This window comes from Epilithonimonas mollis, from assembly GCF_900142325.1.
In the GTDB taxonomy this organism is placed as follows: Bacteria; Bacteroidota; Bacteroidia; order Flavobacteriales; family Weeksellaceae; genus Epilithonimonas; species Epilithonimonas mollis.
Map to the genome: position 1 here is coordinate 1 of NZ_FRAM01000002.1, position 922,746 is coordinate 922,746.

Genomic DNA, 922,746 nt, shown 5'->3' on the forward strand with positions numbered 1-922,746 from the left:
CAAACTGAGAATCCCGCAGGAAGAAAATGCGCGGATGGCATACGATCCGATTTCTCACCAACTTATCGATAAAGCAACCGCAATTATAGCGATATCCGATAAAAACGACAATGTCGTGTACTTCGAAAACAAAGCAAACTACAAAGCCTTTTTCAATAAAAAATAAATAACCTTTAAACTTATAAAATAATGAAAACAGTACTATTCAGCCTTTTGGCAGTCGGAACATTTGCACTTACTTCCTGCAAAGAAAACAAAGAACAGAAAAGCACCACTGAAACATCAATGCAGCATGATATGAGCACGATGTCGGACAGTTCAGCGATGGACAATATGGCAATGGATGCTAAGGTAACCGTGACCACCGCCAAAAAAACTACCGCTGACCTTACGGAGCTCTATTCTCATTACACCCACCTTACATTCGCGTTGTCAGGTGATGATGATAAAGAAGCGGTGAGTGCAGCAAAAGGAATCCTGGCGTCCTTTCCTAAAATAGACATAAACGGTTTTTCTGCTGAACAGAAAAAAGAATTTGCTGACCTCGAATCAAGCATCAGTGAACACGCCGAGCACATTGCAGATAACGCCGGAAAGATTGATCATCAGCGCGAACATCTGGACATAATGAGCGCCGATTTTTACGACCTGCTGAAAGATTTCGGAACTCCAAAACCGGTGTACAAAGTATTTTGTCCAATGTATAACGATAAAAAAGGCGCTTTTTGGCTTAGCGATTCACGTGAGGTGAAGAATCCTTATTATGGCAAAAAAATGATTTCATGTGGCGAGGTTCAGGAAGAAATTAAGTAAAACCGTACAGAACCATGATTCAAAATTTAATCAAACTGTCCCTCCGCAACAGGTATTTCGTTTTGCTGATAGCAATCGGCCTTTTTATCTGGGGTATTTTTGCGGTAAGGGACAATCCCATCGATGCCATTCCGGATCTGAGTGAGAACCAGGTCATCGTTTTTACGGAGTGGATGGGCAGAAGTCCCCAGATTATGGAAGATCAGGTGACTTTCCCTCTGGTAAGCAACCTTCAGGGAATTCCGAAAATTAAGAACATCCGCGCCGCTTCCATGTTTGGGATGAGCTTCGTGTATGTTATTTTCGAAGATAACGTGGACATTTACTGGGCCAGAACCCGGGTAATGGAACGGCTCAACTATGCCCAACGCCTACTCCCGCAAGACGTAACGCCTACGCTCGGACCGGATGGTACCGGCGTTGGTCACGTCTTCTGGTACCATTTCGATGCACCTAAAATGGATTTGGGAGACCAGCGCGCCCTCCAGGACTGGTATGTGAAATTTGCTCTGCAGACGGTTCCCGGTGTGGCGGAAGTAGCCTCCTTTGGCGGCTTCGAAAAACAGTACCAACTCATTGTAGATCCTGTAAAACTCCAGTACTATAACGTCTCTCTGATGGATGTCATGAACAAAGTGAAAGCCAACAATAATGATGTGGGCGGACGTAAATTTGAGATGGCTGATATGGCCTATGTCATTCGCGGCCTGGGTTATATCAAGAACGTAGCCGATATCGAGGAAATTGCTTTGGGAAATTACAACGGTATTCCCGTGCGGGTCAAAGATATTGGCTCTGTACAGATGGGTGGCGATCTGCGTCTGGGTATTTTTGATGCAGACGGTGAAGGCGAAGTTGTGGGCGGTATCGTTGTGGCACGGTATGGCGAAAATGCAGATAAGGTCATCAACGATGTGAAAGAGAAAATGAAGGACGTTGAAAAAGGACTACCTGAAGGTGTCACTTTCAAAACATCGTACGACCGCAGTACGCTGATTGAAGGGGCAATAGACAATATTAAAACCAAGCTGATTGAAGAAATTATCGTGGTGGCAATCATTGTTATTCTGTTCCTATTCCACTGGCGAAGTGCATTGAGCATCATCATTCAGATTCCGGTCACCATTGCCATCAGTTTTATTCTGCTCAATGCGTTTGGACTTTCCTCCAATATCATGTCCCTTACAGGAATTGCGCTGGCAATTGGGGTGATTGTAGATAACGGAATTATCATGTCCGAAAATGCCTATAAAAATCTCTCCGATTGGCAGAACCATCAACAAAATAAAAACCCATAACAATGAAAACCAACTGGTTTAAAAATATATTCAGAAAAAAAGACAAAGAGAAAGAGAGTTACGTTAAAATTCCCGAAGATATTCGGCTGAAGATTATCGAAAAATCATCCTTACAGGTATCCAGAGGGGTCTTTTTCTCTACGGTGATTATCGTGGTTTCCTTTCTCCCCGTATTTATGTTGACAGGTCAGGAAGGTAAACTTTTTCACCCGCTGGCGTACACCAAAACCTTTATACTGATCGTTGATGCGATCCTGGTACTTACCCTTGCACCGGTGCTTATCTCTTTTTTCATGAAAGGAAAGTTTAAGGATGACAATAAAAACCCGATAAACAGAGGGCTTGAGCGGATATACGAACCCATCATTCGCTGGTGCATGGAATGGAAAAAAACAACGCTTGGCATTAATATTCTTGCCCTTCTTATCAGCATCCCTTTAATTATGAACCTCGGCCGTGAGTTTATGCCGCCCTTAGATGAAGGCTCACTACTCTTTATGCCGGTCACTTTGCCTGATATTTCGAACTCTGAAGCCAAAAGATTACTTCAGGTGCAGGATAAAATCATTAAAGGAGTTCCGGAAGTGGATCATGTCCTCGGAAAAGCCGGAAGAGCAAACACGGCGACAGATAATTCACCCATCTCCATGATTGAAACCATCATTCTGTTGAAACCTCAGGACGAATGGCGCGACGGCCTTACAAAAGACGATCTTATTAATGAATTGAATGCTAAACTGCAGATTCCCGGCGTAACCAATGGCTGGACCATGCCGATTTCCAACCGGATCAATATGCTTTCAACAGGGATTAGAACGGATGTGGGCGTAAAAGTGTACGGACAGAACCTGGACAGTATCGCGGTCCTTTCCGAAAAAATAAAAAAGGAACTCACCGGTATTGAAGGAATAAAAGACATGTACGTAGAACCCATTACCGGCGGAAAATATGTGGATATTGAAGTGAAACGCGAAGAAATAGGAAGATACGGCCTAAGTGTGGATGATGTAAATGCCGTCGTGGAAAGTGCGCTCGGCGGAATGAAACTCACCACCACCGTAGAAGGCCGACAGCGCTTTTCGGTAAATGCCAGATACGGCCAGGATTTCAGAAATAATGTGGAATCTCTGAGAAGATTGCCAATGCAGACGATGGAATTTGGTTCCATTCCGCTAAGTGCAGTGGCTGACATTCGTCTTACAGAAGGACCACCAATGATCAATTCTGAAAATGCAATGTTGCGTGGATCTGTTCTATTCAACGTACGCGACCGGGATTTAGGCAGTACCGTAAAAGAAGCCCAGGCAAAACTCAATAACATGGTGAACAAAATGCCAAAAGGTTATTTCGTGGAATGGAGCGGTCAGTACGAAAACCTGATTCGCGGAGAGCAGACTTTAAAAATGATTATGCCCCTCGTATTAATCGTGATCTTTATTTCCATGTACTTTGCATTCAATTCCTACCGTGAAGCTTTCTTTAATCTCATCAGTATTCCTTTTGCCTTAATCGGCGGCGTATTCATGATTTCGCTTTGGGGTGTTAATCTCTCCGTAGCCGTTGCAGTCGGCTTTATTGCACTGTTCGGACTTGCGGTAGAAACCGGAATCGTGATGGTCATTTACCTGAACGACGCCATGGTTCAGCTTATTGCAAAAAATGGCAACTCAAGGGAGACCATCACCAATGAAGAACTTCGTGAATATGTCATTCATGGTGCAGCCAAAAGATTAAGACCAAAGATTATGACGGTTTGCGTGACCCTATTCGGGCTTGTACCCATCCTGTGGAGCCACGGCGTGGGAAGTGATATGATGAAACCAATCGTATTACCGATGGTTGGTGGTGTTTTCACTTCGGCCATTCACATCCTTTTGGTAACACCAATTATCTTTTACATGCAGAAAGAATGGGAGCTGAATAAACTAGGGAAAATTGACGTCCTGGACGCTTCCCATTAATCCCTAATTATTACAAAATGAAAAAATTCATAATAACAGGAGTACTTACCTTGCTTTTTACCGCCACTTTTGCTCAGCAAATGTCCCTGCCCGCTGTAATGGACAGTATCGCAGCCAACCATCCGGTGGTAAAGATGTACAATGCCGAAATCCGGTCAATGGATGCTGCCGCCAAAGGTGCAAGAAGCTGGATGCCGCCCACAGTGGGTGCCGGTTTCTTCATGACGCCCTATAATGCAAAACTCTGGCAGCGGGATGGCGAAATGCTCGGTATGGGCTCAGTAGCAGTTTCTGTGGAGCAGATGTTTCCCAACACAAGGAAACTTGATGCCAACGAAAATCTGATGAAGGCGATGTCTTCCGTAGAAAAGGAAAAACTCTATGCGGCCCTCAATGAAAACTTTCAGGATGCGAAAAAACTGTATTACAGTTCAATCGTCCTGGATAAAAAGCTGCAGGTCGTAAAGGAAAACGAAAAGATGCTGGATTTCATGATCAGAAACGCCGAGATCCGGTACAAAAACGGGCTTTCCAAAATATCTGCATATTACAAAGCCAAAGCCGCCCTCGGAAGCACCACAAACATGCAGCTCATGTACGAGAATGACCTCCGCGTCAACCGGATCCGGTTGAATGCCCTCATGGGAAGAGACCCGCTCGCGCCACTGGAGATTGAACCGGAATACAACCTGAATGATTATTCTCTCGAGACTTTTGGTCAGGATCTATTTTATCAGAACAGAAGTGATCTCCGCGGCATCGACCGGGAAATCAATATTGCCAAACTCAAACAGGATCTGGAAAAGCAGAATCTAAAGCCGGAATTTGGCGTAAAGTTCGAAAACATGTTTGGTTTTGGCGGCCAGCCCATGCAGTTTTCACTCATGCTGATGGCAAAGCTGCCGTTTGTTTCCTGGGCTTCAGGCATGAATAAAGCCAATATTGAAAGTCTCAAACTGAAAGAAGAGGCCTTGCAGGCACAGAAAGAAATGATGGTGAACGAATACAGTGGAATGGCCTACGGAATGCGCAACGAACTGGACCTGAATAAAAATCAGCTGAAACTCTATGAAGACACCATTATTCCGGCCTTAAAAAACAACTACAAATCCATGCAGTTGGGCTATGAGCAGAATACGGAAGAACTCTTCATGTTATATGACGCATGGGAACAGCTGAATATGGCCCAGCTGGAATATTTCGAGATCCTTACCAAAGCACTGCAGACGCAAACTGAAATTGACCGCTTAATTGAAAGAAGATGAGAAAAATTATAATATTCACTATGCTTTTATTTGGTTTGACGGCGTGTGACAAAGTTAAGTTCTGGGAAGATAAGCACTCGGCAGAAGCTGCAATGCATACTTATACCTGTCCGATGCACCCGGAAGTGATTTCAGACAAACCCGGCAAATGTCCCAAATGTGGGATGGATTTGGTCCTGAAAGATGCCCCTGAAAAAAAGGAAGAGGGGATTAAACTCGACGATCTGCTGAAACCAACCAATGAATTTGTAGTGTCGGAACAGCCCGTAATAAAAGTAAAAAGAGAAAACATACCCACCACGGTTGATGCTTTAGGGACGGTAGAATACGATACTCGACAGATTGGCAGTATTTCCTCACGCGTTGCGGGCCGTATCGAGAAACTCTATGTGCGGTATAAATACCAGAAAGTGTCGAAAGGGCAGCGTATTTTAGATATATACAGCCCGGAACTTTTAACCGCACAGCAAAACCTGCTCTTCGTTATTAAAAATGACCGCTCAAACAAAACAATGATCGATGCTTCACGCCAGAAACTCCTTCTTTTGGGAATGCCGGCTTCACAGATACAGAAAGTCATCCAGCGAGGGAAACCTGATCTCACAGTTCCGGTTTTCAGCAATTACAGCGGACACATTCAGCAGGCAGGATCGGCCGGAAGCATGGGGTCATCACCACAATCTGCACCCGCTATGGCTTCAAATACGGCAGCCACCGCTGAACTACCCCTAAAAGAGGGAATGTATCTCCAGAAAGGACAGAATATTTTCAGTGTCTACAATCCCAACAGAACCTGGGCCCTGATCAATATTTTCTCTGAAGACATTGCACTGGTCAGCAAAGGACAGTCAGTCATGATCATCCCGGAAGCCAATCCTGAAAATCGCTTCAAAGGAATCATCGGTTTTATTGAACCCTTTTTCAGGCAGGGCAGCAAAACCGTAACGGCGCGCGTCTATTTTGATAATTCCACCGCAAAAATTCCTGTCGGAAGTCAGGTTAAAGCGGAGATTATGAGCCACAACAGAATGGCAGACTGGCTGCCGAAATCAGCGGTGGTTTCTTTAGGGATTGATAAAATCGCGTTCAAAAAAGTAGAAGGCGGTTTTATTGCCCATAAAGTTGTTACCGGCGCGGTGGTAGGCGATAAAATTCAGATCGTCAGTGGTTTGCTTCCTGAAGATGGAGTTGCCGAAAATGCACAGTACCTGATGGACAGCGAAAGTTTCATAAAAATTAACAGATAAAAATTGATAAGATGAAATTCAATATTTTAATGCTTGCCTTGCTGGTTTTTCTTTACTCCTGTAAAAAGGAGGAAGATCCGCATGCCGGCCACGATATCTACTACACCTGTTCCATGCACCCGCAGGTAGTCTCCGATAAACCCGGAAAATGCCCCATTTGTCACATGGATTTGGTGCCTGTGGAGAAGAAAAAGAATGCGGATCCTAACGAAATTGTTTTGAATGACGAGCAGGTTAAACTTGGGAATATCAAAACAGTCGCGCTATCTGATGGGTCTATGGCCGACAAACTTACCCTGACCGGAACACTCAATTTTAATCAGTACCAAATGCAGGCAGTAAGTTCCAGAGTAATGGGCAGAGTTGAACGGTTGTATTATAAAAACATTGGCGATTTTGTTCCGAAGGGGGCGCCGTTGGTCGATATTTACAGTGAAGAACTCAATAATGCAAAGCAGGAATATTTGCTGGCATTAGAAAGACGCAAGCTCTTCGTCGGCAATACGTCCATTGATTTTGACCAGCTGCTCCAAAGTTCGCGAAACAAGCTTTATTTATGGGGAATGTCGGAAAGCCAGATCAAACAGCTGGAAAGATCAGGAAAAGCCACAGCTACCACCACTGTGTTCAGCAATGCAGCCGGTTACATCACCGATCTGAGCATTGCCGAAGGCGATTATCTTGCAGAAGGTGGCACCATCGTGAATCTGGCAGATCTTTCATCGCTGTGGGCGGAAGCGCAGGTCTATTCCTCTCAAATGGCTCTCCTTCAGAAAGACAGCAAAGTTACCGTGTATATTCCCGATCTGGATAATTTGAAGATTAATGGGAAGGTTGATTTTACAAACCCAGAAATAAGCGCCTCCAGCAGGATAAATCTGGTTCGCATTTCCGTGCCTAACAAAGGAAATCTGCTGAAACCCGGCATGCCGGTATATGTTCTGGTGGAAAACAAATCCCGTGATGGCCTTTCCATGCCTGTGGATGCGGTAATCAGGGATGGCAAATCTTCCACGGTCTGGGTGAAAACCGCGAAGAACACCTTCGTCAACAGAATGGTGGAAACGGGTCTCGAATATGAAGACAGAATAGAAATCACATCAGGAATTAAGGCGGGAGACGAAGTAGTGGTGTCCGGGGCCTACCTGCTGAACAGCGAATATATATTTAAGAAAGGGGCAGATCCCATGGCGGGTCACGATATGAGCACAATGTAATATGAGAAAATTGAATATGATAGGCTGGCTGGCGGTGCTAGTGGTGGCTATTGTTTTAGTCATTCAGGTCATACCGGTGGAGCGTAATGTCTCCACCGTTCCGCCAGGTCAAAGTTTTGAAAAAACCGAAAAGGTGCCCGCCAACGTGGCTGCTATTCTGAAAGTTTCCTGCTATGACTGTCATTCCAACAACAGCCGATATCCGTGGTATTCAGAATTGCAGCCCGGCGCTTGGTTTATGGCGCAGCATATTAAAAAAGGGAGAGACGAACTCAATTTTGATGAGTTCAATAACTATTCAAAAAGACGGAAAAAAGCGAAAATAAAAAGCATCATCAGCCAGATTGAAAAAGACGAAATGCCTTTAAGATCATACCGCATGATGCACGGAAACGCCAGATTATCAGCGGATGAAAAAAAAGAACTGTTAGATTTTTTTCGTGACAACGAATATAGTAAGTAACGCAGAACATAAGAAATGACGCTCGCCTGTGGTCTTTAGAGTATCAGAAATGGTCGTTTAGAATAAAAAAGGATCGGAAAAGACTGTGCTGTAGAATCAACAAAAATTAAAAACAACGTGATGAAATTAAATATTAAAAATATGGTTTGCAGCCGATGTCTCAAAGTGCTTAGGCAAGAGCTTGAACAACTGGGAATTAAGGTTTCATCAATTGAACTCGGGGTATTGGTAATCGACGAGATGGCTGGTAATCATACTGAAATCTTGGCGAAAATTGAAAGCGTTCTCCATACCAATAAATTTGAAATAATCCATAGTCCAGAGGAAGTGCTCGTCGAAAAAATTAAACATTTTTTGCTTTGTAAAATAGAAGAGCCCCCTCTCGATTCCACGGTAAACCTATCTCAAATTTTAAGCACGGAGTTCAACCACGAATATAAGTCACTGAGCAAGTTGTTCTCACACTTTGAAAATACAACGCTCGAAAAATATTTTATTAAATTAAAAATTGAGAAAGTAAAACAACTTATTCAACTCAGGCAGTACACCTTTTCAGAAATAGGGCATCTCCTGGATTACAGCAGCGTCAACCACCTATCTAGACAGTTTAAAGAGATTACCGGAGAGAGCATGACTGAGTATAAAAATGCTGAACTAGCCAATCGAAGACCCTATGATGAAATTAGTTAACCTTAGAACTTAGGCGTATGAAATTATAAATAGGAAATAGTTGCGAAATAGAAACGGCAATCACAGGGACTTTTGCGCAACTCTCGATAAACTTCAGGTATAGTTTTGATGTTACTTGGCCTTTTTTTCAAAGCGAAATTATACAGAAACTAACGAAAATTATGCAGAACATTCGTTTAAGAAACTTGTACTTTTACAGTAGTAATTACAGCCAGCTCGCTTTCAAAAAACTATTTTATTGCAACACGAGTTTGGCCAAGTAAGGCTCACAGAACGTATTGTAAAACGGATAGTCGGAAAGTAACAATATATAAAAGAATAAAATCAAACAAAATGAAACAACAAATTGAAATAACAGGAATGTCCTGCGAAGGCTGCGTTAAAAATGTCGAAAAAGCGTTGAAAGAAATTGATGGCATACAGAATGTAAAAGCGAGTCTGCATCCACCACGCGCAGTTATTGAAGCAGAGAAATCGATTAATACCGCGCAGTTAACGCAAGCCTTGGCGAAAGTAGGTTATAGTATTGCCGGCGCTTCCGTAGATGAGAATTTAAAAAAGTCTGGTGGCTCCTGTTGCTGTTGAAAAGTATGAACTGCGCGGGCAAGTATAATGTTAGTACGATGTGAACGATAACGGTAGAAATGCTCCGCTGAAAACTAAGTGAAAGAAGCAAATAAATTTTTTAAAAAAAATCAAAGTAGCCAGCAATAGCTTGCCTGATCAAACGCACTTATGATTGCGACAGGATCAGCGCAGGAACTGCATATTTATTGAAAAAACCAACCTATTTATTAACATAAAAACCAACAATTATGACAGGTTATCACACGTACCAAAGTTGTATTGAAGCATGTTTAAAATGTGCTGCAATATGTAATCACTGTGCTTCATCATGCACTGAGGAAGAAGATGTAAAAATGATGGCGAGATGCATTCAGTTAGACATGGAATGCGCAGCGATCTGCTATGCCTCAGCACAGTTAATGAGCCTCGGCAGCGACAAAGCAAAAGAAATTTGCCGCATTTGTGCCGACATCTGTGAAGCATGTGCTGCAGAATGTGAAAAACATGCACAACATGGAATGGATCATTGCCGTGAATGTGCAGAAGCTTGTAGAAAATGCGCCGAAGAATGCCGGAAAATGGCAGCGTAATTTAAAACGGGTGGTGATTTAAGAAGGCTCACGGTGTAGTAGTAAGCAACGATGGTAAATCAGTTTTTGTAACAAATACTATAGATAATACCGTTTCTGTGATTGATGTGGCAAGTCAAAAAGTGATCCACACAATCCCGGTTGGCAAAGGCCCTAATGGAATAAGCTATTGGTTTGAAACTGGTGGAATGCCATAAACAGAATATTAAAGGAAATACACATCGGAAACCTTTTAATTTAATCGATAAGCTAAATATATATATTATGGAAAAAATAAGAGTTGCCATTAACGGATATGGTGTCATTGGCAAACGGGTTGCCGATGCAGTGCATTTGCAAGAAGATATGGAACTGGCAGGTGTATGCGATGTAATAACAGACTGGCGCATTCAAATGGCAGTATTGAAAAAATATCCCGTGTTTGCTTCCGATGACATGTTTAAAACAAAGATGAACGAAGCAGGCATAAATTCATCAGGCACGTTGAACGATCTGCTTGCATCCTCAGATATTATTGTGGATTGTACGCCCAAAAAAATTGCGGCTCAAAATATAGAGCTTTATAAAAAACTTGGTAAAAAGTTTATATTACAAGGAGGTGAAAAGCATGAAGCAACCGGTCATTCCTTTAGTGCCGAAAATAATTATGCAACTGCAATTAACCTTGATGCTACAAGAGTAGTTTCCTGTAACACTACTTCCATTGTAAGAACACTAACCGCACTGAAGAATGCAGGCTTGCTCTTAAAAGCAAGAGGCACTTTACTTCGTCGTGCAACCGACCCATGGGAAAGCCATTTGACCGGGATTATGAATACCCTGGTTCCCGAAAAAGAAATACCAAGTCATCAGGGGCCGGATGCGCAATCCGTTGACCCCTCTTTTGACGTTATCACATCAGCAGTTAAAGTACCGGAAACGTTAAGCCATCTACATTACTGGAATGTACAGTTGACCAGAAAGGCCGATAAGGAAGAAGTTTTGGATGCGTTCAATAAATCTACCAGAATTGCAATGATTAAATACAGCGATGAGTTAGCCGCTAATAATACAGTTAAGGAATTAATGCTTGCAATAGGCCGCCCTTATGGAGATATGTATGAAGTAGCCTTGTGGCAAGACATGCTGAAAGTGGTTGGAGATGAAGTGTTCTATGCTTACCTAGTCGATAATCAGGCTATCGTAATCCCCGAAACCATTGACGCTATCCGTGCCCTAACCGGAATTGAACCAGACGCTGAAAAGTCGATACTTAAGACCAACGAAAGCCTTGGAGTTAAACAGAGTTTTTATTAGGAGTAAGCAAAAAGTAAATTATCAAATTAATAAAACGAAATGTTAAGGAAAATGGTTTTGTACCCTGCAAATATTTGTAAGACGCGCACTTCCGCAAATGCCTATTTCTAAAACAAATAGAAATTTAGGGATTAAATTAAAGTTTAAAAAAAAATGAAAATGAACGATAACATTGCAGACTTATTAGGCAAGAAGGCAGCCTTCTATTTGGATCACGTTTGCCAAAAAATTACAAAAGATGAACTGCTGACTCCAGGCAAATACAGTCTGGAAAAGGTCTTTGGCGATAGCAACAGAAACCCGCAGGTTCTGCGGAGTCTCGCTCAACTTTACGGTCAGGGTAATCTTGGCGGCACGGGTTATCTGAGCATTCTTCCTGTTGATCAGGGTATTGAGCATAGTGCTGTATACTCGTTTTATAAAAACCCCGACTATTTCGACCCTGAAAACATTTTAAAACTTGCACTCGAAGCCGGCTGTAACGGTGTGGCTTCTACCTTCGGCGGGTTAGCCTTGAATGCCCGAAAATATGCGCACAGAATCCCTTTCATTGTAAAGATTAATCACAATGAATTACTGAGCTTTCCAAATAAATATGACCAAACGCTATTTGGAAAAGTTAAAAACGCCTGGGATATGGGGGCCCTTGCCATAGGAGCAACCATCTATTTTGGTTCCGACGAAAGCGACAGGCAGATCACAGAAATTTCCGAGGCGTTTGAGCATGCCCATCAGCTCGGTATGGCGACTATATTATGGTGCTATCTTCGAAATGAGGCATTTAAAACAGCAGATCAGGATTATCACTCCGCTGCGGATTTGACAGGACAAGCCAATCATATCGGAGTAACAATTCAAGCTGATATTATTAAACAAAAATTGCCGACAAATAATTTTGGATTCAAAAACATTAAGTTCGGTAAATACGATGACGCGATGTATGAGGCACTAACAACTCCCCACCCGATTGACCTCTGCAGGCTGCAGGTAGCGAACTGTTACATGGGCAAAATCGGATTAATTAACTCCGGTGGCGATTCAAAAGGTGAGTCAGATCTGCTTGAGGCCATTACAACAGCGGTCATCAACAAAAGAGCGGGCGGCACTGGACTGATTATGGGTCGGAAGGCATTTCAGCGCCCGTTTAAAGACGGTGTGAACTTGCTACAAAGGGTACAGAGTGTATATCTCGATAATAAGATAACAGTTGCCTAAAATAAGTTTCAACAAACTATCAGAAAATGAAGATTCCCATTAGCATCGTAAAAAAGTCCGGAGATATTGTCGCATTTGATGTCGAAAAACTCATTAATTCACTTAGGCGCGCGTCTGCTGGGGAAAACGTCATTCAGCAAATCGTTGGTGAGGTTCAGTCCAAGATTTACGAAGGCATGACCACCACAAAGATCTATAAAATTGCTTTTGATTTGTTAAAAAAATATTCCCGCGTAAGTGCTTCAAAATACAAACTCAAAAACGCACTCTTTGAATTGGGTCCCTCCGGTTTTCCTTTTGAAAAATTAGTGGGCAAACTGATGGCTCATGAAGGTTTTTCCACCCAGGTTGGGGTCATTGTTCAGGGAAATTGCGTGTCGCATGAAATAGATGTCATCGCTGACAAAGACGACCAGCACTGTTTTATTGAATGTAAATTTCACAGCGACCAAGGGAGATTTTGCAATGTAAAAATTCCTCTGTATGTCAATTCCAGATTTCTGGATGTAGAAAAACAGTGGAAAAAACAAAAAAGTAACGAAGGAAAAATATCTAAAGGAGGTGTGTACACCAATACAAGATTCACTTCTGATGCCACACAATATGGGAAATGTGCAGGTTTACTAATGGCAAGCTGGGACTATCCTTTTGGGAACGGTTTAAAAGAGAGAATAGACAAATCCGGTTTGCACCCATTAACCGCATTAACGACCCTGACAAAAAACGAGAAAACAAAATTGTTAGACCTTGGTGTAGTTCTTTGCAGAGAAATTTACGAAAACCCGGGGGTCTTAAACCAAATCGGACTTGCAAAACCACGCCATAAAAACATTATCGAAGACGCAAAAGAATTATGCACTCAACACTAAATCAATCTGACCAATGAAAAATACAAAAATTACCATTCATTTTTTGGGCGCTGCGGGTACAGTAACGGGTTCCAAATATTTAATCGATACAGGAGCACATCAACTCCTAATCGACTGCGGAGTTTTTCAAGGATTAAAGGAATTACGGCTTAAAAACTGGGAATATCCTCCTGTGGACGTTTCAGCCATTGATGCCGTTTTATTGACTCATGGCCATTTCGACCACACAGCATACCTTCCCCGATTGGTAAAATATGGTTTTAGTGGATTAGTTTACGGAACAAATCCAACTTTGGATATTGCCACAATCATTCTGAACGACAGTGCCAAAATACAGGAACAGGAAGCAGCGCGAGCCAATAAGGAAGGCTACTCCAAACACAGTCTCGCAGAACCGCTGTACGGACTGAAGGATGTAGAAAAAACATTGCCCCATTTTAAGGAGGTTCCGCCATCACAGTGGATTCCTTTGTTTGATGGTATCAATGCACGGTTTCAGTACAATGGGCATATTTTGGGTGCAGCTTTCATTGAGTTGGATGTACATGGCAAACGTTTTGTTTTTTCCGGAGATATTGGACGTACCAATGATCTACTGCTATATCCACCCCTGAAACCCGAAAAGGCGGATGTTCTTTTCATAGAGTCAACCTACGGAGGAAGGTTTCATCCGGATGAAGTGGAAGCGGTTCTGGAGATTGAAAAATTAGTCAACGATACCATTAACCGTGGAGGCAGCGTGTTTATTCCCAGTTTTTCGGTTGAACGTGCTCAACTGATGATGCTTATTTTATGGAGGTTGCTTAACGAAAATAAAATACCCAAAGTACCGATAATCATGGACAGTCCGATGGGAGCCAGCATACTCGATCTGTTTTACCGTACCAGAGATTGGCACCGGTTAACAACCGACGAATGTGATGAAATGTGCGATCATTTCACGGTGGTCAGCAGCTATCAGGAAACCATGGAGTTGCGGTCCGACAACAAACCAAAAATTGTTATCGCCGGCAGCGGGATGCTCACCGGTGGCAGAATGCTCAACTATCTTGAAACCCAGGCACAAAACCCTGATAATACCCTGCTTTTTGTAGGCTATCAGGCCGAAGGAACCCGTGGAAGAAAACTATTGGATGGTGAGAAAGAACTAAAAGTGTATGGAAAATGGGTTCCTTTCAATATGGAAATAGCGGAAATTGAAGGACTATCTTCACATGCAGACCACAATGAACTCATTGGTTGGATGAATGAAATAACAAATATTCCTGAAAGAATTTTCATCGTACATGGAGAAAAGGAAGGCGCAGAAGCGCTGCAGCTGGGCATAAAAGAAACCTACGGCTGGGATTCGCAAATACCGCAACTTTATGATATTGAAGAATTATAATTTGGAGAGATGAATCATATAACGGACAGTAAAATCAAGCATTCAAATGAGACCAACTGGTATGTGATTACCGGCGGACCCAGTACCGGAAAAACAACGACCATTGATTTGCTTCAGAAGCAAGGTTACCTTACGACAATTGAGCACGCCAGGCATTACATTGATACCATGCATAATGAAGGAAATTCTGTTGAAGAAATCAGAAGCAATAAAACGAAATTTCAATTGGGCGTGTTAGATATGCAGATTGCCCAAGAAGGATCGCTCAATAAGGAGGATATGGTTTTTTTGGACAGGGCTATCCCGGACGCAATGGCTTATTATCAATTTTTAAACTTGGATTATGATGAAAAGTTACTTAATGCCGTCAACGGGGTTTCCTACAAAAAAATCTTTATTCTAGACCGATTGCCGTTTACCAAAGACTATGCGAGAACCGAAAATGAAGACGATCAAAAACTAATTCATCAGTTGATAATAGAAAGCTATACCAATCTCGGTTTCACTATCGTTTTTGTTCCGGTTTTGCCTCCCGAAGAAAGAGTGAAATTCATTTTAGATAATTTATGAACAAAAAATATTCATCCAAATTGTTAACATATAAGAAATTATTATTATGAAAAATTCAGAACATGATCACAACATGCTTAAGGATACTGATTCAGCAACAGGCAATCATTCCAAACATGAAATGGAATCGGGCAAGGAGTCTGTCCAGCACGCGCAAAAAAGCCACGCCTCTGCATACAAAAAGTTATTTTGGATGCTTCTGATTTCCTTTATTTCAATGTTTATACTAATGTATGCGATGGTGGACAAGCTGGCTAACGTAATTCCAAACATAAACCAGTTATACATGGCAGGCCTGATGGCTTCTCCTATGTTAATCATCGAACTGCTGTTAATGGGGAAGATGTATCCCAACAAAAAACTCAATAAAATTCTTATGGGCCTCGGAGTGCTGATGATGGTGCTGTTTTGGTCCGGGATTCGGCAGCAGACAGCCGTGGGAGATGTCCAGTTTCTAAAGTCCATGATTCCACACCATGCAGGGGCTATTCTTATGGTCGAAGAAAGTAATCTGGTCGATCCGGAAGTGAGAAAGTTGGGCGAGGAAATTATCAAAGCACAGGAGGAAGAAATTGCCGTCATGAGGGCGAAAATTAAGGAACTTCAAACCCGGAAGTAATCTCAAATAGCAGAATTTAACGCAAAAAAATTGAATTATGAAAAAATACACCTGTCCCATGCATCCCCAGATATTGAAGGACGAACCGGGGAAATGTCCACTTTGCGGAATGAACTTAATTCCCTTGGGAGGAACCGCCCGACCTGAAAAAGACGAACACAGCCATCATCATCAGAATCATGATCATCACTCAGAATCTGATAGTTCAGCGGCGGGATTTGACAAACATGCAGGTCATCATACTCCGGATTTCCTGAAGAGATTCTGGATCTCTTTGGCACTTACCGTTCCGGTCCTTCTGCTTTCTCATATGATTCAGCAGTGGCTTGGTTTCACAATTGCTTTTAACGGTGATAAATATGTACTTCTGGTTTTGGGAAGTATTATTTATTTCTACGGTGGAATGCCTTTTTTCAAAGGGTTTTTGGGCGAAGTGAAAGCCGGAGCTATTGGGATGATGACGCTCGTTGCTTTGGCGATTACCGTAGCTTATGTCTATTCCGTTGCAGTCGTATTCGGGCTGCCGGGCATGGATTTCTTCTGGGAACTTGCCACCTTAATTGTGATCATGCTTCTTGGGCACTGGCTCGAGATGCGTTCGCAGATGGCTGCTTCAAAAGCGTTGCAATCTCTAGTTGCCTTACTACCAAATGACGTAACCGTCGAGCAGAACGGAAGTCCGGTTAAAATAAAACTGGAACAGCTGAAAAACGGAGATACCGTAATCATAAGACCGGGCGAAAAAGTCGCCGCTGACGGTCTGATTGTCGAGGGCAGTTCCTATTTAAATGAAAGCATGCTGACCGGAGAAAGTGTTCCTGTAAGAAAAGAGTCCGGTGGAAAGGTTATCGCAGGGTCTATCAATGGAGACGGTGCCTTGAAGATAAAAGCAACAGGGGTTGGAAAGGATTCGTACCTCAATAAGGTCATTAATTTGGTTCAGGATGCTCAGGCAGCAAAGTCGAACACTCAGAATCTGGCGGATAAAGTAGCCAAATGGCTTACTATAGTAGCAATTGTGGTGGGAGTAGGAACTTTCGCTTACTGGTACATCACCATGGGAGATTTGGCTTTTGCTCTGGAACGGATGGTAACGGTAATGGTAACAGCCTGCCCTCATGCTTTAGGAGTGGCAATCCCTCTGGTTGTGGCCATTTCCACTACACTTTCAGCGACAAATGGTTTACTCATCAGAAACCGAACGGCTTTTGAAACCACCAGAAAATTATCGACCATTATTTTCGATAAAACCGGCACCCTTACGAAAGGCTCCCACACTGTGCAGAAAATCATTCCTCTAACGGAACACTATTCGGAAAACGATTTACTCCAGTATGCAGCAGCAGTGCAGCAGAACTCCGAACATCACATTGCAAAAGGAATCATGCAGACCCTTTCCGAGAAAAAACTGGAGCTATGGAAGTCAGACAGTTTCCGCTACATGCAGGGAATTGGAGTGACAGGAATCGTAAACGGTAAATCGGTTGTCGCGGCTGGTCCTAATTATTTTGTTCAAAACAATAAACAGGTACCTGCCATTCCGGAAGAAATCAACCAGGATGCAGAAACAGTGAACTTTATTTTGATTGATGACGTGCCCGTGGGTATTGTTTCTTTAGCAGATACCATTCGCGAAGGCGCAAAAGAAGCTATTGACCAACTTCGAAGCATGAACATTAAATCATTCCTGCTTACAGGTGATAACGAAAAGGTAGCGGCGGCGGTGTCAAAGCAGTTAGGAATGGACGGATATTTGGCAAATGTACTTCCGCACCACAAACAGGAAAAAGTAAAAGAATTTCAGGATAAAGGAGAAATCGTTGCCATGACAGGTGACGGCGTAAATGATGCACCGGCTTTGGCAGCAGCAGATGTAGGCATTGCAGTTGGCAGCGGAACTGATGTTGCTGCCGAAACCGCAGATATTATTCTGGTCAACAGTGACCCTCGAGACGTGGTGAAAATGATAGATTTTGGAAAGAAAACCTACAGCAAGATGATCCAGAATCTCGTATGGGCAGTGGGCTACAACGTCGTGGCTATTCCACTTGCTGCGGGTGTTCTGTATCCTACATTTGTCTTGAGTCCCGCCATGGGCGCAGTGCTGATGAGTGTAAGCACCATCGTGGTCGCACTTAATGCAAGTTTGTTAAAAATTAAATAATCACAAGATGAAATATATATTTTCGCTCTTTCTATTTATGGCAATGTCCATAAACAGTTATTCACAGAGCACCAAAACCGTGTACACCTGCCCGATGCATCCGCAGGTCGTGAAATTAGCACCCGGTAACTGCCCCATTTGCGGTATGACCTTAGTGAAGAAAACCGTTACTGAGAAAAAAACGGCGGCCAAATCCGCGCCCGCTCCTAAAAAGGCCACCGTAGTTAAAAAAACTACGGGTAAGAAACCTGAAATTACCGCTGCAAAAACAAAGACGGTAACGGAAGTTAAAAAACCGGTGATGCCAAAGACTAAAGCAGTACCGAAAGACCCCGCGAGCATCAAAACGCCGGAACATTCAACACCTGCTCCGCATCAGCATGAAGCAGCGCAAAAGATGTACACTTGTCCGATGCACCCCGAGGTGGTTTCGGACAAACCAGGAAAGTGTCCCAAGTGCGGTATGAATCTGGTCCCTCAGAAGGAAAGCGGCCGGCATCAGTCTACCGGCAAAACCCCGGAACATCAAACTTCAGATGCGCATCAGCATGAAGAAGCGCAAAAGATGTACACCTGCCCGATGCATCCCGAGGTGATATCGGACAAACCCGGAAAGTGTCCCAAGTGCGGTATGAATCTGGTGCCTCAAAAAGGAAAGAAGGAAGATCATTCTGCACACGGAAACATGCAGATACATGGTGAACACAAAATGGTCATGCCCATGCCCGAAAAGCACCTAAAAGGCGGACGCAAAGTGACCTACCATCTTTATGTGAAAGACACCCTGGTAAATTTCGCGGGCAAACAGAAACGCGCCATTGCCGTAAACGGGCAGATTCCGATGCCAAAACTGGAGTTTTATGAGGGCGATACGGCGGAAGTGATTGTCCATAATTTAATGGACGAAGAAACTTCTCTGCACTGGCACGGTCTTCATCTTCCAAATAAAGAAGATGGGGTTCCCTGGCTTACCCAGAAACCCATTCCACCACATTCAACCTACACGTATTCGTTTCCGATCATCCAAAACGGAACCCACTGGTATCACTCGCATACTGGCCTGCAGGAGCAGATTGGAATGTATGGGATGATGATTCTGAAAAAACGTCCCGAAGATCCTACCTTCCGGAAAGGGATAGATGATCTGCCCACAGAGCATCTTATCCTTAGCGAATGGACGAACCTGAACCCCAACAACGTCCAGCGGATGCTCCACAATGCGAACGACTGGTTTGCTATTAAAAAAGGCAGTACTCAAAGTTATGCCGAAGCCATTAAAGAAGGCCACTTTAAAACAAAACTCACCAACGAGTGGAAACGGATGCTGGCCATGGACGTGAGCGATGTATATTATGATGCATTCCTGATTAACGGTAAAATCGAAAGTCAACTCTCCCGATATAAAGCCGGTGATAAAGTTCGGCTTCAAATTGCCAACGGCGGTGCTTCCTCCTATTTCTGGCTCAATTATGCCGGAGGAAAAATAAAAGTAGTGGCCAGTGATGGATTGGACATTGAACCGGTCGAAGTGGATCGCCTGATCCTGGCGGTTTCTGAAACAGTGGATATCGTAGTGGAAATTCCTGAAAGAAACACCTCCTACGAGCTCCTTGTTACGCCCGAAGACCGCACAAAATCGGCTTCCGTTTACATTGGCGAAGGAATTAAAAAAGCCCAGGCACCATTACCCAAACTCAAATATTTTGAAGGAATGAGGATGATGAATGACATGATGAAGATGAACGGTGACATGAAGGATATGGGCATGGAGATGAGTTACCAGACTATGGATATGAATCAGGTGATGTACCCTGAGATTATTGCTGAAAACAATGCAGCAATGCCGATGAATACAATGGACAACAACGATGCGCAAATGGATCACTCAAAGCACCAGATGCCTGCTTCCGGGATTACCACCTTGAATTACGAAATGATGAAGTCGCCTTATGACACTTCGCTTCCGAAAGACAGTCCCGTGCGCGAGCTCAAGTTTACCCTTACGGGAAACATGAACCGCTACGTTTGGAGCATGGACGATAGAGTCCTGGCAGAATCGGACAAAATATTGGTGAAGAAAGGGGAAATTCTCCGCATTACCCTTTTCAATAACTCAATGATGCGTCACCCGATGCACCTGCACGGATTTGATTTCCGCGTACTCAACAAAAATGGTGTTCAGGCACCCCTCAAAAATGTGTTGGATATTATGCCGATGGAAACTAATGTCATCGAATTTGAAGCAAAAACTGACGGGGACTGGTTTTTCCACTGTCACATCCTCTATCACATGATGGCGGGGATGAACCGTGTTTTTGCTGTTGGTGATTATCAGAATCCTTTGCTGCCCGATAAAGCTTCAGCTTACAAAAAGCTCCAGCGCGAAAGTAACATGTGGCACCTGATGGCCGAAAACGATTTTGCTACTAATGGTAACGACGGGATGGCGAGGATCTCAAATGCCCGCTGGGAATTGGGAACAGAATGGCGTTTAGGTTACAATCCCCATCACGGCTACGAGGTGGAAACCCAACTCGGCAGGTATGTGGACCGTATGCAGTGGCTGAAACCATTTATCGGATTTAACTATCATTATAGAAAGATTGACAGGAATAATATTGAAAAAAACCTTTTTGGACAGGCATCTACTAAAGATGAAAGAAAAACTTTCAGCGCTGGTATCATGTATAAACTCCCGATGTTGGTGGACCTGCAGGCAGAAATATTTACAGACGGAATTGTAAGGTTCCAGCTGAAACGTGAAGACATTCCGTTGACAGCGCGTTTGCGCGGGGCATTCATGGTCAATACCGACAAAGAATATATGGCAGGTCTTAAATATATCGTCACTAAAAATATCGGAATCTCAACCCACTACGACAGCGATATGAGCTGGGGTGCAGGGATTACTTTGAATTATTAAGATACTTGTTGATGAGCAATGTTTAATAGGGTGCAACACGTAAAATAAAGACCGGTTGCACTTTATTTTGCTCGTACGCAACCACTTATGTAATAAAGGAAGGGGAAAAATACTTATTACGAAGAAATTTGAAGTATCAATTTCTAGTCCCTACTTCTAAAATCAGGGACTAAATCGGGGATTGTTTAATGGTTTATACGATGCCTTTTGCTTTTATAAAATTATCTAACTTGCTTACTGTCAGTAAAATGATCACTTACATTGCTTTATTGGTTTAAATAAAAACTCCCTGTGGAACTACATGAGCATTTTGATGAAATTCACCCAAAAGTTTTAAATTTTTTAAATGACAATGAAGAGAAGATAATTGAGGGCTACGAAGAAAATGACGGGCACCCATTTCAGCATGTCTTTAATTCTTTTCTAAATTTATTTAAAGTAAGGTTTCCTCTTGTAACAAATTCAGAAGTTAACATTTTTAGATATTTTTTTGTTGAAAAGTTGCAAAGTCACTTCCGCAAAGAACTTCAGGACTCAATTGAAGTATGCAGTCAAACATATTTTGGAAATTACTACATAACATTCGTGAAGATAAATCTCGATCCGAAAGATGTTTCTTCTGTTTATGCCGTTAAACCTAAACTTGACAACCCAAGGATTGCCAAGCAACATGGGGCATTCTTAATTTTTGGTATTAGTCCATCATTATTTACTGTTTTCGGGTTATATAAGCCAATGGCTAAATTTAACAAAAAATGGATTGAAAGAGGAAGTGATTCAGATCAACGAATTATTATCGATAAAAAGTCTAAAACTCAAATATTACAACAACTGGAAAGCTTTGGTTTCAACCAAGCTACTTTATTTCCAGAAGTCGATATAGTTGCAAGTTTTGTAAAATTCAAATACTTAAAAAAACTGGATTAATAGATTTTGGATTTTAATAATAAATATGAAACATTGGATGATTTTATTTCTTCCCGCCTTAATGATGAAGAAGTGGAAATCTGGTTTTATGACAATGGTTTAGAGAAGTTTATTATTAAGTTGCCTAATCATATTATTAGAGCCATCAACCAAGGATGTAAATTAGAAATGTTAGAAGGGCAGTATTTTGTTTCAGAAAAAACATACCCTGTTATTGGATTATTCATTTATGACCATATTGATAATCCCTTGATTGTAACTTAATCCAGTAATTTTCTGCTTGAAATAGATGCACTTAAATTAATATTGAAAAGAGGGAATTCAATTTTATTGGACTTTTATGATGAATTGGGGGTTCCCGTTTTATCAAGCAATCCTACCCTAAGTGAGAATACCGTTGAAATTAAATGGCAAAACATTGATACTGAATATAACAATGATAATTGGAAGAAAGTTTTAGATCAAATGAAATTGGATTTTGACGCCAAAAACTATCAAGATTTTCAGAGAATAGAAATAAATGTCTCCAATGCAGTTGCGATACAATCTGCCTTTATTACTGATCAAAATATTACCACTCATTATTTAGAGGAAAAAGAGGGAGATCAGCTTGAAAAAAAAGTGTTCGAACCCTTAGAGTCTATATTTAAAATCAATACTATTTTTCTCAATCCTTATTTCAATTCTTCAGGCAGAAAAAAGGAATTCACCGATATTTTTGCCCATTATGAATTGGGAACATTTTATATTGAATCCAAGGTTTTATCTTCTCAAAAGGCTTTTGATAAATCCATTTCCAAACAACAGGATAATATTAAAAAGCAAATATTAAAGGCGGTTAATCAACTTGCCGGAGCTTTGAGAAGTGTATCAAATGAAATATCGGTATTTGACTCTAAATCAAATCTGAAAATTGAGATTAACAAAGGGTTAGTACCACAATGTATTATTTTAGTTTCAGAATTACCCTCATTTGGGGAATGGGAAGATTTTAACATTTCAATTTTTAAATTAATTTCACAATATAACTGTTATCTCAATATAATGGAACTTTCTGACTTTATGAAGATTATTAAAGTAGCCAGCGCAAGCATCGAAAAATTGGATTATTATCTTATGAAAAGGGCAGAAGGTTTCGAAACAACAAAGACTTTCTTTTATAAAACCGAGGTTGTGTTTAATTAAGTGTTTTAATAATTTATTTTTTATTCCAGGTTCTAGAAAGACTATTTTCAATCTTTATTTGTCCGATTTCTCTAATTATTTGAGAAGCGAATCTTCTTTTTCGTCGCAAATATTTTCTAAATTTGCGACAAAATAACCGTAAATTGCATATGCAAAGCATTGATGATAAAATACTTGTAAAAATAAAAAAAGCGAAGAGGGGTACGCTGTTTTTTATTGAAGACTTTCTTGCTTTCGGCAATGCCAGAGCAGTTGCAAAAGCATTGGAAAGATTGGTCAATAACGGCGGTATTTCCCGTGTCGCGAGGGGGATTTACGCTGTTTTACAAACGGATCCAGTTTTGGGAAATATTCAGCCTTCTGCCGAACAGATTGCAGAGGTAATTCGCAAAAGAGACAAGGCGCGCATTATTCCAACGGGAATTCTGGCGCTCAATGCACTAGGACTCTCCACCCAGATTCCCCTCAATTTGGTGTATCTTACAGACGGTTCTGCACGAACAGTTGATCTCGGCAAAAGAAAAATAAAATTCAAAAAAACAAGCCCGAAAAACCTCGCTGCGATTGGTGAAATAAGCGGACTTGTAATCCAAGCTTTGAAAGAAATCGGGAAGGACAATGTCACTCAACAGGAAAAGGATTTAGTTATAGAAAAACTTAAAAAGGAAAATCCATACCGCTTGGAACACGACATTCGCCTTGCGCCAGAATGGATTAGGATAATAATGCGGAACGCCATAAATAAAAATAATGACAAATAAATTTTTAGCCCTTCCCCAATCAACGAGGGTCCTTGCTTTTACACAAGTTGCCGAAAAAAGAGGAATAACACCGTTTGCCGTGGAAAAAGACTGGTGGGTATCGCAAACTTTGAAAGCGGTTTTTGAATTGGATGTAGCCTAGCATTTGGTTTTCAAAGGTGGCACCTCGCTGAGCAAGGCGTGGAACCTCATAGAAAGGTTTTCCGAAGACATTGATTTGGCCATCGAAAGAGAGTTTCTTGGCTTCGAAGGAAATTTGGCTAAAAACAAGAAAACCAAATTAAGGAAGGCTTCCGGCCAATATATCAGCGAGGTTTTTTATTTAGAATTACAGGAAAAATTTAAAGAGAAAGGCTTGGAAAATGTCACTTTCTCGTTGGCCGAAACCCAGGATTCCGATCAGGATCCTCGTATTATCAATATTTTTTATCCAAATATAATTGAAGTTACGGAATATCTGAAGCCGAGAGTTCAAATAGAAGTCGGGTGCCGTTCATTGATTGAGCCATTTACTATGAAAAAAATTTCCGCGATGGTTGATGATGAATATCCAGAGCAGAGTTTTTCGGAGAAAAGCAAAGAAATACCATCCGTTAATCCGGAAAGGACTTTTTTAGAAAAAATTTTCCTTCTGCATGAAGAGTTTCAGAAAACCGCTGAAAAAATAAGGGTAGATCGGCTCAGCAGCCATTTGTACGATCTATATGCTCTTTCAAAAACAGAATATGCAGAAAGTGCCCTACAGAATAAGGAACTCTATGAAACCATTGTAAAGCACAGAATGGAGTTTGCCAAAATCTCCGGTATCGACTATAGCCTGCACAGGCCAGCCACAATAAACCCTATTCCACCAGAAAATATCATTGAATTATGGGAAAAAGATTATGCCAAAATGCGAGAAGAAATGGTTTATGGCGAAAACAGACCAACTTTTTCTGAAATAATTGAAACTCTTAAAAGACTGAAAGATAAAATCAACAGCCTCAATTGGGAAATGATTTAAGGGAAAGGGTTTTGCTAAAATATTAAACAAATACTCTTACTTCAAAACCTCGTCAATAATCTTATCCAATTTATTATCCGGAAGACTGTTTAAATAAGACATTGTAGATTTTATATCTTTTTGCCCAAGTGCTTCGCGGATAGTCTCAATTGAAATATTATTGAACTTCAAAACTGTGGCAAACGAGTGACGGGCGCAGTAATAAGAGATATTCTTCTTGATTTGCAGTTCTTTCATTATTTCTTTTAACTGCATATTCACATAATAGGTCAGCACTTTTTTGGATCTGTTTTTTAGGTAAATCTGCGTTGGCTTTTCGGTATTCATTATGTTGAAAATGAACTTTGAACTGTCTTCGGATTTGTATTTTTCCATGATATTCCGAGCGTAATCATTGATTTTAAAACTCACCGGAACGCCTGTTTTACTGCGGATATAATCAATACGATCAATATTCAAGAATTTTTTTTCCAACTTAATCAAATCCAAAAAGTTGATTCCTCTTGCATAATAACTGAACAAAAACATATCTTTTGCAAAAGAAAGTTTTTCGTCTTCTGGCTCATATTTCTTGAGTTTTTCTATTTCTTCTTCATTCAGATACTCCTTTTTCCCACTTTCCTTCAGTTTTGAAATTTTATATTGCCTAAAAGGATATTGTTTTTCCGTAATTACTTGGTTTCTAATGGCTTGATTAAAAACCGAACGCAAAGTCCGCATTCTAATCGCGATACTGGACTCCCTATTCCCGCGAGAAATGCAATAGACTTCAAATTTTTTCAAGTTAGAATAATCCAATTCATTAAAGCTAATGTCTTTTTTGCCAAAGAACCGTTGCAGCGCATTCAGAGTATCTTTTTCCACTTTCGCTGTTCCAGTTTTATCCGATGCCAAGAGATTTCTAATCAAATCTTCGTGGAAACTCGTATAGGTTAAGGAAATCCTTTGTCCGCTGCTCGTCTTTAGTTTATTGATGAGATCAGGAAGCGTGAAGTAGATTCCATTTTTATCGAAATCGTCGATAATCTCGTCAATGATCTTAATTCTGCGCTCAATAAATTTGTTGAGGTTAGCGTGATTGGGATGCGAAGTTTTCAGACGACAAGCGTCAAAACTCCAGTCCTTCTCCTTGCAAGTTTTCCCGATTGAAAGACTTGTGTTTTTGCGGTCTTTTATAAATGAAATTATGATACTTCTCTCCCCTGTTTTATTCGCTTTTGGAGCAAGTGTAAAGGTGTAACTTACCATTTTGTGTCAATTTTTATCGTTTTTCACGAACATTTTTTTCAGATGTTCCTGTTTCTCGTGTTTTACAAAAATTTTTTCACGAACATTTCACGAACATTTGCCCTCCAAAAGTAAAATATTATAAAATACTGTACAAGAAAAATATTTGTAAACAATTGATAATCAAAGAAAATAAAGCATAATAAAGATTAAGCAAATTATAATAAAACACAATAAAACCGACTGTTAATCAGAGGGTCGCTGGTTCGAGCCCAGCAAGAGGAGCAAACCATCACAGAAATGTGATGGTTTTTTTGTGTTTATGGGTTTTGTAGTATCTGTCTTTTTTCGTAGAGAATGTATCAAAACGGTCAGACGCAGGATATACCGTTAATCTTCCGGTAACGTTCCGTATCAAAACACTGCATGCCTGGATAGCCTGCAGAAAAGAGAACAGCGAAACTGCCTCAAAAACAATATGCAGGAAGTTTTTCATAAAGCAAAGCCAGCCGGGTACCGGCTGGCTTTAATTTTATCCCAAAAGGCGAAAACTTCTTTAACAATTATATGCTTTATTTCTGACTAAGAAGATATTCCGCTTCCGCTTTTCCCCATTTCGGATCCAGGGAAGATTTTGATTTGTAAGTCCCGAACTGCTCAATCGCTTTTTTGAATAATTCAAGACCTTTTTCTTTGCTTCCTCCGAATTGTTCCGGCGTGAAATAAGCATCTTCTGCCTGTAAAATCGTGATTCTCGGGTTATTAGGATCCAATTCCTGAGCTTTTGCCAGAGCCTGCTGTGCAACAGGTGCTTCGCTCATATATCTGGACATCGGGTCTGCCATCATTCTGAGTCCGCTGGTCATTTTTTTCAGGATGTACAATTCTGCATTGTTAGCACTCAAAACTTCTGATTTTGCAATGTATCTCTCGGCTTCAGCTGCCACAGCATCCAATCCGGATTTGTCATCGCCACGCATCAGGATCCTTCCCTTCTGAATAGTTGCAAACGCAGCGTAGTAGTAAGGTAACCACTGCGTATTTTCTTTGGTTCCGATTCTGTCAAAATCATTCGCTAAAGCCGTGAATTCGTCGGGTTTTTTGTGCTCTTCTACTTTAGCGATCTTCTCTGTCATTGCTTTTTCATAAGCAGTTTGGGCAAATGCTGTAAATCCTATTAAAGAAAGGCTGATGGTTAAGATTAATTTTTTCATTTGATTATATTTTTTTGTTGGTTTAATTTCTGATTCAAAGATATAATGAGTTTCGGTTGGTTTAAATTTTATTCTCCTGAACCGTAATTTTTGATGACTGAATTGTAATTAAAACGATGATTTATTTAAAATTAATTGGTAAATCTACTTTATTAGCTCAATGTGTAACACAATAAACAGCTGATTATTAGTTTTTATCTTTTCTCTATTATCTATCTTCTTTTATAAATTATTATTAATGGCATCATTCGTTTTATCAACACCGAAACTGACGAAAACACCCACAAAAACAAGCGTATTAACCGGTGGCCTCACGGCAGTTCTGCTTGCGCCATCAGCAGAATAATTGAACCCGTAAACATTTTTATTTCCCAGGATATTATTGATACTCAACACAAAAACTGTAAACGATTTAGAATCTTTCTTACCAACACTCGGCACATAATTGATGCTGAAGTTCAGTCCGCTGTAATCTTTTAATTTCCCTTGATGGCGAACGAAGTTGTCTCCGTTTTGAGCGACGATATCGTAATATGGTCTTCCTTTGGAATAAGTATAAGACAAATTAAATCCCGTTTTCCAGTCCATTACAAACTTCTTGGCAACCGCATTGAAGGTATGTTTCGAAGCAAAATTAGGCGCTAAACTAAAAGGATAGTTTAAGAAGTCTCTTTTGGAATCAAGATAAGAATAAGTCAGCCAGTAATCGATATCTTTGAAGGTTTTTTTGTCTCTCCAGAATAGTTCAATGCCTTTTGCATAGCCTTTCCCTCCGTTATCTTTGGCAACCTGAAAATACTGATCTTGATTACCGGTCATCAGACTGTCTTGGACATAGGAAGTTGTTTTAATAAGGCTTTTGTATTCCTTATAAAACGCTTCGAACCTCAGACTTCTTCCATCCGAATTTTTCTGAACCTGAAAGATATAATGGTCTGCTCTCTGGAAATCAAAATTCTTTCTGTAAAGATATTTGCTTTCCGGATTCTGATAGAACATTCCGTACGCAAAAGACGTAGTCCAGTCTTTCGAAATTCTGTAAGCTAAAGCAGCTCTTGGAGAGAAATTCCATTTGCCGAGATAAGATGAATGTTCTGTTCTCGCTCCGATCTTTGCGGTTAGATTATTAGTAAAAATCAAATCCGTTTCTGCAAATCCTGCTGAAATCAAATCTTTATAATTGCGTCCGAAAGTGCCGTATTTCATTGTTTCATCCGCATTATTCAGTTCAAAACCTGCACGAACAACACTCGCTCTGTTGATTTTTCTTTCGATAACAGCTTTTGCATTGATGTAATTGGATTGGTTGTTGATTGGCGTATTGGAAAGCTCAACATTATCTTTAAAAGTTGAAAAGTTCAAATCGCTGGAATTGTAGGTATAAGACGTGCCTATATTCAGAAGATATTTCCCGAATTTCTCTTTATATGACAAATTATGATACATATTCTGTCCTTCTAATTTCACCATATTTCTGTCAGAATCTTTCTCCAGACTCTCAGAACCAACTGCCATTTTATTCTCATCGACGCTTCCGTAATATTTAATGAAACCTCCTTTTTTAGTTTTAATTCTGAAGTTGCCGTCAAACCCATAACCTTGCGGAAATTTATCAAAATCTGTATTGAAATTGAATAATTTTCCCATGAGTCCAAGATTCGAGTAACCTCCGGCAACGCCCCAGGAAGCAGTTTTTTCCTGATTTAGTTTTTGATAATTGGCACTCAGAAAAATCGGGGAAACCCCGAAATCAAATGATGTTGTATCCGGCAGATCCACACTTTCCAAAATCAAAACCGAAGACAAAGCCTGCCCGTAAACTGCAGAATAACCACCACTTGAAAACACATTTCCTTTAAATAATGACGTATTAAAACGGTCTCTTCCTGCAATTCCCGGAACCGAATTGGTGAAATAATTATTGACCAGATTCCCATCGATGAAGATTTTAGTTTCAGCACCAGTTCCGCCTCGCACGAATAAACCCTCGCTCTCTCCCACTTTCTGAACACCCGGCAGATAACCCAAAGCGGACGAAATCTGTCCGTTTGCGCCGGCTGTTGTATAAACATCCAAAGGTGTCAGCAGAGCGGTTGCACGCTTCTTATCACTGGCTTCTATACTTCCTGCTGTAATCACAACTGCATTGATTTCGTTGATTTGTTGCTTTAGATTTGCATTCATTGCAATATCTTTTCCTTCAATTTTTACAGGAATTTCTACCTCATCATAATCTTTTCCTGAAAAAAGCAAAGTCTTATCACCTGTCTCAGTTGTTGTAAAAGAATAATTTCCATTTGCGTCGGTGGTTGCGCCGTCATAAGTATCTTTTAGCGTTACACTGATATCCTTCAACGCTTTATTTTTATAAGTTACCTTTCCGGAAATGGTGATCTGTGACCAAAGTGCGATGCCGGTCAATAAGGTGAAAAGCATCAGAATCCTGCGATGAGTCGTCATAAGTTTAATTTTGATCAAAGATATTCCGGCTGATAATAATATTAAATTAATTATAACCGAACGGTTGAAATTGTCACCCGAACCGTAATGTTCCACGTAAAACCATTCCTTACGATATTGGCTTTAAATTTGTTATATCGAAAAACAACAAATAAACTAAACGAAATGAAAAATCTACTACTTGTTGGTATTGCAGGACTGACACTAGCTTCCTGTAAAACAGTTTCAAAACAATACATTGTCCGTCCAAAGTCTTATACTGAGACGCAGGGAACAGCCAATTTCACTCAGAAAAAAGGCAAAGTGGAAATGGATCTTAGCGTTTTCAAATTAACACCCGGACTTCACGCCGTTCATATCCACGAGTTCGGAAACTGCAGCGCAACCGATGCTTCCTCTGCAGGCGGACACTGGAACCCTGATAAAACAATGCACGGAAAATGGGAATCCGAACACTTTCATATGGGTGATATCGGTAACCTGGAAGCCGACAAAAACGGACAGGCACAATTGATTTTTACAACGGATAAATGGTGTCTTGGTTGCGACGATCCTGCTAAAAACATCATAGGAAAATCTCTGGTTATCCACGCCGGCGTTGATGATTTTCATACGCAACCTACTGGAAATGCAGGAGGAAGAGTTGGATGTGTAGAGATAAAATAGATTTAAGATTGTAGGTCGCAGGTTTTAGTTTACTATTCTACTACCTAAAAACCTCTAAACTTCTACCTCAAAATTATATTTCAAAACTTTGGAAGGCATCTATAAAATGGTGGATTTCCAAAGTTTTTTGTTTGTTTGGAAGGACTGAAATGATGTCGAATCTAACTTCTTTATCGACATTATTTTCTTCAATGAAATAGTTGGCCGCAGAAATCAACAATTTAATTTTCTTTTTGTTAACCGCATCCTGAGGTTCCAGAAAAGCATCTGTGTTTCTGGCTTTTACTTCTACAATAATGATTTGATTTTCAAACTCTGCAATAATATCCACTTCAGCTTTCAGATAACGGAAATTGCGGACAAGAATTTTATATTTATTCTTGACAAGAAAATCGACAGCAAGATCTTCTGCGATCTTTCCAAATTCGTTGTGTTCTGCCATATATCAGAAATTAAAGATTATGAATTTTTGAAATCTACCTGAACTTTTTTTTCAGCTTTCAGATTAATTTCTGAACCAATAATCAATGGTCGATTGTCAAAAATATGCCCGTTTGGAAAGCCAAAAACAGTGGGAAAATCATATTTGGAAATTCTGTTGGCAATCAATTGATAAGCGAAGGAGTCGAAGGATTCTTCGTATTCTTTGTTTTCATTTTCCTTGCCCATATTGGTCATTCCGCCAACGATTAAACCTTTTATTTTTTTTAAAACACCTGCTAATTCTAAACTCATAATCATTCTGTCAAGAGCGTAGAAATTTTCGCCGATGTCTTCTATGAATAATATTCTATCTGTAAAATCGAAAGAATATGGCGTTCCCAAAAGTGCATAAATCAAAGCGAGATTACCGCCAACCAGAATTCCGGATGTCTCTCCCACTCTGTTATCTGGATTGGAATCGATTTTGTAATTGAGTTTTTTACCTTTCAGAATATCGAAAATTAATTCATAGCTTTCTTCTGTAACCCCAAAGCTGGATGTTTTAATCGTCTGTCCGTGGATGGACGCAAAACCTTTTTTCAACAAATAACTCTGAATAACTGTATTGTCGGAATAGCCAATATACCATTTCGGATTCTTCCTGAATTCTTTCAAATCTAAATGCTGAACCAAATGCTGACAACCGTAACCACCTCTCGAAGTCCAGACCGCAGAAGTTTCCGGGTCGTTCAAAGCCCAATTGATATCGTTAATCCGTTCTTTTTCTGTTCCCGCGTATGAATAGCCGTTTTGGTATTTTATGTAGAGATTTTCGCCTAAAATAGGTTCGTAACCTTTGGATTTTATTAATTCCAATGTTTTATCTAATTGCGGAATCTCGACAGAACCAGCTGGGGAAATAATGGCAATTTTGTCTCCTTTTTTAAGTGATTTGGGAAAAGTGATGTCCTGCATTTGTGTCTGATGTTGTTTGAACGCAAAGGTCGCAAAGATTTTTGGAATTTATTGAAAATATTTTAGGCTCACAAAAGCACTTCGCTAAGGAAAGGAATTAGTTTTAATGTTCGTTAGGTTTTGAGAATCCTTTAACAAGCTCAGGATAAATTAGGCAAATGAAGCGCCAATTCTTACTTAATTTTAGGCTGCTGCTTTTCTGCTTTTTCTAACTTCTCATCGAACTTATTGAATTTTTTGAAGCTTTGAAGAAAAATAAAGAAACTGAATAAGACTAAAATACAGCCTACCGCTTTTCGGATTTTATTCGCAACCCGTTGATTTAGTTTGTCGTGGAATTGTTTTGCTAAAAGGATTTTGGACAAATCGATGAGCAAATAAGTTCCAATCACAATGCCAATATAGAGTACAAAATCCTGAACTCTTGGATAGGCATTTCGGACAGAAACTACAGTTACAAGCCAGAAAAGGACGACGCCGATGTTAAGTAAGTTGAGCAAAAATCCGTTTAGAAATGTTTTGAAATAATTTTGGTCGATGAGTTTTTCTTCGCCTTCGATGTGCATTTTGGTTCTTGAAAGCAGCATATAAATGGCGTAAATCAGAATCAGAAATGCGGAAATCCGGTAGAATCCGGGATGTTTGTCTATTAAACTAACCAGGTCTGCGCTGGCATAATAACTGACAATGATGCAAAGTAAATCAGCGGAAACTACACCAATATCCAAGGCAATCGCATGTCTGGGACCTCGTGAAAAACTGGTTTCTATCAGCAGGAAAAAAATGGGTCCGATGAAGACCAGACTTAGCATGACTCCTAATCCGACAGCGTATAAAATGAGTTCGAGCATTCGATTTAAATTTCAGAACCGGCTGTAAAAATAGAGATTTAAAATTTAAAGCAATGTTTAAATTTCATCAAAATTGATTTCTAAAGTTTTAGGAAATCAATTTTGATGAAATTTTTTAATCATTAATAATCTTAAAATCCAACTGTTTTGCAATCAGATTCGCTTTTACAACTTTTATTTTTACCTCGTCTCCGAGCTGGTAAGTATTGCCTGTTCTGGAACCTATAATCGCATAATTTTTTGAATCTAATGAGTAAGAATCATCCACCAAATCACGGAGTTTTATCATTCCCTCTGCGCCATTTTCAGGGATTTCTACCCAGAAACCATAGTCGGAAACACCGGAAATAACGCCTGAGAAAACTTCTCCAACGTGGTCTTCCATAAACTTGACCTGCATAAATTTAATACTTTCTCTCTCTGCTTCAGAAGCCAATCTTTCCATTGCAGAACAATGCTTGGCCTGCTCTTCCACCACATCTTTGTTTGGCGATTTTCCGCCATCTAAATAATGCTGAAGCAATCTGTGCGCAATCAAATCGGGATAACGACGGATAGGCGATGTGAAATGTGAATAATACTCGAAGCCAAGTCCGTAATGGCCAATCGGGTCGGTGGAATAAACGGCTTTGCTCATACTTCTCATCGCCAGCGTTTCAATCATATTTTCTTCACCTTTTCCTTTGACATCACTCAATAATTTATTCAGAGATTCAGCGACTTTCTGGGTATTTGCTAAATCCATTTTGTAACCGAAAGTTCCAACGAAATCTCTTAAAGCCGTCAGTTTCGCCGGGTCCGGGTCATCGTGAATTCTATAAATGAAAGTATTTCCGGTTGGTTCATTTCTTTTGTTTAACGAAATAAATTCTGATACTTTTTTGTTCGCCAAAAGCATAAATTCCTCAATCAAATGGTTGGAATCTTTGCTGACTTTGAAGTAAACACCAATCGGTTTGTTATTTTCATCCAGATTGAATCTTACTTCGCTTCTGTCAAAGGTAATTGCGCCGTTTCGGATTCTTTCAGCTCTCATTATTTTCGCCAATTTATCTAGTTGAAGAATTTCCTCAACCAAATCGCCTTCACCAGTTTCGATTCTTTCCTGCGCTTCTTCGTAAGCAAATCTTCTATCGGAATGAATCACCGTTCTGCCAAACCATTGTTTATGAATTTTTGCGTCTTCATCTAGCTCAAAAACCGCTGAGAACGTAAACTTATCTTCATTTGGACGCAGTGAGCAAACATCATTACTCAAAACCTCCGGAAGCATCGGCACTACTCTATCTACCAGATAAACGGACGTTGCTCTTTTGTATGCTTCATCGTCCAGAATGGTTCCAGGTTTCACGTAATGCGAAACGTCCGCAATGTGAACACCGATTTGCCAAAGTCCGTTCTCCAGTTTCTGAATTGACAAGGCATCATCGAAATCTTTCGCATCTTTTGGGTCAATAGTAAATGTGCATATATCACGCATATCCAAACGTTTTGCGACCTCTTCTGCATTGATACTTCTATCAATCTTGTCTGCGTCGTGCTCCACTTCCGGCTCGAAGTTATATGGTAAGCCATATTCCGCCAAAATGGAATGAATCTCGGTTTCGTGGTCGCCAGGTATTCCAAGAACGGTAACAATTTCGCCTTCCGGATTCTTGCTTCCTGATCGCCATTCGCGCATTTTAGCAATGACTTTGTCGCCATCTTCTGCACCATTGAAATGATTTTTGGAAATGAACATATCCGTATTCATTGTCTTCTTGTCAAAAACTACAAATCCGAAATCTTTCTCTGCAATCTGCTGGAAAATCCCAACGAAAGTGTCTTTGGCGCGTTCCAAAACCTCGACCACAGAACCTTCTACTTTTTTACCTTTGAAGTTATAAGTGACCAAAAGTACTTTGTCGCCTTGCAACGCGTCTTTTACATTTTTTTGGTGAATGAAAATATCATCTGGCATACCGTCAACTTTTACATAGGCATTTCCTGATTGATTGAAATCTATAATGCCTGTCAAGGTTCCTTCGATATTGACATTGACAATATATTTTCCTTTCTCTGTTTCTTTGATTTTCTGAGTCGCCTGCAACCTGTGAAGCGCCTGAATCACCAACTCTCTCTGTCTTGGATTTTTATAATCTATCCCTTCTGCAATCTGTTTGTAATTGTAGATTTTGGATGTTTTCTGATTCATAAAACGCAGAATTTTCCTTCCAATATCCTGAAGTTTCTGTTCGTTTTTATGAGACGTATGTTTTTTGTTTTTCATTGTTTCTTATATGTTTTCATCTAAAGTAATCCACTTTTTATTTTTATATTGATAAAACAATTGCTTTTCAACAATATTTTTTTCTTCATCAGATATTAAAAATTTTACAAGATAGACGTTAGATAAATTTTTGTGATCAGTAGGAAAAATATTTAGGTTTAGATTCAAATATTTTCCTACTAATATTTTATTTTTGTCTATTTTTATTTCTACATTTTCGTCAAATTTTTGATTTGATGAATAATAGAATGTCTGGTTTTTATTCTCTAAATCATTGTAAGTACCTTTGTATAAGGTTTTTATTTTATAATTTACTAAATAATTTTTCTGAATTTTCATATTATCTTCAAAGGATGAAAAAGGCATTCCAAGTAAAGGTATAATCATCTTATTATTGAAAAAATTCTGAACTTTCTTAAAATTATTCTTCGACCATAATTTAATAATTACTACATCAGAAATATTTTTCTCAAAATGCTGGCATTCATAATATGGACTATTTCCACATCCATAAGTTATTGTTATATACTGCAGATTCAAGACAAGTATTTTTCTTGAATCTGAATTTATTTGATGGAATTCTTCCAGTTTAAAAAGTTCGTCAAATAGAGTTTCGAAATTAAAAGTATTAAGCTCTTGTACTTGTTTTTCATACAACTTCTTTTCTTCGTTATAATCTTTTTTACAATCTTTTGACTCTCTTATAAAAACAATATTCTGTATTTCATTTCCTTTTAAAGAATCATTTTCCTGTGCTGATAAACACAAAAAGGAAAAAATCATCAAAAAAGAAAATAAAGCTTTAATCATTTTAAAATTTACTGAGATTTGCAGTAATTAATCATCAATAAAGATAAAATAAAATAGGGGAGTTTTGGAAACCTTGTGTTAATTTTTGGTTTCGTGAGAAAGAACTTTCTCTGTGAAATGCGTTGCAAAGATATAACTTTTAAAATAAGCCTGAAGTGATGTCACTTCAGTCCTTTTATTGGTCTAGCAAAATGCTATTTTATCAACTCTGTTTTGGTGTCTGCCACCTTCAAAATCTGTTGTCAGGAACTTATCTACAATCTCGAAAGCCAATTCCTTTGAAATAAATCTTGCCGGAATCGAAATCATATTCGCATCGTTGTGTTGTCTTGCTAATGAAGCAATTTCTGGCATCCAGCAAAGTGCACAACGGATTTTCTGATGCTTGTTTGCAGTGATTTGAACGCCGTTTCCGCTTCCGCAAATCAATATTCCTAATTCGTTTTCACCATTTTCTATAGAAGTTGCGGCTGGATGTACAAAATCCGGGTAATCTACAGAATCGGTAGAGTAGGTTCCATAATCTTTGATTTCAACCTTCCCTTCTAAATATTTTTTTATAAGTTCTTTATATTCAAAACCGGCATGGTCAGCGGCTATTGCTATCTTTTTCATTTTTTTTACTTATTATTTTATATAATAAAACGGAACATTAGTTAACAATTCCATTTTAAATTTCATTATCATTTTTAATCATATAAAATTACTACATATTTTTATAATCGTTGGTACGATATTTAGTATAATTAATAATTATTTTCAATATTAAATATTGACATATCAACATAATTTTGATTATTATAATATTTAAACAAACGACTTTTAATATTATTGAAAATAAGATAATATAATGTTAGAAGTTGTCAGAAAACCTGTGGATAAGTTCTATTAAATAATCCTTTTAAAATTAATCTATTTTTCGTAATGCAATATTTTTCAGGAAAAGTAATTCAGATTTTAAAAAAACTTTTTGTGGAGATTCATTTGTTTTATCCGCAAAATTGTTTCTAATAAAAAGCAGTTTTTAGAATTACAAACATTTGTTAATAACAATGATAATAATTTGATTTTCAATATTAAATTAATGTTAAAAACCTACTCATTACTATGCATTTCTTGTGATAAAATAATCATCTTTTAGTTTTCCCCATAATACCGAACTACAACAATAGACTACAATATTTATTTTTATTAAAAAAGATTATTAAAATGCAAAGATAAGCAAAACGGTTAAACCTGTTATTATACAATGCTTTATAAAAGTGTAGTCTTTTTTGAGAACTCTCTGTCCGATAGGTTTTGGGCTTGAAAATACAAAGTTAGGTTCCTAAATCGTTACCAATTCAGTCGGTAACTACTCAAATCTAACTGTTTATATTTCAGTCTTTTGCACCCCTTTTTACGTTTCCTTGTAACTCAATGTAATTTAATTTTAAACATTAAACATTGTGGTTATGGAACAGACAAAAAGGTCAACGTTTAAATTGCTTTTCTACCTGAAAAAGAACGAACCAAAAAAGAACGGTAATGCCCCGATTATGGCACGTATTACCATTGACGGAGTACCTAAAACTTTCGGAACAAAGTTAGAAATTAACGCAGATAATTGGGACTTAAAGTTTGGTAGAGTTTTAGGCAAAAGTGCAGAAGCATTAAAAGTAAACAAGAAATTAGACAACATTCGAGGTCGTATTGATGCGATTTATGAAGATATGCTCAAACACGAGGGCTTTGCTACTTCACAGAAAGTGAAGCTCGCCTTTTTGGGTGTTGGTGTAATGGACGATGCTATCCTAAAGGTTTTCAACGACCAGAACGAACAATTTAAAAAATTGGTCGAAAAGGAAGAACGTTCGGAGGGTACTTACAATAAGTACATCACAGTTTACAATCATCTTTCCAACTTTATAGAGTTACGGTATCATCGTGACGATATGGCTTTTCGTGAATTGAATAACGATTTTATCCGTGAGTTTGATTTTTACCTCCGCTATGATTTACAGTTAAGCCATAATACTATTTGGGTGTACACAATGCCTGTCTTGGCTTTGGCACAGTTGGCAATCAAAAAAGGTCTGATACGTGATTATCCTTTTGAGGATTACGAAATCAGTATGCAAGAAACCGACAGAGGTTACATACTAAAAGAGGACGTTGAAAAACTTATGATGAGCGAACTACCGCACCTACGATATGAAGTTGTAAAAGACCTTTTTATTTTCAGTTGTTTCACAGGGCTTGCGTATTCGGATATTAAAAAACTGAAAAGGAATAATATTCAAACTTTCTTTGACGGTCACGAATGGATTATAAGCAGGAGAAAGAAAACGGACATTGCTTCCAATGTTCGGTTATTGGAAATCCCTAAGCGTATCGTTGAAAAGTATATTGATGTAACCCGTAATTCATTTATCTTTCCCATTCCGACGAATGCAACTTGTAATAAACACGTTGCTAAATTGATTGAAGCCGCCGAAATTATTACAGAGCAAAAAGTAACTTTCCACACGGCAAGGCATACTTTCGGTACAATGTTTTTGACCGAGGGCGTACCTCTCGAAAGTCTTAGCAAAATGATGGGGCATAAAAATATATCTACCACACAGATTTATGCGAAGATTACCAGCCAAAAAATCAGTAAGGATATGGATTTGGTTTCGCCTAAATTTAAGGCTATGGAGGATGCTTTTATTATCAAAATGGAACAAAAGGACACTCCTATATTAAAGACTGCAAATGCGGTATAAATAAAGTGTTTTCTTAATCAACAGAATTAAACAGAGCTTGACGGCTCTGTTTTTTTTTGCCCATACCTCATTCGCCAAAGCACATTTACCGCCCTTTCTAATCCCCTCGCAGTAAAAGAGCTTTCGGCTATTTCTGAAACAGAAATTTGAAAAACGCCCTCCGCTCATTCCACTTTCCGGCATTTTTAAAATCCCTGTTAGGTGTGGCTTTGAGAGCCACACTACTACCACTAAAACATTTATCTATTCAGGGAAATAGAAAGTATTATTTCAATTCAAGACAGACCATTTTCTAATGCAATTTTCTCGGCTTCCACATTTTTTTTATTCAAAGAAGCCTGTATGCACTATTGTCCCATTTCAAGAGCAAAGGTATTTCCGTGTTCTTAACGCCGCCAAAAGGTCAAGCAAGTTTGGAAAAAAATCTCCACCCCTTGGGTAGTATTTGTTTTCCAAAACCTTGTGTCGGCTAAACACGAACCTTTAATGCTCGTGAAACGAAACATAGCATACTCCGGCTCTTTGGACGAATAAAAAAAATGTCAGTTATGAAAATTATAAGCATTGAAAATGGTAATGAAACGAAACAGCACCTCCTCTCATTACCGAATAAATCAAAAAAAATAAAATCAATAATTCTTTAACATCAAAATTTTAACAAAATGGCACACAACATCAATTACAACGAGAGAACAGGAAAACACAGTTTCTTTTCTGTAAAGCAAAAAGCGTGGCACGGGCTTGGGCAGATTGTAGAGCAATACCCCACAAGTGCGGAAGCAATCATACACGCAGGTCTTAATTACGAAGTAGAGAAAGCCCCACTATTTACAAAAGGTGCAGGACTAATCGAAACACCCAACGGCATCGAGTTCGGCAGTACAGAATTAGAAGTGCCTAATTTCTTTGCCAACATTCGCACCGATAACAACGCAGTTTTAGGCGTAGTCGGTAAAGACTATCACATCGTACAAAACCGTGAAGCATTCAATTTCTTTGATGCTATTGTAGGCGGAGGCGACGGCATTTTATACGAAACGGCTGGAGCATTAGGCAAGGGAGAACGTATTTTTATTACTGCAAAATTGCCTGACTATATCCGTGTAGGAAACGGCGACGACGTAACGGAAAAATACATTTTCCTAACAAACAGCCACGACGGTAGCGGAAGTATTACGGCAGCGTTTACACCCGTGAGAATAGTTTGCCAAAATACCCTAAACGCTTCTTTACGGAATATGACAAACGTTGTGCGGATTAAACACACTTCAGGAGCAAAACAACGTATTGAGAACGCCCACAAGATAATGGGGCTTGCAAACACTTTGAGCAATCAGTTAGAGGGTATTTTCAACCAATGGTCGAAAATAAGAGCAACAGACCGAGAAGTTAAAAAGCTAATCCAATTAGCCCTTTGCCCGAACAAGGAAACGCTGGAGCTACTCCGAAAAGGTGCAGAAGATGAAGTTTCCACCGTGTTTAAAAACACCGTAGAAAACGCACTACAATACGCAATGGAAAGCGAAACCCAGCTAATGAACACCACAAAGGGTACTTTGTTCGGAGCATACAACGCCGTAACGGGATATTTTCAGAATGTACGCAAATACAGGGACGACGAAGCCAAACTACAATCCATTGTATTAGGAGGCACGGCACAACTGAAATCACAAAAGGCATTTGAACTATGTACCGCCTTTGCGTTAGACGGTGCGGAAATCCTAAACTTCAATTAAATATTAACACAGGCTACCGCCTTAAACGGTGGTAGCCCACTAAAAACAAGAGATATGAAAGCATTACATAAAATGGACAATTTAGACAGAGGCGAATTGCTTTGCAGACTATTCCCCGAAGAAATGGCGAACATTCAGAACGCTATAAAAAAGCAGTGTGATTACTTCCTGCAAAATGAAACAGACTTTAGAGAGGGTTGGTTTAAAGGGGGATTTTTTACCGCAGATTTTTGGTATTGGCTTGTACAGAATGCACACAGGGTAATAGAGAAAAACGAGGACAAGCTACTCAAAAAGCCCCGTTGGTTTGCAGACCATTTTTTTGACGGACACAATTCAATATTTGCGACAAACTGCCTTATTGAATACGCACAGACAGAAGAATGTACACCCAATCTAAAACAGGCTATACACCTCATTTTCGGGAATGAGCCTTTATTAAAAGTAACCTTAAACGATAAATAATTATGGCGAATTGGTGCAATAATACGGTTGTTTTCAACGGACACCCGAAAGCAATCGAACAGATAAACAGGATATTCAAATCTATGGCAGATAGTCAGAGAATTGAGGACGTAGGACAGTTACCCGATTTCTTACAGGATAGTGAGGGAGATTATTTCTTCAATATTGAACAGTATGAGGGTTTAACAAACGAGTTTCATTACGAAACGAAGTACACCCCCAACACGGAAACCGTGAAGCGGATAGCGGAGCATTTTAAGGTAGATTTTACGCTGGAGTATGAGGAATTAGGTTGTAAGGAATACGGCAAAGCCATATTTGAAGACGGCGTATTAACGAACATTAGTTTAGACCAGCAGGACATTGACAGCTTTACATTAGACGAAGCGACAGACACCTACCATTTTGAGGGCAAGGAATACGACAGCGAGTGCGAAATACTCGAAACCTTGCTGGAGCGTAAAATCGAAAATCATTTTAATAAAATCAAAATTTAGAACAATGAAATTATCAGCTAAAGCAACAGGACATATTTTGGTAAAAGCGGACACCAGCAGCGAGTGGGATTATTGCGAATTTGCAATAATCCACCTATCCGAAGAATGGAAAGCGGAGCAGGCTAAACGCCTGGCATTAGTAACACCATTAAAGGGAAGTTATCACTTCCAATCAATGAACTTTTATGATACCGCAATAGGCTTTTACAGGACAGGAGAAAACGACCAGCCCGACATCGAGAAGATACTCGGAAATAAAGAATGGGTATTTGTGGAGCTTGATAAGGGAGAGCAGGACACATTTGCCATTCCCGAAAATCGTTTGGATTGCCACAGGCTTGTATTACGTGCGGACGGAACAGCCAATTATACAGCATACGGCAAACACACCAGCGAGGCATTTTGGTCGCAAAAATTTTCGTTACATCAATTAATACAATAGTTATGAAAAGCATATCAATAAACCTTTACAGTATAGAGGAATTAAGCAAAGAAGCTAAGGAACTTGCATTTGAGAAATATCAATATTTCAATGTGGAGTTTTGGAATTGGTACAACACCCAATATGAGGATTTTACGGAGATAGCCAAAACCATTGGGATAGATATACACGAAGACGGTATTTATTTTAGTGGATTTTGGTCACAAGGCGACGGCAGTACCTTTAAAAGCAGGATAGATGCCGAAAAATTTATCGAGGGAATTAAGCAGGGAAAATGGAAAGAGTTTGCTCCGACCCTTGAATTTGATTTTGCCCCTTGTCCGTGTGATAAACGAGTTATTGCCCTTATATTAAACGGAACAATAGATTGTTCTTGGCATACAGACACACCCAACAGAGGGTATTGGTTAGATTTTACCCTTGATTATTATTGGTCTTCCGTGTATAAAAGGGATTTTCCAAATATCGACCGTGAATTAGAAAAATTGGACGGCTGGGTACAAGAAATTCTAAATATATTAAACCGCCATTTATACAAATCATTGGAGCAGGAATACGAATACCAAACCAGCCCCGAAGCCCTGAAAGAAACTTTTATAGCTAATGAGTACCTTTTTACAGAGGACGGCAAAATGGCGGACAGGCTTTTAAACTTGGCTGTTTAATTCATAACAATTAAAAAATCAGAGCAATGAAAATCAGAGATAAAAAAGGGAATTGGATTGAAGTTACCGACCTTAAAAAAGCTATTCGGCAGACAGGCTGGTTTAAAGAATACCAGCACAACCCACCGACAGAAAACGACAAGGTACTGCAAGCGTATTGGGCAGATATGCACGAGAAATTGCTGGCTTTGCAAGAACGGTTAAACCAACCGAAAAAATAAACCACCGCCCGACCTCAAAAATCGGGCGGCAAAAAGACACACCTCCTACGGTCGGGCAGTCTTTTTGCATTTATAAGGTGCAACCCTTTTGAGGTTGCGAGGTTTTACGTGGGATATTGATTATCCCATTTTTGTATTGAGGGTATGGATATTTTAAACTTTCTCGATAGCTCTTTTAAAATCGTCTGCATCGCTACCAATAGGCAGATAGCTTTTTATTCCTATTTCGGTAAGAGCCTGTACCAACTCGTCTGTATCATCACTATCTCCGTAGCCAATTAATCTAATGCTTGGATATTTTGACTTTAATTCCCGAAGCTGTGCCAGCACATTCTTATCGTTAAATTTGAGGTCAATAATAATTGCTTTAGGGAGTGCTGTCAAAGCAGATAATTGAGCTAAACCGTCCTGAACATTCTCCGAACGGAACAGTATCTCAATTCCTGAAGCAGTAAGGTTATTGCAGGCAATATCAATAAGCGGACTTTTATCATTGATAAATGCAATGGTGTTTTTGTGGGGGTCGTTTCCTGTGTCCATAGCTGATAATTTTTAATGTTATTAGCGGAAACCTACACAAAAAAAGAGCGTAGGCAATCACACTTACCGATACTAAGGCACTGGTACGCCCAAACCCCGAATAAGCGGACGCCCACGCCTATTGCGTGAGCGTTCTTACTTATTGCATCGGGGTTGTAAAAATTACCAGTTTTTAGTACCAATAGCTAAAAGCAAAAACACTTTAAGTATTTTCTTTATTTTCAGATACAAATATAGTGAAGCTAAAAACGTTCAGCAACTCAAATTCGTTAAATTCAAAGTTTGAGGTATCGGTTAGGTTTAATTTAGCCTTTTGAACGTCCGACCCGAGAAGCGTTTAATCTTTTGTGTTGGTATAATTCTGTTCCAAGATAGTCAGAATATCACTTTCTTTATAAATTATCTTACCGCCAATCTGAATAAACGGCAGGATATTATCATCACGGTATTGCTGGAGTGTGCGTTTGCTGATATGTAACAGTCTGCACACATCTTCGCCTGATAAATAGATTTCTCCGTTCATTACAGGACGGTAGTTTTTCAGTATATCCTCGATACGGTTTCGTAACCGTGTTATCATTTCCTGATAGGCTACGATTTCGTCAGTGTCATTCGTCAGTAAATCCATTGTCATTAGTATTGTACGGTTCGCCAGCTTCGAGCAAAGCCTGTACGTCCGAGAGTTTATAATAATTCTTGCGGTTCATTTTAGAATAAGGCAGTAAGCCCTTATCCTTATAAGTCTGCAAAGTTCTTTTGGTAATGTTCATCATCAAACAAACCTCCTGATTGTCGAGCCACTTTTCCCCTTTGAAAATCGGGTCATATTTTCGGGTAGCGTTTTCGGTAAGTTCCAAAAGCTCTTTTATATCATTCGTCATTCCGTCCAATGCGGATTTTGCTATTGCGATAACTTCCATAGTTTGCACATTTTTTCTGTGGAAGTCGAAGATATTAAGGCTTGTTGCAGGGCTGTGGAATGTTGCACCCTTTGGCTTTGAAAGGCAGTGTTTGGCGTAATAAAAAACAAATCGGATAACCTTTGGGGCTATCCGATTTATTTAGTTGGGATTTACGAAATTCAAAACCCTGTTATATTCAGGAGGGTAATAAGCCAGCTCCCATATATGCCCGTCGGGGTCGGAAAAATACCCTGCATATATGCCGAGTGCTTCGTTTGTTGTCGCTTTGCTCGTTACCGTTCCGCCACACGCCGAAACATTTGCCAACGCAATATTTACATCTTCTTCGGACGGCAAAACACAACTGATAATCGTAGAAACATTATCCTTTGAAATCTCAACGTTACGACCTGTTTTCAGGCTGTAATAGGCTTCATATCTGTTTTTGTCTATCAGGTACAAATTAAGGCTGGGAAGCTCCACAATGATTAACCCGTCTTCGAGAAATATTTCGGGCGTTTCGCTGAATAGGTTTTTGTAGAATGTTACCGATACCTCCGGAAACGCTACGGGTAAATAAACTATTGTACTTGTTATGTTCATACTATTTTTAATGTTCTCCAAATTTAAGTAAAAACTATCGTGTGCTTTGTGCTTCTATTGGCTGTTTTTCCTTATCCTTTTTCATTTGGGTGTACGTCCATATACAGACCACTCCGAGAATAATAAGACCATAGGCAAACAACTTGCCGATACGTTCCAAAAAACGTACAGATACAGCTTTAGTATATCCCGAAAACATTTCTACACCAGCAGCATTACGCCTGTAAAACCTCCTGCGGTTTATCCAATAGATAAGCACAACCGCAACAACGATAACAAAAATACCAAACACTAATTGAGCTGTAACCGTATCCATAGCTATATGATTTATAATACCGTAAATTTAAACAAAAACCCCTTACTTTGGATGCTAAAAAGTAAAAAACCGACCTGTTGAAAGTCGGTTTTGCTTTTCTAATTTGGTATCGTTTTTAGTCGCTACTGTTAAACTGAAAACTTAGCTGTTTTTCATTCCCGAAGCTGTCGGAAATCCAAACCTCAAAGGATTGTGATACGGCAGAAGCAGAAGTATAATACAACCTGAATTGCTCCGATTGTAACGGGTACAAATCGTTCGGCAGATACGGCGGTTCATCGTAATACCTCAACGAGCCTTGTCCGTCAAACTGAAAATACCGCAGATAGTATTGTGTATTTTGGTAGTTACCGCTACGCTGTATGGTTATCCTGATTTCTACCGTCTGCCCGTTGGCAACGTCTTTGGGAACAGGCATCACATTGACCTCGAAAGGAAAATCATTCTGTATTTCAAGCTCATCATCTTTGCTACAAGATACCAGCGAAATAGAACCTGTCAGGATTGCCAACATTAGGTATATTGGCAACATTCCTATTCTGAAATTATTAAATATTGCTATCATCGTTTTACGTTTTAAAAATTAAACCTTATTCCCACGCCTGCGGACGGGCGGAACTGTCGCAAATCTGTACCCCATAACACTTTTGTACGCCCTTGCAGGACAAGTACAAAACGGTCTGATAGGTACGTTTCAAAGGTCAGGCGACCGCCAGCTCCGTAAATGAAATTATCCTCGCTCACTATCTTTGCACCGTCATACAACATCGTTTCGCCTCTGTTGATGCTCTCGTAACCAACCACGCCCGTTATCCCTGCATTTAGCGTAATATTCTTACGGGCATCGCCCAGCAGGAAGAAACTGTAACCGCCCTCAGCAGTATAAGTTTCCTGCGGTATGCGTTGGTCTTTATAGTCGTGGTATTGGTGCGTGTACTCCAATGTCCAAATCTGATAATTTCCGTTTTTGCCGTTCACGGTCATTCCGAGATTGATATAATAATCGTTACCGATTTTATCATCGGACAAAATGCCCGTACTCACTTCCAATCCTTTTTGCTTTGGCAACATTCGTTGTGCCTGTGCAACCGTGATGGCCACAAAGAGTAGCATCACGGTATAGATATACTTTTTCATTGTTCTTGCTTTAAAAGGTTATTAAAATTTCAGGTGCATATCGTTGATTACACGGGCATTGATTAAGTCCGAGTTTTCCACCTGAAGCGTTTGGTGTCGTCCGCCGTTTTTCTCGAAAATCTCAATCAATAAAACCTTATCATCGGCAATCGTGAATTTGTCTAAGAGAAAAACATTTTGCTCGGTAGATTTCCCGTTAATACCGTCCTCTAATGGCTTGTAGGTTCTTAGCGGTGTCAATGCCCGTTCCTGTACTACGGTACGCTTAGCGACCTTTTTATCCACGACCTTGAAATTGATAAAGTCTATATCAAACGGCACATTGCTTTTGTTCCTTAACTCCGTATGGAAATAGTATTTGCCATTGTGTATGTAAATCCCTTTCAGGATAAACTGAATACCGAAGCTCTTAGCCCCGATATGCTTCACGATACGCTTGTCCTTTTTGTAAATGGTTTCCAATAACAAGCCTGCCAGCGACGGAGAATTGTTTCCGAGTTCCTCGAAAAGCACATCATTACCGTTGGCTTTATCTACTGCCTTTTGCATCGTAAGCAGGTCATAGCTCAACGCATCGGGATAGGAACTGTAATACACGTCAAAGGAATAATAACGCCCGTCATTGGTAATGACCGAAAAATTGGTTTCGGTTTCAAAACTCCTTACGGCAGCTTTCACACGCAATACGTTTTCGGCATCTTCCGCCTTTCCTGCAATCAGGTATTCACTTCCTAAATCCACATACCGAATGGCTGTCGGGAAAATCAAATGCGAAGTTTTATCGTAGGTTACTTCCATTTTGTAGGGTTCTATCTTGCCCAATGCAAGCGGAGTTTTGATACTTACACTATCCTGTGCAAAAGATTGTACGGCAAAGCCGATAGTCAGGGCAACCGCCCAAAAGGTTTTAAAAAGATTTTTCATTTGTCTAAATATTTGAGTTATACAATTATTGTTTTGATACAAGGAATACTTGGTGTCCTGCCTTTAACGTGACTTTTGGAGTGCGTACTTTCTTGGCGAAATAGCCCGAAATTCCCTGCACCACGCCACGACTTAAATCGGCAGCTACCTGTTGCCCTGCATTTTGGGTAAGCATTACACTTGTTCCACCTGTCTGGCTCATATTGCCAGCCATTTCAGTTAAGGCATTCATTTCGGGAGAGTAAGGCACAAACAAACCTTGTTGTCCGTCCAAATCATAAATGGTAATATCTACGGGAATGATATTGCCCTCCAATTCGATAGAGGTAATTTTGAGTTGTAAACGCCCTCCCTGAAATTTCGCATTAGCCGTTACAATCGTTCCCTGTGGGATTGTACGGATTGGCGTTTTTGCAGGTTCTAACAACCTCAATCTTACGCCCGTTTCGCCAACTACGGTCTGTGCATCGTGAACGCAAGCTCTGATACTGTTTTTAGGTTGTGCCACTTGCTCCGAAGCACCAGCCGTATAAAATCCCCGATTTCGGGTTTCGCTCCAATCGGCTAAAAAGGCACTGTCCGTAGGCTCACGGTACAAAGCCGATACGGTATTCTTCCTTGCTGGAGTGAACGCCACAAAATGCTCCTTTTGATTTGCCCCCGTTGTTCCTGTTGCCGTACCGTTTGCAGGTGCATTTTCTGCGGAGCTTGCAGTCGTATTGGCAGGAAGATACTTCGCTGCCATTTCGTAGGATTTCTCCATAAGGGCAAGCTGGTCATCTACGGTTATAGGCTTAGGTACATTTTGCTCCGCTAATTGCTCTTTGAGGTCGTCCAACTGTTTGCGGAGTTCCATTGTTTCCGAATTGTCGTCCTGATAGAATGACCCCAATGTACTTTGCATATTGCGGTAGCTGTTCAATGCAGGATTACCCCCGTATCTTCCCGAATTTCGACCGCCACCGCCATAGCCTGAATTTTCTTCATCGGCAAATTCGTCTATCGGTTCTTCGTTGTCGTCCGTGTTCCAATAGTCCGAAAGCGTTGCTAACGCATTGCGTTTCTCTTGCTCTTTTTGTTCGAGCATTTCCTGTTCGTAAGCCTTGCCCTTATTGTCGGGCAATCCAGCTCCCGTAGCTTGCGGAACGGCATCGTTCAGACCAATGTTTTCGATTTCCTTTTTGTCTTCGGACGGTTTAAATATCAAATACATACAGCCCACGAAAACAATACCCATTAAGCCAAAAATCAAAGGCTTTTTCAATTTCTCCGTATTGTTCTTTTTTTCTTCGGGCAGATTTGATGCTCCGTTTTGGTCGTCCCCCTCTACGAGAAAACTGACCCTTTTTTCATTTTCTTTCATAAATCTGATTTTTTAAAATTGTTTTTAATGTGTCCTGCAATCTTGCAGGGCTTTCGTTCTGTTTCAGGACAGGGTTTTCGATATGGTCGATGTGCATATCGTTTTTTGACTGACTTGTGTCGTACCACACTTTTGCAACAACTCCTACAGTCATTAGCAGGTAGCCTACGAAAAGGTATAGCGTATATTGGTGCTGTTTGCGAACGGGCATTGCCCTCCAATTTTCGTCCAGCCTGTCAAAAAACCTGTCGATATTTTCCCTTAATTTTTTCATACTATTATTATTGGGGTTACTACATTTTAAACCCTCTTTTTCGGGGAGAAAACTGTTGCTTAGGTGTATCGAGGACTTTGGCAAGGGCTTCCTTTGCGGTCGGAACCGACCCCGTTGTCAGATTTGTCAGTTCCGATTTTTTCATTGAATGCCCGTAACGGTCTGTCCGCTCAATTTCCATTTTCCGCACATCGAATTTGCCGTTTTCGTGTGCTACCCATATATGGCAACTTACCTTTGGCTTGTCTTCGCCATTCCATTCGAGATAGGTCTGTATAGGCAATAAATCTGGGTACAATAGTTTGTCCGTACCATTCTTGCAAGCCTCTAAAAACCGATTGATGCTGTCTTTGATTTTGTCGGGATAATCAGCTTGTGTGAGAAAATACCCGTTATAACCTTTTTCAGTCAATGTTTTTGCGAATGTGTCTAAATCAAGTAGCTTATCCATATCCGTAAATTTTAGCGTTCAATGACTTCGATATCCCGATTTTCCACTACTGCAAACTTTTCGATATTAAATCCCTGTGGGTTATTGTCCGACCTTACAGAGTTTACCAAATAGCAGGAAGTAATCAGGTTACGGCGTGTTACGTTGCTTGACCGTATGATAAATTGTTTTGCATACGTCCGCACCGAATAGGGATAATTGTCGAAGTTGCACACGACACTATCAACCTCTATGCGTTGCTGTACGTTTCCTGAAATGATACGGGAGTAATAACCTTTCTCCGACAAGTCCTTGTAATAGTCAAAGGCACTTTTGTCGGCAAGGTTGAAAGCCCTTGCCATATTGCTCTCGATAGCATTTTTATCAGGGGCAAGCGTAAAAAACAGTTCGTGAAATCTCCGAACGTGTTCCCTTGCTTCCACAGGTCTGTTAATGCTCGCATCTTGCGACAAGGCAAGCATCAAAGATTTGCCATTGTCAAGGACATAGATTTTTTGGCGTTGCTCATTGGCGAAGCTGTACGATTTCCACACGGCAAATCCTACCACGCCAATACAGAGAACGGCAAACACTATCGCATACAGACGTATCTGTCTAAAGCTGTTTTCAATATTTCTAAGCGTTTTAAATTCCATTGTTAAATGATTATTCGTTTTACATTATTTTTTAAGTAGTTGCCCTCCGATATTTCCGGCAGCAGAACCAGCTCCGGCACTCGCAACGTTTCCGGCTTTCATAGCAGCTTGGTTTACATTACGGGTAAAGTTTCCTGCACCACCAGCCTGAATTACCCAGCCCGTTACGGTCGGAACAGTGAAGTAACCCACAATGCCGATAATCATAAAAATGATATACACGGTATTTCCCGTATCGGGTATGTAGGTCGGGTCAGCCAACATCTGTATATCCTTTTCTATAATCAGGGATTGGATTTTGGCAAGCATTGAGCTGAACAGGTCGGCGACGGGCAACCACAGGTAAACGCTCACATATCGGGTCAGCCATTGCGTCAGTGTGGACTGAAAACCGTCCCACACTGAAATCGCAAAGGCTATCGGCCCCAATATGCTCAATACGATTAGGAAGAATGTTCGTATCGTATCGACGACCAATGCAGCAGCTTGGAACAGCACTTCGAGCAGGTTGCGAAACCAATTCTTAATGGCTTGTTCGGTTTGGTAGGCGAACCTATCCATATACATACCCGACATTGTAACCAAATCAGACGGCGACCAGCCCAATTCTTCGAGCTTTGCGTCGAACTCCTCATTATCTACGAGGTATGCCGTTTCAGGATTGCGGAGCATTGCTTCCCGTTCGAGCAGGTCTTTTTGCTGTTGTAGCTCATTGAGGTCAAGCACCTGATTTTCGAGGATAGCGTGTGTACCCTGTACGACCGGACTTAGTACCGCATTGATTGTTCCCAATACGATAGTCGGAAAGAACATAATACAGATACCCAAAGCGAACGGACGAAGCAACGGGTACATATCAATAGGCTCGGCTCTACTCAATGCCTGCCATACTTTTATGGCTACATAGAACAAAGCACCCAAGCCGGCTACTCCTTTCGCCACTGCCGCCATATCGGCGGACAGTGGGAGCATCTCATCATACAATGAGCGTAGGACTTCGTGCAGATTTTGAAATTCCATAACTACCAATATTTTTGGTTAGGAGTTCCGTACAAGTCAAGCACTCGTTTGGTATTGTTCTGTTTCTTTGCTCTCAGGATACTGACAGAGATATTCTTATTCGTGTAGTATCTGACAAGGCTGTGGTATTCTTTGACCTCTTTGTACACACGGTCGATTATATCCATACGCTCCTTGTCATTTAGTGACAGGCTTGTAGAGGTTACAATCTGTTTCAGTTCCTTTAGTAGCTCGGTACTTTCATTCAGTAAAGCCGAATAACCGTTTGCGATTGCACTCAATTCCTGTGCGGAAAAATTCGGGTCATTCATCATTTTACCAAAATTCTGAACGTACATTTCCGAAACATCTCCGACCAGCAAAACAGTCTGTTGTACCTTACGGGCATCTTTCACAAGGTTGTTTACGGCTTTGAGCTTGTCGTAATATTCCTTACCCTGTTCGTACACACGCTTTACCTCGTTAAAGTTCTTTACCACATTACTCACGGTCGAGGAAGTCTGTACGATTTCGTTCGCAGAGTTGAGAATACCTGATGCTAAATTTGCAGGGTCAGTTACTACAAATTGAGCTTTCGCACTTGGGGCAACGGCAAACATTAGTGCCGTGATTGCCATTAAAAACATCTTTTTCATTGTCTTAAAATTTTGATTGTTAATTACTATTGATTTGCATTATCACGCCTTTGCATAGCGATATGCTTAATGGCGAGTTCTACATTACCGTCCAATTCGGAAGCGAGTTGCATCACTTCCATTTTTTCGGTTTCTTCGGTCGTATAGGCGAGGTATTCCTCCAAACTAACTTCCGTTGCGTACACTGCCGAGTGTGTTCCGCCCAATCCTATCCAAACCTCCTTATAAAGTCGGCTGGCATCGTTGTTCATATTGATAGATAGTACCTGTCCTTTCTCTTTGTCGGTTAGCCCCAGCATCGCCTGTATATCATCGAATTTGTTCATATACTTTCGCTGGTCGAGTAAGATTTTGCAGTCGGAGTTGTTGATGATACTTTCTTTCACAATCGGGGATTGTATAATATCATCTACCTCCTGCGTTACGACTATGGCTTCTCCGAAGAATTTGCGAACTGTCTTAAATAAATACTTTATGTATTCAGCCATTCCCTCTTTCGCAATCGCTTTCCAAGCCTCCTCAATCAGTATCAGTTTGCGAATACCTTTCAGCCTCCGCATTTTGTTAATAAAGACTTCCATAATGATAATCGTGACTATGGGAAAGAGGATTTTGTGGTCTTTGATTGCATCTATCTCGAATACGATAAACCGTTTGGATAAGAGGTCTAATTGCTTGTCCGAGTTCAGCAAATAGTCGTACTCTCCGCCACGATAGTAAGGCTCTAAAACGTTGAGGAAATTGGCAATATCAAAGTCTTTTTCCCTGACTTGCTTTTCTTCGAGTACCTTACGATAATCGCCTTTTACATACTCATAGAAACCGTTAAATGACGGGTAGGTATCGTCTTGTTTGATACGTTCGATGTAACCCGAAACAGCGTTGGAAAGTGCCACTTCTTCCGAACGGGTTGGCGGTTCATCATCACGTTTCCAAAGCGTGAGTATCAAAGTTTTTATACTCTCACGCTTCTCAATATCAAACACGCCGTCGTCCGTGTAGAAAGGATTAAAGGCAATCGGGTTGTCCTCCGTGTATGTGAAGTAAATACCGTCTTCTCCTTTGGTTTTTCCTTTAATCAGCTCACACAATCCCTGATAAGAATTACCCGTATCTACCAGCAGTACGTGCGCCCCTTGTTCAAAATATTGGCGTACTAAATGATTTGTGAAAAAGGATTTTCCCGAACCTGACGGCCCCAAAATGAATTTGTTGCGGTTCGTGATAATCCCCCGTTTCATTGGCAGGTCGGAAATATCCAAATGGATTGGTTTTCCTGTAAGCCTGTCAGCCATTTTAATCCCGAACGGAGAGGGCGAATTGTGGTAGTTGGTTTCCTCAGTGAAAAAACATAATGCAGGTTCAATGAATGTGTAAAAACTTTCCTCCGCAGGAAAGTCCCCAGCGTTGCCAGCCATTCCAGCCCAATACAGCGTTGCAACGTCCGTAGTATTGTGGCGTGGCTTACACTCCATTAATGCCAATGCACTACCGCAATCGTTTTTCAACTGTTTGAGTTCCGCAGGGTCTTCCGACCACGCCATTATGTTGAAATGTGCCCTTACAGAAGAAAGACCGAACGAATGTGCTTCGTTTAAATACTTCTCTATCCACTCCTTATTGATTTGGTTGGCTCTGGAGTACCGAGCCAAAGAGTGCATATTACGGGCAGATTTCTCAAACCTTTGCAGATTGTCCTCACTGTTATCCAAGAATAGGTATTGATTGTAAATGTGGTTACAGCTCAACAACAATCCTACGGGAGCAGCAAAGGACAGACGGCAGTCGCTTCTGTCTGTGGATAGCTTTTCGTATCGGGTATCAGCCGAAACGGTTGCTGGCAGGTCGTCCGTATCGGACAAAGTGTGCAAAGACAACCTTTTGTTTCCTACACGGACTTCTTCAGCACCTAAGCCAATATCCTGCATTGGTGTTCCAGCTTCTCTCGAAAGCGTGAGGTATTGTTCCAGCAATCCCTGTTGCTCATCCGTACCGATTATATCATCTTCGGTCAAACGTCGCAGGGTTATGAAACCGCTATCGTTCACGATACGCTCAAACTGTGCGACCGCTTCCATAAATCGGTGTATCGTTTCCTTATTGATTTCCTTTGGTATCAGCGTACCCTTGCAAAGCGAACTAAAGTTGCTTTGCATACGCATTCTGTTTTTGGTCGTCTTTGTCAGGAACAGATAGCAATAATGGTTCAGGAACGGTCGCTCGTTGAAATGGCGTTGATAGGACTTTGAAAGAAAACTTTGGTCTTCCTGTGCCAAATCAGGAGCGTAGCTCTCTTTGATATACCAATCCTGTTTGTGGATTACCGTAAAATCAGGTAAGGTCTTGATTGCCTTATGCCACGCTGAATGAATGGCTTCATATTCGGCAGAGGCTACGGTAAACAGTTCCGGCAAACGTACCTCAAAACAGGCGGTAATGTCTGCATCTTTGGAAAGAATGCAGTTGTTCTCTACTGCCAGCAAAGGAAACTTATTCTCCAATGTGGCTGTCTTAGCTACATTTCTCATACGGCTTTAGGTTTAGGAGTGAATTTTAAATACCTGCGTACAGGCTTGCGACAAATGATGTAGCGAGGGTGTCGTTTTCTTGCACCTACTTTCATCAATCCGTGTTCGCCGTATTTTTTGTTCAGCGAGAATGTTTGCCACACAATGAGCGAAGCACCGCCAGCTCCGAGGAACAGGCAGACGTAATTACTTACGCCAGCCATATACAATATCATCACGAAGATGAGCGTACCGAGCAGACCACCAGCGAATATGAAAAGATACTGTGCCTTTAAGCCCCTGAACTCGACCGTCCTGCCAATGCCTTTGTTAATATTGTAACTATTCATAAGGCAAGGGATTACAGGAAGAATGAACGTAAGATTGTAGCAGCTACAATCAGGAAGATACAAGCACCAAACCAACTCGCCGCAGTCTTGCTCGTATCGGGGTCGCCCGAACTAAATTTGTTATACACTTTCACACCCCCTATCAAGCCCACGACCGCACCAATCGCATAAATCAATTGGGTCGCTGGGTCAAAGTAGGACGTTACCATTTGGGTCGCTTCATTGATACCTGCCGACCCGTTTCCCTGTGCAAACGCACCAATTCCTGACAGCATCGCCACGGCTGCCAGCAAAACTTTTTTTCTCTGTTTTTCCATTTTTGAAAAAGATTAATTTGTTACTGTTATCCCGTACCTTACGGGCTTACGGCACAAATGTCTAATGGAAATGGAGGCAGTCTTTTAAAGTGGCAGTCAAAGGAAGTGTTTGGCGTTCAGTGGCTTTGTAGCGGTATATTGGAGCATAAAAAAACGCCAAACATTTACTGTTTGACGTCCCGATAATAATGTTGTTGATTTACATTTTACGCCCTATGCTTTTGTTTACCGCTTTAGTTTCCTGTGGCTTCGGGAGAATAGACGGCTTTTGTTCGGCTTTTACCGCTTGCTCTTTGTTCTGTTGTATGGTTTCGGCAAAACGGGTATGATGCCACGGTACTACCTTAGCTTCAGTATGCAGGTGTACGCCCACTTTTTTAAGCAAATCCGATTTGTTTTCGTGTAATCCTTTATAGTAGGTAATCGGGTCAAGAATACTTGAATGGGGTATTTTTACAACAATAAGGTCTTGGGGTATTTCCTTTACATTTAAACTAACTTCTTGAAACGTTCGTGTCTTTGTGTTGTAAGGGATAAAATACGCATCATCTTTTCGGGAGTAATAATATTTGATTTCGGGAAAGATGATACCCCGTGACCAAATATCATCTTTGGGTAGTAGCCTGTCATTACGCAAATCAACGGAAAATGGATGCCCTGCAATATCTATCGTAGGATGAATATAATTGTTGGCAATTTTATCAAATGCTTCCTGATTGACCATAAGATTAAAATCAGTCATTCCCAAAATTTTATCTTCGGGTATGTTATGCTTCTTTGCCATTCCTATCGGGTCGAGCTTCACGAAGTCGGGTATTTCTATTTTATTTGCACCTTTTTCAGCGAACGTGGTTACGTTCTTACTTTTTATACTGTACCAAAAGTCATAACCCTCTACCATTTTTTCGTCCATATCTCTAATGGAAATCACATTTTTCGGATTGTTTTTTTCACGCAGTTCCAACTGATTAACATCTACGATAAATTCCGTTCCTTTTATTTCGTAGGTCGGGAGAACTCGCTCTTTATCTGTGGGTATTCTGTATAGGTTTTCCTTTGGCGTATCGTATATATGCTTAAATTCATCTTTCGGCATTAGCTGTTCAGCTACGTTGCGTTTGATAATTTCTATCACATTGGTTTCTTCCCACGGCAGGGTACGTGCTTCGTAGTGTAGCGCAGGAAACTGTGAGCGAAAAAAAGAATTGCCGTGCTTTTTGTACCAGCCCACCACGTCTAATGTAGCCTGATGAGGGAATTGTACCATAATGGTATCTTTCGGTAGTTCGGTCATTTTAAATACATCATCTTGCTGAAACTCTCGTGTAGCAGGATTGTAAGGAATGACGTATGCACGCCTGTCACGGTCGTAGTAATCGCTTATTTCGGTAAAGCTGATGCCTTTCGATTTGAAGTCGTCCTTTGGGCGAAGTTTATCCATTAGTATATCCACGTAGAACGTATGACCTGCAATATCCAACGTTGGCAATATGCCTTTGTTCCAACGCAGGTCAAGAGGGCTGTTAGGTTCAATCCGAAGTTCAAAATCAATTTTGTTCTGTACTTCCGCTAAAGTAAGATTGTACTTTTCGGCTACTCTTTCGGGGTCTATTTTAATCAGCTCCGGTAATTTTACCTCTACCATATCTCCATTATAACCGTCGTCATCAAACAGTTCATCATTGGGGAAATTCTTTAGGTTCAAATCATAGTGAAATGAATAGCCATTGCCGAAACCACGTTCCTGCATTTGAGCGATGCTCATTACATTTTCGGGATTGGCTTTTTCCCTCAATTCGTCTTTCATTACATCAACAATAAAATCGGTTCCCTCTATGTTGATGATAGGCATTTCTTTTTCCATATTCTATACCGTTTTAGATTTTTCGTCCTTTGGTTCTTTGGGGTTTGGGAATGTCGGGCTTTACATTCTTTGTCTTTTCTTCCCGTAATTTAATCGACCAATCTATGTAGGCTTTAGCATCATCTATATTGTTCGGTACGGATTTTCTACGCCCTGATAGTTTACTGTCGTCAAGCCCGATAATAAACCCGTTATTGGGGAACTCGTCAGACTTATATACGATAATAACATTGTCAATATCTTTGCCGACAACATTCTCTTTGTGGCTTGCTATCGTATATCCCTTATATTCCTCGAATATATAATCAGGGTCATTTTTGGAACTAATCATATCTGTATCGCTTTGCTGAATTAACTATGGTATTAGATTTAGAAAAGGCGATTTTAAACAAAATCGCCAATATCAAAATCACTTAAATCACTTTTCCGCAAATTGGAAGAACTGTCTTCGGTATCAGTTGTAAGGGTGCTATCCAAAAGCTCGGCAATCTTTCGGGAAGCTCCCTCCATTGAACTTTCCAGCAGAGCAAATAATTCGGTTCCTTGTAATCTTTGAACTATATCAATCGCTGTTTCCTTTTGGGCTGGCTCTAATTTTTCTTTCTGAAGCAAGACCCCCACGTTGTTTAGTTCCTGAAAGGTAACCCCTTGGGCAAAACCGTCATCGCCTACGGAAGCTCTATACCTGTTCAATTCTACCTCCTCCGTCAAATCAGGTACACTACTGAATACTTCGTCCAGTTCTTCCTGCGGAATTTGAATATTGACTTCCTCGTACTTGTCATATTCGATGACCAAATTAGCAGGGTTAATCTCCGGTTCTGCAATTTGGCTTTCATTGGCACTGTTTGGCACTGATTGGCTTCTTACGGGCTTAGGATGCCCCATAATATCAGGTAGCTTCGGATTGACTTTTTCCTGTACAGGCTTTTTTTCCGACTTCCATTTAATAACAATCTTGTCCTGCAATAGCAGGGCAATGATTATCAGCAGGCATATTATTATTACTGTTTCCATAGCTAAAAATTTGGCTTTTTCGTTTTGTCGTACATTGCTCTCATTTCAGCCCCGTAATCGTCAAAATGGTGCTGGAGCAGATTGTATAAATAATCCGCAAGGGTCAGCTTGCCACCGCCGAGCATAAACACGAGCTGGCTTAGCTTCTGATGAAATTCTTTGCTGATATATACCGTTTTTCCATTCCGTGCCAAAAACTCCGTCGGCGTTAGGAACGTGGATTTGTATTGAGCCGTGCGTAACGCTTTTTTCGGCTTTTGCTTTTCATTTTTCATAATCAAATACTTTAAAAAATAGGTTTAAACTTCTCATTAAAATCATCGGTAATCGCTTTCTCAAACAATTCAAAATGATGCTCCAAAATATTGTCGAGATAAGCATACAGAGGTATCTTGTCATTTCCGATAACCTGTACAATACGGGATAACCGTTCGTGGTATTCCTGACGGATATAGATACTCTTGTCGCCTCGCTTTTCCATAGAGTGCGTACTCAAAAAACGTTCGCCATAGGTACTGTCATTTTTCTTGGCTCTCGTGGTGCGTTCCCTTTGTACGGGCTTCTCCTGTACCTGTTCCTTAGCTTCTGCCTTGCTTTCTTCTTGGGCAGGTTCTTTGGCAGGCTCAGGCTCTTTCGGAGGGTCGGCAGGAATATGTTGCATTCCCTCTTTGCGGACACCGCCAGCCATTAGCGACATTATATATTCTTCGTCTATCTCCGGTGCGTTTCTTTTTTTATTTCCTTTTTCCATAACATTACAATTCAACGGTTCTTAAAAATTCCTGTACAAACAAATCCAAATGGCAGGCAGTCATTAGCTTTGGGTCGGGAGGCAACAATGAGGAACGGAAAGCCGTTTTTTCCATTGCTTCGCCCTCTTTTCTGAAACGCTTGCTGTCCGTGATATAGGTCTTCATTAGTGAAAAGCCCATATCTGTAATGAATTTGCCGTACAAATCGTAGAGGTGCGATTTTTCACGCCTATCGACTTGGTTCCAAAACAGGCGAATACCTTTAATGTTGCTGTTTCCGATTTTCGGAATAATATCGGTTAATGCCTGTGTAAAGCTCAATGTACTTTCCACGACAACCCTGTCAGCAGTTATAGGCGAAAAGATATAATCCATACCCATAAGCGTTTGGAGTATTCCCGAGGAATTGACTGTGCCTGGCAAGTCAAAAAAAATGACTTCCAACGGGACAGTTGATGATTTGATTAAATCTTCGGCTACGCTCAATGCGGTTTCCGCTTTACATTGTGCAATCGTGTAGGCTTTCTTGTTAATGGTCATAAACTGTTTATGAGCCATTTTCTTAAAGCTCTCGTTTTCCCTTACGGTATTCAAATCCCGTTCACGCATTTTCAATAAACTGTGCTGTGGGTAATCACAATCCAAGACGGCTACATTATAGCCCATTCGGTAATAAAGCGTACTTGCTATAAGAGCAGTAAATGTACTTTTGCCGACACCGCCTTTCTGTGAAGAAAAGGCAATAAACAGAGGTTTCTTTGTTGTTTCCATATTTTAAAAATTTAAAGTTTCATTCCTTGCAGGCAGTCCTGCGGACAGTCCGTCAGGCGTTCCTGATTTCGCTCCGGCTTCCTTGCAGGATAGCCAGCAGTCTTGACTGAACTCCTGATTGCCTGCCTGCGATACGGCAGGACGGCAATCGTTCTTGTTTTCCGTCCGTCAGGAGAGCCGTCATTCTTGCGTTCCTGCATTCCTGCAATCTTGCATTCAGGAGGGCAAGCCTGATTGATTGCAAGCCGTCAGGCTATCACGCTTGCATTCTTGCAATCCAGCCGTCAGGCTTTCAGGCTTGTCTGCATTCGTGAATGCTATCAGTCTGTCAATCCTGATTGACGGGCTGACTGACTTCCTGCCTGAAATCTGATACAAAGAACTATCAACATTCATTTCATTGTATAGGTGTGGCAGTGTTTGGCGTTTATTGGCACTGTTTGGCAGTGTGTGATAGTGCTATGCTTTCAAAAACAGGGCTTTACTTTGTAGAATGAATTTTATTAACGGATTTATGCAAAAGCGAACAGACAAATTGGACTTTTACAGCGACGGCTTCGAGCCGTTTTTCCTTGTTAAAATCAATCCGACCGTAGGGAGGATTTTTGTGTTCAACAGAACACGGCAAGTTGTGTTTTGAGGCACTCGAAACCGAGTTTAGTGCCTCAAAACAACTTGCCCTTGCAGGGAGCAGAAAAAGACCTCCGAAGTCGGCTTTTCGTATGAATTAAAAATGGATTTGTGATGAACGAGAACAACAAACAGAAACAGCATAAGGGCGGTCGTAAGCCAAAGCTCAATCCCAGCACCCACCGCCACGTTTTCCGTTTGACAGACGAGGAAAACGCTAAATTATTATCGCTTTTTGAAGCATCGGGAATGCCCAATAAGGCAAAATTTATCATTTCGCAACTATTCGGAAATGAAATGAAGTCGGTTCAGATTGACAAAGGAACAGTTGATTACTATATGCGATTGACCTCGTTTCACAGTCAGTTCCGCTCCATAGGTGTGAATTATAACCAGATCGTAAAGCTGTTGTACCGCAATTTTTCGGAGAAAAAAGCTGCCGCTTTCCTTTACAAATTAGAAAAACAGACATTGGAAATGGTCATTTTATGCCAAAAAATTATGGAGTTGACCGAAGAATTTGAAGCAAAATATCTGAAAAACAGCATAAACAATGATCGCAAAAATCGGAAGAAGCAGTAATTTATATGGTGCATTGTCATACAATAACCTCAAAGTGGAAAAGGAAAATGGGCAAATTCTCCTTGCCCATAAGATAATTGAGACACCAAACGGAGAATATACCGTAGCACAGTTGACCCAATCTTTTGAACCCTACTTAATCGCAAATCGCAATACGGAATATCATACCCTGCATATCTCGCTCAATCCCGACCCAAAGGATAAGGTAAGCGATGACAAGTTCAGGGAAATTGCGGAACAGTATATGCGTGAAATGGGGTACGGCGAACAGCCTTTTGTGGTATTCAAACACACAGATATTGACCGTAGCCATATCCATATCGTATCGGTATGCGTGGACGAAAACGGTGTAAAGATTTCGGACAAATTCGAGAAAATGCGATCAATGAAAGTGTGCCGTGAACTCGAAAAGCAACACCATTTAGTACCCGCAACAAACAAAGAGCATCAGCAAAATGATAAGGTGTTTCGTCCGGTGGATTATCGGGCTGGCGATGTAAAAAGCCAGATCGCTTCGGTTGTCCGACACCTGCCCAATTACTATCAATATCAAACTTTGGGAGAGTATAATGCCTTGCTATCCCTCTTCCATATTACTACGGAGAAAGTGGAGGGCGAATTGCAGGGAAAAATGAAACAGGGGTTATTGTACATCCCGTTGAATGAAAAGGGAGAAAGAGCCGGGCATCCGTTCAAGGCTTCCCTGTTCGGAAAAAACGCAGGGTTACCCGCTTTGGAATTGCATTTTGCGAAATGCAAATTGGCATTGAAAGACCATCCCACCAAACAGACACTCAAAGCCGCCATTAACATTGCCCTAAAAACAACGGTTGATGAATCGAAATTTAAAAAAAACTTAGCCGAGCAGGGCATTCAGGTAATGGTACGGCGTAATGATGTAGGACGGATCTACGGTATTACATTCATCGATCACAATTCCAAAACGGTCTGGAATGGTTCTCGCTTGGGTAAGGAGCTTTCTGCCAATACATTTAATGACTACTGGAACAACAACATCAGACCGGAAATAAAAGAACATGATGAACCACAGGCAAAGATATCCCATTTAAAGGATGAGGATCTACCCACGGAAGAACCGCATCATTTGTTCGACTTTCTGGATACTAAGGAAAAACATGAAGACGGTTTAATCGAAGCCTTTGGCGGTTTGCTTATTCCTGAAGCCCAGGGCGAGGATCATGAGGAACAACAGTTTGCTAATAGAATGAAGAAAAGAAAAAAAAGGAGAATGCAATAACTCATACACCACAATATAAATATGGATAATACCAAGACCTCCATTTTATAAGAGGTCATTTATACCGCTATCGCTCACTCTGGGGATTGGATTTAAAAAGAGTAATATCCAAAAAACCGTTTAAACTGATATATTACGATTGAACAGCAGATATCCGCTATTCAGCTTCTTTTACTGCGATACACTTTACTGCCCAAACTAATTTTGCCAAGAATATGTAATGATTGCAAATGTTGGAAAAAAAGGGATGAGGAAGTGCATCACAAGAAGAAATAACAATGAAGAGTAAAATTATTGGTGCGGGTAATTATGTACCTTCACAAACGATTACCAACCTGTTTTTTGATAAACATCATTTCCTTGACGAAAACGGACTGGCTCTAACACATGACAACGCAACAATTATCAATAAGCTGAAAGAAATTACAGGCATTGAAGAAAGGCGTTATGCTACAAAAGAACAGGTAGCTTCTGACCTGGGCTTTTTCGCTGCGAAATCCGCAATTAAGGACTCGGGGATTGATCCTGAAACTTTGGATTACATCATTTTTGCCCATAATTTTGGCGATGTGCGTTTCGGAACGGTGCAGTCCGATATGGTTCCGAGCCTCGCTTCGAGGGTCAAGCATCTTTTGAAGATAAAAAACAATTTTTGTGTTGCTTACGATATAGTGTTCGGATGCCCAGGGTGGATTGAGGGAATGATACAAGCTAATGCTTTTATTAAATCGGGTATTGCTAAACGATGCCTGATTATCGGAGCAGAAACCCTTTCCCGAGTAGTAGATATCCATGACAGGGATAGCATGATTTATGCAGACGGAGCAGGTGCTGCCATATTGGAAATCAGCAATGATGAATCGGGAATCCAATCGCACATATCGGGTTCGTTTACCTCAGAAGAAAAAGACTATCTGCACTTTGGTAAATCGTACTCTAATGAGAGTTGTCCTGATATACGATACATCAAGATGAACGGCAGAAAAATCTATGAATTTGCCATTTTGCGTGTTCCTATTGCTATGAAAGAATGCCTTGATAGCAGCGGATTTTCCATTAACCAATTGGATAAAATCATTATTCATCAGGCTAATAAAAAAATGGACGAAGCTATTCTTAAACGGTTTTACAGGTTATACGATGCAGCAGTTCCCAAAGACATAATGCCTATGGTTATTCAGAAGCTCGGAAACAGCAGTGTAGCAACAATTCCCTCTCTACTTGCGATGATTAAAAGAGGAGAGTTACCTGAACATTCTATTAAAAAAGGAGATATAGTTTTGTTTGCTTCGGTAGGTGCGGGAATGAATATCAATGCGTTTGTTTATAAGGCATAAAATAAACAGAACTCAGGATAATAATTTCGATTGATTGTAAACTGTACTATTCAGCCAAACACCGCCACGCACCGCCATTGAGTGCCATATTCTTATAGACACGCTATACAGCCTATAAATTCACGCCCGAACATTTAAAATTTTTCAAATGCAGGGAGAAGACGATTTAAGAGGCTTAGCCAAGATAATGGCTTTTATGCGGGCAGTAAGTATCCTTTTGGTACTGATGCACCTTTATTGGTTTTGCTACACTTTCTTTTTAGAACGTGGCTGGACATTAGAAATCATCAATAAGATATTAGGGAATTTCAACCGGACGGCAGGACTTTTTGAACATACGTTATATACCAAAGTGTTCGCTTTGGTATTGTTGGCTTTAAGCTGTCTGGGAACAAAAGGCGTAAAAAATGAAAAAATAACATGGTCTAAAATTTATGTGGCGTTGGGTATTGGATTTGTGTTATTCTTTCTCAATACGCCACTCTTAAAGCTGTCGCCAGTTGCCGGAACATTCCTTTATATCCTTACGATGGCGGGCGGTTATATTGCCTTATTGATGGCGGGTGTGTGGATGCACCGTTTACTCAACAACAACCTGATGGACGACGTTTTCAATAATGAAAATGAGAGTTTTCAGCAGGAAACCAAGCTGATGGAAAACGAATATTCTGTCAATCTTCCCACGAAGTTCTATTACAAAGGCAAGTGGAACAACGGCTGGATTAACATTGTGAATCCCTTTCGGGCAACGATCGTGTTAGGAACTCCGGGTTCCGGTAAATCGTATGCAATCGTAAACAACTACATCAAGCAACAGATTGAGAAAGGGTTCTCCATGTACATCTATGACTTCAAATTCGATGACCTTTCTACCATTGCCTACAACCACTTATTGAAGAACAGGGATAAGTACAAAGTACAGCCCAAATTTTATGTGATAAATTTTGACGACCCACGCAAGAGCCACCGTTGCAATCCGCTTAATCCCGGCTTTATGACGGACATATCCGATGCCTACGAAGCGGCATATACGATCATGCTAAACCTTAACAGGTCGTGGATACAGAAGCAAGGGGATTTTTTCGTCGAGTCGCCAATTATATTGTTGGCAGCCATTATCTGGTTTCTTAAAATCTACGAAAATGGTAAGTTCTGTACCTTTCCCCATGCTATTGAGTTGCTGAATAAGAAATACGCTGATGTATTTACCATTCTGACCTCTTATCCCGAATTGGAAAATTATTTGTCGCCCTTCATGGATGCCTGGCAAGGCGGAGCACAAGATCAATTACAAGGTCAGATTGCTTCTGCCAAAATCCCTTTGTCGAGAATGATTTCGCCACAACTCTATTGGGTTATGACAGGCGACGATTTTTCTTTAGACATCAACAACCCAAAAGAGCCTAAAATTTTGTGTGTCGGAAACAACCCCGATAGACAAAATATTTACTCAGCAGCTTTGGGTTTATATAACTCCCGAATTGTAAAATTAATCAATAAAAAAGGACAGCTTAAAAGCTCGGTTATCATAGACGAATTGCCCACAATTTATTTCAGGGGACTTGACCAACTCATCGCAACTGCGAGAAGTAATTTCGTATCTGTATGCCTTGGTTTTCAAGATTTTAGTCAATTAATACGTGATTATGGCGACAAAGAAAGTAAGGTAATTCAGAACACAGTTGGTAATATTTTTAGCGGTCAGGTCGTAGGCGAAACAGCGAAAAATTTATCAGAACGTTTCGGAAAAGTTTTACAAAAACGGCAGAGTATGACGATTAATCGTAATGATAAATCTACTTCCATTTCAACCCAATTAGACAGCCTTATTCCGGCTTCAAAAATCAGTACCCTTACACAAGGTATGTTCGTGGGTGCTGTTTCCGATAACTTCGACGAACGTATAGAGCAAAAAATATTTCATGCGGAAATCGTGGTTGATAATGAAAAGGTTGCTACCGAAACCAAAGCGTATCAGAAGATACCCGAAATTTTATCCTTTGTCGATGAAAACGGAGTAGATAATATGAAACGGGATATTGATAACAATTACCGTCAGATAAAATTAGACATTGTTCATATCGTGGAGAGTGAAATGGAACGCATCAAGAATGACCCTGATCTACAACATTTGGTACAACAATAGCCAAGACTTATGCTAAGAGATGATTGAAAAAAATATAAATTCTGCCACACGAATGACGATCCAAACACTTTACATCAACCAATTTCCCGGTTTAGATGAGTATAGAACAGTTCATAAGTCAATTTACCCTATTCAATTATTTTTTTTGACTATTGGTATCTTTGATTGGATAATTTTGTAAACAGAATCAACTGTATGAAAAATAGCAATATGCGGTTGCTATCTGATTGAAAAAAAAGGCAGATAAAATGGAAGTAGTAATAAAAAATCTCAGAGATAAGGATTTCGATATGGCAAGAAAGTTTGCTGTCGAAGGCATGCACTTATCATGGTACGCAACCAACAAGTTAGAACTCTATATCTACAGCAAATATTTCTGGTACTTGGAAATTACCAAAGCAACACGGGCATACGGAGCCTATATGGATAATAAATTGGTGGGCGTACTCTTAGCAGACATAAAGGGTAAACCAAAAATTTTTACCTCCTTTTATTACAGAGCCTTTGTCAAAACTATTTCTTTTTTTATCAATCTCTTTTACTGGAAAGCATCCAGTATATATGACGATACCAATGTAGAGATGCTCAATGAACTGAAAAGGACAAACGAAATTGACGGTGAACTGAATTTTTTCGCTGTTGACCCTACCATCAAGGGCAAGGGGATCGGAACACTCCTGCTTGACCGATTGGAAAAGGATGAAAAAGATAAAATGATCTACCTGTATACCGATTCCGGATCTACCTACCAGTTTTACGAAAGGCGGGGTTTCACTATGTCGGGTAAACGGGATATCACGATGGAGATACACGGAAAAGAGGTCGCATTGACCTGTTATATATTCAGTAAACGATTTTAAAAGCCTTGAAAAATTCAAGGCTTTTTTATTGGTAGGGGCTTATATACCTACGCTACATGGTTTCGTACCGGGCTTTTTACTACCTGTAAAAAACAATGCTTAATTTTCTTTTATCGGCTTGCTCCCAAGCAAAAAATAACTCACCAAATTCCTATATCATAGGTAGTTGCTACTACTGACTTTCAAACTGTGTCCAACCAAATTCTCAGCAAACGACTTAAACGGATATAACACAATTGAACGGTGAATATTTACCGTTCGGTTTCTTTTTCAAGCATACGCTTTAATGCCCAGGCTACCTTTGGCAAAAAAATAAGTGATCATGCGTAATAAAATATTTTTAATTGTCGGTGTTTTACTGGTCGTTGGGCTGGTATGGTTCAAACTTTCAAGCAACCAAAAAAAGGTGGATAAAGAGATTCGTGCAGAACAGGAAGCAGTTCCGTTCGCAATAGAAGCTATTGCTGTTACCGAAGAGCAGTTTGACGATTCTTTTTCTTATCCCGGACAACTGGAAACCACAGGGATGGTAAATTTAGTTGCGGAAACGGATGGTAAGGTTGTAAAACTAAACATCCAGAACGGTAGTAAGGTCAGTAAAGGTCAGGTCATCGCTGTCCTTGAAAACCCAATGAAACAGCCATCCCATCAGATACACCAGATCGAGTACGAAAAAGCAAAGGTAGACTATCAGCGGTATGCCGAATTACATAAACAGAACAATGCGACAGGCGTAGAACTGGAAACTGCCCGACACGCCTTGAACATGGCAGAAAAGCAACTGAAAATCTCCCAGTCTGAACTTAGCCGTACAACGGTCATTGCTCCGATCAGTGGCGTTATTGCTACCAAATCCGCAAGTGTAGGTGACTACCTGTCACCCGGAAGCCCTGTCGCTGTTATTATTCCTTTAAACCAGCTTGAAGTACGTTTTCAGGTTCCCGAAAAGGAAATTTCCAAGATCAAACAGGGCAAACCAGTTCGTTTTACCGTAGACGCCTATCCGACACACCATTTTGAGGGTGTGGTTTCAGCGATCATTCCCAACGCTAATCAGGCGAAAACATTTCCTGTACTTGCCAAGGTGAACAACAACCAGCACGGCATCACATTGATGGGCGGAATGACGGTGAATGTGGATATGGACGCATCGGAAAAAATTTCTACACTGGTTATCCCACGCACGGCGGTAAGAGGTGATTTCAATGCCCCTTATGTCTGGTTGGTCGGTGAAGGCAAAAAAGCCGTTCGCCGTCCGTTCCAAAAAGGCAGGGAACTGGAAGATTATATCGAAGTCATATCCGGTCTGAAGCCCGGTGATATCGTGGTGACCAAAGGACAGTCCAATATTACCGAAGGAATAGACCTTACATCGGTAAAGATTACTGAAAGCAAAGCAGATATCAACTAATAAACCCAAAAGAAATGAAGTTAACAGAACTGGCGATCAAACGCCCCATATTATTTATTGTCTTTTACCTGATCATAGCAGGTCTGGGTATATTGGGATATAGCAAACTCCGCTATGAACTATTGCCCGAACTGGCAACCCCCGTCGTTACGGTAACAGCCGTATATCCGGGAGGAGCACCGAGTGAAATAGAAAACACGGTATCCAAAAAATTGGAAGACGCCATATCCGGCGTAAACAAGATAAAAAGGGTCAGCACTTATTCTGCCGAAAACTCTGCGGTCGTATCCATTGAGTTTGTTGCCGATGCTGATCCCGAAAAAGCGATTCAGGATGTACAGCGGGCGATAAACAAAGTACTCCCTGAACTCCCTGCTGCCGTAAAATCACCCACTATTGAAAGTTACAGTATCAACGATGAGCCTGTACTAAGAATAGGAACTACTGCGAATATTCCTGAAGCACAGTTGTACGAGATGCTGGATAAGCAGATCAGACAGGGTATTTCACAGATCAACAATGTAGGGCGTGTTACGCTTCTTGGTGGTTCTCCAAGGGAAGTTAAAGTTGCCGCAGACCTTGAAAAGCTGAGGGCCTATGGCATTGGCATGGATGAGCTTGCACAGGCTATCCAAAGCAGTAATGTCGAGATACCCATTGGTGCGGTAAAATCAAAAGACGGCGAATTTGACGTGCGTACCACAGGTAAAGCAACGGACTTCGAGCAACTTCGTATGCAACCCGTACGTGTCCAGCCGGATGGCAGTACCATATTCGTAAAAGATGTCGCCAATATAACAGAAGGACAAAAGGAGGCTACGGTCATGAACCGTGTAAACGGCAAGAACTCCATCGCCCTGCTGGTCAACAAGCAGACCGGGGCAAATGCCGTGGAAGCCGCAAAACTGGTACGGGAACATCTGACAGAACTGGAATCCCTGCACAGCAACATCGGGCTTAAGTTTTCTGTTATTTCCGATTCATCGGAATTTACACTCAAAGCGGCTAATTCCGTGTACTTTGATTTCTTTTTGGCGGTATTGCTCGTGGCACTTGTTATGCTGGTGTTCCTGCACAGTCTGCGAAATGCAATCACCGTACTGATCGCTATTCCAACCTCCCTGTTGGTTGCTTTCATCATGATGTTCGCTATGGATTACTCCCTGAACCTGATGACGCTTCTCGCTATGTCTCTTGTGATCGGGATTCTGGTGGACGACTCCATTGTGGTGCTGGAAAATATCTACCGTCACATGGAAATGGGATCTGAAAGAGTGAAAGCATCCCTTGACGGTCGTACAGAGATTGGTTTTGCTGCGATGTCCATTACACTGGTGGACGTAGTGGTATTCCTGCCCCTTGCTTTTGTGCCGGGGCTTGTAGGTAGCCTTGTTAAAGAATTCGCTTTAGTCATCGTGGTTTCCACACTGTCCAGCTTAATGGTGTCTTTCACTTTGACACCGATGATATCGTCACGTTTTGCGAAACTTACCCATCTGGACGGAAAGACTATCTTCTCCCGTTTTGCGATGTTCTTTGAGAAACAGATTGCGAAGCTGACCGATCTTTACGAAAGGATACTGGCATGGTCACTTGTTAATAAATGGAAAACTGTCGGTATTTCCGCTGCTTTCCTGATCGCTTCACTAAGCCTGCTGTTCACAGGGCATGTAGGTAGCGAGTTTGTTCCCGCTACGGATAAGGGTGAGCTTTCGCTGATGGTCACAGCCCCTCCGGGTACACGTATCCAGGAAATGGATCGCATTGTCAAATCTATTGAACAGAGAGTGAATGAAGTGCCGGAAGTTACTAATCAGTTTACGCTTGTCGGTTATCAAAGTGATGGCTCAGGGGAGAACCGTGGCGGTAACGTGGCAAGTATAAACATATCGCTCGTTGAAGCTAAAGACAGAAGTAAATCCATTTCAGAAATAGGACGGGAACTTAAAAAAATCGCCTTGCTGGAAGCGGGTGTGAAAGTCGATGTTTCCACTGTAGGTCTCTTCGGAACCAATGCCGCTCCGATACAGCTACTGTTGCACGGAGAGAACAGAGATACTGTATTTGCAACCGCAAGACGACTTTTGGAAGATATCAGGAAAGTGGACGGTATCGTTGCTCCAAAGCTCTCTGTAGAGGATGAGAAACCGTCGTTACAGGTAAATATAGACCGTAAAAAACTCGGTGACCTCGGTCTGACCGTAGAGGGGATCAGTACGGCACTGCGTATAGCCGTGAACGGTTACGAAGATATGAAATATACAAAGGACGGTACAGAGATCGATATGCGTATCTCCCTGCGTGAACAGGACAAAGCGACCACAAGCAATATTGAAAATTTCCCGTTCGTTAACGCTCAGGGTCAGATGATATACCTCAAACAGTTTGCGGATGTCCGTTTAGCCACCGCACCATCTATGCTCGAAAGAAGAAATAAACAGTCCGCAGTGATGCTGATGGCAAAGGTAACCGGCAGACCTACCGGAGATATCGGCGAGGACATCAAGGCTATCGTAGCTAAAAATCCGCTACCTGCATCCGTTACGCTTCGTTATGAGGGCGACCTCGATTTGCAGGATGATGCTTTCGGAAGCCTTGCCGTGGCACTGGTTATGTCACTCTGCCTGATCTACCTGATCATGGTCGCATTGTATAACAACTGGGCATACCCGTTTGTCGTATTGTTCTCCATTCCGGTAGGTGTCGGAGGTTCCGTGGTCGCTTTAGCTTTAGCTGGAAATTCACTGAATATCTTTTCCATATTCGGATTGATCATGATGATGGGGCTTGTGGCGAAGAATGCCATCTTGTTGGTCGACAGGGCAAACGAACGACTTGCCGAGGGAGATTCTCTCAGAGCGGCACTTTTGGATGCCGGACGTACAAGGTTGAGACCGATCCTGATGACCACGCTGGCAATGGTAATTGGCATGCTACCACTGGCATTGTCAAAAGGGGCATCTTCGGAAATGATCAGCAGTCTGGCATGGGTACTTATAGGCGGGCTTACCAGTTCGATGTTCCTGACCTTGCTATTGGTTCCTGTCGTTCATTATGGTATTACCCGTTTGATGGAACGATCAAAACAACGCAAGGCACTCAAAGTAAACAAGTCCGGTATAGCGACTGTTCTGCTACTGATAGGTGGACTGCAACTGTCCGCACAGACCCAGCCGATTCCCGCTGATTCCGTGTACAGGCTGACCGTGGAGCAAGCGGTCGGGCTTGGGCTTCAAAACAACAGAATGGTCAAGGCAGGAGAACTTTCGACCTTGAAATCACAGTATGCGACAAAGGAAATCGAGGCAAACCGCTATCCGCAGATCAACGCATCGACCACCTACATACGTAACATCAAGCCGACCGTTTTCTTTTTCCCCGGTATCGGTGTTTCACCAACGGGAGATTTGACGATTGACAATTCAAGAATGATGCCTGTAAACGGATCGGCAAAGAATCATTTCAGCGGTTTGGTGGATTTACAGTTACCGATATTTAATCCCCAGCTTCGTGAAGGAATCCGGTTGTCCAAACTGAACACAGCGTTATCGGAAGCGGAGCGGGAAATGACCAAATGGGAACTGGCTGATGAGATACGCAGGGCTTATTATAATATCCGCTTAGCGATCCTTAACAGGGAACTTGTCCATAAGGCAATAGAACGGGCAGAACAGACCATGCACGATACCCGTGTCCTTTATAAAAATGATCTGGCACTTGTATCGGATACCTTGAATGTGTATATCAATGTGCAGAATCAGAAACCGAACCTCTACATGGCAGAAAATCAGATTGTACAGGCGACGGATTACCTGAAAGAGCTTATAGGACTGCCTTTTGAGAGTACGGTTTTGTTGCAGGAAAGCATTTCTGAAGAAACCCTTACAAGCCTGTTGTTTACAGAGCAGAACGGCTCTCCTGTTTTTGAAGGCAGACCTGACATCAGGCAGAATATATCACAACAGGCTCTGGCTAAAAAACAGATTGATCTGGATAAAAGCCGTAGGCTTCCCACACTGGATTTTATCAGCCAGTACCAGATTCAGGCTCAACATGACCATTTCAGGTTGAACCAATATACCTGGCCGAACAGTTTCTATGTGGGGCTACAGCTCAACATTCCTATATTCAGCGGTTTCAGGAACGATCACAAGGCAAAGCAGTCCACTATTGCATTGCAGGAACTGAAAATAGCAGGCGAACAGCTTAACAGTAAGGCACTGTTGGAATACCGTAAAGCTCAGGGAGACCTGCAAGAAGCCATGTCACGGATCAACGTTGCAAAAGATATTGTACAGGCATCAGAAAAGAGCCTGGAACTGATAGATGCCCGTTACCGAAAGGGAGTTGGACGTTATCAGGACGTACTTGATGGTCAGTTCAGTCTGATACAGGCAAATAACAGCTACAATAAGGCAGTATATGATGCTTTCATTGCTTCGGCTGCACTGAAAAAAGCAATCGGCACTATACAATAGAACCGGACTCATTAATACGATAAAAAACGATAACATTTAAAATATGACAAAAAGAATCGTAATGCTGTTAACACTTGCAGGGCTGGCTTTTACGGCGTGTCAAAACAATAAGAAACCGGACAACGAGAATGCTTTGAAAGATGCTGTAAATACAACGGACACGGTGTTAAATACAGCAGACATTGCTTTCACATTAGCTAAAAACTATTTTGTAAATAATACAGTAACAAAACTGGAGCATCCCAGAATTGAAACACAGGAACAGTTTAATGAAATTTTTGGAATGGCGGCTCACATGGGAAATGATGGAAAGCCTACCGTTATTGATTTTTCCAAACAAAATGTATTGGCGGTTGTGCTTCCGGAAACGGACAGGGAGACGAAAATATACCCTGTAAGTTTACAGAGAGATGAAAACGGCGAAATCCTGCTGACCTATGGGGTAAAGGTGGGCGAAAAACAGACCCATACAACAAGACCGAATCTTGCGGTGATTATTGCCAAGTCGGAAAAGGGAAACGTCCGTTTAAATGAAATAAAACTCTTGAAATAATTTATAACAAAAATAATAAAACATGAAAAATCTATTTTTAAGTTTTGCACTGCTGCTTATAGCATCGTTCACCTATGCACAGGAAATAAAAGGAAAATGGCTGACAGACGACGGTGAAGCCATTGTAGAAATTTATCAGTCGGGAGACAAGTTCAATGGTAAGATCGTATGGCTGAAAGATGCCAATGATGCACAGGGCAAACCATTGACCGATCAGGAAAACCCGGACAAGTCCAAACGTAGCAAACCTCTTATCGGACTGCTTATGTTAACGGACTTTAAGCAGAACAACGGAAAATGGGAAGGTGGCAAAATCTATGATCCATCGGAAGGAAAGACCTATAAATGTACCATGTGGCTTGAAAATGGCAAGCTAAAGGTGCGGGGCTATGTCGGCATGTTCTACCAGACACAAACGTGGACACGAAAATAGCAGGTGAATGTTAATTGCTAATGCATATCACGGTCAGCTCAACGATAATGTTTAAATTCGTACTGTTATGACATTTCAAAAAAAGGGATTTAAGTTTATCGGTTACTTTATCATCGGAGTAGTGTTCTATGGAATGCTGCTCCTGATAAACCCGTGGGATTATCCGCTCACAAAAGAGTTCGTGCTCGAAGTGCTCCGTGATCTGGCGGTGACTTTCATCGGTGTGTTGACCATAATGGAAAGCAGTTTTTGGGTCAGCAAAAAGCTGGATAAACATTTCCCGTGGCGTTCTGCACTTACCAAAAGGATTTTTATTCAGATCGGTATATTGATGGTTATCGTCAGTTCCGTACTGTTTCTTTCACGGCTGTTGATCCCCGATGCATACTATGATGAAACAACGGTTCGGCAGGTATTTGTAACCGGAACAGTTATGTGCATACTTTTTTCTGCGGTATTTACGGCTGCTTCGTTCTTCATCCAATGGAATACGGCGACGGTCACGCTGGCGAAGTATGAAGAAAAAGTGGCTAAGGCAGAACTGGAATTTTTGAAAATGCAGATAGATCCTCATTTTCTCTTTAATAATTTCAGTACGCTTACTTCCCTGATAGAAGAGGATTCACAGTTGGCGGTTGAATATGTACAGCAACTTTCAAATATCTACAGGCACGTACTGAAAGACAAAGAACACCATGTAGTTCCGCTGAAAGAGGAACTGGAATTTATACGTTCTTATCTGTTTCTGTACGAAGCAAGGTATCAGGAAAGTCTGATGGTGAAAATTGATATACCGGACAGCCTTATGAACAAAGGCATTGCCACGGCAACCATGCAGTTATTGGTTGAAAATGCTATCAAACACAATTCGATCAGCAGGCAAAGCCCTTTAAAAATAGAAATACTTGCTGACCAGGACGGTATCGTAATAAAGAACAACATTAACCCTGTGACTACCCAAAGAGCCAGCAAAGGCATTGGTTTGAAAAATATAACAGAAAGGTATCAGCTTCTCGGAAACGAAGTGGTTTCGATAAAGCACGATGATGATTTCTTTTGGGTGAGGGTTCCATTTTTAGAACTTAAGCGATGATAAAAGCAATAATAATTGAGGATGAACTGTTGACAGCCAACCGACTGAAACGGCTTATTTCAAAGGTTCGGGAAGACATTGAAATCGTGGCTATATTACACACGGTTAAGGAAACGCTGGAATGGCTCTCCGCTAACGATGAGCCGGATCTGTATTTCATGGACATTCAGTTGTCGGATGGTCTCAGCTTTGACATTTTTTCCGAATTTGATATTCAGAAGCCCGTCATTTTTACCACGGCTTACGACGAATATGCGATCAAGGCATTCAAAGCAAATGGCATCGATTATTTGCTAAAACCCGTAGCGATAGAAGATATTAAGCAAAGCCTGATGAGGTATCGTCAGTTGAATCCGGTAACTGCTATCCCCGATCTTCAACTTCTCCTTAAAGATATTTCAGCGAACCCAACGAGGTTTAAGAACAATTTTCTGATAGAGTGGAGAGACAGGTTACTGACGATCTCTAAAGATGAGGTCGCCTATTTTCAGCTCTCCAATAAATTAACGCATCTGGTTACGCTGGATAATAAGCCCCATGTGCTTTCCTCCACGTTAGACTTGCTGGAAAAAGAGGTTGACCCTTATACCTTTTTTCGGATAAACCGTCAGTTCATCGTTTCAAGAAAATGTATACGGCAGATACATATTTATTTTGGCAACCGTCTTAAGCTCGTGCTTTCCCCTCAGCCTGATGAAGATGTCATTGTGAGCAGAGACCGTGTACCTGACTTTAAAGCCTGGCTGGATAGTTGATCCAGCCCGTCCTATCGTTTTAAAAAAGAATACAAATGAGATTACTATTTTTCTGGCCGGCATGCCGGCATGAATCCCTATTGCCTTTTTTTATTGCCTTTTTTCCACTGTTCAGCATGGCTCAGGAAGATTCCCTCCGACAGGCTCCTGCCCGTAATCCGCTGGTCATTGAGTTCGATCTGGAAAACGGTGGAATCCTGAAACAAAAGGAACTGAGGGATATGACCTATAAGGATGCCTACTATCAGGGAGCCAACCTGAGGATCGGCTGGAAACAGAACAGTAAGCGGTATGCCTATAATGCACTCTACAATAACCCCATCTATGGCGTGGGGATCTATTCGGGTACCTTTAACAACGACATTATAGGAAATCCGTTCGCCGTGTACGGCTTCGTGCAGGTTCCCTTTTCCCCGGAAAGTGACCGCAGATGGTCGTTTGACTACCGGATCGCACTGGGTCTGACAGGTAACTTCAAACCCTATGACAAGGTTGACAATCCATTGAACCTGGCAATTGGCTCCCGGAACAACGTTTTTATCGATTTTGGCCTTCGTGCACAGTACCGCCTCCATGCAAAATGGAAGGCAGGGATCGGCGTGTCGTTCCACCATTTTTCAAACGGAGCCATGGCACTGCCTAACCGAGGTATCAATCTGGTGCCACTGTCACTTTCGGTCAGCTATCAGCCACATCCGGAAGCTATGATAAGGCACGATGCCCCTATCGCACCATTTCCAAAAAAATGGCTGTACCACATCAATCTCGGGACGGGTGTCAAACAGCTCAGTCCCGACTCGGACGACAGCTACCTCAAAGCGACTATCGGGATCTATGCCAGCAGGCACGTATCCCACAAATGGCGTCTGGGAGCCGGAGTGGACTTTTATTATTCTGGTTCTGGGAACGATAGCAAAGTGGCGGGCAGAAAGGCAGGAGCCTTTGGCTCCCAGTTTTCGGGAGGGCCGACCCTGTATATCGTACATATCCTGGATGAACGCCTTGTGCTAAACGGAAATATCGGCTATTACCTGCACAGGCAGGAGTTCAACGGTGAGGTAAATCCCTTTTTCCTAAGGGCTGGAGCTCGGTATTACGTGTATAAAAATATCAATGCCGGGGTATCCATCAAAGCACATATGGGCAAGGCTGATTTTGTCGAATGGACAGTGGGTTATACCATCAATAGATAATTTCATAAAATCATGAAAGTAGTGAAAAATAAAAAAGAATGCTTAACATTCAGTAATGAGTGTCCCCAATGGCCCATGCGGATAAGAGCAGGGATGCAGTGGACAGTACTGTGCCTCAGTTTCCTCCCTCTGGCACTTCATGCTCAGACTCCCACAGATTCTACTGGCATTGAAGCCAAACAGGATACCATTAAGCAGAAGGATCTGTTTGATGTCATCGAAAAGATGTTTAATATACATACCTCCGGAACCTCGTGACACCACGGATAAGCCATTCAGCTTTTCCGTACTGCCATTGACTACAGATGTTCCCGGAGGTGGCAGGGCTTTGGTCACCACGGTAACAGGAAGTTTTTATCTCGGAAGCCGAAAAAACACGAATTTATCCGAAGTCTGGTTTGTTCCCTATTTCGATTTTGAGGGCAGGTATGGACTCCCTGTACGTTCCTACATCTGGCTGGATCGTAACAAATGGGCTTTACGAGGCGATATGCGGATTTTGAAATACCCGGAATACACCTACGGATTAGGAAAGCTAAAAACTGATGATGACAAGTTATTAGTCGATAGGTCATATCTGCGTGTTTACCAGCAAATATTCAGACAGGTTTCTCCCGGACTGTTGTTAGGGGTTGGATATCATCTTGATGTCAATTCAAAGATTAAAACAAACTCCCAAGACCCAACACTTACACAATTTTCCGGATACAATTATGGAACCACGAACGGAACAACCAGCACCTCCTCCGGTATCAGCTTCGATTTACTATATGATACGAGGGGTAGTTCGATAAATGCATCAAAGGGAAGCTACTTAAATATTACGTACAGGATGAATCCCGAATTTATGGGTAGTGATCGTTATTGGCATTCTTTGTATGTGGATGCCAAAAAATATTACAGATTGACCAAGTCTCCTGAACGGCAGAACCTGATCGCATTATGGAGCTATTACTGGACAACATTTAATTCCAATGCTCCTTATTTTGATCTGCCATCCATTGGATGGGATGATTTCAATACTTCGGGTCGTGGTTTTCAGCAGAGCAGGTTTCGTGCGAAATCCCTGTTTTATCTGGAAGCGGAATATAGAAAGGACATCACACGTGATGGACTGCTCGGATTTACACTGTTTTCAAACCTCAATAGCACAGAGGACTATAAAAATCCGCTGTTCTCTAAATGGAGTTTAGGCGTCGGTGGTGGGCTAAGGATTAAGGTCGATAAATTATCCGGCACAAATATATCGTTGGATTATGGTTTCAGCCGTGGCTACCACGGCTTTTACATAACATTGGGGGAATATTTTTAATCTTCTGTGGCTACGCCTGTATAGACTTTTCCTTTTAAACCAAAAACACTAAAATAAAGCTGAATGAATAAATTTTTGAATGAAAAACTCCATAGTCTGGAAACCACAATTCATGAATGTGAGTTGGAAACCGATTATTCCATACAACGTATAGAAACCATTATTCACCTCATTGTAAACTGTCTGTCTGAAGTAAAAGAATATGTTCTAAAAAGAGGTTTTAAGAATACAGATGAAGAAATCCGTTTTTTCAAGTATCAGAAGCCTGCAATTGTGGCAAAGCTCGTTTACTACAATGCCATTTATAAAATTGAAACCAAAAAGCCAAACAATAGTAAGGCTATAAAAAAATATCTAAATGAAGAATTGAGAAAACTCAAAAAGTATTTTGACAACAATCTCGAATTTTATAAATACTACCGGACTAATAATTCTTTCATTGATGACAAGCTCTTTATCAGAGGTAAATATGATATAAAATTGAGTCTGGATACTGTTTATTTTGAAACCGACCACAGATTTTCCACGTCTCATGATTACAAAGCGGCGAAGATTATAGCTAATGACCTGATACGGGTTTATCTTGAAGATCAGCTTCATAACACGCATCAAAATAAGACTTCTGAAAAGCCTGTACTGAACTGGACAGGTAGCAAAACAGCATTAACGGAGTTGATATATGCTCTATATGCACACGGCATATTTGACAATGGAAATGCCGACATCAAGGTTATTGCCAAAACATTTGAAAGCACATTTAATATTGACTTAGGAGATTTTTATCATACATTTTTGGAACTGAAAGCCCGAAAAATAAACCGAACGAAATTCCTTGACAACTTACGTGATGCACTGATTAGAAAAATGGATGAGTACGATGATAAGTAGTTTTGTTTGATAATACCCGCAATGTAGTTTATCCATAAGATATAAACATTTGCTTATTTGAATTTGATAACTTTGCAGGATGAAACGGAAAGGAAACCATCTAAGATAATGAGTAAATAACCAGGACAATATCTAAGTCTGTAAGACAATAAAAAATCGTGAAAAAACACATAAAAATAGGGTTTTCGGACATTGGCGGGATTTATATCGGTAAAGACATCCAGACCAGCGAACATCTGCATCACGCTATTACCGTTGCTGTATCGTTTTCAGATGAAATTGATTATTGGTGTGAGCGGCAAAAGGTTTCCTGCAAGGGAGTAATTATGCAGGCTAACACTATCCGAAAACTTGTCAATCCTGATAACAGCTACATTGCTTTTATCCATATCGAGCCTTTCTCTGAACAAGGCTTAAAACTAACCGACAGAAAAGAGCCCTTCAAACAATTATCGCTTATTCAGGTAAAAAATATAACCAAACGTTTAGAAAAATGGCTTTCAGATGAGCAGAATGACGAGAGCTTGACCAAAAAAATAATTGACAAAATTATTTCCGAAATTGGCTATACTTCTGGTATTGCGATAGACAAAAGAATTAGAAAAGCAATAGATAAAATCCGAAAAACAGAAGACATAACGCTCAAACAGATTTCTGAACACAGCCATTTATCAATGTATCGGTTTTCTCATCTTTTCAAACAGCAAACAGGAATATCTTTTAGAGAGTTTGTTTTATATACGAAATTAGTCAAATCCCTAAAAGCAGTTTATCAAAAACAGAGCCTTACACACTCTTCTTATTTAGGTGGTTTTTCAGACCAAGCACATTTTACACGAACATATTATAAGGCATTCGGCATATTGCCCTCTCAAAGCGTAAAATAGCAACTCCGTTCAATTTTATGGCAGGGTTAATAACAATCTTTGCCTAAAAATAATTGAATATGAAAACATTAGTTGCTTATTTTACGATTAAAGGCAGAACAGAAGAAGCCTTGAAATTCTATGAAGATTGTTTTGGAGGACAGACAATTTTTGTACAACGGTATTCAGAAACACCTTATCAGGTATCGGAAGCCTATAAGAACAAAATTGCCCACGCTGAATTTAAAGCGGAAAACGTTCATTTCTATATTTCTGACGGTTTTGAAAAGGAAGAAATCAGTTTTGGAAACGGTATTGGAATGACAGTAAATTTTGATAATCCTGATGAACAAAAATCAGTTTTTGAGAAATTGAAAATTGACGGAAATGTAACATTTGATTTTTTCCAAACAACGATTGACACCAACCTGGTGTGTGTCATAGATAAGTTTGGGGTACATTGGTATCTGAACTATGTAAAATAACGTCTGCCAAGAAAAAGGGAGCTTATAAAAAGCCCCTTTTATAATACCCCTCTTGGTAAATGAATGCCTTTTGTTCGCACAATACTTTCCGAAACCTTTGGTGTTTCTTGCTGTTTTTCAGTTTGTTCTTCGGGTTCGTCGTGTGTTTTGGGCTTGATAGATAACTGTATTTTCCGCTCAACAGAAGCCAGCTCGGTTTTAAGTTCGTTCAATCGGTTCTCTTTACTCCACGTACCGTTCAACACTTCATGAAGAACAGGTAAATCCTTTTTAATTTCGGCTATTCTCTTTTGTTCCTGTTCAATGTAGGAAGGTAGTTTTTCCAGTGCATTAAGGAAATTCATAGATGCCAGCTTCTCATCTTTGGCAAGGATACCGTTGTTGTAGGTATATTTGATATTTCCCTCGCCCTGTATCAAAAATCGGTTTACCCGAATATCCGCACCGTCCTTTTGCGACATTTCCGTTTTTACCAAAAGCTGAAAACCGTAGAGGCTTCCGATTTCCTCATAATCCCCCCCTGTACGGGATTTGTCCGCAAGCTGATTGAGCTTTGTACCGATTTGTTTTGTATCCGCATTTGGCGACAAGCCGTCCAGCTTAATAAGGTTAGCAACAGTACCATCCGACAGTTTTTGAATACGCCCTTGCAGGTTATTCCAGTCAAGGCTCATACGGTCAAATCGGGATTGGGTTCTGTCGAGTTCTGCCGTATAGTCTTCCAATTTATATTTGGCACTCGATTTTGAACGGTTGAACGATTGCCTTTCGCTTTCCAGTCCGGCAATCTGTTTTTCTATTTTAGCTTTGTCCAACAGGTCGGTATTGCCCATAAGAATAGCCACGTATTCTGAGAAGTTCATGCCCGATTTTTCGTCCATACTGCCCTCGTCAATCGTCCGTTTGCCGAGATTATTGGATTTTAACTGGTCGATAAATAGCTGTTTGTTGTACAGCAGGTTGAACTTGTAACTGTCCAACGATTTTTCTACTGCATAAATAATGACATCCACTTTATTGTTGTTAAAATGTTTGGCTATTTCATTGCCTTTTCGGATAGCCCGACCATCCCTTTGGGCAAGGTCGGACGGTCGCCAAGGCGTATCCAGATGATGTACGGCAACGGCTCTTTTCTGTGCATTGACACCTGTACCGAGCATACTCGTAGAACCGAACAACACACGGATTTTACCGCTGTTCATTCCTTGTATAAGTTCTTTGCGTTGCTTGTCATTTTTCGCTTCCTGTATAAAGCGGATTTCGTGTGCAGGTATGCCGTGGTCTTCCGCCAACTTGCGTTTGATTTCGGAGTAGATATTCCATTGGTTCGGTTTGTATGTTCCCAAATCCGAAAACACGAATTGCGTTCCTTTCTGTGCATTGAATTTGTGGTAATACTTAGCGATATTATTCGCACAATGCGTAGCCTTGTTGTCGGGGTGGTCTTGGTAATGAGGGCTTACCATCCGCATATCCAAAGACATCTTACGGGCGTAATCCGTAGCGATGAGCATTTTTGCTTTTTCCTCTTTTTTAGATAAAGGTTCTCTGCCCAATAATTCGCCTTTGCCTGTTTTGGCAAACTCCATCAGCTTTTCGATAAATTGCTCCTGGTCTGGCGTAGGCGGTATGTTATAAAACACCTCGTTCTTTTCTGGGCGGTCAATACCAATCATTTCCGCAGTACGGTAATCCGTGATTTCGGAATAGAATTGAGCCAGTTCCGGTACTTTGATAAAGTATCGGAAACGCTCTTTTGCCACGATATTATTAGCTACCGAAAATTCATAATCGGTCGTTTTCTTTGCATAAATCGCTGCCCACGCATCAAAGGAGTTAATACCCTGTTTTGCCAATGCTCTTGGTCGCAGGTATTTAAAGAGCAGGTACAGTTCGGTAAGCGAATTGCTTATGGTAGTTCCCGACAGGAAAGTTGCCCCCATATCCGCATCAATACGCTCCTGTATGGTACGGATAGCAAACAGCAGGTTCAGTGCCTTTTGGCTTCCCTGTTGATTGCCCAATCCCGCAACCCTCGAATGCCTTGTGTTGAACATCAGGTTTTTGAATTGGTGGCTTTCGTCTACAAACAAATGGTCTATACCCATCATTTTGAAATCTACAATGTCATCTTTGCGGTTTTCAATATCGTGTTGCAGCGTTTTGAGCTTTACTTCGAGGTTTTCCTTTTGTTTTTCCGCTCCGGCAAGCATACCTCTGGTTACTTCATCTCCTTGACTACGCAAAACATCAAGATTTTCTTCTACGCTGTCTAATTCGATTTGCAGGATTTCCTTTTGTATTTCGGGTGATTGCGGTATCATCCCGAATTGGTCGTGTGTGAGTATCACACAATCCCACTCGTTGTTTTTAATATCACCGAAAATCCGCAGACGTTTTTCGGGCGTAAAGTCATCAATGCCCGGATAGAGGATTTTGGCGTGGGGATAAGCGGTGCGGTAGGCTTCGGCAATTTCGGGTACATTGGCTTTCAGTCCGATAATCATCGGTTTGTGTGCCAAGCCCAAACGCTTCATTTCCTGTGCTCCCGTACACATTATCAACGTCTTTCCTGCACCTACTTCGTGGTCGCAGATAGCACCGTTGTTGAGCTTTATCATCCAGACCGCATCCTTTTGGCTCGAATACAGGTCGTCAATCTCCAATCCCTTTCGGTCTAATCCCGGAAACTCCTGATGTGAGCCGTCGTAGTTCGGGCGGACAAAACAGTTAAAGGTGTCGTTGTATTGGTCGGTCAGCCTTTTTTTGAACACATCGTTTTGGGCGTGAAGCCAATCGGTAAAGGCAGTTCGGATTTCGTCAATCCTGGTATTCGCCATTTGTATGGCTTCCATATCCCTTACCTTAACATCTTTGCCATCTACCTGTACTGTTTTAGAAATATCGGGCGTGGTATTGATGAGGGCGTGTTTGAGCAGGGCAATTCCGTCATACGTCCGGCTTTTGGCTTTGACCGCATATTTATCCCAAATGTGTACGTTCTTTTGCTTACAGGTTACGGAGAAATCGTCGGCACTATCGGAGTAATGGATACGGACTTCTGTATCGAAAAGGTGCGATGCAAACCGGGCATAAATGCCTGCGGGTATCCAGCGTTCGCCGAGATTAAAATCGAGTTCCTCAAATTCGATACGTCTTGGTCTTGCTTCCTCTAATACGGTAAGGCTTTCTTTGGCTTGGGCATCATCGGGATTGTTTTCGAGGTGGGCTCTGACCTCTTGTGCTTTCTCCACAACGTTGCCCGCAACCCAACGTTCAGCAATTTCATATTCCTTTTCGAGCGGATTGTAATAAATACGACCGTGCAGGGCTTCCCTCAAAGCATCAGCAGGCATATTGCTGATTTCGGACATATAGCCCAGATCCACGCTCCCGTATTTGTTCAGCGAAGCGGATAACGCTTCTTCGGGATTGTCGGTTGTTATGGTTACAGTTGAGAAACTTACAGGACGACTGAAAATATCCGATTTATGAATAATACCGCCTTTTACACGCTCCAAATAAGGTATTTCCTTTCCGGCACTATCTGTTTTTATCAACTTGATGTTATCGGCATTGTTAAGGTTCCCGTACCGCTTCACAAAGGCATCGTAAAGACGGTTAAGAGTTTCCCTTTCTTTTTTATGCTCGATCTGTTGTTCTGCTTCTTTGGTGTATAGCAGTTGATAAACATCACGCACCCCGATATACGCTTCGGCTCTTGCTTTCTGTAAAGGCGGCAATTGCAAGGGGTGGAAAACAGCCGTACCGTCTTTTGCCTCTACTTCTTGCAGATGACCCACCCAGCCATTATCCACGACAAGGCAGTCGTTTCGGTGGAATGCTTGCAGTTCGCCACTGTACGGAGCAGGTTCGGGGATGGTGTTGATTGCTATGTCGGGATCGGCTGGCTTATCAGCGTGGCCATTCCCGCCAACTTGTGAAAACAAGTCGCCGATTATTTCCTGTCCGGTGTTGTTCGGTCGAGTGTTTCTCTTTACTGTACCGTTTGAAGCAGGAGGCGTGTAAGATTGTTGCATTGTACCGCTGAACAGGTCGGTTTGCCGACCCATAGGAGCACGCCTGCTTTTTACTGTCTTTCTTTTACTCTGGGTAGTTTTCTTTGGTGGAGCAAGAACCGCTACGGGTTCCCCTGCATTCTCAAACAAATCGAAAATGCTCAGTTGCTTTAATTCCTGTGGACTTTCCTGAACGGTTGCAGGTGGAATATTTCGTTGTTTAGGTGGTTCCGTCTGAACTGTTAAAGGTTCGGCAACCGGAGGTGCGACTGTCGGGGTAATTGGTATTGGTGTGATGGGGTCATCGTTCCGTTTGCCTTTGTATAAACCTAAATCCAAATATTTTCCAAAATCATCGGAAAGCATTTGATTGAGGTCTTTTGCTATGCCCTCAATACCCCCTTTGTGAGTATAGATGAGAGCAGGTTGTCCGTAAGGATCGGTGTCTATTTTTTTGTCGGTATGAACCACCCTGTCGAGATCTCCCAATAATACGTTAGTTGAGAAGTTTTCCGCTGTTATGTATGTGCCGCAGAACTTATTTTCTCTCCAGGAATTTTTTTGTTTTTGTATATCTTTTTGTAATATGATTAAATCACTTCCAACCTCTGTACCTGCATAATCCGTAAACAGGTTATTCGGCAATCGAATAGCCGAAACCAGATTGTTGTTTTCCATTAACGCCCTGCGTATTGGCTCATTCTTTGGACTGTTCAGAATACCCTGAGAAGTAATAAACACCTGTAAACCGCCCTCACGAAGCATGTCATTTCCTTTTAAGAAGAAATAATTGTGGATGCTGCGGGCAGCCTGTACTTTTGCGGGGTCTTTGCTTCGGGAAAACGACAGATCAAATACCGAAGTATCCCCAAAAGGGATATTGCTTGCAATTACAGCATACGAGCCTTGCTCTTTTTCAGGTATCTCTTCAAATCCGCTAATGCGGATAGTGCTTTCAGGATAAAGGTGCTTTAATATTTTGCCTGTGAGCAAATCCTTTTCATAAGCAGTAACTTTAGCCTCCCGGTTCTCTGCAAATGATTGTATAAAGGAGCCGATACCTGCGGAGGGTTCGAGGAATGTATCAATATTAAGACCGCTATTCCTCAATGTCGAAGCAATCGTATCTATGACCTGTGGTGGTGTATAAAAAGCAGTCAGTACCGAGCTTTTCATACTATCTACATACCGACGGTATTGCTTATCGTCTTCGGAATTTTCTTTGAGCAGTTTATGGAGTTCCTGTGTTATCGGAAAAAGATCATGTTCGGTTTTTCGCCAATGATTGATGTCTATTTCATTCGCTATGGGATTCAACACGAATTTAAGACCGCCAAATCCGCTGTAACGCTTCATTAGCAGTCTTTCCTCTGCGGTGGCTTGTCGTCTTTCCTTTTCTAATGTAAAAGCAATCCGCAGGGCTTCGATGTTGTGCTGGAGGTGTTGCCTTTTACTGAAGCCCATTTTCCTCTATCCATATTGCGATAGTTCCCGTCAGTTCGGTATAGAGGACATCAAACTCATAACCGTAAGCGAAATCATCTGTCAGTTTATATTTGGCAAAAACAGGCTCACAGACGGGAAACATTTTGAAGGCGAACGGTCGCAGTTCCTCGTCTGCCATAAGGGTATCAAACTCATTGCAGACCACTTGAAAAATGGTATCGAATTTGGAGAAATGCAGGTTTTCAAACAGAATGTAATTGGCTATCTCATTGCATTGGTCGATAGCGTTGCCGGAGCGGAACGCTCCCTCATAAGCATTCGCTGCCCACGAGGAACGCTGGTCGATAAATTTTTGATCGTTGGCTTTTTCGGGAAAGCTCGAATTAAGATGCTCTTGCAGTCGTAAACGGAAATACGACAAGTCTTTTTGCTGTGTACTCATAATAATTTTTGTTTAGAAATTTTGCGTAAAGCCTAAAATTAGAGTAGAGATCAAGAGCCTTTGAAGATGTGGCAGGGTTTGGCTTTGAGAGGCAGGATTTGTCGTAAAACGTAGTTGATGTAAGGGCTTAAAAATGTACTTTTGTTTGTTATAAATTTTAATCCATTATCATAATGAATGAACTAATCGAAAAAATCAACGCAAGCATTGAAGCATTCAAAGCTGATGCGGAATTACAGGCAGAAAAAGGGAACAAAGCCGCAGGAACAAGAGCCCGTAAGGCTTCTCTTGAATTGGAGAAACTTTTAAAAGAGTTTAGAAAAGTTTCGTTGGAAGCATCAAAAAACTAAAATAAAACCCTCTGAAATTTCAGAGGGTTTATTATTCGTTCAGAAGTTGAAGCATCCTGCCGACTTCTATATCCATTCTGGAAAAAGCAAACCATTTTTTGCCCAGGTCTTTTAGCGAAGCTCCAATATGATACAGTTGCGTCTGGTCTATGATCAAAAATCGGTCATGGGCATCGGAGAAAATCTCAATTTCAATCGGGGGATATTGGCTGTTGTATCGTTGTAAGTCCAGCCTTAACTGATTGCTGATATTTTTGGTGTAGATTTTTGCTGTTACGTTATCCTTACGTTTGCCCAACAAGGTCAGCACTGTATCATCTGTGTAATTATCGAGCAGGATAATTGATTTATCGGCACTTCGGATAATGTCTGATACAAAGGTATAGGCATCAAAGACCTGTCCATTGTAAAAGATACCTTTTTCGCTATGGAGCTTGTCACTTTCCAAAGCCTTAAAGATTTCTTCAAATTTTTGATCGGCTTCTAATTGCTTTAATTCAATATTATCCAAACGATGGAATAAAGAAGCATTGCTAATAAGCATTCTACGCATTTCTACAAATGCTTCCATAATTTCTACACTGACTTTGACAGCAACATCAGAACGAAGTATAGCAGAAGCCATTGCAACCCCTTGTTCGGTAAAAACATAGGGCAGGTAACGCCGTCCACCGTAACTCAAACTTGAGGTTCCAATTTGGAACCTCAAGTCTTCAACTTCCTTATCGGTCAGTTGAAAACAAAAAGAAGCAGGAAACCGCTCAATATTTCTTTTTACGGCTTTGTTGAGGTTCTTTGTTTCCACTTGGTATAAAGAAGCGAGATCGCTGTCCAACATCACTTGCTTGTCACGTATGGTATAAATCAGATTTTTGATTTCTTTAGGTACAATAGTCTGTTTATTTTCCATTTCGTTTATTGCTTTTCTTGTTCTCAAACTCAAACGAACTCTCGGCATTTTCTTTTAGCACGATGTAAGCATCGAATTTCTTTCCGGCTTTGCTTTTCATTCCTTTGATTAACGAGGTTTTGCCTTTATTGACAAGGCTCGTTATATCATCTATCCCGATTTGCACTCCACATACATTGCGGAACTGCACCCAGCTACAATTTTCGTCAGGACATTTGACAATCTTGTCACGGATAATGAGTTGCCGGGTTTTACATTTCGGGCAGGCAAGTTGGGGTAGGTTCCCGTTGGCAATGGAGGTTTGTAACAATTCATCCGTGATGGATTTGGCATAAGTTTCCATCTCCCTCTGAAATACCCTTGCATCTACTTCGTTGTTTTCAATTTTCTGTAATGCTAATTCCCATTCGGCAGTCATCGCTACATCTGCAATTTTACGGTCTTTGACCAATTCATAAACCTGTAATCCTTTTTCGGTCGGGATTAAAGATTTCTTTTCCCTTTGGATATAATTGCGGGTAAACAAGGTTTCGATTATTGCGGCTCTTGTCGCAGGCGTACCGATGCCGATATTTTGCAGGGCTTTCCGTTCTTCTTCATTTTCTATTTCCTTACCAGCGGTTTCCATAGCTGACAAAAGTCCGGCTTCGGTATAAAGCACAGGTGGTTTGGTTTTCTTCTCCAAAACGGAGGCTTCTTTTATTTTTAGTTCATCGCCCTTTTTAAGTTCGGGCAAATCCTGTATCGGTTCGGTGTCTTCATCCATAAAATTGCCTTTTATGGAACGCCAACCTGCATCCAGGATCTTACATCCTTTCAGCGTAAAATCATAGTGTGAAACTTCCAATGCTATATCGGTTATCTCTTTGACACAGGCTTGCGAAATGGCTTCGAGCAAGCGAAAGGCAATCATGTTATAGACTTTTGTTTCGTCTGCGTTGAGTGCGGACGGGATTTTATCAGTAATCAACAATCCATGATGGTCAGTAACACGGAGATCATTTACAATCCGTTTATTGAAACGACCCCATTTCATTTTGGCTATGGCTTGTTTAAAATTTTCGTTGTCCTGCAAGGCTCTTACGAGATTGGGAATCTCACTCCACATATCTTCAGGGATGTATTTGCTTCCTGTACGTGGGTAGGTGATGAATTTCTTTTCATAAAGGCTTTGAGCGATGTTCAGGGTTTGTTCGGCAGACAGGTTCAGCTTTTTGTTTGCTTCCTTTTGCAAGCCTGTAAGGTCAAAAAGCAAAGGTGGTTGCTCCGTTGCGTTTTTGCTTTCCACAGCTACAACCGTAGCAGTGCCGTGTCTTCCGATTAACCGCAATGTATCATTTGCGAGCTTTTGGTCTTCCCATTTGGTTTTAGAAATGCTTTTAAAATCTATATCCTCTTTTCGGTGCAACAACTGTATTTGCCAATATTTCTTTACCGTAAAATTCTTGTTTTCCAAATAGCGTTTACAAATTAACGCCAATGTAGGTGTCTGCACTCTGCCGAGTGAATAAATGCCGTTGCCTGCGGCTATGCTCAATGCTTGTGTGGCATTGATACCTACCAACCAATCGGCACGGCTTCTGCCTTGTGCTGCCTGATACAATCCGTCAAATTCTTTTCCGTCTTTCAGTTTCTCAAAGCCTTGTTTGATGGCTCTTTCGGTAAGCGAGCTTATCCACAGCCGTTCAAAGGGTTTACGGCATTTCAGGTGTTCATAAATGTATCTAAAAATAAGTTCGCCCTCACGCCCTGCATCGGTCGCAACGACAATGCTATCACTACGTTGAAAAAGTTGTTCGATAACTTTTAGTTGTTTCAATGCTCCTGTATCGGCTGTATAGCCTTTGTTCTTTTTGACTTTTCGGACAGTCAAAATAAACGGATTGGGGAGTATCGGCAATGATGCCTGATCAAACCCCGAAATTCCGTAATCTTCGGGCATTCCCAATCCGACCAAATGTCCGAATGCCCACGTAACAAAATAGCCATTCCCTATAAGGTAGCCGTCCTTTTTTTCGGATGCTCCCAACAGGCTGGCTATTTCTTTTGCTACGCTTGGTTTTTCTGCTATAACTGTTTTCATAACTAACTAACTTTTCTACCTCTTGATTTTGCAGGCTTGTTTTGTTGCTCCTGCTGTTTTTCATTTTTAGGTCTTTGTTGCCCGGACTTCAAAGGCTCTTTGATGTTTTTGGTCGCTTCGTTGGTTTTACCCTGCGAATTGACGGCAGTTTGCGTTTTGTGGGCTTCGGTAGGTTGCATTCTTTCTTTATATTGATTTGGAAACTCAAAGCCAGTTTTTCCGGTGTCTTTGTTGAACGTGATGTAACCGTTATACGTTTGCCCTTTCTTATCGACCAGACCTGCCATATACACGGTTTGACCCGCTTTGAAATCCTTATACTGCTCATCGGTCAGTTCCTTACCCCGAAATGTTTTTGGGGCTTCCTGTGGTTGGCTTTGCTGATTGTTTTGTTGGTTATTTTGCTTTTGTCCGTTGGAGTTACTACGGTCAAACAAAAATTCAGTATAGCGTTTATCAGCATTGTACTGTACGGTTGCCGAGAACTCCGTTCCTTTTGTGGAAATCATCCCCTCCAATTTGAGCGGTTTGCCCTCCATTAAGGTTTGCTTTTGCTCATCGTTCAGTTTTACCCCCTTAATTTCATCGGGAATTTTAATGAAATCTGTTCGCAGGGCAATTACATCATTGGTAAGCCTGTCAATACTGATAATAGACGGCATTAGTTCGCCTGTTTTAGAATTGATTAGATTAACCACACGCCCCATGTTACCTGTTTCGAGCAGGTTTTTCTTATCCTCATCTGTAAACTTGTGTCCGAAGAACTCAAAATGCAGATTAGGTTCTTTTTTGATACCGTGTATTGCCACGATAGCATTTCCGTCTTCGCCTTGCTGTAAAGACAGGCGGGCATCTGTGCGGAGGATGGAACCGCCGAGATTGATGCCTATTGGCACAAGTTCGTTGGTTTTATAACCTCTTAGCAAAGGATCGAGCAGGTTTCTTTTTTCAAGATATTCCTTACTCAATCCGATATTTTTCATTGTATCCCAATCGATCTGCTCCGGCTTGTAGCGGTATTCGCTTGTTTCCGGTGTTGTTTGTGCTGTTGCCATATCATTTTTATTTTCTTGTTTATTATTCTCTTGTATGTCGGTTTTTACTTCGTGTTCTTTCATCATCTTTTCGCCCTCCGGAGTGGGCTTGTCAACCTGCTTCTGCATTTCCTTTGCCTTTTCAATAGCTTCGGGTTCAGCAACTTTAAAAAATGAAAAGTTGGTTGGATTTTTCAGTTGACTGAAAAAGTTAGAGAAGAAATTAGAGAAGAAATCGCCATGCTTATCCACACGCATAAATTGATTTTGATTCTTTTTCGTGGGGTCTACGGTTTCCATTTTTCCGTTTTCGTCAATGCTCTTTACGGCTTGGATTTTCATTTTTTCTTTATCCAGCACTAACAATATGTCCGATAACTGTTCGGGCATTTCCTGCTTGTTTGTTATTTCTTCGCTCATAATCATAAAAATTTAAAGTTCATCGCCGAAAGTAAAGGAAGCGTTCACTGACTTGCCCGATGTGGCACTCAAAGGCAGTATTTGTCGCTCATTGGCTTTCTATTTGTTCGCAGGAGGGTTAAAGCTCTCCCTGATGAACTGATGCACATCGGACAGCTTGTAATACAGCTTTCCGCTTATTGTGTAATAGGGTAGCTTTCCAATGGAGCGATACCGTTGTAGAGAGCGGTTGCTTATTTTCAGCATTTGCAGTAAGTCTTGATTATCCAGCAATTCTTCGCCATCAATGCTGTTTCGTTTCTTTTGCAAGTCGTCTATATTGTCGCTCAGCATATCGAACCTGTCCATTATACGTTCCATCCACGACAAAAATTCCATTCTATCAATATTCATAAGGATAAGTTTTAAAGTTTGTCGGATTTTATTTTTCTACCTTTTTCGATATAGCTTTTGCCCTTTTCCATAAGTTGTTGTACATACTCGTCACTACTCTGTATGGCATTGGCATTGAGCATATCCTTAATTGCTCCGATGGTATAGAAATATTGTCCATAGATTTTTGAATACGCTATCTCGCTTTTATTACGCATACGCCACAAAGTCTTTTCGCTGATGTGCAGATATTGGCATACCTCGTGGTTATTGAGCCACAGATCGTCATAGCTTGTGTCTTCCAATCTTTTCAGATAATCAGCAATAGCGTTGATACGGCTATTTAGATTTTTCCACGCTTCTTCTTCTATAGTTATGATTTTCATTGCATAGCTTTTTAAAGTTCACTATGCAAAATTGCCAAAGGTGGCAGTGTTTGTCCGCCAACCTTCGCCAATTGGTTTGGGCATTTTTTGAAAATTTTTACAATTGAAAAAAAAACTTATCAGATAAGGGTTTTAAGGGATTTTAAATGTTTCGTCAACGGATTCAACCACCGTTCGCCAATTGGTGTATATTGGCAAATGATACAAACAAAAAAGCAGTACACGGTAATGTACTGCTTTGAAAATAAGACGATCATAAACTAAAGGTCTTTATCCATATATTCTTCCAATGAGTTTTTGAGCTGGTCTAAAAATGCAGTTCGGGAACCGCTTCGGGTTTTCATTCTGTGGAAAGCGTGATGTATATCGTTTAGCGGTGTTTGGAATAAAACCTGAAATATCAAGGCTAATTTTTTGATACCGATTTTTCCGTAGCTAACAGAATTTGAGGCATAGATAGCGTATATAAGCTCAATAAGTGCGTTTTGCGAGTTCGTCCAAGAAATATCCATGTTGGCATCTCCACTTATCAAAACCATTTCGGGATTTTCTTCGGGATTGATTTTAGTAAGTAGATAATTATACAGTAATTCATTTGCAATAATATGGGCAACCCGATTGTCATAATACGTTGAGAAATTAAGGTCAATTTCAAAGACACCGCTATTTAACCCATCGTGGTAGTTGATTTGTCCGAGCCTGAAATAAGTATGGTCACGGTCTGTTCTCCCTGCACGGTAATACTTGTAAAAATCCGTATTACAGATACTATCCTTGTATTCGGATTTGAGATTTTTTAATTCATTTTCAAAATAGGCATAATACATTTTGCCGTTGCTGACAGGGCAGGTCGTTTCAATACGGAATACCTTGTTATAATAAATGAGCTTTCCTAATATCTCTGGTTTGATATTCTTGAAAAAGTCAACCTCCTGTTGTTCATCCTTAAATCCAGTTTGTAAGACTGAAGATTTTACAGAACACAGCATTTCTCTTAGGAATATGGTCATTTCATAAGCCTCTTCCGATGTTCGCATCATTTGAGAAGATACTTTGTCTTCCTGATGCCGAATTTGCAATAATATTTTGCTCAACGTAATTTCCATAGCATAGACTTTTTAAGTGTTTGACACTATTTGTTTCGGAGCTATATCTATTGTCGGTATGGCAAAATTTGAAAATAATATTGAAACTTTTTCCACAGATTCCCCCATATTGGGAAAGATTTTCATTAACGGATGTACTTTAGTAGCTGTGAAAAGATAAAAAAGGGCAAAGTATTTAGTGTTACTTTACCCTTATTTTATTAAATTTGCACTAATGATTTACAAGGTAATCAAGTGAAAGTGAGTGCAACAAGCACCATGACTAAATCGTTACCGATACGGTTTTCAAATCTTGTAAACTACTCTTTATAAACAACTTTTAGCCTTATTAATCTTTTTTTAAAAAAAGAAAAAGAAGTTGTATATGATTAGAGTATAAGCTTGTGGATTTCTTTTCTGAATTAAATTTTCAGGAGGAAAGAATAAGTTTTAAATTTGTGATACTATGAGTGAGGAACTTTCCTTGCCCAATCTAGAAACCTTAATTTAAACTATAATGAAAACAATAAAAGATTTCGTTTTTAAAAACAAAAAAGCTTTAGTAAGAGTTGATTTCAATGTGCCTCAGGATGAGAATCTTGTCGTGACTGATAACACAAGAATCACTGCGGTAAAACCAACTGTTGATAAAATTTTAGCTGATGGTGGTTCTGTTATCCTGATGACACATCTTGGAAGACCAAAAGGTGAAATGAATGATAAATATTCGCTTAGACATGTTTTAAGTGAAGTTTCAAAAGCCCTTGGTAAAGATGTTAAGTTTGTGGATGAGTCGGTGGGAGAGAAAGCTGAAGAAGCGGCTAATGCATTGCAACCAGGAGAAATTTTATTATTGGAAAATCTACGTTTTCATAATGAAGAAGAAAAAGGTGACCCAGCTTTTGCAGAAAAACTATCGAAATTAGGTGATGCCTATGTTAATGATGCTTTTGGAACTGCTCACAGAGCGCATGCTTCTACAGCTGTAATTGCTCAGTTCTTTCCTTCTACTAAATTTTTCGGTTTACTAATGGAAAAAGAATTAGTGGCAATAGATAAAGTCCTGAAATCTGGTGAAAAGCCTGTAACTGCAATACTTGGTGGTTCAAAAGTTTCTACAAAAATTACTATTATCGAGAACATTCTTCCTGCTGTTGACAATTTAATTATTGGTGGAGGAATGTCTTTCACGTTCATCAAGGCACTTGGCGGAAAGATTGGAAAATCAATTGTTGAAGATGATAAAATGTCTCTGGCATTAGAAATACTGGAGAAAGCTAAACAACATAACGTTAAAGTTTATCTGCCTACTGACAGCGTGATTGCTGATGATTTTAACAATGAAGCTGAAAGAAAAGTAGTTGACATCAGAGAGATTCCGGAAGATTGGCAAGGTTTGGATGCCGGCCCAAAATCCAGAGAGATCTTTAATGATATTTTATTAAATTCCAGAACAATCCTTTGGAACGGGCCGATCGGGGTTTTCGAAATGTCTAATTTTGCTGCTGGTACTATAGCTTTAGGTGAAAGTATTGCAGAAGCCACAAAATTGGGAGCTTTCTCATTAGTTGGAGGAGGAGACAGTGTTGCTTTTGTTAAACAATTCGGTTATTCTGATAAAGTGAGTTATGTTTCAACCGGAGGAGGAGCGATGTTAGAAAGTTTGGAAGGTTTGGAACTTCCGGGAGTTGCTGCAATAAACAAATAAAATTTGCTTTTATACATCAATTCAAAAAACCGACAAATTTTTGTCGGTTTTTATTTTCACTATACTTGATATGTTTCAAGAAAAATTTTTAAACGATTCTCAGCGAGTTTTATTGAAAAGAGAAAAAATTAAATTCGTGTCCAGATTTTGTATTTATTAACAAATTTTAAGCAAAATGGTCTAAAATTGACCTTCATAAATATGTTAAAAATTGATTTTCTATTTTTTTTCAATAATATATACCAAACTTGAAAATTCGGAGCTAAAAAGTGCCTTTATGTTAGAAATCGTTCCATGGATCAAAGCTTTTAGCCAAAAAAGAGGTGATTTTTTATATTTTTCACTCAACATTGAGATATAAAATGAATCGAGTAGGAGTGGTTTAATTTTTCTTAATTTCCAATCCGGATTTTTAGAAATCAGATTTTCCATTCCTTTTTTTGAAAAATGATAGATGTGTCTTGGTACATCATAAGCAGCCCAGAATTCTTTATAATGTTTCGCATCATACGAAGTCGGATTTGGAACTGCTATAATTAACAACCCTTTTTCTTTTAATTTTTGATTAAATGTTTCCAACATCTCACTCTGATTTTCTATGTGTTCGAAAACGTGCCAAAGTGTAATCGCATCAAGACTTCCGTTTTCTACAGAGTTGATATCATTAATAATTTTGACTTTTTCCGTTTTATTGATAGCTGCATTTCTGGCATCTGAATTGGGTTCAAATCCAAAAGTCTGGAAATCATTCTCAATAAATTTCACAAATTCTCCTGCACCGCAACCATAATCTAAAACATTAGAACCTTTTTTAATTCTATCAACAAGAATATTTTTTTTGTATTGAAGATTAAAAGACTGTAGAAATTTATAAAGTTTTTCTTTCAGACTTCCCGAATCCTGATGATGCGAAATGTAATCTTCACTTTCATAGTATCTTGAAATATTAGATGGAATAGGAGAGGTTTTGAAAATACCTTTTATTTCTGTTTCTTTAATTTCAAATATTTCTTGGGTTAGAAAATGATCTTTAATTTTCATTTTTATTTATATATTTTATATGAACGTCCAATGCGAAAAATTATTTTTATGCAATGTTTCACGTGGAACATTAATATAATTATCTTCCTAAATAAATCAATAGTACGTTAATATCAGCTGGAGAAACACCACTGATTCTTCCTGCCTGAGCAATAGTCTTAGGTTTTATCTTAGCCATTTTTTGTTTGGCTTCTGTAGAAAGACTTGCAATTTTTGAATAATCGAAATCTTCAGGAATTTTAATAGTTTCTAATCTATTCAGTTTAGCTACATTTTCCTTCTCTTTTTCGATGTATCCTTTATATTTGATGTTAATTTCCGCCTGTTCTCGAACTTCATTAGAATAAGTTGAAACTATTTCTTTTATAGCTTCGATTGCTTCTAATTTATCCAGATTCATATTAGGTCGAGTAAGGAAATGTGCTGCTCTGTAAGCCTGATCAACCGGAGAAGATTCGATAGTTTCAAGAATAGGATTGATGATGCCGGGCTTTAAAGAAGTTTCTCTTAGAAAGGTTTCAAGTTCTTCACTTTTAGCGATTTTTTCTTCAACTTTTTTAAGTCTATCTTCTTTAGCTAAACCTAATTCAAATGCTTTTTCAGTTAATCTAATGTCAGCATTATCTTGTCTTAAAAGCAATCTGTATTCCGCCCTGGAAGTGAACATTCTGTAAGGTTCCTCGGTTCCTTTTGTAATCAAATCGTCAATTAGAACTCCGATATAAGCTTCATCTCTATTTAGAATAAACTCTCCTTTTTCGTGAACTTTGTTATGAGCATTGATTCCGGCAATTAAACCCTGTCCTGCAGCTTCTTCGTAGCCAGTTGTTCCATTGATTTGACCAGCAAAATAAAGGTTCTGAATCAACTTGGTTTCAAGCGTATGATAAAGTTGAGTAGGAGGGAAGTAATCATATTCTATGGCATAACCAGGGCGGAAAACTTTTACATTTTCGAAACCTGGAATATGTCTCATTGCTTTGATCTGAACATCTTCCGGAAGAGAAGAACTGAATCCATTTACATAGATTTCTACAGTTTTCCAGCCTTCCGGTTCAACAAATAGTTGATGTCTGTTTCTCTCTGCAAAGCGATTGATTTTATCTTCAATACTTGGGCAATATCTTGGTCCAGTACTCTGTATAGTTCCGTTGAACATTGGGCTTCTGTCAAAACCTTCACGAAGGATATCGTGTACAGTTTCGTTGGTGTAAACGATATGGCAGCTTAATTGTCTGGTTAAATTAGGGGTATCTAAATAACTGAATTTCTGAGGGTTTTCATCGCCTTTTTGTTCTTCCATTTTGGAATAATCTAGGCTTCTTCCATCAACACGCGGAGGTGTTCCTGTCTTCATTCTACCGGATTCGAAACCTAAAGAAACCAACTGTTCTGTAATTCCGAAAGCTCTTGGTTCACCCATTCTTCCGCCTCCTAATTGCTTATCTCCAACGTGAATCAGACCATTTAAGAAAGTTCCGTTTGTAAGCACAACAGATTTAGAACGAATTTCGATTCCTAATCCCGTCACAACACCAACAGCTTTACCATTCTTAATGATTAAACTTTTAACCATATCCTGGAAAAAGTCAAGATTTGGCGTGTTTTCAAGTCCTAAACGCCATTCCTCTGCAAATAACATTCTGTCGTTCTGTGTTCTTGGCGACCACATTGCAGGACCTTTGGAAAGGTTTAGCATTTTGAATTGGATAGCAGATCTATCAGCAATAATTCCGGAATAACCACCCATTGCATCTATTTCGCGAACGATTTGTCCTTTTGCGATGCCTCCCATTGCAGGATTACAGCTCATTTGACCAATGGTTTGCATATTCATTGTAACCAAGAGTGTTTTTGAGCCTAAATTTGCTGAAGCGGCTGCCGCTTCGCAACCTGCGTGACCAGCTCCAACGACGATAACGTCATATATATCTGTAATCATTTTATTTTTATTTAAATGTTTCACGTGAAACATTGTCTTAACCTAATTCAAAAATCAATATGTAACTAGCTCCGATTGTAACGGAAATCCTTTTTGTAAGAAGCAATGGAAAAAAAGCCAAGAACTTGCAAAAAGATTGCAGCGGAAAGCGGGATTTAGCTCCTAAAAAATGTCTAAAATTGATTGATGTAAAAATCTTCTTTTGTCCGCATTTGAATTTGTTCTTCTTCAGTTTTGTCCTTATATCCGCAAAGATGAAGAATCCCGTGTGCCAAAACTCTGTTGAATTCTTTTTCAAAATCCTGAGAAAGAGTAGACGCGTTGTCCAAAATGCGCGGCAAAGATACGAAAATATCGCCTGAAATGGTTTTTCCCTTCACATAGTCAAATGTGATGATATCTGTGAAATAATCGTGGTCTAAGAAATCCTGATTGACCTTAAGTAGATAATCGTCATCACAGAAGATATAATTAATTTTACCAGGTTTTTTATTCTCAGAAATAATGAGGTTTTCCAACCATTCTGAAGTTTTTGGATGAATATCTTTTGGATTGATATTTTCGAAAAAGTAGTTTATCATAATGTTAAAACCAATGTCCTAAGATGACACTGAAAACGCCTTTATGTTTATTGAGAGATTTGCTAACGTTGAGTTTTATCTGCCCGAATGGTGATTTATACCCGGCAGTTAATCCAACAGAACTGTAATTAAGTTTTACAGCTTCTTCGAATTTTATAGAGCTGAACATATTTGCAATGCTAAAATTCCCTGTAAGAAAATAATTTTTATTGAATCTGAATTGTAAATCATTAGAGGCCATAAAAATATTATTGTCAGTTAAAGCTGCAAATTGATACCCGCCGAATCTTTTAAAATTAACAATAGGCTGTTCAAAAAGACCTCCGATTCTGTATTGATAAAAGGAAGGTAGATCCTCACCGATTGTTATTCCGCCAAACAGATTCAGACGGTATGTGAACATTTTAGAAATATAAAAGTTCATTTTGATATCTGCTTTTATATTGATGGGTTTGTTTTCCAGCTCAGAATTAAAAAGATCAATTATTTTGCCTTCTGCATTAAGATAAAAACCTCTTGTCGGAAAATCTTTATCATTTTGTGTATCACTTTTCAGAAAGATATAGGGATTTACATATTTTTCTATTCTTTTATCTGTTCCGTTTTTTTCACTTTCAAAATAATCATGACTGAAACCGCCTCCAATGGCAAATCTATCCTTCCATACAGACTGCAGATATATTTCGTTTCTGAACCAATCCCAGGTTTCTGTAGTGTTGTTATCAAGATTTTTCAGGTCAAATGTCATCCCGGAAGAATAAATCCCGAATCCAGGTATATAGCCGTTGTCAATAAAATAGTTAAAATAATATCTGGGATTGTCACCGATAATCACATCCAGGGAAAGATTTGAGTTTCTGAATAATAGACGTTTGGCAGAATAATTCAGCAGTAAACCTGTTTTGAATACTTCATCATAATGTAAACCAAATTTAAGAAAATGACGGGATTCGTCTTCTGTTACGTATAGCTTCAGATAATTTCCGTTGTTTTCCTGAACGATATCATAATTAATAAATTTATAATTATTGGTTGCATAGAGTTTGTCAATCATCTTGTTTACACTGCCATAGGTTTGTATAGAAGGTAAGTTAAGCCCCATCCTTCCGCGGATGTAATTGGGTTTGTAGATTCTTGCATTTTCTACCGCCAGGCTATCAATCTTGTAAACACTGGAATAGATTGGGTTAATGGATGATCTTATCCTTTCGAAACTGCGCTTAGGAAGTTCTTTCAGGATGTCGGCATATTTTATGGCTTCAACATAGCCGCTGTCCAGGATTTTCTTTTTGTCATCATAGCTGGTTGCGGTCATTCCAGTAAGATCCGGCTTGATATTGATATCCGTGTATTTATACTGATTAAGTGTTTCTTTATGGATTCCTATATCAATGATCTGGTTCATAATCGCAATAACACTGTTGAGGTTTTCACGCTTGGCCAAAGACTGATTAAGATCCACACCAATAACAATATCTATTCCTTTGTCTTTTAACGGTTTTGATGGGTAATTGACTGTCATTGCGCCATCTACATAGATACTGTCGCCAATTTTTACAGGTTCGAGAAGTGATGGGAAAGCAGAACTTGCCATAATCGAAGAAACCAGATCTCCCTTCTCAAAAACTGTCATCTGACCGGTCTCAATATTGGTAGCAACGCACATGAAGGGAATTGGAAGCTTAGAAAAATCATCAATATTAGAAACATTTCTCAGTAACTCTTTCAATAGATAAACGTTCCTCTGACCTGTGCTGATGGAAGAAGGAAAGCTGATTTTTCCATTTTTTAAAGGAACAGTAAAAAGATATTTATCCACACTCTTATTGAAAAAAGAAGTTTCCTGTCTGGTTTTCGGGTCGGTAATCAGGGAGTAAAAATCTGTGTCCATCACTATTTTCTCAATATCTTTTCCAGTGTAGCCAGCAGCATATAGACCACCGACAATAGCACCCATGCTTGTCCCGGAAATATAATCGACTTTAACACCAAGAGAGTCCAAAACTTTCAGAACACCAACATGCGTAAAACCCTTTGCTCCACCACCAGAAAGTGAAAGCCCGATTTTAGGATTTTTTGGGATGACAAGATTTTCCTTTATCTGAGAATGACTTATCAGATAAGCTAAAAATGAAATCAGATAAAAGAGCTTTGTAATCATCTGCTAATTTTTTATGTAAATTCTCTTAACCCTCGGAGAAATTGAAGTTAACACTTCATAAGTTATTGTACCACAATATTCTGAAAATCCTTCAAGACTTGGATTTGAATTAAAAATCGTAACCGGATCGCCTTCTTTTGCGCTCACAAGATCGACATCAATCATCATCATATCCATACAAATGCTTCCGACAATTGGACAAAGTTTATTGTTAATGCCAACACTTCCAACTTTATTTCCAATCAGTCTTGGGATTCCGTCTGCATAACCTACAGGAATCGTAGCGATTTTTGTGTCTCTTTCAGCTTTGAATCTTCTGCTGTAACCAACTGATTCTCCATTTTTTATATCCGAAATTTGCGAAATTACCGTTTTGAAACTAACTGAATGTTGAAGTTGCTTTTTAATTTCAGGATTCGAAGTTTCTCCAATCATTCCGATTCCAATTCTTACCATATTATATTGATAATCAGTATAATTGATAATTCCAGAAGAATTAAGAATGTGTCTTATTGGCTGATAATCCAATTTTTCAATCAGATAAGTTGAATTTCTCTCGAAAGTTTTCAATTGATTCAAAGTGTATTCTTTTTCTTCAGGCATATCCGAAGATGATAAATGACTGAAAATACTCTGAACTTTTACATTCATTGAGTTTAATTTTTCAATCAATTGATCTAATTCAAAATCCTTAAAACCAAGACGATGCATTCCTGTTTCCAATTTAATATGAATTGGATAAACTTCCTGATTTCCGGCTTTTATTAATTGTTCATGAAATAGTTCTAAAACCCTGAGACTATAAATTTCCGGCTCCAGATTATATTCAATCACAGCGTCATAACTGTGTTGCTCAGGATTCATAACGATAATTGGCGTTGTGATTCCTTTTTTTCTTAATTCAACTCCTTCATCGGCGAATGCGACACCAAGATAATCAATATGATGATGCTGAAGAAATTCTGAAATTTCATAACTTCCTAAACCATAAGCATTGGCCTTTACCATTGCCATCATTTTTGTTTCTGGTTTTAGTAACGACTTATGAAAGTTAATGTTATGAAGAATCGCATTAAGATTAATCTCTAAAACGGTGTCGTGCTTTCTGAGTTCCAGAATCTCTTTGATTTTTTCAATTTCAAATTTTCTAGCGCCTTTCAAAAGAATTACCTGATTTTCTAAATCATTAATCACTTTACTATCAATAAATTGATTCGTATTATTAAAAGTAAAAGTTTCAGAATTAAAAAGTTTATAAAATGAGCTTATTTCTTCGCCAATCAAAAATACTTTATCGAATTTCTGCTCATTAACCAATTCAGAAACTTCGGAATACAATTCATCCGAATTATCATTAGAATCCAAAATATCAGTCAGGATTAGTGATTTTTTTGGTTTGTTATATTCGCTAATAAACTGAAATGAAATCTTTAGAGAATCCAAATCCAGATTGTAAGAATCATTAATAATCAAATTATTTCTGATGCCTTCGATACTTTCCAGACGCATTTCAATCGCTTTGAGCGCATCGATTTTTTCTTTGATCTGAATATTAGATAAATTAAATTCTTTCAAAATTCCAATCAAAGCCAGAACATTGGTTAAAGTTGCTTCGTCTCTCTGATAAATTGGAAGCGAAAATTCTTCTTCAAAATATTTGATTTTAATATCCTGAGTACGGTCATTTACATCCGAAATGATTGTGATATTATTATTAATATTCAATCCGTAAGATATTAATCTTTTACTTGAATATAAATTATTTATTAAATTAACTGTCAATTCATTATCAGCATTATAAAAGATAACATTCGATTGTTTGAACAGCTTTAATTTTTCATTGATTAATTCTTCTTCAGAGTCGAAGTTAGCAGAATGTGCGGTTCCGATATGTGTTAATAATCCAATCTTAGGATGGAAAACATTTTCCTGTTTTGCCATTTCCTCTGGTTTGGAAATTCCGACTTCAAAGATTCCCAATTCGTGTTTTTTATCAATTTGTAATAATGATAAAGGCAAACCGATTTGAGAATTAAAACTTTTGGGACTTTTTACGGTTACAAATTCATCGGAAAGGCATTGATAGAGCCATTCTTTCAGAATCGTTTTTCCATTGCTTCCGGTTATTCCAATCGAATTGATATCAGAATGTTCGAAATGATACTTGGCAAGGTTCTGTAAAAACTCAACAGAATTTTTTGTAATGATTTGATTGATAGAATCATTATCAATTTGATGTTCAGTAATAATCGTATCAATTCCTTTTTCTATAACAGAGTCTATATATTTCTGACCAGAATTTTTCTTGGTATTAATCGCAAGAAATGCAGTATTTCTGGCAGAATAAATAGTACGACTGTCAAAAGCGATGTTTTTGATTTTGATATCTTGATTTCCAACGACTTCCGAATTTGTTACTTCGGATATTTGTTTTAAAGTGTAATTCACTTTTCAGTAATTGTTTTGTAATTAAAATCCGGATTTCGAAAATTATTAATCATATTTAAAAGATTGATTTGATTTTCGACAATCTCATAAATAATAGAATTGTGTTTGGTAATCAATAATTTATGAAAATCCGTATCTTCATATTTCTGATGAACTAAATTCCCATTTTCAAGCAAAGAAATTTTTCTTTCCAGAATCTCATAAAAATCTTCCAACACATCGAAGCCCCAGGTTTCTATAAGAAAGTAAGTGTTCCAGATTTTCTAAATCTGATTTCGCTCTATTTGTCCAAAAGATGTTCATTTCTCTTCCTCGCGATTCTTTCTTTTGCTTCAGTCATAACAGTAGAATGTTCGGTTATTCTGCCATTTTTAACATCTTCCAAACCTTCCTCTATTGCCTTTAGAATACCATCTTTTGAATTAACTTCTGGGTAGATAATTTCCGCAATCTTAAGCAACTCTTCTGGATTGAATTTTTTTTCTTTCATTTTACGAAAAAATGTGGGCTCAGAAATTCCGCTTTTCTCAATGATATACTTCAGTTTGAAAGGAGAATTCTTCAAAATCTCATCAATCGAATTACTGATTTGAATATAATTTTTAATTTCTGATATCATTTTTTGATAGTTTTTACTATTATAATTTAAACAAATTTACAACAACTATTGATATTAATCTTCTTTTTTATTCAAAACTTCATCCACAAAAATCCTTCTGCTCACCGCATCATAAGCTTCGGTTTCTCCCAGTTCTACTAACTCTTTTCCGGCAGAAGTTCTCATAGAATAGTTAGCTAGATTTCCAGTTCGACGGCAAATTGCGTGAACTTTCGTCACATATTCTGCAGTTGCCATCAGATTGGGCATCGGTCCAAAAGGGCGACCTAGAAAATCCATATCCAAACCGGCAATCACAACCCGAATCCCATTATTTGCTAATTGATTGGCAACATCCACAATACTTTCGTCAAAAAACTGCGCTTCATCTATCGCCACTACATCACAATTAGAACCCAACAAAAGAATCTCCGTAGGACTTTCTACAGCCGTGCTTCGGATTTTGGTCTGGTTGTGGGAAACCACGTCTTCTTCAGAATAACGGGTATCGATTTTGGGTTTGAAAATCTCCACATTTTGTCCGGCCATTTCCGCACGGCGAAGTCTTCTGATGAGTTCCTCCGTCTTTCCGGAAAACATGGAACCACAGATTACTTCCATCCAGCCGCTTTGTTTTGAGTGATTAATTGTATTTTCTAAAAACATTATTAATTTAGCAAAAAATTGTTTTAAACCAATATTAAAAAATACTTCGACAAGCTCAGTGTGACACTTATAATACTAAAAGTTTTGTTTTTAGCGTTGTCAGGCTGAGCTTGTCGAAGCCTTAAATTAGGAACAAAATAGTATATAAAATTAGCAAATTGTTCTTAAATTTATAAGCATCAAATTTAAGTAAAAATTAATAAGATTTATTATGCAAAACCTGCAAGATACATACGGGAAAATCTTCGCTGAAATCAAAATTCTTTTGTCAGAATTATCAGAATCTGAAAGTTATGAGGAGATTTTGAACAAGGAAAATGAGATCAACCAACTTTATCAGAAGTTTTCTTTTCTTAAAATTTCTCAGAATGTTGATTATTCGCCAATGGAAATTGAACCTTTGGAATTAATTGATAACCAATTGACAAACTTAAATCCAGATTTGGTTTCTGTTGAAGAATTTGGGGAAGCAAATAAGGTTGCAGAGATCATTGTTGAAGAAACTCGAGCTCATGATATTTTCGAAGATGTTCCGGAAGTGGAAGAAGTTCATTCTTTTGCTGAAATTGATTCTCAAGAAAATATAGTTGAAGAAATAGTTTCAGAGAATACAACTGAAGAAGTTCATCGACCGGAAGAAATCATCGAAAAAGAAATCGAAACTACAAATGAAGAATTGGTTGAATCAGTTTCAGAGGTGGAAGTTGTTAATGAAATCTTAGCTCAAAACTATCACGAGGAAATTGTTGAAGCCGTCGCTGAAATTGAAGATAGTCTTTTAAACGAACCATCTGAAAAACTCGAACCAATGCAGGACAGCCAGTTTTCTTTTGCAATGACAAGAGATGAACCAACTGTAGAGAACTCGCTGGGTGATTATGATTCGGGATTGGCAGAGAAAGAAGCTAAGCTGAAAGAACTTGAGGAAAACAGAAGAAAAATTGTTGAATTTTCTAAAGAGAATACACAACCGAAAGAAAAATCAGAACAAGTTTATGAATCTTCTAATGATGAAGATCATCACGATAAAAAATTCAAATTAGCGCATATCAAAGGTCTTAAAATCGCAAAGTCATTGTTTGATGATGATCATTTGGAAGAAGTTGAAAAACCAGCTCCGGTTCAAACTTCGGGAAGCTTATTGAAAAATAATGTTCCGACGGATTATATGGAAGCACCAAAGCCAAAACCAGAATTCAAACTGGATCTGAATGACAGAATTGCGTTTTCTCAATATTTATTTAATGGAAGTCAAAGTGAATTAAATCAAGTGGTTACAGTTCTTAACTCTTTCAATTCTTTGAATAAAGCTCAGGAGTATTTGAGTGATATCTATTACGAAAGAGACTGGAAAAAGGTTGATAATTATGCGCAGAGACTTTGGACTTTGGTTGAAAACAGGTTTTTGTAGATGAGCGGTATTTTATATTTTGTTCCGACGCCTGTTGGAAATCTGGAAGATATGACTTTCCGGGCTGTGAAAGTTCTAAAAGAAGTGGACTATATTTTGTGCGAAGATACCCGAACTTCAGGTGTTCTTCTTAAACATTATGAAATATCTAAACCTCTGAAATCCTATCATTTACATAACGAACATCAGACTACTGACAAAGTTGTTCAGGATTTGGAAAACGGGCAAAATATTGCTATTATTACAGATGCAGGAACGCCTGGTATTTCTGATCCGGGTTATCTTTTGGCGAAAGCTTGTGCGGATAAAAATTTAGAAATGACTTGTTTGCCTGGCGCAACCGCTTTTGTTCCGGCATTAGTTGTTTCTGGTTTGCCAACTAATGAATTTCTTTTCGCCGGATTTCTACCTCAAAAAAAAGGCAGACAAACCAAACTGAAACAATTGGCCGAAGAAAAAAAGACAATTGTTCTTTATGAAAGTCCGCATAAAATCAATACAACTCTTGAGCAAATTAAAGAATTCTTCGGTGAAGAGACGAAAGTAAGTCTGAGCAGAGAGATTTCCAAAAAATTTGAAGAAACTAAAAGAGGAACCATCAATGAGTTAATTGAATTTTCGAAAAGTAAAACTTTAAAAGGTGAGATTGTTCTGATTGTGAATAATGGTCTTTAAAAAATTTAAATTAAATTTGCTCCTATGATTTCTCAACAGCAAATCGATTTGATTATTGAAATATTGAAACCGTATAAACCCAAAAAAATTGGGATTTTTGGTTCCTTTGCTCGTGGAGAGAATTCAGAAAATAGCGATTTGGATATCTTATATCAGTTTGAAGAACCAATTTCGCTTTTTCAAAAATTTGAAATTCAAGAGAGTTTAGAAAATAAATTAAATTTCAGTATTGACTTTGTTTCTGAAAAATATCTTCATCCTTTTCTGAAAGAGGGCATCTTAAAAGATTTAAAAATTATCTATGGCAATTGATAAAAATTTTTTGAGATTGATTCACATTTTCGAAAGCATTATCAAAATAGAAAAGATAACTCAACAGCTTTCGTATGGCGAATATCTACAAGATTGGATAAAACAAGATGCAATTATTAGAAATTTCGAAATAATTGGAGAAGCATCAAAACAAATTACAGAAGATTTTCGTAACAATCATCCAGAAATTCCTTGGAAATATGCTTCTGGAATGAGGAACTACTTGATTCATGAATATTTTAATGTGGATTTTGATGAAGTTTGGAAAACTTTGAAAGAAGATTTACCATCATTAAAACTTCAAATACAACAACTTATAAAAGAATTTGAATAAAATATGGGATTACTACAAGGTAAAGTTGCCATCATCACAGGAGCAACGCGTGGAATCGGACGTGGAATTGCAGAAGTTTTTGCTAAAGAAGGCGCAAAAATAGCATTCACTTATGCCGGTTCTGTTGAAAAAGCTAAAGAATTAGAATCGGAATTGAGCCAGATAACAGAAATCAAAGGTTACCAATCCGACGCTTCGGATTATGATGCTGCTCAAAAATTAGTTGAGGATGTTTTGGCAGAATTCGGAACAATTGATATTTTGGTCAATAATGCCGGAATAACTAGAGATAACCTGATGCTGAGAATGTCAAAAGACGATTGGGATACGATTATCAAAGTTAATCTGGATTCGGTTTTCAACCTGACAAAAGCAGTTATCAAACCAATGATGAAAGCTAAATCTGGTTCTATCATCAATATGACTTCGGTTGTAGGTGTGAAAGGAAATGCAGGACAAGCCAATTATGCTGCATCAAAAGCCGGAGCCATTGGATTTACTAAGTCCGTCGCTTTGGAATTAGGCTCCAGAAATATCCGTTGCAATGCCATTGCTCCAGGTTTCATCGAAACTGAAATGACTGCTGCGCTGGACGAAAAAACCGTGCAAGGCTGGAGAGACGGAATTCCTTTGAAAAGAGGCGGACAACCGGAAGATGTGGCGAATGCGTGTGTATTCCTTGCAAGTGAAATGTCTGCTTACATCACAGGACAGGTTCTGAACGTAGATGGAGGAATGCTGACTTAATATTACCCTGAAAATTATTAAAAACTCATAGAAAAATTAATTTCTGTGAGTTTTTTTATTTTAATCCGTTAAAAAAGATATAAATTTATAATCCAATTTGTAAACTGGTGCAAAAACTGTTTTTTTTACTTTTCATTATCTTCTTTTCTTTGGTCTCTGGGAAAACTGCTGACCCGGAAAAGAAACAGCTTTTTCAGAAAGCGGTTTATGAGATGACACTCACACCGGATAAGGCTTCGGAAGTCCTGGATTATCTGGAAAAGAACTTCGAGCTGGATTCTGAAGAAAAAGAAAAGCTGGACTATCTGAGAATCAAATCACTTTTTTTTCAAAACAATCTCGCGGATGCACTGAAGAAAATTTCTGATAAAAATGAAAATCTTCCTCCCAGCATTGTTGTACTGAAAAGAAGCATTCTGTATTATCTCAACATCAAAGATAATTCTGACACAAATAGTTTTACCGGCAACGATTTCGTTTTTTCAAATGAAATAATGTCTCTGCTGAACCGGCTGAGTGAAAACAAATCTAAAAATACTGAGCGGGATCTTTCAGGAATCTTGGAAAAAGCTAAAACAAGTAATCTGTTGATTGCGAGAGAAAATCTTTTTTATCTGTCTGATTTTCTTGTTGATAATGATAAAGATTTGTCATTCGATTTATTTTTGAATGGGATAAAAGAACTATACAAAAATGATCTTCAGTTCAGGCTTCTGTACGGAAAATATCTTGTCCAGAATGGCCGGATCGAATTGGCAGAAAAAATCATCGCTGAACTTCCTAAAGATTCTCTGGAACAAACAACCAATCTTAATCTGAAATATGATTACTACGACTTTCTGACACAATATTATGCCAGAACAAAGTCTGATGACAAGTATAAAGGAACTGTTGAAAAGCAGGATTTGTTATTGAAAAATATAAATCAAACCCGTTTTTCGGCAAAAAATAAATGGTTTAACATTGTAGAGGAAACGCTTAGAAATGAACAAACATTGTTATTGACAAACCGGAAAAAAGTTTTGTTTTCAATCATAGGAATCGGGCTTGTGATTATTATTTTAATTACGATAAGATTCTTCCAGATCCGTTCCCAGATCACTGAATACCAGAATTTTATCAAAAAAATCAATTTTCTCAAGGAGAGAAAAGTACCTCAGCCACAGGTGATCTCGGAAAAGACGGAAAACTTATTGCTGAAAAAGTTGGAAGATTTTGAAAAGACGGAAGATTTCATCAAACCTGATATCTCTCTTCAGAATCTTGCCAAAAAGCTGGAAACCAATACAAAGTATCTGTCAGAAACAATTAATACCAACAAACAGAAAAATTTCAATGCTTATATCAATGAGTTGAGAATCAATTACATAATAAATAAGCTCAGAGAAAAGCCCATCTACAGAAGTTATAAAATAAAGTATCTCGCAGAGGAAAGCGGATTTTCTACCCACAGCGGTTTTGCAGCAGTTTTCAAATCAGTGACAGGGATGTCGCCGGCTAATTACATTCAACTATTAAAGCAGAAGGAAGAATGAAAAGGTATATTTTAATAACATTGCTGTTTTTTGGTCTTTTTGCTGATGCAAGTGAACCAAAACCAGACGAGCTTTTGATGAAAGCTGAGAGACTGATGCTGGTAAATCCTAAAGAATCTTTCCGGCTTGCAGAGAAAGCATATAAAAATAAAAACCTGGATCATAAGGATAAACTTCAAAGTTTGTTTATTCTTACCAATACGTCTAATCTTTTGCAGAAACCATTGGATGTTATCCAATATGGAAATGAAGCCTTGAGAATTGCTGATAATGGCGATGATGCAATAACAAAAATTAAAATTCTTGGTATTCTTGGCAATACATATCAGTTTCTTAAACTGAATGAAAAAACAAGGATCTATCTGGATCAGGCAGAGCTTTTGTTGTCATCACCAAAAATCCCGGATTCTCTCAACCTTGTAAAAGGGAATATTTTCTATCTGAAAGGAATGAACTATTTCTACGGTTTGGATAGTGATATTGCGCTATCTTATTTCAATAAAGCTATTAATCAGTATATTAACTCCAAAAATCCTTTAGCAGAGATTAATATAAAAATGGCATACCTCAACAGAGGATTTGCACTGATACAGCAAAAACAGTTTGTCCAGGCATCGGAGAGTTTAGAATTAGCAGGTGTCAATCCTGATGAGTCTTCCCGTCCATATCCTCCGCAGTTTGTTGATCTGCAGGAAACATTCATAGAACTTGGAAAAGCTAAAATTCTTTCTGCTGAAGGGAAACCTGAACTTTCAAATGAAATGCTTTTTGAGATATTAAGAAAAAGAAAAGACCAGCCAGCGAGAGATGATATAGAAAATGAGGTCTATGAGATACTGGCGGAAAATTTTTTACAACTGAAAGACACAGAAAGACATGATTATTATGAGAAGCTTTTCATGAAAAATGTTGATGCCGGTAACAGAGAAGCTGCAGCTTTGGTTAACCAGCTGATTAGCCGGGAATCATCTCGATATGAGTCAGAAAAAGAATCCATCAGTCAAAAATATATTCTCCTGATAGCAATTTCATCAATCTTTTTTGGGTTGGTTATTATCTTTTTACTCTTCAAAACCTTCAAAACAGAACAGAAACGCAGACTTCTGAAAAAAAAGGTGTCTGAAAACATATAGTTCTGAAAATCAAATAATTATTCGGTTTATTTTACTGTCAAAATCATAAATTTTCCATAATAGGACTATTCATTCTTTTGATTTTCCGATTTTCAAAGTCTATTTTCGTAGGGTTAAAATTTGAACTGAAATGAAGAAATTCTACTTTTTGATTGCGGCATTCATTGCTATAATACACGGGAACTTTAATGCACAGACTTGTAACACAGTCAGCAGCTTTCCCTTCAAAGAAACTTTTGAGGCGGACAGTCCGAGCCGCTCCTGCTGGACACAACAGGTTATCGGCGGACACTATCCAAGCTATGATGGATGGGTCTATAAAAAAGGATCAGCAGGTGGTGTAGATTACAACATCGTGAATGCACATTCCGGACAGCTTAACGCATGTTCGCAGGTTGCAGCTAATTCTCCTGATGCGAAAGTAAGACTAATCAGTCCAATCATGGATGTTACAGGATTGCAAACGCCGACGGTTTCATTTTTTATGGGACAGGAAGCTTGGGGAATTTTTCAAAATAATCTAAATGTTTATTACCGTGTTTCTCCCACTTCTCCCTGGATAGTATTGAAAAACTTTATGTTCAATGTTCCGGAGTGGAAACAGTTTATTTTGGATTTACCGGAAAAGTCGTCCCAACTGCAGATTTGTTTTGAAGCTGTAATGAAAACAGGAAGAGCGAATGTTCTTGACGATATTGTAGTAGGGAATAATGACAGTGTAGAGACTTATCCTACTGCTTGTGCACCATCTACACCAAGTAATAATTTCGAGACAGGAGCTGGAGATTTGAATTTGCTGTATCTTGCAAACGACTTCAATGTTTCTGCACATACCAACCTAACAGTTACAAGTATTATTCTCAATACGATTGACAAAGGAGGAATAGAATCGTTTGATATTTTTATAATGAAGGCTGGCCCGGACGGATTGCCTTTGACGGCAGAAAAGGTCTATAACGGAATCATCCCAAATACGGTTACCGACCTGAATGAAAAAGAGGGATTTACTTTTAGAAAAAACACCTTCAATCTTCCGGAACCGGTTGTAATTGTTGGTGGTGCGGTTGGCTCCAGATATTGGCTGGTCGTAAAAGCTGTCAACAATGTTCAGGAAAACCCTTCTTATGTTGAGGCGACTACAATTAAAAATAGTGGAAAAGAAATGTATTGGAGTGGGGATGGATCTGTTTGGAAACCTGTCACAAACAATGCTGATGGCGTCTTTACATTAATAGGAAGCTGTGCTGAGACAGATCCTACTGATAGCTATTGTATTCCTAGATTCAATTTCGTGATGCCAATAGATAATGTGAAAATCGGAACTATTAATAATACATCTACAGAAGAAGTGGGTTATGAAGATTTTTCTTCAATCAAAACTGATCTTGAAAGAGGTAAAACATATCCTATCCAGATCAAAGCACAGACGTATGATGGTACATCCAGTCAAGCAATAGCCATTTTTGTAGACTGGAATCATAATGGATTCCTGGGTGACGCAGGAGAAATTTACAATATTGGAAGAGTAAGTGCATCAAACAGCAATACAATTACTTACCAACTGCCAATTCCATTAACTGCCAGTTTGGGAGATACAAAAGTGAGAATTATTTCAGAAGCTTTTAATTATGCAACATATTCTTGTAGTGTTTTTGATCAGGGACAGGCTGAAGATTATATATTCACAATACAAAAGGAAAGCCTTGCTGTTTCTGACACCAATAAGGAAATCAAAACAATTATTTTTCCAAATCCTGCCAAGCATGTTGTCACCGTCAAAAATGATTCTAAGCTTATAAATGCTGAGGTATTCGATATGAACGGGAGAAAAGTACTCGAAACAGATTCTAAGCAGATTGATGTCTCAAACCTTACTGCCGGTCAATATGTAATAAAAATGACATTCGTGGATGGGAAAATCGATTCCCAGAAACTGATCAAACAATAATCATCATAATTATTTAATAATGTTGCCTCATTCTTTTAGGTGAGGCAGCATTTTTTACAAAAGAAATTTACAACTTATGAAAAAACTTTACTTATTAGCATTAATGATGTATACATCATCATTCTTTTCTCAGGCTACGATTCCGCCTTACAGTCAGCAATTCACCACTTTTCCGTTGACAGGCTGGTATCTCGGATATACTTTTAGTGCTGCAGTGGGTAATGGTCCTACCAACCAGTCTACCAACTATTGGCAGCAGAAACCCTTCATGAATAATACAGCAGCAAATGATCAGTCATTGAGAATGAACATGTTTACTGCAAATATTTCCTATTGGGCCGTGACCAATGCTTTTGATCTGTCAGGAGACGATTATGAAATTACGTTTGATTATGGAACCACCAATGGCCCTTTCTCTGGCAATGCTTCCGGCCCGGCTCCACAAATTGAATCTACGGATAAGTTCAAAATTTTGGTAACAATAGATAACGGCGCAAGCTGGCAAGAGCTCAAAAACTGGGATAACCCGAATATGACCATCTCCAACCAAAGAAATACACTAACCATTGATGTATCTGCTTATAAAGGAAGCAATGTGAAATTCGCTTTTTATGCTTCTGACGGAACTACCTTTGTTGCAGCGGCGGACTATTGTATTTTCGTAGATAATTTTAAAGTTCAGAAAAAAGGGACAATGGCTGTTACAGAAACAACTAAATCCAGTCTCCATATCTATCCGAATCCGACTTCTGATAAAGTTTCTGTTAAATCCGATAAAGCCATCAAAACGTTGGAACTTTATGATACGACAGGAAAATTGATAACCTCTGTATCCGGTAAAGAACTTGATCTGAAAAATAATCCGAAAGGTGTTTATGTCCTTAAAGCAAATTTCTCAGACAACACGACAACTTCTCATAAGCTTATAAAAAAGTAAGAAAGTAAAATTAGGAAAGAAAGGCGCAAATAACTTGCGCCTTTTATTTTTATTGAGTTAAAAGTTTCTGATAGATATTCCTGACCTGAAGGTCTCCAAAACCAATAATTCCTAATTCTTCCTGAAATTTTTCAAAAATAGAATCAAAATCTGTCAATCCTTTTTTAAATTGATTTTTGATGAAATTTTCCGGATTCACATTGATGTAAGCATCTACAACTTCTTTCAAAAAACGAAAGCAACCGGATTGATTTTCAGCTAATTGTTTTAAAGAATAAGTGTCTTTTTTTTGATAAGCTTTCCAAAGGTTTTCAGCTAATTCAATATCATTTTTATTAAATAAAACTTTAGATTCCAAAAATATTTCCAAATTGTCAGAATCTGAAAAACCTTTCCAACGATTTTCAGAAGCTGTTTTAGGAAAAACTCGGTAGATTTTTAAATCATTTACTTTTGAAAGTAATGAAACGCAAAACCACAAATTAACCTGACAAAACAAATCATCTTCAAACCAAAGATTGACTTCAGAATGTTCCGGAATACTCAAAATTTTTTCAAATTCCGAAACAGAAATCTCATAATAATTTTCTTTTGAAATTTTATAATCTTCACAAATTGATTTGGCTCTGACTTCCCAGAATCCCTCCAGAGAACCCGCTTTCAGATCGCCGGAAACCAGAGCTTCACGACAGATAATAACTTCGCCCGCAGATAAGGTTCTCTTCCACGCTTCAGCAAGATGATCACCATTGGTTATATGAAATATATTTTTCAAAATTTACCCGTTAAAAATCTGATTCTCTTGTTCCTGTACCCGTATAAAAGTCGTTCGCTTGGAAAGTTCTTTCAACTTGGATGCGCCAACATACGTACACGTCGAACGGACACCGCCTAAAATATCTCTCACGGTTTCAGAAACCGGACCTTTGTAAGCCACTTTCACCGTTTTTCCTTCGGAGGCACGGTATTCTGCAACACCTCCGGCATGCTTATCCATAGCTGTTTGGGAACTCATTCCGTAAAAAAGTCTGAAAGTTTTTCCATTTTCTGTGATAAGCTCACCGCCACTTTCATCGTGTCCTGCAAACATTCCGCCCAGCATCACGAAATCAGCGCCGCCACCAAAGGCTTTTGCCACATCGCCAGGAACTTTACAACCACCATCGCCGATGATTTGGCCGCCTAAACCGTGAGCTGCGTCAGCACATTCTATAATTGCGGAAAGCTGCGGATAACCAACGCCTGTTTTCACACGGGTTGTACAAACCGAGCCTGGTCCAATTCCGACTTTGATGATATCTGCACCAGCGAGAATCAATTCTTCCACCATTTCGCCGGTTACAACGTTTCCTGCCATAATAATTTTATCTGGAAAATTCTGACGTGCTTTTTTCACAAATTCCACAAAATGCTCAGAATAACCGTTGGCAACATCGATACAGAGAAACTGGATTTTTGGATTGGCATCCAGAATCGTTTTGATTTTCTCTTCGTCGGCTTTTCCGGTTCCCGTACTTAGAGCGATATATTGGTAAAAGTCATCACTTTTATCTTTCAAAAAGCGATTCCAATCTTCGACTGAGTAGTGCTTGTGAACAGCCGTAATTATTTTTTCTTTGAATAATGCTTCCGCCATTTCGAAAGTGCCGACGGTGTCCATATTCGCAGCAATCAGCGGAACACCGCTCCATTTTTTCTGAGTATGCAGAAAAGTGAATTCTCTTTCTATGGTCACTTCTGAACGGGATTTCAGTGTGGAACGTTTCGGGCGAAACATCACATCTTTGAACCCCAACTTGATTTCGTTTTCTATTCGCATGATTCAAAATTAATATAAATTTTTTGTTTTAATAATCTCTATTTTTGTTTTTGTGAAACATCTTGTCATTATTGGTCTCGTTATTCCGGAGCCGGCTTCTACAGCAGCTGGTCACAGGATGATGCAGCTCATTCGGTTATTCTCGGAAGCGGATTATAAAATCACATTTCTGACAGCGTCCAACAACCTGGAATTTTCTGAGAAAATCGAAATCCAAAAAATTGAAATCAACAATGAAAGTTTTGATAAGAAGATTCGGAATCTAAATCCTGATCTTGTGCTTTTTGACCGATATGTGACGGAAGAACAATTCGGATGGCGCATTTCCGAGAATTGTCCAAATGCTTTGAAGATCATTGATACGGAGGATTTACATTTCCTGAGAGAAGCGCGGCGCAAAGCTTTTGTAGAAAAAAGGACGGTTGAAAATAAAGATTTTGTAAATGAAATTTTCAGGAGAGAAATTGCTTCGATTCTGCGTTGTGATCTGTCACTGATTATTTCTGAATTTGAATTTCAATTGCTGACAGAGAAATTCAAAATCAATCCTGATATTCTGTTTTATATGCCCTTTTTGACAGAAAATATTGAGGAAAATAAAACCGGATTTCAGAAAAGAAAATATTTTGTAAGCATCGGAAATTTCCTGCACGAGCCGAATTGGCAAACGGTCTTGAAGCTGAAATCGATATGGAAAAATATTAGAAAACAGCTTCCTGATGCGGAACTTCATATCTATGGTGCTTACTCTACAGAAAAAGTTTTCCAGTTACATAATGAAAAAGAAGGTTTTTTGGTGAAAGGAAGAGCAGAAAATGTCGAAAGTCTTTTTAAGCAATACCGGGTTTTACTGGCTCCGATTCCTTTTGGCGCTGGTTTGAAAGGGAAGCTTTGGGAAAGTATGCAATTCGGGTTGCCGAATGTAACCACGTCCATTGGTGCCGAAGCAATGCATAAAGCTTTACCATGGAATGGTTTTATCAAAAATTCTGATGATGAATTTGTCGAAAAAGCAGTTGAATTATATCAGAATGAACCCGCTTGGAATCAGGCTAATGAAAATGCTTATGTCATTTTGAATCAGGTCTTTGATAAGAAATTATACGTCAAACAGTTTTGGGAAAAACTTTCGGACATTGAGAATAACCTTGAAAGGCACCGGACGGAAAATTATCTCTGTAAAATCCTTCAGCATCATCAGCTGAATTCGACAAAATATATGAGCCGGTGGATAGAGGAGAAAAATAAAAAATAGCATTTTTAAGCTGTTGAATTTAGGAAGCGCTTTCGATTCGGTTAAAAAAAGTTAATTTACAATCCCCTAAAAAAGAATAACAGGTAAAACATTATCTTTGCGAATTATTTCCCGGATGAAAAAACTTGTCATTATTCCCACTTACAACGAAAAAGAAAACATCGAAAGAATTATTTCGGCTGTATTTGCTTTGCAGCAGGATTTTCATATTTTGGTTGTGGATGACTCATCACCTGACGGAACAGCGGAGATTGTAAAGCACCTTCGGGAAAAGTATCCGGTTCAGCTGCATCTGACAGTAAGGAAAGTAAAAAACGGCCTGGGAAAAGCCTATATCCACGGATTCCAATGGGCCATTCATAACGATTATAATTTTATTTTCGAGATGGATGCCGATTTTTCACATAATCCGAAAGATTTAATCAAACTTTACGAAGCATGTAAAAATGCGGATATGTCCGTTGGTTCACGATATTCGCAAGGTGTGAATGTGGTTAACTGGCCAATGGGAAGAGTTTTGCTGTCTTATTTTGCATCAAAATATGTCCGTTTTGTGCTTGGATTGCCAATCCACGATACAACGGCTGGATTTGTTTGCTTCAGAAAGGAAACACTGATCGCCATCGGACTGGATAAGATCAAACTGAAAGGCTATGGCTTCCAGGTGGAGATGAAATACCGTGTTTTTAAAAAGAATCTCAGAATAGTAGAGGTTCCGATCATTTTTACCGACAGAACCGAAGGTGAAAGCAAAATGAACGGCGGCATCATCCAGGAGGCTATTTTTGGTGTCCTGAATCTTAAATGGAAAAATCTTATCGGAAAATTATAAAATGAAGAATCTCATATTGTATATATCCATGATTTTCTGCGTTTTGTCCTGTACGGAAGCGATAGAAAAACCGAAAGATATTTTGCCGGAAGATAAAATGTCCGCCATCATTGCCGATTTTGCCATCAACGAGCAGAGTTATTCTATCGGAACCACTATCAACACGCAAAATGCAACACGCTTTATCCTGAAAAAATATAATGTCACAGGAAAACTGTTCACAGACAGCTATAAATATTATATGACAAAACCCGAAACGATGAGGGATATTCTGAACGATGCTCAGAAAATTGTCCTTTCAAAAGATCCGAAGGCAGAAGGGTTTATCAATAAAAAAATGAAAGAGAACAGCGGGGATTATCCTACGCAAGCGAAATAATTAATTACGATCCAATTCGGAGAGAAAAATATCCGAAGGCAGAATTTAAATCATACGAATGAAATTTTTTGAAATCGAGAAATCGTCAGAATCCAAAGCGAGAGCCGGCGTGATAACGACAGATCACGGACAGATCCAAACGCCGATTTTTATGCCGGTTGGAACTGTGGCATCGGTAAAAACCGTTCATCAGAGGGAACTGAAAGAAGATATAAAAGCACAGATCATTTTAGGAAACACATATCACCTGATGCTACGTCCGACGATGGATATTATGGAACAGGCTGGCGGACTTCATAAGTTCATGAACTGGGACAGGCCAATCCTGACAGATTCAGGCGGTTATCAGGTTTTTTCTCTGGCAAAAAGTAGGAAGATGACGGAAGAAGGCGTAAAATTCAAATCACATATTGACGGAAGCTTCCATTTTATTTCTCCGGAAAAATCCATGGAAATCCAGAGGCAGATCGGCGCCGATATTTTTATGGCTTTTGATGAGTGTACTCCTTATCCTTGCGAATATGCCCAAGCCAAAACATCGATGGAACTGACCCACCGCTGGCTGAAAAGATGTATCGAGTGGACCGAAGAAAACAAAGAATTATATGGCCATAAACAGAGATTATTCCCGATTGTTCAGGGTTCTACTTACTCAGATCTGAGAAAGATTTCTGCTGAGGTGATTTCAGAATTCGGAGCCGAAGGAAATGCCATTGGTGGGCTTTCCGTGGGCGAACCGGAAGAGGAGATGTACAGAATAACGAACGAAGTGACGGATATTCTTTCAAAAGAAAAACCAAGATATCTGATGGGTGTCGGAACACCCTGGAACATCATAGAAAGCATCGGACTTGGTGTGGATATGATGGACTGTGTAATGCCGACGAGAAATGCCAGAAATGCAATGCTGTTCACCTGGCAAGGTGTGATGAATATGAAGAATGAAAAATGGAAAGCAGACTTTTCGCCTTTGGATGAGTTTGGGACAAGTTTTGTGGATCAGGAATACAGCAAAGCTTATGTACGTCATCTTTTCGTAGCAAAAGAATATCTGGCAAAACAGATTGCTTCGATTCATAATCTGGCATTTTATCTGGATCTGGTAAAAGTAGCGAGAGAACATATTGTTGCCGGCGATTTCTATCAATGGAAAGAACAGATTATTCCTCAACTCAAACAGAGATTGTAATAAAAAGTTATTAAAAAGATGAAAATCATAGACCTTTACGTCATCAAAAAATACTTGGGAACCCTCATTTTTATGTTGGCGTTGTTGTCTATCATTGTACTGGTAGTAGATGTTCAGTCGAAAACGCCAAGGATTGAAAGCAACGGATTTACCGTCGGTTATTTCCTTCTCAATTTTTATCCGTTCTGGATTCTGAATCTGGTTCTGACATTCATGTCCATTCTGGTTTTCATCACCGTTATTTTCTTCACTTCCCGGATGGCAAATAACACGGAGATTGTTGCCATTGTGAGCAGTGGTGCAAGTTTCCACAGATTTGCAAAACCCTATTTGATTACCTCGATTTTGATTGCATGCATTACACTGGCGCTCAATCACTTTATTCTTCCCTGGTCCAATATCAAGAAAAATGTCCTGGAACCCTACACCTACAATGCGATCAATAAAGAGAAACTGTTGGGTAATATGACCATTGCCTCTAACCTGAATCCCAGCGAGTATATTTTCGTAAACAGCTATAACAAAAAAGAAAACAGAGGCTCCGGCTACATGTATCAGAAATTCGATAAGAATAAAAAGCTGATTTACCAGATCACGGCGATGGACATCCAATGGGAACCAAAGAAAAAGCATTTTATAGTTAATAACTATACCGAACGCACGGCCACTAAGAACGACACCGAAATATTAGGAAACGGAATCAGCAAAATTCAGGATTTCAAATTGCCGCCATACGAGCTGTTTCCTGACAAGCTCGTTGCACAAAATAAAACCACACCCGAACTGCTTGAGATGATCAAGCGTGAAAAAATGAAAGGAAACAACAATGTAACATCCTTTTACAATGAGCTTTACCAACGGACATCCATGCCAATATCGATCATTATTCTCACATTTTTGGGACTATCCTTATCCTCGCAGAAAAAAAGGGGCGGACTTGGACTCAACCTCGCTTTGGGAATTGCTTTGGCATTTTTATTCGTTTTTTCATTCCAGGTTCTGAACGTTGTTTCTGAAAACAAAACCCTGCCGCCGCTTTTAGCCATGTGGCTTCCGAACATTGTTTTCGCACCAGTCGCAGCCTATCTCTATATCAAGAGAGCGAACGAGTAGTTTTTTTATTTGGGCAGCTTATCCGTCTTCCACTCCCGCTTTTTTCTGTCATTGCGAACAGGCAGTGGCTATCAGTACAATTTTTGAAAACCGCAACAACAGAAAAAGAGCTCCATTCAAGCCGGCTGCATGCCATTCAATTAATCAATAAAGCATTTCAATCTCTTTGTGAAAGAACTTCTGAAGACCCTCATATTCCAGGTCGATCCAGAGGAAACCATTGTTGTCAGCATTTTTGACTATGCCATTTTGGCGCAGATTTGATTTTTGAAAAACAGAGATTTCGTCCTTCCTGAAAAGATTAAAATTATAATCTCTCAGAATTTTTTCTTCAACAGGAATATTATCCATTCTCGAAACCAAATATTCATGAAAGTTTTGAGAAAACAGCATCAAGTCCAGGGTAAAGCCTGTAACAGAAAGTACTGAGCCGGCTTTTGTGAGATTCGTAAAATCACTTTGCAGCACATTGATCCCGATTCCGATGATGAAATAATCAACATTTCCTACCTTCTTTTTTTCGATGAGGATGCCGCAGACTTTTTTTCCGTTCAGAATAATGTCGTTTGGCCATTTTATTCTGCAATCCGCATTTGTCAGTTTGTCAAGATAATCCCGAATGACCAGTGCGGTATAATAATTGAGAAAGATATCAGAGACTTTGATTTCAGAAGTTTTGATTCCAAAGGAATAAGCGAGATTCTGGTTCGGAACCCCATTCCAGGAATTACCATATTGGCCGCGGCCTTTGGTTTGATTAAAAGTAAAAACAGCAGTTGATTCGTCTTCATTCAGGAGCGTGAGGATTTCATCATTTGTAGAAAAACAATTTTCGAAATGGATTAAAGAGCTCATTTATGAAAACTTTATGAGATTATGAGTCACTAAACAAAAGATAAATAGATAAAAATCAATAAATTTGCAATTACACAATTTTTTTGAATGAGTAAAAGTACAGAAAAACAATTATTAATCGATAAAATCGTAGAATCGATTCAGGATACAAAAGGCGAAGACATCCAGATCTTCGATTTATCAGGCATAGAAAATTCAGTCGCAGATACATTCGTCATCTGTAGCGGAAACTCAAACACGCAGGTTTCTGCAATCGCTGGTAATATAGAAAAAAAAGTAAGAAACGAAATACAGGAAAGACCTTGGCATGTAGAAGGTACGGAAAATGCAATGTGGGTTCTGGTAGATTATGTTTCTGTGGTAGTGCACGTTTTCCAGAGACAGATCCGAGAATATTATGACATCGAGGAACTTTGGGGTGATGCTAAAATCACAAAAATAGAAAGTTAAAAGATGCGGACAAGGCATCATCAATTATTTTAAAAAATAAGAATGAATAACAAAGGATTCAACTGGTTCATACCCGTTTTATTGGGACTGATTTTACTCATATTTCTTCCGGGACTTTTGGGAGATTCTATGGTGAAAAATATCGATGAAAAAGATTTTTACGGTTTGGTTCAGCAAGGTAAGGTCAATGAAGTAATGGTTTACAAGGACAATTCTAAAGTTGATGTCTACCTTACAAAACAAGCGAAAGAAGAACTGCAAAAAGGTGAAAAGAAAAGCGACCCGCTTTCAGCCATTAATATCAAGCCAACACCTGATTTTGTATTGACTTACGGTGACCTGAGATATTTTCAGGAAAAATTTGATACAATCAATTCCAAACTGCCAAAACAGGCAAGGATGGAGTTTGGTAAAAGCCAGAGTGGATTTTCCGAGATTTTATTTACCATTGCTCTTTGGGGCGGGGTTTTCGCACTGATCTATTTTTTTATTTTCAGAAAAATGGGTGGAGGAGCAGGTGGTCCTGGCGGTCAGATTTTCAGTATTGGTAAATCAAGAGCAAAGTTATTTGATGAGAAGGATAAGATCCAGGTAACATTCAAGGATGTTGCAGGTTTGGAAGGGGCAAAAGAAGAAGTTCAGGAAGTTGTAGATTTCTTGAAAAATTCCGAAAAATATACAAAACTGGGAGGTAAAATCCCGAAAGGTGTCCTTTTGGTCGGTCCTCCGGGAACAGGTAAAACTTTACTTGCAAAAGCTGTTGCCGGTGAAGCAAAAGTACCTTTCTTCTCCCTGTCTGGATCTGATTTTGTAGAGATGTTTGTAGGTGTAGGTGCTTCTAGGGTCAGAGACCTTTTTGCACAGGCCAAAGCAAAATCGCCGGCGATCATCTTTATCGATGAGATTGATGCGATTGGTAGAGCAAGAGGAAAAGGAAATTTCACAGGAGGTAATGACGAACGCGAAAACACTCTGAATCAGTTACTTACGGAAATGGATGGTTTCGGAACAGATACGAATGTCATCGTCATGGCTGCCACTAACAGAGCGGATATCCTGGATAAAGCTTTAATGAGAGCCGGTCGTTTCGACAGGTCAATCTATGTCGACCTGCCAGAACTTCACGAGAGAAAACAGATTTTTGATGTTCATTTGGCTAAGATAAAACTGGATCAGAATATTGACAGAGAGTTTCTGGCAAAACAGACACCGGGATTCAGTGGAGCAGATATAGCAAATGTCTGCAATGAAGCAGCACTGATTGCAGCAAGAAACTCACATGAATCGGTTACCAAGCAGGATTTCCTTGACGCAGTTGACAGGATTATCGGCGGGCTTGAGAAAAAGAATAAAGCCATCAAGCCATCAGAAAAAAGAAGAGTTGCCTTCCACGAAGCTGGTCACGCCACGATTTCCTGGCTGGTAGAACATGCAGCACCGCTTCTGAAAGTAACCATAGTTCCAAGAGGTCGTTCTCTGGGCGCAGCCTGGTATCTTCCGGAAGAGAGACAACTGACCACAACAGAACAAATGCTGGATGAGATCTGTGCCACACTTGGCGGCAGAGCTGCTGAACAGGCTGTTTTTGGTAATATTTCAACTGGTGCATTGTCAGATTTGGAAAGAGTTACGAAACAGGCTCAGGCAATGGTGACGATCTATGGTCTGAATGACAAGGTAGGAAATATTTCTTACTATGACAGTTCCGGACAGTCAGAGTACAGCTTCGGAAAACCTTATTCTGAACAGACTGCAAAGCTTATTGACGAAGAGATCTCGAAACTGATAGAAACACAATACCAAAGAGCAGTTAATATACTGACAGAAAATAGAGACAAACTGGATGCGCTGGCTCAGAAATTATTAGAGAAAGAAGTCATTTTCAGAGAAGATCTGGAAGATATCTTCGGAAAACGTGCCTGGGATCCGGAATTAACGGAAAAACCAGTGTCGAGTGTAGATAATCCTGAAGATGCAGGAAATGTCTTAAACACAGAGAGTTAATCACTTTGCTGTAAATAAAATTCATAAAAAATCCTGGTCAAACCAGGATTTTTTCATTAAAACAATATTTTGGTTTTTAGAGTATTATAAATATTCTTTACATTTGTAATAATTAATAAAAAACCGCAGAAAAATTGAGTCTTTTTAAAAAACTCGTCAACAAAATAATGAATCACCCCGAAGAGGAGGAGCCGGATGTTACAAAACTGGCAGATCAACTTCGTGATGCTGATCTGGACTACAAGTTTGCACAGCTTTTTACGCATTCTGGTGGTTTCTTCAATTATTGTGCAGATGAGTCTGAGGCTTTGCAAACGCTCAACCAGATTATTAAGATAGAACAGATCAGCAATGTATTCTGCTGGGATCAGGATCTGAGAAATTTTCTGGATGTTATCAAAACACCATATTCACCGGAGCTTTTGGAAGAGAATGATGCTGCGTTCATCACCTGCGAATATCTTATAGCCTTTGATGGCAGGATTATGCTTTCCCATAACAATATTTTGCACTACCATTCATCAAGATTACCTGGAAAGATTATCATTATGGCTAATGTTTCTCAGATCGCCAGCAATCTGAATGAAGCTATGATGAAGGTAAAACGCGCCGGAAATCTTAAGAATCTGACTTCTATAAGCGGCAGTCAATCTAAATTGGATACACCGAATAAGGATAATACCAAACTTTTCTTACTTTTGCTGGAAGATTAAACCTCAGTTTTGGATAAAAATTTCATTCAGCGTTCATTGTCAGGACTTGTTTATGTCCTTATCATAGCAATTTGTACAACACCCCTTGGAGAGAGTCTCTTCAGCGGCTTTCTGCCGCAAGTCAAACAACAGTACCTTTTCTACGGATTGATATCGTTCTTCGTTGTCGTTGGTCTTTTTGAATGCATCAGAATTATGAAGTTCGATAACAGCATATACAAATGGCTGGTTTTCCCGATTTCGGCATTCATCTATTACAGATTTACGAAACGGTTTTTTTACCACGGTTTCTTCTTTGACATCAACTTCAGTGAGATGCTTTCATTGGCATTGATCCCGATCGCCGCTATCACACTTTTTAAATTTCCGAAAGAACTTTACTTTGAAAATGGGAAACTAATATTCACAGTGGTATATTTGGCATTACCCTTTGGATTTGCACTTGGCTTACCAAGATTCAGCACGCTCGATCCGGAAAAATCATTCAGTTTAGAAGTCTTCATGCTTTTTGTGTTGATCTGGAGCAGCGATACATTTGCTTATCTGACGGGTAAATTCTTTGGAAAACATAAGATGGCACCGAGAATTTCGCCCAAAAAAACCTGGGAAGGATTTGCAGGTGGTGTTGTTCTGACCCTCATTCTGGGTTTCTTTGTAGAGCAATATTTTCCTGAACTGAGAGGTAACTGGATGGTTGTGGGATTTTTGGTCTCAGTTTTTGCACCATTAGGCGATTTGGTAGAAAGTCAGCTAAAACGTAGTTTTGCAGTCAAGGACAGTGGCAATATTATACCGGGTCACGGAGGTGTTTTGGACAGGCTTGATAGTTTTATTATCTGTGCACCAGTTATTTACTTATATTTTATTTTAGAGAAACTATTTTAGAAAAGGCATATATGAAATTACATAAAGAGTCAAAAGGAACACTGATCGTGGCGATCCTGTTCATTGCATTTATCGGCGTTATATCCGTTTACTATCTGCAATTATGGTCATTGGTTATTATGATTCCGTTGTTGATAATGCTGGGTTTGATTTTCTGGTTTTTCCGGGTTCCAAAAAGGGCAATTCTGGACCATACAGAAAATGTAATCGCACCGGTTGACGGAAAAGTCGTGATGATAAAAGAAGTTTTTGAAAACGAGGTTCTGAAGGACAACTGTATTCAGGTTTCTATTTTCATGTCCCCGCTCAATGTCCATATCTGCCGTTATCCGGTAAGCGGCGATGTGATCTATAAAAAATACCATCCCGGAAAGTATCTTGTTGCCTGGCATGAGAAATCTTCAACTGAGAACGAAAGAACTACCATTGCTGTGAAAAGTCTGACCAATCATCAGGTCGTGTTCCGCCAGATTGCAGGTTATGTTGCAAGAAGGATCGTTTTCTACTGTAATCTCGAAGACAAGGCCAAAGCCGGCCACGAGTTCGGATTCATCAAGTTCGGTTCGAGAATGGATGTTTTTCTACCTTTGGATACAGAGATTCTTTGTAAAATAGGAGACAAGACAAAAGGAGGCCTGGATGTCATTGCAAGAATGAGGGATTAATATCCAATTAGAATTAGGAGAGACTTATTAAAGTCTCTTTTTGTTTTATCCCAGGAAACGGACAATTCGGTCAGTATATTTTACGATTCGGTCGGATAATTTTCTTTTTGCTGACTATTCACTATACTTTTGAATCATTAAATAAATTTAAAAACAATGAAGACATCAGTATTTTTTTCCTTATTCTTAGTGTTACTTTCAATTTTTTCTAAAGCTCAGATGGATGACAAATTCTATCAGCCAAAAAAAGAAATGAAATCTCTGGAATTCAAAAACATCGAAAATGTTAGCCTGCCTGTAGGAAGTGATACCATTACAGCAGTTGTTTTGAAACCGGAATCGAAATCCATCAAAAAGACAATCATATTTTTTCATGGTGCAGGCGGGAATATATCAACCTATCAATTCATGACAAAACCTTTGGTTGAAAATGGTTTTCAAGTTGTGATGATCGATGTCAGAGGATATGGAAAATCCACTGGAAAACCGACACACCTGAATGTTGCAGAAGACGGACAGAAAATGTTTGATTATCTGCTGACAAGAAAAGACATTAGCAATACCAAAATTTATCTTTACGGCGCTTCATTAGGTTCTCAGGTTGCAACGCACCTGGCCAAAGATAATATGGCAAAAATTTCAGGACTTATTTTAGACGGAGGGATGTCATCTTTTACAGATATCGCCATCCATTTCAAGCCGGAAATGAAAGAGATTATCGAAAAATATGTGGTTTCTCCATACTCTGCCAAAGAAGATGTCAAAGCTTTGAAGGGCCTTCCAAAGTTGTTTATCTACAGCAAAAGCGATTCTACAGTTCCTTTCGATCAAGGAATGACCATCTATGACAATGCGCCGGATCCAAAACAATTTTTGGAATTTAAAACAGAACACCTGGAGGCTATGGTCTCTGATAAGGACAATGTCCTGAAAGCTATTGAAAAATTGTAAAAAGAAGGGAAGACATATGTCTTCCCTTCTTTATTTAACTCACCAAAGCCTTATACTTTTCCCGGTTATCAAATAATACCCAAAGATTGATCAGCAAAAGGACGACAGCGATTACACACCCTTCATTTGTGGGGAATAAAGTAAAATTATGAAGCACAATCCCGACCATTACAGGCAAAATAAAAATGGCGCCAAGAGCTCTTGTTTTCGGGAAAATAAAAAGAAGCCCGCCAATTACTTCAACTGTACCAACCAATGGCATCAGCCAGGTGATTTCTCCGAAAGCAGATAATAGTTTCAGCTGTTCGGGTTTCATCTCTGGCATCCGCATATAATGCAGAAACTTGTCCAGTCCTGCATTGATAAACATCAAGCCAAACAAAACACAAAGAATAAGTTTTACAATTTTCATTTCATATAGTTTTAAAATTAGTCTTAATTCAAATCCGATTTCTTGATCAGTTTTTTGATGACTTTCCCAAATTTCCCTTCAAATGAAATTAAAAGAACGCCGCTCCATTTGGGATTAAGATCTAGTGTAATAGCTCCGTTACCTGCAACATTCTTTTGTTCAGAGAGCTTTTGTCCAAGAATATTATGAATGGAAATGTTGACATCTCCGGAAATGTTTTTCAGATTAAAATAAACCTTATTGCTTGCAGGATTCGGGAATGGGCCTTCAATGCTTTTGCTGCCTGTGTCTTCAACGGATAATAGATGGGCGTCGAAACTCCAGTAGCCGTCCGGTGCAACAATCGGTCTGGTGATCATTTTCCCCGACTTGGCTTTAGCCCAGATGTAATATTCAATTTTTTTGGAACCAGGAGGAAGCGAAAGATTGGTAATCCATTTGTTCTCAGAAGAGCCGGTCATGATGGCCTCCTGAAAAGAAGACGTCCCTGATTCCCGCCAAAAAACTTTAGCCTGTTCAATTCCTGAGTTATGTTTAATCTGAGCCTCTACAGGAACATCAGCGTTATTAACAGCTTTAATTTTAGAATGGTTAATCAATAGCGGATCGGCAACTCCGATTGTATGTGTGATGCAATGGATCGCTCCGCTGAGGCTGATCAGATCCTCACCGGCATTATCCACATCAATTCCTATAACCTTATAACCGGGCATCGATTGTTTATAGATATTGAGCGCTGTTACATCCACTTCCGGGCGATAGGTCGGGACCAATATTGTTTTGTTGATGATAACGGCATTGGTATAGGTTCTGTAAGAGCCGCCAGTATTCGGGTAGGCACCTGTTGTACTTGCAGGGGCGGGAATCCACTTGATGTCGTAATCATTTCCGAAAGGTGTTTTGAAAGTATTTCTGATATAGTCGATATTCTGTTTGATATAAGGTCCATCAGCAACACCATCGGGATATTGGCTTACCAGCAGGGTTTCTTCATCCAGCAATTTCATATGCATATCAATGTGGTGGATCTCGTCATAAGGCAAGACATTCATCTTTCGGTAAGAACTGATTCCCATATAATCTTTGAGAATTTTATCCACTTGTGCTTCAGTTTTTGTGCTTACACCATAGGAATTACCTGCTTTATTTTCATCAAGAATTAATTTTGAAGCAAACGCATTTCCCATACCGTCTGACATAAAATTGCCGCCTGTGTTCACCAGATCATTGGGTGAAGTATCGGTCACATAAAGCGGAACACCCACATATTCTGCATGTTTGGTAGATAGAACATTGTCCAGAGGTCTGGGTCTATTATAGATCCAATCTACCAGAGCACGGTCTCCAACGTCGTTAGTATACACAGTATTAGCTGCATAATCTCTTATCCAGATACTGTTGGTGGCAGCATTGATGAATCTTACGTTGGTAAGGTCAACGCCGTTACTTGTGAGATAATTTTTCACGGAGTTTTCGTTGGTCGTGGCAATCAGAACTTTACATTCTTTCACTGCGGCCTGCACGATCTGTCTCTGGATATTCTGATATTGTGTTGTCCATGCGAGCACTAGGTATTCCACTTCTTCCCATTGTGTGGCTGTTCTTACGGGCAGGCCTGGAGGAGGTGTTCGTTTCTCTGCAGAAAATTTGTAATTCGGGAGCAGGAGTTTTTCTTCTGCAGTTAAGCCTTTTGGCAGAACTTCCTGCGCATTGAAGGAATTCAGAAAAAGTAATGGAAGTAAGAATATGGCGTAAATTCTCTTCATATTAAATAATATAATTGACGAATTTATAAAAAATTTTGAATATTATTTATAAATAAAAAAATCCGCTCAGGACTTCTGAACGGATATAATTTTATTGATTAACTATAATCCTACTTCAGAGCGATTTTGATCACCTCGCTCATGTTAGTGACATAATTGACTTTCAGATTTTTAAGGTAATCTTTTTTAATTTCTTCAACATCTTTCCGGTTTGCTTCACAAAGAATCACTTCTTTGATCCCCGCTCTGGTTGCAGCCAGAAGTTTTTCCTTAATCCCGCCGACAGGCAGAACTTTTCCGCGTAGTGTGATTTCTCCGGTCATCGCCAGATGAGGTTTCACCTTTTTGTTTTTGTAGCTGGAGACCATAGATGTCAGCATGGCGATTCCTGCAGAAGGTCCATCTTTCGGAGTTGCACCTTCAGGAACATGAACGTGAATGTTTTTCTTTTCGATGTCATCTTCCGGAATTCCCAATTCTTCATAGTGTGCTTTGATGAATTCCAAGGCAATCGTTGCTGATTCTTTCATCACATTCCCAAGATTTCCGGTCATCGTCAATATTCCTTTTCCTTTGGAAAGAATGCTCTCGATAAACAGAATGTCACCACCGACACTTGTCCACGCTAAACCTGTTACAACGCCCGGTACGTCCGTAATTTCTGCAAGAGTTTTCGGTCTTGGAACTCCAAGGATTTCGTCCACTTTTTCAACAGAAATTTTTGGGTCATATTCGTTTTCCATAGCCAGCTGCAGCGCAACCCAACGAGCAACACCCGCAATTCTTTTTTCCAGTGTTCTCACCCCGCTTTCCGAAGTGTGTGCATCAATAATATGCTTCAGCTCAGCATTGCCGAGTTTCAGAGATTTAGCATTCAGACCATTTTCCTGAAACTGTTTTTTAATTAGATGTCGTTTGGCAATTTCTATCTTCTCTTCCAGCGTATAACCGGCTATGCTTATAATCTCCATTCTGTCAAGCAAAGGCCTCTGAACGGTTGACAGGGAATTTGCAGTGGCAATAAACATCACTTTTGAAAGATCATAGCCATGCTCCAGAAAGTTATCATAAAAATTATTATTCTGTTCAGGATCAAGAACTTCCAGCAATGCAGAACTCGGATCACCGTGAATCCCCTGTCCTATTTTATCGATCTCGTCCAGTACAATCACAGGATTTGACGTCCCGGATTTTTTAATAGACTGAAGAATTCTCCCGGCCATAGCGCCGATATAAGTTTTTCTGTGTCCGCGTATTTCGCTTTCATCATGTAACCCGCCAAGGGAAACACGAACATATTTTCTTCCAAGAGAGTCGGCAATCGACTTTCCAAGCGATGTTTTACCAACGCCCGGAGGACCGACCAAACAAAGGATCGGAGATTTCATATCGTTCTTCAATTTCAGGACAGCAATGTGTTCCAAAATTCTTTTCTTAATGTCTTCCAGTCCAAAATGCTCTTTGTCCAATAGCTTTTCAGCTTTTTTCAGGTCAAAGTGATCGCTGGAATATTTTTCCCAAGGCAGATCAGTGAAAAAATCCAGATAATTTCTCTGGACGTTATAATCCGGAGAGTTCGGGTGCTGACGCTGAAGTCTTTGGAGTTCCTTTTGGAAATGATTCTCGACTTCTGCGTTCCATTTTATTTTCTCAGCTTTCTTCCTGAATTCGTCGGCATCAGATTCTGCACCGCCACCCAGTTCTTCCTGAATGGTCTTGATCTGCTGATTAAGAAAATATTCACGTTGTTGCTTATCAAGATCTTTGCTGGTTTTTTGATGAATCTGATTTTTCAGTTCCAGATGCCGAAAATCATCATGCATCATTTCATAGAGAATTTTTGCACGTCCGGTGAGGGTTTTTTCCTCCAAAAGAATCTGTTTCTTGTCAGAAGAAAAATTGCCGTTCGCCGAAACAAAATTTAATAGATCTTCTCCGCCTTCAATATTTTTGAGTGCGAACTGAGCCGCATTGGGAATGTTCGGGTCGATGTTGATGATCTTTTCTGCGAGGTCTTTGATGTTGTCCATCAAGGCTACAAACTCTTCTTCGTCTTTTGGTTTGGTATCTTTCTGCTTTGTAATTTCCGCCAGGAAATAAGGCTCCTGAGAAATCATTTTTTTAATTTTAAACCTTTGAACACCTCTTGTGATCGCAGTGATATTACCTTCCGGCAGCTTGATGATTTTAATAATCTTTGCCAAAGTCCCGACAGCGTAGAGATCTTTCTCTGTAGGATTTTCCTCGTTCGGATTCTTCTGGCTGATAATGCCGATCAGTTTATTTTCCTTCTGAGCATCTTCCAGCAGTCTCTTGGATTTTTCTCTTCCGGCTGTTATAGGCGTTATCACCTTCGGGAACATTACCATATTCCGCACAGGAAGAATGGGAAACTGACTCTGGGACTCATCATTTTCTTTGTTTTCAAAGTCAGAAAAATTGATTTCTTCGGCAATGATTCCGAGACCTTCGTCTATCATATCTTCAAAGTTGATTTCTTCAAATTCTGTCATAGTATCTTTGATGACATATTGTCATTAATCTTTTGTTTTAAAAATCGTTTTCCGAATCATAGCCGGGAAACTTTAATGTTCGTAATAGGTCTATATTTTGACAATAGCTGTGCCATGCAAAAAAACATTACAATTTGTCAGTCGGGAAAAAAAGATAAACAGTCTTTTATTTATGATAACAACACTAAATAAAAAACCTGCGCAGGAAATCTATAACTCCTGCGCAGGTTTTGCCTGACTTGTGCGCAAGAGTTGGTTAAAAGCTGCGCAGGTTTTTTCAATATCATTAAACCAGCATTCTCTGGGCTTTTTTCACACCTTCTACCAAAATATCAACCTCTTCCAAAGTATTGTAAACAGCAAAACTTGCACGTACAGTCCCTGCGATGCTGAAAAAATCCATAATCGGTTGTGTACAATGGTGTCCGGTTCTCACAGCAATTCCCATTTTGTCGAGAATCATTCCGGTGTCAGAAGCGATTCCCACGCCTTGCAGGTTGAAAGAAACTACGCCGGTTCTGTGGGCTTTTTCGCCGTAGATTTTGATGCCGTCCAGTTCAAGAAGTTTTTTCTGAGCGTAACTCAACAAGGCAGTTTCGTGGTTTTGAAGATTTTCGTGTCCGATTTTTTCTATGAAATCAGCAGCAGCTCCGATAGCGATATTCCCACCAACATTCGGTGTTCCGGCTTCGAATTTGAAAGGTAATCCGGCATAAGTTGTTCCGTCGAAACTGCAAACGGCAATCATCTCGCCGCCGCCATGGAAAGGTTGCATGTTTTCCAAAACGGATTCTTTTCCGTAAAGAATTCCGGTTCCCATTGGCGCATACATTTTGTGTCCCGAGAAAACGAAGAAATCGCAGTCCAGTTTCTGAACATCGATTTTGAAATGCGGCGCAGATTGTGCACCGTCTATCAAAACATATGCGTTGGAAAGGCGTCTTGTTTTTTCAATGATATCTTCGATTGGGTTAATGACCCCCAAAGCGTTAGAAACCTGATTTACTGATACTACTTTGGTTTTTTCATTCAGCCATTCATCCAAAACATCGATTTGGAGAATTCCGTTTTCGTCCATTGGAATGACGCGGAGTTTTGCGCCGGTTCTTTCACAAAGCATTTGCCACGGAACGATGTTGGAATGGTGCTCCAGATAGGAAATGATAATCTCATCATCTTTTTTGATCTGATTCGTCAAAGCATAAGCCACGAGATTGATTCCTTCGGTTGTACCTTTGGTGAAAATCACCTCATAATCGTGTTTGGCATTGATGAATCTCTGGATCTTCTGCCTTGAAAGTTCCATTTCTTCCGTTGCCAACTGGCTCAATGTGTGTATCCCGCGGTGAACATTGGCGTTGATGGTTTCGTAATATGTTTCCCAAGTCTTTAAAACTGAAATTGGTTTTTGGGAAGTGGCGGCGTTGTCCAGATAAACGAGCGGTTTTCCGTTGACTTGTTGATCCAGGATCGGGAATTGGTCTCTTATATTATTGATGTCGAACATTTTAGAATTTTAATTTTATTGTTTCAAACCACCCCGTCAAAAATTCTCTGAATTTTTGCTACCCCTCCAGAGGAGGGGAATTTTTGAGGTCGAATTATTGCAGCCCGACTTGAGCGGAAATCCTTTTTTGCCAATACTGGATTTCTATTGATAGTGAAATCTCGTGGCGAAAAAGATTGGGAGCGGAAGGCGGAAATAGCTGCCCAAATAATCGGAATATTTCTAATTATTTAGAATGGGTCAAAGTTACGGCAAAATTTATTAAAAATTTCGATGTTAAATATTTATAAAATGAGTGTGATTCTTGTTTTTAGGAATAATTATTGACTATTTTTGACCAATTCATTTATTATTAACAAATAAATAGCGAAACTATGGCATTCGAATTACCAAAACTTAATTATGCATACGATGCTCTGGAACCAACCATCGATGCAAGAACAATGGAAATCCATCACACAAAACACCATCAGGCGTATGTGGACAATCTAAATAATGCAATTGCAGGAACAGAACTTGAAGGAAAATCTCTTGAAGAAATCCAAAAAACAGGCTCAGATAAACCAGCAGTAAGAAATAATGGAGGCGGACATTACAACCATTCTCTTTTCTGGGAACTTTTGACGCCAGGCGGAAGCAAAGAGCCGGTTGGAAATGTGAAATCAGAAATCGAGAAAATCGGCGGTTTTGAGAAATTTAAAGAAGATTTTTCTAATGCGGCGAAAACGAGATTCGGTTCAGGATGGGCTTGGCTGGTAAAAAATGCTGACGGTTCTCTGATTGTTTCTTCAACTCCGAATCAGGACAATCCTCTGATGCCTGTGGCTGATGTAAAGGGAACGCCAATTCTTGGATTGGATGTTTGGGAACACGCTTATTACCTGAATTACCAAAACAGAAGACCGGATTATGTGTCGGCTTTTTTTGATGTGATCAACTGGGATAAAGTGGAAGAGCTTTATAACAAATAAGACAGGACTTATCTAAATAAAAAACCATCAGAAACTCTGATGGTTTTTTTATGGAGTAATTATTTGTTCAGTTTTGACTTCGGGTTTTGTTTCCTTTGATTCTCTGGCTTTCTCAGCTTCTAACTTTGCTTTTTCTTTGTCAAGTTTTTCCTGTTCTGCTTTTGCAATCGCGGCAAGGCTGTCTTTTTCCCGTTTGATTGCGACTGCATTGATTTTTGCCATCACCGCCTCAGAAGTTGCACCTGGACCGAAAGAATCTATAGCAGTGGTGTCATAAGTAATTGTTGATGCTTTTTCATTATTCTCGGGACTGATTGCGGATTCGTTTTTGGAACAAGACAAAAAAGACATCAGGATTAAAAAAAAGTAAAGTAATTTCATAAGAACAAATATCGAAAATTATTTGATAAGAAACTCGGCAATTACAGGAAAATGATCCGAGATCCGCACGCTTCTGTCAACATTGTAACTGATTGGCTCTATGGATTCTGATGCAAAAATATGATCGATTTTAATCGGGAATTTGAAATCATGGAAACTTGTTCCGCTGCCTTTTCCGACTTTCAGAAAAGTGTCTTGGAGACCTTCGGACAGTTTGTAATATTCATAAGAATTCGGAACTGAATTGAAATCTCCGGCAAAGATAATCGGATAAGGAGAGCTGTCTAAAAATCTTTTGATGGGTACAATCTGGCTCTGATGTTTGCGGAATGTCGGGATCAGTTTATGAAGGATATTCTTTGCCTTTTCTTCATTCAAGGTCAGATTGCCGCTTGGCTTTATCATTGTATTTTGCAGATAAAAAGGTTCCATATAAACGTTCACAAACCGTATCATTTTTCCGTTGACCATAATATCAGCATAGATGCATCGTCCGTTCTTCGCATCGGTTTCTACAATGCCGCTCTCCACAATGGGGAATCTTGACTGGATCTTAACGACAGGGAAACTGCGTTCAAAATATTTGAAGCCTTTCAGGTCTTCTGCACTTTTGTATTCCTGTGTAAGAACTACATCAGCATGTTGCTCATTAAGGAACTGATAAATATTTGCATCCCCGAATTTACCAGATTTGGCATTCAGAGAAATCACCTTAAGATTTGGTGTTTCTTTTTTTGCAGGCGTGAAATTGACCCAGCGTCTGGTAGGAGTAATAAAAAATAAGGATACCAAAAGAAAAACAATCGCTCTTTTTCTCCAGGATATAATCCAGAAAATCAATAATATAATATGCAGAACAATCAGAATCGGAAACCCAAGAGAAAGAAGGTTGAGAAATCCGAAAACTTTTGGCGGCACATAGGCATTCATTATCGTGCCGAAAAGAAGCGCAATAACGATGAAATGAAAAGCCGTTAATATCAGGCGAATGATTCCCATTTTATTGGATCCTGTCGCGGTTTTTCTTCCAGTTCCATATATAAAGAAAGCCGATCAGCGCACCGCCGAGATGGGCAAAATGAGCAATATTATCGTCACTGAACTGCCTGAAACCCAGGAATAATGATACAACGATAATAATTGGGGTCAGATATTTGGCTTTGATAGGAAATGGAATAAACATAAACATCAGTTTTGCATCGGGAAACAATGTGGAGAATGCTGCAATCACTCCAAAAATAGCACCTGAAGCACCAACCATCGGGGTTTTAAGAATGATGAAAAGCTGTTGAGCAGCATCTCTTACCGCTTCAGAATTAGTACTGATTGGCATTTCTCCGGAATAACTATTATCTGCATACTTATATATTTCATGGATGTCATAAGCCTGACTTGTCAAAAAATTAGTAATCTGGCTCACTTCATAATAATTCCAGATGTTGTATAATGCGAAACCTCCTAAACCTGAGGCAAAATATAAAATAATGAATTTCTTCTGTCCTAAAACTTGTTCCAAAACTGGTCCGAAACTGTATAGCGTCAACATATTGAAGAGAATATGCATAATACTTCCGTGCATAAACATATGCGTAATAATTTGCCAAGACCTGAAATTTGGAGACAATGGAAAATAGCCTGCTAACAAAGCTTCCAGATCAATGTTCAGATTTTGAAACAGGAAAGTTCCTATGAAGAAAGCAACATTGATTATAATAATATTCTTCGTAACAGGTGTCAGTTGTGGAAACATAGTTTAAAATTTATTTTTAAAGTCATCAAAAGGCACTTCCAGCCAGCATTTTTTTCCATTTACGGTGTACTGCGGAAAACCAAGATCCATAAAATCTTTGACCAATTGCTCAACTTCAGTTTTATAAATGAAATCGAACTTCGATTTGGTTTTTAGTTTAACCCATTGGTATTCAAAATATTTATAGAAGTCTTCCTCTGTCCTGTATTCCAGGACTTCAAATATTTTTTCTAAGAATTTGATGACTTGCGATTCTTTTAATGCTTCCGGAACAGCTTCGATTCTGAGAACATTCTCTTGAGCCAAAGTCATCTCGAAACCGAAATCCGGCAGGTATTTTTTGATGGATTTGTATTTATTTTTCTCGATTTCATTCAGATGGTATTCTAATGAAAACAAAAGACTTTGTCCGGCCTTTTTCGTGGGCAGGTTTTCCTGATGCGACGACATCAAAACCCTGTGCATCCTCCCCAGATCCAACATATAAGTCTGTCCGTCCTTATTCAGAAGCCAATAACCGTTTGGTAACCGGAAAAGATCCTCGTCAAGATCATCATCTTCGAAAAGATTGATTTTGGATGGAGCCGCAGATGTCGCTGCCTGATAAAGTTCTGCAAGATTGATCCTTTCCTCTTCTGTGGTTTTTTCCACAGAAAATGGATTAAAATCCCGGTCAACATTGATTGCAGAAGGTGTTGGTGAACTTAAGTTGCTTTTGCTTGGGGCAAAAAAAGCTTCCATTTTCGGATCTCTTTCAAAATCCAGACTTGGCGCAACATTATAGATTCCCAACGAACGCTTGATCGTGGAACGCATCAAAGCAAATATCAGGGCTTCATCTTCAAATTTCACCTCCGTTTTCTGTGGATGGATATTCACATCGATCTTTTCCGGATCCAGATCCAGATAAAGAAAAAATGACGGAATATAACCGGGTTGCAGCAGACCTTCAAAAGCTTCCTGAACAGCCTTACTCAGATAAGCGCTTTTGAAATATCTTCCATTCACAAAGAAAAACTGCTCACCTCTTACTTTCTTTGCACCTTCGGGTTTTGCAACATAACCCTGCAGATTAACCCAGCCGAGATCTTCTTTGATGGGAATCAGAAGCGGTTGCAGTTTTCTCCCGAAAACATCCACGATGCGTTGCATCTGTCCACTTTTTCTGAGCTTGAAAACAGGCTCGTCATTATGGAACATTTCGAACTCGATGGTCTCATGGGCCAACGCAACCCTCTGGAATTCATCTATTATATGCCGGAATTCTACATTGTCATTCTTGAGGAATTTTCTTCTCGCAGGAACATTATAAAACAAATTTTTGACAGAAAAGTTAGAACCTTCCAGAGTCTGAACGGGTTCCTGAAACTGGAAAATTCCACCTTCTATATAGATGTTGGTTCCTACCGGCGCATCTTTCTGCTTGGTTTTCAGCTCCACCTGGGCAACCGCAGCAATAGAAGCAAGTGCTTCTCCACGGAAACCTTTTGTTGCGATTCTGAAAATATCTTCGGTCGAACGGATTTTCGAAGTTGCATGCCGTTCAAAAGCCAGTCTTGCATCGGTTTCAGACATTCCGATTCCGTTGTCGACTACCTGAAGCAGGTTTTTCCCGGCATCACGAATAATAAGCTGAATCTTGCTGGAGCCTGCGTCCACGGAGTTCTCCAGTAATTCCTTGACAATGGAAGCCGGCCTTTGCACCACTTCTCCTGCAGCAATCTGATTGGCAACGTGATCCGGTAAAAGCTGAATGATATCTGACATCTTTGGAATTGAACTTTCAAAAGTAAGGATAAGAATCGAGCGGTAAAAGTTAAATATTTATAAAGAACCTGGGAAAATTATGATATTTTTGAATCTCAGATAATTAATCAAATCGATGAAAAGAGATCTCTATATTGATTTTGCTAAAGGTGTGGCTACTATTTCCATAATTTTTATTCACACAGCTTTCTGGAGCGGGCAGTTTTATATGCCGGCGGAAGCCCGGATTTTTTCTCTGGTATTTGATGTAGCACTGTTTTATGCGTTGAGCGGAATCACTTCCGGTATTAATATTGAGAAAACATTTTACAGATTGCTGAAACTTCAGATCACCTATATGATTTTTGTGACGTTTCTTTTCTTTCTTGATTATTTTTTCAAGGTTTTCGGACTTACATTTTTCTCGTTTGAATGGCTTAAGGATTTTTATTCCACATTTGGGAGCAAGTATGTTCCGTCCAGCATTTCGTCTGTGCCACAATGGGATACACTTGGAAACTGGTATCTTCATTCTTATAGCAATTGTGATACTTTTCCTGTAGTGATGGGAAGTTTCTGGTATCTGAAGGTTTATTATATCTTAACCGTTTTAGGTGTTTTGATTTTGAGATTTTTTCCCCGACATATCAATTGGTTTATCGGCATTTGTGTTGCATTGACTCTGATTTTCAATATATTCCCTCAGTATTATCCCAACGGACAGGTTGGCTATGTTACGTTCTATATGACTGTTTTCCTTGTAGGTAATAAAATGCGGGCAATGACAATCCCGAAAATAGTGATTCCTGTTTTATATGCGCTGGTTGCTATTGCACTGTTGTGGATGTTCTCGAGTTACGGAAATGAGATTTTTTATAAGCTGAATAAGCAAAAATTCCCGCCGAAGATGCCGTACATCATCTGGACATTCTTTTCGTTAGTCACATTATTTGTTTTCTATAACCGATTAAAAATTGAAAAACCGAATTTCTTCACAAACGTCGGGCAAAATGCTATCTTCTTTTATTTCGCTCAGGGGATGAGTTCGTCCTTGATTTATTTTCTGGTCGTTCCTTTAAAGAATTCGATGGGCTGGTGGTTATTGGTATTGATAATCTATCCAATTAATATTTTGCTGGCATTTCTGATTTCAAAAGGTTTGAAAAAAATTGATCAATTCGGTTGGAAATTGTTGAAATTTCTGCGAGATAAAACTGTGGATAAAAACTAAAAAAAGCGCCATTACAGCGCTTTTTTGTATTCTTTAATCATCTCTTCTCCTTCCTCTGGAAGCAATGATTGCGATGATGATAATCAATACCACACCACCGATAATCCAGTAAGTCGGATTGGTTTGCCATTCTTCAGTTCGTGTGGTTACATTTGTTGTCTTGGTAACCAGAGAATCCTGTGCATAGGAAAAAGTGTAAGAGAACATAGTCAATAGGCTAAGAAGAAATAATTTAGCACGATTGTAGATTTTTGTACTTTTCATAATTTTATTATTTTACTATTGTGAAATTTTCAATTTCTGTGCCATTTTTTACAAAGATGCATAAAACAACAAATCTTAAAAAATATTTCTTTAAGTAGATTTTGTTCTTTCAAATTATTATTTTTACAGAAAATATAAACATGTTTCGTCTTAAACTTCCTACAGATCCACGATGGGCCAATATTGCAGAAGATAATCTGGAAGAGATTCTTACCGATCATGCATGGTGCGAGCAAAAAGCAGCTACCAATGCTATTGGTCTGATAACCATGGTTCCGGAACATACGGAAATGGTAACAGAGCTTCTGGCGATTGCTCAGGAAGAGTTGGATCATTTTAATCAGGTTCATGAGATTATCAAAAAAAGAGGTGGTGTGCTTGGCAGAACCCGGAAAGATGATTATGTCAATGATCTGGTAAAATTCATAGTCAAAGGAGGAGATCGTAAGGATCTCCTGGTTGATAAGATGCTTTTTGCAGCCATGATAGAAGCAAGAAGCTGCGAACGCTTCAAAGTTCTTACAGACAATATTAAAGATGAGGAACTAAAAACTTTCTATAATGATCTGATGATCTCTGAAGCCAATCATTATACGACATTCATCGGATTTGCAAGAGAGATTGGCGATCCCGAAAAAGTAAACCAACGATGGGAAGAATGGCTGGAGTATGAGGCCCAGATCATCCGGTCCTATGGCAACAAAGAAACAATCCACGGTTAGATGAACAGAGGCCTCAACGATTATCTACGACTTTTTATCCGATCCTTTATCCAGGGGCTGATAATCATTGGACCTTTCGCTATCACCGTTTGGGTCATCTGGAGTGTGGTTTTCAGCATTGACAATCTGGTGCCTTCCGTTTCGGAGAAGTTTCCCGGACTGATATTTTTTATTGTCATTTTCGGAACCTCGTTCATCGGGTTTTTCGGTAACAAATTTATTATCGGAAGGTTAATTGTTGATGGATTAGATTACGTTTTAGAACATATCCCGGGCATAAAATTCATATATACTTCCCTGAAAGATGTTCTCGGATCTTTTGTTGGCGACAAAAAGAAATTCAATGTTCCGGTTTGGGTAAAAACCAATGAAATGCCGGAGATATGGAGAATCGGATTCCTGACACAGTCTGATATGTCTGTTGTGAATCTTGAGCAGATGGTTGCGGTTTACCTGCCTCATTCCTATGCCGTTTCTGGCTGGGTTATTATCACCAAATTCAACAACATAAAAGAAGTTACCGGCATGAGTTCCGCCGAAGCGATGAAGTTTGCAGTGAGTGGAGGTGTTGCCGGATTCCATTCGGACGATAACGTTTTCAAAGCACCGGAATAGTTTATTAATTAATATTTTAAAAAGAATAGTGAAAATCGACATGAGATGCATTATTCTGCCTTTTCAAAATTTTAATAATTAATTTTAAAACTATTCATTATGAATCTTCCTTATGCAGAGCCATTTAGAATCAAAATGGTCGAAGAAATATATCAATCCACAAAAGAACACCGAGAAGAATGGCTGAAGAAAGCCAATTACAATCTATTCAATCTGAGAAGTTCCCATGTTTTCATCGACTTGCTTACAGACAGCGGAACAGGAGCGATGAGCGACAAACAATGGGCTGCCCTGATGATTGGCGACGAAAGTTATGCCGGTTCCAGATCGTTTGAAGCATTGCAGCAAACGGTTGAAAACATCACGGGTTTTCGCTATTTATTACCTACACACCAAGGCCGTGCTGCGGAAAATGTACTTTTCTCAGTTTTGGTAAAGGAAGGCGATATTGTCCCGGGAAACTCCCATTTTGATACTACAAAAGGTCATATAGAGATCAGAAAAGCGCACGCTGTAGATTGCACCATTGATGAGGCTTTTGAAATTAATGATCTTCATCCCTTCAAAGGAAATCTTGATCTGGTTAAACTTGAAAATGTTTATCAGTCCTATCCGAAAGAACAGATTCCTTTTTGCATGATTACGATTACCTGCAATTCTTCTGGAGGCCAGCCTGTTTCTCTGGAAAACATCAAAGCGGTAAAAGAGTTATCCGACAAATATGGAATTCCTGTTTTGTTTGACTCGGCAAGATTTGCAGAAAATGCATATTTTATCAAAATAAGGGAAGAAGGCCAAAAGCATAAAACGATAAAAGAAATCTGCAAAGAACTATTTTCTTATGGAGACGGGATGACGATGAGTTCCAAGAAAGACGGTTTGGTCAACATCGGCGGTTTCATAGCTTTGAAAAATAAGGAAATCTTCGAGCGGGCTTCTAATTTTACAATCATCTATGAAGGATTCATCACTTATGGCGGAATGGCTGGAAGAGATATGTCAGCATTGGCTGCCGGTCTGAATGAAGCTACCGAATTTCCTTACCTGGAAAGCAGGATTTCCCAGGTAGAATATTTGGGCAACAAGCTGATGGAAGCAGGTATTCCGGTTCAGAAACCGATTGGCGGACATGCTGTTTTTATCGATGCTCTCAACTTTTTACCGAATATCAAAAGAGAAGAATTTCCTGCGCAGACCCTGGCAATCGAACTATATAAAGAAGCGGGAATCCGAGGTGTGGAAATAGGAACTTTGCTGGCCGACAGAGATCCCGAAACACGAGAAAACCGTTATCCAAAACTGGAACTGCTAAGACTGGCAATACCTAGAAGAACATATACCAACAATCATATGGACTATGTGGCGGCTGCTGTGAAGAATGTTTTTGAAAGAAGATCCGAGATCAAAAGAGGTTATAAAATAAAACGCGAACCGGAAATTTTAAGACATTTTACCGTTCAGCTGGATAAAGTATAACAAAAAAGAGAGCAACTGCTCTCTTTTTTTATTTCTTTTCCCGTCTCTGCATTTGCATTTGCTGTGTCGCAGTGGTGGTTTGCTGTCCTGAAGCTTCTCCCGATCCCGGTTTCCCCGGGCCAAATCCGATTGGAGCAGAGGCGTTCATTTTTTCTTCTATTTCTGTTCCGTCGTCGGTTGGCAGTACTTTCTGGTTCTCTTGTTGCGTGACGGCTTTTCCGGTTTCGTCGGTTAATTCCAGCTTCGCATCACTCTTCAGAAATTTGAGAAGTTCCTGTGCTTTTTTTCCTTCCGGCGTATTTTTATAATTCAGAACGATCTGTTCCAGCTGAAGAATCATAATTTCTTTTCCGGCTGTTTTTCCTGCATTATAAGCATTCAGCAGATAGAATTTAGGGATCAGAGCGTCTTTTGGATTATCCGTGATGGCTTTATCAATCATAGCTGCAGACTCTGCATACTTCTCATTAAGATAAAGCTTATACGATTCTGCATAGAGTTTTTCTACATCTTCAGTCGATTTGTTAAAATCCTTGTTTTTCGGATTCTTTACGAATTCTGCATAAGAAGTATAAGGATATTTTTCCAGAATCAGCTGCTTAGCTTTTTCTGCATCTGCCGGATTTTTTTCATAATTAAATACAAAAATATTATACAAAGCCATCAGGTCGGTTTCCTCATGAGGCTTATTTTCTACAAGATCATATAGTGTTTTCGTTGCGAGTTTTGTATTTCCAAAAAATGTTTCATACATTCTTCCCATTCCCAGACTTGCGGTGTCTCTGTCTTTTTTTAGCTTATCAAGTTCTGCTTTGGAAGTCGGTATTTTTTCGATATAGAATTCCGGTTCCAGTCTTCTTGGGTCAGGTGCACTGGTGATTCCTAACGCTTCATTTTTTAGATCTTCAATTGTTGTTGTTTTTGCAGAATAACGCCAGTTGTCCTGCAAAGTTCTGTTTCCCCAAAGTTGTTTGAAGGCATTCTCACCTCTCGGGATATTATTGGAATTTGCAAAGTAAAAACTGGAGCCGCCCGTATTGATCCCAAAATTCTGAAAACTGTTGCCGTCTGTGGGATTATTTGCAAAAATTGAGTTCGCATTATAGTCGGAGTTGTCAAAACCTTTGCTTCTCTCTGCACGTTTTTTTTCCAGTTCTGCTACTGCTTCCTTTTCTTTGATTTTGTCTATGTATTTGGTAAAGTAATCTCTTTTTTCTGCATCAGACATTTTTGTCAGAGCCAGGATGCTGTCGTTTTTCTTTACAATATAATAGTTTTTAGAAAGCTTTTTAATGTTCGCAGTAAGGTCCGTGAGACGGTCTTTTTCCGGTTTATAACTCATCACAGCAAGCGCGCTGTCATAATAAACGCCAGCTGTGAGATAATCATCTTTTGCAAAATATTTCTTAGCAATTTCAGAATAGGTGAGTCCGCGGATCTGCGGGTCAGACTGTTTTTCCTTCAGCGCTTTTCTGAAATAGGAGTCAGCGATAGAGTCCTTCGTCGCATTGGTTGCAATCAATCCGCTGGCATAATACAGCTCATTTTTTCGGGAAGCGTAAGTTCCTTTTTTAGCGATTTTCTCGATGTAAGCAATTGCTTCTTCATAGCTGTCTGCTTTTCCGTCGAAGGTTTTTGCAATTTCTATCTGTGATTTGACCTCGAATTCGTAGCTGTTGGCATATTTATAAGCGGCTGCAAAAGATTCTCTTGCTTCGGATTTTTGTCCAAGACCAGCCAGAATCTGTCCTCTGAGAAAAGCGATTCTGCTTTTGGTTTTTCTGTTATTGTTGTATGTGAAAGCATCTTCCAGAACTTCTGCTGCAATTTCTTTTTTGCCCCATTTCAGGAAATTATCGGCCTGATAAACCTTAAGAATTCTTTTTTGCTCTTTTGTCAGTTTTATTTTGGGATCATCTTCCAGTTCTTTGAAAACCTCATCTGCACGGTAATATTCCTTCATCTTCGTATAATTCGCAGCCTGATAAATTCTTGCCAAAGGAAGTCTTTTATCCTTACTCATCGTATTGAATATATAACCGAGTGCATCCAGAGACTCCAGATGTTTTCCCTGGTACATTCTGGCCTTTGCCAAAAGCATATAAGCTTCGAATATCTTCTTGTTTTTCTCCACACCATTCACAAGAACAGAATATTTTGAAATAGCTTTCAGAGCTTTGGCTTCAGTAATCTGAAGCGTTGTGGCGCCTTTTTTATTACCGGCATTCGGGGAACTGTTTTGTGCAGTTCTGGGATTTCCCCGGAAAGAAGGAGGCGCATCTGGATCCGGAGCATTACCCTGGTTACCGAAAGACGTCCCTGTCTGTAGCTCGGACAGATTATCTTCCGTCGTATAGACAGCGATATAAGGATCGTAAAAATTGTCTACGTGTGTTTTGTCACGATTTTCCATTTCAGCAAGAAAAGATTCCTTACTGTTAAAAAGTGTATTGTGGAAGGTTAGAAATCGATTGACAGGCCCGCTTTTGGTCTTTTTCTTTTTGGTGCGCGGGTTACATGCAATAACGCTAACGACGGCAAGTATGATTAGTAAATATTTTTTCATTTAAGTTATTTCAATAATGAAATCGTTGATTGATCCTGTAAAAATAACGAAATTTTACAAGGAAAATTATTCAAAAATTTCAGTTTTAAAAATTGTTTGGAAAACACCTGAGTTTTATAAGTTCCTGATAGACCAAATCGACCGGAAATCCCATTACAGAATAGAAAGATCCTGTGATAGTTTTGATCTTTGTCATCCCCAGCCATTCCTGGATTCCGTAAGAACCGGCCTTGTCAAAGGGCTGATAATTTTTGATATAATACTCGATTTCATAATCGGTGATTTCTGAAAATTCCACATCAGTTTTACTTGTTCTGCTGACCTGAGTTGCCTCTGTTTTGACAGTGAAAGCCGTATAAACCTGATGGGTTTTCCCCGACAGATTTTTCAGCATTTCAAAAGCTTCTTCTCCTGATTGTGGTTTTAGAAGTATTTTTTGATCCATTGCAACAATCGTGTCGGAAGTCAGCAGAATCTCATCAGGATCTAGATCGAAAGTGTTTGCTTTCTTATCGGAAACATAGCCGGCAATTTGATTTGGTTTCAGATCATCAGGATAGGTTTCGTCAACATCAATTTTCACCAGTTCAAATTGATAGCCTAACTGGGTTAATAATTCCTTTCGTCTGGGAGAATTGGAAGCGAGTAGTAATCTCAAAATGAATAAATTAAGCTGATTTTGTTTCCTCGTCCAGATTCCATTTTCCCTGTACTTTCATCACCTGTTCTATGACATCACGGACTGCCCCTTTGCCGCCAAAAACCGGCGAGATGTAATCCGAAATTGCCTTCACTTCCGGAACGGCATTTGCCGGGCAAGCTGATATCTCCGCCAGTTTCATAATCCCGATATCCGGAATATCGTCCCCCATCATCAGAATCTCAGAATCATGGAGATTATATTTTGCTTTGAAATCTTCATAATCTGTAATTTTATGAGAAGATTTGGCATAATAATCTTTGATGCCAAGATATTCCATTCTGTTCTTCACCATCGGATCATTTCCGCCAGTAATAATGCCGATTTTATAACCTTGTTTCAGACATTGTACAACGGCATAACCATCCAGCACGCTCATTACTCTGGACATATTCCTGTCCGGCAAAAGATATACGCTTCCATCTGTAAAGACACCATCGATATCAAACACGAATGCTTTTATATTTTTAAGTTTAGGTAAATAACTCATAATTTCCTGATCAATTGAATAAAAAAAGTCCTCCCGAAAGAGGACTATAAAAATAGTGTTTTATGCTTAATTACGGGTAAAGTGCCGGTTCGATTTTGTTGTTATTATTTTTGATCTCTTCTTTTTGGTTTTTTTCTATCGCTCTAAGAACTTCTGAAGGATCTGTGATGATCTTGCCGTCCACATTAAGCGTTAGTTTCATATTGCCCTGTGACAGGATCTGGCGTGTATCTTTTACAGGGTCATTTTTATATTCTTTCCACTGTTTTCTGAATTGTTCTTCGGAAACTTCTATTTCTTTTCCGCCCGGAACGCCAAATGTTTTAACCACCATTCCGCCCCTTGTGCTTCCGATATCTTCTTTTTCAATTTTCACGACTTCATCAAATTTTTTGCTTCCCAAGAATTTAAAGCTTTGTGTACCGCTGGCATCTTCTAGTTCCAAAATTAACCCAGGCAAACCGTAGAATTTGTATGGTCCGTCCTGAAACGGGAAATCCTGCGAGAACCAGGCCGTCCAGGATCTGCCGCCAAAGTCTGCTGTTGCTTTCTGAACTTCAAATTGTCCAACTTTTTTCTTGTCCGGTAATATTTTCCATACCACCGGGTTTTCGTTTTTCACCAAAAATCTGGAATTTCCGATTCCTGTATGCAACACAATTCCGAAATCAGGATAGGTTTTTGAAACAGAAAATCCGACTTTTCCCGCATTTCCGCCACGGAAATTAAAATTTGTGGAGCCCGTCTGGATTTGTTTTTTGAAATAAGCATCTCTTGTAGAGTCACTCACAAATTTTTGCCTGCTGTAGAACTCGCTTCCGTTTTTTTTGATGTCAAGATACATCAGCTCTGTTTCCAGAGAATCTTTCTTTTCCAGGCTGGAAGCAAACTTATATTCGTAAATAATTCTTGTTCCCTGCGCTAATGATAGGACGCTGATCAGAAGTAATAAAATAAAAAGTGTTTTTTTCATAATAGTATTTTAACAAAGTTGATGATAACTAAAAAATTAGTGATTTAAAATTAAGCAAAATAAAAAGGCAGACAAAAAGATGAACTGCCTTTTGCAATTATAAAATAGTGTTATTTGAAATTGAATTTTACGGTGAACATAAACTGGCTTGGGCGGATATACATTTGGTTCGTTGTCACAAGCTGTTGGAAGGCGTCTACAGACACTGTTTCATAAACTTTCCTGTTGGCGATGTTCAACCATTTGAATTCAAAATCGATTTTTCTTTTAACCCAAGTGTATTGGTAAGATAAATCGAAGAAGGAGTTTCTGAAATTTTGTCCGCTTGCTTTTGTAGAGAGATCATCCCAGTTGAAACCAAAAGTGTGATTATCGCTTGGATAAATATAGGTGCTGAGGTTGTGGTTCCATCCGCTGGAATTCAAAACAGTATTTAAAACTTTATTCGAATTTTTATTCCAGTTCATATTAATATTATAATCAATACTCAGCCAACTGAAGTAGGTATTATTGAACTTAATACCCATAGATTGTCTGCTGTTGGTCGATTCTCCAAAAATACCATTAAAATTTGAAAAAGAATTGGAATCGGTATTGGATGCATTGACAGATAGGTTGGTTTTGAATTTTGGAAAATATTTGCCGATTTCCGCACTTTCTGTCTGAGATTTTGTCGAGTTTTCCAAAGCCTGCAGCGTAAGTGTGGATATAAATCCATTTGTTGAATAGGCTTCTATCAGGTTTCTCTTGTTGGTAGAATAGTTATATCTCACATTGAAAAATAAATTATTCAGCGGATTTCGGTACTCCAACCTGGTTCCTGCCATTCTGGAAAGATATTGAGGCATTTGTACATTATCGCTGTATCTTACCTGCAGGTTTGTAGGACTTGTTAATATATTGCCACCGTACAGAAAACCAAAATTTCCAAAGTCATAAGACTGATTGGCGAAAGCCCAGATTTTGAAAAATGATGCAAAATCTAAACTCGCAAATAAATTGGGCTCAAAAACCGTTTTACTCTTATCAAGGTAATTTTGTCTCATATTATCTTTATAAGTAATCCCATAAAAATTCATAGGAAGTGTTAGATTCAGGTTGAAGTTTTGGGATTTAAAATTAATGCCAACCTGTGTGTAAGGCTGCACTTCGTTCCAATCTACGTCATTTTGTTTATCCCTTCCCAAATAATAACGTGAATTATCTATTGATCCGGTGATAGCAGATTTCAAATTGTTAAAATTGAGATTTAAACCAAATTCTGGTGTAAAGGTCCATTTTCTATATGAGAAGCCGACAGAAGCCGAATGATTCACCTCAATAGTTTCTGAATTAGCATATTGGGTAATTTTATCAAAAGCACTGAAGCCAAATTGTTCCATATATTTTCCCGGAGAAACAGTCATCGTTTGTCTGTCTTTTTGGTACTTGACGTAGCTCATGAAATTGACCAGTTTGTCTTTCCATGGAATGATCGTACTCAATGAGTTTTGGAAAGTTCCTGTTGGAGATTCCAGAGACTCATTAGCGAATTTATTTATAGGTGTCGCGGTAACATCATTTTTTGCGGGAGGCAGGTTATTATCTACATTAGCCCGGTCTGTATTCCAGAAGCTATTCCAGGTTGTTGTATTTTTAAAAAAACCCTTTTTTGCATTTTTAGTAAAAACCAATTCTCCTTTTGCTACATTATCAAAAAATCGATTGTCAGTAGAAGAAATAAAAATTCCACCACCGTCTACAGTCGGCGACTGTGGGCCGAAAACCTTTGTCTGCACATCTTCTCTCGTAATACTGTTATTGGTGTAGGACGCATTTGCTTTCAGTTCCCACTCCTTGTTTTTGAAAGGGCTTGTCAACAGGTTGGCGGAAAAGAAATGAACGTTGTTCAAAAGATATCTTTTTTCCGGGATGTTCGGAACGCCTGCGGTTTCAAGGTTTGTCCAGGATTTTTGAGCAGCCTGACTTCTTCGTCCTTCCCAGCGATTTCCAAATGAAAGGATATTACCTTCGTTTTCCACACTTTCACCGTTATTGTTGGCTTTGTAGTTTACCACCCACTGGTTTTTTTGACCAAAAAACATCGGTGTAAGTTTTACATTCCAGAGAAGCGGGCTGAATCCGGCACCGATCTCTCCACGCCCGGTCATAGTGACTGATTTTTTCAGCTTAATGTTAAGTGCAGCCTGTTCAGAAGGCACTTTATCTCTCAAGATGCTTACCGGCTGGTGGTTTTCCAAAACCTCTACTTTGGAAACGGCATCTTTTGGCAGGGAATTGTTGACGGTTCCGTAACCGCCTTCCATCAGATCCTTTCCATTGACATAAAATTTATTGATAGCTTCGCCCTGATATAGAACAGTTCCGTCCTTATTCACCTCGATCCCAGGTATTTTTTTCAAAACATCCGCAAGCGTACGGTCATTTTTATTTTCAAAAGACTTAAGATCGTAAGAGATGGTGTCTCCTTTTTTAGTAATAAGCTTTGTTTTAAGTCTCACTTCCTGGATTTCTGTTGCCTGAGAATCCATGGAAAAATTGAGTTTCTGATCTTCATTTTTTATGGATTTTGTAATTGGCTTTTGATTGAAAGCTTTGATCTTTAGATCAAGATTCATTTCTGAAGAATTGAAAGTGACTTTATATTCTCCTTTTGCATTGGAAATTCCGTACGCCAGGATAGCGTTTTTTCCAGGCTCTTCGATTGTTACACTTGCACTGGCAAGCGGTTTTCCGTCCGCATCGTTTATGAGTCCTGATATGGTCTTCTGTGCAAAAACTACATTAGTAAACATCAGCATTAAAAAGACAAGTAGAATTTTTTTCATAATTAATAATTATTATCACTAAAATGTTAGTAATTAAAATATGCAAAATGTTACAAAGTTTTTATTGGACTGATAAAAATGACTTATGTTAAATATTACCAGAGTTCCAAAAAATGACGAAGCTTGTATGATTGATATCTGTTATTTACAAGTATTACAAATACGATAGGCGATTTTTTATATTATAAGATGAAATTTTAATAAATTTGTCGCTTAATATTAGATTAACATGGGAATCATTCTAAAACCTATTGATATAGTAGATGATATTTCTAAAGAAGATTTTCTCGAAAAATATCTCAAACCACGCAAACCTGTTGTGATAAAAAACATGGCCAGAAACTGGCCGGCTTACCAGAAGTGGACGATGGATTACATCAAAGAAGTTGTCGGAGATGTGACAGTTCCTTTGTATGACAGTGCCAAAGCCGATCCTGCTGCACCGATCAATGCGCCGACGACAGAAATGAAATTTGCGGATTATATCGATTTGATACAAAGAGAACCCACAGACCTGAGAATTTTCTTCTTCGACCCGATAAAACATGCGCCCAAAATCCTAAAAGATTACCATTCTCCAAAAGAGCTCATGGGCGGTTTTCTGGACAAATATCCAAGCATGTTCTTTGGAGGAAAAAGCTCTGTAACCTTCCTCCATTACGATATCGATATGGCTCATATTTTCCATACACATTTCAACGGTAGGAAACATATTCTTCTTTTCGATTACAAATGGAAGGACAGGCTTTATCAGATTCCTTATGCGACTTATGCTTTGGAAGACTATGATATAGAAAACCCTGATTTTACAAAGTTTCCGGCATTGGATGGTGTAGAAGGCATTGAGTGTTTTCTGGAACATGGCGACACCCTTTTCATGCCGACAGGCTGGTGGCACTGGATGAAGTATCTGGATGGAAGCTTCTCTATATCTCTCAGAGCATGGGACAAAAGCTGGGCCGTAAAAGCACACTCTCTCTGGAATCTGACTGTCCAGAGAAACTTTGATAATTTTATGAAGAAAAATTTCAAAGCAAAGTATATGAACTGGAAGGAAAAGAAAGCCATCGAAAGAGCAAATTATGCTTTGAAGAAAGGACTTCCGAAGCGATAATTTAATTCATTAAAAACAAAAATGCAGCTAAAACCAGCTGCATTTTGTTTTTATTACTGATGAAAATTATACGACACCTTGCGCCAGCATGGCTTCGGCAACTTTTACGAAGCCGGCAATATTAGCACCTTTTACATAGTTTACGTATCCGTTTTCTTCTTTCCCGTAATCTCTGCAAGCTTTGTGGATACCGATCATAATCTCTTTCAGTCTTGCATCTACTTCTTCGGAAGTCCAGTTCAGTCTGATAGAGTTCTGTGTCATCTCTAATCCTGATGTTGCAACACCACCAGCGTTAGACGCTTTTCCAGGCGAAAACAATACCTGATTATCAAGGAAATAATTGATAGCATCCAGAGTGGAAGGCATATTGGCAGCTTCTGTTACACACAGACATCCGTTCGCAACCAGTTTTATAGCATCTTCCAGATCTAGTTCATTTTGTGTGGCACAAGGAAAAGCGACATCACATTTCACTTCCCAAGGACGTTTTCCTGCGTGGAATTCTGCAGATGGATATTTTGTAACATAGTCAGCAGCTCTGTTATTCCCGCTTGCTCTCAGTTCCAGCATATAATCTATCTTTTCTCCGGAGATCCCGTCTTTATCATAGATATAGCCATCCGGTCCGGAGATCGTAAGAACTTTTCCACCAAGTTCTGTGAATTTTTTCACAACACCCCATGCCACGTTTCCAAATCCCGAAACCGTTGCCGTTTTTCCTTCGATCTTCTCATCAATGGTTTTCAGCATTTGTTCAGCAAAATAAACGACGCCATAACCTGTAGCTTCTGGTCTGATCAATGATCCGCCATAGGCAAGACCTTTTCCTGTCAAAACACCGGTAAACTCGTTTCTGATTTTTTTATACATCCCGAAAAGATAACCAATTTCTCTGGCTCCAACTCCGATGTCGCCAGCAGGAACATCCGTTTCCGGACCGATATGTTTGCAAAGCTCCGTCATGAAAGCCTGGCAAAAACGCATAACCTCCATATCAGATTTACCTTGCGGATCAAAATCTGAACCTCCTTTTCCGCCTCCCATCGGAAGCGTTGTCAGACTATTTTTGAAAACCTGTTCGAAAGCAAGGAATTTTAAAACACTAAGATTTACCGTTGGATGGAATCTGATTCCTCCTTTGTAAGGTCCAATCGCAGAATTCATCTGGATTCTGAAACCTCTGTTAACTTGGATCTCTCCTTTGTCATCAATCCAGGGCACACGGAAAATGATTACTCTTTCCGGCTCTGCCATTCTCTCTAAGAGCTTCATTCCGGTATATTCTTTTCTTGTGGCTATGAAAGGAATAACGGTTACCGCAACTTCTTTTACAGCTTGGATAAACTCGGGTTCGTTAGGGTTTTTGGCTTCAATTTTAGCCATAAATTCCTGAATCTTTTCTTCAACGTTAAATAATTCCATTGTTGTACAATTATGACAACAAATTTAAATTCTTTTTCGAATTTCGCAAGTAATATTTTGATTTTTATTGAAAATGTAAGGATATTGATTATGTTTTTTGCATAATGTATAATTACATCTTTTGTGTTAAGAATTTTTGAAGTTAATCTTAATTTATTTCAAATTTTCGGAACGCTAATTTTGCTAACAGATCTGATATTGCCTTCCGGAAAGACATTTGATATGACCATAAAGTTCTAAATCCAAAAGAATTGGTAAAAGCTTATGATGCAGAATGTTAGTTTTATCAGCAATATCGTCCAGAGAAATAGATTTTTCCGCAGCTATAATATCGAGTATTTTCTGATGTTCATGCTTGGATGGATCCAACACAATTTTAATAGGCTCTTCCGGGAATAGTTCCGGCTGGAGCGTAATATTCAGATTACGGATCAGTGTTTTGACATCGACAATTGTTTCTGCTTTGTTGGTGGCAATGAGCTGATTACAGCCCTGACTGTAAGTATCGGTGATTTTTCCGGGCAGTGCAAAAACGTCTCTGTTATAAATATTAGCAGCATTCACAGTGGTAACGGAACCTCCTCCAAATGCTGTTTCAACGACAACAAGATGAGGGGACATCCCGGCAATAATCCTGTTTCTTTGCAGGAAGTTTTCCCTGCTGATGGTGTCAAAACTCGTATATTCCGATATCAGGGCACCATTGCTTTCCAATATCTTTTTAGCCAGGGTTTTATTTGAAGAGGGATATACGGTTTTAAGGCTTTGTGCCAGAACGGCCATTGTCGGGATTTGATTTTTAAGAGATTCTTCATGAACACAAGTGTCGGCTCCAAGTGCCAAACCGCTCACTGTGACAGTATTCGTTCCGGAAAGTTCTGATAAAAGATCCTGTACAAAATATTTTCCGTATGATGTCAGTTTCCTTGTCCCGACGATGCTTATCGGATCAAGCTCAGGATTCAGATTACCTTTGTAGAATAACAGGACAGGCGCATCATCACAGTTCAGAAGATGTTTCGGAAAAATATGGTCGTCCTGTGATATGATTTTAATATCCGTTTTTTCACAGAATTTCAATTCCTTTTCAGCAACCGCAAGGAATTCTTTTTTGCCTATTTCTTTTGTAATGTTTCTACCAATTCCGTGGATGGAAAGGAGTGATCTTGGGTGAGATTCCCAGACTTCTTTTGCAGAACCAATATGCCTGATCAGTTTTCTGAGGTTAGAATTGCCAATGTTCCTGCATTGTTTGAGCGCGATGATGTACAGATATTCTTGGGGAGTCATAGATCATTTGTGTTCCCACGAATATAGAAATTATTTTTCTTTTTTCCGAATCTCATCCAGATAGTCCCAGATGTTTTCCTGCTTCAGCTGTGGCAGTTCTTCAAAATCATCAGGATGATTGGCGATATATTCCTGCCACAATTTGTCGTCTTTTTCGTTATAATAATCAGGATATTCCCAAATGAATTTTCTTTTTTTATCCTCTCCGATTTTTCTGAAGATCACAGCCAGTAAAATTCCGGTAATACTACCTGCCAAATGTGACTGCCAGCTGATTCTGCTCGGTTCTTCCAGCTGAGAAAAGAATTCTTCCGGAAAAATGCCCCAGATTAAGCTTCCATAATATAAAGCGACAACGAGAGAAACTGTCAGCAACTTCATATTCCAGCGAAAAACACCACTGAAAAAAATAAAAAATGCCAGCATATAAACCAGTCCGCTCGCACCAATAATGCAGTTGTAATTCCATTTTCCTGTGATGATATCAATTGGAGGCAGCATCCAGACTAATAATCCCGAAGCGATCCAGCCAATAAAAAATATTCTGAAAGCTATTTTCGGATAAAATTCAAAAAGTAAAAATAATAAAACAACAATTGGCAATGAGTTACCGATGATGTGATCCAAACTGCCGTGTAAAAGAGGTGCGAACAGTACGCCCTTCAGTCCTTCCGGAACCAGTGGAATGAGTGCACCACTACAACCTTCAAAAAATCCCAGGTTCTGAAGACTAAAGCAAATCCACATCAGTCCCAGCATGATAAGAGGAACTAAAAAAGACCTGAGATTTAAAGATTTTAAAAACATTCTTTTTTGATTCACAATTTTATAGCCAATCAGAAGAAAAGGTAATTTTGTCTGAAAAAAAATCCCTTATTGATACAATTTTGGTTATAAAGTCAGTTTTCGGCAAAATTAGTTTTGCTATTTTTGTCTAAAATTTGATATTAATGAAAAAGGTATTGGCGGTATTTTGTATTGTATTTGGTTTGCTGTTGCAGGCTCAAATTACTGATTATCAAAAAGTCATTGATTCTATTAATCAGAAAAAATGGGATTCGACAGCGATAGATCTTGACAGTCTTGCTAATCCGAGAATTATTGACATCAGATCTATAAAGAAAGATTCTGTAAAAATCACGAATAATGTTGTTATAATTCCTAACAATAATGACACGAGTCCGCTCACGCCTTCATCCATTTTGACTTTGCCGACGCTAAAACGCTGGTTCATTTTTGGGCAGAACAGTCTGGTTTTCAATCAGTCATCGTTTTCTAACTGGTATGCTGGCGGCAATAACAATATTGGCGTTATCGGGAAAGTAAATTATAACATTGTTTATAAAAAGAACAGACATTATCTTGACAATAATATCCAGCTTGGATATGGCTTCGTGTCTTCAACGGGGCAATCTACAAGAAAGACGGACGATTATATCAACATTATGACCAATTATGGTTACGAGTTGGCGCAGCATTATTACCTTTCCACAGGATTTCAATTCCTTTCACAGTTTACGGCTGGATATAATTATTCCAACACGCCGGATCCGGTTTTTGATGACAGGGTTTCAAAGTTCATGGCACCAGGCTATCTTAACCTCGGTATCGGTGTGTCCTATAACCCTAATGAGAATTTTCAGGTTATTCTGAGGCCTTTGAACGGGAAGTTCACCTTTGTGTTAGATGAAAAACTTCAATTTGCGGGCAATTATGGTTTGGAAAGAGACGGCCAGGTTATGAGAGCGGAGGTGGGAACCATGTTAAACATCCTTTATAAGATTAAGCTGTTCAAAGATGCAACCTATATCAACCAGATTAATTTCTTCAGTAACTATCTCCAGCACTCCGAAAGGGTGGATATCAATTACAGCGGAAGTCTGAATCTGAAATTCAATAAATATATCACGACAGTTGTAACGATTGATATGATGTACGATCATGATCAGATCCAGAAACTGCAGAGGAAACAGACATTAGGAATTGGAATTACCTATAATCTGGGATATAAAGTGGAACGTGACAGTAAAACTGGCGTGATAAAACCTTTTGTTAATTAACGCAGAAAATTCTTAGTTTAAAGTATTATAAAAAAAAGTGGAGCTTTATTGCTCCACTTTTTCATTTAACCAACCCAATTCTCCAAAATGTTTTTTAAATTTCTGGATCTTTGGTCCCACTACAGCACTGCAATAGGGCTGGGTCGGATTGGCGTTATAATAGCCTTGATGATAGGCTTCTGCCGCCCAGAATTTTTTGAAAGGAACAATCTCCGTCACATATTTTCCGTTCCATTCTTGTTTTGCTTCAGATTCCTTCATAGATTCTTCGGCTTCCTGCTTTTGTTTTTCGGAATGATAGAAAATAGCTGATCTGTATTGCGTTCCGATATCATTTCCCTGTCTGTTCAGAGTTGTGGGATTATGAAGAAACCAGAATACTTCCAATAATTGCTTGAAGGAAATAATCTTCGGGTCGAACGCAATCTCCACCACTTCTGCATGGCCTGTAGTTCCCGTGCATACTTCCTCATAAGTTGGATTGTCTGTATGTCCGCCGGAGTATCCTGATGTTACAGATTCTACGCCTTTCAGCATATGAAAGCAGCTCTCTACACACCAAAAGCATCCGCCTGCCAAAGTGGCATATTCCAAATTGTTCTTGTCCATTTTTTGATTTGTTAAAGGTTTTGATTTTTTCTCCTGTCCATTGCAGTTGATGAGAAAAAAACTTAAGATGATTAATAAATAACGTGTCATTATCGCCAATAAAAAATCCTTTGATTTTCCGATATCTTAATAGCAAAAATTATTCCTATTAAGAACAGAAAAATCCAAGGATTCTTAAAATTATTTATTTTCCCAAACCAAAGCACTTGCGCCGAGAATGGCAGCATCTGCTTCGTCCAGTTCACTGAACACCAGTTTTACTTTTGAACGGAAAATCGGTAAAAGATTCCGTTCCATGTGTAATTTTGCCGGTTTCAAAAGGAAATCGCCTGCTTTTATCACGCCACCAAATAGCAGTATCGCTTCCGGTGAAGAGAACATTACAAAATTGGCTAAAGCTTCTCCAAGTTTCTGGCCTGTATAGCGGAAAACCTCGATAGCCGTTGCGTCTCCTTTCTCTGCACATTCGAAGACTGTTTTGGAATTGATGTTTTCCTCAGGATATTGATTCAGCATAGAATCAGGAAACTCTGCCCTGAATTTTTTTGCCGTGATGGCAATTCCTGTTGCAGACGCATAAGCTTCCAGGCTTCCTTCCGATCCTGTGCTCCAATGTTTTCTTCCGCCCGGTTTCACAATCGTGTGGCCTAATTCTCCTGCAAAACCATCGTGTCCGTAAATAAGATTTCCACCACTGATAATTCCACTTCCAACACCTGTCCCAAGTGTGATCATGATGAAATCCTTCATTCCTCTTGCTGCACCAAACATCATCTCTCCCAACGCTGCTGCATTGGCATCATTGGTCATTCTGCAAGGAACCCCGAATTTTTTTTGCATTAGTTCGGCAAAAGGAACCACACCTTTCCAGGGAAGGTTAGGGGCTAATTCTATTGTACCTTTAAAATAGTTTGCATTCGGAGCGCCAACGCCGATACCATCCAAAGTGGTGTTCTCACTGACATCTTCTATCAGAGGTTTGATATTGACATATAAGGCATCAATAAAGTCCTCAACTTGTTTATATTCTTCCGTTTTGATACTGCCTTTGGCAAGGATCTCTCCACGGTGGTTTACCAACCCGAATTTTGTATTTGTTCCGCCAATATCTATTCCTATAGCTATTTGCTTGGATAAATCAATTAATGACATCAATGTTTATTTTGTTTTAAGACCATAAATTTAAGGAAAATCAGTTTAATATATATCAGATATTAAATTAATTTTAAATTTTAAAAGCTGACTTTTATCGTTAATCCAAAAGTTCTCGGGTCACCTAAAATGCCGGCATAATGTCCCGCATTTCCGGCTCCCGGAAGCAATTGTTCAAAGTAATCCCGGTTAAGTATATTTCTGATCCAGACATAGGTCGTAACGCCTTGCCTAACGCGGAAACCGAATCTGGTGTTGAATAATGCATAACCGGGAATATTCAAGAATTTTGAAGGTGTCGGACTTGAGGAAAATGTGGAACGATAATAACTGTCCAGTGCAAGGAAATAATCGCCACTGTATTTCAGAAACTTTCCTGCGAAATTAAATTCCCCACCTGTTGAGCCTGCCCATTTTGACACTCCGGGTAAGACTCCCCCGGAAATGTCAACATAATTCACGCCGCCTGTATCTTCCAATGCTGGAGGTGCGTTGGTGAATTTCTTATAAATCGCTTCTGTATAAGCCAGATTCGTGAAGAAATAAAAATTACTGAATGTATAAGAAATATCGGTTTCAATTCCTCTTACTCGCACTTTTTGTGCATTGGCAAGATAACCTCTGTTTAGTTGTAAACTTTCTGCCTGGACTTGTATTTGATAATCTTTGATATCAGAATTATAAACCGTTAAATTAAAAATTAAATTTTTAAGAGGTTGAGATTTCAGCCCGATTTCATAATGTAGAATTCTTTCCGGCTTTACAACAGCAAGTTCCGTCATAACACGGCCGTTTTCTGTTGGAAGCCCTCCAAGATTAAGACCAACCGGCTTGAAGCCTGTAGAGAAAGTTCCGAAAAGATTATAATTTTTAGTGGGTTTGAATGCCAATGTTATCTGGCCAGAAAAATTAGTATCATCAATCGATGCGTTGAATTCCTGATTGCTGTAAACAGAATTCTTCAAAGCTATCAAGGCGGGATCATTGGTTTCTAATCCTCCATAAGTAATTCTTTTGAAATCGATTTCTTTTTTATCATAGTTAATTCTAATTCCCGGCAGTAAACTAAGTTTTTCGGTGAAAGTCCAGTCTAATTGTCCAAAAACTGCTCCACTGAAGGAATTGAGGCTAGGATAAGATTTGATTCCATAACCTTCCAGAAGCCCGGGCGTTTTCCATTGATTAACGACTGTCGGATTTGTAGAATTTTGAGAAAATCGCCATTGGTCTTTTCCTGCTTCTTCGATTTGTCCGTCTTTATCGGCTCGTAATCTTTGCCATATTCCGAAAACTCCAAAGACTCCGCTGATTTTTTCATTGAAGTTTCCAGACCAACGGATTTCCTGGCTCCATTGCTGATGTTTGCTTGGTGCCTGTGATTTTGCCAATGCCGAAAGCCCCGTAAAATCCCGGTCATTGGAAGGATTCCACTTCCAAAATCTCCAGGCAGAGGTTGACGTGATTTTTCCTTTTCCCAGATTATATTCCACATTCAGGGAAAATCCGCCCATATCTTGTTCGGCTTTCCAAGGTGTGTCTGTGTCGACCATCCTATTGAATGGATCAATTGTTGGAAGTGTGTAGCCAAGATCAGAGATAATATTATTGAATTGCCTGTAAGCCGCTCGTTTGGTTGTTACAACTCCTGCGATGACCTGTGCATATCCATTGGCTCTCAATCTGTTGTAATCCCCGGTTAGGATGAGTCTCAGCTTTTCATTCGGTTTGTATAGAAGTTGGTTTCGGATAGCGATGGAATTAATGTCATTAAGTTCCTGACTGGTTCTAGAATTATAAATTGTTCCATCCCTGTGTGTTCCGGAAGCGGAAAATCTGTTAGCGAATTTTTCTGTGATTGCTCCAGTCACTGAGGTTTTTGCCTGTATGAAGCCATAGTTTCCATAGCTGATCTCAGCTGTTCCGCCTGTTGTAAAACTTGGTTGCTTTGTAGTTACGTTAAAAGTTCCCGCTGTTGTATTCTTACCAAACAGAGTTCCTTGTGGACCTCGCAATACTTCGATTCTTTCGATATCTACAAAATCCAGTGTTGTAGCTGCAGGTCTTGCATAATAAACACCATCCACATAAAATCCAACGCCCGGGTCGAGGCCGTCGTTTGTCAAACCAAAAGTTGAACCCAACCCTCGGATGTTGAGACTTGTATTTCTTGGAGTTGAGCTGTAAAATTGAACAGAAGGTACCAATTCTTTTAACCGATTTACATTGAATGCACCCGTTTCTTCCGCTCTTTTTCCTGAGATGACACTGATGGGAATCGGAACCTGTTGAGCGGTTTCTTCTCTTCTTCTGGCTGTGACAACCACCTCTGTGATGACGACATCGTTTGGGAGAAGTTTGATGAAAAGTGTATCTGCTGGTTTTTCTTTCAACGTGATTGTCCTTGATTCAAAACTTTTTTTCTGGATCTTCAATTCCATAGGAAAAGAATTGATGTTGTCTAACACAAAGCTTCCGTTCTGGTCTGTCTGTATCGATAGATTTTTGTCTGTTCTAGATGTTATCTTTGCACCGTTGATGGATTTATTGTTAATGCTGTCAAGAATTTTTCCGTAAAAGGAATTCTGTGCAAAAGTGAATGTGAATGATAAAACAAAAAAGACAATAACTGTCTTTTTAAAAATAATCGAATGTCTGCTCATAATTTAAAATTAATGAGCAAATGTAGAAAAGAAATAAATCATACTGTAATAGTATGAATTAAATTTAATGAAAAACCTGAATGATTAAAGTCAGGTTTTTTCCAATTATTTAATTGCTTTTTTCTTCCTTCGTCCCCACCAGATCATAAACCCGGTTACCGGCATTGATGCGATGATCAGACTTACTATGAAAGCAATGATTTTAGTTGGCAGACCTAATATTGCTCCAACGTGGATGTCGTAATTGGCTGCAACTGTTTTTTCGCCGAAGTTTTTATCTTTTGGATCATGAATGTGTAAAAGTTCTCCGGAATTCTCATCAAAAATCAGACTGCTGCTTTTGTGGTAAGAATAGGAAAGGTGCTTTACATAAACCTCGAAATTCGGGTGTTCATGATCATCGATATGCGGGTGTCCCAGATCCAGACTAAAGCCATAAGCTGTAGGATAGAGTTCTTTCACTTTATCAGAAATCTTATCAAGCGTTTTGTCGTTTCTCATCTCCAAGGGCGCTTTCGTGGTAATTTTGGAAAAATCCGGATAGGCGGTTTCTCCTCCTGAAAATGCAAAATAAACCATTGCCTGAACCACAAAGAATGCATAGAATAATCCTGTGATTGTAAGAATCAATGCAAAAACGGAGGAATAAAATCCAAGAATGTTATGAAGGTCGTAGTTTTTCCTTTTCCATTGTGTGGTGTCTTTCCATTGGAATTTGAAACGCTGTTTTCTTGCCGCTTTATTTTTCGGCCACCAAAGAACGATTCCTGTGATCAGCATGATCAGGAAAATAATAACCGGAATCCCGACAACATAAGTTCCCCAATCCTGCTTGAGAAGGAAGCTCCAGTGGATGGATTTGACAATGGCAAAGAAGCCGTTTTTCTCATCATATACCTGCAAAACTTTTCCACTGTAAGGGTTGACATATGCCAGCTTATAGATTGGAAACTCATCGAAGTAATTCCATTGATCAGGTTGATGCTCATACCAGTAGAATTGATAGGACATTTTTTTATCAATCGGAATATTGACCCAGTGGATCGGATATTTTTCTTTGGTTTGCTGATTGACTAATTTTTCAAGCTCCCGGATAGGGATTATTTTTTTGCCTTCAATGTTTTGTTCGTTGTGATAGATATATTCTTTACGGGTAAAGTTTTCTATCTCATCTTTGAAAACATAAAGCGCACCGGTAATCGAAATAATAAATATCAGGAAACCAATGGATAAGCCAAACCACAGATGTAGTTTGGCCGACCATTTCTTGAAAAATCCTGGTTTTTTTTTATGATGGTGTTTTTTTCTTCTCATATATATGCAAAAAGCCAAGTTGCAAACTTAGCTTTTTTAATTTTTTAGAATTTATAATTCAAACTTAGAGATAGTGTCCTCAGTCTCTGCGGTGTCACTGTGGACCAGCCAGAGAAATACTTCTTGTTAGCTATGTTGTCTAATTTCAAAATGATGCTATATTTATCTTCTGTATAGGAAAGAGAAAAGTTCATAATAATGTAGCTGGGAAGAGGAAAAGCACCAGTATTACCTCTGTTAAGTGTATAAAATCTGCTTGCAGAGTTCCCCCCGAAACCAAGACCAAAGTTTTTAAGTGCTCCTTCTTGAACTTTATAGGTTGCCCAGAAATTAACTAAATTCTTTGGTCCGGCCTCTTCTGTTCTGTTTCCCGGATAACCTTCGTCGCCCTTTACGACATTACTGTAATTATAGCTATAACCGGCAATAACATTCATTCCTGGAATAGGACTTCCGAGTACACTAACTTCAACACCCCTGCTATCAACTTCTCCCCCTTGATTTGTGTTCAGACCATTGCCCATTACTTTATTTTTTACATTGATATCGTAATAACTAGCGGTAATAGAGAATTTGTCTCCTGCTAGATTCGCTTTAGTACCAATTTCCCATTGATTTGCATGTTCTGGGTCAAAATATATATATTCATTTGTGGGTTGCCCACTAACATCTGTTACATTTTGAGGACCTACGTATTGGAATCCGTTCATATAGTTTCCAAAGATTGAAACTTTATCTTGGATTGGCTGATACACTAATCCAAATTTAGGAGATAAAGTAGTTTTTGCTTTTGAATCTGTTGTTGCATATAACAATCTTCCCGTAAAATGATCTGCTCTAAGGCTTAGCATTGCAGATAAGTTGGGAAGAATATTAATAACATCAGAAATGTAGGCGCTATATATTTTTGACTCAGCATTATTTGGCTCTTGTGTAGCACTAGCAAGAACGGCATCCACACCAGATTTTGTAAGGTTATTCCACTTAGTGTCAGTTTGATTGACTATATTAACAAGACCATATTCAGCATAGTTGGTGCCTGCTTGGATAAAATTTTGTTGAAAATAATCAAGACCTATAAGCAATTTGTTTTTTAAATTACCAATATTAAAACTGCCGTTAATATTTTGTTGTATCCCTGTAGTATTGGTTTCACCTGCGATATTGGCAATGTATCTTTTAAAATCACCTCCATTAGATTGATCCCACAAGTATTGATAATAACCATTACTTTTTGTATTGCTTCTGGAAACAATGGTTTTTGATGTCCAGTTATCTGATATTTTATAAACAGCAGTTGCTTGCAGGTTAAATGAATTATTGTTAATTGTTAAGTCATTACTTGTATAAGACTTCTTATAATTATCTTTAAAAACTCCAATGGAATAAAAAGAAAGCGGAGCATATCTATTTAGAAAAATCATAGGTGCATTCGCAGACTCAGAAGTTTTTATTTCCGTGTTGATGTAAAAAGTCAATCTATCATTCGCAACAAACTTAACGGAAGGAGCGACATAAAAAGACTCGTTGAAACCAGCATCTTGGAAAGTATTGTTTTTCTGATAGGCTGTATTTACCCTTGCGAATAGGTTCTTACTTAATGGTGTGTTGATGTCAGCAGTAATTCTATTAAGACCATAACTACTATTGACATAGTTAATTTCTCCACCGAAATAATTATATGGCTTTTTTGTGATGACATTAATCAGACCACCATAAGAAATGACACTTCCTCCATATAAAGTTCCAGAAGGCCCTTTGATGGCTTCAATAGTTTCAACTCCGGCAGGATCAAGTGTTCCATTGCTCAAACTCGGCATTCCATTGACTAAGCTTGGTTGTAGAGAAAAACCTCTCATTGTATAATATTCCCCACCATCATTTCCTCTTCCTGTAGATTCCCAAAGTCTAGCAATACCGGTAACGTTTTTCAAAGCATCATTGAAATTGGTAACAACCTGCTCTGCAATTACATTTTTATTTACAATATTGTAAACCTGTGGGTTTTCAATCTCCTTCAACGGCATTTTGTTCACAGATTCTCTGTCTCTAGTAATGTATCCGTGAACGACAACCTCATCTATATTATTTGACCTTTTAATAGAATCACTTTCCTGTGCATAAGCAAAAGTAGAAACCAAAATCACAGCACTCACAATAATTTTCTTCATTAGGAATAATTTTGTGCAAATATATTATTTTTAATTGTTCTAAATTAACAATAATTGTGATTTTTATCAGATTATTAAGAATTGTTCCAAATAAAAATCCTGTTGATAATTCAACAGGATATAAATATTTTAGTTTGAAGTCTAGTTCTAAGCCGGGATTTCTCCTTTGTACAAGAAAGAAACAATCTCCTTATTCACCTTGTCAACCATTTCACTGAACAGGTAAAAAGATTCTTGCTTATAAATAACCAGCGGGTCTTTTTGTTCGTAAACCGCACCCTGAGAAGAACGACGAAGATCATCCATTTCTCTTAAGTGTGTTTTCCAGTTTTCATCAATGATAGCCAGAGAAATATTCTTCTCGAAGTCTGTGATGAGTGATTCGCACCTGGTTTCATAAGCTTCTTTCAGATCAGTCACAATGGTCATTGTTTTCGATCCATCGCTGAAAGGGACCTGAATCATCTTGAACATAGAACCTTGGTTCAGGTAAACATTCTCAATAATCGGATAAGCTTTTTCTTTAAGAAGATTTAATCTTAAATCGTAATCTTCTTTAGCTTTCTTGAAAACAATATCTGTCAAAGCAGGAATCTGAGTACTGGAGAATTCTGATTCTGTTACAGGCGCTTCCATTGTGAAATGTTTGATGATCTCAAATTCGAAATCTTTATAATTTCCTGTTGCTCTGGTCTGAGAAACAATTGCCGCAGCCGTATCGTAAATCATATTCACGATGTCATATTTCAAATGATCACCGAACAATGCATTCTTTCTTCTTTTGTAGATCACGTCACGCTGCTTGTTCATAACGTCATCATACTCCAATAGTCTTTTTCTGACACCGAAGTTATTTTCTTCCACTTTTTTCTGAGCTCTCTCGATAGATCTGGAAATCATAGAATGCTGAATTACTTCACCTTCCTTATGTCCCATTCTGTCCATCATTTTAGCAATTCTCTCAGAACCGAAAAGACGCATCAGATTATCTTCCAAAGAAACATAGAACTGAGAACTCCCGGGATCTCCCTGACGGCCGGCTCTACCTCTCAGCTGTCTGTCCACACGGCGGGAATCGTGTCTTTCTGTACCAATGATGGCCAAGCCTCCTGCTTCTTTCACTTCTGGTTTAAGCTTGATATCGGTACCTCTACCAGCCATATTGGTTGCAATCGTCACAACACCTGGTCCACCAGCGCCGGCAACAATCTCTGCTTCTTTTTTATGTAATTTAGCATTCAGAACCTGATGCTGAATTTTTCTTAACTGTAAAGCTCTGGAAAGCAACTGGGAAATTTCTACTGAGGTTGTACCCACCAAAACAGGCCTTCCTGCTGAGGTTAGTTTTTCGATTTCTTCTATTACAGCATTATATTTTTCACGGTTGGTTTTGTAAACCAAATCCTGTCTGTCATCTCTCTGGATAGGTCTGTTTGTAGGAATTACAACAACATCCAGTTTGTAAATCTGCCAGAATTCTCCCGCTTCAGTTTCCGCAGTTCCGGTCATCCCGGCCAGTTTGTTATACATACGGAAATAGTTTTGCAAAGTAATTGTAGCAAAAGTTTGTGTTGCTGCTTCAATTTTTACATTTTCCTTTGCTTCGATCGCCTGGTGAAGTCCGTCCGAATAACGTCGACCTTCCATGATACGGCCAGTCTGCTCATCCACGATTTTAACTTCGCCGTCAATGACCACATATTCATCATCTTTTTCGAATAATGTATATGCCTTGAGCAATTGGTTCATCGTGTGAACACGCTCAGATTTTACTGCAAAATCCCTGTATAGTTCTTCTTTAGCAGCAAATTCTTCCTCCTTGGAAAGGTTTTTCTTTTCAACCTCCGCAATTTCTGTCCCGATATCCGGAAGAACGAAAAAGTTTTGATCTTCGTTACCCGCAGACATATATTCTACACCCTTGTCGGTCAGATCGATCTGATTATTTTTCTCATCGATAACGAAATAAAGATCTTTATCCACGATCGGCATATCACGATTATTGTCCGCCATATACTGACCTTCAACCTTCTGAAGCAATGCACGGTTTCCGCTTTCTGACAAGAATTTGATCAATTGTCTGTTTTTCGGAAGACCTCTGTAAGCCTGAAGCAATTTGAAACCGCCTTCTTTTGTTTTTCCGGCAGCAATTAATTTTTTAGCCTCATTGAAAAGAACCGAAACTGTTTTTTTCTGAACTTCAACGATTCTGTCGATAGAAGGTTTCAAAACATCAAATTCCTGTCTGTCGCCTTGCGGAACAGGTCCGGAAATAATCAAAGGCGTTCTTGCATCATCCACCAAAACGGAGTCCACCTCATCGACGATGGCAAAATTCAGCTCTCCCTGCACTAATTCAGTCGGGTTGGTTACCATATTATCTCTAAGATAATCGAAACCGAATTCGTTATTCGTCCCGTAAGTGATGCTGGCCTGATAAGCTTTTCTTCTCGAATCGGAGTTTGGCTGATGAAGATCGATACAATCAATCGTCAATCCATGGAACTCATACAATGGTCCCATCCACGCTGAGTCTCTTTTTGCAAGATAGTCGTTTACGGTTACAACGTGTACACCACGTCCGGGAAGAGCATTCAGATAGATTGGAAGTGTTCCCACCAATGTTTTACCTTCACCCGTTGCCATTTCAGCAATTTTACCCTGGTGCAATACAACACCTCCAATAAACTGGGTGTCATAGTGAACCATGTCCCAAACCACAGGTGTCCCGGCTGCATCCCAGCTGTTTTTCCAGACAGCAGTTTCGCCTTCTATAAAGACAAAATCTTTTGAAGCGGCCAATTCACGGTCTCTTTCGGTTGCTGTGACGCGGATCTCTCCGTTATGAGCCAGACGTCTGGATGTTTCTTTTACTAAGGCAAAAGCTTCCGGAAGAATCTCGTTAAGGACTTTCTCTTCGACCTCATAAGATTCTTTTTTCAAAGCTTCTATTTTGCCGAAAAGTGCTTCCTTTTCGTCAACGTTTGTTGAGTTTTTAATCTGCTCTTTTATGTCTTCGATCTGGGTTGTAAACCTGGCAGCGGCAGTTTTTATTTTCTCTTTGAACTCAGAGGTTTTATCACGCAATCCATCATCTGATAATGTCTGGATGTTTGGTTCTGCTGCTTTAATTTTTGTGACAACTTTTTTTACTTCTTTTAAATCTTTTGCATTTTTGTCTCCCAAAAAACTTTTAAGAACGGTATTTAAAAAACTCATAATTTGCTATTTGCGGTTTGCTATTAGCAATCAGCTAACAGCGTAATTTTATATTTAGAAAAGCGAATGGGCTAAGTAAGCCAAATGCTAATTAATATTCGTCTTCATTCCAAAGGAAGTCCTCATCCGTCGGATAGTCTGACCACACTTCTTCGATAGAATCATAAATCTCGCCCTCATCTTCAATAGCCTGCAGGTTTTCCACAACTTCCATAGGCGCACCGGTTCTGATGGCGTAGTCTATCAATTCTGCCTTGGTCATCGGCCAAGGCGCATCACTAAGATATGACGCTAATTCTAATGTCCAATACATAATTAAATTTTTGCAAAAGTAAAAAATTAGGTGATAATTTATATATATTTCTATTGATTTTCAACAATATTTAAAAATAAATTGATTTTGATTCCAAACACATTGACCTCAACGGATTATTATTGGCGATTTCCCAAAAACCATTCCACAAATTTTTTTATGCCATTTTGGAAGTTTGTGGCCGGTTCATAACCGATCAGAGACTTTGCTTTTGTTATATCGGCATTGGTTTTTAACACATCGCCGGGCTGCATTGGTAACATTTTTAAATTTGCTTTTTTGCCGAGTGCATTTTCCAAAGTGGACAACATATCGGATAGTGTCACTACTTCGCTCTCACCGAGATTCAGTATCTCATAGAAACTGTCATTATTTTCCAGATATTGTATGGATTTTAAAATGCCGTCAATAATATCATCAATATAAGTGTAATCTCTCGCTGTAGAACCATCGCCGTAGAAAGGGATTTCCTGATTTTCTGAAATTAATTTTGTAAATCTGTGAATCGCAAGATCAGGTCTCTGTCTTGGTCCGTAAACCGTAAAAAACCTTAGCAGAATCATGTCTATATTATAAAGATGATGGTAAACATGGCCTAGAATTTCACCTGCTTTTTTAGTTGCAGCATAAGGCGAAATAGGGCTGTTTACATTGTCTGTCTCAGAGAAAGGGATTTTTTGCTGATTACCATAAACGCTTGATGATGACGCACAAATAAATTTTTTGATTTCAAATTCTTTGCATAATTCCCAAAGATTCTGAGTTCCGCGGATATTGACCGATTCATAATCCAAAGGTCGTTCAATAGAAGGCCGAACACCGGCTAAAGCTGCAAGATGAATTACCAGATCAATTTTATCATTTCTGAAAATAGGTTCAAGCTTATCTTTTTCCCGGATGTCTTCTCGATAAAGTTTGTAATTATCTGATTTTGTTAATGATGAGAGTTTTTTGATGTCATTTTCTTTATTGCTGAATATAAAATCAGAATGGTTACCTGTTGATTCTAATGTATTCCTGACTTTTATTCTATAATCATAAAAATCATCAAAGTTGTCTATGTTGATGACAGAATGTCCGTTTTTCAAAAGTTGTTCTGCAAGATGTGAACCAATAAATCCACTTCCACCGGTTATCAGATAATTCATAAGATATTGTGTGTTGCGAAGATAAGAATTAAACAAAAAAAAAGAATCTCAATCTGAGACTCTTTTTAAACTAAGTTAATTAATTTATTTTATAATGAATTTTTTAGATTCCACAACACCGTTTTCTTCTACATTGATGATGTAATTCCCTTTAGGAAGATGAGAAACATTGATTTCCTTATCCGTTCCTTTACTGATGACCAATTTTGCAGCAGAGTCATAAACAGAGATTTTTTTCATCTGATTAGTTGCAGATGATACACAGATGATACCGTTGCTCACAACCGTTGGATAGATGCTGAAATGATTTTTTTTCACATCGTTTGCTGCCATTGTGAGAGTGCCGGTCAGCTTTATATCATCAACACGGAAACCAACATTAGAGTCCAGCGGATTGGTAAATCTGATAGAAAGATTGGCTGCCGAAGGAATTGTCCCTGTTGGAGTAACAACCAGCCAGACGGAAGTTCCGGAGCCTGTTGGTCTCGTATAGTTAAGCTGTGTCCAGTCTGTACCGTTGTCACTAACCTCGACTTTCAGTTCATTGCTGCTTGCATTGGTTCCTTTCTGATGTCCGAAGGAGAGTGTCAGATTCTGATAATTTTGTGTGTTGATTCCGGATATAATAAGCGTTTTAGCCGGGGTTCCGGAGGCAGTGGTTACACCGCCAAGAAATACACACCCCTGACCGCTTGCTCCGCTATAGTCTGATGGTGTAGAGGTTCTCACATCTGCTGTTCCCGAATAAGTGACAGGACTTCCGGTCTGAAAACCAGAATAAGCAGTAAGCAGAGTTGTTGTGGATGGATTCCCAAAATTTTCCGTATAAACAGTTGTTTGAGAAAAAACGAAAGTTGTAATTAGTAATGAAACTAGTGCATAAATATTTTTCATAAAAAATGTTTTTAATTGTTACAAATATATCTTTATTTATCGAAATAGATTAAAATCAGGAAAAAAATAAATTTGTTTTAAATTGTTTACTTTTAATCCTTAATAAATCACTACTGAAATGCAATTCTCCGGACAAATTCTAAAAATGATCTCCCAGAACGGACACCCGATTCAATATTATCTGAACCTGAAAAATGACCTCATCAATATGAACCAGCTTTTCGGAAAAACAGTTCATATAAAACATATCGGATATCAATGTGTGAATTGTGGGAGCGACGAGAAGACCTACCGGATGGGATTCTGTAAAAAATGTTTCTTCGAAAGTCCCTATGCCAGCGATACCATCATCCGTCCGGAATTATCAACAGCCCACCTCGGAATTGCCGAAAGAAACCTGGACGTTGAAAAAGAGATCCAACTCGCTCCGCACATCGTTTATCTGGCTTACACTGGTGAGGTAAAAGTCGGTGTTACAAGAGAACATCAGATCCCGACAAGATGGATAGATCAGGGAGCCACTTTCGCTTTGCCAATTGCACTCACGGAAAATCGCTACGAAGCGGGAATGATAGAAGTAGAGCTGAAAAAACATATCGCCGACAAAACCAACCCGAGAAAAATGCTTCAGGATGATTATGAAGACACCTTGGATCTGATTGATTTCCGGAATAAGATTGCCGAATATTTTCCAAACGATTTCAAAAAATTCGCAGTAAGTGAAGACAATGTCATCAAACTGGATTTTCCCTATGAAGCACCGGAAAATATCAATGTTTTTACACTGGATAAAAAACCGGAATTCAGTGGTGTTTTGCGTGGCATTAAAGGTCAATATCTCTCTTTCGAGGGTGGAGAGTTTATAAATGTGAGAGGGCACGAAGGCTACGTTATAGAATTGGTTTTATGATTTTGGAACGGTTTTAGTCCTCAGTTAATAATTTAATAAACGGATGAAAAAAACTTTAAAAATCCCGCTGATAATCTTAGGAAGTTTTCTTGCATTGGTATTAATCATCAACATCGGATTCAGTCTTTGGCTGAAGTATAAACTTCCAGACTATCTCAAAAATAAAACACCTTACCAGATTACTTATGAATCTCTGACTGTAGAGATCCTGAGTGGAAGCATATCGGCCACCCAGATTAAAATCAAATCCAAACATCCTGATAATTTAGAAAGCATATCGCTGAATGGCACTTTAGGAGCTTTGAATATCAGTAGATTAGGCATAATTGAGTTTTTAAAAAATAACAGGATCGAGGCTAGTTCTGTTAAGCTTTCCAAACCTAATCTTTTCATAAGATTGTCCAAAAAGAACGATAAACCAGGAAAAGAGCCAATTCCTTTTACCATCAAGAATATTGAAATAGACAATGGGAATTTCAATATAAAACAGTCAGACAGCAGCCAATTATTTTCTGCGAAAAATCTCAACCTTGATGTCAGGAACCTTAGCCTTAACAAAAATCCTGATGAACTACCATTTGCTCTGGACAGCTACACCATCACGGCGAAAGATCTCTTTTTTCAGCTGGGAAACGTCTATGCTCTCACGGCTTCATCCATCAAAACCAATAATGGAAAACTGGATGTTGCTGATTTTGAGATGAAATCTCTGGTTGACTTTAAAGACTGGGAGCGGAATTATAGAAGCCAGAGAAGTCTTTTCGGTATCAAAAGTAAAAACCTGACATTTGAAGAGCTGGTTTTCAACAAAACAAAATTAAGTCTGAAAAACGCCCAGATCCTGAATCCGGAATTTATAATTCGGAACCGTGACAATAAAGTGGTGAAAAACAATAAAAATAAATCCGGTTTTTATATTGATTTTCAGAATGTTGACATTATCAATGGAAAATTATCGGTTATGAAGGCTGATGGAAAAAAGTCCATGTCAATAGCCAGCTTTAATGCTAATGTAAAAAGTTTTCTGACGGATTCTGAAACGTCAAAAAACAAAGTTCCGTTCACCTACCAGGATTATGAAATCAGTGGGCACCGTTTTTTTTATGATGCAGGAAAATATTATACAATAGATTTGTCAAGCTTTGATTTGACCCCGCAAAACACTGATTTAAAGAATTTTAAATTAAATCCAAAATATTCCAGAACGGAATTTGTAAGAATGATTCCGATGGAAAATGATCTGTTTAATATCTCGGCCAACAGAATACAGCTCTCTGGTCTGAAATGGAAATATGAAGAAGATCAGCCGGATGTTTTGTTGAAAAATGTAAAGCTAACGCAGGTTGATGCTAATATTTTCCGAAGTAAAATCCCTAAAGATAATCCAAAAGAAAAGCTGCTTTATTCCAGGTTATTAAGAAATCTGAAATTCCCTCTATTGGTTGAAAATCTGCATCTTATAAACAGTAAACTGGTTTACGAAGAGGATAAGCCAGATTCCAATGGACCGGGCAAAATTCTGTTCACTAATTTCAATATGAATGTAAAGAATCTTAACTCCAATAAAAAGAAAGGTGCTGATACAAAGGTTCCTATTCTTATCAATTGCAAATTCATGGATGTATCGCCGATGAAGGTTAACTGGAATTTTGATACCGCAAATTTGCGGGATCAGTTTACCATTGCCGGTTACATCAATAGTTTGCCGGCTGATGACATCAATCCGTTTATCAAACCTTACATGAATGTTACAGCAACCGGAACAATCAACAGCCTCAGGTTCGATTTCAGAGGCAACAATGATATCATGAACGGACAATTCCGTATCACTCACAAAGATCTGAAAGTGAGCGTTCTGGATAAGGACACCAAAGAGAAGAAAAAACTCTTGTCGGCGGTTGCCAATCTGGTGGTAAAAAAAGATTCCAAGAAATTCCCGGAATCTGTAGATATCTATGTAGAACGAAGTAAAGACCGTTCATTCTTTAACTTTTACTGGAAAGGCATCGAAGACGGCTTGAAAAAATCGTTGCTCGTCATCAAAATTTAATTTATTTAAAAATCAAACTCTTCTCTCTCTTCAGTTGGTAAGGATTTTAAAAACTCGTCAAATTCCCGGCCTGTGTAATTGCTGTTTGCGCCATAAGAATCGATAATCATGGCTTTGTTTCCATAGACATCTTCTACAAGATAAAGCGCAATATTATCATCGGGATCGCTTGCTCCCTCGAACCTGTAAACACGGATAATCTTCAGATCTTCTGCACGGTAAGATTTTTCGGTTCCGGAGATGACGAATTTTTTGTCTTCTGTCATCCGGACTTCGTCTGTAATTCCTTTTTCTCTAAGTTTTTCCATCACTTGGGAAAGGGTAAGCATTGGTTTGGGACTCATAACAATATTTTTTTGGATTTGTTATTAATCATCAAATCATGAACCAAAAAGAAAGACTTTACAAAATCTTGTAAAGTCTAAAAAAATAAAAGTTATGAAAAATTAAATTGTCCCTTTCTTCTTCATCGATCAGGAAATTTATTTGTTAGCCTTGTAACGCTTGTCAGGTGTTCCATCCTTTTTAAGCATCTTATTGGCTTTGTATCTTTTGTCCGGCGTGCCGTCTTTTTTCATTTTGACGTCGGGCGTGTTGGCCACCTTTGCCGCTTGAGCTTCTATAGATTTTGTTGCCTTTTTTTCAGTTTTCTGAGTTTGCTTTTTTGTTGCAGCGGGTGCTGTTGTTTGTGCTGTTGCTACACCTACGCCGAGAGTCAGTAACAAAGCTGTTAATAAATTTTTCATATTGATTTTCTTTATGTTTGATAAAGCAAATGTAGATCAAAAAATGATTCGAAAATCAGAATGTAACAAATTTAACCACAAATTATAACAACTTAAAAACGCCTTAAAAAGTAAAACGATAGGCAAGACTGAGGTTTAGTAATATTGCTTTGGAATAATACTTCTCAATATCCGGATTCTGGTTTCCGATTTTCGCATTATAAAAATTAAGCCTCGTTCCGAAGACAACCTGCTGGAAGCCTTCGTTGTCAATGGTATAAATTGCTTTTGCCCCGAAATTGAGACCGCCGTTTCCCTCCCGGAAATCCCCGGAATTGTCCAGGAACGGACTTTTCATCCTATATGTGCTGTAGCCGACTAGTTCTTCTATAAAAAAATCATCGGTGATCTTGTCCTCATGAAAAATATAACCGTCAAAATTGTTCATGGATGGCGCACCGAGATTGCCGAATTTTTCCAAATTTTTGACATCATTGGCAAGAAAATAAGTGTATTCTATCCCCATCCCGAAGTTTTTGTAAATCTTGACATTGCCGCCGATTCCGAAACCGTAAAAATATCCAAAAACATCTTTAAGAAAATTATTTCCCAGTGCTGTCATGAACTTAACATGCGGATCAACAGAAAATTTTACATCTTCCTGCCAGTTGTAATGCTTTCGCTTCTGTGCCTGGATTTTCAGAAAACCTATTGCCAAAAATATCAGGAGTAAAAGTTTTCTCATTTCAGGATGATATTATTGAAAATGATATACGTTTCTCCGTCCGGAATGTCGATGCTGAGAGAGTCTGTGGATATTTTGCAGCCTTTCGTGCCGGTAGAAAATGATTTTATTTTGAAGCTTTTCAGCTGCAGCTTATATGAACCTTTGTCGTATGGTCCGGCTAAAACAAAACTTCCGCTTTCCTTGGCCTGCGTTTCTGCGATAACTCTTTTATCTTTTACCAGATGAATGGGCTCTTCAAGGAACTTCGGATCGGGATAAGTTATTTTTCCTTCCACATAGGCACGGAAAATCGATGCATCATCATCTTTGCACTGGACAGGAAGAAGAGAAAGCAGACAAATTATGGCCGGTATTTTGAAACAGTATTTCAAAAGTTCATAGTTTAGGACTATAAAATTAAAACTAATTTTTTTGAAAAAAAGTATCTTTGTCAATAAATAACGATTCCGAAATTTTCTCGGAATCGCTTTTTGCGTTATAGCTTTTCATAATGGAATTAAAAAAAATCAATCAAAATCTGCTTCCTGACCTGCTTCAGAAACAATTCGGAAGTGAGATTTTTTCACAGATATCAACACGTCAGCATATTTCTGTCAAAGGAACTGCCGGTTCTGTTGTCTCGATTCTGGCAGCAGAATTATTTCTGACCAGGAACAAAACCATACTTTATCTTGTTGATGACAAGGAAGAGGCACTTTACATCAGTGCAGAAATGGAAGACCTGTTGGGGAAAGATCATGTTCTCTATTTTCCGGCAACACATCTTGAACCTTATCAGATTGAAAAAACGCAGAACGCCAACCTTGTTTTGAGAACGGAAGTGATTAACAAACTGAATTCCGGGAAATCGCCGAAAGTAATTGTCGCTTTTATCGGTGCATTATCGGAGAAAGTTCTGAAGAAGGAAGATTTCAAAGCCATTTCTCATCAGATAAAAGTTGGTGATCAGTTGGATTTTGATTTTGTAGATGAGTTGCTGAATCATTATCAGTTCAATCAAACCGATTTTGTTTCCGAACCTGGCGAATTCTCTGTCCGAGGTGGAATTGTGGATGTTTTTTCTTTCTCCAATGAGAAACCTTACCGAATCACATTTTTCGGAAATGAAGTGGAAAGCATCAAAACATTCGATATAGAATCTCAGCTTTCTCTTGATAAAATTGATGAATTCCAGTTGGTTTCCAACATGAATTTTTCGGTTTCCGGAAGTAAGGTTTCTTTCTTTGAATTATTGCCTGATGACAGCTTAGTCATTTCTAAAAATCTTTATCTTTCCACAAAAAGAATCAGGGAGTTCCACGAAAAAGCCTTAGAAAAATTCGATACGTTAAGCAAGGATATCAAACACAGAAGCCCGGACGAATTATTTCTTTCTGAACCTGAATTTCAGAATAAATTAATCAAATACAAAACCATAGATTTTAGTTCTCAGCCGTTCGACCTTCCAAAGGTTCAGAAGGTAGAACTCAACCAGACCCAGCAACCGAGTTTTCATAAAAACTTCGAATTGCTGATTCAGGATCTGGAAGAAAAACAAGGTCAGGGATTTGATACCTGGATTTCTTTTTCATCGGAAAAACAGAAAGAAAGATTAGAATCGATTTTTGAAGAACTTCAGCACAAGATTCCGTTCAAAAGCTTCAAATCCGAACTGCACGAGGGTTTTGTGGATTCTGATAACAAGATCCTGGTTTATACAGACCATCAGATTTTTGACCGTTACCAACGGTACAAATCTAAAGATGGCTTTGCAAAGTCAGAACAACTGACACTCAAGGATCTAATGTCTCTTAAAGTTGGCGATTACATTGCTCATATCGACCACGGAATCGGGAAATTTATGGGATTGGTTAAAGTCAATAATGACGGCAAAATCCAGGAATGTTTCAAATTGACTTACAAAAATGGAGATTTACTTTACGTGAGTATCCACTCACTTCACAAAATTTCCAAATACAACGGGCCGGACGGAAGAGAGATTATCCTTAGCAAACTCGGTTCGCCAGCCTGGAAATCCTTAAAACAAAAAACAAAAGCCAGAGTTAAGCAAATCGCTTTTGACCTGATAAAACTCTATGCCGAAAGAAAAACCGCAAAAGGCTTCCAGTATTCTCCGGATTCTTATCTTCAAAATGAGTTGGAGGCGAGTTTCCTCTATGAAGATACGCCCGACCAGGAAAAAGCGACGATTGATGTCAAAAAAGATATGGAAGATGAAGGCGTTATGGACCGATTGATTTGTGGTGATGTCGGATTCGGGAAAACGGAGGTTGCGATTCGTGCGGCTTTCAAAGCGGCGACTGACAGTAAACAGGTAGCGATTCTGGTTCCGACAACGATTTTGGCTTTCCAACATTACAGAAGTTTCAAAGAACGGTTGAAAGATTTCCCGGTTAATATTTCTTATTTAAATCGTTTCAGAACTGCGAAACAGAAATCTGAAACATTGGCAGGTTTGAAAGATGGGAAAATCGATATTGTGATCGGCACACATCAATTGGCTTCAGATAAAGTGAAATTCAAGAATCTAGGCTTACTGATTATTGATGAAGAACATAAATTCGGAGTTTCTGTCAAAGATAAATTGAAGACGATGAAAACCAATGTTGATACATTGACATTGACGGCGACGCCAATTCCGAGAACTTTGCAATTCTCTTTGATGGCAGCAAGAGATTTATCGGTGATTAAAACGCCACCGCCCAACCGTCAGCCTGTTGAAACACAGATTATCGGCTTTGATGAAGAGATTATCCGTGATGCGGTTTCTTATGAATTGCAGCGAGACGGACAGGTTTATTTCATCAATAACAGAATCGAAAACCTGAAAGATATCGCCGGATTAATCCAAAGATTAGTTCCTGATGCTCGCGTGATTACCGGACACGGACAAATGGAAGGGAAGCAAATGGAACAGAATGTTTTGGATTTTATGGAAGGAAAATATGACGTATTGGTCGCCACAACCATCATCGAAAGTGGCGTGGATGTCCCGAATGCGAATACGATTTTCATCAATGATGCGCAACGTTTTGGCATGGCAGACCTGCACCAGATGCGTGGTAGAGTCGGGCGAAGCAACCGAAAGGCATTCTGTTATATGATAACGCCGCCGTTTGATATGATGACTTCTGATGCGAGAAAACGTCTGGAGGCGATAGAGCAATTTTCGGATCTTGGAAGTGGTTTCCAGATTGCTATGAAAGATCTGGAAATCCGTGGCGCAGGCGATTTGCTTGGTGCGGAACAAAGTGGTTTTATCAACGAAATGGGGTTTGAGACGTATCAGAAAATGATGCAGGAAGCTTTGGAAGAACTGAAAGATGATGAGAATTTTGAAAACCTTTTTGAAAACGAGGAAGACCGGAACAAACTTTTCAAATCAACGAAAGAAGTTAATATAGATACCGATCTGGAACTGATGTTGCCGGATGGTTATGTGAGTTCTACGGAAGAACGTTTGTCATTGTATCAGAAACTGGCCGATATTCAAAATGCTAAAGAATTGCAACAGTTTGAAAATGAGCTGAAAGATCGATTCGGAAAATTACCTGATGAAGCTATTAATCTTCTGAAATCTGTGGAACTGAAATGGCTGGCGGCAGAAATCGGATTTGATAAACTGGTGGTTAAGAACAAAGTTTTCCTAGGATATTTCCCGGCAAATCCCCAAGACAAATTCTACCAGAGCGAAAAATTCAAGAAAATCATCTCTTATCTTACACAAAATCCGGCAGAAGCGACGTTAAAAGAAAAGAACAACCAGCTGATGATGCGGAAAGATAATGTCAAAAATGTGGATGAGGTGAACCTGGTTCTGAATCGGATTTTAGCTTAAAAAGTTATTTTGGTTTGATGAATCGATTTAAAATTAATCTTATTGAAAAGAAAATTATTGTGCTGACATTTACAATAATCGCTTCTTTCTGCAACGCTCAAATCCTGAAATACCACTACGACAAAGAAATGACTTTCCTAAGTGAAGCGGATAGTCTGAGCGGTATTTCCGTGAGATTTAATTCTAAAGATAAGTCGGTTCCGGTTTATTCCATTGAGTTTAATTCCGATAAAAAATCGATTAGAAATACGGTGGATTTCTATTACAATTACCGGAAAAACATGTACAGGATGGACGGTTTATTGTTCAATAAAAAATATGTTTCTGCCAATGGTTTCCGGACTTACAGCGCCTCTTCACCCATCCGATATTTCAAAAAAGCATCGGATACTTTGTATGATTACAGATCATACAAAAATCTCGAGAAAAGAATCGCAACTGACAAAGACGGAACCAAAATCGAGTTGTTTGTCGCCAATCTCAATGATGGAATCGATTATTCCGAACCTGCGCTTTTCTATCTTTCGGAACATTATGGCATTTCGCCAGGCTTAGGAAAAGGGGAAGTTGTGGTGTACGCGAATTATATTTTCAGCAATAGCAACAGTTCCGGTAATTTCGTAAAGTTAAAGGATATCAATCATGTTATGTATTTCAACACAGAACAAATTGAAGCTTTGATTGATGACAGATATCGAAGTTTCATGGAGAGATCCAGGCCGGAGAAAATGCCTGGTTACTGTTCTGTGACATCATTTGGAAAAGATGTGGATGAAAGGACAACGGAAGTGCTGAACGATTTTCTGGATCATATCTGTGACTATTATGAGCTATGGAGCAGACATGAAAATCCCGAAAATTTCAAATCTTATTATGATGACGAACAGGAGAGACGGACAGAAATCTACAAAAGAATCAAAAATCTGAATGAAAAGCAGCTGAAAATCTATACCAGCGAACTCAATCAATTGAAAAATCAGAACCTCACCGAGAATTTTGATTATCAATAACACGGAGGAAAAAACTGCCCTCACATTAATTTTAAAAAATTAACTTTGCAATCATAAAAATCAAACAATGAAAACAATACTTTATATATTCGGATTATTACTCATCACTTCTTGCAGCCCGACTGCTGATGAAAACGGCGACTTTCTCCACGGAGTCGATTATGAAACCGGTATCGATACAGGCGGTAATAATGGCGGATCAGGAACAGCGCCTGACAAATTACTGAAAAAAGTAACCATCAATGACGAAGGTGATATTCTGGTATATACTTATAATTACAATTCGAGTAAAAAGCTCACTGGCGTTACTACTGACGACGGCAGTATAAAAATCGATATCACTTATGAATCATCGGGGAATATTGCCAAAATCGTTAGAACGGAAAATAGTATGGGCGTAATCTCTACGGAAGAAATAGTGCCTACCTATACAAGCAATCAAATTACCAAGCTGAATGTAACACACAAAGAAGCGGGAGGATCCATAAAAAGTGTGGCTAATCTAACCTATGCTTCCAATGGCTGGCCGGCTTCAATAAAAGAAGATATCTACACAGAGGATAACACCAAGATAGCCGCTAACTTCGTCTCCAATCTTTCCTATTCAGGAAATAATATATCCAAATGGAACTTCAAATCATCTTTTGTAACAGGATTGCCGGTACCGGTTTTTGATTTTTTGCAAGAGATGGAACTGACTGTCAACCTTTCCAAGTATGACAATAAGATCAACCCCTTCAACCTGTTACCAAAAGATTATTTGATTGCAACCATTCATGCAGAAGCCGATGCAAGCAGCATCACCGGGTTTGCAAAAAATAATTCCACCAGCATAAATGTTATTTTTAATGTGGCCGGAAACACTATGCAGGATACTCAGTCAGCCATCTACCTTTATGATAAAGACGGCTATCCCACTTCCGTAACAGCAACAGATATCGTTACCAAATTCGAATACCAGTAGCAATGAAATATCTGATTGTCGGTATCGGTAACAAAGGGGAAGAGTATGCAGAAACCCGGCACAATATCGGTTTCAAAGTCGCCGAAAAAATTGCTGAAAAAATAGAAGCGCCATTCAGGTCTTCCAATTTCGGACTGCTTGCCGAAGGGAAATATAAAGGCAGAAAAGTCTTCATTCTGAAACCTGATACCTATGTTAATCTCTCCGGAAACGCTGTGAAGTTCTGGATGCAGAAAGAAAATATCCCTTTGGAGAACATCTTGATCATTACCGATGATCTGGCTTTGCCATTCGGATCATTGAGGATGAAAATGAAAGGTTCTGATGCGGGTCACAATGGCCTGAAAAGTATCCAGGCACAATTGAATACTCAAAATTATGCAAGATTAAGATTCGGGATTTCGGCAGATTTTTCGGAAGGGAAACAGGCCGATTATGTTCTTGGCAACTGGAACGAAACCGAAAAAGAAACGCTCCCCGAAAGAATCGAAAAATTCTCGCAGGCCGCCCTGTCCTTTATCTTTGCAGGTGTTCAGAATACCATGTCAGCTTTCAACGGCAAATAAACAACTTTAGTTGGCCCTGCTGCACGATCAGTAAAAGTCGTTCCGGGGTCAGAAGTCCGGAAAACATTCTCCGTACAGGCAAAGATCCGTCCCGAAGATCTACCGGTACTTTCCGCAAACTTATGGACGCAGTCCGAAGACTCCGTGATGCAGTCCGAAGACTCTGTGACGGCATCCCGATGCCTATGGAATGGGCAAAATGCACTTTTCCTCGAATATCCTTTTTTTTTGACTCGAATGATCCTTTTTTGATACCGCCGGCTGCCGGAAATTAGTAAGCCGGATAAATAAATTACCCGGCCTACCACCCTAATTGTATGAAGAAAAAATATTTCCTATAACCATGCTACAACGCCGGTTTCGACGTCATAGTTTGCGCCTACGATTTTGATTTTACCTTCGTCTTCCAGCCTTTTCAGCGTGGAGCTTTGTTTACGAATGTCATCTATCGCGTACTTTACATTGTGATGGTTCAGTCTTTCCAGAAGATCTTCATTTTTGGATGAGCGTTCTTCACCATCTTTAATGATGTTTTTGATGATCGGGTCAAAGTGCCCGATCAGGTGATTCAGGTTGTCCATTCCCATGCCTTCAATTGCTGCCGCATCCAGACCTCCTTTCAGCGCCCCGCATTTCGAATGTCCTAAAACCACTACCAGTTTAGAGCCTGCTACGTTGCAGCCGAATTCCATAGACCCCAGAATATCCTGATTGACAAAGTTCCCGGCAATCCTCACACTAAAAATGTCCCCAAGACCCTGGTCAAAAATCAGTTCGGCAGAGGTGCGGCTGTCAATGCAGCTCAGGATCACGGCGAATGGCCATTGCCCTTCCCGAGTGGCATTTACCTGTGCCAATAGATCTCTGTTGGCTTTCAGGTTGTTGACGAATCTTTCGTTGCCTTCTTTAAGAATTTCCAATGCTTTTTCCGGTGTTATCGTAGATTGGGTTTCTGATGTATGTGCTTTCATATTTTCTTTAAATTTTATTGTTGTGTTTTATGTTAATAATTAATTTTATAGTTACATGGCTCTTTTATGGTTGATCACCACATGCGAGTCCTGGTCTTTTGCGTAATCCCTGTATGATGTTTTGAATCCGACAAGTTCCACATTGATATCTTCTTCTTTTGCCCTGACATTGGCAAAGTCCTGTATCATTTCCAAAACATCTGTTGTTATATAGGAAGTCGTCTTTGCATCGATCAGGACCTTGGATCCGGACTTGATATTCTTCAACGTTTTTTTGATCGCTGCCTTGTTCAGGAAAGAGACTTCTTCAGCCAGTTTTATGGTGATTTCATCGGCATCGTTCAGGGTTTCCCTGCTGAGGTAGTAGGCTCTTTTCATATTTCCCTGCAGGATGTAGAATACCGATATCAATAATCCTATTCCCACACCTTTCAGAAGATCCGTTGCCACAACAGCTACAACAGTCGCCACGAAAGGGATGAACTGATATTTTCCATTGTGCCAGAAATGTCTGAAGGTGGCAGGCTTGGCTAATTTGTATCCTACAAGAATCAGAACGGCAGCCAGCGTTGCGAGCGGAATCAGATTGAGAATGAAAGGTATTGTAAGGACACAGATCAATAACAGCACGCCATGAATAATGGCTGATAATTTTGATGTTGCACCGGCATTCGCATTGGCGGAGCTTCTTACAACCACAGAAGTCATAGGCAATCCGCCGATAAACGAGCTGACCATATTACCGATACCCTGTGCTTTCAGTTCCAGATTGGTGTCGGTGATTCTTCTTCTGACATCCAGCCTGTCAGAAGCCTCGATACAAAGCAGGGTTTCAATAGATGCAACGATAGCGATGGTGGCTCCGGTGATCCAGACTTTAGGATTTGTAAATCCTGCCAGATCGGGGAACGTTATCAGGTTTTTGAATTCGTCCAGAGTAGATGGCACAGGAAGCGTTACTAGATGCTCCGGCGATATTGCCAGCGAACTGCCCGAGAATTTGAAAAATTCGTTGAGCAGGATTCCTGCAATAACGGCAACTAAGGCACCAGGTAATAATTTGAGCCTCCTCAGAACAGCAATATTATCCCATGCAAGTAAGATCCCCATGGATATCAGGGTTACTACAATTGCACCGGGATGTATTGCACCCAGAAGTTCAGTAAAATAAGCTGTATTGAACCCATTATCGAACAAAGACTGATGTCCCTCATAATCTTTGTCAAATCCCACAGCATGCGAAATTTGCTTCAGGATAATGATGATCCCGATACCTGCAAGCATTCCTTCGATTACATTATTCGGAAAATAATTGGATATACTTCCTGCACGGATGAAGCCGAGAATCAGCTGGATAATCCCTGCAATAATTCCTGCACAAAGAAATAATTCGAATGCGCCGATGTCGGTAATGGCTACCAGAACGATAGCTGTGAGTCCGGCAGCCGGTCCGGAAACCGAGATGTTGGAATTACTGATTGATCCCACCACAATACCACCAATAATGCCTGCAATAACCCCGGATAATGGAGGAGCTCCGGATGCTAAAGCGATTCCCAGACATAGCGGCAAAGCCACCAGGAATACTACAAGACCTGACGGAAAGTTTTCTTTGATTCCTCCAAACAAAGATTTTGTCTTTTTCATAAGAAAATAATAAAGTTTGTCTTACGTCATCACCTGACCTAAAGGTGACTTCATAAAAATAAATAACAGATGTAATTGGTAATCAAAAATTGATTACAAAAAAATGATTCGGAAAATCACAATGTGCTGTTCGCTGTAGAATACAGCCAATACAGGAATGTTTTTTCTGAGAAACGAAATGTTATTTATGCTTCCGGAGGCGGAGAGAAAATACTTAGAGACGGTGGGAAATACAGAGTAGATTCCCAGTTAACCGTAATATTTCTATGTGTATCAGTTTCATAAAACTTCAGGAAATCATGGATATCCATTGTTTTAGGAATTGTTTTTTCGTAGATGATGATCGTATTATTGGAGTGCTGCTCTTCCTCACTGACCAAAACATTAGTTCTCGGGAGTTCCCAACCGAACATTGCGGCTAATCCAGGAAGAGCCGTAAAGTTGAGAAAAATCGTTAATGTTATGATACTCCAATACTTCATATTCTTTTGATGAGTTTTATTTTTTTCTGCTCATCACCCAGTCAGAGTCTGTCAGGTTATAGATCTTCTGAATGTCTTTTAATATTTTTTCAAAATCGATTTCCAGATCGATTATTTTTCCAGTTCTCATGTCGAAAACCCAGCCATGTACAACAGGGAATTCTTCTAAAATATAACGTTCCTGCACGCAGGCCATTTTGATAACGTTGATGCATTGCTCCTGCACATTCAGCTCCACCAGGCGGTCATATCTTTTAGCTTCATCTTCGATGGCATCCATCTCTGCCTGATGCAGTCTGTACACATCCCGGATGTTTCTCAGCCAAGGATTCAGAAGACCGAGATCCTGTGATGTCATCGCCGCTTTCACTCCACCGCAGTTATAATGACCACAGACAATGATATGCTTCACTTTCAGGTGTTCCACAGCATATTGTATTACGGCTGTAGAACTCATATCCAGCGTGTTGATGACATTGGCGATATTCCTGTGAACAAAAACCTCTCCCGGTTCCGCACCGATCATGTCTTCTGCCGTTACGCGGCTGTCTGAGCATCCGATGTAGAGGTATTCCGGATTTTGATTTTTAGCAAGCTCGTGAAAATATTCCGGATTGTCCGCAATTTTTGACGCCACCCACTTTTTGTTGTTCTCGAAAATAGCTTCGTAAGACTTTGCCATTAAACGTTATTTTGTATTATTTGTTTCGCTGAAATCATTTCCGATTTCAATAGATCGAATCAATAATCATACAAAAATAAATTATTCAAGTGTAAAAAACTAATATTTAACAAAGTTTTAATATAAGATTAATCATGTTTTGGGGTTGCATTAAAAATTATAGTTCGGATTTTATTGCGTCAAGTTATGGCGTTGCTACACTTTAGATTTGTCTGTAAATATTTAATTATGGACAAAATAACACAACGGCGGATTCAGAATCTTCATCCGGAAGTAAGAAAAGAGGCTATCAGTATCATTCAGGATTGTGACCGCGCGCTCACGGGAAGATCGAGAGTCAGGATAGCGCAAGGTTTCAGAACTTTTGATGAGCAAAATAAACTCTATGCTATTGGCAGGACAGAACCTGGAAAGAAAGTTACAAATGCAAAAGGTGGTCAAAGCATTCATAATTATGGTTTGGCTGTGGATATATGCCTTATTATTGACGGGAAAACCGTTAGCTGGGACACGGCTGCCGACTGGGACAATGATCAGATTGCCGATTGGTACGAGTGTGTGAAGATTTTTGCAAAATATGGCTGGGAATGGGGAGGCAACTGGAGGACTTTTAAAGACCTTCCTCATTTTGAGAAGAAAGAAATCTTCCTGAATAACGCTGAACTAAAAGTCTCGTGGAAAAACCTCATCAGGCTGGCAAAAGATAAAAACGGCTACGTTATTTTTTAAAACAGATTTTATTGCGACGAGTTCTGTCGCTGGCCGCATCTACTTTTGCATTATCAAATCAAACAATCCATATATACAATGAAAAAGATTACAATACTTTCTTTGGACGGTGGCGGAATCCGGGGGATTATTTCCTGCATCATTCTCCGCTATCTGGAAGAGCTTTTGCGGCAGAAAGACCATCCTGGTGCCAAGCTGGGCGATTATTTTGATATGATAGCAGGCAGCAGCACAGGCGGGATTCTGGCTTCTGTTCTGTTGTGTCCTGATGAAAACGGGAAAGCAAAATATTCGATAAAAAAAGCCTTTGAGCTGTATACAGAAAAGGGGGAAGATATTTTCAATATTTCGCTTTGGGAAAGACTTATAAATCCGTTCGGATTGTTCAGTGAAAAGATCTCACAGGATAATCTTGAAACGCAGCTGAGAGATTTTTTTGGCGATCTGGAACTGAAGAATTTTATAAAGCCCTCGCTTATCACCAGCTATGACATCGAGAACAGAAGAGCAAAACTGTTTACTACAACCAATGCACAACAGAGTCAGCAGAACTTTTTTGTCAGAGATATTTGCAGGGCAACATCAGCTGCGCCGACTTATTTCTCACCTGTACAGATTAGATCGTCTTACGGGCAGATCTTCAGCCTGATAGATGTTGGCGTCTTTGCCAACAATCCATCGTTATGCGCCTATGCGGAAGCCAGAAAAATCCCTTTTGCAGAGGTTTTTCAGAATCCGGAAAAGCCGGATTACCCATCGGTAAACGATATGATGATCGTCTCTCTGGGAACCGGAACGGAAATGAAATCCTATCCGTTCAGCAGATATAAGAATGTCGGAAAACTGGCCTGGGTCAATCCCATCATCGATATCCTGCTGTCTCGGAATTATTTAAAAGAAAAATTCGAGACCAATGACACCCCGCGAGAAGAAGATTTCTCCGACTGGATGGACTCTTACTGGCATAAGGATGATAAAATCCCTATGGAGAATCTGACGGTCGACGTGTCTTCCAAAGCTGATAGAACGGCTGAGAATCTCTCCGCAGAAAATATCACAAGCTGGAAAGCAAAACTCAATGAACCGTCGCAGATCACAATTGACACAACGGCTGCAATGGATACAAACATGTCAGTAAACGGAATGAGGATGCATGGTAAAAATGTGGTGATCAAAAACGGATCGGCTAATATCACTTTTCAATGCTTATCATCATCAGAACCAGACTTTATGTGTACTGTCACAAAAGCAGGAACCGGCAATATTACTTTTGCTGGCGGTTCTGGTGTATCAATAGTTCAAACTGATTATACCGCTGTCTTAAATGGGGCAATTGGTTCAACAGCCAAACTCCAGCGAATTGGAAATGTTTATTACTTACGAATCTTTAATGCTTAGGTTATGAATGCAGTAGAACAATATGAAGCTAATAATGTATATTTCCCTATGAATTTGGATAATTGCAGTAACCTTGCAGGTTTGTTATTTTCAACTATTAACACGTCTATTTATAAAACCAAAATAGACTGGGGAGATGGTTCTACTACTGAAGGTACAACTAATTCATCTAAAATTTTTTCACCTTCATTTACAGGTAAAATGAAAATTTATGGAAACAGGTTAAAAATCAATAATATAAGATTTTCGTTAGGTATATCTTCTTATACAAATGATTTTCCAACAGGGTCTATAAAAAATATCGAATTAACACCTATTATTTTAGATTTTTTCCCTAATACTGAATATCTATATTTTCTGCATTATTGTTATGGGAATACAGATTCTAATGTTTTTAAAGGGAAAGTTACTGGAGAATGGGCTGTAAAGTGTGGAAGTAAGCTTAAAAATTTAGAATTAACTGCTTGCGATTACCCTAATTCAAATTCTACATTTAATTTTGATTTGATTCCTATTGACTCTGTTTTAGAAGTTCTAAAATTAGGCGATAATTATACATCAGGCTCATCAACCGTTATAGTTAGTGGTAATATCTCAAACCTCCCATCAACTTGAAGGTTTGTTTAATTGGTATAGATAAGGCTGGAACATCAAATAATATCTCAGGCATCATACCTAATACAATAGAAGAATTTCAAAGACCTGGTAGAAATACAATATCGGGAAATATAGGTAATTTATCAAATAATTTGAGATACCTAAGAGTTGAAGGTTCAAATACTATGACAGGTCTATAACACCGAAGCAGAAAAAAATGCAGCTTATGAACAATTAGAATTAGCAGAAGTACCAAAATTCGAATTTTCTTACAAAAACGAAATTAATTTCTCAGATCTAAAGACAAAACTGAGTTCGGAATCATTCAATCTTTTTGTAGAATTATTTGCAAACTACGATGCAGATGCAATTTCAGATAATATCAACGCAGATATTCCACAAGATTTGCAAATCATATCTGATACTGAGATTAAGATGTTTGGCGAGACGATTACATTATCTGATGATTATGTTTCTTATCAGGATATTTTCGAAAAAGTTAATGAAGAAGTTTCTACACAATCCAAAACGGTATTATCTACGGTAAAAATGCCAAAACAAGAGTATGTGAATCTAGGAGGTGCATTGGTTCCTGTTGCAAAATCGTCTACATCCGTTCCGTTTTCATACTCGCTTAATACATATTCCACCAGACTTTTATTTTTCAATCTTAATTGGTTACAATTTAGTTTTGAGGTAGAAAATGATTCTTGGTCTGTAGCTAAAGTAAAGTTTACAGCAACTACAACAACAGGAAGTCAGCTGGAACAGACTCATTTGCAAATTCCCGTGACGGATAATAAAGTGATTTTTCCCAACACTTTCCCTGATCAGTTCAAAAGTTTATCAGATTTAAAAATCGAAATTTATTTTGATAATGACAGAGAAGCAACATTAGATTTTCAAAGCATTGGTGGCATTGATTCGCGTTATGGTGTTTTTACTCTGAAACCTTTGGTGGGTAACAATTCAGGTAGCGGAATGGCTCCAAAACATTTCGGTGTTAAAAGATTAGGTATCGCAGATTATCTTAAAGTAGAACAATCCGTTCACGCTTATGTTCCTGGAGAAGTATCAAATATCGAGAATGTTATGGCAAGTGAGCTTAGACACAAGTCTTCCGTTTCCAGAGACTATTCAGAGATCACAGATACTACCTCAAAATCTCAGGAAACTGAACAAATTTCAGATACAACCAAAGCGACTAGAACTGACATGCAGACTGAAGTGGCAAAGGAGCTGGAGAAACAACAAAATTGGGAAGCTCATACAAGAATGTCGGGTAAGGCTTGGGGTTGGTCTGTAGAAGTTGGAGGTAGTTATGCCAATTCCACCGCACAGCATGATAGTACGAGACAAGCAGTTGCTAAATCTCAGGAATTAACAGAAAGAGCCATGGAGCGTGTTCTTACAAAAGTCTCAGAAGAAAGGATACAAAAAATTATCAGAGAACATACTGAGACCAATGTGCATGAGTTTGATAATCGTGGCAATAAAACGACTACAAATCCTGAAGAGGCAGTGCCACAACACATTACTGGAGTTTACAGATGGGTAGATAAGAAAATGAAAAACCAAATCTACAACTACGGCAAGCGTACAATGTTTGAATTTATGATTCCAGAGCCGGCACGTCTGCATAGATTGGCTCTTAAATCTGCTAAAAATGTATTGACTGCGCCTCAAGACCCTAGAAAACCACTGGATGACAAATGGAAAATGACAGATACCAATGTTGATGAAACAATTTTGAAACACAGGGCGGATGAATACGGTGTAACAATAGACGTAAATCCATATCAGGAAAAAGAGGTTTATTTTAATTTCGATGGTAACCAATCTAATTCTACACAGCTGCCAGATAATTTTATTGGTACAAAAGCGCACGTAAGAGTAGAGTACCAAGTTAAAAAATGGCACAATGGTGAAGTTCAAGCAGATAATTTTTAAAGGAGGTTTGAATTGGATTAGTTATTCAGGACAAGAATATGATGCTTTAGATTTATCATTAAGAGGTTCAGTAAGTGTTAATTACGTAATCGATGAAATTAAAACAATTAATTTTTGGATAACATTCTACTGTCAGACTGCACCTGAGATTATTACTGATTGGAAAAAAAAGAGTTTCGATGCCATCATTGCAAAATATGAGGAAGCGCTCAAAGCTTTTAGTGATGCGCAAACTGCAGCAGATGAAGCGGCGGCAGATGAAGAAGCAGCCAACAAAGAAAAGATGTCTACATACTATAGAGATATGGAAGCTGAAGTTCTTAAACACAACTGTATTGCTTATCTGCTGCAAAATAATGATTTGAAGTTAGGAAAAGGCTTGACCTTAGGCAACACAATGCAAAGCTTCGCAGTCAATTTTGGAGACGATTTGGATGCCTATACATCACTTGCCAAATTTATGGAGCAGGCTATGGAATGGAGTATTATGGACTATACATTCTATCCATACTATTGGGCAGACAGCAACAACTGGCAGGAGATGTATCTGTCATCAGACCTAGATCCTTTGTTTCGTAATTTCTTGCAGGCAGGTATGGCACGTGTTATTGTAACCGTTAAACCGGGTTTTGAGGATGCTGTTAACTTCTTTATGTCAACTGGTAGGATCTGGAATGGAGGCGAAGTTCCAGTGATTGGAGACCCAATGTATATGTCAATCGTAGAAGAACTAAGACAACCAACGGGTGTAGCTCAAGGTAAATACTGGATCACAAGAGTACCAACAGCTTTAACTATTCTTCAAGCCAAATCTGTTGGATTAGAAATGACGGATGCTCTGCCAATCTTCCCAGAGAACGATAATGGAGAGAATTGTGAGAATCCATTGGAGTTGGAGACTAAGAGTGCTTTTAAACCTGTAGATGCTGTAATGCAACATGGAGGAGATACAAGTACATTACCAAGTACAATCATTAAGCCTATTTAATTTTTAATAGAGAAGAAAGTGGTAAATCTTTTTTACCACTTTCTTTTTAATCTCGATTTCAAATATTAATTTTTAAAAATCTCACAAAATGAAAATAGGAAATATAGGAATAAAAAATCCTGCAGATATTGGTATCTCTGATATAGATGTTTATGGAACTAATGAAAAAAAATATGAAGCATTTGAAAGAACAGAAAAGGTAAAACTACGCATAGGCGTTTTCTTTGACGGCACAGGTAATAATAAGTTTAATTCTGATAGTGTTTACTACAATAAAAAGTACCATAAAGAATTATTAAAAGAAAATGATATAAAAAAAATTAAAGGCTTTAAAAGCTTTGTCATAGAATCTGGAAGTAGTTATTGGAACTCTTACTCCAATATCGTACTGCTGCACGATTTGTATGAAGAAAAGACAGATATAAAAAATAGTACTGATGGGAAGTTTCAAAGTCTCCAATTAAAAGTTTATATGCAGGGTATAGGGACATTAAAGGATGAAAAAGATGACATGTTAGGTTCTGGAATGGGAGAAGGACCAAGAGGGGTTATTGCGAGAGTAGAGCGGGCTTGTCAAGATATAGCGAATAAGATTGATGAGACACTAAAAGAAATTCATGCTTCCAAACCATTGGAAATTATTTCCATCCAGTTTGATGTATTTGGATTCAGCAGAGGTGCGGCAGCGGCAAGACATTTTAGTAATGAGGTGCTCAAATCTGGAAGGGACAAGAATCCTGGTAACGGAGGCGAGCGCAAACTTATAAATCTAAAACGTCCTTCGATGAAAAAGTATGTCAATGCAAAAGACCAGCTTCCTGAAATCAAGCTATACAATGCGAACGATTATAAAAAAGTGAAAGATAATACCAATGTGGTACAGCAGTTCAATGCTCCGGCCAGGAATGTTTTTACTGGAGGAATGTTGGGAGAGTTTCTTAGTAAAACAACTAAAAATAAAATCAATTATCCGAAATATAATGTTAGCGTAGAGTTTTTAGGGATTTTTGACACGGTTATTTCACAGATGCTGGAAAGAAAAGGAGTTATTGACTTGGCAAGAAATCCTATTACACAAGCTTTATCAGCTACATTGAGCCCTGTGATCAATCTGTTGACCAATGCTGTTGCGGAAATACCAAAAGTGAATACGAGTTTGTCCAATCCCAATATCCGTAAGATATTACATATCAAAGCCAAAGACGAATGGCGGGACAACTTCCCCATAACACCTCTTGGAGATATTGCAAGTACAACCTACGCAAAGGAGGTTACGGTGTTGGGTGCGCACTCGGATGTGGGAGGTGGCTACTGGCAAACCGAAAAAGAGCTGAACACCTTGCAGTTTTTTGATTTGGCAGTGGGGGCAGATGCTTCGGAAAAGCAAAAACTGGAAAAGCAGAAAGATTTATTGCGGAAATGGTATATAGACCAGAACTTAGGAAATGTTACGCAGTTGACCTGGAAAATCATGCACCACGTGAGAGCATACACCTTATCGGGAAGTATGGACGATGATTTGGAATCTCATATTAATAAATCTAAATACCTGCTTTTGGAGCCAGAGTTTATGGGGGATGATGTGTACAAAGTAAAAGACGGTTGGCATTATAAGTTACAAGGCTATCACCATAAGCTATTATCCGAACGCCCATTGGATAATAAACTATCATTAGCTTATATGAATGTAATGAAACAGATAGCCTTAAGCTACGCAGATGTACCTTTTAGAATTCCAGAAACTAAAACACAACATCCGGAGGAGTATATCTATTCTAAGGAAACGGAGATTAATATGAAGGCTTATCAAAATTTAATATTCGCTGCTACCGAACACGGATGGACGGATAAAGATGGTAAAATGGTTACGCATCCTGAGCTTGTGGATGAGAAGGGATATTATACCATTTCTAAGGAAACTAATAATTTTATTATGGGGACTTTTGTACATTTATCGGCAAATTTTAACTCCCCTTTGGTGGAGACATTAGACCACTATAACCTTGTTTATGCAAACGTTCCTCATTTCACAAATGAAAAAGAATATAAAAACCCGCCTTATAAAAGAGTTCCATACACTCCCACATAATCTTCTTCTGATTAGTCTTAGCTTGCTGTTATTTTCCTGCCAGAAGAAAAAGTACCCATGGCAGCCGGGTATTTCAGCACCTAGATATTATCCAGTTGCAGGGCATGTAGATTTTGGCAATGCTGGTAATGGCAGTAATACCTCTTTTGCAAATGGCTGGGGAGATCAATACGGAGGTGTAGTTTCAGGAAATCAACTCAAAGAAGTCCCTAAACAGGTGTATATAGATTACTATAGTGTTGTAGATGGGAAAGGATTTAGTGGAGAAGTCCTACTTCCACAGGAAAAGATTCTAGATTTATTTAGGGAATACCACATAAATGATAAGAATTCGGCAGATTTACTCGTCGGGATGGCTCCCGGAGGATGGATTCGAGTATGGTTTCAGGTTTCTGTAGGATTTGTTAATAAAGGAGGTAAGGTAATAATCATAGAAGTAGCAAAATCTAGACTGAGAAGCTATAAAGATGAAACTGTAGGAGTAGGATTAAAAACAAAGGATTTTAAAACATGGGGTAATACTTATACATACTGGCAACATCATGGTATTCCCTACTCAGCTTGGGCAGAAAATGAGAAAGAATATGATATTATTTTTGATTTTTATAAGCCCAATCATAGAAAGATAGGATTTAGTTATATCTCTGCAGATGGTACCATTTATCAGGTTGGACGGGAGAAGGCTCATCAAAAACTTCCTGTACAACTAGAACAGATTGCCTGGCAAGGTAAAAATAGGGAGGCTTATAATTGTAAAGTACCCTTTCCTAAGAATTTTAAAAAGTACATCGAGCAAAAAAAATTACAAAGGCTACATCTGCAGCTAGAAATAGAAAAAGATGATGAACACGCAATTATTTATCTCATTACAAACAATTCAAAAGAAAAAATAGTAAGGTTTAAAAACAAGACTATCACAGCAGAGGAAGACAAGAATATAGATTTTGATTACGCAAAAGAAGTAGAATATTTCATCCAATAATTTTCTCACTCATTTCCTATTAGCGCGAGCGTCTCACTCGTGCCCTTCAAAAAAGCAGTGATACACTCTCACTGCTTTTCTGTTTCCAATCATTGCAGCAAATATATTATGTTAAATAGAACTTTGTCAATAAAAATTTACAGTAAAACAATCTATTATTGAAAATAATTTTTACATTTGTCATAACAAACAATTAAAAAACACAAAATATTATGACACCAGTTTACGAAACAGGGCACGCAAAAAACGTCGCCAATTTCCAGGATCTCATCGCTTTCTGCCAAGGCTACGGAGATAAATACAACCCTTCCAAAAAAAGCCTTCAGATTCCACAACTGCAGCTCCTCTATCAGGAAGCACAAAGCAAGTTAGATGAGGCCAAAACACAAAAAACAGCTTTTGACAATGCCACCAACAGCAGGAGGAATACCTTCGCAGACCTCAGGCCTCTTTCCACCAGGATCATCAATGCACTGTCCGTCTCCGGTGCAGATACTTTGGCAATAGAAGATGCAAAATCCATCAACAAAAAGATACAGGGCACATCTTCCAAAAAACCAGCATCTGCAGAAACACCCACACCAACGCAGGGCACAGCCGCAGGGATTTCCACTTCCCAGCAATCCTACGATCGCTTGATCGATCATTTTACCAGCCTGATAGAATTACTAAACCAAAACGAATTCTATGCACCCAACGAGGATGATCTCAAGACCATAACCCTGCAGGCCAGGCTCACAGAACTGAAAACAGCAAACACAGAACTTATAAACGCCTTCACCGCCCATAGCAATGCCATGATCAGCAGAAACGAAACACTCTATCACAAACAGACAGGGCTCGTTCAGATTTCCAAAGAGGTCAAGCAATATGTAAAAAGCGTATTCGGAGCAGGCAGCCCACAATATGATCAGGTAAATGGTCTGGAGTTCAAAGTTCGTAGGAACTAGTATAAAACGACCGCCGTCTCTCTCAAAACGGCCATTGGCGGACATACTATTACCATTGGCAGTTCCAAAGTTACCCTTGGCGGCCATATTATTGGCGGTGGCAGCCATACTTTTACCTCTGGCGAACATACTATGAGCAATGTCTTTGACAAAACGACCTATGGCGACTATACTTTTACCCTTGGCGTTGACAATATTACCGATGGCGGAGATACTTCAGGCAATGGCAGTGTGACATCAGAACACAGCACGGATCCACATCCGTGCTTTATCATTTCTAATAAGCAAAACTTATCCACAAAAACAAAACACGACACCTTTTGTCGCATTAAGAATTTATATTTGTCTGTCAAAATTTAAAAACTGAATATCCCGGACCATCCATGAAAAAAGATTTCTATCTCACCAGGTATGCCCTCATTATCAAGAGGCTGGAGCGCTCACCAGCCACCTATCCGGAGATAGAATCCTACCTCCTCGGCTCCTTCGAGTTTCAGGATGCCAACATCACCGGTTACTCCATCCGCACCCTCCAGAGAGATATCAGAGACATCGCCAATCTTTTCAATTTTGACATCCATAACAAAAAAAAGGGAGACAACAGGTATTACATAGAAAGCCGCCCCGTCATGGAAGTGGACGAGTACAACCAGAGGCTGTTAGAATCTTTCCAGATCATGAACGCCGTCAACGCCCAGCCGGACTTTGCAGAGTTCATCCATCTGGAAAACCGGACACCACGCGGGATTCAGAACTTCTATGATCTGCTCTTCGCCATCCGGAACAAAAAAATACTCGAATTCCGGTACTTCAAATACAAAGACCAGACTACCACCTCCCGGAAAGTCCGCCCACTGGCGCTCAAAGAGTCCAAAGACCGCTGGTATCTCATAGCAAAAGATACAAAAGACGAAAAACTGAAGGCATTCGGCCTGGACAGGATCAGCGATTTGACAGTCACCAAAGCAGGCTTCCGCCAAGAACAGACCATCAACCTGAAAGAACATTTCAAAAACGCTTTCGGCATCATGAACCTGGAAGAAGAGCCGGAGAAGATTGTCATCAGATCAACCAAAGAGCAGGCAGAGTATCTGAAAAGCTCGCCGCTGCACCATTCCCAGAAGATCGAAAAGGAAACCGACAGCTCAGTGTATTTTGCCTATGACCTTTACCCCACCTATGATTTCATTCAGGAGATCCTCTCATTCGGCAACCAGGTAAAGGTCATGGAGCCGCAGATGCTCATCGGGAAAGTAAAAGAGATGCTCAAAAAATCAGTTCAGCAGTACGATGACCCTTCCGCAGAATAGGTATTTCAGCAATTTTTGCTAAGCTAAATTTTATTATTGATATAATGCTCGGTCGCATGAGCTCTCGGTGTGATAACCGCAGGGTTGCCGGTTACAACAGAATGATCGGGAACATCCGTAGTCACATAAGCATTAGGCGCAATCAAAACATCATCCCCGATGGTGATATTCCCGACAACAACAGCATTCGGGCCGATCCAGACTTCGTTCCCGATCACCGGAACACCTTCGTTCTTCCCGCGATTGGCTTGCGCGATAGTAACGCCCTGGGCAATGTTACAGTTCTTCCCGATTTTTGTTTTCGGATTGATCACCAGATGCCCCCAGTGTCCCAGGTAAAAACCCTCCCCGATCTGGGTTTCCGGATAGATCTGGAAGCCATATCTGATCTGGTAATGGCGTAGCAGAAGCTTGTAGAACAGTCCGGTAATTGGTTTTCTGTGATGCTTCTGAGCTTTTCGGAAAAGATAAATATAATGCAGATTGGGACTGAAGCACTTTCTCAGGATCTGAAAATAAGACAGATACTTTCCGCTTTCCCTGTAAAAATCTTTCTGTATAATCGAATGGCTCATCGGATAAATTTACAAATTATCAATGATTTCCATAATGGAATTGACAGAATTTTCCAAATCGAACGGCATTTTGTAACGGTTAAGATGCTCTTGAAAAGGAACAAAAGACCCCGGATTGGTAAGCGCCTGCTTCATCCCGTTATAGATGCCGTCTTCCGAATTATCAACGATGCATCCGAGTTTTCCGATTTCCAGCATCTCTTTCACACCGGAAACATCTGTGGCAATAATTTTCTTTTTCAGGGTGATGGCCTCGAACAGAACTGTTGGAAAACCTTCATACCTGGAGCTCAGGATATAGAAGTCCGCTTGTTTGAAATAAGGATAAGGATTATCCGTAAAACCGAGCATTGTAGCAGTTTCATCCAGACCCAGACTGGATTTCATGGTTTTGATATTTTCAAAATCATAGCCATCGCCGACAATGAGGATTTTATGTTGCAGCCCTTCATCCAAAAGTTGTTTGTGAACACGCAGCAGCCTGTCAAACCCTTTTTGAGGAAACACGGTTCCTACAGAAATAAAAGTCGGGACATGGCTGTCAAAATTATATTGGGTCACCGGTTTTTCCGCTTTTGTCAGTATCTCTTCAGTGTCCAGAGGATTGTAGATCCTTACAATTTTCTTTTTCTCCGCTTCGTTTTCTGCCAGCGACAGAAAAGTCTCCTGTATTTTTTCAGAGATCACCATCACCTTGTCATAGTTGAAAAAACGCCGGATCTTTTCTGGTGTATAACCGCTGACCTGTGTGAGGTCATTATGGATCCACATCAGTTTTTTGGAAGATTTCAGCGGGCTGTTCAGGATTTCATCCATAAAACCGTGGATGGCTGCAAACTCAATATCGTATAACTTGTTTTTGAGTTTTCTTTTGTAAAGGATTTTCGGATATTTTTTCAGCAGCAGCTGATAGACAACCCGGTAGATTTTTTTTGGTAAATCTTTTGGGCGGTTGGTGGTGATCATCTCTCCACGGTTCAGAAACATTACATTCACCCAGTCAGGAACATCCGCCAGGTATTTCCCGGAATAAAGATTCAGTAACAGATCGATTTCGTATTGGTCTTTGGGGAGGTTTTTGAGAAAAGTTATAAGAACTTTTTCTGCGCCCCCATGACGCAGAGATCCGATTCTGATAAGGATTTTTTTTTTCAAAATAGTTTCATTATTAAAATTCCAGGACCCCCGCACCCCAGGAATATCCGACCCCGAAACCCACTACCATCACTTTATTCCCTTTCTGTATGATGCTTTTATCCTGCGCCAGCTTCAATGCAATTGGTATACTGGCAGAAACAGTATTGCCGATATCCTTCATCTCCATAAAGAATTTTTCATCAGGAATATTGCAAAGATCTTTCAGATAATTCAGCATGTAGGAACTCGCCTGGTGAAATACGAAAAGATCGATGTCATCCATCCTGAGTCTGTTTTTTTCCAGAGTGTCATTAATCAGTGTAGGAATATTTTCTACTGCAAATGTAAATATTTTTGGACCTTTCATATACAGAACAGGTTTTTCTGCATTGTTTCTGGATGCGCCATTCTCAACTATCAGATTGCTGAAGCCGCTTCCGTCTGTCCCTACTGAGAATTGAAAGTCAGATTTCGCACTATCTTTTTCTACGATGGTAACAGCGGCGCCATCACCAAATATGGTCCTGTTGGATTTGTCTTCTTTATCGAGGAATTTGGAATAAGTTTCAGAAGTAACAAGCAGAATGTTTTGGGCAATTCCGGTTGCGATAAGACCTTTTGCAAGAGTCAGTCCATAAACAAAACCTGAACATCCCAGATTGAAATCCAAGGCGCCAACAGATTTGGAAAGCCCCAATTTGTCCTGAAGGATGCAGGCTGTGGTGGGAAGAAAATAATCCGGACTCTGTGTGCAGAAAAGAATAAAATCAATTTTATTTTTATCATAATTTCTGAAAAGCTTTTTACAGGCTTTATAAGCCATATCCAATGCCGTTTCGTCCTGCTCTGCAATATGTCTCGATTCGACACCGATTTTAGCTTTTATTTTTTCAGCGCTCCATTCGGGGAATTCTTTTGCTATATCATCATTTGTGAGAATGTTTCTGGGCAGATAGTATTCTATCGCTGCAATATTGATCATAATTCCTCGTCGTAAATTTGTGCAAAGATACTCATCCTGATATAAAATATTAGGCTGTGAATAGCTTTTGAAAGTTAAAAAACCTATAAAATTACACTACTTTATAGGTTTGTAGGTATGGGGTAGATTTGTTTTGATGAAATCATCCAGCGCCATTCTGTTCTTTTCGATCGACCTCGGATACATTACATTATTCTCCAGAGCTTTGTCACCATACTCGTCAATTGTGCAGATAAACCTTGCCGGAACGCCTGCGTAGACAGAGTTGTCCGGCATAGATGAGCTGAGAACGGATCCCGCTCCCAGGATGCAGTTGCTGCCCATCTGTGAACCGGGAAGAAAAATACAGTTGTTGCCGACGAAGCAGTTTTTCCCTATTTTGATTCTGCCGAAGTTTCGGGCATCGGCATATTTTTCCATGCTTCTGATCACATACATCGCGCCATCATGATTGATGAAAGAGCAACCTGCTGTAATCTTAGTCCCGTCCCCGATTTCTATCAAATAAGGTTCTGATCCGCAAGATGGTTTCTCTACAAAAATGACATTCTTGCCCACCTTCATTCCTCTGGATTTACAAACTTCTATATAAGCTTTTTTGTAAATATTTTTCAGGATGGTGTCAATTTTCAGGATAACTCTGTAGAGGAAAATCATGGGCTATTTTTGTGCTAATTTAATAATGATTTCTTCAACCGAATCAAAAATTTTCTGATTGTCAAATTGACTTTCAGAATTTTCCAGGCCCTTTTTTATTTGACTGACAAGATTCTCATTGATCATGAATTCTTTCATAGCATTATAAATTTCATCAGCATCATAGTCAATCAGGATTCCGTTTTTATTATGCGTTATCATTTCCGGGATGCCACCAACGGCAGTAGAAATAATCGGTTTCTGAAGAATCAGAGTGTCTGCGATAATAAGCGGCCAGCCTTCTGATTCTGATGGCATGATGAAAAAATCAGCATGTTTGACATAAGGATAAGGATTCAAAAGAGATCCTAGTAGTACAAAGGATTTTTCGACTTCTAGTTTCTCCGCAAGACGCTGCAGATTTTCTTTTTCTTCTCCGTCACCAATAATGATTATTTTATGAGGGAAACCATCCTTTATCAATCTGGCGTGTACTTCTATGAGTTTATGATATCCTTTTCTGGAATGCAGCCTGCCAACAGAAACAAAAACAGGATTCTCAGTTTCAAAATCAGGAATGTATTCTTCGGCTTTTAGCTTGATTTCATCGATGGGAATTGCATTCAGGATGACCTTATTATCGGGGATTTTCAATCCGGGATATGTTTCATTCAGAATATCGTTCGTCTGCTGGGATCCGAAAATGAAATAATCGAACTGTGGTATCTGATGCAGAATCTTCGGAACAGCCGGCTGTAGTTTTGGAAAGGTGATATCAGAATGAAACCAGCCAATCTTTTTGGAAGTTTTGTCAGGACTTGATAGCACGGCTTCAAAATCTGTATATGAGGAAGCAATTTCCACATCATATTTTTCGTCCAGATAAATCCGGTCTATTATCTTTGGGAATTGTTGCAATGATTTTATCCTGAGACCTCTCAACAGGAGCTGGATCTTATTTAAGAAAGGGTTTTTCGAGAAATCTTCCCTTCCTTTGTTGATCTTGATGTAACGGATATGAGCAGGGACTTTGTCGCGCAACTCCCCTTGATATAAACTGACCATTAAGGTGATATCAAATTTCTCTCTGTCAAGATTGTTCAGAAGACTGAGGATTACTTTTTCCACACCTCCCATTTCCATAGACCGGTGGCGGAAAAGAACTTTTATTTTTCGATGCATTTGCTTTTTTCAAAAAAAATTCAAAAAACAAAGATAAGTATTGTTTGCCCAAATCTTTTGCTATTTTTGTATCAAACATATCTGAATGAAAAAAATCTCTGAAATCATCTCGACATTCTTTGCTTATCTGAGACGTCCTGATCTCTATCCAGAACTGAGAAGAAAAATCTGGAAAAATATTTTTAACCGTTCATCCGCACTGCGTGGTAAAGAAGAAGCCGAAAAATGGTGCGCATCTTTGGCGGTTTCTGAGAAAGATTTTATAGAGAATGTATTGCAAATGCCTTTTGTTCCGTTCGAGAATATTTTTCCTCACGAATTTGCGTCTGCATTACAGGCTCAGGCAAAAGCACCTGTAAAAATGGGAGGTGCAGGTTCTCTCAGCGTTATTTATTATATCAATGAGTTTACAAATGCTCAAAACACAATAGAAACAGGCGTTGCTTATGGTTGGTCTTCTTTTGCCGCACTGGCATCTTTAGTTGACAGAAACGGAATCTTGTACAGTTCTGATATGCCATATATATTACAAAACCACAGTTCCGATTTTGTCGGCTGTGTGATACCGGAAAAATATAGAAAAAACTGGAGGCTTTTCCGTTTTGCGGATAAAGAATCACTCCCGAAAATCTTTGCTGAGCAATCTGTTTTTGATGTGATGCATTATGACAGTGATAAATCCTATGATGGAAGAATCTGGGCCTACAATATGCTGTTTGATAAAGTTAAAAAAGGTGGGGTCTTTATGAGTGACGACGTTGGAGATAATGCTGCATTCAAACATTTTTGTGAAGCGGGGAGTTTGAAACCGCATATTTTGGAATTCGATGGAAAATATGCCGGACTTATATTGAAAGATTGATAAAAAGGTGCTATCAATACTGCATCGGTCTACCAGGCAAGACAATTGATATGGACCAGAAAGTAAATAAAAATAAATAACGTCCATCTTAGTTTTCTTTTCAACCGTCTATATATGGTGTTTTGTTTACTGTAGATGAACTCCGGAAGATTTGTGATGTCAGATATTTCCTTGTTATACAGTCTGTTGATCTTTCTCCTTTCCAGCGTTTCAAGGATGACAGAGTGCCAGTTTCTGAACAGCTTCGCCTTCTTGCTTTTTGTCTGGGAGACACCATCCGTATGAAGGCGGTACAGGTATAATGGTTTTTTTACAAATTTAAAATCACCAGTTTCATAGAGTTTGAGATATAAGTCCTGATCAACAGCAGAAGTCAGTTCCGGATTGATACCGGACGTTTTTTGATAGGCACTTTTTCTGAAAGTAAAAAAATGATTGGCTTTTAGAAAAATATTAAAAAAATAAATATTGTTATTCCTGACCTGTTCGGATCCGGTAAATGTCTTTTCGATATTCATGCTTTTATCGCACATCATAAACTGAGAATAGACAGCAGAGATTTTATCAGTTTGATAATGCCTCAGAATTACTTCCAAAGCATCCGGCATGAGTGCATCATCTGAATCTACAAAACCCAATATATCGCCGCTAGATTCTTCTATGCATCTTCTTTTGGTAAATCCAACGCCGCAGTTTCGCTCATTCCGGAAGAGTTTTACAGATGTATCACCGGAAACGAGATCCTTCATTTTTTCAAATGATCCATCCGTAGAACAATCGTCAACAATGATAATTTCGTAATCCGTCAGGGTCTGTTTTTTCAAACTCGAATAACAGTCAACGAAATATTCAAAATTATTATAGAAAGCTACGAGGAGGGAAAATCTCGGCATATTGTTATGAATTGGATTAGTATTAGTTATAAATTAAAATCAATCATATAGCTATATGAGTATTGAAGCGGCTTTCCATGAAGTAAAGTTACATAATTATTTTATTCCGGAAGTGCTTTGAAAACGGATGCCATTTTCTGAATCAGTCTTCTTTTAGCTTTTGAAAATTTGCTGAGTATTTTTCTGGATAACGTATTCTCTTTCTTATAAATAAACTTGGGCAAATCAGAAATCTCTGAAATCGGAGTTCCGTAAAGTCGGGTGATATTTCTTCTTCTCAGCGTTTCTTTGATCACAAGATGCCAGTTTTCGTTTTTAAGATTTTCTTTTTCAGGCGTATGCGAAAGGCCATTATCGTGGATTCTGTAGAGATATAATGGCTTTGGAATAAAAATAATCCTTCCCAGGTCGTACAACTGAAGATAGAGATCCATATCTTCGGCCACTCTCAAATCCGGATTTATACCACGTATTTTCTGATAGGCACTTTTCCTGAATGTAAAAAAATGCGAGATTTCAAACCCGATATTAAAAAATAAAGGATTTGACTTTCTGACTTTTCTTGTGTTTGGGAAGATTTTAGTAAACACCAGATGTTCGTCACATATTTTGATATAAGAATAAGTTGCAATGACTTCTTCATCACGGTAGCTGTTTACGGATTCCTGTATGGCATTTTCTGTAATGGCATCATCCGGATCCACAAACCCGCAGATCTCTCCGGAAGCCAGTTCTACCAGTCTTTTCTTTGTATAGCCGACGCCTAGGTTCTGTGTATTTCTCAGAACGATAAAACGAGGGTCGTCCCCAACCAGCGTTTGCAGTTTGTCAAAGGATCCATCCGTAGAACAATCATCCAGGATTATCGCTTCAAAATTTTGGTAAGTCTGTCTCAGGAGACTTTCGTGGCAATCTCTGAAGTAATTATAATTGTTGTAATGAGCAATTAGAACAGAAAATTTTTTCATCAATTTATAAAATCATTCAAAAATATTAAATTTAATCATTTGCATTTTAAAAAATATATACAATATTTTTATAAATTTTTTAAAGCTTAAAATAAAACTACATTCAAGTGATATTAAATATTCTTCATAGTTTTGCAGATAATAGTAAAAACACTTCTTTTGATGAATGTCCAAGATCTTTTAGTCAGTATTAACATTCCTGTTTTTAAATGCGAAAAATATATTCTGCGCTGCCTGCAATCTGTTAAAAACCAGACTTATAAAAATATAGAAATTATTCTGATAAATGACTGTACGCCGGACAGGAGTATAGAAATTGCACAGGAGTTCATGTCAGAAAATCCGGAGCTTGATGTCAGAATCGTTACGCATCAGAAGAATCAGGGGCTTTCTGTAACGAGAAATGCAGGTGTTGATAATTCTTCCGGAGATTATATCTATATGCTTGACAGTGACGATTATATCCCTGCAGATTGCATAGAAGTGCTTTTGAAGCTGGCACAGGAAACGGATGCGGATGTAACGATAGGGCAGACTATGTGTTTCGATTCCAAAACCAATGAGGAAAAACTTGTATTCCCCATCAGAACTGATGAAAAGGTAATATCTGGAGATGCCGTTTTCAGAAGTTTTGTGAAAGAAAAATGGCCTGTTATTGCACCGAATAAGCTTTACAAAAAGACTTTTATTACGGATAACATAATTAAGTTTATCCCTGATCTGTTTTCTCAGGACGAGTTGTGGACTTTTCACTGGACATTAAAAGCAGATAAAATTGCTTTAACTAAGCATGTAACATATATCTACTATTTCCACGGAGAATCTATTATTTTTAACAGAACCAAAGTTAATTTTGAAAATTATATGACAATTCTGGGTCATTTTTTTGAAGAATATAAAAAAGCGGACAACCATGATCTGAGAGTTTTGATCAAGGAAAAAATTATCAAATTCAAAGAAATGATTCTGATTATCCAATGGAAAACAATCAAAGAGAGAGCGTATCTTTCGCACAACATAAAACGTATGAAAAAGATGGCGAAGCTGAGCCTGGCCGATTATTTGTCTTCAGAATTCTCCACTGGTATCAAGAAAAAAAACTTTTTCCAGAATCTGCCGACCAAGATTGCTTCGGATCTTTTTATATGGCGGTTTGAAAGATAGTGTTTCTATTTCTTTAATTTATAGAAAAAAAACAGCACAGGAAAATTGATCAGCAGAATGGCATTATAGATTTTTGCAAAACCGCTGAACTGAGAGATCACGGTATTCCTGTCCAGTTCAGAAAAAGCTTCCTTTAATCTTTTTTTCTGCATGGGAAGTTCCTCAGCAGTCATTTTGCCGGAGAATATATGGAAAGTTTTGATTCCGCTCACCAGGTTTTTAAAAGCCGTAAGCTCGAAAAGAGTTTTCCGGTTCTCGTAGATTGCCTTGGTTTTGAATAATCTTCTTAATAAAACATCCGTCCTTACTATATCTATCTTTTTTGCTGAAGGTAATTTTGCAGAAGAATCGGGATGAATATAATGGGTGTAAACGGCATCGCAGCTTGCGATAGACCTCGCATTTTCGTAGATCAGTCTTTCTACGATTTCATCGGCGTTCAGCAACGGTTCTGTGAATGCGAATGAATTGGATTTGAAAACGCTTTTCCTGTACAGACCTCGTATATGGATGTCATATCTTCCGACGGTTTTTTTGATGGCTTCTTTCCCAGATATTCTACGGAAAGTATAATCTGAGGTATTTTCAATATACGTGTCAAGATTACTGATATATTTTATCTTTCCGTTTGTGAAAACTGTTTTCACCATAGGCGTCACAATGTCAATGTCTGGAAAGCGGCTGAGAATGTCAAGGCATTTTTCTATCGTATCCGTATCGATCAGATCATCATGGTCAAACAAAAAAATGAATGCTCCGGACGCTTTTTCCTGTCCATAAGATTTGGAATACTGCGCATATTTCTGATTTTCTTTTGTATATATCCTGATTCTGTCATCCTGTGTAGAAAAAAACTCCAGCTCCTGCAAAGTAGAATCCTGTGACCCATCATTTACACAGATAAACTCGATGTTTTTATAAGTCTGATTAAGAAGACAGTTCATCGATGATTTTACAAAGTCGCCCAGCTGGACAGAATTATAATAAGTTGTGATCACAGAAACCAGAGGCTGAGTTGAGAACATGAATAATGTTTATATAAATTATTTCTTCGATTAATTCTGAAGATAAAGATTGTCAAAAAGAATTTCCCGCCTGAATGGTCAAGGATTGATCCATCCTGATAATACTCCCCGCAGCAACATTTCTGTGGATAAGGCAGTTAGCGCCTATAATGCAGTTGTCACCAATTGTTACACCTCTCAGCACGGTAACATTGCTCCCAAGCCAGCAGTTTTTTCCGATCGTTATGGGAGAAGATCTGAATTTTTTGTGTTCAACGCCTTGTCCGTCATATTCATGGTTGTGATCATAAAGCTTTACACCTTCTCCAAACAAAGTATTATCCCCGATTTCTATTTTTTCAATGGCATTAACGGAGCAGTAATTGTTCATAAAAACATTTTTTCCGAGGATCACTTTTGCACGTTCTGCCAAAACGATATTGCAGTAGTTTTTCAGATGAACATTATCACCGATTGACAGTGATGCGGAAGAATGAATATAAACGCAGGGATAATTGCCGATTCTGAAAGCCTTGCCAATCCGGGAATTTTTATTTCTACGGATTTCAGAAAAGGTATTCTCTTTCAGGATCTTGAATATAACTTTGGAAAATAAATTCAACATAATTTGTATTGATGCAAATATACACCTAAAGATATGTTATTTTTTATTTTCCCCTTAAATTTATAAGGCCTAAGATAACTGATAGGTTGGTTAATCTCAGGCCTGGTTTGATGTATACTAAAGAAAGTAAAGATGTATTTATTTTCTATAGTCTTTTTACACCGTCTTCTTTGGATAAAATTCCCTTCACATCATAGATAATTCCGTTTTCTGAAAGAAGATTCTTGATGTTAAGATCTTCAAATTCTTTGTGAGAAACGGCCAGAACAACAGCATCATATTTTTTGAAAGGTGTTTTCGTTGAGGTTTCCAGACCATACTCGTGTTTTACCTCTTCAGGATTAGCCCAAGGATCATAAATTGTAACATTGATGCCGTAATCTTCAAGATTTTTAACAACGTCAACAACTTTAGTGTTTCTGACATCCGGACAGTTCTCCTTGAAAGTAAAACCAAGAACCAAAACATCGGAACCGTTCACTTTCAGGTCTTGTTTCAGCATTTGCTTTACTGCTTCGCTGGCAACGTATTGTCCCATAGAATCGTTCATTCTTCTTCCTGCAAGAATGATTTCCGGATGATAGCCAAATTCCTGGGCTTTTTGTGCCAGATAATACGGATCTACGCCAATACAGTGGCCGCCAACCAGACCCGGTTTGAAAGGAAGGAAATTCCATTTTGTTCCGGCGGCTGTCAGGACATCATGGGTGTCAATTCCCATCAGGTTGAAGATTTTTGCCAGCTCGTTAACGAAAGCTATATTGATGTCTCTCTGAGAGTTTTCAATCACTTTTGCCGCTTCTGCAACTTTGATTGTCGGTGCAAGATGCGTTCCTGCAACAATGACAGATTTATAAAGATCATCAACTATTTTTCCGATTTCCGGAGTTGAACCTGCTGTGACTTTCAGAATTTTTTCCACAGTGTGTAGTTTATCTCCCGGATTGATTCTTTCCGGAGAATAGCCGGCGAAGAAATCAATATTGAACTTCAGTCCGGATTTTTTTTCCAGAACAGGTATGCATTCTTCTTCTGTAACACCAGGATAAACAGTTGATTCGTAAATTACAATATCTCCTTTTTTCAAAACTCTTGCTACTGTTTGACTTGCTTTATAAAGCGGTGTAAGATCTGGTCTGTTGTTTTTGTCAACTGGTGTAGGAACAGTAACGACATAGATATTGGAGTCAGCTATATCTTCAAATTTATTGGAGCAAAATAATCCTGTTTCTCCGAAATTCGGATTATTGGGAACGAGTGCAGATTTTAGCAGGTCGTCCTCGACCTCTAGGGTGTCATCTTTTCCGGAGTTGAGATCGGAAATTCTTTTCTCATTGATGTCGAAACCTACAACTGGATATTTGGTAGAGAATAATCTTGCAAGAGGTAAGCCTACATAACCAAGACCGATGATTGTAATTTTATGATTCATTAGTTTATTTTTAGATTTTCCCAATACCACTTTACAGCTTCCTTAAGACCATTCTGCATAGAGAACTGTGGATTATAATCAAGTAGTTTTTTTGCTTTGTCAATGCTTGCAAGCGAATGAGGGACATCTCCTTTCCGGTAATCGCCATAGATGACCTCCACCTCTGCGATTTTAGGATCAAAATCCGAAAGATAGAGCTTCAGATATTTCACTAGATCATTAAGCGTTGTTCTTTCCCCAAAAGCCGTGTTGTAAACCTGATTCAAAGATTCTGAATTGTCGGAAGTGAGCGCCAGAAGGTTCATCAGAATAACATTGTCAATATAGGTAAAGTCTCTGGAATATTCTCCACCACCGTTGATGACAGGGGATTCATGGCTCATGAGCTGCATCACGAATTTTGGAATCACGGCTGCGTAAGCACCATTTGGATTTTGCTTTCTTCCAAATACATTAAAATATCTTAAACCGATTGTGTCAAAATCATAGGTTCTTTTAAAAACATCAGCATATAATTCATTCACATATTTTGTGATAGCATACGGTGAAAGTGGTTTTCCGATTTTATCCTCAACCTTCGGAAGACTTTCGGAATCACCATAAGTGGATGAGCTTGCAGCATAAATAAATCTTTTGACACCACACTCTCTTGCTGCTACCAGCATGTTAAGAAATCCGCCAACATTCACATCATTACTAGTAACAGGGTCGTTTATGGATCTTGGAACAGAGCCAAGCGCCGCTTCGTGCAAAACGAAATCCTGATTTTTGCAGGCTTTCTGACAATCTTCCAGACTCCGGATGTCACCTTCTATCAGATTAAAATTTTTATGATTCCGAAATGCTTCCAGATTTTCACGAAAGCCGGTGGAAAAGTTATCAAGGCAGGTGACGTTTGCACCTAATGCTAAAAGTTCTTCACAAAGATTGGAACCTATAAAACCGGCGCCTCCGGTTACAAGGATGTTTTTACTGGAAAGTTTTTCTTTAAAATTATTCATAGTTTAAGCGTAAAATTTCTTCAGGATTTTGCAAAGATAAGATTCTTTGTCTGTCAATCCGTTAATCTTAAAATAACTTTCTACATCGGGAACATTAATATCATAACCGGAGCCGCTTTTAATTAGATTCAGCGTAAGTTTTTTATTATAAAACCGTTCTATGATTTCTAGAATCTCAATGATTTTATAGTTGTGAATGTAAGCAACGTTGATGATTTTATTAAAATCGGCATTATCAATCAGTTGGAAGGTTATGCTTTTTACATCATCCGCATCTATGAGATTTCTGGTTGCCTTCGTATGAACATTGATTGTTTCATTATTATTCACAGACCGGATCAGATAGTTCATCAGGAGGTTGGGGTTGCCGCCTTTCCCTACAACATTACTGACCCTCAGAATTAAATATTTCTTACAGGAATACTTGATCAGCTGTTCCATTTTCAGTTTATGGAGAACATAATCGCTTTCGGTTTTGGAAGAATCATAAACACTGCAGGTTGAAAAATAAATGAATATTTTTTCCGGATTTTCTGACATTGTCTTTTTGATGAGGTTTTCTTCTCTCTGGAATTCTTCTTTCCTCGTCTCCAGGGAGTTGGATACGCCGGAAGCAAAGATAATTATATCATCCCTGTCTGCATCTAAGAATAAACTGGCAACAAGCCCTCTGCCTATTATCATTTACTAAAGTTTTTAATTATTTTCCGGATGCTAATCCCGGCTTATATTTTCACATTATAAAATTTTGCAACTGTCGGATGTCCGACGTGCAGTATCACCTCATTTCCGATTCCTTCGCTGCCTCTGCAAACACAAAATTCTTTTGGCAGAAAATAAGGATAAACACCACTTTCCCAAGCAGATTTCCACATCACAATGGATGCACGGGAAGGTTCTTTTTCCATGATTTTGCAGCATTTCTCGTAGAACAATTTTCCAGCTTCCGATTTCTTTGAGAGTGTCATCGGGGTGATATTGGATGTCGTCCCGAATCCTTTGCTCTCATCTGTTACAGGAATAGTATCAAGCGAAGTTGCGATCTCGAAGTTCATACTCTGTGCAGAACTGTTCGGTACGCAGAAACCAAATTTATGTGTCAGATAGATTAAGCTGTATATATTTTCATTCAGAATATACATGTCGGAATCAATGGAAACCGCAATGTCGGCTTTGGAATCTAGCATGCCTTTGAATTTATAATAATCCGCCAGATGATAGAAATGTCTTTTCAGATCTTTTTTGCCCTGCAGAACGGGTGTTTCGATTTTTTTCAAATCAACACCATCGATATTCAAATCAAAGTCCGAATAAACCGTGTATTTTGCATTCGGAAAAAATTTTTTTAATGTGCTGAGACTTGGATCCAGCCTCAACTGATGACTGAGATCAGCACCACCGGCATTTACTCTCTCTTCATTGAACTCACTGAAAATAAATTCAATAGACAGTCCGGATAAAAACTGATTCAGTTTTTCGTCAGCGATATGAAAAGGTGTCAGGCTCTTCAGGTTTTTTTCCGGGAAATCCGGTCTCGGTAACTCTCTCTGGGTTTTCTTCTTTCCGAGGAAAACGGCAGTTGCTTCTTTTATTCGCCAGATGATTGTTCCTAACATTTGTTTTTTTAGCTAAATAATTGTTGTAAATTCTCAATGGAAAAGCGGTTGTCCAGAATTTTCAGATAATCCTCTTTTATTCTTGATGAAAATGATTTCAGAAGTTCTCTGTTGTCATAAAGCTTTATAATGGCGGTTTTCATCTCTTCAATATCTCTCTTCACGATAATACCATTCACGCCGTCTTCGATAATCATTTTTGGGAAACCGATTTTCGTAGATATTGCAGGCACTTTTGACAGGCTCGCTTCAGCAAAAAGTGAAGGGCCAGTGTCTGCTTTTGACGCAATTGCAATCAGATCAACATCATGATAAAAGCTCAGAATACTTTCATAACTGCCGGAAAACTGAGTTTTTAGGTTGATCTTTCTTCCTGTTTTTTTGACTTCTTCAATGGCCGGTTCTATTATTTCACGGAAACCCTTCATCGGACGATTTGGGTTTCCTGTCCAGCCAATTGTCATAACTTCCTTTTCTCTGATATTTTTATTTTCAACAAATTTATCTTGAAGATAAATTCCGTTAGCAAACGTTATTTTATCTGTCAGGGCTTTGTAATCATTGTACAAACCGGAACTTCCTACGATAATACCGTCATAAGATTTCAGGTATTTTTCAAAGAATTCTTTGCGTGAAAGTTTTTTGAGATCGGTTTTTGTTTTTTCATCAAAGCTTGGACCTTCGTGCGGAAAAGAATCGGTGTAGATTCCGACAAATTTTTTATCCGCTCTGAATGGAAGAACCGACATGAAGTGGAAGTAAAAAGCACACTCAAATATCACATCAAATTGTATTTTTTCTACTTTTTTCCCGGAAATAACTTCAAAGACCGGCGGTGTTTTATATTCAGGAAAAGAAAATTTTGAAGAATTGTCTATAACGAATTTCTTCTCACCATTTTTAATAAGATTGATAAGGCTGGTCATCAGCTTTTCCGGCCATGAAAAATTCTTGGCTCTGATGTTAAAATCCTCCTCAAAGCTTACATAACAATCAAAATCCTTCAGCCCTTCACCCCAGGTTCTGATGAGATTGTGATAAGCCCAATCCGGCCTGTCTGCAACGAAAAGTATTGATTTTTTTTTCAACTTTCAAAGTGTTTTTTTTATTTCTGCAGGAACGCCTGCTGCCATAGAATTTTCAGGTACATCTTGTCTTACAACCGCTCCGGCAGCTATTATTGAATGATCACCAATTGTCACATCAGGAAAAATAATGGCACCAGCTCCGATTTTCACATGATTTCCGATTTTACATCTTCCTAACAATATAGCTCCCGGTGATATTTCACAAAAATCTCCGTTCACAACATCGTGTGTAATTATGCAATTATAATAAACAATAGTTCCTATCCCTATTTTGACGTCATTGGAAATTCTCGTGCCTCCCAGAATGTTTGTACCTTCCCCGATTTTCACACCGAAACTTCCTATCTCTGCAAATTTGCTTATAGACGAAGTTAACAATCCGCCCAGATTTTGGAATTTTTCTGCCAGCTTAGATCTCAATTCCGGATTTCCAATTCCTAAAACAAACTCAGCTGAATTTTTTTCGAAATGCGCTTTTGCCTGTTGCTCGTTTTTTATAACTTTAAACTGATCGTAGAGAACATCAGGTATACCAGATGACATGTCATCATAGAAGCATAAATTCTCAGTCTCGCCTTTCTGATGAAAAATCTCCAAAACTTCTTTGGCAAAGCCTTTTGCGCCTACAATCAACATATTTTTAATTATTTTGAATCCTTAACATTAGCCGGGCAATCATATCCACTTCTTCCAAAGTCAGATCATGATAAAGCGGCAGACAAAGCACACGTTCAGCGACGTCTTCTGTAACCGGAAGATCACTTTCTGATTTTACATAAGGCAAAGAATTTGACAAAGAAGGATAAAAATAACGTCTTGTGTAGATCTCGTGAAGCTTGAGATGTTCGATGATTTTCAGCATCAGTTTCTCACTTTCGAAAACGACCGGGTAATAGGAAAAATTATTTTTGGAATCCTTGTGCCAGACAGGTCTTACTGCTTTCAGGTTCTGCAACTTTTCGTCATATCTTTCGGTGATTTCTTTTCTTTTTTTATGAATAGAATCGATGTATTTCAGATTTGCCAATCCCATCGCCGCATGGAATTCGGAGTTTTTTCCATTGATCCCCAGTTCTGCAAAATTTTCCGGACCATCGAAACCGAAATTTCTTATGTAGGCTAATTTCTTGAGAAGTTCAGGTGATTTTGTTAGAATCAGTCCGCCTTCTGTCGAATGATAGAGTTTGGTTGCATGCAAAGAGCAAATGGAAATATCGCCGTACTCAAAAATGGATTTTCCATTGATTTCTACACCAAAGGCGTGAGCGGCGTCATAAATAACTTTAAGATTGTGCTTTTTTGCAATTTCTTCGATCTTATCAACGTTACAGGGATTTCCATAGACATGGGTTGCCAGGATTGCAGATGTTTTAGCGGTAATGGAAGCTTCGATTTTATCGGCATCGATGTTCAGCGAATCTTTGTCAATATCAACAAAAACAGGTTCACAGTTTTCCCAAACAATTGAGCTGGTCGTAGCTACAAAAGAAAAAGGTGTTGTGATGATCTCGCCCTGTAGTTCTAATGCCTTGATAGCCATCTGGATAGCCACGGTCCCGTTGGTCACAAACAGCAGGTGATCCAGTTTTAGATGCTCCTTCAGTCTCATTTCCAGATCATTGGCGAGCGGCCCCATGTTAGTGAGCCATTGCCGTTTCCATATTCCTTCCAGAAAGTACTGGTAAACCTGGATTGGCGGTAAAAAAGGTTTGGTTACCGGAATCATTTTTTATGTTTTAGAAGATACAATAATGTGGTGATTTTACTATGTAATCTAAGAAATAAGATTTGGAAAAAAAGTTTAGGTGTAACGCTGAAATGATATTTTTCCAGATTGAGCCTTTTAAAAACCGGGCTTATTTCTTTATATTCAGAAGGTTTGCAGATTTCCAGTTTTATAAAACTCCGGTTAAACAGGTCTCTTTGCACAAGGAGATTGTTATAAATCCGTTTAGGGTTTTTGAAAAAAGCAGTATTATACTCCTGATGAGAAAACGATTCGATCTTTTCAACATATCTGCTGATATCAAAGCCGAAAAGATAACTAAAATGCCAACCAGTGTTATAGCCAACCGGTTTGATTATGTCATGCGCAAAATCCTTGTACTTGTTTCTGTTTCCCAAATGCCGATTTTTGATATCCTTATATCTGGATACCAGATTGGCCTGGATTGGCTCATCCAGCTTTATGTTGAAAAAATAGTAAAATGCCGGAATCTCTATTAAAGTTGCAGATTGTATCTTATTATGGATCAGAATGTCTTTTATATTGATGATCTCATCCACATCGGAGACGAAAATCAGATCCTCGTCATTACAGTTACTCAGCCCGTTTTTTATAGCATCACGTTGAAACCATTCATAATCCCAGTCTTTCAGCTCAGGTTTTTCGCCGGCCTGTACATAGATAATCTTATCTGAATATTTGGCAAACCTGGCGGCATTTTCTTTGTAGGAAAGAGGTTTCGGAATCCCCGTGAGTGTCCGGTTGGCTTCTACCAAAACGAAAAAATCTACCTGATCATAAAGATATTCTAACCGGGTTGTCAGTATATCAAATTCATTGTTGAAGATGAAGCAATCGTAAATCATTTATGTTTGTGAGTTTATAAATTGTATCATATAATACAAATGCTTAATTAATTCCTTTTTACTGTTAAAAATTTCAGTAAAAAAGCCAATTACAATCTACAAATGTATTAAAAAAAACATAATTTAGCAGATTGCATTTGGCCAGACAAATTTGTGATGAAGTTATTGTATATCAATAAAAATATTAATCTATCCCAACCGATTATAGCGCAGCTGAATAAAATGGGATTTGAGGTAGATGTTCTTATAGAATCTCTGCCAAAGCCAAGTGACAGGTTTTCTGTTTTTGATAGATTTTTCAATATATTTTCAAGGGTGATATTGAAAGACAAATTCTATTTTTTAAATAAAGAAAAGAAACGGTTTCAGGCCTACGCAGAAAAAAAACTCAAGAAAAAAACATACGATTACGCACTTTTCATGAGAGCTGATATGTATCCCGCAAGTTTGATCAGGAAGGTGAGAAAACAATCCCGGATGATGGTCAATTATCAATGGGACGGCTTGGACATGTATCCTGGAATTTTTGATTTTATACCATTTTTTGACCGTTTTTTTGTGTTCGACAGTTTTGATATCCAAAAGTATCCGCAATACCATTTTCTTCCGCTCACAAATTTCCATTATAATGAAAATCATGTTAAAACCGACACAAAATTTGATTTTTTCTACGTTGGAGTTGGCTTGGAGGAGCGTATCAGATGGACTCATAATTTAAAAAAATTTTGTGATGAAAATGGACTGAAACTTAAAGCAATTATGACAATCCCGGATTTCCGTGAAGAGAAAATTACGGATTCGGTGAGTCTTCAGCATAATGGGATTTCTCTGAAAGAAAATGATGCATATGCCTCGAATGCAAAAACAGTTATTGATTATAAGCTGAAAAATCATAATGGCGCATCGTTCAGGGTTTTCGAATGTATGGCGAGAGAACAGAAACTTATCTCAAATAATCCGAACCTCAAGGATTATGACTTCTACCATCCGGATAATATTTTCTTCACTGATTTTGAGGATTTCACAGGTCTTGGAGAATTCCTGGAAAAGCCATATCACAAGCTTGATCAGAAAATTGTAGAAAAATACAGCATCGGAAACTGGCTGAAATATGCTTTGGATTTCGGAGAATATGAACCAATAGATCTACCGCTATGGAAAAGTTCCTGACCATTTTTACCCCGACATACAATAGGGCATATATTCTTCCAAAATTGTACGAAAGCCTGAAAAACCAAGCTTATAAAAACTTTGTCTGGCTGATAGTGGATGATGGTTCTTCGGATGAAACTAAAACTTTAGTTCAGCGGTTTCAACGAGAAAACAATATAGAAATACGCTATATCCATCAGGAAAATAAAGGAAAACATTTTGCTGTTAATCAAGGTCTCAGAAATACAAAAACCGATTTTTTCTGTGTTATAGACAGCGATGATCATCTGGCGGAAAATGCGGTCGAAGAAATGAAGGAGCTTTCCGGAAAGGTTATCAATAATCCAGGAATAGCAGGTTTTGCATTCATCCGTTTGTCTGAGAAAGAAAAAATTGATCACCGTTCTTTCGGGCAAAAAGAGTGGCTGTCAGGCGATTCTGATTATGATTGGAAAGTTCCCGGAGAAATGATGTATTGCTGCAAAACTAAAGTCCATCAGCAGTTTTATTTTCCGGAGTTTGGAGGTGAGAAGTTCTGCCCGGAATCGCTGGTTTACAGAAGAATCGAGAGGAAGTATAAAATCCTGGTTACGGACAAGGTTCTTGCATTCGGGGATTATCTGGAAGACGGTTTGACCAGCAGCTATTATCAGCTTCTGCTGAAAAATCCTAGAAGCTCGCTTCTCAATATCAGGGAACGTTTCCGGGATAATTTGTCAGAAGAGGAAAAGATGAGCCTAGCCAGGATTTATTGGGATATTGCTTCCAAAACGGATCAGTCTTTTACAACAAAATTCTTTGGAATCAATCCTTTTCTTATCCTGAAAATGCTGATCAATAAACGTATAAGATGATGAAAAAAATATCGATTATCATTCCGTTATACAACGCGGAAAATTACATTTCCAAATGTCTGGATTCTATAAAAAACCAGACTTACAAGAACTTTGAAATTATTGTTATTAATGATAAAAGCAAAGACAATTCCTGGGGTATTTTGAATGATTACGTTTCTGAACACCTGAATTTGAATTTTATAATTATCAATAACGAAATCAACCTCGGACTGAGCAAGACCAGGAACAAAGGGATTGATCTCGCAACTGGCGGTTACATCATTTTTATGGATAATGATGATACTTTAGCAGATGCACTTTCTCTTCAGTATTTTATCGATCAAACAGATAATGATCCGGATATCATTCTTGGAAAAACACGTTTTCTTCTCAATGATGTTCCTAAGGAGAGTAATTATCACAGACTTAAAAATAAGAAAGGAACTTATACAGATAACGAAATTCTGGATGGCTTTTTCTCCGGCGAATGGGCTGTCACAGCCTGGAACAAGCTATATAAAACCGCTTTTCTGAAAAATAACAATCTGAAATTTTTGGATGATCTTCTGCATGAAGATGAACTCTGGGCTTTTGAGACGGCCATTGCTGCAAAGAAAATTAATTTCCTGCAAGAGGAGACTTACGTCTATTATTCTATGTCCAACCCGAATTCTATGACCGCCACCGTCGGCCTGAAAAACATAGAACATTACCTTATTATTCTTACAAAAAAACTGGAAATGTCTACGGAAAAAGGTCTTTATTGTAGATCCCGATTTACAGAAAATTATCTTAAAAACTTTGCTAATTACACGATTCTGAGAAATGTATGCAAAATGGATTTCGGAACTTTCAAAAGTTTCTATGTAAAAATTGAAAAAGAATTTGATAAGAGTTTTCCCCAAAAAGGTTTATTCCGGCTCCATCCGGTTTTGGCCTATTATCTTTATAGAATGAAGTTTGATAAAGATTTTTTTCTGTACGGAAAATTCCCGAAATATGTTAATCCGCTTCTGAAGATCTAGTCGATATATTTTCTTTCGTAACTTCTTTTCCGGTATATCAGATTATAAATTTTGTCCCGGATAATTCTGAGCATTGTTCCCGGTTTTCCATTGTAGAATTTGGAATATTCATCAAAATATTTGGCCATGCTCTGGATTTCGTCAGACACATTTTCGTCAAGATATTTTTTCTGTTCAGAAAAGCTCAGATCCGTGTTTGTATTGCTGATACCTGTTTTTTCGAAAATGCTTATAAACTCATTGATGTACTTTTGGGAAATATTGTGATGCATAAAAAGATCCATCATGAAGGTCCAGTCAGAGGCGATTCGGTTGGTTTCGTCATACATTCCGTATTTTTCGAAAAGCTCTTTCCTGAAAAATGCTGACTGGTGGCAGATCGGCTCTTTTAAAAGAGAACCGATGGTTATTTTGGAAGGGATTCTGTATTCGTATTTTTTACGGTTCTCCAATTCATAGTAGGCATTTCCGTAAACAATGTCTTCATTATTGAAAGACGGCGCGATTTTTTCAAGTATTTCAGGGGTAGAAAAACGGTCTCCGCTATTCATAAAAATCAGATAATCTCCTTTTGAGTTTACAATTCCTTTATTCATTGCGTTATAAATCCCTTTATCAGGTTCGCTGATCCAGAAATTAATTTGGGATGAATAAGATTCTAATAACTCCTTGCTTCCGTCATTAGAATTGCCATCAATAATTATAAATTCAAAATTTTTAAAAGACTGATTAATAACGCTTTTGATGGTTTCTTCTAATCCAAATCGGTTGTTATAAGCAACGGTGATGATAGAAATAAGAGGTCGATTCTGCATAGAATGATTATGAATATTTTATAGAAACGGAGAGAAAAACTCTCTCCGCTGTTTTGTTTTTTTACATCAATTTCAGATCCTCCTGCATCATCTCTTTCACAAGACCGGCAAGATCATATTTTGGTTTCCAGCCCAGCTGTGTTTTTGATTTTGTAGGATCACCGATCAAAAGATCTACTTCTGTTGGGCGGTAATATTGTGGATCGATTTTCACAACCGTTTTTCCGATTTCTAACTGATAATCAGGATGGTTACATTTGGCAACTTTCGCTACTTCATTTTCATTTTCGCCTTCGAATGTCAATTCAATTCCTGCTTCTGCGAAAGCCATTCTTACAAAATCTCTGACGTAAGTTGTTTTCCCGGTTGCGATGACATAATCTTCCGCAACGTCCTGCTGTAGAATTCTCCACATTGCTTCTACATAATCTTTAGCGTGCCCCCAGTCTCTTTGAGCATTCAGGTTTCCTAGGTATAAAATTTCCTGTTTTCCTTTTGCAATAGCTGCAGTCGCCATTGTAATTTTTCTGGTAACAAAAGTTTCGCCTCTTCTTGGAGACTCATGATTGAAAAGGATACCGTTGCAGGCATAGATGCCGTAAGCTTCACGGTAGTTTTTTGTGATCCAGAATCCATAGATTTTTGCAACACCATAAGGCGACCTTGGATAAAAAGGTGAATTCTCATCATAAAAACCAGCCGCATTTTTATTCTCTTCCAAACCGCCATATAACTCAGAAGTCGATGCCTGATAGATTCTGGTTTTCTTTTCCAAACCAAGAATACGGACGGCTTCTAAAATTCTAAGCGTTCCGATTCCGTCTACATTGGCAACATATTCCGGAGAGTCGAAAGATACTTTAACGTGTGACATAGCACCAAGATTATAAATCTCGTCTGGCTGAACTTCCTGGATGATTCTGATAATATTGGTAGAATCTGTCAGATCGCCGTAATGCAATTTGAAATTCACGTGTTTCTCATGCTGGTCTACATATAAGTGATCAATTCTCTGGGTGTTAAATGAAGAAGCTCTTCTTTTGATACCGTGAACCATATAACCTTTTTCTAAAAGCAATTCTGCCAGATAAGAACCATCCTGTCCTGTAACGCCTGTTATTAATGCCGTTTTCATCTATTTTGTTTTATATTTATAACCTCTAATTTCTTTAATTATTTTATCTTCTGTAATGGTTTCTTCCGGATGATAGATGTGATAGTAAGGAACTTCTCCCATTACACTAGCCCATTGCGAAAATGTTGAAGGCGCTCCTAAAAGGTAATGCGTCTGAGACATCAGGTATTGATCTTCCAGCGGACCTTCTTTGGACAGAACAACATTTCCGAATTCATTTTTATAACGTTCCAGATCAAAATTTTCATCATTGGTACAAATCAGGAATTTAAAATTCCCTACTGGAATTGATTGTAGGAATTCTTTTATTTTTCGGATATAAAGATCATCATCAAAGAAATATTTACCTTCCATAAAATCTTTATAATCCCCTCTTCTGATATGGACACTAATGATTTTTTCATCAGAATGATGCTGAAGATATTTTTGCTTCAGAGTCTCTTTGTCAACATTGGGATCAAAAAGCTTTTGATAATGCCTGATGTCTTCTTCCCTGTAAAGATCATTATTGAAAAACCAGCCGTAACAAAAATTGACTAAATAATTTTTTTTAATTTGTGCTCTGTATTTCGGGATTTCCTTCTCATCATTGAAGCCAATAATACAATTCGGATTAAGTTTTTTATAATACTTATTGTATAAAAATTTCTTAACAAGATAAGGCGTTTTTGGCGTTTCCGGAAGATTCGGAAAATCCTTGCGATATTTTTCGGTAAAAGTCGGGGAATAAAAAGTGACGCCGTTTCTTCTGCAAAATGCATCCGAATGCATAAACTGGAACAGGTCATTACCACGACCGCCCCCTAGTATGGAGAGACAGATCAGCATCTAGTTTTTGAATTTTTTCTCATAAACATCTCTGATTCCTTCTTCTAATCCGATTTTTGCTTTCCACCCCAAATTATTTATTTTTGTAACATCCATCAGCTTTCTCGGTGTTCCGTCCGGTTTTGAAGTGTCCCAGACCAGATTGCCTTCATAACCGACAATTTTCTTGACCAGCAAAGCCAGATCTTTTATACTAAGATCTTCACCAATCCCGACATTCACATGTCCGAAATCATTATAATTCTCCATTAGAAAAATACAAGCTTCTGCAAGATCATCGGAATGCAAGAACTCCCGAAGCGGTGTTCCTGTTCCCCAAACGGTAACTTCCGGAAGGTTCTGTTCTTTAGCCTCATGGAATTTTCTCAATAAAGCCGGTAAAACGTGCGAATTATTCAGATCATAATTGTCATTCGGTCCATACATATTCGTAGGCATTGCCGAAATGAAATTAGAATTATACTGACTTCTGTAGGCATCACACATTTTGATGCCTGCAATTTTTGCAATTGCATAAGGCTCGTTCGTAGGTTCCAAGGTCCCTGTCAATAGAGAGTCTTCTTTCAAAGGCTGAGGCGCCATTTTCGGATAGATACAGCTTGAACCTAAGAATAACAATTTTTTGACATCATTTATATGAGCCTGATGGATCACATTATTCTGGATCATCATATTATCATACAAAAACTCTGCTCTGAAAGTATTATTAGCCTGAATTCCACCTACTTTTGCAGCAGCAAGAAAAACATATTCGGGTTTTTCCTGGGCGAAAAAATCGGCAGTCTGTTGGTAGTCACGCAAATCAACCAGATCAGAAGTTCTCGTGACAATGTTTGTGAATCCTTGTTTTTCCAAGGCTCGGAAAATTGCACTTCCAACCAGTCCTCTGTGGCCGGCCACATATATTTTGGAATTCTTGTCCATTACTTTTTTATCCTGTAATAGGTTTTTTTTATTATTGATTTGATAATGCTTGCCTCTGCTTTATCGACCCTTCGTGCTGCCTTTAAAATCTGGTTTTGATAATCTCCTTCACTTTCTTCATCCAGAATCTTGATCTTCATTTCAGTTTCATAGTATCTTACAATTATTGACAAAATACTTTGATCGTGCCTGTGAGATGAAAAATCGGGATTCTGATGATATCTTTCCGAAATCAGCGGATCCGTTACCAGTTCCGGACGGAACAACATCACATCAAGCCAGTCTTTTATTAGTTGTAAAGTTGAATCCGTTTTTTTCAAGAAAATAAATCCTGCCCAGAGTTTATTTTTTTCCAGCCATCTATCATTATTCCCAAACAGAATTTGGAAATGATCTATCGTGTTTTTCTTGACCCAGTATTTCAGCTTCGGACTGTCATTGAATTTTGAATTGAATGCGTTCCAGCCATAGTTTTTATCATCGCGGTACTGAAAAAATAATGCATCATGGTTATTTAACTGCTCAAAGTGGTTTTCCCAACCGGAAATATTTTTTATCAGCTCACAACCCGCATCTGCATATACGAGAATGTCCCTGTCATTTAGTTTTTTAAGACTGTCGTATATGATATAGGCTTTCCAGATCCAAAACCCACCTTTTCTGTCATCTAAAAACAGAGGAGAAGCTTTTAATGCCAGAGGCAAATCTGCAAAACTATAACGTTGTGTCTGGTCGAAAACATTCAAAGCATTTGCTTCTTCAATAATTCTTTTAGAGGATTGAAGGAAAGCATTGCTACCATATGCGATGAATTTTTTTTTCAAATTTATTTTAAATATAATATTCCTGCACTATCGATTTGAAATACCCAGCCGGTTTCCATTCTTGTTCCTTCAAATTCAATTCTGATTTTATTCTTCAGATCCGTGTACATTTTCTTACCCGGATCAGCAAGATACGCATGCATATATAGGTTTCCTTTGTTTATTCCTTCAGGTAAAAGGATTGTTTTTTCTATTGTGAATTTACCTTTCGGATATTTTTTAACACCTTCATAATGACCAGGCGCATAAAACATCATCGGAATGTCAAAGTTATTGAAAAATAAAGACTCCAGTTCAAACTCGGCTTCTTCTTTCAGTTCTCCTTCGATTCTTATATTAAGCTGATTATTATCAAAGTTCATAGGAATCAGGGTTCCGTTGATTCCGTTAACAGAAAAATGGGTAATGGTCAGGTTGGGATCCTTGATATTGAGAATGTCAAGAATTGATGAATCTGCGGCGATATTATCGTTAGAATAAAGGTTGATACACTCATCAATATTTCCGTTATATCTGATGGATCCTTTTTCCAGAAAAATCCCTTTGTTACAAAGTTGTTTGATGGAAGCCATATTGTGACTTACGAAAAGTACGGTTCTTCCTTCGCCGTTGCTCACATCGCCCATTTTGCCAAGACATTTTTTCTGGAACTCCAAATCTCCGACCGCTAAAACTTCATCCACAATCAGAATCTCTGATTCCAAATGTGCAGCAACAGCAAATGCCAGACGGACATACATCCCTGAACTGTATCGTTTTACAGGCGTATCGATGTATTTTTCGACTCCGGAAAAATCAACAATTTCATCGAATTTTCTCGTGATTTCTTTTCTTGTCATTCCGAGAATGGCACCGTTCAGGAAAACATTTTCGCGACCAGTCATCTCAGGATGAAAGCCCGTTCCTACTTCTAGTAATGAAGCGATTCTGCCATTGGTGTATATTTTACCGGTAGTCGGTTTTGTTACTTTACTCAGTAATTTCAATAAAGTTGATTTCCCGGCACCGTTCCTTCCGATGATTCCGACAGCGTCTCCCTGTTCTATTTCGAAATTAATATCTCTGAGAGACCACACGTAGTCACTGTTTCCCTTTGTTGTTCTGTCATTGACTTCTCCAATGCGCAGATAGGGATCTTCCTTTCCGCGTACTCTGTGCCAGAAACGGTTGAGATCGTGAGATAAGGTTCCTGTCCCGACTTGCCCGAGGCGGTATTGTTTAGAAATATTTTCAGCCTTTATTGCGATTGGTTTCATTCTCTGTGTTTTATAAATTTTGCAGGAACTCCCGCGATTACGGTGTTTGCTTCAACATCTTTTGTAACAACACTTCCTGCTGCGATGACGGCTCCGTTTCCTATTTTGACGCCGGCCATTATCTGTACCGAGCAGCCAATCCAGACGTCATCGCCGATTTCAACGCCACTGTTTTCTTCTTTCAAAGGCTGATCCTGAATGTTGATTCCTTTTTTATAATTATGGTCTGCCCCGATAATGCTCACCTGTTGAGAAATAAGGCAGTTTTTACCGATCCTGATTGTTCCGCCGGCTGCTCGTATGTTGTTTTGTTCTCCGATATATGTGTTTTCTCCAATGACGAGTTTGTCGTCGCCATTCACAAAAATGACGGTATATGCCCCTATGTAAACATTGCTTCCAATCTCGAAATTATCTACATCATCATAAGAAATCCTTACACGGTAATCAATATTGCAGTTGTATTTTTGCTTAAGATTTTCAACTTTTCTGAAATCGGTAATGATATTATCAAAGGCTGACTCCAGGTGATAATATTTTTTTAATGTTTTGAAAAATTTAATCCAATTCATAACATTAGTTTATACCGTATCCATAAAACCTTTTTCAACTTTGTTGAAAATTACAGTTCCTATTGCCAAAGTGACAAAAATGATCACGGAGCTTATCATCAGCATCATCGGACTGAAATCACCGACACCCAGCCATGCATATTTGAAACATTCAAAAATTCCGGTCAGAGGATTATAAAAAGCAATGGTTTTGAAAATCCCTTTCAGGGTAGATGCGGGATAAATCACCGGTGTTGCATACATATATAAGCTGATCCCAAATGACAGAAGCATCTGAAGATCCCGGTATTTTGTAGTCAAGGAAGAAAAGATCATCCCCAATCCCAATGCAAAAACGGCCATCAGAGCAATTAGAAATGGCGTCGCAAGTATCCAAAGATTTGGTTTTACTTCTCCCAGGAATAGATAGTAAAGGAAAACTACTAAGAATAGCGCCATCTGTACGCCCAACTTCATCAAATTGGAAAATACGATCGAAATCGGCATTACTAACCTCGGGAAATAAACTTTCCCGAAGATGCTGGCATTTGCTGTGAAAACATTCGATGTGGAGGTGAGACAAGTGGAAAAATAATTCCAAAGCGTAATCCCGGCCAGGTAGAATAAAATTTTCGGAGCGCCATCTGTTGATAGTTTTGCAATATTCCCAAAAACAACGATATAAACAACGGTTGTAAAAATCGGGTTGATAAAAAACCAGATTGGACCAAGAACGGTCTGCTTAAAGCTGGAAACAAAATCTCTTTTCACGAACATATAAACCAGATCCTTGTAGCGCCAGACTTCTTTCAGATTGAGATCGAAGAGGGAGTGGCTGGATTCTATGGTTTCTGTCCATTGGTGTTTATGAGAATCACTCATTTGTGTTGTGTTAAGTTATTTAATAAGGTTCTTCAGATACTCGCCGTATCCGCTTTTACCATATTTTGCTGCAGTTTCCAGAAGCTTTTCTTCGTTAATAAATTTATTTCTGAAGGCTATTTCTTCAATACATCCGATTTTGAAACCTTGTCTTTTTTCAATAACACTTACAAATTCCGAAGCGTCCTGAAGAGAATCAAAAGTCCCCGTGTCCAGCCAGGCTGTTCCTCTGTCGAGGACACCAACTTCCAATTTACCATTACTGAGATAAACATTATTAACATCGGTAATTTCCAGTTCGCCTCTTGGAGAAGGTTTGATGTTTTTTGCGATTTCTACCACATCATTGTCATAAAAATATAAGCCAGGAACGGCATAATTGGATTTTGGTTTCAGTGGTTTTTCCTCAATAGAAAGCGCCTTGAAATCACCATCAAATTCTACAACACCATATCTTTCCGGGTCGGAAACGTGATAAGCGAAAACAACTCCACCGTCCGGATTGGTTTTGTTTTTGAGTAATGTTCCCATTTCGGAACCATAGAAAATATTGTCACCTAAAACCAAAGCTGCTGCATCATTCCCGATGAATTCATCACCCAGAATAAAAGCTTGTGCCAATCCATCCGGGCTTGGCTGTACTTTGTACTGGATATTGCAGCCGATCTGAGAACCGTCTCCCAAAAGTTTGATAAATCCTTCTTGATCGTGTGGCGTAGTAATGATTAAAATATCCTTAATACCTGCCAGCAACAATGTTGAAAGCGGATAATAGATCATCGGCTTGTCATACACAGGCATCAGCTGCTTGCTTACAGCGATTGTTAATGGGTATAGTCTGGTTCCTGAACCGCCTGCAAGAATAATTCCTTTCATAGATTTGAAATTATGGTTGTTAGTTTTTATGAATATTGACCTTCGTAATATTTCTGATAATCGCCGGAAGTTACATTGTCCAACCATTCTTTGTTTTCCAAGAACCAGTCAATGGTTTTTCCCAAACCTTCTTCAAAGGTCACAGATGGTTTCCAACCTAGGTCTTTATTCAATTTTGAAGCATCAATGGCGTAACGTTTATCATGTCCAGGTCTGTCTTTGACGTAAGTAATCAGCTTTTCTGAATGACCTTCCGGTTTTCCCAATTTTGCATCCAGTTGTTTGATTAGTTCCTTCACCAAATCAATATTCTGCCATTCATTGAAACCTCCGATATTGTAAGTTTCTCCAGTTTTTGCTTCATTGAAAATCTGATGAATAGCTCTCGCATGGTCAATCACGAATAACCAATCTCTTGTGTATTTTCCATCACCATAGATTGGCAATGGTTTTTCATTCAGAATATTTGAAATACAAAGCGGAATCAATTTTTCAGGAAAATGGTTTGGACCGTAATTGTTGGAACAGTTAGACAAGATGAAAGGCATTCCATAAGTATTTCCGTAAGCTCTTACCAAATGGTCAGAAGCGGCTTTGGATGCAGAATATGGAGATTGTGGATCGTAAGGTGTAGTCTCTAAGAAAAAGCCAGTCTCACCTAAGCTACCGTAAACTTCATCTGTTGAAACGTGATAAAATAAATTTTTTCTAGGTTCATTCGGGAATCTTCCGTGTGTGTGATCAGGATTCAGAGTCCAGAATTCGATACAAAGATTGAGAAGATTGGCAGTTCCGTTAACGTTAGTATTAATGAAAGCGTTGGGATCTGTGATACTTCTGTCTACGTGACTTTCTGCAGCCAAATGGACAACGGCATCCGGATTGTATTTTTCGAAGACTTTTCTAAGTTCTTCAGGTTTTGTAATATCAGCTTTTTCGAAAACGTAATTAGGCTCATTTTCGATGTCTTTCAGGTTTTCAAGATTTCCAGCGTAAGTTAAAGCATCAAGGTTGATGATTTTAGAATCCGGATTGTTTTTTACAAATTCACGAACAACGTGTGATCCGATAAAACCTGCACCTCCGGTGATTATTATATTTTTCATAAATGGTTTATAAATTTTCTAATTTAGTCGTTTCCGAATAAATCTCTTGTATATACTTTTTCTTTTACATCCTCCAGTTCTGGAGTCTTTCGGTTGGATATGATAATGTCACATTCTTGTTTAAAAGCATCCAGGTCCCGAGATACTTTCGAGCCGAAAAAAGAATCTTCTTTCAGAACAGGTTCATAAACAATTACTTCCACGCCTTTTGCTTTGATTCTTTTCATTATGCCCTGTATGGCAGACGCCCGAAAATTGTCTGACCCGGATTTCATGATTAAGCGATAAACACCAACTTTTTTTGGTTTTTTCGCTAAAATAGAATCCGCAATAAAATCTTTTCTGGTACGGTTGGCATCCACAATAGCCTGGATAAGATTATTGGGAACCGAATTATAATTGGCCAGCAATTGTTTGGTGTCTTTTGGTAAGCAATAGCCACCATATCCAAAAGAAGGATTATTATAATGAGAACCTATTCTTGGATCCAGCCCAACACCTTCAATGATTTGACGGCTGTCCAATCCGTGGATTTGGGAGTAACTGTCCAACTCATTGAAATAAGCTACACGCATTGCCAAATAGGTGTTTGAGAATAATTTGATAGCTTCTGCCTCTGTTGCATTGGTGAAAAGAGTAGGAATATCCTTTTTTATAGCACCTTCTTTCAAAAGATTTGCAAAAACAGTTGCCCGCTCACTCTGCTCACCAATAATAATTCTCGATGGGTAAAGATTATCGTAAAGCGCTTTTCCTTCTCTCAAAAACTCCGGAGAAAATATAATATTGTTAAAGCCTAAATCTTTTTTCAGATTTTCTGTAAAGCCAACAGGTACAGTAGATTTTACAATAACAACTGCTTTTGGGTTGTTGGTTTTAACCTCTTTTATCACATTTATAACACTACTGGTATCGAAGTAATTTGTAGAAGAGTCGTAATCTGTTGGTGTGGCTACTATAATAAAATCCGCATTTTTATAGGCCTCTTCTTTATCAAGAGTTGCTTTTAAGTTAAGACTTTTTGTCTTTAGAAATTCTGTAATTTCAGGGTCGTCAATAGGAGATTGCTTATTTTTCAGCATTTCAACCTTTTCCGGAATAATGTCCAGGGCAACTACATTATGATGCTGTGCTAGCAAAACAGCATTAGAAAGCCCAACATATCCGGTTCCGACAATTGTAATATTCACAAAGAATAAGTTTTATAATTCTGGCAAAAATAAGAAAAATTTGTTTGCAGTTATTATAATTGAAATAATTGGTTTCTTGTATATTAAAGAAAAAATAATTATCTTTGCAAAAGATTTACGGGGAAAATGGAAAGGCTTTCGCAAGAATGCCTTTTTTCGTAGATATAATTAAAGGATTAATATGGATTTTAAAACAGAAGTAAACCGCCTCATCAACGAGTTTCTTTTAACAAGACCTGATCTTTTTTTGGTAGATCTTAAAATATCTGCTGCTTCTGATGTTACATTGATTCTGGATGGTGACAATGGCGTTACACTTCAGGATTGTCTGGATGCAAGCAGGGCAATAGAATTCAATATGGATCGCGAAGTCCATGACTTCAGTCTTCAGGTGATGTCAGCTGGTCTGAGTGAACCACTTGAGTTTCCGAGACAGTTTAAAAAAAATATCGGAAGACCTGTGGATGTATTGCTGAATAATGATTCTAAAATTGAAGGCGAGTTAATAAATGTAGATGATGAGAAGATCGTAATCCGGTTAGAATACAGACGCCCGAAAGTGATTGGAAAAGGAAAGGAAGATGTGGTAGAGGATAAGGAAATCCTTTATTCTGATATCAAAAAAGCATTAGTAGTAATAAAATTTTAACAAATAGAGCAATTAATATTGCTCATTATCATTGATATAAAAATATGGATAATTTAGCTTTAATAGAAGCCTTTGGTGATTTTAAAGAAATAAAAAATATCAGCAAAATAGATTTAATGGCTATTATCGAAGATTCTCTCAAGACTCTTCTTAGAAAAAGATATGATTCTGATGATCATTTTGATGTAATTGTTAACCCTGACAAAGGAGATTTTCAGATCTTCTTGAACAAAGTTATTGTTGAGGATGAAATGTCTGAAGATGACGATCTGGAAATCGAGATTTCTGAAGTGAGAAAAATTGACCCGACTTTTGAAGTTGGAGAAGAATATACACAGGAGATTCCTGTTTCTAAACTGGGAAGAAGAAATATCCTTACTCTGAAACAAATCCTGGCTACGAAGATCCAGGAGCATTTTAATGCGTCTCTGTATGAGCAGTTCCGCGATAAAATTGGCGAGCTAATTGTAGGAGAAGTTCATCACATACGTCACAAACACGTGATCTTGTTAGATGATGAGGATAACGAGTTTATCCTTCCGAAAGAAAATCAGATCCCTTCCGATTTCTTCAAAAAAGGAGATAGTGTAAGAGCGATCGTTGAAAGTGTGGATTTCCGAGGTTCAAAACCTCAGATCATTGTTTCCAGAACGGCACCGAAATTCCTTGAGGAATTGTTGGAACTGGAAATTCCTGAGATACAGGACGGAACGATCATCCTGAAAAAAGTGGTTAGAATCCCTGGTGAGAAAGCTAAGATCGCAGTAGATGCTTATGATGACAGAATCGACCCTGTTGGAGCTTGTGTTGGTGTGAAGGGTTCCAGAATACATGGTGTTGTAAGAGAATTGAGAAACGAAAATATCGATGTCATCCAATGGTCAAAAAATCCGGAAATTCTTGTAAAAAGAGCTTTAGGAAATATCACGATCAATAAAATTGAAGTCAACACGGAAACCAACTATGCCCTGGTTTATACGCCGGTTGATGAAATTTCTAAAGTGATTGGTAAGCAAGGTCAGAACATAAAACTGGCTTCTTGGTTGTCCGGTTTTGAGATTGATGTATACAGAGAAACTTCTGAGGATGATGATGTGGAATTGACAGAGTTCAATGACGAGATTGAATCTTGGATTATTGACGAGTTCAAGAAAGTAGGACTGAATACAGCAAGAAGTGTTCTTGACAAAGATACCGATGCACTATTGAAAATGGTAGATTTGGAAGAAGAAACGATTGAAGATGTAAAAAACATTCTACGAGAAGAATTGGAAGGATAATTGAATCAGGATCTGAAAAAGATTCTGAAAAATAAACTTAATAAAAAAGAAAAATTAAAGCTTGAAAGCTTAAAACGCTAAAAGCCAAAAGCAAATTAATATTTATGCCAAAAATAAGATTAAATAAAGCCGTTAAAGAACTGAACATATCTATCCCGAGGGCTGTGGAATATCTCCAGGGCAAAGGAATAGAGGTGGACAGCAATCCTAACGCTCTATTGGAAGAACAGGCATTTTCTGCATTAGAAGCTGAGTTCCGAAAAGATGGAGAACAGAGAAAAGCTTCTCATGAGGTTGTGATTTCTAAAGTTCCTGATGAAAAATTAGCAATTGAAGAAAAGGCACCTGAGGTAATAAGAGCCAAAGCAAATCTAAAACCCGAAACCAAAGTTTTAGGTAAAATTGATTTGAATCCTAAAAAGCCTGTTGACGAACTGACGCCGGAAAAACCGGTTCAGGAAAAGCAGGAGACGACAGAAGTTGTAAAAAAAGAAGAGAAGCAGGAGTTCAAAGTTTTGGATAAAATTGATCTTTCTAAGTTGGAAAGCAATAAGCCAAAACCATCGATTAAGGAAAAAGAAGAACAGAAAGAGACACCAGTTGTTCAGGAAGAAAAGAAACCGGAAGTCAAGATCGAAAAAGTACCTGAAGCACCAGTTTCCCAAGCTCCCGAATCAGAGGAACCTCAGAAAATAGAAACAGTTTATCAAAAACTGGATGGTCCAAAAATTCTGAAGCAGACCGTGGATCTTTCCCAGTTTAATAAGCCAAAATCTTCAAACAGCAGCGCTGCCAAGAAAAAAAGAAAACGTATTACCAAAGATACACCTGGACAAAACACTGCCGGACAAGGCAATAATCAGCAAGGTGGCGGTAACAGACCGGGTCAGGGAAATCAGAACAATAACCGCCCTCAAGGACAGGGTGGAAACAACCAAGGTGGTGGAAACAGACCTGGAAATAATAACAACAGACCAGGAAATAACAACAGAGGTGGCAACAACAGAGGTCAGGCTCGGGTTATGCCTGTTGAACTTACTGATGAGCAGGTAAAAAATCAAATTAAGGAAACTCTGGAAAAGCTTACCAATAAAGGAGGGAAATCCAAAGGATCTAAACATAGAAAAGATAAAAGAACCTGGAGAAGGGAACAAGATGAACTTCAGCAGGAAATTGATGCACAGGACAGAACACTGAAAGTAACAGAATTCATCACAGTCAGCGAATTAGCCAGTTTGATGAATGTCAGTGCGACAGAAGTGATTTCAGCTTGTTTTTCACTTGGTGTGATGGTTACAATGAACCAACGTCTGGAAGCGGATACATTAACGCTGGTAGCGGATGAGTTCGGCTATAAAATTGAATTTTCTGATGCTGATATCGAAGAAGCTGCTGCGGAAGAAGAACCGGATTCGGAAGAAGATTTGTTACCAAGAGCGCCGATTGTAACTGTGATGGGGCATGTGGATCACGGTAAAACATCGTTGCTGGATTATGTCAGAAAAACAAACGTGATCGCAGGCGAATCTGGAGGAATTACCCAGCATATAGGTGCCTACAACGTGAAGCTGGAAAACGGACAAAGAATAACATTCTTGGACACGCCGGGTCACGAAGCCTTTACAGCGATGAGAGCCAGAGGTGCGCAAGTAACTGATATTGCAATTATTGTTGTGGCTGCTGATGATGATGTAATGCCTCAGACTAAAGAAGCTATTGCCCATGCACAAGCGGCTGGCGTTCCTATGATTATTGCCATTAACAAAGTAGATAAAGCAAATGCCAATCCTGATAAAATCAGAGAGCAACTTTCTGCAATGAATGTTTTGGTAGAAGAATGGGGAGGAAATGTTCAGGCACAAGAAATTTCGGCTAAATTTGGTAACAATGTAGAGCTGTTATTAGAGAAAGTACTTTTGCAGGCAGAGCTTTTAGAATTAAAATCAAATCCAAATAAACAAGCCAGCGGTGTAGTTATAGAAGCTGCTTTGGATAAAGGAAGAGGATATGTTGCTACAATGCTGGTTCAGAACGGAACTTTAACTGTCGGAGATTATGTTCTTGCAGGGAAAAATCATGGTAAGGTAAAGGCAATGCTGGATGAGAGAGGCAAGCCAATGGAAAAAGCAGGACCATCAATTCCTGTTACAATTCTTGGTCTGGACGGCGCACCGACTGCGGGTGACAAATTCAGAGTTTTTGCTGATGAAAAAGAGGCTAAAACTATTGCGAATAAGAGAGAACAACTTCAGAGAGAGCAATCCATCAGAACCAAGAAACATCTTACGCTTGATGAGATCGGGCGTCGTATTGCTTTAGGAGATTTCAAAGAACTTAATATTATCCTTAAAGGTGACGTGGATGGATCTGTGGAAGCATTATCTGATCAGTTACAAAGATTATCAACTGAAGAGATTCAGGTGAATATTCTTCATAAGGGAGTCGGACAAATTACTGAAAGTGACATCTTATTGGCTGCTGCTTCTGATGCAATTGTCATCGGCTTTAATGTAAGAGCCAGTGTCAATGCAAAAGACATTGCTGATAAAGAAGAAGTCGAGATCAGAACTTATTCTATTATCTATAAAGCTATCGATGAGGTCAAGGAAGCGATGGAGGGATTACTTTCTCCTGAGATTCAGGAACAGGTGATTGGTAATGTGGAAATCAGAGAAGTATTCAGGATTTCTAAAGTTGGATCAATTGCCGGATGTATGGTTCTTACAGGTAAGGTCACTAGGAATTCTAAAATCAGACTTCTGAGAGACGGCATTGTAAAATTTGACGGAGAACTGGAAAGTCTGAAACGATACAAAGACGATGTTAAGGAAGTAACCAAAGGTTATGAATGCGGTCTTAATATAAAAGGATACAATGACATAGAAGTTGGAGATATTCTTGAAGTCTATGAAGAAGTTGCAATTAAGAAAAAATTGAAATAATTAATAAGCCTGCTTTCGAGCAGGTTTTTTTATGGACAATTATTTATTTATAATAATTCTAAATAATAATTTTAATATTATCATATTATCATAGGTGTAGCTTATTATACTTTGAGAATTCTTTTTTTATAAGTGTTAAATCATTTATTGTTGTTAAATCATCGGTCGTTTTTATATTAAATCAATAAGGAAAATTAAAAATCTTTGTTATTGAGAATTTGTTTTCTTGGCTGTGTTAATTTTTTTTAACATATTTGCAGATTATAATTAAATAGTGTTAATATGAATGTAAAATTACGATTGTTGTCTGTTGGGGTTCTTTTCTTCACAGGACAGGCATTAATGGCACAGAAAAAAACTACAGTTAGACCAAAAACTGACACCACTACGAAAACCAAAGAAATTGAAGAGGTTGTTATCATAGGAGGTGTAAAGTTAGATCCGGCACAAAAAGTAGGTTCCTATAATGTCGTTTCAAAAGCCAGTTTTGAATCAACGCCTTTTTCGAATGTTGATGATGTATTAAATGGAAGAGTTGCAGGATTAACTTTTTCTTCTGCAAGTGGTGATCCAGGATCATCAAATATGGTTTTAGTTAGAGGTGTGAGTTCGTTAATAGGTACTCCTAATCCACTATATGTAATTGATGGAGTGGTGGTTGGTAAGGGAGCTGACAATGCCAGCCTAATGGAGTCATGGAATCCACTTTCATCTATTGATCCCAATGCTATTGAGTCAGTATCTGTTCTTAAAGATGCATCAGCAACAGCATTATATGGTTCTAGAGGAGCAAATGGAGTTATAATTATCAAAACTAAAAGAGGAAAATATAACCAAAAGACAAGATTGGAGTTTTCATCTGAAACAGGTATTCAAGATCGTGCTTTTGATAATCTAAAATTGATGAGTGGTGATGAATACATTAAGTATGGGGGTATGCTAATGTGGAACAGTCAAGGTACAAATGGCATACCAGTGGGAGCATTTACTTCTTTAAATGATGCGATTTATAACCCGACTTATGGTTATTTAGCCAAATATGAACCTGAATTTAAAAATAACCCTACGCCTTATACAGACTGGGAAAAAGCCGTAAATCGATCATCATCTGTTGTAAACACATATAATTTTGGAGCCACAGGTGGGGGAGAAAATACATCATTTAGAATTGGAGGGTCTTATTATCAAAATAAACCTCTTGTTAATACATCCGCTTTTGACAGAATCAGTATAAATGCTGCAATCGATCACAAAGCATCAGAAAAATTGAAATTTGGTTTGAATATTAATTATTCAAATGTAAAGAGAAATACATATTTTGGAGGACGAGCATCTGCAAACCCGGTAACATCTTCAATCATGTTATCACCATTAAGACCTATTTATAATTCGGATGGTACATATAATCAAATTCTAGGAGATGGTGCTTCGACAGAAGGGTTTAATCCAGTTTCAATTCTTAATAATATTGATCAAATTTCGAAAATAAATACATTTATCGGTTCTGCTAATGTCGACTATCAATTCGCAAAGAATCTTTATTTTAATTCACTTTTTGGAACACAGGCCCAGTTTATGAATGAAACAATTCATGTGCTAGCCGGGCATCCTGTTTATACAATAATGTCAACGATAGATCCTCCAAAAGGTTTTTTAGGAGACTATAGAACTACAATTTTTGATTGGAACTGGTCTAATACTTTCAGTTACAGAAAAGTATTTGCTGAAAAACATAATCTTGAGACTTTTATAGGTATGGAATATCAAAATCATACATATAACAATATATCTTCTCAAACATATACACTGAATGATCCGAGGCCATACTTTAATTTTGCCGATGAGGTATTTACAAGTAATACTGATCAGGAGTGGACACAGATTTCATATTTTGGAAGACTTAATTACACCTTTGATAATAAGTATACAGTTACAGGACAATTAAGAAGGGATGGTAACTCTACTTTAGGTCATCAGAAATGGGGCAATTTTTGGTCTGTAGGTGGATCATGGAATGTTCAAAACGAATCTTTTATTCCTAAAATCTTTTCTTCCGCAGTGTTACGTGCAAGTTATGGTGTTTTAGGTAATATCCCATATGCAGATCAATGGTATAATCAATATAATATGTACGCACTTGCGGGATATAACTCTAACATTGGATGGGGCCCAAATAATGGATATGGTTTTATTGCCACAGCAGGTAATAAAGATTTGAAATGGGAAGAGTCAAAACATTTTGATATAGGAGCAGATTTTGGATTCTTTAATGAACGATTAAAGTTTACCCTAGACTACTATAATAAAATTACTGATGATGCAATTTTCGAGATTGATACACCTTCTGAAACTGGATCGCCATCTTCATATTATGCAAATGCTGCAAAAATAAATAATAAAGGTTTTGAACTTGTAATAGATGCAACACCAATTTCTAAGGGCGATTTCAAATGGAATATAAATGCAAATGCAGCATACAATAGGACGGTTCTGGATAAATTTTATTATCCAATAGATATTAAAACCTATGAAAGTGACACTGACGATGATAGTAATGAATTGGTTGCACTAGCCCCAGGACATTTATTAGGGGAATATTATGCTATTCAATGGGCGGGTATAGCACAACAAGATGATCCGGCAAAAGGAATTAAGGCTGGGGATGCTTTATTTTATACCGACGCATCACGTACTGACGTAACAAATATTAGAAATCAAGCCGAAAGAGTATGGATGGGTAAGAATGCTTTCCCAAAATATACAGTGGGTATCACGAATGACTTCAAATATAAAAATTGGTCTCTGAGCTTTTTAATTACGGGACAATTTGATTTTTATGTTCAAAACGGAGTTAGGTCATATACTATTCATTATGGAGCATTTCCTACAAGAAATCAAATTACAGATGCATTATATGATAGCTGGACAGACGCACCAGGAATGGAAAATTATAGTGCGTCAAACCCAAAGGCAGTAATTGGTAATCCGACAGGTTCTAGATTAGAATCTTCACGCTTTATTTATAAAGGAGATCATTTGCGATTGAAAGAATTAAAAATATCATATTCCTTTGGAAGTCTATTTAAAGAAAGCGTAGGTATAAATAATCTAACAGTATATTTAAGAGGAACCAATCTTTTAACATATGTATTCGATAAAAATTTGAACTTTGATCCGGAATCAAATTCCAATGCATGGTCATGGATTGGTAAAGGAAGATATTGGTATGCTTCTCCTGTACTAAGAACTATGTCATTAGGTATTCAATTAGGATTTTAAAATTAGATAAAATGAAAAAATATATTAAAACAATAACGGCTGCGGCACTACTTATAGTATCTGCTAATTCTTGTAGTGACAAGGAACTAGAGCTTTTACCTCCTGATCAGGATTTATTAGAATTATCATTGAATAATGAGGAGCAATTACAACAGTTCCTTAATCGAGCATATTTTTCTATGTCGAGTGCTAGTGCTTTCGGAACTGATATATTGGTTTATGGTGATTTATTGTCTGATCATATAAATGTAGTTACTCCTGCACCAACATCATTTACAAACCTTTATACCCTTACTTATAGTGGATTAAGTAGTGATTTTGGTTTTTACAGAACTCTTTATGATGCAATTGCTAAATGTAATTTAATTATTAATAATACAAAAGTTGAAGATTCTGAAAATGTTTCCAGAATAAAAGCCGAAGCTAAAATTATAAGAGGTTTTGCATATTTTACCCTTGTGAATTTCTTTTCTCCAACACCAACTTCTGGAGTCAATCAAGAGTATGGTGTTCCATTATTATTAGAAAATTATGATGCCACGCTACAAAAACCTAGAGCATCAATTGCTGAAGTTTACAACCAGATAATTTCTGATTTGACTGATGGTGCAAACAATGCGGGTGAAGGTTCTACTGAAAATAAAGTAACACTTACAAGAACTGCTGCTAAACTGTTATTGTCAAGGGTTTATCTCACAAGGAGAGCCAATGGAGACGCTCAGCTTGCATTACAATATGCTTCAGACGTAGTTGAAAATTCACCTAGTGGTATTTTCGCACCTGTTAATTCTTCTACTCAAGCTAATTATGTTAATTATTTTACTAGCTCTAATGATGATATTTCTGAAAATCAGCCGGAAACAATTTGGGAACTGGATATGACATCTTTAACAAGTACTGTTAATGGTATAGGAGCTAATAAAGCCATATCAGGATATTACGACAGAGTAGATTCTCGTAAGTGTCTTATGTTTACCAGATCTTTTTATGATGCATTAAATAGTACCACGGATGTTAGAAAAGGATTATTTTCAACAGCTTCTGGAGGAAATACCCCTAGCGGAGTTTGGACAACAAAGTTTCCAAGACTTTCATCAGGAGGTAACTATACTAGAAATAATAAAATCCTTAGATTTGCTGAGGCAGAACTTAATCAAATTGAAGCTTATTATCTTACAGGACAAACCCAGATAGCCTTAACAAAACTTAATAGTTTTGCACAAAAAAGAAAAGGAACACAATATACGGGTTCTAATTTACTGGATGATATTCTTAAAGAAAGAGAAAAAGAATTTTTTGCTGAAGGCTATAGATTTTTTGATTTAAAAAGATATAGTTTACCTCTCGTTAAGAATGCGAATTGTACAATTAATTGTAATGTTCCCGCAAATGACAAATTATTTGTTATGCCTATGAATCAAGACGCATTAAACTATAACTTAAATTTAAAACAATATCCTGGATATTAAAAATTAAGGGCAATGATATTGCCCTTAATTTATAAAAAAGATGTTAAAAATTAAATGTTGCTTTTTCATTCGCATTATTTTTTCTATTTTAGCATCAAGTTATTAATTATTAAAAAATTTTATTATGAAAAAAGTTTTACTTTCTTTAAGTTTAATTACACTTTCAGTGAGCACATATGCTCAGTATTCTTGGACGCAACAAGGTACTAAATTAGCTACCAGTAATGGTGTTAATGAGATGGCTATTGTTGATGCAAATACAGTTTGGATCACGGCTTATGATGGCTCCGGAGGTGGCACCTACCCAAAATCATTTTCCAAAACAACAGATGGCACAAACTGGACCGCAGGTACAATCGCAGGTCCTGTATCAGCAGCATTAGTTGGTGATATTGCAGCAATCGATGCTAATACAGCTTGGGTTGTGACAGCACCATCATCAGGTTCTAACGGAAATGGTATCTGGAAGACAACTAACGGAGGATCCACATGGGCAAGACAGGGAACCACCACACAACCTTACAATACATCATCATTTGCAAATGTTATCCATTTTTGGGATGCTAACGAAGGCTTTACCGCTGGTGACCCAGTAGGTGGCGTGTTTCAGATTTTCCGAACTACTAATGGAGGAACAACTTGGACTGCAGTAGCAGGTGCTCCAGCACCTTTAGCTGGTGTTGAATACGGTTTGACAGGGGTTAAATATGTTATCGGAAATAACGTTTGGATGGGTACAACGAAAGGTAGAATCCTTCGTTCTTATGATAAAGGAGCTACGTGGACAGCTCACGTAACACCTGCTTTAGATTTCGGTGGTGGTGCTGCTGGAGGTGGTGTTGATGGTTCTTCTGCTAAAATGGCATTCAAAGATGCTAATAATGGTATTTTGATAGCTATTGATAATTCAACGGACGCAGTAATGTATTCTACTGAAGATGGTGGTGCTACTTGGGAACCTATTGAATCTACAGGAACATGGTTCTTCGGAGATATTACTTATGTTCCTGGAACAGAAAACACTTACGTTTCAACAGGTATTAATTCTGATGCCGCACAAGGTACAGGATCTTCTTACAGTGCAGACGGAGGAGTAACTTGGACAATCATTGATAACATTGCTGGTGTAGATGGTGGACAAAGAGGAAAAGTTAATTTCTTGAACACTTCTACAGGATGGGCAGGTTTCTTTAGTGATGGTCCTACAGGTTCTGAAGGTATTTTAAAATTTGTTGGTACTTTGCCTGCTACAAGTATGGCAGTTGCTGATGTAGCTGGAAAATCTAACCTGAAAGTTTTCCCTAACCCGGCTGTTGATGTAGTAAACCTTACAGCAAACAAAGAAATCAAGTCTGTTAATATCTATGATTTATCCGGTAAAAAAGTTAAATCAGTTAACGAAGGAAAACAGATCAATGTTTCTAACCTTGCAAAAGGAACTTATATTCTTCAGGCTTATTATGGTAACGGTTCTGTTGAAAACACGAAACTTATCAAAAAATAATTTATATTATTTTATATAATAGAATCCCGCAATAGTGCGGGATTTTTTATTTAAGGATAATTACTATTTTTGTACCCAAATTTCCTCGATGAAATATCTATCAATACTACTGGTTGCATTTGGCATCTTCCTGAATGCGCAGCAGGTTAATAAAACTGACTCTAACAAAATGTCTTCTGACACGCTCAAAGTGGATTCCGGAGAGAAGGATTCATTAGAGATATACAAACCCACTATAAATGACTATCTGGTTAAGAAAAGATTCTCTGAGAAAAAAATATTTGATACCACTTTTGCTATTGAAAAATCCTATATCGTAACACAATACAATAAAAAAGATAACTTTGGGAAAATTCAATATGCCAATGTAGGTTCCGGGTTTCAAAATCTGATGTATGATAAAAATTCGGCACAAAACCTTACGCTTCTTCCGGAAAACAAGTCTTTCTGTATTATTGGAGAGAACGATATCAATTACTATGATGTAAAAACACCGACTACAACATTTTTCTATAACAACGCTATGAAAAATGGAGGACAGCTGCATACAACTTATACCCAGAATGTCGGCAAGAATTTCAATTTTGCAATAGAATACATGGGGCTTCGATCTCAGGGTCTTTATAGAAACAGTTTAGCGTCGAGTAATAATACAATTTTCAGCGGCCATTACATTTCTAAAAATAACAAGTACGAAGCTTACGCTCATTACATCCATCAGAATGTCAACAATCAGGAAAACGGAGGAATTGCTGATCTTGATGTTTTTCTCAGTGGAGATTCCCGATTCAGTAACCGGCAAAATATAGAAACCAATCTGTCGGGTGTAGAATCCAGGTACGGTTACAGAAGATATTACTTCAGTCAGGAGTTTTCCCCTTTCGACCCGGCAAAATATCCATTCAAACTGAGACATACCATTTATCATCAGGGAAATAAATATTATTTTTCAGAGACCACAAGTAATAATTTATTCTTCAATTCAACAAGTATAGATGGTTTTCCTTTGTACAACAAAAAGTTTTCCAATGATCTGAGCAATACATTTAGTTTGGTTTGGGATAACGAAAAATTTAAACTGGATGCAGGATTCCGTCATCAATACATCACTTTCGGGAACAAAAATGCATATCCGGTCCTTAATATTCCGGGTTATTTTAAAGAACAGAGATTCGGAGCTGTCGGGAATTTACAGATCAAATTATTAGATAAGATTCGACTGAAGTCTTTCCTGGAAATCTCCAAAGGTTCAGAATTCGGGAACTATCTCAAAACTACAAACCAATTGGTTTTTGAACCAGTCAAGGACTATCTGGTAGAAGGAAGGCTGAATTTCCAATCGGCATATCCGAGTTTCAATTATCTGGTGAATTCTTCACATTATGTTAACTACAATTTTTATCTCCAGAATCCGAATAACGAAACAGTCACACAGATCGGAGGAACTCTGAAGCTTGCCAAGTGGTTCGATTCCCAGGTTTTTGCAGATTATTACAGAATTGATAACTATACTTATTTTGATAATTTTTCCAGGCCCGAACAGAGCTCTTCCTCGCTCAATATATCCCAGATTGGAGGAGAAGCTACGGCAAAATACAGAAAGTTCAATCTGAATGCGAGAGTTCTTTTTCAAAAAATTCTGAGCAATCAGGATTTGCTTCCTGTTCCGGATTTTATTGGCAGGATCAATCTTTTCTACCAGGCGTCGGCATTCAAAAAGGCAGCAACTATACAGACCGGAATCAAAGTTTATTATTTCACCAGATTTGCCTCAAGAGAATACTCGCCTATGCTCAGCGAGTATATTTTGCCAGGGACAAACGCCGGTTCTATCGGAGGTCAGCCGATCGCCGACGTTTATTTTAATATGAAGGTGAAACGGATGTTTTTCTATATAGAAGGACAGCACATCAATCAGACTTTTATGCAGAACAAATCCTTCACAGCACCAAATTACCCAATATATGATTTCCGACTGAATCTTGGTTTGGTTTGGTATCTTTTCCACTAATTTTGTTAGAATAATTATGGCAGCTATTTCCGCCTTCCGCTCCCAATCTTTTTATTTTTTTCAAAAAAACAAAAAGGATTTCCGCTCAAGTCGGGCTGCGAGCCATCAACAATCAATCCACAATAGACACCATAATGACCATCGGTTTCGAACATATAGAAAACATTCCAAAACTTGTAAAAGACTTTCTGAAAAAAGATCTGGAAGGATTCCAAAATAAAATTTTTGATTTGGAGAACTTCAGAAATCAGATTGCAGAAAAACAAAGTTCCTATTCTGATGACAGAAGGAAAATCTTAAAACGGATTATTGCCGAACAAAATTTTGGATTAGAACAGACGCCGCTGTCGTCAAAACAAGTTGAGAATCTGTCCGTTTTGGACAATGGAAACACGTTTACCATTACAACCGGACATCAGCTAAACCTGTTTACCGGTCCGGTCTTCTTTGTCTACAAGATTTTACAAACGATAAAAACAGCGGAATTTTTAAAGTCCAATTTCCCGGAACATAATTTCGTCCCGGTTTTTTGGATGGCGACAGAAGACCATGATTTTGATGAGATAGATCATTTCAAAACCCGTGAACATTATTACGAAATCAAAGGAATTGCTGGCGGCGATGTTGGAAATATCAAAATTGATGAAAATTTTTTTATTCAGGAATTTGAGAAAGAATTCAAAGACAATCTCTATGGAATCGAATTGATTCTCTGGATCATACAGGCTTATAAAAAAGGAAATACCCATACACAGGCAATCCGGTATCTTGTGCATCAGTTATTTTCAGATTACGGATTATTGACAGTTGACGGAAACGAAAAGGAACTGAAATCTCAGGTTAAAGATATTTTCCGTAAAGAATTATTGTCCAATCAGCTTTTCGAAACGACTAAAAATCAAAGAGGATTTCTTGAGAAAGAATATCACAAAGTTCAGGTCAATCCAAGGGAAATCAATCTTTTTTACCTGACGGAAACCAGAAATAGAATTGAGAAAATCAATAGCGAATATTATATTCTTGACACCGATTTAAAATTCTCAGAAGAAGAAATTTTGAACGAATTAGAAAATTATCCTGAAAAATTCAGTCCCAATGCGGTTCTTCGTCCAGCTTATCAGGAAACGATTATGCCGAATCTGGCTTACGTTGGCGGAAATGCGGAAATAATGTATTGGATAGAGTTAAAAGATTATTTCGAATCCATTGACCTTCCTTTTCCGATTTTGATTCCGAGAAACTCGATGTTGTTTTTAGAAGAAAAAATCTTCAGAAAAATTGAAAATGCAGGATTGAAGATTGAAGATTTCTTTGGAAACTTTGCTGAAGTCATCAACAAAAAAATATTAGATAACAACGGAATCAAATCACTTCTGGAACAGAAAGAACAGGATCTGATCCATTCATTTTCTGAAATAAAAACTAAAGCTGGCCAAACGGACAAAACATTTGTAAACCTTGTGAATGCAGAAGAAACACGCCAGTTAAAATCTTTCAAAAGAATGAAAAAACGCCTTCTGAAAGCGGAAAAAATAAAGCAGTCGGAGAAGGTTGAGCAGATGCAGAGCTTATTTCTGAACGTTCATCCGGGCGGAACCTGGCAGGAAAGAGTGTTCAATTTCAGCGTGTTCTACGCAGATTTAGGAAAAGAATGGATTGCCGAAACTTATCAACAAATGGATGTTCAAAAATCGGAATTGATTATTTCGCCCATTTAAATTGAAAGCATTATTTTTGTAACCATATAAAGAAAGGGATGATTAAAAAGATTTTCATTTTATCGGGACTTATCAGCTTTTTAGGGCTTTCTGCACAGAAAACCCACACCGTTTTAGCTAAGGAAACGCCTTATGGGATTTCCAAACAGTATGGTTTGACGGTAGATGAATTGTATAGGATGAATCCTTCCGCTAAAGATAATGGGCTGAAAATCGGCGATGTTATCGTTGTTTCCAAAAATGGAGCTGGCTCAAAATCAACAACTCCTGTCTCTACAACTCCTGCAGCAAAATCCGGAAAAACAGGAACCATTACTTTGCAGCCAAAACAAACAATCTACGGAATTACCAAACAATATCAAATTTCTGAGGCTGACCTTAGAAAACTGAATCCTGAGCTGGATTCTCACATGAAAATCGGGGACAAAATTACTTTGCCTTTAGATAATATTCAGAAATTTGGAGGTTCTTTTTCGTCAACTGTAGCTAAAGGTTCAACTGAGAAACCTACTGACGTAAAACCTGCTGTTAAAACTGAAGCTTCGACCGATAAAGGGTTGTATATCGTTCAGGCAAAGGACAATTATTATAAAATATCGAGACAGTTTAATCTGACTCAGAAGCAATTATTTGCTTTGAACCCGGGATTAGAAACCTCAGGCCTCAAACCAGGCGAAGCAATTAGGATTTCAGAGTCGGATTCTATTACAGGTAGTTCTTCAAATTCTATCAAGATTGAAGATAATTATCAAAATAATACGGCTTCGGCTCCAGCTACACAGACTATAAATGAGACAGTTTCTGAGCCTGTAAAAAGTGCATCAGCTGCAACGTCTTCTGAAGATGATTTTGTGACTTATACTGTTCAGAGTGGTGATACAATGTTTAGCATTATGAACAGATTCAATGTCACATTGGACCAATTGATCAGCCTTAATCCAAATCTTGCAGATGGTCTGAAAGCTGGTATGACTTTGAAAATCAAGAAACAGGATCCGATGTATTCTAAGAAAAGCGGCGATGTTTTAAGTGTCGTTTTAATGTTACCTTTCGGATTTGATGCAAACGATGCGAAGTACAGAACAATGTCCATGGATTTCTTGACTGGTGCAAAACTAGCGGCTGAGAGAAATGCAAAATCCGGACAGAAACTGGACATCAAAGTTGTAGATGCGGGAAACGAAAATACTTTTAAAAACAGCCTTTCTCAAATCAACCCTGATAATACGGATTTGATTATCGGACCTTTTTTCAAATCAAGTGTTCTGGAAGTTCTGAGATTTGTGAATGATAAAAAAATCCCTGTGGTCGCACCTTTTGCGAACTCCGAAGACCTTTTCGATTATAACAATCTCATTATCATCGAAACTGAAAATTCGGTTTATTCTGACAGAATCGTAAAAGAAGTTGGGCAGGTTTATCAGGACCAAAAAATCTTTATAGTTGCAGATAATTCCAAAGCTAATGCTAACGCAATCAAAGCAGGATTGGAAAAATCATTATCAAAACCGAATGTAGTTATTGTTAATTCTTCATCAGAAATTCAGTTAGAAAATAATATGATGACAGGACAGTTGGTGCCTGTGATTGCGATTCTCGCTGACGATGATGAATCTGCAGGTGTGGCATTCGCTTCAAAAATTATTGCTCTTGGAAAACAAACCGACGGTGTAAAAGCATTCAGTATGTTCTACAGCCCAAGTTTTGAGAAAAATGTGGATGACCTTTCCAAAGTGAGTCTGGTTTATCTGATGGACAGAAAAATCAATTACGATGGTGATTTTGAGAAAGAAATTCTAGCAGCTTATAAAGATAAATATTGTAAAACGCCTTCAAAATACGCAGTAATTGGTTTCGACGTGATGAACGATATGTTGACTAGAGAAAACAAAAAAGGCGAAATCTTCAAACAAATCGGTAAATCTCAAACACAACTCGCTACAAAATTCGAATTCGTCAAAGCAAAAGCAAACGGTGCTTATATCAATAACGGTTATAGAGTTGTAAGACTGATGCAGTAATTATGGTTGATTCAATCTTTGCTGAGTTTTACGCCTTTGCGAACTTAAAAACATTTAGTAGTAAAAAAAACTTTGCGGACTTTGCGTTCAAAAAGATTATTAAAATAAAAATTTTTAAATATTGATGAATAATCAATTATCATTGGCTTCGCCGAATCTTTGATTTCATCAATCATCATTTATAAAAGTATGAAAGCACTTGTATTTCCTGGGCAGGGTTCACAGTTTGTCGGGATGGGAAAAGAATTGTACGATTCCCGAAAAGACGTAAAAGACCTGATGGATTCTGCCAATGATATTCTTGGTTTCGATATTGTTTCTGTGATGTTCAACGGGACAGACGAAGACCTTAAAAAAACCAGCGTAACTCAGCCGGCTATTTTCTTACATTCAGTTGCTGCTGTAAAAGTAGCAAACGGTTTGGGCGCAGAAATGGTTGCCGGACATTCTTTGGGAGAATTTTCCGCTTTGGTTGCCAACGGCGTTTTGTCTTTCGAAGACGGATTGAAATTAGTTTCCGAAAGAGCACAGGCAATGCAGATGGCTTGCGATATCAATCCAAGTTCTATGGCGGCTATTCTTGGTCTGGAAGATGCTAAAGTTGAAGAAATCTGTGCAGAAATCGAAGGAATCGTTGTTCCTGCCAATTACAACTGTCCTGGACAATTGGTAATTTCCGGAGAAACAGTTGCTGTTGAAAAAGCTTGTGAGGCTTTGAAAGCGGCTGGTGCCAAAAGAGCTTTGTTGTTGCCTGTAAATGGCGCTTTTCATTCACCATTGATGATGCCGGCTCAGGAGAGATTGGCTGCTGCGATAGAAAACACAAAGTTCAGGAATGCCACGATTCCGGTTTATCAGAACATAACGACAACAGCAGTCTCTGACCCGGAAGATATCAAAAAGAACCTGATTGCTCAGTTAACAGGTCCTGTAAAATGGACTCAGAGCGTTCAGAATATGATAAAAGACGGTGCAACCAATTTTGTAGAAGTCGGACCAGGAAAAACACTGCAAGGTTTGATTAAAAAAATCAATCCGGAAGTAACTGTCGCATCTGCAATTTAACAATCAACTATGAGCAGGATATTTTCACCAGGCAAGTTAATGCTTACCTCAGAATATGTTGCTGTAGATGGTGCTCTTGTTCTGGCTGTTCCGACAAAACTGGGACAAGAGCTTTTTTATACAGAGAGTGAAGACCAAAGCGCGTTGATCCATTGGCAGGCCTATCATCAGGATCAATTGTGGCTGGATGCATTTATTGATTATAAAAATTGGAAAATCCTGAAAACCAATAATCAAAAAGCTGCCGGATTTATCTTTAAAGTTCTTAAAAACGTTCAGACTCTTTCTGAAACTAAATTCAAAAGTGATGTTTCATATCACTTAAAGACCAATCTTCAGTTCCCGGCAGACTTCGGGCTTGGAAGCAGTTCTACTTTGATGAGCAATTTGGCAGAATGGGCCAGTATTGATCCTTTTATTCTTAATGAAATAAGTCTTGGCGGAAGTGGTTATGATGTTGCCGTTGCCAAAGAAAAGTCTGCAGTTTTGTACAGCCGTTTTCCTGAACGTATATATAAAACAATCAATTTTCAACCAAATTTCAAAGACGAATTGGTTTTTATTCATCTCAATCAAAAACAAGATACAAGAGAAGGAATATCCCATTACAGGTCTAGGGCAACTTCTACGGAATTAATCAATGATTATTCTAAATTAACAAGAAGGGTTGTCAAATGTCAGGATTTGGAAGAATTTTCACAATTAATGACCATTCATGAGCAAAAACTGTCTGATTTTCTTGGAATTCCGACTGTCAAGGAAAAATATTTCCAAAACTGCCCGGCCTTTGTCAAGAGTTTAGGAGCTTGGGGAGGAGATTTTGTGATAACATCCAAATTTCCGGATTATGAGTCTTGGTTCCGGAAGAAAGGTTTTTCAAGTATTTTTATTTGGAATGATTTAATATATTGATTTCCAGTTGATTATTTTTTTTTGCGTTATCTGATAGATATCATTACCTTGCCCGCAATCATAATTTTAAGAAATGGGTAACTTTGAATTAGTAAAAAAAACAATCAATAAACATTTAGTTATGAAGAACATTAGAGTCATTCAAGAACTGCATGAAATGGGGATTACCGGTTACCACGAAGTGGTGTATAATCCTAGCTATGAAGAGCTTTTTCAAGCTGAAACATCAACTAAAAATAAAGGTTTTGAAAAAGGTGCTGTTACCGATTTAGGTGCTGTAGCTGTTAAAACAGGTATTTTTACAGGACGTTCGCCAAAAGATCGCTACATTGTTGAGGATGAGGTAACAAAAGATACTATTTGCTGGGATGGGAAAGTAAATTTCTCTACAACACCACAAATTTTTTCACATTGTAAAACTCTGGTGTTGGAGCAACTTTCAAAATCAAAAAGATTATATGTTGTAGATGCTTTCTGCGGAACCAATCCAGATACAAGACTGAAAGTGAGATTTGTGATGGAAGTGGCTTGGCAGGCTCATTTTGTAACTAATATGTTTATCCGTCCTTCTCATTACGAATTGGAAAATTTTGGAGAGCCGGACTTTATCGTAATGAATGGTTCTAAAACCACAAATCCTAATTGGAAAGAACAAGGTCTGAATTCTGAAAACTTCGTCATGTTTAATCTTACTGAGAAAATTCAAATTATCGGCGGAACATGGTACGGTGGTGAGATGAAGAAAGGAATGTTTGCAATGATGAATTATTATCTTCCTCTTAAAGGGATGGCTTCCATGCACTGTTCTGCCAATGTGGGAGAAGAAGGGGATGTTGCTTTATTTTTCGGACTTTCTGGAACAGGAAAAACAACGCTTTCTGCTGATCCGAAAAGATACCTGATTGGAGATGATGAGCATGGCTGGGATGATGAAGGTGTTTTCAATTACGAAGGCGGATGCTATGCAAAAGTTATTGACCTTACTGAAGAAAAAGAGCCGGATATCTACAGAGCCATTAAAAGAGATGCACTTCTTGAAAATGTGGTGGTAAACGAGTATGGCGAAACAGACTTTACAGATAATTCTATCACTGAAAATACCAGAGTTTCTTATCCTATTTATAATATCAATAAAATTGTACTTCCTTCCAAAGCCGGACACGCAAACAAGATTATTTATCTTTCTGCAGATGCATTTGGAGTTTTGCCTCCGGTTTCTGTTCTTGATGAAGATCAGGCACAATATCACTTCCTATGCGGTTACACTTCAAAACTTGCAGGAACTGAAAGAGGAATTACAGAACCACAACCATCATTTTCTCCCGCGTTTGGTGAAGCATTTTTAACCTTACATCCAACAATGTATTCTAAAACATTGATCGGGAAAATGAAAGAACATGGCGCAAAAGCATATTTGGTAAATACTGGCTGGAACGGAACTGGAAAAAGAATTTCCCTGAAAGACACTAGAGCGATTATTGATGCTATCCTGGACGGATCTATTGATAATGCACCAAAAACTAAAGTTCCAATTTTGAATCTTGAAATCCCTACAGAATTGCCAAATGTGTCAGAAGGAATCTTGGATCCTAGAAATACATATGACAATACTTCCGAATGGGAAACAAAAGCAAAAGATCTGGGTGCTAAGTATATTGAGAACTTTAAGCAATACTGCAATACAGAAGAGGGACAAAGATTAGTTGCTGCAGGACCAATTTTAGAAGAGGCTTATCAAAATTAAAATATAATAACTTTTAACAAAAAACGCTTCCGAATTGGAAGCGTTTTTTGTTATTTTAAAAATGGATTATGCTCTTTTTCAAAACCAACGGTTGTCGGTTCTCCGTGCCCGCTGAAAACTTTTGTATTTTCCGGCAAGGTTAATAATTTATTTTTAATGCTTGAGATCAATTGATTGTAATCACCTTTGTAAAGGTCAGTTCTACCAATGCTCATCATAAAAAGTGCGTCACCGGAAATCACAAATCCGTTATTTTGGTTATAAAAAGCAACACTTCCGGGTGAGTGTCCGGGAACATCATAGATAGCGATGGGTTCGGAACCTAATTTTAATATTTCACTTTCTCTTATATGTTGAATCTCCCCGGAAAAAGAAGGAAAGAAGAACCCATAATTCTTTGCTGTGAAAGAAGCTCTGTCAAGAATCTCCATTTCGTCAGAATGCATCAGGACAGGAACATTAAATGTATCATGTGCCCATTGTAATCCGATAATATGGTCAATATGTGCATGAGTCAAAAGGATATTTTTGATTTTGAGCTCATTTAATTTGATGAAATTATGCAGAGATTCAGTTTCGTTTTCGGGCATATTTCCCGGATCTATAAGAAAAGCCTCCTTTTCATCGTTATAAATGATATATGTATTCTCAGAAAACGGATTGAATGCAAAGGATTTTACGTGTAGCATTTTTTTTAAATTTAACTGTAAAAATATAAAACATTAAATTAGCGGTATGAATGTAATCAAACTATTTTTTCTTTTTTTAGCGGCAATTTCTTTTGGGCAGGAGATCAGGAGCATTCAGGTTTTCAATCCCAAAACCAATGATGAAACACCAATTATTGCACAAGGCGGACAATTGATTTTAAGATTCGATGATTTGTCCAATAGCAGTCAGTTATATCGTTATACTTACAAGCACTATAACAGGAATTGGGAAGAAGACGGCTTGTTTTTTACCGAGTTTGCCAATGGAAGTATGAATGCTCTGATCGAGAACTTCCAGTATTCTTTCAATACTTATCAGAAATATACACATTACGAACTCGCTTTCCCGAATGAAAAAATACAGCCGAAAATTTCCGGCAACTATGAGATTATCGTTTATAAAGATTCTCAGGAAAAACCATTATTTACAAGAAGATTTTGTATTTATGAAGATGGAGCAAATCTGGGAATCAATGTCACCAGATTTATCGATGCGAGAAATCCTGATGCGAAACAACGGCTTGAGATCCAGGCAACCGGTAACGGATCAGGCATCACCAATAATCTTTCATCGCTTTCGCTAAGTGTTATTCAGAATAATAATTGGGGCATTTCGCTAAAAAATATCCGGGCAAGCTCCACGCTTGGAAATCAGCTGCTTTTTCAACAGCTGAATCTGGCTTTTCCAGGAAACAACGAGTTTTATTATTTCGACAACAAAATTATCAATCAGCCGCTGGATATGGTTGCCAACACAGAAAATATCGATGGACGGAACTATACTTACCTTCATCCGGTCTGGGCCTATCCAGGAGATTATCAATATCAGCCGGACGTCAATGGTGCTTTTTATTTCCGCAGAAATGATTTGGGAATCGAAAGAAATGCAGATCGGGAAGCGGATTATTCCTGGGTTTATTTTGCTTTAGACAGTCAGAAATCGGACAAGGAATTCTATGTTCTTGGCATGTTCAATGATTATAAAGCAGATAAAAAGAGCCAAATGCAATATGATGAAAAATCGCAGAAGTATATTGCAAAAATATATCTGAAACAGGGTTTCTACAGTTACATCATTGCCACAAAAGATGCAGGCGGAAAACTGAATTATGGTGAGGTCAACGGAAATTTCTGGCAGACAGAAAACCTTTATCAGGCATTTTTGTATTACACGCCTTTCGGAAGAAACTTCGATGGACTAATTGGTTATGGAGAATTCCGGACACCTGTGAGGTAATCTTCAATTTTAATATCGGAGCCGCATTTCATATAAATTATTTTTTGGAACAATTTTCGCTGCTATTTTCAAAACAATTTTATGGAGCTCTTTTTTGAAAATCATAAATCTGGAAACGGCGGTTATATAACGCTCAAAAGTTCTTCCGAAGATATAGGAAGATTGACCTATACAATCGTTCCGGAGCTTAAAAGACTCATTGTGAGCTATGTTATGATTTTCCCGAAATTTGAGGGTCAGGGATTAGGAAAGAGATTAGTGGAAAATTCTGTCGAATTCGCCAGAAAAAACGGATGGACCATCAAGGCACATTGTTCATACGCACATGCGGTTCTCAGCAGGAAAAATGACGTGTCGGATGTCTTCGTCTCATAAAGATTAATTTTATTACCTTGGTTGTAATAAAAAAGTTACGGCTCGCAAATTTTGCGAGCCGAGCTTTTATAATTTAATGTGAAAATTATCTGTTCATAGACATCAGGAACTCTTCATTGTTTCTTGTTCCCTGCATCTGTTTCTGAACGAATTCCATGGCTTCCAGAGGATTCATGTCAGCAAGGTACTTTCTCATGATCCACATACGTTGCTGTGTTGCTTCATCCTGTAACAGGTCGTCACGTCTAGTACTCGAAGAAACCAGATCTACAGCAGGATAAATTCGTTTATTGGCAATTTTTCTATCCAGTTGTAATTCCATATTCCCCGTTCCTTTGAACTCCTCGAAGATTACTTCATCCATTTTGGAGCCTGTGTCAATCAGTGCTGTTGCAATAATTGTCAATGATCCGCCACCTTCAATTTTTCTTGCAGCTCCGAAGAAACGTTTTGGCTTGTGAAGGGCATTTGCATCCACACCTCCGGAAAGAATCTTTCCAGATGCCGGCGTCACCGTATTGTAAGCTCTTGCAAGGCGCGTAATAGAATCCAGCAAAATCACCACATCGTGTCCGCATTCCACCATTCTTTGCGCTTTGGAAAGAACAAGGTTGGCTACTTTTACGTGCTTATCTGCTGCTTCATCAAACGTTGAGGCAATCACTTCTGCGTTGACGCTTCTCTGCATATCTGTTACTTCTTCCGGTCTTTCATCAATGAGAAGAACCATCATATAAGCTTCCGGGTGGTTTGCTGAGATAGCATTGGCGATATCTTTTAATAAAATTGTTTTACCGGTTTTCGGCTGTGCGACTATCATCGCTCTTTGTCCTTTCCCTATTGGTGCAAACAAATCTACGATCCTGGTAGAAAGTGTTGCATTTCTACCTGCAAGATTGAATTTTTCCTGAGGGAAAAGCGGTGTCAGGTATTCAAAAGCGACCCGGTCTTTGATGAAAGCCAGATCTCTGCCGTTAACTTCTGTAGGTTTCAGGAGTGAAAAATATTTCTCGCCCTCTTTTGGAAGTCTCACGATTCCTTTTACCGTGTCCCCGGTTTTCAAACCATAATTCCTGATCTGATTTGTAGAAACGTACACGTCATCCGGAGATGATATATAACTGAAATCTGAAGAACGAAGAAATCCGTAGTTATCAGGAAGAATTTCCAGCACGCCTTCTATAGAAACAATACCGTCAAAGTTGAATTCCTTTTTTGGAGCAGTTTCAGGCTGATGGTTGTCAGATTGTTCTTTTTGATTGTTGTGTTGAGGGTTGGGGTTTTGTGTTTTTTGTTGACCTCTGTTATTATTGTTGGTCTTTTGCTGATTATTTTGATGCTGAGGATTTTGCTGTTTTGCTTTTGGATCCTCGGTTTTTTCTTCAGCTTTTGGAAGGCTTTCTACAGTATTTTCGGCGGTTGTTTCTTCCGGCTTTGGTTGGCTGACTCTTGTCCTTTGTTTTTTATTCGGTGGATTTTGCTTTTTGATTTCCGTTGTTTGGACTTCCTCCTTTATTGGCATTTCTGCTACAGGGTTTTCAGCAATTGTGGACGTTTCTTCCTGCTGAGCAGAAGTTTTTTCTGTTGGTTTCCTGCCTCTTTTTTTAGGAGCAGGTGCTTTTTCCTTCGGTGTTTCGTCGGGAGTTTTATTCATATTTTCCGGGTTGGCGTTCAGATAATCTTTGATGACTTTCGGGTTGGAAGCCTGATAATCGAGGATTGCAAAAACAGTCTCTTCAGGAGAGCTTTTCTTTGCAAGTTTAACGCCTAAATCTTTAGAAAGTTTGGTCAATTCCTCTTCGGATTTGGACCTTAGCGTTTCAATATTAAACATATAATACGTAAAAGGGTAATTTTTATTTGTGTAAAAGTAAGAATGAAAACCAGGCGGTTATCATTTTTAAAAAGGTAATTACAATGCAAATCTACATTAATTTTTGAATTACGCAAAAATTATTTTATTTTTGCAGCCTATTTATAAGCTTTATAAAAGATTTATAATAAAGATGTTACAAAGAATACAGACAGTCTGGATATTTTTAGCCGTTTTGGGAACTGTTTTCCTGAATATCACTGCGCAGGATTTCGATATTCTGGGCAGATATTTGACGATCAATGCCACCACGGTTATTTTGATTTTATTCGGTGTGTTGAGTATTTTTAGTTTCAGAAACAGGAAAAGACAAATTTTGCTGAATAACATCAGCATCATTATAAACGTTTTGTTGATTGGTCTTTTAGCGTATTGGCTGCTAAACCTATCCGGAGGAATCTCGATTCCTGAGAAGGGTATTGAGCCGGTTTTTCCATTGATTTCTGTGATATGTCTGCTTCTTGCGAACATGTACATCAGAAAAGATGAAAGGCTCGTAAAATCTGTAGACAGACTGCGATAGACCTGCGACGATTTTTTTGAGTGAGAACAGCTTCCGTTTTGGAAGCTGTTTTTTCGTATAATAAGTAACAATTACAGGATAATAAAGACTTATATTTAACTTAATAACAAGCATTAAATTATGAAAAAATTAAATATTACTTTTTTATTTATGTTATCTGCTTTTTCTTTCGCACAGGAAATTTCAAAAGAAAGAGTTATAGAAATCGTTTCTACCTTAGCTTCGGATGAGATGAAAGGCAGAAAATTCGGAATGACCGAAAATGACAAGGCTGCAGAATATATCGCCAGCGAATTCAAAAATAATAATCTAGCCTTTTGTACAGGAGATTCTTATCTGATTCCTTTTGAATATAAAGGACAGAAAGGTTATAACATTTGTGGTGTCAAAAAAGGAAAATCAGATAAAAGCCTTGCTTTTTCAGCGCATTTTGACCATATCGGAACAAATAATAATAAGGAAGGCGATAATATCTATAACGGAGCCGATGATGATGCAAGCGGCGTTGCCACGGTAATTGGTTTAGCAGATTATTTTAAAGATAAGAAGACGGATTATTCGATGGTTTTCATGGCATTCAATGCGGAAGAAGTAGGATTGATAGGCTCAAAAGCACTTGCAGAAAATCAAAATCTGAATCCAATTTTAGATAAAATCAAAGCACTGTTCAATTTCGAAATGCTGGCGACAGAATCTCAGTTTGGGAAAAACGCCGTATTCATGACAGGTGATGAATTTTCTGATTTTGACGAATTGATCAATGCCAATGCGGTAAATGGGCTGAAAGTTTATCCGGATCCTTACCAAGGTGAACAGTTATTTTACAGGTCAGATAATGTGAATTTCGTTAAAAAGAAAATCATCGCTCATTCTATCTCTACTGTTGATATGAACAAAGCATTCCATTATCATGCTGTGAATGACGATATGAAAATAGTGGATGGAGGCAATCTTACAGCAATCATCAACAATTTTGCAAAAACGATTGAAAAGCTGAATACCAAAAACTTTAATCCTGTTTATAATGACAAGGTAAAGTATGATTTTTAACGTCTTATGAACTAACTATTTATTTTCCGTATTTTTGCGGTTCAATTTTTCTTAATGAAACCATTTCAACGTATTCTCAGTATTGCCAGGCCACACCAAAAATTCCTTTGGGGCAGTATGTTTTTCAATATACTTTATTCCCTGCTACAGATTGCTTCCATCGGGACTTTGCTTCCGATCCTTAGCGTGATGTTCGGAACTGTGGAAAAAGTTGATACTTCTAGAGTACCGGTCTGGAGTGGCAGAATTGCGGATTATTTCGGTTATGTCAAAGATTGGGCGTATTACACCATCCAGATCAATATGGATCAGCACGGCGGAATCAAAGTTCTGGCGGTTCTCTGTTCTATCACTGCAGCAGCTTTTTTACTGAGAAATATTTTCCGTTATATTGGTTCTTATTTATTGGTCAATTATCGTGTTGGGATCACAAGAGACCTTCGCACATCGATGTATGATAAATTTCTGAAATTGCCGGTTTCCTTTTTTACAGAACAAAGAAAAGGCGATATGATGTCTAGAATCTCCAATGATATCGGTGCGGTTGAAGGTGGGATTATGGGCTCGTTGGTAGATATTGTAAATTCACCGTTTATGATTATTTCATCACTCACAGCATTGTTTCTTCTGTCTCCACAACTAACTTTGTTTTCTTTAATTGTATTCCCGGTTATGGGGTGGATCATTTCTTGGGTAGGTAAAAGTCTGAAAAAGCAGGCCAGATTTGCTCAGGAAGAATTAGGAAATTTATTCTCTCTGGTTGATGAAACCTTAAAATCTTCCAAGGTTATAAAGATTTTTAATGCAGATAAAATCCTGAAAAACAGGTTCAATAAAACGACAGACCAATGGCAACACCACGCCATTTCTATGAGCAGAAGAAGAGAATTAGCTTCTCCGATGAGTGAATTTTTGGGATCTGTAACAATGCTGATAATTACTTATTATGCAGGAACAGAGATCATTAATGGTACCAACAAAGATCCTGCGACTTTCTTAGCATTTATAGGGGTCTTCTTCCAGGTTTTAGATCCTGCTAAACGGTTGTCAAATGCAATCTCTGCGATCCAGGGCGGAATGGCGAGTCTGGAAAGGGTGTCGGAAGTTTTGGATTATGATTTAAAAGTAGAGGAAGTTCCCAATCCAACACCGATTTCTGAAATCAAAGATAAAATAGAATTCAAAAATATTGGTTTTTATTACGAAAAATCAAACTTGATTCTAAAAAATGTGTCGATTACTTTACCAAAAGGAAAAACGGTCGCTTTGGTTGGTCAATCCGGAAGTGGAAAAACAACGATTGCCAATCTCTTAGCAAGATTCTACGATGTTCCTGAAGGCGAAATTTTAATCGATGGACATAATATCAAAAATCTGAAACTGACAGATTATCGCAAGCTTTTGGGAATGGTAACCCAGGAATCTGTTTTGTTCAATGATTCGGTTTATAACAATATTTTAATGGGAAATCCTGATGCAACCGAATCGCAGGTGATAGAAGCTGCAAAAATCGCCAATGCCCACGAGTTTATTTCCCAGCTTCAGGAAGGTTATTACACCAATATCGGCGACGATGGAAACAAGCTTTCCGGAGGTCAAAAACAGCGTGTTTCTATCGCAAGAGCCGTTCTGAAAAATCCGCCAATTATGATTTTGGACGAGGCAACTTCTGCTTTGGACACAGAATCCGAAAGATACGTACAGGATGCGTTGGAAAAAATGATGGAGAACAGAACATCACTAATTATCGCGCACAGATTATCCACAATTCAGAAAGCGGATCATATTGTGGTAATGGAAAAGGGTGACATCATAGAGCAAGGTTCTCACCAGGAACTGATGGAGAAAAATGGGACTTACCGAAAGTTGGTTGAGCTTCAGAATTTTGATTAATGAATCCAATTCAGGAATATTTTTATCGAATTGATGAGCCTGCGAGAAGTGTGCTTTTATTTATCCGAGAAAAGATTCTAAATTCTGATGAACTAATTACCGAGACTTTCAGCTTTGGACTTCCCTTTTTGAAATACAAAAAGAAAATGCTTTGCTATTTTTATTACAGCAAACAGCATCAAAAACATTATCTCAGCTTTTATCACGGCGATAGGGTAGATTATCCCGAACTCTTATCTGAAGGTAGAAAAAAGTTTAAAATCTTACTTCTGGATATGGATGAAGATTTGCCAATGGAATTGATTTTCAATATTCTTGATGAAGTGAAAACTTATATCAAATAAAATTTTAATTGAACGAATTTACCCAACTTCCAATCCATTTTTCACAGGCAAACTTGGACTTAACAAAGTCACATCACTTTTATTTTCTCCATAAACTCCAAGAACAAGGCATTCACTGAAGAAGTTGGCGATCTGTTTCTTTGGGAAATTTACAACTGCGAGAATCTGTTTTCCTATTAATTCTTCTTTTTGATATAAAGCTGTGATTTGAGCAGAAGACTTCTTGATTCCCAAATCTCCAAAATCGATTTCTAATTGATAAGAAGGATTTCTTGCTTTTTCAAAATCATTCACGGAAATAATTGTTCCAACTCTGATGTCGATTTTCTCAAAATCATTCCAGGATATTTCAGGTTTTGTCATTGTTTTTTATTTTCATTTAATGATTCAACCAAATTTTCCACCATCCATTTCTTGATTTGATAAGGATAGTCTTCATAGAATCTATTATCTTCTGTGATTGTATTATCTGCTAATAAGTTTTCTTGGGCTTTTTTTATAATTTCCAAAGCCTCAGGTTTCCTATTGAGATAATATAAACTTACTCCTTCGTAATATTGAGCATCGGAAAATTTTGTATTCAGTTTTAGACTTTCATCAAAATATTTTATGGCTTCAGTGTAATTTTCTCTTTCATAAAAAGTAATTCCGAGGTAGAATAATTCTAAAAAATGAGGTTCAATCCCGTTTGAAGCAAAAAGGTTGGTAGAAGTTTTAAGATTGTCTTCAGCTTCTTGATATTGATTCAGTTGAATCTGCGACAGAGCTTTGTAAAAGACATAAGAATGGTCCATAATGATACCTTTTGGATATTTCTTAATCAGAACGTCCAAATCATTAATTGAAACGTTGTAATCCTTTTGAAAAATACATTTTATAAATGCCCGATAAGAAAGATAGGAATCAAATTCGTCATCATTTTTAACAGCATTATCAAGATACTTCATTCCAAGTTCATACTTTTTCCTCTTGAATAAAGGCATTGCTTTCTGTTGCCAGAGAAAAGCATCTTTTGGTAAATAAACCAAAGCCGAATCTAGATATTGCTGATATTTTGGATGAAAATAAGAATACTTAAAAGCACCGTTCTTTAAATATTTTTCATAAACACTTTTCTTATCCTGAGCTGAAAAAATAATTGGAACAAATATTATGAGTATAATTATGAATTTATAGTTCATGGGAAGTGATAAAATTTTCTTCATACTAGATTGTTTTATTTTTAATGTCTTGCAAGAACTTTTCAACTTCAAGTTTTTGCTCCAAATATTTTAATTGAAGTTCGCTTCCTTCGCCCATTCTTGAATAATAAATCAATGCTTTTTCGCCGAAGAAATTTTTGTAATAATCCGACAGTTCTGGGATTTGTGGAAAATTGGTATGGAAAAGCATTTCGTAATAAGCCTGCCATTCGCGCTCATTTTTGTCCAGAATCATCATTCTTGGCGATTTTTGGCGAACGTGCAACATCTCGTGGGCGAGCATATTGAGAACCAAAGTCAAATCAAAATCGAAAATGTTTTTGGGAATCATCACATGTTGCATTTCTCCGATTTCGCCATTGGCTGTCAAGAGAATGGATTCCTTTTCTAATTCTTCTCTGAAACCAAATCCGGCAAAATTCTCATCATCCAAATTAAATTGATGGATTAGGAATCTCGCAGCTTCCAGGATTTCACCGGTTTTTTTATAGGCATTAATATTAGATTGTAATCGTTCGTAATTCATCATTCATATTTTTATCAAAAATAAAAAATCCCAGAATATTCCGGGATTAAATTATTTATCTAAAAGTTTCTAGAATTCCATACTTACCTCAAGCTTTTCTGCGAGGAGTTTGGAAACTTTGACCTTTAGTGGCTCTATATCGATGTTTTGCATCGCATCGTTGGCGAAAGCGTAAAGCAACAATGCTCTGGCTTCTTTCTTGGAAATCCCACGAGCTCTCAGGTAGAACATCGCGTCTTCGTTCAGCTGTCCAACGGTACAACCATGCGAACATTTTACGTCGTCTGCGAAAATCTCCAGCTGAGGTTTTGTGTCGATGGAAGCGCCTTCGTCCAGCAAAATATTATTATTTTGTTGATATGCATTGGTTTTTTGAGCAATCTTGTTCACGAACACTTTTCCGTTGAAAACACCGTGAGATTTGTCTTTGTATATGCCTTTGTAATTCTGGTAAGATTCACAATTTGGTGTGTTATGATGAACGGCAGTGTGGTGATCTACCAACTGGTCTTTGCCGATAATCGTGATGCCATTCATAAACGAGTTAATATTCTCGCCGTTGTGAATGAAATCCAGATTGTTACGAACCAATTTTCCTCCAAAGGAGAAAGTGTTCACAGTAGTTAAAGAATTTCTTTCCTGTTTTGCAAACGTGTGGTCAACTAAGTAAGAAGTGTCGCTGTCGTTCTGCAATTTGTGCCAATCCGTTTTTGCATTTTGGTAAGTGAAAATCTCTGTCACTGAATTCGTTAGCACGAAAGATTCGTCCAGATTGTGATGGCTTTCTATGATTTCTACCTTTGCACCTTCTTCTACAATCAGTAAATTTCTAGTGTTATAAAAAGCGTTTTCGTTTTGATTTTGAGACAGATAAAAAATGTGAATTGGTTTTTCAATCACTACATTTTTTGGAACTCTCAGGAAAAATCCAAAGTTACAGTAAGCCAAATTCAGATTCGTGAAAGCCAAATCTTTGTTGGCAATCGTGTTAAAATATTTGTCAAAAGCTTCTTTGTGCGCAGAATCATTCAGGGCATAACTGAATGAGAGAAACTCCGCATTGCCGATCGAAATCTTTGAAAATTCTTTATGAAGTTTTCCGTTGATGAAAACAATTCTGTCGAAGTTTTCTTCGCCTAGATGAAGCGCATCCAGTTGCTCTTTCGAGATATTGTGCTCTTCTGTCGGGAAAAAGTTGTACTCTTTTTCCGTGATTTCTTTGATATTGGTGTACTTGTATTCTTCATCTTTTTTGGTAGGGAAGCCTTTCAATTCAAAGTTTTGAATAGCGGTTTTTCTGTTTTCATCCAAAAAAGAATGTTGAAGCGTTCCTAAAAAAGAAGAATGCGTATTTATTGTTTGTTCAAATAAAGCCATTGTAATGGTTTGATTTTGCATCGATTAGAAGATTAAAATGAAATCCGAATTAGTTTAAAAGCCAATCGTAACCTTTTTCTTCCAGTTCCAGAGCAAGAGATTTGTCTCCTGTTTTGATGATTTTTCCATCTGCCAAAACGTGAACAAAATCCGGCTGAATGTAATTCAGCAATCTTTGATAATGCGTGATTAACAGAACTGCATTTCCTTCATTTTTGAATTTGTTAACGCCGTCTGCTACGATTCTTAATGCATCAATATCTAATCCGGAATCGGTTTCGTCTAGTATCGCTAATTTTGGATTAAGCATTACCATTTGGAAAATTTCGTTTCTCTTTTTTTCACCTCCGGAAAATCCCTCGTTCAAAGAACGGGAAAGAAAATCTTTCTTGATTCCCAATTTCTCAGAGTTTTCACGGATTAATCCTAACATTTCCTTTGCGCCCATTTCTTCCAGTCCGTTTGCTTTTCTGGTTTCATTCAGTGCTGCTTTGATAAAGTTGGTCACAGAAACGCCAGGGATTTCCACAGGATATTGGAACGATAGGAAAATGCCTTTGTGCGCTCTTTCTTCAGGCGCATCTTCACCGATATCTTCACCTTCGAAAAGAATGTTCCCTTCAGTCACTTCATAATCCTCTTTCCCTGCAATTACAGAAGAAAGTGTGGATTTCCCTGCGCCATTTGGTCCCATAATAGCATGAACCTCGCCTGGTTTTATTTCAAGATTGATTCCTTTTAATATTTCTGCGCCATCTTCAATTTTGGCGTGTAAGTTTTTGATTTGTAACATTATATATGCTTAATATCTTGTGTTTAATTTTTAAATTTTATCCAACAGAACCTTCCAGGGAAATCTCCAACAACTTCTGAGCTTCGATTGCAAATTCCATTGGAAGTTTGTTCAAAACTTCTTTACTGAAACCATTCACAATCAATGCAATCGCTCTTTCTGTATCAATTCCTCTCTGGTTGCAATAGAAAATCTGGTCTTCTCCGATTTTTGAAGTTGTAGCCTCATGTTCCAATTGTGCTGTCGGATCTTTGATTTCGATGTAAGGAAAAGTGTGTGCGCCACATTCATTTCCCATCAGTAAAGAATCACACTGGGAAAAGTTTCTCGCTCCTTTTGCAGTTGGCATTACTTTTACCAAACCACGATAAGAGTTGTTAGATTTTCCCGCCGAAATTCCTTTCGAAATGATGGTTGATTTAGTGTTTTTCCCGATATGAATCATCTTCGTTCCTGTATCTGCATATTGATGCATATTGGTTACAGCGATTGAATAAAATTCACCAACCGAATTATCACCTTTCAAGATACAGCTCGGGTATTTCCAGGTTACTGCAGAACCGGTTTCTACCTGAGTCCAAGAGATTTTGGCATTTCTTTCGCAAAGGCCACGTTTCGTCACAAAGTTGAAAACCCCGCCTTTTCCGTTTTCATCGCCTGGATACCAGTTCTGAACCGTAGAATATTTGATTTCGGCATCGTTCATTGCAATCAATTCAACAACAGCAGCGTGAAGCTGATTCTCGTCTCTCGATGGTGCAGTACAACCTTCCAAATATGAAACATAACTTCCTTCGTCGGCAATGACCAATGTTCTCTCGAATTGTCCTGTTCCAGACTGATTGATACGGAAATAAGTTGATAATTCCATCGGACATCTCACACCTTTTGGGATGTAGCAGAAACTTCCGTCAGAGAAAACTGCGGAATTCAGAGCTGCGTAGAAATTATCGCCTCTTGGAACGACTTTCCCGATGTATTGTTTCACCAATTCCGGATGTTCTTTGATAGCTTCGGAAATTGAACAAAAGATAATGCCTTTCTCCTTCAAAGTTTCCTGAAACGTCGTTTTTACGGATACTGAATCCACCACAATATCAACCGCAACATTCGCTAATCTTTTTTGTTCTTCGATGTTGATTCCCAATTTCGCAAAAGTCTTTAATAATTCAGGATCAACTTCATCAAGACTTGCCAATTCTGGTTTTGCCTTTGGCGCAGCATAATATCTGATTGCTTGAAAATCAGGTTTTTGGTACTTGATATTGGCCCAATCCGGCTCTTCCATTTTCTGCCAAATTCGGAAAGACTCCAGACGCCAGTTGGTCATCCATTCCGGTTCTTCTTTTTTGGCAGAAATCGCACGGATGATATTTTCATTCAGACCAATCGGGAAATCTTCATACTCGATATCCGTTTCGAATCCGAATTCGTATTTTTGATTTTCGAGATCGACTCTCAGGTCGTCTTCGGTATATTTTGACATATTTTTATAAACTAAAAGATTCTCCGCAACCGCAAGTTCTTGCCGCATTCGGATTATTAAAAATAAAACCCTTCCCATTCAGACCGCCGGAATATTCCAGTGTCGTGCCGGCAAGATACAGGATGGACTTTTTCTCGATGATTACCCGTACACCATTATCTTCAAAGATCTGGTCGGTCTCATTTTTCACATTGTCAAACTTCAGGACGTATTCCAGGCCGGAACAACCGCCGCTTTTTACGCCCACTCTTATATAGTCAGTCTCAGGGTTGAAGCCTTCTTCAGTCATCAACTGAGCTGCTTTTGATTTTGCCTGATCGCTTACTTTTATCATTGTTTTTATTTAGACTGATTTTAGTCTACAAAAGTACGAACTAATTTCCGCATTCTCAAATTGACAGCATCTATTTTAGTGATTTTTGAAAAGCAACTGAAAATAAATTAACGCTGATAGTCAATAGGTTAAATGTTAATTAAGTTATAAAATTTGCCAATGGCTTATAATGATTTTTTCTTAGAATTAACTTTGTTTAATTTTAACAATCAAAACATCAGTTAAATTTATTCCAATTTTAATGTTAACATGAAAATATTAAAAATATTAAGCATCATTTCTATGCCGTTTTTGATGGCTCAGCAAAGTACAAGATTCATCTACCAGGTATCGATGACGCCGGACTCTACCAATGCAGAAAAGAAAACGGAACTGGCTTATCTGGATACGGACGGTAAAAAGTCTATCTTCTACGCAGAAAATTCTTTGAAAAGAGATTCCGTGATGGAAAGAATGCGAGCGACTAAAAATTTTGACAGAACACAAATGCAAAATCTCAGAAGCAATATCAATTTCAGTATTGATAAGGATCTTAACAGCCAAAGTCTGGTTTATAAATCAAGAATCGGAAGAGATCAGTACTCTTACAATGAATCACCGGATTTTCAATGGAAAATTTTGCCGGAAACTGTGAAAATAGGAGATTATCAAACGCAAAAAGCCGAAACCAAATTTGGTGGAAGAACCTGGTACGCTTGGTTCACACAAGAAGTTCCTTTGCAGGACGGACCTTATAAATTTTCCGGTTTGCCGGGACTGATTGTAAAAGCTCAGGATGCAAAAGGCGATTACTCTTTTGACCTGATGCAAACCAAGAAAATTGCAGAAATACAGCAACCGCAAACTAGAGGACAGTACATCAATCTTTCTAAAAATAAATATGCGGATATGGAGAAAAAATTCCAGAAGGATCCGGCGAGTTTCATCAATGCTCAAAGAAATAGTGGTGGTGGACCAGCTGGAAGAGGCGGTGGGAACAGACCCGGAATGGATCCAAAGCAAATGCAGGAAATGCAGAAAAGAATGGAAGCTGAGGTCAAAAGCAGAAATAATCCAATAGAATTGAAATAAAAAAATGTCCCGGCTCTGGGACATTTTGCTTTTATGATTTTCTTAATTCCTTGATTTCTTGAATCCTTTCCAGAAAATAATCTTTTTTCTGCGGATGCTTTTCAGAAAGTATTTCGTAGGCTTTGATCGCTTTTGTATAAAGCTTTTGTTCTGTATAAAGTTTTGCAAGCGTTTCCGTCATCAGGTGAGAGATGTCGTCCTTTTTTTCCTTGATTACAAAATTGCTTTCTTCCTTTAGCTGAGATATTTTTGGGTTACTTTCAATGAAATTATCTATGATTTTTTCTTTTGTTTTTGCCTGCTTTTCTTCAGTTTTTGGATGATCAATTTTCAACCAGCTCTGCCATGTATTGATAAAAGTTCCAACGTTGCTGGCGGAAATTTCTTTTGTTTCCATTTTTTCCGGAACGGAAATGATTTCCATTTTCTCCTCAATTTTCGAAACGTCATTTCCGAAAAAAGAAACATTCAGAATTGGTCTTTCTTCTTCGGAAGTTTCAATTTTATGTTCCTCTTTCAGTGATTCTGGTGCATTGATTTCAGGTTTGAATTCCGTTTCTTCAACTTTTTCAAAGGTTGGAGTAGAATTAGTTTTCGTAATGATTTTCGGAATTTCTCTTTCTTCAGGTTTGCTTTTAGCAATCAAAGCATCTGGAATATTCGCCGAAAATAACATTGGTTTCCATTCAGAAATTGATTCCTGCGCTTCAACTGTTGTTTTAGTAATTTCTGGTTGGATTTCATCCTCCGCAGGTTTTGCTTGATCCTCAACAATTTCAAACCTCTGGGTGTTTTCAAAATTAATCTGATTCTCTTCAGCTTTTTCCTGAATTAGATTTTCTGATTTTATTTCTGTTTCCCTAATTTTTGTCGGTTCAGAAACTTCAAATGATTGCGTATTCTCAAAACTGATCTGGCTTTTATCAATATCATCTTCTGAAATATTTTCTAAAAATGTATCTTTAAATTCTGCTCTGACGACAGGTTTTTTCTCGATCGGTTTTTGCTCTGATTTCTCTTTTTTTGGCGGATTCAGATAATCCAGATGATTTTTCGGAACAGAAAATTTCACTTCCGGAAGAAAATCCTGGATACCATTGAAGCTGATATCTTTGGAAGAAATTTCAGGTTCTGCTTCAGCCGGCTCATAAGATTTTATCTCTTGATTAATTTTATTTTCATTATTAATTTCGGAATTAACAGTTAATTTATCAAGCAGATTTTCGTCTGTAATAGTTTGTTTTTCAGGGACTTTTGTTGCTTCTTTAAGAATAAGTTGGCCGGATTCTTTGCTGGCTTCCAAATCTACTTCCTGCATTTTTTCCTCAAGGAAGTTTTCCTCGCCTTCGTATAGCAAACGGTTTTTCTCGCCCTTCACCACAATGAATTCCTGGTTCTGAATGTTTTCTGCTGCAATGATTTTTTCGACATCAAACTTATTCAGAACAGAATTGTTATCTGTATTTTCTATATTGGCAACCAGTTCCGGTTCGGCTGGTTTTATTTTTTCAGTATTTATTTCTTCGACAGATTGATTTTCTACTGAAATAACAGGTTTGGAAACGGTTTCTTTTTTTGCATTTTTTTCAGAATTAATAAACTGGTAAAGAATCTTCTTGTCCGTAGTATAAGCAGCAGTTTTCGAGAGATTTTCCTTATAATTTCCCGGTCTGTAGAGATTGATGCCGTACAGATAAAGTGCTCTTATACTTTGTGCGTAAGGCAATTTTTCCGATTCGGATTCTAAAATTCCCAGATCGGCTTCGGTTATTATTTTCGGATTTTTTATTAATTCTAAAACTCTAGTATTCATTACTTTACCAATTGGCTACAATGTCATTGAAGATTTTGTTGATTATTCTGTCATTCACGATTCTTACCTGGGCTGTTTCGATCGCATTCAGATCCAGGTCACTGTTGAAAACGGCTTCATCACTGTAGGTTCTGTCAAAGCTCAGTTTAGGATCGATATTGTTTTCATAATGTACTTTCACCGTGATTGTCAGCTTGTTTTGCTGCGCCTGAATTGTGTTTCCTGCGTTTGTTGTAGTCGCAGCCCCGACACTAGTTGGCGTGATGTTATAGTCTGTTATTTCTCCTTCTATCAGAAGATTCGGATTTTCCACAGCTCCTTTCAGTGTTGTTCTTTGGAGAAAACGATTTTGCAAAGCAACCGTAAAATCCTGGCTCAGACTAGGAAGGTTGTTTGCGGCATTATTTGGAAAAGTATTAATTTTTACCGTTTTCATTTCCGGACTCAGCGATGACCCTGTGAAAGAATAACAGGAATTAAGTATAATGCCTGAGAAAAAAATGATTCCCAAAAACCTCAATAAACTGATATAAAATAATCTTTTACTCCTCATATTTATAAACTGAGTATTTTTTCAAAAGATTTATATCTCATGCATAGTGCAATAGGAATAGTTAAAAATAAACCAATTCCACAAGCAAGAATTCCTAATTGTGATAAAAACCCAGAAATGATTATGAAAACAAAAATACTGAAGAAGTCTTTCTTCGCAAGTGTCCACGAAATAGAAATGTTTTTCCTGACATCATGGGATCTTTTAAGTGCAACAAGAGGTATAAAATAATAAGTTGCAATAGATATAACAAATAGAAAAACCAGGTAAAATAAGATAAAGAAGCCAAATCCACCGGCAACCATTGCTGCGTTAATATTAGAAACCGTGCCGCTTTCGTCTGAGGTCAGAAGAGAAATCGGGAAGAGGAAAACGGGAATAGGTATAATCATAACAAAAACGACTATAAACAGTAAAAACATAAATTTTAAATAAGGCACAAAATCATCAAAATTGAATATTTTTCCACTGTCAGCTTTGCCGTGAGTTTCAACATCTCGGCAGACTTTATAGAAATTTCCTACAGCCAAAAGACTACAAAAAGGAATTAAGCTCATAATTAATACTAATATAAAAGCACCAAAAATACCGCTCGGATCTTTTTTAAAAAGATCAATCCCTCCGGAAATATATCTTCCTATGTTAAAATTTTTATTATAATTATTAGATTCTACGTACTCCATTTTATTCTTCTAGATTATATTGTTTTATTTTTCTGTAAAGTGTCCTTTGCGAAATTCCCAATTCATCCGCAGCTCGGTTTCTTCTGCCTTTGTGTTTTTCTAAAGCTTTGATAATCAGGTCTTTTTCATTGTTCTGAAGCGACAGAGACTCAGGTTTTGCTTCTTCAATTTCGATGTCTTCCACATCATTATAATGATGATCATCATTGTCGGAAATAATTGTCGGATGATGAACTTCTTTCTGATGATTGTTTTCGAAATAAAGCAGGGAGTTCGGATTGGCAGTCTGGGTTTCAGGCGTATATATTCTGTTAATCAGATTTTTTTCCTGAGAACTCAGATCCACATTCCCCCGGTTTTTAATCAGCTCCGAAGTTAATGATTTTAAATCATTAATATCATTCCGCATATCAAAAAGGATCTTGTACATAATTTCTCTTTCCGACCCAAAATCTGAACCGGCGTTTTCGCCGGAGCTTTTCTGTACAACAGCCGGAAGATTAGCATTCATCGGAATATATTCAGCTAGTTTTACAGAATTGACTTCGCGGTTTTGCTCCACAACGGTCATCTGTTCTACCAGATTCCGGAGTTGACGGACGTTTCCCGGGAAGGCATAGTTTTCTAGATAAGAGACTGCATCATCAGTCAGTTTCAATTCAGGCATTCTGTATTTCTCAGCAAAATCTATCGCAAACTTTCTGAATAACAAATGGATGTCGCCTTTTCTTTCGCGCAAAGCAGGCATGTCAATCTGAACAGTGTTCAAACGGTAATACAAATCCTCACGAAAACGCCCGTCCGTAATGGCTTTCATCATATTGACGTTGGTTGCTGCCACGATTCTTACATTCGTTTTCTGAACCTGAGACGAGCCGACTTTCATAAACTCGCCGCTTTCCAGAACTCTCAGCAGACGGACTTGCGTCTGCAAAGGCAGTTCGCCGACTTCATCAAGAAAAATGGTCCCGCCATCAGCGACTTCAAAATAACCTTTTCTGGTAGATGTCGCGCCTGTAAATGCCCCTTTTTCGTGACCGAATAATTCGGAGTCAATAGTTCCTTCCGGGATTGCACCGCAGTTTACCACGATGTAAGGCTGGTGTTTTCTTCTGGATTCAGCGTGGATGATTTTTGGGATAAATTCTTTCCCGACACCACTTTCCCCGATTACGAGAACGGAAATATCCGTCGGAGCCACCTGAATCGATTTCTCCAGAGCACGGTTAAGCGCCGGAAAATTTCCGATGATGCCGAAGCGTGTTTTTATAGATTGTAAGTCTGCCATTTTTAGATTTGGTTAAAAAGTAAAATCTTTTAAATTTAGAAAATCAATTTTACTATTTATTAAAAATTCGCTCTTATTATATGTAATAATATTGTGGTTTATAAAAATCATTAATACCCTTACTTTGTAATTCGCTGAAATAATGATTAATATCTATTTGATAGAGTGAATGGATTTAAAATTAATCTTTGATTAAATCAAGATATATTTCTTGTCAATTATTAAATCACCGATAACTTTTGAATTTATTTTTTCATAATCCATGTAGCGGCATGCAATTATTCCTAAAAGTATGAAAAGAAAAAATAACATTACAAAGTCTGTATATTGACTGTCTATAAATTTTAATGTTAAAAAAATAGATAAAAATGAAGCAATTAATGCCCTTTGGGAGTTTGTTATTAGTCCCAAATAATTCTTTTTTCTTTCTATAATTTCAAATCTCATTTAATTAACAACTTGTCTTTATTAAGAAACCGTTTCTCCCAAAAGCGTTCCCTGCGTGTTCCCGTGGACAAAAACTGAAACAATGTCACCGATTTTCTGCCCTTCCAGCATATCGAAAACACAAACCGCATTTTGGGAATTTCTTCCTTTCCATTGGTTTTTGTTCTTTTTGGACACGCCTTCAATCAAAATTTCGTGAACTCTTCCCACATAACTTTGCATTCTTTTTCTGGACAATTCGCCCTGCAAAGCAATCACTTCTGCCAGACGTCTTTGCTTCACATCGGCCGGGATATCGTCTTCCATTTTTTTGTGGGCAGGTGTTCCCGGTCTTTCCGAATATGCGAACATGTAACCGTAATCATACTCGACCTCTCTCATCAATGAAAGCGTGTCCTGATGATCTTCATCGGTTTCCGTACAGAATCCGATAATCATATCCTGTGAAAAAGAAATATCCGGAACGATCTCTTTGGCTTTTCTGATTAGATCCAAATATTCCTGCCGGGTGTGTTGGCGGTTCATTAGCCCAAGGATTCTGTCGCTTCCGCTCTGAACTGGCAAATGCACATATTTACAAATGTTTTTATGCTTCGCCATCACTTCAAAAACATTGATGTTCATATCCTGAGGATTAGACGTTGAGAATCGGATTCTCATTTTCGGAACCGCATTGGCAACGAGATCAAGTAGTTGTGCGAAATCTACTGCAGTTGCTTTTTGCATTTCAGACGCTTTTGCAAAATCTTTTTTTGGACCACCTCCATACCAGAGATAAGAGTCAACGTTTTGCCCAAGCAATGTGATTTCTTTGTAACCGCTGTTCCACAGGTCTTTGCATTCTTCAATTATAGAATGCGGATCGCGGCTTCTTTCGCGGCCTCTTGTGAATGGAACGACGCAAAATGTGCACATATTATCACAGCCTCTTGTAATGGTAACGAAAGCTGTGACGCCATTTCCTCCAAGACGAACAGGATTGATGTCTGCATAAGTTTCTTCTTTCGATAGGATTACGTTGATGGCATCCCTTCCATCTTCGGTTTCTTTAAGAAGATTGGGTAAATCTCTGTAGGCATCCGGACCGACAACCAGATCGACCAGTTGTTCTTCCTCCAGGAATTTGGTTTTCAGGCGTTCTGCCATACATCCAAGCACGCCGACGGTAAGACCGGGTTTTTCTTTTTTAAGATTTTTAAACTGGGAAAGGCGCATTCTCACAGTCTGCTCAGCTTTTTCGCGGATGGAACAGGTGTTGAGCAGAATCAGATCTGCTTCTTCCTGGTTGAGTGTTGTGTTGTAACCCTCTTCATTAAGGATGGATGCAACAATTTCGGAATCAGAGAAGTTCATTTGGCAACCGTAGCTTTCCAGAAACAGTTTTTTACCGTTCTCCGGTTTTTCAGCGATGGCGAATGCTTCTCCTTGTTTAGTTTCGTCTATGTATTTTTCCTGCACTTTTATAATAGATATTAGATTTAGAAGTTAGATTTTCAGCCTTGATTCTAAATATTAGGTTTAATCCGCAAAGATACAAAATATTGTGACAAAATGGCAGGCGTTAAGGGTATCCTTTATCTTACAGAAATAGTCAAAGGAAAACTAAAGTTTGTATTAATTAGCATCCCGTGCGTTTTTGCAGGTTTCCAGGTTTTGTTTTTCTGGGTTCTTTTTATAGCATCCATAACCATTTCGTCGAATCTTTGAGAACCAGAGCTTTTCTCTATTCTGAGCTTTTCTAATCTGCCTTCTGTGTTGACAATGAAGCTCGTTACAATAGTTAATTTTCCGCTACCTTTAAAATTAAAATTATCTAAGCTGATTTGATTTGCAATTTTTTTCCGGAACTCATCGATGTCAAAGTCGGAACTTTCATAGTCTTTGTTAAAAAAGTTGTAGCCTTCTTTATAGTTGTCAAACAGGTCGTCCGGATAGATGTTTATTACAGCTACCGCCGGAGTCTCTATTCCGTCAATTTTTGCAGGCATCCAATTGTCCATATATTTTAAAACCTCCTTAGTGAGTTCAAAAGAGCATTTGTTTTCCTGAGCGGATTTGTTCTCTAATAATTCCACCGAATCAAAAGATTTTATAAGAACAGGTGCATGGTAAAATTCTTTTTTATTATCACACGGCTTTAATTTTTTATCAATAAGAATCTTGTGAAAATCTTTATAAAAACCCTCCATTCCACCTAGATATTTATGCTGGTCTCTAGGAAATCCGATGTGTTTTTCTTGGGCAGAAATGCGTAAAAAAACTGAAAACAGCAGTAAAATAAAAAACTTCGTTTTCATGGTTTTAATACTCTTCATCTGAATGATCGGATGTGAAATTGATTTCGAAAATAATATCGGAACTCACGGGAACACCATCTTTAATGGCTGGTTTCCATTTTTTCTTAATGCGCTTCATTGCGAAATTCATATCCTGTTTGAATTCTGTATCGTTTCTGACTTTCGGATAGATCTTCAGTTCGCTCATTTTTCCTCTTTCATCAATAGTTAAAATAAAGGAGAATTTTCCGTTTACAGCATAGGCGGTAATATCTACATACGCATGAACCATTTTCATGAATTCTTCACGGAAAGCCTTTTCGCCGCCCGGAAACTCTGCCCGCCGGTTTGGCTGAATGATTTCCGGGGCGTCTTTTGTCTGCGTATAAAATTGAGGACAGAAAAATAATAAGGTGATGATAAAAAGATATTTCGCCATTTTATTTGAGTTGGTTATTATTACAAATATACGACAAATGACGTATTCCCCATTAAGCTTATACATTTTAAATTTGTACAAACAATAAACCTAAAATGTAATGAAAACAAAACTATTATTCAGACTGTTCCTCGTAATGTTATTATCCGCAGGGACTTTAGCTTTTTCACAGAAGGTTGTGAAAATGGATGAAATCACAGTCGATGGACTGAAAAAAATGATGGATGATGCCGGAATCACGGTCGTGTCTACAGGGACAGATTATGTGAAAATTAAAAACACATTCACCTGGTTGATTTATAACGACAAGAGTAAAGGTTATCTTACGTTCACCGTGACTTATAAAAGTAAGGAAGGGACATCCTATTCCAAAGCGTCCGAACTTACAAATAAACTGAACAGGGAAGTGGCCATGTCAAGATTCGATTATGATGATTCTAGCAAAACATTTGCTGTGACATATTATTTTATGTGTGAAGGAGGTTTTGTTTTCTCAAATCTGGTAAAAGCGATCAATCTCTTCCGTGATACCATTACACTTGCTTTACAGAAGGATACAGAAATGTTGATCTTATAACGGACAACCATTAACTCATAGATTTAAAATTAAATTACAGAACGGGATAGATTGGTTTTTATCCTGTTTTTTTTGATTTTATTCCTAAGAATCCTTACCTGTATAAAAGTTATAATCTTTGATAATAATATTAATAAACTGCCTCTCTGTCAATTCCTGTGGATCGGGTTCGAGTTTCAATATGGACTTGATTTTATTGGATAGACGTGTGATGATCTGGCGGTCATCAGACTTCAATGCTTTCTGGAAATTCTCTTTGATGATCCTTACATCATTGTCAGTCAGTGAAATAACTTGTGGGAAAGTCGGGACATAATCTTCTTTTAATTGTTCCAAAATTGTGTGCGAAATATTCACATTGCTTTTCAGAGAGATCACGGCCGTGCCCGTTGCAATATCGCCCAGTCTCTGGTGATTTTTGGATGCGATTATACTGACCAGGGCAACAATTCCAAATACCGAGATGTCTACTAATCTGAAAATCCAACGCATAAGATAATCGCCGAAACTTGCCTGGTAGCCATCTATTTTCACCACTTTTATTTTCATCAGCTTTTTCCCGAATGTCTGTCCTTCCATCAGGCTTTCCAAAACCAATGTGTAGATATGAGCAGGGAATGTAATAATTAATAAAAAAGCACCGGCAGACCAGTTGTCCATTCCATTCATAAACTCAGAATAATCCATGATACTGCCAAGAAACCAAAACAGGATGAAAAGATAAATACCTTTTATAAGCCAATCGATAAAGAAAGCAATGATTCTCTCTCCAACACCTGCTAGCGTAAAATTAACATTTACATTTTGCGAAGTATTAATGGCAATTTGATTCATATTTTTACTATTTTAGCGTTATGAGAGAAGTGGCTTTTATAAAGCAAAATAAAGCAAAATGGTTGGAAATAGAGCAGGTGATCAGCGGAAAAATGAAAAAAAATCCGGATGATCTTTCATCGCTTTACATCAATCTTATCAATGATCTCTCATTTTCCCAGACTTATTATCCTAAAAGTAAAACGACGGTATATCTTAATTTTCTTTCGTCACAGGTTTTTCAGAAAATCTATAAAACCAAAAGAATCGAGGAAAACAGAATCAGGCACTTTTTTCTTACGGAAGTTCCGCTCACCGTATATGAATACCGGCGCTATCTTTATTATGCCTTTGTTTTTTTCATTCTTTTTGTAGGTATTGGCGTTATCTCGTCTGTCTATGATAAAGATTTTGCAACGTTGATTTTGGGCGAAGGTTATGTAAACCAAACTTTGGAAAATATTAAAAAAGGCGATCCGACAGCTATCTACGGAAGCGGCGCCAGCTGGAGCACATCGCTTATGATCATTGTGAACAATCTGGTTGTAGGTGCAAAACTTTATATTTATGGGATTTCTGGCGGAATCGGGACTTTGTATGCGTTGATGAAGAACAGCATTATGCTGGGTGCATTTCAGTTTTTATTCGAAACACAGAATGTCTTGCTGGAAAGTGCAAAAGGAATCTGGCTTCACGGCGCATTCGAGATTTTTGGAATGGTTGTAGAAGCAATGGCAGGATTGATTCTTGGTGCTTCTATTTTGTTTCCAAAAACTTTGTCACGGTTAGAATCTTTCAAAATCGGGTTTCGGAAGAGTTTTAAAATTTATCTCAGCACTGTTCCGTTTACCATTTTTGCAGGTATCATAGAAGGCTTTGTTACCAGATATGCCCAGACAATGCCGTTGATACTGAATATCATTATCATATTCGGGACTTTGTCATTTATCGCTTTTTATTATTTTATTTATCCTCATATTGTCATAAAAAAACTAGACCAAAATGCAATTGCTTCAGGAAAGAAAATGTGATCTGTATTAATTAAAAATAAATGAGATTCAGAGTTTTTCTTTTGCTAATTTTTTCTTTGTCCGGAACACTCACTTCTTCACAATACGAAGAAGTGGAAAACCTTGTGGTTGCGGATTCTGCAGAGTCTGACATCTTTATCGAGGCAGACTCTTTGGTCAAAAGCAATTATTCTACAGATAACATACTTTATCCAAAAAAATTCGATCCAAATTTCAAAAGCAAATATAAAGACGACGGATTCAATTATGAAGTTCAGAAACCCAAAGAATCAGTCTGGGAGCTGATCAAACGGAAAATTGCAGAATTGCTGTTCAAAAACATCGATCCGAAAAAAGCGGGTAATTACACTGCCAATCTTTTACGCTTCTTCGGGATTTTGATTATTGGTTTTCTGTTATTCATTCTGATAAGATATTTGATGTCAAAAGACGGTAATTTTTTATTCGGGAAAAAGAATAAAAAAATTAACATCATTGGTAATGATATCAAGGAAAATATACACGAGATCAATTTTCCGGAAAGCATCAGGAAATTTGAAAATGAAAATAATTACCGTTCGGCCATCCGTTATCATTTCCTTTTTTCATTAAAAAAACTGGCAGACAAAAACCTGATCAGCTGGAATCCCGAAAAAACCAACCGGGACTATCTAAAGGAACTGAAAAATAAAAATCTGCAGGAAGATTTCCGGCGAATTATTTTTATCTACGATTATATATGGTACGGCGAATTGGAAACAAAAGAAAATGATTATCAGCACTTTAAAGCCTATTTTGGAAAATTCTGACAATCTTGTCAATTTAGAAATCAATGAATAAATCATTCAAAATATACATTCTCATCTTCATCCTGATCCTAATCACTGTCGGGCTGTTTCAACTGGGCAAAAAACCTGTTCTGGACTGGCGCAAAAACTATGATGTTGATAAGAAGACACCATTTGGATTGTATATCTTTAATCAGGAATCCCGTGATTTATTCAACAAAAAATTAGAGAAAGTCCGGGTTTCGCCCTATAATTATTATGAGGAAAATTACGAAAAAAAACCTCATAATATTCTGGTTATCCAGAAAGAACTTGACGATGTTTCCTGGGAATACATTATGTATGAGGTCTCTAACGGGTCTGATGTGATGTGGTTTACTGATAAAACTACGGCGCCGTTGCGGGATACTTTGGGATTCAGGTTTAAAACGGTCAGTTTCGAGAGTAATTATTATCTGCAGCTGACGGATAAAAAATTGTCTAACCACCGATTGTTCATTGATAAACTTCCTGACAACAAAGGGTTTTCTTACATCAGAAATGATATCGAAGTTCTTGGAAAAACCCTGCATAAAGAAAATAATAACCGCAGTTCCATCAATGCTAATTTTATCAAGGTTAATTTCGGGAAAGGCCATTTTTATATTCATTCTGAACCGTTGATTTTGACGAACTACTATCTACTAAATTCAAAAAATAAATATATAGAAAGCGTTTTTTCTTACCTGCCGGACAGGGAAACGATTTGGTTTATGGAGAATGATGCGCCTTTGTCGATGTCGCCAATGCGGTTTATACTGAGCAGTCAGCCATTGAAATATGCATGTTATCTCCTGCTTCTCGGGTTGATAATTTTTGTTTTTTTTAATGCCAAGAGGAAACAAAGAATAGTTCCGGTAACAGAACCTCTGAAGAACACTTCGGTTGAGTTTATCAGAAGTATCGGAAATCTATATCTTCAGGAAGGCGATTTCCACGAGATGATGGCGAAAAAAGCACAATTTTTTTTGAGTAAAGTAAGGATGGATCTGCTGATTGACACTCAAAATCTGGATGAGCAATTTATCCATAAATTACATTTAAAAACCGGAAAAAATATAGAACTGATAAAGCAAGCTGTAGAACTGGTGCAGAAAGGACAAAATCCGTATGCGAGTGTGATGAAGGAGGATTTGATAAGGATGAATCAGCTTATTGACCAAATATTAAAATAACAATTATGGAAGAACAATACCAAGACAAAGCGCCCGAATTCCAGTCCAGGCTGGATATGACGGGCTTACGGACTAATCTGGAACGTGTAAAAGCCGAAATCGCAAAAGTGATTGTAGGCCAGGAAAATATGATTGAACATTTGCTCGCAGCATTGTTGTCAAACGGACATGTTCTGATAGAAGGCGTTCCCGGTGTTGCGAAAACTGTCACTGCAAAATTATTGGCAAAAACCATTTCAGTAGATTTCAGCAGGATCCAGTTTACGCCGGATCTGATGCCTTCTGATATTTTGGGAACTTCGGTTTTCAATGTGAAAGAAGCGGATTTTAAATATAAAAAAGGTCCGATTTTCTCGAATTTTATTTTAATTGATGAGATTAACCGTTCGCCAGCCAAAACGCAATCGGCCTTATTCGAGGTGATGGAAGAAAAACAAATCACGATGGATGGGGTGCGATATGCGATGGAAGAACCGTTCTTAGTAGTTGCCACTCAAAACCCAATCGAGCACGAGGGAACTTACAGATTGCCGGAGGCACAACTCGACCGTTTTCTATTCAAGATCGAGGTTGGTTACCCGAATCTGGAGCAGGAAATTGAGATCATTAAAAACCAACATAATAATAAGCTGGAAGACAAAACCGATTCAGTTCAAACGGTGATTTCTGGTCAGCAATTGAAACAATATCAGCAATTGGTTAAGGATATCATTGTGGAACAAAACCTTTTGGAATACATTGCGAAAATCATTGTCAATACGAGGGAAAATCAGTTTTTATATTTAGGAGCTTCGCCAAGAGCAAGTTTGGCTTTGCTGACGGCGAGTAAAGCTTTTGCGGCGATTCGGGGTCGTGATTTTGTGACGCCGGAAGATATCAAAGAAGCTTCATACGCAGTTCTGCGACACAGAATTATCGTTTCGCCGGAACGTGAAATGGAAGGTCTGACAGCGGACGAAATCATTAGACAAATCTTGGAAAGTATTGAAGTTCCAAGATAGAAATTTACAAATCCTTCGACTCCGCTCATGATGACATCTCTAATAACATATTTTAAAACACTGTCAGGCTGAGCGGAGTCGAAGTCTTTTCATAATCAAAACTTTGTTAAGTTTTACGCCTTTGTGAACCTAAAAAATTAAATATTTAAAAAAATCTTTGTGTACTTTGTGTTCAATTAAACGAATTAATTTCAAGTGAAAACATTAAAACAAACATATCTTAATAACAAATTCTTCTTCGCATTATTCGGCGTTGGAATTTGTTATGTTTTGGCATTTTTCTTTCCTTTTATGATGTGGATGGCCAACTCGTTATTGATTTTTGTTTTATTGTTAACTATTGTTGATGCTTTGATTTTATTTCAAAATAAGGAAGGCATCAACGCACAAAGAATCTTGCCGGAGAAGTTGTCAAATGGCGACGAAAACTCAGTTAAAGTTGATATTAGAAATAATTACAATTTCAATATCAATACAAACATTATAGACGAAATTCCTTTTCAATTCCAAAAGAGAGATTTCCTGATTAAGAAGAATATCGAAAGCGGAAACAATACCTTTTTCGAATATATCCTCGAACCAAAAGAACGTGGCGAATACAGTTTTGGAAACCTTAATATTTATGTTAATTCACCAATTGGTTTGGTTTCAAGAAGATTTACGTTTCAGAAAGACGCAAAGTTGCCGAGTTACCCATCATTCATCCATCTCAGAAAATATGAATTGATGGCGCTTCAAAATGAGTTTTTGCTAGGCGGAATCAAGAAAATCAGAAAGCTCGGTCACACGATGGAGTTTGAGCAGATCCGGGATTACGTTCAGGGCGATGACATCCGAAGCATCAACTGGAAAGCAACTTCAAAATCCAGTAAATTGATGGTCAATCAGTTTCAGGATGAGAAATCGCAACGTATTATGATGTTGATTGACAAAGGCAGAACAATGAAAATGCCTTTCAACGGGTTGAGTTTGCTGGATTATTCCATCAATGCGGCGATGGCTCTGTCACACATCATTCTGAAAAAAGGCGACCGTGCCGGAATGATGACTTTCGCCAAAAAAACGGAAAATAAAGTGGCGGCAGATAACAAATCCGGACAATTAAGAAAGATTTCCGAAGCGTTGTACAACGTTCAAACCGATTTCTTTGAAAGTGATTTTGGAAGATTGTATCAGGACACAAAATACCATTTGAATCAACGAAGTCTGGTTTTGCTTTTCACCAATTTTGAAACCTTGGACGCGCTCAATCGCCAAATGAAATATCTGCGAGGCATCGCCAAAAATCATCTTTTAGTAGTCGTATTTTTCAAGAATTCTGAAGTTCACAAACTGCTGAATACCAATCCCGAAAATATGCAGGAAATCTATGACGAAATCATTGCAGAGAAATTTGAATTCGAGAAAAAACTGATTATTCAGGAACTTAGAAAATACGGAATTTACAGCATTTATACACTTCCCGAGAATCTCAATATCGATGTTATCAATAAATATCTGGAGATAAAAGCACGAGGAATTTTGTAAATTTGAACTCACTTTAATTTTAGCATTATAAAAAAGTAGAGCGTAACGTAATAATTACCCAAACACTTCGACTCCGCTCAGTGTGACATCGCTGACATTAATCTGTCAAAGTCAGAAGTGTCAGTCTGAGCGGAGTCGAAGACTTAGATAAATCATCTTTAATTAAGAATAAAAAAATGAAAATCACACTCAATAGAATCAACGACGATTTTTTGTTCGAATGTTCCAATGAACAAGGCAATTCAATCTTACTCGACAATACGACTTTGCCGGGCGCAAAAGGTGTTTCGCCAATGCAATCTTTGCTAATGGCTGTTGCCGGCTGTAGCGGAATTGATGTCGTTTCAATCCTAAAAAAACAACGCCAGACGATCACCGATTTCAAAGCGGAAGTTGAAGGCGAAAGAGTTCAGGTTGATGAGGCAAAGCCGTTCAAATCTATCAAAGTGAAATTTTTCCTTGAAGGTGAAATCGACCCGAAAAAAGCTAAGAAAGCAGGAGAATTGTCTTTCGAAAAATATTGTTCTGTTTCCAAAACTCTGGAACCGAATGTGGAAATTACATACGAGGTTTTCGTCAATGGTGAAAAAGTATAATTCTAATTCGAGAAAATAGATAGTGATATGAATAACAAAAAAGAAATCTTATTATTATTGGTATTCGCATTATTGTTTAGTATTCTGACCTTAGTAAATTTAAAGTTACTTTTTATAACGATTGTGTCTCCAATATTTATTTTTGTACTTTTTTTATTAGGAATAATAATAGGTGTTATTTTTAAGAAGAATATTAAATCAATTTTATTAGAACAGAATTATTTATATTATTTCTTCACATATTTTATCGCTGGAAATTTTACTATAATCAGTTTCTTTTGTATAAATAATGGTTTTATACATACCAAGTCAAAAGAAAAAATCTATAAAATTGTTGATAAACAAAACTTTCACAAACAAATAAATGGTGAATTTTTAGTTTTTATAGATTTAAAATTGACAAAGCATAAAAACAAGAAATTATTGATTTCTACAACACAAGAAGATTTTATAAATGATATAACTTTAGTAAAGATTTTAGAGTCGGAAGGAAATTTAGGATTTAAAGTTATCAAAGATATAGTTCCGTTGAGAATTTCAAATCCTAAATAACATCAATTTAATGCTTCAACCTCGGCTGAATCAACTTTGCCACTGTAGAAGTCCATCCGGTTTGATGGGAAGCGCCAACGCCCCGGCCATTGTCACCGTGGAAATATTCGAAGAACATAATGTAGTCTTTGAAATGCGGATCTTGGTTAAATTTCTCCACACCGCCATTGAAAGCACGGTTTCCATCTTCATTTTTCAGAAAAATATTACACAGTCTGTTGCTGATATCTTCTGAAACTTCTTCCAGATTTTTTTGAACACCACTTCCTTTCGGATATTCAATTGTCAATGCATCGCCGAAAAAGAAATGAAAACGCTGTAAACTTTCGACTATCAGGAAGTTAATCGGAAACCAAATCGGTCCGCGCCAGTTACTGTTGCCACCAAACATTCGGCTGTCACTTTCGGCCGGCGTATAATAAACCACGTGCTCTTGTCCATGAACGGTAAAGCGGAACGGATTTTCTTCGTAAACCTTAGACATTGCACGGATTCCGTAATCGCTGAGGAATTCAGATTCGTCTACCAATCTTGTGAGAACTTTCGTCAGTCTTGTTTTTCTGAGGATGCTCAAAAGATGTTTGTTGCCTTCGCCTTCCACGTACCATTGCGAAACGAGTTTCGTCAATTCCTGTTTGTTTTTCAGAATCCATTCCATCCTTTTTTTGAACTCGGGAAGTTTCTCCAGCATACTGTGTTCCACTACTTCTACGGCAAACATCGGAATCAACCCAACGATGCTTCGAAGTTTCAGATTCACACTGTCACCATTGGAAAGTTGAAGCAAATCATAGAAGAACCCGTCTTCCTCGTTCCAAAGACCTTGTTTACCTTCACCGATGTTTTCCATCGCTTCGGCTATGTAAAGATAATGCTCAAAAAACTTAATGGCCATATCTTCATAAACCGGATTGTACGTTGCGAGTTCCATAGAAATACGCATCATATTCAGCGCATACATCGCCATCCAGCTCGTTCCATCGGCTTGTTCCAGGTGTTCCCCTTCATTGAATTCCATATTCCTGTCAAAAGCACCGATGTTGTCCAGACCAAGGAATCCACCTCCGAAAAGGTTATTTCCGTTGTAATCTTTTCGGTTGACCCACCAAGTAAAATTCAATAATAATTTCTGGAAAACCCTTTCCAGAAAAGCCAAATCAGGTTTTCCATTATTTTTTTCATCAATCTTAAAAACTCTGAATGTCGCCCAGGCGTGAACAGGAGGATTCACATCATCGAAGTTCCATTCATAGGCGGGCATTTGTCCGTTCGGATGCATATACCATTCTTTAGTCAGTGTAATCAATTGGTTTTTAGCAAATTCGGAATCAATTACTGAAAAGCTTACGCAATGGAAAGCCAGATCCCAGGTTGCATACCATGGATATTCCCATTTATCGGGCATAGAGATGATATCTTTATTATGAAGATGCTCCCAATCGCTGTTTCTCACAAAACCTTTTCTCTGCATTGGGAAGTTTGGGTCGCCTTTCAGCCATTTCCCGACATTGTAGTGATAGAATTGTTTGTTCCAGAGCAACCCTGCAAAAGCCTGTCTTTGGACGTTTTTCTCATCTTCATTCTCAATATCTTTCTGGATGTTCCCGTAAAATTCATCAGCCTCCTCTTTTCGTTTTGCCACAATTTCATCAAAATCATAAAACGCATCATCCATAATATGGGGCGACAACCGGAACTCGAAAATCTTATTGCTGTTCGCTTCTATGATTTCTTCGCAATGCAAAGAAGCTTTTGTGCCAACTTTTGAAGGATTTACCGTATCAAGACCTTTAGTAATGTATTGATTGATACCATCTTTGAAAAAACCTTCTGTTTTCGGGAGATTGAATAATCTCGATCGGTTGGTTTCATTCTCACAAAAAAGAGAATCAACATTTTTATTCCGGGAATATAATTTTCTGATGTTCAGACTGTTGTGATGAACGTCGATTTCGCCCTGTTTAGAAAAGCCGAGCTGTCCTTTGTAATCGTTGTAACCCCACATCCAGTTGTTCCTGAACCACACTGTTGGTAAAACCACAATTGGAGCCGGTCTGTTGCTTCTGTTGTGAACATCGATTCTGATTAAGAAATCATCTTCCCCGGCTTTTGCATATTCAATAAAAATATCAAAATATTCATCATTGTCGAAAATTCCGGTGTCAATAATTTCATACTCCGGATCTTTATTAGAACGTTGCGCATTTGTGTTGATTAGATCTTCGTAAGGAAAAGCATTGACGGGATATTTATAAACCATCTTCATATAACTGTGAGACGGTGTGTTGTCCAGATAATAAAAAATCTCCTTGATATCTTCGCCGTGATTGCCCTGATAATTGCTCAGTCCAAAAAAACGTTCCTTAACTCTGCAGTCATTTTTATTCCAGAAAGAAAGCGCAAAGCACAACTGCTGTTTCTCGTCAGAGATTCCTGCAATACCTTCTTCTGCCCAGCGGTACGTCCAGGCTTCTGCCGTATCGTGACCTGTGAAACCCCATGCGTCACCGTTTGTGCTGTAATCTTCACGCACATTTCCCCATTGGCGGTGACTTACATATGGCCCCCATTTTTTCCAGTTTGGGTTTTTCAGTTTTTCTGCTTCATTCATTTTTCTAATTATTTTGAGAATAATTATTCTTTATTTAGGAGCATCACGGTTGTCCATTTGTTAGAACATCCAACCCGCTGTCCACTATATCTTTTTTTACTCATACGATTGGTCATCAAAGGCAACTTCCCCCAAAAGCAAAAAAAGGATGCCGTTCCCATCGGGGCTATGTTGAGGTTTTGTGATTTCTTTCAACGATTTAAAAACCATTAATAATTAATTATCCGTTATCCGCAAAACTCTCCAGTGTCGTCATTCCGCCATCCACATAGATACTCGCACCTGTAATATAATCCGAATAATCACTCGCCAAAAATACGGCTAAATTTCCAATATCTTCCGGTTGCCCGATTCTGTCATACGGAATTAAAGTCATCAAGGCATCCAAAGATTTCTCATTATCCCAGGCCGATTTGTTAATTGGTGTTTTGATAGCGCCCGGACAAATATTATTCACGCGGATTTTCTGTTTTCCATATTCCTGAGCCAGGGTCTGCATCAGCATTCTCAACGCACCTTTGCTGGAAGCATAATTGGCATGTCCGGCCCACGGAATTGTCTCGTGGACACTGCTGATGTTGATGATTTTTCCAAGTGCTTTGGATTTGTCATTCATTCCACGTTTTAAGAATTCTTTGATGGCTTCTCGTGAACAAAGAAATTGCCCTGTCAGATTCACATCAATTACTTTCTGCCATTGCGCTAAGGTCATCTCGGTAAAAGACGCATCTTGTTGCAAACCAGCATTATTGATCAGGATATCAACCGTTCTGTATTTCTCAATGGTCGACTGAAACATCGCCAAAACCTGGTCTTCCTTGCTCACATCACATTGGATGATAAAACCTTCACCACCATTGTCACTAATGATTTTTAACGTTTCCTCAGCCTCAGTCCGGGAATGTTCTGATGAGTGGTTAACGATTACAATTGCACCGGATTTTGCCAGGCTGATAGCAATACCTTTCCCGATTCCACTGCTAGAGCCTGTTACAATAGCAACTTGTTTATTTAAATTAATGTCCATTGTTTATTTTTTATGTGAATTTTCTTAAGCAAATACTGTACAGAATTACTGTTATAAATTTCTTAAATTGGATTGTTAATAAAAAATTTATACTGACATTTTTCAGTTTATTTGGAAAAACAATAATTTCTTATCTATCTTTGCAGTCAGAATTGTTCATTTACATATTGAAAATGTTATCGAGAAAGGTGGAGAGATTAGACTCTGTGAAACCTTGGCAACCCTTCGGAAACGAAGAAGGTGCTAAATTCTATCCCGAGGTTTTCGGGAAAAGATAACCAAAACATTCATTCTACAATTCTCTGTAGCATTTTCAATTTTTTATCAGGCAAAAAATTGGAAGACAAGCTACAACATATCAACATTCAAAATTTCGAAACTCAGAACGGAAAAGTTTTCGATATTCCATTAAGCTATCAGCTTTTTGGAAAAGAACTGCATTCTGCCCCGATAGTTTTGATAAACCACGCTTTGACCGGAAACTCTGATGTTGCCGGCGAAAACGGTTGGTGGAAATCTTTGGTTGGAGAAGGAAAAGTTATTGATAACAATCGATTCACAATCATTTCTTTCAATATTCCCGGAAATGGTTTCGACGGATTTTTCGTCGATAATTACGAAGATTTTACAGTTCAGGATGTTGCAGAAATTTTCCTCGAAGGATTGAAATATCTTAAAATCGAAAAACTATTTGCTTTGGTTGGAGGTTCGATTGGCGGTTCAATTGGTTGGGAAATGTTGACTTTAGAAAATAATTTAGCCGAAAAATTCATCCCAATTGCGACAGATTTTAAAACCTCGGATTGGTTGCATTCTCAATGTCTGGTTCAGAAATATCTTTTGGAATCAGAAGAAAAACCACTCGAAAAAGCCAGAGTACACGCAATGTTGTGTTACAGAACGCCTGAATCTCTTAACTCAAGATTCAACAGAGAAAAAGATTATGGAAAACAAATCCTCAAATCGCACGACTGGCTCAATTTCCACGGAAAACGATTAAACGAAAGATTTAGTTTAAAGGCTTATAAACTCGTCAATCATCTTCTGATGAACATCAACGGAAACGAAAATGAGCTGGAAAACATCAATGCAGAAATCCATTTAATTTCAGTTGATTCGGACCTTTTTTATCCAGCTTTTGAAATTAAAAATACTTACCAATTTTTACTAAATAAAAACAAAAACGTTCAGTACCACGAGATCAAATCCATTCACGGACACGATGCTTTTTTGATGGAATATGAACAGCTGAATAACATTTTAACACCTCTATTTTTGAACTGATGACAGACCAAAACGTAATTAATATTTATAGAAACAAAGCTTTAGTGAATTTTGAAGGAAAAGATTTCTTGGGGCAAATCGGAGTAGATTCACGGATTTTCAATGCTTTGAACGGCGGCGGAATCAGCGTTGGCGTCATTTCACAACAAGCGATTGAAAACGGAATTTCTGTTTTGGTCGATGAAGATGACGCGCAAGATGCAGTGGATGTTCTCAAAAAAGAATTCGAAAAGGAAAAATCCGAAGGTCACGTCAGCAATATTTACAGCATCGAAAATCTGAGTGTGATTGGTTTTGTTTCAGATAATTATAATAAGATTTTATCGGAACTTCAACGTAATAAAATTTTCCCTTTATTATTAAGCCAAATCGCTTCTGCCGGAAGAGTGAACATTGTGGTAACCGGAAATCAAACCGAAATCACCAAAAACATCATCGAAACCGAAATCTACGGAAAACCAAAAACCGTTCATCTCGCTTTGATTGGTCACGGCAATGTTGGCGGAACTTTGGTGGAGCAAATTTTAGATTCTGCTCACGATATTTTGAATCGAAAAAGAGTTGAATTAAAAATAGTTGCCATCGCCAATTCCAGAAAAGTAGCGTTCAACAAAGCTGGTTTCGGAAGCGATTGGAGACAGAAAATCAAATATTCTCAAAATGAATCGAGTGTTCAATCTTTGGTAGATTTTGCGAACGAACATCATTTGGAAAACCTTGTGATGGTGGATAATACGGCGAGTAAAGATTTCGTGAAAAACTATCCGATTTTTGTAGAGAACGGATTTGATGTGGTTGGTTCCAACAAAATCTACAATACTTTACCGATTGCTGAATACCGGAATTTCAGAAAATTATTAGAAAAAAATAAGAAGAAATATCTTTATGAAACCAATGTTGGCGCAGGTTTGCCTTTGATTGATACTATTAAATTACTGCATCTTTCAGGAGAAAATATCACGAGAATCAAAGGTGTTTTCTCCGGAACATTAAGTTATGTGTTCAATAATTTTTCTCTTCGAAACGACAAGTTTTCAACAATCACCAGTGAAGCCATGGAAAAAGGTTTCACAGAACCAGACCCGCGCGAAGATTTATCAGGAAATGATGTCGCCAGAAAATTGTTGATTTTGGCAAGAGAACTGGATTTGATTAATGAATTTGATGATATCAATATTCAGAATCTTGTTCCGGAAAACCTGTTGTCTGTTTCTAAAGAAGAATTTCTTTCAAGATTGGAAGAATTAGACGTCGATTATCAGAAAATCAAAGAAAGTCAAGAACCGAATCACGTTTTAAGATATGTCGGCGATTTGCACGGCGATTTGCAAAAAGAAAAAGGTGAATTGGATGTCAAATTAATTTCTGTTCCGGCTAATTCCGCATTAGGACAGCTGAAAGGTTCAGATTCCATTTTTGAAATCTATACAGAAAGTTACGGCGAAAATCCAATCGTCATTATGGGCGCTGGAGCTGGAGCAAAAGTAACTGCCAGAGGCGTTTTCGGGGATATTTTAAGATTAAGCGAAACTAAATAAGAAAGAGATATTCAAGAAAGAACTCGAAGAGTTCAATCTGAGTAGCCGTCGGTGAAATCGATGGAAATAAAATCAAAACCAATCAACGAACCCGAAGGGTTCAATATTAAAAACCGTAAATAAAACCCACGGGAAAAATAAAATGGAAAACCAAAATTTCGAAACTCTAGCCATCCGAACCCAAACCGAAAGAACTCAGTTTGACGAACATTCCACGCCATTGTATCTCACTTCCAGCTTCGTTTTTGAAGATGCGGAAGATATGCGTGCAAGTTTTGCGGAGGAAAAAAACAAAAATCTTTACAGCCGTTTCAGTAATCCGAACGTCACAGAATTTGTAGATAAAATTACAAAAATGGAAGGTGCAGAATCTGGTTATGCTTTTTCAACCGGAATGGCAGCGATTTATTCAACATTTGCAGCGTTGCTCAATGCTGGAGATCATATTGTGAGCTGTCAGTCGGTGTTCGGTTCCACGCACACTTTGTTCACAAAATATTTCCCGAAATGGAACATCGAAACATCATATTTCAAAGCAGAAGATGCTGAAAATGTAGAACAATACATCAAACCAAATACAAAAATATTGTACTTGGAAACACCAACAAATCCGGCAATTGAAGTTTTGGATTTGGAATTTTTCGGACAGATTGCAAAAAAGCATAACTTGATTTTCATCGTAGACAATTGTTTTGCAACGCCTTATTTGCAACAGCCGATTAAATACGGAGCGGATATTGTTGTTCATTCAGCAACGAAATTGATTGATGGTCAAGGCAGAGTTCTCGGTGGAGTTGCAGTAGGAAAAGCAGATTTGATTCGTGAGATTTACCTTTTCGCCAGAAACACAGGGCCGGCGATGTCGCCTTTCAACGCTTGGGTTTTGAGCAAAAGTCTGGAGACGCTGGCGATTCGTGTCGAAAAACATTGTGAAAACGCCCTGAAAGTTGCCGAGTTTCTGGAAAATCATCCGAACGTAGAATTGGTAAAATATCCTTTCCTGAAATCTCATCCAAGCTATGAAATCGCTAAAAAACAAATGAAATTAGGCGGAAACATCGTTGCATTTGAAATCAAAGGCGGTATCGACGGTGGACGAAATTTCCTCAACAAAATAAAAATGTGTTCCCTTTCCGCAAACCTTGGCGATACAAGAACCATTGTTACACATCCCGCTTCTACAACACATTCCAAGCTTTCCGATGAGGAAAGAAACGAGGTTGGAATTACCGCTGGACTAGTACGTTGCTCCGTTGGATTGGAAAATATTGATGATATAATTAATGATTTAAAACAAGCTTTGGATTAACGTCATCCTGAGCGTAGTCGAAGAAAGGAGCAACAAGTTTTCGCCTTCGAAATAAGTGCCCAACCCGCTATCCACTGTATCTTTTTTGTTTACAACGGTTTGTCATCAATAGAAAATTTTCAGAAAAACAAAAAAGGATGCCGTTCCTATCGGGGCTATGTTGAAGTTTTGTCTTCCAATCAAGGATGGAAAGAATCCGAAGGATTCAATTTGAATAGCCGTCGGTAAAACCGATGTAACATTAGAAAAAAAAGAAGTGAATTATGAACAATTCAGAACAACTATACAAAGCGCTGAAAGACAGAATTCTCATCCTCGACGGAGCGATGGGAACAATGATTCAGCGCTACAATTTCTCCGAAGAAGATTACCGCGGTGAGCGATTCAGAGATTGGGAATATCCACTCAAAGGAAATAACGATTTGTTGTCTCTTACACAGCCAAAAGCAATTGAAGAAATTCATAGAAAATATCTTTTGGCAGGTGCAGATATTATAGAAACCAATACATTTTCCGGAACTACCATTGCGATGGCAGATTATCATATGGAAAATTTGGTCTACGAACTTAATTACGAGTCCGCAAAAATAGCTAAGAAAGTCTGCGATGAGTTTACTGCTCAGAATCCCGACAAACCAAGATTTGTAGCAGGTTCCATCGGGCCCACCAACAGAACCGCAAGTCTTAGTCCGGATGTGAACGATCCGGGTTATAGAGCAATTACGTTTGATGAACTGAGAATCGCCTACAAACAACAAGCCGAAGCTTTACTAGACGGAGGTTCTGACATTCTTTTGGTTGAAACAATCTTTGACACTTTGAATGCAAAAGCAGCATTATTTGCGATTGATGAAATCCGGGAAGAAAGAAATATTGTCATTCCAATTATGGTTTCGGGAACCATTACCGATGCTTCCGGAAGAACATTGAGCGGACAAACAGCTGATGCATTTCTGATTTCCGTTTCGCATATGGATTTGATAAGTGTTGGTTTCAACTGTGCTTTAGGTGCGAAACAATTGACGCCCTATTTAGAAATTCTAGCTAATCACACCAATTTCGGAATTTCTTCGTATCCAAACGCCGGTCTACCGAATGCTTTCGGTCAATATGACGAAACCGCAGAACAAATGGCAAATCAGATCGAAGAATATTTAGAAAAAGGACTCATCAATATTATTGGTGGCTGTTGCGGAACAACACCAGAACATATCAGAGCAATTGCTGATTTGGCAAAGAACTACGAACCGAGGAAAATCAATGTAACAATATAAAAAGTGTATCAATTTACCAATAAGTTAAGAGCTCAAGATTGTTACATTGGTAAATTGTTACGTTGGTAAATTAATTTATGAAATACTTAAAATTATCAGGTCTCGAACCTCTCATCATAACGCCCGAATCCAACTTTATCAACGTTGGAGAGCGAACCAATGTGGCAGGTTCTAAAAAGTTTCTTCGACTCATCAAAGAAGAAAAATATTCTGAAGCTTTGGATATTGCGAGAGACCAGGTAGAAGGTGGGGCGCAGATTCTGGATGTCAATTTCGATGACGGACTTTTGGACGGGAAAACTGCAATGGTGAGGTTTCTGAATCTCATCGCTTCAGAACCGGATATTGCCAGAATCCCAATTATGATAGATTCTTCAAAATGGGAAATTCTGGAAGCAGGATTGCAGGTTGTTCAGGGAAAACCGGTCGTGAATTCCATCAGTTTGAAAGGTGGCGAGGACGAGTTCATCAAACAAGTCAAAGCCATCAAAAGATATGGCGCTGCCGTGATTGTGATGGCTTTCGACGAAGTTGGACAAGCTGATAATTATGAAAGAAGAATAGAAATCTCCAAAAGGTCTTATGATATTTTAGTGAATCAGGTTGGTTTTCCTTCCGAGGATATTATTTTTGACCTTAATATTTTTCCTGTGGCAACAGGAATGGATGAACATCGAAGAAATGCCATAGATTTTATCGAGGCTACACGTTGGGTTCGGAACAATCTCCCGAATGTGTCCGTAAGTGGAGGCGTTTCCAATGTTTCGTTTTCGTTCCGAGGAAATGATTCTGTGAGAGAAGCGATGCACTCTGTTTTCCTTTACCATGCCATAAAAGCGGGAATGAATATGGGAATCGTAAACCCGACAATGCTGGAAGTTTATGACGAAATCCCGAAAGATTTACTGGAATTGGTGGAAGATGTAATGCTCGACAGAAAAGAGGACGCGACAGAAAAACTTCTGGATTATTCCGAAAAACATAAATCCACCAAAAAAGAAAAAGCTGAAGATCTTGGCTGGAGAGAGCAGGATTTGCAAACAAGAATCACACACGCTTTGGTTAAAGGAATTGACCGTTTTATAGAAGAAGATGCTGAAGAAGCGAGGAAAAATTCTAAACGTCCGCTTGATGTGATTGAGATTAATCTGATGACCGGAATGGGCGTTGTCGGCGACTTGTTCGGAAGTGGAAAAATGTTTCTTCCTCAGGTTGTAAAATCTGCCCGAGTGATGAAAAAAGCTGTGGCGTATCTTCAGCCTTTCATCGAAGCAGAAAAAGACCAGACGCAACGTTCGAATGGAAAAATCCTGATGGCAACTGTAAAAGGCGACGTTCACGATATCGGAAAAAATATTGTTAGCGTGGTTTTGGGTTGTAACAATTACGAGATAGTAGATTTAGGCGTAATGGTTCCTGCGGAAAAAATTATCCAGACTGCGATCGATGAAAGAGTGGATGTCATTGGTTTGAGCGGATTGATTACACCAAGTCTGGACGAAATGGTTCATATTGCTGATGAATTGGAGCGCAAAAATCTAAAATTTCCTTTGTTAATTGGAGGCGCAACGACTTCCAAAGCGCATACTGCGGTGAAAATTTCTCCTAAATATTCTAACACGGTTGTTCATGTAAATGATGCTTCCAGGGCGGTTGGTGTTGTGAGTTCTCTTTTGAATCATGATAAATCTAATGCCTATGCCTTGGAAATCAGAAAAGATTATGATGATTTTAGAGAGAAATTTCTGAATCGTCAGGTTGATAAAGAATACGTCACAATCGAAGAAGCGAGAAATCAAAAATTCAAAATCGATTGGGAAAATGAATCAATTTCAACACCTAAAAAATTAGGAATCACGATTATTGAAGACCAAAATCTGGACGAATTGGTAGAATTTATCGACTGGTCTCCTTTTTTCAGAAGCTGGCAATTGTTTGGAAAATTTCCTGATATATTAACTGATGAAATTGTCGGCGAACAAGCTTCTATTCTTTTTGAAGAAGCAAAAACGATGCTTGCAAAAATTCTGAAAGAAAAGAGTTTCGAAGCGAAAGGTATTTTCGGGATTTTTCCTGCCAATGCTGACGAAAAGGACAATATTTTGGTTTATGATGACAATCAAAATGTGATTTCGACTTTCAGAACTTTGCGTCAGCAACATAAAAAATCTGAGGGTAAAGACTATTTTGCTTTGGCCGATTTTATTGCGCCGGAAAATTCGGGAAAGCAGGATTATTTGGGTGTTTTCTGCGTTTGTACAGGTTTTGGAGCAGATGAACTGGCGAAAGAATATGAAGATAAAATGGATGATTACAATGCGATTATGGTAAAGGCTCTGGCAGATCGTCTTGCAGAAGCCTTCGCCGAATATCTTCACAAAAAAATCAGAACCGAATATTGGGCTTATTCTGAAAATGAAACTTTGGATAACGAAGAATTGATCAAAGAAAAATATTTTGGAATCCGTCCGGCTCCAGGTTATCCGGCTTGTCCCGACCATTTGGAAAAACTGACGATTTGGAATTTATTAAAAGTTGAAGAAAACATCGGTGTGACTTTGACTGAAAGTCTGGCGATGTGGCCAACTGCAGCGGTTTCCGGTTATTATTTTGGAAATGAAAAATCAAAATATTTCGGAGTCGGAAAAATCGATGAAGACCAATTGAAAGATTATGCGGAAAGAAAAGGTGTCGAGTTAGATTATGCCAGAAAATGGCTTGCTCCGAATTTGGCAGATTAATATTAATAAAAAAATTTTTGAATGAAAATTACTGACCATATAAAAAACGCCAACGGCAAAACACTTTTCTCTTTTGAAATTTTGCCGCCTCTGAAAGGACAAAATATTCAATCCATATTTGATTCGATCGACCCGTTGATGGAGTTTGATCCTGCTTTTATTGATGTAACCTACCATCGCGAAGAGTATGAATATATCGAGCGCCAGGATGGACTTTTAGAAAAGAGAGTAGTGCGCAAACGTCCCGGAACTGTGGGGATTTGTGCGGCGATTCAGAATAAATATAAGGTGGATGCGGTTCCTCATATTTTGTGTGGCGGCTTCACAAGAGAAGATACAGAGAATTTTCTGATTGATCTGGATTTTCTTGGTATTCAGAATGTTGTAGCTTTGCGCGGTGATGCTGTAAAAACTGAAATCTATTTCAAGCCGGAGAAAAACGGCCATCATTTTGCCAAAGATTTGGTAAAACAAATAAGAGAGATGAATTCCGGGAAATACCTGGATGAGAGTATTGAAAACTGTTATCCAACGGAGTTTTGCATCGGGGTTGCCGGTTACCCGGAGAAACATATGGAAGCGGCTAGTTTTTCTCAGGATATCCATCATCTGAAAAGAAAAATAGAAGCTGGAGCAGATTACATCGTGACACAGATGTTCTTTGATAATCATAAGTTTTTCGAGTTCGTGGAAAAATGCAGAGAAGAAGGGATTAGTGTTCCGATTATTCCAGGCATCAAACCTTTAGTTACCAAAAGTCAGCTTAGTATGATCCCGCATCGATTCAAAGTTGATATTCCTAATGAGCTTGTAATTGCGGTTGCAAAAGCGAAAGATAACAAAGCTGTGAAAGAAATCGGAATTGAATGGTGTATTAATCAGAGCAAGGAACTTTTAAACTATGGAGTTCCTGTTCTTCACTTTTATTCGATGGGGAAAAGTGATAATATTCTGAAAATAGGGAGAGAAATATTTTAAAAGAAAGAGATGCAATTTGCATCTCTTTTATCTTATTTATTAAGGAAGTTGGTCAGCTTAATCAGATCCATCTCTTCTGTCAGTTTAATTTTATTTGTCTTGATAAAGTCTTTGACAGCATCTTTTTTATCTGTAGGAAGCGCATTGATAAGGTCGTCTGCTTTTTTGCTGATTTTTATTAGATTATCTTCGGTTTTCAAATAATATACAGGTTTTAGATTTTCAAATTTTGCAGGTGTTCCTGATATCATTGTGTTAGGAGCTGGAATTTCAGGGATGAATTTAACAGCAAATTTCTTTAATAGTTTACTATGACCCTCAGTTAAGATTAAAAAATAACCTGCAATACCATCATTATCTTTATCTAAAATAAATTTTTCATTACTGCTAAGAAAAGTAAATTTGGAGAAAGAATTGTCTTTCGGAACGGAGTAGATGTCATTATCATTCAAAATCTCAAATGAATCTTTAAAGAGATTGTATCTTACGGGCAATATAGTACCAGTATCTCCAACTTTAGCATTATTGAATCCATTTTTGTAAAATGGATTTCCTTGTATGTCGGAATATTTTAGGACGGCTTTACCATTATTAATCTCATCAATAGTTTTATTGAATTTTGCATTTCTTGAGATTTCACCTAAGCTTATCTGCTGCCCATTTATAGAAATTCCAGTTAAGAAAAACACTGTAGCTATCAGAGTTGTTTTCATTTGTTAAAATTTTTTTTTGTAAAAATACAATTTATAATGATTGAAAAGAATAGAACTTTATCGCTATTTTTACCATTCAAGATATTTTATGAAATTAACAGGTCCTTTCAAACAAATAATTACGCTCAGCAATCTTTCTATTAGAGGAAAACTAAATGATGAAGATTTAGAAATTATTTCAAACGGCGGAATTCTTACAAATGGCGGAATAATTCTGGAAATAGGTGATTTTGATTCATTAAAACAAATGTTTCCGGATTCTGAAACAGATCTTATTGATAAGGAGCAAATTACTCTTCCTGCTTTTGTAGATGCTCATACACACATCTGTTTCGGAGGAAACCGAGCCAATGATTTTGCAATGCGAAATGCAGGAAGAAGCTATCTGGAAATCGCAGAATCCGGTGGCGGAATCTGGAGTTCGGTTCAGCATACGCGAGCTGCTTCAGAAGATGATTTGATTGAAGGAATTTTGAAGAGAGTGCAGGTTCTTGTGAAACAAGGCGTCACTACAATTGAAATAAAAAGTGGTTACGGATTAAATATTGATGAAGAACTTAAAATGCTTCGAGCCATCAAAAAAGCTCAGACTCAAACCACAGCGACATTAGTTCCAACGTGTCTTTCTGCACACCTCAAGCCAAGGGATTTCGAAGGAACTTCCAAAGAATATCTTAATTATATTGTTAATGAAATTTTACCAAAAATAAAAGAAGAAAATCTGGCTGATCGAGTTGATATTTTTATTGAAAAGTCAGCATTTCAACCAGAAGAAAGTAAAAATTTTATTTTGAAAGCCAAACAATTAGGGTTTCAAATCACAGTTCACGCAGACCAGTTCACAGCAGGCAGTTCCAGGATTGCTGTAGAAGTGGGTGCAAAATCTGCAGACCATCTGGAAGCAACAATCGATGAAGATATTGAATTTTTAGCCAAGTCAGACACTGTTGCCATTGCTTTACCTGGCGCAAGTTTAGGTCTTGGTGAACCATTTTCGCCCGCAAGAAAAATTTTGGATAAAGGCGGCATTTTGGCCATTGCAACGGATTGGAATCCGGGTTCAGCACCAATGGGAAATATCGTGACGCAAGCTTCAATTTTAGCAACGTATCAGAAACTGACAACGGCAGAGGTTTTGGCGGCAATCACTTTCAGAGCTGCGTTTGCTTTGGATCTGGAAGACAGAGGGGTTCTAGCCAAGGGGAAAAAAGCGGATTTCATCACCTACGAAACAGATAATTTTCAAAATATTCTCTATCATCAGGGAAGTTTGAAACCAAAAAATATTTACATCAACGGAAAAAAAATCTAAATTATGCTTGAATGGACAGGCCGTTTCGATGGCAATGAAGAATCTTACCATAGAATTTTTCAAAGAGTAAAAATAGAATCGGATTATGAAAACGTTAATCCTAAAGATTTCGTTTTGCACGGATTTGCTGTGGATGAAGGCGTAAAGCGTAATAAAGGAAGAGCAGGAGCGCAGGATGCAACGGATATTATCAGACGAAATTTATCCAATTTTCCGGTTGTCAATTCAGAATTTTCTATGAAAGATTTCGGAAATATTAAATGTGAAAATAATGATCTCGAAGCAACACAGAACTTACTGGCTGACATGGTTTCCAAAGTTTTATTAAAACAAGGAAAATCCGTAGTTATAGGTGGTGGACATGAAGTCACTTTTGCACATTATTCAGCCCTCAGAAAAGCTTTTCCGGATAAAAAAACAGGAATTATCAATTTCGATGCTCACTTTGATAATCGTGAACCGGAAAACGGATTGGCTACTTCTGGAACGGGATTTTGGCAGATTGCGCAGGAAACTGAGATTCACTCTTTGCATATCGGAATCCAGAAAAATAGTAATACCAGAAAATTATTTGAAACAGCCGATGATTTTGGTATGAAATATATTCTCGCTGATGAAATTTATGCCGAAAATATTCCCAATATTATGTTTACTATCAATACATTTTTAGATGATGTTGATATTGTTTATGTCACTATTTGTATGGATGTTTTCAATGCTTCCATTGCGCCGGGTGTTAGTGCTCCGGCATATAACGGCATTTTTGCAGATCGTGAGTTCATGCAGATTTATCGCCACATTTTATCTTCAGAAAAATCAATAGCACTTGATGTGGCGGAAGTTAATCCTTATTTTGATATACAGGAAAGAACAGCAAGACTGGCTGCAAGTCTTGTGAATGAATGGTTTATGATTTAGCTTTTTTAAAACATAAAAAAGCCCCGTTAAAATAACGAGGCATGATTTATTTAAAATAATAAATTACTTAAACTCAATTGGGAATTTGACCTGAGAATTATCCCAGCCGGCGTACAAATCTGCTCCGGATTTTGTCTGTACAAACGTCACGGAAAAATATTCGATAGGTGAAGTCGCTTTCTCTACAGGCACGTTGAATCTCACAACATCTTTACTCTTGTCATAGGCATAAGCACCCCATTTATCTGTGTCAGAATTCAAAACAATTGTCCATTCTTTTTCAAAAGGGATAGCAAATAAACTATAAGTTCCCGCAGGAATTTCTTTTTCACCGATTTTCACTGGTGTATAGAACTTGATTTCTGTATTTTCGTTGGCTCCGAATCTCCAGATTTCGCCATATTTAACAAGATTTCCGAACACTGCTCTGTTTTTTTTCTGAGGTCTGGAATAGAGTACTTTCACTTTAGGCGTATCCTTGGAAGATGTGGCCTGCAAAGGATAGTAAACAGCATCCATAGGACTTACATCGACTGGAAGATAGTTCAGCTTTGTCGGGTCTATTTTTGCCTGAGAAAAAGTACTGACTCCTATTAATAATGAAGCCGCTAAAATTAAATTTTTCATTAAGATTTTATTTTTAATAATTGTTCTATAGCTGTATCCAATGTTTCCTGCTTCTTCGCAAAACAAAAACGAATGACCTTTTCATCGTTCTTATCTTTATAAAATGCAGAAAAAGGAATAGTTGCAACCTTGTGTTGCTGAGTTAACCAGTAGCAGAAATCCTTGTCTTGTTTATCAGAAATTGCGCCAAAATTTGCGGACAGAAAATACGTTCCTTCACAGTCCAGTAAATGAAAGGGTGTTTCCTTCAATGCATTTTTAAGATAATCTCTTTTTATTTGGAAAAATGTTGAAACTGATTTGAAATCCTCAATATTCTGTAAATATTTAGAAATAGCAAATTGTGCAGGCGTGTTCACACAAAACACGTTGAACTGATGAACTTTTCTGAATTCAGCCATCAGATCCGAAGGCGCACAAACATAACCAATTTTCCAACCGGTGATGTGCAGCAATTTTCCAAAAGAACCAACCACAAAAGTTCTTTCTTTCAGATCCGGATATTTCGCTAGAGTCAGATGAGGTTTCTCGTCGAAAGTGATACTTTCATAAACTTCGTCACTCAGGATAATGATGTCCGTATTTTTTACAAGTGAAATTAATTCATCAATATCTTTTTGTTTCAGGATTTTTCCGGAAGGATTATTCGGGTTGTTGATGATAATCATCTTTGTTTTTCCGGAAACCAGATTTTTAACTTTTTCCCAATCGATTTGATAATCAGGATAGAGCATTTTTAAGTTTTTTACAATGCCGCCATTCAGAATAACAGCCGGTTCATAGCAATCATAAGCCGGTTCGAAGATAATGACTTCATCCTCTTTTTGTACAAATGCGGAGATGATTGTGAAAATCCCCTGAGTAGCGCCTGCTGTTATATTGACCTCAGAATCAGGATGATAATCTGTATGGTGCTGAAGGCTGAATTTCCTGGAAATCTCTTCCCGGAGTTCCTTGATCCCGGACAAAGGCGCATATTGATTATAACCCTGTTTTGCAAAATCACCTAAATGTTTGAGCAGGTTTTCATCGGCCTGATAATCAGGGAAGCCTTGCGAGAGATTAACTGCGTTTTCCTGTTGGGCTAATAAACTCATTTCTGTGAAGATCGTTGTTTTCACATCAGGAAGTTTGGAATCTGTTAATTTGAGAGCCATTATGATTGTAAAAATAAGTAATTATTGATTCTCCATTTTGTAAATTTGCAAAAATTTTTTTGGTTGAAACGTCTAATCTCTATTATCGGAACTACTGGCATCGGGAAAACCAGATTGGCAATCGATCTGGCAAAACATCTTGATACGGAAATTATTTCCTGCGACTCACGTCAGTTTTACAAAGAAATGAAAATCGGGACTGCGATGCCAACTGACGAGGAATTGGCAGAAGCGAAACATCATTTTGTAGGAAACATCAGTATTGATGATTATTATTCAATTGGTCAGTTTGAAGTGGATGCGTTGGAAAAACTTGAAGAAATCTTTTCCGGAAATGATGTTGCAGTCATGGTTGGCGGAAGCGGGATGTATGAAAAAGCTGTTGTGGAAGGCATGAATGATTTACCTGAAGCAGATGAAAATAATCAACAGAAATTATTATCGATTTGGGAGAATGACGGTTTTGAAGCTTTGCAAAAATTACTTGAAGAACTGGATCCGGATTATTTTTCGATTGTTGATAAGGATAATCCGAGACGTTTATTAAGAGCTATTGATATCATTTGGCAAACCGGAAAAACCTACACCGAAAATCTTAGTTTGCCAAAACCCCAACGTAATTTTGAAACCATCAGAATCGGAATTAATGCGCCACGAGAAACCATTTATGAAAGAATCAATCTCCGGGTTGATAAAATGATGGATAAAGGGTTGTTGGAAGAAGCCAAAGGCTTAATTGCTGCCAGAGATAAAGTGGCTTTACAAACCGTTGGTTATTCAGAATTGTTCCGCTATTTTGACGGAGAATGGGATCTGGATTTTGCAATTGAAGAGATTAAAAAAAATTCTCGCCGATACGCCAAACGCCAAATTACATGGAATAAAAAGCTGGAAAATGTAAACTGGGTGAATTATAATAATTCTCTGCAAGAAGCATTATCTTTGCTGGAGAAATCAAGTGATTCTCAGATAGGAATTTAGAAATGTTAAAACATCAAACTTCTTATCTCAAAATATTTTAATCTTTAATCAAAAATAATATGTCAAACACACCTTCTAATATGCTGTCTTTAGGCACAAAAGCTCCGGATTTTACACTTCCGGATCCATCGAAAAATAACGAACTCCAAAGTCTTGAATCTTTAAAAGGAAAAAAAGGCACTATGATCGTTTTCATGTGTAACCATTGTCCGTTTGTGCTCCATATTATTGATAAGCTTGAAGAATTATATGAAGATTATAAAACTCAGGGCATCGAATTTATCGGAATTAATTCTAATGATGTTATAAAATATCCTGCAGATTCTCCGGAAATGATGGTAGATTTTGTAAGCGAAAAAGGAATTAAATTCCCTTATCTTTTTGATGATTCTCAGGATGTTGCGAAAGCTTATCAGGCAGCCTGCACACCTGATTTTTATTTTTTTGATGAGAATTTGAGCCTGATTTATCGCGGCCAGATGGATGATTCCCGCCCTGGAAACCAAAAAGAAATCACAGGTGAAGATCTGATTATCGCTTTCGAAAATCTTTTAGCTGGAGCAGAACAGGAGGAGTTTCAAAGACCAAGCCTCGGCTGTAACATCAAATGGAAATAATATGTTTAAATATCCTGGCAAAAAAAGCAAAACTCCGAAAAGTAATTTCCGGAGTTTCTGTTTAATAATTTAAAAACGCAGTTCTAATGTCAGAACTTTATAGTAAGAATTGTTTCAGAAATCTCTTTTGAGATTCAAAAGCAATTTTATCAAAATCGATATCGGGATTTTTCACCCAGATTCCATCTGAGATTTCAGATTCTTCTAATTGGATTTCAAATTTTTCCTCAACTTCATACAGATAAAACAAATCCAAAGTATTATAATCAATATTTTTGTAAGGATAAATATTCGGCTGGCTACCCAGATATTTGAATTCTTCAGGATTAATGGTCAATCCCAATTCTTCATACAGCTCTCGTGAACAGGTCTCCTCAGAACTTTCTTCCGGATCTGTAAAACCTCCGGATAAATCCCATTTTCCCAATCCGGGCTCCTGATTTCTTACTGTAAAAAATATTTCATCCTTACATTTTATGATTACCGCAACCGCAGCAGCTGTATTGTGATATAAAATGAAATCACAATTTCCGCAACTCCATTTGGTAATGTTATTCCATAGTAGCTTTTCATGACCGCATTGGGGACAGAATCTCAAATTTTCCATGGGACAAATGTAAGGAAAACTATAATGTTACTTTTCTGTTTCTCGGGTGGAAATTTAAAATAACATCTCTCAGTTCCTCGGTTTTCAGATGCGTATAGACTTGCGTTGTAGTGATACTGCTGTGTCCCAACATCTCCTGAATAAACCTTAAATCTGCGCCGTTCTGTAGCAGGTGTGTAGCAAAAGAATGTCTGAAAGTGTGCGGAGAGATGCTCTTGCTGATGCCAGCTTTCTGGGTCAGCTCTTTAATGATAATAAAGACAATAACCCGTGACATATTGGTTCCGCGGCTGTTAAGAAACAGAGTGTCTTCGTGTTTTTTATTAATTTTTGTCTTGTTCCTTATTGTCTGGATATAATTGTTGATAAATTCGGCAGTTGATTTTGCCAGAGGAACTAATCTTGTTTTGTCACCTTTACCTTCTACAAGAATAAAACTCTCGTTAAAATTAATGTTGGATATTTTCAGGTCGACAAGCTCGGAAACACGCAGTCCGCAGCCGTAAAGCACTTCCAGAATGCATTGATTTCTTTTTCCGATGTCTGTGCTGATGTCTATGCAGTTGATGATTTTGTTGATGTCATCCTCACTAAGTGTATCGGGTAGGTACAGTCCCAATTTTGGACCTTCAAGTAGCGTCGCAGGGTTATCCTCTCGGAATTCCTCTTCCAGAAGATATTTGAAAAAGGCTTTAATAGAAGAAATTCCTCTTGCCTGAGAACGCTCGCTGATCTTGTTTTTCGAAAGCTGATAGATATACTCCTGCAGATGTTCGTAGGATATTTTTTCTGGCGAAATGTTGTCTAAGTTACTGATAGCAAAGTTTTCCAGTTTTCTGATGTCTCTGAGATAAGCATCAAGTGTGTTGTCAGAGAAGTTCTTCTCAAATTTCAAAAAATTTGAGAAGTCAATAATTTTTTCAGACCAATTCATATTTGTGTTTTTTAAAAATTTGTTTTTAACGATTATTCGTTCATATTCTTGTATAATTCTTGTTCGGTAATATTTAAAATTTCAATTCCGGCATTTTTTAAAAATTCCAGGCCGCTGTCATCAGAATAGCTGCTCATATAGACCACTTTCTGAATACCGGACTGTAAAATCAGCTTGCTGCACTCTTTGCATGGAGACATTGTTATATATAATGTTGCACCCTTGCAGGATTGTGTACTGCTAGCTATTTTCAGGATAGCATTGGCTTCTGCATGCAGCACAAACCAGTTGGTCTTCCCATTCTCGTCCTCACAGTTGTTTTCAAAACCGGAGGGTGTTCCATTGTAGCCGTCAGAGATTATCATTCTGTCTTTTACAATCAGTGCACCTACTTTCTTTCTTTTACAATAGGAGAGGTTTGCCCATTCGGTTGCCATCTTGAGGTAGGCAATATCGAATTTGTTATAATCCATTCTGCAAATCTAATTGAAAGCCGGTTTTCTTTTTTCAATAAATGCAGAGACTCCTTCTCTGAAATCTTCCTGCGAGAATAATTCTCCAAAGGCATCTATCTCAGTTTGCATTCCTTTTTCAGATTCGCTGGCATTGACCGCTTTTATTGCTTTTGTAATGCCTTGCGGGGAATTTTTTACAATCTGCTCAGCCAACTGTTGGGTTTTTGCCAGCAATTCTGCCGAAGAAAATACCTCGTTCACCAGACCGATTGATTTGGCTTTTTCCGCAGAAATCATCTTTGCGGAAAAGATCATTTCGTTTGCTATTCCTTTTCCTACCAGTTTTGGCAGTCTCTGAGTTCCGCCATAACCGGGAATCAACCCCAATGTTACCTCTGGCAATCCCAGTTTTGCATTATTTGATGCATATCTTATATGACAGGATAACGCCAGTTCTAAACCGCCACCCAAAGCGAAACCATTAATTGCTGCTATAACAGGTTTGTTCAGATTTTCTATCCTTTGAAAAACAGAATGTCCCCTTTTTGCCATCTCTACAGCCTGTTCTTCTTTGAACGCAGAAAATTCTTTGATATCTGCTCCGGCAACAAACGATTTTTCTCCGCTTCCCGTAATAATGACACAGTTGATACTTTTTTCTGATTCAAGAAAATCGAATACTTTTTCGAGATCGGTAAATACCTGAGCGTTAAGTGCATTCAGGCTTTCCGGTCTGTTGATTATTACAATTGCAATTTTTTTGTCTATCGCTAATTTTATACTTTCGTAGTCCATTTAGTTAAAATCGGATTATATTTGATTTCGAAAACTAATATATAAATTTGTGCAAAATAAACAAAATATTAATTAATATTTAACATTTTAATAAAATATTTTTTTTTAAATCAGTTTCCAGAATGACGAAGGCCTTATCCAGATTATATTTATATGTAAGCAAGATATCTATTATGTTACTTACTCTTTTTGTATTGTCATGTGGTGTCAGAAATTCTTCAGGTAATACAGCAGGATACAGATCGACTACTGTTTCTTATTACGCTAATAAATTTGAAGGTAAGAAGACAGCCAGCGGAGAGGTTTACAGACATCATAAGATGACTGGAGCCAGTAAGTCACTTCCTTTCGGGACAAAAGTCGAGTTAGTAAATGTCGAAAATGACAGATCGGTAGTCATTACGGTTAATGACAGAGGCCCGCTGAAGCCGACAAGAGAATTTGATATCAGCCAGGGCGCTTTCAGAAAAATTGCAAATCTGAATGATGGAATTGTGAAAGTAAAATACAGAATTCTTAATTAATCTCCGATTTTTTTTATGTGATAAATGTTAAGAAATGATTCGTCACATAATATTTAAATAATGCTTAAATTTGCATTGCTTTTATAAGCAACAAAATAAAAATCTTAAAAAATAACATCAAGACAATGAGTTACATTTCATTTATCGAAGCGAGACAGATTTTAGATTCCAGAGGGAATCCGACAATAGAAGTAGATGTTTTTACGGAAAGCGGAGCGATGGGACGCGCTGCAGTTCCTTCCGGAGCATCCACAGGTGAGCACGAAGCAGTAGAGCTGAGAGACGGTGCACCAGAATTCCTAGGAAAAGGTGTTTTGAAAGCGGTTGAAAATGTGAAAGAGATTATCGCTCCGGAATTAATAGGTCTTCCTATATTCGAGCAGAATCTTATTGATGCTGTAATGATCGATCTTGATGGAACTTCTAATAAAGGAAAACTTGGTGCCAACGCAATTCTTGGTGTTTCTCTGGCTGCTGCAAAAGCTGCTGCTGCTGAACTAAGAATGCCGCTTTATAAATATGTTGGTGGTGTAAACGCCAACACACTTCCTGTTCCGATGATGAATGTTATCAATGGCGGTTCTCACTCCGATGCGCCAATCGCATTTCAGGAATTTATGGTAATGCCGGTAAAAGCAGATTCTTTTTCCCATGCACTGAGAAAAGGGACAGAGATTTTTCACAGCTTGAAATCAATTCTTCACGGTAGAGGTTTGTCAACAGCAGTTGGTGACGAAGGTGGATTTGCGCCAACATTCACCGGAACAGAAGATGCTTTGGATACCTTATTACAAGCTATCGAAAAAGCTGGTTATAAGCCTGGTGATGATGTAATGATTGCATTGGACTGTGCCGCTTCTGAATTTTATAAAGATGGCATCTACGATTACAGAAAGTTCCAGACGCCGGATGCGCCACAGTTCAACAGAAGTGAGCAGGTTTCCTATCTTGCAGAACTGGCTAACAAGTATCCAATTATCTCTATCGAAGATGGAATGCAGGAAAATGACTGGGAAGGCTGGAAAATGCTGACAGATAAAATCGGAGACAAAGTACAATTGGTTGGTGACGATTTATTTGTAACTAATGTTGAAAGATTGTCTAAAGGAATCAGTGAAGGAATTGCCAATTCAATCCTTGTGAAAGTAAACCAGATCGGTTCTCTTTCCGAGACTATGGATGCCGTTCAGATGGCTCAGCATAACAGATATACAACGGTAATGTCGCATAGATCCGGAGAAACAGAAGATTCCACAATTGCAGATCTTGCAGTGGCTCAGAACTGTGGACAGATCAAAACAGGTTCTGCTTCCAGATCAGACAGAATGGCGAAGTACAATCAATTGTTAAGAATAGAAGAAGCACTTGGTGAAACTGCTGTTTTCCCGGGATTAGACGCTTTTAAAATCAAGAGATAATTTTTAACAAAACTTTATAATTTGAAGCATTCGGATTTTTCCGGATGCTTTATTTTTTTTATTTAATTGGAAATCAGATTATTAGTTTTAATGTGTTTTTAATAACAAATCGTTTTCCCTATACAATAATTGGCATTTACATAATCAATCAGGAGAAATGATTTTTGTCAGTTTATCATTTAATCCGAAAGTATTATATTTAACAAATAAATTTTAAAAAAATGTCAGATAATAAAGTTATATTAAATTACGACGGAAACAGTTATGAATATCCGATTGTAGATAGTACTATCGGTGACAGAGGAATTGATATTTCCAAGCTGAGAGACCAGACTGGCCTGATTACTTTGGATCTTGGGTACAAAAATACAGGTGCTACAATCAGTGAGATTACTTACCTGGACGGAGATAAAGGCGAATTATTCTACAGGGGTTATCCGATAGAACAGATTGCTGAGAAGTCAAATTTTACAGAAGTGATGTATCTTTTACTTCACGGAGAATTACCAACCTCTGATCAGTTTTCTTCATTCGAAAATAATATCAAAAAATATAACTTCGTGGCAGATGAAATGAAAAGACTGATCGATGTCTTTCCTCGTTCTGCCCATCCAATGGGAGTTTTGTCTGCGTTGACTTCAGCGCTCACAGCTTTCAACCCAAAGGCGGTTAATGTGAAGTCAAAAGAAGAGATGGATCATGCTGCAGAACTGATGATTGCAAAATTCTCCCACCTTTGTGCATGGACTTACAGAAAAACATTAGGATTGCCAATCAATCATGGTGATAACAGCCTGAATTATGTAGAGAATTTCTACAAAATGGCGTTCAGGTTACCTAATGAAGAGTTCCAGATGGATCCGGTTGTGGTGGCTGCTTTGGACAAGTTATTGATTCTGCATGCAGATCATGAGCAAAACTGCTCCACTTCTACTGTGAGAATGGTAGGTTCTGCGCACACAGGATTGTTTGCATCCATCTCAGCAGGTGTTTCTGCACTTTGGGGACCTCTTCATGGTGGAGCCAATCAGGCTGTAATTGAAATGCTTGAGCTAATTGAGAAAGACGGTGGTGATGTTAACAAATGGGTTGCAAAAGCAAAAGATAAAGAAGACAGTTTCAGATTGATGGGATTTGGTCACAGAGTTTACAAAAACTTCGATCCAAGAGCAAAAATCATTAAGAAAGCAGCAGATGATATTCTTAACTCATTAGGAATACACGATAAAGCACTTGACGTTGCTATGCAATTGGAAAAGGTAGCTCTGGAAGACGAATATTTCATCGAAAGAAAATTATATCCAAACGTAGACTTCTACTCAGGAATTATCTACAGAGCTTTGGGAATCCCGACAGAAATGTTTACTGTGATGTTCGCTTTAGGAAGATTACCGGGATGGATTTCTCAATGGAGAGAAATGAGGCTGAAAGGTGATCCCATAGGAAGACCAAGACAGGTTTACCAAGGAGCACAACTTCGTGATTATGTAGACATCGCAAACAGATAAAATTAAAAATTGTATAAAATCCCCGGACTGGTTTCGGGGATTTTTTGTATCGACCTGCAAAGGTTTTAGCTATTTTATCAAGAATAAAAATTTAATAATTCAATATAAAATCCTTGAAATTAATTTTTCGGGGATTTTTTTTCGGCAAATGCGTAATTAATCTAAAAAAATCTCCATTATTCCTGCTTTCACAAGTGTTATTAACTTTAATAAAATATTTCTGAATTTGAATCCTTTGGTTATATTTGCCTGATTCTGAAATTATGAAACTAAATATTAAAAACGAAACCGGAAGACTAAGATCCGTAGTGCTGGGACAACCCAAATCCAATGGACCTGTGCCGACCCTGGAAGAAAGTTATGACGCAAAATCCTATCATACCATAGAGAACAATATATATCCGACAGAAGAAGATATTGTTTCTGAGATGACGGAATTTGAAAAAATTCTGAAAAAATATGATATCGAGGTTTTCCGACCGAAAATTATCAAAGACTACAACCAGGTGTTTGCAAGAGATGTTGCTTTTGTGATCGAAGACAAAATGATTATTTCTAATATTATTCCAGATCGTGCAGATGAGCAAGAAGCTTACAGACATATTATTGATAAAGTATCCTGGAGAAATGTCATTAACCTGCCGGAAACCGCTCACATCGAAGGTGGTGACGTAATTGTCTGGAACGGATTTTTGTTTATCGGAACAAGCTACAGCCCGGATTACAGAAACCTGAAAACCGCCAGAACCAACGAATATGCTATCGAAATTCTCAAGGAATATTTTCCGAAGAAAAGAATTATCGACCTTGATCTGAAAAAAAATGACAGAAAACCATACGAAGGTATTCTTCATCTGGATTGTACATTCAATATTGTAGGCGAAGACAAATGTATTATCTACAAAAATGGTTTCGTGGATGAATCTGATTACCAGTTGCTTCTTGATATTTTCGGAGAAGAAAATTGTTTCGAAGTGAATGATAAGGAAATGTTCGAAATGAACCCAAATATTTTCTCTATTGCTCCGGATGTTGTAGTTTCTGATAAAGCTTTCACAAGACTCAATCATCATCTCAGAGACGAATGGGGAATGACCGTAGAAGAAATCCCTTATCGCGAAATATCAAAAATGGGAGGTTTGCTGAGATGTTCAACGCTGCCTCTGGTGAGAGAATAATTTCTCAATTCCTTAATATTTAATTAAATAAAATGCAGACTACAAATACAGTTTTAATGATAGAGCCTGTTGCGTTCGGTTACAACGAGCAGACGGCGGTTAACAATTATTTTCAGGTTCAACAGGAAGGCAATGTTCAGGGTGAAGCTTTGAAAGAGTTTATTACTTTTGTTGAGAAATTACGAGCTAAAGACATCAATGTCATTACTGTAAAAGATACGCCTGATCCGAAAACGCCTGATTCTATTTTTCCGAATAACTGGGTAAGTTTCCACGCTGACGGAAAAGTGGTTTTATATCCCATGTTTGCTGAAAACAGACGTCTGGAAAGACGGGATGATATCATCAGTCAAATCAAAGAACAATTTGATGTTACAGAAATCGTCGATTATTCCCAAAACGAAAATGGCAAGAAATACCTGGAAGGAACAGGAAGTATGATTTTCGACCACGAGAACAGAATTGCTTACGGCTCAGTTTCCTTGAGATTGGATGAGGAATTATTCAGAAAATTCTGCAGTGAGTTTGGCTTCAAACCAATTGTTTTTCACTCATATCAAACAGCTGGCGAAGAAAGGTTGCCAATCTATCATACCAATGTGATGATGTGTGTTGCGGATCAATTCGTGGTGATTTGTCTGGATTGTATCGATGATGAGTTGGAAAGAGAAAAAGTAGTCGAAACGATTAAAAATTCAGGAAAAGAACTGATAGAAATATCTGAGGATCAGATGCAGAATTTCGCTGGCAATATGCTTCAGGTTCAGAATAATTCAGGAGAAAAATTCCTGGTTATGAGCCAGAGTGCCTACAGATCTTTGAACCCGGAACAAGTTTCTGTCATCGAGAAATATTGTGAGATTATTTACTCCGATTTGGAGGTCATAGAAACCAATGGTGGCGGTAGTGCCAGATGTATGCTGGCTGAGGTTTTCCTGCCAAAGAAATAGTCAATTGATTCAAAATAAAAAAATCCCGAAACAAAATGTTTCGGGATTTCTTTTGAAAAATAATAATTTGATAAGAAAATATAATGTATGTTATCTGGTGCGGTTTTTAATCTCTCTGTCTGCGCTGTCAATATCTCTGATTTTCTGAACTTTTTTGTTTCCGAAATTATAAGTGATGCTCAGATTCATCCCTTGATTATACTGATTTTGATTGATGTAGTTGAAATTTCCATTGGTCTGATAATCAGTAATTGTAACTCTGTTTGTGTTCAGAATATCATAGACTTCCAGAGCAAATGTCCAGTCGTTCCAGACTTTTTTGATGTTGGCATCCAGGCTCATCAGGGATTTCAGCATTCCCAGTTCAATCTGCTGATTGTCAACATACCAATAATTGACACCTAAAAACCAAGTCTTCTTTTCATCCAGTCTCAATGTGTTGTTGGTCTGGATCAGTAAACTGTTAGATTTGATTTTATTCACATAGTTCGGAAACACATCACCTGTAATCGGATCTGTATTCAGGAAACCGTCATTCACATTTCTCTGCATCCCGATATTGAAATTCGATGTCAGATACTGTTTGAAGAAAGTCTTTTGCATCCCGATCATGGCAGACATCTCCTGCTTATTGCCAAAATTGGTTCTGATATACCGCAACTCTCTGTCCGTGATCTGTTTTCCGTTAGCATCCAGGACTGGTTGCTGATTTTCATCCAATCTCACTTTGTCTCTCTGTAAAGGAACCTGGGTGATCACATTCTTTTTGAAGGAGTGATTGATAACCAGAAAATAGGCATTCTTGAACATATAAGTTAGCTCATTGTTATAAACAGAAGAGGCTCTCACGAAAGGGTCGTTCTGTGTGTAGTTTACATTCGTAAGATAATTTCTAACAGGGTTCAGTTCCCAGAAGCTCGGTCTTCTCATCCTGCTGGAGAAGGCGTATGAGATATTGTTTTTATCATTGATGGCGTAATTAAAACTTACGTAAGGAAGAAAATTATTATACTTTCTTTCGATTCTGCCAAGCGCTGCAGTTTCTGCGTTACCCATATTCTCAGAAGTTCCGAGGCTGTTCGTAATCTCATATCTGGAACCGATCTTGCCGGAGAATTTTTCAGAAAATTTCTTTTCAAAGGTCAAATAGAAACCGTAGATATTCTCATCATAGATGAAATGATTGGGGGCGGAAATCGGACTGCTGATAGGTCTTCCGTACTGGTCTACCAAATTGCCGTCTTTATCATAATAGTAGGTGTCATTTTTGGTGTCATTATCAGTTTTTGTTTTGTTAAAGTTTCCACCAACTGCTACCGTAAAATCATTTTTAAACTTTTTGATATAATCCACCGTGGACGAGAAATTATTGATGACCTGAGGTGTACTCTGCACGATGATTGTAGAAGGATTGAAGAACTGTCCGGATAGATCTGTCGTATAAGTTCTGTTATCAGCATTCTGAAATCGTTTATAGTTTAGATAAGCTGCATTCAGGTTTAGCTTGCTTCCGAGTGTGTCGGTTTTCAGTTCATAATTCAGGTTTAGGGAATTATTGTAAGATCTCGAGTTTTCAAGATTTTTTGTAATGCTGTATCTGGTTTCGGTAATGCCTTTTTCGTTAGGAGCAACTATTGTATTAAAAAGATTGGAACCCGATCCATAGCTTCTATTTGCCCAGGAATTCCAGGTTAAGGCGAGATTACTGTTATCATTCAGTTGATAATCAATGTTCAGGTATCCTCCCAGATTTTTGTTCGGGTCGGTCACGCGGCCTTCGGATTGATTGCTTGTAATGCTGCTGCCATTTCTGAGGATGTAATACTGTTCCTGGATATTCTCGCTCGTGTTAATGTTGGTACTTATTCCCAGTTTGTCTTTTCTGTAATTCAGTGAAACGCCGGCATAAGACGAGTTATAATAATTTTGAGAATTACCCATTCTCATATTGCCATTCAGCCCGTCCGTCATTTTTTTCTTTAGGATAATGTTGATGATTCCATCCGAAGATTCTACCTGGAACTCACTTCCCGGAAGTGTAATTACTTCGATTTTCTGAATGTTTTCTGCAGGTGTATTTTTCAGCAACTGTGTCAATGACTCCGCATCCATATTGGTTTTCCTGCCATTGATATAGATCACAGCATTGTTTTTACCGATGATTTTCAAAGTTTTGTCATCTGTTGAAGACACCAAAGGTGTTTGTTTCAACAGGCTGAAAGCAGTGTTTCCTTTGGCAACAGGTGATGCGGCAACATCATAGACGAATCGGTCGCTTTGTTTTTTGAAGACCTGTTTTGTCAGCGTAACGGCTTCAATATTTTTTGTATTTGCGGTGTCTTTTTTTTGTGTTTCCTGCGCATAGATCAATCCTGAAAAAAATATGGCAGCGATGAGAGTTTTCGTTTTCATAATTTATTTTTTGAGAATAAAAGTTTTGTTTTGAGTTTAAGTGTTTGTGCGTTTTAGGTTCTTGAGCGGATAGCATCGTTGGCAGATTTTACCTCCCTTGCTTTTTTCAGCTTTTGATTTCCGAAGTTGTAAGTCACATTGATATTGAATTCTCTTCTGTATTGGAAACTCCTAACGGTGTTAAAGCTTCCGTCATTTTGAAAAGTTCTTATATCATCTATATTCTGACTGAAAACATCATTGACTTCGAATAGAAATGTAAAATTCCCCATTATTTTTTTGATGTTTAAATCTAAACTTTGTTGTGTATGGAGCTTACCAATTTCCATTTCTCTTGATGGCATCAGCCAGTAATTAACACCCAGATACCAATCTTTTTTAGCTGATAATCTTAACATATTGTTAACCTGGAAGAAGGTGTTCAGTGTTTTCACATCAATTGAGAAAGGCAGCAATTCTTCTGTGTCTCCTGGGATTTGTTGTGAAGTCGGGTCTTTCGTTACACTTCCTTTATAAGTTGCATATTCAAAATTTGCTGAGTAGTTGGTCGTCCAGATGTCTCCAAACCAAGATTTATTCATTCCTAATGTCAATCCTAACTGTTTATTATTGCCATAATTCGTTCGGATGTATCTCAGGAATTTTGTTGTTACTTTTATAGGGTTTCCATCCACATCCAGTAATGGATTTCCGTCTTTATCTCTTTGGATCTTTGTTTCGGTTCCTTGCAAAGGCAGCTGTCCATAAGCATTATCAGCGTAGTTGAAACTCACATTCGCATAGAACGCATTTTTGTACATATAATTAATTTCCTGATTATAATTCTTGGAAGCCTGCATAAAAGGATTATTCTGAATATAATTGGTAGGTGTAAAATAAGTTCTGGAAGGATTCAGTTGCCCGAAACCTGGGCGTCTCACACGGCTGGAAAAGCTGTAGCTGATGTTGTTGTTATCATTGATGGCAAAATTCAAAGTACCATAAGGCAAAAGATTGTTATAATTTCTTTCAAAGCCAATATCTGATTTTCCTACAACATCACCTGTACTGAGCGTTGCTTCGAATCGCGTCCCAATTTTTCCGGAGAATTTGTCAGAGAATTTTCTTTCGAAAGTCACATAAGCGCCAATAATGTTTTCTTTGTAGATAAAATGATTAGAGAGTTTGGTATTGTTAATGAACTGGCTTCCGTTAAAATCATTCTGTCTTGTATCGCTGTCCGTATTGGTGTGGTTATAACTTGTCCCGATAGCAAACGAGCTTTCATTTCTGAATTTTTTGATGTAATCGATGTTTGCAGCGTAATTGTTGATGATTTGCGGAACAGCTTGCTGGAAGGCGTTGTATGCGTTTTTTGGAGTCAATGGAAAAGATTCGCCCAAACTCACCTTGTCTCTGTTGAACCACAAATAAGAAATATTTGAGCTCAATTTACTGCCAAGCGTATCGGTTTTAACTTCATAATTCAGGTTGAAATTATGGTTTCTCGTTTGTGCATCTTCCTGATTCACGGTTTTGTTGGAAAGGATTCCGTTTTCATAATTCGTCATATCCAGAACAGATCCGAAACTCTTGTTGTACCGCATATTATAGCTGAAACCAAGGCTTTGTTTTTTATTGATTTCATAATCGATATTGATGCTTCCGCCGTAATTTTTGTTCGGGTCATCCATCGTCCCGAACGATTCATTCCGGAAAGTTGAATTGCCGTTGGTCAACGTATATTTTTCTCTTTCTGTATAACTTCCCATATTGAAATTGGAATTGAAAGACCATTTATTTTGTCTAAGGTTGAAAGCAATTCCGGAAGAAGGATTGTTATAATAACTCTGGCTGTTGTTCATCTTCAGAGTTCCGTTGTAGCCGTTGGTTTTGCTTTTTTTCATCACGATGTTGATGACGCCTTCATTGGCCTCCACCTGGAACTCACTTCCCGGAACGGTTATAACTTCTATTCTCTGGATATTTTCTGATGGTGTATTTTTCAGCATTTCTGTAATTGCTTCCGCATCCATAAGTGTTTTCCGGCCGTTGATATAGAAAACTACATTTGATTTTCCCATGATTTTGAAAGTCTTTCCATCTGTGCTGGACAGCATCGGTGTCTGTTGCAGGAGACTAAAAGAGTTAGTTCCTTTTGCAACAGGAGAAGATGCAACGTCATAGACAAAACGGTCAGATTTTTTCACGAAAACTTTTTTGCTAAGTTTCACTTCTTCTATAGTTTTTGTCTCATCAGATTTTTTCTGAGTCTGTTGTGCGGAAATGATTCCTGAGAAAAATATAACTGCGATTAGGATTTTTGCTTTCATAATACTAAGTTTTTATAAAGTAGTTTGTAGTTTCTAATATTTAACATTGCAAAGATATGTATTAAAATTAGTATTATGCAATACAAAGTAGTAAAAATAATTATTTATTTGTTTTAATTCGTTGATTATCAGGCATAAAAATTTTGCTGATTTATAATTAAGACAATTGGAATAAAAAAACTGTTACATCAGAATATTAAAAAAAAGAAAAAAGCCATTACAAAATCTGCAATGGCTTCATTATCCGAAAGTTCGGATGAGAATTTTTAAGGTTTTTAATTTATTTTTTCAGATTTAATTTGAAAGATATCGATCAGTTTTGTAGGTTTTATTAAATCAAAACAGCATTTGGATTTTCAAATTCTTCAGCTTTTTCGAAATGAGAAAGGCTTGTCAAAGTGCTTGTCGCAATCTGTTCCAATGCTTCTTCTGTGAAAAAGGCCTGATGTGCAGTAACCAAAACATTCGGAAAACTCATCAATCTCTGGATCATATCATCTTCAATAATCGTATGGGAAAGATCCCGGAAAAATAACTTTTCTTCCTGCTCATATACGTCGATTCCCAGATAGCCGATATGTTTGGACTTCAGACCGTCTATCACCGCTTTCGTATCGATCAATCCGCCGCGGCTGGTGTTGATGAGCATCACATTTTTCTTCATTTTGCTGATAGAGTCTTTATTAACCATATGATGCGTAGCATCCGTCAGAGGGCAATGAAGGGAAATAACATCAGATTCTGCAAACAATTGTTCCAAAGGAATATAGTCCATTCCCAGATCTTTAAGTTCCTGATTTTCCCTGATATCATAAGCCACAACTCTCGCTCCGAATCCTTTCGCAATCTTCGCAAATGCAGCACCGATATTTCCGGTTCCGATAACGCCAATGGTTTTCTGATAAAGATTAAAACCCATCAGACCGTTCAGCGAAAAATTCTGTTCACGAACTCTGTTATAGGCTTTGTGTGTTTTTCTGTTGAGTGTAAGAATCATTGCCATTGCATGTTCAGCAACCGCTTCGGGAGAATAGGCGGGAACTCTGCAAACTCTGAGACCAAGACGTTTTGCAGCTTCCAGATCCACATTATTGAAACCCGCACATCGCAAGGCGATATATTTTACGCCTTTTCTAGACAGGGATTCCAGGACTTCTGCATTCAGTTTGTCGTTGACAAAAGCGCAGACAGCGTCAGAATGATCAATAATGTTCAGAACATGCGGACCGAGATGGGTCTCAAAGTAATCCAGTTCAAAGTTGAAGTTCTTATTGACTTTGTCAAAAAATTCCTTGTCATATGGTTTGGAAGAGAAGAATGTGATTTTCATGTGTAGAGATTTATTGTTTTCTATGGTCACATGCAATCGCCTATCAGGATAGTTTCTTATTTTTCGTAAATTCTCATTGCGGCGATTTCATGTCCTAAAGTTAGTAAGTTTAATTTAATATAGAATTTTGCACATTGATGTTCATCACTCGTTACCATTTTTACGGGCGAGTTTTTTATCAACCCAAATGGTCGCAAATGGGAAAAAAGCACCCATCAATGCAAAAATAAAATCTTCATCATCCCAATGGTAAATTTTTTTTACAGGAAGCAAAACCAAAAGATAAAGCGTGAAAAATAATCCGTGGATACTTCCGACAGTACTTATATATATAATTGCAAAAAGCCTTTCGGGCTCAACGCGAATCCAAATCATTGCTGTGAAAAGAAATAACCAGGAAGCTGCTTCTAAAAAGCAAATCTGCTTAAACCATTTGATGAGTTTTTCTTCCGGATATTTTGAATAATATTTTTCTATAAAGTTCATAACAGGACAAAGATAAAAGAATAAAGAACAAAGAAAAATGATAAATGACTAAACTCATTTATAAAAACTACTGCCATCCAAATATTCAAATACTTCGGGAGGCAGCATTGGTCTTACATTTTTACCTTCTTTTATCATACTCCGGATTTCTGTAGCAGATAGTTCTATGACTGGTGCATTGATAAGAGAAATATTGTCGTGCTGCAGATAATCTTCTTTTTTTTCTTCACCGAAAATCCTGGGATAAACAATGATTTGATGATTTTTCAACAATAATTCATAGTTTTTCCATTTGTGAAGACTTTTCAGATTGTCTTCGCCCATTATCAATGAAAAAGAAATGTCAGGATGTTTTTCCTGCAAATAAGTCAGAGTGTCAATGGTATAGCTTGGGAGCGGAAGTGAAAATTCAATATTCGAAGCACGCATTTTCGGATAGTTTTTAATTGCCAGCTGAACCATATCCAGACGATTATGGTCATTCAGGAGAGATTTTTTTTCCTTAAAAGGATTTTGCGGACTTACGACGAACCAAAGTTGCTCCATATCCGTACTTTCCATAATATAATTGGCCAAAATCAGATGTCCGATATGAATCGGATTGAACGATCCGAAAAAAAGCCCGATTTTTTTCATCATCCATTTAATTATAGAATTTTACATCACGGATGTTCAGAAAATGTGATACATTGCCTTTCCAGTGATTTTCCTCAATAGTGAATGCAAGATCAAATGTTTTCGTTTTGAAATCTTCCGCAAACTGACCGAAGCGGAATCCGACACATTCTATATTCCGCCCTGTGGTGGGTTGCAGGATATTGAATTTAAGATGTGTGCTTTCTTTTCCCATCAGCCTTACATAGCCATTGACCTTCACGTTTTTAAGAACCAGAACCGGTTTCATATTGTGTGGTCCGAAAGGCGCCAGTTTTCTGTGAAAATTAAAAAACTCGCGGTTAAGATCTTCCGGCTTTACGATGCTGTCAACATAGATTGAAGGTTCTCTCTGGTGTTCCTGAATGTTGATTCTTACATATTCCTCGAACCGGATTTTAAATTCTTCAAACTTGTTTTTTTCCATGGAAAGTCCTGCAGCAGCCTGATGTCCTCCGAATTTCATAAACAGGTCGGAACAGAATTCCAAAGCTTCATGAATATCGAAGTCTGCTACAGATCTGGCAGATGCTACCAATTCGCCATTGTTTCCTTCCGTGAAAACCAAAGTCGGTTTATAATAATTCTCGATAAGACGGGAGGCGACAATCCCGATCACACCTTTGTTCCAGGTCGGATCATAAACAATAGTGGAGAAACGCTCCGTTTTTTCCAGCTCCAGAACCTGACTCATCGCAGATTGTGTGATGTTGGTGTCCATCTCGCGGCGTTCATCGTTCAGGTTATTAATCTCATCTACAATCTGATGAGCCTGTTTCAGATTGTCAGAGATCATCAGCTCCACAGATGCTTTTGCATGCGAAATTCTTCCTGCAGCATTGATTTTCGGGGCGATGTCAAAGACAATATTTGATATTTCGAAATGGGCTAATTTTTCTTCGGGTATCAGAAGCCTTAGTCCGAATTTTCTTGTTTTTCTAAGGAACTTGAGCCCCTGTTTGGCTAAAACTCGATTTTCCCCGGTCATCGCAACAATATCAGACGCAATGCTGATTGCAAGCAGATCGGTCAATTCAAACAATTCGTTTTCAGGAATTTTATAAATCGTATTAAGTCCCTGGCAAAGTTTGAAACCAACACCGCAACCGCTCAGTTCTTTATATGGATAACGGCAATCTTTACGCTTCGGATCCAATACAGCGACGGCGTTTGGCAACTTTTCTCCGGGTAGGTGATGGTCGCAGATTATAAAATCCACCCCAACTGAATTAGCCAGATCGATTTTATCAACCGATTTGATGCCGCAGTCTAATGCAATAATCAATGAAAACCCGTTTTCCTTGGCAAAATAAATACCTTCATCAGAGATTCCGTAACCTTCTACGTTTCTGTCCGGGATATAAAAATCAAGATATTTTTTGTCAACGATTTTGCTGAGATAAAGATACATCAAAGCAACCGCTGTAGTTCCGTCAACATCATAATCACCGTAAACCAATATTTTCTCACCGTTTTCTATTGCTGTAGCAATGCGTTCTACCGCTTTCTGCATGTCAGCCATCAGAAAAGGATTGTGGATGTCTGTGCTGTTTGGTTTGAAGAATTCGCGCGCTTTCTGATAATTATCAATCTCACGCATTACCAGGATTTTGGATTCTAAAGTTCCAAATCCAATCGAAGAAATCAGTCCGTCAACGATCTCTTCATCGGGCTCGGGTTTATAAATCCATTTTTGACTCATAGTGACAAAAGTAAAGAAAAAAAATGGCTTTTGGAAATTAAAAAAAGCTACCAGTTTTAATTGATAGCTTGTGCTGAAATAGAATTTTTTTTACTATTTTTTTATAAATTTCTTAGTTTCAATTCCAGATTCTGTTTCTATAGAAATGATATAATTTCCTTTTGTTAGAGATGAAATGTCGATTTTAGAAGAATTAGCCTGAGCTGTTTTTATTAAAGAACCTGCTGCATTGTAGAATTTCACGGCATTGATTTTATCATCAATTTTGATGGTGATGAAATCCGAAGCAGGATTTGGAAATATATTGATTTGTTTTTTAGAAAGGTCTGCCACTGCCAACTGATCCATATCAGCAATGATGATATTATCAACAATAAAACCACTACCGTCATTGTCAAATTCGAAATTTAAATCGTTGGCTCTGACAACTTTGCTTCCTAAAGCAGAAGTATGGACCAGCTGATTATCCAGATAGTATTTTATGTTTTTTTCTGTTACGTGATCTATTTCGATTCTCAGATTATACCATTTTCCGGGGATCCAACTTCCAAGATCTTTGAAATTAACATCACTGTCGGCATAGAGTTTACCGCTATACATAAAATTGAATCCGCCAGCCCAAGAATAATTACCATTATTGTTATAATATAAGGATAATAAATAATAATCAGAGCTATCCAGTTTCTCAAGTTTCACATCTGCCGAAACGGAAAATCTGTTATATTCAGGGATTTTTTTGAAAAGATATGTGAAGTTTTCGGTGTAATCATTGGTACTCGTCACTTCAACAGAATTGTTCCCATCGGAAGCCTTTCCGGTAACAACTTTGAAACTGCTGTTTGGCACATTATCCGTTTTTACTGTCCATTCTTTTTGACCGACAACTGTTCCCAGATTATAACCTTCTATAGTTTCAAAAGAAATTTTTTGTTGCCCGGCTATATATGATGATAGAAAAGCAGTTGCCAGTAGGAATAAATTTTTTTTCATGAAATAAAATTAAATGGAAGCGAATTTAGAAAAAATAAATTAAATAAAAGTAAAAAACCCTGACAATCAACCGATTATCAAGGCTTTTAAGTACCCCAGACGGAGGTATTATGAAACCTTTCTTAATTTTTCTTGTTTTTAATTCGTTTATATTCAATAACTTTGATATACAATAGGTTTCTAATTAATTTGTTTTTTCATATTTAATAATTTTAAATGCAAATTAATTCCCCCTTTTGTTCCCCCTTACATTTATTTAAATCTATTTCAACTTATGATAAAGTACAATTTTGAATTAAGAAAGGACAAAGTAAGTCAAGACGGTTTAATGCCAATTAGGATATTATTCAGAATTGACAGCTCTATAATAAAAAGAAATACTGGATTGAATTGCAAATTAAATGATTGGCAGAACAATCGAGTGAAAGCTAATTCAAAAAAAGATACTTATTATGGCTATGACGAAATAAATGAAAAACTCCAACAGATAGAAACCAAAATTCAAGACATTTCGCTTTATTTCAGAGCAAATAAGCTTGAACCAACAAAGGATTTGTTTATTGAAAAGTTTGATTCAAATGAAAAAGTTGAAACATCCAGTGAATTCGACTTTTTCAAATGCTTTACACAATACATTGACAAAGGAAAATTGATAAAAACTCCGAACACCATCAAGGGTCAAACTACTGTAAAAAACTATCTGGAATTCTTTTGTAAGGAAAATGGAATTTCGCTTTCTTTTGATAAGGTTGATGAAGATTTTTTTGAATCATTAAGAGATTACTCTTACGAAATAAAAAAGATGAAGCAAAATTATTTCGCTAAAGTAATCAAGGTTTTAAAGTCATTTTTAAACTGGGCAACAGAAAAAGGATATAATGCAAACAGGGAGTTCGAGAAATTTAGAGCTGTTGAACACGACATTGACATTGTGTATTTAACATTTGAAGAGTTGATAAAACTATACGAAAAAGATTTTGACAGCGATCGACTGTCTCACGTTCGGGATTTCTATTGTATGGGATGTTTCACAGGTTTGCGGTTCTCTGATCTTTCAAAACTACATTTAGCCAATATTTCTGAAGACCATATAGTTCTTTCTATTCAGAAAACTAAAACACAAAATCACGCTATCAAACTAAATAAGTATGCAAAAGCTATTTTGGAAAAATATAAAGGAACGATCTATGAACCATTACCCATTATCTCTTCTCAAAAATTCAATGAATACATTAAAGATTGTTGTGAATTAGCAGAAATCACACAACCGTTCACAACCCATTGGTTTGTTGGCAATAAGAAAAAATCACTCACACAACCCAAATGTAAATTCATAACAAGCCATACCGCAAGAAAAACATTTATCACAAATTCTTTACTATTGGGAATGGAGCCCAAAGCAATAAAGAAAATTGCCAACATTAAGAAAGATGCTGTTCTGGATAAGTATATGAAAGTAACCGAAGCATTTACAGACGAACAAATGGACAAAGCGTGGGGATAGTTTGTCTTATAACTTGATTTATTTTAAATAATATCCAATAATCTTTATTCCTGAATTAAACTAAAGAGAAGTTAAACTATATTAAAATGAGCTGTTTTTAGTTAAATTTAGTTAAAACTCCAACTTTATTCAAAAGTCTAATTTGGAATAATTTAGATTAATCTGGATTAAAAAAAATAAAACTTGGGCTAGTTTGGATTAGATTAGATGAATCTGGACGACACCTAACCATTTGATTTACAGTTGTTAAATTGATATTATTGCATTTGAATTTAAACCGATTTAAAATACAATAAAATGTCAATACAACTCTATTCCCATTCCAAAGGAGATTTGGAAAAGGCGGTTGAAATCATTCTTAGGAAAGCAACCGAATTCACATTACCCGCAAAAGCAGAGCAACAACCAGAAGACCTTATCCCACAGATTGAAGCTGCGAAATTCCTGCACGTTTCTATTCCAACCATTATTGATTGGAGAAAAAACAAAAGCCTACCCTACTACAATTTTAGCGGTCGCTATTACTATTCCAAAAAAGAACTTTTAGAATACGGAAAAAATCGAAGAAAGTAAGTGTAACTAATTCTCATTGAAAGTTGCATTCTTTCTTTTGTTCAACCTTTCCGTAATTCTATACGGAATCAATCCCTTTAAAAATGAGCGAAAAAATTCCTTATCTAAGAGTAGGAACAACCTACTATAAAACAATTGAAAAACCGTTGATCTCAGGAGACAAGATTTCGATTCTGGTTCGATGGAATCGAGAGACTATTATCAGCGATTACGGAAAAGTATATGTTTCTAAAGTTCCCAAGTACGATGGTTTCTGTTGCATCCCCTCTCATCTGCAATACCAGCAAATCATTCAAGGATTCTACAATACTTATAATGAAATCCCTTACCACCCTGTTGAAGAAAATATCAGCTTTGAAGCTTTAAAAGAAAAAATTCCATTTTCCTTGAAGTTTATGGAACATATTTTTGGAGAACAGTTGGAACTGGGTTTAGACTATATTAAAATATTGTTGCAATATCCAATACAAATGCTCCCGATCCTTTGCTTGGTCAGCAAAGAAAGATCTACAGGAAAATCCACATTCATTAAATGGCTGAAATCGATTTTTGGGCTAAATATGACCTACATAAAAGGTGATTCCTTCAGCAGTCAGTTCAATTCGGATTGGACATCAATGCTGATAGTTGCTATTGATGAAGTATTTTTTGATAAAAAGGAAATTACAGAACGTTTAAAATATCTTTCCACGACTGATAAAGATAAGAAAGAGGCAAAAGGAAAAGACCGTGAAGAAGTAGAATTCTTTGGAAAATTCATTCTCTGTTCCAATAATGAAGATAACTTCATTCAGATTGATGAAAATGAGATCCGATTCTGGATTATTAAAGTGAGATCAATCAAAAGCGAGAACACTGAATTTCTACACAATCTAAAAAAGGAGATTCCCTATTTCCTACGTTACCTAATCCAAAGACCTTTTCACAGTCGCAAGGAGACAAGAATGTGGTTCACTGATTCCCAAATTAGAACAAAAGCCCTTCAGAAATTGGTTTGGAAAAACAACAATAAACTGGAATCTAAGATAATCGAACTTTTATATGAGTTTTTCGAAAGTACCGAAGACAGCAAGATCCATTGTATTCCTCAGGATATTTTCAATATGCTTGGTAAGATGTTTAGCAAACAATACTGGACAGTCAATGATGTCCGGAAACTGATGAAAGAAAACTGGAAACTCGAACCTCAAAAAAATTCATTGGCTTACATCAAATACGATCTAGATTATAGTGGAAGTTTTTACCAGCAGAATAAAACAGGGCGGTATTTTACAGTAGAAAGGAATTTTATTATTCAAAAATTTGATGAAATGATGAGTTAATAGATAATGAAAATAAAATCAATTAGTTATATCTCATCAAAAGCCTCATCAAATTTTAAACTCTTGATTTTTGATGAGGAACTGATGAAAAGAATATTCCAAGTTTGATGAGATGATGAGAGTTTGATGAGAACATAGATTATTATAATTCAATTAATTATAAGGTTTTCTCATCAATTCATCAAAAATTATTCAAAACCAAACCTATCCGCTTTAACCGACAGGACACCTACTATTTATCACCAAAAACATTAAAAATTACAAAATGAACTGCAAACAATTTAACAGCATATCGTTGGAAGAAGTCCTCCTTTCTCTCGGACACCTTCCCACGAAACAAAATGAAAAAGAAGCTTGGTATCTCAACCCCTTTGCCAGCGAATCCCAAGCCTCTTTTAAAATCAATAAAAGTCTAAACAAATGGTACTTATTTTCAGAAGGAATCGGTGGAAATAATACTGACTTTATGAAGAAGTATCTGAACACTTCAGTAAATGGAGTTTTAATTTGGGCAGAAAATCAAAACTTTTCTTCTTTTCAAAATCAAAATATTCCTGATCAGAAGTTCGAAAACTCCAGTAAAAATTATGAGATACTTCATGTGAATGAAATCCTGCATCCTGCACTTTTGGAATATTTAAGAGAAAGAAAAGTTGGAAATCAAACTAAGTTCTTACACGAAATTCATTACCGAATGAAAGATAAAAACTATTTCGGAATTGGTTTCAAGAACGATTCTGCCGGTTATGAAATCCGTAATAAATATTCTAAAATCTGTTTGGGTAAAAAAGATGTTTCTACAGTAAAAAATGGATCAGAATCGATTCGGGTTTTCGAGGGTTTTTTCGATTTTCTTTCATTTAAAAATGTAGAAAATTTTTTAGAAAAAGAACCTGCCGATTATCTCATTTTGAATTCTGTGTCGATGATTTCAAAGATTAAAAAATCACTAGAAGCTTATGATAATATTGAGCTTTATTTTGACAACGATGAAGCCGGAAATCGTGCCGTTGAAATTATTAGAAGTGAAAATAAAAACGCAGAAGATTGTCGGATTTTATATTCAGATTTTAAAGACTTAAATGATTGGATGATTCACAAAAATCCATCACCTGAAAGACAAGTGAAATACAGGCGAAGGTGAGTAAAATAAACACAGGTAAAATATGGTGGTATGTTAGTGCAAAAAGTACCCAAAGTTTACAATAAGCGTAGCCGCTGATTGCAAAATTGGGATTTTTGATTTCTTCCTATCGTCAGAAATGTTTTGAAACACAATTAAATATATACAATGGAAAAAGACTTTTTACAGGAATTTATACACCAAGTCACCAAAGAAAATGAAGCAAAGATTGCACAGGAAAAGAGAAAAAAATATTTCAAGGAATTAGGTAGGAAAGGCGGTTTGAAGACCAAAGAAAATAAAAAACTGGATAAAGTGATTTCAATACGAATTACCAATTCTGAATATGCAATCCTGATTCAAAAACAGAAAAAATATCCGTTAAAATTATCAACCTATATTCGAAATGTTTTGTTCGAAAAAGAACTAAAAATTAATGAATTTCAAACTGATGAAGTCTTACTTCAATTTGGAAACAATTTCAAAAAAATAACGAATCTTTTGCGAAATCGGGAATGGAATGTTTTTGAAAATAAGAAAGAAATTTTATTGAGAATTGAAAATCTGATCGAATTGATTCATCAATATTTATATTCAAAATCTAAGAAAAATGAATAATTCTGCAACCACAAGATCCATCACAAAAATAGCTTTGGAATACAATTCAAACGATAAAGGAACAGCAGAGATGGTGGCTTCGAATTATCTTTTGAGTGATACTGCAGAAGGTCAGTTTTACGAAATGAAAACTGTAGCTGAACGAAACCCAAAAGTAAAGAAGTGGGCATTGACAGGTTATATTTCTCAACCGGACGAAATTGGCAAAAAATTGAAGGATGAGGAATTTAAACAAATTGCGATGGAAGCTCTTGCAAAAGTAGGTGTGACAAACAAAAATCAATACCGATTGGATATTCATAACAGTACAAAACATAAGCATATCCATTTTGTTGTCAACAGGATTGATATTTCGGGAAAGTGCACCGTGAAAGCTCACGATATCGGAAGAAGATTCGGTGAAGCGGTCAGAGAAGTCTGTAAAGAGAAAGGATTATTAACCGATGTTGAAATTGGAATTCAGAAAAAAGCGGAGATGCTTAAAAGCTTGACCGAAGCCATTAGGTCAGAAGATAATTTTGATAATCTCATCTCAGAAATGAAGAAAAAAGGTTTTAAAGTTCAATTGTCTTCAAATATCAAAGACGGAATTTCGGGAATGCGAATTGTGATGGAAAAGGACAAAAATTATCAAACAGAAAGAATTTATAAAGCAGGTTACAAATTGTCTGAAATCTCGAATCTGTTAAAAATTTCTGAGATAAAATCTGTATTTGAAATGAAAAAAGCGGTTAGGGAAGCACATAAAAACGTTGCCAACTTAAAGGAATTTCGGGAAAATCTACAACAAAAAGGATTTTCTGTAAAGATCCAATATGAAGAAGAATTCAAACCCAATCAAAAAAATGAAATTCAAAATCTGTGGATCAATAAAGTTGATAGTAATCAACAGAAAAACGGATTCTTCTTCCGGAAAAATGTCGGGTTCTCTCTTTCTGAAACAGATTCCGATCTTGGTAATTTGGTAACATTATTAAATAGTAATAATGAAGTTAATCATCAAAACACTCATAGAGAATCAGCATCAAATGAAAGCTTAATAGAAATTGCAGGTGGATTATTAGGCGATTTACTTAAACCAACCTATGTTTCTCAGGACGAAGATGAGCTCTGGAAAAAGAAGCGAAAATCAAGATAAACCTTAACAATTTAAAAACAAAAAAATGGAAAATCAAAAACAAAATGAGGAATCTAAAAGTAACGGAATGGAACTTTTGGAAAACGTTATAAGATCAAATGAAAATAACATTGCTTCAAATTTCAAGAATAGGGAATCTAATGCGGAAGTGAAAGCGGACATTGAAGATCTGGTATTAGCAATTGGTCAACTGCAATTAGACTTTGAAGTCGTAAAAGGAATTCCTAATGAGGTATTGGCTTTTTATGAAAAAGAACAACTTTCAAGAAATCAATATTTAGCAGATGTTGTTACCATAACAGAAGCTGTTATTTCACAAAAAACCAGCCATTATTTGGAAACTTTTCAAAAACAAGCAAAAAGGATGGAGAAATTTACTTGGAGCGGAATTGGAGTAGCGATTTTTGCGGTTTTGGTGTTGATTATTTCTATCAATTTCGCAACCAATTGGTATAAAGAAAGCATTAAAGCAAAAAGTGAACTACGTCAAGATATTTTAAAAGAAATTGCTGATGAAGGAAAAAAAATCTACGATGAAAATGAGATTAAAATCTTGAGCGAAAACACTCAATTAATGCAATTGTGGATTAAGAACAACCCCAAAAAAGCGGAAGACTTTCTGAGGTTTAAAGATGGATTTATAGCAAGCAAGGAAAATAATTAAGAAAATTATTTCTGAATTATCAGCGTTAGAAAATAATATTTTTTTGAATGTGAAAAATTCTTTAACGACTCTGAAAAATACACTTAACTTTTCTCCTTGCTAAGATTTGATGTGTATAATGATAACAGTGCGAATGAAATAATACACAACAGTAGGAAGAGAGATATTTAAGGGTTAAAATGATAATGATAATTATTATGATAATGTTGATACTGATAAATTACATTATCAGATGCTTTTCTTTTTTCTTCAAAATTCGATTTGTATATTTATAGACTAAACTAATAATTATAAATTTTTCAAATCTACATATGAGTATACGATTACAGTCTATAAGAATAAAAGGATTTCGAGGTTTTAAAAATATCGAAGTTGATTTTGAAAATGCAACTGTTTTTGTGGGAACAAACAATTCCGGCAAAACCACAATATTAAAAGCTTTACAATTAGCATTAACAAATACTCATTTTATTTCGAACGATGATTTCTGTTATATGGATGATGAAATAGATGATACAATAATCATTGACATTCTCTTTGTACCGATATCTCCCGATGATAGAGTCTCTAGCGAATTCACTGAAGATTGGGCAGACGTTTTTAAAACTGACAGAATTGGGATAAGTTCTGAAGGAAACCAGATAATGGCTTTTCGGACAATTATTAAAGAACACAATAAAACTTTTAGAAAAAAACAGTACTATATAGATCAATGGGAGGAATATTTTGATGATGGTGCTCACTGGTTCGATCATCAGTATGAAAATGAATTGAGTTTTTATTTCGATGAAATTCCTTTTTTTTATCTCGATGCTAATAGAGATATTTTAGATGATATAAAATCTAAATCTTCATATTTAGGACGCATATTATCTTCTCTAGAATTTACACCAGCAGACAAAATAAAAATTGAAAGATTAATTTCTGAGTTAAACGATGCAACTATTGGAAGTTCTGATATCTTATCAAATTTGCAAGAGACATTAGAGGAGTTAGATACTGCAATGGATAATCCTAATAATTCGGTGCAATTGACTCCATTCACAAAAAAGGTTCGAGATTTAAATAAGGGTATTCGAATAAATTATTCAGAATTTTCAATGGATTATCACGGTATGGGTACAAGAAGTTGGTCTTCAATGTTAGTGCTTAAATCGTTCTTAAATTTAAGTCAAAATTTTTACTTAGATAATGATAAACCCTATTTCCCAATATTGGCGATAGAAGAGCCTGAATCCCATCTGCATCCGAATGCCCAGAAAAAATTGTATTCACAAATTAAAAATATGACTGGTCAAAAAGTTATTTCAACCCATTCTAATTATATTGCTTCAAATGCCGAATTAAAAGAGGTTCGATCTATCACTAAGCTAGGTGAAAATACTAAAGTGGGAAAATTAATTATTGATGATTTCGATTCTGAGCAATTGAGACAAATTCAGCGACAGGTAATTAACACAAGAGGAGAATTATATTTTTCTAAGGTTGTTGTATTATTTGAAGGAGAAACAGAGGAACAAGCTCTTCCGATATTAGTAAGTAAATATTTTGGTTTCGATTATGTTGAATTAGGGGTTAATTTTGTAGGTGTTGGTGGTTATACAAAATACCTTCCATTTATAAGATTTTGTGAATCGTTTAATATTGAATATTTTATTTTTAGTGATAATGAACCAGATGTTAATACAGATGTTTTAAGGCAAATTTCAAATTCTAAAAGAAACGACCCAACTAAAGTTACTTTTGTTACTGCTGGTAATGATTTTGAAAAAGAATTGTGCACTACTGGCTATCTTGACGAAGTAAAGTTAGCATATCATAAAATAGAGTTAGAAAAATGTTCAAATGATCAACATAGGGCAGCAAAACAAATACAATTAAATAATATCGCTGATACAGATTATTATGATCTCATTACAAATATGAAAACTCAATTCGCTCCAATAATTGCAGATCAATTGTTGATATCTGAGAAACTCTTACCTTCAAAAGTAATTGAATTATTTAATAAAATAAACCTAATTTTAAATCCTGCCACAAATGCATAAAATTAATTTATCAAAGAAACAATCAGAAATTGTAAATTTAAAAGAAGGTGCTTTTTTAATCGAAGCAAGTGCAGGTAGCGGAAAAACCAGAGTATTGACAGAGCGTGTTAAACAGCTTCTAAATCATAATTCTTCGAAGATTTTAGCGATAACATTTACCAATAAGGCTAGTGAGGAATTAAAAGATAGACTTTCTTTAGATACTATTAAAAACAACAATGTTTTTGTAGGTACATTTCACTCTTTTTGTCAATCAATATTGGAAGCTAGATTTAAACTTTTAGGATTTCAAAAAATGCCACATATTTTTGAAGATGAAAGTGATAGAATTGAAATTGTGGAAGATGTAATAAAATCGATCCCCTATTTCACACCGCTGTATAAAGAAATGGACTCAAAGGAAAGATCTTCATATAAATCTAGAGTGCTAAGTTTTATTTCTGAAGTTAAAAGAGAGCTCGCTGAGCCTGAAGAGTTAATCACTGACGACGGTGAAGAACATTTCTTAATGCTTTACAATGAATACCAAGATAATCTAAGGTCTAATAATGCAATAGATTTTGATGACTTAATTTTATTGATTTACAAACTATTTATAAATAATGAAGCTGCTCGTAGTCTTTATTCGAAGGCATATAATTATATTTTTATTGATGAGGGGCAAGACTTAAATAAAGCTCAATACTATTTGTTGAAATCATTGTGTAGTAAAGTTATCAATAATATAATGATTGTCGGAGATCCTAATCAATCTATTTATGGGTTCAATGGATCAGCACCAAAGTATATGCAAACCTTATTTGTTGAGGACTTCAAAGCAAAGAAAATTACTTTAGATGAAAACTATAGATGCTCAAAAAAAGTAATTGAGGCTGCTAATAAATTAATGGACTTAAATGTTGAGGCTGTAAATCACGTAATAGAAGGTAAATTTGAAATTCAGCGTAGCTCCAATGAATTAGATGAAGCAAAATTTGTTGTAAGTAAAATTAAGGAATTGATAAATGAGAAACTACATTCTGATATTGAAGGAGAAATTGATTACACTAAGATTGCAATTCTGGGAAGAAATAGATTTGTATTTAAACATATTGAAGAAGAACTGATTAGTAGTGAAATACCGTATTATTTTAAATCAGGAAATAATGGAGTGAAGTTTGAAACAACTTTTATGAAGGTTTTTGATAATTACTTTAGAATTAAAATTAATCCATCCGATAAAATCCATACAAGAAAACTTAAAAGTTTGTTGAAGATTGATGATTTTGATGATGAATATCAAATTGAACTCTCAAAATATAGTTTTTTCTCGTTTGTTAAAAATATTGTAGATCATTTGACCGGAGATAATATGAAAGGTTCAATAAAACAGATTGAAAATTTTATTAAAGAAAATAATTTATTCAATGAAGAAGATCAACTTCAAATTGCAAATGAGGTAGAAGGTTTTAAGAATCTTTGGAAGACATATTCAATTAATAATTTAAAACCAACACTTACTGGCTTTAAAAATGCAATTTCGTTAGGAACGGTTTTAAAGAATGTGAAGGAAGATGGTGTATGTATTAGCACTGTACATACAATGAAAGGACAAGAATCTGAAATTGTATTTCTTATTGGTTTAGATGATGGTACTTTTCCCTACTACTTAGCCATTGAAAAGGGCGGAGAAGAATTAAATCAAGAAAAAAATAATTTGTATGTCGCTTTTACCAGAGCAAAAAGGTTTCTTTATCTCTCATATCCAGCAATAAGAAAAATGCCTTGGGGTGATAATAAGTCAAGATCAATTTCTAGATTTTTGAAAGTATTTATTAAACAATAAAAATACATTCGGACAACTTGATAAATTTGACTTTAGTTTATTATATACTAATTACTTAATTTAAAAAAAAGGCTCAACTTGACGTTGAGCCTTCCATATAAAAATGAAAAAGTAATTATCCCGAATTACTTATATTTTATCTATTGATATGATTTTGAAGTCTGTTCATCATTTCGTCCTTTTCTTTCAACATTCGCTCATATAATGCGATTTTTTCTTCGTGAAGCTGGATGATTTTTTCAATAGGGTTATAATTGTTAACAATTACACCTGTTGCGTTATCATTAAATGTACTTGCTATAATGTTAACAGCCTGTTCTTCATCAAAATTTTGAAATGCTTCAACAGGAATTTTTAAAGTCTTAGAAATTGCTTTTAATAGATTTTCGTCTATCACATCCTTCTGTTCAAGCAAAGAAATTTTCTTTTGATTCCAATCATCACCCAAATCAAGAGCTAAAGCTTCTTGTTTGATACCTAGCATCTCTCTAAAGCGTTTTACATTTCTTCCCTGATGTATTTTCTGTTCCATAGCGGTTATCAAATTTAAAGGCTTAAAGATAAAGCCATTTCTATTAAATCGTCTGAATTGTAAAGTTAAAAAATTATCCTGTAAGATATCAATTTCACTAGATATAATATCCAATTTCTGTATTGATTATCCACTTTTGATGATAGTAATTCGTATCAATAAAAATATAATTATTATGAAAAATAAAAAAATAGACTTTGAAGCTGAGTTCTGGGACAGTCATCAAAAGCATTCTTGTTTGACATTGATAGATGCATTTTTTCAAATGGATTTTCTGTCCGCTGTAAGAGAAAGACTAAATGACGTGATTAATTACTCAACGAAATGCGAAGTCCTGATGAAGAATGATCCTTCGCTCATCTTTCATTATTACCTCTGTATGCGCTCATTTATTAGGGCAAGTTATGTATTACAATTCAAAGCAAAAAGATGGAAAGTGAAACGTCCCCCAAAGTTTCCATCCAGATTACTTCAAGGTTCGCTTTCGGATGAAGAATATAGAAATCCATTTCTTGTTTTTGAGAAAGCTTTCAAAGAATTTACTTTGCAGGAATTTGAGTATTTCAATACGCAGATTGTTTATTTTTCATTAGGTGCATATTCTGATGAACCCGAAGCAAATATCATTACTCTTTTTATCCATCTTAATAAAATGCTTGATTCAGCACAAATCATTCGTGAAAGAGGCTTAAAGAAAATAAAAGATAAAAAACCCACGTCCTCAGAATAATTTATCCCTTGAAAGCATTAGATACCTGACAATTACTGAGCAACTTTATTTCACTAAAAATTTTAATATGAGAGATAAAGAAAAAACGATCGGAAGAATCATAGACTCGATGGAAAAGGTTAATGTAACTTTTAAATTGTTGTCAGACGAGAGGCAGATAGATGAACTTAATAAAGGCATTTATATACTTATGGATAAATTGGGAAGTGAAGACATAAATGTACTTTTTGACCGATATCCTAAATTGATACAAAAGTATAGTATCAAAGAAATGTTTTCAGGAAACGTTGAAATTCCAAATATTGACCCACATAGTTTAAAGATTGCGGGATTACTTACCTGCGTGCAATTTTTGGTCTCAGGTTTTACAGATTTTATAGATGAATTTGGCAATAGCCTTCCTTTGAAGGAAACTGAAAATAGTAATTCATATCAAGCCGAAAACTATATCATTAGTTCAATTCCTTTGGATGATTATTTAAAAGAACTTTTTCTTAGTGTACTTTCTGTTATTGGCGAAGAATACTACCAAAAATTCCTTGAGAAGATTGGAAATACAGATTTTACTATCAATGATATTCTGAAACTTGAGAAAGATAAAGAATTGCATGAGCATATTGATTTAATGATGTGGTTCTCCTTAATCCGTGTCTTTCTTGAGGCTATTTACTTCTACTTTAATATCGAAAATCACAACTCAAAAATGTAATAAAATGAAAACTTCAAATCAACTTTCATTCTCAAAACTCGAAAACGAATTTTTAGAAGATGCTATCAAACAGCTTAGCCGAGATTACATTATCATTCAGATCTTTTATAATAAAGGTGTACATTCTCAGGATTCCCATCTAATTATACATTTGGAAAACAAAAATGATATTGATAAGCTAAAACAAAAACACTGGATTAAAAAAGTCTACTCTGAACATAAAGTACACATACATTTTTTTTACAATACTCAACTCCATCAAAAGTTTGATTCAGGACATCCCTTTGTCGAATTTTACTGCAAACCATCAGCCTTGATCTATCAAAATGAGCAGTTTGGAAATCACCTTTTGATTGACAGAAATTGGAAGAAGTTTAATAAAAAGTTTGAAAATTATAAGGAAATATTTTACCACGATCACAATATATTGCTGTCTCAAACCCGTGAATTTATTAAGAATGAATCGTTTGTAAGTGTTTTTCTCAGCTACGAAAAGGTCATTAGGTATGATTTGGAATATCTGGAAAACCTATATACAGGATCTTCTTCTGATTCAAACAACCTGCACGAGCGTATCTATCATTTAATACAATACGCACCTGAGATTCAAAAATATTTTGTAAAACAAAATAGCAAGGAGTATCATCTGATCAGTTTATTCGAGAAAGCAAGAAGGTCAGCTCGTGAGGATGAACTTATGTATGACAACGAATTCTTTGAAGCCATTAGTATTGCAGAAGAAAGTCTTTTCAATATGATAGAAATACGTTTAGACCAATTGAAAAAACAGATCAAAAAATCACCTCGTGACATTGCGGTATCATATGAAATATCAAGTGTTTTGGCGGATCACAATGATAAAATTCTCGATAAGGCAGTGGGAATCATTATAAAGTTGGAAAATACAGAAGAGGTTTATCTGTTTCATAGAGCCATCTATGGAAAAAATATCATCTATTATCTGCTTATAATCGCTCCTAACGTGAGTAATGAAAGACTAAGAGAGAAACAATATTATCTTAAAAGTAAAGCTGGGAAACAATATGATTTTGTACTTATCAGCCACGACCGCAATTGGATTCAGCAACACCTATACAAGTATCAAAATTTCTTTGCAAATATTATACAAGGTAAAAACAGGATTTATGCTTCAAATCCTTATCATCCCGAGCCACATTGGGAATTTCCCCATCATCAGCATCAAGACTTGGATTGCTATTACAAATCAGCAAAAGGCAATGGCTTGCAGTTTTTGAGTATGGTTGGGAACGAAAACGAAAACCATCAGGGAGTACCATATCTTTTCGCTCTATTCTTCCTTTCGTTTTGCAGAACCTACATTTTTGTCAAGCTTTGCTATATGCCCAATTATTTGTCCTTTCAAGCATTGTGGCATCTATGTTTGTATGCCAATCCCGATATGAAACGCCATCAAGATTTGTTTGATGGATTCCTGCTTAAACTTATCCCCACTTTGGAATATCATAAGATTCTGCGCCATAAGTTTACTTGTCTTGATAAGGAAGTAGTGGATCAAATGAAAATTCTTGTGGAAAAGCTGATGAATGAACTTGATGAATTGGTCAAAAAAGAAGGATTTTTGAAAAATTTACAGCTGAACTACATATGTAGTAATTGAATGTAAAAATCGGTGGCAGTGATCACCGATTTTCAATTTTCAGGAATCATATAAGTCAGCTCAAACTGACCATAGATTTAATTATACACAAAAAGAGGTGAAAATAATGGGAGAGACAGAAAAGGATGTGTAAAATTGCGTTAAGAAGTAGCTTAAATCTTCTCTATTTGAATATTATGGTATCAAGTGATCAACAAAACATACAACTGAAGGTGTAAAAAAATAAGAACTTAATAGTAAGCCCGTAAATAGTGTTATAGTGGATTTTAATTTTAAAATCAATGCTTTTGCTTTGTATTAAAGTATTCCTTACCTTCGTAATCGAAGACAAAGTCTCTCGCACTGCGAGGGGCTTTTTTTGTGGCATATATCAAGATATTTTGGTTTAAAAGAGTTTTTTAACGGGTGTCGATATCTTGCAGAACAGACGGTATTGCGAAAATTTATCTTCACTTTATAAATAGTGCATCACAACTTTATTTAAAGTTATGAAATAATCTGTAAAGCCTTTATTAATATGAATTACAGAGAAGTGATAATTTATGTCCTTTCAGAAAATATTTTGACTTTGGAAGTTTGAGCATTGATTTTTTTTAGAGGAGCTGGAGGAATTTAGCAAACTTACTTTTAGTAAGGTCAAAGATAGCAAAGAGAAATTAATCAAAAAGGCAAAAGGTTAAATAGGCTTGTATTTTAGTGCTGGCAGTTTTCCGGATGAAAACCCTGAGCAATAAAATTGTTTAAAAAAGTTTTCTCCAAAAATGATCTTTTCAACGGAGAAATTATCAGTTATGAATTCTCTGAGAGACCTGTTTTTGCACAGGTTGTGAATATGCTGAAAAAGAGTTTTAGAAAAATAAAGAATACGGAAAACATCATTCTTCACTCGGATCAGGGTTGGCAATATCAGATGAAAGCCTATCAGCACCTGTTAAAAGAAAAAGGAATGATCCAGAGTATGTCCCGAAAAGGAAACTGTCTGGATAATGCAATCATCGAAAACTTCTTCGGAACATTAAAATCTGAGATGTTTTACACAAGAAAATTTAAAACTATCGAGGAATTGAAAAAAGAAATAAAAAAGTATATCAATTATTACAATCATGACCGAATAAGGCTTAATATTAAAGGAAAGAGTCCGGTACAGTACCGAAATCTTTCCTTTAATAATATTGTTTAATTTTGTCTAAACTTTTGGCTGCAGTCTAACAGAGCAGCTTTTCATTTTTTAACTGATGAAGAATATATAATAAAATACACTTCAATTGCTGAAAGGGCAATCAGTCAGGATGGATTTTTGATTATCGGAACATTCTCTGATAAAGGCCCGACCAAATGTAGCGGATTTGAAATAAAGCAATATACAGACAAATCACTGAAAGATGCTTTTAAGGATTCTTTTAAGCAATTTAGTTTTCAATATATCGACCATTCCACTCCTTTTAATACAGTTCAGAATTTTTTATTTTGTACATTTCAAAGAAAATAAAATAGCAGATGTTCGATTTCAGATTGAAAGTATTTCTTGCCGTAGCAAAAAGGCTCAACTTCACCAAGGCCTCGGAAGAACTTTACATTACACAGCCTGCCGTTACGAAGCATATCAAAGAGATTGAAAACTATTTCAAGGTTAAACTTTTTGACAGAAACGGAACAAAGATAAAACTAACGCCAGCCGGAGAAACTTTGCTTCAGTATGCGGAACAAGTGTTTGCCATCTACCAAAATATGGAATTTGAACTGAATGCTTTTACTCAAAATAAAGCAGGAGCGATACGTATTGGTGCAAGTACTACCGTTGCACAATATCTGCTGCCTCTTATATTGGCTGCATTTCATCACAAGTTCGGCAGTATAAAAGTGCAGTTGGTTACCGGAAACACAGAACAGATTGAGCAAGCTTTGCAAAATAAAAATATCGACCTTGGAATTATTGAAGGTAGATCAAGAAATACAATATTTAAATATACTCCTTTCGTTAAAGATGAATTGGTACTTGTTGGAAAATCAGGACATCCTCTATCAAAAAAATTATCTGTAAAAATAGAAGATATAATAAAGTATAGTTTTCTTTTACGTGAACCGGGTTCCGGAACCTTGGAAGTCATTGCACACGCCCTTAAACAAGCTGGTATAAAAATAAGTGATCTCAACTTGGAGATGCAGTTGGACAGTTCGGAGAGCATCAAAATGTATTTACTCAATTCTGAAGCTTTGGCTTTTCTTTCCATATATTCCATTTTCAAAGAACTTAAAAATAACGAATGTACCGTGGTGGATGTGAAAGGGCTTACTGTCGAGAGGGAATTCAATTTCATTCGAACGCAGGGTGAAGGTGAAAGTCTTTCCGATTTATTTATAAAATTCGCACTTAGCTATAACTTTAAGTAATGACAGATTATTTATTTTGATTTCTTTTTCACTGATGATATGATGAATTTTGTACTATAAAATTAAAGAATCATATTATGCAAGATCATCAAAATAACACAGAAAAAAAGTCTTTACGAAGATTCTTAGAAAAAAGCATTACAGCCAGAGAAGTTATTTTTTTCGTACTCGTTGTATTATGCCTCTCTCCTTTTGTATCCCCTCCTGTTGCTTTGCTTTTGGGACTCATCGTTGCACAGTTCATTGGTCATCCTTATCTGCACCTTAACCACAAGGCAACACATATCCTGTTGCAGGTCTCAGTCGTAGGATTAGGTTTTGGAATGAATGTAACCAGCGCAATGAAAGCGGGCAAGGAAGGGATAGTATTTACCATAGTTTCCATCATAGGAACACTGGTGATCGGATATTTGATGGGAAAATTTCTTAAGATCGACAAAAAGAGTTCCTATCTCATCTCTGCAGGAACAGCTATTTGCGGAGGCAGCGCCATTGCAGCCATTTCTCCTGTCATCAAAGCCGAAGAAAAGCAGATCTCAGTAGCATTGGGTACGGTTTTCATCCTTAACTCAGTTGCACTCTTTATTTTCCCAATGATCGGTCACGCATTGAATTTGTCTCAGACCCAATTTGGTTTATGGAGTGCCATTGCCATTCACGACACAAGTTCAGTAGTGGGAGCGGCAAGCAAATATGGAGCTCAGGCTTTGGAAGTGGCAACTACGGTGAAGTTAGCCCGCGCTTTATGGATCATTCCTGTGGCATTTCTGTCTACATTTCTTTTCAAAAACAAAGGCAGTAAAGTAAAGATCCCTTACTTCATAGGTTTATTTATTTTGGCTATGATCGCCAACACCTATATTCCCTTTGTGCAGAATTTCAGTCATTATCTTACAGGGATTGCCAAAGCAGGGCTGACCTTAACTTTATTTTTAATTGGCTGCGGTCTCAACAGAAAATTACTGATGAGCGTTGGTTTTAGACCTTTAATTCAGGGCGTTGTACTTTGGGGCATCATTTCTGCTGCTGCATTATGGGCGGTCACTTCTTTTGCCAGTTAAAGATTTATTGCTTAATGTATTTGAACAAATTAATATTATACTTTACTAAACAACAAATAATATGAAATCATTACGATTTAAAATCTCACTGATAGTTCTGAGCTTTACGATAAAAGCATTCGCACAAGTTCCATTCGATGGGGATATTAAAAATAATTCACTTGCAGTTAGCCCTGATGAAAAAATAGCGGTGGCATCTTACAGCGATTCTACAGAAATTAAAATTTATGACCTATCCAAAGCCGAGTTAAAAACCACCATCAAAGGCTTTGTTAATCCCAGAAATATTCTTTTCTCTCCGGATGGAAAGCTAATTTACATTACCGATAGTAGTCTTGGATATCTGATGGTTTATGATTCTGACAATTATCAGCTGATTAAAAAATACCCGGTTGGCTATGGTGCCTTTGGAACTGCTATCTCAAACGATGGAAAACAGCTGTTTATCAACAATGAAGCAGCCAATACGGTAACATTGGTCAATCCAGGAACATCTGAGGTCAAGAATATCATTACGGGCTTCCATCAGCCCAGACAGGGAGTAAAATTTAATCCTGATAACACAAAGCTCTATGTGACCAATTTTGGAAACGACCATATAACGATTGTTGATGTTAAAACGCTAAAAATAGATGGAGAAATGGAAGGCTTCAAAAAGATCCGGGCAATCTCGATCAGTAAAGACGGTAAAACCTTATATGCAGCGAACAGTGGAACAAATGAGCTGCTTATGGTGGACATAGCCGGCAAAAACATTATTCATCGTATTCAGGTTGGTAAGGACAATTATGGAGCAAGTCTGTCACCGGACGGAAAACTTGTGCTGAGTGGTAACAAGATCGATAATACTATTTCAGTGGTCGATGTTAAAACCAATAAGAATGTCCAAACTATCAAAGGTTTTAAAGAACCAAGACAAGCCATAGTTTTTTCAAAAAACGGGAAGTTCTTTTATGTATTGAACAACGATCTAAGCGTGGATAAGGTCAGTATGGCTAACTATAAGATCGTTCAGTCAATGAAATGATCAGGTGATAATAAATATTAATGTTTGAAATGGCAACAGAAATCTTACTGATCACTGAAGCAAAATCTTCTGATACAAAATCTTTTTACAAATGCAATACACCTTTGTACAGGTGCGTAAAGTCAGCCTTTGAAATGCAATTTGGTAACTTTGAAACTGATATTGATTTTTTAGCATTTTTTGAGGAAATAAAATGCAAAATTGAATATTTGGTGACTGAAGAAATTGACAGAAAGGATATGACAATCAGAAATAAACAACGTTCTGAAAATGTTGACTCGCTTTCGAAAAGATTAAGAACACACCGTCCCAAATGTATTATCATTATAATGAAAGATATTGAAAAATTTGTTTTAATGGCTATAGAAAGAGCAAAATTATCAGAAGTCTTATTTATCAAAAGTGTTCCATTCCCTGCAATGAGTGAAAGAAACAGAATCAATTGTGAGCTCGGAATAGCAGAAATTCTTAAAGACTATGTCTTAGGTCATTGATTTTTATTATCTTTGATTATTAAAAAAAAGGGAATGGTGTCTCCCTTACCCAACCGCCCTAAAAAGCTGATGGCGCCTGATTAAAATTGAATGTTCAACATTTAATCAGGATATATTATGCGTCATTATCAAAAATCTAAAGGGCAGAGATCGCTTATTAGAACAAAAGTATTTTTTAGAGCTTACCCAACCCTTCCCTATGTCATCAAATGGTTATTGATTAGCCTTATTCTTGGATCTTGCATCGGAACTGCGTCCGCATTATTTTTAGAAACATTAGGCTGGGTTACTGATTTTCGGGAAAATCACCTTTTGTTAATTGCCCTTCTTCCCATAGCCGGTTTCGTGATTGGATACATCTATCATCAATTCGGCAAAGAAGTAGAAGCCGGCAATAACCTATTGATCGATACCATTCACGACCCTAAAGAGATTATACCATTTCGTATGGCACCATTTGTTTATCTCGGTACACTCGCGACACATCTTTTTGGAGGATCTGCTGGAAGAGAAGGAACTGCAATACAAATGGCAGGATCTATTGCCGACCAATTTACAAAACCACTAAAACTCGATCCAAATGAAAGAAAAGTTCTGATCATCTCTGCCATTGCCGCAGGTTTTGCTTCTGTATTCGGAACACCGTTGGCTGGAACCATTTTTGGGTTAGAAGTCTTTTTGATTGGAAGACTTAAATATGATTCGATTTTTCCTGCATTTGCATCGGCAATCATCGCAGACTTGGTCACTAAACTTTGGAAAACCGGGCATACTCATTATCATATTCCGACCATTCCTGATTTTTCTTTTTTAAATGGTCTTTATGCAATTACTGCGGGTATAGCTTTCGGGCTATGTGCTGCTCTTTTCAGCAAAACCATTCATCAAGTAAGCAAAATTTTTAAAACAAAAATCTCTTATCCTCCATTAAGACCTTTGGTTGGAGGTATTTTAGTTGCAACCGCTGTTTGGACTTTAGGAACTACAAAATATATTGGGTTAGGAATTCCTACTATTGTTTCGTCTTTTGAACAGCAATTACCTGCCTACGATTTTGCATTAAAAATGATTTTCACCATTGTTACTTTAGCAGCAGGATTTAAAGGTGGTGAGGTTACCCCATTATTTTTTATCGGAGCTGCATTGGGAAATGCATTGGGCTATTTTATTCCGTTACCAAAAGGGCTTTTGGCAGGAATGGGCTTTGTATCGGTATTCGCAGGAGCCACCAATACACCGTTGGCTTGCAGTATGATGGCAATCGAACTTTTCGGGAGCGATTGCAGCGTTTATGTCGCTATTTCGTGCGTAGTTGCTTATTTATTTTCAGGACATAGCAGTATATATGGAAGACAGATGATTGGCGAACCTAAACACAACAGGTTTGGAAGTTATACAGGAAAAAGATTAAATGAACTTTAAAACTAAAACAATGCACACAGAAAATTTAGCCATCGTAAAAATATATTTCCGATACGGACAATCAGTAGCAGGGCAGAACTTTTGGAGAAGACTTTGGAATAATAATTTATGAGATTATCTTTTGAAAAAGGCCAAGCAAAGTTCTATCAAGCGAGCCAATATTTTTACTGCAAAAAGTGGATATTTAAACAGTGGTCATATCCCGCATAATAAAATCTTCCACAAGATATTCCATTATGATCACCAGTGCATATACAAGCATATGTTCATTCTAAAATTGACCAATATATTTTTTTAGGGAATCTTGATAGAGATGTTGATGCAGAACTTTATTTCCTCTTTAGAAAATCTTACAATAACCATTTGAACTCTAAATCCTTTTTTGACTAATCGCAACTAATTAATGAAAACTTAAAAAACGATAATACTATGAATAAAACATTACTAAAGAATCATGATAATTAATTCAATACTTGACTTTTTACCTTTAGTATTAAAGGAAAATAGTGATTTTAGCTTTTTTAGAGGGCACTCCAATAAAGATTATACTATTAAACCCTCAATAGGTAAAAATGAAAAAAAATTTAATGATTGGCTTTTAAACTTGATGGTGCCGAGGATATATCTGAAATGTATCACAAGTCAATTGGATTACAGCAATATGAATGGTGGGCTCTTTCAGAATTTAAAGCTAAAAAAGCCCCATTTCATAAAGAGCAATTAAATTATTTCGATTTAATGATATTAGCCCAGCATCACGGATTAAGAACAAGACTTTTAGATGTTACTACTAATCCTCTAGTAGCTTTATATTTTGCATGCGAAAATGATAAAACTGATGGACAATTAATTTGTTTCAGAAATCAGTGGTCTAAGCTTAGTACAATTAAAACCGGAGTGAATGATGAAATTCCTAACTACTTTGCAAAGGATATAAAAGGTTTTCTTCTTTTTATAAGAAGCATAGATAAATATACTATTGTAATACCAAGCCATTTAAACGAAAAGATTGTCTCTCAAAATGGATGTTTCATTATGTTCAAACAACCACTTTTAGAAATAAAACATGATGAAAACCTTTTTGAAATTGATATACCGAAAGATAAAAAACACGTGATAAGAAAAGAATTAAGAAAATTAGGATATTCAAGATCAAAGATTTATCCAGATTTGAACTCTAGTGCATCTAAAATTGATAATAGTTTATTTGAATAATTGATTAACTACTTGATTATAAAATCTCAAAAAACGATTGTCTAAATACTTCAAACATTCAGCAAATTTAGTTCTTCTAATAATATAACATAATCTTCATTATGTTAAATAGTAATGAGGAACTTACTAATGATTCAGGTATCCGAATCTCAGGCGTTATGCAACTAGTAGAATAGAGGTAAACTTGCATTGGAGATCTTGTTGATTAAGAAAATATCTAAATCTATAAATATAGATTATGCACTAGATTATTGAGAAAAAATAAGTGAAAAGGTTTTATAAAAAATTTTAAAATAGAACGAATTAAATATTAAAATTTCTTGCCCCCTTTTGTTCCCCCTTAAAATAAAAAACTCTCTGTTAACCGTAGTTACAGAGAGTTTTAAGTACCCCAGACGGGACTTGAACCCGTACATCCTTGCGGATACAGGATTTTAAGTCCTGCGTGTCTACCAATTCCACCACCAGGGCAAAGTAGAAATAGAGCGAAAAACGGGATTCGAACCCGCGACCCCAACCTTGGCAAGGTTGTGCTCTACCAGCTGAGCTATTTTCGCAAAAAAGATTTCTAAAATCATTTAGAAATCTCTGTTTTGTGCGGATGAAGGGACTCGAACCCCCACGCCTCACGGCACCAGATCCTAAGTCTGGCGTGGCTACCAATTACACCACATCCGCATTATAAGAACTTCTTTTCTTTTGTTTTGGTGAGTGCAAATATAGAGACTTTTCGGTTCTCTCCAAAATAATTTCAATTATTTTTTTATTTTTTTTCTGCCGGCATATTTTAGCAACATCGATACTTTTTATTACCTTTACAAACTTAAAAAATATTTCGATATATGGAATTAACAGGAACGATAAAGAAAATTTCTGATTTACAAACTTTTAACAGCGGGTTTCAAAAAAAAGAGATGGTGCTTTTGACAGAAGAGCAGTATCCGCAACCTATTAATATAGAATTTTTATCAGAGAAAGTTGATCTTCTGAATCAATATAAAGTTGGTGATAAAGTGAAAGTTCATATCAATATCAGAGGTAGAGAATGGACAAGTCCCCAAGGTGATGTGAAATATTTTAACTCCATCACAGCCTGGAGAATGGAAAAAGAAGGTTCAAGTGATTTTAATGAGCCAACTGAAGCAACACCATCTCAAAACGGACCGGCTACCGAGAACAGAAACGTTTTTGCTGAGGACGAAGACGATGACCTTCCTTTCTAAAAACTAGGAATAATTATCAAATAAATCTCCCTGCATTTTAGTTTAAAGTGCAGGGATTATTTTATACTATTAATTTATATCTGATGATTTGGCTTGATCCGGATGATATTTCTTTTCCTGACCCGGAATTTTATAACCCGGAAGACGGACTGATAGCGGCTGGCGGTGATCTGAGACCGGAGCGGCTGTGGTTTGCCTATCAGTTGGGATTGTTCCCTTGGTATAATGAGGGAGAAGAAATCCTCTGGTGGTGCCCTGATCCGAGGTTTGTTCTTTTTCCGGATGAAATTAAAATTTCAAAATCAATGAAGAAAATTCTTCGGGATGAGGTTTTTGAATTTACAGAAAATAAATGTTTTGAAGAAGTGATGCGTAACTGCAAAATAGCTGAGAGAAAAGGACAGGATGGAACCTGGATAAACGAAGATCTGATTGACTCATTCGTAAAGCTTCATCATTATGGCAAAGCCAAAAGCTTTGAAGCCTGGCAAAATGGAGTATTAGTGGGCGGTTTTTATGGCGTTCATGTTGGCAATGTATTTTGTGGAGAAAGCATGTTTTCCAAAGTTTCTAACGCTTCCAAAGCTGCGTTTATTCATTTTACAAAACTTTATCAAAAAAAATGGCAGCTTATTGACTGCCAGATTCATTCTGACCATCTTGAAAGCCTTGGTGCTAGGATGATAGCTAAAAAAGATTATCTCACCATTTTAAAACAACAGAAACCTTGAAAACTGAAAAACTGAAATGGATTCTCCTGATAGGCTTGTCCGTGATCTGGGGATCATCATTTATATTGATCAAAAAATCTCTGGAACATTTCAATCCATACGAAGTTGGTGCATTAAGAGTATTGATTTCGGGGCTTGTGCTGATGCCTTACGCAATTTCCAAAATAAAACAATTTCCGAGAAAACATCTGAAATGGCTTATTATAGCAGCAGTTTCGGGAAATTTTATTCCGATGTTTCTGTTTCCGCTCGCCGAAACACAAATCAGTAGCAGTATTGCAGGCATCATCAATTCGATGATGCCAATATTTGTAATTATTGTTGGCTCGCTGGTTTGGAAATTTTCAACATCCAGAAAGCAACTTCTTGGTGTGCTGATCAGTTTTTCCGGTGCCTGCATTCTTGCCTTGGGAGGTGGCGGCAGCGGCGAATTAAAAATTGTTCCGATCTTATTATTGCTTTTGGCAACATTAATGTATGCCATCAGTACAACGACAGTGAAATCCAGGCTTCATGAAGTTCCTGCGACCATTATGTCGGCTTTTGTATTTTCATTTGTCCTGATTTTGCCATCGTTGGTTGCGCTGTTGCTGTCCGGATTCTTCCGAGATTTTGAGATGAATAAGGGAACTTTGCAGGGACTTGGTTTTGTGGCAATGCTTTCTGTTTTCGGGACTGGTTTGGCAATGATGATGAATTATAAATTGCTTAGCATCTCTACACCGCTTTTTGCTTCTACGGTAACTTTGCTGATGCCTATTGTGGCAATTATTTGGGGAATTTTGGATGGAGAAAAACTAACGGTCGTACAATCGGTTGGTGCATTAATTATTCTTGCCGGGTTGATTTTTCTTAGAAGCAAGCCGAAGTCTTAGATTTTTAGAAGATTTATGTCAGATATTCTAAGCCATAGCCCTGATGGGAACGGCATCCTTTTTTTTGGTTTGGAAAAGCTTAGGCAAAAAAAGATATAGTGGACAGCAGGTTCCCGGCTCCTAAAAAGAAACGCTGCTTCAATAAGTGAGGCAGCGTTTCAGGAATATTAAGGTCTTTGTTACTTGGTGTGATTCATTGCATTGGCATCAATATTAACGCCCAATCCCTGCGCCACTCTCATTCCTAATTCTATATTCGCACGGAAGAAATGACAAAGCTGGCGGTTGATAATCTCATCTCGTTTTGGTCCGTCTATGCCGCTCATATGTCCCACGATATTATTCACTAAAGCTGTTCTGGCTTCCTGATTCAGAGCTTTTGTATAAAACAATCCCGGCTGTGTGTAATGGTCATCATCATTTTGATTTCTGTCATAATTGGCAACGTGTGTGTTGTCCAGATCATATTCTAAGGATTTGTATGAGCTGTCCGGCTCTATATCACTGAAGCTGTTTGGATAATAATTTGGTTTGTCACCATAATTGGAATCATCTGCCATAGCGCCGCCTCTTTGGAAATTGTCTACGGCAAACGGACATCTGTTCACTTCCAGCTGATGAGAATTGACTCCGACTCTGTATCTGTGCGCATCGGCATAAGAAAATAATCTGCCCTGAAGCATCTTGTCCGGAGAAAAACTGATGCCATCAACCAAATGGCTTGGCGCAAAAGCAGATTGTTCAACGTGCACAAAATAGTTTCTCGGTATTTCATTCAGTTCCATTACACCGACTTCCTGCAACGGGAATTCGTCCTGAAACCAGACTTTTGTTACATCAAAAGGATTCCAGCGCCACTCTTTGGCTTGCTGTTCGGTCATTGTCTGGATGTACAGTTTCCATTTTGGGAAATTTCCGGCTTCAATTTCATTGACTAGATCTTCCTGAGCAAAATCCGGATTTTCACCTTTCATTTTGGTTGCATCTGCATCTGAAAAATTCTTGATGCCTTGCTGTGTTTTGAAATGAAACTTAACCCAGGTTCTCTCATTTTTATCATTAATCATAGAAAAAGTATGAGATCCGAATCCGTGCATATGTCTGTATCCGTGAGGCGTTCCTCTGTCCGACATCAGAATCAGAACCTGATGTAGTGATTCCGGATTGAGTGACCAAAAATCCCACATCATTGTTTTGCTTTTCAGGTTGGTTTTCGGGACACGTTTCTGAGTGTGAATAAAATCCGGGAATTTTTTAGCATCTTTAATAAAGAAAACAGGCGTGTTATTCCCCACCAGATCCCAGTTTCCGTCTTCGGTGTAGAATTTTAAAGCAAAACCTCTAGGATCTCTTTCTGTGTCAGCACTTCCCATTTCTCCACCCACTGTTGAGAATCTTGCGAACATTCTGCAGGAATTGCCTACTTTGGAAAACAGTTTTGCCCTGGTGTATTGGCTGATGTCGTGCGTCACGGTAAAAGTACCATATGCGCCGGAACCTTTGGCGTGTACAATTCTCTCAGGAATTCTTTCTCTGACAAAATGAGCAAGGTTTTCCTGTAGAATAAAATCCTGTAACAAAACCGGGCCTCTCGGTCCAACAGTTTGAGAATCCTGATGCTCATAATAAGGTGAGCCAACGGCGTTTGTGAGTTTTTTTCTGTTTTCCATATTTTAGATTTTATGATTTAATTCATTGTTGATTATGCTAAATTCGATAAAAAAAGCTATTTATGAAACAAATTAATAATTATATTTGTAATAGATAAAATTAATTACAAAGTCGTGAATATACAACAGCTCGAATATCTGATTGCAGTAGATAAATATAAACATTTTGGAAAAGCTGCACAAGCCTGTTTTATTACCCAGCCAACTTTGAGCGCTATGATTCAGAAGTTCGAAGATGAGCTGGATGTCAAGATTTTTGACAGAACTACGCATCCCATCAGAACTACGGATGCCGGCGCAGAGATCATCAAGGAAGCCCAGAAAGTAATCGATTCCGTGATGGAACTCAAGAACAAAGCCAATTTTCTGAATAATATTCTGGCAGGAAAACTAAATCTTGGGATTATTCCGACAGTTTCAAGTTATATATTGCCGAATGAAATTTTTTCTTTCCTTAATAAAAACCCTCAGATTGATCTGAATATCAAGGAAATGACCACAGAAAGTATCATCAAATCCTTAAAATCTGGAGAATTAGATGCGGGAATTATTTCCACGCCTTATGCTGCGGCAGACGAGTTTTATCAGGATTTTCTTTTTAATGAAGAGTTAATGCTTTATTCCGCTAATGATTCCGAAGGTGCAAAAAAAGATTGTTTTGTAGTTCCTGAAGATATTGATGTAGACAAAGTGTGGCTGTTAGAAGAAGGTAATTGTCTGAGAACCCAATTCGAGAATATCTGTCATCTGAAAGAAAATTCTTTGAAACCCGGTAATCTGGAGTTTTTGGCTTCTAATATCAATACACTAATCCAGATGGTGGATAAAGTAGGCGGAATCACGATCCTTCCCGAAATGGGAGTTGAGCAGCTTGCAGTTGAACAAAAGAAAAAAGTCTCGAGATTTATCAAGCCTTTTCCCTACCGAGAAATCAGCCTGATTTACTACAAGCCAACTTACAAACAGAAAATTATTGATGAGTTGATTTCTGAGATCCGTGTTTCTATGGAAAAACGACTTAATTACTACAAAGATTCTGAAAATTACGTTAGTATTAAACCTGAGTAAATTCATATCCGTTTAGTAGGAATTGATTTTGAAATCTGAATTTTTGTATGTATTTTTGCGGTCGATTTTGAATAACGGAGGAGAACTTTGACTGATTGCAACCTCAATAAAAAATGCTAAAACAGAATTTTCTTTTTTAGTTCCTTTTGCAATCCGTATTTTTCAGCCTCAAAAATTAAAAATATAAAAGGAATAATATGTCTTATTTATTTACGTCCGAATCAGTTTCAGAAGGACACCCGGATAAAATTGCGGATCAGATTTCTGATGCGCTTATCGATCATTTCTTAGCATATGACAAAAATTCAAAGGTAGCCTGCGAAACACTGGTTACAACAGGTCAGGTCGTTTTGGCTGGTGAAGTAAAATCAGAAGCATACCTGGACGTTCAGCACATTGCAAGAGAGGTGATCAATAAAATTGGTTACACCAAAAGCGAATACATGTTCAACGGTGATTCCTGCGGTGTGATCTCAGCAATCCACGAGCAATCTCCGGATATCAACCAAGGTGTTGACAGAACGCTGGATGAAACGGATTTTGAAACCCGAGCCAATGCGCAGGGTGCAGGTGATCAGGGAATGATGTTTGGCTATGCCACCAACGAGACCGAAAATTATATGCCGCTTGCGTTGGATCTTGCACATCAGATTCTTAAGGAACTGGCCAATCTGAGAAGAGAAGGCAATGCCATACCTTATCTTCGTCCCGATGCCAAGTCTCAGGTAACTATCGAGTATTCTGATGATCATAAACCAATTAGGATCGACAGTATCGTAGTTTCTACTCAGCATGATGATTTTGGGAGCGAAGAAGCGATGCTTGCTAAAATCAAAAAAGATATTATCGAAATATTAATTCCGAAAGTGAAGGCTGCTCAGAAGCCTGAAATCCAGGAGCTTTTTGATGGTGATATCAAGTACCATATCAACCCGACCGGGAAGTTTGTAATTGGTGGCCCTCATGGTGATACAGGTCTCACAGGGAGAAAAATCATCGTAGATACTTATGGTGGGAAAGGTGCACACGGTGGTGGTGCTTTTTCCGGGAAAGACCCTTCAAAAGTTGACAGAAGTGCAGCTTATGCAACCAGACATATTGCGAAAAATCTTGTCGCTGCGGGTGTTGCCGATGAGGTTTTGGTTCAGGTTTCTTATGCTATTGGAGTAGCAGAACCTTGCGGACTTTATATTAATACTTACGGAACATCGAAGCTGGGAATTAATGATGGCGAATTGGCGAAGAAAGTTCAGGAATTATTTGACCTAAGACCTTATGCTGTAGAGAAAAATCTTAAACTTAGAAATCCTATTTATATAGAAACTGCGGCTTACGGACATATGGGAAAAGATTATTATGTGGGCGATAAAACCTTTAACAAAGGACAGAAAAACGAATTAACTCTGAAAGATCTTGAATTCTTCACTTGGGAGAAACTGGATCGGGTAGAGGATATCAGAAAAGAATTCGGGCTGTAAAACCAGAATTTTTTAGAAATCTTGAAACTGCTTTGTCTTTGATAAAGCAGTTTTTTTATTTTGTAATCATTTCAAGCATCACTTTTGCTACTTTTGTGAATTGAAATAAATTAAGTCAATGAAATCAATTATATATTCTGTCATTTTATTTTTTACATTTTGTAGTTTCGCAAAATCCCAGGTTACAGTTCATAAGTTAGTGTCGGTTGGCTATGCTTATCAGAATCAGAGTTTTGGAGAAGTGGGAGGAAAGTTACTTTTTCTAAAAAATGATGATGTCATTTTTCGGACAGGCCTTTCTGCATTGATGGGTTCTGTCAATAATAAATGGGCAATAATGCCAAAGTTACAGGCGGATTTTCTTCTCAATTTTGAAAAAAATGTAGATGTCTATCATTCTTATTATTTCGTGGCTGGAGCGGAAGTTACTACCAAATATATTGCGCCCAAAGTCGGATTCAGCCTTTTTGGTATTGTAGACCTGATGGGAGGCTACGGATTTTCACTTGATAAAAATGGGATCAAAGAAAAAGAACTGAAAGGTTTCAATGTCAATTTCACAATAAATATTCCAATTGTCCTCATTAATGATTTAACAAAATAGTTTTTTTTGAATCAAATTAAATAAAAACTAAAGTTTAACGTTTTATTAACGTTTTGTTTAGTCTTTTTTATTATTTTTACAGACCTAAAAATTGCGTATAGAAAAAATCTACTCTTAAAAAAAATAATAACAGAATCGACACTGTAAATTAGTTACAAAAGTAACTAACTGACGTCTTGGTTCAAAAAAGTAAGAGTAAAGTTATGAAAACGCACACCGATAGCAAACTCATTTTGCAATATCAGAATGGTGATGAGAAGGCCCTTTCTACACTAATCAACCGACACAAAAAAGATCTTTTCACATTCATCTTTTATAAGCTGATGGATGAAGACCTGGCCAATGATATCTTTCAGGACACATTTATTAAGATCATTGTCACCCTGAAAGAAGGACGCTACAAAGAGGAAAACAAATTTATTCTCTGGGCCAAACGTATTGCGCATAATCTTATCATCGATCACTTTCGCCTGCAGTCCAAAAATATCAAGATATCGGAAACGTCTTTCGAGAATGAAGAATTTTCAATTTTTGATATCATCAAAGAGCCGGAAAATAATATCGAAGACAGACTGATTGCAAACCAGATCAATGAGGATCTTCTAAAAATGCTGGTTATGTTGCCGGAAAACCAGCAGGAAGTCATCAAACTAAGATTTTTTGACGGTCTCAGCTTCAAAGAAATAGCCGATCATACCGATACAAGCATCAATACCACGCTTGGACGGGTGAGATATGCGTTGATCAATCTTAGAAAAATAATGGAGGAGCATAGAATAATTTTAACGAAGTAATATAATAAAGATTTTTTTTTGGCGTTATTGTTGTAAAGTTTTTGCCTATGAAAAAAAACGACACTTTAACAAAAAAAGCTTTGGCTCCTAAACAAGAAATAATCGATTTTTTGCTGAACTATTCCAAAAATCTTCAGCCGATGAAAACTAAGATGAAAAAAACGATTTTGGTTTCTAAGAACTAATTTTTTTAGATTAAATAATTGATTTTATGACTGAGCTTTCCTACGTGGATTAAAAATTTGATTAGATTTGTGCCTTATGAAAAATATAAGGCACATTTTTTTTGACCTGGACAATACACTTTGGGATCACCGCAAGAATGCATACCTAACCATCAGAGATTTATTTTCAAAACAGCAAATTGCAACACAGTATCGGATCGATTTTGAGGAGTTTCATTCCGCATATCATATCATTAACGAAAGACTTTGGGAACAGATCCGAGATGGTGAGATTGATAAAGATTATCTCAGGAAGCACCGTTTCTATGACACATTCTTAAAGTTTGGTGTAGATGATGCAACGCTTGCTGACTATTTTGAACATCATTTTCTGGATGAGATACTTAATTATAATGAGTTAGTTGCTGGCGCTATCGATTTGTTGAATTATTTGAAATCCAAAGATTACAAAATGCACATTATTTCCAATGGCTTCCAGGAAGTGACGGAAAGGAAATGTATTTTGTCAGGGATTTCCGGTTTTTTTGAAACGATTACCAGTGCAGATTCTGTCAATATCAGAAAACCAAGACCGGAGATTTTCGAATATTCTTTGGGCATTGCCAAAGCGGATAAATCTGAAAGTATCTTAATCGGAGATGATTGGATTGCTGATGTAAAAGGTGCTCAGAATTTCGGAATCGATGTGATTTTCTTTGATGTATTGGATGAAAATCCGCAGGAAGTCGGATTGAAATTCATCAAACATTTGTCGGAAGTAAAACAATATTTATAAGAAATGCCTTTCATAACTGAAAGGCATATTTTTAGTCTTTTATTTTGGATTAAATTCCCAAACTTTCTCTCACTCTTTTGATTGTTTGATTAGCGATGACTCTAGTCTTTTCTGCACCTTCCTGAAGCTTTGCTTCAAGCTCATTCAGATTGTTCATGTAATAATTAAAGTTTTCTCTTTCCTTTGCAAACTTCGTCAGGATCAAATCTAATAGTTCTTTTTTGGCGTGGCCGTAACCGTAATTGCCAGCAAGATATTTCGTTCTCAATTCCTCAGTTTGTTCCGGAGTTGCGATCAGTTGATAAATGGCAAATACCTTATCAGTTTCAGGATTTTTAGGTTCTTCAAGCGGTGTAGAATCGGTTTCTATGGACATTACCTGCTTTTTCAGTTCTTTTTCTGGCAGGAAAACATTGATAATATTCCCTCTGGATTTTGACATTTTTTGTCCGTCAGTTCCGGGAACATATTTGGTATTTTCCTCCAGCTCAGCCTTTGGCAAAACAAAAACTTCGCCCATTTGATTATTGAATCTTGAGGCAACGTCACGTGCAATTTCCAAATGCTGCAGTTGATCTTTTCCAACAGGAACAATTTCCGCATCGTACAACAAAATATCTGCAGCCATTAAAATCGGATAAGTAAACAATCCGGCGTTCACATCTTGCAGACGGTCTGCTTTATCTTTGAAAGAATGCGCTAAAGTCAATCTTTGGTAAGGAAAAAAGCACGACAAATGCCAGGATAACTCGCAGGTTTCCGGTATATCGCTTTGTCTGTAGAAATAAGTTTTCTCCGTGTCCAGTCCACAGGCAAGCCAGGCTGCGGCAATCTCATAAGTGTTTTGTTTCAGTTCTTTCGCATCTTTGATTTGCGTCAGAGAATGTAGATTCGCTATGAACAAAAACGATTCGTTCTCAGTTTTTTTTGATAACTCGATGGCGGGAATGATGGCTCCCAAAAGATTTCCGAGATGCGGTGTTCCGGTGGCTTGTATTCCGGTCAGGATTCTGGACATTAATATTTAGATTTTAGATTTTAGAAAAATTTCATTTTGTAAAAATACAAAAGTTAAGATTGGAATCAAAGGTGTATCATTGAAACTTGGTTTATTGAATTTTCAATCTTAGAAAAAACTTTAAAAAGTTTATCCTCGTCTAATTTTCAACAATATTAAATGTAAAACAAAAAAGGACTGATATCCACAGAAAATCAGTCCTTTTTATTTTTGATAATTTCATAATTTAAAAATCCAATCCGTTCGGAAAAGCTTTTTTTCTAAAGATATAAAGAAATAATGCACCAAGCGTTATCGAACTGTCAGCAACATTGAAAATATATTTAAAGAACTCTATTCTGTTGCCGCCCAAAACAGGAACCCAGTCTGGCCAGGTTGTATCTACCAACGGGAAATGCAGCATGTCGACCACGCAGCCTTTCATCAGATCCGAATAACCGTGGCCGAATTGCGTCAGTCTGGAAATCCCGCCATAGTCGATCCATCTTCCGGATTCAGCATCATAAAACGTTCCGCTGTCGAAAATGATACCATAAAAAATCCCGTCAAAAACATTCCCGATTGCGCCGGCAAAAATCATTGCCATTGGAATGATGAGATAATTGGAAGCGCCTTCCTTCAGCCATTTTTTGAACAGCATCACCATCCCGATTGCCAGAACAATTCTTAGAATAATCAGCATGTATTTCCCCCAGAGTCCGCCAAAATGCAGGCCGTAAGCCATTCCAGGATTTTCTACAAACGTTAGCTTAAACCAGTTTAACCCAAACACGTTGATGCTCTCACCAAGAAAAAAATGTGTCTTGATGTAGATTTTGGAAAACTGATCTAATAATAAGATAAGAAAAGTGATAAGGATAATTTTTTTCATTACAATCCTTTAGGTTTATTAGGTTTTGGAAATTTTTTCTCGTTTCTGTCGTTGATTTTCTTTACGGTTTTCTGATTATGAAAATGATTTCTGGCGTGAAATTTTTCAAACTCGATGCCCATTTCCTTCAGTACGCTTTTCAGTGCTGTCAGTTCCATAGAGTTTTTCGGATGTACAATGATAGATTCCATTTTTTTGTTTTAATTAATTTTCTTTAAGGAAAATTTTTGCAAATGTAATTAAATTACTTACTTCTTAGACAATTCGTCCAGTCTTTTACGTTCTTTTTCCGTCAGGTCTTTCAGTCCGTTTTTACCGATTTTGCTCAGCAGCTGGTCAATCTCATCCTGTCGTTCTTTGCGTTTTGCATTATACTCGTCATCGATAGTATAATATTTTTGATCAGGTTTGAAAATTTTCCTAACAGATTTGTTTCTAGTCAGTAGAAAACCAATTAAAACGGCAAAAATTACAATAATTAAAAATATCATTATTTATAATAAGCAAAAAGTCCCAATTTCCAATTTTTAATAATCAGAAATTCGGACTTTGTAATTTGGTAATCAATAAGTTATCTCTGCATATTCTTAGCCTCGATGCTAAGCGTAGCGTGAGGAACAGCCTGCAGTCTCTCTTTTGGGATCAACTTTCCGGTTACCCTGCAGATACCATAGGTTTTATTTTCGATACGGATCAAAGCATGCTTCAGATCGCGAACAAATTTTTCCTGTCTTGATGCCAGAATAGCATTTTGCTCTTTGCTAAGCGTTTCCGCACCTTCTTCAAAAGCTTTGAAAGTCGGTGATGTATCGTCTGTTCCGTTATTTTGATTATTAATGAAGCTTTCTTTTATAAGACCAAGGTCGTTTTCAGCTTTTGCGATTTTATCTTGAATTAATTTTTTGAATTCTTGCAACTCAGCGTCGCTATATCGTAGTTTTTCGTCAGCCATTTTCCAGCATTTTAATAGTTCAACTTTTATTTTTGTATTTGGGCGTGTCCCTCGCCTCGCTATTCCAGCAGCCCGGGTCGCTACGTCCGCTTCTATCTTTTTGTTTTTCCGGAAAAACAAAAAGGATATCCGCTACCATCGCTCACGCATTTTTTTTCAGGTGACAAGAATAAAGATAAATATTGAAAATAACCCAGTTAAAAACTTCAATTTACAAATCCTTAATAAAAAAGTAATATGGATTATATTTTCTCAATTTTTACTTTGAATTTTTCTTCATCTATCTCTATTTCATCGAAATTCGGGAGTGAATTTACAAATTCTATTTTATCCGACAATACTTCCGAAGAAATATATTGCTCATTTTTATATATTGCTAGAAAATATTGTAGTTTATCATTCAATTCGTCCAAATCATCATCTGCGTTGATGCCAAATAATTTTAATTTATCCTTGTCTATATTCTGAATATTTCCACAGCTTTCCCATTCTTCAATCAAAAGTTCATTTGCACCCGCAATTTGTATGATAATTCTGTCAGTTAATTCAAAATTTTTGTCTTTTCTCAGATTCTGAATTCTGTTGATGAATTCTCTTGCGACACCTTCCGCCTTCAATTCATCCGTCAGTGTCAAATCTAATGCCACAGTCATTTTTCCTTCGCTTGCAACAGTCCATCCAGGGATGTCTTTAGTGGAAATTTCGACATCATTAATCATAATCTCATATCCTGAGATATTTGATTTTCCGGTTTTCTCCAGTTCAGCAATTTGCTCACCTGAGAAATTTGAAATCGCTCCGGCAACTGTTTTCATATCTTTTCCTAATCTCGCACCCAATGTTTTGAAATTCGGTTTGATCTGTTTTACAATCAAATGCGATGCTTCTTCCGCGTTAATGAGTTGTAATTCCTTAACATTAACTTCCTGCTTGATCAGTTCTGAAACTGCTAAAATCTGCTCTTCGGTTTTCTTATCCAAAACAGGAATCAACACTTTTTGGAGTGGCTGGCGAACCTTCACATTTTCTTTTTTTCTCAGAGAGAAAACCATACTCGTGATCGTTTGAGCCAAATGCGTTTTTTCAACCAGATCTGTATCGATCAGATTTTCATCTGCAACAGGGAAATCTGTCAGGTGAATAGAATTTACAGAATCCCTTCCGGTTACGTTATTCAAATCCTGAAACAATTGATCCATAAAGAATGGTGCAATGGGTGCAGAAAGTTTTGCAACCGTCTCAAGACAGGTGTATAACGTCTGGTAAGCAGAGATCTTGTCATCGCTGTAGTCGCCTTTCCAGAAACGTCTTCTGCATAATCTTACATACCAGTTGGATAGATTATCATTCACAAAAGTGCTGATTTCTCTCGCCACTCTCGTCGGTTCGTAATCTTCGTATAATGCCTTGACGTCTTTGATCAGAAGATTCAATTCCGATAAAATCCAACGGTCAATTTCCGGTCTGTTCTCTATTTCTTTTTCAGTATAATTAAATCCGTCAACATTGGCATACAAAGCGAAGAATGAATAAGTATTGTATAAAGTTCCGAAGAATTTTCTGCGTACTTCATCTATGCCTTCAATATCAAATTTTAAATTTTCCCAAGGATTCGCATTGGAAATCATATACCAGCGCGTAGCATCCGGCCCGTAAGTTGAAATGGTTTCAAACGGATCAATAGTATTGCCTTTGGATTTCGACATTTTCACACCGTTTTTATCCAAAACAAGTCCGTTGCTCATTACATTTTTATAAGCTACAGAATCAAAAACCGTTGTTGCAATAGCGTGAAGCGTATAAAACCAGCCACGCGTCTGATCTACACCTTCTGCGATAAAATCTGCCGGAAATGCTTTATTATTGTCAATTAGCTCTTTGTTTTCAAACGGATAATGCAACTGTGCATAAGGCATCGCTCCGGAATCAAACCAAACATCTATCAGATCGCTTTCACGCTTCATTGGTTTTCCTGATTCTGAAACCAAAATAATCTGATCCACAATGTTTTTGTGAAGATCTACTTTTGCGTAGTTTTCTTCGGACATATTTCCGATTTCGAAATCTTTGAAAGGATTCTGGGACATCATCCCTTTTTTAATTGATTCCTCAATCGCTAAGTAAAGTTCTTCTACAGAACCAATGATTATTTCCTCTTTTTTATCCTCGGTTCTCCAGATCGGCAACGGAATTCCCCAATATCTTGAGCGGGAAAGATTCCAGTCGTTGGCGTTTTTCAGCCAGTTTCCGAAACGACCTTCCCCTGTGGATTTTGGTTTCCAGTTGATGGTTTCGTTCAAATCGAACATTCTGTCTTTCACATCGGTTACTTTGATGAACCAGGAATCGAGTGGATAATATAAAAGTGGCTCATCCGTTCTCCAGCTGTGCGGATAGTTGTGAACATATTTCTCAACCTTGAAGGCTTTGTTTTCTTTTCTTAGTTTAAGTGCAATTCTCTCATCAACAGATAAATAAACTTTCAAATCTGCGATGATTGATTTTAAATTTTCTTTCTGAATATTGAATTCTGTTGCTTTTTCTGCTTCATTAAGATATTCAGACTTCACGTATTCATTTGCGAATCCGTAAGTTTCGTCTTTCACAACAGATAAGAATCGGCCTTGCAAATCTACCAGAGGAACAGGATTTCCATTGTCATCCAAAACCAACATTGGCGGAACTTCCGGTGACGCTTCTTTTGCCACTTTCGCATCATCTGCACCGAAAGTCGGAGCCGTATGTACGATTCCTGTTCCGTCTTCCGTTGTCACAAAATCTCCGGCAATCACCCGGAAGGCATTTTCAGGATTTTGATAAGGTGTAACGTAATCTAAAAGTTGCTCATATTTAATTCCAACCAAATCAGCACCTTTGAATTCGGCTAAGATTTGATAAGGAATGGTTTTGCTTTCTGAAGTATAATTGGCGAAATCTTCTTCCGTTCCTTCTACGAATTTCTTACCGAATTGTTTTCCAACTAAAGGTTTTGCTAAAACAATATTAATCGGTTCAAATGTATATTGATTGAAAGTCTTAACTAAAACATAATCGATTTTTGGACCAACCGTCAAAGCCGTGTTGGAAGGCAAAGTCCACGGCGTCGTCGTCCACGCTAAGATGTGAACATCACCAAAATCTTGTAAAAATGAAGGCAAAGTCTCCGGTAAAGTCTTGAATTGTGCAACAACCGTTGTATCGGTCACATCACGGTAAGCTCCGGGCTGATTCACTTCGTGTGAAGATAATCCCGTTCCCGCTTTCGGAGAATAAGGCTGGATGGTGTAGCCTTTATAAATCAGACCTTTGTTGTAGATTTGCTTCAAAAGCCACCAAACCGATTCCATATATTTTGGTTTGTAGGTGATGTACGGATTTTCCATATCTACCCAATACCCGATTTTCTCGGTCATATCATTCCAGACATCAGTGTAGCGCATCACGGCGTTTTTACAAGCTTCATTGTATTCTTCGACCGTGATTTTTTTGCCGATATCTTCTTTGGTGATTCCCAATTCTTTCTCAACACCCAGCTCTACAGGAAGTCCGTGCGTGTCCCAACCTGCTTTTCTGAAAACCTGTTTTCCATTCTGCGTTTGAAAACGGCAAAAAATATCCTTAATCGCTCTTGCCATAACGTGGTGAATTCCCGGCATTCCGTTGGCGGAAGGCGGTCCTTCATAAAAAACAAATTCCGGCTGTCCTTCACGGATTTCCACGGATTTTTTGAAAGTTTCGTTTTCTTTCCAAAATTCTGCAACATTTTTTGCAGTTTCTGTGAGGCTGAGATTTTTATATTCTTTGAACTTATTCATTTTAATCTGAGTGTCAGCAATTAATTAAGTTCGCAAATTTAGTGAATTTTGTGTTTTAAAAAACTTGAGGAATAGGATTAATTATTTATATTCGTTGTGGATTAAAATGAAAATATGAAAAAAAACTATTACCTGTACTCTTTATTGCTGTTTTTATTGTTGTTTTCATGTAAAGATGATGGCGATGTTGTTGAATCGTCAATTCCTGAGCAAACCGTAAAATTTGATATCAACACTGTTCCGTATGCCAAATTATCGGATTATTCCTTTTTTAAAGGCGATTTGAAAGATCTGACACCAGTTGCGAAAGTTTTACCTTATGAGCCCGCCAGTTCTTTGTTTACCGATTATGCCTCGAAAAAAAGATTTGTTTGGATGCCTCAGGGTACGAAAGCAAATTATGACGAAGATGGAAAAACGTTGGATTTCCCTGTGGGAACGACGCTGATAAAAAATTTTTATTACACAACTCTCCAGCCGAATAATACAACAAAAATTATCGAAACAAGGTTAATGATCAGAAAATCGACAGGCTGGATTTTTGCAGAATACATTTGGAACGACTCGCAGACTGAAGCTAACCTCGTAAGCGGAGAAGATTTTAACAGCGGCACTTCTCAGAATATTACTTTTAAAAAACCCAACGGCGAAGTTATCAATACAGATTACAGAATCCCTTCAGAAACAGAATGTTTTGCCTGCCACAGAGTCAACGGAAAATCTGTCCCGATTGGAACGAAGCCACAAAACCTGAACACCATTTATAATTATTCTACAACCAATATTAAGAATCAGTTACAAAAATGGGTAGATGAAGGTTATCTCACCAGTTATCCATCCACTATTGCTTCCACCGTAGATTATCACGATACAACTAAACCCGTTGAGATCAGATTGCGTTCTTATCTGGACATCAACTGTGCGCATTGCCACCAGGCTAATGCCAGATGCGATTACCGGGCTTTGAGACTTGCCTTTAACCAAACATCCAACCTTACCAATATCGGGGTTTGCCTGTCCGCTGCCGAACCGGTTAATTCGACTATAGAAAAAATAGTGGCACCAGGCAATTATAATAAATCCGTGATGCATTTCAGGCTGAAATCCGTAGATGAAAGCAACAGAATGCCATTGCTCGGAAGAACAATTGTCCATGACGAAGGAATAGCACTGCTACAGGAATGGATAAGCTCTCTACATCAAACTTGTAATTAAAAATACATAAAATGAAGAAAATTTTACTTTTCTCCTCTCTTGCTACACTCAATTTTGGACTGGCACAGACATCTTGTAATAACGCTGTTAGTGTGACAGCTGGGACATATACTGTTTCAGGAATCACAGGAACCAAAGCTCCTGCGGATTGTGGAATTGATTTCGGGATAGGGACTGCTGGTGCGTGGTACAAATACACGGCTACTCAGGATGTCAATGTCACAGTGTCTACAGTGATACCTGGACAGACAAATGATACCAGGGTGTTGATATTTTCTGGAGATTGTGCAGTTCTGAACTGCGTTACAACCAATGATGACTACTCCGGCTATTCTGCACAGGCAAGCTTCCGTGGTGTTGCGGATACAACATATTATATTGTGTTTGATAACAAGTGGAGCAGTGCCGGGTTTGAGTTCAAGGTGTCGGAATCGGAGGTGGTTGAAGACCGGCTGTCATTCACTTCGCAGTTGGTAGGTGAAGTTGCCGGCGAATACAATAACTGTATTGTTGATATGAATGGTGACTATCTGGATGACATTGTTTCTGTGGTCAATAAAACTAAAATTATTATTTCGCAACAAAAACAGGAAGGCGGATTTGATCACCTCACTTATACCATCCCGAATACTTTTGTAGAGCCTCAATGGAGTATTGCTGCAGGGGATTATGATAATAATGGGTTCAATGACCTGATTTATGGCTCTTCGAGTGGTATTACCTTTGTGAAAGCTAACATGATGGGGACAGGGTATACTATTGATAGAAAGTCCCAGTCCTATCTCACGCAACGGACTAATTTTGTAGACATCAATAATGATGGGAAGCTGGACGCATTTGTATGTGATGATAACGGCCCAAACAGATATTATATGAATGACGGAACCAATATGAACCATAACCGTGGCGGATTGGGCAATTTCCCATCTGGCGGGAACTATGCTTCTACCTGGACAGATTATGATAACGACGGAGACCTGGATTTGTTCATTGCAAAATGTGGTGAAGGAGGAGCCGGAGTCGGAGGAAATATTGATGAACTTTATTTAAATAACGGAAACGGAACTTTTACCAATGTCGCAGGTATAGCTAATCTGGCAGAAGCATCGCAAAGCTGGTCGGCAGCCTGGGGAGATTTTAATAACGATGGGCTGATGGACGTAATGATCGGAATCAACTCTGATACGGATGGACTCAATAAAGTGATGAGGAACAACGGTGACGGAACTTTTTCTGACGTGACTGCAGGCTCAGGTTATGAAAATATAATGGAAATGAGCCGGGAATATGTAACGTACGATTTTGACAATGACGGATTCCTTGATATTTTAGGAGCCGCAAATACCATTATGTTTGGCGATGGTAATTTTAAGTTTACGCCTAATGGCAACCCTTATGCTCTGGACAATTACCGCAGACCTGTCGGAGATCTGAATAACGATGGCTTTCTCGATATCCAAAACAGAAAATCAATTCTCATCAATAATGGTAATAGTAATAAATGGCTGAAAGTGACGTTGCAGGGGGTTCAAAGTAATAGAAACGGAATCGGCGCAAGGGTGGAAATATATGGTGTCTGGGGAAAACAAATCAGGGATGTGCAAAGCGGAACTGGTTTCGGAAATATGAGTACGCTCAATACGCATTTCGGAATCGGACAGGCAACAAAAATTGATAAAGTGGTGATAAAATGGCCATCCGGAAAAATGGATACGGTTAATAATGTGACACCGGGTACAACACTGCATGTTGTAGAAGGTTCCACTCTTGCGATCTCAGAAGCCTCAGATAAAACCGAATTGTTCAGTGTGTATCCGAATCCGGCAACTGACATCATCAGGCTTAAATCTAAAAAAGAATTCTCTCCTGTTGCAGCAAAACTTTATGATCTTAACGGAAAACTCGTTTTACAGAAAGAAATTATTAAAAATGAAATTTCTGTAAAAGCTTTGATGCCAGGAGTCTACTTGATTGTTGCCAATGACAGAAACGGAAATACTTATTCTCAGAAGATCATCAAAAAATAACATTCAGGCCGAAAGAAATTTTAAAATCAGCCTGAATAATTGTTGCTGTTAGAGACAAAGCTTTTCTCAAGATTCAAAACTAAGTTTTCATCATAAAATAAAAAACGCCTACTTTTGCAAAAATTCTTCAGAATGCCAAAAAATTTAGTCATCGTCGAGTCTCCGGCAAAAGCAAAAACTATTCAGAAATATTTGGGATCGGATTTCGATGTCAAGTCCAGCTTCGGACACATCAGGGATCTGCCTAAAAAAGGGATGGGAATCGACTTGTCGAGTTTTACACCCGATTATGAAGTTTCTGCGGACAAAAAGAAACTTGTGACGGAACTGAAAGCTGCTGTGAAAAAAGCCGATATGGTCTGGCTGGCTTCTGATGAGGACCGCGAAGGTGAGGCGATTGCATGGCATCTGGCAGATGAATTAAAATTAAAACCGGAAAACAGAAAGAGAATTGTTTTTCATGAGATTACTAAAAATGCCATTCTGAAAGCCATTGAAAATCCTAGGGATATTGACCAGAATCTGGTCAATGCTCAACAGGCGAGACGTGTTTTGGACAGGATTGTTGGTTTCGAGATGTCTCCGGTTCTTTGGAAAAAAGTAAAAACAGGATTGTCTGCAGGACGAGTACAGTCAGTTGCAGTAAGACTGGTTGTAGAAAGAGAAAAAGAGATCAGAGGTTTCGTTCCGAAGCCCAGTTTCAAATTGGAAGGTGTTTTTCTTAATCATTCAAAACAGGAGATCGCTGCCAAACTGAAGAAAGATTTCGATAAAGAAAAAGATGCGGAAAATTTCCTGGAATTGGCAAAAACTGCAGATTTCAAAGTGCTGAATGTTGAGACCAAGCCGGGAACAAGAACAGCTTCTGCCCCGTTTACGACTTCGACTTTGCAACAGGAAGCTTCCTCCAGATTGGGTTATAACGTAACGTCTACGATGCGTTTGGCACAGCGACTTTATGAAGAAGGATTTATCACTTACATGAGAACAGATTCCGTGAATCTTTCTCAGGAAGCTATCAATGGGGCAAAAGCACAAATTATTTCAGAATACGGACAAAATTATTCTAAACCAAGAAATTATACGACAAAATCGTCGTCTGCTCAGGAAGCGCACGAAGCGATCCGTCCCACAGATTTTTCTGTAAAATCCATCAGTGATGCACAATTGAATAAATTATATCAATTGATTTACAGAAGAACTCTGGCGTCTCAAATGGAGAATGCGAAAATTGAGAAAACAGTGATCGAAATCGGGAATGCAAAATTGCCAAAACATTTTGAAGCACAGGGAGAAGTGATCGTTTTCGATGGTTTCCTAAAAGCTTATGGAATTGTAAAAACCGAAGATGACGATGAAGATAACAACGAAAAATTGTTGCCAAAAGTAGCTGTTGGAGAGGCTTTGGATTATAAAACAATTACTGCAACAGAAAAATTCACAAGGCCACCCGCAAGATTTACGGAAGCCGGCTTGGTCAGGAAACTGGAAGAACTGGGAATCGGACGCCCATCGACTTATGCACCAACCATCCAGACCATTCAGAACCGTGAATATGTTGACAAAAGAGAAATAGAACCGCAAACCAGAGAGATCATAAAAATGACATTGGGGAAATCCGGCGTCAAAAAAGAAGTTCTCGAAGAGAAATTCGGCGGAGATAAAAATAAATTCGTTCCGACGGATATTGGCGAAGTGGTAAACGATTTCCTTACTGATAATTTTGCAGAGATACTCGATTATGGCTTCACCGCAAGAGTAGAAGAAAGTTTTGACGAGATTGCCAACGGCGATCAGAAGTGGAAAGAAATGATGACGGATTTCTACTCCAAATTCCATCCAAGGATCGAAGATGTAGAGGAAAATGCAGACCGGGCAACAGGAGAAAGAATCTTAGGCATTGATCCAAAATCAGGTAAGAATGTCCATGCAAGAATCGGAAGATTCGGGCCGATGATCCAGATCGGAGAACAGGATGATGAGGAGAAACCGACATTCGCATCGCTGATGGCGAATCAGAATATTTCTACCATTACCCTGGAAGAAGCTTTGGAATTGTTCAAGCTTCCTTTTGATCTTAAAGAAGTTGACGGACAGCCGGTTTCAGTCGGTGTCGGAAGATTTGGACCTTATGTGAAATGGGGCGAAACTTATATCAGCATTCCTAAAGGCGAAGATCCGCTGTCCGTAGATCAGAACCGTGCGGAAGAAATCATCAGCGAAAAGAAAAGAGCCGATGCGCCGATTGCCACTTATAAAGGCGAACCTGTAACCAAAGGAACAGGAAGATTTGGACCTTTTATCAAATATAAAAGTGTTTTCATCAATGTTCCGAAACGTTATAACTTCGATCATCTTTCCCAAAACGACATCAATGAACTGATCGATGCCAAACTGGAGAAAGAAGCCAACCGATACATCCAGCAGTGGGAAAAAGAAAAGATCTCTATCGAGAATGCTAGATGGGGACCGATTGTGAAACACGGAAAGAACATCTACAAAATCCCTAAAAAGAAAGACGATTCTAAATACGAGGCAGATGATCTGAAAGATGTTTCATTGGATGAGGTGAAGAAGTGGATCACCGATCAGGATCCGAAAGCTTTTGCCGAGAAAAAGAAACCAGCTACAAAGAAAACAACTACTGCTAAAAAGCCTGCGGCGAAAAAAGCAACTGCAAAGAAAAAGTAATTAGATTTAATAAAAATGAAAGCACAGATTATGGTCTGTGCTTTTTTTAAAATTGGATAGCGCAGATTTGTAATCCGTGCTTCTGTATCAGTCACTGATTACAAATCCGCGACATCGGGTGTAGCGGGTTTTCAGCCTTGCTTTTTACAAATACTATGTGATGTTTCTTTAGAAGAATAATTTTTTCTTTATTTTATCTAAAATGCTGTACTTTTTTAGACTATTTTTTTCATCAATAAAATTATTGAAATCGTTAATAAGATCAGGTTCGTCAACTACTTCTAATTCCCAACCAACTAATCCTAATCGTCTATTTAACCTGCAAGCTCCAATTGTGAAATTACCTTTGGCAGAATCCTTGTCTATATAAAGGCCGTTAACAATTATAATATGATCGTCATAATTGTCAAAATGAGGATGGACAATATAAAAATCTTCACTCTTGTCAGGATACTTTTTTTTGTATTTTTTTCTAATTGTATTAGATATTGTTCCTATAGTTTCTTGATTTCTTTTAATTTGATTGCATTCAGAACAAATAACACATAAATTCTGAGGTTCGAATATATATTCAGGATGAAGAGATTTGGGTGCAATGTGTTCAACATGACAATTTGTTGCATAAACTATTGAAACTACTTGTTTACAATAACTACAAATTCCTTTTTGTTGTCTTCTGTAATATTCTCTAATTTCGCAGCGCAATGTTAAATTTTCATCACAATCCCAATCAAAACTATGTAAATCAGCTGATTGTTCCTTAATGTATTTATTACTTTCTTCTGAATATGAAATTGGAACCATTATTTAAACATAACTTTAAGTTCAACTAATGTTTTATATAGATCATATACAGGATCATCACTTTTTAAATAATTAGATTGTTTTTCAATTATTCTTATATTCTCTTTATCTTCTGAATCTAATTTTTTGTATTTAGATATTTTTGCAAAAGTATTTATGGCAATTCTAGATAAATATTCATTTTTATATCCAGGCGTATCAAAAACATTTACAAGCTGAAAATCGGAAGAATGATTAATAAAATCTTTTGCAGATTGAACAGACCTACTTTCCATATTTAGTATAAAACTATTATAAAAAGGAAGCCTAGAAATAATCATTGGTGAATGTGTTGCAATGATAAAATGACAATTTTTATAATTCTCAAATGTTTGAGTAAGAATTTCAATGTATTTTTCTTGCCATTCAGGATGTAAGCATATTTCAGGTTCATCAATACAAATGAGAGAATTATCCTGTATTTTACTAGCAATGCCTAGAATACTTAAAATAATACTCTGTTCTCCTGAGCTAGCATCTTTTATTGAAAAACTATTATTCAATTTAAAAGTAAATAACTGAACATCTTTAAGTTTTATTACTCCAGCATTTATTAAAAATAATATATCTTCAATATCATCATTATTTTTAATAGATTCAAATCCATATCTAGTTATTAGCAATTCAAAGAAGCGATTAAAATAATATTTATGTGGTAAATCTCTTAGAAGTTTCTTTAATCTATTTAGCTTTCTTTCGTTGATTGAGTCATCACTATTCAAAAAATAGCTTCTATTTATACGTTTAAAGAAAAAACTTTCCCTATTATCAAATTCTTGCTCAAATATTGTATTTACTGGCAAGATTTCATCAATTGCTCCTCGGGGCATTGAAAAATTGAACTGTAAAAGTATTTTATCTCTATAACCAAGATATTCTAAGACATTGCCAATTTCAAAGGCTTGTTTATTTTGCTTTAGAATACTTTCTACAAGTGAAACAATAATTTTTGAAAGATATCCAAATCCCATAAAGGCAGAATTAATATCTCGCAATCCTAAATAAGTATAACGTCTTATTCGATTGAATTTATTTAGTTGAAATTTATCAAAAGGACTTATAGATACAGCAATTATTTCTTCAGGAAATCTATTTGAACTATGGAATTGATTATTAGTTGTTATTTTGGTTATCTCTGCCAATAAGGTACTCTTTCCAGAGCCATTTTTTCCTACTACAACCGTAAATATATTCTTTTCAGGAATAAGTTCATCTATATTTACTAAGTTTCCATCAAAATTTTTTGAATAAAAAAAAATTAATCATATGTTTGGTATAAATATTACACAACATCCAAATATACCCATTTTGCCAATATAAACTATATCCAGTTGCGCTTATCCTCAAAATATTGGAAGTTAAACGCAGTTTTCTCGCACCATCCTCTCTTTTCTCTCCCCGAAGTATGATTTCACACCATCAACCTCTGATTTATCTCGCCAACCTCTGTTTTCAGATGACAATCGTCTGAATTCAGACAAAAACGAGTCTTTTTTATTCTTCGGAGAATCTTTTTTACTCACCGCCGAGTATATTTACTCACCATTGAGTCTTTTACACACAAAAACGACTCTTTTATACCCGCTGATGAGTCCAAAAGAGTCGTTTGAATGATGCAAACCGATATTTTACTGGGTATCAGGCTTCTTTTTGGCGCCTCTCTTCGTAAATCTTGCGCTGAGGTCTTCATAGATCGGTTTGGCAGTTGCCACACCTTTGGATGCGGCTTCTTTCACGGCGCCGTAATAGAGCAGCGCTGCCAGCAGCGCCTCGTTTCCCGCAATGGTAATGGTGTCGTCCAGATCAGAGAATAACTGCTGGGACAGGTTGCGGAGCGGTGATAGGTCTGTAACTACAGCAACATCCTTTGCAAACTCCGGATTGTCCATGTAGCTGGGCGTAAATTCGGGATTAGTTTCGGTGTAATCTTCAACTTTCTGAACTGTTGCCACTGTCTTGTCACCCATCTTGAAAATGGATTTTTTCTCACCGGGCGCCAGAGCCTGAAGGTAAGGGACGAGTAGGGTTTTGACATCTTGTAATTTTTCTGTCACTTCTGCAAGAACTGCAGGCGGAATCTGTACACTGATTTGATTTTTTGTACTCATGATTTGTGAATTTAATTTATTAGTAGGATTAAAATTAATCAAAATTTATATACTATTGGTATATTTTGTTTAAATTTTTGATGTTCTTAGGTTCTGTTCTATATTTTTTTTATGATTCGCGCTTCGTTTGAATATGACCGATCTGCGATTTTTAGTGCAGGATAAGATGTGGAATGTGCAAATACGTTTTTAGGAAAACATCTACAATCACAAAAAATTAACGGACAATCTAAAGTTTTATTAATATTTTTGATGCCTGAACCAAGAAAAACACATTCTGCATGGAACAAAATCGATTTTGGATAGATGTAAAACGCTTTCCCTGGCTGCCGTTTTTTGTGACGATAGCCATCTGGATTTCGCTGGCAGGCGCTAATTTTTACTATCAGAGCCAGGGCGGTTATACCGGAACAGGCATCCTTTTCCCGATTTCCGTGATCTATCCTAACCAGTTTCTCTGGAGCGGATTTGTGTTCGCATTTTTGTTTCTGGCTTTGGGAATCCTGAGTTTCCGGTATGCACAGAAAATCAATGTTTTTTTTCTTTTTGTGGTTGCTATTGCATTGGTATTGTTGGGAAATCTGAGTCAGGGTGATTTTGATATCTCCTTCCTGCAGCCGTTTTATCTGAAGGGACGGCAGTATTATGCCGACGCTGTCAACATCACGGACGGACAGATCTGGCTGAGGGATTTCTCCAAAAATCTGGAGCATTTCCAGCTGCATACGAAAACGCATCCGCCGTTTGTGACGCTGTTACATTTTTGGATTCTGAATATTTCTAATCTCGAAACCCTGGCAATCGTGTTCTTCGCCATCGGCTGTTTGTGTTTTCCATTGTTCTACAGAATCCTTTTTTATCTGGGTTTTGAAGAAACCAGACGAAAGTGGATGCTGCTTTTGTTTGCGGTGATACCTTCGGTAAATATTTATCTTTTGGTATCTGTTGATGCCCTGGTTCTCACATCGACTTTGATATTTCTTTTGGGATTTGCAAGGATCTTTAATCAAAATAAAATTGATGCCGTTTCCTTCCTGCTCATAAGTTTAGGATTAATATTAACCAACCTCATAACCTTTTCCGGATTGTTCCTGTTTGCATTTCTCGGTTGCCTGAGCTTTTATTTCTTACTGAGAGGAAAGTGGAACTTTGTCTGGCTTAGCCTGATGTGTACGGCGGTTTTTATTCTTTCGTTTCTGATTGTTTATGTAACTACAGGCTACAGCCAGTGGGAAACATTTTTGCTGGCTTCAAGTTCTGAAAATCCTGATGGCTTCAGATTATTCCATCAGCCGTTTATTTATCTGATGACCAGGCTGGAAGATGTTGCGGAGATCCTGCTCTTTTTGTCTTTTGGATTCTTGGCGGTATTGTTTTCTAAGAAATCGGGGACGGAAGTTTTGGAAAATCCTAAAATCAATATCCTGTTTTTCTCAGCAATTTCCGCAATTTCTGCAATGCTTTTGACAGGTGCTTACGGAACCGGGGAAACTGCAAGAGCCTGCCTGTTCTTGGTGCCTTATTTTTTGATTTTGCTGAAGGATGTTTCTTCAGACCAATTCAGGATTTTGTTTTACCTCTGTCTTATTCAGACCTTTGGGATGCAGATGATCGGGAATTTTTACTGGTAAACACGATTAACTATGCTGAATAATTTGACGGGTCTGCGTTTTTACACCGCTCTCTGGGTGTTTCTTTATCATTTCTATGCATATACCGGCGGACTTGATAATTTCTTTGTGCGCAAAGGCTATCTGGGTGTGGATATTTTCTTTGTCCTGAGCGGCTTTATCCTCACTTATGCTTATCACAAAAGCTTTTTCCTGGAAACAGTTACCTGGAAAAAATACTATAACTTTTTGCTGAAACGTTTTGCGAAGATCTATCCGCTTCAGATCCTGACCTTTTTGATTGTTGGCATTCTGCTGATTGTCGGCAAGTATGGGTTTCATCAGAAAGACCTGATCATAAGACCTGATCATATCGTTTCCAATCTACTGATGATCCATGCCTGGAACATCAATGATGCGCTCAGCTGGAATACACATTCCTGGAGCCTGTCGGACGAGTGGTTTGCCTATCTCGTCTTATTTGTTTCGGCGGCTTTCCTTATCAGATACAACAGACTAATCGGAAGGATCATTCTTTTTCTGGCTGTACTTTTCTTCATTATGAGATGGTTTCGGATCGAAAATTTTGACCTGAATCTTTATACCTACAACGGTTTAGAAAGGATCATTCCGGAGTTTTTCCTGGGCGTTCTTGTAGGTTTGCTGAGGTTTGATTTTCAGATTTCAAAAAAGTGGGCAAGCTGTATTTTTGTTATGTGTATATTGACTTTATTAACCCTTACTGTAACGGATTACAAGATAGACGCATTAAGTATGCTTATTTTTGCGGGTATTATTTATTCCTTATCATTTCCCACATGGTTTGACCGGCTTTTTGATACGAAGAAGATGGTGTATCTCGGGAATATCTCGTTTGCCTTTTATATGTTTCAGCTGACTGCGTTTTATCTTTTCAAGCCATTTCAGAGCCTGTTGAAAAGTTTGGCACTCCCTGATTTTATTGGTTTTTCACTGGAGCTGTCGCTGCTTTTTGTAATGAACCTGCTTTTGGCTTCACTGGCATTCAGGTATTTTGAAGAGCCTGCCAGGTTATATCTTGTCAATAAGCTAAAGAAATGAGAGATGAACACATCAGAACATTTTAAAATAAGAATTATATTTGGACATTGTAATCCTGAAAGGATGCTTTACAGAAAAGACAATTGATGGAATTTTTGCACCCCGTTTTTACAATCGTATTTGTTTTCCTTATTCTCTACAGTTTTGTGGAGGTGAACAGGGGAGATGATTCCAGAACCCCGAAATTTATTTTCTGGAGCATAGCGGTGTATTTGATTGTCATTGTCGGTTACAGAAAGTATGTCGGCCCGGATTATCCGGTGTATGAGGCAATGTACAATGAGTATTTCCCGACAGTAGATTACAGACAGCTTATTGACAAGATGTTTTTCCAGCGATCAAGGATCGACATAGAATGGATGTATGCGATGCTGAACAAATGGGTTTATACAACAGGCCTTCCGTTTAAGGAACTCACACTCATCATCGCTGTTATCAGCATATGCGGCAAGTTGGCGGTTTATTATAAGAATTCTAAATATCCTGTCTTTTCTATTCTGCTGTTTATGATTCCCGGTTTTTTTATTGGTGACAGCGGACACATGAGACAGGCTCTTGGCATGACGGTTTGCATCCTTTCTTTCCGTTTTATAAAAGAAAGAAAGGTGTGGTGGTATCTTCTGTGTATCTATGTGGCCTATGCTTTTCACAAGTCAACTATCGTTTTCCTGCCTGCATATTGGCTTGCGATCATTCCTATGAGCTCTGGCAGGATCTTTTATTCTGTAATGGTCTGTGTGATTCTTTCTCCGTTCCAGATTTACAATGCATTCTCCTCGTTTCTGAGTACGCTCAGTCTGCAGGATCTTTCAAACGGTTACAACGGCTATATCAATTACGAATCGTCTGCATCAAGCTTTATGGACGGACTGATGCTTGTTTTCAGCTTTTTGCTGATTACCTATGACAAGGTAGCCTGTCAGAAAATCTATTATTACGAATATATGCGCAATATCCTGATAACGGGAGTCTGCCTGTACTTTATAATGAGAAGCAATCCTGTGTTTTCCACCAGACTTGTGGGCTCTTATCTGGGTTTCGTGCCGCTGGTGATTCCCAATATTGTCAATGCTATTGATAATAAAAATACAAAGCGGCTGGTTCACCTGTTTTTTGTGATTTTTATGATCTTTTATTATTTCGTATTTGCAAAATACCAGGGAAATGCAGGACGGTTCACGCCGGATAGATACCAGAATTTCCTTTGGAGCAATTAATTTTTTATGATGAGAAGAAACACAGTACTTTTAGGCATTTTTCTGATACTCGGCTTGTTGATTTTTTACAATGTGCAGGTGGTTACAAACTTTGCGGGTAAATATATCTATCCTTTGGACGATGCTTATATCCACCTGTCAATGGGGAAAAATTTTGCACAATCCGGAACTTGGGGAATCACGCGGTATGAATTTTCATCTACAACCTCCTCGCCGCTTTTTACCTTTTTATTATCAGTTTTAATAAAAATTTTCGGTAATTGGGAATATATTCCGCTGGTTGCTAACACGATCGCCGGTATTGCATTACTTGTGGTTTTTCACAAATATTTGAAAAAATTCTCGCCTGTAACCTACGCCCTTTTTCTCTCTGCAGTTGTTTTGCTGATGCCTTTGCATCTGATGATCATGACCGGGATGGAGCACGTTTTCCATACACTGGTAATGGTGATGGTTTTACTGGCGTTCCAAAAATACCTTGACGACAAAAGCCCAAGACATTTTTCGAATCTGGCTTTGTTTTCTATTATTGCTACAGGTTTCCGGTATGAAAGTCTTTTCTTCATCTTCTTCATTTGTGCGTATGTTTTTTTTATCAAAAGAGATTATGTAATCGGTGTGATATTGGGGTGTTTTGCAATTTTGCCGGTAGTTGTTTATGGCTATATTTCGGTGGATCATGGCTCATTTTTTCTTCCGAATTCTCTTATTCTGAAAGGAAATACCAACGATGGGATTGTCGGATTTTTAACCAGGGTTGCCGGGAATGCCTACCGGGGAATTTCGGTATTAGTATTACTTATCATTCTGATTACCCAAATTTTCATCCAGGCAAAGAATAAGAAATCAATGATAAATAAGATATCTGAAAATGCCATTCCCGGCGTAGTGTTTTGTGGATTTATCATTCATCTTCTTTTTGCGAATTTCGGCTGGCTGATTCGTTATGAAGCTTATCTGGTTGTACTGTTGTTATTTGCAATCGCACCATTCGCAGATGTTTTATTTCAAAATAAAATCAGAAATGGAGTTTTAAAATATATAATGGTATTCCTGTTATTGATCACTTTCTCTATGCGATTCGTTACCATGCTGAAATACCAGCCGATTGCTTCCAAAAATATCTTCGATCAGCAGATCCAGCTCGCAGATTTTCTGCACAGGTATTACCGTAATTCCAAAGTTATTGCTAATGATATTGGTGCAATTACGTATTTTAATAATATTCATCTTTTGGATACTTACGGACTGGGAAGCATCGATGTGGCAAAACTCAGGAAAAATGATCATGCAAAATTTACAGATAACAAAGCCTTGCAAAAATATGTTTATGATACTGCGAGAAACCTTAATTTTGAGATTGCAATCGTTTTTGACGAATGGGTAAAAATGCCGGATTATTTTTCCAAAGCCGGAACACTCACCATTCAGAATAACTATATGGCTGGCGGAACGACAGTTTCTTTTTATGCTGTAAAAAAAGAAAATACAGACCAACTAAAACATCAGCTGAAAGAATTTTCCAGGCATGTACCGAAAGATGTTATTATAAAAATTATAAAATAATACTAACCAAAGTAATAATAAAAGATTCTTTCATTCACTGCTTTGCAAAAATTATCATCATTGAATTAATTAAAAAACTTGCGAACTTTGCATTTAAGATCTGATATAAAAAAACCTCATATGAACTTCGAAGACTTCATCATTCCACCAAAAAAAATTAGAACTGAAAAATGGCAAATCGGTGAAAGCATTATTCATGAGATCAAGGAAGACAGTATCGTTTTGCTTTTCATGTCGGATTACAGAGGTGCGGATGGCGAAGCGGAAAGTCAGGATTTCACAGGTGTCCGAAGAGAGTTTTACAAATTATCCCAACTGGATTTTGAGATTCCGGTTGTGGATCTTGGTGATCTGGTTTCCGGAAGAACGCCGCAGGATTCACATTATATTTTGCAGGAAGTGCTCTCCTCCTGCCACTACAAAAATGCTATTCCGGTAATTATTGGCGGGAGCAATGATTTGGCATTTTCACTTTTTTCCGCACTTAACTTTCATCAGAAAGATATCAGTTATACCCAGATCAGCAATGTGGTTTCTCTGAAACAGGAAGATGAAATCCACGAATCCAGTTTCCTGAGCAAAATATTGAGCTCTAAAAATTTTTCTATTAAAAATTATCATCATCTTGGCTATCAGAAACATCTGAACGAAATGGACTCTGTGAAGCTCATAAAAGAAGTGCAGTTTGATATCATCCGCCTTGCAGAACTGATGAATTCTACCGAAAAAACAGAGCCCTATTTCCGCAAAGCAGATCTGGTAACCATCAATTGTGATGCTGTAGAAAGCTTCGGTGAAGCTTTTTCTATGAATCCCCAGGTTAACGGACTGAATAGGAGAGAGATATGTGCATATATGAAAGAGATAGGCCTGAGTGAAAAGCTGAGATCGGTCGGGATTTTCAATTATAATATTTATTCAGATTCCCAGCTGAATCATCAGCTTCTGGCACAGATGATCTGGTATCTGATAGAAGGGATCAATATCCAGCGTTCTCACCCGAAGGAGAGATCATATGAAACCTTTTATGTCCTGATCAATGATGAGCAATATGCTTTCAAGCGAGATGTTTTCAGCAATCTTTGGTATTTTGGGGATGATGAAAATATTGATCATTGCATCCCTTGTTCGCGTTCTGATTTTGACGAAGCGAAGAAAGGTTTTCTGAATGCCAGATTTACAAGAAATTAATCAATGGGTTGGGATTCAGCTATCAAAGTATCGGTCATTGTTCCGGTTTATAATGTAGAGCAATATCTGGAAAAATGTTTGCTCTCACTGGTCAGCCAGTCCTTGCAGGAAATAGAAATTCTTGTTGTAAATGACGGAAGCAAAGATGCATCTCAACAAATCGTTGAAGAATTTCAAAAAAAATATCCTGAGAAAATTTTTAGCTTAAACAAAGAAAACGGTGGTCTCAGCGATGCGAGAAATTTCGGTATTGACAGAGCAAATGGCCAATATCTGGGTTTTGTGGACAGTGATGATTATGTTTCTGAAAGCATGTTTGAAGAGATGTATTATCTTGCGGAGAAACATAGCGCGGAAATGGTAATCTGCAATCTTCAGAAAGTGGATGAAAAAGGAAATATCACTCAGCAGCTGACACAACTTCCCGGTTTCCCGGAAAAAATCATTCTTGATAATAATCTGTCTGTTTTTTCTGACATTTCTTATTTTGCATGTAATAAGCTTTTCAGAAGAGATCTATTTAATATGAAGCGTTTCAAAAAAGGAATTCATTTTGAAGACATTGAACTGATTCCCCAGCTGCTGCTGGAGTGCAGGGTTTTGTCATTCACCCCGAATTACCATTATCAGTATCTGGAACGGGCGGAATCCATAAGTAAAACTCATACCCGGAAAGGACTTGATATTTTGAAAGCTGTCGAAACCGTGAGTGAAAATTTCGGGAAAAGCAGATTTTCCGATCAGGTATCAGTCCTGAAGAATTTTCAGATGCTGGAAGGTGTTTATACATTTTTGGCTTATCTGGCTTTTGTGAAAAAAGAGGAAGATTTTTATTTTATGTCCGAAGAATTGGATCGGTTTAGAAAGGCTTATGGTCTAAAAATTAAAGATATATTGCAATATAATCGGTTTGGTAAGAATTATCTGTTATCTTTGCCGATAAGAAAAAAAATTTATTATATACTTAGTCTTTTAAAGCTGAGAAAGATCGTCAGGTTGCTGACAATGAAATCATAATTAAGCCAAACACAGATGAACAATTTCGAAACTTTTCTGGAAAGCAGCGGAATCTCCTTCTTTTATTTCAAGTTGCTGGTTGGCTTCGTTTGTTCTTTTTTAATTACTTACATATCTATTCCCACCATTATTAAAATTTCCAGAAGAAAAAACCTGATGGATGAACCTGGTGCGAGGAGTTCTCATCTCCGGAAAATTCCAAATCTCGGAGGAGTTGCGATATTTTTTTCCCTTGGCGTTTGCGCCCCTGTTTTTGCTTACGAATTATTTGACCGTTATAAGTTTTTGTTCGCATCGTTTATCATTCTTTTTTTTGTGGGAATCATGGATGACATCATGGTGTTGCGTGCCTACAAAAAATTATTGGCTCAGATTCTGGTTTCCGCATTGGTTGTTGCCGGTTCTGATGTGCGTATCCGAAGCCTGTTTGGCCTTTTTGGTGTCTATGAGATCAATTATTATGCAAGTGTTTTCTTCAGCATACTTACATTTATTATTCTTATCAATGCTTTCAACCTGATAGACGGTATAGATGGACTCGCAGGCAGCTATACCATTGCCACGAGTGCGCTGTTCGGTATCAGTTTTTTCCGTTTGGGAAGTCATAACGATCCGTTGGTGATTCTTTGTGCCATCCTAATAGCGGCATCACTTGGCTTCCTGATTTTCAACTTATCCAACAAAAGGAGTTCGAAGATTTTTATGGGCGACACAGGATCCATGATATTGGGGTTCTTGCTGGCATTCACAGGGATATCTTTCATCGAGATTTTTATCGCAAAAAGAGACGAAATATTTTATCATTTACAATCTGCTCCTGTCATTGCGGTTGCCATTCTGATCTTGCCTATTATTGACACGCTGACTGTAATTATCACCAGGATTTATCATAAAAAATCAGTATTGTCTCCGGACAAAAACCATATCCATCACAAGCTTCTGAATCTTGGAATTACACATAGGAGATCCACGGCATATATACTCGCGTATTATTTTTTAATAATAATTGCCGCCTATTATTTAAGACATATAAATGTAAATCTCCTTTTGTTGATTATACTTGCCTTAGGCTTTTTAGGAGCATATTTGCCTATATTTTTGTTAAGATTCAGGAAAGATTAAAATTGTTATATTTTTGCAAAAAAAACATTGATGTCAAAACATTACTTATTTAATATATTTTCATTGCTTATTTTATTTGGAGCCAGCACATCCTGCATCTCCAAAAAAGATATTCGTTACCTGCAACCCAGCGAGAGTCTTACGATCAATGAAGAAGGCTTGGTTCCTTATAACGTCCCGGAATACAGGGTGACAAAAGGAGATATTCTGAGCCTGAATGTTGTCACAACACCAAAAGGTGACGCTGCACAGTTTTACTCATCCCTGAACACTTCTTCCGGAGGAACTCAGAACGCAACAGGCACATCTGGCGGACAAAACAGCGGAGGAACAGGATCCGGAGGCAATGCAACTTTTTATTTCAACGGACTGAAGGTCGACTCCAAAGGAGATGTCAATATATTCGGGATCGGATACATTAAAGCCGAAGGCAGAACTGTGGAAGACATGACCAAGGAAATCCAGGAAAAGGTCAATGAGAATTTTTTACAAGGAAAATCGGAAGTCAGATTGAACCTAGACGGCATACGTTACTACATACTTGGTGATATGGAAACCGTGGGTGTCACAGGGGAAAAAACGGCTTATGTTACTCAGCTTAACATTATGCAGGCCATTGCAATGAATGGTGGACTCAACAGAACAGTTGACCGAAAAAATATTACCATCCACAGAAAATATCCTGAAGGCATAAAAACAGCAAAACTCGATCTGACAAGAGAAGATGCGATGAACTCGCCCTACTATTGGCTGCAAAATGGTGATATCATTTACCTCAATACCAATGGGAAAAGTATCAACGGCTTTGGAAAAGAGCCGGTTCAGACTCTGACAACCGGAGTTTCTCTGCTTACTACAGTAATGTCTATTTATTTAATTATCACAAGATTATAATGATTCCTGATAAAAACGGAAATAAGTCGCAGGACACAGCAAACGCCGCTGAAAAAATAGGCTCATTCAATTTGTTTGACCCTGTTCATTTTTTGCAAAGAATCATCAGGAATTGGTATTGGTTTGTAATCTTAGGATTTTTGGGTTACTGTATTTCTTATGTTTACAGCAAATATTATGCGCAGAGGATATACTCGTCCAGTCTTTCGTTAAGCATATCCAATAATACAGCAAGCTATTTTACACCAAATCAGTCTATTAATTTCATATGGGGACAAGGAGGAAACCAGGATGGCGTTTATCTGAAAAAAATATTATTGTCCAGAAGCCATAACGAATATCTGGTTAAGAAACTTAATCTCATCACCAACTATACCACAAAAGGTTTAATAAAAACAACCTATCTGGACAGGGAAGACAGCCCTTTTTTCCTGGAGGTCGAGAAAGGACATTTGCAGCAGGTTAATTATCCCATCAGCATAATTCCTAAAAGTAATAATAAATACGAGATCATTCTTCCGGAAAAAGGACAATCTACCAACCTGTATAATTATAATACGGAAAGTCTGGAAGCCATACCGGCATATCCGCGACCGAATAACAGAACTATCGGCTTGAATGAATGGTATGAAACGCCTAACCTAAAGTTTAAACTTGTTCCTAATCCTAATCCCAGCAATCTGAGACTGGATAATGTGATTGTGACGCTGGCACCTGTAAATCAGGCCGTAAACAGCATTATCGGAAGTTTGTATGTAGAGTTCGACAAAGAACTTTCTTCCATCATGATTATTACAAAAACAGGTTATAATCTGAATAACACGGTTAACTTTCTTAACAGTTCCGTACAGGAATTGATAAAGAAAAGACTCATGGATCAGAACATGGTGGATAAGAATACGGTTGAATATCTCAATGAAAACCTACTGAATATCAGGAAAAAACTGGATTCCAGCGGCAATATTCTTAATAATCTGAAGATCAATAACCGTCTTTTCGATATGGAAAATATCGATTCCAAAACATTGGCGAAACTAACCGATCTGGAAACGCAAAAAGCAGAACTTACCACCAAAATTAATTCCCTGAACGACATCCGAAGTTCTGTCAATACGAACAATATTGAAAAAATAATAAGCCTGAATGTTGCCGGAATAGAAGATGGAAATTTTAATGCTTCTGTTTCTGAGCTGAAGCAATTGTATGCAAGGCGCAGGGAAATGGCACAGATCTATACGCCGAATTCCGAACCTATGCGCGAGATCAACAAGCTGATCAATGAAGCAAAATTTACATCCCAGGACGGATTGAAAAAATATTTTCAGGGTTATTACAATAAGCTTTCTGACCTGGATGCACAGATCGGTAAAATTGATAATGAGCTGGTAACACTTCCTGAAAAACAGCGAATCTTTCTGGACGCACAGAGAGGTTACAAGATTATTGAAAATACTTATAACACCCTGTTGACCGAACAGGCAAAGTCCCAGATGCGCGTTGCTACCAACCAAAGCAATCTGAATGTTATTGACAATGCGAAAAATCTTGGTCAGGGACCAATAGCACCGGATATCAATGCTACAAAAATGCAAATTATAGGCGGGCTATTGCTTATTCCACTTATATTTTTACTCTTTGGAGAATTGCTGGACAATAAAATCAGAAATCTCAAAGAGCTGTTGACAGCCACAAGAATACCGTTATTAGGTGTAGTCGGACATAATACCTACGATAATAACCTTACAGTTCTTGAAGAACCGAAGTCTTCTATTTCAGAAGCCTTCCGGGCAGTCAGAGCCAATCTCCGTTTCCTGTTTGACGAAGAGCAGAAAAGCAAGGTGATACTCGTCACATCTTCCATCAGTGGAGAAGGAAAAACTTATGTTTCTATTAATATTGCATCTGTTCTAGGACTCAGCGGGAAAAAAGCGGTCTTATTGGGAATGGATCTCAGAAAACCCAAGATTTTTGGTGATTTTAAAATTAATAATAAGAACGGAATTTCTAATTATCTTACCGGTCAGGTAGAACTGGAGGAGATTATCAATCATACATCTATCCCGGGTCTGGATGTCATTACTTCCGGACCGATTCCGCCCAATCCTTCTGAGCTTCTTATGAGCGATAACAACATGAAGTTTATAGAAAGACTGAAGGATATCTATGAATATGTTATTATAGATTCGCCGCCGGTTGGTTTGGTTGCGGACTCTTTTGAACTGATCAAAAAAGCCGACACCACCATCTACGTTGTCCGCCATGAGTATACGGAAAAACACATGGTGAAAATGATTACAGAAAAATATTTTAATAAAGAAGTTACCAATCTGGGATTGGTATATAATGACTTTGTTGTGAAACAGGGTTATGGCTACGGCTATGGTTACGGCTATGGTTACGGCTATGGCTACGGCTATGGTTACGGTTATTTTGATGAAGATAAAAACTACAAGGAACCAGCGGTAATCAAGGTCAGAAATAAGCTTAGAAAGTTTTTCAACAGAAAATAATAACAGAAGCCTTAACAAAGGCTTTTGTTATTTTAGAGACTATTTTGACAATAAGTTCGTTTTATAACAATAAATTATATTTTTTTGTTTTTATTTAACTAAACTTTAAGAAGTTCCTTAATCTAAAAATGTTTTATATTTGCACCAAATTTTTGACTAAAAGACGTTTCAGCATATTGAAAATGAAGAGAGAATTAACTTATGCCTTTGCCGCTATATTTTGTTTTTTGAGTTTTGTAAAAGCTCAGAGGCATGAGATAGGGGTGCAGCTTGGCATGAGTAATCTCGTAGGAGATATAGGTAAAACGAATTATATTTTGCAGAGGCCTGTTGGTAACATCTCGGATTATGGCCTGCCATTCTACGGCGGCGTCATGTACAGGATGAATTTTAATCCTTATCAGACGGTGAGGCTCAACCTGGGATATAATAATATACAGTTTGATGACAGGTATGCTAATGAGAATTACAGAAGGGTAAGGAAATTATGGGGAACGAACAACATTTTTTCAGCGGATTTACTTTTTGAATATAATTTTCTGCCTGTCAACGATGAGCAGAAAAGCATGATCAGTCCTTATATTTTTGCAGGAGTGTCAGGATTGTATATGAATGGTGTGAAGCCTGAGCTCACGATCAATTCAGCTTCGGATATCAGTGTAAAATATAAATCGGATAAGATCTTTACAATGGGATTGCCTATAGGCGTTGGTCTTAAATATAAATTCAATTACAACTGGGCATTATCCGGTGAGTTTATGTTCCGTCCGACATTCTCGGATCAGGTAGATTACAGCATGTTGAAGGAAGGAGACGTGTCTGTTGCGAAAAGTGCTCTGAACAAAGAACAGACAGCTCTTGTTGTACAAAGTTTTATAGATCAGAGAAATATTGGGAATCTTAATTCAAAAGACTGGGTCAATTCTGCTTCGATTATTTTGTCTTATTCTTTCGGAAGACCACCGTGTTATTGCAAATAATGATTATGCAGGATTTAAAGAAGCTTATAAACAAGGACAAATTACCAAAACACGTTGCTGTCATCATGGATGGAAACGGAAGGTGGGCAAAATCCAGAGGAGAAGAAAGAACCTTTGGACATAAAAACGCCATTACTGCTGTTCGGAATGTTATCAATGCCTGTAATGAGATCCATATTCCTTATCTTACACTTTACACTTTCTCTTCCGAAAACTGGAGCCGCCCGAAAGAAGAAGTAGATACTCTAATGAATCTGTTGTCAGAAACATTGCTGCTGGAAGCCGAAGAGATATTTTCAAAAGGACTCAGAATGCATGTTGTGGGTGATATAACGCAGCTTCCGGAGCTGGTAAGAGACCAGTTGATGAATGTTATTGAATTAACAAAAAATAATAATAAAGGTAATCTGATCCTAGCACTCAATTATGGTTCGCAAAAAGAAATCCTAAAGGCCGTTAGAGAAATCAGCCAGGAAGTAAAGGAAGGGAGGCTGGATGTGGAAAATATAGACGAATCAGTCTTTGAAGATCATCTTTACACAAAAAATTTCCCACAGGTTGACCTGATGATCAGAACCAGCGGAGAGGTAAGGATCAGCAATTTTCTGCTTTGGCAGATTGCTTATGCGGAACTTCAGTTTTTGGATGTCCTTTGGCCGGACTTTACCAAAGATACATTTTTCCAGTGTGTTATCGATTATCAGAATAAAGAGAGAAGGTACGGAATGACAAGCGAGCAGCTTTCATAAAAATATAGAAAAGAGAACAACTTCAATAAGAATGAAATTAAGATTTATACCCATTATTTTGTTAACAGCTTCCGTGTATTTTCAGGCGCAAGTTGTTCCACAGGGTAACAATGCAGATAACACAGAACTTTTAGGAAACCAAAATCAGGAGTATGTTCTGAAAGATATCGTTGTAGACGGTGTCAAAAGATATACGCCAGCTCAGATTTTGCGTTTTACAGGTCTTGTGAAGGGAGAGAAGTTAGAGATTCCCGGGCAAAGAGTGAGCAACGCTGTCAAAAAGCTCTGGGAAACACAGTCTTTTTCGAAAGTAGAAGTATATGTACAGGACATAGAAGGGCAAAATGTAGTCCTTCAGTTCCAGTTGCAGGACCTGAAAGAACTTGGTGAGATCAAGTTTACCGGAAAGGGCATCGGAAAATCGAAGAACGAAAAACTGATTAAGGATAATAATCTGAAACCGGGAACCAAGATCAATAACAATTTGATTTCCAGCCTTCAGAATAAGATTCCTCAGGAATATATTGCAAAAGGTTTTGCAGATGCGAAGATCAATATACAGGAAAAAGCCAACGGAACGGATTCCAATCTGGTGGACTGGACTATCGAGGTATCCAAAGGAAAAAAAGTAAAAATCGATAAAATTACTTTTGCTGGGAATGAAAATGTATCGAGCAGAAAGCTTAGAAAAAATGGTTTCAAGGAAACCAAACAAAAAAGGTTCATCAAAGGAATCTTCAAACCTTCAAAATTTGTTCAGGATAAATATGATGAGGACAAAAGAAACCTGATCAGTTATTATAATTCTCTTGGATTCAGAGATGCGACAATTGTGTCTGACTCTGTTTTCAGAAATGAAAAAGGTTATAATATCAACGTAAAGCTGAATGAAGGTAAAAAATATTACATCGGCGATATTAATTTCATTGGTAATACAACATTCTCATCGGAGTTTTTACAAAAAGTATTAGGCTACAAAACGGGTGATATCTATGATGCTGTAGGATTCAACAAAAAAGTCGGAGAAGATGGCGGAAAAGAAGATGACTCCGATCTGAAGTCTATCTACATGAACAACGGATTCCTTTTCTCCAATGTAACTCCGATTGAAAAATCGATTAAAGGGGATTCCATCAACCTGGAGATCAGGATCAATGAAGGCGAAAAGGCAACCTGGAACCGTGTAACATGGTCGGGCAATACAACCACGCATGACCATGTGATTCTAAGGTCTTTAAGAACAAAACCGGGTAGTTTATTTGCAAAATCCGATATCAAAAGAACTTATTTCGAACTGGCAGGGATGCAGTTTTTCGACCCACAGCAAATCGGGACTGATGTAAAACCAAATCCTCAGGATAATACTGTGAACATGCATTGGACACTGGTAGAGAAAGGGTCTTCTCAGGTACAGCTTCAGGCTGGTTATGGTGGCGGATCTTTCATCGGGACTCTGGGTCTTACATTTAATAACTTTTCACTGAGAAATTTTTTTAAATTCAAAGATTTCAAGCCAGTTCCGCAGGGTGATGGGCAAACTTTATCACTTCAGGCGCAGGCAGGGCAATATTTCACCAATTATGGAGTTTCATTTACAGAGCCATGGGTTTTTGGAACAAGACCAACCGCTTTGTCTGTTGGATTGAACTATTCCAGAGTGAATTATTCGTATTCGACAGGAGATCAGACCATGAATATTTTCTCTGCGACAGCAGGTCTCAGCAGATTATTAAAGTGGCCGGATGATTACTTCTCGCTTTACACGGGAATCCAGTATCAGAGTTATAATTTCAGTAATTACCCATTTTATTTCGGAGATGCGTTGGAATATAACGGAAGCACAAAATCATTCAGTTTCAATATTGGATTGAGCAGAAACTCCGCTGGTTTGGATCCTGTTTTCCCGACATACGGTTCTAATATAGAAGCATCACTGAAATTCACGCCGCCATATTCTTGGTTCAGCAACAAAGATTATTCAACAATGAATACGCTGGACAAGTACAAATGGATGGAGTTTTATAAAGTGAAATTGAAAGCAGATTTTTATAACGAAGTTATTGGGAAGCTGGTACTGAGAACAACCGGAGAAATGGGCTTTCTTAATGGATACAGCAAGGAATTGGGGCCACCGCCATTTGAAAGATATTATGTTGGAGGTGTAGGTTTGTTCAATGGAAGATTTGATGGTAGAGAATTGGTGCCGTTAAGAGGATATGAGAATGCATCTTCTACAGGATTCAGCTCATCTTCGCCTTATGACATTACACCTTATGGAGGAGCAACGATCTATAACAGATTTGCTGCTGAATTAAGATACCCGATTTCCATGAATCAGACAGCGAAGATATTTGCACTGACATTTGTAGAAGCGGGTAATGCGTGGAACAGTTTCGGGACGTATAATCCGTTCAAACTTAAGAGAGCGGCAGGACTTGGTATCAGAGTATCTATGTCTGCCTTTGGGTTGATAGGATTTGACTTTGCTTATGGATTTGATAAAACATTAGGAAGCTCAGAACCATCAGGATGGCAACAGCATTTCTTGATGAATCAGCCATTATAAATAAAATACTATTTTTATAGGATGAAAAAATTAGCATTAATTGTAACAATTCTTTTTACCGCAACACATATCTGTGCACAGAAAATAGGTGTGGTAGATACTAATTATGTGTTAAGCAAACTGCCACAGTACAAGGAAGCGGAAAACAGGCTGAACACGCAGATCTCACAATGGCAATCTGATCTGCAGACTCTGCAGGCTGAATATGAAAGAAAAAGAGAAGCTTTCGAGAATGAAAAGGTTCTTCTTGTGGGAGAGCAGCTGAAGCTGAGAGAAAAAGAAGTGACAGATATGGAAGCCAATATCCGCAATACAATTGGTGGAAGATTTGGGACAAATGGAGAGATTAATCAGCTTAGATCCAATCTTACCAAACCCTATCAGGATCAGATCTGGAATGCCATTAAAACGGTGTCGACAAAGAATAGCTTGGGCATAGTTCTTGATAAAAGCAACAACATAAGTGTAATTTTTCTGGATAAAAAGTATGATTATACTGATGCGGTTCTCAATCTGCTGGTTAAGACTTTGCCAAAAGAAGAGGAATCTAAAAATAATAACACACGTCCAGGTGTTATCAATAAAGGAAAAAATAGTTCCTCTCCAAAATCAAAAATAAATAACATGCAGAAAAAATCTGCAGCTGCGGAGTCGGCAGCGGAACTTAAAATTAGTAATTAAATATATAAACATAACTTTTTAAAATGAACAAATTAAATGTATTATTAGTAGCTGTTGTAATGGTTTTTGCTACAGGATTTGCAAATGCACAGAAAATCGCTTCTGTAGATATAAACTCAATTTTCACTTCTATGCCAGAGATGAAAGCTTTGGATCAGCAATTACAGAATTTGCAGACAGCTAAGCAAGGTGAACTTGAAAAACAAGGAAAATCCCTTCAGGATCTGATGAAAAAATATCAGGATGAAGCGCCTAAACAAACCCAGGCTATCAACGAGCAAAGAAGTCAGGAAGTTCAGAAGCTACAGGATAACCTTCAGCAGATGTATTCTGCAGCACAGAAAGATATCGCTGACAAAAGAGATGCAGGTCTTGCTCCGATCGAGAAAAAGATCAACGATGCTATCTCTAAGGTTTCTAAAGCAGCAGGTTACGAATTCGTATTTGATGCTTCCAGCCCGGCTTTGGTTTATAAAGCAGGAACAGATGCTACGCCGGCAGTTAAGAAAGAATTAGGATTATAAGAATACTCTTAATAAATCATAAAACCGCTCTTTTTCGGAGCGGTTTTTCTATTTTTGCAGTATGGAAAAAGAATTTTCATCAACCGTCAAGATCCGTTTCGCAGATTGTGACCCGATCGGGCATCTTAATAATGTAAAATATCTCGAGTATATGCTTAATGCAAGGGAAGATCATGTAGAGCAGAACTACGGATTTACGTACGAGCAATATACGAGGGAAACAGGATGTACATGGGTGACGGTTCAGAATGAAATAGCTTATCTGAAAGAAGTAAGATATAACTCTACTGTTGAGATCACCAGTAAAACCGTTTTTGTTGATGATCTTACCGCTGTGGTAGAGTTGCTGATGAAAGATGAAAAAGGTGTTGTGCATGCAGTATTCTGGCTCACGGTTATTTATTTTAATATGAAAACCAGAAGAGCAGAGAAAATGCCGGAGCAGACTTTGCAAAAGTTTGCCCACTTTTTGGTAGAGATAGAACAAACAACCTTCAAAGAGAGAGTCGCTTTTTTCAGAGGTCAGAATAAAATTAAATAGTTATGAAAAGAATTCTTGTAATAGGAGGAAACGGACAGCTGGGACACTGCCTGCAAAAATTAGCTCCGAAGTACCACGATCTTTATGATTTTAATTTCACAGGATCATCAGTATTGGACATTACGGACTATAAGCAAGTTGATCTTGTATTTGCTGAGTATCAGCCGGATTTTGTGATTAATGCTTCGGCATATACAGCAGTAGATCTTGCAGAGACTGAGGTTGAAAATGCTTTTGCCGTCAATGCAGAAGGCGTTGGGAATCTGGCAAGTGTCTGTAAAGATAATAATGCGATTCTGATCCACGTATCTACGGATTATGTGTTCGATGGTGAAACTAATCTGAACTATGCAGAAGACGATTTTACAAATCCAATAGGTGTTTATGGTACTTCAAAAAGAAAAGGCGAAGAACTGGCATTAGATAACAATCCGGAAACTGTGATTCTGAGAACGTCATGGCTCTATTCTGAGTTCAATAAAAACTTCGTGAAAACTATGCTTCATTTATTTGAGGTAAAGGACCAGTTAGGGATTGTCGGAGATCAGTTTGGTCAGCCTACCAATGCAAATGATCTGGCAGAAGCGATTATGGACATCATTGATTCCGGAAAGAAAGTATTTGGGATCTATCATTTTTCCAATTATCCGGAAACAACTTGGTTTGATTTTGCCAATAAAATAAAGGAATTTTCAGGTTCTGAAATCAAATTAAAATCAATTACAACGGAAGAATTCCCGACACCAGCAAAACGACCGAAACGTAGCACGATGTCACTGGACAAAATAGAAAACGATTACAATATTGAACCGAAACATTGGGAAAAAAGTCTGAGAGACTGCATAGAAATTTTAAAATTAACGAATGCGTAAATTATTTTTTTTAATCACATTGTTGTGTTTTCAGCTTTTTTATCTTCAAAGTATTACGCTTAATAAAGTGGATAAAATAAATGAAAACAAAGACAAGTTTTTTTATAATATCTCAGAAACTTCAAAATCTGAATTTTTAGGAGAAATCCTGGTCAATGGCTTTTCCAATGATGATGTAAAGATGTTTGGCGAAATCTATAAAAAAGCAAAACAAGTCGGAGCGAATACATTCTCTCTGAAACCTATCGAAAATGTTGATGGAAGCTATCAGAATTTTGATCCAGGTTATTATATACTGAATCTTTATTACACCTCGGAAAATGATATTCCATCAGAAGAAAATGTGGCCTATCTGGTTTCGTCCTCGGATAAAAGCCAAAAAATAGATATCAATAACAAGACGGTAGAACTGAAGCCCAGAAGTTTTCTGAAACTGAAACTGTCAGACAATGAAGTTATGACAGTCTCTACAAGAAAATTATTGGGATCTGCGGTAAAATTGGCAGGGAAAGAAAATCAGCCGTCATTATACTTCTCTATGAGTAATTTCAGAATTCGAAGTAATGACAGTATCTACGGAGGGATCAATCTGAAATCGGGAGATATCACAGGCTTGGAAAAGTCGTTTGGTATGTTTTTGACTACTATTTATTCTGAACAGAAAAAGGATTAGTGTTGATAAATTATCAGATAGAACCTTTTCTATTCAGAATAAAAATAATTAACTTTATATAAAAGATTTAAGATCCGGCTAATTGTAATGGAATTTACAGACCTCACACAGGATAATCCTTCTGAGCGGAGCTAAATCTCAAATCTAAATTACAAATATTGGAAGAATTTTTTGAAAACGAACTTGCAAGGAAGTTCGAAGAAATGATAGAAAATAATGATGAACTTTACTTTGATACAGAAGAATATGTGGATATCATTATTTATTACCTAGAGTTGGGAGATTTCAGCTATGCAGAACTTGCTGTAAATCATGCGCTCAAAATCCATCCTAATTCCTTGGAAATCAAAACAAAACAGTTGGAGGTTTTTCTGGAGTTGGAACGTTATACAAAAGCAAAAGATCTGATTGATGAGCTGCACCAGTCTTCTCTTGAGGATACAGACTTTTTGGTTTGCTGTGCAAAATACTATTCAAATCTCGGAAATCCTAAAAAGTCAATAGAATATTGTCAGAAAGCTCTGGAACTGGAAGAGGAAGAAAACTTCCTGCATAATTTTATCGCCGATGAATTTATTAATCTCGATGATCCTTTCAATGCGCTGAAACATTATAGTTCTGCTCTGGAACATGATCCTTATGATGAGTATTCGCTGGAAAACGTCATGTTGTGTTATAATAAGCTGAACCGTCCGCAGGAAGCTCTGGATTTCCTTAATCAGTATCTGGACAGGTTTCCTTTTTCGGAAACAGCCTGGTATGAGTATGGGCAGTACTTTTTCAATAAGAAAAATTATGAAGAGGCCATCAGAGGTTTTGATTATCTCATAGCAATCAACTCAACAGCGGTTGGTGTTTATGCCTTCAAAGCTTCGTCTTATGAAGCCATGAACAAATGGGATGAAGCCATTGAAGTTTATGAAGAGATGCTCGAGCTGGAGTATACAAAAGCATTCACTTTTTATAAGATAGGATTGTGTTATAAAGAAGCCGGAAAATTGGTTCAGGCTCTCACTTCGTTTCAGAAATCCTTGAGAGAAGATCCGCAATTTTATCTGGCAATGATGGAGCAATCTCATATCTATGAAGAAATGGGAAATCCAAAAGAAGCTCTTCATTTTGCTAAAGAAGCTGTAGGTCTGAATGAATCTAATCTGGAATATCAGAAAAGACTGGCTTTTCTGTACATCAGCTGTGGAGAATATGAGGAAAGCTTTGCCCCGCTTAAGAAGCTTATAGATATGGAACCCAGCAGATTCTATAACTGGTATGCCTTTTCAGAAATATTAATGCTGATAGGAGAATATGAAGAAGCGATCGAGGTACTGGAAAAAGCTTTAAAAGCCCATCCTCGTGCCGAATTATATTATCAGCTTAGTAACTGTTACTTTAATCTTCATAATGAGACAGAAGGCATAATACAGCTGGAAAAAGCTTTAAAACTTGATCCGTCTTTAAGTAAAGATATGCAGTTGAAATATCCTTATATCAAAGAACAGGTTAAAAGAATCAAAACCAAAAAGAAATAAAAAAAACGCTTCAATTTTTGAAGCGTTTTTTTTTTTATTAGTTAAGCAATGCATTAAAAGTATCGCCTTGTCTTATATCGCCGCTATTGTAACCTTTCATAAACCATTCTTCGCGCTGCTCAGATGAACCGTGCGTGAAGCTTTCCTGATTCACGTATCCTTGTGCTCTTTTCTGGATATTATCGTCACCCACTGCTGCCGCTGCGCTCATCGCTTCCTGTATATCGCCAGGCTCAAGAAACTTTTCACGGCTGTCGGTTTGTTTTGCCCAAAGTCCGGCATAGAAATCAGCCTGGAGTTCATTAGCAACAGAAACTTTGTTTGTTTCCGCTTCGGAATATTTTCCGCTTTGTCTCAGCTGATCTACTTTGTCTAATGTTCCTAAAAGTTTCTGGATATGATGACCATACTCATGACCAAGAACATAGGCAACGGTGAACTGTCCTACTTTTGCCCCAAACTTCTGCTGGAGCTCATTAAAAAAGCTCATATCCATATAGATCGTTTCGTCAGCAGGGCAGTAGAATGGACCCATTTCGGATTGTGCAGTTCCACAACCTGAACTGGTCGCACTTTCAAATAAGACAACTTTGGCCGGTCTGAACCGGATTCCGTTTTCCTGAAATACTTTTTCCCAGGTTTCCTCATTTTCAAAAGTCAGCATTTTTATGAATTCCCTGATGTTCAGTTCTTCCTGAGAAAGATTTCGCTGTTCTGTTTGTTGAGAAGAAGCTGCGTTGTTATTGAGTATTGCAGAAGGGTCGCCGCCTAGAAAGAAAACAATGGCTGCAATGATAATTGTTCCTAATCCTCCGCCAACCATCATGCCGCCGCTTCCACCGGAACCGCGTCTGTCATCTACGTTGTCGCTTCTGTCGTTTGTCCATTTCATCTGGTAATATTTTGTGTTTTAAAATTAATATTTTCTTTTTGATAATAAAGAAGTTTTTAGGAACATTCTTTTATCATTAGCCCCGATAGAAGCGGCATCCTTTTTTGTCTTTGCGCCAGAAGGTTGTTCCGGACTGTTTGCCTGTTCCGCAATGACAAAAAAGATATAGCGGATAGCGGGATAAAGCTCCTGAAAAAAATTAAGAAAATTTGGAGTTGAAGTCAATCATCTTCAGAGCTGTGACGGCTGCTTCTACGCCTTTGTTGCCAAGGTTGCCGCCACTTCTGGCAATAGATTGTTCTTTCGTGTCGTCTGTCAAAACGCAGAAAATCGCAGGTGTGTCTGTCAATATGTTGCAATCTTTGATGCCTTGTGTTACGCCAGAACAAACGTAATCGAAATGAGGTGTTTCCCCACGGATGACGTTGCCAATTGCAATCACCGCGGCGAATTTATTGGAGCGGCAAAGTTTCATGGTTGCAAAACTCAGTTCAAAAGCACCCGGAACATAATAAATGTGGATGTTTTCTTCTTTGATGCCTTCAGCTTTCAGTGTTTCGACAGCACCGTTTCGGAGATTGTAGGTTACAAAATCGTTCCACTCAGAAACAACAATGCCGATAGAATATTCATCGGCATTGGTTATATTGAGTGGCTTATAATCGGATAGATTAGTTGTTGCCATTGTTTAGTAGTATTTTGTCATTTCTATGAACGCATCGGATTGTCCGTTGTCATAATCCTGGTATTTTTCGTCGATAGTTGAGAAATATTTTTTAGCATCTGCATTTTTCTTAAGTGCTAATGCCAGCATTCCTGCTTTTTTTGTGAAATAATATGTCGTGTATGCATCGTCAGAAGCGGAAGCTGCTTTGTCAGCCATAGCAAGAGCATCATCAGCCTTGTTAAGATTAGAAAGACAATCTGCCATTGCGCCATATTTCAGAGCGACTAACACTTTGTTTCCAGAACTGAATTTGTCTAACAAATCATACGCTTTCTGAAAGTTTCCTTTTTTGAACTCGATTAGACCGGCGTTGTAAGCAGATAATTTGCCCACTTTTGTACTTCCATATTCTTCATAAGTTCCAATGAAACCGGGATTCGCTACAGATTTTCCACCAAGTGCCAGATCTTCTTTTCCGTCAGTCAGGTTTTTCTGAGCTGCCAGATAGCTTTTTGTAGCTTCTTGATTTTTTGGTCCCAAAATGAATTGCTGATATCCGAACCATCCCAAAACTGCGAGAATCAGGACTCCGAAACCGATACTTAGTGCCCGGGCATTTTTTTCTAAGAATGACTCGATGTTAAGTGCTTCTTTGTCAAGGTCTTTGAAGAATTCTACGGTTTCTTTTCCTTCCTGTTCGTTTTTTTTGTTATGCAGATCTGCCATAATTTTTTAATAAATAGAATGCAAATTTAATGTTTTCCTTTTGATATGCAAAAACTTCTTTTTCTGAGGGTTAATTTATTTTAATATTTTAGAATTGAATAAACTTCTGCATCGAATTTTTTGAGCCTATCCTTTCCGTTCAGATCTTCCAGATCTATCAGGAAACTGAATTGTGCAGGGATAGCACCTTGCTTGGAAATCAGCTTTGCAGCAGCTTCTGTTGTTCCTCCGGTGGCTAAAAGATCATCATGAATCAGAACACGCTGCCCTGGTTTCAGATGCCCGGTTTTCATCTCGATTTCTGCCGAGCCGTATTCCAGATCGTATTTTTCGCCGATAAAAGGCGGCGGGAGTTTCCCCGCTTTTCTTATCAGAACAAAAGGAATGTCCAGCGCAACGGCAATTGCAATTCCGAAAAGATATCCTCGGCTTTCGATACCACAAACCACATCTACTTTTCCTCTGCTGAAACTGGCCAGATCGGCAATCACTTCTTCATACAGCTTTGGCTGGAGAAAGATCGGACAGATATCCTTAAACTGAATTCCCGGAATCGGAAAGTCAGGGATATTTTCAATTGTTTCCTCTAATTTTTTTATAAGTTCTGCAGATGCCATTTTTATGGATTGTTGATTTTATAAGTGGTGATTTTCCAGGTGTTGTTTACCGCTTTCAGCCCGTAAGTCACATTCAGAGATGTTGTTTTTCCGTTTTTGTCCGTCACATCATAGGTTACATTCACGTTAGCGGAATTATCTTTGTTGTAAGGGACAGAAATATTTTTGATATTAATATTTTTCACAGAACCAAAACCTGAAATCGGGTTCGAGAATTTGTCATAAGAACCCCAGTTTGGATTTTCTGCAGATTCATAAGCCGCTTTGAAATTCTGAGTTGACAGGTTACTAAGGAATTTTGTTACCGTTGATTTTGGATCAGCAGTTACTTTTGCCGGGGTTGTTGTCGTCGGATTTTCAACACCAGGAGTTAATTCAGGATTCTGGCCGATTTGTGTAGAATCTGTAACTGCCGACACCGGCGGCGTATAAAGCGCTTTTCCATTTACAGGAACACCGGTTTTTATCATTTGTAACAATTTTTTTGTCGTTTTTACACTCAGCTTGATATCGATTTTATCCTCAAATATCTTTTCTTTCGGAAGCTTTGAGTATAGAATCGTGAAACCACGGAAAGCGGGATCTTGCATCAGGTTTTTTGAAGTTGATATTTTATTGCCGCCGCTGGAGATTTCCATAATCGTTTCCAATGCAGCCCCATCGAATTCTACTTTATTTCTTCGGTTGTCAAGCAATTGCGGAACGATTACCAAACCTTTTGAACCAGTAAGGCTGTCTCCGGCAATATTTCTGACCACAACGCCGAGGCTCGCCGCATCAATATCATTCGGGTCTTTTTCAGAAGCCGTTTCATTCCCGAAAATATTCATTTCACCAAGACTAGGCGGGGCAGTACTGCTCCAGGCAATCCCGTTTTTCTGGGCCACCTGATCTGCCATTGCAAAGATTTCGTTTGTTTTTTTACCATCCAGAAGTTTTCCGAGTGCTGCAATTTCTGCTACATCGCCATCGGCATCTACGCCAAATGTTTTGAGAATGTATAAGGCCTCGTTGAATTTGACCTGCTTCAGCGTCGGCAGGCTGGAAGCCATATCATTGATGCTTTCCTGAAAGCTCATTCGGCTGCTGCCGTCCACGCTTGTTTTCTTGCAGCTCACGGTAAGAATCAGCATCGCTGCTAAAAAGGCATATTTTATATACTTCATTTTCAGTAAGATTTATTTTTAAAAATAAGAAATAAGTTTGAATTGCTCACCTTATATCATTCGCTATGCAAAATTAAATTTTAAATTTATAATTTGCTGATTTTTCAAAGAAAATTGAAAAGAGCCTTACTGTGTGAAATAAGGCTCTCACTATTGATTGTCAAAACTAATTTTTATTATTTAACTAAAATTTATAACGACTAAAAATAATTCGTGAAGTTTAACTAAGTTATTTTTGGATGATTAATTTTTTTCGTTGTACACCTTTATCATTTAAAAGTTCAATAAAGTATATACCACTTGTGAGCTTAGAAACATCTATCTTATTTTCAGAATTCTGAATATTAAGAATTAATTTACCACTGGAATCAAAGATTTTGATTTTATTAAATGATGATATTAATTTGATATTTACAATATTCTTTGCAGGATTTGGGAAGAGTTTTATTTTTTCGTCTAGAGTTAGTAAATCTGAAGTTTTAAGTGAGATTACTCCCTGTATTGCTGTTGTAAAATTGATAGTAGCAGTATCTTCTAATACATTATAATTACAAGTCATTTCATTCCAAGAGGTATATTGATTTACTTTTAGAACATAATTACTATTATTAGGAATATCAATAAAGAAATCATTGTCATAAATTGCTACAGCAGTATCACCACCAAATTGACTTTTGTAATAACAAACATTTAGTGTGATGATATTCTGATTAATCTCTGTGTTGTATGACAAATAAGCACTTGTAGATGTGGGAAAATAAAGTTTCAAATGAACCTTAATTTGGTCTGCGCCATTTTGCGAAGCTTCAAGATTCATTATATACTGGGAGTACGTTATGCAATAGATAAAAAAAAGAAATAGAGTAAAATTTTTTTTCATAGCGTTTGATTTTTATAAGTTAAATATAATCAATTTTTATCTGTTGACAATCAGTTTTTTACGGATTTTATATCTGTCATTTGATAGTTCCACGAAGTAAATTCCGTTACTAAGTTTATTAACATTAATATTATCTCAAGGATTCTGAATGCTGAGAGCCCTACACAATTGATAAGCTTTCGGATTAGGTTTTAATCAATCAAATTTTTCAAAGAAAATTAAAAAAGGTAACTTTACGGAAAATTAGAGTTAATGCAGAACAAATTGGTTATTGATATTCACAGTTTTTCTTACAAAAAGAAAGGAATTCCTAAAGATGATTCCGGAAACGGCGGCGGTTTCGTGTTCGATTGCAGAGGGATCCTAAATCCCGGAAGAATTGAAGAATATAAATCTCAAACCGGAAATGATGCAGGTGTGCAGAAATATCTGGAGAACAAAACAGAATTTCCCAAATTTTTTGAAGCGGTAAAATCCATCTTATCCATCAGCATAGAAAACTATTTAAGCCGAGGTTTTGAGAATCTTCAAATCAACTTTGGCTGTACAGGCGGACAGCACCGTTCGGTATATTCTGCAATTAAAACCGCTCAATTTATCAGAGAACAATTCCCTGAGGCTGAAGTAAAAATCCATCACGACGAGCAATTGCACCTCAATCTATTATCCATCAATGATAATTAATCTAAGAATTTATCATTCATCATCTATCAATTATCATCTACAAGTATGAAAGCATTACTATTTGCTGCGGGAATGGGAACCCGGTTAAAACCCTTCACCGATAATCATCCGAAAGCTTTGGCGCAAGTCAATGGTGTGGCGCTTTTGGAACGAAATATAAAATACCTTCAGAGTTATGGTATCAATGATTTTGTCATTAACATTCATCATTTTGGAGGACAGATTTTGGCATTCCTGGCAGAGAACGATAAATTCGGCGCCAATATCGAAATCTCCAATGAGTCCGAAGAACTTCTGGAAACTGGCGGTGGACTATTATTCGCTAAAAGATTCCTCGAAAACGAAAAGACCTTCCTGATAATGAATGTCGATATACTGACTGACCTTAACATCAGCAATTTTATCAAAATCCACGAACTGAAAGGCGGAATGGTAACTTTGGCAGTCTCGGACAGAGACAGCTCCCGGAAGCTGATGTTCAATGACAAGATGTATCTCAAAGGTTGGAAAAATCTTACGACCAACAAAAAAACCATAGTCGGCGGGATTTTCAAACTCAGGGAACTGGCGTTCAGCGGGGTACATTGCGTCAATTCTGAGATATTTGGGAAAATCACAAGAACCGGCAAATTCTCCATTATGGACGAATATATGGACTTAATGAAAGAAGATATTATAATTGGTTATCAGCATACATCTAACCTAATCGATGTCGGCAAACCCGAATCTATTGCTGAAGCAGAAAAATTATTCAAATGACGAAACAAGACGAAGAACAAAGATTGCATGACAGTCTCAGACAGAAAACCTGGGATGAGACGATTACAAAAGACAGCTGGATGGTTTTCCGCGTGATGTCTGAATTTGTGGACGGTTATGAAAAAATGGCCAGAATAGGCCCTTGTGTTTCCATTTTTGGTTCGGCCAGACTGAAGCCTGACAGCTATTATTACAAAATGGCTTCTGAGATTGCTAAGAAAATTACAGAGATTGGGTTTGGAGTCATTACAGGAGGCGGTCCGGGAATCATGGAAGCCGGAAACAAAGGGGCCAGCGGAAACGGAAAATCTATAGGGCTGAATATAGAACTGCCTTTTGAACAGCATTTTAACCCATATGTCGACAAAGGCTATAATATTAATTTCGATTATTTTTTCGTTAGAAAAGTAATGTTTGTGAAATATTCTCAAGGCTTTGTGGTGATGCCTGGCGGATTCGGCACCTTGGACGAATTATCGGAAGCACTGACTTTGATTCAGACCAACAAAATCGGAAAATTCCCAATAGTGCTGGTCGGAAGCGCTTTTTGGAGCGGGTTGCTGGACTGGTTCAAAGATACCCTGATGAAGGAAGGACTGATTGCTGAAAAAGACTTGTCACTATTTCGCGTTGTAGACAATGCTGATGACGCTGTGGCACATATCAAAGCATTTTATGATAAATATTCTGTAAGTGTGAATTTCTAGCTTATGGCATATAATTTGACCAAAATATTACAATAAAAGTTATTTAAAATTACAATAATGAAAAAATCAATACTTATCTTATCTCTTGGACTTTTGCTGTTGAGCATTTTCAGTTTCAGAGATATAGATTTCTTTTCATCGATGACAAAAGTAGATTACATCGACGGAAGCAAAACGCTGAAATTCACTACAAAGCTTAATACAACCCACATCTCTCAGGCAGTAAAAATTGATCCTAATACGGCAGCTTTCGATGCTGAGGTTAAGAAATATATCAATAATAATGTAGATGTGTCAGTGAATGGAACTGCAAGAACCTTAACTTTTACAGGCAGCCAGGTCAATGGTGAATCCGTTTGGGTTTATTACGAAGTTTCTAATGTTTCGGAAATTTCGAGTCTTAAAGTCAGAAACAGTATTCTGATAGGACAGTTCCCGAAACAGGTCAATATTATGAATGTCACTTATAAAGGAACCCTGAAAACTGTGAATTTCCAAAAAGGAAAGGAAACCTCAGAGATTACTTTTTAATAAAATTAACCGGTAAATCAGCCGGTTTTTTTATTCTGTTTCGATTATGATGTTTTCATCTTTGTTTTTGAACTGATGATCTTTATCCATCATTTCCTGAAGGTTTAGTTTTACTTCGATGGTTTTATCATCCAGCTTTTTTATCCAATCATGCTGACCTCTGACAGACTTGATTTTTTTATCAAATACAAGCTTGTTGGTAATATCAATCTGAATCATTCCCAGCATCGATTCAATATTTTCTTTGTCTCCGCCGTTAGACTTATCTCCCGTTCTGAAAATATTCTGTAAATCTTCCTGAGACAGCATCAGATTTTTAGTTTCAATCTTTAAAATTTTCCCGTCCCAATTATCAAAAGAAGAATTATTCATCAGCGCAGCGTCTTTTCCCATCAGTGTTCCTACAGATGCGATTTCTTCCTTTGTTAGAGCTTCTGATTTTACGGAAAACCCAGAGAATTTTTCATCGGCAAAATTTCCTTTCATAAAGATTTTTTTCATCAGTTTGATAGAGTCCGGATTAGTCGTCACCTTCCCTTCATCTTTTTGAAAGTCATAGAGCGTTCGCCATTCTTTCGGATAGTTTTCCATTTTCATGAAATCATTATTCTGATTGAGAGAATCCGGCATAAAACCCTTCATCATTTCCAGAGCCTGAGACATATCCATATCGGTTGCAAAGCTCATTTTTTTGTCCGAGTAGTAATGATTAATGGTGGAAATAGAGCAGGAATGCAGTGTCATAATCCCAATTGCGAGAATCACAAGGTTGCGGATAAGTTTTTTCATATTAATAATTAATTTTGCCTTGCTGTAGCGAATTTAAACTTAATGAAAATTATGGTTTTTCAAATTTAATCTTAATGGCAGTTCGTATGATCTGTATGGAAATCTTTCGAATTATGATTCACCTTCAGTGATTCTGATTTTGGAGAAATGTAAGGAATTCCAAGTTCCAATCCTCTCAGAATGAATAATCCGCCCAGGCAGATCATCATCACTGGAATGACTTTTAATATTCTTAGCCGGAATGCTGTCGTTATAAAATTTCCCAGAAGAACGACTGCGAACATAAAAGGAAAAGTCCCGATCCCGAAAAGAAACATAAAAAGTGAACCTTGCCAGATTCCGCCAGTTGCCAAAGAAGCGGTTAATGCCATATAAACCATTCCGCATGGTAAGAATCCGTTCAGGACTCCGGTTGCAAGACGGGATTTGTAATCCGGACGCTGAAGAATTTTTCCAAGCTGCATTTTTACTTTCAGCAACGCTTTGGAAATGAAAGGAATCTTAGAAGCAAAATCTTTTCCGCCAAAAGAAAATATGGCCATGATGATCAGTAAAACACCAACAAAAACCGTCAGATATTTCTGAAATCCGGCGAGTTCAAAACTCTGTCCGATAATTCCCAACACTGCGCCGAGAATAGAATAGGTCAATATTCTGCCTAACTGATAAGTGATATTCTGCAGATAGTAATTAGCTTTCTGATTTTTGGTAAGTCCCATCGACAGGGCAATAGGTCCACACATCCCGATGCAGTGAAACCCGGAAGCGAATCCCAAACCAACTGCCGATATGATGAGCGCTATTTCCATAAAATGTCATAATCTACCTGATAAGGTTTTTTATTGGCTGACCATTTTAGCTTCAAAGTATAAGAACCCGGACTAATGACTTTTCTTGGAATAATAAAAGTATTGCTTTCTAATGTGATTTCTTTTTTGACATCAAGGTTAGAATCTTCTGTTCTGAACAATACAAAACTTACTTTTTTGCCATCAGGCTTTATGTTTTCAGGAAAAGTGATTTGTATACCGTCGGCTGTGGATTTATAAACAGGCGGTGTTTCCAGCTTGGCAGCATTATCTTTAGCATCGATAATCTGTTGGTATTCCAATTCTTCTTCATAATAATTGTTGGAAATCATATCGGCATTTTGTTTCCCCATCGGGAATACAAAAATCAGAAACAAAATGAATATTATAAAACATCCCAATGCGATCGCCAATCCGTGTCCCCAATGTAATTTTTTCATTCTGATCTTTTATTAAAATTGAAATTTGAAAGGTCCTTCAAAATAAGTATTATAAGAGTCCAGCAGTTCCCCGTTCATATCATAAACGCCAAGTTTCAGATTTTGTTTTGATAGTTTGATCTGACTCTGAGGAAAGCTTACATTGATAGTTCCTTTTATCATAGCGTCCCTTTTCAGTACAATTCTGTTGGAAGCACTGGAAGTGATTTCGCCATTTTCAGGCTCAATAATTTTAATGATGACCGTTTTTGTCTCATTGGACTTATTGAGGAAAGTATAGTTGTATGTATTGGTGATTTTTCCATCTCTCAAGAAGAATGTTGATCCAGGAGGTTTCAGGAATTTGGCTTCCATTTCTCCTCTGTTATAAAGCAGATAGCCCAAAAATCCTACAAGCAAAGACAAAATCACGCTGTAGATTTTCATTTTACCGGAGAATTTGAAACGTTGTTGTTCTTCGATTTCTTTTTCAGAGGCATAACGGATTAACCCAGTCGGTAAACCCACTTTTACCATTACTTCATCACAAGCATCAATACAAGCCGTACAGTTGACACATTCCATCTGCAAACCATCACGGATGTCAATTCCGGTGGGGCAGACAACCACACATTGCTTACAGTCGATACAATCACCTTTTCCTACAGATCTTCTATCTTCTCCTTTTTTCCATTTTGAACGGTTTTCTCCTCTTTTATGATCATAGAAAACATTGATGGTTTCTTTGTCAATCAATACACCCTGCAGTCTTCCATATGGACAGACCATGGTACAGACCTGTTCCCTGAACCATGCAAAAACAAAATAAAATGCAGCAGTGAACAAGATCATCACCAAAAAGTTAGTAGGCTTTGCAAAAGGACCTTCCTGCATAATTCTGAATACTTCCTCATATCCGACAATATACATGAACATAATGTGGGTAATGACCAAAGAGATCACGATGAAGATCGACCATTTCAGTGAACGTTTCCAGATTTTTTCTGTATCCCAGCTTTGGTTGTCCAGTCTTATCTGTTTATTTCTGTCTCCTTCTATTGCATATTCTATCCTGCGGAATATCATTTCTAAAAATATGGTCTGAGGACAGATCCATCCACAAAAAATCCTTCCGAAAGCAACGGTGAAAAGTATGATGAATATCAATGATGTAATAGCACCCAATGCTAATATAAAAAAGTCCTGAGGGTAAAAAGGCTGACCGAAAATAAAAAACTGCCTGTCTATTATATTAAACATTAACAATGGATTCCCATTGAATTTAAGGAATGGCAGCGTAAAATAGATGGCTAACAGGAGAATGCTTACGAGAACTCGGTAATTGGTATATTTTCCCTTAGGTTTTCTTGGATAAACCCAGCGTCTTTTTCCGGTATTATCCATTGTACCAACAGAGTCTCTGAATGTTTCAGCTTCTACGACCCAGCTTTCTGCTTCGTTGTATTTTTTTTCTGTTGTACTCATATCATTTTAGATAAAAAAAGAGATTGTCCCGAAAATGAATTATAAATCCTTTTCAAACATCATTCCGGAAGAATAATGTTTTTGACAATCTCTTTTATATGTATTAATTAGATTTTTCCCAATGAGCTTCTGTTCCCTGAGGAGCAGCACCTCCTTGTGCAGGAGTAATAGGAGCTTGTTCCTGGTTAATGTGATAGACATAAGCCGCAACTTTTTCTATATCATTACCGGTAAGAACACCATTTTTACCCCAAGCCTGCATCGTTGGATTATTTTTACTTCCGTTTTCAACCATATAAAAAACATTTTTGAACAAAGTTTTTTCAGGCTGATTGATCCAGAAACCGTCAGTAAGATTTGGTCCGATTCCTCCTTTTCCTCCTTCACCATGACAAGTTACACAATTGGTCTGGAAGATTACTTTCCCTTCTTCTACATTATCTTCGGAGAATTTTGCCGTTTCGATGGTAGCCTGCGGAACCGTTTTCATATAGTCTTCTACAGCTGCGATCTGCTCTTTATATTCCTGGTCATATTCTTTATAGGGGTGAGCAAAATCCGTAAGGAAGTATGATGTAACATACAACACACAATAAGCAACACCAAAGTAGAAAAGGCCTAGCCACCATTTTGGAAGCTGATTGTCTAACTCCATAATACCATCAAAACCATGGTCGATAAGCATGTCTTTTTCTTCCTTTTCAGATTGACTCTTGAATGCGCCGTTCCAAAGATATTTGAAATAAGGAATCTGAGTTTCTGCAAGATAAGCCGCTTTTTCTTCGTCGGTCATTTTCTTGAATTTCTCATTTTCTATCAGATCACCAATAGCAGTCTGGATAAAAACTACAATGATACTGATCACGGCTGTTCCCAAGAAGTATTTGGATGTCAGAAAATCAGATGTCTGAGCAAACATATAAAACACAACAAGCAATAATCCCAGAACGATTAAAATATTAATATAAGCGGGTGTTCTTCTTTTCATGATTAATTATCTTTTAAATTACAAAGTTTGGTTCTCGTCTTCATCTTTTTCCAGTGGTGCATTTTCTTCTTCACTATAATATTTTTTTGGTCTGTTAATAACAATATAAACGACAACCAAAAAGAACAAGATGAAGATGATCATGGCCAAAGTCTGGAAAAAACCTGCATTTTCCACATTGGAGACGATGTCTTTAAAACTTTGCGGAATCATTTTATTTAATTTTAATTACTAGCAGTTTTTACTTCTGTAGTTTTAATATCGGTACCTAATCTCTGCAGGTAAGATATCAATGCTACGATCTCTCTCTTCTCAAGTGGTACAAATTGCTCGCCAGCTTTTGCTTTATTGGCTTTTGACTCATCAAAAGATTTTTTCACATCATCCGCTTCTGCAAAAATATTTTTAACGATCGCATTGGCCTGATTGTTCATCCAGGAATCCATAGAGTCAATCTGAGCTTTCGTATAAGGAACATCAAAAGAATTTTTCATCAGTTCCAGCTTAGCTTTTGTCTTGCTTCTGTCAAGTGTATTTTCGATTAACCACGGGTATCTCGGCATGATAGAGCCGGCCGATGTTGATCTTGGGTTATACATATGCTTGAAGTGCCAAGAATCTGGTCTTGCACCACCTTCTCTGTGCAAATCCGGGCCAGTTCTTTTGGAACCCCATAAGAATGGTCTGTCATAAATGAATTCTCCTGCTTTAGAATATTGGCCGTTCTTACCGTTAAATCTTACAACTTCATCACGGAAAGGACGGATCATCTGAGAGTGACAAGCATTACAGCCTTCGCGGATATAGATGTCTCTACCTTCTAATTCCAGCGGAGAATAAGGTTTTACAGCAGAAATGGTAGGGACATTATCCTTCACGAATATTGTTGGAAGAATTTCTAATGCGCCACCAATTGCTAATACTATAAAAGATAAAATTGATAAATAAAGCGGTGTTCTTTCTAACCAAAGATGGAAAGTTTCGCCTTCTTTTCTGCCTTTTTTCACATTTGCCAAAGCTGGTGCTTCTGCCGGAACTTCTTTTTGGAAAGAACCTTTTCTTGCTGTTGCAATAAGGTTAACAACCATAAGAATTGCTCCGGTGAAATATAATAAACCACCCACAAATCTCATTTTGAAATATGGAAGTATTGCCGTTACAGTATCAAGCCAGTTTTTATAAACTAAAGTTCCATCAGGATTAAATTGTTTCCACATCAACCCCTGAGTAAATCCGGAGATATACAATGGAACCGCATAAAAGATGATCCCGAAAGTTCCCAACCAGAAATGCCAGTTAGCCAATTTTACAGACCATAGTTTGGTTCTCCACATGATTGGAACTAAATAATAAATTACACCAAATGCCATGAATCCGTTCCAGCCGAGTGCACCTAAGTGAACGTGACCAATAACCCAGTCGGTAAAGTGACCAACTTTGTTTACAGTTTTAGTGGCTAAAAGCGGTCCCTCAAAAGTTGCCATACCATAACAAGTAACAGCCACCACGAAGAATTTAAGCACAGGATTTTCTCTTACTTTATCCCAGGCTCCTCTTAGTGTAAGAAGTCCATTCAACATTCCTCCCCACGACGGTGCAATCAGCATTATCGAAAAACCTGTTCCGACAGCCTGAGCCCATGCCGGTAAAGCTGTATATTGTAAATGGTGAGGACCTGCCCAGATATATACAAAGATTAATGACCAGAAGTGGATAATTGATAATTTGTATGAAAAAACGGGTCTGTCTGCAGCTTTTGGCACAAAGTAATACATCATACCTAGAACTGGTGTTGTCAGGAAAAATGCCACTGCATTATGACCATACCACCATTGTACCAAGGCATCTTTGACACCTGCATAAGCTGAATATGATTTCCATCCCGTGAAAGATAATGGGATTTCTAAGTTATTGAAGATGTGAAGCATTGCAACCGCAACCCAGGTTCCGATGTAAAACCAGATTGCAACGTACAAGTGCCGAACTCTTCTGATTGCAATTGTAGCAAACATATTGATACCAAAAATGACCCATACCAGCGTGATCAAAATATCAATAGGCCACTCATGTTCTGCGTATTCTTTGGAAGTATTGATACCCATAAAGAATGTAATCACCACAGAAACAAGCATTAGTTGCCAGCCCCAGAAATGAACCCAAGACAATGTGTCACTCCACATCCTTGTTTTCAATAATCTCTGGATTGAATAATAAAATCCGGAGAAGAAGCTGTTTCCTACAAATGCGAAAATTACCGCACTTGTGTGAAGCATTCTAATACGTCCGAACCCAAATGCACCTTGAGAATTAACCAATCCTTGCAAACCTTCGCTACGCAAAGTTCTTATGGTCGGGTCATCTGTTCCCAAGAAAAATTCAGGCAATTCAGGATAAAATAGTAACAACGCAGCTGTAAGTCCTAATAAAAAACCTACCAAACCGAAAACAACCGTCGCAATTAGAAAGGCGCGAACGATCCCGTTGTCATAACTAAATTTTTGTGTTTCCATATGTACAAATAGCAATTATTCTTTTTCGTTTTTTGGAGTTTCAATCTCCTTGTCTGGTTTCACTTCGTCGTCAAATAAAATTCTGACTGCCGGTGATTCATCATCTTCAAATTGTCCCTTTTTTGCTCCAATTATAAAGATAACCAAGAAGATAGCAGCTAAAGAAACGCTGCAAATAATCATTAAATAGAGAATCTCCATACTCGATCGCAAATTTAAGCCAAAACTGTCGTCAAATTTAGTGAAAATTACTGACTTTAGTCAGAATGGTAGAAATATGGATAATTTATAATCGCTCTAAATAATAAGTGTTTTAAATTTTAATTTTAAAATATTTAGAACTCCTAAGCCAGGTGGAAATTGTAGTGAATGTAACAACAGTTACAGAACTTAAAGGCATAAAAATAGCAGCAAAAAGTGGATGCATGTGACCTGAAACAGCAAAGCTAACTCCTACGACATTGTAACACAAACTGATTATGAATGTGAATTTTACAATTTTGATAGCATCTTTGGAAAGCTTCAGGAATTTGTCCAGTTCGGGGATTTTTTCACCGTTCATAATCACGTCGGAAGAAGGTGTGAAGGAATTGCTGTCATCTGCAATAGCAATTCCGACATTACTCTGTTTTAGTGCGCCGGCATCATTCAATCCGTCACCAAGCATCGCTACTTTTTTACCTGCGTCCTGAAGTTTTTTGATAAAATCCAGCTTGTTCTCCGGGTTTTGATTGAATTTCATCTCGGAGATATTCGGAATCAGTTTTTCCAGAATTGGTTTTTCGGAAGAGTTATCGCCGCTCAAAATATTGATGCTGTAATTTTTTAAATCTTGGAAAAGTTGAGCCAGGTTATTCCGGTATTCATTTTTGAAGATGAATTTTCCAACGAACTCTCCGTTTTTGCTGATGTAAACGGCGGTTTCCATATTCTGAGATTCCTGCCCGGTAAAACTTCCAGAACCAATTTTATAAGTAATTCCTCTTACTTTTCCTTGGTAACCTTTTCCGGAAATTTCTTCAAAATTTTCAATTTCAAAATAATCATCATTCAATTCAAAATAATCATAAAGGGATTTGGAAAGTGGATGATTGGAGTTTTTAAGCAGAGACTTAATATTTCTCAAATCAAATTCATCGATTTCTGTTCCGATAAATTTGATGTTTGTCTTTTTATTTTCAGTAATAGTTCCGGTTTTGTCAAAAACCAATGTGTCAACTTTGGCCAGCCTTTCAATGGTTAAAGTGTCTTTTACATAGAATTTATTCCGACCAAGAATTCTCATGATGTGCCCGAAAGTAAAAGGCGCAGACAACGCTAATGCGCAAGGGCAGGCAACAATCAGAATGGCGGAAACCACCTGAAACATCTTTTCAGAATCGATGGTTGCCCAATAAATTCCGGCTATTAGAGTGATTCCTAAAATTACGACAGTGAAATATTTACTAATCGTATTAGTCATTGTGTCCAGGCCGGTTTCAAATTTTTTGAATGCCTCTTTGTTCCAAAGTTGAGTCAGGTAACTTTGATCAACACTTTTGATCACCTCAAGTTCCAAAATCGAACCTGATTGCTTCCCGCCGGCAAAAATTTTATCGCCAGGTTTCTTAGAAATGTGTGCTGATTCTCCTGTGATAAAACTGTTGTCAATATTTCCTTCGCCTTTAATCAGAATGGAATCTACAGGTATAATTTCCTGATTTCTGACCATAATTCTGTCGCCAACAGCCAAATCGGATAACAAAATGTTTTCCTGTTTTCCGTTAAAATCGACTTTTGTTACAGCAATCGGGTAAAATGATTTGTAATCTCGGTCGTAGGATAAGGAATTGTAAGTTCTTTTCTGAAAGGTTTTTCCAAGCAACATAAAGAACAGCAATCCGCAAAGTGTGTCGAAATAACCTGGGCCATAATCTGTTACAGCTTCGTAAATACTTCTGCCATAAAGAACAAAGATTCCCAATACAATCGGAACATCAATGTTGATAATTTTATTCTTTAAACCGTACCATGCAGATTTATAATAATCTGAAGCAGAGTAAAATACAACAGCTGTTGCCAGTAAGAATAAAATAATTCTGAATAAATGCTTGAAGGAATGAAACCACACGTCATCGCCTGAAATATATTCAGGGAAGCTGAAAAACATCCCATTTCCAAAAGCAAAACCAGCAACAGCTAATTTGATTAATAAGCTTTTATCAAGTTTGTCCTGTTTTTTCTCTGCAGTTTCCAGATTGATAACGGGTTTGTAACCGAGATTGGTTAGGAATTTGGCGACTTCACTAAGTCTGATTTCGTTTTCTTTGAAAGAAATCTGAACCGTTTTTCGGGTAAAATTAACCTGAGAATATTTGATTTTATTATTAATCGTATGAAGACTTTCCAATAACCAGATGCAGGAAGAGCAATGAATTACAGGGATTTTAAAAGTCACAAGTGTTGTTCCGCCTTCGGAAAAATCGACGACTTTGGTGAATATTTCCGGTGTGTCCAGATAATCGAACTGTGCATTGTTTTCATTACTCGGGCGGATTCCGGAATTTTTATTGATGTTGTAAAAATTATCCAGATTGTGAAAATTCAGAATTTCATAAACCGATTGACAACCGTTGCAGCAAAAGATTTTCTCATCGAAAAGAAGCCTTTCTTTGTCGATTTTCTGACCGCAGTGAAAGCATTGTTCAGCCATTAAAAAATACTCAGATATTTGGTTTGCAAAATTACGGCAAAATTCTTGGGATATAGTGTTAAAAAGTCTTATTTTTGCTGACAAATGTCATAGGTATGTCTCTTGAACAACAATTGGTTATAGAAGAAAATTTCTCAAAAGCATTTAACAAAGAATCTTTACGCGAAAGTCTTAAGTCTGAAGATTTTGAAGTTTATAACAATGCACTCAAAGTATTAGAATTCTCAAAAGGTGATGTCGTCTTCGATGACGGTGAATCACCAAAAGGTGTTTATTTTATCGAAAAAGGAACAGCAAAACTTTCAAAATCAGGCGTTTATGGAAAAGATCAGATTCTGAGATTCTGTAAAGAAAATGATTTGATAGGTTACCGTTCTTTGCTTTGTGGCGAGAATTTCCAGGCCAAGGCGGAAGCAATGACGCCGATGAAAGTTCAGTTTTTGCCATCTGATATTTTCCTTAGATTATTGGAAAATGATTCCAGATTATCTTATGCGATGCTTCAGAAAATCGCTTATGAATTAGGCGAATCTGCAAACACGGTAACCTTCCTTGCACAAAAAACCGTGAGAGAAAGATTAGCAGAAATCCTGATTTTGCTGGAACAAAAATTGGGAACCGATCCGGAAGGTTTCATCAAAATCTCTCTAACAAGAGAAGAAATTGCTAACCTTATTGGAACTGCAACAGAAAGTGCCATCCGATTAATATCCGAATTCAAGCAAGATGATTTGATTGTGGTTGAAGGAAGAAATATAAAAATCCTGAACAGAGAAAAATTGATAAAGCTTGGTCACGTTGTGATGTAAACGAAATCAATAAAATTCACAAATTAACAATGAAATTTCATTGTTAATTTTTTTTTCATACTTAATTCCAAATAAAATGTCTGTACATTCTGAAATCAAAAAAATCACGACAGAAACCTTACGAAAAATGAAATTCGATAAGGAAAAGATTACAATGCTGACGGCTTACGATTTTACAACAGCAAAAATGGTGGACGCAGGTGGCGTAGATTCAATCCTTATTGGAGATTCTGCTGCAAATGTGATGGCTGGCCACGAAACGACTTTGCCAATCACGCTGGATCAGATGATATATCACACACAATGCGTAGTACGTGGCGTGGAAAGGGCTTTGGTTGTGGCAGATTTGCCGTTCGGAACGTATCAGAGTAATCCCGAAAAAGCTTTGGATTCTGCTGTGAGAATGATGAAAGAAGGCGGTGCGCATGCTATCAAAATCGAAGGTGGAAAAGAGATTGAAGAATCCATCAGGAAGATTGTAAATGCCGGAATTCCTGTTTGTGGGCATCTTGGATTGACGCCGCAAAGTATCTATCAGTTCGGAACTTATAAAGTGCGTGCGAAAGAGGATGCTGAAGCAGAAAAATTGATTTCTGATTGTAAATTGTTGGAAGAATTAGGATGTTTCGCTGTTGTTCTGGAAAAGATTCCGGCAGCACTTGCAAAAAAAGCATCTGAAAGTATTTCGATTCCGACAATCGGGATTGGAGCCGGACAAGATTGTGACGGACAGGTTTTGGTTTATCATGATATGGTTGGTATGAATCAGGGTTTTTCTCCGAAATTTTTGAGAAGATATCTGGATTTATATACCGAAATTACAGGCGCAGTTTCGCAATATGTAAGAGATGTAAAAAGTGCTGATTTTCCGGATGATAAGGAAAGTTATTAATTCATAATTAAAATAAATATTGCCCTTTCAGACTTCAAAACCTGAAAGGGTTTTAATTATAACATCATCAGAATGATTCAGAAATTGAAAAAAAATTTATCGTTTTCTATTTTAATATTGTCAGTGGTTTCGTGCGTTTGTCATCAGACAAAATTCGGGACAAGGACAGAAATATTTGACAAGAAAGATTCATTGAAATCGCTTGCGAGAATTAAAGAAATCAAAAATCTTGATTATTCTGATTTCAAAGCTGGGAAATTTGATAATGGAAAAGTTGTTGTGAATTATCGTTTGTTAAAACCGAAAAATTTGAATCAAAACAAAAAATATCCTTTGGTTGTGGTCTTCCACGGTTCAGGTGCAGTTGGTACAAACAACACTTCTCAAATGGGCGTTTTGTCCAAAATGTGGTTGCTGCCGGAAAATCAGGATCACTATCAGGCTTATGTTTTGTCGCCTCAGTTTCCTGTCCGTTCCTCAAATTATCATCTTGATGAAACCCGAAATGTTCCAGTTTCTGAGTCCAATGAACATTTGGATTTGGTTTTAAAGTCAGTCGATTCTTTAGTAATTAATGAAAATATTGACCTAGATAGAATCTATGTGATGGGTTTCTCAATGGGTGGCGCAACAACTTCCAACGCCATTTCCAAAAGGCCAGATTTGTTTGCCGCAGCAATCAATGTTGCAGGAATTTCTCAGTTTGATAAAATGAATCAGCTCACAAAATTACCCATCTGGATTGTCCATGGAAGTCAGGATACGGATAATTTTCCTCAAAGTAATTTCAAATTTTATGATGAAATGAAATATAAAGGAAGGGTTTTTCTTTGGGAATACAAAGACAAATACCATAACAATATTCTCTCTGCCGAGTTGGTTGATAAAATTCCGGAATGGCTTTTCAGACAAAATAGGTAGTTTTAAATATTTTTATTAATTTTAATGAAATATTTAAAACACAAGAAGATGAATTATCGTAAAGAAATACAAATCATCATTGATGACGAGAATTTAGGATTCGAAGAATGGATCTCCCGTTATCCAATCGAGGAATGTCCCCGTTTAATTCTCGAGTATAAAAATTTTATTCAGAAACTTGCTATTGAAAATGGTGATTTCGAAGCCGTAAACGATTTACAGCAATTGGACGAACTAGCGGAGAGAATTGAAAATTTTACTATTGATATTTTAGCTGAAAGGCAGGAGAAATCCAATAAGGCGGAAATTTTGCTGGAAAAATTAAAAATCCTACAAGAGAATCTTATGCAAAATGCGTCAACAGAAATCCTTGTCTCTGAAGAACTTTTGGATGATTTGCGCGAAGTTGTGGAATTTCTCAGAAGCAATGGCATGTATGATGAAGAAAAGTGGAAAAAACTGCAGCATTTGTTATAATTACTAATCAAAAATGAATCAAAATTTTGACGATTACCAAATCGTTTACGAAGACAATCATATGATGGTCATCAACAAAAAAGCCGGACAGCTAGTTCAGGGTGATAAAACCGGTGATTTGTCTTTGCTGGAATTGATAAAAGATTTCATCAAAAAAAGAGATGGCAAACCGGGGAATGTTTTCTTAGGGCTGGTTCACAGGATCGACAGGCCAACTTCTGGATTAGTGATTTATGCCAAAACTTCCAAAGCTTTATCAAGGCTGACAGTTATGGTAAAAGACCGTGAAGTCAGGAAAACCTATTGGGCAATTGTCGGAAAAGCGATGATTCCTCAATCTCAAAGACTTGTTCATTATCTTCAGAAAAATGAGAAAACGAATAAAGCCACCGTTTTTATAAAACCAACCGAAAAAGCTAAAGAATCTATTCTTAATTATCAAATAATCAAAACTTTGGACAATTATCAATTGCTGGAGATTGATTTAGAAACGGGTCGTCATCATCAGATCCGTGCGCAACTTGCGAAAATCGGCATTCCCATCAAAGGCGATCTGAAATACGGCGCACCACGTTCTAACCAAGATGGCGGCATTTCACTGCACGCCAGAAAACTGGAGTTTGAGCATCCAGTTACAAAAGAAAATATTAAGATTATTGCTCCTGTTCCGCAGAATGATGCGATCTGGAAAGCTTGTGAAGCATAAAAAATCCGAAAATATTTCTTTCGGATTTTTGATTTTATAATGTAGAAGTGTCTTCTTTCTTTTCCTGATTCAGCAAAATGGGAGCTTCTTTTGCCAATTTGTTTTTGGTCGGGATTTTATAACTGAAAGAAAGTCCGAATGTTCTTGTGTCATTCTTGTTCCGGATGTAAACGCTGGGAAACGCATTTGTTGTTCTCAGATTGGTTTCATTGGTGTTGAAAACATCGTTGGCAAACAAAGTCAGCGTCATTCTATCTTTATCGAATTTCCTTGATAAAGATAGATTCAAAGTATTGTAAAACGATTTGTTTGGATAGAAAAAGAACTCATTTCCTTTGGTTAAGTAAGTGTAATTAGCATTGAACTTAACCTTGTAAGGCAAAATGAATTGTCCTGAGACATTATAAGTCCAATAACCTTTTGGATTGATGATCTGATCGATTTGTTGCAGCTGGTAGGAACCATACAGGAAGATAAAACTCACCTGATCGGGATTCATATCCATTTTCATAATGTCTTTGAACGGTGTGTTGAAAATCGCCAATGGGATAGGGAATCCGATATTGAAATTATGCGTTTTCATATGGTCAAGATTGTCGCTGGTCTGGAAAATAGCATCGCCTCTTCTTTCCACGATCTGCACGACCTGATTTTTGGCGTTAGTAAAATTATAGCCGATAAAAGCATAGTTCAACGCACTTAATTTAACCTCAAAATTATCATAAATAGTTGGTTGTAAATTTGGATTGCCGGTAAAGTCGATATTATTTCCACCATATCTTGTATTATTTGGATTTAAGTTAGCAACATTCGGCAAGGTGATTTTCTTATTATAATTGATGTTGAAGAAAGCAACTTTAGGAATGATGTTGTACTGAATACTTGCATTCGGGAACACTTTGAATTTTTCAAACGGTCGTAAATTATCGTAAGTTCCCTCTTCAAAATTTAAACTTGTTCCATTGATGTTATAATATTCTCCGCGAAGTCCCAAAACGAATTCCATTTTACCTTTAGTTGCACTAGCTTCGGAATAGAAGGCTGTTGTTTTACTTTTATAATCCAAATTCTTGATACTATAATTATCTGCAGAAAATTCCAATTGGTCGTAGTAGGCACCTAAACTTATTTTTCCTTCGTCCAGAACTTTGATAGGCTGAGCATAATCAATCCTGAAGTTGTAAACATCCTGATTGGAACCGTTTTTGCCGACATTCTTAATTTGCGAAAATACTGGAAAAATCTCCTGATTGGCTTGCTCAAAACTATTATTGAAATTGGAATAAGAACCTTTAAATTCTAACTTTTTATTTTTATCAGCAAATTTTTTCTGATAAGTTGCAGTCACTTCATTTCTTGTATTGCCCTGATCAATTTTGTCTTTATCAATTGATTCTTTTCCCTTGTCCAGAGAATAACCATCCACATAACGGTCAGAAGATCCGAAAGAAAGGTTATAATTCAAAAGCAATCGGTCTTGCCCAATGTCAAATGTAAACGCACTTCTCAAATATTGATTTCTGTTAATATTGTCATTGTACAATCTGGAAATCTCATCGATTGTAGATTTTGTTTCGCTTTCGTTGTAAGATTGCCCTACATTTAACTGCCATCCGAACCATTTGTTTTTGGAATTCAGCGTCAGACTATTATTGAATTTACTTCTGTAATGATCATAATTGCTGAATCGGTAACCGCCGGCATAAGTGGCAGACAAATAAGATTTTGCATTTCTGCTGGTGATGATATTGATGATTGCACCGCCAGAAGTAGCGGGAAACTCTGCGCCAGGCTGCGTAATGATTTCGATTCTTTCTATGCTGTTCGCAGGAAGTCCTTCCAGATATGTAGTCAGCTGCGTGCTGTAGATGTTCAGCGGTCGACCGTCCATATAAACATCCAGTGTTTTTCCCTGGTAAATCATTCCGGCCATTTCAGACACTACCAAACCAGGGATTTTTTGTAATCCTTCCAAAGTGTTGCCGGAGTTAAGATGCGGTTGCTCAGAAAAATCGTAGATCGTTCTGTCTGCTTTTTGTTCTACGGCTTTTTTAGTTTTGGTAATATTGACTGCTTCAATTTCTTTTTCCTTCGCATCGTCTTTTTTAGGGGTTTCCTGCGCAAAAGAGATTTGACTGAGAAACAAAGCAGATATCGGAATAATAGATTTTAACTTCATAATTTAGTTTGTAATTTATTAGACTCAAAATCTGCTTGTTTGTTACATTATTATTGTGCTCTGTCCTTTTCATCAAATTTTATATTCTTCTTATTGAATTTTTTATTATTCCCGAAAGTATAATTCAGGCTTATTCTCAAACTTCTGCCATCCCAATAGTTGTTGAAAAATTGACTGTTGTCCTTATAATACATATCGCCGCGAAATCTCTGTGCAAAAATATTAGTTACTGTTGCATTGATTTGCAATTGTTTTTCCATCAGGGAAACTTTGATTCCGGAAGTTAGATCCAGATAATTATGAAAATGAGAATTCACGTTATTGTTTGGCAAACTCTGATCATAATTCAGGAATAAAGCAACCGTCCTTTTTTTGTTCAGTATAAAAGTGTTGTTGATCGAGTAGCTTAAAGATTTTCCTCTCTGTGCTTCCGCTTCGATGCCGAAAACTTCCGAAGTTTGGATGGTTGCATTCAGAGTAAAAGTTGCTTCCCAGAATTTGAAGAAAGTATCGGTGTATGAAGCATTCATTCCGTAGAAATCGTTGTTGTAATAATTCAGATAACCGCCTGTTTGGGAAATTCCGTCCAGTGAGCCAATTTGTCCAAACGCATTTTTTAGTTTTAAATAATAAATGCTGGTGGAAAATTTATTGTCAAAAGTATAACCCAGTTCATAATTACTGATGTAAGAAGGCGTCAGTAAAGGATTTCCGGAAGAATAGGAATACGGATTTTCATACCAGCGGAACGGATTCAGATTGCTCATGCTCGGGCGGTTGATTCTTCTGGAATATGAAAGGCTGAACACATTTTTCTCATTTTTGTAAGACACAAAAGCGGAAGGAAACCATTGTCCGTAATTGAAATTGTTCACGGTGCTTTTTACAAAAGTATTTTCATATCGGATTCCGGCTTTCGTTTCCCAATGCTCACCGAAGTTCTTCGCAAAACTTCCGTAAACAGCGTAATTTTCTTCCTGATATCTGAACTGACTTCCTTTTTCTTCATCAATGATGTAGTGATTGTTTTCAAGATTCAGATATTTCAAATCTGCAGAATTTCTGAATTGATTAAACTTTACGCCGGTTTCAATCGTTCCAAAAGAAAAAGGCAATTCCAAATCTGCCTGAACAGAGAAAATCTGTGGCTGTACTTTCGACAGGGTTTTCACATTCTGAACGGTATTTTCGGGAAGAGATACAGTTGAAAAATTCACTTCTGTATCATTAATGTTTTTAAAGAAATTTCCGGCGAAACTCAACTTTTTTCCGAGCGAATCCAACTTCAAATCATAGTAAGTACTGAAAGTATGCGTTGGTGATTTTTCCCTGTGAAAAGTGTTGGTGATCAGATTTGTTTCTTTTAAAGCTGAACTTATATTTCTCGTTGTGTTCAAAATATTCATTCCGTTTTTGTCCCCACCATAAATATATTCTATCCCGATTTCAGAATTCTTATTGATTTTATAAGAAGCATTCAAGCTCGGCGTCAAATCCCGCCACATATCTTTTCTTGTAGATTCGCTGTAGTTCCGGGATTCTCCAAGAATATTGTATCTTTCATTTGAACGTTTTGCACCTTCAATATAGCTTGTTTTTAGACTTAAACTAAATTTATCGGTTTGGTAATTCAGTGTGCCATTCGTGCTTCCGTTGTGGTAAGTTCGTTGCGTCAGTCCGGAGCTGATGTTTCCGCTGAATCCAAGATTCGGGTTTTTCTTAAGAATAATATTAATCAATCCACTGTTTCCCTGCGCTTCGTATTTAGACGGTGGACTGGTAATTACTTCAATTTTCGAAATATTCTCTGAACGTATTGATTTCAGATAATTCAAAAGAGCAGCTCCGGAAAGATTCAGCATTCTGCCATTCAACATTACATTGACTGAGCTTTTTCCTATGATAGAAATCGTTCCCAGGTTTTCATCCACTTTCAGCATCGGAACGTTTGCCAATGTTTCGCCGGCGTCCATTCCTTGGGAAGCGATGGATGCATCGACATTAAAAATCAATCGGTCTGCTTTTCTTTCCAGCAGTTTTTTCTTAACTAAAATATTGACCTGCTCGATTTCTTTTAAACTGTCTTTTTGATTTTGAGAGAAAGTTGCTGTTGATAAGAGTGTTGCGATGAATAGATATTTTAGTTTCATAATTTCTAATAGTTTAATTTCTTGGTACAAAAGTATTTTCAAACTAATTTTTATGAAATAGCATTTAGATTTGACCCAATTTTAATCCGACCAAAATATTTTCATCGGTAAAAAATCGAGGTTCATAGAATTTGACAAGAATAATTGATGTGTACTTTCTATTTTTGAAGTATGAAAGATTTAATAATCATAATGGTATCGTTGCTAATGTATTCCTGTATTGGAAAACATAGAGTGGATGTTTGGAAAACGATGACGATTGCTCCAGGAGACAGCATCGTTGTTGGTAAAATAAAAGCACCAGCGGTTTTGGAAATTAAAAACTTGTCGGATGAAAACTTATTGTTGGTTTCCCAACTGAAAATGCAAAAGCAGATTTTGGCGAGATCATCGTTTTCTTACAGATTGCCAAAAAAGAGTGGTTTGATATTGGAGAATCCAACTAAGAATCCGCTTTCAATTCATTTGCATTATTCTTCTAATAAACCGATTCCAATTAATCACAAACAACTACAATGAAAAAACAACAGCTCTTATTTCTTCATATATTTTATTGGAGTATTTACATTTTAGGAACATTTATATTTCCTTATTTATTATTCGGAAAACAAGCTGATTATTTCAAAATAACCTTTGCTATTACAAGTTTTATATGTTTTTACATCAATTATTTTTTTGTCATTCCGAAGTTCTTTCATCTTCAAAATCTATCTAAGACACTGCTTGCTTTTCTCTTAAGTGTTTTTTGTTTTGTATTGATTCGCTATTTTGTAGAAGAGATTTTTTCACCTTATTTTTTTGGGATTAGAAATTACAATGAGAAAACATCTTTGAGTTTTTATTTTTATGACAATATCTATTACAGCAGTACTACGATTTTTATAAGTACAGTTTTTTGCTTGTTTAAATTAATGTCCGACGCAGAAATTGAGAAAAGGCAACTTATAGAAGAGAAAAAGAACTCAGAACTTCAAGCTTTAAAAACCCAGATCAATCCGCATTTTATCTTTAATACTTTGAATAATATTTATTCTTTGGTTTATCAAAATTCCGAAAAAGCTTTGCCGGCAATTGAAGAATTAAGCCAATTGTTACGATACAGCACGAAAGATTTGGAGAAAGATTTTATTCCGTTAGAGAAAGAAATTGGTTACCTGGAAAGTTTGATAGAACTCGAAAAACTCAGAATCAAGAATCCGGAATTATTGATCATTAATAAAAAAATCAACTTCCCGACTCTGAATATTTCACCGATGCTTTTGGTTCCGTTTGTGGAAAATGCATTCAAACACGGCGATTTTTCTGCGAAAGGTTTTACTTTAAATATTTCTGATGAAAGTCAAAGAATTCATTTTTATCTGCAAAATTTTAAGAAATCGAAATCAAAAGATTCTGTTTCAGGAATTGGAATCGGGAATGTGAAAAAGCGACTGGAAATTCTTTATCCGAACCAACATGAACTGAATATAACAGAAAGCGAAACCGATTTTACCGTAGATTTGAAGATTGATTTGAGAAATGGATAAAATAAGATGCATTGTTGTAGATGACGAACCGCTGGCGGTGTCCTTGCTGGGAAGTTACGTGGAAAAAATCCCTTTTATGAAACTGGTTTTTTCCACCGAAAACCCAATCGAAGCGATGGAATTTATCCAAAATAATGAGGCCGATTTGATTTTCCTCGATATCCAGATGCCCGAACTTTCAGGGATTAATTTTATGAAAATCGTCGGCAACAAACTCAGATACATCCTCACAACGGCTTATGCAGAATATGCATTAGAAGGTTATGACCACAATGTGATCGATTATCTTCTGAAACCGATTTCTTTCAGTAGATTCGAAAAAAGTACGCAAAAAGCTTTGGAAAGATTTACAGTAAATGAAACCAAAGAAAATACATATTTCTTCGTCAAATCTTCCGGGCATCAACATAAAATTATTTTTGATGAAATTCTTTTCGTAGAAAGCATTAAAGATTATGTCAATATCAAGACTGAAAATCAGGAATATATCGTTCTTGACACATTGAAATCGCTTGAAAATCAATTGCCGGATAATTTTGCCAGGGTTCATAAATCCTTCATTCTGAACCTCGAAAAAATCGAAAAAATTGATATTAAAAATGTTTTCCTCAGTTCTGGAAGAGAAATTCCGATTGGTGAAACATATAAATCAGATTTCCTGCTGAAATTGAAAAAATAACAACTGATATTAACAATATTCTAAATTTATGGCTTTCAAATTGTAAAACAAACCAGAATATTGTAATTTTGCATCACACAACACATAGGATGCAGAAAAAATTATTGGCAATTATCAATTCTATTAAAAAGAATAAATTTGAAGAAGAGATTCCGGAAATCAGGCCGGAACAAAAACTTAGAGAAGATCTCAACTTCGATTCTTTTGATCTCGCAGAACTTACCGTAAAGATAGAGGAAGAATTTGGCGTCGATATTTTCGAAGATGGATTGGTAAATACAATTGACGAAATCTATACAAAACTTAAATGTTTTTCTTAATCGATCAGAATTTTTCTTTGTCATACAAAGAGATTCTGCAAAAGATTAATTCCTCTGATTCTTACACAGATTGCTATATCTATCCGGATTTGAAGGCCTTTTTCCTCAACTGGATTTTGGCTTTGGTCAATGATAAAAATATTGCATTGATGGATTCTGATATTTCCGAAAAAGAAATCACATCCAACAATCTGCAGATTAATCAACTCATCAGTATTGATACTCCAAAACAATTTAATTCTGTTCGGGAGTTAATTGATTCGATCAGAAATTCACAATCAGAGATTACGCTTTTTACTTCCGGAACAACTGGATTTACGAGAAAATTCACGCATCCTTTGAAAAACCTGGTCAGAAAAATCAACGTTTCTGAAACAAGGAAAGATGATGTCTGGGCTTTTGCATTTAATCCGACGCACGTTGCCGGTGTTCAGGTCTTCTTCCAGGCGATTCTGAATCAGAATCTTTTGGTTAATGTTTTTCTGGCTCCGAAAGATTTTATCATCGATTCTATCAAAAAATATAAAATCACGAATCTTTCTTCCACACCCACTTTTTACCGCTTGCTTTTACCTTTGAAAGAATCTTTTGATTCGGTTACAAAAATCACCGTTGGTGGCGAGAAATCAGATTCTCACTTGATTTCTGAAATCGGAAAAGCGTTTCCGAATGCCAGAATCAACAATGTGTATGGTTCCACGGAAACCGGACCTTTGTTTTCTTCTCAGAATGATGAATTTTTTGTTCAAGAAAAACATATTGGTCTAATAAAAGTTGTGGATGATGAATTGTACATTCATAAAGATTTATTCGGACAAAATTCACAATTGAATTTGATTGATGGTTTCTACGCCACCGGCGATTTGATCGAGTGGATTGATGATGAACAAAGACGATTCAGATTTACATCCAGAAAAAATGAATTGATCAATGTGGGCGGTTATAAAGTGAATCCTTACGAAGTTGAAGATGAGCTGACGCAACATGAAAGTATCAGAAACGTAAGGGTTTACGCAAAATCAAATGCTGTTTTGGGAAATATCATCTGTTGCGAAATAGAATTACATCCTGACACAGAATTGAAGGAAGAGGACGTTCGGTTTTTTCTTAATGGAAAGATTCAAAATTTCAAAATTCCAAGAAAAATTTCGTTTGTTGATAAAATAGAATTAACCAGAACCGGAAAAAAGAAAATAGTATGAATGTATTGATAACGGGCATTTCCAGAGGTGTTGGCTTGGAAGTCTGCCGATTGTTTCTGAAGAAAGGACACACAGTTTATGGTATCAGCAGAACAGAATCGGAGGAACTGAAAACTTTGGAAAAACAATATCCGGAAGATCTTTTCTTCAAAACCTTCGATTTGTCAAATCCTGAAAATATCAGGCAGGAAATTTTTAAAGATTTTGTCAAAAATCAGATTCCGATACATGTGTTAATCAATAATGCGGCGATGGCTTATGACGATATTGTCACGAATCTCAATTATGAAGATTTGAAAACAATGTTTGATGTTAATCTTTATTCTCCGATGTTTCTGACGAAATATGCGATTAGAAATATGATTTACAACCGGGTTTCCGGAAGCATTATTCATATTTCGTCAATCAGTGCGCACACGGGTTACAAAGGTTTGTCGATGTATGCAGCTTCCAAAGGTGCTTTGCAGTCATTTTCCAAAAATATTTCGAGAGAATGGGGAGAAAGAGGCATCCGTTCCAACATTGTAGTTCCCGGTTATATGGAAACTGCGATGAATGTAAAACTAACACAGGATCACAAAAACCGAATTTTCAAAAGAACCGCACTGAAAAAAGAAACCGATATGCAGTCTGTGGCAGAAACTGTTTTGTTTCTGGCAGGTGAAAAGGCAAAATCAATTACAGGACAGGAGATTTTCGTGGATTCAGGAACTCTTTAAATAACAAAAACTATGATCAATCTAATTTACAAAGCACTGAATATCATTCCAAAAGCAATTGCAAAAATTGAAAAGCTTTATTCTTACAGCATTCTCAATTCGCATTCAGGTGTAAGACTTCACCCTGATTTGAAAATCGGGAAATCGACCACTTTTGAGTTGGATGATGATGCCAAATTTGAAATTGGAAAAAATGTGATTTGGAGAGATCATAACGCTATAAGAATCAGAAAAGGGGGAACTTTGATTTTCGGTGATAACGTTGATCTCAGTCATTACATCTCTATCAACTGTCTGGATAAAATCGAACTGGGCGATGATACCTGCATCGCAGAAGGCTGCAAATTTTACGATCATGACCACGCCTTCGATACAAAACCGGAATACATCTGGCATAAAACCAAATTCAATACAGCACCAATCATCATCGGGAAAAATGTAAAAATCTACAGCAATGTTACGGTTCTGAAAGGTGTAACCATTGGTGACAACTGTATCATTGGCGCCAACTGTGTCATTTCCAGAAATGTTCCGCCTAATTCCATCATCTTCGGAAAACACGAGTTGATGAGGTTGCCTTTGATGTAATTTATTTGGGTAGCTATTTCCGCTTTCCGTTCCCAAACCTAACAAGTGGTTTGACGAAGGCAGTCTTTTTTGCGCATGTTTTGTCTTTAAAGGTCTTTTTCAGAAAGCAAAAAAGATTTCCATTCATGTCGGGCTGCGAGTGATTGAACGTTTAGAAAACACTTTATATTTTAAACTTAAAAAATTTAAAGTAAAAAATTTGCAAAGCCGTCTTATTCGTATGGAGTCGCTATCTTTACAGCCAATGGCCGAAAAAAAATCTGTATCTATTACGGAAGTCGTGAAAAACTACGGCTCCCAACTCTTGCGCTTTATCAATTCTAAAGTGGCAAAGACGGAAGATGCGGAAGATATTCTACAGGAAGTTTGGTTTCAGACCAGCCGATTGACCAATCTTAACGAATTGGAAAACGTTGGAGCCTGGTTATACTCGGTTACAAGGAACAAAATTATTGATAGCTATCGAAAAAAGAAAACGGAATCTCTGGAAGATTTCGTTTATCAGGACGAAGATGGTGAACTGAATGTAAAGGATATTCTTTTGGCCGATGACAGCAATAATCCGGAAATCGCGATGTTCAAAGATTTATTCTGGCAGGAACTGATGAAAGCTCTGGACGAGTTGCCGGAAAAACAAAAACGGGTGTACGTTCAAAACGAACTGGAAGATAAAACCTTGCAGGAAATTGCTGACGAAGAGGGCGAAAACATAAAAACAATTATCAGCAGAAAGTCTTATGCAGTGAAACATCTGCGCAAAAGTCTGAGAAAGCTTTATGATGATTTAAATGATTAATATTTAAGAAAATGAAAAGAAATAATAAAAAATTTTGGTTAGCTATTCCTTGCATAATTGCAGCAGTGGGATTATTTATTTGGTTTTTCCAGTGGCTTTGGAATAGTATCTTGCCAGATGTTTTAGGTGTAAAATTGATTAGTTACTGGCAATCATTAGGGATTTTGGTTATATCAAAAATATTATTCGTCGGGTTGGCCAATGCAAAAGAAAAATTCAAAAACCGGAATAATTTCAGAGGTCCGGATCATATGAAAGAAAACTGGAAAAAGAAATTCGAAACACAGTTCTGCGCAAGCGAAGAAGAGCGTGAAAAGTTCAAAGAAATGTGGAAACAAAGATTTGAATCTAAATTTTGCAGACAGGATATGGACGATGAAAATAGTAAATAAAGACATTTCTCCTGCGAATCCTATATTTCATTTTTTATTCTAAATTTGGAAGAAACTTAAACAAATGAAATCACTGTTTACAATCCTTTCTTTATGCCTGTTTTCATTATCTCATGCTCAAAAAGGATTCGACCAAAAATTGGCAGATTCTCTCGGTGCAGACCAATATGGGATGAAGTCTTATTATCTTGTGATTCTTAAAAAAGGAAAAGCAGAAATAACCGATAAGGCCAAGAAATCGGAACTGATGAAAGGCCATATGGATAATATCAGCAAACTGGCAAAAGATGGCAAACTGATTGTTGCCGGGCCAATGTTAGAAAAAAATCCAAATGACTATAGTGGTATTTTCATTCTTGATGCGAAAACCAAAGAAGAAGCGGAAAGGCTGGTTTTGACTGACCCTTCTGTAAAAGCAGGGATCTTCGAAACCGAGATTTATAAATGGTATGGCTCTGCTGCGCTTCCGCTTTATTTAAAATCGCACGATAAACTGACCAGAGTCCATTTTTAAATTCTCTAAACCACAAACACAAAAACCACTATAAAATAGTGGCTGTTGAAAAATTAATTTCTATGAATTTTGATTTGATTTTTCTCGGTTGCGTTGATGATTTTTGAGATATCGTCCGGGGTGAATTTTCCTTTTATATCTACAAATACACTTTCATCGTTATCATCATTCACAGTGATAATCATTCGCTTGATAATGTCTTTGGACTGTTGTGCATTGATGCTTACAACCTGGCCTTGCTGTTTTACAGACATCCATTCTTCGTAGTTATTTTTATCCAGATATTTCTGAAATTCTGCTTTCACAGGTGTTCTAGAACTTTCTACAATCAGAACTTTTACGTCGCTGATTTTCTTAATGAGGTCTATCACTTCCTGGCTTTCTCCATCTTCTCTCAGCGCTTGCTTCACATAAGATTTTGCAAGAAAAGTAGGAACGTTAATGCTTACAAAAGTTGAATTGTTTTTAAATCCGGGATTGTCAAAAAAATCAGTATGAACTTTATTTTGGGAAACCATACACGACTGGAGAAAGAAACCGACAATCGTCAAAATAATAAGGTATAAGAATCGTAGCATAATATTAGTTTTAATTGGTTGATGAGATGCTTGCGCCAGTAACTTCCTGGGCAGATTTGGTTACTTTCGAAGGATTTCCTTTGTATTGGATGGATGATGCCGAACTTGCGCTTGCAGTGATGCTTTCCGTCGTATTGATTTTCACGCTGGAGCCGGAAGAAGCATCTACAACAGCAGATTTCACTACAAAGTCGCCTGCTGAAACCGAACTTCCACTGCTTGCGCTTATCACGCTGGAATCTGCTTTTCCGGATAATTTCAGAGAACTTCCGCTGCTCGTTTCCAAAGCCAGAGATTTGGTTTCAAGATTCATTTTTACACTGGAACCTGATTCTAATTCCAAAGCAGTGTTTGTAGAAACTTTGAAAGTTCCTGAAACCAGTGAACCTGAGTTGCAGCTTGCTGCGAATGTACTCTCGGTGATTGGTGTCACAGCTTTAAAAGATGCACCGGATTTTGTTGTGAGTCTTGATAATTTTGGCCCGGAAACTACTACTTTCAGGTTGTTGATGTTCAGGTTTCTCACACCTTTGTTTCTGATGAAGATCTTTAAAATTCCATTTTCAACTTCCGTGATGACATACTGTTGCTTATCGGGGTCAACATTCACAGTCACACTTTGATTAGTACTTTGTGAGAAATCCACGGAAACTCCTGTAGATACTTCAATTCCGTTGAAAGCCGGGACGTTCCTCACACTTACAAGATTAGTGTTGTCCGATTTGATAGTTGAAACCGGGTTAACCGAGGTTTTCGTCTGAGTTTCTTCCATCAGTTTGCTCACATCATCCATTGAGATTTTCCCATCCAGCATCATCAGAACAGAAGTGTCCTCTGACATAATGTTAAGAATCAAATTATCCATAACATTCGCTGTGATATCCTGCGCCATGAACTTGATCTTAGCGTCACGGTTGTTGACCGTTACCAGTTCCTCATATTTCATGTTTTTGAGGGAAGCGGCAATTTCTTTTTCGATTTTCTTTTCGTCTACCAGGGAATTATCAGACGTTTTCGATTTTTCCAGAACCAGCATTTTCAGTCCGTCCACCTTTCCAAGAAGTGGTTGGATTTTTCCCAATTCTTCATTATCGATTTTCAGATTATTCAATAATTTGAACATTGGTTTTGCAATCTTGATAGAGGTCACACCTTCCGTGTCCTGATATTTGTCAAAGAGCTTATTGAGTTCCTCCGTTTGTCCGAAAATATTCGTAGACAGGAGAAATAATACGATTAGTAATGATATTTTTTTCATAATGATATTGAAATTTAATTAATGATTTGCTACTTCCTCGGAAGTGTTAGAATATTCTGTAATAGCAATTCATTGTTTTGATTGATGTTAAAAATTAAGAATCCTGTAAAAGTCCAAAGATTGATTCTGGGCAGATTCTGCGTGATTTATGGTTTGGGTAACGTTACTTGCAAAAAAATTAAAAGTATCCTCTGTCACAGCAATTGCCTCCTGCTCATTGTAGATTGGTTTTCCATTGATGATGACATAATTCGGATTGTAATCTGAATTGGAGCTTACTTTATTTTGATTAATATTTTCTTCCGTTTGTTTTGGTTGATGATGAGCGAATTGTGCTTTTGATTTCTGATTATCAACAACACTTTTCTCCTTATTTAATTTTTTCTCAGGCTGAGCATTTTGTTGTGCCAAGACCGGCTTTTGTGTTGAAGTTTCTTCTGGCTTCAAAGTTTTTGGCGCTTCAACCGTCTGAGATGTTTCAGTATGATTAGCGATTTGAGGCTCAATATTTTCCGGGTTATTGAACATCCAAAGTCCACTGATTCCCATTAACAAAACCAAACTCGCTGCCATCCAATATTGCTGGTAAGATTTCTTTTTGACTATTGGAAGCACCACTGTTTTTGGCTGTTCCGCTTTCTTCAGGAAATCCTCGAAGCTTATATCTAGTTTTTCCTGTTTCTCTTCTTTCAGAAAAGAGAAATATGGATTATCGCTTTCATTTTTGAGAAACAGATGCTCTTCCGGCGTCAATTCTTCGCCTTCGAAGAACTTAGATTCCCAATCCTTGTATCTGTCTGTTTTCATATTCATAAAGTTTGTTAATAGAATTTTTCACCTTTTGTCTGGCTCTCATCAGGTTGATTCGGACAGCGTTCTCTTCCATTTCCAGCATCTGTCCAATCTCTGATATCTCATATTCCTCTACATCTTTAAGGTGAATGACCATTTTTTGTTTCTCCGGCAGTCGAGAGATGAATCCCAAAATCTGCTCCCTCATATTATTCGTCTCTATCTGATAAAGCTCCGAATTGTGTCTCGTCTGGCTTGCAAACCCGAGCTTCACTTCGTGGTGTTTCAGGCGGTTCAGGCATTCGTTTTTGATACTTCTCATGGCGAAACTTTTTAGGTTGTCTACAGCCAGAAGTTCTTCTTTCTTTTGCCAGAACTTCATCATCAGATCCATTACCACATCTTCGGCTTCATCTGCGCTCATCAAGAACTTTTTCGCAAAACGATACATCTCATCCTTGAGAATGTATACCGAGTTTTGAAAGTTGTCTTGAGTCATAGATTCAGTTTAATGTTTTGAGGTTCAAAGTTTTTTGGTTTAAAACCTCATAGTTCTTGGTTGTTTAAAAGTAAGACATTTGTTGTCCTAAGTTTATTACATCAAAAATAAAAAAAGAACTTCAATAAATATTAAAGTTCTGATAATCAATTTACTATTTTGTGAAATATTTTTACAATTCTTACGTTATATTTTTCATTGGAAGCTTCAATTCCTTTTTTAAGATTTTATAATTATTCACCAGAATTCAAAGTCGCTGAATCTTTTTCTGATGCTCCTTTCGGATTCATTGTTTTGTTAAGCTTTTCCATCTCGAAAGGGAAATTCTCGAACAATCCGGATAACGCCAATGCAGAATATACTTTGCCAGAATATTTGTTTCCGATGGCAATAATTGTGACTTTCGATTTCAGAAGATGCGCAAAAACCGAATTGGTTCCATGCCACCAACCGTTGTGATATGTCAGCTTTTCTCCATTGTCAAATTCTTTCATTCGGAATCCTAAACCGTAATTATTGACTCCTTTTTTCTCATTGCTATATGGTTCGAAGATTTTGCCCGCCAATTCTGGTTTCAGGAAATCTTTGGAGAATAACGCAACGGAAAAATTGAGCAAATCTCTCGGCGTGGTGTACACATTTTTGTCGCCATAAATCAAATCCAGCTTGTCCAAAGGATACAATCTGTAACCGCTGAAAAACGATTGCGAAGCCGTTGGAATGTCTTTTTTCCGGAAAATGTAGGTATGATCCATCTTCAAAGGTTTGAACAGAATCTCCTGCATCGCTTCCGGGAAGGGCGTTGCGGTGACTTTTTCAACAATCAAAGCCAATAGCGCAAAGTTGGTATTACAATACATAAATCCAGTGTTGGACATTCTCGCCAATGCAGGATTATATTTGATGAGCATATCCAAAACGTCCTGATTGGTAAGGAATTCTTTCTTCAGTTCTTCAGGAGCGGGTTTGATGCCTTGGTCAAAATGTTCATATTTCGGCAATCCGCTTCTTTGGGAAAGTAAACTGAAAACAGTGATTTCTTTGTATGGGAATTTTGGAAAGAACTTGGTCAGGTCGTCTTCCAGTTTCAGTTTTCCGGCTTCAATCAATTTCAGAACAGCCATTGCAGTCATCGTTTTACTAACAGATGCCACGTGAAGCGAAGTGTTTTCATCGATTGGCATTTGCTTGCCTTCTCTTGCAAATCCACGGTACTTTTCGAAGATAATTTTATCGCCTTTCGCCACAAGAATTCCACCACTCAGGTCACCCTGTTCCCAGACTTTTTGGTAATAATTATTGATAACCGGCAAAACAGAAGTTTGATTTTCCAGCGTAGATTCTGCCGGCGTGAAAACTTTTGATAAATCAACGTTGCTGTAATTGGGAAGTTTAGATTGGTAATTATCTGTTTCAGTTTCATCTTTCTTTTTACAGGAATAAACTGATACAATTGCTAAAACTACCGTGATTATTTTTCTAAAATTCATCTGTTACCCAAACTTCGTTAAGGCTCGCAAGTTAACATAAAATGAAAACTTGACCGAACGGAATTATCTTAACAAAAGTTAAATGTGAATAAAAATCTCCCAACAATTTACATGTTGAGAGATTAGCATTTGTTAATAAATTTAAGATTACAGCTTTATAAATTTCTTGCTTATTTTGTTACCCGATTTTGAAATTCCAGTTATTATATAATTTCCTTTTGGGAGATTCGAGACATTAATATCTGAAATTGAATAATAATTTTGCTTAATAATTTTCCCTGAAAAATCTGAAATAATAATATTTGAAAGTTCATCCGAAAAGTTAATTACATCCTTCACAGGATTAGGATATATAATTAATTCACTTTTATGGATATCAGAAACTGACAATCCGCAATCTGTACTGTAAGTTGCCGTTGTATCTTTTTGCCAATCGGGATAGTTTTCGCTTGCTGCAGGATTATCAACTTGAATGCAAGTAAGTTTTGGATTATTGGTTGATTGGAAAAATGAAATCAGGTTATTCGTACCGTTCTTAAGATTAAGAGTTTCTAGTTCATTATCACTTACTCTTATAAAAGTTAAATCAGAATTCTTGCTTAAGTCTAGAGTTGTCAATTTATTGCCCCAACAAGAAAATTGTACTAATGAAGTATTTTTACTGATGTCTAAATATTTTATTTTATTATCTCCACAAAATAATGTTTTTAAAAGTAGATTTTTACTTACATCCAAATTAGTTATACCATTGTTGCCTACAGAAAGATATGTCAAAGCAGTATTTTTACTAACATCTAAAGTACTTATAAGTGCATTATCAAAAACTTGTAAAATCTTTAGATTAACATTTTTGCTAACATCTAAGTTGCTCAATTGAGTTGCACCGCAATAAAACTCATTTAAATCTACATTTTGGCTTAAATCGATATTAGATATTTGAGTTCCACCAATATCCAATAATTTCAGCGATTTGTTTTGAGTTAAATCTAAAGAAACTATTGCTGTTTCAGCGGTGTAAAATTGTTCGAGATTTGGATTATGAGTTAGATCAAGATTATTTAAAAATTGATTGAATGAGCAATACAAAGTTTTTAATGCTAAATTATTACTTGTATCTATAAAAGTCAATCCGTTATTCCCACACAATAACTCTGTTAGTTCTAAACATTGGCTAATTTGTATATATTGAATACCTGAGCCATTACAGTTTATTTTTTTTAATTTCTCATTATAGAATAAATTTAAATCATTAAAATTGTTAGAATAGCAAATTAATTCTGTGATATTTTTAAAATTTTCAATTCCCTTCAGGCTTGTAATATTTCTGCTGTTACAATCAATTGTTCCAGTAAAAGCTTCGGCTTCGGAGATTTGTATTTCATTATCTCCATTGGTGTTTATCTCAGAATTCCCGACCAAATAAGCTTTGAAATTTGAATCATAGAATTCGACATTTTGAGCATTGATAGAATCAACTCCAATAAATAAAATAAAAATAAGTATTAGTTTTTTCATAGTTTAGTTTTTTTGTGAATATAATGTTAAATTTTAAAATTATTCAAAATCTTATCAACAATAACCTGAGCCAGTTTTTCTTTGCTTTGATGCGTCCAGCCTGCGATGTGTGGTGTAACAATCACTTTTTCAGAATCTAATAGATATTTCAGATCTTGATTTTCTGTTTCCAGATTTTCAAAAGATGACTTTTCGTATTCCAAAACATCCAGACAGACACCTAAAATCTTGCCTGATTCAATTGCTTGTACTAAAGCTTTAGTTTTTAAATTTTTCCCTCGAGCGGTATTGACGAAATAGAAATTCTTTTCCATTTTAGAAATGAATGTTTCATCAATCAGATAGTTGGTTTTGTCCGTCAAAGGTATATGAAGACTCAAAATATCAGCTCTTTTTTGAAGTTCCTCCAAAGAAACCTGTGTTGCAAATTCATCGGAGAGATTAGGCAAAATATCGTGAAAAATAACCTCAACGCCAAAACCGGAAAGTCTTCTCGCTGTCGCTTTTCCCATATTGCCATAACCAATAATTCCGAAAGTTTTTCCGAGTAATTCATCGCCACGGTTTTCTTCCCGTTTCCAGATTCCGTTTTTGACTTCGGTGGAAGCAATGAACAAACGGTTCATCAGGATCAACAACATCCCCACAACATGTTCCGCAACAGAATCCCGGTTTCCTTCCGGAGAATTGATGAGTTTAATATTTAATTTCTCTGCCGTTTCGATATCAATATTTTCCATTCCTGCGCCAACTCTTGCGATGAATTTTAGATGAGACGCTTTGGTCAGAAAATTCTCATCTAATGGGATTCGGCTTCTGATAATAATTCCTTCATAATTCCTGATTTTCCCTAAAACTTCCTCGTAAGTTGACGTATGGTCTTCTTCTACAATAAAATCTTTGGCAGATAATTGTTCAGAAATTAAGGGATGGTTTTTATCGAGCTGAAGGATTTTCATTTACTGCAATTTTTTTCATAGTAATCTAAAAGTGGAGAAGCGTCTTCTTTTAATTTGATCTTTCCGTTTCTAAAATCATTCGCCATGTTTGGACATAGGTCTTTGAAAAAATTTTCAATGAAATTTCCAACCCATTTTTTCTTTGTCAGATAATTATCCGAAGAATTAAAATATATCATCTCAGGCATTTTGTCTTTATACTGAAAATAGAAACCTATGAAAGTACTGGCTGTCATTGTATTTCCTGTGGACATGTTAGTATAGCCATCGCTGTAACTTTTAGTAACATACGCAGAGATATCACCGGATGTACGGGTTTTGTTTAGCCATGCGACCTCTGTCACCGGTTTTCCGCTTCCTCTTTTATATGAAGTTTCCTTTCTTTCCAGGACAAAAGGTTCATTGGTTTTGTTGTCATGATATTCAACTTTTTCTATGTCATCATATTTGATTCTTTCTTTTTTTGATTGAGAATCTTCTATGAATTTCATTTTAGATTCCCCATTGTCAACATAATCGCCTTTGCCCTTTTTAACGGAACCATTTTTTAAGTAGACAATGACGTCATATTTCTGTCCAAAACAAATCAGGGAAAAAAATAAAAAGCAGATGAGGAATTGTCTTTTCATAAGTTAGATATTATGTTACTCTCCTAAGAATAATTTTTTCAGTTCTACAGAATCCGTTGGTTTCATTCTTCCGGACAGGATCAGAGATAATTCTTTTCTTCTCTGGGCAGCATGGAAACGTTGGATCTCTTCTTCGGTTTCCGGTTCCAGTGGCGGAATCGGGATCGGGCGGTTAAACTCATCCACCGCCACGAAAGTATAAATGCCTTCATTGGTGTGGATTTTTCGCTGGTTGATAGGATCATCCAGCCAGACATCAACATAGATCTCCATAGAAGTAGAAAATGCCCTGGAAACCTTAGACTCCAGAACTACAATTCCACCTTCCGGAATCGGATGGTTGAATGAGACGTGATTTACAGAAGCTGTTACTACACGTCTTTCGCAATGTCTTGTAGCCGAGATCGATGCAGCACGGTCCATTTTTGACAATAGTTCGCCTCCGAAAAGATTTCTTAATGAATTGGTCTCGTTCGGGAGAACGATATTCGTCATCACCGTTAGGCTATCTATTGGATTTTTGGATTTTTGCATTCGTTGGAGGTTTTATACTGTCTGTTTTTACAGAATCTTGTTTTATGATTGTTTTCGTTTCTTTGGCTTGAGGTTTTCTTGTAATTTGCTTTACAGGAATTTGTGATGATTTCCCGAATATTATTTCCTGATCGCCAAAAAGAAAAAGTGCTGTGAAACCAATAACAATCACAGATACAAAAGTCCAGATAACACTCTTTTGGAAACTATATTCGGCTGTAAAATTATTCCTGGATTTTAGATTTTTAAGGTGCTGCAGATCGACTTCTTCAAAACCGAATACATCCTCATTGTTATCCGCAATCTTGATGATTTTATTATCATTATCCAGTTGAAACTGTCCCAGGTTTTCCAGAACCAAGATTTTCTCAGCTTGCAATTTCTGCAACCAATTGTCAATTTCTTTCTTCAGATTTGTTTGCACAATGGAAAGATCGTTGCTGGTTTCTTCAGCAATATATCTGGCGAAACGGTCGTCATAACCGTAGGGATGGTATTCGAAAGTGACAGATTCTTTCGGAGGGATAATAACAGAATTTGCGGCATCAATTTTAGCCGATTCCCGGGTAAATTCGAAAACCCCGAATTCCGGGACTTCTGCTTTTTTATGCTTCAGAAGGTATTGATATAAAAGATATTCAAAATTCATCGCCACAAAACTACATAATTTTTAATGTTAAAGAAAATATAAAAGGTCGCTTTTGCAGCAACCTTTAGATTTGATATGAATTAAGTAAACTTAGTATGCAAATTTCACAGAGTCCGAAATATTTTCACCCGAAATTGTAATAAGATACACACCTTTTTGGGAAAGACCAAGATCTATCGGGTTTCCGTTTGCATTTACTTTTAAGGTCTTTACAATTCTGCCTCCGGATTCATAAACCGTCAATGCGAGATTACCCTTTGCAGCCGTAAAAAGTTTGCCTGCTGCAACCTGAGATTTTGCCTTTCGGCTAAAATCGGAAACAGACATTGTAGATAAAGTTGTTGGTCCGTCAAGGTCTTTGTCTGCAGATTGTCTGCCTGGTGCTGACGTTCCGTTTTGCTGGTCCTTTAAAACAATACCGATTCTCTGTACCACAGCGCCTTGTGGCATTGTCGTGTTGGAATTGGTGAAAAGCTTTGTGTTCAGATTGATAGTGCCTACAAAGGCTCCTTCTGCGTTATCCCAGACCATTGTTGTATTTGAGTTTGTCCAGGCATCATCGAAGTTTCCTTGATTATTATCGCCGTCAGACTGTGCTGACCAGACATGCACATAAATCGTCGGTGCGCCTTGAGGATCGTAAAAGCTCCAATCACCTGATTTTCCGTACGTTAATTTGTAAATACCATTGGATACTGTGTAAGTTAGCTGTGCGGACAGCGCAACACCTGCAAAGGCTGCAAGTGCCATTGAATAGAATTTTTTCATAAATGTAAATTTTTAAGGTCTATATTTGATTCCAATTGATTTTTTATCAACAAATTGAAATCCCTGTAAATCTAATATTAATTTTAATTTGACAGTAAAAAAAATTACATAGACCTTAAAAAAATACATAATTATCTGAAATTCAGACTGTAAAATTTATTTAAACTTCATGGAAATGCCGAAAAGGAAGTTTGTTCTTGCCTGAGAGAAGTAATAAGGTCCACTAAAACCATTATTGACATACTTCGTATTGGTGAAATTATTTAACAAGAACCTGAGAGTTATATCCTGTTTCTGCAAAGGCAATTTGTAGGACATATTAAAATCCGGGACGAAATAGGAATCTAATTGATTTTCTTTATCGCCTGAATTATCAAGATATTGTTTTCCAACATATTGCGCTGTAGCACCAAGATTAAAGTTTTTAAACGGCGAGTAAATTATATTCCCGTTTGCTATAATATTTGGTGAAAACGAAATATCTTCTCCTCCATATGTTTTTTGAACGGTGATTTCATTAGCGGGATTAGTAGGATCTGGCTCCTTTACGTCCACTGTATATTTCATTATTTTGTTATTGCTCAGCGTTAGGTTGGCAGATACTTGTAGCTTTTCCGATAATCTTGCCAAAGTACCAATCTCAATTCCCAAGCGGTAACTTTTCCCGATATTTTCTTTGATAAACTCACCAACATTTGTCAATTGTCCATTAAGCGCCAGCTGATCTATATAGTACATATAATAGGCATTGGCGGTGAAAGAGATTTTGTCAAACTGCTGTTCCCATCCAGCTTCGAAATCATGAAGGGTTTCCGGTTTTACCTCCGGATTTGCAAAAAGATCATCTCTATTGGGCTCGCGATGCGCATTCGCATATGAAACGAACACTTTTCCGTTATCTATATTATAATTAATCCCGGCTTTTGGATTGAAGAATGTCCAGTTACGATCCAGATCTGCACCTTCACCGTCGCCTTGTGAAATGATTTTTGTATTGTAATCAATGTTTCTCAGTTGCAGATCTCCGAAGAATTCCAACTGATCAAGTTTATAAATTGCTTTTGCAAAGCCCGAAACTTCATTTTTAACAGACCGGTTCCTGTAATATTCGAACTCATCAATTTCAGGGAAAAAGACACCTGTCACGTTCCCGAAATGTCTTCCGTAATATTGGTTGGCAACAGCCCCGAAATTTAGATCAAGATTACCCAGTTTTCCATACAAAGTAGAGATCACACCATAGAAATCATTATCAAGCCATTTTTTTCTGATGAAATCCGAAGTCTTAATTTCAGTTCCATTGTCGATGATATTTGGTAAATTATATTTGGAGAATTTAGCGCCCTGCTTATAATTTTCATACCAGCCTTTTCCTTTGGTATAATGGGCTGTGGTTTCTAATTTCCAATCGTTAGAAAATTTTTGATTCCATAATAGCTGATAATGACTTTGTCTGTAATTATCAGTTTCATTATTATAAAATCCAACAATATTTTCCCAGTTATCGTCATAGATTGCTCCCGAATAATTGAATTTTGGGTCGGTTTCCCAAGTCGCTTTATCAATACCATTCCAGGCCTGATACGTTTTTTCTTTTCCTCCGAATGCCAAAAATCTCAACTCCGTATTTTTTTCCTGGAATAAAGCTGAAAAATTATAAGAATGCAGATTAGAAGACGCTCTGTCAATATAACCATCGGAATGGATCTGGGTGTATCTTCCCATCACCGACAAACGGTTATTCCAGAATTTTCCGGAATTAATTTCTGCCGAGTATTTGTAAGTGTTGAATGATCCGTAAGAGTCATCCGACTTTACCGAAAACTCATCCGAAGGATCTTTGGAAATTACATTCACACTGGCTCCGAAGGCCGAAACGCCGTTGGAAGATGTTCCCACACCTCTCTGGATTATAATTTGCGAAGCGGAGCTGGTAAGATCCGGAACATTGACAAAAAAAGTTCCCTGCGATTCGGAATCATTATAAGGAACGCCATTCAGCATAACGTTGATGCTTGTGCCTGCAGTTCCACGGATCCGTAAACCAGTGTAACCGACACCGTTTCCTGCGTCAGAGGTTGAAACAACGGACATTTGGTTTTTCAGAAGGATCGGCAGATCCTGTCCTAGGTTTTTGTCTGCCAGTTCTTTTTCGACATTGATGATCGATTTTGCAACCGGCGTTCTTTTCGTGAATTCTACGGCCTGGATACTCGTAACTTTTACAGAATCTGTAGTTTGTGAAAAATAAAATGGAGCAATGAATACTCCTAAAAAAATAAATCCTTTCATTCTTTTAAATTTAATTGTTAAAATTTATTGGAATAAAAGGGGCGACTATAGAAAACGACAGATGGTGTTGATAATGATTTTTTATAACGTTATTATTAATCAATTATCTTTTTTACCATTCATCGTTTAAATGAATGTTTCCCTAAACAGCATTACCTGTTCCAGGTTCATCGGGTATAATCTCAGCTTGTTAAAGCACCCCTTAAATTTCTGACTGCGAAATTACAATTTTTTTATTTAATACCTGATATATTATAGCTGTGATTATTTTTATTGATGTAGAAATAATCTTTGCCATTGGTGGAAACCTCAAACAAATGGGCGGTTTTCCAGCTCAGATTGGTCTTGATGTCTTCATAGATGAAAGGAATAATAACTTCGTTTTTTTTGTTAATGATGCCAAATTTATCATCCAGAACCGCAATAATCATCGGATCATCCGTGTCTCCATCCAAAATATACAGAGATTGATACGCCGGTGATATTACAAAGTTGTCGTATTTTTTATCATCGATACTTTTTTTGCTTATCAACCCATAAAAACCATTCACAACAAAGGCATTATATTGCTGAGGTTCATATTGCAAAGTGCATTTTCCTTTGTCTTCACTTTTGTATTGATAAACCCTTTCGCCAAGCTTGTTAATCCTGTAAACAATCATGTTTTTTTCAGCCGTGGCATAATCAGAAGTTCCAAAAATCCTTACATTTTCATTAGGAGAATTAAGTAAATGACAATCCTCCGAAAAAAGCATTGCAATATTATATTCAGGTTTTACAATCGTATTTCCTTTCTGATCAATATATCCTGTTTTTTGATTGATGGTAACCGGAATGAGTTCGGGAAGTTCGTCCGGTGTTTGAGAATATGCAGCAATACTGATGCTTGCTATGCATAAGGTGAATATCTTTTTCATCGTATGTAGTGTGTTTTTACAAGTTTTCAATAATACCTTTATAGAAAACAGTATTCTTGAACAACGAAAATAGTAAAATTATTATTAATATTACAAATAATGTTTTTTTACCAAAAAGAATGCCATTGAATTTTTTAATGAGCGTGTCATTACCTGAAATCCTCAATAACAAAAGACAGATAACTATAAAAAAAAGCATTACAAACAAAACATTGAACTTAACGGCTTCTAAAAAATGAAAATGTAGCAATGCATGAAAAGCTCTTTGGGAGCCACAGCCGGCACATTCATAACTTGTAAGTGCTTTAAGCGGACAAGATATAAAGAAAGTATCTCTGGAGGGATCAAAAAAATAATATATACCAGCTACAGTTATGAAAGAAACAAAAAGCAATACAGGTTTTAGTAAGCTGCGTAATAATAGCTTGGTTTTATGCATATTATAATAACTCATTGAAAAAATCAAAATAACAATTATTATAACAAAAATAAGGTTTATAGAAAAAAGAAATATAATTTATTTTAAATCTAAATTATTCTATTCTGTTAAAAGTTTTGAATTTCGTAAATTTGGGCGAATTTAGCAAGACTTGATTTCAATTAATATTAATTAATTGCTAAAAGTATGTAACAACGCTGGCTCAGATTGGTTGTTGGCTGTGATTCTATGACAATCTTCAAAATTGAACTAATATCAAAAACGTTAATTACCAAAACCGGGCCATAAATCGAAACGACTTATAATGAATATTTACAAAGATTACCTAAAAGAGATTGACGAAAGAAAAGAGCAGGGATTACATCCTAAACCGATTGATAGTGCCGAACTTTTAAGTGCTATCATCTCTCAGATCAAAGACAGGAACAACATCTACAGAGCCGATTCTCTCCAGTTTTTTATTTATAACACATTACCCGGAACAACAAGTGCTGCAGGCGTAAAAGCAGAGTTTCTAAAAGAAATCATACTGGGTGAGTCCGTGGTAGAAGAGATCACACCTGTTTTTGCTTTCGAATTATTGTCTCACATGAAAGGCGGTACTTCTATCAAAGTGTTGTTAGATCTTGCTTTGGGTAATAATGTAGAGATTGCAAAACAAGCTGCAGAAGTTCTCAAAACTCAGGTTTTCTTATATGAAGCCGATACAGATCGCTTGAAGGAAGCTTTTAAAAATGAAAATCCAATCGCAAATGAAATTCTTGAAAGCTATGCAAGAGCTGATTTTTTCACAAAACTTCCCGAAGTTCCGGAAGAGATCAAGGTCGTAACTTTTATCGCTGGCGAAGGTGATATCTCCACAGATTTATTATCTCCGGGAAATCAGGCACACTCCAGATCTGACCGTGAGCTACATGGAAAATGTATGATAACGCCTCAAGCTCAGGAAGAGATCAAAGCTCTGCAGGCGCAGCATCCTGACAAAAGTGTGATGCTGATTGCTGAAAAAGGAACCATGGGGGTGGGATCTTCCAGAATGTCCGGTGTGAACAATGTCGCACTCTGGACAGGAAAGCAGGCCAGTCCATATATTCCTTTCGTGAATATCGCCCCGATTGTCGGTGGAACCAACGGTATATCTCCAATTTTCCTTACAACAGTTGATGTAACAGGCGGTATTGGTATCGATCTTAAAAACTGGGTGAAGAAAGTGGATGAAAACGGAAATGCTATCCGCAATGAAGCAGGAGAAGTTGTCCTTGAAGAGGCTTATTCTGTAGCTACAGGAACTGTTCTTACTATCAATACAAAAACAAAAAAACTTTATAAAGACGGCGAAGAACTGATTGACATTTCTAAGGCATTGACACCTCAGAAAATGGAGTTCATCAAGGCTGGCGGTTCTTATGCTATAGTCTTTGGTAAAAAAATACAGACAGTTGCCTCACAGATTTTGGGAATAGAAATTCCGACTGTATTTGCTCCATCAAAAGAAATATCAATAGAGGGGCAGGGACTTACGGCTGTCGAAAAAATCTTCAACAGAAATGCGGTTGGTTTAACGCCGGGGAAAGTTCTGCATGCTGGTTCTGACGTCCGTGTAGAAGTCAATATTGTTGGTTCTCAGGATACAACCGGCTTGATGACTGCTCAGGAATTGGAGTCTATGGCAGCAACAGTGATTTCACCCATCGTTGATGGTGCTTACCAGTCTGGTTGTCACACGGCATCGGTCTGGGATAAAAAAGCGCAGGCTAATATTCCTAAATTGATGAAGTTTATGAATGATTTCGGTCTGATCACAGCACGTGATCCTAAAGGTGAATATCATGCTATGACAGACGTTATTCATAAAGTTCTTAATGATATTACGATTGACGAATGGGCTATCATTATCGGTGGAGATTCTCACACCAGGATGTCAAAAGGGGTCGCTTTCGGAGCTGATTCGGGAACGGTTGCCCTTGCATTAGCAACAGGAGAAGCATCGATGCCGATTCCGGAATCTGTGAAAGTTACTTTCAAAGGAAAGATGAAAGAACATATGGACTTTCGTGATGTGGTTCACGCAACCCAGTTACAAATGCTTCAGCAATTTGGAGGAGAGAACGTTTTTCAGGGTAGAATTATTGAAGTTCACATCGGGACGCTTCCTGCGGATCAGGCCTTTACATTCACCGACTGGACAGCGGAAATGAAAGCCAAAGCCTCCATCTGTATCTCAGAAGATGACACACTAATCGAATCTTTGGAAATTGCCAAGGGAAGAATCCAGATCATGATCGATAAAGGTATGGACAATGAAAGACAGGTTCTGCAAGGATTGATCAATAAAGCTGACAAGAGAATAGCTGAGATCAAATCCGGAGAAAAACCCGCACTCACGCCTGATGCCAATGCAAAATATTACGCAGAAGTAGTGGTGGATCTTGACGCTATAGTAGAACCAATGATTGCTGACCCGGATGTAAACAATGACGATGTTTCTAAAAGATATACACACGACACTATCAGAGACCTTACATATTACGGCGGTGATAAAAAGGTAGATTTGGGTTTTGTAGGATCTTGTATGGTTCACAAAGGTGATTTGAAAATCGTATCCCAGATGTTGAAAAATCTTGAAAGACAGAATGGTAAAGTAGAGTTCCAGGCTCCACTGGTGGTTGCGGCTCCTACTTATAACATTATCGACGAGCTGAAAGCAGAAGGTGACTGGGAATTATTGGAGAAATATTCAGGTTTTGAATTCAACGATGCTGCTCCGAAAGGTGAGGCCCGTACAGAATATGAAAATATGATGTACCTTGAGCGTCCAGGATGTAATCTTTGTATGGGCAATCAGGAAAAAGCGGCAAAGGGAGACACTGTCTTAGCAACATCCACACGTCTTTTTCAGGGAAGAGTGGTGGAAGATTCTGAGCGTAAAAAAGGAGAATCTCTATTGGCTTCGACTCCGGTGGTTGTACTGTCGGCCATCAAAGGAAGAATCCCAAGCATTGAAGAATATAAAGAAGCTGTTGAAGGTATTGATTTAACGACTTTCGTCCCATCTATCAAAGAACTGGTAACGGTTGGTCACTAATTGATTTTAAAATTGAAGTCGTAAGACTTTTTGATATAAATGGAAGATTTCTTAAAGTCTTCCGTTTTTTTTTGTTTAGAATCTTTCCATTTTAATTACTTTAATATTATTTTAACTTAGATCAATATCAACGGTTTTATTTTTTCCTTAACTTCATAGTTCCAAAATATTATTACTATTCATCATATTTATCCTTTATCTACGGGTATAGGAATGGAATTTGATGAATTATATTGGGTTAAAATTTCTGCTTGATATAAACAGCAGAATTAATAAGAATAAAAAATATCGAGATATGACTTTTGACTTGGATATGATCAAAAAAGTTTATTCTGATTTCGAAAACAGGGTAAACGATGCAAGGGCTTTTATGGGAAGACCTCTAACTTATTCAGAAAAAATCCTTTGTGCACACCTTTTTCCTTCGCAATTGAAAGAAAGCTTCAGAAGAGGAGAATCTTATGTAGATTTTGCGCCTGACAGAGTTGCGATGCAGGATGCAACAGCACAGATGGCACTTTTACAATTCATGCAGGCGGGTAAGAAGAAAGTAGCAGTTCCTTCAACAGTTCACGCCGATCACCTGATCCAGGCAAGAGTTGGCGCAGCGAAAGATCTGATCGAAGCAGAAAATAAAAACAACGAGGTTTATCAGTTCCTGCAATCGGTTTCTAATAAATACGGAATTGGATTCTGGAAAGCCGGTGCAGGAATTATTCACCAGGTAGTTTTAGAAAACTATGCTTTCCCTGGCGGAATGATGATCGGAACCGATTCTCATACAGTTAATGCAGGCGGACTTGGAATGGTGGCAATTGGTGTTGGTGGTGCCGATGCTGTGGATGTGATGGCGGGAATGGCTTGGGAACTTAAATTCCCAAAAATGATTGGCGTCAAATTAACCGGAAAACTCAACGGATGGACTGCTCCAAAAGACATTATTTTGAAAGTTGCCGGGATTCTTACTGTAAAAGGTGGAACTGGTGCAATTGTCGAATATTTTGGCGAAGGTGCTAATTCATTGTCTTGCACTGGAAAAGGTACGATTTGTAATATGGGGGCAGAAGTGGGAGCGACAACTTCTATCTTCGAATATGACCAGAATATGAGCAAATATCTCCGTTCAACAGACAGAGAGGATCTTGCTGATGCGGCTGATGCGATTGCCCACGTTTTAAAAGCCGATCCGGAAGTTCACGCAGAACCTGAGAAATATTATGATGAAGTAATCGAGATCAATCTTGATACCTTGGAACCCTATCTTAACGGGCCGTTCACTCCGGATTTGGCAACGCCTATTTCTCAAATGAAGGAAATTGCTGAGAAAAACGGATGGCCGACAAAAATCGAAGTTGGATTAATTGGTTCTTGTACCAACTCTTCTTATGAAGATATCGCCCGAGCAGCTTCTGTCGCAAAGCAAGCCAAAGAAAAAAATCTTGAAGTTAAGGCAGAATATACCATTACACCTGGTTCTGAACAGGTAAGATTTACTGTAGAAAGAGATGGATTTCTGAAAACTTTTGACGAAATCGGAGGTAAGGTTTTTGCCAATGCCTGTGGACCTTGCATAGGACAATGGGCGCGTGAAGGTGCTGAAAAGCAGGAGAAAAATACTATCGTTCATTCATTTAACAGAAATTTTTCCAAAAGAGCAGATGGAAACCCCAATACCTATGCTTTCGTAGGATCGCCTGAACTCGTAACAGCAATGGCTATTGCAGGAGATTTGAGATTCAATCCCCTGACTGATAGATTAAAGAATAAAGACGGACAGGAAGTGATGCTGGATGAGCCAAGCGGTGACGATCTTCCTAGATTGGGATTCGATGTAGATGATCCGGGTTATATTGCTCCGGCTGAAGATGGCTCTGATGTAGAGGTTATTGTTTCGCCTACTTCGGACAGACTTCAACTTTTAGAAGAGTTTCCGGCTTGGGACGGACAAAATATTACAGGAGCCAGATTATTAATCAAAGCTTATGGAAAATGTACGACAGACCATATTTCCATGGCTGGGCCTTGGCTGAAATACAGGGGACATCTTGATAATATCTCCAACAATATGTTGATTGGTGCCGTCAATGCTTTTAATATGGAAACCAATAATGTGAAGAATGAACTGGATGGTCAGTACAAACCGGTTCCGGATTCTGCAAGACAATACAAAGCAGCCGGAGTTCCGACGATCGTTGTTGGCGATGAAAACTACGGTGAAGGTTCTTCCAGAGAACATGCTGCGATGGAGCCAAGGCATCTTGGTGTTAGAGCAGTGTTGGTAAAATCTTTTGCCCGTATCCACGAAACGAACCTGAAAAAACAAGGGATGCTTGGAATTACGTTTGCGGACAAAGAAGATTATGATAAAATTCAGGAAGATGATACGATCAATTTCCTTGACCTTGATCAATTTGCGCCTGGCAGGCAATTGACTTTGGAATTTGTTCACCCTGACGGAACTAAAGACATTATTAAAACCAACCATACTTATAATGCAGGGCAAATCGCATGGTTCAAAGCCGGATCTGCGCTCAACCTCATCAAAGCAATGGAATCCAATTAACATTTTAAAAATAAAAAACCGTTCATTTGATTTTGAACGGTTTTTTATTTTAGTAGTTACATATTCCTACGATACTTCCCGCCCACTTCAAACAAAGCATTGGTAATCTGTCCAAGAGAACAGTATTTCACGGCATCCATCATCACTTCGAATAAGTTTTGCTGATTGATGGCAGCGTGTTGTAATGTTTTCAGAGCTTCTGCAGATTTATCTTCATTAGAATTCTGGAAATTATGAAGCATCTCGATCTGGAACTGCTTTTCTTCCTCAGTTGAACGGATGACTTCTCCAGGGCGAACCGTTGGCGAACCGTCTTTTCCTAAGAAAGTATTTACGCCAATAATCGGATATTCTCCGGTGTGTTTCAGCCATTCGTAATGCATCGATTCTTCCTGAATTTTTGAACGTTGATACATCGTTTCCATTGCTCCCAAAACACCGCCTCTTTCGGTGATTCTGTCGAATTCTGCATACACAGCTTCTTCCACCAAATCCGTTAATTCTTCAATAATAAATGAACCCTGAAGCGGATTTTCGTTTTTCGCTAAACCTAATTCTTTATTGATAATCAACTGAATCGCCATCGCTCTTCTCACCGATTGTTCAGTAGGAGTCGTAATTGCCTCGTCATAAGCATTCGTGTGCAATGAATTACAGTTGTCGTAAATTGCATACAACGCCTGTAAAGTAGTTCTGATATCATTGAAATCAATTTCCTGAGCGTGAAGCGAGCGTCCCGAAGTCTGGATGTGGTATTTCAACATCTGACTTCTTTCGTCGGCTCCGTATTTCAGTTTCATTGCTTTTGCCCAGATTCTTCTTGCCACACGTCCGATTACTGAATATTCAGGGTCGATACCATTGGAGAAAAAGAATGATAAGTTGGGAGCAAAATCGTTGATGTCCATTCCTCTTGACAAATAATATTCCACATACGTGAAACCGTTTGCCAATGTGAATGCCAACTGGGAAACCGGATTTGCTCCCGCTTCTGCAATGTGATATCCTGAAATCGAAACAGAGTAGAAGTTTCTTACTTTTTCTTTGATGAAATATTCCTGAACGTCACCCATTAATCTCAAAGCAAATTCAGTTGAGAAAATACAAGTATTCTGAGCCTGGTCTTCTTTTAAAATATCAGCCTGAACGGTTCCACGAACGGTTGCAATTGTTTTAGCTTTAATTTCAGCATAAGCTTCCGCAGGAATAACTTCATCTCCTGTAATTCCTAATAATTTTAAGCCTAAACCATTATTAGAAGGAGGAAGTTCTCCGTTATATTTTGGTCTTGCTAATCCTTTATCGTCGAATTTTTCCTTCAGTTTAGCTTCTACTTTAGCCTCTAAACCGTTTTCTTTGATATATTTTTCAACATTCTGATCGATGGCAGCATTCATGAAGAAAGCCAGCAACATCGGTGCAGGACCGTTGATTGTCATTGATACCGAAGTTAATGCATTCACCAGATCAAATCCTGAATATAGTTTTTTAGCATCATCCAAAGTCGCAATAGAAACGCCCGCATTTCCGATTTTACCATAAATATCCGGCGGTAAAGCAGGGTCCTGTCCATAAAGAGTTACTGAATCGAATGCTGTAGACAAACGTTTTGCAGGCATTTCCGCAGAAACGTAGTGGAATCTTCTGTTGGTTCTTTCAGGGCCTCCTTCTCCGGCGAACATTCTCGTTGGATCCTCTCCCGTTCTTTTGAAAGGATAGATCCCGGCTGTGAAAGGGAATCCTCCCGGAAGATTTTCCTGGCCTTTCCATTTAATCAAATCGCCCCAATCGTTGTATTTTGGTAACGCAATTTTTGGAATTCTTAAATGGGATAAAGATTCTGTTGAGGTCTCCACTTTAATTTCTTTTCCTCTTACAAAATAGGAGTAAAACTCTTCGTGGAAAGCCTTTTTCGTGTCGTCCCAGGTTTTTAGGAAGTCGATGTTTTCCTGTTGAAGTTCTTTTTCAGCTTTTTGATATTCAGCGTCCAAAGCTTCATTGGAGATAATTTTTTTAACACCATCAATATGATACATTGTTCTGGCTAATTCAGCTTGCTTTTCAATGTTGGCATCATACTGTCTGTTGTTTTCAACGATTTCAGAAAGGTAACGAACTCTTTTTGGTGGAATGATCGTTACTTCGTCTGTAATTTCCTGTTCAACAAAACCGTTAAACTGAGGGGCATTGTCACCCTGAGCTTGTCGAAGGGTCTCGTTGACTTTAGAAACCAATCTGTTGTATAATTCTGTCGTTCCGTGGTCGTTGAACTGAGATGCTTTTGTTGCATAAACCGGCATTTCATCCAATGGCTGTTCCCACAGCAAATGGTTTCTCTGGAACTGTTTTCTTACGGCTTGAAGCGCATCAAGAGCGCCACGTTTGTCAGATTTATTTAAAGCAACCAAATCTGCATAATCCAGCATATCGATTTTTTCCAACTGTGTAGAAGCTCCATATTCCGGAGTCATTACATACATTGAAACATCGGCAAAATCAGATACTTCCGAACCGGATTGTCCAATCCCTGAAGTTTCCAGAATGATAACATCAGGATGAGCCAATTTCAATACATTCAAAGCAGAATGAATGAACGGAGAAACCGAAACGTTGTTTTCTCTGGTCGCCATCGAACGCATATAAACTCTTGGATCATTAATTGCGTTCATACGGATTCTGTCGCCCAAAAGTGCACCTCCTGTTTTCTTTTTAGAAGGGTCGATCGAAATGATCGCAATTTTTTTATCAGTATTGGAACGCAGGAAACGTCTTACCAATTCGTCTGTTAAGGATGATTTCCCTGCTCCTCCTGTTCCTGTGATCCCGATAATCGGAATATGTAAGTCTTTTGATTTTTCGTCAATGGCTTTTACCAGTTCCGGTTTTTCTTCCGAGAAGTTTTCAACTGCGGAAATGATTTTCGCAATGCTTGTAGAATTTTCAAAACTGATGGAATCCAGATCTTTTACATCAACATCTTTTCCTGTTGCGAAATCTGATTTCTGAACCAAATCGTCGATCATTCCCTGTAACCCAAGTTCACGGCCATCATCCGGAGAATAAATTCGGTCGATTCCGTAAGACATAATATCTTCGATTTCTTCCGGCAGAATTACACCGCCACCGCCACCGAAAATTTTGATCTGCGGAGAGTTTTTCTCTCTTAAAAGGTCATAGATATATTTGAAATATTCGTTGTGACCACCCTGATAAGAGGTTAACGCAATGGCGTTCGCATCTTCCTGAATGGCTGTGTTTACAACTTCTTCTGCCGATTTGTCGTGTCCAAGGTGGATAACTTCGCATCCTGTTCCCTGAATGACACGGCGCATAATATTGATGGCCGCATCGTGACCGTCGAATAATGACGCAGCCGTCACGATTCTGACTTTATTTTTTGGAGTATATTTTTGGGTTTCCATTAGTAAAAAACGATTGTGCCCAAAGATAATATTTTTTGAGAAATGGGAAATAGATAGAAGATGATAGACTGATAGATAATAGATTTTTCGCTGAATCTAAATTTGGAAACATTACCTCATAGCCCCGATTGCAACGGCATCCTTTTTTGTGATGGCGCTGAAAAGTCTCGAAAAAGGTACTGCACATGGTTCGCAATCACTAAAAAGATATAGTGGAAAGCGGGATTAAGCTCCTGAAAAAATTACTGCTTGATGAATTTAAAGTTCTTGTTACCATCTTGCGTTTTGATAATCAGCATATAAACGCCGCTTGGAAGTTTGGAAACATCGATTTTCGATTTGGTTTCCGAAAGCATTTGTTTACCGCTGAGGTCATAAATATGAACATTCTGAATATCATATTTTGAACTTACAATGTTCAGATAATCCATGGTTGGATTTGGAAAGATATTGAAATATTTTGCTGTTTCAGATGTTCCGAGAAATTTTACCAGAGAAACCGGTTCGCGGAAAAGTGACAGATCAAAGATCATATTATTGTCCAAAACATAAGAGGTATAAGCTTCCACCGTATATTTGGCATAATCTGATTCCTTGACACTGTTGATGTTAAAATCAGAACCGGTCGTATTGGTTTTTTCATCCAGATTTTTGAACCAAGTGAATGTGTAGTCTGTGCCGGAGAGTGACTGTTCCAGCTTTGCAGGCTGGCCGATAACACCCAGAACTTCTTTTTCAGAATCATATCGTTGTGGTGAGTAGTCCAGCTCGGTCTGCAGATTATAATCTACGATGTAACTGGAAAGCTGAGTTTTGTTAAATCTGTTGTTGCTTAGATGTGTGATCTCAGGTAAGCGGTCATTCAGATCACCGGAAAGCTGATTGCTATTAAGATTCAGCATCAAAAGCTTAGGCATAGAGAGAAATTCCTGAGGGAAATTGCCAGAAAGAGAATTGTTGTTCAGAAATAATTGCTGAAGATTAGTTAATCCTGTCAGTAAAGCAATGCCGCCCGAGATTTTGTTTCTTCCCAGATTAAGCGTCTGGATTTTTTTTAGTTGAGGGATTTGCGGAGGAATTTGAGCCAGCTGGTTATTTTCCAAAGAAAGCCACTCCAGGTTGGTGAGTGTCGCTAAACCGGAAGTATTCTGATCTGTAAAATTATTATTACTTAGATTAAGGTTTTTCAATGGCGTAAGTTGAGCAACCTGAACAGGAATCTGAGCCAGCTGCATCCCGGAAAGTGAAAGCGAAACAAGCTTTGGGTGTCCTGCGATATTGGCAAAGGCATTTGCAGGGACAGGATTATTGTCCAGGATCAGCGTTTCCAGGTTTGGAAAAGCCGTGATCTTTGCGGGAATGTTCGTTAATGCGAGATCTGCAATATTGAGAATTTTGATATTGTTAAAATTTTGCAACATCCCATTAACATCGGGAATTGTAAAAAAGTTTCCACCCAATGCAAGGTCTTCCAGATTGAAAAGCCCTGTTAATGCATTTGTTGGATCGCCTGTAAATCTGTTGTTGCTGATGTCTAACTTTGTCAGAGAACTCAGAGAGGAAATCCCAGCGGCAACTTCGCCGGAAAGTTGATTATTACTGAGATCTATTTTTGTAAGTCTTGTGAAGGAAGAGATATTGGAAGGAAAACTGCCCTTCAGGGAATTACCAGCTAAATTGAGTTCTACAACAGCTCCGTTTTTTACAGAGATGCCAAACCAGGTCCTTGGATCTTTCTCCAGATCCCACGGCCGGTTCCAGTTCTTTCCGTTTGTAGAATTGTATATGCTGATCAGCGCGCTGCGCTCTGCATTGGAGATGCTCCATTGTGCAACGGCAAAATTGGAAATCAGTAAAAAGAATATAATTTTTTTCAAATCTGTGCAAAATTAAAACGCAAATATAATATATAATGGAATCGGTTTGTTTATTTTTAAAAAAATTAATGATTATTTTCGCAAAAGGAAACTTAAAACTATGTCACGATACTTATACTTTTTTATTGCAATATTTACATTAATTCTCGGGTTCTACTTTTATCTTTCTTATTCCAGCCTTTCCGGAAACGCGTTTATCTATCCGCTTGACGATGCCTATATCCATCTTGCACTGGCGAGAAATTTTACAGAAAACGGTATCTGGGGCGTGAATCCTGATAGTTTTGACAGCGCATCATCATCCATTTTATATACGCTTGTGCTGAGCAGTTTTATAAAAGTGTTTGGTGATAATGTTTATTATCCGTTGATTATCAATGTGTTTTCAGGATATGCAATTGTATATTATGTATACAGGTATTTTCGTGATTTTTATGGAATAAGCGAACTTATCTTAGGACTGGCGTTGCTGATTCCTTATTGTCAGCTTTGTTATATGGTGCTCATCGGGATGGAGCAGACATTACACGTCCTTCTTACGGTGATGATAATATACTATCTCCAGAAAAATATAAGATCAGGATTTGCTAAATCGGATGTTTTGAAATTGTTTTTTGTCTCAATTCTTTTTGGTGCAATTAGATTTGAAAGTATGTTCTTCATTTCGATTCTGGCATTTTTACTTGTTCTCAGGAAACAATGGAAAATAGGCTTGATGGTTTTATTTGCCGGCTTTTTGCCCATCATTGTTTTCGGCATCTTTTCGGTAAACAATGGCGGCTACTTTTTCCCAAACTCACTTCTGATGAAAGGAAATTATCCCGAATCCAATTTTTTCATGAGCATCTGGAGTATTGTCAGAAAAGGGATAATACAGAATCTCTCTTTCTATAAACTTTTTCTGGCACCAATTGTTATAATTACGGCCTATTTCGTTTATAACTATAAAGAAATAGGTTGGAAAAAACTGCTTCATAATGAAATTGTTATAGTAACCGTGATGGGAACAGTGGTTTTACATAGTCTGTTTGCCGTGATCCGTTTTCGTTATGAAAGCTATCTTCTGGCTGCAGTATTGCTGATCATAACACCTGCTGTGACTGAATCTGCGAAAAGAACCAATGTCAAAAAGAATTTTTCACTTTACAGAAATATCGTACTGGCATCTTTTTCACTTGTCCTGGCTTATGGTCTTTACAGTCTCGCCTTCAATTATAAGGTCATAAAATATGCGTCTAAAAATATAGAAGAACAGCAGGTAGAAATGGCGCGTTTGCTTTCTCACTTTTATCAGGGACAGAAAATTGTTGCCAATGACATCGGTGCTATCTCTTATTTTTCAAACGTCCGGATATTTGATATTGCAGGTCTTGCTTCTACAAACGTTGCCGGGTTTTATCTGGAAAATAAACATCTGGAACCAGCAATTCTCGATAAGCGGTATCACACTTTTATGTCGGATTACATCAACAAAAATAATTATCGTGTGGCAGTTATTTACCCGAAGTGGTTTCCTGATGGTGTCCCATCACCATGGATTCCCGTTGCTTCCTGGACCATTCAGCAAAAAACGGGAGTTGCCAATACGACCGTTGTTTGGTATGCTTTCAATAAAAAAGAAGCTGATATTCTTTGGCAAAACCTAAAGAATTTCGATCTGAATAAAAATGTCAAGGAACATTATTATAAATAAAAAACCAGCTGCATAAGCTGGATTTAAATTTTATAAAATTTATTTTCCCAGGTAAGAATTATACATCCAGACCTCTTTTTCCTGCTCTGTGATATAATCGCTCATCTGTGAATTGGTTCCTTCATCACCGGCTTTATCTGTAATATTCAGAAGCTCTCTTTGTAAATCGATAACAACCCTGAACGAATTGAGAATGATCTCAACACTTTTGTTGCCATCGGTAACTTCTTTACTTTCTTTGATAGTGGATACACTCAGGTAATCCGAATAATTATGAGCCGGCGTTGCGCCAAGTGTAAGGATTCTTTCTGCAATTTCATCAATTTTAAGAACCAGATTATTATATAATTCTTCAAATTTTGGATGCAGTGTAAAAAACTGTTCACCTTTGATGTTCCAGTGTGAACCTCTGGTATTCTGATAGAATACTGAATAATTGGCCAATAGGATATTCAGCTTTTCTGAGATTTTTTTGCAATCAGCCTCTTTAAGACCGATTAGTGCTGCATTTTTCATAAGTTTATTTTTATATCAACAAATTTAGAAAAAACTATGCCGAATGTCCATTGAAAGTAATAGAAGATAATTATGAAAAAGATTTAAAAAACAGTTTGGAAGTATTAATATTGCATCAGAATGAAGAGTTTGTTAATTACTGCTGGTGTCTTTTTTGGGATGTGTGTTATATATATCCTTATTATGCTGTCGCAAACGGAGCATAATTTTACTTACATATTAGATGATGCTTACATTCATCTTGCGATGGCGAAAAATTTTTCATTACATGGCGTCTGGGGCGTAACGGAATATGATTTTTCTTCCTCTTCTTCCTCTCCGGTGTTTACATTCGTCTTGAGCGGTCTTATCACTGTTTTTGGCAACCAACAGTTGATTCCTCTTGTTTTTAATCTGATTTGTGCCGGACTGATTTTGTACTTCCTGAACAGATATTATTCGGATCAGTTTGAGGAGAATGCAGCCATTGTTTTTGCATCTGTCTTTACCCTTCTTTTTACATCCGTTCACTTGCTCGTTTTTTCCGGGATGGAGCATGTGCTACAATTGCTGGTCATGGTGACCAATATTTATTACTTTGAAAAATGGAAACTGTCTGGCTTCAGAAATTACATCTTTTCCGGCTGGTTCTTTTTTACAATTACAATGCTGGGATTGATCAGGTTTGAAAGCATGTTTTATTTTCTGGCGATTGCTTTTGTTTTTCTGCTGCTCAGGCAGTATAAAAACAGCGCATATGTTTTGCTGCATGGTTTTATTCCGGTAATGATCTTTGGATATTTTAATTATCAGAAAGCCGGCTATTTTTTTCCTAACTCTGTAATTATAAAAGGGACAAGGCTTGATTTTTCCGGAGATTATCCGGGACAGATCATGGATGTGCTTCTGAGTAAGATTATTTTAAATCCTTATTTTTATTTTGCAGGTTTGTTTCCCTTATGTCTTTCTGTTCTTTTAATTATTCAGGATTATAAAAAAAAGCTGAACTTACGACAAGTGGTTCTGAATAATTTCCTTCTGATTACATTTGGGATCACATTCTTTATTTATGGCTTATTCGGACAGTTTACGAATTTTTTCAGGTATGAAGCTTTTCTTCTCACTATTTTTGTGATAGCAGCTATTCCGAAAATAAAAAAACTTTTTATAAACGGAAATTTTCTATTAAAGCAGAATAGACAGTCAGCCTTCCTGATCACATCAATTACTATGACTCTGATCCTCAAGATCGCACTTGTCTGTATTCTGATTATAATAGGAAGCCGGAATGTCTATGAGCAGCAGGTACAATCTGCGAGGTTTCTTAAAAAATATTATAATAACAATGCGCTGGTAGCTAACGATATAGGTGCGGTCTGTTATTTTACCAACATTCATCTGCTGGATATTATGGGGCTTGGATCAAAAGAGGTTGTGCCTTTTAAAATAAAAGCAGGACAAAATGAAAGGTTCAGAAACTTTCTTATGGATAGCACTGCTCAGCATGATTTTAAGCTCGCCATATTGTATGATGAATGGACAGAAGGGCGCATCCCGGAAAACTGGAAAAAAGTAGCTATGCTGGAAATCACAGGTTTGAATGCTGTGCTGGGATCAAAACAGGTATTTGTTTATGCAGTAGATCCGGACATTCATGAATCGTTAAAGCAGAATATAAAAGATTTTTCCTGGAACAGCCATGTAAAAGTCAAAATTTCAGAATAGATTTTTTGTATTATTTGTATCCGGCTCTCTCTTGATGTACAGATTTTGTTTTTTACAATATTATGATTCTTTATATACTTTAAAGGCCATTGAACCGCTTCTTTAAAATGTAAGTATTTAATTTTCATACAGGTGTTTGCAGATTGAAAAATTATTCCTATTTTTGCACCCTAAAATAAAAAGCAATTAAATGCCTACTATTCAACAATTAGTAAGAAAAGGAAGAGCCACGCTTGCCAAGAAGAGCAAATCGGCTGCCCTTGATTCTTGTCCACAAAGACGAGGTGTATGTACGAGAGTATATACTACCACTCCTAAGAAACCTAACTCTGCACTTAGAAAAGTAGCAAGGGTAAGACTTTCTAACGGTAAAGAAGTCAACGCTTATATCCCGGGCGAAGGACATAATCTTCAAGAGCACTCGATAGTATTGGTAAGAGGCGGAAGGGTGAAAGACCTACCGGGAGTACGTTACCACATCGTAAGAGGTGCATTGGACACAGCTGGTGTCAATGGAAGAACTCAGAGAAGATCTAAGTACGGTGCTAAGAGACCTAAACCAGGACAAGCTGCTGCAGCACCTGCAAAAGGTAAGAAAAAATAATCATTAAATAAGGTACAGAAACAATGAGAAAGACGAAAGCGAAAAAAAGACCGTTGTTACCAGATCCAAAGTTTAATGATCAATTGGTAACGAGATTCGTAAACAACTTAATGCTTGACGGTAAGAAGTCAATCGCATTCAAAATTTTCTATGATGCATTGGATATTGTAGAAACTAAAAAAGGAGATACTGAAAAAACTTCACTTGAAATCTGGAAAGATGCATTAACAAACGTTATGCCTCACGTAGAAGTACGTTCCAGAAGAGTAGGTGGAGCTAACTTCCAGATTCCTATGCCAATCAGAGCAGATAGAAAAATTTCTATGGCTATGAAATGGTTAATCAAATATTCTAAGGCTAGAAATGATAAGTCTATGGCTTTGAAATTGGCTAACGAAGTAGTAGCTGCTTCAAGAGAAGAAGGTGCTGCTTTCAAAAAGAAATCTGATACTCACAAAATGGCGGAAGCTAACAAGGCTTTCTCACACTTTAAATTCTAATTAGAAATGAGTAGAGATCTTAAATTTACAAGAAATATTGGTATTGCTGCGCACATCGATGCCGGTAAAACTACGACTACTGAAAGGATTTTATTCTATACAGGTGTAAACCACAAAATTGGAGAGGTTCACGATGGTGCTTCTACAATGGACTGGATGGAGCAGGAAGCAGAAAGAGGTATTACCATTACTTCTGCTGCAACGACTTGTAACTGGAATTTTCCAACAGACCAAGGTAAGAAATTGCCTGAAACAATGCCTTACCACTTCAATATCATCGATACACCGGGACACGTTGACTTCACAGTAGAAGTAAACCGATCTTTGAGAGTATTGGATGGATTGGTATTCCTTTTCTCTGCAGTAGACGGAGTTGAGCCTCAGTCTGAAACCAACTGGAGATTGGCTGACAACTATAAAGTTGCGAGAATGGGATTCGTAAACAAAATGGACCGTCAGGGTGCTGATTTCTTGAACGTTGTAAAACAAGTAAAAGAAATGTTAGGTTCCAACGCCGTTCCAATCGTTTTACCAATCGGTGCTGAAGAAGACTTCAAAGGTGTTGTAGACTTAATCAAAAACAGAGCAATCATCTGGGATGAGGCTGGACAAGGTGCTACTTACGAGGTAGTTCCAATTCCGGAAGATATGAAGGATGAAGTTCTAGAATACAGAGAGAAATTAGTAGAAGCTGTAGCTGACTATGATGAAACTTTGATGGAGAAATTCTTCGAAGATCCGGATTCAATTTCTGAAGAGGAAATCAACGAAGCACTTAGAAAAGCGACTATCGATCTTTCTATCATCCCAATGACTTGTGGATCTTCTTTCAAAAACAAAGGAGTACAGTTTATGTTGGATGCTGTTTGTAAATATCTTCCTTCTCCACTAGATAAGGATAACATTACAGGTACAGACCCAAGAACTGACGCTGAAATCGAAAGAAAACCATCTGTTCAGGAACCTTTCTCTGCATTGGCTTTCAAAATTGCTACTGACCCTTTCGTAGGTAGATTGGCATTCTTCAGAGCTTATTCAGGTAGATTGGATGCTGGTTCTTATGTTCTGAACACAAGATCTGGTAACAAAGAAAGAATTTCCAGAATCTATCAGATGCACGCTAACAAGCAAAATCCGGTTGAGTTTATCGAAGCTGGTGATATTGGTGCAGCTGTAGGATTTAAAGATATCAAAACAGGAGATACATTATCTGATGAAAAGAACCCAATCGTTCTTGAGTCTATGATCTTCCCAGATCCGGTAATCGGTATCGCTGTTGAGCCTAAAACTAAGGCTGACCAGGATAAAATGGGTAACGCTTTAGCTAAATTGGCTGAAGAGGATCCAACATTCCAGGTTAAGACTGACGAGGCTTCAGGACAAACTATTATCTCAGGTATGGGTGAGCTTCACCTTGACATTATTGTTGACCGTATGAGAAGAGAGTTTAAGGTTGAAGTAAATCAGGGACAACCTCAGGTAGAATACAAAGAAGCTCTTACACAAACTGCTAACCACAGAGAAGTTTACAAAAAGCAATCTGGTGGTAGAGGTAAGTTCGCTGATATCGTATTCACCATTGGTCCTGCTGACGAAGGTAAGACAGGTCTTGAATTCATCAACGAAATCAAAGGTGGTAACATTCCAAAAGAATTTATCCCTTCTGTTGAAAAAGGATTCAGAGAAGCCATGAAGAACGGTCCACTGGCAGGATTTGAAGTTGAGGCGATGAAAATCGTTCTTAAGGACGGATCTTTCCACGCGGTTGACTCGGATCAGTTATCTTTCGAATTGGCTGCTAAAATGGGATTCAAGGAATCTGGTAGAGCTGCCAAAGCGGTAATTATGGAACCAATTATGAAACTGGAAGTTGTAACTCCGGAAGAATATATGGGTGATATCGTAGGTGACCTTAACAGAAGAAGAGGTACTGTAAACGGTATGGATGATAGAAACAACGCAAAAGTTATTAAGGCTTTCGTTCCACTATCTGAAATGTTTGGTTATGTAACTTCTCTTAGAACTTTGTCTTCAGGTAGAGCAACATCTTCTATGGAATTCGAGAAATACGAAGCTGCTCCTACGAACGTTGCTGAAGATGTAATCGCTAAGGCAAAAGGTTAATATTTAAATTAGATTAAAATGTCACAAAGAATCAGAATAAAACTTAAATCTTACGATTACAACTTGGTAGATAAATCTGCAGAGAAAATCGTAAAGACGGTAAAGGCGACTGGTGCTGTTGTAAACGGTCCAATCCCATTACCAACAAATAAGAGAATCTTCACTGTGTTGAGATCTCCGCACGTAAACAAGAAAGCAAGAGAGCAGTTCCAATTATCAGCTCACAAGAGATTGATGGACATCTACTCTTCTTCTTCCAAAACTGTTGATGCTCTAATGAAATTAGAACTTCCTTCAGGAGTTGACGTAGAAATTAAAGTGTGATAATTCCACTTTGCTATGATAAAGATCCCTTCTCAGATTTGAGAAGGGATTTTTTATATTTTTTATTACACCTTAAAAAAAGCTTAAAATTCTATTTATCAAATTTATTAAAATTGATAGTTATATAGATAAATTAAATCTAATTGTTAAATATTTATTATTTATTTTAAATTCATAATAGATTCATAATAAAATATTACATTTGTCGCCTTAATTTATAAAATATGAAGAAAAAATTAACAACATTATTAGTCTTAGGCATTATCCCATTGGTATATGGACAATGGAGGAAAGCTTTACCTAATTCAGATGTGACTACAAAAAGTGATAACAATGTTTATTACAAGGTAGACATCGAGACTATAAGAGGTCAGTTGCTGGCTGCTGATAAAGTTAGTAACAAAGCCGGATCTGTCACCATCAGCATGCCTACATTGGATGGCAAAACTGAACGGTTTGCAGTAACTAGCTTCCCTGTTATGGATGAGGCGTTGGCAAATCAATATCAGTTGGGATCATATGTCGGAGTCGGTATCGATGACCCAACAAAATATGTAAGATTCAGTGTTGCACCGAATGATTTCCAGTCAATGACCGTAAGTAACGGGAAGTATGAATTTATAGAACCAGCTACCGCTGATAAAGCTTATTATTCAGTTCATGGCAAAACAAGCAAAACTGGTGCGTTTGTATGCGGAACCAAGGAGAGTTCTGAATCTGTTGAAAGATTAAAAGAACTAGCAAAAAGTGCAGCAGCTCAACAATCTAATAATAAAAAATACCATACTCTAAGACTTGCTGTTTCTGTGACAGGTGAATATGGTGCATATTTCGGTGGCGCAGCTGGTGCGCTTACTCAGATCAATGCTACGATGACAAGGGTTAATGGTGTTTTTGAACAGGAATTCAACCTACACCTAAATGTCATCAACGCTCCGAATCTTATTTTTACAAACGCATCAACAGATCCTTACAGTGCGGCAGCATCAATGTGCAAATGGAATTATGAGTTGATGAATGTGCTTCACGGCGGAACATACGGCGTTACAGATGCAGATTTTGATATAGGACATCTTTTTGGTAGAACCGGAGGAGGAGGCAACGCTGGATGTATAGGCTGCATCGGTAGCAATGACACAGCAACAACCTCTTATACTGCTTCTAGTGGAGGCTGTGGATACGCATATATTGCACCTGATAACTATAAAGGAAGTGGTATAACATCTCCTGGAACAGGCGCACCAATGGGTGATACTTTTGATATAGATTATGTGGCGCATGAGATGGGTCATCAGCTGGGAGACTATCATACATATAGTTGGTATGAAGGAACCGGATCCAATATGGAACCCGGATCTGGATCAACTATTATGGGATATGCGGGCATTACAGGTGCCGGTTTAGATGTTCAGGCTCACTCAGATCCCTATTTCCATTCTAGAAGTATTGATGAAGTACAGGCCAACTTAGCTTCCAAAACTGTAGATGTAGAGACAGATATTGCAAATAACCCACCAGCAATTACGCCAATGACTACTTCTTATACAATACCATTAAATACAGCTTTCGCATTGACAGCAAATGCCACAGATCCGGATGGTGACGCACTGACTTATTGCTGGGAAGAATTCAAGACATCAAATTCATCGATTGGACAACCTTGGGCAACCAATGCAGGGATTATGAATGTGTCGGGAGCATCACACGAGCTTGGAAAAACAACTGTTGGTGCAGGATTTAGATCGTTGCCTCCAACAGCAAGTCCAACGAGATATTTCCCTGCCTTGTCAACTGTTCTTGCAGGCAATGTCAGAGACTTGTCAAAATGGGAATCCACATCATCAGTTGCAAAGTCAACTGTATTTAGAGTAACAGTAAGAGATAACAAAGCAGGCGGACAAGCACAAACTGCATTTGCGAACCAGACCATCACTGTGGGATCAGCTGCAGCTTTCACAGTAAGTACTACCTCGCTGACACTGGGAACTTCAACTGTAGACTGGGTACCGTCCGGAACGGCTGCTTCTCCTTATAATGTGGCTAATGTGAAGATCGATTTCACGTCTGATTCGGGAGCAAACTGGACAACTTTAGCGGCATCAGTTGCCAATTCTGGTACAGCTACTGTAAATGTACCACCATCATTGTCCGGAAAATCGGGTCATATCAGAGTCTCTGCAATAGGTAATGTGTTTTATGCTGTAAAGGCGGCCACGGTAGGCACATTAGCAGTATCAGATATCAGCGGCGCAAAATCTGCTCAGGTCTATCCGAATCCTGTTAAAGAAATCCTGACTGTCTCTAATGTCGCAGCTAATGCTTCCTATGAGATTTTCAATTCAGCTGGACAAATCGTTTCCAAAGGAACATTGGACAATGGCAAGGCTGCTGTCAACAAATTGGTGAAAGGTGTTTATTTTATCAATGTGAATAATGCAGGTGCAACAATCAAAACTAAGTTTGTAAAAGATTAGTAATGGATTTTTAATAACTTTAGGACCTCTATTTTTTAGAGGTCTTATTTTTATAAACTATTTGAATTCACCCTATGAAAAATAAAAACTTTTTTGAAAGATTTGCAAACTGGGCAACTAAATTTACAGGCAGTTCGGGAGCATTTATAGCTGCCACGTCAATTGTGATTGTGTGGGCTGTTACAGGTCCTGTTTTTGACTATTCGGAGACATGGCAGCTTGTCATCAATACAGGAACAACAATTATTACGTTTCTGATGGTATTCCTGATTCAGAAAGCACAAAACAAAGATTCAAAAGCAATTCAAATCAAGCTAAACGAGCTCCTTGCATCCAACGAGAAAGCCAGCAACAGAATTGTAGATATAGAAGATCTTACTGAAAAAGAACTGGATCAGCTGCATTGCTTTTATGAAAAACTTTCTGATTTTGCAGAAGAAGACGGAGACATCCATCAGTCACATTCCATCGATGCAGCACACCGGAATCAGGATCATAAACTAGAAGCTTTCAAAAAGCGACATGAGGAATGGCTCAGTAAACAAAATCAAAAAAAGGAATCGAAATGATTCCTTTTTTATATTATCGCTTCATAAAATAATCAAGGTATGAACAGCTCCCCGTAAGGGTTTTTGCTGTTTGTGTATTTCCGAATTTTTGCTTCAGCTGAGTGAAATAAGTTCTGTAATTTTCATTTTTCATTTTAGCAAAATCAACTTCCTGCTGTTTTGATTTCTGTTCCCAGTTTTTATCATCATAAGGAATACTTTTCTGTCTGGCTTCCCATTGATAATATTTGCCCTGTTCCGCACTTCCCATCTGGAAAAGTATCCTTGTTTTTTGCTCGTTGTCCGCTGCGTTGAGCAACGCTTTATTATAATATTGAATAGCAAGATCAAAATTATCAGGTTTTATAAAAACATTGGAACTGTAATTCTTATAATAATACCTGAAGGGACTTGCATCGCTTCCGAAATAATATTTTCCACCGTTCGAATTATCGATATCCATCACGAAAACTTCGCGGTAGTAACCAAGAACAGAAGTGTTATAAAGTAAATTGCCGATTAACTGATTGGCTTTTGCTGCGATATCACCTTTTGCGTTTCCTGTTTTCTGAAGCTTCAGAACAGCATCGGCAAGTTCCAGCTTATTCATATTTTGTTTTATGAATGGGAATTCATTCACAAAATTTTCAGCCTTCATCGAGATATTGTCCGGACTTTGATAGCTTTCCCAAACATTATGTCCGAAGATCAGTCCGGAGATGTTTCTAAAACCGTTATACATCCCGGAAGTATCCTGATATTTTATATAATTTCCGCTTTCATAATCATAATGTCCTTCCGGAAGCGGAATCCCTGAAAATTCGGTTGCCTTTCCGTAGTACTTTTTAGCATTTGCGAAATCAGCATTTCTCATTGCAAAATCACCATATATCAAACTGAAAAAAGCGTCGGTATTCCCTACATTATTGATGTTCTTCGCAATGATCTGGCTTTCAAAAGTGGATTTGTCCTTTTTATTAAAGAATGCCTGAAGTTTTTTTGCCAGATCGAGATTCGGATTGTAGCGGAGATCTGTCAGCTGGTTGTTCATAAGGAAGGATTTTGCATCATCACCCTGAAGATAGTAACGGTTTGCCAGCACATCTTTCAGGAAATCTTTAGTAGAAGGTGCGGTATAAGCTTCATAACCATAGTTTTCAGCGGTACTGTCAGTTTCTGTTTTCTTCGGTTTTTCCTCGAAAAACTCTCGGTAATCTTTGTAAAGATGTTCTTCAAATTCGGATGTGATCTTTGGCTGGGAGACAATATCATTCAGCATTTTCATTCTGCGAATTTGAGAAAGATAAGACTTGTCCGTTGTTTTTATATCTTCTAGGATGTCCTTGCTGCCTTCATAATCTTTATTAAGGAATTTCAGATAGGCATCCGCTATTTTCCAAAACTCATCATTGCTTTGGTCTTTCGTCTTGTCGGTGAATTTTTCCAGATCAGCGAGATAGTTATCAGGCTTGTCTTTCTCATCATAGTAGCTGTATTCCGGTTTATTATAAAAAGGAATTCTGTCCGGATCATCAAGATATTGCTTATCCGACAGGTCATTGCTGCGTTGCGTTTTTTCATCCGATCCTGATCCAAAAAGGTTTTTGAACCAACGGATGATTCTTTGCCAAAGTGAAGCTTCTTTTTTTGAGTTAACGGTTTCAGAAGTTTTCGGATCGTCAGCATTGTTTTTATTTGTTTCTGGATTCTGATAATAATATACAGGAAGATAATTTCTTTCCAGTTCATTGATGGCCCGTGCAGCCAGGACTTTCAGCATCTCCGAATTGGGATCGATGTCATAGATCTTCTCCATCATCGGCAAAGGATTGTTAAAATCCTGATAACCGAGCAGGAAATAGGCCATGCTTTTTTCCTTGTCATTGCCGGCGCGTTTAAGTATATTATTAAAAGAAGCGGTGTCAGAAAGCTTCATCGATACAAAAGCATCTCTCTTCAGTGATTTTGAATTGATGAAAACCTGAAAAAAGTTCCAGTTGGCTTCTTCATTTTTTCCTAGGCCGCGTTGAGCACCTGCAAACTGATCCAAAGCGAGATAATAAGGAACGGATTTAAGTTTTAACGGAGAGACATATTTTTGAAAGGCACTGACAGATTCCTGAAAATTTCTGGTGTAATGATTAAAGCGGACCAGCTGGTAGCCATAGCGCAATTTTATTTCAGGATTTTTGGCCGCATTATATAAGGAGGTAAGTACAGCAATTGTTTTGTTATAATCCAGATGAGTGGCATTCTTGTTATCTGTTTCTGATCGGTAGTAGAATGAGTCCGGACTTTCCACAAAGCTGATACGCATATAAGGCTCCAGATATTTGGCTTCAATCAGATAATCGATTCCTTCCTTATATTTTACATAAAAAGAGCTTCCTAGTTTGGAGAGAACAGAATCTGAAGAAGGTTTTCCGGATTTGATAGTATTCAGTTCCTGAAGTGCAACGTGATTAACCAAATGCTCCGTATCGCGATAGCTTAATCGGTTTCCAAAATATTTTTGCCAGCTTTCTATATTGTCATTAGGAACACTTCCATTTTCATCATCATAAAATTGTGCCGAATAAGTCAGCAAAAAAGGTGTGTAAGATTTGTCCCGGATGATATTCTGTGTGAACAGGTTGAAGTAATCGTAATCCGGATCATACCAGGCGCAGGCGTTGGAATGACTGAAAATTAGAGAAGCAAAAGCAAAGCTCAGAATGAATTTTTTCATAATACGGTTTTTTTAGCGTTTAAAAATCACGGTTTCGGATAAACCTTTCGTCGAGCTGATAATATATAAGGTTAAAGTTATGAATTTTTCTGTTCAGAAAATCAGTAACTTCATTCAGTTGTTCTTGCGGAATCTGTTCCACTTTTATCCTGAAGCCTTTATTCAGGAAATGACCAAAAAAGAAGCCGTCTTCTCTGACGATGGCTTCGTTTTCCGAAATTTTTTCAAAATCCTTGTTGTCAAGATCTTTTTCTGATATGGCATTAATCAGTTTGTGTTTACCGAGATGATTGGTAATAATTCCCCAGGAATAAATGGGAAGTGCAACATCAATATTTTTAATTGGGTAATGCTGGATTTCAGAAAGGTAATTTTTCAGAAGCTGTACGTCCAGGATAGAATTTTTATCAGAATTTTCCAAAGGCGAAGATGTTGAATAACACATCAGATATACCTTTTCTACAGGCGGAGTTCCCATCAGCTTTTTGTCTCTCACCTGATGGAGCCTGAGTGTGGAAGTGATGGTTTTCTTTGAGACTATTTTCAGTTGCTTCAGAAAATGAAAATAATCCTGTTTTGTTCCGGCAGTCCAGTCACAATCGATCTGGATCTCGGAAGTGTTTTTAAATCCGAGTTCTTTAATTTTCTTTTCGATAAGCTGATGAATACTTTCTGCCAGAAAACGGACTTCCGGTTCTTTGATATTAAGAAAAGTTCTGTTGGTGATAAAGATGACAGGAACAGTATCTTTAGAAGTGCTGAAACTCGGATCTTTTGTTACGATACCAACCGGCTGGAATTTTCCATTCACTTTGTCGACATCAAAAAACCTGACATACCAGTCAGAAGATGTGGATTGCTCAAGTGCTTTATTTTCTGTATCTGTGCTTTTGATTCTAGTCTTCCAATAATAAAACGAATACGGATGATTTCCTTTTTTTTCGCAACTGAAGAAAAAGAGCAGAATAAAAACTGAGATTATTTTTTTCATATCCAAATTTAGAAATTCAATTAATAAAATGAAAAGTTTTATGCTTTTGTGCTAAATCATTAAAAATCAAAATATTTTGTAATAAAATTTGTCAGTTTGAAAAATATCCATAAATTTGCACACTCATTTTAGGGAAGGAGTATGCCTATTTCAGACATAGAATATTACGAAAACCGCTAAAATGCTGAAACAAAATATAATAGATATATATAAATAATGTCAGGTATTATTGGTAAAAAAATCGGTATGACATCTTTGTTTAACGAAGACGGGAAAAACATTCCTTGTACAGTTATTCAGGCTGGTCCATGCGCGGTTTTACAGGTCAGAACCGAAGAGGTTGACGGATATGTTGCCGTACAACTAGGTTTCGATGACAAGAGTGAGAAGAACGTTGGTAAAGCGTTAGCTGGTCATTTTAAAAAGGCTGGTTCAACTCCTAAAGCTAAGATCGTAGAATTCAGAAATGCATTCGAACACGATGTTAAAACAGGAGATTCAGTAGAAGTTGGCATGTTTGCAGAAGGCGAATATGTAGATGTAACAGGAACTTCTAAAGGTAAAGGTTTCCAAGGTGTTGTTAAAAGACACGGATTTGGAGGTGTAATGCAGGCTACTCACGGACAGCATAACAGACTTAGAGCTCCAGGTTCTATCGGTGCTGGTTCAGATCCTTCAAGAGTATTCAAGGGGATGAGAATGGCAGGCAGAATGGGAGGTAAGCAGGTGACTGTTCAGAACCTTCAGGTGTTAAAAGTAGATGGAGAACAAAATCTTTTAGTAGTAAAAGGTGCTGTTCCGGGAGCTAAAAATTCTTATGTAATTATCAAGAAATGGAACTAGTAGTATTAAGTACATCAGGAAAAGAAACCGGAAGAAAAGTAACTCTTGACGAATCAGTATTCGGAATTGAGCCAAATCAGCATGCGGTTTACTTAGAGGTTAAGCAATATCTTGCTGCACAGCGTCAAGGTACTCATAAATCAAAAGAAAGAAGCGAAATTACGGCTTCTACAAGAAAGCTTAAAAAGCAAAAAGGTTCAGGATCTGCGAGATATGGTGATATCAAGTCGCCAACTTTCAAAGGTGGAGGTAGAGTTTTTGGTCCAAAACCAAGAGACTACAGATTCAAATTGAACAAAGCGCTTAAGAGATTAGCTAAAAAATCTGTTTTATCTCAGAAATTGAGAGACAACAGTATCAAAGTTTTGGAGAACTTGAGTTTTGATGCGCCTAAGACTAAAGAATTCATCACATTGTTGGATGCTTTGACACTTACAGGTAAAAAATCATTATTCGTGCTTCCTGAAGCTAACAAGAATGTATATCTATCTTCAAGAAACTTGCCTAAGACAAGAGTGTTGAATTATAACGAGATTTCCTCTTATGATTTGATCAACGCAGGTGAGATTATCTTCTTAGAAGGTGCAGTAGAAAAATTTCAGGACAACTTAAAGAAATAAATCATGTCACTAATTATTAAACCAATTATTTCAGAAAAAGCAAACTATCTTACAGATCTGAGAGGTGCTTATTCTTTCTTGGTAGCTCCAAAGGCTAACAAGATCCAGATTAAAGGTGCTATTGAGGCAGCTTATGGTGTAAAAGTAGCAGACGTTAGAACCATGATTTATGCGCCTAAAGTTTCTTCTAAATACACGAAAAAAGGACTTCAAGTTGGGAAAACCAATAAATTGAAAAAAGCAGTTGTAACATTGGCTGCTGGAGAAGTTATTGATATTTTCGCAACAAATTAATTAATTATAAATAATAGTAATGTCTGTTAGAAAATTAAAACCTATCACCCCGGGACAGAGATTCAGAGTTGTTAATAACTTTGAGGAAATTACTACTAACAAGCCAGAGAAATCTCTGACAGTTGGTATTAGTAAGTCAGGTGGACGTAACCAAACTGGTAAAATGACCATGCGTTACACCGGCGGTGGACACAAAAAGAAATACAGAATTATCGACTTCAAAAGAAATAAATTCGATGTTGAAGCAACGGTAAAAACTGTAGAGTATGATCCAAACAGAACTGCATTCATCGCTCTAGTAGAGTATGCAGACGGAGAAAAGAGATATATCATCGCTCCGAACGGGATCAAAGTTGATCAGAAAATTGTTTCTGGAGAAAGTGTAGAACCGAACGTCGGTAACGCAATGAAATTGAAAAATATTCCATTGGGTACTGTAATTTCTTGCGTAGAGATGAAGCCTGGACAAGGTGCGATCTTGGCAAGAAGTGCTGGTTCTTCTGCTCAGTTGACTTCAAGAGACGGAAAATATGCAATCATCAAATTGCCTTCTGGAGAATCCAGAATGATCCTTACGGAATGCATGGCAATGGTTGGTTCAGTTTCCAACTCAGATCATCAGTTAACAGTATCAGGTAAGGCTGGTAGAAGCAGATGGTTAGGTAGAAGACCAAGAACAAGACCGGTAGTAATGAACCCTGTAGATCACCCAATGGGAGGTGGTGAAGGACGTTCTTCCGGAGGTCACCCAAGATCTAGAAACGGTATGCCGGCTAAAGGTTACAAAACTAGAAAGAAAAACAAAGTGTCTAACCGTTACATCGTATCTAAAAGAAAATAATTATGGCAAGATCACTTAAAAAAGGACCATTCATCGCACATCATTTAGATAAGAAGGTTCAGGCAAATGTAGAGTCTGGTAAAAAGACTGTAATCAAAACTTGGTCTAGAGCATCTATGATTTCTCCGGACTTTGTAGGTCAAACTATTGCTGTACACAACGGGAAATCTTTTATCCCTGTTTACGTTACAGAAAACATGGTTGGACACAAATTAGGCGAATTTTCTCCGACAAGATCTTTCAGAGGTCACGGTGGTAACAAAAATAAAGGAGGTAGATAATCATGGGATCAAGAAAAAGAGAGAGTGCATTAGCACGTAAAATAGCAAACCAAGATGTGGCAAAAGCGTTGCATAACGATTGCCCGTCTTCTCCTAGAAAAATGAGATTAGTTGCTGATATCATCAGAGGAGTAGAGGTAGATAAAGCTTTATATATCCTTAAGTATTCTAAGAAAGATGCTTCTAACAAATTGGAAAAAGTATTACTTTCTGCAATTGCTAACTGGCAAGCTAAGAACGAAGGTGCTGATATTGAAGAAGCAAACCTTATCGTGAAAGAAATATTTGTGGATAGTGCAAGACAATTGAAGAGACTGAGACCGGCACCACAAGGTAGAGGTTACAGAATCAGAAAAAGATCGAACCACATTACATTAATCTTAGGTACAAAAGAAAATTAATTCAAGGTATGGGACAGAAGACAAATCCAATAGGTAACAGATTAGGAATCATCAGAGGATGGGATTCTAACTGGTTTGGTGGTAAAAACTACGGCGACAGAATCGCTGAAGATTACAAAATCAGAAGATACCTTGAAGCAAGATTATCCAAAGGAGGGATTTCAAAAATCTATATTGAAAGAACACTGAAACTGGTAACAGTAACTATTACTACTGCAAGACCTGGTCTTATCATCGGGAAAGGCGGTCAGGAAGTTGATAAATTGAAAGAAGAGTTGAAAAAATTGACTGGAAAGGATATTCAAATCAACATCTTCGAAATCAAAAGACCTGAGCTTGACGCTGTATTGGTTGCGGACAGTATTGCTAAACAAATCGAAAACAGAATCTCTTACAGAAGAGCGGTTAAGATGGCAATGGCAAGCACAATGAGAATGGGTGCTGAAGGTATCAAGGTAATGATCTCCGGAAGATTGAACGGTGCAGAGATGGCAAGATCAGAATCTTTCAAAGAAGGTAGAATTCCATTGTCAACATTCCGTGCAGATATCGATTATCATATCGGTGAAGCACTGACTCAATACGGAAAACTTGGTGTAAAAGTTTGGATCATGAAAGGTGAAGTTTATGGTAAAAGAGAACTTACGCCACTAGTAGGACAACAGAAAAAAGCACCGGCTGGAGGTAGAGAGAGAAACGACAGAGGAGACAGAGGAGACAGAAAACCAAGAAGAAATAATTAATAAAATTTTAGAGGATAGTTTTTAAATGACCGTTACTTTTTTAAAATCTAAATTCTAAAATCTAAAATTTAAGAAATTATGTTACAACCAAAAAGAACCAAATTCCGTAGAGTTCATAAGATGAAAATGAAGGGGATTGCACAGAGAGGTAATCAACTTGCTTACGGAACTTTCGGGATCAAAGCTATAGAAGGTGCTTGGATCACTGCAAGACAGATTGAAGCTGCGCGTATTGCTGCTACAAGATATATGAAAAGAGAAGGTCAGCTATGGATCAAAATATTCCCGGATAAGCCGATTACTAAAAAACCAGCGGAAGTACGTATGGGTAAAGGTAAAGGTGCTGTAGAATATTGGGTAGCTGTAGTAAAACCAGGTAAAATTATGTTCGAAGTTGGTGGAGTGCCTTACGAAGTAGCGAAAGAAGCTCTAAGACTAGCTGCGCAAAAATTGCCGGTAGTTACCAAGTTCGTAGTTGCAAACGATTTTGTTAAACCTCTTTAATCTCTATTACAATGAAAAAAGCTGACATCAAAAATTTAAGCCTAGAGGATATCAAAGTTCAATTGGCAGACGCTAAAGCTAACTATTCAAAACTGAAATTAGCTCACAGAATTAGCCCAGTTGAAAATCCGATTCAGATCAGAGATTTGAGAAAAACAATCGCAAGACTTAACACAGAATTAACTAACAAACAATAATTCCTTTTTATAATGGATAGAAATTTAAGAAAAGAACGTATTGGAGTAGTTTCCAGCAATAAAATGGAAAAAACTATTGTTGTTAGTGAGACTACGAGAGTAAAACATCCAATGTACGGGAAATTCGTTTTGAAAACGAAAAAATATACCGCACACGATGAAAATAACGAGTGCAACGAAGGAGATACAGTTTTGATTACAGAAACTAGACCTTTGAGCAAAAGCAAAAGATGGAGATTAGTAAGAATCATTGAAAAAGCTAAGTAATAATGTTACAAACAGAATCAAGATTAAAAGTTGCTGATAACACAGGTGCAAAAGAAGTACTAGTTATCAGAGTTCTAGGAGGAACTAGAAGAAGATATGCTTCAGTTGGTGATAAAATCGTTGTTACTATCAAAGATTCTACGCCATCAGGAAATGCAAAAAAAGGACAGGTATCAAAAGCAGTTGTAGTAAGAACTAAAAAAGCTGTCAGAAGAAAAGATGGATCTTACATCAAATTCGAAGACAACGCTTGTGTATTGCTAAACGCTGCCGGAGAAATGAGAGGAACTCGTGTTTTCGGACCGGTTGCCCGTGAGTTGAGAGACAAAGAATATATGAAGGTTATTTCATTAGCTCCTGAAGTACTTTAATTTTAAAATTTTAAGAAAATGACAAAAGTTAAAATCAAAAGAGGAGACAACGTAATCGTTACTACCGGAAAAAATAAAGGAAGTAAAGGTGAAGTTCTTGAAGTAATCAAGAAAGAAGGAAAAGATCCTAGAGTTATCGTTGCAGGAATTAATATCGTTAAAAAACATACTAAGCCATCTGCACAAAACCCTCAGGGCGGAATCGTTGAAAAGGAAGCTTCACTACATATTTCCAATGTATCACTGCTTGACAAAAGCGGAAAAGCTACAAAAGCTGGATACAAAGTAGATGGTGATAAAAAAGTAAGAGTTGCTAAAACAACCGGTGAAACTTTATAATTTAAATTACAATGGAATATATAGTAAGACCAAAACAACAATATAAAGACAAGATTGTTCCTGCAATGATGGAAGAATTTGGGTATAAATCTGTAATGCAGGTTCCTAAATTATTGAAGATCGTTGTAAGCCAAGGACTTGGTGCAGCTGTTCAGGACAAAAAAATAGTGGACTATGCTGTAGAAGAATTGACTGCAATCACTGGACAAAAAGCTGTTGGTACTTTATCTAAAAAAGATGAGGCTGCTTTCAAACTAAGAAAAGGAATGCCAATCGGAGCTAGAGTAACACTTAGAGCTGATAAAATGTATGAATTCTTAGATAGATTAACTTCTTCAGCACTTCCAAGAATCAGAGATTTTTCTGGGATCAAAGCTGACGGATTCGATGGTAGAGGTAATTATAACTTAGGTATTACTGAGCAGATTATCTTCCCAGAGATTGTTATCGACAAAGTGAAAAAAATCCAAGGGATGGACATCACTTTTGTAACATCTGCGAATACTGATAAAGAAGCTAAAGCATTATTAACTCACTTCGGTTTACCGTTCAAAAAGAACTAAGAAATGGCTAAAGAATCAATGAAAGCGCGTGAGCGCAAAAGAGAAGCTACTGTAGCTAAATATGCTGAAAAAAGAAAAGCTTTGAAAGAAGCTGGAGATTATGATGCATTACAAAAATTGCCTAAAAATGCTTCTCCTGTAAGATTGCACAACAGATGTAAACTGACAGGAAGACCAAGAGGATATATGAGAACGTTCGGTATTTCCAGAGTAACTTTCAGAGAAATGGCAAACAATGGTCTTATCCCGGGAGTTAAAAAAGCTAGTTGGTAAGCAATTAAAAAAATCGAGACAATTAAGTTGTTGAGATACTAAAGATAGAGATGTCTAATTTTGATGTCTCTATCTTCAAGTCTTTTCAATACTGGTTGTCATAAACCAATAATTTAAAATAAAGAAATGGTAACAGATCCAATTTCAGATTTCCTAACAAGAGTAAGGAACGCACAAAGCGCAGGCCACAAGGTGGTGGAAATTCCTGCATCGAAAATCAAAAAAGAGATCACTAAGATTCTTTTTGACCAAGGTTATATCTTGAACTACAAGTTCGAGGATAATGCAGTTCAAGGAGCTATCAAGATCGCTTTGAAGTATGATAAGCAAACGAACAAACCGGCTATCAAGTCTATTCAAAGAGCTTCCAGACCAGGTCTTCGTCAGTACAAAGGTTCTGAGGAACTTCCAAGAGTACTAAACGGACTGGGTGTAGCTATCATCTCTACTTCTAAAGGAGTGATGACTGATAAAAAAGCTAGACAAGAGAAAGTGGGAGGTGAAGTAATTTGCTACGTATATTAATTTTTTAAAACAAGGAAAATGTCAAGAATTGGTAAAGCAATTATAGAAGTTCCTGCTGGAGTTACAGTGTCTCAAAAAGATAACGTTGTAACAGTTAAAGGTCCAAAGGGTGAATTAACTCAGGAGCTTACAGGAGGAATCAGCTTCTCACAAGAAGACGGTGTACTAACGTTCACCCGTCCTTCTGACTCAAAAGAACATAAGGCGCTTCACGGTTTATACAGAGCGCTTGTCAACAATATGATTGTTGGTACTTCTACAGGATTCACTAAGCAATTAGAACTAGTAGGAGTTGGATACAGAGCATCTCACAATGGCCAGAGATTAGAATTGGCTCTTGGATTTTCTCACGGTATTGTATTGGAACTTCCAAAAGAAGTGACTCTTGATACATTGACAGAAAAAGGGAAAAACCCGATCATTACATTATCTTCTTACGATAATCAACTTCTTGGAATGGTGGCTGCTAAGATCAGATCTTTCAGAAAACCTGAACCTTACAAAGGAAAAGGTGTGAAATTCGTGGGTGAAATCATCAGAAGAAAAGCCGGTAAATCTGCATAAAATTTAAGAAAATGGCATTAACAAAAGTTGAAAAACGAATCAGAATCAAAAGAAGAGTAAGAGGGAAGATTTCCGGATCTGCAGCATTACCAAGATTATCTGTATTCAAAAGTAATAAAGAGATCTACGCTCAGTTGGTAGATGATAAAGACGGTAAAACATTAGTATCTGCTTCTTCCAGAGAGAAAGGTGTAGATGCTAAAGGTACTAAAACAGAAGTATCTGCGGCAGTAGGAAAAGCTATTGCAGCTAAAGCGAAAGCAGCAGGTATCGAGAATGTTGTGTTTGATAGAAATGGTTTTGTATACCACGGTAGAGTGAAAGCTCTTGCTGACGGTGCTAGAGAAGCTGGTCTTAAATTCTAATTTTAAAAATTCAGAAAACATGGTAGATAGTAATATAGAAAGAGTTAAACCTGGAGGATTAGAATTAAAAGATCGTCTGGTTGCTGTTAACAGAGTAACTAAAGTAACGAAAGGTGGTAGGGCATTCGGATTTTCTGCAATTGTTGTTGTAGGGAATGAAGATGGTATCATCGGTTATGGACTTGGAAAATCTAAGGAAGTTGCTTCTGCTATTGCGAAAGCTGTAGAAGACGCTAAGAAAAACTTGGTAAAAGTTCCTGTAATCAATCATACAATTCCTCACCAGACTTCCGCAAGATACGGTGGTGCTGATATCTTCTTGAGACCAGCATCTCACGGTACAGGACTTATCGCCGGTGGTGCGGTAAGAGCGGTACTGGAGTCTGCGGGTGTACACGATGTATTGTCAAAATCCAAAGGATCTTCTAACCCGCACAATGTTGTGAAAGCTACTTTCAACGCATTGTTGGACATCAGAAGACCGGAAGAGATTGCAAGAATGAGAGGTGTTTCTCTAAGTAAAGTGTTTAACGGTTAATAAATTATAACAATGGCAACAATCAAAGTAAAATTAGTTAGAAGTGCTATTAATCGTTCTAAAACTCAAAAAAGAACACTTGAAGCGCTAGGATTCAAGAGACTTCAGCAAGTTGTAGAACACGAAGCTACTCCTTCTATTTTAGGAATGATCGCTTCTGTAAGTCACTTATTAGAAGTTCAGAAATAAGACAATAGACATAGAGAAAAGAGACTCGGATTTTGTAGTCTCTTATCTCTTATCTTTTAATCTATAATCTCAATACAACAATGAATTTAAATAATTTAAAACCATCAACTGGCTCTACATTCAGTACAAAAAGAATTGGTAGAGGACAGGGAAGCGGATACGGTGGTACTTCAACAAAAGGTCATAAAGGTCAGAAAGCAAGAGCTGGTTATTCTCAGAAGATCGGTTTCGAAGGTGGACAGATGCCTTTGCAAAGAAGATTACCTAAGTTTGGTTTCAAAAATATTAATAGAAAAGAGTTTAGAGCTATCAACCTAGATACAATCCAAACTTTGATCGATACTAAAAACATCACCGGTGATATTACCAGAGACGTATTAGTAGAAAACGGTCTTGCTTCTAAAAACGAATTGGTAAAAATTATGGGTAGAGGTGATTTGAAATCTGGTGTTTCTATCTCTGCTGATAAATTTACCAAGTCTGCTGAAGAAGCAATCAACAAGGCTGGAGGTAAAGCAATTACTCTTTAATTAATAACCAATGAAAGAATTTATACAAACACTAAAAAACATTTGGAGTCTAAAAGAGCTGAGAGATAAAATTATCCTGACGCTTTCTTTGGTCCTTGTGTATAGATTCGCATCTTACGTTTCTCTACCGGCTATCAACATGGCAGAAGTAGGAAACTTATTACAACATTACCAAAATCAAGGCGGGAACCAACAAGGAGCCGGCCTTTTGGGTTTATTGTCATCTTTCACAGGTGGAGCATTTAGCCGTGCTTCTATTATGGCATTAGGAATTATGCCATACATCTCCGCTTCGATCATTGTTCAGCTTATGGGAATGGCTATTCCTTATCTTCAGAAATTGCAGAAAGACGGCGAAAGTGGAAGAAATACATTAAACCAGATTACCAGATGGTTGACTATTGGAGTTTGTCTTGTACAGGCACCATCATATTTAACCTCAGTAACCCAGTTCTTTTTACCATATTCACAGTTCCAGTCTGCATATTATATAGATCCGGCATCCATTATGTTTTGGTTGCCAAGTATCATAATTCTGGTAGCAGGATCTGTATTTGCAATGTGGTTAGGAGAGAAGATTACGGACAAAGGTATTGGTAATGGTATTTCAATCTTAATTATGGTGGGTATCCTTGCGGATCTCCCTACGGCTTTTTACCAGGAAGTTCTTACACAGAATGGTAAAGGCGGTCTGGGAAGCATTATGATTCTGGTTGAGATCATATTTTGGTTATTGGTGGTATTGCTTGCAATTGTTCTTTCCGTAGCGGTAAGAAAAATTCCAATCCAATACGTTAGCAGAGCCCAGGCCAGAGGTGGTGTTAGCAGAAACCTGATGGAAGGCGCAAGACAATGGATCCCATTGAAAGTGAATGCCGCAGGTGTGATGCCGATCATCTTTGCGCAGGCATTGATGTTTGTTCCTGGATTGTTAACCAAAGTAGATGAATCTAACACGTTTTTGGCTGGATTCAAAAATGTTTTTAGCTGGCAGTACAATGTATTGTTTGCATTATTAATTATAATTTTCTCATTTTTCTATACAGCAATTACCATTCCGGTGAATCAGATGGCTGATGATCTCAAGCGTAATGGTGGGCTTATCCCGAAGGTAAGACCAGGAAAAGAAACGGCAGATTACCTTGATGATATTTTATCAAAGATAACCTTGCCGGGTGCGATTTTTTTATCTATCTTTGCAGTCCTTCCGGCCATAGTGCACGGAGCGTTTGTTCAGACAGATAGATTTGCCCTGTTTTTCGGTGGTACATCCTTATTGATCATGGTTGGCGTTATCCTGGATACTGTTCAACAGATCAATACTTATCTGCTGAACCATCATTATGATGGGTTGATGCAATCTAAATTATCAAGATCATCAAACTATTAATAGTATAAATGGCTAAACAGAAACATATAGAACAAGACGGTGTGATAACGGAAGCACTTTCCAACGCACAGTTCCGAGTAGAGCTAGAGAATGGGCATGTTTTAATTGCCCATATTTCTGGTAAAATGAGAATGCATTATATAAAACTCTTACCTGGAGACAAGGTAAGACTCGAACTCTCTCCTTATGACTTGACTAAAGGGAGAATAACTTTTAGATATTAAAAATAACAAAATGAAGGTTAGAGCATCTATCAAAAAAAGAAGTGCTGATTGCAAGATTGTACGCAGAAAAGGTGTACTTTTCGTAATCAACAAAAAGAACCCTAAATTTAAACAAAGACAAGGTTAAGAACCAATTAAATTATGGCGAGAATTTCAGGTATTGATTTACCAAAGAACAAAAGAGGCGTTATTGGACTTACTTATATCTACGGTATTGGTAAGAGTACTGCTTCAGAAATTTTGAAAAACGCTGGAATCAGCGAAGACAAGAAAGTCAACGAATGGAATGACGATGAATTGGCTGCAATCAGAAACTACATCACAGACAACGTAAAAGTTGAAGGTGAGTTGCGTTCTGAAGTGCAATTGAACATCAAGCGATTGATGGACATAGGATGCCAACGAGGAATACGTCACAGACTAGGACTACCTTTAAGAGGCCAGAGAACGAAAAACAACTCTAGAACCCGTAAAGGAAAGAGAAAAACAGTTGCTAACAAGAAAAAAGCAAGTAAATAATCGTTAGGAATTATGGCAAAACAAACTAAAGTAGTTAAAAAAAGAAAAGTAAAAGTTGAAGCTATTGGTGAAGCGCATATTCAGGCTTCTTTCAATAACATCATCATTTCTTTAACAAATAAAGCAGGAGAGGTTATCTCTTGGGCGTCTGCCGGTAAAATGGGTTTCAGAGGTTCTAAAAAGAATACTCCATTCGCAGCACAAATGGCTGCAGAAAACTGTTCTCAGGTAGCTTTCGAAGCTGGTCTAAGAAGAGTTAAGGTGTTTGTAAAAGGTCCAGGTGCTGGTAGAGAATCTGCAATCAGAACTCTTCACAACTCAGGGATTGAAGTAAGCGAAATCGTTGATGTGACACCTATGCCACACAACGGATGTAGACCACCGAAAAGAAGAAGAGTTTAATTTTTTAGAATTTACCCATTATGGCAAGATATATTGGACCTAAAACTAAAATTGCTAGAAAATTTGGTCAGGCAATTTACGGAGATGACAAAAACTTCGAAAGAAGAAAAAATCAACCACCAGGACAACATGGTCCTAACAAAAGAAGAGGAGCGAAAAAATCAGAATACGCTACTCAGCTTGCAGAAAAGCAAAAGGCTAAGTATACTTATGGTATCCTAGAAAGACAGTTCGCTAACCTTTTCGACAAAGCACACAGAAGCAAAGGCGTAACAGGTGAAGTTCTTCTTCAGCTTTGCGAATCGAGACTGGATAACGTTGTTTACAGATTAGGTTTTGCTAAAACAAGAGCTGCTGCTAGACAATTGGTTTCTCACAGACACATTACTGTGAACGGAGAACTGGTAAACATTCCTTCTTATTTGCTAAAAGCTGGTGACGAAATTGCTGTAAGAGAGAAATCAAAATCTCTTGAAGTAATCTCTGATGCTTTGGCTTCCAAAGTAAATTATGAGTGGTTACAATTCAATGACGAGAAAAAAACTGGTACTTTCACCACTGCTCCTGAGAGAATTCAGATTCCTGAGGACATCAAAGAACAGTTAATCGTCGAATTATACTCTAAATAATAATTTTTTCAAATTTTTGCTCAACCAGACTATGGCAATTTTAACATTTATAAAACCCGATAAAGTAATCCTGTTAAACTCGACAGATTTTAAAGGACAATTCGAATTCAGACCTTTAGAACCAGGTTTCGGGCTTACAATCGGTAATGCATTGAGAAGAGTTTTACTTTCTTCTCTGGAAGGATATGCTATTTCATCTATCAAAATAGAAGGCGTAGAGCACGAATTTTCAACGATACCTGGAGTGATCGAAGATGTTACTGAAATCATTCTGAATCTTAAACAATTACGTCTTAAAGCTAAAACTGAAAATCCGGGTAATGAGCAGGTAACTGCAAAAATCTCAGGAAAAGATGTTGTTACTGCTGGAGATCTGGAAGGTTCAATCGTGAACTTCGAGGTTCTTAACCCAGAATTGGTAATAGCAACGTTAGCTAAAGATGTAACGTTTGAAATTACTTTCAACATTGAAAAAGGAAGAGGATATGTTCCGTCTGATCAGAACAAGTCGAACAATGCTCCTATCGGAACTATTGCTATCGATTCTATCTTCACACCAATCAAGAAAGTTCAGTACAGTATCGAAAATTATCGTGTAGAGCAAAAAACAGACTACGAAAAATTGGTATTGGATATCGAAACTGATGGATCTATCACACCTCAGAATGCTTTGACAGAAGCTTCTAAGATCCTGATCTATCACTTCATGCTTTTCTCTGATGAGAGAATCACTCTGGAAACAGAAGCGGTAAAAGCATCCATCCAATATGACGAAGAAACACTTCACACAAGACAATTGCTTAAGTCAAAATTAGCAGACATGGATCTTTCTGTAAGAGCCCTTAACTGTCTGAAAGCGGCTGAAGTGGAAACGCTTGGAGAACTGGTTTCTTTCAGTAAGTCTGATTTGATGAAATTCAGAAATTTTGGTAAAAAATCTTTAACAGAACTTGAAGAATTGGTTCACTCAAAAGGACTAAATTTCGGTTTTGATGTTGCAAAATATAAGTTAGACGCTGATAAATAATCCTCAAAATGAGACACGGAAAAAAGATAAATCACTTAGGTAGAACTGCACCACACAGAAAAGCAATGCTTTCTAACATGGCTTGTTCCCTGATTGAACATAAAAGAATCAACACTACTGTTGCTAAAGCGAAAGCTTTAAGAGTTTACGTGGAACCGATCCTTACTAAAGCTAAAGAAGATACAACCCACAATAGAAGAATCGTTTTCTCTTACTTGCAAAGTAAAGAAGCGGTTACTGAATTGTTCAGAACTGTAGCTCCTAAAATCGCTGAAAGAAACGGTGGTTACACTAGAATCATCAAGACAGGTTTCAGACCTGGTGATGCTGCTGATACTGCGCTAATCGAGTTGGTAGATTTCAATGATATCTACAATCCAAACGAAGCTGAGAAGAAAACAACCAGAAGAAGCAGAAGATCTGCCGCTCCTAAAAAGGAAACTGCTGCCGTTGTTGAAGCTCCTGAAGCTAAAGTGGAAGAAACTCCTGCTGCAGAAACTTCTACAGAAGAAAAAACTGAAGAATAAGAATCTCAGTTCTTTGAATAATAAAAACCATCTCAAACGAGATGGTTTTTTTATTTGTGGATAATTTATATTTTTAGATTGAAAAAGAGAATCTCAAATTATCTAATTCTCCAATTGGCCTTCCCACTTACTTACGGCCGAAGTGGCCAGTGCATTGCCAAGAACATTCGTCATACTTCTTCCCATGTCACAGAAATGGTCAATCGGTAAAATCAAAGCAATCCCTTCCACCGGAATATCAAACATACCGCAGGCGGCGACAATGATCACTAAGCTGGCTCTGGGGACGCCGGCAATTCCTTTACTCGTCAGCATCAGAACCAGCAGCATAATAATTTGTTGACCAAGCGGCATATCGATGCCATAGATCTGTGCAATGAAGATCGATGCAAATGTCATATACATCATACTTCCATCCAGATTGAAAGAATATCCTAGTGGCAGAATAAATGATACAATTCTGCTGTTGCAGCCAAATCTTTCCAGTTCTTCTACTAGTTTCGGGAAGACAGCTTCGGAGCTTGTTGTAGAAAATGCAATTAATAAGGGTTCTTTGATTCTTCTCAATAATTCGAAAAGACGATTGCCCAGAATTATATATCCTACTAACAAAAAGACAAGCCAAAGAATTGCCAGTGCAAAAAAGAAGTCTCTGAGGTATATTGCATAAACTTTGAAAATTTCAAAACCATTGGTCGCAACCACTGCAGAAATTGCACCGAAAACACCTAATGGTGCAACCCACATGATGTAACCTACCATCTTCAAAATAGCGTGTGCAATCACGTCCAGACCTTTGATAATGGGCTTTGTATAATCCTCACCCATCGCAGAGAGTGCAATCCCAAACATAACGGAGAAAACAACGATTTGCAGAACTTCGTTTGTCGCAAATGCTTCGAATAAACTTTTCGGGATGATATGTTTGACAAAATCTTCCATCGAGAAACCTTTGCTGTTGCTCACAATTTCTGAAGCGGAAGATGCATCCTGAATAGGCAAGGTCGTCACGTGACCAGGTTCCAGCCAATTTACCAAGACCAGACCGATGGAAAGTGAAACCAAAGACGCCGTAATGAACCAAAGCATCGCTTTCGTCCCAACACGGCCAACCATTTTGATGTCACCCATTTTCGCAATCCCGACTACCAACGTGGAAAAAACCAAAGGCGCAATGATCATCTGAATCAGTCGGATAAAAACTGTTCCAAGAAGTTTGATATTTTTGGCAAATTCTTCTTTTGAATCAGGGTAAGTTGTATGGATAACTCCTCCTAAAACAACACCTAATATCAATGCGAAAATAATCGCAATAAACAGTTTATTCTGACCTTTCATAAGTAGCTTTATTATAAAATTTTTTTTCGCGAAGATTATCGATTGCTTCAGCAAAATCTTTGCTTATTAAAGTGTTTTTTGTTTTCAAAATCTTTGTATTTAAAATCACAGCGATTGAAAACTATAACAGGTTTTAAAAATGTTCAATGTGAATTGTAACTGAACAAAACTAATATTTTTGCGAGAATAACCAATAATATTTTAAATTAATATTAAGCAAAGACTTTAAAAACAATCAATTCCTGTCAATAAAAATAAAATAGGATTCATGCTCAGTTCAAATTAGAAAACGTTCTTTGTACAAATCTGATTGTAAAATGAAAAGAGATGTGGAAATTGTTATTATTTCTGATATACATCTTGGAACTTATGGCTGCAAAGCCAAGGAACTGCTAAGATATCTGAACTCTATCCGTCCCAAAATACTGATTCTGAACGGTGATATCATCGACATCTGGCAGTTCAAAAAATCATATTTTCCCAAATCCCATCTGAAGGTTGTCAGAAAATTAATCTCATTTGCGACCAAAGATTCTGAGGTTTTTTACATTACAGGAAACCATGATGAAGCTTTCAGGAATTTCACAGATTTCGAATTGGGTAAACTCAAGCTTTGCAATAAACAGGTTTTGAAACTTGGTGATAAGAAGGCCTGGATTTTTCACGGAGACGTTTTCGATGCATCGGTTCAGCATTCCAAGTGGATTGCAAAACTCGGCGGCCAGGGCTATGATTTGCTGATTGCGATTAATAATCTGGTGAATTGGTTTCTTGAAAAAATTGGTCGGGAAAAATATTCCTTTTCCAAAAAAATCAAGAATAATGTCAAAAAAGCGGTGAAGTATATCGGTGATTTTGAACTCACAGCTTCTGAACTGGCTATTGAAAACAACTTTGATTATGTGATTTGCGGACATATCCATCAACCACAGATTCGGGAAGTGGTTGAGAAAAAAGGAAAGTGTATATATCTCAATTCAGGTGACTGGGTAGAAAATCTTTCCGCTTTGGAATATCATAACGGCGTATGGAAACTTTTTGTTTATGAGGATGAAAAACATCATCTAATGGATGAAGAACCTGATGAAATGAAAGAAATTAACAGTGAAGAATTAATGAAAATCGTGACCCAGATTGTATAAAAAAACAAAAATTACAGATGAAAATATTATATGCCTTCCAAGGAACAGGAAACGGACATCTCGCAAGAGCCCAGGAAATCATCCCTATACTCAAAAGACATGCTTTGGTAGATACCCTCATTAGCGGACATCAGACACAGCTGAAGTCGGATTTTGATATTGATTTCCGGTTCAAAGGGATATCTCTGCTTTATAATAAAAACGGTGGTCTTTCCTATAAAAAAACATTCTTTCAGAATAATTTCTGTAAAGTGGCAAAGGTTATCAAGGATTTGGATCTTAGCGCATATGATTTGATCATCAATGATTTTGAACCGTTGACAGGCTGGACCGCTAAGCTGAAAAACCTGCCCATTGTAGAGTTGAGCCATCAGGCTTCTCTGACTTTCAAGGAAACGCCTAAGCCAGAGAAAAAGGATTGGCTTGGCAATCTGATCCTTAAAAATTATGTCCCTTGTAGCAAGAAAATCGGATTTCATTTTGATAATTATAATCCGCATATCAAAAAGCCGGTTATCAGACAAAAAATCAGGAAGCTGAATCCTGAAAACAAAGGCCATTATTTGGTTTATTTGCCTAGCTTTTCTGACGAAGTGATTACCAATTTCCTGACGAGGATCGATGTAGAATGGAAGGTTTTCTCAAAGTATGCGAAGCAAATTCAGAAATTTAAAAATGTCGAGATTTTCCCGATCGATGAAGTGAAGTATCTTCAATTATTCGAATCCTGCGAAGGAATCCTTTGTAATGCCGGTTTTGAAACACCGGCGGAAGCACTTTTTATGCATAAAAAACTATTCGTGATTCCAATTGAAAATCAGTATGAACAGGAGTGCAATGCTTTTGCGCTGAACCGAATGGGTGTTTCGAATTCTGATAAACTGGATCCTGCAAAGATCAGAGAATGGATCAATGCCGAGCAGTTTATTGAAGTGGATTATCCGGATAATATAGAAACTATTCTGACAAAGGAAGTTTTGTATTAAATTAAAATATAAATCTTAATAAAAAGCCTCTGACTATCAGAGGCTGTATGCTAATTCTATTATGATCTTAAATATCTGGAGTAAGCGTAGCCTTCTTCTCCGTCTTTTGTTCTGATTTTCCACCAATCGTCAGAGGATTGTTCAACCAGGATTACCACTTCTCCTTTTGCTGCTTTTCCAACAACGGAAGCTTCAGTAGAAGGTTCCTGACGGATGTTCAGATTAGACTCATCTGTCGCGACAGTAAGCGATGCACCAGCTTGCAATCCTGAAACCTGCACATCTACATTGATGTCAGTTGCAGTATAAGAAGGATCAATTGCGCCTAATGCATTCCAAACGCTGTCTTTCGCTGCACTGTTTGTTGCCTTTCCGGTTATGTACAAAATACCGTCCTGCTCTTGCACGGAAAGGTCGGAAAGTCCTGCTGACTGGGCAGCAGAAACTACACTTGAATATTTATCCTGTAAACTCATTTGTGATTATTTAACTGTGATTTTGTTATCATATTTACCAATTTTAAGAGCATCTACAGACTCTTTCACTTTTCTGGCATTGGCAGAAGTTGTAGATCCTGTCAGCGTGAGTGTACCATTCACATCTTCCGCTTTTACACCTGGGATATCTTTCAAAGCATCATTTACTTTTTGCAGAACCACAGCGTCAACCATATTCACTTCTACAGGAGCTGCTACTGGTGCCACAGTTGCCATATCATGGACATCCTTCACGCCCTGTACTTTTTTTAGAGCAGCGATAGCCGCCTGTTTATCGGCTTCTGTGGCAAAAACGCCGCTAAGATGAGCTTCTCCTTCCTTCACTTCCACAGAAGTGCCTGGATAAGCGGTGATTGCTGTTGTTGCCTGGGATGTCAGTTCTGCATCAGAAACTTTTTTCTTACAAGAAACGGCTGTCATTGAAACCATCAAAGCAATAGCCGCGATTTTAAATGTTTTTTTCATAAGATAAATTAATTTTATTAGTTGTGCTTTTAATATTAAAATTGATGCCAAAAAGAGTTTTTGACATGGGTCTAATATTTATTTTTTTCAACTTTTGTTCTGAGTAAAATTAAAAAGTTTTTTGATATGGCAATGACTATTAAATATATTTAACAGAATTTTATAAGTCTGATGAAAAAGATGCGTACGAATTATTTGATTCTCAGGAATTCTTTTGCCAGTTCTATCATTTTCAGGTCGCCGGTATATTTCCCTTTTTCGTCAGACAGTTTAACAGTGGGGATCCATTCGTTGTTGATGCCTTTTACACTGATGAGTTTCATCACGATATTCATTGGTTTGAGCCCGACATCATTGGTAAGATTCGTCCCGATTCCGAAAGAGATTCCGATTTTTCCTTTGCAATAATTTGTGATTTCCTCTACTTTTTCAAGATTAAGACCATCGGAAAAAATGATGTATTTGAATAATGGATTAATACCATTCTTTAGGTAATGCGCAATGGTTTTATCCGCAAATTCAAAAGGATCGCCGCTGTCATGACGAACGCCGTCGAACAACTTTGCAAATTTTTTGTCGAACTGCTGGAAGAAAACATCGGTTGTGTAGGTATCAGAAAGTGCGACGCCAAGATCACCTCTGTAAACATCCACCCAGTTTTCCAAAGCAATGGAGTTGGCCATTTTGAAGCCAAATTCGGCGGCATGAAACATAAACCATTCGTGCGCATGTGTTCCGATTGGTTTTACATTATAAAGCATCGCGAGATGAACATTGGAAGTTCCGATAAAGGTAGAATTTTTATCATGGATCAAAGCATCCATTACCAATCTGTGAACTTTGTAAGAGTGTCTTCTCCTGGTTCCAAATTCGGCAAACGGAACGCCAAGCTCTGTAAGATGTCTGGCTTTCTCCAGGGTTTTATCGATAACTTCTTCATTGGTTTGGCGTTCCATATGATTCATCTCGTAATGGAGTTCGCTGATGAGCGACAGAAGCGGAACTTCCCAAAGAATGGTTCTGTACCAAAGACCTTCAACCGAAACTTTTAGCTCGTTTTCATTTTGTTCAATCTTCACTTCGGCTGGATCATAATGAAAACCTTCCAAAAAATCGAGATAAGGCAGAGCAAGATAAGGACAAGTGATTTTCAGATATTTTTTCTCGTCTTTAGTGAGCTTCAGTTCTGCCATTGCATTGACAGCTTTTCTCAATTCTTCTGCAAATCCTTCGGGAAAGTTGTGTTTTCCGCGGTTGATGAACTCATATTTGACAATCTCATTGGTAAACAATTTTACCACTGCATTTTGCATTGTTATTTTGTAGAAATCGTTATCCAGAATGGAGTTGAGCCTTACCTCGCGCATAAAAATATCATTTAAACAAATCTAAGAAAATTTGTTGAGAGGAACTTTGAATGGTCAACAATATACTTTTCATATTGTAAAAATTACATTCCTTACTTTTGTCAAAATTTTTGAAATGGTAAAGGCATTGATGTATTTTGCATTAGGAACTGCAATTAGCTTTATTTTGAGAAGGATCACAGGAAGTCCTGTGGATTTCTGGGTAGAATTTTATATAGCTTCCGCTTTCGGAATCGGGTGGGGACTGGCTTATTTTGTGGACCATCCAGAATGGCCGTTGCCTAAGAAAATGGGGATTTCCTTTATCGGAATCGTTTTCTTAGTAGTACTCGGGTTGATTTTTTTCAATTTTGAAACCGCTGTTCCATCTATTATCAAGTTTTCTACCGTTTTCGTAGCTTATTATATGATAGCAAGTTTCCGGGAAAGTAAATCTTTGAGGTATTAATTGGCTTATGGCAATTAGCTCTTAGGAAATTGCTCAGTTCAGGATTTAAAATAGAAAGCCAGACTTCTTAGGAAATCTGGCTTTTTATTTTTTTAATGAATCATCAGGAAACTTATGACGCCAAGTCCGGCTACTAAAAATAAAAAAGCAAAGAAGTTGATCGTAAATAATACTGTGCCGATAATAAAACTGACAATTCCGTGAGAATTATAGACCTTGTAATGTGCAATAAAGAAATAGATAACGCTGTAAAAGACCATCAGTGTCATAACGAAATATATAATACCATTTATGAAACTTATGTTAATGACGTCGGTCAGCTTGTTTAGAAAAGTGAATATTAAGATATTAAGAAGTAGAAACGAAAAATAATGCAATGTGAAAATTCCGTGGTCAAAATACCACCATTTCTTTTTGTTATGAAAAATCCATAAGAATAATGCGAAAATCGGAAGATAAATAAACAAAGCTTTAGGTAGATTGTGAAAAGAGGTTTCATACAGTTTTTTCAAAATCTCTCCTTTTTTAACCCCTTGTTCTTTGAGCTCAAAATATTTGTGTGCAAAAGGTGTATTGATAAAATCAAAAAATGATGGGTTTTTAGCTACTGCTGAATCATAAGATTTTCTATTGGTGAATCCATTAAATTCCGAATCTTCACTCATTCCTTTGCTCATATCAAATGTTCCCTGCAGCTCATTGATTTTTGCAGAGTCTTTGAGAGCGGCGTTTAATTTAGAGATATAAATGCTGTCTTTTTCTTCAAGTTTCTCTTTGCTTCTGGTTTCTTCTAGTGCTTTTTGAATTTCTGTTATTTTATTTTTTTCAGGCAATAATTTCGATTTTCCCTTACCTTCAAAATTAATGTCGAATGGAGGAAACAATGCAAAAAGAAAAAACGTGATAAAACTGATAAAAATATAAAGCTTAACCGGCGGGACAAATTTTTGTCTTTTACCTTCGAGATAGGTGTTTGTCAGTTTACCGGGTTTGAAAAGCAGGTTTTTAATGGTTCCCCAAAACTGGCCATCATAATGTGTGAAATCCTCTACAAAATGTGTAAAAAGATAATAGAAAGGCTGTCTTGTCTGGATGTTTTGCTGGCCACAGTTTGGGCAATATTTTTCTTCAACAAGATGCCCGCAATTCAGGCAGTCTTTTTCTTCTCTCAGTTTTCCGTGGCTCATTAATAGAATTTTTCTCAAAAATATAAAAAAAGCAGAATTATCAAAGTTGATATTTGAATAAATTATTGAAACTTTTTTGGACTTAATGATTCGTTAACATATTAATCTTTAGAAAATTAAAATATTTTTCTGAGGAAAATTTTTCATACGAGAAAAAATTCCTACCTTTGCACACCCTTTGAGGGAAAATTATGTTTAATCGTAAACGATAAATTGTGAATACATTAAGTTACAAAACAGTATCGGCAAACAAAGCTACCGCTAATAAAGAATGGGTTGTGGTAGACGCTGCTGAGCAACCGTTGGGAAGACTAGCTTCTACCGTTGCAAAGATTTTGAGAGGTAAGCACAAAACGAATTACACACCACACGTAGATTGTGGAGACAATGTAATCGTTTTGAACGCTGGGAAAGTTACACTTTCCGGAAACAAGTGGGCAGACAAAACTTACATTTGGCACACTGGATATCCAGGAGGTCAGAAGTCTATGACTGCTGAGGAGCTTAGAAAAAAAGATGCTCTTAAAGTATTAGAAAGATCTGTAAAAGGAATGCTTCCTAAAAACAGATTAGGTTCGGCTTTATTCAAAAACCTTTATTTATATGAAGGAACTGAGCACAAACACGAAGCTCAACAGCCAAAAGTAATCAATGTTAACGAATTCAAATAATTGAGTATGTCTATAGTACACAAAATCGGAAGAAGAAAAACTTCTGTTGCAAGAGTTTATGTGAAGCCAGGAACTGGCAATATCACTATAAACGGGAAAGATGCTAAAACTTACTTCTGTACGGATGTTTTAGTTTATAAAGTAAATCAGCCATTTTTGTTGACAGAAACTGTAGGTCAGTACGACTTGACTGTTAATGTTTTTGGTGGAGGGATCACTGGTCAGGCAGAAGCTGTGAGACTTGGTGTTTCAAGAGCACTTTGTGAGATCAATGAAGAGTTCAGATTACTTCTTAAGCCACACGGATTGCTTACAAGAGATGCAAGAATGGTGGAAAGAAAGAAACCGGGACAGAAAAAAGCGAGAAAGAGATTCCAGTTCTCAAAACGTTAATTTCAGGATTCAGGATATCAGACACAGGATATGGTTCTTGGTTCTCGATTCTTGGTTCTATTTATCAACAAAAAATATTGCCCGTTATGTTTAGCATCCAAACTTTACTCCCATCTAAAGTAAAGTTGATTGCAGAAAAGCGGAAAGTAAACTAACAAAAACAAGAAAACATGGCAAAAGCAAATGTAAAAGACCTTTTAGAGGCTGGTGTACACTTCGGTCACATGACCAGAAAGTGGAATCCAAATATGGCTCCATACATCTTCATGGAGAAAAACGGTATTCACATCGTAGATTTACATAAAACAGCAGTAAAATTGGACGAAGCGTGCAGCGCTTTGGAAAAATTGACTTCATCTGGTAAAAAAGTTCTTTTCGTAGCGACTAAAAAGCAGGCGAAAGAAGTAGTTGCAAAACACGCAGCAGAACTTAACATGCCTTACATCACAGAAAGATGGCCAGGTGGAATGCTAACTAACTTCGTAACTATCAGAAAAGCGGTTAAAAAAATGAACGCAATTGATAAAATGAAGAAAGACGGAACATTCGAAACTTTGTCTAAAAAAGAAAGATTGCAGGTAGATCGTCAAAGAGCTAATCTTGAGAAGAACTTAGGATCTATTTCTGACATGGTTCGTCTTCCTTCAGCTATTTTCGTAGTTGATATCATGAGAGAACACATCGCAGTTACAGAAGCAAAAAAATTGGGTATCCCGGTTTTTGGTATCGTAGATACAAACTCAGATCCTAGAAAAGTGGATTTTGTAATCCCAGGAAATGATGATGCTTCTAAATCTATCGATATGATCCTTTCTGTTGTAGCAGACGCTGTAAAAGAAGGTCAGTCTCAGAGAAAAGCAGAAAAAGAAAAATCTAAAGAGGAAGGCGAAAAAGTTTCTGCTGATGCAGATGCGGATTTTGATGCAGAATAATTAGAATTTTTTCTAAATATAAAAGCGGTTCAATCATTTGAATCGCTTTTTTTTGTTCAGGAATAAAAAAATCCCACAAATTGTTTTGTGGGGGGTTTAAGTGGAGTTGGAGGTTTTCGAACCTATTGTATTTTAACATAATCCAAAATATGTAATATATCTATTTATCAGTATTTTAACTATATTTGTATAAGCTAGTTTTTATGTCTAAATATAGAAGAAGTAGCACCTAAACTGGCACCTGATGAACTACACTTTTAAACTTAAGCAACCCAATGGTACAAAGGAATCTTTGATTTATTTCCGTTCTTTTTTCAACAATGAAAATAAGAATTTCATCTATTCTACGGGTGAGAAAATAAAACCAATCGAATGGGATTTTGAAGGCAGACAACCAAATGACCTAAATGGAAGGACTAAAAGGACAGAAATTCATCGAAGCATCAAAATGCAATTAGATCGATACAGCAGTTTCTTTACAGAGATTGTTAATAGATATAAGAACATAAATGAAGAACTTACAGTTGATATTCTTAAACAAAGATTTGATGAAAAGTTCAAAAAAATTACTATTAAAAGTGATTTCTTTAGGATTTACCAGGAGTTTTTCGATGAGAAGGAAAATGACTATACTGGGAATTCGATTTCAAACTCAACTCTAAAGCGTTACAAATGCAATAAAAACTTACTCGAAGATTTTGAAAGCAATTGTAAAGTTAAGATCACTCTGGGAAAATTTGATGATAAACTTTATAATAAGTTTCTAAAGTATTGTATTGAAGAAAAAAAGCATTCTTCAAATACATTACACAGAAATGTCGGTTTGCTCAAGACTTTTCTTCTTTGGGCTCTCAATAAAAAATATACATACAATAATAATTTTATTACGTTCAAAAAACCTGCGAAGTTTACTACTGATGAAATAGCTTTAAATTACGAACAAGTTGAGCTAATATACAATTATGACTTCAGTGATAACAAAAGATTGGAAAGGGTACGTGACCTTTTTGTTTTTGGATGTACTACAGGAATGAGGTTTGGCAATTACAGTACGATTTCAAGAAGTGATGTTGATGGCAATTTCATACGTGTCATTGATTTAAAAAGTAGGCACTAACATAATGTTACACTTTAAAATTTTAAGAGAACTCTAAAAGGGGTTCTTTTTTTTGTTTAACAATTAAATTTACAAAAATGAAAAAAGAAAATATTACAAATAAAGAACTGTTTGATGAATTAAAAGCTAGAGGATTTTTCACATTACCAACAGGTCTTGAGAATAGTAAAAATATTGAATGGATAATTGTCTCTGTTGAAGAACCTGAAAGAGATATTTATTATTATTGGGGTAAAGATTACGACAAGAGAAAAAGAGGAAGTGGTAGTGACGGAAATTAAACATCATCTAATCCAACCCAAACAGTACCCTGTGATTTAGTTACTGTAATCTCATAATATCTATTTGTTTGTTTGGCGGCTGATTCAACAGAATTAAGAATTAGGCTTTTATGAAATGTAATTTCAAAATCTATACTTTTGCAAGTTACTAAATAACGCAATGTTTGGGTCTTTACAAGATGCGTTTTGGTATTGCTATTAATGTTGTTATCTATCCAACCGCCAATGCGGTAAGAAATACTTTTAATCTAAAGTATACATTTTCTTCTATTGTTCTTATATTTCTGATTGAAAAATAAGTTTTAAAAAATAAAAAGGAACTTCGTTTCCGAAGTTCCCAAAATAATCAGAAGAAAAAATTTATTATGAAAAAAATTACTTCTTGATGACTTTTTTCATTTCTACTTTATTATCCGCCGTCATTATTGATATAAAATAGACACCAGCAGAAAGATTACTTAGTTCCAAAACTTTTTTATTGGACTGCTGTAGTAGCTTCCCTGATACATCAAAAATCTGAACGGTTTTTATATCTTTTTGAGAATTTAAATATAAACTATCTATAAAGGGATTTGGATATAGCATTGTTGAATTCTTTCCTTCGTCCATAACAGAAAGAGTGGAATCGGATGTTAGAATCCTTGCAATTCTATTTTTACCTAAGCCCTTATAATTTGTAAAGAGTCCACCTATCAAAGCTTTCCCATCTGAATCCAAAGTAACAATATTGATAGTATTATTTGCACCAACAGAACCTACGGAGAAATTTGTGTCAAGGCTTCCGTCTGCGTTCAGTCGCATCAATCTATTGGAAGAAGTTGAGTTATATTTTGTAAAGCTTCCGCCTAAGATTATTTTACCGTCTGCCTGCAAAGCAAGACTCAAAACTGCAGCATCTACTATACTGGCCGTTGGTGATGCAATGAAAGAAGTATCTGTTGTACCATCTGCATTCAGTCTTGCAACTCTTGTAGAAGTTATTCCGTTAATAGTTGTGAAATTACCACCAATTATTATTTTTCCGTCTGGCTGTAAAGCTATAGTATTTACAAGAAAATTTGCGGCGCCTCCAGTAAAGCTTGTATCTAGGCTTCCGTCAGTGTTTAGGCGGATTACTTTTGCAGTTTTGCCATTGAAACTTGTAAAACTGCCAGCCAATAGAATTTTGCCGTCTTGTTGTACTGTAACTGCCGCTACCGAACCGCTGTTCGCTCCGGTTCCAATTGCAAAACTATTATCAATTGTACCATTTTCATTAAGTCTTACAAACCTATTAATCGAAGTGCTTCCATATGCTGTAAAATTACCTCCTGCAAGAATCTTTCCGTCATTCTGAACCGCTAAGGCCATTATCCCATTATTGAAACCAGTTCCTGTCGTGGAAAAGCCAGTATCCAGCATACCATCTTTATCAACTCTGATAAGATTGGTTACAGAGGTTCCGTTATATTTTGTAAATGTTCCTCCAACAAGAATTTTTTCGTCCGATTGTAGTGCTATGCTATTAAGTGTTCCGTTTGCACCTGTTCCTGTAATGAAAGTAGAATCTAATGAACCATCATTATTCAATCTCGTTAGTCTTCCCGTTGGGATACCATTAAATGTACTCATATTGCCCGCGACGATAATTTTTTTATCAGGCTGTACTGTGATGGCATTGACAGTTGAATCAGCGCCGGTGGATAAATTATATGATGAATCAACACTTCCATCGTTATTAATGTGAGTAAAGTATTGATTGACAAAATCATTATACGTTGCGAAAGAACCTAAGAGATAGAAAGAACCATCTGTGTTTGGAATTATATTCAAAACAGAGCCGGAAGCACCAGCTTGCCCATTATTAAATGTCGAATCCAAAACTCCATTAGCAGATAATTTTGCAAACCTGTTAACTGATGCTCCACTGAATGTAGTAAAGTTCCCCCCAACATAAATATCAGTACCAACTATTTTTAAAGTATATACACCTCCCGTAGTTGTGTTGCTATTATTGAAAGAACTATCCAATGTTCCATCCGTATTGAGTCTCACCAAATTCTGTACTGTTGTTCCATTGTAAGATGTGAATGCTCCTCCAACCAAAAATTTTCCATCGGACTGCATTTCAATCATTGAAACAGTACTGTTGAATCCAGTTCCGGTATTGAAAGATGTTATTACATTTCCTGAATCATCAAGCTTAACAAGATTTTTTATTGATACACCCGTCGCACCATTGAAACCTGTAAAACTTCCTCCTACGATGTAATTATTATTAGTGGCATCATATAACACCTTATTGATTCCGGAATTGCTTATACCGGCTCCTGGATCAGCTTTAAAACTGCTGTCAAAAGAACCGTCTGAATTAAGTCTTGCAATTTTAATTGCAGTATAGTCATCATTGTAAAGTGTAAAACTACCGTAGATAATTATCTTTCCTGACGGCAATATAGTAAGTCCCGAAACAATATTATTTGGTCCGGTCCCGCTACCTGTAAAGGTAGAATCAAGTGTTCCATCTGCATTTAACCTTGCAAGCCTATAGACTGTGGTGTTGTTATACTTTGTAAAATTACCACCAACTAATATTTTCCCATCCGATTGAACATCAGCAGAATATACATAAGCATCGAATCCTGTTCCTGAGCTGAAAGTATTGTCAATGGTACCATTGGGATTAATCCTTACAATTCTGTTTGCAGTGGACCCATTATAGGTTGTAAAATTTCCAACTAATAAAATTTTACCATCAGACAGCTTAATAGACTGGGAAATATTCCCGTTTGCACCATCACCGTAGCCGTTACCTGAGTCAGCAACATTAAAGGTCGTGTCTAAATCGCCAGACTGCGCTAAAAACAATCCGGAAATCATAACTAAAGTTAGTAATAGAATTCTTTTCATTGGTATTAATTTTTGATGATTTTTTGAGTATTGATGTTGCCTTTTGAATCTTTGACTGAAACAATGTAAACTCCCTTTGCAAATTCAGTAAAATCAATTTTGTCTGACTTAGTTGTTTTTAAAATCTGTCCTGCAATATTGAAAACTTTTACTTCGGCGATATTATTCTCAGAATTGATATTAAGATATGAACTTACAGGATTGGGATACATTGCAATGTTTCTCTTTGCAGACAGATTGTCAACAGACAAATAATTATCTAAGTCGTAATTTTGAGCAAAAGAATAATCTCCACCATTTCTTTCTTCCTGCCAAACAGCAACAAAATTATTATCAGTACCACCAGTAAAAGTGATATAACCTTTAGCAGTATCACTAGTAACAATATCAATTAACTGATTTGAAAAATAGAATGAACCATCATCGTTGAGTGCAGATATTGAAATCGGTGTAGAATTAGCGCCGTTGTAATCAGCATTAATAGAAATAAATACTGGTTTCTCGTTTGCCATTCTAAGGTTTGCCAGTTGCGCTTTGTTGTTAGAAGTTACGCTGAACAATTCTTTTGCCCCGTCTGTTAAGAGCCTGTTTCCAGTATTTTTATCAAACTTTTGGACATAAGTCCCAGATGAACCTTGAGAAGAAGTTGTAAATCTGGAAATAGCCCAAATATTAGAACTTCCGGCCTGCATAGCAATTTTTGTATTCATTTCGTAGTAAGTATTTGTCGTGCTAAAATCTTTACCATTGTTGCCCCAAGGTAATGTTCCATCAGCATTAACTCTCTGTAAAAATGAATCGAATCTAGTACTTGAAGCTCCCGTAAAACCCAGATAAACTACATCTCCATCTGTTATTGTGTTATATCTTGTGTTGAAGGCTGTTGTTCTGGTTGTCAGCTTTGTCATCGCACTCCACATCGCATTTCCTGTTGAGCTGTCATATCTCTGCGCATAAAAGTTAGAATCTGGCTGAGCAACAGAAGCTCTCGCGTGGATTAACGCAACAAAACTACCGTCTGACAAAACGCCTCCCTCACCCACGGTTGTTGAAGTATAAGAAGCCGAAGGTATGGCTACAGTTTGTAGAGATGGCCAAAGCATTTGCTTATTTGCATCATATTTTCCAATGAAGCTGTTATTCCCTGACATATAGGTTACATAAACATTGGAAGAATTGGGGTCAGTAAAAACCTTGGCATCATAAGTTCCGGTTGGCAGTATCAGACCATCATTACCCCAAAGCTGCGTTCCGGCTGTCGAAATTTTATGGACAAAACTTCTACCTGTTCCGTCGGTTTCTGTAAAAGAGATATAGAGATTATTATCTTTATCTACTGTTGTACTATATTGTACGGTGAACGTGGAAATATTTGTATCCGAACGAACCAATAAACCATCTGTCCCGAATTTTTTATTTCCATCTTTATCTAGGAGCTGAACATAGAGTTGATAGTTATCTGAACTTCCGGTTACTTTCCAAAAAGACACAAAGGTACTTCCATCGCTTGTACTAATTGATTGCGGAACTGAAGTCTGATACGTTGCAAGTGGCGTGTTTTGCGAATAGTCATTTGTCCACTGTGCATCGATTGCTTGTATAAACAATGATAGAATTAAAATTGTAATTTTTTTCATAATAAAATCTTTAGTGAGACAAGATTCGGAATTATGAAAAGAAATATGAAAAATGTTGCCACTACAACAACACTCATCACTATATGGCTACCACTCTTTTACCACTCAAATTAAATAAGATGTTGGTTATAAGATATTTAAATTTCTGAAATATACTTATGTAATTCCATATTTGTATTGGTTAATCCTAATTTTTTTCTAAGGCGAGTTCTGGAATTTTCTACTGATTTTATGGAAGTTTTGGTAATATCTGCAATATCTTTAGAGCTAAGATTGAGTTTTATAAATGCACAAAGTTTTTTTTCTGTTTGGGACAAGTCAGGATGTTTTTCCATAAGACTCTCATAAAAAGAATTATAAACATTATTAAATCTGAGATTAAATTCGTCCATCGATCCTCTTTGTGAATTTTTGCTTAGTCTGAAAATGATATTGTTTAACTCTTTTTTTAGTTCATCAATGTCCTCGGATTTGAGTTTTTCTTTTATTTCATCAATAAGTTCTTGATAGAGTTCTGTCTTTTTATTTTCCAGCATTGTCTTGGAAACAAGTTCTTTGTTTCTAATTTCCAAATCGAGATTTAACTCATTGGTTCTGGATATTGACAAGTCTTTTTCCAGCTTTTCCTTAACAAGATTATTTTTGTATCTCAAAAGGACAAATGCTAATGCTGAAATTAAAACAATCAAAATCAGAATCACAGATAGCAACTTGAGTCTGCTTTTGCTGTTTTCCAACTCCAATTTCTGTTCTTTATTTTTGAATTCAGCTTCTATTTTCCCTTTTTCTATGTTAACTGCTTTCTCCTCAATATTAAGACTGTCGCGGACATTGTCGTACTCCTGAAAGTATGTAGACGATTTTTTATAATCACCTTTGCTGTAATAAGCCTTATACAAAGCCTGCAAAACATCACGATTTTGAAAGCTATATTTGATTTTCGAATTATCTCTGGCTTTTTCAGCGTACTCTATAGCAAATTCATTTTTATTTATTTCCCGATAGAAGTTTGAGAATGCAGTATAAAAATTGGTAAGAAGATATGGGTCATTGCTCTTACTCAATAAACTTTCTACATATTTAAACTCCTTTTCAGCTTCTACATTTTCATTCTTGGCAGCGAGAGCTTCAGCATAATTTGTATGAGATATTACCTTTATCGGTACTTCTTGTGTGTTTATAGAATTTTGTATCGCTTTTTGGTAGTAGTTAATAGCAGAATCTATTTTATTACTATGTAAATAAATGGTTCCAATATTATTTAATGCCTTGGCTGCTAAATCGTAGTTTTTTATGTTTCTATTAAAATGATAAATATTTTCAAAATGTTTTAAGGCTTCTTTTTTATTGTTCATTCGTGCATTGATAATCGCGATAAGATTTTCAATTTCAGATGCTTTTACCTTATTATTTTCTTTATAATATTCATAAGCTTCCAGATTATATCTTAAGGCAATATCAAAAATATCCCTGTTGTAATAAAGATTTGCAGCAGCTTTATAAAATGAGTTTCTCAACTCATTATCATCGGATTTTGCAGAGATTTCATCAGCTTGACTAATATTTTTTTTAGCTTCTTCCCAATCATCATACATCATTTCTGACGCTTTCTTGAGATGGGATTCTACTTTCTGTTTATTCGAGCGAATATCTTGGCACCATATCATATAGGGTGCGAATAGTACAATAAATAAGTATCTAATTTTAGCTGATTTCAATAATTAAATTTACAAACAAAACTACGTATTATTTTAATTAATGTAAAGAGGTGACTTCAAACATAATTAACTTCAGATTACTCAGTAAATTAGAAGTTTATAAATCATATTCTATAAATGATTAAGTTTATATGAATCTAACTTGTATATACAATTTAAACTATTTAAAACTGGCACCAAAATTAGCACCTAAAAATATAAAACCCTTTAAATCAGTTATTTAAAGGGTTTTAAGTGGAGTTGGAGGGATTCGAACCCTCGTCCAAACAAGCAATACGCAAGCTTTCTACATGCTTATTTTGCTATTGGTTTTCGGGCTCAGGCAGAGAGCAAACACCCAACCTAAACCTTAGCTTCTAAAATTTTCGAGTCCTGGCCGAAGCTTTCAGAACCTTATTTCCGCATTCCTATGCCTCAGAATCAAACGCCGCAGAACAGAGCATTTGTGAGACATCTTGCTTCCTTACTATCTTCAGGAAAGCGCTTGAAACCTACTAAACTTCGGATTAAGCTGCAAGAGCGAACTCTTCGTTGCCAGTTAAAATGTTGTAGCAAGGGATTTAAGAGATCGCGCTACGGTTCTCTGCATGCTTACTTACCCATTGGTCTTGCTGTCGAAACCAGTCAACCCCTTTTTAGAATAAGACTACAAATTTACAAATAAAACCATCAACTAACAACTATAAACCAAAAACTAAATTTGGGCGTGACCCTCGCCAAGCAAGTCCAGCCGCTCGGGTCGGGCTGTCTGTTGCAATCTTTTTGTCATTCGCCCTTAGTCTGCAAAAGAAACTTCAACACAGACAAAAAGGATTTCCACTCCCATCCCTCACGCATGGTGCAAAAAAAGCTTTCACAATAAACATCGGCCCCAAATTATTCAGAGTCCAGTCAATCCAATATCAGAAAAACCTTAACAAAAATACAACACCCGAATTCCCAATAAATCATAACGGTGGTTAAATCCGGTTAAAACTTCCCGATTCCGTACATTTCAAATCATTTCAAACTACGAATAGATTTAATTTTGCTCAAAATATACTATGAAAACACATCAACTTCTTTTTCTTCTGATATTTTTCTCTATCAGTATTTCTGGCCAGACAGATTATATCCTGGGAAATGTCACCAATGAAAATGGCGACAGATTACCAAAGGCAAGCATATACAATCTAAGAACCGATCAGATCGTTATTTCCGACAAAATGGGAAATTTTGCCATTGCCGCTCTGCCATCGGATGAACTGAGGATTTCCAGGGAAGGCTATGAAAGAAGAGTAATCCCGGTCAGTGTTGACAATTTCTCAAAAAACCTCGAAGTAAAGCTTACAAGCATTCCGAAGGAGATAGAAGAAGTGAAGCTCACCTTCAGACCCACCGGAATCCTGAAAAAAGATGTGACAAGACTCAATCCGCCACCAAAAGTCGTGGAACTGAACACAGCAATGAATCTTTATATGAGAACGCCATCCACTGAAGCGATCCCAAAACTCTCGACACCATCAGCTTTCAAACAACCCGATTTCAGATCTGGACAACTGGATCTGATAAAGCTTGCAGGTGCAATTGGCGGATTAGTCGGGAAAGTAACATCATCCCCGAAAACAGCAGCCGATTATGCAGAGACACAGGACTTCTATAAAAGAGTGAAATCTGTCATTGATCTTGGTTATTACACAAAATACGGACTGGATGAGTATGATTTTGATATCTTTCTGGCATATGCAGATCAGGCTTATGATCTTGCCAAGAATTACAGAAAAAACTTTAATAAAGCGGCTATCGAATATAAACTCAAGGAAGCTTTCGCAGAATATATCAAAACCCATAATTTTTCCAGAAAGGAATCCGAAGGTTGAAAATTTTAACCAAAACTTTTCATTTTATGAAGGTGTAAATTTTTATAAAAATTCTTTGTTTGATGTTTATGTGTTTTTAATTATGTGTTTATGATGTTGTGTTTAATTTTAAATTTCCCTTTTAATAATGCTTTTGGTTGCACATTGCGTGTAACTTCCCTATCCATAGCACTTTTAACATAATGTGGAAAACTTTTACGGATGATTGTCAGATTTTTGACGTTTTCAGGACATTTGCCCTTTCATTTGTTGGATTCAATTTCTACTTTTGTGTTATCGCTTCGGAAGAAAAAAGAAATGTATATTTTCTAAAAAATCAGAATTCCGAATATTTTCACAAATTATTATTAACCAATTGATTAAACACCAGCATTATGGGGATTTTTGATAAAAGAATAAGTTATAAACCATTTGAATATCCGGAAGTTTTACAATTTATAGAAGCTATCAACAAATCCTATTGGGTGCACTCGGAAGTGGATTTTACTGCAGATGTACAGGATTTTCACTCTCAGCTGGAACCACACGAAAAAAATGCGGTGAAGCATGCGCTTTTGGCAATCGCCCAGATCGAGGTTAACGTGAAAACTTTTTGGGGGAATCTTTATAACCACCTTCCAAAACCGGAACTGAATGGTTTGGGAGCAACCTTTGCTGAGTGCGAATTCCGTCATTCGGAAGCTTATTCCAGATTACTGGAAGTGTTGGGTTACAATGATGAGTTCCTGAATGTTGTAGATATCCCGGCGGTAAAAGACAGAATAGATTACCTGAGCAAAGTTCTTAAAAACGCCAATTCTCAGGATCCGAAAGCTTATGTTTCTTCATTATTGCTGTTCAGTATTCTGATAGAAAACGTATCTTTATTCAGCCAGTTTGCAATCATTTTGTCATTTACAAGATTCAAAGGTTATATGAAGAATGTTTCCAACATCATTGCCTGGACTTCGGTGGATGAGCAAATTCATGCTAACGGCGGAATCTATCTCATCAACAAAATCAGAGAAGAGCAACCGGATCTGTTAAATGACAGCGATATAGAAGCCATTTATGATTTGGTGGATGAATCCATACAGATGGAATCCAATATTCTGGACTGGATTTTCGAATTAGGTGAGATTGAAAATGTTTCCAAGAAAAATCTTCTTGATTTCATGAAATATAGGGTAGATGACTCGTTAAAAAAAATCGGGATGAAAACAAGATACAACGTAACGCCGGAAGATTACAAACCGATGATTTGGTTCGAGGAAGAAGTTTTCGCCAACTCAATGGATGATTTCTTCGCCAAACGTCCGGTAGATTATACAAAACACGACAAGTCTATCACAGCAAACGACTTGTTTTAAATTTCCTTTCTTTGACCGGCCAAAATTCAGAGAATTTTTGACGGAGTAGTTTAGAATTTGGAAGTCTCTTGCAAATTGTGCTTAAGTCGGATCACGATGAAATCGCGAGCGAAGCGAGCGTCAAAAAAGATGAATATTATAGATATCACCCTGAGCGGGGTCAAAGATTAGAATATCAATATAGCGAAGCCATTAGAAAATCTAGCTTTCTAAAAAAGGCTATTGAACGAAGGTAAAAAGTGAGGAATCACTTTAATTTATAAAAGAAAATTTTAAGAAATATATTATTGATTCTTGGAGTTTTCTTTTTTATGTGATAAAGCCAATATTAGTCTGAGTTGCTTTGGTTTTATTTAAATATTTAGTCATTAACTAAATTTAAATAAATATGAACTCAGAGATTATTTCAGAAATTGAACACAGCCAGTCAGACAATTTCCAGTTAGGTGAATATATTTATATGGGAATGGGTTTGACCAGGGGACACAGGATTTGTATGTCCGTAGCATACAAAATTGATTATTGCATCAAAAAAGCAAAGCAGTTTGAAGAAGTGAACGGCCATGTGACCTTCACACATATCAACAAAGTAAAAGTAGGAGAATTGGAACGGTACAAAAAAATACCGTTGAACTGATTCTGTAAATTGAAAAAGAAATTAGCAAGCAAAAATAAAAGTTATGATGGACGAGAACATAGATATCTGGTGGCTCAACGAAGAATCTGAGCAGATGCTGAACAGAGGCTACCTTCTGAAAGGGGAAACCGTGGAAGGTGCGATCGACAGGATTACAACTGCAGCAGCAAAACGTCTTTATAAACCGGAATTGCAACCGGCTTTCAAAGAGATGATTGTCAAAGGCTGGATTAGTTTTTCGTCACCGGTCTGGGCCAATATGGGAACGCAGCGTGGCTTGCCGATCTCTTGTTTTAATGTTCATATTCCGGATAATATCGAAGGCATTACTCACAAATTGGGTGAAGTCATTATGCAGACGAAAATCGGAGGCGGAACTTCTGGTTATTTCGGCGAGCTGAGAAACAGAGGAACAGCGGTTACAGACAACGGAAAATCTTCCGGAGCGGTTTCTTTTATGAAATTGTACGATACCGCAATGGATGTGGTTTCTCAGGGCGGTGTGAGGAGAGGTGCTTTCGCAGCGTATCTTGACATCGATCACGGCGATATTGAAGAATTTTTGAGTATCAAAGATATCGGAAGCCCGATTCAGAACTTGTTTACAGGTGTATGTGTTCCGGATTACTGGATGCAGGATATGATTGATGGCGATGTAGAGAAGAGAAAAATCTGGGCAAGGGTCTTGGAAAGCCGTCAGCAAAAAGGTTTACCTTATATTTTCTTCACAGATAACGTGAACAGAAACAAACCTCAGGTTTATAAAGATGCCGGATTGATGGTGAATGCAAGTAACTTATGCTCCGAGATTATGTTGCCGTCAACTGCTAACGAATCTTTCATCTGCTGTCTGTCTTCAATGAACCTTGAATTGTATGATGAATGGAAAGATACCAACGCTGTGAAATTAGCGATCTATTTCTTAGATGCCGTTCTTTCAGAATTCATTGAGAAAACAGAAGGTAATTATTACCTGACATCGGCAAGAAACTTTGCAATGCGTCATAGAGCTTTAGGATTAGGTGTTTTGGGATATCATTCTTATCTTCAGAAGAATATGATTCCGTTTGAAAGTTTCCAGGCGACTCAGTTCAATGCAAGAGCATTCCGACATATTAAAGAACAATCTGAAATTGCGTCGAAAGAATTGGCAAACATCTATGGCGAACCGGACATGTTGAAAGGCTATGGAATGAGAAATACAACGCTGATGGCCATTGCGCCAACAACTTCCAGTTCTGCAATTTTGGGACAAACTTCTCCTGGTATTGAGCCTTTCGCTTCCAACTATTACAAAGCAGGTTTGGCCAAAGGAAACTTTATGCGTAAGAACAAATATCTGGCAAAATTGTTAGACGAAAAAGGTCTTGACAATGAAGAAACATGGAGAACGATTATGCTGAATCACGGTTCTGTTCAGCACCTTGAAGGATTGACAGATGATGAGAAAGCGGTTTTCAAAACGTTCAGAGAGATTTCTCCGATGGAAATCGTTTCGCAGGCAGCCCAAAGACAACAGTATATAGACCAGGCTCAGTCTCTTAACTTGCAGATTCCTTCCACAATGCCGGTTAAAGATGTAAATTACGTGATGATAGAAGCTTGGAAAAAAGGGGTGAAAACATTGTATTACCAAAGAAGTTCTTCGGTTTCCAAAGAATTGATGGTAAACTTTGTGACTTGCTCGGCTTGTGAAGCGTAGAAATTAATAAAAAATTAAGAATTGATAATTAAAACCATCTTGTTACAAAATGAGGTGGTTTTTTTGTTAACTTTAAACTTCTAATTTAACATAACCTCTAACTTCTCACAAAATGAAATTCGGACAAGTTGCTGACCCGTCACAAATCGATTTTACTTTGCCAAAAGACCACCCTCAGAACAAATTCATTCTAAATCAGAATAAAAAAGGTTTGGACAATATTTCTATCGGTTGTGCAAAATGGAACAAGACCGACCTCAAAGGTTTCTATCCGAAAGGAACAAAAGATGAATTGACATATTACGCCACTCAATTTAATTCGATTGAGCTGAATGCAACTTTCTACGGAATGCCAACTGCGGAACAGGTTCAGACCTGGAAAGAAAAAACGCCGAAAGATTTCAAGTTCTTCCCGAAAATAACCAACACGGTTTCACACTTCCGAAGATTGCTGAATATTACAGATGTCGTGACGCAATTCGCTTCAGCAGTTCTTAATTTTGATGAAAAGTTGGGAATGGTTTTTCTACAGCTTCATGATAATTTCAAACCCAAAGATTACGAACGTCTGGAAAAATTCGTGCAGGATTGGCCAAAAGAAGTGCCTTTGGCAATAGAATTAAGAAACACGGAATGGTTTACCGATGAAGAAATATTCAATACCGTTTGTGAATTATTTGAAATGAACAATATAACAAACATCATTGTAGATACAGCCGGACGAAGAGACATGCTTCACATGCGACTGACAACACCGAATGCTTTTATCCGGTATGTTGGAGCTAACGCTGATAGTGATTATGCGAGATTGGAAGATTGGCTGGAAAGATTGACACAATGGAAAAAAGAAGGTTTGCAGAATCTGTATTTTTTTGTCCATCAGAATATTGAAAAAGCATCACCATTATTGTCATCCCATTTGATACAGAAAATGAATGAAAAATGGAAAACGGATCTCCATATTCCGGTGATGGCAGATAGTCAGCCAACTTTATTTTAAAAAACTAAAAATTCCCTTCCAAAAAGAAGGGAATTGATTTTTTAATGATTCTTGCCGCTATAGGATTGGCATAAACTGAATTTTTTGGCGGACGATTTATTAAGCCAAAAACTTAAGCTCTTTGTCTTTAAAGTTATTATTTTCAACAAGTTTTTGCATAGCTTTCATTGTTTTTCTTCGGAGCTTTGCAAGGATGCGGACATTTTTATCATCGCTGTAATCGAAAATATCATCCTCGAAAGAAAATACATCGCCTTTTTTGAAGCTGATATTGTTTTTCATTTCTTTCAGCAGCATCAGATTGGTCATAACTCTGAGCGAGGCACTTTCGGCAGCTTCCATGTGCTTCAGAGATTTTAGGAGTTCCTTTTTATATTTTTTCTTGGATTTCATATAAAGAATTTATTTGTTTTGATTAATTACAATCGTTTTTCTGAAATTATGTTTTGTGGCAAATTTATGAATTTCGATTTAATTTTTTAAAAATGTTAATCTCGGAAAGTTATAAAAATATCTTCGGAATTTCTTACTTTTGGGAAAAATAAATCTAAGAAATGCAAGACCCGATTTTCGACCTTATTGAAAAAGAAAGACAAAGACAAACACACGGCATTGAACTGATTGCTTCGGAAAATTTTGTTTCTGACAATGTGATGAAAGCAATGGGAAGCGTGTTGACCAATAAATATGCAGAAGGTTATCCCGGGCGTAGATATTACGGCGGATGCGAAGTGGTCGATGAGGTAGAGCAATTGGCCATCGACAGAGCAAAAGAATTGTTCGGGGTGGATTATGTGAACGTTCAGCCACATTCCGGTTCTCAGGCTAATGCCGCGATTTACCTTTCAGTTCTGAAACCAGGCGACAAAGTGATGGGAATGGATCTGTCGATGGGCGGACATCTCACGCACGGTTCGGCGGTCAATTTCTCAGGAATCCAGTATCAGGTTTGTTCTTATGGTGTTCAGAGAGAAACCGGTCTTATCGATTATGATCAGATGAGAGAAGTAGCTTTAAGAGAAAAGCCAAAAATGCTGATTGCCGGATTTTCTGCTTATTCCAGAGATTTGGATTATGCTAAATTCCGTGAAGTAGCGGATGAAATTGGTGCGACACTTTGGGCGGATATTGCGCATCCTGCTGGTTTGGTGGCGAAAGGTCTTCTGAATAATCCATTTGAGCATTGCCATGTTGTAACGACTACGACTCACAAAACCTTGAGAGGTCCAAGAGGCGGAATGATCATGATGGGGAAGGATTTTGAAAATACCTATGGACATAAAACACCAAAAGGAGAAATTAAATTAATGAGTGCTGTTTTGGACAGTGCCGTTTTCCCGGGAATACAAGGTGGTCCGTTGGAACATGTGATTGGTGCGAAAGCTGTTGCATTTGCAGAAGCTATTGATTCTAAATTTGAAGTTTATGCAAAGCAAGTAAAAGCTAATGCTCAGGCTTTGGCAAAAGCAATGATAGATTTAGGTTTCGAGATCGTGAGCGGCGGAACAGATAATCATCTGATGCTAATCGATTTGAGAAGCAAAAACGTGAACGGAAAAGAAACTGAGAAAGCTTTGGTAAAAGCCGATATCACTTGTAACAAAAATATGGTTCCTTTTGATGATAAATCGCCTTTCACAACTTCCGGAATCCGTCTGGGAACTGCAGCAATTACTACCAGAGGGTTGAAAGAAAATGATATGGCAACTATTGCGAATTTGATTTCTGAAGTGGTTGATGATATTAAAGATGAAAATGTGTTGGAAGTTGTCAAGAAAAAAGTCAATCAGTTAATGGAAGGAAAAGCACTTTTCAGCTATTAACCTAGAATAAAACAAAAAAGGATAAATAATAATTTATCCTTTTTTGTTTACAAATTCGCTATAGTTTAGTCAGGAAGGACTATTTGTGCTATGTATTACGCTGAATTTATTTTTGAGCTTAATAAACTTTTTTTCAAAAAATTCATAACTAAAGTATGAAACTAAAATTGTAGTAATAACAATTGTGATTACAATACAAATACTTTTTACCCTTTCATCCTGAATATTATCAAAAAGGATAGTTTGGTAGAATAAAAAAATAATAAGAGGATGATAAACATAAATGCCATAAGAATATTTCCCTAAAAAATTTAAGACTTTATTTTCCAAATTTATTATCCGATTGGTAATGTTTATTTGACCAATAATAATAATACCAGTCGCAAGAGTGATAAGTTCCATTGATACAATTGAATTGACTATTTCGTAATTAAGAATATGGATCAGAAATATTAACCAAGCAAAAGCTTGGATCCCTTTATGGTTCAAAAATGTTACAATCTTATTATTTTTGAAATGATAGAATGCTACAAGTCCTCCGAATATCATACAATCGAATCTGTTCATCGTAATCAAAATAGTGGGTATCTTAAATGGATAGAAATACCACATTAAGATACGAATGGAAATAAAACTGATAATAATGATTATCAAAAAATTTTCTATATTGATTTTCTTAAAGAAATGCGGCCAAAAGAGATAAAACTGTTCTTCAACAGCTATAGACCATAAATGCGTACATAAAGGTATAGCTTTTCCTATCAAAAATGGTATGTTAGCTAATAAGAAGGTATATAAAGCTAAAATATTCAGATTAGGAGATTTAGTGTTGAAAAAATAATACACTAATATAGAAATGAATAAATAAAAATAATATAAGGGCCAAATTCTTAATATTCGACGGATGTAGAAGTTCTTTTTATTAATATAATCATTTTCTTTTTTTTCAAGTAGTAGAAGATAAGTAATTAAAAAACCACTTAAAACAAAAAACATAGTGACACCTTGTTCACCTAGTTTCCAACCATAGGTCTGACCATTTTCACTTTTACCGAAAAATGTAAAAAAATCTATTTTGAATTTAATGAGATTTTCATTAATATGCATTATCATAACACCAATAGCAGCTATAGCGCGTATGCCATTTAGTCCAGGTAAATATAGGTTTTTATGTGTAATCATTAGTTCTCACAAAATTATAACGTGCGAAAATACAAAATTATTGACGCTTTCAATTTAACAATCTAATTATTTATTCTTGGAGAAGAAATCCTATACTTTCGAAGAAATAAAACAAAAACTGGTAAATTATTGTGTTTACCAGGACAGATGCCATTCCGAAATCGAGCAGAAGATGAGAGATTTTCTTTTGATTCCTGAAGCTAAGGACGATATTCTTCTTTATCTGATGAAGGAAAATTACCTGAATGAGGAACGCTTTACAAGAAGTTATATCCGGGGCAAGTTCTATATGAAACATTGGGGAAGAAATAAAATCAAAATAAACCTAAAACAAAAAGGCATTACGGAGAAATTAATTTCCAGGTGTATGGATGAGATAGATGATGAGGATTATGCAAAGGCTATCAATAAAATTTATAATGATTATTTTTCCAAGCAGAGCGGAATAAAAACTTACCAGAAAAAATCTAAGACAATCAGTCATTTATTATCAAAAGGCTATGAATACGATGTCATTTTAGACGTTTTAGAGAATGAATAAAAAGCAATGTTATGTTAAATTAATACAGTAATACTTAACTCAATTAAAATTATTTCTTAAAAATTAATAAAAAATTCTTAATTTCGTCCCAAATTTGATCAATTAAAATTCATGAAAAAGCTAATTATAATAGGTTTTGTATTGTTGATGGGGTTTGCCAATGCACAATTCATAAAATATGGGGTTACGGGAAGTTTCCATAACGGTTCTATTGCTGGAATCCATGGGATTTCAAAAAGTAGATTTGGAGGCAACATAGGCGTGTTTGCAGATTTAGCATTGGTGCCTAATGATATTTATGATTCGGCTTGGCTGTATTTCACGCCGCAATTGGAATTTTATACCATAGGTGAGCGCGGAGACTGGGATGAGGATGGAAAGGATATGCAGAAGTATAGCAATACGTATGTTGCATTGCCGCTTTATATCAAATACTATATAAGAAATAGTGGATACAAAGGCGATATATATCTGATGGCAGGACCTAAATTAGAGTTTTTGGCTTCTGAGAAACAGGAGGAAGGGTATGCTGCGTTGGAAGCTGCTTTTTCAGGCTATGATCCGGCTAAGTTTGGATTAGGAAGAAAAATTAATACCTTTGGATATGGTGTTTCCATTAAAGCAGGCTCTAGAATCAATGATCAAATGGAAGTCTTTATAAGATTTGACAGAGGATTGTCAAAGGTCTATTCGGATTACACAGCTCAGAATTCCTATAACAGGTTTTTAGGGATAGGTCTGAGTTATTATATTGGCCAGACAAACTAATCTTCCAACTGCTGCAAAAATTTCGTTTGCAGATTTTACAATGAAAAAACAGATATTTATATTACTGGTGTTTTCTCTGGTGTTGTCTTGCAAACCTAAAGAAAACATGGTTTATCTCAGTAACCATAATTTTGAAAAGGAAGTTACGGAAGCGAGATATACAGGCTTAAAGATTAAAGAAGGGGACATTCTGGAGATTGTAGTATCTGCATTTGATGAAAATGCTGTAAAGCCTTTTAATCTTTCTACTGTAACAACTACTAATACAAGCACATCAGACGGATCTGTGCAGACTGCGCAGGCCAGCCGTTATACTGTATCATCCGATGGTTTTGTATCGGTGCCTGTTCTCGGCAGAGTCTATTGTCAGGGAATGACGAAACTTCAGCTCAAAGAGGACTTGGAACAAAGGCTGAAAGTTTATTTAACTGACCCTATGGTGGATGTGAGACTTACTAATCTCAATATTAGTGTATTGGGCGAGGTTAAAAATCCGGGAACTAAGACTTCGGTGAATGAAAGGATCAACCTCTTCCAGGCATTGGCTATGGCTGGTGATATGACTGATGCTGCAAACAGAACCAATGTGAAGCTGTTACGATATTCCGAAAATACTAAAAAAGATTCTGTAATCAATTTAGACTTTTCAGAGGCATCGATTGTTGATTCGCCATATTACTACCTCCAGCAGAATGATATTCTTTATGTAGAGCCGGATAAGAATAAGCAGATTGCAGCCAATACCACAAATCCTAACAGAGCATTATTTTTACAGGTACTGACTGTTGTTATCGCGCTTTCAGCTGTACTAATCAGATTTGCAAATTAACCAATGGAATTATTAGATCCGCAGACGGGAAACCATAAAAAAATAAATTTCAAAAAAGAGCTGTTTAGATTTTTGAAGCATTGGCCATGGATTATTGCCAGTGTTGTTATTTTCTATCTGGCAGCTTACTTTTATCTCAAATATACACAGCCTCAGTATCTCTCCAAAACCATGCTGTTGTTTCAGGAAACCAAGACGGACAAAGGGGCTTTGTCTGACCTCAAGAATCTGGGTATGGGAGTTAGTGGAGATAATGAGCTGCAGGGAGAGGCAGCTATTATTGTTTCTAAGCCGGTAATAGAAAAAGTGGTTGCTAATTTGAATCTGGCTGTCAGCTTCTATGCCAAAGGGAAGATTCGGGAAATAGAACTTTACAACTTATCACCTTATTTGGCTAAGATCCATCATAATAAGAAGGATTTTATAGGAGCATCTTATTATATCGAGCCGGTTGGTAAAGACAATTTTAAACTGTCAGAAGGACCACTTCTTGGTAATAAAGAGGTTTTTCGTTACGGAGAATTGATAATCTTACCTTGGGGCAGTGTTTCTTTTACTAAGAACGATAAAGGTTTTCCACCGTATAGAAACTTGGTGGTTTTCAAAAACACCAAAGTGGTTGCGAACAGCCTTGAGAGCAGTCTTAATGTGAAACTGCCTAACGGGCTGCTGATGGAGATATCAATTAATGGAGAGGTGCCAAAAAAATCCGAGGATATACTGGATGAACTGGCGTACCAATATAATTTAGATGGAGTGGCCGATAAAAATGCGGAAGCTAAAAATACGGCGGAATTTATAGACGGCAGATTAGATTTAATTTCGGGAGACCTTGGAAAAATTGAGCTGGATAAGGAAAATTTTAAGAAAGCAAATAAAATTACAGATCTTGATGTACAGGCGGGTATAGCGGTCAACCGTTTGTCCGGTAATGTAGAAAATATTTTTGCGGAGTCTTCCAAGCTAGAGATTCTGAATGCGGTTTTTAGCATGGCGTCATCAGGCAAAGAGCAACTGTTTCCTACAGGTTTGGGAATGCCGGAAGCTACCGAAGCGTTATTGCGACAGTATAATGAGATGTTATTGCTTAAAAAAAGAACGCTCAAGCAGGCAACTGCTGTCAATCCTGCCATCCGGGCTTTGGATAAGGATCTGGCAGAATTGATGAACCTGATTCGCAGCAGCGCACAGGAAAGCAGGTTTCAGTTACAGAAAAATATTGGACAGACCAATATGGAGATTGGCGAGGATAGAGCTTCAATTCTTAAATATCCTACTCAGGAACGCATATTCCGTAATATTGAACGCCAGAGGAATCTTAAAGAATCGCTGTATCTATATCTTTTGCAGAAAAGGGAAGAGAATGCGATTACCATGGCGGTCACTACGCCAAAGGCAAAAGTCGTAAATCCTGCATATACCGTTGGCATTGTAAAGCCTAATTACACACAGGTTCGGATATTGGCTTTGCTCATCGGTTTGATATTGCCATTGCTGATCATATTTATTAAGAACATACTGGATACCAAAGTCCGTTCAAGAGAAGATGTGGAAAGTTTGGGATCCAATATACCTGTTATTGCAGAAATTCCGCAGGCAGATGAGATTAAGCCGCTGGTTAGTGGTAATGATTTTACCATTTTTGCTGAATCATTCAGAATGCTGACTTCTAATCTTAAATTCTTGCTCAGATCCAAAGAAATATATAAAGGGGGGGTTATTCTTATCACTTCATCGGTCAAAGGTGAAGGGAAAACAACTGTTTCTACCAATACGGCAGTCACACTGGCGGGAAGCGGTAAGGTGTTGTTGATAGGGGCGGATATCAGAAACCCTCAGCTCCAGCGGTTTATACCGGAGCGGAAAAAAGGATTGACAGATTATTTGATCTCAGAAGATAGCAGTGCAGAGTCATATATTGTCAATTCGGGCTTAGTAGAGAATTTGCATGTGATGTTCAGTGGGACAAAAGCACCTAATCCTAATGATCTGCTGGATATGAAAAAGTTTGATGCTATGATTGCAATGCTGAAGCAGAACTATGATTACATTATATTGGATTCTGCGCCACTGATGCTGGTAAGCGATTCTTTACATCTGGTTGATATTGCAGATATTGTTGTTTACACGCTGAAGTCTGAGCTTACAGAAAAAGAAATGTTGAATTTTGCCATCAGATTCAAGCAGGATAATGAGGTAAGTAATATGGTGTTTGTATTGAATAACGTAAAGCCGGAATATTCTAAATATGGCTATAAATATGGCTACGGATATTATTCGGATATAGAAAAAAAAGGATTTAGGAAATACTTTTAATTTTCATTTTTTGATTTAATGCTATTGTCCAAGTGATATCAAATAAAAATATTGCCAAAAACACTTTTTTCCTTTATTTTAGGATGTTGCTTAATATGGCAATATCACTTTATACCTCTCGTGTCATTCTAAAAACTTTAGGTATACCAGATTTTGGAATATACAACTTAGTAGGAGGTATTGTTGTTCTTTTTTCATTTTTAAATGGTGCTATGTCTTCCGCAACTCAAAGATTTCTGAATTTTGAGATCGCTAATCGTGTAAGTAAAGCGATAAATACTGTTTTTTGTACAAGTATGTATGTACATGTTATCATAAGCTTTATCGTGCTTATACTAGGAGAGACAGTAGGATTATGGTTTCTCAATTATAAACTTAATATTCCTTTTAGCCGATTATATGCAGCGAATTGGGTTTATCAATTCTCTATTATTACAACAATTATAAACATTATCCGAATTCCTTACAGTGGGCTGATAATTGCCTATGAAAGAATGTCTTTTTATGCCTATTTAGGCATTTTTGAGTCTGTAATGAAATTAATTATTGTTTATTTATTATTATTTTTTACTGGCGATCATCTAATTATTTATGCTATGTTATTAATGATTGTAAATCTGGTTGTAAACATGATGTATGCTTTGTATTGTTTTAAGAATTTCAAACAAGTAAGCTCTCTAAATTTAAATTATGATAAAAAGATATTAAAAGAAATGACTACTTTTTCTGGTTGGAATTTGTTTGGTAATATTGCTGTTGTAGGAGCAAATCAAGGTCTCAGCTTAATATTAAATATTTTTATTGGAGTTACGGTTAATGCCGCATTAGGTATAGCTAATCAAATAAATGCTGCTATTTATGGTTTTGTTAGTAATTTTCAAATGGCATTCAATCCACAGATAACGCAGTCTTATGCTTTAGGGAAAAAAGATGAGCATGAAAAACTCATATTTACTTCGTCTAAGCTTTCATTCTACCTTTTAGCAATACTTGCTTTACCAGTATTAATCAATACGGAATTCATCTTAAAAATTTGGCTTGGAGATAAACTACCACATTATGTCGTTTCATTTACCCGGATAATAGTTTTAAGTTCTTTAATAGATGCTCTTTCAGGACCGTTCTGGATGTCAGTTTATGCCTATGGTAAAATAAAAAAGTATCAGGTTTTAATCTCAATCCTGTTATTGCTCAACCTCCCATTAGCACATATACTTTTAAAATTAGGCTATAGCCCAATAATAGTCCTTATCTGCAAGCTAATTTTAAGCTTACTGACTTTTTTATACAGGTTTTGGTTTGTTAAAAAACTAAATAATTTATCTCGAAATAATTCATTAGATTATTTTAAAAATATTTTCATTTTTGGACTATATATCTTTTTATGTGTTTTTATTTTTAAACAGTCATTAATAAATCCTTCTAACTTGACAGTTTTTTTAATTATTAATTTGTTTTTTGAGTTATTATTTTTTATTTTAATTTTATTAATAGGATTAAACAAAAATGAAAAAAAAATTATCATCAATGCGGTTAATAGTAAATTTAAAAGATCAAAATAAATAAATTCGATACAATGATAGCTATTTCTTTAATTATACCTATTTATAATAATGTAGAATCATATTTAAGAAAATGTTTGGAAAGTGTACTTTCTCAAACATACAAAAATTTTGAAGTACTTTTGATTAATGATGGCTCAACGGATAATTCTTTAACAATATGTGAAGAGTATGCATCCAAAGATAATCGCATAAAAATAATAAATAAAGAAAACGGGGGTATAAGTTCAGCAAGAAATGTTGGTTTGAATGAATCAAAAGGAGAATATGTATGTTTTGTAGATCATGATGACTGGGTTGATTCTGATTTTTTGGAAGTTTTCATGGAAAATGTTTCCGATACTGATCTCGTCATTTCGAATATCAAAGATATTTTTTCTGATAGAGTCAATAAAAGATCTGGCTTTTTAAGTAACTCTTTGGAGAGTAGAGAGTTTAATCCTGATGATTTTTATGATAATCATAATTTTATTTTAACTAATCTACCTTGGAATAAAATGTATAAAAAATCAATAATTATTGAAAATAATATCAGATTTGATGAGAAAATAAAAATTGGAGGAGAGGATTTAATTTTTGTCCTTCAGTATGCGCTGCGTTGTAATAAGATTAAATTTGTAAATGCATATACTTATAATTATAATAGACAACCGGGAAACAGTGTTACATTAAATTATATTAGAAATTATTATTTCGAAGCTAAGAAGATAAAGGATGCTTTATTTGATATTTTAGAAAGATATAAAACCGTGTCTAAGCAAGAAAAACTATATCATTATTTCAGGGTCGCAGGAAAAGCTATTTTTGAAGAAGGAAAGCCGGCAAATTCTAAAAGCTTTATTGAAAGATATAAGTCGATAGTTAATATATTAAATATACCTGAGATTAGAGATTACCGAACGAATTATAAGATTGAAGAAAGCACGGACAGTCGTTTCTTTAGCATTATTCATAACCTGATGAAGTACAATCAACCGCTATTCTTAACAATTTTTCTCTCCATTTACTTTAAAAAAATATAATGCAACCAATTGTCTCTGTAATCCTTCCTGTTTACAACGTAGAAAAATATATAAGTAAAAGTATTGAATCTATTTTAAGACAAACCTTTCTAGAGTTTGAGCTTTTAGTTGTAATAGATGGTTCTCCTGATGGTTCCAAAGATATTGCAGAATCTTTTTTAGATTCTAGAATTATTATTTTGGAGAAAGAGAACGGAGGTCTTTCGGACGCAAGAAATTATGGATTGGAAAGAGCAAAGGGAAAGTATGTATACTTCATGGATAGTGATGATTGGATAGAGCCTGATTTATTAGAAGATGCTATAACTGTTTTAGAAAAGGAAAGAAAGGATTTTGTTATATTTGGTTATATTCAGGATAATGAAAATTTGGAAGATGTTGTTACATCTCAAAGTATTAAATTGCCAAATATTGAGATACTTATAAAAGGTAAGGATACAAACATGCCGTCGGATTTATTGGGTTTATTGGGTTATGCTTGGAACAAGGTATATCGTAAAGACTTCTTAGAAAAAAATAATTTATATTTTGAAAAAGGAGTTTCACTTGTAGAAGATATTCTATTCAATTCAACAATATACCAAAAGTCATCAGAAATAAGATTTATTAATAAAGCTTATTACCATTATATTAATAGGCAAGTTCCAACATTAATTAAAAAGTTTCACAAGGATTCGTTTGAATTGAATATATGGAAATTAAATAGACTTAGAGATTTTTTTGAAATTTGGGAGTTTAAAAATAAGGATAACCTTTTAGGTATGCTTGTAGTACAGAGTATTAGGTATTGTATTCATAATTTGTTTGCGTTTCAAAATAAATTAAGCTTTAAAGAGAAAAGGTTATATGTTAAAGCTATGCTTTATAATTCTAATACTGTAACTTATATTAATAAATACAAACCAGATAATAATTTTAGTCAACTATACAAATTTTTAATAAAAAACAAAAATTATAATATAATTTCGATATTTGCCGCAACCATAAAATAATTTAATGACATTATCATCAATTTTCAGCTTTAGATTTAAATACAATATTTTGTTATTTATTCAAAAATTTAAAGGATATCCTTTCTTTAAAAGAATTGAAATTAGTAAAGATAGAAATAAAGCTTTCTTTTTTTTGGCTGCCGACTATGGTAATTTAGGTGATTGTGCCATAACTTTTGCCCAAACCAAATTTATAGAAGAAAATAGTAATTATGAAGTAATTGAAATTCCAATCTCTAAGACGGCTGAAGGTATTTGGTTTGTCAAAGAAAAGATAACTAAAGCAGATATTGTCGTGACAGTTGGAGGTGGTAATATGGGCGAGATGTATGATCAGATAGAATTTCTAAGACAATTAGTAATAAAAAATTTCCCTGCCAATAAAATTATTTCTTTTCCGCAGACTTTTGATTTTTCTGATTCATCTTTAGGTAAGAAATCTCTGGTTATTGCTAAAAAAATTTACAGTAGACACACAAATTTACATTTAGTGGCTAGAGAAGAGACTTCCTACAAACAAATGAAATTGGAGTTTAATCATAATCAGATTTACATTACCCCTGATATTGTATTAAGTCTTTCAGAAAATTTGCAGAAAAAACGGGAAGGAGTCATAATCTGTATGAGGGCAGATGAAGAAAAACGCTTGACTCCCGAGGAAAACTCTTCTGTGATTGAATTAATTAAAAATAATTTTAATAAATACGAATTTTATGATACCCATATAGGTAATACTAATCTAAATTCTAAAGAAAGAGAGTATGAGTTGAACAAGATCTGGAAAGCATTCAGTAATTGCAAATTGGTCATCACAGATCGATTACATGGAATGATTTTTTGTCACATTACTAATACACCAGCGCTGGTTTTTCAGAATACAAATCACAAGGTTAGAGAAACATATGATTGGATCAGGAAAAATTCTAATATCAAAGTCGTTAGCAATTTTGATCTTAATGATGTAGAAAGTTTTATAAAAGAATTCCAAAGCCAAAGAGATAATTATATCACTAATTGTGACTTAGATTATTCACCATTAATAAAACTATTAAATTAAATTCTTAAAAATTAATATTCTTACTATTAAAATACTTTTATTCATATTTAGATAATTTGGTTTATGAATTTATTATATATAACAAACGGAGTAAATGGTGTAGGTGGTTTAGAACGTGTGCTTTCTGTTAAAACAAAAATTTTTGCAGATAATAATTATAAGGTAAATATTTTAGGGTTGAATAAGACAGATCAAAATTTTTTTTATGAGTTTAGCGAGCAAGTATGTTTTCATGATATTATTGTAAAAGGTAATCCGGTTATATATATATTTAGATATATATCGGGAGTTATTAAAAAAATTAAGGAAATAAATCCGGATATTATAATTGTTTGTGATGATGGTTTGAAAGCTTTCATTATACCATTTATTACAAACAAGAGAATACCAGTAATTTATGAAAGACATGTTTCTAATAATATTTTTTTTAATGATAACCAGTCTTTTTTAAGTAAAAAACTGTCATCAATAAAAATTTCAACAATGAAATTTCTATCCAGATTTTTTAATGCATTTGTAGTTTTAAATGAAGGAAATATGTCTGAATGGACCTATAAAGAAAATATAAAAGTAATTGAAAATATTCTTCCTTTTTTTCCCGAAAAAATATCTAGGTTAGAAAATAAAATAGCAATAGCAGTTGGCAAGCAGAGCTACCAAAAGAATTATGAAAGAATGATTGATATTTGGAAGGAAGTTCATAAAAGTTTTCCCGAATGGATATTATTTATTTACGGAAAAAAAGATGAAACATTAAAACTACAATCTCAAATAGACAAGCATAATCTGCAAGATAAAGTTATATTAAAAAATCCGGCGAAGGACATTGAAAACAAATACTTAGAGTCATCTATTTTTCTGATGACATCAAGATACGAAGGTCAGCCAATGGTATTAATTGAAGCTATGGCATGTGGGCTTCCTTCAGTTACTTTTGATTTTCAGCACGGACCAAAAGAAATGATAACCAGTGGTCTGAATGGTTTTGTAGTTCCTTACCAAGATGACGATACATTTGTCAAAAAAATTAAAGAATTAATTAAAAATGAAGAATTACGAAGGGGTATAGGATTAAATGCTAGAAAAGCTAGTGAGAATTACTCTGGTGAGAAAATTTTTAAAAAATGGGACAATTTATTTAAAGAACTAAAAACTAATGTTTGATTGGATTCCATCGACTGTTTATACTGAAGTCCATTACAATATACTTTTAGCAATAGTATTCATTATTGTTATTTACTGTTTAGTATATGATTTGAATGATCATGTTGGTATTATCATCATAAGCTATTTAGGTGCTTGTTATGCTATTTTTTTAACATTGTATATGGGATTACGCCCGCTAAGTGGCGGCTTTGGAGATTCTTGGCATTACGCACGTGCATATCAAAAATTACAACAGGGATCAGATGTTATAATAAAAAAAGATTATGTATTTAATTATTTTATGGCTTATTGTAGTAAGTTCATGGATGTTAAAGGCTTTTTTCTTTTATGTGATATCATTTATATACTTCCTTGTTACTTGTTTTCTAAAAGATATTTTGGAATATATTGGTTTTTTGCATTCTTTATATTCGTTGGATCATTTTCTTTTTGGTCATTTGGAGTAAATGGGATAAGAAATGGTTTAGGAGCATCTTTATTTATATTAGGGTTGTATTTTTATAAACAGAAACTATTAATGTATGCAAGTTTTCTATTGTCATATTTTATGCATGCTTCGTTAATAATTCCAATCATATCCTTATTGATTTCAGGAATATATAAAAATCCCAAAATGTATATTTATATCTGGATTGCATCAATCCCACTCTCTCTAATCGGCGGTAGCGTATGGGCAAACCTTTTTGCCTCACTAGGTTTCGCAGAAGATAGGACACAAGGTTATCTTGTTGGTGGTGAAAAATTCCAAGATCAGTTTTCCCAAACCGGTTTTCGTTGGGATTTCCTTACCTATAGCGCATCAGCCGTTTTTGCGGGTTACTACTTTATTTTTAAAAAAAATATTACAGATAGATTTTATATCCATATGTTTGGAGTATATTGTATTGCTAATGCGTTTTGGGTACTAGTAATTACTGCAGCTTTTAGTAATAGGTTTGCATACTTATCTTGGTTTTTGATGCCTGCAATAATTGCCTATCCAATGTTTAGGTATAAGATGTGGAAGGATCAATATAAAACATTTGGAATAATTTTATTGATATATTTTATGTTTACTTATTTTATGAATGTGATCAAATAATGAATAAAACTCTTACTGTTTTTACTCCAACTTACAATAGAGCTTATCTTCTTCCTAAGTTATATCAAAGTCTGTGTAATCAGACTTCACATGATTTTATTTGGTTAATAATTGATGATGGTTCTTCTGACAATACTAGAGAGATTGTTCATAAATGGATAAAGGATAATAAAATCGAAATAATTTATCATTATAAGGAAAATGGAGGGATGCACACGGGTCACAATGCAGCTTATAAATTAATAAATACTGAGTTGAATGTTTGTATTGATTCGGATGACCAGATGCCTGTTGACGCTGTGAAAAGCATATTGCTGGGATGGGATAGTATTCCAGATAAGAACCATATATCTGGTTTTATCGGATTAGATTCTGATTCTGAGGGCAATATTATAGGTACATTAATGCCCAAAGATATATCTTTAGGTTCTTACAATGATTTATTTAAAAAACATAAAGCAAAAGGAGATAAAAAATTTGTGCTTAGAACAGAAGAAGTTAAACGCTATCCCTTATATCCGGAATTTAAAAAAGAAAAGCTTGTACCTCTTGGAACATTATATATATTGATGGGCAAAAATAAACCATTTGTTTTCCTAAATAAAGTGCTATGTATTGTTGAATATCAGCCGGAAGGATCTTCGCATACAATTTTAAAACAATACAAGCAATCACCCAAAGGTTTTGCATATGCGAGGAAAATTCACATAAAGAATGCATCGGATATTGGTGAACTTTTAAGAGCTTATGTTCATTTAGTATCAGCTGCGATTTTTTCAAAAGATTATTTGCTGGCATTTAGAGGTGTAAATCCTGTTATTAGTTTATTGATGTACCCTTTTGGGGCTTTACTGAATCTGTATATTAGATTTAAAATAAAAAAATGAAAAATGGATTTTCCTATTAGAATTTTGCAAGTAGTAACCGTAATGAATATGGGTGGAATAGAAAACTTTATTATGAACGTTTATCGTAACATAGATCGTACTAAAATCCAGTTCGATTTTCTTGTACATAGAAATGAAAAAGGTTTTTTTGATGAAGAAATTAAAAGTTTAGGGGGTGAAATTTTTATATTACCTGCTCTATCTCCATTTACATTCTTTCGGTATAAAAAAGAATTTACGTTATTTTTAAAAGAACATAAATATAATACTATTCACTCTCATATTAATGCAACTAGTACAATTGTTTTAGCTATTGCAAAAAAAAATAAAATTCCACATAGGATTGCTCACAGCCATGCAGATTCTACGGAAGGAAAGTCATTGATGAAAAATTCTTTGAAAAAATTTTTAAAGAATTTTTCAACACGCAATTTAGCTTGTTCAGATAATGCAGGAAAATGGCTGTTTGGAATTAACAATTATGAAGTATTGTCAAACGGAATAGACGTTGACAAGTTTCTGTTTAATCCAGATTTAAGAAGTAGATTAAGGAAAAAGATGAATATACATGAACAAGATTTCGTAGTTGGACATGTAGGACGTTTTAGTAAAGTTAAAAATCACGATTTTATTTTTAAAGTATTCAAAAAAATTGTCGAAAATAATAGTAATTCTAAGTTAATTTTGATTGGTAATGGAGAATTACGAAGGGAAATAGAATTAAAGATAGAAGAACTAGGTCTCCAAAATAAAGTCATTCTTACAGGTATTATTTCCAATGCAAATGAATATTTAAATGTCATGGACACCTTTATATTTCCTTCTTTTTTTGAAGGTTTTCCTCTTTCATTAATTGAAGCTCAGGCTGCAGGACTTCCATCAATAATATCTAAAGACTTATCTACAGAAATAGATCTAACCGACTTGGTTATTCGTATGAGTATTTATATTGATGAAATTAACTGGTCAAAAGCAATAACCGAGACTAAAATATTGAACGAGAGGATGGCATATAATAACGAAGTAGCTAAATCGAGATATAATATAAAATTTGTAGCAAAAAAAGTTGAACAGTTATACCTTAATCATTAAGAAATGAAAGAAAAACTCTACCAAATTCTTCCTGATTTTTTACAAGGATTTTTAATATCCATGTTTAATTATTTGGCATACAAGGATAGATATGGGAATAATTATAGAAAATATAGGTTAGAATTCCTTAAAAATAGGAAACTTTCTTTGGATGATTTAATGAAGATTCAAAAAGAGAGATTCAGAAAATTCCTTTCACACTCTAAAAAAGAATCTGGATTTTATAGTCAATATCAATTGGTGGATTTAGATGATATTAATTTGTTGCCGATTGTAAGTAAAGAAGATTTAAGAAAAAAGATCGATCAGGTTTATACTATTCCAAAAAAGAAAGGTATAGTTTCCAAAACTGGTGGGACAACAGGTAAATCCTTAGAGGTACTATTTACCAAAGATAATATGCAAGAACGCTTTGCGATGCTAGATGATTTTAGAGCTCGTTTTGGCTATGAATTGGGTAAAAAGACAGCTTGGTTTTCGGGTAAGAATCTTCTTACAAAAACTGATGTAAAAAAAAATAGATTTTGGAAAACAGACCTTTTTTATAAAGTAAGATACTATTCAACTTTTCATATTAAGGAAGAATATTTAAAATGTTATGTGCAAGATCTCATTAAATTTTCTCCAGAGTATATTGTTGGGTTTCCATCGAGTATATTGGAAATAGCAAAATTTGGTATTAAAAATAACTATATTTTTCCTGAAAATACTGTAAAAGCTGTCTTTCCTACTGCAGAAACTGTAACCCGGGAAATGAGAGATGTAATTGGGAGATTTTTTAAGACAAAATTATACGATCAATATGCTTCTTCAGAAGGAGCTCCTTTTATTTTTGAATGTAAAAATGAGAATTTACATTTGGAAATGCAAAGTGGCATATTCGAAGTTTTAGACCATACAAATAAACCCGCGAAATCGGGTAGGTTAATCATAACATCATTTACAACCGATGGAACCCCTCTTGTTCGATATGATATTGGAGACTCAATAACCTTAGAAGATAGTCATAAAAAATGTGATTGTGGTAATCACAATCCATTAGTGAAAGAGGTCTTAGGTAGAATTGATGATTTTATTTTTTCACCTGAAAATGGTAAAATAAACTTAGGAAATGTTTCTAATACTTTAAAAGATACAAAAGGTATAATTAAATTCCAAGTAATACAGAATCATATAGATAAGATTGAGATTTTAGTTGTAAAAGATAGTTTACTATTTAATGAAAAGGTAGAAACCATTTTTCTTAAAAATTGGTATGACAGAGTAGGAACTAATATGGAAATAAATTTAACTTATGTTGAAAATATACCTGTCGAAAAAAGTGGAAAATTTAGAATAGTTAAAAATAATATTAAAAAATTTTTATAAATAAGCTTACTTCACAAAAGACTTTCTGCTTAACAGTACATACCTTGTAATTCCATCCTCAAAAAGCACTCTTCAATCTGTTAATAATCAGATCAATATACAAAGTAATGGATAGATAATAGATTTCGCCCTCTAGTTTGATGTAATGAAGCAGCTTTTCTGATCTGTAAGTTCGCATCGTACTCTCAGTAACGCCAAGAGTAACCCAAACCCCTGATCTCACCTCACCTCATTACCCGTAACTCTCCACTCACATCCCGCACCATCACAACCTACTTTTAAGGCTATGAACAACAAGATCGAAATAAAAAATGATGGAAAGGTAATAGATGCGCCCCTCCAGCTTGATATAGTGGAATAGCTTCTCTGCACGGTAATGCCGCATGGTACGCTCGCTCACGTGCAACAGGTCTGCCACTTCAGCCTCGGTCATAATCTGTTTGCGACTGAATGTAAACTCGGAATTCAGCAACTCCTCGATCATAAGTTTAAGAGCCAAAATCAGCTGTTTGATAAAGGATTCACTTAAGTTTAAATAATTTTTCATTGCATTGTTGTTTTTGAATAACTAAGTTAATCGAATCCAATGCGGTAGTTATTTTTTTCTAAATCCCAAAACTATTATCCGAATTATTACTCACCATATCATCACATCGTCAAATAGCCCCAATGCTATAACAAACCCTATAGAAAGCCTATGAAAACCCTATAACAGGCCTATCAAAACGATAGCAAAGTGGAAAATTCTAGCAGATTTCGGAAGCATTAGTAAAATGAGCAGCTTCGCTTTCTACCTTTGACTTGTTTAATCATCAAATTAAAAAATTATGGAAAAATTAAATGATTCTTTATTGTCAGGATCCAGTGGTAGAACTGGAAGACTCGTAGTGGCAAACGTAGACGGGACAGAGATCTTAAGGTGCGGCCGCGTAAAAAAACAAAAGCACCGTCCCCAAAACAGTTGCTGATCCAGGAAAGGATGAAGAAATGCTACGACTTCATCTTGCCTTACAAAGGTTATGCATCGCTTTATTTCGGGTACAGACAGGGGATGAGGTCTTGCTACAATCAGGCAATTACCAATTTATTAAATGCTTTCAAATTGGATTTTGCTCTGATGACTATCGTTCCGGAATACCCGGAGGTCCAGTTTTCAAATGGGAATCTCTTGGCACCAATTCCTACCGGATTGAGTTCTGCAGCAGCGGGAACATTTAGGGTGGAGTGGTACAACAATGCGGCAGGAGATCCGGATCGTATGGCAGATCAGTTACAGTTTGCTGTATTTTGATGAGACACAGAAGGGACCGGTTTTTCTCGGAAATATGGGTGAGAGAACTGATACTACGCTTACGGTCAGCGTGCCGCCATATATGTCCGGTCGACAGATACACGTTTGGATAGCTTTTCTCTCTGCAGACGGGATAGAATCATCCTTATCCTCTTATGCAGGAAGCATAGAGATAGCCTGAGGAATAATAGCATACCAGCTAAGCAATCCCTTTCGAAAAAAGGGATTGTTTTATTGAATTAAAGTTATTCTGTTTAGCATCCTGTAAAAGTTAATATCCAAACCTGACATTTCCAAAATCCTATCTTCCCACAATACATCCCATATTCTGTAGGTCCAATAGCACACCCTCCAACCCTCACACCCTCACATTTTCCAACTCTCCAACTCTCAAATCCTCCCACTTAAAACTCCTCTCAAAAAAACTATCTTTGCAAAAAACAAACCTTAATGGCAAAGCTCTTCCGTGTGACCACTGTTCCGATCTCCGTAGAAAAACTGCTCGGTAACCAGCTGACTTATATGAATCAATTTTTTCATGTTACTGCAATATCGGCCGACGAGGATAATTTAAAAAAAGCAGCGGATAAACTCGGAGTCCAATGCCATGCGATAGAAATGACCAGGAAGATAACACCTTTGGCGGACTTGGTTTCATTATGGAAGATGTACCGCTATTTCAAAAAAGAAAAACCGGACATAGTTCACACCCATACACCAAAAGCTGGCTTGATTGGCATGCTGGCTGCAAAACTGGCAGGCGTAAAAGTGAGATTACATACGGTTGCCGGATTACCTCTGATGGAAGCAGAAGGAACAAAAAGAAAGATTCTGAATTTTGTTGAGAAATTCACATACGGCTGTGCTGCAAAAGTTTATCCCAACTCCTCAGGCTTGTACAATTTTATACTAAGCGAAAAATTTTGTGGAAAAGAAAAACTCAAAATACTTGGAAACGGTAGCACAAATGGCATCAACATTGACAATTTTTCAACAGAATCAATTTCCGAACAGCATAAAATAGATTTAAAAAATAAGCTTGGTATTAAAGACAATGATTTCGTATTCATATTCGTAGGGAGATTGGTAAAGGATAAAGGAATCAATGAACTGATTGCAGCTTTCAAAAAACTGAATTATCCTGATGTCAGGCTTTTGCTTGTCGGACCCTATGAGACAGAACTGGATCCATTGGATGATAATACCTTGAAAGAGATAGGAGACAACAAAAATATATTAACTGTCGGTTATCAAAAAGATGTAAGGCCTTATTTTGCAGTAAGTGATGCGCTGGCATTCCCTAGCTATAGGGAAGGATTTCCAAATGTGGTATTACAGGCTCTGGCAATGGAGATTCCGGTTATTGTCAGCGATATAAACGGATGTAACGAAATCGTCATGGATGGAATAAACGGATTGATTGTTCCCCCCAAAAATGAAGAAACACTTTTTTCAGCCATGAATCGGTTTCTTGAAAGTGATTTTTATATGAAGATTAAGGATGTTACACGGCAAAGTATTCTTAAGTATGATCAGAAGATCTTATGGGAACATATACGCACAGAATACAATTCTTTCTTGAAACAATAAAAATTCAAAATTTGAAATCCAGAAATTACAGGTAATATCATTTTTAATGTCTTTTTGTTTTAATAAAATCAGGATGGTTTTCACAAATTTCAGAATATCGTTTGAAACATGATTATACATTTTTATTATTTCAAAAAGGATTTCAGTCCAATGGCACAAGGTTTGCAAAAATGCTAGAATAATAATTACAATTGGAAAAAATTAAGCATATGAAAAAAATGATTTTTGGAGCAATGATTGCTGCAGTCGGATTATTTTCCACAGCAAGTGCTCAGATACAGGAAGGGAACTGGATGGTAGGAGGCAACCTTATGGGGGCTAATTTTGGTTTGAATAAAGGCAGTGGATATGATTTTTCAATTCAGCCGAAAGGTGCTTATTTTATTAAAGATAATGTAGCTTTAGGAGGCTATGTGGATCTGGGTTTCAGCGGAGCAAAAGATGCACCCACTACTTTTGTATATAATGTTGGCGCATTGGGACGCTACTATCTTTCTCCGGGAGAACAAGGTGTTGATAACCTGCTGAATCATGGCCGTTGGTTTTTTGAAGCGAATTTAGGAGTTGGGGGAACATCGATTTCTAAAGGTGGCTCTTCTTCCAATGGACTGAACTTTGGTTTTGGACCAGGATATTCCTATTTTATAACCCCTAACATCGGGCTTGAAGGTTTGCTGAAATATGATGCAAATGCGGGATTCGGGAATGGAGGTTATACCAACAGGCTTATTTTCGGTCTTGGCTTTCAGATTTATCTGCCATCAGGACAGGCTAAAAGAATTGCGAATGAGGCTAGATAATCTATCCTGATAGAAATTTATATAACCGGCTTTTGTCGGTTTTTTTGTTAAATTAGAACTCTATGGAATATTTACATACAGTTTATGCAGTATTGCAAAGATGGTATATAAGCTTTGCCGAATTAACACCAAGGCTGATAGTCGGCATTCTGGTTTTTTTATTTTTTCTTACTACCAGCACTTATCTCAGCAGATGGTCGGTAAAATTGTTCCACAGACTCTTCCCAAAAACCAAAAAATAGTCGGTAGTGACGCTCATTACGGTTTTTAAGTTTCTCATTATCCTTATGGGTACTTTCATCGCACTGGAGATTATGGGTTTCAGCGGATTTTTTCTGAAATTTCTGGGAAGTCTGGGTGTAGCCGGTGTTATTGCTGGAGTTGCACTGAAAGACCTTGTTTCAAGTATTTTTTCAGGAATGTTAGTAAGTGTTGATAAAGCCTTTAAAATAGGAGATTATGTAACGATTGGCGGTAATTCCGGGACAGTGCAGGATATTGGCTTGTTAACGACAAAGCTGATTACAGATGATGGTAAAAAAGTTTATATCCCTAATCAGGTTATATTCAATTCTCCGTTTTTTAACATTACGGCTTCTCCTCAGCGTAGAATTATTTTTGATCTGGAAATTCCCGTCGGCGAAGATATTGATAAAGCTAAAGAAGCAATCCTGAATGAAATCAAAAGCCTGCAGCATGTAGACAGAGTAGATACATCAGATGTTCTTTTAACCAATGTGAAGCAAGGTGTGTTTACTTTGCAGGTCAAGTTCTGGCTGGAAATTGGCAGTGACTTTGGCAAATTGAAAAGTGAAGCAATTATCAGGATCAACAGCAGACTAATGAAGGAAGGGATTAATTTAGTAACGCCAACCACCATCAATATTACAAATGTTGATAACCCGGCAGAAAATAAATAATAAAAAGTGAGTCAGATTTTTTTCGGACTCACTTTCTATTTTAAGATGGCGAAGTTTAGTTCGCCATGAAAACTTCTTTTGAATAATCGTTGCCTTTTGGCATTTCGATAATGATATTTCCATTTTCATAATAGCCGAGAGTAGATTCTCCGGAACTCAGCTTTACACGAAAAACATCACTTTTTGCTGTAGACCGGAAGGTTGCAAAAGGAATGGAACTGTTTCCGTCTATCAAAATAAACTGATCTTTGTCGATTTGTATTTTCTGTAATATCAGATTTCCTTTAGAATATTTCTGAGCAGTATTTACTTTACTTTCGGTAGTTTTATTCTGATTTGTATTAGAATTATTATTCTTGTCAGCAATAATTTCTTTAGATGGAATTACTTCCGTAGAAAAATCAGATGAAGGATTGGAGACCGGGAGCTTGGCGGCGGCTTGTTTCATCGCATCCTGGAAACCAGGCTCGAATTCCTTGATCGTGCTGCTCGATTTTTCGGAGTAAATTACATTGTTGTTACAGTCTTTGAACTGAAGCGAAATTTTGTTTCTCAACAGGCTTTTTTCATTCAGGATATCGGCATTCAGAACTTTGCAGGAGTTCATCAGTGCATCCTGCGGCCAGTTACTTTTCTGCTCCGGCAGGATAATGTATTTCTTTGATTTCAAAGTTTTTTTCAGAATCATATCCATTCCGTAAGTTTCCTTCAGCGACGGATATTCTGTCGGAACAGAGATGTATTTATAGTCGGAAACATTCTGTGCTTTGATCATTGTGATCAACGAAACAAATAAGAAAAAAGATATTTTTTTCATAATGTATATTTTGTTATTAATTTCTGAAACCCTGCATATCCAGCTTCAGCGAGAAGAAGTTAGAATAAAAATTAGAACCGCCGATGCCTGAGTTGGTGATCGCATAATCCAGCGTCAGACCCTTGTACCGGATTCCTATACCGCCGCTTGGCTGGAAAGAGACTTTTCTTTTCAAATCTTCTATATCGGAAATGGTCTGAAATCTGTTAACACCTAATCTTATAAAAATCATATCCTGAAAGATCAGTTCGCCACCAACATAAGGTGTGATGCTCGCAAAGTCTGTGGAAATAAGTGCCGCAGTTTTTGCAAAATCGATATTCACACCGGCTTCAGGCAATAATTTCAGATCTCTGTTGAATTCATAGGTTTTACTGACGCCAAGGTTAAGCTTTGGCATTGTGATTTCCATTTTGTCGGCCGGAGCAGGATTGAACTCTTCTCCGTTAACAACTGCTGACAATTCTTTTTGATTAATAGTCCAGAAATTAACCGTTGTGGTAGCATCTCTTAGCATGAATCCCAGGTTCCAGTCTGTATCCGTATGATAAATAGCACCCAGGTCAAATCCGAATCCATAGCCGCTTGCAAACTTTCCGACATTCCTGTAAACCACTTTTGCAGTCGCACCCAGATCTAGTTTCTGATTTCCGTTAGGATGAAAAGCATATGAAAACAAAGCTGCGTAATCCGAGGTTGAAAAAGAGCTGATTCTGTCATAATCTATATTGCCTTCCGGATCAATCAATTGAGTCGTATTGAGGATATTGTCAACGCCTAGCCGGACGAGCGAAATGGCAAAGACTCCATTTCCATAATCCAGAGGTTTTGCGTAGGCAATGTAGTCGTATTTTGCAATTGATTCGAAATATTCTGCGTGCATTGCTGCAACTTGCCAGTCTCTGTCGATCTTCATCAGACCTGCAGGATTCCACATTGGAGAATAAACATCGTCCTGATTAGAAACCACTGCGCCACCCATGGCAAGGCCTCGCGCACCGGCACCGATATTCAGGAATTCATTAGAGTATTTTCTGATGATTTGTGCATCAGATAAGCGGGAGAAAATAATCAGTAAGCAAAATAAAATTCTTTTCATCAATAGCGGTTTACAGAGGTTTTGATTCTGTAATTGTATTATCTTTTTTTCGTCTCGATTTTATAATACCATTAATTACAATCGCAACAATCATAATTACGGAAGCGATATAAAAAACAGGACTCATATGTTCTGATGCTCCAAAGATAAAAAAAGCCAGAATAATCCCGTAAACAGGCTCGAGATTTACAGTCAGGATCAATGTGAAAGGTGAAATGAACTTCATCAGCTTTACACTTTCAAACATTGGATATGCTGTAAAAACAGAAGCCAATAATGTTATTAACGCAACATCAGTATAACTTATTTCGCTGACACCGTAAATTTGCCCTGTAAAAATAAAAAATAAACTTATGACCAGCCATCCGCCGGCTATCTCATAAAAAATAATATTCCCGGAACTCGTTTTCCCAAAGATTTTTCCATTGAAAACAGAGAAAACTGTCCCAAAAAGTGCACAGAGAATTCCATAGAAAATCCCCGCCTTATATTTTAATTCCGCATTAAAAATCAATGAGATGCAGATGACGATAATGATCCCTATGATAATCTCTACCCAGTCGGGTTTTCTTTTGAAAACCAAAGGTTCTATCAGCGCTGCAAACAATGTTGATAAAGAGAGACATGACAATGCTATGGAAACATTGGAAACCTTGATAGACTGGAAAAAGAATAACCAATGAAAAGCCATTACAGTGCCAATTCCTATTAGCTTCAGCAATAGATTTTTAGAGATACTGATGCTTTCTTTCTTGATAATCCTTAGGTATAAATAGAGAAAAATAGCAGCAAATGACATCCTATAAAAAACCAGAACTGTTGCCTCTGCGGAAATCAATTTTCCTAAAATCGCTGTGAAGCCCCATAAAAAAACGATAAAATGTAGCCTTAGCAGATAAGAGTTTTTCATTGGAGAATAATTGATTTTCAGATTGCGAAATTAATGATAAATTTCAGCTCACAAAGAGAATAACCGAACTTTAGCTAACAAAAAATCCGCATAAGAACTTATACGGATCTTTTAATAAGAATACTTATTAGATAAACATAAACTAACTAAAAATTTATATCATTTATAATTAAACGCTTAAAAAAGGAATATATTATCTTAGCGTTCAATCCGGCGAAGCATTCTTTTGCCATTCTCTAAAAAATTTTATCTTTAGACCAAAGAAAACAATATGGATTTAGAATTCAATAAAAGAGAAGATATTAATAAACTGAAACTTTCCGACATCAAAAAAACCTTGGCGAAAATCAAGTTGGGTGGTGGTGAGAAATCACTGCAGAAGCAACGGGATCAGGGAAAAATGACAGCAAGAGAACGGGTCGAATATCTTTTTGATAAAAATTCTGATTCTATAGAGATCGGCGCATTTGCAGGTTATGAAATGTATGAAAATGAAGGTGGATGTCCTGCGGGTGGTGTAATTGTAAAAATTGGATATATCTCTGGAAAGCAGTGTATTGTTGTCGCTAATGATGCTACTGTAAAAGCTGGCGCATGGTTTCCTGTCACAGGGAAAAAAAATCTGAGAGCTCAGGAAATAGCCATGGAAAACCGTTTGCCGATCATCTACTTGGTAGATTCTGCAGGTGTTTACTTGCCAATGCAGGATGAGATTTTTCCGGATAAGGAAATGTTCGGAAGGATATTCAGGAATAATGCAAAGATGAGCTCGGCGGGCATTATCCAGATTTCTGCGATTATGGGAAGCTGTGTTGCTGGCGGCGCATATCTTCCAATTATGAGCGACGAGGCGATGATTGTAGATAAAACAGGAAGTATTTTCCTTGCCGGAAGTTATCTGGTAAAAGCAGCAATAGGAGAAAATATCGACAATGAAACACTTGGTGGAGCAACAACGCATTGCGAAATCTCTGGTGTTACAGATTATAAAGCAAAAGATGACAAAGATGCTTTGGACAGGATCAAAAATATCATGAAATCTATTGGCGATTTTGAAAAAGCCGGTTTTGACAGAGCCGAAAGTTTACCTCCCAAAGAAAATCCGGACAACATCTTTGGAATTATGCCAGCTGTAAGGTCTGAGCAATATGATACGATAGAGATTATAAAATGTCTCGTTGATAATTCTGAATATCAAGAATATAAACCTGATTATGGCAAAAGTATTATTTGTTGCACGGCCAGGATCGATGGTTGGAGTGTAGGAATTGTTGCCAATCAGAGAAAGCTGGTGAAGAGTGGGAAAGGAGAGATGCAGTTTGGTGGCGTTATTTATTCGGATTCCGCAGATAAAGCTACACGGTTTATTGCCAATTGTAATCAAAGAAAAATCCCTCTTGTTTTTCTTCAGGATGTTACCGGTTTTATGGTAGGATCAAAATCCGAGCATGGCGGAATTATAAAAGACGGCGCAAAAATGGTAAACGCAGTTTCCAATTCGGTAGTACCAAAATTCACGGTCATTACCGGTAATTCTTATGGCGCAGGAAATTATGCCATGTGCGGCAAAGCTTATGACCCGAGACTGATTGTGTCCTGGCCATGGGCAGAGCTGGCAGTGATGGGAGGTTCGCAAGCCGGAAATGTTCTGCTACAGATCCAGGAATCGGCTCTTAAAAAGCAGGGCAAAAAAATATCAGATGAAGAAAGGAAGGAAATTCTTGACAGGATTCTGAAAGATTATAACAAGCAGATCCAGCCAACTTACGCTGCAGCAAGACTTTGGACCGATGCTATTATTAATCCGTTAGATACAAGGAAATGGATCAGTATGGGAATCGAAGCGGCCAATCATTCGCCGATCAGGGAACAGTTTAATATGGGTGTTATTCAGGTTTGATTCAATATTTAACTTCACGGCTTCTTTTTTTGGAAGCCTTTTAATTTTCTGTAATTTCCGGAACTTTACCGATGATTTTTTTCCGATGTTCGATTCCCCATTCAGCAAGGTTTTCTATGATTTTTTTCAGAGTTCTTCCGTAATCTGTTAATTCATACTCTACGCTTATCGGCTGCGTATTGAGGACGGTTCTTGTTAATAATTGGTTGACTTCCAGGTCTTTTAGTTCGCTGCTGAGCATTTTTGCAGAAATGCCCTCTATTTCTTTCTGAAAATCTGAGAAACGCATTTTATTATAACAAAGTGCAGCGATAATCTGTACTTTCCATCGGCCTTTCAGAATATCCATTGTATCCTGAACAGCAAGAAGGTTTGTTTTACAGCATTTAATTTTCATAACTTATGCTTATATTAATTAATTATTAAATTTAATTCTTAACTGATTGATTAACATGTAGGTTACTTTTTTGTAACAGTAACTTTTGGTAACTAGATTACAAAAATAAACTTTTCTTATTTAACTTTGACATTTCAAATCAAAAAAATTATCAAAAATGAGTTTAGTAGAAAACTTAAAATGGCGTTATGCAACCAAAAAAATGAACGGAGAAACTGTTCCACAAGATAAAGTGGATTACATCCTGGAAGCTGCAAGACTGGCTCCGTCTTCTTCGGGATTACAGCCTTACAGAATTTTTGTCATCTCTAATAAAGAATTATTAAAAAAGATTCAGCCGATTGCTTTTGACCAGGCTCAGATTACGGATGGTTCGCATCTGTTGGTCTGGGCGGCCTGGGATGGTTATTCGCATAACAGCATCTCTGAAGTTTTTGAAAAAACAACGGCAGAAAGAGGAATTCCTTCTAATGCAATGGACGATTATAAAACAAGACTGTGGGGCATATATGAACCGCTAGGAAAAGAGTGGCACGCAACACATGCAGCCAAGCAGGCTTATATTTCTTTTGGATTGGCAATTGCAGCAGCAGCTGAGCAAAAGGTGGATGCAACGCCAATGGAAGGCTTCGATAATAAAGCTCTGGATGAAGTGCTGAATTTGACAGAGCAAGGATTGAAAAGCGTTGTGATACTACCTTTGGGTTACAGAGAAGAAAACAGTGACTGGCTGGTAAATCTGAAAAAATACAGAACACCGAAAGAAGAGTTTATCACAGAGATCAAATAAAAAAAGCGGAAATTATTTTCCGCTTTTTATGTCTTATAATGTCCCGATCTTGCTGTCATCGATATTATACTTTCTGATAATTTCTTCGTAAGACATTTTATGTAAGTCTTCGAGGTTTGCGTTTTTTCCAAAAACGGCAGGTACTAAAACTACACGAAACGTTTGGTTGTTGATGTATTGCGGTGTTGTGGCAAGATTGTAGGTTCCACCGGCATAGATTGCAAAATCATTTTTTGTAAAATCGAAATCATAATCTAATTCACCTTCGTTAAGATATAAGGTTTTTGGAATCTGTTGCCATACCGGATTTCCATTATCTGTTCCGGACTGACGGAAGATCACTACATAATCCTGATCGAGCATCGGGCGGGTAAAAGATTGGCTGTAAACCCAGCCAAGACTTGGATTATTGGTAAAACTAATATTTCTGAAATCGTAAACGGCCGGATAATCGACGTCTACCTGGACATAATTATCATCATCATCATCTTTACAGCTGAAGATGAAAACACTAGAAACCAGCAATAATAAAAGGGGCAAAAACTTTTTCATAGGTTTAATATTTATTTTTTAATTACAAATTGCAGACCATAAAAATAGCTATTTTCCTTGGAATTAATATCTTTATAGAATCTTTATAAAATTTAGATTTTCAAAATATGAAAAGGTTAAGTCTATTTATAATATCTTTTGTTTCACAATTCTATTTCGCACAATATCAGCCTAAAAATATTTCCAATACGGAAATAAAAAGAGCCAATGAATGGGTTGATAAAACTTACAATTCGCTTTCGCAGGAAGAAAAAATTGGACAATTATTCATTGTTGCCCTTTACACGAACAAGGACGAGGCACATATCAGCCAAATTAGGAATATTGTCATCAATGATAAAATCGGTGGATTGATTCTGATGCAGGATGATGCAGCAAGAGAAATCAATCTGGTTAACGAATTTCAGTCCAAATCAAAAGTGCCGCTGATGATAGGGATGGATGCAGAATGGGGCATTTTCCAAAGAATTGCAAAAGCGCACAAATTTCCCTGGGCGATTACTTTGGGTGCGATTCAGGACAAAAAATTGATTTCCGAAATGTCTGCAAAAATTGCTGAAGATTGTAGGAGAATGGGCATCAATTGGGATTTTGCACCAGTTGTGGATGTGAATACCAATCCCAATAATCCAATCATTGGAAACCGAAGCTTCGGTTCTGATGTGAATAATGTTGTGAGTTCTGCTTTGGCCTATTCCAAGGGTTTGCAGGATAACAATATTCTCGCCGCGATTAAGCATTTTCCTGGTCACGGTGATACAGATGGAGATTCACATTTGGATTTGCCTGTCGTTTCTCATAATTTGGAAAGATTAGAAAAAACAGAAATTGCACCTTTTAAAACCTTAATAAATAAAGGAATTGGCGGAGTTATGGTCGCTCATCTTTACGTTCCGACTCTAGAAAATGAAAAGGGAATCCCGGCTTCGGTTTCTAAAAAAATCGTGACTGGACTTTTGAAAGAAAAACTCGGATACAAAGGTTTGATTATTACCGACGCACTGAATATGGGTGCAGTTGCCAACAAATATAAAGCCGGAGAATTGGATGCTATGGCTTTCAAAGCGGGGAATGATATCATGCTGTTTTCTCAGGATGTGTCGACTGGAAAAAAGTTAATTCAAAAAGCAATCGATAATGGCGAAATCCCGCAAAGTAGAGTAGAAGAGAGCGTTAAAAAAATTCTTTTGACCAAATATTATCTTGGGTTAAAACAATACAACAATATTAATCCCGAAAATGTCAACGAAGATTTGAATAACGCTTCACATTCGGCTTTAGTTCAAAAGATGTATTCAAATGCTTTGACATTAATCAAAGATGATAAAAAGCTGTTACCATTGGATTGCAAAGGAACTTACTATTATATTCCTCTGGAAGAAGCTAATTATGAAACTTTTTTGAATCAACTTAACCTTGGAACAACAGTTATCATTAAAAAATCGAATGAAATCAATACAATTCCTGCGAACTCAAAAGTGATTGTTGGTTTTCATAAAGATAATTCTACAGCTTACAAACCTTACAAAATTTCTGATGCAAGCAAGAAGGTTTTATCAGATTTGAGCAAAAATCAAAATGTAATTCTTGATGTATTTGGAAGTCCTTATGCTTTGAAAGATATTGATGTTTCAAAAATTTCTACGGTTTTGATTTCTTATGAAAATAATGATGACTCAATGAAAGCAACAGCCAACGGTATTCTAGGACAAACCAACATCTCAGGAAGACTTCCGGTATTGGTGAATGATAATTTGAAGTTCGGAATGGGAATAGATGTTGAGGCTAAAATTCAAAATCAAACTGATAGAAAAAATAGTTCGGAAACGAAAAATTCTAAAACGTTAATTGAGTAAATTTGATAAGTAAAAATCTCTATACTTTACATAATACAATTGTACAAGAAAAAATGAAAATAGGAATACTTTGCTATCCAACTTACGGCGGAAGCGGAATTGTAGCAACAGAATTGGGAATGTCTCTGGCCGACAAAGGCTATGAAGTTCATTTCATAAGTTCCGCATTGCCAGCACGTTTGGATGTTACCAATCCGAATATTTTTTTCCATAAAGTCAATGTTCAGACTTATCCGTTATTCCAGTATCAGCCTTATGATATCGCATTGTCATCGATGATTTATCGTGTCGTAAATCTTTATAAACTGGACATTCTGCATGCTCATTATGCGATTCCTTATGCTTATGCTGCGTTCACTGCGAAACAAATGTTGAAAGCAGAACATAAAGATGTGCCGTTGGTAACAACGCTTCACGGGACAGATATTACTTTGGTTGGACAACATCCGAGTTACAAACACGCCGTCGAATTCTCTATCAATCAAAGCGATACGATTACTTCTGTTTCCGAAAGTCTGAAAAAAGATACGCTTCAGTTTTTCAATATTCAGAAAGAGATCCAGGTGATTACCAATTTTATTGACAATTCTGTTTTTGATGAAGATTGTAAAACCTGTCAGAGAGAACAGTTTGCCAATGAGGACGAAAAAATTCTGATTCATGTTTCCAATCTGCGACCTGTTAAGAGAATTCAGGATGTTTTAGAGATTTTTAAAAATGTCAATAAGAAAGTAAAATCAAAGCTGATTATTATTGGCGAAGGTCCGGAAATGGAAAAGATTTCTGAATTCATGGAGAATAATCCTGATCTTATCGGGAAAATAAAATTGCTCGGTAAAGTCAATGATCTTTACAGGATTCTTCAGCTTTCGGATGTATTTCTTTTACCATCTGAACAGGAGAGTTTTGGTTTGGCGGCATTGGAAGCGATGGCTGCAAAAACACCCGTCATCAGCAGTAATGCAGGCGGAATTCCGGAAGTCAATATCCAGGGAGAAACCGGTTTCCTGGCAGAAATTGGGAATGTAGAAGCAATGAGTAACTATACCATCAAGCTTTTGAGTAACGAAGTTCTTTTGGCAGCAATGAAACAAAATGCAAAAGTTCAAGCTATGAAATTCGACTTGAAAAATATTCTTCCTATTTATATCGAGATGTATAAAAATACAATAACAAAGTTTGAAGAAGCTAAATTTAAGGAAGTGTAATTTATTATCCAGATTTTAAATCCGGATTTAAAATATTTCTGTAACTTAACCCTTTCAAAGTCACGACCTTTGAAAGGGTTTTTGTTTAAGGAAAAATCAACACACAAATGAATGAAGAAATATTACAATATCTCTGGAATTTTAAAAAATTCCGGAGTTTCAACTTTATCTCGACGAATGGTAAAGGGATTGAAATCCTAGAATTTGGAGAATGGAATAAGAATTCGGGTCCGGATTTTTTATTCGCTAAAATCAAAATTGACAACATTATTTTCGCCGGGAATATTGAGATTCATACCAAAGCTTCCGATTGGTTTTTCCATAACCATTCCGGGAATCCCGAGTTTGGGAATCTGATTCTTCACGCTGTTTACATCAATGACTGTGATATTCCCGAACTGGAGAATCAGGATATTCCGACTCTGGAACTTAGAAAATATATTGACGAGACGTTGATTCAGAAGCATCAGAATCTTCGTGGCGAACATTTTTTCATTCCTTGTGAAAACCTCTTTGATATAGATAAAATACCGTTGTTTTTTGAAGAAGAAGTATTGCTCAAAAAATTGAGTTTCAAATCAGAACTTCTGGAATTATCATTGAAAAAGAACCAAAATAATTATGAAGCTGTTTTATTTCAGAATCTGACTTACACTTTCGGATTGAAAGTGAATGCAGAAATTTTTCTTCAGATGGCAGAATGTCTGGATTTCACGGTTATCCAAAAAATAAAGCAAAACCCTATTCAGTTAGAAGCTTTGTTTTTCGGAATTTGTGGATTTTTAGAGTCCCCGCAGGATGAAATGATGAAGATCTGGAAACGGGAATTTGATTTTCTTAAGGTGAAATTTAATTTATCTGAATTTCATATCCATCCGAAATTTTCCAAGCTTCGTCCGCCCAATTTTCCAACGATCCGGTTATCGCAGCTGGCAAATCTTTATCATTCTCAGCCCAATCTGTTTTCAAAATTGCTGGAGGTGAAAAATATAGCTGATCTATCCCGGATTTTTGAAACTATTAAAGCAGCAGAATATTGGAATAGTCATTTTAATTTTGGGAAAATTAGTACTGTTGTGAACGAGAAATACCTCAGTCAGGATTTCATCGATTTGATTATTATCAACTGTATTTTACCAATGAAATATTACTATCATAAGAACCACAATCCGGAAATTGTAGATGATATTTTCGATTTTTACAGACAGCTGAAGCCTGAGCGAAATTCAGTTTTGGACGGATGGAAAAAGTTAGGAATGACATTCGAAAATGCTTTGCAGACACAGGCATTTCTTTATCAATACAAATTATTCTGCACTCAGAAAAAATGCTTAAATTGCGGTATTGGTTTTCAATTACTGAATAATGCTTGATAATATACGTCACAGATTCGAGAGAGAATGGTTTGGAGTGCTTACGCGATACGGAACCAAACTGGGAATTCCTGTTTCCAAATTGCGTGTTTTTTTTATATATTCTACGTTTGCGACAGCAGGTATTTTCTTTTTATTTTATTTGGGGCTGGCTTTTATGCTTTGGATAAAGGATTGTATTGTGACAAAAAGACCTAGCGTTTTTGATTTGTAATTTCGTTTCATATGCCTGACTTCAAATAAAAAATCCGATTGGAAAACTCAACCGGATTTATATTTTGAAAGAAGTCTAACTTCTAAAATCTTATTTCTGTAAAAATTAAGAATTCGCTGTAGAAAGGTTTGCCACAGCATATTCTCTGTTCATTCTTGCGATGTTTTCCAGAGAGATTCCTTTCGGACATTCTACTTCACAAGCGCCGGTATTTGAACAGTTTCCGAATCCTTCTTCGTCCATTGCCTTTACCATGTTCAGAACCCTTCTGGTAGCTTCTACACGACCTTGTGGCAATAATGCGAACTGGGATACTTTTGCACCTACAAAAAGCATTGCAGAACCGTTTTTACAAGACGCCACACAAGCACCACAACTGATGCATGCTGCTGCATCCATTGCTTTATCCGCGTCCTCTTTCGGGACTGGTATTGCGTTGGCATCCAGCGTGTTTCCTGATGTATTCACGGAAATAAAGCCACCTGCGGCCATTATTCTGTCGAAGGCACTTCTGTCAACCACCAAATCTTTGATTACCGGAAAAGCAGCACTTCTCCAAGGCTCGATATGGATGGTTTCGCCATCTTTAAAATGACGCATGTGCAGCTGACAAGTAGTGATTCCTGTATCCGGGCCGTGAGCTCTACCATTGATGTAAAGTGAGCACATTCCGCAGATTCCTTCGCGGCAGTCATGGTCAAAAGCGACAGGATCTTTCCCGTCGTTGATGAGCTGCTCGTTCAGGATATCCAACATTTCCAGGAATGAAGAATCCGTAGAAACATCAGAAATTTTATAGGTTTCGAATTGTCCCTTCGATTTATTATTTTTTTGTCTCCAAATTTTCAGCGTAAGATTTAAGCCTTTTTTTGCACTCATAATTTAATAATTTGAGAGGATTTTTAATCATTTTTTAAATCAAATTCATATTTAATACCACAGGTAAAACCAATACCTTGTGTGCGGTATGATGACGGAGATATTTTGCTGATTCCAGCTTCTCCTATTGCTCCAGCTGAAGCAAATATTTTATTTTTATAGATAGACTTTTCTAATCCTACACCAAAAATAAAGTTGGTTTCTGATTTTTTTAAATCCAGGTTTTCTTTTAAATTGTTAAAAGCCATTGTTGGCTCTTTATCTCCAAAATAATAGGCAGATCTGTTATCGAAAGTATTAAATCCGAGACCCAGATCTCCATAAAATCTCAGTCCATGTCCTATTCCTCCACCGATTCTGTAAAGCAGGTTGATCGCATCTGCAGTGAACTGGTACTTATTGGAAGGAAAATCTTCACTTATAGAACCCTTTTGTGTTCTTTTATATTCAACTTTTATAGCAGAAGAAATAGCAATATTCGGGTTTTTAAAATAATACACAGCAGAGATACCATAGTTCGGTTTCCACATTGCAGAACCTATCACTGCTCTTCCATTTGTTATTTTAGAGTTGACTATGTTTGAAAAACCGTAGCCGAAATCTATACCGAGGTCTAACTTCTGAGAAAAAGCCGTAACTGGAAAAATAATTAATAACAGAATTATTTTTTTCATTCCTGGCTTCCTTCAAGTGCTTGTAAAAAACTTTCGTTGTTTATAAGCTGCACTACGAGATTATCAATTGCCGGAGGTAAAAATTTTGAAAAATTGGTACCTTTTGTATTCGCTTTTCCTACTAATATATCAGTCCAAATCACCTTATTGTTTTCATCATAAAGCTGAAATTTCACCATAATCTGAGGTATAATCTGTGCACTGGAAAAACCCGATACCGCCTCATAATCAAATTTCTGAAGTGTTGATTTTAGGGTTTTGGACTTACCTTCCGCATTTACAGTGATACCTTTTTTAACCAAACCTGAATTAATAGCCTTGGTCAGAAGTTGTGGAATCGGTTCTTCTGCCATGTACGCTCCGGACATAGTCTGGTTATACATATTTTTTTTATAGAAAATCACCTTTTCATCAGTATAGCCTCGTTCATCCTTCATGGGTTCCAGTTTTATACTGCTTGCGCTGGTTACAGTGTTGTTAACAGTATATGCAGGCTGATAATTAATCTTTTCTATAGAATTACTCAGAGCACAGCTTGTTAACAGACTCCCTGTCAAGAACACAATTACGAATTTTAAAATTTTTTTTTGCATTAATTGATTATTTGTAACTTCTTGCTTTAACTTCGATATTTTCATACACAAGTTCTTCTTTGTGCATCACTTCCTGATTGATGTCTGCGTTTGTATATTCCCATGCTGCAACGTATTTGTAGTTTACATCATCACGTTCCGCTTCACCTTCCGGTGTTGCATGATCTTCACGGAAATGACCTCCGCAGGATTCATTCCTGTTAAGCGCATCGATTGCCATCAGTTGTCCTAATTCCAGAAAATCGGCTACTCTGAAAGCTTTTTCCAGTTCCGGGTTAAGATTGTCAGCATCACCTGGAACTTTTACGTTTTGCCAGAAATCATTTCTTACCTCTTCAATTTCTTTGATAGCTTCTCTCAGGCCTTCCGGTGTTCTTCCCATCCCGACTTTGTTCCACATGATGTGTCCAAGTCTTTTGTGGAAGTGATCGACAGTATGCGTTCCCTTATTGGTAAGGAAGAAATTGATTTTGTCTTTGATTTCTTGCTCTGCAATAGTAAACTCAGACGTTTCCGTCGGGATTTTACCTGTTCTGATATCAGCCGACAGATAATCTGCAATCGTATAAGGTAATACAAAATAACCATCTGCCAAACCTTGCATCAGTGCGGAAGCTCCCAATCTGTTGGCGCCATGATCAGAGAAATTAGCCTCACCGATCACGAAACATCCGGGGATTGTAGATTGCAAGTTATAATCAACCCAGACTCCACCCATGGTATAGTGAACTGCAGGATAAATCTTCATAGGCGTTTTATAAGGATCATCAGCAGTAATTTTCTCGTACATCACGAATAGGTTACCGTATTTTTCCTCGATCCATTTTTTTCCGAGATCATAAAGCTGCTGTTCTGTTGGATTATGAATATGCTTTTCGATAGCGGCTTCTTTACCTTTTTTCATGATTTCTGTTGAGAAATCCAGATAAACGCCTTCTTTGGTGTCATTATTTTCAATTCCGTAACCGGCATCACATCTTTCTTTTCCAGCTCTGGAAGCAACATCTCTTGGAACCAGGTTTCCGAAAGCAGGATATCTTCTTTCCAGGTAATAATCTCGGTCTTCTTCTTTGATGTTTTCCGGTCTCAGTTTGCCTTCTCTGATGGCTACAGAATCTTCAATTTTTTTAGGAACCCAGATTCTTCCTGAGTTTCTGAGAGATTCTGACATCAAAGTCAGTTTAGACTGCTGTGTTCCGTGAACCGGGATACAAGTCGGGTGAATCTGAACATAGCAAGGATTTGCAAAGTATGCTCCTTTTTTATGGATTTTCCAAGCTGCTGAAACGTTAGAGCCCATTGCATTAGTTGAAAGGAAATAAACATTTCCGTAGCCTCCGGTAGCAATGACAACAGCATGAGCCGAATGTCTTTCGATCTCACCTGTTACAAGGTTTCTTGCAATGATTCCTCTAGCTTTTCCGTCAACAATTACCAGATCCATCATCTCGTGACGGTTGTACATTTTGATTCTTCCTTTACCAATCTGACGGCTCATTGCAGAGTAGGCTCCCAACAACAGCTGTTGTCCGGTTTGTCCTTTTGCGTAGAATGTTCTTTTAACCTGAACGCCACCGAATGAACGGTTGTCTAGCTGTCCTCCATATTCTCTTCCGAAAGGAACACCCTGTGCAACACATTGGTCGATAATATTTGCAGAAACTTCAGCCAATCTGTAAACATTAGCTTCTCTTGCCCGGTAATCTCCACCTTTGATCGTATCATAGAATAATCTGTAAGTAGAATCTCCGTCGCCTTGATAATTTTTGGCAGCATTGATACCACCCTGAGCAGCAATCGAGTGTGCTCTTCTAGGAGAATCCTGATAGCAGAAAGCTTTGACGTTATAACCCTGTTCAGCAAGTGTTGCAGCAGCAGAACCGCCGGCTAATCCTGTTCCAACAATGATGATATCTATTTTGTCCCTGTTGTTTGGAGCAACAAGGTTCATGTGATCTTTATGATTTTTCCATTTGTCCTTAAGCGGACCATGAGGAATTTTTGAATCTAAACTCATAATTTACTTTTTATTATTGAGTAACGAAATGATAAATTGCAATAATGATGAAACCCAACGGAATGATAACAGAATACCAATTTCCGAATGCCTTGATAAATGGCGTATATTTTGGGTGTCTTGCTCCGATAGACTGGAAAGATGACTGGAAACCATGCGCCAGATGCAGACCTAACAGTATAAACGAAATCACATAGAGTGCAACTCTCCAAATATCATGGAATTTGTGATGCAGTTCCTCCCAATATCTCAACTCATCAGGATTGTTCCCCTGGATATATTTATAACTGATCTCGGGATACCAAAAATCATAAAAATGCAATGCCAGGAATGCAAGGATCACAGCACCTGATATCAGCATATTTCTCGACATCCATGAGGAATTGGCTGATCCGTTGTTCATCGCATATTTTACCGGTCTCGCATTGTTGTTTCTGACTTCAAGGATAAAGCCCATCAGAAAGTGAAAAACCACGGCAAACATCAAAATTGGCTGCATCACAAACTGCACTGCCGGATTATACCCCATAAAATGAGATGCTGTATTGAATCCCTCTTCACTGAAGATTGAAATGAAGTTGACGAACAAGTGTATCACCAAGAAAATCAGCAAAAACATTGCTGAAAGTGCCATAGCATATTTTCTTCCTATAGAAGATGTAATAACTGCCATAATTCTATTGTTATTTGAATTTTCACAAATGTAGAAAATAGTTGATTTATATGATATTGAGAAATGTCACAAAAATATAGTTTGTAATGTTTCTAAATAACATTAACGTACTGTTAATAAATAATGACATTTGTTATTAACAAAAATGAAAATCCCGAATTTTACTTCGGGATTTATATTTATAATTCTTTTCTCAGTCTTGCTACAGGAATATTAAGTTGTTCCCTGTATTTTGCAATCGTTCTTCTGGCGATGTTATAGCCTTTTTCTTTTAGAATCCCTACAAGCGCATCGTCTGTATAAGGTTTTCTTTTGTTTTCTTTGCCAATAGCTTCCTGAAGATGCTGCTTTATTTCTTTTGTCGAAACTTCCTCGCCATCATCATTAGTTAATGAGTCAGAGAACAGGTTTTTAAGATAAACGATCCCGTTTGGCGTGTCGGCATATTTACTTTTTACCACGCGGGAAATAGTTGATATGTCGAATCCTGTAATATCAGCCACGTCTTTCAGGATCATTGGTTTGATGTTCTTCTCATCGCCGCTCAGGAAATAATCTTTCTGAAGTTTTACAATTGCGGTAATAGTTTGCAATAATGTATTTTGTCTTTGATTAATGGCATCGATATACCATTTCGCAGCGTCAAGTTTTTGCTTGATAAAAAGTGCTGCCTGCTTATGCTCTGCAGAATTTTTATCGTGAGAGTAAGTGGAAAGAATTTCTTTGTATTCATCAGATACTCTTAAAGTCGGAGCATTTTTGTTGTTCAGTGAAGGAATAACCTGATTGTCCTTTATCTGGATCACAAAATCCGGAATGATCTCCTGATTGATGGTGATCGTCTGGGTGTCAAAGTTTCCGCCCACTTTTGGAGATAGTCTGGAAATCTCGTCCAAAGCGTCTTTCAGATCTTCTTCTTCAATATCATATTTCTGAAGAATTTTATTATAATGCTTATTGGCAAGCGCATCAAACTGATTTCTCAAAATGTTTCCCGCCAGAATGATTGAAGGATTTGAACTTACTTTTTTCTCAATTTGCAAAAGAAGACATTCTCTAAGATCTCTTGCACCGACACCTGACGGATCAAGCTTCTGGACATAATTCTCCAGAATATCCGTTACCTTTTCAATAGTCGTATAGATACCTTGAGAAAATGCAAGGTCGTCTACAATAGATTTGATTTCTCTTCTCAGATAGCCGTCCGTATCAAGGTTTCCGATGATGTATTCTGCAATTTTCAAATCTTCCTCATCAATATTGGACAGTCGGATCTGCTCCAGAAGATAGTCGTAAAGCGTCTGTCCTTCTGTCAACAGTGATTGGTTGTCAAACTCTTCGTCATCTGCAGAATAATTGCTGCTTGCAGTTTTGTAGCTTGGTTCATCATCATAAAGGTATTCTTCTACATCGAAATCGGTTTCTATGCTTTCGTTACCTTCATTTTCATATTCTTCATCCGCTTTGGAATACTCTTCTTCAGAGTTTTCATCCGCTACTTTCTCTAAAGCGGGATTTTCCTCCAGTTCTCTTTCCAGCTCTTCTTCAAATTCCAACGTGTGAAGTTGAATCAGCTTCATCAGCTGAATTTGCTGAGGTGCCAGTTTTTGGCCAAGTTTAAGCTGTAGATTTTGCTTTAGCATAGTTTATTAATTAATAATTGAATTAATTTTTACGAAGTTAAAAATTTTTTTTAGAAAAACAACAAGTTTAGCACGATTTTTGATATAAGTGTTATAAGTTAAATAGTTAGTTAAATAAAAAACCTTCAGATTACGGTCTGAAGGTTTTTTAAATTTATTGTCTATTAGCTTAGAATTCTGCATTCTTCGGCGTTCTCGGGAAAGGAATCACGTCTCTGATATTAGTCATTCCCGTTACAAAAAGGACTAATCTTTCTAATCCTAAGCCGAAACCTGCGTGTGGAACAGAGCCGAATCTTCTGGTGTCCATATACCACCAAAGCTCTTCTTCGTCCACGTGCATTTCTGCCATTTTGGTTTTCAGAACATCCAGTCTTGCTTCTCTTTCAGAACCACCGATAATTTCACCAATTCCTGGGAAAAGAACGTCCATAGCAGCAACGGTTTTATTGTCGTCGTTCAGTTTCATATAGAAAGCTTTGATTTCTTTCGGATAATCAAACAAAACAACCGGACTTTCGAAGTGTTTCTCAACTAAGAATCTCTCGTGCTCAGACTGCAGATCGGTTCCCCATTTTTCAACAGGATATTGAAATTTTCCCTTTTTATTTTCTTTAGAATTCAACAAAATTTCAATCGCCTCCGTGTAAGAAACTCTCTTGAATCTTTTCGCAATCACATTTTCCAGCTTTTCGATAAGGCCTTCTTTGGCTCTTTCTTTTTCCGGTTTTGACTTTTGCTCTTCTTCAAAACGCTTGTCGAGGAATTCCAAATCATCTTTACAATTGTCTAAAACATATTTAATCACAAACTTCAAAAAGTCCTCAGCCAAATCGATATTGTCTTCCAGATTATTGAAAGCCACTTCCGGCTCAATCATCCAGAACTCAGCTAAGTGACGCGTTGTATTCGAGTTTTCTGCACGGAAAGTTGGTCCGAACGTATAAATTCTTCCCAATCCCATTGCTGCCGTTTCGCCTTCCAATTGTCCTGAAACAGTCAAATTAGTTTTCTTTCCGAAGAAATCCTGAGCGAAATCGATGTCGCCTTCTTCGGTTTTAGGCATATTATTAAGGTCAAAATTCGTAACACCGAACATTTCGCCAGCGCCTTCTGCATCTGCTCCAGTGATAATTGGCGTGTTGATGTAGAAAAATTGATTTTGATTAAAGAATGAATGAATCGCAAAACTTACCGCATGACGGATTCTGAAAACCGCTCCAAAAACATTGGTTCTGAATCTCAAATGCGCCTGTTCACGCAGTTTCTCCAAACTGTGTTTCTTTGGTTGAAGAATTGTTGATTGTAATTCGTCAAAAAAATTGTCGCCTAAAATGATAATTTTTTTAGCAATGATTTCCACAGTCTGGCCTGCGCCTTGACTTTCTACAACTTCACCTACAACTTTCAAAGACGAAGCTGTGTTGATTTTTTTAATGGTTTCCTCATCAAAATTTTCAAAATCCACTACAACCTGCAAATTATTAATCGTAGAACCGTCATTCAATGCGATAAAGCGATTGGAACGAAACGCACGAACCCAGCCCTGCACGGTGATATCGTGATGCAACACTTTTTTGTAATCTGCTAATAAGTCTTTAATCGTCTGTCTTTTCATCTGTAGATAAATATAATTTCAAAAGTAGGATAGAAAACGCTTGTTTATTCTTCTGACTTTTGCCAAGTTTCAGTTTTAAAATTAAGTGAGCGCAAATTTACAAAAACTTTACTGAACAAGATCGGTTTTTGCCGGAATCTTCCTGTGACGAATATCATTTATAATTATGCTAATAATCAACTTTCTATATAGAACTTTGGGGTATTATATTTTCAGAGATGTTCAGCAGATTATTTTTTATTATTTTATTAAGTGCAACACTTTTGCAGGGACAGAATAAAACAGCAATTAATAAAAATCAAATTTGGGTTGGTTATATGACGGATGTAAAGTTAAATGAAACTTGGTCTGTCTGGAATGATTTTCACCTGGCGACGGGTAATTTTTTTATTGCAAGGCATGGGCTTACCTATCATATTAATAAAAATGTCAGTTTTACAGGAGGTTATGCGTGGTTGTTTTTGTCTACCTCTTTTTCTGATGATCTGAAAAGAAAAGAGCATCGTCCCTGGGCTCAGTTATTCGTAAGTATTCCTCAGGGCGAATGGACTTTGCAGCAACGGATCAGGTATGAGGCGAGATTCAAGGAGAAAATGCAGGGGCAGGATATCCTGAGCAACGAGTATGATTTTTCCAACAGACTCCGGTATATGCTGGGTGTCCGGAAAAAAATTGATGCCAATGTTTTGGGCAACAGCAAAACTTTTGTTTCTCTGAATAATGAAGTTTTGGTGAATTTTGGAAAGACAATCAATAATAATCTGGATCAGTTTCGGGTAAGTTTATTGTACGGTTATCCTACGAAAAAAGCAACTTTTCAATTAGGGTATATGTACCGTTATATTCCGGGATCAGCTACTACTTATACCAACTATCACAGTGCTGTACTCTGGATCAACCAAAATTTTGACTGGAGCAAGAAAGAATCGGACTGATTCCCAAAGATTGTTGACTTTAATTCAATATTACAGATTTTTTAATGGTTTTTCCCTTGCGGATTTTCCAGGCGTGGTATGAACTCGGAACATCAAATTGCCATTTCGGTAAAATCAGAATGATCATAATCACATCGATATGTGAAATAAAGCCAAGAATCAGACATAAATAAAATGTCCAGTTTGCTGTCCCGAAACCTATCAAAAATGTAAAAGCTAATAATAAACTCAATCCCCAGAATTTAGAAATCCAGGCGTGCGTGCAGGTTTCTTTCCCGAATTTCCAAAAACTGATGATGTAACACGAAACTTCCATTCCGAATATCACAGTAATGCCTTTCCAGTGATCTTTGATGATTTCCGGATTCAGCCAATAAGTAGCGAATCCGATTGATAGCCAAAATACCAAATCGGTTTGACTGTCCAGTCTTCTCAGTTTTTCGGATGAAACGCCGACTTTCCGTGCGATGATTCCGTCAAAAATATCGGTTAATAATCCGAAATACATCAAGATTACAATGCTCATTCTTGATTTTTCTCCGACAAAATATCCTGAATATAAAATGGCCATTGCTGAGATAAATCTTAAAAGGATTAATAAATAGGGAATTGTTTTCATGGATAGTTTAATTTAATTTTTTATATTTTTCGGCATAATTAATGGCATAACCAGCGCCAATAATTAATAAAAAAGCGCCACTGTTTTCATAATAGTCCTGAATTAAAAAATTGTTGTCCTTCGTTAAACCAATCCTACTTTGGAAACTTATACAGCCACCTAATAAATAAGGTATTCCGTGACATTTCGAAGAGTAATTGTCCAGCAAGAGCAATCCGTTTTTAAGATTTGCCTTGTAACTAAAAGTATGTTTCAAGGTATCATCTTTTAAAAATTTAAATTGTATTTCATATTTTTTTCTTTTCAGATTCGTAGCTTTTATAATGAATTTGTCACAATCATTAAAGTTTTTAAAATCCAGCATTGAAGCAATATTTCTGATTTTATCTGAATGTTTATTGGAAGCATTAATATGCTCATAACCATTAAATTCGTATTCACCATCAATCATAGAAATATTTTCTTTTTTGAGAACAGATAAATCATTCTTAACCATTTTTCTACTGAAACTTGCGCAAGAATTAATCGTTAAAACCAATGCTAAAAGCATTAAACTCAATTTTTTCATTTTCTTGATTTTTAAATTATACATCAAAATTATTTCTGAAATCAAAGTTTCTCAATGCGGAAAAGAATTAATATTTTTTCTAAATTTGTGAAAATCGCAAAAAGTGTATCAGGAACTTTTATTGAGAGAAATCAGAAACAAAATCGGGGACAAATCTCTGAATGACGAGTTGGCAAATGTCCTCAACATAAGTTATGACGCAGCGCACAGAAGAACATCTATGAAATCTAAATTTTCTTTGGAAGAAAGTCTGCAACTCGCCAAGTTCTATAACATTTCTTTGGATAGATTTTTAGAAAATACTGATAATCTTTTGGTAAAGAAGACAAAAGCGGTTAACAAAACCGAAGATTTACATTCGTTTTTTGACAATACTTTGGATATTTTGAGTTCCATTCAGTTTTCGGAAAATTCTGTGATTTATTATTCTGCGAAGGATATTCCGTTTTTTTATACACTTTCGGATACGCCTTTGTCGAGATTCAAAATCTATGTCTGGATGAATCTTTTGAACTCAAAACAGGTTTTTATTCCATTTCAGGATTTTCAACCCGAGCCGTTTAATTCAAAAACTCAAATTCTGAGAGAGATTTATGAAAGTCAAAATGTAAAAGAATTGTGGAATGATATGACGATTTCCAGCATTCTGTTGCAGATTTCATTCTATTTTGAAATCGGACTACTAAGGAAAAATGATGCTGTTTTGATATTAGAAGAATTGGAAAATTTGATTCAATATATCGAAAATAAAACCGAGACCAATCCGCATTTTCAGATCTATCAGAACGAGCTGGTCCATCTTTCCAATGATATTTTTATCTCAAATGGTTCACAATCGACTTTAGCGATTCCCTGCAATATGTTTGGTTATCTGTTGACCAATGATACAAAAACCTGTAAGGAAACGCTGAATTATTTTGAACATCAAATCAAAAATTGTAAATCTCTGAACACTGCCGGAAACAGAGATAGAAAATTGTTTTTCAATAGAATGTATCGACAAGTTGAGGATTTAAAACTGAAATTATAATGAAAAACCTGCGTAATGGCGAATTTTTCGGGCAGACCAATGAGAAGCTCAGCTTTGATGGATTGACCATTACGGATACAGAATACACGCATCCTTACGTCGATTGGCATTACCACGAAAATCCATATTTTACGTTTCTTTTGCAGGGAAATATGACGGAAGGGAACAAGAAGGAAATCTACGATTGTTCTGCCGGAACTTTGCTGTATCATCATTGGGAAGATGCGCATTACAACATAAAACCGGATATTTTCACACGGGGTTTTCATATCGAAATCACGGAAGAGTGGTTTGAGAAATTTCAGCTTTCAAAGGATGTGGAAGGAAGTTTCAATATCAGAAAACCGGCTTCCAAATTATTGATTTACAATATTTTCAAAGAATCAAAATTGACTGATAAAGCTTTTGAATTGAGTATTAATCAGATTTTGTTAAATCTTTTCAGTCAGTTATCCAATCAAAGACAATCTTCAGAAAAGAAACCAGTTTGGGTCAATCAGATTGATGAAATTCTTCACGAGAGTTTTACAGAAAAGTTAAATCTGACAGAACTTTCTAAAACTCTGAACATTCATCCGATGCATCTCAGCCGTGATTTTCAGAAGTATTTTCAATGCAATCTGGGTGAATATATCAGAAAACTGAAAGTTGAAAAATCATTGATTCTTCTCAGTCAAAATGATTCTCTTTCCGAAGTAGCCTTGGAATGTGGGTTTGCAGACCAAAGTCATTTTATCCGGTGTTTCAAAAAAAATATGGGGATTACACCTTTGAAGTATAAAAATATTATGAAAAAGTAGCGATGTTAATTTCATTCTATTTTTTCCGAAAGTCAAGGCCTAATTTTGTCAGATAAAATTTACAATGAAATCAATTTTTTTTATTCTCTTAATTTTCATATTCGGATTTTCTCAAAGTCAAACTAAAAATATAGTCGAACCTGAAAAAATCGAAAATTCCATTCAGAAAAAGCATTTGAATCAAATTCTGTTTTTAGATAAAATAATTTCAATTGACAATCTGCAGGAATCTGATTTTCTTAAAACAATGACTTTTCGGGAAGATAAAGATTTTGATATCAGAGTTTTTCTTGATAATTCTTTGGTCAATTATCTTCATCAGCTTGATGATTCTTTGACTGTTGATGAGTTGCTTAAAAAAGGAAATTACCAATTCAATTTCTATGTTGACGGAAAATTGATGTATACCGAAAACCTGAATTCCGGAGCAGGAAAGGTGGAAGATAAAAAAGTCAGAACCAATTTTAGAATTCCGTTTCTGAATACACAAAATGAAGATTCCTGGGGACGATATCTTTGGATGAGATTTTTCTTCGCAAACGGTGGAATGGACGCTTTAGAAGTCGGAAATCATATTTTGAAAATCGAAATCAAACCTTATCTTAAAACTCTTAATTTGAAAGTTGGGAACGTAATTGCATCCGGCGAAATCCAATTAATTGTTCCGAAAAAGGATGTTTCTGATGAACAGATTGCAGTTCAAAAAATCAAACCAAATAGTGGCTGGAAAATTTCTGATGAGAAAATCGACCAAGAAAAAATCAGACTTCTCAATCAAAAAATTGCTGAAAACAGATTCAGGGAAATTACGGGAATTGTTGTGATTAAAGATGAAAAATTGTTGTTGGAAGAATATTTTAATGGTTACGGAAGAGATAGCCTGAATGATACACGTTCGGTCGGAAAATCCTTTTCTTCAGCTTTGATGGGAATTGCAATCAAAAATGGATATATCAAAAATGAAAATCAAACTCTGAAAGATTTCTATGGTTTGAAACAATTTAAAAATTATTCTTCGAAAAAAGATAGCGTCACACTCAAAAGTTTGCTCACAATGAGTTCTGCTTTTGATGGTAATGATGCGGATTACGATTCTGCTGGAAATGAAGAAAATATGTATCCAACGGATAATTGGGTGAAATTTACTTTGGATTTGCCAATGACCGGGAACAAAATCGGAAAGAACTGGAATTACTTCACAGCCGGCGTTGTGGTAACCGGAGATATTCTGGACAAATCTGTTCCGAAAGGTTTGAAGGATTATGCGGACAAAAAATTATTTCAACCAATGGGAATTACGAATTACAAATGGCAATTCACGCCTCAGCAAAAACCTTCTTTAGCTGGCGGATTACGAATGCGAGCTTTGGATTTTGCCAAATTCGGACAGCTTTATAAAAATAATGGAATCTGGAAGGGTAAGCAGATTCTGGACAAAACCTGGATTCAAAAAACTTTCACCAATTATTTTTCTGACAATAAAGAATCAGAAGGTTACGGTTATTTGTTCTGGAGAAAAGTCTATAAAGTCGGAAACAAAAATTTTGAATCATATCAATCCAGCGGAAACGGTGGAAACAAAATCATCATTTTTAAAGAAATTCCTTTGGTTATCGTCATCACAGCAAAAGCTTATAACAGGCCTTATGCGCATTCGCAGGTTGATAGGATCGTCCAGGAATATTTACTTCCTTCTGTTTTGAATGAGTGATTTTTTACTCGTCCTTTTTAGAAGGAATAAGGAAAACGTCCATCAAACCTTCCGGTAAAAACATTTTGATGAATCTTTCTTCACGGTTCACTTCCAGGATCCAGTCTCTGATCAGCGGAATGATGATTTCTTTGCCGGCAAGATCAAGAATGAAATAATTCTGAGCCGTCATGTCATTGATAGCGACTATGGTTCCGCAGGTTTTTCCATCTTCTTCACGGATTTCGAAACCAATCACTTCATGGTAATAGAATTTTTTTCCTGTCAGTGGAGGAAGTGTAGAAAGCGGAAGATAAACGCCTTTCCCGATAGACTGGTTCACCAAAGCTTCTGAAGAATTTTTGAAAGTAATGATTTTCGTATCCGCTTTGGACCAGGATTGTTTTTCTACAAAAAAAGGTACCAGCAGTCCATTGATTTCTAAAAAAATGGAAGTCAGTTTGTCATACATTTCAGGTTGATCCGTGTCCAGTTTCAGGATGACATTTCCCTGTAATCCATGTGTTCTGGTAATCGTTCCCAGAAAGTAGCAATCTTCTTTTTTCATTTTGCAAATATACGAAACCTTCAACGTTTCAAAACTGAGTTGGTTATTAATAACAAAGACACGAAAATATCGTGTCTTTATTATTGTATCTTTTTAAAGAATTAAGCCTTAGTCTCTTCAGTTCCTTCTGCTTCAGCAGTTGGTTCTTCAGCGGCAGGAGCTTCTTCTGTTGCAACTTCCTCAGCAGGAGCATTAGCAGCTTCTTCAGCAGCTTTTGCATCAGCCTCAGCTTTAGCAGCAGCATCAATTCTTGCTTGGTTTACTTTAACTTCAGCATCCAGAGCCGCTTTTTTAGCGTCAGCTTTAGCAGTAGATAAACCTTCAACTTTTCCTTGAACTTTAGCATCTTTAGCCTCAACCCAAGCCGCAAATCTCTTCTCAGCTTCAGCTTCGTCAAAAGCACCTTTAGCAACACCACCTTGAAGGTGTTTTTTGTAAAGCGCACCTTTGTAAGAAAGAATTGCTCTTGCAGTGTCAGTTGGCTGAGCACCGTTATTAAGCCACTTTACGGCAGAATCAACATTTAAGTCGATTGTAGCAGGGTTTGTAATTGGGTTGTAAGTTCCTAACTTTTCGATGAATCTACCATCTCTTCTGGATCTTGAATCCGCAACTACGATGTGGAAAAAAGGCTTGCCTTTTGATCCGTGTCTTTGTAATCTGATTTTTACTGACATAAATTTAAAAATTTTGGGAACACGTCCCGGTTAAATGTTTGAGTTTGCAAAGATATGAAAAAATTCCGATCACCATTCTTTCTGATTCAAATTATTTATGTGTTAGATATTTGAATTTTAAATATTCTGAATTTTCAGGAGCCGGGAACCTGCTTTCCGCTGTATCTTTTTTGTCATTGCAGATATTGTCAGGGATTTTATAAGAAGCTTTGGTCATCATGACAAAAAAGGATGCCGCTGCAATCAGGGCTATGGCTTTTGTGATAAACAGACGGTTAAACTCAAATATAAATCTTCAGAATTAATCAAGGCTTCCAAGATAAAACAGACCCAGACACTGCTGGTTTTCTTCAATTTTCAGAGAATCTTTCAGATGATTGACCAGCTTCGGAGAGCTCCAATAACAACCTGTTTTGTTCGCAGTACAGGTAAGATACATGTTTTGTACAGCCATGGCTGTTGCAGCAATCTCTTCCCATTCAGGAACCAATCCACTGAATTCTACCACGATGGAGATCACAGCATTCGCTTTCGAAATTTTAAAGCCAATATCATCATATTTCTTTTGCAAAAACTGGAATTCTGGTGTAACTTCTTTATAAATATTCTGAAGTTCCTGTCCAAGATTTTGTTTTTCTTCGCCTTTGAAAACTCTGAAACGCCAAGGTTTTGTACGTTTATGATTCGGAGCCAGAACAGCATTGCTTAGAATTTCGTCGAGAATAGACTGTGGGATTTCTTTGTCCGAGTAATCTTTTGGGAAGATGCTTCTGCGTTGTTCTATGATTTGCTTGAGAATTGTTGCTTGTTCCATATTCCAAAGATACAAGAATCAAGACAATTAAAGAAACATGAATAAGTATTAGAATGATACTTCCTGCACCCAGTTTTTAAATTATCTCAACAATCTCCTGGTGGATATTATTAAGGGTAAAATCGTCCCCGACTTTTTTGCCGGTCATGATCTGTGCCATCGGACTTTCCGGAGAAATGGCATAGAAGCGGTCATTCTCAAAGAAAAATTCGCCCAGAGAAACAGAAATATAAAAACGGGCTTTATTCGTAATCACCAATGAACCGAGTTTTACAACATCGGAAGCAGAATTCAGGACTTTTTTCATTTGTTTCTGCATTGTTTTCAGTGACACCATTTGTTTATCCAGATGATAAATCTCCTCCTGTATCTCTTCTCTTATAGAGTCGTATTTTGAAGTTTTCTTGATGTCCCGGCTGGCTTCCAGAGAAAAGTTCAGGTAGAAATCAAGGGTTTTTATTTTGCCGTTTATGGTGTCATTTACAAAGTTCCGTAAGCTGGTCTTGTTATATGTCGTCTTCTGCATGCATCCAATTTTAAATAAAGATAATTAATTTTAAAATAAACAAAAACCTTTCTGATGGGAAAGGTTATATGGATATTTAACATTCATTATTCCAAAAGGTCAGGCCGGCGTTCTTTCGTTATTCTGACTGCTTCATCGTGCTGCCATTCTTCAATCGCTGCAAAGTTGCCACTCAGTAAGATTTTAGGAACTGATAAACCCTTGTAGGTTTCCGGTCTGGTGTAGATAGGATAGGATAAGAGATCATCCTGGAAACTGTCTGTCAGTGCACTTTGCTCATCATTCAGAACACCGGGTAAAAGCCGGATGACAGAATCTGCCAAAACACAGGCCGCTAATTCTCCGCCTGTTAATACATAATCGCCGATGGAAATTTCTTTGGTGATATGCAGATCGCGCACTCTCTGGTCGATACCTTTGTAATGTCCGCAAAGAAAAATCAGATTTTTCCTGATAGAAAGCGTATTGGCGATTCTTTGGTTTAAGGTTTCTCCATCGGGAGTGAGATAGATGATTTCGTCATAATCGCGCTGGGATTTGAGTTCAGAAATGCACTTGTCCAAAGGTTCCACCATCATGATCATCCCTGCGCCGCCGCCATAAGGCTCATCATCGATCTGGCGGTGTTTGCCAATGCTCCAGTCTCTTATATTGTGAAAATGAACTTCTGCTAATCCTTTTTCCACAGCACGTTTTAAGATGGATGTTTTGAAAGGACTTTCCATAAGCTCAGGAAGTACGCTGATGATATCGATTCTCATATCTTTTTATAAATGATGAAATGTAAATGGTAAAGTGTAATCAAATTATCATTTATATTACTGTTCTGTAGGGTTTTTATTTGATGGTGCAATAATCAGCCGGAGAGAAGAGTCTTTGTTGATGTAGCTCCACATCCAGTTGAAGAAAATTGCGATTTTGTTTCTGACGCTCAGAATCAGCATCAAATGTAAGAACATCCAGAAATACCAAGCAAGAAATCCCTGAAATTTAAATTTAGGCAAATCGACGACGGCCCTGTGTTTCCCGATAGTAGCCATAGATCCGCGGTCGATATATTCATACTCTGTCCAGTCTTTTGGCGAGTTTTTCCTGAAGTTTTTCGCCAGATTTTTACCCTGATTGATGGCAACATTTGCAACCTGAGGATGACCTAGCGGATATTTTGGTGTTTCCATATAAGCTATATCACCGATCGCAAAGATGTTTTCAAAACCCTTCACCTGATTATAACGGTTTACAATGTACCGGTTTCTCACAAGATTTTCTTTGTTGAAATCATCAATGATATTCCCAGTAACACCCGCTGCCCAGATTACATTGTTTGTCGGAATCGAGTTTCCGCTTTGCATACGGATCACTTCTCCGTCGTAATCGGTTACTCGCTCGTTTTTTAGAAAAATCACGCCGAGCTGGAGCAGATATTTTTCTGCCGCTTCCTGAGATTCTGGGCTCATGGCTTCCAGCGGATTTTCACCGGCACTTATCAGGACAATATTAAGGTCAGAGAAATTCATCCTCGGATAATCTCTCGGGAGGATGTTCGATTTCATTTCGGAGAAAGCGCCGGCTAGTTCTACACCTGTCGGTCCGCTTCCAACAATTACAAGATTCCAGTTCCCGTCGTCGCTTGATTTTCGTTCGATAATCATTTTTTCAAATGTCATCAGAATATGATTCCTGATCGTGATTGCTTCCTGCGTATTTTTCATTCCTAAGGCAAGATTCTGCATCTTCTGGTTGCCGAAGAAATTGGTTTTGCAGCCTGTAGCGATCACGAGCTTGTCATAAGTGAAAATACCGTCTTCACCAATCACTTTATTCTCAGATGGGATGATTTGCTTAATCTCAGTCATTCTGAACTGGATATTTTTGGATCTCTGAAAAATTTTTCTGAAAGGGAAGGAGATATTTGAAGGTTCGATCCTTCCGGTAGCAACTTGATAGAATAAAGGCTGGAACATATGATGGTTCATCTTATCAATGACCATAACTTTGTATTTTCCCAGATTATTAAGATTCCGTGCAAGCTGTAAACCTGCGAAACCGCCTCCGATGATGACAATCTTTTCCCTCATTGCTAATTTTTTTTACAAATTTAAGATTTTATTGGTGTTCAGTCTGATACAAATATTATGCTCAATCGAATTTATAAAAAAAAGTCCTGCCGAAATATTCCTGCAGGACCAAAAAACACAAATGATGAAATTAATTTTTATAAAAGCCTCCGGCAATTTTGCCTGCCGAAAAAGTTTTAAGGAGATTTCCGGTCAATGTATAAACTGATACTTTAGAATCATCAACATAATTTTTGACATCAGAAATAAAGATTTTACCATCAATCACTTCCATTGCATATATCGTTGAAGCATCAGCGAAAGGTGTGATTGTAAATACCGGAGAAGGTGTAACCGTATTGGACAAATCTGTTACATAAACATTTCCTTTGGAATTGAAAACCACTCTGTTATTTTCAATGCTGAGGTTTTCACCACTCGTAATTCCTGCGTATTTTATTTGTTTTGTGATTGTTCCGGCCGTGTTGATCTGATACAGATAAGTGTCTGTTCCGTCCGGAGCCAAGCTGTACACCATATTGTCAGACGCTACGGTTTTAGTGATGTTCCCTGCCGGAAGTGTAATGGTTTTTTCTACTTCATTGGCACTGTTGATTACAGAAATGCTGTTTCCGAACCCGTAAGAAGCGTGCTGAACGAATACTTTATTACCTGCAGCAACGATTCTTTCTACTGTATCATTAAAAGTGATTTTCTTTACAAAAGCATTATTTGTAGTATTGTAAACGGAAACATAATCAAATGTGTTAAACTTGCTGTTGGTCACATAAAACTGATTTCCGGAAAAAGCTATGTATCTTGGCTGATTGATATTATCCGTGATTGTAGTTTCTTTGTTGAATCTGAATCGGTTGACCACTTCTATTTTATTGGAGTTGTTAACCACGATGTAAGCTTTATCACCACTGAAGCCGATATTATTCACAACATCACCAAGGTTTTCGTTATTCACAGTTTTGAAGATTCCGTTTTCAATGGAAGAAAGATCATTCGCTATAAACGAAACACTTCCGCTTGGCGTTCCATAGTTACCTTCATTGCTCACAAGAATCCCGCTGTAAGATTCCTCCTGGTTTACGAAGACTTCGTCGTCATTACAAGATGCTACTAATAAAAGAGCTGAAGCCAATAGGCCTGTCAAAAATTTGTTGAATTTCATTTTATAATTATTTTTTTAAAAATTTAATTTCAGATTAACAGCATAATTCCTTTTCGGCATGTAATAATAATTCATTGCCTGATAAGCCTGACTGGTAATATTATTAACCCGGAAACCAATCCGGTTGTTTTTGAATATCTTAAAATTAATCCCCGAATTCAGAATCAGATAATCATTCAGAAAATCTTTTTCAATACTGTCAATGTATGTTTTCCCATTGTAAAAAGCCTGAACGAAAATACCAAAAAAAGAATATTGATAATCTGCATTGAAGTTGATACGATGCGTCGGGACATATCTCATCTGTCTCTGGGTTTCCAGATTAACAGATCTGGTGTAGGAATAAGACAGTTTGCTACTTGCGAAGTGTTTTCCAAATTGTTTTTCAAATGACAAATCCGTTTCCAGGCCGTACGCATCAACTTTATTGATATTAATTGGAGACCAGATAGCACCATTCACGGGAATCCAGGTGATATTGTCTATAATATGCATATAATAAGGCGTGATTCCCAACCCGAAATTTTTATACCGGAAACGGTGCGACATCTCTGCCTGCAGAGAGGTTTCCGGTTTCAGATCAGCATTGCCTCCTTCTTTCCAATACAGATCATTGAAAGTTGGAGCTCGAAAGTTTTTTGAAATATTCATTGTGGTCTGATACCAATTGGTTGCGACGTATTTTGCACTTGCGGAAAAAAGAAAAGGACTTTTATAATCTTCAACGATTTCCTGTTTTGCGCCCAGTTCCCAATAGAATTTTCTGGTTTGCAGCTTTCTGTAAAGCAAAGAAAAACTTCCCAAATTCCTTTTTGGTGACTGGATTCCTGACTCGAAACCTTTAGCTTCGTTGTATTGGTATTCCGAAATTAAATTAATGGAAGTGCTTCTTGAAATCACAAAATCAAGATCATTTTTAACGATATATTGTTTGCCGGTTCCGCCGTTGGTTTTTGAATCTTCAACATCGCCGAAATACTGAAAGTAATCTTCAAGATAAGCCAGTTTGAAATTGTTCTTTAACGATTCGGAACGGACTTTCCAACCGGCTAAAGTCCGGAAGGTCTGAACAAGATATTTTGTGCGGGTCTGGTTTTCGGAAAAAACGGGGAAGTGCTGATCACTGTCATAATGCTGGCTCTGCCAGTAAAACTCATTGTTTGGATTGGTTTTATAAGCTAACCCAAGATTAAAACTTGTGTTTTGATATGCTCCGTTTCTGTTAATGAATTTTTTTTCAGGAACTTCATAGTCATTATCACTTTGGGAATGATTGATATTCAGGTTGAAGCTGAATTTTTCATTGCTGTAATTGGCTTTTACCAAAGAATTAATGGTGTTAAATGAGGCATATTCAGTAAAAAAAGTACCGTTGAAACCTCTTTTGAAATCCAAAGAATTGTTGAGATGGATGGAGCCGCCAATCGCACCGCTTCCATAGATTACACTGCCACCGCCGAATTTGATGCCGATACTCTCGTAGCTTAGCGGATTCATATTGTTAATGTCGCCCTGACCGAGAAAAATAGAATTGATATTGATCCCGTTCCATACAAATGCCGTTTGGAAAGCTGTTGTTCCCCGGAATGACGGCGATGAGGTTGCGCCGCGTCCGTTCTCTTTGATATAAATATTACTTTGAAATCGTAATAAGTCTGACAGAGAAGTGGCGTTTTCCAGAATTTCCTCAGAATTAACACTAATGATCTTTGATGTTTTAGATGTTTTATTAAATTGATTATCAATGAATAAGGTGTCTATCAAAATTTCCTGGGCGGAAAATTGACCTGCGTTTAAAATGAAAAAAAGTGCAAAAAAAAGTTTCTTCATACCTGCCTTTCCTCCGAAAGCATTGATTTAAAAATTATCCTTGGCAGGTCTCCTGACTTTCGCTGATTTTGCGCCTTCTCACGCGCCTGTGGCGAGCAATGGCAAAGATTACAAAATCTCAAATTACGATTTACAGTTGCGGGGACAGTCGGAGAATTGCACTCCGTTCCCTTTTAATCCCGGACAAAACATCCGGAAACCAAAGTGCTGCAAATATATGTATAATTAGAATACCATCGTCAGCTTTTTTTAATAAAAAATGCTGCCTGAAAAAGGCAGCACTTGCTAAATAATTATGAAAAGATGAATTTACTTCTTCATGATTTTGAAAGATTTGTTAGCTTTTCCGTCATTGGTCTTCAGGATGTAATTTCCTTTTGGTAATCTAATGGTGTTCAAAACAGAAGATTTTGAATCTGTTTCTTGTTCCATTACTTTTTTACCGGACATATCAAAAACTTCAATTTTGCTTATTTTATGATCGGACTCGATAGTAAGTTTATCATCAACAGGATTTGGATAAATCTTCACGATACTTTTAGAAGTTTCAGTAGTCGCCAATACCTCTTTCACGTGGATGTTGAAAACACAGGTGTCTATGATAACACCGTCTTTTACCAGATTATGAACAATTACATTATCACCGATTGGAAAATCTGAGCCAGACTCTGCACCTTGAACCAGGACTACTGTCGGAGCTGGAGCAGCACATTCATAATAAACTTTGAAAACACCGTCCAGTCCATCTTTTACTGTCCAATTATTACCACTATTGCCGGAGATATAGGTGTTTGAAGTTGTGCCGTCATAGGTTTTAGCTTCCCAGGAAACTAAAGGTCCTTGTGCTTGCATTGCCACCCAATATTTTCCGCTTTGCAGTTCTACAGTTTCAGGTAATTTAATTGAAACTTCATATACTGCAAATCCGTTAGAAGCAGTTCCAACCTGGTTTTGAAATTCATAAGTAAGATTTTCAAAAGATTTTACAAGCTCGCCAGGCTGACCATTGTTGTCTTTATAGATATAAACGTTTGTGCCGTAAGAAAATCTAACAAAATTAGGCACAATTTTATTCACCTTCATTGTCTGACCGGCTGGCACGATGAAATCATTTGCTACCAAAACATTACTAAAGCTAACTGAATTTTGAAAATTATTACTTGGATAATTGATGCTGCAGGATGCGGTAGAATTTCCGGAACAAGTGAAAGGAAGTTCATAAGTTACTTTTGCAGTCGTTCCACCAGGATTTGTGTTGGCATTGATATCTGCAGGACAAGCGAAATCACATCCAGGGTTGTCCATTCCATTAGTGATATTAAATGTGTAGTCTTCTGCCTGTCCGGAATTGTAGTAATATCCTGATGCGCCTGTTGGCCAGAACATAGAATATGCTGAAACAGATTGCATTTTCAGAACCCGCACTCTGGTGTTTCCGTTGATGGCATTTTGAGGAATTGTTATTGGAAATTCAGTGAATTTGTCATCAACGCCAGTAGATCCAAAAATATAACCTTCGCTGGTGATCTCGTTATCCTCGTCCAAAATGCCATTGTGATTCCAGTCTATAAACAATGTATAGGTGTCTGGAGCAAAACTGGATCTGTTTTTACCTTTTATTTTGACATTATAAGTCTGGCCTGCCTGCAGATCGAATACTTTGTTACTCATATCTTCATAAAAAGAAGAACTGTTCGGATCTGTATTATAGCCTGTACCATTCACTTCGAATCTGGTGATCGGAGTAGCAGGTATCATATTATCCACTTTATTGATTGGGTCATAGGATTGCGGATTCGGATTGTCAGGGAGAATCGTAAATTCTGTAGCACCATAATAATTGGTTTGAAATTGCTCTACATTAATTCTCCATTTCCCGGCAATATCGGGCATTGTATCTCCCCAGGGAAAAGTTGGTGTATTACCATTAAAAGTCATAGTAAATTCTCCATTTTCATCTGCATAATATTGACCTGTGATTGCAGAGCCAGATTCATTAGGAGAAAAAAGATGAACGATAACTTGTGCATTAGGTTCTATATTACTAGCGTGAACTGTTAGCCCGAAGCTAAAGAATTGACTCATTTTCAATTGCTTGAAGTTAGTACTGACAGGTATGATGTCATTGTCACTTTTTTTAACAGTCAGATTTGCATTGGCTGTTTTTCCATTGTTATCCGTGGCTTTCACAATGTGTGTTCCCAGTATTGACTTATACTTTTTGGCACTGATCTGAATAGAAAATTTTCCTTCACTGTCTGCAGTTCCTTCAAAATCTCTCCACCTTTTTCCGCTTGGATCAGTTGCAAAAACCGTTACTTTAGAATTCGGGGTGAATCCCGTTCCCAATACAGGAAAACCTCCTGACCAGTACCACCATTCATCAATGGTTCCTGATGTGTCAGATACCAAAGAAGTGTCTAATGTGATTTGCTGTGCGTTCCAAAGCCCGAAAAATAATAACATCAAGCTTCGTAATAGTAATTTTACATTCATTTATTTAATTTTTTATGATTAATTGATACAATGTTACAAGTAAGTGTGAAGTTTTCAATTTTTTGGATAGTAACATTATGAATACTCACTTTATAATTAAGTAACATTTTATATACAATTTATTTAAATATTTGATTGTCAGTTGGTTAAAATCTTATTTTAATTTAATAGAAAAATAATCCTAAATTTGATCATTACTTCTAGTTATGCGCAATGTTTTAGCTGTATTTTTTATCTTTTTAAACGTCTGCTTTTATGCTCAGGATAGCCAGAAAAATTCTGACGCATATGTGAAACGTCTGATCAATCTGATCAGAGGTAATAATAATAACAGGATAAAATCGATGAGCTATATACAGGAAGCACTTCGTTTTGAAAAAGAAATAGCAGACTCAACCCGTGTTGAACTCTATGTGACAGCCGGTAACTGCTACAAAGATCAGGAATCGTATTATCTTGCGCTCAGCTATTATTACAAAGCTCTGGAAATCAAAAATGAAAAGAAATCAAACCGTTCTTTTTCAATACTCAATAATATTGGAGGCTGCTACTATTTTATGGGCAATTACAAAAAAGCCCGTCATTTTTGGGAACTGGCGCTTAAGAAATTTGAGTCCAATAAAGCCAGCCAGAACGTTGAAGGTTCACTGATATACAATAATCTTGCAGTTTTGGAGAAAGAACATGGCAACTATGCCAGAGCTCTTGAAATGCTGAAAGAATTCAAAAAACGGAATGAGATTCTGAAGGATACTTTCAATATTATCATTGCTTATGAAAATATAGCAGGTGTTAATGTCAAATTAAAAGAGTCTGATCTGGCAATTTCTAATCTGTCAGAAGGAATCCGTCTTGCAAAAAAAATCAGGTCAGATTATGACCAGGCGAGTCTTTATACGGACATTGGAAATGTTTATCTTTCGCAGCCTGGCCGCAAAGATTCGGCCTATTATTATCTTTCCAATGCTTTCAATATTGCTAACAGAAGTGATTTTTCTGATATCAAATTAGCATCCTCGGAAAAGCTGGTATCTTATTTTGAAAAACAAAATGATTATAAAAACGCACTGTATTATCTGCATATTGCCAAATCTTTGTCGGAAGCTACCATAAACAAAGAAAATGCGAAGAAGGTCTCCAGGTTGGAGTCAGAATTTGAAGAGAAAAATAAGCAGAAAGAATTGCTTCAGCAGCAGAAAAGAAGAGAACGGTATTTTATTTCCGGGATCGTTCTGTTATTGTTATTTTCCGTGATTGTTTTCCTGATGTTCAAACTTCAGAAGAGCAAATCAGAGAAGAAAGCAGCAGAAAATAAACTGCTCTCCAAAAAACTGGAGGAGAAAAATAAGGAACTGGCAAACAATGCCGTGAAAATGATGCAGGCTTCCGAGATTTTCCAGACCACACAAAAGGAACTTAAAGAAATGGATCCGAAATATGAAGACGACCGTAAGGTGATATCAAGAATCATCATGGATTTCAAAAAAGGTTCGCAGGCGCTCAATAATTCTGAATTTGACAAGCTTTTTATAGAAACTGATGAAGATTTCTACAAAAAATTACTTGAAAAATTCCCATCACTTACCAAAAATGAACTCCGGCTTTGTGTATTTCTAAGGCAAAATCTCTCATCCAAAGAAATCTCAGCGATAACCAAACAAAGTCCCCACAGTATTGTTGTTGCGAGATCAAGGCTGAGAAAAAAGCTCGGACTCGAAGAATCTCAGAGTATCAGTAATTTTCTGATTCGGTTTTAATTTTGAAAGAGCGATTCATAAAATGTCTGCAATGGTTTCGGGAAGGATTTTTCATCAGCTTCAGTTTTACCCACACTCAGAAAATTATTTTCTTTTTCAAATGTTTCAAATTCTTTTTCCGAATCGATTTCGACAACATTAATTTCAATTGAAAGGTTTTTATGGGTCAGTTTATGGCTGATGATTTTTGAATTGATGATATAATCGTTCCATTTTTCAGGAACCGAAGTTGGAAACTCGTACAGTTTTTTCCAGATGAAGTCATTGCCTCTTTGTTTGATGAGGAACTGATTTTTATGCTTCACAAAAAAATATTTAAGACTCAGATCTGATACTTTTGTCTTTTTAGTTTTCACTGGAAATTCGGCAATTCTTCCGGTCTGGAAAGCGATGCAATCTTCATTGACGGGACAGAAAAGACAAAGCGGATTTTTCGGCCTGCAGATTTCCGAACCGATATCCATGATCGCCTGATTGAATTCGCCCGGTTTTTTATCAGGCATCATTCGTAAAGCTAAATCCGAGAAATATTGGAATGCTTTAGAACCAGAGATGTCAAAGTCATCAGCAAAAATCCTGGACAGAACTCTGTAAAAATTACCGTCAACAGCTGGGATTTTTTCTTCAAAACAAATGCTTGCAATCGCAGCAGCAGTGTATTTTCCGATGCCTTTAAGTTTAAGAATATCATTGTAATGATTCGGAAATGCGCCGTTGAATTCTGCTACGATCTGATGAGAAGCTTTGTGCAGATTAATCGCTCTGGAATAATAACCAAGCCCTTTCCAGTATAATAAAACTTCATCTTCCGAAGCCTGATGCAGTTCTTTTACCGTGGGAAATCTTTCAATAAAACGGAGATAATGGCCAAGACCTTGTTTTACCTGAGTTTGCTGTAAGACAATCTCGCTGATCCATATATTATAAGGATTCCTGTTTTCTCTCCACGGAAGTTGTCTGGCATTAGTATCATACCACTTTGTAAGCTTTTTTCCAATGTGAAGAAAATCAGCATTTTGTTTGTTTGTTTTCAAAAATATATCTTATATTTGCACACCAAAAATATAAAGAATTTTAGAAAATGACAAAGGCAGAATTGGTAAATACCATCTCGAACAAGCTGGGAGTAGAAAAGAATGATACACAGAAAGTTATCGAAGCTTTTATGCAGGAAATCAGAACCTCTATGTACAATGGAGATAATGTTTATCTGAGAGGATTCGGTTCTTTTATTATCAAAACAAGAGCGGCTAAAACAGGTAGAAATATTTCTAAGAATACGGCGATAGAAATCCCTGCTCACAACATCCCTGCTTTCAAACCTTCAAAAACTTTTGTGGAGAAAGTGAAGACCAAAGTTGCAGTGAAATAATTAAATTTGAATATTAACAGTATAAAAAAATATAAATTATGCCAAGCGGAAAGAAAAGAAAAAGACACAAGGTAGCAACCCACAAAAGAAAGAAAAGAAGAAGAGCAAACAGACACAAAAAGAAAAAATAATTTAGCCTTTTTGAGTCTTATACATATTAAATATAGTTGGCAGTTTGCCAGCTATATTTTTGTTTTATATTTACAACCTAATTTTAATAAAACCTTTTTATGAAGTTATGAAGAAAGAACTGATTATTTCCAATGATGGAGATGCTTCAAAAATCGCTTTATTGGAAGATGGCCGTCTTTTTGAACTTCACGAGCAAGAGACCAAGAGCGACTTTGTAGTCGGTGACCTTTTTTTGGGAAAAATCAAAAAACTGGCTCCGAATCTGAATGCCGCTTTTGTGAATATCGGTACGGATAAAGATGCTTTTCTGCATTATCAGGATCTGGGTCCGCAATTTCTCTCTTATCAGAAATTTCTGAAAAATACCATTTCAAAAAAACAGCAGACTGCAAGTCTGAAGAATTTTGAAACGGACAGGGACATCAACAAGATGGGAACGGTGGACAAGGTACTAACAGCCGGCGATCTTGTATTGCTCCAGATTACCAAAGAACCAATTTCTACAAAAGGACCGAGAATCTCAACTCAGATTTCGCTCACAGGTCGTTTTCTGGTTCTGATTCCTTTCGATAATAAAATCTCTGTTTCCAAAAAAGTCGCAAGTCAGGAAGAAAAAACCAGACTGAAAACGCTGATAGAAAGCATCCGCCCGGAAGGATTCGGGGTGATTATCAGAACGGTTGCAGAAGGAAAAAAAGTAGCTGAGCTCCATAATGATATGAACCAGCTTATCAAAAAATGGGAATCTACGTTCAAGAATATTCAGAAAAATAAAGTTCCGAGCAAAATCCTGAGCGAAGAAGACAAAGCATCATCGATTCTGAGGGACAATTTTAACCAGGATTTCGTAAGTATCATTTGTGATGACGAAAAAATGGTGGAGGATATGAAAGCTTACATCGAAGTCATAGCTCCTGAAAGAAAAAATATCGTTCAGTTCTACGATTCTCACATCCCGCTTCTGGAATATTATAACGTAGAAAAACAGCTGAAGCAGAGCTTCGGAAAACATGTGAATATCCCAAGTTCCAAAGGTGCATATCTTGTCATAGAGCACACAGAAGCCCTTCATGTAGTGGATGTCAATTCCGGAAACAATATTTCATCGGCTAATACGAACAAAACCCACGCCCTGAATGTCAATAAAATGGCAGCCACAGAAATTGCAAGACAACTCCGTCTGCGTGATATGGGCGGCATCATTGTAGTGGATTTTATAGATATGACCGATCCGGAACACAGGAAAGAGCTCTACGAACACTTCCGCGAAGAGATGAAGCGTGACAAGGCAAGGCACAAGATTCTCCCGCCTTCCAAATTCGGTCTGATCCAGATGACCAGACAACGCGTGCGACCGGAAAAACACATCGAGACTTCTGAAGAGAATCCGAATAAAGACGGCGAAATATTAGCGCCAATCGTGATTGTAGAAAAAATGGAAGATTCTATCCGAACGATCATGCAGACTGAAAAGGGCAAACTTTTTCTGCATGTGCACCCGTTCGTGGAAGCTTATCTTACGAAAGGGTTGGCGAGCATCCAAAACAAGTGGTTTTTGAAATACAAAAAATGGGTGACCATCATCCCGAGAGATTCCTTCAAAATGCTGGAGTTCCATCTCTATAACTCCAATAAAAAGGAGCTGATGAGTTACTCGAATTAAGAAAAATAAAAAAGCAAATCTACTAGATTTGTTTTTTTATTTTTTCAGGACAATTATTTTCGAGAAAGTATCTGAAACATTATTAATAAAATTATTATACTCTTTTATCTCATTGGTATCAAAGATTATTTTGTTTATAAGTAAAGACCAAGTTATAGTGCTTTCACCATTTTTGTTTTCTATTTCCTGTACATACTGGAGCTTGTTATCAAATGCAGACAGCTTTTCCTGAAAGGATGTGGTTTCGATTTTATATCCATCAGGTATTTTTACTTTCAACTGTATGGTTTTCAAAAAAGGGAAATCAAGTTCTACAGGATAATTCCTGTCCGGTTCAACCGTTAGTTCCTTTATTTTTTCTTCGAATGGATTTTCTAATGTGAAAAAAGATTCATTTGGACTTTCAAAAATTGCAGTTCTGTAGTTGATTTTCCAGTCATTCAGTTCCTTTTTATTGTTTTCAATGAGTTTAGTTATGGGGGCTTTTACAGAAGCTTCATCTTTGTAAGAAGATAATTCATAGTAACCCTTATACTGATCCCGGATTTTCATTGTAAGAGAGTCGCTTTTTATCTCAATTTCCTGCTGAGAGACATACTCGGAGAGTTTTGGAGATACTTTGATGAAATTATCATTAATCAGATCTAAACCATAAGCCAGGTTATTGAAATAATCCCTCGGAAGATAATACACATCTTCTGGTGTGGAAATGGCAGCGTCAATCATTATTTTTTCGTCATCCAGACTTACAATGGTGACTAGAGTTTGTAATTTTGATAAAATTGGATAGCCGGCAACTATTCTGCCATTGCTTCGCAGACTGTTGACTGCCAATTGGGAATGGATATTCTTTTCTCTAAGAATGCCCTGTAAAAAAATATTGAAATCGGCAGCATTACCTTTTTTAGTTATCAGGAAATTGCTTTTTATTCTGTCGGTTTCGATCGCATAATATTCATTCCATTTGTAATTGCTTCTAAGATATTGCAGGCAATTCTTTAAGGTTTCCGACTTGTTCTTTCCGGATTGTATTTTATTGGCAAATTCCTTAAAATCCAAATTTTCAATGCTTTTTTCTTTTTTTTCATTAATAAGATTTCTAAACCCTTCCCAAGTATTTTCTGAGTAATAAGTCGCGTAAAAACGTTTTGCACTTGAATATTGGAAAACAATTCTTTCCACATTGTCAGAAACGTTATAAATGTGATTATAAGTATTATAGCTGGGAATATTGCTCAATTCCCACTCCCTTGTTTTTTGATTCTTTTGATATTTCTTTCCTAATCTGGAGGTAGGAAAAATTAAATTATAGCTTCCTGCTACGGATTTTAATTTTAGTTTTGATGAAAGAGTAGGTAAGGCGTTTTGAAAATACCAGGCAGAGTAATACATATTATAAGGCCTTGTTATTGTGACTTTGTATTCTATAATAGAACCTACATGTACATTAGGAAAAGCTATTGCCAGTTCTTTGATATCATTACTTTTGTTATAGATTATAATATCCTTTTTGTTGATGGGAGTAATAACCTGTTTACCATCCACGATATTGATCGTATGCGCGTCTCTGAAGACAACATTGTCAAATCTGTTTTTCGAATTATAGCTCCATTTTTTCTGTGCAAAAGTAAACCCGTTCGGGGATAATATTTTTATTCTGATATGTTCATCAAGTATATAGCCGGCCAGGTCTATTTGAAGTTCACCATATTCTTTCAATGTCACAGCGTCAGCATTAGCTTCAAAAGCTACACTTTTCAAATCAATTTCTTCCTGTGAGACTTTTCCCCATTCAAAATCCTGGGAAAAGACAATTCCGGAAAATAAAACAAAGAATATCTTTAAAGCATTATTTATCATAGCAATTAGTTGACATCAAAAATAATAAAATATTTTTCCCCTTTAACTAATATTTAACGCTGCAAAAGAGTTAATTAATTTATTATTATGATATTTTGGTAATAATTTTGATAGATAATAAACAAACGTACAAATATATATGTCAGGAAAAATTTTATGGATAGATGATGAAGTAGATTTGCTAAGACCTCATATCGTCTTTTTAGAGAATAAAGGTTATAAAGTGACGCCCGTAAACAACGTGAACGAGGCACTTGAAATCATAGAAAAAGAAAAATTCGCATTAACACTGCTTGATGAAAATATGCCCGGAATATCCGGACTGGAAGCGATTCCGATGATCAAAGAAAAGGATAGTGCGCTCAAGATTGTGATGGTCACCAAAAGTGAAGAAGAGCACATTATGGAGCAGGCAATCGGTTCGCAGATCGAGGATTATATCCTGAAACCGGTGAATCCCAATCAGGTTTTATTATCCCTGAAAAAAAACCTGCAAAGCGAATCTCTGGTGGAGCAAAAGACCATCGTTGATTATCAGCAGGAATTCAGGAATCTGAGTATGGAGCTGTCCTATCTAAGAACCTATCAGGATTGGGCAGAATATTATAAAAAAATCCTGAATTGGGAAATCAAGTTTGATAAGGTCTTTGACAACGAGTTTGCAGATCTGCTTCAGAATCAGAAGGAAGAGGCAAACATTCAGTTTTCAAAATTCATAGAGAATAACTATGAAGAATGGCTTCATGGCAATGAAAAACCAATGATGAGCCACACACTCTTCAAAGATAAGGTGAAACCCGAACTGGAAAAAGAAAAAGTCCTTCTCCTGATGGTGGATAATCTGAGATATGATCAGTGGAAAGTGATAGAACCTTTATTTACAAGATTCTATAATAAAACTTCAGAAGATTATTATTTCAGTATTCTCCCGACAGCAACTCAGTATGCAAGAAACTCTTTTTTTGCAGGTCTGATGCCGTCAGAAATAGAAAAAAGATTCCCCGAGTATTGGTTCAATGACAATGAAGAAGGGAACAAAAATGAGCACGAAAGAGATTTCCTTGAAGACCAGATGAAGCGTCTCGGCTTATCAGGGAAATCAATGAAATATCTTAAAATCCTGAATGCAGATTTCGAAAGGAAAATTCTTGACGATTTCAATCAGCACAAGAACAATGACTTGTTGGTTATAGTTTATAATTTTATTGATATACTGTCGCATGCAAAGACAGATAATAATATTGTAAATCAATTGATTAGAGATGATAAAACATTCCGTTCATTGACATACAATTGGTTCGAAAATTCATCGTTGATTAAGATTATCAAAACTGCTGCAGAAAATGGCTTCAAATTGGTAATCACCACAGACCACGGAACAGTATATGTTAAAAAGCCAAGCAAAGTGGTGGGAGACAGAGAAACCTCCACCAACATCCGGTACAAAACCGGCCGCAGCCTGACCTACGAGGACAAGGATGTCTGGGCCATTAATAACCCAGACAAACTATTCCTGCCAAAAGGAAACCTAAGCTCAAAATATATTTTTGCAAAGAATAATATTTTCCTTGCATACCCAAAAAACTATAATCACTTTGTCAACTATTACAAAGATACTTATCAACACGGGGGAATCTCTCTGGAAGAGGTCATCATTCCGATAAGCATATTAGAGCCCAAATAGTTTTTTTCATAGTTTATTTGATTTGGGTTTATTGGGCGGAAAAAATTGATTACTTTTTCCGCCTTTTTATTTTACTTTTGTGATAAAATAAATCCTATGAAACTTTTATTACAATTACTTACATTATTATTAAGTACATTTAATTTCTCACAAAATTTTAAACAAGCCGAAATTATATTAGAAAATGATTCAAAGATTGTTGGTTTTGTATTTTATAATTCTCCATACCATACACCACAATCATTTATATTTAAAAATTCTGAAACTGGTATAGAAAAAATTTATAATAAAAATGAAATAAAAAGGGTAACTGTAAATAATTACGGCGAATTTGTAAAATCTGATGTTGAAATTTCTAGACACGAAGAGTCTCAAATTAAGATGTCATACGATGGAAAATTTAATCTTCAAAAAGAAAATTTAATCTTAGAGGTTTTAGTAAAAGGTACTAATAAACTTTATAAATATGCAGACGATAAGAATACCGCTTTTTTTTACTCGACAAATGATAATATAATAAAACCATTATTATATAAGGAATACTATTCTGATAATGAAAGCACAATTATTAAAAATAATCAATTTAGAGCAGATTTGAAATCTTTTTCATGTAAAGAAACTTCTATTAATTTTATAAAATATTCTGATTCAGAGTTGATAAAGTTTTTCCAAAAAGCAAATAAATGTGCTGGAGATACAAACCAAATGATTAAAAGTAATTTCACTAAAAATTATATAAAAGTTTTATTTGCTAAAAATTTTAGTAAAGAGAAGTATGATATCTTCGATGTTGAAAGTTATACTTTTGGGTTAGAATTTGAACATAATATGCCCTTCTTCAATAATGCTGTTTCAATTGCTTTAGTGCCACACTATACAATGTTCAATTCTGATGAAGAAAAGACACAAATTAACTTTTCAGACCTTAAAAATCAATTTGAAATAGCTCTGCTTTTAAGGTATTACCCTTTTAATGCCAAAAATTATAAAATTTTCTTGGGATTATATGCATTTGACTGGCTAATGAGCAATTATATTACGAGAACAGTTTATGCGGGTAATCCATTAAAGAATGAAAAAACTTCGCAATTATTGATTTTTAACAATATAGAATTAGGCTTGCGCTATAAAGATTTTGAAATTTTTGGATTATTAAATATAAGTCCGAATTATTTACAGAGAAATCAAGCTTCTATTGGATTAAAGTATAATATACCATTTATTAAATAAATGAAAATCATCTCCTACAATGTCAATGGAATCCGGGCTGCATTTACAAAAGACTTTTTAGGCTGGCTCAATGTCGCAGGTCCGGACGTGATCTGCATACAGGAAAGCAAAGCCGGTAATGACCAGATCGATATCGATAGTTTTGAAAAACTCGGGTATCACAGTTACTGGCATTCGGCTATCAGAAAAGGTTACAGCGGTGTCGGCATCGCATCCAAAGTAAAACCGTGTCATGTAGAATTCGGTTGCGGCATCGAAAGTTATGATAACGAAGGAAGAATCATCCGTGCAGATTTTGATGACTTTTCCGTGATTTCTGTATATATTCCGTCCGCTTCCAATATCGACAGGTTAGGCTTTAAAATGCAATTCTGCTTTGATTTTTTAGACTATATCAAAGAATTAAAAAAATCAATTCCCAATTTGGTTATCAGTGGAGACTTCAATATCTGTCACGAAGCGATTGATATTCATAATCCGATAGGGTTGGCAAACACATCCGGATTTCTTCCGATGGAAAGGGAATGGATGACTAAATTTATGAATGAAAATCAACTCACAGACAGTTTCAGATATTTTAATGACCAGCCGGATCAGTATTCATGGTGGAGTTATAGGGCAGGTTCCAGAGCCAGAAACAAGGGCTGGCGTTTGGATTATAATTTTGTATCTGAACCATTGAAAGACAAAATGACCAGAGCAGTTATTCTAGCTGAGGTCAAACATTCTGATCATTGTCCTGTTCTTGTGGAGTTTAAAATATAACTTTAACTTACGACAAAACTCTCAAGCAGTGCACGAACAAATCAACCTTATTATAGAAATTCTCGGAACTATATCTTTTGCGATGTCGGGCAGTTTTGCGGCGATGCAGAAGCGTCTGGATCCGTTCGGTGTTTTGATTATTGCGTTTGTCACATCAGTTGGCGGAGGAACTGTTAGGGACTTACTGTTGGATGTTCCTGTCTTCTGGATGACAGATATGATGACCTGTTCACTGATATTTTTCACCTGTCTGTTCTCCATGATTTTTAAATCGATCGAGAAAAACTTTAGGGTTACGCTTTTTATTTTTGACAGTTTCGGGTTGGGATTATTCACGATTATAGGAATCCAAAAAGGACTGAATGCTGATTTGCATCCGTTGATATGCCTGACATTAGGAACCATTACAGGCTGCTTCGGGGGTATTATCAGAGATATCTTGCTGAACAGGATCCCATTGATTTTTCGCAAAGAGATATACGCTACAGCCTGCATTATTGGTGGTGGGATTTTTTTACTGATGTCAGAATTTACAGGCTGGTCGTATACGCTGGTTCAGATTGCGACCATCATTCTTATCGTTGCTATCAGAACTCTGGCTGTTAAATACCATTGGAGAATTCCCAAATTCTATGGCTATGAAAATAATGGAGAAATGTAAATTAATTGTCAATTTTGATAATATATATACAACTTATACAAGATAGTTTTATATATTTGGCAAAAAAATAAGCTTATGAAAAAACATATACTATTTTGTTTTTTAATATTGGTCTTCCTGCCTGGTAGATTGTTTTCTCAAGATTTTGAATTAATTAGTTCTAATGGTCAGTCTGTTACAGTAGATTTTTCAATTGATACCTTTATAAAATCAGATAAAATAATTGAGGGTAAAAACTACCATACATTTGCAGGCCAATATCCTGTTTTGATGTCTGAAAAAGGGGCGCCTGCATTGCCGTTCTTTTCGGAATCTATCCAAATGCCGGAAAAAGGAAATTACAAATACAGAATTTTATATGACAGCTATGAGGATATCAGCGGAATTGATATTGTGCCGTCAAAAGGTGATATCAAAAGAAACACGGATCCGGAAAGTGTACCTTATGTCTTTGGGCAGACTTACAATATAAATGGCTTTTTTCCGGGAGATCTTATAAAATTCGGAGATAATCATATTCTTAGGAATACGAGGGGTGTAACATTTTCATTATATCCGTATCAATACAACCCGGTACAGCATAAACTCAGGATTTATAAAAATCTGAGAGTCGTGGTTGACTTTAATGAAAAAAAAGGCTTCAACGAAATTACTTCTGAGAGAAAGGATAACTCCGTTTTTAATAATCTTTATTCAAGACATTATATTAATTATGTTGCAGATAACAAATATACACCCGCCAGTGAAGCCGGTGATTTGCTTATCATCACAACGCCTTCTTTTGAGAATCAGTTAACAGCATTTGTCAATTGGAAAAAAGAAAAAGGAATTAAAACCACTGTCGTCAATACTGGTGTGACGGGAACTACTGATACCGCTATTAAAAATTACATTACTAATTTTTACCAGGCTAATCCTGATTTGGTTTATATACTACTGGTCGGTGATTCTGGCGATATTCCTTCGCATACCTATGGAAATAATGGAGAACAGCTCTGGAGCGATTCTTATTACGGCCAGCTTACAAATGATTATTATCCGGAAGTTTTTGTTGGTAGATTATCAGCCAATAGTGTCGGAATCAAAACCATGACAGACAGAATCCTGGAATATGAAAAAAATCCCGCTTCAGGAGACTGGATGAAAAATGCAATAGGTCTTGGTTCTAATGAAGGCAATGGTTATGGTAATGATGGAGAAGCCGATTATGTACATTTAAGAAAAATCAGAACTCAACTGAAAAATTATGGTTATCAGAATGTCTATGAGTTTTATCAAGGCTCGCAAGGTGGTGAAGATGCGACTGGTGAACCAACACCAGCGATGATCAATAATGCTATTAATACAGGAACCGGATTGTTCAATTATACTGGTCACGGCGATCTAAATCTGATGGTAACAGGCAACTATACTTCAAGCTCTGTTAAACAACTAAAAAACAACGGGATGTATCCTTTTGTGGTTTCTGTAGCCTGTAACAATGGAACATTCGTAGGGAAAACCTGTCTGGCAGAAGATCTTCTGACAACGACCTATAATAATTCCCCGGCCGGAGCTATTGCTGCTGCTGCTTCAACCATTCTTATGGCATGGGCAGAACCTATGGAAACTCAGGATGAAATGACGAATATCCTTACCGAAGTTTATCAGAATAACAAAAAAGAAACCATTGGCGGAATTTTTTATAATTCTCAGATAGGAATGCTGGAAAGTTATAATGCATCACCGACGGCTGTAGAAGTCATGCAAACCTGGGTACTGTTTGGAGATCCGTCCACAAGCTTCAGATATGATACCACAAAAAATTTCCAAATACAACATCCGGATCAGATCGATGTCAATGCCAATGTGCTGAATATCAGTTGCGATGTTAACGATGCGGAGATTGCAGTAACAAAAAATGGAGCTCTGATAGGTTCTGCACAAAGCAAAAACGGAAATGTAGCCATCGATATCACTGGTATCCATGATGGGGAATCTCTGAAAATTACTGTTACCAAGCAGAATTTCAAACCGTATCAGGGAACAGTTGAGGTTAAAACCCTGGGAGTCGCGTCTTTCAGTAAGACTGGAATCAGCATTTATCCGGTTCCTGCAAAAGATGTTGTGAATATGACCTGGGAAAATGAGAGACCGACAAAAATCCTGCTTTACGATTTAACCGGGAAACTTTTACAGACCATCAGGAATACTTCTGATAAAAAACTACAGATCCATGTTTCTGATTATCCTAAGGGAACTTATATTTTGAAATACGAAATCAAAAATAAGGATTATTCGGAAAAGTTGATAATAGAATAACAAACTAAAACGAAAAAGGAGCGATATCATTCGCTCCTTTTTCGTTTATTGAATTATGAAAACTTCCCTCTGTTTCTCATATTGGGGTTATGCATATGTTTTTGCATCGTTGGCATTTTCATTTGATCTTTCATCATTTTGATCTGGTCGGTCATCATACCTGCAGAATCCAGTTGTTTCGCTTCCTCCAGAAGTTTCTGAGCCTCATTCTTTCTGCCTTTTGAAAGGGCTGCTGCAGCCAGATTCAGTTTTGCCATGGCTCTGTCGTGTTTCATGTTTAGTCCATAATCCAGGGCTTTTCTCATCAGGCCTTCTGTTTTTGCAGGATGATCCTGAGCCGTCGTCAAAGCTTGTAAATAGTGGTAATAACCATATTGGCTCTTGTGAAGTTGAGCCTTGTAATCCGTGATATTGGATAGAAACTTAGAAGCTTTTACCATATTTTGTTTCCTCAATTGCCAAAAGGCCAGAAGAATGTTTTCATTCTTGAAGAAAAGCACAATCGGAATCGCTGAAAGAACTACCAGAACAATTCCCCATCCGATATTACGGTTGAGCATTAAATAAACGCCTAATGCGATTATTATTGCGGCGGCTACAAATTTTATGTATTTGTTCATTTTTAAATTTTAGGTTGCAAAGATAAGAATTAACAGGAAGAATTCCGAATAGTTGTTAGTTTATACATTTCCGGGATTGTTAAAAAACTCCCAGACGATTTTGGCTTTCGCTTTTCCCAGGATCTCTTCCAGAATTACAATGTCCGCTTCTTTGATTCTTTTGACAGATTTCAGTCTGGATAAAAGCAATTCGATTGTTTTCCCGCCAACGCCGGGGATTTCCTCAAGCTCAGATTTTATCGTTGAGTTTTTTCTTCTAGTCCTGTGATGTTTCACTCCAAAACGGTGCGCTTCGTCTCTCACGCGTTGCAGGATTTTCAGCGTCTCGGCTTTTTTATCAATATATAAAGGGATAGAATCTTCCGGAAAATAAATTTCCTCCAATCTTTTTGCGATTCCGATAATCGTTATTTTCCCATAGAGTCCTAGTAATTTCAGACTTTTTCCAGCAGAAGACAACTGTCCTTTTCCACCGTCAATAAGAATCAGCTGAGGCAAAGGTTCGCCTTCGTCAATCAATCTTCTGTAACGTCTGTAGATCACTTCTTCCATTGTTTTGAAATCATCCGCGCCTTCCACCGTTTTAGGATGAAAGATTCGGTAATCTGCCTTGCTCGGTTTTCCGTCCTTGAAAACAACACAGGCCGAAACCGGATTGGTTCCCTGGATATTCGAGTTGTCAAAACCTTCAATATGCCTTGGTTCAACAGGCATTCTCAGGATCCTTTGCATCTCGGACATGATTCTGTTCGTATGTCTTTCCGGGTCAATAATCTGAACTTGTTTCAGCTTTTCCAGACGGTATTCCTTGGCATTCTTCTCGGAAAGTTCCACGATTCTTTTTTTGTCGCCGACTTTTGGAACAATCAGTTTTACATTCGGAATTTCGATACCCAGATGAAAAGGAATCAAAATCTCTCTGGAACCGGAATCAAACTTCTGCCGGATCTCCACCAAAGCTTCTTCCAGAATATCCTCGTCAGTTTCTTCCAGGACTTTTTTGATTTCTGTGGTAAAGCTCTGGACAATAGAGCCGTTCCTGATTTTAAAATAATTGACATAAGCTGCCGTTTCATCACTCGTCATCCCGAAAACATCCACATCGTCTATGCTGGGATTCACAACGGTATGTTTCGCCTGATAATCATCCAGAGATTCTATATTCTGTTTCAGCATTTGCGCTTTTTCGAATTCCAGATTCGCAGCAAACCGTAACATTCTTTCTTCCAGGTATTTTTTGGCAAACCGGAAGTCACCTTTGATGATGCCTCGGATGGCTTCTACTTTTTCATCATAATCTTCCTTGGATTCCAGGGCTTCACATGGCCCGTTGCAGTTTTTGATATGATATTCCAGGCAGACTCTGTATTTTCCTTCAGCGATCTTTTCCGGTGCCAGATTCAGGTTGCAGGTTCTGATTTTATAAAGACTTTTTATCGTATCCAGAAGGATTCTTGCAGGTCTCACTTTGGCATAAGGTCCATAGTATTCGGAACCGTCATTGATTTTTGTTCTTGTCAGGAAGATTCTTGGGAAATCCTCGTTCTTGATACAGATCCACGGATAAGTTTTATCGTCCTTCAACATCACATTGTAGAACGGCTGATGGGCTTTTATGAGATTGTTTTCTAATAAAAGTGCATCATACTCGCTGTTTACAACCGTGGTTTCTAATCTGTGAATCTTGGAAACCATAATTCTGGTCCTGTACCCATTCTGATTTTTGTTGAAATAGGAGAGGACTCTTTTATTAAGATGTTTGGCTTTCCCTACATACAAAAGCTGGTCGTTCTTATCATAATAACGATAGACGCCGGGTTCCGAAGGAAGAGTTTTAAGCTGAAGTTCAAGATTGGGATTCACAATACAAATTTAGTGAATGTTTCTTGGAAATTGAATTTAGATTAAGCCCAATTCTAAGGCAAAGCATATACTAACAAAAACCTGCGCAGCTTTTACAAAGAACCTGCGCAGGTTTTGTCTGACTTCTGCGCAGGAGTTGATACTTTGCTGCGCAGCTTTTTATTGACCGAAGGGAATTATTCTTCGATAAGGTTGCTTTCCGAATTGTCTATCAGACTCTGCGGAATATCTTTTTTGTTTTTGATACCGAGTTTTTTCAGCTTTTCAGTTTGTCTTACAAGGTTATCGTTTCCTGTGTAAAGCTGTTTGTAAGCATCAGTAAAAGAGGTTTTGGCCTGGTCAATGTTTTTTCCCACTTTGTCAAGATTCTCGACAAAGCCAACGAACTTGTCATACAATTTTGCACCTTGCGAAGCTATTTCCATAGAATTCCGGTTCTGATATTCGCGTTTCCACAGGTCAGCGATCAGCTTGAGAGAAGTGATCAGGTTACTTGGATTCAGTAACAAAACTCTTCTCTCATAAGCAAAATTCCACAGGTTCTGGTCGATTTGCATTGCTGCAATATAAGCAGGTTCGCTCGGGATGAACATCATCACAAAGTCCAATGACTTGCCATAGTCATCATAAGCCTTCTGGGATAATTGCTGGATATGATTCTTTATGGAATTCAGATGTTGAGACTGTTTTATATTTATGATATCGGCGTCGGTCTCATCCACTAATTCTGTAAAAGCGGAAAGGGAAACTTTGGAATCGATGATGACATTTCTCTCATCAGGATATTTTACAACTGCATCGGGACGCATCTTTTTGCCCGAAAACTCAGAAAATAACGCTTTGTTGTCCTCATCCCGAAGCTCGTGTTCCAGGAAGTATTCTCTTCCTTTCACAAGACCGGATTTTTCCAGAATACTTTCCAGGATCATTTCGCCCCAGTTTCCCTGTGTTTTGGATTCGCCTTTCAGAGCCCGGGTTAATTTTTTGGCATCATCGGAGATTTGCTGATTCAGTTCTGCTAATTCCTTTACTTTTTCAGCGAGAGAGAAACGTTCTTTGTTTTCTTTTTCGTAAGCTTCATTCACACGGTTTTTCAGTTCAACAATTCTTTCCTGAAAAGGTTCGAGAATCGTTTTGAGATTATTCTGATTGAGTGTCGTGAATTTTTCGGTTTTCTCTTCCAGGATTTTATTGGCAAGATTTTCAAACTGCTCTTTCGCCTGTTCCTGTATTTTTGTGATTTCTTCTTTCTGGGAATCCAGAAGCTTCTGAAGGGTTTCGTTTTGTGCGGAAAGCTGTGACTTGATGGCAATCAGGCTTTGCTTTTCTTCCGTCAAAGTCCGGATTTCCGAATTTTGATTTTGGCTAAGTTCCTGCAGTTCTGCAATTTTCTGAACCTGCGCATGATGCTCTGCCGAGCTTGTCGCCAGATTATTTTTAAGCTGATTCAGCGTTTCGGTTTGAAGAAGCGCAGTTTGTTTTTCATCCTGAAGAAACCGGTTAAGTTCGTCAATTTTCAGCTGAGCATTCTGGAGATCAGAACCGGCTTTGATGAATTGATTGTTCATCTCATCATACAGACTTCTGGATATAGAAGAAGATTTCAGAACAAAATAGAGGATGATAGCACCCAAGATGCCGCCCGCAAAAAAACCGATGATTAAGTAAGACATTTCCATTCTTCAAAAATACGATTTTGAATGAAGAATAAATACGGAAAAACGTAAAGTTTGAATTGGAATGACGCTGAATCAAATTTTCCTTTCCTTGGCCAGCATCGGAATCGAAATCAGACCCATTACAAGCATTATGCTGATCTGCAAAGGCAAAGTGATGAAAGAATAGGCGAGACCTAATTCTCCGCCTTCAGTCGCATCTTTTCCCATAGAAATGAACAAAGCTGCGAACCCGAATTTCATGGCCAGGTTGAAAGCACCAATGCCGCCACTTGCCGGGATAATCATGCCCAGTGTTCCGATAACTAGGATAAAACATCCGTCGGCAGGTGAAAAACCAGACGTTTCCGGAAGTGCAAAACAAACTAAGTAAGATGCGAAAAAATAACAAATCCAGATTCCTGCAGTAAGGAGAATGAATTTCCCCTTTTGTTTCAACTTTAATATCGATTTCAACCCTTCGAAGATTCCGTCGATAAAGTCAATGATTTTTGAAATGATATGAAAGCGCCGGAATCTCTCTTTGAATTTAAAAAATAAAAATATCCCGATTATTCCTGCAGCGATTACTGTAACGATAAATACTGGGTTTGGTTGGAATCCGGAGTTTTCGTAGAAACTTTTAATTGCCTCAAACTTGAAAATCAATGTTAAGCCTAAGAATATCATCATGCAAACAAGGTCAACAACCCTTTCAAGTATAATTGTTCCGAAGGATTTGTCAACAGGGACTTTTTCTACACCATAAAGTGCAGTCGAACGTGCTAATTCGCCACTTCTTGGAATGGTAAGATTCATCAGGTATCCGAAGGAAAGTGACCAAAGCGAATTGCTGTTAGAGATTTTATATCCCATCGGTTCCAGGAGCAAGTTCCATCTAACCGCTCGGAAGATATAGGCGGAAACCCCAAAAACAGCTGCAAATACTACCCAAAGATAATTGGCTTTTTGCAGAGAATTTTTGATCTTATCAAAGTCTAATCCTCTGAGTGCTACCCAAAGAAATACAGCAGCAATGGCGACAGAAATGAATATGGTAATCGCATTTTTGAATGCTGAAGGCTTTTTTTCTTCCAAGATCGTCACGTAGTTATGTTAGAAGATTGGTTGTTTCATCCGGAAAAACAATTTTTGGCTGGAAGTCTTTCGCTTCTTCCTGTGTCATCTGCGCATAGGCAATAATGATGACGATGTCTCCTTTCTGAACTTTTCTTGCAGCCGGCCCGTTTAGGCAGATTTCCCCGGATTTTCTTTTTCCCTTGATCACATATGTGTCAAAACGTTCGCCGTTGTTTACGTTCACAATATATACACGCTCGCCGACAATCAGTCCTGCGGCCTCTATCAGATCCTCATCAATAGTGATGCTTCCTATGTAATCCAGATCCGAAGCAGTAACACGGACTCTGTGGATTTTCGATTTAAAAACTTCGATTAACATAGGTGCAAATTTACATTAAATAAAAATAAAAGTTTGATGATATCATCTCAAAAAAGAATTTTATCAAAGAATCATATAAAACATTTAATTTTATGAATTCATAAAAATTGATTTAAAAATTATAATTTGGTGTAATTGTTGATTAATAGTGCGAAATCTTTGATAATGAATCATCGGAAAACGTGTATTTCCGTTAATGTTCATTTTACAAATAATTCATCATATTAAAACGATATATATATTTTTCACTAATTTTTATAAAATTATTTGCACGATATTAAAATTGTCTTATATTTGCTATAACAACATAACTTTAATTAATAAATATTATGAACAAGTCTGAATTAATCGACGCTATCGCAAAGGATGCAGAAATTACAAAAGCCGCTGCTAAAAAAGCTTTGGAATCATTTGTTGCTAATGTAACAGAAACACTTAAGAAAAAAGAAGGGAAAGTATCTCTTGTAGGTTTCGGAACTTTCTCGGTTTCTGAAAGAGCTGCAAGACAAGGTATCAACCCTGCAACTAAAAAACCAATCAAAATTGCTGCTAAAAAAGTTGCAAAATTTAAAGCTGGAGCTGACTTGGCTACAGCTGTTGCTGGTGCTAAGAAGAAATAATTTTATTTGAATTTATCAAATAAAAAACCCATCAGTTTTTGATGGGTTTTTTATTTTTATTTGTTAAGGATTTCTTAGTTTTCTTCATCCAAAAGATGACCGAAGAAATCCTTTTTGGTTTTGAGATAAGAAGCACTTGCGTCATTGGATTTGATCTGCAAAGGAATCCTGGAATTGAAGTCAATTTTGCTGTTTTTCACAAATTGAATTTTATCAGGATTATTCGTCATAAGATTCACTGATTTTACACCGATCTGATCCAGCATCTCTATTGCAACTCCAAAATCTCTGTCATCTGCAGGTAGGCCTAGTTCCAGATTTGCCTGAACAGTGTCCAATCCTTTTTCCTGAAGAGCGTAGGCTTTGAGTTTGTTAATAATGCCTATATTTCTTCCTTCCTGTCTCAGATAGATGATGATTCCGCCGTTTTCCTGCATATACTTCATGGCAGTATCCAGCTGTTGTCCGCATTCGCATTTTTGTGAATGAAAAACTTCGCCTGTGATACATTCTGAATGGATTCTTACATTTACTGGTTTTTCAAAATCTGTATTTTTGGCAATCAGTGCCATATGAGGCATCCAATTTTTATCATCCTCGGAAAAAGCCATCATCTTGAACTCTCCATAATCTGTTGGAACGTTCGCTTGTGCTTGTATTTTTGACATTAAAAAAATAAAAATATTAATTAGATGACATCGAGTTGGTCTCTACGGTTTTACTCATAGAAGCCTCCAAAAGATTCACATTGGTTTTTATTTTCACCATGTATCTGTTTAGAACGTCGTCATCATCATGAGTAATGAATTTGCGTAGTTTTTGTATGTTTTTGTAATGCTTTTCAAATACTTCCAATGATCTGCGCTGATATGTCTGATCAAAATCTCGGACTGCAGTAAGATAGTCTGTCAAAGCATTTTTCAGAAACATTACTTCTCTGTTTACTGCATCATTCCTGAACTTCGGGAAAGATGAAACAAGATTGGAAATAGAGGAAGCATAGACAATTGACTCCGGCGAAAGATACGCATAGGATTCAGACAATGATCCGGAATGTAGCTCTTCCGAAGCTGCTGAACTTGTAGAGCACGATTCTGAAATATTAATAATAAGCAATAACGCTAAAAGTTTATAAAAACTTTTCATTTTTTCTGCATTTTTTGATACAGGATTGGGTTAAGGCTTTCATCATTATACATTTTCATCTGCTTGTATAATTTCATCTTAACAGTACCATTCTCTATATCAGAAAGCAGCTGATCTATGGCTGAGGATAAATCTTTTTTTTGTTCCAAAAGAACCTGCAGTTTATCCGTGCATTTTAATTTATGCTCTTCAGAAGCGTCTTCGCGGGAAGCTTCTATAGACATGTGATAGATTTTCAGGCTTAAAATAGAAAACCGATCTATAGACCAAGCTGGAGTTTCGCTGTTTATTCTGGCGTCAGAATTCGGAGTGATATTCTCATATTTCTTAAAGAACCAAAAATCGATCTGTTCTACAAGATCTGTTCTTCTCTGATTAAGATTATCAATTCTTCTCTTGATTTTTAAAGCTTCTGAAGGATCGATATCTTCTTCGCGGATGATATCTTCCAAATGCCACTGAACGGTGTCAATCCAGTTCTTTGAATACAAAATCCATTCCAAACTACCAGTCTGGAATGGATTGCTTTCTTGAGAGTTAACATCATCTTTAATATGATAATCCTCTACCGATTGGTTGAAGATTTTCCAGGCGTTTTCTGTAAAACTCATTAAGAATATCTTCTAAGAAGGATTATTATTGGTATTAGAGTTGGAAGAAGACTCGTTATTTTTCTTGTCTTCATCCTTTACAGCATCTTTAAACTCTTTGATACCTGAGCCCAGACCTTTCATCAGCTCGGGGATTTTCTTTCCTCCGAACAACAAAAGTAATATCAAAGCAACAATCAATATATGTTGCCAAGACAAACTTAATATAACTGTGGATATTATCATCTTGATTTTTTTGCAAAGTTAATTTATTTTTTAATACGAAACCCATCCCAGCGGATCAACTGGCTTGTCACCATTCCAGATCTGGAAATCCAGTGTGATAGATTCATCAAAATCACTGCCAATTTCTCCGATGGGCGTTCCTGCGGAAACCTGCTGGTTGGCTTTTACAAATGTGCTCGCCAGGTTGGAATAGATAGTGAAATAATTACCATGCTTAACAAAAACCGTACGGCTTCCATTGATCACCTGGATGGTAGAAACAACACCTGGGAAAACACACCTTGCTTTCGTTCCGGGAGAAACGGCAATTTTGATTCCGGTATTTTCTTCAACGATATTTTTAAAAACAGGATGAGGCTGTCTGCCGAAACGGTGTGTTACGGTACCTCTTTCTACAGGGAAGCTCATTCTGCCTTTATTATCTGCAAAATTGCTTCCGACTGTTGGAGCGAGATCATAACTTTTCATTATTTTTTTCTCGGCTTCATCCTTAGCATCTTCTTTTTTCTTGGTTATGGCGGCTTCGTTCGCTTTCGCTGCTGTCAGCTTGTCATTTGCAGCTTTTGCTCTTTCTTCTGCGTCACGTGTAGCCTTCTCGGCTGCCGCTTTTTTCTCAGCAGCTTTATTGGATTCGGCTAATTTTTTTTCGTCATCAGCCTTTTTTAAGGCGAGCTCATTGGCTTTTTTTAATTCAAGTTCGGCTTTTTTTCTTTCCGCTTCTGCTGCGGCCAGCTTAGCTCTGTTTTCCGCATCAATTCTTTCTTTCTCTTTTTTTGCGGCTATTTCGGCAAGGCGTTTTCTTTCTGCTTCCGCTTTTCTTTCCGCTTCTTCTTTTGCCTTGGCTATCCTGATTTCTTCCGCAATAATGATTCTGATTTGTCTTTCCAGCTCTTTTGATTGGGATTGCTTTTGCTTAAGCTCAACGGTTAGCTTTGCCTCATTTTTTTTAAACTCGTTCAGCAAATCCTGTTTCTGCTTTTTCTCTATTTCGATTGTTGTCAGTTCTTTTTTCTGAGATAGCAACAGGTTATCTTTTTCGGAAACGGATTTCTTCTTGAGTGCAATGTTTTTCTTGATTTGTGTGGCTTTATTCGTGATCTCGGCTGCTTTCTGATCCTGATATTCAGAATACCTTTTGAGATACTCAATCCTTTTTAAAGCTTCACCAAGATTTTTTGAAGAAAGTATGAAAGTTACCTTGTTTTGGACACCTTTTGTTTTATAAGCCTTGACAAGAATTTCGGAATAATTCTTTCTGAGTACAGCTAATTCACGGTTGTTTTTATTGATTTCCAGCTGACGTTTGTAGATGTCATCTTCTATAAATCTTTTTTCTTTCTGTGTATTGTTGTAAACTTTTTCTCTTAAGGTAAGTTTCTGATTTACAGCATTGAGATAAGCCACGGAAAGTTTAGATTCTTGTTTTGTCTGGTTCAAAGTAGCATTGAGAGAAGAAATCTGCTTCTTGAGTTCTGCATTCTGTTTTTGGAGTTGTTCCTTGTCTTTTTGTGCAAAAGCGCTTCCGAATACTAAAATACTTATAAAAAAACTTAATTTCTTAATCATTTAATTTCTTTCTTGGTATAATTGGCAGGAACGGAATAAGTCGTTTCCATTCGGGAAAAATCAAATTTCGTATTTTCAATTAATATTTCGTCCGTTTTCTTAGCTTTTATAATTATTTTAACACTTTTCGGAAAGCTCTCATTATTGAGGATTTCTCTGTTAGAATAGGTGATTTCCAGCTGCTCATCGCTTTGCGGATTTGACAGTATGACATAGTTCAGATTCAGATCTTTATCATAATCCAATGCGATGTTATATTCGGTTGTTTTTCCATTTTCTGTGATTTTCTGGGTTTGCTTTGATGATAGATTAAAACCCTGTGCGTTTTGGGTCAGTTTATAATTTTCATCAGAAACCGGCAGGAAAGTTCTTCCTAAAAGAAGATTCTGTAAAGCATTATAATCGATGAAATTAACATTCAGAAGTTTATTAAGATAGCTGAAATCAGAATCAATGTAAGTTTTATCGAGCTTGTAATAGCCTTTTACACCGTCCGGAGTTGCTACACCTCTGGCGGCCTGCAGAATGACTGCAGTCAGGTTCATCCATATTTTCTGGCCGTTTTCGATATAGATCACAGCATCCAAAGTCGGGATGAAAGAACCTGTTTTAGCATCGATTTTACTATTGATTTTCACCGCATCAAAGCTTGATTGTTTTGCTATTGCAGAAAAGAACTGCGCATTGTTTTCAATGGGTTTTATTGTGCTTACAGGCTGGTCTTCATCTGTTTTTTTCTGAACGCTGCAAGATGTAATCAATAACGCCGAAAGTATAATTATAATTGATGATTTCATAAATCTTTTATGGGAAGTCTAACAATATTAACGCCAAAAAAGCATTAATATTTCTGAAAACGAATTGTCGGAAATAACAAACTTTGCCAGAGATCCGGCAAAGTTCGTCTTATATTGGAATTTAATTAATCCTTTGAAAGAAAATCCAAAACCGAATAATCTCCCAGAGAAATTTCTCTTGATACACCAAAATATTGCGCCGAGTTTCCAATCATGGAATTGCTAAGATTTCCGTGGTCAATAATAGTACTTCCCTGGATCAGAGAGTGTTCTATGTTGGAGTTATGAACCTTGGTATTGTTCCCAAGAGAAACATACGGGCCGATTTTAGAGTTTGTGATCTTAACATTCTCCCCGATGTAACATGGTGGAATAATCAGACTGTTCTCAATGATTGCAGAATCCGGATATTTTGACATGCATTCTTTTTCATAATCCAGAATTTTGCTGTTGGTCTGTATGGTAACATTTTTATTACCGCAGTCCATCCAGTCATCCACTTTTCCCAAAGAGAATTTTGCACCTTTCGCTCTCAGGTTTTCTAAAGCAGTTGTCAACTGATACTCACCACCTTCCATAATATTGTTACCAATGATATGATCGATCTCCGTCATCAGCTTCTCAGCAGAATTGAAATAATAAATTCCAATGATGGCAAGATCAGAAACAAACTCTTTTGGTTTCTCAACAAAATCTGTAATAAATCCATAATCATCCAGCTTTACAACACCAAAAGCCGAAGGATCTTCAACTTTTTTTACCCAGATTACGCCATCTGCGTTAGTGTCGAGATGAAAATCTGCACGGAATAATGTATCGGCAAAAGCGATAATCACAGGACCTGTCATGCTTTGTCTGGCGCAGTTAATTGCGTGTGCTGTACCAAGCGGTTCGGTCTGGGTATATATGCTGCCTTTAGCACCAAGATTTTCGGCGACTTTTATAAGGGAAGCTTCTACTTCCGGGCCGAAGTCTCCAATGATGAACGCAATTTCCTCAATGGGTTGATTAGCTACTTTTGCGATATCTTCTACCAGTCTCTGTACAATTGGCTTGCCGGCAATAGGAATCAGCGGCTTTGGAACCGTCAGGGTGTGTGGTCTGAGCCTGGATCCACGTCCGGCCATTGGAACTATTATTTTCATAACTAATTTATAAACAATTGTATGCTAGTTAGTTGTCTTATTTATTTAATTGTTTCACCTTATTTTATTAATGATTCTATCCGGGATTATTTTTTCCTTTATCAATAAAATGGTTGCCAAAAGTATAAATATAAGATTACCTATCCAAATGTTTTCTTTTAAATATTGATAACATAATAATGAGGCCAATATAGTGGTCGAAATCACAATCAGATTTTTTCCGATATGATAAGGAACGGGATATTTATATTGTCCCCAAATATATGATATTACCATCATCGCAAAATAACTGGCAATGGTTGCCCAGGTTGATGCCCAGTAACCGTACTGGGGGATAAAATAAAAGTTGATCAGAATTGTTATCAAAACACCAATTCCTGAAATATAAGCACCAATTATGGTTTTGTCTGTCAATTTATACCAGATTGAAAGGTTAAGATAGATTCCTAAAAATAAACTTGCGAAAAACAAAATAGGTAAAATTCCAATGCCTTCATAATATTCAGGATTGTTGATATAGACTTTGGCAATCCAATCCAGATTTACAGATAAAAACAAAACGATGATACAATTGATCGCTATAAAAATATCCATCAGTCTGACATACATTTCCTTGGCATTGTCTTTTTTAGAATTGCTGAAAAAGAAAGGTTCAATTCCTAATGAATAAGCTTGTCTGAACAGAATTACAAAAGTCACAACTTTTGCAACGCCGCCGTAAACACCCAATTGGTGACGTCCGATTTCTTCTGGAAGTAGAAACTTAAGGAATTGCCTGTCAAAGGTTTCGTTGATGATACCTGCCAATCCTGCAATGGTAATTGGCCAGGAATATTTGATCATTTTTTTCCAGAGTTCCCAGGAAAAATATTTGATTCTTGCAATGAAAAGTTCTTGTGACAACATTAAAAAAGTTAAAGAACTTGCAACAAGATTGGCAACAAAAACATATCCGATTCCAAAATCCGGACTATACTTTAAACCGAAAATTCCATTTGGATATTTTGGTAGAATGATGATGAAAAATACGACCAAAAGGAAATTAACAATGCCATTCGTGATTCTGATTCCAGCATATTTTAATGGTCTCTCGTTCTTTCTCAACATTACAAAAGGCATTGCGCAAAAAGCATCCAAAGCCAAAGTCACTGTAAGAATTGCAAGTAAATCTACTTGATCTGGTGTTTTAAAAGCAATGGCTAAAGGCTGTCTGTAAATTAATGTGAAAAATAAATAGATTAAAGTCACCACCAAAACACTGAAAAAAGAAGTCGAAATCAGCTTTCTGTCATCTTTTTCGTCCAAGGCAAAACGGAAAAAAGTCGTTTCCATTCCGTGGGTCAGAAGCACAGCAATAACGCCTGCAACAGAATAAAAATCGGCAAAAGGAGAATAGGCTGTCGGTCCAAAAGTTGCAGTTATAATTGGGTTGATAACGAACGGGAAAAGTCTGATAATCACAGTCGTTAATCCATAAAGAGCGGTTTGTCCGAGAAGTTTCTTCATTTTGATTTCGATTCGAAAATTTTTGCAAAATTAATGGATTCTGTCAAAGTTCAATTTTATTTCTTCGGTTTGTTAGTCATATAAAAAGTCAGTTTTCCACCATTCATAATATCCTGATGTTTGATTGTGAAATCTTTTATAGCTTTTCCGTTCAGTTCGATTTTTTCAATGTAAACATTTTTATCAGACTGATTTTTAGCTTCGATTTCGAATATTTTTCCGATTTCCAGATTCAAAGTGGCATTTTTAACACTTGGACTTCCAATTTGATATTCATCAGAACCCGGCGAGACAGGATAGAATCCTAAACTGCTGAAAATATACCACGCGCTCATTTGTCCGCAATCATCATTTCCGCCCAATCCATCGGGTTTTGCTTTGTATTGCATTGTCAGGATTTTTCGGATTTGAGCCTGAGTTTTCCAAGGTTGTCCGGCAAAATTATAAAGATAAGCAACGTGATGCGCGGGTTCGTTCCCGTGAACATAACCACCGATAATTCCTTCTCTTGTGATATCTTCAGTATCCGCAAAGAATTCGTCAGGCAAATGCATTGTGAATAATTGGTCAAGATTGTCGCTAAATTTCTTTTTCCCGCCCATCGCATCCATTAAACCATTCGGATTGTGCGGAACGAAGAAACTGTAATTCCAGGAATTACCCTCAATAAAGCCTTGTCCGTGCGTACTCAGCAAATCAAATTCTTTTTTGAAATTGCCGTCAGACAATCTCGGTCTCATAAAACCAATTGATTTATCGAAGACATTTTTCCAGTTCTCGGAACGTTTCAGGTATTCATTATAGATGTCAGTTTTGCCTAATTTTTTAGCGATTTGTGCGATTGCCCAATCGTCGTATGCGTATTCCAAAGTGTTGGAAACCGACGTTCCGTTTTTCTCCGCAGAGATGTAACCTTTGTCGATATATTCGCCGATGCCTTCATAATTTCTTTTATTGGAAGTGGCGATACAAGCCTTCAAAGCTTCTTCTGGATTTCCTCTAAATGTATTTTTAATGATCGCATCAGCAATCAAAGAAACCGAATGATAACCGCTCATACACCAATTTTCATTGGCATAGTGCGACCAAACCGGTAACATTTTCAAACTGAATTGGTCATAATGTGCCAACATGGATTTTACCATATCATTGTTCCGTTTTGGCTGAATGATGTTGAAAAACGGATGCAAAGCCCGGTAAGTGTCCCAAAGTGAAAACGTGGTGTAATTCGTAAAATCTTTAGCCTGATGAACATTTTGGTCAAGACCTTTATATTCACCATTGATATCCATATAAGTCGTCGGATTGATAAAAGTGTGATACATTGCCGTGTAAAAATTCACTTTATCATCGTCGTTTAAAGTATTGACAACGATTTTATGCAATTCATTATTCCAATCATTTTGAGCCTGAGTTTTTATAGTTTCAAAATTCCAATCCGGCGTTTCTTTTTGTAAATTTTCCAAAGCATTCGCTTGACTCACAGGTGAAATCGCAAATTTTATTTGAATTTTCTCATTCGCCTGAGTATCAAAATCAAAATGCATTATGATTTTCTTGCCTGCAATTTCCGGGAAATTCTCATCCTGATTCCATTTTCTCCAAAAACCTCGGTAAGCTTGTTTCGAATCAAAATTTTTCTGACCATAAGATTTGAAGGGTTTAGAAAATTCCATTGCGAAATAAACTGTTCTGGTTCTTGCCCAGCCATTGGTTTGTCTGTAACCCGTGATTCTGTGGTCATTTTCTATTCTGACATAAGTCCAGACATTCTTGTCGTCGTAATTGTAAATTCCGGACATCAAATCCAAAATAATATGCGCATCATTAGATTTTGGAAAGGTGTATTGATGAAATCCAACTCTCGTTGTTGCAGTAAGCTCCGCTAAAATATTAGAATCATCGAGTTTCACTTTGTAATAGCCCGCTTCTGCTTTTTCATTCTGATGAGAAAATCTGGAACGGAATCCACTTTCTGGATTTTGCGCAGTTCCGGGATTCAATTTCAATTTTCCAACCGTTGGCATTATCAGAAAATCGCCCAAATCTGAATGTCCGGTTCCGCTAAAATGCGTGTGCGAAAATCCGACAATCGTTTTGTCTTCATAGCGGTAACCGGCGCAATATTTATAAACATCAGGATTGTATTTTCCTTTGACTTCATAAGATAAAGTATCGGTCTCGGGACTTAGCTGAACGGCTCCAAATGGAACAGTTGCGCCAGGAAATGTGTGTCCCATTTTTTCAGTTCCAATGATTGGATTAACAAAATTGACTAAGTTTTCTAATTTCTGAGAACATAAAATTGAAGCTAATAGGACGGGCAGAATTAAAATGAATTTTCTTAGAATCATTCTTTTGGGATTTTGAAGCAATTTAGTTAAAACCGTAAAAGGCACAAAAGTTTTATAAATTAAATCTTATTAAAATTAAAATCGATTCATTGATTTATTGACGGTATTTTCTTTTGAGACTTTTGTGGTTTATAATTTCAAAAACTTAATTTTGTTTCTATCTAAAAAAGTAAAATGAAAATCCTGATCAAAAATGCCCAGATCGTCAACGAAGGGAAAATTATTCAAAACGATATTCTCATAGAAAACGATTTGATTTCTAAAATTGAATCCCAAATTTCTGAAGAAGCAGATCAAATAATTGATGCCTCAGGAAAATATCTGTTGCCTGGAGTGATTGATGATCAGGTGCATTTCCGTGAGCCGGGTTTGACGTGGAAAGGCGACATTGAAACAGAATCCCGTTCTGCAATCGCAGGTGGAACGACAAGTTTTATCGAACAGCCGAATACAGTTCCGAATGCGGTAACTCAGGAATTGTTAGCAGATAAATATGAAATTGCTTCTCAAAAATCTTTCGCCAATTATGGTTTTATGATGGGCGGAACGAATGATAATCTCGAAGAAATTTTAAAGACCAACCCGAGAAATGTTCCGGGAATCAAATTGTTTTTAGGTTCATCAACAGGAAATATGCTCGTCGATAATCCTGAAACTTTAGAAAATATTTTCAGCAATACCAAAATGCTGATTGCCGTTCATTGCGAAGATGAAGCAACGATTCGAGCCAATACTCAAAAATATCTGGATGAGTACGGCGAAGATATTCCGGTGAAATTCCATCATTTAATCAGAAGTGAGGAAGCTTGTTATAAATCGTCTTCAAAAGCTATTGAACTGGCTAAGAAAACAGGAGCAAGACTTCACGTTTTTCACTTATCGACAGCTAAAGAAATGGAACTTTTTAGAAACGATATTCCATTAAAAGATAAAAAAATAACGGCAGAAGTTTGTGTTCATCACCTTACTTTTACCAACGAAGATTACGACACAAAAGGCGCATTAATCAAGTGGAATCCTGCCGTAAAAACGCAGAAAGACAGAGACGCACTTTGGGAAGCGCTTTTGGATGACCGAATCGATGTAATTGCGACCGATCATGCACCTCACACATGGGAAGAAAAACAGAATGTTTACACCAAATGTCCTTCCGGAGCGCCTTTGGTTCAGCATTCTTTGGTGGTGATGTTGGAAAATTATAAAAACGGAAAAATTTCCCTCGAAAGAATCGCTGAGAAAATGTGTCACAATCCTGCAATTTTATTCAGAATTGAAAAGAGAGGTTTTATCAGAGAAGGTTATAAAGCGGATTTGGTTTTGGTTGACTTAAATGAAAAATGGATAGTCGAAAAAGAAAATATTCTGTACAAATGTGGTTGGAGTCCGCTGGAAGGAACTGAATTTCATTCCAAAGTCACTCACACTTTCGTGAATGGAAATCTGGCTTATGAGAATGGAAAAATCAATGAAGAACAATTCGGAGAGCGGCTTTTATTTGAAATTTAAAAAGAGAGACAATCGTTATTGGATTGTCTCTTTTTTATTTTGACTTCTTTATTTTTTATTCTCCTGCGATAATGTTATGAAGCGAAACTTTCAGGCTTTCCAATTGCTGTTTCTTGCTGTCAAGTTTATCATAGGTATCTTTCAAAAGAGGGTTGTCTCTGTTTGGTGAGTTGAAAAAAGCGAGATTGTTTTCCAGTTGTACAATTTCCGCTTCCAGATCGGTTATCTGATTTTTTATTTTTCTAGCTTTATCGGTCAGCTGACTTTCAGTTAGATTTTCCTCTTTCAGATCAAATTCATTGATCTTATTAAGTTTTAATTTCTCTCTTAAAGCCTTATTGAATTCTGTATTAATGGACAATTTATCCTTTGGAACTTTTCCGATGGCGTTCCAGTTATTTTTTATATTTTCAATTTTTTCAACAGAACCTTCTTCATCCGTTAGGGCTTTCAGTTCTTCCAGAAGTGCTTTTTTACTCTTGTAGTTTTCCTTCCAGTTGTCGCCGCTTGCATTGTTTTTTTCTCTGTAGTTTTTAAAGAACGTATTGCAGGCTTCACGAAAGTCGTCCCAGACTTTATTGGCTTGACTTCTAGGAACATGACCGATTTTTTTCCAGTCTTCCTGAAGCTTTTTGAAAAGAGGAACCACGATGTCCCAATCTTCTGAATTCATATTATCCTGAGCTGTTTTTATAAGCGCAAGTTTTTCTTCTAGATTCTGTATCTGAGAACCTTTCAGGTTTTTATAAAAATCATTCTTTGCTGAGTTAAAATCGCGAAGAGACTGTTTGAAATCCGTCCAGTTCTGATTAGAGATTTTTTTCGGGACTGCGCCTAATTTTAAGAAGTCACTCCTTAGCTCTTCAACCCTTTTTATGGCTTGCTGCCAGTAATTATGATTAATATTTTGAGGGGATGAAAGCGTTTTTAGTTCTTCTATGATTTTATTTTTTTTCTCAAGATTTTCCTGGTGCTCAGACTCGATAACAGCAATCAGTTCAGACTTTCTTTCATGAATTTTGTTAGAGATTTCTTTAAACTCTTCCCACGTTTTTTCCCGGAATTCTTCTGCAACCGGTTCTGCTTCTTCTTTCCAGAGCTTATGGAGATATTGCAGCTCATTCAGTGCTTTTTGCACCACATTCTCGTCCAGAAGTTCTTTTGCTCTCTGGATGATGTGCTGTCTTTTTTCCAGATTATGCGCAAACTCCTGTTCCAGATATTCCTTGTTCAGATCCAGCATTTCATTGAACATTTTCAAATGATGAAAATAATTGTTGTTAAGGTTCTTAAACTCGGATTTTGCGACCTGGCCGGCATTTCCCCATGCTTCTTTGATTTCTCTGATCGACTTGAAAAGGTTAACGCCCGGTTCAGAATTGGTATAAAGGTTTTTCAGTCTTTCAATGATGCCCAGTCTTTCCTGCAAGTTGTCTTGATGTTCGGCTTCCTGTTGCTTGTGGAACTTGTCCTGCTTTTCACGAAAGATATGAACAAGGGCGGATAACTTTGAAGCCTGCGGATGATGAGCGTCAAAATGCTCTTCCGGATTTCCCTGTTCCAGATACTCGTGTTTTTTATCTTCTGTTTCGTCTGTTATTTTATGACTGGCATGATCACGAAGTCTGCTAAAACGATAGGAGTCTGCCGGAGCATCGTTTCTATTCACGATTTTTTCCATTTCGTCCAGAGTTTCCTGTAGAGAGAACTGAGAAAAATCTTCTTCAGCAACTTCCACCTGTTGAGGTTCAGATTCTGTTTGTGTTTCAGAAGGTTGATCCGTCACATTATCTTCTACTGACTGATTTTCAGTGGAATTAATTTCTGAATTCAAATTTTCATTCTCAGGATTTCCATTTTCGATACTCATAGCAAAGCGAATTAATTGACAAAAGACTTTTAAATGCACTAAATTAGTTGTTTTTCAAAGAAAAAACCAAATATCAATTATAAATTTTCTGAAAAATCTTAAATATTTTCTTTTAAAATTGCTGCAAATTAAAATCCGATATTACTTGACAAAGGCTTTTTCATATCGTATCTTTGCACCTCCAAAAAATTTAACATCAGGCAAAGCCTGTTCTAAACAATAAAATCCGTAAATTTTATGAAAACATCTGATTTTAATTTCGATTTGCCAGCAGAATTATTGGCAGAACACCCGTCAGAAAACCGAGATGAAGCAAGATTAATGGTTCTTGACAGAAAAACAGAAACCATCACGCATCGTCTTTTCAAAGATGTCATTGATTATTTTGATGAAAAAGACCTTTTTATTTTTAATAATACAAAAGTTTTTCCTGCAAGATTATTCGGGAACAAAGAAAAAACAGGCGCAAAAATCGAGGTTTTCCTTTTGAGAGAACTTGATGCGGAAACCCGCGTGTGGGATGTGCTTGTAGATCCTGCGAGAAAAATAAGAATCGGTAACAAGTTATTCTTCACAGAAGACGAATCTTTGGTTGCAGAAGTGATCGACAATACAACATCCAGAGGTAGAACGCTTAGATTCCTATTCGACGGTTCTTACGAAGAGTTCCGTGCAAAATTGACAGAACTTGGTGAAACGCCACTTCCGAAATACATCAAAAGAGAAGTTGAGCCGGAAGATGCGGAAAGATATCAAACGATCTATGCCAAAGTGGAAGGTGCTGTTGCAGCTCCGACTGCCGGTCTTCACTTTTCAAAGCATCTGATGAAGAGACTGGAAATCAAAGGAATTGATTTTGCAGAGATCACCCTTCATGTCGGACTCGGAACTTTTAATCCGATCGAAGTTGAAGATCTTTCCAAACACAAAATGGAATCCGAGGAAGCCATCATCGATGAAAAAAATGCAGAGATCATCAACAGAGCTGTGGAAGAAGGACGTAGAGTATGTGCTGTTGGTACAACTACAATGAGAGCGTTGGAAACGTCTGTTTCTTCTAACAAAAAAATCTCGGCATACAGAGGATGGACGAATAAGTTCATTTATCCGCCTCATGATTTTGGTGTTGCCAACGCAATGATCACCAATTTTCACACGCCGAAGTCTACATTGATCATGATGATTGCGGCGTTTGCAAACAAAGATTTTGTTATGAGAGCTTATGAAGAAGCCATCAAAGAAGGTTATAAATTCTATTCTTACGGCGACGCCATGCTGATCCTTTAAGATTTTAGATTTAATATAAAAGCCGCTTGTAAGAATTTACATGCGGCTTTTTTATTAATTAAATGATTTTCTTAATTCCAAAGGATTCGATATTTCTAAGGTTCATATTTGGTGCATAATTTTTGTTATTTTCAAATTGAAAGAAAACTCTAAATTTACAAAGACTCAAATATTTTAATTATTCAATATGAGCTTATATAAACAACCAATGTTGCGCGAAGACGCACTCAAAGATAAAGTAGCCATCGTTACAGGTGGCGGAAGCGGGCTTGGGAAAGCAATGACCAAGTATTTTCTTCAACTCGGAGCAAAAGTCGTTATCACTTCCAGAAACTTAGAAAAACTGCAGGGAACAGCAAAAGAACTGGAAGATGAAACGGGCGGAAAAGTGCTTTGCATAGCTTGTGACGTACGAAATTGGGACGAAGTAGAGGCAATGAAAGAAGCTGCTTTGAAGGAGTTTGGGAGAATCGATATTCTTTTGAACAATGCTGCCGGAAATTTCATTTCGCCAACAGAACGGTTGACACACTCTGCTTTTGATTCTATTTTAGATATCGTATTGAAAGGAACTAAGAACTGCACTCTTTCCATCGGGAAATATTGGATTGATAACAAAACTCCAGGAACGGTTCTGAATATTGTCACCACTTATGCCTGGACTGGTTCGGCTTATGTTGTGCCATCGGCTTGTGCTAAAGCAGGCGTTTTGGCGATGACGAGAAGTCTGGCTGTGGAATGGGGGAAATATAACATTCGTTTCAATGCGATTGCGCCGGGACCTTTTCCAACCAAAGGTGCTTGGGACAGATTATTACCTGGCGATATGAAAGATAAATTTGATTTAGCAAAGAAGAATCCGCTTAAAAGAGTAGGTGAGCATCAGGAACTGGCGAATCTTGCGGCTTATCTGGTTTCAGATTTTTCATCGTTCGTGAATGGTGAAGTGGTGACCATTGATGGTGGAGAATGGCTACAGGGAGCTGGCGAATTCAATATGCTGGAGGAAGTTCCGCAAGAGATGTGGGATATGCTGGAAATGATGATTAAGGCTAAGAAATCGAATTAGTTTTTTTCAGAGAAAGCGTATGGCATACCTTCTTTTTTATTCTATTTCTGCAATTTTTATTTTTGTAATTACTTACATTTGGGATAAGAAAAATAAAAGCATTGGCGATGCCAGTACTTATGTAGAGAAACTGGCGGCATTTAATGGGGATTTTGATTATAGATACGATGGTTTTTATGTTAAAATAAAAGACTCCAGAAGATTTATAGAATGGAATTCTATTATTAGAATAATTACAAAAAAACAAAAAGTCGTAAGAAAGATTGATACGGTTTATTATTCAGACTGAAAATGAATTGTTCGAGATTGATTATGAAAAACCGGGATTTTATAAATTTATCATTGAGCATGAAGAGCATTTTGACATTTCACCAATACCGGAACAGTATTATAATATTAATGGTGAAAAAATTATATACGAAAAGGCCATTAAATTGATCTAAATTATAAGTTATTATTTAACGTGTCTAAAAAAATACGCATACTCTTAATGGAAAAGTACGCGTACTTTTTTGCTATTAAATTATCATTGTAACAAGCATCAGTTTTTTTTGACTAATTTTATTTAACAAATAAATCTCCCATCAATGAAATTCAAACTCCCTAATTTAATTTCTGCTGTAGCGATATTTGCTTTTGTCGGCAATTCTTATGCTCAGGAATCTCCAAAATATGATTACACAGAAGCTTTCAAACCGTTTTTCTATCCTCAGACCGGAACCGAAACCCGTTCTGCAAGCGGACAGCCAGGTCACAAATATTGGCAGAACTCGGCAGATTATCAACTGAATGTCAGCCTTGATGAATCGAAAAATGAAATCACAGGTTCAGCGGAAATCACTTACACTAATAATAGCCCAGACCAATTAACTTTCCTTTGGTTGCAGCTGGATCAGAATCTTTTTGCAAAAGATTCGAGAGGTAATGCTATTATTCCGCTTTCCGGAAGTAGAAATGGTGCGAAAGGAGAAAGTTTTGATGGTGGCTACAAAATAAAGTCTGTGAAATATGACGGGAAAGAGGTAAAATATACCATCACAGACACCAGAATGCAGATCGACCTTCCAGGCGATTTGAAAGCGAACGGCGGTGTTGCAAAATTAAAAATCGAATATTCTTTCTTGTCTCCAAAATACGGTTCAGACAGAATGGGAGTGGAAGATACCAAGAACGGAAAAATCTTTACTGTGGCACAATGGTATCCGAGAATGTGTGTGTATGATGATGTAATGGGTTGGAATACGCTTCCTTATCTGGGCGCTTCGGAATTCTATTTAGAATACGGAACTTTATCTGCGAATATTACTGTTCCGGCTAATCATTATGTTGTGGCTTCAGGAGAACTGTTGAACGAAAAAGAAGTTTATTCCAAAGAGGAAATCAGCCGTTGGAACGCTGCAAGAAACAGTGAGAAAACAGTTGTGATTCATCCGGAATCAGAATTAGGAAAAGGAAGTAATTCAGGAACTAAAACGTGGAAATTCAAAATAGAAAAAGCGAGGGATTTTGCCTGGGCTTCATCATCGGCATTCATTATCGATGCAGCGAGAATCAATCTTTCAAGTGGGAAAAAATCATTGGCCATCTCGGCTTATCCTGTAGAGAGCGCTGGCGACAAGGCTTGGGGACGCTCAACTGAATATACAAAAGCTTCTATTGAACATTACTCTGGAAAATGGTTTGAGTATCCATATCCGGCAGCGACCAATGTTGCCGGGAATGAAGGCGGAATGGAATATCCCGGGATTGTTTTTTGTCATATGAATTCTATGGGCGCTGACCTTTGGGGCGTTACAGATCACGAATTTGGACATACCTGGTTCCCGATGATTGTAGGCTCCAACGAAAGATTATTTGCCTGGATGGATGAGGGCTTCAATACATTTATCAACTCTATATCAACAAAAGAATTCAATAAGGGCGAATATAAACAGCCTTCTAATGTAGCACAGATGGCGGGCTTTATTTTTAATGACTCTCTTGAACCGGTGATGGTTGGTCCGGATAATATGAAAGAAAGAAATATTGGTATTTTAGCTTATTATAAACCGGGATTGGGATTAGGTGTGCTCAGAGAAACAATCTTGGGACCTGAAAAGTTTGACAAAGCTTTTAAAACCTATGTTCACAGATGGGCGTTCAAACATCCGACGCCTTGGGATTTCTTCCACACGATGGAAAATGTGTCAGGCGAAGAACTGAACTGGTTCTGGAAAGGCTGGTTTATGAACAAATGGAAAGTAGACCAAGCAGTAAAAGCGGTAAAACCCTTGAATGGCGATTTTAAAAACGGAACACAGATCACAGTGGAAAATGTCGGGCAATTACCAATGCCGACAACAGTTTTGGTCACTTTCAAAGACGGAACTACGGAAACTGTCAAATTACCGGTTGAGGTTTGGAAGCGTAATACGGAATGGACTTTCCAGTTAGATTCTGCAAAAGAAGTAACCAATGTAAAGCTTGATCCGCTATCGATTGTGCCGGATATTAATCCTAATAATAATGCTTGGCCGGCGAAATAAAACTTATAAATAACAGATAGATGATAGACATTCATCATTCTGATAATAAAATAGCGCTCCAATCAGAGCGCTGTTTTTTATTTTTATGAGAAGATAAAATCTCAAAATGCTTTTTCTATCCGTCTATTCTCTCAAAGACTATAAAGCAACCATTTCTGTTACCTCTACATCATACCCGGAAAGGATCGGCTTGACATTAGGATTCTGAGTAATGACTTTAAACTTATTGATACCAAGGTCTTTCAGGATCTGAGTTCCGATGCCGTAATCTCGGAAATTCGGAGCAATTGTAGGCTGTTCTTTCGTTCCGTCCTGGTAATTCAAAAAATGCTGAATTCTGCTCAGTGTATTCTCTTTATTGGAAACATTATTGATAAACACCACAGCACCTTTCCCTTCTTTATTGATAAGATCTGTAACCTGTTGCATCAATGGATGTTCACCATTAGACAATCTGCTGAAAACATCAAAATAAGTCCCCGAAGACTGAACCCTTACGAGAACAGATTCCTCTGCGCTCCAGGTTCCTTTTGTCAAAGCATAATGAATTTGTTCAGTAGGTTTCTCTTCAAAAACATAGAACCTGAAATCTCCAAAATGCGTTTTGATATCACGTTCTTCAATTCTTTTCACAAGGCCGCCTTGTCTCAGCCTGTAGTGGATAAGATCTTCAATAGAAATAACTTTAAGATCATGTTTTTCCCCGAATTTCAGAAGATCCGGCAGTCGCGCCATTGTCCCGTCATCATTCAGGATTTCGCAGATGACGCCACCTTCCTTCAGTCCGGCAAGTCTTGTCAGGTCTATCGCCGCTTCCGTATGTCCGGCTCTTTTCAGGACACCACCTTCTTTTGCCCGCAATGGAAAGATGTGACCGGGTCTCATCAGATCGCCGGGCTTTGTCCCTTCATCCATGATCGCCTGAATGGTTTTTGCTCGGTCACTTGCAGAGATTCCTGTCGTTGCACCTTTTCCCAATAAGTCTACAGAAATGGTAAAAGCCGTTTCCTTCGGATCCGTAGAGTTAGCAACCATCGAATGGAGTTCCAACTCGTCGCATCTTTTCTCCGTCAGTGGCATACAGATCAGACCTCTCGCATGGATGGTCATGAAGTTAACAATTTCCATCGTTGTCAGTTCGGCGGCGGCTAAAAGATCGCCCTCGTTTTCACGGTCTTCGTCATCCACCACAATGACCATTTTACCGCTCTTCAGGTCTTCCAGCGCTTCTTCTATCGTATTAAGTTGGAATTTATCCATTATTTGTAAAAATTTTTGCAAAGATACTTATTTAGAACCTAAATAAACATTGTAAACATCAATTAAAAATATGTAAAATATATATTGTCAGGAGCCGGGAACCTGCTGTCCGCTCATACTCCTCGCACAGCCGCCTGCCAGCACTTCGGGCCTGCAGCTATCCGGATCAGCTGCGGGGTAACCGCTACCATCAGGGCTAGGTGCAATTCGCCGGAGATGTTTTCTCAGAGTATGTTAAAAAAATTAAATAAAAGAGAAGATAAAATTTGAAATTTGAAAAAAAACACTAAATTTGCAATCCAAGAAAACGGTGCTTTGGCCGAGCGGCTAGGCAGTGGTCTGCAACACCACCCACAGCGGTTCGAATCCGCTAGGCACCTCACTGGTAAACCCTAATTCATTTATTAATAATGTTTTAGGGTTTTTGTTTTTAAATGCTGAAAGAAAAGTGAAAAACTAACGGAGCAACATACTGATGGCTTAGAAATTTTTCACCAGCCCGATTCCCGCTGTTTTGTTCTGGTAGAAAGGCATGATCATCGCTGAATAATTTTTGTTTTTTCCGGATAAAAAATGATCGATTTTGGGATAAAGCCAATAAGCGGCTTCTGTCGACAAAATTCCGATTCCTGCACCGGCAACCACATCGCTGAACCAGTGCTTGTCATTCAGCATCCGGTAAACGCCTGTGAAAATTGCAAGCGAATAGCCGGAGATTCCCAACCAAAAATTGGTGTCTTTATATTCTCTGTACATCAACTGCGCAGATGCAAAAGCAAACGCTGTATGTCCGGAAGGAAATGACAGCCGGTTCGATTGGTCGGGTCTTTCTTCTTTCACCAGATGTTTTGCAGGCAATACAACCGCAGAGGCGAGCAATAAAGATGTTCCGTAAATAATACTTCGGTCTCGGAAGTTATGTTTGCCGGGCACGCCGAAAGCATTGAGGCTATAAACCAAAGCTGCCGGCACAAACTGCATATAATTATCGAGACGAATATGATCGGGTTTGTGTTCGTTGATTTCGGTTCTTGTTGAAAAATTCAGCTGTTTTAATGGGGCGATTTTTAAGGTCGCCACACCATAGCTTATAAAAACTGCAGGAACAATTAGTTTTTTATAACTGAACTGATGTGTGTTATCCAGTTGTAATCCAAGAGTAGAAATACTATCTGTAAAATTGTTTTTTAAAGATAAACTATCTTGGGCAAACAGATTCTGAGAAAATAAAATCATTAGTAAGGTTGGGAGAAAGGATTTCATAAGAAAAATTTGAATTAAAAAATTAACTTTCAAATTTGGTGTTTTGTATATATGGAAGATGATTTTTCGAAAAATAACCAATAATTTCAACAATCATTTTTGATAATAAAAAAGGTTACACATCAATTTTACTTGACAAAGGTGCAACCTGATTTAGAAGATATTTTGAAGAAGACTATTTTGCCTTCATCTTACCATTTTTGAATCGTTCACTGGCGGTCTGATAATAAGAAATAGTCTCGGAAACCAATTGCTGGTTTTTGGATTTGATTTCATTCAAAGACTTATCCGAATCTTTTACAGCGAATTGCTTTACTTTTTTCCGGTCATCGATTTGTGTGAAAGTATTACCTTTCAGCATCCCCAAAGTTCTGTAATTTCCGATAAAAGCACGTTCTTCTCCGGGTTTTGTCTGATGGATGTCTTTCCCGTACAAGCTAGTTGTATAATTCCATCCAAGATAACCGAATAATGTCGGCATCAGATCGATCTGCGAAGTCAGGCGGTCAATTTTCTCTGCCGTCTGAGGAAGGTTATAAATGATCGCAGGAATGTGATGTTTGTCAATGTTGATTTCCCATTTTCCGGCGCTGCTCGCACAATGATCTGCAACGATGACGAAAACAGTATTTTTAAACCAGGGTTTTGCTTTCGCATCAGCTAAAAATTTGCCCAGGGCATAATCGGTATATTTTACAGCAGCATTTCTGTCACCTTGCGGAAGGTCGATTCTTCCGGTCGGGAAAGTATAAGGTTTATGATTGGAAGTGGTCATCACAAACTGGAAAAAAGGTTTATTCAGTTTGCTGCTTTTATCCGCATATTTGATGGATTGTTTGTAAAGGTCTTCATCACAGATCCCCCAGGCATTTTCAAAACTTACTTCGTCATCCGGAATGTTTAATCGCTGGGTTTTGATTTCGTCTGACAAAGGATTTCCACGGTTTCTGTCCACAATATTAAATCCTTGTCCACCGAAAAAATTATTCATATTGTCAAAATAACCGTCGCCCCCGTAAATAAAATAAGGCTGGTAATTTTTCTTTAGAAAAATCGTAGCTACAGAAAAAAGATTCTGATTATCAGGTCTCCTCACAATACTGTTTCCCGGAGTTGGCGGAACGGAAAGGGTCAAAGCTTCCATCCCACGGACTGTTCTCGTTCCTGTTGCATACAGGTTGGTAAAGAAAATGCTTTCCTCAGCCAGTTTATCGTAATTCGGAGTGAGATTGTCCTTGTTTCCAAATGCTTTCAGAAAATCGGCGCTGAAACTTTCTATGGCAATCAGAATAACATTCGGATGTTGTTCGTTCTCTGCTTTTGTAGCTCTTGAGATATCGTCCCATTTGTTGGAAACATAAGATTGATTGTTTTGTAAAAGATGCTTTTTTAAAACTGAATAAGCTTTTTTATCATCAATTTTCGGATAAAAAGTTTCGTAATCTAATTGATTGGATTTGAAAGCAGTAAAGAATGAGAATGTACCGTTTTTGCCCAATTCATTAATCACCAAATTATTTGTAAAGTCCGCCTGCTTGTTTTTCAAAATTATACTTAGTGCCACAGCAGGAAAAACCAATATTGAGAAAAAAACCAGACGTTTTGAAATCGGCCTTTTGTCTGAAAAAGTCTTTTGGAAAATTTTTCTTTTGTGAAGAATTAGAAATGTCACAACAATCAATGCGGCCAATATGAAAATAATGAGTGGTAAAGGATAAGACTCATTGATATTAGAGAAAACTTCGTAAGTGTAGATCAGGTAATCAACTGCAATAAAGTTAAATCGCACGCCAAACTCATCCCAAAAAGGAATCTCGGCCAGAAGACTGAAATAGATTATTAACAGGACGATTCCCAAATAAACATAGGTGAAAACCTTATCAAATTTGGAACCGATCCATCGTTTGGGAAGCAGTAAAAGATAGACAGAATATAAGAGTAAAAATAATGTTCCTACCGCAAAATCGTAACAGAAACCGGTGAAAAAAGCCCGCAGAATATTGATCATGTTAAAATCTAAATTCTTGGATGACCATATCAGGAATGCAAGTCTGATAATCCCCGAAAATAGGATGTACAAGCTTAAAATTGAGAAAAAGACAGAAAATCTACTGTTGAAAATTTTGTGAAAAGGCTTTAAAGTCTCACTTTTTTGATTCATTGATTACACATATTTTGAGACTGTAAAATAATAATTCAATTCGAATAAATTTAGAATTTTAAATTTTCAAAGAAAAAATTTGATTATTTTGAATTTAAGAGAAAGTCTGAATGGGTTTAAAATAAAAATTCTATAGCACAAAAAAAGAGGCAATCAGAATTACCTCTTTAAACTGTCGATTTGATTTTATGCTTTGGGTCTCAGTTGCCTTGATATAATAATAAGTGCTGCGATTCCCAAACCAGTGATGAGTAAGTTTTTAGATTTCTTAGTCGGAGAGAGCATTGTTTCACCATAGATTTTCATTGGATTTTTAGAGGGCGTCAGGATGTTCCCGTCGGTATCGGTTTCTCTGTCTTCCTTCATCAGTAACCGCAAAGCTGCAGAAGTGGTGTTGATAAGCGGTTTGGGGATCAGGCTGTACATCCCCTTCATCATAAGAGCAGAAAAATCTGTGAATTTGCTTTTTTGTGGATTTTTTGCCATCTCTACCATTGCTGCGGCTAATTTCTTAGGATCAGAAGCTGTTGGTGGAATTTTAAAATCAAGACCGGAGTATTTTGCCGAATGCATATTACCCGTCGATTTCTGAATGCTGGGATATAACCCGCAAATATGAATATCAGGTTCATCGGAAACTTCGCCCTGCAGACATTCGACCATGCCGCGGATACCGTATTTGGAAGCGGAATAAGCTGTTCCGTAAGGTGCGGGCATCCATCCTCCAATCGAAATGTTATTAATTAATACGCCATGTTTTTGTTTTTTGAAAACCGGCAAAATGCTTCTCGCGCCATGCAGATAGCCTATAAGGTTGGTTTTGATCACCTGGTCAATCACTTCTATCGGGGTTTCTTCATACCTTCCGGTTGCCATCACGCCGGCATTGTTGACCCAGAAATCTATTGTTCCGTTGATTTTCAGAGCTTCTTGTGTTAAATATTCAACATCTTTAAAATCTGAAACATCAGTCGGAACGCCTATAGCAGTTGCTCCCAGGTTCTGGCAGATTTCAACAGCTTTTTCCAATGCTTCTTTTCCTCGGGCAGCTAGAACAATATTGCAGCCTTCTGTGGCAAATGCTTCGGCGGCAGCCAGTCCAACACCGCTGGATGCACCCGTGATAACGACAGTTTTATGAGTAAGAGGGGTTGATTTCATAATATTTTTGTTTAGAATCCAATGCAGTTCAAAGAATATACCATTGGTTTATTTTTTAGATTTCCCTGAAGTGTATGAAATATTAGAAATATTAGTTTATATGCTTAATGATTAACGGCTGTTTGTGCTCTTATAAAACAGGATTCATATAAAAAAAACCACTGTTTAAAGTGGTTTTTGTTATATGAATTGAAGTAAATGAATGAATTACTCCTTAATGAATTTCGTTGACGATGAATTTCCATTTTTATCAATCATCTGCAAAATATAGTTGCCTTTCGGTAATCCGGACAAATTGAGCTGCGGATTTTTAACTGCACTTTTCTGGGAATAAACTTTTTGACCGGCAAAATTGTAAACGTGCAATTCTGCCAGATCATTGGCTGACTGTACATACAGCTGATCTTTTACCGGGTTAGGGTAAACAGATGCTTCACCATTAATCTCAACTGTTTTTACACCTAATGTCCCTTCGGAACTGATTTTTACATAAGAAAAATTCCCCTGGTTTACAGAAACCCCACTTGCCCAGCAGGCTGTAAAAAGAGTGCCATATCCAGCCGTGCTGGTTCCTACCGCATCGTTTGATGTTGTAGTACCGTTGCTGCCTGTATGGCGTATTTCTATAACAAGATTAGTACCTGCCGTATAAGTATAAGGCGTGGTAAAGTTTATATTAAAGGTAAAGCTACCAGAGTTTGAGACTGCATTGGCGGGAACTAAAAGACTGCCGGTGCGCACCTGGGTCTGTGTTCCTACTACATTGGCAGCAAAATTCAGCTGTCGGCTGGCAGGCTCTACACCATTACTCAAATAGATCTGGTAGTCAGGAAATGTAGTATCTGCAGCCGGCCAGGCTACAACAGCTGTGGTTGGAAGCCTGAGGGAGATAGAGGTAAGAGATTGCCCGGCCAAAGCTGTAAGCTGAGAATCATCAATGATCATCTGATAAGTCCTGGTAGAATTGGCAAATGGTCCGGTAAATGCACCTGTTACTGCCAGGTTTGGAACGGTTAAAGAGGTCTGAGCCTTGATTTTGGAAGGCAGTAACATCATACTTGCTGTAATGATACTAAACGCAATTGTGCGGTAAGAATACCGTGTTAATTGAATTTTAGATACTTGGGATTTAGAAAAAGATAGTTTTGTATCCATAACATGATTTTTTTTAGTTATCGGAAAGATACAAAAAAGAATTCTATAACATATTTTTATTTATTAAATTATATTCATATTAATATTTATTTATTAATGTGGATTTGTCTGAGATATTAGGATTATACAAAATTTTATTCATTGAGATAAATGATTTTTAATTGATTAAGGTTTTTATAGTTGTAAAGACTGATTTTTAATTTATTCATAATAGCGCCAATATAGAGAATCGACGGAGGAAGGATATAGGAACCTTAGAGCGATAACAGGGTTATAAGGGAATTAAGTTTTCAGTCATAATGTGATATTATTATTGATTTGACATAAACTTGGCAAACGTTTTGTTAGTTACCTCTCACACGATCTCACTTTATAAATCCCGCTAGATATGGAAGCCACAGAACTTAGACTCAATAATCTGTTAATGTACGAAGACGCTATTGTACCAATTATCGGAATGGAAAATAATCATGAAAGTATCCTTGTGAAAATCGATACACATACTGCCATTGATTATAGAAAATTAAAACCGATTGCGCTGACTGCAGAATGGTTTTCTAAATTGGGCTTCAAAGAAGCTTACAGGTCCCACAACAGGGTCAGATTTGATCTTCCAAACTATTGCAGGTATGATTTTGACATGGACTCTAATAAGATACTGGAAGGATTTTTATTTTTCGGCAATTATATCAAATGTAATTATCTCCACCAGCTCCAGAACATCTATTTTACACTCACTGGTGAGGAATTGAAAATCGAGTACGAAATACCACATGCCCAAACCACTCTATCATAAATATTATCTGAAACCTGACCTTATTGAGTCGGGTTTTTTATTTTCCGGATCGATGACAATTCTAATGTTTTATTACACCGGATCTTAGCTTAAAATTCTTACTTTTGTTTAAAATTATTTAGAATTGAAAACCCATTTCATTGCTGTTGGCGGATCTGCGATGCATAATCTTGCCATCGCTCTCAAGGATAAAGGCTACCAGGTTACTGGCTCCGATGATGCTATTTTTGAACCTTCAAGATCCCGGTTGGAAAAAAAAGGGATTCTTCCCGCCGAGTTAGGCTGGTTTCCGGGAAAACTGACACCGGATATCGATGCAGTCATTCTAGGGATGCACGCTCATGCAGATAATCCTGAACTCGCCAAAGCAAAAGAATTAGGCCTGAAAATCTATTCGTACCCGGAGTTTCTTTACGAACAGTCCAAAGAAAAAACCAGAGTGGTGATCGGTGGTTCCCATGGTAAAACCACAATCACATCGATGATTCTTCATGTCCTGAACTTCCATCAGAAAGACATCGATTATATGGTCGGTGCACAACTGGAAGGTTTTGACTGTATGGTGAAAATTACGAAGGATAATGATTTTATGATTCTCGAAGGTGACGAATATCTGTCTTCGCCAATTGATTTGCGTTCCAAATTTTTGCTTTATCAGCCAAACATTGCTTTAGTTTCCGGAATTGCCTGGGATCATATCAATGTTTTCAAAACTTTTGATGATTATGTAGAGCAGTTCAGAAAATTTGTTGCGAGTATTACACCAGGCGGCGTTTTGGTTTATAATGAAGAAGATGCTGAGGTTGTAAAAGTGGTTTTAAGTGCTGAAAATTATTTCAGAAAAATCCCCTACAAAACGCCAGAATATGAAATTGTTGATGGAATTGTAAACTTAAAAACCGATATGGGAGACATTCCGTTATCTGTTTTTGGCAAGCACAATTTGCTGAACATGGAGGGCGCAAGATTCGTCTGTTCTCAGTTAGGAATTATGGAAGAAGAGTTTTATGAAGCGATAATGAGTTTCAAAGGTGCTTCGAAACGTCTTGAAAAAGTGCAAAGACCAGATGACGGTTTACTTTATAAAGATTTCGCGCACGCTCCCAGCAAAGTGAAAGCAACAGTTTCCGCTTTTGCAGAACAATTTGAAAATACAGAAACGTTTGGTTTCCTGGAATTGCATACTTATTCCAGCCTGAATCCGGTTTTCCTCGAACAATACGACCACGCCATGGACGGTCTGGATAATGCCGTTGTTTTCTATTCCGAAGATGCCTTGAAAATCAAAAGAATGGAACCGATTTCTCCGGAACTGATCAAGGAAAAATTCAAAAATGAGAATCTGAAAGTATTTACCAATGCGAAAGATTTGCATCAATATTGGGAAACTCTTGACAAGTCAAAAGGTGCTTTTGTGATGATGAGTTCCGGTAATTTCGGCGGTTTAGATCTGACCAGATAGAAATGACAACGCTTCCCAAAAAAATATTATCGAGACAAAAAGAAATCACCAATGATTTTCTGAAGATCGTTGATGAGAACCTCGCCGATGTTTTATCCGGAAAATCCGAGACTATCTATGAAATCCGCGATGTTGCGGAACGGATGCACATCCATCCGCGCCATCTGAGCAACACGATCAAACTGGTAACAGGCAGTTCACCTTGTTCTTTTTTTGAGGACAAAATTCTTGATATTGCCAAGCAGCATCTTGAAGATAATAAAATCAGCATTGCGGAAATTGCTAAAATGCTGACTTACGACCCTTCTAATTTCACCAAATTCTTCAAGCGTTTTGCTGGCATGACTCCGAAACAATACCGCGAAAACCATCTGGAAAATTCTGAATCAGTCACCATTTAAACTGATACTGTCACCATTTTTTTTGTTGGTTTAGTTCTAACTTTGTGCTATAAAATTAAACATTATGTCACAAAGTAAAATAGCGCTGGTTACCGGTGGAAGCCGTGGTTTAGGGAAAAATATGGCAATTGCGCTTGCCGGAAAAGGAATCGACGTTGTGCTGACTTATAACAGCAACAAAGTTGAAGCAGATAAAGTAGTTGCCGAAATCCAATCACTGGGACAAGAGGCATTTGCACTGCAATTAGATGCAGGAAACATAAAATCTTTTGACGGGTTTTTAGAAAAAGTTACGTCTCATTTAAAAGAAAAAACAGGAAATACCAACTTTGATTTTCTAATCAATAATGCCGGGACAGCTTTATATTCATCATTTGCCGATACAACGGAGGATCAGTTTGATACTGCCATCAATATCCATTACAAAGGTGTTTTCTTTTTGACACAAAAAGCTTTACCTTTTCTAAATGATGGAGGCAGAATCATCAATATCTCATCCGGATTAGCACGGTTTTCTTTCCCGGGTTCTTCTGCATATGGCTCCATGAAAGGTGCTGTGGAAGTTCTGACTAGATATCTGGCGAAAGAATTAGGTTTCCGTGGCATTTCTGCTAATGTTGTAGCTCCGGGCGCTATTGAAACCGATTTTGGAGGCGGACAGACAAGAGATAATAAGGAAATCAATGACCGTATCTCTGGACTAACGGCTTTGGGAAGAGTCGGTTTGCCGGACGATATTGGTGGTGTCGTCGCTTTTCTTTGTTCCGAAGATGCAAAATGGATTAATGGACAAAGAATCGAAGTTGCCGGAGGAATATTTCTCTAAGCCATTAAATTTTAAATTTATAAAACCTTCCGGATTAATTTCAGAAGGTTTTCTTTTATCATTTTTAAGATACCCAACTGAGAGAGTTTATTATTGATTTTAATATCTTATTATCAATCAAACCTTCCTGATAAAATAAAACTTTGAAATTGGAATCAACTAAAACCAAGGTTGGATAAACTGGTTTATTTTTCCTCGAAAATTCCAAAGCTAATCCGTGAATCCCAGAATTTCCGTTCGAAATATATTGGTAAGTTTTGCCAAAGAATTCAATATTATCCTTTGATTTTTCCGTATCAAAAATAACAAAGTGAACTTTCTCATTTAGCATTTTTTTTAATTCAGAATCTTTATCAATCTGATGCATCTGAATTTTACAAACCGAACACCAGCTTGTTTTCATATAAATCAAAATCGGTTTTTCAGATTTTTCTGGCAAATTTTGAAATGAGAAAGTTTTCAATTCCTGAGAATTGAGAATTCCAAAAGTCATAAATAATATGAATATAAATTGTCTCATTTTAAACTTTTTTAACACTAAAGTCACAAAGAATTATTTCCTATTAGATATTCAAATGTCCAAATAATTGTTTAAAAAATTTGATTACAAATATTCTCTTTTGCGATTTTTGTAGTTTAAATCTATCTAATCTGATATCTCATCCCAATAAAACTCCGGATGCCCTGCATCGGCGCATAACCATAAGTTGTATCGAAAGTATAACCAAAAGGATTATTCACCACATTATCTACGTTGTTGTCAAACGGATCAAACGGTCTCAAAACTGGATTTTTCGGAACAAAATTCAGTAAGTTTCTGATTCCTCCATAAATTTCAAAACCACTATCAAACTTTTTGCTCAGCTGGATATTCATCAACGTAAACCATGGTGAATACTCTGGCCGGAAATCATTCGGAACTGTCGGTAACCGCATCGGTCCATAATATTGTCCCGTCAAATCTAAAGAGAATTGATTCTTAAATTGATAAGTCAAAGTATAAGTTCCGCTCCATTTTGGCGCGTGCAGCTGTCGTGTTTTTTTGTCGTCGTTCACAGCATAGACATCCATATAAGTCATGCCAAGCATTATTTGAAAAGGTAAAGTCCAATTCGTGCTCACATCAGCAGAAATCCCTCTTGAAATAGCATGTCCCGCTAAGTTGTTGTAAATAATTTTATCAGGCTCCGAGTCAAAATCGCCGATGATTTTGTTGTTGAAGTAAGAATAAAAACCATTGACATCAACGTTGATAAAATAATTATTGACAGGGATTTTCATAAGATAACTGAAGTTCGTATTTAAAGATTTTTCCGGTTTCAAATCTTCTTGGATGACCACTTCGCGCGAGCCAGTCAAAGCCGCATGGTCTTCCGTAAAAAGATTCACAACACGGAAACCTGTGCCGAAACTCAATCTCAAAGTGTTATAAGGGTTGGGTTCAAATTTCCATGCCAACCTCGGTGAATGTACCGATTTATGAACCTTGTGATAATCATATCGGTAGCCGATAAGTAAAGTGTTTTTGTTGCTGATTTCCCATTCATCTTCCAAGTAAACCCCGGCAATCGGGGATTTCATTGGCTGATTTTCTCCTGATGAATTTGCTGTTCCCGGCGTGTTGTCATCATAAAAATTAGATTTATAACTGATTCCCGATTTCAAATTATGTTTCCCAAATTGCTTTTCCCCATTTAGTTGAAGGAACAACACTTTCTGTGTCGCCATATAAGGCGTGTTGCCGTAGAAGGAATTCTGGTTGTGGTAATTGTAAGAATATTGGAGCAATAATTTTTCTTTCACCGGTAATTGATAAATCCCAAATAACTCCAGTCGGTTCGTGTAGATGCTTTCTCCGTAAACATCATCCGAACCTCTGTTTTCCTTTTTCCACTGTATTTCTCCACCGAAACGGTCTTCGTAAAAATAGCGCAAAGCAAAACTCGCCAGCCGGTTTTCATTTCTTTTGAAATTCCATTTGTTGAAAACTGAGATTCTGTGTTGTAAAGCGGTGTCTGTAAAATTGTCTTTATTCTGGTCGATTTTGTTCCCGTAGTAAAAATAATTTAAGCTCAGTAAACCTGATAATTGTTTACTATTAATCACTTTTTTCGCAATATCCAGATTGACTTCGCCTTGATTTCCCGTCATCACATCGACTGAAAATTTTGGAGCTTGCAAGGCATTTTTTGTGATAATATTAATGACTCCGCCCATTGCTTCTGACCCGAAAATGGATGAAGCCGGCCCTTTTGTAATCTCGATTCTGTCAACCAGGCTATTCGGTATTCCGCTCAAACCGTAAACTGTTGAAAGCGAACTCACAATGGGCATTCCGTCAATCAGAATCATCGTGTATGCACCCTCCAATCCATTGATGTGGATGTCACCTGTGTTGCAGACCGAGCAATTGAGCTGAGGTTTCACACCATTTACCATTGCAATCGATTCAAAAATATTGGGTGTAGGATTTTTTCGGAAAAATTGTTGTGAGTAAACATCTGTCGAAATCGGATTGTTCAATTTTTTTACAGAGAACTGAGTAATAGTGACTTCATCGATATTATTTTGACTTTTGGTCGAATCGGCAATACCGGTTTTTAAAGAATCATTTTTAAAAGTATTCGTCTGGGCAAAAGTAAATGCTGATAAAAAGATAAAAGAATAAAGAAGTGATTTCATTTAAAACAAAAATGTTAGACAAAGCTAACAATTTTATTTTTAAATGAAAACTTAAATTTATTAAAAAAATATGGCTTAAAAATATTCTTAAAAATGTTACATTTGAAAAAAGCCAAATCTAATAAAATGAGATACGTTCAATTAGGAAAAATACCTCAGAAAAGACACACGATTTTCAAATCGGAAGACGACCGGTTCTATTATGAACAACTCTTTGGTACAGAAGGTTTTCACGGTATTGCATCATTGCTGTATCACAAGCATCGCCCGACACAGATCAGATCAATCGGTCAGGTTAAGGACGTGACACCAAAAATTGCAGTGGAAAAAAATGTAACGCCAAGAATGATAAAAGGCGCAAAAGTTACCGCTGAAGATGATTTTTTGGAAAGCCGGAAAGTCCTGATGCTTAACAACGATCTCAAAATGGGTTTGGCAAAACCAAGAGAATCCACCGATTATTTCTATAAAAATGCAGAATGTGACGAGTTGCTTTTCGTTCATGAAGGAAAAGGAATTCTGAAAACTATGCTCGGTAATATTGATTTCTCGGTGGGCGATTACCTGATTATTCCTCGAGGAACTATTTATCAGCTGGAATTGGAATCAGAACAGAATGTTTTCTTTTTCATAGAAGCGCATTCGCCGATTTATACGCCAAAACGTTACCGGAATGAGTTTGGGCAATTGCTGGAACATTCGCCGTTTTGTGAACGGGATATTATTCCGCCGACATTCGTAGAACCAAAAAATGAAAAAGGCGATTTTCTAATTAAGGTCAAAAAAGAAAATCAAATTACGGATTTTGTTTATGCCACGCATCCATTTGATGTGGTTGGTTGGGACGGTTATTTTTATCCGTATAAATTCAATATTAAAAATTTTGAACCGATTACCGGAAGAGTTCATCAACCACCTCCAGTTCATCAGAACTTTGAAGCCCATAATTTTGTGGTTTGTTCATTTGTGGCAAGAATGTACGATTATCACCCGCAAGCGATTCCTGCGCCTTATAATCACTCCAATATTGATTCGGATGAGGTTTTATTTTACACAGAAGGCGATTTTATGAGCAGAAATCATGTGGATCTGATGGATTTTTCACTTCATCCCGGTGGTGTTGTTCATGGTCCGCATCCCGGTGCAATGGAAAGAAGCATCGGTAAAAAATCTACTGACGAATATGCGGTGATGGTTGATCCTTTCCGGCCTTTGAAACTGACGGAAGAAGCAATAAAAGTGGAAGATCCGGGTTATAAAACGAGTTGGTTGGAATAATTATAAAATCAAAAGCTAATGAAATGTTAGCTTTTTTATCTCATCCATCCTTCTACGATGTAATTTTTCTCAATTAATTTTTGTTCAGGTCTACCATCTGGTTTAAAATAAACTGAAATCTTAGAACCATAAAATTTCCCCCAATCTCCTTCATAAATTGTGAACACTTTATGGAATAATTGTAGGTTGTCTTTTGGTTCTATTTCTATCGAACTTTTATCCTTTATTCGTTGTTCAGATAATGGGATATTATGTGTGATCTCAGATGCTTTCAAATATAGTTTCCCTTTTTCTGTCGGTTTGTACCAGAAATAGTATTCGTAAATCCCAGGTTGAGAGTCATTTTTAATTTCTAAAGCATTTTGTTTTCGGACAATAAGTGTGTCAATTTTGTTCTTTGGCTTTTCGAATTTAATATTTTTTGGAATTTCTAAATTATCTGCAAAAAAGTCATTAGGATAAAACATTAAAAAAGTCATCAGATAAAACATCGTGATTCCAAAAATAACAAGTTGTAAAAGGCTGTAATACCATCTGGATTTGAAAAGAATGTAAACTGAAGAAATTAATATGATGATGATTGGAAAATATATCAACCATTCAAGAATTTCGACAGTTAATTTGTCAGCGTATAATAATCCGGTTAAGTAGATTCCGTAAATTATTAAATACAAAACAGTTGGTTTCCACCAAGTTTTTAGAAAGCTATCCATCATCATTTTAACGCCCTGCAAAAGGACTTTCGAAAATCCCAACCGCCAATTCCGCCCAAACTAAAAGCAATAACACAACAATCCCAGTAACCAGAATCAGTCTTGGTTTTAAAGTTTTAAATTTTTTCAATACAAAATCGATTGTAAAAACTGTCGCAAATAATAGAATTCCCATGATCAGAAAATCGGAAAAAGTCCATTTAACTTCTCTGGTAAACTGCATCGCAATTAACGGAATACTTAATGTTAATAACGGAATCGAATAGAGTAAGATACTTCTTTGGTTCTGATTTATCATAATTTTAAAATTTAATTATTATAAAGAACTTTGAATTACAAAGTAAATAATTTTATTTGGTATCATGAAAATAAATTTCTAAAAAAAACGAAAACTTTAATTCAAATTCTTAAATATGATTTTTCCCCAAACTGACAACGCTCATTTTTTTGTTTATCTTTAGGAGATAAATTTGTCAAAAATATCAATCGTTATGATTAATTACGTTACTACAGAAGAAGCAGTTTCAATCATCAAAAGCGGTGACAGGATTTTCGGGCACGGTAGTGCTTGTACACCCAATATTCTATACGATGAGCTGGCAAAACAATCTTCAAGACTCAGCAACGTGGAGATGGTTTCCATCACACAGCAAGGGAATGTGGAAATTGCTAAACCTCAATATAAAGACAGTTTTTTCGTCAATTCATTATTTACTTCCACACCGGTTCGTGAAGCGGTGAATGGAGAAAATGGCGACTATGTTCCAATTTTTTTAAGCGAGATTCCAGTGCTTTTCAGAAACGGTATTTTGCCAATTGATGTTGCATTGATTACGGTTTCTCCGCCGGATGAACACGGATATTGTACGCTTGGAACATCTGTGGATGTCGCAAGAAGTGCCATCGATACAGCAAAAACTATCATCGCTGTTGTAAATCCAAAAATGCCTAGAACGCATGGCGACGGAATGATCCACATCAACAGAATCGAAAAAATGGTTTGGAATGAGAATGAGCTTCTTACTATAGATTACGGATCCAAAGTTGGTGCAGAAGAAATGCTTATCGGTAAACACGTTGCAGAATTAATTGATGACAAAGCGACTTTACAAATGGGAATCGGAACTATTCCGGATGCCGTTTTGAAATGTCTCGGAAATCATAAAGATCTTGGTGTTCATACGGAAATGCTAAGTGATGGTGTAATCGATCTGATAATGAACGACGTTGTAAATAACAAATACAAAGGCACGCATATCAACAGAACGATCACCAGCTTTTGCTTCGGAACCAGAAGACTGTATGACTTTGTGGATGACAATCCATCGATCGCATTTATGGATGTTCAGCATGTTAATTTCCCGATTAATATTATGAAAAATAAGAAAATGCACGCTATCAATTCTGCAATTGAAATCGATATTACAGGTCAGGTTTGCGCAGATTCTATAGGGACCTATCAGTTCAGCGGCATTGGCGGACAAATGGATTTTATGCGAGGCGCAGCTTTGAGCGATGGTGGAAAACCGATTATGGCTTTATCTTCCAGAACCAAAAAAGGTGTTCCCAGAATTGTTCCTTTCCTGAAGCAAGGTGCTGGAGTTGTTACCACAAGAGGTCATATTCATTATGTTGTTACAGAGTTTGGAACAGCATATCTCTACGGAAAAAACCTACGTCAGAGAGCTAAGGCACTGATTGAAATCTCACATCCGGATGATAGAGAAATGCTTGAAAGAGCTGCTCATGAACGTTTCAAATAACTTACTATTCCGGAATTTTAACATTTTTTTTAAAATTAATCAGTATTTAGATTGTCAATATTAAAATTTTTAAAACTTTTTAACGATTTAAAATTTCAATTTTTGTCCTATTTATCGTACTTTTGAGATAGATGTTGAAAAAAAATTTGAATTGAAATCTATTTATAACTTAATAAAAGAAGAAATAAAATTAAATCCAATCGTTCAGAATTCTTTATTAGGGAAGTCAAATCCTTGGAAAAGAAGTCATTATGTTATTCTTGCGGAAATCATCAAGAATGAACTTTCCAAGAAGGAAGAACTGCGGAGTGAGAGGAAATTTGAGTTGGGAACGAGCATCTCACATATAACGCTGCAACGTTTTTTTGAGAATGATTACGATTATAAAACCCACAATGACCTGCGTTTTCTGAAAACACTGGATAAGATCTGCATTTTTTTAGGATTTAAAGATCTGAATTCTTTCATCACACATGTAAAAGCAAAAGATAATAAAGCAGATCCGGAAAGGATTTTTTCTGAAGATCTGGTTTACAGATATTGCGAAGCCAATTTTGAATTTTTCAAAATGTTTCCGATACAGAAGCTCGATGTTTTTGATGGCCTTATTTTTTCGGAAGCACCTTTCCGGGAAAGAATAAAGAATTACAGCTCAGAACTTTGTGATAAAAGGATCAAATTATTCACTACAAATAATCGGTCTAATTTTGAGATTTTTGATTTGGATATCATTTCCGAAGAAACGGATAAGATTGTCATAAAAACACAGGAGTTCTGGAATCTTGTTTTTATTGTGGAACATTCTGATGAAGAGTATATCGTTAATGAACTTAACACTCAGATTTATTTCCTCAGAAAAATAGACAGCGTTTGGAAAATCTGGGATAATTACAATCCAAACTCCGGTTTACTTAATCATCTGATAGAAAAAAAGCCGTAACAACGGCTCATTCATCAATCTTGCATTTATGTTTTTAGAATCATAGAATTTTCTGTGGCAAAGATAACGTGTTAATTTCAGAGAAATCAAAATTAACTATACTTAACCATACTTATTATTTTATTTTTAAAAATAGGTGTGATTTGGTGAATTGATATGAAAAATAAACATTTTCTTTTTTTATATTTCTAGTATTATGGTGTTTTATATATGAATGTAATATTTTTCATTGCGCAATCGATTGCATGCAATGCATAACACTTCTTTATGATGATATTGCTAAATAATACAAATTCATTGTTTAACACTAATCGACAATAAACTAACAAATGTTAGTTTATTTTGGAAAAAGTCTTATCTTGGCATCAATGAATTAATAAAGTAAAAAGTAAAATGTCAACACTCACTTTTGCCGAAAAAATCGCACAAGCAGAGAATTTTCTCCCGATCAACGGAACCGATTTTATAGAATTTTATGTAGGTAATGCCAAACAGGCTGCTCATTTTTACAAAACAGCATTTGGTTTTCAATCCGTAGCTTATGCAGGTCCGGAAACCGGCGTGCGGGACAGGGCTTCATATGTTCTTCAGCAGGGAAAAATCAGATTGGTTCTGACATCTGGGCTGAAGTCTGATTCTCCAATTTGTGAACATCAGAGAAAACATGGAGATGGAGTCAAGATTCTTGCGCTTTGGGTTGATGATGCATACAAAGCTTTTGAAGAAACCACAAAACGGGGCGGAAAACCGTACATGGAACCGACAACGCTGACAGATGAATCCGGAGTAGTGAGAATGTCAGGAATTTACACGTACGGCGAAACAGTTCACATGTTTGTTGAGCGCAAAAATTATAAAGGACTTTTCATGCCGGGTTACGAAAAGTGGGAGAGTAATTATAATCCGTCCGATGTAGGACTTTTATATGTGGACCATTGTGTTGGAAATGTTGGCTGGGACAGGATGATACCAACAGTAGAATGGTATGAAAAAGTAATGGGCTTTGTCAATATCCTTTCGTTTGACGACAAACAAATTAATACAGAATATTCTGCGTTGATGTCGAAAGTGATGTCCAATGGAAACGGTTTCGCGAAATTTCCTATCAATGAGCCGGCCGAAGGCAAGAAAAAATCGCAAGTTGAGGAATATCTCGATTTTTATGAAGGCGAAGGCGTTCAGCATATCGCAGTCGCGACCAAAGATATTGTAAAAACAGTTACTGAGCTGAAAAGCAGAGGTGTCGAGTTTTTATCAGCACCGCCGGAAGCGTATTATGATATGATTCCTGAACGGGTCGGTACTATTGATGAAGATATCAGAAAACTGCAGGATCTGGGAATTCTGGTGGATTGTGATGAAGAAGGATATCTGCTCCAGATTTTTACAAAACCTGTCGAAGACAGACCAACTTTGTTTTACGAAATCATTGAAAGACACGGCGCACAGAGTTTCGGAGCCGGTAATTTCAAAGCGCTTTTTGAAGCCCTTGAAAGAGAGCAGGAAAAACGCGGAAACCTCTAACCAAATTTTATTTTCTTATATTTTTACAAATTGAAGCATTAGATTTTTTAATGCTTTAATTTTTTACAGACTTCAAATTTAAATCTATTACAATGAAATCATTCATAGAATATCCTTCAGACTCAGATTTTTCGATTTACAATATTCCTTTTGGCGTTTGTGTTTTCAACAGAGAATATATCGCGTGTGCTACAAGAATCGGCGACATCGTCATAGATTTGGCTACATTATTCGACCTTGGTTACTTTGATGAAATCAAAGGGCTGGAAGAAAATGTGTTCGAAGCCTACACAATTAATGAGTTTATAGAACTAGGAAAACCGGTTACGAATCAGGTAAGATTAAAAATTCAGGAATTATTGCTGGAAAATTCTTTGTTGTCAAAGGACGAGAGAGCCCTGGAAGAATGTTTCTATAATCTGGATGAGATCCAGATGATGATGCCTTTGCACATCCCGAATTATACCGATTTTTACAGCAGCATACAGCACGCAACAAATGTCGGAATGATGTTCCGTGACCCAGCAAATGCGTTATTGCCAAACTGGAAACACTTGCCTGTAGGTTATCATGGACGTGCTTCATCGATTGTTTTATCAGGAATCGATATCCACAGACCTTGCGGACAAATCAAGCCGGTTGATTCGGATAAACCAGTTTTCAGTGTTACAAAACAATTGGATTTCGAATTGGAAATGGCTTTTGTTGTGAATAAAAATACAGATTTGGGAGAAAGGATTTCTGTTACAGAAGCGGAAGATGCAATTTTCGGCATGATGATTTTCAACGATTGGTCTGCAAGAGATATCCAAAGTTGGGAATATGTTCCGCTGGGACCATTTTTAGGAAAAAATTTCGGTTCATCTATTTCGCCCTGGATCGTGACTTTAGAAGCTTTGAATCCGTTCAAAACCGAATCTCCAAAACAGGAGCCGGAAGTTTTGGAATATCTGAAATCCGGAGGTGATAAAAATTATGATATCAATCTTCAGGTTTATCTGAAGCCGGAAAATTCTGATGACAATCTGATTTCTGAGAGCAACTACAAATTCATGTACTGGAATATGTTCCAGCAATTGGCGCATCATACAATTGGTGGCTGTAATGTGGAAGTTGGTGATGTGTATGCGAGCGGAACAATTTCCGGAGAAAACGAAAAATCTTATGGTTCCATGTTGGAGCTGACCTGGAGAGGAACAAAACCTTTGCAGTTAAAAAACGGAATCGAGAGAAAATTCTTAGAGGACGGTGACACCGTTACGATGAAAGCATGGTCAGAAAAAGACGGAATGCGTGTGGGTTTCGGGGAAGTTTCCGGCAAGATTTTACCTCCAATCCCATTTAATTGATTTTGGAACCGAAACATAAAGATTCCTCGGAAGTGTGGAGTCATGTCGCCGATCTGTACGAAGAAAAATTCCTAAATCTCAGTATTTATGACGATTCTTATGATTGGTTCTGTAATGAAATAAAAATGCCGGAGCCTGCAGTGTTGGACATTGGCTGTGGTCCCGGAAATATTTCAAAATATATTTCGGGTAAAATCCATGATGCTGATATCTCAGGAATCGATTATTCGGAGAATATGATTTTGCTGGCGAAAAAGAATGTTCCCAATGGGCAATTTGAAGTCATGGATTGTCGGGAGGTTGCTAAATTGAACAGAAAATTTGATGCAATTATCGGTGGATTTTGTATTCCGTATCTTAATGAAAGGGAACTGAATGTTTTTTTATCAGACATTAATAATCTTCTGAAAGGCAATGGTATTCTTTACTTGAGTTTTGTTGAAGGAAAGCCTGAAGAGTCAAAATACCAGACGAGCAGTACCGGGCATCAACTATTTTTTAATTTTCATCGTATCGAAAGTATAAAACAAAACCTTAAGAATATCGGCTTCCAGCATTTTCAGACAATGTATATTAATTATAAAAAAAGCCCAAACGAAACCGAAGTTCATACAGTAATTATTACCAAAAAATAAATCCGTTTTCTAACTTATGAAAACCATCATCCCATCAGATATTCCGCCAATGCAGCTGCAGCAAGTCATGCAGACTGCAATTGCGCCCAGGCCGATTGCTCTGGCAAGTACAATTAACACTGAAGAGGAAGTCAATCTTTCGCCTTTCAGTTTTTTCAATATGTTCAGTACGGTTCCGCCGGTTGTGATTATTTCGCCATCAAGAAGGGTGCGTGACAGTACGACAAAACACACACTTGAAAACCTGAAAGAAGTTCCGGAATTGGTAATCGGAAATGTGAATTTTGATATGGTTCAGCAGGTTTCTTTAGCAAGTACGGAATACGAAGATGGCGTGAATGAATTCATCAAATCTGGATTGACAATGAAATCTGCCGACATCGTTAAACCACCTTTAATTGCAGAATCTCCGGTTAATTTCGAATGTAAGGTGCTGGAAATAAAATCGCTCGGAAACCTTGGAGGTTCAGGAAATCTCGTGATCGCAGAGATTGTAAAAATTCATATCAATGAAAAATATCTGGATGAAGCCGGAAATCTGGATCAAAAACAATTGGATCTTGTAGCGAGATTGGGCGGTAATTTCTATTCACGAAATAACGGAAATAATATCTTCGAAGTTCCTAAACCGCTTGTCACAAAAGGAATCGGCTATGATCAGCTTCCTGCTGAAATCAAACAAAGCGGTATTTTTACTGGCAATGATCTTGGAATGCTGGCGAATATAGAAATCTTACCCGTCGGGAATTTTTCTTCAGAAAAAGATGTACATTTATTAGCTCAAAATTTTTTAAGGAATAATGATGTCGGAAAAGCCTGGAATGCTTTAAAAATCTAAATTCATTTCAAAAACCCGAAAACTAAAACCGGAAAAAACAACCAAATGCTATGAGAAAATCGGTCTATCAAACCATTATCAGTGTCCTGATTTTGGTTATTTTTGCCTCTGTTATTGCGATCGTCAATACCGAAGTCAGCCTGAAATATGAAACGGATAATCCAAAAGAATGCATTTCGGAAATTACCGGGAAAGACCTGTGCGAGTTTATAAAAATATTTAAAATAATAGTTATCGGTTGCCTGATATTGACTTCCGGGATGATAAGCTTCAGGTATAAGATTATTAAGGATTAAATCGTCTTTTCCCCATCCTCATTCACAACCTGCGCTTTGTAAAGCACAGAGTAATAACCATTCTTAGCCAAAAGTTCCTGATGCGTGCCTTCTTCCACAATCAATCCTTGATCCATTACGATAATTTTATCTGCTTTTTCGATGGTGGAAAGTCTGTGCGCGATGATGATTGACGTCCTGTTTTTCGTGATTTTTTCCGTTGCTCTCTGGATCAGTTTTTCGCTTTCGTGATCGATGGATGAAGTGGCTTCGTCGAGAATCAGAATTTTTGGGTCGGAAAGGTAAGCTCTTAAAAACGAAAGCAATTGTCTCTGTCCTAGCGAGATTGATGAACCTCGTTCGCTAACAACATACTCGTAACCATTGGGTAGTTTTTCGATAAACTCATCAACTTCAATGTCTTTTGCCGTTTTTTTGATTTGCTCCAGCGTAATGGTTTCATCACCCAGAGTCAGGTTTTCAAAAATACTGCCATGGAAAAGGAAAACATCCTGAAGAACCACACCAATATGACTTCTTAGATTATACAATTCATAATCCCGGATGTCCACATTGTCCAGCATTATTTTCCCGGAATTGATATCATACAACCGGGTGATCAAACTGATAATCGTAGATTTTCCGGCACCGGTGGCGCCAACGATGGCGACTGTTTCGCCCGGATTCACTTTGAAATCGATACCTTTCAGAACTTCCTGTTTATCATCGTAAGCAAAATGAACGTTCCGGAATTCTATTTTTCCATCAAAATGGTCTTTGGCAACGGTTCCGTTATTTGGCATCGCCTGGTCTTCATCCATCACGCCAAGAACTCTTTCTGCGCCAACGATGCCACGCTGAATATTATTAAATCTGTCTGCAATCTGCCTCAGCGGACGAATCAACATATTGATAAACTGGATAAACGCAATAATAACTCCCGGAGTTGATTTGATAAAACCGCCATAAAACAGGATGAATCCAATAAAAAGTGACGAAATCAGCTCAACAACAGGAAAGAATAATGAGAAGATAAAAACTGTTTTTAAGAGAGCTTTTTTCAGTTCAATATTGATATTGTCAAACTTAGTAAACTCTGCCTCTTCTCTGTTGAAAACCTGAATCAGCGACATGCCTGCCAGGCGCTCCTGTACAAAACTGTTTTGAGTCGCAGTCCAGCTTCTCTCAGACCCAAACGCCACTTTTAGTTTTTTCTGAAAAACACGGGTGATGATGACCATGATCGGAAGAATAGCCAACGAAATCATACTCAGATGCGTATCTACCTGAAACATCGCAAACAAAACCATCACAATTCTCAGAATATCTCCGAAAACCATCAAAAATCCATCAGTATAAACAGTTGCAATGGTTTCTACATCGCCCACGGCTCTCGTTACAAGATTCCCGATAGCTGTTTTATCAAAAAATGCAGTTCGGAAATAGATAAGCTTGTGATAAAGCCTTTCCCTGATGTCCCTGATCACGTTCTGCGAAATGAAATTCGAGAAATAAACCAGGAAAAAGTTAAGCACCGTTTCAGCAACCACCAACCCGATCAGCAGGTAAATGTGCTTCATCAGCTGTGCTTTATCTTTTAGCTGAACGATGTCTATATCGACAACATTTTTGGTAAGGATCGGCCGGTATGTGGAAACAATAGCCAGAAAAATTGAAATAATCAGTGTGAAAATAAACCAGGACCGGAATTTCATTCCAATCAAAAAAAGTCGTTTTACAATATCCCAGGTCGTTTGTTGCTTCATTTTCTTTTAGATTCCGGAAATTTTTCTGTGTTGAAAAACCTTTGCAAAAATAAGGTTTTAAAATTTTAAACTTTTATTGAAAAGAGAAAATATTTAAAATCGCTATACCGGCTTAGCCTATTAAAATGGTAGGCACACCCACAAAAATGGCAGGCTCGCCTACGAAAAAGGTAGGCTCGCCTATGAAAAAGGTAGGCGCACCTACGGAAATGGTAGGCACACATACAAAAGTGGCAGGCTCGCCTATGAAAAAGGTAGGCGCACCTACGGAAATGGTAGGCACACGTACAAAAGTGGCAGGCTCGCCTATGAAAAAGATAGGCGTACCTACGGAAATGGTAGGCGAACCTATCAGATCGCAAGGTGAGACTATGAAAATGGAAGTTTAAATTATATGAATAATAAAAATCTGCGAAATAATGTATTATCCATATTTTACTGTTTTGATATCCATCCAGCAATGTAGTCTGCAACTTCTTCCCAGCCTTTTTCGCCACAGATGAAGTGACTTCTTCCTTCAAAGATTTTCAGATCCAGGATACTGTTTTTGTCCTGGTATGAACCGGCGATCTTTGCTGTAAAATCTGCCGGAAAAATAGCATCATTGGCACCTCCGATGAATAATAAGGGGTTGTGTGCTTTCTTAAAATCGATATTGCCGATCGATTTCAAAAGCGGGTCTCTTGCCAGTCTTCTGCTTTCTGGAGCGGCGACAGTTTCATACAATTTGTCACTTTCTTCTCTGGAATAGTTATTGAAAAATGCACGATGATACCAATCTTTTGTCCCAAGATAAGGACTATTCCCTTTGAAGAAATTGAAAACAGGCCAAACGATTTTTATGGTTGACAAAGGTGCCATTACATTTTTGGAAGGAGCACCGTCTATACTGACGCCGGCAACAGCTTTGTCCAGCTCTATCAGTTTCTGAACCAGTAATCCTCCAAAAGAATGTCCCACAACAATGGGCTTTTCGGGAAGCGTATCTATGAATCTTATCAGATTATTCAAAGTTTCTTCAAAGCTTACTGCTTTTAATTCGGAAGGAATGTTTTTTTTCAGTTCAATGGGATTACCCTCGTGTCCGGGATTGGATGGTGTATGTACTGTATAACCTTGGTTTTCAAAATAAGTTTTCCATTCTTTCCAGCTTGTATTATTTACGAATAATCCGTGAATCAATACGATTGTTTTTGTTTTCATAACGGGATTTTTATTTGGTTTGATGTGTTGTGCCGTCGCCATTTCGATATTGTTATTTTCAAGAATCCTTGTCAATAGCGACTTCGTAATATTTATTTGTTCAAATTTCTGAGACAAAGGTCAGAAGATTGAACGAGGAAAATTTTAACCCAGGTTAAAATCGTAACATTTTGAAAAATAAATGTTTGAAGTGCAATTAATCTTTATTTGAGCAGCGTAATCCGCCTTTCGTTCCCAAGGCTGACGAAAGTGGATCTACAAGGTCAATCTTTTTGGCAGAGGATTCCAGATTAAATAGAACTTTTGGGTTGGGATTTCCGCTCAAGTCGGGCTGCGGACAATTCTCTGCAAAACAGAATATAAAATCCAAAGCGTCAGAAGAGTTCAGCGTCAGTAGCAATAGATGAAATCGGGAAAACGAGATTCGGCAAAGCCAAACCTATGGAAGTTAATGATGTTAATTGTCATTTACCCAAAAGCCTCTTCCTGATTCGGCTGAGAGAAGGCCCCTGAATTCCCAAGTAGGAAGAAATATGGTACAACGGCACATTGTTGAAAATATCAGGATGTTCTTTGATGAGGTCTAGATAACGTTCCTCCGGCGACTTTAAAAGAAAGCCTTCGATCCGTGTCATTGTCACATTGAAAGCTTCCTGTGCTAACAATCTTCCGAATTTTTCCCATTGGTGCGATTTGCTGTAAAGTGAAATCAAATCTGTGTGGCGAATAAAAATAATGGACGCATCGGTCATTGCTTGGGTGTGATAATCACAAGCAATCTGATTGACAAAACTTTTGAAAGGTACCACGAATCCGTTAGCAGAATATAGGAAAACATTCTTTTCTTCGCCCGCTTTTTCATTGATCGTATAAGACCGGAAAACACCATCTACAATGAATCCGAGATAAGTGCAGACATTTCCCCGAAGGTTGTAGAATTCACCTTTCTTATAATTTCTGTGCAACCAAAGCTCGGAGGATAATTTGAAATCTTCCTCAGAAAGTCCGGCAAATTGATTCAGTGCGAATGCGAGCTTGTCTATTTCGGTCATTTTTGTGGAGATTAATTTTTATATATCGGGCTTAAAATGAGTCAGTTAAAAATATGAAAATAATTTCATTTCACAATAAAACCTCCAAAAATCAGGGCTTTAAAATGCTAAAATTCATAACCCACATCTACCAGGAAAAGTCCTTGCGCAGGTGCGGAAACGCCGGCAGAATTGCGGTATTTGTCTTCAATGATTTTCCTCAGATCAGTGGGTGTAATTTTTTCTGATCCGACTTCTACCATTGTTCCGACAACCGCTCTCACCATATTTCGAAGAAACCGGTCAGCAGAGATTGTGAACTTGAGTTGATTGCCAACGTGCTCCCATTCTGCTTTGTAGATTTTGCAGATGTTGGTTTTGTTATCAGTATGGAGCTTGGCAAAGCTTGTGAAATCATTATATTCGAAAAGGATTTTGCAGGCTTCGTTCATCAGTTCGATATTCAGAGGTTTCTGACGCCAATATTGCCACGAAGAATCTTTTGAGAATGGATCTTTTTGCAGGGAAATATAATATTCATAAGTTCTGTAAGTCGCACTGAATCTTGCATGCATATCGTCTTCAACTTCAAAAATTCTTTTAATAGCGATGTTCTCTGATAAAAAAGAATTGAGTTTATAAACCAGGTTCTCATCAGGTTTTTGCTCCGTTTCAAAATGTGCAAACATTTTTTTGGCGTGAACGCCTGTGTCGGTTCTACCTGCTCCCGTTGTTTTGATGGACTCCCGAAGAATGGTGGATAATGCTTTTTCCAATTCTTCCTGCACAGAAACCTGATTGGGCTGAATCTGATAACCAAAATAAGCAGAACCGTTGTAGGAAAACTCTATAAAATATCTCATTTCGGCTGTAAATTTCCTGATTTTTTTTTAATTATAAAGAATTCTTAATTCGTAATTTCGTGATTCAAAAAAATCCTGAAAAATGAAACCTCTCAGACGAAATAAACTTTCCAATCCTTCCGAATTCATCAAACTAATGATCATCATTTTTGTTTTGGTGTCGGTTTTTCTTTTCAGTCAAAAATTAACGCAAACGCAGATCTTTGTGAATGTGGTTGTACTCCTGATTTTATTCATTATTCTACAGTCTGTTTTTGTGGTGATGTATAGAAAAGGAATCAAAACAATGGCATTTTGGATTCTGATTCTTTTATTATTGCTAGGTTTTACGTTGGCCGGAGCAATCTGGTATTTTTCTAAATATGGCTTAACTTTCCCACTATAATCGTTAAAATATTATTAATGAAAAGGATTCTTCTTTTATCAGACACGCATTCCTACATCGATGACCGGATTCTCGATTACGCCAAAGATGCTGATGAAGTCTGGCATTGTGGCGATTTCGGGAATATGACTGTGATTGAAGAATTGGAAAAAATAAAGCCAATCCGTGGTGTCTATGGCAATATCGACGAAGCTAAAATCAGAACGATTTTCCCGGAGGTTTTGAGTTTCAGGTGTGAAGAAGTTGATGTGTTGATGATTCATATTGGTGGTTATCCTGAGAGATATTCGCCTTTAGCCAGGAAAGAAATTGCTGAGAGAAAACCCAAATTGTTCATTTCCGGGCATTCTCATATCCTGAAAGCGATGCACGATCAAAAAAACAATCTTCTACACCTGAATCCTGGAGCTTGTGGAAAATCCGGGTGGCACAAAGTGAGAACGATGATGCGTTTCACGATTCATAAGGATGAAATCAAAGATTTGGAAATCATAGAACTAGGAACGAGATAAATCCCCTCCCTTGGAGGTGTGGCAAAATTCAAAGAATTTTGACGGGGTGGTTAATAATAAAAAATATGAAAATAGGAGACAAAGTTTCTGTTATTGATGAAAATCTTAGAGGTAAGGTTCTTAAAATCATAGCCAATCAGGTTAAGATTGAGGACGAACACGGCTTTACCTATAATTTTAGTAAAGACAAACTGACGATTTTAGATGCGGACTTGTATGAAAATTCTCCTGTTATCAGAAAAAAAGAAGCGCCAAAAATTATTTCGAAAAAGCACAATAAAGCGCCTCAGAAATTAGATCTTCATTTTGATTTATTAGTTAAAAACCCTTCTGGTTATGATGCTTTTGAAAGACTGATGATTCAGAAAGAGAAATTAGTTGAAACGATTGATTTTTGTAGAAAGCACCAGATTAAAAAACTTCAGATCATCCACGGCATCGGCGATGGCGTTTTGCAAAAAATGGTTCATGATGTGCTGGAAGGCCTTGCAAATATCGAATACGACCGTGACGGTTTTTTCTTCCATCAATCCGGAAATATCGAAGTCAAGTTTTTATAACATGAAATTATATTGTCCGATTTGATGAGTTTTAGGACTTTGTGTATCTTTAAGAAATTCAATTTGACAAAATCCTTTAGGACTTTTGTTTAAAAAAAAGTTATGTTCAGAAAACCAATCAGTCTTATTTTAATTTTAGTTTTTGCAATCGGTTTTGCGCAGACAGTTTACAAAACAGAAAACAATATTTCTTATTACCCTGAGAAAATAAGTAAAGCTAATGCTTACATTAGTTCTCAATGCAAACTGAATTTTTACTATCCAACCAACGTCAAAAATTTTTCAACTGTGATTTGGTTTCACGGTGGCGGTTTGACTGGTGGAAATAATGAGTTGCCTAAGGAATTATTGAACGAAAATATTGCCGTCGTAAGCGTAGAATACCGTTTGGCGCCAAAGGTAAAAGCGCCGTCTTACATAGAAGATGCTGCGGCTGCAACCGCCTGGGTTTTCGAGAATATTGAAAAATATGGTGGAAACAGAAATCTAATTTTTCAGTCCGGACATTCTGCAGGAGGTTATCTTGCGATGATGATTACGCTGGACAAAAAATATCTTCAGAAACATAAAATTGATGCAGATCAAATTGCCGGACTTATTCCGTTCAGCGGGCAGGCGATCACGCATTTTCAAATCAGAAAGGAAAAAGGAATTCCCGAGATGCAGCCGACAATTGATGAGTATGCACCCTTATTCCACATCAGAAAGGATGCACCGCCCATCGTTTTGATTACAGGCGACAGAGAATTGGAATTATTAGGTCGCTACGAGGAAAATGCTTATTTGGCAAGAATGTTGAAATTAGTCAGTCATCCTTCAATTAAATTATTAGAAGAAGATGGATTCGACCATGTGGCCATGGCAAAGCCTGGTTTTCCATTATTGTTAAAGGAAATCAGGGAATTAACAAAGAACATAAAAATACAGAAAATTTTAGAATAATGTTTACACTTGCACAAATAGAAGAAGCGCATTCTAATGTAGAAAGCGGAAAAGGATTTCCAGAGTTTGCAAAAACCATCAGAGAATTGGGCGTTAAAAGTCTGGAAACTTTTGTAGAAGATGGCTCAACTAATTATCTCGGCGATGATGACTACAAAGTGTCATCAACACAAAAATATGCACCTTTACTAATCTACGGAATTCCAAATCCGGAGAAATTTTTAGCCGATCTGCGAAATCATCAGCAAGGTGGAACAGATTTTTTCCAGTTCTGCAAAGACTGTGCAGACAGCGGAGTGTATAAATGGATTGTTGATATCGATGCCAAAACTTGTACTTATTATACAGAAACAGGTGCAGTCGTTTTTGAAGAACAAATCCCGATTTGATTTAATTATTTTCTCGCATATTTCACAGATTCAGCAAATTATATATTGATAAAATCTGCTCCATTTGCTCCATATGCGAGAATATTTTATTCTAAATTAATTCAAACTCACATCCTCCGGCGCATTCGCCCAAAGAAGAAATTCGCCACCCAGATTTTGCATTATATTTTTCCATAGATTCTGATCGTTCGGAAGTGTGTAGTCCAGATTAAAAACATCCACAATCGTCCACATTTTCCGCTGAATTTCGCTTTCCAGTTGCATCGCAGACCATCCCGAATATCCGGAGAAAACTTTGATGTCAGATATACTCACAGAGCCTTCAATAATGGCCGAAACCACAGAATCAATATCCTCCGTTATGTAGAACTCATCATTGATCTCTGAAAATTCTTCCGTGATCTTTTGACCTTTCAGGATAAAAAAAACTTTATCATTTTCCACAGGACCGCCTTCATATAATTCCACAGGAAATCCGAAAATATTCAGCAGTCTCGAACTCATATTCCGGTTCTTTTTATTCAAAATCAGCCCAAACGCTCCGTTCTCGTTATGCTCGATAATCAAGACCACAGAACGTGAAAATATATCACCCGAAACATCAGGTGTTGAGATTAAAATTTTACCTTTGTAAGAGTAATTCATCTATCAAAGCTATAAAAAAAATATTTTTTTGAAAAAGAATTAAAGTAAAATTTAAGTTAAAATTATAACGGATTAAACAATCTGGGCGCCTTTATCCGCCCTCCGTTCCCGCTTTTTCGTTTTTTTAGAAAAAACAGAAAGAGCTCCTCTCAGGTCGGGGCGCGCTTCGCAAAAAAAACAAAAATTCTCAGTTAATTCAACATTCATGTCAATTCAAGTTTATAAAAATACTGCAACAAATGAACACCGGAAACCTCCACGATAAAAGAAAAATCTACGAAAAATCCCAGCTCATAGAAACCGAGATCAGGGAAAATCCAATCGAACAATTCCGCAATTGGTTTTTGGAAGCCGAAGAAAATCCTCAGGTTTCCGAAGCCAATGCAATGGCAATATCCACTGTCGAAGATGACGGCTGCCCTAGAACAAGAATGGTTTTGCTAAAGGCCTACAATTGGGAAGGCTTTATTTTCTATACCAATTATGACAGCCGTAAAGGAAAATCACTGGAGAAAACGCATACAGCCTGCCTTCATTTTTTCTGGCCAAGTCTGGAAAGACAGATCATCATCAAAGCCAGCGTCGAAAGGATCGCTGAAAACCTGAGTGACGGCTATTTCCATTCCAGACCAAAAGGCAGCCAGTTAGGTGCAGTTGTTTCACCACAAAGTCGGGAAATCCCGGACAGACACTTCCTCGAAAATAAACTCAAAGATCTTGAAACCGAATTCGAAAATAAAGAAATTCCAAGACCTGAAAACTGGGGGGGATACATTGCAAAACCTTATGAAATAGAATTTTGGCAAGGCAGACCAAACCGTCTTCATGATAGAATATTATATACTTTGACTGACGATTTTGACTGGAAAATATCCAGATTGGCACCATGAAAAATCCGGCAACTGCCGGATTTTGTTTATAAAGCTGAAAGATTGAAAGCGTCTCTCCATCTCTGAACAAGCATGGAAAATTGCTCATTTTCAAAAGTCTTATTCCTGATTTTTGAAACTGAATGAATACCCTTTTCATCAGAAATTCTCAGTATTTCGTCAGCTTTTTGAGATTCGAAAGCGATGATTTCTGCCTCCTCAATTTCCGCTAATTTATTTTTATGAATGAAGGTCACAAAGTTTTCCATCAAAGGGGAAATGTATGCGCCTTCCGTTTGCTTAGGAATTTTAATCACATTATTCTGAAGAAATAACAGATTTCCAAAGATACTTCTGGCGATTTTTTTGTTCGGATTCAGGAGAATAACGTCATCCAGATCATTTTCTTTCGCATAGATTTCGGCATAGATATTCTCCGCAGAATGAACACGGATATTGCTCAAAAGATTAGCATTCACATTGATTTCCTTGATCAGATCCAATTCGATATTGCCTTGGATGTTCAGGATATCCTCAGATTCTTCGACCTCAAAAAAGAAAGCCGTTTCCGATTTTGATAATGGTTTTTCATCCTGGATTCTGTATGCCATTAATTGAATAATACCGTTCCTGATACCTTTGTCCAAAACTTCTCTCTGGAAAAGTTCCTGGAAAAATTCCAGTGTATAAGTCAGCGGGATATTCAGCCTCATTTTTCTCATCGATGCCATCAGGAAAAAATAAGATTCCTCTGACATTATAAGATTTCCGTTTCGTACGAAAAATGAAACCCAAACCGAATCTCCAAAAAGAAAAGAACGGTTCAGCAATTGTAAATTGTCTTGTGTATAAACTATCTTCTGCATTGTTGTGTACAAAAAAATAATGAACGATAAAAAATCGTTCATCCATTTATATTAAGCGGCGCCTAATTTTATCTGTAAGTTTTCTATGAGGTTTTCCCAATAGAGCCTGTTTTCCTCTTCGTCACCATCTTCGCAAAAATCTGTGATATTAAGAGAAAGGTCGTCTGTGATTTCATCGATAACGATGGAAAGCTCGAAGAAATATTTCGTCCCTTCGTCCTCTTCCCAACGGAATCGCACAAAACTTTCCGGCTTATAACGTATCAGTGTAGCCCTCTCAGCAGGACCACCGCCCCAACTGAAAAAGAAATCGTCACCACGCTCTACAACGTCGTCTGCAAACCATTCTGATAATCCTTCTGCACTTGCCAGATACTCATACAATATCTCCGAGAGACAATGCATATTGTATTCATACTGCACTTTCGTTTTCGCCATACTCTAATTCTAATTGTGGCGCAATATATAAATTAATTTCTTATTTCCAAATCAAAATGTCTATGGAAATACAAAAAATTTATTGAAATTATGGATGATTTTTATTAGTTAAATTTACAGCATTGATGAATCCTTATTTTTACAATTATTCAGCGAAGATTTGGGCAGCTTAATCCGTCTTCCACTCCCGCTTTTTTATTTTTCATCAAAAAAATAAAAAGAGCTCCGTTCAAGCCGGGCTGCAGATTTGGCATAAAACAACATTCAGCATAAAGGCGAAGTTTATTATTCAGAATGAACTAAACTAAGGTAAAGCAAATTTTAGATTCTTTTATAAGCTTTGTGAAGTTTAAAAACACTCTATTTGTAAAAATCTTTTGCTATATATTCAAAATTATTCCAACTCATTCAAAGCTTCCAGAATAATCGCACAACCTTTTCGTATTTCGTCTTCGGAGATTGTCAAAGGCGGCGAGATTCTCATATATTCGTTCCTGTAGAGTTGCCAGAAAACGATCAGTCCTTTTTCCATACATCTCAATGCGATTTTCAAAGTATATTCCGGCGAACTAAGATTCACAGCCAGCATCAGTCCTTTTCCGTTCACATTTTTGATTTTCGGATGAACGAGCAATTCCCGGAACAATTTTTCTTTTTTGTCGGTTTCGTTCATCAGTCCGCTTTCCAAAACTTCTTTCAAAGTGGCGTGAGATGCTGCTGCAATCAAAGGGTTTCCTCCAAAAGTCGTGATATGTCCCAGCTTCGGCGAATGTGAAAGGCTTGTCATAATTTCTTTCGAACTCATAAAAGCACCCACCGGAACACCGCCGCCCATTCCTTTTCCCATTACCAAAATGTCAGGAACAATGCCGAAATGTTCAAAGGCGAACAATTTTCCGGTTCTTCCAAACCCTGGCTGGATCTCATCAAGAATCAATAATGCACCAACTTCTTCGCACCGTTTTTTCAGGTTGATGAAATAATTGTCTTTCGGAGTTATGAATCCCGCCGCTCCCTGAATGGTTTCTACAATCACGCAAGCGGTTTTCTCAGTAATTCTATCAAAATCATTCTCATTATTAAATTCTATGAAATTCACCATCGGCAACAGCGGACGAAACTCTCTTTTATGGAATTCATTCCCCGCAACAGAAAGCGCACCGTGCGTATTCCCGTGATAAGCATCTTTAAAAGCGATGATTTCTTCTCTTCCTGTATAACGTTTGGCTAGTTTCAAACTTCCGTCAATTGCTTCTGCTCCAGAGTTAACGAGATAAGTCACTTCCAATGGTTCGGGTGTGGCTTCTGCCAGAAGCCTGCAAAGTTCGACAGGTTTTTCCTGCGCATATTCTCCATAAACCATCACGTGAAGGTATTTGTCCGCCTGTTCCTTGATAGCGTTAACCACTTTTGGATGTGAGTGTCCAAGCGTGTTGGCAGAAACGCCTGCTACAAAATCCAGATAAGCTCGTCCGTCTTTTCCATAGATGTAGCTTCCTTCTGCTTTTTCCACTTCGAAACCTGCGGCATAAGGCGTGGTCTGTGCCTGATATTGATAGAAATTCTTTTTTAAGTCCATTGTAAATAAAAACTTCTGCAAAGTTCGTGATTTTTTAAATTTTTTCGTGATTCAGATAACAAAGTTTCAATCTTGGCGAAGCGCGCCCCGACTTGAACGAAGCTCTTTTTCTTTTTTAGAAAAAAAAGAAAAAAGCGGGAGTGGAAGGCGGATAAAGGCGCCCTAATAAAAATTTACTTTTTAACCCGAACTGGTGTTTTAGGCTTATTTTTTTCCTCGATTTTTTTGCGTTCGGTTTCAGCCCGTTCAAAAAGAGAATTATCCGATTCATAGACAATTTCGGGATAATTGGGTGTGTCCAGGAAAATGTCGCTCCATTTCTGAAGGCGGTCTTTGGTGTTCCAGTTAAAATCCTTGAAAAACCTTTCCTGTTTAGAAATTTTGCTCATCGGATAAGTATCCGTATTCGCCCCTATATTACAGTCCACCTGTTCCAGTTTCCGCTCTATAAAATGAGCCACAATTTCGCCGCAAGTGGAAAGGGCGACACCAATTCTGGTGACTTCTTTAGTCTTCTCATTGGTATCATCTGCGTAAGTGATGGCCTGTGCATTGCCAACAGCTTTTGAAACATCAATTGCATTATCCTTCAGATAAACAATCATATTCTTGCTTTTGATCTGGTTGAATTCATCTTTCATATTCAGAGAATCGGCTTTGCTGATGGCGAAGGCATTGCCCATAACTCTTATAGAATCTGTAATTTCTTTTTCAGGATTGCTATAGACTCGGATCTCGTCACCAGTCACCTGTTTTGCGCCCATCCATAGGATTGGTTTACGAATCATATGCATCTCGCCATCTGTTTCATTGAAACTAAGCGAGTCCGAACGTCCCTGCATATTGGATTTAAAAATCCGTACTTTCCGGAATGCCCTTAGAAAACTTTTCTTTTTGAGCGAGTTGGCAGAATCTTGCCTCTGGAAAGTCAGAAATTTATCTGCCGACATATAAAGTGAATCCTTTGCGAAAATTTTCACAAAATAAGGTTTATCGGTAATCATAGCAGAGTCTTTCTTTTCATAGATCTCGCCATAACCGCCTTTTATAAAACGTTTCTCTCTCGGATCCTCCAGCATTACATTTCCAGTTCCTTTACCGAAACCAGTATTTCTGTTGAAGTAAAGTTTGTCACCTGTCAGGATTTTGCCATTGTTATGTATTCTGGAGTTTTTGTTGAGAAAAGATTCACCAGTTTTGGAGTTATAAGAACCTTGTTCTGTATAAACGTAATTGATTGGATTTTTTTTGTCTCTAATAGTCGTAGGACCAAAGAAATCGGAAACACCTGTGTTTTGATTTTGTTTGATGTTATCGCTGACAATGGTGTATTTATCTGTTTCGATGTTCGAACGTCCCACAAAATCTATCATTTTTGAGTTAAGATTATAGGTCGCTGTTTTGGTGTACATCACACTTCCATCGTTACTGTAAATAGTTCCTCCAGTATTGAAATATGCGGTGTTAGGAATTTTATCGTAGTAAAGCGTTTCTGTTTTTATGGTCTGCTTTGGATCTGTAAGCACTACATTTTTTCTGGCGATTCCACGTTGTGTATTACCATCGTATTCCATTTCTGCAGCGGTGATCCTGTTTCCGTCCGCAGTTGTAAGGACTACGTTCCCGATGGCCTTCAGGAAATTTTCTTTCTGGTAAAAAACCACTTCATCCGCTGTGAGAACAGAACCCTGATGTTCAAACTGAACGTTTCCGGAGAAAACCATATTGCCGTCATATTTATCAGGACTAACGCCTGCTGTGTCGGAATGGATATGCTTTACTTTTTTAGAGGGTTCGGTCTGAGGATTCTGATTGTTGAAAAACGGGTCTTTTGCCAAGCCTGGATTTTGGGTTGGTGTGACCTGCGAAAACAGTCTGACAAAGATCAGAAGCAGAATAACAAAAAAAGATTTCTTCATTAATTTTCAGACTTCTTGTGTCCGTAGAAGTATAACGAATGCGTATCAATACTTACACCAAATGCTTTTTCTATAGATTCTTTGATGCCCTGGATTCTCGGATCGCAGAACTCTATGATCTCTTCGATTTCTTTATCAGAATCAGGTTTATAAATTACCAAATGGTCGTGCTGCTTATCAAAATATGATTTTTCATAAGAAGAAGTGCTAAGCGTTTTTTCTCCGAATTGGTGCTTTCTGATCAAGCCTGCGTCCAGGAAAATCTCGATGGTATTATAGATTGTAGCTTTACTGACGTGGTATTTTTTCTGCATCATCAGCAGATAGAGATCGTCCACATTGAAGTGGTGTTCCATATTGTAAATCTCCTCCAGAATCGTATATCTTTCCGGTGTGTTACGGAAACCCTTGTCCTGCAGATATTGTCTCAGAACGTCTTTTATAGTTGCGATATTCAACTCTTTTTGTTTCGTATCCATAATACAAAAATAGACAATTTTTCGGGATTAGTCGTAATGCTTGGTTTCGACTTTCTCTATCCTTTCAATTTTAATTTTCTGGTCGAGAAGCGGCGCCGATTCTACCACAACATTATGACTTGCAACACCATAAGCTGTAAAGTCATTACTTCCGAGCTTTTTCACGAAGTTATAAATATTAAGAATAATCTTGTCGCGGATGGTCAATAAAAAGTCGTTGATATAAACATTGTCAATAATAACAAACTTCAAATCAGGCGGAATGTTATGAGCTCTCAATGAAGGATGCGAACTTCTTGGCGGAATTATCCCTTCTTCCATCATCTCCGCCAGAATCTGCTGGAAGTAATCATTGATCCTCCTGTCTCTTTTGAAACCAAGCAGAAAGCTTATTTTATAGATGGTTCCGGGCAGGATCTCTTCCACATGATATTTAAAAGTATAGGGATCTTCCTGGTTAACAATATTCAGGATGAAATAATGATCCGCTCTCTTAGGCTGTGCCCTGATAATGGAATAAATGATTTTCGATTCTACCTCATCATCTCTTTTTGCACGGCTGAAGAAAGCCAAATTTGTAGCATATTTCGGAATTGTTTCGTCAAGTTTCATATCTTTAATCGTCGATATGTATTTCTCAAGTTTTACAAACTTAATGAAGGTTGTTTTGATAATCCGTCCGTTATACCATGCATACATGCAGATCCCGATAAAACCGGCTAACAGCACGGACATCCAGCCGCCATCAAAAAATTTGATAATATTGGCACTGAAGAATCCGCCTTCGATTAAAATATAGAGCAGAGCAAAGAGTCCGATCCATACTTTGTTCGTTCTGGTTTTAAGGAACCAAAAAACCAACAGAATCGTGGTCATCAGCATCGTAACCGTTATGGACAGGCCGTATGCCGCTTCCATTCTTCCGGATTCTTTGAAATAAACGACTACAACAAAACATAGAAGCAAAATTCCCCAATTGATTTTCGGGATATACATCTGGCCTTTGATTCCAGATGGATATTCGATTTCCTGATTAGGCCAGAAGTTGAGAGACATTGCTTCGGAGAACATTGTAAAAGCGCCCGTAATTACTGCCTGGCTCGCAATAATTGCAGCTGCTGTTGCAATGACTACTCCAGGAATGATGAACCATTCCGGCATAATTCCGAAAAATGGATTCTTGCCACGGAACACTTCGTGATAATTACTCAACAACCAGGCACCTTGTCCCAGATAATTGAGAATCAACATTACTTTAACGAAAATCCAACTGATGCGAATGTTCTTGATACCGCAATGTCCCAAGTCGGAATAAAGAGCTTCAGCGCCTGTGGTACAAAGAAAAACTGCGCCGAGAATGACAATCGCACTCGGCGAATTGTATATCAGTTTTACAGCATAATATGGATTGAATGCTTTAAGAATCGTTGGATGTTCTACAAGATGAACCAGCCCAAAACCACCTAAAACCAGAAACCAAAGTACCATTACAGGTCCGAAGAATTTGCCGATAAAACTGGTTCCGAATTGCTGAACAACAAAAATAATAACCAGAATTGCTAATGTTATGGGGACAACCGGCGGTTTATGAACTACGAGTTCAAGCCCTTCAATAGCGGACATTACTGTCAGTGACGGCGTTATGATGCTGTCTGCAACCAAAGCAGCAGCCCCGATTATTGCGATGATATACAGCCATTTTTTCTTAAATCTTTTAACAAGAGAATAGAGAGACAGGATTCCACCTTCGCCCTTGTTATCGGCTCGAAGAGCGATAATGACATATTTGACGGTGGTTTGTAAAGTCAGGGTCCAGATAATACAGGAAAGAGCTCCCTCAATATATTCTTCTGAGATGATTCCACCTGATTTTCCAGCATTGATGATGGCTTTCATCACGTACAAAGGAGAAGTACCGATGTCTCCGAAAACAATTCCCAGTGAAACCAGAACGCCAACCCAGGAAAGTTTTTTGAGGTCAAAATGACCACTAATATCTTGCGACATAATAAATTATTGTGAAAAATAATTTTGCAAATTTAGATTATTTTATAATCTGAAAATTTTTTTTAGTGAAAATGTAATGCCAGTGAGTGAAATATTTTAGTTTTATTAGATAATGCATTGGTTTTTAAAAGTTTGTGAATTAAAAACTATTGCGTTGTATAAGCTTACAAATATCTTACAAAGCTCCAGATTTTTCTTTTGCTAAGATAGTCCGTATTTTGTTCGTTGGCATAAGCTTCTCTTTCGAAACTGATATTGCGGTATGCGAGATTCGGATTTTTATATTTCAGATATCGGATATAATATTCTGACAGATACCAGATATAAAATATAATGATAAGCAGCTCCATCTGCTGGCGAATATGAATCCGCTCATGGTTGATTAATATTTTGTTCTTTCTGTCAGATTTTCTTCTCAGCAGGATAAACGGGAATAGTGTTATCCCCGAAATTTTAGTATTTTTGAGTAATCTTTGACCATTAATAATTATCATCAATCAAAGATAAAAATTTTGGTACAGTTTTTTAACTTATGAAATTAAATGATATCAAAGAAAATGAAGACTTTTATTATAACGAGCAAGGTTATAAGGTTTTTACAGAAAAATTCCATTTGAAACGTGGTTATTGCTGTAAAAGCGGTTGCAAACACTGCCCGTACGGTTATGATAAAAAAACGGATACTTTTATAAAGAAAGCTAAAAATTAACAAAAAATCTATATTATGAAAAAATATATATTCATCCTACTGGCAGCAGTTTCACTCGGAGTTACTTCTTGTAGCCCTTTCCAGGTAAAATCCGATTATTCTGCTACAGCCAATTTTGCCAATTACAAAACATATCTGCTAAGAACAGATGATCTAAAACTGAATGATCTGGACAAAGACAGAGTTCTGAACGAATTGTCGAAGCAATTACAGTCGAAAGCGCTGACATCTGCCCAAAATCCTGATTTGATCGTGAATGTAAAAGCATCTCATAAAAAAGTTCAGGATGTAACTACTTCTTACAATGCGGGTTTTGGCTGGGGAAGACCTTGGGGCTGGGGCGGTGGCTTTGGAATGGGAAATACCTGGACCAATAATTACAACAGCGGAACGATTGTGATTGACATCATTGATTCGAAAACTCAAAAATTGGTTTGGCAAGGTGCAGGAAGCGGAATTTCTGTAGATTCGCCAAAATCTAAACAAAAACAAATCCCGCAGGTTGTGGCCGAGATAATGGCTAATTATCCGCCGCAGAAAGGGAAATAGTTTTAGACTTTCTGATAATAGACTGATAGAATATAGACAAGTTAAACCGCAGAAAATTCTGCGGTTTTTTTTATTCCGATATTTTGGAGTTCATCAGTTCTCCAGCTTCTTTCAGAACTTCTGATTTCTTTTCTTGATTAAGTTCTAAAATATTCAATAGATTCTGATTATTGAATAATTCCTTTACCAAAACACATTTTTCTTCCAATAATTTTTGTTTTTCTTTTTCATTTAAAGTCGTGAGGCAAGTGATGGGATAAAGTGCATTTTGATCTACCAAACTTTTGATATTCTTATCTTTCGGATAATCCCAGGATAATAATCTCAATCCATAATATTCCGAAAAAGCTACAGAATCCTTTGTGAAATAAGTATTCGTAATGAGCCAGCCGTCGGTGAATTCGGTTTTGGTTCCGAAAAGGTTGTATTGAATATTAGAAATATCTTTGATTCTAGATAGAATGTACATCGGCGTGGTGACGGAGATTTTCGTGTCTTCCGCATTTCGGAATTTGCATTCTACCCAATAAGTTTTATCGTCTTTTTTGGCGATAACGTCCGCTTCGTGTGTCACGGCGTGACCTTTTATCAATTGTCCCGTTTCAGTTTTGTAGCCGATGTTCTGGAACACTCGCGAAATCCATTGCTCAAAATAAAATCCCGCAGGTCCCAATTCCAGCAAAGCTTTTTTCAAACTGTATCTTGCCGCAACGGAATTAGAGATTTTCTTTAATTCCTCAAAAGCCATTCGGTACAATTCGCCGGTGCTGATGCCTTCGAAACATTTTGGCAAGACTGTTTCCAAAACCCTTTTCACGGAATGTTTATCTGCTCCTGAATTCCGAAGTGAGTTTTCCAGTTTCGAAATTTCGAATTCTACCGTTTCGCCAGAATTGTTTTTGATTTTCATAATTGTGTCAATTTTTTATCGCAAAGGCGCTTGTTTTTTTATTTTAATGATTAATAAAAGTCGCAAAGTTTCCAATGGTAAATTTTATCTAAGATGAAATCTCTGCGACTGCTAAACTCTGAATCTAATAAATTTTGTGCCTTTGCGATAAAATATTTTTCGAATTGAAAGTCTTTTTTCTTTGCTCTTTATTCTTGTGCATTCTTTATTCCAAAAACCAAATTTCAAATCGGCTTCCTTGTTCCAACGGTTTATAATTTAGATAACCTTTATGAGCTTCAATAATACTTTTGCTGAGTGTCAATCCAATTCCGGAACCATTGCTTCTCGTCGTGAAAAACGGAAGAAAAATCTTATCCTGAATTTCTTTCGAGATTCCGATTCCGTTATCTTCTACGCTTAAAATGATTCGTTTATTCTGCGTTTTGATTTCTGTTTTAATCGTTCTTTCAACATTATCAGAAACAGCGTAAATTGCGTTGAGATAAAGATTAATCAGACATCTTTCAATCATTTTTTGGTCAGCCAAAATGGTTTGATTTTCTAATGAATTAATCAGTTTAATCTCATTTTTTTCAAATTCCGGCTTCAGGAAATTAAGAGCGGATTCTACGATATTCGTTAACGAAATATCTTTAAAAACCGGTTTCGGAAGTTCGGCAACCTGTCGGTAATCATCCACAAAATTCAGTAATTGCTTCGATTTCGAATTGATAATCATCAGACTTTCCTTCATATCCTGCTGATCTTCTTTATCGATAGTTTCCTGATTGGCAATGTATTCCAGATTCTGGATCAAGCTATTTACGGGCGTTAAAGTATTCAGTAGCTCGTGGGAAATTACTTTCATCAGGTTGTTCCACGCTAGTTTTTCTTTTTGTTCGATGATTTTCTGAACGGATTCCAGACTGATGATACAAAACCTGTTTTTCACATTCTGAACTTTCTTTGTCCTTAATGAAAACGATTGTCTCGTGTTTGCATTAATCGAAATATCAAAGAATTCCTGTGAGTTTTCGTAATGGGTTTGTTCGATGATTTTATAGAAATCAGGCGCTTTATTTTCATACAGATTCCAGGAGTTGTACTTAGGGATTTCCAGGATTTCCAGGAAAACAGGATTCACATAAAACACTTCCCATTCGTTGTTATTCCTCGACAAAATCATCAATCCAATTTCCAGCTGATTCAGAATTTCTTCATACAAAAGCTTGTATGATGATAGCGAAAGATGTTCTTCTTTGCTTTGGTAATAGAGTTTTACGGCATTATCCATCAGACTGTTTTCCTCAGTTTTCGGGAACAATGAAAAATCTTTTTTCTGAATTGCCAAAAGCAGTTTTTCCGTCTTCTGAATGTAAGATAATGCCGAGGTCTGCGCCAAAAAAACACAAACCAAACTTACCAACGAAAACAAAATGCAATTGATCCATTTGTTCTGAGAATAAAAATCAAAAGCAAAAATCCCGCTGGCAATTGCCAAAAAGAATAAAAATAATCCAGAATATTTGTTGTTTGTTCATTTTTTTAAGTCGGAAGTCGGAAGTCCGATCACCGAAGATTTTAATATTTTCGTTTTATTTTAATCGTTTTCGAATTACAAACTTCCGACATCCGTCTTCAGACTTCGGACACCCAACTTCTCACAAGTCAAACTTCTCCATTCTTCTGTACAACGCCGCTCTCGACAATCCCAAATCTTCCGCCGCCAAAGAAATATTTCCTCGGTGTTTTTTCAATGCTTTTTTAATCAGGATTTCTTCCATTTCTTCGATGTTCAGATTCATAATTGTATTTTCTGATTCTTCGTTTTGAGGCATCAGCAATTTGAGGTTTTTCTGGTTGGAAAGAATCACGCTTCTTTCGATGCAATGGTCGAGTTCGCGAATGTTTCCGGGCCAGGAGTAATGGGTTAATTCAGAAATTAAAGTTTCATTTAAAGTCAAATCAGGTTTGTGATATTTCTGTTTGTATTTTTCCAAAAAATAATCGGCTAAATTTGAAATATCTTCAATCCGTTCTCTCAGGCTTGGAATATTGAGTTCAACGGTGTTGATTCTGTAATACAAATCCTTGCGGAAACGGTTTTCTGCAAAGGCTTTTTTGAGATTTTCATTGGTTGCGAAAATGAATCTCACGTCCAGTTGCCGCTCTTTGCTTTCGCCAATTCTTGACAGTTTTCTGTTTTGAATTAAACTTAACAATTTAGTCTGAAGATGAAGCGGAAGATTCCCGATTTCATCAAGAAAAACAGTTCCGTTTTCGGCATTTTCGATTTTTCCGGCGTAATCCTGATGCGCATCGGTAAAGGCTCCTTTTTTATAACCAAATAATTCCGCTTCAAAAAGATTTTCCGAAAGACTTCCCAAATCGATATGAACAAAAGGCTGGTTTTTCCTTTCCGACAACTCGTGAATATGTTCTGCCAAAACATATTTTCCGGTTCCGTTTTCTCCCAAAAGCAAAACATTCGCATCAGTCGGCGCAACTCTCGTGATTTGATCCATCACATCTTTCATCGCAAAAGATTGGGTTTCCAATTGGTATTGATTGGTTTTGATGCTGATATTTTCCCACTGATTCAATTTTTTATTTTTTCGGGAAATATCGACAGCGAGATTGACGGAAGCATACAGTTTTTCGTTATTCCAGGGTTTTAGAATAAAATCGGAAGCACCGTTTTTCAAGGCTTCAACCGCCAATTCCACTTCACCATAAGCCGTCATCAGAATAATCGGAAGCTGAGGTTCCAGCGTTTTGATTTCCTGCATCCAATACAATCCGTCCTGTCCGTTTTCAAAACCTTTCCGGAAATTCATATCCAAAAGAACGGCATCCACTTGCTGTTCCGATAAAAATTTCAGAATATTTTTTGGCTGACTGAGACAACTTACTTCCGTGAAAAATTTCTTCAGCCATACTCTCGCCGAGAAGAGGATATCCTCGTCATCATCCACAATTAAAATATGAGCTTCTTTTTTTCGCATTTTTGAATTTAAAAAATTAAATGACTTATTCGAAGGCTTCGACTCCGCTCAGCCTGACATTTATTCATTAAAATAATAACAATTAATCATTTACAATTCATCATTTATAATTAATCTGTCCGTTTCCGCACAAAAAGTGTCCGATAATGAACAGTTTTAAAATTAATAAATTAATGTTTAATCACATTTACAAAGTGTTACAAGATTATAAATTTCTGGCACCTGCATTGTGTAATAGTCTGTAGATAAATATCTTATCGTCAATTATGGATACGAAAATAGTAAAAAAGAAATCTAAACTGAAATTAATATTAATCATCATTGCATCAGCTGTTGCAGTTTCAGTTTTTGGTTGGTATTTCTTAAACCAAAAAAAAACATATAATGTAAAATTGGAAGATATAACGGTTGATGAAGTAACCAATGGAAAATTCGAAGATATGTTAATGGTAACTGCGCAGACACAATCTCTTAATTCTTCTTTGGTAAATGTTCTGGAAGGTGGTGCGGTAAAAGAAATTTATGCGGAAGACGGACAAATGCTGACCAAAGGACAACCTATCGCAAGGGTTTATAATCCGAATACGGAATTTAATTACCTGAATCAGGAAACGGGAATTATGCAACAGATCAGCCAGATGAGAAGCTCACTTTTGGAACTGAAAAATCAGGAATTCAGTCAGGACAAGGAGTTGTTGCAGTCTCAAAATGATTATAATACAGCGTTGCAAAGCTTCAATCTTCAGAAAAGATTATACGATGCGGAAATCGGAAAGAAAACTGATTATGATATTGCTCTCCAAAATCTGAATTATCAGAAAGACAGAAAACAAATCGTTGAAAAAGGTGCTTCTAACGAGAAAATTTCGAGAAATGCTCAGCTTGCCGCGATTAATAATTCAATTAGTCAAATGGAAAAAAGTTTGAATATCCTTCGTTCCAACAAGAATAATTTCCTGATAATGTCGCCAGCTTCGGGAAGATTGTCGTCATTCAATATTTCGCTCGGACAAAATCTGACAAGCGGAGAAAGCATCGGGAAAATCGATTTGATGGGCGGTTACAAACTGGTTGCAAAAGTAGATGAATATTATATTAATAAATTAACGAACGGAATCAAAGGAACACTCGACAACAACGGTAAAGAGTATGAAGTTATCATCACAAAAATTCTTCCGGAAGTGAAAGACGGACAATTTTCTGTGGAACTGAATTTCATTGATGCTAAAATTGAAAATCTGAAAATCGGGATGACTTTCGGAGTGAAACTAAAACTTTCGGCAGACACGCAAAGTATGATGATTCCGAAAGGGAATTTCTATAAAGATACCAACGGGAAATGGATCTTCGTGGTGAAAGGTAACAAAGCTGAGAAACGAAACATCAGCCTTGGAAGAGAAAATCCTTTGTATTATGAAGTGGTTTCCGGATTGAAACAAGGAGAAACTGTAATTACTTCAGATTATTCTGAACTTAAAAAATATGAATTACTGGATATTCAAAAATAAAATTAAAAACTATATATAATGCAAAAACTATTATTACTATTAATAACAATGATCATCGGATTCTTTACTTCGGTAACCGTTATGAAGGGACAGGATTTTCGGAATAAAAAGGGTGTTCTGGAAACAAAAACCATAGTCTTGGAACATTTTGACAGGATAGATTCTGACATGGTTTTCGATGTTGAAGTGAAAAGATCCAATGAGGAAAAAGCCTTGATTACCAGCAATTATATGCGTTTCTTGGATATTAAAGTGAAAAATAATGTACTCCAGATTGGCTATAAAAGAAATCAGTCAATGGAAAATGTGGATACTAAAATCGTAATTTATGCGAAGGATGTAAAATCTGTCAGTGCAAGTGTTGGGTCGGTTGTAAAAATCAAAGATAACTTTAATATTGAGAAATTTTATACGGAAAGCGGTGGGAAAATCTTCGCCGATTCTGATGCTGTCCAGGTGTCTGTCTCTACCCAATCCGGGGGTTATTTTTCCGGAACTTTAAACACAGAAAACCTTTCGTTGAATGCACAATCCGGAAGTTTAATCGAAATAAAGGGGAAAATCGGAACAGCGAAGATTATTTCCGAAGGCGCATCAAAAATATTGGCTGGCAAAACAAATATTTCTATTGCAAACGTAACAGCAGAGTCGGCTTCATCCGTTAATATATCCGTTTCTAAGCAATTGACCGCTTCTGCAAGCAGTATGGCAAAAATCAGATATAAGACCTTGTCCGGAATCAAGTTTTCTGCAGCAAGAGATTCGGGCGGAACAATCGATTCCATTTAATGTAAAATAAACTATAAATTTTAAATAATTCTACAATGATAAATATTCAAAACCTTTCAAAAGTCTATAAAACAGAAGATGTTCAGACCAATGCGCTAAATAATGTAAGCTTAAATATAAAAGAAGGCGAATTTGTTGCGATAATGGGACCTTCCGGGTGCGGGAAATCCACTTTTCTTAATATTCTGGGGCTTTTGGACAGTGCTTCTTCCGGTTCTTATCAGTTTGAATCAACTGAAACCATCGGAACTTCCGAAAAGAAAAAATCAGATATCAGAAAGAAAAATATCGGGTTTATTTTCCAGAATTTTAATTTGATTGATGAGCTAACGGTATATGAAAACATTGAATTACCATTGATCTACAACGGTTTTTCTTCTTCCGAAAGAAAAAAGCGAGTGGAAGAAATTATGGAGAAAATCAACATCGCCCACAGGGCAAAACATTATCCACAGCAGCTTTCCGGAGGTCAACAGCAAAGAGCTGCGGTTGCAAGAGCATTGGTAACAAGACCAAAACTGATTTTGGCCGATGAGCCAACTGGAAATCTTGATAGCTCCAACGGAAACGAAGTAATGAATCTCCTGGCAGAACTTCACAGAGAAGGTTCGACCATTGTGATGGTAACGCACTCTTCCTATGATGCAGGTTACGCTTCCAGAATCGTGAATATGAAGGACGGCGAGATTTTTTCCGAAGAGCATTCTTCCCAAAGGAAAGATGTTTTCGAAAAAGCAGATTCTAAAAACTTTGAGTAAAAACTTTGTTGATAGTTGTCGGTTGCTAGTTGATGGAGATTCTCTAAACTAACAACCATCAGCTTTCAACCATCAACCAAAATCATCAATTATGCTAAACAACTGGCTCAAAATTGCCTTCATCAATTATAAAAAGAACTGGCTTTCTACCATCATTAATTTGTTTGGACTAACAATCGGTCTGACAGGATTTATGCTCATTCTGATGCATTGGAACGACGAAGAATCTTATGAAAAATGGAATCCGAAAAAAGATAATGTTTATTATTTTCAAGGGTATTATGCAACGGATAAATTTTACGGAGGCGCGATTTCTTATCCCTTTGCAGAGGCGGCCTTAAAACAAATTCCGGAAGTTCAGGACTATGTTCTTATGAATGGAACCGGGATGTCTTTCAAAATGGTCACAAAATATAAAACAACTTTTCAGAAAGATGGTTTTACAGTTTCCGACAATTTTTTCAATCTTTTTCCATTCAAATTAGTATCAGGAAGTTACAAAGATGCTCTTAAAAATGAAAATAGTATTGCTCTTTCTACCACCGCTGCCAAAAATCTTTTCGGGAAGACCAGTGTTTCCGGAGAGACGGTGAAGATAAAAAGTAAAAGTTTCGTGGTTACTGCTGTCTATGAGCTCCCGAAAGGCAATAGCCAGATGAAACCGGAATTTGTCATAAAGCCGGCCGAACAGCTGAAAAACGACAAGGAACAGTGGGGGAATTTCAATTATGGTGGTTTTTTCCTTCTGAAGAAAGATGCCAATCCAAGAGATTTTGAAAGAAAATTTAAGGATATTATTATGTTCCGTGCCAAAAGAGATGCTAAACCAGCGGGTATTACGCCGGAGAAGTACATCAGCTTGTATGGTCCTTCGGATTCGCTTCTGACGCCGATTGATAAGATGAAGCTTCACGCAGAAATGACCTGGTTTGGCAAACCGGATTTCAAAACTTTAATGATTCTGTTCACACTTTCTGTTTTGATTGTGATACTGTCTGCCATCAATTTTATCAATTTGAAAACAGCGCAGGCTTCTCAGCGTGCGAAAGAAATAGGCGTCAGAAAAGCCATTGGAAGTACAAAATCGGCATTGATTCTTCAGTTTTTATTAGAGACTTTTCTGATTTGTTTTGCATCGTATCTTTTGTCTTTGGCATTAACGGAGTTGCTTTTGCCAAGTTTCAACCAATTTTTTGATAAAGAAATGGTGATGAACGATTGGCATATTTACTTTTATTCATTTGCGATGGTATTGCTTGTTACGCTGATTTCGGGGTTGATTCCGGCCTCTTATCTGGCCAATTTCAAAGCTATCGAAACACTGAAAGGAAATTTTGCCAGAAGCAGACACGGCATCTGGCTGAGAAATGGGATTTTGACTTTGCAATTAATGATTTCGTCATTCTTTATTATCGGCGGACTCATTATCAACCAGCAGGTCAAATATATGATGAATAAAGATTTAGGCTTCAGTGGCAAACAGGTTTTTCAGATTAATTTTAATGATGACAATAACGGAAAACCCTGGCTGAAGTACGAAAGATTGAAAGCGGAAATGGCAAAAATTCCCGGTGTAGAAAGTATTTCGTTCTCAGAATCAGCTCCGGGAAGCGGCAACCAAAGCAGTTCGAATGTAGATTATATGACAACCAGTATCGGTGCGGGACACGGTGCTATGGATTATAACTACCTGCAGTTTATGGGAGTCAAACTGAAAAAAGGCCGCTGGCTGAATCCCAATCTGTCTTCCGACACAATCAATAATGTATTGGTTAACGAAGCTTTTGTAAGAAAATTTGGCTGGACAGACGACCAGGTAATGAAAAGAGAAATAAGGCCGGGATTTGACTATAGACCTTATCATATTGTAGGGATTGTAAAAGATTTTAATACGCAAGGTCTTAATAGTGAAGTAAATCCAGTGTTATATTTCCATTATAGAGCAACCGAATGGAAACGCTTTAATGTGGCTAATATTTTATTGAAATTAAAAGCAGATGATATAGACGGAACTGTAAAAAGATTGAAAACCTATTGGCAAAATAAGGTTGAGCCTGGCTATCCATTCAATTCTTATTTTATTGATAAGAGATTTGCCAAAACCTTTGAAACTTATCAGAAACAGCAGACCTTGTTCACCATTCTGAACGCAATGGTTTTGATGGTAGCCTTGTTAGGATTGTTCGCATTATCATCATTAATGATCGAACAGAAGCTGAAAGATGTGGCGATCAGAAAAACTTTAGGCGCATCAGACGGAACTTTAATTTTTGGTTTAACGAAGCAATTCCTTTGGATTACATTAATTGCAGTTTTAATAAGCATCCCGATCAGTTATTATCTGATGAACGAGTGGCTGAAGGATTTTGCTTACCGAATTGATATGCCGGTTTTTCCATTCATCCTGAGTTTGATTTTATTATTGATTTTGACATTCACTGTTGTCAGCATCAAAGCTTACCAGGCAACGAAAGTGAATCTTGTGAAATATCTGAAATACGAGTAGGCCTAAAAGTGCCTTAAACACAGCATAAAATGAGTTAGGTAGACTGTCAAAGGTCTTAAGTAGACTGTCAGGGGAGTAATGTAGGAAAACTGACGGGTAATGTAGACAAACGGACGAGTAATGTAGATTCTCAGACGAATAATGTAGACAAACGGACAAGTTAAGTAGACTGTCAGACGAGTAATGTGGACTGTTAGAATACTTAAGTAGACCATTACAGAACTCAAGTTGATAGTTACAGGTCTTGCTTTGGGAATCCATTTATAAAATTAATCAATCATCAATTATGTTAAAGAACTGGCTCAAAATTGCCTTCATCAATTATAAAAAGAACTGGCTTTCCACGATTATCAATATCTTGGGACTGAGTGTCGGGCTGTGTGTTTTCCTGTTGATCTACATCCATTGGCAGGATGAGAAGTCGTATGAAGACTGGATTCCCAACAAAGAGAATATCTATTTCGTGGAAAATGGCAACGCCTCTTTCGGGATCATGGCCAGTTCCAGCTATCCTGAAATCTTTGTCTCAAAGGAAAAATTCTCGGAGATAGAAGATGCTACGATTCTCAATGACTGGGGAAAGCAGAAACTCAGCTTTGGCGGGAATTCGGCTTATGTTTCCGGAACGGCTTCCGTAGATTCTTTTTTCAGGATGTTGCCTTTCGAAAAAGTCGCAGGAAATTTCCAGAATGCGATTTCGGACAATGGAAAAATCGCTTTGTCATTGGAAACAGCACGTTCGCTTTTTGGTGATGATTATCGTAATGCCATCGGAAAAACGCTGAAAAATGATTCGAATGAAAAGAATTATGTAGTCACTGCGGTCTATAAACTTCCGGAAAGCAATTCGGTTTTCAAGCCTGATTTTATTTACAGAAACCCTTATCTGGAGCAGTCGAAAGACCAATGGTCAAGCTACAGCTACAATGGTTTTTTCAGGGTGAAGCCAGGGACGGATATCAAAGCACTTGAACACAAACTGTCGAAACAGATGCAGGAGCAGGAGGAGATTTCTGCTAAAAAATGGGGCTATACTATTGATAAGAAAAATCCTGCAATGGTATATCTGACGCCCATCAGCAAGATGAAACTGGATGCCAAAAGCGACGGCATCAACAAAGGTGACAAAAAATCGATTATGATTCTGCTGGGATTGTCAGTTTTGATTTTAGCCTTGTCGGGCATCAATCTGATTAATCTTAAAACGGCACAGGCCTCTCAACGGGCTAAAGAAGTAGGGGTGAGAAAAGTGGCGGGCAGTTCCAAAGCGACATTGGTATTGCAATTTTTGCTGGAAACTTTTATGATCTGCCTGGCTGGCTACATCATCGCTTTTGCAATGATAGAATTATTACTGCCGGTCTACAATAAATTCCTAGGTAAAACCATTGCGCTGGACAATGCCGGCATTTTCCTTTATACGGGCTTGCTGCTGATTCTTTTTTCATTGATCTCGGGACTGATCCCGGCACTTTATCTGTCGAACTTCAGACCTATCAATACGCTGAAAGGGAATTTCGCAAGAAGCAAAAGCGGAGTTTTCCTTAGAAATTTTATTCTGACGTTGCAATTGGTTATTTCGTCATTTTTTATCATCTGCTCATTGATCATCCATAGCCAGGTGAGCTATATGATGAATAAGGATTTGGGTTTCAGAGGCGATCAGGCGATTCAGATCTATTTCAAGAAGGCCAATTGGGAAAATAGTTTCAATGTTAATAAATACAGAAGGCTGAAAGCGGAAATGGCAAGGATCCCAGGTGTGAAAGACATTACAGGTTCTGTTAATTCGATAGGAAATGGAACAGCCAATGCCTCAATTGTGAAATTATCAACCGATACGACTAAAACGGTTCAGACGATGTTAGGCGGGATTGATGAGAATTTTCTCAAGTTCTACAAAGTGAAATTTATTTCTGGAAGAGATCTGGACTGGAAAAAAGCGTCGGACACCATCAACGGTACCGTTGTGAATGAAACCTTTGCCGGCAAGCTGGGTTATAATCCTAAAACCGCTTTGGGAAAAGAATTCTTTACCGGCTGGGACGGCAAGAAAAAATATAAAATCCTGGGTGTGGTAAAAGATATTAACTACAGCGGTGTGAACCAGCCTGTGGAGCCCATTGTTTACTTTAATTATGACAGGAACTGGGTGAAAAACAATATGAGCAACCTGCAGATCAAAATGTCCGGGAACGATATCAACGGAACGTTGGAACGGATCAAAGAATTCTGGACCACTAAAGCAGAGCCCGGTTATCCCTATGATTTTGAATTTGTGGATCAACAATTCGCTAAAACATTTGATAAATTCCAGAAACAACAAACGCTTTTCACAACGCTTAATATTGTTGTCCTTGTTATCGCATTGTTAGGATTATTCGCATTGTCATCATTATTGATCGAACAAAAGCTGAAAGATGTAGCGATCAAAAAAACGTTAGGAGCGGATGAAAGAACGATTGTCTGGGATCTGACCAAGAGGTTTTTACTGATCTGTTTCATTGCGGTTTTAATCAGCATCCCGTTCGGCTATTATGCTATGAATGAATGGCTGAAGGATTTTTCTTACAGAATCGATATGCCTGTTTGGCCTTATGTTCTGAGTATGTTTTTATTGCTGATTCTGACCTTCGCTGTAGTGAGTTTGAAAGCCTATCGGGCAACCAAAATCAGTCTTGTTAAGTATCTGAAATACGAATAAAATTCCCCTCCCATGGAGGGGTGGCAAAAATTGAAAATTTTTGACGGGGTGGTTTAAACACAAAAACCAATTAAAACAATGAAAAAATTATTCTTCATATTATTAGTCAACCTGCTTCCGGCTCAGCAAAGCTGGACGCTTAAACAATGCCTGGATTATGCTGTTGCCAACCATCCGCTGGTGAGGCAATCGGCAGGCAGCATCCAGAAAAACGAACGACAGATCTCTGCGTCCAAAGGCATGCTGTTGCCATCCGTAGAGGCAGGAGTTAATCATAATTACACCTTCGGAAACGGAATCAATCCACAGAGTAACCAGCGTGAAACCATTAATACGCAGAGTGATAACATCTATGCACAAGCCAATTGGGAGCTTTTGAATTGGCGAAATTATCTGAATATTTCTTTGTCAAAAATCAATAAGGAAACATCCACGTTCCGAATGAAGCAGGCTCAGAACGAGGTTAAAATGAATGTCATCCAAATGTTCTTTACTTACCAGAACAGCAAAAGCTGGCTCGATGTTTTGCAGACACAGCTTTCAGGGATCGAAGATCAGATCAAACGCACGGAGAAAGAAGTGGAGATAGGAAACCGTCCGAAAAGTGATGTGTATGACATCAAAGCCAACCTCGGAACTATGCAGGAACAATGGGTTTCCGCAAAGAATTCCCGCGATCTTTCCAAGATTAATCTACTCAATGCCCTGGCGATTACAAAAGACACGCTGGATTTCACCATGACGGAAGAAAACCTGGCTGGCACCAATTTCAATGATGCGGATTTCATCCAGAATCTTCTGGAAAAAAACCCGGCTTACCAAAGCGTCCTGACCCAAATCAAAGCGCAGCAAAAAAATGTGAATATTGCAAGATCTGCCTATTTGCCAACTTTGAATGGCTTCTACACATGGTCCAGTTTTTATAACAAAATCATGGGACAGCCTGCCATTTCTTTCCCGGATCAGATCAAAACCAATAAAAACCAGCAGCTGGGTTTCGGATTGAACATTCCGATTTTCAACAGGCTGCAGGTTAAGAATAATGTTGAGATTGCTAAACTGAATGTGATCAATTCAAACTACGACAAAGATATTGTGATCAATGATCTCACGAAAAGCATCAACTCTATCAAAGCACAATTCCTGAATGCGCAGGAAAAATACAGGCTTCTGGAGCTTAATTTCGAAAATCAGAGACTCTCCTTCCAGAAATCTGAAGAAAAGTACAAAGAAGGACTGATGGACGCTTACACATTTTTCATTGTCCGGAACAACTGGCTTCAGGCAAATTATAACCTGATCAACAGCAAAAACGATGTCATCCAGCAAACAGAACTGCTAAAAGTTTTCGAAACGGGATTATAAATTTCTTATTATTATTTTCTTATGAATCCTTCCGAAGGCTCACACTTCGGAGGGATTTTTTATCTGGTGTCTTATTGACTGCATCTAATCGGTATTTTTAAAACAGCAATAGCCATAGAAACAATATTTGTAATAAAATTTGATGAGCAATGCGCCTTTCTAAACCTTATATTTTTACAATCCATTTAAAAAACGCCGTGAACTTTGTGTTCAAAACCTTTCGCTTTTTAAATTTAAAAATCGCATTTTTGCAAACCTTATTCTAAGTATAATCAGATGAAACTTTGTATTGCCGAAAAGCCCAGCGTTGCCCGTGATATAGCCAAAGTTTTGGGTGCTACAACGCCCAAAAGCGGTTATATGGAAGGTAACGGCTATTGCGTCACCTGGACTTTCGGTCATCTTTGTACGCTGAAAGAACCACACGATTACGCACCGCATTACAAATCGTGGGACCTGATTTTTTTACCAATCATTCCCAAACAATTTGGCATCAAACTGATTGATAATAATGGTGTCGAGAAACAATTTCAGACCATAGAAAAACTGGTTCAGGAATGCGATGAGGTCATCAATTGTGGTGATGCCGGTCAAGAGGGAGAAGTTATCCAGCGTTGGGTTTTGCAGAAAGCCAAATGCGACAAACCAATGAAACGTTTGTGGATTTCATCATTGACAGAAGATTCCATTAAAGAAGGTTTTCAAAACCTGAAACCTGCGGAAGATTACAAAAATCTATATCTCGCAGGAAATGCAAGAGCAATAGGTGACTGGCTTTTAGGAATTAATGCCACAAGATTATTCACAAAAAGATTTGGTGGAAACAAAGGTGTTTTGTCGATTGGAAGGGTTCAGACGCCAACTTTGGCAATGCTCGTACAACGTCAGAAAGAAATCGATGCTTTTTCTCAGGAAGAGTATTGGGAACTTAAAACCAAATACAGGGATGTGCTTTTCAGTGCGTCAATTGACCGATTGAAATCGTTGGAAAAAGCAGAACGAGGCCTGGAATATCTCAAACAGAATCAATTTGAGATTGTCTCTTTTGAAATTAAAGAAGGCAAAGAAAAAAGTCCGAGATTGTTCGATTTGACAGGACTTCAGGTAGAAGCGAATAAAAAATATGGTTATTCTGCAGAGAAAACTCTGAGTTATATCCAGAGTCTTTACGAGAAAAAACATACGACTTACCCAAGAGTTGATACAACTTATTTGTCCGAAAACCTCTATCCTAAAATTACCGGAATCTTAAGAAGTATGACCATTTATTCTGAGTTTACAACGCCGTTGCTGACTCAGCCGATTCCGAAAACAAAAGCAGTTTTTGATGACACAAAAGTGACTGACCACCACGCGATTATTCCGACAGAAATTCCGCCTTCATCCAATCTTAGCAGAGAAGAGAAGTTGATTTATGATTTGGTAGCAAGACGATTCATTGCTGTTTTTTATCCTGAATGTAAAATCTCAAATACCTTGGTAGAAGGTCAGGTGGGAACAATTCCTTTCAAAGCTTCGGGGAAACAGATTTTGGAACCGGGCTGGAGAATCATTTATGCTAAGGACAAAAAAGAGGAGAAGGACGAAAAAGATAAAGATGAGGAACAGACGATTCCAAACTTCGTGGTTGGCGAAAAAGGTGAGCACGAACCATTGATCCATCAGGGGAAAACCTCACCGCCAAAGCCTTACACAGAAGCCACTTTACTGCGTGCAATGGAAACCGCAGGAAGACAGGTAGAGGATGAAGAGCTGCGAGAGATGCTGAAAAATAATGGGATCGGAAGACCATCCACCCGAGCCAACATCATCGAAACGCTTTTCAAACGAAAATACATCGAACGGAAAAAGAAAAATCTGGTCGCTACCCAAACCGGCATCGAACTCATCGATACGATTGAAGATGAGGTTTTGAAAAGTCCTGAACTCACCGGAGAATGGGAATCGAAATTGCGAAAAATAGAGAAAGGGGAGTACGAAGCTAATCAGTTCAAAGAAGAACTGATAGAAATGGTGACGGATTTGACACAGAAAGTCATCAACGGAAAATCAAAAGTCATCGCTTTCCACGAAGAAAAAAAGGAAAAGCCGAAAGAAAAAACGCCCAGAGTCAAAACCGAAATCATCTGGGAAGAAACCCAATGTCCAAAGTGTAAAGCGAACAATCTGATGAGAGGAAAAACTGCGATTGGCTGTTCAGATTTCAAAGCTTGTGGCTTCAAAGTTGTGTTTGAAATATTTGGAAAAAAATTGTCAGAAAAGCAGCTTCACGATTTGATTCTTAAAAACAAAACTTCCAAACTAAAAGGATTTATTGGAAATCAGGAAGAAGGCGTTTTGATGATGAATGACGATTTTTCTATTGGTATAAAATAAAACCCTTCCAGATTTTTAATATCCAAAAGGGTTTATAATATTTTTATCTCGCAGATTTTACAGATTAGACTGATGAATCTGCAAAATTCGCCAAATCAGCGAGAAATAATTTATTTTACAACAATCGCTTTCTTCAAACTGCTGTCAATTTTATAATCTGTAGAATTGTTGATTTTCACATTTTCAAAAACAATATTCTGAGCGTTCTTCCCAACGATTCCTTTTTTACTTGTGATATTCACGTTTTTAAAGAAAAGATTTTCAATCAATTTGTCAGGCAATCCGCTAAAACTAAAAGCAGTTTCAGACGATGCACAATTCACATTACTCACATAAAAATCGTGGAAATAAGGCACTTTGTCGCCCGAATGTTGTGCCGCTTCGCTTTCTTTCGTACTTCCAACTGGCGCATCTGCGTAGAACGTATCAAATAAAACCGCTTCTTTGATGATGTTTTTCATCTCGATATTATCGATATAGATTTGGCTCACATCGCCACCTCTTCCGGAGTTACTTTTTACACGGATTCCGATGTCAGTTCCGTCAAAAGTACAGTTGGTCACATAGATATTTTTCATTCCGCCATCTGTATTACTTCCGATGACAAAACCGCCGTGACCTTCATTCACAGTACATTCTGCGATGATGATGTTCTGTAAATTGGCTTCTCCATTTTTAGGAGTTCCGCTGGATTTCATACAGATTCCGTCGTCACCGGCGTTCACTTTTGTGTTGTATATAATCACATTTTTCGAAGCGCTGATGTCTATTCCATCTCCATTTTGTGCCCATTTCGGGTTGTGAACCGTTGTATTTCTAATTACGAGATTGGTGATTTGTTTTGGATTGATGACAAATTTAGGTGAGTTTCTGAATGTCGGTCCATCAATCAAAAGATTCGTCACTTTTGAAAGCGTAAACATCATTGGTCTCAAAAAATGATGAATCTGCTCATACATATCGATGGTCGCGCCAGGCGTTTTGGTGATGACTTTCGCCAACTCTTCTCCATTTTTTGCCGCCACACTTGGCCACCATATCTTTCCGTCATCGCTCAACGCACTTCCTGGTTTTGCGAGCAATTCTTTCCATTGCGCATCCGTTGTTTTGAATTTTTTCACAGGTCTCCAGGCTTCACCTGCGCCATCGAAAATTCCTTTTCCGGTGAATGAAACATCTTTCAGATTATTTCCCCAAATCGGAGCTGTTACTTCAAATTTTCCGGGAGAAGATTCTCTTATCGGGAACTGCTTCACATCGCTGCTGAACTGTACAACAGCACCTTCTTCCACGTGGAAATCGATTTTGCTTTTCAGTTCAATCGGGCCAGTCAGCCAGGTTCCGGCCGGGACAATCAATCTTCCGCCACCATTTGCGGCAATTGTCGTAATTGCTTTTTCAAAAGCTTTGGTGTTCAATGTTTTTCCATCAGCAATGCCTCCGAAATCCTTGAGGTTATAATCTTTTTGAGGAATTGTCGGCAAAACCATTTCTCCAAATTTGAATGGAGCTTTGTCTATATAATATTGAATGTCATTTTTCTGTGCAGAGACCAAAGCAGCAAGAGAAAATGCAAGACCTATGAATAGTTTTTTCATTGTTTATAATATGAATAGTTTGATCAATTTTAAATTGGTTGGTTAAATAATCTATTAGTTTAACTTCATTAGCCAACACAGTTCAAGTTAAAGATCGAATTAGTTCCGATGAATTTGAAATGATTTGCTCAAAAAGTTCATTTAAATTCTTCATCAGTAAACTCCCGGACCGCATGTAAAATTAATTAAAATTTTGATTTGCGCAATCGATTGCATATAATAAAAAATATAAATTTCAAAAGTCTTATGAATGCGGGTCAAATGGGAAATCGAGAAAAGCTTTTTATAGATAATTCCTGATTATTTGCTCAAATTTCTTTAATTTGCAATGTTAAAAATAATTTCAACAATGATTATTCAACCTAGAACAAGAGGATTTATTTGTCTGACGGCGCATCCGGATGGCGCACATCAGGCTGTAAAAAACCAGATAGAATATGTAAAGTCGAAAGGCGAAATCAAAAACGGGCCTAAAAAAGTCTTGGTAATTGGTGCTTCCACAGGTTTCGGTTTATCCTCAAGAATAACTGCAGCGTTTGGTTCAGATGCTGCTACAATCGGTGTTTTTTTCGAAAAACCGGCATCTGAAGGAAAGATGGGAACAGCTGGCTGGTACAATTCTGCGGCTTTCGAAAAAGAAGCACACGCATCCGGACTTTACGCAAAAAGCATCAATGGCGACGCATTCTCTGACGAAGTGAAAAAGGAAACAATTGAGCTGATTAAAAAAGACCTGGGTCAGGTAGATTTGGTAGTTTATAGTTTGGCCTCTCCAAGAAGAACACATCCGAAAACAGGTGTTGCTTATGCATCCGTTCTTAAACCAATTGGCCAGCCTTTTACTAATAAAACAGTCGATTTCCATACGGGTGTCGTTTCTGATATTACGATTAATCCGGTTGAAAACGATGAAGATATTGCCAACACTATTGCAGTAATGGGAGGCGAAGACTGGAAATTCTGGATAGAAGATTTGAAAGCGGCCGGTGTTTTGGCGAAAGATGTTAAAACAGTTGCTTACTCTTATATCGGCCCAGAATTGACTTTCCCAATCTATAGAAACGGAACCATCGGGCAGGCGAAAAATGATTTGGAGGCAACAGTTCCGGTTTTGAACAATTTACTGAAGGACCTGAACGGAACATCTTATGTTTCTGTCAACAAAGCTTTGGTAACGCAGTCCAGTTCGGCGATTCCTGTGGTTCCACTGTACATTTCCTTACTTTATAAAGTGATGAAAGCAAAAGGAACACACGAAGGAACAATTGAGCAAATGCAAAGATTGTTTGCTGACAGATTATATACAGAAAACGGCGAAGTAGAATTGGATGAAGCTGGAAGAATCCGTGTAGATGACTGGGAAATGGCAGATGATGTTCAGGCAGAAGTTGCTAAGCTGTGGAATCAAATTTCTACTGAAAACCTTTCCGAAATCAGTGATATCGAAGGTTACAGAAAAGAATTTTTCAACCTTTTCGGATTTGAATTTGATGAAATTGATTATGAAAAAGACGCAAATGAGAACGTTCAGATTCCAAGTATTGAATCTTAAAAAGATAATAGATCGGCATCTATATCAAATAAACAAAACGGCTACATTTTCAGTAGCCGTTTTTTTATTGTTGAGATTTAATTTCTTTCTGTTTTGTATCGTAATCGTGAAGCAGGTTATGTTCCGGAGTCTGTTCGATCGCATGCATTATTTTGTCCAGGATCTGTGTTGCAGACTCATTGTCATAATCGATATCCAAAGCCGGTTTGAACTCCATCGTAGGCTTCACACCTGTTACTTTAATCTTTAGGCCTTTCTTATCAAAAGCACGTCTGAAACCATTGATCTTTATAGGAATTACAATAGGTCTTTGGTTTTTGATCAATTTTGCCGTTCCTTTTCTGCCTTGTGCGAAAGCTGAAGTAGTTCCTTGGGGGAAAGTAATAACCCAGCCATTATCCAGGGCTTTCATAATGTTTTCGACCTCAGTAAGGTCAACCATTCTGTTCACATTCTGGCCTTCGGCTCTCCAGGTCCTTTTAACTGTAACAGCACCGGCAATCTTAAAAATTCTTGCAAGAATTCCTTTGTTCATAGTTTCTTCTGCCGCTACATAATAGAAATCTACTTTCGGGTTCAGAAGATAGACGGGATTTTTTATAGTGTTGTGATAACCGTTATTTACTGCACAGAATGCGTGATACATTGCTGCAACATCAGCAAAATAAGTCTGATGGTTGGAGACAAATAGCACGTTGCTGTCTGGCAAATCAATCAGATGTTCCGTTCCTGTAATTTTTAATTTATTAAAACCGTTGAATCTTCTGTAGGAAACAATTCCCAGAATGAAAATAATTATCCGCTTCAGAATATAGATATTTCCAAAAGAATCGGTAAAAATATTTTTTTTCGCCATTATATTTAATTATAACTTCTAAGGTCAGAAATTATTGCAAAATTAAACATTTTTTAACAAGTTACTGAACTCGCTCAAAATCATTGATGTAGCTCCCCAAATGATATAACCGTTGAAATCGATAACGGGAACTTCTGCACCTTTGGTAGAAGGTAAAACCATGTTTTTTGGATGATCAGGCAGGCTTAATAAAGATGAAATTGGGAATTCAATTAATTCCACAGCTTCGCTTTCCTGCAAGAAGAATTCTGGATTTTTCTTGGTATAGGAAATAAATGAGTGAACATAAAAATTGCTTGGCGGAATATAAATTGGCGACATTTCACGTATGATTCTTACATAATGCTCATCAATGCCAAGCTCTTCCGAAGTTTCCCGTTTTGCTGTGTGTGCAAAGTCCAGATCTTCTTTTTCACTTTTTCCGCCCGGCAAAGAGATTTGTCCGCTGTGTCTGTCTCTTTCATTCACACTTCTGACAATTAGCGGAAAATGCCATTCATTATTCTTGAGATAAAGCAAAATGTTAACGGCTGCGAACTTCGGATTTCTCGTCAGGATATCCTCATAACTGAACAGAGGTCGATAAGGGGGAGAATAAATTTTGTGTGCATTTTCGCCCAATAGTTCCGCTTGTTTGATATCTCTGAGTAAGTCTTTTCCAAAAATCTGCATATCTCAAAGATAAGAAAAGTTGCAGAATTGATTGGTGTCAATCCACATAAAAAAGCCGTAAAGAAAACCTTTTGCGACTTTATAATATTTAATTTGAATGTTCGATGGATTATTTAAAGATTTATTCCGCGTCCTGCATAGAAGTCTAAGACTTTGATGCTGAACAGATAGTTGTATTTTGCTTGAGCCACAGAGCCTTGTGCATTCGCATAATTATTTCTGGCGATGGTTACGTCATAGATCGTAGAACGTCCCGCATCATAACTTTTCGTTGCAAAATCCAAGGCCAGTTTTGTACTTTTTTCTGCCTCTACTGCAGCAATATAGATTTCATAATTAGAATCTGCGTTGAACTGTGCCTGCTGAATATCCTGCTTCAGTTGGAATTTCTGTTGCTCCAGATTGTTCTTCGCAATCACTTCATTGATTTTTGTTTGTTCCACCTGAAGCTTAGTGATTCCTTTATTAAAAATCGGAATGTTGGCAGAAAGTCCCACTTGCTGACCAAAATTATCTTTGTATTGCTCAAATAAACCATGCTCTTTTACATAAGGGGCATTCGGATTTCCAAAATTCAGGTTATTGGTATATAATTGATTGTTGTATAGGGATCCAATACCCGCACTTGCAGTAATAGTCGGCCAAAAATTAGTTTTTATGACTTCCGTTTGTGCTTCAGCAGATTTTATTCTGATTTCTGCTGCTTTTACAACCGGCTGAGAAGTATAAGCAATATTAAGAACTTCTTCAACAGACTCTGTTTGCGGTGTCAATTCATCCGGAACCGGAATGTCCACTACATCAAAACTTTTATAATCCTGAAGTTGCAGCAACTGAGCCATCGCAAATAATGCTTTATCTACATTGATTTGAGCGTTTTTCACATTTTGTTTTTCTCTGGCAAGAGATGCAGTAGCTTCAGCAAGCACTGTTTGAGCAGTAGTCCCAACATCGGTTGTGATTTTTGCCCGGTCATATAATCTTTGTGCATTTTCCATTGCACTCTCAGAGATTTTTTTGATCTCTCTGTTCAGCATTACATTGAGGTATTGCTGGGCAATTTGAAGGGAAATGTTATTTTTAATAGTTTCAATATCCTGTAAACTTGCATCTACATCGAAACTGTTTTTCTTAATCGTTTTCTCCAATCTGCCATTGTTGTAAACCAGGATGTTGGCACCGACATTCGCATTATTGTTAAAATTATCATTTCTAATACTTGTATTTACAAGTTGCGAGTTTCCAAAACTGGCAGAATTAGAAATCGTCCCTGAAACAGAAGGCAGATATTCCCTTTTCGCCATTTCCAGATTTTTTGCCTGTACATCTTTGTTGTAAGCCTGCGCCTGGATCTGCAGATTGTTTTTAATAGCATAATCCACACATTCCTGGATTGTCCATTTCTTCTGGGAAAATCCCAAAACGCCTAATGACAATAACGAAATACAAAATACCTTTCTGAACATAAAAGAAAAATTATATACAATAAGACAGCAGAAATATAAAAATGTTACGAAAAAAACTAAATTTTTTTTCGAACCGTTCCTCAAAATCAAACCTCAAAAAATTTGATTAATCCTAAACCAAAACACAGTACTTAGCCAAAACACAATTTTTTAAATTTTGAATCTTTTTGAAATAATTGTTGTAACAATTTAGTATTTGGATTTACTTATATGTAAAATCCAGACAATGCCCATTCTGAAAATCGAAGACCTTAACAAATCCTATGATATAGGAAAAAGCAAACTGCACGTGCTGAAGGGGATCAACCTCAACATCGAGCAAGGCGAGTTTGTTTCCATTATGGGGAGTTCCGGTTCCGGAAAATCTACACTTCTTAACATTATCGGGATATTGGACGAGGCAGATTCCGGGATTTATGAACTGGACGGCTTCCCTATAAAACATCTGACAGAAGTAAAAGCTGCTGAATACAGAAGCCGTTTTCTCGGGTTTATTTTTCAGTCATTCAATTTGATTAATTATAAGACGGCACTGGAAAATGTAGCACTTCCACTATATTATCAAAACGTTTCAAGAAAAGAAAGAACAAAAAAGGCTGAAGAATATCTGGAAAAAGTAGGCCTTAGGCAATGGGCGGAGCATCTTCCAAGCGAGCTTTCCGGAGGACAAAAACAAAGAATCGCCATAGCAAGGGCACTGATAACCGATCCCAAACTGATTCTTGCCGATGAGCCGACGGGAGCATTGGATTCCAAGACAACACATGATATTATGAAGCTGCTTCAGGAAATCAATAACGAAGGAAAAACAATTGTTGTAGTGACACACGAACCCGATGTCGCTGCACAAACCAAAAGAAATGTAGTCCTGAAGGACGGAAGAATAGAAAGCGATAAGTTTATCAATCAGATTGTATTGTAACACAAAAGACTTTAATTAACAACTATAAAACCATCAACTGAAAATTAATTATGTTTGATCTAGACCGCTGGCAGGAGATATTCAGTTCCATTCGCAGTAATGTATTGCGGACGGTACTTTCCGGCTTTACTGTAGCATTGGGATTATTCATTTTTATTGTTCTGTTCGGAATCGGAAATGGACTCAATAATTCATTTTCAAAAGCTTTTATGCGGGATGCAACCAATCTTATTATGGTATTTGCCGGTAAAACAACGCTTCCATATGCGGGCTTACAGTCCGACCGGAAGATTTCTTTTAATAATTCTGATTTTGATGCTATTAAAAAAGAAAGCGATGGCAAAATGGAGTATGGCTCGCCAAGATATTCTTCAAATCTTGTAGTTAAGTACGGAAAAGAAAGCGGAAACTATCAGATCAACGGCGTGTTAGGCGATGAAAAATTCCTTGAAAACAGAACAATGATAGACGGGCGTTATATCAATCAAATGGATAACGAACGTAAACAAAATGTTGCATCTATAGGTAGGATGGTTTGGCGGGATCTGATCCGGGACGGAAATCCTATCGGAAAAGATCTGGAGATCAACGGCACAATGTTCAAAGTAGTTGGCGTTTTTTCAGATCCAGGCGGTGACTGGGATGAAAGGCATATTTCTGTTCCGCTATCCACACTTCAGCAGATGAAGAAAGGCTCGGACACTATCAGTACCATAATGTTGTCTTATGACCAAAAACTGACACCAGACCAGGCTGTAGAATATGGTAAGGAAATCGAGAAAACCATCAGGAAAAGACACCAGATTTCGCCTGATGACCAACAGGGTATTTTTGTGAATAACAATGCAGTCAATACGAAAGACTCCTTTGCATTCTTATTTGTAATTACAGCTGTTGTAGGATTCATTGGTCTTGGAACTTTGTTGGCCGGGATTATCGGTATCAGTAACATTATGGTTTACATCGTGAAAGAAAGAACCAAAGAAATTGGAGTAAGGAAAGCAATCGGTGCAAAACCTGGCGGAATCGTTGCGCTTATTTTACAGGAGAGTATCGTGATTACGGTTATTTCAGGATTTATAGGTGTCGGACTTGGTGTTTTGGCGCTCAAGCTGATCGGTAACAGTCTGGAAGAATATTTCATCACAGAGCCATCTGTTGGCTGGGGATTGATCGTTGCTGCTTTTTTCTGTCTCGTACTTTCTGGCACCATTGCAGGTTTTGTACCGGCTTACAGGGCATCGAGAATCAAACCTATTGAAGCCCTGAGAGCAGAGTAATAAATAAACAAATGTTAATAACTTAAAGAAGCCGGGAAATGAACTATAATCATTCAATTACAATTAATTAATATAAATATCAACTGAAGTGAACATACTTTTCAAAAGAGATACCTGGCAGGAGATTTATTATTCACTCCGGAATAATAAACTTAGGACATTCCTGACAATGATCGGGGTAGGCTGGGGTATGTTTTTGTATGTCAGTCTTTTAGGTGCGGCGAAGGGTATGGAAAATGGATTCAACAAGTTGTTTTCAGGGTTTGCTACCAATTCCATTTTTCTTTGGGCTCAAAGCACCAATATCCCTTACGATGGCTTCCCGAAAGGAAGATCGATGCAACTGCATCTGAAAGATATCGAATATCTTCAGAAAAAAATCCCTCAGATCGATTATATATCGCCTCAGAGTGTGCGCGGAAATTTTGGGACGCCGGGTGACCAGATTTCCAGAAATGGAAAGAAAAACACCTATATGATTACGGGCGATTTTCCGGTCGGAAATCAGATTTCAAAGAAAAAACTACTGTTCGGACGGTATATTAATGATGCGGATATCAATGGCAGAAAGAATATTATCGTGCTGGGGGAAGAGGTTTATAAAAATCTTTTTGATGCCAAAAAAAATGAAAATCCAATTGGGAAATCGGTAAACCTGAAAGGCGTATTTTTCACCGTTGTCGGTGTTTTCCGGGTTGGAAAAGGTGGCGGTATGGAAAATGATCAATCTGCCTACATTCCGTTTTCTACCTATTCCGGATTGTACAATGAAGGCGATAAAGTCAATTTTTATGCAATTGTAGGGAAACCGGACGCAGATGTCTCGGTCATAGAAGATAAAGTGAAGCAGGAACTGAAAACGATCAACCATGTTTCACCAGATGATACTAATGCTTTCGGAAGCTTCAACCTTGCCAAAGAATTCAAGAAGCTGACAGGTTTTCTCTCAGGAATGCAGTTGCTTACTATCATAGTAGGCACACTGACGATTTTAGCGGGTGTAATTGCCATTTCGAATATTCTTCTGATTACCGTAAAAGAAAGGACAAAGGAAATCGGTATTCGGCGGGCGCTTGGTGCGAAACCATCGGAAGTACGGAATCAGATTCTCCTGGAAAGTGTTGTGATTACTTTGTCATCAGGATTATTAGGATTTCTGGCAGGCATATTTTTGCTGATGATCCTTAACATTGCAACGATGAACAATGATTCTTTCCCTTTTTACAATCCCACTGTGGACTATAGTAACGTCTTTACAGCGATGGGTATTATGATTTTTCTTGGATTGATCATCGGATTGATCCCGGCACAGAGAGCAGTCAAAATCAGGCCAATTGAAGCCTTGAGAACAGAATAAGAACATTAATGAAGAATTTGAGTGATGAGTTAACTTCTGAATCTCTGATTCCTGACGATTTTTAATTTTAATAAAAACTATATTTCTATATAATGGAAAAAAAGAAATTTACATTCAAAAAAGCGATTTCCATATTTCTGGGATTGATTTTCTTACTGGCAGTTGTGGGCGGAATCGGGTATCTTATCAAGTCGAATTCTAAAGAAAATGAAGAGTTTCTCACCAGAAAACCAAGCATCAAAAATCTGGATGACAAAGTGATGGCTACAGGAAAAATCGAACCTCGTGAAGAAATCGAGATCAAACCGAACATCTCCGGAATTATCCAAAGCATCAGTGTGAATGAAGGTGATAAAGTGGAAGCCGGCCAACTGTTGGCAACCATCAGAATCGTCCCGAATGTAACTGACGTCAACAATGCAACAATGCAGATCAATAATTCTCAAATCCAGCTGACGAATGCAAAAATCAATGTTGATAATCAGCAAAAGCAATTTGCAATGCAGGAAAAGCTTTATAAGCAGGGAGTTATTTCCAAGCAGGAGTATATCGCAGCGCAGCAGCAGCTGGAAACTACACTGCAACAGCAGAAACTGGCCGTTCAGCAACTGAATGCTTCCCAGAAACAATTGCAGATCGTGAGAACTGGTGCAACGCCGGAATTGCAAAGTATGGCTACAACACAGATCCGTGCAAAAGCAGCAGGAACGGTCTTGGAAATTCCGGTAAAAGTGGGTGGACAGGTCATCGAGGCTAACTCGTTCAACCCAGGAACAACAATCTGTTCAATTGCTGATCTGAATTCTTTGATCTTCAAAGGAAAAATTGATGAAGCGCAGGCCGGAAAACTGAAAGAAGGCATGGATATGAAAGTCGTAATCGGTGCTTTGCAGAATAAGACTTTCCCAGGAAAGTTGACGCTAATCGCGCCAAAAGGTACTGAAGAAAGCGGAACTATCAAATTTAATGTAGAAGGGAATGTTAGTAATCCGAAAGGTGACTATATCAGAGCCGGATTCAGTGCCAATGGGGAGATTTTATTGAGTTCCCAGAAAAATGCATTGCTGTTGGATGAATCGCTGATCCAGTACGAAAAAGGAAATAATAAGTCTTTTGTAGAGGTGAAACAGCCAAACGGGAGCTTTAAAAAAGTCTATGTAAAACTTGGTGCCAGCGACGGAATCAATGTTCAGATCCTTTCCGGTATCGACAAGAATGCTGAGATTAAAGTATGGAATCCTTCTGATAAAGACAAAGAGGAATTGAAAGACAAAAAGAAAAAATAGACCTTTAATTATAATTGTTAAAAAGAATCCGCAGTCAAATTATTCTGACTGCGGATTTTTTATTAGTTTGTATTGACTGATTGAAATTACATCGGACCTTGTTGCTCGTCTCCACCCGTAGCGTTGGAGTTGATGTCTTTTTTACGCTTTGGTTGCTCAACTTTTTCCCCTTGTTTGAATCGGTATGTCAAAGAAACCGAAAACTGTCTTGGTTGCCATTGCATATAATTACGACGGGTATAATCTTCATTGAAACTGAATGCTTCTCTGCTTCTGGTATTGAAAATATCCTGAATATTAAAGTTCAATGTTCCGTTACCTTTCCAGATGGTTTTGGATGCACCAAGATTCAGGGCATACATCGCTTCGCTGTTTTGGTTCGCTGTTTTCTGAGCACCTCTGTAAAAGCCCTGCAACTGCACACTTAGTGTTTTGTCCAGCTTGAAAGTAGAATTTAATCTGGCTCTTGTGGAGAATCCGTCACCTGTAAAATCCATACTTCCTGTTTTGTCTGCTCCAAACTTGTCTTTTGCATTATAATAAGCAATACCAGTAGTTTTGTAACCGAAAAGATCCAGGCTTCCCATCAGTTTTAACCAGGCAAAAGGATCGTAAGTAAAATTGAGATCCAGTCCATAGCGATCGTCATTACCTAGATTTATCGGCTTGGTGTAAAAAACGTTTTCTCTTTCGTCCGGACGGTATACCAGCATTTTTGTATCATCGACTGCATGTCGGTAGTACAAAGTAGGATTAATAGTGATCTTTTTCCTTTGGATGCTGTATCCAACCTCATACGAGTCAACATAAGAAGGATTCAGGTCAATGTTTCCTGCAAATATATTCTGGCTGTTGCTGTAATTTGGAAAAGGTACCATAAAGAAAGATCTTGGCCTGTCGATTCTTTTGGAATAATTGATCAGAATCTGATTATCTTTTGTCACATCATAACTCAGGAAGATACTTGGGAAAATATTATTATAATTCTTGGTCTTATCAATAGGTATGTCACTTGGAGAAAGATTGCTGTAATTAATTTTCACATTAGAAAGTTCGTCCCTCAGACCCAATTGATAGCCAAGCTTGCCGACTTTGCTTCTGAACTGTACATAAAACGCATTGAACATTTCTCTGTAATCCGTTGTATTGTTGTAATTGAGTATTAATTCATTAGGTGAAGTACTGTCAACAGTATTGTCATAATTATTATTATTTACATCCAATCTGTAACCCGCTTCAAGTTTTGACTTTTCACCAATAGGCAATTCATAGTCTGCCTTTCCGATAATGGTTTTGTTAACTGATTTTCTTGCAGTATTGTCTGTCAGCAGAAACTGTGAGTCCTCGGTTTCGTTAATGGTGGAGTAATTGTTACTTTTATTTCTTTGAAGACTCAATGAAACGGAAAGGTTCTGACCATTATCATCAATCTTATGATCCAGACCGATATCGCCCTGGAAGGCCAGGTTGTTGTTGGTTCCGTTAGAGATTCTCTGGCCGAAAGAACTTCCTGGATTCCAAATTTGCGTTACAGTATTATACCGGTAATAATCGTTATAGGTGTTTAGTGTCTCTTTATTTTCTCCGTCAAAAGATCTGATAAGTCCAGATAAATTGAAGGATGTTTTTTCAGAAATTTCATATACAAAACCTGCGTTAACGTTATAATTATTATTGTAGCTTTTGTTCAGGGAATTCTGAAGCTGATAAGTAGGTATATCTCTAGGCGTGCTCAGGGGATCAGTTACAGTAGGTAAAGTGATATTATGATAAGTGGTTTCTGCATCGTTCTTCGATCTGTTTTCAGAATAACCGCCGCCGCCATTCAAGAACCATGTCATTTTATTTTTTCTCCAACTCAGATTCGCATTCAGATTCGTTCTTGGAAAATAACCCAGACTTCCGGTTACGCTACCGTTGAAGCCAACTTTTTTACTTTTTTTAAGGATAATATTCAGAATTCCGGACGTTCCCGACGCTTCGAATTTTGATGATGGATTGGTAATCACTTCGATTTTTTCGATCTGATCTGCCGGGATACTTTGCAAAGCATTAGCACCATCATCTATACCTAACAGAGAAGAAGGTTTTCCGTTAATTAAAAACTTCACATTGGAGCTGCCACGCATCGAGACGGTTCCATCGGTATCTACGGAAACTGATGGCACATTAGACAGAACATCCTGCAAGCTACCGCCTTTACTTACAATATCCTGTGACGGATCGTAGGTTTTCTTGTCCAGCTCGACTTTGTAAGGTTTGTTAGATGTAGCCGTAATCACCACACCTTGTATATCTGTTGTGTTATTAAGATTGGCTTTTCCGTCGGAAACAATGATGAACGGAGCAATAGCCCCGGCCTTTTGAATGCTAATTATTTTCGTGAATTTTTTGTAATCTACCGCTTCTATGCTGACTTCGTAATTTCCGGGAGCCAGTTCCAGCTTATAATTTCCATTCACATCCGCCAAAACAGCGTCACTCAGCTGGGCGTTCTGCTGATTTTTAAAAGTCACGGAAGCATAGCCAACACCACCATTCGCGTCCTTTACATTCCCAGAAATATTTATCTTTTGCTGCGCCATTAAAAAACTCGCTGCACCGACTGTCAGAGCCAGCCCGAAGATTTTTTTCTGAATTACATTTACAATTTCCGTTCGTTCCATTATCGTTTATTTTTCGCTTTTTCTTTATTATTTAATTTGTCTGCTATTTAACCAGTCCTGGTAAGCTTTTGCATTTCTGGCATGTTCGGCATCATTGTCTGTGAATTTGTGATAACCAGGTCTCGCCGGGTCCGCACACATAAAAATATAATTGTTTTTTTCTGCTTCCAGCACTGCGTTCAGGGAGCTTTTATCTACAATGCAAATCGGTCCCGGAGGAATCCCTTTGTTGGCATAAGTGTTATAAGGTGATGGCTCTTTCAGGTATTTATAATAAACACGTTTGATCTGCTGAGTAAAGTTGCTGGCTTTGTTAACAGCGTAGATTACCGTCGGATCGCTTTGTAGTTTCATTCCTTTTTTATAACGATTGATATAAAGCCCTGCGATGGTTTTTTGTTCATCGGGTTTTCCGCCGGATTCCTTATAGACTATAGATGCCAAAGCATAGATCTGATCTCTTGTCAGTCCGGATTGCTTTTCTTTTTCAATTCTTTCTGAGGTCCAGAAGTCTTTATAATCATTTTCAAATTTGCTGAAGAATTCTTTCGGCGTTACAGTCCAGAAGAAATCATAAGTATTGTTGAAAAAATATTTTTTCAGATCTTCTGCATTTTTGTAACCTTTACTGACAGCAATTTCATCCAGTTTTTTAACAAATTTCGCCGAATCTGTTTCCGTTTTTTTCGTCACTCTGCCAATCATTTGATATACATCATCAAAGTCTTTGATTCTGAAAGAGTTCGGAGTTTGATTTCCGGCGATGATCATATTCGTGATTTCACGGTTGTTCATGCCTTCCTTTAGTTCATAACGGCCGGCTTTATAATTGTCCTTGAGATTTTTATCATTTGCAATAGCCAGAAAATTTTCCTTGTTTTTGATCAAAGGCGAAATGGAATCGAGAATCTGCTCGTAGCCGGAATGATGCGGAATCAGGATAAAACCTTCTTTCTCCACATTATTGCCAAGATATTTATTGTAAAATTTCAATCCGAAAAATCCAAGGACGACAATCAACAGAATGTATATAGCAAGTATAATTTTTTTCATAACTTAAAATAAAAATTCCAGGTTTATAAATTAATATTTCCTTTAAAAACCTGAATAGCAGGGCCTTCTAACCAGATGTTGCTGAATCCGTCTTTGTTCTTTTCTGCATAGACTCTCAGCTGTCCGCCCTTCACTTTGATTCCAACAAACGTTTGATTATTTTTTTGCATGAAGGTTAAAGCTGCAGCTGTAACACCGGTTCCGCAACTGTACGTTTCATCTTCAACACCGCGTTCATAAGTCCTCACAAAAAGCTCTTTGTCAGAAAGTTTTTCAACAAAATTAACATTGATGCCTTCCGCTTTATAAGTTTCAGAATTTCTGATTTCGTTACCATTTTCGTAAACATTATAATTATTTAACATTTCCACATATTTTACATAATGTGGCGAACCGGTATTCAAAACAAAATCATTTCCATTATTATCAATTCTTTTTACGTCGCCCATTTTAAGTTTTACAATGCCGTTTTTGATTTCCGCTTCATGTATGCCGTCTATGGCTTTAAAAACAGTTTTCTCTTCGATCATGTCCAGATAATGCGCAAATGCCACCGAACAGCGCGCGCCGTTTCCGCAAAAACTTTTGGAACCGTCAGAATTGTAATAATCTACTTCAAAATCTGCATCTTTCACAGCGTTGATCTTGATCAGGCCGTCTGCGCCAATCCCAAAACGGCGATCACATAGCTTTTGAATGTCACTGATCGAAAGATCATCGCATTCTCCCGACCGGTTATCTATCATCACAAAATCGTTTCCTGTTCCCTGGTATTTATAGAATTGCATTTATTATTTTGATTTATAATTAATTATTGAATTGGTCTGAGCAAAAATTAAGCCTGTAAAAATACTTAAATTATAAGAATTGTAATCTTGATAATTGTTATTTAAATCAATTGAAAAGTGAGGATTTAAAAATTTTAATTCCAATAGAATTTTTCGATGTTTTTAATCAGTTATAATTTTAAATTTTATGCCTTATCTTTGTTCATCGAAATGAAAGAAGACCAGCTCCTTGCGCTCATCATAAAAGCCAGAAAAAAAGATCAGAAAGCTCAGACACAGCTTATCAATACGTTTTGGGTGGATGTGTTCTCTTTTGTCATGAATAGGGTTAAGGATGAAAATGATGCAGATGAGATTACGGTGTCTGTATTTTCGAAGGTTCTTAATAAACTGGATTTATTTGACCCGAATTTCCAATTCAAAACCTGGATTCTGACAATTGCCCAAAACACGATTATCGATTTCTGGAGACGAAAAAACAGGGAAAACGAAGATGCAAGTGATGGACTGGAAAATGTGAAGAACGAATTTGCAAGATCGCCGGAAGAACTGATGATCTCTGAAGAAGACCAGCAGAAAATCATAAAAATCATTGAGACTATGGATGCAAAAAATCAGGATATTATCCGTCTCAGATTTTTTGAAGAAAAAAGTATCAAAGAGATCGCAGAAGAACTGAATCTCTCCATAGCCAATACAAAAGTAAGAATAATGAGAGCAAAAAAAATCCTGGCCGAGTTGTTGAAAAATGATGAAACGGATTTTTAAACAGTAATTTATATCTGAAGTAAAGGTTAATCAACCTTAAATAAATATCTTGTACCTAGATGGAAGAAGTAATAAATCAAAAACCCAAATGGATCCGGGTAAAATTGCCGACCGGGAAAAATTACCGGGAACTCAGAAATTTGGTTGATAAATACAAACTCAATACCATTTGCCAGAGTGGAAGCTGTCCCAATATGGGCGAATGTTGGGGCGAAGGAACCGCAACATTTATGATCCTGGGAAATATATGTACCAGAAGCTGTGGTTTCTGTGGCGTGAAAACAGGAAAACCAATGGATGTCAATTGGGATGAGCCGGAAAAAGTAGCACGTTCGATAAAATTAATGAAAATCAAGCATGCAGTTCTCACTTCTGTTGACAGGGATGATCTGAAAGATATGGGCTCTATTCTTTGGGCAGAAACAGTAAATGCGGTCCGCAGAATTTCTCCGGGAACTACCATGGAGACTTTGATCCCAGACTTCCAGGGTGTTGCAAAACATTTGGACAGATTGGTGGAAGTAGCTCCGGAAGTCATTTCTCATAACATGGAAACGGTAAAGCGTTTGACAAGAGAAGTAAGGATCCAGGCAAAATATGAACGCAGCCTGGATGTTCTCAGATATCTCAAAGAAGCTGGTCAAAACCGGACAAAAACAGGTGTTATGCTTGGTCTTGGAGAAACTAAAGATGAGGTTTTCCAAACGATCGAAGATATCAGAAACGCCAATGTGGATATTATTACGCTTGGGCAATATCTTCAGCCAACAAAAAAGCATCTTCCCGTGAAAAGTTTTATAACACCGGAAGAGTTTGATGAATATGGAGCTTTTGCAAGAAGTTTAGGCTTCCGACACGTGGAAAGTTCCCCATTGGTAAGAAGTTCTTATCATGCGGAAAAACATATCCATTAAAATATTGAAATCAATATAAAACATTAAATAAAGACTCCTAAATGGAGTCTTTTACTTTTTGTTCTACAGGTTGTATTTTGTCTGTTTGATTCATTTGTTCCACCTGTTTTGGGATAAACATCATGTAAGCGAAGTAACCCAAAAGGAATAAAACTACAATAATGATAATAGCCATCATTGGTCCTTTGTTGGTTTCACTGTCCGATTTTGGAATGTCTGGTCTCATAATTTATTATTTTTCTTGATATATCAAAACTAATGCCTCATTATTTTTCATCTTTGATGGTTACTTCTGTTTTTAAATAATTTAATTTTTAATAATTAAAATTTAGGGTTATAGGTATTATTTTTTTAAATTATTTAATTTTACCCTGTATATTTGTAGGGTTAAAATTAAAAATATATATGAAAATTGAAAAACGATGGATCATATCATTTGTGATAATTAGCCTAATTTCAATCGCAGCGCTTTTCTGGCCGGAACAGATTTGTTCCCCAAAACCCGGAATTTTTTTAAATGAAGATAACATTGTCGGTGCTGATGTTGCCTGGATTTTGGCTTCATCGGGGTTGGTTCTGTTGATGACACCAGGCCTTTCGTTCTTTTATGGCGGAATGGTTGGAAAAAAGAATGTTATTTCTACAATGCTGCAGAGTTTTGTCGCACTTGGTGTTATCAGTATTCTTTGGGTTGTTGTGGGATTCAGTTTGTCGTTTGGTGACTCGCTTGGGATCACAATTGATGGCGAGCATTATGGTTTGATAGGTAATCCTGCCTCATATTTATTTTTTAACAATGTCGGTGTTTTGCCTCACAGTCAGATGGCGTCGACGATTCCGTTTATTTTATTTGCTATGTTTCAGATGAAATTTGCGGTCATTACACCTGCTTTGATAACCGGTTCGTTTGCGGAAAGAGTGAGATTTATTTCCTACCTGCTTTTTATGGTTTTATTCAGTTTAATAATCTACACGCCGCTTTGTCACATGGTTTGGCATCCGGAAGGTTTGCTGAACAAATATTTCGGCGTTAAGGATTTTGCGGGCGGAACTGTGGTTCATATGAGTGCGGGATTTGCAGCTTTGGCTGGTGCGATGATGATAGGAAAAAGAAAAAATCCACATCACGAACCATCTAACATTCCTTTTGTGATTCTGGGAACAGGAATGCTTTGGTTTGGCTGGTTTGGTTTCAATGCAGGTTCTGCTTTATCAGCTAATGCAACAGCAGCAATGGCATTTGGAACAACAACCGTCGCTTCGGCAACTGCAATGCTGACCTGGATTTTCTTTGACAGAATGAACGGAAGAAAAGTATCCGCTTTGGGAGCTTGCATAGGCGCAGTTGTTGGCTTGGTTGCGATTACACCGGCGGCTGGTTTTGTAACCATTCCTCACGCTATATTCATCGGATTTATTTCGTCTATTGTTTCGAATCTTATGTGCAATTGGAAAAGACTGAAGAAAGTAGATGACACTTTGGATGTATTCGCCTGTCATGGTGTTGGCGGAATTATGGGAATGATTCTGACAGCAATATTGGCTCAGGGTGATAATGCAAGTTTGCTTCACGGCGGGTTTGGCGTGTTTGCACATCACATGATGGCGCTGGTTTTGGTTTCCGCGTTTACATTTTTGGGATCATTGATTTTATATAAATTAACGGACATGATTATTCCACTCAGAGTAGCAGAAGAATCGGAAAGCTTAGGTTTGGATCTTTCTCAGCACGATGAGAGTTTCTAAACATTAGATATGATATGAGGAAGGAAATAAGAACCAAATTGGTTCTTATTTTTTTGTGCAAAACAGGATATGTTCGTTTTCATTTAATCCAAGAAAATCATCTTTTTGGAAAGTCTGAATTTCAACTGAAAAACCGCTTTTTTCCAAACGTTCTTTCAGTCCATTTATAGAATAGATCCGGACGTGATCGTCCTGACCAAAATGTTTTATTCGGTCTGCTTTGGAGGTGATTAAAAAATCTTCATAAGTTTCTCCATCCTTAAAAGGGGTTTGGATCAGGCAGATTCCACCAGATTTCAGAACCCGCAATAATTCATTCATTGCCTTTTGATCAGAATCGATATGTTCAAGAATATGGTAACAAATAATCAGATCAAAGCTTTCAGGTTCTACATCAATATTGGTAATGTCAAAACGGTAATCAGCCAAAAATTCGTTTTCAAAATCTGTTGAGAAATATGAAATATTTTTTTTCTTCTTGAGATTCCTGTAAATAGCTCTGGAAGGCGAAAAATCTAAAATTTTAATGTCTGGCTTTATATATTTTTCATTCAGGATTTGCCAAAGTCTTCTGGTTCGAGGCAGACTTCCGCAAACCGGACAAACCAAATTTCCATTTTCTACCAATACAAAGTCTTTCAAATGTTTTTTGCAAATATTACACTCGTGATTTTCACCTTTGTAAATTGGATAAATCAACGAACGCAACAGAACCTCATTTTCAAAAAGGAATTTTTGAGGCATAATATTTTTGACGATTTTTTTTAGAGTTTTGTACATCCGGAGTAAAAAATGAATTGCAAGATAATAAACATCCTTTATATTTAGGCGCTTTACGGAAGATTTTCTAAATTCGTGTCTTAAAATTTTTACAATGACGAAATTTGGAGTGGATGCGGCCAGTTTTTATGTGCCTTCTTTATATTTAGAAATTAAAGATCTTGCAGAAAAAAGAGGAATAGAACCAGCAAAACTGGAGAAAGGTTTGGGATTACACAAAATGGCATTGCCCGATGTGCACGAGGATGCAGCGACTTTTGCAGCGGAAGCTTTGCTCAGGGTGATTCAGGATTATAACATCAATCCGAAAGAAATATCAAGAGTTTATCTGGGAACTGAAAGTGCTTTGGACGCCGCAAAACCAACAGCAACCTACGCCGTTCAAATGGTCGAAGAATTTCTAAGTGACGAATTTGGTTATAGAAGCTTCCGGAACTGCGATATTGTCGATATGACTTTTGCATGTGTCGGAGCAGTGGATGCGCTTCATAATTCGTTGGATTTTATAAGAGTTAACCCTACTAAAAAAGCCATAGTAATCGCAAGTGATTATGCTAAATATGAGTTGGCCTCTTCCGGAGAATATACGCAAGGTGGTGGCGCAGTAGCTTTGCTGGTTTCTGCTAATCCAAGGCTGGTTGAAATTGATAATAATTGGGGCGTTGCAACAGAAAGTGTTTTCGATTTCTTCAAGCCAAGACGTCATCATTCAAAATCGGAATTAAATCTTGCTCCGGAAAACTATCCGGACAAAATAGAAGTGTTTACAGACGAACCTGTTTTCGATGGTCAATATTCTAATCAATGTTACCAGGACAGAATTCGGGAAGCCTATCAGCATTATAAAGAACAGACTTTTACGGTGAGACCTTACGAAGACTGGAGGTATTTGATTTTCCATTTGCCTTACGCTTTTCACGGGAAAAGAGTTTTTACTGAAATTTATAGTTTAGAAAATCACCTTGATTTTTCTGATGCCGAACAGCAAAAAGCCATTGCAAAATCTGAAGATTATATCCGATTCATCAACGAGAAAATTGAGAAATCTCAACGTGCTTCATCAGAAATCGGCAATATGTACACAGCTTCTATTTTTATGGCATTGCTGTCTGCATTACAAACTTCGTTTACCGAAAATGAAGATTTGAGAGATAAAGAAATTGGTTTCTTGGCTTACGGAAGTGGCTCAAAATCAAAAGTTTTTGTTGGAAAAGTTTCTTCTGAATGGCAATCAATCGTGGAAAAATGGAATCTTTTCGAAAACTTAAAAAACAGATTAGCCATTGATTTTGAGACCTACGAAAAATTGCACCGTAAACAACTAGATTCTTCGGTTAATCCTGATTATAAAGGATTCGGATTGATAGAAATTGAAAAAGAAAGTCAGGTTCTGAAAGGTGCAAGATATTATTCTTACAAAAAATAAAAAGCGAGAACGGACAAAAAATTCTGCCCGTCCTCTTTTAATATCTATAACTAACTAATATTAACTTAGAATAATTTTTTGTTCTGAAATGTTTTTGGTGTAACGCCTTCCATCTGTTTAAAAACCCGAATAAAATAATTTGTGTCAGAGAAACCGGTACTGTAAGCCGCTTCACTCACCGAATTATTATGCAGCAATAATTCCTTGGCTTTTTTTATTCTTTCCTGAATGATAAATTCATTAGGCGAAAGTCCTAATTCTTCTTTGAACATCTTGAAGAAATTGGATTTGCTCACATAAGCCATTTTAGCAATCGCATCAACGGATAATTTCTGATGGAGGTTTTTCTTAATATAATCTGCCACAAAGCCAATTCTGGACTTGTTTTTAAGAGTGTTTTTCTCGACAAGATTTCTGGCCTGCGTTTGCATTAATCTTATCAGAAGTTCCTTCAAAGCAAAATCTGCAATAACATCTTTATAAGAGTTATCATCCATTGCGATTCTCATAATGTTGTTGGTTGCAGAAGCCAATGCCTTGTTGTTGAGCAGATAAAACTCATCCAGAGAGATATTCCATTGTGATGCATCATCCGTCTTTTTAGAACTAAAGTTCAAATGTTCCAAAGACTCCTGCACGAATTCCGGATTCAGAGTCAAAGAAATACACTGTGAAGCATGCGTATCTGCGTCGGGAAAATCAATAACCATAGTTTCTCCGGGTGCAACCAAAACACTTTCTCCAGGCAGATACTCGAAGTAATTGCTCTTATCTTGGAGCTTCATCCACTTTTTTCCTCGCAACATTCCCGTGAATGCCATATGCTCAAAATGCAATTTCACATCATAAGCACTCTTATGCGTTTCATAGATACTGAATTCACAATTATTTAAACTGAATTTGGTCTGATTTTCTACCAGAGTATTCAGTTGGTTCTGTTGTGTCAGATTAGGTTTGTTAAGATGAAAATGATTTGGGTTCATTGGTCAAGATTTTATAACATCTTGTTTATCAAATATAACAAAATTAAAATTACAGATACTATAAATTTTTCTTAATAAATTATAAAGAATCACAAAAAGAGAATTGTCCTACTTTTTTGGAGTATTATGCTATTACAGTCATTTCTTATACGATTAACTTAGCTTTAATCAAATGTTAACTGATTATTAAGAAAAAACAATTATTATGGACACAACAGCACAACAGCACAATTCGACTACGTTAGCCTGGCCAGAATTTAAAGCCAAATATGACAATTACATCGGCGGAGAATTCGTGCCATCAGCAGATGGGCAGTATTTCGATGTAGTATCTCCGATTAATGGTAAAGTTTTCACCCAGGCTGCACATTCCAACAAAGAAGATCTGGAAAATGCGGTGAATGCAGCTACGGAAGCTTTCAAGACCTGGAAAGACACATCGCCAACAGAACGAAGTATTATTCTGAACAAAATTGCAGATAGAATCGAGGAAAACCTGGAATACATTGCCACTGTAGAAACCATTGACAACGGAAAAGCAGTAAGAGAGACGTTGGCAGCTGACATTCCTTTGGCGATAGACCATTTCAGATATTTTGCTTCGGTTATAAGAGCTGAAGAAGGTTCGCATAACGAGTTGGACAAAGATACCGTTTCACTGATTGTTCACGAACCGCTTGGCGTCGTTGCACAGATCATCCCATGGAATTTCCCGATCCTGATGGCCGTCTGGAAACTAGCTCCGGCTTTGGCTGCAGGCAACTGTGTGGTTCTGAAGCCGGCAGAAAGCACACCAATTTCTATTATGGTTTTGATGGAACTGATTGGCGATTTGCTTCCGGCAGGCGTTGTAAACATCGTTAATGGTTTTGGGGCAGAGTTGGGTAGAGCGCTGGTAACAAATCCGAAAGTGAACAAAGCGGCTTTCACCGGTTCTACAGCTACTGGTCGTCTGGTAATGCAATATGCGACTGAAAATATCATTCCGGTAACTTTGGAATTGGGAGGGAAGTCGCCTAATATTTTCTTCAGTTCCGTGATGGATGCGGATGATGAGTTCCTGGATAAAGCGATTGAAGGTGCCGTTCTTTTCGCCCTGAATCAAGGGGAGATTTGTACCTGCCCGTCAAGATTATTAGTTCAGGAGGATATCGCAGACGCTTTTATGGCCAGAGTCATTGAAAGAACCGAGGCCATCAAAGTAGGAAACCCGTTGGATAAAACGGTGATGATGGGCGCACAGGCTTCCAAAATTCAGAAAGATAAAATCGAAGGCTACCTGAAGCTGGGTAAAGAAGAAGGTGCAGAAGTGCTGACGGGCGGAGAAGCCAATCAAATCGAAGGTCTGGAAGATGGGTATTATATCAAGCCAACCATTTTCAAAGGGAATAACAAAATGAGAATCTTTCAGGAAGAGATTTTCGGGCCTGTGGTGGCATTCACGACTTTCAAAGATGAAGCCGAAGCTTTAGAGATTGCCAACGATACGATTTATGGTCTTGGAGCCGGCGTTTGGACACGGGATGCGCATCAGTTATATCAGATTCCCCGTCACGTTCAGGCGGGTAGGGTTTGGGTAAATCAGTACCACGCCTATCCTGCCGGTGCACCTTTTGGAGGTTACAAGCAGTCGGGAGTTGGCAGAGAAAATCACAAAATGATGCTGGATCATTACCGTCAGACTAAGAATATGTTGATTTCTTACAACAAGAATAAGTTAGGATTCTTCTAAAAAACACTTTATATATATGGCGTGCCCGTCGCCTTGGCTAAGTCCGGGGCTACGGTCGGGCTTTCCAGGGCTGCTCCGCCTTTGGCGGATCTGGTGCTGCATTTCATTTCGCACTTGCTCGTTCCTCGCAATCCTTCCAATCCCTCACGCAGTTACATCTTCCTGATAATGCTTTGTCATTAACAGAAAATGATGCAAGCTCCGTAGGAGCGAGCTGTTAATAGAAGACGAATTCAGCAACGTCATCAAGCTCCGTAGGAGAGCGGACTGTTAATTAAAAAAAATTGAACTATGATTCCAAAAACAATGAAAGCGGCAGTTGTACAAGGATACGGCGAGCCATTGAAAATTATGGAAGTTCCGGTAAAAACACCGGGCAGATACGAAGTATTAGTAAAAGTAATAGCTTGTGGCGTCTGCCATACCGACTTACATGCTGTGGACGGAGACTGGCCGGCAAAACCAAAAATGCCATTGATTCCGGGACATGAAGGTGTCGGCATTGTAGTAGCTTGCGGACCGGATGCAATGGTAAAGGAAGGTGATGCTGTAGGTGTTCCCTGGTTATATTCGGCGTGTGGGTGCTGTGATTATTGTATCACGGGTTGGGAAACATTGTGCGAAGCTCAGAAAAACGGAGGTTACAGCGTAGATGGCGGATTTGCAGAATATGTGATCGCTGATTCCAGATATGTCGGTCATCTGAAACCGAATGTCAACTTCCTGGAGATCGCACCGATTCTTTGTGCAGGAGTAACAGTTTACAAAGGTCTGAAAGAAACCGAAACAAGACCGGGCGAATGGGTGGCCATTTCCGGAATCGGAGGGTTAGGACACGTAGCTGTTCAGTATGCAAAAGCTATGGGCATGCACGTTGCAGCGATAGATGTTGCAGATGATAAATTGGAATTGGCTAAGAAACTGGGTGCAGATTTGGTCGTGAATGCAAAAGAAACCGACCCCGGAGAATACCTTCACAAGGAGGTCGGAGGAATGCATGGTGCGCTGATTACCGCTGTTTCTCCAATTGCTTTCAAACAGGGGATCGATGTTCTCAGAAGAAAAGGTACAATCGCACTGAATGGCCTTCCGCCAGGTTCTTTCCCGTTGCCGATTTTCGACACGGTGCTCAAGAGGATTACCGTGAGAGGTTCTATCGTCGGGACCAGAAAAGACCTGCAGGAAGCGCTCGATTTTGCGAACGAAGGTTTGGTGAAAGCAACCGTGACCTCTGCAAAGCTGGAAGATATCAACGAGGTATTTGATAAAATGAAAAAGGGACAGATAGATGGACGTATCGTTCTGGAGATCGCCGGACAGGATTAATTATTGTTATTTATAGTGTGTTAAGCCCGACAGATTTATTTGTCGGGTTTTTAAGCTAAAGTTGTTTTATCTGAACACCAAGTCCACAAAGTTTTAAATTTATTAAATTCACAATGCTACTTCGTATTGACAGGATTGTGTCATTGTTTAGGTTTTACGCCTTTGTGAACTTAAAATTATGCACGGTTATTGTCAACAAAATGCTTTGAGACATTTGTGTTCAAAAGATATTTATGAAAATTAAGGATTAATTTTTAAGAAAAAAATATGGAAATTAAGGATAATATCTCAAGACTTTCCGTAACAGAAAAAGCACTGGAAGTGATATGGGAGCTGGAGAAAAAGCATGGCGGCCTGATGTTTTACCAGGCGGGAGGCTGTTGCGAAGGTACGCAACCGCAATGTTTTGAGAAGGGTGGTTACTTCCCGAGGATGAATGACGCCATGATCGGAACCATCAATGGGCATGAGTTCTGGATAGACCGCGACCTTTTCGAATATTGGAAATATTCACATTTTGAGCTGGATGTTCTGGACGGTTGGGGACCAGGCGGGTTTTCCCTGGAAACACCTCTGGGCAAAACCTTCAAAGTCCATTACCGATTGTTTACACCGGAGGAATTACAGAATCTGGAGCCTGTAAAGCGGAGTGAATGAATATAAGTACAATTTGTATTCGAACGGTCGTTTTGATACTGTTAAAGTAAAATGGCTTGTAGATATTTATCTACAAGTGCTTTTTGTATTGATTTATTTTTTAGGTTTGCTTTATTAATAAAAAAAATATAAATGTCAATTAAGTATTCAGTAATCGAACGCGGTGAGCCAGGCGTAGCTGGCGGTGGTAAAAAGAAATGGTATGCACAGGTAAAAACAGATGGCGAAATGACCATTGATGACCTGGTGAAAGAAATTGAAAAATTCTCTTCCCTGAGTGAGGCAGATATCAGAGGCGTAATCATTGCGGTGGAGAATGAAATCCAGAAAGGATTGGCCAGTGGCAAAATTATAAGGCTGGACAAACTGGGAAGTTTTTATCCAAGCCTCAGCAGTGGAGCAGCTGATAGTGAAAAAGAATTCAATGCAAGTTTGATCAAAGGTGCAAAGGTTAATTACCGTCCTGGCAAGCGTATCAGTGATATTTTAAAAACGGCTACTTTCAGCAAGAGTAAGTAACTAAAAAAACCTGCGCAGGTTTTGCCCAACTCCTGCGCAAGAGTTACACCAAACCTGCGCAGCTTTTACCCAAAAGCTGCGCAGGTTTTTTTCGGAAACAGCGCGGGATATGATTTTGATTCGATCAGTCAGCGAAGAATAGCTAACTAGCCCCGATGGGAACGGCATCCTTTTTTGTTTTCTCTTCACAGGTCTATAAGATTGACTTATGGTCACAAAACAAAAAAGATACAGTGGACAGCGGGATCAGGCTCCTGAACTAAAGAGGTTCTACTTTCACAAATTTAGAGACCATCATACTGGCGAGAATGTTGCCGACGGAATTGAGGACGGTCGCCAGCGGATCTACCAAAGTGCCGATGATGATGACTGCGGGAACCACATCGGGCGGGATTTTGTAAACCGAAATCATCAGCATTTCGCCGATATAACCGCCATTCGGGATTCCGCCGGCGACGGCACTTACGAAAACGGTGATTCCGAGTGCCATTATGAGGTTCATCGGTTCGAAAAAATTCCAGCCGAGCAATTGAAATGCAACATAGATCTTTATGATTGAAGAAATGGACGAGCCATTCTTGTGAATGGTAGTTCCAATCGGAATCACAACGTTGGCGATAGAAGCGGGAACGCCCATTCGCTTCGCAGACTCTATGGCGACGGGCATTGTGGCGAGACTGCTACACGTGCTGATGGCGGTTGCCGTGGGCAAGAGACTTTCTTTCCAAAAAGCTTTTATGCCTGTTCTGCCTTTCCAGACAAAAGCGTAAAGACTGAAAAACACAATGAAATAAATGGTTCCGGCGATGTAATACAGTCCCAAAGGTTTGGCGTAAAATCCGAAAAGCTGAGGTCCGATGGTGCCGACCTGGTAGGCAAAATAGGCACCCAATCCAACAGGTGCGACTTTCATGATCAATAGCAAAAGCTGCTTCATCACCTCATTTCCGGACAGGATGAAGTTTTGAAAGGCTTTTCCCGTCTCGCCGGATTTTCTGATGGAGATCCCGACTAAAAAGGAGAAGACCAGCAAGGCGAGCATATTCTGCCGGGAGAATAAGTGATAGAACTCGCTGACCGTGAAGAATCCTACAATCTGGTCATTGATGCTTGCGCTATTCTGGATATTTTCTGAGATGGCTTCGCTGATGTTTTTCGGCGTTTCTGTAGGGAAGAAGTACACTAAAATGATGCAGAACGTGGCAGAAATCAGGATGAAACAGAGGAAGGTCAGAACCATTGTTGCGATGATTTTGCCCAATTGATTCTGCTGTTCGATGCCCGAAATGGCGGAAACAATCGCAAAGAATACGAGCGGAATTACCGTCACAAAAAGCAGGTTGAGGAAAATATCGCCAATCGGCTTCAGGTAAGTGACAAAATCCGGTGCGAAAATCCCGACGAGACTTCCGATGAAAATCCCGATAAGTAGCAGGATAATGTTGCTGTAGTTGTTCCAGAAAGATGACTTCATTCCTCAATTTTAATCAAAGATAAAATAAAACAACATAGGCACATAGAGACAAATTAATTTTTAAAAGTAAAAATAGTAATTCCCTTCTCTGTTTAATCTCTTATGATCCGATGAACATATATATAAGCAAAAGGTCGCTCCTACGGAGCTTTAATTCCTTAAACAAATCTTGGCTGCTGGCAGTTTTGCCCCCTGCCGGAGCTGTATCTGGTCTCAGAGATATCTATTGTTAATAGTAAAATTAAGCTGCTGGAAGCAAAGCTCCGGAGGAGCGACCTGTTGTTTTATCCTATAAACATTCAGTTATTCGATTCGTCTGTATTTTTAATTGTACAACAATGATGTCATCAAAAAAACTATATATCTATGTGGTTGAAAATATAAATTATTACCGAAATTTGTCTCTATGAAAACAGCAGTTTTAATCACCATCGGCGACGAGATTCTTTCGGGGAATACCGTTGATACCAATTCCAATTTCATAGCAACACAATTGAAAGATATCGGTATCAAAGTGCTTTCGGTTTTTACAATTCCTGATGATGAACAAGCGATCGTTTCAACTTTGGGAAAAGCTTTGGAGATGGCTGATGTGGTTTTCACCACTGGTGGATTGGGCCCGACAAAAGATGATATTACCAAAAAAGCTTATGCTAAGTTCTTCCAGGATGACTTGATATTCTCTGATGAAGTGTATGAACATCTTCGTGCATACCTCGAAAAAAGAGACCGGCTTTGGATTCTGGAACATAACAAAGAACAGGCTGTTGTCTTGTCAAAAGCGAGTGTTTTTATGAATTATTTCGGGACTGCGCCTTGTATGATGGTGGAGAAAAACGGCAAATATTGTTTCAGTTTGCCGGGGGTTCCCTTCGAAGTGAAGCCGTTTCTGAAAGACCAGATAATTCCTTTTTTGCAGGAGAAGCTGGAATTGCAACACATCGTTTCCAGAATTGTTTCCGTGGTCAATATCCCGGAAAGTATTTTGTCTGAGACGATTGAAGACTGGGAACTGGCGTTGCCGGAGCATATCAGTTTGTCTTATCTGCCTGTTGGGACCAGAGTTAAACTGAGATTAACTGCTTCCGGCAGTTCACAGGAAATGCTGAATCAATCTTTAGAGAACGAAATCACGAAATTGTTTCCTTTAATTGGTGAGAATATCGTCGCAACGCACGAGGATAAAATCGAAAAAATCCTAAGCGGATTGCTCATCGATAAAAAACTGACTTTGTCCGTTTCCGAAAGTTGTACAGGTGGAGAATTGGCCCATTTGATAACATCGGTTGCAGGAAGTTCAAAATATTTCTTTGGCGGAATCGTGACTTATGCCACCGACAAAAAAATTGATATTCTGAATGTCAATCCAGAAACGGTTGAAGAATTTACGGTTGTGAGTGAGCAGGTTGCTTCTGAAATGGCGGTTGGCTGCCAGGCTTTATTCAAAACAGACATCTCAGTTTCTACCACAGGCGTTGCTGGTCCGGGCAAAGGCGAAGATGGAAAAGATATCGGAACGGTATACTATACGATTAGAATTGGCGAAGAAGAAGTAACGTCTAAATTATTTCTCCCACATTTGGAACGAACTGATTTTATGCATTTCGTTTCGCAGAAAGTTCTGCAGGATATTGTTTCATTGCTCATCAAAAAATAAAAAAAGACAGCGCAAAAGGCTGTCTTTTTAATATCTAAAAGTCTAGTTCCTACTTAAGTATTTCTTTCAGGAACATCAAAGTGTGGTTCCAAGCACGCTTCGCCATTACTTCATTGTAATCCGGAGATTCGGGACTTGTAAAAGTATGTTTGGAATTGGCATATGTGATGATCTGGAAATCTGTTTTGCCGGCTTTTAGTTCAGCGATCAGATTGGTCATGTCTTCAGGTTTTACACTTTCGTCATCAGCGGGGTTCTCCACTAAAACTTTAGTTTTGATAGGAACATTCAGTCGGTCATTTCCTTTTGCCAGACCACCGTGGATGGAAATGACGCCTGCAACTGGAAAGCCAGCTCTTGCCGTTTCCAATGCGCCCGTCCCGCCAAAACAGTAACCGATAACCGCAATTTTATCAATATTTGCACCTTGCTTTTTCAGTTCTTCCAAAGCCACAGAGATCCTTTGCTGATAAGCTTTGTAGTCTTGCTTGTATTTTCCTGCGATTTTAGCCGCTGCGCCATTGTCTGCCGGAATATTGCCTTCACCATAAATGTCCGCAACAAAAGCAATGTAACCTTGTTTCTCTAATTCCAAGGCAGCGTTTTTCGCTTCGTCGTCAATGCCTTTCCAGGCGGGAAGAATCAAAACTCCAGGCAGTTTTTTTCCTGCATTGGAAGTCACGAGTCCGTTCAGTTTTTGTTCGCCGTCTTTGTAGGCAACAGGTTTTAGTTTTTGTGCCATTGTAAGATTTAATCCTAAAAATAACGCCATTAGTGAGATTGAAAGTTTCATATTTTCTTTTTATTAATTTGATTTTACTGTTTTAAATATATTCATCAAAAATACAATTAAACTAAACACAACAAGCTGAATTCCAACATAATTCCATCCACCCATTTCCCAGCATCTCAAACCGATGAAAGTTCCCAAAGCGCCACCTGCAAAATAAGACGTCATATAAATGGTGTTGATCCGGCTGTTTGCTTTCTGGTCTAGTCTGTAAATCAGCGCCACATTTGTCACCTGAATGGATTGAACGCCGACATCGATGCAAATCACTGCCAGAATGATTGAAAGCAAATAGCCAGGAAAAAGATAGATACTAACCGAACCCGCCAGTAAAATGACACTCGCAATCAACTGTGTTTTATTAGAACCGCCTTTATCAGAAGCTTTTCCGATCATCGGAGCAATCAAAGCACCAGCAATTCCCAACATCCCGAAAAGTCCGATGGTATCAGAACTATAATTGTAAGGTTTTTCAATCAGGAGAAAGGTTAGAGTTGTCCAGAACGAGCAAAAAATGGAGAAGGCAATTCCTCCCATCAAAGCATACAATCTGAGCTGAGGAAATCGTTTTAACTGATAAAAGGACGATGAAATTAATTTTAAGTAAGATTCGCTAAACGTTGGTTGAACGCTTGGTAATTTAAAATAAACGAAAGCTAAACACAAAATCGTGAATCCTGCGGAAATATAATACACCATTTTCCAGTTGCTCCATTCGGAAATATAACCGCTGAAAACCCTCGCCATCAAGATGCCGACCAAAATTCCGGTGAAGATAATTCCTACATTTTTCCCTTTTTCATTGCCAGATAATTCGGCAGCCATTGGTAAAATGACCTGTGCAGCTACGGCTGTTAAACCCAAGAGTAAGCTGAATAGAAAAATGAAATAGTAATTGGAAACCATTCCGATTCCTGCGAGAATACAGAATAATATGGCCAGCAAAATCAGGATCAGTTTTTTACGATTGACTTTGTCGCCCAATGGAACTAAAGTCAGTAAACCAGCACCGTAACCAACTTGTCCCAAGCCGACCATAATTCCCATTTTGCTTTCTGTGACTTTGAAAGTTTCTGCAATCTGATGCAAAATCGGTTGCGCATAGTAGATATTTGAAACACAAATTCCAGCAACAACAGCCATTCCGAGAACCTGAGATTTGGAAAGTTGAGATTCTGGGCTTAAAGAAATGTCGCTCATTATTTTAAAAATTCTTTTAACGGTTGGATGAATCGGTCAAAAACTTCGATGTGAGGTAAATGCCCGACATTGTCCAGTTCTACCAACTTGGATCCATTTATTTTTTGTTGAGTCGCTTTGCCAAGCAGATCGTATCTTCCCATCGATTCAGCCACTTTTTTATCTTTCACATTGGCTTTTCCAATCGCTGTCCTGTCTCTCGTTCCGATGATTAATAATGTCGGCACATTCAGATTTTGAAATTCATAAACCACAGGTTGTGTGAAGATCATATCAGAAGTTTTTGCGTTCACCAGAGCGACTTTTGGATAATCCGGTGCTTTTGTCCAGCCCGTTAAAAGATAAACCCATTCGTCATATTCGGGTTTCCATTGGTTGTCGTAATAAAATCCGTTTTGATATTTTTTGGTGGATTCGTAATCGGCTTTCAGTTCGGTTTGATAATTCTTGTCGATAGAAGTGTACGGCGCAACCAATTTCCAATCTTCCAGCCCGATTGGATTTTCAAGGATTAATTTCTCCACCATTTCAGGATACATCAATGCAAATCTTGTCGCCAGCATTCCGCCCATCGAATGTCCGAGAAGATATATTTTATCGATTTTCAATTCATCCAAAACAGCCTTCGTATTTTGAGCCAATTGCTGGAAGGTGAACTGATATCCCATTGGCTTTGATGATTTACCAAATCCGATTTGGTCTGGAACAATTACTCGATAACCTTCTTTGGTCAGAGTCTGAATCGTGGTTTTCCAGTAAGCACCGTTGAAGTTTTTCCCGTGAAGCAGGACAACCGTTTTTCTGTTAGGTTTTTCTGGTTGGATGTCCATATACGCCATTTTCAGATCCTGGTTTTGGCTTTTGAAATTCAGAAAATGAACGTCATAAGGATAGTCATAATTCGTCAGCATAATATCCAGAACCGGACGGTTTTCCTGACTTAACAAAAGAACTGAAATCATAAAGAATGAGAACGCAAAAAACTTTTTCATAAAGCAATAATAAAGCTTTTTTGTAGCAAGAATGGTGCCTTGCAGATTGATTAATCCATTACGTATGATTCATAGAATCTAACTCAAGGCTTCAATACATTGTTCACGGATTTCCCATAATTCGTCCAAAGAATATAGAATTTGAGAATTTTCTGCAAGCCATTTTCTGAGATAATTTTTATGAAACTTAATTTTAAATTGGTTGATTTGGTGAGCTTGTATTTCTATTTCTTCCAGAAGATCATCAATAAAATCATTTTCTGAAGAATTTCTTTTTGTGAAATCCAGAATCTGATTATTGAATTTAAGATAATTATGCGCTTCCGGAATGTAATGAAGGTTATACATTTCTAAAACCGATTTTATTTTTGGTGTATTGTTTCCGTTCATTTTGAAAATACCGAGAATCAATTTGAAATTGGGTTGATGATTTTCTTCTGCTAATGTTTTCAAAACGGCGTGTTTTGTGCTGCAAGTTCCACATTCATCAATGAAGACTGTTGCAAGATTATCTTTATTGAGATTTCTTCGGTAAGGCAAATTTCGGACAAATTCCGAAGCTGAATGAAAATCAGAACAATTGTTTTGTTTGAATAACTGAGAGATTTCTTGGTCGGAATTGATTTTAAAATTGTAGGTCATTTCATAAATTTTAGTAAAAACACTTCGACTCCGCTCAGTGTGGCATTTCTAATACTAAATGATAATCGGTGTCAGTCTGAGCGGAGTCGAAGACTTTAAACATTGTCTGGCTGAGGCGAGGTTTATCTTAAGCTTGATGAAAGTAAACTCTCCAGAAATCACTTCTTAAACCTCATCGCTTTAACTTTCTTCACAGTATCATCATTCAACAATTCCCGATATTCTTCAGACTCCACAGGAATCAATTTGACTTTAGAATTAAGATTATGGAAAATTCCAAATCCATTTTTCTTAGCCAAAGGTGATGTTCGCAAACAAGGCTGACCTTTGGAGAAAAACTTCTGTTGCTCTTCTTCCAATTCCGAGGAAGAAATATCATTGCGTTCCGCAAAGATTTCGAATAACAATTCGTCGGAAGTATATTTCAGGGGATGCTTGGAAAGTTTCTCATATTGATAATTGGCAATCGTCTTTTTATCATTTTTCACCACCGGAATCACCGATGCAGAAACCGGAGAATCTTCCGCAATTTCTATCAAGGTGTTGGTGTAATTGGTGGTGTGCGTTTTCATTGGATTAATTTCAAACCCTTCGCCTTCACCATCCACAACCCAACAAAAGTCAAAAATCCATTCAGGATAATCAGTTCCACACCAATTTTGTAATCGGTGTGATTGGTCACCCAATAATTGATGAGGTAAGTCGCAATCGGTGCTAAAATTGTCACCGCCAAAATCGTGTATTTCTTCGTGATTTGATATTTCGTCAAGATACCAAATGCAAATAATCCCAACAGCGGCCCATAAGTATAACCCGCAATTTCCATTATCAGGTAAACAATGGATTTGTCATTCAATGCCTTGAAAACCATTATCAAAACAAAGAAAATCACTGTAAATGCCAGATGAACTTTCATTCTGAGACTCTTTTTCTCTTTTTCGGTTTTGTTTTTATCCTCGTTCAGGTTCAGCAAATCGACACAATAAGAACTGGTAACAGCTGTCAGTGCGCCATCTGCAGACGGAAACAAGGCAGAAATCAACCCGATGATGAAAATCACAGAAATAGCCATAGGAAAATGATTGAGAGACAATGCTGGGAAGAGGTCATCGCCCATTATATTTTTGATTTCACCAGCCGAATCCTTGAAACCAAAAGTATTGGTAACCACTTCTTTTCCATCTACAATTGTAGAAATATGGCCATAATCTGCACCGTGTTGCATCGCAAAAAGATATAGCAAACCACCCAAAAACAGGAACGCCAGATTCACAAAAAGCAATGTTCCGGCAAAGGTCAGCATATTTTTTTTCGAGTTTTTCAGGTTATCAACAGAGATATTTTTCTGCATCATTTCTTGATCCAGACCTGTCATCGCAATGGTAATAAACATCCCGCCCAAAATGGTTTTCAGGAAAAAAGTCTTGGAATTAACGTCGGTATTGATGAAATGCGTGTATTGTTTCTGTTCCAGAATCGTGAATGCCTCGCCAAATGACAAATTAAGATTGGACAAAATATAAAAAATACAAGCAAACAGACTGATAATCATAAAAGAAGTCTGCAAAGTATCGGTAATCACAATCGTTTTCACACCACCTTCGAACGTGTAAAGCAGAATCATCAGAAGCAGCACAAAAGCTGTTACCCAAAACGGAACACCAAGATTTTCCAGCAGAAAAATCTGCAAAATGTTGACCACCAGATATAATCTTGCAGTAGCGCCTATTGCCCGGGAAATGATAAAGAAAGTAGATCCAATTTTATGCGCTTCTACATTAAATCTTTTTCCCAGATAAGTATAAATCGAAGTCAGATTCATCCGGTAATAAAGTGGGAGCAGAACGCCAGCCACAATGAAGTAGCCGATGAAAAACCCAATCACCATCATATAATATTCGAAACCGCCAAACGGATTTTCGCCACCCAAAAACTTCCCAACCGTTCCCGGAACCGAAATAAAAGTAACGCCGGAAAGCGATGTTCCAATCATCCCAAACGCCACCAGCCACCATTTGCTCTTCTTGTTGCCGATGAAAAAAGACTGGTTGTCCGAGTTGCGGCTTGTAAAATACGAGATGACCAAAAGCCCGATAAAATAGGCAAAAACGAATAATAATAAAACTGTTCCAGGATTCATTGTTCAGATTTGAGTGGAACAAAAATAGTTTTTTTATCGCATTGCTCAGAAATTAATTATTTGGCAACTTTTCCGCCTTCCGTTCCCGCTTTTTTCTCATTGCGAACGACGTTAAGTAATCAATAGAACAATTATACAATTGCAATGACAAAAAGAGCTCCACTCAAGTCGGGTTGCAGATTCAGTATAAAAACACGATTGGTATTGAATTGAGGATTCCAAAAACACTTTGACTCCGCTCAGTGTGACATCTGGAATGTTAAATTGGTTTTTAGAAATGTCAGTCTGAGCGGAGTCGAAGGCTTTATTTAATGAAGATCATTTACCGCATCGGAATCATTTTCTTAACAACAATATAAATCAAAACTGCCGACAACGCCAACACTGCAAACGACCCAATCCATAAACTATCAAACCCAAAATGGCTCACCACATAAGTCCCAAGATATGGTGTCACAATAAAAGATAAGGAAAACGCAATTCCATTCAGACCCATATAAGCACCTTTATTTTTACCTTCGGATCGTTTTGCTGTTACTGTAGACATAAAAGGAAGTGCTAATATTTCTCCTACAGATAAAACGGTCATTGAAAAAACAAGGAGTGAAATACTGCTTCCGAATACTAAAGCCAGATAGGCCAGGCCACACAGAATAATCCCGACGAATAATGTCTGGGAAATCTTCAGCGTTCTTTCTGCAATACTAACCAGAGGCATTTCCATCAACACAATAATAAATCCGCTGTAACCTAGAATAAATCCAATGGTGCTTTGACTCAATTTTGCAACATCTTTATAAAACAACGGAATCGTATTAAAAAACTGGAAAAAACAAATTGCAAATACGGTACACAAAACGCTGTAAAGCAAAAACGGATAATCTTTGTAAGGTGATTTTCCGGCTATCTTCACAATTTGATTTCTTTCTGCTTTCTTTCTCTCACGGAAGATTTTATTACGTTTTCTGAAGAATATGACATAGATAATTCCTGCAATCATCGCCCCGGTAAAATTCACAACGAAAAGAAAATTATAAGAAATTCCCGATAAGATTCCACCCAAAGCTGGCCCAATAGAAAAACCAAGATTGATGGCCATTCTGTTGAGTGAAAAAGCTTTGGTTAGATTTTCAGGTCTGGCGTATTTCGTTATGGCCACCGAATTCGCAGGTCGAAACGTATCACTGATGGTACTTTGAAGAAATATCAGGACAGCCATCATTTCTACATTTGGAAACAGTGGAATTATGAGGAATATCGGTGCGCTTAGAAACAGGCTCCAGGTCTGGATATAATATTCCCCGAATTTATCCGTCAGAAAACCACCCAGCCAGGAACCGATCACAGAGCCAATCCCGTAAAAACTCAAAACAATCCCGGCATTCTCCAAAGAAAACTTCAGATGATCTGTCATATAAACACCCAAAAACGGTAACACCATAGAGCCGGATCGGTTTATGAGCATCACAATAGACAGCATCCAGGCTTCGTTGGAAAGCCCTTTGAAGGTGTTGATATAATAGTTGAAAAGTTTCACAGGTTAATTCAGAATTGCAAATTTATTCAAAAAAGAAAGCCATCCGTAAAGAATGGCTTTCAAAGTTTATATTTTTAAATTGCAGTTACTACTGCAATTTAAAACCTCTCGTCGTGATTCTTCCGTAGCTGTCTACATATTTTACCTGTACATTTCCTTTGTAATTATTAAGGATTTTCTCAACATCTTTCTGGGAGTTAACAGGCTTTCCGTTGATTTCCATTACGATGTAATTATCTACCACGCCAATTTTATCCATCTCGCTTCCTTCGATAACATTCTTTGCAATCACGCCGCTTTCCAATCCATAATCTGTTTTTACTCTTTCGCTCAAAGGTTCAAATTCGGAACCGATTTTCTCAGTCACGGTCAAATCATCTTTACTTCTGGAAGAAGTGCCACCTTTCTGGTCTTTCAGAGTGACATTCACGTTGTTGACTTTACCGTTTCTGGTGTAAGTCACGTTCACTTTATCGCCAGGTCTTCTGCTTCCAATTGCAAGAGAAAGGTCAGAGAATCCAGTAATATCCGTGTTATCAATCTTTGTAATGATATCGCCAACTTGGATCCCTGCATCTTCAGCACCACTTTTTTTAGTGATTTCTGTAACGTATATTCCGTCCCCGGCTTTTAGGTTTTTCTTTTCTCTTTGATTGTAGGCAGCAACTTGCATTTCGTTAGACAAATCTAAACTTCCAACACCAAGGAAACCTCTCTGCACCAAACCAAATTTCTTGATATCTTCAACAATTTTTCTGGCTAAGTTAGACGGAACTGCGAATCCATAACCTTCGTAATATCCGGTTTTAGACTGGATTGCGGTGTTGATTCCAATCAAATCTCCATTCACATTCACCAAGGCACCGCCACTATTTCCCGGGTTGATCGCCGCATCTGTCTGGATGAAACTCTCAATCGGTGTTCTGGATTGCTGGCTCAGGATGTCAATGCTTCTGCCTTTTGCTGAGACAATTCCGGCTGTTACAGTGGAGTTGAGACCGAGCGGATTACCAACGGCTAAAACCCATTGTCCCACTTCCACCATATCCGAGTTGGCAAAGTTGAGGTAAGGTAAACCTTTTTCCTCGATTTTAAGAAGGGAAATATCCGTATTTGGGTCTGTACCCACAAGAGTTGCGATATATGATTTTTTATTGCTAAGCACCACTTCCAACTTATTGGCACCAGCAACAACGTGATTGTTTGAGATGATGTAACCATCCGGAGAAATAATAACGCCTGAACCTAATCCGGAAGGCATGTTTTTAGGCGGTTGCTGTTGTTGTCTCTGCTGATTGCCACCAAATGGATTTCCGAAGAAAAAATCGAACATGTCATTTTCCGGCATTCTTTGCGAAGACCTGTCCTGATAGTTCTTAATAGTTACAACGGCAGGGACTGTTGTTTTTGAAGCCTTTACAAAGTCATCCCCAACGGCGGAGCCCATTCCTACAAATGCAGAATTTTTGGATGTTTTTGTGAAGTAAGAGAAATCTTCTCCGTTATTTTCTGAAGTGAAATATTGACTCGCTCCGAAAACCGTTGCTCCGGAAATAATACCGGTCAATGCAAAAGGCATTAGTTTTTTTAATGTATTCTTCATTTTAATATTCTTTTCTTTTTTGAGATTTTTGTTAGACAAATTTAATGCTAAATTAGTATGAACTAAAAACTTAGTGTTACAGTTTTAACTAAGTTTAACCAATTTTAAAAATACATTAATAAAAATCGAAATAAAGCTGCTGATTCAACCAAGCGACTATAGTGAATAAAATGTATCCTTAATATTTTTATAGTCTGACTGTCAGTTTGATATATTTATATTTGACAAAATGTCAGTTTCATCATTAAAATTGAATTTAAGAAAATTTAAACTCTGAATTTTTAAATTTTCTTAAAAGTATTAAAATTCTATTTGGCAAAGCTTTTGTTTTTCAATAATCAAATAAAAAGGAATTATGAAAAACAGCTTAAAAGTAGCATTAGGATTTTTTGCAGGAGGAAGTTTGGTTCTTATCACCCATCTCTTGAGAAAAAACAGGAATAACCTGAAAAGTTTCGTTGCCCCTGACGGCAATTCTTATAATGAAAACGAGATGTACAGGGATTCGCAGGGAGAGATCTTCAAAAACGGAAGAAAACTGCATTTCGAAACACCCGAACTTCTTTCACAAGCCAACAGGCATATCGATACCTATCAAAATAATATGAAGATGAATTCTGTAAACCAGCCTTTTAAAAATACGGGTTATCATCACAAAGGTGTCCGCCACCATTAAAATGTGCCGGCAGATAATTAGTTATCAATCATAAAAAAATAAATTATGAAATCAGAGAATATCATAGAAAGACTGACAAAATATGAATTTGAAAATACCAATGTTTATACAGGGTTTTATTCGGTTGATGAAGCAAGAAAATTTGCTGAAGAAAGAAATGGGAGATTATTGGAAGTAGGTTTTCTGGATGGTAATGATAATCCTGTAGAAGATGATTCACAGAATCTTCTCGCGGAAAATAAATATTACAAAGCATTGGCAGGGCCGGATTACACGATTCTGCATTCCGCAGATGAAGGTTTTCAGGAGATTGCCGATAAGCTGAAAGAAAGGGGAAATGAAGTAACAGAAAAAAGTCCTGATGAAAAATATTTTTCCGACGCAGACTGGCAAATCAAAGAAGACGCAGTTATTGTTTTATACAAGGGAGAAGTTGAAAATATAACTTCCCGTGAGAGATCAAAATATCTGATGCATACCAAAGTGTATGAAGTGGCAGTTGAAGTTCCAAAGTCAAAAGATTGAAAATGGCAACTAAAAAGTATTCTGAAAAAGCCCAGGACAAAGTTGGAAAAGTAATGAAGGAATTCAAAGAAGGAAAACTAAAGTCCGGTTCAGGTGATAAAGTCACAAGCAGAAAACAAGCTATTGCTATCGGGATTTCCGAGGCAAAAGAGGAAGGGATGAAAGTCCCGAAACAGAAAAAATCAAAATAATGGAATCCGGTTTTATAGCCGGATTTTTTTGTTAATTAACTCTAAATTCGGAAAAATCCTTCATTTGGAATGATTTGGATTTTATTAATAACTTTGCAGCCTTATGTCAAATGTTAATTCACAACCAAAAACCGTTGCTTTTCATACACTTGGCTGCAAACTCAACTTTGCAGAGACTTCCACTATTGCACGAACATTAACAGATGCTGGCTACCAAAAAGTAAATTTTGATGAACCGGCTCGGATCTACATCATCAATACCTGTTCTGTAACGGAAAATGCAGATAAGGAATGTAAGCTTCATGTAAAGCGTGCAGCGAAGGCTAATCCTGATGGACTGGTAGCGATTATCGGGTGTTATGCGCAACTGAAGCCGGAAGAAATTTCGGCAATAGAAGGTGTAGACTTGGTTTTGGGTGCGAAAGAAAAATTCAATATTCTGAGTTATCTGGATGATTTGGAGAAAACTGAAAGCTATGCAGAGATTCATTCCTGCGAGATCGATGAGGCCGATTTTTTCGTGGGTTCATATTCCATTGGCGACAGAACCAGGGCTTTCCTGAAAGTTCAGGATGGCTGTGATTATAAGTGTACTTATTGCACGATTCCTTTGGCGAGAGGCATTTCTCGTTCCGATACCATCGAGAATGTTATTAGTAATGCAAAGGAAATTGCGGCAAGAGATATCAAAGAGATTGTTCTTACAGGTGTTAATATCGGAGATTACGGGAAAGGCGAATTTGGGAATAAAAAACACGAACATACCTTTTTAGATTTGATTTCCGAATTGGATAAAGTGGAAGGCATTGAACGAATCCGGATATCCTCGATAGAGCCGAATCTTCTGAAAGACGAAAGCATCGATTTGGTTTCTAAAAGCAAAAGTTTTGTTCCTCATTTTCATATTCCGCTTCAATCGGGGAGTGATGAATTGCTGAAGAAAATGAAGCGCCGTTATTTGAAAAAATTGTATTTTGACAGGATTAATAAAATCAGAGAAGTGATGCCTGATGCCGCTATCGGTGTGGATATCATCGTGGGATTTCCCGGTGAAACTGAAGCGTTGTTCATGGAAACTTATAATTTCCTGAACCACTTGCCGATCAGCTATCTCCACGTTTTTACCTATTCCGAAAGAGAGAACACAGAAGCTGCTGAAATGCATGATGCGGTTCCAATCCCGGAAAGAAAAAGACGGAACAAAATGCTCCGGATCCTTTCTGAGAAAAAGAAAATGGAATTTTATAGAACACAGTTAGGGAAAAAACTTCCGGTTCTTTGGGAGCACGAAAATAAGAACGGGATGATGTATGGTTTTACGGAAAACTATGTCAGAGTTTCGAAACCATTTGATGAGAAATCGATCAATCATATCGAAATCATCGTTTTGGATAAAATTCAGGATGATGGGAATGTTTCTGTAAAAGCCATTCGGTTTGAAGATTTTTTAGCGAAGATTTAACCCTGAATTTAAAATAAAAAAACGTGATTCAGGAATGAATCACGTTTTTTTATTTTAGTTATAATTTAATCCTCCGATGGGATCGCCCTTGTTTTTGTATTGTAAAGCTGGAAGTTGAAAACGAAGCTTCTGTTAGCGTATATCGTTCCATAAATGGAATCATCTCTTCCGTAAGCCGCTCTGGAAGGCACGATGATGATACCCTGCATATTATAATCTGAAGCGAAATCCAGATTGTCGTAGGATCTGAAAAACTTCAAAGCTTCTTTTAAACCTTCAATTTCAAAAAAATCTCTACCGACATTGGTTTTATTGGCATCGTTATAATTTTTGATAACAGATGATTTAACATAATAATAAGCCGGATCGACACTTGGAACACCTGTATTGGTGATGTTATTCACAAAAGTTGCTTCATTATTGAGCACGAACTTATCATTCACTTTAGAAGCGGTGTAAGTTTTTGTAGCCTGCATGATGCTGATGATATCATTTGTCGCAATGTCTTTTCCCGGGTCAGGCTGTGCGCCTGGCTTCACGATATAGATCACCCCGGAAGGCAACTTAACAAAATTGTAATCAGAAAGTTTTTTCTCATTGTTGTCCGTGTCTGTTGTGTCATCAAAAGCAACTATAAGACCTTTGCTGTCCAGATAATGGGTATTCATAAAGTCGACTATGGCTGCATCATCATAATCTTTTTGTTCCTCTACAGTCAGCTGTACAACTTCCTCATCGTCATTGTTGTCTTTCTTACATCCTTGTAAAACAGCTACAGAAAGAGCAACTCCCAAAAGTATTTTTTTCATTTTTTTAATTTAATCTTAAATTGCGATTAATTTTAACGTGACAAAAGTATAAAAAATTATGAGAATAGATAAATTTTTATGGAGTGTGAGATTTTATAAAACCAGAAACATCGCAGCAGAAGAAATTAAAAAGAACAGGGTGAGCATTGGTGAAAATGTTGTAAAATCTTCCAAAGAGGTGAAAGCAGGTGATGTCATTAAAATAAAAAAAAATCAGATCGAATACAAAATAAAAGTTACAGATGTACCGAAAAGCAGAGTAGGAGCAAAGTTAGTTCCTCTGTACGTCGTCGATATGACGGAGAAAGAACAGTACGAAATCCTGAAGATGAGAAAATCAGCACAGGATTATTACAGGCAAAAAGGACTTGGCAGACCTACGAAAAAAGACAGAAGAGAGATGGATGACTTTTCCTCTAATGATTCTTCTGCTGATATGGATAGCGAGGATTGGGATGTTTTTTTCTCAGAAAATGATCAGGATGAAGACTGAATTTTTAAAAGCCCGATGATTTCATCAGAGATTTCTCCCGCGGTTTTGGCGTCTGTATCTACTGAAAAATGTGCTTTCGAATAGTAAGGATTTCTTTCAAAAATGTGTTTGGCAATGAACTCCGGGATGTCATTGTCTTCCAGTTTGTTGATTAACGGGCGGGAATTTTTCTGCAGCAGAACCCGTTCCGTAAGCGTTCTCACGGACGCTCTCAGAAAGATGCTTTTGGATTTTTTGTTGATGATCTCCATGTTGTCATAGTAGACAGGCGTTCCACCACCAAGACTTAGTATAATATTGTTTTCCGTGTCAAGTACAGAGTCCAGAATTCGTTTTTCCTCTTTGCGGAAGTAGATTTCGCCCTTGCTTTGGAAGATTTCGGATATGCTTTGCTGATGTTCTTCAGAAATTTTTTGGTCAAGGTCAACCAACGGAAAATTTAATTTTTTACTCAAGTTTTTGGAAACGTGAGATTTACCGCTTCCCATATATCCGAGGAGAGAAATTATCATAATTTTATTTTACACAAAGTTCTAAAAAAATTTTGAGATTTTAAAAAAAGCCTTATCTTTGCACCACTTTAATCGGAACAACAACAGTTGCAAGATTATAAAGTGGCCGACCTGGTAGCTCAGCTGGTAGAGCAATACACTTTTAATGTATGGGTCCTGGGTTCGAATCCCAGCCAGGTCACAGCAAAAAATCCGTAGCGATACGGTTTTTTTTTGCCTGCGTGGTGAAATTGGTAGACACGCCATCTTGAGGGGGTGGTTTCCTAAGGATGTGCTGGTTCGAGTCCAGTCGCAGGCACTGCAAAAATATTTCTTAATTAGTTTTAATTAGAAAGACTCGGTAGCTCAGCTGGTAGAGCAATACACTTTTAATGTATGGGTCCTGGGTTCGAATCCCAGCCGAGTCACAATTTACGCAAGTAAATTTTTTTCATATTAATATTTTGTGATTTGGTGTAGAAGCTTCTTGTAAAAGAAGCTTCTTTTTTATTTCAGATGCATGTTGTCGATCAACCGTACATCACCAACATTCACAACGATGAAAGCCCTGTAGTTTTTATCAGCTGAGAAAATATCGGTTTCTTTCAAAGTGTCTTCATCAGCAATCAGAAAATATTCCAGCTCCATGTCATCTCTCCGGAAAATGTCTTCAACTCTTTTTTTTATTTCCGGAATTGATATCACACGAAACCAGTCATCCACAGTTCTAAGCGTTTTGTATATCATGGCAGAAGCTTTTTTTTCTTCCCGAGAGAGGCGCATATTTCTGGAACTCATGGCGAGTCCGCTTTCTTCTCTATGGATTTTAACACCATGAATTTTAATATTCAGATTTAAAACTTCCACTAATCTTTCGATGATTTTCAGTTGTTGAAAATCTTTCTCGCCAAAATAGGCATTGTCAGGTTTGACCTGTCGGAAAAGTTCTTCAACCACCGTTCCGACACCATCAAAATGACCAGGTCTTGCGGCGCCTTCCATTTCGTTCTCGATTCCGCCAAAATCATAATGTTTTCTGTTCATTCCATCAGGATACATATCTTCTGTCCCGGGAATGTAAACGGCATCTACAAAATTGGAATTTTTCAGCTTTTCGATATCATTTTCCACGGTTCTGGGGTATTTTTCCAAATCCTGCGGATTGTTGAACTGAGTCGGGTTGACAAAGATTGAAGAAACAACGATGTCATTTTCCTTTCTTGCCAATTCATAAAGTGAGATGTGTCCGGCGTGCAAAGCACCCATTGTGGGAGCGAATCCTATGGTTTTACTATTTTCTTTCTGCGAGTCGATGTATCTTGAAAACGAATCCCTGTCGTAAAAAACCTGCATTAGTATTGATATTATAAGTCAAAGGTAATGGTTTTTTGAACGGATAACACAGAGATTTAATATAAATTGTATAGAATTTAAAACTATGTATTTGAAATGCTAAAATCACTTGTGAAGAATATAAACAACTTCAGGATTTTAAAAACGATTGGAATTTAACATTTTTATTATATTAACTATTTGATATTTAGTTGGTTTTATTTACAAGTATTAATATTAAGTAAAATAAATGTTTTGATTTAATTTTTTGTAATTTTGCAAAATGAAGTTTTTGTACTTCGTTTAAAGTAAATTTTATGCCTAATCAAAAGATTTTATACGTTACTACGGAGATGTATCCCTATCAGGAGGATACCAATATGGGAAGCTTGGTCCACAAAATGGCACTGAAAATGCATAGCGAGGGTAACGATGTAAGGGTTTTTATGCCTAGATTTGGTCAGATCAGCGAGAGAAAATTTCAATTGCATGAGGTGATCAGACTTTCCGGGATGAATATTATTATTAATGATCTGGATCAGCCACTGATCATCAAGGTTGCTTCCTTGCCGGGTGAGCGTCTGCAGGTTTATTTTATAGATAATGAAGAATATTTCAAGAGGAAGCAATATTATTTTGATGATGAAGGAAATGCTTTTGAGGATAATAATGAAAGAGCAGTTTTCTTTGCCAGAGGTGTAATAGAAACTATCAAAAAGCTGAATTGGGTTCCGGATGTTATTCACCTGAATGGCTGGATGTCTTCTCTGATACCGATCTATCTGAAGACTTATTATAAAGATGATTCTTATTTCAAAGATACTAAAATTGTACTTTCTGTTTATAATGAAGATGATATACAACTGAATCAGAATACAAAAGAAATACTTGAGTTTGATAATATTTCGGGTTTACAGTCGTTAGATAATCCAAGCTTTCTGAATTTTGTAAATGATAGTATGAACTATGTTGATGTTATCGTAAAAGGAAATGAGTTTTTGGAAGATAAACTGGAGGAGGCTTATGGGAAAGCAGATGCTGAAAAATCCGATTATCTTAATGCAGATTCGATAGCCAAAGTTTATTAATTACTATTATTGATTAATCATAATGACAAAAATAAAATCATTAATCAAATTATTTCCTTTATTGTTGATGGGAATAATTGTGTTGAATTCTTGTGAAGGAGAATTGGATAATCTGGGTTCACAACTGGTAAACGAATCCGAAGCCTATGACAAAGTGTATGCCCTGTTAGGATACAATATAAACAATAACGACACCATCCGCGCCGATGCCAGCAAGCTGGACAGCGTAAGGATCGGAGCTTTCAAAGAGCCGGTTTTTGGCGGACAGAAAGCTTCTTATATAACACAGGTAAGGCTTAATGCCTATAATCCTGATTTTGGCAAAAATCCTGTTCTGGATTCTGTAGTTCTCACCTTGAAGCCAAAATATCAAACTGCTGCAGACTCGGCAACTACAACAACTAATGAGGATTATATCTATCCGGACGGACAGGTGGCTGCAAAAAAAGTTGTGATAACGTATCCGGTTGCAAAATATGGACGGGCAAAAATCGGAACTGAGAAAACTAAGTTTACCCTGGAAGTTCATGAGGTAAATGATTTCCTTGGCGGTACATCTGACAAACTATACTCTAATAAAACAATTGCGCTGGGATCCAAAATTGGATCAAAAGTCTTTGACGGAACTGTGAACTCTGTGACCATTACAAAAGATTCAGATGCTTCTGAGATTCTTAAAAGAGATCCATCGTTCAGGATGAAATTGGATAGTGCTTTTTTCCAGAATAAGATTATTGCAAAACAAGGTAATCAGGTGCTGAAAGATGCTGCATCTTTCATTAGATATTTCAGAGGAATCAGTATTTCTGTATTAGAGGACGAAGGATACCTTTTCTCGATGGCCCCTAATGATGCTGCAATTACCATCTATTATAAAAATGATGTAACTGCTGCCGATGGTACGGTTACTAAAACAAAACAGGAAACAACTCTGAATCTCGGAGGATCCAACGTTCATTTAAGTAAAATAACTTATGATAGATCTTCCACATATCTTAATACAATATCGCCTGCAGGATCTCCGAATGATACTACTGGTGATGAGTTACTCTATGCACAGGGAATGGGAGGAGCCAGCTTCGGAGTTAAAATTCCGGTTTCAACAATTATAAAATTGAGAAATCAGTATAAAAATGATAAAATCGGAATTGTATCTGCAAAGATCAGGCTATATAATGATAACTCTAACTGGGATAATAAATATAAGAAGCCGACGAGCATGCTAGTGAAGGAAAAAGACACGGTTAAAAGATTCCTTCCTGATATGACGCTGTTGGCCAGTGCAGGATACTCACTTGTCAAAACAGCCAATCTATCTACAAAAGACGCTTATTACGAGATTGGTATAACCGCATCTCTAAAAAAGATTATAGAAGATGACGCCTCCTATGACATCATTAAAAATAACGGTAAAGATTTCATCATTGATCTGGGTTCGTATTTGGCTAACCAGTCAACCGGAATACTTCTGGGACAGACTTATAATGACAGAGCATATAACCCGTTCAGACTAGCATTGACAGGAACAGATAAAAGTAAAATAGGGGATGAAATATCTACTAATTCTAAGAATGTTCAGTTAAGAATAATATACACTAAAAAATAACTAATAAATTATGTGCGGAATCGTTGGATATACAGGATTTAGAGACGCCTATGATGTAGTGATCAATGGACTACGTCGTTTAGAATATCGAGGATACGACAGTGCCGGAGTAATTTTGGAATCCCAGAACGGTGATCTGGATTTTAAAAAAACCAAAGGTAAAGTAGATGATCTCGTAGCTATTTCAAAAAATCTGAAAGAAACTTCCAAACTGGGAATGGGCCATACCAGATGGGCAACACATGGAATTCCTAGTGATAACAATTCTCATCCACATCTTTCTAATAACGGGAAAATAGCCATTGTGCATAATGGGATTATAGAAAACTATGATACCATCAAAACGATGCTTATCAATAAAAATTTTGAATTCAGATCAGAAACCGATACAGAAGTTTTGGTTAATCTTATTCAATATTTTATGGATAAGGAACCGGAACTGGATTTTTCCGAAGCAGTTCGTTATGCACTGAACGAGGTTTATGGTGCTTACGCCATTTCCGTTATGCACGAGGATTATCCCGGGCAGCTTGTTGTAGCAAGATTGGGTTCGCCTCTGGCTGTAGGAATCGGAGATAATGAATATTTTGTGGCTTCTGATGCTTCTCCGTTTGTAGAATTTACAAAGGAGGCTGTTTATCTCGAAGAAGGACACATGGCAACTATTTCTTTGGAATCGGGCGTTGATATCCGTACTATAAAAGAAAATACAAAGATTGAACCTGCTATACAAGAGCTCAGGTTAAATCTTGAACAGATAGAAAAAGGAGGTTATGAACACTTCATGTTAAAAGAGATTTTTGAACAGCCTAAGTCTATTCTGGATACCATGAGAGGTCGTCTTCTTGTGGATGAAGGAATCATCAAAATGGCTGGGATCTGGGATCACTTAGACAGATTGACTAATGCAGAAAGAATCATTATCATCGCTTGCGGAACTTCGTGGCATGCAGGTCTTATTGGAGAATATCTGATTGAAGAATTTGCCAGAGTTCCTGTTGAGGTAGAATACGCTTCAGAATTCAGATACCGAAATCCAATTATAAGCTCCAAAGATGTTGTAATTGCGATTTCTCAATCAGGAGAAACTGCTGATACAATGGCGGCTATTAAATTAGCCAAAGAAAAAGGAGCTTTCGTTTACGGGATCTGTAATGTTGTAGACTCTTCCATAGCGCGTTATACAGATGCCGGATCATATACACATGCCGGGCCGGAAATCGGGGTAGCTTCTACAAAAGCTTTTACAGCACAGCTTACTATATTGTCTTTAATAGCAATTAAGCTTGGAAATCATAATGGCAATCTGGGAAGAGCTGATTTTATGAGGCTGATTACAGAACTAGAAGCAATTCCTAAAAAAGTTGAAGATGTCCTTAATTCTGTAAACGAAAACGTTAAAGCCATCGCAGCTAAATTTTCTGATGCGACTAATTTCCTTTATCTGGGGCGAGGTTATAATTTCCCTGCAGCTCTGGAAGGTGCATTGAAATTAAAAGAAATTTCCTACATACATGCTGAAGGTTATCCTGCAGCAGAAATGAAGCACGGACCGATCGCATTGATTGATGAGAATATGCCAATTGTCATCATCGCTCCGAAAATCGGACATTACGATAAAATCGTAAGTAATGTACAGGAAATCAAGGCTAGAAAAGGAATAGTAATTGCAGTTGTCAACAAAGGTGACACTCAGGTTTCTGCGATGGCCGACCATATTATAGAGATCCCTGAAACTTCAGAATGTTTTTCTCCGATATTGGCTTCCATTCCGCTTCAGCTTTTATCATATTATATTGCTGTAGAAAGAGGAGCTAATGTGGATCAGCCGAGAAACCTTGCAAAATCAGTAACAGTAGAATAATTTTGTAGTTTTGTGAAATATTCTTTAACAAATTACGTTTTCATTAAAAGTTGATAATTATTCATAAAAAAAATTATATATTTACCGCTTAATTTCTTTAAAATAGGATGAAAAGGATATTACTTATATTTTTATCGGCTTCGGTTGTTATTTCTTGTTCCAAGGGAAACAAAGGAAATGCCGGTAAGCCGGGTCTAAAAGGTGAACTTGTTCCAAGAGGATCGTCAAAATCATTTATAGCAGAAAGACCGTACGGGATGGTTTCTATTCCTGGCGGGTCGTTTGTTATGGGTATGGCCGATCAGGATTTTGCAAGTACTCCGGAAAAAGCAATGCCGAAAACAGTAACAGTTTCTTCCTTTTTTATGGATGAAACAGAGATTACAAATGCCGAATACCGTGTTTTCATAAATGCAGTGAGAGATTCCATCGCAAGAGGTTTGCTTGCTGAAGCAGCAGGTGAAGGCGGAGGAGACGAAGGTGGGAATGGAGGTTCCATTGGAGACTTTGCCTATGCATCTAAAAAAACAGGTGAGGAAGCCACTCCTTATCAGAAATTTTTAGAATCTCAAGGTGGTAGGGATGGTTATGACGAGTCTAAAAAATTAGACTGGAAAGTTCCATTGCAATATAATACATCAGCTTATCCGGACGAAAAATATGCTGAGATCCTGGAATCAATGTATCTGCCGGCTGAAAAGAGAATCAATAACGAACGAATCATCGATTGGTCAAAAATAAAATATAACTACCAATGGGAAGATGTAGTGACTGCTGTCAAAGATAAAAACAGAAATGCAAACTATCTTAAAAAAGAAAGTATTGCTGTTTATCCGGATACAACAGTTTGGGTCAGAGATTTTAACTATGCTTATAATGAACCATTGTTTGATCAATATTTCTGGCACAATGCATATAAAGAATATCCTGTTGTTGGTGTAACCTGGGATCAGGCAAGAGCATTCTGTGACTTTAGAACAAAGCTGAAGACAGATGACAATAACAGTCGTAAAAAGAAAAAGCAAAAAGCAATGCGTTTCAGATTACCAACTGAAGCTGAATGGGAATATGCAGCAAAAGGTGGTATTCAAAATGCGACATATCCTTGGGGTGGTCCTTACCTGCAGGATGACAGAGGTTGTTATCTGGCAAATTTCAAACCTAAAAGAGGTTCTTATATAGAAGATGAGAAAAAAGGTACTTATACTTATACAGCTCCTGTTAAGAAATTTACTAAAAATGGTTACGGCCTTTATGATATGGCAGGAAACGTCTCTGAATGGACAGAATCTCCTTACAGTAATTCCGCATACGAATTTTCTTCATCTCTGAATCCAAGCCTGTCTTCAAGCGCATCGAAAAATGATGTCAGAAAAACAGTAAGAGGCGGCTCTTGGAAAGATGTTGGTTATCTATTGATGACCGGATACAGAGATTGGGAAAGAAAAGATTCTGCAAGAAGCTATATCGGATTCAGAACAATACAGGATATTCCGACAGGCGCAGGAAAATTCAAAAGAAATACAAGATAAACAATTACATTAACTAACTATTACTAACTAAAAATTCAAAAAAAAATGTTTAAAACTAAAGATTCAATAACAAATTTTGTTTATTCATTTGGTGCGGCTATCGTGATCTTGGGAGCTTTATTCAAAATGACACACTGGCATGTCGGGCCTATCACAGGTAACGTTGCTCTTGCTGCCGGTTTGATCACTGAGGCTTTAATTTTCTTGTTTTTTGCTTTTGATCCGCCTAAGTCAGAAGAAAACTATGCATGGGAAAATGTTTATCCTGAACTATTAGATGACACAGCAGAAAGACAGCCGAGAAAAGCTGTTAACAAAGTAGAAAATAAAGAACTGGAGCTTTCATTGTCTGATAAACTTGACAAAATGTTGGCTGATGCTAAACTGGATGTAAGCTTATTCGAAAGACTGAGAGGGGGAATCGATAAGTTTTCTTCATCTGTAGATCAGATCAATCAGACAGTAGATGTTTCTGCTTCTACACATAAATATAACGAACAATTGAATTTGGCTGCTTCTCACCTGGAGAGCATGAATGCCTTATATGCACTTCAGTTGGAGCAAGGACAAAAGCAATCAGAATTCAGCAAAAAATATGTTGAAGATATTCAGAAATCTGCAGCTCAATCAGAAAAATTCAATGAAGAGTTACAAGGTTTGACAACTAATCTTAATAATCTTAACAGAGTTTATGGTGGTATGCTTAGCGCAATGAAGTCTTAATCACTATCATTTTAATTATTGTTTAATTTAAAATTATTTTATTAAAATGGCAGGAGGTAAACAGACACCACGTCAGAAGATGATTAACCTGATGTATTTGGTTTTCATTGCTATGCTAGCAATGCAGATCGATCAGGAAATCATCAGATCATATAAAGATACCAATGATTCTTTGACTAACACTAGAAAAGATATTGTTGAAGCAAAAAATAAAATTTTTTATATGACTCTAAAGGAGAAAGCAAAAACTTCTCCGGAAGCATATGGACCGTTGCAAGTTCAGTACGAAGATTTAGCTGCAAGAACGGATGCTCTTGTTAATCTGATTGAAGGTTACAAAGGAGAGATGAGTACTCAGGCAGAGTATAACACTAGTTTGGCTGTTGAAGAAAGTTTTACGGCACTTAATAATACTGAGCCGGCTACAACTTTGTTCTTCAAAGATGGTGATGAAAAGAATATTTCTGCAAAATCTACGGAGCTCAAAAATAAAGTTGATGACTTGAGAAACTATATTGTTACTAAATTTTCGAATAATACTCAACTAAAAAGTGTTGCAGAAAGAGCTCAGAAAAATCTTTGGGCAGAGTTTCCTAAGGATGATAAAAGAGCAAAAGGGGGGAAAAACTGGTTTCAGTATAAGTTCTATAATCAGCCTTTGATTGCTGCACTTTCTAACTTAGAATTGATTGAATCAGAAGCGAGAAATCTTCAGGCAGATGCAATTTCTTCTATGTTGCAGGAAAAGGTGGATGCTGATATTAAATTCAACTCTTATGAAGCTTTGGTTTCTGGACCTAGTTCAATTATGAAAGGTGAGACAGGACAAATTAAAGTTGCAATTGGTACTTTTGCTAGTAATGTTCCAGGCCTTAAAATTTCAGGAGTACAAAGAGTTGAAAATGGACAAGGTATCATCATTCCTAATACAGGGTCTATAGGCGAGCAAAAATTCGGAGGTGAGATTTCATTTACAGATAAAAATGGAAAAGTTATAACATTACCATATGCACACACATTGAATGTTGTTTCCGGAGCTGAAGCCCTTAAAGAACAAAATGGTGCGATCCTTCAGGCAGATAAGATGATGGTACTTTACAGAGGTCTGAGCAATCCTGTTTCAGGAGCAATTTTAGGCGCAGATCTTGCTGCTACTACTTTGTCTGCTCCGGGAGCTTCGGTTAGCGGAGGAAAAGGTAAATGGAATGTTACGCCTGGATCAGGTAATACCGTTAAGCTTACAATTTCTGGAAAATCCCCAAGTGGAAAAGTTATTTCCCAAGGATTTGATTTTAGAATTAAAAATATACCTCCACCAAGAGGAGAAATCAGAGGGAAAAGCTATGATATCATGCCAGCTAACATGATTTCTAAGCAGACATTAACGGCGACGCTTAAAGATTTTGACTTCCCTGTAAGTTTCAATGTGGTAAGTTTCAAAGTTAAAGTTCCTGGAAAAGCAACATTGTCAGTCAATGGAAATTCTTTAGCACCGGTTGAATCTTTAACAAAAGGATTAAGATCTGGTGACAATGTAGCAATATTCGATGTTCAGGCAACAGCTCAGGGATTAAGCGGAGTCGTATTGCCTAACATCAGCGGAGTAGTGATTAGTGTGCTGTAATTTTAGTTATCATTAGACTTCTCGATTTTATTATATTTCAATATTTATTATGAAAAAGATTTTATATAGTTTAATTTGTCTTTCTTCAACAATGGCTTTCGGACAAAACATACTGAATGCTAATTCGCCTCAGACTTTCAGAGAAGAGCGCGAGATTAAGAAAGATAGTATTGCACCTCTTAAATATGGTTTTATCGAAGATAAAGACATATTGAGAAGTATGGTGGTGTGGGAAATTATTGATATGAATGATAAAATCAATCAGCCTTTTTATCATAATTCCGATGGACTAGTTTCTCAGAACAAATCTCTCTATCAGGTTCTTTTAGAAGCTGTTAACTCCGGGAAAATAAAAGAGGTATATGATGGTGATGATTTTACATCGAGATTAACTCCGGAAGCTATTGCTAATAAGACTTCCGTGCCAATGGTTGATAATTATTTCACAGAATCTCTTAATTCCAATAAAATTGAAAATGCAGAGGTTCAGAGATTGCTGAAATATTTCACATCCATGAAAGGCGGTGACGATAAGCAGGTCAATACTTTGTTTGCTAAATATCAGAGCAGATTACAGGACGTTTTAGTTTATAATGGAAACGCACAGCCTACAACTACCGAAGAAACGGTAACTACAGGTAAAGGTAAAAAGAAAAAGACTAAAAAAGTTACAACTAAAGCACCAGCCATTGAGCCTGGAACAATGCTCGTAAATCTTGACGGATCATGGTATAAGGTAAACAGATCAGTGGTCGACTCTAGTGTCGGAACAGCAGAAACTACTACAGAGAAGGTAAAAGCGCTTAAACTGATGGGTATGTGGTATGTTGACAAAAGAGATGCACAATTAAGATACAGATTACTTGGAATTGCAGCAATGGGTGAAGACCCGAATTCTGCTATTTTAAAGGCTGAAAGAATGCAGCAGATGCAAGAATCCGGGGCGCCGATAGATCCTGCAGCAATGAACGAAACAGGAGATTTGGTTGATCTGTTCTGGATTTATTATCCGGATGCGAGACAGGTGTTGTCAAGCAACTATATCTTCAATGCCAAGAATTCTACATCAGATATTACGTTTGACGATGTTCTGAATGCAAGAAGATTTTCCGCTATTATTTACAAATCAGATAATGGTCTTGGAAGAGGTGGAAGCGGTATTATTGATGAATATATCCCGAATGATGCTGATGGACAGCTGGAAGAAAGTGACAGAATCAAAGCGCAGATTCTTCAAATGGAAAATGATATGTGGAATTACTAATATTTCTCATATTCCAAATAAAAAAACCTGAGTATATTTACTCAGGTTTTTTTATTTATGGAGAAAGTAGATTACATCATTGTTGGAGCGGGGTTTGCAGGGATTTTTTTTGCACATCAATTATTAAAGGAAAATAAATCATTCAGGATTTTTTATGATGAAGGGATCTCTGCATCACAGATTTCGGCTGGGATTTGCAATCCTGTTATTCTGAAGCGATTCACGACATTCTGGAAATCAAAGGAACAGGTTGATTATCTTAAAATCATTTTTGATGAAATTGAAACTTATACGGGAAAACGATATTTAATCAATGAAAAAGTAACCAGAATCTTTCATAATGAATCCGAAAAGGTTCAATGGATAAAAAACACTCAGAAAGAAAATCTGAACTTTTACCTTAATCCGGATTTTATATCGCTGGATACAATCGAAAACCCTTTTGGAGCCGGAACAGTCGATCAATCGTGCCGGCTTAATGTAGAAGGTTTTTTCATCGATATGCTTACTTATTTGGATTCAAATAATTATTTAATAAAAGAAAAGTTTGATCATCAGACAGTTAATGTGGAAACGAATTCTTATAAAAATATCTCTTTCAAAAATCTGGTTTTTTGTGAAGGAATAGCGAGTAATAAAAACCCGTTTTTCAAAAATATTCCTATCGATGCCAATAAAGGACACTGTCTTAAAATTCGTCTGAAAAACCCTGCTGATCCTTATATCATAAAGAAAAAATATTTTTTGTTCAGTCTTAAGAATAACAGTTATTATTATGGAGGAACCTATGACCGTTTTGATAAAACAGAGATTGTAAATAATGAATCTGTAGAAGATCTGAAAAGAGGTCTGCAAGAAATTTATAAGAATGAGTTCGAAATTCTGGTTGTCAATGTTGCATTCCGTGCAACGGTAGCAGACAGAAGACCAATCTTAGGAAGACATCCGGAACATCCTAATTTTTATATCTTCAACGGACTTGGTGCGAGAGGTGTTTACAATGGCAGCTATTTTTCAAAGATTCTTTACGATTATTTAGAGAATAATGCTGAGCTCGAATCCGAAATCGATGTTAAAAGATTCTATTGAAATTTTTAACTTATTTTAAATTATACTAATTTGGTCAAAATTAGATGAATTATTAAATTTGTGCCTGATTACATAGAATGATGGAGAACGATTTAAAAAAAACCTTTCTAAAACTGCTTGAAGATAATATAGAACAGAAATCAATTGAAGAAGTTCTGAAAATCCTCATACAGACTTTTCCCGATGAAGTCTGCTTTTCTACAAGTTTTAGTTTCGAAGACCAGGTGATTACAGATTTAGTAAAAGATTTACCAATCAAAATTTTCACATTAGATACAGGCCGACTATTCGAAGAAACCTACAACACTTGGAATCTTACAAGGTCTAAATACAAAGTTAATATCAAAGCCTATTATCCAAATCCGGAAGAGTTAGAACCATTCATTCAGGAAAATGGACCAGATTCATTTTATAGGTCTGTAGAGAATCGGAAAACTTGTTGTGATATTAGAAAAGTTCATCCCCTGAAACGAGCTTTGAAAGGCAACAAAGTCTGGATTACGGGACTGCGCGCAGAACATTCCGTCGCCAGAGAAAACCTTTCTAAGTTGGAATGGGACGAGTCCAATCATATCATTAAATTCCATCCTCTTTTATTCTGGACCACAGAAGAAGTCAAAGATTACATCAAAAAAAACCAAATTCCCTATAATACATTGCATGACAAAGGTTTCGTCAGCATCGGTTGCGTCCCGTGTACAAGAGCAATTCAGCCTGGCGAAGATTTTCGTGCCGGTCGCTGGTGGTGGGAAGATGCCAGCAAAAAAGAATGTGGCCTCCACGTTCATAAATAAATAAATCAATTATCTAAGGAAATAAAATATAATTGTTAAATAGATAATCTTATTGAGTGAAACGCATTGGCGGATCTTAATATTTTCAATTAGATTTAAAAAAAATTGCGCTCTTTGCGTTTAAAAAAAAATAAAAAATGTCAAAATATCATTTGGATTATCTGGAGCAGTTAGAATCCGAAGCCATCCATATTTTCCGTGAAGTTGCCGGTCAATTTGAACGTCCAGCTTTACTGTTCAGCGGTGGAAAAGATAGCATCACATTGGTTCATCTGGCGTTGAAAGCTTTTCGTCCGGGCAAGTTCCCTTTCCCATTGGTTCACATCGATACAGGTCATAACTTTCCTGAAGTTCTGGAGTTTCGTGACAAATTAGCTGAACGAATCGGCGAAAAACTCGTCGTCAGAAAAGTAGAAGACACCATCAAAGAAAAAGGTTTGAGAGAACCAAAAGGTAAGTTGCCTAGCAGAAATGCCTTGCAGACTTTCACATTACTGGACACTGTGGAAGAATTCGAATTCGACTGTTGCATCGGTGGCGGAAGGCGAGACGAGGAAAAAGCCAGAGCCAAAGAACGTATTTTTTCCGTTCGTGATGATTTCGGACAATGGGATCCGAAACTTCAGCGCCCCGAATTGTGGAATACCTACAATGGAAAAATACACAAAGGCGAGCAGGTTCGCGCTTTCCCAATCAGTAACTGGACAGAATTGGATGTCTGGAATTACATTTTGAAAGAAAACATTCAATTGCCTTCAATCTACTTTTCACACGAACGCGAAGTTCTCAATTTTGACAATCAGTTCATCGCTATGAACGAGTTCGTAAATCTTGATGAAAATGATGTCGTAACCAAAGAAAAAGTCCGTTACAGAACGGTTGGAGATATGACTTGCACTGCAGCAGTATTATCGGAAGCAACAAATCTAGAGCAAGTGATTGCCGAAATTATCACCACCAAGACCAGCGAACGTGGCGAAACCAGAATAGACGACAGAACCTCCGAAGCTGCGATGGAAGACAGAAAGAAAGCTGGGTATTTCTAAAATTGTTATCCTGAATTTGTAGAAGGATATTCAAATAATTAGGAGCCGAGAACCTGCTGTCCGCTATATCTTTTTCCTTTTTTATAAAAAAGAAAAAAGGATGCCGCTCCCATCAGGGCTATGGAGCAATTCTATGGTTAGACAATAACCTTTCAATATTAACAATTAACCATTACAATAATGGACATATTAAGATTCATCACTGCAGGAAGTGTAGACGACGGAAAAAGCACACTCATTGGCAGATTATTATATGACAGCAAAAACATTCTGATAGACCAATTGGAAGCCGTCGAACGTGCCAGCAAATTCAAAAATGACGGCGAACTGGATTTGGCTTTATTGACGGATGGCTTGAGAGCAGAACGTGAACAGGGAATTACCATCGATGTAGCGTACAAATATTTCTCTACTCCAAAACGTAAATTCATCATTGCAGATGCGCCGGGACACGTTCAGTACACCCGAAATATGATTACAGGAGCGAGCAATTCTGATTTGATTATTATCTTAATTGACGCCAGAAACGGAATCATAGAACAAACAAAAAGACACTCCATCATCGCATCATTGCTCAATATCCCAAATGTAGTGGTGGCTATTAACAAACTGGATTTGGTCAATTATTCTGAAGAGATTTTCAATCAAATCAAAGAGGACTATTCCAAAATGGCAGAGCAACTATCTTTAAATAATGTCGTTTATATCCCAATCTCAGCTTTAGACGGTGACAATATCGTTGATAAATCCGAAAACCTGAATTGGTACAAGGGAAAAACTTTACTCGATTACCTGGAATCTGTAGAGTTACAAAACACGATCAATCTTGATAAAGCTAGATTTCCTGTTCAGTATGTGATTCGTCCTCAGACCGATGAACTCCACGATTACCGTGGTTATTCCGGAAAAATCACAAGCGGGATTTATAAAGTAGGAGACTCGGTAACAATTTTACCTTCCGGAACCGAAAGTAAGATTTCCGCGATTGAAATCAACCAGGAAAAAGTAGAAGAAGCGTTTGCTCCTCAGAGTGTGATTTTACATTTGGAAGATGATGTCGATATCAGCCGTGGCGATCTGATTGTAAAATCGGACAGCCTTCCAAAATTGGAACAGGAGCTGGAAGTTTTAGTATGCTGGATGGGCGACAAATCTCTGAAATCCGGTTCTAAATATCTGATTCAAAACAACGCGACTCAAGTAAAAGGTGTCATTAAAGAAATCGAATATAAACTGGATGTCAATACGTTGGGAAAACAGGAAGTGGAGCAGGTTTTCCTAAACGAAATTGTAAAATTAAAATTGAAGACCGCAAAACCAATGGCTTATGATTCGTACAAAGACTTGGCATCAAACGGCGGAATTATCTTTATCGATGAATCGAGTTTTGTGACAGTCGGTGCAGGTTTGATTCAGTAATTTTAAATAATAAAGACCTTGACATCAAAAATTTCACTTCCGGTTTTCATCAATGCATCGACTAACAGAATCCTGATTGTCGGCGGTGGAAAGTTAGCTTCTGAACAGCTTAATGATTTGATGCAGAATATTCCCGATGCTCATATCAGCATTCTTGCCAGGAGACTTTCTGATGATATCAAGAATCTGTTGCTGGAAAATACATCGATCAAGATTATAAATGAAGATTTTGATGATTCTTATTTGGAGATAGCAGATTTGTTCATTGTTGCAACAGAAGATGCTACCCAGGATCATCTTATCATCAATAAAATTAAAGAACGAAAAAACTTGTATTTCGCTCCAAGCCTTCCTTCTGAGAATGATTTTTTCTTTCGTGGAAATAATGGCTCACAAGAAAGAAAATCTCTTTTCATCATCAATGGGGAAAAGAAATGGCGAAGAATTGCAACTATATTTTTCTGGGCATTTGTTGTTTTGCTTATAGGAAACATTGTGTCATTTTATATCGGTTTCAAAGACTTGGAAGTTGCTTATCAATATCTGAATGATAATACGGATGAACGATTTTTCTGGTTGTTCTTGGTTGGATTTTTGGCTCAATTGATTGATGGCGCATTGGGAATGGGCTATGGCGTGACTTGCACCGCCGCACTTTTGTACATCGGGATTCCTTTGCCTGCAATCAGCAGCAGTATTCATACAGCCGAGATGTTTTCAAGTGGCGCTTCAGGATTCAGCCATTACAAATTTGGTAATATCAATAAAAAATTGTTCAAAAATATATTGATTCCTGGTGTTATCGGTGCTGTCCTAGGGGCTTTATTGTTAGCTTATTTCGGAGAAAAATATGCTGCGGTTATCAAACCGATTCTGGCCACTTACACATTCATACTTGGAATAAGAATTTTACTTAATGCCTTCAGGAAAAATAAAAAACGCAAAAAGACAAAAAGAGTAGGCTGGTTAGCAGGTGCAGGAGGCTTCTTAGATTCCTTTGGTGGCGGCGGTTGGGGACCATTGGTAACTTCAACTTTAATTTCTAAAGGGAAAACACCACGCTACATCATCGGAACAGTGAGTTTAACAGAGTTTTTCGTGACCTTTGCCAGCGCACTCACATTCTTTTCAGTCATAGGAATCAGCCACTGGCAATTGATAGCCGCATTGATTCTGGGAGGCGTCCTCGCTGCGCCAATTGCGGCCAGATTAGCAGGAAAATTGCCTGTGAAGGCAATGTTCATAGGTGTTGGATCTATGGTAATTATCTGGAGTCTGAATGTTTTAATTAAAGCTCTGCATCTGATCTGATTCTTTAGATAAATGTCAAAATCAAAGCAACAATCAATCCGATAGCTGTAAAAATCATTCCTCGTTTGAATGCTTTGGTCTTAGGATTAAACATCCAGAAACTAGAAACTACAAAGAAGAATAAAGAAATTCCGAAGAATGTGTTCAACGGAGACAGCGTGTCTTTGGACTGGGATTTGTGAAGTTTCGTCATCTTATCCAGTACAAACGGCAATTCTTTTTTAGAATATTTTGCCTCGCCTGTTTTGATATTATAAGTTCCTTGTTTGAAAAGCATTACATCACCTTCTGTTTTATCCACTTCAAAACCTTTGATTTTGATTTCCTTGCCAAGCTTCTTCTCATCCAAATTAGCCTCGAATTTCTTCTCATAACTTTTTTCTTTTTTCAGAAAATCTGTATCCCTGTAAACCAGCAGAACGCCACTGATAGCATAAACAGCCATTATTCCAGCCAAAAAATACCCCAGGTATCTGTGCGTGATTCTCATAAACGTTTTTGTATTCTTGATTTTATCCATTGTTTTAATTTTTTTATTAATCTGAAAAAGTGGAGACAAATGTATGACTCCACTTTTATTTTTAGAAATTTGATTTGATATTTTTTAAAGTTTATATGTCAAAGTCACATAGAAGTTTCTTGGCATAATCGGGTTCACGGAGTAATTCTCGTGGACATTGTAATTTAAAACATTAAATGCATTGGCTAATTTCCCCTGGATTAGAAATTTTTTATAATGGTAAGCAACACTGAAATCTACTTGAGTGAAATCTGTCAATGGAATCATTCTATCTGTTTTCTGATTTCCTTTCTCATCTTTTTGGTTGTTCCATCCTCCGAATCGACTTCCAGTGTAAAAGGCTGTTGCTCCGATTTTAAGACCTTTTACATACTTGTCAAAAGTATAGAAAACAGAAGCATTGGCTGTATTGAGGGGTGTTCTAACAATTCTTTCCCCTTCTATGAAACTGTTGAGAGTGTTCGGCGTATCACGGTATGTCATATAATTATAAGAATATCCAGCAATCACAGATAGATTAGAAAGAGGATTTCCGGTGATGTCCACTTCCACACCTTGGCTTCTCGTTTTTCCGGTAAGTTCCTTGATATTAGTGTTTGTATTTACATTTCCAAACTGGTCAAATGGAGCAGTTTGTGCAAGATTATTGTTATCGATTTGATATGCCGTTGCATTAAAGGCAATGGTATTAGCAAATAAATTCTTCTTGAATCCGATTTCCCATTGATCAATGATTGATGCAGGAAGAGCTTTTGTATTGATGTCATTTCCTGTATTCGGGGTGAAGGAATTAGAGTAGCTGGCAAATGTTGAGAAACTTTCGTTCCATTGATAAACAAGACCAAATCTCGGAGAAAATGCACTCTGTGAAAATAGCTGTCCCCCGGATTTTTTATTGTCATAATAAGTCGTTGTTAGAACTGGCCTGTTCTCAAGGTAGGACCATCTGACACCTGCAAGGATTTTGAATTTTTCAGTAACAGAAATCAAATCCTGAACATATAATCCAACTCTTCTCGTTGGTGTTCTAATTAAGTCTCTTCTTTTAGTTTCCAGAATATGACCACTCGCCCAGCTTGCTTCGTTACTCAAATATACTTTACCATCTTCAGTATTACCATTTGTCCCATATTTTACCGTAATATCTTTATCCGGTGTCCATGCTCCATCATTTTTCAAATAAGAAAATGTATAAGTGTCAGCCTGCAGATAATCAGCATCACCACCAAATAATAACTTATGTTTTAATCTTCCTGTATTGAACTCACCATTAAGATTAATTTGTATGGACGTGTAATTTTGTTCCTGATAATTTTTAGCAGCCGTTCTTTCCCAATAATAATTATTTTTTGAGGTGTCATACATCCATTGCATTCTTTCGCTTCCAAAAAAATCTCTTGTATAGTTCTGGTAAGAAGTCACAGCATTCAAAGACCATTTTGGATTGAAAGTGTGATTAACCGTCACTGTAGAAGTTGCCATTTGGTTGATTTGATTTTGCCAGCTGATGCCTGGATTTTCTTTGATGCCCAGCAAATTGTTAATGATAGACTTTGACGTTTTTGGGTCTATTACTAAAGTTCCGATTCCAAAATCAGGAGTGAATTCCTGCTTCAGATAATCACCCTCTACGATCAGCTGTGTTTTATCTGACAGGTTGAAGAGAAAACTAGGATTGAAATAGTACTTTTCACCAGTTACATCGTTTCTAAAACTTTCCTTGTTTTCATAAGCACCATTCACACGGAAAGCCGCAGTTTTACTTAATGCGTTGTAGTAATCTATTGAAGTTTTGTAATTGTTCCAGCTTCCGATACTCGCAGCAATGGTTCCGCCTTCTTTAAAAAGTGGTTTTTTAGTAATCATATTCACAATACCGCCTGGCGCAATATTTCCGTATAAAATAGCAGCACTTCCTTTTAGAACTTCTACACGCTCCATTCCGGAAACTTCAGGAAAAATACCACTGTTAACACGAGCACCATTTTTGTAAATGTTTTCTGTACCGAAAATATAACCTCTGGCTCCAAAACTATCCTGAGAACTTCCTCTTGCAGAACTGATGTACATTCCGTTGACGTTTCTGATGACATCAGATAGTTGTTGCGCTTGTTGTTGCTCGATGATTTCGTGGGTCACGATAGCAGTAGCCTGCGGATTTTCCATCACATCAAGATTGGACTTTGTTGTGAAAGTTTTTGCCTTATTTGGATTCCCTGCTTTATGAAGTTTGACATCTTCTATCGTTCTTACATTGAGTGAATCTGTTTTCTTTTCCTGACCGTAGCCAAATACAGACAATGTAATAAGACCTATTGCAACAGCATTTTTTCTCATAGTTTATTTAGAATATTTAAAAACAGTGCAAAAGTAGATAAACTCTTACTATCTCCAAGTATTATTTTAAATAATTCTAAATAAAAACGATTCCATTAGCTTAACTAATTGTAAATCAATATGTTTATATGATGTGATTTTTATCAACTATTCCTGAAGTTCAAGCCAGCGCATTTCGAATTCTTCTAGTTTTCCGGAAAGAGATTCCAATTCAGAAGAAAGTTTTGATATTTTATCGTAGTCAGATTCGTTGTTGAGTTGTTCCAGGATTGCCGCTCTTTTTTCTTCCAGCTTCGGTATTTCTTTCTCGATGGTTTCCAACTCGTGTTGTTCTTTGAAAGATAATTTCTTTTTTGGTTGCTGATTGTTGGTTGCTGTTTGTTGGTTGGTAACGCTGAGCGGGATCGAAGTGTCTTTCGGAGCTTCAACTTTTTCAACTTTTGGCGATTCTGTTTTTGGATTTTTTTCTTCGTTTTTAAGATGTTCTCTGTATTCTGAGAAATTCCCAACAAATTCCTTGATTTTTCCTTCGCCTTCGAAAGCCAGAACATGGTCCACAATTCTGTCCATAAAATAACGGTCGTGCGAAACGATAATCAAACTGCCTTGGAAATTTTGAAGAAAGTTCTCCAAAACTGTCAATGTTGGCAAATCCAAATCATTCGTAGGTTCATCAAAAATCAGGAAATTCGGATTCTGATAAAGAATATACATCAAGTGCAGACGGCGTTTCTCTCCACCGGAAAGCTTTGAAATCGGCGAATATTGAGTCTGGTCATCAAACAAGAATAATCTCAAAAACTGTGATGCCGAAATGGTTTTTCCATTAGCTAAAGGGAAATTCTCTCCAATTTCTTTGATGAAATCAATGACTCTTTCGTCCTCTTTATATTGCAAACCTTTTTGGGCAAAATATCCGAATTTGATGGTTTCTCCAGTTTCGATTTCGCCAGAATCTTTAGGTTCAAAACCCTGGATGATATTCAGTAGAGTTGATTTCCCTGCGCCATTTTTCCCAACAATTCCAACCTTTTCGCCTCTCTGGAATTGGTAAGAAAAATCTTTGAACAATACTTTCTCACCATAACTTTTGTTGATATCTCGAAGTTCAAGAATTTTATTTCCTAATCTTTTCATTTCGAAATCCAGTTCCAGTTTTTCTTTTCTGGTGTCGGTTTTCGCTACTTTTTCGGTTTCGTAGAAATCATCTTGTCTGGATTTGGACTTTGTAGTTCTCGCTTTTGGCTGTCTTCGCATCCATTCCAATTCCTTTCGGTAAAGGTTTTGCGCTTTATCAATCGTTGAATTCAGATTGTCCTCGCGAATCATTTTGTTTTCAAGATAAGTCGCATAACTTCCGTTGTGAAGATAAAGATTTCCATCTTCCATTTCCCAGATTTTGTCGCAAACAGCATCCAGAAAATAACGGTCGTGTGTTACAAGAAGTAACGTGATTTTCGATTTACTAAGATAATTTTCCAGCCATTCTACCATTTCCACGTCCAAGTGGTTGGTTGGCTCATCCATAATAAGTAAGGTGTGGCGGTGTTCTGCTCTGGTTTCTGTCAAAAGTTTGGCCAATGCGATTCTTTTGATCTGTCCACCCGAAAGTGTTCCCATTTTCGCAGACAAATCTGTGATTTTAAGCTGAGAAAGGATTTGTTCCATTTCGTTTTCCAAATCCCAAGCTTTATGAATTTCCATCTCTGCCAAAGCCGCTTCCATATCATCAGGAATATTAGAAGTCAAAGCGTGATGGTACTTTTTCAAAGCCAGAATCGGCGCAGAATCCAACGTCATCATAAACTCTTCCACAGACAATTTCGGGTCAAAATCAATTTCCTGGTCAAACAAAACCACCTGAATATCTTTATTGATAATTGTAGTTCCGCTATCAGCAATTTCTTTTCCCATCAGGATTTTCAGAAGTGTGGACTTTCCGCTTCCGTTTTTAGCAACGATAGCAATTTTGTCACCCTCGTTCACGTGGAAATTGATATTTTTGAATAGGACTTTGACGCCGTAAGATTTGCTTAGATTTTCTGCAGAAACGTAATTCATTTGTATGAATGATAATTATGAATGATAAATAAGCTGCGAAAATACGAAATAAAAAAGCGACTCATTTCTGAATCGCCATCTGTGTGTTATTTTTTGATGAATTTTATTGCTTTTTCATCATCTACTTTGAGAAGATATTCTCCAATATTTAAGAAAGAAACATCTATTTTATTAAAATTTATTTTTCCAGTTTTCAGGAGTTTCCCATCCAATGTATAGATTTTGAAATTATTTTTAGTCTCAGAGGAAACTATGGTAAGAACTGATTTTACTGGATTTGGATAGATTTTTAATTTTCTATTTTCTAGTTCATTAGTACTAAGCGTTGCATCTAAAACTTCTAACTTGATGTCATCTAAATATATTCCATCTTCTGTAACAGCGGAATCTGTTTTCAGCCTGAAACGGATCATTATATTTTTTCCAATGTAATTTGAGAGCGATATTTTTTCATATTTCCATTCTGAGGATTTACCATCATAAATCGGTTGATTTAATATTTGATAAGGAGAACCAAGATTTGTGAATTCTCCACATTGCTGGATCCAAGTAGTGCCTCCATTTTCGGAAATTTCAAATGATACAGAATCATATCCGTTTTCTATATTCCATTTTGTTTTGAAACTGATCCATGCAGATTGAACATCAGTAAGATTATAGGAATTTTTGGACGTTATCGAAGTTTGTGAGTTATTGGAATAATTGCCATTTGGACTATCGGTAATAGAGCTTGGAGAAGAAAAAGAATCAGCACTTGTAATTCCCCAGTTTCCTGTTTTGTTCCAATTATCCAAGTTATTACCTTCATCATTCAGAAGGATTCTAGATGTTCCAAAAATCTTAGAAATAGGAATCATTTGAACGAAATCACCATTGTCAATTTTCAGGCTAAGTGAGATAAGATCCCCAGCATTTAGCGAACCATTAATATTTCCAGAGAAAGATAAATTGAAAGAAGAACCTTGTGCAGAGTTAGGAATGCTTACATCACCACCGCTTGTTGTTACTCCCGATGTATTGCTAATTAATGTTGCTGTAGCAGGACCAGTTCCAAGTCCTAATTTTTTCGCAGAGAATTGTAAAGAAAAATTTTGCCCGGAGATATTCATATTGCTTTTATCTTCAATAGTAAAATAATTATAAATTGATTTCAGAAAAGTAAGGTTGGAGAAAAGCATTCCTCTATTATTGATGCTTACTTGTGAAGGCGAATCCCAAAAGCTGTAGCCGTTTTCTGGTGTAAAAGCTAATATTTTGGATTTCTGAGAAGTTGTTGTGTACATCCAGTCATCAGAAGATCCGGAAGTCAAATATAATAATGAAGAAATTTCGTTTGTATAACCGCTTTTCTTTACCATTTCGTCCCCAAGTCTTGTAAAGAGATCATGGTCTGGAGTAAATGCATTATAATCATAACCATAAGGAAATAAAAGAAGCCCGGAATAAGTGTGATTATTGATTGCTCCAATAAACTGATTCTGTTCACAAAGCCATTTTATAGCTTGATTTTCTGGTTCAGAAAACGCCGATGTTCCACAATATACTTCAGAATCAGAATCAGTAGAGATTCCGGTTGTTCCCCAATTGGAATCATAGTTTCTATTGTTGTCAACTCCAAATGTCCCATCATTGTTATTTCTTCTGTTTTTTCTCCACATCCCTCCACCATCAGGATTTTCATTACAATTGTAAGCAAACCCGTCAGGATTCACAATTGGAACAATATAAAGTTCTGTTTTGTCGAGAATAGATTTTATTTCCGGATCAGTAGCATAATTTTCTAAAAGATACCACATGAAATAAATTAATTGCTGAGCAGATCCCGCTTCTCTTGCATGATGAAGAGCCGTGAAAAGTAATTTCTTTTTAGGAGTAGTTACTTGATGATTACTAACTTTTACTAAAAATAATTCTCTATTTTCAAAAGTTTTAAAATTGCTGATTGGTGCTTTTGCGGTAATCAAATTAGGATAAAGACTATGCATTTTATCCAAATCCTGAAAAATTTCGTCGTAATTCAGAAATCCTGACATACTACCAGTTCTGTAGTTTATAGGATCCACGTAAGAATCATTACATCCGAGAGAATAATTTTTGAACGAGGTATTTTTTTCCTCGAGATATTTTTTACGGAAAGTTTCTATTACATCATTATCCAGAATTTCGAATTGAAATTTTTTCGAACTTAATTTTTGAAGAATGTCGGAAGAAACAACAGCTTCTACAAAATAACCATTTTTACCATTGAAATGATCAAGTTCTGCAATTTCTATGATTTTCTGAAACTCTTGTTGAGAGGAGTAGGGAATTCTAATTTTTGAGAATTGTTCAGATTGCGAATGAATTTTTATAAAACAAATAAAGGAAAGAAATAGAAATAATAATTTGTTTTTCATAGATTGAAGTTTTTATAATGATTTGATAAATATAATTAAAATTCTTATAAATTATTTTAAATAATAGTTGAATATGTATATTAATTTGTCTGATCAAAATGGTTTTTTCGGAAAAATTTAACTAAAAGATTAGTCGATTTAACCTTTCTTTGAGAGATTTAGAAAAAGAAAATTCAGAAGTTTGTCTCAAATTAATTTCAATGAAGAAAATCAACATTATCTTTACACTATTCGCATTCTTATCTTTTCACGCACAAACTATTTCCGGAACTGTTATTTCAAAAGATGATAACCAACCTGTTCCATATGCTAAAATCGGGATCATCAATAATAATTACGGAATTCAGACGGATGAAAATGGGAAATTCCAAATTCAATTAGATAATATTCCCAAAGATAAAGAACTGATTGTTGCGGTTGCCGGTTACAAACAATTCCGAAGTTCTGTGGGAGATTTTGTAAAGCAGAATCCGCATAATATCTATTTATATGAAAAAGTAACCGATATACAGGAAGTGGTTATTGCTCCGAAAAATTATAAAGACAAAAATCTGGGAGTCAACAGCAAGTCAAAATCTTTGATGTTTACGCCAAATATGGAAAAAGGCGATTCTGTGGTAGAAGAAACCGCTGTGGAATTCAATTCCAGTAAAAAATTGAAGATTACAAAGATCAATATGAATTTTTCCAGATTCGAATCTACAACACCAATCAAAGTTCGTTATACGATTTACGATGAAAAAGACGGGAAGCCAAATAATTTGATTCTGAACAAAGATATCATTGCAACGATTAGTAAAGATGATTTGGATGATTTTGGTTATTCGTTGGATGTTAGTAATGAAAAAATATGGCTTCAGGGAAAATTCTTTGTTGGGATTCAGTTTATCGGAAAATCGAATGGTAAAGTGGCTTTGAGCGGTGCATTATTCAAAGCTGGATATTACCGTTCATTCTATGGTAATTGGGAAAAAATTGGAATGGCGGCGCCAGCAATCAATATCGATGTGAAAGTTCAAAAGTAATTTGATTTATTTTAAATTTGATTTTCGATCATATCAAAATGAAAATAATATATTTAATCACTTTTCTTCTTTATAATCTAGGTTTTACTCAGGTTTCGATTTTCGGAAACAATGCAGAAGCTGGAAAAATACTTCATCTGAAAGACGCTGATATCTATTATGAAGTTTACGGAAAAGGTGAACCGTTGTTTTTGCTTCACGGAAATGGTGGAAGTATTGATGCTTTTTCGAAGGAAATTCCTGAATTGTCTAAGCATTTCAAAGTAATTGCAATGGATACAAGAGCTCAAGGAAAAAGTACAGATATTTCTACAGAACCTTTGACTTACATTAAATTTGCTGATGATGTCAAAGCTTTGGCAGATGAATTGAAATTGAAAAAAATCAATATTCTCGGCTGGAGTGACGGGGGAAATACAGGGATCGAATTTGCCATCAAATATCCAAAAATGGCTAATAAAATCATTACAAGCGGAGCCAATGTTTTTCCCAGTGGCGTCGGCGAAAATGAAGTGGAGAATATGAAAAAAGATGCTGATAAAATGCGTGCTGAAAACAAACCAGCGCATGATTTCAGATTGCTTCAATTGATGATTGATGAACCCAAAATCACCAAAGAACAACTCAATAAAATCAAAGCGAAAGTTTTTGTTGTTGCGGGCGAAAATGATTTGATTCTTCGTTCACATACAGAATACATCGCAAAAGAAATCCCGAATTCTAAATTGAAAATCTACAAAGGTGCTTCTCACGGTGTTCCTGTTGAAAGAGCAGAAGAATTAAGCAAGGATGTGATTAAGTTTATAAAGAACTAATATTTATTTCATAAAAAACTGAAACACTTCGACTTTGTTCAGTCTGATATTTCTAATACTATGTTTTTGATTGTCAGTCTGAGCGGAGTCGAAGATTTTTAGTAATTAACCTAATCAATCGTCAGCATTTTCAAAGACCAAAGATTCCCATTATAAATATCCAGATCAACTTTGGAATTGATGCCGTAAACAATTCCGTTTTCTGAGAATTGCCAGAACTGCCATTCATCATCCGGAGAAGGTGTTGGAACATCATTGTAATTGGCCAGCCAAAGAGGATAATCATCGAATTCGCCCTTTAAATAGTCTTTGTAATAATGATAATAAGTGTAGATAATTGGTTTTTCGCCGTACGTGTCTTCCATTATTTTAATCCATACCTTGAGATCGGAAACCAATTGTTCCTTTGTTTTTTTTCTTGGATTTTTCTCAATATCAAGAATTGGAGGTAAATCTCCGGATTCTAATTTCGCCACAGAAAGAAAAGAATTCGCCTGCATCACGGGATCTTCATCCGGGCGGTAAAAATGATAAGCACCACGAATCAGATTATGCTGTTTTGCGGTTTCCCAAAAATGGTCAAAGTTTTTATCCAGTTTTCTGTTTCCCATACTAGCCCGCAGAACCACAAATTTCAAAGGAATTGTTCTGTTTCCTATGCTCAGGCTGTCCCATTGGATATCCTCTTTCCGCTGATAATGAGAGATGTCGAAGCCGAAAGTCTGATTAGAATATAGTCCAGTTATTTTTTCAATTCTTGCGGCTTCCGTTTCTGTGTTCGATAGTTTTTTATGTTCGAAGTGCTTTCCAAGATAATAAGTAAAATAATAATTGATTTTTTGCCTTAGATAATATCCCGTTCCCAGCAAAGAAATACAAAGTATGATCAACAGAATCCAGCGCTTTTTCATAAAAACGACTTTTCTTTTCTGATGGATTTTTTTCTTTGTACTGAGTTTTACCTTTGCCATAAGTTTGCAAAAATATTATTTTTCTTCATCGAAGGAAAAGGAAAATTTATTTTTTTAAATTAAAATGTTTGTGAATTTTTTGGCTTGTTTTATGCTAATATTGTAGAGTAATTTAAAACATTTAAAAAGAATGAAAAAACGAATTTTGTCATTAGCAGCAATTGTTTTAGTAACAGTAGTTATGAATGCTCAAACGGTAAAACAAGAAGCTAAAAAAGATGCTAACACTGTAGGAACAGCTGTTAAAAAAGGTGCCAAAGCAACAGGAGAAGGGGTAAAAGATGCTGCAAAATGGACTGGAAAAACGGCTGAAAAAGGTGCTGAAGCAACTGCCGAAGGTGTAAAGGATGGTGCTAAATGGACAGGTAAAACCGCTAAAAAAGGAGCAAAAGCTACAAAGAAAGGCGTGAAAGATGCTGCGAAATGGACCGGCAAAACTGCTAAAAAAGGAGCAGATGCTGTAAGCGATGCTTACAAAGATGTAAAAGACGATATCAAAAAGAAAGATTAATTCTTATTCTAAAAAACAATTTCAGATTCTGAAATTGTTTTGTAACAAAAGGAAATTAATGTGAACTAACATCAAGTATTATATTAATTAAGTATATTCGCTAAAGAAATTAAAAAAATGAAAAAACTTATTGTATCGTTTGCGCTTTCTCTTTTGTTTGCGGCAAATGTGATGGCTCAAAACGTTCCGACCGCTAAACAGATTATTGACAACTATATCACAGCACTTGGCGGGAAGCAAAAGCTGGAATCTGTGAAAACACTTTCTATGAAAAATAACATCAGTGTGATGGGAATGGATATGGAAGGAAAAACTGTCAAAAAGGATAACAAGTTCAAATCTACACAGAGCATGATGGGACAGGAAATGGTTCAGATGTTTGATGGCGAGAAAGGTTATGCAAACCAAATGGGGCAGAAAATCGATTTTCCGGCAGATCAGGTTGCAAAATTGAAAACATCAAAAATTATCGAAGCATTGGGAATGGATCCTGCAAAGATAAAGACTGTCGAGAAAAATCAAATTGACGGAAAAGACTATTATGTTTTATCTTCTGATGATTCCAAATCTTATTTTGATGTGAAAACAGGTTTGCTTTCCAAAACCGAAAATGAAAAAGGAAATATGAGCATCACAAAATATGCAGATGTAGAAGGTATCAAGTTCGTGGAGGAAATGACTCTTAATGCAGGCGGACAGGAAATCAAGATCAAAAACTCTGATATCAAGATCAATCAGCCTGTTTCTGATGACGAATTCAAATAAAGTTTGAAATTATATTTATACCAATAAAATAATCCGGATATATCCGGATTATTTTATTTTCTAGGAATTGTATTCTTTTTCCCATTCTTCTGCGGCCTCACAAAGTGTCTGGTAAAATGCTTCACCATATTTGCGGATGAGAGGTTCTTTCAGAAACTGGTAGATTCTTACTTGCAGCTCAGAACCCAATGTGCAGGCATCTTTGCATATATCCCACTCGTGGTAATTGAGTGCTGTAAAGGTTTTGTAGTCGTTCACGCGAATAGGGTAGAGATGGCAGGAGATTGGTTTTTTCCAGTCAACAGCACCATCTTCGTAGGCTTTTTCAATGCCGCATTTTGTAGTTCCTTTTTCGTCAAAAATCACATAAGCACACTCGCTTCCGTTGACCAGAGTTGTGACATATCCGCCGTCATAAGGGTCGATAACCCAGGTTCCCTGTTCTTCAATGGCTTTTACACCTTCCGGTCGCAGATAAGGTTTTACTTTTTGGAAAATATCATCCAGAACGGGCAATTCTTCTTTGTCCAGCGGAGCGCCTGTATCACCGTCTACGCAGCATACACCTTTACATTTTGTAAGGTTGCAGACAAAGCTTTCTGCAAATATATCTTCTGAAATCAGTTTATCATCAATCTGGATCATTCGGCATCTAGGTTTTTAAAATTTATGCAAAAGTAATTATTTTAAATATGGCAAGAGTAAAGACGATCACCCAAAGTCCGATTTCCTGCATCCAGTATTTCGGGAGAAAACGCAGCATACGACTGATAATGATGCTTGAAGGTAAAGCAAGAAGTAAAAGATATTCATAATCCGTTCCCATGTAAAATATAATGGTAATCAGTTGTGCAAGGGAAAATATCAGGACAAAAGTATATTTGTATCGGCTGATCGGGCTTTTTTCATTGTAATGTTTGAAATGGTCTGATATGGAAAATATCAGCATAAGAGCTATTGGAATCAGAATATATAAAGGATAGTAGGAGTCCATGATTTCAAATTTCCCGTTAAAGGGTAAGTAAGTCCTGTCCCAGGTGGTGTAATGAATGAGATACATTAATCCGAAATAAGATAGTAAAATCAATAAAACCCCAAAAATCAGTCTGAAGATATTGAGCCCGATTCTTCCTGATGTCCCGATAATATGGAAAATCACAAAAACACCCATCGGCCAGCTTGGCGGAAAAACCAGATAATTGAAAGCCAGAATGGAACCGACCAAAACAAAGGCACTTTTCCGTAGATAGTCATCCTGACTGGTGAGAATCAATAATATAATGGCACTTGTAACAAAAGTAATAGCCAAGCCTCTGTCCAGGTTTCCGGAATAAAAACAAATCACAAAAGCGGTATAGAGAAAAAGGGGAAGATGCGAAAACTGGTTCAGAGCAATTTTGTTGAATAAAAAATATCCCAGGCTGATTCCCAAGAAAGTAATGCTTGTGGAAAAGTAATCTATGTTTCTGAAATCTAAAAGATTAAGTGATAGAAATATCAGGAACAAGATGCCGATGTAAACCGGAACAGAAAAAATATTGCTTTCTTTAGAAAGTAATCGAAACATTTTTTATAAATTTGTGCAAAGTTAATTTAAAAAAAGAAAAAGATGACATCTTTCTGGTTAGCATTGAGCGCAGCTTTCAAATGGTCTTTCGGTTTTTTTGACCTTGCAGGTAATGTTCTTAATTGGATTCTGTTCCTTGTAGCTGCAGGTTTTTTCTGCTATTGGTGCTACATTTTGGTAGTGACTTTAGGAGCTCAAAAGGACGAAGATTATTTTTCGCCAACAGAAGGCAAACATCCATACTACGATCCAAAGATCTACAAAAACGAAGGTTAAATAAATTGATTATATTTAATAAAAAACCCGTCTTGTTATAAAACGAGACGGGTTCTTTTATTTTTATGATATACAATTCTTATTCATCATGACAAGGAACCACCAAAACAGGAATTTTGGATTTTCTGGTGATTTCTTTTGTAAGGCTTCCGATGAAAACATCATAAACACCGCTTCTGCCATGTGATCCGACAACAATATAATCTGCGTCTTTTTCTTCAGCAAACTCCAGGATTGTATCGCCTGCAATTCCTTGCTTCAGAATATGACTACAGTTCACGCCCTGAGAAATAACGCGCTGTTCTAATTTATTAAGTTCTTTTAGTTCGAATTTGATTTCATTTTCTTCCACTTCCGGAAAGTACTGAAAACCTATATCGCCAATCACAAATCCTATATCAGTAGCGGCTACATGAATCAAGGCAATTTCAGCATTGACATCTTTCGCAAAACCAACAGCAAAGTCTACAAGTTTATCAGAACTGTCGGAAAAATCTACAGGTAAAATAATTTTTTTCATAATAGACATTTATTATATTTTTGAAGCAAAAATTCAGCCATTAGCGAAGTTATAATAAAAACTTGATAATAATCAACTTTTAATTTTAAATATGTATTAATAACAATTTATAAGTCCTAAAACGTTACTGTATTTTCAGACTGAATAGCTTTATGTCTTCCAAAAAGGCTTCCAGAAAATCATTTTCAGACACCCTGTCCACACCTTTTGGCGTTCCTGTAAAAATAAGATCACCGACTCTCAGCGTAAAATATTGAGAAACAAACGCAATAATATCATTAAAGCTGAAAATCATGTCTTTTGTATTCCCACTCTGGACTTGTTCATTATTCTTTGTTAATGAAAAATTCAGATTCTGCAAATCATAATTCGCTTTTGATACGAAATCCGAAATGACTGCAGAACCGTCAAAACCTTTTGCCAATTCCCAGGGCAGACCTTTGTTCTTGAGCTTGGTCTGAAGATCCCGTGCAGTAAAATCAATTCCGAGACCGATCTCATCATAATGTTTTCCTGCATTTTCCTTTTGGATGTATTTTCCTCCTTTTGATATTTTTAATACCACTTCCAGCTCATAATGAACATCGTCTGAAAAGTTGGGAATATAAAAATCAGAACCTTTTTTCAGGACAGCTGTATCAGGCTTCATAAAGATGACCGGATCTTCCGGAACTTCATTTCCTAATTCTTTGGCATGTTCGCTATAATTTCTTCCTATGCAGATGATTTTCATATGGATAATTGATTATTTTTTAAAAATAAAATAAACGGCTAGGATCAAGAAAACAAACCCGATCAGATGATTAATCCGGAAGCTTTCTTCCTTGAAAAATACGATGGTAAAAATTGTGAAAACCGTTAGCGTAATCACTTCCTGCATTACTTTCAGTTGCCAGAGGTTGAATGGGCCGCCATTTTCTTTGAAGCCTATACGATTGGCCGGAACCTGAAAACAGTATTCGAAAAAAGCAATTCCCCAGCTGATGAAAATGACAGAAACCAATCCGAGATTGTGAAACCAGTCCATTTGCTTGAATTTCAAATGGCCGTACCAGGCCAATGTCATAAATATATTAGAAACGACCAGTAAAGTCACTGTCAATACTATTTTGCTCATAATTTGTGATGTTAAAATCTTGACTTTAGTTGGATCTTTGTGAAGATTTTCTTGGTGTATAATGGGAAATCAGCACTTTGAAGCCAGCCGTAATATCCCAAATCTTTTTGGAAAACATCTTTCACTTTCTGGCCTTTATATTTTCCAAAAGCAAAAATTTCCTGGTTATTATCGTCAAAATGGATCATCCCGGCAAGATCAGCAAACTTATTCTGAGTAGAAAAGTCGCTCAGCTCGGCAATCTCATTCGGGACATCCTCATATTTTTCCACCTGCGCATCCAGAACTTCGAAAGTTGCCATCACATCTGCTTCTGCAGAATGGGCATTCTCCAAAGTTTTTCCGCAATAAAACTGATAAGCCGCACCAAGATTTCTAGGTTCCTTTTTGAAAAAAATGGTTTGTGCATCTACGAATCTGTGTTTGCTGAGGTCAAAATCCACGTCGGCTCTGAGCATTTCTTCTGCCAAAACGGGAATATCAAAACGATTGGAATTGAATCCGCCCAGGTCAGAATCTTTTATCATTTCCATCACTTTCGGAGCAATCTCACGAAAAGTCGGCGAGTCTGCAACATCCTTATCATAGATCCCGTGGATCGCAGAAGATTCTGTCGGAATCGGCATTTCAGGATTCACTTTCCATGTTTTGCTTTCTCTGGATCCGTCAGGAAACACTTTCAGAATACAGATTTCTACGATCCTGTCTTTTCCGATGTTGGTCCCTGTAGTTTCCAGGTCGAATATGCAAAGCGGCTTATATAGTTTTAAATTCATTTTTTATAGTTGTAAATTATTAGTTATGGATTATTAATGAAGAGTGAATAATTAAGTATTGTGATTGTTTTTTCATATCACTAATAATTCATAATTATTTAAGTTGTTTTTGAAACATAAGTGAGATCAGAATATAGTAGATGATTACTAAAGGAATTCCCACTGTTTTGAAAATCAATAAAATAAAGATCCCGCCGATTAATAAAACTAATTTTGGATAATTATCTTTTAATTGTTTTGATTTGAATTTCATGGCGATCATTTTGATCGGAGAGATCAGTAACCAGGAAGAAAGTGCTGTGAAAACCAACAGATAAATTTTATTGTCAAGGAGAAAGCCGAATGTGCCGGTTTCCTTAAAAGCATAGAAAAATCCGAAGATCAAAATGGTGTTACTTGGCGTGTTCAAGCCTTTGAAGTAGTATTTCTGATCGTCGTCCAAATTGAAAATTGCCAATCTGAGACAGGAAAAAAGTGTAATCACAAAACCGAAATATTTAATTTCAAGAGGTAATTCTGATCCAAAAAGCTGCTTACCAAAAGGTTCAAGCATTTTCATCATCGCAACACCCGGTAAAAATCCGAAACTTACCATGTCTGCCAAAGAATCCAGTTGTCCGCCAAGATTGCTGCTGGATCTAAGAGCACGTGCGACGAAACCATCAAAAAAATCGAGGATCAAAGACATGATAATGCAAATCGCAGTAGTCTGATAATCGCCTGAAAGCAAATGAACAACTCCAACACAACCGGAAAAAAGATTGCCCAAAGTCAACGCGTTGGCGAGATTATTTTTTATGAAATTCATAACACAAAAATAGTAAAAACTAATACAAGGAAAAGTTTAATTTTGCAAAATGAAGAATTGGAGAGGGCAAGAAATTTTAGCCTTGATTTACAGACTTTTTTTGGTTTTTTTCTTTTATCAGATTGCAAGATTATTGTTTTGGCAGTTCAATCAGGAATTGATAAAAGTAGATGGAATTTCAGAATATTTTAAATTATCATATTACGGAACTGCGTTTGACACGACAGCAATTCTCTATGTGAATGCAGTTTTCATTCTGTTGAGTTTCATTCCGATCGTTATCAATACGAAAAAAAGTTATCAGAAATTTCTGTTCTATTGGTATTTCATAACTAATGGAATTACTTATGCATTCAATTTTGGCGATATTATTTATTACAGGTTCAGTCAGGCGAGACTGACTTCTGCTGCACTGGACGTTGGGAAACATGAAAATAATCTGGGAAAGGTATTTTGGAATTCAGTTTTGCAGCATCCTTTTGTTTTTATTTGGTTTGCGGTAATATTGATCCTTTGGATTTTTCTTTACAAAAAAGTAAAAGTAAAAGAAGAGAAACCTCAAAATCTTATCATTTATTTTGTTACATCAGTCATTAATCTGTGCCTGATTGCGGTTTTGACGGTTGGCGGAATCCGGGGTGATTTCAAACATTCTACAAGACCGATTAATCTTGTGGATGCGAATAAGCATGTCGACAACCCACAGCAGGCAAATCTGGTTCTGAATTCTGTTTTCTCTTTTTTCAGAACGATGAATACCAATAATTTTAAGCTCGTCCATTTCGTAGATGAAAAGTTTATTGAAAAAGAAATCAAGCCATACAAATTATATCAGCGCAATGTGGAGCCAAAGCCCAATGTTGTTATTTTCATTATGGAAAGCTTTGCCAGGGAATATTCCGGTGCTTTTAACAGGCAGAATAACATCAAGGATTTCGTTTCCTATACACCTTTTTTAGATAGTCTTGCAGATCAGAGCCTGATCTTCAACAATGCATTTGCGAACGGACGACAGTCTATCCATGGGATGAGTTCCGTGTTGGCAGGCATTCCAAGCTTGACAGATGCTTTCACAAGTTCTCCTTATTCTAATCAGAAAATCCAGTCTATTGTTTCTGTCTGTAATGATATGGGCTATGACACGAGTTTTTATCACGGTGCACCGAATGGTTCGATGGGATTTCAGGGATTCGGAAATATCCTTGGATTCAAGCATTATTATGGCAAAACGGAATATAACAATGATGAAGATTTTGATGGGATGTGGGCAATTTGGGATGAACCCTTTTTTCAGTATTTTGCAAAAAATACAGGAAAGAAGCAGCCGTTCATGGCGACATTGTTTTCAGCATCTTCTCATGATCCTTTCAAAGTTCCGGAAAAATATCAGAATACGTTCAAGCCCGGTCCGTTACAAATCCACGTTCCGATACAGTACACAGATTATGCTTTGAAAAAGTTCTTTCAGACAGCAAGTAAAAAACCATGGTACCGGAATACGATTTTCGTGATAACTGCGGATCATACCAACCAGGTCTATTATCCCGAATATCAGAAAACAATCAATCGTTCTGCAATCCCGATACTGTTTTTTTCACCTGATCCAAAATATAATCTGAAAGGTGTAGATAACAGATTTGCACAGCAGATCGACATCTATCCGACATTGGCTGACCTGATCGGGTATAATAAAAAAATCAGGAGCTGGGGAAGAAGCCTGGTTTCCGACAGGGATGAAGATTATATGATCGTAAATTCAGATGCTATTAACGAACACATGATTATAGGAAACTACACGTATGTGTTTGATGGAAAGGACGTCACGGGCATCTATGATAAAGCTGATCTGGAACTATCCAAAAATCTTCTGAATCAAAAAATAAATGCAGAGCAGAAATTGGGAATCGAGAAAACCAAAGCCTGGTATCAGGATTATATGGACAGGGTAATTAATAGAAAATTATATTAATAACTGTTTAATTGCCAAATAATCTGTGAATTGCTATGATTTATGCTTCGGATAATAAAAAATACTTGTTTGTTTAAAATAAATTTATATTTTTAACAATGTTAATTTAACGTTAACAATAATCCATTATCAAAAACAAAAACAAAAACAACTTAAAATAAAAGACAATGAACAAAGTATTATTATCATTTGCCTTATTATTCATCGGCGTTCTTTCATTCGCACAGATCGAAGGAAAATGGAAAACTATAGATGATGAAACCGGAAAAGCGAAATCTATTGTGGAAATTTGGAAAAAAGCTGACGGTAAATATTACGGAAAGATTTCTCAATTGCTTATAAAACCGGAAAATGCCAATTGCGTAGCCTGTAAAGATGACCGTAAAAACAAACCTTTGGTTGGTCTTGAGATTATCAGAGGTCTTTCAAAAGATGGAAATGAGTTTACTGGAGGAACAATCACAGATCCTAAAAAAGGTAAAACTTATAAATGTACGATTACTAGAGATGGTGATAAACTAAATGTAAGAGGTTATCTGGGCATTTCTCTATTAGGTAGAGATCAGACATGGCAAAAAGTTGATTAAGCAAAAATTATGATAAAAAGCAGGCTTCCGATCGGAAGCCTTTTTTGTTATGCAAATAATAAAAAAATTAATACTTTTGTATTTCGAAATTCTAAACTAGCGGTTGAATGAAAAACCATTGTTAAAAATTCTTGAGATACAGGACTACAACGATGCGTTTTCCGTCTGACCATTAAAAATAATAATTATTAACAAATGAAAGAACATACATTTCGTGAAGTAATTGCTCAGGCGATGAGCGAAGAAATGCGTAAAGACGAATCCATATTTCTAGTAGGAGAGGAGGTTGCAGAATACAACGGTGCTTACAAAGCTTCCAAAGGAATGCTGGACGAGTTCGGTGCAAAAAGAATCATCGATGCACCGATTGCCGAGCTTGGCTTTACCGGTATCGCTGTTGGTGCTGCCATGAATGGTAATCGCCCGATTGTGGAATTTATGACATTCAACTTCTCGATGGTTGCAATCGATCAGATTATCAACAACGCAGCAAAAATCTACCAGATGAGTGGCGGACAATGGAACTGCCCGATTGTTTTCCGTGGGCCCACTGCTTCTGCAGGTCAGCTGGGAGCAACACATTCACAGGCTTTCGAAAGCTGGTATGCCAACTGTCCGGGACTGAAAGTTGTGGTGCCTTCTAACCCTTATGATGCAAAAGGACTTTTAAAGACGGCAATCCAGGACAATGATCCTGTGATCTTTATGGAGTCTGAGCAGATGTATGGAGATAAAATGGAGATTCCGGAAGAAGAATATTATATCCCGATCGGGAAAGCAGATATCAAAAAAGAAGGTAAAGATGTGACTTTGGTTTCTTTCGGTAAGATTATGAAGCTGGCTTTGCAGGCTGCTGCTGATCTGGAAAAAGAAGGCATTTCTGTAGAAGTGATTGATCTCAGAACAGTTCGCCCGCTGGATTATGACACCGTTTTGGAATCCGTTAAAAAGACCAACCGCTTGGTGATTCTGGAAGAGGCGTGGCCATTTGCGTCAGTTGCATCAGAAATCACCTACATGGTTCAGCAAAAAGCATTCGATTATCTGGATGCGCCAATCAAGAGAATCACAACACCGGATGCATCGGCACCATATTCCGCACCGTTATTTGGAGAATGGTTCCCGAAACTGGAAAAAGTGAAAGAAGAAATCAAAAAAGCAATGTACATCAAAGCATAATTATAACTCCCGGATTTATTCGGGAGTTTTTATTTGATTTCTGGGTTTTTTGAATTTGTTTTTTGGAGCTAATCCCGCTTTTCGTTGCAATCTTTTTTGCATGTCCTTTTCGGATTTCCAGAACCCGAAGACCATGCAAAAAAGGATTTCCACTGCAATAGGGGCTAGTGATTTTGTCCTGGATCAACAATTAAGATAGAAATGCCAATGAGGCTTTGTTAAATTTATTTATTAAAATAAAAGCGGAAAAATTTGCAGATTAATAAAATATTCATATTTTTGCACCTCAAAATGAGATGTAAAATATGTTAATAATTCCAGTAAAAGACGGAGAGTCTATCGACAGAGCTTTAAAAAAGTACAAAAGAAAATTTGATAAAACAAGAGTTGTAAGAGAGCTTAGATCCAGACAACAATTCATCAAGCCTTCTGTAACTTTGAGACAAGCGAAACTAAAAGCAGCTCACAAACAAAGAAACTTGAGCAAAGAAGAACAGGCTTAAGTTCTTTTTTAGCAAAAAATAATAAAAATCACTTCCGAATTTCTATATTTGGAAGTGATTTTGTATTTGTATATATATGATAGAAAGATTCCTGGAGTACATTGAAGTAGAAAAAAGATATTCTCCACACACAGTCACCAACTACAAAAAAGATTTATCTGATTTTTCAGACTTTGTCCTGAATACAGAGTCCTCTGCAGGTATCATTCATATTCATAAAAAGGTGATTAAGAATTTTATTGTAGAGCTTAGTCAATCTGGTCTTAGCAAAAGAAGTATCAATAGGAAATTATCAACACTGCGTAGTTTTTATATATTCATGCTTCGCATTGGAGAAATTGAGGTCTCACCGATGGAAACTATCACTTCATTGAAATTTTACCCGGAGAAAAGGATTCCGTTTTCTGAAGACGAAATGGAAATGATGAAAACAGAGGTGGAAGAAAAAGGACAGATGACACTTTTGGATAAACTTATTATCGAAATGCTTTACCAAACAGGAATCCGTAAATCTGAACTCTGTAACCTTTTGCTGTCAAATGTGGATTTTTCAAAAAAAGAAATTCTGGTAATCGGGAAGGGAAACAAAGCGAGGGTGATTCCCGTATCTGATGATTTGGTATCGGACATGCAAACATATTTGGATATCAGAATGCCGGATTCAGAAAACAAACATTATTTTTTCGTTAATAAAAAAGGAAAAAAACTCGGTGAAAAGTTTGTGTATCTGGTCGTTAATAAGTACTTTAGTGTAGTCACTACCAAACAAAAAAGGAGTCCCCATATCCTGAGACATACTTTTGCAACCCACGTTCTTAATGGCGGTGCAGAGATTTCTAAAGTTCAGAAAATAATGGGGCATTCCAGTTTGGCAAGTACACAAGTGTATACAAGTGCAAATATTGAACAGCTGAAAAAAGCTTATAGTAATGCACACCCGAGAGAAAGAAAAACTGAAAATGATAATAATATGGAATAAACTCTACATTTTAATTGTTTAACCGTTTAAATTACACGTTATGAAAATTACGATTCACACCGTGGGTGTTACACCTCACGAACCATTGAAAGAAAGAATTGAGAAAAAATTAAGTAAACTGGAGACCTTTTATGATAAAATTGTGGAGACTGCAGTCTATCTGAAAGTTGAAAATACATCCGATAAAAATAATAAGACCACTGAGCTGGTAGTGAAGATTCCGGGCAATGATATAGTTGTGAAAAAGACTTGTTCCAGCTTTGAAGAAAGTTTGGACGAAAGTGTTGAGACTGCTAAGAAACTGTTAATCAAGAAAAAAGAATTAGCGTAATAAAATAATTGAAATTTTTTTATTAAAATATTTGTAGATTTCAAAAAAGTATCTCATATTTGCACTCGCAAAACGGAAATAACCGCAGCGCAGAAAGAGAGTTCTTTTGAAATCTATTTGCCTCCATAGCTCAGCTGGCCAGAGCACGTGATTTGTAATCTCGGGGTCGTGGGTTCGAATCCCTCTGGAGGCTCTAATATAAAATATCGGGGAGATACCAGAGCGGTCAAATGGGGCTGACTGTAACTCAGCTGCTTCGGCTACGTAGGTTCGAATCCTGCTCTCCCCACTTTTATATTATTTGCAAATTCAAAAAAATAGTTTTAGATTTGTAAACGTTTACCAACAATTAGGAAACAAAAAATTGCGAAAGTAGCTCAGTTGGTAGAGCGTCAGCCTTCCAAGCTGAATGTCGCGGGTTCGACCCCCGTCTTTCGCTCAAAGATCACAAACCGTACGGAATGTGATTTTTTTTTAGGCCGACTTAGCTCAGGGGTAGAGTGCTTCCTTGGTAAGGAAGAGGTCACGGGTTCAAATCCCGTAGTTGGCTCAAGAAGTCCTGAAGAAATTCAGGATTTTTTTTGGAATCATTTTTATGTTAGATTTAATGTAAGTTTGTAATTTCGGCCTAGTCAATACGTAACCAGTTTCAAATTATTAATTTTTATCTAAAATAATTTTTGATATTTAAAAATTCATTATATTTGCAGACCGAAAAAAACAATATTAAATAAATTAAATATTAAAATCATGGCAAAGGAAACGTTTAATCGTTCAAAACCACACTTGAACATTGGTACTATTGGTCACGTTGACCATGGTAAAACTACACTTACTGCAGCTATTTCTGCTGTATTAGCGAGCAAAGGTCTTGCTGAGAAAAAAGATTTCTCTGCTATTGACTCTGCTCCAGAAGAAAAAGAAAGAGGTATTACTATTAATACTGCTCACATCGAGTACGAAACTGAAAAAAGACACTATGCTCACGTTGACTGTCCAGGTCACGCGGATTATGTGAAGAACATGGTAACAGGTGCTGCTCAGATGGACGGTGCTATCGTTGTATGTGCTGCTACAGACGGACCTATGCCTCAAACTAGAGAACACATTCTGCTTTGCCGTCAGGTAAACGTACCTAGAATTGTTGTTTTCATGAACAAAGTTGATATGGTGGATGATCCAGAATTATTAGAGCTTGTTGAAATGGAATTGAGAGACCTATTGTCTACTTACGATTTTGACGGTGATAACTCTCCAGTAATCCAAGGTTCTGCACTAGGAGCTCTTACTGCTGCTACTGCTGCTACAGTTGATACTGAAGATAAATGGTTCAAATCTGTTGAAGAATTGATGGATGCTGTTGATACTTGGATCGAGCAACCACCAAGAGATACAGATAAGCCTTTCTTGATGCCAATCGAAGACGTATTCTCTATTACAGGTAGAGGTACTGTTGCAACTGGTAGAATCGAGGCTGGTGTTATCAACACTGGAGATCCGGTTGATATCGTTGGTATGGGTGATGAAAAATTGACTTCTACTATTACAGGAGTTGAGATGTTCAGAAAAATCCTTGACAGAGGTGAAGCTGGAGATAACGTAGGTCTATTGTTGAGAGGTATTGAAAAAACTGACATCAAGAGAGGTATGGTTATCGCTAAGAAAGATTCAGTTAAGCCGCACAAAAAATTCAAAGCTTCTGTTTATATCCTTTCTAAAGAAGAAGGTGGACGTCACACGCCATTCCACAACAAATACCGTCCTCAGTTCTATGTAAGAACTACTGACGTTACAGGTGAGATCTTCTTGCCAGAAGGTGTAGAAATGGTAATGCCTGGTGATAACTTGGAGATCACTGTAGAATTGCTACAACCAATCGCTCTTAACGTAGGTCTTAGATTTGCTATCAGAGAAGGAGGTAGAACAGTTGGTTCTGGTCAGGTAACTGAAATCCTAGACTAATCATCTTAATATAATTAAAGTTCCGTAAGGAAGCTTACGGAACTTTTAATCTACGGGCATCGTCCAATGGTAGGATACCGGTCTCCAAAACCGTTGATCTGGGTTCGAATCCTAGTGCCCGTGCAAAATTAAAATATGAGCTCATTAATTAATTTTTTAAAAGGTTCTTATACAGAATTTAAAGATAAAGTAGAATGGCCTAAATGGCCGGATCTGCAATCTTCTACGATTGTTGTATCCATCTCTACTGTAATCCTTGCTTTATTTACGTTTGGAGTAGATTCTTTATTCAGTGTAACAATTAAGAATTTTATAGCGACGTTTATTAATCTATTCAATTAATCCAAATTACTTTCCCTATGAGCGATATGAAATGGTATGTGCTGAAAGCTGTTAGCGGACAGGAAAATAAAGTGAAGAACTACATCGAGAACGAGATCCAGCGACTAGGCATGGATGCTTACGTAACTCAGGTGGTGATTCCGATGGAAAAAGTGATACAGATCAGAAACGGAAAAAAAGTCCCAAAGGAGAAGCCTTATTATCCAGGTTATCTGATGGTGGAAGCTAACCTTATAGGCGAAGTTCCTCATGTTATTAAAAATATACCAGGTGTAATTTCATTCCTTAGTCTTACGAAAGGCGGTGAACCTGTTCCAATGAGAAAATCTGAAGTTAACAGGATGCTTGGAAGAATGGATGAGCTTTCTGAATTTGCTACAGATGTTGAGATTCCTTTTATTGTTGGAGAAAATGTGAAAGTTATTGATGGACCCTTCAATGGCTTCAATGGGACAATTGAAAAAATCCTTGAAGATAAAAAGAAAATCGAAGTTTCAGTTCTTATCTTCGGTAGAAAAACACCAATGGAATTAAGCTATATGCAAGTCGAAAAAGTATAATCTACTTATCATAAAATCTAAAGGCTTTTCAATTAATTTTGAAAAGCTTTTTTTATTAAGGTAAATAAAATTAAAATATTTGGTTGTAGGTTAAAATTTTATTCTTATTTTTGCAAACTGAAAAGTGGGTTTCTTATGTGAGAATAGATAACCCACTGAATAATAAATGCTTCCAAATTCATTAATTATTCAAATTTAAAAAACAAAAAATGGCTAAAAAAGTCTTTAAAATGGTAAAACTTCAGGTGAAAGGTGGCGCTGCCAACCCTTCTCCACCAGTAGGTCCAGCTTTGGGTTCTGCAGGTGTGAACATCATGGAGTTTTGTAAACAATTCAACGGTAGAACTCAGGATAAGCCTGGTCAGGTTTTGCCGGTAGTTATCACGGTGTATGAAGACAAATCTTTTGAATTCATCATCAAAACCCCTCCGGTAGCGATCCAATTGCTGGATGCTGCGAAACTAAAAGGTGGATCTGGAGAACCTAACAGAAATAAAGTAGGTGCTGTATCTTGGGCTCAAATTCAGAAAATTGCTGAGGACAAAATGGGAGACCTTAACTGCTTTACTGTAGATTCAGCTCTTTCTATGGTTGCAGGTACTGCTAGATCTATGGGATTAAGAGTAACAGGAACTAAACCAACTAACGCTTAAAACTTAGAGAAATGGCAAAATTAACGAAGAAGCAAAAAGAAGCTTTAAGCAAAGTAGAAAAAAACAAAATTTACAATCTTGACGAAGCTTCTGCTTTGGTAAAAGAAGTGAATTTCGCAAAGTTTGACGCATCTGTAGATATCGCTGTCAGACTAGGTGTAGATCCAAGAAAAGCAAACCAGATGGTAAGAGGTGTTGTATCTCTTCCTCACGGAACAGGGAAGGATGTTAAAGTTCTTGCTTTGGTAACTCCGGATAAAGAAGCAGAAGCTAAAGAAGCTGGTGCTGATTATGTTGGTCTTGATGAATATTTGCAAAAGATTAAAGAAGGCTGGACAGATGTTGACGTTATCGTTACCATGCCGGCTGTTATGGGTAAACTAGGTCCATTGGGTAGAGTTTTGGGACCAAGAGGTTTGATGCCAAACCCTAAGTCTGGAACAGTAACTATGGAGATCGGTAAGGCTGTAACTGAAGTGAAATCAGGTAAAATCGATTTCAAAGTAGATAAATATGGTATTATCCACGCAGGTATCGGAAAAGTATCTTTTGATGCTGCTAAAATTAAAGAAAATGCTCAGGAGCTGATCCAGACATTAATCAAATTGAAGCCGACTGCTGCAAAAGGAACTTATGTGAAGAGCATCTATTTGTCTTCTACAATGAGCCCGGGAATTGCAATTGATACTAAATCTGTTAACTAATTTTAATCCTAAGACAATGACAAAAGACCAAAAAGTTGTAGCAATACAAGAGATCAAAGATTTGCTTCAGGATGCAAAAGTAGTTTATGTAGCAGATCTTGAAGGTTTGAACGCTGCCAAATCATCTGACTTCAGAAGACAGGCTTTCAAACAGAATATCAAAGTGAAAGTGGTGAAAAATACACTTTTGCAAAAAGCAATGGAGCAAATTGATGGCGTAGATTTCTCAGAAATGTTCCAAACTTTCAAAGGAAACTCTGCTGTGATGATCGCTGAAACGGCAAATGCTCCGGCAAAATTAATCAAAGACTTCAGAAAGAAAGAAGAGAAGCCGGCACTGAAGTCTGCTTTTGTTCAGGAAACCTTCTATGTTGGTGACAATAACCTTGAGACTTTGGTTAACATCAAGTCAAGAGAAGAAATGATCGGTGAAATCATCGGATTGCTTCAGTCTCCTATCCAAAGAGTGGTTTCTGCTCTACAAAACAAACCGGAAAGTGTTGAAGCCAAAGCGGAAGAAGCTGCACCTGCAGTAGAAGAAGCTAAGGAAGAAACACCGGCTGCTGAAGAAGCTCCAGAAGCATCTGCAGAAAGCACAGAGGAAACTCCAAGTGCCGAATAATTACACTCAAAAAAATAGATAAATAATCAACAAAAAAACATTACAACAATGTCAGATTTAAAAAATTTAGCTGAAACGCTAGTAAACTTAACAGTAAAAGACGTAAACGAATTAGCTGCTATCCTTAAGGATGAGTACGGAATTGAGCCAGCTGCTGCTGCAGTAGTAGTTGCTGCAGGTGGTGCAGGTGAAGCTGCTGAAGAAAAAACAGAATTCGATGTAATTCTTAAGTCTGCAGGTGCTTCTAAATTGGCTATCGTTAAATTGGTAAAAGATTTAACCGGTGCTGGTCTTAAAGAGGCTAAAGATATCGTAGACGGTGCTCCAGCTCCAATCAAAACTGGTGTGTCTAAAGACGAAGCTGAGGCTCTTAAGAAGCAACTTGAAGAAGCTGGTGCTGAAGTAGAATTGAAATAATTTCAGTTTTATATAAACTCAAAATCCCGATCATAAGATTGGGATTTTTTTTAGAAATAACTTATCGATTGTTCAAGTATTTGAACTGATAATTTTGTCAGCATAGTAGGCATAAAAAACCCTCAAATTATTAATTTGAGGGTTTTTTCTTTATGAAAGATGTTGTTTCTATTTAGCGGGCTTCTTAGGGCTCATCATCATAATCATTCTCTTTCCTTCTAGCTTAGGAAGCTGATCTACTTTTCCAACGTGTTCCAGATCCTGAGCCAGTTTCAGAAGAAGAATTTCTCCCTGATCTTTGAAAATAATAGAACGTCCTTTGAAGAAAACATAAGTTTTCAGTTTAGAACCTTCTTCCAAGAATTTTTCAGCATGTTTTTTCTTGAATTCATAATCATGATCATCAGTTTGAGGACCAAATCTGATCTCTTTAACAACCACTTTTACTTGTTTCGCTTTTAATTCTTTTGTTTTTTTCTTTTGCTCGTAAAGGAATTTTTTATAATCCAGAATACGGGAGATGTAAGGTTCTGCTTTGTCAGAAATAACAACTAGATCTAATTCCTGATCTCTCGCTATTTCCAAAGCTTTTGCCAACGGATAGACTCCAGGTTCTACATTTTCTCCAACCAGACGAACTTCCCTTGCCCGGATTTTGTCGTTGATCTGATGAAGGTCTTCCTGGACTGGACGTCTCATCGGACCTCTGCTGTTGTTTCTTTTTAGTGCTATGGTTTTAAAATTTTAAAATTAATAATCAATGATTAAGGTTTAGTTTCCTAGTTCGAATGTCGGCTTTGCCTGTTCCTTAAAGTAAGTAATAAAAGCATCTATTGACATCTCTCCAAGGTCGCCTTCGCCTCTTCTTCTAACAGAAATTGTACCGTTCTTTTCCTCATTTTCGCCCACTATGAGCATAAAAGGAAGTTTTTTCAATTCGGCATCCCGAATTTTCTTTCCGGTTTTTTCGTTTCTGTCGTCTATCAAACCACAAATATCGTGATTTTCCAATAATTGTGAAACTTTTTTTGCATAATCTCCAAACTTTTCACTGATCGGCAAAATCGTAAATTGTTCAGGGCTCAGCCAAAGTGGGAAATCGCCAGCGGTATTTTCAATAAGAATTGCGATAAAACGTTCCATAGAACCGAATGGCGCTCTGTGGATCATCACAGGTCTGTGCTTTTCATTATCGCTGCCATTATACCAAAGGTCAAATCTTTCCGGTAAATTATAATCTACCTGAATCGTTCCAAGCTGCCAGCTTCTTCCCAAAGCATCCTTTACCATAAAATCCAGTTTGGGACCGTAAAAAGCGGCTTCGCCATATTCAGTTACAGTTTTCAGTCCTTTTGATTTGGCCGCAGTAACGATAGCATTTTCAGCTTTCTCCCAGTTCTCGTCAGAACCAATATATTTTTCTCTGTTTTCTGGATCTCTCAATGAGATTTGCGCTGTAAAATCAGCAAAACCTAATGAACCGAAAACATACAATACCAGGTCAATTACTTTCTCAAATTCCTGCAACAGTTGGTCTGGCGTACAGAAAAGGTGAGCGTCATCCTGAGTAAATCCACGAACTCTGGTTAAGCCATGCAACTCTCCGGACTGCTCATATCTGTAAACGGTTCCAAATTCTGCATAACGTTTCGGGAGATCTTTATAAGACCATTGTTGGGCTTTATAAATCTCGCAGTGGTGCGGACAGTTCATTGGTTTCAACAAGAATTCTTCACCTTCATTCGGAGTTTTGATGGGTTGAAAACTGTCTTCGCCATATTTCTCCCAGTGTCCGGAAGTGATGTACAATTCTTTTGCGCCGATGTGCGGAGAAATTACAAATTCATAACCTTGTTTTTTCTGAGCTTTGGAAAGAAATTCTTCCAGTTTTTTTCTAAGAGCTGCACCTTTTGGCAACCAAAGCGGAAGACCTTGTCCCACTTTATCGGAGAACGCGAAAATACCCAATTCTTTCCCCAGTTTTCTGTGGTCTCTTCTTTTAGCTTCTTCAAGTCTTTCAAGATATTCAGCCAATTCTTTTTGTTTAGGGAAAGAGATTCCGTAAACTCTTGTAAGCTGAGGATTTTTCTCATCACCTCTCCAATAAGCGCCAGCTGCATTTAGAATCTTAACTGCTTTCACAATTCCTGTTGAAGGGATGTGCCCACCTCTACAAAGATCTGTGAAGTTATCGTGTGTAACAAAAGTGATCTCGCCGTCAGGAAGATTTTCAATCAGTTCAGTTTTGAAAGGATTGTCTGCATATTCTTTCAGGGCATCAGCTTTAGAAACTTCACGCAGATTGAAAGTTGAATTTTTCTTAGCATTTTCTAAGATTTTCTTTTCTAATTTCTCAAAGTCTTTTTCAGACAAAGGTTCTCCTCCGAAATCTACATCGTAGTAGAATCCATTGGCGATAGCAGGTCCAATTGTTAACTTTGCGTTAGGATAAAATTCCATAATCGCCTGAGCCAGCAAGTGAGCAGATGAATGCCAGAATGCTTTTTTCCCCATATCGTCATTCCACGTCAAAAGCTGCACTGTAGAATCCTCCGTAATCGTCGTATCTACTTCTGTCTGTTTTCCGTTTACGACGGCAGAAATGGTGTTTCTTGCCAAACCGTCACTGATACTCTGTGCAACCTGTAGTGGAGTAACTGCTCCTTCATATTCTCTGATGCTGCCATCAGGAAGTGTAATTTTTAGCATAATGGTTTAAAAATAATGTCTGCAAATTTACGAAATAATAAGAGATCAACAACGCGATTATTTTGCATTTCAATTAATTAAATATTAAAAAAATAAGGACTGAAATTTTTCAGCCCTTATCACTATGTAAAGTTATATGTCAGGATGTGATTGGTTTTAGTCTTTTTTACCCTGAGAATCCATTTCGTCAGACATCCCTTTTTCCGGTCTGTAAGCATCCGCTCTTTCGTCGGTAAAATAGAGATCATTTTTTGCTTTGGCAATAATTCTTGCTCTTGTCGATTCGGAAATGGGATATTCTTTGTGCCGATCAGGATATTTGTCTGCGAGGTAACCCCTTGTTTTTTCTTCAACGTCGATCGCGCCATTATTGTCCAGAATTGCTTTTGCAGCATTGGCATCATCTTCTGTTTCGGCATAGACAGTGATGGTGTTGCTGTCGATACTGGCATACTCGTAGCGGTCTTTTTCCACTACATCTCTGTCAAATAGCCAGTCAAAGAAGCTCGCTTTTCTGTCCGTGTCTATCTTTTCTAGAGCTTCCACTTCAGATCGTGAAATCGTATAATCATACAAACCTGCGTCTTCCAGTTTTTGGACTACATCTCTGCTTTCGGTTTCGTTGGGAAAAATCCCGATAATTGTGTAAGACATAATAATATTTTTTGGTGATTAATATTGGTTATGAAGTTATAAACAAAAACTATGGCAGAAGCTTGTGAAAGCTTTATTTTAACGTAATTTTAAGATTTATAAATAAAAAATCCTTTCAAAAACTGAAAGGATAACTATTTTATTATTTGTCTGTATTCTCTGTTTTACCGTCTTTATTGATTTGCGAACTTTTATCAATGTCTTTTTTATCAATATCAGGCGGATTTTTCTTGTCAGATGCAGCAGGAATATTTTTGAAATCTTCATTCTGCTTTTTATTTTCTGCAGAATTGCTGTTTTCGGTTTTTTTATCAGGATTCATAACTTTATTTTTTTTATAATTCGGCGGAAGAAAACGTATTTGTTTTGTCTTCTATCGAATAATGCAAGGCTTTTGCCAAAACAAAAATTTCGGTAAGATTTTCTTTCAGCTGTTTCTTACTTTCCTGTTTCAACTGTTCCTGATTTACACTTTTTGACATATTTTTCTTGGCTGATTCCATAATGCCGTTGATATCACTTTGCTTGAACCTGTTAACAGCATAATCATCCATAAAATGAATTTTCACATCCGGGAAAATCTTGATTTCAGGTTGAGGCAATTCATCAATAATTACTTTTTTACTGACTGTATCGACATCAATTTTCATTTTTTTCAAATCGTAGGAAACCTGTGCTTTCGCCGTTGTGTAAAGTACCATTTCTCGCGGCAATATATCGAATCCTGCAATTTTTGCAGCAGAACTTTTATGCGTTTGAAAACTGGAAAAATCCTGTTCCAGAACTACCATTTTATTCATTTTCTGGATTTGATTGGTGATCAGATAATAATCCTGATTAACCATAGCGGCTTCATCTTTTTTATTGCAGCTTCTCCAGGACAGGAAAACAAAAACTGTGAGAATGATTCCGAAAACAAAGGAAAGTAAGCCAGTATATTTATTCATTGGTTTAGAATTTATCAGCGATGTTTAAACTTATTAAAGACACTTAGACAAGCTCAGTGTGACATCTCTAATACTAAAAGTATTGTTAGTTTGAGGCTTTCGAAATTTTTAAACTATTTAAACAAACCTGAGTTGTCTTTTTTCAGAATGTTAAGCAAATCTCTTTCCAAATATCCTGATTCCGGCATTTCTGTGATTCTTCCGATTTCTTTGCCATATTTTTTGACGATGATGGTAGGTACTCTGGTTATGTTGTAAAGTCCTTCTTCGCCTGCCGGAGATTCTTTTTTTCGGTTCACAGCTATGATCTGCATTTTATCTGTATTGTATTTCAAAGCGTCCAAAATCTTAATCAATCTCGGAAATTCTCTGTGACTGTCTTCGCACCAGCTGCCGACAAAAACAACCAAACTATAAGAATTAAGTTTTTCTTTTTTCAATTCAGTCAGACTTGTTTGGTCAATCTGATAACGGTTGTACTCTTCATCAAACCAGATTTTAAAAGGCTCTTTTCGGAATTGATCCAGCGTCTGAGTTCCAAGTAACATTTTGCCGTCATTTTTGGATTCTACTTCCCGATTTACAATGACTCTTTCTGCGCAGGAATTAATGGCTGTCAATGTGACGATTCCTAATAATATTGAGATTTTTTTCATTTTATTTTTTTTACCACAAGGTTCACGAAGTTTTTGCACAAAGGGCGCAATTTCAAAACTTAATACTTTCATTTGTGAGCCTGATGAAATTTTTTTGTCTATTGTGGTTACTTATTAATAATGTCTTTTAAATCCGCAGCAGAATAATATTTGTTCTTCAGAACCTTGTTGTCAGCTACTCTGTGAACATTGTATTTTTCGCCAGATTTTTCATAATAGGCATCGGTTCCTTTGGCTTTGTAGAATTCTACTGTTTCCTGAGCCTGAACTTCGTTATCACAAGCTTTGGACATATTAGAACGCTGAACTTCATTGAAAAGTTCCACGAACTTTTCTCCCAAACCAAATTCCAAAACAGCACCGCTCAAAACATACTGCAAATCGCAAAGCGCATCAGCCACTTCCACAAGGTCATTATCTTCAATCGCTTTTTTCAACTCGTCTAATTCCTCTTGTAAAAGGCTGACCCTCAAAGCTGCACGTTCTTTCGACGGAATCTGAGGTGTGTCAAGAATTGGAGCGTTGAAGGTTTTGTGAAATTCGGCTACCTGATTCAGGCTATCTAATTTTTCCATTATTTTTCTAAAATTTTAACAAATATAAAAAATGCCGTCAAAGGAGACAGCATTTATAAAACTTTAATATTTTAATTTTTGATTCTAACCACAAATATCCCTCCCAATCACCAATCTCTGGATTTCAGAAGTTCCTTCGCCAATTGTACACAATTTAGAATCTCTGTAGAATTTCTCTACTGGGAAATCTTTCGTATAACCATATCCACCGAAGATTTGAACTGCATTGTTAGAAATTCTGACACAAGCTTCTGAAGCATATAATTTTGCCATTGCACCTTCTCGTGTCATTTTTTGTTTAGCATTTTTCAGGTCAGATGCTCTTCTGATTAATAATTCCGATGCATCAATTTCTGTTGCCATGTCCGCCAGCATAAAGTTAACCGCCTGGAAACTAGAAATCGATTTTCCGAATTGGTGTCTTTCCTGAGCATATTTCAAAGCCGCTTTGTATGCGCCTCTCGCAATTCCTAAACTCAAAGCTGCGATAGAAATACGACCGCCATCCAAAATTTTCATTGCCTGTTTGAAACCGCTTCCAACTTCTCCCAATCTGTGAGAGTCCGGAACACGAACATTGTCAAAAATCAATTCAGCAGTTTCGGAAGCTCTCATTCCTAATTTATTTTCCTTTTTACCGGAAGTAAAACCTGCCATTCCTTTTTCCAAAACAAACGCTGTAGAATTATTTTTTGCGCCTTTTTCTCCCGTTCTTGTCATTACAACTGCAATGTCTCCGGAAATAGCGTGTGTGATAAAGTTTTTTGCTCCATTGATAATCCAATCATCGCCGTCTTTTACAGCTGTGGTAGACATTCCGCCGGAGTCAGAACCTGTATTGTGTTCCGTCAATCCCCAGGCACCGATTACTTTTCCGGAAGCTAATTGTGGCAACCATCTTCTTCTCTGCTCTTCGTTTCCGAATTCATAAATATGATTCGTGCAAAGTGAATTGTGCGCCGCAACAGATAATCCGATAGAAGGGTCAACCTGAGAAATCTCGTCCAAAATGGTCACATATTCCTGATAGCCAAGACCGGAGCCGCCATATTCTTCAGGAATCACAATTCCCATAAAACCCAGTTCTCCCAACTGATGAAACAATTCTACAGGGAAAGTCTGGCTCTCGTCCCAATCCATAATGTTCGGGCGGATATTTTTTTCAGCGAAGTCTTTTGCCGTTTCGGCTATCATTTTTAAGTTATCCATCAGATCGGTATTCATAATTTTTATCTTTGTCGCCAAATATAGAAAAATTAGGCTTAGGACAAATTATTTTTAAAATTTGTTTTTTATGCTTTATGAATCGAGGTTTTCATTATTTTAGCGTAGAAATTTTCTTCAATGAATCCGAAACTAAAAACACTTATTTCTGTCTCAGTCGGAGCAATTATCGGAATACTGATAATGTATTTAATTTCGATTTATAAGATTGAAAAAAAATATGATGTTGAAAGTCGGAAGGATAAAGTTGAAAATGTGGATTTGAAATTGGATGAAAATTTTGAAATTCTTAAAGAAAATGAAAATCCGATTGCTGATCTGACAGATGCAGAAACAGTTATTTATTATGTAAAAACCAATCACAAAATTCCCGAATTTTACATCACAAAATCTGAAGCAAAAAGCAAAGGCTGGAATCCATCAAAGGGAAATCTTTGCGATGTTTTGCCAGGAAAAGCTATTGGCGGCGATAAGTTCAGCAATCGTGAAAAGCAATTGCCAAAAGGCGAACAATATTATGAAGCCGACGTTAATTACAATTGCGGAAACCGAGGCGCATACCGAATTGTCTTTACCAAAAATGGAGAGGTTTGGCTGACGAAAAACCATTATAAAAGCTTTGAAAAACAGTAAATAAAAAGGCTTCGAGAGCCTCAGGATGACAATATTGTATTTTTGAACATCTCAATATTATACCATTGTCATCCTGAGGCTCTCGAAGGAAATAAAAAAAATAAATTCCAATTAAAATGAAAGAAGTATACATAGACTTTATAAACATCGGAGATTACGAAGATTTTTATACAGAACTGAAATCAAAAATTAAATTGCCGGAATATTTCGGAGATAATCTGGATGCATTGTCTGATGTAATATCCGGTGGATTAGAAATGCCGCTTCACATCGAATTTGTGAATATGAGTGTTGACCAATTGGAGCTTTTCGAAGACCTATTGACAACCTTGGAAGATTTGGAAGATGAGGTTGAAGGTTTTACATTCACTTATTATCTTGAACAGTATGAAGATGAAGAATAATATAAAAAAGGCAACTCAGGAAGATTTGGTTCAGCTTTCACAATTGTTTGATGAATACAGAATGTTCTATCATAAAACTTCTGACATTTTAGGCGCAGAACAATTCATTTCCGAAAGATTAGAAAATGGAGATTCCGAAATATTTGTGGTGGAAGGGAATGGGAAATTGTGCGGATTTGTTCAGCTGTACCCATTGTTTTCGTCCACAAGAATGAAGAGGTATTGGTTACTGAATGACCTTTTCGTTAACTCAGAATATCGTGGAAAAGGTTTTTCCAAAGCTTTGATAGACGAAGCCAAAGAACTTTGCAGAGCCTCCAGCTCCTGCGGGATGTATCTGGAAACAGGAAAAGAAAACCTCATTGGTAATCAATTATACCCAGCCGCAGGTTTTAAAAAATATGATGAGGTGAATTTTTACGAATGGGAAGTTAATTAGAAATAATCAAGAGACAAATAAAAAAGACTCAGGTTTGAATGGCTTCGAGAGCTTCAGCCTGACGACGTTTCCCGTTCTGATAAACCTATCAACTATCAACCAACAACCAACAACTAAATTATGACCGATTTCGAAAAATATATACAACGCTATCTGGATATGGTTCCTTCGGAACATTGGATCGAGGAAATGAAAATTGTTTCAGACGAAACTTTACAGATCTATGAATCGCTTTCAGAGGAGCAAGGGAATTACGCCTATGCAGAAGGAAAATGGACTTTGAAAGTACTGTTACAGCATCTCATCGATACAGAAAAAGTCTTTGCTTATCGCGCTTTGAGGTTTTCCAGAAAAGACCAATCTTTGGTTTCGGGATTTGATGAGGAAGCTTGGGCTGATAATTCTTATGCAGACAGCCGAACTTTGAAAAGTCTGATTAAAGAATTTAAATTGACCAGAAAATTATCAGTCAAATTCTTTAAAACGCTTCCGGCAGAGGCCCTTCAGTTAATCGGAATTGTTAACGGAAATGATATCAAAGTGGAAACGATCGGGAAATTAACCGTTGGTCACAACATTCACCATTTGAATATTATTAAAGAAAGGTATTTGCCAGGTATGTAATTGTTAATGATGAAAAATAGACTGTCGTGGCTTGACATTATAAGGTTAATAAAAGATCATTTGGCCATTTTGCATTCCGGCAGTTTTACGATTTAACAGCTTCGCTAATCCGTTTTTTGTTAAAACAGTGTTTTCCCCATTCCATCGGCATCGGGATGCCGTCACGGAGTCTTCGGAACGCATCACAAAGTCTTCGGAAATCGTCGCGGATTTTTCGGAGTCCGTCATGAAGTTTTCGGAAGGCAAACCGAAGCGTTCAGACGGCAGAAGGGTGTCTTTCTGAAGCATCGCCGCCATTTCTGAGCTGCAATTGTTGATTAATCAAAAGGAAAATAGAAGAAAGCAGAGGCTCTCAGGAAATTAACCGTTGGTCACACCATTATCTGAACATTCATCAGCAAAGACATTGGCTGGATCTTATTTGTATCTGAGGATCATTTCTAATACTCCGGCGCAAGCTCAATAACTAGTCCTTCCAATTCATTCGTTACAGGAATCTGGCAGCCCAGCCTGCTGTTCGGCCTCACGTTGAAGGCTTCGGAAAGCATGGCATCTTCGTCCGGCAACATTTCTGGAAGTGGCACATTTTCGCTAAGAATATAGCACTGGCAAGAGGCGCACATCGCCATTCCCCCGCAGACGCCGATGGTGCCTTCCGGCGCCAGTTCGTAAGCACGGACAACCTCCATGATGCTCATCGCCATGTCCGTTGGTGCAGGGATGTTATGAGAAACGCCGTCTCTGTCTATGATGGTAATATTAACGTCTGACATAATGCAAAGATATGGGATAGATTTTAGACAATAAAAGTTAGAAGGCAGAAATTTTAATTTGGAAAAAAAAGAGGATTTCAAAAACCCTCTTTTATATGATCTGAATTTTAAATTCCTTTTAGTCGATAGATTTCACCACGGCTTTTTCCGCTTCTTTTCTGGTTCCGTCGAAACCGTCGATGCCGCTTACGGTGGTGTATTTGAGAACGAATTTTTTTCCGGGATTCAGTCGGTTATAGACACTCTGGCACATCAGTGTCGCTTCGTGGAAACCACATAGGATCAGCTTCAGTTTCCCGGGATACGTATTGATGTCGCCAATGGCGTAGATCCCTTCGATATTGGTTTGATAATCCAAAGCATTATTGACTTTGATGGCGTTTTTTTCGATTTCCAGTCCCCATTCAGCAAGAGGTCCCAGCTTTGGTGTCAATCCAAACAAAGGAATCAGATAGTCGGTTTCAAGAATTGATTTTTCGCCGTCTTTTTCGATTTCGATGCCGGTCAGAGTTTCTTCTCCTATTAATCCTGTTACTTCTGCAGGGGTGATAAGGTTGATTTTCCCCTGATGTTTCAGCTCTGTCACTTTTTCTACGGAGTCCAATGCACCGCGGAATTCATTCCTTCTGTGGATCAGTGTCACTTCAGAAGCAACATCCGCAAGGAAAACCGACCAGTCCAGAGCAGAATCTCCGCCACCTGCGATCACGATTTTTTTATCACGGAACATCTCCGGTTCTCTTACGAAATATTCGACGCCGTTTTCTTCATATTTTTCGATGTTTGCCAGCTCAGGCTTTCTTGGGTCAAAACTGCCCAGGCCTCCTGCTATTGCGATGGCTTTTCCTTTTACTTTTACGCCTCTGCTAGTCGTCACGATGAAGTCACCTTCTTCGGTTTTTTCATAGCTGACCGCTTTTTGTGCTAATGAGAACTGTGGTTCAAACTGTTTGATCTGCTCCATCAGATTATCCACCAGAACGCCTGCATCCACACTTGGAAATCCGGGGATGTCAAAGATGGGTTTTTTAGGATAAAGTTCTGTTAGCTGTCCGCCAGGCTGAGGCAGCGCATCAATCAGGTGGCATCTCAGTTTTAGTAATCCGGCTTCGAAAACAGCAAAAAGTCCAGTGGGACCTGCGCCTATTATAATGATATCTGTTTCAAACATTTATATAAATTTTTGGAAATGCAAATTTATGCAATAAATATGATTCTGGAAGGTTCTGAAGTATGATATTAATTAGTTGACGGGGTGAAAAAAATCTTATCCGCGGATAAGATTTTATAATATTTATAGTGTTAATATTGAACTCTAATCATTTGTGTGTTAATCCCGTGAATCATTAACTGATCCAGGGGATTTTTTATGCGTTTCTTTTAATAAGTGCCATGTAGAATCCGTCATAACCTTCGCTCGGCATGATCTTTTCGTCTTTTATCAGACTGAAGTCCGGGTTTTTTTCCAGGAAAATTCTGACTTGTTCATTATTTTCGGAAGGAAGGATGGAACATGTGGCGTAGATCATCTGGCCTCCTTTTTTCAGGATTTTGGAATAGTCCTGCAGGATCTGCTGTTGCTCGCCTTTGATTCTGTCAATGAAGTCCTGATCGATTTTCCATTTGGAATCGGGGTTTCTTTTCAAAACGCCCAGACCGGAACAAGGTGCATCGATCAAGAGCCTGTCTGCTTTTTCATGAAGTCTTTTGATGACTTTGTTATCCGTGATGAGTCTCGTTTCTATATTGTGTGCGCCCGCTCTTTTAGCTCGCCTTTTCAATTCTGCAAGTTTCCATTCATAGATATCTAATGCGATGATCTTTCCCTTGTTTTTCATCAGTGCTGCCAGGTGCAGGGTTTTCCCGCCGGCTCCGGCACACGCATCCACAACACGCATTCCTTCTTTTACATCAAGCAGTTCACCGATTTTCTGTGAACTTGCATCCTGCACCTCAAATAATCCATCCTTGAAAGCAGTGGTAAGAAATACATTTTTCTTCTCTTCCAGCTGAAGGGCGTCGGGATAATTTTTTACGGTAAAGGATTCCACATTTTCATCCCTCAGATCGGCAATCAGCTCTCTTGGTGTTGTTTTCAAGGTGTTTGTACGCAGAACTGTCGGTGCTTGTTCGTTCAAAGCAAGCATTTCTTTTTCCCAGCTTTTTCCCAGTTCTTTCTCCAGAGTATCTGCCAGCCAGTCCGGGATAGAATATTCTATGGATTTTGTCGGGACAGTTCCTTTTTTCAGTTTTGTAAGGATGTCAGCTACTTTGATACCATCAAATTCCTCGAATTTTTTATAGTGTGTTTTGCTCCAGATCAGGTATGCCAGGATCAATTTATAAATGTTATTGGGTTTCACGCCTTCACCCATGTAATATTCCAGGCGTTTCTTCCAACGGATGATGTTGTAGAATATCTCGGAAACAACTTTTCTGTCTTCGCTTCCCCATTTTCTGTGAGATTTCAGCAGTCTTTCAATAACCTTGTCAGCATATTTTCTGTCTTCGAAAAAAGTTTCTTGAAGTGAATCGTGAATACCGATCAGGAGGTTGCGATGTATTAATTCCATTTATTATTTACAAAAATTTTAATAAGTTGTCAAAGGTTTCCTTTTCTGAATTTGATATTTTTTGGAAACCAATTTTAAAGATTCTGCAAAGTTACTGAATTTAATTTTACAATACCTGTCAATTCTTGTCCTAAGAAAAGTGTCTATTGATTCTGATAAATTAAGTTTGTGTTAATTTTTTCAAATTTGTTTAATTTTATTGTTTAACAATTTTGTCAAAAAATAAAAATAATGTAAGTTTGCACAAAATTGTTTAACAAAAATGTCAAATCTTAATAAAGATCAAACACAGGAATTAATAAAGGAAACGGCCAAAACACTTTTTTTCCGGGAAGGAAAATTCAATGCTACAACCCAGGAAATTGCTGATGCAGCGGGTGTTAACAGGACGCTTATTAATTATTATTTCAGATCAAGAGATAAGCTTTTCAATTCAATTTTTGAAGATGCGATCAAAAAGGAAGAAGAGCAGAGAGAGCTGGTTTTGATGTCCACGCTGCCATTCAAAGAGAAAATTGAAAAATATATTGATGATTCTATCAGAATGGGGCAGGAGTATCCTTATCTGGAAACTTATATTGTGAGCAGGATCAACGATGGCTGCTTTTATAAAGAGGAAGATGACTGGCACAGGTTTATGGATCTTTTTCATAAAGAGTTCCGTGAGGAAGTGAAAAAAGGGAATGTGGAAGATGTGGAACCGATACAGTTCATACTCAATCTCGCATCTCTGGTTTCCTTTCCGCTTGCTGTGCGGCCGTTATTCCAGACAACGATGAAAATCAACGATGAGGATTATGACAAAATCATCAGTGAAAGGAAGGAGGTTATTCTTAATCTTTTATTTAAAAATTAAAAAAAGCAATTGTTGCTAAAGTAATTTACATTGAGGATCGTTTATCAAGAATAAATACAAAAAAATAAAAATAAACTTATAATAAATTATGAATAGAAAACGCATAACTGCAAATGGACAGAGGATGGGCTTCTCCGTAATGCTTATGATTTTCGGGTTTTCGTCTTTTTTTGCACAGCAGACCATTACTTTGAAACAAGCCATAGAATATGCATTGCAGAATAAGACCGACGCACTGAAGGCCAAGCTGGAGGTAACCAATGCAGATTACAAGATTGCAGAAGCAAAAGCCGGTGCACTTCCAAAAATCGATGGAACAGCCAATCTGACTTATAATCCTATTTTGCAGCAGAGTGCTCTGGATGTTGGAAAAGCTTTTGGAGGACCAAGTAAAATTGAAATGGTAGCATTTGGACAGCCGTGGATTGCGGGAGCCGGAGTCCAGTTACAGCAGGCAATTTTTAATCAGCAGGTCTTCATCGGATTAAAAGCGGCAAAATCAACAAAAGAATTTTATCAGCTGAATGCTGATCTTACTGATGAGCAGATCATCGAGCGGGTTTCTAATGCTTATTTCCAGGTTTTCACTGTAGAGCAAAATCAGGAAACGCTGGAAAGCAGCTATGGAAGTACCGAAAAAGCCAGAAATATAATTAAAAGCCTGTTCGATAACGGGCTGGCCAAAAAAATAGATCTTGACAGAACCAATGTTAATCTTACCAACATAGAAACCAATATAAAGCAAACCAAAAACGGTGTAACGCAGGCAAAAAATGCTCTTAAATTCTATATGGGAATGCCTATCGAGAAAGATATCCAGCTGGTGAAAGAAGATATGGAAATCACACCGCATCTTTTGGAAAATACGCTTAGTTCTGATAGCAGAACCGAAGTCAAAGTTTTGCTTAAAAATAAAGAACTTCTTGAATATAATAAAAAAGCAACTGAAGCGGCTTATTATCCGACAGTTAATCTTACTGCGAATTATAACTGGCAGGGAATGGGTCCGAAATTTCCTTTGACCAATGGAAAGTCTAGTGGCGTGTATTGGTCCGATTATTCAGCAATCGGCTTAGGAATCAATATTCCGATTTTTAACGGATTCTCAACAAAATCGAAGGTTCAGCAGGCTCAGATCGAATTGGATAAAGTCAGCCTGGATATTAAGGAGACAAAGCTTAGCCTGGATTTAGCATATCAGAATGCAAAATCGCAGATAGAAAACAGTCTTTCTACATTAGAAAACCAAAAGGCCAATGTAACTCTGGCTGAAGACGTTCTTGCTAACACAAGAAGCAATTATCAGTACGGACTGGCAACACTTACAGATCTTCTGGATGCAGAGAATTCTTTGGTTCAGGCGAAAAATAATTACACTACGGCTGTTCTGGATTATAAAATTGCAGAAGTACAATACTACAAATCAAAAGGAGAACTTAAAACTTATTTAAAATAAACTAAGAAATAATAACTATACAATGAAATCTCTGATTCCATTTGTCAATTAAATAAATATTCCAAATGAAAAAAACTCTAATATATATCATCGTTGCGGCTGTTCTTATCGGTCTGGGTGCTTACAAAATTGTTGATAACAAGAAAAAACAGGAGGCTGAGGTAAAAGAAGTGGCAAAACAAGTTGATAAAATCAATGTGAATGTCATCACTGTTTCCAGAGCAGATATTAATACTGATTATTCTGCAAACGGAACTTTTATCCCAAAACAGGAAACCAAACAGTCTGCCGACATCGCTGGAAGAGTGGTGAGTGTTTTCGTGAAAGAAGGCTCGCGGGTAAGCGCAGGTCAGGTTCTGGCAACCATCAAAAAAGATGCGATCGAAGTAGATGTAACACAAGCTCAGAATAATCTTCAGAATGCAATTATTGACAATCAGCGTTATGAAAATGCTTTCAAGACAGGAGGTGTTACGAAGCAGCAGCTGGATAACTCCAGATTACAACTGAAGAATGCTCAGGCCGCAGTGAGAGCACAAGGTGTGAAAATCAATGATACAAGTGTTCGCGCAGGAATCAGCGGAACGATTAACAAGAAAATGGTAGAACCAGGCGCAGTAGTGTCAACAGGAACTGCTTTGTTCGAAATTGTCAATATCAATTCATTAAAGCTTTCGGTTTTGGTTGACGAAAGCCAGGTCGGAAGAATCCAGCTAGGTCAGGAAGTGGATATTAATGTGAATGTTTTACCTGAGGAAAAATTCTCAGGAAGAATAACATTTATTGCTCCGAAAAGTGATGCTTCTCTTAATTTCCCTGTCGAAATCGAAGTTCAGAACAGAGGAAATCTGAAAGCCGGGATGTATGCAACAGCTGTTTTCAAAACCAATCACGGTGCAGAAACCCAAAATATGCTGACCGTTCCAGCAGAAGCTTTTGTAAATGGTGTTAGTTCCGGACAATTATTCATCGTAAATAATGGTACAGCTAAACTTATAAAAGTCACAACAGGAAAAGTTTATGGCGACAAAGTTCAGATTCTAAGCGGACTGAATGGTGGCGAACAAGTAATTACAAGCGGACAGATCAATCTTGATAATGGTTCGAAAATCAATATCGTAAAGTAACAGAAGATGAAATTAGCAGAAATAGCCATTAAAAGACCCTCGCTCGTTATCGTATTATTCACGATTCTGACGCTGGGCGGTTTGTTGAGTTACTCTATGATGGGGTACGAATTGATTCCGAAGTTTGAAACCAATATGGTAACGATTTCCACAATCTATCCGGGTGCTTCGCCTGCAGAGGTGGAAACATCAGTGACAAGGAAGATTGAAGATGCAGTTGGTTCTTTGGAAAACGTAAAAAAAGTAGAATCTTCTTCTTACGAAAGTTTATCGGTAATTATGGTTCAGCTGAATACAGGAGCTGATGTCAACTATGCCCTGAATGATGCTCAAAGAAAGGTGAATGCAGTTTTGAAAGATCTGCCGAAAGATGCAGATCCACCTTCGTTACAGAAATTTTCATTGGATGATCTACCCATAATGACATTGAGTATCACCAGCGATAAAATGAATAATAAGGAACTGTATGATCTTTTGGATAAGAAAATTGAACCGGTGTTTTCCCGTGTCAACGGTGTGGCTCAGGTAGATCTTGTTGGTGGACAAGAGAGAGAGATTCAAGTCAATTTGGACGAAAAGAAACTACAGGGTTATGGTCTGTCAATCGGAGATGTTCAGCAGGCTATCCTTTCTTCAAATCTGGATTTCCCGACGGGAGCTTTGAAAACCAGAACTTCCAGATCTACAATCCGACTATCAGGGAAATACAAAGATGTGGCAGAGATGAACGGTCTTGTGGTTTCCAACAAAGATGGTGCGCAGGTACGTTTGTCTGATATTGCGACGGTTTTTGATGCACAAAAAGATGTAGAAAAGGTTGCAAGATACAATCAGAATCCTACAATTTTGATGCAGGTTAAGAAACAATCCGATGCCAATGCAGTATCTGTATCAGATTTAATTAAGAAAACAATTGCTCAGGTTCAGGACAATTATAATGCGCAAGGTATAAAAGTAAATATCGTTGATGACAGTACAGACTTTACACTAGAAGCAGCAAATCATGTAATTTTCGATTTGTTTCTGGCGATTATCCTTGTTGCTGTGGTGATGTTATTATTCCTTCATAATATCAGAAATGCATTTATTGTAATGGTTTCGATTCCGATGTCTTTGATTGCAACAGTAATCGGAATGTATCTGATGGGATATACGCTGAATTTGATGAGTTTACTGGGACTTTCACTCGTTGTGGGTATTCTCGTGGATGATGCGATTGTAGTTTTGGAGAACGTTTACCGTCATATGGAGATGGGAAAAAGCAGAATCCGTGCGGCGTATGATGGTGCTTCTGAAATTGGATTTACTGTAACAGCAATTACCTTGGTAATCGTAGTAGTATTCTTACCGATTGCGATGAGTTCCGGCTTGGTGTCAGATATCCTGGCACAATTCTGTGTAACGGTAGTAATTGCGACAATGTTCTCTTTGTTGGCATCATTTACGATTATTCCTTGGTTATCATCAAGATTCGGAAAACTGGTTCATCTGACGGGTAAAAATCCTTTCGAGAAATTTATCCTTTGGTTCGAAAAGCAATTGGATAGATTTACACACTGGATCAGTGGAATTTTGGAATGGTGTTTAAAATCGACATTAAGAAGAGTTTTAACAGTTGTTTTTACCTTTGTTCTATTGATTGTGACAACAGTTGGATTAATGGGTGGCGGATTTATCGGCGGTGAGTTCTTCCCGAAAATGGACAGAGGCCAGTTCCTTGTTCAGATGGAATTACCAAAAGATGCTTCCGTAGAAAAAACCAATCAAGTTACACTTGCTGTTGAAAAATATCTCAGAAACGACAAAGATGTTGTGGATATGATCACAACAGTTGGTCAGCAGTCGACAGGTTTTGGTGGTGCGCAGGCGACTTTGTACCAATCTGAGATCCAGGTGATTTTGGTAGATAAATCTGAACGTAACGAAAGTACCGATATCAAATCGGCTAAAATAAAGAGAGCTTTAGAGGAAAAATTCACTGGTGTTGAATTTAAAACAGCACCGATCGGATTGATGGGAGCAGACAATGCACCAATTGAATTGGTAGTAACCGCTCAGGATAATGCTACAGCAAACAAAGAAGCAAACAGAATTCTTGAATTGCTTAAAAAAGTTCCGGGTTCAGTAGACGCTGAGTTATCGACAGACTCCGGAAGTCCGGAAGTCCAGGTGAATATCGACAGAGATAAAATGGCTTCTTTAGGATTGAATCTTTCAAGTGTAGGGCAAACGATGCAGACAGCATTCAGTGGAAACACAGACGGAAAATTCAGAGCTGGAGAGTATGAATACGACATCAACATCCGTTTTGGCGATGCCAACAGACAATCCATTGATGACGTAAGAAACCTGATTTTTACAAATCCTTCCGGACAGCAGGTAAGGCTGAGCCAATTCGCTGATGTAAAAATGGGATCCGGACCAAGTTTGCTGGAACGTAGAGACAAAGCACCTTCTGTAAAAGTGAAGTCGAAAGTTGTAGGTCGTCCTGTAGGAGATGTTGCAAACGAATGGGCCGCTCAGTTTATGGACAATGAAAAGACAAAGCCTGCTGGTGTCACTTACATCTGGAGTGGTGACATGGAAAACCAGACCGAAGGTTTCGGGACTTTAGGAATTGCTTTAATGGCGGCTATCATATTGGTTTATCTGGTAATGGTTTCTTTATATGATTCATTTGTTTATCCGTTTGTGGTATTATTCTCAATTCCATTAGCACTGATCGGGGTAATGATAATCCTTGCAATCACAGGAAATTCATTGAACATCTTTACGATGCTCGGGATGATCATGTTGATTGGTTTGGTGGCGAAAAACGCAATTATGATTGTCGATTTTGCCAATATGAGAAAAGCAGGCGGAGCCAATACGCACGATGCTTTGGTTCAGGCCAATCACGCCCGTCTTCGTCCGATCTTGATGACAACGATTGCAATGATATTCGGGATGATCCCGATTGCAATTGCAAAAGGAGCGGGAGCAGAGATGAACAACGGCCTGGCATGGGTGGTTATCGGTGGTTTGACATCGTCATTATTCCTGACGCTGATTATTGTACCGGTAGTTTATTCATTATTCGATTCAATTCTTAGAAGAATGGGCAAAGACGAAAAAGTTGATTATGATGCGGAAATGAAAGCAGAATATGAACACCGGGAACTTAGTGAAGACGGTTACACACCGAAACACGTAGATTAATATATCAATTATTTTACCTTGAAGCGCATCAATTTTAATTGGTGCGCTTCTTTTTTAAAGAGAAGTGGAAATGATTTGTGCAGTAAAAAAGGCTCTCAGAAAAACTGAAAGCCCTTATTTTATTTTTAATTTTTGAGATTAATCTGCCATTGCCTCGCCGGATTTTCTGTAGGTAAAGTTACCATAGATATGTCTTCTTGCGAAACGGCTTGGCGAGTCAGAATTCACCATTTTGATATATGTATTTCTCGGGACACCAATATATTCAAACATTTTTCCGTTAAAATGCTGAACTTTCAGGATGGACTTCTCAAGATAGAAATCAGTGATGATAGAATTGGTGATCGTGTCCGTATATTCTTCTTTGTATTTTTCCTGGGTTTCCTCGCTGATGCTTACCAGGAAGTGATAAGCTTCAATCACGGATTTGCTTTTTTCCTCGGCTTCCAGTTTTCCCGCTTCGTCATTGATGAATTTGTCAGGATGGGTATCTTTCATCGTATTTCTGTAGATGTTTTTCAGATCTTTCAGCGTTACGGTTTTATCGACATCGAGAAGCTTTCTGTATTCAGCAATTTTTTTCATATTATAATCTTAATTTCGGGGTGCAAAATTAAGCTTTTAAAATTTAAAAACCGTAACTTATTCATTATTAATTTAATTGATATCCAGAGAGAAGTTTTTTATCAGATCAATTGGTTGATTTCTATTTCATAATATCACTTTTAATAGATTATGTTAAAAAGAAAATCTTATCTTTGAATGGTAATTCTATAAGAAATGAAAAAATTTTTTTTGACATCGATATTAGCTCTAGCAATTGTTTCCTGTACCAGCAGAGTAGGGAACGCTTCTAAACTTGGAAAAAGTCAGGCAGCTATTGCGGGTACACAATGGATACTGGCTGATGATGTTGCGAACAAACCTACATTGGTAATAGAGCAGAACAAAATCTCCGGAAATGCAGGCTGCAATAATTATTTTTCTGATGCTACGATAGATACATCTGCCGGCAATTTTTCTGCGAAAAGTGTAGGCTCAACAAGAAAGATGTGCAGCAATATGTCAACGGAAAATGCATACCTGGAAGTGCTTCCTCATGTTAACAAATACGTTGTAACAGAAACAACCCTGGAACTTTATAAAGACAATCTGCTGTTATTAAAATTTAATAAGCAATAAATTTGTAATTAATAATAAAAAAAAGGAACTCAAATCGAGTTCCTTTTTTATTATTCTTCGTCTTCTTCGTCGTATTTTGCAAGTTCTTCATCACACCATTTGAAGGCTTCCTCCACCACTTTTGTAGCTTCTGTTGCTACAGTTTCCTCATCATCACCTTCCAGATCATCCAGCCATTCTACATCTTCTTCTTCTACATTAAGGATGAAACGCGGGTATTCTGTATGTACAACGAATAGATCTTCTGGGAAATCAGAATTGTCGGCTAATAAAAACTTTGGTAATTTCATAACAATAAAATTTAAAAAAAATAATTTGAGTGGGTCTTTTATTTTTCACTCTATTTTTCAAAGATAAAAAAATTCCCCGAAAAGAATTATTGATATTTATTTTTTTTAATGTTGATTTTACGCTCCACTTTATACCGCGTCAGCGTTGTTTTCTGGAGTGTATCTTTCGGAGTGAAGATGACTTTAATATTCGGATTCACCGTGCTGATGAGCTCTGCAGTTTGTCCGTCGTTATCCAGCTGATCTTTAACAAAGAATTTCAGATTTTTATTCATCAGGTTTTCATTTTTCAGAAATCCCGTAACAGCCTTCCTGTTTTCAAGATAATCCCCTCTGGAAAGCCATGTAAACACAAAGCCAACAGCAAGACTTACAAATCCAACGGAATAAGTCAGACCACCGATCATATAAAACACCTTCCTGAAAAACACCATCCAGATCCCAATGGAAAATGGTGCCAGCAATCTGTAATCAATAGCATTGACAGAATAAAAGTATTGGATGAAAAAAGATAAAATAATAGAAACCACAGAGCTGGTGAGAATGAATTTTTCTGTTTCAGACAGTTTTATTCTGATAAAAAGAAACAACATGGCGGCTATCGTCAGGATCCCGATTCCGAAGATCCCAAAGTTGATAATACCACCATTAGGATCGGCAATGTGTATGAACGGATTGAACGTTGTTGCCAGACCCTGAAACAGTTCTAGAAGCAGTTGCGACGTCGGCTTCAGTCCGATTTCTAAAAATGTATCAATATATTTCTCATTAAAATAATCAATGAATGTAAATTTATAAACAACATAAAACAGAATCCCGATCATCCCTGAAAAAAGGAAACTTTTCCAGTAACTCTTCCGGAAATTCATCAATCCGAAAACAATGCTTCCGCAACAAAAGAACAGTGCACTGTAACGGATGTTGATCATTGTGATAAGACAAAGACTTAATAATGAAACGCCTTGTAGAAGCGAATATCTCTGATTGGTAATTTGCTTTCCGATATAGAAGAAAAAAACAACAAAAGGCAGGATCAGTTCCTCACTCATTGTGTAAGAATAAGTGCTTACAAAACTGAATAATGCCGAAGTAACCATTAATTCCTTAAAGAAAAATTGTTTCCTGTAAGAAAAGATCAGGATCAGTGTATAAGCCAGTAGTCCCACCAGCTTGCTGCTCCAGAAATTGTCCAGATCCAGGAAAGTGAAAAACTTGATGGCCAAAGGATACCCGAGCGGCGCAGTGGTATTGTCTATGACCGGAAAAATCTCGGATTGTCTCATGTACCGTATAGAATCCGGGCTCACGCGGCCTTTTTCATTCATCAGAAACCGGAGGATTATCATGATATAGGTGATGACCACCAGGGTTATCTGTACTATTTTTTCTTTGTTCGAATTTAACTTCATCAAGATCACAGTTTATAAAAAATGCCAGAACCAAGCTGGTCCTGACAAAGTTATCAATCTTAATGCAAAAATACTAATTTGACATTCCGTTATTTACTTCAAAAACATTTTAGAAACCTTTTCCGCCTTCTTACTTTCGGAATAGTCGTAAAAGCCCTCGCCGGATTTGACACCTTTTTTTCCGGCCATTACCATATTGACTAATAAAGGATTCGGTGCATATTTTGGATTTTTGAAACCGTCGTACATGACATTTAAGATAGCCAGACAAACATCCAGCCCAATAAAATCTGCCAGTTGCAAAGGTCCCATTGGGTGCGCCATTCCCAGTTTCATTACGGTGTCGATTTCCTCAACACCGGCAACACCGTTATAGAGCGTTTCAATGGCTTCGTTGATCATCGGCATCAGTATTCTGTTGGCTACAAAACCTGGATAATCATTCACTTCAACCGGAACTTTTCCCAGTTTTTTTGACATTTCGAAGATCATGTCAAACGTTTCTTTGGAAGTAGAGTAGCCTTTGATGATCTCAACAAGCTTCATGATCGGTACAGGATTCATGAAGTGCATGCCGATTACTTTTTCCGGACGTTTGGTTGCGGCTGCAATCTGGGTGATAGAAATGGATGAAGTGTTGGTCGCAAGGATACAGTTTTCCGGTGCCAGTTCATCAATTTGACCGAAGATTTTCAGTTTAAGATCCAGATTTTCCGTTGCCGCTTCTACGATAAGATCTGCATTGTGAGCTACATCTTTCAGATCCGAAAAAGTGTTGATATTACCGAGCGTTGCGCTTTTTTGTTCTTCGGTCAGGTTACCTTTTGCGATGATTCTGTCCAGATTAGTCGTGATGGTTTTGATCGCTTTATCAAGATTTTCTTGTTTGACATCAACAAGACTAACTGCAAAACCACTTTGAGCAAAAGTATGGGCAATGCCGTTTCCCATAGTTCCTGCGCCTATAACAACGATGTTTTTCATTTATAGTTTATAAAATTATTATTTGTAAGAATGATTTAATTTAAATTTTTGATCTGGTTGTAAATATATCATATTTTGAGAATTTCAAAAAAATATTTTGTAATTATAGAATGTGACAATTCTAGTAGTTTCGAGTATAAGTTTTTTTCTCTTGCAGGTAAACAGGAGTAGGACTTTCCTTTACACGGAATTTAGTTTTGTAATAAGTTCTTTCACCATCAATTTTATTTGTAAAAACCGAGAAATGAAGATGTGGCCCTTTGCTCCAGCCTGTGTTACCGCTGTATCCAATTAATTGACCTTGTTTTACATCATCGCCTTTATGTACAGCGATTCCATCTTTCTTAAGATGTACATATTCTGCAAAAGTTCCGTCATCGTGAAGAATAATAACTTTATTATTAAGTTTTGCGCAGTCTTTTGTAAGACAGGATTGGTTAGAATCTGATTTAGTAATGATAACTTTTCCACTTCTTGCGGCTAAAATTTCAGTTCCTGATTTATGGCTGAAATCTAAAGAATAAGTGTTTTGATGAGAAAAATTCCCATTATATCCCTGATAAATTGACTGAGAAGTATTAGTGGAATATGGCAACCAATACACTTCTTCTGAATCGGTTGGTTTTGCATTGATGTCTCCAAAGACATAAAATACATTATAACTGAATTTATATGGCTTCAGTTTGTCTTGATTGTCAATTTTGGAAATAATAAATTTCTTTGTATTAGCAGGGACTATTACAATACTTTTATTGGCTAAACTGGATTTTACGTTTTCACCAGAATATTCGTATTCGATGCTAACAGGGCAAAATTCATTATTATCAACAGTTATAACATTGGTTTTGTTTTCCAAATATTTGTCAAATTTAATGTCTGGCGATTCTTGGGAAAATATGAATAAAGGAATAAAAAATAAAAGATAAATAATTTTATTATTCATGATATATTATTTATTTATCAATCTCATAATCTCCAAAGCCACTTTCAGTGCTTCGGTTCCATCTTCCAAAGAAACTTCTACCGGAACATTATTTTCTATAGCGTTGGCAAAACTTTCCAACTCATCCAGAATCGCATTATTCGGCTGAATATTTGGATATTCGAAAAGAATTTGGTTTTTCTCGCCTTCCGCATTTTCGATAATCATATCGAAGTCGGACGGATTTTCCGGCGCTGGTTTCATTCGGATTACTTCTGCTTTTTTCTCCAGGAAATCTACAGAAACATAAGCATCCTGTTGGAAAAATCTGGATTTTCGCATCGCTTTCATCGATATTCTGGAAGTCGTGAGATTAGCTACGCAACCATTTTCGAACTCTATTCTCGCGTTGCAAATGTCTGGTGTTTTACTCACCACGGAAACACCGCTGGCGTGGATCAGTTTCACTCTGGATTTTACCAAACTCAACAAAATATCCAGATCGTGAATCATCAGATCCAAAACTACGGAAACATCCGTTCCTCTCGGATTGAATTCCGCCAATCTGTGAATCTCGATAAACATTGGATTCTGAATATAATCTTTAGCCCCAATAAAAGCCGGATTATAGCGTTCCACGTGACCAACCTGCGCCTTGATCCCAAATTCTCTGCATTTGTAAAGAATTTCTTCCGCTTGTTCAAGCGTCTGAGTCACAGGTTTTTCGATAAAAAAATGAATGCCTTTTTCAATCGCTTTCAATGCGTAATTATAATGATAAAGCGTTGGCGTTACAATATCCAGCATCTCGATTTCGTTCAGCAAATCCTCGAAGCTTTCAAAATATTTATAACCCAATTCCGCCTCAAGTTTTCTTCCGTTTTCCGCATCTTTATCGTGGAAACCAACCAGTTCGTATTTCTCAGATTGATTCAGTAATCTCAAATGGATTTTACCGAGATGTCCCGCACCTACAAGTCCTGCTTTTATCATATGTTGATTTAGATTATTTTTATGGTCATATGCAATCGCTAAAATTTATCGGTATTTGCAATTCCGAATCACGGCGATTTCATAGCTTATTTTTCTTAAGGAGGTAAATTTAAGAATTATCACAAATCCAAATAAAAAAAGACCCGGAATTTTTGAAGTTTCTGAGTCTTGTCATTGTTGTTTGATCAAGAATAGTCGAAATCAGTTTGTTTTTCATCTCGTCTTGCATCCCAAATTGATAATATGATTATCTCTTTTGCGTTGATTTCATAGAAAATCAAATAATTTCGAACAATGCTAATACTAGAATTTTTATCATTTGTTGTTCTTCCAATTTTTGGATGAAGCGATAACAAATCGACGGCTTCCGTAAATAGATCATTAAGTTTTTTACTGTAAGTTTTAGATTTGGTTTTATTGGCCCAATAAATTAAAATCTCTTTAAGTTCTAATTTTGCAGAATTTGTCCAGACTATTTTTCGTTTAGCCATTGTTCAATTTCTTTTTTCACTTCTTCACCAGTGGATATTTCTCCATTTGCATATTCTTTTCTAGCTTCTGCAATTCTACTTTCCTGCTGTTGTGATAATAAATAAATCTCTTCATCCAATTCAAAATCCAAAAGTTTTTTGATTTGTTTTATCACTCGAATTTCCTTCAATTCGGTTATTTGATTAATCACATCTAATTTTAATTGTAATTCAGCAGAACTCATTTTGGAATTATTTATATCAAATTTACATAAAATATGAGAAACTTAAAGATTCAATTATAAAAATACAACTTCTCCTTTCTCAGAACTTTCCTTCGCGGCTTCAATCACTTTCATCGTATGTAAGGCTTGTTTTGTAGTAACCGGAACTTTTTTATCATAAACGATGGCATTGTAAAGATCATCATAGAAATCCAGATAGTTTCCTTGTAAAGTCGGGAAATTCACAACTCTGTCGTTGTAGACCAAAAGTCCGGTTTTGTCCTCAGGTTCGTTTCCCCAGTTTTCACGATTCGGAATTTTGCCTAGTTTCAGTTCATCTTCCTGGACGTCAGCTCTGTGTTTCAGAAAGCTTCCTTTTTTGCCGTGAAGAACAAATGCAGGCGTCATTTCTTTTACAAAAAAACTGGATTTCAATCGCACACGCTTGTCAGAATAGTAAAGCAAAATATCGAAATAATCATCAATCTGCGTATTTTCTCTTATTCTTCTGATGTCAGCAAAAACCTTTTCTGGATTTCCAAATAATGTTAAAGCCTGATCAATGACGTGTGAACCCAGATCCATCAAAATACTTGCGCCGGGATTTCCGTTTTCTTTCCACGCTTTTGGACTCAGTTCAGGGTTATATCTTTCGAAACGTATTTCTGCTTCCACGATTTCTCCCAAATAATTTTCTTTCAAAACCTTTTTCACAGTTCGGAAATCGCTGTCATATCGTCGGTTTTGATAGACACAAAGTTTCAGATTTTTTTCTTTGGCGAGTTTGTGCAATTCCTCTGCTTCTTCGGAAGTTGTCGTGAAAGCTTTTTCTACCAAAGCGTGTTTCCCGGCTTCCAAAACGTTCTTCGTAAACTCAAAATGCGTGTCGATTGGTGTATTGACCACAACTAATTCCGCATCACTTTCCAGAACTCCTTCAAGAGTATCGAAACTTTTAACATTTGGATAATCAGTTTGTATATTTTTTGTGCTTCGTTCGTAGGCGCCTATCAATTCAAATCCATCATTGACCTCAAGAAACGGTGCGTGGAACAATTTCCCCGAACCGCCGTAAGCCAACAAAGCCGTTTTTATTTGTCTCATAAATTTTAAAATAATTTTGATGATGCAATTTAACCAAATAAAAAATCAAGCCACAAAACTTGTAACTTGAATCTGTTATTAATTTAGGTTTCTCGCAGATTTAGCAAATGACGCAGATTTAAAAAAATAATCTGCTAAATCTGCCCAATCTGCGAGATGTCTCAGTTTAAAGGCTTCGAGAGCCTCAGCTTAAGATAATTATTAGATTTGTTAGTCTGAGCGTAGTCGAAGACTTTTATAATTTCTCACTCTCCAACTCTCCAACCCAAATCACCCCATAATATGAAACCCACCATCAACATGACGGATTTCGCCTGTGATCCTGGTTTTTTTTCGGAAAAGGTGAACAACCTCGTGCGCCAAATCTTCTGGCAAAGCATTTCCCAACGGACTGATTCTGTTCGCTCTTTCCACATCTTCAATTTTCAAAGTGGCGTTGCCGGCTTTACTTCCCATATATGGAGAAAATCTGATGGCATTGGCGCGGATTCCGTACTTCTTTCCGAGCTCATAAGCCATTTCAATGGTCAATCTTTCCAGCGCCGCTTTTGCGATACTCATATTGATATAAGGAAAAAATGAAACTTTCTCCGCAGCAATATAACTTAATGAAACAATCGAAGCGCCATTTTGCAAAACACCATTGGCGAGCAATGCGTGGCAAAGCGTAACCAATGAAAATGCGGAAACATTCATCGTATCGTTAAATTCTTCAGCAGTTACTTCCAGCATTGGTTTCACGGATTTGTTTCTGATGGTTTTATCCATTGCAATGGCATGTAGAAATCCGTTCAGTTGGATGTTTTTTGTTTTCAGATCATCAGCAAAATGGCTTAAACTTTCTGGTAAAGTGACATCGAGCGGCGCGGTGTAAACATCATTTCCCAATACTTTTTTACAAGCGTTTTCGAAATCTTCATAGTTTTTATTGAGAAAAGATTCTGCTTTTTCGGAAAGATTTTTGTGAAAAGGTGTCACGCCTAATCCTGTGCAAACCACCTTTCCGTTATTCGCAAGAATTTTTTCGGCAGTTTTCATTGCTAATGAGTTTTCATCTGCAATGCCGGTAATTAAAAAAGTTTGATTATCTAACATTTTTTTGAGACTTATAGATTATAGACGAATAGATTATAGATTTATAATCCCGTATGGATTTATTTTACTAATCAATTATCAATTATCAATTATCAATTATCAATTATCAATTATCAATTATCAATTATCAATTATCAATTATCAATTATCAATTATCAATTATCAATTATACTTTATAAAGTGCAGTTCCCCAGGTCCAGCCGGAACCAACAGCTGCGAAAAGCAATAGATTTCCGGGTTGGATTTTTCCACTTTTATAAGTTTCATCCAGGACAATTGGGATGGTTCCGCCGGATGTATTGGCGTATTTGTCCATATTCGTCATCACTTTTTCGAATGGAATATTGGTTTTTCTGGCAGTTTCCTGAAGAATTCTGATGCTTGGCTGGTGAGGAATCACCCAATCGACATTTTCAGAAGTCAAGTGGTTGGCTTCCAGAATTTCATTGATTGTTTCTGGCAAAACTTTAGTCGCCGTTTCAAAAACTTCTTTTCCATTCATTTGAAAATAGTGAAGTTTTTGTTTTAATGTTTCTTCCGAAGCTGGCATTTCGGAACCGCCAGCGGGAATATTAAAATGATATTTCCCGGTTCCGTCTGCGTGCAGTTTGAAATCGAAAAAGCCTTTATCTTCCGTTGTAGCAGATAACAAAATCGCACCGGCGCCGTCCCCAAAAAACACTGAATCTTTTCTTTCCCAATCGGTAATGGTTGAAAATGTATCAGCGCCGATTACCAATACATTGTTGTACATTCCTGTTTCGATAAACTGGCAACCGATGGCGATACCGTAAAGTCCGCCGGAACAGACTGCAGAAATATCAAAGGCAACCGCTCGTGGCGCATCCATCTTTTCCTGCACAAAACATGCGGTTGATGGCGCTTGTCTGTCCGGAGTAGAAGTGGCAACAATGATAAGGTCGATGTCTTTTGGCGATACATCTGTATTTTCTAAAGCGCGCAATCCGGCTTTGTAAGCCAAGTCGCTGGTAACTTCACCTTCGGCAATCCGGCGTTCTCTGATTCCCAGATTCTTAAAAATCCATTCGTCAGACGAACCTACTTTTTCAAAAAAATCATTCTTTAGGATTTTTGGTGGAACATACGAACCAGTTCCTTTGATATAAGCACGAATTTTCTGCATAACATTCATTCTTTCATTCATTTAATTGTATATAAGCTTGAATTTTTCATAAAAAAACAATCAAAGCTATGAACTTTATCTTACATCAATGTTAATTTTTTGATAATTTTTAAATTTATGATTTATGTTTGTTTTTTAAAAATTTCATTCCGAAATTGCAGGATATTAGCATTAACTGAAACTAATAATGAAAGATACTTATGTTCATAAAGGCAAAAGAAAACAATTGATCGATTATCTTCATCAGAAAATCGGGATTACAGATTCTTTTGTTTTGAATGCGATGAACGAAGTGCCGAGACATCTCTTTATAGAAAGTGTTTTCGAAGATTATGCTTACGAAGACCGCGCTTTCCCGATTGCTGCGAAACAGACGATTTCTCATCCGTCAACCGTAGCCGAACAAACCGAATTGCTGGAAGTGAATGAAGGCGAAAAAATATTGGAAATAGGGACTGGATGCGGTTATCAGACTGCAGTTTTAATCCAGATGAAAGCTTTGGTTTATACGGTTGAGCGTCAAAAGGATTTGTATGATTTTTCTACAAAGATTTTCAGAGAATTGAATATAAGGCCAAAGTTCCAGAGCTTTGGAGATGGATTTGCTGGTTTGCCAACGTTTGCTCCTTTTAATAAAGTGTTGGTAACCTGCGGCGCAGAAATTCTCCCAACCGAACTATTGAAACAACTGAAAGTCGGTGGGAAAATGGTGATTCCCTTAGGTAAAACGGATGAACAGATCCTTTACAGGTTCACGAAAATTTCTGACACTCAGTTTGAGAAAGAGGAATTTGGTGTTTACAAATTTGTTCCGATGTTGCAGAATAAATCTCATTAATTTGGTTGATGATTGTCGGTTGAAAGTTGATGAGAAATTTGTTCGCAATGACGGAAAAAAGCGGCAACGGAGCGCGGAAATATGCGCCCAAATAAATATTGAAAATGAATACTAGACAGGAAAAAATGGAGGCTTTTGGAAGGCTTCTCGATATAATGGACGACTTGCGGGAGAAATGTCCGTGGGACCAAAAACAGACGTTCGACACCTTGCGGCATTTGACTTTGGAGGAAACTTATGAATTGTCTGATGCGCTTCTGAATGAGGATTTGCAGGAAATCAAAAAGGAGTTAGGCGATGTGCTCTTGCATCTGGTCTTTTATGCAAAAATAGGCTCAGAAAAGAAGAGTTTTGATATCGCTGATGTCATCAATGCTTTGAACGAAAAATTGATTTTCCGTCATCCTCATATTTACGGCGATGCAGTTGCAGAGGATGAAGAAGCGGTGAAGCAAAATTGGGAAAAACTAAAACTGAAGGAAGGAAATAAGTCGGTTTTAGAAGGTGTTCCGAAAGGTTTGCCACCAATTATCAAAGCTTACAGAATCCAGGATAAAGTGAAAGGGATCGGTTTTGAATTTGATTCTGCGGATGATGCCTGGGCAAAAGTTCGGGAGGAATTGCAGGAGTTCCATCAGGAAACCGACAAGGATAAAAAAGAATTGGAATTGGGCGATGTTTTTTTCTCGTTGATTAATTATGCCAGAATCTCCGGACTGAATGCGGACACAGCTTTGGAAAAAACGAATTCGAAATTCATTTCCAGATTTCAGAAAATGGAGGAATTGGCTTTAAGCAAAAACTTAATTTTATCTAATTTGAATCTTGTGGAAATGGATCAGCTTTGGGAGCAAGTCAAGGTTTCTGAAAAATAAATTTAGCGGATATATATAATTTGTATATTTGATTTAATTAAAAATTTTAAAACACATCAAACTATGAAAGGTAAAGGTTGTATTGTAATAGCAGTAATTTTAGGATTAATAGCGGTTGTCGTTTTCTGGGGTTCCGGAAGATATAATTATATGGTTCAGGCTAATAACGATGTTCTTGAGAAATGGGCCAACGTAGAAACGGTTTACCAAAAAAGAGCGAATCTGATTCCGAATCTGGAAAGAACGGTAAAATCTTACGCGAAATTTGAACAGGAAACTTTGACCCAGGTTGTAGAAGCCAGAGCAAAAGCAACTGCTGTTAATGTGGATCCTACCAATATGACAGAAGCAGATATGGCAAAGTTCCAGCAGGCTCAGGGACAGCTGAGCGGTGCATTGGGAAGATTGCTTATGGTTGTGGAAAAATATCCTGACCTGAAAGCTGATCAGCAATACATCAATTTCCAAAGAGAATATACAGCGATTGAAAATAGCATCCGCTCAGAAACGGTTTACTACAACGGTTCTGTGAAAAGTTTCAACAATCTTGTAGAAACCTTCCCGGGAAATATCGTTGCGGCTTTCTTCCCGAAGTTCAGTGTTAAACCTACATTCAAAGCTGAAGCTGGTGCAGAAAAAGCGCCAAGTGTTTTTTCAGAATAATGAATCAGTTTCTTACAGATACAGAGATGGCTTCCCTTGTGGAGGCCATCAAAATAGCTGAGGATCAATCTTCCGGAGAGATACGTGTGCACATAGATTCCACTGCTGAGGATGATTTTGCCAAAAAGGCGTTTACTGTTTTCCGTTCTCTGGAGATGCATCTCACCAAAGAAAGAAATGGCGTTTTATTCTATGTCAATTTCGAACAGCATTATCTCACGATTATCGGAGATGAAGGCATTCATAAAAAAGTAAAACAACAGTTCTGGGATAATCTACATGACGAAATAACAGCAGAATTCTCAAAAAAAAATTATTGCAAAGGTCTGAATGATGCCATCCTGAGAACCGGCCTCGAACTGAAAAAATATTTCCCAATCTCCGGGGAAAATATCAATGAATTATCCAATGATATCAGCTTCTCTTAAACGATATATTGTCGCACTATTACTGGTTTTTGGATTGTTTTCCAAAGCTCAGCTGGTGCCGGAAAAACCTGCGGTTCTCTATCCTGTTTATGATAAAGCAGGATTGTTATCCGAAACAGAAAAAGATGCGCTGAATCAAAAACTAATCAAGTTCTCCGATTCTACATCTACAGAGATCGAGGTCATTATTCTGCCAACGACAAGTGGTGAAGATGTAAATTACCTCGCAACGATGTACGGCGAAAAATGGGGAATCGGACAAAAAGGTGTAGATAATGGCGTAGTTTTCCTAATTGCAACAGAAGACAAAAAAATGTCGATCCAGCAAGGTCGAGCTGTTGAGCAATATTTGACAGCTTCCGTGGCAGGTCAGATCCTGGATTATCTGGTGACACCGGCTTTCCGGAAAGGCGAATTTTATAATGGAATTGACCGTGGAACTTCTGCGATTATGGAAGCGGTTCAGGGAAAATTCAAACCTATTGTCAAGAAACACAAAAGTGATGGAGGAATCAACATCGGATCTGTGATTCTGATTGTCATTATCATCATTATTCTTTTCAGCATTATCAATAAAAATGGTGGAAACGGCTGGGGTAATAATGACGATGACGATGTGATCTTATCAAGGCGCGGAAGCCGCAGATACCGTGGCGGATTTTTTCCATTTCCGGGAAGTTTCGGCGGTGGTGGCTTTGGCGGCGGAAGTAGTGGAGGTGGAGGCTTTGGCGGTTTCGGCGGCGGCGGAAGTTTCGGCGGCGGCGGTGCTTCTGGTGGATGGTAAAATAGCTAATGGCAAGTAGCTTTTTTGCTTTTAGCTTCGAAATAGATAATAAAACCCGGATTTTTGTTCGGGTTTTTAATTCTAATCATTTACAATTTCGCAATACTGTATAGCTTCTTTACATTTTATATCAATAAAATCTTCCATTTCAAAATATCTGTTATCAATTTTCCAAACAAAACGAAACTCATTTTGTGTCTGATATTTTATTTCTTTTAAAAACATCAAATCCATTCCATTTCCAATAGTTTCCTGTACCCTTGCATTGAAATTTGGACCACCTATTGTTACGGTTCCTCTATCACTTAAATCATCTAAATCAGAAAAAGGTGAAATAATCTTACTTATAACTCTGTAATCTTTATAATTGCAAAATCCTAAAAAAGCTTCATTTGTGCCAGGTATTGCATTTAAAATTGCATTCACAAATGAGATAGGATCTTTAATTCTTACACAAGAATCAACTTTAAATTCGTTCATTAAATCGTTACTAAAATGTAAACTTGAACAAAGCATATAGGCATTTTGACTGGTATTTGTCATTATCAAATTTTGAGTTCCTTCATTTGAAAATGTCTCGTAAATACCTCCTCCCTCATTTGTATCTCCTCTTATTTCGTCAGGATATTTTCTGAATCTATCGAAAGAACTAATTCTAATAATTCCATGTTTAAAAAATAAATCAGAATATTTCTTGTCCATATATCTATATAGACTAGGCAATGAGATATTAATTAACTTAGTTGATTGAAGATTAAACATATTATTAAATTTAATTTCCCAAATATCCCAAAATAATCCTCATCCACAAAATTATTCTCAATTTCGTAATGGTCTGAATCTTGATTTCAAAGGAAAAAATCACTATTTTTACGAAAATCGAGATTTCTTTGAAAAAAACATTGGTTCTATTTGCGCATCCTTACTTCGAACATTCTACCACAAATGTTAGATTGTTAGAATGTTATGATGGTATGGACAATGTTACACTTCGGGATTTGTACGAGGATTACCCCGATTTTCATATTCAGCCATTTCGCGAGAGAAAAAGAATTGTAGAATATGAACGGATTATTTTTCATTTTCCAATTATTTGGTTTGGAATGCCACCTTTGCTGAAACTATGGATCGATGAGGTTTTTGATATGCGCTGGATTTCTGAAAACGGTCTGAATATCCTTTCTGGAAAAGATGCGCTCATCATTACAAGCGTCGGTGGAAAAGAAATCAACTATTCGCCGGAGGGCAAGTTCAAAGCAAACGTAGAAGAACTACTTTCCGGACTGAAGGTGTCTCTGGATGTCAATAACATTGATCTGAAAAAAATCCACGTCATCTATAATGCTGATAATCTGACAGAGGAAGATCTCGACCTTCAATGCCAGGCGTTATCGGAAACACTCAAAATAAAGTAAATGCAGAATTCTATAGCAATGACCATCCTGATTTTTCTTGGAGCGGCTATCATTATGGTGCCGTTGGGGAAAAAACTTGGTTTGAGTTCGGTCATTGGTTATATTCTTGGCGGGATTTTGATTGGTCCGTTTTGTCTGCAGCTGACAGGACGAGATGCGGAAGATATCATGCATGCGTCGGAACTCGGCGTAGTGATGCTGTTATTTTTAGTAGGGCTGGAACTGGAACCCCATAAGCTGTGGCAAATCAGAAAACGAATTCTGGGACTTGGTCTCAGCCAGATGCTATTAAGCATTGTCGGCATCTTTATTGTCTTTTTCATTGCAGGATTTGGATTGAAAAAATCATTGATTATTTCACTCTGTTTTGCAATGTCGTCCACCGCTATTGTACTGCAAACCCTGAAGGAAAAAAATCTTTTCCGGACCGTCAGCGGCGAGTCTTCTTTTTCAATTTTATTATTTCAGGATATAGCTGTAATTCCCATTCTGGCACTGTTACCATTTCTTTCCAGATCAGAAAGTGCAGTAAAACAGGCAGAGCATCAGGAGATTCTATTGCAGTATCTGCCGGATTGGCTTCAGCCTTTCACCGTGATCTTAGGCGTATTGGCATTGATTCTTTTGGGCAGATATATCTTTATTCCGTTTCTTAGATTTGTTTCCAGATCCGGACTGAACGAATTGCTGACAGCCGCATCCTTATTTCTTGTTATAGGCGTTTCCGAACTGATGATTTCAGCTGGTTTAAGTCCTGCTCTAGGAGCCTTCATTGCTGGCGTAATGTTGGCAAACAGTGAGTTTCGCCATGAGCTGGAAAGTGATATCGACCCGTTTAAAGGATTGTTGTTAGCGGTATTTTTTGTAAGTGTTGGGGCAACGATTAACTTTAATATTATTGTTTCTAAACCTGTATTTATCTTCTCTGCGGCTTTTATAGTTCTGGCGATCAAAGCAGTTGTTTTGTATGGAGTAGGAAGATATTATAAAATGAACAACGAACAGAGTTTTTTCCTGGCCTTTGCATTGTCGCAGGTGGGAGAATTTGCCTTTGTTCTGGTAAATTTCGCAGCCAGTCTGTATCTGATAGACTATCAGGCCAACTCCGAGTTAATGGCGATTGTAGCGATTACAATGTGTATCTCACCTTTGCTTTTGATATTTAAAGAGAAATTTCTCGATGACCGGTTCATAACCCGGAAAAATGAAGAAAATGCAGAACTTGGCATCATTGCGCAACGTAAGATTATTATCGTCGGATTCGGATTTTTCGGAAGTACGGTCGGCCGGTTGCTGAAAGCGAACGGAATCCGTTCTACGGTTTTGGATAATGACCCGGACAGAGTCGCATTGCTGAGATCAAACGGCTTCAATGTTTATTATGGCGATGCTACCAAACCAGCTTTGTTGAGAGCAGCAGGGATTGAAGAAGCGGAGCTTCTCGTGATTTGTCTGGACGATCCGGAGAAAAATAGATTCCTTGTGGATTATGCCAAGGAAAATTATCCCGAACTTAAGATTTTTGTAAGAGCCAAAAACCGCCTCGATGCTTATGATTTCCTCAATAAAAATGTGAATAATATCTATCGTGAAACACTCGGGACGGCAGTTGATATGGCAGTTGATATCCTTCAGGAAAATGGTATGAGAAAATACAAGGCGAGAAGAATGGGAAAACGTTTTATGCTGATTGATAAAGCAATGACCAGAAGACTGGCGAAGGAGAAAGACAAAGATATGATTACTTTCACTCTGCGCGAATCTCTGGAACGCGAAGCGGAATTACTGGCACTGGACAGTATTTCATTCGAAGAAAATCACTGGAGCGGTGATGAAGATGACGAAGATAAATAAACCTTATTGGATTTAATTTTTTAAATTTGGTAGAAATTTAATAATTATGTTATCTCTTATAAAAAACAGTAAGTTAAGCTACGCCTTCTTTAATATTTTCAATAAAAAAAAATTAAAACATAATATTCCGCTTTACAAAAAATACAATATAAAGAAAAGCTATTTTTCCCCGATCTCTAGCAATGATTTTAAAAGCATTGAAAACAAATTCATTCGCAAAGAGCACCCTGAAGCCATCCCGCAAACCACATTCTACAAGAACCAGAAAGAAGAAAACCAGCAGAGTCTTCTTCATTTTTTTGATAAAGGCTACAGCGTTATCAGGAATTTCATCACCGAAGAGCAGGCGGATCAGGTCAATGCAGAGATTCAGTCCTTACTGGACAATAAGCAGATAGAATTCAAATATGGTAATAAGCTGATGTTTGCTTTGCACAAATCAAAGATTATTAAAGATATAGGCCTGGAAAAGTCCTTGCTGGAATTGCTGGATGTACTATTGGATGGTAAAACAAAATTATTCCAAAGCATCAACTTTATCAACGGAAGCCAGCAAAAAACACACTCAGACAGTATCCACATGACCACCTTTCCCTTGGGCGGATTGATCGGCGTCTGGGTTGCATTGGAAGACATCAGTGCAGATCAGGGCGCACTGCATTATTATCCCGGCAGCCACAGGTTACCTTATTACATGAACTCTGATTATGATAATGAAGGCAATTCCATCATGCTTGGAGACAAAGGCTATAAAGGCTATGAGGTGATGCTGGAAGAGAAAGTCAAAGAACTGAATCTGGAAAAAGAGATCTTTGACTGTAAAAAAGGAGATATGCTCATCTGGCATGCCAACGTTTTGCACGGCGGCGAGCCACATACCAACAAAAATAAAACAAGAAAAAGCATGGTGTTTCATTTTTTTGATGAAAACTCGATTTGTTACCACGAGATCACACAGAGACCTGCACTTTTCGAAAATTAGTATATATGAAACAAATAAAAACGACTTTGTTTATTACGTTTATTGCATTCGGTGCAGGGAATGTGATGACTTATGCCCAGCAGAAAAAAACATCTGCAACTACACAGCAATCTATGAACAACAATCCTTTTCTCAAAAAAAGTCCGCTGCAGTATCAGGCTCCGGAATTCGATAAGATCAAAGACGATCATTTCAAGCCAGCGTTCGACTACGGATTGAAGGAACAATTAACGAATATCGATAAGATCACCAGTAACACAGCTGCTCCCACTTTTGAGAATACCGTGCTGGCACTGGAAAACAGTGGCGAGACATTAGGAAGAGCAACAATCCTTTTTTATAATCTTACCAGCTCCAATACCAATGATAAACTTCAGAAATTAGAAGAAGATTATGCCCCGGTTTTCGCCTCACATTCGGATAAGATCTATCTGAATGATAAGCTTTACAAAAGAATCAAGGCCGTAAAAACCGATAAGCTGGATGCAGAAAGCAAAAGACTGGTAGAGTATTATATCCAGAATTTTGAATTAGCCGGTGCAAACCTTTCCGCAGAAAATAAGGAGAAGCTGAAAGAGATCAACCAGCAACTGGCTACTCTGGCAACACAATTCAATAACAAATTGCTGGAAGCCAGAAAAAAAGGTGCCGTTCTGATTTCTGATGTCAAGGAGCTGGACGGACTTTCTGCCGACGAAATTGCTGCTGCTGCAACAGATGCGGAGCAGGCCGGGCAAAAAGGAAAATATCTTTTGGCTTTGCAGAATACAACGCAGCAACCGCTTCTGCAGAATCTGAAAAACAGAGATACGAGAGAAAAGCTCTTCCGTGCATCCTGGACAAGAGCCGAAAAAGGGGATGAAAATGATACAAGAGAAACGGTTGAGAAACTAGCAAAACTAAGATTACAAAAAGCCCAGCTCTTCGGGAAGAAAAACTTTGCAGAATGGAGCCTGCAGGATCAGATGGCTAAAACACCGGAAGCAGCAATGGGTCTTCTGGCCAAGCTGGCAGAACCTGCAGTAGAGACTGCATATCGAGAAACAGAAGAGATTCAGAAAATGATCGATGCGCAAAAGGGTGGTTTCAATGTGCAGGCCTGGGACTGGAACTTCTATTCTGAACAGGTGAGGAAGGCAAAATATGACCTGGATGAAAACGAAATCAAACCTTATTTCGAGGTGACAACGGTGCTGGAAAAAGGCGTTTTCTATGCAGCTGAAAAGTTCTATGGCATCACTTTCAAAGAAAGAAAAGACCTTCCTGTTTATCATCCGGATGTTGTAGCCTACGAGGTTTTTGACAGAGACGGAAAGTCTTTGGCGCTATATTACCTTGATTTTTATACAAGAAGCAATAAGAGCGGAGGTGCATGGATGAATAACTTTGTGCCTCAGTCACATCTGTTGGGGCAAAAGCCGGTTATCGTCAATGTTTTTAATTATCAGAAACCTGCACCGGGAAAACCTTCTCTGATATCTTATGACGATGTGGAAACGATGTTCCATGAGTTCGGCCACACTTTGCACGGTCTGTTTGCAGACCAAAAGTATGTCTCGATCTCGGGAACCAATACGCCAAGGGATTTTGTAGAATTCCCTTCGCAGATCAATGAGCATTTTGCGCTGGAGCCGGAGATTCTGAAAAATTATGCCCTTCATTATGAGTCCAAGCAGCAGATGCCGCAGGCTTTGATCGATAAGATCAAAAAGGCGGCAAACTTCAATCAGGGATATGCCACCACGGAGCTGGTAGCTGCTGCAACGCTGGATATGAACTGGCACACAATAACCTCTGAGAGCCAGTTGACTCCTGTCCTGGATTTTGAAAAGGAAGCACTGAATAAGTACGGATTGCTGGTTCCGCAGGTTCCGCCAAGATACCATACACCTTACTTTGCACACATCTGGGGCGGCGGATATTCGGCGGGTTACTATGCATATCTCTGGTCAGAGACGCTCGACTCCGATGCATGGGAATGGATCAAAGCAAATGGCGGAGTGACGAGAGAGAACGGAGACCGTTTCAGAAAATATATTCTTTCCGTGGGAAACAGTGTAGACCTGAACAAAGCTTTTGAAGGATTCACAGGTCATAAGGCAGATATCAAACCGCTCTTGAGAAGCAGAGGTTTTATCAAATAAAATAAGTATTATCAAAGATTTTATCTTAACTAAACTGATAAAAAACGTTACCAACCGGTGACGTTTTTTTGTTGAAAAATGATCATTCTGCAAGTCCTATGAACAGGGCGATCGCTGAGGCAATAAAAAACATCAAGACGTTTTCATATAAACGTCTTGATGTTTTACTAAAAAGGTCTTGATGTTTTTGTCAGAACATCCCGGTGTTTTTTTACAAATGCTTCAATGCATAAGTTTATTCCCCGATCTGCAGATGGGTACTCACTGCGATTCTGTTCCATGCATTGATGGTTACAATTGCCATGATGATCTCTGCAATTTGTTTTTCGGAAAAGACTTCAAGGGCTCTTTGATATGTTTCATTGCTCAAACCCTGTTGAGAGATCTGTGTGATCTCTTCTGTCATTTTCAAAGCTACCATTTCCTCTTCTGTGAAGAATTTTTCTGCCTCGTGCCAGGCACTCAGGATGAAGATTCTCTCTGCGCTTTCTCCATATTTGAGAGCATCTTTCGTGTGCATCGCCAGGCAATATGCACAATTGTTGATCTGCGAAGCACGGATTTTGATGAGTTCTTTGATTGTTTTTGAAATTTCTGACTGAGCCAGATAACCTTCCAGACCTAACATTGCTTTGAAAGCCTGAGGTTCTACTGTGTTGATGTTGATACGTTTTTCCATTGTTTTTGATTGTTTCAAATTGATGTTACAAAGTTGAGAAATAGAAAACGTGGAAAACTTAAACTGGTTTAAGAAACGGTTTGACCACAAAAGAAACCAAAATTTAGTTCTCATATAATCGTTAAAAATAATCCTTCCACTACGCTCAGGATGACACTTCTGATAATAAATTGAGAAGTCTTTACAAAACAATTTTTTTGCGGATCTCGCTCAGGTATTCCGGCGTGAAGCCGAGAAAAGAAGCGATGAGGTATTGCGGGACACGCTGGACAAACTCCGGGTGTTTGCTGAGTAGATTGAAGTAAAATTCTTCTTTGGAAAGGGAAAAGATATATTTTACACGATTCTGAGAAGCGGCAAAAGCTCTTTGATAAACGATCCGGAAGTATTTTTCCATTACGGGAAACTGATCCAGAAGCTGGTCCTGAGATTCAGCAGAAATAACCAAAGCTTCCGTTTTCTCGACTGCCTGGATGTAGAACTCAGAAGGTGTTTTATGTTCGTAGGAGATATTATCCGTCATCCACCATGTTTCTATGGCAAATTCCGTGGTTTGCTCAATGCCTTTTTCGTTGAGGTAGAACTTTCTCAAAAGACCTTTTGTGACGAAATAATTATGCCGGCAAACCTGACCTTCTTCCAATAGATTTTCTTTTTTGCCCAAGTTCCTGACTTCAAAATATTCCATGATCAAAGCAAATTCTTCATCCGTTATTGTAATGAATTTCTGTAAATGCGCTTTGAATATTCCCGACATAATTTTTTTTTTTTTGAGTACCGTAAAATTAAAAAAAAGCAGAATGTCAACCGGCATTCTGCTTTGGTTTTGTTACATTCTGCCGAGGATTTCTTGTTTTTTGGTTTCGTAATCTTCGACAGATATCAAGTCGTTATCCAGAAAAGCTTTTAGCTTCATCAATGTTTCCATTGGGTCTTCAGCAGGGATTTCCGGCTGTGGTTTTGGTTCTTCCGGTTTTTCGTTTTGTGTGTGGATGGTGAATCCGCCTGCCGTTGCTCTTTTCTCTTCCAGTTCCTTTTCTCTTCGGAATTCTATCATTTCTTCTTCCTTGCTTTGAGCGTATTGATAGAGTTTTCTGGCCTGAGATTTAGGAATGTAATCGATGGTTTCTATAAAACCACTGACCGCTGTCATCGTGAAAGTGGAGCCAAGAATCGCTTCGCTGATATGACTTTCAGCCACATCTTTCCAAAGATAATCCTTGAAATCCGTCACCAAACCAAATGACTTCGACCGGAAGAACAGGATTCTTTTATTCGTAAGTACTATAGAATCTGGAGAGATGTTGATGGCAGGTTTATTCTGCACTGCGATATATTCCACAGTTTCGCCGTTGGTCAACAGGTCACTTACTTTCTCCGTGATTTTCTCGACTGCTTTCGGATCCTGGTCTTCGTTCAGGAATTTTTTTATATCGTTGATCATTGTTTGACTTTTTAAGTTTTATCTATTGTGAAATTACAAAAACAAATGGAATATTTCTTAAATAAAAAAGGCTGTCACTTTTCAGACAGCCTCTTGCGTTTTAATAAATTAAACTGAGAATTATTCTTTTATAACTTTAATTGATTTAAGAGTTCCGTTAGCATATTTAACATTTATGATGTACAGCCCTTTGTTAAGTGCAGAAAGATTAAGGTCTGCAGTGGGCTTCACATCTGCAACAATTCTGCCTGATAAATCAGAAACTGTAATTGAAGTTGCATTTTTAACATCAGAAATTTTCACTACATCTCTGAACGGATTAGGATATACTAAAAGTTTATTTACAGCAGAATTATAAAGACCAAGTGTTTCTGTTCCGATATTAAGCGTGTAATCTTCTACATCTCCTACAGTGGTGTTTCCGCAAGGTGATGAAGTGTGAGTAGATGAAAATGTATCGGTCAAACGAATTCTCATTCTTGTTTTTCCCGATCTTGCATTGGCAGGAATAGTAAATGTTCCGATCCAAGGGCCTTTGCCAGAATTTACAATTACTTTTTCATTCTCATCGTCAAAATCTCCGTCCTGATTATAATCTACCCAAACATATACAATATCTCTAGATTGTCCGTTAGCATTCGGAGTAGCAGTAAAGGAATATACCTTTTCTTTCTCTACATTTCCAATGACAGAGGTATTATCCGAATAACCTGAATTTTCCGGAGAAGAATGGTTAAGAACTGTAGCGCCACCTGCATCTTTAATTTCAACCTTATTTATTCTTTCAAATCCAGTCCCGGTATATGTAGCAGCAGCGGTACAATATGATGGCGTTTTTGTTGTGAAAGATATTTCGCTACATCCTGAAGCATCTCCAATCATATTGGTTGGGACTATTTTCACGAAATACTTAGTAGAAGAAGACAAAGCAGCATTGTAACTGGTTGTTGTAACTTTTGTTCCGTTTACAACATTATAAACGCCGGTTGCAGTTCCTATATATACTTTATACCCAGCTGACCCTTCTGCAGCCGGCCAGGTGATGATGGGTGAGGAAACAACATTTGTTGCTCCTTGGGCTGGCGAAGTAATAGTGGTGCAACTGGGAACTGTAAGGGAGGCAATAGCTTCAGCTTTATAATTGTCTATAGCTGAAGTTGTCGGGGCTGCACTGCCAGATGTATAGAAATCTACTTTAGTTGGATCGCCGGAAATAGTTGTGTATGGACCATATTCTGTACCGTTTATATTATAAACAACAGAACCGGTAACAGAATTATAATTAATAATAACTTTATTCCAGGCAGATGCTGTACCGGTAGCCACATTTGTCGGCGCATCGTCACTATTATTAGTTTTGACATACCAGCTGCTGAATGCTCCAGTAAATTTGACACTTGCAGCTATTTTCAATTGTCCCAGTTTTGTTGTTGTATAGAACCTTGCTTCTGTAATGCCCGTACCAGTGCCTGTGTAATGGTCATATGTTACTTTAATAATTTCATTGCCGGGAGTTCTGGCAGACCAAGCAGAAGCAAATGCTGCAGGCGATTTGGTAACCCACATAGCAAAGTTGTTAGTTCTTGGAAATTTTAATGATCTCGCATGGGTCGATGCTGTAACTTCTGAAATAGTAGCTTGTGAAGCCAAAGAAGAGCCATCGTTGCGTTCCCATCCACCCTGAGTGCCCAGATTGCCAATAGGGTAAGTGTCAAAATTATCTTCTTGGAGGACTTGAGAAAATGCTGACCCAGTAAATAAAATACTGGATAAAATGAAAAGTTTTATCATGGTTGTTAATTTAGTTGTACAATAATACAACAAATTTTTTTAACTATGACTAATTATTTAGTGAAATTCTGTTGATTAATTTAGCATATCTGTCTAAATCTAAATCATGAACATCATGTCTGTCCAAATTTCATGTAGGACAGCAATTTTCATGGCAATATCTAGGCATTGCTTATTTCTCTTCTGTCTGTTGCAAAAAGAAGAGATGTCATTTTTGCTAATGAATTTTAATTGTTATAAATAAACACATTTCGGTAATGAAATAACAAAAACAAATCAAGCACTAGCCTTCCAGTTGACTCCCAAGATATTCCCATTCCTGAAGCGTCAAATCCAGTTCTTCTTTTATTTTATTATAAATTTCCAGTATTTCTTCAGAAGGATTTTCTTTAGTAAAACTTGCCTCGAATTCTTCGATTTTCAGTTCCAGTTCAGAGATTTTTTCCTCCACTTTTTTCAGTTTATTCTGGATATTTTTCTGCTCTTTGCTAACAATCGTTGTTGATTGCGGATGGTCAGTCGCTGGTCTTGGTTCCTGAGCCTTTGGTTTTGGCTCTTCAACTTCCTCTTTATGAAGTTTTGACCTTTCAGCAGAGATTTCGCGGATGCTTTCTTTTTGTCTGTATTCCAGGTATTCATCAATGTTACCGAGGAATTCTTTCATCTTTCCGTCACGGAATTCGAAGATTTTATCAGACAAACCTTGCAGGAATTCACGGTCGTGAGAAATAACAATCAATGTTCCCTCATATTTCTGAAGCGCCAGTTTGATAATCTCCTTGGACTGAATATCCAGGTGGTTTGTAGGCTCATCCATAATCAACGTGTTGAACGGACGAAGCAACAATTTACAAAGTGCCAGACGGTTTCTTTCCCCTCCGGAAAGCACTTTGGTTTTCTTAGTTACATCTTCACCCTGGAACAGGAAAGATCCTAATAAATCACGCACTCTGGGTCTGGTTTCTTCCGTTGCAGAATCTTCAGCTTCCTGCAGAACGGTTTTATCTGGCGTCAGGACTTCCTCCTGATTCTGAGCAAAATAACCGATGCTCACGTTGTGACCAAGATTCCATTCTCCGGAATAATCTGTGATATCGCCAGCAAGAATCTTTGCGAGAGTGGTTTTTCCTTGTCCGTTTTGTCCCAAAAGAGAGATTCTGTCGCCACGTTCCACAAAGAAATCTACATTGTCGAAAATCTGTTTGTTGCCATAAGCTTTACCCAGATTTTTAGCTTCGAAAATGACTTTTCCTGGCGTTACAGAAGGTTGGAAACGAATATTGAATTTGGAAACATCTTCATTATCGATTTCGATTCTCTCTATTTTATCCAGTTTTTTAATTAATGATTGGGCAAAAGAAGCTTTCGTCGCACTCGCACGGAACTTGTTGATGTTGTCTTCCATCTGCTTGATTTCCGCATCCTGATTTTTCTTTGCCTGTGCCAGTTTTTCACGGCGTTCTTTTCTTAATTCAAGATATTTGGAATAATTGGCTTTATAATCTTCGATCTTCTTATTATTAACATCAAAAGTCCTGTTGCATATTGAGGTCATAAACTGCTTGTCGTGACTTACCAAAACGATGGATCCGGGATAATCTTTCAGGAAATTCTCCAGCCAGATGATAGATTCCATATCGAGGTGGTTGGTCGGCTCATCCAGCAGCATCAGGTCGTTTTTCTGAAGCAGCAGTTTTGCCAGTTCGATTCTCATTCTCCAGCCTCCGGAAAATTCGTCCGTGATTTTATGGAAATCATCTGCTTTGAACCCTAAACCAAACAGAACCTTTTCAACATCGCCTTCAAGATTATAGGCGTCATGATTCATCAGAAGGTCATTCAGCTCCGTCATTCTGACAATTAAATCAGAGTATGCATCACTTTCGTAATCAGTTCTGGTAGTCAATTGATGATTGATATCTTCCAGCTCATTCTTCATCGCATTGATTTGCTCATAAGCTTGCATGGTCTCATCCCAAACGGTTCTTCCTTTCACAAAATCAAGATCCTGCTTCAGAAAACCAATCGTGATATTACCTTCCGGAACGACAGATCCTTCATAAAAATTGATTTCTCCGGAAAGGATTTTAAGCAGCGTAGATTTTCCGGCTCCGTTCTTGCCGACCAAGCCAATTTTGTCGTCTTTTTTTATTGTAAAATTAACGTCCCTGAAAAGATAATTTCCCGCGTGATGCAATCCTAATCCCTGTGCCGAAATCATTGTAGTATATGTTTAAATTTCAATTTGCAAAAGTAGGGTTTAATTGATGAAAAACAACAAATCAAGATAGTAATAAGCAGCAAACTTTGAAAAATAAAACTTAAACAATTTATATCTTTGCAAAAAAACAATGAAAATAAAAATCCTAATATTGTTGATGTTTTTGACAGCTTATTTTAAAAGTCAGTATCTTGATTCTACTTTTGGTAATAATGGAAATCTTTTGCTACAAGGAATCGGGGCTTTTTTTGGGACCGCAATTCAAAATGATGGAAAATTGGTTTTAGCAGGTAAAACTAGTGATAATAAAGGTCTGTTATGTAGGCTTAATCCTGATGGAAGTTTTGATAATACTTTCGGTGTAGCAGGGAAATTGATTTTCCATGAGGAACAATGTAATTATGAAGTTGTTAGTCCAGCTAAAATATTAGATGATGGAAGCATTGTGCTATTATACGATGGATCAAATAACAATAACTCATTTAGAATACGGAAGCTGGTAAAACTTAAAAGTAACGGAAGTCTTGATGAATCTTTTAATAGTACAACTATCTGCTCAGATTTTACTTTACTTTCAAACGGAAAAATCATTGTTGTTCCAGGTTTTGGGAATAAACTTATACGATTAAACAACAATGGGAGTATAGATACATCTTTTGGAAATATGGGAATCAAGACTCTGTCTGGAGTATCAGATATTAATTATTTAGAAACTGATCCACTAACAAATGATGTTTTTTTAATGGATTCTAATAGCCGTAAAATATGGAAAATTAATAATGAAGGAATGCAGAATATGACATCATATAGTTATAGTAACTATGTTAGTAATATAAAATTTTTTAAAAATTCATTATTTTTATCGGGTGGAGTGTATAATAGTGATTATGTTAGTACAAGTATTAGAAAACTCAATGCTAATTTTACTTTGGATCAATCATTTGGTAGTTCGGGCACTGTTTCTATGTCTAATCCAAAAGCTAATATTGATTTAATTTTTCAAAATGATGAAAAAGCTCTCCAGTTAAATTTTATCCCGTACGGAAATGAAATTCAAATTGCTAGATTTAATACAATTGGAACTGTCGATAATTTTTTTGGAAATCAAGGAAAATTTGATTTTCAACCAGGAATAGATCGTATTTATTCAACTTATTTTTTGTATAATAAATCAAATACATTATACGTGATTAGCACTGAACAGCCTAATAATAATCAAGTAACAAATTTTAGAAATGTTGTAATTAGTAAGATTAATATTGATGGTAATCTTTCAATTTTAGAAAGTAAAAAACAAAAGTTAATTCTCTATCCTAATCCTGCTACAAGTTTCATATACTTTTCGAAAAAAATCAATTCTATTGAGCTTTTTTCAAAAGAGGGCAAAAAGATAGAAACCACTACTGCGAATAAATCATTAAGTGTTTCTAATCTAAATAAAGGGATATATATTTTGAAAGGTGTTGATGAAAATGGTAATGCAATTTCTGAAAAATTTATAAAAAAATAGAGATTTGTTTACTGACAATATTGATAAGGTTAAAAAATTAAAATTATTAAATTACTAACTTTGCAAAAATCTTAAACAAAATGAGCAAACCGATTTCGGAATTTATAGAAAAGTATTATTTGCACTTCAATGCAGCAGCGTTGGTAGATGCTTCCAAAGGTTATGTGGCACACCTGAAAGATGGCGGCAAAATGATGGTAACATTGGCCGGAGCGATGTCAACAGCTGAGTTGGGAAAAATCTTTGCAGAAATGATTCGTCAAGATAAAGTGGATTTTATCTCTTGTACAGGTGCAAATCTCGAAGAAGACCTTATGAATCTTGTTGCGCATTCTCACTACGAAAGAGTTCCTCATTACAGAGATTTGACTCCGCAGGAAGAATGGGCACTTTTGGAAAGAGGTCTGAACAGAGTTACCGATACTTGTATCCCGGAAGAAGAAGCGTTCAGAAGATTGCAGAAACACATCTACGAAATCTGGAAAGATGCTGATGATAAAGGTGAAAGATATTTCCCACACGAGTATATGTACAAGATGATTTTGTCCGGCGTTCTGGAGCAGTATTATGAGATTCCAAGAGAAAACTCCTGGATGATTGCTGCGGCTGAGAAGAATTTGCCAATCGTAGTTCCAGGGTGGGAAGATTCTACAATGGGTAATATCTTCGCTTCATATTGCATCAAAGGAGAATTAAAATTCTCAACAATGAAATCCGGAATTGAGTATATGGCTTATTTGGCTGATTGGTACACGAAAAATTCTGCTGGAAAAGGTGTAGGTTTCTTCCAGATTGGTGGCGGAATTGCCGGAGATTTTCCAATCTGTGTGGTGCCGATGCTTTATCAGGATATGGAGATGCATGATATTCCATTTTGGTCTTACTTTTGTCAGATTTCTGATTCTACAACATCTTACGGTTCATATTCAGGTGCCGTTCCAAATGAGAAAATCACTTGGGGGAAACTGGATATTACCACACCAAAATTCATTGTTGAAAGTGATGCCACAATCTGTGCACCATTGATGTTCAGCTATATTTTAGAAAATTCTTGATTGGAATAATATATTAAAATGAAAGCGTTCAATTTTGAACGCTTTTTTATTTTTAAATATGTGATAATTAGTCTAAAGAATTAATTAAAACAAAATAACGGTATCCAAATATTGCCTTCTGAAGTTTATTGAGTTTGGTGAAATCTTTCTTGCTGTATTTTGGTAAAAGTTTCACATTGATTTTGTTGAGAAATCTAAAGAATGCCTTTTTCATAACATTGATTTTGATGAATTGTCTGCAAGGATTAAACCAAAATCACAGCATCATTACACCTTCAATTCCTGCCACTTCTTTATAAATTGTAATAACCTGATCTGCGTCCAGCACAAAACAATCTATAGAGACTGATGTGTATTTTCCTGTTGCGCTTTCTTTATTGGATAAAGTGTATTTCATGTTATCAAAAACTCTCAGGATTTCTGTTATTTTTTCGGAATCACTTGTTACGATGAATTTAAAAAGATATTCCTCCGGGAAGTTATGCTGTTCTTCCAGCTTTTCTTTAAGTGATTTGTAAAAATCTTCCGGATTGGTATGGTTGTTTTCTATAATGTCTGCCATTTTTTATTTGAGTATAAATTAAAAGTCCCCGTAAAAACGGAGACCAAAGTTAGTGATATTTTATTTGAGCTAAGAAGGATTATCCGCTGTGGCAGTCTGAGGAAGAGAAACCTCATCTGAAGCTTCCTCCAGAGCCTTGTCAAGTGTAAATAGAGATTCATCAGAAGCCTGATCGCCACCAGCAATTTTCAGCTTGTCGATGAGTTCGAGTGCCAGTTTTTCTTCTTCAATCTGCTCTTTCACGAACCATTGCATAAAATTCCATGTAGCCCAGTCCTTTTCCTGAAAAGCTAAATCAACAAGCTCGTATATAGAAGTCGTGTTATCAACTTCATGCTGAAAAACTTTGTTGAAACAATCGGTCAGGTTTTTGGGGTTTTCTGGCGGCGCAGGAATAGCTTCCACCTTTGCTTCACCACCTCTGTCAAGGATGTAACGCATAAATTTGATCATATGGTTTCTTTCCTCCTGCGAATGTCTGTATAGAAAATTGGCAATACCTCCGTAACCATTGATATCTGCCCAGCATCCATAAGACAAAAAAATCTGTGAAGCGTGTGCCTCTTTTGTCATCTGTCGTATAAGAGCGGACTGCATTTCGTTTGATAATCTGTTGGTGTTCATATTTTGATTTTTTAGTGATTTGACAAATATTAATACCTCAAATTGAGTTATTAAAAATTCAGATTATGTTAATTAGACAAATATTAAGCCAAAAAAAGGGGATTTATTTTTTATGCTTATCATTGTTTTTAAAACTTTTTTTAATATTATTTTATTGATTATAAGTAAGTTAATCTATTTTTAATAAAAATTAACAATGTGTTAATAAAATTATTTATATTCGAGGATAAGAAAATAATACATAAGAATATTATGAGAAAAAATTATGTTAAATTACCATTGTTGATTGCTGCTTTGTATTTTGGCGGTGATTTGCATGCGCAATCCACACAGGATACTACTGCGAAAGAAAATAAAATTGAAGAAGTGGTTGTGATTGGATACGGGACACAGAAAAAAGTTGATTTGACAAGTGCCATAACCACAGTAAAAGCTGCGGATATTGCCAAAACACCATCCGGACAGGCAACTCAATCCTTGCAGGGAAAAGTTGCGGGTGTTCAGATTATTGCCAATGGTTCCCCTGGTGAGGCACCAAAGATGAACATTAGAGGTGTACATTCCATCAATGGGGACAACCAACCTTTATATGTTGTTGACGGACTTTTTGTAAATAACATTGAATTCCTGAATCCGAATGATATTCAGGATTTCACTATTCTTAAAGATGCTTCTGCATCAGCTATTTATGGGGTTTTAGCTGCGAATGGCGTAGTTGTTATTACAACTAAGGGTGGCAGTTATAACAGAAAACCTAAGTTAACGTATGATACTTACTACGGCTCTCAATATGCAAATAATGTTATAAAAATGGCAAATGCCGAACAATACACAAATTTTGCATTAGAATCAGGGTCACAGTTTGAAATTGATGCGATTAATGCAGCTATTGAAAGATTTGGAAGGAGCAGAGTGAATCCAAATCTCCCAAATGTAAATACGGATTGGTACAAAGAGGCTCTAAGAATTGCTCCAATACAAAGCCATAGTCTTTCCGTGGATGGGGGTTCTGAAAAGGTAGCATATTCATTGGGAGGTAATTTCTTCACTCAGGATGGTATTCTTAATATGAAGAACAGTTATGAGAGATTCAATGTCAGAACTAAAATTGATGCAAAAGCAACTAGCTGGCTTACAGTTGGTACCGTTATTAATTATACAAGGGGTGAAAAATATGATGATGAAGGTTCCGCCTGGCAACAGATTTATTATGCAGTTCCAGTAATGCCTGTTTATGACCCGTTATTTAAAGATGCAACCGTTAGACCTTATGCTGATGCCCAAATATTGGGTTATAGAGGTCATGACAATCCATTTTCATTAATGGATAATGTTGATAAGTTAGGAATTCAAAAATCTTTAAATTTTAATGCCTATGCTGAGATAAGCTTACTGCCAAAAGAATTAACTTTTAAAACAACTCTTTCTTATAATAATAGGAATATTAGTGAACGTTTAATGGAGCTACCATACTTTGTAAATTCTGAGAAAGCATTTGAAAGAACTTTGGCTCAATCTTCTATTACAAGAAATAATGCTACTTATGAAGATTATATTTGGGATAATACAATAACTTGGAATAAAACTTTAGGTAATCATGGTTTTACGTTATTGGCGGGAACTTCTTATGCTGATCAGTCGTATAAATTCATGGGTATGAAAGGTTACTTTTTCAAAGGAAGTTTATTTTCGAGATATAATGAAAGTACTTGGTATATTAATAATGCTTCGCCTGATGGAAGAACAACGTCGGAAGGAGAACCTTACCGTTTTTACAGAACGTCATATTTCGGAAGAATTTCGTATAAATTTCTAAACCGATATATTGCTTATGCTACCCTTAGAAATGAAGGCTCTAACAAATTTCCTAATCAGAAGACTATTAATTTGCCGGCATTTGGTTTAGGGTGGGTAGTATCAGAGGAATCATTTTTGAAAAATGTCAGCTGGATGAACCTATTAAAGTTCCGAGCAGGCTGGGGTAGATTGGCCAACGATGCAGTAAATGCTAGCAGAGCGAATACACCTTTTGCCGTAAATACTGTTTTTGCAGATACTTATGTTCCTGCATATCAATTTACGACTTACAAAGATGATGTAAGAAGAGAATATACAGAAGAGACCAATGTCGGGTTGTCATCAGAATTTTTAAACAGGAGGTTGACAATAGAGGCTGATTATTTTATTAAAGATACCAAAAGCATGGTCATTCCTGTTCAACCGATAATTGGAAGCGAAGTAAGCTACAAAAATGTTGGTACAATGAGGAATAAAGGTTACGAAATTTCTGCTGGTTGGAGAGATAAAATTGGAGAAGATTGGGGATATAATATTAATGGTAATTTTAGTCACATTAAAAACGAAATTACAAACTTAAATGGACAAGCATTTATTGCAAGAGGTTCTGGAGATTTTCCTCAACGTTTAGTTGTTGGTCAGCCAATAGATGTTTTTTACGGATACGATGTAATTGGTGTTTATCAAAATCATGCTGAAGTTAACGCAGATCCTACAGCTGTTTATGCTAATACAAATCAAGGTGCAGGTACTGTGAAGCCAGGATATTTCAAATATAGAGATATGAACGGTGATGGGAAAATTGATTCTGATGACAGAATGTATCTTGGATCTCCTGTTCCTACATATTATTACGGTGGATCTCTAGGTATTAATTACAAAAGTTGGGATCTATCCGTAGCATTTTATGGGCAGGGAGGAAATAAGATTCTTAACAGAAATAGAGGTGAGGTAATTAAAACAACCGGTCGAAATATAGATGCTGATTTTGCAATTAACCGTTGGCATGGCGAAGGTACTACTAATGAGTTTGTATCATCAGAAGGATACCGTCAAAGTTGGAATAATAATAAATTATCTAAATTTTGGCTGCAGGATGGCGATTTTTTCAGAGTTCAGAATATCCAGTTGGGATATACTTTGAAAACTGACGGGATCCCTGAAATGAGATTTACCTTAACTGCTGACAGACCTTTCATGTGGACTAAAAGCGAAAATCTAATGAATCCGGAAGTAGCTAACAACGGTGTCAATCAGGATGTTTATCCTACGCCTTCAGTTGTTTCTGTTGGCTATAGTATAAAATTTTAAACTAAACATTATTTACAAAATGAAACAATTAAAATATATAAAAGTTGCTTTTCTCTTTAGTGCTATAGCTTTATCAAGCTGTGATAGCAAATTGGATGAACCTATGGAACTGGATGCTGGAAGTAGTTATGACTATACTAGTGCTGAAGGAGCAAAGAGTGCAGTTATGGGAGCATATGCAACATTAAGCGGACAGAAACTAAATGATAAAGGAGAGTTGGTAGATACGGGCGTAGCTTGGGAATCCATTCCATTAATCTCTGTGCGTGGAGATGATGTTAACTCCGGAGGTAAAGGAGATCAGGCGCCTTTTGGTGATACAGATAATTTTTCCTATGATCGTAGCTACTGGATGTACAATTCTCTTTGGGAACAATTCTACCAGAAAGTAGTTCAGGTTACAGCACAGATCGAACAATTAGAAAAGTTTAGGGCAGGTGGTGTTAATTCTAAACTGATAGACCAATATATTGGAGAATGTAAAACTCTCAGGGCTTTTTACACTTTAGAGATTTCTAGAGTATGGGGTAAAGTTATTGTCATGGAAGTTTTGGATCAGAGCCAGGTTACACTCAAAACAAAAGATGATGTAATGAAATGGGTTTCTTCTCAGATGGATGAATCAATACCTAATCTTCTTGATATGAGACCAAATCAGCGTACTGATATCAAAGGTGGTATAACAAAATATACAGCCTTGGCAATTAAAGCTATGGCTAACCTTGAACTTAAAAATTATCAGGGTGTTGCTGACGCTACCGGCGAAATAATGAGATCTGGAAAGTTCACGCTGTTCGGTGACTATTACGGACTGTTTAAAACCCCAGGTAAACTGGCTGATGAAAACCTGCTAGAAATTCAATATTCCGATTTTGGTACTGCAACGGGAAATAATGTTAAACACCTTTGGGACTTCTATGGACCGACAAGTTGGACACCTTCTGTAACTAGTGCAGGTGCTGGCTGGGGGTTCTATGAGCCAAGTTTGAAGTATATAAAATTCATGCTTAACAGAAATGAACAAAAAAGATTGGTTACCAATGTTTTATTCACGCCGGATGGAATCAATAAAATAAAAGAAGATCCAAACTTTTCTACATTACCATCTTGGGTTTCCAACGTAACACCTGATAATGATCAGATAAATAATTCTGCAAGAGCTTTGTTTTTTAGTGGGAAACATTATTTGCCATCCAATCAATTAATTCCTGGAAGACTAAGCTATGGCAGTAACAAAAACTATATCATTACAAGATATGCAGAAATATTGTTGATGTATGCGGAAGCTGTTGCAAGAGGAGCCAGTCCAACTGCAGGATCTGCCGTTGATGCTGTTAATAAAGTTAGAGAAAGAGCGAATCTGGGTCTGCTAACTTCCGTTACTGCCGATCAGGTTATGGACGAAAAATATGCTGAACTAGGTATGGAATGGGGAATCCGCTATTTTGACATGGTAAGATTAGGAAATACCGCAGCATTAAGTTATGATGGCAGAACTTTCACTATGGACAAACAGTTCCTGCCTTATCCACTAGCTCAGTTAGAAAGGATACAATCTTTAGATAAATAATAACTTTTGATTTTACTAAAATGAAAAATATAATAAAACTAACCTTTGCTGCAATTTCGGTATTTGCATTATCGGCTTGCTCAGAAGGATATATTGATGATATCAGTCAAGTTGCTCAAGGAGAGGATAAAACAGCTCCGGTTGTAGAAATCTTAAGTCCAACGGGAAATATTTTTATTCCATCCACAGCGTCTGGAGCTAATTTAAATTTTCAATTTAAAGTTTCTGATGATATAGAAATTGGAAATGTTGAGTTATTTTTAGACGGGGCCAAACTTGCTAGCTATAACACATTTATTGATTACAGGAATTTGAATAGTAGTTTTAGCTATAATAATCTTGGTTTGGGAGATCACACATTCATCGTCAATGCGAAAGATTTGACGGGTAAAACTTCTACAAAATCATTCACTTTCAATATTGATAAATATAATAAATTGCTTAATAGCGAGACATTGTATATGCCTTTTTCTTCGGGTAATGTGTTTACTGATCTTATAAGTACAAACAATCCTACAATTGTTGGAAGTCCGACAACTGTGTCAGGCGGACATTCTGGATCAGCGTATAAGGGTGCAACTGATTCATATCTGACCTATCCGATTGATAACTTATTCGGTTCAAAAGAATTGACTACATCTTTTTGGTATAAGGTTGACGCTACTCAGGAAAGAGCCGGAATTATTGTTGTAGGAGATCCTACAGAAACAAATAATGATGATGGAAGAAAAAAAGGATTCCGTTTATTCAGAGAAGGAGGTAATAAGACTGTAAAATTGAATGTTGGCGTAGGTACAGGCGAATCTTGGAATGATGGTTTTGACCTAGGAACTACAACAGGTTGGGTACATATTGCCGTTACCATTTCAGAGACTGAATCAAAAATTTATTTAAATGGTGCGCTCCAAAGAACAGCGACACTTTCATCTCCGATTAGTTTTGCTAATTGTAAAAATGTAAGTATTGGCTCTGGTGCACCTACATTCTCATACTGGGATCATAAAGCTGATACTAGTATGATTGATGAGTTACGATTCTTTAACAAGGCATTGACTCCATCAGAGATTCAAACTATAATGCAATAAAAATACTTATCTTAGCATTATAATAACTATTGAAAACACTTTATGAACGGGTCATAAAGTGTTTTTCATAAAAAACAAAATCAATGTTTAAAAAAGTTTTTTCCAAGATTACAATTTTAGCATCTGCAGTTTTATTTTATAGTTGTTCCAGCTCCAGCGATTGGGATGTGAATAATTCCTCTGTCGGAACACCTCAGAATCCTGCGACAGTTTATACAGATGCTCAGATTATAGAAATGGCTCAGAAAGATGCTTTAAAGTACTTCTGGGATTTTGCACAGACCAATTCCAAGCTGGCAAGAGAGAGATATCATACAGACAACCCTGGACAGGATGCCAATGTGGTGACCACTGGAGGCTCAGGATTTGGATTGATGACGATTTTAACAGGAATCAAGAATGGTTACATTCCTCAGCAGGAAGCCGTTACCAGATTAACGACTGCTCTTGATTTTCTCAAAACAGCCAATCGCTTTCACGGAGCTTGGCCGCATTGGATCAACGGAACCAATGGTTCGGTTATACCTTTTGGACAGATTGATAATGGCGGAGATTTGGTAGAAACCGCTTTTCTTGCTCAGGGTTTAATCTGTGTACGCGAATATTTCAAAAATTCTACCAATGCATCAGAATTAGCATTGTCTCAAAAAGCAGATGAACTTTGGAAAGGCATCGAATGGAACTGGTACACAAAAAATCCAGCAGCTCCTAACACGCTAACTTGGCATTGGTCGCCCAATTACGAATGGCAGCTTAATCATCAGCTTCAGGGATACGATGAAACATTGATAACCTATGTTTTGGCAGCCGCATCCCCAACCTTCCCGATAGAAAAAGTAGTTTATCAAAATGGCTGGGCTAGAAATGGCGCCATCAAGACTTCTGGCTCTCAATTCGGAATTCCTTTGGTGGTCAATCATAATGGAGCAACAGGAACAGTAGGGCCAATGTTTTGGGCACATTATTCATTTTTGGGATTAGATCCCAGAGGTTTGACAGATGAGTATGTCAATTATGGTGATGTTACGGCAAATCACGCTAAAATTATGTACGAATATTGTGTTCGAAATCCAAAATCCTGGCAAGGTTATAATTCAAAAAGCTGGGGACTTACCGCCAGCTACTCAAGAAATCAGGATGGAACAACTGGTTACTCAGCGCATCAGCCCAATAATGATTTAGGAATTATTTCACCGACTGCCGCTATTTCAGATATGCCATATACACCAACAGAAAGTATGAATTTCCTGAGATTTCTTTACAATGAAAATTATTCAAAATACATAGGCGTTGCTGGACCTTATGATGCCTATTCTATTCAGTATAATTGGGTTACGCTAAGATATTTGGCAATAGATCAAGGTACCATTGCGCCAATGATAGAAAACCATAAAAATCAATTCCTTTGGAATCTCTTTATGAATGCTCCGGATGTGAGACAAGGTTTATTAAAACTAGGTTTCCACTCTTCAATTCACGGATTCTAGATATTAAAAAATAAAAAAAATGAAAAATTTCCTCGCAATATCTATCTTATCAATCACAGCATTGGTTTCATGTCAAAACGTACAATCTGCAAAATCCAGTAAAGCTAATTCAGCATCAATCAATCTTTCAGATAACCAATTGATGGACAAAGTCCAAAGCGATGCTCTCAGATATTTCTGGGATTTTGCCGAGCCCCATTCTTTTTTGGGAAGAGAGCGTTATCACGAGGATGATATCTATCCAGACAATGACAAACATGTTGTTACCACTGGTGGTTCCGGATTTGGCTTAATGACCATTTTGGTTGGCGTAGATAGAAAATTCATCCCCAGAAAAGAAGCTGTAAAAAGACTGACACATATTGCCGATTTTTTGGAAAAAGCAGACCGTTTTCATGGTGCTTGGCCACATTGGATCAACGGAGAAACGGGTAAAGTCGTTCCTTTTGGCAAGAAAGATAACGGTGGAGATTTGGTAGAGACCGCATTTTTGGTTCAGGGAATCATCTGCGTTCGGGAATATTTCAAAAACGGTAACGAAGAAGAAAAACAACTTGCTGCCAAGATGGATAAACTATGGAAAGGCGTGGAGTGGAACTGGTACACCAAAGGCGGACAAAAAGTGCTTTACTGGCATTGGTCGCCCACTTACGCCTGGGAGATGAATTTTCCGTTGGAAGGCTATAATGAATGTCTTATTACTTATGTAATGGCAGCTTCGTCACCGGATTATTCCATAGATTATGATACCTATAACAAAGGTTGGACAAGAAACGGAACCTATACTACAGATCGTACGAAATATGGACTTCCGCTTTTCGTAAAACATAATTATGCAGAAGAGTTTGGGGGGCCATTGTTCTGGTCACAGTATTCATATTTGGGTTTGGATCCAAGAGATTTATCGGATAAATATGTCAAAAGCTATTGGGATCTGAACAGAAATCACGTTTTAATAGACTACAAATATTGTTTGGAAAATCCATATAAATTCAAAGGTTATTCGGATAAATATTGGGGACTTACCGCAGGTTATACCAGAAATAAAGACGGCTCTGTTGGCTATGCAGCACACCAGCCTATGAAAGAAGACTTCGGCGTTATCACACCCACAGCTGCACTCAGTTCAATGCCTTACACACCAAAAGAATCGCTTGCTTTTCTGAGATTCCTTTACACGGAAAAACAAAATTTCATTGGGCAGGCCGGGCCTTATGACGCTACATCAATTAATTATAACGATTGGTTCACGCCAAGATATCTGGCTATAGATCAGGGAACAATTACGCCAATGATTGAGAATTATCGCACAGGTTTGCTTTGGAATCTTTTTATGAATGCACCAGAAATCAGAACCGGACTCAAAAAAATAGGATTCAAATCAGCGAAACATCATATAGATTAATAAAAAGTATTATCTTTAGCGGGTAATAGTTATTGTCTCATTTTGATTAATTAAGAAATTGGTAGCCGGGAACCTGCTCTTCGCTCATACTCCTCGCAAGCCCGCCTGTCCTGAGCCTGTCGAAGCGCTTGCTGTGGGGTAACCGCTGCGATCAGGGCTAGGGATTTGACATAAAATAAAATTCGGACTAAGTCACTCGGTTCGTCATTTAAAAGTACTCAACAGATGAACTTAAAAATAAAATTACTGCCATTGTTGTTCCTCGGATTGGCATCTGTGGTAAGCGCTCAGGAAATAAAATCAGAGTTTAATAAAGAAGTAAAGATTCAGAAAAAGCTTTCTTATATTCTGGACATCCCGAAAGATTCCAAATCAAAATTACCTTTGGTCGTTTTTCTTCATGGCTCAGGTGAGCGCGGCAATAATCTTGAAATGGTAAAAGCGCACAGTCCGTTCACCTATAAAAATCTTATTAAAGAACCTGTCGCCATTTTGGCACCTCAATGCCCGGCAGACTCCTGGTGGGATACAGATGCCATATATTTCCTGGTCAAAGAAATATCCGAAAAATACAACATCGATAAACAAAGAATCTATCTCACAGGTCTTTCTATGGGTGGCTGGGGAACGTTGAAGTTGGCTGGTGAGCATCCGGAAATGTTTGCAGCAGTTGCCGCTGTCTGTGCTCCAACAGATAGAGTAATGCAAGCGAATATCCATCAATACAAGAATTTAAATATTAAGCTATTCCACGGAGGAATGGATGATGTCGTTCTTCCGGAAAACGCGTTCAATTTTTACCAGAAACTACATCCTATTAATCCAAAAGCAGAATTGACCATATTCCCAAATGATAATCATAATTCCTGGGACTCGACTTACTCGGATCCGAAATTATATGAGTGGATGTTATCTCAAAAAATAAAATCTTAAAAATAAAGTAGCATATAAAATCAATGGATTTTATATTGCCTAATAATAAAAAATAGTATATGAAAAAGTTTGTAATCTTTGCTGCATTAGCACTTTCGCCCTATTTTATGGCACAGGATATCGTGTCAAAGCCTGTTCAGTCTTTTCAGTCTGCTCAGTATCAGTCTAAGAAAAAGGCGTTTGTGGATAATCTGCTTTCCAAAATGACTTTGGATGAGAAAATAGGCCAGCTCAATCTTCCGGGAGCAAGTGATTTTACAACAGGTCAGGCTCAGAGTTCGGACATCGGAAAAAAAATAGAACAAGGTCTTGTTGGTGGATTATTTAATATCAAAGGTGTAGATAAAATCCGCGATGTGCAGAAAGTTGCTGTAGAGAAAAGCCGTCTTAAAATCCCGATGATTTTCGGGATGGATGTGATTCACGGTTACGAAACAACTTTCCCGATTCCTTTGGGATTGGCAGCATCCTGGGATATGAATCTTGTTCAGAGATCTGCTCAGATTGCTGCACAGGAATCAACAGCGGACGGCATCAACTGGACTTTTTCGCCAATGGTGGATATTTCCAGAGACCCGAGATGGGGTAGAGTAGCAGAAGGTTCCGGCGAAGATCCTTATCTTGGAAGTGAGATCGCTAAAGCAATGGTTTATGGGTACCAGGGAAAAGATCTGATGGATAAAAATACAATGCTGGCGTGTGTTAAGCATTTTGCACTTTACGGAGCTCCGGAAGGTGGCAGGGATTATAACACGGTTGATATGAGCCACGTTCAGATGTACAATACCTATTTTCCGCCTTACAAAGCAGCTGTAGAAGCAGGTGCCGGTTCCGTAATGGCCTCTTTCAATGAAGTGGACGGAATCCCTGCAACAGGAAACAGATGGCTGATGACAGATGTGCTGAGGAAACAGTGGAATTTTAAAGGTTTCGTGGTAACAGATTACACAGGAATCAATGAAATGATCGACCACGGAATGGGAGATTTGCAACAGGTTTCCGCATTAGCAATGAACGCCGGAATCGATATGGATATGGTGGGCGAGGGTTTTCTTAAAACATTAAAACAATCCATTTCCGAAGGGAAAGTTAAAGAACAGACGGTTAATGATGCCGCCAGAAGAATCCTGGAAGCAAAATATGATTTGGGACTTTTCGATGATCCTTATAAATATACGGATTCTAAAAGAGCTCAGAAAGAAGTTTTCAGTCCTAAGCATCTGGAAGCAGCAAAAACCATTGCTTCCAACTCAATGGTGCTGATGAAAAATGACAAACAGATTCTTCCGCTCAAAAAATCCGGAACTGTTGCGGTAATTGGCCCATTGGCTGATAATGCCATGAATATGACCGGAACCTGGAGTGTGGCTGCTAAGCATGCCAACTCTATCTCATTATTGAGAGGTCTTAAAGAAACAGTAGGTAAAGATGTTAACTTTATTTATGCAAAAGGCAGCAACGTTTATGAATCTGAAGAAATGGAAAAACGGGCGGCAATGTTTAACAAAACTACTGACAGAGACAGCCGTCCTGCCGACCAGATAAAAAAAGAAGCATTAGATGTTGCCGGAAAAGCTGATGTTATTGTTCTGGCAATTGGTGAAAGCGCGGAAATGAGCGGTGAATCCAGCTCCAGAACAGATATCACAATTCCGGAAACGCAGAGAGAATTGCTAAGAGAACTTAAAAAGACAGGTAAACCGATTGTTTTGGTATTGTTTACGGGACGTGCTTTGGTTCTTAATGAAGAAAGAGAACTGGCAGATGCTATCCTGAATGTCTGGTTCCCGGGAAGTATGGCTGGTTATGCAATCTCTGATGTGCTTTACGGCAAAGTCAATCCTTCGGGAAAACTTCCGATGACATTTCCTAGAAGTGTAGGTCAGGTTCCGATTTATTACAATGCGAAAAATACAGGTCGCCCTCTGAGTGCTGAAAACACGGATAAATGTAACTTTGAAAAATTCCGTTCCAATTACCTGGATGAATGTAATACACCACTTTATCCGTTCGGTTATGGGTTGAGTTACACTAGTTTTGGATATTCTGATGTTTCAGTTAGTAATGCAAAACCGACCGGAAATACCTCTATTGACGCCTCTGTTACCCTCACAAACAATGGGAAATATGATGGAGCAGAGGTAGTTCAGCTCTATATCAGAGATCTTGTGGGAAGTAATACAAGGCCGATCAAGGAACTGAAAGGTTTCCAAAAGATTTATCTGAAAACTGGTGAAAGTAAAAAAGTAACATTCAGTATATCTCCGGAAGATCTTAAGTTTTATAACAATGAACTTAAATATGATTGGGAAGCCGGTGATTTTGATATCATGATCGGAACCAATTCCAGTGAGGTGAAAACGACCAGAATCAACTGGAGTAAGTAGTTTATTCTAAACTTATAAAACTAAAAAAGCCTTTCAAAATTTTGAAAGGCTTTTTTAATAACTTATTTTATAGTTAAGTTATTCTTTAATAATCTTCTGAGAGATAAATCTAATATCATTTTTTTTAAGAATCAGGATATAATTTCCGGGACTTAAAGTGGAAACATTGATGCTTTTATCCTGTTCTGCAACTTTAGACTCAAAAACGGTTCTTCCTGCTAGATCCACAATTTCGGCACTGACATTATTTTCATTTAGGTTATTGGTGTAAATGAAATCCTTAGCAGGAATCGGAGAGATCAATATCTGATTTTTGCTGATATCGGAGACACTCAGGTTAGTGGTCTTCACTTTATAGATTCTCCCGTTAGCTGCAGCGGCGTAAAGCTGTTTCTGATTATCTTCACCGAAACTTATAAAATTGCTTCCGGAAAATTGCGGTGTCCATGTGATCATATTGTTGCTGCCGAGAACACCTATCTGCTGGGAGCAATAATCAGCAAAAACATATTTACCAGTAAGGTCAGGATATAGATTTCCTCTGTACACATAGCCGCCTGTTATGGAACATTTGTCTCCGGAATGATCATATTGCGCTATAGGAAATGTCATTGTGGAAGAGTTGGCACAGCCGGCCGTGTTATAAGTATTGTTCCCCTCGTAGCAGCGCCAGCCATAATTGATGCCGGCAGAAGTAGCCGGAATACGGTTGATTTCTTCTAAAATCTCTTGCCCAACATCGGCTATCCATACATTATTCGTGGTTTTGTCAAAAGAAAATTTCCATGCATTTCTAAGGCCGTAAGCCCAGATTTCATCTGCACCATCAACACCCACAAATGGATTGTCAGACGGAATGTTGTAAGCATTATCAGAATTAATATCTATTCTGAGCATTTTCCCCAAAAGCGAATTTTTGTTTTGAGAATTATTATTAGGATCACCACCGCTTCCGCCGTCACCCGTCGAGATCCAAAGGTAACCGTCTGGTCCGAAGTGGATGCTTCCGCCGTTATGATTGGTAAAAGGTTTAGGAATTGTTAAAAGAATCTTTTCTGAAGAAGGATCTGCGATGTTTGGGTTTGAAGAGTTAGCATTAAATCGGGACACTCTGATCGCACCTTGCAGATTATTGTAGTAAACAAAGAAGTATCTGTTGGTTGCGAACTGCGGATGAAACGCCAAACCCAGTAAACCTCTTTCTCCTCCGAATGTGATAAGGTTGGAAATATTCAGAAAATTATCGGCGGCAACTGTCCCGTTTTCATTGATGATTTTAATAGTACCTGACTGCTGAACGACGAATAACCTGTTGTCGGAAGTCGGAGAAGCTACAATTTCTACCGGATTGGATACGCCTGTTACAAAGCTTTCCAGGACAATAGTTTGAGCGGATAGGCAGGCTGCCACAAATAAACCGAACCAGAGTAAAATTTTTTTCATAACGATTATATTTAAGATTTAAATGAAATTAACCAAATAATATGCCCTATCTCAAATTTATTTAATATTTAATCTAATTTGATTTTTTCAACATTTTATTCATGAAAAATAATACATTCTGAGATAAATAATTGTTGTGCACATATTTATCATTTTCAAATTCTTATTTCCACTAGAAATCATTATATTTGCCGACTAAAATTATATATATCGTAAGAAAATGCAAGGAAAAGGACTCGTTACACTAGTCGCCATCGTTCTTGGACTGATTTGTCTCAATGAGCTTCTGCCTTCTTTCTATGCCAATAAAATAGAAAAAGAAGCAAAAGCAATTGCAGGCGACAATCAGGTAAAATATCAAGCCGAACTCGACAGACTTTCTAAAGACACGCTTAACCTCGGTTTTACAAAACTGGATTATACGTCTGCAAAACAGAAAGAAATGAAGCTGGGGTTGGACCTTAAAGGTGGTATCAACGTATTATTGGAGATCAACCAGAGAGATTTGGTGAATGATCTTAGTAATTATTCTACAAACCCGGTTTTGATAGAAGCACTGAACAGAACAGATCAGGCTCAGAAAAGCTCAAGTAAACAATACATTGAGGATTTCTTTATCCAGTTCGAAGCTGTTAATAAACAAAAAGGAACGAACCTGAAACTTGCAGATCCTGAAATTTTCGGTAATACGAATCTCACTGAGATCAAATTCAATACGCCGGACGATCAGGTAAAGAACATCATAAGAAGAAAAATCGACGCTTCTGTAGGAACAGCTTATGAAGTTCTCAGAACACGTATCGACAAAATGGGTGTAACCCAGCCAAACGTTCAGAGAGTACCTGGTACAGGAAGAATCCTTGTAGAGATGCCGGGTATCAAAGATATCGACAGGGTTAAAAAAATGCTGGCAACATCTGCAAAGCTTCAGTTCTGGGAAGTGCAGATGAGCCCTGAGGTTTATCCTTATTTTTCTGAACTGAGCCAGTTGGTAAAGGTAAAAGGAGACTCTATCGGTGTAGCTAAAACCACTAATCTTATCAACATCCTTCAATCCGGAGCAATGCCGGGTAGCGGTGTTGCTAGTGTGAAGCTTTCTGACACAGCCATTGTAAACAAAGTCCTTAACAGTGCCGCTGCTATCAAGGCGAGACCCGTTAATTTGAAATATACCCAGTTCATGTGGGGCTACAAACCGGAGTCTAATACTTCCAACAATCTGGTTTTATATGCAATCCGTGGAAATATCAATCAGAAAGCACCGGTTGATGGTGCTGTGGAATCTGCAAACATCAGTTATGACCAGCTTGGTCGTATCGTTGTAGATATGCAGATGGATTCCAACGGTGCCCGTGACTGGAGAACAATGACCGAGAAGAACAAAGGGAAAGTAGTGGCGGTAACTCTGGATAACAGAGTCTATACAGCACCGGTGGTGAATGAGGTGATTCCTAACGGAAGAACCCAGATCTCCGGAAACTTTACGCAGGTAGAGGCGAAAGACCTGGTTGACGTTCTTGGAGCGGGTAAACTTCCTGCTGGTGCAAAGATTGTACAGGCAGATGTCGTTGGTCCATCTTTGGGAGCAGAATCTATCAATGACGGGGTGATGTCATTTCTTATTGCATTCGCTATAATTATTGTTTATATCGTTTTCTACTATGGTGGTGCGGGTGTATATGCGATTATAGCAATGATAATCAACTTGTTTTATATTTTTGGAATTATGGATTCCATTGATGCTACATTGACCCTGCCGGGTATTGCGGGTATCGTGTTATCTATGGCTCTGGCAGTAGATGCAAACGTTATTATCTACGAAAGAACAAAAGAAGAACTATTCCGGGGAAAAAGTATCCTAGAGGCTTATAAAGATGGTTTCAAACATGCGATCTCTGCGATCATCGATGGTCACCTTACAACGCTGATCACTGCAATCATTCTTTATGTTTTCGGAACTGGACCGATAAAAGGTTTTGCGGTAACGCTGATCATCGGTTTGATCATGACATTGTTCACATCCGTATTACTTTCAAGAGTAATGATCTTCAACAGACTGGAAAAAGGTAAATCACTATCTGTCTGGACTGCGCCGACTAAAAATCTTTTCAGAAATACATGGATCGATTTCATCGGGAAAAGAAAATGGTCTTATATCGTTTCTGCTATATTAATGGTGATTTCTATCACATCCATTGCAATTAATGGTTTCAAATACGGTATCGACTTTACAGGCGGACGTAACTATGTTGTAAGGTTCGACAAGCCGGTAGATGCTAATAAAACTGAAGAAAATATTGCAAAGCTGATTGAAACAAATGAAGGCAAAAATGAGTCTGTAGAAGTTAAAACATTTGGTAATTCATCTCAACTGAAAATTACAACCGATTACCTGATTGATGACGAATCGCTTCAGGCCGATCAAACTGTAGAGCAAAAAATCTATGAAGGGCTTAAGCAGGATTTGCCGGCCAATATGACTTTAGCAGAGTTTAAATCTGCTGAAAAAGATCATGCGGGAATAGTTTCTTCAACCAAAGTAGGTCCAACAGTGGCGGATGATATCACAACACACGGTATCCTTGCCGTTGTGGCATCACTGATCGGGATCTTCATCTATATCCTTGTAAGATTCGACAAGTGGCAGTTCTCTCTCGGAGCAGTTGCCGGTCTGTTCCACGATACGGTTGTGATCCTTGGGGTTTACTCGTTGTTCTACAAAGTAATGCCGTTCAACATGGAGATCAATCAGGATTTCATTGCGGCGATTCTGACGGTGATTGGTTATTCGATTAACGATACCGTGATTATCTTTGACAGAATCAGAGAATACCTTCGTGAGAAGAAAGCGTTGACTCTTGCCGGATTATTTGATGACTCGATCTCAAGTACCATCGGTAGAACGTTCAATACGTCTTTCACTACGATTCTGGTGATCCTGGCGATCTTCATCTTTGGTGGAGATAACCTGAGAGGATTTATGTTCTGTCTGTTGATCGGTATCGGATTCGGTACTTATTCTTCCATCTTCATTGCATCGGCTACAGCTTATGACTTCCTGCGAGGAAAGAAAAAAGAAGACAAGGTCACAGGAAAATCTTCTATCGACGCAGAAATAGTTAAGTAATAACTTAACCCTATATAATTAAAAGCTCCCAATTACCTGGGAGCTTTTTTTTACATTTGGTAGCCTTATAAAAAAACCGCAGACCAAAATAATCTGCGGAAACAATTGAATTGATTCAAGTATTAATAATTAAAAAAAACAAATGATGGGGCATCAATTCATTGATATTATGCTATGGGTTCCGGCGTCACATCATTCTGCAATCCGCTTGGCGTATCATAGATGATGTAATCATTATACTTCGCTTCATCGGTTTCGAAGAAAATGTCCTGGCCAATGCCCGCATATTTGGTGAGCAGCCGGTAGAGTGTATTGAGCGTTTCTATTCGGTCTTCTGTCGCCACATCTCTGTCCGAGATGCCTTTCGCCTGTGCATCGATGGCGAGATCCAATCTGTCACGCTGAGCAATCAGAGTGGTGATTTTATCTTGCGTAAGACCTTCGTTTTTCAATTCGTCAAGGTATTTTTCGGCGGTGACAGACATGATTCTCGCATTGCGCACCAGTTCTGCATCAGGCTGCCGGCTCACATCCGAGGCCCCAAATTCCCTATGTTTGGCGCTGCCGAATCTAAAAGTGTTTTCTGCCATATTCAGGATGGTGCGCATGGTTTTTTCCAAGGCGCTTCGGGCAGCGTCCTTTTGGTTGGTCAGCTCTATTTTGACAGCTTCCAGTTGTTCATCAGACGGGAAATCTTCCACGGCGTTGCGTGCATCGGTCAGTTCGGTTTTCTTTGCAGGAGAGTAACCCCGGTCTGTGAATTCGACAATATCACGATCTAAAAGGTTGATAAATTCATCCGCTTTTTGTTTCAAGACGGCATCGGTGAGATGGAACTCCCGAATAACAGGATTTTTTTTCATCAGAATTGTGTTTTAAGTTTATAATTCGAAATTATAAATTTTTTGTAATTGCGCAAGCATTTTTTTTTTAAAATATTGTTTTCAATCGTAACTTATTGATATGTAGTGAATTTGTCTCATTGTAATGAATCAACGGTTTATCGTAATGGATCACCGAGTCATCGTAATGAATCAAGAGCTCATCGTAATGGTTCAACGCTTCAACGTAATGAATCAACGGCCCATCGAAATGTTTCAAGGGTATATCGAAATGCGTCAGTGACGCATTGTAATATGTTTCCGGCATTTTTCAATTTTAAATGACAATTGGATGATATCATTGAATTTTTAAGGTCGCTCCTCCGGAGCTTTGATTTTAAAAAAAAGATTTTCCTATTAACATAACGCTCCTGGCGGAGCTGCATTGATTCCGGAAGGATGTATTGTTGATATTCCAAACATTTTCACAGGAAGAATCCGTAGTATTTCATCATTAGATATTGTATCAATCCCGGAGGGATTTACTGTTAATAGAAGATTAAGATACCAAAACAAATCATAGCTCCGGAGGAGCGATCTTCTTATTATAATATTCAAATGTTATTATTATGTACTGTTGAGGGCATCTGCTCTTGCCATTTATTATGGAGCACGGGGCGGGACACTAATCAGCAAGAAATATAATTATCAAATCAAAAAATATTATCTTCGCATTCTATGAAAACAAACCAAAAATCAGCCGCTATAGGGTTTATATTTATCACTTTACTGATTGATATTACTGGTTGGGGGATCATCATTCCCGTGGTTCCGAAACTGATAGAAGAACTGATTCATGCAGACGTCAGCGAGGCGGCCAAATATGGCGGCTGGCTTAGTTTTGCGTATGCTTTCATACAGTTTGTTTTCTCGCCATTGGTCGGGAATCTGAGTGACAAATATGGACGGCGGCCTATTATCCTGCTTTCTCTTTTCGGGTTTTCTGTGGATTATATTTTTCTGGCTTTGGCGCCAAGTATCTGGTGGCTTTTCGTCGGCAGGATCATTGCCGGTATCACGGGTGCCAGCATCACTACGGCAAGTGCCTACATTGCCGATATCTCTACCGATGCGGACCGTGCGAAGAACTTTGGTCTTATAGGTGCGGCTTTTGGGTTGGGCTTTATCATCGGGCCTGTTTTAGGTGGTGTTTTGGGGCATTATGGTTCCAGAGTTCCGTTCTATGCAGCGGCGGTTTTGTGCATGATCAATTTTATATATGGTTATTTTGTTCTGCCGGAAAGTCTTGGCAATGAAAACCGCAGAGCGTTCAGCTGGAAACGGGCTAACCCTATAGGTTCTTTTAAATTCCTGAGAAAACATCCTGAAATCTCGGCCCTTACTACAGCCTTAATCCTTATTTATATCGGTGCGCATGCGGTACAAAGCAACTGGAGTTTCTATACGATGTACAGGTTTAGCTGGGATGAGCGAATGGTGGGCATCTCTCTCGGCGTTGTCGGGTTGTTGGTTGGGCTGGTACAGGGATTACTGATCCGCTGGGTGAATCCTAAGATCGGAGATCAGAAAAGTGTCTTCTATGGCCTGATGCTTTATGCGCTGGGCATGCTTCTGTATGCCTTTGCGACGGAAGGGTGGATGATGCTTGCATTCACGATTCCTTATTGTCTGGGCGGGATTTGTGGTCCTGCATTACAATCGATCATTACCAAGAATATTCCTTCCAACGAACAGGGTGAACTGCAGGGTGCGCTGACGAGTCTGATGAGTGCGACCTCCATCATCGGTCCGCCGTTGATGACGAATCTGTTCTATTATTTCACGCATAAAGAAGCACCGTTTCTGTTTCCTGGTGCGCCATTTTTCTTAGCATTTCTGCTTTTTGCGCTGAGCATCTATTTTGTTTATATTAGTTTTAAAGGGAAGAAATCATAAACGTCTCGTAGATTGGGCAAATCAGCAGATCATTAAAATAAATCTGTAAAATCTGAATATTCAGCGGGAATGTTAATCTTAATCTAAGATTTCGGGACGTAAGTATAAACGTTATAAGGGATAATTTTTTCTGCTGTTTTTTTAGCGATCAGGCTTCCTATAAGAATCGGGAAGAATAATTCGTAGCCGTTCGGGACCAGGCTGCACGTGAGGATCAATGCGGTGAAAGGGGCGTAGATGGCTGCTGATAGAGTAGCAGCAACGCCGATCAATATAAAGTTAATGTAAATCAAAGAGGTTCCGAAAAAAGTGTTGCAAACTATTGCAAACCCTAATCCTAAGTATGCACCCGCCACAATACTCGGTGCAAAAACACCGCCGTCTCCACCAGCGCCTAATGTCAATGATGAAGCTAATGGTTTCAGTAATACCAAAGCTAAAATCAAAAAGACGGAATAACTTTGAGGATGAGAGATCAATTCATCCAAGGAATGGTAACTGTCGCCGTAAAGGAAAGGAAAAAAACAGATCAGAATCCCGACAGACAATGCGCCCAGGTTTATACGAATGAAGTTATTATGGATTCCGGAGAAGAAATCTTTCATCTGAATCACCAATAAAGTAAAATAAACTGAGAGTGTTCCGCCCATTAAGCTTAGAACGACCATAAATGGAACAGCAATCCAGTTCCAATGGGTTACCGGAAAATTAATCAATGGTTCTGAAGGGAAAAAGTAGAGAAATATCCAAGCCATCAAAGCTGCAGATGTGCAACTGATGATTAGGGTTTTATTGATTTTTCTCGCAATGACTTCCAAAGCAAAAAGGCAACCGACAAGGGGATTCCCGAAAAGTACGGCAACCCCAGCAACCACTCCGGCGCAGATCAGTTCCAGTTTGTAGACATTGGCGGCAAATTGTTTCTCATAAACCGAATTCCCGACTGTAGCAGTTGCAACAACTGTAGACACCTCGATTCCCGTGGAGCCTCCGAAAATTACCGTCAAAAATCCATTGAAATAATGCGAAGGAATCTTGAAGAAAGGCAGATGGTCTTTTCTATGATACACAGTTTTATATATCTCCGTGATGCCTTTGTTCTTTCTGTTTTTGAAAAGATATTTCCTAAGAAAGTAAATGGACGTAATCCCAAATGTTGGCAGAATGATGAATAAAAAAGCATTGTTCTTTTCGGCAAAATCAAATAAATGTTCCTGGCAGAACTCGGTGATTTTCTTCAGTGTTAATCCTAAAACCGATGCCATGATGCCTATAAATAATGATGAAATAATTAATTTGAAATAATTGTTCGCCTGTACTTTCTGTCTTTTCATTCCCAATCTCTTAGAGACCATAAATTTACGTCAAAAAAATTTGTGATACTTTTCATGAATAAGATTGATTTCTATGTTTTTTAAGTAAAAATTAATAAAATTCTCTGTATCAAATCTCTAAATGTTTCTTAATTTTGTCAAATGGAATTGAGTATTGGAGAAATGCTTTTGATTGCTTTGGCAATTGTTGTTTTGTTCGGGCCGGACAAACTGCCCGAGATCGCACGAGGTCTGGGTGAAGGCGTACGCAAGATGCGTGGCGCTGTGGATGATATCAAAACCGAGATCATGAAAGAAGCAGACAATCCACTTTCCGAGATCAAAAAAGAAATAGATAAAGTGAAGAAATCTGCGCAGGAATTCAACCCTTTGGAAGATAAAAAAAGTGTTGATTTCCAAAATACAGTCGCTGAAAAAATAGACCTTTCCGAAGACGATTCTCACGAAGGTCCTGTAAGCCGATAAACTATGCATGAACTGATTTATCTGGACCAGCAATTATTATTATTCCTCAATGGCCTGGGGAATTCTACTTTCGATCCTTTTTGGTTATTGGTAACAGGGAAATGGTTCTGGATTCCGTTCTATGTGATTTTACTTTACTTTGTTTACAAAGCCGTTCCGCGGAAAAAATTGATTTTCGTATTGATTTTTATTGCTATCGGAATTACAATTTCTGACCAATTAGCCAGTGTTTTCAAACACGGTGTGGAGAGGTTGAGGCCTTGTCATGAACCGTTGATAATGGAAAAAATGCGAATGGTAATATGTGGCGGGAATTATGGTTTCTACTCTGCACATGCTTCCAGTTCTTTCTTTTTGGTCAGCTTCCTTTCGATAGTAATTGGAAAGCAATATAAATATCTGACCTTTATCTTGTTGTTTTGGGCCATTTTGGTTTCTTACAGCAGAATCTATATTGGCGTTCATTATCCTATGGATATTGCTTTTGGCGCTGTCGTTGGCTTTTTATTAGGTGGTTTTTTAGCCAATTTAACAAAAAAGGTTATCAATAAGAATTAATTATCTGAGATCTAATCATTGTGATAAGGCTTTCCCTGCAGGATTGTAGCCGCACGATAAATTTGCTCCACAAAAAATAAACGGATCATCTGATGTGTGAAAGTCATATTGGATAATGATATTTTCTCATTGGAACGCTGATAGATTTCCTCCGAAAAACCATAAGCACCACCAATCAGAATATTGACTTTTTTCACGGAACTTCCCATCCAGAAATCAATTTTTTCAGAAAACTCGCGGCTTGTGAACTGTTTTCCTTTTTCGTCCAGAATAATTACCAGATCAGAAGCATCGATCTGATTTTGAAACAATTTGGATTCCTCTTTTTTGAGCTGTTCCGGATTCATGTTTTTGGCATTCTTAACATCCGGAATCTCGATCAGGCCGAAGTTCCAGTGTTTCGGGATTCTCGGCAGGTAATAATTGATGAGAGATATGATTTCCTTGTCGTCGGTTTTGCCGATACAGATCAAATTGATACGCATTTAGTATATTTGTTTTGCAAAGATAACTGAATGGCAAAAAAAATACAGCGTTTTTTTCTCAATATCAAGAACTTTTTAGACGGAATCCATATTCCTGTTTTGGGTATTTCTTTGTGGGAAATGTTCTCCATATATTCGGATGCGATTTTTAAAAACCCTTTGGGAAGACAGGCTGCTAGCATATCATGGAGTTTTTTCCTGAGCCTTTTCCCGATGATTCTTTTCTTTTTATCGGTTCTACCATTCATGCCGCACTATGACAAGCTTCAGTTTTATATTTTTGAAGTTCTGATGCCAAATGTTTTTCCGTCTCACATGCAAAGTGATGTCACAGGCTATATCCAGTCCAGCCTGATCCCGAATATGAAATCGATCAGTAATCTGACAATTTTGCTGTCATTTGTATTTGCAACCAATGGCTGCTTCTCGCTCATCAACGGATTCAACAGGAATACGGAGCTCCAAAGAGGCTTTGTCAAAGAATACCTTCTGGCGATGCTCATCACGATTTGCTTCCTCACGCTGGTTTGTCTGTCTATATTTGGGATCTATTACAGTGAGGTGGTTCTTAAGCTGTTCACGCCTACATATGACATAGGATGGTTTACAAAAAATCTTACGAAGATTATAGGGTTTATATCTTTCCCGCTGTTTTATTTTATCCTGCTTACATTGTTCTATTGGGTGGGATGCATCAAGATTACAAGAATAAGGGAAGCTTTTCCGGGAGCGATTCTTACCACAGTTCTTTTCGTGGTACTGACTTATTTCTTTGCAATTTATGTAGCGAATATCGCAAAATATAACGTCCTGTACGGTTCTATTGGTTCCATTATCTTGGTTATGGTGTGGGTGAATGTGAATGTGTTTTTGGTTCTGATGGGTAACGAGCTGAACCTTGCAATTAAGAAAGTTAAACTTCAAAAATTGGTGCGCGAAGAAATGTCATTGTAATAGGTTTTTATTGAATTCAATATTTAATTATATTTACATTAATTAATTTACTAACTAACATCCAAAATATACAACCATGGCAAAAGGTCAAGATGCTAAAAAAGCAGTAAAAAAAGAGCCAAAGAAAAGAAAGAAGCAAAAAGAGAAAAGAAAAATGCTTCCAAAAGGGATTAAATGATTAACCTTTCAATTAATAACTGGAAGGTTTTTTATTGAATCTCAAAATCATAAATCCGGTAATTCCGGATAAAACCGAAGCGATCAAAATACTAATCTTCGAAATATCCTGAATTTCAATTTCATTTGGAAAAGCTAAAAGCGAAACAAAAATTGACATTGTAAATCCGATTCCGGCCAAAAATCCAACGCCAAACATCTCTTTCCAAGCAGAAAAAGCAGGTAATTCTGCCCATTTTAATCTGATGGCTAAGAATGAAAATAGGTTAATTCCCAAAACCTTTCCGACAAACAATCCGCCAATAATTCCCAGGCTCAAAGGATTAATAAATCCTTCGAAAATTTCTTTCTGGAATGTAATATTCGTATTCGCCAAAGCAAACAATGGCATTATCACAAAACTGACGGGAATATGAAGATTCTGTTCCAGTTTTTCCAAAGGAGAAATTTCAGTGTTTGAAAGATTAGTAGGAATCGTAAATGCCAGGATGACGCCGGCTATCGTTGCATGGATTCCCGAATGGTGCATAAAATACCATAGAAATAATCCAGGCACCAGATAAAGCAGAAGATTTTTAGCACCGGTCTTATTTAGAATGACCAGAAGAATGGTAATTCCGCCACAGATTCCCAAAGAAATCCAATCAATGGAGTCGGTGTAGAATAATGCAATCACGATAATGGCGCCCAGATCATCAACAATAGCCAATGCACTGAGAAATATTTTCAAGGAATTAGGAACACTCTTTCCCAGTAAAGAAATAATTGCTAATGAAAATGCAATATCAGTCGCCATTGGTATTGCCCAGCCGTTTTTATAATCTGTATCGTGATTGAAACTGAAATAAATAATCGCAGGAATCAACATTCCGCCTAATGCTGCGAAGATGGGAAGACTGGCTTTTTTGATGTCAGACAATTCTCCTTCGATTAATTCCCGTTTGATTTCCAATCCGACCAGGAGAAAGAAAATTGCCATCAGACCATCATTCACCCAAACAGAAACGGAATAATTAAGGTGGAAAATCTCTGTTCCGATATTTGTCTCCAGAAGATTCTGAAAACTCTCTGCCATAGATGTATTGGCCATTAACAAAGAAATCAGAACACAAATAATGAGAATAATTCCCGAACTTTTGCTGTTATGGAAAAATTGCTGAAAATATCTTGATAATTCCATCTATACACGCTTTACTTTTGAAACGCCGTTGATTGCTTTCAGCTTTTTGAAAGTCTCCTCCAGCTGGCTTTTATTCTTAACTTCCAGGTTGATGTTTCCGGTGAAGATACCGTCGTTGGAAGCAATGCTCATACTTTTCATATCCATATTCATATTGTTGCTGATAACAGCGGTGATGTCGTTGATCATACCCATTCTGTCCAGACCTTCGATCTCGATTTTTATTCTGTTTTTGAAGCTTTCGGCGTTCACCCATTTGGCTTGCAAAACCCGGTAGTCATAGTTGGCTCTTAAGTTGATCGCATTGGGACAGCTGTCATTATGTACTTTGATCCCGTCAGAAATTGTAATGAAGCCAAAAATTTTATCGCCCGGAATCACAGTGCAGCATTTTGCGAAGGAATAATTCAGCTTTTCTTCATCTTTTCCAAATACGATCATATCCAGATTCGTATCTATTTTTTCGACATATTCCTCTTTGTTGGAAGACTTTCGGAAACGGTTAAAAATATTGCTGAGAATTCCTTTTTTGTCAGAATATCTTTTGATGTCGCCGATGTCGAAAGTGCCGTTCTGGAATCCCAGAAACAGATCCTGCGAGGTTTTCAGATTGAGGAATTTCTGTAATCCGTTGACTTCTTCCTCACTGAAGTTCAGCTTGGCGTGGCGCATTTTTCTTTGCAGGATTTCTTTTCCTTCGGACGTATTCTGGTTTTTTTCCGAGTTAAGGATGTTCTTGATTTTCGATTTGGCTTTGGAAGTCACAACGAATTCCAACCAATCCGCTTTCGGTTTCTGATTTTGGGAAGAGAGAATATCAATCTGATCACCGTTTTGAAGCACATAACTAATGGGAACAAGTTTTCCGTTGATTTTTGCGCCGAGACATTTCATCCCGAGATCCGTGTGTACAGAGAAAGCAAAATCAAGAGCAGTGGCACCGGTAGGCAGGATTTTGATCTCTCCTTTTGGTGTGAAAACAAAAACTTCCTTGGAATAGAGATTCAGTTTAATATTATCAAGAAGCTCCGATGTGGAAAGATTCTGCTGCTGTTCCAGAACTTCGCGTATCTCGGAAACCCAATTTTCAAACCGTTGGTCATCACTGTTTTTCCGATAGCCCTCTTTGTATTTGTAATGGGCAGCCACACCTTTTTCAGCGATGTCATCCATCCTTTCTGACCGGATCTGAACCTCGATCCATTTTTTATCAGGCCCCATTACAGTAAGATGGAGACTTTCGTAACCAGTCGACCTTGGTTGGGAGATCCAGTCCCGCATTCGGGAAGGGTTGCTTTGATAAAGATCAGTTACGATGGAATAAATCTTCCAGGCTAAGAATTTTTCATTTCTCGGATCCGATTTATAGATGATTCTGATCGCATAATTGTCATAAACTTCCTCGAAGGTCACATTCTGCTTCAGCATTTTTCTGTAAATTGAGCTGATGGCTTTTGCTCTTCCTTTGATCGTGAAATTCAGATTCTCTTCTTTCAGTTGTTCGGAAACTTCCTTTTTGAATTCCTCCACATACTTTTCCCGTCCTTCTTTTGCCGTTTCCAACTTGCTGAGAATCTCATTGTAAATATCAGGGTTGTTATATTTGAGAGAAAGATCTTCCAGTTCAGATTTGATGGAATATAGTCCGAATCTGTGGGCCAGTGGTGCATAGATATAAGCAGTTTCTGCAGCAATTTTTTTCTGCTTCACAGGATGCATACTCTCCAGCGTTCTCATATTGTGCAGCCGGTCGGCGATCTTGATAAGAATTACCCGGAAATCCTCTGAAAGTGTGAGAAGCAATTTTCTGTAATTCTCCGACTGGACTGAGATGTTCTGCTGGTTCATCACGGAGATTTTTGTCAGCCCGTTGACAATATCGGCGATGTTCTTCCCGAAGATTTTTTTCAGGTCTTCATAGGTGTATTCGGAGTCTTCTATAACATCATGAAGCAATGCACACGCAATACTAGTCGCACCCAGACCAATCTCATTAGCAACAATTTTTGCCACTTCTATGGGATGGTAAATATAAGGTTCGCCAGTTTTTCTGCGTTGATCTTTGTGCGCATCCAAAGCAATATCAAAGGCTTTTCTGATGAGCTTGTTCTGCTCTTCGTCCAGCGTCCGGTATGTATTGGTAATTAGGTCTTTATAGCGGGCAAGGATCTCCTTGTTTTCCTTTTCTAGATCGTAAATCATCATCGAATGTTATCTCAAAACGAATATAAGAAATTAATAGAAATTATCAAGCTATCTTCATGCCACATTTTTCAGTCTGAAATGTAAAATGCAACGAATTATTGATTCAGTTCCTTCGCTCTTTTTTCAGCAGACAGGATGCCGTCTTTCAGTATGGATTTCAATACTCTGTCATCGAAAGTTTTCAAAGCTGCTTCCGTTGTACCGCCTTTTGAAGCGACATCTTTTATCAATTCTTCCAAAGATTTGTCCGAATTATTGATAAGATGATAAGCACCCAGCATGGTTTGCTTTACAAATAATTTCGAGAGGTTTTCATCGATTCCCATTTCCGTTCCGGCTTTTATCATTGCATCGATGATATAATAGAAATAAGCTGGTCCACTTCCTGAAAGTGCCGTTACCGCATCCAAAAGTTTTTCGTCTTCCAGATAAACAGAACGTCCGGTCGAGTTCAGCAATCGTTCGACATTCATCAGCTCGGAGAAAGAAATGCCTTCTGCAGCTGTATAACCCGTGATTCCCATTCCGAGAAGTGTTGGGGAATTTGGCATTGCCCGAACTACAAATTTATGTTTTAAAAATTTCTGAATTTTTTCGATAGAAATTCCTGCCATTATTGATAACACCAAAGATTTCCCTGGGATTTTAAATGTCAGATTCTCAACAACGAAAGCGAAATCCTGCGGTTTCACAGCTATGATTATCAAGTCCGCTTCCAATTCTTTCACTTCATTAAAGGACGAAATCTCCGAATCTGGAAAAACCGATTTGATTATTTCTTTTTTGATTTGGCTTCTTGTGATGAGATGGAGGTTCTGAGGCTTTATCAATTCATACTTCAAAAAAGATTTTGAAAAAGATAAACCCATATTTCCTGCGCCGAGAACTGCTATTTTCATTTGTGTTTTATTTTATTTATTTTTAATTCTCGCTGATTTTTCAGATTTTTCAGATTTTTCAGAATTTTCAGAATCTTGATCTGCTTAATTTTCTAAATCTGTGAGGAGATAATTTTATAGAAGTGATAATCCTTATTTTTTAATTATTAGCAATTATTCCCATCTACATCACAAGAATCACCTTCTCGAACGATGTCAAACTTTGAATTGCTTTCAGAAAATTCCGTCCAGCTTTTCTCCAAAACTTCAGCAAATAAATGGGTTGGCTGAGCTCCAGAAATTGCATATTTCCTGTCGAAAACAAAAAACGGAACACTGTTGATTCCAAGCGAAGCTGCTTCTTCGATATCGTTGTTTACCAATTCTGTTAATTCAGGAGATTGAACAGCATTTTGGATTTCATCTTTTGTAAAACCTAACTTTTCGCCAATTTCTGAAAGAACTTCAACATCATCAATGTTTTTTCCAAGGATGAAATAAGCTTCGAACAGAAGCTCTTCCATTTCGTTGGCCTTTCCTTTTTCCTTTGCGAGTTGAACCAATATTTGACTTTTGAAAGAATTGGAAACTTTCACATCATCAAAATTGAAATCGATTCCTGCATTTTTTCCTATTTGGATGAGGTTTTCGTGCATTTTGATTGTCTCTTGCAAAGAGTGACCTTTGATATCAGACAAATATTCATAATGATTTCTGCTGAGGTCGGTTTTCATTTTCGGGTCGAGCTGGAAAGAATGCCAATTGACCTCGATCTTATCATTTTGAACAAAATTCTGAAGTGCCTTTTCAAAATTCTTTTTCCCGATGAAACAAAACGGACATCGTGTGTCGCTCCAGATATCTACTTTCATTTTTTTAATTTATATATTTTTTAGAATTAAATTACCATCAACAATCAACTAAAAACCATCAACTAAATAATATTCACTTCCCGTTCCAATTCAATTCCATACTTTTCTTTTACGGAATCAATAATCATCGTGGAAAAATCAAAAATCTCTTTTCCGGTTGCATTTCCAGTCGCGTTGATGATGACCAAAGCTTGTAATTGGTTAGAAGCTACGTTTCCGATTTGTTTGCCTTTCCAACCAGCCTGTTCGATGAGCCAACCGGCGGGAACTTTCACAAAAACGCCATTCGGATAACCAGGGATATTTTCAAATTGTTGTTTTAAAGTTTCGAATTGTGAAACTGGAATTGTTGGGTTTTTGAAGAAACTTCCGGCATTTCCAATCACTTTTGGATCCGGCAATTTGCTTTGCCTGATGCTGATAACGGCTTTAGAAATATCTTGAATTGTCACATTGAGCGGAGTCGAAATGTCGATTCCCATATTTTCCAATTCGGATTTTATCGCACCATATTCAACATCAATTCTATGGACTTTTGTGGTCAGCCGGAAAGTGACTTCCAGAATCACGTATTTCCCTTTGCCTTCTTGTTTGAAAACCGAATCTCTGTAACCAAATTTACACTGTTCTGAGTTCAAAGTTTCAATTTCAAAGTTATCCAGATTCAGAACTTTACAGCTTTCAAAAATATCTTTGATTTCGGTTCCGTAAGCGCCGATATTCTGCATCGGCGAAGTCCCTACATTTCCCGGAATTAATGACAAATTTTCTAATCCGCCATAATTTTTATCGAGACAAAACATCACAAACTGATGCCAGTTTTCCCCAGATTTTGCTGTAACCAGAACCAAATTGTCATCGATGATTTCTTCTTTTATTCCTTTCAGATTTAATAGAATGGCTAATCCGTCAAAAGTTTTAGTAAGCAAAATATTGCTCCCACCACCGAGGAAAAGGAGTGGGAGAGTTTGGGTTTTAGGGAATTTGAGAGTTTCAATCAATTCTTCTACAGAATTGACTTCTGCAAAGTATCGAGCCGAAACATCAACTCCAAATGTGTTGTATGGTTTTAGGGAAATGTTTTCCTGTATCATTATTTATATTGAGGAAGCAAATTTTCGAGATTGTTTTTCAGTTTTTCCAGTTGTTTGTACCCTTCTGAATCTTGCGAAACGTTGTAGAATTCGTATTCTTTTGTTGACGTTTTGATTCTGAAAATCTGATCCGGACCATCATAATGACCACGTTTTTCTCCGCTTTTTGTCTTTTCCAGAACAGTGATGTCAATTCCGGATACCAGTTTTTGCCAGTCTTTTACATTGATTTTCTTCTTAAAAGCAGGGAATTCTTCCGTTCTTCCGCCTTGTGCAGAAGATTCCAGAGAGTCTTTGGTAGCGTTGATGAAAGTCCTTCCGCCTCTTCCGAAGGTATTTGTAAATGATACCGATTCAATCGAAGTGTTTTGCGCTGATGTTTTACAGCTCAATAATAAAAGCGAAAACGCTGAAAGAATAAATCCAATTTTAATTATTTTCATCTTTAAATTTTTAATTTAAGCAAATTCTGTATTGTATCTTTGAATCGCATCTTTTAAAAGTTCAACACTTCTTCTCAAGTCTTCCTTTTTCAAAACGTATGCAATTCTTACCTGCTTTTTTCCTAATTCCGGATTGCTGTAGAAACCGCCCATTGGCGCAACCATCACGGTCTCGTTATTATTGGAATAACTTTCCAAAAGCCATTGCGCAAATTTTTCTGTATCATCTACAGGTAATTCCACACCGCAATAGAATGCTCCTTTTGGTTTTGGACAGATTACTCCAGGAATCTCATTCAATAAGCTTACCAAAAGGTCTCTTCTTTCCGTGTATTCTTCTCTCACTTTGGCAATATATTCCGAATCGTTCTTGTGAGCAGCAGTTGCAGCAATTTGCCCCAAAAGAACAGGGCTCAATCTTGCCTGAGCAAATAAAATCGCAGCATCATGAATTTTTTTGGAACGTGTAATCATACAACCAATTCTTGCACCACACATTGAATAACGTTTTGATTCTGAATCAATAACGATGACATTTTCTGCAACTTCCGGAAATTCGAACATCGAAATTTGTTTTTCGCCGTCGTAAACATATTCCCTGTAAACTTCATCCGAAATAATAACAATGTCATGTTTTTTCGCAATCACTGCCAGTTTCTGAAGTTCTTCTCGGGAGTATAAATAGCCTGTCGGATTTCCGGGATTACAGATCACGATTGCTCTCGTTTTATCTGTAATTCTTTTTTCAAATTCTTCAATCGAAGGCAAGGCAAATCCTGTATCAATCGTTGAAGGAACTGCCACAATATTGATATTGAAAGTTCCGGCAAATCCATTATAATTGGCATAATATGGTTCAGGAATTATGATTTCGTCGCCATCATCACAAAGTGTGGAAATCGCAAAATTCAAAGCTTCGGAACCTCCGTTGGTAACGATGAAATTATCTGTCGTTAAATCATTAAATCCTAATGAATGATAATAATCTCTAAGTGCAATCCTGTAATCCAGATTGCCTTCTGACAGCGCATATTCCAGAACTTTCAGGTCTATGTTTTTTACAGCATCCAAAGCCGTTTGTGGTGTTTCGATATCTGGCTGACCAATGTTCAGGTGATAGACCTTGATGCCTTTTTGTTTGGCAGCAGTTGCAAATGGAACTAATTTTCTGACAGGTGATGCAGGCATATGCTGCGCTCTTTGCGATATTTTCGGCATTATTTTAAAACTTTGAAGTGCAAAAATAAGCTTTAATTTATCAACAAAAAAATTGCTATTTTTGATTTAAATTAAACCTCCCATGCAGATTTTTGTTGATACCGTTGAAGAATATATATCCCAGATTCCTGAGGAAAGACGGGATGCTTTCAGGAAACTATTGGAAACCGTTGATGAGAATCTTCCGACAGGTTTTCAGCAGACGATGCAATACGGAATGGTAACCTGGGTTGTGCCTCTGGAACTGTATCCCGCAGGTTATCACTGTGCGAAAGATATGCCTTTGCCTTTCATAAGTGTGGCTTCGCAAAAGAATTTTATTGCTTTTTACAATTCCGGGATTTATGCAGACCAGAAAATATTAGATTGGTTTGTTGCTGAGTTTCCAAAACATTCTAAAAAGACACTGGATATGGGGAAATCTTGCATAAGATTTAAAAAAGTGGAGGATATTATTTATGATCTGTTGGGTGAGCTTTGTCAGAAAATATCTGTTAATGAATGGATTGCGATTTATGAGAACAATTATAAAAAGTAATTTAGTTCTTTTTTTTTATTACAGACAATCATATTGCCAGTTATAAAAAGTAATTCATAAAAATGGTTATCTTTGAGTATCTAATCACGAAATGACAAAATTTTTATCAGATCAAAATCTGACTATCATCCGGAAAGTTGTAATTTCTTATTTGCTGGATGATATTTTTCTGCAAAATTCCAAGGAGTTTCTTTCTTAAGCCCTGTCTTGGCTATCGGACAGGGATTTAGTACTGTCATTTCTAATAATAAATATATTTTGCTGTCTTCTGCCAGTGGTTTTTTTATGGACCGCCGATGAGCCATATCGCAAAGCAGTATAAAAATTTAAATAAAATAATTATGTCACATAAAATCATTGTAACGACCGGAATCTATGATCTAATCAAAGAACAAATCAGACGGAAAAAAGTATCCCGTGCGGAGGAATACCGTTTGATTGCTGAGCTAAAACATGCTAAACAAGTCTTGAGAAGAGAATTGCCAGAGGATGCTGTTACCGTAAACCGTAAAGTAACCATTAAAGATCATACGGAAAACAAAGAAGAAACTTATCTTTTTGTTGACACTGCCAAAGAAAAAAAAGCAAAAGGGAAATTTTCCATCATGTCCAGAATGGGAATAGCAACTGTTGGATACAGGGTTGGAGACGTAATTAATTGGCCTTTTTCCGATGGAGAAAGAAAGATTGAAATAACAAATGTAGAATTCATCTAATCTACATCATTTATCAAGAGCGGGATCAGTAATGATTCTGCTTTTTTTGTCTCTTGAAGAGAATTTGACGGAAATATGGCAACTGTTTGATGGTAATAATATTATGAATTACAACTGTACTTTTTATATTTTTACGCAATGAAAAAAATAATTCCGGTTTTTTCGTTGTTTTTTATAATTCTAAGCTGCAAAACTTATAATACTTCAATTTTGGAAAATGGTGATTTACTTTTCGTCCCGGCTGCAGATTCCGGATTATCCGGAGCGATCAATAACGTGACTCAGACAGAGAAGAAAACTTCTTATGATCATGTAGGCATTGTGAAAAAAGAGGACCATCGCCTTTACGTTCTTCATGCTTCACCAAGAGGCGGTTCCCAGAAACAAAAACTTCATGCCTTCCTAAAAGAACAAACCAAATCCGGACAAAAAATTGATATTTACAGGCTGAAATCTGAATTTCATTCCTCAATTCCAAAATCAGTTTCTGAAGCAGAAAATTTGATCGGAAAACCGTATAATTTCAATTATATTCTGGATGAAAATTCCTATTACTGTTCAGATTTTGTAGAAAGGGCTTTCCGCGATAATCAGATCTTCCAGTTGGAACCAATGACTTTCATCGATCCAAAAACGAATAGAACCAATGTGTTCTGGGAAAAATTTTACCAAGACAAAAATATCAAAGTTCCGGAAGGCGAACCAGGTTGTAACCCAAATGGACTTGCTAATTCTGATAAAATTGATAAAATAGGAGAACTTTAATACTATTTTTAAAATTAATTCATACTAATTTGGTATGAAATTAAAATTATTCTATTTTTGGGTTATAAATTTTATAATGGATATATTTGAAAGAATAGAGAATAACCCAGGTCCGCTGGGCGAATACGCAACTTATGCGGATGGAGAATATATTTTTCCTCAATTGGAAGGAGAGATTTCTACAAAAATGTTTTTCAAAGGACAGGAAATGATAGTTTTCAGCTCAACAATTATCTTGGTCTTGCCAATCATCCCGAAGTCAGAAAAGTAGATGCGGAAAGTAGTCAATCTTATGGATTGGCTTATCCAATGGGTTCCAGAGCAATGACTGGACAGACAATTCATCATCATGAACTCGAAAGTGAATTGGCTGAGTTTACTCAAAAAGAATCATCATTATTATTGAATTTTGGTTATCAGGGAATGTTTTCTTTGATTGATACTTTGTTGACGAGAAATGATGTCGTGGTGTATGATTCTGAAAGCCACGCTTGCGCCATCGACGGAATAAAACTTCATCGAGGAAAAAGATTTGTTTTCGCTCATAATGATATGGATAGTTTTGAAAAATCACTCCAAAAAGCTTCAAAAATTACAGCGGAAACTGGCGGTGGAATCCTGGTTCTGACGGAAGGCGTTTTCAGTATGAATGGAGAGCAAGGCAAGCTGAAAGAAATCGTTGAACTCAAAAAAAGTATCCTTTCCGGTTGATAGTTGACGATGCACACGGTCTTGGTGTGATGGGAAAAAATGGAGCAGGAACCGGCGAGGAGCAAGGCGTTCAGGATGATATCGATCTTTATTTTTCTACGTTTACAAAGTCATTTGCTGGCTTCGGTGCTTTTGTTTCCGGAAAGGCAACTGTCATCAAATATATCAAATATAATATTCGGTCACAGATTTTTGCCAAAGCTTTACCCATTGTAATGGTTATCGGAATCAGAAAAAGATTAGAATTAATCAAACAAAATCCTCAGTTCCGAACTCGACTTTGGGAGAATGTTTTTAAAATTCAGAAAGGTTTGAGAGATTTGGGATTCGATATTGGGAAAACTAATACCTGTATCACGCCAGTTATCATCAAAGCTGATACTTTGGAAGCGACTTTAATTGTCAAAGAGTTGAGAGAAGTTCACAGAATTTTTACAAGCATTGTGGTTTATCCGGTTATTCCAAAAGGTTTGGTAATGCTGAGAATTATCCTAACAGCAGAACATTCTGAAGAAGAAATTAATCAATTACTGTTTGCTTTCGAAAGTTTGAATAAAGCAAAAGAAAGTAAGCCAATATTAATAAATAATGAATCTATGGAAATTTAATTCATACTTATTTGGTGGGAATTAAATAATTTATATATTTGTAATAGATTTTAGAATTAAATGATAAGCATATTCTCTCATATTTTGATGTGTAAATCCAAATGACATTTGGTAGGAGAGAGTGTGTGAAAGCTTTACCCTTACCGGTAAAGCTTTTTTTATAAAAGACTATGGAAAAATTTAAAAATAAAACAATCTACGTGGACGAAAATGTAGTCTCACTAGTGGCTTATCAGGTGGTATTGATTACAGTTTTCGGGCTTCATTTCCAGCAGCAGTGGCTTTTGTTGTTGTTGGTTATTGATTTTTTTATCAGGGCGAGCGGGATATTTATGTCGCCTCTATCTTATACTGCTAAAAAAATAAGTGAGTTTGTTTATTTTGAAAAGAAACCGGTTTTTGCTGCTCCAAAGAGATTTGCCGCATCGTTAGGTTTGTTGATGTCTTTGCTTATCGCTGTTTTTTATGATTCTCAGTCCGGTATTTTTCTGGGGGTCATGTTGATTTTATTCGCTTGTGCTGAAAGTGTTTTCCATGTCTGTATAGGTTGTTATATCTACAATTATTTAGTTAATCCTATCCTGAGAAAATTTAACTCTCCAAAAAATTAAAAATATGATTTATCCGAATGAAAATGATAAAAAAGCTTTTTTTCCAATCAAAGAAAAAGAGATTATTTTGGAGGTTGATCTGAATGGTAAAATCCGTTTTGATATCCTTCTTTACACGATATACAACCAATTAGGAATCATTTATAAAATTATCAATGCTGATCTGGAATATATCAACGGAAATAATTTTGGGAACATCCGGCTTATGCTGAAAGTGAATCATGACTCATTGGCCGATCTGGAAAATTATCTTCAGAAATATAAATTGGTCAACAGCAAAATCGATGTGATACAAAAAAAAGAAGCTTCATAATAAGCTTCTTTTTTTATAAATTCTAAATTCTTCTGATCTCTGCGCCGATCGCTCTGAGTCTTTCGTCGATATTTTCATAGCCTCGGTCGATTTGCTCAATATTCTGGATAACTGATTTTCCTTCCGCTGATAGAGCTGCGATCAGAAGTGCATTCCCAGCCCTGATATCGGGTGAAACCATCGTTGTTCCTCTCAGTGGCGTTTCCTGATTCAGGCCGATAACAGTTGCCCTGTGCGGATCGCATAATATGATCTGAGCGCCCATATCAATCAGTTTGTCAACAAAAAACAATCTGCTTTCGAACATTTTCTGGTGGATCAGAACAGATCCTTTTGCCTGCGTCGCAACAACCAGAATAATAGATAGCAAATCCGGAGTGAAACCCGGCCAAGGTGCATCCGAAACTGTTAAAATCGAACCATCTATGAATTTCTGCACTTTATAATGTTCCTGGGACGGGATATAAATATCATCACCTCTCTGTTCCAGCTCTATCCCAAGCTTTCTGAAAGTATTCGGGATGACACCCAGCTGATTCCAGTTGACATTTTTGATGGTGATTTCAGATTTTGTCATCGCTGCCAAACCAATCCACGAACCGATTTCTACCATATCCGGAAGCATTGTATGTTCCGTTCCGTGCAGTTTATCAACGCCTTCGATGGTGATAAGGTTGGAACCGATTCCTGTGATATTCGCTCCCATTCTGTTCAGCATTTTGCACAATTGCTGCAGATAAGGTTCGCATGCCGCATTATAGATTCTCGTTTTTCCTTTTGCAAGAACTGCTGCCATCACAATATTAGCTGTTCCTGTTACAGAAGCTTCTTCCAAAAGAATAAACTTTCCTGTCAGCTCTTTGGCTTTCAAAGAATAATACTGGTCTTCTTCATCAAAACTGAATTCTGCTCCCAGTTCCACAAAACCCTGAAAATGTGTATCAAGTCTTCTTCTTCCGATTTTGTCTCCGCCCGGCGTAGGCATATAAGCTTCGCCAAATCTCGCCAGCATCGGTCCGAGAATCATAACAGAACCTCTCAGCTTGGCACCGTCTTTTTTGAACTCTCTGGATTTGATATAATCGAAGTTTACTTCATCAGCTTTGAAGGTATAATCTCCTTTTCCGTTTTTGGTCACTTTGACATTGAAGTCCTGAAGGATTTCGATTAATTTATTCACGTCCTTAATGTCGGGAATATTGGTAATCCTGACCTCGTCTTCCGTGAGCAAAACCGCACAAAGAATTTGCAGCGCTTCATTCTTTGCACCCTGAGGTGTAATTTCTCCGCTCAGTCTTTTTCCTCCTCTTATTTCGAAAGCACCGTCCATTTATCTTCTTTTGTTTTTATGATTCTGGAAATTATTTTTCCTGTTATTATTGTTATTTTGATTTCTGTTGCTGTTTCTGTTATTGTTATTATTCCTGTTGGTGGCATAATAGATTTTGCTCTTATCCAGAGAATCAAGACCGGTGAGATCAAGCCTGTTTTTCGACAGCTCCTTAAGATGACGGAAAATCACATCATCCTGCACATGTTCTTTGTTGTACACGTTATAGGATTTCTTCATATTATTGGCAATTACCTGTATCAAGGCATCTTTCTCATCACCTTCTTCCAGAGCGATTGCAGTTTCTATCAGTTGAAGGATACTTTTTCCGTAGAATTTATAATCGTTTTCCAAAGATGGATAATCCATTTTTCTTGGCTTCGTGATCAGGTCTTCTGCACTTAGAATCGGATATGGCGAATCTACATCCAGGTTGTGATCGGCAAGAATAAAAAGATGATCCCAAAGCTTGTGCTTATAATTTTCTTCATCACGAAGGTGTGGGTTTCTCTGACCCATAAACTCAATGATAGCAAGCGCCATTTCGTTACGCTCTTCCTTTGTAGGAAGGGTTTTGCAATGCTCTACGAGTTGCTGTATATTGCGCCCATATTCAGGCATTAGTAGCTGTGTTCTGTCGGTATTATATTCCATAATATTGCAAATATAAAAATATAAAATCAGAAAAAATTTTATTTTAATATTTCAGGAAGACAAATAGATAGGACGTATCCCATTGCGCTGATAAAATCAGCACAAACGGGTCGTGCTTTCCGCTATATCTTTTCCTGCCCGGGTTGTCCTGCTTCAGAAAAAGGATGCCGCTGCAATCACTTACGCATTTTTCAATTCAGGAATTTTTTCCGTTGTTCCGCATTGGGTAAAAAACATTGGTTTTCCGCTAGTTTCTTACGGTTTCGGGAAACCAAGCTGTAAATCTGGTTGCCGATAAAATCAGGAAGAATCTTTCCAATGTTAGCCAAAGAATAAACGCCACCCAGTTCACTGGCAATTCTTAAGACCGCCTGATATTTTGACAAATAAGAATGCTCGGGTTTCCAGAGGTAAAGCGTGTCAAAAAACTGATTCGGAAGATTTCTGTCATTTAAAAATTTCTGCCCGAATTCCGACTGTAGTGAAGAAAATAAAAATTTATCATTTCTGTCTTTTTCTAAAATCCATTGAACCCAATGATTGCAAAATCCACATTCACCATCATAAAAAACAATGGATTTATCTTTTAAACTAACTGAGATCTCTGTTGTCATAATCTGTTGGTTTCCTGGATTTGTTTCTGGATCATTCGGAAGTAGTCGACCAATTGCTTTCGTTGTTCGTCAGACAATTTGGCATCAGAATGACCTAAAGTATAACTTTCCAAAGGCATTTTTTTCTGTTCCACATATTCAGCGGCTTCTTCCAGCTTGTGTGCCTGGCGCTTTGGTTCGTAAGTTGCAAATGTAGAGAAATTAAGTTCTTTTCTTCCTTCATCAATGTGGTTTTTCAAGAGCCAGCCTGCTGGCTGGATATAACTGTATGCAGGATATTCAGTTTCGTTGGAATGACAGTCATAACATGAATTCTTGATCAGCTTTGCCATCGGTTCAGGCGTATTCTTGATTTTTAAAAAATCCATGCCTTCATTGGCTTCAGGATTGGTTTTGTCAATCGGGAAAAATTGAATGATGATAAATGCTGTGAGCAAAATAATTAATATTTTTTTCATAGTTTAATTTTGAATTGAAGTTACAAAAAGCTCTCCAATTATTTAAAAATCAGAAGCTAAAAACTGTCAGATGCAAACTCTCAACCAAAAACCTTATATTTGCAAAAATTTTGGGCTTCGAAAGTCGAAGTAACCCATTCTTAATCAGAATTTAAAAATTCGGAGATCGAGGGATTAAAAAATTCACATGAGATTTAGATTCTCTAATTGATTTCTATATCCCAACTTCTGTAATCTCTTTGTTTTTAAAGAAAAAGAAACAAATTTATGTCAAACATTGTCGCTATCGTTGGACGGCCCAACGTAGGAAAATCCACATTATTTAACCGTTTATTAGAAAGAAGAGAAGCGATCGTAGATTCTACGGCTGGCGTTACGCGTGACCGTCACTACGGAAAGTCCGACTGGAACGGTGTAGACTTCACTGTGATCGATACAGGAGGATATGATGTGGGGACAGAAGATATCTTCGAGCAGGAGATCCGCAAACAGGTTCAGCTGGCGGTCGATGAAGCTACTTCCATTATTTTTATGGTGAATGTAGAAGAAGGTCTTACAGATACCGATCAGGAGATTTTTGAATTATTAAGAAAATCCAATAAGCCGGTTTATCTTGTGGTGAACAAAGTGGATTCTTCGAAGGAAGAATTGCCGGCAACAGAGTTTTACCAGTTGGGTGTTGAAAAATATTATACGTTGTCTTCTGCAACAGGTTCCGGAACCGGAGAATTATTGGACGATGTCGTTAATGATTTCCCGACGACAGATTACAAAGACCCTTTCGAAGGTTTGCCAAAAATAACAATCGCAGGACGTCCGAATGTCGGAAAATCGACTTTGACCAATGCGCTTCTCGATGTTGAGAGAAATATCGTTACCGATATCGCTGGAACTACCAGAGACAGTATACAGACGCTGTATAACAAGTTCGGACATGAGTTCGTACTTGTAGATACTGCCGGGATGAGAAGAAAGGCAAAGGTTTCCGAAGACCTGGAATTCTATTCCGTGATGCGTTCCATACGCTCGATCGAATATTCTGATGTTGTGATACTGATGGTAGATGCAACACTTGGTTGGGAATCCCAGGATATGAATATCTTCGGATTGGCACAGAAAAACAGAAAAGGAATCGTGATTCTGGTGAATAAATGGGATCTTGTAGAAAAAGAAACCAACACGATGCGTGATTTTGAAGCGGCCATCAAGCATAAAATCGGGCAGTTCAGTGATATCCCGATTTTGTTCATTTCTGCTTTGACGAAACAGAGAATCCTGAAAGCCGTTGAGGTTGCAATGGAAGTTTATGAAGACAGAAAGAAAAAAATAAAAACTTCCAAACTGAACGAAGTGATGCTGCCTGTTTTCGAAGCAACACCACCACCGGCTATCAAAGGTAAATATATTAAAATCAAATATTGCGTTCAGCTTCCGACGCCTAGTCCCCAATTTGTTTTCTTCTGTAATCTTCCACAATATGTGAAGGAGCCTTACAAACGTTTCACGGAGAACCAGTTGAGAAAACACTTTGGATTTACAGGTGTTCCAATTGAAGTTTACTTCAGACAAAAATAAAATTTAACCCTTTCGGAATTAATTCTGAAAGGGTTTTTATTGATTAGAAAATTTTACGAACTTTACAAATATTATAAAACTAATGCTTACAATATTATCACAAAACTTCTCTCTTGTTAATTCCTGGATCAATGATCTTAGAAACATCGAAGTACAACAAGACCGAATGAAATTCCGCAGAAATATGGAAAGAATCGGGGAGATCGCCGCTTTCGAAATCAGCAAAACACTTGGTCAGAAAGAAATTGAAATCACAACGCCGCTCGATAAAATATCCGTCAGAGAAATCGAAACACAGCCTGTTATTACGACTATTCTGAGAGCTGGTGTTCCTTTGTTCCAGGGCATTCTTAATTATTTTGATAAGGCCGATTGCGGTTTTGTAGCTGCTTACAGAAAACACGATGCCAACGATTATTTCTCCATCAAACAGGATTATCTAACCTGCCCGAAATTAGACGGTCGTCCGTTAATTGTTGCTGACCCGATGTTGGCGACAGGAGCCTCTCTTATCGAAGCAATCAAAGATTTGCTGACCAACGGAAAACCTACCTCTATTCACATTGTTGCGGCTATTGCTAGCAGACAAGGCGTAGAAACTATTCAGCATGCTTATCCTGATGCAAAAATCTGGATTGGAGCTTTGGATGAAAATCTAACGTCCAAGGGTTATATCACGCCAGGGCTGGGTGATGCCGGAGATCTGTCTTACGGGGAAAAACTGCAGCGATAACTGTGAGGTAAGTTATAGATGATTCAAACTTATAATGCATAACTGATCAGATATCCATTGCCATCACGAGAATACTGATTTTTACATTTTCAGAATTACTGAGGATTTCCCAAGCGATGTTTGATATTGTATTTCCGGTTGTGTAGACATCATCAATCAATAAAATATGCTTGCCATTGATATTTTCCGTCAGTTGGTAAGCATTTTTTGTTTTCAGCCTTTCCGACTGGTTTTTCTTGGCCTGAGCCCGCGAATGTTTAATTCTCTTTAGTAAAGTATGATGAACAGGAATCTGATAATATGCAGACAATTGATTGCTAAAAAGATGCAACTGGTTGTAGCCGCGCTGTTTCAATTTTTTGTAATGAAGCGGAACAGTGACAAGTAAATCCGGTTTTTTTTTACTCAGATCAACCCTTTGCGTTACCCAGTTTGCCAGGATTTTTCCGATTTTTTCGCGGTGATTATACTTTAACTGGTGAATGATTTTCTGAGCCAGACTCTCCTTTTCATAGATCAAGAGAGAATAGGCATTCTCAACAGGGATTTGTAAAGATGCTTTTTCGATCAGAGAATTAGTGTCAAAATAGTTGTGGTTGGAAAAATTGACTTTGTCGAGGCATAACTCACAAACGATATCTCTTTTGTCAATCAGTTGATTGCAATCCAGACAGCGGTTGGGAAATAGGAAGTCAAAAATCATTCTCTAAATTAATGATTTTCTGATTCTCTCAATCGATTTTTTCATATCAAGATTGAATTGTTCTTTTTCCAGCCTGACCGGAGGTGCTTGTCTTGCTTCACAATTCTGAATACTGCAGCTTTCACAGGTTACACCCACTTCAATAGTCTTCAGGGATGCTGATTTTGCAAAATTAATCTTCCGGAAGGTTTGATTGTTGAGCAGGATTCCCAGGCAATAACTTCTGTTACTGCCATCAGAAAAAGGATTTTTTTGAGAAGTGGAAATCACGAGATAACTCACGCCTTGGTCTTTATAATGGGAGATCTGTGCAGCAGTCAGTGTTTCATTTTCCCTCAGAAGATGCAGGTTTTTGACCGCAATCCAGCGTCTGCAATAATGTTCGTTGGTAGCGTTGGAATGTGGCGCCTGTTGATGGTTGAGATGCAACTCCTTCAAAATGTTGATCTTATCGGAATTGTCTTTTTTTACAAAACAGAGGTAGAAAAGATCCTTTATTCCGAATTCCGAAGACAGGATATTTGTCAATCTGTAATAGAATGTTTCAGGAGAATCTGTAAAATGCTGAATTAATGCTTCAAAGTCAAGATGATCCCATTCTTTTCGACAAAAAAAATCCGAAGTTTTATCAATCAGTTCTTTTTTTGAAATCAATAAACAGCCGGCAAAGTAGGAAGCATAAAAATTGTTGAGAATCTCTTCAAAACTGCCAAAATCCAGCCAGGAATAAGTGTTGGGTCTTGGGCTAAGTTTCAGGACATTGAAGCCGATTTCTTTTGCCAGGATAAAAGTTTTTTGACTGGTATCCAGTCGCTTGTTCAGTAAAAGCAGTTTTTTTTCAGGGATGTATAATGAACGAAGCTTGTTTAGAGCAGAATCATTCGAAAAATCTTCTGATCTTATTTCATACCCGAAGTTTACATTTAATAGTGTCTCTAAAACGTCGGTTTTGAGATCTTTATTTAATTTTAGTTGATTTTCATAAGCAAAATGGATTGCTTTTTCTTCAATGTCAGGGAAATAATTGTCGTACAATTCCTGGAATGAGCGCATCACTGCGAAGTAAAAACGTTCTTTTCCCAGATTATAATTCTGGGAGATTTCTATTAATGCATTGATAAAAGCGGTGACTTTTTTCGGAGCATCGCTGATGATGCTGATGAGGTTATTCTTATTGATCCCGAATAAATCAAGAGGAATCTCTTTGAAAAAGTCCGACTGCAAAACACCATTAATAGGAATCAGGCTTTTGTCCAGTTTTGTAGAAACCAAATCATCAAATGTACAGCTCAGTGCATCCGAAAGTTGCACAATTTTATCATGCTTCGGGTACTTTTTTCCGTTTTCAATTTCATTGAGATAAGATTTAGAAAGGCCTGTTTTTGTTGCAAGCTCTTGCAGAGACCAGTTTTTTTTCTGTCTCTGTCGTTTCAGTTTTAAACCGAAAACCACGCGTATATAGTCACTTTCCACAATCATAGAATCAAAGATAGATATTAAAGCGATTATCCGCATAATAAAATTTAATAAAAATTAGCGAACGTTCGCTAATTGTGAAAATCTTTTTTATATATTTGTCGAACCAAATCACAAAAAGTTTAATATGAAGACAGTGAGCCGACTAAAGATTGCTTCTGATGACAAGTTTCAGATTATATTCAATGATGATTTGATTGAATTTTTAATAAAGCTTCATAAAAATTTCAATCATCAAAGAATAGAATTATTAGAGGAAAGAAAAAAAACACAACTGAAATTTGATTCAGGTGAATTGCCGGCTTTTCCGTCTGAAACAATCCATACCAGGAATGGAGAATGGTCCTGTTCAGATATTCCACCAGATCTTTTAGATAGGAGAGTGGAGATCACCGGCCCGGTTGACAGAAAAATGATTGTCAATGCGCTGAATTCCGGTGCTAGCACTTTTATGGCGGATTTTGAGGATAGCAATTCCCCGACCTGGGAAAACTGTATTCAGGGACAGATTAATCTGACTGATGCTATTAATAGAAAGATCGATTTCGTCAATAAACAAGGCAAATCTTACCAACTGAACGATAATATTGCTACCTTGATTGTTCGACCCAGAGGGTTGCATTTATCGGAAAAAAATATTGAAGTCGAGGGTGAAAACGCATCTGGTTCTCTGGTGGATTTTGGGATTTACTTTTTCCGAAATGCAAAAACTTTGATAAAAAATGGAAGCGGGCCTTATTTTTATCTCCCAAAATTGGAACATTACAAAGAAGCGCGCTGGTGGAATGATGTTTTCGTTTTTGCTCAGAATTATCTGGAAATTCCGCAGGGAACAATCAAAGCGACAGTTCTGGTTGAAACAATTACAGCTTCCTTTCAATTAGATGAAATTCTTTTTGAACTGAAAAATCACAGTTCCGGGCTGAACTGCGGACGCTGGGATTATATCTTTTCTTACATCAAAAAATTCAGGAATCAGCCACAGTTTTTAGTTCCCGACAGAGATCAGGTAACGATGACTTCGCCGTTTATGAATGCTTATTCCAAAAGGGTAATCGAAATTTGCCATAAAAGAAACGTTCATGCAATGGGAGGAATGGCGGCCCAGATTCCGGTGAAAGATAATGATGAAGCAAACGAAATCGCCTTTGAAAAAGTGAGAAATGATAAGGAACGGGAAGTCAGAAATGGTCATGACGGAACCTGGGTGGCACATCCGGCTTTGGTTTCTGTAGCAAAAGAAATCTTTGATCAGTATATGCCGGAGAAAAATCAGATTGATAAACAATTTGACTACAAAATAAAAGAATCAGAACTGTTGGAAGCTCCAAACGGGACAATTACCGAAAATGGTGTCAGAAAAAATATCAATGTCGGAATTCTGTATATAGAATCCTGGTTAATGGGAGTTGGAGCAGCAGCACTTTACAATTTGATGGAAGATGCGGCAACGGCAGAAATATCAAGGACTCAGGTTTGGCAATGGCTGAAAAATGATGCCATCTTAGATGATAAGAGAATGCTTACCAGAGAATTGGTTTTACAATGGGAAAAAGAAGAGCTTTCCAAAATCAAAAACTATGTAGGAGAAGAGCGGTATAACAGAGGGAAATTCAATCTGGCGAAAGAGCTTTTCAACGAATTGATTTTTTGCGAACAGTTTGAAGAATTCCTGACCATAAAAGCGTATCCGTTTATTTAAGAAATAAAAATAAATAACAATGATGAAAGACTAAACATCCAATAATTAAATATTGAGTCTGGAATCTTATATCTAAAAATAAAATCACACCAAATCACAAAATATTTATGAAAACAAAACAAGAAAAAGTCCAGGATCTGGAAAAAGACTGGCTGACAAATCCACGTTGGATCGGCGTAATAAGACCTTACACAGCAGAAGATGTACTGAAACTGAGGGGTTCTTACAAACTGGACTACACGATTGCCAATGAAATGTCCCGGAAACTATGGCACAAACTCAATAATCAGGATTGGGTTGCCGGGCTGGGCGCTTTGACAGGAAATCAGGCTGTGCAGGAAGTGGATGCAGGACTGGAAGCAATTTATCTGTCAGGCTGGCAAGTGGCTGCTGATGCAAATCTTTCCGGAGAGATGTATCCTGATCAGTCGCTTTATCCGGCGAATTCGGTTCCGTCTGTGGTTAAGAAAATTAATAATGCATTGCTGAGAGCAGATCAGATCCAATCGGTAAACGGAGGCGGAGAAAAAGAATATCTGGTCCCGATTGTTGCTGATGCGGAAGCTGGCTTTGGCGGAAACCTGAATGCTTTTGAACTGATGAAACAAATGATTGAGGCGGGGGCAGCGGGTGTTCATTTCGAAGATCAATTGTCTTCTGCCAAAAAATGCGGACATCTCGGCGGAAAAGTTCTGGTTCCGACTCAGGAAGCCATCAACAAACTGATTGCTGCAAGATTGGCTGCTGATGTTTGCGGCGTTCCGTCTGTAATTGTTGCAAGAACTGATGCAGATGCCGCCGATTTATTAACTTCTGATATCGATGATAGGGATAAAAAATTCGTGACAGGAGAGAGAACTTCGGAAGGTTTCTATGTTGTAAATAATGGTGTTCAACAAGGCATTGACAGAGGTTTGTCTTATGCGCCTTATGCTGATCTGATCTGGATGGAGACATCAAATCCTGATCTGGAATACGCAAGACAATTTGCTGAGGGAATTCATGCTAAATTTCCGAATAAAATGCTGGCCTATAACTGTTCGCCGTCTTTCAACTGGGCTGCAAAACTCACGATTGAAGAAATGGAAAACTTCCGGGAAGAACTTGCGAAAATGGGATACAAATTCCAATTTATTACTTTGGCAGGTTTCCATGCTTTGAATACGGCAATGTTCGAACTGGCCTTGGCTTATAAAGAAAAGGGAATGGCCGGTTATTCCGAATTGCAGGAAAGAGAATTTGCGCTTCAGGCAAAAGGTTTCCGCGCAGTGAAACATCAGAGCTTTGTCGGCACAGGTTATTTTGACGAAATCCAGAATGTTGTTACCAACGGGAAATCTGCAACGGTTGCCATGAAGGATTCTACGGAAGCAGCACAATTTCATTAAGCTCATTAATCCATATTATAATTGTTGAATTTTGAAATTAAATCAACAAAAAACCCTGATTTTTTTGAGATCAGGGTTTTGAATTTTTTAAATGAAAAATTAATACAAAATTTTATAGTATTCATCGGCCATTCTATCACTGTTGAATTGATATTTCACATCATCCATTGCAGTTTGTACAATCTTTCTCCATTGATTTGGATTTTCGTAATAGGTTGGGATAATCTGGTTTTCCAGAACATCATACAGATTATTGAGGTCAAACTGATCTTGCTCAACTTGTGACCAATGGTTATAATCTGCTTGTGGAACTACAAAAGAATTTTCTCCATTTTTTGCAAATTCAGGGATCCAGCCGTCGTCAGTGGAAAGGTTGACGGAGCCGTTCATGGAAGCAGTCATTCCGCTTGTTCCGGAAGCTTCTCTCGGGACTCTTGGGTTGTTCAGCCAGATGTCAGATCCTTGTTTCAGAGATTTGCTTAATGATAATTCGTAACCTGTGAGAACCGCCATGTTCTTATGATTTTTACTTTCCTCAACCAGGTTATTGAACGTAGAAATTGCACCGTAATCCATCGGATAAGGCTTGCCCGCCCAGATAATCTGAACCGGATATTTGCTGTTTTCCAGCATTTTTCTGAAGCGTTCCTTGTCTGCTAAAAGAAGGTCTGCTCTTTTGTAACCAGCAAAACGTCTTGCCCAGACAATCGTCAGTACATTGGGGTCGAAGATTTTACCTGTCTGATCTGCAACGATCTTGAAAGTTCTTTTCTTAAGATGTTTTTTGCGGTAATCGAAAAGTGCATCATCACTTTCGTCTTTGGAATCGTATAATGGTTTGTCCGCCCAATATTTGAATTCCTGAGCGTTTGTAATAGATTTGATTTCACAGATTCCCGGATATTTGCTCCACATCTCTCTGGACACAACACCATGGAGCTGGGAAACGCCGTTAGAAATCCTGGACATTCTCAAAGCACAAAGCGAATGATTGAATCTTTCATCCTCAACACCCTCGATTTTTTTAACTTCATCAATCGTAAGACCGCAGAAGTAGGACATGTCATGGCAGAGATGAATATTGTGTCTTTCGTTTCCTGCTTCTTCCGGCGTGTGTGTGGTGAAAACCAGTTTTTCTTTAACTTTGGAAATATCGCCGCCATATTTTCTCAAAAGATAGAATGCTGCAGGCAAACCGTGCGCCTCGTTAAGGTGATAGATGTCCCTTTCGAAGTTCATCTCATCCAGTAGCTTTGCTCCTCCTTTTCCAAGAAGGATGTACTGTGCCAGTTTTGTAGACTCGTTGGCGTCGTATAACCTGTGAGAGATCGTTTTTGAAAGGTGGTCGTTTTCCGGAACATCTGTACTAAGGAAAAACATCGGGCAGGTCTTGAAAGTTTCAGGATTCAGATACCAGACTTTGACCCAGACCGGAGCATTGTGGATTTCGATCTGGAATTTGATACCCGTATCTTCCAGGAAGCTGTACATTTTTTTTGTCCAGATCGGATTAAGGGTTTGGTCTGCATTCCGGCTCTGGTCATAGTAGCCGTACTTCCACAAGATCCCGATTCCTACGAAGTCCTGTTTTAAGTTATAAGCACTTCTCATGTGTGATCCCGCAAGAAAGCCGAGTCCGCCGCTGTATATCTTGAGTGCCTGATCTATAGCAAATTCCATAGAGAAATAGGCAGTTCTTTTGGCGTAATTCGGATTGATGCTGTACGGCATCTTAAAGTTTTTGAAATCCATAGTTTGTATATATGTTTTTAAGGTCGTCTATAAGCTTGCAAATATAATAATTAGTTGCGAAAGGCCAGATGTCGGATGTCAGGTGGTTGTCAGTCATTGAAAAACAATTGTTAGGAGTTTTGTTAAATTTTATTCATATAAGTATTTTGTAATCAATTATTTATTAAATTAGATCAGGTTTAATTTCTAATAAAAATGACATGATTTTTTGTGAAGACCTTCTGAAGAATCTGGAAATCTGTGTTGTTTCCAAAGGTGGCCAGTCAGATAATCTGATAAAATGGTATGACTCTATCGGCAATGCCAACCTGCATGAACGCGAAGAATATCAGAAAAAAACCGAACTCCTGCTGCTCAATACGCTGTTCCAGCATTATCCCGAAATGGAAATCGAAAACCTGACCGGCGAGAGCCCTGATTTTATTATCAATTACAAAGGAAAGCGGATTGGTGTGGAAGTTTCGGAGATTATTAATCACTTTGAGCTTAAGAAAAAGGAAAGCTATATCAATCATATCTTTCGTACTGTGGAAAATCTGCTGTCGGAATATAAAAGTCTCTACGGCATCTACCATCTCAGCATAGATTATTTTCAGGACGAGTTTTACCTGCAGCCGGAACAGCTGATCCAACAGATATCGTCTGCCCTGACCAATAACAAAAAAACAAAATTCGTGAAGCATATCAGAAGAACGCCCCATAGAAAGGGCGTTCTTTTGTTTTTAGAATATCAGCTTTCTCTGTTTGACGAGCTGCATTCTGATAAGATTCTGGAAGTTATAGAAAAGAAAAACACAAAATATCACCTGTATAATAACAAAGCGAAAGAATGCTGGCTGGTATTGGTTTCCAATATGCACAATATCGCTTCCAGATATAGCTATATCCATCAGAAAGAGGAATTAAAAAAAGTAAAAAGCCCTTTTACAAAGATCCTCCATCTGGAAAATCTCTACAGTCAGATGATGGTGATCAAATGATTTTCAACAAACCTAAAAAATCAGCCTAACTTTCAGGGGAAAGTACGTCTGCTGTTTTTAGAATATCCCGGTTTTGATTTTAATTGAACATTAATTGTCTGTGAAGTATTATGATAATCCGTAGTAGTTATATCATGGTTTTCAGGAATGTTAATTGATTTTAAATCAATTATAAAGCAATGATTATCTTTGTGTTAAGCTTTTATTTTAACAGTTTTCAGCCTGTGTCATAAGTTATATTTGTTTGCTTATGAAAACAAAATATTATGAAAACAAATTTATACTCAAGGAAGCGATGTTTCTTTAAAAGCTCTTTAAAATTCTTTTCATTTTTCTTTTTATTATTATCAGGTCTTCATGTATCCGGACAGAAGTTGATCATCTCCCAGGTTTATGAGGGTGCAAGTAATGATAAATGGATAGAAATAACTAATGTCGGAACTAGCACTATCGATATGGCTGCAGGCGGTTATAAGCTTGGAATATGGAGTGTAGGGGGAGATACCGGAAATGGGGCAATAAGCGGTGCGCCGTCATCTTCCATCGTTTTGTCAGGGACATTAGCCGCCGGTGCCAGTTACCTTATGAGGAACAGCAGCGCCAGTACTACTGTACCTCATAATCCTATGCCTACTGCTAATTCTTTTAATACTTCTGTTGCGGCATTTAATGGTAATGATGCTGTAGCAATTTTTACAGGGACTAGCACAATTGTGGACGCTTTTGGCGTAGGGATCAATAATAAGGATATCTCATATCACAGAAATGCTAATATTCTGTCATCGAATGCCGCTTTTACCACATCAGAATGGACAACCAGAACTTTGGCTCAGATAGCATCGGCTACCAATACAGCTACTGAATATATTGGCAAGCATATATATGGTGCTGTCAATTATACCCTTACTTATAGTGGTAATGGCTATACATCCGGAACATTGCCGGCAGCGGTAAGTAATCCTTCAGGAACCAGTATCACATTGCCAAGTACTACGATTATCAGAACCGGATATATTTTTTCCGGTTGGAACGCCAGTGCTGCCGGTAACGGTTTGAACTATAGTGCGGGTGCAAGCTATTCTATGCCGGCAGCAGCTACAACATTGTATGCAAGATGGGCTTATAGTATTACTTATAACGGTAATGATAATACAGGAGGATCTGCTCCCACAGCTCAGACAGGATATAATAGTCTGGCTACAACATTAAGTGGGGCTGGTACACTCACAAGAACTGGATATACATTCGGCGGATGGAAAACTACCTCGGTCGGGACAACAGCAAATTATGCTGCAGGAGTTTCCTATACGCATTCAGGTTCTAATGCTTCGGTAACCCTTTATGCCCATTGGATACCGGATACGCCAATATTTCATGTTTCTCCGGCTTCTTTGTCAGGTTTCAGTTATGTTGAAAGTAATGGCTCTTCCGCTGTAAAATCATTTATACTTAGCGGCAGTAATCTTGAAAATACAGACACCGATCCTGTGGAACTTATAACAGTGGATGATAAATTTGAAATTGCTGAAAACACAACAGGATACTGGGGTCATACTATAGAACTTTCTTCTGCTTACACTGGTGCCGAGAAAACCATTTATGTACGTTTAAAAGCAGGTCTGGTTGCTAATGCAAATTATACAGACACAATCCTGATAACCGGAGGAGGGACAATGGAACCGGCTTTCGCCGAGGTTAATCTTTCGGGTTCGGTTTCAGCTTGTCTAGCACCCACATCGCAATCATCAGTATCGTCATTTGCATCCGTTACATCATCGGTAATGACAGTGAACTTAGCTTTGGGAAATGGCGTTGGGAGAATAGTTAAGGTTAATACAACCAATAGCTTTACAGACCCGCTTAGCTCTGATGTTTTACCTGCCGCAGATGCGGTTTACACAGGAAGCGGAGAACAGGTGGTTTATGCCGGTACAGGCAATAGTGTATCGGTGAGTGGTCTGTCAGCATCCACAATTTATCATTACAGAGTTTATGAATATAATGTGTGTTCCGGAAATTACATATACGGTACAGGAACCGTTACCAATAATCCGCGCAGCCAGATTACTGCTTGTGATTTGCCTGCAACTCCGAACGGTGAAGTGACACCATCGGAAAATCCAGCTTGCGGTTCCACAACGCTTATGTATGAACATGGTACCAATCAGCCGCAGGCAGGCATTACTTATTATTGGCAGACTGCTACTAATGGTACTTCTACGGCTTTTCCTGTAACTTCCCCTTATACAGCAACTGCATCCGGCAATTATTATGTACGGGCTTATAACGGATTTTGCTGGAGTAATGGTTCTTATGTAACCCAAAAACCTATAGCAATTATTACCTCGGCAAGTATCAGCACGCAGCCGGCAAATCAAAGTGGTTTGGCAGGGGATAGTGTGAGCTTCACGGTTGCAGCTTCCGGATCTGCACCATTTAGTTACCAATGGCAGGAAAGCCTTATAGGCGAAGAGGGTTCATGGGTTAATATAGGGTCGAGCAGCAATACACTTATGCTCAATAATGTGTCATTGTCAAAAAGCGGATATAAATACCGTGTGATTGTAAGCAATGATTGTGGAAGTAAAACATCTGATTCGGCAACGCTTACTGTTACTCAGGGATCGTGTATGGCGGAAACATTTACTAATATAACTACAAGTGCGTCATCGTATGCAGACAGAACCTGGACTGGAGACAATGGCGATGTCTGGGAAGCAACAAGAGCAAGAACAGATAGAACATTGAATGGCAAAGCAATTACCACAAATGGTTCCGGATCTATAACTTCTCCCGCACATGCCGGAGGGATGGGAACACTGAAATTTAATTATGTCCGCGATTTCTCAGGAACTTCTTCCAGAACAATTGAAGTCTGGGTAAATGGCGTCAAAATAGGCAGCGATATTACGGTTTCTCCATCTTCTGATGTGATTGTTCAATATTCTCAGGAAATTAATATAGGTGGCGAAGTATCTCTGGAATTACGAACCTCAGGTTCGCAGATTAAAATAGATGATATTGAATGGACTTGTTATACACCAGTCTGTACACCCGCAACAATTACAGCCTTTCCCACAAGTGGCCCTGCCAATACAATTGTAACCATCATGGGAACGAATTTCGACTCCGGCTCAACAGTAAAATTCGGAACTGTGACAGCCGTTGCGGAATATATAAGCCCAACGAGATTAAAAGCAATTGTGCCTGAAGCTGCGAATGGTAATATCAGTGTAGATACTGCACTTGTCTGTGATTCCCAAACCCCTTTTACTGTGATCAGGGGTGAAACAGCCGGATGTGAATCTATTCCTGCAGGTACGGGAAGTGCAGGTGCTTCTGATATTTTCATTTACGAAGTGTATGATGAGAATGGCGGCAATGGCGGTATAGTTACACTATATAACAGAACAGGAGCAACGGTAGATCTTGCCGGATATTCAATTCAAAAAGCAAATGATTATGGTGGTAGTTATACATCTTATGCCAACCTTAGCGGAACTATTGAGCCGGGAGCGGTTGCTGTGATTGGTGTCAGTGCATCAAAATGTGGCTATACATCAACTGGAAACGGAGGTTTCGGAGCAGCAGGATTTGGATCTAATGATGGAATCAGAATTATGAAAGGAGGTGTAATTATTGATGATTTCAAAGCCCCTAACTATGCAGGCTATTATTTAAAAAGAAAGAACGGATTCCTGTCTCCGAGAGCAATTTTCCTTGATAATGAATGGACGATACAGAATATTTCCCAAAATGAATGCCTTGCAGATACGGTTGCGAAAGTTCCTGTAATAAAAAATCCGCCGGTAGTTACTGCACAGCCTTCTTATTCTGTTTCCTGTGATTTGGTGGATGCTTCTTTGATTCTTACTGCAACAGAAGGTTATGAAGGAGGAAATGCTTTAGCGTATCAATGGTATGTTTTGACTACTTCAGGCGGTTGGAATGCTGTTGCTGATGGCGGTATATATTCCGGAGCGACGACCCGGACATTGAAGATTATAAATATTAATGGTCTTAATAATTATCAATATTACTGTCAGGTAAGAGAAAATACTCAGACTTGCTATTCGGCCACTGATGCCACTCAGATCAAGGAAGCTTCCAATACCTGGACAAGCAATGTCTGGACGAATGGCACACCAGTTCCGGGAAGTAAGGTAATCATCTCAGGAAGTTATAATACTGAGAATAATGGTGCGCTTGATGTTTGTGATCTGACAATCAGTGCCGGAGGGAGTATCCGGATAAAACCGAATTTTCCGGTGACCGTTAAAAAGAAAATCACCAACAATAGCAGTGCTACAAACTTTATTGTAGAGAATGACGCTAATCTTATCCAGGCTGATAATGTTACGAATGAAGGTTTGATTCAGGTTCAGCGACAGGTAACAGACATGAACAATGTTGCTTCACAGATGGATTACGTTTACTGGAGTTCGCCTGTTATCGGCCAAAGCATCAAAGGAACAACCGGTTTCTCGCCAAACACTCCGGCGAATGGCTTTTTGCAATACAATGAATCTAATGATAAGTTTACTGTAACTGCTGACACCGAATTCCTGGCTGGGAAAGGCTATGCGATCCGTGCAGAAAACGGAGCGAACGGCTATTCAAAAACATACAGCTTCAGCGGAATCCCGAATAATGGAAATATCCAATACCAAAACCTGAAATGGACAAATTCCGATCATGGCTATAATCTTGTAGGAAATCCTTATCCGTCAAATATCGATTTTGATTTATTACATGCACAAAATTCGGACAAGATATTTTCCACCGTTTGGTTCTGGACGAATAATAATTACACCGCCGGACAGGTAGGATCCGGGTATAACGGGAACAATTATGCAGTCTATAACGGAACAGGCGGTTCGCCGGCGACTTATAATCCGGAGAATCCTTATGACGGTTCGGCCATTCCGGACGGGAAGATCAAAGTGGGGCAGGCCTTTATTATTCAGGCAAAGCAAATGGGAAAAGATCAGCCGTTTAATTTTAGCAATGCTGTTCGGGTGACGGATGACGGTCACTTTTATCAAAAATCGGTAAAGAATAGATTCTGGCTTAAAATGACGTCACCTTCCAACGTTGTGAACACGATCCTTATTGGTTATGTTAATGGTGCTACAGATGATTACGAGCCAGATTTTGACAGCGAGTTATTTGCTGTGGGTTCAGATTCCTTTTATTCTTTGCTGAATTCAAAAAAATTGGCAATTCAGGGTAAGTCCGGTCATTTCTCGGCAGATGATGTAATAGTTATTGGAAATGTGTTTTCTGTTGACGGAATGTACACAGTGAAACTTGAGAATGCTGAAGGCATATTTGGAGCAGGACAGAAAATTTACCTCAGAGATAAGCTGATTAATAAATATTTTGATCTGAGTAATTACCAAAGCTACAGCTTCACAGCAAGTAAGGGAACTGACCATAACCGTTTTGAAATAGTCTACAAAGAAGGAACACTGGCTGTAAATCATGACGAAAATTCTGATTTTCAGATTTACAGAAGTATGGACGGCTTTGTAATCCATTCTTCCAAAATCCTTGGAAATATAGAATTGTATGACGCTGGCGGAAGGCTTGTCCGCAGATTATATTCCAGAGAGAAAAAGATGATTATTGATGATCGTGATTTGCCACACGGCGTCTATGTAATTAAGGCAGAAAATTCTATGGATTTAAAAATCAGGAAAATTATTAAATAATTCTAAAAATTACCATGGAAAACCACCTCGGAAAGAGGTGGTTTTGTTTATTAATGTGAATTAATTTTTACCAATAATATTTAATTATTTAAATTAATAATTCTGTTATAATCATTTATTTTTATATAATTCGTTTTAATAAATATCTAATTTAATATTTAAGTAAATTACATATTTCCCTTGCTTATTTATAGTGATTACATGTGTTCTGAAATGATGATAAAAAGATACCTTGTCAAAAGCTCGGTCTTTAGCGGTATTTTGTAAAGTTCATCAAACAATCAATAAAAATGTTTCCGAAGGTTGACTTTATCATTAAAACAAAGTGAAAATAATAGTGCAATTAACAAATGGAACTTATAAGTTAAAATTACATTTTTAGAAAATAATTGAAAGGCGGAAAGTGTTAAAATTTCATCAATTTATTTTCATATTTCAAATTAAGACTATATTTGTTATAAATAAAACATAAAACCAGATGAAAAATTATTTATTCTTCAGACAGAAGTTTGAGGGCTTTTTCGTCCTAACAACTTTTCTATTTTCTTTCTTTATATTGATTGGTTTCCAAGGATTGGCGCAAGTGACTTTGCCTCATTTAGATGCTGTTAATTACACGGCTGGGCAGTCATTACAAACACAAACCAACTGGACTGTTCTAAATACTGGAGATGATATATTGATCACAAGTGGTAATTTGTCTTACTCTGGCCTTGCAGCTTCATCCGGAAATAAATTTGCTTTTGACGGGGCAGGGATTGATGCAGCAAAACTGTTTACACAGCAAACATCAGGTACAGTGTACTATTCATTTCTTTTAAATGTTTCTAATTTAGGCTCATTGAATACTAGTGGAAGCTATTTTACCGGTTTAAACGAGGGAACAGGTACAAGTTTTGGGGCTACCGTCTGGACCAGGAAAAACGGAACAGGTTATGATATCGGACTTAATCCGAGAACAACTGCGGCTAATACAGTCTGGACATTTGCGCAAACAGTAGCCAATACTTTATTAGTTGTTGTATCTTATCAGCTGGTTTCCGGATCGGGCAATGATGTTGTTAAACTCTGGGTAAATCCGGCACCGGGAAGTGTGGAACCTGTTGCAACTTTGTCTGCAACCAACACAGGAACTGATCTGGCTAACCTGAATAGAATTTTTGTACGTCAGGATGCGGCAAATACGACACCATTTATAGAAATGGATGAGATGAGAATAGGAACATCCTGGGCATCGGTTACACCTGCAGCAACGGTTTGTTCATCCCCAAGTAATCAGGCTTCAGCATTTTCAAGCTCAGCAATAGCACAGACATCAGCAACTGTAGAATGGGAAAGAGGGAACGGAACAGGTGGTGTTTTGGTATTAGCTAGAGCCGGAGGAGCTGTGAATGCCGATCCTGTAAATGGAACAGGCTATACTCCAGATTCTGCTTTTGGTTCCGGAACACAGATAGGAACGGGAAATTATGTGGTTTATGACGGAACCGGCACTTCTGTTAATGTATCAGCGCTTGCTGCCGGTACTGTTTATCATTTTGCAGTTTATGAATATAATGCTGTAGATAATTGTTACAATCTTAGTAAGCTGACAGGACATTTAGCCACTGTATCACCTCCTGTTTTATCAGCTTCAGGAACGCTTAATGAAATCTCACTGGACGGCGCAACAATTGCGTTGACACTTACAAACGATTCTTTTGCGGATACCGTACTTAGTAATTCTAATTTTATATTAAATAATCAGCCTGCTGGCGTAAGTATTCAGCCTGTGGCCTATAATTCGCCGACATCAGCAACGATTACTTTGGCTTATGATAATACCGATTTTGATACCGATGTGGCTAATTTTAGCATTACACTCAATGGCAGCGAGCTGACTTCTGCTTCCAGTCTGACATCAAATAATCTGACTATAACTGCAGTTGCAGAAACATTTTCTGTTGGTAACACCTTGCCGTTTGGGAATGTTTGCAGCGGCAGCTCGAAGGAACTTAGCTTCACAATTACCGGAACCAATCTTAAGCCTGGAACAATCATATTGAGCGCAGTCCCGGGATATAGCTATTCGGAAACATCTGGAGGTACATCCATTACAAGCTTTTCTCAATCCGGTGGTAATTTGAGCAAAGTTATTTATGTGACACTTAGTCCTGTGGCAGCCAATCAGGTTTATAATGGAAATATCGCTGTTTCCGGAGCAGGTGCAGTTGCGGTGAATAAAACTGTCTCTGGTAATTCGACCGTTACTGCATCTTTCGTCCACACGAATACGGCTAACAGTATAGGAACAGGCGGCGCAAACTTTCGTGCAAACAATACTATTTATGGAACATGTCCTAACACCTCTTCCAACGGTTTTGTATATAGCCTGGCATCAGGAAATGCCACCCCTACAATTGCTAATGGCGGAACAGACGTCTCAGTCGTATTAAACACTTCTAATACTACTTTTGCTCAGTCGGTTAGCGGATTGGCAGAAGGTACAACCTATGCGTACCAGGCTTACTTATTTGATGGTATTACATATACTTACGGTGGCGTCCAGACATTCACAACAACTATTTCTGCGCCGGCAAATGTAACAAATGCCAAGGCCTGCCTTACGGATGAAGGCGGAACGATTAGCTGGACCGCGCCAAGTGTGCTTCCGACAGGATATATGGTTTTTGCTGTACCTGCTGCTACTTACGGAACAGGTTCACCCACTACAAGCAATGGAGATTATGCTGTGGCAAATAGCGATTTCAGTCTGGCACAAGCTTATGGAAGTTTAGGTAAATTGCTTTATAAAGGCAGTTCTACTTCTGTAAATATTACAGGACTGGCTGAAAATACGGTTTATTCATTCAGGGTTATATCATATCGTGAAGGAGGCAGTATCAGATCTTTTTCAAATGGAACCACTTCAGGAAGCTTGGCAGAAAATTATTTAGCTCAGGACGACGTGAAAACTTTTGCCGGAGCACCTTTTAACAATCAGGTGACCCTTAACTGGACCTATAATCAAGCTGTTTCTTGTTTTGATGAGGTAATGATTGTGGCTAATCAGGGTGCGGTCAGCTTTACACCGGCAGGTGACGGTTCAGGATATACAGCGAACTCAGTATATTCAGGCGGTAATCAGGTTGTTTATAAGGGAACTGCGACTTCCAGGGCTATTACAGGTCTTACAAATGGATTGGAATATTGTTTTAAAATCTGGGTAAGAAAAGGAACCGTGTGGAGTGATGGAACGGGTGTCTGTGTAACGCCGGATATATCTTATTGTTCTTCTTCCGGGGCTTCCAACAATTCCGGAATATTAAAGGTAGAATTCAATACAATAAACCAGACTTCAACATCTACTGCGGGCTATACAAATAATACAGCAATTTCTACTTCTGTTGTTTTGGGTAATTCTTATAACCTGAATGTAATGGTAGATACCAACGGGAATTATACATCGTATGTCAAAGCCTGGATCGACTGGAATAAGAATGGGACATTTGAAACCAGTGAAGCTTATGAATTGGGAACCGTAACCAATAGCACCAGCGGAACACCTTCATCAGCACCTTATACCATCATGGTTCCGAATAATGCGACAATCGGAAATGTCAGAATGCGTATCGCTGCCAATACCGATAATACGATCAATAATTACTCTACACCTTGTCAGGCGTTCACATACGGAGAAGTGGAAGATTATACGATAATGGTTACTCAGGCTGCTAATGCAGAGATAAACATCAAAGGGAATAATATCAATATTCCTAATAATTTTGATGAGCCTTACGGTCTCAATAATACATTGTTTGCATCAACCAATTTAGGTTCGGACTCAGGTGAGAAAGAATTTGTAATAGAAAACTTAGGTTTATCAGATCTTATCCTTAATGGAACACCAATTGTGAAAATCGAAGGGCTCCATCTGTCGGATTTTATTGTTACACAACAAGCTGTATCGCCTGTTGTTAATGGAGTTGTCTCATCATTTAAGATTAAATTTCATCCGACACTTTCCGGATTAAGGGAAGCTAATGTAAGTATTGCCAGCAATGATTCTGATGAGAATCCTTATGTGTTTAAAATTCAGGGAACAGGAACGTGCACTCCGCCATCCATCACTACATTTCCTTTAAGCGGACCTGCAGACACGAAAGTGACATTTTTCTCATCTGTCAATGATCTTACCGGAGCATCCGTCAGCTATAACGGTGTTAGTTTGTCCTTTGATTTAATCTCATCGGGAAAAATAGAAACCCATATTCCAGCAGGCGCAGGTGATGCCAACTTTGTCATTACATTAGCAAATGGCTGTACTTTTACTCAGGCGTTTGATGTAATAGACAACCTGCTTACGGACTGCGAAAGTTCCGGAAGCGCCAGCTCGGGAAGTCCGGCTTCTGATCTGATAATTTATGAAATCTATGATGAGAGCGGCGGCTCGGGCGGTATTGTTACACTTTACAACAGGACAGCTTCTACCGTTAATCTGAATGCTTACTCTATACAGAGAGCAGGAGATTATGGCGGAACTTATACCACATATGCTAATCTGTCTGGAACTATTGCGTCGGGTGCTGTTGCGGTGATAGGCGTGAGCTCTTCCCTTTGCGGATATGCGCCGACCGGCAATGGCAGCTTCGGTTCTACAGGCTTTAATGCCAATGATGGATTCCGGTTGATGAAAGGTTCTGCAATTGTAGATGATGTTCATGCGCCAAATACAGTAGGCTATTATATCAGGAGAAAGAATGATTTTCTCTCTCCTAGAACTGTTTTTGATACTAATGAATGGACCTCACAAATATTATCGACCGGGCAATGTCTATCGTCAAGTGAAGTAGCCCAACAACCGGTTGTGAAAAACCCGCCCGTTGTGACGCTCCAGCCCTCATACTTCCCGAATTGTGATACAGATGGTGCAGTATTAAATATTACTGCATCCGAAGGTTTTGCAGGAGGTAACGGATTGACTTACCAATGGTACGTTTTGGGAAGTTCCGGAACCTGGTCAGCAGTTACGGATAATAGCATCTATTCCGGGGCAACATCACAGACATTAACAATCAGCGATATTACCGGGCTTAATAACTACCAGTATTATTGTCAGGCAAGAGAAAATGCAGCAACATGTTTTACGGCTACTAAAGCTGTATCGGTGAAAGAAGCAACCAGTACCTGGGCAGATAATGCCTGGTCAAACGGAACTCCTGTTCTGTCTAGTAGAGTGGTTATTTCCGGAAGTTATAATACCCAGGTTAACGGAGCTCTGGATGTCTGTGAACTAACCGTAAGCCCATCCGGAACAATTCTGGTAAAGCCGAATAATCCGGTAAAGGTCAAGAAAAAAATTAAAAATCAAAACCCTGCAGCCAATAGTTTTGTAGTGGAAAGTGATGCAAATGTGATCCAGACAGATGATGTTATAAACGAAGGAAGTATAAAAGTACAAAGACAAGTGTCCAACATGAATAACGTCAGCGGACATATCGATTACGTATATTGGAGTTCGCCGGTCAGCGGACAGCCTATCAAAGGTACAAACGGATTCTCGCCGGATACACCGGCCAATGGCTATCTGCAATACAATGAATCTAATGATAAGTTTACAGTAACAGCGGATGCCACGTTCCAGACCGGGAAAGGGTATGCGATCCGTGCAGAAAATGTTTTACCGGATGGTTATTCGAAGATATATGGCTTTACGGGGATTCCGAATAACGGTAACCTCCAGTATCTGAGTCTGCAAAAGTCTGCCGGAACAGACAAAGGTTACAACCTTGTCGGAAATCCATATCCTTCCAACATAAGCTTTGACCTTCTTTATTCGCTGAATAGCTCAAAGATCTATAACACAGCCTGGTTCTGGACCAATATCGATTATACCTCCACACAGATGGGAGCAGGATATACAGGGAATAACTATGCTGTATATAACGGCTCAGGAGGCGTTCCTCCGATGTATGACTGGGCAGATTATGATCCGGAAAATCCGAGCGGTATCACACCAAACGGCACTGTGAAAGTAGGCCAGGCTTTTATTGTGAAAGCAAAAGCTGCGGGAGCTTTGGATTTTAATAACGGAATCAGAACTGCGGATAACGGAACCTTTTATCAGAAGGGAGCAGTGAAAGACCGATTCTGGCTCACCATGAGATCGCCGAAAAATATGATTAACACTATTCTTATTGGCTATATATCTGGAGCGACCAATGATTATGAAACGGATTTTGACGGCGAATTGTTTGTGGTGGGATCGGATTCTTTCTATTCTGTTTTGGGAGCAAAGAGACTGGCGATCCAAGGCAAAACACCTGATTTTACGGCTGAGGATATTGTTCCGCTGGGCAATGTTTTTGCTGAAAATGGAACTTACACAATAGGGCTGCAGACGCCGGAAGGAATTTTTGAAGGTTCACAAAATATTTACTTAAGAGACAAAATGTTGAATAAATATATCAATCTGAATATGGAAAAGAGCTATACCTTCACGGCAGTAAAAGGGACAGATATCAGCCGTTTCGAGATTGTTTACAAAGACGGAACAGTTCTAGGCAGCGGAGCTCATGTCAATTCAGATTTTCAGATTTATAAAGATGGGCATCATCAGGTTATTAAGTCGTCTGAAAAATTAGGCAAAGTGGATGTGTTCGACGCTTCCGGAAAACTGATCAAAAGCCTTTTTGTAAAAGGAACAGAGCTGAGGCTGAACACAATTGGTTTAACCAATGGCATTTACATCCTGAAGGCAGAAAATTCCGGGGATGCGAAAATGAAAAAATTTATAAAATAATAATAAGCTTTTATATTTTAACGCGCCTGCTTTTGTAAAAGCAGGCGCGTTTTTTATGACTTAATTACCCATTTAATTTAAATAAGATAGATGGTATATCTGGCTTTATTTTTTTAAATAGTGTATGCCTAAAAATTATTCTGATTGTTAAATTATTAATGATTTATTAAAAATAAAAAATATTTCTTTCATGATATATAAGAATAAACTAATTTTGTGCACAATATCTATTATAATACATTGTTATGAAAATAAAATTACTAACTGATAATATTCTTGTAAGGCAAATAGCAGGTTTATTGCAGTTTAAGAAAAGCATTCTTATGCCTTTGGTGTTCCTGCTGGTATATGGGAATGTTAGGGGTCAGACTAACCCCGCTGCTCAAACGTTACCTTATACGCAAAATTTTGGTACAGCAGCTTTTTCTGCTGCTCCTACTGGAATGGCGGTTTGGGGTATAGCAAGTGTACCAACAACAACAGCACTTGCTGAAAGTTCCACGGCTAATAGTAATCAGACGATAAGTTCCACGGCACCGGCTAGTGGTGGAAGTGGAGGAGCATACGGTCATGTTGTTTCTACTAATGCAAGATTAACAATACTTCAATCAGGTAGTGCTTCAGGGCAACCTGTAGTTGCAATTAATACAACAGGGGCAACATCTGTTAATATTGCTTATGATTTGGTTTTAACAATTGCTAATGCAAGAGATGTGGGTGTTGTATTACAATATCGCAATGGTACTAGTGGTGCATTCACAACCATATCAGGTAGTGCAGTCACTTATAATTCTGGTACATCCAATGGAGGTGATGCTGATGGACCTTCGGATTTTGATAGTTATTCTTTCAGTCTTCCCGCAGCTGCACTTGGTCAGTCTGTAGTTCAAATACGTTGGGCTACATGGCGTGGTAGCCAGAGTGGAAGTAGTTCAGGGATTGGATTAGATAATATAAATATAACAAAAACCACATCACCAACGCTTAATGCTGCTACTCTTGGGTCAGCTATAACGTCAACATATGGTAGTGCATCTGCAACAGGGATCAATACATCTGCAGCTGGAACAAGTTTGTCAGGCAATATTACGGTTACCCCAAATGCAGGTTTTGAGGTTTCATCTACTAATGCTACAACGGGTTTTTCCTCTTCAGCTATTTCAGTTGCTAGCGGAACTAATAATATATGGGTGCGCTTTGCTAATAATAAAGCAGCAGGAACATACAACGGCGTTGTTGCTGCAGTACTTTCCGGAGGAGGAGCTGCTTCAAATGCTAATATTACAACTTCTGCTTCTGGTAATGTTGTAAGTAAGGCAACGCCTGCTATTTCTGGTACTGGTTCCGCAACTAATATAACACTTGGACAAACATTAGCTTCTTCAACCATCAGCGGTTTTAATGCCAGTGTGCCGGGAACTTTTGCTTTTACAACGCCAAGCACCACTCCTGCAAATGCAGGTACGGCAAGCTATGGCGTAACTTTTACACCTACAGATACTGCTAGCTATAATAACGCTACAACAAATGTAAATGTTACTACACTACCAGCTACTCCGACAGTTACAGCTACCGGAACTACGACGTATACATACAATGGTTCTCCACAAGGTCCTGCATCTGCAACCAATACAGGAAACGGATCAAGCTATACCTATAGCTATTCAGGAACTGAAAACGGTGGTGCAACTTATGCAGCAACGGCTACCAGACCGACCAACGCAGGTTCTTATGAAGTGATTGCAACTGTTGCGGCAACTTCAAACTACAACACAGCCAGCTCTGCGCCTTTAGCATTTACAATCAACAAAGCCAACTCCACTGTTACAGTGACAGGAGATAGCTTTTATGCATTTGATGGCAATCCGCAAGGACCGGTAACTTATGACCACACAGGTTCTGCCGGTGCTGTAACATTCCATTATACAGGAATCAACGGAACGGATTATCCTGAAAACACAACCAGACCAACTGCGGTAGGAAGCTACAAGGCAGTGGCAACTCTGGCTGCTAATAACAATTATAACGATGCTGTTTCTGCTGATTTCAACTATCAGATTACATCTGTTGCGGTACCGGAAATTACCAGCCCGCTGACATGGTCAACAACATATGGCGTTGCAGCAACACCTTATACCGTTGTCGCATCGAACAATCCTACATCTTTTGGTGTTTCGGGGTTGCCGGCAGGTTTAAACTACAGTTCTTTAACAAACGAAATTACCGGTACGCCAACCGCTGCGCCTGGTGATTATAACGTAAGTCTTACTGCTACTAATGAAGGTGGAACAAGTGATCCGGTTACTTTGGTGGTTTCAGTAGACAAGAAAACGGTTACAGTTTCTGATGCTTCCGTAGCCAATAAAGTTTACAACGGTAACAATACGGCTACTTTGACAGGAACAGCTGACGGATTTGTCTCTGGTGATGATGTGTCTCTTGTTCTTTCAGCTCACTTTGATGACACGAGCGGGAACGTGGGACAGGCTAAGCCAGTTACATCGACAAGTACATTGACTGGAACTAAAGCTGCTTATTATAACCTGATACAGCCAACAGGTTTGAGCGCAGATATCACCAAAGCCACTCCTACAGTTACAGCTACCGGAACCACGACATATACCTATAACGGATTAGTACAAGGGCCGGCTTCTGCTACTGTATCTCCATCTGCAGCCGGAACAGCGACATATTCTTATTCCGGAACAGAAAGTGAAGGAGCGGTATATGGTCCAAGTTCTACAAGACCTGTAAATGCCGGGACTTATTATATGGTAGCTACAGTTGAGGAAAGTGCCAACTATAATGCTGCGAGTTCTTCGGATTATGCATTTACGATTGCTAAGGCTAATCAAGCATTGACAGGATTCGGAAGCAACATTACAAAACTATCTACGGATGCGCCTTTCAACTTGCCTGCTGCGGTTACTACAACCGGCGGACAAGCTATAACTTATGCCATTACTGATATGCCAAATGCTGGTGTAGCGACTGTTTCAGGCAATACGGTTACCATCACAGGGATCGGAACTACAGGTATCACTGCCCATGCAGATGCAACTCCAAACTATAATGCTTACGATGCAAGTGTTGATCTTACCATAAACTGGAACAATGCGATAACACCTACGGCTTTTGCTGCTACAAATATTTTAAGTTCCGGATTTTTTGCTAACTGGAATTCATTACTGGGTGCAACAGGATATGAAATAGATGTCTATACTAAAATAATAGGAAACGATGTAACTGCTGATTACGGATTTGAGGGTAGTACATCAGTACCTTCAGGATGGACCAATAGTAATAGTGGAAGCTATGTTCAAAATAACAGTACTAATGCTAATACTGGAACTTACTATGCGGGATTTAATGTTGCAAATGGCTATATAAGAACTGCATTAATTAATAATCCTAAATCCATCAGTTTTTATTATAGGTATAGTGGTTCGGGTGCAAACAATACTGTTAAAGTACAATATTCCTCAGACGGAACAAACTGGACTGATGTTAATTCGTATGTTGCAACAGGCTCTGGAGCGACAACAAGTTATATTTCTACCGGCGAACTTTCTTTGAATTTGACAGGTAGCTACTATATCCAATGGGTTATGACGGCAAGAAATGGAGGTAGCTTTTATTTCGATGATGTTTCTATTACTGCAGGAGGAAGTACAACTAATACACCAATTGCTGGATCTCCATTTACAATATCATCTGAAAATCCACAACCAGTAAATTATTCCCACTCCATAATTAATTTAGATAGAGATACCGATTATTATTATGTAGTAAGGGCTGTTAATGAGAATAATAAAACAGATAATTCTAATGAAATAGCAGTTAAAACTACAAATACGGTAGTCTGGGATGGCTCTAACTGGAGTAACTCCGGAGTGGGTCCTGATGAAACGCTTGATGCAGAGATCACCGGGAACTATTCAATAGCGTCAGGGTTTGAAGCTAAGAATCTTACCATCAGTGATACCGGTTTACTGACCATCCAGCCAAATCAAGGGGTTACGATCAATGGTGATATCACGATGCCGGATGACAAAATTATCATAGAAAGTGATGGTAGTCTTGTACAAACAAAACTTACCAATGGCAACAGCGATAATAAAGCTATTGCAAAAAGAACTGTGACCATGAGAACTGCAGATTTTACATTCTGGAGCTCGCCATTAGCAGGTCAGGCTTTATTGAATACGACAAACGGAAATGCTGACAACAGCACAGGAGGTTTCTCAGAAGGTACTCCGAACAGCAGAACTTACCATTATAATGAACCGGATGATACGTTCCGTGCTACATCTGATACGAGTTTCGTACCTGGTAAAGGTTATGCGATCCGTGGTAAGTCTACTTACGGTGCAGACTTGTCACCGGATGAACTTGGATTCAGAGGGAATCTTAACAATGGAAATATTTCTATCCAAGTTAAAAAATCTAAGAATACAACGAAAAACGGGGAAACTTATGAACATGGTTATAACATGATCGGTAACCCGTATCCTTCCCATATAGATTTTATTGATTTCTACAATCTGGATAAAGGAGATGGAGAGAAAAACAGCGATGTAATCTTTGGTAAAGCATGGTTCTGGAGTAATATTACTGTGGCACCTTCTCAACAGGGCGGATCATCTTATAATGCCAATAACTATGCAATATTGTCATTAGCAGGTAGCAGCCCGGCAACAGGGATAGATACAGGAGAAACTTCTGGAAATCCAATGCCAAATGAATTCATTAAAGTTGGCCAAGGTTTCATAGTTCAGGTGAGAGTAGCGCCACCGACTAATAATACGCCGATACTTAAGACTTTGAAATTTGATAACAGTATCAGAACAAATGATAATACAGGTCATTTTTATAATAGCAAATCCAACAGCACGATCGATCGTTATTGGGTAAAACTGACTTCACCGAACAGTGTGGTGAATACAATTCTTGTGGCTCACATGAATGCAGCGACTGATGCTTATGATGCGGATTATGATGCAGAGTTGTTATCTGTTGGAGATGATTCTTTCTACTCAAAACTGAATGCACAAAAACTGCAGATCCAGGCAAGAAAGAGATTCCAGAGTAATGAGGATGTTATTTCCGTAGGTACGAAATATGCCGTTAACGGGACTTATAAAATATCACTTGGTCAAAAAGAAGGTGTCTTCAGTGGAAGTCAGAATGTTTATTTAAAAGATAATCTTCTTAATAAAACAGTTAATCTTTCAGAAGGTGACTATGCTTTCCAGGCTGTAAAAGGAACAGATGATACACGTTTCGAAATCGTATACAAAGATTCCGGAGTTTTGGGAGCTGATACGGTTAAAAAATCTGATTTTACTGTTTATAAAGACGGAAACAGCTACGTTATTATTTCTTCTAAGAAACTAGGCAGAGTAGATGTTTATGATGCAGCCGGAAGATTATTGAAGACTTTCAAAACCAATGATTCTTATCTTAGAATAGATGGATCTGGTTTATCTAATGGTGTTTATGTTATTAAGGCAGAAAACTCAGGAGATATTAAAACAAAGAAGATAATTAAATAGGATTATATTTAAATATTTCTCAAAAGACGCCGATTATGGCGTCTTTTTTTGTTTTCATAAATTTATATATTTGAATTTGGTATAATTAATATAATTCTTTAATTTGTTGTATAATCAAAAATAATTTAAATTATTACATGTTATGTTTAAAAAATAATTAATTTAGCAAACTGATTTTTGTTGTTTTATCAACGTATAATTTTATATTATAACAATTGTTAGTGAATTATTTTTCGGTAAAACACGGATAGATTGCTGTGTTTTATTGTTGTTTATTGAAATTAAATAAAAACATAATATGGAAAAAAATTTATTAGACGGCCAGTTCCTGGTTCGTTTTGTGAAGCGGTATCTGTTCTTAGCTGTTTTGTTTTTAAGCAGTAATTTTTGGAGTCAGATCCTTTGGAGTTCGACAAATGGTTCTGCTTATAGAACTGCAGGAAACTGGACTGGTGGGGCTGTGCCAACATCATCTCAAATTGCGCAGTTTGCGGTTAATCCTACTCCTGCAACATTTATAGGAATTAATATCAACTCGGCGCAACAAGTAGGAGCGATTGAAGTTACAAACGCCAGAAGCATACCTTTGCAAATTGGTAATAGCGGAAACAGTAATTCTTCTGGGTTATTACAATTTAACGGTGCTGCAGTTAATTCTGTTTCAAATGTAATTATTAGAAATAATAGCTCACAATTATTAACATTTCAGGATTTGGTATCAGGCGCTACAGGAAGTAAATTGGGCTTGGTACTTTCCAATGCAACTTCAAATATAATTAATATTGATGGCGCAGGCGGGGTAACAATCAGCTCAATAATATCCGGAACCGGAAAACTTGAAAAGTCAGGCTCAGGTTCAGGAATTTTAATTCTTTCAGGTGCTAATACTTATTCCGGAGGGACAACAATAACCTCAGGAACTTTACAATTAGGAGCTGTAAATGCGCTTCCTGTAGGTAATCCCGGAAATGGACTGGTGTTAAATGGGGGGACACTTAAAACTGGAGCAACCTCTGGTTTCAGTAGTGGAACCAGCAGCACTAATAACATAGGCACACTTAACTTAAGTTCGAATTCAACTATTACCTTAGGTACCGGTAACCATAGCTTATATTTTGCTGCCAGTAATGCAGTTTCATGGTCTGGATCTGCGTTAACAATAACAGGCTGGACAGGATCAGCAGGAGCCACGGGAACAGCTGGGAAAATTTTTGTAGGCTCTAATGCTTCAGGATTAACGGGTGCGCAGCTTGCCAAAATTACTTTTTCTGGTTATACGGCAGGCGCAGCATTACTTTCTACCGGTGAACTTGTCCCGACATCAACAGTATCACCAACAGTCACCACAGCTACCGTAACTGGCATTACGAATGCTGCTGCATCAGGTGGAGGTGATGTTACCGCAGATGGCGGTGCAGCAATTACGGCAAGGGGTGTAGCTTTTGGAACAGCTGCCAACCCTACAACTGGAACAACGGAAACCGGAACCACGGGCGTTTTTACCTCTTCTATATCTGGTCTGGCGGTTAATACACGTTACTATTATCGTGCTTATGCTACTAATTCTGCAGGAACTTCCTATGGTACAGAAAATAATTTTTATACTTTGGCAAATGCTCCTTCTGCTCCTGGTGTGGGTTCACCAACGGAAACAAGCTTAACGGTTTCTATTGGCAGCGGAGACGGAAATCCTTCTATTACAGAATATGCGATACAGACAGGTTCGCAATTTGTACAGGCAGACGGGACTTTAGGAGCTACTGCAATATGGCAGACTTCAAGTGTCTGGGGTTCAAAAATTGTAACAGGTTTATCTTCATCTACGAATTACATTTTTCATGTAAAAGCCAGAAACGGAAGTTTAGTGGAAACTTCTTATGGTGCTACAGGTGATTCTACTACCTTGGTTAATCAGAATATAGATTGGGGAAATATTCAGTTTCCGACAACGGTAAGTATAATGGAAGGCGCAACAGTAGATGTCTATACGCAGGCATTTAAAAATGGTCTCACAGAATCTGCAGGCCAGGCTCCCGGTCTGTCTGCATGGATAGGGTATAGCTCATCCAACTCTAATCCTAACGGAACAGGATGGACTTGGATACCGTCAACATTCAACAGTCAGTCAGGGAATAATGATGAATTTAAAACGACATTTGGAGCAGGCCTTATTCCTGGAAGTTATTATTATGCATCCAGATTTCAGATAGGGTCAGGAAGTTATAGCTATGGTGGTACCGGTGGTCTCTGGAACAATGACAACGGTGTGCTTACAGTAGGATCTAATGTGGTGGATTTTGCCAATATTCAAAGTCCATCTACAGCTACAATTGTTCAGGGTGGTAATTTTAATGTTTATACTAAAGTTTATAAAACCGGGTATACAGAAACAGCAGGAGCAAACGCCAACTTATCGGGATGGATAGGTTATTCTGCAACCAACGCTGCCACAATAAGTGATTTCGCAAATGCTTCCTGGACGTGGATCCCCGCAACGTTTAATGTACAAGTCTTAAATGATGATGAATATGTAGCCAATATTGGAATGTCACTTCCTGCAGGAGTCTTTTATTATGTATCAAGATATAAAGTTAATGGCAGTACAGAATATAAATATGGTGGTATTAACAATAATTTTTGGAACACAGCTGCAAATAGCGGTGTTTTGACGGTTCAGACTCCAAAGGAGATTAACATAAAACAAAGTTCGGCCAATATTGCAACCAATGGCACTTATACATTTGCAAGTCAAGCAGCAGGAACAAGCTCATCTGCAATTACATTTACCGTAGAAAATACAGGACAGGAAAGCTTATCAGTGGGTGCTTTAAGTATTAGTGGCGCTAATGCAAATGAATTTTCAATTACTCAGGTTTCGGGAAGTCTTCCTCAAAGTGTAACCGGAGGTGGTACTACAACGTTTACGGTAACATTCTCGCCTACAATAGCTGGATCTAAGGTAGCACAATTGTCTTTAGTAAATGATGATGCAAATGAAAATCCCTATGTAATTAATCTCTCAGCAGTTGCTGGACCTTCAAATGATAATTGTTCCTTTCCAGCTTCAATTACGGTTAATGCTACAGCTGCTGCAGGAACTTTGGTGGCGTCGTCACCACAGTCAGGTTTTTCGGAAAATGATGTTTGGTATACTTTTACGCCAAGTTGTACAGGTCAGCTGGCTCTGACTCTGAATGGTTTTACAGGTGCCGATCTGGGATTTTCTGTTTTCGCAAATTCTTGTCCTGCATCTAACACTGGTGCAATAGTTAATCAAGATAGTGGCTCAACCGGAGGTGCAGAAACTAATACGTTTTCATATACAGGAGGAACGACTTATTATGTAAGAGTTTGGAAATTTGGCGGGGCAGATACAATATTCAATTTCAGAATCACTTCTCCAGCTCTTGGAACGCCAACAAATATTACAGCTAATCCAACCACTTTCTGCGAAGGTGCTACGGTAATTTTTACGGCTACAGCAGTAACTAATGCAACAAGTTATGTATGGACTGTGCCGTCGGGCTGGACAATTAATTCTACTTCTTCCAATACAATGACGGCGACTGTTGGATCTGCTGCAGGTGCTGTAACAGCTAAGGCAATTAATTGTTACGGAGAGGGGATTCAGAAATCCCAGAGTTTTACACCTGGTGTTATCCCTGCTATACCAGGGAACATCACTGGAAATGTAACTGTATGTCAGGGAGCAAGTAATACCTATTCTGTAACTGCAGTTTCTGGAGCTACAAGTTATACATGGATCATGCCTTCTGGCTGGACCGGTACATCTACAACCAATTCTATAACACTAGCTGCAGGTGGACTTTCAGGAACAATCTCTGTAACTGCTAATAATACCTGCGGATCCAGTGCGGCTCAGACATTGTCTGTAACTGTGACGCCAGCACCAGTAGCAATAGCAGGTGCAGATATTACAGCAACGACTTTCACTGCCAATTGGGTCTCGGTTGGGGCTACAGGTTATGAATTGGATGTGAGTACAAGCCCGACTTTTGGAACTTATGGTTCAACCTCAGTTTCTGAAAGTTTCTTTAATGCTAATTTTAATACCGGTTATTATACCAGTGCTACAGATGTGGTATTAGGTACAGGTACTTGGAATATGTATCAGGTTCTAAAAACAACAAGCAACTACAATACATCGTCGACCGAGCCGGCAGGAGTACAAATGAGAGCAGGTCAAGGGATCATTATAACACCGGCAATAGATTATATTTCATCTATAACATTCATTGCCAGAAGAACTGGAACTACGGCTAATAAAATCAATGTTTATAAAATTGTAAATGGGACTGAAACCTTATTGCAGCAGTTAGATGATAATTCAAGTTTTACAACTTATAATGTTCCGGTTAATGAAACCAACACGGCCGTTAGGATAAAAATTGCTTCTGCTAGTAATACTATTTATTTAGATGATGTAACTATAAACAGTAATATAAGCATTCCGTCATTTGTTACGGGATATAATGCATTGCCTGTATCTGGAAACTCTCAGATAGTGTCTGGTCTGTCTCCAAATACAACTTATTATTATAGGGTAAGAGCAGTTTCTGGATCATGTCATACTTCCAACTCCAATATAATTACTGTTACGACAAATAATACGGTTATCTGGACTAATAATATATGGACCAACAATACCGGACCAACTTCTATTTTAGATGCAATTGTTAGGGATACTTACTCAACGTCCATCAAAGGAAGCTTCAATGCGAAAGATCTTACGGTGGAAAATACAGGTAAAGTAATTATAGGTTCAGGAGATTATGTAAAAGTAGAAGGGGTTCTTACGATCGATAACAATATTACAAAGGATAACTTTGTGATATCGAGTGGTGGTAATTTATTGCAAACAAGTAATGCCGCTAATAATGCGAACGGAATTATACAGGCACAGCGATTTGTAACTTCTATGAATAATGATCCTAATACTGCTGTGGATTATGTATATTGGAGTGCGCCGGTAAACGGTCAGAGAACGAATACGGAAGGTTCGGAAATTGGCTTCTCACCAGGAACACCTGCCAACAGATTCTTTGAATATAATGAGCTGAAGGATACCTTCAAGGCAACGGCGGATTCATATTTTGTAGCTGGAAAAGGTTATGCTGTGAGAGCAGAAACAGGTACCAATCCTGAGACAGGTTCAAACTTTATAGATGGTTACGATAAAACCTATAACTTCCGAGGAGTGCCGAATAATGGAGATATTAGCATTAATTTAACCCGCTCCAATATAAACGGCACTGTAGGTTTAGGATTTAATCTTATTGGTAATCCTTATCCTTCTAATATAGATTTTAGAGAACTATATGCTGCAAACACTAATGTCATATATAATACGGCTTATTTCTGGACTAATAATGTTTTCCAGAAAATGCAACAAGGATCAGGTTATGGTCAGAATAACTATGCAGTTTTCAATGGCTCAGGGGGTAATTCTGCCACAAAAGCTGCTGATGGCACAGGGGATACAACGATTCCTGATGGTTTGGTAAGCGTAGGGCAGGGATTTATAGTCCAGGCTAAAAATCAAGGAGGTTCAGCTTTGAATTTTAAGAACAGCTATTCTGCTGGTCATGACTTAAGATTGGCGACCAATTCCCATTTCTTCCAAAAACAAACGTCGGGTACAAAAAATCGTTTCTGGATCAAGCTTATATCACCTGCGAACCTGATCAATACACAGCTGATAGCCTATGTCCCTGGGGCAACAAACGCTTTTGAACAAGATTATGATGCGGAAACTCTATCCACAAGCTCAGATGTTTTTTATTCGGTATTAGGAAGCAGACAGTTGCTGATCCAGGGACGTGCGGAAATTTTCACTATAAATGATCTGGTTCCGTTAGGTGCTAATTTTTATCAGAATGGAACATACAGCATTGGACTGGATAAAACTGAAGGTATCTTCGGGAGCCAGCAAAAGATCTATCTAAAAGATAAGCTGCTCGGAAAAATAATAGATTTGACACAAGGCGGTTACAGTTTTCAGGCAAGCAAAGGATTGGATAATACCAGATTCGAAATTGTTTACAAGGATGAAGGTGTTTTAGAAGCTAATGATTTGTCCAAATCAGATTTTACAGTTTATAAAGATGCTGATTATTTTGTTGTAACGTCTTCCGAAAAACTTGGTAGAGTAGAATTATATGATGCAGGTGGAAGATTGATTATTTCCAGAACTTTCAATGATAAGGTCGCCCGAATAAACGGTAGTTCGTTAGTTTCCGGCGTATATATTATAAAAGTGGATAACGCCGGAAAAACTAAAACAAAAAAGTTAATAAAATAGAATATTGATAAAAAACTATTATTAATATTATTTAATATTAATAATTTTTTAGAAATTTATTATTTTTTTATATATTTACACCCTGAAAAATATGCTTAGTTTTAAACCAGCGATGAAAAGATATCTAACCCTATTATACATAAGCCTAAGTGCTATGTGTTTTGCTCAATATCAGAACAATGTATTTGAAAAAGATCAGGCGAAAAATGATCAGCAAAGTACAGTATCTGGAAATGATAATACGTTTGATAGTCAGCAATCTGCAAAAGGTGTTCCAGATGGAGGAGAACAAGAGGAAGGACCCGGTAACCCAGGGGATCCGGTTCCTATTAATAGACTTGTTCCCGTACTATTGCTAAGTGGGGTGGTATTGGTAATTTATTATCAAAGAAACAACAGTAAAATTAATGTTTAAATAAAAACACAAATCCGAAATCTTAAAATTTCGGATTTGTTTTGTCGATATGTATAAAATTTTTTTTAAGCCTTTTTTTGATTTCATATTTTCATTTTTACTTCTTTTGATACTATCGCCGGTATTTGTTGTGATTATCATTTTATTATATTTTTTTAATCAGAAGAATGTTTTTTTTCTTCAGAGTCGCCCTGGGAAAAATGATAAGGTCTTTCGGATTATCAAATTCAAGACCATGACTGATGAGAGAGATGGAGATGGTGTGCTTCTGCCAGATGAGATCCGACTGACAAAAATGGGCAAATTTGTAAGAAAGACATCATTGGACGAATTGCCACAGCTGCTGAATGTTTTGAAAGGCGATATGAGTTTCATTGGTCCGCGCCCGTTATTGGTTAGCTATCTTGAATTATATAACGCCGAACAGAAAAGAAGACATCATATAAAACCGGGCATTACCGGCTGGGCACAAGTGAACGGACGAAATGCAATCACATGGCAGCAAAAATTTATTTTTGATGTTTACTATGTGGATAACATAAGTTTTTTAATGGATGTTAAAATTGTTCTGCTGACGATAAAAAAAGTGCTTAAATCTGAAGGTATCAATACGGCTGGAAAGGCAACAACAGAAAGTTTTAAAGGGAATGAATAAGGAGGTTTGTATTTTAGGAGCAGGTGGCCATGCTAAGGTAGTTATTGAGATTGCGGAACTCTCGGGGTACGAAATAAAACAGGTTTTTGACCAAGATGCTGATGTTGAAAAAATATTACAGTATTCTGTTTCCAATGATTTGGTGTCTCTTTCGCATATGGATAATGTATTCTATGCGCTTGGCAATAATCAAAGCAGGAAAAATAATTCTATTAAATATAATTCTGCCGGTTTTAATCTGATTCACCCATCTGCTATTCTTTCTAGAAATATTTTTTTTGGTAAGGGAAATGCAGTGATGGCAGGTGTCGTGATTAACTCATCTGTCAGAATCGGAAACCATTGCATCATTAATACAGCTGCGTGTATTGACCATGATTGTGAGATTGGGGATTTTGCTCATATCTCGCCTAATGTGGCTCTGGCAGGAAACGTAAGGGTGCTGGAGGGTGCTCAGGTTGGCATTGGAGCTTCTGTAAAACAAAATATAACCATCGGAAGGTGGTCGGTGGTGGGAGCAGGCGCAGTAGTGGTAAAAGATATACCAGACCATTGTATTGCTGTTGGAAATCCTGCAAGAATTATAAAAAATAATTCTAATAATAGTTTTAATTAAAATATGTTAAATTATAGTAACTTTGCACAAGAATCAATTTATAATAAACTATTAATCATCTATATTATTTTATCTGAATGAAATCTAAAATATGGCTTTCTTCTCCACATATGGGTGGTGGAGAATTAAAATATGTTCAGGAAGCATTTGACCAGAATTGGGTTGCACCATTGGGTAAAAATGTTGATGAATTTGAAGTGTCGATCCAGAATTACATTGGCGAAGATAAACTTGTTGCAGCATTAAGCTCAGGAACAGCTGCGCTACATTTAGCATTGATACAGCTGGGCGTTGGTCCTGGCGATGAGGTTATATGCCAGTCATTCACATTTTCTGCATCTGCAAATCCAATTAAATATCTTGGAGCGACTCCTGTCTTTGTAGATTCTGACAAAAAAAACTGGAATATGTCTCCCGCATATCTGGAAGAAGCTATACAGGACCGAATCAAAAATAATAAGAAACCAAAAGCTGTAATTGTTGTTCATCTTTATGGCATGCCAGCTATGATGGACGAGCTTGGTGCTATTTGTGAAAAATATGAAATACCTTTGGTAGAGGATAGTGCGGAGGCATTAGGCTCTACTTATAAGGACAGGAAATGTGGAACGTTTGGTGAATTTGCTATTTTGTCTTTCAACGGCAACAAGATTATCACAACTTCGGGAGGAGGAGCTTTGGTAATATCTACAAAGGAACAAAAGGATAAAACGATTTTTCTCTCAACGCAGGCAAGAGACAATGCGCCACATTACCAGCACTCCGAGATTGGTTACAACTACAGACTGAGCAATATCTCTGCAGGAATTGGGAGAGGACAAATGGAGGTTTTGGATAACAGGGTTCAGAAAAGACGGGAAATTAATGTTTTTTATAAAGAACTATTTTCAAATATCGAAGCCGTAGATGTTTTTTCAGAAACTGATTCTGATTTCTTTTCCAACCATTGGCTGACAAGCATCACCCTGAATGGTTCTTCGAAAAAAACAAATCATGATTTAATGTCTGCTTTCGCAGAACAGAATATAGAAACGCGTCCACTTTGGAAGCCGATGCATCTACAGCCAGTTTTTAAAGATTGTCCGTACTACGGAGAAACTGTATCTGAAGATTTATTCGGTGCCGGATTATGCCTTCCTTCGGGATCTAATTTAACAAATGATGATAAAAACAGACTATATGATGTTATAAGCAATTACGAATTTTAAATAACTAACCAAAAAAAATGGATAAGTTCAGAAATCTTAAAAGATTTTCACTTAACGACAATGTATTGGATCTTGTAGACCTCAAATTTTTACCAAGATGGGTCATATTAGTTATTGACATACTGATCATCATTGCATCACTTTTTGTTTCTCATTTACTGATACTGGGTCTGGATGTGAAACACTATAAAGTTTTTCCTTTGTTCTATGTCTTTATATTTCTCGTGACAACCAATGTTTTGTTCATGTACATATTCAAGACATATCTGGGCGTTATCAGACATTCCACCTTTGTTGATCTTTTTAAAATTTTTCTTGCGAATCTTTGCAGCATTGTAACTATATTATTTATTAATTATTCTTTTTATCTTGCTTCTGATCAAAAGCTGATACTGATTCCGTTTTTAGGCTTTTACTTTGCAATTTCATGTCTGTTTTTATTTGTATTCAGGCTTTGTGTCAAAGGTGTTTTTAATATCATCAAAGAAAATAAACGCAGCTCCAGCAGGAAAAAAATATATATATTGGGTGATGACGACACCTCTGTTGCCATTGCACAGGTAATCCTTTCTAATCCGAATTTACCTTTTGATATTCAGGGTTTTATATCTTATCATGATAAGAGACTTAGTATTAAACTGTTGGATAAAAGAATAGTATCTAAACAAACTTTTATCAGTAATCTGGCAAAAGGAATCAAGGAGGTTGAAGGTGTTCTGGTTATTAAGGAAGCATTGTTAAAAGAAGAACTTGATTTTTGGGTTAATCTGTTTTTGGAGTATAACCTTAAAATCTACAAGGCCCCATCGATGCAAAAACTGCGCAATAATGATATTATCAACAATATAAAGACTATCCAGATAGAAGATCTCCTTAACAGAAAACAGATCAAACTGGATAATATGGAGGTGAAGAAAAGACACTTTCAGAAAACGATTCTGGTTACCGGCGGGGCAGGTTCTATTGGAGGAGAAATTGTGAAGCAGGTCGCACTTCTGGAGCCGCTGCAAATTGTCATTCTTGATCAGTCTGAAACCCCGCTTTATGATTCCGAATTGGAAATGCGGGAGTTGTATCCTCACATTAATTTTAAATTTGTCCTTGCTGATATTTCTAATCTAAGCCGTCTAGAACCCTTATTCAAGAAATATAATTTCTCGATGGTTTATCACGCTGCGGCCTACAAACATGTTCCGCTTGTAGAAGATAATCCGCATGAAGCTGTTCTTGTTAATGTATTAGGTACAAAAAATCTGGCACTTTTATCCAGCAAATATAGTGTGAACCGATTCGTGATGGTTTCAACTGACAAAGCCGTCAACCCTACGAATGTAATGGGTGCATCAAAGCGTGTTGCAGAATTATTTGTCCAGTCATTACAGAATCTGGAAGGTAATACTACCAAATTTATCACCACAAGGTTTGGTAATGTGCTTGGATCCAACGGATCTGTGATTCCTCATTTCAGAAAACAGATAGAAAAAGGTGGCCCTGTTACTATAACACATCCTGATATTGTGCGGTATTTCATGACGATAGCAGAGGCTTGTGAGCTGGTTTTGCATGCCGGAACAATGGGAGTTGGCGGTGAGATATATGTTTTTGATATGGGTGATCCTGTGAGAATTCTGGAACTTGCAAAACGAATGATAAAACTTTCCGGCTTCGAACCGGAACTTGATATAAAGATTATTTATACAGGTTTGAGACCTGGTGAAAAATTATATGAGGAACTTTTGAGTGATGATACCAAGACACTTCCTACATCACACGAAAAAATAATGATTTCGAAAGACCCGTCTATGCCTTTTTCAGAAATAGATGAGATGACGGACGTCGTGATCGATTATTCCAAAAGAGAAGAGAAGCAAGAAATTGTGAAAGTTCTAAAATGCATAGTAAAAGAATTTAAAAGCAATAATTCTATCTACGAATCGTTAGATAAATAAGAATTCCTATATTTGCAAACCTTCAGTTAAGAATTATATTTATGAGAAGAGCTTTATCCATAGTTTTTATGGCTTCATTATTTTGTATTATATTTTCATGTAAAGTAAAAGAGGATATCGATTACATGAAGAATATAGAACAAACAGCAATTCAAACGTCTATACAGACTTCTAATTTTACAATTCAGCCCGGCGACCAATTGGTAATAACTGTATCGGCAAAGGATAATGATGTTGTAAAGCCCTTCAACCAAAATTATTCCTCGGGAGAAGTATCTCAGTTTTCTCTTTCAAGCAGCAACCTTCCTATGCAGGCACAATCTTCTGTATCGGGACCCACTTATCTGGTGGATTCAAAAGGAGATATCCTTTTTCCGATCATCGGGAAACTTAATACAAACGGCAAAACAATAGAGCAGCTGAGAGACGAAGTCAAGGAAAGATTAAAACAATATGTTAAAGATCCGGGTGTTATCATTAGAAACACTAATTTCAAAGTAACTGTTCTTGGAGAAGTTAGTAGACCAGGGACTTATGTGATTCCGGATGGTCAGTCGATGACTGTTTTAGGTGTTCTTGGTATGGCGGGTGACCTTACTATATACGGACAGAGAAAAAATGTTTTGGTAATCAGAAATGTTGATGGTAATACTACAAAACGGTATATAGATCTTACAAATGCAGAATTGATAAATTCTCCTTTTTATTATATAAAACAGAATGATGTCATTTATGTTTCTCCTAATAATACTAAGAAAAATTCGTCGGCATTTGGACCTCAGGCAGGGATATTCATATCCATTGCTTCGGTTGTAGTAGGTCTCTTGGCACTTCTTTTCAGATAGTGATTTTTCTGTGATTTTATTTTAAATGGAAAAAGCAAGCAATCAACAGGTTATTGATATTCTGTCTCTCGTTAAGCCTTACCTGTTAAAATGGTATTGGTTCATAATAAGCATAGTCTGTTGTCTGCTTATCGGTATCCTGTATATAAAAACTTCTATTCCTGTCTATAATATAAAAAGTTCAGTCCTTATAAAAGATACGAAAAAATCTCTGGGAGGTGTTTCTGAATTTGGTATGCTGGAGGGCCTTTCGGGATTCGGTGGTATGAGCACTAATAGTATCGAGAATGAACTTGAAGTTTTCAAAACTAAAAAACTTTCGCGGGATGTTGTTTCTATAAACAATTTACAAACTGCAATATTCTCTTTATCTGGATTGAGAAAAGTGGAACTTTTCGGGGATACTTCTCCTTTTAAAATTCTCATTATCAATGAGAAAAAAAATAAAAAATTCCCGAAGAAAAGTTTTGTTATTAACACTATAAATAGTAAAACTATACTGGAGTCTGAGGAATTTGGTATCAAAAAAAATGTGCAGTTTGGAAGATCCATCAGTCTTCCTTTTGCAAATATTATCATTGAAAAAAATAAAAATTTTGATAACGAGAAAGCTGGCGAAATAGGAACAAGCTTCGAAGTCTATTTTTCCACATTAGAATCTGCAACTTCAGCAATTAATAACATGCTGCAAATTGACCTTGCCGATAAAGATGCAACGGTTATTGATATTTCCATGAACTATCCTCAGACGGATAAAGCAAAGCTTATAATAAGAAGCCTGATCGATGCCTATAATAAAGACGCTATTCTTGACAAGAATTCTGAGTCACAAAAAACAAAAGAATTCATAGAAGAAAGGATCAACAAGATATCGAAAGAACTTGGAATTGTAGAATCCGAAAAAGAACAGTTTAAAACAGCAAACAAGATCACGGATATCCTTACAGAAACCAGGGTTAATCTCGAACTCTCTTCGGAAGCCAAAAAAAAACAGCTTGAGCTGACTTCCCAGTTGGATCTTACCAACGATCTTATCGCTTATGTCAGAAAACAAAGTGATTTTCAGGTTTTGCCAAGCAATATCGGACTTGATAATTCTGAATCTAATAATGTTATCGGGGCTTATAACAAGATGATCATGGAAAGAGACAGGTTATTGGAAAATGCCACTTCACAAAACCCACTTGTGGTCGAAGTGACCCAGAAGATCAATTCTTTGAAAAAATCTTTGCAAGAGTCTCTTTTGAAAAATAAAACAGGTCTGCAGCTTGCCTTGGACGAGTATCAGGGTGAGCAGAATAAAATCGATTCCAGAATTACAAAAGTACCTTTGCAGGAAAAGCTTTTCAGAAGCCTTGAAAGGCAACAGCAGATCAAGGAAAATCTCTATCTGGTATTACTTCAGAAACGGGAAGAAACTGCAATATCACTGGCAGTTGTCGCACCAAAGGCAAGAATTGTAGAACCTCCGGTGATAGGAGATAAACCGGTTTCTCCCAAAAAAATGATTATTTTATTAGGATGTTTGGTAATTGGAGCTTTGGTGCCTTTTGTCTTCATCTATTTAAAACAATTTCTAAATAATAAAATAATTGATAAAAATGATCTGAAAACACTGTCTTCTATACCCGTATTGGCAGAGATACCTTCTATTAAGAAAAATATTGACCATTTGGTCAAGCAAAATGACTTTTCCCAGCTGGCAGAATCGTTCAGGATTCTCATTACAAATATGGGATTTATGCTGGATAGTGGCTTGAAGTCTAAGGTTATTTATGTAACTTCCTCCATAAAAGGAGAAGGTAAAACTTTTGTATCGATGAATCTGGCACTGACATTGTCCAATTTCAGTAAGATTGTTATAATAGGAGCTGATATAAGAAATCCGCAGCTTCAACGATATCAGAATCGTAAGAAATCGGAAATCGGCCTGTCTGAGTTTTTATATGATTCCAGTATACAACCGCAGGATGTGATATTTAAAAATCCTGTAAGTGATGCTTCTGATATAATTTATTCTGGCAATATTCCGCCTAATCCTACAGAGTTGTTGAAAAATGGAAGATTGGGAGTTTTACTGGATTTTCTTAAGACTGAATATGAATATATCATCATAGATACTGCACCTTTGCTTTTGGTGACAGACACACTGACAATTTCAAACTATGCAGATTTGAAGTTGTATGTAACAAGATCCAACTATACTGGGAAATCGCTTATCGAATTTGCTAATGAACTGGTGGATACTGGAAAGTTAGATAATGTGGCTTTTGTTCTCAATGATGTTGAGAATCAAAACTTCGGTTATGGTAATAAATATGGCTATGGCTATAATAATAAATAAGGTTTTTAAATGGATAACGTAAAGAACAAAGAAGAAGAATTTAATTTAAGAGAACTTATAAAACCATATTTAAAGAAATGGTATTGGTTTGTTATTAGTGTTTTTTTGACGCTTGTTTTAGCTGTACTTTATATAAAATTCACTACGCCTGTATATAATATAAAATCATCGGTTTTAATAAAAGATGCAAAAAAAATGTCCTCTGCTTCCGGAGATTTTGGAGTATTGGCAGGTCTGGGAGGTTTTGCAGGTATGGGAACCAACAGTATCGAAAATGAACTGGAGATATTCAAGTCCAAGAAATTGATTGAAGATGTTGTTGATAACCTGAAGCTGCAGATCAGCATTTTTTCTAAAGAAGAATTTCATGATGTAGAGCTATATAAGGATACAAATCCGTTCAATGTCATTTTAATAAACGAAAAACTTTACGAAGAGCTCCCAAAGAAGCCTGTGACGATCGCAATAAAAAATGACAGGATTACACTTTCTTCTGATGAATGGGAAGAAGATATTGTCACAACTTTTAATAAAACCATAAGTCTTCCTTATGCCAATATTATAATTACAAAGAATCCTAAATTCAATCCTAAGAAAGTAAAGAAAATGGATCTGAAGGATTTTTACTTTACTTTTTCTACAATGGATAACATTGTGGAAAGTTACCAGAGAGCTATTGATGTAGATCTGGCCGATAAGGATGCAACTATCATAAGCTTATCCATGATGTATCCGAATAAGGAAAAAGCTATAGATATTCTTGATGATATTGTAAGAATATATAATGAGTATGCTATTGTTGATAAAAATACGGAATCTAAAAAAACAAAAGATTTTATTGACGAAAGGATCGTGCTCATTTCAAAAGAATTAGGACAGGTAGAAACAGAAAAAGAAGAATTCAAAAAAACCAACGATATTGTCGACATCCAGTCAGAAGCTAGGCTGAATCTGCAGATCTCCACGGACGCTGAGAGACAGATATTACAATTAAATACACAGATAGAGTTAGCAAATATGCTGCTGAATTATCTGAATGATCCCAGAAACAGATATACTGTCCTGCCTACAAATATCGGTTTTGATCCCACTGCAGCAACTGCTGCAACATCCGGAATCAATTTATATAATGCAGCAATTATTGAAAGAAACCGTTTGCTGGAGAATGCAACTCCGGAAAACCCTCTCGTGATAGAAAACGGACAGAAGCTGGAGGCCATCAGATCTTCTCTCAGAGAAAGTTTGCTTAGAAGTAAAAATGCTTTCGAGGTCACTAAAAGTTCTGTTACCGGAGAGAAAAGCAATAGGGATTTTAAAATCAATAAAGTTCCTACACAGGAAAAATTATTCAGAAATATAGAAAGACAGCAACAGATAAAAGAAAGCCTTTATTTGCTTTTATTGCAAAAAAGAGAAGAAGCTGCAATATCTATGGCTATCACCGGAAGCAAGGCCAGAGTCGTAGACAATGCCTATGCGCTGAAGAAACCTGTTTCCCCAAAAAAAATGATTTCTGTTTTAGGTGCATTAGTTGCCGGTCTTCTAGTACCTTTTGCATTTATATATATTAAAGAGTTACTGAATAATAAAATTATAACTAAACACGATCTGGATAGTTTGATGGATTCTGCTGTTCTTGCAGAAATCCCGAGAGTTGCCAAAAACGATGGTCATCTTATCATGCAGAATGACGTTTCGCCTTTGGCAGAATCGTTCAGGATACTGGTAACAAATGTCAGATTCATGCTGGGGAAAAAAGATGCGGCGAAAGTTATCTTTGTGACATCTACTATTAAAGGAGAGGGTAAGACTTTTGTTTCCGTCAATCTTTCTTTGGCTATAGCCAATTCTCAGAATAAAGTATTGGTCATAGGATCTGATATCAGAAATCCACAACTTCAGAGGTACAATCCTGCTATGAAGAATGCGAAAGGATTAACGGAATATCTGTATGGCGAGATAAATGATGTTAAATCGATTATTTTCCCAAGCGAGATCAATCCAAACTGCGACTTTATCTATTCAGGAAGTATCCCTCCTAATCCTGCAGATTTGTTACAGAATGGTAGATACCATAAGCTTCTGGATGCTGTTAAGAACGATTACGATTACGTCATTCTTGACACAGCTCCGCTGATGCTGGTTACGGATTCTTTCCTTATTTCGGAAGTGGCAGATGTGACCATCTATGTGACAAGATCAGAAACTACAGAAAAAAGCTTCATCGACTTTGCGAATAAAAATATTGCTGCAAATAAAATTAAAAATGTAGGTTTTGTTCTGAATGATATCCATAAGACTAATTTTGGTTACGGAAACAAGTATGGTTACGGCTACCAGGCGGAGGAAAAAAAATGGTGGCAATTTTTCAGCTAGAGTTAATTCCTAACTACAAAAAAACAAATGAGTCGTTCTTCCAATAAACTTACTATTAATGCTTTGTCAGCCGTTGTACAGGTTGTGTTTACTGCTTTGCTGTATTTCTTTCTGTACAGATATCTGTTAGCTAGTATCGGCGTAAAGCAGTTGGGAGTATGGTCATTGATATTATCTTTTTCATCGATTGCAAACCTGGCCAATATGGGACTCACGTCCGGGCTTGTAAAGTTTGTTGCAGAATACCTGACCGAAGATGATAAAAGCAAACTTGGCAAATTGATTTTTACATCAATAGTATCCATGTCCTTTTTGTTTGTAGTTTTAAGTTTAATAATTATTTCTGGGGCACAGTTCTTTCTTGGCTTAGTAGTTGATGAAAAATTTCTAAATATTGCTTTAGAAATTCTTCCTTACTCTTTGGGATCATTGTGTGTAAATGCAATAGGCGGCGTATTTACATCAGTATTGGAAGGACACCAGAAAAATTATATCAGAAATTTTATATACGTAGCATCAAACATTGTAATGTATGTTGGGACTATTTTATTAACGCCCGTATATCATCTCAAAGGTGTTGCAATTGCTCAGCTCTCACAATCCATTTTTATTTTTATAGTTGCAATGATTTTTACTGTGAAAATTAATCCTGATAATAGGATACGCTATTGGAAATGGAGTTCGGACTCATTTAAAGAACTATTCAATTACGGTTATAAATTTCAGTTAGTATCTATATGCCAGATGCTTTATGAGCCTGCTACAAAATTACTTTTGAGTAAGTATGGCGGATTGGCATTTCTTGGCCATTATGAGATGGCGACAAAAGTGGTTAGCCAGTTCCGGGCTTTACTTACAAATGCTAATCAGGTCGTAGTGCCGGTAGTTGCAGAAAAAGCGAAAGTGCAAGAAGATTCCTATCTGCAGGCTTTTTATATAAAGATGAACCGTATTCTTCTTCTCTTTAATTTACCATTATCAACATCATTAATAATAATGGCTCCCCTCATTTCTTTTATATGGTTGGGCGAAGTTAATTTTAATTTTGTTTTTTCCCTGTTTATTTTGGGTATAGCTACTTTTATTAATATTATGTGTGGTCCTGCCTACTTCAGCTCACTAGGACAAGGAAGGCTGAATATTTTAGTTGTTGTACATATAGGTATGGCTATCATAAATATAATTTTAGGAATAGCTTTGGGAATCTATGCCGGAGGATATGGAATTGTAATTGCTTGGGCAACTGCGCTTTCCGCAGGATCATTATTTTTGATTTTCAATTATAACAGGACATTAAAAATAGGTCTTTATAATATCTTTCAGAAAGAAGAACTTAAGTTATTAGTGATAAGCATAATGATCATTGTAATTAATTTTTTATCATACCAGTTTATTTCTTCAGACCGGTTTTTACTCAAAGTAACTATAAGTGTGCTTTCATTTTTTTTATTTTTACCTTTGGTTTTGAAGAATCAAAATATTAAGCAGGTAATTTCATCACTAAAAAAGTAGAATGTATGTTTGATAGATCTTATTTACAAAATCCTTTGAGTGAATATCTGAAATGGGTGATCACTAAAATGAAGTACCAAAGGAAATACCAGTTTTTAAAAATAGGGTATATGTCTAAGTTATTTAATGCTGAATTTGGCAAATATAACTGGATCGGAAATAATGTGATTATGATTAATTCTTCAATAGGAGATTTTTCATATATTTCTGATGATTCTGTCATCAGTGAAACTATTATGGGAAAATTTTGTTCTATCGGGCCTAATGTTAGAACTGCACCTGGAAAACATCCAACACATACGATTGTGAGTACACATCCTGCTATTTATTCAAATCCTAGTTATTGTTTAAAGAATTTTCAAACAAAAGATTATCATAATCCCATAAGGAATGTCATAATAGGTAATGATGTCTGGATTTGTGCAAATTCAATCATAGCTGATGGTATAAAAGTGGGAGATGGAGCTATAGTTGCTGCAAATTCTGTAGTGACAGCAGATGTGGAACCTTATACTATTGTTGGTGGTGTTCCTGCAAAATTTATTCGGAAAAGATTTAAAGATGAACAGATTGATATTCTAGAGCAATCTAAGTGGTGGGATAAAAAGATAGAATGGATAGATAATAATTCTGATATTTTTTTGAATATTGAAGATTATTATAACCATCATATTAAAAATAAAAAGTAATGTTATTAATATATAAACTGTTAAATTTTATTAATATAAAATGGTATAGATTAAAAGCGATTGCCTGGTATTATTTTCTTTTCAAAAAAATAGGAAAGTATTGTTTGATTTTAAAACCTACACTAATTACACCTGAGTCAATATCCTTAGGAAATAATGTTTTTATTGGCTGGAAAGCCAGAATTGAAGGGGTCAGGAAATATAATTTAAAAGAGTTCAGTCCAAGAATAATTCTTAATGACGGTGTATCTATTCAGCAAAATATACATCTTACGTGTGCAGAACTGATTGAAATTGGCAAAAATACGGCGATTGCGGCTAACGTAACAATTACAGATATTCATCACCCTTATGATGATATAAATATTCCGATAGAGCAACAAGATATAAAAACTAAACCTGTTTTTATAGGAGAAAATTGCAAAATTTATAATAACTCTGTTATCATGCAAGGAACTTTTCTTGGCAGACATTGTACAGTCGGTGCTAATAGTGTGGTTTCCGGTAAATTTGATGATTATTGTGTTATTGCGGGTTCCCCTGCAGTAGTTTTAAAAAGATACTCCTTCGAAAAACAAGCTTGGCTAAAGACGGATCCAAAAGGAAACTTTATTGAACTATGAAAAAAAATATACTGATTACAGGCGGAGCTGGTTTTATAGGCTCAAATATCGCTTTAAAACTTATAGCAAAAGGCCTTAATGTTACTGTTCTCGATAATCTTTCGCCACAGATACATGGAGAAAATCCGGAAATAACATCTCCGCTTTACAAAAGTATTCTAGGCAAGGTTAAATTTATAAATGGTTCGGTAACGTCAAAAGAAGACTGGCTGAAAGCTATTGAAGGACAGGATGCTGTCATTCATCTTGCTGCGGAAACAGGAACGGGGCAATCAATGTATGAGATACAGAAGTATATAGACGTTAATATCGGCGGAACTGGGATCATGCTTGATATCTTAGCCAATACTCCTCATCAGGTTAAAAAAGTAGTAGTAGCTGCATCCAGGGCTATATATGGTGAAGGTAAATACAAATGTGAAATCCATGGTATTGTTTATCCGACAGAAAGACTGGATGTAAATATGGCAAAAGGTGACTTCCATTGCAAATGTCCGGTTTGCAGTCAGAATGTTGAAATACTTCCCACCACAGAAGATAGCAAAATACACCCTACATCCGTATATGGGATTACAAAACAAAATCAGGAACAACTGGTACTGACAGTTTGCAAATCTCTGGGCATAGCAGCAGTAGGGTACAGATATCAGAATGTTTATGGACCTGGGCAATCCTTATCAAACCCATATACAGGTATTTTATCAATTTTTTCTACCAGGATCAAAAATGGCAACCCTATTAATATCTTTGAAGATGGTAAAGAAACCCGGGATTTTGTTTTTATAGATGATGTTGCCGAAGCCACAATAGCCGGACTGGAAAAAGATGAAGCCAATGATCAGGTCTATAATGTGGGAACAGGTGTAGCAACCGATGTTATTACCGTTGCAGAAACATTATCAAGATTCTATGGAAAAGAAATTCCTATCCAGATATCCGGTAATTACAGATTAGGCGACATCAGGCATAACTTTGCGGACATTTCCAAGATCAAATCTGAACTTGGCTTCGAGCCAAAATGGAGTTTTGACCAGGGAATCGAAGCATTTACAAAATGGGTAAATAAGCAGGATATTCCTGAAGATAAATATGAATCCTCCATCGAAGAAATGAAAAAGAAAGGCTTGTACAAATGAGCAACAAAATAGGCATAGTTACAGTTTTATATAACAGCGAGTCTGTGCTCGAAGAATTTTTTGAGACACTGGATAAGCAGTCATACAAAAATTTTGTTTTATATGTGATAGACAACCGTTCTCCTGATGATTCTCTGACACTTAGTAAAAAATTGGCAGCAACATGCAGTTTTGAAACCGTAATTGTTGAAAACGACGGTAACTATGGCGTAGCAAAAGGCAATAACATAGGCATCCGGAAAGCTCTGGAAGATTGTTGTGATTTGATATTGTTATCAAATAATGATGTAGCGCTCGAAGAACATGCCATTGAAAGATTATTGTCTGGATTTGAAAAAAATAACGCAGACATGGCAGTTCCTAAAATCTATATCTACGGAACGAATAAGATATGGGCAGCAGGAGGCGATTATGTCAAGCGAAGCGGATTAACTTTACACATCGGTCAGGGTGAAGAAGATAAAGGTCAGTTTGATCTGGATAAGAAAGTAGAATATGCACCTACTTGTTTTATGCTGATGAAGAAAGAGCTTTTTGATGCAGTAGGTCTAATGGATGAAAACTATTTTGTTTATTATGATGATACCGATTTCGTCCACAGAGCTTTGAAAAAATACAAAACATTATGGTATATTTCAGGGTCTTCGATCCATCATAATGAATCGACTTCTACAGGAAAAATGAGTGATTTTTCTGTGAGGTTTTTATGGCGAAATCTAGTTTACTTCGCTTTGAAAAATTATAATCCTTTCTACGCTGCATTTGTAATTCTGTACAATTTTCTATATATCCTTATAGTATTGTTTTTCAGATATCCGATTAGCCAATGGAAAATAGCTTTAAAAGCTTACAAAGAAGGTTTTGAATTGTATATGAATAAAAAACCTGTACAGTAAATAATTAAAAATAAAAATTAATGGAGGCTACGTTCAGCTATGCATACTCTATACACTATGTGATTCTTTTTGTGATTCTTTTTCTTATGTTTTTATGGGAAAATAAGATTAGAAAGGGCAACGGAGACATCAAGGTGATCAGATACCTGTGTATGCTGATTTTCTTTGTTTTTTTCGGTTTCAGAGGCTATCTGGATACGGATTTTGTATTGTATTATCCGGGATATGAAGATGCTCCTACCATTTGGAATACAGAAGGGATTTCCAAGTTTTTTTCAGGCTTCAATGATGATTACATTTTAAAAATAGAACCGGGCTTCAAGGTATTCATGATTCTGGTTAAGAGTATTTCTGAAGAGTATTTTTGTCTCCAGATTGTCTCGGCATTGATTGATATTCTGTTTCTGAATTATTTTTTAAAGAAATATTCTCCTCAGTATGTTTTGGGCTATATCATGTTCCTGATATTCTCAGGATTGATTATAGAATTCAACCTGTTGAGAAACTCCAAGGCAATATTTTTATTCATGTACTCTCTACAGTTTATCAAGGAAAGAAATGCTTTGAAATATTATCTGTGTAATGGGCTTGGCTTGTTCTTACATTCCTCTGCTATTTTTTACTTTCCGCTTTATTTCTTTTTACATAAGAAAACGCCCACACCCATTGTTTGGGGGTTGTTTATCGTCGGCAATATATTATATCTGGGACAGATCAAATATATAACTCCAATGGTTACAGCGATAGGTAATTTATTAGGAGGGTCCTATTCCCTGATGGCGGAGGTTTATTCGGAAAGTGATCTTTACAGTAGCGGATATGGAATCACTATGGGATATCTTGAAAAAGTATTGACCTTCCTGTTGTTTTATGCATCTTACAAAAAAATTGCAGAATATATTAAAGATGATAAAATGCATAATATCTTTTTTAATTTGTTTTTAATATTCACTACAACTTATCTGTTCCTGTCAGAATATTCAGTACTGATTGATAGGATGACAACTTTGTTTGTGATGTCATATTGGATACTGTACCCTTATTATTATGTGATACTTCAAAAGATATTCAAAACAGTGTTCACTGTCATTTTGTTTCTGTTTGGGATATATAAAATGATCAATTCAAATAATAATATTCTGAGGAAATATGAAAATATACTTTGGGACAGTCCGACAGCAACCAAAGCTTTTTACATTATTAATAAGAATATTGATAAGGTTCTTAACCCCAAGAAAAAATAATAATCATTAGAAAATAGTAATGAAAATCGCTTTCTTATCTGCATTTGCTCTGGATGCAAATGTTTCTCTTATTAATGCGCTCAGGAAAAAAAGTGATGTATATTTCTTTGTAGAAGCACTATACGAGATCAGTAATTTTCTAGATAAGGATAAACTGGAGAAAACCATCACTCCGGGCACGGATGTGGAAGATCTGCAACGTTTCCGGGATTTTATTTCATTGGATAAAACTTATGTTATCAAAGGAACGCGCAATATCAATGTTCTTAAAAAGCTTTATATATCATATAAAATCAATCAGTATATAAAAAAAATCAACCCGGATGTAATTATTCTGGATAACTATATGCTGACTTATTTTATTTCAACTTTGTGCTATAGAAAGAAAATGCTGATGATTGTTCATGACCCTTTTCTTCATTCCGGAGAAAATATATTATTAGACAGATGTCTAAGGAATATTCACTTCAGACTAATCAAGCATAAAATTTTACTCAATGAAAATCAGAAGGAAGATTTCATAAATCATTATCATTTTCATCCGGAAAATATTCATACCTCATTTCTTAGTGTTTATGATTTTCTGAGATACCATCAGACTGATAAAGAAAACTCATCTTCTCGTTTTAATGTCCTGTTCTTCGGTAGAATTTCGCCTTACAAAGGGATTAAATTTTTATTAGATGCTTTCGTAGAGATTTTATCTTCTCATAAAAATTCTGATATGTCGCTCACTATTGCCGGTAGCGGGAACTTTGATTTTGACATCGAAGAATATAAAAACTACCCTGAAATTACTTTTCTCAATGACTACATCTATCCGGAAAATTTAGCCAATCTTATTAACCAGTCTTCTGTAGTGGTTTGTCCTTACACGGATGCTACACAAAGCGGTGTTGTAATGTCTGCTTTTGCTTTTAAAAAACCGGTAATTGCAACTAATGTGGGCGGCTTGCCAGAAATGGTGGAAGATGGTAAAACAGGAATTATAATCGAACCCAAAAATACCGAAGCTCTAGCTAATGCTCTGCTGACAGTTTACAAGGACAGAACCTTGCTGGAAAAAATGTCTGATAATATTCAGCATAGATACTTTCTTGGAGAGAAAAGCTGGGCTTTCTCTGCAGATCTGTTTTTAGATGCTTGTAAAAAAATAAGATAATTTAGGAAAATAACATAAATAAAATAAAAATTAGATTTTTATATATATTCTTATAGATAAATATCGACATAGGATATCTGTAGTTTTATTTATATTTGTTTTTTATTAAAACCTGATGCCTGAAGTTACTATTGCAATACCATTTTATAATGCTGAAGATTATTTGGAAATGGCTATTCGTTCCGTACTATCTCAAACTTTTGAAGATTTTATACTCTTGCTTATTGATGACGGCTCTACCGATTCATCCTTAATAATTGCAAAAAAATTTAGCACAGATAAAAGAGTCACAATTATTTCGGATGGTAAAAATATCAATTTAGGAAACCGGCTTAATGAAATTCCTTATCTTACGAGAACCCAATTTTTAGCAAGGATGGATGCTGATGATATCATGCATCCGATGAGAATAGAAAAGCAGATGGAGATATTAAAAAATAATCCCGAGATAGACGTATTAGGATGCAATGTCTATTCTATTGATGAAAACAATGATGTTGTAGGTCAAAGAATGGCCATTTCAAATAAAGACTTGATTGAAGTAAAAACCTTTACTCATCCAACCATAATTGCTAAAACCGAATGGTTTATAAACAATCCTTATGATGTGTTGGCTTTGCGGGTAGAAGATACGGAACTCTGGATGAGGACAAGAGACCAATATGTTTTTAAAGCCACAACAGAGCCATTGTTATTCTACAGAGAGATAGGAAATAAATATTACAAAAAATATTTTAAAGGTTTCCCGGGCATTTTTTATATACTAAGAAAGCATACTTTTTCTTTGAGGTATTTGCTGTTTTCATTAAAATATTTTATTTCCAGTTTTGTGTATTTTGCTTATAATTTAGTAGGTTTGGAGTATCTTCTTGTAAGAGGAAGAAATAAAGTGTTACTGAAGAAAAAAAATTATAGTTTTTACATATAATAATACGGTACAAATGAAAATTTTACATGTGATAACACGTTCCGATCTTGGTGGTGCACAATCAGTTGTCATAGCACTTGCGAACGCAATGTGTAAAGATCATGATGTTACAGTTGCCGCCGGAGAAAATGGCCCAATGTGGAACGCTTTGGATCCCCAGGTAAGACAGGAGAAAATACTGGACATTATAAGACCCGTTTCACTATTTAAAGATATGAAAGCCTCTTTCAGGCTTAGAAAATTATATCAGTCCATCAATCCGGACGTTATACACCTGCATTCTTCTAAAATAGGTATATTGGGAAGATTGGTTTTTCCTAAAAGTAAAACAATATATTCTGTCCATGGATTCGACTCTATCCGCCTTTCCTACAGGAAGTTTCTTCCTTTGGAAAAATTGTTGCAGAAGAGGTGCAGAACAATTGTTCTTGCAAGTGATTATGACAAACAAAATATGATTAAAGAAGGAATCACAGCCAATCTGCAAATTGTACATAATGGTGTGAAAACTCCTGAGACAGAAAATAATCTCAGGATCGAAGGACTGGAAAAATTTGAAAAAACAGTGATGTGCATTGCACGTATATCGCCACAGAAAAGATTTGGAAGTTATTTGAAAATTGCTGAAAGACTTCCTAAATACGCCTTTGTGTGGATTGGAGCAGAAAAAAAGTATGATAATCTGCCGGCAAATGTTTTTTGTTTGGAGGGGATGCCGAATGCGAAAAAGTACATCCAGCTTGCAGACGTTTTCGTTCTTCCATCTAATTATGAAGGTATTCCTATAGTTATTATTGACGCACTTAGCTATGGTAAGCCGATTGTGTCCTCTGATGTTGGAGGAATATCAGAAATTGTTTTGGATAATCAGAATGGTTATGTTGTCAAAAATGATGATGATATATTCGCAGAAAAAATTAAATATATACTGAATGATGCAGCAATCTACAAAAAGTTTTCTGATAATTCATTAGAAATTTTCTACAAAAACATGACTATTGAAAAGATGGTTGAAGGATATATGAAAATATACAAATTATGAATAAAGCGATTTATATTTCATAATTTATGTTAATTATAAAAAACATTGATGTTTTTTGAAAGAATATTTATATTTTATATATTTGCAACAGCTAGTAACTAAACTTAAGTGACAAGATGAGAAATAAACACAGATTAGACATAACACATAGTTTTTTATGAAAATAAAAACTTATCTGAAAGTATCTAATCCAAGGGAAAGGTGTCTCTTTATAAATGTAAGTGATATCTCTTTAAAATTATTTAGAGGTAGAAAACTCAGACAATCATTTAAAGTGATCAGATATAATTCTGAAAAAAACACTAAAAGTATTCTGGAATATGTAGACCGTTTGAATATAAAAACTATTATAATTGAAACCTCAAATCTTAACCATTTGCCGGAAAATCTAACTAATGATATTATTGATGCCAGACTTAGCGGCGTAAAGATTTACGAGGCCCATGAGTTCTATGAAATGGTCAATAAAAGAATCCCTTTGGTAAAGCTGAAAACGAATGAGTATTTGGCCGATGACATATTTTCCATAGGGATGAAACACCAATCAGGACTTTCTTCAAAAAGGATTGTCGATGTGCTTGTGACTTTATTATTGCTGCCATTAGCCATTCCATTGATAGTTTTTGGATGTTTGCTGACAATGTGTACGTCGCCAGGTAAATTATTTTTTGTCCAGGAAAGAGTAGGGCGGAATTCTAAAAATTTCAAAATCTACAAGCTCAGGACTATGAAATCAAAACATAGCGGAGGCTACACCACTTCTAACGACGATAGAATTACTTTCGCCGGAAAATTTCTTAGATTATCAAAAATAGATGAACTGCCGCAGATTTATAACATCCTGAAAGGCGATATGAGCCTGATCGGTCCTAGGCCCGAACGTCCGGAGTTTGTAAAAATATATAATGATGAAAATGCATATTTTGATTTGAGACATATCGTAAAACCAGGAGTGACAGGCTGGGCTCAGGTTCATTTGCCAAAAGCAACTCCAGAAGATAATCTCAAAAAATTGGAATATGATCTTTATTATATTAAAAACTATTCATGGTTAATGGATATCGAAATTATTCTAAAAACAATCAGAATTGTAGTTACAATGAATAGTAATTAAACAATTAAAATTTCAGATTTTAGTAATCAGATGTTTTAATATTAAGATCAGAAAATAAATATGTAATTCATGAAAATAAAAGAAACGCCTCTTAAAGACTGCTATATAGTAGAACCAACCATATTCGAAGACGAAAGAGGTTATTTTTTTGAAAAGTTCAATGAAAAAAGATTTGAAGAACTTACAGGGATGAATGGTCATTTTGTTCAGGATAATATTTCCAAATCAAGCTATGGCGTTTTAAGAGGATTGCATTTGCAAAAAGGAGAGCACGCACAGGCTAAGCTTGTTTCTTGTCTGGAAGGAAAAGTGTTGGATGTTGCAGTGGATCTCCGGAAAGATTCACCAACCTTTGGTCAATGGTTTTCTATAGAACTCACAGAACAAAATAAATTGCAGCTGTACGTTCCCAGAGGTTTTGGGCACGGATTTTCTGTGCTGAGTGAGACTGCTGTTTTTTCATATAAATGTGATAATTTTTATAATAAAGAATCAGAAGGCAGTGTGCTTTGGAATGATACAGACCTGGCTATCGACTGGAAGCTACCGCCACATGACATTATACTTTCTGATAAAGATAAAACCTCACCTGCTTTTAAAGAAAATAATTTTTAGAAAATACATTAGGAATCAAAAATTTGATTCCTTTTTTTATTACTAAATTTGCACTCTTAAATTAATTATCAATAAGCAATTATAAGATGCGTACAAAATCTGTAGGTAAAAAGAAAATCAATGTCGTCACATTAGGCTGCTCCAAGAATGTTTATGACTCAGAAGTTCTCATGGGTCAGCTGGAAGCCAATGGTAAAAAAGTAGTGCATGAAGAGAAAGGTGATGTTGTTGTTATCAATACCTGCGGTTTTATTGATAATGCGAAGGAAGAGAGTATTAATACCATTTTGGAATATGTTGATCTTAAAAATCAGGGTGTCGTAGAAAAAGTCTTTGTGACGGGCTGCCTTTCCGAAAGGTATAAGCCGGATCTGGAAAGGGAAATTCCGGATGTTGATCAATATTTCGGAACCCGTGATCTTCCTATTTTATTAAAGCATCTCGGTGCGGATTATAAACATGAACTGGTCGGGGAAAGACTGACAACAACGCCCAAACATTACGCCTATTTAAAAATCTCCGAAGGCTGCGACCGTCCTTGCTCATTCTGTGCTATCCCCTTGATGAGAGGCGGACACATTTCTACACCCATTGAAAAATTAGTAACAGAAGCCCAGAAATTAGCAAAAAAAGGAGTTAAAGAACTGATACTTATCGCCCAGGATCTGACATTCTACGGACTTGATATTTATAAGAAAAGAGCACTTGGAGAACTTCTTCAGGAATTGATAAAAGTGGAAGGAATCGAGTGGATTCGTCTTCATTATGCCTTTCCTTCAGGCTTCCCGGAAGATGTGCTGGATATTATCAGAACCGAACCAAAGATCTGCAATTATATCGATATACCGCTTCAGCATATCAATACAGAATTGCTGAAAGCAATGAAAAGAGGAACAACTTTTGAAAAAACCAATGCGCTGCTTGATAAATTCCGCGAAAAAGTACCTGATATGGCTATAAGAACGACTCTGATAGTCGGTTTCCCGGGCGAAACGGAAGAAAGATTCGAAGAGCTAAAACAATGGGTAAGAGATCAGAGATTTGATCGTTTAGGCTGTTTTACATATTCACATGAGGAGAATACAACCGCTTTTGTTTTGGAAGATGATATTCTGGATGAGGTTAAACAGAAAAGAGTAGAGGAGGTTATGGAGATCCAGCAGCAGATTTCCTGGGAAAAAAATCAGGAAAAAGTAGGAAAAGTTTTTAAATGCATCTTTGACCGAAAAGAAGGCGATTATTTCGTGGGAAGAACCGAATATGATTCTCCGGATGTGGACAATACAGTTTTAGTGCCGACAAAGGATGTTTATATTTCCATCGGAGAATTTGCAAACGTTAAAATTACATCTGCAGAAGATTATGATCTAATCGGGGAATTGGTCTAAGTTGAATAAGTAAATATCTTTCCGAATAATCCTAAACAGTAGGATCCGATATAAGTGGTGTTTTTTACATCACTTTTTTTATTGGAAAATCAACCCAAATTTCTCTAATTAAAGGATATGAAAAAACCACTTACGTTTGTAAGTGGTTGTTGAAAGTGGTTTCTCCAGGGATCGAACCAGGGACACACGGATTTTCAGTCCGTTGCTCTACCAACTGAGCTAAGAAACCATTACTCTTGTTGTTTTGAGTGGTGCAAAAGTATACTCTTTCTTGTTATAATGCAAATTATTTGATAACTTTTTTTGCTTAAAAAGCCAATATTACTGATTTTCAGAAGATTTTTTTTCCGTCTGCGCTTTGAAGAAATCGCTTAGTTCCTCCAAAACCGGTTTGATCGTATCCTCCGGAAGATCGCTTATCCTGATATACATGAGACCGTCAATAGCATCATTAAAGTTCGGATCCACGTTGAATGCGATCATTTTTGCATTTTGCTTGATGTATTTTTTGATGAGGACGGGCAATCGCAATTCCGGTTCCAGATCATCAATGATTTTGTCCAGTTTGTTGAGATCAGCATCCATATCTTCGAAAAACAAAGCTTTGTCCCGCTCCTTCATCACCACCTTGAATTCATTTTTCGGATGGATATATTGTGCCACCGCCGAATCGTAATAATGCGAACGCATAAACTCTATCATCAGCGATTTTGAAAATTCTGAAAATTTATTACTGATGCTCACACCTCCCATCAGGAACTTGTGACCAGGATTTCTGAGACATACGTGGACAATCCCACGCCAAAGCAAAAACAACGGAAACGGCTTCTGTTGATATTCTACGGATATGTAAGCTCTTCCCATCTCTATCACTTTCCGGAAAAACGGCTGCAATTCCGGATCATACTCGAACAGTGAGCTGGTATAGAATCCATTGATGCCGTATTTTTTCATTACTTCTGCGCCTAACGCCATTCTGTAGGCACCTACAAGCTTTTTATCCGTGTTATCCCAAAGAAACAGATGGTGATAGTGGTTATCATATTCGTCCAGATCAAAAGGCAGGTTTGTACCTTCCCCTATTGCGCGGAAAGTAAGCTCTCTCTGTCGTCCGATTTCCCTCATTATCGAAGGAATCTCGGCAGATGTTGTAAAAAAAACATCATAATCTCCATGAGAAAAAAGCTTTTTGTTTTCTGCATTTTTTAAAGCCTCTATTTCGTTGATAATATCTTCAATCGGTGTTTCATCAATGATGTTCTGAACGATGTTATTCTGTTTCAGAAGCGGGAGTTTAAGAGCCATATTCGGCAGCTTCAGCTTTTCGGTGATGCTTTTTCTTTTTTCATAATAGGACTTCAGCATGTAAACCTTTCTGTAAAGATATTCGCCTAATTCCTCAATTGTTTCCTCTTCTTCCATCTGCTTCACAGAGATAGGCTTCCCGATTCTGATCCGGATAGGCTTATCTCTTTTTTTCATCATTTCTGCAGGCAGCATCATGGTCTGCAAATCCGGATGAAGCTTGGCAACATTATAAAAAATCTGACTGTTGGTGGCATGAAAATACATAGGAATTACCGGAACTTTTGCCTTTTTGATAAGTTTCAGAGCTGTTTTTTCCCACGGCTTGTCAAGAACTTCACCGTATTCGTTATTTTTATTGGAAACCTCGCCTGCCGGAAAAATCCCGATACAGCCGCCTTCCTGCAGATGCTTTAGTGTTTCACGCATTCCCGACGAGCTGTTGTAAGCATCTTTCCGCCCTTCGAACGGGTTGACAGATATTACAAACGGCGCCATCGGTTCAATTTTTGACAGCAGAAAATTCCCCATTACTTTGAAATCTGGGCGGACACGTAATAGTATTTTGCACATCAGGATTCCGTCTAATGCACCCAGCGGATGGTTGGAAACCAGGATAAAAGGACCGATTTTCGGGACTTTGGCAAGATCTTCTTCAAAAACGATATAACTCAGTTCCTGCTCTTTTACAAATTGATCGAAGAAATCTGTACCTTTTGTGTTTTTCAGTTTGTTGTATAGATTATTGACATCATTGATCTTGGCGAGATTCATAATCGCAGACGCTACAGGTTTCTTCAGGAAACCGATCTTGTCCAAGCCCGATGCTTTAATCAAGTCTTCTTTGGATATTAAGCTCATAGTTTTTAAATGGTTACCATTTGGAACGTTTTTTTGGAAATCTGTTCCAATAGTACTTTTTTATCTTTATAAAATTTGTCCAGCGTGTCAATGTTGACATTTCGGACGGTGAATAAAGATACGTTTTTTGTCATTTGTGTGATGAAACTTTGCTGCAATTCTTCATTAAAGTCATTCGCTGTTCCGAATTTATCTTCCAGACATAAAGCTAATGAAATTGCCGAATTCTGCATCAAAGAAACTTTAATTTTATATTTTGCCAGAAGTGTGAATATTAAACTCATATGATCTTCGGCAATGAAAGAAAAATCTCTGGTTTCTACATTCAATAGGGTTTGGTTTTCTTTCAGGATGTAACTTTCTATCAGTTCGTTTTCCTCAGAATTTCCAACTTTAGTTCCCGGCTTTTTCGGTTCAATAAAAGATTTTACATAGAACGGAATGTTTTTTTGTTTCAATGGCTGAAGGGTTTTTGGATGGATCACCGACGCGCCGTAATAAGCCATCTCGATCGCTTCTTCGTAAGAAATAGCTGACAACAATTCCACATTCTCGAATTTTCGCGGATCGCCTGTCATCACGCCCGGAACATCTTTCCAGATGGTCATTTCATCAGCATTCAGACAATAGGCAAAGATCGCAGCGGTATAATCAGAACCTTCTCTTCCCAAGGTAACTGTGAAGTTATTACTTTCGGACCCGATAAAACCTTGTGTTACATAACAATTGATTTTGTCCAGCTTGGCAATATTCTGTTCCGTTTCCTGCCAGTTTACAATTCCTTCCCTGTAATTACTGTCGGTTTTGATGAAGTCTCTTGCATCCAGCCAATGGTTAAAGAATTGAATTTCATTGAGATATTCGCTCAGGATTTTCGAGGAAATCATCTCGCCACTGCTTACAACCTGATCGTAAACGAAATTATAATTAGGCGACTTGTTTCTTCTCAGGAAAGAGTCAATATCATCAAAAAATAAAGAAATCTCACTAAACACAGCGTGATTGTCAGAAAACAAGCCTTTCGCGATCTCTATATGATTTTGTTTGATAGTTTCTATCTCTGCCTGATAATCCTGTTTCTTGAAATAATATTCAACAACTTTTTCCAATGCATTCGTGGTTTTTCCCATAGCAGAAACCACCAGAAGACATTTTTCAAATCCTTGTGTTTCCAAAACCAAGGCTACATTTTTCACACTTTCTGCATCTTTCACAGACGCTCCTCCAAATTTGTAAACTTTCATCAGACTAATTGTTGTTCAGAATATTATTTATTAGATTAAATTAGATTTTTTTTCAATTCAGAATCAAAAATATTAATAATGCCCGAATTATGAAAGGAAGTTTGATATTCCATACGAAAACATTCTTCCCGATGAAACGATATTAATAAAATTTGGATGATTATTATCAATAACCGATAAATTTGTTTCAATAATTCAAAAAAAAAATTAGTTTTGTAAAACCCCAAAATTATAACAATGTCACATCAAGCTTTACAGACTTTAGGAGAATTTATTATCGAGAAACAGGACGATTTCAAATACTCCACAGGAGAACTTTCCAGACTGATCAGCTCCATCAGGATCGCTACTAAAGTCGTAAACAGGGAAGTCAATAAAGCAGGAATTGCGGACATTATCGGAAAAGTCGGGACAGAAAATATACAAGGCGAGGAACAGCAGAAACTGGATGTTTTGGCAAACGATATTTTTATTGCAGCATTATCGCAAAGAGAAGTTGTTTGCGGAATTGCTTCTGAGGAAAGTGATGATTTCATCGAAATTAAATGTACAGAAAATGCGCACCTTAGCAAATATGTTGTTCTGATAGATCCCCTGGACGGTTCATCCAACATCGATGTGAATGTTTCCGTAGGAACGATTTTTTCCATCTACAGAAGAGTGACGCCGCCGGGAAGTCCTGTCGAGCTGAGAGATTTCCTTCAAAAAGGTGTTAACCAGGTTGCTGCAGGTTATGTGGTTTATGGATCTTCGACAATGATTGTTTACACAACAGGAAATGGCGTTAATGGTTTTACACTTGATCCATCCATCGGAACCTACTATCTTTCTCATCAGAATATCAAATTCCCAACTTTCGGGAAAATCTATTCCATCAATGAAGGAAATTATATAAAATTTCCTCAAGGCGTGAAGGATTATATCAAATATTGCCAGGAAGAAGAAGGTGACCGGCCTTATACATCGCGGTATATCGGTTCTCTGGTTTCCGATTTCCACAGGAATATGCTGAAAGGCGGTATTTATATCTATCCTTCTACTTCCCAGTCACCAAACGGAAAGCTTAGATTATTATATGAATGCAATCCGATGGCTTTTTTGGCGGAGCAGGCAGGCGGAAAATGCAGTGATGGTTTTAAAAGGATCATGGAAATCGAGCCGACCGAACTGCATCAGCGTGTGCCATTTTTCTGCGGAAGTGCCGCGATGGTGACCAAAGCGGAAGAGTTTATGGCGAAAGCGGTGGATCATAAGTAATAACAGAACTTTTAATCATACAAAGGCCGATTTTCTCGGTCTTTTCTTATTTTTGTCTAATGAAAACAGCAAAATTCTACCCCTATGTCCTTAATTTTAAACGCCCGAGCGGAACATCAAGAGGCGTTCTCAATACAAAGGAAACTTATTTTATAGAGATATTTGAAGATGGGAAAAAAGGAATTGGAGAGTGTGCTCTGTTCCGGGGTTTGAGTTTTGATGACGATGATGATTATGAAGCTGCATTAGAATGGGCTTGTCAGAATATTAACCTGAGATTAGAGGAATTGCAGGAAGAACTTGTTAATCATCCTTCTATCATTTTTGGAATTGAACAGGCATTGCTTAATCTCGAGCATCAAGGAGATATGTATTTTCCAAGTGATTTTACGGATGGAAAAGGTTCGATTAAAATCAATGGATTGATATGGATGGGCGATGCTGATTATATGCAATCTCAAATTGAGGAAAAATTGGAGAATAATTTCACCTGCATCAAACTGAAGATCGGTGTTGATTGGAATTCTGAAAAAGAGGTTATCAAAACGTTAAGAAAAAAATTTCCGAAGGACAAAATTGAACTTAGGGTGGATGCCAACGGTGCATTTTCTCCGGAACAAACCAAAGTTGTATTGCAGGAATTGTCAGATTTGGACATCCATTCCATTGAACAGCCGATAAAAGCCGGAAACTGGAAAGCCATGGCAGAACTTTGCAAGAACACACCAACTCCGATTGCTTTGGATGAAGAATTAATCGGAGTTTTGAATATCGAATCAAAAAAAGATATTCTCAAAGAAATCACTCCTCAATATATCATTTTGAAACCGGGTTTAATCGGCGGATTTTCCGGTTCGGATGAATGGATAGATCTGGCAGAAAAAAATAATATTGGCTGGTGGATCACTTCTGCTCTTGAAAGTAATATCGGACTGAATGCAATTGCACAGTATACTTATCTCAAAAGAAATCCGATGCCTCAAGGTTTGGGAACTGGTGGATTATTTACCAATAATTTCGAGACGCCTTTGGTTCTGAAAGGTGAAAATCTCTGGTTTGAAAAAATAAAGTAAATTCTCTTGATGTAACTTTATAATATCCTGTACTACTTATTATTAAAAAAATATGAAAACATTCCTTTTCATTTTAATAATTGGTTGTGCTGATTCTTTTTCGGCACAGAACATTCTTTCACCGGCAGATGTGAAGCTGAATTCAAAATACATTCAGGATGAGTCATGGGAAGTAAGTTGGTCAATGGAAAATGCGGGTTCAAAATTTGAAATTGGCAAAGTGATCAATGAGTTTAAGAAGTTAAACAAGAAAGACCTTCTGATAAAAACCACTGTCAAAATGAAACAATCACCCGAAGCCTGGATTGATTCTACCATCGTGAAAATTTCAGATTTCCAGCCGGTTTATCACTCTTCATTCAATTCTATGAGAAATATGTCGATTAGATTTAATAAAAATAAAGCGACCGGATATTACCTCGATAACAAAACTCAGAAAAAAATTATTATTGATGAAGAGACCAATTCTTCTTATTTTGACAGCAACAGCTATCCCGCTTTGATCCGGTTTTTACCTCTTGCAGAAATTTATACAAAGGAAATTTCTATTTTCGATTATAACCCTGCAGCAAAGAAAGGCATTATCAAAGCTTACATAGAAAAGGTAGAAAAAAGCGAATATAATGGTGAAAAAGTCTGGGTAGTGAAAACTACTGATGATATTCAGGATAGAAAAACCGAGAGTATTTATTATATTGATATGAATACTCGGAAGGTTCTGAAGCAGGAAATCAATGCAGGTGGAAGGAAAATGATAATGGAATAAGTAGAAGACATTAGAATAGAGTTTGCCAATTGGTAAACTTTTTTTCTGCCAAAATTTCACATCGACAAATAAATTCTGCCAAATTTAACTTCTATATTCCTTGTTCTGCTTTCCATAGTCTGTTGGCACATTGTTGGAGATCTAGGAATCAGAATAATATTAAAATCAAAATATAATTATGTCAGTAAATTTTAAACCATTAGCAGACAGAGTTTTGGTAGAACCGACTCCAGCTGAAACAAAAACAGCATCAGGAATCATAATTCCGGACACCGCAAAAGAAAAACCACAAGAAGGAACTGTAGTAGCAGTAGGTCCTGGGAAAAAAGATGAACCTACAACTGTAAAAGTGGGTGACAAAGTTCTTTATGGAAAATATTCCGGAACCGAATTAAAATTTGAAGGCAAAGATTATTTAATTGTAAAAGAAGGAGATTTATTAGGAATCATTGGTTAATCGGTAAAAGTAAAATGTATTCATGTAAAATGATTTCATGGATATAAACATTCATTAATACATTGTACAAAGTACATTAATACAAAAAAAATATTATGGCAAAAGAAATAAAATTCGATATTGAATCAAGAGACGCTCTAAAAAGAGGAGTTGATGCATTGGCTAATGCAGTAAAAGTAACTTTAGGACCAAAAGGGAGAAACGTGGTTATCGAAAAATCTTTCGGTGCACCTCATGTAACCAAAGACGGTGTTTCTGTAGCAAAAGAAATCGAACTTGAGGACAGAGTAGAAAATATGGGCGCTCAGATGGTGAAAGAAGTGGCTTCCAAAACCAATGATATCGCTGGTGACGGAACAACTACAGCTACTGTTTTGGCTCAGGCCATCGTGAGAGAAGGTTTGAAAAACGTTGCAGCTGGTGCTAATCCGATGGATCTGAAAAGAGGAATCGATAAGGCGGTAACTGCAGTTGTTGAAAATCTTAAATCCCAATCTCAGACTGTTGGTGACAATAATGATAAAATCAAACAAGTGGCTTCTGTTTCTGCTAATAACGACGAAACTATCGGCTCATTAATCGCTGAAGCATTCGGAAAAGTAGGGAAAGAAGGTGTAATCACTGTTGAAGAAGCGAAAGGTATAGATACTACAGTTGATGTTGTAGAAGGGATGCAGTTTGACAGAGGTTACCAGTCGCCGTATTTCGTAACTAATCCTGAGAAGATGGTTGCGGAATTAGATAATCCATATATTCTTTTGGTGGAGAAAAAAATCTCTTCGATGAAAGAATTATTACCAGTTCTTGAGCCGGTAGCACAAGGCGGAAAATCTTTATTGATTATCTCTGAAGAAGTAGAAGGTGAAGCTTTAGCAACTTTGGTAGTTAATAAATTGAGAGGTTCTCTTAAGATTGCTGCTGTAAAAGCGCCTGGATTTGGTGACAGAAGAAAAGCGATGCTGGAAGATATCGCTATCCTGACTGGCGGACAAGTGATCTCCGAAGAAAGAGGTTTCACTATGGAAAATGCGTCTATCGAAATCCTTGGAACTGCTGAAAAAGTAGTGATTGACAAAGATAATACAACCATCGTAAATGGTGGTGGTGATGAAGCTCAAATCAAAGGGAGAGTAGCTCAGATCAAAGCTCAGATGGAAACTACAACTTCTGATTATGACAAAGAAAAACTTCAGGAAAGACTGGCTAAGTTAGCTGGTGGTGTTGCTGTACTTTATGTAGGTGCTGCTTCTGAAGTGGAAATGAAAGAGAAGAAAGACAGAGTTGATGATGCACTGCATGCAACCAGAGCAGCTGTGGAAGAAGGAATCGTAGCCGGAGGCGGCGTTGCATTGGTAAGAGCAGTTTCTGCCCTTAACTTCGAAGGTGATAATGCTGACGAAACGACAGGTATTAAAATCGTGAAAAGAGCGATCGAAGAGCCATTGAGACAAATTGTTGCTAATGCTGGTGGCGAAGGTTCTGTTATCGTTGCTAAAGTTGCAGAAGGACAAGGCGACTTCGGTTACAATGCTAAATCTGACGAGTATGTTAACATGCTTGAAGCTGGAATCATTGACCCTACCAAGGTAACAAGAGTGGCGCTTGAAAATGCAGCTTCCGTTTCAGGAATGCTTTTAACAACTGAGTGTGTCATCACTGAAGTGAAAAAAGACGAACCTGCAATGCCAATGGGCGGCGGCATGCCGGGAATGATGTAGTCTTCTTAAGCTATATAAATTAATAAAACCGTTCAGATTTTCTGAGCGGTTTTTTATTAAGGAAAACTGAAATCTAAAATAAAATTGATTTTGGATTATAGAGATTTTAAAACTTCCGAAGCAAGTGTGTAAGATTTTAATTTTTTATCAAAATCATAAATATTTCCTGAAACGATAATCTCATCAGGCCGTAACTTTTTTGAAAATTCTCCCAGTTTCTCTTCCAAAGTTTCTTTGTTTCCGACAAAAGTTTTCGAAGCCATTCTGTTAAGATGGATTGAAATTTCATCAGAAATATCCGCAAGCGATGTTTCTTCCGGCGGCAAAAGCGGCTGTCTCTGGTCTGTAAGGATGTTGACAAAGGCCTGAAAATGTGAAGTTGAAAGATAATGTGCTTCATCCACAGATTCTGCTGCAATGATATTGACACAAACCATGACATAAGGTTCATTCAAAAACTCAGAAGGCTGAAAATGATCCCGGTAAATCTCCAGAGCTACGTCCAGTTGTGAAGGCGCAAAATGTGCTGCGAAAGCATAAGGCAGGCCTAATTTTGCGGCCAGAAAAGCAGAATCTGTAGAACTTCCCAAAATGTAAAACGGAACATCAGCACCTTCGCCTGGAATAGCTCTAACTTTGGCTTCAGCATTTTTATGAGACATATATTTCTGAAGCTCTTTGATGTGAAATTCAAAGTTATAATTGGGATTGAAATTATTTCCCCTAAGTGCAGTTGCCGTCAGCATATCTGTTCCAGGTGCCCGTCCCAGGCCAAGGTCTATTCTTCCCGGAAATAATCCGTCCAGAGTTCCAAACTGTTCCGCGACAGATAAAGTAGAGTGGTTGGGCAGCATAATTCCGCCGGATCCAATTCTTAATGTTTTTGTTTGCGAAGCGATGTGTCCTATCAATATGGAAGTTGCTGCACTGGCAACATTCGGGAAATTATGATGTTCGGAAAACCAATATCTTGTAAATCCGAGTTTCTCTGCATGTTGCGCGGACGTTACAGATTTCTGAAATGTTTTATGAATGTCATCTCCTTTAACTATAGTCGCCAAATCGAGAATTGAATATTTTAAAGCCATAATTATAAAAATTTATATAATCCTTCAGCACAAAAAACAAACCATTGAAATATGGCAAAAAATAATTGGAAATATTGTCAGTAATTTTTTGTTTTAAATTATTGATAATCAATTGAAATAATTATTACATTTGTTTTAATAAACTATAAAAAACTTAACAAATGGTATCAACAACTTCAAAATTCGTTGCCGAAATGATCGGGACAATGGTTCTTGTTTTAATGGGCTGCGGAAGTGCGGTTATCGCTGGCTCTGACGGGACCACTGGTGTCGGCCTGCTGGGGATTTCTTTCGCTTTCGGGCTGAGCGTAGTAGCAATGGCATACGCAATCGGACATATTTCCGGATGTCATATCAACCCTGCAATTTCACTGGCAATGGTAGCGGCCGGAAGAATGAAACTGGGAGAAGCCATCTATTTCATCGTTGCACAAATTATTGGAGCCATTGCCGGAGCGGGCATTCTTTATGTCATTTTCACCAATCATCCAGGCGCAGAAATGGGACCTTGGGCTTTGGGATCCAACGGCTGGGGAACCGGCTATCTTGACGAGTATACGACTTTAGCTGCTTTTGTAGCAGAGTTTGTATTCACTTTTATCTTTTTATTGGTCATTCTCGGATCTACTTCTACCAAGAATATTCACGGCGGTTTCGCCGGTCTTGCGATTGGGCTTTCATTGGTTTTAATTCATATCGTTGGTATTAAAATTACAGGCGTCTCCGTAAATCCTGCAAGAAGTATCGGTCCTGCAATTTTTGCCAGAGGAGAAGCGCTTTCACAATTGCCATTATTCATTGCTGCACCAATTCTAGGCGGTGTTTTTGCAGCGTTTGTTTACAACTTATTGATTGAGAAAAAGGAAACTGTGTAGATTGGTTCATCAGAAATAATTAACTCCTGTCACTTTGACAGGAGTTATTTTTTGTTATTGATTTCATAGAAATTTTTAAAGATCAGCTCTTCTTTTTTGCCTTTCAGTTCAAATTTTTTGATGAGGAGATTTCTGGCAAGATTTCTTAGGAAATAATCCTTATCACAGAGCTTCCAGTAAGAATCCTCATGGATCATCTTTGGCTCACGAACTTTATAAAATGTGGTTTCCCAGTTATCCTCGTCATGGTAAAACTCGATGATGCCACAATGTTGGGGAATATCCTGATGATCGATCATTCCCATTGGCAAAAGAAAGCTGAAAGCGTTACAGATATAATCGCCACAGCCGATCTTGTCATGTTTCAGGAATTTTTCTCCTGATTTCCGGTTGGTGTAGAATTTTTTGAAATCGTTTTTGAAATCAGATTTGGAGAGTTTGATTTCAATTTCGTGGCTGATGCCTGAGTTATTAATCAACAAAATATCTGCTTCCCAGTCCGAATGAAAAAAATTGGTCAGGACAATTTCCTTATCAAAATCACAATTGGTATTGACAAAATTATGAACCAGCTCTTCGATTTTCAGCATATATTTAACTTAATAATTCCTGACAGTAATGTGATAACAGCTTTGCTGTTTCTCTTTGATATAAAATATTTTCCCGAGGTTTTTATATTGCAGAAGTATCTTTTCAAGTTCTTTTTCCAGCTTGGCATTGACTTTCAGTTTGTGGTCAAAACGGACGTAAGATATATCGAAAGCCGTCCCGTAGTTGTGAGAACTGATTCCCAGAGATGCATTAGAGTTTACCTTTCTGAGCCTGCATTGATCTTCCAAAGTCCTTGTAACAGAAGAAACCACGAAAAAACTTTTTGTTTCCGAGGCAAAGGAATTTGCCATTTTTTCCAGCGTTGCTCTGGATTTTTTAACCAGGTAAGGCCTGCTGTATTCCAAAGTCTGTAGCCGGTAACCTCTGGATTTTTTTTTGACTTTGACCAATTTTCCTTTGGCAATATACTTGTCGATTGTCTTTGTGTTTTCAAGAATATTGATTCCGAAATTCTGTGATGCCAAGAGATGCGGCTTGTATAATTCGGTTGGCTCAACTTTCAGAACCGTTTTCAGATCATAGCAATTCTGAGATTTAAACAGCGAAAATAACAAGAAGAAAAACAACGGTAAAAACCTCATCCAATTAACATTAAAATTGAGACCATAATAAATCAGCTGTGTTTTTAAAATTAAATTTAATAATAAAAAATCAGGAAACCAAAAGACTGCATCCGCGGATATCGGAATGATCTATTCTCCCTAAGACCTGAAACGTATCACCCTGAATCTTACCCAGATCCTGCGTCGCAATAAATGAGCAAGAGTGTCTGTTGGCTAAATCTATAATATTAACGGCACCAGTTGTTCCATCTTCTACATATGAAAAGGGATCCTCGGTATTTCTGATCAATATCCGCATCCAGGATGGGCTTTTGTATTTATTTTCTCCAAGAGAATAAGCCTGGGAAAGCAGTTCTGTCATGGAATATTCCGAATAGATTCTCCGGGTTTTAAAACCTTCCTGAAAGATTTTCAACAGCTCATCTTTGGTCATTTCTTCCTTTCTTCCCTTCATCCCGCCAGTTTCTATGACAGTTAGAGAATCTGAAAACTGAAGGGTCTGTGAGGTTGAATTACTGAAATCCAAAAAATCAAGCAAAGCAAATGAAACACCAAACAAGATTACTTTTTTATCCTTCAAAGTATTGAGCAGATCAATAAGTTCCTGATGATCATATAGAAAATAACCGTTTTCTTTGTGGTCCGACCTTTTCATCAGGTAATCAACCATATAGATCAGAGATGAATGCGAATTCTCGGAATAATTTGGTAATAAACCTAGGAAAATATAGTCTTCCGGCTTACCGATAAATTGCTCAAAACTTTTGTAAATACTCGTCTCGTAAAGCGAAAAATCTGCGATATAATGCCTGGAACGGTTCATCTGTGTTGTTCCGGAACTCTGAAAATAATGTTCTGTCGAAAAATTTTTATCTAAAATCTTATGATTCTTGAACATCTCGATCGGCAGAAAAGGAATATCCTCAACACGAGTAACCCAGGATAAATCAATGTTAAGATAATCGACAAATCTCCTGTAAATTTCCAGATTATCATACTGATAATGGAATGTCTCCAGACAAGCCAGCCGGAAATTTTCTGTTGTTGTGATGTCAAAAATATTCTGCTTCATTTATCAATTCAATCTTTGAATTTAATCTTCAAATTTTTTCAGTTCAAATTGTTCTCCGTCAAAAACGCCATAAGTAAAATAAGAGATCCAGTCTCCAAGATTGATGTATTTTGAATCTGCTCCCAGATCAAAAATCAGAGGCAAATGACGGTGTCCAAAAACAAAATAATCGATTTTCTCTGTTTCCAGTTTCTTTTTGGAATATTGAATCAAAAACTCCTTGTCCTCACCCAAAAACTTCTGATCTTCCTCACCGGAAATCAATTTATTCTTCTGTGACATATAGTTGGCGATGCGCATCGCAATATCCGGATGCAGCCATCTGAAAGCCCACTGAGCAAGAGGATTTGTGAATAGTTTTTTCATTCTCTTGTAACCTTTGTCACCAGGCCCAAGTCCGTCTCCGTGTGCAAGAAGAAACTTTTTAGCATTAATTTCGTAATATCGTTTTTCAAAAAAAACAGGAATACCCAGTTCTTCTTCGAAATAATTTTTCATCCACAGATCGTGATTGCCTACAAAGAAATAGATAGCGATGCCAGAATCTTTCAATTCGGCAATTTTTCCTAAAACCCTGATATAACCTTTCGGAACTACATATTTCCACTCATGCCAGAAATCGAAAAGATCACCCATGAGAAAAAGAACCTGTCCGTCATTCCTGATCTGATCCAGCCAACGGATGAACCGCTCCTCTCTTTTCCTGCTTTCGGCAATATCTGAACCGCCAAAATGCTGGTCGGAAGCGAAGTATACTTTCTTTCCAGGATCTAATCCAATTTTCATAAGCTATTCTGAAATTAATTAATCAAAATCAGGATGATTATTGTTCTTATCTCTTTTATAAAACCACAATCCTATCCCTAAACCCACAACTGCAGCAAATGCGGTCAGTAAAGCACGGGACAATTTATCCGGCGTATCACTTCCCAGATAATTCATCAGAAAGATAATCACAAAAGTAAGGACTCCGAAAACGATATATTTTGGTTTGAAGTTCATGATATTAAAGTTTATAAGAAATCATTAAACCACCTTTGTAAGGAAGTAATTCTCCACTTCTGTTCGTTCCTCTTCCCATGGAATCACCTTCCGTATCGTAGCGGTCGCCACTCAGCTTGTCATATCCTTTGTAAAAACTTTGCATTGTTCCTATCCCAAGATATAAATCAAGATTCCACCGGTCAGCCAAAGTAAACTGGTAGCCGGCAATTCCGCCAATCATGAATGAATAACCTCTCTGATAAAGATTCGAATTGATATAAGGAGTCACTTCACCGTTTTTATGGACATAAAATTCGTCATTCCAATATCCCCATTTTTGTATGTTAAATCTGGCTAATGAAAGATCAACTCCAACATAGAATTTTTTAAATGCTTCACTGAAATAATACCGTCCGTTGAAGCCCAGCATGTAAACCTGGGCATGTTTTCCTGCAAAAGATTTCCAAGGGGAAACAAACAAATCGGCCTGCCCTGTAATATGTTCAGAGAACCCATGTTCAACTCCCACATTCAGCATACCAACAGGCAGAAAAAGAGCATTGGCTTTGATATAGGTTTCATTGTTCTGAGCAAGGCTGAAAGCTGCAATGCATACAAGACTTAGTATTAAAAATTTTTTCATCGTTATTTTTTGTTCAGGATTTCGTTCATTTTTGCAGCATCTTTATTTTCTTCTTTTGCGAAGTTAGCTGCCATTCCCGCAAACATTTTAGCTTCTTCTTTCTTTCCCAATTTATCATACAATAATGCCAGAATACTAGTAGAATCAAAATTTTCCTGAGACATCACTACTTTTTCAGTCCATCTTGCCGCAGCCTGAAGTGCTTTTTTATCCGTTGATTTTTCCGCAAATGTTCCTGCAACAGCCAACAATTCCGAATTATTAAACTCGTCTGTATTATTGTAATACTCCAAAGCTGTTTTTTCGTAAGCCGGAAAATTATCGTGGACAGAATAGTAATTAAGTTTGTAAATCCCAAGATTTTTTACAAGTTCTTCTTTAGGGAACAGTTTTTCTCCTTCTTTAAGGATTTTTGTATCGTCAATGGTTTTTGTTTTTTCATCTGTTGCAGTAGTTACCAGCTTCATCAGCTTGAGATAATTGTCGAACTGCGTATAATTATTCTCAGAAAGAATCTCTGTAATGGAAGCTTTGTTAGCCAAAAAAACTTTATAATTGGCATCATCTACAGACTGGGTAAAATTGAGGAGAGCATTGACTTCTTCTCCGGAAAATGTTTTGTCTTTTTTATTGGCAAAATATTTTTCAGAAGCTTTTTTTGCCAGAACCGGATCCTTGCCAGCGTAAAGATTAATAAAATTCAACAGACCTGCCTGATCCAGTTTACCTTTCAGAAATTCCTCTTTCAGGTTGGTATTTATCAGCTGAGGATTATTGTTTTTCTGTCCCAGTTCTAAAAATTCTTTGGACTGAATATAGCCTAACTCCTTTCCTACAACTTCGCCTTCACCGTTAAGGAAAAGAAAAGTAGGATAGCTTCTTACGCCATATTTCATCGCAAGGTCTCTGCCTTCGCCTTTTTCCATATCAACTCTTGTGTTGATGAAATTTTTATTATAAAAATCAGCAACATTTTTATCTGTGAACACGTTTTTCTCCATCAGTTTACACGGTCCGCACCAGGATGCGTATGCATCCATAAAAACAAGCTTCTTCTCAGCCTTAGCTTTTGCCAGAACTGCTGCAAAATTAGAATCTTCAAATTTGATGGACTGCTGAGAAAAGCTGAATTGAAAAATAAATAATAAAAAGAAAAATGTTATTTTTTTCATCCTAAAAATAAATCGAATTATCTTGCGAAGATAATTATAATATAAGAATTGACCGAATCCGAAAGTTTTAATTTTTTAACTTTGCAAATCTCCAAACCTGGCTTTTGGATGAAGATCAAAACATAAAAACTCCGGATTGTACTGTTACAACTGGACTTTTCACACATTTATTGATATCAAGACATGAGGAAATTATCCTTGCTTTTCACAAAAGACGGCCTGCAATGGCAGGTTTCTAAATCCAAAAAAGTTTTGGAAGAAAAGATCTTTCTGAAAGATGAAGAAAGCCCGGAAAATCTGATTTCCGAGAAGTTGAATGAAGTTCTGGCTTCGGAAAAATTCTCAGAGATATCGGTGATTTCTGCATTCAATCATTTTTCGGTTGTGGAAGAAGGTTTTGATCAGCATGATCTGGGTTATGAACTGATTGCTTATAACTCTGATGTCAAAAAAGATGCGGAAGAGCTGATGCTTTCTGTGAATAAAAAATTCGGGATTCAGTTTTATTACAGCTTTCCGAAGGATTTTTATCTGAAAATAAAACAACTGGAGATCCCTGTGCATTTTAATTTTTCCGGTGAAAAGTTCCTGAATTCCCTGAATGTAAAAAACAGGAAAGAGATCCATGTGAATCTTTATCATCAGCAGGCAGAATTTTTCGCCATCGAGAATAAAAAAGTCATCCTTTATAATAATCTGGATGCAGCTTCGGAAGTCGATTTTCTATATTTCATCATGTTTACACTGAGTAAAATAGATTTTGGAATTTCAGAAACCAATTTTTATATTTATGGAGAAACCACCGAAAACGAAACTTTCATTTCGGAAATGCAAAAATTTGTTCCGAATCTGAAAATAGTTTTCGATAATCTTCATAAGAAGAATTTTGTCCTGAATTAAAATGAGCTTCAAAATTGTTGAATATAAAGATTCTTATAAAGCCGAAATTCTCTCTGTTTGGGAAAATTCTGTAAAAGCAACACACCAATTTTTGCTTGAGTCCGATTTTGAAGATTACAAAAATATGCTTCAGAATTTTGACTTCAAAAATCTGGATGTATTCTGTTTGAAAAATAATGACAGAATTGTTGGCTTTATCGGCCTGCATTCAGAAAAGATAGAAATGCTTTTCCTTAAATCCGATTGCATCGGAAAAGGACTTGGCAGACAATTAACCGATTTTGCATTTGAAAATTTCAAGGTCAACTATGTTGATGTGAATGAGCAAAATCAAAAAGCAACAGAATTCTATAGAAAATTAGGATTTGAAAGCTTTGAACGAACCGGGAAAGACGATATGGGAAAATCTTATCCAATTCTCAAAATGAAACTTAAAAAATAATAAAATGTTCAGAATCATAGCCGGAAAATGGAAAGCAAAAAGAATTGCTGCTCCTAAAAACTTTGATGTAAGACCAACGACTGACTTCGCCAAAGAAGCGCTTTTCAGTATGATCGAAAACCGTTTTGATCTGGAATTCTGTTCTGTGCTGGATCTGTTTGCAGGTATTGGTTCTATCACTTTGGAGTTGGCTTCGCGCGATTGTAATGACATTACTTCCGTGGAACTGAATCCGAAACATGCCGGCTTCATCAGCACCACTGCCAATGAACTGGATATGGGACTGCAGGTGAATGTCCAGAGAGCAGACGTTTTCGATTGGCTTAAAAGAAAAAGGAATCACGAAAAAAAATATGACATTATTTTCGCAGATGCACCTTTTGAAACGGACGAAAAAAAATATAACGAACTGATTGATCTGGTCTTAAAGAATGAATTACTGAAACCCAACGGCATCTTTATCCTGGAACATCAAAGCAAACAAAAATACCAGCATCCTAACCTGAAAGACAGCAGGAAATACGGAAATATCAATTTTTCTTTCTTCGAAAGTGAGCCAATTTCTGAATAACTGATCAGCAAAATGAAAAAACCGCCATTTCATAATAGCGTCCATTTCACAATCAAAGGACTGATGTGGATCCTGAGAAACGAACGCAATTTCCAGTTCCATATTTTTGGATTGATTATCAATCTTTTTCTGATTGTTTTCCTCGGGCTTTCCAATACCGAAACTGCTCTGATTATCCTTTGCTGCTTTTTTGTTTTGACGACCGAAGCCGTGAATACCTGCATCGAAAAGATCTGCGACCACATCCAGCCGGAATTTGACATCAATATCGGCATCATCAAAGATCTGGCAGGTGGTGCGGTTTTACTTTCCGTAATTGTTTCTCTCTTCGTTGGTATTCTGGTTTATTGGCCTTATCTGAATCAGAAAATCTCTGAATTTTAGGATTAATTATAATTTTCAAATATTTTCAGATTTAATCCGTATTTTTTTATAAAATCTTTACATTTGTTTTCAAGAAAATTTGGAATGGGTAAAAAAAACATAGCCGTTGTAATGGGCGGTTATTCTGACGAATATAAGGTTTCTCTCAAAAGCGGGCAGTTGATTTTTGACTCACTGGATCGTGACGTTTATAATGTTTACAAGGTAGTGATCCTGAAAAACGAATGGTATTTTCTGGATGAAAATGATAACAAAAAACCAATCAACAAAGGAGACTTTTCAGCAGAGACAGGAAACGGAGACAGACTGAAATTCGATGCCTGTTTCAATATCATCCACGGAACACCCGGCGAAAACGGAATTATGCAGGCTTACTGGGATGCTGTCGGGCAAAAATATACAGGCTGTGATTTCTACCAGAGCGCATTGACGTTCAATAAAAAAGATACGCTGGCCGTTCTCTCAAAATACGGAATTCCTTCTGCGAAAAGTATTTACCTAAGAAAAGGCGAAGACATCTCTGATGAAGAAATTACAGAAAAATTGGGACTTCCGGTTTTCGTAAAGCCAAATCAAAGTGGCTCTTCTCTCGGAATTTCCAAAGTAAAGGAAAAAAGCGAATTGAAAACTGCCATTGAAATTGCTTATAAAGAAGACAACGAAATCTTAATCGAAAGTGCCTTGTTCGGGATGGAAGTTTCTGTTGGTGTTTTAGACTATAAGGGCGAAGTAATTGTTCTTGGAATTACAGAAATCGTTCCTGATAAAGAATTCTTCGATTATGAGGCCAAGTATGAGGGCGCTTCTCAGGAAATTACACCTGCAAGAATTGATGAAGACACCAGAAAAAAAGTAGAAGAGATTTCTATTAAAGCTTACAAATCGCTTGGAATGAGCGGATTCTCCCGTTCAGAATTCATTATTGTTGACGGGATTCCGCATTTATTGGAGATGAATACCAATCCTGGTTTTTCACCGGCAAGTATTCTTCCTCAGCAGGCAAAAATTTATGGAATTTCTATCAAAGACCTTTGCGGAAACGAAGTAGAAAAAGCACTTAATAAATAATTATAAATGATAACATTTTAGATTTTTAATTATCTGAGAGAAATCTAAATTTCTGAATCTAAATTTAAAACTTCTATGAAAATTGCTGTTTTCCCGGGCTCGTTTGACCCCATTACGCTTGGTCATTTTGATATTGTAGAACGTGCTGTTCCGCTGTTTGACAAGATTATCATTGCCATCGGAAAAAACTCCCAGAAAAAGTACATGTTCTCTCTGGAACAGCGTAAAGAATTTATCAGAAAAACTTTTGAAAAATTCCCCAATGTAGAAGTTGATGATTTTGAAGGTCTTACAATTGATTACTGTAAAAGTAAAAATGTAAATTTCATATTAAGAGGACTTCGAAATCCGGCTGATTTTGAATTTGAAAAATCTATTGCTCAGACCAACAGGGCTATGACAAGAGACAATACTATAGAAACGATTTTTTTGCTGACCTCATCCGGAAAATCTTATATCAGCAGCAGCATCGTGAGAGAGATAATATCTTTCGGCGGCAATTATGAAATAATGGTTCCTGATGCCGTGCGCGTCGGGAAGAATTAGTCAAAAGTTACCAAACCTTCATTGATCGCATATTTTATCAGACCGACAATCGTTTTCGTTTTTGTTTTGATAAAGATATTGCGTCGGTGCGCTTCTACCGTCCGCTCACTGATAAACAGTTTTTCACCGATCTTCTCGTTGCTGTATTCCTTTGTTATAAGCTTCAAAACCTCCAGTTCCCTTGCAGAAAGAACAGGCTTATTTTCTTCTTTGGAATCCATGAGTTCATCCGGACTCATCAGATTATCCATAATAATATTCTGGGCACTTGCACTCAGATATTTTCCGTTGTGATGAACGGTTTTCAGCGCATCGATCACCTCATGCATATTGGTTTTTTTCAGTACATATCCGGATGCGCCGGCTTTTATCATTTTGGATATGACGGCAATATCGTCGTGCATCGTGAGCGCAATCACTTTGATCTTGGGAAAAAGTTCTTTTATTTTTTTGGTGATCTCGATCCCGGAAGAATCCGGCATATTGATGTCCATCAGGACAACATCGATCTGGTGATTATCCAGAAAAGTTAATGTTTCCTGCATCGATGTTGCTCCGGCTACAAATGAAATACTTTCTTCGTCTTCGAGAAGGGATTTCAGACCTTCTATCATTAGTTGGTGGTCATCAACAATCAAGACCCGCATTTTGTCACTCAACATAATTTTTATTCGATTGGGATTAGAATACTTATAATTGTTCCTCTGTTCATTTTAGAATCTATATCGATGGTTCCGTTCAGATTCTCGATCCATGATCTGATGTGCGACAATCCGAAACTGGACTTATCTTTCAGGGATTCCGGGTCAAAGCCTTTTCCATTATCTTCTGCCATCAGTGTGATCTGGTTATTATCCTGGGCAATCTGGATAAAAAGCTCTGTGGCCTCAGCATGCTTTATCGTATTGTTTACAATCTCCTGTAAAGTGCGGTAAAGCACATTTTCTATAAGATCATCCAGTTTATGATTGAGCCCGAAGGTGTCGAAACTCATTTTCAGTTTATTGCTCTGATTGACCTTGTCAGAGATATTTTTCAAAGTCCCTTTCAGACCCTGCTCGGACAAAAGCGAAGGTGCAAGATTATGCGAGATGGTTCGGACTTCATCAAAAGCATCATCAATACTTTCCATGAGAGAAGTCAGGAGCTCGTTCTTTTTTTCCTCGGTGATGTCTTTCCTCTTCTGGAGCACACTCGCATTGAGTCCGGCCAGCGAAAGCAAATAACCGAGACTGTCATGCAACTCGCGTCCGATTCTTTTCCTTTCCTGGATTTCCGCTTCCAGCGCAGCATTTGATTTCTTTTTTGTCAGCTCAATAATCGTTTCCTGAAGCCTGACTTTTTGTTTGTTCTGATGGTTCCTGTACAAAAGATATAATCCACCAAAAATCATCAGAAATATTATTGATAAAAATAACAGCCAGATATTTTTATTGCTGATTGCCAGTTCTTTTTTCTCTAATTCCAATTGCTGCATTTTATTCAGCTGATTCAGGTAGTCCACTTCCACATCATATATCTGGTTGACGACCGTATTGTTATTGAGTTCTTCTTTCACCTTTACATGGTTCTGATACTCTTTCAGGCTGGCCCGGAAATCGCCTTTCTTTTCATATATGCTGGATAGAAGCTGATGTGCATCGGCTTTCAGCGACTGACTTTTTTTGTCAATGGAAACCCGCATCACATCGTTGGCATATTGTAAAGCCTCTTCAACTCTATTCTGGCCTAAAAGAACTCTGGAAATACCGACCTCAGAAACCGCAAGCAAATGGATAAGATTGGCTTTTTCTGCAATATTGATACTTTTGGTGTAAGTTTCATATGCTTTATCGAGTTTATTCTCCGTTAGGAACATGTTGCCCATGATCTGATATGACACACAGGTTCCATAAATATTTTTTGTCTTTTCTGATAGATAAATAGAGCGCTTCAGATTTTCCAGTCCCAGTTTCATCTGTTTTTTTGTAAAATTGCAGATGGCAATATTATTAAGAATGGTTGATGCCAGAATGGTGTCTTTATTAGCATTGCTGGAATGGAGTGCTTTCTGGAAATAACCAAGTGCTTTTTCCTGATGATTGAGGTTGAGATAAGTCAATCCGATGTTGTTCAGTGTTCCTGTTTTTTTCTGCTGATTGCCAGCCAGATCGTAGTTTTCCAACGCTTTTATAAAGTAAATATAAGCAGAACGGTAATTGCCAAATTCATTATAAATCGTTCCCAGATTATTGTTCAGATTGGCGATCTCAAAATAAAAATTGATTTTCTCTGCCAGCTCCAGAGATTGTTTATAATATTTTATAGCTTCGGAATAATTGGTTTCGAACGCATAAGACGATCCAATATATTTCAGACAGATAATTCTTGATTTTTTATCATCAGCAGAGACTGATTTCAGAATTTTATTTGATTTTTCCCTGGCAAGAGAAGGATTTTCGTAGACCAGTTTATGAATTTCTTCGAACTGATTTTTAAATGGTTCCGAAACATACACATCCTCATTTTTATCTGATGAATGACAGGACATAAAACAGATCAGTATAAAAAACAGAATGACCGTAAAAGAGAAATATCCCTGACTCATCCGTGTTCTATATGTGCTCGCTTTTTTCATTTTCTGTATTAGCTCATACAAATATGAGGTTTAATCCTGAAATTTATTTCATTTTCCAGCATTTGGTATTCAAAATAAGTAGTAGCACTTATTTTGAATATTAGAAAATTAGCAGGAATCCCGAATTGTTTTAAAACTTATTATGAATTTAATTTGTAAAACATTAATCACATAAAATTTGTAATTATGAAGAAAATTTTTACTTTAATTTCATCTTTGCCTGCTCTTTTCCTTATCAGCGGAAGTATGTATGGGCAACAAACGATTTATTCCGAAAGTTTCAGTTATGCACCCGGAGGCATGCCGCAAGGTTGGGAAATCCAGGCCGAGCAGCCACCAGGATGGTCTATCAATAACTCCCAGATCTCGGGAGGAACAGCACCTGAGCTTTACATGACCTATGGTATGCAGGTTGGACTAAGTCGTTTGGTTTCGCCCGTCATCGATATTACCGGACACAAGCAACTGGCTTTGTCCTATGACCAATATCTTATTAATTTTGCAGGAGATGCAGGTGAAACCATCGGAGTTGATGTAACCTTTGACGGAGGTCAGAACTGGCAACCGCTATGGGAAAAACCATTAGGTGTACTGAATATTCCGCAGAACAGATTTACTTACTTTATAACGGCACCAGAAAATGCTACGCAGATGCAATATGCATTCCGATATGATGGGAATAATTTTTTCATCAATGGCTGGGCAGTCGATGATGTGAAAATTGAAGATGTTGCCAATAAAGATCTTCTTGTGAGCAACATCAGCGGCAACACAACTATAAACGCCGGCAAACCGTCTCTGTTTGTAGTGGAAGTTACCAACGGCGGAAAAGCTACACAAAACAATTACACTGTAAAACTAAAATCCAGTGACGGAACCGAACTCGCAACAACATCCGGAGAAGCCATAAACTTTGGCGAAAAATCACAGAATTTTCTGACCTGGACACCAAATGATGTCTCTCACAAGACAGTCTATGCTGTAGTAGAAAGTTCAGATGATACAAATCCTAGCAACAACCAGTCGGCCAACCTTTCTGTAAATATTCTGAAAGAAGATATCAAAAATGTTCAGATAGGCAACGGTTCATTTGCACTGCAACATTCAATTCCGTTTAATTTCTTCAATCTGTATAGCCTCGGGCAGACGATGTATACATCGCAGCAGATCAACAAAAGCAGCTCGAAAATCACCGGGATTCAATATACCTGCCAGTTTGACGAGGATAATAATGACATCCCTGTAAAAATCTATCTTGCAGAAACAGATCAGGAAGATCTTTCTTCCGAATGGCTGGATCCGTCAACTTTCACGCTTGTCTATGACGGTAAGATTAATTTCCAAAAAGGTTTTAATAATCTTTACATCCCATTACAGACTGAGTTTAACTATAACGGGAAAAACCTTGTTATCTATACCAACAAAAGCCATCCTGAAATGGTTCTTTGGTCAACATTTATGAGTACATTCTCAGAAGAGCCAATCTATTCCAGATCCAGTGACCGGGATGATGAGCCTTTTGATGCTATGAATCCGCCACAAGGATATCCTGTTCTGTATACTCCTAACGTGACGCTTTTCTTTGCTGACGGAACAATGTCCGTGATCGATGACAGCGCAAAATCTTCGTCCGTTCAGATCTACCCGAATCCTGTGAAGGATGTATTAAAGATCAAAACCGACAACAACGAAAAAGTACAGGAATTAAAAATCATCAATGCTTCCGGACAAATTGTGATGAGTAAAACCTTCTCCGGTGATAAAACAGAAACAGATGTCAGAAGCCTTGCTTCCGGTTTCTATATCGTTCAGATTACTACTTCCAAAGGGGTTGTAAACAAGAAGATTCTTGTAGAATAATATTTATCCATTATCATTTTAAAACCAGATAACCTTAGTTGTCTGGTTTTTATTTTAGTAAATATGACAAAATGTTACTTGATTTAATAACAAAGTTTAATGTAATGATATTAATGTTTAGATGAATTTTCTTGTATTATGTTAAAAAAAACAGCATGAACGGATAACTTTCTGATTAATAGGTTTTTAAATAATTAATAAAATAATTATTAATATTAAATTTTAATATTTTGAATATTAATCAATTGATTTAATAATAATGTAGATGATTCGTAATGATTTATTAAAATACAAAATTATATTTAGCTAACATTGATCTTAAATTACATTATATCTAAAAATATTAATTAGGCGAAAATATTTAAATTATTGATTTTCAACAATTTAATTAAATAATACATTTGCTATTATTACAATTTCATTAACAGTATTAATGATAAATTAACATTTCTTAACAAATCTTGCTATAGCCTTGTGAGAAGTAATTTTTAGAGACAGAATATCAATTAGAGTGCCGTTTTTGAAGTACGATTCGCAAAATCAAGATTCGAGGCAGAGATAGCCATATCTTTGCGGAGTCAAAACCCATAAATATTCAACATGATGAAAAGAGCTTTTCTCGTAATCATAATGATGATTTCAACACTTGGTTTTTATTCTTTCAAGAATATTGCCACTGATGCGAAAACAAGTTTTGTATCGTACTACCACGACAAATTTGATGGTAGAAAAACAGCGAGCGGAGAGGTATTCAGTAACTCGGCGCTAACTGCAGCAAACAAAACACTTCCTTTTGGAACTCTGGTAAAGATCACGAATCTGATCTCCGGAAAAAGTGTTGTTGTTAAAGTGAATGACAGAGGTCCTTACCATTCTTCAAGAGCCTTTGATCTTTCTAAAGCTGCTTTCAAAACTATTGCAGATATCCGTAAAGGAACTGTTGCAATAGAATATGAAATTCTAGACTAAGAAATTATCTTATTATGACAATTAAAGCCAATCAGATTCTGATTGGCTTTTTCTATTTTATTATTTCAAATTCAATGGTGCTACCGCTTGATACTCTGATTTCTGCCTTTTCATAATCATCCTTGGTTGCCAGATAAGGGTTTTCCAGAAACTTTTGCGGATTGATTGCCATTAGTGGAAACCATGTGTTTTGAACCTGAATCTGGATCTTATGCCCTTTTTTAAAAGTATGCAACACATCCTGTAATTTGACATTTACAATTGCGCCTTTATTTGGTATCAAGGGTTCCGGTTTTTCAAAACTGTTACGGAATCTTGCAGGCATTATCTCACTTCTCACCATCTGGTGATAATTGGCATATACAACATTGGGCTTGTCGGGATTTTGTTTTTCATCAGCGGGATAAATATCAATTAATTTCACAATGAAATCTGCATCTGTTGATGAACTTACAATTTTTAGTTGGGTTAAAATTTCTCCGGCTAAGGTCAGATCATTTTCAAGAACATCAGTGGTAAAGGTCACCACATCTGATCTGTAACTTGCAAACCTTTGATCTTCCGTCATATAGTTTTTTGGTGTGAAACCGTTCATGTCTTTATAGTTCTCGCTGCTGAGAACAGGTTTGTTGGGATCAGATATATAATAGGAAAATGTTTTCGGATTTTCTGGTTTTTGAGAAAGAATACCGGAGGAATTTAAAAAAAATGATTTTTTTTCTGTCTCTTTTGGTGGCCAGCTATCAAATTGTTTCCATTCTTTTTTTCCAGTATCGAACATATAAGCTTCCGGAAATTTGGCAGGCGTTTTAGAATCCTCTTTGAGGTAGTGATGGAAGAAAGGCTGCTCAATATTTTTCTGATAGAATGTTGCAATACTGTCTCCGAAATAAATATCGTTATGATAGTGTTTTCCGCTGTCGTAGTTCCATCCGCCGTGTGAAAAAGGACCCATGACGATCGTGTTTTTTGCTTTTGGATTATTTTTTTCGATGGTTTTATAGATTTCCAGAGGTCCACGCAGATCTTCTGCGTCAAACCAGCCACCGACTGTCATCACAGCATGGCTGATATTCTTCAGGTGTGGCAGCAGATTTCTTTTTTTCCAGAACTCATCATAGTTAGGATGATTTATAACTTCCTGCATGAAGAAATTGTCTTTATAATATTTGTCCACGCCATCCTTCAGGGTTCCCATATCTTTATAAAAAAGGTAACCATCTTCCGAAGTTGGCTTTAATAATTTATCATTGAACCAGGATTCTTTCTCAGCCTTGGTTTTCTGAATGCCAAATACTGGAAAAGTTTTAAAATAGCTCATCAGAAAAGCACCGTTATGGTGGAAGTCATCAAACCAGAAATCTGAGATCGGCGCCTGAGGGGACGATGCTACAAGAGCCGGGTGATTGGCCAGAGTTCCGACAGCGGTATAAAAACCGGGATAAGATGTTCCGTATTGCCCCACTTTTCCATTATTGTTCTGAATGTTTTTCACCAGCCAGTCAACGGTGTCATAGGTATCGGTGCTTTCGTCCACATCCTTTTTTGTTTTGTGATCTACCTGTGGCGTCATATTAGTAAAAGTTCCTTCACTCATATATCTTCCTCGCACATCCTGGAACACGAAAATGTATTTTTCCTTTTCAATGAATTTGTTCGGGCTCAGTTTTTTCCTGAAATTATTTTCGCCATAGGGTGCAATGCCGTAACATGTCCTGTTCATGATAAAAGGGTACTTGTTCGCCTTCGAAATATCTTTTGGCGTATAGATAATAGTGAACAGTTTTGTTCCATCCCGCATCGGGATATAAACTTCTTTTTTTGTGAAATTCTCTTCAACAGATAACGTCTGTGAAAAACTGAAATTAATGATTAGAATAAAAGAAAATATCAGGAATCTTTTCATAAAAATTTGTTTTTAAAAAATGACAATTTTTACCATAATAAGGTAAGCCAAAGATACAAAAATAGCAATCAGACCGCCGGCAACAACCTCTTTCACTGTATGCCGCTTCAGAATAATTCTGGTAATTCCTATTAAAACAGATAATAAAAACCAAAAAATGCCGATTGTGGGATTGATAGCAAAAAACAGAGCGGCTACATAAATATTAAGGCTGGTGTGCATAGAGCTTTTAATGAAAAAATTACTGATCTGCATCATCATCAGCAATATGCAGAGCATCAATACAGTCCAGTCGATTTCCTTATGAAGGAAGTAATCTACGGCAAGAAATACTATTGTTGCAAGAATAATAAACACATATAAAGAATGTCTCTGCTTTCTATTGGAAACATCCATGTTGGTGTAATTTCCTTTTTTTACGTTTCTATAGATCCATATCCCAACAGGAATTATTAGTAACAAAAGTATAGGCAGAAATTTTTTAGTGGCTTCTTCCCATGTATAATTAATGTAGCTGTAGTAAAAAAAGTACAGAACCAAAGACACAAGAGGATTGAAAAAATTAGAAATAAATCTTGAGACAGATAAAACATTCGGGTCTTTGACTTCCATCGGTGCAAATTTCGCGAACAATATACAAAAATATCTGAAATATTAAATTTTGTTGATTTTTAAAATTTATTAATGTTGATTTAATAATATTTGAATGTAAATACCATAATCTGTTCAAAGCGCAATCGATTGCATTTGTGAGCGTTTTAAATATTTGACATTTGTGGCATCTCCTAAAATATGATAATATGCATATAATAGAAAGTAAAATTTTTCTTATTTTTGCTACATATTTCAAAACAACAATGAAAGAATTTTCTAAAGAAGTCTACCTGAAGTGGTACGAGGATATGACGATGTGGAGACGGTTTGAAGACAAATGCCGTTCTCTTTATCTGAAACAAAAAATCAGAGGTTTTTTACATCTTTATAATGGTCAGGAAGCTATTCCTGCGGGTTTCACGCATGCGATGGATATGTCAAAGGATAGCATGATCACGGCTTACAGATGTCACATCCATCCAATGGCGATGGGCGTGGATCCAAAAAGAATAATGGCAGAACTTTGCGGAAAAGCAACGGGAACATCCAAAGGAATGGGTGGTTCTATGCACATTTTCAGCAAAGAGCACCGTTTTTACGGTGGGCATGGTATTGTTGGCGGTCAGATTCCTTTGGGAGCAGGTATCGCTTTTGCAGACCAGTATTTTGACAGAAAAGCCGTTAATATCTGCTTTATGGGTGATGGTGCTGTTCGTCAGGGTTCCCTTCACGAGACCTTTAATATGGCGATGAACTGGAAGCTTCCTGTGGTTTTTGTTTGTGAGAACAACGGTTATGCGATGGGAACATCTGTAAAAAGAACTGCCAATCATGAGGATATTTATAAATTGGGATTAGGATATGAAATGCCTTGTCTTCCTGTAGATGCAATGGATCCTGAAAAAGTTGCAGAAGCAGCTTACGAAGCTATTGAAAGAGCCAGGAGAGGAGACGGCCCAACTTTTATCGAGGCGAGAACGTACCGTTACAGAGGACATTCTATGTCTGATGCAGAACCATACAGAAGCAAGGAAGAGGTTGCACAATATAAACTGGAAGATCCGATCGAAATTGTTAGAAAGAGGCTTCTTGACAACAATTGGGCTACGGAACAGGATTTGGAATCCATTGATGAAAGATCCCGTGAGTTTGTAGAAGAATGCATTGATTTTATGGAGCAGTCTCCATATCCGGATCTGTCTCAGGTTTATGACTTTGTTTATTCTACACCGGATTATCCCTTCATTGACAAATTAGAAAACTAAAATATTATTAATTTGAAATTTTGAAATTTGAACTTCAACGAATTTCAAATCTCGAATCTCAAATCTCAAATCAATAAAAAATTATGGCAGAAGTAATTACGATGCCCCGTCTATCCGATACAATGACGGAAGGTAAAGTTTCAAAATGGCACAAAAAAGTGGGTGACGCAGTGAAAGAAGGCGACATCCTTGCTGAAATCGAAACGGACAAAGCGGTTCAGGATTTCGAATCCGAAGTGAACGGTACATTATTATATGTCGGAGTAGAAGAAGGAGGGCAAGCGCCTGTGGATTCTGTTTTGGCGATCATCGGAAAAGAAGGTGAGGATGTATCTGCACTTATTGGAGGCGGTGCAAAATCTGAAGAAAATATATCCGGGGAAGAATCTAAAACCGAAAATGAATCTACATCCGAGGAACGTGAGACCGAAGAATCTTCTTCTGCTGATATCCCAGAAGGTGTCGAAGTAATCACGATGCCGAGACTTTCCGATACAATGACGGAAGGTAAAGTCGCCAAATGGCAAAAAAATGTTGGTGATGCTGTAAAAGAAGGTGACATCCTTGCTGAAATCGAAACAGATAAAGCAGTACAGGATTTTGAATCTGAATTTAACGGAACATTATTATACCAAGGTGTGGCTGAAGGTGATGCTGCAGAAGTTGATAAGATTTTAGCAATCGTTGGTCCTGCAGGAACCGATGTTTCCGCTATAGTTTCCGGTGGTGGTAAAAAAGCTGCAGGTCCAAAAGCGGAAGCCAAGACTGAAACCAAATCTGAAGATAAGAAAGAGTCAGCACCAGTTGCAGCTTCTTCTACTGGCGAAAGAGTTGCAATCTCTCCTTTGGCAAAGAAAATAGCCGAGGATAAAGGTATCGATTTCGCGGGTATCAAAGGATCCGGAGAGAATGGAAGAATCGTTAAGAAAGATGTGGAGAACTATAAGTCTTCTGCTCAGCAAGCTCCGGTATCTGCGCCGACATCTGTTTCTGCACAGCCAAGTGTAACTTTCAAACCTGGTGAAGATTCTGAAACGCCCAATTCTCAGATGAGAAACATCATCGCAAAAAGACTGGCTGAAAGTAAATTCACGGCTCCGCATTATTATCTGATGGTCGAGATCAATATGGATAAAGCGATCGAAGCGAGAAAAGAAATCAACAGCATGCCGGATACAAAGGTATCCTTCAATGATATGGTGATTAAAGCGGTTGCGATGGCATTGAGAAAACATCCTCAGGTTAATTCTTCCTGGGCAGGTGACAAAATCATCCACCATGGTAATATCAATGTTGGTGTTGCAGTTGCTGTTCCGGACGGTTTGGTTGTTCCTGTATTGAAAAATACGGATTATATGAACTACAACGAGATATCTGCATCAGTAAAAGATATGGCGGGAAGAGCAAAAACAAAAGCGCTTAAAGCCAATGAAATGGAAGGCTCTACTTTCTCCGTGTCCAATCTTGGAATGTTCGGAATCGAGACGTTTACTTCTATTATCAATCAGCCAAACTCCTGTATCTTATCTGTAGGTGCCATCGTCGAAAAGCCAATCGTGAAGAACGGACAGATCGTGGTGGGGAATACCATGAAACTTTCTCTTGCTTGTGACCATAGAGTAGTGGATGGTGCAACAGGAGCTCAGTTTTTACAAACGCTGAGAACTTATCTGGAAAGCCCGCTGACACTTTTATTAGGATAAAAATTTATTCCAAATATTTTATAAACCTTTCAATTTTTATTGGAAGGTTTTTTTATGTCAGGATATTTAGATATGCAAATTTCAAATGCTTATATAGATCCAAAAATAGTTATTCTGATGAAGGATTTGATTATATTTGCTTCGTGAAAAAAGCAGGATTTTTATTTCTTTTCTTGGGATGTTTTGTATTGGGTCAGAACCATCTTTCTGGCTTTAATATGATGTCTTTTACCTATAAGATGGATCCGAAATGGATGGCTTATGTAGAGCTGCAGGCCAGGGCGAGGAAGGATTATACAGTGATTGATTATTATGAGACAAAAGGCGGTATTGGCTACAACCTGAATAAAAATAATCAGGCATTTGTCGGTGTCGGACGGTACGGAACGTATGAGAAAATGAAAATTACTCAGGAAGAATTCCGAATCTGGCTTCAATATACTTTGACACAACGCTTTGGAAGGCTGAAGCTGGATCACAGAGCCAGGGCAGAACATCGTTTTTTCTATGCCAGCCAGACTGGTGAACACACGGAAGCCAACCGTTTCCGATATAGGCTGAGTGCAACTTTGCCAATCAATAAACCAAAAGTTCAGGAGGAAACTTTTTTCATGAATGCTTTCGAGGAAGTGTTTTTAGGGCCGAAAGATCCAAACTTCAAAAGAAACCGGACTTTCGCCGGATTTGGTTATCAATTCAATCATTCATTATCTGCAACAACTGGCTACATGTTCCAGCGTGAGTTTGCCGTGAAAGGAAATGACAATTTTCATTTTCTTTATTTCTCTCTGAATTTTACTCTGGATGCGACAGATGACGAAAAAGATATTGTCATCCCGATGGTGGATTAGGCAATTAGAAAACATTCTTTATACCATCAAGCGCAGATGTGCCGGATGTATTGTTCTCCAGCTCTTTTTTTCTTTTTCTGATGAAATCTGTTGGACGGATTCCATTGATTTCAAAAAATAAGTCCGAGAAATTCTGCCTGGATGCAATCCCACATTCTTTTGCCAGAGTGTCAATGGTATAATTGAGATAGATGTTCTTTTCAAATAGTAGTTGGGTGATATGTCTGATCCTTAGTTCGCCCAGATATTTGTTGAAGTTCATGCCCTTCTGCTCGTTGATAACAGCCGAGAGGTAGTTAGAATTTGTTTCCAGCTGTATCGCAAGTTTCTGGATGGTGAGACCTTTCTGTGTAAACTGTTTTTTTTCTTCAAAAATCGTAAGTTTTCTGAGCAGTTCCTGCTTTATTGATTGGGTAATCTGTGTTTTCTTGTCATCATTATTTTCAGTGATATTGGTGACGACAGCATTCTCTGTACGGCTATAATTTTGATTCTGCAATTTCTGATGAAGAAGCATGTACTGATTAAGAATATTTTTTTCTTTCTTGAATTTCTTGTATAAAACCAAAACCAGAAAACCTGCTATTATTACCAGGATGCTGATAAATACAAAACTCCATACATTAGCCTTTTCCAGTTTTCCTTTCTCTTCCAGAAGCGAATTGGTATCGTATTCTCTATGGACCTTGGGAGAGAGATAAGCAAAATCTCTGGAAATGATGCTGTCTGCCTTCAGCAGCTGCGTTGTATAAAATAGCTGTTGCTTGGCATCTTTCTTATCTTTGTAGTAATTGATAAGCAATTCATAATTCTCTCTCAGCTCCGGAAGTATAAAGTTTTGCTTGGTAAAGATAGAATCGATTTTTTTAAAATTTTTGATTGCTGCTTCTTCATTTTTAAGCGCCAGCTGACTTTTTCCGATATAAAAATAATCTACGGATTCCCATGCAAAATCGTCAGTCATCAGACCAAGAGATTGGTTAAGGTAATCGATTGCAGAATCATATCTGTTATTGGAATATTCGGAGATACCCATAGATTTCAGGAAGCAGCTTCTTTCTTTAGAAAACTCCGGTTCGTTGAATGTCTTTAATAAACCGACGTTAGTTAAAGAGTCTGCCTTGGAATAATCTTTCATATTCCTGTAGCAAATGATCATCTGATGGAGGCTGTTCAGATAACCCTTCATATTATTAAACACCTGAAATTTATGTGTATTCTTGTTATTTGCCTGGGCTTCGAAATAGGTAAGACACTCCTTGAAAAGATCCAAAGCTTCCTCATTATAACCCAGATAATTTTTCACAACGCCGAGGTGATAGGAAACCTTGTTTTTCAGATAGAGATCGCCTGTGTTTTTTGAATATTTATAGGCCATAAGATATTCATCCAGCGCTGGTTTATACTTCTTCAGCTTGGCATAGAAAATACTTCCTTTTAGGATATAAGCTGTGGAAACACGGTCATCACTTCCGGATTTGTATGCAGCGTCCAGGCAGCTGTCAGCATATTTAACCTTTCGGTCTATCGATTTTGAGTAAAATACCGCATCACGATACGCCTGAAAAAGTTCCGGATATTTTTTCTCTGTCTTTGCTTTCTGGATGTAGGGATTGATAAAAGTGAAGGCACGGGTATCATTTTCTCCATAGGTTTCATATGCTTTTCTGAGGCCTTCATAGGTGGCTGGGATCTTGTCTCGTGAAAATAAGAATCCCGAAAAACACACAAATATGATAAAGAAAAAATTTTTCATTGTAAATTTTTAATTCTTCGTCATTTGTGTGTACAAAAATAAGAAAATATGATTTATGAATGTCAAATTTTCAACAGAAATAGTTTATGTTTTGAATGATAAGAAAGATAATGTTAATCATCTGTCTAACAGGTTTTTAACATTGTCTCAATTTGTGAATTAGGACGTCAAGATTTCAGAATATTGACCACAAAAGTTTTCGCAGGACAAAAATAGAGCCTAATTTCGTATCAGAAAATGGTAAGAAAATGTTTCTTTGCACCATTCAGAAATTTAAAATAAATAATTATACTCAATATGAAAAAATCTATCTCAATTCTTGCAATTGCATTAGTGTCCCTCAATTTTGTTTCTTGCAGACAAGATGATGTTACATCTGATATGGATGTTGTTACAAAAAAAGAATCTTCTAACTTCAGAAAAGGAGGTGATTCGGTAAAAGCTGAAACAACTACTGTTCAGCATGCGCAACGTCCAGTTGATCCAGATCCACCAGTAAAAGACGGAACTAGCTGGTAGTCAATACTAATAAAAACATTCATTCTATAACACTATATCTGCCTCAATTTAATTTTAGATTGAGGCAGGTTCGGAGGTAGAATTGAAACTGCGTCCATTAATCGGAGTAAGAATCTCATATTTCTTATCAGATATTTTTCTATGAAAAAAATATATACATTAATTTTTACTTTGATTTTAGTTCTGGCAAAAGCCCAAGTTGGGATCAATACACCAAGTCCTTTGGCGAATCTGGAAGTGCACAGATCTAGTCTTCCAAATATCCCGGACGGCATTATTCCGCCGAGAATCTCTGCAGATTCTCTCCAGCTGAAAGATCATCTTTACGGCCCGGCTCAGGATGGTGCATTGATTTATATTACTAAGCCTGTTACCAGGACTTCCAGTAAAACGCAACACGTCCTAAGTTCCGGTTACTATGTCTATGATTCCGGATATTCTAACAAGGATAACAGTAAAGGAACGTGGAAAAAAATGTTCAGTGACCCGAATGCATTTGCTGCAAGAAGTATTTCTGGTGTCAGTTTTTCTAAATCGACATTAGCTTCTTCTGATTTTCAGGCGATCCGGTTCGATTCTGGATTTGAAAGTGAAATAGGTTCAGAATATATAGTTGATAATCAATATGTTGTTCCGGAAACAGGATTGTATGTTGTCAATTATTATGTCAATGTTGATAATCCGAATCAGAAAAAGATCTTCAAGAGACCAGGTTTAGCTATTGTAAAAACTACTGCAAATGCTTCATCTCGTGCTGTTATAGCCTCGAGATTGTTTAATGGTGATGATTCTGCTAAGGAAAAGATAATTACTTCATTGTCTCCGCAGGCTGTAATCAATCACATCTATAGCTTGAAAAAGGGTGAAAAACTCAGTTTTGGTCTTATTGCTGATAATGAAGTACTTTCAGCTTTAGGACATGTTTCTTCAGAAATTTCAATTTATAAAATAAGATAAAAATATCATGTCCAGATTAAATAATGTTGTAGTAGGAAAATTTGTAGGGATTTCTTTATTTGTTTTGAAAGTATGCTTTGGTGACAGAATCTTCCGTAAAAAACCAGATTACAAAAAAAGTTTATCTACTTTTGCAGGAAATCAAACTGTATGAAGCCCGGGCAAACTCAGACACTCAAAATATCGGAACAGATTTCTTCCGGATTTATCCTGAAGGATGATGAAGGCGAGAAAGCTTTTATTCAAAAAATTTTTGCTGATGACTCCTGGGAGGTTGGGAAAGATGTGGATGTGTTTGTCTATCAGGAAGAAGGAACTCTGAAAGCTACCACAGAAAAAGCAAATGCCGAGATCGGGGAGTTTGCGGTTATGACCTGTGTCCAGAGTCTTCCAAGCGGTGCTTTTATGGATTGGGGGATTATCAAAGATCTTTTTATTCCCTATAAACAGCAAAAATCTAAGGTTGAAGAAGGAAAACGCTATCTCGTGTATGTTTACACGGATGCCGCAACCGGATTGGTTACAGGTACCACAAAGTTCAAGCGGAATCCGCAGTATGAAGATCTTCCCTTTAAAAACGGAGACAAAGTAAGCCTGATAATGATGAATGAGTCCGAATTGGGCTGGAATGTCGTCATTGATAAAAAATACATCGGATTGATCTATGCTTCTGATGTTTTCAAAAAACTCTATCCGCTTTCTGAAGAATCCGGCTACATCAAAACCATTCGGGAAGATGGGAAAATTGATGTCACACTTCAGCCGCAAGGTTTTGAAAATGTGGATGAATTCAAACAAAAAATCATTGACAAGCTGAATGATTCTTTTGGTTTGCTGTACCTTTCTGATAAATCTACGCCTGAAGAAATAAAAGATGAACTTCAGATGAGCAAGAAAAATTTCAAAAAAGCGATAGGAAGTCTTTATAAAGACAAAATAATAGAGATTCTGGATGACAGGATCAGATTATTATGATCTGGATGTAAAATATCAGTTTTTCTTAAGATTATCTCCATTAATTTTCTATTGGAATCGTTTTTGAATCAGAAAACTAAATCTGAAGGTAATGAAAAAGATTCTGATAAGCGGGGCAACGGGACTGGTTGGCAAAAAACTATCCCGAAAATTACATGAAAGAGGCTATCGTGTGGAACTCCTTGTTCGTTCCAAAAAGACTAACTCCGACTTCAAATCCTATGTCTGGGATTATAAAAAGAAGTTTTTGGAAGAAGGCGCTCTCGATAATACCTATATTTTTATTCATCTTGCAGGTGCATCGATCAGCAAACGATGGACAGAATCTTATAAAAAAGAGATCTATGACAGCAGGATCAAATCCGCTCAGTTCATTTATGAGGAAATGTTGAGAAAAGGTATACACCCGGAAGCTGTTATTTCAGCGTCAGCAACAGGATTTTACGGACAGCTGACATCAGAACATGTTTTTAAAGAAGATGATTCTCCTGCCGAAGATTTTTTGGCAAATGTCTGTACGGACTGGGAACTAAAAGCGATTCAGTTTCAGAATCTTGGCAGTCGGGTTGTACGTTTGAGAACTTCTACTGTTCTTTCTGAAAGAGGTGGTGCAATGGCTGTTTTCAGAAAACCTGTTGATTTTAATCTTGGCGCTGTTTTAGGTAGCGGAAGACAGTATTTTCCATGGATACATATCGATGACCTGGTGAATATCTATTTCAAAGCTGTGGAAGATGTTTCTATGAATGGTGCTTACAATGCAGTCGCCCCTGATTTTATTACAAACGAGACGCTGACTAAAAGCTTAGCCTCTCATCTGAATAAAAAAATATTGCTTCCTAATATCCCAAAATTTTTAATCAAAGTCCTGTTAGGAGAGATGTCCGTTTTAGCTTTAGAAGGCAGTCGTATATCATCCAGGCGGATTGAAAATGCGGGATTCCGGTTTCGATATAATAATTTAGACGTTGCATTGTCAGATATCCTGTAAAAAAAAGCCATCCGAAAAAAACGGACAGCTTTGAAATTGAATAAAGTCAGTTAGTTAGTTAGTTAGTTAGTTAGTTAGTTAGTTAGTTAGTTAGTAAGATTTAACAGTAAGATTAAAACTGCCTTCCTTGATTTCTTTGAAGTTGCTGTTGTCATTCTGGTTTCTTGCTTTGAAAGAAAATGTACCTTTCACACTTCCGTTGGCAGCAAATTCCGAGATTTTTACTTCGCCAATTTCACCACTTCCGGAATAAGGAGCAACCCACGTCTGGGAACCACTTGTGCTGGCTTCTATATAAGAGCCTACAACACCAATTGATCCCGTACCATTAGGGATTTTCCAGGTTCCGGTGGAACTGTCATAGTTATTGATGATGATCTGTATCGCTCTTCCGCTCATATCTGTTCCGTAGATCGTAAGCATTTTTCCCTGAGCTACATAAGTTGCCATCGCCATTTGTCCGTCAGCCTTGAAATCAGATCCGCTCACTTTGGCTTTTATTGTTCCGGCAGATGTATCACCGGTATCGCCACCGTCATCGTCATCATCACGACACGAGTTAAATAAAAGGCTAAAACTGATCAGACCGATCAGCAATAAAGAAAATTTTCTGAATGTTTTCATAACATTATTTTATAGGTTATCGTTTACAAAACTCTATAAAATATGCCATGACATCAATAGGGCATTTGACGTATTTTGTTAAATTATAAAAGAAAATTTCAGGCAATCATTTGGTTTTTCCTAGTACTGAATTCCGAAAGCTGATATCATCCAGAACCCAATTAAGCATTTTGTCTTCGGATGGATTGAGACTTCCGAAATCTGGATCGACTGCTACATCAGGGATTACACCACGACCCATATTTTCAAATTCTATATTAGGACGGATCAGAAACAATCCGATTGGCAAAGTAAGTCTGGAATTTGGCAAAGTAACGGTATTATTCACTCCGGAAACTGTTCCGTCGTTTGCACCACCGGTTTCTTCGCCTACAATTACGGCTCTTTTTTCATGCTTCAGTTTAGCAGATATAATGGATGATGCTGAAAAACTGGCTCCATTTACCAGAACATAAATCCTGCCGCGGAAAGCATTTGACTTTGGTTTTGTCGGCCGGGATGTAAATTCCCGGAAATAATATTTGTCTTGTTTTTTTGAGGAAAGAAAATAATTTCCTGCCAAAAAAAACGGATATCCAGCTGCTGTGAAGATAGATGAAAAAACGCTTTGTCCGCGGAAATAGTTTTGATGAAGCCCTGAGGTTTTGGAAGTCATTTCCGGTGTTTTGATCAATGTGAATTTCTGATCAGTAAGATAAGAATACAAAGTATTGATTTCCGATAAAGAACCGCCCAGATTGTCCCTGATGTCCAGAATGAGATAGCCTGACCGGGCATATGCGATTTTTTCAAAGGATTCTTTATAGAATTTTTTAGCTAGTGTGGCAGAAAACGTTTTGACCTTGATGTACGCGATACTGCTGTCGCGCTTCAGAAACTTCAGGCTTCTGTTATAAGTATTGGAAGAGGCATCATAATCCTGAATCTTCTGTGCTGGCGTGATCTTGGGCTGATCTTTTTCCGAAGAGATTTCTTTGTCGGATTTCTTTTTTCTTCTGATAAGGACGTCTGTTATTGCATTGTCAAATTTCGTCTTTAAAACAGCGCTATCCAAAAATCCATGTTCCAGAGTATAAAAATTAAAAAATGCCAGATTCATAAAATACTTTTGGAACGTCTGGTTTTTCCCGTCCGAACTGTAGAGCTTTTTATATTTATCGATAAGGTAGGCGGTGTTTTCATTATTGATCTTCAGTATCTCTGTTCCGGGTTTTATATTACCCAGGCTTTGCTTATTTTCTTTTACAAACATTCTGTCGCCGAGGATCTTATACTCCATAAGCGCAAAAAGAGGCTTTTTTGTTTTAAAGATTTTCTGTTCTGCTTTGGTATATTGCTTTGGAAGCGAGCGCAATCTGAGATGACCTTCGCTGATAGAGGCAATAACTGGTGACAGCTTGAAATAGAACTGATTGGGAGTCAAAGGTTCTGTGATTGTGGCTTTAAGACTGTCAAATTTATAATCCAGATTTTCTTTAGAAATATACCAATATAGATTCGGATGAAATCTTTTCAGCTTAGAATAGGTAAAATCCACATCTTTTCTGAGCTCCGGAGCCGCAATTTTCTTTTCCAGAAACAGATTATTCTTCCTGACGGAGCTGCAGGAAAATAAGATCACCGAAATAATTAAAATAAATATCTTATTCATTCAGGAATAAAAATAGAATTTTTTGACAGAATATCATATAACCTTATAGATTTTCAACCTTTCTGATAAATGCCTCAACAATATCATCCGGCGTTGCCCAGGATGTAATCAAACGTATTGCAGAACTTTTTTCATCAATTTTTTTCCATACATAAAAATCAAAATTGACCGAGAGATCTTCGATCTGGGCATTACTTAAGATCGGAAAAATCTGATTGGTAAATGTTTCTGATAAAAATTTAAAGCCTTTTCTCTGAAATGCAGATTTAATTTTCATCGCCTGAATATTGGAATGCTTGGCCAAATCAAAATACAGATCATCTTTCATCAGCTCCAGAAACTGAATGCCCAGCAATCTGCCTTTTGCCAGCATCGCACCTTTTTGCTTGACATGAAATCCGAATTCTGCTTTAAGCTGATCATTTGTGATGATAATCGCTTCGCCCAGCAAAGCTCCGTTTTTGGTTCCTCCGAGATAGAAAATATCAACCAGGTTCGCAATGTCGTCCAGGCTGAGATCATTGATTTCTGAGGTTAAAGCCTGTCCTAACCTTGCGCCGTCCAGAAATAGGTAAAGATCATTAGCTCTGCAGAAAGCAGACAACTCTTCCAGTTCTTTTTTGATATAAATTGTTCCGACTTCCGTAGAATTTGAAATATAAACCAGTTTTTGTTTCAGCTGATGAGGTCTGTTGGTATGTGCATCCAGAACCGATTGGATGTGTTCCGGTTTTAATTTGCCGTCAGATGTTTGGATACCGTGGATCTTATGTCCTGTTGCCTCTATTGCACCGGTTTCATTGGTGAAAATATGACCTGTTTCAACAGCAATAACACTCTCATGCGGACGAAGAATTGCAGAAATAACCAATAAATTTGCCTGGGTTCCTCCACTTACAAAATGAATATCTGCATTGTGATGATTCATTTTTTGTTGGATTAAAATACGGGCTTCATCAGAGTATTCATCATAGCCATATCCGTTTTGCTGAATGAGATTTGTCCTGATTAATACTTCTAAAATATAAGGATGACAACCTTCTGAATAATCGTTTTTGAATGAATATTGCTTCATTGTTCTTCTTCTTGGAATTCAAAGATATTGAATTATCGCATAGCATCTTTAAAAACCATATTGTTAGGGTATATTTCATTTTTGTCTAACTTTTATTATATTTGAAATATGAATTCTCTTACCGAAGAAAATTATCTGAAAGCACTTTATCATCTCGTAAATGAGAATGATGAAGTTTCTGTAAATGATCTGAGCCGGCAGCTGAATATTAAGATGCCTTCTGTAAACAGCATGATCAAAAAATTTGCAGAAAAAAAATGGGTAAAATATGAATCTTATAAACCCATCAAACTGACCGAATCCGGCAAAAAAGAAGCTTCATTAATTGTAAGAAAACATAGATTAACGGAAATGTTTTTGGTAGAAAAAATGGGTTTTGGATGGGAAAATGTTCACGAAATCGCCGAACAGCTGGAACACATCCATTCCGACGTTTTCTTTGATAAAATGGACGAAATTCTGAATTTTCCAAAAGTAGATCCTCACGGCGAACCGATCCCGGATAAAGACGGAAACATCATCCAGCCGGATCTGAAAAAACTCAGTAAATGTAAAGAGAATGATAGGGTAGAACTGGCTTCTGTAACCACTTCTTCTGAAGAATTTCTGAATTTTCTCAATAAAAGAAACCTAAGCCTTGGTACAGAAATCAAGGTGTTACAGAAAGAGGATTTTGATCAGTCTATGAAAGTTTTCTACAATAACCAGGAGGAAAATTTCAGTAAAACGGTTTGTGACAGACTTCTTGTAAAATAAAAAAAGAGACTTAAAAATAAGTCTCTTTTTGTTATATTTTAATTGAACATATCTTTAACCTTCTCGAAGAATGTCTTTTCTTTTCCAGTTGGTTCAGCGTTCATATCGCCGTTTTGTAATTGGCTCTGGAAGAATTCTCTTTGTTCCTTAGTTAGTTTCTGTGGAGTCCATACGTTGATGTGAACAAACATATCACCTTTTCCACCATAACCTTCAATATTTGGAAGACCTTTGCCAGCCAATCTCAGGATTTTACCGGATTGCGTTCCTTCATCAATCTTGATTTTAACCTTTCCGCCTACCACATTAATTTCCTTCGTAGTTCCTAAAGCTGCTTCTGCAAAAGATATGTAAAGTTCCTGATGTAGATTGTCGCCTTCACGCTTAATAGTTTTGTCCACTTCTTCCTCAACTACTACCAAAAGATCGCCAGGTGTTCCTCCCAAAGGCGCATCATTTCCTTTTCCTCTGACATTGAGTTGGATGCCATCTCTTGCACCCGCCGGAATATTGATGGTGATTTCTTCCTCTTCTTTTATAAGGCCTTGCGCATTAGCTCCTGCAGGTATTTTATCAGCTACTTTTCCGACACCATGGCAGGTTCCGCAAGTGGTCTGCGTCTGCATCTGTCCAAACATGGTGTTCATAACCTTTACCTGAACACCGCTTCCGTTACATGTAGGACAAGTTTTAGAAGTCACACCCGCAGCCAGCTTCATCTTTTTAACTTTAACGGTTTTCTGAGTTCCGTTGATCATCTCTTCGAGATTCAGTTTGATACGGATTCTCAGATTAGAACCTCGCGCCTGCTGTTGTCTCTGACCGCCGCCAAATCCACCACCAAAGTGTCCGCCGAAAATATCACCAAACTGGCTGAAGATATCCTCCATGTTCATGCCGCCACCGAATCCCCCGAATCCACTGCCTCCGGCTGCACCGCTCATTCCGGCATGTCCGTACTGATCATATCTGGCTCGTTTGTTATCGTCGCTCAGAACTTCATAGGCTTCCGCAGCTTCCTTGAATTTTTCCTCCGCTTCCTTATCTCCGGGATTTTTATCCGGATGATATTTGATCGCCATCTTTCTGTAGGCTTTCTTGATTTCCTCTGCACTTGCCGATTTGGATATTTCTAAAACTTCGTAATAATCGCGTTTACTCATAATTGATGATTGATATATGGTGATTGACCCGCAATCTATGATCTGATATCTTATTCTAAATTTTTAATTAATTTCCGGTCACTACTTTAGCAAATCTGATAACCTTATCGTGCAGCTGGTAACCTGTTTCAATGACATCTACAATTTTGCCTTTCAGTTCAGGAGTAGGAGCAGGAATCTGTGTAATAGCCTCGTGGAAATCTACATTGAAATCGTCTCCGGCATTGACCTCGATTGGTTTAAGACCTTTTTCTACCAATTTATTTCTGAATTTCTGATAAATCAACTCAATACCTTTCAGATCGGATTCATTTCCGTTTTTAGCAATTTCTTTCAGAGCTCTTTCAAAATCGTCCAAAATACCTAGCATAGAAGTCATCAGGTCTTTTGAAGCATAGAGATAAAATTCATTCTTTTCTTTCAGAGTTCTTTTCTTATAATTTTCAAATTCTGCATACAAACGGATGTATCTGTCTTTTTCTTCTGCCAAAAGTTCTTCTGCAGTCAGCTGTTGTGACACATTTTCCTGATTTTCCTGTTCAGATGTTTGCGTATTTGGCGTGTCCTGATTTAAGTTTTCTTCGTGTATATCTTTGTTTTCTTCCATATTGATAAATTTATAGGGACTATTTCTCAATTTTTCTGCCAAGCATCGCTTTTTGACAATTAGGCAGAAAGATTCTGAAATCAGTGATTAAAATTAGTAACTGAAATTCTGGAATCATTTAGAAATAATGCACCAAAAGTCGGTTTAAAACCTTATTTTTATCAAAATTTTCCCAATGAGACTGACTGAAAAAACCGAGGAAAGACTTTCGGCCTTAGAAAAAATTGCCAATGGAATTATCTGGTGGGTCGGTTCTATTCCGTCTTTGATTCTGCATACGATTTTTTTTATTGTCAGTTTTGCGTTGCCTGTTTTCGGACTCGTGGATTTTGATAAGATGTTGCTGGTTCTCACAACAGTTGTTTCTCTGGAAGCTATTTATCTGGCGATTTTCATACAGATGTCGGTCAATAAAAGCTCTGAACATATCGAGGATCTGAAGGAAGATGTCAATGAAATTCAGGAAGATATTGATGAGATCCAGGAAGATATTGACGAGATCCAGGAAGATATAGAAGAAATCCAGGAAGATGTGGAAGAAATTCAGGAAGACGTGGAAGAAATAAGTGAAGATGAGGATGATGAAGACCACAGCGAGCGTGCCAGAACAGTGATGCTGAAAAGCAAAGTGACGAGCAATAAAAACGATATTAAAAACCTGAAAGATAAAATTGCCGAGTTAGAAAATTTAATAGAAAGCCTTAAAAAAGAAGGCGAGCAATAATTCTACAGTTCCAGTTTCAGAATTTTTTCCATCTGCTTTTGATTCACAGTTTCAGGAATCATTCTGAAAATAGAATTTCTAATTTTTGTAAAATTCTCCCATTGCGCCACTTTCCCGAGCGTCCAACTTGTATTCACAATATGATGAACTTTTTCTTTCCTGATTTTTTCAAATCGAGCAAAAACTTTATTCCAGTCTTTTTCAGTTTCTAATAATTTTCCAATTACATAGGCATCTTCAACCGCCTGGCAACCGCCTTGTCCCATATTTGGAGTCGTGGCGTGGGCAGCGTCACCAATCAGGCAAAGATTTTCTAATGACCAATTGTCCATCGGTTTGATGTCGATGATGTCATTTAGAATAATATTTTCTTTAGCAGTTTCAGAAATCATTTCCAGAATGTCAGGATGAAAATCTCTGAACTCTTTCAATAAATCGAAATCTTCATAATAAAATTTTTCATTCACCAAAGCATACCAGTATATCGTATTTTCCCGGATTTTTACAAAACCGAAACGCTTTCCTTTTCCCCACATTTCGTAAGCATTGTGGCTGTATTTTTCAGGGATTTCTGTATTTATAATTCCACGCCAGCATTTTTGTTTGGCATTTCGGATTTCTCCAGATTTCAGAATTTCATTCCTAACCAAAGATTTTACGCCATCAGCTCCGAAAACGATGTCACTTTCGATTTCTGTATTATCTTCAAAAGTCAAATGGTAATTTTCTTTCTTCTCAATTTTTGAAAGACGTTTATTCAGAATAATATGCTCCGAAATATTTTCGCTCAATATTTTTTGTAAATCTGCTCTGTGAATGGCAATGTTGCAAACTTTGTATTTGTTTTCCAATTTCAAAACATCCGTTTTAGAAATGGTTTTTAGTTTTTCATCAGTGATGATTAAAGCGTGCATTTTGGTTCCGGCCTTTTCGATTTTCTCTTTCAATCCGAGTTTATCAAAGATTTGCATTGCATTGCCCGCCATCGCAATTCCTGCTCCAACCGGTTTTATTTCCGGAGCACTTTCATAGATTTTGAAATCAATGTTTTGATGCTTTAGAAAATTGCCTAAAGTTAAACCGCCAATTCCGCCACCGATGATTGAGATTGAATTCATTATTTTTTAGATCTCTTAAATTTGTAGTGTTGGTAGAAAAAAGAAAAACAAATTAAAAATATTATTAAAAATAAAATCCAAAAAACTGATTTTCTAAATTTATTTGCATTAACAATTTCTATAAGGCAAACTAAACCAGATATAATAGTTATAAATCCATAAAGAGCATAATTGTTTTTTTCTTTATCAAAGAAAGGAATATTTCCTCCAGTATAATGCCCAGGATTATACATATTTTTATCCCATTCTTTATAGCCTTCAATTATAGATTCATCTACTTCAACATCATTTTCATCAAGATTTAAACTATTTATAAAATCAAAAACATTTTGATTGTCTTTTTCCTCACAATAAAGAATGTTGTTTTCCCAATCGGCTTCGAACAATATTCCTTTATCTTTTAAACCTTGACAGACAAAATCTAAATTAGACGTAAATTTGAATCGTTTAACTTCAACCATATTAAAAAAAAGCAGGCTAAAAAACCTGCTTCTAATTTATAATCAAAAATCTTATTTACCAAGATAAGATTTCAGAATCTTACTTCTGGAATTATGTTTCAGCCTTTTGATCGCTTTTTCCTTGATCTGACGAACTCTTTCTCTTGTTAAATCGAAGGTTTCACCAATTTCTTCCAATGTCATAGGATGTTTCCCGTTCAGACCGAAATATAATCTTACAAGATCCGCTTCTCTTGGTGTGAGGGTATTCAAGGCTCTTTCAATCTCAATTTGAAGAGATTCAAGCATCAGATCTTTATCCGGACTTGGCGATTCTCCGGAACGTAACACGTCATAAAGGTTAGAATCTTCACCTTCCACAAGCGGTGCATCCATCGATAGGTGACGACCACTGTTTTTCATAGATTCTTTGATGTCTTCCTCGCTCATATCCAGAACTTCTGCCAATTCTTCCGGAGAAGGCGGTCTTTCGTTCTCTTGCTCCAAGTGAGCATAAGCTTTGTTGATTTTGTTGATAGAACCAATCTTATTCAAAGGTAATCTTACAATTCTCGACTGCTCAGCCAAAGCCTGCAAAATCGATTGACGAATCCACCAAACAGCATAAGAAATGAATTTGAAACCTCTCGTTTCATCATATCTTTTCGCCGCTTTCATCAGACCAAGATTTCCTTCATTGATTAGATCCGGAAGAGAAAGTCCCTGATTCTGATACTGTTTAGAAACCGAAACCACGAAACGTAAGTTGGCTTTGATCAGTTTTTCAAGAGCAGCTCTGTCTCCGGCACGGATTCTCTGAGCCAAATCTACCTCCTCATCGGCGGTAATCAATTCAACTTTTCCAATCTCTTGCAGATACTTGTCCAGTGATGCGGTTTCCCTGTTGGTAACCTGTTTTGTAATTTTTAATTGTCTCATTATAAAAACCTCATTCTATTAGGTTGCATTATATTATACGATGAGAACATGAAAAAGGTTACAAATATTTTAATTTTATGAGATTCGACTTCAATTTTAACGCATTTTAAAATTAATTAATAAAATTTGACTATGTCGAACCACTTCGTTTGGTTTGGGCAGCTTAATCCGCCTGTAGTTTATCCTGAGCTTGTCGAAGGGCTCGCAATCTTTTCACTCCGCTACGCTGCGTAAAAAGGATTTCCGCTCAAGCCGGGCTGCGTGCAATTCAATTTCAAATATTATCTTTATAAATACACTTCGTCTCTGCTCAGTGTGACATCTCTGATACTATTCTCAATAATAAACCATTGTGAGTCTGAGCGGAGTAGAAGACTTTTTTCCAATGAACAATTAAAAATAACAAAATCTCCAAATCATCGAGAAATTATTAATCATAAAGATTTCAACCACACATTTCTCTGTAAATCAATCATTCTTAACAAAAATTTGGGAATCAAAATTCTCTGTATCAATTCTAATTGTTATTTTTGCCGGATGTTAAAAAATCTGTTCAGAATTTTTATTGGACTGACATTGTTTTCCTGTGCCAAAGAACCTGTTCCCAAGCCCAAAGGAGAACTGCGTCTGGAATATCCGAATCCCAAATACCTGAGATTCGATTCCCCTTGCGACTATGCTTTTGATTATTCAGATTTTTCCAGAGTAGAAAATGCTAAGGAAAGGTGCTGGTATTATATCAACTACCCAAAGATGAAAGCCAAAGTTTTCATTACTTATTTTCCTATAAAAAATGATTTTCAGCTCCACGTAAGAGAAGTGGAAAAAATGGTTTATGAACACACCATCAAAGCCAGTTCTATAGACACCAAATTTTTCCAGTATCCTGAGAAAAAAGTCTATGGCAATTTTTATGAGCTTAAGGGACAGACTGCGTCGAACATCCAGTTTTTTGTAACAGACAGTACAAAACATTTTGTAACCGGAAATCTATATTTCAACTCTCGCCCTCGTCCTGATTCATTAGGCCCGGCTGTGGATTATGTCAAAAAAGATTTGCTTCATATGATAGATTCTTTTGAATGGAAAAAGTAAAAAAAGAAAAAATCAGTATTTAAGAAAAAAATTAATTATAAATAAAAAAACTTCGGATATCCATTATCGGATATCCGGCATAAAAGCTTAAAATATGAAATTATTAGCAGTAGGAACAGTAGCATTCGATGCCATCGAAACACCTTTTGGAAAAACAGATAAGATTCTTGGCGGAGCAGCAACTTTTATTGGATTGGCAGCTTCAGCTCTGGAAACTGAAGTAAGTTTGGTTTCTGTTATTGGCGGCGATTTTCCTCAGGAATATCTGGATATGATGACTTCTAAAAATATCAATGTGGATGGTGTCGAAATGGTGAAGGATGGTAAAACTTTTTTCTGGAGCGGAAAATACCACAACGACCTGAACTCCCGTGATACGCTGGTGACTGAACTGAATGTTCTGGCAGATTTTGATCCAAAAGTTCCTGAACAGGCTGCCGATTCTGAAGTTTTGTTGCTGGGAAATCTTGATCCGGTTGTTCAGCTTTCTGTTTTGGAAAGAATGAAATCCCAGCCGAAATTGGTTATTCTTGATACTATGAATTTCTGGATGGATATCGCATGGGATAACCTGATGAAGGTGATTGCAAAAACAGACGTGATTACCATTAATGATGAGGAGGCGAGACAGCTGTCCGGAGAATATTCTTTGGTAAAGGCAGCTAAGAAAATCCACGAGATGGGTCCTAAGTTTGTCATTATCAAAAAAGGAGAGCACGGTGCACTATTATTCCACGAAGGAAAAGTATTTGCAATTCCGGCGTTGCCTTTGGAAGAAGTATTTGATCCAACCGGAGCTGGCGATACTTTTGCAGGAGGATTTGCGTCATATCTAACAAAAAAAGGTGATTTTAGTTTCGAAAGCATGAAAACAGCTATTATCGTTGGAAGTGCGATGGCGTCTTTTACAGTAGAAAAATTCGGGACAGAAAGAATCCAGGAAGTTACAAAGCAAGAGCTGAGCGAGAGAATCATGCAGTTCCGTGAACTGACTTCTTTTGAATCTGCAATATAAAATTTAACCTTATCAGAATTTATTACTCAAAACAGTGTTATAAATTATTATTATACAGAATGAAGAAAATTTTTTTCCCGCTTTTGTTGGCTTTTGCTTCTCAAAATGCTTTTTCTCAATACCTGATTATTGGCAAAGACAGCATCTCCGTAAAAGATTATATCCGTGACAATAAATATGGACTGGAACAAACCGGTCCGGAAAAATCTGTTAATGCTACAGTGGAATTCATGCTGCTGCAACAGCTGGCAAGAGAAAAGAAAGCAGATACGCTCAATTTCTTTGTTAATTCTTTTAACCAGAAGTTGTCCGAAGTCAGAGAGCAAAAATTCTATCCGAAAACTATCATTGACCCGATGATTCAGGATTTTGTCAAGTCCAACAAAACCGAAATTCAGATTTTGCTTTTTATCAAAGAAAAAAAATCGGATGATAAAACCGATTACAAAGCTCTTTATAACGAAGTGAAAGCCGGAAAAATGAAGATGGAGGATTTTCTTGCAAAAAACGGAAGCCCAGAAGCAGGTAAAGCATTTTATGTAAAACCAGGAATGCTGGATTATGAACTGTATCAGCAGGTAAAAAACATACCGGTTAATTCTTATACGCCGTTTATAGATAAACCAAATGTGGTTGCATTCGCAAAAGTTGTCAATACAAGACCAAGCCTCGGCTATATGGTTTTTGGCGTATTGACCATTCCAAAAGATAACAATTATGAAGCTACAAAAGCTAAGATCTATAAAGAATTGGAATCGGGGAAAAAATTCCAGACTGTGGTAAAAGAATTTGGTGCAACTGATGACGAGAAAAACTCAGGTGGTGCTGTGATGGGATCACCGATTTTGCCGGATGAAGTTTACAGTGCGCTGAAGGGTCAGAAAAAGGATTATTATACAAAAGAGCCGATTTTGTTCAATGATAAATATTTTATTTTCAATATTTATAATCTTGAACCTTATGAGCTTACAGATGAGAATAGAAGATTTTTCCAGAAGGAGATGTTGGCAACCAGCTATGGTGAAGAAGCGACATCAAAGTTAGTCAGCTGGCTGAAAACGCAGCAAAAATTCTCGGAAACTAATGACTTTACTGAAATCAAAAGGTCTTATCAGAATTTCCTGAATCCTAAAAATCCGAAAGCAGTATTGTTCTCTTACGGCAAAAATTCTGTAACATACGAAGACCTTAAAAAAGCGATCGAATCTCAATATAAAAATCTGGAGCTGATCCCGACTTCTCAATGGTCAGACCTTCTGAATTATCAGGCAAATCAGTATATCATTGGTGTGTATGCGAAAAATTTCCAGGATCTTCCTGATGTGAAGCCGGAATTGGATGAGCTTAGAAAAAATCTGTACTCTGAATATATCTTTTCCGAATATCTCAAAGATGAAGTGAAAAACAATCCTCAGCTTTATACAGAGTATTACAATGAGAATAAAGCCAAGTTTGTCTGGGAAAAGCGGGCAGAATCCAGAGCGGTTGTAATCTCTGATCCGAAACTGGTTAAAGAAATCGAGAAAGAAGTTAAAGACCCGAAAAAATGGGAAGCTCTTAAGGAAAAATATAAAAATCAGGTCAACGACAAGAATCAGGTCCTGGTTCATTTCGAACAAGGCAAGATTCAGGAAACTGCTGATATCTTCAAAAAGCATAACGTTCCTTTCAAAAAAGGTGTTTTCCTTACTAAAATCGGTGACCGCGATGTGATCGTTGCGATAGATGATCTCTTGCCGGAACAGCAGATGACACTGGAAGAAGCGAAGGATGATATGACCGATGCCGTAACAGAACGGTTATTACAAAAAACAATTGCCAACCAAAGAGCAAAAACGAGAGTGGAAATTCAACCGGCTTTTATGGCGGAACTGAATAAAAACTTTAAGAAATAATTATAATTTAAAATTGAGCAAAATTGGCTGATAATTCTAATTTTGCAGGTTAATATCTAAAAATAATGTCAAAATACACGAAATATCTTTTTCTAGTCTCGGCAATGATTTTTCTTCTGAACGGAAAAGTATCGGCGCAATTACAAAAAGGTCAGTTGATAGATGGAATTGCAGCGGTAATCGGGGACGAGATCATTCTGGAATCTGATATCGAAGATCAGGCCAACTATGCTAAGCAGCAGGGCGCGAATGTCAGTGATAAATGTGATTTTATGGAAAGTATCCTGAATAATAAGTTGCTTATCTATGAAGCCAAAAAAGATACATTGATCGAAAACAGAAGTGCAGCAATCAAGGAAATGGCTGGTAATAAATACAACCAGATCCTGGGGCAGTTTCCTGATGAAAAAGCTATGTTGGCAGCCTATAAGTTCCGAACATCGTATGAGATGAAGACCGCTATCGAGAAGATCGATGCTGATAACTATTACGGCCAGCAAAAGTATGCAAGGATTACCGAAAAATCCGATGTAACACCAAATGAAGTGACCGATTTCTACAATCAGTTCAGATTCCAGCTTCCGAATGTTAAGGATGAAGTGGCTTTATCAAAAATCAGTATCTATCCAAAGATTTCCGAAGATCACAGAAAAGAGATCATAGAAAAGCTCAATAAGATAAAGCAGGATATCAAAAACGGGGACAGCTTCGAGAATCTTGCAAGGATATATTCTGAGGACGAAGGATCTGCGGCTTTGGGAGGTATTTACAAAAATATCAATATGGGACAGATGGTGAAGCCTTTTGAAGCAGCCGCACTCAACCTTCAGGAAGGTGAGATTTCTGATCCTGTAGAATCTGAGTTTGGTTTTCACCTGATTCAGCTGGTAAAAAGAAGCGGAAAAAAGTATGACGCCAGACACATTCTTATAAAAAGCACGCCAAATGCAGAAGAAATTGCATCTGCGAAAAAAGAGCTGGAAAATATCAGAACGATGATTATTGATAAAAAAATCAGCTTTAAAGATGCGGCTTTTAAATATTCTGATGATAAAAGCAATAAGTTCAGTGCCGGGATCATGACCAACAATCAGGATGGGTCTGATAAACTGGAAAAACTGAATCTTGATCCAACCATTTCTTATCAGATCGCAGGTCTCAAAAAGAATGATATCACAGAACCATTCCAGCAGGAAGATCAGCAGAAAAGAAAAATGATCAGCATCATTCAGGTCAATGACGTGATCGATGCCCACCAGCTGGAGCTGTCAACAGACTACGAAAGGGTGAAGGATATGGCACTTAACAAAAAGAAAAATGAAATTGTGGAAAAATGGGTTAATGCCAAGATCCCATCAATTTTTATCTCTATTGACAATAAATATAAAGATTGCAAATTCCACAGCAACTGGCAAAAAAATACAGTGGTTGCTGCGGGTAACTAAAAATAATTTATATAAAAAAAAGAGGCTGTCAAAAGTCTCTTTTTTGTTTTTTTAATTCTCAGAAAGTAATATTTGCGACATTAAAATCTTCTCAATATCGCATATTGTATTAACCAAAATCGAAAAAATTTGAATTTTCAATCCATTTACGAATATCTCACGCAGTTTCTTACCGAAGAACGTTTCCGCAAAATAGAACATTATTCCAAAGAAAGCTCCGATTTTGTATTACCGGTTATGGAAGATATTTACCAGTTCCGGAATGCTGCGGCAATTGTCCGGTCAGTAGAAGCTTGCGGATTTCATAAAGTGATTGCAATGGAAAAAGAGAATTTTTTTGAGCCCAATCTCAAAGTCACAAAAGGCGCAGATACCTGGGTTGAGGTCGAGAAAATGCCGAGAACTATAGAATCTCTGCAAAAAGTCAAAAATCGTGGCTATAAAATCGTAGCGGTTTCTGCTG

Annotated in this window: 849 protein-coding genes, 13 tRNA genes, 1 other RNA gene, 4 pseudogenes and 3 riboswitches (1 of these 870 only partly in view); of the genes and pseudogenes, 485 read left to right on the top strand and 382 right to left on the bottom strand. The window is 37.6% G+C overall.

Annotation, left to right across the window (positions count from 1 at the left end; translation table 11 throughout):
• Window positions 1–189 precede the first annotated feature (189 nt).
• The 25 genes and pseudogenes from BUA97_RS07430 to BUA97_RS07545 all read left to right on the top strand — a co-directional run bounded on the left by BUA97_RS07430 (window position 190) and on the right by BUA97_RS07545 (window position 25,030).
• Window positions 190–813, top strand: a complete 624-nt coding sequence (locus BUA97_RS07430) for a DUF3347 domain-containing protein (RefSeq protein WP_072997241.1) — start codon at window positions 190–192, stop codon at window positions 811–813.
• A gap of 14 nt (window positions 814–827) precedes the next feature.
• Window positions 828–2,111: an efflux RND transporter permease subunit gene (locus BUA97_RS17390; protein ID WP_072997242.1), complete on the top strand. Its 1,284-nt coding sequence runs from the start codon at window positions 828–830 to the stop codon at window positions 2,109–2,111.
• Between the two features lie 2 nt (window positions 2,112–2,113).
• Window positions 2,114–4,072, top strand: a complete 1,959-nt coding sequence (locus BUA97_RS17395) for an efflux RND transporter permease subunit (RefSeq protein ID WP_072997243.1) — start codon at window positions 2,114–2,116, stop codon at window positions 4,070–4,072.
• 17 nt (window positions 4,073–4,089) lie between these two features.
• Window positions 4,090–5,337: a TolC family protein gene (locus BUA97_RS07445; protein ID WP_072997244.1), complete on the top strand. Its 1,248-nt coding sequence runs from the start codon at window positions 4,090–4,092 to the stop codon at window positions 5,335–5,337.
• Entirely contained in the window at window positions 5,334–6,584 is a 1,251-nt protein-coding gene (locus BUA97_RS07450) for an efflux RND transporter periplasmic adaptor subunit (protein ID WP_227587140.1), read from the top strand. Before BUA97_RS07445 ends, BUA97_RS07450 begins: the two co-directional genes overlap by 4 nt.
• Before the next feature lie 11 nt (window positions 6,585–6,595).
• Entirely contained in the window at window positions 6,596–7,801 is a 1,206-nt protein-coding gene (locus BUA97_RS07455; protein ID WP_072997245.1) for an efflux RND transporter periplasmic adaptor subunit, read from the top strand.
• Window position 7,802: 1 nt separating this feature from the next.
• Window positions 7,803–8,264, top strand: coding sequence for a heme-binding domain-containing protein (locus BUA97_RS07460; RefSeq protein WP_072997246.1), 462 nt, complete (start codon window positions 7,803–7,805; stop codon window positions 8,262–8,264).
• 120 nt (window positions 8,265–8,384) lie between these two features.
• Entirely contained in the window at window positions 8,385–8,954 is a 570-nt protein-coding gene (locus BUA97_RS07465; RefSeq protein WP_059333873.1) for a helix-turn-helix domain-containing protein, read from the top strand.
• 333 nt (window positions 8,955–9,287) lie between these two features.
• Entirely contained in the window at window positions 9,288–9,539 is a 252-nt protein-coding gene (locus tag BUA97_RS07470) for a heavy-metal-associated domain-containing protein (RefSeq protein WP_084081284.1), read from the top strand.
• Window positions 9,540–9,769: 230 nt separating this feature from the next.
• A complete protein-coding gene (locus BUA97_RS07475) occupies window positions 9,770–10,111 on the top strand; it encodes a four-helix bundle copper-binding protein (protein ID WP_059333872.1) in 342 nt (113 codons plus the stop codon).
• A 47-nt stretch (window positions 10,112–10,158) separates the two neighbouring features.
• Window positions 10,159–10,308, top strand: a pseudogene (locus BUA97_RS17470) (hypothetical protein); the annotation flags it as partial.
• 67 nt (window positions 10,309–10,375) lie between these two features.
• A complete protein-coding gene (locus BUA97_RS07485) occupies window positions 10,376–11,407 on the top strand; it encodes a type II glyceraldehyde-3-phosphate dehydrogenase (protein WP_072998504.1) in 1,032 nt (343 codons plus the stop codon).
• A gap of 153 nt (window positions 11,408–11,560) precedes the next feature.
• The gene (locus BUA97_RS07490; RefSeq protein ID WP_072997248.1) at window positions 11,561–12,622 is read left to right on the top strand and encodes a class I fructose-bisphosphate aldolase; all 1,062 of its coding nucleotides are present in this window, start codon (window positions 11,561–11,563) and stop codon (window positions 12,620–12,622) included.
• Window positions 12,623–12,648: 26 nt separating this feature from the next.
• Window positions 12,649–13,491 carry an ATP cone domain-containing protein gene (locus tag BUA97_RS07495; RefSeq protein ID WP_072997249.1) on the top strand — a complete coding sequence of 281 codons (843 nt, stop codon included), beginning with the start codon at window positions 12,649–12,651 and terminating at the stop codon, window positions 13,489–13,491.
• 13 nt (window positions 13,492–13,504) lie between these two features.
• Complete coding sequence (locus tag BUA97_RS07500) at window positions 13,505–14,878, top strand: MBL fold metallo-hydrolase RNA specificity domain-containing protein (protein ID WP_072997250.1); 1,374 nt, start codon at window positions 13,505–13,507, stop codon at window positions 14,876–14,878.
• Window positions 14,879–14,887: 9 nt separating this feature from the next.
• Entirely contained in the window at window positions 14,888–15,448 is a 561-nt protein-coding gene (locus BUA97_RS07505) for an AAA family ATPase (protein ID WP_034871875.1), read from the top strand.
• Window positions 15,449–15,494: 46 nt separating this feature from the next.
• On the top strand, window positions 15,495–16,067 hold the full coding sequence (locus BUA97_RS07510; protein ID WP_223200381.1) for a DUF305 domain-containing protein: 573 nt from the start codon (window positions 15,495–15,497) through the stop codon (window positions 16,065–16,067).
• A 37-nt stretch (window positions 16,068–16,104) separates the two neighbouring features.
• A complete protein-coding gene (locus BUA97_RS07515) occupies window positions 16,105–18,231 on the top strand; it encodes a heavy metal translocating P-type ATPase (RefSeq protein WP_072997251.1) in 2,127 nt (708 codons plus the stop codon).
• A 397-nt stretch (window positions 18,232–18,628) separates the two neighbouring features.
• Window positions 18,629–21,154, top strand: a complete 2,526-nt coding sequence (locus BUA97_RS07520) for a multicopper oxidase domain-containing protein (protein ID WP_449401672.1) — start codon at window positions 18,629–18,631, stop codon at window positions 21,152–21,154.
• 291 nt (window positions 21,155–21,445) lie between these two features.
• Entirely contained in the window at window positions 21,446–22,081 is a 636-nt protein-coding gene (locus BUA97_RS07525; RefSeq protein ID WP_072997252.1) for a hypothetical protein, read from the top strand.
• Window positions 22,082–22,114: 33 nt separating this feature from the next.
• Entirely contained in the window at window positions 22,115–22,345 is a 231-nt protein-coding gene (locus BUA97_RS07530) for a hypothetical protein (RefSeq protein ID WP_072997253.1), read from the top strand.
• Between the two features lie 42 nt (window positions 22,346–22,387).
• Window positions 22,388–23,266, top strand: a complete 879-nt coding sequence (locus tag BUA97_RS07535; protein WP_072997254.1) for a hypothetical protein — start codon at window positions 22,388–22,390, stop codon at window positions 23,264–23,266.
• 149 nt (window positions 23,267–23,415) lie between these two features.
• Complete coding sequence (locus BUA97_RS07540; protein WP_072997255.1) at window positions 23,416–24,027, top strand: DUF6088 family protein; 612 nt, start codon at window positions 23,416–23,418, stop codon at window positions 24,025–24,027.
• Entirely contained in the window at window positions 24,017–24,169 is a 153-nt protein-coding gene (locus BUA97_RS17320; protein WP_245795855.1) for a hypothetical protein, read from the top strand. Before BUA97_RS07540 ends, BUA97_RS17320 begins: the two co-directional genes overlap by 11 nt.
• A 3-nt stretch (window positions 24,170–24,172) precedes the next feature.
• Window positions 24,173–25,030: a nucleotidyl transferase AbiEii/AbiGii toxin family protein gene (locus BUA97_RS07545; RefSeq protein ID WP_245795857.1), complete on the top strand. Its 858-nt coding sequence runs from the start codon at window positions 24,173–24,175 to the stop codon at window positions 25,028–25,030.
• Window positions 25,031–25,066: 36 nt separating this feature from the next.
• Here the strand turns inward: BUA97_RS07545 and BUA97_RS07550 are convergent, their stop codons facing one another.
• From BUA97_RS07550 to BUA97_RS07565, 4 genes are all read right to left on the bottom strand, one after another.
• Entirely contained in the window at window positions 25,067–26,278 is a 1,212-nt protein-coding gene (locus BUA97_RS07550; RefSeq protein WP_072997256.1) for a site-specific integrase, read from the bottom strand.
• A 271-nt stretch (window positions 26,279–26,549) separates the two neighbouring features.
• Window positions 26,550–26,753 carry a hypothetical protein gene (locus BUA97_RS07555; protein ID WP_072997257.1) on the bottom strand — a complete coding sequence of 68 codons (204 nt, stop codon included), beginning with the start codon at window positions 26,751–26,753 and terminating at the stop codon, window positions 26,550–26,552.
• Window positions 26,754–26,829: 76 nt separating this feature from the next.
• Window positions 26,830–27,471 (bottom strand): hypothetical protein, encoded by a 642-nt coding sequence (locus tag BUA97_RS07560; protein ID WP_072997258.1) that lies wholly within the window; start codon window positions 27,469–27,471, stop codon window positions 26,830–26,832.
• 222 nt (window positions 27,472–27,693) lie between these two features.
• Window positions 27,694–29,931 (bottom strand): TonB-dependent receptor, encoded by a 2,238-nt coding sequence (locus BUA97_RS07565; protein ID WP_245795859.1) that lies wholly within the window; start codon window positions 29,929–29,931, stop codon window positions 27,694–27,696.
• Between the two features lie 165 nt (window positions 29,932–30,096).
• On the opposite strand from BUA97_RS07565, the gene BUA97_RS07570 reads away from it, so the two are divergent.
• A complete protein-coding gene (locus tag BUA97_RS07570; protein WP_072997259.1) occupies window positions 30,097–30,597 on the top strand; it encodes a superoxide dismutase family protein in 501 nt (166 codons plus the stop codon).
• Between the two features lie 73 nt (window positions 30,598–30,670).
• Here BUA97_RS07570 and BUA97_RS07575 read toward each other — a convergent pair whose 3' ends face one another.
• From BUA97_RS07575 to rpiB, 6 genes are all read right to left on the bottom strand, one after another.
• A complete protein-coding gene (locus BUA97_RS07575) occupies window positions 30,671–31,039 on the bottom strand; it encodes a YraN family protein (protein WP_072997260.1) in 369 nt (122 codons plus the stop codon).
• Window positions 31,040–31,056: 17 nt separating this feature from the next.
• Window positions 31,057–31,995, bottom strand: a complete 939-nt coding sequence (locus BUA97_RS07580; RefSeq protein ID WP_072997261.1) for a S66 peptidase family protein — start codon at window positions 31,993–31,995, stop codon at window positions 31,057–31,059.
• Window positions 31,996–32,168: 173 nt separating this feature from the next.
• Entirely contained in the window at window positions 32,169–32,846 is a 678-nt protein-coding gene (locus tag BUA97_RS07585; protein WP_072997262.1) for a LysE family translocator, read from the bottom strand.
• A gap of 115 nt (window positions 32,847–32,961) precedes the next feature.
• On the bottom strand, window positions 32,962–35,115 hold the full coding sequence (gene rnr / locus BUA97_RS07590) for a ribonuclease R (RefSeq protein ID WP_072997263.1): 2,154 nt from the start codon (window positions 35,113–35,115) through the stop codon (window positions 32,962–32,964).
• A gap of 6 nt (window positions 35,116–35,121) precedes the next feature.
• Window positions 35,122–35,925 carry a hypothetical protein gene (locus tag BUA97_RS07595; RefSeq protein WP_072997264.1) on the bottom strand — a complete coding sequence of 268 codons (804 nt, stop codon included), beginning with the start codon at window positions 35,923–35,925 and terminating at the stop codon, window positions 35,122–35,124.
• A 183-nt stretch (window positions 35,926–36,108) separates the two neighbouring features.
• A complete protein-coding gene (gene rpiB, locus BUA97_RS07600) occupies window positions 36,109–36,540 on the bottom strand; it encodes a ribose 5-phosphate isomerase B (protein WP_072997265.1) in 432 nt (143 codons plus the stop codon).
• An 839-nt stretch (window positions 36,541–37,379) separates the two neighbouring features.
• On the opposite strand from rpiB, the gene BUA97_RS07605 reads away from it, so the two are divergent.
• From BUA97_RS07605 to BUA97_RS07635, 7 genes are all read left to right on the top strand, one after another.
• On the top strand, window positions 37,380–38,672 hold the full coding sequence (locus BUA97_RS07605; protein WP_072997266.1) for a site-specific integrase: 1,293 nt from the start codon (window positions 37,380–37,382) through the stop codon (window positions 38,670–38,672).
• Between the two features lie 662 nt (window positions 38,673–39,334).
• Window positions 39,335–40,408, top strand: a complete 1,074-nt coding sequence (locus tag BUA97_RS07610; RefSeq protein ID WP_072997267.1) for a DUF932 domain-containing protein — start codon at window positions 39,335–39,337, stop codon at window positions 40,406–40,408.
• Window positions 40,409–40,462: 54 nt separating this feature from the next.
• The gene (locus tag BUA97_RS07615) at window positions 40,463–40,873 is read left to right on the top strand and encodes a hypothetical protein (protein WP_072997268.1); all 411 of its coding nucleotides are present in this window, start codon (window positions 40,463–40,465) and stop codon (window positions 40,871–40,873) included.
• A gap of 2 nt (window positions 40,874–40,875) precedes the next feature.
• Window positions 40,876–41,370 carry a DUF1281 family ferredoxin-like fold protein gene (locus BUA97_RS07620; RefSeq protein ID WP_072997269.1) on the top strand — a complete coding sequence of 165 codons (495 nt, stop codon included), beginning with the start codon at window positions 40,876–40,878 and terminating at the stop codon, window positions 41,368–41,370.
• Window positions 41,371–41,374: 4 nt separating this feature from the next.
• A complete protein-coding gene (locus BUA97_RS07625) occupies window positions 41,375–41,812 on the top strand; it encodes a hypothetical protein (protein ID WP_072997270.1) in 438 nt (145 codons plus the stop codon).
• A 2-nt stretch (window positions 41,813–41,814) separates the two neighbouring features.
• Complete coding sequence (locus BUA97_RS07630) at window positions 41,815–42,477, top strand: hypothetical protein (RefSeq protein WP_072997271.1); 663 nt, start codon at window positions 41,815–41,817, stop codon at window positions 42,475–42,477.
• A gap of 26 nt (window positions 42,478–42,503) precedes the next feature.
• Window positions 42,504–42,698, top strand: a complete 195-nt coding sequence (locus BUA97_RS07635) for a 3-isopropylmalate dehydratase (protein ID WP_072997272.1) — start codon at window positions 42,504–42,506, stop codon at window positions 42,696–42,698.
• A 153-nt stretch (window positions 42,699–42,851) separates the two neighbouring features.
• On the opposite strand, the gene BUA97_RS07640 is transcribed toward BUA97_RS07635, so the two are convergent.
• From BUA97_RS07640 to BUA97_RS07755, 24 genes are all read right to left on the bottom strand, one after another.
• A complete protein-coding gene (locus tag BUA97_RS07640; protein WP_072997273.1) occupies window positions 42,852–43,238 on the bottom strand; it encodes a response regulator in 387 nt (128 codons plus the stop codon).
• A gap of 337 nt (window positions 43,239–43,575) precedes the next feature.
• The gene (locus BUA97_RS07645) at window positions 43,576–43,866 is read right to left on the bottom strand and encodes a helix-turn-helix domain-containing protein (RefSeq protein ID WP_072997274.1); all 291 of its coding nucleotides are present in this window, start codon (window positions 43,864–43,866) and stop codon (window positions 43,576–43,578) included.
• Complete coding sequence (locus tag BUA97_RS07650; RefSeq protein ID WP_072997275.1) at window positions 43,847–44,158, bottom strand: helix-turn-helix domain-containing protein; 312 nt, start codon at window positions 44,156–44,158, stop codon at window positions 43,847–43,849. Before BUA97_RS07650 ends, BUA97_RS07645 begins: the two co-directional genes overlap by 20 nt.
• A 141-nt stretch (window positions 44,159–44,299) precedes the next feature.
• Complete coding sequence (locus BUA97_RS07655; RefSeq protein WP_072997276.1) at window positions 44,300–44,743, bottom strand: VOC family protein; 444 nt, start codon at window positions 44,741–44,743, stop codon at window positions 44,300–44,302.
• A 34-nt stretch (window positions 44,744–44,777) separates the two neighbouring features.
• On the bottom strand, window positions 44,778–45,059 hold the full coding sequence (locus BUA97_RS07660; RefSeq protein WP_072997277.1) for a molybdenum ABC transporter permease: 282 nt from the start codon (window positions 45,057–45,059) through the stop codon (window positions 44,778–44,780).
• 115 nt (window positions 45,060–45,174) lie between these two features.
• A complete protein-coding gene (locus tag BUA97_RS07665) occupies window positions 45,175–45,624 on the bottom strand; it encodes a DUF3872 domain-containing protein (protein ID WP_072997278.1) in 450 nt (149 codons plus the stop codon).
• An 11-nt stretch (window positions 45,625–45,635) separates the two neighbouring features.
• Complete coding sequence (locus BUA97_RS07670; RefSeq protein ID WP_072997279.1) at window positions 45,636–46,196, bottom strand: conjugal transfer protein TraO; 561 nt, start codon at window positions 46,194–46,196, stop codon at window positions 45,636–45,638.
• 21 nt (window positions 46,197–46,217) lie between these two features.
• A complete protein-coding gene (traN, locus tag BUA97_RS07675; protein WP_072997280.1) occupies window positions 46,218–47,120 on the bottom strand; it encodes a conjugative transposon protein TraN in 903 nt (300 codons plus the stop codon).
• Window positions 47,121–47,145: 25 nt separating this feature from the next.
• A complete protein-coding gene (gene traM / locus BUA97_RS07680) occupies window positions 47,146–48,483 on the bottom strand; it encodes a conjugative transposon protein TraM (protein WP_072997281.1) in 1,338 nt (445 codons plus the stop codon).
• Window positions 48,470–48,757 carry a nitrogen regulatory IIA protein gene (locus tag BUA97_RS07685; RefSeq protein WP_072997282.1) on the bottom strand — a complete coding sequence of 96 codons (288 nt, stop codon included), beginning with the start codon at window positions 48,755–48,757 and terminating at the stop codon, window positions 48,470–48,472. The genes traM and BUA97_RS07685 overlap by 14 nt, the downstream gene beginning before the upstream one ends.
• Window positions 48,758–48,776: 19 nt before the next feature.
• On the bottom strand, window positions 48,777–49,208 hold the full coding sequence (locus BUA97_RS07690; protein ID WP_072997283.1) for a hypothetical protein: 432 nt from the start codon (window positions 49,206–49,208) through the stop codon (window positions 48,777–48,779).
• Window positions 49,209–49,219: 11 nt separating this feature from the next.
• Window positions 49,220–49,843 (bottom strand): conjugative transposon protein TraK, encoded by a 624-nt coding sequence (traK, locus tag BUA97_RS07695; protein WP_002979441.1) that lies wholly within the window; start codon window positions 49,841–49,843, stop codon window positions 49,220–49,222.
• A gap of 24 nt (window positions 49,844–49,867) precedes the next feature.
• Window positions 49,868–50,863 carry a conjugative transposon protein TraJ gene (gene traJ, locus BUA97_RS07700; RefSeq protein ID WP_072997284.1) on the bottom strand — a complete coding sequence of 332 codons (996 nt, stop codon included), beginning with the start codon at window positions 50,861–50,863 and terminating at the stop codon, window positions 49,868–49,870.
• A 2-nt stretch (window positions 50,864–50,865) separates the two neighbouring features.
• Entirely contained in the window at window positions 50,866–51,480 is a 615-nt protein-coding gene (locus tag BUA97_RS07705) for a DUF4141 domain-containing protein (protein WP_394332928.1), read from the bottom strand.
• A gap of 44 nt (window positions 51,481–51,524) precedes the next feature.
• Entirely contained in the window at window positions 51,525–54,026 is a 2,502-nt protein-coding gene (locus BUA97_RS07710) for a TraG family conjugative transposon ATPase (RefSeq protein WP_072997286.1), read from the bottom strand.
• On the bottom strand, window positions 54,023–54,355 hold the full coding sequence (locus tag BUA97_RS07715) for a DUF4133 domain-containing protein (RefSeq protein WP_072997287.1): 333 nt from the start codon (window positions 54,353–54,355) through the stop codon (window positions 54,023–54,025). The genes BUA97_RS07710 and BUA97_RS07715 overlap by 4 nt, the downstream gene beginning before the upstream one ends.
• An 11-nt stretch (window positions 54,356–54,366) precedes the next feature.
• Complete coding sequence (locus BUA97_RS07720) at window positions 54,367–54,672, bottom strand: DUF4134 domain-containing protein (protein ID WP_002979435.1); 306 nt, start codon at window positions 54,670–54,672, stop codon at window positions 54,367–54,369.
• Window positions 54,673–54,871: 199 nt separating this feature from the next.
• Complete coding sequence (locus tag BUA97_RS07725; protein WP_072997288.1) at window positions 54,872–56,536, bottom strand: hypothetical protein; 1,665 nt, start codon at window positions 56,534–56,536, stop codon at window positions 54,872–54,874.
• 13 nt (window positions 56,537–56,549) lie between these two features.
• The gene (locus tag BUA97_RS07730; protein WP_072997289.1) at window positions 56,550–56,867 is read right to left on the bottom strand and encodes a hypothetical protein; all 318 of its coding nucleotides are present in this window, start codon (window positions 56,865–56,867) and stop codon (window positions 56,550–56,552) included.
• A gap of 53 nt (window positions 56,868–56,920) precedes the next feature.
• Complete coding sequence (locus BUA97_RS07735; RefSeq protein WP_072997290.1) at window positions 56,921–57,553, bottom strand: conjugal transfer protein TraD; 633 nt, start codon at window positions 57,551–57,553, stop codon at window positions 56,921–56,923.
• A gap of 2 nt (window positions 57,554–57,555) precedes the next feature.
• Entirely contained in the window at window positions 57,556–57,828 is a 273-nt protein-coding gene (locus BUA97_RS07740) for a DUF3408 domain-containing protein (RefSeq protein WP_084081286.1), read from the bottom strand.
• 11 nt (window positions 57,829–57,839) lie between these two features.
• Complete coding sequence (locus tag BUA97_RS07745) at window positions 57,840–58,304, bottom strand: DUF3408 domain-containing protein (RefSeq protein ID WP_072997291.1); 465 nt, start codon at window positions 58,302–58,304, stop codon at window positions 57,840–57,842.
• 4 nt (window positions 58,305–58,308) lie between these two features.
• Entirely contained in the window at window positions 58,309–59,076 is a 768-nt protein-coding gene (locus BUA97_RS07750) for a ParA family protein (RefSeq protein WP_072997292.1), read from the bottom strand.
• Between the two features lie 52 nt (window positions 59,077–59,128).
• Complete coding sequence (locus BUA97_RS07755) at window positions 59,129–59,320, bottom strand: hypothetical protein (protein WP_139258272.1); 192 nt, start codon at window positions 59,318–59,320, stop codon at window positions 59,129–59,131.
• Between the two features lie 500 nt (window positions 59,321–59,820).
• On the opposite strand from BUA97_RS07755, the gene mobA reads away from it, so the two are divergent.
• From mobA to BUA97_RS07840, 16 genes are all read left to right on the top strand, one after another.
• Window positions 59,821–60,288: a conjugal transfer protein MobA gene (mobA, locus tag BUA97_RS07760; RefSeq protein ID WP_072997294.1), complete on the top strand. Its 468-nt coding sequence runs from the start codon at window positions 59,821–59,823 to the stop codon at window positions 60,286–60,288.
• The gene (gene mobB / locus BUA97_RS07765; protein ID WP_072997295.1) at window positions 60,260–61,546 is read left to right on the top strand and encodes a conjugal transfer protein MobB; all 1,287 of its coding nucleotides are present in this window, start codon (window positions 60,260–60,262) and stop codon (window positions 61,544–61,546) included. Before mobA ends, mobB begins: the two co-directional genes overlap by 29 nt.
• 278 nt (window positions 61,547–61,824) lie before the next feature.
• The gene (locus BUA97_RS07770; RefSeq protein WP_072997296.1) at window positions 61,825–62,883 is read left to right on the top strand and encodes a 3-oxoacyl-ACP synthase III family protein; all 1,059 of its coding nucleotides are present in this window, start codon (window positions 61,825–61,827) and stop codon (window positions 62,881–62,883) included.
• Between the two features lie 148 nt (window positions 62,884–63,031).
• Window positions 63,032–65,029, top strand: a complete 1,998-nt coding sequence (gene mobC / locus BUA97_RS07775; protein ID WP_072997297.1) for a conjugal transfer protein MobC — start codon at window positions 63,032–63,034, stop codon at window positions 65,027–65,029.
• A gap of 248 nt (window positions 65,030–65,277) precedes the next feature.
• A complete protein-coding gene (locus BUA97_RS07780; RefSeq protein ID WP_072997298.1) occupies window positions 65,278–65,889 on the top strand; it encodes a GNAT family N-acetyltransferase in 612 nt (203 codons plus the stop codon).
• Window positions 65,890–66,211: 322 nt separating this feature from the next.
• Complete coding sequence (locus tag BUA97_RS07785) at window positions 66,212–67,300, top strand: efflux RND transporter periplasmic adaptor subunit (protein ID WP_072997299.1); 1,089 nt, start codon at window positions 66,212–66,214, stop codon at window positions 67,298–67,300.
• Between the two features lie 14 nt (window positions 67,301–67,314).
• The gene (locus BUA97_RS07790; RefSeq protein WP_072997300.1) at window positions 67,315–71,778 is read left to right on the top strand and encodes an efflux RND transporter permease subunit; all 4,464 of its coding nucleotides are present in this window, start codon (window positions 67,315–67,317) and stop codon (window positions 71,776–71,778) included.
• A 43-nt stretch (window positions 71,779–71,821) separates the two neighbouring features.
• A complete protein-coding gene (locus tag BUA97_RS07795) occupies window positions 71,822–72,331 on the top strand; it encodes a hypothetical protein (RefSeq protein ID WP_072997301.1) in 510 nt (169 codons plus the stop codon).
• A 22-nt stretch (window positions 72,332–72,353) separates the two neighbouring features.
• Window positions 72,354–72,764 (top strand): DUF2147 domain-containing protein, encoded by a 411-nt coding sequence (locus BUA97_RS07800; protein WP_072997302.1) that lies wholly within the window; start codon window positions 72,354–72,356, stop codon window positions 72,762–72,764.
• A 67-nt stretch (window positions 72,765–72,831) separates the two neighbouring features.
• On the top strand, window positions 72,832–73,857 hold the full coding sequence (locus tag BUA97_RS07805) for a sensor histidine kinase (RefSeq protein WP_072997303.1): 1,026 nt from the start codon (window positions 72,832–72,834) through the stop codon (window positions 73,855–73,857).
• The gene (locus BUA97_RS07810) at window positions 73,854–74,612 is read left to right on the top strand and encodes a LytR/AlgR family response regulator transcription factor (RefSeq protein ID WP_072997304.1); all 759 of its coding nucleotides are present in this window, start codon (window positions 73,854–73,856) and stop codon (window positions 74,610–74,612) included. The genes BUA97_RS07805 and BUA97_RS07810 overlap by 4 nt, the downstream gene beginning before the upstream one ends.
• A 35-nt stretch (window positions 74,613–74,647) precedes the next feature.
• Window positions 74,648–75,805 (top strand): acyloxyacyl hydrolase, encoded by a 1,158-nt coding sequence (locus BUA97_RS07815; RefSeq protein WP_221405655.1) that lies wholly within the window; start codon window positions 74,648–74,650, stop codon window positions 75,803–75,805.
• 211 nt (window positions 75,806–76,016) lie between these two features.
• Complete coding sequence (locus tag BUA97_RS07825) at window positions 76,017–77,117, top strand: BamA/TamA family outer membrane protein (protein WP_165894377.1); 1,101 nt, start codon at window positions 76,017–76,019, stop codon at window positions 77,115–77,117.
• A 63-nt stretch (window positions 77,118–77,180) separates the two neighbouring features.
• The gene (locus BUA97_RS07830; RefSeq protein WP_072997308.1) at window positions 77,181–78,005 is read left to right on the top strand and encodes an RteC domain-containing protein; all 825 of its coding nucleotides are present in this window, start codon (window positions 77,181–77,183) and stop codon (window positions 78,003–78,005) included.
• Window positions 78,006–78,163: 158 nt separating this feature from the next.
• Window positions 78,164–78,892, top strand: coding sequence for a helix-turn-helix transcriptional regulator (locus tag BUA97_RS07835; RefSeq protein WP_072997309.1), 729 nt, complete (start codon window positions 78,164–78,166; stop codon window positions 78,890–78,892).
• 59 nt (window positions 78,893–78,951) lie between these two features.
• Entirely contained in the window at window positions 78,952–79,356 is a 405-nt protein-coding gene (locus BUA97_RS07840; RefSeq protein ID WP_072997310.1) for a VOC family protein, read from the top strand.
• A 38-nt stretch (window positions 79,357–79,394) separates the two neighbouring features.
• Here the strand turns inward: BUA97_RS07840 and BUA97_RS07845 are convergent, their stop codons facing one another.
• A complete protein-coding gene (locus tag BUA97_RS07845) occupies window positions 79,395–84,839 on the bottom strand; it encodes a helicase-related protein (RefSeq protein ID WP_072997311.1) in 5,445 nt (1,814 codons plus the stop codon).
• Window positions 84,826–85,263 (bottom strand): DUF1896 domain-containing protein, encoded by a 438-nt coding sequence (locus BUA97_RS07850; RefSeq protein WP_072997312.1) that lies wholly within the window; start codon window positions 85,261–85,263, stop codon window positions 84,826–84,828. The genes BUA97_RS07845 and BUA97_RS07850 overlap by 14 nt, the downstream gene beginning before the upstream one ends.
• A 173-nt stretch (window positions 85,264–85,436) precedes the next feature.
• On the opposite strand from BUA97_RS07850, the gene BUA97_RS07855 reads away from it, so the two are divergent.
• A complete protein-coding gene (locus BUA97_RS07855) occupies window positions 85,437–85,613 on the top strand; it encodes a histone H1 (protein WP_072997313.1) in 177 nt (58 codons plus the stop codon).
• A 31-nt stretch (window positions 85,614–85,644) separates the two neighbouring features.
• On the opposite strand, the gene BUA97_RS07860 is transcribed toward BUA97_RS07855, so the two are convergent.
• The 6 genes from BUA97_RS07860 to BUA97_RS07885 all read right to left on the bottom strand — a co-directional run bounded on the left by BUA97_RS07860 (window position 85,645) and on the right by BUA97_RS07885 (window position 91,924).
• Entirely contained in the window at window positions 85,645–86,523 is an 879-nt protein-coding gene (locus BUA97_RS07860) for an ORF6N domain-containing protein (RefSeq protein ID WP_072997314.1), read from the bottom strand.
• Window positions 86,513–88,606 carry a type IA DNA topoisomerase gene (locus BUA97_RS07865; RefSeq protein ID WP_072997315.1) on the bottom strand — a complete coding sequence of 698 codons (2,094 nt, stop codon included), beginning with the start codon at window positions 88,604–88,606 and terminating at the stop codon, window positions 86,513–86,515. Before BUA97_RS07865 ends, BUA97_RS07860 begins: the two co-directional genes overlap by 11 nt.
• A 2-nt stretch (window positions 88,607–88,608) precedes the next feature.
• Entirely contained in the window at window positions 88,609–90,060 is a 1,452-nt protein-coding gene (locus BUA97_RS07870) for a DUF3945 domain-containing protein (protein WP_072997316.1), read from the bottom strand.
• Window positions 90,061–90,159: 99 nt separating this feature from the next.
• Window positions 90,160–90,453 carry a helix-turn-helix domain-containing protein gene (locus BUA97_RS07875; protein ID WP_072997317.1) on the bottom strand — a complete coding sequence of 98 codons (294 nt, stop codon included), beginning with the start codon at window positions 90,451–90,453 and terminating at the stop codon, window positions 90,160–90,162.
• 11 nt (window positions 90,454–90,464) lie between these two features.
• Window positions 90,465–90,818 carry a helix-turn-helix domain-containing protein gene (locus tag BUA97_RS07880; protein ID WP_072997318.1) on the bottom strand — a complete coding sequence of 118 codons (354 nt, stop codon included), beginning with the start codon at window positions 90,816–90,818 and terminating at the stop codon, window positions 90,465–90,467.
• A gap of 260 nt (window positions 90,819–91,078) precedes the next feature.
• The gene (locus BUA97_RS07885; protein ID WP_072997319.1) at window positions 91,079–91,924 is read right to left on the bottom strand and encodes an RteC domain-containing protein; all 846 of its coding nucleotides are present in this window, start codon (window positions 91,922–91,924) and stop codon (window positions 91,079–91,081) included.
• A 496-nt stretch (window positions 91,925–92,420) separates the two neighbouring features.
• Between BUA97_RS07885 and BUA97_RS07890 the strand changes: the two genes are divergently transcribed.
• Window positions 92,421–93,611, top strand: a complete 1,191-nt coding sequence (locus tag BUA97_RS07890; RefSeq protein ID WP_072997320.1) for a phosphoglycerate kinase — start codon at window positions 92,421–92,423, stop codon at window positions 93,609–93,611.
• Between the two features lie 219 nt (window positions 93,612–93,830).
• Here the strand turns inward: BUA97_RS07890 and BUA97_RS07895 are convergent, their stop codons facing one another.
• The 7 genes from BUA97_RS07895 to BUA97_RS07930 form a co-directional block, all read right to left on the bottom strand.
• Window positions 93,831–94,652, bottom strand: a complete 822-nt coding sequence (locus BUA97_RS07895) for a class I SAM-dependent methyltransferase (protein WP_072997321.1) — start codon at window positions 94,650–94,652, stop codon at window positions 93,831–93,833.
• Window positions 94,653–94,731: 79 nt separating this feature from the next.
• A complete protein-coding gene (gene mnmG / locus BUA97_RS07900) occupies window positions 94,732–96,594 on the bottom strand; it encodes a tRNA uridine-5-carboxymethylaminomethyl(34) synthesis enzyme MnmG (RefSeq protein ID WP_072998514.1) in 1,863 nt (620 codons plus the stop codon).
• 173 nt (window positions 96,595–96,767) lie between these two features.
• On the bottom strand, window positions 96,768–97,175 hold the full coding sequence (gene ybeY / locus BUA97_RS07905) for an rRNA maturation RNase YbeY (RefSeq protein ID WP_072997322.1): 408 nt from the start codon (window positions 97,173–97,175) through the stop codon (window positions 96,768–96,770).
• A 4-nt stretch (window positions 97,176–97,179) separates the two neighbouring features.
• The gene (locus BUA97_RS07910) at window positions 97,180–99,336 is read right to left on the bottom strand and encodes a patatin-like phospholipase family protein (protein WP_072997323.1); all 2,157 of its coding nucleotides are present in this window, start codon (window positions 99,334–99,336) and stop codon (window positions 97,180–97,182) included.
• A 3-nt stretch (window positions 99,337–99,339) separates the two neighbouring features.
• A complete protein-coding gene (locus BUA97_RS07915) occupies window positions 99,340–101,784 on the bottom strand; it encodes a bifunctional UDP-N-acetylmuramoyl-tripeptide:D-alanyl-D-alanine ligase/alanine racemase (protein WP_072997324.1) in 2,445 nt (814 codons plus the stop codon).
• 280 nt (window positions 101,785–102,064) lie between these two features.
• Entirely contained in the window at window positions 102,065–102,403 is a 339-nt protein-coding gene (locus BUA97_RS07925; RefSeq protein ID WP_072997326.1) for a hypothetical protein, read from the bottom strand.
• Window positions 102,404–102,457: 54 nt separating this feature from the next.
• On the bottom strand, window positions 102,458–103,048 hold the full coding sequence (locus tag BUA97_RS07930) for a thymidine kinase (RefSeq protein ID WP_072997327.1): 591 nt from the start codon (window positions 103,046–103,048) through the stop codon (window positions 102,458–102,460).
• A 211-nt stretch (window positions 103,049–103,259) separates the two neighbouring features.
• On the opposite strand from BUA97_RS07930, the gene BUA97_RS07935 reads away from it, so the two are divergent.
• The 9 genes from BUA97_RS07935 (at window position 103,260) to BUA97_RS07975 (ending at window position 112,080) form a co-directional block, all read left to right on the top strand.
• A complete protein-coding gene (locus tag BUA97_RS07935; RefSeq protein WP_072997328.1) occupies window positions 103,260–104,459 on the top strand; it encodes a hypothetical protein in 1,200 nt (399 codons plus the stop codon).
• Entirely contained in the window at window positions 104,460–105,134 is a 675-nt protein-coding gene (rsmI, locus tag BUA97_RS07940) for a 16S rRNA (cytidine(1402)-2'-O)-methyltransferase (protein WP_072997329.1), read from the top strand.
• A gap of 24 nt (window positions 105,135–105,158) precedes the next feature.
• Window positions 105,159–105,446 carry a nucleotidyltransferase family protein gene (locus BUA97_RS07945; protein WP_072997330.1) on the top strand — a complete coding sequence of 96 codons (288 nt, stop codon included), beginning with the start codon at window positions 105,159–105,161 and terminating at the stop codon, window positions 105,444–105,446.
• A complete protein-coding gene (locus BUA97_RS07950; protein WP_072997331.1) occupies window positions 105,436–105,780 on the top strand; it encodes a HepT-like ribonuclease domain-containing protein in 345 nt (114 codons plus the stop codon). Before BUA97_RS07945 ends, BUA97_RS07950 begins: the two co-directional genes overlap by 11 nt.
• A gap of 3 nt (window positions 105,781–105,783) precedes the next feature.
• On the top strand, window positions 105,784–106,527 hold the full coding sequence (fabG, locus tag BUA97_RS07955) for a 3-oxoacyl-[acyl-carrier-protein] reductase (RefSeq protein WP_072997332.1): 744 nt from the start codon (window positions 105,784–105,786) through the stop codon (window positions 106,525–106,527).
• Window positions 106,528–106,634: 107 nt separating this feature from the next.
• The gene (locus tag BUA97_RS07960) at window positions 106,635–108,062 is read left to right on the top strand and encodes a helix-turn-helix domain-containing protein (protein ID WP_072997333.1); all 1,428 of its coding nucleotides are present in this window, start codon (window positions 106,635–106,637) and stop codon (window positions 108,060–108,062) included.
• Window positions 108,059–109,195 (top strand): hypothetical protein, encoded by a 1,137-nt coding sequence (locus tag BUA97_RS07965; protein WP_072997334.1) that lies wholly within the window; start codon window positions 108,059–108,061, stop codon window positions 109,193–109,195. The genes BUA97_RS07960 and BUA97_RS07965 overlap by 4 nt, the downstream gene beginning before the upstream one ends.
• Before the next feature lie 130 nt (window positions 109,196–109,325).
• Window positions 109,326–111,143 carry a T9SS type A sorting domain-containing protein gene (locus BUA97_RS07970; protein ID WP_072997335.1) on the top strand — a complete coding sequence of 606 codons (1,818 nt, stop codon included), beginning with the start codon at window positions 109,326–109,328 and terminating at the stop codon, window positions 111,141–111,143.
• 76 nt (window positions 111,144–111,219) lie between these two features.
• Window positions 111,220–112,080, top strand: a complete 861-nt coding sequence (locus BUA97_RS07975) for a T9SS type A sorting domain-containing protein (protein ID WP_084081287.1) — start codon at window positions 111,220–111,222, stop codon at window positions 112,078–112,080.
• A gap of 49 nt (window positions 112,081–112,129) precedes the next feature.
• On the opposite strand, the gene BUA97_RS07980 is transcribed toward BUA97_RS07975, so the two are convergent.
• Together BUA97_RS07980 and BUA97_RS07985 are read right to left on the bottom strand one after the other, a co-directional pair.
• Window positions 112,130–112,855, bottom strand: coding sequence for a DUF1835 domain-containing protein (locus BUA97_RS07980; protein ID WP_084081288.1), 726 nt, complete (start codon window positions 112,853–112,855; stop codon window positions 112,130–112,132).
• Window positions 112,856–112,858: 3 nt separating this feature from the next.
• Window positions 112,859–113,899: a GMP reductase gene (locus BUA97_RS07985; protein ID WP_072997337.1), complete on the bottom strand. Its 1,041-nt coding sequence runs from the start codon at window positions 113,897–113,899 to the stop codon at window positions 112,859–112,861.
• Between the two features lie 52 nt (window positions 113,900–113,951).
• On the opposite strand from BUA97_RS07985, the gene BUA97_RS07990 reads away from it, so the two are divergent.
• The 5 genes from BUA97_RS07990 to BUA97_RS08010 all read left to right on the top strand — a co-directional run bounded on the left by BUA97_RS07990 (window position 113,952) and on the right by BUA97_RS08010 (window position 118,667).
• Entirely contained in the window at window positions 113,952–115,154 is a 1,203-nt protein-coding gene (locus tag BUA97_RS07990; RefSeq protein WP_072997338.1) for a glycosyltransferase, read from the top strand.
• Window positions 115,155–115,269: 115 nt separating this feature from the next.
• Complete coding sequence (locus tag BUA97_RS07995) at window positions 115,270–115,986, top strand: polyprenol monophosphomannose synthase (protein WP_072997339.1); 717 nt, start codon at window positions 115,270–115,272, stop codon at window positions 115,984–115,986.
• Window position 115,987: 1 nt separating this feature from the next.
• Window positions 115,988–116,365, top strand: a complete 378-nt coding sequence (locus tag BUA97_RS08000) for a DUF4296 domain-containing protein (protein WP_072997340.1) — start codon at window positions 115,988–115,990, stop codon at window positions 116,363–116,365.
• Window positions 116,366–116,423: 58 nt separating this feature from the next.
• Window positions 116,424–117,554, top strand: coding sequence for a tRNA guanosine(34) transglycosylase Tgt (tgt, locus tag BUA97_RS08005; RefSeq protein ID WP_072997341.1), 1,131 nt, complete (start codon window positions 116,424–116,426; stop codon window positions 117,552–117,554).
• Window positions 117,555–117,572: 18 nt separating this feature from the next.
• Window positions 117,573–118,667 carry an LptF/LptG family permease gene (locus BUA97_RS08010; protein ID WP_072997342.1) on the top strand — a complete coding sequence of 365 codons (1,095 nt, stop codon included), beginning with the start codon at window positions 117,573–117,575 and terminating at the stop codon, window positions 118,665–118,667.
• A 144-nt stretch (window positions 118,668–118,811) separates the two neighbouring features.
• On the opposite strand, the gene BUA97_RS08015 is transcribed toward BUA97_RS08010, so the two are convergent.
• Window positions 118,812–119,522, bottom strand: a complete 711-nt coding sequence (locus tag BUA97_RS08015) for a biotin--[acetyl-CoA-carboxylase] ligase (protein ID WP_072997343.1) — start codon at window positions 119,520–119,522, stop codon at window positions 118,812–118,814.
• An 87-nt stretch (window positions 119,523–119,609) separates the two neighbouring features.
• On the opposite strand from BUA97_RS08015, the gene rsfS reads away from it, so the two are divergent.
• The 6 genes from rsfS to BUA97_RS08045 all read left to right on the top strand — a co-directional run bounded on the left by rsfS (window position 119,610) and on the right by BUA97_RS08045 (window position 125,190).
• Window positions 119,610–119,972 carry a ribosome silencing factor gene (rsfS, locus tag BUA97_RS08020; protein WP_072997344.1) on the top strand — a complete coding sequence of 121 codons (363 nt, stop codon included), beginning with the start codon at window positions 119,610–119,612 and terminating at the stop codon, window positions 119,970–119,972.
• A gap of 42 nt (window positions 119,973–120,014) precedes the next feature.
• Entirely contained in the window at window positions 120,015–121,976 is a 1,962-nt protein-coding gene (gene ftsH / locus BUA97_RS08025; RefSeq protein WP_072997345.1) for an ATP-dependent zinc metalloprotease FtsH, read from the top strand.
• A 134-nt stretch (window positions 121,977–122,110) separates the two neighbouring features.
• Window positions 122,111–122,689, top strand: coding sequence for an LUD domain-containing protein (locus tag BUA97_RS08030; RefSeq protein WP_072997346.1), 579 nt, complete (start codon window positions 122,111–122,113; stop codon window positions 122,687–122,689).
• A gap of 9 nt (window positions 122,690–122,698) precedes the next feature.
• Window positions 122,699–123,574 (top strand): phosphatidate cytidylyltransferase, encoded by an 876-nt coding sequence (locus tag BUA97_RS08035; RefSeq protein WP_072997347.1) that lies wholly within the window; start codon window positions 122,699–122,701, stop codon window positions 123,572–123,574.
• Between the two features lie 11 nt (window positions 123,575–123,585).
• Entirely contained in the window at window positions 123,586–124,239 is a 654-nt protein-coding gene (locus tag BUA97_RS08040) for a phosphatidylserine decarboxylase family protein (RefSeq protein WP_072997348.1), read from the top strand.
• Window positions 124,240–124,395: 156 nt separating this feature from the next.
• Complete coding sequence (locus BUA97_RS08045; RefSeq protein WP_072997349.1) at window positions 124,396–125,190, top strand: alpha/beta hydrolase; 795 nt, start codon at window positions 124,396–124,398, stop codon at window positions 125,188–125,190.
• A gap of 34 nt (window positions 125,191–125,224) precedes the next feature.
• Here BUA97_RS08045 and BUA97_RS08050 read toward each other — a convergent pair whose 3' ends face one another.
• The 4 genes from BUA97_RS08050 to BUA97_RS08065 form a co-directional block, all read right to left on the bottom strand.
• A complete protein-coding gene (locus BUA97_RS08050) occupies window positions 125,225–125,602 on the bottom strand; it encodes a DoxX family protein (RefSeq protein ID WP_072997350.1) in 378 nt (125 codons plus the stop codon).
• Between the two features lie 23 nt (window positions 125,603–125,625).
• Window positions 125,626–127,368, bottom strand: coding sequence for an agmatine deiminase family protein (locus BUA97_RS08055; RefSeq protein WP_072997351.1), 1,743 nt, complete (start codon window positions 127,366–127,368; stop codon window positions 125,626–125,628).
• Between the two features lie 110 nt (window positions 127,369–127,478).
• Window positions 127,479–129,881, bottom strand: coding sequence for an endopeptidase La (lon, locus tag BUA97_RS08060; protein WP_072997352.1), 2,403 nt, complete (start codon window positions 129,879–129,881; stop codon window positions 127,479–127,481).
• 286 nt (window positions 129,882–130,167) lie between these two features.
• Entirely contained in the window at window positions 130,168–131,388 is a 1,221-nt protein-coding gene (locus tag BUA97_RS08065) for an aminotransferase class V-fold PLP-dependent enzyme (protein ID WP_072997353.1), read from the bottom strand.
• Between the two features lie 374 nt (window positions 131,389–131,762).
• Between BUA97_RS08065 and BUA97_RS08070 the strand changes: the two genes are divergently transcribed.
• Window positions 131,763–132,359 carry a superoxide dismutase gene (locus BUA97_RS08070; RefSeq protein WP_072997354.1) on the top strand — a complete coding sequence of 199 codons (597 nt, stop codon included), beginning with the start codon at window positions 131,763–131,765 and terminating at the stop codon, window positions 132,357–132,359.
• A 48-nt stretch (window positions 132,360–132,407) separates the two neighbouring features.
• Here the strand turns inward: BUA97_RS08070 and BUA97_RS08075 are convergent, their stop codons facing one another.
• The 4 genes from BUA97_RS08075 to mutL are packed head-to-tail and all read right to left on the bottom strand — an operon-like array spanning window position 132,408 to window position 136,257.
• Window positions 132,408–132,740 carry a hypothetical protein gene (locus BUA97_RS08075; protein ID WP_072997355.1) on the bottom strand — a complete coding sequence of 111 codons (333 nt, stop codon included), beginning with the start codon at window positions 132,738–132,740 and terminating at the stop codon, window positions 132,408–132,410.
• A gap of 18 nt (window positions 132,741–132,758) precedes the next feature.
• On the bottom strand, window positions 132,759–133,739 hold the full coding sequence (locus BUA97_RS08080; RefSeq protein ID WP_072997356.1) for an endonuclease/exonuclease/phosphatase family protein: 981 nt from the start codon (window positions 133,737–133,739) through the stop codon (window positions 132,759–132,761).
• 1 nt (window position 133,740) lies between these two features.
• The gene (locus tag BUA97_RS08085; protein WP_072997357.1) at window positions 133,741–134,490 is read right to left on the bottom strand and encodes a rhomboid family intramembrane serine protease; all 750 of its coding nucleotides are present in this window, start codon (window positions 134,488–134,490) and stop codon (window positions 133,741–133,743) included.
• Between the two features lie 3 nt (window positions 134,491–134,493).
• The gene (mutL, locus tag BUA97_RS08090) at window positions 134,494–136,257 is read right to left on the bottom strand and encodes a DNA mismatch repair endonuclease MutL (protein WP_072997358.1); all 1,764 of its coding nucleotides are present in this window, start codon (window positions 136,255–136,257) and stop codon (window positions 134,494–134,496) included.
• A gap of 115 nt (window positions 136,258–136,372) precedes the next feature.
• Here mutL and BUA97_RS08095 point away from each other — a divergent pair, with 115 nt between their 5' ends.
• Entirely contained in the window at window positions 136,373–137,467 is a 1,095-nt protein-coding gene (locus tag BUA97_RS08095) for an acyltransferase family protein (RefSeq protein WP_072997359.1), read from the top strand.
• 33 nt (window positions 137,468–137,500) lie between these two features.
• Here BUA97_RS08095 and BUA97_RS17000 read toward each other — a convergent pair whose 3' ends face one another.
• The gene (locus BUA97_RS17000; protein WP_139258274.1) at window positions 137,501–137,731 is read right to left on the bottom strand and encodes a hypothetical protein; all 231 of its coding nucleotides are present in this window, start codon (window positions 137,729–137,731) and stop codon (window positions 137,501–137,503) included.
• A 140-nt stretch (window positions 137,732–137,871) separates the two neighbouring features.
• On the opposite strand from BUA97_RS17000, the gene miaE reads away from it, so the two are divergent.
• The 3 genes from miaE (at window position 137,872) to BUA97_RS08110 (ending at window position 140,544) form a co-directional block, all read left to right on the top strand.
• Entirely contained in the window at window positions 137,872–138,453 is a 582-nt protein-coding gene (gene miaE / locus BUA97_RS08100) for a tRNA-(ms[2]io[6]A)-hydroxylase (protein WP_072997360.1), read from the top strand.
• On the top strand, window positions 138,454–139,068 hold the full coding sequence (locus BUA97_RS08105) for a DUF502 domain-containing protein (protein WP_072997361.1): 615 nt from the start codon (window positions 138,454–138,456) through the stop codon (window positions 139,066–139,068). It abuts the gene before it with no gap.
• A 99-nt stretch (window positions 139,069–139,167) separates the two neighbouring features.
• Complete coding sequence (locus tag BUA97_RS08110; protein ID WP_072997362.1) at window positions 139,168–140,544, top strand: tryptophanase; 1,377 nt, start codon at window positions 139,168–139,170, stop codon at window positions 140,542–140,544.
• Window positions 140,545–140,572: 28 nt separating this feature from the next.
• Here BUA97_RS08110 and porW read toward each other — a convergent pair whose 3' ends face one another.
• The 5 genes from porW to BUA97_RS08135 form a co-directional block, all read right to left on the bottom strand.
• Complete coding sequence (porW, locus tag BUA97_RS08115) at window positions 140,573–143,110, bottom strand: type IX secretion system periplasmic lipoprotein PorW/SprE (protein WP_139258276.1); 2,538 nt, start codon at window positions 143,108–143,110, stop codon at window positions 140,573–140,575.
• An 85-nt stretch (window positions 143,111–143,195) separates the two neighbouring features.
• Window positions 143,196–143,768 carry a Maf family nucleotide pyrophosphatase gene (locus tag BUA97_RS08120; protein WP_072997364.1) on the bottom strand — a complete coding sequence of 191 codons (573 nt, stop codon included), beginning with the start codon at window positions 143,766–143,768 and terminating at the stop codon, window positions 143,196–143,198.
• A gap of 10 nt (window positions 143,769–143,778) precedes the next feature.
• A complete protein-coding gene (locus tag BUA97_RS08125) occupies window positions 143,779–144,300 on the bottom strand; it encodes a KdsC family phosphatase (protein WP_072997365.1) in 522 nt (173 codons plus the stop codon).
• A 70-nt stretch (window positions 144,301–144,370) separates the two neighbouring features.
• Window positions 144,371–145,273: a GLPGLI family protein gene (locus BUA97_RS08130; RefSeq protein ID WP_072997366.1), complete on the bottom strand. Its 903-nt coding sequence runs from the start codon at window positions 145,271–145,273 to the stop codon at window positions 144,371–144,373.
• A gap of 110 nt (window positions 145,274–145,383) precedes the next feature.
• Window positions 145,384–148,101, bottom strand: coding sequence for a hypothetical protein (locus BUA97_RS08135; RefSeq protein WP_072997367.1), 2,718 nt, complete (start codon window positions 148,099–148,101; stop codon window positions 145,384–145,386).
• A gap of 229 nt (window positions 148,102–148,330) precedes the next feature.
• Here BUA97_RS08135 and BUA97_RS08140 point away from each other — a divergent pair, with 229 nt between their 5' ends.
• Window positions 148,331–149,215: a cupin-like domain-containing protein gene (locus BUA97_RS08140; protein WP_072997368.1), complete on the top strand. Its 885-nt coding sequence runs from the start codon at window positions 148,331–148,333 to the stop codon at window positions 149,213–149,215.
• 66 nt (window positions 149,216–149,281) lie between these two features.
• Here the strand turns inward: BUA97_RS08140 and gdhA are convergent, their stop codons facing one another.
• From gdhA to BUA97_RS08155, 3 genes are all read right to left on the bottom strand, one after another.
• Entirely contained in the window at window positions 149,282–150,640 is a 1,359-nt protein-coding gene (gdhA, locus tag BUA97_RS08145) for an NADP-specific glutamate dehydrogenase (RefSeq protein ID WP_072997369.1), read from the bottom strand.
• A 183-nt stretch (window positions 150,641–150,823) separates the two neighbouring features.
• Window positions 150,824–151,930, bottom strand: coding sequence for a DNA-processing protein DprA (gene dprA / locus BUA97_RS08150; RefSeq protein ID WP_072997370.1), 1,107 nt, complete (start codon window positions 151,928–151,930; stop codon window positions 150,824–150,826).
• 30 nt (window positions 151,931–151,960) lie between these two features.
• On the bottom strand, window positions 151,961–152,737 hold the full coding sequence (locus tag BUA97_RS08155) for a rhomboid family intramembrane serine protease (RefSeq protein ID WP_072997371.1): 777 nt from the start codon (window positions 152,735–152,737) through the stop codon (window positions 151,961–151,963).
• A gap of 143 nt (window positions 152,738–152,880) precedes the next feature.
• Between BUA97_RS08155 and BUA97_RS08160 the strand changes: the two genes are divergently transcribed.
• On the top strand, window positions 152,881–153,990 hold the full coding sequence (locus BUA97_RS08160; RefSeq protein ID WP_072997372.1) for a DUF3078 domain-containing protein: 1,110 nt from the start codon (window positions 152,881–152,883) through the stop codon (window positions 153,988–153,990).
• Window positions 153,991–154,035: 45 nt separating this feature from the next.
• On the opposite strand, the gene msrA is transcribed toward BUA97_RS08160, so the two are convergent.
• The 9 genes from msrA to BUA97_RS08205 form a co-directional block, all read right to left on the bottom strand.
• Window positions 154,036–154,599 (bottom strand): peptide-methionine (S)-S-oxide reductase MsrA, encoded by a 564-nt coding sequence (msrA, locus tag BUA97_RS08165; protein ID WP_394332923.1) that lies wholly within the window; start codon window positions 154,597–154,599, stop codon window positions 154,036–154,038.
• Between the two features lie 180 nt (window positions 154,600–154,779).
• Window positions 154,780–155,751, bottom strand: a complete 972-nt coding sequence (locus BUA97_RS08170; protein WP_072997374.1) for an ROK family protein — start codon at window positions 155,749–155,751, stop codon at window positions 154,780–154,782.
• An 80-nt stretch (window positions 155,752–155,831) separates the two neighbouring features.
• On the bottom strand, window positions 155,832–158,411 hold the full coding sequence (locus BUA97_RS08175) for a TonB-dependent receptor (protein ID WP_072997375.1): 2,580 nt from the start codon (window positions 158,409–158,411) through the stop codon (window positions 155,832–155,834).
• A gap of 105 nt (window positions 158,412–158,516) precedes the next feature.
• A complete protein-coding gene (locus tag BUA97_RS08180; RefSeq protein ID WP_072997376.1) occupies window positions 158,517–159,725 on the bottom strand; it encodes a PepSY-associated TM helix domain-containing protein in 1,209 nt (402 codons plus the stop codon).
• 44 nt (window positions 159,726–159,769) lie between these two features.
• Window positions 159,770–161,896 (bottom strand): TonB-dependent siderophore receptor, encoded by a 2,127-nt coding sequence (locus BUA97_RS08185; RefSeq protein WP_072997377.1) that lies wholly within the window; start codon window positions 161,894–161,896, stop codon window positions 159,770–159,772.
• A gap of 147 nt (window positions 161,897–162,043) precedes the next feature.
• The gene (gene secA / locus BUA97_RS08190; protein WP_072997378.1) at window positions 162,044–165,115 is read right to left on the bottom strand and encodes a preprotein translocase subunit SecA; all 3,072 of its coding nucleotides are present in this window, start codon (window positions 165,113–165,115) and stop codon (window positions 162,044–162,046) included.
• A 91-nt stretch (window positions 165,116–165,206) separates the two neighbouring features.
• Window positions 165,207–165,428 (bottom strand): DUF2795 domain-containing protein, encoded by a 222-nt coding sequence (locus BUA97_RS08195; protein ID WP_072997379.1) that lies wholly within the window; start codon window positions 165,426–165,428, stop codon window positions 165,207–165,209.
• Between the two features lie 119 nt (window positions 165,429–165,547).
• A complete protein-coding gene (locus tag BUA97_RS08200) occupies window positions 165,548–166,576 on the bottom strand; it encodes a GDP-mannose 4,6-dehydratase (RefSeq protein WP_072997380.1) in 1,029 nt (342 codons plus the stop codon).
• An 84-nt stretch (window positions 166,577–166,660) separates the two neighbouring features.
• Window positions 166,661–167,470, bottom strand: a complete 810-nt coding sequence (locus BUA97_RS08205; RefSeq protein ID WP_072997381.1) for a T9SS type A sorting domain-containing protein — start codon at window positions 167,468–167,470, stop codon at window positions 166,661–166,663.
• A 118-nt stretch (window positions 167,471–167,588) separates the two neighbouring features.
• Between BUA97_RS08205 and BUA97_RS08210 the strand changes: the two genes are divergently transcribed.
• Both BUA97_RS08210 and BUA97_RS08215 read left to right on the top strand, forming a co-directional pair.
• Window positions 167,589–168,380, top strand: a complete 792-nt coding sequence (locus BUA97_RS08210) for a DUF2797 domain-containing protein (protein ID WP_072997382.1) — start codon at window positions 167,589–167,591, stop codon at window positions 168,378–168,380.
• Between the two features lie 43 nt (window positions 168,381–168,423).
• Window positions 168,424–170,430, top strand: coding sequence for an AsmA family protein (locus BUA97_RS08215; protein ID WP_072997383.1), 2,007 nt, complete (start codon window positions 168,424–168,426; stop codon window positions 170,428–170,430).
• 5 nt (window positions 170,431–170,435) lie between these two features.
• Here the strand turns inward: BUA97_RS08215 and BUA97_RS08220 are convergent, their stop codons facing one another.
• The 4 genes from BUA97_RS08220 to BUA97_RS08235 form a co-directional block, all read right to left on the bottom strand.
• A complete protein-coding gene (locus tag BUA97_RS08220) occupies window positions 170,436–170,774 on the bottom strand; it encodes a hypothetical protein (protein WP_072997384.1) in 339 nt (112 codons plus the stop codon).
• Between the two features lie 138 nt (window positions 170,775–170,912).
• A complete protein-coding gene (locus tag BUA97_RS08225) occupies window positions 170,913–171,176 on the bottom strand; it encodes a hypothetical protein (protein ID WP_072997385.1) in 264 nt (87 codons plus the stop codon).
• A 103-nt stretch (window positions 171,177–171,279) separates the two neighbouring features.
• Window positions 171,280–171,900 carry a hypothetical protein gene (locus tag BUA97_RS08230; protein ID WP_072997386.1) on the bottom strand — a complete coding sequence of 207 codons (621 nt, stop codon included), beginning with the start codon at window positions 171,898–171,900 and terminating at the stop codon, window positions 171,280–171,282.
• Window positions 171,897–172,274, bottom strand: a complete 378-nt coding sequence (locus BUA97_RS08235; protein WP_072997387.1) for a hypothetical protein — start codon at window positions 172,272–172,274, stop codon at window positions 171,897–171,899. The genes BUA97_RS08230 and BUA97_RS08235 overlap by 4 nt, the downstream gene beginning before the upstream one ends.
• A gap of 119 nt (window positions 172,275–172,393) precedes the next feature.
• Here BUA97_RS08235 and mfd point away from each other — a divergent pair, with 119 nt between their 5' ends.
• From mfd to pth, 4 genes are all read left to right on the top strand, one after another.
• Window positions 172,394–175,741 carry a transcription-repair coupling factor gene (mfd, locus tag BUA97_RS08240; RefSeq protein WP_072997388.1) on the top strand — a complete coding sequence of 1,116 codons (3,348 nt, stop codon included), beginning with the start codon at window positions 172,394–172,396 and terminating at the stop codon, window positions 175,739–175,741.
• Window positions 175,742–175,758: 17 nt separating this feature from the next.
• A complete protein-coding gene (locus BUA97_RS08245; protein WP_072997389.1) occupies window positions 175,759–176,751 on the top strand; it encodes a hypothetical protein in 993 nt (330 codons plus the stop codon).
• A gap of 67 nt (window positions 176,752–176,818) precedes the next feature.
• Window positions 176,819–177,715: a hypothetical protein gene (locus BUA97_RS08250; protein WP_072997390.1), complete on the top strand. Its 897-nt coding sequence runs from the start codon at window positions 176,819–176,821 to the stop codon at window positions 177,713–177,715.
• 2 nt (window positions 177,716–177,717) lie between these two features.
• Window positions 177,718–178,281 (top strand): aminoacyl-tRNA hydrolase, encoded by a 564-nt coding sequence (gene pth, locus BUA97_RS08255; RefSeq protein WP_072997391.1) that lies wholly within the window; start codon window positions 177,718–177,720, stop codon window positions 178,279–178,281.
• A 335-nt stretch (window positions 178,282–178,616) separates the two neighbouring features.
• On the opposite strand, the gene BUA97_RS08260 is transcribed toward pth, so the two are convergent.
• From BUA97_RS08260 to BUA97_RS08275, 4 genes are all read right to left on the bottom strand, one after another.
• Window positions 178,617–179,252 carry a carbonic anhydrase family protein gene (locus tag BUA97_RS08260; RefSeq protein WP_072997392.1) on the bottom strand — a complete coding sequence of 212 codons (636 nt, stop codon included), beginning with the start codon at window positions 179,250–179,252 and terminating at the stop codon, window positions 178,617–178,619.
• Between the two features lie 51 nt (window positions 179,253–179,303).
• Window positions 179,304–180,899, bottom strand: a complete 1,596-nt coding sequence (locus tag BUA97_RS08265; protein ID WP_072997393.1) for a SulP family inorganic anion transporter — start codon at window positions 180,897–180,899, stop codon at window positions 179,304–179,306.
• A gap of 185 nt (window positions 180,900–181,084) precedes the next feature.
• Window positions 181,085–181,381, bottom strand: coding sequence for a hypothetical protein (locus BUA97_RS08270; protein WP_072997394.1), 297 nt, complete (start codon window positions 181,379–181,381; stop codon window positions 181,085–181,087).
• Between the two features lie 16 nt (window positions 181,382–181,397).
• Window positions 181,398–182,063, bottom strand: a complete 666-nt coding sequence (locus BUA97_RS08275; protein WP_072997395.1) for a carbonic anhydrase — start codon at window positions 182,061–182,063, stop codon at window positions 181,398–181,400.
• Window positions 182,064–182,291: 228 nt separating this feature from the next.
• Between BUA97_RS08275 and BUA97_RS08280 the strand changes: the two genes are divergently transcribed.
• The 10 genes from BUA97_RS08280 to BUA97_RS08320 all read left to right on the top strand — a co-directional run bounded on the left by BUA97_RS08280 (window position 182,292) and on the right by BUA97_RS08320 (window position 193,056).
• The gene (locus BUA97_RS08280) at window positions 182,292–182,792 is read left to right on the top strand and encodes a M15 family metallopeptidase (protein WP_072997396.1); all 501 of its coding nucleotides are present in this window, start codon (window positions 182,292–182,294) and stop codon (window positions 182,790–182,792) included.
• Window positions 182,793–182,870: 78 nt separating this feature from the next.
• On the top strand, window positions 182,871–184,190 hold the full coding sequence (locus BUA97_RS16915) for a patatin-like phospholipase family protein (RefSeq protein WP_084081289.1): 1,320 nt from the start codon (window positions 182,871–182,873) through the stop codon (window positions 184,188–184,190).
• Window positions 184,191–184,193: 3 nt separating this feature from the next.
• Complete coding sequence (locus BUA97_RS08290; protein WP_072997397.1) at window positions 184,194–184,805, top strand: hypothetical protein; 612 nt, start codon at window positions 184,194–184,196, stop codon at window positions 184,803–184,805.
• 387 nt (window positions 184,806–185,192) lie between these two features.
• Window positions 185,193–186,737: a hypothetical protein gene (locus BUA97_RS08295; RefSeq protein WP_139258278.1), complete on the top strand. Its 1,545-nt coding sequence runs from the start codon at window positions 185,193–185,195 to the stop codon at window positions 186,735–186,737.
• Complete coding sequence (locus tag BUA97_RS17005) at window positions 186,709–187,725, top strand: hypothetical protein (protein WP_139258280.1); 1,017 nt, start codon at window positions 186,709–186,711, stop codon at window positions 187,723–187,725. Before BUA97_RS08295 ends, BUA97_RS17005 begins: the two co-directional genes overlap by 29 nt.
• An 88-nt stretch (window positions 187,726–187,813) precedes the next feature.
• Entirely contained in the window at window positions 187,814–189,814 is a 2,001-nt protein-coding gene (locus BUA97_RS08305) for a T6SS phospholipase effector Tle1-like catalytic domain-containing protein (RefSeq protein ID WP_072997399.1), read from the top strand.
• A complete protein-coding gene (locus BUA97_RS08310; protein ID WP_072997400.1) occupies window positions 189,759–190,796 on the top strand; it encodes a DUF2931 family protein in 1,038 nt (345 codons plus the stop codon). The genes BUA97_RS08305 and BUA97_RS08310 overlap by 56 nt, the downstream gene beginning before the upstream one ends.
• Before the next feature lie 212 nt (window positions 190,797–191,008).
• Window positions 191,009–191,746 carry a hypothetical protein gene (locus BUA97_RS08315; RefSeq protein ID WP_072997401.1) on the top strand — a complete coding sequence of 246 codons (738 nt, stop codon included), beginning with the start codon at window positions 191,009–191,011 and terminating at the stop codon, window positions 191,744–191,746.
• Between the two features lie 132 nt (window positions 191,747–191,878).
• Window positions 191,879–192,106 carry a hypothetical protein gene (locus tag BUA97_RS17010; RefSeq protein ID WP_139258282.1) on the top strand — a complete coding sequence of 76 codons (228 nt, stop codon included), beginning with the start codon at window positions 191,879–191,881 and terminating at the stop codon, window positions 192,104–192,106.
• 269 nt (window positions 192,107–192,375) lie between these two features.
• A complete protein-coding gene (locus BUA97_RS08320) occupies window positions 192,376–193,056 on the top strand; it encodes a helix-turn-helix transcriptional regulator (protein ID WP_245795862.1) in 681 nt (226 codons plus the stop codon).
• Between the two features lie 23 nt (window positions 193,057–193,079).
• Here BUA97_RS08320 and BUA97_RS08325 read toward each other — a convergent pair whose 3' ends face one another.
• From BUA97_RS08325 to BUA97_RS08345, 5 genes are all read right to left on the bottom strand, one after another.
• Window positions 193,080–193,631 (bottom strand): serine O-acetyltransferase, encoded by a 552-nt coding sequence (locus BUA97_RS08325; protein ID WP_072997403.1) that lies wholly within the window; start codon window positions 193,629–193,631, stop codon window positions 193,080–193,082.
• A 9-nt stretch (window positions 193,632–193,640) separates the two neighbouring features.
• Window positions 193,641–194,789 (bottom strand): glycosyltransferase, encoded by a 1,149-nt coding sequence (locus tag BUA97_RS08330; RefSeq protein ID WP_072998523.1) that lies wholly within the window; start codon window positions 194,787–194,789, stop codon window positions 193,641–193,643.
• A gap of 10 nt (window positions 194,790–194,799) precedes the next feature.
• On the bottom strand, window positions 194,800–195,750 hold the full coding sequence (locus BUA97_RS08335) for a 3-oxoacyl-ACP synthase III family protein (RefSeq protein ID WP_072997404.1): 951 nt from the start codon (window positions 195,748–195,750) through the stop codon (window positions 194,800–194,802).
• A 96-nt stretch (window positions 195,751–195,846) separates the two neighbouring features.
• Window positions 195,847–196,407: an acyltransferase gene (locus BUA97_RS08340; RefSeq protein ID WP_072997405.1), complete on the bottom strand. Its 561-nt coding sequence runs from the start codon at window positions 196,405–196,407 to the stop codon at window positions 195,847–195,849.
• A gap of 3 nt (window positions 196,408–196,410) precedes the next feature.
• Window positions 196,411–197,568, bottom strand: coding sequence for a glycosyltransferase (locus BUA97_RS08345; RefSeq protein WP_072997406.1), 1,158 nt, complete (start codon window positions 197,566–197,568; stop codon window positions 196,411–196,413).
• 85 nt (window positions 197,569–197,653) lie between these two features.
• Here BUA97_RS08345 and BUA97_RS08350 point away from each other — a divergent pair, with 85 nt between their 5' ends.
• A complete protein-coding gene (locus BUA97_RS08350; RefSeq protein ID WP_072997407.1) occupies window positions 197,654–198,430 on the top strand; it encodes a class I SAM-dependent methyltransferase in 777 nt (258 codons plus the stop codon).
• 29 nt (window positions 198,431–198,459) lie between these two features.
• Here the strand turns inward: BUA97_RS08350 and BUA97_RS08355 are convergent, their stop codons facing one another.
• Window positions 198,460–199,323 carry a glycosyltransferase family 2 protein gene (locus tag BUA97_RS08355; protein ID WP_072997408.1) on the bottom strand — a complete coding sequence of 288 codons (864 nt, stop codon included), beginning with the start codon at window positions 199,321–199,323 and terminating at the stop codon, window positions 198,460–198,462.
• A 101-nt stretch (window positions 199,324–199,424) separates the two neighbouring features.
• A complete protein-coding gene (locus tag BUA97_RS08360) occupies window positions 199,425–200,291 on the bottom strand; it encodes a glycosyltransferase family 2 protein (RefSeq protein ID WP_084081291.1) in 867 nt (288 codons plus the stop codon).
• A 162-nt stretch (window positions 200,292–200,453) separates the two neighbouring features.
• On the opposite strand from BUA97_RS08360, the gene BUA97_RS08365 reads away from it, so the two are divergent.
• Window positions 200,454–201,455, top strand: a complete 1,002-nt coding sequence (locus BUA97_RS08365; RefSeq protein ID WP_072997410.1) for a glycosyltransferase — start codon at window positions 200,454–200,456, stop codon at window positions 201,453–201,455.
• 5 nt (window positions 201,456–201,460) lie between these two features.
• Here BUA97_RS08365 and BUA97_RS08370 read toward each other — a convergent pair whose 3' ends face one another.
• The 10 genes from BUA97_RS08370 to BUA97_RS08415 all read right to left on the bottom strand — a co-directional run bounded on the left by BUA97_RS08370 (window position 201,461) and on the right by BUA97_RS08415 (window position 210,813).
• Entirely contained in the window at window positions 201,461–202,480 is a 1,020-nt protein-coding gene (locus tag BUA97_RS08370; RefSeq protein WP_072997411.1) for a glycosyltransferase family A protein, read from the bottom strand.
• A gap of 52 nt (window positions 202,481–202,532) precedes the next feature.
• On the bottom strand, window positions 202,533–203,084 hold the full coding sequence (locus tag BUA97_RS08375; protein WP_084081292.1) for an acyltransferase: 552 nt from the start codon (window positions 203,082–203,084) through the stop codon (window positions 202,533–202,535).
• Between the two features lie 145 nt (window positions 203,085–203,229).
• The gene (locus BUA97_RS08380) at window positions 203,230–204,516 is read right to left on the bottom strand and encodes a nucleotide sugar dehydrogenase (protein ID WP_072998528.1); all 1,287 of its coding nucleotides are present in this window, start codon (window positions 204,514–204,516) and stop codon (window positions 203,230–203,232) included.
• Window positions 204,516–205,517, bottom strand: a complete 1,002-nt coding sequence (locus BUA97_RS08385; protein WP_072997412.1) for an SDR family oxidoreductase — start codon at window positions 205,515–205,517, stop codon at window positions 204,516–204,518. The genes BUA97_RS08380 and BUA97_RS08385 overlap by 1 nt, the downstream gene beginning before the upstream one ends.
• A gap of 3 nt (window positions 205,518–205,520) precedes the next feature.
• On the bottom strand, window positions 205,521–206,201 hold the full coding sequence (locus BUA97_RS08390) for an NAD-dependent epimerase/dehydratase family protein (protein ID WP_072997413.1): 681 nt from the start codon (window positions 206,199–206,201) through the stop codon (window positions 205,521–205,523).
• A gap of 41 nt (window positions 206,202–206,242) precedes the next feature.
• Entirely contained in the window at window positions 206,243–207,133 is an 891-nt protein-coding gene (locus BUA97_RS08395; RefSeq protein ID WP_072997414.1) for a hypothetical protein, read from the bottom strand.
• Between the two features lie 8 nt (window positions 207,134–207,141).
• Window positions 207,142–208,221, bottom strand: a complete 1,080-nt coding sequence (locus BUA97_RS08400; protein WP_072997415.1) for a glycosyltransferase — start codon at window positions 208,219–208,221, stop codon at window positions 207,142–207,144.
• 3 nt (window positions 208,222–208,224) lie between these two features.
• Window positions 208,225–208,857 (bottom strand): acetyltransferase, encoded by a 633-nt coding sequence (locus tag BUA97_RS08405; protein WP_072997416.1) that lies wholly within the window; start codon window positions 208,855–208,857, stop codon window positions 208,225–208,227.
• 4 nt (window positions 208,858–208,861) lie between these two features.
• Window positions 208,862–209,947 carry a DegT/DnrJ/EryC1/StrS family aminotransferase gene (locus tag BUA97_RS08410; protein ID WP_072997417.1) on the bottom strand — a complete coding sequence of 362 codons (1,086 nt, stop codon included), beginning with the start codon at window positions 209,945–209,947 and terminating at the stop codon, window positions 208,862–208,864.
• Window positions 209,944–210,813 (bottom strand): glycosyltransferase family 17 protein, encoded by an 870-nt coding sequence (locus BUA97_RS08415; protein ID WP_072997418.1) that lies wholly within the window; start codon window positions 210,811–210,813, stop codon window positions 209,944–209,946. The genes BUA97_RS08410 and BUA97_RS08415 overlap by 4 nt, the downstream gene beginning before the upstream one ends.
• Window positions 210,814–210,966: 153 nt before the next feature.
• On the opposite strand from BUA97_RS08415, the gene BUA97_RS08420 reads away from it, so the two are divergent.
• The 3 genes from BUA97_RS08420 to BUA97_RS08430 are packed head-to-tail and all read left to right on the top strand — an operon-like array spanning window position 210,967 to window position 213,826.
• A complete protein-coding gene (locus BUA97_RS08420) occupies window positions 210,967–211,983 on the top strand; it encodes a CgeB family protein (protein ID WP_139258285.1) in 1,017 nt (338 codons plus the stop codon).
• Entirely contained in the window at window positions 211,968–212,819 is an 852-nt protein-coding gene (locus tag BUA97_RS08425; protein ID WP_072997420.1) for a glycosyltransferase family A protein, read from the top strand. The genes BUA97_RS08420 and BUA97_RS08425 overlap by 16 nt, the downstream gene beginning before the upstream one ends.
• Complete coding sequence (locus tag BUA97_RS08430) at window positions 212,816–213,826, top strand: glycosyltransferase (RefSeq protein WP_072997421.1); 1,011 nt, start codon at window positions 212,816–212,818, stop codon at window positions 213,824–213,826. Before BUA97_RS08425 ends, BUA97_RS08430 begins: the two co-directional genes overlap by 4 nt.
• Here BUA97_RS08430 and BUA97_RS08435 read toward each other — a convergent pair.
• From BUA97_RS08435 to BUA97_RS08485, 11 genes and pseudogenes are all read right to left on the bottom strand, one after another.
• Entirely contained in the window at window positions 213,823–214,641 is an 819-nt protein-coding gene (locus tag BUA97_RS08435; RefSeq protein ID WP_072997422.1) for a glycosyltransferase family 2 protein, read from the bottom strand. The two genes, BUA97_RS08430 and BUA97_RS08435, sit on opposite strands and share 4 nt — an antisense overlap.
• Window positions 214,642–214,702: 61 nt before the next feature.
• Window positions 214,703–215,776: a GDP-mannose 4,6-dehydratase gene (gene gmd / locus BUA97_RS08440; RefSeq protein WP_072997423.1), complete on the bottom strand. Its 1,074-nt coding sequence runs from the start codon at window positions 215,774–215,776 to the stop codon at window positions 214,703–214,705.
• Window positions 215,777–216,604, bottom strand: coding sequence for an alpha-1,2-fucosyltransferase (locus BUA97_RS08445; RefSeq protein WP_072997424.1), 828 nt, complete (start codon window positions 216,602–216,604; stop codon window positions 215,777–215,779).
• Window positions 216,605–217,528, bottom strand: a complete 924-nt coding sequence (gene fcl, locus BUA97_RS08450) for a GDP-L-fucose synthase (RefSeq protein ID WP_072997425.1) — start codon at window positions 217,526–217,528, stop codon at window positions 216,605–216,607.
• Entirely contained in the window at window positions 217,528–218,352 is an 825-nt protein-coding gene (locus tag BUA97_RS08455) for a hypothetical protein (RefSeq protein ID WP_072997426.1), read from the bottom strand. Before BUA97_RS08455 ends, fcl begins: the two co-directional genes overlap by 1 nt.
• Before the next feature lie 2 nt (window positions 218,353–218,354).
• Window positions 218,355–219,608 carry an ABC transporter ATP-binding protein gene (locus BUA97_RS16920; RefSeq protein WP_245795864.1) on the bottom strand — a complete coding sequence of 418 codons (1,254 nt, stop codon included), beginning with the start codon at window positions 219,606–219,608 and terminating at the stop codon, window positions 218,355–218,357.
• Window positions 219,609–219,610: 2 nt separating this feature from the next.
• A pseudogene (locus tag BUA97_RS17480) lies at window positions 219,611–219,766 on the bottom strand (DapH/DapD/GlmU-related protein); the annotation flags it as partial.
• Window positions 219,767–220,189: 423 nt separating this feature from the next.
• On the bottom strand, window positions 220,190–221,041 hold the full coding sequence (locus BUA97_RS08470; protein ID WP_072997428.1) for an ABC transporter permease: 852 nt from the start codon (window positions 221,039–221,041) through the stop codon (window positions 220,190–220,192).
• A 15-nt stretch (window positions 221,042–221,056) separates the two neighbouring features.
• Window positions 221,057–221,917: a glucose-1-phosphate thymidylyltransferase RfbA gene (gene rfbA / locus BUA97_RS08475; RefSeq protein ID WP_072997429.1), complete on the bottom strand. Its 861-nt coding sequence runs from the start codon at window positions 221,915–221,917 to the stop codon at window positions 221,057–221,059.
• A 26-nt stretch (window positions 221,918–221,943) separates the two neighbouring features.
• Window positions 221,944–223,023 carry a dTDP-glucose 4,6-dehydratase gene (rfbB, locus tag BUA97_RS08480; protein ID WP_072997430.1) on the bottom strand — a complete coding sequence of 360 codons (1,080 nt, stop codon included), beginning with the start codon at window positions 223,021–223,023 and terminating at the stop codon, window positions 221,944–221,946.
• 23 nt (window positions 223,024–223,046) lie between these two features.
• The gene (locus BUA97_RS08485; protein ID WP_072997431.1) at window positions 223,047–224,213 is read right to left on the bottom strand and encodes a nucleotide sugar dehydrogenase; all 1,167 of its coding nucleotides are present in this window, start codon (window positions 224,211–224,213) and stop codon (window positions 223,047–223,049) included.
• Between the two features lie 181 nt (window positions 224,214–224,394).
• On the opposite strand from BUA97_RS08485, the gene rimP reads away from it, so the two are divergent.
• The 12 genes from rimP to pckA all read left to right on the top strand — a co-directional run bounded on the left by rimP (window position 224,395) and on the right by pckA (window position 244,807).
• Window positions 224,395–224,862 carry a ribosome assembly cofactor RimP gene (rimP, locus tag BUA97_RS08490; RefSeq protein ID WP_072997432.1) on the top strand — a complete coding sequence of 156 codons (468 nt, stop codon included), beginning with the start codon at window positions 224,395–224,397 and terminating at the stop codon, window positions 224,860–224,862.
• Between the two features lie 44 nt (window positions 224,863–224,906).
• A complete protein-coding gene (gene nusA, locus BUA97_RS08495; protein ID WP_072997433.1) occupies window positions 224,907–226,142 on the top strand; it encodes a transcription termination factor NusA in 1,236 nt (411 codons plus the stop codon).
• 104 nt (window positions 226,143–226,246) lie between these two features.
• A complete protein-coding gene (gene infB, locus BUA97_RS08500; protein ID WP_072997434.1) occupies window positions 226,247–229,084 on the top strand; it encodes a translation initiation factor IF-2 in 2,838 nt (945 codons plus the stop codon).
• 282 nt (window positions 229,085–229,366) lie between these two features.
• On the top strand, window positions 229,367–232,363 hold the full coding sequence (locus BUA97_RS08505) for a SusC/RagA family TonB-linked outer membrane protein (RefSeq protein WP_072997435.1): 2,997 nt from the start codon (window positions 229,367–229,369) through the stop codon (window positions 232,361–232,363).
• Window positions 232,364–232,374: 11 nt separating this feature from the next.
• Entirely contained in the window at window positions 232,375–233,832 is a 1,458-nt protein-coding gene (locus BUA97_RS08510; protein WP_072997436.1) for a RagB/SusD family nutrient uptake outer membrane protein, read from the top strand.
• 124 nt (window positions 233,833–233,956) lie between these two features.
• The gene (locus BUA97_RS08515) at window positions 233,957–235,336 is read left to right on the top strand and encodes a T9SS type A sorting domain-containing protein (protein ID WP_072997437.1); all 1,380 of its coding nucleotides are present in this window, start codon (window positions 233,957–233,959) and stop codon (window positions 235,334–235,336) included.
• Between the two features lie 88 nt (window positions 235,337–235,424).
• On the top strand, window positions 235,425–237,347 hold the full coding sequence (locus BUA97_RS08520; protein ID WP_072997438.1) for a putative porin: 1,923 nt from the start codon (window positions 235,425–235,427) through the stop codon (window positions 237,345–237,347).
• 134 nt (window positions 237,348–237,481) lie between these two features.
• Window positions 237,482–239,065: a bacillithiol biosynthesis cysteine-adding enzyme BshC gene (gene bshC, locus BUA97_RS08525; protein WP_072997439.1), complete on the top strand. Its 1,584-nt coding sequence runs from the start codon at window positions 237,482–237,484 to the stop codon at window positions 239,063–239,065.
• Window positions 239,066–239,103: 38 nt separating this feature from the next.
• Complete coding sequence (locus BUA97_RS08530; protein WP_175546183.1) at window positions 239,104–241,086, top strand: LysM peptidoglycan-binding domain-containing protein; 1,983 nt, start codon at window positions 239,104–239,106, stop codon at window positions 241,084–241,086.
• Between the two features lie 189 nt (window positions 241,087–241,275).
• Complete coding sequence (gene fabD, locus BUA97_RS08535; protein WP_072997441.1) at window positions 241,276–242,151, top strand: ACP S-malonyltransferase; 876 nt, start codon at window positions 241,276–241,278, stop codon at window positions 242,149–242,151.
• 9 nt (window positions 242,152–242,160) lie between these two features.
• Window positions 242,161–243,063: a GYDIA family GHMP kinase gene (locus BUA97_RS08540; RefSeq protein ID WP_072997442.1), complete on the top strand. Its 903-nt coding sequence runs from the start codon at window positions 242,161–242,163 to the stop codon at window positions 243,061–243,063.
• A gap of 121 nt (window positions 243,064–243,184) precedes the next feature.
• Entirely contained in the window at window positions 243,185–244,807 is a 1,623-nt protein-coding gene (gene pckA, locus BUA97_RS08545) for a phosphoenolpyruvate carboxykinase (ATP) (protein ID WP_072998530.1), read from the top strand.
• A 50-nt stretch (window positions 244,808–244,857) separates the two neighbouring features.
• On the opposite strand, the gene BUA97_RS08550 is transcribed toward pckA, so the two are convergent.
• On the bottom strand, window positions 244,858–245,496 hold the full coding sequence (locus tag BUA97_RS08550; RefSeq protein ID WP_072997443.1) for an MBL fold metallo-hydrolase: 639 nt from the start codon (window positions 245,494–245,496) through the stop codon (window positions 244,858–244,860).
• A gap of 46 nt (window positions 245,497–245,542) precedes the next feature.
• Between BUA97_RS08550 and BUA97_RS08555 the strand changes: the two genes are divergently transcribed.
• Window positions 245,543–246,754, top strand: a complete 1,212-nt coding sequence (locus BUA97_RS08555; protein WP_072997444.1) for a type IX secretion system plug protein — start codon at window positions 245,543–245,545, stop codon at window positions 246,752–246,754.
• A gap of 39 nt (window positions 246,755–246,793) precedes the next feature.
• Window positions 246,794–247,129, top strand: coding sequence for a GNAT family N-acetyltransferase (locus BUA97_RS08560; protein ID WP_262494347.1), 336 nt, complete (start codon window positions 246,794–246,796; stop codon window positions 247,127–247,129).
• A gap of 85 nt (window positions 247,130–247,214) precedes the next feature.
• Here the strand turns inward: BUA97_RS08560 and rho are convergent, their stop codons facing one another.
• Window positions 247,215–248,963, bottom strand: coding sequence for a transcription termination factor Rho (rho, locus tag BUA97_RS08565; protein ID WP_072997446.1), 1,749 nt, complete (start codon window positions 248,961–248,963; stop codon window positions 247,215–247,217).
• A gap of 172 nt (window positions 248,964–249,135) precedes the next feature.
• Here rho and BUA97_RS08570 point away from each other — a divergent pair, with 172 nt between their 5' ends.
• The 4 genes from BUA97_RS08570 (at window position 249,136) to BUA97_RS08585 (ending at window position 252,812) form a co-directional block, all read left to right on the top strand.
• Window positions 249,136–249,525, top strand: coding sequence for a DUF4293 family protein (locus BUA97_RS08570; RefSeq protein WP_072997447.1), 390 nt, complete (start codon window positions 249,136–249,138; stop codon window positions 249,523–249,525).
• A 120-nt stretch (window positions 249,526–249,645) separates the two neighbouring features.
• Window positions 249,646–250,575, top strand: a complete 930-nt coding sequence (locus BUA97_RS08575; protein ID WP_072997448.1) for a M28 family peptidase — start codon at window positions 249,646–249,648, stop codon at window positions 250,573–250,575.
• Between the two features lie 54 nt (window positions 250,576–250,629).
• Entirely contained in the window at window positions 250,630–252,468 is a 1,839-nt protein-coding gene (locus tag BUA97_RS08580; RefSeq protein WP_072997449.1) for an ABC transporter ATP-binding protein, read from the top strand.
• Window positions 252,468–252,812 (top strand): DUF1801 domain-containing protein, encoded by a 345-nt coding sequence (locus BUA97_RS08585; protein ID WP_072997450.1) that lies wholly within the window; start codon window positions 252,468–252,470, stop codon window positions 252,810–252,812. The genes BUA97_RS08580 and BUA97_RS08585 overlap by 1 nt, the downstream gene beginning before the upstream one ends.
• A gap of 18 nt (window positions 252,813–252,830) precedes the next feature.
• On the opposite strand, the gene BUA97_RS08590 is transcribed toward BUA97_RS08585, so the two are convergent.
• The 7 genes from BUA97_RS08590 to BUA97_RS08620 form a co-directional block, all read right to left on the bottom strand.
• On the bottom strand, window positions 252,831–253,175 hold the full coding sequence (locus BUA97_RS08590; protein WP_072997451.1) for a tRNA-binding protein: 345 nt from the start codon (window positions 253,173–253,175) through the stop codon (window positions 252,831–252,833).
• Window positions 253,172–254,017, bottom strand: a complete 846-nt coding sequence (locus tag BUA97_RS08595; RefSeq protein WP_084081294.1) for a tetratricopeptide repeat protein — start codon at window positions 254,015–254,017, stop codon at window positions 253,172–253,174. The genes BUA97_RS08590 and BUA97_RS08595 overlap by 4 nt, the downstream gene beginning before the upstream one ends.
• A 1-nt stretch (window position 254,018) precedes the next feature.
• Entirely contained in the window at window positions 254,019–254,540 is a 522-nt protein-coding gene (locus BUA97_RS08600) for a hypothetical protein (protein ID WP_072998536.1), read from the bottom strand.
• Window positions 254,541–254,609: 69 nt separating this feature from the next.
• Window positions 254,610–255,917 (bottom strand): Fe-S cluster assembly protein SufD, encoded by a 1,308-nt coding sequence (gene sufD, locus BUA97_RS08605; protein WP_072998538.1) that lies wholly within the window; start codon window positions 255,915–255,917, stop codon window positions 254,610–254,612.
• Between the two features lie 49 nt (window positions 255,918–255,966).
• A complete protein-coding gene (gene sufC, locus BUA97_RS08610) occupies window positions 255,967–256,710 on the bottom strand; it encodes a Fe-S cluster assembly ATPase SufC (RefSeq protein ID WP_072997452.1) in 744 nt (247 codons plus the stop codon).
• Between the two features lie 37 nt (window positions 256,711–256,747).
• Window positions 256,748–258,196 carry a Fe-S cluster assembly protein SufB gene (gene sufB / locus BUA97_RS08615; protein ID WP_072998539.1) on the bottom strand — a complete coding sequence of 483 codons (1,449 nt, stop codon included), beginning with the start codon at window positions 258,194–258,196 and terminating at the stop codon, window positions 256,748–256,750.
• Window positions 258,197–258,200: 4 nt separating this feature from the next.
• Complete coding sequence (locus BUA97_RS08620) at window positions 258,201–258,530, bottom strand: HesB/IscA family protein (RefSeq protein WP_072997453.1); 330 nt, start codon at window positions 258,528–258,530, stop codon at window positions 258,201–258,203.
• 249 nt (window positions 258,531–258,779) lie between these two features.
• On the opposite strand from BUA97_RS08620, the gene BUA97_RS08625 reads away from it, so the two are divergent.
• Entirely contained in the window at window positions 258,780–259,601 is an 822-nt protein-coding gene (locus BUA97_RS08625) for a GLPGLI family protein (RefSeq protein ID WP_072997454.1), read from the top strand.
• A 31-nt stretch (window positions 259,602–259,632) separates the two neighbouring features.
• Here the strand turns inward: BUA97_RS08625 and BUA97_RS08630 are convergent, their stop codons facing one another.
• The 7 genes from BUA97_RS08630 to BUA97_RS08665 all read right to left on the bottom strand — a co-directional run bounded on the left by BUA97_RS08630 (window position 259,633) and on the right by BUA97_RS08665 (window position 267,100).
• A complete protein-coding gene (locus BUA97_RS08630) occupies window positions 259,633–261,414 on the bottom strand; it encodes a hypothetical protein (protein ID WP_072997455.1) in 1,782 nt (593 codons plus the stop codon).
• A gap of 4 nt (window positions 261,415–261,418) precedes the next feature.
• Window positions 261,419–261,967, bottom strand: coding sequence for an LptE family protein (locus BUA97_RS08635; protein ID WP_072997456.1), 549 nt, complete (start codon window positions 261,965–261,967; stop codon window positions 261,419–261,421).
• A 2-nt stretch (window positions 261,968–261,969) separates the two neighbouring features.
• Window positions 261,970–262,650 (bottom strand): DUF4013 domain-containing protein, encoded by a 681-nt coding sequence (locus tag BUA97_RS08640; protein WP_072997457.1) that lies wholly within the window; start codon window positions 262,648–262,650, stop codon window positions 261,970–261,972.
• A 1-nt stretch (window position 262,651) separates the two neighbouring features.
• Window positions 262,652–263,938, bottom strand: a complete 1,287-nt coding sequence (locus BUA97_RS08645) for a sigma-54 interaction domain-containing protein (protein WP_072997458.1) — start codon at window positions 263,936–263,938, stop codon at window positions 262,652–262,654.
• Between the two features lie 468 nt (window positions 263,939–264,406).
• Window positions 264,407–265,843 (bottom strand): tRNA (N6-isopentenyl adenosine(37)-C2)-methylthiotransferase MiaB, encoded by a 1,437-nt coding sequence (miaB, locus tag BUA97_RS08655; protein ID WP_072997460.1) that lies wholly within the window; start codon window positions 265,841–265,843, stop codon window positions 264,407–264,409.
• Between the two features lie 116 nt (window positions 265,844–265,959).
• On the bottom strand, window positions 265,960–266,700 hold the full coding sequence (locus BUA97_RS08660; RefSeq protein ID WP_072997461.1) for an energy transducer TonB: 741 nt from the start codon (window positions 266,698–266,700) through the stop codon (window positions 265,960–265,962).
• The gene (locus BUA97_RS08665; protein ID WP_072997462.1) at window positions 266,687–267,100 is read right to left on the bottom strand and encodes an energy transducer TonB; all 414 of its coding nucleotides are present in this window, start codon (window positions 267,098–267,100) and stop codon (window positions 266,687–266,689) included. Before BUA97_RS08665 ends, BUA97_RS08660 begins: the two co-directional genes overlap by 14 nt.
• Window positions 267,101–267,200: 100 nt before the next feature.
• On the opposite strand from BUA97_RS08665, the gene BUA97_RS08670 reads away from it, so the two are divergent.
• Window positions 267,201–267,677 carry a type III secretion system chaperone family protein gene (locus BUA97_RS08670; RefSeq protein ID WP_072997463.1) on the top strand — a complete coding sequence of 159 codons (477 nt, stop codon included), beginning with the start codon at window positions 267,201–267,203 and terminating at the stop codon, window positions 267,675–267,677.
• Window positions 267,678–267,761: 84 nt separating this feature from the next.
• Here BUA97_RS08670 and BUA97_RS08675 read toward each other — a convergent pair whose 3' ends face one another.
• A complete protein-coding gene (locus tag BUA97_RS08675; protein WP_072997464.1) occupies window positions 267,762–268,511 on the bottom strand; it encodes an RDD family protein in 750 nt (249 codons plus the stop codon).
• A gap of 20 nt (window positions 268,512–268,531) precedes the next feature.
• Here BUA97_RS08675 and BUA97_RS08680 point away from each other — a divergent pair, with 20 nt between their 5' ends.
• The 7 genes from BUA97_RS08680 (at window position 268,532) to BUA97_RS08710 (ending at window position 275,178) form a co-directional block, all read left to right on the top strand.
• Window positions 268,532–269,521: a stage II sporulation protein M gene (locus BUA97_RS08680; RefSeq protein WP_072997465.1), complete on the top strand. Its 990-nt coding sequence runs from the start codon at window positions 268,532–268,534 to the stop codon at window positions 269,519–269,521.
• A gap of 20 nt (window positions 269,522–269,541) precedes the next feature.
• Window positions 269,542–270,309 carry a DUF4129 domain-containing protein gene (locus BUA97_RS08685; RefSeq protein WP_072997466.1) on the top strand — a complete coding sequence of 256 codons (768 nt, stop codon included), beginning with the start codon at window positions 269,542–269,544 and terminating at the stop codon, window positions 270,307–270,309.
• Between the two features lie 23 nt (window positions 270,310–270,332).
• Complete coding sequence (locus BUA97_RS08690; RefSeq protein ID WP_072997467.1) at window positions 270,333–271,502, top strand: hypothetical protein; 1,170 nt, start codon at window positions 270,333–270,335, stop codon at window positions 271,500–271,502.
• A gap of 5 nt (window positions 271,503–271,507) precedes the next feature.
• On the top strand, window positions 271,508–272,503 hold the full coding sequence (locus BUA97_RS08695; RefSeq protein WP_072997468.1) for an AAA family ATPase: 996 nt from the start codon (window positions 271,508–271,510) through the stop codon (window positions 272,501–272,503).
• 195 nt (window positions 272,504–272,698) lie between these two features.
• A complete protein-coding gene (locus BUA97_RS08700) occupies window positions 272,699–274,030 on the top strand; it encodes a DUF58 domain-containing protein (protein ID WP_072997469.1) in 1,332 nt (443 codons plus the stop codon).
• A 176-nt stretch (window positions 274,031–274,206) separates the two neighbouring features.
• On the top strand, window positions 274,207–274,626 hold the full coding sequence (locus BUA97_RS08705; RefSeq protein WP_072997470.1) for an OsmC family protein: 420 nt from the start codon (window positions 274,207–274,209) through the stop codon (window positions 274,624–274,626).
• A gap of 27 nt (window positions 274,627–274,653) precedes the next feature.
• Window positions 274,654–275,178: a hypothetical protein gene (locus tag BUA97_RS08710; RefSeq protein ID WP_072997471.1), complete on the top strand. Its 525-nt coding sequence runs from the start codon at window positions 274,654–274,656 to the stop codon at window positions 275,176–275,178.
• A gap of 7 nt (window positions 275,179–275,185) precedes the next feature.
• Here BUA97_RS08710 and BUA97_RS08715 read toward each other — a convergent pair whose 3' ends face one another.
• Complete coding sequence (locus tag BUA97_RS08715) at window positions 275,186–277,789, bottom strand: MGH1-like glycoside hydrolase domain-containing protein (RefSeq protein WP_072997472.1); 2,604 nt, start codon at window positions 277,787–277,789, stop codon at window positions 275,186–275,188.
• Window positions 277,790–278,009: 220 nt separating this feature from the next.
• The gene (locus BUA97_RS08720; RefSeq protein WP_072997473.1) at window positions 278,010–278,816 is read right to left on the bottom strand and encodes a glucose 1-dehydrogenase; all 807 of its coding nucleotides are present in this window, start codon (window positions 278,814–278,816) and stop codon (window positions 278,010–278,012) included.
• Between the two features lie 173 nt (window positions 278,817–278,989).
• A riboswitch (SAM riboswitch) is annotated at window positions 278,990–279,097 on the top strand.
• Between the two features lie 55 nt (window positions 279,098–279,152).
• Between BUA97_RS08720 and BUA97_RS08725 the strand changes: the two genes are divergently transcribed.
• The 6 genes from BUA97_RS08725 (at window position 279,153) to metF (ending at window position 287,940) form a co-directional block, all read left to right on the top strand.
• Complete coding sequence (locus BUA97_RS08725) at window positions 279,153–280,100, top strand: alpha/beta fold hydrolase (protein ID WP_072998541.1); 948 nt, start codon at window positions 279,153–279,155, stop codon at window positions 280,098–280,100.
• Complete coding sequence (locus BUA97_RS08730) at window positions 280,100–281,638, top strand: ACT domain-containing protein (protein WP_072997474.1); 1,539 nt, start codon at window positions 280,100–280,102, stop codon at window positions 281,636–281,638. The genes BUA97_RS08725 and BUA97_RS08730 overlap by 1 nt, the downstream gene beginning before the upstream one ends.
• A gap of 142 nt (window positions 281,639–281,780) precedes the next feature.
• On the top strand, window positions 281,781–282,947 hold the full coding sequence (locus BUA97_RS08735; RefSeq protein ID WP_072997475.1) for an O-succinylhomoserine sulfhydrylase: 1,167 nt from the start codon (window positions 281,781–281,783) through the stop codon (window positions 282,945–282,947).
• A gap of 263 nt (window positions 282,948–283,210) precedes the next feature.
• Entirely contained in the window at window positions 283,211–284,221 is a 1,011-nt protein-coding gene (locus BUA97_RS08740) for a homocysteine S-methyltransferase family protein (RefSeq protein ID WP_072997476.1), read from the top strand.
• Between the two features lie 77 nt (window positions 284,222–284,298).
• A complete protein-coding gene (gene metH / locus BUA97_RS08745) occupies window positions 284,299–286,962 on the top strand; it encodes a methionine synthase (RefSeq protein ID WP_072997477.1) in 2,664 nt (887 codons plus the stop codon).
• A gap of 21 nt (window positions 286,963–286,983) precedes the next feature.
• Entirely contained in the window at window positions 286,984–287,940 is a 957-nt protein-coding gene (gene metF / locus BUA97_RS08750) for a methylenetetrahydrofolate reductase [NAD(P)H] (RefSeq protein WP_072997478.1), read from the top strand.
• 32 nt (window positions 287,941–287,972) lie between these two features.
• Here metF and BUA97_RS08755 read toward each other — a convergent pair whose 3' ends face one another.
• Window positions 287,973–288,653 carry a hypothetical protein gene (locus BUA97_RS08755; RefSeq protein ID WP_072997479.1) on the bottom strand — a complete coding sequence of 227 codons (681 nt, stop codon included), beginning with the start codon at window positions 288,651–288,653 and terminating at the stop codon, window positions 287,973–287,975.
• An 88-nt stretch (window positions 288,654–288,741) separates the two neighbouring features.
• Here BUA97_RS08755 and hutI point away from each other — a divergent pair, with 88 nt between their 5' ends.
• Both hutI and hutG read left to right on the top strand, forming a co-directional pair.
• Window positions 288,742–289,965 (top strand): imidazolonepropionase, encoded by a 1,224-nt coding sequence (hutI, locus tag BUA97_RS08760; protein ID WP_072997480.1) that lies wholly within the window; start codon window positions 288,742–288,744, stop codon window positions 289,963–289,965.
• Between the two features lie 3 nt (window positions 289,966–289,968).
• A complete protein-coding gene (hutG, locus tag BUA97_RS08765; RefSeq protein WP_072997481.1) occupies window positions 289,969–290,883 on the top strand; it encodes a formimidoylglutamase in 915 nt (304 codons plus the stop codon).
• Window positions 290,884–290,946: 63 nt separating this feature from the next.
• On the opposite strand, the gene BUA97_RS08770 is transcribed toward hutG, so the two are convergent.
• Together BUA97_RS08770 and BUA97_RS08775 are read right to left on the bottom strand one after the other, a co-directional pair.
• Window positions 290,947–291,510 carry a DUF2911 domain-containing protein gene (locus tag BUA97_RS08770; protein ID WP_072998543.1) on the bottom strand — a complete coding sequence of 188 codons (564 nt, stop codon included), beginning with the start codon at window positions 291,508–291,510 and terminating at the stop codon, window positions 290,947–290,949.
• Complete coding sequence (locus BUA97_RS08775) at window positions 291,510–292,667, bottom strand: methionine aminotransferase (protein ID WP_072997482.1); 1,158 nt, start codon at window positions 292,665–292,667, stop codon at window positions 291,510–291,512. The genes BUA97_RS08770 and BUA97_RS08775 overlap by 1 nt, the downstream gene beginning before the upstream one ends.
• A 63-nt stretch (window positions 292,668–292,730) precedes the next feature.
• On the opposite strand from BUA97_RS08775, the gene miaA reads away from it, so the two are divergent.
• Entirely contained in the window at window positions 292,731–293,648 is a 918-nt protein-coding gene (miaA, locus tag BUA97_RS08780) for a tRNA (adenosine(37)-N6)-dimethylallyltransferase MiaA (protein WP_072998544.1), read from the top strand.
• A 59-nt stretch (window positions 293,649–293,707) separates the two neighbouring features.
• Window positions 293,708–294,265 (top strand): thioredoxin family protein, encoded by a 558-nt coding sequence (locus BUA97_RS08785; RefSeq protein WP_072997483.1) that lies wholly within the window; start codon window positions 293,708–293,710, stop codon window positions 294,263–294,265.
• 97 nt (window positions 294,266–294,362) lie between these two features.
• Here BUA97_RS08785 and BUA97_RS08790 read toward each other — a convergent pair whose 3' ends face one another.
• The 4 genes from BUA97_RS08790 to BUA97_RS08805 are packed head-to-tail and all read right to left on the bottom strand — an operon-like array spanning window position 294,363 to window position 297,056.
• Complete coding sequence (locus BUA97_RS08790) at window positions 294,363–294,872, bottom strand: NUDIX hydrolase (protein ID WP_072997484.1); 510 nt, start codon at window positions 294,870–294,872, stop codon at window positions 294,363–294,365.
• Between the two features lie 19 nt (window positions 294,873–294,891).
• Window positions 294,892–295,806, bottom strand: a complete 915-nt coding sequence (gene xerD / locus BUA97_RS08795; RefSeq protein ID WP_072997485.1) for a site-specific tyrosine recombinase XerD — start codon at window positions 295,804–295,806, stop codon at window positions 294,892–294,894.
• A gap of 32 nt (window positions 295,807–295,838) precedes the next feature.
• Window positions 295,839–296,279 (bottom strand): deoxycytidylate deaminase, encoded by a 441-nt coding sequence (locus BUA97_RS08800; RefSeq protein WP_072997486.1) that lies wholly within the window; start codon window positions 296,277–296,279, stop codon window positions 295,839–295,841.
• 9 nt (window positions 296,280–296,288) lie between these two features.
• Window positions 296,289–297,056, bottom strand: a complete 768-nt coding sequence (locus BUA97_RS08805; RefSeq protein ID WP_072997487.1) for an enoyl-CoA hydratase/isomerase family protein — start codon at window positions 297,054–297,056, stop codon at window positions 296,289–296,291.
• A gap of 173 nt (window positions 297,057–297,229) precedes the next feature.
• Here BUA97_RS08805 and BUA97_RS08810 point away from each other — a divergent pair, with 173 nt between their 5' ends.
• The 5 genes from BUA97_RS08810 to ctlX all read left to right on the top strand — a co-directional run bounded on the left by BUA97_RS08810 (window position 297,230) and on the right by ctlX (window position 302,634).
• On the top strand, window positions 297,230–297,580 hold the full coding sequence (locus BUA97_RS08810; RefSeq protein ID WP_175546185.1) for a septal ring lytic transglycosylase RlpA family protein: 351 nt from the start codon (window positions 297,230–297,232) through the stop codon (window positions 297,578–297,580).
• A 125-nt stretch (window positions 297,581–297,705) separates the two neighbouring features.
• Window positions 297,706–298,998, top strand: a complete 1,293-nt coding sequence (gene eno, locus BUA97_RS08815; protein WP_072997489.1) for a phosphopyruvate hydratase — start codon at window positions 297,706–297,708, stop codon at window positions 298,996–298,998.
• 221 nt (window positions 298,999–299,219) lie between these two features.
• On the top strand, window positions 299,220–300,506 hold the full coding sequence (locus BUA97_RS08820; protein ID WP_072997490.1) for a citrate synthase: 1,287 nt from the start codon (window positions 299,220–299,222) through the stop codon (window positions 300,504–300,506).
• Window positions 300,507–300,769: 263 nt separating this feature from the next.
• Window positions 300,770–301,684 carry a dimethylarginine dimethylaminohydrolase family protein gene (locus BUA97_RS08825; RefSeq protein ID WP_072997491.1) on the top strand — a complete coding sequence of 305 codons (915 nt, stop codon included), beginning with the start codon at window positions 300,770–300,772 and terminating at the stop codon, window positions 301,682–301,684.
• Between the two features lie 32 nt (window positions 301,685–301,716).
• On the top strand, window positions 301,717–302,634 hold the full coding sequence (ctlX, locus tag BUA97_RS08830) for a citrulline utilization hydrolase CtlX (protein WP_072997492.1): 918 nt from the start codon (window positions 301,717–301,719) through the stop codon (window positions 302,632–302,634).
• 90 nt (window positions 302,635–302,724) lie between these two features.
• On the opposite strand, the gene BUA97_RS08835 is transcribed toward ctlX, so the two are convergent.
• From BUA97_RS08835 to BUA97_RS08865, 7 genes are all read right to left on the bottom strand, one after another.
• Complete coding sequence (locus tag BUA97_RS08835) at window positions 302,725–305,046, bottom strand: outer membrane beta-barrel family protein (RefSeq protein ID WP_072997493.1); 2,322 nt, start codon at window positions 305,044–305,046, stop codon at window positions 302,725–302,727.
• Between the two features lie 53 nt (window positions 305,047–305,099).
• Window positions 305,100–307,358 carry an outer membrane beta-barrel family protein gene (locus tag BUA97_RS08840; RefSeq protein ID WP_072997494.1) on the bottom strand — a complete coding sequence of 753 codons (2,259 nt, stop codon included), beginning with the start codon at window positions 307,356–307,358 and terminating at the stop codon, window positions 305,100–305,102.
• Between the two features lie 331 nt (window positions 307,359–307,689).
• On the bottom strand, window positions 307,690–308,688 hold the full coding sequence (locus tag BUA97_RS08845) for a 2-hydroxyacid dehydrogenase (RefSeq protein WP_072997495.1): 999 nt from the start codon (window positions 308,686–308,688) through the stop codon (window positions 307,690–307,692).
• A 144-nt stretch (window positions 308,689–308,832) separates the two neighbouring features.
• A complete protein-coding gene (locus tag BUA97_RS08850) occupies window positions 308,833–309,174 on the bottom strand; it encodes a DUF3817 domain-containing protein (protein ID WP_072997496.1) in 342 nt (113 codons plus the stop codon).
• A 54-nt stretch (window positions 309,175–309,228) separates the two neighbouring features.
• Entirely contained in the window at window positions 309,229–309,810 is a 582-nt protein-coding gene (nadD, locus tag BUA97_RS08855) for a nicotinate (nicotinamide) nucleotide adenylyltransferase (RefSeq protein ID WP_072998546.1), read from the bottom strand.
• Between the two features lie 7 nt (window positions 309,811–309,817).
• A complete protein-coding gene (gene recJ / locus BUA97_RS08860) occupies window positions 309,818–311,530 on the bottom strand; it encodes a single-stranded-DNA-specific exonuclease RecJ (protein WP_072997497.1) in 1,713 nt (570 codons plus the stop codon).
• Window positions 311,531–311,623: 93 nt separating this feature from the next.
• Window positions 311,624–312,520 (bottom strand): T9SS type A sorting domain-containing protein, encoded by an 897-nt coding sequence (locus tag BUA97_RS08865; protein ID WP_072997498.1) that lies wholly within the window; start codon window positions 312,518–312,520, stop codon window positions 311,624–311,626.
• 274 nt (window positions 312,521–312,794) lie between these two features.
• On the opposite strand from BUA97_RS08865, the gene BUA97_RS08870 reads away from it, so the two are divergent.
• The 9 genes from BUA97_RS08870 to BUA97_RS08910 all read left to right on the top strand — a co-directional run bounded on the left by BUA97_RS08870 (window position 312,795) and on the right by BUA97_RS08910 (window position 323,335).
• Complete coding sequence (locus tag BUA97_RS08870; protein ID WP_084081295.1) at window positions 312,795–314,024, top strand: site-specific integrase; 1,230 nt, start codon at window positions 312,795–312,797, stop codon at window positions 314,022–314,024.
• 297 nt (window positions 314,025–314,321) lie between these two features.
• Window positions 314,322–314,597 (top strand): helix-turn-helix domain-containing protein, encoded by a 276-nt coding sequence (locus BUA97_RS08875; protein ID WP_072997499.1) that lies wholly within the window; start codon window positions 314,322–314,324, stop codon window positions 314,595–314,597.
• Window positions 314,598–314,680: 83 nt separating this feature from the next.
• Window positions 314,681–315,919 (top strand): primase-helicase family protein, encoded by a 1,239-nt coding sequence (locus tag BUA97_RS08880; RefSeq protein ID WP_072997500.1) that lies wholly within the window; start codon window positions 314,681–314,683, stop codon window positions 315,917–315,919.
• A gap of 265 nt (window positions 315,920–316,184) precedes the next feature.
• On the top strand, window positions 316,185–317,063 hold the full coding sequence (locus tag BUA97_RS08885; RefSeq protein ID WP_072997501.1) for a toprim domain-containing protein: 879 nt from the start codon (window positions 316,185–316,187) through the stop codon (window positions 317,061–317,063).
• A gap of 147 nt (window positions 317,064–317,210) precedes the next feature.
• On the top strand, window positions 317,211–317,660 hold the full coding sequence (locus BUA97_RS08890; RefSeq protein WP_072997502.1) for a plasmid mobilization protein: 450 nt from the start codon (window positions 317,211–317,213) through the stop codon (window positions 317,658–317,660).
• Window positions 317,653–318,798, top strand: a complete 1,146-nt coding sequence (locus BUA97_RS08895) for a relaxase/mobilization nuclease domain-containing protein (protein WP_072997503.1) — start codon at window positions 317,653–317,655, stop codon at window positions 318,796–318,798. The genes BUA97_RS08890 and BUA97_RS08895 overlap by 8 nt, the downstream gene beginning before the upstream one ends.
• 25 nt (window positions 318,799–318,823) lie before the next feature.
• Entirely contained in the window at window positions 318,824–319,462 is a 639-nt protein-coding gene (locus BUA97_RS08900) for a hypothetical protein (protein ID WP_072997504.1), read from the top strand.
• A gap of 311 nt (window positions 319,463–319,773) precedes the next feature.
• The gene (locus BUA97_RS08905; RefSeq protein ID WP_072997505.1) at window positions 319,774–321,510 is read left to right on the top strand and encodes an ATP-dependent nuclease; all 1,737 of its coding nucleotides are present in this window, start codon (window positions 319,774–319,776) and stop codon (window positions 321,508–321,510) included.
• A complete protein-coding gene (locus BUA97_RS08910) occupies window positions 321,503–323,335 on the top strand; it encodes an ATP-dependent helicase (RefSeq protein WP_072997506.1) in 1,833 nt (610 codons plus the stop codon). The genes BUA97_RS08905 and BUA97_RS08910 overlap by 8 nt, the downstream gene beginning before the upstream one ends.
• Before the next feature lie 136 nt (window positions 323,336–323,471).
• On the opposite strand, the gene BUA97_RS08915 is transcribed toward BUA97_RS08910, so the two are convergent.
• Window positions 323,472–323,867 carry a helix-turn-helix domain-containing protein gene (locus BUA97_RS08915; protein WP_072997507.1) on the bottom strand — a complete coding sequence of 132 codons (396 nt, stop codon included), beginning with the start codon at window positions 323,865–323,867 and terminating at the stop codon, window positions 323,472–323,474.
• 175 nt (window positions 323,868–324,042) lie between these two features.
• Between BUA97_RS08915 and BUA97_RS08920 the strand changes: the two genes are divergently transcribed.
• The 10 genes and pseudogenes from BUA97_RS08920 (at window position 324,043) to BUA97_RS08965 (ending at window position 334,555) form a co-directional block, all read left to right on the top strand.
• Window positions 324,043–324,597: a hypothetical protein gene (locus BUA97_RS08920; RefSeq protein WP_084081296.1), complete on the top strand. Its 555-nt coding sequence runs from the start codon at window positions 324,043–324,045 to the stop codon at window positions 324,595–324,597.
• 67 nt (window positions 324,598–324,664) lie between these two features.
• Window positions 324,665–325,306: a hypothetical protein gene (locus BUA97_RS08925; protein ID WP_072997509.1), complete on the top strand. Its 642-nt coding sequence runs from the start codon at window positions 324,665–324,667 to the stop codon at window positions 325,304–325,306.
• Window positions 325,307–325,310: 4 nt separating this feature from the next.
• A complete protein-coding gene (locus tag BUA97_RS08930) occupies window positions 325,311–326,945 on the top strand; it encodes a hypothetical protein (RefSeq protein ID WP_072997510.1) in 1,635 nt (544 codons plus the stop codon).
• Window positions 326,946–327,708: 763 nt separating this feature from the next.
• A pseudogene (locus BUA97_RS08935) lies at window positions 327,709–328,125 on the top strand (IS3 family transposase); the annotation flags it as partial.
• A gap of 317 nt (window positions 328,126–328,442) precedes the next feature.
• Complete coding sequence (locus BUA97_RS08940; RefSeq protein ID WP_072997511.1) at window positions 328,443–329,336, top strand: LysR family transcriptional regulator; 894 nt, start codon at window positions 328,443–328,445, stop codon at window positions 329,334–329,336.
• A gap of 77 nt (window positions 329,337–329,413) precedes the next feature.
• The gene (locus tag BUA97_RS08945) at window positions 329,414–330,397 is read left to right on the top strand and encodes a YeiH family protein (protein WP_072997512.1); all 984 of its coding nucleotides are present in this window, start codon (window positions 329,414–329,416) and stop codon (window positions 330,395–330,397) included.
• A gap of 61 nt (window positions 330,398–330,458) precedes the next feature.
• The gene (locus BUA97_RS08950; RefSeq protein WP_072997513.1) at window positions 330,459–331,424 is read left to right on the top strand and encodes a WD40 repeat domain-containing protein; all 966 of its coding nucleotides are present in this window, start codon (window positions 330,459–330,461) and stop codon (window positions 331,422–331,424) included.
• Between the two features lie 29 nt (window positions 331,425–331,453).
• Window positions 331,454–331,918, top strand: a complete 465-nt coding sequence (locus BUA97_RS08955; protein WP_072997514.1) for a hypothetical protein — start codon at window positions 331,454–331,456, stop codon at window positions 331,916–331,918.
• Between the two features lie 20 nt (window positions 331,919–331,938).
• A riboswitch (Fluoride riboswitch) is annotated at window positions 331,939–332,004 on the top strand.
• Window positions 332,005–332,035: 31 nt separating this feature from the next.
• Entirely contained in the window at window positions 332,036–333,340 is a 1,305-nt protein-coding gene (locus BUA97_RS08960; RefSeq protein ID WP_175546187.1) for a voltage-gated chloride channel family protein, read from the top strand.
• Window positions 333,341–333,931: 591 nt separating this feature from the next.
• Window positions 333,932–334,555 carry an FRG domain-containing protein gene (locus tag BUA97_RS08965; protein ID WP_072997515.1) on the top strand — a complete coding sequence of 208 codons (624 nt, stop codon included), beginning with the start codon at window positions 333,932–333,934 and terminating at the stop codon, window positions 334,553–334,555.
• A 387-nt stretch (window positions 334,556–334,942) separates the two neighbouring features.
• Here the strand turns inward: BUA97_RS08965 and BUA97_RS08970 are convergent.
• From BUA97_RS08970 to BUA97_RS08980, 3 genes are all read right to left on the bottom strand, one after another.
• Window positions 334,943–335,026, bottom strand: a tRNA-Leu gene (locus BUA97_RS08970).
• A 13-nt stretch (window positions 335,027–335,039) separates the two neighbouring features.
• Window positions 335,040–335,112: transfer RNA gene (locus BUA97_RS08975), tRNA-Gly, on the bottom strand.
• A 39-nt stretch (window positions 335,113–335,151) separates the two neighbouring features.
• Window positions 335,152–335,233: transfer RNA gene (locus BUA97_RS08980), tRNA-Leu, on the bottom strand.
• Window positions 335,234–335,397: 164 nt separating this feature from the next.
• Here BUA97_RS08980 and BUA97_RS08985 point away from each other — a divergent pair.
• The 3 genes from BUA97_RS08985 to BUA97_RS08995 all read left to right on the top strand — a co-directional run bounded on the left by BUA97_RS08985 (window position 335,398) and on the right by BUA97_RS08995 (window position 337,384).
• On the top strand, window positions 335,398–335,778 hold the full coding sequence (locus BUA97_RS08985; RefSeq protein ID WP_072997516.1) for a DUF3127 domain-containing protein: 381 nt from the start codon (window positions 335,398–335,400) through the stop codon (window positions 335,776–335,778).
• An 83-nt stretch (window positions 335,779–335,861) separates the two neighbouring features.
• Window positions 335,862–336,509, top strand: coding sequence for a leucyl/phenylalanyl-tRNA--protein transferase (aat, locus tag BUA97_RS08990; protein WP_072997517.1), 648 nt, complete (start codon window positions 335,862–335,864; stop codon window positions 336,507–336,509).
• Window positions 336,506–337,384, top strand: coding sequence for a DMT family transporter (locus tag BUA97_RS08995; RefSeq protein WP_072997518.1), 879 nt, complete (start codon window positions 336,506–336,508; stop codon window positions 337,382–337,384). Before aat ends, BUA97_RS08995 begins: the two co-directional genes overlap by 4 nt.
• Before the next feature lie 179 nt (window positions 337,385–337,563).
• Here BUA97_RS08995 and BUA97_RS09000 read toward each other — a convergent pair whose 3' ends face one another.
• Window positions 337,564–339,054 (bottom strand): catalase, encoded by a 1,491-nt coding sequence (locus tag BUA97_RS09000; RefSeq protein ID WP_072997519.1) that lies wholly within the window; start codon window positions 339,052–339,054, stop codon window positions 337,564–337,566.
• 114 nt (window positions 339,055–339,168) lie between these two features.
• On the opposite strand from BUA97_RS09000, the gene BUA97_RS09005 reads away from it, so the two are divergent.
• The 6 genes from BUA97_RS09005 (at window position 339,169) to BUA97_RS09025 (ending at window position 343,958) form a co-directional block, all read left to right on the top strand.
• Complete coding sequence (locus BUA97_RS09005; protein ID WP_072997520.1) at window positions 339,169–340,122, top strand: hydrogen peroxide-inducible genes activator; 954 nt, start codon at window positions 339,169–339,171, stop codon at window positions 340,120–340,122.
• Window positions 340,123–340,319: 197 nt separating this feature from the next.
• Window positions 340,320–341,600 carry a methionine adenosyltransferase gene (metK, locus tag BUA97_RS09010; protein WP_072997521.1) on the top strand — a complete coding sequence of 427 codons (1,281 nt, stop codon included), beginning with the start codon at window positions 340,320–340,322 and terminating at the stop codon, window positions 341,598–341,600.
• A 118-nt stretch (window positions 341,601–341,718) separates the two neighbouring features.
• A complete protein-coding gene (locus tag BUA97_RS09015; protein WP_072997522.1) occupies window positions 341,719–342,204 on the top strand; it encodes a hypothetical protein in 486 nt (161 codons plus the stop codon).
• Window positions 342,205–342,407: 203 nt separating this feature from the next.
• Window positions 342,408–342,998, top strand: a complete 591-nt coding sequence (locus BUA97_RS09020) for an RNA polymerase sigma factor (RefSeq protein WP_072997523.1) — start codon at window positions 342,408–342,410, stop codon at window positions 342,996–342,998.
• Window positions 342,999–343,045: 47 nt separating this feature from the next.
• A complete protein-coding gene (locus BUA97_RS17140) occupies window positions 343,046–343,183 on the top strand; it encodes a hypothetical protein (RefSeq protein ID WP_175546188.1) in 138 nt (45 codons plus the stop codon).
• A 76-nt stretch (window positions 343,184–343,259) separates the two neighbouring features.
• Complete coding sequence (locus tag BUA97_RS09025) at window positions 343,260–343,958, top strand: YjjG family noncanonical pyrimidine nucleotidase (protein ID WP_072997524.1); 699 nt, start codon at window positions 343,260–343,262, stop codon at window positions 343,956–343,958.
• Window positions 343,959–344,007: 49 nt separating this feature from the next.
• On the opposite strand, the gene trpS is transcribed toward BUA97_RS09025, so the two are convergent.
• The 6 genes from trpS to ileS all read right to left on the bottom strand — a co-directional run bounded on the left by trpS (window position 344,008) and on the right by ileS (window position 350,614).
• Window positions 344,008–344,976, bottom strand: coding sequence for a tryptophan--tRNA ligase (trpS, locus tag BUA97_RS09030; RefSeq protein WP_072997525.1), 969 nt, complete (start codon window positions 344,974–344,976; stop codon window positions 344,008–344,010).
• Between the two features lie 226 nt (window positions 344,977–345,202).
• On the bottom strand, window positions 345,203–345,847 hold the full coding sequence (locus tag BUA97_RS09035; RefSeq protein ID WP_072997526.1) for a lipoprotein signal peptidase: 645 nt from the start codon (window positions 345,845–345,847) through the stop codon (window positions 345,203–345,205).
• Entirely contained in the window at window positions 345,847–346,038 is a 192-nt protein-coding gene (locus BUA97_RS09040) for a DUF2683 family protein (protein WP_072997527.1), read from the bottom strand. The genes BUA97_RS09035 and BUA97_RS09040 overlap by 1 nt, the downstream gene beginning before the upstream one ends.
• Before the next feature lie 57 nt (window positions 346,039–346,095).
• On the bottom strand, window positions 346,096–346,338 hold the full coding sequence (locus BUA97_RS09045; protein ID WP_072997528.1) for a DUF6576 domain-containing protein: 243 nt from the start codon (window positions 346,336–346,338) through the stop codon (window positions 346,096–346,098).
• A gap of 80 nt (window positions 346,339–346,418) precedes the next feature.
• Window positions 346,419–346,799, bottom strand: a complete 381-nt coding sequence (locus tag BUA97_RS09050; protein ID WP_072997529.1) for a TraR/DksA family transcriptional regulator — start codon at window positions 346,797–346,799, stop codon at window positions 346,419–346,421.
• Between the two features lie 242 nt (window positions 346,800–347,041).
• Window positions 347,042–350,614, bottom strand: coding sequence for an isoleucine--tRNA ligase (ileS, locus tag BUA97_RS09055; protein ID WP_072997530.1), 3,573 nt, complete (start codon window positions 350,612–350,614; stop codon window positions 347,042–347,044).
• Window positions 350,615–350,728: 114 nt separating this feature from the next.
• On the opposite strand from ileS, the gene BUA97_RS09060 reads away from it, so the two are divergent.
• The 3 genes from BUA97_RS09060 to topA all read left to right on the top strand — a co-directional run bounded on the left by BUA97_RS09060 (window position 350,729) and on the right by topA (window position 356,547).
• Complete coding sequence (locus BUA97_RS09060) at window positions 350,729–351,829, top strand: hypothetical protein (RefSeq protein WP_072997531.1); 1,101 nt, start codon at window positions 350,729–350,731, stop codon at window positions 351,827–351,829.
• A gap of 11 nt (window positions 351,830–351,840) precedes the next feature.
• A complete protein-coding gene (locus BUA97_RS09065) occupies window positions 351,841–353,856 on the top strand; it encodes an FG-GAP-like repeat-containing protein (RefSeq protein ID WP_072997532.1) in 2,016 nt (671 codons plus the stop codon).
• A gap of 132 nt (window positions 353,857–353,988) precedes the next feature.
• The gene (gene topA, locus BUA97_RS09070; RefSeq protein WP_072997533.1) at window positions 353,989–356,547 is read left to right on the top strand and encodes a type I DNA topoisomerase; all 2,559 of its coding nucleotides are present in this window, start codon (window positions 353,989–353,991) and stop codon (window positions 356,545–356,547) included.
• A 168-nt stretch (window positions 356,548–356,715) separates the two neighbouring features.
• Here topA and BUA97_RS09075 read toward each other — a convergent pair whose 3' ends face one another.
• From BUA97_RS09075 to BUA97_RS09085, 3 genes are all read right to left on the bottom strand, one after another.
• Window positions 356,716–357,351 (bottom strand): HNH endonuclease, encoded by a 636-nt coding sequence (locus BUA97_RS09075; RefSeq protein WP_072997534.1) that lies wholly within the window; start codon window positions 357,349–357,351, stop codon window positions 356,716–356,718.
• Complete coding sequence (locus BUA97_RS09080) at window positions 357,351–358,532, bottom strand: AAA family ATPase (RefSeq protein ID WP_072997535.1); 1,182 nt, start codon at window positions 358,530–358,532, stop codon at window positions 357,351–357,353. The genes BUA97_RS09075 and BUA97_RS09080 overlap by 1 nt, the downstream gene beginning before the upstream one ends.
• A 486-nt stretch (window positions 358,533–359,018) precedes the next feature.
• Window positions 359,019–359,498 carry a hypothetical protein gene (locus BUA97_RS09085; RefSeq protein WP_072997536.1) on the bottom strand — a complete coding sequence of 160 codons (480 nt, stop codon included), beginning with the start codon at window positions 359,496–359,498 and terminating at the stop codon, window positions 359,019–359,021.
• A 281-nt stretch (window positions 359,499–359,779) separates the two neighbouring features.
• Here BUA97_RS09085 and BUA97_RS09090 point away from each other — a divergent pair, with 281 nt between their 5' ends.
• The 18 genes from BUA97_RS09090 to BUA97_RS09175 all read left to right on the top strand — a co-directional run bounded on the left by BUA97_RS09090 (window position 359,780) and on the right by BUA97_RS09175 (window position 380,820).
• Window positions 359,780–361,129: a hypothetical protein gene (locus BUA97_RS09090; RefSeq protein ID WP_072997537.1), complete on the top strand. Its 1,350-nt coding sequence runs from the start codon at window positions 359,780–359,782 to the stop codon at window positions 361,127–361,129.
• A gap of 12 nt (window positions 361,130–361,141) precedes the next feature.
• On the top strand, window positions 361,142–362,188 hold the full coding sequence (locus BUA97_RS09095; RefSeq protein WP_072997538.1) for an acyltransferase family protein: 1,047 nt from the start codon (window positions 361,142–361,144) through the stop codon (window positions 362,186–362,188).
• A gap of 86 nt (window positions 362,189–362,274) precedes the next feature.
• Window positions 362,275–363,405, top strand: coding sequence for an EpsG family protein (locus tag BUA97_RS09100; RefSeq protein ID WP_072997539.1), 1,131 nt, complete (start codon window positions 362,275–362,277; stop codon window positions 363,403–363,405).
• Between the two features lie 6 nt (window positions 363,406–363,411).
• Complete coding sequence (locus BUA97_RS09105) at window positions 363,412–364,971, top strand: hypothetical protein (RefSeq protein WP_139258287.1); 1,560 nt, start codon at window positions 363,412–363,414, stop codon at window positions 364,969–364,971.
• A gap of 120 nt (window positions 364,972–365,091) precedes the next feature.
• Window positions 365,092–366,162, top strand: coding sequence for a formimidoylglutamase (locus BUA97_RS09110; protein WP_072997541.1), 1,071 nt, complete (start codon window positions 365,092–365,094; stop codon window positions 366,160–366,162).
• A 3-nt stretch (window positions 366,163–366,165) separates the two neighbouring features.
• Window positions 366,166–367,179 (top strand): glycosyltransferase family 2 protein, encoded by a 1,014-nt coding sequence (locus BUA97_RS09115; protein WP_072997542.1) that lies wholly within the window; start codon window positions 366,166–366,168, stop codon window positions 367,177–367,179.
• 15 nt (window positions 367,180–367,194) lie between these two features.
• Complete coding sequence (locus BUA97_RS09120) at window positions 367,195–368,301, top strand: glycosyltransferase family 4 protein (RefSeq protein WP_072997543.1); 1,107 nt, start codon at window positions 367,195–367,197, stop codon at window positions 368,299–368,301.
• 30 nt (window positions 368,302–368,331) lie between these two features.
• Window positions 368,332–369,195 carry a polysaccharide biosynthesis/export family protein gene (locus BUA97_RS09125; protein ID WP_072997544.1) on the top strand — a complete coding sequence of 288 codons (864 nt, stop codon included), beginning with the start codon at window positions 368,332–368,334 and terminating at the stop codon, window positions 369,193–369,195.
• A complete protein-coding gene (locus tag BUA97_RS09130) occupies window positions 369,195–371,705 on the top strand; it encodes a tyrosine-protein kinase family protein (RefSeq protein ID WP_072997545.1) in 2,511 nt (836 codons plus the stop codon). Before BUA97_RS09125 ends, BUA97_RS09130 begins: the two co-directional genes overlap by 1 nt.
• Window positions 371,706–371,887: 182 nt before the next feature.
• On the top strand, window positions 371,888–372,685 hold the full coding sequence (gene porG, locus BUA97_RS09135) for a type IX secretion system protein PorG (protein ID WP_084081299.1): 798 nt from the start codon (window positions 371,888–371,890) through the stop codon (window positions 372,683–372,685).
• Between the two features lie 5 nt (window positions 372,686–372,690).
• Window positions 372,691–373,434 (top strand): isoprenyl transferase, encoded by a 744-nt coding sequence (locus tag BUA97_RS09140; RefSeq protein ID WP_072998552.1) that lies wholly within the window; start codon window positions 372,691–372,693, stop codon window positions 373,432–373,434.
• A 31-nt stretch (window positions 373,435–373,465) separates the two neighbouring features.
• Window positions 373,466–376,000: a BamA/OMP85 family outer membrane protein gene (locus BUA97_RS09145; RefSeq protein ID WP_072997546.1), complete on the top strand. Its 2,535-nt coding sequence runs from the start codon at window positions 373,466–373,468 to the stop codon at window positions 375,998–376,000.
• Window positions 376,001–376,021: 21 nt separating this feature from the next.
• Window positions 376,022–376,681, top strand: a complete 660-nt coding sequence (locus tag BUA97_RS09150; RefSeq protein WP_072997547.1) for an OmpH family outer membrane protein — start codon at window positions 376,022–376,024, stop codon at window positions 376,679–376,681.
• Window positions 376,682–376,704: 23 nt separating this feature from the next.
• A complete protein-coding gene (locus BUA97_RS09155) occupies window positions 376,705–377,205 on the top strand; it encodes an OmpH family outer membrane protein (RefSeq protein ID WP_072997548.1) in 501 nt (166 codons plus the stop codon).
• A gap of 61 nt (window positions 377,206–377,266) precedes the next feature.
• Entirely contained in the window at window positions 377,267–377,746 is a 480-nt protein-coding gene (locus BUA97_RS09160) for an acyl-CoA thioesterase (RefSeq protein ID WP_072997549.1), read from the top strand.
• Window positions 377,747–377,748: 2 nt separating this feature from the next.
• A complete protein-coding gene (rfbD, locus tag BUA97_RS09165; RefSeq protein WP_072997550.1) occupies window positions 377,749–378,618 on the top strand; it encodes a dTDP-4-dehydrorhamnose reductase in 870 nt (289 codons plus the stop codon).
• The gene (locus tag BUA97_RS09170) at window positions 378,611–379,291 is read left to right on the top strand and encodes a hypothetical protein (protein ID WP_072997551.1); all 681 of its coding nucleotides are present in this window, start codon (window positions 378,611–378,613) and stop codon (window positions 379,289–379,291) included. The genes rfbD and BUA97_RS09170 overlap by 8 nt, the downstream gene beginning before the upstream one ends.
• A gap of 158 nt (window positions 379,292–379,449) precedes the next feature.
• A complete protein-coding gene (locus BUA97_RS09175) occupies window positions 379,450–380,820 on the top strand; it encodes a tetratricopeptide repeat protein (RefSeq protein ID WP_072997552.1) in 1,371 nt (456 codons plus the stop codon).
• A gap of 37 nt (window positions 380,821–380,857) precedes the next feature.
• Here the strand turns inward: BUA97_RS09175 and ypfJ are convergent, their stop codons facing one another.
• The 7 genes from ypfJ to BUA97_RS17485 form a co-directional block, all read right to left on the bottom strand.
• Window positions 380,858–381,712, bottom strand: coding sequence for a KPN_02809 family neutral zinc metallopeptidase (gene ypfJ / locus BUA97_RS09180; RefSeq protein ID WP_072997553.1), 855 nt, complete (start codon window positions 381,710–381,712; stop codon window positions 380,858–380,860).
• 199 nt (window positions 381,713–381,911) lie between these two features.
• A complete protein-coding gene (ribH, locus tag BUA97_RS09190; RefSeq protein ID WP_072997555.1) occupies window positions 381,912–382,397 on the bottom strand; it encodes a 6,7-dimethyl-8-ribityllumazine synthase in 486 nt (161 codons plus the stop codon).
• 3 nt (window positions 382,398–382,400) lie between these two features.
• Entirely contained in the window at window positions 382,401–383,105 is a 705-nt protein-coding gene (locus tag BUA97_RS09195) for a YfgM family protein (RefSeq protein ID WP_072997556.1), read from the bottom strand.
• Window positions 383,106–383,185: 80 nt separating this feature from the next.
• The gene (locus tag BUA97_RS09200) at window positions 383,186–383,722 is read right to left on the bottom strand and encodes an adenine phosphoribosyltransferase (protein WP_072997557.1); all 537 of its coding nucleotides are present in this window, start codon (window positions 383,720–383,722) and stop codon (window positions 383,186–383,188) included.
• Window positions 383,723–383,724: 2 nt separating this feature from the next.
• Window positions 383,725–384,888: an NTF2-like N-terminal transpeptidase domain-containing protein gene (locus tag BUA97_RS09205; protein ID WP_072997558.1), complete on the bottom strand. Its 1,164-nt coding sequence runs from the start codon at window positions 384,886–384,888 to the stop codon at window positions 383,725–383,727.
• 229 nt (window positions 384,889–385,117) lie between these two features.
• A complete protein-coding gene (locus BUA97_RS09210; RefSeq protein WP_072997559.1) occupies window positions 385,118–385,705 on the bottom strand; it encodes a T9SS type A sorting domain-containing protein in 588 nt (195 codons plus the stop codon).
• 99 nt (window positions 385,706–385,804) lie between these two features.
• Window positions 385,805–385,897 carry a T9SS type A sorting domain-containing protein gene (locus BUA97_RS17485; protein WP_072998557.1) on the bottom strand — a complete coding sequence of 31 codons (93 nt, stop codon included), beginning with the start codon at window positions 385,895–385,897 and terminating at the stop codon, window positions 385,805–385,807.
• 123 nt (window positions 385,898–386,020) lie between these two features.
• On the opposite strand from BUA97_RS17485, the gene BUA97_RS09220 reads away from it, so the two are divergent.
• Genes BUA97_RS09220 through BUA97_RS09235 form a run of 4 tightly spaced genes read left to right on the top strand, consistent with a single transcriptional unit; the run spans window position 386,021 to window position 388,449 of the window.
• Window positions 386,021–386,452, top strand: a complete 432-nt coding sequence (locus BUA97_RS09220) for a RapZ C-terminal domain-containing protein (RefSeq protein ID WP_072997560.1) — start codon at window positions 386,021–386,023, stop codon at window positions 386,450–386,452.
• Between the two features lie 45 nt (window positions 386,453–386,497).
• Window positions 386,498–387,211, top strand: coding sequence for a nucleotidyltransferase family protein (locus BUA97_RS09225; RefSeq protein WP_072997561.1), 714 nt, complete (start codon window positions 386,498–386,500; stop codon window positions 387,209–387,211).
• Complete coding sequence (locus BUA97_RS09230; RefSeq protein WP_072997562.1) at window positions 387,208–387,918, top strand: LOG family protein; 711 nt, start codon at window positions 387,208–387,210, stop codon at window positions 387,916–387,918. Before BUA97_RS09225 ends, BUA97_RS09230 begins: the two co-directional genes overlap by 4 nt.
• A 57-nt stretch (window positions 387,919–387,975) precedes the next feature.
• Window positions 387,976–388,449: a DUF6702 family protein gene (locus BUA97_RS09235; protein ID WP_072997563.1), complete on the top strand. Its 474-nt coding sequence runs from the start codon at window positions 387,976–387,978 to the stop codon at window positions 388,447–388,449.
• A 30-nt stretch (window positions 388,450–388,479) separates the two neighbouring features.
• Here the strand turns inward: BUA97_RS09235 and BUA97_RS09240 are convergent, their stop codons facing one another.
• The 9 genes from BUA97_RS09240 to BUA97_RS09280 form a co-directional block, all read right to left on the bottom strand.
• On the bottom strand, window positions 388,480–389,238 hold the full coding sequence (locus tag BUA97_RS09240) for a hypothetical protein (protein WP_072997564.1): 759 nt from the start codon (window positions 389,236–389,238) through the stop codon (window positions 388,480–388,482).
• A 71-nt stretch (window positions 389,239–389,309) separates the two neighbouring features.
• Entirely contained in the window at window positions 389,310–390,047 is a 738-nt protein-coding gene (locus BUA97_RS09245) for a sulfite exporter TauE/SafE family protein (RefSeq protein WP_072997565.1), read from the bottom strand.
• Window positions 390,038–390,487 carry a FixH family protein gene (locus tag BUA97_RS09250; protein WP_072997566.1) on the bottom strand — a complete coding sequence of 150 codons (450 nt, stop codon included), beginning with the start codon at window positions 390,485–390,487 and terminating at the stop codon, window positions 390,038–390,040. Before BUA97_RS09250 ends, BUA97_RS09245 begins: the two co-directional genes overlap by 10 nt.
• A 12-nt stretch (window positions 390,488–390,499) precedes the next feature.
• Window positions 390,500–391,951, bottom strand: coding sequence for a cytochrome c oxidase accessory protein CcoG (ccoG, locus tag BUA97_RS09255; protein ID WP_072997567.1), 1,452 nt, complete (start codon window positions 391,949–391,951; stop codon window positions 390,500–390,502).
• 103 nt (window positions 391,952–392,054) lie between these two features.
• Window positions 392,055–392,939, bottom strand: coding sequence for a c-type cytochrome (locus tag BUA97_RS09260; protein ID WP_072997568.1), 885 nt, complete (start codon window positions 392,937–392,939; stop codon window positions 392,055–392,057).
• Between the two features lie 18 nt (window positions 392,940–392,957).
• Window positions 392,958–393,152, bottom strand: a complete 195-nt coding sequence (locus tag BUA97_RS09265; protein ID WP_072997569.1) for a cytochrome C oxidase Cbb3 — start codon at window positions 393,150–393,152, stop codon at window positions 392,958–392,960.
• Window positions 393,153–393,163: 11 nt separating this feature from the next.
• Complete coding sequence (ccoN, locus tag BUA97_RS09270; RefSeq protein WP_072997570.1) at window positions 393,164–395,449, bottom strand: cytochrome-c oxidase, cbb3-type subunit I; 2,286 nt, start codon at window positions 395,447–395,449, stop codon at window positions 393,164–393,166.
• Window positions 395,450–395,464: 15 nt separating this feature from the next.
• Window positions 395,465–395,650 (bottom strand): cbb3-type cytochrome oxidase assembly protein CcoS, encoded by a 186-nt coding sequence (gene ccoS, locus BUA97_RS09275; protein WP_072997571.1) that lies wholly within the window; start codon window positions 395,648–395,650, stop codon window positions 395,465–395,467.
• A gap of 112 nt (window positions 395,651–395,762) precedes the next feature.
• On the bottom strand, window positions 395,763–398,141 hold the full coding sequence (locus BUA97_RS09280; RefSeq protein WP_072997572.1) for a heavy metal translocating P-type ATPase: 2,379 nt from the start codon (window positions 398,139–398,141) through the stop codon (window positions 395,763–395,765).
• A 95-nt stretch (window positions 398,142–398,236) separates the two neighbouring features.
• Between BUA97_RS09280 and BUA97_RS09285 the strand changes: the two genes are divergently transcribed.
• From BUA97_RS09285 to BUA97_RS09305, 5 genes are all read left to right on the top strand, one after another.
• Entirely contained in the window at window positions 398,237–398,950 is a 714-nt protein-coding gene (locus tag BUA97_RS09285; protein WP_072997573.1) for a Crp/Fnr family transcriptional regulator, read from the top strand.
• Between the two features lie 76 nt (window positions 398,951–399,026).
• On the top strand, window positions 399,027–399,842 hold the full coding sequence (gene panB, locus BUA97_RS09290) for a 3-methyl-2-oxobutanoate hydroxymethyltransferase (RefSeq protein WP_072997574.1): 816 nt from the start codon (window positions 399,027–399,029) through the stop codon (window positions 399,840–399,842).
• An 84-nt stretch (window positions 399,843–399,926) separates the two neighbouring features.
• A complete protein-coding gene (locus BUA97_RS09295) occupies window positions 399,927–400,763 on the top strand; it encodes a carboxylesterase family protein (RefSeq protein ID WP_175546189.1) in 837 nt (278 codons plus the stop codon).
• A gap of 48 nt (window positions 400,764–400,811) precedes the next feature.
• Complete coding sequence (locus BUA97_RS09300; RefSeq protein WP_139258289.1) at window positions 400,812–401,240, top strand: hypothetical protein; 429 nt, start codon at window positions 400,812–400,814, stop codon at window positions 401,238–401,240.
• A gap of 13 nt (window positions 401,241–401,253) precedes the next feature.
• The gene (locus tag BUA97_RS09305) at window positions 401,254–401,946 is read left to right on the top strand and encodes an RluA family pseudouridine synthase (RefSeq protein WP_072997577.1); all 693 of its coding nucleotides are present in this window, start codon (window positions 401,254–401,256) and stop codon (window positions 401,944–401,946) included.
• Between the two features lie 34 nt (window positions 401,947–401,980).
• On the opposite strand, the gene BUA97_RS09310 is transcribed toward BUA97_RS09305, so the two are convergent.
• Window positions 401,981–404,125 carry an outer membrane beta-barrel family protein gene (locus BUA97_RS09310; RefSeq protein ID WP_072997578.1) on the bottom strand — a complete coding sequence of 715 codons (2,145 nt, stop codon included), beginning with the start codon at window positions 404,123–404,125 and terminating at the stop codon, window positions 401,981–401,983.
• Window positions 404,126–404,175: 50 nt separating this feature from the next.
• A complete protein-coding gene (locus BUA97_RS09315) occupies window positions 404,176–406,275 on the bottom strand; it encodes an outer membrane beta-barrel family protein (RefSeq protein WP_072997579.1) in 2,100 nt (699 codons plus the stop codon).
• A 171-nt stretch (window positions 406,276–406,446) separates the two neighbouring features.
• Between BUA97_RS09315 and BUA97_RS09320 the strand changes: the two genes are divergently transcribed.
• The 10 genes from BUA97_RS09320 (at window position 406,447) to BUA97_RS09365 (ending at window position 413,011) form a co-directional block, all read left to right on the top strand.
• Window positions 406,447–406,794 (top strand): hypothetical protein, encoded by a 348-nt coding sequence (locus BUA97_RS09320; RefSeq protein WP_139258291.1) that lies wholly within the window; start codon window positions 406,447–406,449, stop codon window positions 406,792–406,794.
• Window positions 406,795–407,186: 392 nt separating this feature from the next.
• Window positions 407,187–407,801 carry a sensor histidine kinase gene (locus tag BUA97_RS17330; RefSeq protein WP_245795867.1) on the top strand — a complete coding sequence of 205 codons (615 nt, stop codon included), beginning with the start codon at window positions 407,187–407,189 and terminating at the stop codon, window positions 407,799–407,801.
• A complete protein-coding gene (locus tag BUA97_RS09330) occupies window positions 407,794–408,480 on the top strand; it encodes a LytR/AlgR family response regulator transcription factor (protein WP_072997582.1) in 687 nt (228 codons plus the stop codon). The genes BUA97_RS17330 and BUA97_RS09330 overlap by 8 nt, the downstream gene beginning before the upstream one ends.
• An 89-nt stretch (window positions 408,481–408,569) precedes the next feature.
• Window positions 408,570–408,800: an acyl carrier protein gene (locus BUA97_RS09335; protein ID WP_072997583.1), complete on the top strand. Its 231-nt coding sequence runs from the start codon at window positions 408,570–408,572 to the stop codon at window positions 408,798–408,800.
• Window positions 408,788–410,002, top strand: a complete 1,215-nt coding sequence (locus BUA97_RS09340; RefSeq protein WP_072997584.1) for an ANL family adenylate-forming protein — start codon at window positions 408,788–408,790, stop codon at window positions 410,000–410,002. Before BUA97_RS09335 ends, BUA97_RS09340 begins: the two co-directional genes overlap by 13 nt.
• Window positions 409,999–410,721: an SDR family oxidoreductase gene (locus tag BUA97_RS09345; protein WP_072997585.1), complete on the top strand. Its 723-nt coding sequence runs from the start codon at window positions 409,999–410,001 to the stop codon at window positions 410,719–410,721. The genes BUA97_RS09340 and BUA97_RS09345 overlap by 4 nt, the downstream gene beginning before the upstream one ends.
• A gap of 12 nt (window positions 410,722–410,733) precedes the next feature.
• A complete protein-coding gene (locus BUA97_RS09350) occupies window positions 410,734–411,309 on the top strand; it encodes an acyltransferase (RefSeq protein ID WP_072997586.1) in 576 nt (191 codons plus the stop codon).
• A 220-nt stretch (window positions 411,310–411,529) separates the two neighbouring features.
• On the top strand, window positions 411,530–412,105 hold the full coding sequence (locus BUA97_RS09355; protein WP_072997587.1) for an RNA polymerase sigma factor: 576 nt from the start codon (window positions 411,530–411,532) through the stop codon (window positions 412,103–412,105).
• A gap of 11 nt (window positions 412,106–412,116) precedes the next feature.
• Window positions 412,117–412,497 carry a hypothetical protein gene (locus tag BUA97_RS09360; RefSeq protein ID WP_072997588.1) on the top strand — a complete coding sequence of 127 codons (381 nt, stop codon included), beginning with the start codon at window positions 412,117–412,119 and terminating at the stop codon, window positions 412,495–412,497.
• Between the two features lie 64 nt (window positions 412,498–412,561).
• Window positions 412,562–413,011 carry a YciI family protein gene (locus BUA97_RS09365; RefSeq protein ID WP_072997589.1) on the top strand — a complete coding sequence of 150 codons (450 nt, stop codon included), beginning with the start codon at window positions 412,562–412,564 and terminating at the stop codon, window positions 413,009–413,011.
• 53 nt (window positions 413,012–413,064) lie between these two features.
• Here the strand turns inward: BUA97_RS09365 and BUA97_RS09370 are convergent, their stop codons facing one another.
• The 14 genes from BUA97_RS09370 to BUA97_RS17490 form a co-directional block, all read right to left on the bottom strand.
• Window positions 413,065–413,589: a DUF4252 domain-containing protein gene (locus tag BUA97_RS09370; RefSeq protein WP_072997590.1), complete on the bottom strand. Its 525-nt coding sequence runs from the start codon at window positions 413,587–413,589 to the stop codon at window positions 413,065–413,067.
• A gap of 10 nt (window positions 413,590–413,599) precedes the next feature.
• Complete coding sequence (locus BUA97_RS09375) at window positions 413,600–414,847, bottom strand: DUF4252 domain-containing protein (RefSeq protein ID WP_072997591.1); 1,248 nt, start codon at window positions 414,845–414,847, stop codon at window positions 413,600–413,602.
• Window positions 414,848–414,934: 87 nt separating this feature from the next.
• The gene (locus BUA97_RS09380; RefSeq protein WP_072997592.1) at window positions 414,935–415,654 is read right to left on the bottom strand and encodes a hypothetical protein; all 720 of its coding nucleotides are present in this window, start codon (window positions 415,652–415,654) and stop codon (window positions 414,935–414,937) included.
• The gene (locus BUA97_RS09385; protein WP_072997593.1) at window positions 415,620–416,138 is read right to left on the bottom strand and encodes an RNA polymerase sigma factor; all 519 of its coding nucleotides are present in this window, start codon (window positions 416,136–416,138) and stop codon (window positions 415,620–415,622) included. The genes BUA97_RS09380 and BUA97_RS09385 overlap by 35 nt, the downstream gene beginning before the upstream one ends.
• Window positions 416,139–416,371: 233 nt before the next feature.
• Window positions 416,372–417,628 (bottom strand): serine hydrolase domain-containing protein, encoded by a 1,257-nt coding sequence (locus tag BUA97_RS09390; RefSeq protein WP_072997594.1) that lies wholly within the window; start codon window positions 417,626–417,628, stop codon window positions 416,372–416,374.
• A 147-nt stretch (window positions 417,629–417,775) separates the two neighbouring features.
• Window positions 417,776–419,143, bottom strand: a complete 1,368-nt coding sequence (locus BUA97_RS09395; RefSeq protein ID WP_072997595.1) for a T9SS type A sorting domain-containing protein — start codon at window positions 419,141–419,143, stop codon at window positions 417,776–417,778.
• Window positions 419,144–419,169: 26 nt separating this feature from the next.
• Window positions 419,170–420,102: a 2-hydroxyacid dehydrogenase gene (locus BUA97_RS09400; RefSeq protein ID WP_072997596.1), complete on the bottom strand. Its 933-nt coding sequence runs from the start codon at window positions 420,100–420,102 to the stop codon at window positions 419,170–419,172.
• Window positions 420,099–420,731, bottom strand: coding sequence for a hypothetical protein (locus BUA97_RS09405; RefSeq protein WP_072997597.1), 633 nt, complete (start codon window positions 420,729–420,731; stop codon window positions 420,099–420,101). The genes BUA97_RS09400 and BUA97_RS09405 overlap by 4 nt, the downstream gene beginning before the upstream one ends.
• A 15-nt stretch (window positions 420,732–420,746) precedes the next feature.
• Window positions 420,747–421,265, bottom strand: coding sequence for an acyl-CoA thioesterase (locus tag BUA97_RS09410; RefSeq protein ID WP_072997598.1), 519 nt, complete (start codon window positions 421,263–421,265; stop codon window positions 420,747–420,749).
• A complete protein-coding gene (locus BUA97_RS09415; RefSeq protein ID WP_072997599.1) occupies window positions 421,237–421,914 on the bottom strand; it encodes a hypothetical protein in 678 nt (225 codons plus the stop codon). The genes BUA97_RS09410 and BUA97_RS09415 overlap by 29 nt, the downstream gene beginning before the upstream one ends.
• A gap of 90 nt (window positions 421,915–422,004) precedes the next feature.
• Complete coding sequence (locus BUA97_RS09420; protein WP_072997600.1) at window positions 422,005–422,682, bottom strand: T9SS type A sorting domain-containing protein; 678 nt, start codon at window positions 422,680–422,682, stop codon at window positions 422,005–422,007.
• Window positions 422,683–422,838: 156 nt separating this feature from the next.
• A complete protein-coding gene (locus BUA97_RS09425) occupies window positions 422,839–424,974 on the bottom strand; it encodes a TonB-dependent receptor (protein WP_072997601.1) in 2,136 nt (711 codons plus the stop codon).
• Between the two features lie 233 nt (window positions 424,975–425,207).
• Window positions 425,208–425,891 carry a WG repeat-containing protein gene (locus tag BUA97_RS09430; RefSeq protein WP_072997602.1) on the bottom strand — a complete coding sequence of 228 codons (684 nt, stop codon included), beginning with the start codon at window positions 425,889–425,891 and terminating at the stop codon, window positions 425,208–425,210.
• Window positions 425,892–425,907: 16 nt separating this feature from the next.
• Window positions 425,908–426,345: a DUF2752 domain-containing protein gene (locus BUA97_RS17490; protein ID WP_084081301.1), complete on the bottom strand. Its 438-nt coding sequence runs from the start codon at window positions 426,343–426,345 to the stop codon at window positions 425,908–425,910.
• 289 nt (window positions 426,346–426,634) lie between these two features.
• Between BUA97_RS17490 and BUA97_RS09440 the strand changes: the two genes are divergently transcribed.
• Window positions 426,635–429,415 (top strand): bifunctional aconitate hydratase 2/2-methylisocitrate dehydratase, encoded by a 2,781-nt coding sequence (locus BUA97_RS09440; RefSeq protein WP_072997604.1) that lies wholly within the window; start codon window positions 426,635–426,637, stop codon window positions 429,413–429,415.
• A 295-nt stretch (window positions 429,416–429,710) separates the two neighbouring features.
• Window positions 429,711–431,978 (top strand): aconitate hydratase, encoded by a 2,268-nt coding sequence (locus tag BUA97_RS09445; protein ID WP_072998560.1) that lies wholly within the window; start codon window positions 429,711–429,713, stop codon window positions 431,976–431,978.
• A 56-nt stretch (window positions 431,979–432,034) separates the two neighbouring features.
• On the opposite strand, the gene BUA97_RS09450 is transcribed toward BUA97_RS09445, so the two are convergent.
• Window positions 432,035–435,400: a methylmalonyl-CoA mutase family protein gene (locus BUA97_RS09450; protein WP_072997605.1), complete on the bottom strand. Its 3,366-nt coding sequence runs from the start codon at window positions 435,398–435,400 to the stop codon at window positions 432,035–432,037.
• Window positions 435,401–435,642: 242 nt separating this feature from the next.
• Window positions 435,643–437,277: a T9SS type A sorting domain-containing protein gene (locus BUA97_RS09455; protein ID WP_072997606.1), complete on the bottom strand. Its 1,635-nt coding sequence runs from the start codon at window positions 437,275–437,277 to the stop codon at window positions 435,643–435,645.
• A 100-nt stretch (window positions 437,278–437,377) separates the two neighbouring features.
• Between BUA97_RS09455 and BUA97_RS09460 the strand changes: the two genes are divergently transcribed.
• Window positions 437,378–438,970 (top strand): hypothetical protein, encoded by a 1,593-nt coding sequence (locus BUA97_RS09460; RefSeq protein WP_072997607.1) that lies wholly within the window; start codon window positions 437,378–437,380, stop codon window positions 438,968–438,970.
• A gap of 39 nt (window positions 438,971–439,009) precedes the next feature.
• On the opposite strand, the gene BUA97_RS09465 is transcribed toward BUA97_RS09460, so the two are convergent.
• Complete coding sequence (locus BUA97_RS09465) at window positions 439,010–439,486, bottom strand: Dps family protein (protein WP_072997608.1); 477 nt, start codon at window positions 439,484–439,486, stop codon at window positions 439,010–439,012.
• Window positions 439,487–439,606: 120 nt separating this feature from the next.
• On the opposite strand from BUA97_RS09465, the gene BUA97_RS09470 reads away from it, so the two are divergent.
• The 7 genes from BUA97_RS09470 (at window position 439,607) to BUA97_RS09500 (ending at window position 447,785) form a co-directional block, all read left to right on the top strand.
• Window positions 439,607–441,190, top strand: coding sequence for a hypothetical protein (locus tag BUA97_RS09470; protein ID WP_139258293.1), 1,584 nt, complete (start codon window positions 439,607–439,609; stop codon window positions 441,188–441,190).
• A 190-nt stretch (window positions 441,191–441,380) separates the two neighbouring features.
• On the top strand, window positions 441,381–441,794 hold the full coding sequence (rpsL, locus tag BUA97_RS09475) for a 30S ribosomal protein S12 (RefSeq protein WP_002983146.1): 414 nt from the start codon (window positions 441,381–441,383) through the stop codon (window positions 441,792–441,794).
• 23 nt (window positions 441,795–441,817) lie between these two features.
• Window positions 441,818–442,294, top strand: coding sequence for a 30S ribosomal protein S7 (rpsG, locus tag BUA97_RS09480; protein WP_072997610.1), 477 nt, complete (start codon window positions 441,818–441,820; stop codon window positions 442,292–442,294).
• Between the two features lie 6 nt (window positions 442,295–442,300).
• The gene (gene fusA, locus BUA97_RS09485; RefSeq protein ID WP_072997611.1) at window positions 442,301–444,418 is read left to right on the top strand and encodes an elongation factor G; all 2,118 of its coding nucleotides are present in this window, start codon (window positions 442,301–442,303) and stop codon (window positions 444,416–444,418) included.
• Window positions 444,419–444,436: 18 nt separating this feature from the next.
• The gene (gene rpsJ / locus BUA97_RS09490) at window positions 444,437–444,742 is read left to right on the top strand and encodes a 30S ribosomal protein S10 (RefSeq protein ID WP_002661363.1); all 306 of its coding nucleotides are present in this window, start codon (window positions 444,437–444,439) and stop codon (window positions 444,740–444,742) included.
• Window positions 444,743–444,966: 224 nt separating this feature from the next.
• Window positions 444,967–447,216 (top strand): zinc-dependent metalloprotease, encoded by a 2,250-nt coding sequence (locus tag BUA97_RS09495; RefSeq protein ID WP_072997612.1) that lies wholly within the window; start codon window positions 444,967–444,969, stop codon window positions 447,214–447,216.
• A 74-nt stretch (window positions 447,217–447,290) separates the two neighbouring features.
• A complete protein-coding gene (locus BUA97_RS09500) occupies window positions 447,291–447,785 on the top strand; it encodes a low affinity iron permease family protein (RefSeq protein ID WP_072997613.1) in 495 nt (164 codons plus the stop codon).
• A 13-nt stretch (window positions 447,786–447,798) separates the two neighbouring features.
• On the opposite strand, the gene BUA97_RS09505 is transcribed toward BUA97_RS09500, so the two are convergent.
• A complete protein-coding gene (locus BUA97_RS09505; protein WP_072997614.1) occupies window positions 447,799–450,492 on the bottom strand; it encodes a hypothetical protein in 2,694 nt (897 codons plus the stop codon).
• Between the two features lie 19 nt (window positions 450,493–450,511).
• Window positions 450,512–451,483 carry a hypothetical protein gene (locus BUA97_RS09510; RefSeq protein WP_072997615.1) on the bottom strand — a complete coding sequence of 324 codons (972 nt, stop codon included), beginning with the start codon at window positions 451,481–451,483 and terminating at the stop codon, window positions 450,512–450,514.
• Between the two features lie 216 nt (window positions 451,484–451,699).
• Here BUA97_RS09510 and rplC point away from each other — a divergent pair, with 216 nt between their 5' ends.
• The 28 genes from rplC to rplQ all read left to right on the top strand — a co-directional run bounded on the left by rplC (window position 451,700) and on the right by rplQ (window position 465,449).
• The gene (rplC, locus tag BUA97_RS09515) at window positions 451,700–452,326 is read left to right on the top strand and encodes a 50S ribosomal protein L3 (protein ID WP_072997616.1); all 627 of its coding nucleotides are present in this window, start codon (window positions 451,700–451,702) and stop codon (window positions 452,324–452,326) included.
• Window positions 452,317–452,946, top strand: coding sequence for a 50S ribosomal protein L4 (gene rplD, locus BUA97_RS09520; protein ID WP_072997617.1), 630 nt, complete (start codon window positions 452,317–452,319; stop codon window positions 452,944–452,946). Before rplC ends, rplD begins: the two co-directional genes overlap by 10 nt.
• Before the next feature lie 3 nt (window positions 452,947–452,949).
• On the top strand, window positions 452,950–453,240 hold the full coding sequence (gene rplW / locus BUA97_RS09525; protein WP_072997618.1) for a 50S ribosomal protein L23: 291 nt from the start codon (window positions 452,950–452,952) through the stop codon (window positions 453,238–453,240).
• 19 nt (window positions 453,241–453,259) lie between these two features.
• Window positions 453,260–454,081: a 50S ribosomal protein L2 gene (gene rplB, locus BUA97_RS09530; RefSeq protein WP_072997619.1), complete on the top strand. Its 822-nt coding sequence runs from the start codon at window positions 453,260–453,262 to the stop codon at window positions 454,079–454,081.
• 2 nt (window positions 454,082–454,083) lie between these two features.
• Complete coding sequence (gene rpsS, locus BUA97_RS09535; RefSeq protein ID WP_072997620.1) at window positions 454,084–454,362, top strand: 30S ribosomal protein S19; 279 nt, start codon at window positions 454,084–454,086, stop codon at window positions 454,360–454,362.
• A 2-nt stretch (window positions 454,363–454,364) separates the two neighbouring features.
• On the top strand, window positions 454,365–454,763 hold the full coding sequence (gene rplV / locus BUA97_RS09540) for a 50S ribosomal protein L22 (RefSeq protein WP_072997621.1): 399 nt from the start codon (window positions 454,365–454,367) through the stop codon (window positions 454,761–454,763).
• A gap of 8 nt (window positions 454,764–454,771) precedes the next feature.
• Complete coding sequence (gene rpsC / locus BUA97_RS09545; RefSeq protein WP_072997622.1) at window positions 454,772–455,506, top strand: 30S ribosomal protein S3; 735 nt, start codon at window positions 454,772–454,774, stop codon at window positions 455,504–455,506.
• A 78-nt stretch (window positions 455,507–455,584) separates the two neighbouring features.
• Entirely contained in the window at window positions 455,585–456,010 is a 426-nt protein-coding gene (rplP, locus tag BUA97_RS09550) for a 50S ribosomal protein L16 (protein ID WP_040993531.1), read from the top strand.
• Window positions 456,011–456,021: 11 nt separating this feature from the next.
• Window positions 456,022–456,207, top strand: coding sequence for a 50S ribosomal protein L29 (rpmC, locus tag BUA97_RS09555; RefSeq protein ID WP_072997623.1), 186 nt, complete (start codon window positions 456,022–456,024; stop codon window positions 456,205–456,207).
• Window positions 456,208–456,216: 9 nt separating this feature from the next.
• Complete coding sequence (gene rpsQ / locus BUA97_RS09560) at window positions 456,217–456,474, top strand: 30S ribosomal protein S17 (RefSeq protein ID WP_120212476.1); 258 nt, start codon at window positions 456,217–456,219, stop codon at window positions 456,472–456,474.
• Between the two features lie 2 nt (window positions 456,475–456,476).
• On the top strand, window positions 456,477–456,845 hold the full coding sequence (rplN, locus tag BUA97_RS09565; RefSeq protein ID WP_027383311.1) for a 50S ribosomal protein L14: 369 nt from the start codon (window positions 456,477–456,479) through the stop codon (window positions 456,843–456,845).
• An 18-nt stretch (window positions 456,846–456,863) separates the two neighbouring features.
• On the top strand, window positions 456,864–457,184 hold the full coding sequence (gene rplX / locus BUA97_RS09570) for a 50S ribosomal protein L24 (protein WP_072997625.1): 321 nt from the start codon (window positions 456,864–456,866) through the stop codon (window positions 457,182–457,184).
• A gap of 11 nt (window positions 457,185–457,195) precedes the next feature.
• Window positions 457,196–457,747, top strand: coding sequence for a 50S ribosomal protein L5 (gene rplE, locus BUA97_RS09575; protein WP_072997626.1), 552 nt, complete (start codon window positions 457,196–457,198; stop codon window positions 457,745–457,747).
• A gap of 3 nt (window positions 457,748–457,750) precedes the next feature.
• Window positions 457,751–458,020: a 30S ribosomal protein S14 gene (rpsN, locus tag BUA97_RS09580; RefSeq protein ID WP_034962852.1), complete on the top strand. Its 270-nt coding sequence runs from the start codon at window positions 457,751–457,753 to the stop codon at window positions 458,018–458,020.
• A 126-nt stretch (window positions 458,021–458,146) separates the two neighbouring features.
• Entirely contained in the window at window positions 458,147–458,545 is a 399-nt protein-coding gene (rpsH, locus tag BUA97_RS09585; RefSeq protein WP_027383307.1) for a 30S ribosomal protein S8, read from the top strand.
• An 18-nt stretch (window positions 458,546–458,563) separates the two neighbouring features.
• Entirely contained in the window at window positions 458,564–459,109 is a 546-nt protein-coding gene (gene rplF / locus BUA97_RS09590) for a 50S ribosomal protein L6 (RefSeq protein ID WP_072997627.1), read from the top strand.
• An 11-nt stretch (window positions 459,110–459,120) separates the two neighbouring features.
• Window positions 459,121–459,474 carry a 50S ribosomal protein L18 gene (rplR, locus tag BUA97_RS09595; RefSeq protein ID WP_072997628.1) on the top strand — a complete coding sequence of 118 codons (354 nt, stop codon included), beginning with the start codon at window positions 459,121–459,123 and terminating at the stop codon, window positions 459,472–459,474.
• A gap of 19 nt (window positions 459,475–459,493) precedes the next feature.
• Window positions 459,494–460,012, top strand: coding sequence for a 30S ribosomal protein S5 (gene rpsE, locus BUA97_RS09600; protein WP_027383304.1), 519 nt, complete (start codon window positions 459,494–459,496; stop codon window positions 460,010–460,012).
• Window positions 460,013–460,024: 12 nt separating this feature from the next.
• Window positions 460,025–460,201, top strand: a complete 177-nt coding sequence (gene rpmD / locus BUA97_RS09605; RefSeq protein ID WP_027383303.1) for a 50S ribosomal protein L30 — start codon at window positions 460,025–460,027, stop codon at window positions 460,199–460,201.
• An 80-nt stretch (window positions 460,202–460,281) separates the two neighbouring features.
• A complete protein-coding gene (rplO, locus tag BUA97_RS09610) occupies window positions 460,282–460,731 on the top strand; it encodes a 50S ribosomal protein L15 (protein ID WP_072997629.1) in 450 nt (149 codons plus the stop codon).
• 10 nt (window positions 460,732–460,741) lie between these two features.
• Complete coding sequence (gene secY, locus BUA97_RS09615; protein WP_072997630.1) at window positions 460,742–462,121, top strand: preprotein translocase subunit SecY; 1,380 nt, start codon at window positions 460,742–460,744, stop codon at window positions 462,119–462,121.
• Between the two features lie 8 nt (window positions 462,122–462,129).
• Window positions 462,130–462,345 carry a translation initiation factor IF-1 gene (gene infA, locus BUA97_RS09620; protein ID WP_027383300.1) on the top strand — a complete coding sequence of 72 codons (216 nt, stop codon included), beginning with the start codon at window positions 462,130–462,132 and terminating at the stop codon, window positions 462,343–462,345.
• 10 nt (window positions 462,346–462,355) lie between these two features.
• Entirely contained in the window at window positions 462,356–462,472 is a 117-nt protein-coding gene (rpmJ, locus tag BUA97_RS09625) for a 50S ribosomal protein L36 (protein ID WP_007839480.1), read from the top strand.
• A gap of 14 nt (window positions 462,473–462,486) precedes the next feature.
• Window positions 462,487–462,864 carry a 30S ribosomal protein S13 gene (gene rpsM, locus BUA97_RS09630; protein WP_072997631.1) on the top strand — a complete coding sequence of 126 codons (378 nt, stop codon included), beginning with the start codon at window positions 462,487–462,489 and terminating at the stop codon, window positions 462,862–462,864.
• 12 nt (window positions 462,865–462,876) lie between these two features.
• On the top strand, window positions 462,877–463,266 hold the full coding sequence (gene rpsK / locus BUA97_RS09635; protein WP_027383298.1) for a 30S ribosomal protein S11: 390 nt from the start codon (window positions 462,877–462,879) through the stop codon (window positions 463,264–463,266).
• A 20-nt stretch (window positions 463,267–463,286) separates the two neighbouring features.
• Complete coding sequence (gene rpsD, locus BUA97_RS09640) at window positions 463,287–463,895, top strand: 30S ribosomal protein S4 (protein WP_072997632.1); 609 nt, start codon at window positions 463,287–463,289, stop codon at window positions 463,893–463,895.
• Window positions 463,896–463,926: 31 nt separating this feature from the next.
• Window positions 463,927–464,922 carry a DNA-directed RNA polymerase subunit alpha gene (locus tag BUA97_RS09645; RefSeq protein WP_072997633.1) on the top strand — a complete coding sequence of 332 codons (996 nt, stop codon included), beginning with the start codon at window positions 463,927–463,929 and terminating at the stop codon, window positions 464,920–464,922.
• An 8-nt stretch (window positions 464,923–464,930) separates the two neighbouring features.
• Window positions 464,931–465,449, top strand: a complete 519-nt coding sequence (rplQ, locus tag BUA97_RS09650) for a 50S ribosomal protein L17 (protein ID WP_072997634.1) — start codon at window positions 464,931–464,933, stop codon at window positions 465,447–465,449.
• A gap of 102 nt (window positions 465,450–465,551) precedes the next feature.
• Here the strand turns inward: rplQ and BUA97_RS09655 are convergent, their stop codons facing one another.
• Window positions 465,552–466,787, bottom strand: coding sequence for a dicarboxylate/amino acid:cation symporter (locus BUA97_RS09655; RefSeq protein WP_072997635.1), 1,236 nt, complete (start codon window positions 466,785–466,787; stop codon window positions 465,552–465,554).
• A 317-nt stretch (window positions 466,788–467,104) separates the two neighbouring features.
• On the opposite strand from BUA97_RS09655, the gene BUA97_RS09660 reads away from it, so the two are divergent.
• Together BUA97_RS09660 and BUA97_RS09665 are read left to right on the top strand one after the other, a co-directional pair.
• On the top strand, window positions 467,105–467,929 hold the full coding sequence (locus tag BUA97_RS09660; protein ID WP_072997636.1) for a UDP-2,3-diacylglucosamine diphosphatase: 825 nt from the start codon (window positions 467,105–467,107) through the stop codon (window positions 467,927–467,929).
• 17 nt (window positions 467,930–467,946) lie between these two features.
• Entirely contained in the window at window positions 467,947–468,915 is a 969-nt protein-coding gene (locus tag BUA97_RS09665) for a glycosyltransferase family protein (RefSeq protein ID WP_072997637.1), read from the top strand.
• A 59-nt stretch (window positions 468,916–468,974) separates the two neighbouring features.
• On the opposite strand, the gene BUA97_RS09670 is transcribed toward BUA97_RS09665, so the two are convergent.
• The 3 genes from BUA97_RS09670 to pncB all read right to left on the bottom strand — a co-directional run bounded on the left by BUA97_RS09670 (window position 468,975) and on the right by pncB (window position 471,244).
• Window positions 468,975–469,391, bottom strand: coding sequence for an SH3 domain-containing protein (locus BUA97_RS09670; protein WP_072997638.1), 417 nt, complete (start codon window positions 469,389–469,391; stop codon window positions 468,975–468,977).
• 6 nt (window positions 469,392–469,397) lie between these two features.
• Window positions 469,398–469,877 carry a BON domain-containing protein gene (locus tag BUA97_RS09675; protein WP_072997639.1) on the bottom strand — a complete coding sequence of 160 codons (480 nt, stop codon included), beginning with the start codon at window positions 469,875–469,877 and terminating at the stop codon, window positions 469,398–469,400.
• A gap of 191 nt (window positions 469,878–470,068) precedes the next feature.
• Complete coding sequence (gene pncB / locus BUA97_RS09680) at window positions 470,069–471,244, bottom strand: nicotinate phosphoribosyltransferase (RefSeq protein ID WP_072997640.1); 1,176 nt, start codon at window positions 471,242–471,244, stop codon at window positions 470,069–470,071.
• Between the two features lie 115 nt (window positions 471,245–471,359).
• Between pncB and BUA97_RS09685 the strand changes: the two genes are divergently transcribed.
• Window positions 471,360–471,692, top strand: coding sequence for a hypothetical protein (locus BUA97_RS09685; RefSeq protein ID WP_072998563.1), 333 nt, complete (start codon window positions 471,360–471,362; stop codon window positions 471,690–471,692).
• A gap of 92 nt (window positions 471,693–471,784) precedes the next feature.
• On the opposite strand, the gene BUA97_RS09690 is transcribed toward BUA97_RS09685, so the two are convergent.
• Complete coding sequence (locus tag BUA97_RS09690) at window positions 471,785–472,879, bottom strand: DUF3667 domain-containing protein (protein WP_072997641.1); 1,095 nt, start codon at window positions 472,877–472,879, stop codon at window positions 471,785–471,787.
• A gap of 215 nt (window positions 472,880–473,094) precedes the next feature.
• Between BUA97_RS09690 and rplM the strand changes: the two genes are divergently transcribed.
• The 5 genes from rplM to BUA97_RS09715 all read left to right on the top strand — a co-directional run bounded on the left by rplM (window position 473,095) and on the right by BUA97_RS09715 (window position 476,273).
• The gene (gene rplM, locus BUA97_RS09695) at window positions 473,095–473,550 is read left to right on the top strand and encodes a 50S ribosomal protein L13 (protein ID WP_072997642.1); all 456 of its coding nucleotides are present in this window, start codon (window positions 473,095–473,097) and stop codon (window positions 473,548–473,550) included.
• A gap of 6 nt (window positions 473,551–473,556) precedes the next feature.
• Window positions 473,557–473,943: a 30S ribosomal protein S9 gene (gene rpsI, locus BUA97_RS09700; RefSeq protein WP_072997643.1), complete on the top strand. Its 387-nt coding sequence runs from the start codon at window positions 473,557–473,559 to the stop codon at window positions 473,941–473,943.
• A 170-nt stretch (window positions 473,944–474,113) separates the two neighbouring features.
• The gene (gene rpsB / locus BUA97_RS09705; protein ID WP_072997644.1) at window positions 474,114–474,875 is read left to right on the top strand and encodes a 30S ribosomal protein S2; all 762 of its coding nucleotides are present in this window, start codon (window positions 474,114–474,116) and stop codon (window positions 474,873–474,875) included.
• 244 nt (window positions 474,876–475,119) lie between these two features.
• Window positions 475,120–475,992 carry a phage integrase SAM-like domain-containing protein gene (locus BUA97_RS09710; protein WP_245795870.1) on the top strand — a complete coding sequence of 291 codons (873 nt, stop codon included), beginning with the start codon at window positions 475,120–475,122 and terminating at the stop codon, window positions 475,990–475,992.
• A 77-nt stretch (window positions 475,993–476,069) separates the two neighbouring features.
• Complete coding sequence (locus BUA97_RS09715; RefSeq protein ID WP_072997645.1) at window positions 476,070–476,273, top strand: hypothetical protein; 204 nt, start codon at window positions 476,070–476,072, stop codon at window positions 476,271–476,273.
• 375 nt (window positions 476,274–476,648) lie between these two features.
• On the opposite strand, the gene BUA97_RS09720 is transcribed toward BUA97_RS09715, so the two are convergent.
• From BUA97_RS09720 to ssrA, 4 genes are all read right to left on the bottom strand, one after another.
• Window positions 476,649–479,162 (bottom strand): T9SS type A sorting domain-containing protein, encoded by a 2,514-nt coding sequence (locus tag BUA97_RS09720; RefSeq protein ID WP_084081302.1) that lies wholly within the window; start codon window positions 479,160–479,162, stop codon window positions 476,649–476,651.
• A gap of 5 nt (window positions 479,163–479,167) precedes the next feature.
• Entirely contained in the window at window positions 479,168–480,799 is a 1,632-nt protein-coding gene (locus BUA97_RS09725) for a T9SS type A sorting domain-containing protein (RefSeq protein ID WP_072997647.1), read from the bottom strand.
• A 137-nt stretch (window positions 480,800–480,936) separates the two neighbouring features.
• Entirely contained in the window at window positions 480,937–482,466 is a 1,530-nt protein-coding gene (locus tag BUA97_RS09730; RefSeq protein ID WP_072997648.1) for a tetratricopeptide repeat protein, read from the bottom strand.
• 283 nt (window positions 482,467–482,749) lie between these two features.
• Window positions 482,750–483,149: a transfer-messenger RNA gene (gene ssrA / locus BUA97_RS09735) on the bottom strand.
• A gap of 411 nt (window positions 483,150–483,560) precedes the next feature.
• Here ssrA and BUA97_RS09740 point away from each other — a divergent pair.
• The 5 genes from BUA97_RS09740 (at window position 483,561) to BUA97_RS09760 (ending at window position 489,064) form a co-directional block, all read left to right on the top strand.
• On the top strand, window positions 483,561–484,376 hold the full coding sequence (locus tag BUA97_RS09740) for a carboxypeptidase-like regulatory domain-containing protein (protein ID WP_072997649.1): 816 nt from the start codon (window positions 483,561–483,563) through the stop codon (window positions 484,374–484,376).
• A 374-nt stretch (window positions 484,377–484,750) separates the two neighbouring features.
• A complete protein-coding gene (locus BUA97_RS09745) occupies window positions 484,751–485,725 on the top strand; it encodes a ribonucleotide-diphosphate reductase subunit beta (RefSeq protein WP_072997650.1) in 975 nt (324 codons plus the stop codon).
• A gap of 388 nt (window positions 485,726–486,113) precedes the next feature.
• On the top strand, window positions 486,114–486,362 hold the full coding sequence (locus BUA97_RS09750; RefSeq protein ID WP_175546190.1) for a hypothetical protein: 249 nt from the start codon (window positions 486,114–486,116) through the stop codon (window positions 486,360–486,362).
• A 46-nt stretch (window positions 486,363–486,408) separates the two neighbouring features.
• Window positions 486,409–488,064, top strand: coding sequence for a ribonucleoside-diphosphate reductase subunit alpha (locus BUA97_RS09755; RefSeq protein WP_072997652.1), 1,656 nt, complete (start codon window positions 486,409–486,411; stop codon window positions 488,062–488,064).
• A gap of 112 nt (window positions 488,065–488,176) precedes the next feature.
• Window positions 488,177–489,064 carry a DUF72 domain-containing protein gene (locus BUA97_RS09760; RefSeq protein ID WP_072997653.1) on the top strand — a complete coding sequence of 296 codons (888 nt, stop codon included), beginning with the start codon at window positions 488,177–488,179 and terminating at the stop codon, window positions 489,062–489,064.
• A gap of 99 nt (window positions 489,065–489,163) precedes the next feature.
• Here BUA97_RS09760 and BUA97_RS09765 read toward each other — a convergent pair whose 3' ends face one another.
• Window positions 489,164–489,457 carry a hypothetical protein gene (locus BUA97_RS09765; protein WP_072997654.1) on the bottom strand — a complete coding sequence of 98 codons (294 nt, stop codon included), beginning with the start codon at window positions 489,455–489,457 and terminating at the stop codon, window positions 489,164–489,166.
• 161 nt (window positions 489,458–489,618) lie between these two features.
• On the opposite strand from BUA97_RS09765, the gene glyA reads away from it, so the two are divergent.
• Entirely contained in the window at window positions 489,619–490,887 is a 1,269-nt protein-coding gene (gene glyA / locus BUA97_RS09770; RefSeq protein ID WP_072997655.1) for a serine hydroxymethyltransferase, read from the top strand.
• A gap of 69 nt (window positions 490,888–490,956) precedes the next feature.
• On the opposite strand, the gene BUA97_RS09775 is transcribed toward glyA, so the two are convergent.
• Window positions 490,957–492,069, bottom strand: a complete 1,113-nt coding sequence (locus tag BUA97_RS09775; RefSeq protein ID WP_072997656.1) for an acyltransferase family protein — start codon at window positions 492,067–492,069, stop codon at window positions 490,957–490,959.
• A gap of 76 nt (window positions 492,070–492,145) precedes the next feature.
• Between BUA97_RS09775 and BUA97_RS09780 the strand changes: the two genes are divergently transcribed.
• The 13 genes from BUA97_RS09780 (at window position 492,146) to BUA97_RS09840 (ending at window position 506,751) form a co-directional block, all read left to right on the top strand.
• Complete coding sequence (locus BUA97_RS09780; RefSeq protein WP_175546191.1) at window positions 492,146–492,610, top strand: regulatory protein RecX; 465 nt, start codon at window positions 492,146–492,148, stop codon at window positions 492,608–492,610.
• A gap of 111 nt (window positions 492,611–492,721) precedes the next feature.
• Window positions 492,722–493,378, top strand: a complete 657-nt coding sequence (locus BUA97_RS09785; protein WP_072997657.1) for an outer membrane beta-barrel protein — start codon at window positions 492,722–492,724, stop codon at window positions 493,376–493,378.
• Between the two features lie 40 nt (window positions 493,379–493,418).
• Complete coding sequence (locus BUA97_RS09790) at window positions 493,419–494,207, top strand: polysaccharide biosynthesis/export family protein (RefSeq protein WP_072998568.1); 789 nt, start codon at window positions 493,419–493,421, stop codon at window positions 494,205–494,207.
• Window positions 494,208–494,210: 3 nt separating this feature from the next.
• On the top strand, window positions 494,211–496,523 hold the full coding sequence (locus BUA97_RS09795) for a GumC family protein (RefSeq protein WP_072997658.1): 2,313 nt from the start codon (window positions 494,211–494,213) through the stop codon (window positions 496,521–496,523).
• A gap of 95 nt (window positions 496,524–496,618) precedes the next feature.
• Window positions 496,619–498,085 (top strand): MATE family efflux transporter, encoded by a 1,467-nt coding sequence (locus BUA97_RS09800; protein WP_175546192.1) that lies wholly within the window; start codon window positions 496,619–496,621, stop codon window positions 498,083–498,085.
• A 14-nt stretch (window positions 498,086–498,099) separates the two neighbouring features.
• Entirely contained in the window at window positions 498,100–499,107 is a 1,008-nt protein-coding gene (locus BUA97_RS09805; protein ID WP_072997660.1) for a glycosyltransferase family 2 protein, read from the top strand.
• Window positions 499,107–500,099: a glycosyltransferase family 2 protein gene (locus tag BUA97_RS09810; RefSeq protein ID WP_072997661.1), complete on the top strand. Its 993-nt coding sequence runs from the start codon at window positions 499,107–499,109 to the stop codon at window positions 500,097–500,099. Before BUA97_RS09805 ends, BUA97_RS09810 begins: the two co-directional genes overlap by 1 nt.
• A gap of 4 nt (window positions 500,100–500,103) precedes the next feature.
• Complete coding sequence (locus BUA97_RS09815) at window positions 500,104–501,156, top strand: polysaccharide pyruvyl transferase family protein (protein WP_072997662.1); 1,053 nt, start codon at window positions 500,104–500,106, stop codon at window positions 501,154–501,156.
• Between the two features lie 63 nt (window positions 501,157–501,219).
• Complete coding sequence (locus BUA97_RS09820) at window positions 501,220–502,320, top strand: glycosyltransferase family 4 protein (RefSeq protein ID WP_072997663.1); 1,101 nt, start codon at window positions 501,220–501,222, stop codon at window positions 502,318–502,320.
• Window positions 502,313–503,404: an EpsG family protein gene (locus BUA97_RS09825; protein ID WP_072997664.1), complete on the top strand. Its 1,092-nt coding sequence runs from the start codon at window positions 502,313–502,315 to the stop codon at window positions 503,402–503,404. The genes BUA97_RS09820 and BUA97_RS09825 overlap by 8 nt, the downstream gene beginning before the upstream one ends.
• Window positions 503,404–504,291, top strand: coding sequence for a glycosyltransferase family 2 protein (locus tag BUA97_RS09830; protein WP_072997665.1), 888 nt, complete (start codon window positions 503,404–503,406; stop codon window positions 504,289–504,291). Before BUA97_RS09825 ends, BUA97_RS09830 begins: the two co-directional genes overlap by 1 nt.
• A gap of 3 nt (window positions 504,292–504,294) precedes the next feature.
• The gene (locus BUA97_RS09835) at window positions 504,295–505,383 is read left to right on the top strand and encodes a glycosyltransferase family 1 protein (RefSeq protein WP_072997666.1); all 1,089 of its coding nucleotides are present in this window, start codon (window positions 504,295–504,297) and stop codon (window positions 505,381–505,383) included.
• A 3-nt stretch (window positions 505,384–505,386) separates the two neighbouring features.
• On the top strand, window positions 505,387–506,751 hold the full coding sequence (locus BUA97_RS09840; protein WP_072997667.1) for a phenylacetate--CoA ligase family protein: 1,365 nt from the start codon (window positions 505,387–505,389) through the stop codon (window positions 506,749–506,751).
• A gap of 265 nt (window positions 506,752–507,016) precedes the next feature.
• Here BUA97_RS09840 and BUA97_RS09845 read toward each other — a convergent pair whose 3' ends face one another.
• A complete protein-coding gene (locus BUA97_RS09845; RefSeq protein WP_072997668.1) occupies window positions 507,017–507,298 on the bottom strand; it encodes a helix-turn-helix domain-containing protein in 282 nt (93 codons plus the stop codon).
• A gap of 432 nt (window positions 507,299–507,730) precedes the next feature.
• Between BUA97_RS09845 and BUA97_RS09850 the strand changes: the two genes are divergently transcribed.
• The 6 genes from BUA97_RS09850 to BUA97_RS09865 all read left to right on the top strand — a co-directional run bounded on the left by BUA97_RS09850 (window position 507,731) and on the right by BUA97_RS09865 (window position 511,352).
• Window positions 507,731–508,042, top strand: a complete 312-nt coding sequence (locus BUA97_RS09850; protein ID WP_139258295.1) for a hypothetical protein — start codon at window positions 507,731–507,733, stop codon at window positions 508,040–508,042.
• Between the two features lie 34 nt (window positions 508,043–508,076).
• On the top strand, window positions 508,077–508,223 hold the full coding sequence (locus tag BUA97_RS17495) for a DUF6266 family protein (RefSeq protein WP_394332924.1): 147 nt from the start codon (window positions 508,077–508,079) through the stop codon (window positions 508,221–508,223).
• A 269-nt stretch (window positions 508,224–508,492) separates the two neighbouring features.
• A complete protein-coding gene (locus tag BUA97_RS09855; protein WP_084081303.1) occupies window positions 508,493–509,632 on the top strand; it encodes a glycosyltransferase family 4 protein in 1,140 nt (379 codons plus the stop codon).
• 209 nt (window positions 509,633–509,841) lie between these two features.
• Window positions 509,842–510,432 carry a hypothetical protein gene (locus BUA97_RS09860; RefSeq protein ID WP_072998573.1) on the top strand — a complete coding sequence of 197 codons (591 nt, stop codon included), beginning with the start codon at window positions 509,842–509,844 and terminating at the stop codon, window positions 510,430–510,432.
• A 62-nt stretch (window positions 510,433–510,494) separates the two neighbouring features.
• A complete protein-coding gene (locus BUA97_RS17335; protein WP_245795873.1) occupies window positions 510,495–510,674 on the top strand; it encodes a hypothetical protein in 180 nt (59 codons plus the stop codon).
• Window positions 510,675–510,680: 6 nt separating this feature from the next.
• Window positions 510,681–511,352 carry a mechanosensitive ion channel family protein gene (locus tag BUA97_RS09865; protein WP_245795875.1) on the top strand — a complete coding sequence of 224 codons (672 nt, stop codon included), beginning with the start codon at window positions 510,681–510,683 and terminating at the stop codon, window positions 511,350–511,352.
• A gap of 55 nt (window positions 511,353–511,407) precedes the next feature.
• Here the strand turns inward: BUA97_RS09865 and BUA97_RS09870 are convergent, their stop codons facing one another.
• Genes BUA97_RS09870 through BUA97_RS09880 form a run of 3 tightly spaced genes read right to left on the bottom strand, consistent with a single transcriptional unit; the run spans window position 511,408 to window position 514,178 of the window.
• Window positions 511,408–512,169: a hypothetical protein gene (locus BUA97_RS09870; RefSeq protein ID WP_072997670.1), complete on the bottom strand. Its 762-nt coding sequence runs from the start codon at window positions 512,167–512,169 to the stop codon at window positions 511,408–511,410.
• Between the two features lie 16 nt (window positions 512,170–512,185).
• A complete protein-coding gene (locus BUA97_RS09875) occupies window positions 512,186–513,268 on the bottom strand; it encodes a putative type IX sorting system protein PorV2 (RefSeq protein WP_139258296.1) in 1,083 nt (360 codons plus the stop codon).
• A 10-nt stretch (window positions 513,269–513,278) separates the two neighbouring features.
• The gene (locus BUA97_RS09880; protein WP_072997672.1) at window positions 513,279–514,178 is read right to left on the bottom strand and encodes a DMT family transporter; all 900 of its coding nucleotides are present in this window, start codon (window positions 514,176–514,178) and stop codon (window positions 513,279–513,281) included.
• 271 nt (window positions 514,179–514,449) lie between these two features.
• Here BUA97_RS09880 and BUA97_RS09885 point away from each other — a divergent pair, with 271 nt between their 5' ends.
• Complete coding sequence (locus BUA97_RS09885) at window positions 514,450–516,078, top strand: acyl-CoA carboxylase subunit beta (RefSeq protein ID WP_072997673.1); 1,629 nt, start codon at window positions 514,450–514,452, stop codon at window positions 516,076–516,078.
• A 40-nt stretch (window positions 516,079–516,118) separates the two neighbouring features.
• Here the strand turns inward: BUA97_RS09885 and BUA97_RS09890 are convergent, their stop codons facing one another.
• A complete protein-coding gene (locus BUA97_RS09890) occupies window positions 516,119–516,475 on the bottom strand; it encodes a winged helix-turn-helix transcriptional regulator (RefSeq protein WP_072997674.1) in 357 nt (118 codons plus the stop codon).
• Window positions 516,476–516,632: 157 nt separating this feature from the next.
• Here BUA97_RS09890 and BUA97_RS09895 point away from each other — a divergent pair, with 157 nt between their 5' ends.
• A complete protein-coding gene (locus tag BUA97_RS09895; RefSeq protein ID WP_072997675.1) occupies window positions 516,633–517,265 on the top strand; it encodes a nitroreductase family protein in 633 nt (210 codons plus the stop codon).
• 33 nt (window positions 517,266–517,298) lie between these two features.
• On the opposite strand, the gene BUA97_RS17145 is transcribed toward BUA97_RS09895, so the two are convergent.
• A complete protein-coding gene (locus tag BUA97_RS17145; RefSeq protein WP_072997676.1) occupies window positions 517,299–517,817 on the bottom strand; it encodes a hypothetical protein in 519 nt (172 codons plus the stop codon).
• Between the two features lie 107 nt (window positions 517,818–517,924).
• Here BUA97_RS17145 and BUA97_RS09905 point away from each other — a divergent pair, with 107 nt between their 5' ends.
• From BUA97_RS09905 to BUA97_RS09920, 4 genes are all read left to right on the top strand, one after another.
• Window positions 517,925–519,673, top strand: coding sequence for a glycoside hydrolase family 3 protein (locus BUA97_RS09905; protein WP_072997677.1), 1,749 nt, complete (start codon window positions 517,925–517,927; stop codon window positions 519,671–519,673).
• Between the two features lie 53 nt (window positions 519,674–519,726).
• Window positions 519,727–520,881, top strand: a complete 1,155-nt coding sequence (gene bshA, locus BUA97_RS09910; protein ID WP_072997678.1) for an N-acetyl-alpha-D-glucosaminyl L-malate synthase BshA — start codon at window positions 519,727–519,729, stop codon at window positions 520,879–520,881.
• Window positions 520,882–520,988: 107 nt separating this feature from the next.
• The gene (locus tag BUA97_RS09915; protein WP_072997679.1) at window positions 520,989–522,254 is read left to right on the top strand and encodes a DUF2851 family protein; all 1,266 of its coding nucleotides are present in this window, start codon (window positions 520,989–520,991) and stop codon (window positions 522,252–522,254) included.
• Window positions 522,247–522,468, top strand: a complete 222-nt coding sequence (locus BUA97_RS09920) for a PspC family transcriptional regulator (protein WP_072997680.1) — start codon at window positions 522,247–522,249, stop codon at window positions 522,466–522,468. The genes BUA97_RS09915 and BUA97_RS09920 overlap by 8 nt, the downstream gene beginning before the upstream one ends.
• Before the next feature lie 105 nt (window positions 522,469–522,573).
• Here BUA97_RS09920 and BUA97_RS09925 read toward each other — a convergent pair whose 3' ends face one another.
• The 7 genes from BUA97_RS09925 to asnS all read right to left on the bottom strand — a co-directional run bounded on the left by BUA97_RS09925 (window position 522,574) and on the right by asnS (window position 530,565).
• Window positions 522,574–523,347: a succinate dehydrogenase/fumarate reductase iron-sulfur subunit gene (locus BUA97_RS09925; RefSeq protein ID WP_072997681.1), complete on the bottom strand. Its 774-nt coding sequence runs from the start codon at window positions 523,345–523,347 to the stop codon at window positions 522,574–522,576.
• Between the two features lie 23 nt (window positions 523,348–523,370).
• A complete protein-coding gene (locus BUA97_RS09930) occupies window positions 523,371–524,021 on the bottom strand; it encodes a hypothetical protein (RefSeq protein ID WP_072997682.1) in 651 nt (216 codons plus the stop codon).
• The gene (locus BUA97_RS09935; RefSeq protein ID WP_139258297.1) at window positions 524,018–524,614 is read right to left on the bottom strand and encodes a YajG family lipoprotein; all 597 of its coding nucleotides are present in this window, start codon (window positions 524,612–524,614) and stop codon (window positions 524,018–524,020) included. The genes BUA97_RS09930 and BUA97_RS09935 overlap by 4 nt, the downstream gene beginning before the upstream one ends.
• Before the next feature lie 7 nt (window positions 524,615–524,621).
• Window positions 524,622–526,634: a fumarate reductase/succinate dehydrogenase flavoprotein subunit gene (locus tag BUA97_RS09940; protein ID WP_175546201.1), complete on the bottom strand. Its 2,013-nt coding sequence runs from the start codon at window positions 526,632–526,634 to the stop codon at window positions 524,622–524,624.
• A gap of 10 nt (window positions 526,635–526,644) precedes the next feature.
• Complete coding sequence (locus tag BUA97_RS09945; RefSeq protein ID WP_072997685.1) at window positions 526,645–527,304, bottom strand: succinate dehydrogenase cytochrome b subunit; 660 nt, start codon at window positions 527,302–527,304, stop codon at window positions 526,645–526,647.
• Window positions 527,305–527,483: 179 nt separating this feature from the next.
• A complete protein-coding gene (gene rpoN / locus BUA97_RS09950; RefSeq protein WP_072997686.1) occupies window positions 527,484–528,947 on the bottom strand; it encodes an RNA polymerase factor sigma-54 in 1,464 nt (487 codons plus the stop codon).
• A 169-nt stretch (window positions 528,948–529,116) separates the two neighbouring features.
• Window positions 529,117–530,565 carry an asparagine--tRNA ligase gene (gene asnS, locus BUA97_RS09955; RefSeq protein ID WP_072997687.1) on the bottom strand — a complete coding sequence of 483 codons (1,449 nt, stop codon included), beginning with the start codon at window positions 530,563–530,565 and terminating at the stop codon, window positions 529,117–529,119.
• 218 nt (window positions 530,566–530,783) lie between these two features.
• On the opposite strand from asnS, the gene BUA97_RS09960 reads away from it, so the two are divergent.
• Window positions 530,784–531,500 carry a DUF2490 domain-containing protein gene (locus tag BUA97_RS09960; protein ID WP_072997688.1) on the top strand — a complete coding sequence of 239 codons (717 nt, stop codon included), beginning with the start codon at window positions 530,784–530,786 and terminating at the stop codon, window positions 531,498–531,500.
• A 19-nt stretch (window positions 531,501–531,519) separates the two neighbouring features.
• On the opposite strand, the gene BUA97_RS09965 is transcribed toward BUA97_RS09960, so the two are convergent.
• Together BUA97_RS09965 and BUA97_RS09970 are read right to left on the bottom strand one after the other, a co-directional pair.
• Window positions 531,520–532,119 (bottom strand): CDP-alcohol phosphatidyltransferase family protein, encoded by a 600-nt coding sequence (locus BUA97_RS09965; protein ID WP_072997689.1) that lies wholly within the window; start codon window positions 532,117–532,119, stop codon window positions 531,520–531,522.
• 7 nt (window positions 532,120–532,126) lie between these two features.
• The gene (locus BUA97_RS09970) at window positions 532,127–532,687 is read right to left on the bottom strand and encodes a hypothetical protein (RefSeq protein ID WP_245795877.1); all 561 of its coding nucleotides are present in this window, start codon (window positions 532,685–532,687) and stop codon (window positions 532,127–532,129) included.
• A gap of 103 nt (window positions 532,688–532,790) precedes the next feature.
• On the opposite strand from BUA97_RS09970, the gene BUA97_RS09975 reads away from it, so the two are divergent.
• The 3 genes from BUA97_RS09975 (at window position 532,791) to BUA97_RS09985 (ending at window position 536,228) form a co-directional block, all read left to right on the top strand.
• A complete protein-coding gene (locus tag BUA97_RS09975) occupies window positions 532,791–533,717 on the top strand; it encodes a transcriptional regulator (protein ID WP_072997690.1) in 927 nt (308 codons plus the stop codon).
• Entirely contained in the window at window positions 533,717–534,517 is an 801-nt protein-coding gene (locus BUA97_RS09980) for a helix-turn-helix domain-containing protein (RefSeq protein WP_072997691.1), read from the top strand. Before BUA97_RS09975 ends, BUA97_RS09980 begins: the two co-directional genes overlap by 1 nt.
• A 64-nt stretch (window positions 534,518–534,581) precedes the next feature.
• A complete protein-coding gene (locus BUA97_RS09985) occupies window positions 534,582–536,228 on the top strand; it encodes a serine hydrolase domain-containing protein (RefSeq protein ID WP_072997692.1) in 1,647 nt (548 codons plus the stop codon).
• Between the two features lie 4 nt (window positions 536,229–536,232).
• Here the strand turns inward: BUA97_RS09985 and rimM are convergent, their stop codons facing one another.
• From rimM to BUA97_RS10030, 9 genes are all read right to left on the bottom strand, one after another.
• Window positions 536,233–536,775: a ribosome maturation factor RimM gene (gene rimM / locus BUA97_RS09990; protein ID WP_072997693.1), complete on the bottom strand. Its 543-nt coding sequence runs from the start codon at window positions 536,773–536,775 to the stop codon at window positions 536,233–536,235.
• 101 nt (window positions 536,776–536,876) lie between these two features.
• The gene (locus BUA97_RS09995; protein ID WP_072997694.1) at window positions 536,877–537,452 is read right to left on the bottom strand and encodes a 30S ribosomal protein S16; all 576 of its coding nucleotides are present in this window, start codon (window positions 537,450–537,452) and stop codon (window positions 536,877–536,879) included.
• Window positions 537,453–537,753: 301 nt separating this feature from the next.
• Window positions 537,754–538,266, bottom strand: a complete 513-nt coding sequence (locus BUA97_RS10000) for a nitroreductase family protein (protein WP_072997695.1) — start codon at window positions 538,264–538,266, stop codon at window positions 537,754–537,756.
• Window positions 538,267–538,342: 76 nt separating this feature from the next.
• Window positions 538,343–538,792 (bottom strand): GreA/GreB family elongation factor, encoded by a 450-nt coding sequence (locus BUA97_RS10005; protein ID WP_072997696.1) that lies wholly within the window; start codon window positions 538,790–538,792, stop codon window positions 538,343–538,345.
• Between the two features lie 86 nt (window positions 538,793–538,878).
• Window positions 538,879–539,553, bottom strand: coding sequence for a tRNA (guanosine(37)-N1)-methyltransferase TrmD (trmD, locus tag BUA97_RS10010; RefSeq protein ID WP_072997697.1), 675 nt, complete (start codon window positions 539,551–539,553; stop codon window positions 538,879–538,881).
• 57 nt (window positions 539,554–539,610) lie between these two features.
• Complete coding sequence (locus BUA97_RS10015; RefSeq protein ID WP_072997698.1) at window positions 539,611–540,870, bottom strand: NAD(P)/FAD-dependent oxidoreductase; 1,260 nt, start codon at window positions 540,868–540,870, stop codon at window positions 539,611–539,613.
• 130 nt (window positions 540,871–541,000) lie between these two features.
• Entirely contained in the window at window positions 541,001–542,029 is a 1,029-nt protein-coding gene (locus BUA97_RS10020; RefSeq protein WP_072997699.1) for a DUF5074 domain-containing protein, read from the bottom strand.
• A gap of 15 nt (window positions 542,030–542,044) precedes the next feature.
• Window positions 542,045–543,859: a TonB-dependent receptor plug domain-containing protein gene (locus BUA97_RS10025; protein WP_072997700.1), complete on the bottom strand. Its 1,815-nt coding sequence runs from the start codon at window positions 543,857–543,859 to the stop codon at window positions 542,045–542,047.
• A gap of 25 nt (window positions 543,860–543,884) precedes the next feature.
• Window positions 543,885–544,078, bottom strand: a riboswitch (cobalamin riboswitch).
• 90 nt (window positions 544,079–544,168) lie between these two features.
• Window positions 544,169–546,355 (bottom strand): T9SS type A sorting domain-containing protein, encoded by a 2,187-nt coding sequence (locus BUA97_RS10030; RefSeq protein WP_084081304.1) that lies wholly within the window; start codon window positions 546,353–546,355, stop codon window positions 544,169–544,171.
• 290 nt (window positions 546,356–546,645) lie between these two features.
• Between BUA97_RS10030 and BUA97_RS10035 the strand changes: the two genes are divergently transcribed.
• Window positions 546,646–548,112 (top strand): tetratricopeptide repeat protein, encoded by a 1,467-nt coding sequence (locus BUA97_RS10035; RefSeq protein ID WP_175546193.1) that lies wholly within the window; start codon window positions 546,646–546,648, stop codon window positions 548,110–548,112.
• Here the strand turns inward: BUA97_RS10035 and mutY are convergent.
• Window positions 548,109–549,146, bottom strand: a complete 1,038-nt coding sequence (gene mutY, locus BUA97_RS10040; RefSeq protein WP_072997703.1) for an A/G-specific adenine glycosylase — start codon at window positions 549,144–549,146, stop codon at window positions 548,109–548,111. The two genes, BUA97_RS10035 and mutY, sit on opposite strands and share 4 nt — an antisense overlap.
• 47 nt (window positions 549,147–549,193) lie before the next feature.
• On the opposite strand from mutY, the gene BUA97_RS10045 reads away from it, so the two are divergent.
• On the top strand, window positions 549,194–549,484 hold the full coding sequence (locus BUA97_RS10045) for an HU family DNA-binding protein (protein WP_027383593.1): 291 nt from the start codon (window positions 549,194–549,196) through the stop codon (window positions 549,482–549,484).
• A gap of 238 nt (window positions 549,485–549,722) precedes the next feature.
• Window positions 549,723–551,279 carry an Rne/Rng family ribonuclease gene (locus BUA97_RS10050; RefSeq protein ID WP_072997704.1) on the top strand — a complete coding sequence of 519 codons (1,557 nt, stop codon included), beginning with the start codon at window positions 549,723–549,725 and terminating at the stop codon, window positions 551,277–551,279.
• Between the two features lie 36 nt (window positions 551,280–551,315).
• Here the strand turns inward: BUA97_RS10050 and BUA97_RS10055 are convergent, their stop codons facing one another.
• Window positions 551,316–553,139: a DUF3857 domain-containing protein gene (locus BUA97_RS10055; RefSeq protein ID WP_072997705.1), complete on the bottom strand. Its 1,824-nt coding sequence runs from the start codon at window positions 553,137–553,139 to the stop codon at window positions 551,316–551,318.
• 139 nt (window positions 553,140–553,278) lie between these two features.
• Between BUA97_RS10055 and porX the strand changes: the two genes are divergently transcribed.
• The 5 genes from porX (at window position 553,279) to BUA97_RS10080 (ending at window position 559,780) form a co-directional block, all read left to right on the top strand.
• A complete protein-coding gene (gene porX / locus BUA97_RS10060) occupies window positions 553,279–554,823 on the top strand; it encodes a T9SS response regulator signal transducer PorX (protein ID WP_072997706.1) in 1,545 nt (514 codons plus the stop codon).
• A gap of 96 nt (window positions 554,824–554,919) precedes the next feature.
• A complete protein-coding gene (locus tag BUA97_RS10065; RefSeq protein WP_072997707.1) occupies window positions 554,920–556,053 on the top strand; it encodes a hypothetical protein in 1,134 nt (377 codons plus the stop codon).
• Complete coding sequence (locus BUA97_RS10070) at window positions 556,054–556,818, top strand: exodeoxyribonuclease III (protein WP_072997708.1); 765 nt, start codon at window positions 556,054–556,056, stop codon at window positions 556,816–556,818.
• A 28-nt stretch (window positions 556,819–556,846) separates the two neighbouring features.
• Window positions 556,847–557,479 carry a trimeric intracellular cation channel family protein gene (locus BUA97_RS10075; RefSeq protein ID WP_072997709.1) on the top strand — a complete coding sequence of 211 codons (633 nt, stop codon included), beginning with the start codon at window positions 556,847–556,849 and terminating at the stop codon, window positions 557,477–557,479.
• Between the two features lie 75 nt (window positions 557,480–557,554).
• On the top strand, window positions 557,555–559,780 hold the full coding sequence (locus BUA97_RS10080; protein ID WP_084081305.1) for a C25 family cysteine peptidase: 2,226 nt from the start codon (window positions 557,555–557,557) through the stop codon (window positions 559,778–559,780).
• 53 nt (window positions 559,781–559,833) lie between these two features.
• Here the strand turns inward: BUA97_RS10080 and BUA97_RS10085 are convergent, their stop codons facing one another.
• The 5 genes from BUA97_RS10085 to panD form a co-directional block, all read right to left on the bottom strand.
• Window positions 559,834–560,400 carry a hypothetical protein gene (locus BUA97_RS10085; protein WP_072997711.1) on the bottom strand — a complete coding sequence of 189 codons (567 nt, stop codon included), beginning with the start codon at window positions 560,398–560,400 and terminating at the stop codon, window positions 559,834–559,836.
• A gap of 60 nt (window positions 560,401–560,460) precedes the next feature.
• Complete coding sequence (gene uvrC, locus BUA97_RS10090) at window positions 560,461–562,263, bottom strand: excinuclease ABC subunit UvrC (protein WP_072997712.1); 1,803 nt, start codon at window positions 562,261–562,263, stop codon at window positions 560,461–560,463.
• 176 nt (window positions 562,264–562,439) lie between these two features.
• Window positions 562,440–563,936 carry a DNA recombination protein RmuC gene (gene rmuC, locus BUA97_RS10095; protein WP_394332925.1) on the bottom strand — a complete coding sequence of 499 codons (1,497 nt, stop codon included), beginning with the start codon at window positions 563,934–563,936 and terminating at the stop codon, window positions 562,440–562,442.
• A 78-nt stretch (window positions 563,937–564,014) separates the two neighbouring features.
• A complete protein-coding gene (locus tag BUA97_RS10100; protein ID WP_072998578.1) occupies window positions 564,015–565,019 on the bottom strand; it encodes a lysylphosphatidylglycerol synthase transmembrane domain-containing protein in 1,005 nt (334 codons plus the stop codon).
• A 10-nt stretch (window positions 565,020–565,029) separates the two neighbouring features.
• Window positions 565,030–565,380, bottom strand: coding sequence for an aspartate 1-decarboxylase (gene panD / locus BUA97_RS10105; protein ID WP_072997714.1), 351 nt, complete (start codon window positions 565,378–565,380; stop codon window positions 565,030–565,032).
• A gap of 329 nt (window positions 565,381–565,709) precedes the next feature.
• On the opposite strand from panD, the gene BUA97_RS10110 reads away from it, so the two are divergent.
• Complete coding sequence (locus BUA97_RS10110) at window positions 565,710–566,000, top strand: HU family DNA-binding protein (protein WP_072997715.1); 291 nt, start codon at window positions 565,710–565,712, stop codon at window positions 565,998–566,000.
• A gap of 74 nt (window positions 566,001–566,074) precedes the next feature.
• Here BUA97_RS10110 and ribA read toward each other — a convergent pair whose 3' ends face one another.
• The 9 genes from ribA to BUA97_RS10155 all read right to left on the bottom strand — a co-directional run bounded on the left by ribA (window position 566,075) and on the right by BUA97_RS10155 (window position 575,350).
• Complete coding sequence (gene ribA / locus BUA97_RS10115) at window positions 566,075–566,668, bottom strand: GTP cyclohydrolase II (RefSeq protein WP_072997716.1); 594 nt, start codon at window positions 566,666–566,668, stop codon at window positions 566,075–566,077.
• 16 nt (window positions 566,669–566,684) lie between these two features.
• Complete coding sequence (locus tag BUA97_RS10120; protein WP_072997717.1) at window positions 566,685–567,146, bottom strand: hypothetical protein; 462 nt, start codon at window positions 567,144–567,146, stop codon at window positions 566,685–566,687.
• Window positions 567,143–567,757 carry a DUF4254 domain-containing protein gene (locus BUA97_RS10125; RefSeq protein WP_072997718.1) on the bottom strand — a complete coding sequence of 205 codons (615 nt, stop codon included), beginning with the start codon at window positions 567,755–567,757 and terminating at the stop codon, window positions 567,143–567,145. The genes BUA97_RS10120 and BUA97_RS10125 overlap by 4 nt, the downstream gene beginning before the upstream one ends.
• Window positions 567,758–567,769: 12 nt before the next feature.
• Complete coding sequence (gene tatA, locus BUA97_RS10130) at window positions 567,770–567,982, bottom strand: twin-arginine translocase TatA/TatE family subunit (protein WP_072997719.1); 213 nt, start codon at window positions 567,980–567,982, stop codon at window positions 567,770–567,772.
• Window positions 567,983–568,012: 30 nt separating this feature from the next.
• Window positions 568,013–569,548 (bottom strand): murein hydrolase activator EnvC family protein, encoded by a 1,536-nt coding sequence (locus tag BUA97_RS10135; RefSeq protein WP_072997720.1) that lies wholly within the window; start codon window positions 569,546–569,548, stop codon window positions 568,013–568,015.
• Window positions 569,545–570,345 (bottom strand): DUF4292 domain-containing protein, encoded by an 801-nt coding sequence (locus BUA97_RS10140; protein WP_072997721.1) that lies wholly within the window; start codon window positions 570,343–570,345, stop codon window positions 569,545–569,547. Before BUA97_RS10140 ends, BUA97_RS10135 begins: the two co-directional genes overlap by 4 nt.
• 125 nt (window positions 570,346–570,470) lie before the next feature.
• Complete coding sequence (locus BUA97_RS10145) at window positions 570,471–571,490, bottom strand: sugar phosphate nucleotidyltransferase (protein WP_072997722.1); 1,020 nt, start codon at window positions 571,488–571,490, stop codon at window positions 570,471–570,473.
• Between the two features lie 54 nt (window positions 571,491–571,544).
• Window positions 571,545–572,996, bottom strand: a complete 1,452-nt coding sequence (locus BUA97_RS10150) for a lipopolysaccharide biosynthesis protein (protein ID WP_072997723.1) — start codon at window positions 572,994–572,996, stop codon at window positions 571,545–571,547.
• 56 nt (window positions 572,997–573,052) lie between these two features.
• Window positions 573,053–575,350: a GH92 family glycosyl hydrolase gene (locus BUA97_RS10155; protein ID WP_072998580.1), complete on the bottom strand. Its 2,298-nt coding sequence runs from the start codon at window positions 575,348–575,350 to the stop codon at window positions 573,053–573,055.
• Between the two features lie 174 nt (window positions 575,351–575,524).
• On the opposite strand from BUA97_RS10155, the gene BUA97_RS10160 reads away from it, so the two are divergent.
• On the top strand, window positions 575,525–576,856 hold the full coding sequence (locus BUA97_RS10160) for a dihydroorotase (RefSeq protein ID WP_072997724.1): 1,332 nt from the start codon (window positions 575,525–575,527) through the stop codon (window positions 576,854–576,856).
• Window positions 576,857–576,911: 55 nt separating this feature from the next.
• On the opposite strand, the gene BUA97_RS10165 is transcribed toward BUA97_RS10160, so the two are convergent.
• Window positions 576,912–578,726 (bottom strand): DUF349 domain-containing protein, encoded by a 1,815-nt coding sequence (locus BUA97_RS10165; RefSeq protein WP_072997725.1) that lies wholly within the window; start codon window positions 578,724–578,726, stop codon window positions 576,912–576,914.
• Between the two features lie 237 nt (window positions 578,727–578,963).
• Here BUA97_RS10165 and queA point away from each other — a divergent pair, with 237 nt between their 5' ends.
• The 4 genes from queA (at window position 578,964) to BUA97_RS10185 (ending at window position 583,607) form a co-directional block, all read left to right on the top strand.
• Entirely contained in the window at window positions 578,964–580,013 is a 1,050-nt protein-coding gene (queA, locus tag BUA97_RS10170) for a tRNA preQ1(34) S-adenosylmethionine ribosyltransferase-isomerase QueA (protein ID WP_072997726.1), read from the top strand.
• A gap of 187 nt (window positions 580,014–580,200) precedes the next feature.
• On the top strand, window positions 580,201–581,082 hold the full coding sequence (locus BUA97_RS10175) for an SDR family oxidoreductase (protein ID WP_072997727.1): 882 nt from the start codon (window positions 580,201–580,203) through the stop codon (window positions 581,080–581,082).
• A 19-nt stretch (window positions 581,083–581,101) separates the two neighbouring features.
• A complete protein-coding gene (locus BUA97_RS10180; protein WP_072997728.1) occupies window positions 581,102–581,371 on the top strand; it encodes a hypothetical protein in 270 nt (89 codons plus the stop codon).
• Window positions 581,372–581,669: 298 nt separating this feature from the next.
• Window positions 581,670–583,607 (top strand): M1 family aminopeptidase, encoded by a 1,938-nt coding sequence (locus BUA97_RS10185; RefSeq protein WP_072997729.1) that lies wholly within the window; start codon window positions 581,670–581,672, stop codon window positions 583,605–583,607.
• Between the two features lie 138 nt (window positions 583,608–583,745).
• On the opposite strand, the gene ribB is transcribed toward BUA97_RS10185, so the two are convergent.
• The gene (gene ribB, locus BUA97_RS10190; protein ID WP_072997730.1) at window positions 583,746–584,867 is read right to left on the bottom strand and encodes a 3,4-dihydroxy-2-butanone-4-phosphate synthase; all 1,122 of its coding nucleotides are present in this window, start codon (window positions 584,865–584,867) and stop codon (window positions 583,746–583,748) included.
• Window positions 584,868–585,176: 309 nt separating this feature from the next.
• Here ribB and BUA97_RS10195 point away from each other — a divergent pair.
• A tRNA-Cys gene (locus BUA97_RS10195) sits at window positions 585,177–585,247 on the top strand.
• A 100-nt stretch (window positions 585,248–585,347) separates the two neighbouring features.
• Here BUA97_RS10195 and BUA97_RS10200 read toward each other — a convergent pair.
• The 4 genes from BUA97_RS10200 to BUA97_RS10215 all read right to left on the bottom strand — a co-directional run bounded on the left by BUA97_RS10200 (window position 585,348) and on the right by BUA97_RS10215 (window position 590,607).
• Complete coding sequence (locus tag BUA97_RS10200; RefSeq protein WP_072997731.1) at window positions 585,348–586,130, bottom strand: phosphatase PAP2 family protein; 783 nt, start codon at window positions 586,128–586,130, stop codon at window positions 585,348–585,350.
• A 175-nt stretch (window positions 586,131–586,305) separates the two neighbouring features.
• A complete protein-coding gene (locus BUA97_RS10205) occupies window positions 586,306–588,210 on the bottom strand; it encodes an LTA synthase family protein (protein WP_245795879.1) in 1,905 nt (634 codons plus the stop codon).
• A gap of 267 nt (window positions 588,211–588,477) precedes the next feature.
• Window positions 588,478–589,452 carry an SDR family oxidoreductase gene (locus tag BUA97_RS10210; protein ID WP_072997733.1) on the bottom strand — a complete coding sequence of 325 codons (975 nt, stop codon included), beginning with the start codon at window positions 589,450–589,452 and terminating at the stop codon, window positions 588,478–588,480.
• Window positions 589,453–589,659: 207 nt separating this feature from the next.
• Window positions 589,660–590,607, bottom strand: a complete 948-nt coding sequence (locus BUA97_RS10215) for a T9SS type A sorting domain-containing protein (protein WP_072997734.1) — start codon at window positions 590,605–590,607, stop codon at window positions 589,660–589,662.
• A gap of 388 nt (window positions 590,608–590,995) precedes the next feature.
• Between BUA97_RS10215 and BUA97_RS10220 the strand changes: the two genes are divergently transcribed.
• The 4 genes from BUA97_RS10220 to BUA97_RS10235 all read left to right on the top strand — a co-directional run bounded on the left by BUA97_RS10220 (window position 590,996) and on the right by BUA97_RS10235 (window position 594,092).
• Complete coding sequence (locus tag BUA97_RS10220; protein WP_072997735.1) at window positions 590,996–591,403, top strand: hypothetical protein; 408 nt, start codon at window positions 590,996–590,998, stop codon at window positions 591,401–591,403.
• A 124-nt stretch (window positions 591,404–591,527) separates the two neighbouring features.
• The gene (locus tag BUA97_RS10225) at window positions 591,528–592,865 is read left to right on the top strand and encodes a UDP-N-acetylmuramate--L-alanine ligase (RefSeq protein ID WP_072997736.1); all 1,338 of its coding nucleotides are present in this window, start codon (window positions 591,528–591,530) and stop codon (window positions 592,863–592,865) included.
• Window positions 592,866–592,867: 2 nt separating this feature from the next.
• Complete coding sequence (locus BUA97_RS10230; RefSeq protein ID WP_072997737.1) at window positions 592,868–593,266, top strand: helix-turn-helix domain-containing protein; 399 nt, start codon at window positions 592,868–592,870, stop codon at window positions 593,264–593,266.
• A gap of 64 nt (window positions 593,267–593,330) precedes the next feature.
• Window positions 593,331–594,092: an SDR family NAD(P)-dependent oxidoreductase gene (locus BUA97_RS10235; RefSeq protein ID WP_175546194.1), complete on the top strand. Its 762-nt coding sequence runs from the start codon at window positions 593,331–593,333 to the stop codon at window positions 594,090–594,092.
• Window positions 594,093–594,156: 64 nt separating this feature from the next.
• Here the strand turns inward: BUA97_RS10235 and BUA97_RS10240 are convergent, their stop codons facing one another.
• On the bottom strand, window positions 594,157–594,612 hold the full coding sequence (locus BUA97_RS10240; RefSeq protein WP_084081306.1) for a thioredoxin fold domain-containing protein: 456 nt from the start codon (window positions 594,610–594,612) through the stop codon (window positions 594,157–594,159).
• 122 nt (window positions 594,613–594,734) lie between these two features.
• On the bottom strand, window positions 594,735–596,774 hold the full coding sequence (locus tag BUA97_RS10245) for a TonB-dependent receptor plug domain-containing protein (RefSeq protein WP_072997740.1): 2,040 nt from the start codon (window positions 596,772–596,774) through the stop codon (window positions 594,735–594,737).
• Between the two features lie 126 nt (window positions 596,775–596,900).
• On the opposite strand from BUA97_RS10245, the gene BUA97_RS10250 reads away from it, so the two are divergent.
• Window positions 596,901–598,052, top strand: coding sequence for a homogentisate 1,2-dioxygenase (locus BUA97_RS10250; protein WP_072998582.1), 1,152 nt, complete (start codon window positions 596,901–596,903; stop codon window positions 598,050–598,052).
• Window positions 598,053–598,087: 35 nt separating this feature from the next.
• On the opposite strand, the gene BUA97_RS10255 is transcribed toward BUA97_RS10250, so the two are convergent.
• Both BUA97_RS10255 and BUA97_RS10260 read right to left on the bottom strand, forming a co-directional pair.
• Complete coding sequence (locus BUA97_RS10255; protein ID WP_139258298.1) at window positions 598,088–598,768, bottom strand: hypothetical protein; 681 nt, start codon at window positions 598,766–598,768, stop codon at window positions 598,088–598,090.
• 4 nt (window positions 598,769–598,772) lie between these two features.
• Window positions 598,773–599,063: a hypothetical protein gene (locus tag BUA97_RS10260; RefSeq protein ID WP_072997742.1), complete on the bottom strand. Its 291-nt coding sequence runs from the start codon at window positions 599,061–599,063 to the stop codon at window positions 598,773–598,775.
• 193 nt (window positions 599,064–599,256) lie between these two features.
• Between BUA97_RS10260 and BUA97_RS10265 the strand changes: the two genes are divergently transcribed.
• The 7 genes from BUA97_RS10265 to BUA97_RS10295 all read left to right on the top strand — a co-directional run bounded on the left by BUA97_RS10265 (window position 599,257) and on the right by BUA97_RS10295 (window position 606,110).
• A complete protein-coding gene (locus tag BUA97_RS10265; protein WP_072997743.1) occupies window positions 599,257–600,528 on the top strand; it encodes an acetyl-CoA hydrolase/transferase family protein in 1,272 nt (423 codons plus the stop codon).
• Window positions 600,529–600,679: 151 nt separating this feature from the next.
• A complete protein-coding gene (locus tag BUA97_RS10270) occupies window positions 600,680–601,468 on the top strand; it encodes a hypothetical protein (protein WP_072997744.1) in 789 nt (262 codons plus the stop codon).
• A 393-nt stretch (window positions 601,469–601,861) separates the two neighbouring features.
• Window positions 601,862–602,992, top strand: coding sequence for a 4-hydroxyphenylpyruvate dioxygenase (gene hppD / locus BUA97_RS10275; RefSeq protein ID WP_072997745.1), 1,131 nt, complete (start codon window positions 601,862–601,864; stop codon window positions 602,990–602,992).
• A 92-nt stretch (window positions 602,993–603,084) separates the two neighbouring features.
• Complete coding sequence (fahA, locus tag BUA97_RS10280; RefSeq protein WP_072997746.1) at window positions 603,085–604,341, top strand: fumarylacetoacetase; 1,257 nt, start codon at window positions 603,085–603,087, stop codon at window positions 604,339–604,341.
• Window positions 604,342–604,343: 2 nt separating this feature from the next.
• Window positions 604,344–604,976 carry a class I SAM-dependent methyltransferase gene (locus BUA97_RS10285; protein ID WP_072998584.1) on the top strand — a complete coding sequence of 211 codons (633 nt, stop codon included), beginning with the start codon at window positions 604,344–604,346 and terminating at the stop codon, window positions 604,974–604,976.
• Between the two features lie 16 nt (window positions 604,977–604,992).
• Window positions 604,993–605,814: a flavin reductase family protein gene (locus tag BUA97_RS10290; protein ID WP_072997747.1), complete on the top strand. Its 822-nt coding sequence runs from the start codon at window positions 604,993–604,995 to the stop codon at window positions 605,812–605,814.
• Between the two features lie 50 nt (window positions 605,815–605,864).
• Complete coding sequence (locus tag BUA97_RS10295; protein WP_072997748.1) at window positions 605,865–606,110, top strand: hypothetical protein; 246 nt, start codon at window positions 605,865–605,867, stop codon at window positions 606,108–606,110.
• On the opposite strand, the gene BUA97_RS10300 is transcribed toward BUA97_RS10295, so the two are convergent.
• A complete protein-coding gene (locus tag BUA97_RS10300) occupies window positions 606,107–607,855 on the bottom strand; it encodes an ABC transporter ATP-binding protein (RefSeq protein ID WP_072997749.1) in 1,749 nt (582 codons plus the stop codon). The genes BUA97_RS10295 and BUA97_RS10300 overlap by 4 nt on opposite strands.
• A 125-nt stretch (window positions 607,856–607,980) precedes the next feature.
• Here BUA97_RS10300 and BUA97_RS10305 point away from each other — a divergent pair, with 125 nt between their 5' ends.
• The gene (locus BUA97_RS10305; protein WP_072997750.1) at window positions 607,981–608,244 is read left to right on the top strand and encodes a ribosomal eL19 family protein; all 264 of its coding nucleotides are present in this window, start codon (window positions 607,981–607,983) and stop codon (window positions 608,242–608,244) included.
• A gap of 46 nt (window positions 608,245–608,290) precedes the next feature.
• On the opposite strand, the gene BUA97_RS10310 is transcribed toward BUA97_RS10305, so the two are convergent.
• The 3 genes from BUA97_RS10310 to truA form a co-directional block, all read right to left on the bottom strand.
• Complete coding sequence (locus BUA97_RS10310; RefSeq protein ID WP_072998587.1) at window positions 608,291–609,058, bottom strand: alpha/beta hydrolase; 768 nt, start codon at window positions 609,056–609,058, stop codon at window positions 608,291–608,293.
• A gap of 464 nt (window positions 609,059–609,522) precedes the next feature.
• A complete protein-coding gene (locus tag BUA97_RS10320; RefSeq protein WP_072997752.1) occupies window positions 609,523–610,110 on the bottom strand; it encodes a Crp/Fnr family transcriptional regulator in 588 nt (195 codons plus the stop codon).
• Window positions 610,111–610,217: 107 nt separating this feature from the next.
• Window positions 610,218–610,952 carry a tRNA pseudouridine(38-40) synthase TruA gene (gene truA / locus BUA97_RS10325; protein WP_072997753.1) on the bottom strand — a complete coding sequence of 245 codons (735 nt, stop codon included), beginning with the start codon at window positions 610,950–610,952 and terminating at the stop codon, window positions 610,218–610,220.
• Between the two features lie 82 nt (window positions 610,953–611,034).
• Between truA and BUA97_RS10330 the strand changes: the two genes are divergently transcribed.
• The 5 genes from BUA97_RS10330 (at window position 611,035) to BUA97_RS10350 (ending at window position 613,740) form a co-directional block, all read left to right on the top strand.
• Window positions 611,035–611,337 (top strand): hypothetical protein, encoded by a 303-nt coding sequence (locus BUA97_RS10330; protein WP_072997754.1) that lies wholly within the window; start codon window positions 611,035–611,037, stop codon window positions 611,335–611,337.
• A gap of 17 nt (window positions 611,338–611,354) precedes the next feature.
• A complete protein-coding gene (locus tag BUA97_RS10335; RefSeq protein WP_072997755.1) occupies window positions 611,355–611,849 on the top strand; it encodes a metallophosphoesterase family protein in 495 nt (164 codons plus the stop codon).
• Window positions 611,850–611,914: 65 nt separating this feature from the next.
• Window positions 611,915–612,409, top strand: coding sequence for a Smr/MutS family protein (locus BUA97_RS10340; protein WP_072997756.1), 495 nt, complete (start codon window positions 611,915–611,917; stop codon window positions 612,407–612,409).
• 102 nt (window positions 612,410–612,511) lie between these two features.
• Window positions 612,512–613,351 carry an alpha/beta hydrolase gene (locus BUA97_RS10345; protein ID WP_072997757.1) on the top strand — a complete coding sequence of 280 codons (840 nt, stop codon included), beginning with the start codon at window positions 612,512–612,514 and terminating at the stop codon, window positions 613,349–613,351.
• Window positions 613,351–613,740 carry a DUF1398 domain-containing protein gene (locus tag BUA97_RS10350; RefSeq protein WP_072997758.1) on the top strand — a complete coding sequence of 130 codons (390 nt, stop codon included), beginning with the start codon at window positions 613,351–613,353 and terminating at the stop codon, window positions 613,738–613,740. The genes BUA97_RS10345 and BUA97_RS10350 overlap by 1 nt, the downstream gene beginning before the upstream one ends.
• Window positions 613,741–613,836: 96 nt before the next feature.
• Here the strand turns inward: BUA97_RS10350 and BUA97_RS10355 are convergent, their stop codons facing one another.
• Window positions 613,837–614,385, bottom strand: a complete 549-nt coding sequence (locus tag BUA97_RS10355; protein WP_072997759.1) for a YqgE/AlgH family protein — start codon at window positions 614,383–614,385, stop codon at window positions 613,837–613,839.
• Window positions 614,386–614,624: 239 nt separating this feature from the next.
• Between BUA97_RS10355 and pdxH the strand changes: the two genes are divergently transcribed.
• A complete protein-coding gene (pdxH, locus tag BUA97_RS10360; protein ID WP_072997760.1) occupies window positions 614,625–615,275 on the top strand; it encodes a pyridoxamine 5'-phosphate oxidase in 651 nt (216 codons plus the stop codon).
• Window positions 615,276–615,301: 26 nt separating this feature from the next.
• Here the strand turns inward: pdxH and BUA97_RS10365 are convergent, their stop codons facing one another.
• The 7 genes from BUA97_RS10365 to BUA97_RS10395 form a co-directional block, all read right to left on the bottom strand.
• Entirely contained in the window at window positions 615,302–616,120 is an 819-nt protein-coding gene (locus tag BUA97_RS10365) for an aminotransferase class IV (RefSeq protein WP_072997761.1), read from the bottom strand.
• 51 nt (window positions 616,121–616,171) lie between these two features.
• Window positions 616,172–616,558, bottom strand: coding sequence for an START-like domain-containing protein (locus BUA97_RS10370; protein ID WP_072997762.1), 387 nt, complete (start codon window positions 616,556–616,558; stop codon window positions 616,172–616,174).
• A gap of 394 nt (window positions 616,559–616,952) precedes the next feature.
• The gene (locus BUA97_RS10375; protein ID WP_072997763.1) at window positions 616,953–618,137 is read right to left on the bottom strand and encodes an aspartate aminotransferase family protein; all 1,185 of its coding nucleotides are present in this window, start codon (window positions 618,135–618,137) and stop codon (window positions 616,953–616,955) included.
• A 173-nt stretch (window positions 618,138–618,310) separates the two neighbouring features.
• Window positions 618,311–620,056: an OstA-like protein gene (locus tag BUA97_RS10380; protein WP_072997764.1), complete on the bottom strand. Its 1,746-nt coding sequence runs from the start codon at window positions 620,054–620,056 to the stop codon at window positions 618,311–618,313.
• Window positions 620,056–620,535, bottom strand: coding sequence for a Fur family transcriptional regulator (locus tag BUA97_RS10385; RefSeq protein ID WP_072997765.1), 480 nt, complete (start codon window positions 620,533–620,535; stop codon window positions 620,056–620,058). The genes BUA97_RS10380 and BUA97_RS10385 overlap by 1 nt, the downstream gene beginning before the upstream one ends.
• Before the next feature lie 27 nt (window positions 620,536–620,562).
• Window positions 620,563–622,542, bottom strand: coding sequence for a KUP/HAK/KT family potassium transporter (locus BUA97_RS10390; protein WP_072997766.1), 1,980 nt, complete (start codon window positions 622,540–622,542; stop codon window positions 620,563–620,565).
• A 164-nt stretch (window positions 622,543–622,706) separates the two neighbouring features.
• The gene (locus tag BUA97_RS10395) at window positions 622,707–623,033 is read right to left on the bottom strand and encodes a hypothetical protein (RefSeq protein WP_072998589.1); all 327 of its coding nucleotides are present in this window, start codon (window positions 623,031–623,033) and stop codon (window positions 622,707–622,709) included.
• 41 nt (window positions 623,034–623,074) lie between these two features.
• On the opposite strand from BUA97_RS10395, the gene BUA97_RS17150 reads away from it, so the two are divergent.
• Both BUA97_RS17150 and BUA97_RS10400 read left to right on the top strand, forming a co-directional pair.
• Window positions 623,075–623,251: a DUF5522 domain-containing protein gene (locus BUA97_RS17150; RefSeq protein ID WP_175546195.1), complete on the top strand. Its 177-nt coding sequence runs from the start codon at window positions 623,075–623,077 to the stop codon at window positions 623,249–623,251.
• Between the two features lie 15 nt (window positions 623,252–623,266).
• A complete protein-coding gene (locus BUA97_RS10400) occupies window positions 623,267–623,800 on the top strand; it encodes a DUF4136 domain-containing protein (protein WP_072997767.1) in 534 nt (177 codons plus the stop codon).
• A gap of 70 nt (window positions 623,801–623,870) precedes the next feature.
• Here the strand turns inward: BUA97_RS10400 and BUA97_RS10405 are convergent, their stop codons facing one another.
• The 3 genes from BUA97_RS10405 to BUA97_RS10415 form a co-directional block, all read right to left on the bottom strand.
• Complete coding sequence (locus BUA97_RS10405; RefSeq protein WP_072997768.1) at window positions 623,871–624,710, bottom strand: restriction endonuclease; 840 nt, start codon at window positions 624,708–624,710, stop codon at window positions 623,871–623,873.
• Window positions 624,711–624,915: 205 nt separating this feature from the next.
• Window positions 624,916–626,193: a sensor histidine kinase gene (locus tag BUA97_RS10410; RefSeq protein ID WP_072997769.1), complete on the bottom strand. Its 1,278-nt coding sequence runs from the start codon at window positions 626,191–626,193 to the stop codon at window positions 624,916–624,918.
• Between the two features lie 160 nt (window positions 626,194–626,353).
• Complete coding sequence (locus tag BUA97_RS10415; protein ID WP_072997770.1) at window positions 626,354–627,697, bottom strand: sigma-54-dependent transcriptional regulator; 1,344 nt, start codon at window positions 627,695–627,697, stop codon at window positions 626,354–626,356.
• Between the two features lie 266 nt (window positions 627,698–627,963).
• On the opposite strand from BUA97_RS10415, the gene BUA97_RS10420 reads away from it, so the two are divergent.
• From BUA97_RS10420 to BUA97_RS10450, 7 genes are all read left to right on the top strand, one after another.
• Window positions 627,964–629,205 (top strand): efflux RND transporter periplasmic adaptor subunit, encoded by a 1,242-nt coding sequence (locus BUA97_RS10420; protein ID WP_072997771.1) that lies wholly within the window; start codon window positions 627,964–627,966, stop codon window positions 629,203–629,205.
• A gap of 18 nt (window positions 629,206–629,223) precedes the next feature.
• Window positions 629,224–629,994 carry a GIN domain-containing protein gene (locus BUA97_RS10425; protein ID WP_084081308.1) on the top strand — a complete coding sequence of 257 codons (771 nt, stop codon included), beginning with the start codon at window positions 629,224–629,226 and terminating at the stop codon, window positions 629,992–629,994.
• A gap of 35 nt (window positions 629,995–630,029) precedes the next feature.
• Window positions 630,030–630,752 carry an ABC transporter ATP-binding protein gene (locus BUA97_RS10430; RefSeq protein WP_072997773.1) on the top strand — a complete coding sequence of 241 codons (723 nt, stop codon included), beginning with the start codon at window positions 630,030–630,032 and terminating at the stop codon, window positions 630,750–630,752.
• Window positions 630,753–630,843: 91 nt separating this feature from the next.
• On the top strand, window positions 630,844–633,258 hold the full coding sequence (locus BUA97_RS10435; protein WP_072997774.1) for an ABC transporter permease: 2,415 nt from the start codon (window positions 630,844–630,846) through the stop codon (window positions 633,256–633,258).
• 286 nt (window positions 633,259–633,544) lie between these two features.
• On the top strand, window positions 633,545–635,962 hold the full coding sequence (locus BUA97_RS10440; RefSeq protein ID WP_072997775.1) for an ABC transporter permease: 2,418 nt from the start codon (window positions 633,545–633,547) through the stop codon (window positions 635,960–635,962).
• Between the two features lie 78 nt (window positions 635,963–636,040).
• Window positions 636,041–637,327 (top strand): TolC family protein, encoded by a 1,287-nt coding sequence (locus BUA97_RS10445; protein WP_072997776.1) that lies wholly within the window; start codon window positions 636,041–636,043, stop codon window positions 637,325–637,327.
• A 276-nt stretch (window positions 637,328–637,603) separates the two neighbouring features.
• Entirely contained in the window at window positions 637,604–639,703 is a 2,100-nt protein-coding gene (locus BUA97_RS10450; RefSeq protein ID WP_072997777.1) for a type IA DNA topoisomerase, read from the top strand.
• 110 nt (window positions 639,704–639,813) lie between these two features.
• On the opposite strand, the gene BUA97_RS10455 is transcribed toward BUA97_RS10450, so the two are convergent.
• The gene (locus BUA97_RS10455; RefSeq protein WP_072997778.1) at window positions 639,814–641,301 is read right to left on the bottom strand and encodes a glycoside hydrolase family 28 protein; all 1,488 of its coding nucleotides are present in this window, start codon (window positions 641,299–641,301) and stop codon (window positions 639,814–639,816) included.
• Window positions 641,302–641,650: 349 nt separating this feature from the next.
• Between BUA97_RS10455 and fabV the strand changes: the two genes are divergently transcribed.
• Entirely contained in the window at window positions 641,651–642,853 is a 1,203-nt protein-coding gene (fabV, locus tag BUA97_RS10460; RefSeq protein WP_072997779.1) for an enoyl-ACP reductase FabV, read from the top strand.
• A 64-nt stretch (window positions 642,854–642,917) separates the two neighbouring features.
• On the opposite strand, the gene BUA97_RS10465 is transcribed toward fabV, so the two are convergent.
• The 3 genes from BUA97_RS10465 to BUA97_RS10475 form a co-directional block, all read right to left on the bottom strand.
• Window positions 642,918–643,709, bottom strand: a complete 792-nt coding sequence (locus BUA97_RS10465; protein WP_072997780.1) for a lysophospholipid acyltransferase family protein — start codon at window positions 643,707–643,709, stop codon at window positions 642,918–642,920.
• Window positions 643,710–643,751: 42 nt separating this feature from the next.
• On the bottom strand, window positions 643,752–644,381 hold the full coding sequence (locus BUA97_RS10470; protein WP_072997781.1) for an NUDIX hydrolase: 630 nt from the start codon (window positions 644,379–644,381) through the stop codon (window positions 643,752–643,754).
• Window positions 644,382–644,494: 113 nt separating this feature from the next.
• The gene (locus BUA97_RS10475) at window positions 644,495–645,847 is read right to left on the bottom strand and encodes a TolC family protein (RefSeq protein ID WP_072997782.1); all 1,353 of its coding nucleotides are present in this window, start codon (window positions 645,845–645,847) and stop codon (window positions 644,495–644,497) included.
• Window positions 645,848–646,079: 232 nt separating this feature from the next.
• Here BUA97_RS10475 and BUA97_RS10480 point away from each other — a divergent pair, with 232 nt between their 5' ends.
• From BUA97_RS10480 to BUA97_RS10495, 4 genes are all read left to right on the top strand, one after another.
• Window positions 646,080–646,769 (top strand): ABC transporter ATP-binding protein, encoded by a 690-nt coding sequence (locus tag BUA97_RS10480; RefSeq protein WP_072998591.1) that lies wholly within the window; start codon window positions 646,080–646,082, stop codon window positions 646,767–646,769.
• A 50-nt stretch (window positions 646,770–646,819) separates the two neighbouring features.
• The gene (locus tag BUA97_RS10485) at window positions 646,820–648,049 is read left to right on the top strand and encodes an ABC transporter permease (RefSeq protein ID WP_072997783.1); all 1,230 of its coding nucleotides are present in this window, start codon (window positions 646,820–646,822) and stop codon (window positions 648,047–648,049) included.
• Between the two features lie 88 nt (window positions 648,050–648,137).
• Complete coding sequence (locus BUA97_RS10490; RefSeq protein ID WP_072997784.1) at window positions 648,138–649,406, top strand: ABC transporter permease; 1,269 nt, start codon at window positions 648,138–648,140, stop codon at window positions 649,404–649,406.
• Between the two features lie 92 nt (window positions 649,407–649,498).
• Entirely contained in the window at window positions 649,499–650,692 is a 1,194-nt protein-coding gene (locus tag BUA97_RS10495; protein WP_175546196.1) for an efflux RND transporter periplasmic adaptor subunit, read from the top strand.
• An 86-nt stretch (window positions 650,693–650,778) separates the two neighbouring features.
• Here BUA97_RS10495 and BUA97_RS10500 read toward each other — a convergent pair whose 3' ends face one another.
• Genes BUA97_RS10500 through dapF form a run of 3 tightly spaced genes read right to left on the bottom strand, consistent with a single transcriptional unit; the run spans window position 650,779 to window position 655,199 of the window.
• Window positions 650,779–653,358, bottom strand: coding sequence for a TonB-dependent receptor domain-containing protein (locus BUA97_RS10500; RefSeq protein WP_072997786.1), 2,580 nt, complete (start codon window positions 653,356–653,358; stop codon window positions 650,779–650,781).
• Window positions 653,359–653,385: 27 nt separating this feature from the next.
• Window positions 653,386–654,411 carry an endolytic transglycosylase MltG gene (gene mltG, locus BUA97_RS10505; RefSeq protein WP_072997787.1) on the bottom strand — a complete coding sequence of 342 codons (1,026 nt, stop codon included), beginning with the start codon at window positions 654,409–654,411 and terminating at the stop codon, window positions 653,386–653,388.
• A gap of 23 nt (window positions 654,412–654,434) precedes the next feature.
• On the bottom strand, window positions 654,435–655,199 hold the full coding sequence (gene dapF / locus BUA97_RS10510) for a diaminopimelate epimerase (protein WP_072997788.1): 765 nt from the start codon (window positions 655,197–655,199) through the stop codon (window positions 654,435–654,437).
• Window positions 655,200–655,409: 210 nt separating this feature from the next.
• Here dapF and BUA97_RS10515 point away from each other — a divergent pair, with 210 nt between their 5' ends.
• Window positions 655,410–655,967, top strand: a complete 558-nt coding sequence (locus BUA97_RS10515) for an RNA polymerase sigma factor (RefSeq protein WP_072998593.1) — start codon at window positions 655,410–655,412, stop codon at window positions 655,965–655,967.
• A gap of 59 nt (window positions 655,968–656,026) precedes the next feature.
• Complete coding sequence (lipA, locus tag BUA97_RS10520; protein WP_072997789.1) at window positions 656,027–656,881, top strand: lipoyl synthase; 855 nt, start codon at window positions 656,027–656,029, stop codon at window positions 656,879–656,881.
• Window positions 656,882–656,918: 37 nt separating this feature from the next.
• Here lipA and BUA97_RS10525 read toward each other — a convergent pair whose 3' ends face one another.
• Window positions 656,919–657,107: a hypothetical protein gene (locus tag BUA97_RS10525; protein WP_072997791.1), complete on the bottom strand. Its 189-nt coding sequence runs from the start codon at window positions 657,105–657,107 to the stop codon at window positions 656,919–656,921.
• A 179-nt stretch (window positions 657,108–657,286) separates the two neighbouring features.
• Here BUA97_RS10525 and BUA97_RS10530 point away from each other — a divergent pair, with 179 nt between their 5' ends.
• Window positions 657,287–658,627, top strand: a complete 1,341-nt coding sequence (locus tag BUA97_RS10530) for an ammonium transporter (RefSeq protein WP_072997792.1) — start codon at window positions 657,287–657,289, stop codon at window positions 658,625–658,627.
• Window positions 658,628–658,672: 45 nt separating this feature from the next.
• Here the strand turns inward: BUA97_RS10530 and BUA97_RS10535 are convergent, their stop codons facing one another.
• Entirely contained in the window at window positions 658,673–659,371 is a 699-nt protein-coding gene (locus BUA97_RS10535; RefSeq protein WP_245795882.1) for a class I SAM-dependent methyltransferase, read from the bottom strand.
• A 130-nt stretch (window positions 659,372–659,501) separates the two neighbouring features.
• Between BUA97_RS10535 and BUA97_RS10540 the strand changes: the two genes are divergently transcribed.
• Window positions 659,502–660,833: a hydroxymethylglutaryl-CoA synthase family protein gene (locus BUA97_RS10540; RefSeq protein ID WP_072997796.1), complete on the top strand. Its 1,332-nt coding sequence runs from the start codon at window positions 659,502–659,504 to the stop codon at window positions 660,831–660,833.
• Between the two features lie 65 nt (window positions 660,834–660,898).
• Here BUA97_RS10540 and BUA97_RS10545 read toward each other — a convergent pair whose 3' ends face one another.
• On the bottom strand, window positions 660,899–661,816 hold the full coding sequence (locus BUA97_RS10545; RefSeq protein ID WP_072997797.1) for a helix-turn-helix domain-containing protein: 918 nt from the start codon (window positions 661,814–661,816) through the stop codon (window positions 660,899–660,901).
• A 205-nt stretch (window positions 661,817–662,021) separates the two neighbouring features.
• On the opposite strand from BUA97_RS10545, the gene BUA97_RS10550 reads away from it, so the two are divergent.
• The 4 genes from BUA97_RS10550 (at window position 662,022) to BUA97_RS10565 (ending at window position 666,050) form a co-directional block, all read left to right on the top strand.
• Window positions 662,022–663,548: an aldehyde dehydrogenase family protein gene (locus tag BUA97_RS10550; protein WP_072997799.1), complete on the top strand. Its 1,527-nt coding sequence runs from the start codon at window positions 662,022–662,024 to the stop codon at window positions 663,546–663,548.
• A gap of 291 nt (window positions 663,549–663,839) precedes the next feature.
• Window positions 663,840–664,874 carry an alcohol dehydrogenase AdhP gene (gene adhP, locus BUA97_RS10555; protein ID WP_072997800.1) on the top strand — a complete coding sequence of 345 codons (1,035 nt, stop codon included), beginning with the start codon at window positions 663,840–663,842 and terminating at the stop codon, window positions 664,872–664,874.
• 267 nt (window positions 664,875–665,141) lie between these two features.
• Window positions 665,142–665,531: a DUF779 domain-containing protein gene (locus tag BUA97_RS10560; RefSeq protein WP_072997802.1), complete on the top strand. Its 390-nt coding sequence runs from the start codon at window positions 665,142–665,144 to the stop codon at window positions 665,529–665,531.
• 132 nt (window positions 665,532–665,663) lie between these two features.
• Window positions 665,664–666,050, top strand: a complete 387-nt coding sequence (locus tag BUA97_RS10565) for an HU family DNA-binding protein (RefSeq protein WP_072997804.1) — start codon at window positions 665,664–665,666, stop codon at window positions 666,048–666,050.
• Window positions 666,051–666,309: 259 nt separating this feature from the next.
• Here the strand turns inward: BUA97_RS10565 and BUA97_RS10570 are convergent, their stop codons facing one another.
• Complete coding sequence (locus BUA97_RS10570) at window positions 666,310–667,524, bottom strand: dicarboxylate/amino acid:cation symporter (RefSeq protein ID WP_072997806.1); 1,215 nt, start codon at window positions 667,522–667,524, stop codon at window positions 666,310–666,312.
• A gap of 406 nt (window positions 667,525–667,930) precedes the next feature.
• On the opposite strand from BUA97_RS10570, the gene BUA97_RS10575 reads away from it, so the two are divergent.
• Window positions 667,931–669,181, top strand: coding sequence for a CinA family nicotinamide mononucleotide deamidase-related protein (locus tag BUA97_RS10575; RefSeq protein ID WP_072997808.1), 1,251 nt, complete (start codon window positions 667,931–667,933; stop codon window positions 669,179–669,181).
• 49 nt (window positions 669,182–669,230) lie between these two features.
• Here the strand turns inward: BUA97_RS10575 and BUA97_RS10580 are convergent, their stop codons facing one another.
• From BUA97_RS10580 to BUA97_RS10615, 8 genes are all read right to left on the bottom strand, one after another.
• A complete protein-coding gene (locus tag BUA97_RS10580; protein ID WP_072997810.1) occupies window positions 669,231–669,974 on the bottom strand; it encodes a dienelactone hydrolase family protein in 744 nt (247 codons plus the stop codon).
• Window positions 669,975–669,986: 12 nt separating this feature from the next.
• Entirely contained in the window at window positions 669,987–671,171 is a 1,185-nt protein-coding gene (locus BUA97_RS10585) for an MFS transporter (RefSeq protein WP_072997812.1), read from the bottom strand.
• Complete coding sequence (locus BUA97_RS10590; RefSeq protein ID WP_072997814.1) at window positions 671,171–672,163, bottom strand: alpha/beta fold hydrolase; 993 nt, start codon at window positions 672,161–672,163, stop codon at window positions 671,171–671,173. The genes BUA97_RS10585 and BUA97_RS10590 overlap by 1 nt, the downstream gene beginning before the upstream one ends.
• A 78-nt stretch (window positions 672,164–672,241) precedes the next feature.
• Window positions 672,242–672,805 (bottom strand): hypothetical protein, encoded by a 564-nt coding sequence (locus BUA97_RS10595; protein WP_072997816.1) that lies wholly within the window; start codon window positions 672,803–672,805, stop codon window positions 672,242–672,244.
• 158 nt (window positions 672,806–672,963) lie between these two features.
• Entirely contained in the window at window positions 672,964–673,377 is a 414-nt protein-coding gene (locus BUA97_RS10600; protein WP_072997818.1) for a DUF6157 family protein, read from the bottom strand.
• Complete coding sequence (locus BUA97_RS10605; protein WP_072997820.1) at window positions 673,374–674,945, bottom strand: sodium:solute symporter; 1,572 nt, start codon at window positions 674,943–674,945, stop codon at window positions 673,374–673,376. The genes BUA97_RS10600 and BUA97_RS10605 overlap by 4 nt, the downstream gene beginning before the upstream one ends.
• Before the next feature lie 322 nt (window positions 674,946–675,267).
• Window positions 675,268–676,425, bottom strand: coding sequence for an MFS transporter (locus tag BUA97_RS10610; protein WP_072998595.1), 1,158 nt, complete (start codon window positions 676,423–676,425; stop codon window positions 675,268–675,270).
• Between the two features lie 145 nt (window positions 676,426–676,570).
• Window positions 676,571–678,085: a trypsin-like peptidase domain-containing protein gene (locus BUA97_RS10615; RefSeq protein ID WP_072998597.1), complete on the bottom strand. Its 1,515-nt coding sequence runs from the start codon at window positions 678,083–678,085 to the stop codon at window positions 676,571–676,573.
• A 355-nt stretch (window positions 678,086–678,440) separates the two neighbouring features.
• On the opposite strand from BUA97_RS10615, the gene BUA97_RS10620 reads away from it, so the two are divergent.
• The 4 genes from BUA97_RS10620 to mtaB all read left to right on the top strand — a co-directional run bounded on the left by BUA97_RS10620 (window position 678,441) and on the right by mtaB (window position 680,939).
• Window positions 678,441–678,761 (top strand): hypothetical protein, encoded by a 321-nt coding sequence (locus BUA97_RS10620; RefSeq protein WP_072997822.1) that lies wholly within the window; start codon window positions 678,441–678,443, stop codon window positions 678,759–678,761.
• A 45-nt stretch (window positions 678,762–678,806) separates the two neighbouring features.
• Window positions 678,807–679,286, top strand: a complete 480-nt coding sequence (locus tag BUA97_RS10625; protein ID WP_072997824.1) for a hypothetical protein — start codon at window positions 678,807–678,809, stop codon at window positions 679,284–679,286.
• Between the two features lie 2 nt (window positions 679,287–679,288).
• Window positions 679,289–679,477, top strand: coding sequence for a DUF6496 domain-containing protein (locus tag BUA97_RS10630; RefSeq protein WP_072997827.1), 189 nt, complete (start codon window positions 679,289–679,291; stop codon window positions 679,475–679,477).
• 103 nt (window positions 679,478–679,580) lie between these two features.
• The gene (gene mtaB / locus BUA97_RS10635; protein ID WP_072997829.1) at window positions 679,581–680,939 is read left to right on the top strand and encodes a tRNA (N(6)-L-threonylcarbamoyladenosine(37)-C(2))-methylthiotransferase MtaB; all 1,359 of its coding nucleotides are present in this window, start codon (window positions 679,581–679,583) and stop codon (window positions 680,937–680,939) included.
• A gap of 65 nt (window positions 680,940–681,004) precedes the next feature.
• On the opposite strand, the gene BUA97_RS10640 is transcribed toward mtaB, so the two are convergent.
• Window positions 681,005–681,748: a hypothetical protein gene (locus tag BUA97_RS10640; protein ID WP_072997831.1), complete on the bottom strand. Its 744-nt coding sequence runs from the start codon at window positions 681,746–681,748 to the stop codon at window positions 681,005–681,007.
• A 58-nt stretch (window positions 681,749–681,806) separates the two neighbouring features.
• Here BUA97_RS10640 and BUA97_RS10645 point away from each other — a divergent pair, with 58 nt between their 5' ends.
• Window positions 681,807–682,241: an RNA-binding S4 domain-containing protein gene (locus BUA97_RS10645; protein ID WP_072997833.1), complete on the top strand. Its 435-nt coding sequence runs from the start codon at window positions 681,807–681,809 to the stop codon at window positions 682,239–682,241.
• On the opposite strand, the gene BUA97_RS10650 is transcribed toward BUA97_RS10645, so the two are convergent.
• On the bottom strand, window positions 682,226–682,753 hold the full coding sequence (locus BUA97_RS10650; protein WP_072997836.1) for a shikimate kinase: 528 nt from the start codon (window positions 682,751–682,753) through the stop codon (window positions 682,226–682,228). The two genes, BUA97_RS10645 and BUA97_RS10650, sit on opposite strands and share 16 nt — an antisense overlap.
• A gap of 108 nt (window positions 682,754–682,861) precedes the next feature.
• Between BUA97_RS10650 and BUA97_RS10655 the strand changes: the two genes are divergently transcribed.
• From BUA97_RS10655 to BUA97_RS10665, 3 genes are all read left to right on the top strand, one after another.
• Window positions 682,862–682,934: transfer RNA gene (locus BUA97_RS10655), tRNA-Lys, on the top strand.
• A 34-nt stretch (window positions 682,935–682,968) separates the two neighbouring features.
• Window positions 682,969–683,051, top strand: a tRNA-Leu gene (locus BUA97_RS10660).
• Window positions 683,052–683,087: 36 nt separating this feature from the next.
• A tRNA-Lys gene (locus tag BUA97_RS10665) sits at window positions 683,088–683,160 on the top strand.
• Between the two features lie 79 nt (window positions 683,161–683,239).
• Here the strand turns inward: BUA97_RS10665 and panC are convergent.
• Window positions 683,240–684,085 carry a pantoate--beta-alanine ligase gene (gene panC, locus BUA97_RS10670; RefSeq protein ID WP_072997838.1) on the bottom strand — a complete coding sequence of 282 codons (846 nt, stop codon included), beginning with the start codon at window positions 684,083–684,085 and terminating at the stop codon, window positions 683,240–683,242.
• A gap of 296 nt (window positions 684,086–684,381) precedes the next feature.
• Here panC and BUA97_RS10675 point away from each other — a divergent pair, with 296 nt between their 5' ends.
• The 12 genes from BUA97_RS10675 to BUA97_RS10735 all read left to right on the top strand — a co-directional run bounded on the left by BUA97_RS10675 (window position 684,382) and on the right by BUA97_RS10735 (window position 699,424).
• On the top strand, window positions 684,382–685,152 hold the full coding sequence (locus BUA97_RS10675; RefSeq protein WP_072997841.1) for a glycogen/starch synthase: 771 nt from the start codon (window positions 684,382–684,384) through the stop codon (window positions 685,150–685,152).
• Window positions 685,153–685,174: 22 nt separating this feature from the next.
• Window positions 685,175–686,758: a DUF4270 domain-containing protein gene (locus BUA97_RS10680; protein ID WP_245795884.1), complete on the top strand. Its 1,584-nt coding sequence runs from the start codon at window positions 685,175–685,177 to the stop codon at window positions 686,756–686,758.
• Window positions 686,759–686,768: 10 nt separating this feature from the next.
• Window positions 686,769–688,622, top strand: a complete 1,854-nt coding sequence (gene glmS / locus BUA97_RS10685; RefSeq protein ID WP_072997845.1) for a glutamine--fructose-6-phosphate transaminase (isomerizing) — start codon at window positions 686,769–686,771, stop codon at window positions 688,620–688,622.
• Between the two features lie 107 nt (window positions 688,623–688,729).
• Window positions 688,730–690,154 (top strand): T9SS ring complex lipoprotein PorK/GldK, encoded by a 1,425-nt coding sequence (gene porK / locus BUA97_RS10690; protein ID WP_072997847.1) that lies wholly within the window; start codon window positions 688,730–688,732, stop codon window positions 690,152–690,154.
• A 45-nt stretch (window positions 690,155–690,199) separates the two neighbouring features.
• Window positions 690,200–690,877 carry a type IX secretion system motor protein PorL/GldL gene (porL, locus tag BUA97_RS10695; RefSeq protein ID WP_072997849.1) on the top strand — a complete coding sequence of 226 codons (678 nt, stop codon included), beginning with the start codon at window positions 690,200–690,202 and terminating at the stop codon, window positions 690,875–690,877.
• A gap of 46 nt (window positions 690,878–690,923) precedes the next feature.
• Window positions 690,924–692,501, top strand: coding sequence for a type IX secretion system motor protein PorM/GldM (gene porM / locus BUA97_RS10700; RefSeq protein ID WP_072997851.1), 1,578 nt, complete (start codon window positions 690,924–690,926; stop codon window positions 692,499–692,501).
• A gap of 49 nt (window positions 692,502–692,550) precedes the next feature.
• Window positions 692,551–693,765: a type IX secretion system ring subunit PorN/GldN gene (porN, locus tag BUA97_RS10705; RefSeq protein ID WP_072997854.1), complete on the top strand. Its 1,215-nt coding sequence runs from the start codon at window positions 692,551–692,553 to the stop codon at window positions 693,763–693,765.
• A gap of 57 nt (window positions 693,766–693,822) precedes the next feature.
• Complete coding sequence (locus tag BUA97_RS10710; protein WP_072997856.1) at window positions 693,823–694,854, top strand: NAD(P)/FAD-dependent oxidoreductase; 1,032 nt, start codon at window positions 693,823–693,825, stop codon at window positions 694,852–694,854.
• A gap of 80 nt (window positions 694,855–694,934) precedes the next feature.
• The gene (locus tag BUA97_RS10715; protein ID WP_072998599.1) at window positions 694,935–695,648 is read left to right on the top strand and encodes a phosphoadenylyl-sulfate reductase; all 714 of its coding nucleotides are present in this window, start codon (window positions 694,935–694,937) and stop codon (window positions 695,646–695,648) included.
• 137 nt (window positions 695,649–695,785) lie between these two features.
• Window positions 695,786–696,694, top strand: a complete 909-nt coding sequence (gene cysD / locus BUA97_RS10720; protein ID WP_072997858.1) for a sulfate adenylyltransferase subunit CysD — start codon at window positions 695,786–695,788, stop codon at window positions 696,692–696,694.
• Between the two features lie 180 nt (window positions 696,695–696,874).
• Window positions 696,875–698,113, top strand: a complete 1,239-nt coding sequence (locus BUA97_RS10725; RefSeq protein WP_072997860.1) for a sulfate adenylyltransferase subunit 1 — start codon at window positions 696,875–696,877, stop codon at window positions 698,111–698,113.
• 18 nt (window positions 698,114–698,131) lie between these two features.
• On the top strand, window positions 698,132–699,424 hold the full coding sequence (locus BUA97_RS10735; RefSeq protein ID WP_084081309.1) for a TSUP family transporter: 1,293 nt from the start codon (window positions 698,132–698,134) through the stop codon (window positions 699,422–699,424).
• Window positions 699,425–699,428: 4 nt separating this feature from the next.
• Here BUA97_RS10735 and BUA97_RS10740 read toward each other — a convergent pair whose 3' ends face one another.
• From BUA97_RS10740 to BUA97_RS10755, 4 genes are all read right to left on the bottom strand, one after another.
• On the bottom strand, window positions 699,429–699,944 hold the full coding sequence (locus BUA97_RS10740; protein ID WP_072997862.1) for a hypothetical protein: 516 nt from the start codon (window positions 699,942–699,944) through the stop codon (window positions 699,429–699,431).
• Window positions 699,945–700,028: 84 nt separating this feature from the next.
• Window positions 700,029–702,281 (bottom strand): TonB-dependent siderophore receptor, encoded by a 2,253-nt coding sequence (locus BUA97_RS10745; protein WP_072997864.1) that lies wholly within the window; start codon window positions 702,279–702,281, stop codon window positions 700,029–700,031.
• 147 nt (window positions 702,282–702,428) lie between these two features.
• A complete protein-coding gene (locus tag BUA97_RS10750; RefSeq protein ID WP_072997866.1) occupies window positions 702,429–704,342 on the bottom strand; it encodes an ABC-F family ATP-binding cassette domain-containing protein in 1,914 nt (637 codons plus the stop codon).
• 86 nt (window positions 704,343–704,428) lie between these two features.
• On the bottom strand, window positions 704,429–706,738 hold the full coding sequence (locus BUA97_RS10755) for a M14 family zinc carboxypeptidase (RefSeq protein ID WP_072997868.1): 2,310 nt from the start codon (window positions 706,736–706,738) through the stop codon (window positions 704,429–704,431).
• A 200-nt stretch (window positions 706,739–706,938) separates the two neighbouring features.
• Between BUA97_RS10755 and BUA97_RS10760 the strand changes: the two genes are divergently transcribed.
• Both BUA97_RS10760 and BUA97_RS10765 read left to right on the top strand, forming a co-directional pair.
• Window positions 706,939–707,763: a carboxypeptidase-like regulatory domain-containing protein gene (locus tag BUA97_RS10760; RefSeq protein WP_072997870.1), complete on the top strand. Its 825-nt coding sequence runs from the start codon at window positions 706,939–706,941 to the stop codon at window positions 707,761–707,763.
• A gap of 38 nt (window positions 707,764–707,801) precedes the next feature.
• Window positions 707,802–708,578, top strand: a complete 777-nt coding sequence (locus BUA97_RS10765) for an alpha/beta fold hydrolase (RefSeq protein WP_084081310.1) — start codon at window positions 707,802–707,804, stop codon at window positions 708,576–708,578.
• 110 nt (window positions 708,579–708,688) lie between these two features.
• Here the strand turns inward: BUA97_RS10765 and BUA97_RS10770 are convergent, their stop codons facing one another.
• Entirely contained in the window at window positions 708,689–709,549 is an 861-nt protein-coding gene (locus BUA97_RS10770) for a GH25 family lysozyme (protein ID WP_072997872.1), read from the bottom strand.
• 130 nt (window positions 709,550–709,679) lie between these two features.
• Here BUA97_RS10770 and BUA97_RS10775 point away from each other — a divergent pair, with 130 nt between their 5' ends.
• Complete coding sequence (locus BUA97_RS10775) at window positions 709,680–710,060, top strand: hypothetical protein (RefSeq protein WP_139258300.1); 381 nt, start codon at window positions 709,680–709,682, stop codon at window positions 710,058–710,060.
• A 117-nt stretch (window positions 710,061–710,177) separates the two neighbouring features.
• A complete protein-coding gene (locus BUA97_RS10780; protein ID WP_072997876.1) occupies window positions 710,178–710,825 on the top strand; it encodes a hypothetical protein in 648 nt (215 codons plus the stop codon).
• A 60-nt stretch (window positions 710,826–710,885) separates the two neighbouring features.
• Here the strand turns inward: BUA97_RS10780 and BUA97_RS10785 are convergent, their stop codons facing one another.
• Together BUA97_RS10785 and BUA97_RS10790 are read right to left on the bottom strand one after the other, a co-directional pair.
• A complete protein-coding gene (locus tag BUA97_RS10785; RefSeq protein ID WP_072997877.1) occupies window positions 710,886–711,470 on the bottom strand; it encodes a DUF3109 family protein in 585 nt (194 codons plus the stop codon).
• Between the two features lie 22 nt (window positions 711,471–711,492).
• A complete protein-coding gene (locus tag BUA97_RS10790) occupies window positions 711,493–712,392 on the bottom strand; it encodes a DUF6427 family protein (RefSeq protein WP_072997879.1) in 900 nt (299 codons plus the stop codon).
• Between the two features lie 42 nt (window positions 712,393–712,434).
• Here BUA97_RS10790 and BUA97_RS10795 point away from each other — a divergent pair, with 42 nt between their 5' ends.
• A complete protein-coding gene (locus BUA97_RS10795; protein ID WP_072997880.1) occupies window positions 712,435–712,668 on the top strand; it encodes a hypothetical protein in 234 nt (77 codons plus the stop codon).
• Between the two features lie 79 nt (window positions 712,669–712,747).
• On the opposite strand, the gene BUA97_RS10800 is transcribed toward BUA97_RS10795, so the two are convergent.
• The 5 genes from BUA97_RS10800 to BUA97_RS10820 form a co-directional block, all read right to left on the bottom strand.
• Window positions 712,748–713,188 (bottom strand): universal stress protein, encoded by a 441-nt coding sequence (locus BUA97_RS10800; RefSeq protein WP_072997882.1) that lies wholly within the window; start codon window positions 713,186–713,188, stop codon window positions 712,748–712,750.
• 124 nt (window positions 713,189–713,312) lie between these two features.
• Window positions 713,313–713,921, bottom strand: coding sequence for a fumarylacetoacetate hydrolase family protein (locus tag BUA97_RS10805; protein WP_072997884.1), 609 nt, complete (start codon window positions 713,919–713,921; stop codon window positions 713,313–713,315).
• Between the two features lie 12 nt (window positions 713,922–713,933).
• Entirely contained in the window at window positions 713,934–714,305 is a 372-nt protein-coding gene (locus tag BUA97_RS10810; RefSeq protein ID WP_072997885.1) for a DMT family protein, read from the bottom strand.
• Between the two features lie 11 nt (window positions 714,306–714,316).
• A complete protein-coding gene (locus BUA97_RS10815; protein ID WP_072997886.1) occupies window positions 714,317–715,081 on the bottom strand; it encodes a 3'-5' exonuclease in 765 nt (254 codons plus the stop codon).
• A 94-nt stretch (window positions 715,082–715,175) separates the two neighbouring features.
• Complete coding sequence (locus BUA97_RS10820; RefSeq protein WP_072997888.1) at window positions 715,176–715,889, bottom strand: CDP-alcohol phosphatidyltransferase family protein; 714 nt, start codon at window positions 715,887–715,889, stop codon at window positions 715,176–715,178.
• A gap of 49 nt (window positions 715,890–715,938) precedes the next feature.
• Here BUA97_RS10820 and BUA97_RS10825 point away from each other — a divergent pair, with 49 nt between their 5' ends.
• The 18 genes from BUA97_RS10825 to rplL all read left to right on the top strand — a co-directional run bounded on the left by BUA97_RS10825 (window position 715,939) and on the right by rplL (window position 726,697).
• Complete coding sequence (locus BUA97_RS10825; protein WP_072997891.1) at window positions 715,939–717,858, top strand: LTA synthase family protein; 1,920 nt, start codon at window positions 715,939–715,941, stop codon at window positions 717,856–717,858.
• Between the two features lie 167 nt (window positions 717,859–718,025).
• Window positions 718,026–718,445, top strand: coding sequence for a DUF2147 domain-containing protein (locus BUA97_RS10830; protein WP_072997894.1), 420 nt, complete (start codon window positions 718,026–718,028; stop codon window positions 718,443–718,445).
• A 195-nt stretch (window positions 718,446–718,640) separates the two neighbouring features.
• Window positions 718,641–719,624, top strand: a complete 984-nt coding sequence (locus tag BUA97_RS10835; RefSeq protein WP_072997896.1) for a pyruvate dehydrogenase complex E1 component subunit beta — start codon at window positions 718,641–718,643, stop codon at window positions 719,622–719,624.
• A gap of 305 nt (window positions 719,625–719,929) precedes the next feature.
• Window positions 719,930–720,127, top strand: coding sequence for a 30S ribosomal protein S21 (gene rpsU / locus BUA97_RS10845; RefSeq protein WP_027384137.1), 198 nt, complete (start codon window positions 719,930–719,932; stop codon window positions 720,125–720,127).
• A 76-nt stretch (window positions 720,128–720,203) separates the two neighbouring features.
• The gene (locus BUA97_RS10850) at window positions 720,204–721,106 is read left to right on the top strand and encodes a tyrosine-type recombinase/integrase (RefSeq protein WP_072997900.1); all 903 of its coding nucleotides are present in this window, start codon (window positions 720,204–720,206) and stop codon (window positions 721,104–721,106) included.
• 40 nt (window positions 721,107–721,146) lie between these two features.
• A complete protein-coding gene (locus BUA97_RS10855; protein WP_072997902.1) occupies window positions 721,147–721,437 on the top strand; it encodes an HPF/RaiA family ribosome-associated protein in 291 nt (96 codons plus the stop codon).
• 119 nt (window positions 721,438–721,556) lie between these two features.
• Window positions 721,557–721,630, top strand: a tRNA-Thr gene (locus BUA97_RS10860).
• Between the two features lie 15 nt (window positions 721,631–721,645).
• Window positions 721,646–721,726, top strand: a tRNA-Tyr gene (locus BUA97_RS10865).
• 77 nt (window positions 721,727–721,803) lie between these two features.
• Window positions 721,804–721,876: transfer RNA gene (locus BUA97_RS10870), tRNA-Gly, on the top strand.
• 39 nt (window positions 721,877–721,915) lie between these two features.
• A tRNA-Thr gene (locus BUA97_RS10875) sits at window positions 721,916–721,987 on the top strand.
• A gap of 200 nt (window positions 721,988–722,187) precedes the next feature.
• The gene (gene tuf, locus BUA97_RS10880; RefSeq protein ID WP_027384134.1) at window positions 722,188–723,399 is read left to right on the top strand and encodes an elongation factor Tu; all 1,212 of its coding nucleotides are present in this window, start codon (window positions 722,188–722,190) and stop codon (window positions 723,397–723,399) included.
• 52 nt (window positions 723,400–723,451) lie between these two features.
• Window positions 723,452–723,522: transfer RNA gene (locus tag BUA97_RS10885), tRNA-Trp, on the top strand.
• Between the two features lie 12 nt (window positions 723,523–723,534).
• A complete protein-coding gene (gene secE / locus BUA97_RS10890) occupies window positions 723,535–723,741 on the top strand; it encodes a preprotein translocase subunit SecE (protein WP_072997903.1) in 207 nt (68 codons plus the stop codon).
• 17 nt (window positions 723,742–723,758) lie between these two features.
• Entirely contained in the window at window positions 723,759–724,301 is a 543-nt protein-coding gene (gene nusG / locus BUA97_RS10895) for a transcription termination/antitermination protein NusG (RefSeq protein ID WP_072997905.1), read from the top strand.
• Window positions 724,302–724,510: 209 nt separating this feature from the next.
• On the top strand, window positions 724,511–724,954 hold the full coding sequence (gene rplK / locus BUA97_RS10900) for a 50S ribosomal protein L11 (protein ID WP_072997906.1): 444 nt from the start codon (window positions 724,511–724,513) through the stop codon (window positions 724,952–724,954).
• 11 nt (window positions 724,955–724,965) lie between these two features.
• Window positions 724,966–725,658, top strand: coding sequence for a 50S ribosomal protein L1 (gene rplA / locus BUA97_RS10905; protein WP_072997908.1), 693 nt, complete (start codon window positions 724,966–724,968; stop codon window positions 725,656–725,658).
• Between the two features lie 16 nt (window positions 725,659–725,674).
• Entirely contained in the window at window positions 725,675–726,280 is a 606-nt protein-coding gene (gene rplJ / locus BUA97_RS10910; protein WP_072997910.1) for a 50S ribosomal protein L10, read from the top strand.
• A 48-nt stretch (window positions 726,281–726,328) separates the two neighbouring features.
• Window positions 726,329–726,697 (top strand): 50S ribosomal protein L7/L12, encoded by a 369-nt coding sequence (rplL, locus tag BUA97_RS10915; RefSeq protein ID WP_072997912.1) that lies wholly within the window; start codon window positions 726,329–726,331, stop codon window positions 726,695–726,697.
• A gap of 168 nt (window positions 726,698–726,865) precedes the next feature.
• On the opposite strand, the gene infC is transcribed toward rplL, so the two are convergent.
• The 8 genes from infC to BUA97_RS10955 all read right to left on the bottom strand — a co-directional run bounded on the left by infC (window position 726,866) and on the right by BUA97_RS10955 (window position 733,462).
• Window positions 726,866–727,396 (bottom strand): translation initiation factor IF-3, encoded by a 531-nt coding sequence (gene infC, locus BUA97_RS10920; RefSeq protein ID WP_072997914.1) that lies wholly within the window; start codon window positions 727,394–727,396, stop codon window positions 726,866–726,868.
• A 72-nt stretch (window positions 727,397–727,468) separates the two neighbouring features.
• Window positions 727,469–729,406: a threonine--tRNA ligase gene (gene thrS / locus BUA97_RS10925; RefSeq protein ID WP_072997916.1), complete on the bottom strand. Its 1,938-nt coding sequence runs from the start codon at window positions 729,404–729,406 to the stop codon at window positions 727,469–727,471.
• Window positions 729,407–729,562: 156 nt separating this feature from the next.
• Window positions 729,563–730,060 (bottom strand): hypothetical protein, encoded by a 498-nt coding sequence (locus BUA97_RS10930; RefSeq protein ID WP_072997918.1) that lies wholly within the window; start codon window positions 730,058–730,060, stop codon window positions 729,563–729,565.
• Between the two features lie 142 nt (window positions 730,061–730,202).
• On the bottom strand, window positions 730,203–730,382 hold the full coding sequence (locus BUA97_RS10935) for a hypothetical protein (RefSeq protein ID WP_072997920.1): 180 nt from the start codon (window positions 730,380–730,382) through the stop codon (window positions 730,203–730,205).
• Window positions 730,383–730,395: 13 nt separating this feature from the next.
• Entirely contained in the window at window positions 730,396–731,007 is a 612-nt protein-coding gene (locus BUA97_RS10940) for a DUF4230 domain-containing protein (RefSeq protein WP_072997922.1), read from the bottom strand.
• Between the two features lie 113 nt (window positions 731,008–731,120).
• A complete protein-coding gene (locus tag BUA97_RS10945) occupies window positions 731,121–731,663 on the bottom strand; it encodes a TlpA family protein disulfide reductase (protein ID WP_072998603.1) in 543 nt (180 codons plus the stop codon).
• A gap of 107 nt (window positions 731,664–731,770) precedes the next feature.
• Complete coding sequence (locus BUA97_RS10950) at window positions 731,771–732,238, bottom strand: pyrophosphohydrolase domain-containing protein (protein ID WP_072997924.1); 468 nt, start codon at window positions 732,236–732,238, stop codon at window positions 731,771–731,773.
• 84 nt (window positions 732,239–732,322) lie between these two features.
• On the bottom strand, window positions 732,323–733,462 hold the full coding sequence (locus tag BUA97_RS10955) for an acyl-CoA dehydrogenase family protein (RefSeq protein WP_072997926.1): 1,140 nt from the start codon (window positions 733,460–733,462) through the stop codon (window positions 732,323–732,325).
• Between the two features lie 120 nt (window positions 733,463–733,582).
• On the opposite strand from BUA97_RS10955, the gene BUA97_RS10960 reads away from it, so the two are divergent.
• The 4 genes from BUA97_RS10960 (at window position 733,583) to BUA97_RS10975 (ending at window position 735,562) form a co-directional block, all read left to right on the top strand.
• A complete protein-coding gene (locus BUA97_RS10960) occupies window positions 733,583–734,095 on the top strand; it encodes a ribonuclease domain-containing protein (RefSeq protein WP_072997928.1) in 513 nt (170 codons plus the stop codon).
• A gap of 116 nt (window positions 734,096–734,211) precedes the next feature.
• Window positions 734,212–734,499: a barstar family protein gene (locus BUA97_RS10965; protein ID WP_072997931.1), complete on the top strand. Its 288-nt coding sequence runs from the start codon at window positions 734,212–734,214 to the stop codon at window positions 734,497–734,499.
• Window positions 734,489–734,938 carry a GNAT family N-acetyltransferase gene (locus tag BUA97_RS10970; RefSeq protein WP_072998605.1) on the top strand — a complete coding sequence of 150 codons (450 nt, stop codon included), beginning with the start codon at window positions 734,489–734,491 and terminating at the stop codon, window positions 734,936–734,938. The genes BUA97_RS10965 and BUA97_RS10970 overlap by 11 nt, the downstream gene beginning before the upstream one ends.
• Before the next feature lie 120 nt (window positions 734,939–735,058).
• The gene (locus BUA97_RS10975) at window positions 735,059–735,562 is read left to right on the top strand and encodes a DinB family protein (protein WP_072997933.1); all 504 of its coding nucleotides are present in this window, start codon (window positions 735,059–735,061) and stop codon (window positions 735,560–735,562) included.
• 45 nt (window positions 735,563–735,607) lie between these two features.
• Here the strand turns inward: BUA97_RS10975 and BUA97_RS10980 are convergent, their stop codons facing one another.
• The 4 genes from BUA97_RS10980 to BUA97_RS10995 all read right to left on the bottom strand — a co-directional run bounded on the left by BUA97_RS10980 (window position 735,608) and on the right by BUA97_RS10995 (window position 738,908).
• Window positions 735,608–735,850 (bottom strand): hypothetical protein, encoded by a 243-nt coding sequence (locus tag BUA97_RS10980; RefSeq protein WP_139258302.1) that lies wholly within the window; start codon window positions 735,848–735,850, stop codon window positions 735,608–735,610.
• A gap of 152 nt (window positions 735,851–736,002) precedes the next feature.
• Window positions 736,003–736,335 (bottom strand): 2Fe-2S iron-sulfur cluster-binding protein, encoded by a 333-nt coding sequence (locus BUA97_RS10985; RefSeq protein WP_072997937.1) that lies wholly within the window; start codon window positions 736,333–736,335, stop codon window positions 736,003–736,005.
• Between the two features lie 118 nt (window positions 736,336–736,453).
• Window positions 736,454–737,506 carry an NAD(P)/FAD-dependent oxidoreductase gene (locus BUA97_RS10990; protein WP_072997939.1) on the bottom strand — a complete coding sequence of 351 codons (1,053 nt, stop codon included), beginning with the start codon at window positions 737,504–737,506 and terminating at the stop codon, window positions 736,454–736,456.
• A 196-nt stretch (window positions 737,507–737,702) separates the two neighbouring features.
• Window positions 737,703–738,908: an RsmB/NOP family class I SAM-dependent RNA methyltransferase gene (locus BUA97_RS10995; RefSeq protein ID WP_072997941.1), complete on the bottom strand. Its 1,206-nt coding sequence runs from the start codon at window positions 738,906–738,908 to the stop codon at window positions 737,703–737,705.
• Window positions 738,909–739,170: 262 nt separating this feature from the next.
• Between BUA97_RS10995 and BUA97_RS11000 the strand changes: the two genes are divergently transcribed.
• From BUA97_RS11000 to BUA97_RS11015, 4 genes are all read left to right on the top strand, one after another.
• Entirely contained in the window at window positions 739,171–739,764 is a 594-nt protein-coding gene (locus BUA97_RS11000) for a TetR/AcrR family transcriptional regulator (RefSeq protein ID WP_072997944.1), read from the top strand.
• A gap of 88 nt (window positions 739,765–739,852) precedes the next feature.
• Entirely contained in the window at window positions 739,853–741,220 is a 1,368-nt protein-coding gene (locus tag BUA97_RS11005) for a TolC family protein (protein ID WP_072997946.1), read from the top strand.
• A gap of 65 nt (window positions 741,221–741,285) precedes the next feature.
• Window positions 741,286–742,347 carry an efflux RND transporter periplasmic adaptor subunit gene (locus BUA97_RS11010; protein ID WP_072997948.1) on the top strand — a complete coding sequence of 354 codons (1,062 nt, stop codon included), beginning with the start codon at window positions 741,286–741,288 and terminating at the stop codon, window positions 742,345–742,347.
• Window positions 742,348–742,353: 6 nt separating this feature from the next.
• Window positions 742,354–745,545 (top strand): efflux RND transporter permease subunit, encoded by a 3,192-nt coding sequence (locus BUA97_RS11015; protein ID WP_072997950.1) that lies wholly within the window; start codon window positions 742,354–742,356, stop codon window positions 745,543–745,545.
• A 138-nt stretch (window positions 745,546–745,683) separates the two neighbouring features.
• On the opposite strand, the gene BUA97_RS11020 is transcribed toward BUA97_RS11015, so the two are convergent.
• Entirely contained in the window at window positions 745,684–746,130 is a 447-nt protein-coding gene (locus tag BUA97_RS11020) for a KTSC domain-containing protein (protein WP_072997952.1), read from the bottom strand.
• Window positions 746,131–746,325: 195 nt separating this feature from the next.
• On the opposite strand from BUA97_RS11020, the gene BUA97_RS11025 reads away from it, so the two are divergent.
• Window positions 746,326–746,727: an META domain-containing protein gene (locus BUA97_RS11025; RefSeq protein ID WP_072997954.1), complete on the top strand. Its 402-nt coding sequence runs from the start codon at window positions 746,326–746,328 to the stop codon at window positions 746,725–746,727.
• A gap of 50 nt (window positions 746,728–746,777) precedes the next feature.
• Here BUA97_RS11025 and BUA97_RS11030 read toward each other — a convergent pair whose 3' ends face one another.
• The 10 genes from BUA97_RS11030 to BUA97_RS11080 all read right to left on the bottom strand — a co-directional run bounded on the left by BUA97_RS11030 (window position 746,778) and on the right by BUA97_RS11080 (window position 755,362).
• A complete protein-coding gene (locus BUA97_RS11030) occupies window positions 746,778–747,017 on the bottom strand; it encodes a hypothetical protein (RefSeq protein WP_072997955.1) in 240 nt (79 codons plus the stop codon).
• An 86-nt stretch (window positions 747,018–747,103) separates the two neighbouring features.
• Window positions 747,104–748,426: a hypothetical protein gene (locus tag BUA97_RS11035; RefSeq protein ID WP_072997957.1), complete on the bottom strand. Its 1,323-nt coding sequence runs from the start codon at window positions 748,424–748,426 to the stop codon at window positions 747,104–747,106.
• Between the two features lie 93 nt (window positions 748,427–748,519).
• Window positions 748,520–749,410 (bottom strand): 3-hydroxyacyl-CoA dehydrogenase family protein, encoded by an 891-nt coding sequence (locus BUA97_RS11040; protein ID WP_072997958.1) that lies wholly within the window; start codon window positions 749,408–749,410, stop codon window positions 748,520–748,522.
• A gap of 121 nt (window positions 749,411–749,531) precedes the next feature.
• Entirely contained in the window at window positions 749,532–750,353 is an 822-nt protein-coding gene (locus tag BUA97_RS11045) for a M23 family metallopeptidase (protein WP_072997961.1), read from the bottom strand.
• Window positions 750,354–750,359: 6 nt separating this feature from the next.
• A complete protein-coding gene (locus BUA97_RS11050; RefSeq protein ID WP_072997964.1) occupies window positions 750,360–751,325 on the bottom strand; it encodes a Gfo/Idh/MocA family protein in 966 nt (321 codons plus the stop codon).
• Between the two features lie 185 nt (window positions 751,326–751,510).
• Complete coding sequence (locus BUA97_RS11055) at window positions 751,511–751,816, bottom strand: type II toxin-antitoxin system RelE/ParE family toxin (protein WP_072997967.1); 306 nt, start codon at window positions 751,814–751,816, stop codon at window positions 751,511–751,513.
• A complete protein-coding gene (locus tag BUA97_RS11060; RefSeq protein ID WP_072997971.1) occupies window positions 751,798–752,040 on the bottom strand; it encodes a hypothetical protein in 243 nt (80 codons plus the stop codon). The genes BUA97_RS11055 and BUA97_RS11060 overlap by 19 nt, the downstream gene beginning before the upstream one ends.
• Window positions 752,041–752,094: 54 nt before the next feature.
• A complete protein-coding gene (locus BUA97_RS11065) occupies window positions 752,095–753,123 on the bottom strand; it encodes a Gfo/Idh/MocA family oxidoreductase (protein WP_072997975.1) in 1,029 nt (342 codons plus the stop codon).
• Between the two features lie 270 nt (window positions 753,124–753,393).
• Window positions 753,394–754,218, bottom strand: coding sequence for an SDR family oxidoreductase (locus tag BUA97_RS11070; protein ID WP_072997979.1), 825 nt, complete (start codon window positions 754,216–754,218; stop codon window positions 753,394–753,396).
• Window positions 754,219–754,384: 166 nt separating this feature from the next.
• Window positions 754,385–755,362, bottom strand: a complete 978-nt coding sequence (locus tag BUA97_RS11080; protein WP_072998607.1) for a 3-oxoacyl-ACP synthase III family protein — start codon at window positions 755,360–755,362, stop codon at window positions 754,385–754,387.
• Window positions 755,363–755,549: 187 nt separating this feature from the next.
• Between BUA97_RS11080 and BUA97_RS11085 the strand changes: the two genes are divergently transcribed.
• The 5 genes from BUA97_RS11085 (at window position 755,550) to BUA97_RS11105 (ending at window position 758,950) form a co-directional block, all read left to right on the top strand.
• Window positions 755,550–756,200, top strand: coding sequence for a protein-L-isoaspartate(D-aspartate) O-methyltransferase (locus BUA97_RS11085; protein WP_072997983.1), 651 nt, complete (start codon window positions 755,550–755,552; stop codon window positions 756,198–756,200).
• Between the two features lie 104 nt (window positions 756,201–756,304).
• On the top strand, window positions 756,305–757,075 hold the full coding sequence (mazG, locus tag BUA97_RS11090; RefSeq protein ID WP_072997986.1) for a nucleoside triphosphate pyrophosphohydrolase: 771 nt from the start codon (window positions 756,305–756,307) through the stop codon (window positions 757,073–757,075).
• A gap of 63 nt (window positions 757,076–757,138) precedes the next feature.
• Window positions 757,139–757,738, top strand: coding sequence for a LemA family protein (locus tag BUA97_RS11095; RefSeq protein WP_072997990.1), 600 nt, complete (start codon window positions 757,139–757,141; stop codon window positions 757,736–757,738).
• A complete protein-coding gene (locus BUA97_RS11100) occupies window positions 757,738–758,166 on the top strand; it encodes a TPM domain-containing protein (protein ID WP_394332926.1) in 429 nt (142 codons plus the stop codon). The genes BUA97_RS11095 and BUA97_RS11100 overlap by 1 nt, the downstream gene beginning before the upstream one ends.
• Window positions 758,147–758,950, top strand: coding sequence for a TPM domain-containing protein (locus tag BUA97_RS11105; RefSeq protein WP_072998611.1), 804 nt, complete (start codon window positions 758,147–758,149; stop codon window positions 758,948–758,950). Before BUA97_RS11100 ends, BUA97_RS11105 begins: the two co-directional genes overlap by 20 nt.
• 81 nt (window positions 758,951–759,031) lie before the next feature.
• Here BUA97_RS11105 and BUA97_RS11110 read toward each other — a convergent pair whose 3' ends face one another.
• The gene (locus BUA97_RS11110; protein WP_072997998.1) at window positions 759,032–759,652 is read right to left on the bottom strand and encodes a hypothetical protein; all 621 of its coding nucleotides are present in this window, start codon (window positions 759,650–759,652) and stop codon (window positions 759,032–759,034) included.
• A 188-nt stretch (window positions 759,653–759,840) separates the two neighbouring features.
• Here BUA97_RS11110 and BUA97_RS11115 point away from each other — a divergent pair, with 188 nt between their 5' ends.
• From BUA97_RS11115 to BUA97_RS11130, 4 genes are all read left to right on the top strand, one after another.
• Window positions 759,841–760,365: an NAD(P)H-dependent oxidoreductase gene (locus tag BUA97_RS11115; RefSeq protein WP_072998613.1), complete on the top strand. Its 525-nt coding sequence runs from the start codon at window positions 759,841–759,843 to the stop codon at window positions 760,363–760,365.
• Window positions 760,366–762,219: a cation:proton antiporter domain-containing protein gene (locus tag BUA97_RS11120; protein WP_072998000.1), complete on the top strand. Its 1,854-nt coding sequence runs from the start codon at window positions 760,366–760,368 to the stop codon at window positions 762,217–762,219. It abuts the gene before it with no gap.
• Between the two features lie 46 nt (window positions 762,220–762,265).
• Window positions 762,266–763,201 (top strand): phytanoyl-CoA dioxygenase family protein, encoded by a 936-nt coding sequence (locus tag BUA97_RS11125; RefSeq protein WP_084081311.1) that lies wholly within the window; start codon window positions 762,266–762,268, stop codon window positions 763,199–763,201.
• Window positions 763,202–763,266: 65 nt separating this feature from the next.
• Window positions 763,267–765,345, top strand: a complete 2,079-nt coding sequence (locus tag BUA97_RS11130) for a M3 family metallopeptidase (protein ID WP_245795904.1) — start codon at window positions 763,267–763,269, stop codon at window positions 765,343–765,345.
• A gap of 235 nt (window positions 765,346–765,580) precedes the next feature.
• Here BUA97_RS11130 and BUA97_RS11135 read toward each other — a convergent pair whose 3' ends face one another.
• The 5 genes from BUA97_RS11135 to BUA97_RS11155 form a co-directional block, all read right to left on the bottom strand.
• Window positions 765,581–766,024, bottom strand: coding sequence for a carboxymuconolactone decarboxylase family protein (locus BUA97_RS11135; protein WP_072998005.1), 444 nt, complete (start codon window positions 766,022–766,024; stop codon window positions 765,581–765,583).
• A 181-nt stretch (window positions 766,025–766,205) separates the two neighbouring features.
• Window positions 766,206–766,781 carry a Crp/Fnr family transcriptional regulator gene (locus tag BUA97_RS11140; RefSeq protein ID WP_072998615.1) on the bottom strand — a complete coding sequence of 192 codons (576 nt, stop codon included), beginning with the start codon at window positions 766,779–766,781 and terminating at the stop codon, window positions 766,206–766,208.
• Window positions 766,782–766,853: 72 nt separating this feature from the next.
• Window positions 766,854–767,468, bottom strand: a complete 615-nt coding sequence (locus BUA97_RS11145; RefSeq protein WP_084081312.1) for a PH domain-containing protein — start codon at window positions 767,466–767,468, stop codon at window positions 766,854–766,856.
• A gap of 120 nt (window positions 767,469–767,588) precedes the next feature.
• Window positions 767,589–769,259: a GEVED domain-containing protein gene (locus BUA97_RS11150; RefSeq protein ID WP_072998006.1), complete on the bottom strand. Its 1,671-nt coding sequence runs from the start codon at window positions 769,257–769,259 to the stop codon at window positions 767,589–767,591.
• 283 nt (window positions 769,260–769,542) lie between these two features.
• Window positions 769,543–771,480 carry an ABC-F family ATP-binding cassette domain-containing protein gene (locus tag BUA97_RS11155; RefSeq protein WP_072998008.1) on the bottom strand — a complete coding sequence of 646 codons (1,938 nt, stop codon included), beginning with the start codon at window positions 771,478–771,480 and terminating at the stop codon, window positions 769,543–769,545.
• 130 nt (window positions 771,481–771,610) lie between these two features.
• Here BUA97_RS11155 and BUA97_RS11160 point away from each other — a divergent pair, with 130 nt between their 5' ends.
• Complete coding sequence (locus BUA97_RS11160) at window positions 771,611–772,990, top strand: T9SS type A sorting domain-containing protein (protein WP_072998010.1); 1,380 nt, start codon at window positions 771,611–771,613, stop codon at window positions 772,988–772,990.
• A gap of 80 nt (window positions 772,991–773,070) precedes the next feature.
• Entirely contained in the window at window positions 773,071–774,045 is a 975-nt protein-coding gene (locus BUA97_RS11165; RefSeq protein ID WP_072998012.1) for a deoxyhypusine synthase family protein, read from the top strand.
• Between the two features lie 67 nt (window positions 774,046–774,112).
• On the opposite strand, the gene BUA97_RS17155 is transcribed toward BUA97_RS11165, so the two are convergent.
• From BUA97_RS17155 to BUA97_RS11175, 3 genes are all read right to left on the bottom strand, one after another.
• Window positions 774,113–774,259, bottom strand: coding sequence for a hypothetical protein (locus tag BUA97_RS17155; protein WP_175546197.1), 147 nt, complete (start codon window positions 774,257–774,259; stop codon window positions 774,113–774,115).
• 42 nt (window positions 774,260–774,301) lie between these two features.
• The gene (locus BUA97_RS11170) at window positions 774,302–774,607 is read right to left on the bottom strand and encodes a DUF493 family protein (protein ID WP_072998014.1); all 306 of its coding nucleotides are present in this window, start codon (window positions 774,605–774,607) and stop codon (window positions 774,302–774,304) included.
• A gap of 69 nt (window positions 774,608–774,676) precedes the next feature.
• The gene (locus tag BUA97_RS11175) at window positions 774,677–775,231 is read right to left on the bottom strand and encodes a ferritin (RefSeq protein WP_072998017.1); all 555 of its coding nucleotides are present in this window, start codon (window positions 775,229–775,231) and stop codon (window positions 774,677–774,679) included.
• 252 nt (window positions 775,232–775,483) lie between these two features.
• Here BUA97_RS11175 and BUA97_RS11180 point away from each other — a divergent pair, with 252 nt between their 5' ends.
• The 7 genes from BUA97_RS11180 to bglX all read left to right on the top strand — a co-directional run bounded on the left by BUA97_RS11180 (window position 775,484) and on the right by bglX (window position 787,206).
• Entirely contained in the window at window positions 775,484–778,339 is a 2,856-nt protein-coding gene (locus BUA97_RS11180; RefSeq protein ID WP_072998018.1) for a SusC/RagA family TonB-linked outer membrane protein, read from the top strand.
• 19 nt (window positions 778,340–778,358) lie between these two features.
• Window positions 778,359–779,909 (top strand): RagB/SusD family nutrient uptake outer membrane protein, encoded by a 1,551-nt coding sequence (locus BUA97_RS11185; RefSeq protein WP_072998020.1) that lies wholly within the window; start codon window positions 778,359–778,361, stop codon window positions 779,907–779,909.
• 20 nt (window positions 779,910–779,929) lie between these two features.
• Window positions 779,930–780,994 carry a LamG-like jellyroll fold domain-containing protein gene (locus tag BUA97_RS11190; protein WP_072998021.1) on the top strand — a complete coding sequence of 355 codons (1,065 nt, stop codon included), beginning with the start codon at window positions 779,930–779,932 and terminating at the stop codon, window positions 780,992–780,994.
• An 83-nt stretch (window positions 780,995–781,077) separates the two neighbouring features.
• Window positions 781,078–782,481, top strand: coding sequence for a glucoamylase family protein (locus tag BUA97_RS11195; protein WP_072998022.1), 1,404 nt, complete (start codon window positions 781,078–781,080; stop codon window positions 782,479–782,481).
• 19 nt (window positions 782,482–782,500) lie between these two features.
• The gene (locus BUA97_RS11200; protein ID WP_072998024.1) at window positions 782,501–783,886 is read left to right on the top strand and encodes a glucoamylase family protein; all 1,386 of its coding nucleotides are present in this window, start codon (window positions 782,501–782,503) and stop codon (window positions 783,884–783,886) included.
• A 225-nt stretch (window positions 783,887–784,111) separates the two neighbouring features.
• A complete protein-coding gene (locus BUA97_RS11205; RefSeq protein ID WP_072998026.1) occupies window positions 784,112–784,819 on the top strand; it encodes a carboxylesterase family protein in 708 nt (235 codons plus the stop codon).
• 59 nt (window positions 784,820–784,878) lie between these two features.
• On the top strand, window positions 784,879–787,206 hold the full coding sequence (gene bglX / locus BUA97_RS11210) for a beta-glucosidase BglX (RefSeq protein WP_072998028.1): 2,328 nt from the start codon (window positions 784,879–784,881) through the stop codon (window positions 787,204–787,206).
• A gap of 78 nt (window positions 787,207–787,284) precedes the next feature.
• Here bglX and BUA97_RS11215 read toward each other — a convergent pair whose 3' ends face one another.
• Window positions 787,285–788,649 (bottom strand): PQQ-dependent sugar dehydrogenase, encoded by a 1,365-nt coding sequence (locus BUA97_RS11215; protein WP_072998030.1) that lies wholly within the window; start codon window positions 788,647–788,649, stop codon window positions 787,285–787,287.
• Between the two features lie 220 nt (window positions 788,650–788,869).
• Here BUA97_RS11215 and secD point away from each other — a divergent pair, with 220 nt between their 5' ends.
• On the top strand, window positions 788,870–791,776 hold the full coding sequence (secD, locus tag BUA97_RS11220) for a protein translocase subunit SecD (RefSeq protein WP_072998032.1): 2,907 nt from the start codon (window positions 788,870–788,872) through the stop codon (window positions 791,774–791,776).
• A 167-nt stretch (window positions 791,777–791,943) separates the two neighbouring features.
• Here secD and BUA97_RS11225 read toward each other — a convergent pair whose 3' ends face one another.
• Window positions 791,944–792,639, bottom strand: coding sequence for a hypothetical protein (locus BUA97_RS11225; protein WP_072998034.1), 696 nt, complete (start codon window positions 792,637–792,639; stop codon window positions 791,944–791,946).
• Window positions 792,640–793,335: 696 nt separating this feature from the next.
• On the opposite strand from BUA97_RS11225, the gene BUA97_RS11230 reads away from it, so the two are divergent.
• Window positions 793,336–794,553 carry a TCR/Tet family MFS transporter gene (locus tag BUA97_RS11230; protein WP_072998036.1) on the top strand — a complete coding sequence of 406 codons (1,218 nt, stop codon included), beginning with the start codon at window positions 793,336–793,338 and terminating at the stop codon, window positions 794,551–794,553.
• An 83-nt stretch (window positions 794,554–794,636) separates the two neighbouring features.
• Here the strand turns inward: BUA97_RS11230 and BUA97_RS11235 are convergent, their stop codons facing one another.
• Window positions 794,637–795,887: a chloride channel protein gene (locus BUA97_RS11235; RefSeq protein WP_072998038.1), complete on the bottom strand. Its 1,251-nt coding sequence runs from the start codon at window positions 795,885–795,887 to the stop codon at window positions 794,637–794,639.
• 141 nt (window positions 795,888–796,028) lie between these two features.
• Here BUA97_RS11235 and BUA97_RS11240 point away from each other — a divergent pair, with 141 nt between their 5' ends.
• Both BUA97_RS11240 and BUA97_RS11245 read left to right on the top strand, forming a co-directional pair.
• On the top strand, window positions 796,029–796,352 hold the full coding sequence (locus BUA97_RS11240; RefSeq protein ID WP_072998040.1) for a Sec-independent protein translocase subunit TatA/TatB: 324 nt from the start codon (window positions 796,029–796,031) through the stop codon (window positions 796,350–796,352).
• 3 nt (window positions 796,353–796,355) lie between these two features.
• Window positions 796,356–796,910: a phosphatase PAP2 family protein gene (locus BUA97_RS11245; protein ID WP_072998041.1), complete on the top strand. Its 555-nt coding sequence runs from the start codon at window positions 796,356–796,358 to the stop codon at window positions 796,908–796,910.
• An 11-nt stretch (window positions 796,911–796,921) separates the two neighbouring features.
• Here BUA97_RS11245 and BUA97_RS11250 read toward each other — a convergent pair whose 3' ends face one another.
• Entirely contained in the window at window positions 796,922–797,395 is a 474-nt protein-coding gene (locus tag BUA97_RS11250; protein WP_072998043.1) for a 23S rRNA (pseudouridine(1915)-N(3))-methyltransferase RlmH, read from the bottom strand.
• 30 nt (window positions 797,396–797,425) lie between these two features.
• Between BUA97_RS11250 and BUA97_RS11255 the strand changes: the two genes are divergently transcribed.
• Window positions 797,426–798,349, top strand: coding sequence for a YihY/virulence factor BrkB family protein (locus BUA97_RS11255; RefSeq protein WP_072998045.1), 924 nt, complete (start codon window positions 797,426–797,428; stop codon window positions 798,347–798,349).
• Window positions 798,350–798,539: 190 nt separating this feature from the next.
• Here the strand turns inward: BUA97_RS11255 and nhaA are convergent, their stop codons facing one another.
• From nhaA to BUA97_RS11290, 7 genes are all read right to left on the bottom strand, one after another.
• On the bottom strand, window positions 798,540–799,706 hold the full coding sequence (nhaA, locus tag BUA97_RS11260; protein WP_072998047.1) for a Na+/H+ antiporter NhaA: 1,167 nt from the start codon (window positions 799,704–799,706) through the stop codon (window positions 798,540–798,542).
• Window positions 799,707–801,908, bottom strand: coding sequence for a RelA/SpoT family protein (locus BUA97_RS11265; protein WP_072998620.1), 2,202 nt, complete (start codon window positions 801,906–801,908; stop codon window positions 799,707–799,709).
• A 98-nt stretch (window positions 801,909–802,006) separates the two neighbouring features.
• Window positions 802,007–802,810 carry a pyrroline-5-carboxylate reductase gene (proC, locus tag BUA97_RS11270; RefSeq protein ID WP_072998049.1) on the bottom strand — a complete coding sequence of 268 codons (804 nt, stop codon included), beginning with the start codon at window positions 802,808–802,810 and terminating at the stop codon, window positions 802,007–802,009.
• A gap of 146 nt (window positions 802,811–802,956) precedes the next feature.
• Window positions 802,957–803,661, bottom strand: a complete 705-nt coding sequence (locus BUA97_RS11275) for a DsbA family oxidoreductase (RefSeq protein ID WP_072998050.1) — start codon at window positions 803,659–803,661, stop codon at window positions 802,957–802,959.
• Window positions 803,662–803,723: 62 nt separating this feature from the next.
• The gene (gene murB / locus BUA97_RS11280; RefSeq protein ID WP_072998052.1) at window positions 803,724–804,758 is read right to left on the bottom strand and encodes a UDP-N-acetylmuramate dehydrogenase; all 1,035 of its coding nucleotides are present in this window, start codon (window positions 804,756–804,758) and stop codon (window positions 803,724–803,726) included.
• Window positions 804,755–805,198 (bottom strand): hypothetical protein, encoded by a 444-nt coding sequence (locus BUA97_RS11285; protein ID WP_072998054.1) that lies wholly within the window; start codon window positions 805,196–805,198, stop codon window positions 804,755–804,757. The genes murB and BUA97_RS11285 overlap by 4 nt, the downstream gene beginning before the upstream one ends.
• A gap of 15 nt (window positions 805,199–805,213) precedes the next feature.
• Window positions 805,214–806,416: a pyridoxal phosphate-dependent aminotransferase gene (locus tag BUA97_RS11290; protein ID WP_072998055.1), complete on the bottom strand. Its 1,203-nt coding sequence runs from the start codon at window positions 806,414–806,416 to the stop codon at window positions 805,214–805,216.
• An 82-nt stretch (window positions 806,417–806,498) separates the two neighbouring features.
• On the opposite strand from BUA97_RS11290, the gene BUA97_RS11295 reads away from it, so the two are divergent.
• The 6 genes and pseudogenes from BUA97_RS11295 (at window position 806,499) to BUA97_RS11325 (ending at window position 810,678) form a co-directional block, all read left to right on the top strand.
• Entirely contained in the window at window positions 806,499–806,954 is a 456-nt protein-coding gene (locus BUA97_RS11295) for a DUF1801 domain-containing protein (protein ID WP_072998057.1), read from the top strand.
• A 341-nt stretch (window positions 806,955–807,295) separates the two neighbouring features.
• Window positions 807,296–807,670 carry a GreA/GreB family elongation factor gene (locus tag BUA97_RS11305; protein ID WP_072998632.1) on the top strand — a complete coding sequence of 125 codons (375 nt, stop codon included), beginning with the start codon at window positions 807,296–807,298 and terminating at the stop codon, window positions 807,668–807,670.
• 138 nt (window positions 807,671–807,808) lie between these two features.
• Window positions 807,809–808,435, top strand: coding sequence for a YiiX/YebB-like N1pC/P60 family cysteine hydrolase (locus BUA97_RS11310; protein WP_072998060.1), 627 nt, complete (start codon window positions 807,809–807,811; stop codon window positions 808,433–808,435).
• A 76-nt stretch (window positions 808,436–808,511) separates the two neighbouring features.
• Window positions 808,512–809,754: pseudogene (locus BUA97_RS11315) on the top strand (aminotransferase class I/II-fold pyridoxal phosphate-dependent enzyme).
• 170 nt (window positions 809,755–809,924) lie between these two features.
• Window positions 809,925–810,365, top strand: a complete 441-nt coding sequence (locus BUA97_RS11320; protein WP_072998062.1) for a DUF4395 domain-containing protein — start codon at window positions 809,925–809,927, stop codon at window positions 810,363–810,365.
• 4 nt (window positions 810,366–810,369) lie between these two features.
• Window positions 810,370–810,678, top strand: a complete 309-nt coding sequence (locus BUA97_RS11325; RefSeq protein WP_072998063.1) for an NIL domain-containing protein — start codon at window positions 810,370–810,372, stop codon at window positions 810,676–810,678.
• A gap of 22 nt (window positions 810,679–810,700) precedes the next feature.
• On the opposite strand, the gene murA is transcribed toward BUA97_RS11325, so the two are convergent.
• From murA to BUA97_RS11345, 4 genes are all read right to left on the bottom strand, one after another.
• Window positions 810,701–812,008, bottom strand: coding sequence for a UDP-N-acetylglucosamine 1-carboxyvinyltransferase (gene murA, locus BUA97_RS11330; protein ID WP_072998065.1), 1,308 nt, complete (start codon window positions 812,006–812,008; stop codon window positions 810,701–810,703).
• Window positions 812,009–812,662 (bottom strand): DUF4290 domain-containing protein, encoded by a 654-nt coding sequence (locus BUA97_RS11335; RefSeq protein WP_072998066.1) that lies wholly within the window; start codon window positions 812,660–812,662, stop codon window positions 812,009–812,011. It abuts the gene before it with no gap.
• A gap of 191 nt (window positions 812,663–812,853) precedes the next feature.
• A complete protein-coding gene (locus tag BUA97_RS11340; protein ID WP_072998068.1) occupies window positions 812,854–813,276 on the bottom strand; it encodes a thiol-disulfide oxidoreductase DCC family protein in 423 nt (140 codons plus the stop codon).
• Window positions 813,273–813,734: a heme-binding domain-containing protein gene (locus BUA97_RS11345; protein ID WP_072998070.1), complete on the bottom strand. Its 462-nt coding sequence runs from the start codon at window positions 813,732–813,734 to the stop codon at window positions 813,273–813,275. Before BUA97_RS11345 ends, BUA97_RS11340 begins: the two co-directional genes overlap by 4 nt.
• Before the next feature lie 267 nt (window positions 813,735–814,001).
• Between BUA97_RS11345 and der the strand changes: the two genes are divergently transcribed.
• Both der and upp read left to right on the top strand, forming a co-directional pair.
• On the top strand, window positions 814,002–815,309 hold the full coding sequence (gene der, locus BUA97_RS11350) for a ribosome biogenesis GTPase Der (RefSeq protein WP_072998072.1): 1,308 nt from the start codon (window positions 814,002–814,004) through the stop codon (window positions 815,307–815,309).
• An 82-nt stretch (window positions 815,310–815,391) separates the two neighbouring features.
• Window positions 815,392–816,042: a uracil phosphoribosyltransferase gene (gene upp, locus BUA97_RS11355; protein WP_072998075.1), complete on the top strand. Its 651-nt coding sequence runs from the start codon at window positions 815,392–815,394 to the stop codon at window positions 816,040–816,042.
• Window positions 816,043–816,088: 46 nt separating this feature from the next.
• On the opposite strand, the gene BUA97_RS11360 is transcribed toward upp, so the two are convergent.
• Together BUA97_RS11360 and BUA97_RS11365 are read right to left on the bottom strand one after the other, a co-directional pair.
• Window positions 816,089–816,745: a ComF family protein gene (locus BUA97_RS11360; protein ID WP_072998077.1), complete on the bottom strand. Its 657-nt coding sequence runs from the start codon at window positions 816,743–816,745 to the stop codon at window positions 816,089–816,091.
• 3 nt (window positions 816,746–816,748) lie between these two features.
• Window positions 816,749–818,260, bottom strand: coding sequence for a helix-turn-helix domain-containing protein (locus tag BUA97_RS11365; protein WP_072998079.1), 1,512 nt, complete (start codon window positions 818,258–818,260; stop codon window positions 816,749–816,751).
• An 88-nt stretch (window positions 818,261–818,348) separates the two neighbouring features.
• Between BUA97_RS11365 and aceB the strand changes: the two genes are divergently transcribed.
• The gene (aceB, locus tag BUA97_RS11370) at window positions 818,349–819,923 is read left to right on the top strand and encodes a malate synthase A (RefSeq protein WP_072998081.1); all 1,575 of its coding nucleotides are present in this window, start codon (window positions 818,349–818,351) and stop codon (window positions 819,921–819,923) included.
• A gap of 107 nt (window positions 819,924–820,030) precedes the next feature.
• Entirely contained in the window at window positions 820,031–821,311 is a 1,281-nt protein-coding gene (aceA, locus tag BUA97_RS11375) for an isocitrate lyase (protein ID WP_072998083.1), read from the top strand.
• 99 nt (window positions 821,312–821,410) lie between these two features.
• Here aceA and glgP read toward each other — a convergent pair whose 3' ends face one another.
• Entirely contained in the window at window positions 821,411–823,063 is a 1,653-nt protein-coding gene (gene glgP, locus BUA97_RS11380; protein ID WP_072998084.1) for an alpha-glucan family phosphorylase, read from the bottom strand.
• Window positions 823,064–823,263: 200 nt separating this feature from the next.
• On the opposite strand from glgP, the gene BUA97_RS11385 reads away from it, so the two are divergent.
• The 25 genes from BUA97_RS11385 to rimO all read left to right on the top strand — a co-directional run bounded on the left by BUA97_RS11385 (window position 823,264) and on the right by rimO (window position 871,172).
• Window positions 823,264–824,043 (top strand): hypothetical protein, encoded by a 780-nt coding sequence (locus BUA97_RS11385; protein ID WP_072998086.1) that lies wholly within the window; start codon window positions 823,264–823,266, stop codon window positions 824,041–824,043.
• A gap of 266 nt (window positions 824,044–824,309) precedes the next feature.
• Window positions 824,310–829,757 (top strand): lamin tail domain-containing protein, encoded by a 5,448-nt coding sequence (locus BUA97_RS11390; RefSeq protein WP_072998087.1) that lies wholly within the window; start codon window positions 824,310–824,312, stop codon window positions 829,755–829,757.
• A gap of 478 nt (window positions 829,758–830,235) precedes the next feature.
• On the top strand, window positions 830,236–836,538 hold the full coding sequence (locus BUA97_RS11395) for a GEVED domain-containing protein (protein WP_072998089.1): 6,303 nt from the start codon (window positions 830,236–830,238) through the stop codon (window positions 836,536–836,538).
• 245 nt (window positions 836,539–836,783) lie between these two features.
• Window positions 836,784–842,093 (top strand): YDG domain-containing protein, encoded by a 5,310-nt coding sequence (locus tag BUA97_RS11400; RefSeq protein ID WP_072998091.1) that lies wholly within the window; start codon window positions 836,784–836,786, stop codon window positions 842,091–842,093.
• 298 nt (window positions 842,094–842,391) lie between these two features.
• The gene (locus tag BUA97_RS11405; RefSeq protein ID WP_072998092.1) at window positions 842,392–848,415 is read left to right on the top strand and encodes a choice-of-anchor D domain-containing protein; all 6,024 of its coding nucleotides are present in this window, start codon (window positions 842,392–842,394) and stop codon (window positions 848,413–848,415) included.
• Between the two features lie 91 nt (window positions 848,416–848,506).
• Window positions 848,507–848,830: a hypothetical protein gene (locus tag BUA97_RS11410; protein WP_072998094.1), complete on the top strand. Its 324-nt coding sequence runs from the start codon at window positions 848,507–848,509 to the stop codon at window positions 848,828–848,830.
• A gap of 49 nt (window positions 848,831–848,879) precedes the next feature.
• Window positions 848,880–849,485: a sugar transferase gene (locus tag BUA97_RS11415; protein ID WP_072998096.1), complete on the top strand. Its 606-nt coding sequence runs from the start codon at window positions 848,880–848,882 to the stop codon at window positions 849,483–849,485.
• Complete coding sequence (locus tag BUA97_RS11420; RefSeq protein WP_072998098.1) at window positions 849,478–850,101, top strand: acetyltransferase; 624 nt, start codon at window positions 849,478–849,480, stop codon at window positions 850,099–850,101. The genes BUA97_RS11415 and BUA97_RS11420 overlap by 8 nt, the downstream gene beginning before the upstream one ends.
• 77 nt (window positions 850,102–850,178) lie before the next feature.
• Window positions 850,179–851,309 carry an aminotransferase class I/II-fold pyridoxal phosphate-dependent enzyme gene (locus BUA97_RS11425; protein ID WP_072998100.1) on the top strand — a complete coding sequence of 377 codons (1,131 nt, stop codon included), beginning with the start codon at window positions 850,179–850,181 and terminating at the stop codon, window positions 851,307–851,309.
• 17 nt (window positions 851,310–851,326) lie between these two features.
• A complete protein-coding gene (locus tag BUA97_RS11430; protein WP_072998103.1) occupies window positions 851,327–853,258 on the top strand; it encodes a polysaccharide biosynthesis protein in 1,932 nt (643 codons plus the stop codon).
• Between the two features lie 41 nt (window positions 853,259–853,299).
• Window positions 853,300–854,103 carry a polysaccharide biosynthesis/export family protein gene (locus tag BUA97_RS11435; RefSeq protein WP_072998105.1) on the top strand — a complete coding sequence of 268 codons (804 nt, stop codon included), beginning with the start codon at window positions 853,300–853,302 and terminating at the stop codon, window positions 854,101–854,103.
• Between the two features lie 25 nt (window positions 854,104–854,128).
• On the top strand, window positions 854,129–856,447 hold the full coding sequence (locus BUA97_RS11440) for a GumC family protein (protein ID WP_072998107.1): 2,319 nt from the start codon (window positions 854,129–854,131) through the stop codon (window positions 856,445–856,447).
• Between the two features lie 9 nt (window positions 856,448–856,456).
• Window positions 856,457–858,823 carry a GumC family protein gene (locus BUA97_RS11445; protein WP_072998118.1) on the top strand — a complete coding sequence of 789 codons (2,367 nt, stop codon included), beginning with the start codon at window positions 856,457–856,459 and terminating at the stop codon, window positions 858,821–858,823.
• A 27-nt stretch (window positions 858,824–858,850) separates the two neighbouring features.
• Complete coding sequence (locus BUA97_RS11450; protein ID WP_072998120.1) at window positions 858,851–860,335, top strand: lipopolysaccharide biosynthesis protein; 1,485 nt, start codon at window positions 858,851–858,853, stop codon at window positions 860,333–860,335.
• Window positions 860,336–860,445: 110 nt separating this feature from the next.
• Window positions 860,446–861,024: a CatB-related O-acetyltransferase gene (locus BUA97_RS11455; RefSeq protein ID WP_175546198.1), complete on the top strand. Its 579-nt coding sequence runs from the start codon at window positions 860,446–860,448 to the stop codon at window positions 861,022–861,024.
• A complete protein-coding gene (locus BUA97_RS11460) occupies window positions 861,024–861,647 on the top strand; it encodes an acyltransferase (RefSeq protein ID WP_072998122.1) in 624 nt (207 codons plus the stop codon). Before BUA97_RS11455 ends, BUA97_RS11460 begins: the two co-directional genes overlap by 1 nt.
• Window positions 861,644–862,783, top strand: coding sequence for an NAD-dependent epimerase/dehydratase family protein (locus BUA97_RS11465; RefSeq protein WP_072998124.1), 1,140 nt, complete (start codon window positions 861,644–861,646; stop codon window positions 862,781–862,783). Before BUA97_RS11460 ends, BUA97_RS11465 begins: the two co-directional genes overlap by 4 nt.
• Window positions 862,780–863,679, top strand: coding sequence for a glycosyltransferase family 2 protein (locus BUA97_RS11470; RefSeq protein ID WP_072998126.1), 900 nt, complete (start codon window positions 862,780–862,782; stop codon window positions 863,677–863,679). Before BUA97_RS11465 ends, BUA97_RS11470 begins: the two co-directional genes overlap by 4 nt.
• A gap of 20 nt (window positions 863,680–863,699) precedes the next feature.
• Window positions 863,700–864,923, top strand: a complete 1,224-nt coding sequence (locus tag BUA97_RS11475) for an EpsG family protein (protein WP_084081315.1) — start codon at window positions 863,700–863,702, stop codon at window positions 864,921–864,923.
• Window positions 864,924–864,942: 19 nt separating this feature from the next.
• Entirely contained in the window at window positions 864,943–866,085 is a 1,143-nt protein-coding gene (locus BUA97_RS11480) for a glycosyltransferase family 4 protein (protein WP_072998129.1), read from the top strand.
• A 115-nt stretch (window positions 866,086–866,200) separates the two neighbouring features.
• Window positions 866,201–867,013: a glycosyltransferase family 2 protein gene (locus tag BUA97_RS11485; RefSeq protein WP_072998131.1), complete on the top strand. Its 813-nt coding sequence runs from the start codon at window positions 866,201–866,203 to the stop codon at window positions 867,011–867,013.
• A gap of 13 nt (window positions 867,014–867,026) precedes the next feature.
• Window positions 867,027–868,055 (top strand): glycosyltransferase, encoded by a 1,029-nt coding sequence (locus BUA97_RS11490; RefSeq protein ID WP_072998133.1) that lies wholly within the window; start codon window positions 867,027–867,029, stop codon window positions 868,053–868,055.
• A gap of 157 nt (window positions 868,056–868,212) precedes the next feature.
• Complete coding sequence (locus BUA97_RS11495; RefSeq protein ID WP_245795887.1) at window positions 868,213–869,169, top strand: sugar transferase; 957 nt, start codon at window positions 868,213–868,215, stop codon at window positions 869,167–869,169.
• Between the two features lie 69 nt (window positions 869,170–869,238).
• Window positions 869,239–869,784, top strand: coding sequence for a dTDP-4-dehydrorhamnose 3,5-epimerase (gene rfbC, locus BUA97_RS11500; RefSeq protein ID WP_072998135.1), 546 nt, complete (start codon window positions 869,239–869,241; stop codon window positions 869,782–869,784).
• A gap of 86 nt (window positions 869,785–869,870) precedes the next feature.
• Window positions 869,871–871,172, top strand: a complete 1,302-nt coding sequence (gene rimO / locus BUA97_RS11505; protein WP_072998137.1) for a 30S ribosomal protein S12 methylthiotransferase RimO — start codon at window positions 869,871–869,873, stop codon at window positions 871,170–871,172.
• Window positions 871,173–871,328: 156 nt separating this feature from the next.
• Here rimO and BUA97_RS11510 read toward each other — a convergent pair.
• The 3 genes from BUA97_RS11510 to BUA97_RS11520 form a co-directional block, all read right to left on the bottom strand.
• Window positions 871,329–871,401 (bottom strand) — tRNA-Phe (locus BUA97_RS11510).
• A gap of 92 nt (window positions 871,402–871,493) precedes the next feature.
• Complete coding sequence (locus tag BUA97_RS11515; protein WP_072998140.1) at window positions 871,494–873,338, bottom strand: lysophospholipid acyltransferase family protein; 1,845 nt, start codon at window positions 873,336–873,338, stop codon at window positions 871,494–871,496.
• A 5-nt stretch (window positions 873,339–873,343) separates the two neighbouring features.
• Entirely contained in the window at window positions 873,344–874,582 is a 1,239-nt protein-coding gene (locus tag BUA97_RS11520) for an aspartate kinase (protein ID WP_072998143.1), read from the bottom strand.
• Window positions 874,583–874,819: 237 nt separating this feature from the next.
• On the opposite strand from BUA97_RS11520, the gene fbp reads away from it, so the two are divergent.
• From fbp to groL, 5 genes are all read left to right on the top strand, one after another.
• Window positions 874,820–875,839, top strand: coding sequence for a class 1 fructose-bisphosphatase (gene fbp / locus BUA97_RS11525; protein ID WP_072998146.1), 1,020 nt, complete (start codon window positions 874,820–874,822; stop codon window positions 875,837–875,839).
• Window positions 875,840–875,898: 59 nt separating this feature from the next.
• Window positions 875,899–876,912 carry an o-succinylbenzoate synthase gene (locus tag BUA97_RS11530; RefSeq protein ID WP_072998149.1) on the top strand — a complete coding sequence of 338 codons (1,014 nt, stop codon included), beginning with the start codon at window positions 875,899–875,901 and terminating at the stop codon, window positions 876,910–876,912.
• 52 nt (window positions 876,913–876,964) lie between these two features.
• Window positions 876,965–877,678, top strand: a complete 714-nt coding sequence (locus tag BUA97_RS11535; RefSeq protein ID WP_072998151.1) for a DUF3108 domain-containing protein — start codon at window positions 876,965–876,967, stop codon at window positions 877,676–877,678.
• Window positions 877,679–877,856: 178 nt separating this feature from the next.
• On the top strand, window positions 877,857–878,135 hold the full coding sequence (locus BUA97_RS11540) for a co-chaperone GroES (protein WP_072998155.1): 279 nt from the start codon (window positions 877,857–877,859) through the stop codon (window positions 878,133–878,135).
• A gap of 95 nt (window positions 878,136–878,230) precedes the next feature.
• Window positions 878,231–879,853, top strand: coding sequence for a chaperonin GroEL (gene groL, locus BUA97_RS11545; protein WP_072998157.1), 1,623 nt, complete (start codon window positions 878,231–878,233; stop codon window positions 879,851–879,853).
• A gap of 95 nt (window positions 879,854–879,948) precedes the next feature.
• Here groL and BUA97_RS11550 read toward each other — a convergent pair whose 3' ends face one another.
• The gene (locus BUA97_RS11550; protein ID WP_072998159.1) at window positions 879,949–880,941 is read right to left on the bottom strand and encodes an LLM class flavin-dependent oxidoreductase; all 993 of its coding nucleotides are present in this window, start codon (window positions 880,939–880,941) and stop codon (window positions 879,949–879,951) included.
• 161 nt (window positions 880,942–881,102) lie between these two features.
• Between BUA97_RS11550 and BUA97_RS11555 the strand changes: the two genes are divergently transcribed.
• Window positions 881,103–881,816 (top strand): MIP family channel protein, encoded by a 714-nt coding sequence (locus BUA97_RS11555; protein ID WP_072998161.1) that lies wholly within the window; start codon window positions 881,103–881,105, stop codon window positions 881,814–881,816.
• Window positions 881,817–881,860: 44 nt separating this feature from the next.
• Here the strand turns inward: BUA97_RS11555 and BUA97_RS11560 are convergent, their stop codons facing one another.
• The 7 genes from BUA97_RS11560 to BUA97_RS11590 form a co-directional block, all read right to left on the bottom strand.
• Window positions 881,861–882,406, bottom strand: a complete 546-nt coding sequence (locus BUA97_RS11560) for a hypothetical protein (protein ID WP_072998163.1) — start codon at window positions 882,404–882,406, stop codon at window positions 881,861–881,863.
• A 9-nt stretch (window positions 882,407–882,415) separates the two neighbouring features.
• A complete protein-coding gene (locus BUA97_RS11565; protein WP_072998166.1) occupies window positions 882,416–883,009 on the bottom strand; it encodes a DUF5715 family protein in 594 nt (197 codons plus the stop codon).
• Between the two features lie 70 nt (window positions 883,010–883,079).
• On the bottom strand, window positions 883,080–884,063 hold the full coding sequence (locus BUA97_RS11570) for a LuxE/PaaK family acyltransferase (RefSeq protein ID WP_072998169.1): 984 nt from the start codon (window positions 884,061–884,063) through the stop codon (window positions 883,080–883,082).
• A gap of 21 nt (window positions 884,064–884,084) precedes the next feature.
• On the bottom strand, window positions 884,085–884,849 hold the full coding sequence (locus tag BUA97_RS11575; protein ID WP_072998172.1) for a UDP-2,3-diacylglucosamine diphosphatase: 765 nt from the start codon (window positions 884,847–884,849) through the stop codon (window positions 884,085–884,087).
• Window positions 884,850–884,867: 18 nt separating this feature from the next.
• Window positions 884,868–885,065 (bottom strand): hypothetical protein, encoded by a 198-nt coding sequence (locus BUA97_RS11580; RefSeq protein WP_072998174.1) that lies wholly within the window; start codon window positions 885,063–885,065, stop codon window positions 884,868–884,870.
• A gap of 4 nt (window positions 885,066–885,069) precedes the next feature.
• Window positions 885,070–885,690 carry a DUF3575 domain-containing protein gene (locus BUA97_RS11585; protein ID WP_072998178.1) on the bottom strand — a complete coding sequence of 207 codons (621 nt, stop codon included), beginning with the start codon at window positions 885,688–885,690 and terminating at the stop codon, window positions 885,070–885,072.
• Window positions 885,691–885,692: 2 nt separating this feature from the next.
• Window positions 885,693–886,862 (bottom strand): thioredoxin family protein, encoded by a 1,170-nt coding sequence (locus BUA97_RS11590; RefSeq protein ID WP_072998182.1) that lies wholly within the window; start codon window positions 886,860–886,862, stop codon window positions 885,693–885,695.
• A gap of 183 nt (window positions 886,863–887,045) precedes the next feature.
• On the opposite strand from BUA97_RS11590, the gene BUA97_RS11595 reads away from it, so the two are divergent.
• The 6 genes from BUA97_RS11595 to coaD all read left to right on the top strand — a co-directional run bounded on the left by BUA97_RS11595 (window position 887,046) and on the right by coaD (window position 890,773).
• Window positions 887,046–887,762 (top strand): DUF3822 family protein, encoded by a 717-nt coding sequence (locus tag BUA97_RS11595; RefSeq protein WP_072998187.1) that lies wholly within the window; start codon window positions 887,046–887,048, stop codon window positions 887,760–887,762.
• Window position 887,763: 1 nt separating this feature from the next.
• Window positions 887,764–888,204 carry a GNAT family N-acetyltransferase gene (locus BUA97_RS11600; protein ID WP_072998190.1) on the top strand — a complete coding sequence of 147 codons (441 nt, stop codon included), beginning with the start codon at window positions 887,764–887,766 and terminating at the stop codon, window positions 888,202–888,204.
• 4 nt (window positions 888,205–888,208) lie between these two features.
• Complete coding sequence (locus tag BUA97_RS11605; RefSeq protein ID WP_072998193.1) at window positions 888,209–888,775, top strand: RsmD family RNA methyltransferase; 567 nt, start codon at window positions 888,209–888,211, stop codon at window positions 888,773–888,775.
• A gap of 12 nt (window positions 888,776–888,787) precedes the next feature.
• On the top strand, window positions 888,788–889,159 hold the full coding sequence (locus BUA97_RS11610) for a diacylglycerol kinase (RefSeq protein WP_072998197.1): 372 nt from the start codon (window positions 888,788–888,790) through the stop codon (window positions 889,157–889,159).
• 84 nt (window positions 889,160–889,243) lie between these two features.
• On the top strand, window positions 889,244–890,227 hold the full coding sequence (locus BUA97_RS11615; protein ID WP_072998200.1) for a D-alanine--D-alanine ligase: 984 nt from the start codon (window positions 889,244–889,246) through the stop codon (window positions 890,225–890,227).
• A gap of 75 nt (window positions 890,228–890,302) precedes the next feature.
• Window positions 890,303–890,773, top strand: a complete 471-nt coding sequence (coaD, locus tag BUA97_RS11620) for a pantetheine-phosphate adenylyltransferase (protein WP_072998204.1) — start codon at window positions 890,303–890,305, stop codon at window positions 890,771–890,773.
• Here coaD and BUA97_RS11625 read toward each other — a convergent pair.
• On the bottom strand, window positions 890,770–891,435 hold the full coding sequence (locus BUA97_RS11625) for a response regulator transcription factor (RefSeq protein ID WP_072998208.1): 666 nt from the start codon (window positions 891,433–891,435) through the stop codon (window positions 890,770–890,772). The two genes, coaD and BUA97_RS11625, sit on opposite strands and share 4 nt — an antisense overlap.
• 5 nt (window positions 891,436–891,440) lie before the next feature.
• On the bottom strand, window positions 891,441–893,390 hold the full coding sequence (locus tag BUA97_RS11630) for a tetratricopeptide repeat protein (RefSeq protein WP_072998212.1): 1,950 nt from the start codon (window positions 893,388–893,390) through the stop codon (window positions 891,441–891,443).
• Between the two features lie 186 nt (window positions 893,391–893,576).
• On the opposite strand from BUA97_RS11630, the gene BUA97_RS11635 reads away from it, so the two are divergent.
• Together BUA97_RS11635 and BUA97_RS11640 are read left to right on the top strand one after the other, a co-directional pair.
• Window positions 893,577–895,250, top strand: coding sequence for a T9SS type A sorting domain-containing protein (locus BUA97_RS11635; RefSeq protein WP_072998216.1), 1,674 nt, complete (start codon window positions 893,577–893,579; stop codon window positions 895,248–895,250).
• 600 nt (window positions 895,251–895,850) lie between these two features.
• Entirely contained in the window at window positions 895,851–896,219 is a 369-nt protein-coding gene (locus BUA97_RS11640) for a septal ring lytic transglycosylase RlpA family protein (RefSeq protein ID WP_072998218.1), read from the top strand.
• A 52-nt stretch (window positions 896,220–896,271) separates the two neighbouring features.
• Here the strand turns inward: BUA97_RS11640 and BUA97_RS11645 are convergent, their stop codons facing one another.
• Together BUA97_RS11645 and BUA97_RS11650 are read right to left on the bottom strand one after the other, a co-directional pair.
• Entirely contained in the window at window positions 896,272–898,125 is a 1,854-nt protein-coding gene (locus BUA97_RS11645) for a CocE/NonD family hydrolase (RefSeq protein ID WP_072998220.1), read from the bottom strand.
• 12 nt (window positions 898,126–898,137) lie between these two features.
• Window positions 898,138–898,737, bottom strand: coding sequence for a phosphatase PAP2 family protein (locus BUA97_RS11650; RefSeq protein WP_072998222.1), 600 nt, complete (start codon window positions 898,735–898,737; stop codon window positions 898,138–898,140).
• A gap of 245 nt (window positions 898,738–898,982) precedes the next feature.
• Here BUA97_RS11650 and pdhA point away from each other — a divergent pair, with 245 nt between their 5' ends.
• From pdhA to BUA97_RS11665, 3 genes are all read left to right on the top strand, one after another.
• On the top strand, window positions 898,983–899,984 hold the full coding sequence (pdhA, locus tag BUA97_RS11655) for a pyruvate dehydrogenase (acetyl-transferring) E1 component subunit alpha (protein WP_072998640.1): 1,002 nt from the start codon (window positions 898,983–898,985) through the stop codon (window positions 899,982–899,984).
• An 83-nt stretch (window positions 899,985–900,067) separates the two neighbouring features.
• Window positions 900,068–901,687 (top strand): pyruvate dehydrogenase complex dihydrolipoamide acetyltransferase, encoded by a 1,620-nt coding sequence (locus BUA97_RS11660; protein ID WP_072998224.1) that lies wholly within the window; start codon window positions 900,068–900,070, stop codon window positions 901,685–901,687.
• 218 nt (window positions 901,688–901,905) lie between these two features.
• Window positions 901,906–902,538, top strand: a complete 633-nt coding sequence (locus BUA97_RS11665) for a DUF2490 domain-containing protein (RefSeq protein WP_084081327.1) — start codon at window positions 901,906–901,908, stop codon at window positions 902,536–902,538.
• A 4-nt stretch (window positions 902,539–902,542) separates the two neighbouring features.
• Here the strand turns inward: BUA97_RS11665 and BUA97_RS11670 are convergent, their stop codons facing one another.
• The gene (locus BUA97_RS11670) at window positions 902,543–904,294 is read right to left on the bottom strand and encodes a helix-turn-helix domain-containing protein (protein WP_072998229.1); all 1,752 of its coding nucleotides are present in this window, start codon (window positions 904,292–904,294) and stop codon (window positions 902,543–902,545) included.
• A gap of 297 nt (window positions 904,295–904,591) precedes the next feature.
• Here BUA97_RS11670 and BUA97_RS11675 point away from each other — a divergent pair, with 297 nt between their 5' ends.
• The 4 genes from BUA97_RS11675 (at window position 904,592) to BUA97_RS11690 (ending at window position 907,736) form a co-directional block, all read left to right on the top strand.
• Window positions 904,592–904,813: a hypothetical protein gene (locus BUA97_RS11675; protein WP_072998230.1), complete on the top strand. Its 222-nt coding sequence runs from the start codon at window positions 904,592–904,594 to the stop codon at window positions 904,811–904,813.
• A gap of 141 nt (window positions 904,814–904,954) precedes the next feature.
• Complete coding sequence (locus tag BUA97_RS11680) at window positions 904,955–905,770, top strand: hypothetical protein (protein WP_072998232.1); 816 nt, start codon at window positions 904,955–904,957, stop codon at window positions 905,768–905,770.
• A gap of 150 nt (window positions 905,771–905,920) precedes the next feature.
• Complete coding sequence (locus BUA97_RS11685) at window positions 905,921–906,745, top strand: CvfB family protein (protein WP_072998234.1); 825 nt, start codon at window positions 905,921–905,923, stop codon at window positions 906,743–906,745.
• A gap of 91 nt (window positions 906,746–906,836) precedes the next feature.
• Complete coding sequence (locus tag BUA97_RS11690; RefSeq protein WP_072998236.1) at window positions 906,837–907,736, top strand: TIGR01777 family oxidoreductase; 900 nt, start codon at window positions 906,837–906,839, stop codon at window positions 907,734–907,736.
• A 90-nt stretch (window positions 907,737–907,826) separates the two neighbouring features.
• Here BUA97_RS11690 and BUA97_RS11695 read toward each other — a convergent pair whose 3' ends face one another.
• From BUA97_RS11695 to BUA97_RS11705, 3 genes are all read right to left on the bottom strand, one after another.
• Window positions 907,827–908,360, bottom strand: coding sequence for a DUF6252 family protein (locus BUA97_RS11695; RefSeq protein WP_072998238.1), 534 nt, complete (start codon window positions 908,358–908,360; stop codon window positions 907,827–907,829).
• 106 nt (window positions 908,361–908,466) lie between these two features.
• Entirely contained in the window at window positions 908,467–910,011 is a 1,545-nt protein-coding gene (locus BUA97_RS11700) for a S41 family peptidase (RefSeq protein ID WP_072998239.1), read from the bottom strand.
• A gap of 43 nt (window positions 910,012–910,054) precedes the next feature.
• A complete protein-coding gene (locus tag BUA97_RS11705) occupies window positions 910,055–911,086 on the bottom strand; it encodes a threonine aldolase family protein (protein ID WP_072998241.1) in 1,032 nt (343 codons plus the stop codon).
• A gap of 108 nt (window positions 911,087–911,194) precedes the next feature.
• On the opposite strand from BUA97_RS11705, the gene BUA97_RS11710 reads away from it, so the two are divergent.
• Window positions 911,195–911,842 (top strand): metal-dependent transcriptional regulator, encoded by a 648-nt coding sequence (locus BUA97_RS11710; protein WP_072998243.1) that lies wholly within the window; start codon window positions 911,195–911,197, stop codon window positions 911,840–911,842.
• 38 nt (window positions 911,843–911,880) lie between these two features.
• Here BUA97_RS11710 and dnaJ read toward each other — a convergent pair whose 3' ends face one another.
• Window positions 911,881–913,005, bottom strand: a complete 1,125-nt coding sequence (gene dnaJ / locus BUA97_RS11715) for a molecular chaperone DnaJ (protein ID WP_072998245.1) — start codon at window positions 913,003–913,005, stop codon at window positions 911,881–911,883.
• A 67-nt stretch (window positions 913,006–913,072) separates the two neighbouring features.
• Window positions 913,073–913,612 carry a nucleotide exchange factor GrpE gene (locus tag BUA97_RS11720; RefSeq protein ID WP_072998642.1) on the bottom strand — a complete coding sequence of 180 codons (540 nt, stop codon included), beginning with the start codon at window positions 913,610–913,612 and terminating at the stop codon, window positions 913,073–913,075.
• 175 nt (window positions 913,613–913,787) lie between these two features.
• On the opposite strand from BUA97_RS11720, the gene BUA97_RS11725 reads away from it, so the two are divergent.
• On the top strand, window positions 913,788–914,336 hold the full coding sequence (locus tag BUA97_RS11725; RefSeq protein ID WP_072998248.1) for a coiled-coil domain-containing protein: 549 nt from the start codon (window positions 913,788–913,790) through the stop codon (window positions 914,334–914,336).
• A 2-nt stretch (window positions 914,337–914,338) separates the two neighbouring features.
• On the opposite strand, the gene BUA97_RS11730 is transcribed toward BUA97_RS11725, so the two are convergent.
• From BUA97_RS11730 to BUA97_RS11740, 3 genes are read right to left on the bottom strand one after another with little or no spacing between them, the layout of a single operon-like run.
• Window positions 914,339–915,454, bottom strand: a complete 1,116-nt coding sequence (locus BUA97_RS11730) for an FAD-dependent monooxygenase (RefSeq protein WP_072998250.1) — start codon at window positions 915,452–915,454, stop codon at window positions 914,339–914,341.
• On the bottom strand, window positions 915,454–915,915 hold the full coding sequence (locus BUA97_RS11735; RefSeq protein WP_072998252.1) for a hypothetical protein: 462 nt from the start codon (window positions 915,913–915,915) through the stop codon (window positions 915,454–915,456). Before BUA97_RS11735 ends, BUA97_RS11730 begins: the two co-directional genes overlap by 1 nt.
• A 51-nt stretch (window positions 915,916–915,966) precedes the next feature.
• The gene (locus tag BUA97_RS11740) at window positions 915,967–916,833 is read right to left on the bottom strand and encodes a sigma-70 family RNA polymerase sigma factor (RefSeq protein WP_072998255.1); all 867 of its coding nucleotides are present in this window, start codon (window positions 916,831–916,833) and stop codon (window positions 915,967–915,969) included.
• 537 nt (window positions 916,834–917,370) lie between these two features.
• Here BUA97_RS11740 and gldD point away from each other — a divergent pair.
• The 5 genes from gldD to BUA97_RS11765 form a co-directional block, all read left to right on the top strand.
• Window positions 917,371–917,928: a gliding motility lipoprotein GldD gene (gene gldD / locus BUA97_RS11745; RefSeq protein ID WP_072998257.1), complete on the top strand. Its 558-nt coding sequence runs from the start codon at window positions 917,371–917,373 to the stop codon at window positions 917,926–917,928.
• A gap of 94 nt (window positions 917,929–918,022) precedes the next feature.
• Entirely contained in the window at window positions 918,023–918,943 is a 921-nt protein-coding gene (locus tag BUA97_RS11750) for a PfkB family carbohydrate kinase (protein WP_072998259.1), read from the top strand.
• Between the two features lie 59 nt (window positions 918,944–919,002).
• The gene (locus BUA97_RS11755) at window positions 919,003–920,838 is read left to right on the top strand and encodes a peptidylprolyl isomerase (protein WP_072998262.1); all 1,836 of its coding nucleotides are present in this window, start codon (window positions 919,003–919,005) and stop codon (window positions 920,836–920,838) included.
• Between the two features lie 65 nt (window positions 920,839–920,903).
• Window positions 920,904–922,283 (top strand): peptidylprolyl isomerase, encoded by a 1,380-nt coding sequence (locus BUA97_RS11760; RefSeq protein WP_072998265.1) that lies wholly within the window; start codon window positions 920,904–920,906, stop codon window positions 922,281–922,283.
• Between the two features lie 129 nt (window positions 922,284–922,412).
• On the top strand, window positions 922,413–922,746 hold the 5' portion of the coding sequence (locus BUA97_RS11765; RefSeq protein WP_245795889.1) for a TrmH family RNA methyltransferase. 332 nt of this gene lie beyond the right edge of the window; 334 of the gene's 666 nt are visible here — the first part of the coding sequence; its start codon is at window positions 922,413–922,415; its stop codon lies off the right edge, out of view.

Excerpts from the sequence above, each read along its gene's own strand:
- BUA97_RS08735 (WP_072997475.1), top strand. The coding sequence starts at position 281,781 with ATGGAAAACCAAAATTTCGAAACTCTAGCCATCCGAACCCAAACCGAA.
- BUA97_RS11670 (WP_072998229.1), bottom strand. The coding sequence starts at position 904,294 with ATGAAAAATTTTTTCTTTATCATATTTGTGTGTTTTTCGGGATTCTTA.
- BUA97_RS07770 (WP_072997296.1), top strand. The coding sequence starts at position 61,825 with ATGAAGAGTAAAATTATTGGTGCGGGTAATTATGTACCTTCACAAACG.
- BUA97_RS08220 (WP_072997384.1), bottom strand. The coding sequence starts at position 170,774 with ATGAGTCCCAAACCAATGCTTACCCTTTCCCAAGTGATGGAAAAACTT.
- porG (WP_084081299.1), top strand. The coding sequence starts at position 371,888 with ATGAAGAGAGAATTAACTTATGCCTTTGCCGCTATATTTTGTTTTTTG.
- BUA97_RS07780 (WP_072997298.1), top strand. The coding sequence starts at position 65,278 with ATGGAAGTAGTAATAAAAAATCTCAGAGATAAGGATTTCGATATGGCA.
- BUA97_RS08250 (WP_072997390.1), top strand. The coding sequence starts at position 176,819 with ATGAAAACAATACTTTATATATTCGGATTATTACTCATCACTTCTTGC.
- rpsK (WP_027383298.1), top strand. The coding sequence starts at position 462,877 with ATGGCAAAACAAACTAAAGTAGTTAAAAAAAGAAAAGTAAAAGTTGAA.
- BUA97_RS11420 (WP_072998098.1), top strand. The coding sequence starts at position 849,478 with ATGAATAAGGAGGTTTGTATTTTAGGAGCAGGTGGCCATGCTAAGGTA.
- BUA97_RS08850 (WP_072997496.1), bottom strand. The coding sequence starts at position 309,174 with ATGAACTTTATAGAAAAATATTATTCAAAATATCCGGAAGAAAAACTC.
- BUA97_RS09370 (WP_072997590.1), bottom strand. The coding sequence starts at position 413,589 with ATGCTACGATTCTTATACCTTATTATTTTGACGATTGTCGGTTTCTTT.
- BUA97_RS07825 (WP_165894377.1), top strand. The coding sequence starts at position 76,017 with ATGTCATCGAAAAGATGTTTAATATACATACCTCCGGAACCTCGTGAC.
- BUA97_RS08280 (WP_072997396.1), top strand. The coding sequence starts at position 182,292 with ATGGACAAAATAACACAACGGCGGATTCAGAATCTTCATCCGGAAGTA.
- ribA (WP_072997716.1), bottom strand. The coding sequence starts at position 566,668 with ATGTCAAAAATACAAGCACAAGCGAACGTTCCAACAGATTATGGAGAG.
- BUA97_RS09170 (WP_072997551.1), top strand. The coding sequence starts at position 378,611 with ATGCGTAAATTATTTTTTTTAATCACATTGTTGTGTTTTCAGCTTTTT.
- BUA97_RS10485 (WP_072997783.1), top strand. The coding sequence starts at position 646,820 with ATGTTTGATCTAGACCGCTGGCAGGAGATATTCAGTTCCATTCGCAGT.
- BUA97_RS09345 (WP_072997585.1), top strand. The coding sequence starts at position 409,999 with ATGAATGTATTGATAACGGGCATTTCCAGAGGTGTTGGCTTGGAAGTC.
- fabG (WP_072997332.1), top strand. The coding sequence starts at position 105,784 with ATGGGATTACTACAAGGTAAAGTTGCCATCATCACAGGAGCAACGCGT.
- BUA97_RS10440 (WP_072997775.1), top strand. The coding sequence starts at position 633,545 with ATGTTAAAGAACTGGCTCAAAATTGCCTTCATCAATTATAAAAAGAAC.
- BUA97_RS09730 (WP_072997648.1), bottom strand. The coding sequence starts at position 482,466 with ATGATATGGTGCCAAGATATTCGCTCGAATAAACAGAAAGTAGAATCC.
- BUA97_RS10525 (WP_072997791.1), bottom strand. The coding sequence starts at position 657,107 with ATGAGACCAGACATTCCAAAATCGGACAGTGAAACCAACAAAGGACCA.
- BUA97_RS11245 (WP_072998041.1), top strand. The coding sequence starts at position 796,356 with ATGCATGAACTGATTTATCTGGACCAGCAATTATTATTATTCCTCAAT.
- BUA97_RS08205 (WP_072997381.1), bottom strand. The coding sequence starts at position 167,470 with ATGAAAAATATTTATGCACTAGTTTCATTACTAATTACAACTTTCGTT.
- BUA97_RS08050 (WP_072997350.1), bottom strand. The coding sequence starts at position 125,602 with ATGAAAATTGTAAAACTTATTCTTTGTGTTTTGTTTGGCTTGATGTTT.
- upp (WP_072998075.1), top strand. The coding sequence starts at position 815,392 with ATGCTTACAATATTATCACAAAACTTCTCTCTTGTTAATTCCTGGATC.
- aceA (WP_072998083.1), top strand. The coding sequence starts at position 820,031 with ATGAAAACAAAACAAGAAAAAGTCCAGGATCTGGAAAAAGACTGGCTG.
- BUA97_RS08325 (WP_072997403.1), bottom strand. The coding sequence starts at position 193,631 with ATGAGCCATTCGATTATACAGAAAGATTTTTACAGGGAAAGCGGAAAG.
- BUA97_RS07830 (WP_072997308.1), top strand. The coding sequence starts at position 77,181 with ATGAATAAATTTTTGAATGAAAAACTCCATAGTCTGGAAACCACAATT.
- BUA97_RS10435 (WP_072997774.1), top strand. The coding sequence starts at position 630,844 with ATGCTAAACAACTGGCTCAAAATTGCCTTCATCAATTATAAAAAGAAC.
- BUA97_RS08895 (WP_072997503.1), top strand. The coding sequence starts at position 317,653 with ATGAATAATTCTGCAACCACAAGATCCATCACAAAAATAGCTTTGGAA.
- BUA97_RS09670 (WP_072997638.1), bottom strand. The coding sequence starts at position 469,391 with ATGAGTTTACAGGATAAATATTCAAGTGTAGTTTCTGCTGCCCAGTCA.
- BUA97_RS08880 (WP_072997500.1), top strand. The coding sequence starts at position 314,681 with ATGAGCGAAAAAATTCCTTATCTAAGAGTAGGAACAACCTACTATAAA.
- BUA97_RS07495 (WP_072997249.1), top strand. The coding sequence starts at position 12,649 with ATGAAGATTCCCATTAGCATCGTAAAAAAGTCCGGAGATATTGTCGCA.
- BUA97_RS10165 (WP_072997725.1), bottom strand. The coding sequence starts at position 578,726 with ATGAGTATCGAAAATGGAAATCCTGAGAATGAAAATTTGAATTCAGAA.
- BUA97_RS11195 (WP_072998022.1), top strand. The coding sequence starts at position 781,078 with ATGTTTAAAAAAGTTTTTTCCAAGATTACAATTTTAGCATCTGCAGTT.
- BUA97_RS10475 (WP_072997782.1), bottom strand. The coding sequence starts at position 645,847 with ATGTTCAGAAAGGTATTTTGTATTTCGTTATTGTCATTAGGCGTTTTG.
- BUA97_RS10420 (WP_072997771.1), top strand. The coding sequence starts at position 627,964 with ATGGATACGAAAATAGTAAAAAAGAAATCTAAACTGAAATTAATATTA.
- hppD (WP_072997745.1), top strand. The coding sequence starts at position 601,862 with ATGTCAACACTCACTTTTGCCGAAAAAATCGCACAAGCAGAGAATTTT.
- bshA (WP_072997678.1), top strand. The coding sequence starts at position 519,727 with ATGAAAATAGGAATACTTTGCTATCCAACTTACGGCGGAAGCGGAATT.
- BUA97_RS08645 (WP_072997458.1), bottom strand. The coding sequence starts at position 263,938 with ATGGCAGACTTACAATCTATAAAAACACGCTTCGGCATCATCGGAAAT.
- rfbD (WP_072997550.1), top strand. The coding sequence starts at position 377,749 with ATGAAAAGAATTCTTGTAATAGGAGGAAACGGACAGCTGGGACACTGC.
- rpsS (WP_072997620.1), top strand. The coding sequence starts at position 454,084 with ATGGCAAGATCACTTAAAAAAGGACCATTCATCGCACATCATTTAGAT.
- BUA97_RS11035 (WP_072997957.1), bottom strand. The coding sequence starts at position 748,426 with ATGAAGTTAAATTCGAACAAAGAAAAAATAGTACAGATAACCCTGGTG.
- BUA97_RS11445 (WP_072998118.1), top strand. The coding sequence starts at position 856,457 with ATGGATAACGTAAAGAACAAAGAAGAAGAATTTAATTTAAGAGAACTT.
- BUA97_RS10020 (WP_072997699.1), bottom strand. The coding sequence starts at position 542,029 with ATGAAATTCAACAAATTTTTGACAGGCCTATTGGCTTCAGCTCTTTTA.
- BUA97_RS09685 (WP_072998563.1), top strand. The coding sequence starts at position 471,360 with ATGGTAAAGGCATTGATGTATTTTGCATTAGGAACTGCAATTAGCTTT.
- BUA97_RS07460 (WP_072997246.1), top strand. The coding sequence starts at position 7,803 with ATGAGAAAATTGAATATGATAGGCTGGCTGGCGGTGCTAGTGGTGGCT.
- BUA97_RS08550 (WP_072997443.1), bottom strand. The coding sequence starts at position 245,496 with ATGCTACACGTAAAATCCTTTGCATTCAATCCGTTTTCTGAGAATACA.
- BUA97_RS10320 (WP_072997752.1), bottom strand. The coding sequence starts at position 610,110 with ATGACCGAAATAGACAAGCTCGCATTCGCACTGAATCAATTTGCCGGA.
- BUA97_RS11160 (WP_072998010.1), top strand. The coding sequence starts at position 771,611 with ATGAAAATAAAAATCCTAATATTGTTGATGTTTTTGACAGCTTATTTT.
- BUA97_RS11600 (WP_072998190.1), top strand. The coding sequence starts at position 887,764 with ATGAGCTTCAAAATTGTTGAATATAAAGATTCTTATAAAGCCGAAATT.
- BUA97_RS11265 (WP_072998620.1), bottom strand. The coding sequence starts at position 801,908 with ATGATTTACGATCTAGAAAAGGAAAACAAGGAGATCCTTGCCCGCTAT.
- BUA97_RS11135 (WP_072998005.1), bottom strand. The coding sequence starts at position 766,024 with ATGGAAAAACGTATCAACATCAACACAGTAGAACCTCAGGCTTTCAAA.
- BUA97_RS16915 (WP_084081289.1), top strand. The coding sequence starts at position 182,871 with ATGAAAAAGATTACAATACTTTCTTTGGACGGTGGCGGAATCCGGGGG.
- traJ (WP_072997284.1), bottom strand. The coding sequence starts at position 50,863 with ATGGAATTTCAAAATCTGCACGAAGTCCTACGCTCATTGTATGATGAG.
- BUA97_RS10135 (WP_072997720.1), bottom strand. The coding sequence starts at position 569,548 with ATGATTAAGAAATTAAGTTTTTTTATAAGTATTTTAGTATTCGGAAGC.
- BUA97_RS10180 (WP_072997728.1), top strand. The coding sequence starts at position 581,102 with ATGGCATACCTTCTTTTTTATTCTATTTCTGCAATTTTTATTTTTGTA.
- BUA97_RS09440 (WP_072997604.1), top strand. The coding sequence starts at position 426,635 with ATGAATATTTACAAAGATTACCTAAAAGAGATTGACGAAAGAAAAGAG.
- aat (WP_072997517.1), top strand. The coding sequence starts at position 335,862 with ATGATTTGGCTTGATCCGGATGATATTTCTTTTCCTGACCCGGAATTT.
- BUA97_RS11560 (WP_072998163.1), bottom strand. The coding sequence starts at position 882,406 with ATGCTGAAAATCGAAGAGCTGGTTCATAATTTTGTCAATACCAATTGT.
- rpsB (WP_072997644.1), top strand. The coding sequence starts at position 474,114 with ATGGCAAAAGCAAATGTAAAAGACCTTTTAGAGGCTGGTGTACACTTC.
- BUA97_RS11680 (WP_072998232.1), top strand. The coding sequence starts at position 904,955 with ATGAAAAAAATATATACATTAATTTTTACTTTGATTTTAGTTCTGGCA.
- BUA97_RS10455 (WP_072997778.1), bottom strand. The coding sequence starts at position 641,301 with ATGAAAAAACTATTCATAGGTCTTGCATTTTCTCTTGCTGCTTTGGTC.
- BUA97_RS07485 (WP_072998504.1), top strand. The coding sequence starts at position 10,376 with ATGGAAAAAATAAGAGTTGCCATTAACGGATATGGTGTCATTGGCAAA.
- rplC (WP_072997616.1), top strand. The coding sequence starts at position 451,700 with ATGTCAGGTATTATTGGTAAAAAAATCGGTATGACATCTTTGTTTAAC.
- BUA97_RS10775 (WP_139258300.1), top strand. The coding sequence starts at position 709,680 with ATGAAAAAACGAATTTTGTCATTAGCAGCAATTGTTTTAGTAACAGTA.
- BUA97_RS10230 (WP_072997737.1), top strand. The coding sequence starts at position 592,868 with ATGACAACGCTTCCCAAAAAAATATTATCGAGACAAAAAGAAATCACC.
- BUA97_RS09400 (WP_072997596.1), bottom strand. The coding sequence starts at position 420,102 with ATGAAAATCCTTCAGCTCGATAAAAACCATCCCTTAATTTCTGAACAA.
- rplP (WP_040993531.1), top strand. The coding sequence starts at position 455,585 with ATGTTACAACCAAAAAGAACCAAATTCCGTAGAGTTCATAAGATGAAA.
- cysD (WP_072997858.1), top strand. The coding sequence starts at position 695,786 with ATGTCAAAATATCATTTGGATTATCTGGAGCAGTTAGAATCCGAAGCC.
- secY (WP_072997630.1), top strand. The coding sequence starts at position 460,742 with ATGAAAGAATTTATACAAACACTAAAAAACATTTGGAGTCTAAAAGAG.
- BUA97_RS08070 (WP_072997354.1), top strand. The coding sequence starts at position 131,763 with ATGGCATTCGAATTACCAAAACTTAATTATGCATACGATGCTCTGGAA.
- gdhA (WP_072997369.1), bottom strand. The coding sequence starts at position 150,640 with ATGGAATTATTTAACGTTGAAGAAAAGATTCAGGAATTTATGGCTAAA.
- BUA97_RS09720 (WP_084081302.1), bottom strand. The coding sequence starts at position 479,162 with ATGAAAAGAATTCTATTACTAACTTTAGTTATGATTTCCGGATTGTTT.
- BUA97_RS08425 (WP_072997420.1), top strand. The coding sequence starts at position 211,968 with ATGGAAAAGTTCCTGACCATTTTTACCCCGACATACAATAGGGCATAT.
- BUA97_RS09315 (WP_072997579.1), bottom strand. The coding sequence starts at position 406,275 with ATGAAACTAAAATATCTATTCATCGCAACACTCTTATCAACAGCAACT.
- coaD (WP_072998204.1), top strand. The coding sequence starts at position 890,303 with ATGAAAATTGCTGTTTTCCCGGGCTCGTTTGACCCCATTACGCTTGGT.
- BUA97_RS08740 (WP_072997476.1), top strand. The coding sequence starts at position 283,211 with ATGAACAATTCAGAACAACTATACAAAGCGCTGAAAGACAGAATTCTC.
- BUA97_RS10465 (WP_072997780.1), bottom strand. The coding sequence starts at position 643,709 with ATGGCGAAAAAAAATATTTTTACCGATTCTTTTGGAAATATCTATATT.
- BUA97_RS10610 (WP_072998595.1), bottom strand. The coding sequence starts at position 676,425 with ATGCTGTCTATTGTGATGCTCATAAACCGATCCGGCTCTATGGTGTTA.
- BUA97_RS10470 (WP_072997781.1), bottom strand. The coding sequence starts at position 644,381 with ATGCAGATTTTTGGAAAAGACTTACTCAGAGATATCAAACAAGCGGAA.
- ribB (WP_072997730.1), bottom strand. The coding sequence starts at position 584,867 with ATGGATAAATTCCAACTTAATACGATAGAAGAAGCGCTGGAAGACCTG.
- BUA97_RS08715 (WP_072997472.1), bottom strand. The coding sequence starts at position 277,789 with ATGAATGAAGCAGAAAAACTGAAAAACCCAAACTGGAAAAAATGGGGG.
- BUA97_RS11440 (WP_072998107.1), top strand. The coding sequence starts at position 854,129 with ATGGAAAAAGCAAGCAATCAACAGGTTATTGATATTCTGTCTCTCGTT.
- BUA97_RS11385 (WP_072998086.1), top strand. The coding sequence starts at position 823,264 with ATGATTTTTTGTGAAGACCTTCTGAAGAATCTGGAAATCTGTGTTGTT.
- BUA97_RS10650 (WP_072997836.1), bottom strand. The coding sequence starts at position 682,753 with ATGATAATTTCTCTCCTCGGATATATGGGAAGCGGTAAATCTCACGTT.
- BUA97_RS09465 (WP_072997608.1), bottom strand. The coding sequence starts at position 439,486 with ATGAAAAATGCAGCACTAATCGGTCTTAAAGAGGCTGATTGCAAAAAA.
- lon (WP_072997352.1), bottom strand. The coding sequence starts at position 129,881 with ATGACAGAATTTGAAGAAATCAACTTTGAAGATATGATAGACGAAGGT.
- BUA97_RS07725 (WP_072997288.1), bottom strand. The coding sequence starts at position 56,536 with ATGGAAAAAGAAATGCCTATCATCAACATAGAGGGAACCGATTTTATT.
- traK (WP_002979441.1), bottom strand. The coding sequence starts at position 49,843 with ATGGAATTTAAAACGCTTAGAAATATTGAAAACAGCTTTAGACAGATA.
- BUA97_RS08365 (WP_072997410.1), top strand. The coding sequence starts at position 200,454 with ATGAATGTCCAAGATCTTTTAGTCAGTATTAACATTCCTGTTTTTAAA.
- BUA97_RS07430 (WP_072997241.1), top strand. The coding sequence starts at position 190 with ATGAAAACAGTACTATTCAGCCTTTTGGCAGTCGGAACATTTGCACTT.
- BUA97_RS08085 (WP_072997357.1), bottom strand. The coding sequence starts at position 134,490 with ATGTTTCCACAACTGACACCTGTTACGAAGAATATTATTATAATCAAT.
- BUA97_RS07885 (WP_072997319.1), bottom strand. The coding sequence starts at position 91,924 with ATGGAAATTACGTTGAGCAAAATATTATTGCAAATTCGGCATCAGGAA.
- BUA97_RS08925 (WP_072997509.1), top strand. The coding sequence starts at position 324,665 with ATGAGAGATAAAGAAAAAACGATCGGAAGAATCATAGACTCGATGGAA.
- BUA97_RS09985 (WP_072997692.1), top strand. The coding sequence starts at position 534,582 with ATGAAATCAATTTTTTTTATTCTCTTAATTTTCATATTCGGATTTTCT.
- BUA97_RS09235 (WP_072997563.1), top strand. The coding sequence starts at position 387,976 with ATGAAAAAATCAATACTTATCTTATCTCTTGGACTTTTGCTGTTGAGC.
- BUA97_RS08080 (WP_072997356.1), bottom strand. The coding sequence starts at position 133,739 with ATGGGAATCATTCGCCTGATATTAACGGCTTTTCATTTCATCGTTATT.
- BUA97_RS17010 (WP_139258282.1), top strand. The coding sequence starts at position 191,879 with ATGAGCAATGTCTTTGACAAAACGACCTATGGCGACTATACTTTTACC.
- BUA97_RS09790 (WP_072998568.1), top strand. The coding sequence starts at position 493,419 with ATGAAAAAACAGATATTTATATTACTGGTGTTTTCTCTGGTGTTGTCT.
- BUA97_RS08835 (WP_072997493.1), bottom strand. The coding sequence starts at position 305,046 with ATGAAAACGAAAACTCTCATCGCTGCCATATTTTTTTCAGGATTGATC.
- BUA97_RS08955 (WP_072997514.1), top strand. The coding sequence starts at position 331,454 with ATGGCAACAGAAATCTTACTGATCACTGAAGCAAAATCTTCTGATACA.
- BUA97_RS17005 (WP_139258280.1), top strand. The coding sequence starts at position 186,709 with ATGGTGAAGTTCAAGCAGATAATTTTTAAAGGAGGTTTGAATTGGATT.
- sufB (WP_072998539.1), bottom strand. The coding sequence starts at position 258,196 with ATGTCAAAATATACCGAAGACGACCTGAGAGTCGATCTCGAAAATCAA.
- bshC (WP_072997439.1), top strand. The coding sequence starts at position 237,482 with ATGACCATCGGTTTCGAACATATAGAAAACATTCCAAAACTTGTAAAA.
- BUA97_RS17490 (WP_084081301.1), bottom strand. The coding sequence starts at position 426,345 with ATGAGTTATTATAATATGCATAAAACCAAGCTATTATTACGCAGCTTA.
- BUA97_RS09095 (WP_072997538.1), top strand. The coding sequence starts at position 361,142 with ATGCTGAATAATTTGACGGGTCTGCGTTTTTACACCGCTCTCTGGGTG.
- BUA97_RS07840 (WP_072997310.1), top strand. The coding sequence starts at position 78,952 with ATGAAAACATTAGTTGCTTATTTTACGATTAAAGGCAGAACAGAAGAA.
- BUA97_RS08125 (WP_072997365.1), bottom strand. The coding sequence starts at position 144,300 with ATGAGTTATTTACCTAAACTTAAAAATATAAAAGCATTCGTGTTTGAT.
- BUA97_RS08930 (WP_072997510.1), top strand. The coding sequence starts at position 325,311 with ATGAAAACTTCAAATCAACTTTCATTCTCAAAACTCGAAAACGAATTT.
- BUA97_RS09265 (WP_072997569.1), bottom strand. The coding sequence starts at position 393,152 with ATGATTCCGCAAAGTTTTAAAGACATCGTCTCCAATGTGGAAAATGCA.
- BUA97_RS08275 (WP_072997395.1), bottom strand. The coding sequence starts at position 182,063 with ATGGCAAAGTCTTACGAAGCTATTTTCGAGAACAACAAAAAGTGGGTG.
- BUA97_RS11700 (WP_072998239.1), bottom strand. The coding sequence starts at position 910,011 with ATGAATAAGATATTTATTTTAATTATTTCGGTGATCTTATTTTCCTGC.
- BUA97_RS09970 (WP_245795877.1), bottom strand. The coding sequence starts at position 532,687 with ATGAAAAAATTGAGTTTAATGCTTTTAGCATTGGTTTTAACGATTAAT.
- BUA97_RS10945 (WP_072998603.1), bottom strand. The coding sequence starts at position 731,663 with ATGAAAAAAATCTCAATATTATTAGGAATCGTCACATTGACAGCCATT.
- pdxH (WP_072997760.1), top strand. The coding sequence starts at position 614,625 with ATGAACACCGGAAACCTCCACGATAAAAGAAAAATCTACGAAAAATCC.
- rplX (WP_072997625.1), top strand. The coding sequence starts at position 456,864 with ATGACAAAAGTTAAAATCAAAAGAGGAGACAACGTAATCGTTACTACC.
- BUA97_RS10760 (WP_072997870.1), top strand. The coding sequence starts at position 706,939 with ATGAAGAAAATCAACATTATCTTTACACTATTCGCATTCTTATCTTTT.
- BUA97_RS07685 (WP_072997282.1), bottom strand. The coding sequence starts at position 48,757 with ATGAAAAAATTAAGGGAAAATATCGACAGGTTTTTTGACAGGCTGGAC.
- BUA97_RS08105 (WP_072997361.1), top strand. The coding sequence starts at position 138,454 with ATGAACAGAGGCCTCAACGATTATCTACGACTTTTTATCCGATCCTTT.
- BUA97_RS07510 (WP_223200381.1), top strand. The coding sequence starts at position 15,495 with ATGAAAAATTCAGAACATGATCACAACATGCTTAAGGATACTGATTCA.
- BUA97_RS09340 (WP_072997584.1), top strand. The coding sequence starts at position 408,788 with ATGTTTTTCTTAATCGATCAGAATTTTTCTTTGTCATACAAAGAGATT.
- BUA97_RS17330 (WP_245795867.1), top strand. The coding sequence starts at position 407,187 with ATGTCCGACGCAGAAATTGAGAAAAGGCAACTTATAGAAGAGAAAAAG.
- BUA97_RS07845 (WP_072997311.1), bottom strand. The coding sequence starts at position 84,839 with ATGGGCTTCAGTAAAAGGCAACACCTCCAGCACAACATCGAAGCCCTG.
- rplB (WP_072997619.1), top strand. The coding sequence starts at position 453,260 with ATGTCTGTTAGAAAATTAAAACCTATCACCCCGGGACAGAGATTCAGA.
- BUA97_RS07540 (WP_072997255.1), top strand. The coding sequence starts at position 23,416 with ATGCAAAGCATTGATGATAAAATACTTGTAAAAATAAAAAAAGCGAAG.
- BUA97_RS07655 (WP_072997276.1), bottom strand. The coding sequence starts at position 44,743 with ATGAACATAACAAGTACAATAGTTTATTTACCCGTAGCGTTTCCGGAG.
- rplW (WP_072997618.1), top strand. The coding sequence starts at position 452,950 with ATGTCACTAATTATTAAACCAATTATTTCAGAAAAAGCAAACTATCTT.
- BUA97_RS10605 (WP_072997820.1), bottom strand. The coding sequence starts at position 674,945 with ATGAATCCTGGAACAGTTTTATTATTATTCGTTTTTGCCTATTTTATC.
- sufD (WP_072998538.1), bottom strand. The coding sequence starts at position 255,917 with ATGGCTTTATTTGAACAAACAATAAATACGCATTCTTCTTTTTTAGGA.
- BUA97_RS08385 (WP_072997412.1), bottom strand. The coding sequence starts at position 205,517 with ATGAATAATTTTAAAGAAAAACTTTCCAGTAAAAACATCCTTGTAACC.
- BUA97_RS07790 (WP_072997300.1), top strand. The coding sequence starts at position 67,315 with ATGAAGTTAACAGAACTGGCGATCAAACGCCCCATATTATTTATTGTC.
- BUA97_RS10295 (WP_072997748.1), top strand. The coding sequence starts at position 605,865 with ATGAGAAAATCGGTCTATCAAACCATTATCAGTGTCCTGATTTTGGTT.
- BUA97_RS08515 (WP_072997437.1), top strand. The coding sequence starts at position 233,957 with ATGAAAAAAGTTTTACTTTCTTTAAGTTTAATTACACTTTCAGTGAGC.
- BUA97_RS10445 (WP_072997776.1), top strand. The coding sequence starts at position 636,041 with ATGAAAAAATTATTCTTCATATTATTAGTCAACCTGCTTCCGGCTCAG.
- BUA97_RS11030 (WP_072997955.1), bottom strand. The coding sequence starts at position 747,017 with ATGAAATTACCAAAGTTTTTATTAGCCGACAATTCTGATTTCCCAGAA.
- BUA97_RS10965 (WP_072997931.1), top strand. The coding sequence starts at position 734,212 with ATGAAAGAAGTATACATAGACTTTATAAACATCGGAGATTACGAAGAT.
- BUA97_RS09335 (WP_072997583.1), top strand. The coding sequence starts at position 408,570 with ATGCAGAAAAAATTATTGGCAATTATCAATTCTATTAAAAAGAATAAA.
- BUA97_RS10680 (WP_245795884.1), top strand. The coding sequence starts at position 685,175 with ATGACAAAAATAAAATCATTAATCAAATTATTTCCTTTATTGTTGATG.
- proC (WP_072998049.1), bottom strand. The coding sequence starts at position 802,810 with ATGAAAATAGCAGTTCTCGGCGCAGGAAATATGGGTTTATCTTTTTCA.
- BUA97_RS09760 (WP_072997653.1), top strand. The coding sequence starts at position 488,177 with ATGAAATTCGGACAAGTTGCTGACCCGTCACAAATCGATTTTACTTTG.
- BUA97_RS07935 (WP_072997328.1), top strand. The coding sequence starts at position 103,260 with ATGCAAAACCTGCAAGATACATACGGGAAAATCTTCGCTGAAATCAAA.
- BUA97_RS10200 (WP_072997731.1), bottom strand. The coding sequence starts at position 586,130 with ATGAAATCCTTTCTCCCAACCTTACTAATGATTTTATTTTCTCAGAAT.
- metF (WP_072997478.1), top strand. The coding sequence starts at position 286,984 with ATGAAAATTACTGACCATATAAAAAACGCCAACGGCAAAACACTTTTC.
- secE (WP_072997903.1), top strand. The coding sequence starts at position 723,535 with ATGAGCTCATTAATTAATTTTTTAAAAGGTTCTTATACAGAATTTAAA.
- BUA97_RS08820 (WP_072997490.1), top strand. The coding sequence starts at position 299,220 with ATGTCAGATAATAAAGTTATATTAAATTACGACGGAAACAGTTATGAA.
- BUA97_RS11475 (WP_084081315.1), top strand. The coding sequence starts at position 863,700 with ATGGAGGCTACGTTCAGCTATGCATACTCTATACACTATGTGATTCTT.
- BUA97_RS11050 (WP_072997964.1), bottom strand. The coding sequence starts at position 751,325 with ATGATAAAAGCAGGACTTGTAGGTGCGGGACATCTCGGTAAAATCCAT.
- BUA97_RS07505 (WP_034871875.1), top strand. The coding sequence starts at position 14,888 with ATGAATCATATAACGGACAGTAAAATCAAGCATTCAAATGAGACCAAC.
- secA (WP_072997378.1), bottom strand. The coding sequence starts at position 165,115 with ATGAGTTTTTTAAATACCGTTCTTAAAAGTTTTTTGGGAGACAAAAAT.
- metH (WP_072997477.1), top strand. The coding sequence starts at position 284,299 with ATGAAATACTTAAAATTATCAGGTCTCGAACCTCTCATCATAACGCCC.
- BUA97_RS11325 (WP_072998063.1), top strand. The coding sequence starts at position 810,370 with ATGATTTATCCGAATGAAAATGATAAAAAAGCTTTTTTTCCAATCAAA.
- rpsH (WP_027383307.1), top strand. The coding sequence starts at position 458,147 with ATGGTAACAGATCCAATTTCAGATTTCCTAACAAGAGTAAGGAACGCA.
- BUA97_RS11735 (WP_072998252.1), bottom strand. The coding sequence starts at position 915,915 with ATGGTTGAAGTTAAACGATTCAAATTTACGTCTAATTTAGATTTTGTC.
- BUA97_RS09090 (WP_072997537.1), top strand. The coding sequence starts at position 359,780 with ATGGAACAAAATCGATTTTGGATAGATGTAAAACGCTTTCCCTGGCTG.
- BUA97_RS09375 (WP_072997591.1), bottom strand. The coding sequence starts at position 414,847 with ATGAAAAAAATATCATTACTAATCGTATTATTTCTCCTGTCTACGAAT.
- BUA97_RS08350 (WP_072997407.1), top strand. The coding sequence starts at position 197,654 with ATGAAAAAAATCTCTGAAATCATCTCGACATTCTTTGCTTATCTGAGA.
- BUA97_RS09945 (WP_072997685.1), bottom strand. The coding sequence starts at position 527,304 with ATGGCAGTTATTACATCTTCTATAGGAAGAAAATATGCTATGGCACTT.
- BUA97_RS08905 (WP_072997505.1), top strand. The coding sequence starts at position 319,774 with ATGAGTATACGATTACAGTCTATAAGAATAAAAGGATTTCGAGGTTTT.
- rplA (WP_072997908.1), top strand. The coding sequence starts at position 724,966 with ATGGCAAAATTAACGAAGAAGCAAAAAGAAGCTTTAAGCAAAGTAGAA.
- BUA97_RS08785 (WP_072997483.1), top strand. The coding sequence starts at position 293,708 with ATGTCAAACACACCTTCTAATATGCTGTCTTTAGGCACAAAAGCTCCG.
- BUA97_RS07660 (WP_072997277.1), bottom strand. The coding sequence starts at position 45,059 with ATGGATACGGTTACAGCTCAATTAGTGTTTGGTATTTTTGTTATCGTT.
- rpsD (WP_072997632.1), top strand. The coding sequence starts at position 463,287 with ATGGCAAGATATATTGGACCTAAAACTAAAATTGCTAGAAAATTTGGT.
- BUA97_RS11340 (WP_072998068.1), bottom strand. The coding sequence starts at position 813,276 with ATGACAACAGAGATCTCAGTTAGTTTAAAAGATAAATCCATTGTTTTT.
- BUA97_RS10975 (WP_072997933.1), top strand. The coding sequence starts at position 735,059 with ATGACCGATTTCGAAAAATATATACAACGCTATCTGGATATGGTTCCT.
- BUA97_RS09665 (WP_072997637.1), top strand. The coding sequence starts at position 467,947 with ATGAAAATATTATATGCCTTCCAAGGAACAGGAAACGGACATCTCGCA.
- BUA97_RS08270 (WP_072997394.1), bottom strand. The coding sequence starts at position 181,381 with ATGAAGTATTGGAGTATCATAACATTAACGATTTTTCTCAACTTTACG.
- BUA97_RS11685 (WP_072998234.1), top strand. The coding sequence starts at position 905,921 with ATGAAGCCCGGGCAAACTCAGACACTCAAAATATCGGAACAGATTTCT.
- BUA97_RS10810 (WP_072997885.1), bottom strand. The coding sequence starts at position 714,305 with ATGAGCAAAATAGTATTGACAGTGACTTTACTGGTCGTTTCTAATATA.
- BUA97_RS07650 (WP_072997275.1), bottom strand. The coding sequence starts at position 44,158 with ATGGAAGTTATCGCAATAGCAAAATCCGCATTGGACGGAATGACGAAT.
- BUA97_RS08245 (WP_072997389.1), top strand. The coding sequence starts at position 175,759 with ATGAATCGATTTAAAATTAATCTTATTGAAAAGAAAATTATTGTGCTG.
- BUA97_RS07710 (WP_072997286.1), bottom strand. The coding sequence starts at position 54,026 with ATGAGAAATGTAGCTAAGACAGCCACATTGGAGAATAAGTTTCCTTTG.
- BUA97_RS10930 (WP_072997918.1), bottom strand. The coding sequence starts at position 730,060 with ATGTCTTACACAATTATCGGGATTTTTCCCAACGAAACCGAAAGCAGA.
- BUA97_RS10210 (WP_072997733.1), bottom strand. The coding sequence starts at position 589,452 with ATGAAATCAACCCCTCTTACTCATAAAACTGTCGTTATCACGGGTGCA.
- BUA97_RS09460 (WP_072997607.1), top strand. The coding sequence starts at position 437,378 with ATGTCACGATACTTATACTTTTTTATTGCAATATTTACATTAATTCTC.
- BUA97_RS10375 (WP_072997763.1), bottom strand. The coding sequence starts at position 618,137 with ATGGACTTAAAAAAGAATTTCTATCAATATCAGGCACAGACCACGCCT.
- BUA97_RS11045 (WP_072997961.1), bottom strand. The coding sequence starts at position 750,353 with ATGAATAATAAAATTATTTATCTTTTATTTTTTATTCCTTTATTCATA.
- BUA97_RS10430 (WP_072997773.1), top strand. The coding sequence starts at position 630,030 with ATGATAAATATTCAAAACCTTTCAAAAGTCTATAAAACAGAAGATGTT.
- BUA97_RS10570 (WP_072997806.1), bottom strand. The coding sequence starts at position 667,524 with ATGAAGTCATCTTTCTGGAACAACTACAGCAACATTATCCTGCTACTT.
- BUA97_RS11125 (WP_084081311.1), top strand. The coding sequence starts at position 762,266 with ATGTTATCTCTTATAAAAAACAGTAAGTTAAGCTACGCCTTCTTTAAT.
- BUA97_RS10600 (WP_072997818.1), bottom strand. The coding sequence starts at position 673,377 with ATGAAAACGCACACCACCAATTACACCAACACCTTGATAGAAATTGCG.
- BUA97_RS17150 (WP_175546195.1), top strand. The coding sequence starts at position 623,075 with ATGAAATTAAATGATATCAAAGAAAATGAAGACTTTTATTATAACGAG.
- BUA97_RS07570 (WP_072997259.1), top strand. The coding sequence starts at position 30,097 with ATGAAAAATCTACTACTTGTTGGTATTGCAGGACTGACACTAGCTTCC.
- pncB (WP_072997640.1), bottom strand. The coding sequence starts at position 471,244 with ATGCGCGAGGTAAGGCTCAACTCCATTCTGGATAACGATTTCTACAAA.
- BUA97_RS10120 (WP_072997717.1), bottom strand. The coding sequence starts at position 567,146 with ATGAAAAGTTTTTATAAACTTTTAGCGTTATTGCTTATTATTAATATT.
- BUA97_RS10550 (WP_072997799.1), top strand. The coding sequence starts at position 662,022 with ATGGACACAACAGCACAACAGCACAATTCGACTACGTTAGCCTGGCCA.
- BUA97_RS07890 (WP_072997320.1), top strand. The coding sequence starts at position 92,421 with ATGAAAACAATAAAAGATTTCGTTTTTAAAAACAAAAAAGCTTTAGTA.
- BUA97_RS08340 (WP_072997405.1), bottom strand. The coding sequence starts at position 196,407 with ATGATTTTCCTCTACAGAGTTATCCTGAAAATTGACACCATCCTGAAA.
- BUA97_RS11080 (WP_072998607.1), bottom strand. The coding sequence starts at position 755,362 with ATGCAGAAAATTCGTGCTTATATCAAAGGAACTGGTTCGTATGTTCCA.
- BUA97_RS08985 (WP_072997516.1), top strand. The coding sequence starts at position 335,398 with ATGGAATTAACAGGAACGATAAAGAAAATTTCTGATTTACAAACTTTT.
- BUA97_RS09495 (WP_072997612.1), top strand. The coding sequence starts at position 444,967 with ATGAAGAAAAAATTAACAACATTATTAGTCTTAGGCATTATCCCATTG.
- BUA97_RS11490 (WP_072998133.1), top strand. The coding sequence starts at position 867,027 with ATGAAAATTTTACATGTGATAACACGTTCCGATCTTGGTGGTGCACAA.
- BUA97_RS08555 (WP_072997444.1), top strand. The coding sequence starts at position 245,543 with ATGAATGTAATCAAACTATTTTTTCTTTTTTTAGCGGCAATTTCTTTT.
- BUA97_RS09260 (WP_072997568.1), bottom strand. The coding sequence starts at position 392,939 with ATGAAAAGAAGAACACCCGCTTATATTAATATTTTAATCGTTCTGGGA.
- BUA97_RS09830 (WP_072997665.1), top strand. The coding sequence starts at position 503,404 with ATGAATAAAACTCTTACTGTTTTTACTCCAACTTACAATAGAGCTTAT.
- BUA97_RS08170 (WP_072997374.1), bottom strand. The coding sequence starts at position 155,751 with ATGTCATTAATTGATTTATCCAAGCAAATAGCTATAGGAATAGATATT.
- BUA97_RS11005 (WP_072997946.1), top strand. The coding sequence starts at position 739,853 with ATGAATAGAAAACGCATAACTGCAAATGGACAGAGGATGGGCTTCTCC.
- BUA97_RS08730 (WP_072997474.1), top strand. The coding sequence starts at position 280,100 with ATGACAGACCAAAACGTAATTAATATTTATAGAAACAAAGCTTTAGTG.
- BUA97_RS11660 (WP_072998224.1), top strand. The coding sequence starts at position 900,068 with ATGGCAGAAGTAATTACGATGCCCCGTCTATCCGATACAATGACGGAA.
- BUA97_RS11435 (WP_072998105.1), top strand. The coding sequence starts at position 853,300 with ATGAGAAGAGCTTTATCCATAGTTTTTATGGCTTCATTATTTTGTATT.
- BUA97_RS09310 (WP_072997578.1), bottom strand. The coding sequence starts at position 404,125 with ATGAAGTTAAAATCTATTATTCCGATATCTGCTTTGTTTCTCAGTCAA.
- BUA97_RS10535 (WP_245795882.1), bottom strand. The coding sequence starts at position 659,371 with ATGCCTCAAAAATTCCTTTTTGAAAATGAGGTTCTGTTGCGTTCGTTG.
- BUA97_RS08635 (WP_072997456.1), bottom strand. The coding sequence starts at position 261,967 with ATGAGGAGTAAAAGATTATTTTATATCAGTTTATTGAGGTTTTTGGGA.
- BUA97_RS08620 (WP_072997453.1), bottom strand. The coding sequence starts at position 258,530 with ATGATAAAAGTAAGCGATCAGGCAAAATCAAAAGCAGCTCAGTTGATG.
- BUA97_RS10935 (WP_072997920.1), bottom strand. The coding sequence starts at position 730,382 with ATGAATCCTGATAAAAAAACCGAAAACAGCAATTCTGCAGAAAATAAA.
- rnr (WP_072997263.1), bottom strand. The coding sequence starts at position 35,115 with ATGAAAAACAAAAAACATACGTCTCATAAAAACGAACAGAAACTTCAG.
- BUA97_RS09245 (WP_072997565.1), bottom strand. The coding sequence starts at position 390,047 with ATGGAAATAGCGCTCATCATATCGGCAGTTGGTTTGGGATTCGCTTCC.
- rplO (WP_072997629.1), top strand. The coding sequence starts at position 460,282 with ATGAATTTAAATAATTTAAAACCATCAACTGGCTCTACATTCAGTACA.
- BUA97_RS09980 (WP_072997691.1), top strand. The coding sequence starts at position 533,717 with ATGAAAAACCTGCGTAATGGCGAATTTTTCGGGCAGACCAATGAGAAG.
- BUA97_RS07450 (WP_227587140.1), top strand. The coding sequence starts at position 5,334 with ATGAGAAAAATTATAATATTCACTATGCTTTTATTTGGTTTGACGGCG.
- BUA97_RS09390 (WP_072997594.1), bottom strand. The coding sequence starts at position 417,628 with ATGAATTTTAGAAAAATAATCACGGTAGTTTTAGCAATTGTATCAGTT.
- BUA97_RS10110 (WP_072997715.1), top strand. The coding sequence starts at position 565,710 with ATGAACAAGTCTGAATTAATCGACGCTATCGCAAAGGATGCAGAAATT.
- BUA97_RS07745 (WP_072997291.1), bottom strand. The coding sequence starts at position 58,304 with ATGGAAAAAGGAAATAAAAAAAGAAACGCACCGGAGATAGACGAAGAA.
- BUA97_RS09015 (WP_072997522.1), top strand. The coding sequence starts at position 341,719 with ATGAAATCAATTATATATTCTGTCATTTTATTTTTTACATTTTGTAGT.
- BUA97_RS17335 (WP_245795873.1), top strand. The coding sequence starts at position 510,495 with ATGGAATATTTACATACAGTTTATGCAGTATTGCAAAGATGGTATATA.
- BUA97_RS09330 (WP_072997582.1), top strand. The coding sequence starts at position 407,794 with ATGGATAAAATAAGATGCATTGTTGTAGATGACGAACCGCTGGCGGTG.
- BUA97_RS17140 (WP_175546188.1), top strand. The coding sequence starts at position 343,046 with ATGAAAAAAAACGACACTTTAACAAAAAAAGCTTTGGCTCCTAAACAA.
- recJ (WP_072997497.1), bottom strand. The coding sequence starts at position 311,530 with ATGAGTCAAAAATGGATTTATAAACCCGAGCCCGATGAAGAGATCGTT.
- BUA97_RS10560 (WP_072997802.1), top strand. The coding sequence starts at position 665,142 with ATGGAAATTAAGGATAATATCTCAAGACTTTCCGTAACAGAAAAAGCA.
- BUA97_RS08670 (WP_072997463.1), top strand. The coding sequence starts at position 267,201 with ATGAAAACAAAACTATTATTCAGACTGTTCCTCGTAATGTTATTATCC.
- eno (WP_072997489.1), top strand. The coding sequence starts at position 297,706 with ATGAGTTACATTTCATTTATCGAAGCGAGACAGATTTTAGATTCCAGA.
- BUA97_RS11040 (WP_072997958.1), bottom strand. The coding sequence starts at position 749,410 with ATGAAAAACATCGTTGTTATAGGCGCAGGAACTATGGGAAACGGCATT.
- BUA97_RS09085 (WP_072997536.1), bottom strand. The coding sequence starts at position 359,498 with ATGAGTACAAAAAATCAAATCAGTGTACAGATTCCGCCTGCAGTTCTT.
- BUA97_RS10220 (WP_072997735.1), top strand. The coding sequence starts at position 590,996 with ATGGAAGCCACAGAACTTAGACTCAATAATCTGTTAATGTACGAAGAC.
- BUA97_RS07615 (WP_072997268.1), top strand. The coding sequence starts at position 40,463 with ATGAAAGCATTACATAAAATGGACAATTTAGACAGAGGCGAATTGCTT.
- BUA97_RS08630 (WP_072997455.1), bottom strand. The coding sequence starts at position 261,414 with ATGAATACTAGAGTTTTAGAATTAATAAAAAATCCGAAAATAATAACC.
- BUA97_RS08755 (WP_072997479.1), bottom strand. The coding sequence starts at position 288,653 with ATGAAAACAACTCTGATAGCTACAGTGTTTTTCTTAACTGGAATTTCT.
- BUA97_RS10580 (WP_072997810.1), bottom strand. The coding sequence starts at position 669,974 with ATGAAACTTTCAATCTCACTAATGGCGTTATTTTTAGGATTAAATCTT.
- ypfJ (WP_072997553.1), bottom strand. The coding sequence starts at position 381,712 with ATGAAATGGACAAACGACAGAAGCGACAACGTAGATGACAGACGCGGT.
- BUA97_RS09060 (WP_072997531.1), top strand. The coding sequence starts at position 350,729 with ATGAAAAAAAACTATTACCTGTACTCTTTATTGCTGTTTTTATTGTTG.
- BUA97_RS09905 (WP_072997677.1), top strand. The coding sequence starts at position 517,925 with ATGAAAAGGTTAAGTCTATTTATAATATCTTTTGTTTCACAATTCTAT.
- BUA97_RS11455 (WP_175546198.1), top strand. The coding sequence starts at position 860,446 with ATGTCTAAGTTATTTAATGCTGAATTTGGCAAATATAACTGGATCGGA.
- glmS (WP_072997845.1), top strand. The coding sequence starts at position 686,769 with ATGTGCGGAATCGTTGGATATACAGGATTTAGAGACGCCTATGATGTA.
- dnaJ (WP_072998245.1), bottom strand. The coding sequence starts at position 913,005 with ATGAGTAAACGCGATTATTACGAAGTTTTAGAAATATCCAAATCGGCA.
- BUA97_RS09305 (WP_072997577.1), top strand. The coding sequence starts at position 401,254 with ATGAATCAAAATTTTGACGATTACCAAATCGTTTACGAAGACAATCAT.
- BUA97_RS07860 (WP_072997314.1), bottom strand. The coding sequence starts at position 86,523 with ATGGAAAATAAACAGACTATTGTACCTAAAGAAATCAAAAATCTGATT.
- BUA97_RS08570 (WP_072997447.1), top strand. The coding sequence starts at position 249,136 with ATGTTACAAAGAATACAGACAGTCTGGATATTTTTAGCCGTTTTGGGA.
- BUA97_RS09050 (WP_072997529.1), bottom strand. The coding sequence starts at position 346,799 with ATGGCTGACGAAAAACTACGATATAGCGACGCTGAGTTGCAAGAATTC.
- BUA97_RS09415 (WP_072997599.1), bottom strand. The coding sequence starts at position 421,914 with ATGAATTTTGAATATCTTTTATATCAATACCTTCTGAAGCATAAAAAA.
- BUA97_RS10515 (WP_072998593.1), top strand. The coding sequence starts at position 655,410 with ATGAAAGAAGACCAGCTCCTTGCGCTCATCATAAAAGCCAGAAAAAAA.
- BUA97_RS11610 (WP_072998197.1), top strand. The coding sequence starts at position 888,788 with ATGAAAAAACCGCCATTTCATAATAGCGTCCATTTCACAATCAAAGGA.
- BUA97_RS10250 (WP_072998582.1), top strand. The coding sequence starts at position 596,901 with ATGAGATACGTTCAATTAGGAAAAATACCTCAGAAAAGACACACGATT.
- BUA97_RS07730 (WP_072997289.1), bottom strand. The coding sequence starts at position 56,867 with ATGATTAGTTCCAAAAATGACCCTGATTATATATTCGAGGAATATAAG.
- BUA97_RS10290 (WP_072997747.1), top strand. The coding sequence starts at position 604,993 with ATGAAAACCATCATCCCATCAGATATTCCGCCAATGCAGCTGCAGCAA.
- BUA97_RS11185 (WP_072998020.1), top strand. The coding sequence starts at position 778,359 with ATGAAACAATTAAAATATATAAAAGTTGCTTTTCTCTTTAGTGCTATA.
- ctlX (WP_072997492.1), top strand. The coding sequence starts at position 301,717 with ATGCAGACTACAAATACAGTTTTAATGATAGAGCCTGTTGCGTTCGGT.
- BUA97_RS11360 (WP_072998077.1), bottom strand. The coding sequence starts at position 816,745 with ATGATTTTTGACTTCCTATTTCCCAACCGCTGTCTGGATTGCAATCAA.
- BUA97_RS17395 (WP_072997243.1), top strand. The coding sequence starts at position 2,114 with ATGAAAACCAACTGGTTTAAAAATATATTCAGAAAAAAAGACAAAGAG.
- BUA97_RS09885 (WP_072997673.1), top strand. The coding sequence starts at position 514,450 with ATGGATTTAGAATTCAATAAAAGAGAAGATATTAATAAACTGAAACTT.
- rplV (WP_072997621.1), top strand. The coding sequence starts at position 454,365 with ATGGGATCAAGAAAAAGAGAGAGTGCATTAGCACGTAAAATAGCAAAC.
- bglX (WP_072998028.1), top strand. The coding sequence starts at position 784,879 with ATGAAAAAGTTTGTAATCTTTGCTGCATTAGCACTTTCGCCCTATTTT.
- BUA97_RS09725 (WP_072997647.1), bottom strand. The coding sequence starts at position 480,799 with ATGAAAAAAATTACAATTTTAATTCTATCATTGTTTATACAAGCAATC.
- BUA97_RS09395 (WP_072997595.1), bottom strand. The coding sequence starts at position 419,143 with ATGAAAAAACTAATACTTATTTTTATTTTATTTATTGGAGTTGATTCT.
- BUA97_RS09160 (WP_072997549.1), top strand. The coding sequence starts at position 377,267 with ATGGAAAAAGAATTTTCATCAACCGTCAAGATCCGTTTCGCAGATTGT.
- BUA97_RS09380 (WP_072997592.1), bottom strand. The coding sequence starts at position 415,654 with ATGAAAACAGACAGATACAAGGATTGGGAATCTAAGTTCTTCGAAGGC.
- hutI (WP_072997480.1), top strand. The coding sequence starts at position 288,742 with ATGAAATTAACAGGTCCTTTCAAACAAATAATTACGCTCAGCAATCTT.
- BUA97_RS11570 (WP_072998169.1), bottom strand. The coding sequence starts at position 884,063 with ATGAAGCAGAATATTTTTGACATCACAACAACAGAAAATTTCCGGCTG.
- BUA97_RS08395 (WP_072997414.1), bottom strand. The coding sequence starts at position 207,133 with ATGTTAGGAACAATCATCTGGCGAATAAAAGAAGCAACTGCCGTTTTC.
- BUA97_RS08775 (WP_072997482.1), bottom strand. The coding sequence starts at position 292,667 with ATGGCTCTCAAATTAACAGATTCCAAACTTCCTGATGTGAAAACAACG.
- BUA97_RS09420 (WP_072997600.1), bottom strand. The coding sequence starts at position 422,682 with ATGAAAAAATTCTATTCAATGGCACTTGCAGCCTTTGCAGGTGTTGCG.
- BUA97_RS09115 (WP_072997542.1), top strand. The coding sequence starts at position 366,166 with ATGGGTTGGGATTCAGCTATCAAAGTATCGGTCATTGTTCCGGTTTAT.
- hutG (WP_072997481.1), top strand. The coding sequence starts at position 289,969 with ATGCTTGAATGGACAGGCCGTTTCGATGGCAATGAAGAATCTTACCAT.
- BUA97_RS07720 (WP_002979435.1), bottom strand. The coding sequence starts at position 54,672 with ATGGAAAAACAGAGAAAAAAAGTTTTGCTGGCAGCCGTGGCGATGCTG.
- BUA97_RS10245 (WP_072997740.1), bottom strand. The coding sequence starts at position 596,774 with ATGAAATCACTTCTTTATTCTTTTATCTTTTTATCAGCATTTACTTTT.
- BUA97_RS09810 (WP_072997661.1), top strand. The coding sequence starts at position 499,107 with ATGCAACCAATTGTCTCTGTAATCCTTCCTGTTTACAACGTAGAAAAA.
- BUA97_RS08640 (WP_072997457.1), bottom strand. The coding sequence starts at position 262,650 with ATGGAGTACGTAGAATCTAATAATTATAATAAAAATTTTAACATAGGA.
- BUA97_RS10575 (WP_072997808.1), top strand. The coding sequence starts at position 667,931 with ATGAAAACAGCAGTTTTAATCACCATCGGCGACGAGATTCTTTCGGGG.
- porL (WP_072997849.1), top strand. The coding sequence starts at position 690,200 with ATGTTTAAAACTAAAGATTCAATAACAAATTTTGTTTATTCATTTGGT.
- BUA97_RS09960 (WP_072997688.1), top strand. The coding sequence starts at position 530,784 with ATGTTCAGCAGATTATTTTTTATTATTTTATTAAGTGCAACACTTTTG.
- rplD (WP_072997617.1), top strand. The coding sequence starts at position 452,317 with ATGGAACTAGTAGTATTAAGTACATCAGGAAAAGAAACCGGAAGAAAA.
- mfd (WP_072997388.1), top strand. The coding sequence starts at position 172,394 with ATGGAATTAAAAAAAATCAATCAAAATCTGCTTCCTGACCTGCTTCAG.
- BUA97_RS07550 (WP_072997256.1), bottom strand. The coding sequence starts at position 26,278 with ATGGTAAGTTACACCTTTACACTTGCTCCAAAAGCGAATAAAACAGGG.
- BUA97_RS10335 (WP_072997755.1), top strand. The coding sequence starts at position 611,355 with ATGAAAAGGATTCTTCTTTTATCAGACACGCATTCCTACATCGATGAC.
- BUA97_RS11215 (WP_072998030.1), bottom strand. The coding sequence starts at position 788,649 with ATGAAAAAAATTTTACTCTGGTTCGGTTTATTTGTGGCAGCCTGCCTA.
- porN (WP_072997854.1), top strand. The coding sequence starts at position 692,551 with ATGAAAAAGATTTTATATAGTTTAATTTGTCTTTCTTCAACAATGGCT.
- murA (WP_072998065.1), bottom strand. The coding sequence starts at position 812,008 with ATGGACGGTGCTTTCGAAATAAGAGGAGGAAAAAGACTGAGCGGAGAA.
- BUA97_RS08520 (WP_072997438.1), top strand. The coding sequence starts at position 235,425 with ATGAAATATCTATCAATACTACTGGTTGCATTTGGCATCTTCCTGAAT.
- BUA97_RS08345 (WP_072997406.1), bottom strand. The coding sequence starts at position 197,568 with ATGCATCGAAAAATAAAAGTTCTTTTCCGCCACCGGTCTATGGAAATG.
- fabV (WP_072997779.1), top strand. The coding sequence starts at position 641,651 with ATGATTATTCAACCTAGAACAAGAGGATTTATTTGTCTGACGGCGCAT.
- BUA97_RS10425 (WP_084081308.1), top strand. The coding sequence starts at position 629,224 with ATGCAAAAACTATTATTACTATTAATAACAATGATCATCGGATTCTTT.
- BUA97_RS10795 (WP_072997880.1), top strand. The coding sequence starts at position 712,435 with ATGACATCTTTCTGGTTAGCATTGAGCGCAGCTTTCAAATGGTCTTTC.
- BUA97_RS09145 (WP_072997546.1), top strand. The coding sequence starts at position 373,466 with ATGAAATTAAGATTTATACCCATTATTTTGTTAACAGCTTCCGTGTAT.
- BUA97_RS08135 (WP_072997367.1), bottom strand. The coding sequence starts at position 148,101 with ATGAAAAAAATTCTACTTGTCTTTTTAATGCTGATGTTTACTAATGTA.
- rimM (WP_072997693.1), bottom strand. The coding sequence starts at position 536,775 with ATGAAAAAAGAAGATTGCTACTTTCTGGGAACGATTACCAGAACACAT.
- BUA97_RS10265 (WP_072997743.1), top strand. The coding sequence starts at position 599,257 with ATGATTAATTACGTTACTACAGAAGAAGCAGTTTCAATCATCAAAAGC.
- BUA97_RS10955 (WP_072997926.1), bottom strand. The coding sequence starts at position 733,462 with ATGAATACCGATCTGATGGATAACTTAAAAATGATAGCCGAAACGGCA.
- fabD (WP_072997441.1), top strand. The coding sequence starts at position 241,276 with ATGAAAGCACTTGTATTTCCTGGGCAGGGTTCACAGTTTGTCGGGATG.
- BUA97_RS09280 (WP_072997572.1), bottom strand. The coding sequence starts at position 398,141 with ATGGCTGAACAATGCTTTCACTGCGGTCAGAAAATCGACAAAGAAAGG.
- BUA97_RS07630 (WP_072997271.1), top strand. The coding sequence starts at position 41,815 with ATGAAAAGCATATCAATAAACCTTTACAGTATAGAGGAATTAAGCAAA.
- BUA97_RS11180 (WP_072998018.1), top strand. The coding sequence starts at position 775,484 with ATGAGAAAAAATTATGTTAAATTACCATTGTTGATTGCTGCTTTGTAT.
- BUA97_RS11720 (WP_072998642.1), bottom strand. The coding sequence starts at position 913,612 with ATGGAAGAAAACAAAGATATACACGAAGAAAACTTAAATCAGGACACG.
- BUA97_RS10385 (WP_072997765.1), bottom strand. The coding sequence starts at position 620,535 with ATGGATACGAAACAAAAAGAGTTGAATATCGCAACTATAAAAGACGTT.
- BUA97_RS07985 (WP_072997337.1), bottom strand. The coding sequence starts at position 113,899 with ATGCGAATAGAAAACGAAATCAAGTTGGGGTTCAAAGATGTGATGTTT.
- BUA97_RS08335 (WP_072997404.1), bottom strand. The coding sequence starts at position 195,750 with ATGATCAATATTGCAGCGATAGAATACTATCTGCCCAGAAACATTCTC.
- BUA97_RS11520 (WP_072998143.1), bottom strand. The coding sequence starts at position 874,582 with ATGAAAGTTTACAAATTTGGAGGAGCGTCTGTGAAAGATGCAGAAAGT.
- BUA97_RS10080 (WP_084081305.1), top strand. The coding sequence starts at position 557,555 with ATGAAAAAACATATACTATTTTGTTTTTTAATATTGGTCTTCCTGCCT.
- BUA97_RS08200 (WP_072997380.1), bottom strand. The coding sequence starts at position 166,576 with ATGAATTATCTGATAACCGGTGGAAGTGGATTTATTGGTTCACATCTT.
- BUA97_RS08920 (WP_084081296.1), top strand. The coding sequence starts at position 324,043 with ATGAAAAATAAAAAAATAGACTTTGAAGCTGAGTTCTGGGACAGTCAT.
- BUA97_RS10365 (WP_072997761.1), bottom strand. The coding sequence starts at position 616,120 with ATGCAGAAGATAGTTTATACACAAGACAATTTACAATTGCTGAACCGT.
- BUA97_RS11255 (WP_072998045.1), top strand. The coding sequence starts at position 797,426 with ATGGCAAAAAAAATACAGCGTTTTTTTCTCAATATCAAGAACTTTTTA.
- BUA97_RS11495 (WP_245795887.1), top strand. The coding sequence starts at position 868,213 with ATGAAAATAAAAACTTATCTGAAAGTATCTAATCCAAGGGAAAGGTGT.
- BUA97_RS10240 (WP_084081306.1), bottom strand. The coding sequence starts at position 594,612 with ATGAGACAATTTATATTCATATTATTTATGACTTTTGGAATTCTCAAT.
- BUA97_RS09785 (WP_072997657.1), top strand. The coding sequence starts at position 492,722 with ATGAAAAAGCTAATTATAATAGGTTTTGTATTGTTGATGGGGTTTGCC.
- BUA97_RS08180 (WP_072997376.1), bottom strand. The coding sequence starts at position 159,725 with ATGAGAAGAAAAAAACACCATCATAAAAAAAAACCAGGATTTTTCAAG.
- BUA97_RS08510 (WP_072997436.1), top strand. The coding sequence starts at position 232,375 with ATGAAAAAATATATTAAAACAATAACGGCTGCGGCACTACTTATAGTA.
- BUA97_RS08360 (WP_084081291.1), bottom strand. The coding sequence starts at position 200,291 with ATGAAAAAATTTTCTGTTCTAATTGCTCATTACAACAATTATAATTAC.
- BUA97_RS08945 (WP_072997512.1), top strand. The coding sequence starts at position 329,414 with ATGCAAGATCATCAAAATAACACAGAAAAAAAGTCTTTACGAAGATTC.
- BUA97_RS07490 (WP_072997248.1), top strand. The coding sequence starts at position 11,561 with ATGAAAATGAACGATAACATTGCAGACTTATTAGGCAAGAAGGCAGCC.
- BUA97_RS10145 (WP_072997722.1), bottom strand. The coding sequence starts at position 571,490 with ATGAAAATAATAGTTCCAATGGCCGGACGTGGATCCAGGCTCAGACCA.
- BUA97_RS09805 (WP_072997660.1), top strand. The coding sequence starts at position 498,100 with ATGATAGCTATTTCTTTAATTATACCTATTTATAATAATGTAGAATCA.
- BUA97_RS07970 (WP_072997335.1), top strand. The coding sequence starts at position 109,326 with ATGAAGAAATTCTACTTTTTGATTGCGGCATTCATTGCTATAATACAC.
- porM (WP_072997851.1), top strand. The coding sequence starts at position 690,924 with ATGGCAGGAGGTAAACAGACACCACGTCAGAAGATGATTAACCTGATG.
- BUA97_RS09125 (WP_072997544.1), top strand. The coding sequence starts at position 368,332 with ATGTCAAAACATTACTTATTTAATATATTTTCATTGCTTATTTTATTT.
- BUA97_RS08140 (WP_072997368.1), top strand. The coding sequence starts at position 148,331 with ATGGGAATCATTCTAAAACCTATTGATATAGTAGATGATATTTCTAAA.
- BUA97_RS09500 (WP_072997613.1), top strand. The coding sequence starts at position 447,291 with ATGAAAAATAAAAACTTTTTTGAAAGATTTGCAAACTGGGCAACTAAA.
- BUA97_RS08380 (WP_072998528.1), bottom strand. The coding sequence starts at position 204,516 with ATGAATCATAAAATTACAATCATCGGTCTTGGTTATGTAGGCTTACCT.
- BUA97_RS10825 (WP_072997891.1), top strand. The coding sequence starts at position 715,939 with ATGAAGAATTGGAGAGGGCAAGAAATTTTAGCCTTGATTTACAGACTT.
- BUA97_RS10755 (WP_072997868.1), bottom strand. The coding sequence starts at position 706,738 with ATGAAAAACAAATTATTATTTCTATTTCTTTCCTTTATTTGTTTTATA.
- glgP (WP_072998084.1), bottom strand. The coding sequence starts at position 823,063 with ATGGATTTCAAAAACTTTAAGATGCCGTACAGCATCAATCCGAATTAC.
- BUA97_RS07555 (WP_072997257.1), bottom strand. The coding sequence starts at position 26,753 with ATGAAAAACTTCCTGCATATTGTTTTTGAGGCAGTTTCGCTGTTCTCT.
- BUA97_RS08095 (WP_072997359.1), top strand. The coding sequence starts at position 136,373 with ATGAAAAGAGATCTCTATATTGATTTTGCTAAAGGTGTGGCTACTATT.
- BUA97_RS09755 (WP_072997652.1), top strand. The coding sequence starts at position 486,409 with ATGGACGAGAACATAGATATCTGGTGGCTCAACGAAGAATCTGAGCAG.
- BUA97_RS10495 (WP_175546196.1), top strand. The coding sequence starts at position 649,499 with ATGGAAAAAAAGAAATTTACATTCAAAAAAGCGATTTCCATATTTCTG.
- traN (WP_072997280.1), bottom strand. The coding sequence starts at position 47,120 with ATGAAAAATCTTTTTAAAACCTTTTGGGCGGTTGCCCTGACTATCGGC.
- BUA97_RS11450 (WP_072998120.1), top strand. The coding sequence starts at position 858,851 with ATGAGTCGTTCTTCCAATAAACTTACTATTAATGCTTTGTCAGCCGTT.
- BUA97_RS08375 (WP_084081292.1), bottom strand. The coding sequence starts at position 203,084 with ATGTTGAATTTATTTTCCAAAGTTATATTCAAGATCCTGAAAGAGAAT.
- rpsE (WP_027383304.1), top strand. The coding sequence starts at position 459,494 with ATGGTAGATAGTAATATAGAAAGAGTTAAACCTGGAGGATTAGAATTA.
- BUA97_RS09715 (WP_072997645.1), top strand. The coding sequence starts at position 476,070 with ATGAAAAAAGAAAATATTACAAATAAAGAACTGTTTGATGAATTAAAA.
- BUA97_RS11335 (WP_072998066.1), bottom strand. The coding sequence starts at position 812,662 with ATGGAATATAATACCGACAGAACACAGCTACTAATGCCTGAATATGGG.
- BUA97_RS07690 (WP_072997283.1), bottom strand. The coding sequence starts at position 49,208 with ATGGATAAGCTACTTGATTTAGACACATTCGCAAAAACATTGACTGAA.
- BUA97_RS17495 (WP_394332924.1), top strand. The coding sequence starts at position 508,077 with ATGGGTGAGAGAACTGATACTACGCTTACGGTCAGCGTGCCGCCATAT.
- BUA97_RS08950 (WP_072997513.1), top strand. The coding sequence starts at position 330,459 with ATGAAATCATTACGATTTAAAATCTCACTGATAGTTCTGAGCTTTACG.
- BUA97_RS10390 (WP_072997766.1), bottom strand. The coding sequence starts at position 622,542 with ATGTCGCAAGATATTAGTGGTCATTTTGACCTCAAAAAACTTTCCTGG.
- BUA97_RS09300 (WP_139258289.1), top strand. The coding sequence starts at position 400,812 with ATGAATTATCGTAAAGAAATACAAATCATCATTGATGACGAGAATTTA.
- BUA97_RS07515 (WP_072997251.1), top strand. The coding sequence starts at position 16,105 with ATGAAAAAATACACCTGTCCCATGCATCCCCAGATATTGAAGGACGAA.
- BUA97_RS11650 (WP_072998222.1), bottom strand. The coding sequence starts at position 898,737 with ATGGAAGTCAAAGACCCGAATGTTTTATCTGTCTCAAGATTTATTTCT.
- BUA97_RS10215 (WP_072997734.1), bottom strand. The coding sequence starts at position 590,607 with ATGGATACAAAACTATCTTTTTCTAAATCCCAAGTATCTAAAATTCAA.
- tuf (WP_027384134.1), top strand. The coding sequence starts at position 722,188 with ATGGCAAAGGAAACGTTTAATCGTTCAAAACCACACTTGAACATTGGT.
- BUA97_RS07455 (WP_072997245.1), top strand. The coding sequence starts at position 6,596 with ATGAAATTCAATATTTTAATGCTTGCCTTGCTGGTTTTTCTTTACTCC.
- BUA97_RS10405 (WP_072997768.1), bottom strand. The coding sequence starts at position 624,710 with ATGAAAATCAAAAACAATTCTGGCGAAACGGTAGAATTCGAAATTTCG.
- BUA97_RS11615 (WP_072998200.1), top strand. The coding sequence starts at position 889,244 with ATGGGTAAAAAAAACATAGCCGTTGTAATGGGCGGTTATTCTGACGAA.
- BUA97_RS10850 (WP_072997900.1), top strand. The coding sequence starts at position 720,204 with ATGATAGAAAGATTCCTGGAGTACATTGAAGTAGAAAAAAGATATTCT.
- BUA97_RS07805 (WP_072997303.1), top strand. The coding sequence starts at position 72,832 with ATGACATTTCAAAAAAAGGGATTTAAGTTTATCGGTTACTTTATCATC.
- BUA97_RS11740 (WP_072998255.1), bottom strand. The coding sequence starts at position 916,833 with ATGAGACAATTAAAAATTACAAAACAGGTTACCAACAGGGAAACCGCA.
- BUA97_RS09410 (WP_072997598.1), bottom strand. The coding sequence starts at position 421,265 with ATGCAAAAATCCAAAAATCCAATAGATAGCCTAACGGTGATGACGAAT.
- BUA97_RS07925 (WP_072997326.1), bottom strand. The coding sequence starts at position 102,403 with ATGATATCAGAAATTAAAAATTATATTCAAATCAGTAATTCGATTGAT.
- ribH (WP_072997555.1), bottom strand. The coding sequence starts at position 382,397 with ATGGCAACAACTAATCTATCCGATTATAAGCCACTCAATATAACCAAT.
- BUA97_RS08890 (WP_072997502.1), top strand. The coding sequence starts at position 317,211 with ATGGAAAAAGACTTTTTACAGGAATTTATACACCAAGTCACCAAAGAA.
- BUA97_RS10790 (WP_072997879.1), bottom strand. The coding sequence starts at position 712,392 with ATGTTTCGATTACTTTCTAAAGAAAGCAATATTTTTTCTGTTCCGGTT.
- nadD (WP_072998546.1), bottom strand. The coding sequence starts at position 309,810 with ATGAAAAAAATCGGGCTTTTTTTCGGATCGTTCAATCCGATTCATATC.
- BUA97_RS08680 (WP_072997465.1), top strand. The coding sequence starts at position 268,532 with ATGAGAGAAGTGGCTTTTATAAAGCAAAATAAAGCAAAATGGTTGGAA.
- BUA97_RS09240 (WP_072997564.1), bottom strand. The coding sequence starts at position 389,238 with ATGAAAAAACTTATCCGCAACCTTGTGATTCTCGCAATTGGGATTATG.
- BUA97_RS10710 (WP_072997856.1), top strand. The coding sequence starts at position 693,823 with ATGGAGAAAGTAGATTACATCATTGTTGGAGCGGGGTTTGCAGGGATT.
- ccoN (WP_072997570.1), bottom strand. The coding sequence starts at position 395,449 with ATGGAAACACAAAAATTTAGTTATGACAACGGGATCGTTCGCGCCTTT.
- BUA97_RS07715 (WP_072997287.1), bottom strand. The coding sequence starts at position 54,355 with ATGAATAGTTACAATATTAACAAAGGCATTGGCAGGACGGTCGAGTTC.
- BUA97_RS07470 (WP_084081284.1), top strand. The coding sequence starts at position 9,288 with ATGAAACAACAAATTGAAATAACAGGAATGTCCTGCGAAGGCTGCGTT.
- ybeY (WP_072997322.1), bottom strand. The coding sequence starts at position 97,175 with ATGATAAACTACTTTTTCGAAAATATCAATCCAAAAGATATTCATCCA.
- BUA97_RS08575 (WP_072997448.1), top strand. The coding sequence starts at position 249,646 with ATGAAAAAATTAAATATTACTTTTTTATTTATGTTATCTGCTTTTTCT.
- rpsL (WP_002983146.1), top strand. The coding sequence starts at position 441,381 with ATGCCTACTATTCAACAATTAGTAAGAAAAGGAAGAGCCACGCTTGCC.
- BUA97_RS07785 (WP_072997299.1), top strand. The coding sequence starts at position 66,212 with ATGCGTAATAAAATATTTTTAATTGTCGGTGTTTTACTGGTCGTTGGG.
- BUA97_RS10235 (WP_175546194.1), top strand. The coding sequence starts at position 593,331 with ATGTCACAAAGTAAAATAGCGCTGGTTACCGGTGGAAGCCGTGGTTTA.
- BUA97_RS11150 (WP_072998006.1), bottom strand. The coding sequence starts at position 769,259 with ATGATAAAACTTTTCATTTTATCCAGTATTTTATTTACTGGGTCAGCA.
- BUA97_RS10125 (WP_072997718.1), bottom strand. The coding sequence starts at position 567,757 with ATGAGTTTTACAGAAAACGCCTGGAAAATCTTCAACCAATCGGTAGAG.
- BUA97_RS10340 (WP_072997756.1), top strand. The coding sequence starts at position 611,915 with ATGAAAATAGGAGACAAAGTTTCTGTTATTGATGAAAATCTTAGAGGT.
- BUA97_RS11585 (WP_072998178.1), bottom strand. The coding sequence starts at position 885,690 with ATGAAAAAATTTTTAATACTAAGTCTTGTATGCATTGCAGCTTTCAGC.
- BUA97_RS11415 (WP_072998096.1), top strand. The coding sequence starts at position 848,880 with ATGTATAAAATTTTTTTTAAGCCTTTTTTTGATTTCATATTTTCATTT.
- BUA97_RS08415 (WP_072997418.1), bottom strand. The coding sequence starts at position 210,813 with ATGATTTACGATTGCTTCATCTTCAACAATGAATTTGATATACTGACA.
- dapF (WP_072997788.1), bottom strand. The coding sequence starts at position 655,199 with ATGCAATTCTATAAATACCAGGGAACAGGAAACGATTTTGTGATGATA.
- BUA97_RS10540 (WP_072997796.1), top strand. The coding sequence starts at position 659,502 with ATGACGAAATTTGGAGTGGATGCGGCCAGTTTTTATGTGCCTTCTTTA.
- groL (WP_072998157.1), top strand. The coding sequence starts at position 878,231 with ATGGCAAAAGAAATAAAATTCGATATTGAATCAAGAGACGCTCTAAAA.
- BUA97_RS07815 (WP_221405655.1), top strand. The coding sequence starts at position 74,648 with ATGAGATTACTATTTTTCTGGCCGGCATGCCGGCATGAATCCCTATTG.
- BUA97_RS07800 (WP_072997302.1), top strand. The coding sequence starts at position 72,354 with ATGAAAAATCTATTTTTAAGTTTTGCACTGCTGCTTATAGCATCGTTC.
- pdhA (WP_072998640.1), top strand. The coding sequence starts at position 898,983 with ATGAAAGAATTTTCTAAAGAAGTCTACCTGAAGTGGTACGAGGATATG.
- rpsM (WP_072997631.1), top strand. The coding sequence starts at position 462,487 with ATGGCGAGAATTTCAGGTATTGATTTACCAAAGAACAAAAGAGGCGTT.
- BUA97_RS07895 (WP_072997321.1), bottom strand. The coding sequence starts at position 94,652 with ATGAAAATTAAAGATCATTTTCTAACCCAAGAAATATTTGAAATTAAA.
- BUA97_RS08315 (WP_072997401.1), top strand. The coding sequence starts at position 191,009 with ATGACACCAGTTTACGAAACAGGGCACGCAAAAAACGTCGCCAATTTC.
- BUA97_RS08305 (WP_072997399.1), top strand. The coding sequence starts at position 187,814 with ATGAAAATAGGAAATATAGGAATAAAAAATCCTGCAGATATTGGTATC.
- BUA97_RS11170 (WP_072998014.1), bottom strand. The coding sequence starts at position 774,607 with ATGGCAGACATTATAGAAAACAACCATACCAATCCGGAAGATTTTTAC.
- ftsH (WP_072997345.1), top strand. The coding sequence starts at position 120,015 with ATGAATAACAAAGGATTCAACTGGTTCATACCCGTTTTATTGGGACTG.
- BUA97_RS11110 (WP_072997998.1), bottom strand. The coding sequence starts at position 759,652 with ATGGACAAGAAATATTCTGATTTATTTTTTAAACATGGAATTATTAGA.
- BUA97_RS07850 (WP_072997312.1), bottom strand. The coding sequence starts at position 85,263 with ATGAGTACACAGCAAAAAGACTTGTCGTATTTCCGTTTACGACTGCAA.
- rplN (WP_027383311.1), top strand. The coding sequence starts at position 456,477 with ATGTTACAAACAGAATCAAGATTAAAAGTTGCTGATAACACAGGTGCA.
- BUA97_RS17145 (WP_072997676.1), bottom strand. The coding sequence starts at position 517,817 with ATGAAAAAGTTTTTGCCCCTTTTATTATTGCTGGTTTCTAGTGTTTTC.
- BUA97_RS10370 (WP_072997762.1), bottom strand. The coding sequence starts at position 616,558 with ATGGCGAAAACGAAAGTGCAGTATGAATACAATATGCATTGTCTCTCG.
- BUA97_RS07735 (WP_072997290.1), bottom strand. The coding sequence starts at position 57,553 with ATGGAAACAGTAATAATAATATGCCTGCTGATAATCATTGCCCTGCTA.
- BUA97_RS08825 (WP_072997491.1), top strand. The coding sequence starts at position 300,770 with ATGAAACTAAATATTAAAAACGAAACCGGAAGACTAAGATCCGTAGTG.
- BUA97_RS11725 (WP_072998248.1), top strand. The coding sequence starts at position 913,788 with ATGAGACTGACTGAAAAAACCGAGGAAAGACTTTCGGCCTTAGAAAAA.
- BUA97_RS07465 (WP_059333873.1), top strand. The coding sequence starts at position 8,385 with ATGAAATTAAATATTAAAAATATGGTTTGCAGCCGATGTCTCAAAGTG.
- BUA97_RS10800 (WP_072997882.1), bottom strand. The coding sequence starts at position 713,188 with ATGAAAAAAATTATTTTACCTGTAGATTTTTCCGACAGTTCTGATAAA.
- BUA97_RS08940 (WP_072997511.1), top strand. The coding sequence starts at position 328,443 with ATGTTCGATTTCAGATTGAAAGTATTTCTTGCCGTAGCAAAAAGGCTC.
- BUA97_RS09100 (WP_072997539.1), top strand. The coding sequence starts at position 362,275 with ATGGAATTTTTGCACCCCGTTTTTACAATCGTATTTGTTTTCCTTATT.
- queA (WP_072997726.1), top strand. The coding sequence starts at position 578,964 with ATGAAAACATCTGATTTTAATTTCGATTTGCCAGCAGAATTATTGGCA.
- BUA97_RS08160 (WP_072997372.1), top strand. The coding sequence starts at position 152,881 with ATGAAAAAGGTATTGGCGGTATTTTGTATTGTATTTGGTTTGCTGTTG.
- rmuC (WP_394332925.1), bottom strand. The coding sequence starts at position 563,936 with ATGTCTTACTTAATCATCGGTTTTTTTGCGGGCGGCATCTTGGGTGCT.
- BUA97_RS10990 (WP_072997939.1), bottom strand. The coding sequence starts at position 737,506 with ATGTTTGAAACAGATATCATTATAATAGGCGCAGGTCCCACTGGACTT.
- BUA97_RS11010 (WP_072997948.1), top strand. The coding sequence starts at position 741,286 with ATGAAAAAAACTCTAATATATATCATCGTTGCGGCTGTTCTTATCGGT.
- BUA97_RS09765 (WP_072997654.1), bottom strand. The coding sequence starts at position 489,457 with ATGAAATCCAAGAAAAAATATAAAAAGGAACTCCTAAAATCTCTGAAG.
- BUA97_RS09935 (WP_139258297.1), bottom strand. The coding sequence starts at position 524,614 with ATGCAAAAAAAAATTTTAAAATTCGTAATTGTGTTCTTGACAGGGAGT.
- BUA97_RS10045 (WP_027383593.1), top strand. The coding sequence starts at position 549,194 with ATGACAAAGGCAGAATTGGTAAATACCATCTCGAACAAGCTGGGAGTA.
- BUA97_RS10070 (WP_072997708.1), top strand. The coding sequence starts at position 556,054 with ATGAAAATCATCTCCTACAATGTCAATGGAATCCGGGCTGCATTTACA.
- BUA97_RS08695 (WP_072997468.1), top strand. The coding sequence starts at position 271,508 with ATGGAAGAACAATACCAAGACAAAGCGCCCGAATTCCAGTCCAGGCTG.
- BUA97_RS08010 (WP_072997342.1), top strand. The coding sequence starts at position 117,573 with ATGAAAATCATAGACCTTTACGTCATCAAAAAATACTTGGGAACCCTC.
- BUA97_RS09200 (WP_072997557.1), bottom strand. The coding sequence starts at position 383,722 with ATGGCATCTGCAGAACTTATAAAAAAATTAGAGGAAACAATTGAAAAT.
- BUA97_RS09120 (WP_072997543.1), top strand. The coding sequence starts at position 367,195 with ATGAACAATTTCGAAACTTTTCTGGAAAGCAGCGGAATCTCCTTCTTT.
- rpoN (WP_072997686.1), bottom strand. The coding sequence starts at position 528,947 with ATGCTAAAGCAAAATCTACAGCTTAAACTTGGCCAAAAACTGGCACCT.
- ccoG (WP_072997567.1), bottom strand. The coding sequence starts at position 391,951 with ATGAGTACAACAGAAAAAAAATACAACGAAGCAGAAAGCTGGGTCGTA.
- BUA97_RS08065 (WP_072997353.1), bottom strand. The coding sequence starts at position 131,388 with ATGTTCGACATCAATAATATAAGAGACCAATTCCCGATCCTGGATCAA.
- traM (WP_072997281.1), bottom strand. The coding sequence starts at position 48,483 with ATGAAAGAAAATGAAAAAAGGGTCAGTTTTCTCGTAGAGGGGGACGAC.
- porW (WP_139258276.1), bottom strand. The coding sequence starts at position 143,110 with ATGAAAAAATATTTACTAATCATACTTGCCGTCGTTAGCGTTATTGCA.
- BUA97_RS11515 (WP_072998140.1), bottom strand. The coding sequence starts at position 873,338 with ATGAGCTTAATATCCAAAGAAGACTTGATTAAAGCATCGGGCTTGGAC.
- BUA97_RS10005 (WP_072997696.1), bottom strand. The coding sequence starts at position 538,792 with ATGCAGAAGACGACATATAACAAGACCAGCTTACGGAACTTTGTAAAT.
- BUA97_RS11095 (WP_072997990.1), top strand. The coding sequence starts at position 757,139 with ATGAAAGGTAAAGGTTGTATTGTAATAGCAGTAATTTTAGGATTAATA.
- BUA97_RS11550 (WP_072998159.1), bottom strand. The coding sequence starts at position 880,941 with ATGGCTTTAAAATATTCAATTCTCGATTTGGCGACTATAGTTAAAGGA.
- BUA97_RS10380 (WP_072997764.1), bottom strand. The coding sequence starts at position 620,056 with ATGAAGAAATCTTTTTTTGTTATTCTGCTTCTGATCTTTGTCAGACTG.
- mobB (WP_072997295.1), top strand. The coding sequence starts at position 60,260 with ATGATCGCAAAAATCGGAAGAAGCAGTAATTTATATGGTGCATTGTCA.
- BUA97_RS10015 (WP_072997698.1), bottom strand. The coding sequence starts at position 540,870 with ATGAGGGAAAAGATTGTCATCATCGGAGGCGGTTTCGCAGGTTTACAG.
- BUA97_RS08800 (WP_072997486.1), bottom strand. The coding sequence starts at position 296,279 with ATGGATTATAACAAATTCGATATTGCCTACCTCAAGATGGCAACCGAA.
- topA (WP_072997533.1), top strand. The coding sequence starts at position 353,989 with ATGCCAAAAAATTTAGTCATCGTCGAGTCTCCGGCAAAAGCAAAAACT.
- BUA97_RS09890 (WP_072997674.1), bottom strand. The coding sequence starts at position 516,475 with ATGAAAATTAAATGCTGTAAAACAAACCTTCTTGCTGTTCAGGATACA.
- BUA97_RS08915 (WP_072997507.1), bottom strand. The coding sequence starts at position 323,867 with ATGGAACAGAAAATACATCAGGGAAGAAATGTAAAACGCTTTAGAGAG.
- trmD (WP_072997697.1), bottom strand. The coding sequence starts at position 539,553 with ATGAGAATCGATATCATCAGCGTACTTCCTGAGCTTATGGAAAGTCCT.
- fusA (WP_072997611.1), top strand. The coding sequence starts at position 442,301 with ATGAGTAGAGATCTTAAATTTACAAGAAATATTGGTATTGCTGCGCAC.
- BUA97_RS09930 (WP_072997682.1), bottom strand. The coding sequence starts at position 524,021 with ATGAAAAAAATAATTCTGTTATTAATTATTTTTCCAGTTACGGCTTTT.
- metK (WP_072997521.1), top strand. The coding sequence starts at position 340,320 with ATGTCTTATTTATTTACGTCCGAATCAGTTTCAGAAGGACACCCGGAT.
- BUA97_RS11175 (WP_072998017.1), bottom strand. The coding sequence starts at position 775,231 with ATGAACACCAACAGATTATCAAACGAAATGCAGTCCGCTCTTATACGA.
- BUA97_RS08320 (WP_245795862.1), top strand. The coding sequence starts at position 192,376 with ATGGAAGTGGACGAGTACAACCAGAGGCTGTTAGAATCTTTCCAGATC.
- infB (WP_072997434.1), top strand. The coding sequence starts at position 226,247 with ATGCCAAAAATAAGATTAAATAAAGCCGTTAAAGAACTGAACATATCT.
- BUA97_RS09655 (WP_072997635.1), bottom strand. The coding sequence starts at position 466,787 with ATGAAAGGTCAGAATAAACTGTTTATTGCGATTATTTTCGCATTGATA.
- BUA97_RS10300 (WP_072997749.1), bottom strand. The coding sequence starts at position 607,855 with ATGAAGCAACAAACGACCTGGGATATTGTAAAACGACTTTTTTTGATT.
- BUA97_RS10805 (WP_072997884.1), bottom strand. The coding sequence starts at position 713,921 with ATGAAAATCATCTGCATAGGAAGAAATTATAGCGAACATGCCAAAGAA.
- BUA97_RS09645 (WP_072997633.1), top strand. The coding sequence starts at position 463,927 with ATGGCAATTTTAACATTTATAAAACCCGATAAAGTAATCCTGTTAAAC.
- BUA97_RS08445 (WP_072997424.1), bottom strand. The coding sequence starts at position 216,604 with ATGCTGATCTGTCTCTCCATACTAGGGGGCGGTCGTGGTAATGACCTG.
- BUA97_RS07750 (WP_072997292.1), bottom strand. The coding sequence starts at position 59,076 with ATGGAAACAACAAAGAAACCTCTGTTTATTGCCTTTTCTTCACAGAAA.
- BUA97_RS07625 (WP_072997270.1), top strand. The coding sequence starts at position 41,375 with ATGAAATTATCAGCTAAAGCAACAGGACATATTTTGGTAAAAGCGGAC.
- BUA97_RS09675 (WP_072997639.1), bottom strand. The coding sequence starts at position 469,877 with ATGAAAAAAACATTTAAAATCGCGGCTATTGCTTTGATGGTTTCAATG.
- BUA97_RS11395 (WP_072998089.1), top strand. The coding sequence starts at position 830,236 with ATGAAAAATTATTTATTCTTCAGACAGAAGTTTGAGGGCTTTTTCGTC.
- BUA97_RS09250 (WP_072997566.1), bottom strand. The coding sequence starts at position 390,487 with ATGAAAAAATTACATTGGGGACACGGATTGGCGATCGCATTGGGATGT.
- BUA97_RS11130 (WP_245795904.1), top strand. The coding sequence starts at position 763,267 with ATGACTTATGCCCAGCAGAAAAAAACATCTGCAACTACACAGCAATCT.
- BUA97_RS11065 (WP_072997975.1), bottom strand. The coding sequence starts at position 753,123 with ATGAGACAAATAAAAACGGCTTTGTTGGCTTACGGCGGTTCGGGGAAA.
- dprA (WP_072997370.1), bottom strand. The coding sequence starts at position 151,930 with ATGACTCCCCAAGAATATCTGTACATCATCGCGCTCAAACAATGCAGG.
- BUA97_RS10160 (WP_072997724.1), top strand. The coding sequence starts at position 575,525 with ATGAAAATCCTGATCAAAAATGCCCAGATCGTCAACGAAGGGAAAATT.
- nusG (WP_072997905.1), top strand. The coding sequence starts at position 723,759 with ATGAGCGATATGAAATGGTATGTGCTGAAAGCTGTTAGCGGACAGGAA.
- BUA97_RS11690 (WP_072998236.1), top strand. The coding sequence starts at position 906,837 with ATGAAAAAGATTCTGATAAGCGGGGCAACGGGACTGGTTGGCAAAAAA.
- pth (WP_072997391.1), top strand. The coding sequence starts at position 177,718 with ATGAAATATCTGATTGTCGGTATCGGTAACAAAGGGGAAGAGTATGCA.
- BUA97_RS10545 (WP_072997797.1), bottom strand. The coding sequence starts at position 661,816 with ATGAACCCAAATCATTTTCATCTTAACAAACCTAATCTGACACAACAG.
- BUA97_RS10155 (WP_072998580.1), bottom strand. The coding sequence starts at position 575,350 with ATGATTCTAAGAAAATTCATTTTAATTCTGCCCGTCCTATTAGCTTCA.
- BUA97_RS08260 (WP_072997392.1), bottom strand. The coding sequence starts at position 179,252 with ATGAAAGCACATACATCAGAAACCCAATCTACGATAACACCGGAAAAA.
- tatA (WP_072997719.1), bottom strand. The coding sequence starts at position 567,982 with ATGATAATATCCACAGTTATATTAAGTTTGTCTTGGCAACATATATTG.
- BUA97_RS10630 (WP_072997827.1), top strand. The coding sequence starts at position 679,289 with ATGGCAACTAAAAAGTATTCTGAAAAAGCCCAGGACAAAGTTGGAAAA.
- BUA97_RS08810 (WP_175546185.1), top strand. The coding sequence starts at position 297,230 with ATGTTACTTACTCTTTTTGTATTGTCATGTGGTGTCAGAAATTCTTCA.
- rpmD (WP_027383303.1), top strand. The coding sequence starts at position 460,025 with ATGGCAACAATCAAAGTAAAATTAGTTAGAAGTGCTATTAATCGTTCT.
- BUA97_RS11025 (WP_072997954.1), top strand. The coding sequence starts at position 746,326 with ATGAAAAAATTTTTTTTGACATCGATATTAGCTCTAGCAATTGTTTCC.
- BUA97_RS08790 (WP_072997484.1), bottom strand. The coding sequence starts at position 294,872 with ATGGAAAATTTGAGATTCTGTCCCCAATGCGGTCATGAAAAGCTACTA.
- der (WP_072998072.1), top strand. The coding sequence starts at position 814,002 with ATGTCAAACATTGTCGCTATCGTTGGACGGCCCAACGTAGGAAAATCC.
- BUA97_RS10940 (WP_072997922.1), bottom strand. The coding sequence starts at position 731,007 with ATGAATAAATATACTGGCTTACTTTCCTTTGTTTTCGGAATCATTCTC.
- BUA97_RS11705 (WP_072998241.1), bottom strand. The coding sequence starts at position 911,086 with ATGAAGCAATATTCATTCAAAAACGATTATTCAGAAGGTTGTCATCCT.
- BUA97_RS11310 (WP_072998060.1), top strand. The coding sequence starts at position 807,809 with ATGAAAAAAATAATTCCGGTTTTTTCGTTGTTTTTTATAATTCTAAGC.
- BUA97_RS09130 (WP_072997545.1), top strand. The coding sequence starts at position 369,195 with ATGATTCCTGATAAAAACGGAAATAAGTCGCAGGACACAGCAAACGCC.
- BUA97_RS08875 (WP_072997499.1), top strand. The coding sequence starts at position 314,322 with ATGTCAATACAACTCTATTCCCATTCCAAAGGAGATTTGGAAAAGGCG.
- BUA97_RS07620 (WP_072997269.1), top strand. The coding sequence starts at position 40,876 with ATGGCGAATTGGTGCAATAATACGGTTGTTTTCAACGGACACCCGAAA.
- BUA97_RS09000 (WP_072997519.1), bottom strand. The coding sequence starts at position 339,054 with ATGGAAAACAGAAAAAAACTCACAAACGCCGTTGGCTCACCTTATTAT.
- rpsC (WP_072997622.1), top strand. The coding sequence starts at position 454,772 with ATGGGACAGAAGACAAATCCAATAGGTAACAGATTAGGAATCATCAGA.
- rplQ (WP_072997634.1), top strand. The coding sequence starts at position 464,931 with ATGAGACACGGAAAAAAGATAAATCACTTAGGTAGAACTGCACCACAC.
- BUA97_RS07635 (WP_072997272.1), top strand. The coding sequence starts at position 42,504 with ATGAAAATCAGAGATAAAAAAGGGAATTGGATTGAAGTTACCGACCTT.
- BUA97_RS09040 (WP_072997527.1), bottom strand. The coding sequence starts at position 346,038 with ATGGAATCTATCATTGTACATCCGAAAAACTCTATGGAACTGACAGCA.
- BUA97_RS07880 (WP_072997318.1), bottom strand. The coding sequence starts at position 90,818 with ATGAAAATCATAACTATAGAAGAAGAAGCGTGGAAAAATCTAAATAGC.
- rpsU (WP_027384137.1), top strand. The coding sequence starts at position 719,930 with ATGTTAATAATTCCAGTAAAAGACGGAGAGTCTATCGACAGAGCTTTA.
- BUA97_RS11465 (WP_072998124.1), top strand. The coding sequence starts at position 861,644 with ATGAAAAAAAATATACTGATTACAGGCGGAGCTGGTTTTATAGGCTCA.
- BUA97_RS08040 (WP_072997348.1), top strand. The coding sequence starts at position 123,586 with ATGAAATTACATAAAGAGTCAAAAGGAACACTGATCGTGGCGATCCTG.
- BUA97_RS08430 (WP_072997421.1), top strand. The coding sequence starts at position 212,816 with ATGATGAAAAAAATATCGATTATCATTCCGTTATACAACGCGGAAAAT.
- BUA97_RS09710 (WP_245795870.1), top strand. The coding sequence starts at position 475,120 with ATGAACTACACTTTTAAACTTAAGCAACCCAATGGTACAAAGGAATCT.
- BUA97_RS17320 (WP_245795855.1), top strand. The coding sequence starts at position 24,017 with ATGACAAATAAATTTTTAGCCCTTCCCCAATCAACGAGGGTCCTTGCT.
- BUA97_RS09815 (WP_072997662.1), top strand. The coding sequence starts at position 500,104 with ATGACATTATCATCAATTTTCAGCTTTAGATTTAAATACAATATTTTG.
- rpmC (WP_072997623.1), top strand. The coding sequence starts at position 456,022 with ATGAAAAAAGCTGACATCAAAAATTTAAGCCTAGAGGATATCAAAGTT.
- BUA97_RS11295 (WP_072998057.1), top strand. The coding sequence starts at position 806,499 with ATGCAGATTTTTGTTGATACCGTTGAAGAATATATATCCCAGATTCCT.
- BUA97_RS11535 (WP_072998151.1), top strand. The coding sequence starts at position 876,965 with ATGAAAACATTCCTTTTCATTTTAATAATTGGTTGTGCTGATTCTTTT.
- rplJ (WP_072997910.1), top strand. The coding sequence starts at position 725,675 with ATGACAAAAGACCAAAAAGTTGTAGCAATACAAGAGATCAAAGATTTG.
- BUA97_RS08600 (WP_072998536.1), bottom strand. The coding sequence starts at position 254,540 with ATGAATTACGAACGATTACAATCTAATATTAATGCCTATAAAAAAACC.
- BUA97_RS10625 (WP_072997824.1), top strand. The coding sequence starts at position 678,807 with ATGAAATCAGAGAATATCATAGAAAGACTGACAAAATATGAATTTGAA.
- glyA (WP_072997655.1), top strand. The coding sequence starts at position 489,619 with ATGCAAGACCCGATTTTCGACCTTATTGAAAAAGAAAGACAAAGACAA.
- BUA97_RS08595 (WP_084081294.1), bottom strand. The coding sequence starts at position 254,017 with ATGAAGAAAATTTTATCACTTCCCATGAACTATAAATTCATAATTATA.
- BUA97_RS09875 (WP_139258296.1), bottom strand. The coding sequence starts at position 513,268 with ATGAAAAGAATTTTATTTTGCTTACTGATTATTTTCTCCCGCTTATCT.
- BUA97_RS07645 (WP_072997274.1), bottom strand. The coding sequence starts at position 43,866 with ATGGATTTACTGACGAATGACACTGACGAAATCGTAGCCTATCAGGAA.
- BUA97_RS17000 (WP_139258274.1), bottom strand. The coding sequence starts at position 137,731 with ATGAAAAGTACAAAAATCTACAATCGTGCTAAATTATTTCTTCTTAGC.
- BUA97_RS08405 (WP_072997416.1), bottom strand. The coding sequence starts at position 208,857 with ATGTTGATTGTAGGCGCAAAAGGCTTTGCCAAAGAAGTTTTGGAGATT.
- BUA97_RS08225 (WP_072997385.1), bottom strand. The coding sequence starts at position 171,176 with ATGAAAAATTTATTAACAGCTTTGTTACTGACTCTCGGCGTAGGTGTA.
- BUA97_RS11000 (WP_072997944.1), top strand. The coding sequence starts at position 739,171 with ATGTCAAATCTTAATAAAGATCAAACACAGGAATTAATAAAGGAAACG.
- BUA97_RS10950 (WP_072997924.1), bottom strand. The coding sequence starts at position 732,238 with ATGGAAAAATTAGATAGCCTGAATCAGGTAGCCGAATTTCACAAAACC.
- BUA97_RS07945 (WP_072997330.1), top strand. The coding sequence starts at position 105,159 with ATGATTTCTCAACAGCAAATCGATTTGATTATTGAAATATTGAAACCG.
- BUA97_RS10065 (WP_072997707.1), top strand. The coding sequence starts at position 554,920 with ATGAAACTTTTATTACAATTACTTACATTATTATTAAGTACATTTAAT.
- BUA97_RS11320 (WP_072998062.1), top strand. The coding sequence starts at position 809,925 with ATGGAAAAATTTAAAAATAAAACAATCTACGTGGACGAAAATGTAGTC.
- BUA97_RS09225 (WP_072997561.1), top strand. The coding sequence starts at position 386,498 with ATGAAAGCATTACTATTTGCTGCGGGAATGGGAACCCGGTTAAAACCC.
- BUA97_RS10960 (WP_072997928.1), top strand. The coding sequence starts at position 733,583 with ATGAATCCGAAACTAAAAACACTTATTTCTGTCTCAGTCGGAGCAATT.
- rplR (WP_072997628.1), top strand. The coding sequence starts at position 459,121 with ATGGCATTAACAAAAGTTGAAAAACGAATCAGAATCAAAAGAAGAGTA.
- BUA97_RS09020 (WP_072997523.1), top strand. The coding sequence starts at position 342,408 with ATGAAAACGCACACCGATAGCAAACTCATTTTGCAATATCAGAATGGT.
- lipA (WP_072997789.1), top strand. The coding sequence starts at position 656,027 with ATGGAAGAAGTAATAAATCAAAAACCCAAATGGATCCGGGTAAAATTG.
- BUA97_RS08310 (WP_072997400.1), top strand. The coding sequence starts at position 189,759 with ATGAAAAAGAATATAAAAACCCGCCTTATAAAAGAGTTCCATACACTC.
- BUA97_RS10980 (WP_139258302.1), bottom strand. The coding sequence starts at position 735,850 with ATGCTTCAGAAAGACACCCTTCTGCCGTCTGAACGCTTCGGTTTGCCT.
- BUA97_RS11055 (WP_072997967.1), bottom strand. The coding sequence starts at position 751,816 with ATGGCTAAACGAAAAATAGTCTGGACAAATTCTGCAAAATTAGAACTT.
- BUA97_RS11190 (WP_072998021.1), top strand. The coding sequence starts at position 779,930 with ATGAAAAATATAATAAAACTAACCTTTGCTGCAATTTCGGTATTTGCA.
- BUA97_RS11675 (WP_072998230.1), top strand. The coding sequence starts at position 904,592 with ATGAAAAAATCTATCTCAATTCTTGCAATTGCATTAGTGTCCCTCAAT.
- BUA97_RS07855 (WP_072997313.1), top strand. The coding sequence starts at position 85,437 with ATGAATGAACTAATCGAAAAAATCAACGCAAGCATTGAAGCATTCAAA.
- BUA97_RS10830 (WP_072997894.1), top strand. The coding sequence starts at position 718,026 with ATGAACAAAGTATTATTATCATTTGCCTTATTATTCATCGGCGTTCTT.
- BUA97_RS08015 (WP_072997343.1), bottom strand. The coding sequence starts at position 119,522 with ATGAGCTCTTTAATCCATTTCGAAAATTGTTTTTCTACAAATGATGAA.
- BUA97_RS17155 (WP_175546197.1), bottom strand. The coding sequence starts at position 774,259 with ATGAAAAAGGCATTCTTTAGATTTCTCAACAAAATCAATGTGAAACTT.
- xerD (WP_072997485.1), bottom strand. The coding sequence starts at position 295,806 with ATGAATTGGTCTGAAAAAATTATTGACTTCTCAAATTTTTTGAAATTT.
- BUA97_RS11100 (WP_394332926.1), top strand. The coding sequence starts at position 757,738 with ATGAATCAGTTTCTTACAGATACAGAGATGGCTTCCCTTGTGGAGGCC.
- BUA97_RS07975 (WP_084081287.1), top strand. The coding sequence starts at position 111,220 with ATGAAAAAACTTTACTTATTAGCATTAATGATGTATACATCATCATTC.
- pckA (WP_072998530.1), top strand. The coding sequence starts at position 243,185 with ATGAAGAACATTAGAGTCATTCAAGAACTGCATGAAATGGGGATTACC.
- BUA97_RS09405 (WP_072997597.1), bottom strand. The coding sequence starts at position 420,731 with ATGAAAAGACAATTCCTCATCTGCTTTTTATTTTTTTCCCTGATTTGT.
- BUA97_RS07870 (WP_072997316.1), bottom strand. The coding sequence starts at position 90,060 with ATGAGCGAAGAAATAACAAACAAGCAGGAAATGCCCGAACAGTTATCG.
- BUA97_RS08710 (WP_072997471.1), top strand. The coding sequence starts at position 274,654 with ATGAATAACAAAAAAGAAATCTTATTATTATTGGTATTCGCATTATTG.
- sufC (WP_072997452.1), bottom strand. The coding sequence starts at position 256,710 with ATGTTACAAATCAAAAACTTACACGCCAAAATTGAAGATGGCGCAGAA.
- rfbA (WP_072997429.1), bottom strand. The coding sequence starts at position 221,917 with ATGAAAGGAATTATTCTTGCAGGCGGTTCAGGAACCAGACTATACCCA.
- BUA97_RS09350 (WP_072997586.1), top strand. The coding sequence starts at position 410,734 with ATGATCAATCTAATTTACAAAGCACTGAATATCATTCCAAAAGCAATT.
- BUA97_RS11665 (WP_084081327.1), top strand. The coding sequence starts at position 901,906 with ATGATGTCTTTTACCTATAAGATGGATCCGAAATGGATGGCTTATGTA.
- BUA97_RS10740 (WP_072997862.1), bottom strand. The coding sequence starts at position 699,944 with ATGGATAAAATCAAGAATACAAAAACGTTTATGAGAATCACGCACAGA.
- BUA97_RS11760 (WP_072998265.1), top strand. The coding sequence starts at position 920,904 with ATGTCAAAATACACGAAATATCTTTTTCTAGTCTCGGCAATGATTTTT.
- rimP (WP_072997432.1), top strand. The coding sequence starts at position 224,395 with ATGGATTTTAAAACAGAAGTAAACCGCCTCATCAACGAGTTTCTTTTA.
- BUA97_RS11575 (WP_072998172.1), bottom strand. The coding sequence starts at position 884,849 with ATGAAAATTGGATTAGATCCTGGAAAGAAAGTATACTTCGCTTCCGAC.
- BUA97_RS07565 (WP_245795859.1), bottom strand. The coding sequence starts at position 29,931 with ATGACGACTCATCGCAGGATTCTGATGCTTTTCACCTTATTGACCGGC.
- BUA97_RS09820 (WP_072997663.1), top strand. The coding sequence starts at position 501,220 with ATGAATTTATTATATATAACAAACGGAGTAAATGGTGTAGGTGGTTTA.
- BUA97_RS10675 (WP_072997841.1), top strand. The coding sequence starts at position 684,382 with ATGCCTAATCAAAAGATTTTATACGTTACTACGGAGATGTATCCCTAT.
- BUA97_RS07445 (WP_072997244.1), top strand. The coding sequence starts at position 4,090 with ATGAAAAAATTCATAATAACAGGAGTACTTACCTTGCTTTTTACCGCC.
- BUA97_RS08665 (WP_072997462.1), bottom strand. The coding sequence starts at position 267,100 with ATGGCGAAATATCTTTTTATCATCACCTTATTATTTTTCTGTCCTCAA.
- BUA97_RS10350 (WP_072997758.1), top strand. The coding sequence starts at position 613,351 with ATGTTTACACTTGCACAAATAGAAGAAGCGCATTCTAATGTAGAAAGC.
- BUA97_RS10400 (WP_072997767.1), top strand. The coding sequence starts at position 623,267 with ATGAAAAAATATATATTCATCCTACTGGCAGCAGTTTCACTCGGAGTT.
- BUA97_RS11140 (WP_072998615.1), bottom strand. The coding sequence starts at position 766,781 with ATGTCGGGAATATTCAAAGCGCATTTACAGAAATTCATTACAATAACG.
- asnS (WP_072997687.1), bottom strand. The coding sequence starts at position 530,565 with ATGAAAAGACAGACGATTAAAGACTTATTAGCAGATTACAAAAAAGTG.
- panD (WP_072997714.1), bottom strand. The coding sequence starts at position 565,380 with ATGTTAATCGAAGTTTTTAAATCGAAAATCCACAGAGTCCGTGTTACT.
- BUA97_RS08960 (WP_175546187.1), top strand. The coding sequence starts at position 332,036 with ATGCGTCATTATCAAAAATCTAAAGGGCAGAGATCGCTTATTAGAACA.
- miaE (WP_072997360.1), top strand. The coding sequence starts at position 137,872 with ATGTTTCGTCTTAAACTTCCTACAGATCCACGATGGGCCAATATTGCA.
- BUA97_RS08130 (WP_072997366.1), bottom strand. The coding sequence starts at position 145,273 with ATGAAAAAAACACTTTTTATTTTATTACTTCTGATCAGCGTCCTATCA.
- BUA97_RS10995 (WP_072997941.1), bottom strand. The coding sequence starts at position 738,908 with ATGGAATTAATACATCGCAACCTCCTGATCGGTATTCACGATTCACTT.
- BUA97_RS09915 (WP_072997679.1), top strand. The coding sequence starts at position 520,989 with ATGAATGAAGAAATATTACAATATCTCTGGAATTTTAAAAAATTCCGG.
- rpsG (WP_072997610.1), top strand. The coding sequence starts at position 441,818 with ATGAGAAAGACGAAAGCGAAAAAAAGACCGTTGTTACCAGATCCAAAG.
- rplK (WP_072997906.1), top strand. The coding sequence starts at position 724,511 with ATGGCTAAAAAAGTCTTTAAAATGGTAAAACTTCAGGTGAAAGGTGGC.
- BUA97_RS11285 (WP_072998054.1), bottom strand. The coding sequence starts at position 805,198 with ATGAAAATAATTAAAATTGGATTTATTCTTTCAGCGTTTTCGCTTTTA.
- BUA97_RS11345 (WP_072998070.1), bottom strand. The coding sequence starts at position 813,734 with ATGAAAAAAATATTAATTATTTTGCTCACAGCATTTATCATCATTCAA.
- BUA97_RS10355 (WP_072997759.1), bottom strand. The coding sequence starts at position 614,385 with ATGAATTACTCTTACAAAGGTAAAATTTTAATCTCAACACCTGATGTT.
- BUA97_RS11750 (WP_072998259.1), top strand. The coding sequence starts at position 918,023 with ATGAAATTATTAGCAGTAGGAACAGTAGCATTCGATGCCATCGAAACA.
- BUA97_RS08845 (WP_072997495.1), bottom strand. The coding sequence starts at position 308,688 with ATGAAAATCACATTCTTCTCTTCCAAACCATATGACAAGGAATTTTTT.
- BUA97_RS08660 (WP_072997461.1), bottom strand. The coding sequence starts at position 266,700 with ATGAAGAGTATTAAAACCATGAAAACGAAGTTTTTTATTTTACTGCTG.
- mobA (WP_072997294.1), top strand. The coding sequence starts at position 59,821 with ATGAACGAGAACAACAAACAGAAACAGCATAAGGGCGGTCGTAAGCCA.
- BUA97_RS07910 (WP_072997323.1), bottom strand. The coding sequence starts at position 99,336 with ATGATTACAAAGCTCTTTTATCTGATTTCATTTTTAGCTTATCTGATA.
- BUA97_RS10785 (WP_072997877.1), bottom strand. The coding sequence starts at position 711,470 with ATGATCCAGATTGATGATAAACTGATTTCAGAAGATATATTTGCAGAA.
- BUA97_RS10025 (WP_072997700.1), bottom strand. The coding sequence starts at position 543,859 with ATGAAGAAACTTTTTTTTGCACTTTTTTTCATTTTAAACGCAGGTCAA.
- BUA97_RS08505 (WP_072997435.1), top strand. The coding sequence starts at position 229,367 with ATGAATGTAAAATTACGATTGTTGTCTGTTGGGGTTCTTTTCTTCACA.
- thrS (WP_072997916.1), bottom strand. The coding sequence starts at position 729,406 with ATGCTAAAAATTACACTTCCTGATGGCAGCATCAGAGAATATGAAGGA.
- BUA97_RS10970 (WP_072998605.1), top strand. The coding sequence starts at position 734,489 with ATGAAGAATAATATAAAAAAGGCAACTCAGGAAGATTTGGTTCAGCTT.
- BUA97_RS11580 (WP_072998174.1), bottom strand. The coding sequence starts at position 885,065 with ATGAACTTCAAACCAAAATATATCGTTTTCGGAGTCCTTACTTTTGTG.
- BUA97_RS07795 (WP_072997301.1), top strand. The coding sequence starts at position 71,822 with ATGACAAAAAGAATCGTAATGCTGTTAACACTTGCAGGGCTGGCTTTT.
- BUA97_RS11480 (WP_072998129.1), top strand. The coding sequence starts at position 864,943 with ATGAAAATCGCTTTCTTATCTGCATTTGCTCTGGATGCAAATGTTTCT.
- fbp (WP_072998146.1), top strand. The coding sequence starts at position 874,820 with ATGTCACATCAAGCTTTACAGACTTTAGGAGAATTTATTATCGAGAAA.
- BUA97_RS10725 (WP_072997860.1), top strand. The coding sequence starts at position 696,875 with ATGGACATATTAAGATTCATCACTGCAGGAAGTGTAGACGACGGAAAA.
- BUA97_RS08870 (WP_084081295.1), top strand. The coding sequence starts at position 312,795 with ATGATAAAGTACAATTTTGAATTAAGAAAGGACAAAGTAAGTCAAGAC.
- BUA97_RS09320 (WP_139258291.1), top strand. The coding sequence starts at position 406,447 with ATGAAAGATTTAATAATCATAATGGTATCGTTGCTAATGTATTCCTGT.
- BUA97_RS10150 (WP_072997723.1), bottom strand. The coding sequence starts at position 572,996 with ATGAAGAAACTTCTCGGACAAACCGCTCTTTATGGATTAACGACTGTG.
- BUA97_RS10595 (WP_072997816.1), bottom strand. The coding sequence starts at position 672,805 with ATGACCTACAATTTTAAAATCAATTCCGACCAAGAAATCTCTCAGTTA.
- BUA97_RS09230 (WP_072997562.1), top strand. The coding sequence starts at position 387,208 with ATGACGAAACAAGACGAAGAACAAAGATTGCATGACAGTCTCAGACAG.
- BUA97_RS11470 (WP_072998126.1), top strand. The coding sequence starts at position 862,780 with ATGAGCAACAAAATAGGCATAGTTACAGTTTTATATAACAGCGAGTCT.
- BUA97_RS11400 (WP_072998091.1), top strand. The coding sequence starts at position 836,784 with ATGAAAATAAAATTACTAACTGATAATATTCTTGTAAGGCAAATAGCA.
- BUA97_RS09825 (WP_072997664.1), top strand. The coding sequence starts at position 502,313 with ATGTTTGATTGGATTCCATCGACTGTTTATACTGAAGTCCATTACAAT.
- BUA97_RS11020 (WP_072997952.1), bottom strand. The coding sequence starts at position 746,130 with ATGAAAAAAATTGCTGAATACAGAAAGCTTCTCGATGTCGATAAAACC.
- BUA97_RS07610 (WP_072997267.1), top strand. The coding sequence starts at position 39,335 with ATGGCACACAACATCAATTACAACGAGAGAACAGGAAAACACAGTTTC.
- rfbC (WP_072998135.1), top strand. The coding sequence starts at position 869,239 with ATGAAAATAAAAGAAACGCCTCTTAAAGACTGCTATATAGTAGAACCA.
- fcl (WP_072997425.1), bottom strand. The coding sequence starts at position 217,528 with ATGGACAAGAATTCCAAAATATATGTGGCCGGCCACAGAGGACTGGTT.
- BUA97_RS09795 (WP_072997658.1), top strand. The coding sequence starts at position 494,211 with ATGGAATTATTAGATCCGCAGACGGGAAACCATAAAAAAATAAATTTC.
- rpiB (WP_072997265.1), bottom strand. The coding sequence starts at position 36,540 with ATGAAAAAGATAGCAATAGCCGCTGACCATGCCGGTTTTGAATATAAA.
- BUA97_RS08705 (WP_072997470.1), top strand. The coding sequence starts at position 274,207 with ATGAAAATCACACTCAATAGAATCAACGACGATTTTTTGTTCGAATGT.
- BUA97_RS10530 (WP_072997792.1), top strand. The coding sequence starts at position 657,287 with ATGAAAATTGAAAAACGATGGATCATATCATTTGTGATAATTAGCCTA.
- BUA97_RS09360 (WP_072997588.1), top strand. The coding sequence starts at position 412,117 with ATGAAAAGAAATAATAAAAAATTTTGGTTAGCTATTCCTTGCATAATT.
- BUA97_RS11540 (WP_072998155.1), top strand. The coding sequence starts at position 877,857 with ATGTCAGTAAATTTTAAACCATTAGCAGACAGAGTTTTGGTAGAACCG.
- BUA97_RS11485 (WP_072998131.1), top strand. The coding sequence starts at position 866,201 with ATGCCTGAAGTTACTATTGCAATACCATTTTATAATGCTGAAGATTAT.
- BUA97_RS07580 (WP_072997261.1), bottom strand. The coding sequence starts at position 31,995 with ATGCAGGACATCACTTTTCCCAAATCACTTAAAAAAGGAGACAAAATT.
- gmd (WP_072997423.1), bottom strand. The coding sequence starts at position 215,776 with ATGAAAACGGCATTAATAACAGGCGTTACAGGACAGGATGGTTCTTAT.
- BUA97_RS09195 (WP_072997556.1), bottom strand. The coding sequence starts at position 383,105 with ATGGCAGATCTGCATAACAAAAAAAACGAACAGGAAGGAAAAGAAACC.
- BUA97_RS17390 (WP_072997242.1), top strand. The coding sequence starts at position 828 with ATGATTCAAAATTTAATCAAACTGTCCCTCCGCAACAGGTATTTCGTT.
- BUA97_RS11225 (WP_072998034.1), bottom strand. The coding sequence starts at position 792,639 with ATGAAAAAAAATCCTGTTATTCGGGAGTTCCATCTCACCGATGCCGTC.
- BUA97_RS08000 (WP_072997340.1), top strand. The coding sequence starts at position 115,988 with ATGAAGAATCTCATATTGTATATATCCATGATTTTCTGCGTTTTGTCC.
- BUA97_RS10255 (WP_139258298.1), bottom strand. The coding sequence starts at position 598,768 with ATGATGGATAGCTTTCTAAAAACTTGGTGGAAACCAACTGTTTTGTAT.
- BUA97_RS08055 (WP_072997351.1), bottom strand. The coding sequence starts at position 127,368 with ATGAAGAGAATTTACGCCATATTCTTACTTCCATTACTTTTTCTGAAT.
- BUA97_RS08770 (WP_072998543.1), bottom strand. The coding sequence starts at position 291,510 with ATGAAAAATTTAATTTTAGCGGCTTCATTATTAATAGGAGTCAGTACT.
- mltG (WP_072997787.1), bottom strand. The coding sequence starts at position 654,411 with ATGAAAAAAATTATACTTGCTATATACATTCTGTTGATTGTCGTCCTT.
- panC (WP_072997838.1), bottom strand. The coding sequence starts at position 684,085 with ATGCAGGTTTTTTACGACAGGGATTCGTTTTCAAGATACATCGACTCG.
- BUA97_RS09155 (WP_072997548.1), top strand. The coding sequence starts at position 376,705 with ATGAACAAATTAAATGTATTATTAGTAGCTGTTGTAATGGTTTTTGCT.
- BUA97_RS10780 (WP_072997876.1), top strand. The coding sequence starts at position 710,178 with ATGAAAAAACTTATTGTATCGTTTGCGCTTTCTCTTTTGTTTGCGGCA.
- BUA97_RS07965 (WP_072997334.1), top strand. The coding sequence starts at position 108,059 with ATGAAAAGGTATATTTTAATAACATTGCTGTTTTTTGGTCTTTTTGCT.
- BUA97_RS08215 (WP_072997383.1), top strand. The coding sequence starts at position 168,424 with ATGAAAAAAACTTTAAAAATCCCGCTGATAATCTTAGGAAGTTTTCTT.
- BUA97_RS09850 (WP_139258295.1), top strand. The coding sequence starts at position 507,731 with ATGAAGAAATGCTACGACTTCATCTTGCCTTACAAAGGTTATGCATCG.
- mazG (WP_072997986.1), top strand. The coding sequence starts at position 756,305 with ATGAATACTAGACAGGAAAAAATGGAGGCTTTTGGAAGGCTTCTCGAT.
- BUA97_RS08410 (WP_072997417.1), bottom strand. The coding sequence starts at position 209,947 with ATGATTCCGGTAACCAAACCTTTTTTACCGCCAATCCAGGTTTACCAG.
- rplE (WP_072997626.1), top strand. The coding sequence starts at position 457,196 with ATGGAATATATAGTAAGACCAAAACAACAATATAAAGACAAGATTGTT.
- BUA97_RS08265 (WP_072997393.1), bottom strand. The coding sequence starts at position 180,899 with ATGAAAAAGACAAAATCTTTGTTTGGAGGAATCAAAGAAAACTTTCCG.
- BUA97_RS07575 (WP_072997260.1), bottom strand. The coding sequence starts at position 31,039 with ATGGCAGAACACAACGAATTTGGAAAGATCGCAGAAGATCTTGCTGTC.
- BUA97_RS10820 (WP_072997888.1), bottom strand. The coding sequence starts at position 715,889 with ATGAATTTCATAAAAAATAATCTCGCCAACGCGTTGACTTTGGGCAAT.
- BUA97_RS11250 (WP_072998043.1), bottom strand. The coding sequence starts at position 797,395 with ATGCGTATCAATTTGATCTGTATCGGCAAAACCGACGACAAGGAAATC.
- BUA97_RS10620 (WP_072997822.1), top strand. The coding sequence starts at position 678,441 with ATGAAAAACAGCTTAAAAGTAGCATTAGGATTTTTTGCAGGAGGAAGT.
- BUA97_RS07475 (WP_059333872.1), top strand. The coding sequence starts at position 9,770 with ATGACAGGTTATCACACGTACCAAAGTTGTATTGAAGCATGTTTAAAA.
- rplF (WP_072997627.1), top strand. The coding sequence starts at position 458,564 with ATGTCAAGAATTGGTAAAGCAATTATAGAAGTTCCTGCTGGAGTTACA.
- BUA97_RS11240 (WP_072998040.1), top strand. The coding sequence starts at position 796,029 with ATGGAATTGAGTATTGGAGAAATGCTTTTGATTGCTTTGGCAATTGTT.
- BUA97_RS09150 (WP_072997547.1), top strand. The coding sequence starts at position 376,022 with ATGAAAAAATTAGCATTAATTGTAACAATTCTTTTTACCGCAACACAT.
- BUA97_RS11710 (WP_072998243.1), top strand. The coding sequence starts at position 911,195 with ATGAATTCTCTTACCGAAGAAAATTATCTGAAAGCACTTTATCATCTC.
- BUA97_RS07950 (WP_072997331.1), top strand. The coding sequence starts at position 105,436 with ATGGCAATTGATAAAAATTTTTTGAGATTGATTCACATTTTCGAAAGC.
- BUA97_RS11460 (WP_072998122.1), top strand. The coding sequence starts at position 861,024 with ATGTTATTAATATATAAACTGTTAAATTTTATTAATATAAAATGGTAT.
- BUA97_RS09740 (WP_072997649.1), top strand. The coding sequence starts at position 483,561 with ATGAAAACACATCAACTTCTTTTTCTTCTGATATTTTTCTCTATCAGT.
- rho (WP_072997446.1), bottom strand. The coding sequence starts at position 248,963 with ATGTTTAATATTGAAACGCTAAGGTCCAAATCCGAAGAGGAATTGACC.
- BUA97_RS11410 (WP_072998094.1), top strand. The coding sequence starts at position 848,507 with ATGCTTAGTTTTAAACCAGCGATGAAAAGATATCTAACCCTATTATAC.
- BUA97_RS08355 (WP_072997408.1), bottom strand. The coding sequence starts at position 199,323 with ATGCCGAGATTTTCCCTCCTCGTAGCTTTCTATAATAATTTTGAATAT.
- rsfS (WP_072997344.1), top strand. The coding sequence starts at position 119,610 with ATGAGTAAAAGTACAGAAAAACAATTATTAATCGATAAAATCGTAGAA.
- BUA97_RS08865 (WP_072997498.1), bottom strand. The coding sequence starts at position 312,520 with ATGAAAAAAAATTTATTCCTACTGGCAACTGCTTTTCTATCATCATAT.
- BUA97_RS10085 (WP_072997711.1), bottom strand. The coding sequence starts at position 560,400 with ATGAACAAATACATAAAATTTGTAGCCGCCGCAATAATAATCGCATTA.
- BUA97_RS11635 (WP_072998216.1), top strand. The coding sequence starts at position 893,577 with ATGAAGAAAATTTTTACTTTAATTTCATCTTTGCCTGCTCTTTTCCTT.
- BUA97_RS08690 (WP_072997467.1), top strand. The coding sequence starts at position 270,333 with ATGAATAAATCATTCAAAATATACATTCTCATCTTCATCCTGATCCTA.
- BUA97_RS09075 (WP_072997534.1), bottom strand. The coding sequence starts at position 357,351 with ATGGTTCCAATTTCATATTCAGAAGAAAGTAATAAATACATTAAGGAA.
- BUA97_RS11235 (WP_072998038.1), bottom strand. The coding sequence starts at position 795,887 with ATGAAAAGACAGAAAGTACAGGCGAACAATTATTTCAAATTAATTATT.
- BUA97_RS10030 (WP_084081304.1), bottom strand. The coding sequence starts at position 546,355 with ATGAATGTAAAATTACTATTACGAAGCTTGATGTTATTATTTTTCGGG.
- BUA97_RS08685 (WP_072997466.1), top strand. The coding sequence starts at position 269,542 with ATGAGATTCAGAGTTTTTCTTTTGCTAATTTTTTCTTTGTCCGGAACA.
- BUA97_RS09045 (WP_072997528.1), bottom strand. The coding sequence starts at position 346,338 with ATGATATTTTTAATTATTGTAATTTTTGCCGTTTTAATTGGTTTTCTA.
- BUA97_RS11205 (WP_072998026.1), top strand. The coding sequence starts at position 784,112 with ATGAACTTAAAAATAAAATTACTGCCATTGTTGTTCCTCGGATTGGCA.
- aceB (WP_072998081.1), top strand. The coding sequence starts at position 818,349 with ATGAAGACAGTGAGCCGACTAAAGATTGCTTCTGATGACAAGTTTCAG.
- BUA97_RS11555 (WP_072998161.1), top strand. The coding sequence starts at position 881,103 with ATGGTATCAACAACTTCAAAATTCGTTGCCGAAATGATCGGGACAATG.
- BUA97_RS08370 (WP_072997411.1), bottom strand. The coding sequence starts at position 202,480 with ATGTTCTCAACTCAGCCTCTGGTTTCTGTGATCACAACTTATTATAAT.
- BUA97_RS09425 (WP_072997601.1), bottom strand. The coding sequence starts at position 424,974 with ATGAAAGGATTTATTTTTTTAGGAGTATTCATTGCTCCATTTTATTTT.
- BUA97_RS11145 (WP_084081312.1), bottom strand. The coding sequence starts at position 767,468 with ATGATCAACGATATAAAAAAATTCCTGAACGAAGACCAGGATCCGAAA.
- BUA97_RS10450 (WP_072997777.1), top strand. The coding sequence starts at position 637,604 with ATGAAACTTTGTATTGCCGAAAAGCCCAGCGTTGCCCGTGATATAGCC.
- BUA97_RS10640 (WP_072997831.1), bottom strand. The coding sequence starts at position 681,748 with ATGAAAAAAATACTTTTGGGAGTTGCTCTTTCTGTAGCTGTTTTACAA.
- BUA97_RS08530 (WP_175546183.1), top strand. The coding sequence starts at position 239,104 with ATGATTAAAAAGATTTTCATTTTATCGGGACTTATCAGCTTTTTAGGG.
- BUA97_RS08585 (WP_072997450.1), top strand. The coding sequence starts at position 252,468 with ATGAATCCAATTCAGGAATATTTTTATCGAATTGATGAGCCTGCGAGA.
- BUA97_RS09065 (WP_072997532.1), top strand. The coding sequence starts at position 351,841 with ATGAAGAAAATTTTACTTTTCTCCTCTCTTGCTACACTCAATTTTGGA.
- BUA97_RS08210 (WP_072997382.1), top strand. The coding sequence starts at position 167,589 with ATGCAATTCTCCGGACAAATTCTAAAAATGATCTCCCAGAACGGACAC.
- BUA97_RS09775 (WP_072997656.1), bottom strand. The coding sequence starts at position 492,069 with ATGATTACACATAAAAACCTATATTTACCTGGACTAAATGGCATACGC.
- BUA97_RS11590 (WP_072998182.1), bottom strand. The coding sequence starts at position 886,862 with ATGAAAAAAATAACATTTTTCTTTTTATTATTTATTTTTCAATTCAGC.
- BUA97_RS10345 (WP_072997757.1), top strand. The coding sequence starts at position 612,512 with ATGTTCAGAAAACCAATCAGTCTTATTTTAATTTTAGTTTTTGCAATC.
- porK (WP_072997847.1), top strand. The coding sequence starts at position 688,730 with ATGAAAAGGATATTACTTATATTTTTATCGGCTTCGGTTGTTATTTCT.
- BUA97_RS11015 (WP_072997950.1), top strand. The coding sequence starts at position 742,354 with ATGAAATTAGCAGAAATAGCCATTAAAAGACCCTCGCTCGTTATCGTA.
- BUA97_RS08590 (WP_072997451.1), bottom strand. The coding sequence starts at position 253,175 with ATGACAAAACCTGAAATATCCTGGAATGATTTTGAGAAAATCGACATC.
- BUA97_RS10000 (WP_072997695.1), bottom strand. The coding sequence starts at position 538,266 with ATGGAACAAGCAACAATTCTCAAGCAAATCATAGAACAACGCAGAAGC.
- BUA97_RS08110 (WP_072997362.1), top strand. The coding sequence starts at position 139,168 with ATGAATCTTCCTTATGCAGAGCCATTTAGAATCAAAATGGTCGAAGAA.
- porX (WP_072997706.1), top strand. The coding sequence starts at position 553,279 with ATGTCAGGAAAAATTTTATGGATAGATGATGAAGTAGATTTGCTAAGA.
- mtaB (WP_072997829.1), top strand. The coding sequence starts at position 679,581 with ATGTCAAATGTTAATTCACAACCAAAAACCGTTGCTTTTCATACACTT.
- BUA97_RS16920 (WP_245795864.1), bottom strand. The coding sequence starts at position 219,608 with ATGAAACCAATCGCAATAAAGGCTGAAAATATTTCTAAACAATACCGC.
- BUA97_RS08470 (WP_072997428.1), bottom strand. The coding sequence starts at position 221,041 with ATGAGTGATTCTCATAAACACCAATGGACAGAAACCATAGAATCCAGC.
- BUA97_RS11640 (WP_072998218.1), top strand. The coding sequence starts at position 895,851 with ATGATGAAAAGAGCTTTTCTCGTAATCATAATGATGATTTCAACACTT.
- BUA97_RS11085 (WP_072997983.1), top strand. The coding sequence starts at position 755,550 with ATGAAAGATACTTATGTTCATAAAGGCAAAAGAAAACAATTGATCGAT.
- BUA97_RS07705 (WP_394332928.1), bottom strand. The coding sequence starts at position 51,480 with ATGGCAATCACGGCACTAATGTTTGCCGTTGCCCCAAGTGCGAAAGCT.
- BUA97_RS10185 (WP_072997729.1), top strand. The coding sequence starts at position 581,670 with ATGAAATTCAAACTCCCTAATTTAATTTCTGCTGTAGCGATATTTGCT.
- BUA97_RS10770 (WP_072997872.1), bottom strand. The coding sequence starts at position 709,549 with ATGGCAAAGGTAAAACTCAGTACAAAGAAAAAAATCCATCAGAAAAGA.
- mutL (WP_072997358.1), bottom strand. The coding sequence starts at position 136,257 with ATGTCAGATATCATTCAGCTTTTACCGGATCACGTTGCCAATCAGATT.
- BUA97_RS09920 (WP_072997680.1), top strand. The coding sequence starts at position 522,247 with ATGCTTGATAATATACGTCACAGATTCGAGAGAGAATGGTTTGGAGTG.
- BUA97_RS11165 (WP_072998012.1), top strand. The coding sequence starts at position 773,071 with ATGAGCAAACCGATTTCGGAATTTATAGAAAAGTATTATTTGCACTTC.
- BUA97_RS11305 (WP_072998632.1), top strand. The coding sequence starts at position 807,296 with ATGTCACATAAAATCATTGTAACGACCGGAATCTATGATCTAATCAAA.
- BUA97_RS09925 (WP_072997681.1), bottom strand. The coding sequence starts at position 523,347 with ATGAGTGCAAAAAAAGGCTTAAATCTTACGCTGAAAATTTGGAGACAA.
- BUA97_RS08045 (WP_072997349.1), top strand. The coding sequence starts at position 124,396 with ATGAAGACATCAGTATTTTTTTCCTTATTCTTAGTGTTACTTTCAATT.
- BUA97_RS09840 (WP_072997667.1), top strand. The coding sequence starts at position 505,387 with ATGAAAGAAAAACTCTACCAAATTCTTCCTGATTTTTTACAAGGATTT.
- BUA97_RS08900 (WP_072997504.1), top strand. The coding sequence starts at position 318,824 with ATGGAAAATCAAAAACAAAATGAGGAATCTAAAAGTAACGGAATGGAA.
- truA (WP_072997753.1), bottom strand. The coding sequence starts at position 610,952 with ATGAGATATTTTATAGAGTTTTCCTACAACGGTTCTGCTTATTTTGGT.
- BUA97_RS10565 (WP_072997804.1), top strand. The coding sequence starts at position 665,664 with ATGTCAATTAAGTATTCAGTAATCGAACGCGGTGAGCCAGGCGTAGCT.
- BUA97_RS10415 (WP_072997770.1), bottom strand. The coding sequence starts at position 627,697 with ATGCGAAAAAAAGAAGCTCATATTTTAATTGTGGATGATGACGAGGAT.
- BUA97_RS09110 (WP_072997541.1), top strand. The coding sequence starts at position 365,092 with ATGAACTTCGAAGACTTCATCATTCCACCAAAAAAAATTAGAACTGAA.
- BUA97_RS10715 (WP_072998599.1), top strand. The coding sequence starts at position 694,935 with ATGGAGAACGATTTAAAAAAAACCTTTCTAAAACTGCTTGAAGATAAT.
- BUA97_RS07595 (WP_072997264.1), bottom strand. The coding sequence starts at position 35,925 with ATGATTAAAGCTTTATTTTCTTTTTTGATGATTTTTTCCTTTTTGTGT.
- panB (WP_072997574.1), top strand. The coding sequence starts at position 399,027 with ATGTCTGTACATTCTGAAATCAAAAAAATCACGACAGAAACCTTACGA.
- BUA97_RS09445 (WP_072998560.1), top strand. The coding sequence starts at position 429,711 with ATGACTTTTGACTTGGATATGATCAAAAAAGTTTATTCTGATTTCGAA.
- mnmG (WP_072998514.1), bottom strand. The coding sequence starts at position 96,594 with ATGATTACAGATATATATGACGTTATCGTCGTTGGAGCTGGTCACGCA.
- BUA97_RS08230 (WP_072997386.1), bottom strand. The coding sequence starts at position 171,900 with ATGAGAAAACTTTTACTCCTGATATTTTTGGCAATAGGTTTTCTGAAA.
- BUA97_RS11695 (WP_072998238.1), bottom strand. The coding sequence starts at position 908,360 with ATGAAAACATTCAGAAAATTTTCTTTATTGCTGATCGGTCTGATCAGT.
- BUA97_RS11390 (WP_072998087.1), top strand. The coding sequence starts at position 824,310 with ATGAAAACAAATTTATACTCAAGGAAGCGATGTTTCTTTAAAAGCTCT.
- BUA97_RS10310 (WP_072998587.1), bottom strand. The coding sequence starts at position 609,058 with ATGAAAACAAAAACAATCGTATTGATTCACGGATTATTCGTAAATAAT.
- BUA97_RS08720 (WP_072997473.1), bottom strand. The coding sequence starts at position 278,816 with ATGGACATTAATTTAAATAAACAAGTTGCTATTGTAACAGGCTCTAGC.
- BUA97_RS09365 (WP_072997589.1), top strand. The coding sequence starts at position 412,562 with ATGAAATCACTGTTTACAATCCTTTCTTTATGCCTGTTTTCATTATCT.
- BUA97_RS09835 (WP_072997666.1), top strand. The coding sequence starts at position 504,295 with ATGGATTTTCCTATTAGAATTTTGCAAGTAGTAACCGTAATGAATATG.
- BUA97_RS10500 (WP_072997786.1), bottom strand. The coding sequence starts at position 653,358 with ATGGAACGAACGGAAATTGTAAATGTAATTCAGAAAAAAATCTTCGGG.
- BUA97_RS09105 (WP_139258287.1), top strand. The coding sequence starts at position 363,412 with ATGATGAGAAGAAACACAGTACTTTTAGGCATTTTTCTGATACTCGGC.
- BUA97_RS07665 (WP_072997278.1), bottom strand. The coding sequence starts at position 45,624 with ATGATAGCAATATTTAATAATTTCAGAATAGGAATGTTGCCAATATAC.
- BUA97_RS09745 (WP_072997650.1), top strand. The coding sequence starts at position 484,751 with ATGGGGATTTTTGATAAAAGAATAAGTTATAAACCATTTGAATATCCG.
- BUA97_RS10765 (WP_084081310.1), top strand. The coding sequence starts at position 707,802 with ATGAAAATAATATATTTAATCACTTTTCTTCTTTATAATCTAGGTTTT.
- secD (WP_072998032.1), top strand. The coding sequence starts at position 788,870 with ATGCAAGGAAAAGGACTCGTTACACTAGTCGCCATCGTTCTTGGACTG.
- BUA97_RS09870 (WP_072997670.1), bottom strand. The coding sequence starts at position 512,169 with ATGAAAAAAATATCTTTTTTCTTATTTGTTTCGTTGATCACAATGATC.
- BUA97_RS10590 (WP_072997814.1), bottom strand. The coding sequence starts at position 672,163 with ATGAAAAAGTTTTTTGCGTTCTCATTCTTTATGATTTCAGTTCTTTTG.
- trpS (WP_072997525.1), bottom strand. The coding sequence starts at position 344,976 with ATGTCCAGAATCCTGACCGGAATACAAGCCACCGGAACACCGCATCTC.
- BUA97_RS11730 (WP_072998250.1), bottom strand. The coding sequence starts at position 915,454 with ATGAATTCAATCTCAATCATCGGTGGCGGAATTGGCGGTTTAACTTTA.
- infC (WP_072997914.1), bottom strand. The coding sequence starts at position 727,396 with ATGAGACGTCCAGTCCAGGAAGACCTTCATCAGATCAACGACAAAATC.
- BUA97_RS08435 (WP_072997422.1), bottom strand. The coding sequence starts at position 214,641 with ATGCAGAATCGACCTCTTATTTCTATCATCACCGTTGCTTATAACAAC.
- BUA97_RS10330 (WP_072997754.1), top strand. The coding sequence starts at position 611,035 with ATGAAACCTCTCAGACGAAATAAACTTTCCAATCCTTCCGAATTCATC.
- BUA97_RS11275 (WP_072998050.1), bottom strand. The coding sequence starts at position 803,661 with ATGAAAGTAGATATCTGGAGCGACACACGATGTCCGTTTTGTTTCATC.
- BUA97_RS09285 (WP_072997573.1), top strand. The coding sequence starts at position 398,237 with ATGTCTCTTGAACAACAATTGGTTATAGAAGAAAATTTCTCAAAAGCA.
- BUA97_RS08840 (WP_072997494.1), bottom strand. The coding sequence starts at position 307,358 with ATGAAAGCAAAAATCCTAATCGCAGTTATATTTTTCTCAGGAATCATT.
- BUA97_RS10745 (WP_072997864.1), bottom strand. The coding sequence starts at position 702,281 with ATGAGAAAAAATGCTGTTGCAATAGGTCTTATTACATTGTCTGTATTT.
- BUA97_RS11625 (WP_072998208.1), bottom strand. The coding sequence starts at position 891,435 with ATGTTGAGTGACAAAATGCGGGTCTTGATTGTTGATGACCACCAACTA.
- BUA97_RS07605 (WP_072997266.1), top strand. The coding sequence starts at position 37,380 with ATGGAACAGACAAAAAGGTCAACGTTTAAATTGCTTTTCTACCTGAAA.
- BUA97_RS07500 (WP_072997250.1), top strand. The coding sequence starts at position 13,505 with ATGAAAAATACAAAAATTACCATTCATTTTTTGGGCGCTGCGGGTACA.
- BUA97_RS09505 (WP_072997614.1), bottom strand. The coding sequence starts at position 450,492 with ATGAAAAAATTCATTCTGAGCTTTGCTTTTGCTTCTCTAATTTTCAGT.
- BUA97_RS09860 (WP_072998573.1), top strand. The coding sequence starts at position 509,842 with ATGAAAAAAATGATTTTTGGAGCAATGATTGCTGCAGTCGGATTATTT.
- nusA (WP_072997433.1), top strand. The coding sequence starts at position 224,907 with ATGGATAATTTAGCTTTAATAGAAGCCTTTGGTGATTTTAAAGAAATA.
- BUA97_RS10815 (WP_072997886.1), bottom strand. The coding sequence starts at position 715,081 with ATGAATTTAAAACTATATAAGCCGCTTTGCATATTCGACCTGGAAACT.
- BUA97_RS08185 (WP_072997377.1), bottom strand. The coding sequence starts at position 161,896 with ATGAAGAAAATTATTGTGAGTGCTGTGATTTTGGTTTCTACTTTTGCT.
- BUA97_RS11430 (WP_072998103.1), top strand. The coding sequence starts at position 851,327 with ATGGATAAGTTCAGAAATCTTAAAAGATTTTCACTTAACGACAATGTA.
- BUA97_RS09430 (WP_072997602.1), bottom strand. The coding sequence starts at position 425,891 with ATGAAAAAGATATTCACCTTATGCATAGCAAGCATCAGTATTGCTGCA.
- BUA97_RS09510 (WP_072997615.1), bottom strand. The coding sequence starts at position 451,483 with ATGAAAAAAATAATCTCAGTTTTTATTCTGCTCTTTTTCTTCAGTTGC.
- BUA97_RS11200 (WP_072998024.1), top strand. The coding sequence starts at position 782,501 with ATGAAAAATTTCCTCGCAATATCTATCTTATCAATCACAGCATTGGTT.
- BUA97_RS08175 (WP_072997375.1), bottom strand. The coding sequence starts at position 158,411 with ATGAGCAGACATTCGATTATTTTTAAAAAGACAGTTATTGTCTTTTTT.
- BUA97_RS07995 (WP_072997339.1), top strand. The coding sequence starts at position 115,270 with ATGAAAAAACTTGTCATTATTCCCACTTACAACGAAAAAGAAAACATC.
- BUA97_RS10050 (WP_072997704.1), top strand. The coding sequence starts at position 549,723 with ATGAAGAAAGAACTGATTATTTCCAATGATGGAGATGCTTCAAAAATC.
- BUA97_RS09965 (WP_072997689.1), bottom strand. The coding sequence starts at position 532,119 with ATGAAAACAATTCCCTATTTATTAATCCTTTTAAGATTTATCTCAGCA.
- BUA97_RS09470 (WP_139258293.1), top strand. The coding sequence starts at position 439,607 with ATGAAGAGTTTGTTAATTACTGCTGGTGTCTTTTTTGGGATGTGTGTT.
- BUA97_RS10985 (WP_072997937.1), bottom strand. The coding sequence starts at position 736,335 with ATGTCAGACGTTAATATTACCATCATAGACAGAGACGGCGTTTCTCAT.
- ileS (WP_072997530.1), bottom strand. The coding sequence starts at position 350,614 with ATGAATAAGTTCAAAGAATATAAAAATCTCAGCCTCACAGAAACTGCA.
- BUA97_RS09025 (WP_072997524.1), top strand. The coding sequence starts at position 343,260 with ATGAAAAATATAAGGCACATTTTTTTTGACCTGGACAATACACTTTGG.
- BUA97_RS11530 (WP_072998149.1), top strand. The coding sequence starts at position 875,899 with ATGAAAACAGCAAAATTCTACCCCTATGTCCTTAATTTTAAACGCCCG.
- BUA97_RS10855 (WP_072997902.1), top strand. The coding sequence starts at position 721,147 with ATGAAAATTACGATTCACACCGTGGGTGTTACACCTCACGAACCATTG.
- BUA97_RS11565 (WP_072998166.1), bottom strand. The coding sequence starts at position 883,009 with ATGAGGTTTTTACCGTTGTTTTTCTTCTTGTTATTTTCGCTGTTTAAA.
- BUA97_RS09385 (WP_072997593.1), bottom strand. The coding sequence starts at position 416,138 with ATGACTCAAGACAACTTTCAAAACTCGGTATACATTCTCAAGGATGAG.
- rfbB (WP_072997430.1), bottom strand. The coding sequence starts at position 223,023 with ATGAAAAATATAATAATCACCGGAGGTGCAGGTTTTATCGGATCACAC.
- BUA97_RS11365 (WP_072998079.1), bottom strand. The coding sequence starts at position 818,260 with ATGCGGATAATCGCTTTAATATCTATCTTTGATTCTATGATTGTGGAA.
- BUA97_RS11645 (WP_072998220.1), bottom strand. The coding sequence starts at position 898,125 with ATGAAAAGATTCCTGATATTTTCTTTTATTCTAATCATTAATTTCAGT.
- BUA97_RS11290 (WP_072998055.1), bottom strand. The coding sequence starts at position 806,416 with ATGCCGAAAATATCGCAAAGAGCGCAGCATATGCCTGCATCACCTGTC.
- fahA (WP_072997746.1), top strand. The coding sequence starts at position 603,085 with ATGAAATCATTCATAGAATATCCTTCAGACTCAGATTTTTCGATTTAC.
- BUA97_RS09205 (WP_072997558.1), bottom strand. The coding sequence starts at position 384,888 with ATGAAGTATATAAAATATGCCTTTTTAGCAGCGATGCTGATTCTTACC.
- BUA97_RS07670 (WP_072997279.1), bottom strand. The coding sequence starts at position 46,196 with ATGAAAAAGTATATCTATACCGTGATGCTACTCTTTGTGGCCATCACG.
- rpsN (WP_034962852.1), top strand. The coding sequence starts at position 457,751 with ATGGCTAAAGAATCAATGAAAGCGCGTGAGCGCAAAAGAGAAGCTACT.
- adhP (WP_072997800.1), top strand. The coding sequence starts at position 663,840 with ATGATTCCAAAAACAATGAAAGCGGCAGTTGTACAAGGATACGGCGAG.
- BUA97_RS09140 (WP_072998552.1), top strand. The coding sequence starts at position 372,691 with ATGCAGGATTTAAAGAAGCTTATAAACAAGGACAAATTACCAAAACAC.
- mobC (WP_072997297.1), top strand. The coding sequence starts at position 63,032 with ATGCAGGGAGAAGACGATTTAAGAGGCTTAGCCAAGATAATGGCTTTT.
- BUA97_RS10835 (WP_072997896.1), top strand. The coding sequence starts at position 718,641 with ATGAAAGAACATACATTTCGTGAAGTAATTGCTCAGGCGATGAGCGAA.
- BUA97_RS08540 (WP_072997442.1), top strand. The coding sequence starts at position 242,161 with ATGAGCAGGATATTTTCACCAGGCAAGTTAATGCTTACCTCAGAATAT.
- BUA97_RS10140 (WP_072997721.1), bottom strand. The coding sequence starts at position 570,345 with ATGAAATCATCAATTATAATTATACTTTCGGCGTTATTGATTACATCT.
- BUA97_RS09690 (WP_072997641.1), bottom strand. The coding sequence starts at position 472,879 with ATGAGCCACGGAAAACTGAGAGAAGAAAAAGACTGCCTGAATTGCGGG.
- BUA97_RS08075 (WP_072997355.1), bottom strand. The coding sequence starts at position 132,740 with ATGAAATTACTTTACTTTTTTTTAATCCTGATGTCTTTTTTGTCTTGT.
- BUA97_RS09220 (WP_072997560.1), top strand. The coding sequence starts at position 386,021 with ATGCAGAACAAATTGGTTATTGATATTCACAGTTTTTCTTACAAAAAG.
- BUA97_RS07560 (WP_072997258.1), bottom strand. The coding sequence starts at position 27,471 with ATGAAAAAATTAATCTTAACCATCAGCCTTTCTTTAATAGGATTTACA.
- rpsI (WP_072997643.1), top strand. The coding sequence starts at position 473,557 with ATGTCTATAGTACACAAAATCGGAAGAAGAAAAACTTCTGTTGCAAGA.
- BUA97_RS11155 (WP_072998008.1), bottom strand. The coding sequence starts at position 771,480 with ATGATTTCGGCACAGGGATTAGGATTGCATCACGCGGGAAATTATCTT.
- BUA97_RS09355 (WP_072997587.1), top strand. The coding sequence starts at position 411,530 with ATGGAGTCGCTATCTTTACAGCCAATGGCCGAAAAAAAATCTGTATCT.
- BUA97_RS09995 (WP_072997694.1), bottom strand. The coding sequence starts at position 537,452 with ATGTCAGTAAAAATCAGATTACAAAGACACGGATCAAAAGGCAAGCCT.
- BUA97_RS11405 (WP_072998092.1), top strand. The coding sequence starts at position 842,392 with ATGGAAAAAAATTTATTAGACGGCCAGTTCCTGGTTCGTTTTGTGAAG.
- BUA97_RS11070 (WP_072997979.1), bottom strand. The coding sequence starts at position 754,218 with ATGTTAGATAATCAAACTTTTTTAATTACCGGCATTGCAGATGAAAAC.
- BUA97_RS08675 (WP_072997464.1), bottom strand. The coding sequence starts at position 268,511 with ATGAATCAAATTGCCATTAATACTTCGCAAAATGTAAATGTTAATTTT.
- rimO (WP_072998137.1), top strand. The coding sequence starts at position 869,871 with ATGCGTACAAAATCTGTAGGTAAAAAGAAAATCAATGTCGTCACATTA.
- msrA (WP_394332923.1), bottom strand. The coding sequence starts at position 154,599 with ATGGACAAGAACAATTTGGAATATGCCACTTTGGCAGGCGGATGCTTT.
- BUA97_RS11120 (WP_072998000.1), top strand. The coding sequence starts at position 760,366 with ATGCAGAATTCTATAGCAATGACCATCCTGATTTTTCTTGGAGCGGCT.
- BUA97_RS11595 (WP_072998187.1), top strand. The coding sequence starts at position 887,046 with ATGAGGAAATTATCCTTGCTTTTCACAAAAGACGGCCTGCAATGGCAG.
- infA (WP_027383300.1), top strand. The coding sequence starts at position 462,130 with ATGGCTAAACAGAAACATATAGAACAAGACGGTGTGATAACGGAAGCA.
- BUA97_RS11230 (WP_072998036.1), top strand. The coding sequence starts at position 793,336 with ATGAAAACAAACCAAAAATCAGCCGCTATAGGGTTTATATTTATCACT.
- BUA97_RS11060 (WP_072997971.1), bottom strand. The coding sequence starts at position 752,040 with ATGAGTTCTGCTGAATTACAATTAAAATTAGATGTGATTAATCAAATA.
- BUA97_RS08580 (WP_072997449.1), top strand. The coding sequence starts at position 250,630 with ATGAAACCATTTCAACGTATTCTCAGTATTGCCAGGCCACACCAAAAA.
- BUA97_RS07585 (WP_072997262.1), bottom strand. The coding sequence starts at position 32,846 with ATGCTCGAACTCATTTTATACGCTGTCGGATTAGGAGTCATGCTAAGT.
- BUA97_RS07640 (WP_072997273.1), bottom strand. The coding sequence starts at position 43,238 with ATGGACACAGGAAACGACCCCCACAAAAACACCATTGCATTTATCAAT.
- BUA97_RS08290 (WP_072997397.1), top strand. The coding sequence starts at position 184,194 with ATGAATGCAGTAGAACAATATGAAGCTAATAATGTATATTTCCCTATG.
- BUA97_RS09450 (WP_072997605.1), bottom strand. The coding sequence starts at position 435,400 with ATGGAAACCCAAAAATATACTCCAAAAAATAAAGTCAGAATCGTGACG.
- BUA97_RS11425 (WP_072998100.1), top strand. The coding sequence starts at position 850,179 with ATGAAATCTAAAATATGGCTTTCTTCTCCACATATGGGTGGTGGAGAA.
- ccoS (WP_072997571.1), bottom strand. The coding sequence starts at position 395,650 with ATGGAGATTCTCTATTTAATGATTATTTGCAGCGTTTCTTTAGCTGCT.
- BUA97_RS11105 (WP_072998611.1), top strand. The coding sequence starts at position 758,147 with ATGATATCAGCTTCTCTTAAACGATATATTGTCGCACTATTACTGGTT.
- rpsJ (WP_002661363.1), top strand. The coding sequence starts at position 444,437 with ATGTCACAAAGAATCAGAATAAAACTTAAATCTTACGATTACAACTTG.
- BUA97_RS10055 (WP_072997705.1), bottom strand. The coding sequence starts at position 553,139 with ATGATAAATAATGCTTTAAAGATATTCTTTGTTTTATTTTCCGGAATT.
- BUA97_RS09210 (WP_072997559.1), bottom strand. The coding sequence starts at position 385,705 with ATGAATCTTGAAGCTTCGCAAAATGGCGCAGACCAAATTAAGGTTCAT.
- BUA97_RS10305 (WP_072997750.1), top strand. The coding sequence starts at position 607,981 with ATGGTAGGCACACCCACAAAAATGGCAGGCTCGCCTACGAAAAAGGTA.
- BUA97_RS08625 (WP_072997454.1), top strand. The coding sequence starts at position 258,780 with ATGAAAATATTAAAAATATTAAGCATCATTTCTATGCCGTTTTTGATG.
- BUA97_RS07930 (WP_072997327.1), bottom strand. The coding sequence starts at position 103,048 with ATGTTTTTAGAAAATACAATTAATCACTCAAAACAAAGCGGCTGGATG.
- BUA97_RS08910 (WP_072997506.1), top strand. The coding sequence starts at position 321,503 with ATGCATAAAATTAATTTATCAAAGAAACAATCAGAAATTGTAAATTTA.
- rsmI (WP_072997329.1), top strand. The coding sequence starts at position 104,460 with ATGAGCGGTATTTTATATTTTGTTCCGACGCCTGTTGGAAATCTGGAA.
- BUA97_RS08805 (WP_072997487.1), bottom strand. The coding sequence starts at position 297,056 with ATGGACTACGAAAGTATAAAATTAGCGATAGACAAAAAAATTGCAATT.
- BUA97_RS07810 (WP_072997304.1), top strand. The coding sequence starts at position 73,854 with ATGATAAAAGCAATAATAATTGAGGATGAACTGTTGACAGCCAACCGA.
- BUA97_RS11630 (WP_072998212.1), bottom strand. The coding sequence starts at position 893,390 with ATGAAAAAAGCGAGCACATATAGAACACGGATGAGTCAGGGATATTTC.
- BUA97_RS09855 (WP_084081303.1), top strand. The coding sequence starts at position 508,493 with ATGGCAAAGCTCTTCCGTGTGACCACTGTTCCGATCTCCGTAGAAAAA.
- BUA97_RS11605 (WP_072998193.1), top strand. The coding sequence starts at position 888,209 with ATGTTCAGAATCATAGCCGGAAAATGGAAAGCAAAAAGAATTGCTGCT.
- rplL (WP_072997912.1), top strand. The coding sequence starts at position 726,329 with ATGTCAGATTTAAAAAATTTAGCTGAAACGCTAGTAAACTTAACAGTA.
- BUA97_RS10645 (WP_072997833.1), top strand. The coding sequence starts at position 681,807 with ATGAGAATAGATAAATTTTTATGGAGTGTGAGATTTTATAAAACCAGA.
- BUA97_RS09800 (WP_175546192.1), top strand. The coding sequence starts at position 496,619 with ATGGCAATATCACTTTATACCTCTCGTGTCATTCTAAAAACTTTAGGT.
- gldD (WP_072998257.1), top strand. The coding sequence starts at position 917,371 with ATGTTAAAAAATCTGTTCAGAATTTTTATTGGACTGACATTGTTTTCC.
- BUA97_RS08195 (WP_072997379.1), bottom strand. The coding sequence starts at position 165,428 with ATGTATTGGACATTAGAATTAGCGTCATATCTTAGTGATGCGCCTTGG.
- BUA97_RS10615 (WP_072998597.1), bottom strand. The coding sequence starts at position 678,085 with ATGAAGAATACATTAAAAAAACTAATGCCTTTTGCATTGACCGGTATT.
- BUA97_RS08390 (WP_072997413.1), bottom strand. The coding sequence starts at position 206,201 with ATGATAATAGGCAGAGGGCTTGTTGCCAGTTTATTCTTAGATGCAGAC.
- BUA97_RS10175 (WP_072997727.1), top strand. The coding sequence starts at position 580,201 with ATGAGCTTATATAAACAACCAATGTTGCGCGAAGACGCACTCAAAGAT.
- BUA97_RS10585 (WP_072997812.1), bottom strand. The coding sequence starts at position 671,171 with ATGAGCGACATTTCTTTAAGCCCAGAATCTCAACTTTCCAAATCTCAG.
- BUA97_RS08155 (WP_072997371.1), bottom strand. The coding sequence starts at position 152,737 with ATGTTTTTAAAATCTTTAAATCTCAGGTCTTTTTTAGTTCCTCTTATC.
- tgt (WP_072997341.1), top strand. The coding sequence starts at position 116,424 with ATGAAATTTTTTGAAATCGAGAAATCGTCAGAATCCAAAGCGAGAGCC.
- BUA97_RS07520 (WP_449401672.1), top strand. The coding sequence starts at position 18,629 with ATGTACACTTGTCCGATGCACCCCGAGGTGGTTTCGGACAAACCAGGA.
- BUA97_RS11755 (WP_072998262.1), top strand. The coding sequence starts at position 919,003 with ATGAAGAAAATTTTTTTCCCGCTTTTGTTGGCTTTTGCTTCTCAAAAT.
- BUA97_RS09035 (WP_072997526.1), bottom strand. The coding sequence starts at position 345,847 with ATGAAAAAAATTATCCTTATCACTTTTCTTATCTTATTATTAGATCAG.
- rpmJ (WP_007839480.1), top strand. The coding sequence starts at position 462,356 with ATGAAGGTTAGAGCATCTATCAAAAAAAGAAGTGCTGATTGCAAGATT.
- BUA97_RS10260 (WP_072997742.1), bottom strand. The coding sequence starts at position 599,063 with ATGATAAATCAGAACCAAAGAAGTATCTTACTCTATTCGATTCCGTTA.
- BUA97_RS10750 (WP_072997866.1), bottom strand. The coding sequence starts at position 704,342 with ATGAATTACGTTTCTGCAGAAAATCTAAGCAAATCTTACGGCGTCAAA.
- BUA97_RS09880 (WP_072997672.1), bottom strand. The coding sequence starts at position 514,178 with ATGAAAAACTCTTATCTGCTAAGGCTACATTTTATCGTTTTTTTATGG.
- BUA97_RS07865 (WP_072997315.1), bottom strand. The coding sequence starts at position 88,606 with ATGAAAACAGTTATAGCAGAAAAACCAAGCGTAGCAAAAGAAATAGCC.
- BUA97_RS07740 (WP_084081286.1), bottom strand. The coding sequence starts at position 57,828 with ATGAAAAATGAAAAGCAAAAGCCGAAAAAAGCGTTACGCACGGCTCAA.
- BUA97_RS08885 (WP_072997501.1), top strand. The coding sequence starts at position 316,185 with ATGAACTGCAAACAATTTAACAGCATATCGTTGGAAGAAGTCCTCCTT.
- BUA97_RS09750 (WP_175546190.1), top strand. The coding sequence starts at position 486,114 with ATGAACTCAGAGATTATTTCAGAAATTGAACACAGCCAGTCAGACAAT.
- BUA97_RS09845 (WP_072997668.1), bottom strand. The coding sequence starts at position 507,298 with ATGAAAAATTATTTAAACTTAAGTGAATCCTTTATCAAACAGCTGATT.
- nhaA (WP_072998047.1), bottom strand. The coding sequence starts at position 799,706 with ATGGAATTATCAAGATATTTTCAGCAATTTTTCCATAACAGCAAAAGT.
- BUA97_RS09660 (WP_072997636.1), top strand. The coding sequence starts at position 467,105 with ATGAAAAGAGATGTGGAAATTGTTATTATTTCTGATATACATCTTGGA.
- BUA97_RS07875 (WP_072997317.1), bottom strand. The coding sequence starts at position 90,453 with ATGAATATTGATAGAATGGAATTTTTGTCGTGGATGGAACGTATAATG.
- BUA97_RS09895 (WP_072997675.1), top strand. The coding sequence starts at position 516,633 with ATGAGTTTAGTAGAAAACTTAAAATGGCGTTATGCAACCAAAAAAATG.